Below are 922,746 nucleotides of genomic sequence, written 5' to 3'. Positions count from 1 at the left end.
TTAAGTCGAGCCAGAACACCCGCCAGGAGTTCCTGCGCGCCGTTCGCCACACTAACTGATTGCAGGAGCCGCCGATATGGGAAGGAGCGTCACGCTCGATTTTATCCGTGGCCTCGCCATTCTCGGCATCCTGCTGCTCAATATCACCGCCTTTGGTCTGCCGAAGGCGGCCTATCTCAATCCCGCCTGGTATGGCGACATCACCCTGCATGATGCCTGGACCTGGGCGCTGCTCGACCTTTTCGCGCAGGTTAAATTTCTCTCGCTGTTCGCTATTCTCTTTGGTGCCGGGTTGCAGATGTTGCTGCCGCGCGGCAAGCGCTGGATCCAGTCGCGCCTGACGCTGCTGGTGCTGCTCGGTTTCATTCACGCACTCTTCTTCTGGGAAGGCGATATTCTGCTGGCTTATGGCCTGGTGGGGCTTATCGGCTGGCGAATGATTCGCGATGCGCAGAGCGTGAAAGCAATGTTACATACCGGTGTGGTGCTCTATCTCATCGGGATTGTTGTGTTGCTGCTGCTGGGGGCAATCTCCGGTACCACGCCGAACAACGCCTGGCTACCTGATGCCGCAAACGTGCAGTATGAAGCCTGGTGGCGCACCAGCGGCACGCTGCGGGAAGCGTTGAGCAACCGCAGCGATCTTTTCTCAAACGCCCTGCTGGCGCTCGGCGTGCAGTATGGCTGGCAGCTGGCCGGGCTGATGTTAATCGGTGCCGCGCTGATGCGCAGCGGCTGGATGAGAGGGCAGTTCCCGCTGCGCCACTACCGGCGCGTTGGCGCGCTGCTGGTGGTCACAGGAATGGTTATCAATATTCCGGCCATCATCGCTCAGTGGCAGCTGGGCTGGTCTTACCGCTGGTGCGCCTTCTTTTTACAGGCACCGCGGGAGCTGAGCGCGCCGGTGCAGGCCATCGGCTATGCGGCGCTGGCGTGGGGTTTCTGGCCGCAGATCTGCGCCAGCAAACTGGCGAGCGCCATTGCCTGCGTCGGGCGCATGGCGCTCACTAACTACCTGTTGCAGACGCTGATCTGTACCACGTTGTTTAACCACTTCGGTCTGTTTATGCGCTTTGACCGCCTGCAGTTGCTGGCAATCGTCCCCGCCGTCTGGGCGGTTAATATCCTCTTCTCCGTGCTGTGGCTCAGGCGTTTTCGCCAGGGGCCGGTTGAGTGGCTATGGCGGCAACTCACCGCTCGTGCGGCGGGCAGCGCATTACCGCCTACAAGCAGATAACGATCTGGATCACAATCGTTAACAAATGCGATGTAACCGTTTCCATTGATGTGATGCCTCTCACGTAGCAAAGCCACCGCGACTGCCAGAATAGCCTCCTTACTTTACCCAGGGGGTGCCTGTGACGTGCCGCCATTCAGACAAGGTGGGAAAAAATGATCACCATTCGTGACGTTGCCCGTCATGCGAACGTCTCCGTCGCAACGGTTTCCCGCGTACTCAACAACAGCGCCCTGGTGAGCCAGGAGACGCGTGAAACCGTGATGCAGGCGGTCGCCCAGCTCGGTTATCGCCCGAACGCTAACGCCCAGGCGCTGGCAACGCAGGTGAGCGACACCATTGGCGTGATCGTGATGGATGTCTCCGATGCCTTCTTCGGCGCACTGGTCAAAGCGGTCGATACCGTCGCGCAGGAGCATCAAAAATATGTGCTGATTGGCAACAGCTACCACGAGGCGGAAAAAGAGCGCCACGCCATTGAGGTGCTGATACGTCAGCGCTGTAACGCCCTGATTGTGCATTCAAAAGCGCTCAGCGACGAAGAGCTGACGGGCTTTATGGAGCAGATCCCCGGCATGGTGCTGATCAATCGCGTGGTGCCCGGTTATGCCCATCGCTGCGTCTGCCTTGATAACGTCAGCGGGGCGGTGATGGCGACGCGCATGCTGCTTAATAACGGCCATCAACGCATCGGTTATTTGGCCTCCAGCCACCAGATTGAAGATAACGATTTACGCCGCGAAGGGTGGTTCCGCGCGCTGGAAGAGCAGGGCATTGCCGCGCCGGACAGCTGGGTTGGCACCGGTTCGCCGGATATGCAGGGCGGGGAGGCGGCGATGGTGGAACTGCTGGGGCGCAACCTGCAACTCACCGCCGTTTTCGCCTACAACGACAGCATGGCGGCGGGCGCGCTGACGGCGCTGAAAGATAATGGCATTGCGGTGCCACAGCATCTCTCACTGATTGGTTTCGATGATATCCCGATTGCCCGTTACACCGACCCGCAATTAACCACCGTGCGCTACCCGGTAGCGTCAATGGCACGGCTGGCGACGGAGCTGGCACTGCAGGGGGCTGCGGGCAAGCTCGATCCGCAGGCGGCACACTGCTTTATGCCGACGATTGTGCGCCGTCATTCCGTGGCGTTGCGACAAAGTGTGGTGCCGATCACTAACTCGTAATGCGTCGCGATGTAACCGTTTTCAATCTGTGAGTAAATTCACAGTATCTTAACAAGGCGCTGACTATGATGTCAGCGTTTTGGAAGCTGAAACACGATGTAACGGTGAGTATTCATTTTTAATGAAACGTTCACGTAAAAGCATCGGATAAAGCGATCTTCTGGAGCGTTACCGAACACGGACGATTGATTTTTTTAGCGTGGACGTCGGGTGTCAGTAACCTCTTCTTAACATACTGACCCGCCGAGCATTATTCACAAGCACTACCCTGCATATAATAAAACCGGAGATACCATGAATAAGAAGGTGTTGACTCTGTCTGCTGTCATGGCAAGCATGCTGTTTGGCGCAGCCGCACACGCAGCGGATACCCGTATTGGTGTGACCATCTATAAATATGACGACAACTTTATGTCCGTTGTGCGTAAGGCGATTGAGAAAGATGGTAAAGCGGCGCCGGATGTTCAGCTGCTGATGAACGACTCCCAGAACGACCAATCCAAACAGAACGATCAGATCGATGTCCTGCTGGCAAAAGGGGTTAAAGCCCTTGCCATCAACCTGGTTGACCCGGCTGCAGCGGGCACGGTAATTGAAAAAGCGCGCGGTCAGAACGTGCCTATCGTTTTCTTCAACAAAGAGCCTTCCCGCAAAGCGCTGGACAGCTATGACAAAGCTTATTATGTCGGCACCGACTCCAAAGAGTCCGGCGTGATTCAGGGCGACCTGATTGCCAAACACTGGGCGGCCAACCCGGGCTGGGATCTGAACAAAGATGGTCAGATTCAGTTTGTGCTGCTGAAAGGCGAGCCGGGCCACCCGGATGCTGAAGCGCGTACCACCTACGTTGTCAAAGAGCTGAACGACAAGGGCATCAAAACCCAGCAGCTGGCATTAGATACTGCCATGTGGGACACCGCTCAGGCGAAAGACAAAATGGATGCGTGGCTCTCTGGCCCGAATGCCAATAAAATCGAAGTGGTGATCGCCAACAACGATGCGATGGCGATGGGTGCGGTGGAAGCGCTGAAAGCGCACAACAAATCCTCGATTCCGGTATTTGGCGTGGATGCACTGCCAGAAGCGCTGGCGCTGGTGAAATCGGGCGCGATGGCCGGTACCGTGCTGAACGATGCCAACAACCAGGCGAAAGCGACCTTCGATCTGGCGAAAAACCTTGCTGATGGCAAAGGTGCGGCAGATGGCACCAGCTGGAAAATTGAGAACAAGATTGTCCGTATTCCTTACGTCGGCGTTGATAAAGACAACCTGGCGGAAATTACCGGTAAATAAGAGTTAGTTCGACCGTTCTCACTGGGCGTATTATTTAATACGCCCTTTTATAAAAATGATATGCCAGGCCAACAAGGTAGAATTATGGTCAGCAATAATACTCAGTCGTCAGGTGAATTCTTGTTGGAAATGAGCAATATCAACAAGTCCTTTCCCGGCGTAAAGGCGCTCGATAATGTCAATTTAAAAGTCCGTCCTCACTCTATTCATGCATTGATGGGTGAAAACGGTGCGGGTAAATCGACATTATTAAAATGCCTTTTTGGGATCTACCAAAAAGATTCCGGCAGCATTCTATTTCAGGGTAAAGAGATCGATTTCCACTCCGCTAAAGAGGCGCTGGAAAACGGTATTTCGATGGTACACCAGGAGTTGAACCTGGTATTACAGCGCTCGGTGATGGATAACATGTGGCTCGGGCGTTACCCGACCAAAGGCATGTTTGTCGATCAGGATAAGATGTACCAGGACACGAAAGCCATCTTTGATGAGCTGGATATTGATATCGATCCCCGTGCACGTGTCGGGACATTATCCGTTTCCCAGATGCAGATGATCGAAATTGCGAAAGCCTTCTCCTATGACGCCAAAATCGTCATTATGGATGAGCCGACATCATCGCTGACCGAAAAAGAGGTCAACCATCTGTTTAAAATTATCCGTAAGCTGAAAGAGCGTGGCTGCGGTATTGTTTATATCTCGCACAAAATGGAAGAGATATTCCAGCTGTGCGATGAGATTACCGTGCTGCGCGACGGTCAGTGGATCGCCACCCAGCCGCTGGAAGGGCTGGACATGGATAAGATCATCGCCATGATGGTCGGCCGCTCCCTGAACCAGCGCTTCCCGGATAAGCACAACACGCCGGGCGAGACCATTCTGGAGGTGCGTAATCTCACCTCTCTGCGTCAGCCGTCGATTCGTGATGTGAGCTTTGATCTGCGCAAGGGCGAGATTCTCGGCATTGCCGGGCTTGTGGGTGCGAAACGTACCGATATCGTGGAAACGCTGTTTGGTATCCGCGAGAAATCGGGCGGCACCATTAAGCTGCACGGTAAGGCGATTAATAACCATACCGCCAATGAAGCCATTAATAACGGCTTTGCCCTGGTGACTGAAGAGCGCCGCTCGACCGGTATTTATGCTTATCTGGATATTGGATTTAACTCATTAATCTCCAATATTCAGAACTACCGTAACAAGGTGGGCCTTCTGGATAACAGCCGCATGAAGAGCGATACCCAATGGGTAATTGACTCAATGCGGGTGAAAACCCCTGGCCACCGTACGCAAATCGGTTCACTTTCCGGTGGTAATCAGCAGAAAGTCATTATTGGACGCTGGTTATTAACCCAGCCGGAAATTTTGATGCTTGATGAACCGACGCGCGGTATTGACGTGGGTGCGAAGTTTGAAATTTATCAGCTGATTGCTGAGCTGGCGAAAAGAGAGAAGGGGATCATTATTATCTCCTCTGAAATGCCTGAGTTGTTAGGCATCACTGACCGTATTCTGGTAATGAGCAATGGCCTCGTCGCCGGAATTGTTGATACTAAAACGACAACGCAAAACGAAATCCTCCGTCTTGCGTCTTTGCACCTTTAAGATCAGGGGCTCCTCATGAGTGCGTTAAATAAAAAGACTTTTCTCACTTATCTGAAAGATGGCGGTATTTACGTCGTTCTTTTAGTGTTGCTGGCGATTATTATTTTCCAGGATCCTACGTTTTTAAGCCTGCTGAACTTAAGTAATATTTTAACCCAGTCGTCGGTGCGTATTATTATCGCACTCGGCGTCGCGGGGCTGATTGTGACCCAGGGCACCGACCTCTCCGCCGGACGTCAGGTCGGGCTGGCGGCAGTGGTGGCAGCAACGCTGCTGCAATCGATGGAGAACGCCAACAAGGTGTTCCCGGAGATGGCAACGATGCCGATTATCGTGGTGGTGCTGATCGTCTGCGCTATCGGCGCGATTATCGGTCTTATCAACGGCATTATCATCGCTTACCTCAATGTGACGCCGTTTATCACCACGCTGGGTACGATGATTATTGTTTACGGTATCAACTCCCTTTATTACGACTTTGTTGGCGCGTCGCCGATCTCCGGCTTCGACAGCGGCTTCTCCACCTTTACGCAGGGCTTTATTGCCCTCGGCAGCTTCCGCCTCTCCTACATCACCTTCTACGCGCTGATCGCCGTGGCGTTTGTCTGGGTGCTGTGGAACAAAACCCGCTTCGGTAAGAACATTTTCGCTATCGGTGGTAACCCGGAAGCGGCAAAAGTTTCCGGTGTGAACGTCGCGCTGAACCTGCTGATGATCTATGCCCTCTCCGGCGTCTTCTACGCCTTCGGTGGGCTGCTGGAAGCGGGCCGTATTGGCTCGGCGACCAACAACCTCGGCTTTATGTATGAGCTCGACGCGATTGCCGCGTGCGTGGTAGGTGGCGTCTCCTTCAGCGGCGGTGTGGGTACGGTGCTGGGCGTAGTGACCGGTGTGATTATCTTTACCGTTATCAACTACGGTCTGACCTACATCGGCATCAACCCTTACTGGCAGTACATCATCAAGGGCGGGATCATCATCTTCGCCGTGGCGCTGGACTCCCTGAAATACGCGCGCAAGAAGTAACCCTTCTGCGCTGCTCTCAAGCCCGCCCTGTGCGGGCTTTTTTATTGCTCTGCTATTAGAAAACTTCATCTATCTGACATGGTGAAATCCCGCGCCACTGCTACGCTTTATGTAGTCCCAACATTTATAAGGAGATTAGAATGAAGAATGAATTCGCTTTTCCGGCATTCCCCGTCACTGGATGGCAAGTGGGCGCGGTAGACAAGCAGCAGAGCATCGTTGTGAAATTTGGTTACAGCACTTCGCCATACGGCCCGGGTGCATCGACTTTTGACTCGCAGTTTTTCAGCTTAACCCCCGATATGGTGCGCAGCCTGATTTACGATCTGCAACGCAGCCTCACGGAGCATGAAATCGAGCACGAAAAAGTCGCCTGAGATTTTCCCCTTTTTACCTCCGCAAAGGCACGTGTCATGCAGCTTGCGCTGTGTTGTCGTGTGCCTTGTTGGTGCCTTTAAACCCCCGTCCTGCGCGCATCTTATTGAAGAACCGATCAAATTTAAGGGGATTCTGAAGGCCTTCATCGCAGCGGCTACATACGCTTAAGGGACAATCTTTGAGAGTTGTGATAGCAGCTCAAGGGGCGCTTATGAATTTTGTTTTTTTTAGAGTTGACCACGCACCGCATGAAAAAACCAGTGTGGTGAATTTCGTTTTAAAAGATGTTGAACTGCTTCGTGATGGCGAAGTGATTGCCGTACCCGGCGATCTTACCGTCACCTCGCTGCCGTTTTTCTACTTCTGTTCGGTGCAAACCGGATTTCGCAAGATCGAGTACAAAATGGCCAACAATCCGCCGGCACGGATAACCTGCAGTGCAGGCTATCTGAAAACGGGTGACTACCTGGTAGAGACGCCGGAAGGGGAGAAGGTGATGCAGTTTAACGCGCTTAACGGCACATGGACGGAGAAGAACGCCTCCGCTGTGATCGACCACCAGGGCTTTATCGCCCGTCAGTTTGCCCTCCTGCGCCCGGTCAAAAGCAGCGGCCGTACGGTACCTTTCAATTAATCCGCTCTGTTACCTCTTTTTCTGCATATCGATTAACTGCTCGGCCGTGACTGCCGGGTAGCCCTGAGCATTTTCCGGGACTTCATGCATCGCAGGGATTGGCACCAGCGGCCCAAGAAAACGGGGTTCACGTTTAAACAGATAGAGATCCGCAATCGTCCCTAGCCGGGCGCCAAACTCGCGCGCCCGCACACTCCACATATCTTTTGGTGACGGTACGGCGTAACACTGCGCCTGAATGCCCAGATGGCGGGCGATAAAGAGTGCGCGCTCGCAGTGGAAGCGCTGGGTAATGATAATAAAGTCGTTGGTGTCGAACACCTTGCGAGTGCGGACAATCGAGTCCAGCGTGCGAAAACCAGCATAATCGAGCACGATATCCGCAGGGTCAACGCCACCGGCGATAAGATCTTTACGCATGGTCACCGGCTCGTTATAGCTCTGCTGCGCGTTATCGCCGCTCAGTAGTAGATAGTTCACCTTGCCGCTGTTATAGGCGTTAAGGGCGCCCTGAATGCGGTAGCGGTAATATTGGTTGATAACACCGGTGCGGTAATATTTTGCCGTGCCAAGCACCACGCCGACCTGACGCCAGGGGAGATCCTGCAGGTCGTCGTAGATGTAGGGGGCGGTTTTCCAGCTCATCCAGCGATCGAGACCCAGCGCGGTTAACACCAGCAGACCAATCAGGGCTATCAGGCTGTAAAAAACACGCTTTAACATGGAGCTGGCTCGTAAGGGATTGAAATTGCACTCAGGCTACTTTACCCACACCGCAAGCGCAAGAAACGGCAGCTCAATCGCGCTGTTTTTCATCACTGCGGCCTTAACCGCAGTGATGCGCATCATAGCGTTACGCGCTCAACCGCTTCGCAGCCTAACGCGCGCAGAGTTGCAACCGTGGCATCCCACTGCGTTAACGGCGCGTCAGCGCGTTCCGCCAGCACGGCTCTCGTGATATCCGGGTAGTCGAAACCGCTCAGGCTGAGCAGATTAAGCGCGCCTTGCAGCGGCGGCAGCGTCGGGTTAAACGCCGCGTTCTCCGCATAACGGCCACTGAAGATCTGCCCATCGCGACAGAGTAGAGCAACGCCAGAAGGGGAGTTTGTATACGGGGAGTGGCTCTGGCTTGCTGCGGCAATAGCGGCCTGAGTCAGCGCATCGCCGCGCGGAGCGAATCCGTGATCCTGGGTGTCCATTAGTAGGGTTTTGATCTCAAGATCCTTCGGCCCAAATGCATCCGGCAGGTAATCAGCGAGGGTATGTGGCGCGCGGCCGGGAAGGTTAATGCGCAGAGAAAGCCCACTGTTGAGTTCATTCATAAATTGTCGGCAGTGGCCGCACGGCGTGTAGTTAACGGTAACCGATTCGAGTGCAGTTTCACCGCGCAGCCAGGCGTGGCTGATGGCGCTCTGCTCGGCGTGCACCGTCTGCTGCATGGTGGCACCAATGAACTCCATATTGGCACCAAAATACCAGTTGCCGCTGACACCGCGGGCAATCGCGCCGACATTGAAATGGGAGAGGTCGGTGCGGGCGCAGGCGGCTGCGAGGGGCAGCAGGGCGAAGGCCAGCGCATCGGCATCACGCTGTGTTGCGCTTTGCAACGTTGCCACCTGCTCCGCACTCAGCATAGCGGGGAAGTGTTCATCCGCCAGCAGAGGCGCCAGCGCGGTCTGAAGTTCGCCCGGCAGGCCGGAAAAAGCAGTGTGAAAACGAGAATGCATAGCAGTGCCTCATAGCAGTGTAATGGAAACACAGTGTACGGGCCTGCTACGCTTTTATTTGTGACAGAAATCACATTGTTTATGCAACGAATGAAACGCATTAAAAAATTGCGCGACCCATCGCAAATTTTACCCCCACAAGGCGATCAGTAGCGGAAAGAGGAAGGGTGCCACCAGCGAGGTGATAATCCCGCAGATCACCAGCGCCAACGAGCTAAAAGCGCCCTCCTGATAATCAAGCTCCGCGCAGCGTGCCGTCCCCAGCGCGTGAGACGCGGTGCCCATCGCCAGCCCGCGCGCCGATTTGGTTCTGATGCGCATCAGGTTGAGCAAGGTGTGCCCGAATACCGCGCCAAGCACGCCGACAAAAATTACGCACACCGCGCTGATTGCCGGGATGCCGCCAATGCTGCCGCCCACCGCCATCGCAATCGGCGTGGTAACGGATTTCGGTAAGATTGAGGCGGCAATCTCCGGCGTTGCCCCCATCAGCAGCGCAATAAGTGTGCCGCTGATCATCGCCACCAGGCTGCCGATAAAACAGATGGTAATAATCGATTTCCAGCGCGCGCGGATCTGATGCAACTGTTCATAAAGAGGAAACGCCAGCGCCACCACCGCAGGTTGCAGCAGATCGTTGAGCACTTTGCTGCCCTGAAAGTAGTGATCGTAGGGCGTGCCGGTCAGCAGCAGCAGCGGGATAATCACCACCATCGCCACCAGCAAAGGGTTCAGCAGCGCCAGCTTAAAGCGCGCGGCCAGTTTGCGGGCGGCGAAAAAGACCGCCAGCGTTAAGGGCAGGGACCACCAGATATAGGCCATCACTCTTTTGTTTCCTCACGACCGGCCACTTTACGCTCGCCGTGTACCAGATGGGTACTCCAGCTGACCACCAAAAAGACCACCAGCGTACTCACCGCGCAGGAGACGACAATCGGGCCGAACTGCGCGCGCAGCACATCGTAATACTGCATAACACCGACGCCGATAGGCACAAACAGTAGCGCCATGTAGCGAATAAGCAGAAAACAGCCGGGATTGACCCACTTCGCCGGCAGGATCTGCAGCGCCAGCAGGACAAACATAATCAGCATGCCAATAATGCTGCCGGGAATGGCGATCGGCAGTAGTGAGGCGACAAAAATACCGGCATATAAGCAGGCATAGATGAGCGCGAAGGCTCGCAGGTACTGCCAGATGATTATTAGTGATTTATTCATGGTGGAAATCCTTGCTGAAACGCATTCATCATACAATTAAAGCTAAAAACGTGCTACCGATCACATCATGAATTTTGAGCATACCAGACATTCCATTTGGTTAGATTATGGGTTCAAACTGGGCAGGCGGTGAAAAAAGGGGCCGCAAAGCCTTCAGAGCCCGATAATAATGGCTCTTTCCTCGCTTCCGGAGAGCGGCTACTATGTCGCCTCATTTTTTCGGGGTGATTTATGCGTGTATTACTGGCTCCAATGGAGGGCGTGCTCGATTCTCTGGTGCGTGAGCTGCTGACTGACGTCAATGATTATGATCTCTGTATCACCGAGTTTCTACGCGTGGTTGATCAGCTGCTACCAGTTAAATCCTTTCATAAGATCTGCCCGGAATTGCAGCGCCAGAGCCGCACCTCCTCCGGCACGTTAGTGCGCATTCAATTGCTGGGTCAATATCCCGAGTGGCTGGCGGAAAATGCCGCCCGCGCAGTTGAACTCGGCTCGTGGGGTGTTGATCTCAACTGCGGCTGTCCGTCGAAACTGGTCAACGGCAGCGGCGGTGGAGCAACGTTACTCAAAGATCCGGAGCTGATCTATCGCGGTGCGAAAGCGATGCGTGAAGCTGTGCCGTCCCATCTGCCGGTTACGGTAAAAATCCGTCTCGGCTGGGAGAACTCCGCCCGCCAGTTTGAAATTGCCGATGCGGTACAGCAGGCGGGGGCCAGCGAATTGACAGTGCATGGCCGCACGAAAGAGGATGGCTATAAAGCGGAGCGCATCAACTGGCAGGCAATAGGCGAGATCCGCCAGCGCCTGTCAATTCCGGTTATCGCCAACGGCGAAATCTGGGACTGGCAGAGCGCACAGGCCTGCATGGCAGCGACCGGCTGCGATGCTGTGATGATTGGCCGCGGTGCGCTCAATGTGCCAAACCTCAGTAGGGTGGTGAAATATAACGAGCCTCGTATGCCGTGGCCCGAGGTGGTTGCGCTGCTGGCGAAATATAGCCGGCTTGAGAAGCAGGGCGATACCGGTCTATATCACGTCGCACGTATTAAACAGTGGCTGGGCTATCTGCGCAAAGAGTACGCCGAAGCTGGCGAACTCTTTGCTGAAATCCGCACTTACAAAACCTCTCAGGATATTGCAGCCGCAATTGCCCGTACTGAAATATAGGTTCATGCAACGCTACGATGTAATTGACTACAATACGTAGCGTTATCTAAGTCACACTTTTAATCTCTTACCTAAATTGCTCGTGGATTATTTCGAGGTGAGATGGTATTTATTTACCTACACCATCACAGGGTTGTTACTGTTAAACAGGCAAAACCTAAACCATTAAAATTCACCGCTTGTGAATTTGAGGTTTGGGTTTTTTTGTTTTGATGGTGTGCATAAATAAAAGCTGTAAAGCAAATAACTATAAGGAGTTGCCTGAGCCTTACGCGTTAGCACTAATTTTAACGCGGCAGTTGCGGCCAGCAATATAAAAACGGAATAGAAATGGCACATATTAAATTTGTCTTACCTTTGGCGTTCCTGTCAGGTATTAGCGGCACTTGCGCTTTTGCCAAAAGCGAACTGCCCAACACTCAGGGTTTTATTGAAAATAGTAAGTTCGACGTCACGTTAAAAAATGTCTGGATGATTAATACTAATAACCAGCTCTCAGAAGCCGGTATTGGTGACCAGAATGCGTGGGCGCAGGGCGCATTACTTGATTATCAGAGCGGTTGGTACCGGGATGCTGTCGGTATTGATGCCTCCTGGTATAGCGTGGTCAAGCTCTACGCCAATAAGGATTTTGCCGGGCGCGATCTGCTACGCGATAGCAACGGTCACGCGGAAGGATTCAACAAAGTTGGCCAGCTTTACGCAAAACTCAAATGGGAGGATGAGTATGCCTATGCCACGCTCTACGCGGGCTGGAGGCAGCTTTATAAGTTCGGTACGCTTAGCGTCACGCGCAGCCGTGCCGCGCCAAGCTCCTGGCAGGGGGTTAGTCTTGAAAGTGGCTGGGGCGATCTTTCTGCCCGAGCCGCCTGGGTAACCCGTTTTTCAGAACGTGATGAACCGGAAAAGCGCCGCTTTTATACCTTAAAGAGTAATAAGCCCATCGATCATATTGTTACTGGTGATATAAGCTGGAGTCCTGATAAAAACAGACGTATAACCTGGTTGGCAGGTGAAAGCGATAATTACCTTTTACGCTATGGGATAGAAGCACAATTTACTTTTCCGCTGGATGGAAACGAGTCACTATTATTACGCAGTGCCTGGTATTACAATCGTGGGCTAGCTGAGTGGGAAGGTGCCAGAGGATTTACGCACAGCGCGCAGCATATTTTTGCGCTGGTGGGTTATCAATATTCTGCGGTGGAATCAGGCATTGCCTGGTCAAAAACAAAAGCTCCATTAGATAATGGGCTTGGGCAATTTTATTGGCATATGGGTAAAAATACCCGCGGCGCATTTAATAGCCCGGCAGATGGCGAAGGTAATGATTACGTCAATGATAATGAGCAGATGCTCTATTGGTACGGTAAATATTTTCTCTCGCCGGAATTGACTACAGGTATTTTCGCTAATTATGGTTTTGGCGCGAAATATCAGGGCGTCAAATTAAATCAATGGGAGTATGGCGGTTTTATTGCATGGACACCGAAAGCCGTCTCTGGCTTATCGCTCTTTGCCGGATTTGGGCCGAGCTATAGCTGGAAGCTGGTGAAGGGCAAACCGTGGCTGACGGACAATAAGCACGATTTTCACCGTTCGCATGGCATCGGCGGCGGCATCACCATGGAATACAAATTTGGTCTGCATAATTAATAAGGAGCTTCACCGTGAATAAAACGTTACTGGCACTCTTGCTCACCGCACTCACCTCTACCGGCGCACAGGCGGCTGAACGCGCAACGCGTATCTTACTGGTCAACGACGACGGCTGTGACTCCATCGGCACGATCTCCTTACAGGAAAAACTGACCGCCAAAGGCTTTGATGTCTGGATGGTGGCACCCGCTACCAATCAAAGCGGTATTGGCTCGGCGATTACCTTTAAACCCAACAAAATCTTCGATGTGAAGCTGGTGGCGGAAAAACGCTACTGCTTCCCCGGTACGCCTGCCGATGCCATTGATTTCGGTCTGCTCGGTATTCTGAAAGATAACCCGCCGGATCTGGTCATTTCCGGCGTCAACGATGGCCCGAATACCGGCGTTGCGCAGCTTAACTCCGGCACCGTGGGCGCAGCGGCGCGCGCCGTGCGCTACGGCTATCCCGCGATTGCCGCCAGCATCGGCTATATCCTGACGCAAGAAGAGCAAAAGGCGGGCTGGCCCAGTACGCACAAATACTGGCCGGACTCGGTCGATTACGTGGTCTCGCTGGTCGATAAGCTGCAGGCGAAGCGTCAGCCAGGTGAACCATTGCTGCCGGTGGGATCGGGCCTGAGTATTAACTATCCTCCGCTGGAGAAAAGCGCGGTAAAGGGTGAAAAGTTTATTGGCAACGAATCCTTCCCTGAACCGCAGCACAGCTACGTTTTGCTCAAGGAGGGTGGAGCACAGCAAATTATGAACGAAAAAGTGCTGACCCCGAGCGACGCGGATACTGACACCGGCTGGCTTAACAAAGGCTATATCACGCTGACGGTATTCGATGGTCAGTGGAATGCACCGCAATATGAAGCTCAGTATCAGGCCCTGTTCCGCTGATGGTTTCACACATCGGCGAGGCAGGTTTCTCTTCCGGTCTGGTTCCGGCGGGCGGAATGCGTATCGCCAAAATATTAAATAATAATGTCGCAGTGGTGCTGGATGAGCAGCAGCGTGAACAGGTGGTGATGGGGCGCGGCATCGCGTTTCAGAAGCGTCCCGGCGATCGTCTTGATGAGGCCTCTATCGAAAAGGTCTTTGCGCTGCAAAGCGACGATCTGGTCCGCCGGTTGGGGGAGTTGCTCAATCAGATACCACTCGAGGTGATGACCGCCTGCGATCGCATTATCGCTCTGGCTAGCGAACGGCTGGGTAAGCTGCAGGAGAGCCTCTACATCACGCTCACCGATCACTGCTACTTCGCCATCGAGCGGCAGAAAAAAGGTCTGCTTATTCGCAACGGGTTGCTGTGGGAGATCAAACGCCTCTACCCGAAGGAGTTCGCGCTTGGGCATGAAGCGCGCGCGATCATCGACAGGCGACTCGGCGTGGTACTGCCGGAAGATGAAGCGGGATTTATCGCGCTGCATCTGGTGACCGCACAGCTAAACAGCGCGATGCCGGAGGTGATGCACATCACCCGCGCGATGCAGGAGATCCTGCATATCGTGCAGTATCAGTTAAAGCTGGAGTATGACGAAGAGGGGCTGAGCTATCAGCGTTTTGTTACCCATCTTAAGTTCTTCTCCCAGCGCATGCTGAACAGCACGGTGGTTGACGACGACGATCTCAGCCTCCATCAGGCGGTAAAAGATAACTACCCGCTGGCGTGGAAGTGTGCCGAGAAAGTGGCGCTTCACCTGGCCAGCACCTATCAGCGGCGACTGACCAACGAAGAGACAATGTTTCTCGCGCTCCATATTGAGCGCGTGAGAAAAGAGCAGCGCTAACTGCACCTATGGGTTGTTACTGCACTAACGTGTGCAGGCAAAACCTGAGTCCGTCGCCGCAAGGTGACGTGTCTCAGGTTTTTTTTTTACTCAGACATAAGAGGTAAGGACACAAGCATGGATTATCAAACGCTGGCGAACGTCATTCTCAGCCACGTTGGCGGCAAGGAGAACATTAGCAGCGTGGTGCATTGCGCGACGCGGTTACGCTTTAAACTCAAAGAGATGGAGAAGGCCGATGCCGACGGGCTTAAAAAACAGCCTGGGATCATCATGGTGGTAGAGAGTGGTGGACAGTTCCAGGTAGTGATCGGCAACCACGTTCACGACGTCTGGCTGGCGGTATGCGAAGCGGCCGGGATAAAAGAGGATACGCCGATTGTTGCTAGCGATGATAAAGGCTCGCTCTTTAGCCGTCTGATTGACATTATTTCGGGTATCTTCACTCCCTTTATCGGTATTCTGGCCGCATCCGGTATCCTGAAAGGCATTCTTGCGCTGGCGGTAGTCTGCAACTGGCTGCAGCCCGAGAGCGGCACTTATAAAATCTGGTTCGCCGCCAGCGACGCGCTCTTCTTTTTCTTCCCGCTGGTGCTGGGTTATACCGCCGGGAAAAAATTTGGCGGCAATCCCTTCATCACCATGGCGATTGGTGGGGCGTTGACCCATCCGCTAATGATCGCTGCCTTCGACGCCGGGCAGACGAGCGAGGCAGTGAGCGAAACCTTCCTCGGTATCCCGATCACCTTTCTCAACTACAGCGGCTCGGTGATCCCGATCATCCTCGCTTCCTGGGTCAGTTGCTGGCTGGAAAAACAGGGCAACCGCTTTCTGCACTCTGCCGTGAAAAACTTCTTCTCGCCGGTACTCTGCATTGCCGTCACCGTACCGCTCACCTTTTTAATCATCGGCCCGATCGCAACCTGGTTGAGTCAGGGGCTGGCGAACGGTTATCAGGCCATTTACACCCTCTCTCCCTGGCTGGCGGGCGGCGCAATGGGCGCAATGTGGCAAGTGTGCGTGATATTTGGTCTGCACTGGGGATTAGTGCCGCTGATGATCAACAACATGGCCGTCTTCGGTCAGGATTCGATGCTGCCGATCCTGTTGCCCGCGGTACTTGGACAGGTGGGCGCGACGCTGGGTATTTTCCTGCGTAGCCGCGACAAACAGCAAAAAACGCTGGCGGGTTCCGCCGTGGCGGCGGGGATTTTCGGCATCACTGAACCGGCGGTTTATGGTTTAACACTGCCGCTGCGTCGTCCCTTTATTTTTGGTTGCCTGGGCGGCTCGCTTGGCGGCGCGATTGTCGGTTTTAGCGGCACGCATACTTACTCTTTTGGGATGGCGAATGTCTTCTCTTTCGCACAGATGATCCCGCCCGGAGGCATCGATGCCACCCTGTGGGGCGGTATTGTGGGTAGTGCAGCATCATTTATGCTGGCGTTACTGCTGACTTGCATTGCCGGCCTGCCGAAAGCTCCGGCAGTCGCACCGTCTACTGTGCAAAATCCGGAAACTGATGGGATGACGCTACTGGCACCGATGAGTGGCAGCGTGCTGGCGCTGGATCAGGTGACGGATGCCACCTTCGCCAGTGGTGTGCTGGGGGACGGCGTGGCGATTATTCCTGTGGATTGCCGGGTTGTCGCTCCCTTTGCCGGTGAAATCGCCTCGCTGTTTGAAACCAAACATGCGATTGGGTTGCTCAGCGATAGCGGGGTAGAGATGTTAATCCACGTCGGAATCGATACCGTCAAACTGGAAGGTAAACCGTTTACGGCGCATGTCAGCGTCGGCGACAGAGTGCAGCCGGGCGATCTGCTACTCGAATTCGATCGCGCCGCGATCCTCGACGCCGGGTTCGATCTCGCCACGCCAATCATCATCAGTAACAGCGAAAATTTTGCCGGCGTAAACAACGTGGCGTCCACCTCCGTTCAGGCCGGGAAACCGCTGCTGGCGGTGGTCATTTAATCAAAGGAGAAGAGAATGAAAGCATTTCCAGCGGGATTTTTATGGGGTGGAGCCATTGCCGCCAATCAGGTTGAAGGGGCGTGGCAAGAGGATGGTAAGGGGCTGTCGACATCCGATATGCAGCCGAACGGCGTATTTGGTGAACAGGTTGAGCGCAAAGAGGGTGACAGCGCGCTTAAAGATGTGGCGATCGACTTCTACCACCGCTATCCGGAAGATGTCGCCCTGTTTGCCGAGATGGGCTTCAACTGTCTGCGCGTCTCCATCGCCTGGGCGCGTATTTTCCCCAATGGGGATGAGAGTACGCCCAATGAGGCGGGGCTGGCTTTTTATGACGACTTATTCGATGAGCTGGTAGAGCACGGCATCACGCCGCTGGTGACCTTATCCCACTATGAAATGCCGTGGGGGCTGGTCAAAGATTACGGTGGCTGGGGAAGCCGCGATACTATCCGCTGCTTCGAACACTATGCCCGCACAGTGTTTAGCCGATATCAGACAAAAGTGAAGCTGTGGCTCACTTTCAATGAGATCAATATGTCGCTTCATGCGCCGATGACCGGCGTCGGTCTGCCAAACAGCAGCAGCAAAGCGGAAGTCTACCAGGCGATCCACCATCAGCTGGTGGCAAGTGCGCTGGTGGTCAAAGCGTGCCATGAGATTATCCCGGACGCCAAGATAGGTAATATGCTGCTCGGCGGGCTGATGTATCCACTTAGCTGTAAACCGGAAGATGTATTCGAGACGATGCAGCAAAACCGAAGCTGGGCCTTCTTTGGCGATGTGCAGTGCCGCGGTGCTTACCCGGGCTATATGCTGCGCTACTTCCGTGATAACGGTATTGAGATTGAGATCACCGACGCCGATCGTGAGGCGCTGCGCACCACCGTTGATTTCATCTCCTTCAGTTACTATATGAGCGGCTGCGTTACCGCAGATGAAGCGCTTAACCAGCAGCTGCGCGGCAATATTCTCAGCATGGTGCCCAACCCGCATCTGCCCAGTTCAGAGTGGGGCTGGCAGATCGATCCGCTTGGCCTGCGCACGCTGCTGAATGTGATGTGGGATCGCTGGCAAAAACCGCTCTTTATTGTTGAGAATGGGTTAGGGGCGAAGGATAAGGTCGAGGCAGACGGCAGCATTCATGATGATTACCGCATCGCCTACATGAACGATCATCTGGTTCAGGTGCGTGAAGCGATTGAAGATGGTGTCGAGATGCTGGGCTACACCAGCTGGGGGCCTATCGATCTGGTGAGCGCCTCGAAAGCGGAAATCTCCAAGCGCTACGGTTTTATCTACGTTGACCGCGAAGATGATGGCAGCGGCACGCTGGCGCGCAGCCGCAAGAAGAGTTTCTTCTGGTATCGCGATGTCATCGCCAGTAACGGAGCGAGCCTGAAGTAAATGCTTCTGCTGGCCGAGCGTCAGGTGATAAGCGTAGCGATGAAGGATTTAAGCCACATCACTGCCGGATCGCTGCTGTGGCGCTGATGCCAGAGCATGGCAATTTCAATCGGCTCCGCGTCGAGCGGTAACGGGCTGCGCACCAATCCACGGGTGCGCTGCCACTCATCCGCCAGCCCGGCGGGTACCGTGGCCAGTGCGGGCATCGTCTCCAGCAAACCCGGCAGCGCGGCGAAGTGGGGCGTGGTGTAGGCGATCTGCCGTTGATAACCACTTTTTGCCAGCAGGGTATCAAAATGGCTGCTGCTCGCTTCACGGTAGCTGACCATCAAATGTCGTTGCTCGGCAAAAGTCTTTACATCCAGTGGGGAATTAAGTCTTAACTGCTGCGGATGCCAGAGCGTGGCAAACGGCATGGTGGTCAACACTTCACGCTCCAGCCAGCGCGGCCCGGCGACGGCAACGCTGACCGCCATATCCATTTCACCGCCCTCAAGTCTTGCGGCATCGCTGAAGGGATCGCTTGCCACCACGTTCAGGCGTATACCAGGCGCATGTTGCATCAGCGCCGGAATAATCTTCGGCATAAGCCATATCTCTACCCAATCCGCCATCCCCAGCGTCAGCGTCGCCTTCGCCGTTTGTGCATCGAACGCCGCCTGTTGAAACAGCGCGCTCTGCAGCTGCTCAAGCAGCGGCAGAAGTTCACCGTGCAGTTCGCTGGCGCGAGTGGTCGGCTGCATCTTATGTCCACTGCGGATAAACAGCGGATCGTCGAACAGCGTACGCAGCCGCGACAGCACGCCGCTTACCGCCGGCTGCCCGAGGTGCAGTTTATCCGCCGCCGCAGAGACGCTCTGCTCACGGTAAAGCACTGCAAAGGCGATCAGCAGATTCAGATCGATCTTGCGGAAATCATTCTCTTTGATAGTCATTATCGCTCCAATCAATTGGAGTGATAGTAGCGGGCGCAGCATACTGGCGCAATGTAAAACAGGAGAGAAAGAATGAAATATTATCCGCTACTGCTGGCGCTCTCTGCCGCCGGGCTGACGATGCAACATGCTATTGCCACATCGCTTTCCACCCAGCAGGCTCAGGCACCGGGCTACTACCGGATGGCGCTGGGCGACTGGCAAATCACCGCCGTCTCAGATGGCACCGTCAAGGTGCCTTTGGACAAGCTGCTGATCAATATCACACCACAGCGCTTAGAGGCGCAGATGGCGCAGGCCAATATGGCGGTGCAGGCTGAAACTTCCATTAACGCCTTTGTGATCAACACCGGCAAACAGCTGATCCTTGTGGATGCAGGTGCCGGAGCATTAATGGGCGATGCGGGCGGCCATCTACCGGAGAGTCTGCGCGCCGCAGGTATCGATCCGGCGTCCATCGACCTGGTGTTGTTGACCCATATTCATGGCGACCACTCCGGCGGCGTGCAGCGTGATGGCAAACCGGCGTTCCCGAATGCCACCGTGCGCGTCGACCAGCGCGATGTCGATCTCTGGCTTAATCCGACGCGGGCGTCGGAGGTAGAGGAGGGGCAGCGCCACACTTTCGCCGAATCGGAACGCTCGCTACGCCCGGTGATCGACGCAGGGAAGCTGAATAGTTTCCATGCGCCGACAACGATTCTTCCCGGCATTGAAGCGATCCCGGCAGCGGGACATACCCCGGGCAGTGTGATTTACCGCGTTACGCACGGCGGAAAAACCGTGATGCTATGGGGCGATATTATTCACGCTCAGCCGGTTCAGCTGCCCGATCCTAAAGTGGCCATCCATTTTGATGTCGATAGTAAGCAGGCGGTAGCAACGCGCGAGAAGGTGCTGGCGCAGGTGGCGCGTGAAGGGGATTGGGTAGCGGCGGCGCATATCGCCTTCCCGGGGATTGGCAAAGTGATAAAAGCCGGGAACGGTTATCGCTGGGTGCCTATCAATTACAGCGCGAAGGGCGAGTAACATTTGCAAAAGGCCCGGTGGCATCAACGCGCACCGGGCCTCAATTTATGGCTGTGTCTTGTAGGCCGGATAAGGCTTCGCCGCCATCCGGCAATGGAGTAATGCCTGATGGCGCTTCGCTTATCAGGCCTACAACAAAAAGCCCGGAGGCGAAAATGCGCTCCGGGCCTCAATGTGTGGCTATATTTCGTAGGCCGGATAAGGCTTCGCCGCCATCCGGCAATGTCGCAACGCCTGATGGCGCTGCGCTTATCAGGCCTACAACAAAAAGCCCGGAGGCGAAAATGCGCTCCGGGCCTCAATGTGTGGCTATATTTCGTAGGCCGGATAAGGCTTCGCCGCCATCCGACAATGTCGCAACGCCTGATGGCGCTGCGCTTATCAGGCCTACAACAAAAAGCCCGGAGGCGAAAATGCGCTCCGGGCCTTAATGTATCGCTCTGTTTTGGTAGGCCGGATAAGGCTTCGCCGCCATCCGGCAGGGCTCTTAGAAAATCATCTTAAAGACGCCGGTCACCACCAGCAGGCCAATCAGGAAAATAATCAGGATCGCCCAAAGTAAAAATTTCATCATTTTCGTCTTCCTTCTCATGTGTTAGTTACAGCAAGCCTAGTCAATCTCTCAACATTGCGCCTTTTTTCTATACTTAACTGCTTATTAAATAATCGGAGAGAAGCGCATGTCGGCAAACAAAGTAGCAATCGTCACCGCCGCAGACTCCGGCATCGGCAAGCAGAGCGCGCTGATGTTGGCAGAGCGGGGATTTGATATTGGCATTACCTGGCACTCGGATGAGCGCGGCGCGCAGGAGACGGCGCAAAAAGTAGAGGCCTTTGGCCGCCGGGCGGAGACCATCCAGCTCGATCTCAGCCACCTGCCGCAAGGCGCGCAGGCGATTGAAACCCTGATTGCCCGTTTCGGGCGTATCGATGCGCTGGTTAACAACGCGGGTGCGATGAGCAAAGCGCCGTTTCTCGATCTCACCTTTGAGGACTGGCGCAGCATCTTCACCGTTGATGTCGACGGCGCGTTTCTCTGCTCGCAGATCGCCGCGCGTCATATGGTGAAGCAGGGGCAGGGCGGGCGCATCGTCAATATCACTTCCGTTCACGAGCATACGCCATTGCCGGAAGCGTCGGCCTATACCGCAGCAAAACATGCGCTCGGTGGCCTGACGAAATCGATGGCGCTGGAGCTGGTGCCGCACAACATTCTGGTCAACGCCGTTGCGCCCGGTGCCATCGCCACGCCGATGAACAACATGAGCGATGACGATGCCAAACCCGGCTCGATGCCGAACATTCCGCTGGCACGGCCGGGCACAACGCGGGAGATCGCCAGTATGGTCGCCTGGCTCTGCGCCGATGATGCCAGCTACACCACCGGCCAGTCGTTTATCATTGATGGCGGCTTTATGCTGGCAAACCCGCAGTTCAAACCGCAAAAAGCTTAGTTATCGCCCGCATTCTCTTCACGCTTCTTCCTGCGGTGGCGAAACCACCACCGCAGGCAGAAGACCAGCGCAATGGCGATAATTACCCAGATCCAGCGCTTCGCGTGCTGATCAAAGGACTCCAGCCACGGCGTGATGACTTCGCCGCCAACATACCCCAGCGTGGTGAAGATCAGCGCCCAGATAAACGCGCCTAAGATATTCAACGGCAGAAAGATTTTCGGTTTTAAATGGCTGGTACCAATCAGTATCGGCCCGATAATACGAAAGCCATACATAAAGCGTGTACCAATCACAAACAGATAGGGGTGACGGCGAATAAGCGCCTGCGCCTGATGGATCTTGCCGCGGTAGCGGGTGAAGCGGCGCAAAATTTTAACGCCATAGCGGCGGCCAACAAAGTAGAGCAGCTGATCGCCAATGATGCCGCCGATGGCAACCGCGAGCACCACCAGCGGAAAGCGCAGCAACCCCTGGTGCACCGCTACACCGCCAAGCAGGGTGATGGTTTCGCCTTCGGCGAGGCTGCCGACCAGCAGCGCGGCGTAGCCATACTGGCTAATAAGCTGATTGATATCCAGTGTCATTACATCCTCCAGTAAAACGTCTTTAAGCATATACCTGCATCCGGCTTTGCGCTGCGTTCAATCATTTCGGCTTTTTTCTGCTGTACAAAAAATAATCATAAAAGTGACGTATACTTACAGCTCGATGTTCGGGCTTTCAGTGAGGGGGCGTTATGAACCATGTCTGGGGACTCCTGTCCCATCCCGATCGTGAAATGCAGGTGATCAAACGCGAAAACGAGACCGTTTCGCACCACTACACCCACCATGTGCTCATCATGGCGGCCATTCCCGTAATCTGTGCTTTTATTGGTACCACACAGTTTGGCTGGAGCTTCGGCGAGAACATCGTCGTACCTCTGTCGTTATCCACCGGTTTCTACCTGGCGATTCTGTTTTACGGCTTGATGCTGGCGGGCGTCGCGGTGATGGGGCGCGTTATCTGGTGGATGGCGCGTAGCTACCCGCAGCGTCCGTCGCTGGCGCGTTGCATGGTGTTTGCAGGCTATATCGCAACCCCGCTGTTTCTCAGCGGCATTGTCGCGCTCTATCCGTTAGTGTGGCTCTGCGCGCTGGTCGGCACCGTTGCGCTCTTCTACACCGGCTATCTGCTCTATGTCGGCATTCCGACCTTCCTGAACATCAACAAGGAAGAGGGGCTTAACTTCTCCAGTTCGACGCTTGCCATCGGTGTGCTGCTGCTGGAGATCCTGCTGGCGCTAACGGTGATCCTCTGGGGTTACGGCTACCGCCTGTTTTAACTCTCCTGCGTTGCTGGCACACCATGCCGGCAACGCAATTTCTCGCAACGATTCTTCTCTGGCGGCAACCCTGCACGGCGGCTATTATGCCAGAGCCAGCCCTGTTATAACTCTCATGAACAGAAGCGGTGTGCGTTATAGCGCGCGTGAATAATTTTCAGAAGCCTCACCATGCAGAAATTTCGAGTCTCTCTTTTAAGCCTGGCCCTTGCACTGAGTGCGCCCTTCGCGCCACTGGCGCAGGCAAAAACAGCCGTTGCGGTTGCCGCAGCACAGCCGGAAATCGCCTCCGGCAGCGCGATGATTGTCGATCTGCAAACCAATAAGGTGATCTACTCAAGCCACCCCGATTTGGTGCGCCCGATTGCCTCTATTACCAAGTTGATGACTGCGATGGTGGTGCTGGATGCGCGCCTGCCGCTGGATGAAAAATTAAAAGTTGATATTAGCCAGACGCCAGAGATGAAAGGGATCTACTCCCGCGTGCGCCTGAATAGTGAAATTAGCCGCAAAGATATGTTGCTGCTGGCGCTGATGTCATCGGAAAACCGCGCCGCCGCAAGCCTCGCGCACCACTACCCAGGCGGCTATAAAGCCTTTATCGCCGCGATGAACGCCAAAGCGCGTGCGCTGGGCATGACCCACACCCGCTACGTTGAGCCGACCGGCTTGTCGATCCAGAACGTCTCCACCGCCCGGGATTTAAGCAAGCTGCTGATCGCCACCAAACAGTACCCGCTGATTGGCCAGCTGAGCACCACGCGCGAAGAGATGGCGACCTTTGCCAATCCGGCCTATACGCTGCCGTTTCGCAACACCAACCATCTGGTCTACCGCGATAACTGGAATATTCAGCTGACGAAAACCGGCTTTACCAACGCTGCGGGCCACTGCCTGGTGATGCGCACGCTGATTGGCAACAAACCGGTGGCGCTGGTGGTGATGGATGCCTTTGGCAAATATACCCACTTTGCCGATGCCAGCCGCTTACGCACCTGGATTGAGACCGGAAAAGCCCAGCCGGTGCCCGCTGCTGCGCTAAGCTACAAGCGCCAGAAAGCGGCGCAGATGGCGCAAATGCCCTCAGGCTCGGCGGGCGAATTGACCGCGCAGAACGATTAATTACTCCGGCAGCGTCCAGTCACCGTCGTTGAGTGGACGCTGCATAATCAATGTATCCCGCCAGTCCCCCTGCTTATAGCCGACGCTGCGCAGCTGTCCGGCCACTTCAAATCCATGTTTCTTATGCACCCTTAGCGAACCGGCATTGTTATGCCCATCGCCAATCACCGCAACCATCTGCCGCCACGGCCCCTCTTCACAGCGGGTGATCAGCGCTCCGAGCAGCGCCGAGCCGATGCCACGCCCGGTCATGCTGGCATCAACATAAATTGACTCTTCAAGGGTGTAGCGATAGGCCGGGCGCGGGCGATAGAGACCGGCATAGCAGTAGCCGACAATCACGCCATGAAAGAGCGCCACCAGCCATGGCAAACGGTCGGCGGCGAGCTTGCTCATCCGGCTGCGCATCTCATCAATCGTGGGGGGCACTTCTTCAAACGAGGCGCGGCCATTGAGCACATGCCAGGCGTAGAGGGAGGCAATAGCGTGTACATCGTCGGGGCGGGCATCGCGCACCTCGACCGCAGGACCAGAGAGAATATCAACAGCTGACATCGGGCGCGCTCCTTTCAACGCAACGCGCCAGAGAGAAGGTTCTCTGGCGCTGTCGCTACTCTATTACGAAAGGCGCGCGCAGCACAAAACGGCGAGGGGCTACTTTATCGCCGGATCCGCGGGATGCTCTGCCTGAGCGCTCTCTTGCCAGAATTTGCGCTTACTCGTCTTACCAATACCGGGGTTCATGCTGTTAGTCGGATCATTTTCCCGATAAAAACGTTTCAGCGCCTGCGGGGCTTCATAGAGATGACCGACGTTATGCTCGGCGGGGTATTGCGCGCCACGTTGCGCCAGCAAGGCCAGCATCTGCTCCTTCAGGGCATGCACATCAACGCCTTTTTTAACGATGTAATCCTGATGGAAAACGTGGCACATAAAGTGGCCGTAATAGAGCTTATGCACCAGCTGGCTATCAATCTCGGGCGGCAAGTGCTCAAACCATTCGGTGTCGTTGCGGCGCAGTGCGATGTCGAGCGCCAGAATATCCTCCACCTCGTCGGCATGCACCGCCTGGTAGCGGATCGCGGCCCCGGCGGCGGCAAAACGGTGCAGAAACGCTTTGCTCCCTTCTTCCGGCGTACAGACAAAAAAGTCCCCTTCGGCGTCAGTGAAAAAGGCCTTCAGCCAGTTCTGCGCCTCATCAATACCGCCGCCGGACATTTTTAGCAGTAGATGGTGCTCATACTTATCGCGCCACGCCTTCATGCGCGAGGGGAGGTGCGAGGGGAAGAGACCACTGATTTTTTGCAATGAGCGGTCGATAAAGTGCGGCTTAAACACCGTCGCTTTATCGAGCAGCGCGTCGGTGCGCCCTTTGATATTGAAAAAGAGCGGCATCTTGTCGGTGCCGAGCTTGTCGATCATCAGGAAGGTGTCTTTGCCGTAGCGCTCGGCGATATCGTAAATATCGCGGTGCATATACTCCCCGGCAACCGGCAGATGGTCGAAATTAGCCAGAATATGGCGGCGGATCTCCGTTAACACCGCAGTCTGGTTGGTGCCGATATAGAACACCTGCTGGCGCGCTTCGGCCGGGAAGGTGTCGAGACGCACGGCAAATACCGCCAGCTTGCCCGCACAGCCGGAGGATTCGAACAGGCGATCGGGGTCGGCGTTGTAGCGCGCCGGGGTTTCAGCTTCAACATCACGCACGCGGTTGATGTAATCATGATCGTGCCCGTGGCGCTGGTCGTGAAGCACATCGCTCGGGTTGATACGATCATCATCCAGCTTGCCGAGGATCTGCTCCGGCGTTTCGCCAAGCTTGATGCCGAGGTGATTGACCAGTTGCAGGCGTCCCTGATCGTCAATGCGCGCAAACAGCGACATCTCGGTGTAAGCCGGGCCGCGCTGCACCAGCGATCCGCCGGAGTTATTACAGATACCGCCAATCACCGACGCGCCGATGCAGGAGGAGCCAATCACCGAGTGCGGCTCGCGTCCCAGTGGTTTGAGGGCTTTTTCCAGCGAGTAGAGCGTGGTGCCCGGGTAAGCCAGCACTTGCTCTCCGTTATCCAGCAGGTGCAGTTTGTCGAGGCGCAGAGTGCTGATAATCACGATATCGCGGTCGTAATCATTGCCGTTCGGCGTCGAGCCTTCCGTCAGGCCGGTATTTGCCGCCTGCATGAGAATAATTTTGTCGGCAATCACGCAGGCGTTGAGAACGCGCCATAATTCAACCAGCGTGCCGGGAAAGACCACCGCCAGCGCATCGCCCTGGCCAGAGCGGAAACCTTTACGGTAGCGGGCGGTTTTGGCCGGCTCGGTAAGCAGGTGAGAAGCACCTACTAATCGTTTGAGTTCGTTAATGAAAGTGTTATTTGACTGGGTCACGATCCACTCCTTGTGGCGAAGCATGAATAAAAAGGATGCTCTGCTTCACGCCGGTTGCAGGCTGCGTGAATGATATTGTGAATATTTCGTTACTAATGTTAGCTCCAGAGGATGCCCGAAGGGGAGCGAATTAACATAAAAATCAGAGCCTGGCGCTGCAAGACGTGCCAGGATTATGGCACACTGCGTTTTTCCGCGGCCCGTTACCGCGGTTTTTGCTGAAAATACAAGAGAGTAAACGACATGAAATGGCTATGTTCTGTAGGTGTCGCTGTGAGCCTTGCGCTGCAACCCGCGCTGGCCGAAGAGATGATTGCTAACCATCCTTTGACGCCGCAAGCCAGGGACGCCTTTGTCACTGACCTGCTTAAAAAGATGACCGTGGATGAGAAAATAGGCCAGCTGCGCCTGATAAGCGTCGGGCCGGATAACCCGAAAGAGGCGATCCGCGAGATGATTAAGGCAAGCCAGGTCGGGGCTATTTTCAACACCGTCACCCGCCAGGACATTCGTGCCATGCAGGATCAGGCGATGCAGCTTAGCCGCCTGAAAATTCCTCTCTTCTTTGCCTACGATGTGGTGCACGGGCAGCGCACCGTTTTCCCTATCAGCCTTGGACTTGCCTCCAGCTTTAACCTCGACGCGGTGAAAACCGTCGGGCGCGTCTCTGCCTATGAAGCTGCCGATGATGGCCTGAATATGACCTGGGCACCGATGGTCGACGTCTCGCGCGATCCGCGCTGGGGCCGTGGCTCGGAAGGCTTCGGGGAAGATACCTTTTTGACCGCTGAAATGGGCCGCACCATGGTCGAAGCGATGCAGGGCAAAAGCCCGGCGGATCGCTACTCGGTGATGACCAGCGTCAAACACTTCGCCGCTTATGGCGCAGTGGAGGGGGGTAAAGAGTACAACACCGTCGACATGAGCCCGCAGCGCCTGTTCAACGACTATATGCCGCCCTACAAAGCCGCACTCGACGCCGGCAGTGGCGGGGTGATGGTGGCGCTTAACTCGTTGAACGGCACGCCCGCTTCATCAGATTCCTGGCTGCTTAAAGATCTGCTGCGCGATGAGTGGGGCTTTAAGGGCATCACCATTTCCGATCACGGCGCCATTAAGGAGCTGATCAAACACGGCACCGCCGCCGATCCGGAAGATGCCGTGCGCGTGGCGCTGAAGTCCGGCATCAACATGAGCATGAGCGACGAGTACTACAGCAAATACCTGCCGGGGCTGATCAAGTCCGGCAAAGTGACGATGGCGGAGCTGGATGATGCCACGCGCCATGTGCTGAACGTCAAATATGATATGGGGCTGTTTAACGATCCCTACAGCCACTTAGGGCCGAAAGAGAGCGACCCGCAGGACACCAACGCTGAAAGCCGCCTGCACCGTAAAGAGGCGCGGGAAGTGGCGCGCGAAAGTATGGTGCTGCTGAAAAACCGTCTCGAAACATTGCCGCTGAAAAAATCGGGCACCGTGGCGGTAATTGGGCCGCTGGCGGACAGCAAGCGCGACTCCATGGGTAGCTGGTCTGCCGCCGGGGTGGCCGATCAGTCGGTCACCGTGCTGACCGGTATTCGCGACGCGCTGAAGGACAAAGGCCAGGTGATCTACGCCAAAGGGGCGAATATCACCAACGATAAAGGCATCGTTGATTTCCTTAATCTCTACGAACCGGCAGTGGTAGTCGATCCCCGCTCTCCGCAGACGATGATCGATGAAGCAGTGGCCGCAGCGAAAAAATCTGACGTCGTAGTGGCCGTCGTGGGTGAAGCGCAGGGGATGGCGCACGAAGCCTCCAGCCGCACCGATATCACCATTCCGCAGAGCCAGCGCGATCTGATTACCGCCCTGAAAGCGACCGGCAAGCCGCTGGTGCTGGTGCTGATGAACGGACGTCCGCTGGCGCTGGTGAAAGAGGATCAGCAGGCTGACGCCATCCTTGAGACCTGGTTTGCCGGTACCGAAGGCGGCAATGCCATCGCCGATGTACTGTTTGGCGACTACAACCCCTCAGGCAAGCTGCCGATGTCCTTCCCGCGCTCCGTGGGGCAGATCCCGGTCTACTACAGCCACCTGAACACCGGCCGCCCTTATAACGCCGATAACCCGAACAAATACACCTCTCGCTACTTTGATGAAGCCAACGGCCCGCTCTATCCCTTTGGCTATGGTCTGAGTTACACCACCTTTAACGTGTCGGATGTGAAGATGTCTGCGCCGACCCTGTCCCGCGGTGGCAGCGTGGATGCAAGCGTTGAGGTGACCAACACCGGCAAGCGCGAAGGGGCAACGGTGATCCAGATGTATGTGCAGGATGTTACCGCTTCGATGAGCCGCCCGGTGAAACAGCTGCGCGGCTTTAAGAAGGTCAACCTGAAACCGGGCGAGACGCAGACCGTCAGCTTCCCGATCGATGTCGACGCGCTTAAGTTCTGGAACCAGCGCATGAAGTACGACGCCGAGCCGGGCAAGTTCAACGTCTTCATCGGTGTCGACTCCGCCCGCGTCAACCAGGGCGAATTTGAATTAAAGTAACCACTCATCAGGCCGGGCAACCGGCCTTTTTTATTATCCGCACTACCGTTTCGCACCACTTCACCTTCGCGTCGCTATTTTTCAGCTACGCTTTTTTCTCAAGCTGCTGATAAAGGCAGTAAAAAAATGAGGGATAAACCATGACACTCAGCCGAAAACTTGCCTGCTCAGTGGCGCTAATGGCCGCCGTAAGCTTACCGTTGCAGGCCGCAGAACCAATCAAAGTGGGATCGAAAATCGATACTGAAGGGGCGCTGCTTGGCAATATTATTTTGCAGGTGCTGGAGAGCCACGGCGTAAAAACCGTCAATAAAGTGCAACTCGGCACCACGCCGGTGGTGCGTGGCGCGATTACTTCTGGCGAGCTGGATATCTACCCGGAGTACACCGGCAACGGCGCCTTCTTCTTTAAAGAGGAGAACGATCCGGCATGGAAAAACGCGCAGCAGGGCTACGAGAAGGTGAAAAAGCTCGACGCTGAGAAGAACAAGCTTATCTGGCTGACACCAGCACCGGCCAATAACACCTGGACTATCGCTGTGCGTCAGGATTTGGCGCAGAAGAACAAACTCACCTCTCTCGACGATCTCAGCCGCTACCTGAAAGCGGGCGGCGAGTTCAAACTGGCCGCTTCGGCGGAGTTTATTGAGCGTGCTGATGCGCTGCCTGCCTTTGAAAAAGCCTACGGCTTCGATCTGAAGCAGGATCAGCTGCTGTCGCTGGCCGGTGGTGATACGGCGGTGACGATCAAAGCGGCGGCACAGCAAACCTCCGGCGTTAATGCCGCGATGGCCTACGGTACCGATGGCCCGGTGGCGGCGCTCGGCTTGCAGACATTAAGCGATCCGAAAGGCGTACAGCCAATCTACGCCCCGACGCCAGTAGTGCGTGAAGCGGTGCTCAAAGCCTACCCCGAGCTGGATAGCTGGCTGAAGCCGGTCTTTGCCAGCCTTGATGAGAAGACCCTGCAGAAGCTGAATGCCAGCATTGCGGTAGAGGGGCTGGATGCGAAGAAAGTCGCGGCAGACTACCTGAAAGAAAAAGGCCTGGTGAAATAAGGCGTGATGGAGGGATCGAAACGCTGCCACAACCGCGTGCTATTGCTGCTGGTTGTGCTGGGAGGGCTGGCGGCGTGGCTGCCGTTTATCAACTATGCGCCAAACCGACTGGTTTCCGGCGAGGGGCGCGCGCTGTGGCAGCTCTTCAGCGGCCTGTGGCTGCTTGCGCCCGCGCTTCTGCTGATCCTCTGCTTTGTGCCGGGGCGCAGTGCGCAGGCGGCAACGCTGCTGCTAGCGGAGCTTCTCTTCTGCCTGCTGGTGTGGAGCGCAGGCCGCGCAGCAACGGATCTGGCGCAGAGCGGCAGTGCGCTGGCGCGCACCTCGCCCGGCAGCGGCTTATGGCTATGGTTGGCGCTCAGCCTGCTCGCCTGTAGCGATGCCATTCGCCGCCTTGTTGCTCACCCGGTGTGGCGCTGGCTGCTGCATGTGCAGATTTGGCTGTTGCCGCTCTGGCTGCTGCTTAGCGGCGAGCTGGATAACCTCTCGCTGCTGCATGAGTACCGCAACCGCCAGGAGGTGTTTGATGACGCGCTGGCGCAGCACTTAACCTTGCTGTTCGGCACGCTGCTCCCGGCATTAGCCATCGGTTTCGCGCTCGGGCTGTGGTGTTATCGCCATCCGGCGCGGCAGGGGCCGGTCTTCACCGCCCTCAACATTATTCAGACCATCCCCTCGGTGGCGCTGTTTGGCCTGCTGATCGCGCCGCTTGCCGGGCTGGCGCAGCACTTTCCGTTCCTCGCCTCATTAGGTATTGCCGGTACCGGCATCACGCCAGCACTGATTGCGCTTATTCTCTATGCCCTGTTACCGCTGGTACGCGGCGTGGTTGCCGGGCTGAACGAGGTCTCCGCCGATGTGCTGGAGAGCGCGCAGGCGATGGGGATGAGTGCGGCGCAGCGCTTCTGGCAGGTGCGGATCCCGCTGGCGCTACCGCTGTTACTGCGCAGCCTGCGGGTGGTGGCGGTTCAGACGGTCGGCATGGCGGTGATCGCCGCACTGATTGGCGCAGGCGGCTTTGGCGCGCTGGTCTTCCAGGGGCTACTCAGCAGCGCGCTGGATTTAGTGCTGCTCGGAGTGATCCCGGTTATTGGCCTGGCGGTGGCGATTGACGCACTTTTTGGCCTTGCCCTCGCGCTGTTGAAGGTAAAACACCATGATTGAATTTCACAACGTTTCCAAAAATTTTGCCGGGCAGCGAGCGGTAAATCAGCTCAATTTGCAGATGAAAAGCGGTGCCTTTTCGGTACTCATTGGTACCTCCGGCTCGGGAAAATCGACCACCCTGAAGATGATTAACCGCCTTGTCGAACATGATGAGGGGGCCATCACCTTTGCCGGAGAGGAGATCCGCAGCCTACCGGTGCTTGAACTGCGCCGCCGCATGGGCTACGCCATTCAGTCGATTGGGCTCTTTCCCCACTGGACGGTGGCGCAAAACATCGCCACCGTGCTGCAACTGCAAAAATGGTCACGCGGCAAGCGCGACGCGCGGGTGGATGAGCTGATGGCGCTGCTCGGGCTGGAGCCGGGGCTGCGCGATCGCTTTCCACACCAACTCTCCGGCGGGCAGCAGCAGCGTGTCGGCGTTGCTCGCGCGCTGGCCGCCGACCCGGAAGTGCTGTTGATGGATGAACCTTTTGGCGCGCTCGACCCGGTTACCCGCAGCGCCCTGCAGCAGGAGATGGTACGCATTCACCGCCTGCTCGGGCGCACCATTGTGCTGGTGACCCACGATATTGATGAGGCGTTGCAGTTAGCCGATCATCTGGTTCTGATGGATGGCGGCAACGTGGTGCAGCAGGGGACGCCGCTGGAGATGCTGACCGCGCCGCAGAGTGATTTTGTGCGTGAGTTTTTTGGCCGCAGCGAGCTGGGCGTGCGCCTGCTCTCCCTGCGCCAGGTGAGCGACTATCTGCGCGACGAACCGGTCAGCCACGGACAGCCGTTGCAGGCGCAGATGAGCCTGCGCGAGGCGCTCTCTGCCTTTGTCGCCCAGCGCAGCGAGGTGCTGCCGGTGCAGGATGCTAACGGGCAGCCCTGCGGCAGCCTCCATTTTCGCGATCTGTTACGCGGGGAGGCGGCTGGTGAAAATATTGCGTGATCCGCTGCTCTGGCTGCTGGCACTGTTTATCGCGCTGCTGTTTGGCATGCCCCACACTGCGCCACTCTTTAGTGCGCTCTTTCCGCAACTCCCGCGTCCGGTCTATCTGCAGGAGAGTTTTGTCGCGCTGACGCTGGCCCATTTCTCGCTGGTGGCGCTCTCAAGCATTATTGCGGTAGCCATTGGGCTGGGCGTCGGCATTGCCGTGACACGGCCCGGCGGGCGTGAATTTCGTCCGCTGGCAGAAACCATTGCCGCCGTCGGGCAGACCTTTCCACCCGTTGCGGTGCTGGCAATTGCAGTGCCGGTGATGGGGTTTGGCAAAGCGCCAGCCATCATCGCGCTGGTGCTCTATGGCGTGCTGCCGATTTTACAGGGGACGCTGGCGGGCATTGCTGCGGTTCCGGCAAGCGTGCAGAGCGTGGCGCAGGGGATGGGGATGAGCGGCTGGCAGCGCTTGATCAAAGTGGAGCTGCCGTTGGCCGCGCCGCTAATTGTCGCCGGGGTTCGTACCTCGGTGATTATCAATATCGGTACGGCAACCATTGCTTCTACTGTCGGGGCAAGCACGCTGGGAACGCCGATCATCATCGGCCTGAGCGGATTTAATACGGCCTATATTGTGCAGGGGGCAGTGCTGGTGGCGCTGGCGGCAATCATTGTCGATCGGGGGTTTGAACGGCTGGCGCTGCGGCTTAACCGGCACCGCCGCGCACGATAAACGAATAACCAGCCAGCATTACGCCGCCGATCCCGCCGATGGCCATCAGCAGAAAGATTGCGATGACAAGAATTTTACCAGGCTTCATCTCAGGCTCCTTTAAAGTGAGGCCGGCATTATAAAGGCATTGTGAGTTGTTAATGCAACATTAAATGCCGAGAAGCCACACCTGGTGCCCTGACTCTTGCCATGCCTGCAACTGCTGCTGCTGCGCGGGGGAGGGGGTGTCGCCACACCACACCAGCAGCATCTGGCCTTTAAACATCTCCGGATGGAACTGCGTAAAAGGGTGCGCAAGAATGCCGACCTGCCACTCCTGCTGGCTGGCGATCCAGCCCTCAATCCATATCCGGGTGCTATCCTGCACGTCCCAGCCGACCACCAGCGCCGGGCGTCCATGCGCCTGCTGCCGCGACGTCGACAAGCTCCCGGCAATCAGGCTAATCAGAATGCCATCCAGCAGGCTAAGCTTCGCCTGGTAAGCGGGGCGTGAGCTCTGTAAGCGCGTGCGTAACGGGTTAATCAACTGCTGCGCCAGCGACTTCGCCGGATGGTCGCGCATCAGTTCGCTTAGCCACTGCTGGAGGGTGTTGCCATCTCGCTGTTGCAGCAGGTGCATCGCCCGCTCCTGGTGGCTTTGCCAGACGTCGTGGCGCTTGTCGCTGCTGTTCGCCAGCAGCGCCTGGACTTTGCTGACCTGTACGCCCGATTCAACCCAGTGCTGGATTTCACGGATGCGATCGATATCCGCCTCGGTGAAGAGTCGGTGGCCGCCATCCGTACGTTGCGGCGTTAACAGACCGTAGCGGCGCTGCCACGCACGCAGTGTGACGGGGTTGATATCGCATAACAGAGCAACTTCACCAATAGTGTAAAGTGCCATGATCTCTCCTTTGCTTCCCGAATGCCGGTGTAACTGTAGACCTTTCTTGGGTGTGAAGACAACAATGGTAACGATTTGTTTACTCTTTGTTCATAACTACACATACCCTGGCACAATATGTGACTCAGAGCACGAATTTCTCTTTTTTTAACGCCTGTCGAAGAAACCTTGGCTGACTCGCTGTATGTTACGCGCTTTATGTGATGCGGTGTGGCGGGTATGTACGAGTTCAATCTGGTGTTGCTGCTGCTTCAGCAGATGTGTGTGTTTCTGGTGATCGCCTGGCTGATGAGCAAGACGCGCCTCTTTATACCGCTGATCCAGGTCACCGTGCGCCTGCCGCACAAGCTGCTCTGCTACGTCACCTTCTCCATTTTTTGCATTCTCGGCACCTATTTCGGCCTGCACATTGAAGACTCTATTGCCAACACCCGTGCGATTGGCGCGGTGATGGGCGGCCTGCTCGGCGGCCCGCTGGTCGGCGGGCTAGTGGGGCTTACCGGCGGGCTGCACCGCTACTCAATGGGCGGCATGACTGCGCTGAGCTGCATGTTCTCGACCTTTATCGAGGGGCTGCTTGGCGGGCTGGTGCACAGTTTTCTTATCAAGCGCGGGCGCACTGACCGCGTGTTCAACCCCTTTACCGCCGGAGCCGTCACCTGCGTGGCGGAGCTATTACAGATGGTGATCATCCTGCTGATTGCTCGCCCCTTCGAAAGCGCGCTGCATTTAGTGCAGAGTATCGCCGCGCCGATGATGGTGACCAATACTGTCGGCGCGGCGCTCTTTATGCGCATTCTGCTTGATAAGCGTGCCATGTTTGAGAAATATACCTCGGCCTTTTCCGCCACGGCGCTGAAAGTGGCCGCTTCCACCGAAGGCATTCTGCGCCAGGGCTTTAATGAAGAGAACAGCATGAAGGTAGCGCAGGTGCTCTATCAGGAGCTGGATATCGGCGCGGTGGCGATCACCGATCGCGAACGGCTATTAGCCTTTACCGGCGCGGGGGACGATCACCACCTGCCGGGGCGGCCTATCTCATCTGTCTGGACGCAACGGGCGATTGAGACCGGCGAGGTAGTTTATGCTGACGGGAATGAGGTACCGTACCGCTGCTCGCTGCACCCGCAGTGCAAGCTCGGCTCGACGCTGGTGATCCCGCTGCGCGGCGAAAACCAGCGCGTGGTCGGCACCATCAAACTTTATGAGGCGAAAAACCGCCTCTTTAGCTCCATCAACCGCACGCTGGGGGAGGGGATCGCGCAGCTGCTCTCGGCGCAGATCCTAGCCGGGCAGTATGAGCGGCAAAAGGCGCTGCTCACCCAGTCGGAGATCAAACTGCTGCATGCGCAGGTCAACCCGCACTTCCTGTTTAACGCGCTCAATACCATTAAAGCGGTGATCCGCCGCGACAGCGATGAGGCCGGGCTGTTGGTGCAGTATCTCTCGACCTTTTTTCGTAAAAACTTGAAACGCCCTGCAGAAATCGTCACCCTTGCGGATGAGATTGAGCATGTGAATGCCTATTTGCAGATCGAAAAAGCGCGCTTTCAGGCGCGGTTGCAGGTACGGCTTGAGGTGCCGGAAGCGCTGGCGCACTTGCGTTTGCCCGCCTTCACGCTGCAACCGATTGTTGAAAATGCGATCAAACACGGCACCTCTCAGCTGCTGGGCGTGGGCGAGATCACCCTGCGTGCCAGCCAGCAGGCGCAGCATCTGATCCTGGATATTGAGGATAACGCCGGGCTTTATCAGCCGAAAAAGGATGCCGGTGGCTTAGGAATGAGTCTGGTGGATAAGCGGCTGCGCGCCCGTTTTGGTGACGAGTGCGGCATCAGCATCGCCTGCGAGCCGGATCTTTTTACCCGCATTACCTTACGACTCCCTCTGGAGGAAGAGGCATGTTAAGAGTGCTGATTGTTGATGACGAACCGCTGGCGCGGGAGATGTTACGCAGCCTGCTACAGGAAGAGCGCGATATCGAGGTGGTGGGCGAGTGCGGTAACGCCATTGAAGGGATTAGTGCTGTGCATAAGCTGCGCCCCGACGTGCTCTTTCTTGATATCCAGATGCCGCGCATTAGCGGGCTGGAGATGGTCGGTATGCTCGATCCCGGTAACCGCCCCTACGTCGTCTTTCTTACCGCTTTTGATGAGTATGCGGTGCAGGCGTTTGAAGAACATGCCTTCGACTACCTGCTTAAGCCGATTGAAACGCAACGGCTGACCAAAACACTTAACCGCTTGCGTCAGGATCGCGGCATACAGGATGTGTCGCTGCTGGCGGAAAATCAACAGCCGCTGAAGTTTATCCCCTGCACCGGGCATAGCCGCATCTGGTTGCTGCAGATGGAGGAGGTGGCGTTTGTCAGCAGCCGGATGAGCGGCGTCTATGTGACCAGCCACGAAGGTAAAGAGGGCTTTACCGAGCTGACGCTGCGCACGCTAGAGAGCCGCACGCCGCTGGTGCGCTGCCACCGGCAATATCTTGTTAATATGGCTTTTCTTAAGGAGATCCGCCTTGAGGATAATGGCCAGGCCGAGCTGCTGCTGCGCGACGGGCTGACGGTGCCGGTAAGTCGACGCTATCTGAAAAATTTAAAAGAGGCGTTGGGGTTGTAAATTCCTGCGCGATGCCTACACTGCGCGCTGGTTCATCATTTCGGAAAGAGACATGCTAAATAACGATATCCTGCGCAGCCTGCGTTACACCCTGCAGGTCGACAACACCGCGCTGGTGCGCATTCTGGCGCTGGCGGACACTGAAGTCACGGCTGAACAGCTGGTTCCGTGGCTGCGTAAAGAGGATGAGGAGGGGTATAAACCCTGCCCGGATATTGTGCTGTCGGCGTTTCTTAATGGGCTGATTTATGAGAAGCGTGGCAAAGATGAGAGCGCGCCGCCCCTCGCCATGGAGCGCAAAATCAACAACAATATCGTGCTGAAAAAGCTGCGCATCGCCTTCTCGTTAAAGACCGACGATATTCTGGCGATCCTCACCGAGCAGCAGTTCCGCGTCTCAATGCCGGAAATCACTGCGATGATGCGCTCCCCGGAGCATAAAAATTTCCGCGAGTGCGGCGACCAGTTTTTGCGCTACTTCCTGCGCGGGCTGGCGGTACGTGGACAGAAGCCGAAGAGCTAACCGGTTTAGCCCATAAAAAAACCGCATCCACGCAAGGTGATGCGGTTTGATTAGCCCGGCAGGCAATGTGCTACCGGGCAGTAAACGCCTTATTTCACTTCTTTAAAGCCGCGCGCTTTCAGCAACTCTTCTGACTGCTTCATGCTGATTTTACCGTTAACCGTGCCGGTAAATTCAGAACCCTGCAGGCTGTTGAGCTGAGCGAAGTCTACTTCGTTGTAGTCAACTTCCAGCGTCTCCTGAGCATAGGTCTCTTCATACGCTACGCTCTCTTTTACACCTTTCACACTCTGGTATTTTTTGCTGATCGGATCCAAAACCTTCATCGCTTCTTCTTTGGTTTTCGCACCAATAGAGGAGTATTCGATTTTGTTCTTCGCGGTCTGACGCTCTACTTCATCGCCCTTGTAGTAGTAAGTCAGCGTCACTTCCGTGCCGCCCGTCGCCCAGGTAAAGGTTTTGCTCTCTTCTTTATCACCACAGCCGGTCAGGCCAACAACTAAAGCGACAGAAAAGAGTGCTGCAATGATTTTGCTGAATTTCACGATAATCCCCTATTTTCCATGTGAGGTAATGTTTTGTAAGACTGCGTATAACAGTATAGAAAAAGGCGCTGAATTCAGCGCCTTATTTTTTTATTTAACTTGCTGACCCGCTTTTGCACCGCTGTCCGGGCTGAGCAGGAAGATATCGCTGCCGCCAGGACCCGCTGCCATCACCATCCCTTCGGAGATGCCAAAGCGCATTTTGCGCGGCGCGAGGTTGGCCACCATCACCGTCAGACGGCCAATCAGCGCGCTCGGATCCGGGTAGGCGGAACGAATGCCGGAGAAGACATTACGCTTCTCACCGTCGAGATCGAGCGTCAGGCGCAGCAGCTTATCTGAGCCTTCGACAAACTCGGCGTTCTCAATCAGCGCCACGCGCATATCGACTTTGGCGAAATCGTCAAAGCTGATGGTCTCCTGAATCGGGTTGTCTGCCAGCTCGCCCGTTACCGGCGCGGCTGCGGCTTTCACCTCCTCTTTCGAGGCTTCAACCAGCGCTTCTACCTGTTTCATCTCAATGCGGCTATAGAGTGCTTTAAATGGATTCACTTTATGGCCGAGCAGCGGTTCGTTAATCGCGTCCCATGTCAGCGTAGTGTTGAGGAACGCTTCGGTGCGTGCGGCCAGCGACGGCAGAACCGGCTTCAGCCAGGTCATCAGTACGCGGAAGAGGTTGATGCCCATCGAGCAGATCGCCTGCAGGTCGGCGTCACGCCCTTCCTGTTTCGCGACAACCCATGGGGCCTGCTCATCAACATAGCGGTTTGCTACATCAGCGAGCGCCATGATTTCGCGCACCGCTTTACCAAACTCGCGGCTCTCCCACGCGCTGCCAATGGCGGCGGCGGCGTCGGTGAAGGTTTTATACAGCGCCGGATCGGCCAGCTCTGACGCCAGCACGCCGTCGAAGCGTTTCGCGATAAAGCCCGCGTTACGCGAAGCCAGGTTCACCACTTTGTTAACGATATCGGCGTTCACGCGCTGGACGAAATCCTCCAGGTTGAGGTCGATATCATCAATGCGCGACGAGAGCTTGGCGGTGTAGTAGTAGCGCAGGCTGTCGGCATCGAAATGGTTCAGCCAGGTGCTGGCTTTAATAAAGGTGCCGCGCGATTTGGACATCTTCGCGCCGTTAACCGTTACGTAGCCGTGTACAAACAGGTTGGTCGGCTTGCGGAAACCGCTGCCTTCCAGCATCGCCGGCCAGAAAAGACTGTGGAAATAGACGATATCTTTACCGATAAAGTGATAGAGCTCGGCGTCGGAATCTTTTTTCCACCAGTCGTCAAAGTTGAGATCGTCGCGCTTGTCGCAGAGGTTTTTGAACGAACCCATATAGCCAATCGGCGCATCCAGCCAGACGTAGAAATATTTGCCCGGCGCGCCCGGAATTTCAAAGCCGAAGTAGGGCGCATCGCGGGAGATATCCCACTGTTGCAGACCGGATTCGAACCACTCCTGCATTTTATTCGCCACCTGCTCCTGCAGCGCGCCGCTGCGGGTCCACGCCTGCAGCATTTCGCTGAACGACGGCAGGTCGAAGAAGAAGTGCTCGGAATCGCGCATTTCCGGCGTCGCACCGGAGACCACCGACTTCGGCTCAATCAGCTCGGTCGGGCTGTAGGTCGCGCCGCACACTTCGCAGTTATCGCCATACTGATCCGCCGCTTTACATTTCGGGCAGGTGCCTTTTACAAAGCGGTCCGGCAGGAACATGCCTTTTTCCGGATCGTAGAGCTGGGAGATGGTGCGGTTTTTGATAAACCCGTTCTCTTTCAGACGGGTGTAGATAAGCTCGGCCAACTCGCGGTTCTCATCGCTGTGCGTTGAGTGGTAGTTGTCGTAGCTGATGTCGAAGCCAGCAAAATCGGTCTGATGCTCCTGACTCATTTCGCCAATCATCTGCTCCGGGGTTATCCCCAGTTGCTGTGCTTTCAGCATAATCGGCGTGCCGTGAGCGTCGTCCGCGCAGATGAAGTTGACCTGGTGGCCGCGCATTCGCTGGTAACGGACCCAGACATCAGCCTGGATGTGCTCCAGCATATGGCCGAGGTGGATGGAGCCGTTGGCGTACGGCAGCGCGCACGTTACCAGAATTTTCTTCGCGACTTGAGTCATAGTTGGCATTACATCTTCTTGAGAAAAAGGGTTTTCGATATTACCAAAAGGGTAACAATCGCGCCAAGCGATAAGGGCATTAATCCATAAATGGATAATTATTCCCTTTGGGGTAAACTTGAGCGCTACAAATGTCGTTTTCAGAACAACTACAAAGGAGTCGGGATGAGTTCGCAATCCCAGGCCAAATCCCCGGAAGCCTTACGGGCAATTGTCACCGGGACGCTGGCCGATTTTCAGCACCCCACCCTCAAACATAACCTGACAGCACTGAAAGCCGTCCACCATGTTGCATGGCTGGATGAGACCCTGCACGTCGAGCTGCTGATGCCGTTCGTCTGGAGTAGCGCTTTCGAAGAGCTGAAAGCTCAGTGCAGCGCCGAGCTGCTGCGTCTGACCGGCGCGCGCGCCATCGACTGGAAGCTGTCGCACAATATCGCCACCCTGAAGCGGGTGAAAAACCAGCCGGGCGTTAACGGCGTGAAAAATATTATCGCCGTCAGCTCCGGCAAGGGCGGGGTAGGGAAATCCTCTACCGCCGTTAACCTTGCGCTGGCGCTGGCTGCGGAAGGGGCGAAAGTCGGTATTCTCGATGCCGATATCTACGGCCCGTCGATCCCGATGATGCTGGGCGCGGAAAATGAGCGTCCGACATCACCAGATGGCACGCATATGGCGCCGATTATCGCCCATGGCCTGGCAACCAACTCAATTGGTTATCTGGTGACGGATGATAATGCGATGGTGTGGCGCGGGCCGATGGCCAGCAAAGCGCTGCTGCAGATGTTGCAGGAGTCCATGTGGCCAGATCTCGACTACCTGGTGCTCGATATGCCGCCAGGCACGGGTGATATCCAGCTGACGCTGGCGCAAAATATTCCAGTCACCGGCGCGCTGGTGGTGACCACGCCGCAGGATATCGCGCTGATTGATGCTAAAAAAGGCATTGTGATGTTCGAGAAAGTGGAGGTGCCGGTGCTCGGCATCGTTGAGAACATGAGCATGCATGTGTGCAGTAACTGTGGTCACCATGAGCCGATTTTCGGCACTGGCGGCGCAGAGAAGCTGGCGGAGCAGTATCACACGCAACTGTTGGGCCAGATGCCGCTGCATATCTCGCTGCGTGAAGATCTCGATAAGGGGACGCCGACGGTGATAAGCCGCCCGGACAGCGAGTTCACCGCCATTTACCGCAACCTCGCCGGCCGCGTAGCCGCCCAGCTTTACTGGCAGGGTGAAATCATCCCAGGAGAGATCGCGTTCCGCGCAGTGTGATTGACGATGCCGCTGAAACGGTGTAGGCCGGATAAGCGTGTAACGCGCTATCCGGCATTCTCACCGCGGCACAATTGCCGGATGGCGGCTCCGCCTTATCCGGCCTACGGTAACTAATCCGCTGAATCGGCGTAGGCCGGATAAGCGTTTACGCGCCATCCGGCAATGGGGTTGGATTGGTGGAATGGTTCCGTTCACCGGGCGTGCGGCGTAATGTTTTACTCATCGGTGCGGTGAACGGGACAAGGGGAGCGGCCGCGCTCCCCTTGTCAATCCCCGCGGCCCCGCGAGGAAATCGGTGCTTCGCACTACGCTCACCTCCCGCGTGTCTGACTGCGGCCGGCTCGACTCGACTTACTCGCCCGTTCCGGGACTCGCTCCCTGTCTCGGTTCGCCTCTGTCCGCCATCCATGGCGTCCAGACCTTGTCATTCACGCTCCGGTTCGCCGATTTCAGCGGGGGTCAACACCGCCGCTGTAAGATGGGCATCGAATGGAAAACAGTTGCGGCTGGAACGGCGTAGGCCGGATAAGCGTTTACGCGCCATCCGGCATTGTATCGCGGCATCGATTGCCTGATGGCGGCTTCGCCTTATCAGGCCTACGAAATGACAAAACCTACTTCAACACATAGTGCATCAGCACATAATCCCCCTGCGGAGAGACGCCTTTGGCTTCAATACGCCAGCCGTGGCGCTGGTAAAAGTTGAGCGCCAGGTTATTACGCAGCAAACACTTCAGCGCGCCGGTGCTGGTAAAGGTGCTCTGCACATGCTCAAGCAGTGCGCTGCCGACACCTTTTCCCTGAAACACCGGGTCGATAAACAAGTTATGCAGGAAGTTGTCATTCTCCAGGACCGATGCGAACCCCATCCGATGTCCATCTTCCTCTGCTACCCAAACCACCTCTCCCAGCGTCGCGGAGTCAAAATCTTCCAGCGACCAGTCGCTGCTATCCAGCCAGGTCCAGGCTTCTTTACGGGCATGCAGATACAGGGTACGCAGAAACGGCCTGTCACTCTCCTGCCAGCGGCGGATAATCACAGGCGCTCCCGGTTAACGATGATAGAAAATGTCGCCATTGTAGGCTTTGAGGATTTTGCCGTCGGCATCGGTGATCAACACGTAGTTGCCGCCCATGTAGGTCCAGTGGCTGCCGGCATCCGGCGCGGGAAGGTTACGCAACTTCCACTGCTTGATGTTGTAATCGTCGCTGCGGTACATCTCCGGCACCGTGTCGCCAATGGTGAATTTGGTAAAGTCGGCAACAAACTCTTTCACTTCAAATGACTGTGTGCCGCTTGCAGGCGGCGACGCGGGCGGAGTTTCAGCATAGGTAGCCGAAGCCGTCGCCAGCAGCGCACCCAGAAGCATCATTTTTGTTTTACGCATACTCTCTCCAGGTTGTTCTTATACATTTCACGTAGTTGCATAAATAGCACGACATCATTGCCGTTTACAGACAGCGGAGCAACCAGCAAAAAATAACGCTTTGGTAAAAAGTGTAAGCAAACCCAGGAAAAAGCAGTGCGGGCGGAGAACGAATTTCGCTCTCCGCCCGGCAGGTTTGGGAGTAATCCTGGCAGGATCAGCCCGCAAATCCCTCCAGCACGATTTTGCCCACCGCGCGCTGGCTCTCAAGCAGCGCATGGGCCTTACGCAGGTTAGCGGCAGTGATCGCACCGCCGTGCTCGCCCAGCGTGGTTTTCAGCACGCCGCTGTCGATCAACTCCGCCACCCGCGTCAGCAGCTGATGCTGGGCGATCATATCGTCAGTGGTAAACATCGAGCGGGTAAACATAAATTCCCAGTGCAGCGAAATGCTCTTCGCTTTCAACGGCATCGCATCCAGGCTGTCAGGATCGTCAATCAGCGCCAGTTTGCCCTGCGGTTTGAGGGCGTTAATCAGCTGTTGATAGTGATCCTGCGTATTGGTGAGGCTGGCAACGTGGGTCACCTCTTTAATGCCGATCCGCGCCAGCTCTTCGGTCAGCGGCTTGCTGTGGTCAATCACGTGGTGCGCGCCGCGATCTTTCACCCACTGCTGGCTGGCAGGGCGCGAGGCGGTGCCGATCACCGTCATACGGGTCAGCTGGCGTGCCAGCTGCGTGAGAATCGAACCGACCCCACCCGCAGCACCGACAATCAGCAGCACATCGCCGTCGTTGCCATTTTCTTTGACAGCGAGGCGGTCAAACAGCAGCTCCCAGGCGGTAATCGCCGTCAGGGGCAGGGCGGCGGCAGAAGCGTTATCGAGCGAAGTGGGCTTGCGCGCCACAATGCGCTCATCAACCAGCTGATATTCACTGTTACTTCCCGGTCGGGTTAAGGCGCCGGCGTACCACACTTCATCGCCCGGTTGAAACAGCGTGACCGCCTCGCCGACCTCTTTTACTACGCCTACCGCGTCCCAGCCGAGCACGCGTGGCGCATCGGCATTAAAACCGGCGCGCACTTTGGTATCCACCGGGTTCACGGAGATGGCTTTTACTTCCACCAGCAGATCGTGACCGCTGGCTTGCGGTTGCGGCAGGTCAATATCGGTGAGGGCATCAAGGTTGCTGCCGCCTGCGGCGGCGCGGGTAATGGCGATGGCTTTCATAACAGGCTCCGTTTTGTTGGTTTTCATCACTGCCACTAAGGGTAGACAACGCAGCTTTGATGAAAAACCCGCAAAATGGAGCAGCACTTATCGCGCTCGAGTGAAAATGCAGTGCCGGATGGCTCCGGCCTGGGCGTTACAAATCGTGGTTGGGCACCGGGATATCGGCGCTGACACGCTGATCCTGCTCGTCAAAGATCATACAGTGGCTGCTGTCGAAGGCGAGGGGGATCTTCTGCCATGGGCGGAAATGCACATCGCCCGGCAGCAGGATTTTTATATTGTCGTGGCCATAACATTGACCAAACAGATAGGTGTTGTTGCCCAGCCGCTCCACCACTTCGCACTGAAACTCAAGCGGCACGCCGCCCGTCATATTGGTCGAGAGGTGCTCCGGGCGAATGCCGAGCGTAATCGCTGCGCCCACCTCCAGCGGTGAGGTGGTGATGCCAAGAGTCAGCTGGTGGCCCTGAGCAAGGGCAATAGTCACTTCGCCGGGCTGCCACTGGCTTACCGTGGCGGGCAGGAAGTTCATCTTCGGCGAGCCGATAAAGCCGGCGACAAACTTGTTTTTCGGGTTGTAGTAGAGCGACATGGGCGAGCCCATCTGCTCAACGTTGCCGTAGTTCATCACGACAATTTTGTCCGCCAGCGTCATCGCTTCCACCTGGTCATGAGTGACATAGACCATGGTGGTTTTCAGCTCCTGGTGCAGGCGCGCAATGTGCAGTCGCATCTCAACGCGCAGCTCGGCATCGAGGTTAGAGAGGGGTTCATCAAACATAAAGACGCGCGGGTTGCGCACAATCGCGCGGCCAATGGCGACACGCTGGCGCTGACCGCCGGAGAGCTGCTTCGGTTTGCGATCGAGCAGGTGGCTCAGTTGTAGGGTCTTCGCCACCATCTCCACCTGGCGGCGGATCTCCTCTTTCGGCACTTTGTTCACTTTCAGCCCGTAGCCCATGTTCTCCGCGACGGTCATATGAGGGTAGAGCGCATAGGACTGGAACACCATCGAGACACCGCGATGGGCGGGCGCGACATCATTCATCACTTCATCGCCAATCAACACTTCGCCTTCGCTCACCTCCTCAAGACCGGCAATCATGCGCAGCATGGTGGATTTCCCGCAGCCGGAGGGGCCGACAAACACCGCAAACTCGCCATCATCAATCGATAGATTGACATTGTTCAGCGTCACCGTGTCGCCAAACCGCTTGGTGACATTTCTCAGTCGTATATTGGACATCAACGTTCCCCGAATGTAATAGCCGTTACTGGCCGTTTGTCAGCTGTTTTGTTTTACGTATAACAATCAGGAGACAGTGCTGCTCAACGGCGAAAAATCATGGCCTGACTATAACTTCCACGGATTTAGCGCCCTATACTCAATTTTCATTTCTGTAACATTGGTCACATAACGCAACGTTTATTCTCGTTTTATCGCTGGTTAAAGCGTAGCGTATAACAAATCTGATAAGGCGAATAAATACGTCTTAAGCCCTGCAATATCAGGTGGTTTACCAGAGTGATGACCTGATGATGCGCCATAAAAACCATGAAATTGTTATACCTTGACATGAGGTTGATAATGAAAAAGAAGACCCTTACCGCACTGATTTTAACAACGCTTGCCGCCGGGCAGCTTGTCGGCCTGCAGGCGCACGCCGCCGCACAGCAACTCAATGTCTGGGAAGACATCAAAAAATCGTCCGGCATCCAGGATGCGGTGCGCGATTTTGAGCAGAAATATAACGTTAAAGTAAACGTGCAGGAGATGCCCTACGCCCAGCAACTGGAGAAACTGCGCCTCGATGGTCCGGCAGGCATCGGCCCGGATGTGCTGGTGATCCCCAATGATCAGTTGGGCGGCGCAGTTGTGCAAGGGCTGCTGACCCCCCTGAATCTGGACAAAGAAAAGGTTGACGCCTTTACGCCTGCCTCCATCAACGCCTTCCGCCTCGACAACACCCTCTATGGCGTGCCGAAAGCGGTAGAGACGCTGGTGCTGATCTACAACAAAGATCTTATCGACAAGCCTTTGCAAAGCCTGCCGGAGTGGCTCGACTACTCGAAAAAAGAGCGCGCACAGAACAAATATGGCCTGCTGGCGAAGTTCGATCAGATTTACTACAGCTGGGGCGCGATCGGCCCAATGGGCGGCTATCTGTTCGGTAAAAACGACAAAGGGGGCTATAACCCGCAGGATATCGGCCTCAATAAACCCGGCGCGGTAGAAGCCGTTACCTTCCTGAAAAAATTCTATGCCGAAGGGGTATTCCCATCGGGGATCCTCGGCGATAACGGGCTGAACGCCATCGATTCGCTGTTTACTGAGAAAAAAGCGGCGGCGGTGATCAATGGCCCGTGGGCGTTCCAGCCCTACGAAGCCGCCGGCATCAACTACGGCGTGGTACCGCTGCCAAACCTGCCGGATGGCAAACCGATGAGTTCCTTCCTCGGCGTGAAAGGTTATGTCGTCTCTACCTGGTGTAAAGACAAAGCGCTGGCGCAGCAATTTATCGAGTTTATCAACCAGCCGCAGTACGTGAAAACGCGCTATATCGCCACGCGCGAAATCCCGGCGCAGAAAGCGATGATTGACGATCCGGTGATCAAAAACGATGAGAAGGCGAGCGCCGTTGCGGTGCAGGCCGCCCGTGCAACCGCGATGCCGGGCATTCCGGAGATGGGTGAAGTGTGGGGCCCGGCGAATGCTGCGCTGGAGCTGAGCCTGACCGGCAAGCAGGCTCCGCAGGCGGCGCTGGATGCCGCAGCTAAGCAGATCCAGATGCAGGTCGAAGCAATGCAGGCCAGTAACCAGTAACCGCGTGTTGGTACAGAAACGGGAGGGTGACCTCCCGTTGTCGAAAAGGAGTCGTACGTGATTATCAGTCCCAGCGAACATTTTGCCAAAGCGCCCGGCGCAGGGCGTCACGCGTGGTGCGGGCTGCTGTTGGCCATCGTGCCGGGCTTTGGCCAGTTCTACCATCGCCAGTGGCTGAAAGGCCTTATCTTTCTTGTGCTGCTGGCGAGTTTTACCGGCATCTTCTCTGATTTTCTGCGCGAAGGGCTGTGGGGGTTATACACCCTTGGCGAAGAGGTGCCGCGCGATAACTCCATCTTCCTGCTTGCAGAGGGGATCATCAGCGTGCTGATCATCGCCTTTGGCCTGATGGTGTGGGGGCTCTCAATGCGCGATGCGTGGCTGAATGGCAAAAAACGCGATGCCGGAAAGCCGCTCAACAGCGTGCGCAAGCAGTACCAGATGCTGCTCAGCGACGGCTTTCCCTACCTGATGATTAGCCCGGGCTTTATCCTGCTGGTGTTCGTGGTGATTTTCCCGATCCTCTTCGGCTTTGCCATCGCCTTTACCAACTACAACCTCTACCACACACCGCCCGCTAAACTGGTCGACTGGGTGGGATTAAAGAACTTCATCAATATTTTTACCCTGTCGATCTGGCGCTCAACCTTCTTTGACGTGCTGCAGTGGACGGTGGTGTGGACGCTGCTGGCGACCACCTTGCAGTGCAGTGTCGGCGTGCTGCTGGCGATCCTGGTGAACCAGAAAGATCTGCGCTTTAAGCCGCTGGTGCGCACCATTTTTATCCTGCCGTGGGCGGTGCCGGGTTTTGTCACTATTCTGGTTTTCGCCGGGATGTTCAACGACTCCTTTGGCGTGATCAACAACGCGATCCTCGCCTTCTTCGGCATCGACCCGAAACCGTGGCTGACGGATCCCTTCTGGACCAAAACCGCGCTGATCATGATGCAGACCTGGCTCGGTTTCCCGTTTGTCTTTGCCATGACTACCGGCGTATTGCAGGCGATTCCCGACGATTTGTATGAAGCGGCGAAGATGGATGGCGCGGGCACCTTTACCCGGCTGCGCACCATTACGCTGCCGCTGGTGCTCTACTCGATTGCGCCGATCATCATCACGCAATACACCTTCAACTTTAACAACTTCAACATCATCTACCTGTTTAACAACGGCGGACCGGCGGTGGCCGGCGCGAACGCGGGCGGCACCGACATTCTGGTGTCGTGGATCTATAAGCTGACGATGTCCTCATCGCAGTACGCTATCGCGGCCACCATTACCATTCTGCTGTCGATTTTTGTTGTCGGCCTGGCGTTGTGGCAGTTCCGCGCCACCAAATCGTTCAAAAACGACGACATGGCATAAGGGAAGAAAATGGCTCAATCACAAAGTATTCGCCGCGAGAAGGTTATTCGCCTGACGCTCTCCTGGCTGGTGATAGCAGCGGTGTCGCTGACGATTATCTACCCGCTGGTGTGGACGATTGGTGCGTCGCTGAACGCCGGCAATAGCCTGCTCAGTACCTCGATCATCCCGGAAAACCTTTCGTTCCAGCACTATGCCGATCTCTTTAACGGTCAGGTCAACTACCTCACCTGGTACTGGAACTCGATGAAGATCAGTCTGTTGACGATGATCCTGACCTTAATCAGCGTCAGCTTTACCGCCTACGCCTTTTCGCGCTTTCGCTTTAAAGGCCGCCAGAACGGGCTGATGCTCTTTTTACTGTTGCAAATGATCCCGCAGTTCTCGGCGCTGATTGCGATTTTCGTTCTCTCGCAGCTGCTCGGGCTTATCAACAGCCATATGGCGCTGGTGCTGATCTACGTCGCCGGGATGATCCCGATGAACACCTATCTGATGAAGGGCTACCTGGATGCCATTCCGCGCGATCTGGATGAGTCCGCGCGCATGGATGGTGCCAGCAACTTCCGCATCTTTATCGAGATCATCCTGCCGCTGTCGAAACCGATTATCGCGGTGGTGGCACTCTTCTCCTTCACCGGCCCGCTGGGGGATTTCATCCTCTCAAGTACCATTTTGCGCACGCCGGATAAATACACGCTGCCGATCGGGCTTTATAACCTCGTGGCGCAAAAAATGGGTGCCAGTTATACCACTTACGCCGCGGGCGCGGTGCTGATTGCAGTACCGGTGGCGATCCTCTACCTGGCGTTACAAAAATATTTCGTCTCCGGCCTCACCTCCGGCAGTACAAAAGGATAAGCATATGAAAAGACTGACTCCCGCTCTGCTGGCGGTATGCCTCGCTGCCAGTTTTTCTGCCAGCGCAGTGACTACGCGCCCGTTTACCCGGATGCCGGCCGACTTTATTAAAGGGGCGGATATCTCCACGCTGCTCGATGCGGAAAAGCACGGGGCGAAATTCTATAACGACAAAAACCAGCCGCAAGATGCGCTGGCCATCCTGAAAGCCAACGGCGTCAACTATGTGCGTCTGCGGCTGTGGGTTGACCCAAAAGATGCGCAGGGCAATGCCTATGGCGGCGGCGATAACGATCTCGCTACCACTCTTGCGCTGGCGAAGCGGGCAAAAGCGCAGGGCATGAAGCTGCTGCTCGATCTGCACTACAGTGATTTCTGGACCGATCCGGGCAAGCAGTTCAAGCCGAAAGCCTGGGAGAAGCTCGACTATCCGCAGTTGAAAAGCCGGGTGCATGACTACACCCGCGACACGATTGCGCAGTTTAAACAGGCGGGCGTGTTGCCGGACATGGTGCAGATCGGTAATGAGATCAATGGCGGCATGCTGTGGCCGGAAGGTAAAAGCTGGGGGCAGGGCGGCGGCGAGTTTGACCGGCTGGCCGGGCTGCTCACTGCCGGAATCGATGGGGTCAAAGAGAACCTGAATAACGGCGAGCAGGTGAAGATCATGCTGCACCTGGCCGAAGGCACCAAAAATGACACCTTCCGCTGGTGGTTTGATGAGATAACCAAACGCAACGTACCTTTTGATGTGATCGGCCTGTCGATGTACACCTACTGGAACGGGCCAATCAGCGCCCTGCAGGCCAACATGGATGACATCAGCAAGCGCTACAACAAAGATGTCATTGTCGTCGAGGCGGCCTACGCCTATACGCTGGCGAACTGCGATAACGCCGAGAACAGCTTCCAGGCGAAAGAGGAGAAAGCGGGCGGCTACCCGGCGACGGTGCAGGGGCAATATGACTATGTGCACGATTTAATGCAGTCGGTCATTAATGTGCAGGGCCAGCGCGGCAAGGGCATTTTCTACTGGGAACCGACCTGGATTGCCGTCCCGGGCAACGGCTGGGCCACGCCCGCTGGCATGAAATATATCAATGACCACTGGAAAGAGGGCAATGCGCGAGAAAACCAGGCGCTGTTTGATTGCCAGGGAAAAGTGCTGCCGTCGGTGAAAGTCTTTAATTAATTATCGTGTTGTAAATTTCAGGAATGAATAATGAATAAATTTGCGCCTTTAAGCCCGAAGGTCGTCTCGCTATTGCATGGCGCGGACTATAACCCGGAGCAGTGGGAAAACTATCCCGGTATTATTGATAGCGATATTGCCATGATGCAGCAGGCAAAATGTAATGTGATGTCAGTCGGGATATTTAGCTGGTCGAAACTCGAGCCGCAGGAGGGGATATTTAATTTCGCCTGGCTCGATGAGGTCATTGAGAAATTATATGCCGCCGGTATCCATATATTTCTCGCCACGCCGAGCGGCGCGCGTCCGGCATGGATGTCGCAAAAATATCCGCAGGTGCTGCGCGTTGGGCGCGATCGCGTGCCCGCCCTGCACGGTGGCCGCCACAACCACTGTATGAGCTCGCCGGTCTACCGTGAAAAGACGCTGAAGATCAATACGCTGCTGGCGGAGCGTTACGGGCAGCATCCGGCGGTGCTCGGCTGGCACATCTCCAACGAGTATGGCGGCGAGTGCCACTGTGATTTGTGCCAGCAGAAGTTCCGCGACTGGCTGAAGGCGCGCTATCAGACGCTGGAGGCGCTGAACCACGCCTGGTGGAGCGACTTCTGGAGCCACACCTACAGCGACTGGTCGCAAATTGAGTCGCCTGCGCCGCAGGGCGAAGTCTCCATTCATGGCCTGAACCTTGACTGGCGACGCTTTAACACCGCTCAGGTGACGGACTTTTGCCGCCATGAAGTCGCTCCGCTGAAGGCGGCCAACGCGGCGCTGCCGGTAACCACCAACTTTATGGAGTACTTCTACGATTACGACTACTGGCAGCTTGCCGAGGCGATCGACTTTATCTCCTGGGATAGCTACCCGATGTGGCACCGCGATAAAGACGAAACCCAGCTCGCCTGCTACACCGCCATGTATCACGACATGATGCGCACGCTGAAAGGCGGCAAGCCCTTCGTGCTGATGGAGTCGACGCCCAGCGTCACCAACTGGCAGCCAACCAGCAAACTGAAAAAGCCGGGGATGCATATTCTCTCCTCTTTGCAGGCGGTGGCGCATGGTGCCGATTCGGTGCAGTACTTCCAGTGGCGCAAAAGCCGTGGCTCGGTGGAGAAGTTCCACGGCGCGGTAATTGACCATGTCGGCCATCTTGATACCCGCGTTGGCCGTGAAGTCTCCGCCCTTGGCGAGATGCTCAGCAAGCTGACTCCGGTGATGGGTTGTCGCACCGAGGCGCGGGTGGCGATTATCTTCGACCAGCAGAACCGCTGGGCGCTGGATGATGCGCAGGGGCCGCGTAACAAAGGCATGGAGTATGAAAAGACGGTTAACGAGCACTATCGCCCCTTCTGGGAGAAGGGCGTGGCGGTGGATGTGATTAATGCCGATGCCGATCTCAGCCGCTACCATCTGGTGATCGCCCCGATGCTCTATATGGTGCGCGACGGTTTCGCCGAACGCGCCGAGACCTTTGTCGCCAGCGGCGGGCATCTGGTCACATCCTACTGGAGCGGCGTGGTCAACGAGAGCGATCTCTGCCACCTGGGCGGTTTCCCCGGCCCATTGCGCAACCTGCTTGGCATCTGGGCGGAAGAGATTGACTGCCTCGACGATAACGAGCGGAACCTGGTGCAGGGGCTGGCGGGCAACGAGGCGGGCTTACAGGGACCCTATCAGGTGCGCCATCTCTGCGAGCTGATCCAGCTTGAGGGAGCGCAGGCGCTGGCGACCTACCGGGATGATTTCTATGCTGGTCGCCCGGCGGTAACGGTTAACGCCTTCGGCAAGGGTAAAGCCTGGCATATCGCTTCGCGTAATGATCTGGCGTTCCAGCGGGACTTCTTCGCCAACCTTATTGACACGCTGTCGCTGCCGCGAGCGCTTAACGTTGAGCTACCGCCGGGCGTGGTGGCGACCGCGCGGGAAGATGGCGAACAGGCGTTTGTCTTTATTCAGAACTTCACCGCCCAGCAGCAGAACATTACGCTGCCGCCAGGTTATCACGACTGCCTGAGCGAGGCCTCCGTCAGCGGTGCGCTGGCGCTCAAACCCTGGGATTGCCGCGTCGTTCGCCGCGAGGCATAGCCCACTCTGCGCGCCTGCCCATCCGGGCAGGCGTTTTTTTATCTGCTGATTACGGAGACCTGCGATGGTAAGCCTTAAGTCCTTCCTGCATTACTTCTCTGAAGCCAAACCGGCTACCCCGCTCAGCGATGCTGAGCGAGAGAAAATTGAGCGGCTGGCTGCGGCATTTGGTGGCGAGACGAATATTGAACAGGTTGATGCCTGTCTGACACGCCTGCGCGTCACGGTAAAAGAGTTAACCCGGGTCGATTCGCAGGCACTACAGGATGAAGGCGCGCTGGGCGTCATTATTCTCGGCCAACAGGTACATGCTATTTTTGGCAAGCAGTCTGACGCGCTGCGTAAATTACTCGAGGAACGTTTTTCTGCCCGTTAATAATAAAAAAGGGATACCCGCAACGGGTATCCCAAATAAAAAATAACGAACGCAGTGGCAATATAAACCTGCAAGGGTCGGAGATAAATAACGAAGTTAATTAGATACTCTTTTTAAACGATAAATATAATGGCTATTTACCACCAGGCTTCCACCTGCACACCAAAGTTCCAGGTGTTATTTTTGGTGCCATCTTCGAATGCCTTGCCATCTTCAGAGTCGTTTAAATAGGAGGCGAAGAGGCGCAATTCCGGACGCGACATAAAATCGGAGCCATCGGCAAGACCCAGCGCGATGGTGTACTTCTCGCCGCTCTGCTTATAGTTGGTGCCGTTTTTGTAGTTATCCTTCTGGTAGAAGCCGCCCACTTCACCAATCAGACGCACATATTCGGTGAACTGATACTGCGCGCGACCAACCAGCGACACCAGACGGGATTTGTCGGTAAAGGCAGTGGTATCTTCGGCCGCGCCGTAGGTCAACACATGGTTGAAGGAGAAGCGGTCGGTAATCGGGATCAGCCCGGTGTTGATCACGCGATAGCCGGTAGCGTCATTGACATAGTTCCACATGTCATACCAGCCGCCGCCCTGAGACACCATATTCTGCGCCAGCCCTTTGTTGGCGTACTGCAACACCAGCTTGTTGTAACCGCCGAACATATCCTGGCTAATTTCACCGGTCAGCATCACGCCATCATCCGCGTCATACAGCCCGCCATAGGCTTTCTGCTTTTTGGTCGGGTTCGGCATGGCGTAGTCGATACCGAACTCCGTCCACGCACCCGCCCACGGTTTCCAGCCCGCATAGCGCAGGTCGAGGTAGTTAATGTTGACGTCATTGTCGTTATCGACGCGGTAATCGACATCATTGGCATCGCCGCGGATCCACGCAAAAGAGACCGCGCCCGGCCCGAAGGTGTAGTTTTCGATCCCCGCGCCGGAGCCGGAGATATTCCAGTATTTGGTATCGATAATGTGCAGATCGTGGCGCTGATAGTAGCGCTTACCGCCCCAGATCACTGCGTTGGGATCGTTAGGGATCAGCCCTTTGATCTGCAGGTTCAGCTGGCGTAAGCCGAACTGCGCATCGTCGCCGATAGTGGTCTCGTTATCGTTCGAGCCATCGGAGACCATGCTGACCATGCTGTCGAGGTAAAAGCTAACGTCATCTTTTTTGTAGACTTCCGATCCCAACTCGAGCTCGCCGTAGGTATCGGATTCATTACCCAGACGACCGATCTTATTTTTCTGCCACTCCACCTGGCCGCCATCGCCCGACACGCCCACGCCGCCGCGCAGGTAGCCGTGAAAATCGATGGGTACCGAGGTGGCTGCCATCAGCGAGGTTGAGGTCAGCGCAGCGGCTAACGCAAGAGAGAGTGTGCGTAGTGGAGTCTTCATCGTGTTCCTCTTATTTTTTTGTATTACGTTCACATAATCGCAGTCATAAAATGCTTAAACGTAAAAACAGGCAAACTGAGGATCTAAAATGTGTGATTAACTGCAAATAAATCAGCGATTTTTGTTACAGGTAGAGAATTTGTTCACATTTATGCGTATTGTGAGCGTGATACTTAATGACGGCTGATGCGGCGAGGAAATGAGCATTGAGCGTTTTTTTTGATCTGCCCTGTTACAATTGGCGCATAACAACATAAGGAACCGGACCATGAAGTCTAAAAGCGCGACGTTGGAAGACGTTGCCCGCCATGCGGGTGTCTCCTATCAGACCGTGTCCAGGGTACTCAATAAATCTGCCAATGTATCCGAAGCCACGCGTCTCAAGGTTGAGAAAGCGATAGAGTTGCTGCGTTATGTGCCGAACCGGCTGGCGCAGCAGCTGGTCGGTAAGCAGAGCCAGACCCTTGGGCTGGTGACCACCTCGCTGGCGCTGCATGCTCCTTCACAGGTGGCGGCGGCGGTGAAACGCTATGCCAATCTTGACGGCTACCAGGTGCTGATCTCAATGATTGATGAGAACGTCAATCATGATATCCAGTCCGCCATCAATGAACTGAAGTCGCAGCTGGTTGATAAGGTGATCATTAACGTGCCGCTGGAGACCGATGAAGCCCAGCGTATTGCGACTGATAATGACGATATTGTCTGCCTGTTTCTTGATGTCGACCCCTACAGCTCGGTGTTTAATGTTTCGTTTAATCCGGCGGACGGTACCCGTGCGAGCGTCAAACATCTCTATGATTTAGGGCACCGTGATATCGCGCTGTTGGCGGGGCCGGAAAGCTCCGTCTCGGCAAAACTGCGGCTGAAAAGCTGGGTGGATACGCTTGATAGCTACGGCCTGAAACCGGTGAAAGTGTTCCACGGCAACTGGGATGCCCAGAGCGGTTACGCCGGGGCACTGCAGATGCTGCGCGAAACGCCCAACTTTAGCGCGGTGCTGGTGGGGAATGACCAGATGGCGCTTGGCGTGCTGAGCGCATTTCATCAACATCAGATTGCCATTCCCGGCGAGAAATCGGTAATCGGCTATGACGACACCTATGAAAGCTCCTTCTTCCACCCATCGTTAACTACTGTCTCGCTGGATCTCGATTTGCAGGGCAAAGAGGCGGTGCGTCGTCTGCTCGACAGCGGCCACGGCGACGCCGCCCGCAGTTCATCCGTGCTGCCCGCACGGCTGATTGTGCGTCACTCAACCGGCGCATTGCAGGAGCAGAGCGCAAACCTGCAGGAGATCGCCCAGCAGTTAAAAGTCATTGCACATAAGCTGATGAAGTAAAAGGAAAAGTTAATTAATTTTTTTCGGAAAAAGCACATCTGGGCGTGGTCAGGTTTTAATGTTATTTAGAGGGAAAGAACGCAAGCCAGGGAGGCAAATCCTTCATGACCGATACGATCACGCAACGCAAAAAAAAGATCACCCCCACGCCGCACGATGCGGCATTCAAACAGTTTCTGACCAACCCGACGACGGCCAGGGATTTTATCGAAATTCACTTGCCCGCGCATTTACTGGCACTCTGCGATTTACGCACCCTAAAGTTGGAGTCAGGCAGTTTCGTTGAAGAGAACCTGCGGGCTTATTACAGTGATGTGCTCTACAGCCTGAAAACACGCGCAGGGTAGGGGTATATTCATGTATTGATTGAGCATCAATCTACCCCCGATCGCCATATGGCCTTTAGGTTACTACGTTACGCGATTGCCGCGATGCAGAGGCACCTCGATGCCGGACATAAATCGCTACCGTTAGTTATTCCCCTGCTTTTTTATACCGGCAAGCGCACCCCTTATCCCTGGTCAACGAACTGGTTAGAGCTGTTTGTCAGCCCGACAACTGCACAAGAGCTCTATAGCAGCAGCTTTCCGCTCGTTGATGTCTCGATCATCCCGGATAACGAAATAATGAATCACCGCAGTATGGCGGCGCTGACGCTGTTACAAAAACATATCCATCAGCGCGATTTAAGCGAAATTCTGGACCGCCTCGCGACGCTGTTAGTGAACGAACACATCACACGACAGCAATTAGCTTCGCTGATAAACTACCTGGTGTACGTTGGCGAGGCAGCAGATGCGCACGCCTTTGTACGTGAACTGGCGCTCAAGGCGCCACAGCATGAGGACCAATTAATGACAATTGCACAGCAGCTTGAACAAATAGGTATCGCAATAGGCCTTGAGATCGGCGAGCAGCGCGGTATCGAGAAGGGGCGCAAAGAAGAGGCGCTCCGCATCGCCCGGGCGATGCTGCAAAACGGCCTCGATCGCAGCACGGTGATGAGCATGACCGGGCTTACCGAAGCGGAGCTGGCGCAGATTCGCCACTGAGCGCGTTGGCAACTGCGCATTTACACTGTCATCTATCAGCATTAAGCTACTGAACGGTTTCACCACAATTTATTGATGTTATGACTCGGGGTGCCCTTCTTTGTGAAGGCTGAGAAATACCCGTACCACCTGATCTGGATAATGCCAGCGTAGGGAAGTCAGATGCCTGCCCGGCATCCCTTCTTCACGCCGGGCAGGAGCAAAAAAGATGCAACCTGACCTGCTTGATCCTGTGCACGCTGCACACGCGTTACAGCAACTCCGCACACTCTCCCCACTTGTTCACTGTATGACCAATGACGTCGTACAAACCTTTACCGCCAACGTGCTGCTCTCGCTCGGCGCATCGCCAGCGATGGTTATCGATAGCGAAGAGGCGCAGCAGTTCAGCGCCATTGCCGATGCCTTGCTTATCAATGTCGGCACGCTGACGCGCGAGCGCGCAGAAGCCATGCGCGCCGCAATCGAGCGCGCCAACCAGGCACAAACGCCCTGGACGCTCGATCCCGTTGCGGTTGACGCACTCGCGTTTCGCACCACTTTCTGCCAGCAACTCCTCTCTCTGCGACCGGCCGCCATTCGCGGCAACGCCTCTGAGATCCTCGCCCTGGCCGGTATGCCAGGCGGCGGGCGCGGCGTCGATACCACCGACAGTGCGCTGGCGGCGGTGCCCGCAGCGCAGCAGCTGGCACAACAGACCGGCGCAGTCGTCGCTGTGAGCGGAGAGATTGATTACATCACCGATGGTAGAGAAACCCTGAGCGTCAGCGGCGGGGATCCGTTGATGACGCGCGTGGTTGGCACCGGCTGCGCGCTCTCAGCGGTAGTGGCCGCCTGCTGCGCCTTACCGGGTGGGCGGCTCCTCAACGTTGCGTCAGCCTGCCGGATAATGAAGCAGGCGGGTAGCCGCGCGGTGAAGCAGAGCGCTGGCCCTGGCAGTTTCGTCCCCGCCTTTCTTGATGCACTGGCTGCAAATGGGGAGGGGGTATGATGAAACGGATTAATGCCTTAACCATTGCCGGCACCGACCCGAGCGGCGGGGCGGGGATCCAGGCGGATTTGAAAACCTTTTCGGCGCTGGGCGCTTATGGCTGTTCAGTGATCACGGCGCTGGTGGCGCAAAATACGCGCGGTGTGCAGTCGGTGTACCGCATTGAGCCTGCTTTTGTTGCCGCCCAGCTGGACTCGGTGTTGAGCGATGTACGCATCGACACCACCAAAATTGGCATGCTGGCCGAAACGGATATTGTGGAAGCGGTGGCGGAGCGCTTGCGCCATTACCAGGTGCGCAATGTAGTGCTCGATACGGTGATGCTGGCGAAAAGTGGCGATCCGCTGTTATCCCCATCGGCGGTTGCCTCCCTGCGCCAGCATTTACTGCCGCAGGTTTCACTTATCACGCCCAATCTGCCGGAGGCGGCTGTGCTGTTAGATGCGCCCCACGCGCGCAGCGAGCGCGAGATGCGTCAGCAGGGCGAAGCCCTGTTAGCGCTCGGTTGTGAGGCGGTATTGATGAAGGGCGGTCATCTGGACGACGCCGAAAGCCCGGACTGGCTCTTTACTCGCGATGGCGCACAGCGCTTTACCACCGTACGTATTGCAACTAAAAACAGCCATGGTACAGGCTGCACACTCTCGGCGGCGCTGGCGGCGCTGCGTCCACGCCATAACGGCTGGGCTGAAACGGTTGCAGAGGCGAAAACGTGGCTTACCGCTGCGCTGGCACAGGCCGATACGCTTGAAGTGGGCGAGGGTATCGGCCCGGTTCACCACTTTCATCACTGGTGGTAAATCAGAAACCGAAACGTGCCAGCAGAATAAGCTGAAAAAATGCCCGACGGTGGACATTCTGACGCCAGAGTACCAGGCTTAGTTTGCCCATCGCCAGGCAAGGTGGGTAAGGACAATCCAATTCGCGAAGCGCAAGCTTACGGGAGCATTGTAATGACTGATATTGTGCAGTTACTTGGCAAAGACGCCGACAGCCTTCTGCAACACCGTTGCATGACCATTCCTGCCGACCAGCTCTATCTGCCCGGACACGACTATGTCGACCGCGTAATGATCGACAACAACCGCCCGCCTGCGGTGTTGCGAAACATGCAGACCCTTTACAACCACGGGCGGCTGGCAGGGACGGGGTATCTCTATTTTGCCGGTTGATCAGGGCATTGAGCACTCGGCAGGCGCGTCGTTTGCCGCCAATCCGCTCTACTTTGACCCGAAAAATATCGTTGAGCTGGCGATTGAGGCGGGCTGTAACTGTGTGGCATCAACTTACGGCGTGCTGGCCTCGGTCTCCCGCCGTTATGCCCACCGCATTCCTTTCCTTGTGAAACTCAACCATAACGAAACCCTCAGTTACCCGACCACCTATGATCAGACCTACTACGCCAGCGTTGAGCAGGCGTTCAATATGGGGGCGGTAGCGGTTGGTGCAACCATCTACTTTGGCTCGCCGGAATCCCGCCGCCAGATTGAAGAGATCTCTACCGCCTTTGAGCGCGCCCATGAGCTGGGCATGGTGACAGTGCTGTGGGCCTATCTGCGTAACTCCGCGTTTAAGAAAGATGGCGTCGATTACCATGTTTCAGCGGATCTCACCGGCCAGGCAAACCATATTGCCGCCACCATCGGCGCGGATATCGTTAAGCAGAAGATGGCGGAGAATAACGGCGGCTATAACGCGGTGAAATTCGGCTATACCGATGAGCGCGTCTACAGCAAGCTCACCAGCGATAATCCGATCGATCTGGTGCGCTACCAGTTAGCCAACTGCTATATGGGGCGTGCGGGGCTTATCAACTCTGGTGGTGCTTCCGGCGGCGAGGCGGATCTCACCGAGGCGGTGCGTACGGCGGTGATCAACAAACGTGCCGGCGGCATGGGGTTGATCCTCGGGCGTAAAGCGTTCAAGAAAACGATGGCCGACGGCGTGAAGTTGATTAACGCCGTACAAGATGTCTACCTCGACGAGAAGATCACTATCGCGTAACCTCTGCTGTTGCCCCTTTCCGCCAGGAAGGGGGCTTTCTCTCTATGCTTCGCGTCTCTCCGCCACGGACTCCGATCACATTTCCGTAACCTTTTGTGAAAAGTGTCACGCATCCTTGTGCGCATGCCCAAAAAATGGTCGCTGCTTAGCGCTATTTGTCCGAGGATGTGACCAGGTTTTGTGCATATATTTTGTTCTGAAACAGCTTTTCAAAACTCAAGGATACGGAATGAAAATTGAATCTGTAAACGTCACCGTCTTTCAGCACCCCACGCGGCGGGCCTCTGATAGCGCCGGACACTCCCATCCGGGGCCGGAGACACAGGCGAAGATGGCGATGTTAACCATCACCGCAGACGATGGCAGCACCGGTTACTCATTCGCTCCGCCGGAAGTGGTCCGTCCCTTTGTGCTCACCACCTTCTTCCGCAAAGTGATGGTCGGTCAGGACCCCTTTAATCGCGAGCGTATCTGGCAGGACCTGGCGCACTGGCAGCGCGGCAGCGCCCATCAGTTGACCGAGCGCGCGCTCTCGTTTGTGGAGCAGGCGTTATGGGATTTGATTGGCCGCAAGCTCAATATGCCGGTCTACAAACTGCTCGGCGGCTATCGCGATAAGGTTCCGGCATACGGCAGCACCATGTGCGGGGACGATCTTGAGGGCGGTCTCTCGACGCCGGAAGAGTACGCCGCTTTTGCCGAAACGCTGGTGGCGCGCGGGTATAAAGCGATCAAGCTGCACACCTGGATGCCGCCGGTGAAGTTCGCGCCGAACCCGAAAATGGATATCAAAGCCTGCGCCGCGGTGCGTGAAGCGGTCGGACCCGATATCGATCTGATGATTGATGGCTACCACTGGTACAGCCGCACCGAAGCGCTGTGGATTGGCAAAGAGTTAGAGAAGCTCAACTTCGCCTGGTTTGAAGAGCCGATGGAGGAGGAGAGCATGTCCTCTTACGCCTGGCTGGCGGAGAATTTATCGATCCCGATTATTGGCCCGGAGAGCCTCGGCGGAAAACATCACAGCCGCGCGGACTGGGTAAAAGCGGGTGCCTGCGACATTCTGCGCGCTGGCGCAAACGGTGTGGGCGGCATTTCTCCGACGCTGAAAGTGGCGAACCTCGCCGAATCCTTCGGTATGGATTGCGAAGTACACGGCAACGGTGCGGCAAGCCTTGCGGTCATCGGTGCGATCCGCAACTGCCGCTGGTACGAGCGCGGCTTGTTGCACCCGTTCCTTGATTACGATCAGCCCGCCGCCTATCTCAACAGCATCGTCGACCCGATGGATGAGGAGGGCTTTGTGCATCTGCCGCAGCGCCCGGGACTCGGGGAAGATATCAACTTTGCCTTTATCGAAGCCAACACCGTCAGCCACGACTGAACAATAAAAAATGCCCGGGAGCACTGACTTTCGGGACGCGTAGGCCGGTTTGGGTACTTACCCCGCCGGTAAAACGTACCCTACAGGCGACAGATAGATGAAAAAAACCTCCCTCGCGGGCGCGTGCGTACTCGCGCTCTCGTTGATGGTGGGCAGCGGCGCGGCATTCGCAAAAACGCCGCCCGATCAGCTCATCATTGGCATGAATATGAACAACCTGCTGACCCTCGATCCGGCAGCGATGACCGGTAACGAAGTGGTCGGGATTGTCGTCAATCTCTACGACTCGCTGGTGGAACTGGACGCTAACGAGCTGACCAATGTGAAACCGGCGCTGGCAAAAAGCTGGACTATCGACCCGGACGGCAAAAGCCTGACCTTTCATCTGCGCGACGACGTGAAATTCCACTCCGGCAACCCCTTAACCGCAGAGGATGTGGTCTGGTCGATGCGCAGGCTTTTGCACCTCAACCTCGCACAGGCATCGGTCTGGAAATCCTACGGTTTCAGCAAAAAGAATATCGATCAGCAGATCAGCGCCCCGGATGCCTACACGGTAAAAATCACCCTGCCGAAGGCCAATGACCCGCAGCTGGTGCTCTACTCGCTCGGCGCGCTGGGGAACCTGGGTGTGCTCGACAGCAAAACCGTGCAGCAGCATGCGGTAAATAACGACTGGGGTAACCGCTGGCTGACCACCAACGAAGCGGGCTCCGGGCCGTTTATGCTTGAGACCTGGCAGGCGAAAGATGTGCTGCGCATGAAGCGTAACCCGCACTACTGGCGCGAAGAGCCGAAGCTGAGCCGCGTAGTGCTGCGCCATTTTCAGGAGTCGCAAACCCTGCGCCTGATGCTGGCGAAAGGCGATCTGGATATTGCCAACAACATGGCGGTATCGGATATCAACGCGCTGCGAAAAGACCCGAATGTCACCGTCGAGGCGGTGCAGAAGGGCACGGTCTACTACGTAGCAATGAGCATGAAAGAGCCGCACTTCGCCAATGCAAAAGTGCGCGAAGCGGTGCGCTACCTGATTGATTACCAGGGCATCAACAACGCGCTGATGCCGGGTTATGGCGTGCTGCATCAGCGGCCGATTAAAGCGGGAATGCCCTCAACGCTGCCGGACCCCGGCTACCGGCTTGATATTCCGCGCGCCAAAAAGTTGCTGGCGGAAGCGGGCTACCCGCAGGGCTTTGATACCACGCTGCGCGTGCTGGCCGATCAACCGTTTCTCAACATCGCCATTGCCGTGCAGTCGACGCTGATGCAGGCAGGCATCAACGCCAAAATCATCACCGGCACCGGGAATCAGATCTACGGTGCGATGCGCGAGCGCAAGTTCGACATGCTGGTCGGGCGCGGCGGCAGCGGCGTCGAGCCGCACCCGCACTCCAGCCTGCGCGCGCTGGTCTATAACCCCGATAATAGTGACGAAGCGCGGCTGACCAACTTCCAGGGCTGGCGCACCAGTTTCTACGACAAACAGCTCAATCAGATGATCGACCAGGCGCTGCTGGAGCGCGATCCGAACAAACAGAAGGCGGATTATCAGCAAATTCAGGTGCGTTATGACCAGCTGATCCCGGCGCTAATCCCGCTGTCGCAAATGGTCGATTCGGTCGTGGTGCGCAATGAAGTGAAAAACTTTCAGTCGCACCCATCGGCAACCACCTTTCTGCGTGAAGTCTACAAACGCGACGGCGCTGAAGGAGAGAAACCATGAGTATGCTACTGCTTGCCCCCGGCTCGCGGGCCCGGCGGGTGTCGACGCGCCTGACCCAGGTGGCGATCACCCTGTTCGGATTGCTGCTGCTGACCTTCTTTATTGGCCGCGTAATGCCGGTCGATCCGGTGCTGGCGATTGTCGGCCCCGATGCCGATCACAGCACTTATCAGCAGGTTTACCATCAGCTCGGCTTTGACCAGTCTCTGATGACGCAGTTTGGCATCTACCTTAACAACCTGCTGCACGGCAATTTGGGTAATGCGCTGCTGACCGGCAAACCGGTGCTGGACGATATTCTGCGCGTCTTCCCGGCAACGCTGGAGCTGGCGACCTTCGCCATTATCGTTGGTGCCGGGCTGGGCATCCCCCTTGGCGTGCTGGCAGCAGCGCGGCGCAACAGCGTGGCGGACTATGTGGTGCGCATTATCAGCCTTGCCGGTTACTCCACGCCCATTTTCTGGGTCGGCATGATGGGGCTGCTGCTCTTTTACGCCTGGCTCGGCTGGGTCGGCGGCGCCGGGCGGCTCGATCTGGGGCTTGATGGCCTGGTGCCGCGTCGCACCGGCTTGATTACCGTCGATGCGCTGCTGGCGGGCAACGGCAAGGTGTTCTGGAACGCGCTCAATCACCTGGTGCTGCCCGCGTCGCTGCTCGGCTTTCACTCGCTGGCCTATATCAGCCGCATGACGCGCAGCTTTATGCTGGCGCAGCTCTCACAGGAGTTCATCATCACCGCGCGGGTGAAAGGACTGACCGAGCGGCAGGTGATCTGGAATCACGCCTTTCGCAACATTCTCGTTCAGCTGTTAACGGTGGTGGCGCTGGCCTACGGCTCGCTGCTGGAAGGGGCGGTGTTGATCGAAACGGTCTTCTCCTGGCCCGGTTTTGGCTCCTATCTCACCGGCAGCCTGCTGCTCGGCGATATGAATGCGGTGATGGGCTGCGTGCTGCTGGTGGGGGTGATCTTCGTGCTGCTGAATCTGCTCTCCGACATGCTCTATCAACTCTTTGATCCGAGGACGAAATCATGACGGTCTCCTTTGATTCGCCTGTTTCAGCCGCCCGCCGCGAGCGCAGCCAGCGCATCAAGCGTGGCTTTGGCCGCACGGCGGGGTTTATTGGCAAAATGGCGCGCAACCCGCTCACCGCCATCGGTGGCAGTATCATCCTGCTGTTGCTGATTGTGGCGATCTTTGCGCCGCTGATTGCCCCTTACCACCCGCTGGTAATGGATCTCGACAACGCCCTGAGCGCACCGAGTGCCGCACACTGGTTCGGCACCGATGAGTTCGGCCGCGATATCTTCAGCCGGCTGGTCTATGGCTCGCGCATTACGCTCTATATCGTGCTGCTGGTCTCCGTCACCGTTGGCCCGCTTGGCCTGCTGCTTGGCGTCACCGCCGGTTACTTTGGCGGCAAAGTCGATATGGTGCTGATGCGCGTCACCGATATCTTTATCTCCTTTCCAAGCCTGGTGCTGGCGCTGGCGTTTGTCGCCGCCCTCGGTCCCGGCCTTGAGCATGTGGTGATCGCCATTACGCTCACCGCCTGGCCGCCCATTGCGCGGCTGGCGCGAGCGGAAACCCTGTCGCTGCGCCAGGCCGATTTTATCTCGGCGGTGCGGTTGCAGGGCGCGTCGCCACTGCGCGTGCTGTGGCGACACATTGTGCCGCTCTGCCTGCCGTCGGTGATTATCCGTATCACCATGAATATGGCGGGCATCATCCTGACCGCCGCCGGGCTGGGGTTTCTCGGCCTCGGCGCGCAGCCGCCCGACCCGGAGTGGGGCGCGATGATCTCCAGCGGGCGCACCTACATGATGGAGTGCTGGTGGGTAGTGACCATTCCGGGGCTGGCGATTTTGATCAACAGCCTGGCGTTCAACTTCTTAGGAGACGGCTTACGTGACATCCTCGATCCCCGCAGCGAATAACTCGCCGCTTCTCGATGTGCGCAACCTGCATGTCGATTTCGTCAACGCAGGCGCGGTCACCCACGCGGTGCGCGGCGTCTCTTTTACGCTTGGTCAGGAGAAGCTGGCTATCGTCGGCGAGTCCGGCTCCGGTAAATCCACCGTCGGGCGCGCGCTGCTGCGTCTGCATCCGGCGAAAGCTAAGATCACCGCCGAGCGCATGCAGTTTGGCGATATCGATCTACAACAGGTTACCGAGGCGCAGATGCGCCAGGTGCGTGGCAAACGTATCTCAATGATTATGCAGGATCCAAAATACTCCCTGAACCCGGTGGTTTGCGTCGGCGATCAAATCGCGGAAGCCTGGCTCACGCACCATCCGGGGCAGAAAAAGGCGGCGAAAGCGAAAGTGCTGGAGATGCTTGATGTGGTGCGCATTCGTCAGCCGGAGCGAGTCTATCACCTCTATCCCCATGAGATTTCCGGCGGCCAGGGGCAGCGCATCATGATCGCCATGATGCTGATCACCGACCCTGAACTGGTGATTGCCGATGAGCCGACCTCCGCGCTGGATGTCTCGGTGCGTTTGCAGGTGCTGGGGCTACTGGACGATCTGGTCAAATCGCGCGGGCTGGGGCTGATTTTTATCAGCCACGATATCAACCTGGTGCGCAGCTTCTGCGATCGCGTGCTGGTGATGTACGCCGGGCGCGTGGTGGAATCTATCGCCGCCAAAGATCTTGATCACGCGCAGCACCCCTATACGCAGGGGTTAATCCACGCCCTGCCGGAGATTCACAACCGCCGCCCGGTACTGCCGGTGTTGCAGCGCCAGGCCAGCTGGCTGGGCGAGTGAGGAGAGCCATATGATTACTGTAAACCACCTGAATCTGGCGTTTGGCGAAGGGGAGAAGCGCAACCAGGTGTTGAGCGATGTCACCTTTGCCGTGCAGCCGGGCGAGATTTATGGCCTGGTGGGCGAATCGGGTTCGGGCAAAACCACGGTGCTGAAGTGCCTGGCGGGGCTGTTTACCCACTGGGAGGGCGATCTGGCGATTAATAATCAGCGGCTGGAGAAGCGCCTCAGCCGGCCGCGCTGTCGGCTGGTGCAAATGGTGTTTCAGGACCCTTACGGCTCGCTACATCCGCGCCATACCATCGGCGATATTCTCGAAGAGCCGCTGCAAATCCATGGCATTAACGATCGCGATCGGCGCATCAACACGCTGCTGGACAAAGTGGGTTTAAGCCGCGCCTTTCGTGAACGTTACCCCCATCAGCTCTCCGGCGGACAGCGTCAGCGTGTGGCGATCGCCCGGGCGCTGATCCTCGAGCCGCGGGTGCTGCTACTTGATGAGCCGACCTCGGCGCTGGATGTCTCGGTGCAGGCGGAGATCCTCAACCTGCTGGCGGCGCTGCATCAGGAGTCGCAGTTAACCTATTTGATGGTGACGCACGATCTGGGAGTGATTGCCCATCTCTGCCAGAAAGTGGCGGTGATGCAGCATGGAAAAATCCTTGAAACCTTAACGGTGGATGCGCTGGTCAGCGGCGCGGAGCAAACGGATTATACCCGGATGCTGGTGAACGCCAGCCAGCAATATAGCCGCGAGATGGCGCGCGAGGTCGCGGCGTATTAAGCACTGATTGCTGGTATATAACGCTGCTTATCTGGCCGACGGTTACAGGGGTGCTGAAACGGCGTAGGCCTGATAAGCGTAGCGCCATCAGGCATTGGCGGCGGCATGTTGCCTTGGTGGAAGGGTTCCGTTCACCAGGCGTGTGGCGGAATATTTTTATCACCGGTGCGGTGAACGGGACAAGGGGAGCGGCCGCGCTCCCCTTGTCAATCCCCGCGGCCCCGCGAGGAAATCGGAGCTGCGCACTGCGCTCACCTCCCGCGTGCCTGACTGCGGCCGGCTCGACTCGACATCCTGTCTCGGTTCGCCTCTGTCCGCCATCCATGGCGTCCAGACCTTGTCATTCCCGCTTCGGTTCGCCGATTTCAGCGGGGACACAACCCCATCGCTGTCATATTGCAGAGAAAAGCCGCACCGGTGTTGCTGAAGGCGCGTTTTGGTAGGCCGGATAAGGCGTAGCCGCCATCCGGCAATGGTACGGCGGGGATAATGCCGGATGGCGCGTAAACGCTTATCCGGCCTACGGTTTAGGTTCACCGATAAAACTTATTTTAATAACGGACAATCCGGCGGCAAACGGCATTGCAATGCATTGGGGATCACCTCCATGCGGAAGTGCTCGCCACGCAGCGGTTCGCCATCGAGGTTAAAGGTGATCTCGTGGGGAGCGCTGATCTCAAACCATGCTGAATGGCCGTCGATAATATGGGGATTATCCTCCTCCTGCTGAGTCAGCGTGGTGAAGAGGGCAGGGATAATCTCATCCCCGGTAAAAATGCGCAGCTGCAATTGACCATCATTAATCAGCGCCTCCGGGCAGAGCTGCTGACCGCCGCCGGCCTGGCGACCATTTCCAATACCGATCACCAGCGCGTCACCCTCCCAGTGGAAATCCTCACCGCGAATCACGCAATGGTCGGATTTCAGCATATCCATGCGCATCAGGCCGTGGATCAGATAGGAGACGCCGCCGAGCGCAGCTTTCAGTTTTTCCGGCGTTTCACTGGTGATGCGCGTACCAAAACCGCCCGTCGCCATATTGATAAAGCAGGTCTCATTATTCACTTTCGCAATATCAATCGGCACCGCTTTACCGACAATCGCCAGCTGTAGCGCTTTATCCAGCGCCTCCGGGATGGCAGTACTGGTGGCGAAATCATTGGCGGTGCCCAGCGGCAGAATGCCCAGCACCGGTTTACTCTCTCCTGCGCAATTAACCAGCGCGGTCGCCACTTCATTGATGGTGCCGTCGCCGCCGCCAGCAATCACCGTAGCGACGCCAAGCTGCTGCGCTTCTGCAACATAGCGTGCGGCATCGCCTTTTTCCCAGGTGACGCGCACCTGAATATCCATACCCTCGTCGCGCAGCAGATTTATCGCTTCGCGCAACTGCTCGTCACCGGCGCTTTTGCCGTTAAGGATCAATAAGCTTGTGGGAAATGTATTCATTCTCTTCGTCCTGACAAAAATCGATGACGAAAGTGTATCTCAGGAAAAGCGAAGGCGTGGAAAAAGCAGACAAAGGGAGAAAAAAATAAGCCTGCGTAAGGGAGATTACGCAGGCTAAGGAGGTGGTTCCTGGTACAGCCAGCATTTATGGGTTATGTTTTTTCAGCGGAGTGCATCATAACCGCATTAACCGTGACGGTGTGTGATCCGATTCTAAGAATCTTCGCAGCGTAAAAATAACCCTGCTAAATTATTTTTCATGCGGGTTTCAGGTTGTCTGACCAGTGAAATTACGCATCAACAGCGCGTACTCCAGAGGCATATCCTGGGGAACCGGCAGCCAGACGGTATAACCATCTCCCGGCGCCACGGACATCCCTTCGCCTTTGCCGCTCTCCATCTGCTCCAGCGTAAAGTTGACGTTGCCCTGCGGTGTCATCAGCTCGAGGCAGTCGCCCACGGAGAACTTGTTTTTCACCCGCACAGCCGCGAGCTCGCCTTTGCGCTCGCCGGTGAACTCGCCGACAAACTGCTGGCGCTCAGAGAGCGAGTAGCCGTACTCGTAATTCTGGTAATCATCATGAGTATGACGACGCAGGAACCCTTCGGTATAACCGCGGTGCGCCAGCCCTTCCAGCGTCTCCAGCAGCGAGGTGTCGAACGGTTTGCCCGCGGCGGCATCATCAATCGCTTTGCGGTAGACCTGCGCGGTGCGCGCGCAGTAGTAGAAGGATTTGGTGCGGCCTTCGATTTTAAGGGAGTGCACGCCCATCTGCGTCAGGCGCTCAACGTGGGCAATCGCGCGCAGATCTTTGGAGTTCATAATGTAGGTGCCATGCTCATCTTCAAAGGCGGTCATATACTCGCCCGGGCGCTGCGCTTCCTCAATCATAAACACTTTATCGGTCGGCGCACCGACGCCGAGTGTCGGCTCAACGTTCTGTACCGGGATCGGTTCGTGAACATGCACGATATTGCCGACAGCGTCCTCTTTCCCTTCCTGGACGTTATACTCCCAGCGGCAAGCGTTAGTGCAGGTGCCCTGGTTCGGGTCGCGTTTATTGATATAGCCTGAAAGCAGGCAGCGGCCGGAGTAGGCCATGCAGAGCGCGCCGTGAACGAAAATCTCCAGCTCCATCTCCGGCACCTGGGCGCGGATTTCAGCAATTTCTTCCAGCGACAGCTCGCGGGAGAGGATCACGCGCGTCAGCCCCATCTGTTGCCAGAACTTCACCGTCGCCCAGTTGACGGCATTCGCCTGCACCGAGAGGTGGATCGGCATTTGTGGGAAGTGTTCACGAACCATCATGATAAGCCCCGGATCGGACATGATCAGCGCGTCCGGCCCCATCTCCACCACCGGTTGCAGATCGCGGATAAAAGTTTTCAGCTTGGCGTTGTGCGGCGCGATATTCACCACCACGTAGAACTGCTTACCGAGCGCGTGCGCTTCGTTAATACCGATCTGCAGATTTTCATGGTTGAATTCGTTATTACGCACGCGCAGCGAGTAGCGAGGCTGGCCTGCGTAAACGGCATCCGCGCCGTAAGCGAAAGCGTAACGCATATTTTTCAGCGTTCCCGCCGGGGAGAGAAGTTCCGGTTTAAACATGATGATCTCATTCTGATGACAGGTCAGATCGCCCCATTCTCATGGGGCGGCAGGGAGTTCCCCTGAATTTAGGGCGGGAATTGTAGCGCTGCGCGCCGGGGGAGTAAACCGGCGTCTCAGTTGACGCGCAGATAGCTGCCGTCGGCGCTGACGTTGTGACCAAACGCGCAGTTATCGGGGTTATCGGTTTTGATGGCGAGTTTTTTTCCATCGGGTGAGAGCGCCAGCGAAATCGTACAGGTTGTGCCTAAATCCGAAATGACGATATCGCCGTTACCCTCTTTGAGCGTCACTTTTTCACTGAACTCGCCAATGTTCGGCCCGGAGTAGAGCCCCATCAGACCGTAATACGCACCCTCCCAGTCGGCTTTGTAGGTGTCATGGCCCAGCGATGTCAGCTTCAGGATCTGGAAGTCACTGCGCCCGGAGTATTGCCAGTACTCGCCGGCAGGAGAAGTCGGCTTCGGCAGCGCGTCCAGTTTGTCCTGAATGCGCGACAGATTATATTTCGACTTCTCATCATCCGGCATGATGGTCAGCCACGCCTGCGCTTTGCGGTACTCACCCTGGCGAATCCAGGTCAGCGCCACGTTGTTGTAGGCGGTAGCCTGTAGCACATCCTGAAAGTTTTGATCGCTGGCATCGCACTGCTCCTGCCAGGCGGCCTGCTGCTCAAAGGCCTCCCGCGCTTTCGGGTAGTTTTTCGCTTTGTAAAATTTCTCGCCCTGTTTGGCGTAGCTGCTGATTTTGGCGCAGTCAGCCTTAATTTGCGCTTCGGTAATCTCTGCCTGGCAACCGAAGGCCGCGAACATCAGCGCCAGCGCGCCGTAGGTATATTTCCTCACCATCCCATCCTTATAGAAAAGTTACGCCAGTTTGCAGGCGTCCGCCTCCCAGCGATAGCCCACGCCGTACACCGCGCGGATAAAGGATTGCTCCTCATCCAGCGCTTCCAGTTTTCGACGCATGTTTTTGATATGACTATCGATAGTACGGTCGGTCACCACGCGGTAATCATCATACAGATGATTGAGTAATTGTTCGCGCGAGAACACTTTACCCGGTTCGCTGGAGAGGGTTTTCAGCAGGCGGAACTCGGCCGGGGTCAAATCAAGCACCTTGCTGTGCCAGCTCGCCTGGAAGCGCCCTTCGTCGACAATCAGCGGGCTTTCAGCGTCAAGTTGCTGCAATTCGCGCTGCGGTTTGCAGCGGCGCAGAATGGTCTTCACCCGTGCGACCACTTCACGTGGGCTATAGGGTTTGCAGATGTAATCATCGGCACCGATCTCCAGCCCCAGCAGGCGGTCGATCTCCTCGATTTTCGCCGTCACCATAATAATCGGCACATTGGAGAAGCGGCGAATTTCGCGGCACAGCGTTAAGCCATCCACGCCCGGCAGCATCAGATCGAGCAGGATCAGATCCGGCGGCGTCTGGCGCACGTAAGCAAGCACCTGATCGCCATGGTTAATCAACGAAGGCGCGTAACTTGCCGCGCGCAGGTAGTCGATCAGCAGCTGTCCGAGCTTAGGTTCATCTTCGACGATCAGGATGCGCGGCGTGTTTTCATCAATGGGTAACTCGGTCATACATCTCTCGATTTTTCGCGTTCAAGCGGAAGTTCAACTGTAATGCTAACCCCGCCAAATGGCGAGTGCGCCGCATGGATAGCGCCACCGTGCGCCTCCACAATATTCAGACAGATAGCCAGCCCCAGCCCGGAGCCACCGCTGGCGCGGTTGCGCGATCCTTCCGTGCGGTAGAAACGCTCAAACAGGCGCTGTAACTGCTCATCGCTCACCCCAGGCCCGCTGTCGGCAAAGCGCAGCAGCAGCGTATTATCACGCGGGATTAGCTGGATAAGCGTTCGTCCGCCGCTGTCGGTGTAGCGCAGGCTGTTCTCCAGCAGGTTATTAAACAGCTGCATCAGGCGGTCGGGATCGCCAAACACCGTCGCGCTCTCGGGCAACTCCAGCGACAGCGTCAGATTGCGGCTGGCGAAGCGCTCGCGAAACGCGCCAGCGGCAATCTCCACCAGTGAGACGGCATCCACCGATTTTTTCTGATAAGCCAGCGCGCCCTCATCGGACATCGACAGCTGATGCAGATCGTCCACCAGCTTGGTCAGCGTTGCGACTTCGGCCTGCAACGACGTGACCGAATCGGGTGTGAATTGCCGCACACCATCCTGAATCGCCTCCAGCTCGCCGCGCAGCACCGCCAGCGGGGTGCGCAGCTCATGGGAGATATCAGCCATAAAGTCGCGGCGCATCTGCTGGTTCTTCTCCAGCGTGCTGGCGAGCTGGTTGAAGTCCTGCGCCAGCCTGCCAATCTCATCCTGACTGCCCGGTTTCACGCGGGTAGAAAAATCGCCCGAGGCGAGCTTATGCGTGCCGTCCACCAGCCGTTTAACCGGAGCCAGCAGCCCGCGCGCCAGCGGGAAGGTGGCGATGGCGGCCAGCAGCGTGGCGAGACCGACAATCACCCAGCTGGTGCGCCGCTGCTGGCGGTCAAAGTTGATATCGGTGTTGCGCGTCAGCTTTTTCACCGGCGAGGCGATCACCCAGCCGACGGTGGCGTTATTCACTTTGATCTCGCGCTGCGAACCATCCACCGGCACCGGCGAGTGCGGGCCGACCAGCACCCGCTTTTGCTGATCCAGCACCCAGAAGCGGGTGCGCCAGCCGTGGGGGGGCATGTCCGGGCGATCCGGCGGACCAGCGTCCTCATCAGGGGCAGGGCCGCGCCCGCGATCCGGGCCGCCAGGGCCAGGACGTCCGTCATCATGCTCACTCTCCCGGTCAAAGGAGCGCAGGATCTGGAAAATCATCCGGTCATTGTGGCGCAGAAACTGCCAGTCGCCGTGCTGGGTATACTGCTCGGCGAGGGTATCCGTCAGCATCTGCAAGCGCAGATCGTTTCCGCGCTTGATGTAATTCATAAAGTCATGCTCGAAGCTGATGCGCACCGCCCAGTGGGTGGCGAACAGCAGCAGAATGCAGGTGGTAAGGATGGCGAGAAAGAGTTTGGCCGTGATCCCCGGCCGCCAGAACCTCATGATGTTCTCCTGTTGCGACGGGCAATCACCGCATTTTGGCTGGCGTCATTCGGGACGCGGGCGAAAAGGGCCGCCGGCAGTGCAATAATCACCGCCATCGTCAGATAGGTATAAAGAAAGACTTCGTGCGCTACGCCGCTGTCCGCCGAGAGATGTTGCTGGCCGAAGAGGCCGAGCAGCAGACCGGCGACGCTGACGCCAATACTCATCGAGAGCTGCATAACCATCGACAGCATGCTGTTGCCGCCGCTTGCCAGCTCATCGGGCAGATCTTTAAGCGTTAGGGTATTCATCGACGAAAAGCGCATTGAGTTGATCATCCCCTGGCAGAAGAGCACCACCGGCAGCAGGTAATACCAGCCGAGCAGCGCCGTCGCCATAAACAGCAGGCTCACCAGCGCAAGGCCAATGGTCGAGGCGACCAGCACGCGGCGATAGCCAAAGCGGTTAACCACCTGCACAACAATACGCTTCATCCCCATGCTCCCGAGCACCATCGGGATCATCATCAGCCCGGCATGAAATGGCGAGAAGCCGAGGCCAATCTGCAAAAAGACCGGCGTCATAAAGGGCAGCATGCCGCTGCCGACACGCCCGGCGAAGCTCCCGGCAAGACCGAGTGAGAAGCTGCGGGTGCGGAACAGGCGCAAATTAAAAAGCGCCCGATCATTGCTCCTCGCATGCAGCAGGTAGAAAAGGATCGCCGCTGCCCCAACCGCCACCAGCCCGCCCAGTTGCCAGAGCGAAAGCCCAAGCCCGCGGCTGCCGTCGAGGGCCAGCGTCAGGGTTGCCATGCCACCCGCCAGCAGGACAAAACCGGAGAAATCGAAGCGGCGGGTCTGCAGGGTGTAGTTCGGCATCAGACTTAAGGTGGCAATCGCGCCAATAATGCCCACCGGCAGGTTAATCAGGAAGATCCAGTGCCAGGAGGCGTACTCAACCAGCATGCCGCCGAGCGCCGGGCCGAGCAGCGGGCCGACCTGGCCTGGCAGCGTCACAAAGGTCATCGCCGCCATATAGTGGGTGCGCGGCACAATTTTCATCACCGTCAGGCGCCCGACCGGCACCATCATCGCGCCGCCAAAGCCTTGCAGCACGCGCGCGAGGATCAGTTGATCGAGCGTGGCAGCCAGCGCGCAGAAGAGCGAGCCGGCGGTAAAGAGCACAATCGCCACGCAGAAGATATTGCGCACGCCAACCCGATCCGCCAGCCAGCCGCTGGCGGGCAGCATCACCGCTACCGTCAACACATAGGAGACCACCACCATATGCATATGCAGCGGGCTTTCGCCAAGGCTTGCCGCCATTGAGGGGAGGGCGGTGTTAACAATGGTGGTGTCCAGCGACTGCATAAAGAAGCCGAAGGCGACTATCCATAACTGCCAGCGGATCTCTTTCGGTAACTCATTCATTCACTTACGGGCTCTCTCACTTTGCGGCTAAAGCGTGCGCGCAGACGATCAAAGAAGAGGTAGACCACCGGCGTGGTATAGAGCGTCAGCAGCTGGCTCATCACCAGCCCGCCAACGATGGTAATACCGAGCGGCTGACGCAGCTCCGAACCATCACCGCTGGAGATCACCAGCGGCAGGGCACCAAACAGCGCCGCCAGGGTGGTCATCATAATTGGGCGAAAACGCAGCAGGCAGGCCTGGAAAATCGCCTCTTCGGCGCTCAGTTGCCCCTGGCGCTGCGCCTCGAGAGCGAAGTCGACCATCATAATGGCGTTTTTCTTCACTATCCCGATAAGCAGCATAATACCAATCAGCGCAATCAGGCTAAACGGCGCGCCAAACAGCTCCAGCGCCAGCAGTGCGCCAACGCCCGCCGACGGCAGGGTCGAGAGAATGGTCAGCGGGTGGACATAGCTCTCATAGAGAATGCCGAGCACAATATAGACCGTGGCGATGGCGGCGAGGATCAGGATCACCTGCGAGTTCATCGTCTCCTGGAAGACCTGCGCGGTGCCGGCAAAGCTGCCGCGCACGCTACTCGGTACGCCAAGCTGGGTCATGGTGCGGTCAATCGCCTCGCTGGCCTGCGAGAGCGAGACGCCCGCTGGCAGGTTAAAGGCAATGGTTGAAGCCGCAGATAACCCCTGGTGGTTTACCGACAGCGGCGCATTCGCCGGCTGCCAGTGGGCAAAATAGGCGAGGGGAATCGACGCGCCTGCATCGTTGATGATGTACATCTTATCCAGCGCGCTGACATCCTGGGTGTAGCGCGGGTCAACCTCCATCACCACTTTGTACTGGTTAAGCGGCTGGTAGATAGTGGAGATCTGCCGCTGGCCAAAAGCGTTATTCAGCAAGCTATTTGCCGCCTGCACGCTGATACCAAGGCGGGTCATGGTTTCGCGGTCGTAAATCAGGTTCATCTCTGCGCCGTTATCTTGCTGATCCGAGTTGACATCCGCCAGCTCCGGCAGCGCCGCCAGCGCTTTACGGATCTTTGGCTCCCACTCGCGCAGGTCGCTTAAGGAATCGGACAGCAGCGCAAACTGGTAGCTGGCATTGGCCTGACGGCCGCCGACGCGAATATCCTGCACTGCCATCAAAAAGAGGCTTGCGCCTGGCTCTTTTGCCAGCTTGCCGCGCAGGCGATCAATCACCTGCTGCGCTGTGGCCTGGCGCTCCTCGCGCGATTTGAGGGTGATAAACATCATCCCGCTGTTGACCCGCGAGCCGCCGGTAAAACCGGTAACGTTATCCACCGCCGGATCCTCACGGATAATCTGCATAAAGTCCTGTAACTTGCCGCGCATCGCCTGGAAGGAAATGCTTTGATCCGCCTGAATACCGCCCATCAGCACGCCGGTATCCTGCTCCGGGAAGAAGGTTTTTGGGATCGAGATATAGAGCCAGATATTGAGCGCGATGGTGCCGAGTAGTACCACACCAACCAGCCGGGCGTGGTTAAGCACCCACTTCAGCGAGCGGGCATACTGCTGCTGGATGCGAGTCAGCAGGCGACCAACGCCTCTCTCCCGTGTGCGGCTACGCGGTTTATGGGTTTTGAGCAACCAGCCGCACATCATCGGCGTCAGCGTCAGCGAGATTAGCAGCGAAATGCCAATTGCCACCGAGAGGGTAACGGCAAACTCGCGCAGCAATCGCCCCGGCAGCCCTGCCATCAGCAGTAGCGGCAGGAATACCGCCACCAGCGATAGACTCATGGAGAGCACCGTAAAGCCCACTTCCCGCGTCCCTTGCAGCGCCGCCTGAAGCGGTTTCATCCCCGCTTCGAGATGGCGGGAGATATTCTCCAGCACCACAATCGCGTCATCGACCACAAAGCCGGTGGCGATGGTCAGCGCCATTAGCGACAGGTTGTTAAGGCTAAAGCCGCACAGATACATGGCAGCAAAGGTGCCAATTAACGATACCGGTACGGCCACCGCCGGAATAAAGGTCGCCCGACCTGAACGCAGGAAGAGGAACACCACCAGGATCACCAGCGCGACAGAGATCACCAGCGTCTGCTCCACCTCCGCCAGCGAGGCGCGGATAGTCGGCGAGCGATCCTGAGCGATTTGCAGATCGATAGCGGCAGGAATGGTCTGTTGTAGCTCCGGCAGGCGGGCGCGAATGCTGTCCACCGTCTGGATAATATTAGCTTCCGGCAGCTTGCGAACCATCAGCAAAATCGCCGGTTTGGCGTTGGTCATCCCGGCGTTGCGCACATTCTGCACCGAGTCGGTGATCGTGGCGACATCGCTTAAGCGCACCGCGGCACCGTTCTTATGATGAATAATCAGCGGGGCATACTCCGCCGCGGTTTTTAACTCATCATTAGTTTGCACCTGCCAGCGATGAGCGCCATCCTCCAGCGCGCCCTGCGGTTTGCGCACGTTGGCGCTACTGATGGCCGTGCGCACTGCATCAAGCGACACACCCTGATTAAACAGCGCCTGCGGGTTAAGAGCGACACGCACAGCGGGCAGGGAGCTACCGCCGACATCAACATCACCGACGCCGTCGATTTGCGATAGGGTTTGCGCCAGCTGCGTCGAGGCGAAGTCATACAGCTCACCCTGGGAGTAAGTATCCGAGGTGAGGGTGAGGATCATGATCGGCGCATCAGAAGGGTTCGCTTTGCGATAGGTCGGGCGGCTCGGCATGCCGCTCGGCAGCAGGCTCTGCGCGGCGTTGATTGCCGCCTGCACATCGCGCGCTGCGCCGTTAATATCACGGTCGAAATTGAACTCAAGAATAATGCGCGTGCTGCCAAGCGAGCTGGAGGAGGTCATCTCGCTCACCCCGGCAATGCGCCCCAGCGAACGTTCAAGCGGCGTGGCGACAGAGGAGGCCATGGTTTCCGGTGAGGCACCGGGTAGCGAGGCGCTGACCATGATCACCGGGAAATCGACCTGCGGGAGTGGGGCGACCGGCAGCAGCCGGAAGCCAAGAATGCCGCACAGCGTAATGGCGAGTGAAATCAGGATCGTCGCCACCGGGCGGTAAATGAAGAGGGCGAAAAACTTCACTTACGCCTCCTCTTCACGCTGCGGAAAACGCTTTTTCACCGCCAGCGCCAGGCGGTCGAAGAGCAGATAGATCACCGGCGTGGTAAACAGCGTCAGCACCTGGCTCACCAGCAGGCCACCAACCATGCCAATCCCCAGCGGGCGGCGCAGCTCTGCGCCAACGCCGGTGCTGAGCATCAGCGGCAGCGCGCCCAGCAGTGCTGCCAGCGTGGTCATCAGGATCGGACGAAAACGCAGCAGGCAGGCCTGGAAGATAGCATCGCGCGGCGACATGCCTGCTTCGCGCTCGGCGGCGAGAGCGAAGTCGATCATCATGATGGCGTTCTTCTTCACAATGCCAATCAGCAGGATGATGCCGATAATGGCGATCACATCCAGCTCGCTGCCGGAGATCATCAGCGCCAGCAACGCGCCGACACCCGCCGTTGGCAGCGTCGAGAGGATGGTTATCGGGTGGATAAAGCTCTCATACAGCACGCCGAGCACGATATACATCGCGGCAATCGCCGCAACAATCAGCCAGATGGTGCTGCCGAGCGCCGCCTGGAACGCCAGCGTGCTGCCCTGGAATTCGGTGCGGATATCGGTCGGGAAGTGCAGATTTTTTTCGCTCTCCTGCACCGCGTCAACCGCATCGCCCAGCGAGTAACCGTCGGCGACGTTAAAGGAGATGGTGGTCGACGGGAACTGATCGAGATGGTTAATGCTTAACGGCGCATAGCGCTGCTCGATTTTGGCAATCGATGACAGCGGCACCACGCCGCCTTCGCTGCTGGTCAGGCGAATATTATCCAGTCCCTCGAGGCCCGGCGTCTGCGTGGTATCATGCTCCAGCACCACCCGATACTGATTCGCCTGGGTATAGATGGTGGAGATCAGGCGCTGACCAAAAGCGTTGTAGAGCGCGTTATCAACATCCGCCATGCTGATACCGAGGCGGCTGGCGCTGTCGCGATCCACGTTGACGTAAGCCACCAGCCCTTTGTCCTGCCAGTCGCTGCTGACATCCGCCAGCTGCGGCATCGCCTGCAGTTTACTCACCAGCTGCGGCACCCAGGTGCTGAGCGCCTCAAGGGAGTTTGCCTGCAGGGTGAACTGGTACTGGGTGCGGCTGACGGTGGTATCAATGGTCAGATCCTGCGTCGGTTGCAGATAGAGCGACATACCGGGCACATTGCCCGCCGCCTGCTGCAACCGCTCAATCACCGGCTGAACGCGATCGTCGCGCTCATCAAGAGGTTTGAGGTTGATCTGTAACCGCGCGCTGTTAAGGGACGGGTTAGTGCCGTCGACGCCGACAAAAGCGGTGAGGCTCTCAACGGCCGGATCGCGCAGGATAATATCTGCGACCTGGCGCTGGCGCTCTGCCATGCTGGCAAAGGAGGCGGATTGCGGTGCCTGCAGCGTACCCTGAATAATGCCGTTATCCTGGATCGGGAAGAAGCCTTTCGGAATAAAGATCCACAGCATTACCGACAGCACCAGCGTGCCGAGGGCAACGCCAAGGGTCAGCCACGGGTGGTTAAGCACCCGGCTTAGCAGGCGACCATACCCGGCAATCACCCGCTCAAAGAAGCGCTCCGAGGCGCGGGAGAAGCGGTTCTGCTTACGCAGGGATTCCGCGCTCAGCATGCGCGCGCACATCATCGGCGTTAAGGTCAACGACACCACCGCGGAGATCAGAATGGCAATCGCCAGCGTAACGGCAAATTCTCTAAACAGTCGCCCGACGATGTCGCCCATAAACAGCAGCGGGATCAGCACCGCAATCAGCGAGAAGGTGAGCGAGATAATGGTAAAGCCGATCTCGCCTGCGCCTTTCAGCGCCGCATTCAGCGGCTTTTCGCCCTTTTCGATATAGCGCGAGATGTTTTCGATGACCACTATCGCATCATCGACCACAAAGCCGGTGGCGATGGTCAATGCCATCAGCGTCAGGTTATTGATAGAGAAATCGAGAAACACCATCGCCGCAAAGGTGCCAATCAGCGACAGCGGCACGGCGACGGCAGGAATGATTGTCGCCGGAATATTGCGTAAAAATAGGTAGATAATCATCACTACCAGCGCAATCGCCAGCATCAGCTCAAACTGCGTGTCACTTACCGAGGCGCGAATATTGTTGGTGCGATCGGAGAGCACTTTCACACTGACAGATTTTGGCAGGCTCTCAGTCAGCTGTGGCAGCAGGGCACGGATATTATCGGCAGTATCAATAATGTTAGCGCCAGGCTGGCGCTGCACATTCATCACAATCGCCTGCTGCTTGTTGGCCCACGCGCCAAGCCAGCTGTTCTCCGCTCCCTGTTCCACGGTGGCAATATCGCCGAGGCGGATCGGTGCGCCGTTCTGGTAAGCGATAATCAGCTTACGGTACTCCTCGGCGGACTGCATCTGGTCATTCGCCGAGAGCGTAACCGCGCGGGTTGGGCCATCGAGGCTACCCTTTGCCGAGTTGACGTTAGCATTGCTGATGGCGGTGCGCACGGTTTCACTGGTTAACCCCAGCCCGGCAATCGCCTGCGCGTTGAGTTTGACGCGCACCGCCGGACGCTGGCCACCGGAGAGCGTCACCAGCCCGACGCCGGAGACCTGGGAGATCTTCTGCGCCACGCGTGTTTCCACCATATCCTCTACCCGCGTCATCGGCATGGCGGAAGAGGTGACCGCCAGCGTCATGATCGGCGGATCGGCCGGGTTCACTTTGTTGTAGACCGGCGGATTCGGTAAGTCCGAAGGCAGCAGGCTATTGGCGGCGTTCATCGCCGCCTGCACCTCTTGTTCGGCGACATCCAGCGGCAGGCTCAGCTGGAACTGTAAGGTAACCACCGACGCGCCGCCGGAACTCTGCGAGGACATCTGTTTTAAGCCCGACATCTGGCCGAACTGGCGCTCAAGCGGGGCGGTAATCGCCGAGGTCACCACATCCGGGCTGGCGCCAGGGTAGAGCGTCACCACCTGAATCGTTGGGTAGTCGACTTCCGGCAAGGCGGAAACCGGCAGGAAGCGGTAGCCGATGATCCCGGCCAGCAGGATCGCCACCATTAGCAGCGTGGTAGCGACCGGACGCAAAATAAACAGACGCGAAGGGCCACCCGTCCGGCCCGGCGGTAACAGCTGCATCAGCCTTGTGCTCCTTTCGCCGGACGTTGACGCTTCGCGGGGAGGATTTCTGCGTTGCTGGCGTCAACCACTTCCACCTGCGCCCCCTCTGTCAGGCGGTCGATACCGTCGGTAACGACGCGATCGCCTGCCGATAACCCGGCGCTAATCACCACTTTCTGGCTGTCCTGAATGCCCGGCGTCACCGTGTGTTTGCTGACCTTATTCTTATCGTTCAGCACCCAAACGAAGTTACCTTCGTTACCCATCTGCAGCGCGGCGGCGGGGATCACCACCGCATCCTGCTGGGTAGCGACCAGCATACGGGCGTTAACAAATTGATTCGGGAAGAGGGCGTCATCCTGGTTGTCGAAACGGGCTTTGAGCTTGATGGTGCCGGTAGTGGCGTCGATCTGGTTATCCAGGCTCAACAAGGTGCCGCTGCTAAGCTTCTGCTTATTGGTGCGATCCCAGGCTTCCACCACCAGTTTCTGCCCCTTTTTCTGCGCCTGCACCACGGTGGCGATGTCGCTCTCTGGCAGGGTAAAGATGAGATCGATAGGGTGAGTTTGCGTCAGCACCACAATACCGGTGGTATCGCTACTGCTGATCTGGTTGCCGACATCGACCTGTTTCAGGCCGACGCGCCCGCTAACCGGCGCGGTGATGCGGCTCCACTCCAGCTGCAGCTGAGCGCTGGCGACGGAGGCTTCATCCGCTTTTAACGTGCCTTCTGATTCGCTGACCAGCGCCTGCTGGGCATCGAGATCCTGGCGGGAGACGAGGCTGGTTTTCGCCAGCTGCTGGTAGCGGGCAAGATCGCGGCGGGCATTGGCGAGCGTCGCTTTATCCTTCGCCAGCTGCCCCTGCGCCTGCGCCAGCGCGACGTTGAACTCGCTGGGGTCAATCTCCGCCAGCAGATCGCCGGCGTTAACCTGCTGCCCCTCCTGGAAATGGATCGCTTTCAACTGACCTGAGACGCGGCTGCGCACGGTAACGGTGTTCGCCGCGGTGATAGTACCGAGGCCGGAGAGATAGCGGGGAACGGATTCGCTGGTGGCGGTAGCCGCCTGCACCGGCGGCAGCGCACCGCGCATGCCGTGACGTCCGCCGCCCGCAGGCGCTTTCTGCCCGCTTTCTGAGGTGGTTGAGGGGGTGTGCGCAAAGTAGTACCAGGCCGCACCTGCCAGCGCGATGACCAGTGCCGCGACAACGGTGCGGCGAAAAGTGACTCGTCCTTTCATCGTTATAGGTATCTCTTTAAATCGAATGGCGAAGTAATAGTAGTGTAGTCACCCTGAAGCGCAGAAAAATGGAGGAAAAATGAAACACTGTCTGGAAACGTAGCCACGACAGATAATTTGCGATAGGGAGATTTTGTAGCAGAAAGCGTGCCGGGTGAAGCCACCCGGCAGATAATCAACGGAAGACGACCTGCGCCCAGCGGGCCAGCCCGGCGGTCACCGAGCCAAAGTCATCGCCACCGGCAATAGTGATGCCGGGCAGCGTTTCCGCCAGCGCTTTTTTGATAATCGGTGAGCGGGCGCTGCCGCCGGTTAAGTAGATCACATCCGGCGTCTCATTACTGGTTGCCAGCGCCAGCTGAACCTGCTCAATAATGCGCTGCAGCGGCTGGTTAAGGGCATTTTCCAGCCCCTGCTGATCGATGGCAGTGGCGAGGCTGTCGCTGATAAACGGCAGTGAAGCGGTCACCTGCTGCGTATCGGAGAGGGCGATTTTGCTCTCTTCCGCGCTGCGCACCAGCCGGTAGCCAAGGCGCTGCTTCCATACTTTCACCAGCAGGGCGACCTTCTCGGCGTCGCGCGCATCGCGCAGCAGATCGTTTAACAGGCGGCCGTTTGCCGTGCTGTAGAACTCTGTCTGTGCCGGAACATCGTTGATTGCCACCGCGTTCCACCACGGCAGGATCGGCAGCGCAATGCCTTTTTCCGTCTGTCCGCCCATGCCGAGCAGCGGCATCAGGTTTTTGAACGCCAGCGCGATGTCGAGATCGTTCCCGCCAACGCGGCAGCCGCTATGGCCGAGCAGGCTGGCGCTGCGATCCGCTTTCTCGCGCCACTGCGGCCCCATCAGGATCAGCGAGCAGTCGGTGGTACCGCCGCCAATGTCGACCACCAGCACACGCTTCTCTTCAGTGAGTGTCGCTTCAAAATCAAGCCCTGCGGCGACCGGTTCGAACTGGAACACCACCTCTTCGAAGCCTGCGCGCGTTGCAGCGCGTTCAAGAATACCCTGCGCCTGAGCGTTAGCCTCATCGCCGCCGAGCCCCTGGAAGTTAATGGGGCGACCAATTACGGCCTGGCGAATCGTCTCCGGCAACTGGCTCTCTGCCTGCTTGCGAATATGCAGCATCATGGCGCAGACCAGATCTTCAAACAGCGCGATCTGCTGCGGCTTCAGGCCGCTGGCACCGAGAAATGACTTCGGTGATTTAACGAAGTAGACCTCTTCCGGATCGCTCACATACTGGCGCAGCGAAGCAAGGCCGAACTGAACGCTGGCGGGATTAATTTCAATATCCTCTTCGCGGTTGAAGCTCACCGCCCGGCGCAGCAGCGCCTGGGTTTCACTCCCCGTGGCCGGGACTTGATGGTGGCGATAAAGCCACTCGCTCACCGCTTCGCGCGTCGGCGCGCAGAGCATTGATGGCAGTAAGGTACTGTTATTTTCCATGGTCAGCAGCTGTGGCACATTATCGCGCATCACCGCTACCGAGCAGTTTGCCGTACCGTAATCAAAACCAATAAACACTGTGCAATCCCCATGCCTGTGAAGAAGGGGGGCGACTTTAGCCGAATGCATGCGGGGCGACAACCGGAATATGAAAGCAAGGCGAAAATTCCCTGAGTTGTTATGCTTTTAGCAATATCAGCGGAGAGATTTTATGTACACACTGCACTGGCAGCCGCCTTATGACTGGGCGTGGATGTTAAGATTTTTAGGCGCGCGCGCCGTCGCGGGCATAGAAGAGGTGAGCGAGACACGTTATGTGCGCTCCTACGCTTTTGGTGACCATCGCGGAATTATCACCGCTGAACCGGATGAGAAAAGCGCGACGCTGAAGGTCACCTTAAGTGAGGGGCTTGAGCCGATTGCCGAACACTGTTTGCAGCGTCTGGAGAGGTTATTTGATCTCGCCTGCGAGCCGAAGCGTATCAATACGCTGTTGGGCGAGCTTGCAGCCGCGCGCCCCGGTCTGCGGCTGCCCGGCTCAGTCGATCCCTTTGAGCAGGCGGTGCGCGCGGTGCTCGGGCAACTGGTGAGCGTGGCGATGGCGGCAAAGCTGACGGCGAAAGTCGCACACCGTTATGGTGAGGTGATGGATGAAGCACCGGGTTTTATTACGTTTCCCACCGCGCAACAGATTGCCGCCGCTGATGCACAGGTGCTGAAGAGCCTCGGGATGCCGCTAAAACGCGCCGAGGCATTGATTACCCTTGCCAGGGCTGCCTGTGACGGCACCTTTCCGCTACAGACGCCGGATGATGTGGAGCAGGGGGTAAAAACGCTGCTGAACTATCCGGGGATTGGGCGCTGGACGGCGAACTACTTTGCGCTGCGCGGCTGGCAGGCGAAAGATATCTTCTTGCCGGACGATTACGCCATTAAGCAGCGTTTTGCCGGCATGACGCCTGCGCAGACGCGCCGATATGCCGAGCGCTGGCAGCCGTTTCGCTCGTATGCGCTGCTGCATATCTGGTTTACGCAGGACTGGTCGCCCGAGCCGTAATGTAATGCCCGATGGCGCTGCGCTTATCGGGCCTACGGGAAGTGTGACGCTATCCGGCAGTTAGTTGATGGCGAAATAGCTGGTATTGAGCATCAAATCCAGCGGATGTGCCTGGGAGATAGTATCGCCATAGATCAGATCAATACCGATACCGGAGAGGGTGTCCATGATCATTGGCTGATGCGTTGGTCCGGCGATGCTCTTCAGCCCAAGGCGCTGAGCATGTCCCTGAATGATGGTCACCATCATCTCATCCATCAAATTGCCATGGACATTGGAGACCATCTCCGGCTCCAGCAGCAGATAATCAGCCATATGCGGCGTAATACGCTCGAACACCTCCAGATCGTGTCCGACACGGCTGAGGATAATGCGACAACCCGCCTGCCGCAGGCGTCTGAGGTTCTCAATCCGGTTATGGCCCTCCCGGACCAGCGCATCTGCCGGGATCACCAGATGCAGCAGACGTCCCGGCATCGGACCGCTCTCCAGCATCAATAACAGCTCATCCACCAGGTTGCTGCTTGCCAACCCATGTACTGAGAGGGGCAGAGCGACGCCCAACCCTTTGGCGGTGATAGCCGCAGCATGCTTATGGAAAAACTCATGGAAGACGCGTTGGTCGAGGGCGCGAATCAGCTCCGGCTCGTGGAGGCTGGCGCGAAACGCATGCTCCTCCATCACTTCTCCTTCACTGGTCCATAAACGCAGGGAGAGTAGCCAGAAGTTGCACGCCTCTGGCACACGCGGCGAGGCGACGCCGCGCGCAATCATCAGCAGATGGTTCTCTTTAATGATGCGCCACTGCTCCTCCAGCGACATCATTGAGCGCTCCTGCTGCATCAGGTCCTGCTTCGGTTCATAGACCGTCACACGGCCACGTCCACTGTGTTTCGAGGCGTAGCAGGCGATATCGGCCTGCGACATCACCTCGGAAGCCTGATGGTTGTACTCATCAATAATCGTGATCCCGGCACTGGCACCGATACGGTGCTCGCGGCCTTCCCAGCTAAAGTGATAGTCATTGATAGCTTCAATCATACGACCGGCGATATAACGCGCGCTTTCAACATTACACTCCGGCAGCAGCAACCCAAATTCGTCGCCGCCGAGGCGGGCAAGAATGTCCGTTGAGCGCAGCAGGCTGAGCATCAGTGTTGAGATTTCCCGTAGTAGCGTATCGCCGGCAGCATGCCCGGCAGTATCGTTGACCGCTTTGAAGCGGTCGAGATCGATAAACACCAGCGCATGACGTTGATGGAACTCCTGCACCGTTGAAAGCAGGCGTTTAAGATGCGCCTCGAAGCTGACGCGGTTCGCCAGGTGTGTGAGGGCATCGTGCGAGGCGCTGTAGCTCAGCTGGCGCAGCATTTTGCGCGACTCGGTCACATCCTGAATCACCAGCACCGAGCCGATATTCTGCCCGTCGAGGGTGCTGAGCGGGGTAATGGTGTAGTGAATGTCGAAGCTACCGCCCGCGCGGCAGTGCAGCACTACGTCCTGTTCAATATCTGTGCGCGACATATCCCCACTGTGAATATTTTCCAGTACCGGGCCGCTATCGCCAAAAGTGATGTGTAGCACCTTCAGCAGAGGCTGACCGATGGCGCTCTCCTGCGACCAGCCGCTCATCTTCTCGGCAACCGGATTCATAAAGGTCACTTTCATTGCGACATCGGTGCAGAGCACCGCTTCGCCGATGGAGTCGAGGGTGATGTGCAGCCGCTCCTTCTCCTGGTACAGCGCCTCGTTAAGCTGCTTTACCTCCGTCATATCCATACTGACGCCGAGCAGCCGTTCGACCTCGCCCTGCTTATTAAGCACGCGGTTCGCCAGCGAGCGAATATGGCGGATGCCATCTTTTACGGCAATACGAAACTCGAGCTTGAACGCGATTCGCGACGCCAGCGCATCACGGATCACCCGCTCGGTTTCTGGCCTGTCTTCCGGCACAATGCGTTCGTACCACAACTGCCAGGTCGGTTTGAGATGGGCTGGCACTTCATACATCTCAAACATCCGTTTATCCCAGCTGATGATGTCCGGCTCCAGCTCCCACTCCCAGATGCCGATACCGCCCGCTTCGTTGGCAAGGGTAATGCGCTCCATCAGCCGTTTGTTAACCCATTCGGTCTGTTTCAGATCGTTGATATCTTCAACCTGGGCAATAAAGTAGAGCGGCGAGCCATTGGCGTGACGCACCACCGAGACTGCCAGCAGCCCCCATACCAGGTCGCCGTTACGCGTGTAGTAACGTTTCTCCATCGAGTAGCTGGGAATATCACCGCGCACCAGCTGCGCCAGCTGCGCCATATCGCGGGCGAGATCTTCCGGCCAGGTGAGCTGCTGGAAGGTCATCAGACGCAGCTCCTCCTGGCTGTAGCCGAGAAACTGGCACAGCGCTTTGTTAGCCTGCAGCCACTGCCCCTCGGTACCGACCAGCGCCATGCCGATGGCCGAATACTCCATGGCGTTACGAAAACGCGCCTCGCTCTCGATGATGTGCTTGCGCTCGGTGCGAAAGGCGTACATCACCATCGTCATGACATGCACTGGCAGAAGGATCATCAAAAATGGCAGCCAGGGTGCGTTCATCATCACACTGCTTTTCGATGAGGTGACGACGCCGGGATCGATGGCAAGCACCAGCGAGGCGACCATCACTGTTGCGAGATAAACTAAGAAAGCTTCCATGCGCGGCAGGCGCACTGCGCTCCACATTAGCAGCACAATCACGGCGGTAAAGGGCCACGGCAGATAGTGCAGCGCCAGCCAGCTCAGCAGCAGCGTCAGAGTTAGGGTGACCAGCGTTTCCAGCAGAAGTTTCGGGTTGCGATGGCGCAGCAGGTAGTGTGGTTTGAAGAGCAGGCCGAGCGGCACCAGCGCCAGCGCGCCGATCGCCTCAGAAACTACCCAGATAATAAAGGTGCGTAGCAGGTTTTCCGTCGGCACCAGCAGGCAGATAAGTACCCCGCCAATCAGCGGCGGTATAAGTACGCTGCCAATGGCGAGGCGTATCCAGTCAGCGAGATTTTTTAGCGGATTGTAAGAGGGCAGCAGCTTGCGCAGCAGGATCGCGCCTGCGACGGCTTCAATAATATTGACCAGGGTATAGCGCAAATCGACAAACGACGGCGAAAAGAGTGCGACGGTGGCAGCAACGTTGCCCAGTGCGCAGGCGAGGGCAATACCTGGCCACATTTTGCCGGCATGGCGATAAAACGCCACGGTCATAATTGCTGTGGGAAACCAGAGCGGCGCAATGATGGTGCCAAATCGAATCAGCTCAAGGGAGAAGAGCGTGAAGAGAAACGACAGCAGCCCAAGACTTAACAGCCTCAGCACAGGATGTGGTGTGGTAACCAAAACGTGTTGGTAGTGTTTTTTCATTACCGCTTTATCCGCAACCCTGTGCCGTCCGACACGGCGGCCGACGAATGAAATGAGAATTTCGGATTATGCTAGTACAAACAATTTACAATTCCTATGGCGCGCGCTCATAAATTGACATCATAGAGTTATTAATTACTTAGTGAGTGCCTAAAATGCGTCCGGTGCGTCATTTTTACCCACCTTGCTGAGAAAAATAGCGCGCAGTTTGGCGAAAAATGCCGCCATTTTTGCTTATCGTCCTGACCAGCGCTTTCGACTGGTATCGCGGCGGTGAAATCCCTATAATTGCCGCGTTTGACGCCCAGGCGTCTTCCTTCCTTTACATCCAGGTTAATCAGGTCCCTAAATTTATGACTGATCAGTCACATCAGTGCGTCATCATCGGCATCGCCGGCGCATCTGCTTCAGGTAAAAGTCTTATTGCCAGTACGCTTTACCGCGAGTTACGCGAGCAGGTGGGTGATGAACACATTGGCGTTATTCCCGAAGACAGCTACTACAAAGATCAAAGCCATCTGTCGATGGAAGAGCGTGTTAAAACCAACTATGACCATCCTAGCGCGATGGATCACAGTCTGTTATTCCAGCATCTTCAGTCGCTTAAGCGCGGCGAATCCATTGAGTTACCGGTGTACAGCTATGTTGAACATACCCGCACCGCAGAAACCATTCGTATCGAAGCCAAAAAAGTCATCATCCTGGAAGGGATCCTGCTGCTGACCGACTCACGCCTGCGCGATGAGATGAACTTCTCGATTTTTGTCGATACGCCGCTCGATATCTGCCTTATGCGCCGTATAAAACGCGACGTCAATGAACGTGGTCGTTCGATGGATTCGGTGATGGCACAGTATCAGAAAACCGTGCGTCCGATGTTCCTGCAATTTATTGAACCCTCTAAGCAGTATGCCGATATCATCGTGCCGCGCGGCGGCAAGAACCGTATCGCTATCGACATTCTGAAAGCCAAAATCAGCCAATTTTTTGAATAATACATGTTAGGCTGTCAAACTCAGTGTTAACTACCCGTCCCCTGAGGCTTTTTCAGGGGCGTGTCGCACCAAAGGAGAATGTGCCATGCGTCTTTGTGACCGCGATATCGAAGCCTGGATGAATGAGGGCCGACTCGCAATAAACCCGCGTCCGCCGGTAGAACGAATTAATGGCGCGACGGTGGATGTCCGTCTGGGCAACAAATTCCGCACATTCAGTGGTCACACCGCCGCATTTATCGATTTGAGCGGGCCGAAGCAGGAAGTGACTGCTGCCCTCGATCGGGTGATGAGTGATGAGATTGTCCTCGCCGACGGCGAAGCCTTTTTCCTCCATCCGGGTGAGCTGGCCTTGGCGGTGACCTATGAGTCCGTCACTCTGCCGGCAGACCTCGTCGGTTGGCTTGATGGCCGCTCGTCGCTTGCGCGATTAGGGCTGATGGTGCACGTGACCGCGCACCGTATCGATCCCGGCTGGTCTGGTTGTATCGTGCTGGAGTTCTATAATTCAGGCAAACTGCCGCTGGCTCTGCGCCCCGGCATGCTGATCGGCGCGCTGAGCTTCGAACCGCTCTCCGGCCCGGCCGAGCGCCCCTACAACCGCCGCGAAGATGCGAAGTATCGCGATCAGCAGGGTGCGGTTGCCAGCCGTATCGATAAAGACTGAGCAAGTTATCTCTGCAGAGGACGCCATGAGAAGAGTGTTAACCACGCTGATGATTCTGTTGGTCGTGCTGATTGCCGGCCTGTCAGCGTTGGTGTTGCTGGTCAACCCCAACGATTTCCGTGCTTATATGGTGCGTCAGGTTGAGGCCCGCAGTGGTTATCAGTTACAGCTTGATGGCCCATTGCGCTGGCACGTCTGGCCGCAGCTCAGCATTCTCTCAGGGCGTATGAGCTTAACCGCGCCGGGCGCGCAGACGCCGGTGGTGAAAGCGGACAATATGCGCCTCGACGTCAATCTCCTGCCTCTGCTTTCCCACCAGCTGCATGTTAAGCAGGTAATGTTAAAAGGCGCGGTGATCCAGCTCACGCCCGAAACTCAGGCCAAAGTGGATAAAGATGCGCCGGTCGCGCCGCGTGAAAATACGCTGCCGCAGGCGGAAGAGGATCGCGGCTGGTCGTGGGATATCAGCAGTTTACAGATAGCGGACAGCGTGCTGGTGTTACAGCATGAGGATGATGAGCAGGTAACGGTACGCGATATCCGGCTGCAGATGGAGCAGGATGACAGGCACCAGGCGGCGCTGGAGTTTTCCGGGCGCATCAACCGCAATCAACGTGATTTAACCCTGGCGCTACGCGCTAATGTCGATGCCCACGACTATCCGCATAACCTCTCTGCGGTGGTGAATAACGTCAAGTGGCAGCTGCGCGGCGGCGATATACCGTCTCAGGGGATTGAAGGCGAAGGTGAGCTGCAGGCGCAGTGGCAGGGCGAACAGCAACGGCTGGCGCTGAACGCGTTGAAGCTGCGCGCCAATGACAGCGTCCTGACCGGCAATGGCAGCGTGACCTTCGGTACTTTACCTGTCTGGGCGCTGGATCTGCAGTTTGATAATCTCAATCTCGATAACCTGTTGCCCTCGCAGAATAGCGCGGCGGGTAACAGTGCGCCGAATCAACAGGGCGTCGCGCAAAGCCGCCCGCCGCGTCCGGTAATTGCTAACAGCGCCGATGTGCCGCATTTCAATGGCCTGCGCGATTTCACCGCCCAGGTGGGGATCACTGCAAAAGCGGTGCGCTGGCGTGGGATGCAGTTTGCTGATGTCAGCGGGCAGTTCAATAACAATGCAGGCCTGCTAGCCATTCCAACTCTGCAGGGCAAGATGGGCGCCGGGCAGATCTCTCTACCGGGGCAGTTGGATGTGCGCCGCGATGCATCGCGTGCGGTGTTCCAGCCGCGTCTCGAAAATGTCGAGATAGGGGACATTCTTAAAGCCTTTAATTACCCCATCGCGCTTACCGGCCGCCTCTCGATGGCAGGTGATTTTTCCGGCCCGAGCATTGATGCCGACGAGTTTCGTCGCCTTTGGCAAGGCGAGGCGCACGTTGAGCTGAAAAATAGCCGCATGGAAGGGCTCAACTTCCAGCAGCTGGTGCAGCAGGCGGTGGCGCGCAGTACCGATGTGCAGACGCAGGAAAAATATGACACGGCGACGCGGCTCGACAGCTTTAGCAGCGATCTGGCGCTGAAAGCGGGACAGATGACGCTGAGCAATATGCAGGGCAGCTCGCCGCTGATTACCCTTACCGGTGAAGGCAAAATGGATCTGGTCAAGGAGCAGGCTGATACCCGCTTTAACATCCAGGTTTTGAGTGGGTGGCAAGGAGAGAGCGAGCTGATCGACTTCCTGAAAACGACGCCGATCCCGCTGCGTGTTTATGGGTCATGGCAGGCGCTGAATTACACTTTGCAGGTTGATCAGCTGCTGCGTAAGCATCTGCAGGATGAGGCCAAACGTCGCCTGAGCGACTGGGCCGATCGCAATAAGGATAAGCAGAGCAGCAAAGATGTGAAGAAGCTGCTTGAGAAGATGTAAGTAGGGTGCCATCGGGCAGAATGCCTGATGGCGGCTGCGCTTTATCAGGCCTGGGGGGGATGCGCGGTGTGATGCCTGATGGCAGCGTTGCCTTATCAGGCCTGCAGGTGTAACGAGGTTATTAAAGAATCCCTTCTAAGGCCAGGTGCTGGAGCAGCATAATGGTTTTGCCATCGGCAATCTCTCCGCTGTGGATCGCGGCCAGCGCGTCAGCAAAGGTCATCTCCACCACTTCAATATCCTCCCCCTCCTCAATGAGACCGCCGCCGTTGCCGGTGCGCCGGCTTTCATCATATTCAGCAATAAAAAAGTGCAGCTTCTCACTGACCGAGCCGGGGCTCATCCAGGCTTCGAACACCTTTTCAACCCGATCCAGACGGTAGCCAGTCTCCTCTTCAGCCTCCTGTTTTATGCGCGTCTCCGCGTCCAGTTCATCCAGCAGCCCGGCGGCGGCTTCCAGTAAAATACCGGCATGATCGTTAACAAACAGCGGTAAGCGAAACTGCCTGGTGAGGATTACGCTGCGTTTAGCACGGTTATAGAGCAGGATCGTTGCGCCATTACCGCGGTCGTACACCTCCCGGCTCTGCCGCTGCCACTCCCCGTCGCGGCGGCGAAGATCGAAGGTGTATTTGGTCAGCTTTCCCCAATCCTGCGACAGCGGGATCGCCGAAATGATACGTGCTTGTGCCTGTTCAGAGTGCATAGATACTCCTGTTTGCGTTTTAAATCATCATATCGTGCAGATTCGTGTAAAAACAAGATTTTTCATGCATTGGATAGGCGCACAACATTGTCAGAGGGTGTGGGCGCGATTGACAAATCCGGAGGGGAGGGAGAAGCCGGGGCGCACCCCGGCTGGTTTACACTTCGTCTGACGGAACGTCGCTTGCCACGGGAATCAGCTGCACTTTCTGCACCCGATGGCTCTCAACTTCCAGCGTTTTCAGGTGGAAATCGCCGATGGTGACCTCTTCGCCCGCGGCGGGAATACGCTGCAAATGCTCCATTAACAGCCCGGCGATGGTGTGGTAATCGCGTTTATCATCGAGCGGAAGGGGCACATACTGAATGAGATCCTCCAGCGGCATATGGCCGTTGGCGGTCCAGCTACCATCGCTGTTTTTCTGAATATCATGACGGGCGTCAATCTCTTCCACCTCGTTGGGCAGATTGCCGGCGATGGTCTCCATCACATCGCTTAATGTCACCACCCCTTCCACCGAGCCGAACTCATCAACGACAAAAGCGAAGTGGGTTCGGGCATTGCGGAACTGCTCCAGCGCCTGCAGCAGCGGCAGCCCTTCCGGGAAGACCAGCGGCTGGCGTACCAGCACGCGCAGATCCAGCGGTTCACCATGCAGGGACTGCTGCAACAGATCGAGAATATGCACCACGCCGAGCAGCGACTCCTCCTGCTCGCCGCCGGTGACCACAATGCGTGTGTGCTGGTTTTTATCCAGCAGGGCACGCACCTCCGCTTCCGGCGCGTTGAGATCGATATGTTCGATATCGTGACGTGAAGTCATGATGCTGCTTACCGTGCGCTGATTGAGGTTCAGCACGCGCTCAATCATCCGCCGCTCCTGCGGATTGAAAATCTGCGCATCGTCGCTGTCCCGCAGCATAGAGGCAGTTTGCGCATCCAGCTCTGCATCCTCTTTACGCCCACTGAGCAGACGCATTACCGCTTTGGTGGTGCGCTGGCGCAGCGTGTGGTTGGCAAACAGGAAACGGCGACGGTTAAAGATAGCCAGCTGATTGAGGGACTCAATCATCACCGAGAAGCCAATCGCTGCATAGAGATAGCCTTTCGGGATATGGAAACCAAAGCCCTCCGCGACCAGGCTAAAGCCAATCATCAGCAGGAAGCTGAGACAGAGGATCACAATCGTCGGGTGGTTATTGACGAAGCGGGTGAGGGCCTTACTCGCCATCAGCATCAGCGAGATGGCGATAATGACCGCGGCCATCATCACCGCAAGATGGTCTACCATGCCGACGGCGGTGATCACCGAGTCGAGCGAGAAGACTGCGTCAAGCACTACGATTTGCGCGACGACCGCCCAAAATTTTGCCCCGCGCCGCTGGCTGGGGTTATCACTGTCTTTCCCCTCAAGCCGTTCATTCAGCTCTACCGTCGCTTTGAACAGCAGGAACAGGCCGCCGAAGAGCATGATGAGATCGCGGGCGCTAAAGCTTAAATCGCGAACAGTAAAAAGCGGTTGCGTCAGCGTGACCAGCCACGAAATGGAGGCCAGCAGCAGCAGGCGCATCAGCATGGCAAGGATCAAACCGGTCACGCGCGCACGATCGCGCTCTGCGGGCGGTAATTTTTCCGCCAGGATGGCGATAAAAACCAGGTTATCAATACCGAGTACCAGCTCAATGACCACCAATGTGATCAGCCCGGCCCAGATTGATGGATCAGCAATCCACTCCATTGTTAGCGTAAGACCTTATAAAAGATGACACTTGTCACAGGCAGATCATGGGTAACTTTAACGTCGAATGCAATGCTGCCTGCGATTATTCTTATTTAATAAGATAATTAAGACTTATTTAATTCTATTCCCGCGGCGTGATTAAGTTATTTTTAGCTATTTAACATTGGAATTTAGGAACTATCGCATGAGCCTCGGCGTAATGTCATGTTGTCAATATAAGTTAATTCCTAAAATGATAAAAACCAGAGGTTAATATTATTCTTAAAAAAGCTTCAGTCAGGAGATGCCGCCTTGCCTGCCTTAGCCTTAGCTGCAACAATTCCATCGGCATCTTTCAAATATACCTGCGATGTTAATTTCCGCGTTGTTATTCGATGCGGAAAAGGATACCCGCCGTATTTAGCGCGCCGTAGCTGGCGCCCTGACGAGGATGTAAAGGATGACTATCAACGACATATCGATGATCAGTGCATTGGTAACTGGAAGCCAGGGGCGGTAGCATGCCTGTCGGCATGACTGCAGCCGGATTATTCTGTAATGTCATGGGGTTGGATAAATGCTTTTTAGGACTGATGCTAGTTATATTCCTGGTGAATTAACTGCATTCTGATTCTGTGTACTGCTTGAGCGCTTATTTAAATCGCACAGGATAATTACTCTGCCATAGTGATAATTAATCAATGATGAAATCTAAAATGAAATTGATGCCATTATTGGTGTCCATAAGCTTAATGAGTGGCTGCACCGTATTCCCGGGTAGCAATATGTCGACATCGGGAAAGGACGTGATTAAACAGCAGGATGCTGACTTTGATTTAGACAGTATGGTGAACGTTTATCCATTGACCCCGCGTCTGATTGAGCAACTGCGCCCGCGCGTTAACGTTGCCCAGCCAAACATGTCGCTGGATCAAGAGATCTCCTCTTATGAATACCGCGTCGGCCCGGGTGATGTCCTGAGCGTCACCGTATGGGATCACCCGGAGTTGACCACCCCTGCCGGTCAGTATCGCAGCTCCAGCGATACCGGTAACTGGGTGCAGCCGGATGGCACCATGTTCTACCCCTATATCGGCAAGGTTCGCGTAGTGGGTAAAACTCTGGCCGAAATCCGTAGTGATATTACCAGCCGCTTAGCGACCTATATTGCCGACCCGCAGGTGGACGTTAATATCGCCGCGTTCCGCTCGCAAAAAGCCTATGTCTCCGGTCAGGTCAATAAATCAGGCCAGCAGGCGATCACCAACGTGCCGCTGACCGTGCTTGACGCGATCAACGCCGCCGGTGGTCTGACCGACCTTGCCGACTGGCGCAACGTCGTGCTGACCCACAAAGGCAAAGAGGAGCGCATTTCTCTGCAGGCGCTGATGCAAAATGGCGACCTCAGTCAGAACCGTCTGCTCTATCCTGGCGACATTCTGTTTGTTCCGCGCAATGACGATCTGAAAGTGTTCGTGATGGGCGAAGTGAAAAAACAGAGCACCCTCAAAATGGACTTCAGCGGCATGACGCTGACCGAAGCGCTCGGCCAGGCAGAGGGTCTCGACCTGACCTCCTCCAATGCCAGCGGTATCTTCGTCATCCGTCCGATCAAGAACGGCGAAGGTGGTCGCGGCAACAAGATTGCCAACATCTACCAGCTTGATATGTCGGATGCCACGTCGTTGGTGATGGCTACCAACTTCCGCCTCCAGCCTTATGACGTTGTTTATGTCACCACCGCACCGGTATCGCGTTGGAACCGTCTTATCAACCAGTTGCTGCCAACCATCAGTGGCGTTCGCTACATGACGGATACGGCCAAAGATATTCATACGTGGTAATGCGCATGTTCAACAAAATTCTGGTGGTATGTGTGGGGAACATTTGTCGTTCCCCGACAGCGGAACGGCTACTGAAAAAATACCAGCCGGGGCTCACGGTTGAGTCCGCCGGGTTGGGCGCGCTGGTCGGACATAGCGCAGACGCCAACGCCACGTCCGTGGCGGCAGATAACCAACTCTCTCTGGATGGGCATATCGCGCGCCAAATCTCAGGAAAGATGTGTCGTGAATTCGATCTGATTTTGGTCATGGAGAAGCGACACATCTCCCGCTTGTGCGAAATTGCCCCAGAGATGCGTGGAAAGGTCATGTTGTTTGGCCACTGGGATAACGAACGGGAGATCCCCGATCCGTATCGCAAAAGTCGCGAAGCTTTTGAAGCCGTTTACACCTTACTTGACCAGTCTGCCCGCCTTTGGGCGCAGGCATTGCAAGCTCAGCAGGGATAATAATGACAGAGAAAACACACCATTCGCATTCTGCTACGTCGGCAGTGGGCAATGACGAAATCGATATTGGCCGTCTGCTCGGCACAATCATTGAGGCTCGCTGGTGGGTGTTGGGCATTACCGCGCTATTTGCCCTCGCCGCGCTCATTTACTGCATGTTTGCCACGCCTATCTACAGCGCCGATGCGCTGGTGCAGATCGAGCAGAATACCGGCAGTTCGCTGGTGCAGGATATTAATAGCGCGCTGAGTAATAAACCGCCCGCCTCAGAAGCGGAAATTCAGCTTATTCAGTCCCGCCTGGTGCTGGGAAAAACCGTTGACGATCTCGACCTCGACATCTCGGTGGTGAAAAACACCTTCCCACTGTTTGGTGCTGGCTGGGATCGCCTGATGGGCCGGCAGAATGAGACCGTTAAAGTCACGTCATTCGAACTGCCGAAAGGGTGGGCAGATCAAACCTTTACCCTCAAAGTGCTGAGTCCAAAAACCTATCTGCTGAGCAGTGACGGCGGGTTTGAAGCGCGCGGTGAAGTGGGCAAACCGCTGAGCAAAGAGGGCGTCACCATGATGGTGAGCGCGATTCAGGCCTCTGATGACAGCGAGTTTACCGTCACCAAGTTTTCAACTCTTGGCATGATCAACAATCTGCAAAACAACCTGACGGTTGTGGAGAACGGCAAAGATACCGGCGTGCTGAGCCTCAGCTACACCGGCGAAGATCGCGATCAAATCCGCGCCATTCTCAACAGCATTACCCGTAACTACCTTGAGCAGAATATTGAGCGCAAATCAGAAGAGGCGGCAAAAAGCCTGATCTTCCTTGATAAGCAGCTGCCGGAAGTGCGTCACAACCTCGACGTCGCGGAAGATAAGCTTAACGCCTACCGCCAGACGAAAGACTCCGTCGATCTGCCACTTGAAGCCAAATCAGTGCTCGACTCGGTGGTCAACATCGATGCTCAGTTGAACGAACTGACCTTCAAAGAGGCGGAGATCTCCAAGCTCTACACCAAAGCGCACCCGGCGTATCGCACGCTGCTGGAGAAACGCCAGGCGCTGGAAGATGAGAAAGCCAAGCTCAATAAACGCATCACGGCCATGCCGCAGACGCAGCAGGAAATTGTGCGCCTGACCCGCGATGTTGAATCTGGCCAGCAGGTCTATATGCAGCTACTGAACAAACAGCAGGAGCTGCGTATCACCCAGGCGAGCACCGTGGGCGATGTGCGCATCGTTGACCCGGCGATCACCCAGCCTGGCGTGCTGAAGCCGAAAAAAGCGCTGATTATTCTCGGCAGTATTATTTTCGGTCTGATTATCTCCGTTGTTGGCGTACTGCTGCGTTCACTCTTCAACCGCGGTATTGAAAGCCCGCAGGTGCTGGAAGAGAACGGCATCAGCGTTTATGCCAGCATCCCGCTCTCCGAGTGGCAGAAGGAGCGCGACAACGCGCAAACGGCGAAAGGCGCACGCCGCTTCAAACAGAGCCAACTGCTGGCGGTGGGCAACCCGACCGATCTGGCGATTGAAGCGGTTCGCAGCCTGCGCACCAGCCTCCACTTCGCCATGATGCAGGCTAACAACAATGTGTTGATGATGACCGGCGTCAGCCCCTCCATCGGTAAAACTTTTGTCTGTGCCAACCTCGCGGCGGTGATCAGCCAGACCAACAAGCGCGTGCTGCTGATCGACTGTGATATGCGTAAAGGCTATACCCATGAACTGCTGGGTACTGACAATATCAATGGTTTGTCAGATGTGCTGGCAGGGAAGGGCACCATCGAGAGCTGCGCGAAGCCAACTTCGATCAGCAACTTCGATCTGGTTCCGCGTGGTCAGGTGCCGCCTAACCCCTCTGAGCTGCTGATGAGTGAACGCTTTACCCAACTGATTGAGTGGGCGAGTAAAAACTACGATCTGGTACTGATTGACACCCCGCCAATCCTCGCGGTGACCGATGCGGCCGTGGTAGGTCGCCACGCGGGCACCACGCTGATGGTAGCGCGCTACGCGGTTAACACCCTGAAAGAGATCCAGACCAGCCTGAGCCGCTTCGAGCAGAACGGCATCCAGGTGAAAGGCGTCATCCTGAACTCCATCTTCCGCCGTGCAACCGGCTATCAGGATTACGGCTACTACGAGTACGAATACAAGTCCGACTCGAAATAACAAGACTTATACCTCTACCCTCAACGTGCTTTGTCCTCCCCCTTAATGGGGGGAGGGCGTAAGCGAGGGCGAAAAGCGGCATGTGGAACGCATTAGGGATCGCATCATGAGTACAACAGCAAACCCATTAATTTCAATTTATATGCCTACCTGGAACCGCCAGCAGCTGGCCATCCGCGCCATTAAATCGGTGCTGCGCCAGGATTACCCGCACTGGGAAATGATCATCGTTGATGACTGCTCTTCGTCATTCGATCAGCTACAGCAGTTTGTTGACGAGCTGGGTGACCCGCGCGTTAGCTACACGCGCAATGATTTCAACTCCGGTGCCTGCGCTGTGCGCAACCAGGCTATCCTGCAGGCGCGCGGGCAATACATTACCGGGATTGATGATGACGATGAGTGGACGCCAAACCGCTTATCGGTCTTCCTTGCGCACAAACATCTGCTCAATACCCGCGCGTTCCTCTACGCTAACGATTATGTTTGCCAGGGCGAAGTCTATGCGCAGCCGGCGAGCCTGCCGCTCTATCCGAAATCGCCATTCTCCCGCAAGCTCTTCTACAAACGTAATATCGTCGGCAACCAGGTCTTTACCTGGGCGTGGCGTTTTAAAGAGTCGCTGTTCGATACCCAACTGAAAGCCGCCCAGGATTATGACATCTTCCTGCGCATGGTCACCGAATATGGCGAGCCGTTCAAAATTGAAGAGGCGACGCAGATCCTGCATATCAACCACGGCGAGATGCAGATCACCTCTTCACCGAAGAAGTTCTCCGGCTACTTCCACTTCTACCGCAAGCATAAAGATAAGTTCGACCGTGCCAGCAAGAAGTACCAGCTCTTTACTCTCTACCAGATCCGCAATAAGCGCATGAACTGGCGCACGCTGCTGACGCTCTTTTCAGTGCGCAACGGTAAACGTCTTGCTGATGGGCTGCGGGGGAAATAATGCGACTGGAAGATTTTCACGCAAACCACTGGAATTTGCGCCCGTGCTGCATGGTTGCCGCCTACCGTATCGCGCACTTCTGCTCGGTATGGCGCAAAAAGCATGTGATTAACAATATCTGGGCCGCGCCGGTCATTCTGCTCTACCGCTTCATAACCGAATGCCTGTTTGGCTATGAGATTCAGGCAGCGGCAACCATTGGCCGGCGTTTCACCATTCACCACGGTTATGCGGTGGTGATCAACAAAAATGTCGTTGCGGGTGATGATTTTACCATTCGTCATGGCGTGACCATTGGCAACCGCGGCGCTGACAGTCTTGCCTGCCCGGTAATTGGCAATGGCGTTGAGCTGGGCGCGAACGTGGTAATGATTGGCGAAATCACCATTGGCAATAATGTCACCATCGGTGCCGGTAGCGTGGTGCTCGACAGTGTGCCGGACAACGCGCTGGTGGTGGGTGAGAAAGCGCGCGTGAAGGTGATTAAATGAATATTTTGCAGTTCAACGTACGCCTCGCAGAGGGCGGTGCCGCGGGTGTTGCGCTGGATCTCCACCAGCGCGCGCTGCAGCAGGGTTATCAGTCGCGCTTTATTTATGGCTACGGTAAAGGCGGCAAAAAGAGCGTCAGCCATGACAACTATCAGAACGTCTTTAAACAGACGCCGCGTCTGACCTCGATTGCCAACCTGGCGCTGTTCCGCCTCTTTAACCGTGATGTTTTTGGCAATCTCAATAATCTCTATCGTGACGTTACCCGTAGCGAAGGGCCGCTGGTGCTCCATTTCCATGTGATGCACAGCTACTGGCTCAACCTTGAGGACCTGGTGGCATTCTGCCAGCGCGTGAAAGCGCACAAACCGGACGTTACCTTTGTCTGGACGCTGCACGACCACTGGAGCGTCACCGGCCGCTGCGCCTTTACCGACGGCTGCGAAGGGTGGAAAACCAACTGCCAAAAGTGCCCAACGCTGAACAACTATCCGCCGGTCAAAATCGACCGCGCGCATCAATTAGTGGGCCGCAAGCGCCAGCTGTTTAATACCATGCTGGGGCTGGGCTGCCAGTTTATCTCCCCGAGTCAGCATGTGGCTGATGCCTTCAACACGCTCTATGGCGCAGGCCGTTGCCAGATTATTAACAACGGTATTGATGTGGCGACAGAGGAGATCCTCGCCCAGCTCGCGCCGGTAAAAGTGACGCAGGGTAAACCGAAGATCGCCATCGTCGCCCACGATCTACGCTACGACGGGAAAACAAACCAGCAGCTGGTGCGCGACATCATGGCCCTTGAGGATCGCGTCGAGCTGCACACCTTCGGTAAATTCTCCCCGTTTGAGGGGCCGCAGGTGGTGAACCACGGCTTTCTGACCGATAAGCGTAAATTGATGAGCGAGCTCAACGAGATGGATGCGCTGGTCTTTAGTTCGCGCGTCGACAACTACCCACTGATCCTTTGTGAAGCGCTCTCCATCGGTGTACCGGTGATCGCTACCCACAGCGATGCGGCGCGGGAAGTGCTGCAAAAGTCGGGCGGGAGAACCTTCAGTGAAGAGGAGGTGCTGCCGCTGGTGCAGTGCCATAAAGCAGAAATCGCCCAGGCGGTGTTTGACGAGAGCCTCGACGCGTTTCGCGCGCGCAGCCGCCAGGCCTATAGCGGTCATCAGATGCTGGAGGAGTATGTCTCGTTCTATCAGAGTCTGTAGCTATCTGCTGCTGCCGTTGATCTACCTGTTGGTCAACGTGAAATTATTCCAGCTCGGTGAGAGCTTCCCGATCACGATTGTGACTTTTCTGCCGGTGTTGCTGCTGCTCTATGTTGAGCGCATCAACCTGAAAAAATTGATGTTAGCGCTGATGCTCGGTGCGGGACTAACGCTCTTCAACTTTATTTTCGGTAAGTCGCTGGATGCCAGCAAATATGTCACATCAACAATGCTGTTTGTTTACATCGTGATCATTATCGGCATGGTGTGGAGTATTCGCTTTAAAACGATCTCGCCGCATAACTACCGAAAGATTTTAAGATTTTTCTATATGGTGGTGGCGTTAATAGTCACGCTGGCAGCAATGGAGATGGCTCAGATCATTCTTACTGGCGGCAGTAGTTTGATGGAAATAATTTCGAAATATCTGATTTACAGCAACAGTTACGTGCTGAATTTTATCAAGTTCGGGGGTAAAAGAACCACCGCACTCTATTTCGAACCGGCATTCTTCGCTCTGGCGTTAATCTCAATTTGGCTTAGCATCAAACAGTTTGGTATCAAAACGCCGAAGACCGATGCTATGATTCTGGCAGGGATAGTTCTCTCAGGATCGTTCTCCGGGGTAATGACATTTATCATGTTTTACCTTCTGGAATGGGCGTTTCAGTATCTCAATAAAGAGGCAATTCAGAAGAAATTACCGCTGGCAATTATTTCACTTGCGGTGTTTGTCGTGGGCCTCGTATTTGCTTTTCCTTATATCGCGACGCGTATTGGTGATTTAGGAACGGAAGGATCCTCATCTTATTACCGAATTATCGGTCCGCTTGTGATGGTTGGATATTCGCTGACCAATATTGATGGTGTAGTAAGATTCGGCTCACTTTATGAATATGTCGCATCATTCGGAATCTTTAACGGTGCAGACGTCGGGAAAACAATAGACAATGGGTTGTATCTGCTGATCATTTATTTTTCATGGTTAGCGGTAATACTGACCGGATGGTACATGTTTAAAGTCGCTAAAATGACGATGAATGCTTTTGGCAACAATCAGAATTTTCGCGTTCAACTTTTCTTGTTTACCCCGATCTCGTTGTTTTTTACGGGGTCAATTTTTAGTCCGGAATATGCATTTTTAATTGTTTGTCCATTTATTCTGCGTAAAGCGTTGAATATTGTAAGTTCATGAGAAGGTGGGTCACATGCTGCTTAGTGTTATTACTGTCGCGTTTCGCAATTATGAAGGTGTGATGAAGACCTGGCAGTCGCTGGCTCACCTGGCGAAAGCGCAAGATATTGAGTTCGAGTGGATCGTGGTCGACGGCGGTTCGCAGGACGGTACTGAGGATTTTCTGAAAAGCCTCAACGGGCAATATAATTTACGTTTTATTAGTGAGCGCGATAAAGGTATTTACGATGCCATGAATAAAGGCATCGATATGGCCTCCGGTCGCTTTGCGATATTTCTTAATTCCGGCGATATTTTCCATGAAGAGATCGTCGATGTAGTGCGCCAGTTAAGCGAAGCGAAAGAGACCGCGATGTATATCGGCGATGCGCTGCTTGATTTCGGCGATGGCAACAAGCTGCGCCGCAATGCGAAAAGCGGCTGGTATATTTATCACAGCCTACCGGCGAGCCATCAGGCGATCTTTTTCCCGGTGCACGGATTAAAAACGTACCCCTACGATCTGCAGTTTAAAGTCTCATCCGATTACGCGTTAGCGGCCAGAATGTTTAAAGCGGGTTTTCCGTTTAAGCGACTGAAAGGGCTGGTATCTGAATTTTCGATGGGCGGTGTATCCACTTCTAATAATCTCGAATTATGTCAGGACGCCCGTAAAGTTCAGCGCATGATATTACACGTCCCCGGCTTCTGGGCAGAATTATCCTATATGTTGCGTTTACGGACGACGGGTAAAGCAAAGGCTTTATATAACAAAGCGTAACGCCCGGACATAAGGAAAGAATATGCAAGATTTAAAAGGATTCTCCGTGCCGAAAGGCTTTCGGGGCGGGAATGCTATTAAGGTTCAACTGTGGTGGGCGGTGCAGGCGACACTATTTGCCTGGTCTCCGCAGGTACTTTATCGCTGGCGCGCCTTCTTATTACGTCTATTCGGCGCAAAGGTCGGTAAAGGTGTCGTCATTCGACCTTCGGTCAAAATTACCTACCCATGGAAATTAACCCTGGGTGATTACAGCTGGGTGGGGGATGACGCGGTGTTATATACGCTTGGAGACATTACCATCGGCGCAAATTCTGTGGTGTCACAGAAGTGTTATTTGTGTACCGGCAGTCACGACTATATGAGCGCGCATTTCGATATTAACGCGACGCCTATCGTGATTGGCGAGAAGTGCTGGCTGGCGACAGATGTGTTTGTTGCTCCCGGCGTTTCTATCGGCGACGGCACGGTCGTCGGTGCGCGCAGCAGTGTTTTTAAATCGCTACCGGCAAATGCGATTTGTCGGGGCAATCCCGCAGTGGTAACGCGCGAACGCGTTGAAAAGGTAACTCCCTAACAGGGAACATTGAGGAAAATAAATTATGTCTAAAGTCGCTCTCATCACCGGCGTTACCGGGCAAGATGGCTCTTATCTGGCAGAACTGCTTCTGGAAAAGGGTTACGAAGTTCACGGCATCAAACGCCGCGCTTCCTCTTTCAATACTGAGCGTGTTGATCACATTTATCAGGATCCACACACAAGCAACCCGAAATTCCACCTGCACTACGGCGATCTGACCGATACGTCCAACCTGACCCGTATCCTGCAGGAAGTGCAGCCGGATGAAGTCTACAACCTGGGCGCGATGAGCCACGTTGCGGTCTCCTTCGAATCCCCGGAATACACCGCGGATGTTGACGCCATGGGTACGCTGCGTCTGCTGGAAGCAATCCGCTTCCTGGGCCTGGAGAAGAAGACCCGTTTCTATCAGGCATCCACCTCTGAGCTGTATGGCCTGGTGCAGGAAATCCCGCAGAAAGAGACTACGCCGTTCTACCCGCGCTCTCCGTATGCTGTCGCCAAACTGTACGCTTACTGGATCACCGTGAACTACCGTGAATCCTACGGCATGTACGCCTGTAACGGCATCCTGTTCAACCACGAATCCCCGCGTCGCGGCGAAACCTTCGTAACCCGTAAAATCACCCGCGCTATTGCTAACATCGCTCAGGGCCTGGAATCCTGCCTCTACCTCGGCAATATGGACTCCCTGCGTGACTGGGGCCATGCCAAAGATTACGTGAAAATGCAGTGGATGATGCTGCAGCAGGAACAACCGGAAGACTTCGTCATCGCCACCGGCGTGCAGTACTCCGTACGTCAGTTCGTGGAAATGGCTGCCGCGCAGCTGGGTATCAAACTGCGTTTCGAAGGCACAGGCGTAGAAGAGAAGGGTATCGTTGTTTCCGTAACTGGCCACGATGCGCCGGGCGTGAAGCCGGGTGATGTGATTATTGCCGTTGACCCGCGTTACTTCCGTCCTGCTGAAGTGGAAACTCTGCTGGGCGACCCGACCAAAGCGCACGAAAAACTGGGCTGGAAACCGGAAACTACCCTGCAGGAGATGGTCTCCGAAATGGTGGCAAAAGATCTGGAAGCAGCGAAAAAACACTCACTGCTTAAGGCCCACGGTTACGAGGTTGCCATCGCGCTGGAGTCCTGAGCATGACCAAACAACGTGTTTTTGTGGCTGGCCATCGCGGGATGGTGGGGTCAGCCATCGTACGGCAGCTTGAGCAGCGAGCGGATATCGAACTGGTGCTGCGCTCGCGCGAAGAGCTGAACCTGTTGGATGCCGCAGCGGTAGACGCGTTTTTCGCCAGCGAGCGTATTGACCAGGTTTACCTGGCGGCAGCGAAAGTGGGCGGTATTGTGGCGAACAATACCTACCCGGCGGACTTCATCTACGAAAATATGATGATTGAGAGCAACATCATTCACTCGGCGCATAAGCACGACGTGAACAAGCTGTTGTTCCTCGGTTCGTCCTGCATCTACCCGAAACTGGCGAAGCAGCCGATTGCGGAAAGCGAGCTGCTGCAAGGGACGCTGGAGCCGACGAATGAGCCGTACGCGATTGCCAAAATCGCGGGTATCAAGCTGTGCGAATCGTACAACCGCCAGTATGACCGCGATTACCGCTCGGTGATGCCGACTAACTTGTATGGTCCGCATGACAACTTCCACCCGAGCAATTCGCACGTTATTCCTGCACTGCTGCGCCGTTTCCACGAAGCGACCCAGGAGAGTGCGGCAGACGTGGTGGTGTGGGGCAGCGGCACGCCGATGCGTGAATTCCTCCATGTGGATGATATGGCCGCAGCCAGCATTCATGTGCAGGAGCTGGCGCGCGAAGTGTGGCAGGAGAATACCGAACCAATGCTGTCGCACATCAACGTCGGTACCGGTGTTGACTGCACCATTCGCGAACTGGCGCAGACGATTGCAAGCGTTGTCGGCTACAAAGGCCGCGTGGTGTTTGACGCCACCAAACCGGACGGCACACCGCGTAAGCTGCTTGATGTGACACGTCTGCATCAGCTGGGCTGGTATCACGAGATCTCACTGGAAGCGGGGCTGGCAAGCACCTACCAGTGGTTCCTTGAAAACCAGCACCGGTTCCGGGGGTAAGCATGTTTTTAAGTCAGGAAGATTTTGCCACGGTGGTGCGTTCCACCCCGCTGATCTCCATCGATCTGATCGTGGAGAATTCACGCGGCGAGTTTTTGCTCGGCAAACGCACTAACCGTCCGGCCCAGGGATACTGGTTCGTGCCGGGCGGACGCGTGCAAAAGGACGAGCCGCTGGCAGCCGCTTTCGAGCGGCTGACGCAGGCGGAACTGGGACTGCGCCTGCCGATGTCGGCAGGTGAGTTTTACGGCGTCTGGCAGCACTTCTATGACGATAACTTCTCCGGCCCCGATTTTACGACCCACTACATCGTGCTCGGCTTTCGTCTGCGCGTGGACGAGGAGACCCTCGCTCTGCCAACGGAGCAGCACGATGACTATCGCTGGGTTTCGCCGGAGGCGTTGATTGCCGACCCGCTGGTGCATGACAACAGCCGCGCCTATTTCCTCGACGCGCAGGGAGTACCGGGCTTATGAAAATCCTGGTTTATGGCATCAACTACTCGCCGGAGCTGACCGGGATCGGTAAGTACACCGGCGAAATGGTGGAGTGGATGGCCCGTCAGGGCCATGACGTTCGCATCATCACTGCGCCGCCGTATTACCCGGAGTGGAAAGTCGGGCACCCTTACAGTGCCTGGCGCTGGCGTAAAGAGCAGGGAGCCGCCACGGTGTGGCGCTGCCCGCTCTATGTGCCAAAGCAGCCGTCGACCATCAAGCGTCTGCTGCACTTAGGCAGCTTTGCCGTCAGCAGCTTTTTCCCGCTGATGGCCCAGCGCAGCTGGAAGCCGGATCGCATCATCGGCGTGGTGCCGACGCTGTTTTGCACGCCGGGCATGCGCCTGCTGGCAAAAATGAGCGGCGCCCGCACGCTGTTGCACATTCAGGATTATGAAGTGGACGCCATGCTTGGGTTAGGCATGGCGGGCAAAGGTAAAGGCGGCCTGGTGGCAAAACTGGCGGCCGCATTTGAACGCAGCAATCTGCACAACGTTGACAACGTCTCCACCATTTCGCGCTCGATGATGAACAAAGCGCGTGAGAAGGGCGTGTCAGCCGACAAGATTATCTTCTTCCCGAACTGGTCCGAAGTGGCGCGTTTTCGTGATGTCGACGCGGCAAGCGTTGCGCAGTTACGCCGCGACCTCGGTCTGCCGGATGACAAAAAAATCATTCTTTACTCCGGCAACATCGGTGAGAAGCAGGGGTTAGAAAATGTGATCGAAGCCGCTGCACGACTGAAGGGCCATCCGTGGCTGTTCGCTATCGTTGGGCAGGGTGGGGGCAAAGCGCGGCTGGAGAAGATGGTCAGCGAGCGCGGCCTCGACAACGTGAAATTCTTCCCGTTGCAGCCTTATGAAGCGCTGCCGGCGCTGCTCACGCTCGGCGATTGCCACTTGGTTATCCAGAAGCGCGGCGCGGCGGATGCGGTATTGCCCTCCAAGCTGACCAACATTCTGGCAGTGGGCGGCAATGCGGTGATCACCGCCGAAGAGAGTACCGAACTTGGCCAGCTCTGCCTGAATGAGCCTGGTATTGCGGTCTGCGTCGAGCCGGAATCGGTTGATGCGCTGACCTCGGGCATTGAACGCGCGTTAGCGCTGCCCACAAACAACACGGTGGCACGTGAATATGCCGAACGCACGCTCGAAAAAGAGAACGTGTTAAGCCAGTTTATTGCAGATATCAGCCCGGAGAAATCCGCGACGCCCGCAGCCGCCCATGATGGCGCGGCGCATGAGGCGCGCCTCAATTTCGACGGCAATGGGGATAAATCATGAGTCAAACGCAACTCTATCCGGTCGTGATGGCCGGGGGCTCCGGTAGCCGTCTGTGGCCACTTTCCCGCGTGCTTTACCCTAAACAGTTTCTCTGCCTGAAGGGCGATCTCACCATGCTGCAGACCACCGTCTGCCGCCTGAACGGCGTCGAGTGCGAAAGCCCGGTGGTGATTTGTAACGAGCAGCACCGTTTTATCGTTGCAGAACAGCTGCGTCAGCTTAATAAGCTGACCGAGAACATCATTCTTGAGCCGGCAGGCCGCAACACCGCACCGGCAATTGCGCTAGCGGCGCTGGCGGTCAAACGCCACAACCCGGATAGCGATCCGCTGATGCTGGTGCTGGCCGCCGACCACGTTATCCAGGATGAAGAGGCGTTCCGCACTTCAGTACGCAATGCGATGCCTTATGCCGAGGCGGGGAAACTGGTCACCTTCGGCATCGTGCCGGATATGCCCGAAACCGGTTACGGCTACATCCGCCGCGGCGAAGTGAGCCCAGGCCAGGTCGATGCGGTAGCGTTTGAAGTGGCGCAGTTTGTTGAAAAACCGAATCTGGAAACCGCGCAGGGGTATGTCGCCAGCGGCGAATACTACTGGAACAGCGGCATGTTCCTCTTCAGCGCCGGTCGCTACCTGGAAGAGCTGAAAAAATATCGCCCGGACATCCTCGAAGCCTGTGAGAAAGCGATGGATGCTACCGATCCGGATATGGACTTTATCCGCGTCGATGAAGAGGCGTTCCTCGCCTGCCCGGAAGAGTCTATCGACTACGCGGTGATGGAGCGTACAGCCGATGCGGTGGTGGTGCCGATGGACGCAGGCTGGAGCGATGTTGGCTCCTGGTCCTCCTTGTGGGAGATCAGCCAGCACACACCGGAAGGCAACGTACACCACGGTGATGTGATCAGCCACAAAACCGAAAACAGCTACGTCTATGCCGAATCCGGTCTTGTGACCACTGTTGGTGTGAAAGATCTGGTGGTGGTGCAGACCAAAGATGCCGTGCTGATCGCTGACCGTAACGCGGTGCAGGATGTGAAAAAGGTGGTCGAGAAGATCAAAGCCGAAGGGCGTCATGAGCACCATATTCACCGCGAAGTTTACCGCCCTTGGGGCAAATATGACTCCATCGATGCAGGGGATCGCTATCAGGTAAAACGCATCACCGTGAAACCGGGCGAGGGGCTGTCGGTGCAGATGCATCACCATCGCGCGGAGCACTGGGTGGTGGTTGCCGGTACGGCGAAAGTCACCATTGATGATGAAGTCAAACTGCTGGGCGAAAACGAATCTATCTACATTCCGCTCGGCGCACGCCACTGCCTGGAAAACCCGGGCAAAATTCCTCTCGATCTGATTGAGGTACGCTCCGGCTCGTACCTGGAAGAGGATGACATTGTGCGCTTCGCCGATCGTTACGGGCGTATTTAACGCCCATTGCCGGCGCGCCGAGCGCGGGTTCGGCCAGAACAACTATTGATAACATTTATGTGGCCAGTTGCGGTCAAGGCTGACTGTTGCCTGAAGAAGAGGTAATGATGGAAAAATTAACCTGTTTTAAAGCTTACGATATTCGCGGAAAGCTGGGCGAAGAGCTGAATGAAGATATTGCCTGGCGTATTGGCCGCGCCTACGGGGAGTACCTGAAGCCGCAGACCATCGTGCTCGGCGGCGATGTGCGCCAGACCAGCGAAGCGCTGAAGCTGGCATTAGCTAAAGGCTTGCAGGACGCCGGTGTGGACGTACTGGATATCGGGCTGTCAGGTACCGAAGAGATCTATTTCGCCACCTTCCATCTCGGCGTTGACGGCGGTATCGAAGTGACCGCCAGCCACAACCCGATGGACTACAACGGCATGAAACTGGTGCGCAAAGGCGCGCGCCCGATCAGCGGCGACACCGGCCTGCGCGACGTGCAGCGTCTGGCCGAAGCCAATGACTTCCCACCGGTTAACCCGGAAAAACGCGGCAGCTACAAGCAAATCTCCCTGCGCGATGACTATATCGACCATCTGCTCGGCTACATCGACACCGCTAACCTCAAGCCGCTGAAACTGGTGATCAACTCCGGTAATGGTGCGGCAGGCCCGGTGATCGACGCCATTGAAGCGCGCTTCGACGCGCTGAACGTGCCGGTGAGCTTTATCAAAGTGCACAACGAGCCGGATGGCACCTTCCCACACGGTATTCCTAACCCGCTGCTGCCCGAGTGCCGCGACGACACCCGCAATGCGGTGATTGAGCATCAGGCAGATATGGGCATCGCCTTTGACGGCGACTTCGACCGCTGCTTCCTGTTCGACGACAAGGGCCAGTTTATCGAGGGTTACTACATCGTTGGCCTGCTGGCAGAAGCGTTCCTCGAAAAGCACCCTGGCGCGAAAATCATTCACGACCCGCGCCTCTCCTGGAACACCGTTGACGTAGTTGGCCGCGCAGGCGGCACGCCGGTGATGTCGAAAACCGGCCACGCCTTTATTAAAGAGCGCATGCGCGAAGAGGACGCCATTTACGGCGGCGAGATGAGCGCGCACCACTACTTCCGCGATTTCGCCTACTGCGACAGCGGCATGATCCCGTGGCTGCTGGTTACGGAACTGCTGTGCCTGAAGGGCAAAACCCTGGCCGAGTTGGTGGGCGATCGCATGGTGGCTTTCCCGGCGAGCGGCGAGATCAACAGCAAGCTGGCGGATCCAGTCAGCGCAATCAAACGCGTTGAAGATCGCTACGCACCGGAGGCACTGGAGGTGGATTACACCGATGGCATCAGCATCGCTTTTGCCGACTGGCGCTTTAACCTGCGCTCCTCTAACACCGAGCCAGTCGTGCGTCTGAATGTCGAATCCCGACATGATGTGGCGTTGATGGAGGCGCGAACGCAGGAAATTCTGGCGCTGTTGAATCAGTAACTCTTAGTCGTTCTCCTCCCCATGTGGGGAGGAGGGCAAACAGGCAGGTACAACGATGACAAATCTAAAAAAGCGCGACCGGGCCAAAACGAATGCATCGTTAATCTCTATCGTGCAGCGATTCTCAGACATCACCATCATGTTTGCTGGGTTATGGTTGGTGTGTAAAGTCAATGCGTTGCCGTTTTTCTACATGCATCTGCTGATGGCGCTGGCCACGCTGGTTGTATTCCAGATGATCGGCGGCATGACCGATTTTTACCGCTCCTGGCGCGGCGTCAGAATGATGACCGAACTGACGCTACTGTTGCAGAACTGGACGCTAAGTATCGTCTTTAGCGCCGGTTTGATGTCGTTTAACTCGGACTTTGATGTCACCTTCTCGCTCTATCTTACCTGGTATCTGTTAACCAGCCTTGGACTGATGTTTAGCCGGGCGGTGATCCGCTTCGGTGCGGGATGGATGCGTAATCTCGGCTATAACACCCGCCGCGTCGCGGTGGCTGGCGATATGCCGATGGGGCAGGCGCTGCTCGACGGTTTCCGTAATGAGCCTTGGTTGGGCTTCGATGTTGTTGGCGTCTATTACGATCCGAAACCGGGCGGCATTGATACTGGCTGGGCAGGCAACCTTGAGCAGCTGGTTGAAGATGCCCGCAGCGGCAAGATCCATAACGTCTACATTGCGATGTCGATGGATGATGCTGCCTGCATCAAAAAACTGGTACGCGATCTGGCAGATACCACCTGTTCGGTGATCCTGATTCCGGATGTCTTCACCTTCAACATTCTGCATTCACGCATTGAAGAGGTGAACGGCGTTCCGATTGTACCGCTGTACGATACGCCGCTCTCGGGGGTGAACCGCATCCTGAAACGCCTGGAAGATATTGTGCTCTCGTCGCTGATTCTGCTGCTGATTTCACCGGTGCTGCTGGCCATCTCCGTGGCGGTGAAGATGAGCTCACCGGGGCCGATCATTTTCCGCCAGACGCGCTACGGCATGGATGGTAAGCCGATCAAAGTGTGGAAGTTCCGCTCGATGAAGGTGATGGAGAACGACAAAGTGGTGACCCAGGCGACGCAGAACGATCCGCGCGTCACCAAAGTGGGCAGCTTCCTGCGCCGTACCTCCCTTGATGAACTGCCGCAGTTTATCAATGTGCTCACCGGTGGGATGTCGATTGTCGGCCCGCGTCCTCACGCCGTTGCGCATAACGAGCAGTATCGTGCGCTGATCGAGGGCTACATGCTGCGTCATAAAGTAAAACCAGGTATTACCGGCTGGGCGCAGATTAACGGCTGGCGCGGCGAGACCGACACGCTGGAAAAAATGGAAAAACGCATTGAGTTCGATCTCGAGTACATCCGCGAATGGAGCCTGTGGTTCGATATCAAGATCGTTTTTCTGACCATCTTTAAAGGCTTTGTCAACAAAGCGGCGTATTAAGGAAAGGTCATGAGCCTGAGAGAAAAAACCATCAGCGGAGCAAAGTGGTCAGCAATGGCCACGCTGACCATTATCGGTCTGGGGCTGGTGCAGATGACGGTGCTGGCGCGCATTATCGATAACCACCAGTTCGGTCTGCTGACCGTCTCGCTGGTGATTATCGCGCTGGCCGATACGCTGTCAGATTTTGGTATCGCTAACTCGATTATTCAGCGCAAAGAGATCAGCCACCTCGAGCTGACCACCCTCTACTGGCTCAATGTCGGGCTGGGGATTGTGGTCTGCATCGCGGTCTTCTCATTGAGTAATCTGATTGCCGATGTGCTGAATAACCCGGATCTGGCTCCGCTTATCAAAACCCTGTCGGTCGCCTTTGTGGTGATCCCGCACGGGCAGCAGTTCCGCGCGCTGATGCAAAAAGAGCTGGAGTTCAACAAGATTGGCGCGATTGAAACTCTGTCAGTGATGGCGGGGTTCAGCTTTACGGTGATCAGCGCCTTCTTCTGGCCGCTGGCAATGACCGCGATCCTCGGTTATCTGGTTAATAGCGCCGTGCGTACGCTGCTGTTCGGCTACTTTGGCCGCAAGATCTACCGCCCTGGTCTGCACTTCTCCCTTGCCTCCGTCAGCTCCAATCTGCGCTTTGGCGCATGGCTGACCGCAGACAGCATCATCAACTACGTCAATACTAACCTCTCCACGCTGGTGCTGGCGCGTATCCTCGGCGCAAGCGTCGCCGGGGGCTACAACCTGGCCTACAACGTGGCGGTCGTGCCGCCGATGAAGCTCAACCCGATCATTACCCGCGTGCTCTTCCCGGCGTTCGCCAAGATCCAGGATGACACCGAAAAGCTGCGCCTGAACTTCTACAAGCTGCTGTCAGTGGTGGGGATCATCAACTTCCCAATCCTGCTCGGGCTAATGGTGGTATCGAATAACTTTGTGCCGCTGGTGTTTGGCGAGAAGTGGAACAGCATCATTCCGATCCTGCAACTGCTGTGCATCGTTGGCCTGCTGCGTGCGGTCGGTAACCCGATCGGCTCGCTGTTGATGGCGAAAGCGCGTGTCGATATCAGCTTCAAATTCAACGTCTTTAAAACGTTTCTCTTTATTCCGGCGATTATCATTGGCGGCCATCTGGCCGGTGCGCTGGGGGTGACGCTTGGCTTCCTTCTGGTGCAGATTATCAACACCATCCTGAGCTACTTCGTAATGATTAAACCGGTGCTCGGCTCAAGTTATCGGCAGTACATCCTCAGCCTGTGGCTGCCGTTCTACCTGTCGCTGCCGACGCTGGTGGTCAGCTATGGCCTCGGTCTTGCGCTGAATGGCCATCTGCCGCTCGCCGCCATGCTGGCGATGCAGGTTGCTGCGGGTGCCATCGCCTTTGCCGTGATGCTGGTTTTGTCGCGTAACGCGCTGGTGGTAGAGATGAAGCGTCAGTTTTGCCGCAACGAGAAATTGAAAACACTGCTTCGCGCAGGATAAGAAACCTTATTGAACCCCTTTATGAGGTCGTTATGAAATTATTGATCCTTGGCAATCACACATGCGGCAACCGTGGTGACAGCGCAATTTTACGTGGATTGTTGGACGCTATTGCCCGCCTGAACCCTGATGCGGAAGTGGATGTAATGAGCCGCTTCCCGGTGAGCTCCTCCTGGTTACTCAATCGCCCGGTGATGGGCGACCCGCTCTATAGCCAGATGAAAGCGCACAACAACGCCGCTGGCCTGATGGGGCGCGTGAAGAAGGTGCTGCGCCGTCGCTACCAGCACCAGGTGCTGCTCTCCCGCGTGACCGATACCGGCAAGCTGCGCAATATCGCCATCGCTCAAGGGTTTACCGATTTTGTCCGCCGTCTGGCTGATTACGATGCGATTATCCAGGTCGGCGGCTCCTTCTTTGTCGATCTCTATGGCGTGCCGCAGTTTGAGCATGCGCTCTGCACTTTTATGGCGAAAAAACCGCTCTTTATGATCGGACATAGTGTCGGGCCGTTCCAGAATGACGACTTCAATAAGCTGGCGAACTACGTCTTCGGCCATTGCGATGCGCTGATCCTGCGCGAGCATGTCAGCCTCAATCTGATGAAGCAGAGCGGCATTACCACCGATAAAGTGGAGCAGGGCGTTGATACCGCCTGGCTGGTGGATCACCATCAGGAAGATTTCACCGCCAGCTATGCGGTGCAGCACTGGCTGGACCTGGCGGCAAAAGAGAAGACCGTTGCCATTACCCTGCGTGAACTGGCGCCGTTTGATAAGCGCCTTGGCACCACCCAGCAGGCGTATGAAAAGGCCTTTGCCGATGTCGTCAACCGCGTCATTGATGCCGGGTACCAGGTGGTTGCGCTCTCTACCTGTACCGGGATCGACAGCTACAACAAAGATGACCGCATGGTAGCGCTCAACCTGCGCCAGCACATTCAGGATCCGTCCCGTTACCATGTGGTGATGGATGAGCTCAACGATCTGGAGATGGGCAAAATTCTTGCGGCATGCGATTTAACCATTGGCACGCGGCTGCACTCGGCGATCATCTCCATGAACTTTGGCACGCCGGCGATTGCCATTAACTACGAACACAAGTCGGCCGGCATCATGCAGCAGCTCGGCATGCCCGAGATGGCGGTGGATATTCGCCATCTGCTTGACGGTTCGCTGGCGTCAATGGCGGCAGATACGCTGGGTCAACTGCCGGCGATCAACGCACGTCTGGCAACGGCGGTGGCGGCCGAGCGCGAGCAGGGCATTAAGATGGTGCAGTCGGTGCTCGAGCGCGTGCAGGGGGTGAAATGAAAGTCGGCTTCTTTTTGCTGAAATTTCCCCTCTCGTCCGAAACGTTTGTCCTCAACCAGATAGTTGCCTTTATCAATATGGGATTTGAGGTTGAGATCGTCGCCCTGCACAAGGGCGATATGAACAATACTCACGCCGCTTACACTGAATATAAGCTGGCAGAGAAGACGCACTGGCTGCTGGCAGAGCCGGAAGGGAAGCTGGCGAAGCTGGGTTATCGCGGGCAGGCCATCGCCCGCGGCATGTTTAAGCCCTCTACCTGGAAAGCGCTCAACCTCTCCCGTTACGGAGATGAGGCGCGCAACCTGATCCTGCCCGCGATTTGCGGCCTCGCGCCGCAAACCTTTACGGCAGATGTCTTTATTGCCCACTTTGGCCCGGCGGGTGTCACCGCCGCAAAACTGCGCGAGCTTGGCGTGCTGAAGGGCAAGATCGCCACCGTTTTCCACGGGATCGATATCTCACACCGCGACGTGCTCACCCACTACACCCCGGAGTATCAGCAGCTCTTTCAGCGCGGCGATTTGATGCTGCCGATAAGCGATCTTTGGGCCGGGCGGCTGCTCACGATGGGCTGCCCGCAGAATAAGATTGCCGTCTCGCGCATGGGCGTCGATATGGCGCGCTTCAGCCTGCGTGACGTGAAATCGCCAGGCCATCCGCTGCAAATCATCTCTGTTGCACGTTTAACAGAGAAAAAGGGGCTGCATGTCGCCATTGAAGCCTGCCGCTTGCTGAAAGCGCGCGGCGTGGACTTCAAATACCGCATTCTGGGCATCGGCCCCTGGGAGCGCCGTTTGCGCACTCTCATTGAGCAGTTCCAGCTTGAGGATGTGATTGAGATGCCTGGCTTTAAGCCGAGCCATGAAGTAAAAGCGCTGCTTGATGAAGCGGATCTCTTTTTACTCCCTTCTATTACCGGCACCGATGGCGATATGGAAGGTATTCCGGTTGCGCTGATGGAGGCGATGGCAGTGGGCATTCCCGTCGTCTCGACCGTCCACAGCGGTATTCCTGAACTGATCGATGCCGGACGCTCCGGCTGGTTAGTGCCAGAAAATGACGCCGAAGCGCTGGCTGAACGGCTGGCGGCCTTTGCCCAGATGGCAAGCGACGAGGTTATGCCAGTGGTAACCCGCGCCCGGGAGAAAGTGGAAACGGACTTTAATCAAACGATTATCAACCAGCAACTGGCCAGTCTGCTGCAAACGCTTTGATAAGAGGCTTTATGACTGCGAAACGACGCTCAACCGCGCTGACGCGCCGCTCATTTCTGACCGCCAGCTCCGCGCTGGTGGCACTTCCCCTGCTGCATCTTCCCGCCGCGCGCGCGCTGGGTCGCAGCGACACGGTAAAATTAAGCGATTACAACCACAATGACTGGCCGGCTGCGCTCAAACAGGCTTTTGCTGACGCGCAGACGGTGGAGGTTCCCGCCGGGCTGGTGTGTGAAAACATCAATACCGGCATTTTTATTCCCGCCGGTAAAACGCTGCTGGTGCGCGGGGCATTAAAAGGCAGCGGACGCGGGCGACTTGTCCTGCAGGACGGTAGCAAGGTCATTGGCGAGCAGGGCGGCAGCCTCTATAACGTGATGCTGGATGTCCGCGGCTCAGACTGCACCATTAAAGGTGTCAGCATGAGCGGGTATGGCCCGGTAATGCAGATCTACATTGGCGGTAAAGAGAAGCGCGTAATGCGCAATCTGCTGATTGATAACATCGCCATCAGCAAAGCCAACTACGGCATTTTGCGCCAGGGGTTCCATAACCAGCTGGATGGCGCGCGCATTACCCATAGCCGTTTTAGCGATCTGCAGGGCGATGCCATTGAGTGGAACGTGGCAATCAACGACCGCAATATTCTTATCTCCGATCACGTGATCGACAATATCAACTGCACCAACGGCAAAATTAACTGGGGGATTGGCATCGGGTTAGCAGGCAGCACCTATGACAATAACTACCCGGAAGATCAGTCGGTGAAAAACTTTGTCGTGGCAAATATCACCGGCAGTAATTGTCGCCAGCTGGTGCATGTGGAAAACGGTAAACATTTCGTTATTCGTAATATCAAAGCGAAAAATATTACGCCAGACTTCAGTAAAAAAGCGGGGATTGATAACGCAACGGTGGCAATTTACGGCTGCGATAATTTCGTTATTGATAATGTCACGATGGAAAATAGTGCCGGGATGTTGATTGGCTACGGAGTAATTAAAGGCGACTATTTATCCATTCCGCAGAATTTCAAACTCAATGACATTCAGCAGGATAACAGCCGCAGCAAATATAAGCTGCGCGGTATTCAGGTCTCTTCTGGTAACGCGACCTCATTTGTCGCTATCACCAACATCAAGATGCAGCAGGCCACGCTTGAGTTGCACAATAAGCCGCAGCACCTCTTCCTGCGCAACATCCACATTACACAGGATGCCTCGGTAGGCCCGGCGCTGAAGCTCAATTTTGACCTGCGCAAAGATGTGCGTGGCCGCTTTATGGCGAAAAACGAGACGCTGCTGTCGATGGCGAATATTCATGCAGTCAATGAGAATGGTCAGAGCTCCGTCGATATCGACCGTGTGGATCAACATACCGTAAATGTCGAAAATTTAAACTTCCGCTTACCCGCTAAACGGCTTTAAGTCTCTTATACGGGGCTTTTGCGAGGAATCCTGGAGATTAAACCTGGGCGTTAGGATTACATCACTTGTCATGAGGGAGTATCACTCGTCGCCATTTTCAGACCTGTTTGCCATGAACGTACTGGCGAAAACAGATCAAGGGTTTATAATTCATCAATAAATTATAGGTGGAAGAAATAATGGTTAATTTAAAGGCAGTTATTCCGGTAGCCGGACTTGGGATGCATATGCTTCCCGCCACAAAAGCGATTCCAAAAGAGATGCTGCCGATTGTCGACAAGCCGATGATTCAATACATTGTCGATGAGATTGTCGCGGCGGGGATCAAAGAGATTGTTCTGGTCACCCACTCGTCAAAAAACGCGGTAGAAAACCACTTTGACACCTCTTACGAGCTTGAAGCATTGCTTGAGCAACGCGTTAAGCGCCAGCTTCTGGCTGAAGTGCAATCTATCTGCCCGCCGGGCGTAACCATCATGAACGTGCGTCAGGCACAGCCGCTGGGCCTGGGCCACTCCATTCTCTGCGCGCGCCCGATTGTGGGTGACAACCCGTTTATCGTTGTCCTGCCAGATATCGTGCTGGACACGGCAACCGCCGATCCGCTGCGTTACAACCTCGCCGCAATGGTTGCACGCTTTGGCGAAACCGGTCGCAGTCAGGTGCTGGCGAAACGCATGAAGGGCGACCTCTCTGAGTACTCGGTTATCCAGACCAAGGAGCCGCTGGACAGTGAAGGCAAAGTAAGCCGTATTGTGCAGTTCATTGAGAAGCCGGACCAGCCGCAAACCCTCGACTCCGATCTGATGGCAGTAGGGCGCTATGTCCTCTCGGCTGATATCTGGGCTGAGCTGGAAAATACCGAGCCGGGTGCATGGGGACGTATTCAGCTGACGGATGCTATTGCGCGTCTGGCAGAAAAACAGTCCGTTGATGCCATGCTGATGACCGGCGACAGCTATGATTGCGGTAAGAAAATGGGATATATGCAGGCATTTGTGAACTATGGCCTGCGTAACCTGAAGGAAGGGCAGAAGTTCCGCGATAGCATCCAGAAATTGCTGGCGCAATAATCAATTAAATTAATCTGGCGCTTCACGCCAGGTTGACAGGGCAGTAAAGAGTGACGCTGAGAGATATTGCTCTCAGGTTATTCTTACTGCCTTTTTTGTTTTTGGGTTGAAAATCAATAATAAAAAAAGGTAGTTATGCGTATTTTCTGCACTTTCATGTAAAAGATTTTCCCTTGTTTCCGGGGCAGTTTCAGCGGAGAATAGCCGCTTAGCATTTTATGTCCTGGCAGGCTGAGCGTCCTTGAGCTGGGCGTTAACAACATATCTGTCTAATGTCTTACACAGCGCGCGGGTAGCTGAAAAGCCTGGGGCGGTAGCGTGCCCAATGCATGAATGATCATTTTCTCTACACGCCGATCGCGTTTTAAACATTGCAAAGCAAGTACGGATAATTCTCGTGAAAATACTGGTCACCGGTGGTGCAGGCTTTATTGGCTCTGCAGTTGTACGTCATATTATAAATAACACCCAGGATTATGTGGTTAACGTTGATAAATTAACCTATGCCGGCAATCTTGAGTCTCTTAGCGACGTTAGCGAAAGCCAGCGTTATTTTTTCGAGCAGGCCGATATCTGTGATGCGGCTGAGATGGCGCGCATTTTTGCAGAACATAAGCCCGACGCAGTGATGCATTTGGCTGCAGAGAGCCACGTAGACCGTTCAATCACCGGGCCTGCTGCTTTTATTGAAACCAATATTGTCGGTACGTATGTGTTGCTTGAGGCGGCGCGCGCCTACTGGTCGGCACTAGATGAAGATGCTAAACAGGCATTTCGCTTCCACCATATCTCAACGGATGAAGTTTATGGCGATCTGCCGCATCCGGATGAAGCGCAAGTCGATGAACCGCTGCCTCTCTTCACCGAAAAGACCGCTTATGCGCCTAGCAGCCCCTATTCGGCGTCAAAAGCGTCGAGCGACCATCTGGTTCGCGCCTGGCTGCGCACCTACGGCTTGCCGACTCTTGTGACCAACTGTTCCAACAATTACGGTCCTTATCATTTCCCGGAAAAACTGATCCCGCTGGTGATTCTCAATGCACTTGAAGGTAAACCCTTGCCTATCTATGGCAAAGGCGATCAAATCCGTGACTGGTTATATGTGGAAGATCACGCGCGTGCGCTCTACGTCGTGGTAACGCAAGGCGTCGCTGGTGAAACCTATAACATTGGCGGCCATAACGAGAAACAGAACCTTGATGTAGTGCACACCATTTGCGATCTGCTTGATGAAATCGTGCCGAAAGAGGGCTCCTACCGCGATCAAATCACCTACGTGACTGACCGCCCAGGCCATGATCGCCGCTATGCCATTGATGCTGATAAAATCAGCCGCGAGCTCGGCTGGAAACCGCAAGAGACCTTTGAGTCCGGCATTCGTAAAACCGTGCAGTGGTATCTGGATAATCAGCGTTGGGTTGAGAACGTCAAAAGCGGTGCTTACAAAACCTGGATTGAGCAAAATTACGAGAAACGTTAATGATGAATATTCTGTTATTCGGTAAAACCGGGCAGGTAGGTTGGGAGCTGCAGCGTGCTCTGGCACCGTTAGGTCATCTCATCGCAGTTGATGTCCACTCTACTGACTACTGTGGTGATTTCAGCAATCCCGAGGGCGTGGCAGAAACGGTTCGCCGCGTTCGTCCCGACGTTATTGTCAACGCGGCGGCCCACACTGCGGTTGATAAGGCGGAATCGGAACGCGGTTTCGCCCAGTTACTCAATGCGACCAGCGTTGAAGCAATCGCGCGCGAAGCAGCAGCGATTGATGCCTGGCTGGTGCACTACTCAACAGATTATGTTTTCCCGGGCAGCGGCGAAACGCCGTGGCGCGAAACCGACGAGCCTTCGCCGCTTAATGTTTATGGTGAAACCAAGCTGGCGGGTGAGAAGGCGATTCAGCAATATTGCCCGAAGCATCTGATTTTCCGCACCAGTTGGGTCTTTGCTGCTAAAGGCAATAACTTCGCTAAGACGATGCTTAAGCTGGCGAAAGAGCGTGAAACGCTCTCCATTATCGGCGACCAGTTTGGCGCGCCGACCGGGGCTGAGTTGCTGGCAGACTGTACAGCCCATGCGATTCGTACTGCTCTGCGCAAACCGGACGTCGCCGGGCTTTATCACCTCGTTGCGTCCGGCACGACCAGTTGGCATGCGTTTGCAGAATTGGTATTTGCCGAGGCGCGTGCTGCCGGCATCTCGCTGGCGGTAAAAAATGTGAATGCTATTGCGACAGAAGCGTATCCGACCCCGGCAAAACGTCCCCACAATTCACGACTCAATACAGAAAAATTTTCCCGTGAATTTAACCTTATACTTCCACATTGGGAGAATGGGGTGAAACGTATGCTGGCGGAGTTATTTGCGGCAGGTTCGGTTTAACTAATTTGAAATGCCTCTGGGGAGGTGTTTTTAGCGTGAGAAGATGAAATGAAAACACGTAAAGGGATTATTCTTGCTGGTGGCTCTGGTACGCGCCTCTATCCTGTGACGATGGCCGTCAGTAAACAGCTGCTGCCTATTTTCGACAAACCGATGATTTACTACCCGTTATCTACGCAAATGCTGGCGGGTATTCGCGATATTTTGATCATCAGTACGCCACAGGACACGCCACGTTTTGAGCAACTGCTCGGCGATGGTAGCCAGTGGGGGCTTAACCTGCACTATAAAGTGCAGCCGAGCCCGGATGGCTTGGCACAGGCGTTCATTATTGGTGAGGAGTTCATTGGTACCGATGATTGCGCACTTGTCCTCGGCGATAATATTTTTTATGGGCATGATTTGCCAAAATTGCTGGATGAAGCGGTTAATCAGGAGGGCGGAGCAACAGTGTTTGCTTACCACGTTAACGATCCTGAGCGTTATGGCGTCGTCGAGTTTGACAAGCAGGGCACTGCAATCAGCCTTGAAGAAAAACCGATTGAGCCAAAAAGCAATTACGCCGTCACCGGCCTCTACTTCTACGACAACCGTGTGGTTGAGATGGCGAAGAGCCTGAAACCTTCTGCCCGTGGTGAACTGGAAATTACGGATATTAACCGCCTATACCTGGAGCAAGGTAATCTTTCTGTTGCGATGATGGGGCGTGGTTATGCCTGGCTGGATACCGGTACGCATCAGAGTCTGATCGAGGCGAGTAACTTTATTGCCACCATTGAAGAGCGCCAGGGGTTAAAGGTCTCTTGCCCGGAAGAGATTGCGTTTCGCAAAGGCTTTATTGATGCCGAGCAGGTTAAAAAACTTGCTGAGCCGCTGAAAAAGAATGCCTATGGCCAGTATCTGCTAAAAATGATTAAAGGTTATTAAGCATGAATGTGATCAAGACTGATATTCCCGACGTATTGATTTTTGAGCCGAAGGTGTTCGGCGATGAGCGGGGCTTTTTCTTTGAAAGCTTTAGCCAAAAAGTATTCGAAGAGGCTGTAGGGCGAAAGGTTGAGTTTGTACAAGACAACCACTCCAAATCGGCACATGGGGTATTGCGCGGATTGCATTATCAACTTGAACCATATGCACAAGGTAAACTTGTGCGTTGCGTTGTGGGTGAAGTTTTCGATGTTGCTGTTGATATTCGTAAAGATTCGCCGACATTTGCTAAATGGGTAGGTGTCAACTTATCTGCAGAAAATAAGCGTCAATTGTGGATTCCTGAGGGATTTGCTCATGGATTTTTAGTTTTGAGCGAAACGGCTGAGTTTGTCTATAAAACAACAAATTACTACCATCCTGAAAGTGATAGAGGGATTATATGGAATGATAAGAATATAAATATTGAGTGGCCTCTGCAATACCCGCCCATTTTATCGAAAAAAGACTTACAACATAATATGCTCAATTAGATGTGATCTACAGGTGTTAATATGCCACCGCGCGATGAATATAAACTTGCTATATTGGTTGTACTTTATAATAAACAAATAGATGACTGCGTGACTATCTCTGGCTTAATTGACTCATTAGAGAAAGTTGAATTTGAGGCTAGGGATATGGTTATATGCATATGGAATAATGGACCTTCCTCTATTAATTGCAATTTAACCTCGGAAAAGTGTCAAATTAACCTGATTGAAACAATAGATAATAATTCATTGAGCTTTATTTATAATACTTTTATTGATAAAGTTCTCGCGCATAATTATTTGCTTTTAGATCATGACTCAGTTATTAATTCTGAATATTTGCGAGAGTGTTTTTTCAATAAGGAAAAATATCTCATCCCTTCAGTTATGACTTCTCATGGAATGCAAAGTCCTAAGTTCTATAGGATGCCATCTCATTCCTTTAGCAAAACTATGCTAGCAATAGGGAGTGGGATATGTTTATCGAAAGCAGCATGCGAAGAAATGAGTAAATATTATGGGAATGTTTTTGATGAACGTTTCTTTTTTTATGGAGTTGATTCAACATTTTTCTTAAGAATTAATAAAATTGGGAATGCAAAAAAAATAAAAATTAGTAGTCAAAATATTTTTCACTCCTTGTCAAGACTTGAAGTCGAGGATGAGTCCACTACAAAGTTTAGAGTGAAAGAGCGAAGCTATGATCAGGCGTTAACTCTAAGGTATTACTTTAGTATATTTACTTGTTTTACAGTGTTAAAAAAAATAATCGCATCATTTTTGTTTTCTAAAAAAGAAATAAGTTTGAAGTATTTCATGGTCGCATTTTTTAACGGCAAGCATTATAAGAGTAGAAAAAGATGAGGTTTATCATTATCGGATACCGAGATTCCTACTTCTGGAATGAGTATGGAACTTCTGTACGGGATTTACAAATAGCTGAAATTTTATCAAGGGAACATGAGGTAATATTTGTCAATCGGCCTGTCTCTATTTACGAACGTGTTATAAATAAAAGCAAAAAAAAATCTATTTATGAAAAATATTCTTCGAGAATAACTTTCCTGGACAGTACCAGTTATGATCTTATCGGACCTGTTCGGGGACGCTTATGGACTGAAAAGTGTTATATTAAGTTCATTGATAAAGTAATAGATTTATATGCGACAAACTTCAATGGAAAAGTTATTATTATTGATTTTACGCCGCTTGCAAAAATCAACTACAAGCCGTTAAAGAATGTTATATATTGGTATGATCTTATTGACAACTTTGCAATTCATAACAGATTTAGTTCCAGGGAAAAGTTTGCTGTAGCGCAAAAGTATTTATATGTGGATAAACACGCCAATTTCATTACAGCCGTATCCGAAAAAGCGCTTAAGTCATTCTCAAATAAATACAAATATGTTATGCCTAATGGCATTTATATAGAAGAAAGTGTAAACGACAATAGACATTTACCGAAACGTCATAACAATTACCAATTAGGTTTTGTCGGTTTTATTACTGATAAGTTTGATGTCGATTTCGTTAACAAGCTTGCAGAAAAATACACTATAATTATTTGGGGTAAATGCTTTGATGATAAAATAATTCAACGTTTAGATGACAGGATCAAAGTTGCTGGTCCATTCAGATATAATGATTTGCCCGATATCATGACTACCTTTCAAGTTGGGTTGATGCCCTATTTAGCTGAAAAATCCCATGATGAATCTCCTTTAAAAATGTATGAATATTTTAAATATGGTATTCCATGTTTATCATCCATGAACTTTGAAATTGATAGTAAATGGTTTGAAAATTATTCTAATCTCAGTATTGAGAAATTAGATGATATTATACGCTATTTTCTGGAATGCTCACATTCTGATGATGTTAAAAAAACAATCCGTGAGGAGTGGATGTTTGATACAAAAATAAAAACGATTCTCTCCCGATTAAAATGAGGCAATAAGTGATAGGAAAAATAATTAATCAGTTTATTTTCCAGTTTGGTAATTATGTTTTACCGTTTATAATTATTCCTTTCTTAATCAATAAACTGTCTTTACATGTCTATAAAGATTTTGTTGTAATTCAAACATTGGTTATTTTTTTTGCAGTTTTAGTAAATTATGGCTTGGATCTTTTTGGGGTAAGATATATAAGCTCCCAAAAACAAAATAAATCTAATTGCAAAGAATTTGTGCTTACCTCATTAATATGCAGGTTCTCGATATTTATAATAGTATCCTTTTTCTTATATGCCTCTTTGTATTATTTGACGGCAAAGAATATATTTTACTGGGGGCTATGTTTCTTTTGGCTCTCGAGCTTTATATTTCAGCTAAACTGGTACTTTCAAGGTATCGGCGATTTCAAAAGTATTACATATTATGGGCTTTTGCCTAAAGCAGGACTATATCCTTTAGTATTTGTATTAGTTGAAAATGATCAAGATGCTTGGGTTTACCTTTTGTTGTGCGCTTTAGCGAACTATTTTACAAATATATCTATGCTTTGCCACATTTTATTTAAGTTAGCAGGTATAAAAGTTAAGGTTGATGAACTATTTAAAAAGATTGTTACCTTTCTTGCAAGTGGGTGGTATATATTTTTCTCTCAAGCCAGTGTGACCTTAATATCATATGCAAATGTTTTTTTTCTCCCTTTATTACTCGATACTAAAAACTATGTGGTGTTCTCAACTGCCGACAGAATTGTAAAGGTTTTATCTATTGCAACGACTCCTGTATTGAATGTTCTTTTCCCTCATATATCATCACTTATATTGATTGATAAAAATAAAGCTTTTTCGCTCATTAATAAGACACTTTTTCTGAGCCTGATGATATTTTTTTGGGGTTATATATTTTATTCTTTCTTTGGATTTACTTTAACTGAAATGTTGTTTCCTAAGATAGCCAAAGAGCTGCATGATACATTATTTTTTCTACTACTTAATGTGATTTTTGTATTCGCTAACAATCTATATGGTACACAAATAGGCTTGAATTGTGGCAAGGATAAAGCTTTTTCAATAATAATCGCTTTGAATGGAGCTGCCAGCCTTATCCTGATGGCTTTATCCTCTTATTATTTTGGTTTGAAGGGCGTTATATTTTCATCTTTATGTGTCCAGATTTCTATACTTCTTTGTATGTTCTTTCTTGCGAAACGATGCGGATATAAATTAGGAATCAAATGAGAGAAATAGCAATATTACTACCGGGACCACGTCGCGAGCCAGTTGGTGGCTATAAGGTACTATACCAATATGGTGATTATCTATCTTCTAAAGGCTGGTCTATAACCTTTATCTATTTAACCCATGATCTTGTCTGTAATTCTAGATTTGATGGACTAAAAGGTATTGCTAAAGCATTCATTATTGCTCATACGGGTTTTTATAAATGGTACGATTTCCGGTCGACGCAAGTTACTCATAAAGTGATTTCAGATTTAAAGAAAATCAAAGCAGAACAATATGATGTTATTATATGCTCTTCTGTGGAAACTTTTATTTATGTGAAAGAATTTACAAACATCGAAAACAAAAAAATAGTCTATTTTGTGCAAGGTTATGAAGTATGGAACGTTGGTGAAGTCAAATTAAAACAGACCCTTTCTTATAGCGATATTGATTATATTACTATCAGCGATGATTTGGCTAAAAGAATAGCGCAGGCAGGTGGGAAGCAGACCATCATGCTTTACAACGGTATCGATAAAAATGATTTTTTTATAAATAAAAAATGGCTGGATAGAGAGAAAAGTTCTTTTTTATTCCTTTATCATCCAAGTGAACATAAAGGATGTGACATACTTCTTGAATCGATCTGCAAAGTTAAAAGTGAAAATAATAATTTTAAGTTCTCATGTTTTAGCGCTTACCCAAAGCCTCAAAATTTCCCTGAGTTTATCGAATATACTTATAGGCCGACTATTCTTCAGTTGAATGAACTTTACAATCAGCACCGTTTTTTTATTTGCAGTAGTGTACATGAGGGCTTTGGTTTGACTCCTGCTGAAGCCGCTTTTGCCGGTGTAATCATCATTACGACAAGAAACGGTGGTGTAGAACAATATGTTACTGACAATGAAACAGGATTTGTTCTTGAGCGAAGAACATGTGATGCGTTTGCGAGGAAAATTAAAGATGTTGCTGCAAAAGGTGATTCATTGTATGAGTTATCTATTATAAGCAACGAAAAAATCCGGAAACAGTTAGATTTGCAAAAAAACTTTATTAAATTAGATGAGTATTTAACAGAAAAATGTAAACTATTATGAGTATCATCTTATGTTGATTATCGCATCACGAATCTTGATGGTTGTATTGTTGTTATCGGGATTAATAAAAATCGCTACTCTTGTTCTCGGGATTAACTTAAATTATATATTAATTCCCTCGCTTCTATTCATTTGTGTTGTTACGATTTTTGTAAGAAAAAAAATAATATTCAATGATGCTAGAACTATTTTTCTAATCTATTACTTCTTAACTGGGGTGTTATTATTAGCAAATAATTCTTATTCGGATCATGGTTATAGTGTACTGCAAATTTTTTTGGCAATTCTCATGCAGTCAATTTTACCTATTATATTGATTATGATAGTAAGTTCGGTTGCATTCGAAGATAGCCATGATTTTTTTAATAAGATTGTTCGGTTTTTAACTATTGCTAATATAGTTTCTTTTGCCATTTACGTGGTGGCGGTTAATGTTGATTATAATGCAGTTTTAAATTTCTATTTGCTATTGGCTGAAAAGAATCTAATAGTTAATCCGCTCCAAACAAGTGTTGCTGGTATCTCACTACGTTTTAATGGCATTTTTAATTCTGGTTTTTTGTTAGCAAGTTTTTGCTGCATTGCCATCTCTTATTACTTCTTTGAAAGTAAAGTATCCAAAAGCAAGTTTTTAATAATCTATATCATTTTATTAATAATGACGCTCTCAACATATAATCGAAATGGCATACTTGCTTATTGTCTATGCTCATTTTTTATGTTTGTTTACACTTACTTCAGAAGGGCATACACAAAAGCTTTAACTATTTATTTTTATTTTCTATTTGCACTATTATTAATTATACCATGCGTATTAATTTATATGGGTTCTTCAATTTTTAGTAGTGTTTCATTTGGAACGGATCAAACAGCCCTGACTAAAGTGAGTACTTTAGTTTCGAGAATTGATGCATGGCTGACTGTATTGGATATTAATGATGCTAAAGAATTATTATTTGGTACAGGGTTAGTTCAGGGGCTCGGTGATAGTATGGAGAATTTCTATGTTGATAATGGATATTTATACTTGCTGAATCAGGGTGGTCTGCTGTTACTGATTTTTTATTTATTTTGCTGGAGCACCGTATTCATTAAGATGATTAAATTTCTTAATAATAGTTCTGGCAAAGCAGATATGGTTATTAAAAGAGATGTTTCATTACACTTGCTGTTAATTGTAGTAAGTATGACAATTGCGTTCCTTAATAACTATTTCTTCGAGCCGATTTTTCAGATATTGGTATTTATGAAATGTTTAACCTTCAATATAAAGATTAATAATCGTCATGAATCATAAAATAAAAAAGACAACTAAAACTGCTGTAATTGGCACGGTGGGTGTGCCTGCTTCTTATGGTGGATTTGAGACGCTAGTTGAGAACTTAATTGAAAGCAACAAGCATCAATATGTCGTATATTGCTCAGCGAAAAGTTATCCCACCAAATTGCGGAATTATAAGTCAGCGCAATTAACATATATCCCGTTAAATGCTAATGGAATATCGAGTATCTTTTACGACATTCTAAGTATTCTACATTCTATTTTTATAAAAAAAGTTGATAATATTCTAATACTTGGCGTTTCGGGTTGCTTGATCTTGCCTTTTGTAAGAAAAATTTCGTCTGTAAGAGTTTGCACGAATATTGACGGATTAGAATGGCGAAGAGATAAGTGGGGGAAATACGCAAGAAGATTTTTGAAATGGTCTGAGAAAATTGCCGTTTATCATTCGGATTGTGTTATTTCTGATAATCAAGAAATAGCAAATTATGTCTCCCGGGAATATAATATTGAAAGCCAAGTCATAGCATACGGTGGAGATCATGCAATTATAAATGAAGATTATAACCTCAATGAGTCTCTTGGTGATTATGCTCTTGCATTATGTCGAATTGAACCTGAGAACAATGTTCACCTCATACTTAAAGCTTTTAAAGATATAAACTATGATTTGAAATTTATTGGTAACTGGAATAATAGCGAATACGGAAGGAATTTAAAGCAAGAATATTCTAAATATCAGAATATGCATTTGTTAGATCCAATTTATGATATCCAAATTCTAGAGTCTATTAGACATGGTTGTTCCATTTATATACATGGACATTCAGCTGGGGGTACAAATCCATCGCTAGTTGAAATGATGTTTTTCGGCAAAAAAATAATTTGTTTCGATTGTCAATATAATCGCTATACGACTCATGATAAGGCGGAATATTTCAAACATAGCTCGGATCTTCATGAAAAAACCACCAAAACAACTGACTGTTTACCTTTTGATAATAATCAAGGTGAAGAATTGAAAAAAATAGCACAAGAAAACTATACTTGGGATAAAATTCGCGCTCAATATGAAGAAATTCTCAAATAGATTAGACAATTATCTTTGATATTGGTGGCTTTATTATTTGTTGCTATCAATAAAATTTGAGTTAACATCTCTGGCACATTTCAAGCCGCGCATACGTGGCGCGGTGACCACACCTGACAGGAGTATGTAATGTCCAAGCAACAAATCGGCGTTGTTGGTATGGCCGTGATGGGGCGCAACCTGGCGCTGAACATCGAAAGCCGTGGCTATACCGTATCTATCTTCAACCGCTCGCGCGAAAAAACCGAAGAAGTTGTTGCCGAGAACCCAGGCAAGAAGCTGGTTCCTTACTACACCGTACAAGAATTTGTCGAATCACTGGAAACTCCCCGCCGTATTCTGCTGATGGTGAAAGCCGGTGCCGGTACCGATGCCGCGATTGACTCCCTGAAACCTTACCTGGATAAAGGTGACATCATTATTGATGGCGGTAACACCTTCTTCCACGACACCATTCGTCGCAACCGTGAACTCTCTGAAGAAGGCTTCAACTTTATTGGCACCGGCGTTTCCGGTGGTGAAGAGGGCGCGCTGAAAGGGCCTTCGATCATGCCTGGCGGCCAGAAAGAAGCTTATGAGCTGGTTGCCCCAATCCTGACCAAAATCGCTGCGGTGGCTGAAGATGGTGAACCGTGCGTCACCTATATCGGACCTGACGGTGCCGGTCACTATGTCAAAATGGTGCATAACGGTATTGAATATGGCGATATGCAACTTATTGCAGAAGCCTATGCCCTGCTGAAAGGTGGCCTGAACCTCTCTAATGACGAGTTGGCGAAAACTTTCAGCGAGTGGAATGCGGGCGAGCTGAGCAGCTACCTGATCGACATCACCAAAGATATCTTCACTAAGAAAGATGAAGAGGGCACTTACCTGGTTGATGTGATCCTTGATGAAGCGGCGAACAAAGGTACCGGTAAATGGACCAGCCAGAGCTCGCTGGATCTTGGCGAACCGCTGTCACTGATTACTGAATCAGTCTTCGCACGCTATATCTCCTCGTTGAAAGAGCAGCGTGTTGCGGCTTCTAAAGTGCTCTCCGGCCCGCAGGCTCAACCGGCTGGCGATAAAGCAGAATTCATTGAGAAAGTGCGTCGCGCGCTCTATCTGGGCAAAATCGTCTCCTATGCGCAGGGCTTCTCGCAACTGCGTGCCGCCTCTGACGAGCACAACTGGGACCTGAACTACGGCGAAATCGCGAAGATCTTCCGCGCGGGCTGTATCATTCGTGCCCAGTTCCTGCAGAAAATCACCGATGCTTATGCAGAAAATCCGGCTATCGCTAACCTGCTGCTGGCACCTTACTTCAAGCAGATCGCTGACGATTACCAGCAGGCGCTGCGTGATGTTGTCGCCTATGCGGTACAGAACGGTATTCCGGTACCGACCTTCTCCGCAGCAGTTGCTTACTATGACAGCTACCGATCTGCGGTACTGCCAGCGAACCTGATTCAGGCTCAGCGCGACTACTTCGGCGCGCATACCTACAAGCGCACGGATAAAGATGGCGTATTCCATACGGAATGGCTGGATTAATCTGATAATCATTCGTTCGTTTTATACAAGCCCGGTTGTTGCAACCGGGCTTTTTTTCATCGAAACCGCAAGAATTACAGGGATCGGGCATTTATTTTTAGGAATAAAGCCAGGCGAAGCCAGGCAGGGCGCGCTTCGCAGCCGCTGTTTGTCTTATTGACACTCTCTCAACGGAAGAGGTAAAAATCCCAACAGTTATTGATATAAACGGTGGCGATGGGATCGCCATCACCGCTTTCATACACTTACAAAAGTTGCTTATCGAATGAAAATAACAATCTCCGGAACAGGTTACGTTGGGTTATCAAACGGGATCCTTATCGCGCAGAACCATGAAGTCGTTGCGCTCGATATCGTGCAGTCCAAAGTGGATATGCTTAATGAGAAAATCTCTCCGATCGTGGATAAAGAGATTGAAGAGTATTTACAGAATAAGCCGCTCAATTTCCGCGCAACGACGGATAAGCATGACGCCTACCGCAACGCTGATTACGTCATTATCGCGACACCGACGGATTACGATCCGAAAACCAACTACTTTAATACCAGCAGCGTAGAGTCGGTGATCCGCGATGTTCACGCCATCAATCCCGAGGCGGTGATGATTATCAAATCGACCATCCCGGTAGGATTCACCCAGTCAATCAAAGAGACGCTGGGCATTGATAACGTCATTTTCTCACCAGAATTCCTGCGTGAAGGCAGAGCGCTGTACGACAACCTGCACCCATCGCGTATTGTGATTGGCGAGCGCTCCGAGCGCGCCGAGCACTTTGCGGCGCTGCTGCAGGAAGGGGCTATCAAAGAAGATATTCCGGTGCTGTTTACCGACGCCACCGAAGCCGAAGCGATCAAACTGTTTGCCAATACCTATCTGGCGATGCGTGTAGCCTACTTTAACGAACTGGATAGCTATGCCGAAAGCCTTGGGCTTAACACGCGTCAAATCATTGAGGGTGTCTGCCTCGATCCGCGCATCGGCAATCACTACAACAACCCTTCATTTGGCTACGGCGGTTACTGCCTGCCGAAAGATACCAAGCAACTGCTGGCGAACTATCAGTCGGTACCGAACAACATTATTTCGGCCATCGTTGATGCTAACCGTACGCGCAAAGACTTTATTGCTGACTCTATCCTGGCGCGTAAACCGAAAGTTGTCGGTATCTATCGACTGGTGATGAAGAGCGGTTCGGACAACTTCCGCGCTTCGTCAATTCAGGGCATCATGAAGCGCATCAAAGCGAAAGGCGTGCAGGTTATTGTCTATGAACCTGTGATGCAGGAAGATGAGTTCTTCCACTCGCGGGTAGTGCGAAATCTTGAGGCGTTCAAGCAAGAGGCAGATGTGATTGTATCTAACCGCATGGCAAGCGAACTGGCAGACGTAGCAGATAAAGTTTATACCCGGGACTTATTCAATAACGATTAAGCGCCAGCTTAATCAAACTAAACGGCCCTTCTGGGCCGTTTATCGCCATTTCGGTTTGCCTTAGTTACACGTAATTACCAGGAATGAAGGTGCCAGAACCGCACATGTGCCTAAATAGTGTCCGCTAACATTTATTTACATGTAATCCTATAGCAAAAAAAGAGCGAGCCGCTAAACTCGCGCTTTATCACTCTATTTTTTAGCGCTTCTTATTTAGGGTAGCTATGACAGACGAAAAGAATAATCGGTCTTCAAGAGAGAACAATGAGGCTGAGCAGATTGATTTGATTGATATGCTGATGCAAATCTGGCGTGGAAAATGGATTGTTGCTGCCACTATAGTATTCAGCTTGATTATTGCTGGTGCCTATCTGGCCTTTGCGAAAGAGAAATGGACCTCTGTTGCGGTTATCAGTTCGCCAGATGCTGGTCAGATTGTTGATTACACCAGCGCTATGACTATTCTCACTAATGACGACCATTTCGATATAAGTGGCATACAGCAACGCGTAATTGGTCGCTTTAGCTCAGCCTTTTCCGCCCTTTCTGAAACCCTGGATAATCAAGACATTCCCGAGAAATTAACCATCAGTACGGCTGTGCAAGGTCAAGCGCTGCCGCTGAAAGTGACTTATCAAGGGGCCACTGCGAGAGAAGCCCAGCAGAAACTGGCTGAATATATTCAACAAGTCGATGAGCTCATTGCTAAAGAGCTGGTTGATGACCTTGAGATCAACATCAAATCGCGTACTGACGATCTGGTTGAGTCTTTAACTACCCAGGAAAAAGTGGCGCAGGAGCAAAAAGATCTGCGGATCAAACAGATTATGCAGGCGCTCTCAGTGGCAAAAGAGTCGGAAGTTCACGCGCCGCAGGTACAGCAAGCGGACAATGTATCGCAGGATAATATGTTCTTGCTCGGTAGCGCCGCGCTGGAGTCGATGATTAAAAATGAATCTTCTCGGCCGCTGATTTTTACTGACAATTACTATAAAACCCGACAAAATTTGCTCGACTTAAAGACCATTGATATCAAACCGGATACTATTCACAGTTACCGCTACGTGATGAAACCCACGTTGCCGATTAAGCGTGACAGTCCCCGTCGCGCGCTGACAATGATTTTGGCTATTCTTCTTGGTGGTATCATTGGCTCAGCCTTCGTCCTTACGCGCAACGCGCTGCGAAACTACCAGCCGAAAGCGTAAAAAAGAAAAACCGGGCACAGCCCGGTTTTTTTATGCCCTTAGCCTGGCTTATTGATGCCGTGTGCGCAGATTCTCGATCACGGTGGTCAAATCGAGTTGTTGATCCTGCAGCAGCACCAGCAGGTGATACATCAGATCCGACGCCTCGTTAGTCAGCTCTTCGCGATCATTAACCGTTGCCGCCAGCGCCGTCTCTACGCCCTCTTCACCCACCTTTTGCGCAATACGCTTCGTGCCGCTGGCATAGAGTTTGGCAGTGTAGGAGCTGGCCGGATCGGCACTCTTACGCTCAGCCAGCAACGTCTCAAGCTGATAGAGAAACAGCCACTGGTGGCTGGTGTCGCCAAAGCAGCTGGAGGTGCCTTTGTGGCAGGTGGGGCCAATCGGATCCACCAGCACCAGCAGCGTATCGTTGTCGCAATCAGGGGCAATCTTCACCACATTAAGAAAATGACCAGAGGTTTCGCCTTTGGTCCACAGGCGCTCTTTAGTGCGGGAGAAGAAAGTTACCTTGCCGCTTTCCAGCGTTTTTGCCAGCGCCTCTCTGTTCATATAGCCCAGCATCAGCACTTCGCCGGAGACCGCGTGTTGCACCACGGCGGGCAGTAGTCCGTCGGTTTTTTCCCAGTCCAGTTGGGAGAGTTGTTGCTCTGTTAACATATCCTGATCTCCACGCCCTGGCCTGCCAGGTACGCCTTTAACTCACCAATATTGATAATCTGTTTGTGGAACACCGAGGCAGCCAGCGCGCCATCGACATCCGCATCGCGGAAGGCTTCAAGGAAATGCTCCATTGTGCCGGCACCGCCGGAGGCGATCAGCGGCACATTACACACCTCGCGCACCTTTTTCAGCTGCTCAAGGTCGTAGCCATTACGCACGCCATCCTGGTTCATCATATTCAGTACAATTTCACCGGCTCCGCGCTTCTGCACCTCTTGCACCCAGTCGAGGGTTTCCCACTGCGTCACACGGGTGCGGCTCTCATCGCCGGTATATTGATTTACGTGATATTTGCCGGTCACGGCATCAAACCAGGTATCAATCCCGACCACAATACACTGCACGCCAAAGCGATCCGCCAGCCGGGTAATCAGCGCAGGATCGGCCAGTGCCGGTGAGTTAATGGAGATTTTGTCCGCGCCAAAGGAGAGGATCTGCGCCGCATCCTCAATTGACTTGATGCCGCCCGCCACGCAGAAGGGGATATCAATCACCTCTGCCACGCGCGTCACCCAGCTCTTATCCACCACGCGGCCATCGCTGGAAGCGGTGATATCGTAAAACACCAGCTCATCTGCACCCTCTTCGGCGTAACGTTTTGCCAGCGGCACAATGTCGCCGATGATTTCATGGTTGCGAAACTGTACGCCTTTTACCACCTGGCCATCACGCACATCGAGACAAGGGATTATCCGTTTTGCCAGCATTGAATGGCCTCCTTCACCGTGAATTTACCTTCCAGCAGCGCGCGGCCTACAATCACGCCGCCCACACCTGTCCCGCGCAGCGCAGCGATATCGTTAATGTCGCCAATGCCACCGGAGGATTGAAACGCCACCTGCGGCCAGCGGGCGCAGATCTCTTCATACAGCGACACATTTGAGCCTGCCAGCGTGCCGTCACGCGAGATATCGGTGCACAGCACATGGCGCAGGCCGACGGCGAGATAGATCTCGACCAGCGCTTCCAGCGTCACGCCGGAGTTCTCCTGCCAGCCGCTGATCGCCACCTGCTTAGTGCCTTGCTCATCAATACGCACATCCAGCGCCAGCACCAGCTTGTCGGCGCCGAAACGAGTAAACCAATCTTTGACCATCTCAGGCGATTTCACCGCCGTCGAGCCAATCACTACCCGCGCCACGCCTGCAGCGAGCAGGGCGGCAACATCCTCTTCGCTGCGCACGCCGCCGCCGACCTGCACCGGCACAGTGACGCCCGCCACCAGCGTTTTCAGTAACGGGATCTGGCGGCGCGCCGGATCTTTCGCACCGGTTAAATCAACCAGGTGTAACAGCTGCGCGCCCTCGGCGGCATAGGTCTGCAAACGCGGCAGCGGATCGCTGCCATAGTCGCGCTGCTGGGCGTAATCGCCCTGATGCAGGCGCACCACGCTGCCATCAATCAAATCTAAAGCGGGAATGATCATCACATCTCCAGGAAGTTTTTCAGCAGCTGCGCGCCTGCGCGCCCGGAGCGCTCCGGGTGAAACTGTACGCCGTAGAAGTTGTCGCTCTGTACGGCGGCGGTAAACGGCTCGCCATAGTCACAGCGGGCGATGGTGCTGGCATTCACCGGCATTGCGTAGCTGTGAACAAAGTAGAAGTAGGCACCATCTTCAATGCCCTGAAAGAGGCGATGGCCTGCTTTCGGGTAGACCTGATTCCAGCCCATATGCGGCAGCGGCAGCCCGACATCGTTCATTTTCGGTACCGCTTCATCAATAATGCCCAGTAGGTCAACGCCCCCATTCTCTTCGCTGAAACGCCCAAGCAGCTGCATACCGAGACAGATGCCCAGCACCGGCTGCGTACAGGCTTTCACCAGCTCAATCAGCTCGCGCTCGCGCAGCTGATCCATCGCCGCCTGCGCGGTACCGACGCCCGGCAGAAACAGCTTATCTGCGCGCAGCACCACATCGGGATCGCGGCTCACCTGCGGCTGATAGCCGTGGCGGATAATGGCGGACTGCACCGAGTGAAGGTTGGCGCAGCCAGTATCAAGGATCACCACATTCATCACAGCACTCCTTTTGAAGAGGGAAGGGTATCGCCCTCAACGCGGATCGCCTGGCGCAGCGTGCGGCCAAAGGCTTTAAACAGGCTCTCGACGCGGTGGTGATCGTTTTTGCCCTTGGTCTTCAGGTGAAGCGTCAGCGCCATGGTGTAGGAGAGCGAGCGGAAGAAGTGCTCCACCATTTCTGTGCTCAGATCGCCGACGCGCTGATAGGTGAACTCCGCTTTATACTCCAGATGCGGGCGGCCGGAGATATCCATCGCGCAGCGCGCCAGGCACTCATCCATCGGCAGCACAAAGCCGAAACGGTTAATGCCGCGTTTGTCGCCGAGCGCCAGCTTCAGCGCTTCGCCCAGCGCCAGGCCGGTATCTTCAACGGTGTGGTGATCGTCGATATAGAGATCGCCTTTCACCGAAATTTCCATGCGAAAACCGCCATGGGTGGCGATCTGATCGAGCATATGGTCGAAGAAGCCGACGCCGGTGTTGATCTTGCTGCCGCCTTCACGGTCGAGCCACACCTTAACCTCAATCTGCGTCTCTTTAGTATTACGCACAACGTGCGCATAGCGGTCGCGGCGGGTCAGTTGCTCGCCGATCATCGCCCAATTGAGCGTTTCACGGTTATAGCGCAGGCCGCCAATCGCCATGTTGTCCGCCAGCTCGATGTCGGTGGCGCGATCGCCAATCACGTAACTGTTGGCGCGATCCAGTACGCCCTCTTCAAGCCAGCGCTCGACCAGTTTCACTTTCGGTTTGCGGCAGTCGCAGTTATCGGTCGGCAGGTGCGGGCAGATCAGCACCTCTTCAAACTCCACGCCCTGGGACTGGAAAACCTGCATCATCAGGTTGTGCGGGCCGTCAAAATCCGCCTGCGGCAAGCTGCTGGTGCCCAGACCATCCTGATTGGTGATCATCACCAGCTTATAGCCCGCCGCCTGCAGCTTGAGCAGAACCGGGATCGCCTGCGGCTCAAAGGCGAGCTTGTCGAATCTATCCACCTGAAAGTCGGTGGGCGGCTCGGAAATCAATGTTCCGTCACGATCAATAAACAGATACTTCTGGCTCATACTTGCTCCGCACGTAAAGCGTCAATGACGCGCTGGCTCTCTTCACGGGTACCGATTGTGATACGCAGACAGCCGCTTAAAGAGGGTTGCTTGTTCTGGTCTCTCAGGATAATGCCCTGATCCCACAGCGATTTAAACACCGCGTTCGAGGCGGTCATGCGTACCAGAATATAGTTGGTTTCGGAGTCGAACACCTGCTCAACGCAGGCAATATCGCGTAATGCGTTCACTAAGTAGGCCCGTTCGGCGACGATCTGCGCCACGCGCTCACGCATTGCCGCTACACCCTGCGGGCTGAGTGCCTGCGCGGCAATATCGGCCACCGGCGTGGAGAGCGGGTAGGGGGCAATGACTTTCATCAGCAGGGCGATCACCTCTTCATTGGCGAGGGTAAAGCCGCAGCGCAGCCCCGCCAGCGCAAAGGCTTTGGATAAGGTGCGCAGAATAACCAGGTGCGGGTATTCACTCAGCCAGCCGGCGAGCGTCGCCTGCGGGCAGAACTCAATATAAGCTTCATCGGCGATAACCAGCGCTTTACCGCGGGTCATTTCCAGCAGGGTGCGCAGATCCTGCGGGTTGATAATCTGCCCGGTCGGGTTGTTGGGGCTGCACACATAGAGCAGCTTCACGCCATCCAGTTTATCGGCGATACCTTGCAGATCGAGCTGCCAGTTTTCACGAGCCAGCACGGTGCGGTACTCGACGCCGAAGGTTTCGGCGCTGACGCTATACATGCCGTAGGTTGGCGGGCAGAAGAGCACCGCATCCTGGCCCGGCTCGCAGAAGGCGCGGATCAGCAGTTCAATTCCCTCATCCGCGCCGCGGCTCACCAGCACCTGCTCCGGCTTCACGCCCGCATATTGGGCGTAATTATCAATCACCGCTTTCGGCTGGCACTCCGGGTAGCGGTTGAGTGCGTTTTGCGTCAAATCAAACGGGACTGCGGTCGGGAACTCGTTGGCGTTAAGCCAGACATCACCTTTGCCGCCAAGGCGGCGCGCCGACTGGTAGGGGGTCAGTTCGCGGACATTTTTACGCGCCAGCTCTTCAATGCTCATGCTTGCTCCTTCAGCGCCTTGACGCGCAGGGTTACGGCGTTTTTGTGCGCGGTCAGGCGTTCGGCCGCCGCCAGCATCTCAATGGTGCTGGCAAGCTGCGCAAACCCTTCGCGCGAAAGCTCCTGCACCGTCATACGTTTCTGGAAATCTGCCAGCCCGAGGCTGGAGCAGGTCGCGGTGTAGCCATAGGTCGGCAGCACGTGGTTGGTACCAGAGGCGTAATCGCCCGCCGACTCCGGCGACCAGTCACCAAGGAACACCGAACCGGCGCTGGTAATGCTCTCCACCAGTGCGCGCGCGTCGCGCGTCTGAATAATCAGGTGCTCCGGACCATACTGGTTGGAAATATCCACGCACTGCGCCAGATCGCGTGCCACGATCAGGCGGCTGGCAGCAAGCGCCTGGCGTGCCGTCTCCGCACGTGGCAGGTCGGCAAGCTGACGCTCAACGGCCTGCGCCACCCGTGTTGCCATCTCGCTGTCCGGGGTCAGCAGGATCACCTGTGAATCGGGGCCGTGCTCCGCCTGGGACAGCAGATCGGAGGCGACGAAATCCGGTGTTGCGCCGCTGTCGGCAATCACCAGCACTTCGGAAGGACCCGCCGGCATATCGATTGCCGCGCCATCCAGGCGCTGGCTCACCTGGCGTTTAGCTTCGGTGACGAAGGCGTTGCCTGGGCCAAAAATTTTATCCACTTTCGGCACCGACTCGGTGCCGAGGGCGAGGGCGGCAATCGCCTGCGCGCCGCCGACCTGATAGACCGCCTGCACACCACACAGCTGCGCGGCGTAGAGAATCTCATCGGCGATAGGTGGCGGTGAGCAGAGCACCACTTTGCGGCAACCGGCGATGCGCGCCGGGGTCGCCAGCATTAATACCGTCGAGAAGAGGGGCGCAGAGCCGCCTGGAATATAGAGCCCAACTGAATCAATCGGGCGGGTCACCTGCTGGCAGCGTACGCCAGGCAGCGTTTCCACATCCACGGTTGGCAGAATCTGTGCGGTGTGGAAGGTGTCAATGTTCTTCACCGCCACCGCCATTGCCTGTTTGATCTCGTCACCCAGGCGGGCGCTGGCGTCTTCAATCTGTTGCGCGGTCACTTTTAGCGCGTCGACCTGGGCTTTGTCGAACTTCGCGCTAAAGGCGCGCAGGGCATCGTCCCCACCTGTGCGTACATCTTCGATGATTTCCGTGACCGTCCGGGTAATGCTTTCGGAGGCGGAGATCGCCGGTCGCTGAAGCAGGGCGCGCTGCTCCTCTTCACTACAGCTGTTCCAGTCGATGATGGTGTTAAAGCTCATACTCTTTTTCCTTATTTAGCGAACGGGACCGCAGGCCGCACAAGGCGAGACCTTACTCCATCATCTTCTCAATCGGCAGCACCAGGATGGAGCTGGCGCCCAGCGCTTTCAGCTTCTCCATGGTCTCCCAGAAGAGCGTTTCGCTGCTGACCATGTGCATCGCCACCCGCTGTTGATCGCCCGCCAGCGGCAGGATTGTTGGGCGCTCAGCGCCCGGCAGTAGGGCGATCACCTCCTCAAGGCGCTCGCTCGGCGCGTGCATCATGATGTATTTCGACTCGCGCGCCTGAATTACGCCCTGAATACGGGTCAGCAGTTTGTCGATCAGTTGTTGTTTAGCCTCCGGCATTTCGCCGTCGCGCTGGATCAGGCAGGCTTTCGAGCGGTAGATCACCTCGACTTCGCGCAGGCCGTTTGCTTCCAGCGTTGCGCCGGTAGAGACGAGATCGCAAATCGCATCTGCCAGGCCGGCGCGCGGAGCCACTTCGACGGAGCCATTCAGCAGGCAGGATTTGAAGGAGACGCCTTTCTGATCGAGGTAGCGTTTCAGCAGGTGAGGGTAGGAGGTGGCGATGCGTTTACCGTTGAGCGACAGCGGGCCGTCCCAGGCTTCATCCACCGCCGTGGCCAGCGAGAGGCGGCAGCCGCCGAAATCGAGGCGGCGCAGGGTGAAATAGCGCGGATCTTCGCCCTGCGCACGGCGTGTCAGCAACTCTTCTTCTAAAACGTTCTCGCCGATAATGCCGAGGTCGACCACGCCATCCATCACCAGGCCCGGAATATCGTCATCGCGTACACGCAGAATATCGATTGGCATATTTTCCGCGAGGGCAATTAAGCGCTGGGTGTGCAGGTTGATCTTGATACCGCAGCGGGCCAGCAGTTCGCGTGAATCGTCACTAAGACGGCCGGATTTCTGAATAGCTATGCGTAAACGCGAGTTATCTAACATTCTGTTGTCCTCTCTAATCCTGCAAAAAATTGTCCAAAAAAAAGCCCCCGGAAGACGATCTTCCGGGGGCTCTCTTGCGTTCATGCACCACTGGAAGATCTGACTCTCTTCCAGCACACATCGCCTGAAAGACTAGTCAGGGTGATGGTGATGATGGTGGTGTTTAAATGGAACGCGGTTCATAAAATTCTCGATGAATGCTTATTCATATGTTGGCATTTACCGTAAACCAGTTTGGTCATTGAAGGCAAGGGCTTTTTTTTATGATTAAATCATTTCATATACGTTCTGTGAATTGTCACTGACAGAGCGCTGGCGTAGCCTAATGGTATTCGCAGGTTGTAAGCAGGGGAGAGGCATGAAAAAAGTCGCAATTGTCGGGTTAGGTTGGTTGGGGATGCCGCTGGCGCTCTCATTAATGGCGCGAGGCTGGCACGTGACCGGCAGTAAAACCACGGAAGATGGCGTCGAGGCAGCGCGGATGTGCGGTATCGAAAGCTACCTGCTCAAGCTCGACCCTGAACTGGTCTGCGATGCAGACGATCTTGATGCGCTGATGAATGTCGACGCGCTGGTGATCACGCTCCCTGCCCGGCGCAGCGGCCCCGGCAGCGACTTCTATCTGCAGGCGATGCAGGAGGTTGTCGACAGCGCGCTGGCGCACCGTATCCCGCGTATCCTCTTTACCAGCTCTACCTCGGTCTATGGTGATGCGCCAGGCACGGTGAAAGAGACCACGCCGCTCCAGCCGGTGACTGCCAGCGGGCAGGTACTGAAGGAGCTGGAGGAGTGGCTGCACAACTTGCCGGGAACCGAGGTCGACATTCTGCGTCTGGCTGGATTAGTAGGCCCCGCGCGCCATCCTGGGCGCTTCTTCGCCGGTAAAACCGCGCCGGACGCTCAGCTTGGTGTTAACCTGGTGCATCTTGAAGATGTTATTGCTGCCATCACGCTGCTACTGCAGTCGCCGAAAGGGGGGCACATCTATAATATCTGCGCGCCCGCGCATCCGACGCGCGAAACATTTTATCCGGCGATGGCGCGTAAGCTGGGTCTGCCAGAGCCAACTTTTACCGATTCGCCAGCGGAAAAGCGTGGCAAAGTCGTTGATGGCAACCGCATCTGTCATGAACTAGGCTTTGAATATCTCTACCCCGATCCTATGCAGATGCCTCTGGAGTAGGGTTTTTTAGCAAAAAATGCGATTAGAAGGATTAATGATCGCGCTGCCGTTTAAAAATCAAACGGTTAGACATCATTAATTTATCAGGCGGCCTGCATTGTATTGTCATTGTGCTTCAACCTGGTGCAGAATATGCCGCTGCAAAAAAAGAGATGATTAACCGACGTTCAACGCGTCGGTTATTTTTTTGCAAGCAAAACGTCATTCAATAAAAGAGGCCGGGCTTCGTACCGGATAGATACACATTTAAAAACCGACAGTCGTTGTCGCTGAGGAAAGAACACAAATGGGGCAATATTTTGCATTTGCGACGGCCGCCGCCGTTATGGGGGTTAGCCATGCCGCATAACGTTACTCCAAAAACCTCTCGCGTGGAATTGCGTAAGACCCTTACGCTGATTCCGGTTGTAATGATGGGCCTTGCCTATATGCAGCCGATGACGCTGTTCGATACGTTCGGTATCGTCTCCGGCCTGACCGATGGTCATGTGGCAACCGCCTACGCGTTTGCCCTGGTCGCTATTCTCTTTACTGCCCTGAGCTACGGTAAACTGGTGCGCCGCTTCCCGTCTGCGGGTTCCGCCTATACCTATGCGCAGAAATCCATCTCCCCGGCCGTGGGCTTTATGGTGGGCTGGTCATCGCTGCTGGACTACCTGTTCATGCCGATGATCAACATTCTGCTGGCGAAAATTTACTTTGAAGCGCTGGTACCTTCTGTTCCGTCGTGGCTGTTCGTGGTGGCGCTGGTGGCCTTTATGACCATCTCCAACCTGCGCAGCATTAAGACCGTTGCGAACTTCAACACCTTGATCGTGATCCTGCAGATGGGCATCGTTGCCGTCATCGTCGGGCTTATCATCTATGGTGTCTCGCACGGCGAAGGCGCTGGTACGCTGACCAGCACCCGTCCGTTCTGGTCCGAAGGGGCGCACGTGGTGCCGATGATCACCGGTGCGACGATCCTCTGCTTCTCGTTCCTCGGCTTCGACGGCATCTCTTCCCTTTCTGAAGAGACCAAAGACGCCGAGCGCGTAATTCCGCGCGCGATTTTCCTCACCGCACTGCTGGGCGGCGTGGTCTTTATCGTGGCCTCTTACTTCCTGCAGCTCTACTTTCCGGATATCTCGCGCTTTAAAGATCCGGACGCGTCGCAGCCGGAAATCATGCTCTACGTTGCGGGCAAAACCTTCCAGTGGGGCGTGCTGATCTTCTCAAGCGTCACCGTACTGGCATCGGGTATGGCGGCACACGCAGGCGTTTCCCGCCTCATGTACGTGATGGGCCGCGACGGCGTCTTCCCGACCCGTTTCTTCGGCTACGTACACCCGAAATGGCGTACTCCGGCGTGGAACGTGCTGCTGGTTGGCGCGATTGCGCTGCTGGCGATTAATTTTGACCTTGTCACCGCCACGGCGCTGATTAACTTCGGTGCGCTGGTGGCGTTCACCTTCGTTAACCTGTCGGTGATCTCCCAGTTCTGGATCCGCGAGAAGCGTAACAAAACGCTGAAAGACCACTTCAACTACCTGGTGCTGCCGGTCTGCGGCGCGCTGACGGTGGGCGCGCTGTGGGTCAACCTCGAAGAGAGCTCGATGGTGCTGGGCCTCATCTGGGGCGGTATTGGTCTGGTTTACCTGGCCTGCGTAACCCGCAGCTTCCGTAACCCGGTGCCACAGTACGAAGATATCACCCAGTAAGATCGGCTCAGACAGTTAAGAGAACCGGAGGCCACGCCTCCGGTTTTTTTTTGCCATCGCTCTCCCGCCCAGTGCTAATAACAAAACACCCTATGCTAGACCATTTTGTTATTGGTTCCTGCCCCCCTGCTTGTGAATAATTTGCGATCTTGTTTTTCCGGACGCTATTACCGTTATGTTCTTAATGATTGTAAGTGGACTTATTTGTGGCGCGCTGCTCGGCTTTGTGATGCAGCGTGGCCGTTTCTGCCTCACTGGCGGTTTTCGTGACATGTACATCGCGAAAAATAGCCGCATGTTCTATGCCCTGCTGATCGCCATTGCTATTCAGAGCGTGGGCGTTTTCGCCCTGATCCAGGCGGGCGTGGTGCAGTATGACGCTGGCGCTTTCCCGTGGCTTGGCACCGTGGTGGGGGGCTATATTTTTGGGCTTGGCATCGTCTACGCAGGCGGCTGCGCGACGGGGACCTGGTATCGCGCCGGGGAAGGGCTGATTGGCAGCTGGATAGCGCTCTTTACCTATATGGTGATGAGCGCGGTGATGCGCTCGCCGAACGCTGCGGGTCTCAACCAGCTGTTGAAAACCTACAGCACCGAACACAACTCGATCGCCGAGACCTTTGGCTTCTCCGTCTGGCCGCTGATTGTGCTGCTAGTGGCGGTGACGCTGTGGGTGGTTGCCAAAGAGCTGCGCAAGCCGAAGCTGAAAGTCGCCTCGCTGCCGCCGCGCAGAACTGGCCTGGCGCATATTTTGTTTGAGAAGCGCTGGCATCCGTTTGTCACTGCGGTGCTGATCGGCCTGATTGCGTTGTTGGCATGGCCGCTGAGCGAAGCTACCGGGCGCATGTTTGGTCTTGGCATCACCTCGCCGACTGCCAACATTCTGCAATTTTTGGTGACAGGCCAGAGCAAGGTGCTGAACTGGGGTGTCTTCCTGGTGCTGGGTATCTTTCTGGGATCGCTGATTGCCGCGAAAGCCAGCCGCGAGTTCCGCGTGCGCGCCGCCGATGCGCAAACCACGCTGCGCAGCGGCTTTGGCGGAGTGTTGATGGGCGTCGGTGCCAGCATGGCCGGCGGGTGCTCCATCGGTAACGGTCTGGTGATGACGGCGATGATGACCTGGCAGGGCTGGATCGGTCTGGTATTTATGATCCTTGGCGTATGGACCGCGTCATGGTTTTTATATGTTCGTCCACAGCGCAAAGCGAAGCTTGCCGCCGCTGTGGCCTAAATAAACAGGAGCTGTTATGGCGATTAAAAAACTCGATGTGGTAACGCAGGTATGCCCGTTCCCACTGATTGAAGCAAAAGCGGCGCTGGCAGAGATGCACAGCGGTGATGAACTGGTGATTGAGTTCGACTGCACCCAGGCGACGGAAGCGATTCCTCAGTGGGCGGCAGAAGAGGGGCACACCATCACGGATTACCAGCAGGTGGGTGATGCCGCCTGGAGCATCACCGTCCAGAAGGCGTAAGCCGCAGGCCCTCCCGCGCACGGGAGGGCACTTTCAGACAATCTCTTCGGCGTACTGCCACAGCGCTTTCAACAGCGCCTGTTTCTCACTGTCCCCCTCATACTGCTGGAACAGCGCCTGCAACTCGTCAGCGTAGCGTTGTAAAAACTCCGGGGTAAAGATCTCGCGGCGATGCGCCAGCCAGCGCTGCTGCTCCTCTTCATCGAGCGTGCCGGGGAAGTTGCGTGCCCGGTAGTTAAACAGCAGTTTCTCAATCCGCGCATCGGCAAAGGTGATATCGAGCGCCGGTAAGTTGCGCGGCTCGGTCTCGAGCAGGATTTTCATTGCAGCGCGGTCAGCATCGCTGAAAAAGCCGTTATAGATCTGCGCGTCGACATTCTCCGAGGGCACAAACGGCTCCGCTTCGGCGAAGATGGCCAGCACTTTTTCGCGTACCTGCGGATGGTCACGCAGGATCTGTAAATTATCGAGACAGCGCTGGCGATCGATACCGAGCCGCTCGGCATCCTCCGGCCGCAACGTGTTGGCCTGCGCCAGCACCGGGCACTTGTTGAGATGCACCAGTTTGATCGGCACCGCAGTAGCATCGCCCAGCTCGCTCTTCGGCGTATAGAGGCGCTCACGCAATGCATCGGCATCCAGCTCCAGCAGCGGTGACATATCGCCCGCCAGATCGACCATAATCACCGCGTTGCGGTTTTCCGGGTGCCAGGCCAGCGGCGCAACCCAGCTGGTGTTGCCGCGCGCCGCGCCAAACATACCAGAGACATGCACCAGCGGTTTCATCTGCGGCACATCAATCAAGGTCGCCAGCTTCTGCTTACTGCGATGGCTATAGAGATAGGCAAACAGCTTCGGCTGCTTCGCTTTTACCAGCTGCGCCATGGCGATGGTGGCATAGACATCCGCCATCGCGTCGTGGGCATTACTGTGCTCGATACCGTTCGCTTTGGTCAGGTGCTCAAGGCGGAAACTCGGCAGACCCTCTTCATTCTCCGGCCAGTTGATCCCCTCCGGGCGCAGGGCGTAGCAAGCGCGCATCACGTCCAGCAGATCCCAGCGGGAGTTGTGGTTTTGCCAGCTCCAGGCGTAGGGATCGTAGAAGTTGCGGTAAAAAATATTGCGCGTCACTTCATCATCAAAACGGACATTGTTGTAACCCACCACGCAGGTATTCGGCACGGTAAAGAGGTCGTGTATGCGTTTCGCAAACGCCGCTTCGTTGTCACCTCTGGCGCGCGCCACCTGCGGGGTAATGCCGGTGATCAGCACCGCTTCAGGCTGTGGAAGGTAGTCATCGGCGGGTTTGCAGTAGAAGACTTCCGGCTCGCCGATAGTCGTGAAATCGGCATCGGTGCGCAGCGCGGCGAACTGCGCCGGGCGATCCAGCGCGGGGCTGGTTCCGAAGGTCTCGTAATCGTGAAAAAGAAATGTCGGGGTTGCCGGGGAATCAGACACCAGAAGCTCATCCTGTCAGAAAGTATGCCGACTATGGTAAACCATCGTGGACCATGTGCCGAAGAAAAACCGTGCCAGCTTACGGCGTCACACGCAAAAACAGGGGCTTAAAAATGATTTGTGTCACATTTCTTTGCAATTTTGCCAGGTAACGACACACGAAGTTCCGTACAAAGGACGCCCCTTTCCGAAGTATTGAGGATATTTCATTGAAACGCCGTTTGTTTGCTGCTTCATTGTTGGCGGTGAGCGTCCATTGCGCTCAGGCCGACGACCTCCCATTTGCCCCTCAGCCCCCGGCAGTGCAGGCCGGATCATGGGTCTTGATGGACTACACGACCGGGCAAATCTTAACTGCGGGGCATGAGCATCAGCAGCGTAATCCGGCGAGTCTCACCAAATTGATGACCGGCTATGTCGTCGACCGCGCCATTGATAGCCATCGCATCAGTGCCGACGACGTTGTGACAGTTGGTAAAGATGCCTGGGCGCAGGGCAACCCGGTGTTTGCCGGCTCGTCGCTGATGTTCCTTAAGCCGGGCGATCGCCTGACGGTGCGCGATCTAAGCCGCGGTCTGATTGTCGACTCCGGGAACGACGCCTGCGTGGCGCTGGCAGATCACGTTGCCGGCGGCCAGCCGCAGTTTGTGGCGATGATGAATGACTATGTACAGAAGCTGAACCTGCATGACACCCACTTTGAGACGGTACATGGCCTGGATGCGCCGGGGCAGCACAGCTCGGCCTACGATCTGGCGGTGTTATCGCGCGCCATTATTCACGGCGAGCCGGATTTCTATCATATGTACAGCGAAAAGAGCCTGACGTGGAACGGCATCACACAGCAAAACCGCAACGGGCTGCTGTGGGATAAAAGCCTGAATGTCGATGGACTGAAGACGGGCCACACCTCCGGTGCGGGCTTTAATCTGATCGCCTCAAGCGTGGATGGTCAACGCCGTTTGATCGCGGTGATCATGGGCGCGGACAGTCCAAAAGGGCGCGAAGAGCAGGCGCGCAAGCTGCTGCACTGGGGCCAGCAGAACTTCGACACGGTTGAGATCCTGCGCAACGGTAAAAAAGTGGGCAGCGAGCGTGTCTGGTACGGCGATAAAGAGCAGATTGCTGTCGGCACCAATGAGGATCGCTGGCTGGTGCTGCCAAAAGCGGAGCTGCAAAACATCAAAGCCAAATATGTGCTGGACAGCAAAGAGCTGGAAGCGCCGCTTGCCGCCCACCAGCGCGTTGGCGAGATCCAGCTTTATGACCGCGATAAAGTGATTGCCAGAATGCCGCTGGTGACGCTGGAGAGCGTCGGCAAAGGCGGGCTCTTCTCCCGGCTGAGTGACTACCTGCACCACAAAGGGTGATCGTCGTGCGGGCAGAGTGGCAGGCTTGCGAGTCTGCTCGCATAATTGACGCGTGCGGCAAGCCTGATGGTCGCCGGGAAGATATACTGTACAGACAAACAGTAACGCGCAGGAGGTCACGATGGGCTACAACGTTAAGCAGGTAGAGCAGCGCCGTATCGCCGGGTTTCATCTGGTGGGTCCGTGGGAAGAGAAGGTGAAGCAGGGCTTTCAGCAGCTTCTACTGTGGGTCGAGAATAACCAGATCCAGCCGCTGGAGTGGGTCAGCGTCTATTACGATAACCCGGACGAAGTGCCGCCGGAGAAGCTGCGCTGCGATGTTGCCATCACCGTCGATCGCGATTTCCAGGTGCCCGTTAACAGCGCCGGCGTTATCACCACCGACATTCCCGGCGGCCACTACGCGGTGATGAGCGCGCGGGTACACAACGAAGATTTTGAAGGCAGCTGGAATCTCTTTTTCGACGAGCTGTTGGGTGACAGCTCGGTGCAGATTGCCGCCGGGCCCTGTTTTGAGATCTATCACAACGACGGTAAGCGCGACGGTTTCTGGGACATTGAGATGTATATCCCCGTCGAGCCGAACGCCCACTAAAGGCGGGCGGGGCAAAAAGGCCGCGAGAGTGATGCTGGCGGCCTCTTTTTTTGTCCTGACAGGGCATCGGTGCGAAAAAATACCGCTACAATTGCGCCTCTCTTTTTAACCCGGAGCCTGGCTGTGCGTCGCGACAAATCCCTCAGCCCCTTTGAAATTCGACTTTATCGCCACTACCGCGTCGTACATGGCGTGCGCATCGCGCTGGCGTTTATCCTCACCTTTTTACTTATCCGCCTGCTTAATGTCCCGGAGGGAACCTGGCCGTTGATTACGCTGGTGGTGCTGATGGGGCCAATCTCCTTCTGGGGCAATGTGGTGCCGCGCGCCTTTGAGCGCATCGGCGGCACCATTTTCGGTGCGCTGTTGGGGCTGGTGGCGTTAAAGCTGGAGCTCTACTCACTACCGCTGATGCTTTTATGGTGCGCCGCCGCTATGTTTCTCTGCGGTTGGCTGGCGCTCGGCAAAAAGCCTTACCAGGCGCTGCTGATTGGGATCACCCTTGCGGTCGTTGTGGGGGGGCCAAGCGGCGATATGCAGACGGCACTGTGGCGCGGTGGCGATGTGATTATCGGATCGCTCCTTGCCATGCTCTTTACTGGCATCTGGCCGCAGCGCGCCTTTTTGCACTGGCGCATCCAGATGGCGAATTACGTCACGGCCTTTAACCGCGTCTACCAGGGCGGTTTCTCGCGCAACCTGGTGGAGCGGCCACGGCTGGAAAAGCATCTGCAAAAAATCCTCAACGATGTGGTGAAGATGCGCGGGCTGATTACGCCCGCCTGCAAAGAGACCCATATTCAGAAAGCGATATTCGAGGCGATCCAGACCGTCAGCCGCAATATGGTTTGTATGCTGGAGTTGCAAATCAACGCCCACTGGAGTTCGCGTGCCAGCCATTTTGTGATGATTAACGCCAGCACGCTGCAAGAGACGCAGCAGATGACGCAGCAGACGCTGCTCACCATCGCCCACGCGCTCTATGAGGGTAACCCGCAGCCGATCCTGGCGAACACAGAAAAGCTTAACGATATCGTCGCTGAACTGCGGCAGTTGATTGGCGAACATAAGGGCGACGCGGTGACAGAAACCTCGATTCACGGTTATGTCTGGCTCAGCATGGAGCTGGCGCGCCAGCTGGAGTTGTTATCGCATTTGATCTGCCGGGCGCTGCGCAAATAAACGGCTAATAATCGCCTCGGGCTGCCAGGTTGTTTCGATTCAGCTATATTTGCGGTTATGATAGCCAGCAGGAAAACTTATTGTCATATGCCACTGCTTTGGGTAGGTTTGCCTCTCAGGTGATGGCCTTAACGAATCCGAATCTCAATTAATCAGGGGTGTCAAAATGGAAACAACCAAGCCTTCATTCCAGGACGTTCTGGAATTTGTGCGTCTGTTCCGTCGCAAAAACAAACTGCAGCGCGAAATTCAGGACGTTGAGAAAAAGATCCGTGATAACCAGAAACGTGTGCTGCTGCTGGACAACCTCAGCGACTACATCAAGCCGGGCATGAGCGTTGAAGCCATTCAGGGTATTATTGCCAGCATGCGTACCGACTACGAAGATCGCGTGGATGACTACATCATCAAAAACGCCGAGCTGTCGAAAGAGCGCCGCGAAATCTCCAAAAAACTGAAAACCATGGGCGAGCTGAAATCGGTCGAACATAAAGCCGAGTAAGCGCCTGCGCGGTGAGAGCCTCGTCTCTCACCGTCTTCTCTTTTCACTCTCCTCCACTTTTCTCCCCCTATTTTTCTTTATCACCTATAAAAACCAGGCCTTTCTCTCTTTGCAGAGTGATAAAATGCGCCGCGCTGGATAAACATCGCGTCGTAAAACCGTCTGGCGCGGCACTTTCGTGATATTACCGGGCACATCAATCGGTGGCTGGCGCAGGCCGCCGGTGCGGTCTGGCTAGTGATTTCGGGAACTGGAGTGAAAATAAAATGATCAAGTTGTTCTTCGCCACATTGTCGTTTATCAGCCGCATTCCGGTGCCTGGCCGTTGGGTACAGGGGCTGGATGGGGCGGATTATGTGCGTGGGATCACCACTTTCCCGCTGGTCGGCCTGCTGCTCGGTGGCCTGAGTGGCCTTCTTTTCACGCTGTTGCACACCTGGTGCGGCGCGCCGCTGGCGGCGCTGTTGAGCGTGCTGGGGCTGGCGCTGCTGACCGGCGGTTTTCATCTCGATGGTCTGGCAGACACCTGCGATGGCGTTTTCTCGGCTCGCCGACGCGAGCGCATGCTGGAGATCATGCGCGACAGCCGGCTTGGCACCCATGGCGGCCTGGCGCTGGTATTTGTTGTGGTGGCAAAAATCCTCCTGCTCAGCGAGTTACAGCTGCGTGATACGCCGATGATAGCGGCGCTGGCCGCAGCCTGCGCTGTCGGACGTGGCTGCTCGGTGTTACTGATGTTCGGCCACCGCGACGCCCGCGACGAAGGGCTGGGCAATCTCTTTATTGGCAAGGTTTCCGCTAAAGATACTCTTATCACCTTGATCATCACCGTACTGTTAGCTGTGGTGCTGCTCGGCTACCAGGGCGTGCTGGCGCTGCTGATCACAATGGTGGCGATTTATCTGCTCGGCTGGTTGCTCAAGCGTACCCTCGGCGGGCAGACCGGCGACACACTCGGCGCGGCGATCGAGCTTGGCGAGGTTATCTTCCTGTTAGCGCTGCTCTGATTCTTTAAAGAGAGACGTAATGCAGAGATGTGCGACGATTATCTGCCACTCCTCTATCCGACGCAGGGGCGATGGTACGCAGCTGCATCTCAATGAATTACTTAAACCGGTTGGCAGCCTCGGGCGGTTCGCGTTGCTGGCGGACAGCAATATTGTGTTGCTCCTGGCGCAGTAGGGGGGCCAGATGGCGCTGCGCTTATCCGGCCTACAAAACATCATGCATTCGTTTTGCGTAGGCCTGATAAGGCATGTGTGCCGCCATCCGGCAACAGCGCAGATGCAACAAACCGGCCTCTATTCCGTAGGCCGCATAAGGCGCTAGCCGCCATCCGGCAAAACGCCGCTTACTTCGCCTGCTGCATCACCTGCAACAGCGTATCCAGCAAGCCGGGAAAACAGACATCCAGATCTTCGCGGCGCAGTGAAATCATATTCTCCCGCCCCTGCGGGCGCTGCCACACCACGCCGCTGTCGCGCAGCACACGCCAGTGATGGGTCATGGTCGATTTCGCTACCTCCTGCGGGCGCAGTGTGTTGCAGCTCATTTCACTGCCGTCGGCAAGGCGCTGGATGATGGCCAGGCGCAGCGGGTTGCCGAGCGCAAAAAGCACATTTTCCAGGCGAAACTGCTCACGTTCAGGGTGGTTAGCGATCATACTTTTCCTGTATTAACGATGGGGCTGCGGCTGACTCAGCGGCGCTACTATACGCAAACTGCCTGCTTAACACCACGACCGCTACCCCGAGTTCACCAATCGAAAGAATAGCAAAAATAGTTCGAATATACTCGTATAGTTGTACTATGCTAAACGTCGTTAACCCTCTGCGGCTCATTCTGGCCGCTAACTTACAGTCAACAGACTAAGGACGCATCATGCCCCGACCCATTCCTCTCGAACGTTATCGCAACATCGGTATCTCCGCGCATATCGATGCCGGTAAAACCACCACCACCGAGCGCATTCTGTTTTACACCGGGATGAGCCATAAGCTGGGGGAAGTACACGATGGCGCGGCAACCACCGACTGGATGGCGCAGGAGCAGGAGCGCGGCATTACCATCACTTCTGCGGCGGTAAGCTGCTTCTGGCCCGGTATGGATCGCAATGTTGAACCGCACCGCATCAATATTATCGATACCCCCGGGCACGTCGATTTTACTATTGAAGTGGAGCGCTCAATGCGCGTGCTGGACGGTGCGGTCATGGTCTACGACTCGGTGGGCGGCGTGCAGCCGCAGTCAGAAACCGTCTGGCGGCAGGCCAATAAGTATCATGTCCCGCGCCTGGCGTTCGTCAATAAAATGGACCGCCCCGGCGCAGATTTCTTCCGCGTAGTGCAGATGATGATCGACCGTCTGAAAGCCAACCCGGTGCCGATTGTCATCCCGATTGGTGCAGAAGAGCACTTTACGGGCGTGGTCGATCTGATCAAAATGCGCGAAATCATTTGGGATGATGCCACACAGGGCATGTCCTTCAGCTATGCACCGGTGCCTGTAGAGTTACTGGAAACTGCGCAAGCGTGGCGCGAAAAGATGGTCTCTGCGGCAGCGGAAGCGAACGAGATATTGATGGATAAATACCTTGAAACCGGCGAGCTGGACGAAGCTGAAATTATTGCCGGTCTGCGTCAGCGCACCATCGCCGGTGAAATCCAGCCGATGTTGTGCGGCAGCGCCTTTAAAAACAAAGGCGTGCAGCGCATGCTCGACGCGGTGGTTGAGCTAATGCCCTCACCGCTGGATATACCGGCGATTCAGGGCGTGGATGAACGAGGCCAGCCGGCAGAACGTCATGCGAATGATAACGAGCCCTTCTCAGCGCTCGCCTTCAAACTGATGACCGACCCTTATGTCGGCCAGCTGACTTTTATCCGCGTCTACTCCGGCGTGCTGAAAAAAGGCGATGCGGTCTACAACCCGGTGAAAGGCAAAAAAGAGCGCATCGGGCGTATTGTGCAGATGCACGCCAATGACCGACATGAAGTGGATGAGCTGCGCGCGGGCGATATCGCCGCCTGTGTCGGGTTGAAAGATGTCACCACGGGCGACACGCTCAGCGATCCCGACAAGGTGATTACGCTTGAGCGCATGGAGTTCCCGGAGCCGGTGATCTCGCTCGCTATTGAGCCGAAGACCAAAGCAGATCAGGAGAAGATGGGCATTGCGCTGCAGCGGTTGGCGGCAGAAGATCCGTCATTCCGCCTGCATACGGATGAAGAGTCCGGGCAAACTATCATCTCCGGGATGGGGGAGTTACATCTGGAGATTATCGTTGACCGCATGAAGCGCGAATTTGGCGTGGAGGCGAATATTGGCCGTCCGCAGGTCACGTACCGCGAAACGCTGCGCAAGACCGTTAAAGAGATTGAGGGCAAGTTTGTGCGCCAGTCCGGTGGGAAAGGGCAGTATGGTCATGTGGTGCTGACGCTGGAGGCACTGGCGGCGGGAAGCGGCTTTGTATTCGAAGATGCGACCAAAGGCGGCGTAGTACCGCGCGAGTATATCCCTTCCGTTGAAAAGGGGCTGCGTGAAGCGATGAATAGCGGCGTGCTGGCGGGCTACCCGGTGGTGGATGTGAAAGCGACGCTGACCTTCGGCTCCTATCACGATGTCGACTCTTCGGAGATGGCCTTCCGCATGGCGGCGATCTTTGGCTTTAAAGAGGGGGCACGCAAAGCGGATCCGGCGATCCTCGAACCGGTGATGCATGTCGAAGTAGAGACGCCGGAGGAGTACGCCGGGAATATTATGGGCGATCTCTCTTCGCGTCGCGGCATGGTGCAGGGGATGGAAGAGCGCTTCGGTAGCCAGATTATCCGCGCCGACGTCCCGCTGGCGGAGATGTTTGGCTATGCCACCACGCTGCGATCGATGTCGCAAGGGCGTGCAACCTACAGCATGGAGTTCCATCACTACGCGGAAGCGCCGCGCAATGTGGCAGAGGAGATTATCGCCAGCCGCAGTAAAGGATAAGTTTTAACTCGTCACTTCAAACCCCGCTTCGGCGGGGTTTGTCGTCATGAACATGCATTATTGCGAGGCGATAATCTCTGTCCCGGTTACTGATTGAATTTTCCAGGTACCCGCCTCCTTCACCATACAATCCACCACTATGTGTTTTTTATCTTTGCCAAAGGCGACGAAGACATTGGTGCATACAGGATCAACAAGTGTTTGCATAACGGCTACGTTATCAACCCAGTCATCATTAATATCTTGCGTGCCGATAAAGAAATCGCCACCGTAATTGGCTTCATCAGTTTTCGCCGCATGGCGCAGTTTTTTAAGGGTGTTGCCAGTGACGTATTTATCGATTTTCTGCCCGTCCAACGGCGATGAGTTATCTGCTGCAAACTGAGCGATATACCATTTGTTGAAGTTGAGAGCCTGCTGCTGCGCAATTTCAATTGGGGAGGATGAGGCCCAGGTGGCTGTTGAGATGAACAGTAATAACAGCGAGATTATTTTCATTTAATTATGCCTGTAGATTTTAAAGGAGGGGCGATGCTTGCGGTAGGCTGGGCCTGGGTACATGCCTGAATGCTGCACAAAATCGCTGATCCAAACCTTACCATCAAAAATGCAGGTGTGACCGGGGATACTTTCCGGGATACTCTGGATAACCGCAACATCGCCTTTTTGTGGCTGATCGGTAATTTCGTAAAAGCCCGCATGAACCAGGCTCGGACCGAAATCTTTCGCGTAATTTGCGCGAACCCCGATAATACCTCCCGCTTCAATTGCTTTGCGCACAGCAAAAGCGCATTTATGAAGACTACCCGCGTGCGCATGTTTGCGCGCGTACTCTACTGCGGCATTTTTATCCCACATAATTCCCTTCGACTAATGAAAATTTTTGTAAAGGAGGGTGCAATTTTCGATTATTTAAATATTGCCTTATGTCAGAAAATTCTTAAACGAAGCGGGTAAGAGTATCTGTTTCGCTCAGATAGCGAGGTGGAAGGCGATAAGCAGATCCCAGGAAGCCGACTATCATTAGCAGACATCCGCTGCGCCTGAGGAAAGGTTATGTTGCGTCCTGTCACACTGCTTTGCGCTTCTCTGCTGTTACTCTCGGCCCGGCCTGCGCTGGCGGTTACTTACCCGCTGCCGCCGGAAGGGAGCCGGTTGGTGGGTAGCCCGCAAACTATCACTGTGCCGCAGGGCAACACTTTTCCGCTGGAAGCCTTTGCCGCGAAATATGGTCAGGGGCTGAGCAATATGCTGGAAGCCAATCCCGATGCCGACCCCTATCTGCCGAAAGCCGGTTCACAGCTGGTGATCCCGCAGCAGATCATTCTGCCTGCCACCGTGCGGGAGGGCATTGTCGTTAACGTCGCGGAAATGCGGCTCTATTACTACCCAAAAGAGAGCAATACCGTCGAGATCCTGCCGATTGGGATCGGCCAGGCAGGACGCGAAACGCCGCGTAACTGGGTGACCGCCGTTGAACGTAAACAGGCGGGGCCCACCTGGACACCGACGGCCAACACCCGCAAAGCGTACGCCGATGAGGGCAAAACCCTGCCCGCCTTTGTGCCTGCCGGGCCGGATAATCCGATGGGACTCTATGCTATCTATATCGGTAAGCTGTATGCCATTCATGGTACCAATGCAGATTTCGGCATTGGCCTGCGCGTCAGCCAGGGGTGTATCCGCCTGCGCAATCAGGATATTAAGTACTTGTTTGATAACGTGCCGGTCGGCACGCGTGTGCAGATTATCGATGAGCCGGTGAAAGTAAGCCGCGAGCCGGATGGCAGCAGTTGGGTTGAAGTGCACGAGCCGCTGTCGCGCAACCGCGCAGAGTTTGAATCGACGAAAAAAGTCCCGCTGCCTGCCACGCCGGTACTCAACAGAATGGTAAAAGAGGGGAGCGCGGATGGAGACCAGGTGACAATGGCGCTAGAGCGGCGTTCAGGCATGCCGGTAAAAATCGGCTCCCCAGCAGGGAATAATAGCGAAACACACCGCATCGAGCGGATGTAAGAGCTGGAAGAGCACTTGCTCAATTAATTTGAATGTTATTGTTAAATCAATGTTATTTCTTCTTATGGCGTAAAGCGTAGAGTAGGGAGCACTCACGATTTACTGAACGAAGGACGACGCCATGAAGAAGATCGGTTTTTTATCATTTGGTCACTGGACCCCCTCGCCGCAGTCCGGCACCCGCTCTGCGGCTGACGCGCTGCTGCAATCAATCGATCTGGCAGTCGCCGCAGAAGAGCTGGGTGCAGATGGTGCTTACTTCCGGGTGCACCATTTCGCCCGTCAGCTCGCCTCGCCATTCCCACTGCTTGCCGCGGTTGGTGCCAAAACGAGCCGCATTGAAATTGGTACCGGCGTAATCGATATGCGCTATGAAAACCCGCTCTATATGGCCGAGAGCGCCAGCGCGGCAGATCTAATTGCCGGTGGACGGTTGCAGCTTGGCATCAGCCGTGGTTCGCCGGAGCAGGTGATTGATGGCTGGCGCTATTTCGGCTATCAGCCCGCCGAAGGTGAAAACGAGTCAGATATGGCGCGCCGTCACACCGAAGTGCTGCTCGATGCACTGCGCGGCGAAGGGTTTGCTAAACCCAACCCACAACCGATGTTCCCCAATCCGCCGGGGTTGCTGCGCCTTGAGCCTTACGCAGAAGGTCTGCGGGAGCGCATCTGGTGGGGCGCAGGCTCCAATGCCACCGCGGTGTGGGCGGCGAAACTGGGGATGAATCTGCAAAGTTCAACGCTGAAGGATGACGAAACGGGTGAGCCGTTCCACATTCAGCAGGCGCAGCAGATCCGTGCCTACCGTGAAGCGTGGAGGGCCGCCGGTCATACACGCACACCGCGCGTCTCCGTCAGCCGCAGTATCTTTGCTCTGATGAACGATCGCGATCGCGCCTACTTTGGTGGCAGCCGTGACGACGATGACAAAATCGGTTTTCTTGATGAGAAGACACGTGCGATTTTCGGTCGCAGCTATGCGGCAGAGCCGGACAAATTGATTGAACAACTTAAGCGAGATGAAGCGATTGCCGAAGCGGATACACTGCTACTGACCGTGCCGAACCAGCTTGGCGTTGACTATAACGCCCACGTTATTGAGTCAATTTTGAAACACGTTGCGCCCGCGATGGGCTGGCGAGATTAGACCTGAAATAAACAACGCCCTGCATATTTTCGCTATGCCGGGCGCTAAATTTTTTCTCCTGCCTTGAGAATCACTCCTCTCTTATTGTCTACGCCTTTGCCAGTGTTACGCGGCACACCCGCAACTGATTTTTTACAGGCGTCCTTTAGCCGTTATGGCATTCCTGCTGCAACATTGCGCATGCTGACAATAGTTTTACTCTAAGATTTATCTATAAGCCCTCATGTAAAAACCAGAGCAGCTCAACGCATTCTCCATTATCTGCATAGAAGCGGTTTTACCTGGTTTTCAGGTATACGAATAACGTTCATTAGTATTGTAAAATACGTTTTTGACACTGAGCGTGACAGCGATTATAGCGTTCTTTGTTAATAATAACCTACTGAAACATTTGGCACGGTAGTAAATTGAAATGATGTTGGGTAATATTCATCCAGGCTCAAACGGGTATAAGGAGATCATATGGCTACTAAGCAGTTTTCATTCTCGCAACTTGCTAATTTGCTTGTTGAAGGGGTCGGCATAATGCACGGGGGGTTCTCTGTGGTTGTGACTGTCACGGAGACGGATACCAAAGAGGGTAAGGATATTCGCATAGCTGCAATTGGCCGTACCACTGCAGCCAAGGCAGCAGGATCAGGAAAAGTTCTTTTCTGGTGTAACGTTGTGAATAGCATTGATAACAAAAAATATGTTCTGAGTAGAAAACCAAATGAGACGTGGGCATTAGGCATGGATGATATTTTTATAGGTGATACCAGCTTCTTCATTCCTAAAGATACTTACTCAGTACCATCACTCAAAATACAGTGTGGCTACGTTTACGCTGATTATACGGGTCAGGCTGTGCCTATTCCTCCCAGCATGAACCGAGAAATAAACTTAACGCAATTTCAACGGTGAGATATTCAATGAAAATTAAATTCTCTTTGGTTTTTCTTTCGATGATTTTACTCCCGATTGTGGTGATTGCAGCCAATAGCATTAAATACCAGGATAAAGCGACAGAGGATGCCGCTAATCTTGTTACTCAATATACACTTGCTGATGGTGCGCAAAAACAAGGCTATTTAAAAAAACTTGAAGAGCTGACGGTTAAGCATCCTGACAATAACAACGTCAGAAAAATGTATGCCAACATATTAATTGCCGATAAGAAATATCCTTCCGGGCTGGAGCAAATGGAAATGCTCAATAAAAATAATCCTCAGCCGGGTTCGAAGCTTACAGAGTGCATGTTGGTCGAAAGGAGTGGTAAAGACGCGGAAAGTTGTTACAAGGATGCAGTCGCGCTATTCGAAACTCATCATGTTACTGATGATAATTATGTCATGGCGCTTTACTTAGCAGACGATCCGCGATTTGAAGTCGAGAAGAAGAAGCTCATCTCATCTGGAAAATTAACAGAGACAGAGAAAGGCTTATTTTCTATGAGTAAGAGTGAACTGATTAGCGCAATGTTCCCTTGAGGAAGTGAGGCTGAACGAAATGTACAACCTTCGCTTTGCGGCTGGAAGCGACGGAACCGGGAAAGCGGCTTCGTCGCATACTGCTAAACACTCTGATTGTGCTATGGCCGCGCAGTAAAGGGTGGTCATAATTACCAGGTGAAGCTGTGCGAGGTGTTAACCCGTCAGCAGCAATGCAAAAAGCCCGCTCGGGTTTCCCTGAGCGGGCTTCTTCAATGTGGCTCCTCTGACTGGACTCGAACCAGTGACATACGGATTAACAGTCCGCCGTTCTACCGACTGAACTACAGAGGAATCGTGTGGAGGCTTATCTTAGCGGCGAAAAATCTTTTGTCAAACCCCATTTCAGGGGAGGGGAGTCAACTGCTGATTCCATCAGCGATTTGCATGTATTGACATCAATTTATGCTGAATTGCTTTGCAGGATCACCATTTCTCCCCCATCATTTGAAATGTAATTTCATCTTTTACGGCAAGGACTATTTTGAACGTCGTCACCCCCCTTCGCCAGGCCGTCATGCGCACCCCCTGGTATAGAAAGCGTAAAAGCTACCGCGTGCTCTTCTGGCGGGAAATCACCCCGCTTGCTGTGCCAATCTTCCTCGAAAACACCTGTGTACTAATGATGGGCGTGCTCAGCACTTTTCTCGTGAGCTGGCTTGGCAAAGAGGCGATGGCGGGCGTAGGTCTTGCCGATAGCTTTAATATGGTAGTGATGGCCTTTTTTGCCGCTATCGATCTCGGCACAACGGTGGTAGTGGCCTTTAGCCTCGGCAAACTCGACGCTGAACGGGCAAGGTCGGCAACGCGGCAGTCGCTAATGATTATGACGCTGTTCGCCATCGTGCTGGCGGCGGTGATCCACTACTTCGGCCGTGAAATTATCGACGTTATTGCCGGCGCGGCGACCCAGCCGGTGAAAGATTTGGCGCTCACCTATCTTGAGTTAACGGTTCTGAGCTATCCGGCGGCGGCAATTGCGCTAATCGGCAGCGGTGCGCTACGTGGCGCAGGAAATACTAAAATCCCGCTGCTGATTAACGGCGGCATGAACATTCTCAATATCATCATCAGTAGCGCGCTGATCTACGGCTTTTTCGGCTGGCAGGGAATGGGCTTTGCTGGTGCCGGTCTTGGGTTGACCATCTCACGTTATATTGGTGCAGCGGCGATTATCTGGGTGTTGATGATTGGCTTTAACCCTTCGCTGCGGATCCCGCTCAAAAGCTATTTCGAGAAACTTAACTTCAATATCATCTGGGAAGTGATGGGCATCGGCATTCCTGCCAGCATCGAATCGGTGCTGTTCAACGGTGGCAAACTGTTGACGCAGATGTTCGTCGCCGGAATGGGCACCAATGTTATCGCCGGTAACTTTATCGCCTTCTCAGTGGCGGCATTGATTAACCTGCCCGGTAACGCATTGGGATCTGCCTCGACTATCATTACCGGCAAACGCCTCGGTAAAGGGCAGATTGCCCAGGCAGAGCGCCAGCTACGCCATGTCTTCTGGCTCTCCACACTATTGCTCACCGCCATTGCCTGGGGAACCGCGCCGTTTGCCGGCTGGTTTGCCGCATTTTATACCCATGAAGAGGATGTAAAAGAGGTCGTTAAGATCCTTTTATGGCTTAACGCTGCGTTTATGCCGATTTGGGCCGCCTCCTGGGTACTGCCCGCCGGGCTGAAAGGCGCGCGCGACGCGCGTTTCGCGATGTGGGTATCGATGCTGGGAATGTGGGGCTGTCGCGTCGTGGCAGGTTATACACTCGGTATTGTATTGGGTATGGGTGTGGTCGGCGTCTGGCTTGGGATGTTCCTTGACTGGGCGGTGCGCGGCGCGCTTTTCTACTGGCGGATGGTCAGCGGACGCTGGCTATGGAAGTATCCGAAGCCGCAGAAAACGCCGACGGAACGGCCCATTTCTGTGCAAAATGGAGAATAATTCGGCAAACGCGTCAAAATGTGAAATCAGGCTTTGACATGGCGTGGGAGCACCGCTAATATTCGCCCCGTTCACACGATTCCTCTGTAGTTCAGTCGGTAGAACGGCGGACTGTTAATCCGTATGTCACTGGTTCGAGTCCAGTCAGAGGAGCCAAATTTTGAAAAGCCTGCTTACGAGCAGGCTTTTTGCTTTCTGCCTTTTGGCAATCTTTCTTGCGATCACTTACTCGTTTGCCCGGCGTCCCATGCGCCGAGTTGCAGTACAGCGATATTGTTCTTCTTCCCTTTTTTCACCACGATCGGTAGAGCTTTCCTGAGCAGGTGCAGCTGTGCAGGTGCGATCAGTGCTTTTGCCGAGTGTAATTGCTGCGGATTATCGAGATGAAAAGAGATGTCGATAAAGAGATCATTGCCATAGAACATATTCGTTTGCTGCCAGGAGACGATACGCGTGTTGTAGATTTTACCGGGCCACTTTTCGCGCGTGAGAAACACTTTTGCAGCACGCATGCCTAAAGAGCTTCCCCGGAAGGTAAAAAAAATAGCGACCATAAAGACGATGGGCGTAGCAATGCCAATTATCAGGAAGGTCATCTCAAACGCCGACATATGTGTAATCCAGTTTTTAAACACCGCTATTCCTTTTTTAAGCTGCTTTCTTACCCAATGTTAACCAGCATTCTCACCATCACCGATGTGCATTACCGCCATCAGTTTCCATTTGCCTTTTTTTACTACGATCGGTAATCCGCGTCGCAAAAAATGCAGCTGCAGCGGAGAGACCAGTGCTTTAGCGCAAAAGCGGTTGGGTAATGAGTCAAGATAGAAAAAGAGATCGACGAACCGGGCATTTTCATAAAAGGTATCGGTCTCTTCCCAGGATTCAATCTGCGTAGCGTAAAGCTCACCGGCCCAACGATGACGCGTAAGGTAGATAGTACCAGCGAGGATGCTGGTCGACCTGCCTTTAGTACCAAAACAGATCCACCAGCAAAAGAGCAGTGTGACGGTAAAACTCAGCAGGATACTTATCCACTCAACAGGTTTGAGGGAGGCGAAAAAATGCTGCATACCCATTAGTCTTGTTCCCTCAGTTTGTGCAATTACCCATCACGACAAATTTCGTCGGCTCCTCTTCTAAATAGCGTATTGTCACCACCTTTCCAGGCTTGAACTCCTCAAGATGAAGCATACGAACGAAAAGCTCGCGCTGTGTGATCCTCTGCTGGTTGCCAGCGGTAAACTGAAAAGTGAGGTTTAAATGCAATACTCCTTCGATGCTCTGGTTTTTGTTCTGTTCAGCATGGGTGATTAGCGCAGTGGTCTCCTTACCTCTATTTTTGATCATTTCTTCTTCGCGCCCGCTGACCACAGAGTTGCGTACGCCAATAAAGATGATCACGACGGAAAATATCACAAAGCAAATCAGTATCCAGAATGCTATCGTTGCCATGACTCCCCACTCAAATTGAGATCTTATATTCCGCAAAGGTCGGAAGAAGCTGCTGGAATATTAAGTTATGCTACCCATCACAAACCGCAGCTTTATCAAAAGATGCCGTTAATTTCTTACATCGCCCATCACTACAATGTTGGTAGGATCATCCCTCATGTAGCGAATAGTGATTTCATGGCCTCTCTTATAACTGTCAGCATTAAAAGTGTTTACGATGATATCTTTCCCTGTAGCTATCCGCTTACCCTCAGCATCAAACTCTACTTTCACATGCAGTACCAAAACACCTTCAACTTTTTGGTTATCGTGCTGCTGCGCATGAGTAATCCGGGCAGTAGTCTCCTTTCCTGACTTTTTAATGCGATCATGCGCCCGCCCGGCAAGGATAGAGTTACGTACGCCAATAAACACAATGGTGATGACGCAGCAGCAGATAATGACATTTAACCCCAATGCAGTATTCGCAAGCATCTCCTGTACCCTTTGTTGTATCCCTTTATCTCGCCATATTGCGGGTTAGCTACGTGTGATGAGCCGAAGCATCATTGTGCGCAGTACCAATCTGCATAACAGCGATGGCGTTTCAGAAAAGCCTGCGCGGTGTGAAAACTGTTTGAGGAATTCCTAAAACCCAGGAAAATTCATACCACAAAAAGGATTGGTCCATCGATACCGAAAATCATGCACGCGAATTCAAGAGCGGACATACTGGCAAAGAAATCCCGCAAGTTCTTATCGTCCTCATCACGCGACCTGTCAGTTTCCAGAAGCGATATCCCAGCCTGTAAAAGGGTTACCTGTGTTCGGCCTCTGCATGATTTAAGCGTCTTAATTCGCTCTACCTTAACACTCTGACAAAGGCTGTTTCGCTCAATGGCTACGCTTTTGAGAATCTTCTGGCTGCCAAATCTGGTAGTTCACCGCCAGCCGAAACTGGCGGTGAGGGAGGCAGGTTTAACGGAAGGGAGGTTCGTTAAAGGTGCGCAGCTTACGGGAATGAAGACGATCGCCCTCGGCGCGCAGCAGGTCGATGGCGCGAATACCGATTTGCAGATGCTCGGAAATCGCTCCTTCATAGAAGCGGTTCGCCTGGCCTGGCAACTTAATCTCGCCGTGCAACGGCTTATCCGAGACGCAGAGCAGCGTACCGTAGGGTACACGGAAGCGATAACCCTGCGCGGCGATGGTGGCGCTCTCCATATCAATCGCCACCGCACGGCTGAGGTTAAAGCGTAGCGCGGAAGCAGAGTAGCGCAGCTCCCAGTTGCGATCGTCGGTAGTAACCACCGTACCGGTGCGCAGGCGCTGTTTCACCTCTTCGCCAGGCATCTCGCTCACCGCTTTGGTGGCGTCATACAGCGCGCGCTGCACTTCGGCGATGCTTGGAATCGGGATATCCGGCGGCAGCACTGCATCAAGGACATGATCATCACGCAGGTAGGCGTGCGCCAGCACATAATCGCCAATCTGCTGGCTCTCGCGCAGGCCGCCGCAGTGACCAATCATCAGCCAGACATCCGGGCGCAGCACCGCCAGGTGATCGCAAATGGTTTTTGCATTCGACGGGCCAACGCCAATATTGATAAGCGTAATGCCCTGACCGTCCGCCGTGACTAAGTGCCAGGCAGGCATTTGGTGTTTTTTCCACGCCAGATCGGAGATCGCCTGCTCTGGCGCTTCGGTGTTCGCGGTGATCCAGTGGCCGCCCGCGCAGGAGAGGGCGATATAGGGGCTATCGGGATCGAGGATCTGGCTGCAACCCCAGCGCACAAACTCATCCACATAGCGGGTGTAGTTGGTAAACAGCACAAACGGCTGGAAGTGCTCGACCGGCGTACCGGTGTAGTGGCGCAGGCGCGCCAGCGAAAAGTCAACGCGGCGGGCGTCGAAGTGCGACAGGGGGTAGAGCTCGGTCGGGTGGAACAGGCCATCTGCCGTCTCATCGCCAATTTGCGCCAGTTCAGTGGTCGGGAAAAAGCGCGTCAGGCCGGCGCTCATTGAGCGATCCAGCGTCAGCTCTGAACCGTCTATCACATAAGGATAAGGGATCTCGTGGGCCGACAGGCCAACCTCGATCTGTGCGCCATAATCCTGGCACAGCAGCGTGAGCTGCTCGATAAGATAGGCGCGAAACAGCGACGGGCGGGTAATGGTGGTGGAGTAGCGGCCTGCGTGGGTAAAGCGTGCATAGGCGCGGGTTTTCGACGGCTTGCTCGCACTGCCGTTCCAGCTCACTGACAGCTGGGGGTAGACGAACAACCCCTTTTCACGCGCCTCTGCGTTTGGAAGCTCACCTTTCTCAATATAGACACCAATCGCCTCGCGAAGGGCATTGACGGAGCGGTCATACAGCGCTTCCAGCTGATCCAGCGCCTGTTCCGGGGTCAGATTTGCACCCTCGTTGGTCATTTTTATCTCCTTATCTGCGTTACGGCTCTACCGATAATATGTCACGACTTTGTGAAACGAAAGTTGCCGACCAGTGATTCGGAAGAAACGGGGGGAGAAAAGATCCGGCGCGCCAGCGCACGCCGGAAGCGGCTTACGCGTGGATGTTGACCAGCGTACGGCCCTGAATATTGTTGTTGAGGAACTCGGCGGCAGTGGCAGGCACCTGTTCGAGCGCGATCTCTGTTGCGGCCTGCTGGTAATAGCTCTCCGGCAGCGTGCTCGCCAGCTTCTCCCAGACGGCGCTGCGCTTTTCAGCAGGCACCATCACCGAGTCAACGCCCTGCAAACGCACATTGCGCAGAATAAAGGGCATTACGCTGGTGGGGAGATCGAAACCGCCCGCCAGGCCGCAGGCCGCCACGCAGCCGCCATAGTTGGTCTGCGCCAGCACTTTCGCCAGCACCTTGCTGCCAACCGTATCGATTGCGCCTGCCCAGAGCTGCTTCTCCAGCGGGCGCGTCTTGTCAAACTCACTTCTTGGCAGGATCTGATCCGCACCCAACTGGCGCAGAAACGCATGGGTTGATTCGCGACCCGTCACCGCCGCCACGCCGTAGCCGAGCGCTTTCAGCAGAACCACCGCCGTGCTGCCGACGCCACCGCTGGCACCGGTAACCAGCACCGTGCCATCCTGCGGTTTCACGCCCGCCTCTTGCAGCGCGTTAACACAGAGCATAGCGGTAAAACCGGCGGTGCCGATGATCATTGCATTGCGCGCGCTCAGGCTCTGCGGCAGCGGCACCAGCCAGTCGCCCTTCACGCAGGCCTGGGTTGCCAGGCCGCCCCAGTGATTCTCTCCCACACCCCAGCCGGTGAGGATCACCGCCTGGCCCGGTGTGTAACGCGCATCGCGGCTCTCACTGACGCGACCGGTGAAATCGATGCCCGGCACCATCGGGAACTGGCGTACGATTTTGCCTGTGCCGGTGATCGCCAGCGCATCTTTGTAGTTGAGGCAGGACCAGTCGATATCGACTTTCACCTCGCCCTCTGCAAGGTCGGGCAGGGCGATCTCTTGCACCGCGGCGAGGGTCTGTTTCTCATGTTGTTCCAGAACTAATGCTTTCATAACTGCGTTTTCCTCGTCATGAGGGGTGGGTTTCGGCGTAATGCCGGCTCTGCAGGTGTTATTTGAATTTGTTTTCGGAAGAAGGCCCAGAAGTGATCGAGCGGCTCTGCGCTGCGAAAGAGTTTGGCGCGCATCACCGCACCCTCCCAGCCGGACCAGAAGAGGCTGGCCAGCGCCTCGGATGACGCCTGTTGCGGCAGCTCGCCGCAGTCTTGCGCTTCGGCCAGGCAGGCTGCGACACGGCACTCCCAGTCGTTCAGAATAGATTTCAGTTGCGCTGGAAATGCATCGGGCAACAGCGGCGTCTCCTGCAACAGGTTGCCGACCAGGCATCCGCGGCGGAAATCATACTTCGCCATCCCTTCACCTGCGTGATGCACAAAGGCGTCCAGTCGCTGTAAGGGCGTAAGTGACATATTGAGCAGAAACGTATCAAGCTTATGGGCGAAGAAGGCCCCGTAGGCATCAAGCACCGCCATACCGAACGCCTCTTTGCTCTTAAAACAGTGGTAAAACGAACCCTTAGGTACAGCGATATTTTTGATCACCGCCTCGATTCCTGCGGAGAGATAGCCGCTCTCCGTCAGCACCTCAAGGCCCGAGCGGATCAGCGCCTGGCGGGTGTCGGTAAAGTCGCGTGATTTTTGCGGCGGGCGGCCACGACGCGGCTTTTGCGTCAATATGCTATCGCCATCCATAATTTAGACCGATTGGTTTTAATGGGTTTAAGGCTACGCTGGACGGGGAGAGGAGGCAAGCGAGGCGGAAAGAAAAATGCCCGCGCAGGGCGGGCAAACCAGTCAGGCAGTCGTATTAATGTTACGACCGATAGCCGGATTAGAAGGCAACTGCGGGATCTGTTTGATCAGATCCGTTGCAATAGTTTGTTGCGAATCCAGCGCCTTTTTCAGCACCAGGGTGTTCACCTGGTTATCGAGCTGATAAGAATCAAGGCTGCTGGCTAATGATGCGATCTGAATTGGATCCATGTCGATCATCCTTTTGTTGTCGAGCAACATCGCTCAGCACGGCGAAATTAACGCCGCACTCTGTTATCGGCAAACGGGCGCAAACCTTTACGCGAAGCCTGCTTGCTACACCGCCTTCGCGACGGCTGCCCACTGCACAGGGAAATCCACCGAGCGCAGCCCCGGCTCAACCGCGACCCGTGCTATCGAGACGAGAGCGTTGATAATAAAAGGATCGCGCTGGAGATAAGCCTCAATCTGCTTCTCATCCTGCGCCTGCATAAGGATAAAACCACCGGAATGGTCGCTGAGCGGACCCGCGACAATCACCATCCCTTGCTGAAGCCCTTCCACCAGCCACGTTTTATGCCCCTCGCGCCACGGCTCCAGCCGCTCAGGGGAGGTAATCCAGCTTAATGTCACTGCGTATAACATTTGCGGCTCCTTACAGGTTAATGACATCGGCCACCGAGGCGATGGCATGCTGAATTTCACGCTCTTTCACCGCCTCACCTTTCGAGATCCCCTCCGCGCGCACAAACGCGACATTTGTGATGCCGAGGAAACCAAAAAAGGCATTGAGATAACGCTCCTGGAAATCCATCCCCCCTAGCGGCGTATCGTGGTAAAAGCCGCCGCGCGAAGAGGCGATAATCACCCGCTTATCCCCGGCAAGTCCAACGGGCCCCTGCGCGGTGTAGCTGAAGGTTTTGCCCGGCTGGGCAAGGCGATCCAGCCACGCTTTCAGCTGGCTCGGAATTGAAAAGTTGTACATCGGCGCACCGATAACAATCAGATCGCTTGCCAGAAACTCTGCGACCAGCGCCTCGGAAAGACGGTGCTCAACGGCCACATTGGCCGCGAGATCGCGCTCTGCTACCGGCCGGAACCCAGCGGCGATAGGCGCAGTCAGATGGCGTATCTCGTCATCAACAACATCACGATAAACCACCTCGTCATAGCGCCCGCTTTGCATCAGCCGGTCGACAATCTCCCGGGAGAGCAGGCGCGAGACGGAGTGCGTGTGATTAAAGCTCGAATCAATGTGCAGGATATTCATAACCAATAGCCTCTGGTTCAGGGAAGAGTGCGGGCAGCCCGATCGATAAACTCAGCCACGCGATCGGCATGGGAGATCATCGACAGATGACTGGAGTAGAGTGAAACGTGCGTCGCGCCGATCGCTTTTGCCATTGCACTCTGTACGGTTGGGTTGAGGGCGGCGTCATTTTCGGTCACCAGATACCATGACGGTTTATCGTGCCAGGCAGCATGGGTGAGGGTGTCGGTAAAGGCTTGTGCGGCAATCGGCTGCTGTGCGGCGGCAAGCAGCTGCGCCCGCTGGCGGGAGAGGTCGTTCGCCATCACCTTATGAAACAGCACAGAGTCATCAAGCCAGATCAACCCGTGCTCATCGGCGGACAGGCCCGTCATCGGCGCGTGTAAACGCGTCAGCAGGTCGGCGACAGACTCGTGGCTGTCCGGCACCAGCGCCGAGAGATAGACCAGCCCTTTGACGCGCGGATCGTTACCCGCCTCGCTGATCACCGCGCCCGCCCACGAGTGACCGACCAGCAAAACAGGGCCATGCTGGCGGGCAATAACTGCGCGGGTGGCGTTAACATCATCCTGCAGGGAGGTAAGAGGATTTTGTACGGCCGTCACGTGATAGCCCATCGCCTGCAGCCTTACTATCACTGCCGACCAGCTTGAACCATCCGTAAACGCGCCGTGGACCAGAACGATATCAGGCATAGTCTGTTCCTTTGCCTGGGTGGCAAAAACGGTCAGCAGCAGCAGGGTGAAAACCCGCACGGTTAACAGCATGAAGTTGCGCCACATTGCCAGGCTTTAATCAATGGAGGAGAAGTTGGGAGAAGTGTGAAAGAATCCGCGGCGGGCGAGTAGTGTCTTATTTGACATCTATAATGCAAAATCGGACAGAGTGATAAGGTGACGTATGCGCGTAGTACTTTTGGCATTACCCGGTAGTATGCGTTCAGCACTGGCGGGGTTAACGGATATGTTCTGGTTAGCCAACCAGGTTATCGAACAAAATCATCACGCCACGGCGCGTTTTGAAACGCAGATCGTGACGGCCGGGGGGAAATCCGTGCCGGATGCGCAGGGGCGAATGATCGAGAGCGACGGCGCGTTTGAGGGATGCCCGGATCTGATTATCGCCAGCGGCATGAAGCTTAATGAGGATAAGCACCCCATTGACGCAGAGGCGGTTGCGCAGGCCGCGCAGTGGGTAAAAGGCTGCCATGCGAAGGGAAGCGTGGTGGCGGGTGCCTGTGCGGGCGGCTTTGTGCTTGGCGAGGCGGGGTTGCTGACCGACAGGATCTGCACCACGACATGGTGGCTGTTCCATACGTTTCGCGAACGCTACCCACGGGCAAAACCGGTGTGGGGAAAAGCACTGGCCGAGGATCGCAATGTCATCACCACTGGCGGGCCGCTATCGTGGGTGGATCTCACGCTGCATATTGTCGCTAACCACGCCGGTAAAGAGATTGCCCGTCTGATGGCGGATATGGCCGTTGCCGACAGCCAGCCGCTCTCCCAGCAGCTCTATGCGCCAAAAGGCTTTCTTAATTCTGTCGACCCGCTATTAACCAAAGCCGAGCATCTGGTGCGCTACCAGAACCCGGCAATCACCGTTGAGCAACTTGCCGCCGCGCTCAATATGACGCCGCGCACACTGCACCGGAAAATGCGCGATCTGCTGCAGGAGAGCCCAAAAAGTTTTATCACCCGGGTGCGGATTGAGAGCGCGATTACGCTGCTTGAGATGCCTGGCAATAGTGTTAGCCAGGTGGCTTTTGCCTGCGGATATCAGGATGAGACGGTATTCCGACGGGCGTTTAGCGCGGTGACCGGTATGTCCCCGGCGCGCTATAAAGCGTGGAGCCGAAGCAGACAGCGCGCGCCGACGGAGCAGGGCGGATGACGCTGAAAAGCAAAAAGCCCGCTTAAAAGCGGGCTTTTCTAAATTTGGCTCCTCTGACTGGGATCGCCTTTGCCAATAACTGGCTAATAAGTAAGCTAAACCTGAATTCCTTTTCTGTCAAGACCACCAGAATGACCCCCTCTAAGAAATGTATGCACTTGTAAGAAGAAGCAATGCCCATTGGGGGATAAGGTACAATCGGTACTCTGCCGGTGCATTATGTTTTAATGATCTGTTACCGTCCTGCATTGCCACAGACAGCTAGCTGATGAAGATATCCACTGCTTGTCTAGAGAAAACTCCAATGCAGTCCATCAGATATACGCAAATTTTTAATCAGGCTGTGAAAAGTGAAATTGATATCCTGAAGGATTTCGGAGAAATCCGAATCAGGGTATAGTAATCTCTGAGCATTAATTAGTAATTGTGTTATGTGGCTTTAACTCATTGATAATAGTGAATAATGTTTTTCAGTATGTTGATAAAAATGCAACTTGATTGAAATTTTTCATAAGGATTCGCTTATGGTTAGGGGATTGTTACTAGTTGGAATTATTTTAATGGCAATTATTTTAATGGGGTGCTTCTCTTTTTTACCGGCCTCACAATGGTGGTTTATCAAAAATATCATATCAAATTTTGATTTTGTAAAAGCGCTCCTTTCAATTCTAATATTATCATTGATTACTATATTTTTGTTTTTCGGTATTTTAGAGAGAAAATATTCATTAAAGTTAGAAAAATTAACTTTCGGTGGGTTAAATATTTTATTTGATAGTTCTGACTTGCTATATAAAAGATCTGTTCGCAATTTCCTTGATACTAAAAGAAGTGTGTTCAAAATTGATCCACATTCTGACTCACTTGAGGAGGTTTTTAACTCTTTATATGATATCTATAATTTCATTCGTGTTGAAATAAGAGTGCTGGATGTTAAGCGGAAAAGAGATATGGAGTTGTATCGTATATCTAATAAAATGCTAAAAAAACTGAATCAATTGCTTACCAAACATCAGAATAATTACAGGCGTTGGCATAAGTACATCTCAACAAACGATATTGTATTGACGAGGGATAAGGATTCTAACGGTGAAAATGTTTCTTTAATTTATCATTTAACACCAATTGGAATAATCCAGACTCATTACTATCATTTCAGCCAATTGATGGCTGATTTTGAATGCATTAATAAATTTTTCTGTGAGGAAGTTAGTGCTATTTTTAACATCGATATTGCTAAGTGGGAGGAGTAATGCATAAAACTTTTCTGAGTTATCATCATGCAAACGAACAAGATTTGAAGGACGGAATCATTGAAGCATTTGGTGGTGCGTCATTTATTGATAAGTCCGTAAGTGACGGGGATATGAGCAGTAATGTCAGTGAAGATTACATTATGCGGAAAATTCGGGAGGACTATCTTGGTGACTCTACCGTAACAGTAGTACTCATAGGTACAGAAACTGCCAACAGACCTTTCATTAACTCAGAAATTCAAGCATCTTTATGGGGGGCGAATCCTGCTGGATTAATCGGTGTAATTAGAGATGAAATATATTCGAGCGTATTTAGCTCTGGTGTATGTAGTGATGTTTTTTGCAATTGCGGCATTGGAATTAGAACCATTGATTGGGGTTATGAACATTATCTCCCTTGGTTAATTAAAAAAAATCATAGCTTTTCAAAAGTCGTTCCGCACTATGAGGATATGGATGTTTATTGCTCACTAGTTAAGTATTCAGATTTTATAGGGAATAATGAATTTTATATTAACCAGGCATTTGATAAAAGAAATGTTATGGAACCAGCAGCAAAGAAAAATCCCGCGGATGTTCCTGCTATAAGAACTAATTTACTATGGTGATTAGATTGTTTTTACGCTAAGATAAATTTAAGGGATCAGATATGTATAATAGCGAAATAATTAAAAGAAAGGTTTTTTAAGTTACCACCATGATGGTGACCAATATTACTATAATGAATTCTCAAAAAAATTTCATGACGAATATGAGGCTGTAACGGATAATTCCCTTGATCGTCGAGTTGATAGTGAGGATATTGACTATGTCATGCGACGTATTCGTGAGTATTATATCACAGGGACTTCATGTTCTATTGTCTTGGTCGGTAATGAATCATGGGGGAGGAAATATATTGACTGGGAAATTAAAGCGACGCTTGATAAACAACATGGACTTATTGGTGTCCAGTTACCAACATTGTTATCAAATTCTTCTGGACGAGTGAATGTGCCCGCCCGACTCAGTGATAATATTGATTCTGGATATGCACTGTGGGTAAGTTGGGCTAATTTTACAGCTAACATTTCGTCGTGTAGGGGATATATCGAACAAGCCAATTGCCGTAGTAATACTCTGATAAGAAACACTCGTGAACGCCGCTTAAGGAATGCATAATATGCTTGAGACGAATTTAGCAAAACCATTTCTTGTTGTTTATATCATTTGGCACCCGGATTTCGCCGGTGGTGCTGGACTGGCTGAAATATTGCGGGGACACTTTCGTCGGGAACTCTATCAGAACGTTGCTGGAGGAACCGGTTTAAGTGTTATTTTTCGTTCTGAGCCTCTACCTGAAACGGGGAAGCCGTTGCCGATCAATTTTTCAGAATCAGAGACCACCGCAGTACTTATACTTGCAGAATCATGTATGGCAAATGATCCTGAATGGGGGACTTACCTTCGGGAGCTATCCACGCAGTCGGAAATAGCTGGACTGGGTACACATCTTTTCCCCATTGCTATTGAAGGAGAAGGATTAAATCTTGGACTGGAAGAGCAGGCATTGCGCTGGGACCAATGGATACAGGATGGGAGTAACAATACTGCAAATCTTCATATACGATTGATTAGTGAGCTTACATACGAATTTTGCAGGATGCTGCGTCATTACCTGGAACATCTGAAACAACCAGAAAAAGATGAAGATGATTTGCTTAATTATCTCAAGAAAGTTCAGATATTCCTTAGCCATTCTAAACATGATGAAGATGGAGAGCGGATTGCTCGTTTGATACGTGAGCAATTACATAGTGGACATGGGTTAAGTTCATTCTTTGATGTCCATGATATCCCTGCTGGGCTTCGGTTTCATCAGGTGCTATTGAAACAGCTGGCGCAAAGCGCAGTTGTTGCCATACATACCGACTCTTATTCCTCGCGTGAATGGTGTCGCAGAGAGATTATAGAAGCTAAACGTAATAGTGTACCTTTAGTTGTTGCCAACTGTATTAGCGAATTGGATGAAAGGGGATTTCCTTATATGGGAAATGTCCCCATAGTGAGAATGGATCCCCAGCAGGCTGAACGAATTAATATCATTATTGCACGCCTGCTTGATGAGGTTCTGAAAGATTTTCTGTGGCGTTGTCGTATACAATTGGTTAATACTAAACAAAGTGCAGTGCAGTTTGTTCCACGTGCGCCAGAGTTAATTTCACTTGCTGGTTTAAAGTTCCCCGGTATTGGGCAACCTACAATTGTATATCCTGACCCACCCTTAAGTTCGGAAGAAGAGCGATTATTTGAAGAAGTTAAACCCGGTATCAGGCTTAGAAGTTTTACCGAATGGCTGGCAGAGGGAACATCATGACTTATCGTGAAATGCTTAGTCAGCATATTATTGCAATATCTACATCAGATAGCCCAGATATGCCTGTATTGGGGTTAAGTAAACAGCATTTATATGACGCGATGACAGAAATTGCGCGTCATTTATTAGCCTTGGGAGCCCGGATTGTTTATGGCGGAGATCTACGTGCTAATGGTTTTACTGAACTGTTATTTGAGTTAGTAGCACGCCATAGAAGAGATGCCGATGAGGGGGATGAACGTTCCAGTATATTGAACTATCTTGCATGGCCGGTGCATATGCAAAAAGATGCCAGTGGCTTGGAAAGGCTAAGTGCGGACCTGAAAGGAATGGCAAGACTTGTTTTGTTCAATCGGGATGGCGAGCCGTTGCCAATGGCAGAACGAGCCCATTACATAGCAACTATTCCTTCTGATGAAGATTGGGCAATAGGTTTGACAGCAATGCGACATGCTATGTTACAAGACACACATGCCCGTATTATTCTTGGCGGGCAGGTTGATAAGTATAAAGGGGCAATGCCCGGTATAGCAGAAGAGGCTGTATTATCACTTCGTGCTAAACAACCCCTTTTTATTATGGGAGGCTTTGGTGGATGTGCAAAAGATATCACGGAGGCTCTGAATATTGTGGAATCTGACGGAATGCAGCAACGCAACTGGAGAGGGCGGGAAGAATTTGCCGGTTTTTCTTACAAGGATCTGAACAATGGACTTACTGAGTTGGAAAATGTTGTGCTAGCACAGACTCCTCATGTAGATCAGGCTATCGCTATGATTTTGAGAGGGCTTTTTAGATTAGTAAAACGTGGCTGAAAAAAATCTATCGTCCATTTTATGTATCAGCTTAGACTTAATTTGGAACTCTAATGGCGCAGAACTAAATCTAATCTTACAGACAGTTCTGTGCCGAGAGCGGACGTGTCTATCAGAACGGCTTGCACTATTGTTCGGATATATCAAACCCTCAATTAATCTTCCGACTTTTTCTGTAGTCTTCTGCCATTTTTTTTTGTGCAATCAAGATTTTTCTTTCCTTTTCAGGAAAGAAACTATAATCTAAAAAGTTATCAATTCTTTCTTTAGTGCAAATTCTAATGATGTCAGGTGTGTAATATTCATATATAGGATCGAAATCTCCGTTGACCTTCATCATTATTTCAGCATCTAGTATTCTACGATCTAACTCATTCAAACTTAAATTCAACCAATGCATTAACTCATGAAAACTGTTAATTGGATCTATTTGTTTCCCTGTGTAGTGAGAAACATCAAATGGATAGGTAATCTCTTCATCGATAATTAAGTCGGTAACAATAATGAGAATTACAGCGCATGAAAGGATTTCTCTATCATCAAACATTTCATATCTAAGTTCATATTTTATCCTTGTTTTCTTTGTATGCCCCCAGTATCTAGTGCTAGTTAAAATAGCACGATTCAAAAAAGATTTTAATATATTAGATTGCACAAGATGGTTTGTTTTTTTCTTAAATTCGTCAAGTGTATACAAACTTATATTTGTATGCTTCGTGGCTTCTATTGCACCTGATTGAAAACTTTTTTTGAAATGATGAAACCTCTATCGGCACCGGTATTTTGAAGCACTGTAAAAAAAGCATGAACAATTTCTTTTGTGACATTACTATTCCAATACTTAGCCTCTACGAACCATTTGAAATCAGTCCCAAGATATTTGGATTCCACTACCACATCTATATTCGAAATTCCTCTTACACCTTCTACTGTAACATTCGTCTTAGCGTTGGCACCTAAATTTTTAAAATGTTCACAAATCTCTTCTTGGAAATTATACCAATCTGTATCGATATTTTTCTTATGGTTGCTCATTTAAACTTCCTCTTAATGTCTGGTGCATAGTGGGCATGATAGAAGAATGATATCTGTCGAATATTCTGGCGATGTCATACAAGGAATCATCATGCTTATATCTGTCCCAGATAATCGCTTTCTGTTCTGGCTTGTAGTTAATAGACGTTCTTCGTTTCATGGTAACACCCCCCTTGATTAAGGATGGCATTGCATCGATACGTTGAACTCACAGCTCAAAACTGACGATCAGATTTGATTGTACGCTGCCAGAGAAAACAGTCAGTTCAATTTTGAGCTAATAAATTTTATATCTAACAATTTGTTAAATCAGGCAGGTATTACTTACATAAATAAACCGTTTCTCTTACTGATTTATACACCACACTCAATCGAATGTCTTTTTACTGGACATAACGGTGGAAGCTTTGGGTTTTATTTTTTTTAGAATATTTAATGATGTCTGAGGTACTATTTAACGCCTATCTAAAGAATATAACAGCAAGCTATTTCATGAGTTTTTGACTAGACTCCCTCCGGGAGAGTAACAGCGATGGTTGAAAAAATGATAGACTAAAAATATATGGAACACAAAATATGTGCACCTATCAATAAAGCTCTCCAGTTCGCTGATCTACACGTTTATAGAAATCAGAAAAATTGCATGGGTCAGATATAACTGAATTTTTATCACTTCTAAAATCAAATTCAATTCTTTTTATAAGGTTAATGGCTGGTATTGTAGAATTTAAAGGAATCTTTTTATAGTTTCTAATTCTATGATATTCAAGGGAGTCTAAGTCTACTTCAATCGCTTTATTACCGAAATAATAAAAATGATCAGAAATCAACACGTTATTAGAACTAGTATCTCGTTCAAGATTTGTCATGTTAAATGAACCATCAGGATTGCTATGATGAGAATCTTCTTGTATCCATTCATTTTTTTCATTTTGATGGTAGATGTTATCGCCCAGAATTTGTACATGACTACCATTTCTAGCAGGCTTTTTGATAGAAAATCTGGTATCCTCCCAATAAGCATTGAAACTAATTTTTTCTGAAACTTTCATTAATAGGATACATTTTTTTTTAGCTGATTTTAAATTAGCTCCACCAACTCCGAGTATCCAATCACCCACTTTAGCAGACTTTCTAATTCCAGGTTTGCATGTTGCCAAGGTACAACTTCCATGAAATGGATTGGGTGCAAAACCAAAGTCTCTCGTTATTGCATAGACATAAAGGTGAGAGTTAGGCTCAATTAGCATACGACATTCCCACCTTGAACTTTATCACGATCCGTACCATCAGGTTTTTCAAATGAAGTTTTACCTTCTAGTGCGTTGATAATGGCGTCACTTCTCCAGGCCACTATAGAGGTTGCATACTTTTCGAGATTCTCTGGTAGTTTTACATCGCCTTTTAAACCATTTTCATATACACCTATGATTGGTTTTCCAAGTTGATGAGCTACTTGAATTTCCCAGTTTACCCAAGGTCTGGTATGCGTTTCTTTCCCGATAACAACTATAACTTGACTAGCCCACCTCATTTTCATTCTAAGTAAACGTGCAATCGTTCTATCACTAAGTTTTTTTTCCTCAACTCGTTGCTGGTTTTCAGGTTTCATTCTGATAGAACTATTACGTAAATGATAACCTTTTGCTGCAGCTAAACGAGAAATCCCATCAACACTAGCGTCATCTTTATGATGATGGCTAACAAAAACATTTTTCTTAATTTCTTTAACCATTTTAAAATCCTTTGTAATTTGCTAATTATAAAATAATTCTATATTATTACTTTGATAATGATACTTTTGTTTCGGTCTTTTATTGTTAAATTTAGTTCGGCATCTTTTATCTATCTCGCATGCACCACTATTTTCCATATCCATTAAGGTGTAAACTCTTTCTTCTTTAGGCAGGAAATGGAATATTTCATCCATGTTCCAGTGTTCATTATATTTTTCCGCGATGTTGTTTTGGTTAATAGTGAACCAGAACAAACACTCTTCGCTATTCATTCCATCTCTATTAGAAAAAATCCAATTAATTCCTCTTTCACAACCAGGGCCTGAAATAACAAAATTCAACTCTGTAAACGGAAAATTGGCTAAGTATGTCAGATCTATGAAAATTTGATATGCTAGGAAATCCCCAATCCCTGAAAATGATTTTAAATGTTCAAAAACTTCAAGCTGATTTCTTGATGATTTTACACCATTAACGATTTTATCTTGGTTATAATAAACAAATTTAATCATTCTAATTACCATGTCATTTTCCGTTGTGCCCTCTATATTTTCTAAGTATTTCCCGAAATTAAACTTCGGACCTCCTAAAATATAGGCTGCACTAAAAAATACATAGCCTGGTTTTTTTGTGGATATATTGAGAGTCTTCTCCCTGATTTTTTCATTAATATCACGAATCGTCATATTTGTGAAATCAAAGGGCGCATCAATTTCCTTGAATGTATCGCTTTTATTTACCACTCTAAATAGAAATGAATTGAGTATTTTATTATCATAACTCAATTTATCATTGTTTGTTATATTTGTTAATAACCACTTGGTTTCTTTGTCCCATGTTCTTTTAGTATTTACAAATTTATAGTTTCTCAATATCTTGTCTTCTGTCCAATATGGCGGAAGGTTAAGTATCTCTTTCTTGTAATATATAGAGGTTCTCTCTCGTTGATGATAAAACCATTCCCTGATAACAGCTTCATTTAAGATGGGTTTAGCGGTTTTAATTTTCATTTCTCTGACATTACAAAAAAGTTGATCGTTTTTACTGTTCACTAAATAATACCCTTTCGAGAAAGTTTTTAAAACTATCAATTCCGTTCACACTATTGTTAAAATGATAGTCTGATTTTGTTTTGTTCTCATTTACATACTTGTCAATTTCGTATCTTTTATAATTATTATTTTCCCAGGTTCTATATGAACTATTGTGAATTGATTGTTCTTACACCATGCGAATTCTTCATTTGATCTTATGTCAGTAATTATTATGTTTTTATTCGCTCCTTCATTTTCCTCTAAAGCTTTCAACTCTTCTGATAGCATTCTAATAAATATTTTTTCTTCAATTTCCCTTAGTTTGTCTAAGCTCAGCCATATATCTCTTGGTGAATGGTTGATAAAGTCGCCTGTAGGTAAGGTTATATTGAGTGATAACGTTTTCTTTTCAGGGCTATAATCCTTTTCCATCCAAGGGTAAATATGATTGGCCAATTTTTTGAGTTGATCGCTAAATGATAATCTAACAAATTCATAGTTGGATATTAGATAATTAGCAAGAAAATCTTTTCCACTACCCGATATTCCCATGAATGCAATTTTCATAGGCGCTCCTTATTAGAATTATTGAAGTGATTGGAAGTTACGCTTAGATTGAAATCATCGCTTAACTTAGCTGTTAACACTATTGGTTGTTTAAACCTTTCCTGAAAAATATATGATAAAGCTGCTTCTGCATATCCCCAGAGTAAATTTCTTTCAGTTTCTACAAAATGTTCAATAAATATTTTTTTTTTTAGTTTTTCAGTTTCCTTCTCTATTGTGTCTATTTTATATGTATTTTCCGTTATTATTCTTTCAAGGAATAAGACTATATCACAGAATAATGATTTTATATTTGGTAGTGATGGAGGAAATGATATTTCATCATCGTTTATCAAATCTGTTATTTGTTCTTCTTTTCTTTTGTGTATTTCATTGGCTTGTTCTATTCTATCATCATATATATGAAGATTAGTTACTGAATGATGTAAGTATCCTAGTTTAATCTCGCTATCAACTTCCCTCTGTAACATTGAAAGTACTATCTCTTGAAGTAAACTAAACTCGAAAATGTTTATATTGCTTACTCCAAATATTAGATCGCCACTTCTTTGGACTATTTTAATATTTAAATTTTTGTCAGGAGTGATAAAGAAATGAATTAAGTTATTACAAGGTATATCGACACTATGTTCTATGTTGTATAACTTTATGAGGCTTTCACTTGTATCTCTGTCAGGCATGTATAGGCTAATGACCGCTCTTCTTGTAAATATTCCTTCGTTTTTGAATTGTTGCACGACATTTTCAAGTTGCCCGTGAGCGTATAGTCTTTCTCCATAAGCTGCTCGCCAAGTGACACCATCATCTGAGTATTTAGGCGCTCTTGGTAAAAAAAAAGTTAGATATGGTTTAATTCGGTTATCGCCTGCAAATACCCATATAGCTTCAGCAAATGTGGAGAATATGTTGTTTTTTCGACCCGCTAAACTTAAATGTCTTGATCTAGGGTTTCGCAAGATCATACTAACATCATAAATAGTTATAGCATCCCCATTCCTTGTCGAAACACGAACTCCTTCATTAAGCACTTTTTCCAAGAGTTTCATTATTACATCGTTAATAGTTTCTCCGTAAATGACGTGCATAAACAAAACCTCATGCTATTAAAAATATTTTTCTAGTTGATATAGTTTATTGGACCTAATCCAGAATTTGGTCCAGCCATAGTCTGGACTAACCGGATAGCACGTATCAATCTCTTGCTGCTAAGAACAGGCTCGAACGTGATAGCCAATTGGCTTCCAATGTAGAAAGTGAGACCTCGACCCACGCTACCGCCCTCAGTTGCCTAGGCACTGCACTTGTATGAATATTTACAAATGTTACTCATGTTATGGATTTGGTCAATCTGGCAATCAGATAATTACGAAACTTTAGACTTATTACTTAAGTGGGGGGGCGAGTCGCTAGCTAGTAAGACCGCCTCTTATATGTACTAGAAGCACAACTGTCGATGTTGGTTACTACCAAAACCATAGTCACACCTGCGTAGCAAGCTGGGGCCGCTCGCTACGCCCGGGTGCCCCGGTTACGGCGCTGTGGCCTGTTTCAAGAAATCTCTAACCCCGGATCCGGGTGGTGTTAGATAGACTCTATGCTGCGTTCAATACGTAGACAGCCCAGAACAGGTAGTGATTGATGCCGGAACGAGACAATTTAACAACAAACCGCCCCCAGTTAGCAGGACCGCCTCGTCCGGCAAGAAAGCATGCTAACACCTACATGAAGTTCCTGTCAGTGCCAGTCTCCGGCTCAACATCACCAAATCTGCTTTTCACCACTGCGGAGTAAGGGGTGCTATGCCCGGCTATGCAGGGGCAATTTTTTTCTCCTGTGTGCTTTCCGTTCCCCGTATTCGCTTCCGGTTAATCGTTTCCCAACACAACCCGTCCCGCAAGGGTAAATGGCACGCATTCTGCGCCCTTGCAGGACAGAACGATGCCGGGAAAGCGAACCGTCAGGCGATACGAAGACGAAAATCACACACTGACGGAGAAAAAACCATGACGAATACCCTGCATATCTCCCTGACAAGAGCCCCTAACGCCGCAGCGGCGACCAGCGTATCCCCGCTGGACCCGTCAGGCTCCTCAAAAACGAAATTTTCTAAAACCAGAACCGACATTTATCAGACCGTCACCGACAACATCATTGCAGCGCTGGAAGCCGGTGTTAAACCCTGGTCCTGCCCGTGGCAGCGTGTATCCGGCATGTCTGGATTGCCATCTAATTACGCCACCGGCGTAGCCTACAGTGGCATGAATATCATGTTGCTGTGGAGCAGTGCATCAAAACAGGGGTTCAGCGATTCACGCTGGTTGACCTATAAACAGGCGCAGATGGCAGGTGGACAGGTTCACACGCGTGAACGTGGCACCACAGCCATTTTCTACACCACGCTGGAGAAGGAAAACGACGCCGGAGAAATTGACCATATCCCGATGCTGAAAACTTTCACCGTATTTAACGTTCAGCAAATCGACGGCCTGCCCCTGACGACTGAAACTGTCAGTCCGGAAGCAACCTTTGACCCGTTGCCGCAGGCTGAGAATCTGTTACGGAAGAGTGGCGCAAACATCATTGAGAAAGGACAAAACGCCTTTTTCAACCCCTCAACTGATGAAGTCTGGCTACCTGAGCGCCATCTGTTTTCGGATGCGGTTAACTTTTACGCTACCAGCCTGCATGAGCTGGTTCACTGGAGTGGGGGTAAAAAACGCCTGAACCGTGAAATGAAAGGGAAGTTTGGCAGTGCGGGTTATGCAGAGGAAGAACTGGTGGCGGAGCTGGGAAGTGCTTTTCTGATGGCGGATCTGGGGATTGATGGAGAGGTACAGCATGAAAGCTATATTGCTTCCTGGCTGAAAGCGCTGAAAAACGACAAGCGCTTTATTTTCAAAGCGGCCAGCGCCTCCTCTAAAGCGCATCGTTATCTGATGGATAAACTCTGAGGCCGAAGCCGGACAACCGCAAGGGAATGCGGTTACATGGTTTTTAACCAGTAACGCTGCAAAGCGCAGACTGAGGCGGAACGCAGCACAGCTTGTACCGGACAGTCTGCGCCTCGCAGTGCAATAAAAAACTTCCGGCCTGGCGGTATCGCCGCCAGGCCGGTGAGGCCATCGTGATGGCCTGAGTAAAAACTTACGTATAATTGCCTAATGACAGGTGTTTCAGATCATCAAAGGTATAAACGCGAAACACCCGACGGTGGCGTTCTTCCAGCGGGACGTGCTGATGGTTGATGATGACGTGTCTGATGCTGTGAAATAGCAGCTCAAGTGCCCGTTTTTTCTGTGGGTCAGGCATGACATAAAAAACATAAATCCACTGTTTGCGGGTACGGGCCAGCAGGTGGCTGGCAATAATCGACTGGTAGCGGGTTCGGGTTTTGAGGCGGCGCTCGGTTTCAATGGCAATAACGTTTCCGTCAGGCAGGGTTAATAACCCGTCCGGGCGATGTTTCACCTGATACTGGCTGATAAAGGTGGCCCGGTCGCCGTTAATCCATCCCGAAGCGCCTTTCTTCTCCAGAATAAGCCTGGCGGCCTGATTATCAAGATGATGCTCCAGCGTCCAGCCGGTGATTTTTGATGGTTCAAACCTCGCGGGAAAGATTTTATCATCCGGAGTTAACACCACCGCCAGCCCGTCGCTGGTGATCCCCCATAATGAAATTTTCATTGTCCGTGATTCAAGCACATGCTTCTGGATTAACCCCATTTGCTCAGTTTTTGCCAACAACGAATAAAGCGATTTATGATCCCGGAAACCAAATAGCAGCATCAGCGTTTTGAAATCGCTGTAGGTTTCTTCTTTCAGGAAATTAAGCAGTTGTTCTATTTTCTTGCTGTTGCGCGTCTGGCGCTCGTGAAAGGATGAAATCAACATAAGCGCTCCTTAAAAATCCAGCGGGGACAGGTGTTCTTCATCATCAGGTTTCGGCTTTACCGGTTTTACTTCTATTTCGTCGAAGAAAAGAGCCGGGTGCGTTGTCATCACATCCGGCATAGCTGGTTTATCATTCTCGCCAAAATCCAGTGCGATCTTCACCGGTGCCGCTGTTGCGGTAATATCAGGGGAAACCGAAAAGATTTTTAGCCGGCGTTTTCTGACCTTGATTGGTGAAATCAGGGAGGCAGAAGGCAGTGCTTTTGTCGTAAAGATAAAACTGACAAAATCGGGCAGGTTCAGGATCATATTGCTGTCAATAAAGAAACGTTCGGCCTGGCGGATTGTGCGCTCACTGTCGATGGTTTCCGTCAGCATATTATCCGTTTTAGCCTTACGGAGTTCGTCATCCACCAGAATAGTGCCTGACATTCTTGCCACCCATTCCGCTGTATCCGGGTCCATAACCCGGTAAACCAGTTTGAATTTGGCATTTTCAACGACCGCACCGACAACGGCGTCACCTTTCAAATCTGCCGGGCAGTCTTTTAAATCGGCGATGGACTGGTGGTCCATAATAATGTGTACGCCTTTATCCCGCGCCGCGCCTAAACCTTCCAGCGCTGGCCTGGATAGATGGTATTTCAGTTCGGAAAGATAAACAGCAATAGGGCGGGGGACGTCTGTTACTCGATCGCGCTTTTCTGCCAACTGGTAAAGGCGAACCAGCAGCATGCGCTGGGCGGTAATAATTTTGCTGTTTCGCATGGAGCCGACAACATAACAGCAACCGCCTTCATCAAATATGTGCTTAAGCGAAAAGCCTTCTGGTGAGTTAATGGCATTGAGTAATGCCAGTTCCTCAATCTTCCCAAAGAACGCTTTGATTTTTTCGGCAATACCCTGAACGTAATCACCGTTATAAACATCACGGAGAGTTGCCGATGGGTTATCACTGACAAATTGCGCGGCCATACGCGCGGCTTTTCGGTCATCAATACGATAGAAGTCCGATTCCTGCCCTTTTTCCGCCAGGCTGAAACCGGCAACAAACAATTCGTCCAGTTCATCGGCAGTAATATTTTCAATCAGGTTTAGCTGGTATTGCTGTTTTCGCAGGTCAATTAAGGCAAAAGGCTTGCCTGCATCCTCACAGGCTTTGCGGTAAAGGTGTGGAGCCCATTCATCATCCTTGGGGTCCATAACAAAGACACCTTCATCGGCCAGAATGCTCTGGTAGAGCAATATCCCGGCAGCCACCCCTTTACCGGCTCCGGTAGTGCCGATAATATCCGCATGTTGTTTCTGCCAGTCTTTTAACGGGAGATACATCGGTTCGTTCTCCCTGTCCATGCCAGTAAAAATACCTTTATTCAGATCGATATAATCCAGCGGATCATAATGCAGTGTTTCCGGCAACAAGGACTTTACGGTGCGGACATCGGTGCGCAATTCCCGTTCAAGGGTGGTCTTTTTAACAAGGCGTTTCTTTATTCTGTCCAGTTCCGGCGTGAATACCCGGCGAAGCATAATATGAAAAATAATCCCGGTTACAGTGAAAGCAATCCGTACTGACCAGGCCAGTCCTGAATTATCACTGGTGAGTCTGATTTTATACAGCCACTGAAAGGCTCCGATAACTATCGGAGCCAGTGTGCCGGAGAGAAAACACAGCAGGAAAAAAGCCATAATCAGCTTTTTCCAGAGCGGGGCTTTCTGCCGTTCATCGCTTTTCATTGATGCAAAAAACGGCATCGTTAGCCCCGCTAATAATGCCAGCATCAGTTGTTGCTGTTGCACAAAAGCGAGCAGCGCCAGCATCCCGTTCACTATCGGCGACAGTGAAGCGGTAAGCTTATTTAAAATCATCGTGCCTCCTTCGTCAGTGATTCGCCCCATGACATCGCCCCATCAGTTCGCCCCACGGGGTCGGGCGAAAAGGCGGGGCGAACGTCCGGGACAAAGAAGGTGGCCGCTGTGCGGCCATGTGCAGGAAAGCATGCTTCCCCGCACGAAACGGCGTGCGCCAGTACATGCGGGCTGGACGCCCTTATGATATGTCGCATGGGGGTAATGTCGTGGCTGGAAGCCGCGCCAAAACCCCCAGGGTCAAAAGCGGCACACCGTCGCCCGCTACGCGCGACCATCCCCTTTAAGACGGTCGCTTTCGCCTTTTTCTTCCCTTTGCTTGTTCCTCGCAGCGGGAATAAAAGGGAAGCTGACCTTTAAAGGGGATGGTCGCGCCACGCTACCGGCATTGGGCCGGAGACTTAGCCGCGACGGTGTGCGGGGCAAGCCCCCCAAATAAACCGCTATCGTGGGCGATAGCTTTTCGCTCGCTAGGGCGGCGAAATTTATTCGGCTCCCCCCGGCCTGCAAAATCCGCGTGGGCGCGGCTGTTTGCAGGTGAGGCGCGGTGCCTGAATTATTTTCGCTCCTTAACCCGCGAAAATATTTCTGTCCGCTGCCTCATTTTTACGGCCTCTGTTTCTTCGCTCCTTAATCCGCGAAAAACAGAAGCCGTAAAAACCTGAAAACCGTCATGCTCTGTGCCCGTCTCTCCAGTGTTAACCACGAATGCGGCCATATTTACTGATGATCTGACCGATAGCCGCCGGGTCTGCCGAATCACATTCAAGTAAAAACGATTTTCTGGTATCAGCCGTATGATCAGGCAGAAAACCATGTTTATTCTTTTTTACGATATTAAAGAATGCACGTTCAGCGGAATGACATTCACTGCCGCCGCTACTTGCGGTTGCTTTACCGTACATACATAACACCACTTCGCAGGCGTTCGCAGCCATTGCGGATGTTGAACATGACGCCATAACGCCAAGAAATAATACGGAGAGTATGACTTTCTTCATTTGAGTCACCGTTATGATTAATGAAAGGTTGCGTATTTGGGATAATGTTATTTGCCAGAGTTATTTTCTGAATGCCTCTTTTATGCTATTTAAATGAACTGGCTTAAAGTAAATATCACGCATCCGTCGCACATCACCGTGTATATCAATGCTGACGATGACATCGATGCTTTTAAGTACCTTGCGTAACAGCACATCAAAAGGAATGTTCCGGCAGTCCGGGTTTTCATAGCAGCGGTCAATGATGCCTTCAATACATTCTTCCGGGGTGCCCGCATGCAGGGAGGTGATTAACCCTTCATGCCCGGAGCCGGCAATTTTCAGCGCATCCCACGCCTCCCGTCCACGAATTTCCGCCAGTAATATCCGGTCAGGGTTCATACGATAATTAGCACGGATCAGCCTGCCGGGTGTGACAATGGCGTTATTCCCGGCATCCGCCGGGTAAAAAAGATGAACATAATTGGCATGGTGATATAAACGGATTTCGGGATTATCCTCAATCGTTACCAGCCGGAGATGCAGCGGAATATAATGCAGCAGCGTTTTCATATAGGTGGTTTTGCCGGAGCCGGTTTCACCCACAATAAAAATAGTTTTGCCGTATTCCACCGCCTTTTCCATAAAACGGGGAATATCCCCGCTGTGATATAACCGGATCAGTGCATCATCCTGGCTTTCCGTTTTTTCCTGACCAGCCACACGCTGATAAAATCCCGCATCAATCCATGACTGATGTGTTTTCTGCTCAAACGAGGGTTTGCGTAACGTAATGGACACCGTGTTACGTTCACAGGCAGGAGGAATAATCGCCTGAATACGCTCGCCGGATTCGAGAGTGGCCGACAGTATCGGTGACGTATCGTCAATATTATCGTCCTGCCAGGAAGCCAGTGCTCTGGCAAAGGCGTAACACTGACGCAGCGTGACCAGGGATTCACGCCGCTGCCATGCCCCCTTTATTTTTGTATGCAGTTCCCCTGGTCGGTTAATCGCGATTTCGGTCAGCCCTTCGACTGGCAGATAATCACCGAACAACTGATTTTTCATAAAATCCAGTGACAGGTTTTCAGCGCTCATACCATTTCTTTTTCAGCCGTAGTTGATAAACAGAGGAAAAATCAATATCCGTGCCGGTCATGATGCCGATCACATCGCCCTGGTTCAGATACATGGTGGGTGGGATACTGATACTGTTTTCCAGCGTCGTTTTCGCCATTTCCGCCGTGGCGGCGCGGGTGTTTTCGGTATAGTCGGTATTGCGATCTTTACCCGGCGCGGCATCTGATGCCGCTGCCGCCACGTCCTGCACGGTACTGAGCATCAGGGCGTTGCCGAAACGCTCCCAGAAATGGCTGTCGATCCAGCCTGCGATCCCCGCCTCACCGAGCGGGCCGGTGGCCTGAGTATCGGTGAGCGGAATTTGCAGGCTGCCGGGCTCCGGCGTGCGCAGCTCCGTCCACAGCACAAACATCCGGCTGCGACCGTGTTGCAGTGCGCCGGTGCGGTAGATACCACGGGCGACTGTTCCTGCCGGGATCAGCTTCACATGGTTACTGGCGCTCCAGACATCCTCACCAATCAGGCAGGAGATATGACCGCCAACATCGGATACGAAGCGCCACATCATCGAACACGGAATATAGCGATCCACCGGGATATAGAGATCGGGATTAAGGCCCAGCCGCCTGACACCGGTGATACGGGCAACGCCCGGATTGTCGTTGTTATTGCTGTCTGCCGGTGCTGTCGTATCCGGGCAGCGCAGACGTCCATCTTTGCCACTGACCAGTACCGATTGACAGGATGTGTACGCCGTGGCGGCTGACGGGCTGCCCGACGTTTCCGCGTTGCTGCGCGATCCGCTTCGGGACGTTCGTGTATCGTCGCCTGACCCTGTGCTGCCGCTGTTCAGCCCGTCTGCCAGCGCTGCCGCCTTGTTCAGGGCGGGCGGCCCTGGCGGTAGAGCTGGAGTGGCAGGGGCGCTCTGACTGGCAGGGCCTGCGCTTTCCTGCCTCCCTGGCCCGAACAGGCCAAACGGGTTACTGTCCATGCCCAGATTCTTACGCTCCTGCTGCACCGCCCCGGAGGCGGGCGGCGGCGCGGTGTCAGATTCTTTCTCATCACCCCTTTTCAGGGCGCTGAGAAGACGATCGCCACCGGATGCCAGCGCGATGACCAGGACCAGACTCAGCAGGCTGACGATCAGCGTACGGTGACCGGAAGTCTTACGGAAACGGGTCACTTCCGGCTGGCCGGGCGGCGTTTTCTGCTCCGGCTCCTGATATGCCATTGCCGCGCGGGCGCGTTCACGGGCTTCCGATTCCCGTTCTGCGGTGGTTTTTTCCGGTTCGTCCGGGAAAGATTTGTCGGTCATTTTGCCTCCAGCGTAACGGACGGCGAAACGGTGTCACGGTTGGCCAGCGGGATACGCCCGAATCCGTCGTTTTCGATCCCCACCACCGAGGTGCCGTAGCGCAGTACCAGTTGCGGCGATGCCGGAACCGCCATCACGGTGTAATTGCCCTGTTGAAACGTCCGGGGCGTGACCGCCTGCTCCTGGCCGTTCACCACCCGGAAGACGGAAGGCAGGGTTTTCGTGGGGGAAAAACCGATATACGCAAAACGGCCGTCATCCCAGGTAAAGTCCGGGGCGATGGCGGCGGAACCGGCGGCCATCCGTTTTGTATAGCGCCAGTTGCGGGGCGTGGTGGTCTGCCCGAATGCCACCGCTATCCGCTGCCGGTCCAGTGTTTCCTGCTGATGTTGCTGACGGGTGGCGCTGGCGGCAGCTGACTTTTTCCTCTGCTCATCGGGATAGTGGTAGCGGATAACGTATGCCTGAGCGGGCGAGTCGCGGTCCAGCACGTTCAGCTCCAGGCTGTAATCACGCTTCGAGGTCACCACGAACAGGTTGGTTTTCCAGTCTTTTGCCGTCGGCAGAAACACCTGACTGACGTTGTTGCCGCTGGCGTCCGTTACCGGCTGGGTGATCGGGTTCGGGCTGACGCCCACCCGGTTGTCGCTTTTCGTCACGGTCCAGCCTTTTGGAAAACCCGCCTGCGCATCGATAACGGTTTCATCATCTTCAAACACCAGCATGGTGACGTAGCCGGGGCGGGTACTGACAACCGTGGCGTTCTGGCTGTTGTACGTGACGTTCTGCATCCGGCTGTCATACGTGCTGCCGCGTGGTGTCGCCGTGCTCCATGCCACGCATGACGCCAGTAAACCCGTGAGGAGCAGAATGTATTTCAGCATCATTCCCCCCTCAGCTCTTTGTCGCGCTGGTAGCTGGTGACGATAAAGCCCAGCGGGTTCACTTCGCGCTGGCTGTCGGTCAGTTGCCGGTTCGGGACGTAGCGGTATGTGAGGCGGATATTCCACACATCCGTTTTCACGGAATTATCAGCAATACGGCGGATAGTGCGCTTGATACGCAGGGTTGCCAGATTATCCGGCCCGGTGGCAGGCGCATGCACATTGGAAATAATGTCGATATCAACAACATATTCCGCCTTATTAAAAATCATGTCCGGTGCCTGGTCACCGTTAAACCCGTCCAGATAGTCCCGGTTCACGCTGTCGCTGTTAAATAACTGTACGTCGTCATAATCACGCTGGAGGGAGAAATAATTATACCCCTCGCGAAGTCTGACATAGTGTGCTGCCAGCGAGTGCGCCAGTGCTTTTTCAGACGAAATATCCCGCTCCTTCACGCGGGTCATATATTCATAGCGCCCGGTCTGTTTATCCACTGACCATAATTCAGTGTCGGTGGTTTTCAGCGGCAGCAGAATAATAATGGCCGCAATCGCCATTGCAGCCAGAATCAGCCCGGCAGCGGCCACCCGCCATGCGGTTTTTCGGGAACGCTCTTCCTTTTCCAGCAGGATGGATTCAAAAGAGCGGGAAACATTAACAATGTTCTGAATATCAGACATGGTGAGTCAGCTCCTGAATGATGGCGGGGGAATTCACCGGCTCGGGTTCGCCGGATACCGGCGGAAGGTCGCCCTGATGCCGTGCGCAGCCCGTGAGCGCGCACAGCATCAGAAGAATGATGCTGAATTTCATGGAAGCCCCTTATCGTATGGATGCAGGAATGCCGCACCGGTGGCGCTGGCCACGGCGTGACGGGGAAAGGAAATTAACGGCAGGAAGGATTAACGGTGACGCTGCCGGTTCAGGCGTTTCATGCTTTCGATGGCGGCGGCGCGTTTCTGCCAGGCGTTCACGGTTTTACCCGTGCCTGCGCCTGTGAGTCTCCCGGTCGCCGCGGCGGCGGCTAGGCCGCCTTTCGCAGCTAGGCGGGCACCGCCCCTGAGGCCAGGCCCGGCAAGGCTGGCGGATTTATTCGCCAGCCCGCTCAGACCACTCATTGCTGCCCCCTGCAGCACCGCCTGTACGGCGGCCCCGCTGAGTGCGCTGGCGAGCTTCGCGGAGAACCAGACCACCACACCCGCCGCAATCCCGGCCAGCAGGCACTGTGCCGCCAGCGTGACCATATTGGTTTCAGCAGATGTTTTTGCTGCGGCATCCAGTATTTTATTCAGGTAATTAATGGCGATACGGATGGATAAGGCGGAAAACATGATCGTTAATATTGCCGCGAAAATCGTTTTCAGCCAGTTATCAAACATCGGCTTAAGAAAACCGTACAGCAGGCAGAAAATAAAGAGCGGCGCGGTGGTCGTCATTAACAGGATGGTGATTTCGGCGAGCAGGTTCACAAAGGTGGCAGCCATCAGCAGGACAATAGAGCCGCCCCATACCAGGACTTCGGCAAGGCCACCATTCAGTTTGACGTAAGTTGAGGTGTCCATATTAAATAACTTTTGCCCCAGCGCCTGTGCCTTTTCCCAGACTGTATCCAGTAGCGCCCAGACGTTATCATCGCCTCTGATACCGTCTTTGAGTCCCTGGATAGCCGCTACCGCCATATCCAGCCAGCCATCAAGGTTTAACGCAAAGGTGGTGATCAGCAACATTCGCCCCACATCCCAGGCGACATCTTCAACCGGGGTCCGGAGTTTGCCAGCCAGCGTCTGATAACCGCGAAACAGTATAAACAGGGTAAAAGAGCTGACGATGATGACGCTGGTCATCGTGCCGTAAGTGGAAGACTGACCTTCCAGTACGGTATTCAGTCCATCCATGATGTTTTTGTCCATACCAACAAAAATACCACCGGACATGGTGCCTCACCTGATATATAAAGAAAGGAAATAAAAAACAGGGAGAATTCCCTGTTTTGCTGGAGGAAAAATTACTGTGTCACAGCATTTCTTTTTTCAGCTTCCTGCTGAAATATCGCCTCAAATTTCTCCTTAACCCCGGGCTGGCCTTCCTGTGCAAACATAAGTGCTGCCCGGTGGGCAAATTCGCAGTTATCGCTTGCCTCACCATCCTTAAGGCATTGCGTATAAACCGCATATGTTTCGTCAGGATGCTGCTTATACCAGGCTTCGGATTTGGTTTCCTTGCAGCCGGACAGTAATATCGCGCCTGAGAATGTGCATAAGGTGAATAAAGATCTGAGCACGGATAACCTCCTTATAAATTATTAAGGTCAGCAACAGGTGCCGTTAGCTGTTGCTGTTCAAAGGCTTTCTGTCTTTGCTGTTCCAGCAATGTCGTTCGCTGTTCAGCTTGTCTGACAGACATCTCCCACTGATTCGTCAGCGCATTTAACTGTACGCTTTTCGCCGCGATGGCGTTAGCCAGATCCTGAGACTCTTTCGAGTCCTGCGCATTCGATATACGATCAGATAAGTCTGATATGTCGCTGAGTGTGCTGTTGATCCTGTTTTCAACGCCAGTGGTATTCTCAATCGCCATTGCCTGATTGAGGATCATCTGTTTACAACTGTCGGCCAGGGCCTGAGATTTTATTCCTTCCTGTTCCTCGCTGCATACGCTGAACGATTTGTATTTATTGTAAAGGTTTTGCAGTTCAGAAGAATATGAACTGTTCTGCGTGGTCAGCAGATCATGCAGTGAAATACCGTTCTTACGGAGATTATCAATATCGGTTTTCAGACTTCGGGCATCACTGAGAAAACCCTTAATATCCCGCACGCCGGTTGCAGTGGCTAACTGTTTTTTATACGCATCAAGTTCACTTTTATAATGGGTAGCCGTATCCTCCCATTGCTGTAGTTTCTGCATCCACTGGTTAATGGATTCGGTATTCTGCACGGCGTCGAAAACCGGTATTCCGGCGCTGAACGCCTGCGTCGAGAAAAATAACGATAATGCCAGAAGGTGATCCCGGTTACGCATTAATATTACCTCCAGTCCGCTATTAGATGGCCCGCTCAAGGAAAGCGTCTTTCCATTCATCAGGTCGCATACCGTCCTGATAAATGGCATCAAATATTTTCAGATTGTCCTCACTGCCGCTGAGAAGCCGGGTGAGTTTACCCAGTCCGGACAGATCCATTTTCGCCATTGCCACAAACGGGCGGGTTTCTCCGGCCCGCAGCGGTGTTTTCAGGATGACCATATAATGCTCGCCCGGATCCAGGTTTCTGACCGTGTCATAAACATTGTCCGGCACTTTCATTTTCTCCACGTAATCCGCATAGCTGGCTTTCGGATTGGCGAGGAAAATCTGGGTACCGCACTGCTCAATAATCGCCGGGGCGATGGGGTGTCTGACGATTTCATCCGGTGACTGTGTTGCCGGGATGAAGATACCGTTCAGCTTGCGGATGACTTTCAGCATATTGAGCGAGAAGCGGGAAAATTCGACATCGGCCAGCCAGCGCCAGAACTCATCCATAAACATCACCAGGCGGCGACCATCCAGCAGACTGGTCACACGGTACAGCAGGTAAAAGGTCACGGGGCCGCGAATATCGTCATCATCCAGAAATTCGGTGCCGTCGATACCAAAGTTATCGACATCGCTGATGGTGAAAGTATCAGCCTCGTTATCAAACACCCAGCCGAACTCGCCCCCCTGCGCCCACTGCTTCAGGCGAATACGCAGCCCGTTGGTGCGGGCGTCTGTGGTCGGCGGCTCCGGCAGCACTTCCAGCAGCCGGGTGATCCCGAACCGGCGGAACTCCGGCGGATAGTCCTGCATGATGGTGTCCACGGCGGCACTGATCCGCTCCTCATCGCGCGGATCGAGCGGCTTACCGTTGCGGCGGCACAGCATGCGCACCAGCCGTTTGATGAAACTGATGTTACGGCGGGTTGGCTCCAGCGCAAACGGGTTGAAGCCGGTGGGCTCGCCGGTACGGATGCGGAAGTATCGTCCACCCATCTGACGGATCGCCATCTCCGCCGCCCGGTCCTTATCGAAATACACCGTGGTCAGCCGTTTGATGGTGGCAGAAGGCGCAAACGACGCCGGGTTACGGTATTTCTGCATCAGTTGTTGCATGATGGTCATCAGCAGGATTTTTCCGGAGCCGGTTTTCCCGATAATCGCCGTATTACCCGGCGTTTTCTCACCGGTGTCATCCCGTTCGGCCTGGCTGTCGTGCAGGTTCAGGTAATACCCGCCACCGCCGGGAGATGTGAGGATGGCGATGGCTTCCCCCCACGGATTACCGCTGCGTTTGTGGGCATGGAAGTTATGCAGGCAGGCCATATCAGCGAAATTCTGGCTGCTGACGGCCACCAGTCGGGGACGCAGCGTATAGACGCCCGGCAGTTGCGCCAGATATGCGGCGGGCAGTGACAGGGTGGAGAGCGTCGTCATAATACCAAGATCGGCGAAGGGCTGGGCCAGAACGTTAGTGTCCTTCACCACCTGTCCGGCATTGTCTGAGGAGATCAGCAGGGAAAAGTGGAATTTACCGCACGACACATGCCCGGACTGAAGCAGGTCGCGCAGGACAATCAACTCTTCGCGCTGGGAAATCGCGTCGTCGTCCGTGGAGTTAAGCCGTTTTTCCGCCAGCCGGATATGATGCTGCGCTTCATCCCGCGCCATGCAGGTAAAGGACTGCGTCAGAACATACTCGCTTTCGGCGTACAGCAGCGCATCCAGCATACCGGTATGGGTTTCCGGGGAATAATCCTTAATCTCCAGGCTGCGGAAGAAGCGGGAACCGCTGACCGTCTGGCATTCACCGGTGTCGGTGGTGAAAAACACGTCCGGCGTGCTTAATGTTTCATAAAACGGCGAGCGCGTTACGGCCACCTTCTGCCACTGTCCGGTGATCAGGCGGTGGAAGAACGCCAGTTGCGAGGAATACACCCGCCCGTTTTCTTCATATATCCCCAGCGGTGTTGCCATGTAGCGGGATAATGAGGATCCCAGTGCTTCACGGTATTCCAGCATGATTTTGAGCGCGTCATCCAGAACTGGCTGGCGTTTACCGTGCGACTGCGCTTTCATTGTTTTCTTCTCGATCTGAGAGAACGGTGCGTAGCAGACGGTGAAAAACAGCCGGTGCCGCCAGAACGGTTTTTCTTTTACCGGCTGGTAATACCGCCGGGTCACGTCATCGGAAAAGGGAATACCCGAACAGGCTTCAAAAGCATCATGGTATTTTTCACGGAGCCGGTGAATATAAAATGTTACCGGCAGACCTTCATACGAGCGGATAATATTGTTCAGATGTGTGGCCATCAGGGTCAGGTGATGTTCGTCTTCACATTCAAAGACTGTGCCGCCCAGCTCCCAGGTGGCAATAAAATCACGGTGACGGTTTCTGATGATGTGAGGGTGAATATGGGAGGAATACGGAATATATTTATCCAGCGTAATACGCTCGTTTAATTTCATTTTCTGAATAAACTCCGAGACATCAACATTATCGTACTGATTCGCCAGAAGGGCATTCGCGCCAAAATGGGTATTGGTGAAAAGTCGTCCACGGGTTTTAAACGCAAGCCAGAGCAGACTGAAATAATGAATGTCCTTTCGGGCTTTATTTTTCATTTCCGCCCAGGCCGGGATCAGCAACAGTGCCAGGTAATAGCTGACATAGACCGCCAGCAGGACGATAGCCCCGCTGACGAGAACGAACGGCACGAGAGGAATGCCCATAATGGTGGCAGGCCGCGTAAGCGCTTTATTCAGCGTAGCCATCGTTGCCTCCCTTATGATGCCCAGTAGGCACCGAAGCCGGACGCGCCAACAATCAGGATCGCGCCGATGATGACGTTACGCATGTCGTGCAGGCTCTTGCCATCGAACAGCACCTTGTAGCCCACCCACATTGTCGCCAGCGTGATGGTGACGGCGGCCAGACCCAGCAGGCCGGTCGAAGTATTGCTCAGTGTCTCATTGGCCTTGTTAAATCCGCTGTCTGCCGCCAGCGCCGGGGCAGACAGCAGCATGGAAGCAACAGCAGAGTAACGGCGTTTACGCATGATCATTTCTCCTCATCAGGGACAACAGGGATAGCGCCGCGAATGACGGAACCGGGATAATGCAGGCAAGTCAGGACCGGCGCAGTGGCACCGGCAGGCTCGCCGCGCAGCACAACGGCGGGATAACGGACAGACGGTTGTGTGCTCGGGTCAGGGGCACGCTGCCGGTCTTCCCGGGTGGACGGGACGACATAGCCAATGCGCTGTACGTAGCTGGTCTGGTTAAAGGCGGATTGCGGTCGCTGGCCGGTTTCAAAGTTGCCGGAGTAGTAACAACTGAGCGCCCGTTTCAGTGTTCTGCCGCGCCGGTAACAGTCGGCGAGAATGCGCTCAAATACCGACAGATTGATGCAAGGGTTAAGCAGGTCGCTGGCCGTGACGCCGTAATGGCGGAAATTGGTGCTGGTGATTTGCATCAGGCCGACCGAATAGCGTCGGCCCTGTGCAGTCAGCTGTCCGGTGAGGCGGACCGCCTCCGGTAGGCTCGTGGGAAAATGAGAAATCACGCCCCGACTGTCTGGCAGGATTTCAGCAATGGCGTAAGGGTGGAAACCGGATTCGACCCGCGCGACGTCAAGTGCCGTGGATGGGTGAATACTGGCGGCGCACTGCACCGCCAGTGCCAGAAAGGCAGTGGTGGAAAGCATGCTGGCCTCGTAACAGAGAGACCGGCGGCTTATAGAAAAATACGCCGCCGGGGGAGAAGAAGAGAAAATGGATTAAGCGGCCGCATTCTGTGAAATGTCACAATCTTCCCTGGGTTCAAGTAGCACCAGTCTGCCGGAGACGGCAATACCGGGTATCAAAACGATATTCAGACCGGGCTTGCCGTTATGTGCGAAGGCCACGCCAACTTTTGTCCAGTACGTGTTTGTTTCGCCCTGCACATCGGGCTGGCTTTCCTGGGTAACAAATACGTGATAAGCGGGTTTTCTCATGGAATTTCCTTTGATCAAAAACAGTAAATGAAATAAACCAGTCACATCCCGGTTCTGCATTCCGGTTTTAACGGGTCAGCGAGAACATTCAGCGGCACCCTGAATTGTGGTTACGTGACAGCCCGATCCATTTTGTTAAAGAGCAATACCCTGTCAGGACGAATTAATGTCCATAGGGGCGACTATGCTGTAATGGCGTTCTCAGATTCGAATATCTGGTGAGGGATATAAATAAGAAACTCAAAACAAAAAGAAGAGAGAAAAATAGTGGAGTATTTAAGATGCAGTGAGAATAATGAGGATTTAAAAAACACGAGAGAGTGGTATTAACATTCACCGTGAATAATAAAGACGTGCAGAGATATAACATCTCTACACGTCCTTTTTTTCCTGTCAGCGGCTACTACGTTCAAGTTTTTCCTGACATTCCGTACAGGTGGTTACACCCGGCAGTGCTTGCCGTCGCTTTTCTGGAATGGGTTTACCACATACACGACAGTGAAATAATGATGGTGTCGACCCCGGCTTAAAACGACTCTGTTCAATCATCTCCTCCAGGCGCTGCTCATTAAATTCCTGATCGCGATCGATCTCATCCGGCATCTGGTGCCCTCCTGTTAGCGGCAACTTCCTTTTCACAAAGCGTGATACGTCTCCATACCATGGTGAGTGACAGTCCCTGGAACCTTGGTAGCAAGAGTTCAGTAACCTTCATAATGGCCATCAGCGCGTCGGGGGATTCAAGGTTTTCCATCCGGCACTTCTGCCATTGCCGCCAGATCTCGGCATCTGTCTCTTCATCCGGCTCAGGTGTACGTCCATATGGCACGCTGACACCCAGCAACCGTCGGCGAAGGCAGACATCATTAGACGTCAGGCCAAAGTAGTGGTTGAGCAACGCGATAGAACCGCCCAGCCGGATAGCCCGGTTAATCTGCTGCTGTTGTCGGTATTCCTGTCGGGCCTGCGCCAGTAAATGATGCAGAACATCATGGCGGACACTGACCGAAACAAAGGGAGCCGCCGCCCGGCTGACAGCAAACAGTTCATCGAGTGATAACTCATTAAGAGCATTCATTTCGTCGAAAGTGAATCCGAGGGACTCGCAGTGACGAATATCCCCAACTTTCAGAGCGTGCAACGCATCAGTTAAGATGGTGTAATTAATTAATGGAATCATTCTGTTATCTCCTCAATCTATATGGAAAAGTTGAGCAAATAAACGGACATGTTTAACTGATTGAACGTCCGGCCAATTTAAGGCTGATCCATTCATCAATTTCCGATTCGAGCCAGGCCACACTGGCCGGGCCAATTTTTATTGAACGTGGAAAGGTTCCATTTTTCATATACAGGTAAATCTGAGAGCGTTTCAGGCCAGTTTTTTCTTCAACTTGCTTCAGGCGTAATAGCTGATGTGCTGTCATTGTTTTCTCCTGTGGTTAAATAACCGGTGGACGCCCGGCGTTCTCAAAAGAAGCACAGGAAAGATTAGGATGGAAGTTAATAAATCCATATCAAGGAGGCTATTATCCTTAATACGGATTTAAACTTTAGCATGATAAATATCATGCTATCTTAGATGATGGTGAAACTGGGGAGCCTCGTTCTAGCGCGGTTTTTAGTGTGTCTCCGCTGAGTCGATCTGTGATGCCATCGTCTGAGGCCCATTGCTCGAAGATGGATAAGAGTTTATAAGGTTGTCGAAGTAAAGGCCTTATATCCTCATTATGATAACAGGCAAGCCAGAAAAGACGTGATAGAGGCGTTGAAATACGGGGTTTAACGGCCAACGACTTGGTTGGGATGTTTATAAGCTTTCCAAGTTCTGAATGGCGTATAACAAAACATGCATCAGTAGGTAAATTATAGAGTGGAAAGTACGCTTTTCTCAGCGTGTTGTTTACTTCAATATGGGATATTTTTTCGGAAATATCCAGAATGATATCTTCGGGGAGCAACGCTGTTTGTTGTCGTATTCTGTCATTCCATGTGGAATTTATAAATATTTGATATATTTCCCCTGAAATAGTAACCGTCAGCCCATAATTGAATTCATTAGCTCCAGTTATTGGCGCTGGGATTTTAAGTGATTGTGATAGTAGACGTTGTACAAGAACATATTCATATCCAGCCAGGCTGGTATCTATAATTCTTTGCGCAGTGCGTAAATATCTTCCTTCTGTGCTGAGTATCAGATTGTTTTCTTCGATAAAGCTTTTTTTTCGAGGGCGCAAAGGCGGGAGATTAATGAGTTTTCTATAGGTCTAAATTTTAATTTATTTTTTACTTTTTGAATTTTTCTTAATGTAATAGGTGACTGAAAATAAATGGAAAGGATGATGTTTCCTCTCAGCGCATTCTTGTATATATCACTTTTTGTTAATCTAAACTTCAATTCGTGTTGAGCCAGTTGTATGGCTTCAGGTATAGTTAACCACTCAGTCATCGAGTATTTAATGTCAGTGCGATTATTTTCTTTTTTCATAATGAAGCTCCACTTGTATTGCAAGGTAATGGTACTTGGTTTAAATGCTGTTAACATTACTCAGTGCTCTTACTTCAGGCATGCTAGTTCAAGTTCAATTAATAAGAGTTTCCACGTAATAAACTTCGTTTGGATGATATTTAAGAGGGACTGGTCGCGCCTTAGAAACACGGAAAAAAGCTGACAACATTCATACTGTATGTTGGTTATTAATTTGAATGATATATGCCCAGTCTTTGATTTTTACTTTTGCCAGAATCAAAGAAATACTCCATGCGAATATAGCGATAATGTAAACTGACTCAGAGTATTCTAAGATGAAATTGGGTTGGAGATTATTATATATGCCACACGTATCAGATCTCATTTATACCAAATCGTCACGCAGGTATTGAATTTCAGCATCGGCAGTAAGCCTATACTGACGTCGCTGATGATGCGGAAAAAAGAGTTTATAGACTGGCGTGAAAGCAATTTATTATTAATTACTCAACATACCTGGCGCAGAGGTGGCGATCCTTGCGAAGAAAAATATATCGTATGGTGTTGTACATGCTATAAACAAAGTTGTCTTTCATGTCCTTTTCTTCAATCGCCTTGGCAATGGCATTTCTCATCATCATTAGAATAATACCTCTGAATATGGACGTTAAACCGATGGTAAAGAAAGCAGTAACAGCAAGGTCAACTAACCAAAATCCTGAATTAAGGAGAACAGGCCTGTAGATTGCCATACCCACTAAAACCACCCAGTGACTGAAACAATAAAAGCAACTGAGGAGACAACCTGTCATGGCATTTATCTTGACCATTCGTTCTCGCAAAAGACGGAACATTTCCTGTTGCGTGACGGTGATTGAAGTACAACTGGACATCAGCGCTATTACCATGCAAACCCAGAACTGCTCTAAAACGTTATCGAATGACATAGTATGTACCCCTCATAAGAACTTCATGTAATGATATAAGATACATGAAAACAAGATTCTTATGCAACAACAAAAGTGTCATAAGTGAAAGTGCAGCAATCGAGTATCAACAACGGGAATGTCAACCGGCTACTCTGGGATTACTTGTAATGATTCATATGTATACAATTCAAGGTGCCGTTACCTCTGAAGATATATCCTTGATGATCAATACGAATCCGGTTTAAGTCAGATGTCTGTTCCAACGGATAAAATTGCATGTACTGTCCATTCTGAGAATGTCCAGGGAGGGGGGCACTTCAAAAATCCCTCACTTCTAACACCGTTCTGCTGGTTTTGTAATGGCAGATTGAATTTAACCACCTGAACAGAGGAGATAGCCTTACTTCAAGACAAGTCAGGTGTCTTAAATAAAAAAGAAATTTCATCTCAGCTTTCAGGTGAATGTTCGTTCCTAATGGCAAAATAAATAGCCCAATGAGATAGGCTATTGCGCATCTGCAGTGAAATTGACTGACAGCAGTGATGCCTAAGTGAGATTGCTGTTATTAAAAGGCTTGGCGGAATAATTAGCTAAGATGTTCATACAATTCGTCAATAAAAACTTTATACCGGTTTTCGTTAGCCCGAGAAGGGTCATACAATAAATGCATTTCCCGAGGGGGAATATTAAAATCTTCCAGAACAGGAACGAGTTTTCCCATTTTAATAAATCGTTCAAGTCCCTTTTCATAACCAAATAGCAAGCCAGTACCTCTTAATGCCGCCTCAAGGATTGCTCCCCAGTCGTTAATAGCCAAGCGAGAGTTTACCATCACTTCCGCATATCCCTCACTGCTGGAAAAAGGCCAGTAATGGCTTAATCCCGCAGACCAAGGTGCAAAAACCAGACACTCATGATGTTTCAGATCAGAAGGTTGTTCTGGATGACCGTACTTTGCCAGGTATTGAGGAGCAGCGCATGCAATAAATCGGTACGCAGGCAACGGTTTTGCCGCAAGTCTGAGTTTCTTATCAAGCTCGCCGATGCGTATCACCAGGTCAAAATCTTCTGAAGCAGGATTAATAACGTCATCAGAAAGAATAAGTTCAATACGCATTTGCGGATAACGCTCAAGAAATATGCTCAAAAAATCCACTAAGACATAACGGCCGAATGTTACCGGCGCATTCAGCCGTAGCGTACCTGCAAGAATCGCACTCGAACTGCTTGCTTCCCGTTCTGCACTGTTGATGGCTTGTAAAATTGTTTCACAACGCCTGTAGTACAGCGAGCCTGCCGGCGTCAGGCTTTGCCTACGCGTCGTTCGGTTAAGCAGGCGCGTTTCAAGCTGCTTCTCAAGTGTGGCGATATGGCGAGCCACCATCTGAGGCGACATATCGAGCCGGTCTGCGGCCGCAACAAAAGAGCCTGTCTGAACCACAACAACGAAGGCCCGCATTCCGGTAAGTTTATCCAGCATTCGCTACTCCTGGTTGTTTCAGAACTCAATATTGGCGAATTTTAAAAACTGCTAATACTTATTATGCTTATTTTTTGTCTCATGAACAGGACAGCGAAAACGATGCACATTTATATTGTCAGAATGGACCATCCGGACGGCACCGGGTGGAATACCTTTGTGCGCGAGCATGTGATTTATCTGAAGGGGCTGATAGAACAGGGCAAACTGTTAGCGTCCGGTCCACTCAAAAACACGCCGCTGCGGGCGGGATTTCTTATTTTCAGGGCTGAGACGCGCGATGAAGTCCAGTCCATGATCGGTGCGGACCCTTTTGCACGTGAAGGCCTTATTGCCCACCTTGATATCCAGCAATGGGACCCTCTGTTCGGGCAGTTCAGCAGTTACTCAAGCCATAATGCAACCGGGGATTTGAAGGATTTAATTGATTAACCAATTGAGTTAAGAGAGATTTCTCTTAGTCTGCCGGATGAACCACATACAGGGTATGGGGAAAAGGAACACCTGTATTCATGGCGATACATTTCCGGTATGTTCGGTAATGTATCGCCATTAACCAATTCTGGTTAGCATGGCATAACATTCAATCCATCAGGTCGCGCCATTTTACCATCCTGTCACTGAGGTCAAGCGTCTCTCCGTCGATACTGAAACGGCCATCGCCCTGATGGTGGAGCAGACGCAGTTCCTGCCATGCGCTGTCAAGCCAAATCCGCTGAACTTCCAGCACCCACAGGTTATAGCGCCGCACCTGTCGGTCATCCACCACTCTGCACTCCAGGTTAGCCAGGCATTCATCTACCAGAGGCGCACTGACCGATTGCGCGGCAATGGGCGTCAGGCCGAAACGCGCAAATTTGTCGTCTGTTTCTCCCGAGCAATTACCGATGTCCACAACGGCCTTTGCCATCCCGGCTGGCGGTACAGCCAGAACACATTCCCCGCTATCTGACAGCGCCTGATAGCTGTAATCCCAGGGGCCGATAATCACACCGACCAGCGGTGGGGCATGCTGCATCATCATGTGGAAACCTGCGGTCATCAGATTCGTCCGGCCATCTGTCCCCCTGGTGGACACCAGAATAACGGGACCAGCTTCAAGAATACGGTACGCTTTTTCCGCAGGCAGGCTGTCATGCATGAGATATCCTCCAGAAAGAAAATCAGGGACAGTATGGTTCACATGTCCCCGGGGGGTATTACTCTTCAAAATCCGTGGCGTCTGACGCGCTTCGCCAGACATCAAGGTCCTGACTCACTGCATGCATTTTTTGTTCAGCGAGGGTGTTGGCAATCTTACCAGCAAAAAGATGCACGGGAGGGGCGTCAGCAAAGGCCGCCTGCAGTATCAGAGAAGCGACTTTATCAGGATTGCCAGCCTGTTTGCCGTCCAGACCGTTCAGATGGAGGTCCAGCGAGGCCTGAGCTTCGGTATAGTCAGCGATTGTGCGCTGGGCCACGACCAGCGTCTCTTTCGACAGAAACCCGGTGCGCACCGGTCCAGGATAAACCACTGTGGCTCTGATGTTCAGCTCGGCCAGTTCGGCCGCCAGGGTTTCGGTCAGACCGGCCAGTGCGAATTTGCTGGCGACATAGCTGCCCCAGCCCGCGTAACCGCCCTGAAAGCCCACGATCGACGCCACGTTGAAGATATGGCCGCTGCGCCGCGTACGCATATGCGGCAGGGCATGGCGCAGAACATGCAGGGGTGCAAACACGTTAACATCAAAATTGCGACGCAATTCGCTGTCGGTTAATGCTTCAATGGTGCCCTGCTGGCCGTAGCCTGCGTTGTTGACCACACAGTCAATGCGCCCGAAGGCGGCAATGGTGCTGTCGATGGCTTTTTGAACGCTGGCTTCGTTCACCAGGTCCACCTCCAGCGCCAGCAGTCGCGCGTTATCGTCGCCGAATGCCTGACGCAGACTGGTCAGGGTGCGGGAGGTTGCGGCTACGGCATCGCCTCGCGCCAGTAGCTGGCGTGCCAGCGAAAGGCCAATACCACGAGCAGCGCCGGTGATAAACCAGACTTTTGCAGGGGAGGTTTGTTGTTGCATTGATGAAGACTCCTGTTGTTGAAAAATGAATTGCATCACTGAATGGCGACACTCATGCCACCGTCGGCCATAACCACTGCGCCGACAATGTAACTGGCCCGGTCTGACGCCAGAAAGGCGGCGACTTCTGCGATTTCATCGGGGTGGGCTGCACGGCCAACCGGCGCTTTACGACCATGCTCTGCCAGATATTCCTGCCCGTCGGGCTGGATTGTATTCGTGATGTTTGTCACCGCATCTCCGGAGCCGACTGCATTAACACGAATACCGTGAGCGATAGCCTCCAGCGCGAGTGTACGGGTTAACTGTGCCAGCGCCCCCTTGGAAGCTGCATAGGCGGCGATACCGGGAAAAGACTGATAACAGGCGTAAGAACCAATATTAACGATTGCACCCGATTTTGCCGCCATCATTGGGCGCATGGCTTCCCTTGAGAAAAGGAATGCGCCCGTGGCATTAACAGCCATGACCTGGTTCCATTCCCTGAGCGTCATTTCTGCCACCGGCTGGTTGATGATGATGCCTGCGTTGTTGATTAAGACGTCGAGGCGACCGAACTGTTCTGTTGCAGTCCGCACGGCCAGTTCCGCACTGGCTTCCTGAGTCACGTCGGCGACAACGGGGACAACGCCTTCGCGTGCAAGCGCATTGACATTATCCCCCCGGCCAACTGCGACGATACGTGCGCCCTGGCGGTGCAACAGTCCGACGGTCGCCAGGCCGATACCGCTGGCGGCACCGGTGACGATCGCAACACGGCCTGCAAAGGGCATAGCCCTGGAAAAAGAGCCTGACTCTGACATGAACCCCCCTGAATAAATGAAAACATGTTTACGGTTAATGAGGACTGGCCACAGGACGGACGATGAGTTCGCTGATATCAACGCCAGCGGGTTGTTCGATGGCATAGGCGATTGCCTGCGCCACGGGCTCCGGAGGTAAGGCGATGCGCCGGAATTCGTGCATGGCAGCCCGGGCTGTTTCGTCCGTAATATGATCGGCAAGTTCTGACTCGACCACTCCCGGGCTGACCAGCGTCACCCGGATCGCATCGGTCTCCTGCCGAAGCCCGTCAGAAATAGCGCGCACGGCAAACTTGCTGGCGCAATAGACAGCGGCTGTGGGCGAGACCGTATACGCGCCTGTGGAGGCAATGTTAATAATGTGACCATAACCCTGCTCCTGCATGATCGGCAGGACGGCGGCTATCCCGTGCAGAACGCCCCGGACATTGACATCCAGCATGCGGTTCCACTCTTCGACCTTCAACGCTGCCAGCGGTGAGAGTGGCATAACGCCAGCGTTATTTATGAGCGCGTCAATGCGTCCGTGCTTCTCCAGCGCCCTGGCTGCGATGCGTTGCAAATCTTCTGGTCGCGTGACGTCAATTGCCATGGCATCAACATTACCCCCCGTTGCCCGCAACTCTGTCGCCAGTGCGGTCAGTTTTTCAATACGTCTGGCACCGATAAACAAATGATGTCCCTTCCGGGAAAGATGACGGGCTGTGGCCTCACCTATACCACTACTGGCACCGGTAAGAATGACCACCTTAGACGTTTCTGATACCACTGTTTTCATCACTCCTCCTTGCCTGTCACCGGGCGGGACAGGGAATGTCATTGGAATATCAAACAGGCAGGTATCATAAAGAGAGGGCACATACGACGACAGGCCTGACACTCTTGCATCATTGCCTAATCCTATTTTCTTTATTGATTTTTAAGCATGCAGGGAGTGAAAATATAATCATTAAATTCAATTAGCAGGTCTGCTGTATGCCAGAAAGATTGCCCTCCATATCTCAACAGTCCGAAATGGCGGCTATGATTTGCCAGCTCGCCCCTCATGAAGGTCACACCCGTACGTTGCTGGATGGCGTGCGTCTGATGCGTGCTGACGGCGCACTGGGGCGTACCCCCGTGTTGTACGAACCAGGCATTGTTATTGTCTGTCAGGGGCACAAAAGAGGTTACCTGGCTGACAGGGTTTACCACTACGACCCGTTGCACTACCTGGTGCTGTCAGTACCTCTGCCATTTTCAAGCGAGACAGATGCCAGTCCGGCAGAGCCTTTGCTTGCTGTGTCTATTCGTCTGGATATGACAGCGGTGGCAGACCTGGTTATGGCTGTCGATCACCATGCCACTGCATCAGGTTCACCCGTTGGCATTGTCTCCACACCACTTGACGACACGCTGGCAGATACGACAGTTCGTCTTCTGAAGGTATTATTTTCACCACTTGAAGCGCGGGTTCTGGGGCCGGGGATTGTGCGAGAGCTGATTTTTCGTGTTCTGCTGGGTGAACAGGGCGGAGCCATTCGTGCTGCGCTGGCCTGTCATGGCAACTTTGGACGTATTGCGCGTACGTTACGGCGTATCCACCTCGATTACGCCCGGCCACTGGATGTGGCTTCACTTGCGCACGAAGCTGGCCTGAGCGTACCGGCTTTTCATGCGCATTTCAAAGCCGTTGCGGCGACTTCTCCCATCCAGTACATCAAGTCAGTGCGTCTTCATCAGGCGCGACTGATGATGATACGGGACAACGTTACTGCAGCAGGGGCAGCAGCGCGGGTCGGCTACGAAAGTGCGTCGCAGTTCAATCGGGAGTTCAAAAGACTGTTTGGTCGCAGCCCCGGAGAGGAGACGCGCAAAATGCGCACAGCATTCGCACTGATGGAACCTGCGCAACTCGAAGCAGCGACGTCGACACACTAATCTGCAACTGTCGATATTCATGCGCAAACGTTCACTGCAAACCGGACTGAGACGCCAGGACGCTAACAGTTCATGCTGATATGAAGGTTATCTGAAGAACCTGTGGGATTTTCGTTCGTAACAAAAATGTCAGCAACACCTGCCGGCACATCAACACCGGCAGCCAGAACCAGTATGTACCTGTACCTCTGTGAACTGCGTGGAAGACGAACGTAAAAACAGCGCAAAACCTGGTGCGAAAGCGTAAAGCAGTCGTGCCATTTATATGCGCAGATTGCCGGGCTAACCGTCCTGCTTTCATCACCAGGTTTTCAGGCCCGTTCGAGTTACAAACCCAGCTTGTCTTTCATTTCTTTTTCTTCAATCGCCTTGGCAATAGCGTTTCTCATCACTTTCAGAATGATCCCGCTGAACATGGCCGTTAAACCGATGGTAAAGAATGCCGTAACCGCAAGGTCAATTAACAAGAATCCTGAATGAACAAGAACGGGCCTGTAAATTGCAACACCGGCAAAAACCACCCAGTGACTAAAACAATAAAAACAACTGAACAGGTAGCCTGCCATGGCATTTTTTTTGACCATCCATTCACGCAACGGGCGAAACATTTCCTGCTGCGTGACGGTGATTGAAATGCAACTGGACATCAGTGCAATGACGAGGCAGACCCATAACTGTTCTGACACATTATCGAATGACATAAAAAATACTCTCTGTATGGATTTCATGTAATAGTATAAGATACATGAAATCGCGCCACTTATGCAACAACGAAAGTTTCATAAGAAACTTCGCAGCAAACAGGATAAAAAATGAGAAAAGACCACCGGCTGTCCCGTGCATTACACGTGCTGATACATATGGATAAAATCCGCGATCCCGTTACCTCGGAAGATATAGCATTGATGATCAATACGAATCCGGTCGTGGTCAGACGCCTTTTCCAGGGGCTCAAACAGGCGGGTATCATTCATTCTGAAAAAGGGCATGGAGGTGGCTGGACACTCCAGAAACCTCTCGGAGACATCACTCTCCTTCAGGTTTTCCACGCTATTGGCAGCACTGAACTTTTTTCAATAGGCTGGGCGACTGAGCATGACAAATGCCAGATAGAGGATGCAGTTAACAATGAAATAAGTGATACGCTTGAAGAGGCGAGACGTCTGATTACAAACCGCTTTGCTGAACTTACCCTTGATAAGCTTGTGCCGGAAGTCCTTAAACATAAATAAATTCAACAGCCGGGCATCATATAATGTCCGGTTGTTGAAAGGTCATCATAAATTTTAGTCTGAAGCCTGTTCTGTTACCGGCCGTTCCTCAGGCGCGTCCGGTAAAGTGGCCGAGTGCAGTGGTTTCCCTGATATTTGTCGGGCTAACAGGTAGAACACGGGGGTCATAAACAAGCCAAAAAGGGTGACGCCAAGCATTCCAGAGAATACCGATATCCCGATAGCCTGACGCATCTCAGCGCCTGCTCCATGCGATACCATCAGGGGGATTACACCCATGATGAAAGCCAGTGAGGTCATCAGAATAGGACGCAGCCTGAGACGGCATGCTTCCTTCACTGCGTTACAGGCAGACTTACCTGAAAGCTCAAGTTCACGGGCAAATTCAACGATAAGAATGGCATTTTTAGATGCGAGCCCGACCAGGACGATAAATCCAATTTGCGTAAAGATATTATTGTCCCCATGAGTCAGCCACACCCCGGTAAGTGCAGAAAGGATACTCATTGGGACAATCATAATGACAGCCAAAGGGAGCGTAAGGCTTTCATACTGGGCAGCCAGTACCAGGAATACCAGGAATACACAGAGTGGAAAAATCCAGACGGCACTGTTGCCTGCAAGAATTTGCTGGTAGGTCAGGTCTGTCCACTCATACTCTACGCCGGGTGGAAGTGTTTTCATCGCTATACGTTCAATCTCTTCCATCGCCTGACTTGAAGAATAGCCTGGAGCAGGAGCGCCACTAAGATCGACCGCTGTAAAACCGTTATAACGGGTAACCAGCTCAGGACCGTGTGTCGGCTCAATACGGGCTATGGCAGACAGCGGTACCATATTGCCATCGGCATTTCGGGTCTGAAGTTTCAGTATATCCTCCGGGGTCGCCCTGAACTCTGCGTCGGCCTGCATTCTTACCTGATATACACGACCTATTATATTGAAATCATTTATATAATATGAGCCAAGATAGGATTGTAATGTCTCGGTGATATCACTGATGTTCACCCCAAGTTGTTTGGCGCGATTACGGTCAATATCGACATTAATTTGTGGAAAATTATTCTGGTATGTTGAAAAAAGTGGCGTCAGCACAGGTGATTTAGCTGCTTCTGCCTGAAAGCGTCGAAGTACTTCGGCCATTCCGTCATAACCGATATTTCCTCTGTCTTCAAGCTGCAATTTGAATCCCCCCAGAGAGCCCAGCCCCATAACGGGTGGTGCCGGGAAAACAGCCGCAAAATCTGCGCCAGGAAGTGACTGATATCTGGCATTCAGAGAGGCGGCAACATCATCTGCGCTGATGCCAGGCCGTTGCTCAAAAGGCTTGAGGAGGACAAATGTCAGACCGGAACCAGGGCTTGTGGTGGTGCCGTTTACAGACAATCCAGCATAAGAAGATGTGGAAGATACCCCTGGCTCACTTCGTGCTATTTCATTCATTTTTTCCAATACCCGGTCTGTTCTGGACAATGATGCGCCAGCGGGAAGCTGCACAAAACTGATAAGGTATTCTTTATCCTGAGCAGGGATAAACCCCCCAGGTACAGACCTGCCCAGTAACAGCGTAATTGCCAGCAGAATGCCATAAATCACCATAATCAGAATCTTGCGCTGGCCAAGCGCGCCAACACCTTTTTCATATCGCTTGGCACTACTGTTGAACAGGCGGTTGAAAACAGTAAAGAACCGTCCACAACTACTATGCATAATGCGCGTAAGCCAGTCGCTGTCTGAATCACGTGACTTCAGTAGCATGGCAGAGAGAGCCGGTGAGAGCGTAAGGGAGTTAATAGCGGAGATAATCGTTGAAACTGCTATTGTCACTGCAAACTGCTGATAAAACCTCCCGGTCAGGCCACTCATAAAAGCCAGCGGAACAAATACGGCACTCAGCGTCAGCGCGATCGCAATAATGGGACTACTGACTTCCTGCATAGCCTTGCAGGCGGCATGATATGGCGTCATGCCTCTTTCTATGTTTCTTTCTACATTTTCAACAACAACAATGGCATCATCAACGACAATGCCAATAGCCAGGACGAGGCCAAAAAGGCTCAGGGCATTGATTGAAAACCCAAAAAGGTACAGAAATGCCATTGTGCCGGTTATCGAAACGGGAACAGCCAGCAGAGGAATGATTGATGCTCGCCAGGTCTGGAGGAAAAGAAAAACAACCAGTACCACGAGGAGTATGGCCTCAAAAAGAGTATGAAGCACAGCTTCTATACCCGCCCTGACTGATTTGGTTGGATTATAAACTATCTGGTAATCCAGTCCTTCAGGGAACTGTTTTTTCAGATCTTTCATTGTGCGACTTACTTGTGAGGCAATTTCCAGAGCATTTGCGCCCGGAGACTCCTGTATGGCCAGCGCTACCGCAGGCTTTTTATCCAGGTAAGTACGCATGGCATAATTTTCAGCGGCCAGTTCAATACGGGCGACATCCTTCAATAATGTCGTTCTGGTATCCTGTCGGGCATGGAGCACAATGTTGCCAAATTCTTCAGCCGTTTTAAGCCGACCGCTGGCATTAACTGACAACTGTAACGGTGTTTCTTCTGCCATAGGGGCTGCGCCAACGCTTCCCACTGGTGACTGGGCGTTTTGTTCACGGATAGCAGAGGCGACATCTGATGTCGTCAGTCCGCGAGCAGCCATAGCATCAGGATTAAGCCAGATTCGCATCGCGTAACCACCGGGGCCCCATACTGATACCTGGCCAACTCCCTCAATACGCGAGAGCTGGTCTTTGATGTTACGTATGGCGTAATTACTGATGTAATTATCGTTATATCTGCCATCAGGCGATATCATATGAACGGCAAGTGTGATATTCGGCGAGCTTTTATTGGTTGTGACACCCAGTCGCTGGACATCTTCAGGTAACCGGGGCAGAGCCTGCGACACCCGGTTCTGCACCCATTGCTGAGCCTGATCGGGATCTGTGCCCAGTTTGAAGGTCACTGTCAGATAGAGATTGCCATCCTCATTTGAAAGTGACTGCATATACAGCATATTCTCTACGCCGTTAACAGTTTCCTCTATTGGAGCTGCAACCGACTGTGCAATCGTGGTGGCATTGGCTCCAGGATACTGGGCATGAACGATAACGGATGGGGGGACAACCGGTGGGTATTCCGATACCGGTAGACGAAATATGGCGATAATCCCTGCCAGAATGAACAACGCAGACAGTACTCCAGCAAAAACCGGCCTGTCGATAAAGAATTTTGATACTTTCATGATGACTTATTTCCTTCCCGGGATTTTGAAGAAGGGGATTCGTCTTTGCTGACAACGACTGTTTCACCGGGACTGACCAACTGCGCCCCACCGGAAATAACTCTGTCACCCTTATTGAGGCCTTTTTTCACAACAATCAGTTCCCCCTGTCTGTTTCCCAGTTCTAGGGGGCGATATTCAACTTTGTCATTGTTTCCGACTACCAGAATATAGCGTCTGTCCTGGTCGGTGCGGATCAGTGTCTGGTCAATCAATACTGCTGTATAAGATTTGCTTGCCTGGAGTCTGACCCGGGCCTGTAAACCGGGAAGCAACCTTGATGATGGATTATCAAGAAGTGCGCGCATCCTGATAGTGCCGGTTTCAGTACTGAGATGATTATCCACAGAATGAAGAATGGCTTTATGTGGATAATCTTTTTCATCGGCCAGTCCTACCAGCACTTCAGGTTTGTCTTTATTTGAAAGCTTGTCGATATAATTAAGATAGGTTCGTTCATCCGCATTAAAAGCGACATACAAGGGATCAAGAGCAACAATGGATGCAAGAACTGGACTGTCAATACCGGCTGCGACCAGATTACCGACTGTCAGTTCTGCTCTGGAAATACGGCCAGTTACCGGTGCGGTGATCCGGGTATAGCTTTCGCTGAGCCTGGCGCTCTCGACCTCAGCTTCGGCAATCTCCCTGGCTGCTTTCGATTCCCGGGCGGCATTGTTCAGAACGTCATAATCGCGCTGTGAGATAGCATGGGTCCCGATAAGTTTTTTACCCCGGGACAGATCCAGCAATGCCAAGTCCTGCTTCGCTTTTGCCTGCGCGTATGCTGCACGAGCCCGGGCCAGTTCAGTCTTATACGGGGCTGGATCGATAATAAATAAAATATCGCCTTTCCTGACCAACTGACCATCCCTGAAATTAACATCCACAATCGAGCCTGTAACTTTTGAACGTACAGTGACCTCATCGGTGGCTTCCAGTTTTCCCGAGAATTCGACCCAGTCGTTTACTGTATGAACAACTGCGGACGTAGTTCGCACCGTTTTAAAGTTTGATGTCTCAAGTGCATACGCGCCGGGTATGACGCTCTGTTTTGAAAGGAACAGCCCGATGACAGCCAGTGTACCGGTTAAGCACAACATGCGAAGTTTGAACGATACAGTCATAAATCATTCCAAAAATCATGTGGTTATAAAGGTAAAGTTAAGTTGTTTGTTGGCCCCTACATGTCACAGCGTTTACCTGCGTTACTTTGTGATGTGTGCGCACCATAAGACGTTGCAAACTCGCATCGGAAAGATAAACTCATGTAACTTTACAAGGGACATGAATCAGCTTATCACATGAAACCATGAAAGTTACATGATATTTTGCGTGTGATGTTTTCAATTCCGTTAAAGTGAATGCAATCTTTCACGAGAAAGTTGTTTTTATTTGCTATTTAATCAGTCTTGATAACATTCCGGTTTTACCGGGAGAATGAGTGGGGGCTGGGAAGCAAACACAGGAATGTTCACGTCAAGTTAATAGCCGAGTACCTTCTCGCCCTAAACCAGCAGCGTGTTCGATACGTCAGGAGCCTGATCTGCATTTCTTAGAGTTTTCCTTTGTCGGCCGTTTTAAGACTATGGAATGTTCTGTAGAGAACATCCGCAATAGCCTTTTTCAAAAGCAAATACCTTACAGGAGTCATTACTCCTTCGCAGTCATGGGATTTAAACTAAAAAAAACCATATCAATTGACGCCGATATGGTGTTGATTTGTTACGCCAGATAGTTCATGAACTATCTGGCGTAATGCTTTATTTTCTGATAAGGAAATATGGTGGAACGTAGGCTTCACGGCATATATCCAGATAATCGGACCACCACTGCATCATCGCCTTGCGGGCTTCCAGATGTTCTGCCTTGTGAATATAAGCCATGCGCACGGTATTGCGCTCCTGATGACTCATCTGGCGTTCTACTGCGTCCTTTGACCATAAACCCGATTCCATCAGCGCACTGCATGCCATCGCCCGAAAGCCGTGGCCACAGATATCCTTTTTTGTGTCGTAGCCCATCACCCGCAATGCCTTGTTGACCGTGTTTTCACACATTGGCTTATACGGGTTATGGTCGCCGGGGAAGACCAGTTCATTATTACCGGTGATATCTTTAATCTGTTTCAGAATGGCGATGACATGTTCTGAGAGGGGGACGATATGCGGCATTCGCATTTTGGCCCCGCGCTCGGAATAACGCACGCCAATAATGGGTTCTCGCGTCGCGGGTATCGTCCAGACCCGGTTTGTGAAATCAATCTCTGACCAGCGGGCGAAACGCAGTTCACTGGAGCGAATGAACACATGCAGCATCAGCAGGACGGCAAGCCGGGTAAGTTCGCGGCCCTGATGATACGCCTCAATACGTTCAAGCAGTTCAGGCAGCCGCTCCAGTGGCAGGGCAGGATAGTGCCGTCTGACAGGAGGTGTGGTCACGCCGCCAAGGTTTGCTGCCGGGTTAGTATCGATTAACCCCTGATGGACCGCATGGCGCATTATGTTACTCAAGTGCTGCCGCGTGCGGGACGCAACTTCCAGCAGACCTTTTTCCTCGATCCCTTTCAGCAGGTCAATGAAATGACGGGGTTTAAGTTCTGATACAGGCAGGTTCCCGATAACCGGAAAGATGTGATTGTTCAGGCTGGCAAGCAGACGGTCAGCGGTGTTCTGCGACCATTTCCGGTTACTTTTATGCCACGCCAGCGCCACGTTTTTAAAAGCTTTATCCGGTGTTCGTGAGCCACGTTCAGCAGCCCGCTGCTGTACCGGGTTGATATTCAGCGCCAGCATTTTACGGACACCTTCACGCTGCTGTCGCGCATCAGAGAGGGAGACGGCAGGATAGGCACCCAGCGCAATGCGGGATTCTTTACCGTTAATACGGTACTTGAGATACCAGTGACGTGAGCCACCTGGCTTGACCAGCAGATACAGACCGTGGGAATCGGAGACTTTAAAGGGTTTATCAGAAGGCTTGAGAGTGCGGATTTTCGCGTCGGTAAGGGACATATGGGGGTCACTCCATTATCGAACTAACCTGACCCCAGATTTGACCACCAATTTTTCCCGATGCGGAGGGTAAAATCAAAATGCACCGGGAAGAATTTTCACGCTAACCTGTTGAACCAACATCATATAATGATTCGCAAGGATGCATGAAAACAGGAAATTGGCTCCTCTGACTGGACTCGAACCAGTGACATACGGATTAACAGTCCGCCGTTCTACCGACTGAACTACAGAGGAATCGTGTGAACGGGGCGCATATTATCGATGACCATCGGGCTTGTCAAAGGGTGGATTGCAATGAGATGACCGTTTGCTGACAAATTGGGCAATCTGTTCACCCCGCGCCCATTTGCGCTGCTTTCTACGTCATTTTGCACCGCAGTGGTGCAAATTACCCCTTATGGGGCATAAGCAAACCGCTGTTTCATGTTCTATTTATGCCTGAGCGATTAGAAAGGCTTATTATCCAGTCCCTTAACCCGCCTTTTATTCATCTCACGAAATGTGGCAAGCATATTGCAACCCTTCCAGCATCATCACTCTTAGCGTTGGCATGGGTAATCCTTACAGGAGGCAAAATGAACTTAAGACGCCTGAAGTACTTCGTAAAAATCGTCGATATTGGCAGCCTGACGCAGGCCGCTGAAGTGTTACATATTGCGCAGCCTGCGCTGAGCCAGCAGGTCGCGACGCTGGAAGGCGAGATGGATCAACAGTTGCTCATCCGCACCAAGCGCGGCGTCACGCCGACGGAAGCGGGCAAGATCCTCTATACCCATGCGCGCACCATTCTGCGCCAGTGTGAACAAGCCCAGTTGGCGGTGCACAACGTCGGCCAGACGCTGCGCGGCCAGGTATCGATCGGCCTCGCGCCCGGCACAGCCGCCTCTTCCGTGACCATGCCGCTGCTGCAAGCCGTGCGTGCCGAGTTGCCGGAAGTGACCGTCTATCTGCACGAAAACAGCGGCACGGTGCTTAACGACAAATTATTAAACGGCCAGCTCGATATGGCAGTGCTCTACGAGCGTGCGCCGGGCGCCGGGATTAATAGCCTGCCGCTGCTGAAAGAGGATCTCTACCTGGTTGGCACGCGGGATTGTCCGGGGCAGAGCGTCGATCTGGCGGCGGTGGCGGAACTTAATCTCTTCCTGCCGCGCGATTACAGCGCCGTGCGTTTACGGGTGGATGAAGCCTTCTCGCTGCGCCGCCTGACGGCGAAAATCATCGGTGAGATCGAGTCAATTGCCACGCTGACGGCGGCTATCGCCAGCGGAATGGGGGTGACGGTTCTGCCGGAATCCGCCGCACGCTCGCTCTGTAGCGCTACGAACGGCTGGATGGCGCGCATCACCACGCCATCAATGAGCCTGCCGTTATCGCTGAACGTCTCTGCACGTGGCAGCATGTCGCCACAGGCGCAGGCGGTGAAAGATATTCTGCTGTCGCTGGTCAGTCGCCCGACGATGGAGAATCGCGAGCTGCAGCTGGCAAGCTAATCTTTATTCCTTAAAGGTATAAGTTGCTGGTTTTTATTATTTGTTCTGCCTGGCCGCAGACTTTAACAATAACGTCATGATTGATGGGCCAGGAGCGAAGGGTGAACTTCCAGCAACTTAAAATTATCCGTGAAGCGGCGCGGCGGGACTACAACCTGACGGAAGTCGCCAATATGCTGTATACGTCGCAGTCCGGCGTGAGTCGACATATCCGCGAGCTTGAAGAGGAGCTGGGGATTGAGATCTTCATTCGCCGCGGCAAGCGATTGCTGGGCATGACCGAGCCGGGCAAAGCACTGCTGGTGATTGCTGAGCGCATTCTCAACGAGGCGAGCAACGTCCGCCGGCTCGCCGATCTCTTCACCAATGACACCTCCGGCGTCCTGACCATCGCCACCACCCATACGCAGGCGCGCTACAGCCTGCCGTCAGTAATCAAATCTTTCCGCGCGCTCTTTCCTGAGGTTCGCCTTGAGCTTATCCAGGGGACGCCGCAGGAGATTGAAACCCTGCTGCATAATGGCGGCGCAGATATCGGTATCGCCAGTGAGCGCTTAAGCAATGACAGCGCGCTGGTCGCTTTCCCGTGGTTCCGCTGGCATCACAGCCTGCTGGTGCCGCAGGATCATCCGCTGGCGCACGCTTCACCGCTAACGCTGGAGGAGATCTGCCGCTGGCCGCTTATCACCTATCGCCAGGGTATTACCGGGCGCTCGCGCATTGATGAAGCTTTTTCCCGCAAAGGGTTAATTCCCGACGTGGTGCTGAGCGCGCAGGACTCGGATGTGATCAAAACCTATGTCGAGCTGGGTCTCGGCGTTGGGCTGGTGGCGGAGCAGTCCAGCGGTGAGCATGAAGTGGAGAAACTGGTGCGTCTCGATACCCGGCACCTTTTCGATGCCAATACCGTCTGGCTGGGGTTAAAGCGGGGCCAGTTGCAGCGCAACTATGTCTGGCGCTTTATCGAACTCTGTAATGCCGGGCTGTCGGTGGATGAGATCAAGCGTCAGGTGATGGAGCCGGATGAAGCGGCGATCGATTATCAGATTTAACGCCAAAAAAAAGCCTGCGCAGATGCAGGCTTTTTTATCAGCTTAGCGCGGCTGCGGCCTGATAAATATCGCCGTTAGCGCCGAGAGTAAACAACCCGCCATCAGATAGATCGCCACGCTGTGCCACTCGCCGCCGGAGAAGGTTAACAGTGCCGCGGCGATAAAGGGCGTAAAGCCGCCACCAACGACGCTTGCAACCTGATACCCAACGCCCGCGCCGCTGTAGCGGTAACCTGCGCCAAACATCTCGGTAAACATCGGTTGCTGAACGCAGACCACCATATCGTGGGCGATATTCGCCAGCAAAATAGAGAAGATAACTACGCCAAGAATCGAGCGTGCTTCAAGCGCCATAAAGAAGGGAAAGGCGCTGATGGCTCCGAGCAGCGCCCCGGTAATATAGATGCGCCGCCGCCCGAAGCGATCCGCCATCCAGGCGAAGAGCGGGATAGTAAAGCAGCTGACGCCGCCCACCAGCAGCCCGATATTGAGGAACAGCTCGCGCGGCATGCCCAGGTTTTGCGTCGAGTAGTTAAGCGCAAAGGCGGTGACAATATACATGGTCAGCAGTTCGCACAGCCGCAGGGCGATAATCTTGAGAAATGCGCCAGGGTGGCGAACCAGTGCTTCAAACACCGGCGGGCGTTTTTTCGCTGCAGCGGGCTTTTGTGCCTGCGCGCGTTCGAACTCGACTGACTCTTCCATGCCGTTGCGCACCCACAGCGCGCCGAGCACCAGCACAATGCTGAACAGGAACGGCAGACGCCAGCCCCAGCTCAGGAACTGCTCATTGGTCGTCAGCGTGCTGATAAGTGACACCAGCCCGGTAGAGAGCAGCAGGCCGACGCCGTAGCCCACCTGAATGCCGCTGCTGTAAAAGGCTTTCTTACCGGCCGGGGCGCTCTCCACCGCCAGCAGCGCTGCGCCGCCCCATTCGCCGCCAACGGCAAAACCCTGAATAGCGCGCAGAGTTACCAGCAATACCGGTGCCCACCAGCCAATGGTGGCGAAAGAGGGGAGAATGCCAATACAGGCGGTGGCGATGCCCATCATCCAGACAGTCATCATCAACATTCGCTTACGTCCTAAGCGGTCACCGAAATGGCCGAAGACAATGCCGCCGAGCGGGCGGAACAGAAAGCCGACGCCAAAGGTAGCAAAGGCGGCAAGCGTGCCCATTGCCGGGTCGATCTGCGGGAAAAATTCGCTGTTAAACACCAGCGCGGCAGTGATGCCGTAGAGTAAAAAATCGAACCAGTCGACCACGGCGCCCGCAAAGCTGCCCCATGCAGCCCGGCGTGCGCGCTGGGAGGATGGGGTCTGTTCATCGGGACGGGGGGGGATGAGTGTGGAGTCCATAGCTGTCCTGTCTGTTCCTTACATCTTGCAATTTTTTATTATTAAAACCAGGGAAAGGATTACTCACATCGTACGCGGCAAAATTAAGGCCGCCCTTGAGACTACAGCGACAGCCCGCGTGAGAAAACCCTTTTACAGCGATCTCCTGCCTGACCAGGTTAAGCAGCCTGACTCTGCGCCTGGTATATCCTTAACAATTCCCGCTATAATCCGGGAAATTTGTTAACGGATTCAGAAGCGAAAATGGCAAAACTTACTTTACAAGAGCAGCTCCTTCAGGCGGGGCTGGTCAACAGCAAAAAGATGGCCAAAGTGCAGCGCACGGCGAAGAAGTCCCGCGTACAGGCGCGTGAGGCCCGGGAAGCGGTGGAAGAGAACAAAAAGGCGCAGCTTGAGCGCGATAAGCAGCTCAACGAGCAGCAGAAGCAGGCGACGCTCGCCAAAGAGTATAAAGCGCAGGTGAAGCAGTTGATTGAGATGAACCGCATCACCATCAATAGAGGTGATATCAACTTCAACTTCACTGATAACAACCTGATCAAAAAAATCGTTGTCGATAAGGTGACTCAGGGGCAGCTGATCAGCGGTCGTCTGGCGATTGCCCGTCTGATGACGGAAAACCGCAGCGAGCCGGAGTACGCGATTATTCCTGCAAGCGTGGCCGATAAAATCGCTCAGCGCGATGCCGACAGCATTGTACTCAACAGCGCACTGAGCCAGGAAGCGCAGGATGAAGACGATCCCTATGCCGACTTCAAAGTGCCTGACGATCTGATGTGGTAAGACGCGCAAGAGAAGATCGGGCCAAAAGCGTGGTCTGCGCGGGCAATGTGCTTTACACTGCGCGCGGCAAAAATAGCACAGAACAACGAGTCAACAGGCGGTAAGGCGATGAACGGAAAAATCACAACCTGGTTTAAAGAGAAAGGTTTTGGATTTATCAAAGATGAGAACGGTGAGAACCGCTATTTCCATGTGATCAAGGTCGCCAACCCAGAGCTGATTAAAAAAGATGCGGCGGTGACGTTTGAACCCACCACCAACAATAAAGGCCTCTCGGCCTATGCGGTAAAAGTGGTTCCCGACAGCAAGTATATTTTTATCGCCGGCGAGCGCCTGAAGCTCACCTCGATTAAATCCTATGTTGTCTTCAATGAAGAAGTGCCTGCTGATACCCGTATCGATAAAGAGAACCCGGTGCTCTCTGTCGGGGTGCTGATGAGCAGCATTCGACCAAAATCTGATATCAAGCCAGGCGAGATGCGCACGCTGAAAAAGCTGGCGATCACCACTTTCCAGGGCTCAACGCTTATCTTTACGGAAGATGAGATCGATATCGACGCGACGGTGAAACTGCTTAAAGTTTGACGTTATCTGCTGCTTTTAAGGATCCCTTATGAACCACGATATTCCGCTGAAGTTTTATGACATCGCCGATGAGTATTCGACGGAGTCCGCGACGCCGGTGAGCGAGTCCGAGCGTGACGCGGTGGCGCACTACTTCCAGTTGCTGCTGAACCGCTTATCTAACAACGAAGAGATCAGCGAAGAGGCGCAGCAGGAGATGGCCCGCGAAGCTGGCCTCAAAGAGAGCCGCATTGATGAGATCGCTAACTTCCTCAATGAGTGGGGCAATGAATAACGCGGCATAAACCGCAGTTATTCCTGCACAGAAATGCAAAAAAGCCCGCGCGTAGCGGGCTTTTTCTTATGTCATATCAGGTGCCGATGATGCCGCCATCGGCTTTAGTGATCACCACCGTCGAGGAGCGCGGTCGGCCATCGGCTTTAAAGTCCGGCCAGTTAGAGATGGCGTGCGGATTATTGGGATCGGTGATGTCATCACCGCCTTCACCGGGATGCTGGATATTGATAAACAGCGTGCGGTTATCCGGCGTAAAGGCAATACCGGTAATTTCACACCCGCGCGGCCCGGTCAGGAAGCGGCGATAATCATTGCTGCCAGGAATGGTCGCCACCATCTGGTTGTTGCCCATCCCTTCATAGGCTTTTTTATTGATAGTGCTGGAGGAGACATCGGTCTGGATCCAGAGCACGCCGCGATGATCGAAAGAGAGGCCGTCCGGGCTGCCGAACTCCGCGCCTTTCATTGAGCCTTTCACTTTCGCATCGTCACTGTCCGTGCGCCCGGCGAGCACCAGGATATCCCATTTGAAAGTCGCTGATGCCGGATCGGCGTTCTCTTCGCGCCAGTGCATGATATGACCGAACTGGTTATTGGCGCGCGGGTTGGCCGCATCCACCGGTGCTTTACCCTCTTTACCGCGATCGGAGTTGTTGGTGAGCGTGCAGTAGACGCTGCCTTTCGCGTGGGTATCGACCGCAATCCACTCAGGGCGATCCATTTTGGTTGCGCCGACCTTATCGGCAGCAAGACGGGTTTTGATCAGCAGATCGCCCTGGTTGTCGAAGCCGTTGCTTTGATCAAGTCCGTTTTCGCCAAAGATCAGCGGCAGCCAGTCGCCAGAACCATCTTCATTGAATTTGGCGACGTAGAGCGTGCCTGACTCCAGCAGTTTCATATTCGCCTGACGATCGCTCGGGTCATATTTGTTATCAGAGATGAATTTATAGATGTATTCGAATTTCTGGTCGTCGCCCATATAGACCACCACGCGGTTATCCGCCGCCAGCGTCACGGCGGCACCTTCATGCTTGAAGCGGCCTAAGGCAGTATGTTTGCGCGGTGTGGAGGTCGGATCGTAAGGGTCAATCTCTACCACCCAGCCAAAGCGGTTTGGCTCGTTGGGGGTTTTGTCGACGCTGAAGCGCTCATCCACTTCGTTCCAGCGATAGGACTCATCGCTGTCGCTGATGCCGTAGCGCTTCTCCAGCGCATTGAGCGGCGCTTTTTTAACAAAAATATCCGACCAGTTCTCTTCGCAGGTGAGATAGGTGCCCCAGGGCGTACGTCCATTGGCGCAGTTTTGCATGGTGCCCAGCACCTTTTCACCCTGCGGATCGGCAGCGGTTTGCATCAGCGGCTGGTGACGCGCCGGGCCGCTCAGTTGCATCGGCGTATTGACGGTAATGCGACGCGCAAAGCTTGAGGGGCGAACCACCTGCCAGCCCGCATCCGCTTTTTTCACTTCGATGACCGACACGCCCATCGCGTTCTGGCCTTTGCGCGCCTTGTCGAGATCCCAGTTGGCGGTACCGTCTTTAAACAGCATGCCGTTATCAATGTACTCATGGTTGAGCGCCAGCAGACCGTGCGCCGGGTTCTCTTCACCCTGCGGCAGGCTAAACCACGCCATGCCGTCGTGGTGCATACCGGCCTGCGCCGCCTGCTCATCGGTGGTGTTACTGGCGTCGAATTTAAATTCCGGCAGATTGCCCTTTAAGCCCACGGCATCGCCCCAGCGATAGAAGGGACGGGCGATATAGCCTTCCGGCACCGTGACGTTATCGGCGATCGACACGGGAATGCTGGTGAAGCCGAGCGACATCGCTTTCGCTAAGGCCGACGGTTTGCTCATCGTCGCGAAGGCGTTTTCAGGCATCAGTAAAGAGGGGAATGAGACGGCAGCGCCAGCGACCATGCCCATTTGCAGAAAGCGGCGGCGGGAGACAAACGCGCTGACGACGTCAGAAAACGCGGTGTTGTGGCTGGTGTTGCTGATCTCATCGCTGTGCTCTTGCTTGAACACCGATTTAAGGGGTCTGCTCATATCGTTTTCCTGTCATTTCCATAGGCTTGCGTAGCAATGGAGAGCAGTCTAAAAAACATTTGTTACAAATTTATAACGCAACAGGCACAGCGGCTTAATAAGGTGATTTTTCTTGCAAGAGAGGCACTGAAGGGGAGAGGCGAAAAGCAAAAAGCCCGCTAAAAAGCGGGCTTCTTAAATTTGGCTCCTCTGACTGGACTCGAACCAGTGACATACGGATTAACAGTCCGCCGTTCTACCGACTGAACTACAGAGGAATCGTGTGAACGGGGCGAATACTACTGACCCCGTACTTTAGTGTCAACACTAAATTTAAGATGCTGATTCAATTGGCTAATTAACATCCAGAGCTGCCATTAATGCACCGGATTCGCCCGTTCGCCGTGGCTGCCGGGCTGACCGCGCAGGCGGCTTAGGGGATCCTGCTGATAGAAGTGGCAGAAGCGTTGCCAGAGGGCGGGGAAACGCGGGGCAAACAGCTCTGGCGCGCTGAAGAAATACTCCGAGAGCACCGCGAAGCATTCGGCGGGATCGGTGGCGGCATAGGCATCAATGCTGGCGGCGCTTTCGCCGACCAGATCGATCTCATCCTGAATGTTCTCCATGGCGGCGCGCAGATCGTGCTCCCAGGCCGCCACATCGCGCAGCGGGATCAGCGGAATACCGCTGGCGCGATCGCCGTTGCGCATATCAAGCTTGTGCGCCACTTCATGAATAATCAGGTTGTAACCGGAGGCGTCAAAGGAGTCCTGAATGTCGAGCCAGTTGAGCACGATGGGGCCCTGCTGCCAGCTCTGCCCGGAATGCACCATGCGCTGGTTATGCACGAGGCCAAAATCATCTTCCCACTCATCATCAACGATAAAAGGGGCAGGGTAGATCAGCACTTCATGAAAGCCATCCAGCCATTCGAGGCCCAGCTCCAGCACCGGCAGGCAAAACAGCAGGCTGATGCGCGCGCTTTTCAACGCGTCTAAATCGAATCCCTGCAGCGGTGCCAGGCGCTTTTGCTGAAAAAAACGGTTGGCCAGTTGAACCAGTTTGCTTTGCTCATCGGGGGATAAATTCGCTAAAACCGGAATATTTAACGCATCTTGCCAGGGAAGATCTGCTTCATCGGCAGATTCCCGGTTTTTCCAGGGCCACTTAATCATCGTTTTGCTCGCAAACTCGCCACTTGAACCAAATTAACGGGACAGGGTCTGTTAAAATGCCAAATTACCTGGCATGATGGCAACCATCTGAACGGAGAGATGCCGGAGCGGCTGAACGGACCGGTCTCGAAAACCGGAGTAGGGGCAACTCTACCGGGGGTTCAAATCCCCCTCTCTCCGCCATTATTCAAGCACTTACCTGCATTGCTTGCAACGATCCAGATCCCACTGAGAAAATTCTTTGAGAAAAATGCGAGCGCGAGAGTTCACATTTTCTGATTCAAAGTCTGGCTGACTTTTATCTCTCTGTTGTAAAGCAACATCCGTGATTGTGCCTTGCAGGCGCTCCGCGCTTACCGGAGCGCCTGGCGTGTTCACACCTGAGCCATGCCGCCATCCACGAAAACTTCGCTGCCCGTCATAAAGCTGCTCTCATCGCTTGCCAGAAACAAGGCGACTGCGGCAGTCTCTTCCGGGCGGCCGATGCGGCCAAGCGGGGTTTGTGAGGCCAGGCCCGCGAGCAACGCTTCCGATTCTCCACTGGCCCCGAACAGGTCGTGCAACCCCGGGGTTTCCGTGCCGCCAGGTGAAAGCACATTGATGCGAATACCCGTTCCCTTCATATCCAGAGCCCAGCTTCTGGCGAAGTTCCTGATTGCCGCCTTTGTCGCACTGTAGACGCTGAAAGCGGGCGTTCCCTTTGTGCCGGTGGTTGAGCCGGTCAGAATGATCGAGCCGCCAGAGCGCATCAGCGGAATCGCCTTTTGAACCGTAAATAGCGTGCCTTTTACGTTGACGCCGAACATGTGGTCGAAATCCGCTTCACTGATCTCGCCCAGCGGGGCGAACGTTCCCAGCCCAGCATTAGCGAAGAGGATATCGAGTTGACCTGATTCGGCCTTGATCTGCGCGTAGAGACGATCGAGATCCGCCAGGCTGGAGACATCACACTGGATGCCCGTCGCGCCATGACCGATGGTGGCAATCGCCTTATCGATCTCGGACTGGCGGCGCCCGGCAATATAGACGCGGGCACCCTCTGCTGCGAAGTGTACGGCGCTTGCCAGACCGATCCCCGTGCTTCCCCCTGTAATCAGTGCTGTCTTGCCTGTGAGTCTTGCCATAAGTGTCTCCTTAGGTGAGTTGCTGACAGCTGCACTTTAGACGGGATATTACTTTTGGTATAGTATGCACCTTTTGGTAAGTATCCCAGGAGACCCGATGACACCCTCATTTACCTGTGGTCTGGACGCAGCGCTGGCGGTAATCGGCGGTAAGTGGAAGCCTTTGATCCTGTTCCACCTGGCACATGACACCCGTCGTTATGGTGAGCTGAAACGCGCGGTCACTGGCGTCAGTGACAAAATGCTCATTCAACAGCTGAAGGAGTTGCAGGCCGATGGCGTTGTACAGCGCGTCGACTACCAGACCATCCCGCCCAGGGTTGAATATTCGCTTACCGATTTCGGCATCAGCCTTGCCGATAGCCTTGCCCCACTGTGCGCATGGGGAGGTGCGCACATTCGCGAAATTGAGAAGATTATGCTTGCCCGTCAGGGCACAGTGGCAACGAAAGAGTAATCGCCGCCGTCGCGACGGTAATAAACTCGGGGAAGTAAGGTGGGAGTCCGCTTTTTGTTGGGAGTTCAATGGGTCGATGCAACGCTATCCTTAATCAAGGGGGACGTTGCCATGAAACGAAGAACTCGGATTAACTACACGCCAGAGCAGAAAGCAATTATCTGGGACAGATATAAGCAAGGTGATTCTCTGCATGATATCGCCAGAGTGTTCGACAGATATCATTCTTCCATTATGCCCACTATCCACCAGACAGGCGGCTACCGTCCTCCCGTGCGAAAATGGCACCGATTAGCGCTTTCGCTTGATGAAAGAGAGGAGGTATCCAGAGGGCTGGTAGGAAAACTCAGTATCAGGGACATTGCCGCCAAATTATCAAAAGCGCCCTCAACGATTAGCCGCGAGGTCAGGAGGCACGGTGTTGCAAAACAATACCGTGCAGCAAAGCCGATGCTACTGCGTGGGAAAATGCACTGAGACCAAAACCTTGCATGCTAATTGAAAGCCCCGCATTGTGTAAAATCATTGCAGAGAAGATGCATCAGGACTGGTCTCCGGAACAGATCGCCGGTTGGCTGAAACGCTGTTATCCGGATAATCAGGAAAGGCATGTGTCACACGAAACTTTTTCAGGTCATCCCCTCGCGCTGAAAACAATGGAGTAAATTATTATGTCGTGGAGTAAAGCAGCGTTGCTAAGTGCTGCGATTATGTTGTTCTCTGGCGTAGCAAGCGCAAAAGGAATCACCTGTCCGGACTCACTCCAGGTTAATAACAAGCCGCACAGGCTTAACGATGTAAGCCTTTTTCAGGGGTTGCCAAAAAATCTTGGCGAGTTAATGCCGGATACGCAGGATAAAACAGAGTGGACGCTAAAAGATTACCAGGACTATGCCCGGGAAAATAATATGCCTCTGTATCTTGTATGCCACTACACCGGAAGTGAAAAGACCATCGTTCAAAAGGTGCCGGACACAGCAAAAAAATGTTCCGCGTGGTATGGATACAGCAAAGAAGAGTTTTACGCCTCCTGCGAATAAATCCATCTTATTGCCAGATATCGCCCTGCCGGTGTTTCTGGCAATTTTTTTCCCACAGAAACATAAATGATAGCACTGACCTGCTCCCATTTGATTAATACAATTAGGTTTAACTAGCTCTTCATGGTACTGAGAACAACCGCTAAGTCCGCTTCTCGCTCATAGCGGACCCCATGACCTTGCTTTCTGTCCGTACTCTGCCAGAAGCGGACGTTGAAAGATTTCGGTCTGACCCGCCCCGAACTCAGACTACGCTTGCTAAAAAATGGTCGTCTGAATTTCGGTTGTGAGGTTCCTACTGAATGCTTAGATTCATTTTCAATCTATTGAGAGGAAATGAATATGAATTTTGCAGAACTACACAACCAGCACCAACCCCTTCTGATCGCTAACGTTTGGGACGCCGCTAGTGCTGTCGCAGCGCAAAAAGCAGGTTATCAGGTATTGGGAACGTCCAGTGCAGCAATAGCGTATACTCTGGGATATGAAGACGGTCAGGGAATGCCGTTTGATGAGTTATTTTATATAGTTACCCGTATCCGAGCTGTCAGCAACCTGCCATTGAGCGTTGACATGGAAGCAGGATATGGTGATTCAGCCGAAGAAATAGCAACCAATTTCAGGCGCCTTGCTCAGACCGGCGTATCAGGCGTTAACCTTGAAGACAGTAGAGTGATGAATGGGGGGCGTCAGCTTGACGATGTCTCTGATTTTTCCCGTAATCTGAGAAAAATATGCACTAAGCTGAAAAGCAAAAATTGTAACCTGTTTCTGAACATCCGGACTGATACTTACCTGCTCGGGCATGAAGATGCATTGCAGGAGACGATATTTCGGGGGCAGAGCTATAAAGCTGCAGGTGCTGACGGACTTTTTGTTCCCTGTCTGACGTCGGAGAAAGACATCAGCCTCATAGCAGAGGCAACAGAGCTGCCTCTGAATGTCATGTGCATGCCTAATCTTCCGTCGTTTGACAGGCTGAAAATGGTCGGGGTAAGCCGCGTTTCAATGGGCAATTTTGTTCATTCAGCCATGCAGTCAAAGCTGGCTGATGTAATGCATGCGATTCGAACTCGTCAGACGTTTGAAGGACTTTTTGGCGATGAAAATAATCGATAAGAATTTGTGTGATATCTGGTATCAGGCATTACTCGAACGAGCTTCAGAATATACCGGCGTTTTTTTTGTTGGCGTCAAAACCACCGGCGTATTCTGCATTTCTGTCTGCCGGGCACGAAAACCCAAACGCGAAAACGTCGAATTTTATAAGAATGCCAAATCTGCTCTTGCGGCCGGCTTCCGTCCATGTAAGGTCTGTAGGCCCGCTGAAAATGCGCACAGCGCGCCATTATTTGTTGAACAGGCGCTTGCGCTTGTCAGGCGTGATATTAAATCCCGTGTAGCTGACGAGCAGCTTCGCCAGCACGGAATCAGTCCGGAGCGGGTGAGACGCTGGTTCCTTCAACATCACGGCATCACTTTTCAGGCTTTCCAGCGAATGCAACGGGTGAATGTTGCCCTGCAGGAGCTGAAAAGCGGACGAGCAGCTACTGACGTTGCGCTGGACAATGGCTACGAATCCCTGAGCGGGTTTGGTTACACCTATAAGCGGCTTACTGGAGCAGCTCCGACTCAGGTAACCAAGGTGATTGTCATTCACAGGTTTACCACTACGCTTGGGCCTATGTTTGTCTGTGCTACAGAGCGGGGAGTCTGCCTGCTGGAATTTACCGATCGCCGGATGTTAGAAACGGAATTTCGCGATATCCAGCGTTTATTTAACGCCAGAATTGTCACCGGAGAAAACAGCCATACGCGGCAGACAGTAAAAGAAATGAGCGAGTATTTTGCCGGAACTCGCCGACAGTTTGAACTCTCTATAGATGCTCCGGGCAGTGATTTTCAACAATCTGTATGGCATGAGTTGCGTGCTGTTCCTTATGGGCAGACCTCACACTATCAGGCGATTTCACTACGGATTCATAAGCCAAATGCCGTACGTGCAGTCGCTGCTGCTAATGGTGCAAACCGGATTGCGATTGTGATCCCTTGTCATAGAATAATTGGAAAAGATGGAAAGATGACCGGTTATGGTGGTGGCATTTCTCGTAAAGAATGGCTCATTGATCATGAGAGAAGCAACATTTGATGATCTGGTGATCCCATTTAGCCAGAAACGTATTCTCTGTTTGAGGGCTTGGTTCTTGTGCCTTTCGAGGGTTTGCAACTAAAGGTCCGCTTCTCGCTCATAGCGGACATTGTCCTGAGCGTATGTCTGATTAGTGCCAGAAGCGGACTTTGAAAGGTTATGGTTTGCTCTGTCCTGAAGTCAGGCTCGAGCTATTTAGCACCATAAGCAATGCTAACATTGTGTATTGTAAATTATGGGAAAAAATCAGTGGCCTCTATCTATTTGAGATAGCAGCATCAGGACGAGCAATGACCCGGATGCAACAATAATCAGCGAAACAGTGTTATGACGACCCTTCGCGAATCCACAAAACATCGCCAGAGCGCCCCCCAGCAACACTATTGCTGCCAGTACGTATAGTGCATTACCGGTATGGCTCCAGCCTCGCAAACACAGCAAACCAGGTATCATCATCGACCATCCCGTTCTGCGCCAGGACAGATGCGTACGCTCCGGTTGCAGGCCCGGATCTCTTTTCATCAGGGTCTTCCCTGCCACAATAACACGCCCAGTAATATTGCGAGTAAAACCATAAGCGCCGCCAGAATGACCAGCGCACGGGTGTAGGGTAAATTGCTTTCCAGGCGCATGGCGTATTCATTCCGGCGCCAGCGTCGCCAGGCCATAAATCCCATGGTTGATGCTGCTACCAGGAGCAACGTTGAGATGCCAATACGCAGTTCGGCAGAAGATAACTGGGGAGAGAACTGCTCGATGCCGACAGCACCAGCCATTAACGCCAGCGCGGTACGGATCCAGGCAAGAAATGTACGCTCATTGGCGAGCGTAAAACGATAATCGGGGGGGCCTGCAAGCCACCACTTTCCCTTTGGGCGTGTTGACTGCGTGTTATCCTGTAGACTCACGTTTAATCCTTTCTTTTATCAACAATTCTTTAATCGACAGTCCGGTCGATGCGCTGTCGCGCAGGTTGTGGCGGGTGATTTCCGTGCACAAAAACTCAATCATGAACAGCTGTGACATGCGCGTGGCGATCGAATCACCCTGGTATCGTCCAGGAAGATATGCAGGAAAGAAACGTATCAGTAACAGCATCCAGACTAACGGAGTGCTGATTGATGAAGCATGGGCAGTATTTCTGGCAAAAAACCAGTTTCTGGTGGGGCTGTCAATTGATGGACCCGCCTGGTTGCATGACCGTTACCGCAAAACCCGAAGCGAGCAGTCTGTTTTCGACAAAGTGCTGCGGGCTGTGGCTTTGCTGAAGGAACATCATATCGATGTGAATGTTCTGACCGTCGTCAACAACGTCACCGCCGAACATCCACAGGAAATCTACGAGTATCTGACCCGTGAGCTGAAGGCTGAATTTATTCAGTTTATCCCGGCCGTAGAACAACGTCCGGCGAACGAGAAATACGGTGAATTGCTCTACCCGCAGACACTTACTGGCTCCGTCACTGAGTGGTCAGTATCCGGCGAGCAATGGGGGCAATTCATGAAAGGCGTCTTTGATTTTTGGGTACGCAGGGACGTTGGTCGCGTGTATGTGCAGATGTTTGATAGTGCGCTCGCGGCCTGGCTGGGGGAAAAGCCCTCTCTGTGTGTGATGCAGTCGTCCTGTGGTTTTGGCTTGGTCGTGGAACAAAACGGTGATGTCTACAGCTGCGATCATTATGTCTACCCGGAACACCGGTTGGGAAATCTGCGTCGTGACAGCCTGAGGAAGATGGCCGCCAGCAAACAGCAGCGTAAGTTTGGGCTGGCCAAAACAGAGGTGAGTGCTGAGTGTATGCGTTGTGAATGGCGATTTGCTTGCCATGGCGGCTGCCCTAAACATCGTATCCATAAAATGGGTGAGCGCTGGCATAACCACCTGTGTGCAGGCTATAAAGCGATTTTCAGCCACATCAATCCATATATGCGTTATATGGCAGACCAAATAAAAATGCAGCGACCGCCAGCCGACGTAATGCAGGTGGCTAGTGCTATTGCCTCCCGGGACAATTCTGTCCCAGGTCCGTAACAGCTAACTTCTGCTTTTCGCTCCAATCGGACCTTCAGCTCAGTTAGCACGTCCGCTTCGTGCAGGAGCGGACGTCAGATCCGATTAATACAATCAGCGCAATGCCTTTGAGAAACAGATAGCTTCTGTCCTACCTATATATGGGCTGACCTGCCCCGGGTATCCCGCGTATTTTCAGGTGCGACCGATAAATAGGAGCCGGTGTGCCTCGCGGAACAATACGGCATTGTAGTCTGGAAGACCAAAGGCGCAAATGATACTGACATATCACAACGGAATAAAACTACAGCGCGTATATCGAAGGTACCCGGTACACCAGGACCGGGTATCATCCGGTGCACAACCTTGTGTCTAAAAGCATTACGGTCTACGGGTCTGGCTTTACCTGAGCAGATACTGGCCGCGAACGAACAGATCACTGGTGCCACTGATCCGCCGGCGTGACGTTATGACTAAAGCAAAGGGCGACTGTCTGACTGACTTTGTGAGCCTGGTGTGGCCTGTAGACGATGCTTCAGTCTTCTGCACTTAACGGAGGCTGCCATAAGCACACGCCATCTCGTCCGGAGCGTTTTACTTTATACAATGCTGTATCGGCATGACGTAGCCAGTCATAAATGGAACCAGCTTCAGCTGCTGATGCGATGCCAATACTCATTGTGCAGCGGAATTCCGATGATGCCGGTAAGCGAATCTCCCCGATTTTTTTCTGTAACCGTCTCGCCAGTATCATTACCGATAGATCGCTGGCATTGTGTACGATCACGCCCAGTTCATCGCCACCAAAACGCGCGGGGGTATCTTTGTACCCTATGTGATTACGCAGCACGCGGGAGATCTGGGTAAGGAGAAAGTCGCCTGCTTCATGGCCCCATGTATCGTTAACTGATTTGAAATAATCCAGATCCATCAGTAACAGATAACCAGAACTATCACCACGTAGCGTACTCAGATACTCACTTTCCAGACGACGGTCAAACATGCGACGGTTGGGGATCTCCAGCTCGGGATCCATCAGCGCGATTCGCTCCAGTTCATGATTACGTTTTCGCAGCTTCAATGTCAGGTTATAAGATGCAATGCTCAATGCCAGTATATAAAAAGTTGCCAGTGGCAGTGTGAGCCAGACGGTACGCGGGGTTAACTCGAGGTTAACTCCCCCCCCCTTTATTAGCCATAGCGGTAAAAATGCGCACAGAAATGCCTTAACAGCGGATTTTAATTGCGTTAGACCTCCTGCTGCGTAGCGGTCTGAAGCAAGAACAGCCATGATAATGCACGACGGAAACGGACTCATTTGCATCAGAGCCACCCAGATACCGCCAAGGAACGCGTCAGCCGTTAAATTTTTCTTTTCTGCAGACGCTGGATCTGCAGATCGCGTAGCCCGAAGGCAGGCTATCCATGGCCAGACAAAAGCATTTGCAGACAACAGAAGAATAGAAGGTATGCCGTATCCGGCCTCTTTCAATACTGAGAGGATCGGCACATAGCACAGCACTGTACCCAACTGCCGCATCATAAACATTCGGCGTACAAAACGCTGGGAACGCAGCTTCAGGTGCTTTTCGTCAGGCGAGTAGTAGGTCATGGACAGCCACTATCGTGGATAAGGAAGCACATCTTAAGATAAGCAAATGAGATTTATCCACTTTGAATTTATTTTGAATGAAAATTAATTGTAATATTTCCCCGAAACCCGATTTCGTCACGTTTTTAAATTTTAAACACTGATTGACTAGTCTCCGGTGAGCTGAGTAACGGAACTTGTTGCCATGCCCTCTGTCCCGGAAACATGTCCTCATCACGCTTCCGGCTCAACCAAAGCAAATGCTCGCTTCAACGATAGTATTCAGCGTGATGCACATAGCTCCACCCGGCACGTAAAAATCAGGAAGCGTTGCCATCTATCGTAATGAGTTATCTGACCATCCTGTGCAGTAAGACGGTCTGTTTGTATGGCAGACCCCGCCAGAGCAGGAAGCCCGGATCGGGAAAATAGCCGCTGACTATCTGCTGGCGCGCCCGGACGTTCTGGTGCAGGTCAGCCAGAAGCTGCAGCAACAACAGCGTGAGCAGCTGGGCATGAGGCTGAAAGTTATGAATAACCAGGCGGCACTGCTCAGGGATGCAGACAAGCCGGTGACCGGCCCGGCCGGCGCGAAGGTCGCCGTGATTGAGTTCTTTGACTATCAGTGTGTGTTCTGCCGCAGACTGGCACCGGGCATGGTTGACCTTTCAACTTTAGCTGGCCTCAGCCGACGAAACTTACCGGAAGCCGGTATCCGGTTGCTTTTACATATATAATCACCTGTCAGATTGATGTGTGTCCGACCCTGTCGTTTAACCGGATACCTGACCGCCTTTCTCCCTTGCGGGAAGTGTGGCGCTTTCTCATAGCTCACACTGTAGGTATCTCGGCTCGATGTAGGTCGTTCGCTCCAGGCTGGGCTCTATGCAAGCCCCGCCGGTTCAGCCCGACCGCTGCGCTGTCACTTGAGTCCAACCCGGAAAGGCACGACTTAACGCCACTGGTAACTGATTTAGAGGAGGAGACTCTCGAAATTTCGGGTGCGATGCGACTACACTGAAAGAACAGTTTTGGTTACTGTGCTCCTCCAAGCCAGTTACCACAGGTTCAAAATGTTTGCTGACACTGAGATCCTTCGAAAAATCCGCCTTACTGGCGGATTTTTCGTTTCTGGGTCAAGAGACTATGACGATCACTGGAGGATCTCAAGAAGAGCCTTTTCAACAATGCCTAATAATTTATATCGTGCTTAGAAACCAGATAGCTGTTTACGCTTCCCATTGAGCACTCCTCATTAGAAGCATCGCTGGTCGTAATTACCTCATAGGAGTGACCGCTTTTGTCATAGAAAGTGAAATGATATACCTGAGTGTAAAGATCTTTTCCCTTTTTCTCTGATGCCAATAATGAATACTTCGTTTTTGCCTCATCCAAGTTTGTGATATCAACAATTCCCGAGTTTTTCATCCAGCCTTCTGTCATGTTCATAGGCCAGGAATGGCAATCAGGTCCATTTGATTTTGCAAATACGAAACCTGGAAGCAGCACTATTGCAAAAAGGGCTATAACTTTCTTCATCTCACCACCTCGACCTGTTTATCTCCGCTGTTCCATATCTGCTGCCTAATTGGCAGTGGCAGAATGATGCAACCATTTGAAGCCTGCCCTGGATGCTTCACGCTGTCCCCATGAATTAGAAAACCAGAACGACCAAACATATTATTTCCGGGATCAGGCTGTAACCTTATAGAGTATCCGCCTGTATGAGGATGATGGAATGGGTGCCCTGTAATTACGTATTTACCTCTCGATAATGGGCCAACATCAGGTCTCCCTTCCATGTTTGGGTTGAACTTTCCGGGGCCTTTTCCCGCATAACCTTTAAGCAGAAAGCGTCCATTTCTGCTTAAATTCCCTGTACTCTGCTGAAAAACCCAAGTCATAACTCAGCCTCCATGAATTTTGAAATTAACATTCTATACAATTTCGAGAATAAAAAAGCCCGCCATCTTTAACGGGCTTAACAACGGGGTTCATAATTTTGGAGATCCGTGCCGGAACCGCAGGAATGGCATACTTCAAGTCTGGCCGAGAAATCCGCGAGGGGCAAAAAGCCCCATAAAGCGGTGCAGAGCAAAGCGATGCCTCTCTCAGGGGCCCCTGTGTGGAGATGACTGGATTACTCATGATTGTCGGGAGTATCGCCGTTACTGTATCTGGGATGGGAAACGGGTGAACCGGAAGGTGTGGCTGGTTATAATATGTGGAACAATGCCCATACGGCAACGCTGGAAGATTTTAAACGCAAAGACGGTAATTTATTCCACCCGGATGTCCTGAAATGACGATAACCAATACTGAATTTATTGTCCTGAAAGTCATGGCAGAAAAAGACATCGACTGGACCTGGATAATACTTGATCGCACACTTGCTACTCGGGGTATCCCCGGATTTGGCAATGTGGCTAACATCGTAACCCGCCTGGTAAATAAGGGGGTGGTTGATGTTGTTTATAACGAAAACCCATCGAGACCACGTTATCGTGTATCGGAACCAGGCCATTTATTGCTGAACAGTATTAGCGAGCAACACCGTGTCGACTTACCATAACATCTCTTGGCCGCACCCCCGCAGAGGCCCTCAGCGCCATTCTGCGGCCTGAGGGCCGTTTCCGGTACCTTTGCCCAAAGATTAGATACAACCTTCAGTTAGTAATGTCGGTTGGTTTTTCTTCGTATTTCCTGTTTCGCCAGTTCGTTGCGAATTCAGCTGGTGTCTGGTAATCCTGCGATGAATGGGGACGGCACTCGTTATAATCCTGCCGCCAGTCATTAATCGTTTTCCGGGCATGAAGAATATCGCTGAACCAGTGTTCATTCAGGCATTCATCCCGAAAGCGACCGTTGACACTCTCAATAAATCCGTTTTGCGTTGGCTTACCTGGCTGGATAAGCCGTAGTTCCACACCATGCACAAAGGCCCATTGATCAAGCGCGCGGCAGGTAAATTCCGGGCCCTGAACATTGCTTTTTGTTGTCGGATAGCCACGAGCTTGTGATTGACGTGAAGGCCTTCCCTACGCAGCAACTGCCAGATACGCCGGTAACCAAAACGTCTGCGTTCAAGCGCCAGCTCAGTAATACGCCCTGATAAAGATGCATCAGCAGCCGGACGCTGAGCCTCATAACGGCAGGGGCAAACCTGCAACCCTGCAGGCACGACGTTGCGACAGACCGATCACATCACACATCAGCACCACGGCTTCCCGCTTCTGGGCTGCCGTCAGTACTTTCGCCCCAGAACCACCTGAAGCGCCTCCTTACCCAGCATGGCTTCAGCAGGCAGCTTCCTGAGTCTGGCGTTCTCTTCCTCAGACGACCTCAAGCGCTTAACCCCGGGCACCTCCATACCGCCGTACTTCTCACGCCTAGTGTAAAAGGTGGCGTCGGAAATAGCGTGCTTACGGGCAGAAACCCCGGCTTCGGCCTCGCGGAGAATACTGATGATCTGTTCGTCGGAAAAACGCTTCTTCATGGGGATGTCCTCATGTGGCTTATGAAGACACTACTAACATCGCGGTGTGTTAATCAACGGGGAGCAGGTCAATCTGCTGGCGCACCCGGACGTCTGGTGCAGGTCAGCCAGAAGCTGCAGCAATAACAGCATGCGCGTGAGCAACTGACCATGGACCTGAAAGTCATGGATAACCAGGCGGCCTGGCCGGCGCGAAGGTTGCCGTGATGGAGTTCTTCGACTACCTCATGAGACAGGTGATCACCATGAGCCGGACTGCACTGGTCATTAAAGGTGCCTCGGCGACGTTGAAAGGGGCACAAATTGGCCATACGCTTTACCAACTGGGCATGACGAAAAGCTGCAGTAATGCCTAGCGGCTTTTCATCATCCGGTATGCTTTCCATGAGAGACCGAGGGGGATTAGATACCAGACCGCAATAATGCCGAAAATTGCGACAGGTAAGTAATACAGCAGCAGCGAAAGCGGATAAAAAACAGGAAGAAAAATAAGCGGAGCCAGAACAAGGAACAGAGAGATGACTCCGCCATAAAAACGTCTGCTTAATTCATCAACCAGTCCCGAAAGCGTTTCGCCGGTATTTTCATTCCTGCTCAGCACTTCCCTGAGCCGGGATATGTTCCTGACGGTAAAACCATTATCCAGCAGGTCTTTCTCTGTCAATTCACTTGCCACAAGATCTCCTTCTTTCATGGTGAAAGCATAACTTCTGGGGGAGACTTTTTAAAACTGTATCCTGACTGCCTATACTGACCTGCTCAGCAAAACATCTTCACCTCTGATTCCTGTCATCCTACCCGCGAGCTTCCATATCCTTCAGGATGATACCGACAGCCAACGCCTCACGCCGCCAGCATGGAGGCGCTGCACGCCGTGGACCATGCCCCTGTTCTGGAAAAAAGCGATGCGCTCGCGCAGGCGCTCACGGGTACGCCAGGCCTGATTATAATGCCGGCAGAGAATGCCTCGCCTGAAACCATCACTGTCTTTGCCGGGCTGGTGTCACCGGAGCAGATTCTGTCGGCGATAGATAAAGCACAGCACTGACGCGCCCGGTTCCCGCCGGGCTTGCCGAACCCGGCAAAAGCAGGATATCGCCCTGCCTCTGCCGGGTTACCTGTGAAAGCGAAGATTTTTCTATGTAATCCACGATTACCAGAATAATCGCGATCATCAGATACATCAGTTTCAACAACCATCACCGGTTGATATTTGCTCGCAACCAACCATTTGGATATAATTAAACCTCCAAATGGAGGGTGCTTATGAAAACATTCAACTTATCCACGACTCAGGCCAAGCCACCGCGTTTATGGCAGGTGGCGGGGTTAAATACATCTGACGGTGTTGCGTTGGTGGGCCAGATTAATGAAGGCCTGGATGGCAAAGTCGCTACCCTGATCGTTGACTGGGCAAAAATGTCGCAAAATGACCTGCGCAAAATGTCAGGCATACCACCCACGACGTTTGGCCGCAGTTTAAAAGCGCGATTCACTCCCGACCAGAGCGAACGACTGGTTCGCATAATCCGTGTCATTGATCGGGCGGTGGAGCTGTTTGAAGGGGACAAGGAGGAAGCCCAGAAGTGGCTGAAGGAACCAAACCGTGCCCTGGGCTGGAAAGTGCCTGCCGAACTCATGGCATCCGAAACCGGGGCTTATGAAGTCATGAAGCTGATCACCCGTCTGGAACATGGGGTGTACTCTTGATTCTCTATCGGCTGACAAAAACAAAGTATCTTTCTACAGCCTGGACGGGATACGGAGCTAAAGAGGCGGGAGGCCGTTGGAACAATGTAGGTACTGCAATGGTTTATGTGTCAGAGGCAGCATCGCTGACTATGCTTGAAACGCTGGTACATCTGCGCGCAACACATATCATGGATTACTTCACGTTACTGCGTATTGATGTGCCAGACGTCCAGATTCAGAAAGCCAATATGGATGAACTGCCGGCTAACTGGGCAGATGAAGAAGCGCCGCCAGAACTTGCAGCATATGGAGATGCCTGGTGCTTTACTGGTTCCTCAATAGCACTGCGCGTTCCCAGTGCATTATCACCCGTTGAATTTAACTATCTATTGAATCCTGAACACCCGGATTATTACAGGGTTATAAAAGATTCAGAAGAAATTCCCTTCCGATTTGACAGTCGGTTGAAACGCGAACGTTTTTAACAGAAAAAATAAACGCTTCTGTAAAGATGAACTTCAGCTCTCTTAAAAGCTTTATAGCGCCAGGAGTAGTATGCATATGCTGCAAAGTAGGATAGATTTTCCAGCCAACAGCATTAATATCCTTTAACAAGATGGTAATATCTAACTGTACGGTTTGACTAAATGTACACTGCGCAAACGACTGAAAGGCCTCAAAATGCTCTTTCCTTGCCCAGCAGGATAAGTCGGCTTTATTTTTTGCATTTTGAATTGTTACTCTCAAACATTTTTAGTGGAAGCCTAATATTATGGGGTAATCAAGTGCATAGATCACGACTTAGAGAAATAGCCGAAACATTATCTGCGGTAACCGTACCGTTAATAAATAATAGTGCAATTAGAAAAATAACGACTTAAAAGAATCAATGGTAAGTTTTATAGCTTTTTTGTGAAGAGAAATGTTTAAAAACATCCTTATATGCATTCCTGCCGATAAAAGCTAGTTTAATCCCCAATATCAGGGTGCAAATCAAGAATGTATATCACGTTACAGAACAGTAGCCAGTACAACTGTCTGATGGTGCTATAGCTTGTAATAGGTAAATTTATCCAGTGGTATGGAGCCGCATGTACCTTCGGCAACTTACGGATGGTAGACAGAAAAGGATGCCTCCTTCAGCATGCGGCGACAGTGTTAGCGTGAAGGGACGATATGATTATTCTAAAATTACGATGATCACTACGACAATTTATATGTTAATTTGCAGGTATACGCTATAGCAGCATACCCTTTTTTCAGCGGATTGAATCCATATACTAACGATCTCTATTGTGCCTACAAAGAGAATATGGCGGTTCCAGTTGGCAGGTACTGGATAGTTGATTGACCACAAGGAACATGGAGGAATCAAAAGCGTGCTGACATTATAAACTGCTTTACCGGCGGCAATCATAATCACTGGTTTGGTCTATTCAGTGCACAAACCATGACTGACACAACATATGTAAACGGTATTTCACGTGGTGGATTCAGACTACACCCAACCCGACCAGATGGAAGCAGGATATCAGAAAGTTGCATAACCTTTGTTAGGCAGGTAGATTTTTATACTGTACATGATGCGTTGTTATTATGTACAAGGAAGGTAAAAGTACAGGGATCGCGATCTCAGTTGCTTGCATATGGTTATGTAGATGTAAAAGGAAAATATAACTATGAAAATTGCTGAATACGTTAAGAATGAAATTATATATATAGTGTATTGGCTATTATCAAGTACTGGTAATGTACTCAATAATAAGGTTCAGTAACAATGCGTATTATTGTCAATATAGGAGTATATAGTTTGCTTTGTTAGTATGTTTTTTATGACAACGTATATTAAACCACTTTATAATATAACATATTGGGTTATGGAAAAATCGTATCAAAAACTCTATATGTACTTAGATTGTTGCTATGAACCGTATGCAGACCCGATAAGGTTTACGGCATTAATAGCAGGCGTAATGCTTTATTCTCTTATTCCGTATTGGGTATATTATGAAATAGTAAAAGCGTATAGGAAAAGATAATGAAAATAATAGCAGTGCTATTAGCACTGTTAACATTTTCAGTACAAGCATATGTACCCGATTTCAAATACTGGGATATAAGAGGAAATGAAACGAGTACAGATTTAAGTATCTTTGAGGGGCGTTACTACGATAATAAAACACCTGTACCATATGGATCTTATGTTTACAAAACATTAAGTACTGATACGTACTACAAAGACATAGTAATAGTAAACGCAAAGCACAATGTGATCTTACCCAGCAATAGTGGACACGCGACTAAGTGAGTAAACTCTCAATCAGAGGTGATGTAGTGGTCAACAAAAACTGGTTACAGGCCCTTCGAGTACATGAACATTTTCCTCCTTAAGATGGGACAGAACTTCCTGGATTGGTTTGTTGACTATAAAACACAGGTTATGAGATCCGGGTACTGGCAGGTGAGTCTTAGGTTCAATTTCCTTACCATACTCATGAAGATTTATTTTCTGGTCACCAAAAAGAAGAGCCCAACGACCATTGTTGAACATTACGGCCTCCATATCCAAATACGAGTATAGAAATCCTTACATTGCTCAATTGAGCGGCAAGTGAGCACTAAGTGATCGAGTTTATTTATCAAAACCATACTCCGAATCAGACAATGTTACACGAAATCAAGACGATGCCTCGCCTCGTTACCCAACAAGTAAAACTGTAGCAGTGATGTTAAATTTTGTTCGATGATTGTCCGCCTCTCGCTCAAAGCGGACATTATGGCCGCGCTCTCTGCCCTCTCCGTCCCGGATGTCCCTTAAAAAGCGCCAAAGCAGGAAGCCCGCATCGGGGAAATAGCCGCTGATTATCTGCTGGCGTCACCGGAGCAGATTCTGGCCGCGATCGATAAAGCACAGCACTGACGCGCCCGGTCCCGCCGGGCTTGTCCGGCCCGACTATTCTTAAGGCAGCGTGCATTCATGGCAGGCGGCATATCAGCATTACTTGTAGCGTTTACAATCCCAATCCGAAATATTTTTCGGGGGCTGTTACATGCCTGTTGCTTCAGAATTATTTCATCAAAGTTGAACAAAAAAACGCAGGCACGTTGTGCACGTGCCTGTATATTTGGTTGTCAGGCCTTGTGAATGCGCAGAGCTTTTTTGAGAGTTGACCAATGAACACAGTGACAGCTATATCAGAACATGCTCATCACGGTAATCTGCATGCGCTTGATGCAGAGCAGGTTATTAGTGAGATAACCTTTACCCTGCAGGAGGCAAAAACGGTTGTCACTAACAAGGACCTCATCCTGGCACTGATTGCGCGGCTGGGATCGGAAACAGATGTCAACCGGAATGATATTCTGCGCAACGCCCTTGAGATGATTGTCCTCCGTACACCTGATGATATCTGACGTTTTCGGTCCCGTTCCCTGAACTGTTTGCCATTACCTCCTAATAGATTTACGTGGGCAGTCCGACCCCTCATTTTGGGGGGGGCGGGTTACAGTTTCTTTGCTAATTGTCATGAAAAAGTAATAATTGAGCACAGGACGTTAACGCAAAAGGAACATTATGCTTCATCATTGCCAGGTAATATCACTCGATGACATCTATCTAGAGGATATTTCCCACATTATCCATCCAGGTACAGCAGCCCGCAACCTCGCAGATACCGCGCAGCCAAACCGATTAATTCAGAAGTGGGATTTGCCACAGAACTACAGCCAGTTTGTGAGTAGGCGTCAAATTTTCCACTGGCAACGTCCTTGGGCGGCATATCGCGATACGCTGAATGATATCAAGTTCGGCAAACTCGTTCTGCTGAGAAAGAATATGAGCGGTTATGATATGTCAGGCGTGCTGACGGCATCCGGTGACCTTCGCAATGACTTGCCTTCGCTTCTCCAGGCCCGCCTCAAATATGTTATATCTCGGCAACTGAGACGTCCTGCATATTACGCCCCGACAGCTGCTGAGTGGAAGACCAAACAAGAGGAACAACCAGAACAGCGTGCTCAGGCAACTAAAAAGAAAGAAAAAATAGGAATTACAATAATACTTGGTGTTTTTTTTGATGGCACCGGAAATAATGCTGTTAATACCGCGAATATGTTAGATGCTTGCACGGCGAAACACTACAACCTTGCCAATTCGGAGGCGGAAGGGATTATCGGTAAGTGCGCTAAGGACGACTTTGGTTTTTCGGGAGTCGGAGCAACCAGCTATACGGGTTATTATACGAACGTCTATTGGTTAAACAAATTGTATGTAAATCAACTCATACTTGGTAATCGTGAAGCACAGTACAGTATTTACATTGACGGTATAGGGACTGAAGCGGGGAAATCAGATAGTTTCATTGGTCAGGGATTAGGGATCTCCGACGCTGGAGTTGTAGCTAAAACAGATAAAGCCATATCTTTAATACCGCATAAGTTACGCCATGCCTTAACAGTTGTAAAAGATGAATTATCAGCTTATGACGTTGTTATAAAAAAAATTCAGTTTGATATTTTCGGCTTTAGCCGTGGGGCTGCTGCAACACGACATTTTGCAAACCGCGTTCAATCAGAGGATGCTGCTATTATTAGCGCAATACAGACAGGTACGGGAGGCACAACTTTTGAAGGTTCTCCGGCAGGTAAAAATCGTTTTATTGGTATTTTTGACACCGTCGCGGCCATCGGAACTCCAACAAATGGTTTGAACCCACATAATGCTGATACTGGTGATGTGAATATTATTCTACGTCCAGGCGTTGCGGAGAAAGTATTCCATATTACAGCAGCTAATGAATGCCGATTCAATTTTGCTTTAAATAGTGTTAAACCAGCATGGCCAGAATTGGCGCTTCCCGGGGTGCACTCCGACATAGGTGGTGGCTATTACCCTGTAGTTAAAGAGAATTTGTTTCTGACACGACCAGAAACTAGTACTGTCCCATTGAATTATCCAGATGAGCAGACTCGTAGTTATCACAAGGCGAAAGATCAATTGCCAATAATGAACTCATATCCAAGCATTGCCCCCGTTCTACGTAATAGCGAAATATCAGTTGAGACATGGTACGACGATAGAATGCCATCTAATCATTATGGTGAACTTCAGAAGCGGAGTTTTGCTGCGCTGACGCTACGCAATCGAGTAGTGAAAAATGACTGGTCAAAGATAACTCTGCGGGTAATGGTCGATGCAGCAAAAGAGGCTGGAGTAGCGTTCGAAAAACAAACAGATAGCGATATTCCAGATGACCTTATTCCTCTCTGCAATAAGGCTATTGCGATGGGTAAAACTGTCCGTTCAGGTGGTCATCCTGAAGATTTTAACGATAAAGAAGTTGATATAATCGCAAAGAATTACATCCATACTTCAGATAACTGGAATTCTGTTATGATTGACAATAACGGTTCTATTCAGGGTGGAGCATCACCATCAGAAACAATCGGGTTTGTAAACCGCCCTGATGAAAAGTGGCGAAGAACGGTTTACAACATGGACGGTAAAAAAAGATAGGTGTAACATGCGAAAAAAATACTATTTTTTAATAGGTTGTATAATCTCTTTGGCTGGTTGTAATGGTGCTGGTGTATTACTAAACCCACCGACAGAAACTGGATACTATCCACCAAAAGAAGCCCAAACCGTTGATAAAGCATCAACCGACACTTCACAAAAGGGAACCCGGACTGTTATACAAAAAGCTCCTGATTGACCATATTGCTGGTCATCAGTCATGCGATCGGTTCGGTGAGTTTCGTAATGTGATGTCTCACATTACCAACTGATCGGTTAGCCCCAGCGTTGCAGGTACAATATCTTCAAATATTGCGATCAACCGGGGATCCACAAAGAGATAATCATCGGGGATATTGAGGACATGCAGAGATTATCCGACCATATTCAGCCACAAAACGGTTTTTATGCTTTTGTTCCATAACACAAATAATATCGGCCCATTGAAGCATTTCCTATGAGACTCTCTTTTTAGCATTTCGGCTTGTGCCCGCAGAGCGAACATAAAGAGATGGATGACGGCGGAACACCTGTTCCGTCCTAGGGCTTCGCCGTTGATTACGGCTGCATATAAAAAGTACTTTCATCAATGAGCTGATACTCTTCCTGGCCTTGCATAGCAAGCTGCTGGTTAGTAAAACTCAAATCCCAGTTGTACCGCACGCAGTAATTTATCTGACAGCGTGTAGAGCATCTTCCAGTTTTTTCGTCACGAAAAGTTAAGGAGGCCGTATGGGCATCGCGAGATCTATTACGTTGTTTCTGCGCTTTGCGCCAGCCTCGGTTACATGTTTTTTCCATTGTTTCTCTCTCAGATTGATCGGGGTCAGCAGCCGGGATAATAAGGGGAGAACAGTTCGCGGGATTCTAGCAACTTGCGGGTAAATATTGCATACCGGTTATCGCCACTAAGCCATTCCGGGCACCACGGGTTTTTAAAACCATCACTCTGCTCCCGTATTAAACTCCCTAAAGCGTCATCAGCTGGCTGGTAAGCCCGCACCTCGCGTGTACGGGTTAGATCGAATCTCTTAAACCGGGATATTAATCAAGCGGCATCAGATCGGTGAGGAGCTTTACGAAGCGCTTTCTTACTTCCTTATATTCATTATTTTCATAAAAATTGTGCGCTTTAACCCTTTTTTCACTGCTTAATGGCTCAATCTGAGAACATTTCTTGATAGCCGCGATGCGTTCAGAGGCGATAAGGAACAGTCGGTTGAAGCGTGATCGTTTTTAACAGAAAGAAGTAAACGCTTCTGTAAAGATGAACTTCAACTCTCTTAAAAGCTATATAGCGCCTGGAGTGGGATGCACTCGCTGCGAGGCCGGTATCTGCCAGTATGACCTCTGCTTAGGCTTATGGCATACATTGCATAATACAAATGTCCGCTTTGTGCCAGAAGCGGACGTTGATAAGATCCCAGATTGCTGGCCTATACGGAGCAGCATAATCTTAATAAGCCTTGCTGGCCGCTTTCATCTGAATGTGAAAAAATGGCGATCTGAATTTCAGGACAACAGAGGGATGTGTATGTCGACTTTTCATGACTGGCTACTTGAGATCGCGGGCGGGAATTACTTCTTTTATATAAAACGACTTTCTGCCAATGACACCGGCGCAACAGGGGGCCATCAGGTCGGGCTTTATATCCCTTCCGGTATCGTTGAAAAGCTGTTTCCGTCTATAAACAACACCCGTGACATCAACCCTTCGGTCTTCCTCACTGCTCACGTATCATCTCATGACTGTCCGGACAGTGAGGCTCGGGCAATTTATTACAACAACCGTTATTTTGGAAAAACCCGGAATGAGAAAAGGATTACACGCTGGGGAAGGGGCAGCCCACTTCAGGACCCTGAAAATACAGGGGCCTTGACGCTTCTAGCCTTCAGGCTTGATGAACAAGGTGGGAACAGTACGGCTGTAGACATCTGGGTTTGCGTCAGTCCAGACGAAGAGGACGTTATTGAGACCGCTGTCGGTGAGGTGATCCCCGGCACGCTAATTTCCGGGCCTGCCGATCAAATTCTGGGTGGCCTGTCACTGCCGCAAGCGCCAGTTAATTATAAATACATTATCCCGGAAGGCTGGCAGCAGCGCTTTCCCTCTGGTAATGAAATTATTAAGTATGCAGCCAGTCACTATGTTAAGCATTCTCTGGATCCGGATGAGCAGCTTATTGACCGCCGGCGCGTCGAATACGACATATTTCTGCTTGTTGAAGAACTCCACGTTCTGGACATCATCCGTAAAGGGTTTGGCTCTGTGAATGATTTCATTGCGTTGGCCAACTCAGTCAGTAATCGTCGTAAATCCCGAGCCGGAAAATCACTGGAACTTCATCTGGAGCATCTTTTCATTGAGCACGGACTAAGACATTTCGCTACGCAGGCAGTCACGGAGGGCAATAAAAAGCCCGACTTTTTGTTCCCCTCCGCCGAGGCTTACCATGACGCGGAGTTTCCTGCAGACAATCTACGCATGCTGGCCGTCAAAACCACCTGTAAAGACCGCTGGCGCCAGATACTGAATGAAGCTAACAGAATTTCTCCGGTTCACCTGTTTACGCTGCAGGAGGGTGTATCACAGGCACAGTACAGAGAAATGCAGGCGGAAGGAGTCAGGCTGGTCGTGCCGTCGTCCTTACATAAAAAATACCCGGAAGCGGTAAGGGCTGAATTAATGACGCTGGGCGCCTTTATTGCCGAGCTCACAGGGCTTTACGCCGATCTTCCTTGAATAATCTCCCGGCATACCCTGCCGGGAGATGCACTCAAATGTTCTCTGCCTTCTCAGCATCGGCAGAAACGGCTTTCAGGATGTAAGGCTCCAGCAGTCTCGCAACCGCTTCAAACACAGGGACCACTACGGAGTTACCGAATTGGCGGTAAGACTGTGTGTCCGACACCGGAATACGAAAAGGCCTGCCGTCGGGCTTCTCGAAGCCCATAAGGCGCGCGCACTCACGCGGTGTCAGCCTACGTGGCCGATGCGCCTGATTTTCTTCGTTCGCGAAATCTGTTTCACCCATAGCCATATCCCAGCCACGATCAATCAGAATTTCAGATCCGTCTTTGTGATAGCGGGCAGAAAGCGTACGGGCAACGCTTTCCCTGTTTTCAGGGTTTACAAGGCCAAAACCGAAGCCGTTCCCCTTAGCCGCGTGCTTTTTGGCGTAGTTGTAAAGGTACTCCCAGAGCTTCGGTGTCAGGATGTATTTGCTGTCTACCACAGGCTCCAGCAGCTCGCCAAATGACGGCCGCTGTTCCGGATAAAAACGACTGACATCTCGCAGGGTAAAACCCTGGTGAATATTCAGATCGCGGCGGAAACCAACCAACACAATACGTTCACGGTGCTGTGGCAGAAAATGTTTTCCGTCGATAACTTTAGGATCACTTTTGCCCATGTCAGCCGCATCCGCCACTTCATAACCCAGCTCGTCCAGGGTTTCCATGATGACTTTAAAGGTTTTACCCTTGTCATGGCTCTTCAGGTTTTTGACGTTTTCCAGCACAAAGACAGCCGGCTTCTTGGCGCGGATAATGCGCGCGACATCAAAGAAAAGCGTTCCCTGCGCTTCACATTCGAAACCGTGCGCCCGACCGAGTGAATTTTTCTTGCTTACTCCAGCTAGGCTGAACGGCTGACATGGGAAACCGGCCAAAAGTACATCATGATCCGGCACGTGCTCGTCAATGTAGGCATAAGCATCGGTTTCGGGTACTTCAGGTTTGTCACTGAGCGTCACCTCCCGAATGTCGAGATTAAATGTGTGCGCATGCTCATCATTAAACCAGTTAGCTTTATACGTGCGCACAGCCTCTTTATTCCATTCGCTGGTAAACACGCACTGACCGCCGATGCCTTCAAAGCCTTTTCGTATACCGCCAATGCCAGCAAACAGGTCGATAAACCGGAAGGCATAGTTCGGGTGATGCGCAGGCGTTTCCGGCAGCATCTTTCGCAGAAGCGCTTCTTCCGCTGACGTCAGCGACTTTGGCGGGCACTTACCATTAACCCAGCGATTAAGCGTCTCGCGACTCCATTCATTTTTACCGACTTTTCTGAGCAGCTCTGCCACGTATTTCTGATCATAGATTTCCAGTACCTGCTCGATGAGTTTTTTATCATTTTCCTGTCGCAACTTTTCTTCCGCTTCGGCCTTTTCAAGCAGATTCTGCGCTAATAATTCAAATTCAGACATAGTACCTCCAGTGGGTCTTATGGGTGAAACTTTATCACTCATTTGACCCAGATGGAATTTCTTTGTATGTATATTTAGACAGTGTTAGAAACTGGACTAGCTAGACGCTCGAACTTTTAGCAATATCATTTCAAGGATGGCTTAGTTCAATTAGGTAGTTGGATATTGTGAAGAGTGATAAGAATGCGTGATTGGTATGTCTTGTATGGGCAAAAAGTCTGCTTTTCGCTCACAGCGGACCACAAGGCGCTTCAGGCGGTCCGCTCTGTGCCAGAAGCGGACTTTCAGCTCTGTTAGCTCGTCCGCTCAGTGCCAGAAGCGGAAGAAATCAGCTTATTCAATTGAGGTACGTGCTTTGATCTCGTATGTTTAAGTCTATAGAGATGCTGCCTAAAATTTTGTGGAAGAGTATGAAAATAAAAATATGTGATTCGTCAGATATTCCTGCACTGGCGAAAATTTTTGTAGAAATGGACACTTATTACTTTGGAAGTGAGGGTGCCAGCTATGACGAAATGTTATCTTATCTGACCCGCCGGGTTTTCTCAGTCTACTCGGGCGTGACCGTCCTGGGGGCATGGAAAAACGGATCGCTTGTTGGATTCGCCACGTTCACCATGATGTTCCCTGCGCCAAAATGCTCCGGTCAGGCATATATGAAAGATCTCTTCACATCAGCTGCAGTAAGAGGTCAGGGGGTAGGTAAATCACTTATGCGATTTATAGCGGCTTTTGCGGTTGAGCATGGCTGCACAAGATTTGACTGGACTGCTGAAACTACCAACCCGAAAGCAGCTGAGTTTTACTTATCCCTTGGGGCATCCCTGATAGAAGAAAAACAATACTTTCGATTAGATCACCAGGATTTAGCAACGTTTGCAAAGCTGGATCCATAACTCTGATACCCTTTTGGTTCGCATGACTTGGCACTGTGTTTAAGCTTTTTTGTTTGGGATCACAAAAATAGCGTTTCGCCACGAATCGAATGTCCGCCTCTCGCTCTTAGCGGACATTGTCCTGAGCGCATGTCTGATTAGTGCCAGAAGCGGAAGTCCCTAAAAACAGCCTGTGTTGATTCACAGGGGACAGGTCAAAGGGACCGGAAACGGCCCGTTAGCCGCAGAATGGCGCTGAGGGGCTTTACGGGGGTGCGGCCAAAGAGATGTTATGTTAAAAGAGAGTGTCCGACAGAATCACATGAGGATAAGCAGAATGCTTCTGGAAAAGCTCAGGTTGCTTGAATGCAGCCTTCAGGGCGACAGGCGCAACGATCGCGAGTGGCTTGAGCGGCTTCTTCACCCGGAATTTCGCGAAATTACCCGGTCAGGCGTGATGGTTGACCGTTCAGAGACGATCACGTCGCTGTTAAGCGAGAAAACGGCATCGGCTATTATCAGCAGCGATTTCCGGCTTACCGAAATGGCGGGAGGTTGCGTCATGCTTCATTACAGGACGTCTTATGCTGACGGCAGCCGTCCTGCATTACGTTCCTCATGCTGGTTGTGTTCAGAGGAAGGACAGTGGACTCTGTTTTTTCACCAAGGAACGCCAGCAGCATGTGGTGCCTAGTTTCGTGACTGGGATGTCATGGTTAATTAGATCATGCGTTCATTCGTTATGCTGCCCCCGTCCCAATAACAGGGGCGATGCTGGTAAATGATGTTATGGGTCAACCAACGTTTTCAGAAGTAGAAGAAGACACCAGTTTTATATTTTATAGCGTTATTCACTTGAGACAAGAAGATATTAACCGCTGTACTTTCACTTGAAATGAAAATATTTTCGATAATCAATTTTGCTTGGGTAAGGGCATCAATACCTACAATTTTCTCATCTTCATAATCATCGATATTTATGTCCAATAATTCATTAAGTGAAGTAACCAATCCCAGCTTCACAATTGAGATGTAATCTTCATCGGTGATGCTTGCATCGACCAGGTCACCATCAATATATGCCTCATAATCAAGCCGGGACATAGCCTCAATGCTAGTAGGTACGGATATACATTTCATATGCCATTCACCATTAACGAATATTAAAATGAGTAACTTCGTTATACTCACTTTGAGTTCTGCCTACCTGTTTACCTGACTCCAATATTTTATTATTGGGGGATGTTTCTATCAAGGTCTAGGTATTTCCTTTTCTGAATCGCCACGGGTTTAACACACACCTCAGAGTCATTTAAGATGACTTAAAAGAGAGGTGCACATGAGCGGTAAGCGTTATCCCGAAGAGTTTAAAATTGAAGCAGTCAAACAAGTTGTTGATCGTGGTCATTCTGTTTCCAGCGTGGCAACACGTCGCGATATCCCCCCACAGCCTTTACGCCTGGATAAAGAAGTACGGTCGGGATTCTTACACTCATAAAGAACAGTCAGATGCTCAGGCCGAGATCCGCCGTCTCCAGAAAGAGCTGAAGCGGGCTACCGACGAACGGGACATATTAAAAAAAGCCGCGGCGTACTTCGCAAAGCTGTCCGACGGAGGTACGCCTTTATCCGTGACAACACACGTTGCTGGCCTGTTCGCCTGCTCTGACGGGTGCCGGATGTTCATCCCAGTGGCTTTTACGCCTGACTTCAGGAACCGCATTCACAACGCCATCAGACAGACCTGAGACTGACAGGAAAGATTAAACAGTTCTGGCTGGAGTCGGGATGCGTCTATGGTTATCGCAAGAGCCATCTGGATCTGCGGGATACCGGGCAACTGTGCGGAGTCAACAGAGTCTGGCGACTGATGAAACGTGCCGGAATAAAGGCTCAGGTCGGCTACCGGAGCCCGCGGATACATAAAGGCGAGGCCAGTATCGTGTCGCCCAACAGGCTCCGGCGACAGCTCAATCCGGATGCTCCGGATGAGCGTTGGGTAACGGACATAACTGACATCAGGACCCACGAAGGCTGGCTGTATCTTGCCGTGGTAGTTGATCTTTTCTCACGCAAAATTATTGGCTGGTCAATGCAATCCCGGATGACAAAGGACATTGTCCTGAACGCACTGCTGATGGCTGTATGGCGGCGTAATCCCCAAAAACAGCTGCTGGTTTATTCTGACCAGGGCAGTCAGTGCACAAGCAATGAGTGGCTGTCGTTCCTGAAATCACACGGCCTGGAGGGCAGTATGAGCCGTCGCGGTAACTGCCACGATAATGCGGTTGCAGAAAGCTTTTTCCAGTTGCTGAAGCGTGAGCGGATAAAGAAAAAGATCTACGGAACGCGGGAAGAAGCCCGCAGCGATATTTTTGATTACATCGAAATGTTTTATAACAGTAGGCGTCGGCATGGTTCTAGCGATCAGATGTCACCGGCAGAATATGAAAACCACTATTATAAACGGCCCGGAAGTGTCTAGATTACCTGTGGCGATTCAACCTCCGGGCAGGACATGTAAAGTGGGCTCACTTTACGCCTGCCTTATTCGCATGACTGCTCAAAGGAAAACCCATGATTGATGATCGGACACTGCAACTTCGCTTAACTGGGTTCCGTAAAGCTGAGGCCTCTCTCAGACTTGACGGTATGGACCCGTCCGGAACCCAGCTTTATGAGTCCGTAAAGGTACGCATTCTTTCCGGAGAGATCACCTACGACGAAGGCCGTGCTGAGATACTGGCTCATTACCAGAAGCGGGCGAACAGTAACTGACGCGGGCAAAACAAGCGGGACAAGATGTGTTTTTGGAGTACCGCCCCAACCAGTCGATACCCAAAACACTTCGTCATGGCTGCGCCCCGACACCCCGCCAACGTTTCACGAACACGAAAAAATTTCGCGCCCGTTCACCGTTTCAGTAGCTGTGCTTTCAGCTCAATGGTTCATGTAAAAGGCTTAAATTTTTTTCACTAAATATTGTCGTGATAGTCAACTGGCCATCACGCATCGTCCTTTTTTAGTGGAGGGTTACATGGACTTTGAATTTTTAAGCCACGTTAACGTGGTGCGAAGTATCATCGGCTCGCTGCTTAACATCGCCCCAGCGTTGATCTTTATCTGGCAAAGCAGTTTTGCGTGATTAGAACGCCCGTTTCGGGGCATTCACCGCACCTTTACGCTGTAACCGTCTGCCGTTCACCTTCGTGCATAGTCATGCAGATGCGTAAAAGTTATCAGGGCAGATTTTTGCGGTTTCGTGCGGGGAAAAGGCCGGGTTTTGGCCCGGACTCGTCAGAGTGGCGCTGAGGCGTTTTTAGCGGTGCGCCCAAGGGATGTTATAGTAAATCGCCCAAGTGTTGCTAACTGACTCTGTTCAGTAACTGGTGGCTTGTGCCGATACGCAGTAGTAGTCCATTCCGGATGATGTTCCGCTTGGGACTATATCGACCAGACCTGCTTTAGACAAATTTTCGACAAGCCTTGCGACGTTATCAATGCCATCCATTTTTTTGATGCTCATAGCCCGATCAAGATTGTACCAGGTCCAGTTAACGTCATCTCTGGAGGCCAGAAGTTTCAGGATATTCAATTCCGTATGATTTACTATAATGGCGCATCCGGGTGATAGAGGTCTTCCACCGTACCTTTTCTGGAGGGGGGCTTTGGCGAGTGTTTCGACTTCAGTCATCCAAAACTGCTTAAAGAGGGGATTCTGGCTGATATGAGTGCTGAGTGTACCACCATATCATTGCCCTTTACTGAACAGCAGTTAAGGGAGTGTTTGCGCCAATGTATATATCGTTTCAGATATCATAAAGCGCTTTGTAAAAACAATGTACGCTATGGGTTAGACGGAAATCCATGTGGTCAGGTCACAATAGAACAGAAAGCATTAGATAAGGCTATGGTTCATCGGCTAAGGCATAATAAGAATTAGTTTATTTAAAGGGAGGTTTATATGGATGTGCGAGATTTTTCTCAGTGCAAAGGGATGAGTCAGTCGCCATCATGGACGTTTATGGATGTTTTTAAATGGAAGGTAATTCCAGAACGTTTTGGTGGTGGGCGGAAGTTTGCCAGAGGTTTTAAGGATTCATGGGTTATTAACCATCGGCGCTTAATAAAAAGTGCTGCCATGATGAATAAATTACCGCCTGAATTGTTAGCCGGAGTCTGTTGGATTGAAGTTGGTGGAGATCCAAATGTAGTTGACCGATATGCTTTTGAACTTAGGGTTATTGATCATAGTGGTCCGGATTTTATCGATAAGCATTTTTCTATTATGCCAAAACCGGAAAGGACATCATTCGGTTTTGTCAGTATGCAGCTTAGGACTGCTGCGAGGACCATGGGACTGGATACCGATAAGATGAGTGTTCCTGAGATCAGAGCGCTTTCTGTTTGCCTTGAGAAAGATACATATAATATTAATCTTGCTGCGATGCATCTAAGGCAGTTGGCTAATTTTGATAAATTACCTGATCCATTAACTCCTGATGATATTCGGATTATAGGTGCAAGATATAACAGAGGAATAACCTCCACACTGGAGAGCATAAAGAAAGATAGTCGCTATGGTGATTTCATAGTTAGAAATTGGGTGTATTTTAATAAGTTGCTTTGGAGGTAGGATGAGGTTGTTTATTAAGGTGTTTTCAGTTTTTGTTTTTGTGTTGCTTGTTATTGCAATGTTTATTGCAACAGAGGATAAATATTCTCTTATTTATGATATGGATCCGTCAATCCCAGAAGGAAGCTTTGTTGATAATGGTAATGGTAGTGGTAATGAGGTTGGCGCGGCCGCGTTATTTTTAATATTGCTTCTTCAGTCTATATCATTCTATTTCTTTCACGGAAAAAGATGGAGAGTAACTTCTATTGTTCTTGCCGTTTTTGCCGTTTTTTTATTCGTAATGCGAGTCATGTAATCACACAGAGGATTAATGATCCTCTTGAGATCCTTTTCAGTGGGCGTAATCTCCTGCTCTGAAAACAAAAAAAACCACCTGGGGAGGCGGTTTGATCGAAGGTTAAGCCAGTTGGGGAACTGCTTAACCGGGTAACTGGCTTTCACGGAGCGCAGATACCTAAACTGTCCTTCCAGTGTAGCCGCAGTCAGGCCACCACTTCAAGAGCTCTGTAGAAGCACTCTGCTTCTCTGCTCCGTGAATCCAGTTATCAGTGGCCGCTGCCAGTGGCGCTTTGTCGTGGTACCGGGTTGTACTCAAGTAACAGTTACCGGAACAGGCGCAGCGGTCGGGCTGAACGGGGGGGGCATACAGCCCAGCCTGGAGCGAACGACCTACATCGAGCCGAGATACCTAAGGTGTGAGCTATGAGAAAGCGCCACACTTCCCGCAAAGGAGAAAGGCGGTCAGGTATCCGGTTAAACAACAGGGTCGGAACACACATCAATCTGACAGGTGATTATATATGGAAAAGCAACCGGATACCGGCTTCCGGTAAGTTTCGTCGGCTGAGGCCAGCTAAAGTTGAAAGGTCAAAAAACACCCTTGACGTGCTATAATTTTCGATATTCAAACTGCACCCTGAACGAACGAATCCTGAGAGCTGATGTTATCGGCGGGAGAAGTGAGGTGTTGTCTGAACTTGATAACATGAGAGACATACTTTCTTCTGCTTGCAGTAATGCAGACTGGAAAACAGTTTTGGGAAGTTTATGAGCAAAATATTCCGGTTAAAATCCAATTTTGTGGATTTTTCTGTTTTTATTGAAGCAGATAATGACGATAGTGACAGCATCATGGGCCTGTCTATGGCTCAGAAATGGAAAGCGTTCAAGGGGCTGGGTCCAGTGCAGTTAGAGCTTAAAAAAAGCGACACTGGAAAGAAAAACTATCAATCTGATATATCAAGTTTTTTGTCTCCATTCTATGTGCTGAGTGATATTGCTTTAGATAAGCTGGGAGATATTTTCCTTCCTGGAGGGCAGGTTCTCCCTGTCATCACTGATAGCAAAAAGAAGGCATTTTCTGGCTATTACCCAACCAGAGCGCTGTCAGGTTGCTTCGATCGGGAGAATTCTTTATTTCGTGAAACAGAGCGTGGCCTCATTATTGAAAAACCAGTACTTAAAGCAGATAACATCACTGATGAGTACCTTTTTTCTATTGAAGAGGATATCAGCCGTGTCTTTGTGACAGAGGCATTCAAACGCAGAGTGGAAGAAGCTGGGTTACTTGGCTTCGATTTCTCCGTTGAGATCCCCACAACCTGAGATTGGGGGGCAGCATAAATTTTCATAATCCTAAAGACTTCTTTAACGGCATCGGTGGAAAATACCGCTTCACATACGACGAAACCGGCCACCCGCTCAGTGAAACCCGCCCGGACGACACCTCGCCCCTGATGATGTGAGATGATCGGGGCGTTCTAGGCTTCAGGAAAACGGCAGGCCTGCCGCAGTTGGCGGTATCGCCCGCCATTGACAGCAGTTCATGTATGACGACAGCGGTCTGCTGACCGGGCGCACCTCCTGCCATGCGGAGTACCGCTATATGCATGACCAGAACGGCCTGGGCACCTGTATCCGGCGCACCCCGACGGCTGAAGGTGTTGCCCCGGGCATTGAGGGGGATGAAATCGTCTTTACCCACGATGCGGCAGGTCATCTGGTAAGCGAATCTGATGTTAACCGCGAACTCAGCTATGCATGGGATGCGCGGGGCAATCTGACAAATATGGCCCTCTCCGGCGGGCAGCAGCTCTCCTGGCTGCACTACGACCCGCAGGCCGGACGGTTACGGTTCAGGACCCGATTGGGCTTGAGGGTGGAAACTTGAATTTATACAACTACGCGCTTAATCCTATAGTATGGATAGATCCTCTGGGTCTGGCATTAAGTGGTGTAGATTTCAGCGGAAGTCCATCTCTCTATCCATTAACGGGTTCACAACGCAATATTGTTGAAGTCACACTTCAGGGGGCAAAGGCAAGAGATTTCGCAGAAGCTTACAAATTAGCAGGTATAAGTGAAGCTGATGCGAAAGACTATACATGGCATCACGTTGACGATTTTGATCCAGAAACAGGCAAATCAACAATGCAATTAGTTACTACTGAAGCATGTAAAGCCTCTTTCCCGCATAAAGGTTCAGTATTCCAATTTGAAAAACATTTTAGTGTGAAGTATGGCTCACCTGAAGCAATAAAAGTAGCACATAGTAAAGGTTGGCTGAGAGGCCGTATCCCTAAACATTGCCAATAGGTAACAAGATCATGGCTAAATTGACAGAAACATCGCCTGCGGTCTCTGCTGAAGAGCTAAAAAAAATTGAAGAGTCATTAGGAGTTTCTTTCCCCGAAACCTTAAAGTCTCTATGGCTCGTTACCAATGGTGGAATACTGGCAGATAAACGACGCGTTTATCAAAGCACGCATTACGAAAATGATATTAAATACTTCCTGCCTGTTTTACATGTAAAAGACGCTGGGTTATTAACAGTGGATGACTATTATCAAACGTTAGTCTTCGACAAAAAAATCCTGCCCGCGAATTTTATTCCATTCGCAATTGACGGAGGTGGGTTCCCATATTGTGTTGGCGCTGATGACGGAGCGGTGTATTTTTGGTGACCTGGAGAATGGGGAGGAGAGCTTTCTTGAACCAGATCTGGAAACTTTTGTGGGGAAAAATATTCCAGAAGATGAGGCGTGGTGATATTCCTGTGATGTTGTATAGACTTTGAAAGCGGACTTAGCAGGGCAGTCGGGTATACCGGTCCAGTGCTTCAGTAAATGCAGGGCCACTGATGGTGACCGACCCCTTTTTCAATTGATCAAGTAGCAAATGTACCGCCCCTCAGTAATTTCCAGCAGCTCAGTGAGGCATGCAGTCTGCCAACTGTCTCTTGAGTCCGGCGTTCTTTTAACACCCCGGGCTCATACCTGAAAGTAATGGCGGCATTACAGATATGCGAGAAAAAAAGATGTCCTTAACATTGCAAGCAAAATTAAAAGAAGCAAAAAAGAGTGGGCAATTGAAAAAACTGACAGAAAATATAGTGTCTGAAACTAGAGTGAGCGGAGGTATCGTTGCTGCGAATAACATTTCTTACCAGCCTGTAATAGATTATGTTTATACTATGTTAGTACTTGAGCGTAAAGATTTCGATATTAACTCTCAAAAGTAGAGTTTCGAGGCGTTCCTGAAATCTGTTCCAGGTGCTGATTTATTTATAACATATAAGGGCTGAAAGTATTTTTCTCTTTCTAAAAATACCCTGTCAGGTAATTAAAAATAAAAAATCCCTTCTGGAGTGGTGAAGACATAACGAAGCACAGTAATGACAAGATATTTATCAAAGAAGATTTGAGCAGAGGCTTAGTGGTTCCTGGTAATGAGTATGGAATTGAAACAGCGGAATGGTGACTTTTACCAAAAAATATCATATTGTCATTGATTTATCTTCTGAAGATAAGACTATTGCACCTGGATTAAAAGCTCGGACGACACATTACTCAGTAAGCTCCAGAGAACTATTAATTGTAGGACGAGTTGAGAAAGCGAAATTGTATATTACTTGTGGAGGTCAAAAATGAATACTGTGGAAGCTGAAAAAATAATCTATAATCTGTTATTATCGGATAAATCTTTACCTGTCAGGGTGAGAAGCAAATTATCATGGGATGAAGCTGAATTTAATGAGTTGCTAGATGCAATTGATTTTCTTATAGATGCGTGGGCAGAAAGCAAAACAGTACCAAAGATCATTGCGTTGGCTTTTGTTGATATTTATGGCGTATTTAATCTAAAAGACGGCTTCTATCCTTCAGAAAAGCTGAATTTTTTAGAGGGTATGGGAATAGCTCTCCAGGAAAAAGCAAGTGAGTTATTTTCGTGAGTAAAAGACAAGTAAGACATAGTTAAAATATTAATAATTTATCCGGCTGACTTCAACGTAATAACAAGTCGGTGGTCAGGATGTGCTGCGGGATAGGATAATAGCTGTAACTTTGTGCCAGAAGGCTTTCTAAATCGGCACCATGGTGTGTGTTATCACTGCCAATATATGCACGTTACCGGTTTCTGGTGTCAAATTGGTAACATGCTCTATTCGGAAAATAAAAACGGGTGACCTGCTCCCCGTTGATTAACACACCCCGATGTTAGTAATGTCTTCTTAAGCCACATGAGGACGTCCCCATAAAGAATCTCGCAGGAATGCTTTTGATTACATCGAAATTTTTTTTATAACTGTAGGTGGTCGGCATGGTTCAAGCAATCAGATGCCACCGGCTCAATATGAAAACCAGTATTATCAACGGCTAGAAAGCTTCTAGATTATCCGTGGCGATTCGAGGTGTGTAAATGATTAATTTTGATGAAATGGTTAAGAATAAAGACATGGCTTATGTTATTTTATTTCTTGTCAGTCGTAGCGAAAATGGGATGTCATATCCATCCATCGCCCGGTTTTTTGGTGGGCATAAGGCCGATGAAAAGAATGAGTCTTATAACATCAAGCTAATTCATGAAACAAAACGGAGAGCGAGGAAGTGGAATATCTGCAAGCTTCCATCCGGAACAGGACGCGCAGGTGCTGCATTTTTTAATACGATGCAGGATAGGGCGAACGTCGCAAAATGGCGCCATCTGACGCTCTTCGATGACAAAAGTTAAAGCTGCGAACAGGAAATGTTCTGTAGTCACCCCCAGCTATGTCGGTGCCACAAAACAGCGGAAAAAAATGTGGTTTTGGAGTACGGCCAGCACACCAAACCCTCTTGTTGACCTCCTAATTTTCCATTTCTCCAGCTTGCTGCAAATTCAGCCAAGGTCTGGTAATTCAGCGATAAATAAGGTCTGGACTCGTTATAGTCCTGCCGCCAGTCATTAATGATTTTCCGGGCATGAAGAATATCGCAATAGTCCGGAGCCAGCAGCTAATTACAATGCTATATTTCAGAGTACTGGTTTGAATAATGTATTATTTAAGGTAACACCATGATAAAAGGTGATGAGAGAGAAATTCCCGGTTCAACTCCCGTCGGATGGAGAGAGTATCGCTACATCTCAGATGATGGGCATGACAATTTCTTGGGGAATGGACTATTTAATAAACTGACTAGTCAAATAGAGCCTCCAGTTCCAACGTGCGGAGGTGCCATAACTGAGAATTGTAAGTTATGGCTTCCCTCTGGAGAGCTTTTACATGCGTTGTCATATAAGGGGGATATTGATGGTTGGCGAAAACAGATTGAACTGGGTGCAAAACAACTAGGATTATTTGCTGGTAAAATTATAGGAGACAGTGTTTTTTTATCGGATGGGCGGAATTATCAACTGTCTGACTGCCGAATTGAGTTCTATTGAATAAAAAATAGTGAGTAAAATTTTTCATATATTTCGCCGGAAAGACTATCAAATCTTCCCGGCTTTTTTATTATTTAACTCTCTTTCAGCACACTAAATATCCTGCCCTTAATTTAATCACCTGTTTAACCTGATAAAGCTGCTCGCGCAGTTCCTGCATATCGTTGTTGTCCGCGATGATGGCCAGGCATCCGTCCGTAATCTTCACCGTCACGCCCCGCCAGGTCTCCAATCTCGACCCTGTCAGCCAGTTACCTTTAAGGTTCAGGCTGGGTGCGCGTGAGTATCGGTTTTACGGTTGGTGTGGGAAATGCCGACATAGCCGACTTTGGGCTCTGAAGGCCAACCGTACAAAAAACGTACGATAAGTGCGTTTTTTGTACAGGTGCACATTCCAGCTCCTCGTCTATATGATTGTCACAGAGGCCATTCATCCGTTTCTTCCGCTTGCTTCAGCGGCCATAGCTGGCCTTTTTTTCGTTGTACCGCCTGCAGCACTGGCAGGACCTGTTTATGAAGTACTAAGCATGGAGCAACCTGAGCCGAAGACGCCGCGGGCTGTATGAACAGCACAATACGTATGATGCGGAAAACCGCCTTGTATCTGCTGCCCGCCGAACGGGGCCTGGAGCCAGCTGGCGCGGGTCGTCCATCTGCGGGAAGACTGGGCCAGAGAGATATTCTGGTTCAGTAGCGACCTGAACGGCGCGCCGCTGGAAGTGACAGATGAAGAAGATAGCCTTCGCTGGAGCGGACAGTATGGCAGCTTCGGCGAGGTTCGCCATGAGACCGACGGCTTCACAAGGCTGGCTAAGAGTACGGCGCTGACACACCAGCCCCTGCGCTATGCCGGGCAGTATGCAGACAGCGAAACCGGGCTGCACTACAACCTGTTCCGCTATTACGACCACAGACCGGACGGTTCGTTGTCCAGTACCCAATTGGGTTAGACGGCGGGTGGAATCTGTACCGGTATGCATCGAACCCGCTTACATGGATTGATCGACTGGGACTCGCCGCTGATCCTATCGCACAATTAGAAGGGTTTGGCTAAAGTGGCGTGAAAAAACGCAAGGGGGCGGCCTTGATTTTGCAGACAGTAATGCATTATATAATAAGAAAATTGATGGGAATCAAATGGTTAAAATACAGTATACCGGTGATTATGATTTAGCTTTCCAGACACCCAATAAAGCGGCAGGGCTAAATCAGAAAAAAGCACCAAGTGGTGATATTTGGCATCACTTGGATAATTATGATCCAGGGACAAATACCGGAACAATGCAGTTTGTTGAACAAGAAGCGCATCGGGGTATCCCCCATAAAGACGGTTTAAGCCAGTACAAACTGGTAATCGGTAAAGCATACACTCATCCAGCAAGATTCAGGAGTAATAAAACATGTCCATAGCTTTAGAAGAATCCCAAAAAAAGCTTTCACCAGAGGATTTGGTGATCTTTGAACAACAATATCATCTTCATCTGCCAGAAGATTTTGTAAAGTTTTACCTGAATTATAATGGAGGTTATTTGCCAGAATCTGATGAAAACAACCCTTACCTTTTAGGTGGTTTCCTGCCTATAAAATATGGACGAGTTCCGATTGAGGAACATTATAAAGATCTGACGGAAGAGTTTTCTGAATTAAAAGGTTTATTGCCGTTTGCATATGACGATGGAGGAAATTTATTCTTACTGTCCACAAGGCAGTCAGATTTTGCTAATGTCTATATATGGTTAATGGATGAAACAGAGTTAGATTTTGTATCTGAATCTTTTTCATCTTTTTTGAATGAGTTGGGCAATATATAGTTATAAAATGTTCAATGTCCAAATATTGTCGAAAAAGTACAGGCATTCTAACGTAAACAATTTGTTGTAAAATAGCCCCCTTACTTTTGTTGGTCTCGCGATGTTAAATCGGGCAGTGCGCAAACCATGTCTTCGATATTGAGTATATCAACGTATCAAGATGGCTCTACCTTAATTGTGAAGGATCAATATATGAAGCATGGTATGACAACAGATACACCAGCATTCCATAAGCCCAGCGTTATTGTTCTTTTAAGTCTCCTGAGTTTATTAATACTCAAGGGGCCAGCCCATGGCGATGAAACCTCAGAGTGTCCCAGATGATGACATGCTCCAGCTCTTCTGGAGCAGGCTCATGATCACATTCAAGCAGTATGTCTTCTGTTTGCGTTCCCCCGTTTTACGCCCTATAAATGGTCATGCAGGGATAGTACAGCGGCTACCAAAAATGAAATCAAGCGTGCAAGCGGCATTAAGATCCATAAAATGCTGCATTCTGCGCTGGATATAAGGGTCAATTCTGACAGTCTCTTTGAGAAAGAAAGAGAAGATGGTAATGATGATTCTGATAAGGTCTGCCCCTTGATCGTATTAATCGTGAACACCCCATTAAATGGCCTGATAAAATTAGACCTCTGTGCATATATTTGAAAATATCGGTTGGCTGGCGGTAATGATATATATCATTACCGCCTCGGGTGAAGCACATATTGCCGTAATCCACGTTGCTGTTCCACTTTGCGTGGTCAGCTCATACGGCTCCTAAAGATCGCCATAAATGCAGCGTAATTCTTCGACAATGTCAGCAAGCTGTCCGGGCAGCGTGGCGATTATGCCCAGCCGTCTCACCAGACTGTCGAAAGTGTCCGTGGTCATAAACACCCGCAACGCCTCTAGACTGATGAGGCAGGCCGCCTGGTAAGCGAGTCGGGTGATAACGGTGAACTCAGCTATGCATGGGATGCGCTGGGCGATCTGACGAATCTGACCCTGCCCGGCGGGCAGCAGCTCTCCTGGCTGCACTACGGCTCCGGTCACGTCAGCGCCATCCGCTTCGGGTCGCAGCTGGTCATTGAATTCACCCGTGACCGCCTGCACCGGGAAATCCGCCGCACCCAGGGCGCACGCGAACAGACCCGCAGCTATGACAGCCTCGGCAGGCGAACCGCGCAGCGCAGCGAACTCATCAAAGAAGTGGCCCTGCCGGAGCAGGCGATACTGGAGCGCCTGCTCCGCTATACCGGGCGCGGCGAGCTGGCGGGCGTCAGCGACACCCTGCGTGGCGAGGTGAATTACGGCTATGACGCCGAAGGCCGCCTGCTGAAGCATTATGCGTCCCGCCAGGGCAGCAGTGCGTTCTTTACCTATGATGCCGCCGATAACCTTGCCGCGAACGACGCCCCGGTTACTGATAACCGTCTGCAGCACTGGCAGAATCTGTTTATGCAGTACGATGCATGGAGCAGCCTGACCCGAAGACGCCGCGGGCTTTATGAACAGCACTATACGTATGATGCGGAAAACCGCCTTGTATCCGCGCGCTGAACGGGGCCGCAGGGACGCTTTGACGCGCACTATCATTATGACGCGCTCGGCAGACGGACCCGCAAGACGGTTACCACCGGTCACGGCACCCGTGAAAGCCGCTTCCTCTGGCAGGGTTACCGCCTTTTGCAGGAGCAGCATCAAGGCGGGCAGTGCAGCATGTATATTTACGACCCGAACGAGGCCTGGAGCCCGCTGGCACGGATTGACCATCTGCGGGAAGACTGGGCCGGGGAAATCTACTGGTTCAGTAGCGACCTTAACGGCGCGCCGCTGGAAGTGACAGACGAAGAAGGCAGCCTCCGCTGGAGTGGGCACTATGGCAGCTTCGGCGAGGTCCGGCACCAGACAGACGGCTTCACGCGGCTGGCGCAGCACACCGTGCTTGCGCACCAGCCCCTGCGCTATGCAGACAGCGAAACCGGCCTGCACGACAACCTGTTCCGCTATTACGACCCGCAGAGCGGACGGTTTACCGTTTAGGATCCGATAGGGTTAAGTGGTGGGCTGAACTTATATACTTATGCGCCAAACCCTCTCAAATATATTGACCTGCCAGGATTATGCAAAACAGGTGCTGAAGATAAAAATCCTTATGGTACTTATCGACCCGCTCGACCATTACCGCGCGATAAAAATGGGAATCCAGTCCCTGATGTTGATACGCCACATACTCAATTAGGTACTAAATCAGCAAGAAAAGAAGATTATACTCAAGCAAGGGAATGGGGGTATGATGAAAATGGTAATTTAGTTCCGAAAAGGGATATTGATTTTACAAATCATGGCAGACCTAATGAACACCCCAATTCTCATCAGCATGATTATATTCCTGACCCTACAGGAGGAACACCGCAACATGGTCCTGCAAAAGATCTGGAGATGCCATAATGTATGTAAGTAAAGGGTCGATGTGGAACAATGGAGAAAAAGCCCATTTATCTCACTTATTAGACAAAGTACCGGCTAACAAATGGGATTGGTATCTATATGAAATAGAGGGAGTTGGAATAGCTCCACAAGGTATGTCAATGCCTGATTTTGAGCAACGAGTTTTATCCAACGATATAGGATTTAAATTATCATGGGATGAAATCAACCATTTTTCCAACTCATTGAGTGATATAAAAAACTGTTTTTTAGCTGCGTTAGTGAAACCTGTTAAATATAGTGCATTAGAAAATGGTGACTTATCAAACTGTTTGGCACTGATAACTATATCAGATAGTACTTCATGGGAGGTGAAATTAATAGAGGATAACTATTAATTTATAAAATGAAATTTAAATAAAAACACGGGAAATTTCCACATGATATTCCCCGACTTTATTTTTTTGGGCTGCACACAGTACGCCAGATATTCCGTTTTTCATTCCCTTCACCACCTGTTTAGCCTGATAAAATGCTTTAAGTAGTTCCTTAAAGCAGTTTTTACGCGCAAGCAAGATCAGGCAACATTGCGAGATCTTCACGGTAACGCCCGTGCCGAGCTAAAATCCAGTCTCAATCATCTGGCGCTGATTTTGATCGCCGGCACGCCGCTGCGGTTGGGCAGATAAGCGGGTACAGCAGTCGGACGAGAACGCGCCGGAAGAGGCTACCGTATCGGCAGAGAGACTGTTTTCGTTTTTCTTATGGATGAAAAGGAGCTTGTCACTGTTGCTGATTCATTCGACGAATTTATTGAAGAATTATTTAGCTGAAAATACCCGCCTGCTAGTACCGTTGTGGCGGGCGACAGTTTCATTACAGGGTACGCGGATATCTGTTCCTTGTTGGTTTAGAACAGTGTTATGTAGGTATGACCTAATAACGTCCTGAATTTATGGCTCCCTGGACAATGTTAATATGACTTACTGCATTAACTTATACCGCTACTGACCGGATTTCTGAGCCCTGTAGGTGCCCCATATGCGCTTTACCTGGTTCACACAACATCCCGCAAGAGTCGCTGCGCGCGCAATTTACATACCGGCCTCGCCAAAAGCAATGATGCGTTCATACGTTTCGGCTTCCGGCCTGCGCCCTTTGTACTTACCTGAGGCCTTTGCCAGCTCCACGCCTTGCCGTTGCCTTTCACGAAAGGTTTCGTAGTCGTCCCACGCTATCTGCAGGGCTACTTAAAGCAGTATATTCTGAACGGACTCAAACACGATTCTGGGCATGCCGCCCCAACTGACGGCCAGCTCAGACAGATCCACGATGCCGGAGATGGCCAGCTTTGCCCCTTTAGCCTTTATTGGTTCAATCAGCTGCTCTGACTCCATAAGGGGAAGATGGCTGATGCGGTCATTTTTCTCAGCGACAACCGGCTACTCTGATTCGGGCATCAGCAACTGATCTGCTCTCCGTAAATCAATACAAACTGATGCCAGCAACGTCCGCTTCTGGCTGTGAGTTCAATGGGTCGATGCAACGCTATCCTTAATCAAGGGGACGTTAAGCAATACTGATTCGTTTGCCAGTTACTTACAGGTTTTTCCAGTCAGGCAGATTATTGGCCTTCTTGCGCCATCTATGAAACGCTGCCAGCATTACGCCAAATAGAAATCCACTGAAGAGACTTCTTAATATCGCCGAGGAAGGTTGAACGCCCATCCCTTTCCATGTGAATAACCACATAATGAGTCCCCATACAAGGCTAAATCCGAATCCCATAACGAATGTTATTTGCCAAAATGAAGCGAAAGGTAATGGCGGTATTTTTAGTCCTAACTTCCATAACCCACGCAACAGAGGAGGGGCATAATTGCTGCGCCACATCTTTTTGCTTTCCATGATGGCAAGCGCACGCTCCTTTTTTCGCTCAAAACACATTTTTTTCTCCCTGAATGATCATTTAACTGTTTACGGGATCTGTATTGCGATTCCCTGCATTCATATCTGAACTGTGCTGACTTCACTTTCTATCATAACTCAAAACAGAGTGTTTAAGCCCGCTCCTTGCTCATAGCAGATCATGCGGCTCACAAAAAGCGCCACGTTGTGCAAAGGCTTGTTTCATCGCGCGAGGCTACTTTTTTCCTGTTGCAATTGTTCATGTTGCTTAAGCTCGTAGTCGTGAAATGCCTCAATCATGCTTCGGTATACCTTCTCAATAATGACTTCAGGAACCCCTGCTTCGGCGGGCTTTCCACGCGCTTTAGTGATGGCCAGCGCTATATGCTCCGCTGCCCGCACGGCTGGAGGCGTGGTTTTGAACGCGGCAGCGGCTTAAACATAGCTCACGCGCTGGACAATAATTTTGACCTGCTCACTCTCTATCTCATCAATATAAGCTTTGACTTGCTGGATTGTGGGAAGGTAGATAACGCGATCTTTTGAACTAGTTCATGAGTCTTTCAGTGTTGATGATCTGGCCTGTTTTTACCTCTACGGCGCGATATGGCATCAACAATTGATCGCGTTATTCCTTTTTGAACTTTATTTATATGATATTTTTATAACGAGATAAAATTATATAATCTCTTATTATCATGGACTTAGACTGTTATGAAGAGCGTTATCGATTCAAAAACATCCGAGAATTGCCAGCGTTATGCATTTAAATTATCAACATGGTTGATATATCTTTAATTCAGATTTTATGGCGATATGATGTGGGAGAACTCTGAATAGTGAGAACGTTTCTTATTCACCACTCCCGACCTAAGAAGGAAAACGAGATTATGGACGATTTCGCAGTTCGTAGCGCAGGCGGAAAACTCGCGCTATGGGTCTTCTGGATATTCTGCCTCTATTTTTGCTGGTCTCTGGCAAGTAATCTCTGGCTTGCCGGCCCGGTTGATATCGCATCAGGCTTCGCCAGCGGCGCAGCGCGATCCGTTGAGAGCGGGTTGAACACGGTGTCAGGCATCGTTGCATTAAGTGCAGTAGGTGCGATACTGGGCGCCATTGCCTGGTATACGCGTCCGCGTGATATGCAAGCGTGACGCTGGGGCACCACCGTTTTCACAGGATGATGTATGTCTCTTATCGACTGGCAGCTGCGCTTTGACAAATGGATGACGCAGCACTTTACCCACGCCGATGCTGCCCACGATCTCGCACACTTTCGCCGCGTATGGCAAACGGCGCAAACGCTGATGGAGGAGGAGCAGGCTGATGCGCTGGTGGTGCTCACTGCCTGCTACTTCCACGACATTGTCAGCTTTGCCAAAAATCATCCGCTGCGTCACACCTCTTCGCAGCGGGCGGCGGAAAAAGCCGCCGCCATCCTCGCCGCTGATTTTCCTGATTTTCCCGAAGCCGCAATCCCCGCGGTACGCCATGCTATCGAAGCGCACAGTTTTAGCGCGGGCATCGCCCCGCAAACTCTTGAAGCGAAAATCGTGCAGGATGCCGACCGGATGGAGTCCCTTGGAGCCATTGGCCTTGCACGGGTATTTGCAGTCTCCGGCAGCATGGGCGGGGCGTTGTTTGATGGCGACGATCCCTTTGCCGCCGGGCGTGAACTGGATGACAAACGCTTTGCCCTCGATCACTTTCGCTGCAAGTTGTTGAAACTGCCTGCGACCATGCAAACCGCTAAAGGTCGCGCGCTGGCCATGCATAACGCCGATTTCCTGGTACACTTTATGGAAAAACTGAGCGCTGAGCTGCAGGGCGATTTTCAGCGGCTTGATGACGAGGTGCTGCGCCGCTACCGCGCGCATCCATCCTGAGGAGAGGAAACAGTGGCAGATGTGCATGATAAAGCGACGCGCAGTAAAAATATGCGCGCTATCGCCACGCGCGACACTGCCATTGAGAAACGCCTGGCGGGTTGCCTTGAGGCGATGGGGGTCGACTTTCGCGTGCAGGATGCCACGCTCCCCGGACGCCCTGATTTTATCGTTGATGCTTACCGCTGCGTTATCTTCACCCACGGGTGTTTCTGGCACCATCATAACTGCTATCTGTTTAAAGTCCCTTCCACACGCACTGATTTCTGGTTAGAGAAGATTGGCAAAAACGTACAGCGCGACGCGCGCGACTGCGCCCTACTGCTGGAGCAGGGCTGGCGGGTCATGGTTGTCTGGGAGTGCGCGCTGCGCGGAAAACTGAAACTCAGTGACGAAGCGCTCAGCGTTCGGCTGGAGGAGTGGCTCTGTGAGGGACAACCGACCGCGCAGATCGACACACAGGGCATTCACGGTGCATTCTAACTTGCCATGACTAAAGCACATCACTCATAAATGAGGATATGTAAAGCTCTACACTTTAGTAAGTGAAATAAAATACCTTATATATTTATATCAACCCCGCATTAAAAATAACCTGCCGCCTTATTTCTGCAAAGAGATAGGCAGAATTTTCTTTTGTAGGCGGGTATATCATAATAGGCATTTTTATTACCTCCATTTCTCCTGCATCTGTTGAGCATAAAAAGCCTTTTTGATGCCTGATATTCAACTTTATAAATCCATTAAACCAGGCAAGTTTTAATGTTGTGCGCCGCACAGCACACCCTGCACAAGTTTTATTAATGCCAACGCTTGTTGTATTTACTGGTGATGAGATTAAGCCTTCTTCTTTTTGAGAAGCGGGCGGGTTGGATTTAAATAATCACTGTTTTTAGTGCGGAGGAGATATGCCATTTTGCGATTTTTTATCAAAAATAATTTATATGGTATTTGCTAATGATAAAAACGAGTCATTATTGCCTGAAGTCGACAAGGCGCTGGCAGTGGAGGCGTTATCGGGTGATGGGATAGTTGACGTTGCGATAGATATTCCACCGCAGGCTCTCACTGCAGTAAGCGGTGAGGATGCAGCGATATCCGGCGGAGACTTATCGCAGCAAAGTGAAGAAGCACAACATCTTAAAGCGACCCTTTATGGCGCGCTCAGCCGCAAGATGCCACATCTTTTCGAATACCGACATCAGGCATATCACATCTTCAAACCTGATGCGGCCGTCATTCGGGGTGTACAGGAAAAGCTCATGACCGTGCGTAGTACAACCGCGCCGGATACGCTTTTTGCTCCTGCACAACATTTTCTGCAACTCCTCTTATCCCTGCAGCAACGCGACGATCCAGCCGCGAATGAGATACACCTTCACGCCTTCGATTTGATGCACGTGCTCTCCGATGCGCTGGAGGCTATCGCGGCTGCTAATAGCGTAGGGCATCTGGACTGGGAGGGGGAAATTGCCGCAATGGTTGATGAGTATCGACATAAATTGATCGCTGCTCTCCCACCGAACATTACCCTGCGTCAACAGGCGGAAACTTTACTCATGGGCGAAAGCAGGGCGATAAGCGCAGAGTATCAGCGTTTCGCTCAGTTGGAGCAGTCACTCATGGCTGAAAGTTTGCTGACTCGCCAGCGGCTGGCAGACTGCCTGCAACAGCAGGCCGAAGTCATACTGGCTAAAGCCCGCGACGCGCGGCTCTATGCGATGAACACCTTACTTAAGCGGACAGCTTGCGCCGCCGTAGAGAGTGCCGGGCATGCGCCCGATCATATCCAGCTGCTTCATCATATTCTGCACACCGCCAATATGCTTGGAAGCCTTGCGGTGAGGTTGATAGAGGTTAAGGAACGCATCTCGCCTGATGAAGATAAAAAAGAGAAAAAAAAGGCGCAGAAGGTATGGCGTCGTGCCGAGGGCAGGTTGATAAATCCCACGCAGGGTGCAAAGAGTGCCGCTCCGGGCCAGCACAACACTCCTGCCAGAATAAGCACAAAAATGAATTACTCCCCCCAACCAGCCTGCACCGACGCCCTCGACCGCGCGGTAAGAGATAGCGCACTGCTGCTGATTGACGAAATTCACCAGGCGGAACGGCGGGTAAAACAGATGCCGATGGTCGCAGGGGAGGTAGCAAAAGCGGTTGAGCACTACCTGCACGTGAGCGAATCCCGGCCCGGTGATGTGGCGTCTTTGGCGCTCAATCATGTGCTCACACAAGAGTTAGAGTCAGAGGCAAAGCGCTGGCAATCTGTCGTACAGCAGGGTCAGCAGCAGCTGGAAGCACTTATTTATCCTCTGACAGAGCGCACAGAAGATAAGTGGGCAGAGATATTTCACGGGGTTCTGTTCAAGACGCTGCGTGATCTACCCCAGAGTCAGGAGCCGGGCAAAACAGCGCAGCTCAAACAGATTGAGAAAACCATCCGTCACACTGCTAAAGGGTTGAGCCAGCTGACTCAGCAAATTCAGGCCGCTATTGTTCGCCTGGCGAGACACGGCAACAGCGACAGGCTTGAATTTAATACCCACATCGCGCAGTGGTTAGCGGCATTAAAACGGATGAAAGAAGACGTCAGAAATAGCGTCTTTGAGATAACGGGACGCTCGCTGGGCAGCCTGTCTTGTCGCGACAGGCTGGTGCGCGGCATAAGCGAATGGGCGAAAGGGTTGCGCCGGGAGTACTTACGGGACTTTCCTTTGCAGGAAAAAGTCGCGGCAGCCATATTATTTGATCGAACATTGCTGGAAATCGTTCAGGATAGCCGCCGTCACTTTGCAAATAAAACCGATCCGCAGGCCGAAGGCTTTATCAGCAGACTAAAACTCGCGCTGCAGCACGCTGCAGAGGAGACCACACTTTGTTCACCCACTCTGCAGGAGATAGTAGCCGGAGCGCGGATCGTGCCAAACGATATCCGGCTCCGGGTTAAGAGAGAGATAATCAGCAGCGCAATGTTAGCGGTGTTCAGAGAGGGTTTCCGTCTGGTAAGCGGACCCTTTTCTCTACCCGTGCGAGTAATGTTAAGCGGAGCACGAACCGGGCTGAACCTCTTTCGCAGACGGCGCAATGGCGATCGCCTAAGGCTGGATGAGCAGAGGGCGCGCCCTGAAAAAGCGCTCCCTATCGATAAAGTGTTATCGACAGTGGCGTTTCGTTTAACGCTGTCACTGTCACCATCAATAGCTACGGGAGGAGCAGGAACCTATTCCGATATACCGCAAGGCGAGAGAACGAAACAGATCCATACAGAGATTATCAAGCTGCCGGAGGCGCTGGCCTGGGGGGCTGGGTTTATCGGAACACGTACCATGATTATTAATACGCTAAGGCACTCTATCGAGCAGGCACTAAAGCGGGAAGTCGCGAATTTTATTGCAGAAGTGGATAAGACATCATTGCCACGTCGGGTAAAGCGCGCTTCAGACGATCATCATGCGGTTCACGGAAAAGGTTACTATCCTGCACCTGAACGAGAAACGGCAATAGATTCACTGCTTGAGAATAAAGTAAAAGAGACCTTATCTTTTACCGCTGAAGGGGCATTTCCGGCACCCGATGCTATGCAGCAGTCGCCAGTATCCCGCTTATATAAATATAAAAGAGCGTCATACCTTTTCATCGCTGGGCGATATTGGCAGTTTCAGCAGACAGATATTAATGCAAATGTTCTGAAAGGGCATATTTATGCTCATACGGAGGGGAAGAGTGAGCATAATCCCTCGCTGCCTGTTTATTTTAGCGAGGAGGATAACAAATGGTATTTTTCAGGCAGCGGTGATCCTCAAAGTAGTGACAATATTTCCTCTGCCAAAAACAGTTATATTACAACCAAAGCGTCAGCCCGCCTTATCGAACAAGCTAGCGAGTGGCCTACGGAAAGTGCTTATAACTATCTCTGTATGGCTCATGGACAACAAGGGCAGATTTATTTTGACGGAGTAAAACACTTTATCTATCTGCGGGACAAATATTGGCCTGTGATGTTAAGAGGAGTTGACGAGGCTGCGATAGTGATCGGCAAAGCAACGCCGGTAACGATTTATCGTGATGCTGAATCGATAACCTGGGACGTGAAAAATAAGCCAGGTTGCAAAGGTGCAACCGCTGCGTTGTTATCGGATGTCAGGGGCTGGAATGCAAAAGGCGCTTATGAACTCACGCTCTCTGAAACCCCATGCGAGGGGCGTATTTATAAACAAAGCCATGGTCATCTATATATTTATCTTGCTCGTAGGTTCTGGCCCTGTAAGAAGTTAAGTGCGGACCTCTGCGGTGTATTTATTACCGCGTGGGGTATGAAAAGTGTCGTTATTATTAGTGATGTTAACGGCTACTGGGATTACGCGGACAGGACAGATACAGAAAAGTTTTACGCGTTTTTAGATATTCAAAAAAAGATTCTGGAATCTAAAATTGAGCCTGCGGTGAAAAATAGGATTAAAGCCTGTCTTGATGCGGTAAATTTTATATCATGGAGCAATTTAACTAATCAGGTGATTACTGTAATCGATACGGAGTTCCACAAGTTCTATCTGCATCCGGAAAATGAGAGTCTTATTGCGATAATGATGCTCAGAAAAATGATCCTCGATAGCCAGAAAGTGGCGAAAGGAATATTGAGTGGCACGGCCTACGGCCGCGAAAATTTAAGCTGGGATCGTCGGCTCCTCTCCTGTTATTGGGAAGCGTTCAATGTCGATATCACTGATGTCGGCGCGTTAGCCACTGCGCGTTATGCGCGTATGTTAGCTGACGATGCACAGGTTAAATATAATAAGCTTGATACAAGGATCCCAGCGGAAGAAAAGAAGAGATTGGCGAGGATTAATTCTAATATAGCCATATTGAAAGAAAAAATATGGCAAGCGGAAAATAACCCCAAAGAGTACACTCTAGCCTCTCATGCGGCGGCCTTCCATATAATATATAACGAGGATTTTAGCGCCGAGCTGAAGAAAAAGGAGAATGAAAAAGCCGTCGTACAATCCATCGTTAACAGAATGCAGAAGAAAAAAGATACATACTCTCAACTAATCCTCTCTTATAAGAAAAAATATCAGCAATATGAAGAGGGGATGGCGATTGGCGATAAAACCTTTACCCAACGGCTTGGGTTGCAGAGTGATAAATCAGATATCATTGCCGCAGCAAAAGAAGCCGTAGTTGAGTTGGCATTAAAAGAGGTAAAACTGCGGCAAAACTTTCTCCTTGAAGAGAGCGAAAGCGAGCGCAAGCAGATAGATACGCTTCGCATCGCCAGAGCGGCTGTCAAAGCAATATTGGTGCAACAACAAATCTATAACAAATTAGTAGAGGCGCTTGAAAAGATAAATATAGCGATGCCCGACGCCAGTGAGACTTATGCTGACATTGTGTGGGCGAACAGAATGGCGGAAGCGCTATATCCGAAACTGGGTGCTGAGGAAGAAAATGCTGCAGCACGTGATCTTCTCCCGACGATGCTGCATTGGTTGCAGAAGAACAAAAAGAGTGTTTCACATCTGAAAAATCTCCGCGCCCAAGCAATCATTGATGAATATGCAAAGAGCCGGCACCAGTTAAATCCATTGACAACCGAAAAAGAGATACCAGAAGGGTATACCTCCTTGTCAGAAATGCTCGGTGGCGAATATTTTTCGCGTAAATGGGATTACAACCAGCAGTTTATTGAATATAAAAAAAAGTTTAGTGGGTATGAAGCAAGCGAGCGGGTGAGGGAGTTGCTGATTATTTCAGCCCTCTCATTGGATCAAATTGCAGCGCCTGTCAAAAAAAGCGTCCGACTTGATGTCAGAAAGAAAAATAACGTCAAAGATGTCCATCCCGGAGAGCTGGTATTTATTCAGCTTCAAAACAATGATTGGGTCTTTTTCTCTCTTTTCCCGGATGCAACTTTTAGTCGGCAATTTACCGATACGCAAATGCAAAGCAACCCATGGCTAAAAGCCATAGCCAGGCTTGAACCCCATAAAGTTCATAGCCATGGGCTGGAGAGCACCTTTACCGAGGCCTTTTTTAAAAAAGAGTTCGGTCACGCCAAAGACAAAATTTACTGGGATGGCAAGCGACGTGCGGCAAAAGAAAAAGAGGAGCTTATCAATAACATCCTTTACAAAGAATAGGATGGAATGAAATATCCAAATCCTTTCGAAGGCGCGAACTTTGGCGGTACCGAGTACAATGTTTATGAACATCAGGAACAACCACAAAATAGCCTTGTCGTCACGCTGAATATCAGTATGAAAAATGCGCTCAATCGTTCTGCTAATAAACTTAAGGCGGATCTCTATAAGCCCTCTGCGCTGCATCGTATTGCCTCTCTTTTTATCCCCTTTTATTCCGATATATATGGTTCTCTGACCGATGGTGAGTATAAACCCGATGGTTATGCCCTTATGGCCGACATTTTTGGCGTAGTGTGTGTTGCGGCGCAGGCAGGTGCTAAAATTGGCTCGCTGATAAAAAATGCAAAAGGGATCGCTACTATTGCAAGAGAAGGGGGAGCGAGAGGTCTATCAGGCAGAGGCCTGTATAAATATATGATTCGGGAGCTGGCCAGACAGGGGGTTATTAATGCTGTGGAATTAGGGAAAATCAGTGCTAACTCGATATTTGATTTAGTTGATGCACTTATGCTACGCGATCTCTCTGGTTATCTAGTGTCTAAAATTCGCTCTGCTCTGATCTTCCATAATATTGTTCCGGGTACATCTGCCGCTCAATCGGTTGGTCCAGAGTTTATTCGTATGGATGTTGTGTTGAAAGATATGCATAAGCAGACGTTACGAGGCGGTGAGGTTTATATCAGCCTCGATCCGAAAACCAGAATGCGTGTTTATTATATCGAAACTGCAAACGGCATCTCTGAAGTGCGTTGGAGCCAGACAACTAAAGCATGGCGTACCGTTGATCCCAGCGATCCAGAAAACCCTGGCCAGATTATGCATCCTGAAGAGAGTAAATGGGTCGTTAGCCCTGATGGCACAAGCCCCGCCGTCCAGCCTGAGATGGGTGTACAAAACCTGCGTGATGATTTACCAGACAGAAAAATTTCCTTTAATATTCAGGACGCCAAAGAAACCGAAGGGGTAGATGCGCAGGCCCTGCTTAAAGAGCTTTACAAACGCGACTCCATCAAAATAGCTATGAATAATCCTATAGAGCGGAGCACCTATTCAATGGCTCCGGTGGGCAATTTCATGCTTGAAAAAGGCTTCGGCAACATTCGCTATCGCGGTATTGCCGTTTTTATAAACTCTGTGGATAAAATGCCAGCGAACCATTTTGTTGTTATCGGTAATAAAAATAATCGCGACTATGTTTTTGACCTTACGGCACGAAAATTTGCAAGTAGATATGATGAGTTTAGTGGTCCTGTTATTCTTCCGGAAGAGTTATGGGCGCAAAAATACGCTAATATCAACGGCGGCAGTTTAATTAAATACGCAGATTATAAATCCCGGGTAAAAGCGCATGAGATATTTGGTGACTATAGCGAATATACGTCTCGTGGTCCTCAAGCTATTATTCCGAATGCGAAAGTACTCAAGCGGCCTGAATGGTATTACCCTGATTCATTAGCGGGAGATTCGGTCATTGGGAGAAGTGCTGATGTCGCGAAAACTACAGTGCCTGGAGCCATGCCGGGAAATAAAGTCATGTCATCGGTTCGCCGTAGCCAGTGCACCCCCCCCCACTACTGACGATGCAGCGGATTACGCCGTCGAGGTCCTTGAAAATAGTGAATTGTTGAATCAAGAAACGGCGAATTTACTTCGCCAGGGCATGAAGAGGATGGCAGAAGAGGGCAAAGCGATCGCTCTGGCCACGGACTTACTCGAAACGCCTCGGCTGATTACCTCACAAGACGAGTTACTCTGCGTTGAGAAAGGCGCACTGCTGCTTCTCTTTAAGGCCGGGACCCCTCCAGTGCAACCCCATCACGTTATGGTCAGCGTCGGTAACGGGCGTTTTGCCGGCATAAATAACAGCACGCTTGATGAGATGCTCACCAACGAACCCCGCATTCTACTTGCTGAGCAGCTCGGTGACTTTACCGGCTCTCAGGTCAAACTTAATACGGGCGGAGAATATGTGCAGATCTACGCTGCCAGGCCGACAGGGCTCATTCTCGCCGACAAACCTGCATTGCGTGACTTAGCCAATACCATTGCTGCTGGCGTGGACAGCGTCAGCGGTTTAACCGATTTACTGGCACAGGCGGGTAAACTTTCGCCAGAGCAGGCCCAGGCTTTAACGACAGCCCTTCAACCTGTGGTGACAAACCCCGCACCTCTCTATGGCCAACTGGGGGCCATAGAGGATGTGCTCACTTCACCCTTGAGCATTAAAACCCAGGCGGAGCTGATGGCTGTGCCGGAAGGGCAGCTTGTTACCCTTATGCAAAAGGGGAAATCAAATAGCGGTCATGTCATGTTTAGCCTTGGCGACGGTGAATTTGTTATCGTCAACCCTGCGCGGCTTGATGCTTCCTTAGCCGGGAAACGTTCAATTATCCATGCCAGGGATATTCCCGCCGAGGTGCTGCGCCGTAACGTTATTTCTGCCGGTGAAATTTCCCTGCAAAAAATGCGCGTGTCGGCGCTACTGGGATCAGGGGGCGCTTTTTCTGTAGAGGGCAGCACGCTCTCAATTAAGATCACCGGCGGGCCTGCTGCGGTAAATGGTATGCATGCGCAGGAGCTGGCGGATACCATCCGCGGCTTAGCAAAATGCGAAAATTATGCCGTTGATTTAGGCAGCATAAGTGAAATTGAGTTTTATAGCCATTTTGGTGCGCTTGGCCGCGTCCCCATCGGCAAGGCGCTGGCCTGGTGCCTCAATAAAAAGGTGACGGCTTATCCGGCATTTTATAGCCCTAGGTTACAGGGCCAGGAGGCTTTACTCTCCCAGGCCAAAACATTTTTACCCGAGGATTTGTCTGCAGATGAAGTTGCGCTAATGATCAGGCGGCAGAGTCGGCATTATGAATTCTGGAATCATATGCGCTCATTGTTCGGCGATAAGAGTGCAACAGAAAGTGTGGAGATGAGCAGCGAGCTTAGAGAGCTTTTGCTGCAGGTGGCTGATTACATTCGCGGCAAGATTTCAATAGATGATTTTTTGGATGCTATGCCTCATTTTACCAATGGATTGATGATTATGAAGGTTGGACTCAACCTTCTGTACAACCATGAAGAGGCCGGTTTTGACGGCTACGTTTCGCTAAGTTGTGACGTATTAGGCGCAAGCCGGTTTGGCGCGGAGTTAATCATCCATTTTCTTGAAAAGTAAGACGTAGGCTGGGTTACTGCAACGTCGTCAAGAATCACAGGAAGTATTACCCTCTTCAGCAGGGTGATACTTCCTTTTTTATGACGACATAGAGAGGGTTATTTCTTCGCCTCACAGGTCGTGATCACCGGGGGCGCCGGCAGAAGATATTTGCCGAGTGTCACCAGCACCACAGCAAAAATAATCACCCCAAGCGCCAGCCACTCAATTGACGAGAGGTGTTCATCCGCAAAGGTGGTGCCGAGCAGCACCGCTACCACCGGGTTGACATAGGCGTAGCTGGTGGCGACAGCGGGCGTGACATTACGAATCAGGTACATATAGGCATTAATGGCAATAATCGAGCCGAATAGCGCCAGGTAGCCGACGGCGAAGAAACCTTCGATGGGGGGTACGGCGGTCAGACGTTCACCGCTAAGCGCGGAAGCCGCGAGCAATACAATTCCGGCGGCCAGCATTTCAATTGCGCCCGCCATCATGCCGACCGGCAGTTCAATGCGCGAACCGTAGACAGAGCCAAACGCCCAGCTGAGCGAGCCAATTAAAATCAATCCGGCGCCCCACGGGTTGCCGCTTAAGTTGCCGCCGCTATTCAGCAGCACAATCCCTGCCAGGCCAATAGCGATACCCAGCCACTCCAGCTTGCGCGTGGCGATACCAAAAAAGCGGCTGAAGCAGAGGGTGAAGAGTGGAACCGTCGCCACCACCACCGCCGCGATACCGGACGGAACATTCTGGTGCTCCGCGACGGTAACAAAACCATTGCCTACCGCCAGCAGCAGCACGCCAATCAACGCTGCGTTGAGCAGGGGACGCAGCGGTGGCAGCTTGTGCCCGCTGAGCAGCAATACCACCGTTAACAACGTACCGGCGCAGAAAAAACGCGTACCGGCCAGCATAAACGGCGGCCAGCTCTCAACGCCGATGCGGATAACAAAATATGTGGAACCCCAGATAACGTACAGCGCAAAAAGCGCGCCGATCAGCGGTAAAACCTGCCTGAAACGCATAACTCACCACGGGAAAGGATAAGAGGCTTATAGTTAACGATAAAAGTATTTCTATGGCGAGGGGTTAATCACACCTTGAGTGTTAAATATTTGTTGACATTATGTTCACTCGCCCAACAAGGTTATTTTCGCCTGCTATCTTTTACCGCATACTATTACGCGTTGAATACCCGCTGGGCGGTTTGCGCAGCTTAATCAAAAGGAAGACATTTTGGCAGGAAGTAGTCTATTAACCCTCCTTGATGATATCGCCACACTGCTGGACGATATTTCGGTAATGGGAAAACTGGCGGCGAAAAAGACCGCGGGCGTGCTGGGGGACGATCTCTCCCTTAACGCACAACAGGTTACCGGCGTACGCGCTAATCGTGAGTTGCCGGTTGTCTGGGGGGTAGCGCGTGGCTCACTGCTCAATAAAGTGATTCTGGTGCCGCTAGCGCTGCTAATCAGCGCCTTTATTCCGTGGGCAATTACACCGTTACTGATGCTGGGCGGAGCCTACCTATGCTTTGAAGGGGTAGAAAAAGTGCTGCATACCTTCGAAGCGCGAAAGCATAAAGAGAGCCCGGAGGCGCGGCAAAAGCGGCTGGAAGCGCTGGCAGCGCAAAACCCGCAGCAGTTCGAAAAAGATAAAATCAAAGGTGCCGTACGCACCGACTTTATTCTCTCGGCGGAGATCGTCGCCATTACCTTAGGCATCGTGGCAGAAGCACCGCTACTCAACCAGGTACTGATCCTCTCCGGTATTGCGGTGCTGGTCACCATCGGCGTATATGGCCTGGTGGGGATCATCGTCAAACTGGATGACATGGGCTACTGGCTGGTAGAGAAAAAGAGCGCGCTGGCCCGGGGGGTGGGTAAAGGGTTGCTGTTTGTCGCACCATGGTTGATGAAGATCCTGTCGGTAGTCGGCACGCTGGCCATGTTCCTTGTCGGCGGCGGGATTGTGGTGCATGGACTTCCCCCGGTACACCACGCCATTGAGCACTTCGCCAGCACGCAAAATGCACTGGTGCAGGCGCTGGTGCCAATGGTGGCGAATCTGCTTATCGGCTTTGCTATCGGTGCAGTGGTCATCGCCGTGATAAAAGGAATTACCCGTCTGCGCGGCGCGAAATAAGCGGCGCCTATTACGCAAAACGCAAAAACTTCGTCTATGGTGAAAACGTTTCACTCTGATTCAGGAGGCAGGTATGGTCTTTGTGGTCAGTGATGAGGTTCAGGCTAAAAAGGGTGGTCCGCGCATGATTGTCACCGGTTACGCCAGCGGTATGGTGGAGTGCCGGTGGTATGACGGCTATGGGGTCAAACGGGAAGCCTTTCGTGAAGATGAGTTAATGCCTGGCAAAGGGCAGCGTATTCACGAAGAAGCATAACCAAGAAAACGCCCGGCTCTGCTGGGCGTTTTTCTTGGTAACCGGCGCGCGACAAAAGCAGTTAACCAGACTTTTCAGGGAGCCTCTGTGCGCCACTCCACGCTTAATCCTCTGCCCGGGCAGGGCAAAGACGCCGGACGCTATGACGATCCCGCATGGGTGGTTAACTTCTGCTTTGTGATTGTTATGGTCTGCTCGACCGTGCTGACCTGGCGCGAAGTGATTGTGCTTGAGAATGCTTATAAAACGAGCCAGCGTAGCGCACTGGAGAATGTAAGCAATGCGCTGGATATGCAGATGCAGGTCGGCATCGAACGGCTGCTATTTTTCCGCCATACCATGCAGGCGGCGCTACAAACGCCGCTCGAGCTCAATATCCTGCGAAAACGACAGGGTGAATTTGAAAGTAAGCGCATGCTGGCCGAGTGGCAAATCGGTCGCGATAACCAACGCACGCTGCCGGTATATGGCGTTTCGGACTATTTTGTTGCACAAACCGCGCTGCTGAACCGCGACAACCCCAACCTGCACAATGAACTCACCGCAGCGATGGAGTTGGGCTACCTGTTTCGTCTCTCAACCCATGCGCAGATGCTGCCGCGTCGCGCCTGGTATATCTCCCGTGCCGGGTTCTTCATCACCACCGAGACCCAGACCAGCGAAGAGACGATTGTTCCTACCTATTACCGGTTGCTGATGCGCCCGTGGTTTAACGGGCAACAGAAGCAGGAAAACCGCGGGCGCGGCGTACGCTGGTTCAGCGACCTCACCCCGGGTAGTGAACATCATGGCGATGTCACAGCCAGCGTACCGCTCGATTATCAGGGGGACTGGCTGGGTGTACTGGGTGTCAGTTTCTCTGTTGAGGCCATCCACGCTCTATTGATGAACGCCAGTCACGGCCGGGAGAGTGATGAGAAGGGCGAGTATCTGCTCTATGACAACCATCTGAAGCTGATTGCCACTACTTCTCCGTTCAACACTCTTCAGCGCGTCTTTAGCACTGAAGAGCGCGCGCGCCTTAGCGCGGAGATGGAGAACAAGAGCCACGGCGGCCTGCGTCTCGCTGCGCGTTATATTAGCTGGCAAAAGATGAAACATTTCGACGGCGCGCTGGTGCGTGTCCATACGCTGCGCGAAGGGATCGCTGGCGATTTTGGGCGTATCAGCATTGCAATGGCGATTTTATGGCTGCTGTTTATGGTCATGCTACTAACGGCGTGGGGAGTCATTCGCCGGATGGTAAAAAATATGTATGCCATGCAGAGTACGTTGCAATGGCAGGCCTGGTACGATCCGCTAACCAGGCTCTGCAATCGCGGCGTTCTGTTTGAACAGGCAAAAACCCTCTCACAGCAGGCGCGCGCGCAGAAGCGTCCTTTCGCGGTGATCCAGCTCGATCTCGACAACTTTAAAGAGATTAACGACCGTTTCGGTCATCAGGCTGGGGATTTGGTGCTGTCGCACACTGCCGGGTTAATCAGCAGTAGCCTTGATGAGCAGCAGGTTGCCGGGCGCGTCGGCGGCGAGGAGTTCTGTATTCTTCTGCCTGATTGCACGTTGGGGGAGGCCGTCACAATAGCAGAACGCATCCGCCAGCGTATCGCCAGTAAAGAGATCCTTATTCATAAGCACACCACTATTCGCATCAGCGCCTCGCTGGGAGTGAGCGAGGCGCTGAAAGAGGCAAGTCATGATTTTGAGCATCTTCAATCCGTTGCCGACCGGCGACTCTACCGGGCCAAGCATAATGGGCGTAATCAGGTTTGCGCCAGAGATGAAGCGCCGAAGAGTTGATTGAGGCCCTCGCGCCAGCCGGCTGCCCCCTCAAGCTCGGTGTGGTAAACCCGCTCAGGAGTATCATGGCGCAGCGTCACGCCTTCACGGTTCAGGCCCCGGACGACAACCGCATAATCAACGCTGTCGAGTAGCGGCGCATCGTTCGGACCATCTCCCAATCCGATGGTAGTAAAGTTAACACCTGAATAGTGCTTATATCGCTGCGTCAGCCAATTCACTGCCTGATCTTTGCCGCCGCGCTCATCCAGCACGTGCCAGAAACGCGCCCCCTGCACAAAACGTAATCCAAGCCCGGATAATGCATCGTCAAATGCTGCCATCTGAGCATCACTATCGCGCCAGATTAATGTTTCAGATGCTTCCTGTAACTTAGCCAGCGCCGCCTGCGCGGGCGGCAGACCGGTGACTTCTGCCAGAACACTCTCATCGAGGTCAGAAAAGGAGGTAAATTTCCATCCGTGCGTTTCACGCAACGTATTCAGCACGCGGGCAACCTCATCATGAGGCGCACCGTTCATCAACCGCGGGTAATTCTCATCTTCGTGCCAGGCTTCATCCAGCTGAACTACCGCGCCGTTTTCTGCAATGAATGGTAGGCCTTGCAGGTTAAACATTTTTTGCAGGGCGACCATTTCGGCTGCGGTCTTACTGCTGCATAAAATGACCGGAATGTCATGCTCGCGCAAATGGCTTAGCCAGCCGGCAGCAGCCTGCCATTCACCGGTATGGCTATCCATCAGGGTGCCATCCACGTCGGTAAAGATCAGTAATGGATCGTCCAGCTTCGGCATTATTGGCTCCTTGAAGTCAATCGGGCACTGTATTTATTTCATAATGAAGGGGAGTGCTCTTCGGCTAAATACCTGTTTTATCGATATATCTTGTCAGAGCAAATAATAGCCTATAGAGTGGGCTCTACATCAGATTCCCCTGATGTGCGAATTTTGTAAGTGCTTCTTGCGTAAGCAAGTTTCCCCGGTCGTTAGCCGACCGGGGTATTTCTTTAGCGGTTCGCTTCAGTAATGCTGAAGTCATGAACATCCAGCTCAAAGGCCTCTGCCAGTTCCCGCCAGGTATGATATTCACGCCCATCGACGCTAACGCGCTGACCCTCATCGTCATCAATGCGCTGCACTTCGCTTTCGCTGATCTCATTGATGGCCGCCAGCAGTGCATCAATATCTACCTGCACGTCACGCTTGGCTGTCTCGTCGTACTCTCTTTCCGTTTTCATGCTATCACCTCATGGTTGCGTGCTGAGCTTAAGTATAGACGTTAGAAAAAAAGGGCAGCCACATAGCACAACGCTGTCAGCCTGCGCGTTTTGATCTACACTGGCGTAAATGTGACTGGAGGAGTGATTATGAAGGTTAACGATCGGGTTACGGTCAAAACGGACGGAGGGCCACGCCGTCCGGGTGTTGTCCTGGCTGTTGAAGCATTCAACGAAGGTACGATGTACCTGGTTTCTCTTGAAGATTACCCGCTCGGTATCTGGTTCTTTAATGAAAAAGATCACCCGGATGGGGTATTTGTCGAGCTGGCTGAATAATTTATCGCCCTCCATTGCGGAGGGTAGATATAAGAATTTTTGCGTTAACGCATATTCACAAATATACCGTTAGTAACATTATCTGTTAGCCGCACTACATGATAGATGACTTGTTTATTGTGCGTTTTGATTTTCCTTTTAATATTTCCTTTGTGTGACGATACTGTTTTAGCTTTAATATTCATCTGATCGGATATTTGAATAGTATCTTGTCCTGACATCCACATTTTTAGCATGCTTGATTCAGTCCGACTTAATGAAAGTGTTGGTAGATTGATCGTGCCGATGCTTTTTTTCTCTTTGCTCAAATAATCGCCTAAAATATTGTCCAGAGACTCAGGTTTTATCGATTTTGAGCTAATTAACAGGTTCTTACGGACTAACAGGTACTCATCAAAATGGATGTTGGCGATGGCCATAAAGACGATAAACAGTGTACGGGGATGCTGATTAATGACCTGCTTAATATGCTGACTGCTGCTTGGATCATGAATAAAGCAGTCTTCATTAATAAACACCACGGAAGGTTGAAATGTGGCGCAAGCTAATTCGAGTTCATCAACAGATTGCACATCGTTGATATCTCGTTTTTTTACTCCCCGGCTTGTCAGATACCCTGTTAATCCCAACCGGGTATAACTGCATAAATCCATAATAATCGTTGACATGGCATACCCTCACTCAATGCGTAACGATAATTCACCACCCGCCAGAAGCTTCAGAAGCCATACAGGAATATATATTACTGAAGTGCATGGGAAGACCTCAGGCGAATCCACTATCCCGTAAAGTTACGTATAATTTGCCAGGAATCATCTTAAAGTAAAGTAAATGTTGCGTTCTGTGAGAATGCTAAAAACAAATAAACCGCGTCAGGGTTATCCTGGTGGCTGTTTTTAAAATTTCACTTTAGGATTATCCTCAGCATGACACTGTAAAGCAGAGGGGATTATCTTTGCGGCAATTCACTGACGATATCCGCCAGCAGATCGAAAATCTCACTGAAGAGGCGCTCGCAGAAGGGCGCGATCAGCGGCATCATCGCCGAGATGAGCAGAATACCGACGCTCAATGTGACAGGGAAACCGATGACAAACACCGACAACTGCGGTGCCATGCGGTTGAGCAAACCCAGGGAGAGGTTGATGGTCAGCAACAGGGTAATTATCGGCAGTGCCAGCATTAAACCATTGAGGAAAATCATCCCCGCCGCGCGCGTCAGCGCGAGGTATGCATTGCTGTTCACCGGGTCTCCGCCGATCGGCAGGGTGTGAAAAGTGTCAACCAGCATCGAAATCAGCCACAAATGGCCGTTAAAGGTCATAAACAACAGTAGCGCCAGCATATCAAGAATGCGCGCCAGCACCGGCATGTTTAAGTGGCTGGTCGGGTCGACGAACGTGGCGAACGACAGCCCCATTTGCAGGCCAATCAGTTCACCGGCGAGGCGAATGGTGGCAAAGGCGAACTGCATGGTGAAGCCGAGCGCAATACCAATCAGGATTTGTTGCATCCCCACCCACAGCGCCGCAGGCGAGAAAATACCGATATCGGGCGTGTCCGGCAGCGTCGGGGCGATAACAATGGTAATGACAATTCCCAGACCGACTTTAATGCGGCGGGGAATACGCGATTCGCTCAGGATCGGCGCGGTCATGATCAGCGCCATCACGCGCAGCAGCGGCCAGAAGTACATACTGATCCAGTGCAGCCACTGGTCGCTGGTGACGTTCAACATAGGCCGGATTACCCGATGATGTAAGGAATGTTGTTGAACAGGGTACGCATGTAATCAAGCAGCAGATTCAGCATCCACGGCCCGGCGACTACGATGGTGACAAACACGGCGATGATCTTCGGAATAAACGACAGCGTCATTTCGTTGATCTGCGTTGCCGCCTGCAAAATACTGATCACAAGACCTGTTATCAGGGCAATCAGCAGCAGCGGTGCGGCGAGGGCAAGGGCGACTTTCATCGCCTCGGTGCCCATCATCATGACCGATTCGGGTGTCATTGCCGCTCCTAACTGTAAAAGCTTTGCGCCAGCGAACCGACCAGCAACTGCCAGCCATCCACCAGTACAAACAGCATTAATTTAAACGGCAGCGCAATGGTCGCAGGCGGCACCATCATCATCCCAAGAGCCATCAACACGCTTGCGATGACGAGGTCGATAATCAAAAACGGAATAAAGATGGTAAAGCCAATCTGGAACGCAGTTTTCAGCTCGCTGGTGACATATGCCGGGAGCAGAATGCGCATGGGTACGGCTTCCGGTCCTTCAATCGGCGCGCTGTTAGCGAGGCGGGCGAAGAGCGCCAGGTCAGCCTGACGGGTCTGGCGCAGCATAAACTCGCGCAGCGGCTGCGCGCCACGCTCCAGCGCAACATCTACGGAAATTTTGTTTTCGCTGAAGGGCTGATAGGCGTCGGTGTAAATCTTATCAATTACCGGCGACATAATAAAAAAGGTCAGAAACAGCGCCAGCCCGAGCAGCACCTGGTTCGGCGGCGCGGAGGGCGTACCGAGGGCGTTACGCAGCAGGCCAAAGACGATGATGATACGGGTAAAACTGGTCATCATCAGCAGAATGGCGGGCAAGAAAGTGAGCGAGGTGATAAACACCAGCGTCTGTACCGGTAGCGACCAGGATTGACCGCCACCCGCCAGCGGCTGGCTGACCAGACCCGGTAACTGGGCAAATGCGGCAGGCGCCGCCAGCCACAACCCGGCGGCAGCGATAGTTAACAAACGGCGCATCACGATCTCCCGGAACGCTTAAGCAGATTCTTCATCACGGCCTGAAAATCGACGTTTTTCTCATTCACAGCGCTATTGTCGACGGGGGCGGGAGGAAGTTTGTGCAACAAATTGATGTGGGTAGGCGTCACGCCCAGTACCAGACGTGCATCTTCAACATCGACGATCACCACGCGTTCACGCGTGCCGACCGCGGTGCTGGCGGTGACTTTTAATCCCCGGCTGCTGGCGGTCTTGCCGCCAAAGCCGAAGCGTTTGGCCAGCCATGCCGCGAGTAGAATCACGGCGATGATGCCAAACAGCGCGCCACTCACCTGGATAAGTGGCGAACCGGAAACGGCGGACGGCTGCGAAACCGTGGCCTGTGTCTTCATACGTGCCTCAGCGGCTCAAACGACGCATACGCTCGGACGGGGTGATGATATCGGTAATGCGCACGCCATATTTATCGGCGACCACCACCACTTCACCCTGTGCAATCAGGTAACCGTTGATCAGAATATCCAGCGGCTCGCCCGCCAGACCGTCAAGGGCAACCACAGAACCCTGCGTCAGGCGCAGCAGCTCTTTGATGGTCATCCGGGTACGGCCCAGTTCGACGGTCAGCTTTACCGGGATATCCATAATCAGATCGATATCCTGCAGATTGCCGCCCACTTCGCCACCGCCCAGCTGCTGGAACACGGCATCGGCCGCGCTCTTGGTTGCCGGCGGGTTTTTTTGTTCGTTCAACGCGTCAGCCCACAGATCGTCCAGTGCTCCGTTGTTGTCATCGGACGGATTGTTCATATCACTCATTTGGGCTGTTCCTCATTCAGCGAATTCAAAATCGGGTTTATCAAGTGCTCTACACGTAACGCATACTGTCCGTTGACCGTGCCGTACTGGCTGGTAAGCACCGGTACGCCGTCCACATGAGCGATAATGCGATCGGGTTTATCAATCGGCAGCACATCGCCGGGTTTAAGCTTCAGTATCTGCGACAGGCGCAGGGGAATGTCGGCGAAATTGGCAATCAAATTCAGCTCAGAGTGCTGAACCTGACGCACCAGGTTGTCACGCCAGTTCTGGTCCTCATTACGTGAGTTCTCCAGCGGCGGGTTCACCAGCGTTTCGCGCAGCGGTTCAATCATGCTGAACGGCAGACAGATATTAAACTCACCTGTCAGGTTACCGATCTCAACATGGAACGGCGTATTCACCACGATATCGTTGGGCGACGTAGTGATGTTGGTAAACTTCACCTGCATCTCAGAACGCACGTACTCGACATCCAGCGGGTGAATCGCTTTCCACGCGTCGCTGTAGCCTTCAAGCGCCAGTTTCAGCATGCGGTTAATCACACGCTGTTCGGTGTGCGTAAATTCGCGGCCTTCTACCTTAGTCGGAAAACGCCCGTCGCCACCAAACAAGTTATCCACTGCGATAAACACCAGGCTCGGCGAGAAGACAAACAGGCCGGTACCGCGCAGGGGTTTTAAGTGGATCAAGTTAAGGTTAGTCGGTACGGGTAAGTTACGCGCAAACTCATGATAGGGCTGGATGCGGATCGCGCCGACGGTGATGTCCGGGCTACGACGCAGCAGGTTGAACAGCCCCATACGGAACTGACGCGCGAAACGTTCGTTGATGATCTCCAGCGCCTGCAGACGTTCACGAACGACGCGGCGCTGGGTATTCGGGTCATAGGGGCGAATATCGCTATCGCCCGTTTTACCCGGTTTCGGATCATCGCTGTTATCGCTGTCGCCGTTGAGCAGCGCATCGATTTCTGCCTGAGAAAGAATACTATCGCCCATGTCTTTACCGCAAAATGAAAGCTGTATAAAGAACGTCAGTGACTTCCTGCTTCGGTTGTCCTGGCACTAGTGGCGTTGCGATTGTCTCTTTAATCGCGTTAGCAAGGTTCTGCTTGCCTTCGTTAGTCGCAAGTTGCGCGGCATCCTGACGCGAGAAGAGCATCAGTAAGCGGCTACGCACTTCTGGCAGATATTCGCTTAGTCTTGCACGCGTGGCGTCATCTTTCAGACGCAGCGTGATGCCGACATAAAGCACGCGATCGGCATCGCCCAGGTTCACCGTAAAGGTGTCGAGTGCGAAAAAGACCGGTGCCGGCGGCGGTGGCGCTTCTACCTTGGCGTCAGCCGCAGGTTTTTGCTGCATACGCCAGTAACTATAGCCAGCTGCGGCGCATGCTGCGAGTGTGATTAAAACCAGCAGCGGGATCCAGATAGAGCGCTTGCGTTTTTTGGTGATAGCGGAGTCAGTCATCTGATACGGGCTTCCTGTTAACAGCTTATGCGATGATTATCCCGTGTCCTGCTCCGGTCAAAGGGTGGAAAAGACGGGGATAATCATGCTACCTCTGCCGTTTAGGCGAAGATATCGACTGCGCCAGTGCCGCGAGCGGCAGATTGCAGGCTGGCCGGCGCGACGATAGCGTCATCTTCCTCGCTGCCAAACGTGCCATTATTGCCAGTGCGGGAAGGCTGCTGTTGCTGCTGAGAGGCCTGCTGCTGCTGGCCTGCGAAGCTTTCGCTGCTGATATAGCTCTGGCCAAGCTGGATGCCACTCTCCGCAAGCGAAGTCCGCAGCATCGGCAGCGCCGCTTCCAGCGCCTGACGCACGTGGCTGTGCGCGGACACCATCTGCAACTGCGCCTGGTTATCTTCAAGCTTGATCGAGATTTGCACCTGGCCCAGATCTTCCGGATGCAGATGCAGCTCGGCGCTCTGCTGGCCCTGACGGGTGTAAAGCGTTACGTGCTGGCTAATGTTCTGCTGCCACTCGTGGCTACCAAGCGGGGCACTGATAACCGATGCGGCCACCGGTGCGCTGGCCTGCGCGGCGCTAACAGCGCTCGACACCGGCGCCATGCTGGCGGCGGTGTTGGTAGTTTGTAGCGCTGCTGTTTCATGTTCGCGCTTAACGGTGAAAGTCGAGGCGACTGGCGCATTTTGCTGGCCATCGTCCGCCGCTTTGAACGGCACGGCGTTTGCGGCGGTATCGGTTTTCCCATTGCCGCGCGGCTGATCGCTCTCTACGGCGTCGCTCAGGGTGCGGCCGGCAAGCGCGGTTTTCGCACTTGCGCCAGCATCAATAGCGGTGGGGGTAGCCGCCGGTTTTGCCGCCGGAGTCAGTTGCGCTGCCTGCTGATGCGGCAGCATCGCCATCAGGGCGCTCAGCCCGGCTAAATCTTCATTCGGCGTGTCGGTGTCGGCTTTAGCATCGCTGGCTTTCACCGTTTTGCTTAACGCGGCGAGGACGTCGGTTTTCGCAGCCGGCGTCAGGCCGGAGAAAATCTTCGCAATCTCTTCGTCGCTTTCCGCGTTGGCAATCACGCCCGCTTTCGCATCCTGGCGCGCCAGCAGATCTGCCAGCTTCTGTGCCGGGGTTTGCGCACGTGCGTCAGCGCCAGCCGCCGCGACACCTGCACCATTAAGAGCACCTTTGGGCAGCTTACCGCTCAGGGCGGCTGCCTGCAGATCGGTCAGCGTCACCGGGGCATCGCTGCCCGGGCTTTGCACGCCCGCAAGCGCGCCGGTCAGCAGACCGAGAAAATCCTGTGCGCCATCAGCGCCTGCTTTACCCGCTGATGCGCCGGTTGCGACATCGTCGGTTTGCGTAACTACCAGTTTTGGCAGAGTGATCATTCTATTTTCCTCGATGACGCTCGTTGTGCAAACTCATCCATTTTTTTCTGATCAAGACGGTTTTCCGCAAGTAACGCCGCGGCGCTCTGGCGATCCTGCAGAGTTTGCCAGGCTTGTAAACGCTGTTTCTTTTCGCGCCAGCAGCCGAGCGCGAAATCGACTTTCTCGTTCCAGTGCTTCAGTTGCAGACGATGTTGTTCAATGGCTTTCTCCAGCGTCTGGATAAACTGCTGGTAGTTCTGCCAGCGCTGGTTATCGATCCCCTGGCTCATGGTGTTGTTCAGGCTGTTGCGGTACTCATGCTGATAATCGATCAGCATTTTTAACTGCTCTTCAGCCTGCTGGCAGGCGCGTCGCATCTCACCCAGTTTCAGTGCGGCGTCGTCAACCTCTTTTTCCGCCAGATCCTTTAGCGTCGTTAATGCGCTGTTTTGCGTCATAAAGTCAGCTCTCCACTACCTCAGACACCCGGGAAGATAAGCTCTAGAGCCTGCATTGAATCTTCCCACCCGGCACGTTCAAAAATGCCCTGTTGCAGAAACGCTTCCAGCTGTGGCCACAGCGCTATGGCTTTATCCAGCATCGGATCGCTGCCGCGCGCGTAGGCGCCGACGCTCACCAGATCGCGGTTACGCTGGAAGCTTGACAGCAACTGTTTAAAGTTGCGCACGCGCGCGTAATGTTGCTCAGAGATCAAGGCGGTCATCGCACGGCTGATGGACGCTTCGATATCAATCGCCGGATAGTGTCCGGCTTCCGCCAGGCGGCGGGATAAGACGATGTGACCATCGAGGATGGCGCGCGCCGAGTCGGCGATCGGATCCTGCTGGTCATCCCCTTCGGTAAGCACGGTGTAAAACGCGGTGATAGAACCGCCGCCGTGAATACCGTTGCCCGCGCGCTCTACCAGCGCCGGCAGTTTGGCAAATACTGAAGGCGGGTAGCCTTTGGTGGCTGGTGGCTCACCAATCGCCAGCGCGATCTCACGCTGCGCCATCGCATAACGGGTCAGGGAGTCCATGATCAGCAGCACATGCTGACCGCGATCGCGAAAGTCTTCCGCAATACGTGTGGCGTACGCCGCACCCTGCATACGTAATAAAGGAGAGACATCCGCAGGCGCGGCGATCACCACGGAACGCGCACGGCCTTCAGCGCCAAGGATGTTCTCAATAAAGTCTTTTACTTCACGGCCACGCTCCCCGATAAGGCCGACGACAATCACATCCGCCTGGGTGTAACGGGCCATCATGCCTAACAGCACGCTCTTACCGACGCCGGAACCGGCGAAAAGACCCATACGCTGCCCGCGACCAACCGTTAACAGCGCATTGATGGCGCGTACGCCGGTATCCAGCACATGCTCGATCGGGGTACGTTGCAGGGGGTTGAAAGGCTGCGTAATCAGCGCACCGGTTTCGCCGGTATCGGGCGCAGGCAGGCCATCAAGTGGCTTGCCGCCGCCGTCGAGCACGCGGCCGAGCAGGGCAGGGCCGAGCGGGAGTTGCTTCCCGCTTTGTAAACCATCGCCGAAGGCGCTGCGGGCATAGACACGCGCGCCGGGCAGAATACCTTCCACTTCTTCTAACGGCATCAGGAATAGACGCTGGCCGTTAAAGCCGACCACTTCACTCTCGACTTCACGGGTCTCCAGACCATCCTGACGCTCAATAATGCACGTCGCGCCGAGCGGCAGCTGTAACCCGGTCGCTTCCAGCACCAGACCGGTGGCGCGCGTCAGCCGACCATAACGACGCACCGACGGGAGCTGCGTCATTTTGTGTTCGAAATTATCCAGCGTGGTCAGCCAGCGGGTTAAACGTGCGGTCATTACACGACTCCGGGTGCCGCCAGGCGGCACAGTTCCTGCCAGCGCGTAGCGACGCTGGCATCTAAATCACCCTCATCGGCGGAGACTTTGCAGCCACCCTGATGCAGGGTCGGGTCGCCGCGCAGACGCCAGCCGTGCAGGCTGAGCGTTGCGCCAAGCATCTCTTCAACGCGCTGCAGATCGTCCGGGTGAACGCGCAGCTGCGGCTTGCCGCTAAACAGCGGCTCCTGCTGCAATAGTAGCTGGATCTGTTTGATCAGCGCGCTGTTGTCCACCACCGGCGCATGGCCAAGCACCTGGCGCGCGGCTTCCAGCGCCATCTGCATCAGGCGGGAGGCGATCACGCTATCAAGGGCATCCAGCGTGTACTGGAATTCACTCACCAATTGCTGCATGCGGGCGTGGATCGGCGCCTGCTGCTGACGCGCCTGGTTAAGACCCTGCTCCATACCCTGCGCAAGGCCTTCCTGAAACGCGGCGTCATAACCCGCTTTGCGTCCTTCGGCGAGACCCGCGTTGTAGCCGCTTTCGTGCGCCTGCATCTGGATCTGCGCCAGCTGCTGCTGTTGCAGCTGCTCGGCGCTCAGTTCTTCCTGCTCTGTCTCCTCGCTCTCATCATAGGGCGAGGCGGTTTTTTCCTGCTTCAGCAGGGGGGCGAATTCAGCTGCCTGCGGGAACGCCAGGTCATCTGGCGTCCAGCGTTTCCACGGCAATTCATTAGACATAGGTATCCTCGCCGCTGCCAATTACCATCTCGCCGGTTTCCGCCAGACGGCGAACGATGAGCAGGATAGCTTTCTGTTCGTTTTCCACCTGCGAGAGGCGAACCGGACCGCGGTTGGCCAGGTCGTCGCGCAGGATATCTGCCGCACGCTGCGACATGTTGCGCAGGAACTTCTCGCGCAACGGCGGCTCGGCGCCTTTGAGGGCGATAAGCAGCGATTCGGAATCCACTTCCTGCAGCAGGCGCTGGATAGAGCGGTCGTCGACATCCACCAGGTTTTCGAACAGGAACATCTCGTCGATGATCTTCTGTGCCAGTTCGCCGTCGAATTCGCGCACTGCGGTAATAACCGCCTCTTCCTGCTGGGTCTTCATCAGGTTGATGATTTCCGCTGCAGTTCTTACGCCGCCCATTTTGCTGCGCTTGAGGTTCTGGCCGTCGAGCAGGTTGTTGAGCACTTCGGTCAGCTCCGCCAGCGCGGCAGGCTGTACGCCGCCAAAGGTAGCGATACGCAGCATGACGTCGTGACGCATACGCTCATCAAACAGGGCAAGAATATCCGCCGCCTGCGACCGTTTGAGGTGCACAAGGATGGTGGCGATAATCTGCGGGTGCTCGTCGCGGATAAGGTCGGCGGCGCTCTGCGGCTCCATAAAGTTGAGCGTTTCGATACCGCTGGTGGTATCGCGCGTTTCGAGAATATCTTCCAGCAGGCTGGAGGCGCGCTCTTCGCCGAGCGCTTTTACCAGCACGGAGCGCAGGTAGTCGTTGGCGTTGACGTTCAGCGCCGCGAACTGTTCCGCTTCGTTCTCAAACTCCTGCAACACGTCCATCAACTGTTTGTTGGAGATCTGACGCACGCTGGCCATCGCAGTACTTAAGTGCTGGACTTCGCGGGCGGAGAGGTGCTTGAACACCTCAGCCGCGCGATCTTCGCCAATGGTCATCAGCAGGATGACGCTCTTGTCCGTACCGGTAAGATTATTGCTCATGTTCGTTACTCATCCACTGGCGAATGACCAGCGCCACGACGCGCGGATCGTTATCTGACATTTCGCGAATACGCTGGCTCATGACCTCGGCACTCAGGCGCTGATTACTGCGGCGCTGCTGCTGTTGCTCATCTTTGCTGAGGCGTACTTCCACGGACTCTTCAATTTCGTTACGCGCTTGTGCTGCTTCCTGCACCGCTTTCGCTTCTTCCTGGCGGCGAACCAGCTGCGGACGGACCGCTTTACGCCACAGGATGAAGGCGACAATCAGTACCAGTAACCAGCGACCTGCGGTCATCAGCTGGTCGATAAACGACTGCTGTTGCCAGAACGGAAGCTCACCACCGACATCATCGGTCATGTTAAACGGCGAGTTCACCACGTTCAGCGTGTCACCGCGTTTCTCGGTGTAACCCATCGCTTCGCGGGTCAAATCTTCAATCTGTTTCAGCTGATCGGCGGTCAGCGCGGCAGTTTTGCCATCGGCCAGCGTGCGGTAGTTCACTACTACGGCGACGGAGAGGCGCTGCACATCGCCAACATTCATCTTGGTATGACGAATGGTGCGATCAACTTCGTAGTTGTTCGTTTCGTTATGCGTCGTGTTACGCGGGCCGCTTGAGGCGGTATTGGTCGACGTTGTCTGCTGACCTTGTTGCTGGCCCTGGGCATTCTGCTGACCGTTCTGGCCATTCTGCGGCGTAGTAATCGGCGCAGAGTTAGCCGGAGCTGGCTGGTTGGAGAGCGCGCCAGGCACGCCGCCCGGATATTGACCACCAATCTGCTCGCTGCTGTTAACCTGGCGTGAACGCAGCACCGCTTGTGCCGGGTCGCCGCCGTTTGGCGCGTACTGCTCTTCAGTCTGCTCTTTGCTGGCGAAATCCAGCTGGGCAGTAACCTGAGCGTGAACATTACCGTTACCAACGATAGGGCCGAGGATCGCTTCGATGCGACGCTGAATACGGCTTTCGACATCGGCGGTGTATTTCAGCTGCGCGTCATTCAGATCGCGACCGGCCACGCCAGACTGCGTCAGCAGGCGACCGCTCTGATCGACCACGGTCACGTTGCCCGGCGGCAGGCCGGCAACGGCGCTGGAGACCAGGTGAACGATAGCGCTGATCTGACCATCATCCAGCGCGCGGCCCGGCTGTAAATTGACGGTGACCGACGCGGAAGGGGATTTCTGCTCACGCACAAACAGCGACGGTTTTGGCATTGCAAGGTGAATACGCGCGCCTTTTACCGGGCCTAACGTTTCAATGGTGCGAGCCAGTTCGCCTTCCAGCGCACGCTGGTAGTTAACCTGCTCGCTGAACTGGCTAATGCCGAATTTCTCTTGATCCAGCAGTTCAAAACCCGCCGCGCCGCCTTTCGGCAAACCCTGCTGGGCGAGACGCAGGCGCAGCTCGTGCACCTTGTCAGCGGGCACTTCAATCGCACCGCTGCCGTCAGCAAAGCGGTAGGGGATATTCATCTGCGTTAACTGCGTAACGATGGCACCGCCGTCCTGATCGGACAGGTTGCTATAAAGGGTGCGGTAATCCGGCGATTTCGCCCACAGCACCATAGCGACAATAATGGCGCAGGCAGCGGCAGCGGCCACCATCAACGGAATTTTTGGGTTCGCGCGTAAGCGGTTGAGCCACTCAAGAGATTTATTCTGCGGTGCAGTTGTTGCAGTCGCACTCATTGTGCACCTCGTAACTCTGGGTGGATGTTGTTATGTGAGTTGAGAAACAAAACGGACTCCCGGGTCGGCAAACTCGACAAATGACCATTAAGATGGCGATGCCATTATTTGATGAAATGGATTTTTCTATGCCTCAAATAACCTGGTTTTTTGACGCTATTTACCGCCATCATCTCATTGACAAACTGTTAGCCTTGTCGGGTATCAATCCATCCGGGGAATAACAATGGCTATACAGGGCATTGAGAGCGTTGTCAGTCAACTGCAGGCAACTGCAGGTATTGCGCGTGCTCAGAGCGTGGAGAGCGAACCGTCTATCAGCTTCGCCGGGCAACTGCACGCCGCGCTGGATCGCATCAGCGACACGCAGAACGCTGCACGTGTACAGGCGGAGAAATTTACGCTTGGTGAGCCAGGCGTGGCGCTCAATGACGTAATGACCGATTTGCAGAAATCATCGATCTCGCTGCAGATGGGTATCCAGGTGCGTAACAAGCTGGTTGCAGCATACCAGGACGTGATGAACATGCAGGTGTAGTTCACAGCCGCAGAGATAAAAAAACCAGGCCGGAGCGATCCCGCCTGGTTTTTTTTATCTCTTGCGCCGCGTGCTGCAGCGCAAGAAGGTCTACTTCTGAATCAAATAGCGGATGGTTGGCCCATCCTGCTGGATATCCAGCACCGTATAGCCGTGGTTGCGCGCATCCAGTGGGATGTTGTTAATCGACTGCGGGCAGTCGCTGACCACTTCAAGGATTTCGCCTTTTTTCAGCTGGGGCATCGCTTCAAGGGTGGCTACCGCCGGGTAGGGGCAGGGTTCGCCGCTCATATCGAGACGGTAATCGGGCACAATGCTCATGCAGGTTCCTTCGCAGGGGTAGGGGGGACGGCGGATTTCTGGCGGCGGAAGAACTGCTTCTCCCAGCCGACAACAAAGAGAAACGCGGCCAGTAACAGAAGATAGGTGACCAGCAGACCGCCGAGCGGCCCGAAGGTATTAAGCAGGTTAATTTTGTCCCAGCTGGTGGCAAGCGTCGGCGCGAGATCGTCCCAGAAGTACGCAAGGATAGTGGAGCCAATCACGTTCCCTAGCCCGACCCACCAGTAGTGCACCTGGCCTTCGACGGCGCGGTACATCCAGCCCGTTTCGCACCCGCCCGCCAGCACAATGCCAAAGCCGAACAGCAGGCCGCCGAGCACCGCATTGGGACCCGCCCACATGATCTTCGCTTCCAGCCCCAGCTGAACGTAGCTGAAAATACCGATGGCGCTTGCCGCCATGCCAAAGATGATCGCCTTCGCCATCATCGTGCGGCCGGTGATCCACATATCGCGGAACGCGGAGGTAAAGCAGATTTGCGCCCGCTCAATCAATAGACCAAAGCCCACGCCGAAGAGCATCGCCAGACCCAGCTTCGGCTGGTTCATTGCCGTTAACAGCGCCCAGCCGAGCATGCCAACAAACACCAGCATACCGAGACGAAAACGGCGCTTCGCCTGATCGGGCTTTTGGGTAAGCGGCGAAGCGGCAGAGACTTTCTGCATCTTCAGCGGAATGCGGAACAGTGGCAGCAGGGTAAAGCGCGCGCCAAACCAGGAGCCAATCGCCGTGGCGATGGCGAAAAACCAGGCGTGAAGCGAGAACTGCGGAATACCGGTAAAGAAGGCTGCGAGGTTACACCCCATTGCCAGACGTGCGCCAAATCCGGCAATAATGCCGCCGACAATCGCCTGCGCGATGCGGATGCGGTTCTGCGGCATACGGAGCTTCACATTATTTGCCCACAGCGCAGCGGCGAAACAGCCGCCGAACATGCCGATAATCATCATGCCGTCGATGCGCGTCAGCGGCGTACCCTCAAGGTGAATGATTTTGAAATAGCCCCACTCTTCGGTATGCACACCGACCAGCTGCAGGAGCTGGCCACCCCAGCGGGTGAACTCGCCGGTTACCGCCCAGAAGGTGCCGGTAATGCCGAAATAGTAGGTAGAGAGAATACCGGCCGCGATCACCGCCGGAACAGGAGACCAGAACTTAATAAGGAAGCGGTCTTTGAAGTGTTGCCATGACATAGTAAAGAGCCTCTGAACTCAGAAGGTATGGGGACGTACAGAAAAGTCGTACAAAAGAAGCGGGATGATACACGTCTTTGCGGCGGAACCGCTGCACAATAGGGCAAAAACCTGGCGCAGATCAAAGTTGTTCTCACACGGTTAAAGAGTGGCGAGGCGCAGCCTTTAATGCCACAATCGCTTTTTTTCACGAGCAGGATGAAGAATGAAAAAACGTATGATTCTCGGCGCGATGCTGCTGCTGAGCGGCTGCGTGCAGGTGGACAACTATCAGGCAGTTGTGAAACACCCGGCGCCCGCAGGATTAGCGGGCTACTGGCAATCTACGGGGCCGCAGAGCAGCCTGGTGAGCCCGGAGGCGATCGCCAGCCTGATCGTAACGCCGCAGGGAGATACGCTCGATTGCCGCCAGTGGCAGCGCGTGATCGCAGTTCCTGGCAAATTGATGCTGGATGGCGATATCTTCTATAACGTTACGCAAAAGCTGGACGTTTACCGTTTAAATCAGGAAGGCAATACACTGGAGTTTGATGGTCTGACGTTGTCACGTACCGATAAACCGACCGTCGAATGCCAGCAGGCGCTGGAGAAAGCGGGGCTGGATATTAACCGCCAGAATTGAGCGAAAAGAGGAAAACGTGGCGGGTGAGGGAGTAACCGCAGCACCCGCCGCTAATGAGACTCACATCTCATTGGGGAACAAGATATTTCCAGAAAGACGTCCATATGTCGAATTCAGGTTATGTTGTCGGGAAGTTTGACCAACCAATGTCCTCAGCTCGTCCATTCGCTGGTTTAACAATGTCTTCAATAACACTTCATTGTCCAGAATTTGCTTGAGCATCGGGCGAATTTGCGCCTGCACATGAGGCGCTGCTTCGCTTGAATCCTGGTACTGTGTCAACTTCTCAACTGAGGTTACATACCCCAGTTCAAAGCTGATGAGTTCGTCCCAACGTCCTTCCTTAGCAAGGTTGAGCATGGTAAGGCTGGTGGCCAACAGTTGCTGATAGTGGTGGAGCAACCCGAGATTTGCTTCCATTAGTAAGTGTCCCGCGCGTTTTGATGAGTGGGGCCAATCTCTTTCCAGGCATCAGCAATATTGCTCAGCAACAGGGTGACTTCATCAATAGCGGCGAGGTCATTATGGAGATTTGCCTGTAAAAGACGTCGTGTCATGTAGTCATAAAGACTGTCCAGGTTCGCCGTAAGATCGCCACCGACTTCATGGTCAAGACCTGCACGTAAACCGTTGTTAATGATATTAATTGCCTTTGTAAGCGCCTGTCCTTTACCGGGGATATCTCCCTGCTCAATCAGGATCGCGGCTTTTTTCATGGCGCTTAACGCGCCATCAAAAAGCAATACCACGAGTTGATGCGGGCTCGCGCTCAGCACGGCGCTTTCGACGCCGACCTGAGCATAAGCCTGAATTCCCGATTTCGTATACATGTCCAACCTCAACTAATGGTTTATTAACTCATTGCATTAAACTGCTGTGTCAGATAGTTCCCCGTAGACGTCATGGAAGAGACTAACTGGCTCAAACTGGTGAACTGCGCTTTGTAGCGTGCCATGGTGGCTGTGATCTGGTCGTTGACAGCTTTATATTGCGTATCCAGGCGCTTCAGGGTCTTGTTAATGCCGTCGGTGGCATTCTGAATGCTACCTTTATCACCCAAAATATCTTTCAGCAGGTTACTGGCCTGTGTCGCAAAGCCTGTTTTTTTACCGTCGCCAGAGAGAAAGGTCACCACATCAGCGGATTTCTCATTCAGCGCTTTTTCAAGCTTCGTGCTGTCCACGGTCAGTTTACCGCTCACGTTCTGCGTAATACCCAGTTCTGATAACGCAGAGAAGCTGCCGCCAGACTGTGATGAAGAGAGCTGCGAGCGCAGACGAGTCTGAATATTGCGCAGCGTACCGTCACCCAACAGATCGCCATTCGAGGAGCTTTGCTTATCGCTGCCCTGATCGACCGCTGTAAACTTAGTCTGGTTCGAGATAGTCGTTTGCAGCGAGTTATAAGCATCAACATAGGCCTGTACCGCTGCAATCATCGGCGCGTTATCTTTCGTCACTGACAGTGTTTCGGGCGTACCGCTCGTCAGCTTATTTAACGTCAGGGTCACGCCTTCCGGCGCATCCGTAATGGTGTTGCTGCTACGGGTAATGTCGATGCCATTGATTGTTAACTGGGCGTCGCTCGCTGCAACTTGCTGCGTCATCACATTGCTGGCACTGCTGGTGTTTGATGAGTCGTAGCTAAGGTATTTCGCCAACTCCGTGTCATCAGTCGTGATGGTCATCTTGTTGGTAGTACCGCTATCACGCGAGGTCAGCGCCAGGTAGTAGCTGCTGTCATCTGCCTTGATAATACTGGCGGTCACGCTGCCCTGTTTGGCGTTGATTGCATCACGCATATCCGCCAGGCTGGTTTTATCTTTATCCAGCGTCACGGTAAGCGGCGTTTTCTGGCCCGGCTGCGTGATAGTAATGGTGCGCGAGCTCATGCTCTGGTCACCAATATCTTTATCTTTGCTGTCCACTTTCGGGCTGAGCAGAGACTGCGAAGCCGCCAGCGATTTTACTTCAATAGAGTACGTTCCCGCCGACGCTGTGTTAGCAAGCGTGGCAGTAAAGGCGGTATTGGTGCTCGACACTTTCGTCCCTGCGATTGCCGAGGTGTTTTTTAGCGCGTCCGCCGCCGTTTGCAGCTTATTAAGGGAGGTTTGCACCACGCCCCATGCCGTAAGCTTTGCTTTATAAGAGGACTGCTGCGCTGTAATAGGCGTCAGCTTTGTCTGTTCAGCCGTCTGCAAATTGTCATACAACGTATTGAGGTCCAGGCTGGTGCCCGCGCCAAGTGAACTTACAGTTGCCATTTCTTCATCCTTCAGTTTTAGACAATCACTGTGGAGAGTATCGGCAGCGATGGTGAAAAGATTAGAGGCTTTTTTTTAAAGCAATGGCTAAATAAAGAGGGTTAATGAGGGGCAGTTTGTCGCTTTAAAAAAAATGATCTTTTTTCTAAAGGTTGTTCTGCGGCTGTCGATAATCAGGTTAACGGTGAGAAAGCCGTAGGCAGATGCCTGAATCTGATAACTTTATTATTGAAGGATAACTATCATGGCTGTTATTAATACTAACACCCTCTCGCTGATGACCCAGAACAACCTGACTAAATCACAGTCTTCTCTGGGCACCTCTATTGAGCGTCTGTCTTCCGGTCTGCGTATCAACAGCGCAAAAGATGACGCAGCTGGTCAGGCGATTGCTAACCGCTTCACCTCTAACATCAACGGTCTGAGCGTTGCAGCTCGTAACGCCAACGACGGTATCTCTCTGGCGCAGACTGCTGAAGGCGCACTGAGCGAAGTGAACAACAACCTGCAGCGTATCCGTGACTTGACCGTTCAGGCGCAGAACAGCTCCAACTCCGCTTCTGACATCGACTCCATCCAGTCTGAAGTCAACGAGCGTATGAAAGAGATCGACCGCGTAACTTCGCAGACCGATTTCAACGGCCAGAAAATCCTGAACAACCAGACCGCTACTGCCAAATCTTACGATTTCCAGGTTGGCGCGAAGGATGATGAAACCATCAGCATCTCTATGAACAGCGCTGCTGGCTGGAACCTGGCTTCTGCCAAAACTGACAGCACCACGGCTAACCCGAGCGCTACTGGTACTTATGCAAACACCGTAGCTGCTGGCACCCTGGCAACCGTTGCTGGTGACAAGCGTAAAGTGGACGCAATTGGCTTTGACGTTATTTCCGGTAAAGTTAATGGCGCAACTGCTGGTTCCGGTTCTCCGCTGAAAGATATCGACGCCGCTATCAAAGCTGTTGATACTCAGCGTAGCTCCCTGGGTGCTTCCCAGAACCGTTTCGAATCTACCATCACTAACCTGAACAACACGGTAAGCAACCTGTCCGCAGCGCGCAGCCGTATTCAGGATTCTGATTACGCGACCGAAGTATCCAACATGTCCCGCGCGCAGATCCTGCAGCAGGCTGGTTCTTCTGTACTGGCTCAGGCCAACCAGGTTCCGCAGACCATGCTGTCCCTGCTGCGTTAATCGCAAACCCTTTTGTTGCAAAAAGCGCCGCTTGTCGGCGCTTTTTTTATTGTCTGACGTTCCTGTTCCCGCTTGCGAGTTTTTACGAACAATAAATTTGTGCTTTAAATATTATTGAGATTTTTCTTATAAAATAAAATATATCGCAGCTAAAGGAAAGTTGCCGTATTTGCTATTCATTTAAAAAGCGTTCAATTAACCACATATGATGTGTGATGAATATCTTTTCGCTCAAAAAAAAGCTTTTTTTTAAAATCATTTATTGGATTTGTGTCGTTATAAATCAATATCTTAATGTTTACCCCGGCCTTTATTGAATATCTTGAGAAAAAACCACTAAAGAGATCGTCGATCACGTCGATAACTATTATGACGGTGATGAAGCCGCTGGCGCATACCGGAACTTACATCTTATTACTGAAGGATAAATATCATGGCTGTTATTAATACTAACACCCTGTCGCTGATGACCCAGAACAACCTGACTAAATCACAGTCTTCTCTGGGCACTTCGATCGAGCGTCTCTCTTCCGGTCTGCGTATCAACAGTGCTAAAGATGATGCTGCTGGCCAGGCGATTGCCAACCGCTTCACCTCTAACATCAACGGTCTGAGCGTTGCAGCTCGTAACGCCAACGACGGTATCTCTCTGGCGCAGACTGCTGAAGGCGCACTGAGCGAAGTGAACAACAACCTGCAGCGTATCCGTGACCTGACCGTTCAGGCGCAGAACAGCTCCAACTCCGCTTCTGACATCGACTCCATCCAGTCTGAAGTCAACGAGCGTATGAAAGAGATCGACCGCGTAACTTCGCAGACCGATTTCAACGGCCAGAAAATCCTGAACAACCAGACCGCTACTGCCAAATCTTACGATTTCCAGGTTGGCGCGAAAGATGATGAAACTATCAGCATCTCTATGAACAGCGCTTCTGGCTGGAACCTGGCTTCTGCAAGCGGTTCAACTACCGTTTCTCCGACGGGTGGTGTTTACCATAACACCCGTGCTGCAGCTTCTCTGGCACAAGTTGCCAGCGAAAACCGTAGCGTGGCTGCAGTTGGTTTCGACGTTATTTCCGGTAAGATCTCTGGCGCCTCTGCTGGTTCCGGTTCTCCGCTGAAAGATATCGACGCCGCTATCAAAGCTGTTGATACTCAGCGTAGCTCCCTGGGTGCTTCCCAGAACCGTTTCGAATCTACCATCACTAACCTGAACAACACGGTAAGCAACCTGTCCGCAGCGCGCAGCCGTATTCAGGATTCTGATTACGCGACCGAAGTATCCAACATGTCCCGCGCGCAGATCCTGCAGCAGGCTGGTTCTTCTGTACTGGCTCAGGCCAACCAGGTTCCGCAGACCATGCTGTCCCTGCTGCGTTAATAACGCAAAAACAATCTGTAAAATTAGCATCAAAAATAACGGGTATTTTGCCCGTTATTTTTTTTTATTTTTTTTACCATTGGTGCAATCCTGCGCATACGGTGTTTCCTCTGTATGCCCGTCATAATTATGGAGCACCGATATGAAGCAAAGACTTGCCTGGCCTGCAGCACCAAAAAAAACCACTCCCGCTTATAAGGGTAAAACCGAGCAAGCATTAGCTTATCTGTCCGATCAGCCCGAGAAGACATTGCAGATTGCGCAAAAGTTGGTTAATCAAAACAGCAACGACCCCTTTTTGCACTTACTGATCGGTAGGGCGCACCAGAAGATGGGCAACTTTCCGCAGGCAGAAAAAAGTTACAACCACGCGCTAGAGCTTAATCAATATTATGAAGACGCTATTCATGCTCGTGTGGATTTGCTCTATCAGAGTGAGCGTTATGATGAAGCTGTGACCGTGCTGAATAATGCGATAACTGCTTTAGGTAAGTCGCAATCACTCGGCTTCCGCGCATTTCTGGCTTCTACGCTATTAAAACAGAAAAAATATGAGCAGGCCGTTGAGATCTATAAAGAGTTGTTAGAAGAAGATCCCGCCAACTGGTTGCACTGGAATAATCTTGGGATGATTTACCAGGATCAAAGCCTGTTTGCTGAAATGGATGATGCTTTCATCAATGCTACCAAACATACCACTGACGATCCCATTCCCTATTACAACCGTATTGTTGGTGCGCATTATAATCCGCAGCAGACTGCCGAAGATATTTTGGCAATCTGTCAGGAGTGGCAAGAAAAATTCGCTGTACGCCAGAAGCCTCGTATTAAAGCCAAAGAGTTGGATAAAAATAAGCGCTTACGTGTCGGCATGATCTCAGATGGTTTCCGACTGCATCCGGTTGGGAATATGATTACTTTAGCGCTGTCTGCTATACCCGCTTCGCAGATCGAGTTTTACGCTTATAGCACCAATTTCAGAAACGATCATATGACTCAGCGCATTAAGCGCTTCTGCTCAAAATGGATGGTTGTCGAAAACTATTCTGTAGACAAACTCGATAGCATTATTCGTGAGGATGAGATCGATATCCTGTTGGACCTTAGTGGCTACAACTCGAATAGCTGCATGCGCAACTTCCAGCTTGCACCTGCCCCTCTCCAGGTCAAATGGGTTGGTGGCTTGATCAGCAGCACCGGATTGCAGACCATGGATTATCTCATCAGCGATAATATCGAGACGCCAGAGGGTAGTGATACGCTTTATACAGAAAAGCTTATCAGAATGCCGAATGATTATATCTGTTACGATCCGCCGGCCTATTTGCCTCCTCTGGCCGACAATCCGGTTAAGCGTAATGGCTTTATCACCTTTGGTTGCTTCAATAACGCCACAAAAATTAATGAAGTATTATTGCAGCAATGGTCTGTCATTATGCACGCTGTTGCGGATTCACGTCTCTTCCTGAAAAGCTTCAACTTCGAAAATGAAGGCCTCAAGGAACGCGTTCTTTCTCAACTTGAAATGAATGGTATTTCACGTGAACGCGTGCGTATTGAAGGAAGCTCTGCGCATAAAGATCTGCTGGCGTGCTATAACGATGTCGATATTGCGCTCGATCCGTGGCCCTATTCGGGTGGATTAACCACCTGTGAAGCGATGATGATGGGCGTTCCAGTGGTGACGTTACCTGGGCCTACGTTTGCGGGCCGGCATTCGGCCACGCATCTGACGAATGCGGGTATGCAGGAGCTGGTGGCGCAAAGCTGGGAACACTACATCGATATCGTTCTGGGTCTCACGCAAGATTTAACCAGTCTGACAGTTATTCGCCAGCATTTACGTGAAATTCTTATCAAATCACCGGTGTGTGATGGTGAGAAGTTTGCTGTCCATTTCTCCAATGCCATGCGCGCTATCTGGCAAAGATACTGTGATGGGAAAGCTCCGGCGGCCCTCACTCTTAGTGAAGAGAGTGGACCGCAATTTGTCGATGAAGCAGAGCCTGTCATACTCCAGCAGCCAGAACCGGGTTCAGTAAAGCTGCAGAAAGAGGAAGATGAAGAGTTTAGCTTCCTTTTGAGTGGTAAAATCGTCACGCTTGATTACGGCGCACTCTTTGCCCGCAGTGACAAATTTGTTTTGCTTCATGCTACTGACGCGCTTCAGTCCATCATTATGGATATTGCTGGTAACGTGCGTGATGACGAACTCCCATTGCGCAAAAATAATATTTTGCATACCCGGCTCTATATTTTTGGCAACGGCGAGCCAGCTAATGTCCATATTTGTCTCGATCCGACATACAGCAGCGATTTGAAGCCAGTGTCAGATCTTGAGGGCCATAGAGTGGTGACGGAGGCCGTAGCCCACACTGAGAAGCTTGATGAGATCGAAAGCTTACAGCGTGTCGAGTGGCTTATTCTTAACAACCGTTTTAATTTGCGCGATTTATTTACCTATGGCGCAAATAAAATCAGCAAAAGCCTGGTGTTAGATATCCGCATAACCTTTGAGCCTACGCATCAAGGTCAAATGTCTTATGATGAGATTCATAACGTGCTTCGGGAAATGGGCTTTGTTTTCCACTCGTTTAATGAGATTCAATATGCCGAGGCTAACGGAAAAATAACGCCTGACGTGCTATCTCCTACCCAGATGGTGGCCGCGAATATGCTGTTCATTCCTGGTGCGGAGAAACTGGCCGCGCTCCCCGATGGGCAGAGGGAAAAGCTAGGATTTATCATGCACATGGCCTACAACATCTCTGATGTGGCTCATGCGGCGCTGATGTTAAATGGCGAAGAGCGTGCGGCAAAATATTTATTAGCGCTCAATCCACAGAGCGAAACGCCGGTTGATGAGAGTGTTGATGATGAACCTGCATTCATTATTCCTGAGATGCCGCGAATGTCGCCTGAAGAGCGGGTGATGTTCGAGAAATATCTCACTAAAGCCAAAGCATATTATGAGTTCGGCAGCGGTGGCTCAACGAAATTAGCGACCAGACATGGCGTTGAAGTCTATGGCGTTGAAAGTGATAAATTCTGGGTGGAAACGTTACGCAAAGAGGCGGGTCCTCTATGCAAAGTAGAGTATGTCGATATCGGGCCTACAAAAGAGTGGGGCTACCCGGTTGATGAAACCGAGAAAGCTAAGTTTCCAAAGTACAGTGAAGCCATTATGCGTTACAAAAATGGGTTCGACGTGATTCTGATTGATGGGCGTTTTCGTGTTGCATGTACACTAAATGCGATAAAGCACACGCTGCAACATAAGTCTGCCGCGCAAAAAACGTTGATTATCATTCATGACTTTTGGGATCGTCCAAATTATCACGTAGTGTTGAATTTCCTTGATGTAGTTGATAGCGCGGAGAGTCTGGGGGTATTTAAGCTCAAGAAAAATATTGACCTTAAGCACCTTGCTGAAAAACTTCGCGAGTATAAGTACGTTACGGCGTAGTTCTTCGCGTCAATAAAACTCTTATAAAATGTCCCGTTTTTAACCGAGCGGGACATTTATTGCGGAGGATAAGCGAGAAAAGCTATCTAATCAGGCTACGCAACACGCTGATTTCACTTAAGAAGTGAAAGTTGTCTTAGGGACGGTTTTTTCAGGCGCGTTAACTGGCCTGTCTAACTAGCAAAATAACCCCTCATTTCACTCACTATTCAACCAATCAAAACCACTACAGGATCGGATAATCATGCCGATAACTCAATTAACGCAGGGCTGTTTATCGTGAATTCACTCTATACCGCTGATGGTGTAATGGATAAACACTCGCTGTGGCAACGTTATGTTCCTCTAGTGCGTCATGAAGCATTGCGCCTGCAGGTGCGTTTGCCAGCGAGTGTGGAACTGGACGACCTGCTACAGGCGGGCGGCATCGGTCTATTAAATGCAGTAGATCGTTATGACGCTCTGCAAGGAACGGCATTTACCACTTACGCAGTACAGCGTATTCGTGGGGCTATGTTGGACGAGTTGCGCAGCCGCGATTGGGTGCCACGCAGTGTCCGACGTAATGCCCGCGAAGTGGCGCAGGCAATGGGGCAACTAGAGCAAGAGCTGGGACGTAACGCGTCGGAAACAGAAGTGGCGCAGCGTCTTGGTATTCCTGTCGAGGAGTACCGTCAGATGTTGCTCGATACGAACAATAGCCAGCTTTTCTCCTATGACGAATGGCGGGAAGAGCACGGCGACAGTATCGAGCTGGTGACGGAAGATCATCAACAGGAAAACCCGTTATTCCAGTTAATGGAGAGTAATTTACGCCACCGGGTGATGGAAGCGATTGAGTCGCTGCCCGAGCGTGAACAACTTGTCCTGACGCTGTACTACCAGGAGGAGCTGAATCTCAAAGAGATCGGCGCGGTACTGGAAGTCGGGGAATCACGCGTCAGCCAGCTCCATAGCCAGGCCATTAAGCGCTTACGTACCAAGCTGGGTAAGTTATAGGTTGGTGATACTGCATCGCCCCTGGTAAATGACGTACAACGCATTGACAACCAGGAGTTATCATGACGGTGCAGCAATCCAAAAGACGGCCATTAAGCCGCTACCTTAAAGACTTTAAACACAGCCAAACGCATTGTGCTCACTGCCACAAACTGCTCGACCGCATTACACTGGTACGCCGCGGCGAGATCGTCAACAAAATTGCGATTTCGCGGCTGGACATGCTGCTGGATGAAGCCGCGTGGCTACAAGAGCAAAAAGAGTGGGTTGCGCTCTGTCGCTTTTGTGGCGATCTGCACTGCAAAGAGCAGAGCGACTTCTTCGATATCATCGGCTTCAAACAATACCTTTTCGAACAGACTGAGATGAGCCACGGTACGGTGCGCGAATATGTCGTGCGCCTTCGCCGTCTCGGCAACCACCTCACTGAACTCAATATCTCCCGCCAACTGCTGGAAGAGGGGTTCCTTGATGAGAACCTCGAACCCTGGCTACCTGCAACCAGCACCAATAACTATCGCATCGCTTTGCGCAAGTACGCGCAGTTTAAAACTCAACAACGCTTTACTGGCGCGCAAAAAGTCGCTGTCGGCGCGACATCTGATATATATTAAAAATGCGTGTTTTATCAGGCCACGGCTGGGCTTAGAGCCCAGGCGCGGCGCGCTATCGTAAAACTTTTGTGGGGGATAAATGAAACTAGCACTTCTGGGCCGTCAGGCATTGATGGGCGTTATGGCTGTCGCGCTGGTGGCTGGCATGAGCGTCAAAACGTTTGCCGCAGAGAATCTGTTGAATAAGGTAAAAGAGCGCGGCACGTTATTAGTTGGGCTGGAGGGCACCTATCCACCGTTCAGCTTTCAGGGTGATGATGGCAAGCTGACCGGGTTTGAAGTGGAGTTTGCCGAAGCGCTGGCGAAACATCTGGGTGTCAAAGCGTCGCTGAAGCCCACGAAATGGGACGGCATGTTAGCCTCGCTGGACTCAAAACGCATCGATGTGGTAATCAACCAGGTGACCATCTCCGATGAGCGCAAGAAAAAATATGACTTCTCAACGCCGTACACCGTTTCTGGTATTCAGGCGCTGGTGAAAAAAGGCAATGAAGGCAGCATAAAAACGCCTGCCGATCTGAAAGGCAAGAAAGTTGGCGTCGGTCTTGGCACCAACTACGAAGAGTGGCTGCGCAAAAACGTGCAGGGCGTCGATATTCGTACCTACGATGATGACCCGACCAAATACCAGGATCTGCGCGTTGGGCGTATTGACGCCATTCTGGTCGACCGTCTGGCGGCGCTGGATCTGGTGAAGAAAACCAAAGATACGCTGGCTGTTGCCGGTGATGCCTTCTCCCGTCAGGAGTCTGGCGTCGCGGTGCGCAAGGGCAACGATGACCTGCTGAAAGCGATTGATGCTGCCATTGCCGAGATGCAGAAAGATGGCACCATGAAGGCGCTGTCGGAAAAATGGTTTGGCGCAGATGTAACGAAGTAATCGTGCTCTGTTAAAAAAGGCGCTTAATCAAGCGCCTTTTTTATTGCGGCGGATATTTCCGTGCATAATAAAAGCATTACGTATCTTTGCGGCTTCAGGAGGTTGTATGCCCTTACACAATGTAACCCGTTTTCCCCGCCTTGAGTTTATCGGCGCGCCGACGCCGCTCGACTATTTACCGCGTTTATCGGATTACCTTGGTCGCGACATTTATATCAAACGTGATGATGTGACGCCGCTGGCTATGGGCGGCAACAAGCTGCGCAAGCTGGAGTTTCTTGCCGCCGATGCGCTGCGCGAAGGTGCCGATACGCTGGTTACCGCTGGCGCAATCCAGTCCAACCACGTACGCCAGACGGCGGCGGTGGCGGCAAAGCTCGGCCTGCACTGTGTCGCGCTGCTGGAGAACCCGACCGGTACCCGTGCGGAAAACTACCTTACCAACGGCAACCGCCTGCTGCTCGAACTCTTTAATGCGTAGATTGAGATGTGCGACGCGCTTACCGATCCGACGGCTCAGCTCAGCGAGCTGGCAACACGTATTGAAGCGCAGGGGTTTCGCCCCTATGTTGTGCCGGTGGGCGGCTCTAACGCGCTGGGGGCGATGGGGTATGTCGAGAGCGCGCTGGAGATCGCCCAGCAGTGTGAAGGCGTGCTCGGTCTCTCATCGGTGGTAGTCGCTTCCGGCAGCGCCGGTACCCATGCCGGGCTGGCGGTGGGTCTTGAACAGCTGATGCCGGATGTGGAGCTGATTGGCGTCACCGTCTCGCGCAGTGTCGCGGAGCAGAAACCGAAGGTCGTCACGCTCCAGCAGGAGATTGCCCGTCAACTTGAGCTGCAGGCGCAGGCGGATATCCAGCTATGGGATGAGTACTACGCGCCAGGCTACGGGCTGCCAAATGATGAAGGGATGGAAGCGGTAAAGCTGCTGGCACGCCTTGAAGGGATCCTGCTCGACCCGGTTTATACCGGCAAAGCGATGGCCGGTCTGCTTGATGGTATCGAGCAGAAGCGCTTTAAAGATGACGGCCCCATTTTATTTGTGCATACGGGCGGCGCACCGGCGCTTTTTGCCTACCATCCTCACCTTTAACGCAGGCAGAAAAACCAGAATGCAAGAGAGCCTACAACTCGTTATTGACTCCGCCCCGTATCTGCTGAAGGGCGCGGTTTTCACGCTGCAGCTCAGTATCGGCGGCATGTTTTTTGGTCTGCTGCTCGGCTTTTTACTGGCGCTGATGCGCATGTCGAAGCTGTTGCCGCTGCGCTGGCTGGCGCGTTTCTATATCTCTATATTTCGCGGCACGCCGCTCATCGCTCAGCTTTTTATGATCTACTACGGCCTGCCGCAGTTTGGCATTGAACTCGACCCGATCCCGTCGGCGATGATTGGCCTTTCGCTTAATACGGCAGCCTACGCGGCAGAGACCCTGCGCGCGGCGATCTCGTCGATTGACAAAGGGCAGTGGGAAGCTGCAGCGAGCATCGGCATGACGCCGTGGCAGACTCTGCGCCGCGCGATTCTGCCGCAGGCGGCGCGCGTGGCGTTGCCACCGCTCAGTAACAGCTTTATCAGCCTGGTAAAAGATACTTCGCTGGCGGCCACTATCCAGGTGCCGGAGCTGTTTCGCCAGGCGCAGCTTATCACCTCGCGTACGCTGGAGGTTTTCACTATGTATCTGGCGGCGTCGCTGATTTACTGGGTGATGGCAACGGTGCTCTCTACGCTGCAGAACTACTTTGAAAACCAGCTTAACCGGCAGGAGCAGGATCCGAAATGAGTGCAATCGATGTAAAAAACCTGGTGAAGAAATTCCACGGCCAGACGGTGCTGCACGGTATCGATCTGCAGGTAGAAGAGGGCGAAGTGGTGGCGATCATCGGCCCGAGCGGCTCGGGGAAAACCACGCTATTGCGCAGCATTAACCTGCTTGAGCAACCGGAGAGCGGCTCGATTCGCGTGGGGAATATCACCATTGACGCCAACCGCTCTGTCGGCCAGCAAAAAGGTGCCATCCGCGAATTGCGTCAGCATGTCGGGTTCGTGTTTCAGAACTTCAACCTCTTTCCACACCGTACGGTGCTGGAAAACATCATTGAAGGGCCGGTGATTGTTAAAGGCGAGCCGAAAGAGGAGGCGCTAGCCAGAGCGCGTGAACTGCTGGCGAAAGTGGGGCTGAGTGGGAAAGAGAACAGCTATCCGCGCCGTTTATCTGGCGGCCAGCAGCAACGTGTGGCGATTGCCCGCGCGCTGGCGATGCGCCCGGATGTGATCCTCTTTGATGAGCCTACTTCGGCGCTCGATCCAGAACTGGTAGGCGAGGTGTTAAACACTATCCGCCAGCTGGCGCAAGAGCGACGCACGATGGTAATCGTCACCCATGAGATGAGTTTTGCTCGCGATGTCGCAGACCGGGCGATCTTTATGGATCAAGGGCGGATTGTTGAACAGGGTGAGGCGAAAACACTTTTTGCTGAACCAAAACAGGCACGCACGCAGCAGTTCCTTGAAAAATTCCTTACCCAGTAAACGAGATGTCGCGATTCAGTAATACCGGGAGCTGAATCGCGACAATTTTACTTAAAGCCTTTATTAAAGTAACCAATTAGCCCACCTCCATCAGGGGAAATAATGTCATCATTTGCACCTTATTTACGCCTGCTCGCCATGCTTTAATCCGGTAATAAAGCGAACTCCTTACCAAATATTCCGATATTTTATATTTATAATTAAGTTTTATGTGTTAGCTTATTGTATACAAAAATATGATTAATAAGTGCAGGGGTATTACCGGTCGGTATGCAGCAAAAAGATTTTTTAACCTGGCGTCGTGAAATGATTTCGCGTTTTCAGGAAATGACTGTGGCACAGGACGTTTATACGGAGATCCAGCAGCAGACACAACTGCTGGAATTTGATTATTACTCGCTTTGCGTGCGCCATCCGGTGCCTTTCACCCGGCCAAAGCTTAGCGTGGAAACCTCATATCCTCCTGGATGGATGGAGCACTATCAGGCAGAGAATTACTTCGCTATCGATCCGGTGCTGAAGCCTGAAAACTTCATCCAGGGACACCTGCCGTGGAATGACAAACTTTTTCATGATGCGATGACATTGTGGGATGCCGCACGCGACCACGGCCTGCGCAAAGGCGTTTCGCAGTGTTTAATGCTGCCTAATCACGCGCTGGGCTTTCTCTCCGTCTCGCGTAGCAGCCTGTTTGGCAAGACGATGGCCGACGATGAAATTGAGCTGCGTTTGCAGACGCTAGTGCAGCTGAGCCTGCTGGCACTGACGCGCCTTGCGGATCATACGGTGATGACGCCAGAGATGAAGTTCAGTAAACGCGAGCGGGAAATTTTGAAGTGGACTGCAGAGGGGAAAACTTCGGCGGAAATAGCGATGATTCTCTCTATCTCCGAGAACACGGTCAATTTCCACCAGAAGAATATGCAGAAGAAATTTAACGCGCCGAATAAAACGCAAATTGCCTGCTATGCGGCGGCTACGGGAATAATTTAATAGCCTGCGCGGCAGATGGCGCAAAGTGATTCCGGCTGTCAGAGCGCTGACAGCCGGAGAGGAATTACTGACGGTAAGCTTGTTTAATTTGCTTAACGGTGCTGGAAAATACGTCGGCCTGAGCTTCATCTTCCATTTGTGCAATTAACCTTTCCATTTTAATAATGACGCGTCCTGCATCCGCCTGGCCCATCGCTTGCAGCATCAGGGTAATCATCGACTTCAGGCAAGCGACTTCCTGCGCCAGTTCTTTTGCATTTTCGGCGGTGGTGAAATCAGGTGTGCTCAATTTATTTTCCTCATTACATTGTCACGGACTATCGCGACGATCGCTGTCAAGGCCGCGGAGTATACCACAAGGCTTATAAAAAAAAGCAGTGGTTGTTTTTTAATCGCTATAGAAAGTAATTGATTGAGGTGCTGTTGAAATTAAAGTGACCCCATAGTTGCAGTTGAAATATATGTTTAGCGCGCGTTAAGCGTGGCTAATTGCTGTAACAAGCATATTTGCGTAAATTCTTCTGCATTCTCGCACCGTATTTGCTAACTTTCTGAAATGAAAGGGTTTGTAGTTTTGCCGCTTCGTTTTTCATATTGAAAAAAGTTTCCAGCTTATGTACAACTTCATTTCCAAAAACGAGAACAAAATTGGTGATGATTGTTTTTTTGCCTTTCATTATGGGCTAAAAAAAAGCTAATATACGGCGAATTAGTTTTCGCAGCGTTATCCCTTTTCCGGAGATACTCCTTTGATCAACGTACTACTTGTTGATGACCATGAACTGGTGCGCGCAGGGATACGACGCATTCTCGAAGATATTAAGGGCATTAAAGTGACGGGTGAGGTCAACTGCGGTGAAGACGCCATCAAATGGTGTCGAAGCAACGCGGTTGATGTTGTCCTCATGGATATGAATATGCCCGGTATCGGCGGCCTTGAAGCGACGCGAAAAATCGCGCGCGGCAGTGCCGACACAAAAGTCATCATGCTTACCGTTCACACCGAAAACCCCTTGCCCGCTAAAGTGATGCAGGCTGGCGCAGCGGGCTATCTCAGTAAAGGCGCTGCGCCGCAGGACGTGGTTAATGCTATCCGCTGCGTTCACTCAGGCCAACGCTATATCGCGTCAGACATTGCACAACAGATGGCGCTTAGCCAAATCGAGCCAGAAAAGACAGATTCACCGTTTGACAGTTTGTCGGAACGTGAATTGCAGATTATGCTGATGATCACAAAGGGCCAGAAGGTCAATGAGATCTCAGAGCAGCTGCATCTGAGCCCGAAAACGGTGAACAGCTATCGCTATCGGATGTTCAGTAAACTGAACATCCACGGTGACGTCGAACTGACGCACCTCGCCATTCGCCATGGTTTGTGCAATGCGGAGACGTTAATAAGTCAGTGACTGAAGTTTTTGATTCCAAAGCCTTTCTGAAAACGGTAACCAGTAAGCCCGGTGTCTATCGCATGTATGACACCGGCGGTACCGTTATCTATGTCGGTAAAGCAAAAGACCTGAAAAAACGTCTTTCCAGCTACTTCCGCAGCAATCTTGCCTCGCGTAAAACCGAAGCGCTGGTCGCGCAGATCCAACAGATCGACGTGACCGTGACGCATACGGAGACCGAGGCGTTGCTGCTGGAGCACAACTATATCAAGCTTTACCAGCCTCGTTATAACGTGCTGCTCAGGGATGATAAATCCTACCCATTTATTTTTCTTAGCAATGATACGCACCCCCGTCTGGCGACTCATCGCGGCGCGAAGCATGCGAAAGGGGAGTATTTTGGCCCCTTCCCGAACGGCTATGCGGTGCGGGAAACGCTGGCGTTGTTGCAAAAAATTTTCCCCATTCGCCAGTGCGAAAATAGCGTCTATCGCAACCGCTCCCGCCCATGCCTGCAGTACCAGATTGGCCGCTGCCTGGGTCCGTGCGTTGAGGGGCTGGTAAGCGAAGAGGAGTATGCGCAGCAGGTTGACTATGTGCGTCTGTTCCTCGCGGGCAAAGACGACCAGGTGCTAACCCAGTTGATCGCGCGAATGGAAAAAGCCAGCCAGGCGCTCGATTTTGAGGAAGCCGCGCGCGTACGCGACCAAATTCAGGCTGTGCGTCGCGTGACGGAAAAGCAGTTCGTTTCCAATAATGGTGATGATCTGGATGTTATCGGCGTGGCATTTGATGCCGGTCTGGCCTGTGTACATGTGCTATTTATCCGTCAGGGTAAGGTTCTCGGCAGCCGCAGCTATTACCCGAAAGTGCCGGGCGGTACCGAACTGGGCGAAGTGGTCGAAACCTTTGTTGGCCAGTTTTATCTGCAGGGTAGCCAGATGCGAACGCTGCCGGGAGAAATCCTGCTCGACTTCGACCTTACGGATAAGACCCTACTTGGGGACTCCCTCTCTGAGCTGGCCGGGCGCAAAGTCAATGTGCAGACCAAACCGCGCGGCGATCGCGCCCGCTATCTGAAGCTGGCGCGCACCAATGCCGCGACGGCGCTGAGCACTAAGCTTTCGCAGCAATCGACCGTCCATCAACGCCTTGCTGCACTGGCGAGCGTACTTAATCTGCCTGCGGTTAAACGCATGGAGTGCTTCGATATCAGCCATACGATGGGCGAGCAGACTGTCGCCTCCTGCGTCGTGTTTGATCCCAACGGTCCGGTACGCGCCGAGTATCGTCGCTATAACATCACCGGCATTACGCCGGGCGATGACTACGCGGCCATGAACCAGGTGCTGCGCCGCCGCTATGGCAAAGCCATTGAAGAGAACAAGATCCCCGATGTGATCCTCATAGATGGTGGTAAAGGACAATTGGGCCAGGCAAAAACCGTATTTGCCGAGCTGGATGTGCCATGGGATAAACATAAGCCGCTGCTGCTGGGCGTGGCGAAGGGCGCGGACCGTAAAGCCGGTTTAGAGACGCTCTTTTTCGAGCCGGAAGGGGAGGGGTTCAGCCTGCCACCCGATTCGCCTGCGCTGCATGTGATTCAGCATATTCGCGATGAGTCGCACGATCATGCCATCAGCGGGCACCGCAAAAAACGGGCGAAGGTGAAGAACACCAGTTCGCTCGAAACCATCGAAGGGGTGGGGCCGAAACGCCGCCAGATGTTGCTGAAGTATATGGGCGGTCTGCAAGGGTTACAGAACGCGAGCATCGAGGAAATTGCGAAAGTGCCGGGGATCTCGCAAGGTCTGGCAGAAAAGATCTTCTACTCGTTGAAACATTAAGGGCTCTGTAGCAACATAGAGCGAAATTTTACGGACAACAGACAGTTAACGCCACCATGCGATTCAATATTCCTACGTTGCTCACCCTTTTTCGCGTCATCCTGATCCCGTTTTTCGTTCTGGCGTTCTATCTGCCGTTTCACTGGGCGCCGTTTGTTTGCGCCCTTATTTTTTGCTGCGCGGCGGTAACCGACTGGTTTGACGGTTATCTGGCGCGTCGCTGGAACCAGAGCACGCGCTTCGGTGCCTTTCTCGATCCGGTAGCCGATAAGGTGCTGGTCGGGATCGCGATGGTGTTGGTGGCGGAGCATTATCACAGCTGGTGGGTGACGCTGCCTGCGGCAACGATGATTGCCCGTGAAATTATCATTTCTGCCCTGCGCGAGTGGATGGCAGAGATGGGTAAACGTAGCCGTGTGGCGGTCTCCTGGATTGGTAAAGTCAAAACCACGGCGCAGATGGTGGCGCTGGTGTGGCTGCTGTGGCGCCCGAATCAGTGGGTGGAGTACGCCGGTATTGCGCTCTTCTTTGTCGCCGCTGTGTTGACGCTCTGGTCGATGCTGCAATATCTCAACGCTGCGCGCGGCGATCTGCTCGAACCGTGATCGTTTCGTCGCAAATTTCAGCAAACGATCGTGCTTTTGAAAAATATCGTTGACTCATTGCGTCAGGTAAGTAGAATGCAACGCATCGGAAGGCGGCACAGCTTGCCAGAAGATAATAAAATCAAGCGATTACAACACGCCTGATTACGCAGGAATAGCTCAGTTGGTAGAGCACGACCTTGCCAAGGTCGGGGTCGCGAGTTCGAGTCTCGTTTCCCGCTCCAGTTTTACGCATCGGCTGTTACAGCGGGTGCTGGCTGAAAAGCCTGAAGAATTTTGGCGCGTTAGCAAAGCGGTTATGTAGCGGATTGCAAATCCGTCTAGTCCGGTTCGACTCCGGAACGCGCCTCCAATTTCTTCCCGAGCCCGGATGGTGGAATCGGTAGACACAAGGGATTTAAAATCCCTCGGCGTTCGCGCTATGCGGGTTCAAGTCCCGCTCCGGGTACCATGGGGAAAAAGCAGAATAATCAAAGCAATAAGCAGTGTCGTGAAACCACCGAAAGGTGGTTTTTTTGTGCCTGAAATTTTCCAGAAGGCTATGGGGTTGCGGCAATCCTTTATAAAGGAAGGTAACGATTAACTGATTGAGCCAGACTATTATCAACTCCCTGGTTTGGCTCCCCGCTTTGAAACACGACCGTTTCCTTCTCTCTGCAGTGACTATAGGATGAAGCGTTTTGCCCTGAGGACATTTGCCTGTCAGGAGAAGTGGCAGGAGCAATGCCATCCTGAAAAGGCTGACGTGCAACGATTCCTGCAGAACCTTCCCCCTCGTTTACCCCCACAACTCTACTGTGTGCGGAATGTCCCACTGTTATTCGCCAGGTCGTGCCTGAGTTGGCATCAAAGCGGATAAACAAGACCAAACTTCAAAATGCGCACTCATGCTGCGATTGTCTCTTAAAAAACGTTCCTGATTTAAAGACAAAACTGCTATAGCGTGTGAGGCGGATTGCTTCTGGCAAATTCATCGCCATTTGCCGCATCGAAGGATAGCCAAACTGCAGCTGCCCGGCGTAGGCTAATTTCCGGTATTCAGGGGGATGGACACCTGTGTCACGGCCCTGAATGCTCCATGTTCAATAACGCTGCAATTCCCCCGGGGCGTTATTGGATTGTGGATCGCCCCAAGGGAGGGAGATTCAGTGAGTTAAACCAGTGGGCTAAAGAAGTGGCTACTGGCAACAGCTATGATGACTGGTTTGGTTTGTTTCGTCAGGATGGCTTGATTGATGACAAAACGCAGTTTGAAGTTGGTCCAGGTTATTATTACCGGAGCAATTTGCGGTTACATCCGTTAAGGCCCGATAGTACTGGTCTTAGCGAGGGATGTGTAACATTCTACCGTCGGGCTGATTTTTACGCCGTTCGCAAAGCATTACTTCATACTCATACAATGCCTGTCTGTGGCGGAAATGGGCTGATGGCCTATGGTGAGGTAATTGTAACCGGGAATACAACAAGGAGTTGTAATGTCAGTCATCGCTAAATGGGTAATACGTCTTATTGCTTTCCCAGCGTTAAGTTATCTGATAGCCATTAGCGGAGCCTTAAGGCCGATGGTTAATAGCATCTATATTCCGTTCACAGACTTTATAACAGGGCTGGAACTTGGCGAGATGCGCGATTATTCTGACCGGCTGGATAATAATTTAATTATGTTCTATTTCTTGTTTTCGGCTATTGCAGCAGTTCTGCTAATGGCAATTGTTGAGTGGTCGATAAGGTAGTTGCGTAACCAGTAATGTTATTAAAAACGGGTGCCGTGAACTTAGCATCCGTTCCCTACAATTTAGCCTGTATCTTAACCCAGGCATTTTCTCCAAAAAATGAACGTTAAAGTTAAATTGTCAGCTTTAAGCTATCCATGTTGATGTAGCTTCACCCAAGGTGAGTCCAGGTATCTGCTTGATGTATATGCTGAATATGGCGACAATTAGGTATTTTGTTTGTAACTGGCTCTTAACCGATGCGCGTTAGTAAGAAGTGTTCAGATAAATGCAGGAGAGGAGAATGAGACAAAAAAGGCTGCTGACAGTGATAACGATCTTTTTAATATGTAGTGCAATTTTTTTGTATCTGAATCACCGTCCCGTCAAAATCATTGCCGTTCACCAGGATAAAGCTTATTCAAGCATCATTGTCGATCATATGCCTCTGACAGCCAAAGGAAAAATAGAGTGGTGGATGGATCATAAGGACAGGCTTTTTAAGGAGTACAATGTTCCCAAAGTCGATAGCGATGGGTTATTTCGTGTTTACTTTTGGGCTTTTGGTGAAGGTTACAAAGAATTAGGGAAATATGATCGACTCTGCTTTGATGATGTGCCTGAGCCTAAGAATTGTATTGATAAAGACAACCTGATGATTGTTGCTAAGACGCGTGAGGGAAACATGCGATACACATTCGATGACGCCGTCTATATCCAAACTCCTGATGGTGCCCTCAAAAAAAGAAAATAATCTTTCTGATCACCAAAATAAGGCGCTCCAGTCCGAGCGCCCTCGTATTAACCCACTTCCGGCAACCATCCTGCCACAATCAAAAACTGAATAGTAATAATGGCGATACCGCAGGCGAAGATCAGGCACAGCGCCGGTTTACCGCCGAGCACGCGATACCCGCTTTGCGGGTGGTGTTTGCGGCTCTGCCACGCCAGCATTGACGGCAACAGTAGGGCTAATACCGCAAGCGCAACGCCTGCGTAACCGAGGGCCATCACAAAACCGCGCGGGTAGAAAAGGGCAAACGCCAGCGGCGGCAGAAAGGTGATGATGCCGGTTTGCAAACGGCCGGTAACACTATTGCGGCGACGGAACAGATCGGCGAGGTAATCAAACAGGCCCAGCGAGACGCCGAGGAATGAGGTAGCCAGCGCCAGATCGGCAAAAAGGTGGATCGCCAGTTCAACATGCGCAGAGGCGACGACATCGCGCAGCGCCAGCAACAAGCCGTTCAGCCCTGACTGGCTGGCAAGCAAACCCATAAAGGTATGAGAGTCGATGCTGCCAAGCGTCGCCAGCTGCCAGAAGATATAGGCCACCAGCGGAATGGCGCTACCGGTAATAAACACTTTGCGCAGCTGGCGAATGTTGCCGCCCATATAGCTGACAATGCTCGGTACGCTGCCGTGAAAACCGAACGAGGTAAAAATCACCGGCAGCGCTGAAAGTGCCAGCCCTTTTTCCAGCGGCATAGTTAATAAGTTAGCCTGGTGTACGTGCGGCATTAACAGCGCCAGCATCACCACCAGAAAGAGGATTTTGGCGCTGAAGAGAAAACGGTTAAAGAGATCGACCAGCGAGGTGCCAATGCAGACAACGCCGCCAGCCACCAGCGTAAAGATCAGCACGCCCGCGCTCGACGAGAGCGAAACGTTAAACCACTCGCTGATACTTGAAGCAAGCAACTCACCAGCACCGCTGATATAGGCAGCCGTCAACGCGTACATCAAAAACATCATACTGAAGCCGGTGATCCACTGACCGTAACGACCCAGATAGCGCTGCGCCAGCGAGCCCAGCCCGGTTTCAGCCGGAACATGCTGATAGACCTCAAGCAGCAGCAGGGCGGTATAACACATCACTGCCCACAAGATGAAAAGCAGCCCCAGCGTCGTTGCAAATCCTACGCCCGCCGCCGCCAGCGGCATCGCCAGCATGCCCGCACCGATAGTGGTACCCGCGACAATAAATACACTTCCAAGTGCCCGATTTTTCACACTTTCCTCTACTTTCTGAACTCACAGCACACGCAATACGCGGCGCAGAGTAAGATAATTCCACCGTTTCGTCAAATGACCGTTACATGTATTGTAATATTTTGTTTACACCTTGTCGGGCAGATGAAAAGGAACAACCATCGTTGGTGTCGAACGCGGAATCAGGCATTTTGTGGCAGAGAATAATCAGAGAGGAGTGTTCGGGAGCAGAAAGAAAAAGGCGGTACAGAATTAACTGAACCGCCTTTATTATTAATTTTGTGCGTCGAGGGTCGCCAGCTCTTTATCAATAAAGTAGAGGCCTTCACCACTTTTACCCGCCAGCGTTAATTTATCAATTACCGATTTAAAGAGTTTCTCTTCTTCATGCTGCTCGGCAACATACCACTGCAGGAAATTAAAGGTCGGATAATCCTGTGACATCATTGCAACGTGCGCCAGCTCATTAATTTTTTGCGTAATATGCTGCTCATGTTCGTAAGTTGCGCGGAAAAGTTCATCAAGGGAGGCATACTCTGCGACTGGTGAAGCAATATTCGCAATGCGCGGCAGGCTGCCGGTGTCCGTCAGGTAGTCGAACAGGCGCTGCATATGGGTCATCTCTTCCTGTGCGTGGCGGCGCAGAAACGCGGCGGCACCTTCAAAACTGTGGTAGCTGCACCATGCGCTCATCTGTTGATAGAGCAGGGAGGAGAAGAGTTCCAGATTCATCTGTTCGTTAAGTTTTTCGATCATCTCTGCTTTTAACATCGCACGGCTCCGGAATTAAAAATATAACAGGGGAAAGTGCCGCCACTATAATTTGTTATTTAATTATTTGCAAAAGGTAAAATAATAAAGCGTTTGATTAATAAAGAGAATGCGAATAACACGCATTGCCGGGGTGATATTTAAATAAATGAGAATTGTTTTGATTATTAATAAAAGAAAAAGCCAGCGCTAATGGCTGGCTTAAGAATTTACCAGGCCGCGCGGTTGGGATCGATAGCGATACCGCGACACTGATACTGAATGGTGATTTTGGTGTTCATGCAGCCTGAACCGCTGATCAAGCTACAGGTCTGCACCGGCTGACCAAATGCCACGGCGGTAGCATAACCCAACTGCTGGCACTGTTTGTTAGCGGTGCCCTGGGCGACATACTCATCGTAGCGCGCGGTCTGCATCATCGGCTGGTTAAAGCTCAGACGCACCACGCCGCTGGTGGTGTCCACGCTGCTCACTTCTGCTTCTTTGGTGATGGTACACCCGGCAAGGAGTAACAGCGTGGCGGCAATAACGACTCTCTTCATGACGTTGCTCTGCTTCATTTTTTCCATCTTCTCATCTTAATGCTGCCCTCCGCGCGGCAATCGTCGGAATAACCCCCCGAACACCCTCTACTAATCAGGACGGCAGGAGCGGGCCGCTCAAAACTGTGAGGCGGCTTTTGATTTTTAAAACCATTTTTCACTAAATTTGAAAGTATGTTTGTGAGGTAGTAAGGTTTAGGTAACCTTTGCTATCCGAAGCACGTCTACAGGAGATGAAAATGAAAATTGCACTGATGATGGAAAACAGCCAGGCGGCGAAAAACGCCATCATTCTCAAAGAGCTGAAAACCGTTGCCGATGAGAAAGATTTCCCGGTGTATAACGTCGGCATGAGCGACGAAAATGACCATCATCTCACCTATATCCACCTCGGCATTATGGCCAGCATTCTGCTCAACTCTAAAGCGGTGGATTTCGTGGTGACTGGCTGCGGCACCGGGCAGGGCGCGCTGATGTCGCTGAACATTCATCCGGGCGTGGTCTGCGGTTACTGTATCGATCCGGCCGATGCGTTCCTGTTCGCGCAGATCAATAACGGTAACGCGCTGGCGCTGCCGTTCGCCAAAGGCTTTGGCTGGGGCGCCGAGCTGAATGTGCGCTTTATTTTTGAGAAAGCCTTTACCGGCCGCAATGGGGAAGGTTACCCGCCGGAGCGTAAAGAGCCGCAGGTGCGTAACGCCGGGATCCTGAACCAGGTAAAAGCCGCGGTAGTTAAAGAGAACTATCTCGATACGCTGCGCGCCATCGATCGCGAGCTGGTGAAAACCGCCGTTTCCGGCGAGCGTTTCCAGCAGTGCTTCTTTGAAAATTGTCAGAACAAAGAGATCGAAGCCTTCGTACGTGAAGTGCTGGCCTGATAGTCACCTTGCCTGATGGCGCTGCGCTTATCAGGCCTACGGGCAGGCAGCTTGCCACCGGTGTCTGCTTTGCCTGATGGCGCTATGTTTATCAGGCCTACGGGAGCAAATTTCGCTATGCGCACCCGTAGGCCGGATAAGGCGTAAGCCGCCATCCGGCATTGCTGTTTAACGACTTTTCTGCGATACCGCACTGCCAGCATCCTTCGTCAAGCGCAGCGTATCAAACATGCCCACCAGACAGATCAACGCAATAAAGACAAACGCCAGCCGGAAACTGATCCCCTCTATCCCGCCGATCCCTAACCAGCCGCTGATATGCTCCCCCAGGCGAATGCCAATCGCGCCAAGCGTAATACCCAGCCCCACCGCCAGCTGTGTTGCCGTGCTAAACAGCGTATTGGCATAGCTCATCTGCGCAGATGGCACATCGGCAAACGCCAGCGTACTGACGCCGGTAAACTGCACCGAGCGAAAGACGCCGCCAAGATAGAGGATGACAAAGATCAGCCACACCGGCGTATCGGCGGTGAGAAACGCACAGGCCAGCAGCGCAATCACATTGAGCGCGCCGTTAATCAACAGCAGTTTGCGAAAGCCAAGCCAGCGGATAAGCGGCGTGGTCGCCGGTTTAATGGACAAATTCCCGGCAAACACCGCCAGCACCAGCAGCCCGGCATGAAAGGGATCCATCCCAAACCCGACCTGAAACAGCAGCGGCAGCAGAAACGGCACGGCGCTGATTGAAGCGCGAAACAGCGAGCCGCCGTACATGGTGACGCGAAATGTCGGCACCTGCATCGCGTCGAGGCGGATCATCGGCCACGTGTGGCGACGAAAATGGCGCAGCGTAAAGGCAAACATCACCGCGGCGAGCGCCAGCAGTACCAGCGTTAATCCGCCGGGCGGGTGTTGCGAACCGAGTGCTTCCAATGCATAAACGAAACTTACCATCGCCACGCTGGTGGAGAGAAAGCCGGTTAAGTCGAAAGGGCGGCGCTCCTCTTCGCGAATGTTGGGAATGATGCGCAGCGCCAGCGCCATCCCCAGCAAACCGAGCGGCACATTAATAAAGAAGATCCAGCGCCAGTCGGCGTAGTGGGTAATAAACCCGCCGAGCGGCGGGCCAATAATCGGTGCCACAAGCGCAGGCCAGGTGAGCGTAGCAATCGCGGTAATCAGCTGATGTTTCGGCGTGGTGCGCAGCACCGCCAGCCGCCCGACCGGCACCATCAGCGCGCCTCCCATCCCCTGCAGAATGCGCATCGCCACAAACATCTCAACACTGGTTGAGAGCCCGCACAGCACCGAGGCGAAGGTGAAGATCGCCAGCGCCAGTGTAAAAACGGTGCGTGCGCCGAAGCGATCGGCGATCCAACCGCTTGCGGGGATCAAGACGGCAAGGGTGATGAGATAGGCGCTGATGCTGATATTGAGCGTGACCGCTTCGACGCCAAAGCTCTTTGCCATATCAGGCAGCGCGGTAGCGATCACTGTGCCATCGATAAACTCCATAAAGAACGCGCCGGCCACCAGTAATGCAGCGGGAGAAACCGCGCCTCGCGTTTGCCTTGGGAAACTGTCGGTCATCAAGCGTCTGCCATTCACAAAAATAATTGAAGAAGCTAAAAAAAGTTTTAGCGCGCTAACTGTCGGATTTGTAATCGGATTGCTAATAAAACTACGCCATTTTTGATTTTTGAAACGTGATTTCGCTCTCAGATAGATTGATTTTTGTGACGAGCGTCATATTATGTCGCCCATTAAGGCTTGAGGCCTCCCTGACTATTTGCCGGAGTGAATGATGAAACTGCGTAAAATCCTGAAGCATATGTTTGAAACTTATTGCAAGACATTCAAGGACGTACCGCCTGGCGCGATGTTCTGAGAATAAAAAAACCTGCTGCGGCAGGTTTTTTTGCCTCTGCGCAACGCGGCCACGCGCAAAACTACTCTTGCCCGCCGTTTCCCGCTACTATGGCGCCCTTTTCAATAAGGAGCTTCCCATGTCGCAAAACACCCCCGCGGACCAGGAGCTGGTCTCTGACGTTGTCGCCTGCCAGCTGGTCATCAAACAGATCCTTGATGTCATTGACGTTATCGCGCCGGTTGAAGTGCGTGAAAAAATGGCTAACCAGCTTAAAACCATCGACTTCTCGACCCATCCTGCCGCCGCCGATCCGGTGACGCGCCGGGCGATTCAAAAAGCCATTGCGCTGATTGAACTGAAGTTTACTCCGCAGGGTGAAGCGCACTAACGCGCACTTTATCGATACCCGGCAGCGGGTCTGTGACGCAGCGAGGATTTTGAAACGCTGTTTTGATCAACAATAACGCCACCTGTTTCACCTGACCTTAATTGGCAAGGAGTCGGTCATGAAAAAAGTGGCGGTATTGTTAGCGCCGGGTTTTGAGGAAGCGGAAGCGATTATCACCATTGATATTTTGCGCCGTTTAGAGATTGAAGTAGAGACACTGGCCTGCGCGGATTCCCGCGCGGTGGTCAGCTATCACACCATTCCCATGGTGGCAGACAGCACCTTGTCAGAGCGGCAAGGGATGCTGTTTGATGCCATCGTACTGCCCGGCGGGCCGCAGGGCAGCGTTAATCTCGCCGCCAGCAGCGACGTCGTGCAATTTATAAAAGCCCACGATGCGGCGGGTAAACTGATCTGTCCAATCTGCTCCGCGGCTGCGCGCGTGCTGGGTGGCAACACTCTGCTGAACGGGCGTCGGTATGTCTGCTCCGGCGATCTCTATCAGCAGGTGCGCGACGGTGAGTATGTTGATGCGCCCGTTGTTGAAGATGGCAACCTGATCAGCGGCAAAGGGCTGGGACACGCTTTCGATTTTGCCTTCACCCTTGCCGCGCGTCTGCTGGGTGACGAAAAACCCGTTCGCGATCACGCCGATCATATCTACTACCGCTGGTAATCGTTTCGCCCGGCCGCGCCCTGCGGCCGGGTACAAGGATAAGCTGGCTGACGTTATGGATTATCCTGCTTTAACTCATGCGATTTGTCTGACAAAAGCCGCTGACTTTATGGTTAAATTCGCTGAATTTATGTACGGAATTACTGTAATTCAGCCGTGTGATGTCGCTCTCCTATGGAGAATCAATTTCCCGCTAAAACTATTTCCAGCACAGATGTCCATCTGGTGCCTGGGCGCTAATGCCTTGTTTTTTTAACTTTTAACAATACCAATTATTTCTGTTCCCTACATAAAAGCGTGTTTAAGCCGGAGTTTACCATGCACAAATTCACTAAAGCGTTGGCGGCCATCGGCCTGGCTGCCGTTATGTCACAATCCGCTATCGCTGAAACCATGAAGCTCGGGTTTCTGGTTAAACAGCCGGAAGAGCCCTGGTTCCAGACCGAGTGGAAATTCGCTGACAAAGCGGGCAAAGAGTTAGGTTTCGAGGTGATTAAAATCGCCGTCCCGGATGGCGAAAAAACGCTGAACGCCATTGATAGCCTGGCGGCCAGCGGCGCGAAAGGGTTTGTCATCTGTACACCGGATCCGAAACTCGGCTCCGCCATTGTGGCAAAAGCACGCGGTTACGACATGAAAGTGATTGCTGTCGATGACCAGTTCGTCAACGCCAAAGGCAAGCCGATGGAGTCCGTTCCGCTGGTGATGATGGCGGCCAGCGAAATTGGCGCGCGCCAGGGTGAAGAGCTCTATAAAGAGATGCAAAAACGCGGCTGGGATGTGAAAGAGACCGGCGTGATGGCCATTACCGCTAACGAACTCGACACCGCACGTCGTCGCACCACCGGCTCGATGGACGCGCTGAAAAAAGCGGGTTTCCCGGAAAAACAGATCTACCAGGTGCCGACCAAATCTAACGATATCCCCGGCGCATTCGATGCCGGTAACTCCCTGCTGGTACAGCACCCGGAAGTGAAGCACTGGCTGGTGCTGGGTATGAACGATAACACCGTGCTCGGCGGCGTACGCGCCACCGAAGGCCAGGGCTTTAAAGCGGCGGATGTGATCGGGATCGGTATTAACGGTGTCGATGCGGTAAGCGAGCTGTCGAAAGGGCAGGCCACCGGCTTCTATGGCTCCCTGCTGCCAAGCCCGGACGTACACGGCTACAAAACCAGCGAACTGCTCTACAACTGGGTGACGAAAGGCGTTGAGCCGCCGAAATTCACCGCAGTGACCGATGTGGTGCTGATCACCCGCGATAATTTCAAAGAAGAGCTGGCGAAGAAAGGACTGTAATGCTCTGTCGGTTGTGCTCCCCGTGTGAATGGGGAGCCTGTCGTACCCTCAACTGCTTCACGGAGACGTTATGCAACACTCCACTCACTATCTCTCGTTTCGCGGCATCAGCAAAACCTTTCCCGGCGTGAAAGCGCTGAGCGATATCACCTTCGACTGCTACGCCGGTCAGGTACACGCACTGATGGGCGAAAATGGCGCGGGGAAATCCACCCTGCTGAAGATCCTCAGCGGTAACTATGCGCCCACAGGCGGCACGCTGGCGATCAAAGGCGAAGAGGTGGTGTTTAGCGACACCACCGCGGCGCTCAACGCCGGCGTGGCGATCATCTACCAGGAGCTGCACCTGGTGCCGGAGATGACCGTCGCGGAAAATATCTACCTTGGTCAACTGCCGCAAAAAGGCGGCATTGTGAACCGCTCGCTGCTCAACTACGAAGCGGGCCTGCAATTACAGCATCTTGGGCTGGATATCGATCCGCAAACGCCGCTTAAGTATCTCTCTATTGGTCAATGGCAGATGGTGGAGATCGCCAAAGCGCTGGCGCGCAATGCCAAAGTGATCGCCTTTGATGAACCGACCAGCTCCCTGTCGGCGCGTGAAATCGACAACCTGTTCCGCATCATCCGCGAGCTGCGCAAAGAGGGCAGGGTGATCCTCTATGTTTCCCACCGCATGGAGGAGATCTTTGCCCTTAGCGACGCCATTACCGTGTTTAAAGATGGTCGCTACGTGCGCACCTTCAGCGATATGCAGCAGGTCAACCACGATCAACTGGTGCAAGCAATGGTCGGACGCGAGCTGGGCGATATCTATGGCTGGCAGCCCCGTTCGTATGGCGAAGAGCGTCTACGGCTGGAGCAGGTGAAAGCACCTGGCGTGCGCATGCCCATTAGCTTAAACGTGCGCAGCGGCGAAATCGTTGGCCTCTTTGGCCTGGTCGGTGCCGGGCGCAGCGAGCTGATGAAAGGGCTGTTCGGCGGGACGAAGATCACCGAAGGCCAGGTCTTTATCGATGGCGAAGCGATCAACATCCAGAAACCGGCCCATGCCATTCGCGCAGGAATGATGCTCTGCCCGGAAGACCGTAAAGCCGAGGGGATTATCCCGGTGCACTCGGTGCAGGAGAACATCAATATCAGCGCCCGGCGCAAATATATCCGCGCAGGCTGCCTGATTAACGATGGCTGGGAGAGCGAAAACGCCGCGCACCATATTCGCGCGCTCAATATCAAAACCCCCGGCGCCGAACAACTGATTATGAATCTCTCTGGCGGCAACCAGCAGAAGGCGATCCTTGGGCGCTGGCTGTCGGAGGAGATGAAAGTGATCCTGCTCGATGAGCCGACGCGCGGTATTGATGTCGGTGCCAAGCATGAGATCTACAACGTGATCTACGCGCTGGCCGCGCGTGGCGTCGCGGTGCTCTTTGCTTCAAGCGACCTGCCCGAAGTGCTCGGCGTTGCCGACCGCATCGTGGTGATGCGCGAAGGGGAGATTGCCGGTGAGGTGTTACACGGTCAGGGTGATGAACAGCAGGTGTTGAGCCTGGCTATGCCAAAAGTGAGCCAGGCGGTCGCCTGAGTAAGGAGAATACGATGTCATCTTTAACAACGGCCCGCGCGCCGAAAAAGTCGCCCTTTAGCGTCGGGCGCATCTGGGATCAGTTTGGCATGCTGGTGGTCTTCGCCGTGCTGTTTATTGGCTGCGCGGTGTTTGTGCCGAACTTCGCCTCCTTCGTCAATATGAAGGGGTTAGGGCTGGCGATCTCCATGTCCGGCATGGTCGCCTGCGGCATGCTCTTCTGCCTCGCGTCCGGCGATTTCGACCTCTCGGTCGCCTCGGTGATTGCCTGTGCCGGTGTGACTACGGCGGTGGTGATTAACCTCAGCGAAAGCTTGTGGATCGGCGTCGCCGCCGGCCTGCTGCTCGGCGTGGTCAGCGGCTTTATTAATGGCTTTGTCATCGCCCGCTTAAAGATCAACGCCCTGATCACAACACTTGCGACCATGCAGATTGTACGCGGTCTGGCCTATATCATCTCCGACGGTAAAGCGGTCGGTATCGAAGATGAGCGCTTCTTCGAACTTGGCTATGCTAACTGGCTCGGTTTACCTGCGCCAATCTGGCTGACGGTCGGCTGCCTGATTATCTTCGGCTTTCTGCTGAACCGCACCACCTTTGGCCGCAACACGCTGGCGATTGGCGGTAATGAAGAGGCCGCGCGGCTGGCAGGTGTGCCGGTGGTGCGCACTAAAATCATTATCTTTGTGCTTTCCGGGCTGGTGTCGGCGGCGGCGGGGATTATTCTCGCTTCGCGCATGACCAGCGGACAGCCGATGACGTCGATTGGTTATGAGCTGATTGTCATCTCAGCCTGCGTATTGGGTGGTGTTTCACTTAAGGGTGGCATAGGAAAAATCTCGTATGTGGTGGCCGGTATTTTGATTCTTGGCACCGTTGAGAACGCCATGAACCTGCTCAATATCTCCCCCTTCTCACAGTATGTCGTCCGCGGTCTGATCCTACTGGCAGCAGTGATCTTCGACCGTTACAAGCAGAAAGCGAAGCGCACGGTATAACGCTAACTGCTTAAATTATCGACACAACCTCTCAGTGTAATTCCCCCTTTAACCAGCCGCGAATGCGGCTGGTCTTTCATTGTTAAAATGGCGAGCGGCGTCACACTGTCTATACTTACATAGCTAATGATAATGGGCCGCAGCGAAATATCGGCTCACATGATGAATGTAAGGAGGAAACAAGGGTGGACGACGCGTTATCAAAACCGCCTCTCTTTTCCGGTGATTTTGCCTTTTTTTTCGATTTGGATGGCACCCTCGCTGATATTAAACCGCGCCCGGATGACGTTTTCATTCCGGAACAGGTGCTGATCAGACTTTCATTGCTTGCAGAGATGAATAACGGCGCGCTGGCGTTAATTTCAGGGCGCTCAATTAGCGAGCTTGATGAGCTTGTTAAACCATATCGTTTCCCGCTTGCCGGTGTTCACGGGGCAGAGCGTCGCGATATCTCAGGTCAAACTGAACGGGTGACATTACCGAAAGAGGTGCTTATTCCGCTGGAGCAGGCGCTTCGGCAAGGGCTGGCGTCGCTTGACGGCGTCGTGCTGGAAACCAAAGGGATGGCATTCGCACTGCACTATCGCCAGGCACCGCAGTATGAAGAAGCGGTTTTTGCCCTGGCCCAACAGATGGTTGATACCTTTCCGCAACTGGCTATGCAGCCAGGCAAATGCGTGGTTGAACTAAAACCATCAGATATTCATAAGGGCGCGGCCATTGAAGCCTTTCTGCGCACGCCGCCCTTCACCGGCAGGAAACCGGTGTTTCTTGGTGACGATCTTACTGATGAACATGGTTTTGAAACCGTCAATAAACGGGGCGGTATCTCGATTAAAGTCGGTTCAGGCGAAACCCACGCACAGTGGCGGCTGAACGACGTCCGGGATGTTCATCACTGGTTGGAACGTATGTCCGAGTATCAAAAAAAAGAAGAAAAGGCGCTAACAAACAGGAGAGATGGCTATGAGTCGCTTAGTCGTAGTATCTAATCGAATTGCACCGCCTGATGATAAAAAAGCCAGTGCTGGCGGACTGGCAGTCGGTATTTTGGGCGCACTGAAAGCCGCAGGCGGCGTCTGGTTTGGCTGGAGCGGCGAAATCGGCGATGAAGATCAACCGCTGAAAGAGGTGAGCAAAGGGAACATTACCTGGGTCTCATTCAACCTTAGCGAAGAGCATCACGAGCAGTATTACAATCAGTTCTCCAACGCCGTATTGTGGCCCGCTTTCCACTACCGTCTCGATCTGGTGAAGTTCCAGCGCGAAGCCTGGGATGGCTACCAGGAAGTGAATGCCTTACTGGCTGATAAGCTGGTACCGCTGCTTAAAGAGGATGACATTCTCTGGATCCACGATTATCACCTGCTGCCATTTGCCAGCGAGTTGCGTAAACGCGGCGTCAAAAACCAGATTGGCTTCTTCCTGCATATTCCTTTCCCGACGCCGGAGATCTTCAACGCGTTACCGCCGCACGCAGAGCTGCTGGAGCAGCTGTGTGATTACGATCTGCTCGGCTTCCAGACTGAGAGCGACCGCACCGCGTTCCTCGATAGCCTCTCAATGCAGACGCGGCTCAGCACGCGTAACAGTAAAGAGCATATGGCGTGGGGTAAAAACTTCCGCACCGAAGTCTACCCGATCGGTATTGAGCCGAACGAGATCGCTCAGCAAGCTTCCGGCCCGCTGCCGCCCAAGCTGGCGCAGCTGAAAGCCGAGCTGAAGAATGTGAAAAACATCTTCTCCGTTGAGCGTCTGGACTACTCGAAAGGTTTGCCGGAGCGTTTCCTCGCCTATGAAACGCTGCTGGAGAAATTCCCCGAGCACCATGGCAAGATCCGCTATACGCAGATCGCGCCGACCTCGCGCGGTGAAGTGCAGGCTTATCAGGATATTCGTCACCAGCTGGAGACGGAAGCAGGGCGCATTAATGGTAAATATGGTCAGCTTGGCTGGACGCCGCTCTACTACCTCAACCAGCATTTCGATCGCAAAGTGTTGATGAAGGTCTTCCGCTATGCAGAAGTGGGGCTGGTAACGCCGCTGCGTGATGGCATGAACCTGGTGGCGAAAGAGTACGTGGCGGCGCAGGATCCGGAAAATCCGGGTGTGCTGGTGCTGTCGCAGTTTGCCGGTGCGGCAAACGAACTCACCTCCGCATTACTGGTTAATCCCTACGATCGTGACGATGTCGCTGTGGCCCTTGACCGTGCGCTGCGCATGCCGCTGGCTGAACGTATTTCGCGCCACGCCGAGATGCTGAAAATCATTCAGGAGAATGATATTGACCACTGGCAGCAGAGGTTCATTAACGACCTAAAGCACATCACGCCACGTAGCGCGCAGAGCGAGCTACAAACCAAAGTGGCGACCTTTCCGAAACTCGCGTAAGCCGTAAAACAGAGCGCTCCCGTCACCGCGGGGGCGCTTTTTTATTCATTCTCCCAGCGACACCAACAGCACATCTACTTCACTATGCTTCACAACACGCTTCGCCGCGCAGGCCACACGGGAGAAAAAGGTCTGGTTGTGGTTACCGCATATCACCAGATCGACGCCTCTTGTCCGGCAAACATGCAAAATATGTTCACTCAATTCACCAGAGGCAATTAGCGTTTGCTCAATCGGATAATGTGTACTGGTTACTAATTCGTTAAGAAAGTGTTGCATTTCTTCATAAACAAGAGTTCGCACACTCTCCATCATTGGTGCAGCAAGCTGATTATAGAGTTCGGGGTCTGAAGCAAGCGTTATTAATGTGATTCGGGCGCGAGAAGGGCGAGCAATATCAATCGCTTTGGCGAGAAGCTGATGACTCTCGGGGGTCATCGCCACCGCAACCAGAAGATGCGCGTAGGCCATTGCGTTCTCCACGAGGTATTCCAGTTTTTCTCACCATTACTCTGTTTCACGCTCCAGTGCAAGCTATCAACATTACTACCCTGTGAAGGTAATCATAAATATTCATTAATTATTCTTACGTAATAGAGCGTACATATAATAAGCATGTTAACGAATATTAAATACCTAACTGAAATTTAAAGAATATATCGCTAAATTCCTTCGTCGATCATCCGACTCATTAACGAAATTCAAATGGTAACTTAAGTCAACTAATTAGCCACGCTAAAATCTTAAATTATTGTTTTATAAGCATATTTATTTATGTGTCTGCAATAGATACATTTAGCTGAATCGAGGCATTGGAGCATGTCATACCTCTGACCAGTAGCGCTTTATTACGGTTTGTACTGCACAAGTATTCGTACTAGTGGAATAAAAAAGTGTTCAATCGAGCAATTAAACACCAAATCACAAGCGAGACTGATAGATTTCTTCTCAATAATCACGTAAATTATGTGACGTGGATCACAAAAATTTCAAATTCCCGCTCTGTTCAGATTGTATGTCGAAGCACCTACGAGTACAGTTGCGTCGAATTAGGAAAAATCTTAGTTCTTTGTAAGAAATGATTAAGAGAGCAGCAAGGCATTAACATCTCAACGAAGCGCCTTGCTTGCGAGATCCTGAGTCAGTTATGCATTTAGCCTTTCTTTTTTATACCGGGTTTTTTCCCGGCGACATCACGGGGTGCGGCTTAGCCGCATAAGATTCAAGTTGGTTATTCTGGATGGGAAAAATGCATACATCCGAGTTGCTGAAACACGTTTACGATATCAATCTGTCATATTTACTCCTTGCTCAGCGTCTCATTAGCCAGGACAAAGCCTCCGCCATGTTCCGTTTAGGGATTAATGAAGAGATGGCAAACACGCTGGGTGAGTTGACCCTGCCGCAGATGGTAAAATTAGCTGAAACCAATCAGCTTATTTGTCAGTTCCGTTTTGACAATCATCAGACTATCACTCGTCTGACCCAGGAATCGCGTGTGGATGACTTGCAGCAAGTCCATACCGGTATTTTGCTTTCAACCCGCCTGCTCAACGAATCATCTAAAAACGGCGACGCGGCCAGGAAGAAAAGGGCTTAATCATGAGTGAGAAAAGCATTGTTCAGGAAGCACGCGACATTCAGTTAGCCATGGAGCTGATTACACTTGGCGCGCGTTTACAGATGCTGGAGAGTGAGACGCAGCTTAGCCGTGGTCGTCTTATCAAGCTCTACAAAGAGCTGCGTGGTAGCCCGCCGCCTAAAGGCATGCTGCCATTCTCCACCGACTGGTTTATGACCTGGGAACAAAACATCCACGCGTCGATGTTCTGCAACGCCTGGCAGTTTTTGTTAAAAACCGGTCTGTGCAGCGGCGTTGACGCAGTCATTAAAGCTTATCGACTTTACCTAGAACAGTGCCCTCATTCTGATGAAGGCCCGCTGCTGGCGCTGACTCGCGCCTGGACGCTGGTCCGTTTCGTGGAAAGCGGAATGCTGGAGTTGTCGCGCTGTAACTGCTGCAGCGGTAACTTTATTACCCATGCTCATCAGCCTGTTGGTAGCTTTGCCTGCAGTTTATGCCAGCCGCCGTCCCGTGCGGTAAAAAGACGTAAACTTTCCCCGGAAGCTGCCGATATTATTCCACAACTGCTGGAAGAACAGATGGATCAGGCTGTTTAACCGAATCAGGTGGAATGAAAACTCCAGCAGCGGTGCTTTAATGCCGCTGCTTTTTTTTGCCCGCCGTTCGTGAAAACCCTCCGAAATGTTTCTCCTGAGCCTTAGTCATTAGCAGAAGGATGATGTCGTGCTTATCGTATTAGGTTACCTGATAGTAGTTGGTGCAGTCTTAGGCGGTTATATGATGACCGGCGGTCACCTTGGGGCACTCTATCAACCCTCTGAACTGATTATTATCGGCGGGGCGGGTGTAGGTGCATTCATTGTGGGCAACAACGGCAAAGCCATTAAAGGCACTATCAAAGCGTTGCCGCTGCTGTTTCGCCGCTCTAAGTACACCAAAAGTATGTATATGGACTTGCTGGCGCTGCTCTATCGCCTGATGGCGAAATCACGTCAGCAGGGGATGTTCTCACTTGAAAGAGACATTGAGAACCCGAAAGAGAGCGAGATTTTCGCCAGCTACCCGCGCATTCTGGCCGACGCCACAATGCTGGAGTTTATTGTCGATTATCTGCGTCTGATCATCAGCGGCAACATGAACACCTTCGAAATCGAAGCGCTGATGGATGAAGAGATTGAGACCCACGAAAGTGAAGCGGAAGTGCCTGCCAACGCCCTCGCGGCGGTCGGCGATTCGCTGCCAGCGTTCGGTATCGTTGCGGCGGTAATGGGTGTGGTTCACGCACTCGCCTCGGCGGATCGTCCGGCGGCAGAGCTGGGGGCACTGATTGCCCACGCAATGGTGGGCACCTTCCTCGGCATTCTGCTGGCGTACGGTTTTATCTCGCCGCTGGCAAGCGTTCTGCGCCAAAAGAGCGCAGAGACCGCCAAGATGATGCAGTGCGTCAAGATCACACTGCTGTCGAATCTGAACGGTTATGCCCCGCCGATCGCGGTCGAGTTTGGTCGTAAAACGCTCTACTCAAGCGAGCGTCCATCGTTTGTCGAGCTGGACGAGCACGTGCGTGCTGTCCGCAATCCTAACCAACAGACGACAACCGAGGACGCATGAAAAATCAGGCCCATCCTATCGTCGTAGTTAAACGGAAAAAACATAAAGGCCATGGTGGCGGCGGTCATGGCTCGTGGAAAATCGCCTATGCCGACTTTATGACGGCGATGATGGCGTTCTTCCTGGTGATGTGGCTGATCTCCATCTCCAGCCCGAAAGAGTTGATCCAGATTGCGGAGTATTTCCGCACACCGCTGGCAACAGCGGTCACCGGTGGGCCGCGTATTTCCAATAGCGACAGCCCCATTCCGGGCGGTGGCGATGACTACACACAGCAACAGGGCGAAGTGCAAAAACAGCCCAACATTGATGATTTGAAACGACGCATGGAGCAGTCGCGCCTGAGCAAGCTGCGCGGCGATCTGGACCAGTTGATCGAGGCGGATCCGAAGCTGCGCGCCCTGCGCCCGCATCTGAAGATCGATCTCGTGCAGGAAGGGCTGCGCATCCAGATTATCGATAGCCAAAACCGGCCGATGTTTAAAACCGGAAGCGCGGAAGTCGAGCCCTACATGCGCGATATTTTACGGGCAATTGCCCCGGTGCTGAACGGCATCCCGAATAAAGTGAGTCTTTCCGGCCATACCGATGATGCCCCCTACGCCAACGGTGACAAAGGGTACAGCAACTGGGAGCTCTCAGCCGATCGTGCAAACGCATCGCGCCGCGAGCTGGTTGCCGGTGGGCTGGATGATGGCAAGGTACTGCGCGTTGTCGGCATGGCCGCCACCATGCGCCTTGTCAACCGCGGTCCTGATGAAGCCATCAACCGCCGAATCAGTCTTTTGGTGCTCAATAAACAGGCAGAAGCGGCCATTCTGCATGAGAACGCCGAGAGTCAAAGTGCGCCGATAAGCGCCATTACACAGCCTGAGCCCGCAGCGCCGGCAGCCCCCGCGCCAGCCGCTGCGTCTCCGGTAGCAGTTCCCACATCGCCACAAGCCAATCCGAGGTGATAGCGTGAGCATGGATATTAGTGATTTTTACCAGACATTCTTTGATGAGGCCGACGAACTGTTGGCCGATATGGAACAACATTTATTGGACCTGGTGCCGGAAGCACCTGATTCAGAACAGCTCAACGCCATCTTCCGCGCCGCTCACTCTATTAAAGGTGGTGCGGGAACGTTTGGCTTTACCATTCTGCAGGAAACCACGCACCTGATGGAGAACCTGCTGGATGAGGCACGGCGTGGCGAAATGCAGCTTAACACCGACATCATCAACCTGTTTTTGGAAACCAAAGATATTATGCAAGAACAGCTCGACGCCTATAAAAGCTCGCAAGAGCCGGATGCTGCCAGCTTCGAATATATCTGCAACGCTTTGCGCCAGCTGGCGCTGGAAGCGAAAGGCGAAGCCGTTCCGGCTGCCGGCAGCGCGAAGCTCTCTGTGGTTGAAAGCACCGTACCGGCTGCTGATGCCGCACCGGCTGCAGCGAACGACGGCAAGCTGCGCGTCGTGCTTTCGCGCCTGAAAGAGAGCGAAGTCGCCCTGCTGGAAGAGGAGCTGGGCAACCTCGGTACGCTAAGCGATGTGGTTAAAGGCACTAATAGCCTGAGCGCCACCATTGATGGCGGTCTTGGTGAAGATGACATTATTGCGGTGCTCTGCTTTGTCATCGAAGCCGATCAAATCGCCTTTGAGAAAGCCGCGCCAGCCGCGGTTGAAACGGTTACCGACGCTGCTGCGCCAGCAGAAGAGGCCGAAGCCGCAGTTCCTGCCGTTCAGGCAACTGCCGCCCCGGCACTGAAAGCCGTTGCCAAAGAGCCACAGCCTGCAGGCCGCGAAAAACCGGCGCGCGCCGCCAGCGAGTCAACCAGTATCCGCGTAGCGGTTGAAAAAGTTGACCAACTGATTAACCTCGTCGGCGAACTGGTGATTACCCAGTCGATGCTGGCCCAGCGCTCCAATGAGCTGGATCCGGTGACCCATGGCGATCTGATCACCAGCATGAGCCAGCTGCAGCGTAACGCCCGCGATCTGCAGGAATCGGTGATGTCGATTCGTATGATGCCGATGGAGTATGTCTTCAGCCGCTTCCCGCGTCTGGTACGCGACCTGGCGAGCAAGCTGGATAAACAGGTGGAACTGACCCTGCAGGGCAGCTCGACCGAGCTTGATAAGAGCCTGATCGAACGCATTATCGATCCGTTAACGCACCTGGTGCGTAACAGTCTCGACCACGGTATCGAAACCCCGGAGCGACGTGTTGAAGCGGGCAAATCGCCGATTGGTAACCTGATCCTCTCCGCAGAGCATCAGGGCGGCAACATCTGCATCGAAGTGACCGATGATGGCGCCGGCCTTAACCGCGACCGCATCCTCGCCAAAGCGATCTCGCAGGGCATGGCGGTAAGCGAAACCATGACCGACGAAGAGGTTGGCATGTTGATTTTCGCCCCGGGCTTCTCCACGGCAGAGCAGGTGACGGACGTCTCCGGCCGCGGCGTGGGCATGGACGTGGTGAAACGTAACATCCAGGAGATGGGCGGCCATGTTGAGATCAAATCGAAGCAGGGTACCGGTACGACTATCCGTATCCTGCTGCCGCTGACGCTGGCGATCCTCGACGGCATGTCCGTTAAAGTGAATAACGAAGTCTTTATCCTGCCGCTCAACGCCGTCATGGAGTCGTTGCAGCCGCGCGAAGAAGATCTGCATCCGCTGGCGGGCGGCGAGCGCGTACTGGAAGTGCGTGGCGAATATCTGCCGCTGGTCGAGTTGTGGAAAGTGTTTGATGTGGCGGGGGCAAAAACCGAAGCCACGCAGGGAATTGTTGTCATTCTGCAGAGCGCAGGTCGTCGCTATGCGCTGCTGGTCGATCAGCTGATTGGTCAGCACCAGGTGGTGGTGAAAAACCTGGAGAGCAACTATCGCAAAGTGCCGGGGATTTCTGCCGCCACCATCCTCGGTGATGGTAGCGTCGCGCTGATTGTGGACGTCTCAGCGCTGCAGGGATTGAATCGTGAACATCGTATGGCGCACACAGCCGCCTGATTTAGTTAAGAAGGTATAAAACATGACCGGTATGAGTAATGTAGCAAAACTGGCGGGCGAGCCATCAGGTCAGGAGTTCCTGGTCTTCACTTTGGGCGATGAAGAGTACGGCATCGATATTCTCAAAGTGCAGGAAATTCGTGGCTATGATCAGGTTACCCGCATCGCCAACACCCCTGATTTCATCAAAGGCGTAACTAACCTGCGCGGCGTGATCGTGCCCATCGTCGACCTGCGCGTAAAGTTCAGCCAGGGTGAAGTGGAATATAACGAAAACACCGTGGTGATCGTGCTGAATCTTGGTCAGCGTGTGGTCGGGATCGTGGTTGACGGCGTTTCTGACGTGCTGTCCCTCGCTTCTGATCAGATCCGCCCGGCCCCGGAATTTGCCGTGACCCTGTCGACTGAGTACCTGACCGGTCTCGGCGCGCTGGGCGACCGTATGCTGATTCTGGTAAACATTGAAAAACTGCTCAACAGCGACGAAATGGCGCTGCTGGACATCGCGGCAAGCCACGTCGCGTAACGCATTTGGCGGGTGAAGCTTTTCACCCGCCCGTTTCTCCCTCGGCTTACGTCACTTCAGTTACCCTTAAGTAACCATTCACCCTGTCTAACTGCATGATTTTGCGGTGATATCATATATGGTGATATTTATCACAAATTCAGACATATATTTGTTACATTTTCATGTTTCCCCCTCGGTTTTGCCATTAACATCCTGATGTTATTGATTAAAATTGCTTATCTGACCGTTACAATTCACCCCCCGGATAAAGTGGTTGGTTTTCTGCTCCTCATCTAAATTTCAGTTAAACCTCATTTGACGACTGATTTTATTGACTCTTTTCCGGTGGCCTCATTGATTGGGCAGTAAGGGGCGCGCGGGAGCTCTGGAGATGACGACATATGAACAGAAAACTTCTTTATGTACTGGCTGGCGGTGCGTTAATGGTGGCCGGACAAAGTGCCTGGGCGGTCACCAGTAGCGGGACGATCGGCGCAACATTGACCCTGACGAATGGGTGCCTGATTAACGGCTCGCCGAGCCAGAACGGCATCAACTTCGGTACCCTCGATTTCGGTACCCACCCGGCAACCTTCTCCCAGCTCACCACGCAGCTGACCGGTGCCAATGGCGGTAACAGCTTTACGGTGCAGTGCACCACTACCGACTACACCGTGCAGGTCACCGGCAACACTAACTCCACCGCGCCGGGCAACGTTGTCGGTACACCAGGCACACCGGCTCGCTATCTGGTGAATACCGCCGATACCACCCGTGGCGTGGCGTACAGCCTCTACAGCGATAGCGGCTTCAGTAACGTTATTGCCAACAACACCAACATTCCTCGCGCCTCCACCACCGGTGGCGTGGATAACTACACCCTCTACGGGCGTATCACAGGCGGCGGCAACAGCGTCACCGTGGTGCCGGGTACCTACACCGACGTGATTAACGTGAGCGTCACGTACTAAAGCTCCGACCATGAAAAGGGAGAGTGTGCGCGCCGCCCGCCAGGGTGGCCGGACAGTGCTGCGCGCATTATCAGGAGGAGTGGTGCTGGGCATGCTCGCGCAACCGGCTGCGCTGGCAATTACGACGCAGACCTTTACCGTCGGCGCAACCATCACACCCGGTTGTGCGGTGGTTACCGGTAGCGGCGCGGCGCTTGGCACGCTCAATTTTGGCACCCGTTTGGGCGTGGAAAGAGGACAGGTGACCAGCGCTTTTGTGCCTAATGCGTCCCTCTCATTGGGGTGTACGCCGGGCGTAGCGCTCAGTATGAGTATCAGCGGCGGCAACTACTATTCGACGGTGCGCAATATGCAGCGCAGCGGCGGCGCAGAGCGGGTGCCGTACCGCCTCTATACCAGCAGCACGCTAGCGCCGAATACGGAAATCGGCGTTAACCAGCCGGTGCCGGTCACCATTACCGACAGCAACAATATTTCGCTCGCCATTTTTGGCGCAGCGCAGCTCACCGGCTTCAGCCCGGCGGGTACCTACAGCGATCAACTCACCGTGACGTTGTCATGGTGATAAGGGAGAGGGAATGAATGTCAACCCGGGCCGCCGCGCGGCAGGATGTCTGCTGGCGGGGGCGTTGACCCTTGCAGCGGGAAATGCGCAGGCAGCGGCAACAATTCTGCTTTGGCCGATCGATCCCTGGCTGGATGAAGCTACAAAAGCTACCGAGTTGTGGATCCAGAATCAGGGAGAAACGCCCACGACCATGCAGGTGCGCATTGTCCGCTGGACGCAAGAGGGCGGTCTTGAGCGCTACCAGCAGCAGGGCGACGTCGTTGCCAGCCCGCCGATTGTGCAGATCGCACCCGACAGCAAGCAGCTGATTCGCCTGATTAAGCAGGCGGCGATCCCGGCCGGCAAAGAGCAGGCTTACCGCATTATCGTCGATGAGATCCCGCAGCCGGACGATCCAAACAAACCGAAGATTGGCCTCAAGCTCCAGATGCGCTACTCGATCCCGCTATTTGTCTATGGACAGGGCGTTAAGACCGAGCGCGAAGGGGCGCACCACGTTTTTGTACAACCGGCAAAATTACACTGGCGCGTGGTACGCGAGGGCGGCCAGGCGCAGCTCGAAGTGCGTAATGATGACAGCATTCACGTCCGTCTGAGCAAAGTGCGCGTACGCCAGGGGGGGCAGATGCGGCAGGTCGCGGAGGGGCTATTAGGTTATGTGCTGCCGCACAGTGCCCGGCGCTGGCCACTGCCCGCCGGGGCGAGCAATCCATCGGCGCTGGAAGCATCGATAAACGCACGGGATGAGCAATGGCAGTCGTCAGCAGGAAACTGATTATTGTAGCCGCAATAATGTTACCAGGTGCAGCGGCATGGGGGCAGCCGGGAGATGACGGTCTACCCCCGCCGCCGGATGCGCAGAGCATCAACCAGCAGGCGGAGTTTCACCTTGCGCTGGTGATCAACTATTACGACACCCAGCAGGTGGTGCCGGTAACGCGGCGGCTAAACGATTTTTTTCTTAAGCGTGCCGATCTGCTCCATGCCGGGCTGCCGCCGGAGCATCTGCCGGAGGGCGAGGTGAATGTCTCTGCGCTGCCCGGTGTGCGCGTGGAGTATGACAGCGCCGGGCAGCGGCTGCTGCTGTTTGTCCCCTCTGACTGGGTTCCGGCACGCTATACCTCGTTTAATGAGGGGGGGCGACGCAGCGAGCCAAAATTTGGCCGCGGCGCGGTGCTCAATTACGATCTCTACACCAGCACTACCGAACATATTGGCAGCCAGGCGGCGTTGTGGAATGAGTTCCGCTTCTTTTCTGGCAACGCGGTCTTCTCCTCAACCGGCGCATTGCGCCAGACGCTTAGCGGCTCCCTGCGTCAGCAGGAGGGCTATATGCGGTATGACACCTCGCTGATGTTTAATAATGAGGAGGATGCCACACAGTGGGAGCTGGGGGATGTGATCTCTGAAGCCCTCACCTGGAGCAGCAGCGTGCGCGTTGGCGGGATTCGTTACGGGCGCGACTTCACCCTGCGTCCGGATCTCGTCACCTGGCCGTTACCCTCCTTCTCCGGTGAAGCGGCGGTGCCCACCTCGGTTGATCTCTTTATTAACGGCTACCGCGCCGGCAACCGGCAGCTACAGCCGGGGCCATTTACCCTGACCAATATGCCCTATATCAACGGTGCGGGGGATGCCGTACTGGTCACCACCGATGCTCTCGGGCGGCGCGTCAGCACCACACTGCCTTTTTATGTTGCCAGCGAGCTGTTAACGCCGGGGCTGAGCGACGGGGCGATCACTGTCGGCTCGCTACGGCGCAACTACGGCATTGAAAATTTTGATTATGGCCCGCTGGTGGGCAGCGGCTCGTACCGCTATGGCGTTACCGACTGGTTAACGCTGGAGGGGCACGCCGAAGGGGCTGAATCGCTGGCGCTCGGCGGCGCAGGCGCGGTTGTCCGCCTGGGGCGCCTCGGCGTGGTGAACGGCGCCTGGAGCGAGAGCCAGATGTTCGGCGATGCCGGTAACCAGCTCAACTGGGGTTATCAATACAACACCAGCCTGTTCAGCATCAACACCCAACATAGCCGCCGCAACCGCGAGTTCGGCAACCTTGCTCTTTACGATCAGCGCGCCAGCTATAACGACATGCGTCAGAACGGACGCTGGCCTATCGCCAGCTACAGCCGCAATACCGACCAATACTCGCTCTCCTTCAATATGGGCGATTTTGGCAACATCGGCGCGGCGTGGATTGGCGTGCGCAGTTTCGATAACCAAAAAACCGAGCTGCTGAACCTCTCATGGAGCCGCAACCTGTGGGGTTCGAGCAGCATGAACCTTGCCGCCAGCCGCGATAATCAGCGGGGCGACTGGACCTTTGGCCTCTCGGTGCAGATCCCGATTGGCGAGCGCGACAGCGCTGCCTTCAGTATGGAGAGAACACCGGATGCAGGTTCGACACAGCGGGTAAACTACAGCCATGCGATGCCGACCGACGGCGGCCTGAGCTGGAATATGTCGCTGGCGCACCAGTCGCAGGCGAGAAGTTACCAGCAGGGTACGCTCGGCTGGCGCAACAACAACGTCGAGTTGCAGGGGGGTGGCTACGGCGAGCGCGGCAAGATGACCTGGTGGGGGGAAACCATTGGCGCGGTGGTGCTGATGGACGGTCAGCTGTTTGCCGCTAACCGTATCAACGACGCCTTCGCGGTGATCAGCACCGGCGGTCATGCGGGTGTACCGGTCAACTATGAAAACCAGCCGGTGGGCGAAACGGATAAGAATGGCTACCTGCTGGTGAGCGGTGTGTCGGCTTACTATCCGGCCAGTTACAGCATCAACACCCTTAATCTTCCCGCCGATACCCAGCTTAAGAATACGGAGCGCAAAATCGCCCTGCGCCGCCAGAGTGGATATCTGATTGAGTTCCCGATGGTGCAGGAGCGCGTCGCCAGCGTGATCCTCCATGACGAGCAGGGACTGGCGATCCCCGTCGGCAGCCAGGTGGAGCGCACCGGGAAAGCGCCTGCGGTGGTCGGGTATGACGGTATTGCCTGGCTGGAGAATCTTGAGAACGTAAATACGCTGTTTGTCCGTCTGCCGGAGGGGGGCGAGTGCAGGGCCGAGTTTACCCTTGCCGCCAACCCCGAACACAAATTGCAGACTTACGGGCCGCTTACCTGCCAGAGGAGTCCATAATGCGTCGGTTACTTTTCGTTTTCCTGCTGCTCTGTGCGGCCCCGGCCTGGTCGGCCTGTACGGTCAGCACCGTTAATGCCGCTTTCGGTACTGTCACCTCCTTTGTCCTTAACGCCGGGGCGCAAACCACCACCGGCAGATTGCTGGTGCGCTGCGATGCGATCCTCAACCTGCTGACCAATGACTCCATCACCTTAACGCTGACGGGGGCGACGGTAACGGCAACCAACCGGGCAGCGATGAAGCGCACTGATAACACCGCGATTACCGATACCATTCCGGTGCGGCTCTGTGGCCAGGCCAATTGTGCGAATAACAGTGAGATGAACATCGGCGGTAACAGCTACACCTGGAGCGGTGCCGCGCTGCTGGAGCTGCTCGGCTCGCGCACTTATAGCTTACCGCTCTACTTTCTTACGGTGCCGGGGCAACATGTCAGCGCCGGGCCTTACCAGGTTACGCTTAACTTCAGCGTCGCGTATAACGTCTGTTCTGCGGGCGCGGTTGGTATCTGCTTATCCTCCCAGCGGGGCACCGCGGTGACCAGTTTGCAATTGACCGGCACCATTACCAATGATTGCACCACTATTAGCGCGCCAAACGTCAACTTTGGCAGCGCGCCGCTGGTGAGAAATTTCCAAACCGTTTCGCAATCTGTCTCCATTACTTGTACTAAAGGGAGCAGTTACACTGTCGGAATTAATAACGGTCTCTATGCCAACGGAAATGTGCGGAATATGGCGAGCGGCACCAATCGTCTCAGTTATGAGATCTACAAAGCCGGCACCTCCAGCCGTTGGGGCAGTATCGGCGCGGAGCGCTGGGCCAGCGATGCCTCATCACAGATGAGCGCCGATGGGCTGCTGCGCACCTATAACTACACCGCACGGGTGCTGACGACGCAGACAACACCGCCTGGCGGAACCTACAGCGACACCTTAACGGTGGATATTGTGTTTTAAGCGCAAATTTATTTCCTTTTCGCAAATGTAAAGTTCCCAGGCCGGATGCCGATAACACCGTTAATAACTCATCAATAAGGTGTTTGTTGCATGTTGAACCGTATCCGCGTCGTTACTCTGCTTATGAGTGTGCTGGTGGTCTTTGCCCTGTTACAGCTCATCTCTGGTGGACTCTTTTTTTCGTCGCTTAAACAGAACCAGCAAAGTTTTGCGGTCTCCAACGATCTGCGTATGCAACAAACAGAGCTGGGCAAAGCCTGGGAGCTGATGCTGCAAACGCGTATCAACCTGAGCCGCTCCTCCGCGCGGATGCTGCTCGACCCGAACAACCAGCAGAGCAGTGCGAAAACCGATCTGCTTAACAGCGCAAAAGCGTCGCTGGCTGATGCCGCCAAACACTACGATGCGTTCCGCCAGCTGCCGACCATGCCGGAGATGGAGAGCGCGCGCCAGAGCCTTGATGAGAAGTACCAGACTTACCACGCCGCCCTGAGCGAGCTGGTGCAATTCCTCGAAAGCGGCAACATGAACAGCTTCCTCGCACAGCCGACCCAGGGGATGCAAAATGCCCTCGGTGCGGCGATGAGCAACTATGCCTCCCTGAGCGATAGCCTCTACCGTAATGCCTGGGAGCAGAGCGTCAGCGACTACACCTTCGCCAAATGGCAGATGGCGATCCTCGCCCTGGCGCTGGTGATTGTGTTGGCCGGCGTCTGGTATGGCATCCGCCGTATTCTGCTCTCGCCGCTCTCCTCGGTGATTGCCCATATCCGTGAAATCGCTGGTGGTAATCTCACCCACACGTTGCGTATCGAGGGGCGTAGCGAGATGACCGAGCTTGCGCAGAGCGTCGATCATATGCAAACCGCGCTGATCGACACCGTCACCAACGTGCGCCAGGGGTCGGATGCGATCTACTCCGGCACCAGCGAAATTGCCGCCGGTAACAATGATCTCTCCTCACGTACCGAAGAGCAGGCCTCTGCGCTGGAGCAAACTGCTGCCAGCATGGAAGAGCTGACCGCAACGGTGAAACAGAACGCCGAGAACGCCCGTCAGGCTTCGCTGCTGGCGCAGAGCGCCTCTGAAACCGCCGAGCGCGGCGGCAAAGTAGTCGATGGCGTGGTGAAAACCATGCATGAGATCGCCACCAGCTCGCAGAAAATCGCCGACATCATTAGCGTTATTGATGGGATTGCTTTCCAGACCAACATCCTCGCCCTTAACGCGGCGGTGGAGGCGGCGCGCGCCGGTGAGCAGGGCCGCGGCTTTGCGGTAGTTGCAGGCGAAGTGCGCAATCTGGCCAGCCGAAGTGCGAACGCTGCCAAGGAGATCAAATCTTTAATTGAAGATTCTGTCTCCCGTGTCGATACCGGTTCTGTACTGGTTGGAAGTGCAGGGGAGACGATGCTCGATATCGTCAACGCCGTAACGCGCGTCAATGACATCATGGGCGAGATTGCCTCCGCCTCCGATGAGCAGAGCCGCGGTATCGATCAGGTGGCGCTGGCGGTCTCCGAGATGGACCGCGTCACACAGCAGAACGCCTCGCTGGTGCAGCAATCCGCGGCCGCTGCCGCGGCGCTGGAGGAGCAGGCGAGCCGACTGACGCAGGCCGTATCCGCCTTCCGCCTGACCGCCACCGCGGGCAAAGCGCAGGCCGTACTGCAACCGGCGATGAGCGCGACGCTTGCGCCGACGCGCAGCCGGGCGGTTGCCGCTGGCAAAGAAGAGAACTGGGAAACGTTTTAAGCAGGGTTGCAGCGCCGGGTGGTAACGCCCGGTATCAGAATAAAGATGAAAAATATGTCACACCACAAAAGTGGCACCGCCAAAAGCCGTGCTCGTTGCATCCTGAACTGAGTTGAGAAGGCGCTATGACAACATCTATCCCTAACGGGCAAACGTCATCAATATTGCAGCAGATGACCCAGCGCCTGGCGCTCTCCGATGCGCATTTCCGTCGGATATGCCAATTGATTTACCAGCGCGCCGGGATCGTTCTTGCCGACCATAAACGCGATATGGTTTACAACCGCCTCGTTCGCCGCTTGCGCACGCTGGGGTTAGATGATTTTGGTCGCTATCTGAGCATGCTGGAAGCGAACCAGAACAGCGCCGAGTGGCAGGCGTTTATCAACTCGCTGACCACCAACCTCACCGCGTTTTTCCGCGAAGCGCACCACTTCCCGGTGCTGGCTGAGCATGCGCGTAAGCGCACAGGGGAGTATCGGGTCTGGAGCGCCGCGGCCTCGACCGGGGAAGAGCCCTATTCGCTGGCGATCACCCTCGCCGATGCGCTGGGGATGGCACCTGGCCGCTTCAAAGTTTTCGCCAGCGATATTGATACCGAAGTGCTGGAGAAAGCACGCAGTGGGATCTACCGGCTCGATGAGCTGAAGACCCTCTCACCGCAGCAGATGCAGCGCTACTTTATGCGCGGCACCGGGCCGCACGCCGGTCTGGTCCGCGTACGTCAGGAGTTGGCGAACTATGTTGAGTTCACCACTCTCAACCTGCTGGACAAGCAGTACAACGTGCCGGGGCCGTTTGACGCGATCTTCTGCCGTAACGTAATGATTTATTTTGATAAAACGACGCAACAGGACATTCTGCATCGTTTCGCTCCGCTGCTTAAACCGGACGGATTACTGTTTGCCGGGCATTCGGAGAATTTCAGCAACCTCGTGCGCGAGTTTAGCCTGCGTGGGCAAACAGTTTATGCGCTGAGTAAGGATAAAGCATGAGTAAAATCAGGGTGTTGTCCGTCGATGATTCCGCATTGATGCGGCAAATCATGACCGAAATTATCAATAGCCACAGCGATATGGAGATGGTAGCAACCGCGCCAGATCCGCTGGTGGCAAGGGATTTGATTAAAAAATTCAATCCGGATGTCTTAACCCTGGACGTGGAAATGCCGCGCATGGATGGGCTGGATTTTCTTGAAAAACTGATGCGTCTGCGTCCGATGCCGGTAGTGATGGTCTCCTCGCTGACCGGTAAAGGCTCAGAAGTGACGCTGCGCGCGCTGGAGCTGGGGGCGATTGATTTCGTCACCAAACCGCAAATCGGTATTCGCGAAGGCATGCTGGCCTATAGCGAAATGATCGCTGAAAAGGTGCGCACCGCATCGCGCGCCCGTATCGCGGCGCATAAACCGATGCCGGCACCGGCAACGTTGAAAGCCGGTCCGCTGCTCAGTTCGGAAAAATTGTTGGTCATTGGCGCGTCAACGGGCGGAACAGAGGCAATTCGCCATGTACTCCAGCCATTGCCGCTCTCAAGTCCGGGTATTCTGATTACTCAACACATGCCGCCGGGCTTTACCCGCTCGTTCGCTGAACGTCTAAATAAACTGTGTCAGATCAGCGTAAAAGAGGCGGAAGATGGTGAGCGTGTATTACCGGGGCATGCTTATATAGCACCCGGTGACAAGCATATGGAGCTGGCCCGCAGCGGTGCCAACTACCAGATTAAAATTCACGATGGTCCGCCGGTAAACCGGCACCGGCCATCGGTAGATGTGTTGTTTCATTCGGTGGCGAAACATGCGGGGCGCAACGCCGTGGGCGTTATTCTCACGGGGATGGGCAACGATGGCGCCGCCGGAATGTTAGCGATGCACCAGGCGGGCGCCTGGACCATCGCACAGAACGAAGCAAGTTGTGTGGTGTTCGGCATGCCGCGTGAGGCCATCAATATGGGTGGCGTCAGCGAAGTGGTCGATCTTAGCCAGGTAAGCCAGCAGATGCTGGCGAAAATCAGTGCCGGACAGGCAATACGTATTTAACGAGGAGTGAAGTTATATGGCGGATAAAGAGCTCAGATTTCTGGTTGTGGACGACTTTTCCACGATGCGTCGAATTGTGCGCAACCTGTTAAAAGAGCTGGGATTCAACAACGTCGAAGAAGCTGAAGACGGCGTTGATGCGCTCAATAAACTCCAGGCCGGTGGTTTTGGTTTCGTCATCTCTGACTGGAACATGCCAAACATGGACGGTCTGGAACTGCTTAAAACCATTCGTGCAGACAGCAACATGGCCTCGATGCCGGTGCTGATGGTCACGGCCGAAGCGAAAAAAGAGAACATCATCGCGGCAGCGCAGGCGGGTGCGAGCGGCTATGTGGTGAAACCGTTTACGGCGGCAACCCTCGAAGAGAAGCTTGGCAAGATCTTCGAGAAACTTGGCATGTGAGGACTGGATAAATGATGCAACCTTCAATTAAACCCACGGAAGAGCATTCACCCAGCGAGATCATTGCCCGCATTGGTAGCCTGACGCGTATGCTGCGCGACAGCCTGCGCGAACTGGGTCTTGACCAGGCGATTGCTGAAGCAGCGGAAGCGATTCCGGATGCCCGTGACCGTCTCGACTATGTGGTGCAGATGACCGCCCAGGCGGCAGAGCGCGCGCTGAACAGCGTTGAAGCCTCACAGCCCCACCAGGATGAGATGGAAAAAGGCTCGAAAGCGCTGACCAAACGTTGGGATGAGTGGTTTGAAAACCCGATCGAGCTGACGGATGCCCGTGAACTGGTGACCGATACGCGCCAGTTCCTCGCAGAAGTACCAGGGCACACCAGCTTCACTAACGCCCAGCTGCTCGACATCATGATGGCGCAGGATTTCCAGGATCTGACCGGTCAGGTAATTAAGCGCATGATGGATGTTATCCAGGAGATTGAGCGCCAGCTGTTGATGGTGCTGCTGGAGAACATGCCGGAGCAGTCCGCGCGTCCGAAACGTGAAAACGACAGCCTGCTCAATGGCCCACAGCTCGACGTAACCAAAGCGGGCGTTGTGGCAAGCCAGGATCAGGTGGACGATCTGCTGGACAGCCTCGGCTTCTGATTTCGCATCAGCCCTGGCGTTAAAAGCGGGAAGGAGAGCCTTCCCGCTTTTTCATCACAGTTCTATTTCCCTTCTTTACGTGGCTTGCGCGTGAATAATTCCTGCCCAAAAGGCGAAAACCCCCTCTTTTTATGCCTTACTCCGCCCATTAGACCTGCTTGACTCTGGCAATATGACGTCACACCTGTAACCCCGGACGTTGAACGTGGCCTCGGAAGATAACGACGACAAAACAGAATCGCCCACCGCGCAACGACTGCAAAAGGCGCGAGAAGAGGGGCAGATCCCGCGATCCAAAGAGCTGACCTCAGTAATGATCATGCTGGGCGGCGTCTGCATTCTCTGGTTTGGCGGCGCGTCATTTGGTCACCGTCTCTCAATGGTGCTCTCCTCCGGGTTACGCTTCGATCACAAGATTATTAACGACCAGAATCTGATCCTCGGTCAAATCATCATGATGCTGAAGACGGCGCTAATTGGCATGCTGCCACTGCTGGTGGGCGTGGTGATTATCGCGCTGGTGGCACCGGTGCTGCTCGGCGGGCTGGTGTTCAGCACCAAATCGCTGGCGTTTAAGTTCTCTAAGCTCAACCCGATTAGCGGCATTGGACGTCTCTTCTCCGCCCAGGTCGGCGCGGAGCTGGTAAAAGCCTTGATGAAAGCGCTGCTGATGGGCAGCGTTGCCGGCCTGTTTCTCTGGCATCACTGGCCGGACATGATGCGTCTGATGAGTGAATCGCCGCTGACGGCGATGGCCAGCGCCATGAACCTTGCCGGGCTTTGCGCACTGCTGGTTTCGCTGAGCATCATCCCGATGGTCGGCTTTGATGTCTTCTGGCAGATCTACAGCCACATCAAAAAATTGCGTATGTCACGCCAGGATATTCGTGACGAATTTAAACAGAGCGAAGGCGACCCGCATGTGAAGGGGCGTATTCGCCAGATGCAGCGCTCCGCCGCCCGCCGTCGCATGATGGCGGACGTGCCGAAAGCGGATGTGATTGTCACTAACCCGACCCACTACTCTGTGGCGCTGCAGTATGACGAGAACAAGATGAGCGCGCCGAAAGTGGTCGCTAAAGGCGCGGGAGCCGTGGCGCTGCGAATACGCGAGCTGGGCAGCGAAAACCGCGTGCCGATTCTGGAAGCGCCGCCGCTGGCGCGCGCGCTCTATCGTCATGCTGAAATTGGTCAGCAAATCCCGGGCCAGCTCTATGCGGCAGTTGCCGAAGTGCTGGCATGGGTATGGCAGTTGAAACGCTGGCGTCTGTCCGGCGGACAACGACCTGTTAAACCTGAGAATCTCCCGGTGCCAGAGGCGCTGGACTTTTTGAAAGAGAAGGACACTGATGGCTAATCTGGTGGCAATGCTGCGTCTGCCGAACAATCTGAAATCGACCCAGTGGCAAGTGCTCGCCGGGCCGGTGCTCATTTTGCTTATCCTGTCGATGATGGTGCTGCCGCTGCCGGCGTTTGTCCTCGACCTGCTGTTTACCTTTAACATTGCGCTGTCGATCATGGTGCTGCTGGTGGCGATGTTCACCCAGCGCACGCTTGAATTCGCTGCCTTCCCGACCATTCTGCTCTTTACCACGCTGCTGCGTCTGGCGCTGAACGTCGCGTCAACCCGTATCATCCTGATGGAAGGGCATACCGGTGGTGCGGCGGCAGGCCGCGTGGTGGAAGCCTTCGGCCACTTCCTTGTTGGCGGTAACTTCGCCATCGGTATCGTGGTCTTTATCATCCTCGTGATCATCAACTTCATGGTTATCACCAAGGGTGCCGGGCGTATCGCCGAAGTGGGCGCGCGTTTCGTGCTCGACGGGATGCCGGGTAAACAGATGGCGATCGACGCCGACCTCAACGCCGGGATTATCGGCGAAGATGAAGCCAAGCGCCGTCGTAGCGAAGTGACCCAGGAGGCGGATTTCTACGGCTCCATGGACGGTGCGAGTAAGTTCGTGCGCGGCGATGCCGTCGCCGGGATTTTGATCATGGTGATCAACGTCATCGGCGGCCTGATGGTCGGTGTCATTCAGCACGGCATGTCGATGGGCGATGCGGGGTCTACCTATACCCTGTTGACCATCGGTGATGGCCTGGTCGCACAGATCCCGGCGCTGGTGATCTCTACCGCTGCGGGCGTTATCGTCACCCGCGTCAGCACCGATCAGGACGTTGGTCAGCAGATGGTGGGGCAGCTCTTCAGCAACCCGCGCGTTATGATGCTGAGCGCCGGCGTACTCGGTCTGCTCGGGATGGTGCCGGGCATGCCAAACTTCGTCTTCCTGCTCTTTACTGCCGCGCTGCTGGGGCTTGCCTGGTGGCTGCGTGGCAAAGAGCAGAAAGCGCCGCTGGAAGCCGCGCCGGTTAAGATGCCGGAGAACACCCAGGCGGTGGAAGCCACCTGGAATGACGTGCAGCTGGAAGATAATCTTGGGATGGAAGTGGGCTACCGCCTGATCCCGATGGTCGATTTCCAGCAGGATGGCGAACTGCTTGGCCGTATCCGCAGTATCCGTAAGAAATTTGCACAGGATATGGGCTTCCTGCCGCCGGTGGTGCATATCCGCGACAATATGGATCTGCCGCCCGCGCGCTACCGTATTCTGATGAAAGGGGTGGAAATCGGCAGTGGCGAAGCCTATCCGGGCCGCTGGCTGGCGATTAACCCTGGTACGGCAGCGGGATCGCTGCCGGGCGAAGCGACCGTTGATCCCGCTTTTGGCCTTGCGGCAATCTGGATTGAGAGTGCCCTGAAAGAGCAGGCCCAGATCCAGGGCTTTACAGTGGTAGAAGCAAGCACTGTGGTGGCGACCCACCTTAACCATTTAATTGGGCAGTACGCACCTGAGCTGTTTGGCCGGCAGGAAGCGCAACAGCTGCTTGACCGCGTCAGCCAGGAGATGCCGAAGCTGACCGAAGATCTGGTTCCGGGCGTCGTGACGCTGACGACGCTGCATAAAGTGTTGCAAAACCTGCTGGCAGAGCGCGTGCCGATCCGCGATATGCGCACTATTCTGGAAACCCTGGCCGAACATGCGCCGCTGCAGAACGATCCGCACGAACTTACAGCCGTGGTGCGTGTGGCCTTAGGCCGCGCCATTACCCAGCAGTGGTTCCCGGGCACCGGTGAAGTGCAGGTGATTGGTCTTGATACGCCGCTTGAGCGCCTGTTGTTACAAGCCCTGCAGGGCGGTGGCGGCCTCGAGCCGGGTCTGGCAGATCGCCTGCTGGAGCAGACGCAGGAAGCGCTCTCCCGCCAGGAGATGCTCGGCGCGCCGCCGGTGCTGCTGGTCAACCATGCCCTGCGTCCGCTGCTGGCCCGCTTCCTGCGCCGCAGCCTACCGCAGCTGGTGGTGCTGTCGAATATGGAGATGTCCGACAACCGCAGCATCCGTATGACTGCAACCATTGGAGGCAAATAATGCGCAAGCTCGCTCTACTGCTGTTGACGCTGCCGGTGCTCGCGCATGCCATGGGTGAGGGCACCTGGCAGGCGAGCAGTATCGGTATCACGCTCGCCAACCGCGGCGTGGTTGCCTCCTCATCGCAGCTCGGCCCGACCGGGCCGGTTAGCGGGCTGATGACCGATGTCTCCTGGCGTTACGAGCTGAATGGCCCGACGCCTGCCGGTCTGATTGTGCGCCTCTGTTCACAGGCGCGCTGCGTTGCGCTGGATGGCCAGAGCGGCACTACCCGTGCGTTTAACGGTGTTCCGGCGCTTGAGCCGCTGCGCTATGTCTGGGAAGTGCCGGGCGGCGGGCGCTTATGGCCCGCGCTGACGGTGCGCAGCAACCAGGTGATCGTCAATTACCGTCGTCCTCCGGCGCAGCCCTGACCAGCAAACTCAATCAGTTAGCCTGTTATTTCACCGACAATCCCGCCATTCGCGCGGGATTTTGCTATCCGCTCCGCAATTTTGACCTCTCCTTTTGAAGCAAAAGAAACGCTGTTTTATAAATCAGTGAAGCGAGTATTGGCACTCTTTGCATTTTTGCCAGATGACGCATGTTGATGGCAGAAACAGAAAGGTTTCCCACTGCGCATCCCCTTACTTTAGCCGTGTAAGAAATTCCTTTGACTCAGCCGGATCGTCAAAGGTCCCCCAAAATGAACAGGGTTGACGGCAATGAAAACACGAAAAATTGGATTGGCTAATTACCTGGCCTACGGGTCAGGCGATTTTCTGGGTGCGGGCACGACAGCACTTACCGCCGCATGGTTACTCTACTTCTACACCACCTTTTGCGGCCTGACGCCGATTGAAGCGACCTTTATCTTCGCCGCCGCGAGGGTGCTGGATGCGGTGGTCAGCCCGCTGATGGGCTTTCTTACCGATAACTTCGGTTCGACTCGTTTAGGCAAGCGCTTCGGACGGCGTAAGTTCTTTATTCTGCTCGGAATTCCCTGCGTCTTCAGCTACTCGATAATGTGGGTCGGGGATATGAGCTTCTGGTACTACCTGCTTACCTATCTGCTGTTTGATGTGGTCTACACCATGATCCTGGTGCCGTATGAGACGCTGGTGCCGGAGATGACTGATGATTTCAAACAGAAAACCAAGTTTTCCGGCGCGCGCATCTCTATGGCGCAGATGTCGGCGATCCTCGCCTCGTTCCTGCCCGGCGTACTGCTGACGCACTTCGGCAAAGATAACGCCGTCTCCTTCTTCTATGCCAGCCTGGTCTTCTCGGTGCTGTGCGCCATTATGCTGACCCTGGTCTGGATCTTTACCTGGGAGCGTCCGCGTGAGGAGTGGACAGAAGCGGCCCTGCGTGCCGAAGAGGAGAAAAAAAGTCTATCCCTCGGGCAGAGCCTGCGCCGCCTGGTGGTGGAACTCAGCTCGACGCTGCGCATAAAGATTTTCCGCCAGCATCTTGGCATGTACCTTGGCGGCTATATTGCCCAGGATGTGTTTAACGCCGTCTTCACCTACTACGTGGTGTTTGTGCTGATGCAGGAGGCGTCACTGGCCTCGAACCTGCTGGGCACGATGGCGATTTTCCAGTTCATCGCCGTTATCGCCATGATCCCCCTCTGTATCCGCTTCGGACCGGCTCCCTCCTACCGCATGGTAGTGGTGCTGTTTGGCCTCAGTGCGATCTCTTACGCGGTGCTCTACTACGCGGGCTTGAGCGATGTCTATTCGCTGCTGTTACTGATCTCTGCGGTGGCGGGTCTGGGGCGCGGCGGCATCAACTATGTACCGTGGAATACCTACACCTATATTGCCGATATTGATGAAGTGGTCACCGGCCAGCGCCGCGAAGGGATCTTCGCCGGGATCATGACCCTGACCCGCAAAGCATCCCAGGCGGGTGCAGTGATGTTGGTTGGGATCGTGATGCAAGCCTCCGGTTTTGTCTCAGGACAGAAAACGCAGCTGCCGGAAGTGAGCCACACCATTTTGATGGTCATGTGTTTCGGCACCGTCGCCGTGCTCTGCTGCGGCTTCCTCGTCTCCCTGCGCTTTAAACTCAATCTGAAAACTCACAGCGTACTGCGTGCAGAGACGGCAAAAATGCGCCAGAACGGCCGCGCCATGCCGGAGAATATCACGCCAGAAGCGCGCGAAACGGTCGAGATGCTGGCGGGGATGCCCTATGAGTCCCTGTGGGGCAATAACAACATTGGTTTCCTGAATCGCAATAAACCGGCTGCGCCCACGCTGAAAGAGGCGCATCTGAAATCGACTTATAATTGAGGTTAATATTATGAAGGTTTGGCCTGTCAAACAGAGCCCGTTACTGCGTCAGCCAGAGCGTTTTATCGCCCGTGATGAACTGAAAGCGCTGATCCGCAAAGTGACGCACAATCTCGTCAACATTCAGGATGATAGCGGCGAATTTTTACTCCGTCTCGACGATGGTCGTGTGATTGACACTAAAGGCTGGGCCGGATGGGAGTGGACGCACGGCGTCGGTCTGTATGGGATGTATCAGTATTATCGCCAGACCGGCGATGAAGACATTCTTGGCGTGATTGATAGCTGGTTTGCCGATCGCTTTGCTGAAGGGGCGACCACCAAGAACGTCAATACCATGGCGCCGTTCCTGACGCTGGCGTACCGCTATGAAGAGACGCGTAATCCGGCGTTTCTCCCCTGGCTGGAGAGCTGGGCGGAGTGGGCAATGAGTGAGATGCCGCGCACCGATCACGGCGGCATGCAGCACATCACGCTGGCGGAGGAGAACCACCAGCAGATGTGGGACGACACGCTGATGATGACGGTGCTGCCGCTGGCGAAGATTGGCAAACTGCTCAACAAGCCGGAGTATGTGGAAGAGGCGGTCTATCAGTTCCTGCTGCATGTGCAAAATCTGATGGATCGTGAAACAGGGCTGTGGTTCCACGGCTGGAGTTATGAAGGGATGCACAACTTTGCGAAAGCCCGCTGGGCGCGCGGTAACAGTTGGCTGACGATTGTGATCCCCGATTTTCTGGAGCTGGTAGATCTGCCGGAGAATAACGCCGTGCGCCGTTATCTGGTGCAGGTGCTGAACGCGCAGATTGCGGCGCTGGCAAAATGCCAGCATCAGAGCGGGCTGTGGCATACGCTGCTGGACGATCCCAACTCTTATCTGGAAGCCTCCGCCACCGCCGGGTTTGCTTATGGCATGCTCAAGGCGTTACGCAAGCGGTATATCAGCGCCGATTACGCCCCGGTCGCCGAGCGGGCAGTGAAAGCGATTGTTGAAAATATCTCGCCGGAAGGGGAGCTGTTGCAGGTTTCGTTCGGCACAGGGATGGGCAGCAACCTTGAGTTTTACCGCCAGATCCCGTTAACTTCCATGCCCTATGGCCAGGCAATGGCGATGCTCTGTTTGACTGAGTATCTGCGCAAATATTTTTGAGTGCGATGAAAAAGAAAACCCCGGGAAACCGGGGTTTTTTGTATGGATAGTGTTGGAGATGTTATCCATCACCAGCCACTCTGCGCAACCTGACGCCGGATGGCGGCTAACGCCTTATCCGGCCTACACGTTAATAATGGCAGGGTAAAACGTAGGCCTGATAAGCGAAGCGCCATCAGGCAACGGGATAGCAGTTACATACGCTCGACGGTTTCGATGCCCAGCGTCTCCAGACCCAGCTTCAGGGTTTTCGAGGTAAGCAGCGCCAGCTTCAGGCGGCTCAGGCGGATCTCTTCGCTTTCGGCGGTGAGGATCGGGCAGTGCTCGTAAAAGCCGGAGAAGAGGCCCGCGACATCATAGAGGTAGGCGCACATCACGTGCGGCGTGCCTTCGCGGGCAACCACGCTCAGGGTCTCTTCGAACTGCAGCAGACGCGCGGCCAGCTGCGCTTCGCGATCTTCGCGGATCGCCACCTGCGCGTTTTCAAGCACCTTCTCTTCAATGCCCGCTTTGCGGAACACCGACAGCACGCGGGTGTAAGCGTACTGCATATAGGGTGCGGTGTTACCTTCAAACGCCAGCATGTTGTCCCAGTCGAAGACATAATCGGTGGTGCGGTTTTTCGAGAGATCGGCATATTTTACCGCGCCAATACCCACCGCATTCGCCAGCTTCTCCAGCTCGTCTGCCGGCATTTCCGGGTTCTTCTCCGCTACCAGGCGGCGGGCGCGCTCCAGCGCTTCGTCCAGCAGGTCAGAGAGTTTTACCGTACCGCCCGCGCGGGTTTTGAACGGTTTGCCATCTTTGCCCAGCATCATGCCGAACATATGGTGCTCCAGCGGCACCGACGCCGGCACGTACCCTGCTTTCCGCACGATGGTCCACGCCTGCATCAGATGCTGATGCTGACGGGAGTCGATGTAGTAGAGCACGCGATCGGCATGCAGGGTTTCATAACGGTACTTCGCGCAGGCGATATCCGTGGTGGTGTAGAGGTAGCCGCCATCCTTCTTCTGGATGATGACGCCCATCGGTTCGCCCTCTTTGTTTTTGTATTCGTCAAGGAAGACCACGGTGGCGCCTTCGCTCTCGACCGCCAGCCCTTTGGCTTTCAGATCGGCGACGATGCCCGGCAGCATTGGGTTATAGAGGCTTTCACCCATTACGTCTTTGCGCGTCAGGGTAACGTTCAGGCGCTCATAGGCTTGCTGGTTCTGGCTCATGGTGATATCAACCAGCTTGCGCCACATCTCGCGGCAGTACTCATCGCCACCCTGCAGCTTAACCACATAGCTGCGTGCGCGCTCGGCAAAGGCCGCATCTCCGTCGTAGTGCTTCTTCGCTTCGCGGTAGAACCCTTCCAGATCCGCCAGCGCCATCTCGCCCGCGTTCTCCTGCTGCTTAAGCTCGAGGAAGGCGATCAACATGCCGAACTGGGTGCCCCAGTCGCCGACATGGTTCGCGCGGATCACATTGTGACCGAGGAACTCCAGGGTACGCACGGCGGCGTCGCCAATGATGGTGGAACGCAGGTGGCCGACGTGCATCTCTTTCGCCACGTTCGGCGCGGAGTAGTCGACGACGATGGTTTGCGGCTCTGGAACCGAGACGCCAAGACGGTCAGATTTCAGCGCCTGGTCGACGTGCTCTGCGAGAAACTCCGGCGCGAGGAAAATATTAATAAAGCCAGGGCCTGCGATCTCCACTTTCTGGGCGATACCGTCGAGGGAGAGGTGAGTCAGAACTTGCTCAGCGAGTTGTCGCGGGGCCATGCCCAGTTTTTTTGCAACTGCCATCACGCCGTTAGCCTGATAGTCGCCAAACTGAACTTTTGCTGACTGCCGCACCTGCGCTTCGCACTCTGCGGGGGCGCCTGCCGCAATCATGGCCTGACTGACTTTTTCTGAGAGAAGTGCCTGAATATTCACCGGGATACCTTACATTTGCGACGCCGCGAAAGAGGGCGGCGTCCGGGTGTTTATGAAAGGCGGGAGTATACTGCAAATGCCCGGTGGCGTCAGCACCGCATAACACGGTAGATTATGCGCTTTGTTATGAGTTGCGAGCACTGTTATGCGCCATTGGCAAACTATTGAAGAGTTGCAGGATATCGTGGAAGATCTGCCGCGTTTTACGGCGGATCTGCAAAATTTCACTTCCCGTCTCGGGCTGGCTATCGCACCCTTAGATGCCGACCACATCTCCCTGCGTTGTCACCAGAACGCCACGGCGGAGCGCTGGCGGCGCGGGTTTGAGCAGTGCGGCGAACTGCTGTCGGAAAATATCATTAATGGCCGCCCCATCTGCCTGTTTAAGCTGCATGAACCGGTCTGCGTTGCCCACTGGCGGTTCAGCGTGGTGGAGCTGCCCTGGCCGGGGGAGAAGCGCTATCCCCATGAAGGGTGGGAGCACATTGAAATCGTCCTGCCGGGCGAGGTGGAGACCCTGAATGCGCGGGCGCTGGCGCTGCTGGCCGACGAAGGCCTGAGCCAGCCGGGGATCTCCGTGAAAACCAGCGCGCCAAAAGGCGAGCGCGAGCGGTTGCCCAACCCGACGCTGGCAGTGACGGATGGCAAGGTAACGGTGAAATTCCACCCGTGGAGCATCGAGGCAATTGTCGCCAGCGAGCAGTAAAAACACGGTTTGAGCCTGTTTGCGCGGGCGAGAAGAGGTAAAGGAGAAGTGATGACACTACTGGAGATCTGCTGTTACGGCGTTGAGGATGCGCTTATCGCCGAGCAGCATGGTGCTGACCGCATTGAGTTTTGTGCTGCGCCGAAAGAGGGCGGTCTGACGCCATCCTTCGGCGCGTTGCAGGCAGTGCGTGAGGCGGTGACCATCCCCGTCCATCCGATTGTGCGACCGCGCGGCGGCGATTTTTGCTATCGCGAGGATGAGTTTCGCGTGCTGCTGGCGGATATCGCGCAGGTGCGCGAACTTGGCTTTCCGGGCGTGGTGACCGGCGTGCTGAATGAGGATGGCGAAGTCGATGTGGCGAGAATGGCGCAGATAATGCGCGCCGCAGAGGGGATGGCGGTGACTTTTCATCGCGCCTTCGATATGTGCGCCGATCCGCACCAGGCCGTTGAAATATTGTCACAATCAGGCGTGGCGCGCATCCTGACATCCGGGCAGCAGGCGACGGCGGAAAAAGGAGTTTCACTTATTACGGAACTAAATGCGCTCCCCGGTGTTCCAATCATTATGGCTGGCGCAGGCGTGCGTCCTGACAACCTTGAACTCTTTCTTCGCGCTGGTTTGCAAGAGGTGCATAGCTCGGCAGGAAACTGGACAGCGTCGCCGATGCGCTATCGCAACAGTGGGTTATCGATGTCGTCCGATGCAAGCGCCGACGAGTATGCCCGCTACGGTGTCGATAAAGAGGCCGTCGCAGAGATGAAAGCGCTGATTGTTAACTACCGCCAGTAAACGTTTTTACCGCCGCATCATGTCGCCCAATGTGATGCTTGCTTGTACCAGGCCCCTGCCATTAACAGGGGCCTTTTTTTGTCTACGGTTTACGGGCAATCAGCACCGCGCGCAGCGGGGCAGGGTAGCCTTCCACCGTTTTAGTGCGATCGTTCGGGTCGAGAAAATCAGCCAGCGATTCGGTTACCATCCACGATGTGCGGCGCTGCTCATCGCAGCTTGTCACATTGGCATCAACAATGCGCACATCGACAAAACCACACTTCTCCAGCCAGTTTTTTAGCGCCAGCGCGGAGGGGATAAAGTAAACGTTACGCATCTGCGCGTAGCGGTCACCCGGCACCAGCACGGTGTTTTCGTCACCTTCCACCACCAGCGTCTCCAGCACCAGTTCACCCTCTTTAACCAGTTGATCTTTCAACTGCCAGAGATGCTCCAGCGGCGAGCGGCGATGGTAGAGCACGCCCATGGAAAAGACAGTGTCAAAGGCGTTCAGTGCAGGCAACTGCTCAATGCCGAGCGGCAGCAGATGCGCGCGGCGATCGTCGCCTAATAACTTGCGCACCGCTTCAAACTGGCAGAGAAAAAGCTGCGTCGGGTCGATACCGACCGCCAGCTGCGCGCCCGCGCCAATCATGCGCCACAAGTGGTACCCGCTGCCGCAGCCAACATCCAGAATGGTGCGACCGCGTAGGTCAGAAAGGTGCGGCAAAACGCGTTCCCACTTCCAGTCCGAGCGCCATTCGGTGTCGATATCAAGACCGTAGAGTGAAAACGGCCCTTTACGCCAAGGCATCAGATTACGCAGCAGCGTCTCCATCCCCTTTAACTGCCCGGCGCTTAACGGTTCGGCGCTGCGTGCGATGACGCCGTTGACGAAATCGAGCGAATCCGGCGTCAGGCTGGGCAGGAACTCAACGGCGTTGTTCCACTGCTTGAACTGCCCGTGCAGGGTTTCGCGCTGCCAGGCGGCGATTTGCGCCGGAAGCGTCTCGAGCCAGTGGGCGAGGGGACCGGTGGCGATCTGCTGATAAAAACGGCCAAACTCGATCATGACTGCACCGCCTTCAGTGCCACCAGCGAACCGAAGTTAAAGCACTGGAACCACAATTCGCTGTGCTCAAAACCCGCGGTGCGCAGGCGTGCTTTGTGGGCTTCAACGGAGTCCGTCAGCATCACATTCTCCAGCATGCTGCGCTTCTGGCTGATCTCCAGCTCGCTGTAGCCGTTGGCGCGTTTAAAGTCGTGGTGCATATTGAACAGCAGCTCGCCGACAGTGTGATCTTCAAAACTAAACTTTTCAGAGAGTACCAGCGCGCCGCCCGGGTTCAGCCCCTGATAAACTTTTTGCAGCAGCTTCAGCCGGTCATCGGGTTCGAGAAATTGCAGGGTGAAGTTGAGCACCACCAGCGAGGCGTTGTTAATCTCGATATCGCGAATATCGCCCTCAATCACCTCAACCGGCGTCGGCGCTTTATAGGCGTCGATATGACGGCGACAGCGTTCTACCATTGCAGGTGAGTTGTCAACGGCAATGATTTTGCAATCGTCATGATGAATATTGCGGCGCACCGACAGTGTGGCAGCGCCCAGTGAGCAGCCAAGATCGTAAACCTGCGTGCCGGGTTGCACAAAGCGCTCCGCCAGCATGCCGATCATCGAAATAATATTGGAGTAACCCGGAACGGAACGCTGGATCATATCCGGGAAGACTTCAGCTACCCGTTCATCGAAGGTCCAGTCGCCGAGGCGGGCGATAGGCGCAGAAAAAAGCGTGTCGCGGTGAGACATAGTGTAAATATCCGGGAAAACAAAGGGGCGTATTGTGCGCTAACGCAGGGAGAAAACCAACTCCCAGGGCATATACCACACATTTGCCAGCACCATCAGCAGCAGGGAGCAGAGCGTTGCGCCCATCCCGTAACGCCGCCAGTAGATAAGCCGATGATGCAAACCGTAATAGTGCATCAGACGGCCAACAATCAGTAGAGTACCGCAGAGATGCACCATCCAGTTTTGCGCGCCGTTCATCTCCATAAACAGCAGCAGGATCAGCGCAACAGGAATGTACTCCACGGCATTGCCGTGAATACGCATCGCGTTCTGCAACTCACTAAACCCGCCGTCGCCAAAGCTCACACGGTACTGCATACGCAGACGAATCACATCAGAAGCAAATTTAACCAGTAATAACGCACCCAGCACGGCATACAACGCGCTTACCATACTAACTCCCTTTAAGGTTACGGCGATAGCCCATCAATGATAGGTGCTGGGCTTAAAAAAGAGAAGATTGTAACGGCAGGGAGGGGGCTTCGCCGACGATCGGCATCGCGGTGCGAAGATCCTGCCACAGAGTTTCGACCAGCTCGGGAGCCTGGGCGATATCGGGCGTATGCAGGAACAGATAGGGCGTGGTGGTCTGCTCCCAGGCTGGCAGTTTGTTTAACCAGACGGCGAAAAGCTCGCGGTTCTGCGCCATATCGTCACTGCCGATAAAGCGCACCATTGGATGCCCGGCGGTAACCAGCGCATGCACCGGTACTTTCGGCTTCTTACGCTGCGCCTCGCGCACCGCTTCGCTATGCGGTTTCGCGCTGTGCACCGGGCGGCTGTCAAGCATCACGCGGTTGACCTTGCGCGCGTGCAGCCCCTGGTTGAGGGCTTTCTCCTCGTCGCCTTTCTCAAAGAAGGCGGGATGGCGCACTTCGACGCCGTAGGTAAAGCCTGCGGGCAGCGTATCAAGAAAAGCCCACAACGCAGGGAGATCGCGCGGGCCAAATGTCGCTGGCAGCTGGAGCCAGTATTGGCCAATCCTGCCGGCGAGCGGCGACATGCGGCTAAAGAATTCGTGGGTTAAATCATCACAGTTTCGCAGCGCCGCCTGGTGGGAGATGGTGGCGGGAAACTTAAAGCAGAAGCGGAAATCATCGCTGGTCTGATCGTGCCAGCGCGAGACAATCTCCGCTTTCGGGAGCGCATAGAGCGTGGTGTTGCCCTCAACACAATTGAAGTGACGGGCATACTCCTCAAGGGAGGTGATCCCAAGGCGCACCCATTTCGGGTGCGACCACTGCGGCAGGCCGATATAGATCATAACGCCGCGATAATCTCCTCGCTGCTGCGCACGCGACCGATACGCGGGAAGATGTTTTTCATGCTGCCCTGATGCTGTTCGGCATCGGCGGCGCTGCAGGCATCTTCAGCGATAATCAGCGAAAAGCCCATCTCCCAGGCGTTGCGGGCGGTGGATTCGACGCCGATATTGGTCGAAATGCCGCACAGCACGATGGTGTCGATACCGCGACGGCGCAGCTGCATTTCCAGATCGGTGCCATAGAAAGCGCCCCACTGGCGTTTAGTTACCTCGATATCGCTCGCCTGTTTGCCAAGCGCTGCCGGGTAATCCCACCAGTTCTCCGGCAGGCCGTGACCGCCCATCGCGGCGTCCACCGGCTGCTTCAGCGCTTCGGCAAAATCCGCCGACCAGCCGACACGCACCAGCACCACCGGCGCGCCGTTGGCACGAAACTTCTCGGCCAATCGCGCCGAGCGCGTTACAACCTCTTGCGCAGTGTGCGGGCCGCCGGCGAAGGGCAGAATGCCTTCCTGAAGATCGATAACTACCAGTGCCGTTTTCGCCGTGTTGAGTTCCAGCATGTTCACTCCTGAAAATAATCGCGTTGGGGCATTACCTTACGCGCTCTTTCCGCGCGCCGGGTTTACAATTTTTGTTAAATTTTGTGAGAATGCGCAATAAGCGCGCAGCAAACGTGCGTACAGTCGGTAGCGGGCTTATCGTCGGTCATTATTTCCAGTATAATAGCCCCCTTTTTTCATCCAGATGTGACATACGAAAATAGCTGCCCCCAGCGCGCCTGCGCCGCAGGTGATGGGTCATGCGCAGCTAATTAAGGGATATCTCATGCGTACAGTATATTGCGGGCAGCTCAATCAGTCCCATGTCGGACAGCAAGTAACGCTTTGTGGGTGGGTCAACCGCCGTCGTGACCTCGGTAGCCTTATCTTTATCGATATGCGCGATCGCGAAGGCATCGTGCAGGTGTTTTTCGACCCGGACCGTCAGGATGCGTTCCAGCTCGCCTCTGAACTGCGTAATGAGTTCTGCATTCAAATTACCGGTACTGTTCGCGCCCGCGAAGGCAAAAATGCCAACAAAGAGATGGCTACCGGTGAAGTGGAAGTGTTCGCCACTGAACTGACCATCATCAACCGCGCCGACGCGCTGCCGCTGGATTCTAACCACGTCAACACCGAAGAAGCGCGTCTGAAGTACCGCTATCTCGACCTGCGTCGCCCTGAGATGGCGCAGCGCCTGAAGACGCGTGCGAAAATCACCAGCTTCGTGCGCCGTTTTATGGATGATCACGGTTTCCTCGACATCGAAACGCCGATGCTGACCAAAGCGACGCCGGAAGGCGCGCGCGACTACCTGGTCCCGAGCCGCGTGCATAAAGGCAAATTCTACGCGCTGCCGCAGTCTCCGCAGCTCTTTAAGCAGCTGCTGATGATGTCCGGCTTCGACCGCTACTACCAGATCGTTAAATGCTTCCGCGATGAAGATCTGCGCGCTGACCGCCAGCCGGAATTTACCCAGATCGATGTGGAAACCTCCTTCATGACCGCGCCGCAGGTGCGTGAAGTGATGGAAGCGCTGGTTCGCCAGCTGTGGCAGGAAGTGAAGGGCGTCGATCTCGGTGAGTTCCCGATCATGACCTTTGCCGAAGCCGAGCGTCGTTACGGTTCCGATAAGCCGGATCTGCGCAACCCGATGGAGCTGGTGGACGTTGCCGACCTGCTGAAAGCGGTCGAGTTTAAAGTCTTCTCCGGCCCGGCTAACGATGCCAAAGGCCGCGTTGCCGCACTGCGTGTGCCGGGCGGCGCGCAGCTTAGCCGTAAACAGATTGATGACTACGGCAAGTTCGTTGAAATTTACGGCGCGAAAGGTCTGGCCTACATCAAAGTTAACGAAGCGGCGAAAGGCCTTGAGGGCATCACCAGTCCGGTAGCGAAATTCCTCAACGCTGAGATCGTGGGCGAAATTCTGTCGCGCACCGGCGCGCAGGATGGCGACATGATCTTCTTCGGCGCTGACAACAAGAAAGTGGTTGCCGATGCGCTGGGCGCGCTGCGTCTGAAGCTGGGTAAAGATCTGAATCTAACCGACGAAAACAAATGGGCGCCGCTGTGGGTTATCGACTTCCCGATGTTTGAAGATGACGGCGAAGGCGGCCTGACCGCGATGCACCACCCGTTCACCGCCCCGCGCGACATGAGCCCGGCCGAGCTGAAAGCGGCACCGGAAACGGCGATCGCTAACGCCTACGATATGGTTATCAACGGCTACGAAGTGGGCGGCGGTTCCGTACGTATTCATAACGGCGAAATGCAGCAGACGGTGTTTGGCATTCTCGGTATCAATGAGCAGGAGCAGCGCGAGAAGTTCGGCTTCCTGCTCGACGCCCTGAAATATGGTACGCCGCCGCACGCGGGCCTGGCGTTTGGTCTCGACCGTTTGACTATGCTGCTGACCGGCACCGACAACATCCGTGACGTTATCGCGTTCCCGAAAACCACGGCGGCGGCATGCCTGATGACCGAAGCGCCGAGCTTCGGCAACCCAACCGCGCTGGCGGAGCTGGGTATCTCGGTTATCAAAAAAGAGACGCCGGAGAGCAAATAAGATGTCCTTTAAGCATCCCGTTTCTGTGCTGGTGGTGATTTATGCCGAAGCGACAAAACGGGTGCTGATGTTGCAGCGACGCGACGATCCCGAGTTCTGGCAGTCGGTTACCGGCAGCCTCGAGCCGGGTGAAAGCGCGTTGCAGGCCGCCGCGCGCGAAGTCATGGAAGAGGTCAATATCGATGTCGGCGCAGCGCCGCATCGCCTGATTGACTGCCAGCGCACGGTGGAATTTGAAATTTTCAGTCATTTACGTCATCGCTATGCGCCGGGCGTGACTCACAACACCGAATCCTGGTTTTGTTTAGCGCTGCCCCATGAGTGCCCAATTGTGTTTACCGAACATCTGGCGTACCGCTGGCTTGATGCGCCCGCTGCGGCGGCATTGACCAAGTCGTGGAGCAACCGGCAGGCGATTGAAGAATTTGTTATTAACGCCGCCTGAACGGCGGTTTTTTCTGGAGAATTTTTTATGGCAGGTCACAGTAAATGGGCCAACACCAAACACCGTAAAGCGGCACAGGATGCCAAACGCGGTAAGATCTTCACCAAAATTATTCGTGAGCTGGTGACAGCGGCACGTCTGGGCGGCGGCGATATCGCCTCGAACCCGCGTCTGCGCGCGGCGGTCGATAAAGCGCTCTCCAACAACATGACGCGTGACACCCTGAACCGCGCCATCGCGCGTGGCGTCGGCGGTGACGACGACGCGAACATGGAAACCATCATTTATGAAGGTTACGGTCCTGGCGGCACCGCGGTGATGGTCGAGTGCCTGAGTGACAACCGTAACCGTACCGTTGCCGAAGTGCGCCATGCCTTCAGCAAATGCGGTGGCAACCTCGGTACCGACGGTTCTGTTGCCTACCTGTTTAGCAAGAAAGGGGTGATCTCTTTCGAAGCGGGCGATGAAGACACCATCATGGAAGCGGCGCTGGAAGCCGGTGCTGAAGATGTGGTGACTTACGACGACGGCGCGATTGACGTTTACACCGCCTGGGAAGAGATGGGTGCCGTGCGCGATGCGCTGGAAGCTGCCGGTCTGAAAGCGGACAACGCTGAAGTGTCGATGATCCCGTCGACCAAAGCGGATATGGATGCGGAAACCGCACCGAAGCTGCTGCGCCTGATCGATATGCTGGAAGATTGCGACGATGTGCAGGAGGTTTATCACAACGGTGAGATCTCCGACGAAGTTGCGGCAACCCTGTAATACCCGCTATTTTCTGCCCACAGGGGCGGTGGCTCTCTTCGCGTACCCGCTCCTTTGTGACGGGCGCAGCCGCCTTCCTGTGCGCGGAAATACGCTGGGTAGTAAAGGTTGCAGAATGAGTGAGTTAAGCGGAGAGGCACAATGGCGATTATTCTCGGGATCGACCCGGGTTCACGTATCACCGGTTATGGTGTGATCCGCCAGACAGGCCGCCAGCTGACCTACCTCGGCAGCGGCTGTATCCGCACAAAAGTTGACGATCTGCCCTCGCGTCTGAAGCTGATTTATGCAGGCGTGTCGGAGATCATCACTCAATTTCAGCCGGACTTTTTCGCCATCGAACAGGTGTTTATGGCGAAAAACGCCGACTCGGCGCTGAAACTGGGGCAGGCGCGCGGCGTGGCGATTGTCGCCGCCGTCAATCAGGACTTACCGGTCTTTGAGTATGCCGCCCGCCAGGTTAAACAGACGGTGGTGGGTATTGGTAGCGCGGAGAAGAGCCAGGTGCAGCACATGGTGCGCACGCTGTTAAAACTCCCCGCCAATCCGCAGGCAGACGCCGCCGATGCGCTGGCGATCGCCATTACCCACTGCCATGTCAGCCAGAACGCGTTACAAGTGAGCAGCACAAGGCTCAATCTGGCACGCGGTCGGTTACGTTAAAAAGCGCCGGACTGCGGCGCTTTTTTTATCTCTTCTGCTGTAACAGCAAGCGGATTTTATCCGCATCCTCCTCGCCTGAGGGGCTATAGACCACCAGCGTCAGATCGGGCTGCCCCTCCACGGAAAAACTTGAGTACTCCAGCGAGAGCCGACCTGCACTGGCGTGGAAAATCACTTTCGTGCCTTCGCCCATCACCTCGACATCATTGGTTTGCCAAAGCCTGGCAAACTCCGGCGACGCCGCGCTCAACTCATCGACCAGCGGCTGAACTTCGAGTGACGCACCGGCCCGGGTTGTCTCTGCGCGAAACGCCGCCACCAGAAAGCGTGTCAGCCCCTGCCAGTCGGCCTGGGAAGCTCGCGCCTGTGGGTTAAGGAAGATGCGGCGCAGGATATTGCGCTCCTGCGCGGGAAGTGTGGCGTAGTCGGCCAGCACCGCCGTGGCGGCCGCGTTCCAGGCAAGCACATCCCAACTGGCGTTGCGGATCATCGCCGGGCTATAGGGCATACTCTCCAGCACTTTTTGTAGCCTGGCGGATACCGTCGCGGCTGGCGCATACTCCACGCCAGGTGCTCGCCCCAGTGCCAGATGGAACACGTACTCGCGCTCACGCCCGCTCAGGCAAAGCGCCTGGCAGATCCGCTCCAGCACCTCTTCTGAGGGCATCCCGCCGCGCCCCTGTTCAAGCCAGGTGTACCAGGTCGCGCTAATACAGGCCAGATGTGCAACCTCTTCACGCCTCAGCCCCGGTGTGCGGCGCCGCGCGGTGTGAAAACCCAGCGCTTGCGGGTCGAGCTGCGCCCGGCGGGATTTCAGATAACTGCCCAGATCTTTTGCGCTCTGCATCCTGTTAGTCCTTATACCACGATAACGTCACTACTTTTCCCCATCGCGGATATTCAGCAGGATAGCGGCGCGAGTCAACATAAGGAGAGACAGATGCATATTTTTCTGACGGGCGCGACCGGATGGGTCGGTGCAAAAGTAGCAGAGGGGTTATTAGCCGCAGGCCATCAAGTGAGCGGCCTGGCGCGTAATAAGGACAAATCCAGGGCGTTTATCGCTGCAGGGGGAGAGGTGGTTTACGGCACGCTTGATGACAGCCAGCTGCTATTTGATGCGGCGGCAAAAGCAGATGCGGTGATTCATACCGCCTTTAATCATGATTTCTCCCGCTTTGCAGAAAATTGCGTTCAGGATGAGCGCGCCATTACCGTGCTGGGTGATGCGTTGCGTGGAAGTTCACGTCCCTTGTTGATCACGTCCGGCCTTGCGCGCCTGGTAGCGGGAGGCCCGGCGACAGAAGAGGACGCGCCCGCCAGCGGGCCGGATTACCTGCGCCGCTCAGAACAGGCCGCGCTGGCGCTTGCGCAACAGGGTGTACGGACAGCCTGCGTGCGGCTGGCACCAACGGTACATGGCGTGGGGGATCGTGGCTTTATTCCGTTCCTGATTTCGCTTGCGAAACAGAGCGGGGTATCTGCGTGGCAGGGTGAAGGGAATAACCGCTGGGCGGCAGTACACCGCAATGATGCAGCAAATGTCTACCGGCTGGCGCTGGAAAGCGGTGCCACGCAAACGGTGTATCATGCGATAGCAGAGGAGGGTATCGCAATGCGTGAAATTGCCATTGCTATCGGCAAAATGCTTGGCGTGCCCGCAGAGCCGCGCGATGCGTCGCATTTTGGCTGGTTTGCTGGCTTCGCCGGCATGGAGATGTCGGCCTCAAGTGAACAGACGCGCAGGACGCTGGGATGGAAACCTTCAGGACGCGATTTATTAACCGATCTGCACGATATGGACTATTACGTGAATTCCTGAAGCGCGTTCGCGCTTTTTCCTTCATTATCGGCTGGATATCTATCCAGCCTTTTTTTATGATACAGCATTACTTTTTTAGCACTTAGCGCAGGAGCGTCACGTGATAGGCAGACTCAGAGGCATTATTGTCGAAAAACAACCCCCGCTGGTCCTGCTCGAAGTTGGAGGGGTAGGGTATGAAGTGCATATGCCGATGACCTGCTTCTACGAATTGCCGGATGCCGGCAAAGAGGCGACCGTCTTTACACAGTTTGTGGTGCGCGAAGATGCGCAGCTGCTCTACGGTTTTAATAATAAGCAGGAGCGCACCCTGTTTCGTGAGCTGATCAAAACCAACGGCGTCGGGCCGAAGCTGGCGCTGGCGATCCTCTCCGGCATGTCGGCGCAGCAGTTTGTGAATGCCGTTGAGCGTGAAGATCCCGCCGCGCTGGTCAAACTGCCGGGCATTGGCAAGAAAACCGCTGAACGCCTGATTGTGGAGATGAAAGACCGCTTTAAAGGGCTGCATGGCGACCTCTTTACCCCTGCGGCCGATCTGGTACTGGCCTCGCCAGCAAGCCCCTCTACAGATGATGCCGAGCAAGAAGCCGTTGCTGCGCTGGTGTCGCTGGGCTATAAACCGCAGGAAGCGAGCCGGATGATCAGCAAAATCGCGCGTCCGGACGCCAACAGTGAAACCCTGATCCGTGAAGCGCTGCGTGCGGCGTTGTGAGGTAGAGGATGATTGAAGCAGACCGCCTGGTTGCCGCCGCCAGCACGATTGTAGAAGAAGTTGCGGATCGGGCGATTCGACCAAAACTGCTGGATGAGTATATCGGTCAGCCGCAGGTGCGCTCGCAGATGGAGATCTTTATCCAGGCGGCGAAATTGCGCGGCGATGCGCTCGATCACCTGCTGATTTTCGGCCCGCCGGGTCTGGGTAAAACGACGCTGGCAAATATCGTCGCGAACGAGATGGGCGTTAATCTGCGCACTACCTCCGGCCCGGTGCTGGAAAAGGCGGGCGATCTGGCCGCGATGTTGACCAACCTTGAACCTCATGACGTGCTGTTTATCGATGAAATTCATCGCCTTTCGCCGGTGGTGGAAGAGGTGCTCTACCCGGCAATGGAAGATTACCAGCTCGATATCATGATTGGTGAAGGCCCGGCCGCGCGCTCTATCAAAATCGACCTGCCGCCCTTTACGCTGATTGGCGCAACGACCCGCGCCGGTTCGCTGACCTCGCCGCTGCGCGATCGCTTTGGTATCGTTCAGCGCCTGGAGTTCTACCAGGTGGCCGACCTGCAACATATCGTCGGGCGCAGTGCGCGTTTTATGGGGCTGGAGCTGAGTGAAGAGGGCGCACTGGAAGTGGCGCGCCGCTCACGCGGTACGCCACGTATCGCCAACCGTCTGCTGCGCCGCGTGCGCGATTATGCTGAAGTGAAGCACGATGGTGATATCAACGCAGAAGTTGCCGCCCAGGCGCTGGATATGCTCAATGTCGATGCCCAGGGCTTCGACTATATGGATCGTAAGCTGCTGCTGGCGGTGATCGATAAATTCTTTGGTGGTCCGGTGGGGCTGGATAACCTTGCTGCGGCGATTGGCGAAGAGCGTGAGACCATCGAAGATGTGCTGGAGCCTTACCTGATTCAGCAGGGCTTTTTACAGCGTACGCCGCGCGGTCGCATGGCGACGCCGCGCGCCTGGGATCACTTTGGCATTACGCCGCCGGAAATGCCCTGATAAGCAGTGCCAGCGCCGGGCGGCGCTGGCTGTGGATGAGAATTTAGCTGGCGCTCTTTTTCAACATGCTGAAGATAAACAGCACCGCGGCGCAGAGCACCACAGAGGGGCCTGCTGGCGTGTCGTAGAAGGCGGAGAAGGTAAGCCCGCCGGTGACGGCAATCATCCCGACGCCGACAGCTACCCCGGCCATCTGCTCCGGGGTGCGGGCAAAGCGCCGCGCCGTGGCGGCAGGAATGATCAGCAGGGAGGTGATGATCAGCGCGCCAACAAACTTCATCGCCACGCCAATGGTCAGAGCGGTTACCAGCATCAGCAGCAGCTTCACGCGCTGTAATTTCACGCCATCGACAAAAGCCAGCTCCGGGCTGATGGTCATCGACAGCAGGTTCCGCCACTGCCAGAGCAAAATCCCTACCACTACTACCACGCCGAGGGCGATAACGACGAGATCCTGCGGCGTCACGGCCAGCAGGTCACCGAAGAGGTATGCCATTAAATCCACGCGGATGTTGGACATCAGGCTGACCACGACCAGGCCAAGCGAGAGCGCGCTGTGCGCCATAATCCCCAGCAGTGTGTCGATCGCCAGGTGGGGGCGTTTTTCCAGCCACACCAGGCCTGCGGCCAGCAGCAACGTGACGGCAATTACCGCATAGAACGGATTCACATCCAGAAGTAAACCAAAGGCGACGCCGAGCAGAGAGGCATGCGCCAGCGTATCGCCGAAATAGGACATCCGTCGCCAGACAACAAAGGATCCAAGCGGCCCGGCGGCGCAGGCGAGCAGAACCCCGGCAAGCCAGCCGGGCAGTAGAAGTTCAATCATGAGTGTCCGTTACCCTGACGTAAAATAATGCGACCCTGAAGATCGTGACGGTGATTGTGGTTATGACGATAGATGCCCAGCTGCTCTGCGCCGCGATGACCAAACATAGAGATAAATTCGGGATGCATAGAGACCACCTCTGGCGTGCCGGAGCAGCAGATATGGTGGTTGAGGCAAAGCACTTCATCGGTCTTTGCCATCACCAGGTGCAGATCGTGTGAGACCATCAGTACCGCGCAATCCAGCTCTTTGCGCAATTCGTCGATTAAGTTGTAGAGCGAAACCTGACCATTGACGTCGACGCCCTGGGTTGGCTCGTCCAGCACCAACACCTGGGGCTGATTGAGCAGAGCGCGGGCAAGCAGCACGCGCTGCGTTTCACCGCCGGAGAGTTTTTGCATCGGGGCATCGATCAGATGGGCAGCCTGCACGCGTTTCAGCGCCGGGATGAGATCCTCTTTACGCGTGCCTGGGCGCAGACGCATAAAGCGGCCTACAGTAAGAGGTAGCGTGGCGTCGAGTTGCAATTTTTGCGGCACATAGCCGATGCGCAAGGCTTTGTCGCGCTTGATAACCCCCGCGTCGGGTGCTACGAGCCCAAGTACGACGCGCACCAGCGTCGATTTTCCGGCACCGTTCGGTCCGAGCAGTGTCAGAATTTTACCTGGACGCAAATTCAGAGAGATGTCAGAAAGCACGCGGCGTTGACCGAAAGCGACGCTGACATTTTCAAGCGTTATAAGATTCGTCATAGCATTTAAGGGGTTGCAGAAGTTGTAGGATGTTATAATATCACATTCCACACACTTAATACGATGAATAGACGCATTATGTTACATAAAAATACGCTTCTTTGCGCAGCGCTTTCCGCTGCGTTTCTTACGGTAACAGCACAATCCGCTAATGCCGCCGTCGTCACCTCACTTAAACCGCTGGGTTTTATCGCCTCCGCTATTGCAGATGGGGTGACCACCACCGAAGTTATTCTGCCTGACGGCGCGTCTGAGCATGATTACTCCCTGCGTCCGTCTGATGTAAAACGCTTGCAAAACGCGGACTTACTTTTCTGGGTCGGCCCGGAAATGGAAGCTTTCATGGTGCGATCGGCCGGACAGGTGCCTGCGCAAAAACAGGTAGTGATGGCGCAACTCGACGGCGTGAAATCCCAGCTGATGAAAGGTGCGGACGAAGATGAGCATGAGGGTCATGAAGGTCACGAACATGGCGAAAATAGTGAGCATCATCACCATCACGGCGAATACAACATGCATTTGTGGTTAAGCCCAGAGATTGCACGCCTTTCGGCGGTTGCAATCCACGATAAATTAGTGGAAGTTATGCCGCAAAGTCGAGCCAAGCTGGACGCCAACCTGAAGGCATTTGAGGCATCATTAGCCCAGGCCGATAAGCAGGTCGGTAACGAGCTGGCACCGCTGAAAGGGAAGGGGTATTTCGTTTTTCATGACGCCTACGGCTACTTTGAAAAACACTACGGTCTGACGCCATTGGGTCACTTTACCGTTAACCCTGAGATTCAGCCTGGTGCGCAGCGTTTACATGAAATCAGAACACAGTTGGTTGAGCAAAAAGCAGTCTGCGTTTTTGCTGAGCCACAGTTCAGGCCAGCGGTCGTTGAAGCTGTTGCACGAGGAACCTCCGTTCGCATGGGAACGCTGGATCCACTCGGCATCGGTATCAAGTTGGGTAAAGAGAGCTATCCCCAGTTCCTTACACAACTCTCTCACCAATATGCGAGCTGCCTGAAAGGAGAATAACGAGGAAGTGAACACGTGCAACAGATAGCCCGCTCTGTCGCCCTGGCATTTAACAATCTGCCGCGACCCCATCGCGTAATGCTGGGGTCGCTCACCGTACTGACCCTCACGGTCGCCGTCTGGCGGCCTTACGTTTATCACCCCGAAAATAGCGCGCCAATTGTAAAAACCATCGAGCTGCCGAAAAGTGAGATCCGCTCGCTGCTACCTGAAGCCAGTGAGCCTATTGACCAGTCCGCAGCGGATGATGTTGACGATATTCCGCAAGATGAACTGGACGAGAAAACCGCCAACGAAGCCGGTGTACATGAATATGTTGTGTCGACCGGCGATACGCTCAGCAGCATCCTGAATCAGTATGGCATTGATATGGGCAACATCAGCCAGCTTGCCGCAGCGGATAAAGAGTTGCGCAATCTGAAGATCGGCCAGCAACTCTCCTGGACGCTGACCGCCGATGGCGATCTGCAGCGCCTGACGTGGGAGATGTCACGCCGCGAAACCCGCACCTATGACCGCACCGAAAATGGCTTCAAAATGTCCAGCGAGATGCAGCAGGGCGACTGGGTCAATAAGGAGATGAAAGGCACCGTCGGCGGCAGTTTTGTTGCCAGCGCGAAGGAGGCCGGTATGACAAGCGGTGAAGTTAGCGCGGTCATCAAAGCGATGCAGTGGCAAATGGACTTCCGTAAGCTGAAAAAAGGCGACAAATTCTCCGTATTGATGTCCCGTGAGATGCTCGATGGCAAGCAGGAGCAGAGCCAGTTGCTGGGCGTGCGTTTGCGCTCTGACGGTAAAGATTATTACGCGTTCCGTGCCGAAGATGGCAAGTTCTACGATCGTAACGGCACCGGCCTTGCGAAAGGGTTTATGCGTTTCCCGACCGCGAAGCAGTTCCGTGTCTCCTCCAACTTCAATCCGCGTCGTCTTAATCCGGTAACCGGACGCGTTGCGCCGCACAGAGGCGTTGATTTTGCCCTGCCGCAGGGGACGCCGGTGCTGGCCGTCGGTGATGGTGAAGTGGTGATCGCTAAGCGCAGCGGCGCAGCAGGTAACTATGTTGCTATCCGTCACGGGCGCACCTACACCACGCGGTACATGCACCTGCGTAAGCTGCTGGTAAAACCGGGGCAGAAAGTGAAGCGTGGCGATCGTATCGCCCTCTCGGGCAACACCGGGCGCTCCACCGGGCCGCACCTGCACTATGAAGTATGGATCAACCAGCAGGCTGTGAACCCGCTGACCGCTAAACTGCCAAGAACAGAAGGGCTGAGCGGTTCGGATCGTAAGGATTATCTGGCGCAGGTCAAAGAGGTGTTACCTCAGCTGCGGCTGGAGTAATACGCGTAATAATCAGGCGTTCAAAGCCGGTGCTTGCTTGGCATCGGCTTTTCCTTTTGTGCGAAAGATAACGCATCGCTACACTATCCCTTTATCTTGTTGAGATTTTTGACCAGCGGACGATGCATGGAAACGAAAAAAAATAACAGTGAATATATTCCTCAGTTTGAGGGCGAGTTTCGCCATCCGCGCCACTGGGGTGCCTGGCTTGGGGTACTGGCGTTTGCCGGCGTTGCCCTGATCCCGCCCTCTGTGCGCGATCCGCTGCTGGCGAAACTGGGGCGTTTTGCCGGACGGCGCGGAAAAAGCGCTCGTCGTCGTGCGCAGATCAACCTCTATTACTGCTTCCCTGAAAAGAGCGAAGCCGAACGCGAAGCGATCATCGATCATATGTTTGCCACTGCGCCGCAGGCGATGGTGCTGATGGCAGAAATGGCACTGCGCGGTACAGAAAAGGTTGCCTCCCGGATTGAGTGGCAGGGCAAAGAGATAATCGATGAGATGCACCGTAACGATGAGCGCGTTATTTTCCTCGTCCCCCATGCCTGGGGTGTCGATATTCCGGCAATGCTGATGTCCTCGCAGGGCAAGCGCATCGCGGCAATGTTTCATAATCAGGGCAATAAAGTCTTCGACTATATGTGGAACAAGGTGCGCCTGCGTTTCGGCGGCCGCTTACACGCGCGTAATGACGGTATCAAGCCCTTTATCCACTCGATACGTAACGGCTTCTGGGGATACTACCTGCCGGATCAGGATCATGGTCCTGAGCAGAGCGAGTTTGTCGATTTCTTCGCCACCTACAAAGCGACGCTGCCTGCCATTGGTCGCCTGATGAAAGTGTGCCGGGCTCGCGTGGTGCCGCTGTTCCCGGTTTATGACGCTGAAACGCACCGGTTGAAGATTCTGGTTCGTCCACCGATGGACGATCTGCTGACGGCGGATGACACTACCATTGCGCGACGGATGAATGAAGAGGTAGAGAACTTTGTCGGCCCGCATCCCGAGCAGTACACCTGGATCCTGAAGCTGCTGAAAACGCGCAAGCCGGGTGAGATCGAGCCCTATAAGCGCAAAGAGCTCTACAGAAAAAAATAGCCAAAAAAAGGCCTCTCAAAGTGAGAGGCCTTTTGCTTTCTGAGCAATCCGTTATTCGACGGTCAGAATGCGCGTGGTATTGGTGGTGCCGATGGTGCTCATCACATCACCCTGCGTCACAATCACCAGATCGCCAGAGAGCAGGTAGCCTTTATCACGCAGCAGGTTCACCGCGTCGTTGGCTGCGGCAACGCCGTCATTATGGCTGTCGAAATAGACCGGCGTCACGCCGCGGTAGAGCGCGGTAAGGTTAAGGGTGCGCTCGTGGCGGGAGAGGGCAAAAATCGGCAGGCCGGAGCTGATACGCGAGGTCATCAGCGCGGTACGGCCGGATTCAGTCATCGAAATGATCGCCGTAACGCCCTTCAGGTGGTTGGCGGCATACATCGCCGACATGGCAATCGCCTCTTCGACATTGTCAAACTGAATATCGAGGCGGTGCTTGGAGACGTTGATGCTGGGGATCTTCTCTGCGCCCAGGCAGACGCGCGCCATCGCGGCAACGGTTTCAGACGGATATTGCCCGGCAGCTGTTTCCGCGGAGAGCATCACCGCATCGGTACCGTCGAGTACAGCATTCGCTACGTCCATCACTTCCGCACGGGTCGGCATTGGGTTCGTGATCATCGACTCCATCATCTGCGTCGCAGTGATTACCGCGCGGTTCAGCTGACGCGCACGGCGGATCAGCGCTTTTTGAATGCCAACCAGCTCCGGGTCGCCAATTTCAACGCCCAGGTCACCACGAGCCACCATCACCACGTCGGAGGCGAGGATCACATCGTCCATCGCATCCTGGTTGCATACCGCTTCTGCGCGCTCGACTTTAGCGACAATCTTCGCATCACAGCCTGCATCTCGCGCCAGACGACGTGCATAGTTGAGATCTTCCCCGCAGCGCGGGAAGGAGACAGCGAGATAATCGACGCCTATCAGCGCGGCGGTAACAATATCCGCCTTATCTTTATCGGTCAGTGCCTCTGCAGAAAGCCCACCGCCCAGCTTATTGATGCCTTTGTTGTTGGAGAGCGGGCCGCCGACGGTCACTTCGGTGAACACCTTCATGCCCTGAACTTCCAGCACCTTGAGCTGCACGCGGCCATCATCCAGCAGCAGGATATCGCCCGGCACTACGTCAGCAGGCAGACCTTTGTAGTCGATGCCCACTTTCTCTTTGTCGCCTTCCCCTTTGCCCAGGTTGGCGTCGAGCAGGAATTTGTCGCCGATGTTAAGGAAAATCTTACCTTCCTTGAAGGTGGAGACACGAATCTTCGGTCCTTGCAGATCGCCAAGGATAGCAACATGACGTCCCAGTTTTGCCGCAATCTCACGCACTTTGTCCGCGCGTAATTTATGATCTTCCGGTGTTCCGTGTGAGAAGTTCATCCGCACCACGTTAGCGCCCGCAGCGATAACTTTTTCAAGGTTGTTATCACGGTCGGTGGCCGGGCCTAAAGTGGTGACGATTTTGGTTCTGCGAAGCCTTCTGGACATGTAATACTCCGTTGACTGAAATAACGAGGTGTTGCGTGAACATGAATTCGGGTTACGCGCGCCCTGACAGGTAAGGCCGCTAACCGAATAGCGTAAGAACTACCGTTTTAGTTATGGTCTCTTAATGATTATCGTCTTTGATAAGCAGTTCCTTATCAAAGCGCGATTCTTTGAGTGCTTCTTTGACTCTCTTCAAGTTATCCCGGAATTTTGCGCCGCGGCGCAGCGTGAATCCGGTCGCCAGCACATCAATAACCGTCAATTGTGCAAGCCGGGACACCATCGGCATATAGATATCTGTATCTTCAGGGACATCCAGCGTGATAGCAAGGGTTGCTTCACGCGCCAGCGGCGTTCCCGCAGACGTCAGCGCAATCACCATGGCATCGTTTTCACGGGCCAGATGTGCCAGCTCCACCAGACTTTTTGTGCGGCCGGTGTGGGAAATCAACATAACGACATCATCATCGCTACAATTCATACAGCTCATGCGTTGCAGCACAATGTCATCGGAGTAGACCACCGGCACGTTGAAGCGGAAAAACTTGTTCATCGCATCGTGGGCAACGGCCGCAGAGGAGCCAAGCCCGAAGAACGCGATTTTTTTTGCTTGCGTCAGCAGATCGACGGCGCGATTAACCGCTGTCATATCAAGGGACTGCCGCACATGATCGAGGCTTGCCATCGCCGATTCAAAGATTTTGCCCGTATAGGCTTCTACACTGTCATCTTCATCGACATTTCGATTAACATAGGGCGTGCCGTTGGCGAGGCTCTGCGCCAGATGCAGCTTAAAGTCAGGGAAGCCGCGCGTATCCAGACTGCGGCAAAAGCGGTTAACCGTCGGTTCGCTGACCTCCGCTTGTTGCGCAAGCGCGGCAATGCTGGAATGGATAGCCAGCTGTGGCGCGGTGAGGATCACCTCCGCGACTTTTCGTTCTGATTTGCTAAGGTGTTCCAGTCGGGACTGGATTTTTTCCAGCATATTCATAGGCGTTAATGCGCTCCTGGTGAAACGATTACACTGATTACGCGAATCGTTACGCAGTTTGCGTCGATATTACGCCTGCGCAGGGTAGAAAGGTAAGTGATACGCTGAAATGTTGTTGTTGTTTTTTTTCATAACATGATCAAAGTCGGATTTTCGCTAGCAGCTGACAGGTAAATATGCCGCGCGATCGGCGCAAATACACGTATTTTTCATGGCAACCCAATAACGCACTTCCTGATAAGGCCTGCTAGTTTCGGGAATTACGTAAAAGCAGTACAGTGCAGTGTAATAAAATTACAACTGAAGCGGATGACAGCTTCAGGATAGCTAACTGAGGAGAGTGACATGGCGGTAGTCCAAACAGCCCAGGCGTGTGACCTGGTCATTTTCGGCGCGAAAGGCGATCTCGCACGCCGGAAATTGCTGCCTTCCCTGTACCAGCTGGAAAAAGCCGGTCAAATTCATGATGAGACGCGGATTCTCGGTGTTGGCCGTGCCGACTGGGATAAAGCAGCCTATACCAAAGTGGTTCGTGAAGCGCTCGAAACCTTTATGAAAGAGAAGATTGACGAAAGCTTGTGGGACAAGCTGAGCGGTCGTCTCGATTTCTGTAATCTCGATGTAAACGATACGCCCGCCTTCAAACGCCTCGGCGCGATGCTGGATCAAAAAAATCGCACTACCATCAACTACTTCGCAATGCCGCCGGATACGTTTGGTGCCATCTGTAAAGGGCTGGGCGCGGCGAAGCTGAACGCCAAACCGGCTCGAGTGGTAATGGAAAAACCGCTCGGCAACTCTCTTGAGACCTCCCGTCAGATCAACGATCAGGTGGGCGAGTATTTTGAAGAGTGCCAGGTTTACCGTATCGACCACTACCTCGGTAAAGAGACAGTGCTTAACCTGCTGGCGCTGCGCTTTGCCAACTCACTATTCGTTAATAACTGGGATAACCGCACTATCGATCATGTCGAGATCACCGTCGCGGAAGAGGTGGGCATTGAAGGGCGCTGGGGCTATTTCGACCAGGCTGGTCAGATGCGCGATATGATCCAGAACCACCTGCTGCAGGTGCTCTGTATGATCGCGATGTCGCCGCCGTCCGATCTCACCGCGGATAGCATTCGCGACGCAAAAGTGAAGGTGCTCAAATCCCTGCGCCGTATCGATCGCACAAATGTGCGGGAAAAAACCGTGCGCGGCCAGTACACCGCCGGTTTCGCCCAGGGCAAAAAAGTGCCGGGCTACCTGGAAGAAGAGGGCGCGAACAAGTCGAGCCATACTGAAACCTTCGTTGCCATCCGCGTCGATATCGACGACTGGCGCTGGGCGGGTGTGCCGTTCTATCTACGCACCGGTAAGCGTCTGCCGACCAAGTGTTCAGAAGTGGTGGTCTACTTCAAAAACCCGGAACTCAATCTGTTTAAAGAGTCCTGGCAGGAGCTGCCGCAGAACAAACTGACCATTCGCCTGCAGCCGGATGAGGGGGTGGATATCCAGATCCTCAATAAAGTGCCGGGGCTGGATCACAAACACAATCTGCAGACCACTAAGCTCGATCTGAGCTACTCCGAAACCTTTAACGAGACTCATTTGGCGGATGCTTACGAGCGCCTGCTGCTGGAGTCGATGCGCGGCATTCAGGCGCTGTTTGTGCGCCGCGATGAAGTGGAAGAGGCGTGGAAGTGGGTGGACTCCATCACTGAAGCCTGGGCTGCGGATAATGACTCACCGAAACCGTATCAGGCCGGTACCTGGGGCCCTGTCGCGTCGGTTGCGATGATCACCCGCGATGGCCGTTCCTGGAACGAGTTCGAGTAACCCGAGTCTGGCATGTTGCGCAATTTTACCGGTAACATGATCTAACACAGCTCCGCGAACAATTTTTCTGTTTCAAAGCCCCGGCTGGATTCACCAGCGGGGCTTTTTTTATTACACTGGCGAAAGTGATTTTGCCTTTGGGGCGCGGCAATCCGGTGTTTTCAGCTTGTTATGCAGAGTGAAATAGACGGTTAGCACGCTCTCCCCGAACAGATAAATTTCAGGAGCCTCTATGAATCCAGTAATGTTACGCGTAACAAATCGCATTATTGAACGTTCACGCGAAACCCGCGCAGCCTACCTTGCACGCATTGAGCAAGCGAAAAGCAATACCGTTCGTCGTTCGACGCTGGCCTGTGGCAATCTGGCACACGGTTTTGCCGCCTGCCAGCCAGAAGATAAAGCCTCGCTCAAAAGCATGTTGCGCAACAACATCGCCATCATCACCTCCTACAACGACATGCTCTCCGCACATCAGCCTTATGAAGTCTATCCCGACATTATTCGTAAAGCGCTGCACTCGGTGAATGCGGTCGGCCAGGTAGCGGGTGGCGTACCGGCAATGTGCGATGGCGTAACGCAGGGTCAGGATGGCATGGAGCTGTCGCTGCTGAGCCGCGAAGTGATCGCCATGTCCGCGGCAGTGGGGCTCTCGCACAATATGTTCGACGGCGCGCTCTATCTTGGCGTCTGCGACAAAATCGTCCCGGGGCTGGCGATGGCGGCGCTGTCGTTTGGTCACCTGCCCGCGCTTTTCGTGCCGTCAGGCCCGATGGCGAGCGGCCTGGCTAATAAAGAGAAGGTGCGTATTCGACAGCTTTATGCGGAAGGTAAAGTCGATCGCATGGCGCTGCTGGAGTCGGAAGCCGCCTCCTACCACGCTCCGGGCACCTGTACTTTCTACGGCACCGCCAATACCAACCAGATGGTGATTGAGTTTATGGGTATGCAGTTGCCTGGCTCCTCGTTTGTTCACCCGGATGCACCGCTGCGTAAAGCGCTGACCGAAGCCGCTGCTCGCCAGGTGACGCGCCTGACCGGCAACGGTAACGAATGGATGCCGCTCGGCAAAATGATCGATGAAAAAGTGGTGGTCAACGGCATCGTCTCCCTGCTGGCAACCGGCGGATCGACTAACCACACCATGCACCTGGTGGCGATGGCGCGCGCGGCGGGCATCATTATTAACTGGGATGACTTCTCCGAACTCTCTGAAGTGGTGCCGCTGCTTGCGCGTCTCTATCCGAACGGCCCGGCGGACATCAACCACTTCCAGGCGGCGGGCGGTGTGCCGGTATTGATGCGCGAACTGCTGAAGGGCGGTCTACTGCATGAAGAGGTGAACACCGTGGCCGGTTTCGGCCTGACGCGCTACACCCAGGAGCCGTGGCTCAACAATGGCGAGCTCGACTGGCGTGAAGGCGCTACCGCGTCGCTGGATGATTCGATTATCGCCACCATCGATAACCCTTTTTCACAGCATGGCGGCACCAAAGTGCTGAGTGGCAACCTCGGGCGCGCGGTGATGAAAACCTCCGCCGTGCCGGTAGAGAACCAGGTCATTGAAGCGCCTGCGGTGGTGTTTGAGAGCCAGCATGACGTATTACCGGCCTTTGAAGCAGGTCTGCTGGATCGCGATTGTGTAGTGGTGGTGCGTCATCAGGGGCCGAAAGCCAATGGTATGCCAGAATTACATAAACTGATGCCGCCACTTGGTGTATTATTGGACCGCCGTTTCAAAATTGCCTTAGTTACCGATGGACGGCTGTCAGGGGCATCAGGTAAAGTGCCGTCGGCAATCCATGTGACACCCGAAGCTTATGATGGTGGGTTGCTGGCAAAAGTGCGTGATGGCGACATTATCCGGGTTAACGGGCAGACAGGTGAGTTGACCCTGCTGGTTGCTGACAACGAACTTGCCGCACGTCAGCCGCATATTCCTGACCTTAGCGCGATGCGCGTGGGCACAGGCCGTGAAATGTTCGGCGCGCTGCGAGAGAAGCTCTCCGGCGCAGAGCAGGGCGCAACCTGTATCACTTTTTAAGACGACAAGATTTTATTCTGGCGAGAGAAAAGATTGATGAAAAACTGGAAAACAAGTGCAGAAGCCATCCTGAAGACCGGCCCGGTTGTACCGGTGATCGTGGTAAACAAACTGGAGCACGCTGTCCCGATGGCGAAAGCGCTGGTTGCTGGTGGCGTTCGCGTCCTGGAAGTGACGCTGCGCACCGCATGCGCGATTGACGCTATCCGCGCCATTGCCAAAGAGGTCCCGGAAGCCATTATCGGCGCTGGCACCGTGTTGAATCCGCAGCAGCTGGCGGAAGTTACCGAAGCGGGCGCGCAGTTCGCTATCAGCCCCGGGCTGACCGAGCCGCTGTTGAAAGCGGCAACCGAAGGCACCATTCCGCTGATCCCAGGTATCAGCACCGTTTCCGAGCTGATGCTGGGCATGGATTACGGCCTGAAAGAGTTTAAATTCTTCCCGGCGGAAGCGAATGGCGGCACCAAAGCGCTGCAGGCCATTGCCGGTCCCTTCTCGCAGGTGCGTTTCTGCCCGACCGGCGGCATCTCTCCGGCGAACTACCGTGACTACCTGGCGCTGAAAAGCGTGCTCTGCATCGGCGGCTCGTGGCTGGTTCCGGCCGACGCGCTGGAAGCAGGCGATTACGAACGCATCACCAAACTGGCACGCGAAGCCGTTGAGGGTGCGAAGCTGTAATCAGCAGGCGGGTATCACACCCGCCTGATAACAAGCCCGGACGCACTATGCGCACCGGGCTTTTTTTATCCGTTAACCTGCACCGCGTTGGCTGAGGCCACGGCGCGGGCGACCGCACTCTCAACATTCTCTGCGACGGCCAGCGCCACGCCCAGACGGCGCGATCCTTCAATCTCCGGCTTGCCGAACAAACGCAGCTGCACGCCTGCATCAACGGCGTGGTGCAGATTATCAAAGGTGACATTCTGGCTGTGCAGACGCGGCAAAATCACCGCAGAGGCGGCCGGGCCGTACTGGCGGATCGCGCCAATCGGCAGGCCTAAAAAGGCGCGTACATGCAGGGCAAACTCAGAGAGATCCTGCGATATCAGCGTCACCATTCCCGTATCGTGCGGGCGCGGCGAGACTTCGCTGAAGATCACCTCATCGCCACAGACAAAGAGTTCAACGCCGAAAAGACCATGTCCTCCCAGCGCCAGCACCACCTCACGGGCAATCTGCCGGGCGCGCTCAAGCGCCGTGGCGGACATCTGCTGCGGCTGCCACGATTCACGATAATCGCCATCCTCCTGACGGTGTCCCACGGGTGCGCAGAAGTGGACGCCGTCTACCGCGCTGATAGTCAGCAGGGTGATTTCAAAATCAAACTTCACCACGCCTTCGACAATGACGCGGCCAGCACCGGCGCGACCACCCTCTTGTGCATAGGCCCACGCCGTTGCCAGCTGGTCGATAGATTTAATGAAACTCTGCCCTTTGCCTGAAGAGCTCATCACCGGTTTCACGATGCAGGGCAGGCCAATTTCGCTTACCGCCTGGCGGAAGCTCTCTTCGCTATCGGCAAAACGGTAGGCCGAGGTGGGTAACCGCAGCTCCTCTGCTGCAAGGCGACGGATCCCCTCGCGGTTCATCGTCAATTTTGTGGCGCGCGCGCAGGGAACCACATGTTGACCGGTGGCCTCCAGCTCAATTAGCGCATCGGTGGCGATGGCTTCGATCTCCGGCACAATAAAGTGCGGTTTCTCCACAGCGACCAGCGCTTTTAACGCCTCGCCATCAAGCATGTTAATCACATGGGATCGGTGCGCGACCTGCATCGCTGGCGCGTCAGCATAGCGGTCAACCGCAATGACTTCGATACCGAGCCGCTGACATTCAATAGCCACTTCTTTGCCCAGCTCGCCTGAGCCTAACAACATCACACGCGTGGCTGCCGGACGCAGCGCAGTTCCTAAAAGAGTCATAGCGAAGTACCATTAGAAAAAAAGTGGGCGCAGTATAACGAAAACGTTTGCGTCTGTCTTTTTCACTTGCGGTGGTTTTTTCATCGCGCTATTATACTGTACAAATACACAGTAAGACGAGGCTGCATCATGGCGGTAGAAGTTAAATACGTAGTCATTCGCGAAGGTGAGGAAAAGATGTCTTTTGCCAGCAAAAAGGAAGCCGATGCTTACGATAAAATGCTCGACCTGGCGGAAGTGCTGGGTGACTGGTTAGGCACCGGTCCGGTAGCTCTGGAAGAGGAGACCCGTGAACGCATGGCGATGTGGCTCGCCGAGCAAAAAGATGCGCTCAACGGTATTCTGAAATCCGGCAAACTGCCTGGAACAGAGAGCGAAGAGGGCGCTTCCCCGGCAAAAGCCGCTGCAGATCAATCCTCTGACGCGGTTGATATTAAAAGCGCCAGCAAGCGGGCTAAAGTCGCCTGATCTTGCACCGCCAGTAATTTGTACCATGCTTTGAATGGATATTAACCAGGAGATAAGCATGAAAATAGCAGGGGTAGTAACCGGTCTGTTTTTGCTGGCGGGCAGCATGGCGGCAAACGCTGCCGCAGAGAAGGTCGTGAAATTTCCTTCCTGTGAAGGGCTTAACGCTGAGGGCATCGCCGCCAGCGTTAAGCGCGACTATCTGCAAAACCGCATTGTGCGTTGGGCGGATGATCAGAAAAAAATTGGTCAGGCGGATCCGGTGGTATGGGTTAATCCGCAAGAGGTGACCGGCAAGGGTGACAAGTGGACGGTGCCGCTCACCGTACGCGGTAAAAGCGCCGATATACATTATCGCGTCAGGGTCGACTGCCCGGCGGGCAGCGCGGCGTACACACCTCAGCCGTAGCACCCTACTTTTCCTATTCTTTCCAGATACAGACACTTCCTGACATCCCCCTCGCTTACTCTTGTCTGACAAAGATGTTAAGCGAGGGAAAAAAATGAACTGGTTAAATCAACTACAGTCGCTGCTGGGGCAGAAAAGCGCTGCATCGCCATCCTCTTCCTCCGCAGAGGGCCAGGGCTTAAATAAGCTTCTGGTGCCGGGTGCGCTGGGCGGCCTTGCCGGTCTGCTGGTTGCCAACAAATCATCGCGCAAACTGCTCACCAAATATGGTACCGGCGCGCTGTTGGTTGGTGGCGGGGCGGTGGCCGGCACGGTGCTGTGGAACAAATACAAAGATCGCATCCGTGAAACCCATCAGGACGAGCCGCAGTTTGGCCAGCAGCAATCGCCGCTGGACGTGCGCACTGAGCGCCTGATTGTGGCACTGGTCTTTGCGGCGAAGAGCGATGGCCATATTGATGAGCAGGAACAGGCGGCAATCGAAGCGCAGCTGCGCGAAGCGGGCATCGAAACCCAGGGGCGTGAGCTGGTGGCGAAAGCGCTGGAGCAGCCTCTCGATCCAGCGTGGCTGGCGCAGGGTGTCAAAAATGAGGAGGAGGCACTGGAGCTCTACTTCCTCAGCTGTGCGGTTATCGACATCGATCACTTTATGGAGCGCAGCTATCTCAATGCGCTGGGCGATGCGCTGAAGGTGCCGCAGGATGTCCGCGAAGGCATCGAACAGGATCTTCAGCAGCAAAAACGCGCCCTTACAGCCTGAGCGCTATAACGTTTCGCTTGCAACGCGCGTTTGTTTTGCCACCCTTATAGGATGGAAAACAGAAAAAAGATAAGTGCTATGTTGCCGAAAGCAAAACAGATCCCCCACGCCATGACTGTTCATGGCGATACACGCGTCGATAATTACTACTGGCTGCGGGACGACACGCGCTCTCAGCCAGTGGTGCTTGATTATCTGCATCAGGAGAACGATTACGGGCGCGAGGTGATGGCCTCTCAGCAGGCCCTGCAGGATGACCTGCTGCAGGAGATCATCTCCCGCATTCCGCAGCGCGAAGTCTCCGCGCCCTATATTCGTAACGGCTATCGTTACCGACACATTTATGAGCCGGGCAATGAGTACGCCATCTATCAGCGTCAGTCGGTGCTCAGCGCTGAATGGGACGACTGGATCACCCTGCTGGATGCCAACCAGCGCGCCTCGCACAGCGAGTTTTACACCATGGGCGGTCTCGATATCTCGCCCGACAACACCATCATGGCGCTGGCGGAAGATTTCCTCTCCAGGCGGCAGTATGGTTTGCGCTTTCGCAATCTGGAGACCGGCAACTGGTATCCGGAGGTGCTCGATAACGTCTCGCCAGACTTTGTCTGGGTGAATGATTCCGAGACCGTCTACTACGTGCGTAAACATGCCACCACGCTGCTGCCCTATCAGGTCTGGCGGCACACCGTCGGTTCGCCGACGCAGCAGGATGAGCTGGTCTACGAAGAGAAAGATGACACCTTTTACGTTGGGCTGAGCAAAACCACCTCCCAGCACTACATCACCATTCACCTTGCCAGCGCCACCACCAGCGAAGTACTGCTGCTCGATGCCGAACTGCCGGATGCGCAGCCGCTCTGCTTTTTACCACGGCGCAAAGAGCATGAGTACAGCCTCGATCACTACCAGCACACCTTCTACCTGCGTTCCAACCGCGACGGGAAAAACTTTGGCCTCTATCGCACCAAAGTACGTGATGAACGGCGCTGGGAAGCGCTGATCCCCGCCCGCGATCACATTATGCTGGAAGGATTTACTCTCTTTACCGACTGGCTGGTGGTCGAAGAGCGGCAGCGCGGCCTGACAAGCCTGCGGCAGATCAACCGTAAAACCCGTGAGGTGATCGGTATCGCCTTCGACGATCCGGCCTATGTCACCTGGCTTGCTTACAATCCCGAGCCGGAAACCTCGCGGCTACGTTACGGTTACTCCTCAATGACCACGCCGGATACCCTGTTTGAGCTTGATATGGATACCGGCGAGCGGCGTGTGCTGAAGCAAACAGAAGTGGCGGGCTTTGACGCCAGCGACTATCGCAGTGAGCATCTGTGGGTGGTCGCTCGGGACGGCGTTGAAGTGCCCGTCTCGCTGGTCTACAACCATAACCATTTCCGCAAAGGCGAAAACCCGCTGCTGATCTACGGCTACGGCTCCTACGGAGCAAGTATCGATGCAGACTTTAGCAGCAGCCGCCTGAGCCTGCTGGATCGCGGTTTTGTCTGCGCGATAGCGCATATTCGCGGCGGCGGCGAGCTGGGTCATGCCTGGTACGAAGAGGGGAAATTCCTCAATAAGCAGAACACCTTCAATGACTTTATTGATGTTACCGACAGTTTGCTGGAGCAGGGCTACGGCTCACCGCAATACTGTTATGCGATGGGCGGCAGCGCGGGCGGCATGCTGATGGGCGCGGTGATCAATATGCGCCCCTCTCTCTACCACGGCGTGATTGCCCAGGTGCCCTTTGTCGATGTGGTCACCACCATGCTTGATGAGTCGATCCCTTTAACGACCGGCGAGTTTGAGGAGTGGGGCAATCCGCAGGATGAGACTTACTATCACTATATGAAGGGCTACAGCCCCTACGACAACATTGGCGCGCACCCCTATCCGCATATGCTGGTGACCACCGGGCTACATGATTCGCAGGTACAGTACTGGGAGCCGGCGAAATGGGTGGCGAAACTGCGGGAATATAAAACCGACGACAATCTGCTGCTGCTCTGTACCGATATGGATTCAGGGCACGGCGGTAAATCGGGGCGGTTCAAATCCTACGAAGGGGTCGCGCTGGAGTATGCGTTTCTGATCGCGCTGGCGCAGGGGACACTGCCCGGTAAAGGGTAATCACCCCTCGCCAAGGTAGTGTTTAAGCGTTAAACGCAGCTCCGGGCTCATGCTGTTAAGGTTGTTAAACAGCCAGCGCAGGTAGCCCGGATCGCGGTCGGCGATCTCAGCAACCGGTTTGCCGCGGTATTTACCAAAGGTAAAGGTAGTCATTAGCGCCGGGCGTCCGGTGATGGTAGCCATCTGCTCCGCGCTCCAGCCCGAGACCTGCATAATGTCAATCAGCAGGGCCGCGGTGATGTAGCAATCATACAGCGCGCGGTGGTGATGCAGACCGGCTGGCGTCTCTACGCTGAGTTTGCGTGAGTTGTAGAGCGCCATATTGCTGTATTTGATCCCCGGCCATAAACGACGCGCCAGCTTCAGGGTACAGATCCACTCGCCGGGCATCTCTGGCAGCACACGGCGGTCAAAACTGGCGTTATGCGCCACATACCACTCACTGCCGTGGTAGTAAGGCACGACCTCTTCGATCCACGGCTGATCGGCCACCATCGCTTCGGTGATGCGATGGATGGCCATCGCCTGCGGGCTGATGGGGCGATCGGGACGTACCAGATGGCTCTGCGGATTGACGATTTTCCCGTCGACCACATCCACCGAGGCGATCTCGACGATACCGCCCTGCAAATCGCAGGTTTCTGTATCGATAACTCGTAACATAGTCGGCTCCATTATTTCACTTTCGGCTCATAGGGGAGGCGAGAGAGCGAGACGGAGGCCAGGCGGTGGGCAATCAGACGCTCGCGAAACCAGCCGCGCAGATGTTCGGGTTGCTCACGCTCCACCGCTTCGGCAATAACCGGCATATTGTAACGCTCTTTAAAGGCAACGCCGGCGGCGGCCAGATCGACATTCACCTTATCCATCTCTTCTTGTTCGAGCTGCGCAAGATTGGTCATTATGAAGTTCTCCTCAGTTCAGGCGGCAAAAGTTACTAAGGCTGTCGCAGAAAGACAAGCGTGGCGGCGATGAGTCTCGACTCAACTATTGTACAGGTTTATCCTCTATATCGTATGCATAACAAAAAGGAATGATTCTATGCTTATCTCCCCGACGCAGCGCTTACGCGCTTTTGCCCTCATCACCACACTTTTTGCCGCGCCCGCCGTTCTGGCGCATGCCCACCTCAAAGGGCAGTATCCCGCTGCGGACGCTGATGTCACGGCAGCGCCGCAGGCATTAACGCTCAACTTTTCAGAAGGGATTGAGCCTGCCTTCAGCGGCATTAAGGTGACCGACGCGCAGCAAAAGGCGATCAAAACCGGGGCGGTAAAGCGCAATGAAAAGGATAAGACCCAGATGATCGTGCCGCTCGAACAACCGCTGACCGCGGGTAAATACACCGTTAGCTGGCATGTGGTCTCTGTCGATGGCCACAAAACCCACGGGCAATACAGCTTTTCTGTGAAGTAACATGCTCTCATCGCTTTTTGTCGGGCTGCGCTTTCTCCATTTTGCTGCCCTGATGCTGCTATTTGGCAGTGCGTTGTTCAGCGCCTGGCTGGCTCCACGCGACCTGCGCCGGAGACTCACCCAACACTTCCTGCCGTTACAGAGCGTCTGCCTGATTCTGACGGCGTTGAGCGCTCTGCTTCTCTATGCGGTGCAGGGCGGGATGATGGCGGGTGGCTGGCCGGAGGTGTGGCAGCCCGCGATATGGCGAGCGGTTGCCGGCACGCAAGCGGGTTCACTGCTGGCCTGGCAAATTATTCTCGCACTGCTAACCCTTATTGCCGGGCTTTTGCAGCCGGCACAGCAAAGAAATCTACTGCTGTTAACGACGCTGCAGTTTCTACTTGCTGCGGGCCTGGGGCACGCGGCAATGCGCGAAGGGCTTCCCGGTGTGCTGCAGCACATCAACCATGCTTTGCATCTGCTGTGCGGGGCGATGTGGCTGGGCGGCCTGCTACCGGTGCTGTTTTGCATGCAGCTAACCCGTGACCGGGGTCATCCTGCGGCTATTGGCGCGATGATGCGCTTCTCCCGCTATGGTCACCTGGCTGTGGCGGGCGTTATCGTTACCGGCATCATTAATGCAGTGTTGATTCAGGGTATAGCGTGGCCGTGGCAGAGTGCGTGGGGGCGCATGCTGTTGCTCAAATGTGCGCTTGTGACGCTGATGGTGGCAATCGCGCTTGTGAACCGGTATGTTCTGGTGCCACGCTTGAGCCTGAGCGATAACGGAGCGCGGCAGCGCTTTATCACGTTAACCCGGGCAGAATTGATAATCGGTGCGCTGGTGCTGGCGGCGGTAAGCCTGTTTGCCACCTGGGAGCCTTTTTGAATAAATCTGGTGAAAAGAATGAAAAAGAGTGTGATTGCAATATTGATGCTGACCAGCTCAGCCGCCGCGCTGGCAGCGCCGCAGGTTATTACCGTCAGCCGTTTTGAGGTTGGTAAAGATAAATGGGCCTTCAATCGCGAAGAGATAATGCTGACCTGCAGGCCGGGCAATGCGCTGTTCGCCATCAACCCGAGCACGCTGGTGCAGTATCCGCTCAACGATATCGCGCAGAAGCAGGTCGACAGCGGGAAAAGCACCGGTCAGCCTATTAGCATTATTCAGGTTGACGACCCAGACCATCCGGGCCAGAAAATGAGCCTCGCCCCCTTTATTGAGCGCGCGAAGTCCCTCTGCACAGGTTGATGAAAATCGCCTGATTCAGCATAAAAAAACGCAGGTCCGGTTAACACCGCCTGCGTTTTTTTATGATAAACGTGACAATTACCGGATTTTTCTGACCACATTTGTCGCGGACTGGAAAAGCTGGTGTCGTCATCTATTCTTAAGATGCAAGGCGACTTAGCCTGCATTAATGCCAACTTTTAGCGCACGGCTCTCTCCCAAGAGCCATTTCCCTGGACCGAATACAGGAATCGTATTCGGTCTTTTTTTATATTCCTGAATAATAAGGGTTTTTTTGGTGTTCACACTAAAATCCACCAAAATTCCACCAATTCCCTATATTCAGTCTAAACCCTAACATACTCAGCCCCACGGGAGTCCAAGTATTTTTTGGTCATTGATAAATTTTTATGGCCCAAAAGCCGCTGCGCAAATTCCTCGCCTTTTTCCTTCTCATAAAGCCTACTGGCCAGACTTCTAATTTCGTGAAATGACGGCGGGTAAGGGCCAAATTTAAGCACAGTGACATCACGGGTATCTGAGAATGCCTGGGTTAACCCATCCGGCGTCAGTGGCCCGGGCTTTCTTCCACCCCGACGCACCGGGGAGTAAAGCAGGAACTCACATGGATTGTTCACTCTGCAACGTTCTATCACTTCTTTTAAATGAAGATCGGCCGCTTCCAGTTTCAGGTCTAAAGGGATGGCTAATTTATTCCCTGTTTTCTCCTGTATAACAAACAATCTGTCTTCACGGATATCAGTGAATTTCATCATAGCTATATCCTCGCGTCGCTGAGCCGTGACCAGCGCAAGATCAAATGCATTTGCCGCCCATACTGAATTAGCAGCTGCTGTTTCTCGTATCGAAAAATACGCGTCGAGCAGTAGACGTTCACGCTTAACTTTTGGTGCCGGGGTGCGAGTAGGTTCTGCCGGGTTCCTTTCTATATGCCCCTCCACGAGCGCCTCTCTGAATACATCGAGTAGTACAGATCTCAGACCTGCAGCCATGCTTTTTTTATCGCAGGCAATGTATGTTTCCAAAAATTCCGCAATGTCTTTTGTTGTAACTGCGCTAAGGGCGATAGTGCCGAACTCTTTTCTGATCGTCTCCATCTGGTTCCTGCGAACTTTCATTGTGTTTGGTTTTAATTCCCTTCGCTCGAGAATAACGTCATACCTCTCCAGCCATTTAGCCATAGTCAGGGTGGGCGTTTCTTTAATGCGCTGAAGTAGACTGGAGGGGATATAGTTCTGATCAAGATAACTATTGGCTTCAATGGCCTGGGCTATCGCTTCCCTGCGATCAATGCGGCCCAAATAGATTACCTGGCCGGTTATTGGGTTGCGCCAGGAATAAAGCTTATCTCTCTTGCGAAAGGTCAGGTTACGGGGCAGGTTAGCGTCGTAACGGGCTGGCCTCTGCATTCTGTAATCTCTCCAGTAAAGTCCCTTTGGACGGAATTTTTAGATGCTGCGGTTTTAGGCGCAAATTCTTCTTGCTCGGATCAACATAGATAGCATCCGGGCGGAGCTTATACTCTTTACCGTGTAGCTCGGGGGCAGGATAGATCTTGCCTTCACGTACCCATCTGCGAAGAGTAGAAAGCGATGGCGGTGATGAATACACTTCAGCGGCCCATTCCTGCAAATTAAGAAGCTTTGCCATTCTGTTCTCCTGCGCCCACCACCCGATTATAGGGACGGAAGGCGCTGTTTGATGATAATTCGATATCAAGACATCCGGCCGGCGAGGGCACGCAGACGCCGAGCGCCCATGATCGCTGTGGCCACGTAGCTGGTGCTGCGGTTTTCCACCTCTACCGTTACCTTCATTCCGTCCACCAGCACTGTGTATACGCTGGTCATGGCCCGGCTGGCATAATCACCGAACCTTTCAACATGCCTGGCCAACGCTGCATCGCACGCCCTGCGGGCCATCGGGGAATCTTTCCTGCTTCGGTTAATAAGTCTCATTCGGCACGCTCCGGGTCAAACACGTCCCAGCAGTTTCGCTCGATATTCGCCAGCAGGCGGCCATCTTCTATCTCGGTCAGCGGGCGGCCGGTCAGCTCTGCCACTTGCTGGTTGTTATGCGTCAGCAACATGTTCAGCTCTTCCACACTCCAGCGGGCTTGTTTCTCGCTCATATCATTACCGGGAGGGTTGTCCCTCCTGCCTCCCTCATGCCACGTATTCGGGCTTCATATCGAGCAGGGTAACGACAAACTGCTCATACAGCTCGTCGCCCAGATGGCGCTTCGCAGCAGCCAGTGCCTGCTCTGCTTTGGTGAACTGCTCTGCAGCATCCGGTTCGTCAGGCTGGGGCAGGGAGTTGATCGCCGCTTCTACCTTGTTGCGGGCGTCTACCAGGTAGTAGCGCCGTACGGCTTTGTTTTTCAGTTCAGTGAACAGCGCCGAACCGAGAGTAGTTTTGGCCGCTTCGATATCCACCCGCACTGCTTTGGCGTTGTCGACGTCCTGAGCCGCTTCAATGCGATCCCGAAATTCATCGGCCAGGACATCGATGTTGGAAGCAGATTCCTGCGCGCTGTGAGTTGTTGTTACGCTGTCACCTTTGATATCAGCCAGGCTGACGCGCTGGGCGGGGGCTAAGTTGATCTCTTTCTCGGTACGCTGCTCAACTTCATCCGGGGTATAAACCCCCAGGACGACAGCAGGACAGTAAAGGCGCGCCCAGTATTTGAGGGCCAGATAAGCAATCTGTTGTTTAGGGTTCGAAATCCAAAGGGGAGAGTTACGCGTAATAACGCTGGACAGGAACACCGGTTCGCCCCAGGTAATATCACTTTCGCCGCGAATGACGGCTCCCACACGAACCGACAGGCCTTGCTCATCAGCACTGGTCCAGCCGCGTACCATTTCTTTTTTATCGTACGTCCCGCCGCCTTTTGCAGGCTTCTTCACGATCTCTTCACGGCTGCTGGCACATTTCGACCAGTCACCTTCGTACTCATAGTGAAAGCGCCCCACAATGGCGTTTGAACTGGAGATCACCGCGTTAACCAGCTGGGCTTCGTAGCCAAGCACACCGTTTACCAGGTGCGTTTTCTGCGCTACCGCGTACGGGTTCATTCCCCATTGCATTGCCTGCATGATGATGGCCATGCAATCAGCCGGATTACCTCTAAGGTGCTCAGGAACGGTAACGGCGGCCTGAGACATCAGGCCAGCTACAGCCTGGAGCTGGGTCAATGCCTGCACGTTGAAAATGGCGTTATTGGCTGAAATGGTATTCGGTGCCTGCTGTTCTGATGTGATGATGTTCGTATTTTCCATGGTCATTCCCCTTATGCCTGGGCACGCAGCGCTTCAAGGCGGCGCAGATCGAAGTCGTCAAGTTCATCGGTGTAATCGTCAGTGATCGGAGCTGGCCACTCTCCTGTGTCGAACCCGGTAGCGATAGCGCGCATGGTTTTGCGGTATTCCAGCATGCCCAGTTCCAACAGCTCTGCAGATGCCTCGATAATGGCTATCCAGTGGTAGTTCTCGTCTTTGTTGACGAAAATCCAGAAGAACTGATCCAGCGCTGCGGTTTCGCAGTACATGGCCGCGCTCAGGTGGTAATCACGCATCCGAATCTCACGACGCAGCCGCGCTTTGAGCGCATCTGCTTTTACATCCCACATGCTGATAGTTTTGAGATCGGCACCGATGCGGACGCCGTCAAGCTCGATCTCGAGATCCGGGCGCACGCGGATTTCGAGGCCAGTCTCTTCGTCAATGCCGAAATAGCTGGTCTCTACGACGCGGCTCGGGTGCGTCAGCAGCATGCCGGAGGTCGGATGCGCCAGTAATGCAGACTGAATGGCCCGTGCGGTCGCCAGCTGCTGGTGGGTCACCAACACCTTGCCTTCCGGATTCTCGCGCCAGGCATCCAGCAGCTCGTCGGCAAACACAGCATCTGGTTTTACTGCCTTGACGGACTGAATCAGGTCGGCCTTCGTACCCGAAACTTTCAGTGGCTGTGGCTTCTGCGCTTCCTGCGCTACCAAGTCGGGATTGATAATTGCCAACTGCTCGAGGAGTGCTTCACGGCTGCCGCTGGTTTTCACCTGAGCGGGCAGGGTGGCGTTGTACTCTTTTATGCAGGCTTTCATAGCTGCAGCGGTCTGCTTCTTATCAGACTCGATGCGCTGGAACTCTTCCGGCAGTTCCATATAGCTTTCTGCGGTTTCGTCTACTGCTGCGCCAAGCGGCAGCGGCGCGGGCAGGGTGGTGTTATGGGCCTCCAGCAGCGCTTTGATATCGTCAGCACTCAGCTGCGGCGGCAGGCTGGCGTTGTACTCGTCAATGCACTCGCGGATCGTCGCCGTGGTGGTGAGTGCACCTTCCGGGATCTCCGGCTCAATGCTGAACTCGGCGGCCAGCGTCTCCGGCTGCAGCGCAAGCGCATGCACCAGATTGCCCATGTCGAGAACCTTCGACCGCTCCTTCTGGATGGTCTTAGAGACATGGCGTGCTTCGAAATACATCAGGGAGACACGGGCATCCTTCACCTGGGTGCTGCTGATGCCGTTCGCGGCATGGTAAACGTCGTTCGGCAGACCTTCATAACGGCCTGGCTCGAAGTAAGCTGGCCATTCCTTAGCAGCAGCCTCTGGCTCGGAAATATCCGCTACCGGTTCTATTTCTGTCATTTCTGGTTCGGTTGGAGGTAATTCCGGCTCATCTTGGTTAAGAGCATCAATATTCTGGTCCAGATCGGGGGCAACGTTGCGCGTCAGTTCTGGTGTGGCAGCGGCGACTATATCCGCCGGGCTTACGCTAATTGTTTGCGCAGCAGCGTCATCAACGACTTCGACTGCTGGTAACGCATTACCAGCTTCGACTTTGCTCGGGTCAGTCTCTTCCATCTGCACACTGCCAACGATCTCCACTTCCTGTTTTGCGACTTCGTTTGAGGGGGTATTGATGACCGGGTTTGCTTTTTCATCCAGCAGACCATCGATGGAGAACATGCCGCCGCCGAGGTTGGATACTTCTGGCTGAGGGGTGGCGACGAGCTGGTGTGACTGCTCTGTGCACTGAATGACTCCGACATCCACGGCCGCGCTATCAATCTGACGCGCAGCGGCGAGGATTCTGGCCTCAGGTGTATCATGCTTGTATTCATTGAGAGTCGCGCTGATATAACCAGCCATGCGATCCGGGAACGTTGTTATGTCTGAGGACGCTTCGCGGATGAGCGCAAAAATTGCAGCGCGCGAGTAATCCAGGATACCTGCAGTTTTACGCAGTGCTGTGGACCACTCCTTCCAGGGACTTTCTTTTGCAGCAACAATATCTTTAGCCCGGCGGTGAATGGAGCCGGGAATATTGTAGATATCAAAATCCATCGGCAGAGTTGCGCACGCGATCTCAATATCCAGTGTGTCCAACGTATGCTCATAGTCTGCATTACGGTCTGTTTTGATGCCGCCGCCCGCGTTAGTGCCGGTGTCGGTGCGCTGAATGGTTGAAACCTGGTTACCGTTAATCCATTCCTTAGCGAGCAGACCGCGATCGATATAGTCCGTTGTTTTCCAGGCCTTCATGAACTGGAGCATCAGGGATAAATCAGGCGTCGCTTTGTCAGAAGGAAATACGCGCTTAACAGCATCGGTAAGCCTCCATAAATCGAAGTCACGAAGCTTTTTCATCCCTTCGACATTCTCGGCGGCCAGCAGCAGGTTTTGCACGTAGGAGTTATCGGTGTCCATTTCAAGCTGGCGCACAGTATTCAGTTGTTCATTGTCGATGTGGTAAGCGTATTCCTTCTCGGTAATAAACTGCGCGAGGAGGCGGTGACGGAACGACAGCGTAGGAACAGCGTGCAGTTCGGTAATGTCCCTGTCGCGAAATGCCTGTACGTGGGCCTGGGCAACCTCTTCGGGCGTAGCATCCTGCTGATCTTCTGCATTGGAAACAGGCGCATCATCACCAGGTTCGCTGGCGTCTGCGAGTTCAGGGGCGGGCAGTTTGCCGCTGAGCCAGTCTTCGACCAGTTGGGCACGTTCGCCAACATCTGCTTTCACCCAGCTCGACATGAATGCAGCCAGCAGCGCGGGTTCGTGTTCTTTATGCTGCGGGAAAACGTCTTTGACAGCCTGCACCAGTTTCCACTCAGCGTGAAGGCTGAGTTCGCTCATATCAGGAACATGATTTTTGGCCTGCAGCAGGTTCTGGAAATAAACATTTGCCTCATCCATAGCCAATTCGTTGGCGACGATCTGCTGTTCTTGGCTGATCTCCGAATGATATTTGTCGCCCAGCAGATGGACGGCGAAGCGGACAGACGGGGTGCGGTATTCAAGTTGGGAGGTGTTGCCCGCATCAACGGTATCCGTAGCCGATACCGGCGCGGCAGGGAGATCTGCATCGTTGATGGTGCTGGCCGGGGCAAGGTCGGTTTCATCCTGTGGCGCGGCACCGGGGATCACGTTCCAGGTACGCTGGTCGTCAGCAAGCTGATAGCGATCGCACCAGGTGAAGTCGACGACGCCTTCTTCAGGCAGGTCGTTAACAATCGGAAAATCGGTGCGGATCGGTTTGGCGTAGTCTTTACCGCGGCCAGTTTCGATACCAGCCTCTTCCAGCTCAACATCGAGCGTCAGGGCGGCGCGTGCTTCGCTTTTCGCAGTGAACCAAATCACTGCATCTTGCTTACCGGATTTCTGAGTGGCCTTAACCACGTAGAAAAATTCCATGTCAGATCCTCATTTTTGGATGTAAGATCCCCGGGCCAGAGATAGCGCCCATTGGGTGAACTTTGGTTTTTTAAGTAGTTTTCCGGTGTAACTTTGGTCGGGAGCACCGGACGTACGGGCCGCCTTGCGCGGCTTTTACGTTATGCCTCGTGTGCCATTTGGTCGTACGAAGCACAACGTTCTGAGCAGTATTCTTTTTCTTTGCGCGCCAGTTGTGCGCCATTGCGATAGAGAAGGGTACTTTTGACTATTTCCTCCGGTTTAACCGGCTTGCCGCAGTACGCGCATTTCGTTGAGTTACACATCTGGATTCCCCTTTTGCGCCAGCAGGTAGCATAAGCGGCGAAGGAGCACCTCTAGGAAGTTCAGTTTTACGGCCTGCTGCCGTCCTGGTTTGCGTGCGAAATCAATCATTCTCACCCTCGTTTGCCTTATCGCCGGCCAGCGGAACGTTTACACCTGATGCGCGTTATTAACTCCACCTCATCCGACTATTCGTATGCCGTCGGCGGCTACTTCGTGGGCTCCATGCCTGGGTGGTTCGTGGTGCGTCTTGGTGAGAGAGATTAAACACAATGTTTAAACCCGTGTCAACTAAATGAGTAATTATAGATAAACAAAAAGTTTAATAACAGGTGGCTTAAAAGAGAAATTGTGAGTTGCAGGCAAAAAAAATCCCGACGCTAAGGTCGGGATCGGGAAGTTCGGAGTGTTGGTCCGTCGGCTGAGCTGGTAGGAGAGGGTATAAAAAACCCGGCGCGATGGCCGGGTTATTTTATTTTAATGAAAAATTATGGCTCGCATAGGTTGGAAGAAACTCATAAAGTGTCAGCGTCTTTACTCCATGTATTGCAGCGGCATCTGGGATCATTATTCGTTTTTTAGGAGTGCCGCCAGATGGCCTCTCATGGGTAATTATAGTAAAGCCATGGGTCATGGCGTGTGCAATCAGAAATGCATCAGCTTTATCTTGATTTGCAAAATCACTTTTAGCCTTCGGTGTAACATCCAATGTCATTGACCAATTAATAAGTTTCGCATAATTAGTAATTGAAGTAAGTTCATTTTCAAAAAATGATGGTGGAATTTCATCTTTAATCCAGTGATACAAAGGATCCTCTTTGATGCATAGTTCTTTTTTACAGCATTAATACTATAGACCAATCCCTTACCATGCAAAGCAAGGAGAAAATCCCAGAAAATTTTGCAATAATGAAAATTATAAGCAAAGTTTTTCGCCTCTATGAAGACGTTACTGTCAATTAAAAATTTCCCACTTGGATTCATAGAGATTCTCTATTTTTATGAAAATCAACTACTGTATCTGCTTTTACATTTAGCAGAACACCCGCTTCTCGGAGTGGCAATTGTTGAGACATTGCGCGAGAAACTATTATATTTGTTAATTTATGGCTGTTTCGGACTGGAAGTGTGTTGAAAAAGGAACCGCCAGAGGATTCTCTTTTAGGCTTGTTGTTAGCTTCGAATTTTATATATTCAAGTGTACTGCTATCTATGAGCCCTAATTGTAATGCTCTAATTGCACAGGCAAAGTTACTAACTTTGAATTGGCGAGATACATTTTTAATTTTATATACATCATCTTCATCGAAATCAGCGTTCCAGGCAGACATGAATAAAGAACGGGGCATGAGTATTTCTGCCGCTACCTTATTGCAAAAAGCCTCAACGCTTTTCTCAGTATCCCAACCAGAAACACCATCAACTCCTAACCATAAATGAGCAACTTCATGGAATAGTGTAAAGACTTGAGCAGACATTGCATCTGAAGCATTTACGAAAACAATAGGTGCAATGCTATCTGCTATGCAAAAGCCTCTGAATTCTTTGGTATCTAACTTTCTATTGTTATTGTTACCGACAACGCCATTTTTAAATACTAAAATACCAGCGTTTTCTATCAATTTGGAGGCTTTAGAGAAATAGCTATCAATAGTTACTGCTTTGATTTCTTTTTCAAGACTAAACTTAATTGTATTAACAATATCCTGAGCAACGATTTCAGGGGATAAGTTTTTATGATATTTAAATTTACCTATGAATTCAATTTCCTGGTCACTGCCATTTTCCTTTAAATATTCTTTATACCATTCGAGTTTATACTCAATGTCATGATAAACATCAAAGAAGTTTTTACCCAAGGCTTGAGAATCGAATGTTTGGCGTAAGTCAGGAATTTTAGGGGGTTCTGCTATCGGAGGCGTATCGAGGAAAAGAAAACCAAAAGGAACCCCACCAATTTTCGCAAGTTTTTCCGCCCCAGATTTATTAACGATACCATTGAGAAATTTATGAGTTTTTTTAGGCATGACCTGCTCCGCAAGGGCCTCGAGAGAAAGTCCTTGGGTGTCTGCTATCCAATCAATCATCGTTCTGGACAATTGAAGTTCAACAACGGCCATGCCACCACCTGCTTTAAAGAATACATATAAACACAACTGCATTGTTGAGTAGGGTAGAGCTGCCGTCAATCGAATTAGGCATCCAATGCTCGACTACTTCACAATAATACTAAAAATCAGTTCATAACAACGTTTTGCTAAGTTACAGAGTTTGATTAAGACAGCATTAACCTTCCTGCGACCGAATCCGCCCTTTCATATATCTCTCATACAACTCATCCAGTTCTTTCAAGCGAATCGCGAAGATGCGAAGCATGTTCTGTTGCTCTTCTTCCGGCAACTGGCGGTAGAGTTCGAGCAGGCGCTGTTCGTCCGGCTTAAGCCCGTCTTTCTCACCAACCTCCTGGCCAAGAATCCACTCAAGGCTAACCCCAAGCGCATCCGCCAGCTTTATGGCTGAACTTTTCCCAATCGTCCCACGTACGAACCAGTTATTGACCGACTGAGCACTGACGCCACAAATGCGGGCCATGTCTGACTTGGTCAAATTCTTAAGCTCAAGGATCTCATTAAGTCTTTGAACTTGTGGGTGGTTGATCTGATGAGTTTTTTCTTTCATGGACGAATTCTAAACCAAAAGTTTATTAGCTCAATATTCAAAATGTTGACTTATCAATAAACATTTTGTTTAATTGAGTTGTTGCCACTGGAGCTAATTATGAAAGCTATTGATAAAGCCATTACCAAAGCAGGAACCGCCACCCGCTTAGCCGAATTACTAACCGTTAGTGCCATGACTGTCAGCCATTGGCGGAATCGCTATCGAGGTGTCGTTCCTGCAGATCGCGTCCTGCAAATTTATGCAGTCACCGGCGTCACTCCCCATGAACTGCGCCCCGATATCTACCCGAACCCCACTGATGGTTTACCTAAGTAGGAGCAATGACCATGCAAACATTAGGTTTTCATGATGATAGCAGTGGGCTGTCCGCTCCGCTGAGATCGAATTATCAAGGCGTTCCGCGCAATAACTGTAAGCTCAACCATATTCGGGAAGCAGTGAAGGCATGGAACCGGGCCACTCCAGGTTCTGCTCAGCTACACATCTCGCAGCTGGTGGCCAAGGAGTGGATAGCTCGGGGCGGCCGCGGCCTATTACTGGCCGGTTCGGAGCACAACACCAAGCAGAATTTTTTTCGGATGATTAACGATCCCGGCCCGAAGAACGACAAAAATCTGCTGCAGCTTATCCCGGTCATCATCGATGTGATGGCCCGTGATAACGAGCAGGTAGCGCGCCGGTTTGGGCTAATCAGTGGAAAGACAAAGGCCGAGCTTATTGCTGAAGCGATGAAAGAGTGCGCCGAAGCAAAACAGGCCGTTCTGCTCAACGTACCAGAACATCAGAAGCTGAAAGAGGTGAGCGAGGGTATCGCGTCGCTGTTCCGGCTAATACCAGAGCAGACAGGGACACTAATGACGATCGTTACTTCAATGCTGGGGGCAGTATGACAGGGCTAAAAATGGTGAAAGCCGCGCTGGTGAGACAGCAACGGCTTTCGGGTGCAATTACGGACAGCAACTGCGAGGTCATTATGACAAACGCTTATTTAAAACACCAGGCGAAAGGGGCATAGCTATGTCAAATGTCGCTTACGCGGATTTTGCGGCACGTACTGCCGCCAGGAGCAACAGGATGGAGAACCAGAAGACCGGTTTCATCCCGTTGTACCGGAGTGTACTGAAGCAGTCCTGGGCGAAGGACGTATATCTTCGCACCCTGTGGGAAAACCTGCTTCTTACTGCTGCGAGACAGCCCTATACGGCTAACTTCAAGGGCTGTCAGTGGCCATTGCAGACCGGACAACTGGTGACCACCACAGCCGATCTGGGGCTGGATTTATGCGACCGGAACGGGCAACCCACCAGCCGTCACGCAGTGGACCGTATGCTCGCCTTTTTTGAGCGCGAAGGGATGATTACCACCGCCGGAGAACGCCGGAAGGGAACGGTGATTACCATCACTAATTACGTGTTTTATGCTCAAAAAATGGACGATTTACCCGCGCATAACACCGCGCATAACAGCGAGCATAACTGCGCGCATAACGAACCCAGTAACGGCGCGGCTTCAGAGGTTGATGCCGCGCATAACAGCGAGCATAAGGGCGCGCTTAAGCCCGCGCATCATGAACAAGAAGTAATATTAAATACTAACGTATTTAATGATCGTCAGAAAAAATCCAAATCTCTTCCTGATGCTGCAGTTCAGACCCCGGCTGGTGACAAGTGGGGCACGACTGAAGATCTGCAGTGTGCTGAGTGGATGCTCGCGCTACGCAACCTAACTAAACCTTCACTGAAGAAACCGAACCTGACCACCTGGGCAAATGACATCCGCATGCTGCGCCAGCTCGACGGCCGCACGCATCGCGAGATCTGTCAGCTGTTCAAGTGGGCTGCGCAGGATTCGTTCTGGCACAAAAACATTCTCTCGCCCGCGAAGCTGCGTAAGCAGTGGGACACCTTGGTGCTGCACCGTGAGGATCGAAACCGTAAGCCTGTCAACGAAACCCCGGCCAGTGACGCGCACTGGAACAGCCCTGAAGCCTGGAAGGATTTCATATGAACCAAGAACTGTTTCACGCAGTGCAGAACCGCGACGGCGAAATGCTGGCGCGCATGGCTGGCAGCTGCCGCGAACAGGCCAAGGTGATCAACAGCGACGCCGAGCGCATGGTAGATCTCCTGTTCAGCCAACTCAAGCAAGTTTTTCCGGCGGCCACGCAGACCAACCTGCGCAGCGAAGCGGATGAGCGTACGGCCAAACAGCAGTGGATCGCTACGTTCGCCGAAAACGGCATCCGCAGCCGCGAACAACTGGTGGCGGGGATGCAGAAGGCGCGAGCCAGTGTTTCACCGTTCTGGCCGTCGCCGGGGCAGTTTGTGGCCTGGTGCCGTGAGGGCAAGGGTCTGTTAGGTGTCAGCCCGGCGGATGTCATGACCGAGTTTTGGAAGTGGAGGAAGCTCGTCTTCAAATACCCCACCAGCGAGCAATATCCGTGGCCACAGCCGCTGCTGTATCACGTTTGCTTGGAGCTGCGCCGCCGGGGCGTTGATCGCCAGATGAATGAGAAAGAGCTGCTCAGCGAAGCCGGTCATCTACTGGCGCACTGGGAAAAGCGTGTTGCCGAAGGTAAGCCAATCCCGCCGGTCCGCCGTGCACTGGCAGCACCGAACCAGGACCGGGGACCAACACCCGCAGAGATGCTGATGGCCGAGTACAAGCGCCGCCAGGCGCAGGGGAGGGTTTGACCGTGTGCAACCGCTTAAAACCAAAGCAAAAGGCCATCGTGGAATTCATCGAGACAAACGGACCGGCAACGCCCCGCCAGATCCGTAAGCTGCTCTGCTGCGACATCCGTGAGGCCTACGACCGTCTCAAGCGGCTGGGTATGGCCGGGATCGTCAAAAATATCGGCAAACCGAAGCATCCGGAATACCAGCTGGTGCAGCGCTGGCAGGAAAAAATCAAGCAGCCGAAGCCGCGGAGACCAGCAGCGCCATCAGCGGCCGATGTATGCCGTCAGAACTGGCAGGGCTACGAAATTCATAAAATTTTTGGGAGTGCGCGGGCATGAGTGAATCACTTAACAACAAAGAGCTGATTGCGGTTGGCCATGAGTTTGCGAAGGCAATGACCAGCAACACGCCGATCATCGAAATCGCAAAAATGATGTCTCGCCTGGCCGAGCGGCTAGATTGCACTACGGCTGCGCTGCGCGAAACGGCTAAACAGCGTGATGCGCTGGCGGCCCTGCAGCAGCAAGATATCACCAAGGTGCTGGATGAATGCTCTGAATATCTCGACAGGGACTGCATCATGGAGACGAACGGCATTAGCTACGAAGTTGCTGCTCAACGAGAAGTAGGTGCAAGGGCTCTTCATGATGCGTTGATGGGGCTTAGCCGAAAGGAGCTTGCTGCATGAGCATTACCGATCCGCTCCTGCAATACGCCACCAGCCGCATCATCGAGCTGGAGAACCTGCTGCTGGCGGACGTGCCGCAAACGGTCTGGCCTGCTGAGGTAGGACTCGTTTACGCACAGGTTGAAAGCGCCGAGGATCTCCCGGCGCACCACCAGCGACACCTGAAGTTCCACATCAACCGGATGTGGCTGGAGAAAATGCCGGTACCGGTGATCGTAACCGCTGCCCGTTCGCTGGCCACTGCTATGGAGAAGTACGCGTGAGAGAGATAACGCGGAGTTATTTAGCAAATAATAAAAAAGTGAAAGAGAAAACCCGGCTTGAGGCCGGGTTCAAAAGATACGTTTAGAGGGCAAAGAGCTCACGTCTCAGGTTGTTGTCCATCAGGTTGTTGAACTGGTATGGTTCCAACTGACGCTTGATTTCGTTTAGATTTTGCTCTGCTTGTCTTGCCAGATCTTGGCTTTCCTGGATCTGGCTTTCCAACATTTTGTTGAGTATTTCCATTTCCGGTTGCAGATTCTTTGGCATCGGTATCTTCCTCTTTATCATCTGTATCATGAGTGAAATCAACAACTTTGGGTTTCCCATAAGTAGCTATGTCACCATCATGAATTTTATCGCAGAATAATTCGTAGAGCATTTCGGTTAATCCGGTCGGACTCTCTACGCATTTAAAAAGCTCTTTTGCTTCTTTACGATCAATCACAAACCCATGTGAAGGATAAGAAGCTATCAGCTTAACCAGTGCCCCTTCTTTGAGGCTGCTGGACTTAGCTGTTAGACGTTGGCCATAAGTAATGGCAATGCTCATAGCTCTTTGATGCTCACCCAACTTGATAGGATCAATTTGAGCAGCCATCGGAGATACTAAGGCTTCAGTAAGTCTAGTCGCTATATCAGCAGACATCTTAGTACTTATCTGATTCTCGTATCTTATCTTAACTAGATGAGAGTTAAACGCTGAAATAGAGCGATCTTTTAACGCATCTAAAGCTGTCATGATGGCTAAGCCAGAGCTCATCTCACCAATTTCGTCATTTTTTTTCAGCTGGATGTCCAATGGGCCTAACTCACCCATGTCTCCGATGACTAGTTTGTCGGCAGCAATTGCTATTAACGTACCAGCACTTTTGCAGGGACCAACCACTAACAACGTGACTTTGTCATAGTTATGCTGCAAAGCACGACCAATACGATAGCCAGCGTTGGGATCCCCGCCATAAGTAGCGACGCAGAAGATAACATCTTTTCTCAAGCCATGTTTAGTTTTTCGTTTCTTTATTTCATTGGTGAGGTCTTGGTAACCATCCCGATGAATATCACCTGTATAAATATAAACGTCATGATTTTCCATTGATTTTTGCTTACCTTTTTATGCTGAAATCTATCCGGTAAAACCCTTCAATTCGGGGTGCTGTGGTTAAGATATCGGATTTTTCCCTAAAAAATTTAATTTTTTAAAGTTCTTTTTTTCCAAATCAATCATGGATCACCACTAATCAAAATTTATGCTTAAGGAAAGAGCATAAAGCAACTAAATGGTTTGGTTTCGTTGAGCATTAGCAGCTCGATTACCTTGAAGTCATTTATTCAGACATCGATAAAAACTTCACTGTGGAAGTGGATTTTTTTATTAGCCAATTGGTTTTTTTTAACTAATTTGGTTGATTTTATTTGAGGCTATGGTATCTTTATTTCATAGATTTGAAGCAACCCACAGGCCAAAAGCCTGTCATCCACCAAGACTGAGGAATTAACTATGGCACTCACTGAATTCGGTAAGGCCGTCAGAAAAGCGAGGATAGATACTGGCAGCACACTGTTAACAATGTCTCAAGAGTTGGAAACCACCCCCGCATTTTTAAGTGGTTTAGAGACAGGCAGCAAAAAAATCCCACAGAAGTGGGTTAAAAAAATCGACTCCTATTTTAATTCTAAGGGGGTTGAAGTTAAGGGTTTAGAAGAGCTTGCAGCGGTTGCAAATGAAATCGTCCCAATAGATGGACTTTCGCAGCAGCAGCAGATGCTTGTGGCCGGATTTGCAAAATCGCAATTCACGCCTGAGCAACTCAAAAGCTTCGCTGAGCTGTTACAAAAGATAAACAACAATGAGGTTTAAAAGTGTATCAGATGAGAGGCAACCGGGTTTCACCAATGCAAGAAGAAGAGATAGCTTATAAAGCCATCAACTTTTGTAACGCATTTGGTATTGCTGCGACAAAAAGGAAACGAAAGCGATATGATCTTCTTTTCGAACAATTATCCACTTATGGAATAACTTTGAGTGTCATGGATGACAAGCAGTGGGAATCTTTAACCTACGATCTAACTATCGGTCATTGTGATCCTGCATCTCTCACCATTACAGTACCCAACAAAATTTATGAAAATGCCTGCTTAGGCGAAGAACACGCTCTTGCAGTTATTTTCCATGAATTAGGACATCTGCTGCTAGGACATAAACCAGTTTTGCATTTTTCGAGTAAGGTTCCCACGCGCTCAGAGGATGCTGAATGGCAGGCTGATACCTTTGCTGAGATCGTATTAGAAACAATCGGCGTTCGGACGAGTCAAATGTCACTAGATTTTTATATGTAAAAAGCCCTGCGCTAACAGGGCTTTCGGGGCGGGAAGTGCGCTAACACGTTCCGCAGTGTATGGAGACAATCCAACATCTACATTCACGTTTGACGAGCGAAGTGTAGTTGTTCTCCTGGCTATTTGCAATCTGTATGGGTTTACAGGTATGCAGGGAAATCATCGCTATGGCAATGGGAACCTGTCGCAAATGTGGAAGCTCTTGCGAGATCATTTTCCGCTACACCGTATGTGTAGATGGAGTAGTGCGTCACGCTAAGAAGGGGAGACCTTTCCCTATTCCACTTTGCAACTGCTCTTCTAAGAAAGCAGCATAATTTAAATCATTATTCAAAACCCGCCCCGGCGGGTTTTTTTATGAGTTCAAAAGGCCTGTCCATTATAACTACTAGACCTGAATAAACTAACCCTACTATCGGAAATTAACAGTTACAGCGTGGCAATAAATTACCAACCTGACAAATTGCGTCACCGCCAGAATAAACCCTCGACAGCAGGGCAGCAGCGGTGTATGCAGCGGTTGAGGGTATCATAATCAGATATTTTCCCCAGCATTTTCAGCTGCCTTTATTGTTAAAAAAATACATCATTTTTACGCATAAGTAGCCATAATAATCATTCAGATCAATAAGATAATTAGTTTTTCGGAAACATGCCTTTCATGTGCAAACTTAAGCTAAACGGATAAATGCTGTTTATCCATACAGTGTTTTGTTGTATGGTTTAGATGCTGCGGAAAAAAATGATTTTTTCTTGCGGCGAACCGATTAAGAAATTTGCGCCATTTGTTATTTTGGCTTTATGGAATGGATTTCTCCTCGCCGGGAGGATGTATCTGTTGATAGCAAAGAAGGGGGTTTTTGTGAAAAAAAGTCAGGACCAAGGCGACTGGTACGATATTGTTAGGCGTTCAGATGGCAAACTTATCGGGTCAATGCCGCTCGAAAGCCGCAACCTCGTCTACATCAAAAATGGCATGGTTTCATGTCGCCCTTTGATGGAGGATGAAGGCATTTTCAATCTGTCGTCCGGAACACGTTTTCTTCGCCGCCTCGGCTACCGCCTCGAACAACCCTCTGATATGATGATATCAACGGACTGAACACCCGTTGACCTGATGCGCCACGGAGAATCCCATGGCGCAGTTACAACTCATCAAGCATTCTTCCAATATCCTGATCCCGGCTACGCCGGAGACCAGCGATTTCCTGCAATCAAAATGTAAGCTCGGCGCCGTGCTGGTGGCCGATTTCAAACAGGTCCGCAACCCGGCCTTTCACCGTCGTTTCTTCGCTCTGTTGAATCTCGGCTTTGAATACTGGGAGCCTACTGGCGGGGCGATCTCCTCAAATGAACGCAGGCTGGTTACCGGCTATGCCAAATACCTGGCATCGTTCGGTGGGAGCGAAACCGCGCTGCTGGATGCTGCTGAGCAGTACCTCGATCGTATCGCCGATAAGCGCACGGGCAGCATCAGTGCCTGCAAATCCTTCGACGCGTATCGTGCCTGGGTGACTATCGAGTCCGGGCACTATGACGCCATCAAACTGCCTGACGGAACCCTCCGGAAACATCCCCGCAGCATCGCCTTCGCCAATATGGACGAAACCGAGTTTCAGCAGCTCTACAAAGCTGCGCTCGATGTTCTGTGGCGCTGGATCCTTTCCAGGGCATTCAGAGACCAGCGCGAGGCTGAGAACGCTGCCGCGCAGCTGCTGAGCTTCGGGGGCTGAGACGATGAAAGAGACCTGGTTCTATCACATGGAATGCACCACGGAGCAGGCAGAAGAGCTGTTGGCACAATACCGCCGCCGCGGCGTTAAGGTCGAGCGCAGCCTCAACCCTGATCTCATCACCTGGACCGTCAGCGCCCTGCTGCCGGAGGGCAATCATCCGCCGCGCCCGAGCAGGGTATGGCAAAGCAAGGCGTGGGGTTGAGCATGGCTAAGAAACCACGTCGTAAATGCGTAAATCTGAGCTGTCGCCAGTGGTTCAACCCGGTCCGTGAAGGGCAGGTGGTTTGCAGCTTCGAGTGCGCCAGCGCCATCGGCAAAGAACAGACAGCAAAAGCCCGTGAAGCCGCTAAGCAGAAGGAACTACAGCGGCAGCGCGCTGAAGAGAAGGCTGGCCGTCAGCGGCGCGCGGCACGTCGTAAGGAGCTGAAGCCGATTCGTCACTGGGTGCAGATGACTCAGCGTGCATTCAATGACTGGCGGCGCGAAATGCTGCTGTCCGCCGGGCACGGATGCATCTCTTGCGGTACCAAAACCGCTTTTGCCTGGCATGCCGGGCATTACCGCACCACGGCCGCCGCACCGCAACTCCGCTTTAATCCGGACAACATATGGCTCCAGTGCTCCGCCTGCAACGTCCACAAATCAGGCAACATCGAGGCCTACCGCGCCGCTCTTGTCGAGCTGATCGGCGAAGAGCGGGTGCTGGCGCTCGAGTCCAACAACGAAACCCACCGATACACCCGGGAAGAACTGGACGGCATCCGCGCCAAGGCCAGGGCAGATCTTCGAGTACTGAAACAGCAGGAGGCTGCATGAAACTTGAATCTTCACTAAAACACTTCAGCCCTCAGGGGATGAATATCAGCGACAGCGTTAAAGGCACCTCTCCTGACAGGCTGACCGGTACAGATGTAATGGCAGCGATTGGCACCACCAGCAGCCGCGCGCGCTTCGGTCTTGCTGCGTTCTTTGGAAAGGCCGGGATCAGCAAAACGGATGAGCAAATCGCAGTGCAGGCGCTGGTGCGGCACGCGATGGAAGTTGCCCCGAAGAATGTGCGTAAAGCAGCTGGTGGCGAGTTTGGCTGGTGCATGCAGATGCTGGCGCAGTTTGCCTTTGCTGAGTATGCCCGTTCGGCAGCCAGCAGCAGCACCTGCACCACCTGCAGCGGTACGGGTTTTTTCTCCCGGATTGAGGATGTGATCAAACATCCGGGCATTTTCGATGCAGACGGTGCAGAGGTGGTTGCTCCGAAGATTAAGCATGAGCTGGTAAAACATATATGCACGGCCTGTGGAGGTAAGGGCATAATTCCTGCGCGTTGCCGCTGTGGCGGGAAAGGGGAAGTCCTTGATCGCGTGGCAACAAAAGAGCGGGGTGCGCCGGTATTCAAAATTTGCGAGCGATGCTCTGGAAATGGCTTCTCTTCAATACCATCAACGGCTGTACACAAGGCTATTACCCGGCGCTTGCCAGATTTGCATATCAGGACATGGACTCGCAACTGGAAGCCATTTCTTGAGTCGCTGGTGGGGACTTGTCAGCAGGAAGAGGCCAAAGCTGAAAAAGAATTTCAGTGTGCAACCTGCTTTCACGACGAAGAGAACAAAATTTAGCATTTTAACTACATAAAGCTTGATTTTGTCCGAACTTGTCTAGTATTCTTCAAATCGTGGCATATAGCGCCTGTACGAAAACAAACTTAAACCTCGCTTCGGCGGGGTTTTTGCATTTCTGTAAGAAAAAATAAGCATGCTAATTAATTGTGTGCTTGATTATGTTGATGATTAATACGCCAGAGTTGAAACAAATTTTGTAGAACATATATCTGTTAAGAGTTTTCCTACTATAAAGTTTTCAGTTTATCTATCCTCATTAGAAACATAACGAATTATTTTGCCCTGAAAGCCCCTTCTCCTTGAACGGTATTCTCTAAGATTTGTCCTAATATCTGTTGTCGATTTAGCAAGGAATCAACAGGTTGAAAATTTCACCTTACACAGCTTGGGTATTGGTATTTGCAATCAGCGCCTTGTTCTGGGTCTTGGTTATCCTTGGGGTAATGTATGTCTTCTGACAAAAGGACGTCTGAACAAGACAAGGAAGTAAAGGAACTCAGCGAAAAAATGACGTCCCTTGAACTCACTGAAGAACAGCGTAAATGGATTGAATCCATGATCGAGAAAGACGAAGAGGATGAGTCCGGCGAAAGATCATAAGTGATAACGGGATGATTTTGAAAACTCGCTGCTGAACAGTACCACGGGCAATGCCGCTTTGTGTCTGTTCAGTTGGTTTTCAAAAGCACTCCATTAAAATCCGACTAACCGGGGTGGTTTGTTGGATGGAGTGCTCCCAACTTTTACATAAAGGCCGCGAACTTTTGTGGCCTTTATTATTTCGGGCCGGAAGCTCATTTGGTATGAGCGGTCCCCTCATAAGGGAAGGGTAGACAGGTTCGAATCTTTGACGGCCCGCCAAATACAGCCACGACGTTGGGCGAGCGCCGGTCTCCAAAACCGAGCGAAGAAGGTACGACTTCTTCCTAGGGCTGCCAGATTAGGTTGAGACAACAGATAGAATCCAAAATGCTGCGGATAACGGAGAGTTACTTTGAGCGACACCGTTGAGCATGGTATGGACACACGGACACACACCATATTTATTCATACTGCCTGCTTTGAAAGTGTGAAGTTCTATTGCTCTTCCTTAACGAGCTGATCGTTTCTTACATGAATTCGTTGTGTTGCTTTAACTTTTCTGGCACCAGGTTTTTTTTCGAAATCTGGTTTTCCGATTTCAGTCGGGGAATTTGATGAGGAGTGATGGCCGGCATGCAGGTACATGGAGAGGCGAAGTAATTCAAGGTACTTTTCTTCGAACGCCACAGGCAATTCCTTTTCTTCTGTGTTGTATCCGAAACATTACCATTAAATTTCGGGTGATAAAAACTCGGAAATAGTGCTGTTAATAACATTTTGAAATATTAAATAACTACTTATAAGGCTGCTATTGGGCGGCCTTTTCTGTTTTCAGGCTCCGGGAGTCAACTTCAGATGGCTTCGTTGTTAAATGCAGCCCGAGAGCCTGACTCCTTAAATCACGCACAGCACCGACCCCTAAAAAGGTGGAGGTGGAGATGAAACGTATGCCGGACAAAGACGCTGGTTTCTGGGCAGGTCTTATCGCCTGGCTATACAGCCACAAAACAGAATGGGGATATGCGGGCGTGGCGGGTATGTTTTCTCTGCTGCGTAGCGCCTATGCACAGTCTTCATGGAGTAAGCGTGTTCTCGACGCCGTATCGTGCAGTGCGCTGGCATTCTTCGCAGCGCCGACGCTTCAGGTGGTCGGGGGCATTCTTAACTGGAACGTACCCGATACAGCCGCTCAGGTGTTTGCGGTTTACATCGGGTATGTCGGCAATGACTACATAAGCGAGAAGCTGCGCGGGTGGATTAGCCGCAAAACGGGAGATAACAGTGAAAATCAGTCCTGACGGTATTGCCCTGATTAAGCGCGAAGAAGGCGAGCACCTGAAAGCGTATCGCGACACCAAAGGCGTTCTGACGATCGGCGTCGGTCACACCGGGCCGGTGGATGGCCGTGCAATCATTCCAGAGCTGACAATCAGCAAAGAAAAATCAACCGCGTTGCTGCTGGCGGATATAGCCTGGGTTGAGAAAGCTATTAACGCCAGCGTTAAGGTGCCACTTACACAGAATCAGTATGACGCGCTATGCAGCCTGGTCTTCAATATCGGCAAAAAGGCTTTTGAAGATTCCACCGTCCTTAAGCGGCTTAATGCCCATGAATATCACGGCGCGGCCGATGCTTTCCAGATGTGGAAACGCTCCGGTAACGATCTGGATATTCTCCTGCCGCGCCGCCAGCGTGAAAGAGAGGTGTTTCTGACATGAACCCGATCAGCTTCATAAAGAACTATTCGCACATCATCGTTATCGGCCTGATTTGCGTTGCGCTGTGGGGACTAAATGCCCGTAACGCCCAGTTAACCGCCACTAATGAACGGCTGGAAAAGCTGGCGAACAGCAAAGACGACCAGATTAACGATCTGCGATCGAAAAATGATGGACTGGCCGCCAGCGTGAGTGAGCTGGTTACCGCCGTCAGGCAGCAGAATCAGGTGATGTCTCAGGTAACTGAACAGCGGGCTGTAACCGCACAGCAGAACCGGAAGCTACAGAATGAAATCAAGCAATACCTTGAAGCTGATAAGTGTGCTCAGTCCCGCGTGCCTGACAATGCTACTGACCGGCTGCGCGCCGCAGCAAAAGCCGCTGGTGGAGTACCGGACAATAAGCCAGCCGCAAATCAGCCTGCCGGCAGAGCTGACCTCCCGCATTGATGCACCTGAGCCGCCGGACGGAATGACGTTCGGTGAAAGCGTTCAGCTCAGCGCGCAGTTATACGGGCTAGTGGGGCAGTGCAATATCGATCGTGCTGCCATCCGGCAGATTGAAGAGAGCAGGCAGTATGTTGCTGGCGGGCTGGAAAAAATGTCCCCTCCGAAATGAAATCCGGCACTTCGGAAGGGAGACCAAAACGGTCGCTCGTTACAAAGAACAAGCGAAGCATAGAGCAATCTGGATAAATAGATATACAACCTAAGTCAAATCAGTAGGTTTCTTATTTACTTTTGTGATTTAAATTGTTTTGGCTGTTTTTTTGAGCAAAAAAATGCCCTCCAGGAGAGGGCTGCAATAAATACATGCTTGATTTGAACGGTCACGTTTTAACTAATTCGACGAGCTCATCCATGAGCTGTCCCTGAGGATGGGTAGGAGCCACTTCAGGGTGGTTTAACTCTTACACATATCCTCAGGACGGCAAGCGTAAGCGGCAGGTATTCAGATAAATCCTGGTGTTTTAGGACAGCTGAATGCGTGCTATCAGTCGCGTCAAATATCGCCGTGTTTCTGTAACACACCTTTTTCATCGAATATGAAAAGTATGCTTTGCCCAAGACCATTTTGGCAAACCAGACCGTCGGCACCTGTTTTGTCTGTTATTCCCTGACAATCCATGTTGCTGACGTAGGGCTTAAGCTGACATTTAAGCGTTTTTCCGTCCTGTATCAGTAGATGCCCTTTTTCTATGTCAGATTTTGCCGGAGCCGGGCAGGGGCCATTACCCCAGTGTACATTCTGATTTTTTTCGAGCAGGGAGCATCCCTGCAGCAGAACGACGCATGTAAGACTAATGAGCAGAGGTATTGCTTTCATTATATATCCTTGTTTATCGAGAGCTTATGGTCCGGCCTAAGGTCATACTCCATTTTATTTCAGTTGTATAGCGGCCTAAGTATTTTTTGAGAGAGTGGAGTAGAGAAACTAACCGAAAGCACTTTCACAGTTAGCCGCTGTGTATGAATTTTGTCCCGACAGGCATGGAGCAAATGGAGTTATTTCGAAAGCAGAGTAAGCGGCTTACTTTGCGCTTCAAAAATAAAAACATATAAAAAACAGGCAAAGAAAAATACTTTATGCCGTTGCGCTCGCGATATTTTGGGCTGGAAACTATATTTAAAGTGCAGAAAAATTCTGCATACCCTATGGAGTTAATCATGAAAAGCACTACAGCTAATACCTCCAATGACAGGCAAAAAGAGTCCGACAAAAATAATGAGACGGACAAAAACAAACCGAAACAGGACAAGAAATAGTATTGGTTGGGTTTAATCAGATCTCCAATCCGGAGGATATATGTCTCAGCATCCCGATTACGATAAGCCTGTTCCGCCTGACACACCGGTACCGGGTGATCCCGATCGCCTCCCACCTGATGGCGAGCCCTTGAATCCCGATATCCCGGACAGTGACAATCCTGACAGACCCGTAAAGCAGCTGTAATGTAACTGCCCGGGTTAAGGATCAAGCCACCAGCAACAACTGGTGGCTTTTTTATTGCGACACAGTCATCCACATTCAGAAGAGACCTGTCAGAGCGAGGTGAAACCACAAGATGACAACACTGTTAAAGGCTACCGCACTTTATCTGATGGCGACATTTAGCACATGAATCGCCTCAAAGTGGTCAGCAGCCATTCCTTTAATCTTCTCGATACCGAGCGGGAAAACGTAAGCGCTGAGCTTTCTGAGACGGCGAATCTTCATTGCGGTTTGCGTGTGTGTTCAATCCGCACCAGTGGAGCATTTCGGTTTCAGGCATGAATCAAAATGCCTTTCTCAAAGAGGGAGAGGTTGCTTATGTGATAAATGCCGCCGGAAAAACCATTTCGCGTTATGAATACCGGGCTAGCTGAATGGGATCAAAAAAACGCCCTCTAAATGAGGGCAACAGGATTAATGCGGGTCCTAACAACTACTTTTATTCACGACGAGCTCATCCATGAGCTTTTCCTTGATGTGGGTAAGGGCCACCGCAAGGTACTCTAACTTTTACACATATCCCCGAAACGGCAAGCATGGTTATCAGGTATTAAGATAAATCTTAAGCAGTCTCTGCAAAAAATAGCGGTATGGGATTTGTCTTAAAATCTCGGTTGGGCTATAAAACTGTTGAATTGTGAAAAATTTACAGCGGCAACTAAAATGAAGAAGTTCATCTGCGCCTTGTCTTTATATTTTCTAGCGATCGGTTATTGCTGCGCAGCTTTTCAGGAGCGCGAATACAACATCTGGTATGAAAAGGATGGGGTTTTATACGACGTTACGCAGACATCAGATGGAACTCCAGTGATGATCAGCATCTCTCAGAGTGGTTTCAAAACCGCTAATATGGTCATCTCTTACGAATCAGTTGGTGTGTGCGCGAAATCTACGCCACCGCTTGATATTAATGGCGACGTAATTTCTGCTGAGTATGCATGCTCACAGTACGGAAACGATAAAATTGAACATTACATTGTAAGGGATGCTGCCAGGGTAAATGCGTTAGTTGAACATCTGAAGTCAGACTTTACAGTGGTGATTCAGGGAAGCATTAAGATATGGGCAGCCAATATCAAGACGCCAAACTATGGTATGTCTCCGAAGTTTTGAGTCTTGATGGGAGAGCCGGGCGATACAGTAGGCACTCACTGTATGGTGAGCATCGACAGCCTATAGCCCCTACTTGATTAAGGTATTTGGTTCTCAGCTCGTCAAGGTGACCTGCAGATTGATTGCTTAGAGATGCCTCACCTCTCAGTGTCTCAGGTTGGTCAAAAAATGGTATATTCAGAATTTCACTTCGTTAACGAGGGGCCTCGGTGTCCATTAGCACGCTGATTAAAACCATAACAATCTCAAATACTGTTACAGGCGATTTTAAATTCGAGATTTACCAGAATGAAAAGGCTCTTTTCCATGCGGATATATCCCTTAAAAATCCACTCGGCAAATGGGAGCAGTTCCGCAATAAGTTTCGATTTAGCCGAGCCTTAGACGTCGAAGAAGTTGTTGAGCGTTGTAAGAAACTTGTAGAAAATCAAGAGATTGATATAAAAGCGGCCGAGGCGCTTCGTAACTATTAACCTCAATCAAATTTAAGGCGTCTCGGGACAGTAAATTAGCATCGATCAAGCCACTGGCATCCGCTGGTGGCTTTTTTTATTGGAGTAACTAATGGCAAAACCGGACTGGGGCGAGCTTCAGCAGCGGTTCCTGTCCGATCATGCCGCAACTGGCGTATCACCGAAGGATTGGTGTGAAGCGCAGGGACTGAACTACGCTACTGCACGTCGACACATCAAAAAACCAACTGCGCAAATTGCGCAAAAAACTGCGCAGAAAAAAGTGCGCAATGCGCAGAAGGAAATAGACGTTAATGCACTGGTGGAAAATGACGGATTGACAGCGCAGCAGCGAATCTTTGTGGCAGAATACCTGAAAGACCGCAACGCCACCCAGGCCGCCATACGTGCCGGGTACAGTGCAAAGACTGCTGAGCAAATTGGTTATCAACTCCTTCAGAAAACTTCAGTTGCCGTTGCTATTGATAAACAGCAAAAGGCCTCCTTGATGCGAACGCTTGCCAGTGCTGATGAGGTGCTGGCGCAAATGTGGCAGCTCGCTACTTTTGACGCTAACGATCTCTCGCAATATCGCCGTGGTGCGTGCCGCTACTGTCATGGCTTTGGCCATAACTATCAGTGGCGTGACATGGTGGAGTTTGAAGAGCATCGGCTTAAAGCGATCGAGAAAAAGGGTAAAGATCCGGTAGATGTCGGCGGTTACGGCTATGACCACAACCGGGAACCTAACCCGGCGTGCCCGCGCTGCAATGGTGACGGCATCGGTCAGCCGTATTTCGCTGATACCCGCAAGCTACCGCCTGTTTCCCGCCTGGCTTATTCCGGCATCAAGCTCGGTAAAAACGGCGTTGAGATTACAGCTATCAGCCGTGAGCGCATGTATGAAGCAGTGATGAAGCGGCTTGGCCTGGCGGACAGCGAGTTTGCGCAGCAGCTGCAGCAGATCGAAATCGAGCGCCGCCAGCTGGAGGTGGAAAAACTCCGTAAAGAGCTTGCTGCCGATCCGGAAGACGAAGTACCACTGCCCGTGGCAATCAACATTAACGTCGCGGATGCTCGCGTAAGGAAAGACGATGACGGGGATATCGCCTACCCTTAACGTACCGCAGGCGCAGTTTCTGGCTATGCCGCATAAGTTCAAGGCCTACGTGGCAGGCTTCGGTTCCGGTAAAACATGGGTGGGCTGCGGGGGCATCTGCAAGGGGATGTGGGAACACCCTAAGATCAACCAGGGCTACTTCGCTCCGACCTATCCGCAAATCCGGGACATCTTCTATCCGACAGTGGAGGAGGTGGCGTTCGACTGGGGCCTTAAGGTCCAGATCAGCGAGAGCAACAAAGAGGTCCATTTCTACGCCGGGAGGCAGTACCGCGGCACCACCATCTGCCGCTCAATGGAGAAACCGGCCACGATTGTCGGCTTTAAAATCGGCAACGCGCTGGTGGATGAGCTCGACGTGATGCCCGCCCTCAAAGCGCAGCAGGCCTGGCGGAAAATCATCGCCCGTATGCGCTATAAGGTCGCTGGACTGCGTAACGGTATTGACGTTACCACCACACCAGAAGGGTATAAGTTCGTTTATCAGCAGTTCGTTAAGGCAGTGCGCGATAAGCCTGAGCTGGCAACCCTGTACGGACTTGTGCAGGCTTCCACGTTTGATAATGAAGCGAACCTGCCTGATGACTATATTCCCTCGCTGCTGGCGAGCTATCCACCAGAGCTGATAAAAGCCTACCTGCGCGGGCATTTCACTAACCTGACAAGCGGCACCATTTACCACCAGTTCGATCGCAGGCTGAACAACTGCACAGATGAAGAGCAGCTGGGCGAGCCGCTGTTTATCGGCATGGACTTCAACGTCGGTAAGATGGCAGCCATCGTTCATGTGAAGCGTGAAGGGTTGCCGCGCGCGGTGCGGGAGTTGGTGAAGGTCTATGACACTCCGGCGATGATCAAACGCATTCAGGAAGAGTTCTGGCGCTATGAGGGCGGCCGCTACGTTGCCAGCCGCCAGATCTACATATATCCGGATGCCTCCGGCGACAGCCGCAAATCCAACTGCGCCAGCCTGACCGATATTGCCCAGCTTAGAGAAGCGGGGTTCAGCGTCATGGTTAACGCTTCCAATCCGCCGGTGAAAGATCGTATTAACTCGATGAACGCCATGTTCTGTAATGCGCTGGGCGAACGGCGTTACCTGGTTAATGTCCAGCGCTGCCCGGTCTATACGGAAAGTCTTGAGCAGCAGGTATGGGATAAAAACGGCGAGCCGGACAAAAAGACAGATAACGATCACCCCAACGATGGTGGCGGGTATTTCATTGTGAAGGATTACCCCATCGTCAAACCTGCATACTCAATCACTATGGATACCACCTTCTGATATGGCTAATAACGACATCACCTGGGTTCGTCCTGAACACCGGGCGGCCAGTGCTGCCTGGAAGAAAATCAGGGACTTTTGCAAAGGGGCAGAGGCGGTAAAAGAACCGGGCAACAACTATCTGCCTTTGCTTGACTCCACGGACAAGAGCATGCGCAACCGCAAGCGCAACGAAGACTACCTGCAGCGGGCGGTCTTCTATGCGATTACTGGTAATACCAAGATTGGCCTCCTCGGGCTGGCCTTTCGAAAGGATCCGACCTTTTCCGCGCCGGAGAAACTGAGCTATCTGCTGAAGAACGCCGACGGCGCTGGCACCAGCATTTACCAGCAGTCGCAGCTGGTGACCGAGAACGTGCTGGAGGTGGCCCGTGACGGGCTTTATGTCGATTACGCTGAGGGGAGTGGCCAGGCCATTATCCTGCGTTATCTGGCCGAGAACATCATCAACTGGCGCACGAAGCGCATCAACGGGCGCGATCAGTTGGTGCTGGTGGTGTTGAGGGAATGTGTGGAGCAGGAGGATGGCTACGCGTTTAAGGATGAGGTCCAGTATCGCGAGCTTGCGCTTGAAGAGGGCCGGTTCATCTGCCGGGTGTGGCGCCGCAGCGCGGATGCCGGTTCCGCTGCATACGTTGTTACCAGTGAATACCAGCCGAAGCCCAAAGGCAAAGACAGCTGGGACGAAATCCCGTTTACCTTCGTCGGCGCGCAGAACAACGATCCGACTATCGACGACTCACCACTCGCCGCGCTGGTGGAGATAAACCATGGTCACTTCCGGAACAGTGCTGATTACGAAGACAGCGTGTGGTTCTGCGGCCAGGTCCAGCCCTACATGACGGGACTTGATGAAGGATGGCGCGATCATCTGGAAAAGAAGGGGGTTAAAATCGGCTCCCGCTCGCCGCTGCTGCTGCCCAGAGAGGGCAACTTTGGTTATGCCCAGGCACAACCCAACATGCTGGCGAAAGAGGCTATGGACAGTAAGCGCGACTACATGGTGCAACTGGGTGCCCGGCTCATCGAGCAGAACGCGGCGGTGAAAACCGCAACACAGTCCAGCAGTGAGCAGACATCGTCCACTTCTGTACTGGGGATCTGCGTCTCGAACGTATCGGAGGCCTATTCACTGGCCATCGGCTGGTGCGCGAAATATCTGGGCGTCGGCGAGCAGCAGGCGGCCTACGCGATCAACCAGGAGTTCATAGCTAAGGTCGCCGAGTCCGGCATGGTTACCGCCATTGTGAACGCCTGGCAGTCCGGTGCAATCCGTGACACTGATATGATTCGTGCGCTGCAGAAGCTTGACCTCATCAACCCAGCAGACAGCCCCGACGATATCATTGACGAACTGCACAATCCCACCCCCACCCTGATTGGCGGTAACGATGGCAACGGTAAATGAAATGTTACGTGACGAAGCCATAGCCCACACCGTCTGGATCAGCCGTTATAGCACTGGTGTGGCAAACCGCATGGTTAAGCTGCTGAACGACAGCGACGCTGAGCTTACCGCACGGCTACTGTTGGCGATGGACAGCCTGCCCACCAGTCAGTTTACGGTCAGCCGACTGGAAAGCATGCTGGGGAGCGTACGCGAGCTTAACCAGCAGGCAATAGCGGGCATGCAGACCAGCCTGGCCGATGAGCTCCTGCAGCTGGCCGGGCATGAAGCAGGCTATCAACTGAGCCTGTTTGATTCACTGCTGCCGCAGCGGGTGAAAGAGCGGTACCCACTGCAGAGCATCACGCCTGAGCAGCTTTACGCGGCCGCCATGGCACAGCCCTTTCAGGGACGTTTGTTGAGCGAATGGGCCGATAACCTTGAAGCCGACCGCATGGCACGCGTTGTTAATGCAGTGCGTCGCGGCTACCTGCAGGGTGATACCACGGAGACCATTGCCCGGCAGGTTCGCGGGATCGCCAGCAAAGGCTATAAGGACGGGGCGCTGCAGCTCAGCCGGACCAATGCCGCCAGCATTACCAAAACGGCTGTGAATCACCTGGCAGCCACGGCGCGGACTAATTTTGCAGAAGCCAACGGCGATGTCCTGAAAGGTAAACAGTGGCTCTCCACCCTGGACAACAAAACCACGCCGACGTGCATCATCCGTGATCGCCTCCGTTACACTCTGGACAACAAGCCTGTGGGTCACAAGGTTCCGTATCTGCAGGGGCCGGGGAAAATCCATTTCTGCTGCCGTTCCACGGAGACGCTGATTACCAAATCATGGCGTGAGCTTGGGATCGACAGTAACGAGCTGGATGAAGATACACGCGCCAGCATGGACGGGCAGGTGCCAGCGGATACCACATATCTTGACTGGCTGGCCCGGCAGTCGCTGTCGCGACAGGATGAGATCCTCGGGCCGGAGCGGGCCGCGCTTTACCGCGCTGGCGAGCTGAAGCTCGGGGAAATGTTCACAGACAAAGGGGAATGGATAAGCCTGGCCCGCCTTAAAGCGCTCAGTTAATCCCAAAACATTTTTCAATTACGGCTGCCTCCGGGCAGCCTTTTTTATTGGGCGAGGCCCATAACATCCCAAGGGGAAATCATGTTAATCCGAAATATGCTCCTGAAATACTACGCACCAGAAGATGATGGCCAGGGCGGCGGGGGCGGCGGTACCGAAATTACGCCAGAAATTCAGAAGCTGATTGATGATCAGGTCGCTGCCCAGGTCTCCGGCCTGAAAACCAAAAACTCCGAGCTGCTGGGCACCATCAAGCAGCAGAAAGACAATCTGTCTCGCTTTGACGGTATCGACCCAGATGCGGTGCGCGGCATCCTGCAGCGATTTTCTGACGACGAAGAGGCAAAGCTGATTGCCGCCGGGAAAATTGATGAGGTGCTGGATAAACGCACCGAGCGCCTGCGCGCTGATGTTGATAAGCAGATCAAAGCGGCCAATGAACGCGCGGATAAAGCCGAAGCGTTCTCCGGCAAATTCCGGGATCGCGTTCTCGGTGATGCCATCCGGGCGGCAGCGTCAAAAGCTGGCGCACTGGCGGAAGCATCCGATGACCTGATCCTGCGTGCCAAAGGCACATTCCAGCTCAACGACGAAGGCGAGGCCGTAGCAGTTGATGCAAATGGCGACGTTCTGTTCGGTAAGGACGGCAAAACCCCACTAAGCCCGCTTGAATGGGCGGAGTCGCTCAAGGAGACGGCCCCGCACCTGTTCCCGCGCGCTGAAGGTACCGGCGCGGGTGGACACAAGCCAGGCGGTGGTGGCAGTCAGAAACGTTCAGAGATGAGCGCCAGCGATAAGGCGGACTATATCCGCAAGCATGGCCAGCAGGCCTTCCTCAAACTTCCGAAATAAGAGACTTACTCAATGGCTACAACTGTTAATAACGATCTGGTCATCTATGACGATCTGGCGCAGACCGCTTTCCTCGAGCGCCGGCAGGACAATCTGGAAGTGTTCAACACTTCCTCCAACGGCGCGATCCTGCTGGACAATGAACTCATTGAAGGCGACTTCCGCAAGCGCGCCTTCTACAAAGTAGGTGGCTCCATCGAATCGCGTGATGTGAACTCCACCGGCAAGGTGAATGGTAAAAAAATCGGTGCCGGTGAGGCGGTTTCTGTTAAGGCACCGTGGAAATACGGTCCGTACGAAACCACTGAGGAAGCCTTTAAACGCCGTGGCCGCACGGTTGACGAGTTCTCCGAAGTGATTGGCGTTGATGTTGCTGACGCTACCCTGGAAGGCTACGTGAAATATGGCCTTAAGGCGCTGACGGCGGCAATCGGAGCAAACACCGATATGGTGGTGACCGCCGATATCGAAACCGACGGGAAGAAAACCCTGACGCGCGGCCTGCGCAAATACGGTGACAAATTCAACCGCGTGGTGCTGTTCGTTATGCACTCCGCCACCTACTTCGACATTGTGGAAGAGGCGATCGCCAGCAAGATATACGAAGAAGCGGGCGTGGTGGTGTACGGCGGCCAGCCGGGCACCCTGGGTAAGCCCGTGCTGGTGACCGATACCATGGATGCCGCCGCTATTCTGGGGCTGGTGGCCGGTGCGGTGACCGTGACTGAATCCCAGGCGCCGGGCTTCCGCTCCTACGACATCAACGATCAGGAAAACCTTGCGGTCGGCTATCGCGCGGAGGGTACAGTCAACGTTGAGCTGCTGGGCTACAGCTGGGACACGGCCAAAGGCGAGAACCCGGATCTGACCGCCATCGGCACGGCCGGTAACTGGAAAAAGCATTTCACGAGCAACAAATCCACTGCGGGTGTGCTGATCAAGCTGGGGGCCGCATCGGGGGAGTAACACTGTCAGTTGATAAAACCTCCGCAACTGCTGACAGTATCGATGCGGTTACCTTTTCTCTGAAATATACCCGTAACAGCGCGGGCGTGCCCGGAGCAGCTGTCGTCTGGTCGTCTACTGGCGGCACGCTGAGCACTGAGGGATCACAGACCGGCTCTGCCGGTGGCGCTACGGTGAAACTCACCTCCGATACCGCCGGAACGTTTACCGTGACGGGGACAGTTGATGGAGTGGCGCAAACCAGTGAAGAAATCACTTTCACTGCCGCTGTCGAAGACTAACTGACGGGGCGCAAGCCCCGTTTCTTTGGGTGCAACGATGATCATTACCGATATCACTTCACCGGCCATGAACAGCTATGCAGGCGAGGGGGATTTGAAAGCCTTTGCCGATCTGCGCGATATCACGCTGCCGGAAAAGCTCGCGCCATTGCTCATCCGGGCGATGGATTACCTTGAGGGGCTGGACTGGGCCGGCTGGCGAAGCGAACCAAAGCAGCCGCTGGCGTGGCCGCGCGCGGGCATCGAACTGGACGGATACGAACTGCCCGCCGGAGAGGTACCGCGTCAGGTTGTTACTGCGCAATGCATGCTGGCGGTCGAGGCGATGGATGGCGATCTGCTGGGCAGTGTGCGAGAAGCAGCTGTGAAGTCCGAGCGCGTGGAGGGAGCGGTAACCACGACGTATGCCGTCGCTGACGGCGAAGTGTTCAGACCGTCTTACCCGGCGGTGATGGCTTTGCTCGGCGAGCTGGCTGGGGGGCGTGGCTATGCAGTAAACGCTTTTGCGGAGCGTGCGTAATATGCCTGTTAACTACACCCGCATGAAAGCCACCAGCACGCGCCTGCTCACTGAGAACGGCGCGGCGTACCCGGTAAAGCGCAAGGGCACAGTAACGGTCATCGGAGGCGTTGAACATCGTGAGCCGGATAAGACCTTCACTGCGATCGGCGTGCGGACTGAGTATAGACCCGGCGAAATTGACGGTACGGTCATCATAAACGGCGACACGCGTATTGTGTTTACTGCTAATACCGAGCTGCGCACCGGTGACATGGTGGACGTGGACGGCAGATGGTACCGCATTGAGAAGCCCAACCCGGTCAATCCTGGCAAACTGCTGTTGTGCTACCGCGCTCAGCTGAGGGCATAACATGGCAGATAACCAGGCGTTTATGGTGTCCATTAATGCGTTCGTCAGCCAGGCAAAGGAGCGACAGGAGGAAGTGGTGCGGGTGGTCGGCATCAAAATCCTGGCGCGGCTGGTGCAGATGTCGCCTGTCGGCAATCCAGAGCTTTGGGCGGTGAACCAGACGGCGGCGGCCTATAACGCGGCGGTCTCCGAGCATAACAGTCTGCAGCGGCAAAACCCGGACAACCTAACTAAAGCAGGGCGGCTGCGGCCAGGCCGCAAAGTTAAGGGCGGCATGGATATCAAGGCACCGCCTGGCTACACCGGGGGGCGCTTTCGCGGTAACTGGCAGGTGTCGTTTGACCAGCGCACCGTTGGCGAGACCGGGCGCATCGACAAGGCTGGCCACGAGACGCTCACCGCAGGCAACCTGGTACTGGAGCAGTTCAAAGTCGGTACCACGGCTATCTATTTCTGTAATAACGTCCCGTACGCCTACCGTCTGGAGATGGGACATTCCAGCCAAGCGCCCGGCGGCATGGTGCGCATCACCGCCGCCGAGTTCCAACGGTACTTCAGCGAGGCAGTCAGCGAGGTTAAAAATGATACCGGACATCACAACGGCGCTTGAGGCCATGCTGGGTCTGTGGGCAGACGGCGAGGGCGTGCGGGTGGCGTGGGATAACATTCAGTTCGATCCGCCTGGCGACGGGTTGTATCTGATCTCCCATGATATGCCCGCGCAGCCGTACAGCATTGATATGGCCGGGGGCTGCCGGGTCTACCCCGGCGTGTATCAGGTCACCGTCGTCGCGCCAGCGGGTGGCGGCAAATCACAGGCCAGAATGCTGGCCCGCCGCGTCGCCGGGTTGTTCCCAGAGAACCAAGAGATCCCCGGCGACGGCTTTACCGCCTGGGTGACATCACCGCCCGCCATTTACCCCGGCATAGCGGACGGCGTGTCCTACTCCATCCCCGTCAGCATCAACTACCGGGCTGATATCTCAGCTTGATCATCCCTGCCGGTTCTGCCGGCTTATTTACTTTCATATTACGGAGAATCCCTATGGGCTTCGCATTACCTAATGGCGCCACGGTATTTGTCGGCTCGAAACTTGCCACGCCTGTGGCGGTGACGGGCGTCAGCAATGCCGCAGGCGCTGTCTTTACCGTTGCAAACGGCCACGGCCTCGCTGTAGGCGATGTGGTGCTGGTTTCCAGTGGCTGGGCACTGATTGACAGCCTGGTTGCGCGCGTCACAGCGCAGACGACTACCAGCGTGACGATCGGGGTGATTAACAGCACCGATACCAACTTCTTCCCGGCTGGCTCCGGGACAGGTTCCTTAAGCAAAGTAGCCGAGTGGACTGAGATCCCGCAGATCACCGAAGTTTCACAGTCCGGCGGTGACCAGCAGTACACGCAGATCCAGTTCCTTGCCGATGACCGCCAGCGCAACCTGGCGACCTACAAGGCGGCCAAGTCGCAGACCTTTACGGTTGCGCATGACTCCACGCTGCCTATCTATGCCGTGCTGTCAGCTGCTGACCGTTCTGGTGACACGCTGCCGCTGCGCATGTACGTGCCAAAGGCGAAGGAAACGCGTTACTGGTCGGGTAAGCCGTCTTTCGATCCGCAGCCAACCACTGCGCCGAATGCCGTCGAGACGGTACAGCCAGCGTTTGCCATCCAGTCCCGCGATATCACCTTTTACAAAGATACTGCCCCGCAGGCAGCCGCTTAATCCATTCCCTTAACAGGCCCGGTAGCGGGCCTTTCTTTCTGCCGAGGAACACATGGCCACTAAATTTCAACTCCAGCCCAAACCGACTTTCAAAGCAGACGTCACCATTCCGCGCGCTGGCGAAGATGATGGCGTACTTACGTTTACCTTCCGTCATAAACCGGTCAAAGAACTTGCTGCACTGGAAGAAATCGAGGGAAAAACGGCTATCGACTTCCTGACTGAAATCACCGAGTCCTGGGCACTACCGGATGAGTTCAGTCGTGAAAATCTGGAGATGCTCCTGGATAACTACCCCGGCGCGATGAAAGCTATCGTCGGCACCTACTATCGAGAGCTGACAGGTAACCGAGAAAAAAACTGATAGCGGTTGCCTCGGCGTTTTATACGCCTGAACCCTCTACCGAAGACCTTGCCGCGTTTGGTCTGAGCGCTGACGACTACACCGAAGAAGAGCAAACCGTTGAGGTATGGCCCGATGTCTGGCCCGCGTTCGCTGTCTTCCAGTCGATGGGCACGCAGTGGCGCACGGGAATGGGCGGCATCACAGGGCTGGATTACAACGTGCTGCCGTGGCTGATGAAGCTGAACGGGGTGGAGGATGAGGCAACCGCGTTAACGGATATCCGCGTAATGGAAAGCGCGGCGCTGAAGATTATGCATCAGGGGGCGTAATGTCTGATATTGCAACAATTTCGCTCCGGGTGAATACCGCCGAGCTGGAGCGCGGGAACAAGGCGCTGGACGATTTCCAGCAGACGGCCGGCGGCGCGGCAAACAAGGCCGATGATCTGAACTCGGTATTTCGCGCGGGTGCATCCGATCAGAAAAAGAATACCCAGAGCCTGAAAGAGCAGCAACAGGAGCTGCAAAACCTGCTGAATAAAATCAGTCCTGTTAACCGGGCAATGGACGAACTGGAAACGCTGCAAAGCAAACTGGCTGGCTTTCGTGGCAAGGGACTGCTCGGTAATGAGGATTACAGCCGGTTTAGCGCAGTGCTGGATACCACCCGAGATAAATTATTTCAGGTCATGGAAGCGGAGACCGCAGAAGGGCAGGAGCGACTGAAGCTGGCTCAGGACACGCAGCGAGCCGCCGCAGCGCAGGACTCGTTCCTGAACTCTCTGAGCGAGCAGGCTGCTACCTTCCGGGCCTCAAAGTCAGATGTGCTTGAGTATCGCGCCTCAATACTGGGTTTAACGCAAGAAGCCGCCCCGCTGATTCAGCAAATCAGGGAAAGAGAACTGGCTATCGCCAGTGAGGCTGTGCAGACCCGGATTGCCGCACAAGAGCTTCGTGAGAAACAGGCCGCAGAGCGCCAGGCGTTAGCTGAAGCATCCCGCCTGCAGGCGCAGAATGATAACTTCGTTGAGTCGCTCCGTAATCAGGCACTGGCCATCGGTAAATCACGTGCTGAAGTGCTTGAACTGAAAGCCGCTCAGATGGGGCTGCTGCAGGAGGCTGGGCCTTACATCGCAGCCCTCAAGGCGCAGGAGGCCGCAACCGCACAGGAAGCTGCAAATAAAAAAGTTTCCGCCATGCAATCCCGGATGCTCCGGGATGCGATTGCTGAGCTGGAAGCTGCAGAACGCGCCGAGGCATCCGAGATGCAACGTGCGCAGAATATCCGCGACTCATTTGTTCGGACCCTCGAACAGCAGGCAGCATCGATCGGGAAAACGCGGGTCGAATTGCTGGAAATGAAGGCTGCCCAACTCGGTGTTTCCCAGCAGGCAGCTCCTTTTATCGAAAAGCTTCGTGAGCAGGATGAAGCATGGAGGAAGGGAAGCATTAGTGCCGGGCAGTACCGGCAGGCATTGAGAATGTTGCCAGCGCAGTTCACGGATATTGCTACATCCATTGCTGGTGGCATGCCATTGTGGATGGTGCTGATCCAGCAGGGCGGGCAAATCAGTGATTCTTTTGGCGGTCTGGGCGGGCTTTTTCAGTTTATCAAGGAAGAGGTTCTTGGGTTTAAAGAGGCAACAGACGACTCTTCAGAATCACTCTCAGAAAATGCGAACTCACTCGCTGAGAATGCCGAACATGGCAGGGGGATGCTTGCTTTCCTGACTCCTGCCAGGCTTGCTGTTGGTGGGCTTGTGGGGGTGGCTTCACTTCTCGCAATTGCATGGTACAAAGGCGCCCAGGAAGCTAGTGAGTTCAACAAGCAGCTTATCTTAACCGGAAGCTATGCTGGTAAAACGGCGGGGCAACTCAGTCAACTTTCCAGGCAAATAGCTGATGATGCTGGTGTGACAATAGGAGAATCATCGGCAACACTGGCGAAAATTGTTGGGTCGGGAAGATTTGATGGAAATAAATTTGAGGTTGTTGCCAGGGCAGCTGCGGCCATGGAAGACGCGGTTGGGCAGTCAGTAGATACTACGATTGCTAATTTCCAGAAACTCTATGATTCACCAGTAAAAGCATCTGTTGAGCTAAACAGCCAGCTGCATTACTTAACTGCTGCAGAGTTTCAGTACATTGCTGCTCTTGAGCGCCGCGGTGAAAAGGAAGAGGCAGGGCAAAAAGCTGCTGATAGTTACAGCCGGGCAGAGCAGCAACGCAGCCAGCAGGTTATTGACAACCTTGGCCTTATCGATCAGGTGATTCGCGACGTATCTGATACATGGAAAGCATATTGGGATGCAGCCTTAGGTATTGGCAGAAAAGAATCGACAGCTGAACAGCTTGAGGTTGTGAGGCAAAGAATTAAAGAAATCACCAACCAATCCCGTCCTGGGGTTTTTGGTATGGGTAATGTCGGTGATGGTGGTGCTGCAAAAAGAGAGTTGGCGGCATTGCTTCAGCAAGAGAGAGAACTTGGGTTTGTTATTAAATCTCAGGAAGGTTTCAACCAGAAAAGGGCTGAGTTTAATAAGATAAATCAAGATGGTATTGATGCGCAGATATCGTTTAATAAATATCTGGATGCTGGAACCACTCAAGCAGAAAAAAGAGCTCTGGCAGAAAAGGATTTGAACAAAGCTATTGCCGATAACGCGAAAGCAGTTAAAGCGACGCAGGGCTTGCCTTATGAGCAGAGAGTCAAACCATTGACTCCTGAACAAATATCTAAGGCCCGAGCTGGCATCGAGAAGCTGTATAAAGATCCAAAAACCCCTAAAGCCAAAGGCATAACGGTGGCAGCAGGGGATCGTGCCGAAGATTCTGCGCAGGCTGAACTTCTGGCCCTCCAGGCTCAGCTGAAAACCCTTCAGGATCACCGCTCTGTCAACGACACCATCAGTCAGCAGCGTAAAGACCTGTATGCCACTGAATCTAAATTTGCTGTCCTTGAAACGGCCGCGAGCACCCGGCAATTATCGAAGCAGGAGAAGTCTCTGCTCGCGAGCAAAAACCAGGTGCTGCAACTTGCGCAGCAGAAAGCTCTTCTCGGTGACCAGATTACCGCTCAGGAGCAACTAAATAAGCGGATTGATACGGCGCAGAAGTACGTTACTCAGATGGTGGAGAAGCAAGCCGGGCTTGCATCTGGAGCCACAATGAGTGACAGACTTGCCGGGCGGCAGGCGTCTCTGTCTCAGCTGCGTAGTGGCTGGCTCAATGCGGGCGGTGGTCTCAATGATGACGGTTATAAGCGTGAGTTAAAGGCCGCTAACGATTACTACGCAGCAGAAGACAAATTACGTGGCGACTGGATGGCAGGAGCCAGAAAAGGCTGGGCCGAGTACCTTGATGCGGCAACCAACGTTTATGGCTCAATGCAAAGCGTAGCGCAGTCAGCCCTGGGCGGTATATCAGATATGCTGACAAGCCTGGTCACTACCGGAACGGCCAGTTTCAAAAGTTTCGCCGCCTCCATGATGAAGATGATCGCTGATGTCATTAACCGACTACTGGTGGCGTACACCGTGCAGGCCGCAATGGGATGGATTTCTTCGGGTACCTCATCAGCAGGTAGTGGTGCAGGCCAGTCTTTTGCTGTCCCGTCTTTCCGGCCAGCGTGGAACGGGGGATATATCCCTGAATTCGACACCGGCGGTTACACAGGCGATGGCGGAAAATATCAGCCCAAAGGGGTGGTACACGGCGGTGAGTTCGTCTTTACCAAAGAGGCCACAGCTGCAATCGGTGTCAATAATCTTTATGCGATGATGCGTGGTGCTCAGGGATATGCTGAAGGTGGGGTTGTCGGCAGGCCGCCCATGCTGGGGCTCATGTCCGGTTCTGGTAATGCTGCACCGGTAATTAATACCACTGTAAACGTCGATGCCAGTGGTAACGCTTCGGCTCAATCCAGCAGCTCTGGAGACGCTATGGGGCGCGCCATGGCGACTGAAATACAAAACGCTGCAACCCTGGTAATTCAGAAGCACCTGAAGCCAGGGGGCATGATCTACAACTTTACGAAGGGTCGTTAGTTTTCAAAGATAACTGAAAAGTATTTTGCCGAATCCCTGATGCCAGCCTCGCTTATGCGGGGCTTTTTTTATGGAGCAAACATGGCTGTTGAAACCTATAAATGGCCCGCGCAACTCGGAGCGGGCGCAATTGAATATAACCAGACAATCCGGGCCTCACAGTTCGGTGACGGTTATGAGCAGGTGGCTGAAAATGGCATCAACTCTACTGCCATTCAGGTTCCGATGATTTATGTTGGTAAAGAGGTGTTGATAAACGAAATTCGCTCATTCCTGCTGGCTCATACCGTTAAGGCTTTCATCATCACGCCACCCGGCGAGGAGAAGGGGTTGTATCGGGTCGTCAAAGATTCTGTGCGTAAGAACCAGATCAGCAGCAACGCAGCAGAGCTTACTTTCACCATAAAGCGCGCCTACGGCGTCTATGCCTGAGGTCAACCATGACAGCCCTTATTGATACGGCAGCCATGCTTGCACCAGGCGGAAAAGTCCGGCTGGTGCAAGTGGACGCCTCAGAATTCAGTGGTGGTATTCACCGCTTTCATTACAGTCCTTTTCCGCATACTCCCCGGGAGATTGACGAGGCGCAGGGTGATGAAAGCAAGCTCGGGCCCAAGCCTGTAGTCTTCGATGGTAAGGTCTATGATTTCTGGCCTTTCCAGTTAACAGGACTGGCTCTCTCAACTGACCAGGCGGCAGAGCCGTCACTCAGCGTCTCAAACCTTGACGGCCATATCACCGCGCTATGCCTTCAGTTTAAGGACATGGTGAACGCGAAGGTGAGCATTATCGACACCTATGCGGTGTATCTGGATGCGGTGAATTTTCCCGAGCGAGTTAATCCCACTGCCGATCCGACTATGTTCACGCTTCAGACCTTCTGGCTGGATACCAAAACGTCCGAAGATGACGAGGTGGTGACCTGGGCACTAAGCAGCCCGGCAGATCTTCAAAGCCTGGTGATACCCACACGGCAAATTACGTCGTTATGTGAGTGGGCGCTACGTGGTCATTACCGAAGTGGCGATGGTTGTACCTACAATGGCACGGCATACTTTGATGCAAACGGTAATCCGGTGTCAGATCCGGCACTGGATTTCTGCGGTGGGTGTTTTAGCGACTGTCGTAAAAGGTTCGGTGCCGGGCTGGCAGAGCCAAACGCAGCGATCCTCGATTTTGGCGGCTTCCCGGCGACGGTTCTTTTCACCCGATAAACGGACATACCAATGAACAAAACCATAATGTCGGCTATCCGGGCGCATGCGCTGGAGGAATCCCCGCGCGAGTGCTGCGGATTCGTTATCCAGTCTGGCCGTCGCCAGCGCTATATCCCCGTATCGAACACCCACGAAAACCCGACCGAGCATTTCCGTATCGATGGCGAGTTCTGGGCGAATGCTGAGGACATCGGTACAATTATACGCGTTATACATTCCCACCCCGGCGACGGTGCACGGCCTATACCGTCAGACCTGGATCGCCAGCAGTGCAACAACTCCGGCGTGGTCTGGGGCATTTACGCGCCGGACAGCGATGAATACGCCGAGATAATGCCCGAGGCGGTGCCGCTTATCGGCCGCACGTTTATCCTGGGTTCACACGACTGTTGGGGGCTTATCATGGACTGGCACATCACCCAGGGCGTCACGTTAGACGATTTCCGCGTCGATTATCCATGGTGGGAAAGTCAGTACCCGGACAACTTCTATTTTGATAACTGGGAGCAAGAAGGCTTCATCGAATGTGACCCGGCACCCGGGTGCATGGTCATCATGCAGGTTGAATCCGATAAGTGGAACCATGCGGGCATTATCACTGAAGAGGGTGAGCTGCTCCATCACCTGTACGGCCAGCCTTCCTGCATTACTCCGTATGCCCGAGGCTATTTTAAAGACCGCACGATGATCTGCGTTCGTCATAAAGACCTGCCACAGGAGATAAAACCATGGCGCGTTTAACGACTATTCGCCTGTATGGCTCGCTGGGCGCCCGGTTCGGGCGAGTGCATAAGCTGGCGGTGCAGACATCCGCCGAAGCGGTAAAGGCCCTGTGCATCAACTTCGACGGGCTGGAAGACTACCTGATGAACGCTAAAAAGAATGGCATGACATTTGCCGTATTTCGCGGCAAGCGAAATATTGGCGTGCAGGACTTTCAGGGGCTGGCAGGTGACAGTGATATCCGTATCGCTCCAGTAATGGAAGGTGCGAAAAAGGCAGGAATGTTTCAGACCATTTTGGGGGCGGTAATGGTGGTTGCCGGGGTGATCGTCGGTGTAGCGACTGGATGGGCCGGCGTCGGTCTCACATTTGGGGCCGGGCTCATCTTGTCAGGGGCATCAATGATGGCGGGCGGCCTGTATCAGATGCTGTCACCACAGCCCAAAGGATTGCAGGGGCGTGATGATCCGGACAATAAGCCAAGCTATGCATTCGGTGGTTCAGTGAATACCCTTGCGATGGGGAACCCCGTCGCGTTGCTTTACGGCGAGCGTGAGATTGGCGGAGCCATTATCTCCGCAGGTGTTGTCGCTGAAGACATCTGACAAATCCTTTCTGAATATAAAGCACCCAGCCGGGTGCTTTTTTTATGGATGCAATATGGAAACGATCACTGGTTCTAAGGGTGGCAGCCAGAAGCAACACACTCCGGTTGAGCAGCCAGACTCAGCGCAGTCAATGGCGCGCTGTCGCTTGCTGCTGGCGCTTGGGGAGGGTGAGTTTGCTGGCGGGCTGGATGCGTCAAGGATTTTTCTGGACGGAACCCCGCTGGGTAATGCCGACGGGACAATGAATTTTGAAGAAGTATCATGGGATTTTCGCCCGGGCACCCAGACCCAGATGCCTATTCCTGGCTTTCCCGCCGTAGAAAATGAAAGCAAGGTCGGCGTGTCGCTGACTAAAGCAACGCCCTGGAACCGCGCGCTGAGCAACACCCAGATCGATGCCGTGCTCGTTCGGATTGGCATTCCCGGCCTGCAGCAACAGCAGAATAACGGCGATATCGTTGGTACCACCGTCAAATACCACATCGACCTGGCAGTGGATGGTGGCGCTTTTTCCACTGTTATGACCAGAACGGTTACAGAGAAGCTGAGCTCGCTGTATGAACTGACCCACCGTATTAACCTGCCAAAGGCCAGCACCGGGTGGCAGATTCGTGTGGTCAGGGATACTGATGACAGCACCAGCCAGCTGCTGCAGAACAAAACGCAGGTGCAGGCCATCACAGAGGTTATCGACGCGCGTCTTCGTTATCCGCACACAGCACTGTTGTATGTCTCGTTCAATGCAAAATCATTCAGCGATATTCCGAAAATCTCATGTAAACCGAAGGGGCGCATCATCCGAATCCCCTCAAACTACGATCCGGTAGCCCGTACTTACAGCGGCACCTGGGATGGCACGTTCAAGTGGGGATGGTCGAACAACCCGGCATGGATCTGGTTCGATGTTCTGACCGAGCCACGTTTCGGCCTTGGCCGCCGCATCACGGCGGATATGCTGGATAAGTGGGAGCTATATCGTATAGCCCAGCGTTGCGATCAGAAGGTGCCCGACGGAAAGGGCGGCAGCGGTACCGAGCCGCGCTTTGTATTTGACGTTTATATACAGTCTCAGGCCGATGCATGGCAGGTGATCAAGGATATCGCCGCCGGGTTCAACGGGATGACGTTCTGGGGCAACAACATGTTCAACGTTGTCTCTGACATGCCGGCGGACACGTCGAAACTGCAGATCCTCACCCGCGCCGCAGTGATCGGCAAGCCGGTCTACTCAAGTGGCAGTGAAAAGACCCGTTTTTCCAGCGCGCTGATTAATTTCAGCGACCCGGACAATCATTATCAGGATCGAACTACGGCGGTGATGTTCCCGGACCTTGTGAAACAGTTCAAGTTTAAACAGACGCAAATCACAGCGATCGGCTGTACGCGAGAGAGTGAGGCTCAGCGGCGTGGTGGTTGGGCGGTGTATTCCAACTCTCTTGATCGCATTATCACCCTACAAACTGGGCTTGATGGCTATGTTTATGTGCCGGGCACGGTGTTTGCCTTTGCCGATGAACGCCTTTCTGGTCGCGTGTACGGAGGTCGTATATCAGGGTACAACGGCGGGCTGAAGGCTGTGACAACTGATCGGGGCACCAGCGCGGTTGCTGGCGACACGCTGATGATTCGCACACAGGGTGGAACCGTCGAAAGTCGGGTTATTCAGGCTGTAAATGGTACGCAGCTTGTGGTGTCCACGCCCTTCAAAGCGGACCCTTTACCGAATGCAGTATTTGTTATAGACGCCGGGCAGTTGAGATTACAGTACTTCAGAGTAACTAACCTGACGTTCAATGATGAGGAAAATACCTATTCCATCACCGCGGCAGAATATAACTCCTCTAAATATGACGCGGTTGATAATAATGCCCGACTGGATACGCCGCCAATCAGCCTGATTCCGACCGGACTTGTCAATCAGCCGACTAACATCCAGGTATCAAGCTTTGAATCGGTACGACAGGGCCAGCGCATTACTACACTAATCGCCTCCTGGGATGCGCCACTGGATAAAAATGGCAAGCCTCAGGCTGATGTTATCTCATACCAGGCGCAGTGGAAGCGTGGAGATAATGAATGGATTAATGTGCCAGAAACCGGACTGCGTAATATAGAAGTGCCCGGCATTTTTGAAGGCGACTACCTGGTACGCGTGCGTGCCATCAACTCAGGAGGGGCATCAAGTCTGTGGGCCTCTTCACAGCTGACACACCTTAAGGGGCGCGTGGGCGATGTTCCAAAGCCGGTAGGGCTGTCAGCGTCAGAGGATGTCGTATTCGGTATCAATGTCACCTGGGCTTTTCCGGAAGATACTGGCGATACGCTGAGCACGGAACTGCAGTACAGCCTCGCTGGGGACGGCTCAAACCCGATGCTGCTGGCTGCAGTACCTTATCCGCAGAAACTCTATCAGCAGATGGGGCTCAGGGCGGGGCAGGAGTTTTGGTACCGGGCCAGGCTTGTTGACCGAACCGGCAATCAGTCAGCCTATACCGACTGGATCCGCGGCCAGTCCAGCACCGATGTGACCGATATTACAGAGGCCGTGCTCGCGCAGATCAAGGATACGGAGCTTTTCAAAGACCTCATCGAGAACGCCGTGGACAGCAGTGCGAAGGTTGCGGAACTGGCCGAGGCAGTGAAACAGAACGCCGACGGCCTGGCTGCGGCGGCCGGGGCAAACCGGCAGACAGCAGAAGCCATTATCGGCAATGCCCTGGCCATCGCCGATGTTGTCGTGCGCCAGTCAGCCCAGCAGGGCGCTAACTCGGCGCTGTTCGAACAACTGCGCGAGGTTATTGCCACCGAAACCGAAGCGCGCGTTACCGATGTGATCCGCCTGGAGGCAAAGACGGATCAGAACGCCGCCGGCATCACCGAAGTGCGTCAGGCGCTGGCAAACGAAACAGAGGCACGCGCTACAGCTGTCGATCAGCTTACTGCACAGACGGAAGAGAACAGGGCCAGTGTCACGGAGCTGACGCAGACCGTGACGGATCTGGACTCGTCCACTGCGTCACGCTTTGAGGAGATATCGGCTGAAATAGCGGGCATAGATGGAAGCGATATCAGAGGGGGAATACAGAGCAACTCAATCGCGCTTATCACCAACACGCTGGCGCAGGTCAACACCCGGACTCTGCTCAGTGTGCAGTACGGCGACAACAAGGCCGGGATTGAGCGTGTCGACAACGTGATGGCGGATGCCAGCCAGGCCGTTGCCGAGTCGCTCAGTATGCTGGATGCCAGCGCGGGCGGCGGCACGGCAAATGCCACTGATTTTGCCAGAACCATGGCGGATTTTTCACAGGTCTCCGCGACAAAAATCAACTCGCTGTCAGTGACGGTAAACGGTCAGCAGGCGGCAATCGTCCAGAATTCGCAGGCGGTTGCAGATATCAGCGGTAACCTTTCTGCCATGTATAGCATCAAGGTGGGGGTGGATGCTAACGGGCGTCAGTATGCCGCCGGGATGGGCATTGGGGTGGAGAACACGCCTGCGGGTATGCAGTCTCAGGTGCTGTTTGTGGCAGATCGGTTCGCCGTAATGGCCCAGGCCGGAGGCACGGTCTCGCTGCCGTTCGTAATCCAGAACGGGCAAACCTTCATCCGGGATACGTTCATTCAGGACGGTTCAATTGAGAACGCCAAAATCGGGAATTATATCCAGTCCAATAACTATGTTGCGGGCTCTGCTGGCTGGAAGCTTGATAAAGGGGGAACGTTCGAAATTAACGGTGTAGCCGGAGGCGGGAGGATGCTGATATCCAGCACACTTATTCGCATATACGACAGTAATAACGTGTTACGTGTCAGAATGGGGTTATGGTGATGCCACAAGGCTTACAGTGCTGGGATGATAACGGTCGCGTTGCCGTAGATTTGAGTGATTATGCGATTCGGTATATGGGAAACCTGTCTGTTTCGCTGGCTTCAGGTGAAACGCAAAAAAATTTTGCCTTTGCAGGAGCGACTCAGGATGGTTCATTTGCCACTATCGTTTCAACGGGGCCTACAGTTAACGAATATTTCTGCCGCGCTTACAACGGCGGCATCACTTTGTATTATCTGCCCAGCAAAGGCAGCGCAGCAATCACACTCAACGTGGAGGTATATAACTTTCAATGAGCGGATTCGAGGTATACAACGATTCCGGTAAGCTGCTGGTGGACTCACAGAATCGATCAACCCTTTTTTACGATAAACGTACATTGGGGGCTGTCACGGACAAAGGGTTCTATGAGATTACCAGCCCATTTGGCAATGGCAGCACGCTCGGGTTTACGCCGCAGTCATTCTGGAATGATGGTCGGTTAAGGTGGTTGCAACTTGGAACGAACAAATACGGCTTACCTGGTGCTGATATTCTGGAAGAAAATGCGGGTAGCATGATCCGAACGGCACGGAATATAGGCATGCAGAGCGGCTATCTTGACGTGTTTGATAGTGCAGGAAATCTTATCTGGAGTGCCGCCTCAGCTTCGAAGATGCCGAGAGTGGTTGGTTTTTTTGAAGTACCAGCAAACTATGATCTGCAGAACAATACTTTTTCAGTAAGTCTCAACTTTGTTCCCTGGATACTCGTAAATAATTGTCCGGGAAATGTCAGCGATGATGGAACCGTTACAGGTTATTCAGGCATCGCGCTAAAATGGACAGGCTCACAGCTTCAGGGAAGGTATATCTCAAAAAATCAGCGCAACTGGAGCCAGACGTTTCAGGGAAGGGGATTAAGAATCCCCATCGCACAGTTTGTTGGGGTTTGATACAGGTGGAACGCGGGGATATTGTGTAGCAAGCATATTTTGCCTAGCACCTCTCGCGGGCTCGAAGTGATAAACGATATCGAGTACATCTAGTTTCTTGTAGCAAATATTACTGATCCGCTTATTAACATGGCGGCTGAAAATCCCATTGCTGGTGTCTGAAATAATCTTTATCTCTCTGGTAGAACAGTCGATATTTACGTGAATATCGCCACCCAGGGATAAACGAGTAGCATCAAACGGATAATCCATCACAAAAGCGTGATCTGTGTGTTTATTATTACATCCAGCGAGCAGCAAAAAAGCTACGGCATATAAAGTTTTCATCTCAATATTCCTCTGTATGAGGGAATTTCCATTTTATTTGATTTTAAAAAATAGTCAGATTGATATGAGCGATCAATTTTACATGTTTGATCGTTTTAAGCGATCTTTATTATCGTGAGGTAGTTCATGATTTATAATAACGGCACTATCGCAATTAACGGCAACACGCTGACCGGCACAGGCACAAATTTCACCCAGGCTGGCTCACTCATACGTAATGGCTGCACCGTACTGGTCATGACCAGCCCCGTGCAGGTATTCCAGATCACAGCCATTGGTAACGCGACCACCCTCACGGTATCACCGGCAGCCAGCCCGGCTATTCCCGCTGGCACTAAATTCGCGATTCTGCTGAGTGACAGCCTTAGCGTGGATGGCCTGGCACAGGATATTGCCGAAACGTTCAGTATGTACCAGCGGTACATGGGCGGTTTTGCTGACGTGATGAACGGCAGCGGAGATGTGACCATCACCATTAACGGTCAGCCTGTCACTGTTCCCGGCCAGAAGTCGCTGGCAAAGAAGGGGGCTAATACCGACATCACCAGCCTGGGCGGGCTGACCACTGCACTGAGTATCCAGCAGGGCGGAACCGGTTCAAAATCGGCAGATGATGCGCGCAAAAACCTGGGCATAGTGGACAGTACGGGGACAGTTCCCGTTTCACTTGGTGGTACAGGTGCAAAAAGCAGTACGGATGCGCGCGTAAATTTAGGTGCGGCCTCTGCCGGTGATAATAATGATGTTACAAGTTTTTCCGGAGTAATCGCTCCCCGCGGCTCCATCAATTCACGCTTGTCTGGAGGGGCATCAGTTAAACTTGATTTGGGTGGCGCTCTGGGCACGGCAGTGAAACCTTTTAACCTGAACCTTACCCGGCTCGGAAATGCCACAAATAACTGGAATATTCAGTCCACATACGGCTACCTGGTAGGTGATGACGGATCTTTCAACGCTTCAGGACCGATAATGATTTCTACCGATGGATCTTCCACAGATCGGGTATGGATATTCCGTAACAGTGATGGTGCAATCAAAACCACTTACGGCACTATTTCCCCGGGGGCGTCCGACGAGCGAGTAAAAAATATCGTCCGGGAAATTACGGAAGAAGAGGCGATTAGATTTATCAGCGAAGTGAGACCGATACGATATGCGTTCAAGTGGCGACCGGAGCAGATAAAAGTTGGTTTCAGAGCCCAGAACATTGAAGCGCTGGATCCGGAACTGGTTGAAATTACGTCTCTGACGATTCCAGGGCTGGATGGCAGCGACATTGTAATTCAGGACGGGAAGATGATAGATCCCGGTGAAATCGGCGCGGCTTACCTGGTGCCTGTCGTGCAACAACTTCTGCGGCGCGTCAGCGAGCTTGAAGCAGAAATTAAAACTTTGAACCCGCAGGGATCGTAAAAAAAAGCCCCGGCGACGGGGCAGTTACATTCCGTGCCTGTCTGGTGCAGGCTACGGGGCTGTATTAATTTTAGTAGAAAGATGATTTAACTTAAGAAAAATTCTCGGCAGTTCAACCCGTTGACAAATCTTCTTGCCGCTTCGCCTTGAGAAGCTCCGGAATTCAAAATACTGTATATAAAAACAGTATTTGGGAGGTGCACATTATGCCAAGAAGAGACGATATCGAGACAGCATTCAGGCAGTCTATAGTGATGGAACCGAGCGGGCGGCGCACCGTTACCACGGAGAATTTCGTGCAAACGCTGCTGACATTCAACTGGGATTGGTCACCAAAGCAGGCTAACGAGTGGATTGAGGGTCACGTCAGCACTTTCAAAGATATCTCTCAGCAAGAGGGAGAACTTCGTACGTTCATGATGTACAACCCGAACGGAGGTCTGTGATGGGGTTCCCTTCGCCAGCTGCTGATTACATGGATGAAAAGATATCGCTCGACCATGAGCTTATCCGCGTACCTTCCGCGACGTACTTCCTGCGCGCCGGCAACGAGTCACGGCGTGAGACTATAAAGAAGGGGGCTTTGCTTATTCTGGATACGTCGGCCACGCCGGTAGACGGGTCGATAGTGATGTGCCATCTGGATGAGCAGATGCGTATGCTGCGATTGCGGCTTCACCCGCGACCGAGGCTGGAGGAACTGGATCGACCAGAAATCACTTACCCGATGACCACTGATGATTACGATGGGCGCCTGGTTTTCAAAGGAGTGATCACCTACATCATCAATGACGCCAGGACGGGGGAGTTTGACGACTGTCCGGTGATGTGATTGATGGGGCATGAATGAATTCATGCGCGATACATACCTCGCTGGAAACGCCGGAGGCGGGAAGCTGACGAGCAGGTGAGAAGAAATTGAAAAAAGTCCCGCCCTTCGGGTCTTCAGGTAGCTTCAGGGCGGGGCAAGCACTGGTACAAACAGCAGTTCTTATTATTCGCTCAGGAAACTCTGCAGGTCATAATCTTATGTCCGTTCAGCATATGATGATAAAAAAGACCCGCCACGCCTGTGTCAGCCAGGGCTGAGCGCGCCAATTTTCGAATACGCGTTTTCTTATTTTGATTAAAATATATACTATCTCCTGACGTCGACAAGCGGGTAGGCACAAAATGCAAAATCCCGCTCAGAAGCAGGCTTTGGCAAGTCCAAGGTCAGATATCGGGTAGGTAAGTTATGGAACGAGATGCAGAGATGGAAGCGATCTACGCTGAGGTAAGCAGGGTAATTGGCAGGGCAGTGATTGTGCTGAAGAGCTCAAAAAGGATTGTAAGCCCGCAAATGATAGATTATATCCTGCAGGAATATGAAGATCAGGAAAAGGATAAGCGCATGCTGAAGGTGTACGCGATTGCAAGAAAGATAATGCGCGAGCCATAAAAACCCGGCACGGTGGCCGGGGCTTGTTTTAGCTGGCTTTCTCGCAGCCTGGCTGACCTCGGTCAATCACTTCAGTGCCTTCGATAATAAATCCGAATTTACCGAACAGGAATGAGTGGTTGAACTGAGTCACAACTACATCAGAAAGTGCAACTGAGCAACGATTCTTCTCAATGGCACGGTCGATGGCCGTTTTCACATTTGGAATCCCGAGTGGAAAAATCACGACCGGAGCTGAATCTTCAGCGGTTACGCGTGCTCCTTTGACGAAATTGTTCGAGTTGAGGTTGTAGTTTTTTGTGCTTGCCACAGTCAGATCGGCAACCCGAGAACTACATCCACCTAACATCATTACCCCAAGAGCTAAAACCAAAACCTTTTTCATTTTTTGTTTCCTTTGATTGCAATCGGAAACATCCTAACACATTATCCCAAATAGTAAAAACCCGGCGCGGGGGCCGGGTATTAATATCAAAACCTGCGCATAAGCCACTTGTAGCTTAGTCGCTACAGAGATGTAGTGAATACCCTTGCATGCTATTCAAACATTAATCGCTAACAATACGCTGCTTTTTCTCGCGCTGATAATTATGATAATCCTCCCCGCATTCTGCAGAGCAGAACGCAGTCTCAGCCACTACCGGCTCATCTTCACACCAGATACAGTTACCGGTGTTACTGAGAAGCCGCGGTTTTCTTGCAGACATTGATGCCGCAAGGTGAGCCTCTTCGCGTTCCTGTGCAAGATCCACGTCATCCAAATTTTTTTCCTCAGTATTAGTGAAAACTGTTGTCTTCAACATACAAGCAACTATGTCTGACCACAACTCTGTTGTTCTGACTGGAGGGGGCAGTGCAACGGCCGTGGGCTAATCGCGGGCGTTTTATCACTGCACTGTAGGTTTCCACGTTCATGCCGATAACACGACTGAAGTAAGGCACCTTCTTTTCCCACAACGAGAAAACATATGAAAATATCTGTTCGGCTTGCATCCGGCTTCGGTCTGATTGTTCTGCTTTTTATACTCTGCACCGGCATTTCACTCCATGCCCTGTGGCAGGCGCGTGACGGAATGGACGATACCGTAAACAACAAGATGAAGCGCTATACGCTGGTACTGGATATGCGCGGAGGTCTGCGCGACATGGCTATTGCCGTGCGCAATCTTGCACTGCTGAACGACCCTGCACAGATGCAGCCGGAATGGGAGCGGCTTGTCTCACAGCGCGAAGCCTATATCCGGAAGCGCGAGCAGCTTCAGAAAAGCATGTCCGACAACGTTTCTGAGCAGGGAAGAGCTGCGCTGGCAAGGGTTCTGTCTTCTGAGAACACCGCTCTCTCCGCGCTGATGGAGGCCGGAAGGCTGGGTATGGATAACCAGCAGCAGGCGGCCACTACATTTTTGATGAACACCGCGCGCCCCGCCCAGAAGTCTTTGCTGGATGCGCTGAATACGCTGACTGACATTGAGATGCAGCTCAGCCGGGATACCGTCGCAGAAAACAGTGCCAGCACGTCACAAACTGCATGGATACTGACAGTGATGGCTGCGCTGTCAATCCTGATGGCGACAGGTACATGTTTACTGACCATCCGCGTGCTGATGCGTCAGCTGGGCGGGGAACCAGAGCAGGCCAGAGCGCTGGCAGCGACCATTGCGGCAGGTGACCTGACTACGACGATAACATTGCGTCGGAATGACACGAGCAGCCTGATGGCGTCGCTTGACGGCATGCAGGCAAACCTGCGCGGGCTGGTATCACAGATTAAAGATTCTGCCGCCTCAGTGGCGATGGCGGCGGACGAAATTGCGCAGGGTAATACAGAGCTGTCCTCACGCACGGAACAGCAGGCAGCGGCCCTGCAGGAAACGGCCGCCAGCATGGAGCAGCTCACTGCCACGGTGAAAAGCAATACGGCCGGTGCGCAGCAGACTGCAGACTCAGCCCGTGAGACCGCTTCCCTTGCCCGCGTCGGTGAAACGGAAATGCAGCGTATGTCTGAAACTATGGACGCCATTTCGCAGAGTGCGACAAAGGTGAGAGATATCACCACAGTTATCGAGAGTATCGCTTTCCAGACAAATATTCTCGCCCTGAACGCTGCTGTTGAAGCTGCCAGAGCCGGTGAAGAGGGTCGGGGCTTTGCAGTGGTGGCCGGGGAGGTCAGAACGCTTGCCCAGCGTAGCGCAACAGCTGCCCGGGACATCAAACAACTGATTGAGCAAGCTGTTGATCAGGTGGAAAGCGGCGTGGAAGTTGCAGCAGGTACGGGCCAGAGTATCCTGAAAATCGTGGGTATGGTAAGTGAACTGGCTGCGGCCATGGATAACATTTCGTCGGCTTCATCAGAGCAAATGCAGGGTATTTCTCAGGTCAGCATTGCTGTGAACCAGATGGACGGGGTAACACAGAATAACGCTGCGCTGGTTGAGGAATCTTCGACTGCCTCGCAGTCACTGTCGGAGCAGGCGCACGCGCTGCGCGGCATGGTTGAAACCTTCAGATTATAATTATGTGCGAAAGCGGCGGGTGTGCTCAATTACGGTTCACAGCCGCCGCTCTTCAGTAAGCAGGCAGGATTGAACACTGTCCTAACCGCTTTTCGGCAGACTAATTTATGCTGAGTATGTCAAACAGCCAGTTACAATAAGGATAAAATCCGCTATGCATGACAAGTACCGGCGCGTCAGCGAAATCAAGGCGCAGACGGATGAGTTGCTTACCCAACTGAGCGAGTGCGAATACCGGACGTTAGATACCTGGGCTAACAATCTGGCGCACCTGCGGGTGACTTTTGATTTATTTAGCCCTTTTATGACTGACGACCCTGACTTTCTGGCCTGGCTGAATCAACACGATCCCGTAATGGTCTCGGAAATCGCCATGACAGGCAGAGCGCTGATGGCCCTGCAGAACTTTTTCAGGGTGGCATTAAAGCAGACTCAGTAATATTAATTTCAGGCGTTGGTTTGGATTTTCCCAGTGTAATTGTCAGGGAGCATCCCTGTATTACAGCTTCCTTTTTGACTGCTGGTGTCGGCTTGTCTGAGGTAAGCCAGTGGCCACAGGTTGTTCATGCCCGGACGACCACCGGCGCATTCTACACAGCCGTTATTTTGAAAACCAGTCATCGACTGATTCCCATTTCTCCTGCAGTACACCCTCTACCAAAGCTTTATCCCCAGGACATAAAGTTAGTAATGAAAAAAGCCCCGGCGACGGGGCAGTTACATTCCGCGCCTGTCTGTTGCAGGCTACGGGCTGTATTAATTTTAGCAAAATTTTATGTGCGCAATAAATTTGATGGCCGAGTAAACCGTTGACAAAAATTAAACCAGCCGCAGCATCTACAGTGACATTCCAATCACTGCATTTACCACTGTTGACGTAGCGAATACTCCACCGACGATCAGAAAGGCTTTATTCTTCCTTGTCACGCCCAGTGCCAGCAGAACAACAGCAGTTACGAAGAAGGGTATGGCAATGATACTGAACGTGTTCATGGAGCACCTGCCTTGATCATGGGCTATTAAATGTTAAACAGAGCTATATAGAGGGGCTTACCTGCATTACAGCTTCCGTTATGCGAGCTGGTGTGGGCTTATCTGAGGTAAGCCAGACACTCTTTCAGATTACCTTGTGATAGTAACTTGCGATAGGTGGGATTTTATCAGGGGTGGCTCACCCTCTGTACGTATGCAAGATCCAGTGGGTGAGCCAGTGACCACAGGTGTTCATGCCCGGGCGACCACCGGCGCATTCTACACAGACGTTTTTTTGAAAACCAGTCATCAGCCAATTCCCACGTCTCCTGAAGCACACCATCCATGAACGCTTTATACCCTTCCTCATCAATGATGCCAGGACGGGGGAGTTTGACGACTGTCCGGTGATGTAATTTGTCAGCCGTTTTACCTTTGACAAATTTCGGGCATAAAAAAACCAGCCGTAAGAGGCTGGTTTAATAAGGAAATTTTGGTCGGCACGAGAGGATCTAAACCTCCGACCCCTGACACCCTATAATAGAGGCTAATATCTTAAGGGCCGCTTAGTGCCAGAAGCGGACATTATACTAGTGGGGAGAAACCTGCTCCCCACTTTTGTTGATGATGCTACGCACAACCCCGTGTTAGTTTGTTCTGGGCGTCCTGTTTAACCAGAGCAAAACTCCGACGCCTCCCAGACTGAACAGAGAAATGCTGTACAGAGCAGTAAAAGCACCAAAATTCTGCGCTATCACACTGGTTATACTGGTAGAAATAGCCGCGGTCAGAACCTGTCCGCGCCATGTAAGTGCACTGGCTTTGGCGACCTGGGTTTCTGCGAAGTTCTTAAGTACGCCGAACGTACCCAAAGCAAAAACAATATTTGAACCCATGTGTGCACTGAAAATCATAATAAGCCCGGCGTACGGAAAGCCGGCAGACAATGGTAATAAAAAATAACTACCGATGTACCCGCCCAGGCATAGCAACAACAGCCTGTTATTAGCGGAATAGCGCTGCAATTTACCAGCATCAAGTATTAGCGGGCCGCAGAGTTGTCCGAGGCTGCGCGCAAAAAGCAGCGGCAGTGCCAGCCCGGCTGACTCTTCAGGCCTTATTTCCTGTGCAAGAGCAGGTAAAAGCGCCATTGCGGGAGAACCCACAGCTGCCAGGGCAGGTAAAAGCATAACGCTTCGTTTTTGCAGGGGAGATAAACATCGCCAGAATAACTTATGCGTGTCAGGCACCGCTTTTTCATGTTGCAGCTCCATCGCCTGAAAAACAGAGGCTGACGTCAGAAGCAAAGCAGCCGAAGCGACAAAACTCACGGCATCAATGGCAAGGAGATTCAAAGGAGAAATCAGGTCGAACAGTAAAATGCCCAATCCGGTACCCAGCAAAACCTGTGAGGCAAAAATTATCGTTTCCATGGCGGTTGCTGCAGGTAGTTCGTCATGCGGTAATCCGCGTTTAAACAGCAGCGTTAGTGCCGGGTAACTCATGCCGCTGAATAGCGCTTCCGAACACTGCACCGCAAGCAGAGCCGGAACGTTATGATGTAGCAAACCATATAACGGAAAAACAAGTGCAAGCAGGCCGAGCAGCTCTGTAAATATCAGGATTCGGAGTGGTGAAACCTTTTTACACAGAGCTTCGCCCAGGATGCTCCCTATAAAACTGGGCAGCATTGACAGCATATAAACCATCGTCAGAGTCGCAGGAGAAGCCTGCCAGTGTAAAAGCTGTCCAAAAACAATGACCTGAGTAAGCCCATTACCAAGGGACGACAGGATATAGGCAAAACCAAGGAAGCGCAGCCAGTCATGACTACGCAGTGCGCGAAAAAGCGCAAGCAGCAAAGTGTTCATGAGGAAAGATTCTCACCTTAAATAACAGAAGCCCACACAGCCCACAGGCAATGCGGAAAGCAAAAACTGTTAAAAGACAGAATCTTTACATTGGAAAATTTACTTTCGTGGAAGCAGATACAACATTGTATCACACAAAAAGCAGGCGGTATTCCCGAAGCCTGAGCGTCCGCTCTTCGCTCTTAGCGGACATTAGCTTGGCGTTAGTCCGCTTTGTGCCAAAAGTGGACGTTGCTGACATCAGTTTGTTTTGGTTTACGGGGAGCAGGTCAGCTTGGCTGATGAAACGCAAAATGCTTTCGCCGCGCTACATCGTGCGGTGGTCAGAGCTACCGATCGTCAAAGCTAATTGATAGTGATTATGCCCGTCGGGATGGCGGGTATTTTATTGATGGAGTTTCACCACTAAAATTCCACGTCGAGCCCACGAATAAAGTAACAAGTGTTTGATCCCAAAAGTATCTAATGGTAAGTGTTGGTAAGATAAAAATGGGCTAAAAATGATGGTAAACGTTTGATATTTAAACAAAAATAATCCGTAGACCATAAACAGGAATCGTATTCGGTCTTTTTTTATCTCTTTATGAGATAAAGTACTACTCAGGGGTTCCTGGATTATCCTGAAACTTCCTGTTCGTTTCAAACCATAACATATCCCGCTGTGCAGGCGTCCAGTATTTTTATGACAAATATCTTTTGGTATTTTGGTGAAACCCTCGCACCCTGTCTTGATAGTAAACGTAACCAATATAGGTACTATCAACCAGGCCGCAGCGATGATGTCGCCTTGTTTAATGGATAAGTCTCAACGGTCAACGGAAGGGAAGAATGAAAAATTTGATGGCAGGATTCATGCTGGCAGTGAGTTGTTTTGCCGTGCGAGCGGCAGAGGTTCAGCATGACGTCCGCGCTTTTCAGGCCAATGCAGAAGAGTGCCAACATTTTGCTGGTGAATGGGACAACACGTTACCGAAGAGCCGACAAAAGGAGATCGAGGCCGCGGTTGATAAATACTGTACTCTGGCGCGCAAGCAGCAAGATCAGCTTAAAAAGAGATACAGGGGCAACAGGCAGGTAGAGGAACTCCTCTCGCAATACGATTTTTAATTACAATCTTTTGACAGCAAAGACGGCGTTATAGATAACTTATATCTGACTCATCACTTTTTGCCTGAAGCACTACGCTATTCTCCAGTGGTGTAACTTTACGCGTACTCTCCGTCACCTGTTTTCTATACTGAAAAGAGGGGGGAAGCTTATGTATCAACGTATCGATGGCGGGCAGTGGCGGCATATCTGGCTGGTGGGCGATCTGCACGGCTGCTATCAACGCTTAATGCAGGCGCTACGGGAGCGTCACTTCGACCCTTATGAGGACCTGTTGATCTGCGTCGGCGATCTGATCGATCGCGGTCCGCAGAGTTTGCAGTGTCTGGCACTGCTTAATCAACGCTGGTTTATTACCGTGCGCGGCAACCATGAACAGATGGCCATTGATGCCCTGCGAGAAAACAACCGCGCGCTATGGCAGATGAACGGCGGCGGCTGGTTTGCAGATCTCAATGCAGAGCAGCAAGAGAGGGCGCTCGACGCCCTGCGCAAGTGCGCAGAGTTGCCCTACATTCTTGAACTGCAGACCTCCCATAGGCTGAATATTATTGCGCACGCCGATTACCCGGCGAGTGAATATAGCTGGCAAAAAGAGGTGGATAGTGAATCTGTGCTGTGGCGGCGGGAGCGCCTCAATCAGCTGCTGTGCGGGAAAGGGGAGCCGATTACCGGCGCGGATGACTTCTGGTTCGGGCACACGCCGCTAAAAGCACGCTTCGATGCCCATAACCAGCACTACATCGACACCGGTGCGGTGTTTGGCGGTGAGTTAACGCTGGTGCAACTGCAGTAGTTAAAAATCGCTATAGTCGCGCGCCGGATGCCAGAAGCCATCGATAAAATCTTCTACGGGAAAACAACCGCCGTGACGCATACGCTGTTCGTCCATCGCAGCCAGGCACTGTTGCTCACTATTAAAGACATCAACCACGATGTCGTCACATCCACCGTCCAGGTAGCAAACAAATAAGACCAGCGCGAACATTCCATCCTCGGTTCTGTACAACGTAACGATAAGTGTAGGGGATGAATGAGGGCAGGGGAAATCAGGCAGGTAAATAACCCGTCTCATGGACGGGTTCCAATAGGATCAGGCAAGACGCATAATCCAGGTGTCAGACTGCTCGTCGTAATGTTCGCGATAAAGGACTGAATGCTCGCCGTTAAGGATCGCAGGAATGCTGGTTTCCGCGTCCCAGGCATCAAGCTGCATACATAAATCGGGGTCTGAACTGCATGGAATATGCAGTTTGCGTTCACCCTGACTCTCTCCCTGCAACTCGGCATCATCGATTTCGAATGCGCCAATGCGCACGCTGGTTTTCGTCATAATGCTCTCCGTCGATCGTTAAAATGTGGTACGACCAGTAAAGCCGCCCACATTTCAGCCTGGTACAACAGCCGAAAAGTCGCCAGTCAAAAAATGCGATTTTTATGCGCTGTGTCACGCCTTGCCGGCGAAAAGCTGACCGTCGCGCACCAGCTCGCGCGGGTAGCTGTTTTTCAGCCGCGACCCCACTTTTTTCGCAAGCCCCAGCGCCTGCTCCTGGAAGGTCACGATCGCTTCATCCCCGGCTGGCAAGGCCTGCGGATAGATATCGCGTCCCCGATACCACGCCTCGGCTTCCTCAAGGGTCAGTTCGAAAGCGAGCGGATTGCTATCGCCTGCCAGGGCGATCACAGCTTCATGCTGCCAGCGGTAGCCCTTATTGTGCGTTTCGGCGAGGCGCATACCGATACGGGAAAAGCGGACTTTTCCGATCAAATCTTCGATGGCAGCCGGGAATAACCAGATCTCTTTATCACGCTGCCACAAACGCAGCGAATCGCCCCAGCGTAAGCCGACCTCTGCCGCTGCGGCGGTGATGGCAGCGCTCTCGCGCGATTTCAGTGGCGCAAACGGAAACTGCCCGACTTTGTAGGTCGGGGCCGGTAAGCGCTCGACCGCTGCGGTTTTACGTAGCCGTGCGACGAAGAACCCTTCGCAGTCAAAAATTTGCGGAAAGACATGCAGGAAACCCTCTGCCGTAAGCGCCTGCTCTGCGCCATCGAATAACTCGCCCAGTGCTTCAAACTCAACGGCATCAGGGTACTGCTGCGCTAACCAGAGACAGACGGCTTCGTTTTCGTCGCGATTGAGGGTGCAGGTGGAGTAGACCAGCACGCCGCCGGGGCGCAGGGCATGAAAGGCGCTGTCGATAAGCTCGCGCTGCGTAGCGGCAATCTCCAGGTTGCTGGCGTGGGACCAGTTTTTCAGCGCATCGGCATCTTTGCGTACCACACCTTCGCCGGAGCAGGGCGCATCCAGCAGAATGGCGTCGAACATCTCGGGTAACGCGGCTCCAAACACGCGGCCGTCGAAGTGGGTTAATGCCACATTCTGGATGCCACAGCGACTGATATTCGCATGCAGCACTTTTACCCGGCTGGCAGAGAACTCATTGGCGAGGATCGCGCCCTGATTCCTCATGCGGGCGGCAATTTGCGTGGTTTTTGACCCCGGCGCGGCGGCGACATCCATCACGCGAAGCGGCATCGTTTCCCCGGCAAACAGCGCGGCAACCGGCAGCATTGAGCTCGCTTCCTGAATGTAAAACAGGCCGCCCAGATGCTCTGCCGTGCTGCCTAAAGGCAGGTTCTCCTCCTCGTCGCGCTCGATCCAGAAGCCCTCTGCGCACCACGGCACCGGCGTTAACTGCCAGCCATAGGGTGCGACCAGCGAGAGAAAGGCATCGACGGAAATTTTCAGCGTATTAACGCGAATGCTGCGGCGCAGCGGGCGCTGACAGGCGGCAATAAACTCAGCAAAATCGAGATGCTCAGGCATCGCCAGGCGCATCTGGGCGAGAAATTCTTCAGGAAGGTAAACAGCGTTTTGAGCCACGGGGCGCCCCAGAAGGAAAAAAAGAGGCGCGCAGTGTAGCACAAAGGCTCCGGCGCGGGCACGCCGGAGCACTCAGCTTAACGGGGTAGCGCTGTACCCCACTGGCGCCACTCTTTTGGTTCGCTCTCCAGCAGCAGGAAGTGTTTACCCGGCTGCGCTTTCGGGGCCAGCGGTGTTTCCGGTGGCGTCGCGAAGGCGATACCGCCGCGAATAAACTGGTTAAAGGTACCGGTTTTCACCACACCTCCGGTCAGGCCAAAGTCCAGCGTATAACCGGAGGCTAACCAGAAGACCGAGTTGTTGCGCACCAGGTGCTGGTAACGCTTGCTGACGCGCATGGCGATCATCACGCGGTCGGAGAGGGTGCCCAGCGCAAGGCCGGTCACCGTTCCCACTTCAATACCGCGGAACAGCACCGGTGTGCCGATATTCATGGAACCCACTTCCGGCGCTTCAACCACAATGTTCAACCCATCAAGGTAACGGGAATCGGTGATCGTCGCTTCGGCGAGTTCAAAATCGCGGCGCGCATCGCCATGCCCCGGTTCAACGTTAATATAGGGCTGCAGAATAGTGTCGAGGTGTTCAACCCCCCCGGCGGAGATCTGCGGCGTGATCACCGAGAAGCGCGATCCGGCGCGGGCGAAGGTGCGGACATACTCCGGATAGAGCACGGCGCTGGCCTGCACTTCGTTCTTATCCGTCAGCAGATGCAGCTCCTGCACCTGGCCGATGTCGATACCGAGGTAGCGAATCGGCATCCCTTCCGCCAGCTTGCCAGCGTCGAAAGCATGCAGGGTGATCTTGCCGCCGACGGCGCGCGCTTCGGTCTCTGAGGCGTAAAGAATACGTTTATCGCCTTTACGCAACCGAGCACCGGCACCGCTGCGGTTATCGAAGCTGATAGCACCCTTAATTGCGCGCGACAGGGGCGACGCCTGCACCGTTAATCCGCTGCCGTTAAGCTGCACCTTCGCGCCGCCTTCCGCCCAGAAGACGCTGTCGGCGGTGAGCAGGTTGCGATACTCCGGCTTGATATGAAGATCGATATCAAAGGCATTGGCACGTGGGCGCACGGTGATCACTTCACCCACTTCAAATTTACGATAGAGCACCACCGAACCGGCCTGCACGTCTGGCAGAGAGTCTGCCGTCAGCGTCAGGGTAGTGGTGGGCAGATCGCTAAGGCTGTTCTCCAGCGCTTTATCAAGGTTGGCAAAGAGCGGGTAGGTGGGCTTCATTTCGCCCTTATCACCCGGAAGAATGCGGATGCCGCCGCTGATCCACTCACTGGCGCTGGCGGCAAGGAACTCAACGCCATCCAGCCCCAATTTCACATCGACGCGGCTGTTGACCACAAACTTGCTGTCGCCATGCACCAGATCGCGATATTGCGGATCGATAGCCACGGCGAAAGAGACGCCCTTGTTAGTCAGCTTACGCTCCAGCACCTGGCCGACCTGCACACCGTGCAGCACAAGCGGTTGCCCGGCATCGATGCCATAACTCTCCGGCGCGGTGAGCGTCAGGGTGATGACGCCCGGCTCCTGTAGCAGGTTTTTATCCGCGGGCAGCACGACAAACTGGTCGCGTGGCTGCCCCTCGCCCGGGATCAGCTCCAGCGTGCTGCCTGTCAGCAGCGAGCTGAGATTGGTATTGCTCAATGAGACTTTCGGGTTGCGCATCTCAATGCGCGTATTATCCCGCAGCAAATTGACCACGCCGGGATCGACGGTCAACTCACCGGTCACTTTACCGCCGGGATTGAGGGTGATATCCGTCAGTTCACCCACTTCCAGCCCCTGATACATCAGCGGTGTTGAGCCCGCTTTCAGCCCCTGGCCGCTCGGCAGATCGAGTTTGATGATCACACCGCGCTGGCTGTGGGCCAGATCTTTGTATAAGCCAAACTCATCTTCGGCTGCTGCGGGAGCCGAGTTATCCGGCGAGTCGAAGGCGATAGCGCCGTTGACCAGCGCGGCCAGGCTCTCCAGTTCCACCTTTGCACCGCTCAGACCGACATCCGCTTTTACACCTGAGACATTCCAGAAGCGGCTGCCTTTTTTCACCAGATTGGTAAAGCGGCGCTCTATCAGCACATCTACCGTGACGCCCTGTTTGTTTTTGTTAATGGCGTAGTCATAAACGCGGCCGACCGGGATTTTGCGGAAATAGACCAGCGAACCGCTGTTAAGCGAACCGAGATCCGGCGCGTGCAGATGAATCATCAAGTCGCCATTATTGAGGCGATATTTCGGCTGGGTGTCCAGAGCGGTAAAGTGATCCTGGGGTTCACCTTTGCCTGGCATCATGCCGATGTAATTACCGCCGACCAGCGCATCCAGCCCCGAGACGCCGGCCAACGACGCTTTTGGCGTCACCAGCCAGAATTGCGTTTCGTTGCGCAGCGCATCTTTCATATCGGCTTTGATGCTGGCGCGTACCTGAATCTTCTTCAGATCGTCGCTCAGACTGATATCCTGCACCGTCCCGACTTCCACCCCCTGATAACGTATGGGCGTGCGTCCGGCGACGATGCCGTCAGCGGACATAAAGTCGATGGTGATAGTATTGGCGCGATCTTCATAACTACTCCAGACAAGCCAACCGGCGATCAGCAAAGCGATCACTGGCAGCAGCCAGAACGGTGAAATGCGTCGTTTTGTTTTAATGCGCGCTTCAGTCGGCGAAGCTTGGTTTTCCTGACTCATGTGCATCCCAAAGTAAGCGGCTGTCCAGCCATTCCACAGCAAGAATAGTCAAAATAACCGCCGCGCCGAAATAAAACGCAGCGGGTCCCATCGTAAAGGCGAGAAGTTGGTCGCGATTAATCAGTGACATTGTCAGTGAGATGACAAACAGATCGAGCATTGACCAGCGCCCAATCCAGGTCACAAAGCGCAGAAGTAGGATGCGAGTGCGTAGCCCCTGTTCAAATTTGAAATGAATACTGATCAGCAAGGTAAAAAGAACAATCACCTTGGTAAACGGCACCAGAATACTGGCGATAAAGACGATGCCCGCCACGGCGATATTGCTGTTACCGAGCGAAATAATGCCAGACATAATGGTGTCTGCCTGCCGCGAGCCGTTTACATAGACCACCGAAATTGGCAGCAAGTTGGCGGGCAGTAGAAAAATCATCGAAGAAATCAGCGCAGCCCAGCACTTCTGCAGGCTGTGTCGTCGGCGATGGCGCAGCGGTATGTGGCAGCGCGGGCATCTGCCGCGGGCATCCGGCAAGCCGGTAAAATGGCAGCCGAGACAGGCGCGCAGCTGCGGGTCAGGACGCTTCGCCGGGCGCTGCGGGTAAAAACGCTCCCATAACTGTTCAACGTTTAGATGAATGAGCGTCATTACGCTAAGAATGGTTAACGCGACAAAGGCGACGAGGCCGACGCCCGGTTGCAAGTAAGCGTAATCCTGCACTTTGATCGAGGCGACACCGATACCAACCAGATAAATATCGAGCATCACCCACTCTTTTAGGCGCTCAAGCATTAAGAGCACCGGGCGCAGGTTCATTCCAAGCCGGTTACCGAACCATAAATAGGCGATAGCGCTGACCAACACCAGCGGCGCACCGACGGTACAGAAGAGCACCATCGCGGCGGTAAGCGCATCGCCCTGAGAGGTCATTTGCCAGATCCCCTGCAGCAGATTGGCGTCAATGCGCGCGCCAAGCAGGTAGAAGTGGAGCAGCGGCTCTCCCCAGGCAAAAGGCATCAGCATCAGCATCGTCACCGCCATGGCGGCGAGACGGGTTAATGACCAGTCGCGCCCATCGCGGATTTTGGCATCACAGCAGGGACAAAATGCACTTTGGTGCGATTTCATAACCGGTAACGCAAAAAGCGTATCGCATTGCGGGCAGCGCTGATAATGTGCGCGTGGCAAAGCTTCGCCGACATGATGGATCGCAATTTTTTTGTTGAGCGAAATGTGTTGTATCTTTAGTGCCATCGGCCGGATCAGAAAAGGGTTAGATGCATCTATATTAACTCATGATGAGAACATCTTGAGCATCAACGCATTTAATGCTTATTTTATTAGGCTTAGCCGTTTACTCAGTAAGACACCAAAGTGGTTGGATAATGAACAAAACAGAGTTTTACGCGGACTTAAACCGCGATTTTCAGGCATTAATGGCAGGTGAAACCAGTTTTTTAGCGACGCTGTCAAACAGCAGCGCGCTGCTGTTTGAACGTCTGGACGGGGTCAACTGGGCTGGTTTTTATTTACTGGAAGGCGACACGCTGGTATTGGGGCCGTTCCAGGGCAAAATCGCCTGCGTTCGTATCCCTGTTGGACGCGGTGTCTGTGGTAGCGCGGTCGCACAAAACCGTGTGCAGCGAGTTGAGGACGTTCATCAATTTGATGGTCATATCGCTTGCGATGCCGCCAGCAACTCTGAAATTGTGCTGCCGATCACAGTAAGTGGTCAGATCATTGGCGTGCTGGACATCGACAGCGTCGAATTTTCTCGCTTCGGCGAAGAGGATGAAAAGGGCCTGCGTGAGCTGGTTTCTCATCTGGAACAGTGCCTTGCGGCAACCGATTATCAAAAATTCTTTGCGACTGTCGCAGGATAATCAACGGATAACGTAGCATTTACTGTTAGCGTCATTATAATGACGCCTGTTCATGCCTGCGCTTGTTGGCAACGTCCGTTGTAATCAGGAAATTTCATGGAAAATCAACCTAAGTTGAATAGCAGTAAAGAAGTTATCGCTTTTTTAGCCGAACGTTTCCCTCACTGTTTCAGTGCTGAAGGCGAGGCACGCCCCCTGAAAATCGGTATCTTTCAGGATTTAGTCGCGCGTGTTGAGGGTGAGATGAATCTCAGTAAAACCCAGCTTCGTTCCGCTCTACGTCTTTATACTTCGAGCTGGCGTTACCTGTACGGTATCAAAGCTGGCGCGACGCGTGTTGATCTCGACGGCAACGCCTGTGGCGTGCTGGATGAGCAACACGTTGAGCATGCCCGTAAGCAGCTCGAAGAAGCGAAAGCGCGTGTTCAGGCGCAACGCGCTGAGCAACAAGCCAAAAAACGTGAAGCTGCCGCTGCTGCTGGTCAGGAAGACGCACCGCGTCGTGAACGCAAACCTCGTCCGGCTCCGCGCCGCAAAGAGGGCGCGGAACAACGTAAGCCTCGCGCCGATAAGCCGGCGGCTAGACCGCAGCGTGAACGTGCACCGCAGCAGGAAGAGCGCCATACGCCAGTCTCTGATATCTCCGTCTTGAGCGTGGGTCAGGATCTGAAAGTGAAAGCGGGTAATAACGCGATGAGCGCAACCGTGCTTGAAATCACCAAAGACGGCGTTCGCGTACAGCTTAGCTCGGGTATGTCAATGATTGTACGCGCAGAACATCTCTTGTTCTGAAACGGAGGCCTGGCCTGGCATGAACACTTTGTTTAAGCGCACAGCGTTGGCAGGCCTGTTATTCGTAACAGGCCACGCCCTAGCTGTGGAAAATATCACCCGGGCCGATCAGATCCCGGTATTGAAAGAAGAGACGCAGCACGCGACGGTCAGCGAGCGCGTCACTTCGCGTTTCACGCGTTCGCACTACCGCCAGTTCGATCTGGATAACGCCTTCTCCGCGAAAATATTCACACGCTATCTTAATCTGCTCGATTACAGCCACAACGTCCTGCTGGCCAGCGATGTTGAGCAGTTCTCGCAGAAAAAAAATGAGATAGGGGACGAGCTGCGCAGTGGTAAGTTGGATCTCTTTTACGATCTCTACAACAAAGCCCAGCAGCGTCGTTTTGAACGCTACCAGTACGCCCTAAAAGTACTGGAGCGGCCAATGGACTTCACCGGTAATGACTCGTTTAACCTCGATCGCAGCAAAGCGCCCTGGCCTAAAGATGAGGCCGAGCTGGATGCGCTGTGGGAAAGTAAAGTTAAATATGACGAACTGAGCCTCAAGCTCACCGGTAAGGATGAGAAAGAGATCCGCGAGACGCTCTCTCGTCGCTATAAATTTGCCATCCGCCGTCTGGCGCAAACCAACAGCGAAGATGTCTTTTCGCTAGCGATGACCGCTTTTGCACGTGAAATCGATCCGCATACCAACTATCTGTCACCACGCAATACCGAGCAGTTCAACACCGAAATGAGCCTCTCACTTGAGGGGATTGGCGCGGTACTGCAGGGCGATGATGACTACACGGTGATCAACTCTATGGTTGCTGGTGGTCCGGCGGCGAAGAGTAAAGCGATCAGCGTCGGCGATCGCATCGTTGGTGTCGGTCAAACCGGGCAGAATATGGTCGATGTGATCGGCTGGCGTCTTGACGACGTCGTTGCGCTGATCAAAGGGCCTAAAGGGAGCAAAGTGCGTCTTGAGATCCTGCCTGCGGGCAAGGGGACGAAAACGCGCATTGTTACGTTGACGCGCGAGCGTATACGCCTTGAAGATCGCGCAGTGAAGATGTCGGTTAAAACCGTCGGCAAAGAGAAAGTCGGCGTGCTGGATATTCCTGGCTTTTACGTCGGGCTGACCGATGATGTCAAAGTACAGCTGCAAAAGCTGGAAAAACAGAACGTCAAGAGCGTTATCATCGATCTGCGTGCTAATGGCGGTGGGGCGCTGACGGAAGCGGTATCGCTCTCTGGCCTCTTTATCCCATCCGGCCCGGTGGTGCAGGTGCGCGATAATAACGGCAAAGTGCGTGAAGATAGCGATACTGACGGTGTGGTCTATTACAAAGGTCCATTGGTGGTACTGGTTGACCGTTTCAGCGCCTCGGCATCCGAGATCTTTGCTGCGGCGATGCAGGATTATGGTCGCGCGCTGATTGTTGGTGAACCGACCTTCGGTAAAGGCACCGTGCAGCAGTACCGCTCACTTAACCGTATTTACGATCAGATGTTGCGTCCGGAGTGGCCAGCGCTGGGTTCGGTGCAGTACACCATCCAGAAATTCTATCGTGTGAATGGAGGCAGTACGCAGCGTAAAGGCGTAACGCCAGATATCATCATGCCGACCGGCACACAGGTAACGGAAACAGGGGAAAAATTCGAGGATAACGCACTGCCGTGGGACAGTATTAATGCTGCCACCTTTGTGCGCGCCGGCGATTTGAAACCTTTCGGACCCGAGCTGCTGAAAAAACATGATGAGCGTATCGCCAAAGATCCTGAATTCCAGTACATCAATAAGGATATCGCGCGTTTTGAAGCCCTGAAAGCGAAACGCGATATGGTGTCGCTGAACCTGGCGCAGCGTGAAAAAGAGAACGCCGAGGATGACGCTATTCGTCTCTCGCGCCTCAACGATCGCTTCAAGCGTGAAGGCAAGCCGTTGCTTAAGAAACTGGACGATCTGCCGAAGGATTATCAGGAGCCGGATCCCTATCTTGATGAGACGGTGCATATCGCGCTTGACCTGGCACATCTTGAAAAAGATCAGACCGCAGCGCAAACCACTTCTGCGAAGTAATTCCCCAACAGGCACAAGAGATTGTGCCTGTTTTTTTAACAAAATCCCGCCGCGTAAGCATCCTGCTACAAAATGTAAAGTTGTGTTTTTCTCGTGACTTACGCGGCATTGATGCTTGAAAATAGCCCGCACGCCCATACGATTTGGGTAATCGCATAGTGCGTTTTGTTAAATCGAGGTTAAAAGAAAATTATGATGCGAATCGCGCTCTTCCTGTTGACTAACCTGGCTGTCATGTTGGTGTTCGGCCTTGTGCTTAGCCTGACGGGCATTCAGTCGAGCAGCGTTCAGGGGTTAATGATTATGGCGCTGCTGTTTGGTTTTGGCGGCTCGTTCATCTCACTACTGATGTCGAAATGGATGGCGCTGAAATCCGTGGGTGGTGAAGTGATTGAGCAGCCCGCCAACGATATGCAGCGCTGGCTGATGGATACCGTCGCGCAGCAGTCCCGCCAGGCAGGGATTGCGATGCCGCAGGTGGCGATTTATCACGCGCCAGACATCAACGCCTTCGCCACTGGCGCGCGCCGTGATGCTTCTTTGGTTGCTGTCAGCACTGGTCTGCTGCAAAACATGAGCCGTGATGAAGCCGAAGCGGTTATTGCCCACGAAATCAGCCATATTGCTAACGGTGACATGGTTACCATGACGCTGATTCAGGGGATTGTGAACACCTTCGTTATCTTTATCTCGCGCATTATTGCTCAGGTTGCCGCTGGCTTCCTGAGCGGAGACCGTGAGGAGGGTGAGGAGAGTAACGGCAATCCGCTGGTTTACTTTGCTGTTGCGACGGTACTTGAACTGGTGTTTGGTATTTTAGCGAGCATTATTACTATGTGGTTCTCCCGTTACCGTGAATTCCATGCCGATGCGGGTTCCGCCCGTCTGGTGGGACGCGAGAAGATGATCGCTGCGTTGCAACGGCTGAAAACCAGCTATGAACCGCAGGAAGCGAGCAGCATGATGGCGTTCTGCATCAACGGCAAGTCGAAATCGCTGAGCGAACTCTTTATGACGCACCCGCCGCTGGATAAACGTATTGAAGCCCTGCGTTCCGGTGCATATCTTAAATAATTATTTTCACAAATAGAAAAAGCGCGTCCATTGACGCGCTTTTTTATTGTTCTCAGCCAGCGCTGACAGACAAAAGTGACAAGAGTTGTGCCAGGTTAATCCAGCAGATTATGGCGTAAAAATTTCAGCGATCGCTGCTTTAGCGCCATTTAGGCGTAATGTCGCAGATTTGTAACGATCTGGTCATTCGCGCATTGCGGCAGATGGGCGACGAATTTATAATAAAAACCTATTCTGATTTTTATAAAACACAGGCGATGAGGTGATTAATGGCAATCGCGGATTTGGACAAGCAGCCAGATTCTGTCTCTTCTGTATTGAAGGTTTTTGGCATTCTGCAGGCTTTGGGCGAAGAGCGTGAAATCGGCATTACTGAGCTTTCACAGCGTGTCATGATGTCAAAAAGCACCGTTTATCGCTTTTTGCAGACCATGAAATCGTTAGGCTACGTTGCGCAGGAAGGGGAGTCAGAGAAATATTCCCTGACGCTGAAGTTATTCGAACTTGGCGCACGTGCATTGCAAAATGTTGATTTGATCCGCAGTGCAGATATCCAGATGCGTGAACTCTCTCGTCTGACGAAAGAGACCATCCATCTGGGTGCTCTCGATGAGGACAGCATCGTCTATATTCACAAGATCGATTCGATGTATAACCTGCGCATGTATTCGCGTATTGGTCGTCGTAACCCGCTCTATAGCACCGCGATTGGTAAAGTGCTGCTGGCATGGCGCGATCGTGATGAAGTGAAACAGATTCTGGAAGGCGTTGAATATAAGCGCAGCACCGATCGCACTATTACCAGCACTGAAGATCTACTGCCGATGCTCGATATCGTTCGCCAGCAGGGCTACGGCGAGGATAATGAAGAGCAGGAAGAGGGATTACGCTGCATCGGAGTACCGGTGTTTGACCGTTTTGGTGTGGTTATCGCTGGTCTGAGTATCTCATTCCCGACCCTGCGTTTCTCCGAAGAGCGTCTGCACGAGTACGTGGAGATGCTGCACCAGGCCGCGCGCAAAATTTCTGAACAGATGGGCTACAACGACTATCCGTTCTGATAATTGCTAAAAAAGCCGCCCCTGAGGGGCGGCTTTTTTATGGGAAAAATCAGCCGTTATCAATGACGTTATCGCTTTTACGCATTAGCGGGCAGTTAGCCAGGCCGAATAGACCGTTGCTGGAATGAACATACTGCGCCGTGCTGGTACCACGTGCGGTCGCGTATTTGCACTGTAGGCCAAGGCCTGCCGCATTTTCGTTACTATTAATCAGCACGCCATAGCCGCTCAACAAAAGTCCAGTCCACAGTAGTGCGACAACGATGACGCCTCGAATAAGTGTACGCATGTTTGCTCCTTGCACATCGATTAAGTCTGTCATTAAGGCTACGTCTTTTATTGATTGAAACAAGTCACGCATTCCTAAAAATACCGAAAGGGGAGTGCAGTTACCCGCTGTTTAAGGAAGCCGTGCTAGTGTGGTTACACCTCGAAATGTTTCGGAGAATGGAGTGAGAAAATTTAGATGGCTGTTGCTGATTGCCGTGGTGGTGGTCTGCCTGCTGCTCTGGACTCAAATGCTTAATGTGATGTGCGATCAGGATGTGCAATTTTTCAGCGGTATCTGTGTCATCAATAAATTCATCCCCTGGTAGGCGCATTTCTGCAGTGAAAGATTTCCTTCCTGAGCGCCAGTGGTAAAATGCCGCGTCTACTTTGAGGGTGTGAAATGAACGAAATCTTAAATTCTGGCGCCTTAAATTTTGCGTCTATGCTGGTTTCTGTGGTGGTTTTGATTGTAGGTCTGGTGCTGTGGTTCTTTATTAATCGTGCAAGTTCGCGTACTAATGAGCAGATTGAACTGCTCGAAGCGCTGCTCGATCAGCAAAAACGGCAAAATGCGCTGCTGCGTCGTCTTTGTGAAGCAAACGAGCCGGAAAAAACGTCGCTCCCGGAGAGGGAGAAAAGCAAGCCGAAGGGTGAGGACGAGGAGTTGATCCGACTGGTGGCTGAACGTTAATCAGAAAGGAGGGGAGAGATGGTCTGGAAAAACCCCTGGTATAATCCCGCGCTCTCCCATCATACGCCCGACGGTTTTTGTAATCCGTCCGACGTAGCGCATCAACCCGGCGATGTAAAACGCTGGCGTCAGGAACGCAAAGCTGCCGGGCTTCCCCGTCCACCTGCTGCAGGGTATGACGCTTTCATTGAAAAGTGGTGGCAGCAAGCCACGATTTCGCCCGGTGTCGATGGCCTTTGGTGGCTTGGGCACGCCTCTGTTCTTCTCAGTGTGCAGGGCAAGTACCTGCTCACCGATCCTGTTTTTTCCCGGCGCGCCTCCCCACTGCCATTCGCCGGCCCCCAGCGGCGCACACCACCTGCATTATCTATGGACGATCTTCCGGCGCTTGATGCCATTCTTATCTCTCACAACCATTACGATCATCTGGACCGCTGGACAATCCGCGCACTGCTTCGCCGGTTTCCTGAGGTAAAGCTTTTTGTCCCTCTCGGCTTAGGTGATACCCTTCGTCGTTTTGGCGCGCGGTGTGTCACCGAGCTGGACTGGTGGCAGCAAGCTGCCTTGAAGGAGCTGCATTTGACAGCCGTCCCCGCGCAGCACTGGAGTATGCGCACACCGTGGGATCGTAACCGCACGCTATGGTGCGGCTGGGTGGTTGAATCGGGCGCGTTACGTTTCTGGTTTCCCGGCGACACGGGATACAGCACCGAGCTTCTGCAGATCCCGCAGCGTCTGGGGAGAATTGATGCGCTCGCGCTGCCCATTGGTGCTTATGCACCGCGCTGGTTCATGTCGATAAACCATATGGATCCACAAAGTGCGGTCTCGCTGTGGCGACAGTTAGGTTCGCCGCTGGCTTTTCCGATTCACTGGGGCGTATTTGAACTGGCTGATGAATCACTGGACGAACCGATTTCGGAGTTACAGAGCGCTTTACGCGAAGCAGGAAAGGAAAATGACAACTTCACGATCCTGAAAATTGGTCAATATTTATCCCTGTCGTAATTTAAGCCGAGCGCTATAAAAAGTAAGCTCTATTAAAGTCATGCGGTTTCGTTTAGCACGAAACGTTTTTATTGCCTTGAAATGATGCAGTGTCATCATAATTTCATTATTTTGGTGCACACCTTTGCTTATTCGGTCAGTAATTATTCATAGTTAACCTGAGCAATAGTTTCGTTCAAGTTCATTAATCATTTAAGAATCTTCCTAACCGCCAAAACAGCATAACTATTCGCAGAATGTTCTTAGCATATAAGCGAAATGCATGAAGATAAACCTTACCCTGTAAATGCATGGAACTGCTTGATGAATCGAGAGATTTGGTCTAGCTTTATCGGGTAAACCTGCTCATGCAGCGGCTGCTATAACGGTCATTGAAGTGAATAAATGAACAGTGATAGTTTCGATACCCTTAAAATTTGTGCGGCGGATCGAGACATATCTAAAAATGGCTTGCCATAGTTTACGTATTATGTGATAACACGTTGTGGGTCAATCGAGGTACAGTTCTGTTTATGTGTGGCATTTTCAGTAAAGAAGTCCTGAGTAAAACGTTTCGTTGAATACAGCTTCTCTGCCGAACCTTATATTAGTGCCTCAAGCAGTAATGTCTCAGTTTTCTCAGTCAATGCCTGCGGGCGAAGTATATACATTAAGGAATTTTGCAAATGGCAAAGATTAAAGGTCAAGTTAAGTGGTTCAACGAGTCTAAAGGTTTTGGTTTCATTACTCCGGCTGACGGCAGCAAAGATGTATTCGTACATTTCTCTGCTATCCAGGGTAACGGCTTCAAAACTCTGGCTGAAGGCCAGAACGTTGAGTTTGAAATTCAGGACGGTCAGAAAGGCCCGGCTGCAGTTAACGTAACTGCTATCTGATTTCGACACCTCTGAGCTTGAGGCGCGTTTCGCGTATCAATGTCAGTTATCAAGCCTCGCCATTGTGCGGGGCTTTTTATTTTCCCTGTCGCAACATTTGACGGTACACTTCGCCCTTTGAAAAAAGTCTCCCCGGAGTGTTTATGCCATTCAGTTGCCCCCTTTGCCACGCACCGTTAAGCCGCCACGAACGTGCATTTATCTGCCCGCAGCGGCATCAGTTCGATATCGCCAAAGAGGGTTACGTCAATTTATTGCCCGTCCAGCATAAACGTTCGCGCGATCCGGGTGATAACGCTGAAATGATGCAGGCGCGCCGCGCATTTCTCGACGCCGGACACTATCTGCCACTGCGCGATAAAATATGCACCCTCTTTGAAGAGACGCTTGCGAAAGAAGCGACCGCACTGCTCGATATTGGCTGCGGGGAAGGGTACTACACGCAGGCTTTTGCCGAAGTAGGTCGCGCGCGTGGTGCCCAAACCGTAGGGCTGGATGTCTCGAAAGCGGCGATTCGCGCAGCGGCAAAACGCTATCCGCAGGTGATGTTTTGCGTAGCCTCAAGCCATCGCTTACCCTTTGATGATAATAGCATTGATGGTCTGGTGCGCATTTACGCGCCCTGTAAAGCGCAAGAGCTGGCCCGCGTGGTAAAACCGCAGGGCGTAGTGATCACCGCCGCTCCCGGGCCGCGCCACTTAATCGAGCTAAAGGGGCTTATTTATGATGAGGTGCAGTTGCATGCGCCAAACAGCGGTGGGATCGAAGGATTTACGCTTATTTCCGAACAATCACTCGCGTACGAAATGGAGTTGACCGGCGAAGAAGCGGTTGCGCTACTGCAAATGACGCCGTTTGCCTGGCGGGCGAAGCCGGAAGTATGGCAGCAGTTGGCAGCGACAAAAACGTTTCGCTGCCAGACGGATTTCACCATCCACTGCTTACGGCGGGAAAGTTAGCCAGCAAAGTGGCTGTAGAGGATCTGCACGCCGATACCAATCAGCACCACGCCGCCGAGGATCTCGGCGCGCTTGCCGAGCAGCGGGCCAATAAAGCGGCCAACCATCATGCCAAGCGTCGACATAATAAGGGTGGCACAGCCAATCGCCAGCGCGGTAGTAAGAATATTGACCTGCAAAAATGCCAGCCCGACACCGACTGCCATTGCATCCAGGCTGGTAGCAATGGCGGTGGTGACCAGCAACCAGAAACCGTGGCGGTGCGGCATCTCAGCGTCACATTCGTCGGTACCGCGCACGCCCTCCAGCACCATTCTGCCGCCAAGAAATGCCAGCAGCACGAACGCTATCCAGTGATTCCACTCAAGCACAAATTGCGAGGCGAGCATCCCGAGACCCCAGCCCAGCAGCGGGGTTAAGGTTTCAATTGCACCGAAGATAAGACCAGTGCGCAGGGCGTCGGAAAATTTCGGGTTGCGGAGCGTAGCACCTTTACCAATAGAGGCCGCGAAGGCGTCCATCGACATGCCAAAGGCGAGAAGCAGGGTGGCGGATAAATTCATCTGTGCGTCCTGACCGGGAGTTCCATATAACACACCACTGCCCCCAGTAAACAGCAGTTGGTGTGTCAATGGTCTCGCCTGACTGAAAATGTTCAGTCCGTACGTGCCACGTTTTGCAACGAGTATGTTGACACGTACATCTCCGCGCAGCGGAAATCGGCTACTCCCCAACGACGGACGCACCTTACCATATTTTTAGAATATAAAACAACAGCAGACATATATTCATGGCGCTGCCTGCCGATAATGATTGTCATTCGGCTTATGAGGTGAAAATAACGTTAATAAACATAGGTAATTTCTTATGGGAAATATAGCAGAGGCTATATTAAAGCCCCTTTTTTGTGCAGTATAAAAGGAGAGAGCTATAGTTTAACTTATTGAGTTTTAACCAATACTCTGTAGATTTTTTCAAGATCGTCTATATTTCGTACACGGATGAGTAACCTCCGCTGTTCTAATTGCATCACCAGTACGCCATCTTGCGATAAATTCATCTCTTTGATGCGGTTATATTCAATCCATGCATTAGCAAAGAAGAAACCGTGTGATTTAAAGATGGCTTTCGGCGCGCGGATCCAAAAAAGGTAAATACCCAGCAGCGCCAGTGCAAATAATAACCACATGGTTAATGATGAACCGCCGTTAACACTGTTGTTATAAATCAAAATAACCAGCAGGCCGACAAAAATGGCTCCATCGGTACGGCTTCTGCGTAGCAGCGGAACGGTGAGCAGCGTGTCGCCTTTGCGACGCGGCATCACCACTTCGTCGTAGATCGCGAACGCCAGCAGGGCGGCGACAAACAGCAGCAGCACGCTATCCGTAATCGTCATCTTATCTCCTTAAATAAAAAACCGGGGGCAGTAACGCCCCCGGTCATAACCACGTCGTTTAAAGGCCCAACAGGCCGATGGCGTAGCCGGCAATCCCAATCACAAAGAAGCCGACAATGATCCACAGCGGGTTCACTTTTTTACGCAGCAGCCACATACAGGCGAAGGTCAGCAGCAGCGGCACCAGGCCCGGCATCAGCTGATCAAGGATGGTCTGGACCGTCGTTACCGTGGTTTTACCGGTCGGGTCGGTAATTTGCGATACCACCAGCGGAATATTGACGTGCGTCCACTTGTTAACCAGCGCCCCCATCACGAACAGGCCGAGGATTGACGCCCCTTCGGTCAGTTTCTGCAGAAAACCGCCGCCCATATCTTTAACAATATCAATCCCTTTACGATAGCCGTACGCCACGCCGTAGTAGCGGGTGGCAAGCCGCACGATATTGAAGAGAAAGAAGAAAAGCAGTGGCCCAAGCAGACTGCCGCTCATGGCGATCCCGGCACCGAGTGCTGCAAAAACCGGACGCACGGTACCCCAGAAAATCGGGTCGCCGACGCCTGCCAGCGGCCCCATCAGGCCGACTTTGATACCGTTAATGGCACCATCATCAATCTCTGCGCCGTTCGCACGCTGCTCCTCCATCGCCAGCGTCACGCCAAGCACCGGCGCGGCAACGTAAGGGTGAGTGTTGAAGAACTCCAGGTGACGTTTAATCGCCTGACGGCGGGCTTCGTTATTTTCCGGATAGAGGCGTTTAATCGCCGGTACCATCGAGAAGCAGAAGCCGAGCGCCTGCATACGTTCGAAGTTCCACGAGCCCTGGAAGAGGTTAGAACGCAGGAACACGCTGCGAATGTCACTCTGGGTGAGTTTTTTCTCAGTCGGAGTTTTCGTCATATCAACCATGTCGTTCACCTGTTAATCCAGTTCGTTATCAAGATCGTTGGTACCAGGCGCTGGGGCAGCGCCGCCTGCGGAGCGGTTGTATTTCGGGCTAACCTGAATATAGAGGATGGCCATCACTGCGCCGATCACACCCAGTGAAACGAGGTTGAAATTGGTAAAGGCCGCCGTCACGAAACCAAGGTAGAAGAACGGCATCAGATAGCCTGCGCGCATCATATTGATGACCATCGCATAACCGACCACCACGATCATGCCACCGGCGATATTCAGACCGCTGGTCACCACTTCCGGAATGGCGTTGAGCATGTTCTGCACTTCGCTGGTACCGACAGAGATAGCCACAATCACCGCCGGGATGGCGATACGCATCGCTTGTAAAAACAGAGAGGAGACGTGGATCCAGGAGAGGGCAGTAAGGTTACCATTATCTGCGGCTTTATCTGCCGCGTGCTGGAAACCAACGGTAATGGTACGCACGATGATGGTCAGCACCTGGCCTGCCGCCGCCAGCGGGATCGCTAGCGCAATACCGGCACCGATGCTCTGGTGGCCGCCAATGACCAGAATGGTGGAAATAATCGAGGCCAGCGCGGCATCCGGCGCGACCGCCGCACCGATGTTCATCCAGCCGAGCGCGATCATCTCAAGCGTACCGCCGATAATGATACCGGTTTTCATATCACCAAGGACGATACCGACTAACGTACACGCCACCAATGGACGGTGGAACTGGAACTCGTCGAGTATCGACTCCATACCGGCAATACATGCGACGACGAACACCAGCACAATCTGAAGAGTGGTAATCTCCATTGTACTTCTCCTATAGCTAAATCAGACGTAAGTGTGAAAACTGAGTCAATCAGGTCGTCGCGGTTACTTCGCCACTTTGCTGATCAAATCCATCATTTTCAGTTTCGGATCGTTTGAAACTTTACGGACTTCCAGCTCAATGCCGCGATCGTTGAGTTTGCGAAACGCAGCGATATCTTTCTCATCGACAGAAACAGCGTTGTTAACCTGAGTTTTGCCCTGGCGGTAGGCCATCCCCCCAATGTTGACCGAGGTAAGTTTTACGCCGCCCTCAACGATACGTTCGACATCGGTAGGATTAGTGAAGAGCAGCATGACGCGTTCACCGGCATATTTAGGGTTGTTATAGACGCGGATCATTTTTGCGACGTCAACGACATGAGCCGTCACGCCCGGCGGTGCGACCTGCGTCAGCAACGTTTTGCGAACATTATCGGCAGCGACCTCATCGCTAACGACAATAATGCGGGTGACATTGGTCTCTTTCGTCCAGCGGGTGGCAACCTGACCGTGGATTAAGCGGTCATCAATACGAGCCAGACCGATAACCATATAGTCGTTTGGCCCCATCGGTTTAGCGGAGGTAGCGGCTTTCGGCGCTGCCGCCTGCTGAACCGCAGCAGGAGCGGGTTTTTCCACCGGCTGCGCTTTCAGTGCTTTCACGCCTTCGCGTCCGGTCTCGACGGCCAGCGCCACCAGCTCATCGAAGGTTGGGTTGTCATCACGCGCCATCAGAGTTTCAACCAGCATCGGGATATTAACGCCGGCAATCACTTCATAATGCTCTTTATCGACGACAATGCGGCTGGCGGCGTTAAATGGGCTGCCACCCCATGTATCAACGAGAAACAGCACGCCCTGATTGGTATCCAGCTTTGCCAGCTGCGCCTGATACTTTTCGATTAATGTTTCGGCGTTCTCACCGGGAACAAAATCGATCCATCCGACATTCTCCTGCTCGCCAAGCAGCATCTCGGCGGTTTTAAGCAGTTGTTCTGCCGCCCAACCATGTGTGCCTATAACAATAGCAATAGTCACTTGCTACCTCCTTATTCTTGTCGTTAACATCCACGCGATGGATGTATTGTGAATCGGCCCCATAAAAGCGAATCGATTCAGAGATAAACTCAAAGAGAAGTTTAGGAACTTTCGCGAATTATTTTAGAGAGTGAAAAAATAATTTATGTGATGAAGATCCGTAATTTAGCTTTCATAAAAATGAAATTTTGCGGCGCAAAATATCCATACAATTTGCAAAGTCTGGTAAATCTTTGCCAGCTACCCAGGCTCTTTGCTATGTTTAACCTCCGTTTAAGTTACCAGGAGTAAAGGGCTGTAGCCCATCGTATGGATCGTCACCGACGTCAGTTCACTTTATGGCTGTCTCACGCCACGCATTTCCCCCTTTCAAATAGAGTTAATGTCATCACGCCTGCGCATTTTCGCGCGCCGTATACTGTTTTCCTGAACAGGAGCCTGTCATGGAATTCTTAATGGATCCGCAGATTTGGATCGGTTTGTTGACGCTGGTTGTGCTGGAAATCGTGCTGGGTATCGATAACCTGGTTTTTATTGCCATTCTTGCCGATAAACTGCCGCCGAAGCAGCGCGATAAAGCACGATTGATCGGTCTGTCGCTGGCGCTGGTGATGCGACTTGGTCTGCTGTCGCTGATCTCATGGATGGTGACGCTCACCCAGCCGCTCTTCTCTGTGTGGAACCTTACCTTCTCCGGCCGTGATTTAATCATGCTGTTGGGCGGTATTTTCTTACTGTTTAAGGCCACCACAGAGCTGCACGAACGGCTTGAAAACCGCGACCATGATGGCGGACACGGTAAAGGCTACGCCAGCTTCTGGGTGGTTGTGACGCAGATTGTCATTCTTGATGCGGTCTTCTCCCTCGATGCGGTGATTACTGCAGTCGGTATGGTTAATCACCTGCCGGTGATGATGGCGGCGGTGGTGATCGCTATGGCGGTAATGCTGCTGGCCTCGAAGCCGCTGACCCGGTTTGTCAACCAGCATCCGACGGTCGTGGTGCTCTGTCTGAGCTTCCTGCTGATGATTGGTCTGAGTCTGGTCGCAGAGGGCTTTGGTTTTCATATTCCGAAAGGCTACCTCTACGCCGCGATTGGCTTCTCAATCATCATTGAGTTCTTCAACCAGGTGGCGCGCCGTAACTTCTTGCGCAACCAGTCGCGTCTGCCGCTGCGTGCCCGCACCGCGGATGCGATTGTGCGTCTGATGGGCGGTCGTCGTCAGAATGCGACGCAAACCGAGACGGACAGCGATGCCTCGGTAACGGTGCCGGAAGGCGCGTTTGCGGAAGAAGAACGCTATATGATCAACGGCGTACTGACGCTGGCCTCCCGCTCGCTGCGCAGCATTATGACGCCGCGCGGGGATATTAGCTGGGTGGATGCCAACCTGAGCGTTGATGAGATCCGCCAGCAGCTGCTCTCTTCCCCACACAGCCTCTTCCCGGTCTGCCGTGGCGAACTGGATGAAGTGATCGGTATCGTGCGCGCCAAAGAGCTGCTGGTGTCGCTGGAAGAGGGCGTCGATGTGGCGGCCATCGCCTCTGGCTCGCCAGCGATTGTGGTGCCGGAAACCCTCGACCCGATCAAGCTGCTGGCGGTATTGCGCCGCGCGCGCGGCAGCTTCGTGATTGTCACCAATGAGTTTGGTGTGGTGCAGGGGCTGGTGACGCCGCTGGACGTGCTGGAGGCAATTGCCGGTGAATTCCCCGATGCGGACGAAACGCCGGAGATCGTTGCCGACGGCGACGGCTGGCTGGTGAAAGGCACTACCGACCTGCATGCGCTACAGCACACGCTGGATCTCGATAACTTCGTCAATGAAGAGGAAGATATCGCTACCGTTGCCGGTCTGGTGATTGCCGCACGCGGGCAGATCCCGCCGGTAGGCGAAACCTTTGCCATTGCGCCGCTGCATATCACCGTGATGGAAGCGAATGACTACCGGGTCGATCTGGTGCGTATTGTTAAAGAGCAGCCAGCTCACGACGAAGAGGAGTGATCCTCGATCGTCATCAGCGGTGCCAGCCGATCGCCATGCGCGGCTGGCGTCGCATTAGCGGCTAACCACGCCGGGAAATTCTCAATCGGCATCGGCTGTGCAAACAGATATCCCTGCAGTGACTGCACCCCCTGCTGACGCAAATATTGCGCCTGCTGCGGGGTCTCTACCCCCTCTGCCACCAGTTCAATATCCAGCCGCTGTGCGAGCGCGATAATAATGTCGGTCACCTTAGAGTTCACCGCATCGGTGCCGATCGCCGCAGTATAAGATTTGTCGATTTTCAGGATGTCCGGTTGCAGCTTCTCCAGCCAGCTCAGGGAGCTGTTACCGGTGCCGAAATCATCAATCGCAATCTTCACGCCATTGTGGTGCAGCTCGCGCATCATGCGCGAATCGACATCCTGTAACGCATCGCGCTCGGTCAGTTCAATAATCAACTGCTGAACCGGATGGTGAACAAACCACAACCGGTGCAAATCTTTTAGTAACTCGCCATCGCGCAGATGGCTGGGAGCGGCATTAATGCCGATATGAAAGTGGGCGTCGACCGGAAAGAGATGAAGGCGGGCCTGAACCTCAGCCAGAACATAACGGGTCAGCGGGGCAATCAGATGCTGCGCCTCGGCGATTGGAATAAACACTTCCGGCGAAATTGCGCCCTGACGCGGGTTGTGCCAGCGCAACAGGATCTCCACGCCGACGCATTTCAGGCTCTGCGCATTCAGTACCGGCTGGCAGAAGAGCGCAAATTCCCGGCCAGTTAAGCCAAGATTGATCTCGCGCGCAAAGCTCATGCGGTTGGCGGTAGTAAACCAGGTAATCACGCTGGTTAAAAGCCCGAGCATCAGCGCCAGCGGCAGCTGTGAGGGCAGATGCTGTAGCGCCAGTCGCGTAGCACCAGGGCCGCTGACGCTTACCGTCACGGGGAAAAATTGTGACGTACGCTGATAGCGCTTCTCATCATCGGCCAGCGGTAAGTTTTCCAGTAGGCCTCTTCCCTGTATCAGATGCCGCCCGGCGACCGACAGCGCAACACGAGTGATCAGGGGCGGCTGCGGCTCCAGCATCAAGCGGCTGAGTAGTTCAATATTGACAACTTCCATCACGCCGCTTTGCCCGTCCGCAGCGGTAGGGAACCAGACGATTAGCACCGGGCGATCTTTCAGCAGGGATTGGTCCGTAGAGAGTACCAGGAGGAAGGTCTTCGCCGGCAGGCGCGGCTGGAGCTGGTGGACGGGAACGCTGCGATCGCCAAAGATGCTTGAGCAGTAGAGTAGGCCATCGTGCACCAACGTAATGGAGCGTACCGTCTGCAGGCTGGCGACGATTTTGCGCAGTTGCAGATGAACCTCATCGCACGGTTTGCCGACCAGCGGCGAAACAGTCTCGCGCGTCGATTCCAGCGGCAGCAGCAGGCGATCAAAATTCACCACCGCATGGTGGGTAAAAGAGGCGACGCGCTGCTGGTTAAGGTTGCGCTCGGAGATAAAGCGAAAGGCGAGGGTTAATATGAGCGCGACAATGCCTGCCAGTACGCAAACCGTGGCGCGCCGCTGTCGATAGCTTTTGATGATCCGCTGAGCCGTTTGCATGCGCCGATCGCCCGTAATATCCCTGGCCTGATTGCCATGCCAGCACAGTTAAAGTGTAGCGGGAAATTGCTCAGCTTATGCACAAACGGCGGGGAATATTCTTGATATGTGGCATCGCGGGTAAAAAAGCGCCGTTCGGCTGAACGGCGCTGCGGGAGGTGGGTTTAGTCACACTGCACTTTGATCGCCAGACCACCGCGCGAGGTTTCGCGGTACTTGGCATTCATATCTTTCCCGGTCTCGTACATGGTTTCGATAACCTTATCGAGGGAAACACGCGGCGCGCTGGTGCGACGCATGGCCATTCTCGCGGCGTTAATCGCCTTCACCGAGGCAATGGCGTTACGCTCAATGCAGGGAACCTGCACCTGGCCGGCGACCGGATCGCAGGTGAGACCGAGGTTGTGCTCCATACCAATCTCTGCGGCAACGCAAACCTGCTCCGGGCTTGCGCCCAGCAGCTCTGCCAGGCCCGCAGCCGCCATCGAACAGGCGACACCCACTTCGCCCTGGCAGCCCACTTCCGCGCCGGAAATAGAGGCGTTCATTTTATAGAGCGCGCCAATCGCCCCGGCAGCGAGGAAGTAGCGGATATAGATATCCGGGCTGACGGATTCAATAAAGTGGTCGTAATAGGCCAATACCGCCGGCACGATACCACAGGCACCGTTGGTCGGCGCCGTCACCACGCGACCACCGGCCGCGTTCTCTTCGTTAACTGCGAGGGCAAACATGTTCACCCAATCCACAACGATCATCGGATCGTTGGAGAGCTTATCACTGGAAACCAGCATACGGCGCAGCGCAGAGGCGCGACGCGGCACGCGCAGCGGACCCGGCAGCACGCCTTCGGTGTTCATGCCGCGATCGATACAGGCGCGCATCGTAGTCCAGACGTTGGCAAAGTACTCTTCAATCTCTTTTTTCGAGTGCAGTGCCAGCTCGTTTTGCATCACCATCCCGGAGAGTGAAAGACCGGTCTGCTTGCAATACTCCAGCATCTGCGTCGCAGAGTTGAACGGGTAGGGCACAGAGACGGAGTCGAGGGTCTCTTTACCAAAGTGCTCTTCATCAACGATAAAGCCGCCGCCGATGGAGTAGTAGGTTTTGCTGTATACAACGTTGTCGCCGTTCAGGGCGGTAATACGCATACCGTTTTCATGCAGCGACAGATTATCGCTGTGAAAACGCATGCCGTCATTCTGCGGAAAGTCGACTTCATGACGACCCTGCGCCAGCAGCAGGCGCCCACGGTTTTCCACATCGCGGATAAACCCGGGGATCGCATCAATATCGACAGTGGCCGGCTCGTTGCCCGCCAGACCCATAATAATGGCAATATCGGTATGGTGTCCTTTCCCGGTAAGGGAGAGGGAACCGTAAACATCCACCACAACGCGGGTGGTGTTTTCCAGCACGCCTTTTTCGACCAGATCATCGACGAACTGCTTCCCGGCCTTCATCGGGCCAACAGTGTGGGAAGAAGAAGGACCAATCCCCACTTTGAACATGTCGAATAGACTAATCACATTTACACTCCTGACAGGGTTACTGGGTTTCCAGTAACGATGTAATAACTGCGCATAGTGTAAGAGGGAAGGGTGCCAGCAGGTTAACTATTCACATGAATTAAACTAATCGCTGGCCTCTATTAAACTAATAGCGAGTTCGCCGTCACAAAGTGCGCAAATCAGAGTATAGCCCTTATGGGCGCACGCCGATTTGCAGTGCCAGCGAGCGGATGATCCCCGCCGTCATGCCCCAGACAAAATAATGCTCATACCAGGATAACCACACCCGGTGAGCATTACCGTGGCGATGCACATCCAGTGGGTGATAACGCCCAAGCCGCAACGCTTCGGCGAGCGGCATTTCAAACACCGCCGCCACTTCATCTTCGCTGGCGCGCCAGGGAAGATCGGGCGGAATAATGCCAACTACTGGCGTGACCTGAAAGCCTGTGACGCTATCAACGGGCGGCAGGACGCCAATCACTTCAACCGATTCCGGCGGGATCGCCACCTCTTCCTGCGCTTCACGCAGCGCGGCGGCGATAAGCGAGGCGTCGGTACTGTCGACCGCGCCGCCGGGAAAAGCGACCTGGCCTGCATGCTTGCGCAGCATCGCTGAGCGCTGGGTCAGCAGCAGGCCCGGCTCTTTACGCCGCACGATTGGCACCAGCACCGCCGCCTGGCGCGCATTGAGGGTGGCGGCATTAAGCTGCGGGCGCATCAGCTGAAAGCGCGATAAAAAGTTATCCAGAGTTAACACCGGTTGCTCCACGAATTACCTCTCTAGTTGCCGCAGGATACGGTTAACTTTATCAAAGGTTTCCTGATATTCCGCATCCTCGTCGCTGTCGGCGACAATCCCGCCGCCCGCGGAGCAGTAAAGCTGACCGTCGCAGGCGGTGACGGTACGGATGGTGATGCTGGTGTCCATATTGCCGCAGACGCTGAGGTAGCCGATGCTACCGCACCAGGCATTGCGCCGGTGCGGCTCCAGCTCATCGATGATCGCCATCGCCCGCACTTTCGGCGCACCGGTAATCGATCCCCCGGGAAACGCCGCGCGAAGCAGATCGCTTGCGTGTCGCCCGGGGGGCAGCTTCGCCGTCACGGTACTTACCAGGTGATGCACTGCCGGGAAAGGTTCAACCACAAATAGCTCCGGTACCCGTACCGAACCCGCTACTGCCACGCGACCGATGTCGTTGCGCATCAGATCGACAATCATCACATTCTCGGCGCGATCTTTCGGCGAGGCGGCAAGACGAACGGCCTGCTCAGCATCCGCTTGTGCGTCCGCAAGACGCGGCAGCGTGCCTTTAATTGGGCGGGTTTCAATCTCATCACCTGTCAGGCGAATAAAACGCTCTGGAGAGAGGCTGAGGATCGCCCCCTGCGGCAGGCGCAGAAAGGCGCTGAACGGCGCGCGATTCTCACCATTCAGGCGCACAAATGCCTGCCACTCATCGCCGCTGTAACGTGCCTGAAAACGTTGCGCGAGGTTGACCTGATAGCAGTCACCGCTGCGCAGCCACGCCTGCACCTGGCGGAACTTTTCGCCATACTCCGCGCGGCTCATATTGGCCTGCCAGGCGGAGGTTAAGCGAAACTCGGCCTGCGGCGGTGCGATCTGCGACTCAAGCCAGGCCAGGCGCGCAGTGATATCCCCGTGGCTCAACAGCGTTACACGCTGCAGTTTGTGGTCAACAATCAGCGCCCAGTCATAGATGCCAACCGCCATATCGGGGATGGCAATATCCTTTGCGGCCAGTGAGGGCAGTTTTTCAAAGCGCCGGCCTAAATCATACCCGAACAGGCCAAGCGCACCGCCCTGGAAAGGAAACTCATTTGCGGGTTCAGCATGCAGACCGCAGGCATCCAGCGCCTGTTGCAGGAGCCCAAGCGGATCGCCTTGCGACGCGCGTCCGTCCTGATAAGTGCTCTCGCCCTGCGTTGTCAGCGTCGTCAGCGGGTCGGCGACTAAAATATCAAACCGGTTATGGGGATGATCGGCATGCCCCGAATGAAGCAGCATCGCCCACGGCTGGGCACTGAGCGGGGCGAAATAGAACTCTGCGGCCTCGGGGTGCCACGGGAGTGAGAGTTGGGCAGGGGGTAACTGTGTCATGATTCCTGGCTCTTGAGCGTCTTCGCTGGCGTAGTGCACAGACGCGTGGAATAATTAGCGCCGATAATTTATCAGGAGTTGACCATGTTTGCAGGATTACCCTCCCTCAGTCACGAACAGCAGCAGAAAGCAGTCGAACGTATTCAGGAACTTATGGCCGGTGGCATGAGCAGCGGTGAGGCTATAAGCCTGGTGGCACAAGAGCTGCGCGCCAGCCATAATGGAGAGCGGATCGTGGCGCGCTTTGAAGATGAGGAGGACGAGGAGGAGTAATTATGCCGCCGCGATAATCTTGATCTCCACTTTATAACGCGGATTCATCAGCTTCGCCTGCACGGTGCAGCGCACCGGTGCATGGCCCGCCACCACCCACGCATCCCAGGCCTTATTCATCGCCGCAAAATCATCGCTGTCGGCGAGAAAAATAGTGGCGTCGAGGATCCGTGACTTATCGCTACCCTGTTTTTCGAGCACTGCGTCAATCTGCGCCAGCGTGTTTGCCGTCTGCTCAAAAGCATCGGCGTCGAGGTTTTCCGGCACGCCGGTGTAGTACAGCGTCTGGTTATGGATCACCACATCAGACCAGCGGGCTTCCGCGTCAATACGCACAATTGTCATCACCTTTTCCTTCCTGGTTGCAAAGATTCGCCGGGAAGAGTGCCACAAAAACCTGGCTGGCGTAAATCCGCCCACCCTGACATAATCACTGGCGATTTAACCAGGGGGTAGTGTGACGGACGATTTTGCAACAGACGGCCAGCTTGCCAAAGCGATACCGGGATTTAAACCGCGCGAACCGCAGCGCCAGATGGCTTACGCCGTGACCGAAGCGATTGAAAAAACGCAGCCGCTGGTAGTGGAAGCGGGAACCGGAACCGGTAAAACTTATGCTTATCTTGCGCCCGCATTGCGCGCCGGTAAGAAAGTGATCATCTCCACCGGTTCAAAAGCCCTGCAGGATCAGCTCTACAGCCGCGATCTGCCTACCGTCTCAAAAGCGCTGGAGTACACCGGCCGCACGGCGCTGCTTAAAGGCCGTTCAAACTACCTCTGTATCGAGCGTCTCGAACAGCAAGCGATTGCCGGTGGCGATCTGCCGGTACAGACGCTAAGCGATGTCATTCTCCTGCGCTCCTGGTCTAACCAGACCAAGGATGGGGACATCAGCACCTGCGTCAGCGTGGCGGGAGATTCCGCCGCCTGGCCGCTGGTCACCAGCACCAATGACAACTGTCTGGGCAGCGACTGCCCAATGTACAAAGAGTGCTTTGTGGTGAAGGCGCGAAAAAAAGCGATGGAAGCCGACGTCGTGGTGGTCAACCACCACCTTTTTCTCGCCGACATGGTGGTGAAAGAGAGCGGTTTCGGTGAGCTGATCCCGGAGGCCGAAGTGATGATCTTCGATGAAGCGCACCAGCTGCCCGATATCGCCAGCCAATATTTTGGCCAGTCGCTCTCCAGCCGTCAGCTGCTCGATCTGGCCAAAGATTTCACCATCGCCTATCGCACCGATCTACGCGATACCGCGCAGTTGCAGAAGTGCGCCGACCGGCTGGCGCAAAGCGCGCAGGATTTTCGCCTGCAACTCGGCGAGCCGGGCTATCGCGGGAACTTGCGCGAACTGCTGGCCGATGCGCGGATCCTGCGTGCGCTGCTGCTGCTCGATGACGCCCTTGAGCTCTGTTACGACGTAGCGAAACTCTCGCTTGGGCGCTCGGCGGTGCTGGACGCCGCTTTTGAGCGCGCCACGGTTTATCGTGCCCGCCTCAAGCGGCTGAAAGAGATTAATCAGCCGGGATTCAGCTACTGGTATGAGTGCACCTCGCGCAATTTTACCCTGGCGCTGACGCCGCTGACCGTCGCCGATAAATTTCAGGAAGTGATGAAAGAGAAGAAGGGGAGCTGGATCTTTACCTCCGCGACCCTGTCGGTCAACGATGATCTGCATCACTTCACTGCACGGTTAGGCATTGAGGAAGCGCAATCACTTCTGCTGCCGAGCCCCTTCGATTATCCGCGCCAGGCGCTGCTCTGCGTGCCGCGCAATCTGCCGCAAAGCAACCAGCCCGGCTCCGCGCGCCAGCTGGCAGCGATGTTAAGGCCGATGATTGAAGCCAACAACGGGCGCTGCTTTATGCTCTGTACCTCGCACGCCATGATGCGCGATCTTGCGGAACAGTTCCGCGCCACCCTCAGCCTGCCGGTGCTGTTGCAGGGTGAAACCAGTAAAGGGCAACTGCTGCAACAGTTTGTTGATGCCGGTAACGCGCTGCTGGTGGCCACCAGCAGCTTCTGGGAGGGGGTCGACGTGCGCGGCGACACGCTTTCGCTGGTGATCATTGATAAGCTGCCGTTTACCTCACCGGACGATCCGCTACTAAAAGCACGGATGGAAGATTGCCGTCTGCGCGGCGGCGATCCCTTTGATGAAGTGCAGCTCCCGGATGCGGTCATCACGCTCAAGCAGGGGGTTGGTCGCCTGATTCGCGATATTGATGATCGCGGTGTGCTGGTGATTTGCGATAACCGGCTGGTGATGCGCCCCTACGGCGCGGTGTTTCTCGCCAGCCTGCCGCCGGCACCGCGCACGCGTGATATCCGCCGCGCGGTGGAGTTTCTTGCCAGGCCCGCAGCGGAGTAATTTTTTGCGAAGTGTGGTAAGATGCGCGCCATTTTGTTGAATCTGGACTGCTATACCCATGCGAATTCTGGCTATTGATACCGCCACAGAAGCCTGTTCTGTTGCCCTGTGGAATGACGGTACGACCTTCGCTCACTTCGAACTCTGCCCTCGTGAACATACTCAACGCATTCTGCCGCTGGTCAGAGCTGCCCTTGCCGACGCCGAGGTCAGGCTTACGGATCTCGACGCGCTGGCTTTCGGCCGCGGGCCCGGCAGCTTTACCGGCGTGCGTATCGGTATTGGTATCGCGCAGGGGCTGGCGCTCGGCGCGGAGCTGCCAATGATTGGCGTCTCGACGCTGGCGACGATGGCGCAGGGTGCCTGGCGTAAAACCGGTGCGACCCGTGTGCTGGCCGCCATTGATGCCCGCATGGGCGAAGTCTACTGGGCGGAGTATCAGCGCGATGCTGACGGTGTCTGGCACGGTGAAGAGACGGAAGCGGTGCTAAAACCTGAGGCGGTAAGCGGACGTTTGCAGCAGCTGGAAGGCAGCTGGGCGATGGTGGGCACCGGCTGGGGCGCATGGCCAGATCTGGCCGCCAATAGCCCCCTTACGCTGACCGACGGCGAGATGTTACTGCCCGCTGCGGAAGATATGTTGCCCATCGCCCGTCAACTCTTTGAAGCGCAGAAGTCTGTCGCCGTTGAACAGGCGGAGCCAGTTTATTTGCGTAACGAAGTGGCGTGGAAGAAACTTCCTGGCCGGGAATGAATCTCAGTAGTACTAACTGAGTTAAGGGGTCGCATGATGGCGGGTCAAAAAGGGTTTATGCAGCTGTTACTGGCAGGGCTGGTAACGGTAGCGTTAAGTGGGTGCGTAACGGTGCCGGATGCGATCAAGGGCACCAGCCCGACACCGCAGCAAGATCTAGTGCGGGTGATGAATGCGCCAACGCTCTATGTTGGACAGGAGGGGCGCTTCGGCGGGAAAGTGATCAATGTGATCAATCAGCAGGGCAAAACCCGGCTGGAGATCGCCTCTGTCCCGCTGGATGAAGGCGCGCGCCCGGTGCTGGGTGAGCCCTCTGTCGGGCGCATCTACGCGGACATCAATGGATTTGTTGACCCGGTCGATTTCCGTAATCAACTGGTCACCGTAGTGGGGCCGATTACCGGCACCGAAGCGGGCAAAGTTGGCAGCGCTTCTTACACCTATATGGTGATGCAGGTGAACGGCTATAAACGCTGGCGTCTGCAGCAGCAAATCATGATGCCGCCACAGCCGCTCGACCCGTGGTTCTCCGGTCCGGGGCCCTATCCCTGGCGTACAGGCTACGGTCCCTGGGGCTGGTATCCGCCCGAACCCGCTCGTGTACAAACGGTCGTAACAGAGTAATTTCTTGTTTTGACAGGAAAAATAAACAGCGGCCCGGCCGCTGTTTTTGTTTCCTGTATTCGATGACAAAAATAATTAGTGACGCGCTTCGCAACCTTCCGTCCGGTTAATTTTCAAACTGGTACGCTGAGTTAATATTATGTTAATTTCTTGTTTATTAACTGGGGCTGCGATGACAACAAACACTCATTTTAGAGGTGATGCATTGAAAAAGGTTTGGTTAAATCGTTATCCCGCCGATGTGCCTGCGGAGATCAACCCTGACCGTTATCAATCCCTGGTTGAATTATTTGAACACTCAGCAGCCCGTTATGCCGACCAGCCGGCGTTTATCAACATGGGCGAGGTGATGACCTTCCGTAAACTGGAGGAGCGCAGCCGGGCATTTGCCGCCTACCTTCAGGAGGGGCTTGGCCTGCAAAAAGGCGATCGTGTGGCGCTGATGATGCCAAACCTGCTGCAATATCCCGTCGCGCTGTTCGGGATTTTGCGTGCCGGAATGATTGTGGTTAACGTTAACCCGCTCTACACGCCCCGTGAGCTTGAGCATCAGCTTAATGACAGCGGCGCGGCGGCAATTGTCATTGTCTCCAACTTTGCCCACACGCTGGAGAAGATTGTCGACAAAACCCAGGTGCGCCATGTCATCCTGACCCGCATGGGCGATCAGCTCTCAACGGCAAAGGGTACGGTGGTTAACTTTGTCGTTAAATATATCAAACGACTGGTGCCGAAATATCACCTGCCGGATGCCATCTCGTTTCGCCGCGCGCTGCAAAACGGCTACCGCATGCAGTATGTTAAACCGGAACTGGTGTGCGAGGATCTTGCGTTTCTGCAATATACCGGCGGCACCACCGGTGTGGCGAAAGGGGCGATGCTCACCCACCGTAATATGCTGGCTAACCTCGAACAGGTGAACGCCACTTACGGGCCGCTACTGCATCGTGGTAAAGAGCTGGTAGTCACCGCGCTGCCGCTCTATCACATCTTCGCCTTGACCATGAACTGCCTGCTGTTTATCGAGCTGGGCGGACAGAACCTGCTGATCACCAACCCACGCGATATTCCGGGGCTGGTGAAAGAGCTGGGCAAATACCCCTTCACCGCCATGACTGGCGTGAACACGCTGTTTAACGCGCTGCTTAATAATGAGGAGTTCAGAAAGCTCGACTTCTCTTCACTGCACCTCTCTGCGGGCGGCGGCATGCCGGTGCAACAGGCGGTAGCAGACCGTTGGGTCAAACTGACCGGGCAGTATCTGCTGGAAGGATATGGTCTGACCGAATGCTCGCCGCTGGTGAGCGTCAACCCGCACGATATTGACTACCACAGCGGCAGCATTGGCCTGCCGGTGCCGTCGACCGAAGCGAAGCTGGTGGATGACGACAATAATGAAGTCGCACCGGGGGAACCGGGCGAGCTTTGTATTAAAGGGCCGCAGGTGATGCTTGGCTACTGGCAGCGTCCTGATTCAACCGATGAGATCCTGCGTGATGGCTGGCTGCACACCGGCGATATTGCGGTAATGGATGACGAAGGGTTCCTGCGCATTGTCGATCGCAAGAAAGATATGATTCTGGTCTCCGGTTTCAACGTCTATCCGAACGAGATCGAAGATGTGGTGATGCAGCACCCCGGCGTGCTGGAAGTGGCTGCCGTTGGTGTGCCATCCGCCAACAGCGGTGAAGCGGTGAAACTCTTTGTGGTGAAAAAAGAGGCTTCCGTGACTGAAGAGGCGCTGATCGCCTTCTGCCGCCGACAGCTTACCGGCTACAAAGTGCCGAAGCAGGTGGAGTTCCGCCCGGAGCTGCCGAAATCGAACGTCGGAAAGATTTTGCGACGAGAATTACGTGACGAAGCGCGCGCCAAAGTGGACAATAACGCCTGAGCTATCCGTTAGCCTCCCGAACGCCGGTTAAAGCCGGCGTTTTTTATGGGCGCAAACTGAAGAGAAAATGATTTGAATTACCAGATGATAACGACGAACGACGCGCTGGCAGCCATATGTGAATCTGCCAGTGCATTTCCAGCCATTGCCCTCGATACGGAATTTGTCCGCACCCGCACTTACTACCCGCAATTGGGTCTGCTGCAGATGTATGACGGCGAGCGTGTCACGCTTATCGATCCGCTGACTATTACCGACTGGAAGCCGTTTCGCGACCTGCTCACCAATAGTGCGATCACCAAGTATCTGCACGCGGGAAGCGAAGATCTGGAAGTGTTCCTCAATACGTTTGGTGTACAGCCACAGCCGATGATTGATACGCAGATCCTCGCGGCATTCTGCGGTCGTCCGATGTCATGGGGCTTTGCCTCAATGGTAGAGGAGTTTACCGGGACGGTGATTGATAAAAGCGAATCCCGCACCGACTGGCTGGCGCGTCCGCTTACCGAGCGTCAATGTGACTATGCGGCGGCGGATGTCTGGTACCTGTTGCCTATCGCAGGGAAACTGCTGGCAGAGACCGAGCAGGCGGGCAGACTGGCTGCCGCGCTCGACGAGTGTCGTTTAATGATGCAGCGCCGCCAGGAGGTGCTGGCACCGGATGAAGCATGGCGTGAAATCACCAATGCCTGGCAGCTGCGCCCGCGCCAGCTGGCCTGTTTGCAACTGCTGGCCTCATGGCGTCTGCGCAAGGCGCGCGAGCGCGACATGGCCGTCAACTTTGTGGTGCGCGAAGAGAATCTCTGGGCAGTTGCGCGCTACATGCCAGGCAGCCTCGGCGAGCTGGATAGCCTCGGTCTTTCAGGTAGTGAAATCCGTTTCCACGGTAAAACCTTGCTGGCGCTGGTCGCGCAGGCGCAGGAGTTGCCGGAAGCGTCACTGCCAGAGCCGCTGCGTAATCTGATGGACATGCCCGGCTATCGCAAAGCGTTTAAAGCGATTAAAGCGCTGGTCCAGACAATCAGTGAAAGTGAAAATATTAGCGTAGAGTTGCTGGCATCGCGTCGGCAGATTAATCAGTTATTAAACTGGCACTGGAAACTGAAAACGCAAACCAGCCTGCCGGAATTAATTAGCGGCTGGCGCGGTGAATTGATGGCCGATCGACTCAATGCGTTATTAGCAGAGTATCCGCAATAAGACTGTGAATAATTACAGTGTCTTTCGGTGAGGAAATAAAAAAGGCAGAATTTATTCTGCCTTTTTTAATTGCGCTTATTGCGGAGATTATTTCGTCTCTTCCGCTTCTGGCAACGTGACGTTCAACTCCAGAATAGAAATATCGTCCCCTTTCTGCTCCAGCTGCACCGTGACCATTTCCGGATCGATCTGCACATATTTACAGATGACTTCCAGAATATCGCGCTTCAGCTGCGGCAAATAGTGGGGTTCAGCGTCGCTGCGGCGGCGCTCTGCAACAATAATCTGCAGGCGTTCTTTAGCGATGCTGGCGGTATTCTTTTTTCTGGAGAGAAAAAAGTCGAGTAATGCCATAACTTATCCTCCGAACAGGCGTTTGAGGAAACCTTTCTTCTCTTCTTCTATGAAGCGGAAAGGACGTTCTTCTCCCAGCAGACGTTCCACGGCATCGGCATACGCTTTACCGGCGTCAGCATTAGCATCCAGAATAACCGGCTCGCCCTGGTTAGAGGCCCGCAGTACAGACTGATCTTCCGGGATCACGCCAACCAGTTTGATGCGCAGAATTTCCAGCACATCTTCCATGCTCAACATGTCACCACGGTTAACGCGGCCCGGGTTGTAGCGGGTGAGCAGCAGATGCTCTTTAATCGGCTCTTCACCTCTCTCCGCACGACGTGATTTGGAAGCCAGAATCCCCAGAATACGGTCAGAGTCACGCACGGACGAGACTTCGGGGTTAGTGGTGATAATGGCTTCATCGGCGAAGTAGAGCGCCATCAGCGCGCCGGTTTCGATGCCAGCCGGTGAGTCACAGACGATAAAGTCGAAGTCCATTTTTTTCAGATCTTCTAATACCTTATCAACGCCTTCATAGGTGAGGGCGTCTTTGTCGCGCGTCTGCGATGCCGGGAGAATATAGAGGTTTTCAGTGCGCTTATCTTTAATCAACGCCTGATTCAGCGTTGCGTCGCCCTGGATAACGTTAACGAAATCGTATACAACGCGGCGCTCGCAGCCCATGATCAGGTCAAGGTTACGTAGGCCAATATCGAAGTCGATAACAACCGTTTTCTTGCCCTTCTGGGCTAAACCAGTAGCGATGGCCGCGCTGGAGGTGGTCTTGCCAACGCCCCCTTTACCCGAAGTAACAACAATAATGCGTGCCATAGGAGTTCCTTGTTAAAAGGGCTTAATCTAAGGGTTGAATTGTCAAAGCGTTACCTGCGAGCTGCAGACGCGCCGCTTTGCCATAAAATTCGGCCGGGATTTGATCGCTCAGCCAGTACTCGCCTGCGATAGAGACCAGCTCCGGCGTCAGGTGGGTACAAAATATTTGTGCTTCATTATCACCGCTTGCGCCTGCCAGCGCGCGCCCGCGCATCATGCCGTAGACATGGATATTGCCATCGGCAATCAACTCCGCACCTGCACTCACGTGGCTGGTAACAATCAGATCGCAGTTCTGCGCATAAATACGCTGACCTGAGCGAACCGGGGTATCAATCAGCCGTGTTTTAATGGCCGGCGTAGCGACGGATACCGGTTCAGCAACGGGCTCCGGACGCGGCTGCGCTTTCTCTTTGCCTTCCGACAGAATGGGGAAGCCGGCGCGTTCAATTTCCGCTTTAAGTTCAGCGTCTTTGCAGCCGCTGATACCAACCACATGCAGGCCTGTGGCTGCAATACTTTTTTGCAGCTGCGGCCAGTCAATGGGGCCTTCCAGTGCTGAGACATTCACCACCACGGGAGCATGCTGCAAAAAAGCAGGAGCCTGAGCGATTTTGTCTTCTAACGCCTGACGAATAACCTCGGGTTTTGCATCATGCAAATGAACCACGGATAAGGTAAAACTACTGCCTTTAAGCTCGATGGGCGTGTTTGACATCCTGACCTTACTCATTTTGCTCTAAACACCCGAAAACGGGGTGATATTCCGAAGACTACCGGGCATGTTATAGTCCCTGTTATATTCAGGCAAGTAACCACCTCCTAATTCCGAGTAAAAGTATGTTTTGTGTGATCTATCGAAGTGCCAGGCGTGAACAGACCTATCTCTATGTTGAGAAAAGAGACGATTTTTCTCGCGTACCGGAAACATTAATGCAAAGTTTTGGCCAACCGCAGTTAGCGATGATTTTACCCCTTGATGGCAGTAAAAAATTAGCTGGCGCGGATTTAGAAAAAGTAAAAACCGCGCTCGCTGAGCAGGGATATTATTTACAGATGCCACCGCCGCCGGAAAATTTACTTAAAGCCCATCTCGCGGCAAACGGTAAGCAATAACCCTCTCTAAAGGCGGCGGATTATTCCGCCGTCTCTTTTTTATTCTCTCACCCCCTCTCATTTTGCGATTTGACAAACCGCCGGGTGGCGCGGATAGTCATTTTTCGCTCATGTTCAACGTGTTACCGGAGAGGCTAAACATGTATCAACATCATAACTGGCAGGGCGCTCTGCTGGATTACCCGGTGAGTAAAGTGGTGTGCGTCGGCAGTAACTATGCGAAGCATATAAAGGAGATGGGCAGCGCGACGCCGGATGAGCCGGTGCTGTTTATTAAACCTGAATCCGCACTGTGCGATCTTCGCCAGCCGCTGGTGCTGCCAACTGAGCTTGGCTCGGTGCATCATGAAATTGAACTGGCGGTGTTAATTGGTGCAACGCTGCGCCATGCCACCGAAGAGCATGTTCAAAAAGCGATAGCGGGGTACGGTGTGGCGCTGGATCTGACCGCACGCGACCTGCAGAGCAAACTTAAGAAAGCGGGACAGCCGTGGGAGAAAGCGAAAGGGTTTGATAATGCCTGCCCTATCTCGGGGTTTGTTCCGGCCGCTGAGTTTGAAAGCGATCCGCAAAATACCTCGCTGGAACTGAAAATTAACGGCGAGATCCGCCAGCAGGGCAGCACTTCAGATATGATCCACAAGATCGTGCCGCTGATTGCTTATATGAGCAAATTTTTCACGCTGAAAGCGGGGGATGTGATCCTTACCGGCACCCCGGAAGGGGTCGGCCCGCTCAGCAGCGGCGATGAGCTCGCGCTACGCTTTAACGGTCTTTCCCTTTCGACCCGCGTGCTGTAATGCTTTTGCCGCGCATTTGGGCGGCAAAACTTGCATCCCTCTGCCAGAGTGGTTATAAGGTGCACCCTGGTTACCAACGGCGGATTTTATTATGAGCGACACCCCTTTCTGGCAAAACAAAACTCTCGACCAAATGACGGACGCAGAGTGGGAGTCGCTCTGTGACGGCTGCGGTCAGTGCTGCCTGCATAAACTGATGGATGAAGACACTGACGAGATCTACTTTACCAACGTCGCCTGCCGCCAGTTAAATATCAAAACCTGCCAGTGCCGTAACTACGAGCGCCGTTTCGAGTATGAACCGGACTGTATTAAGCTGACCCGTGAGAATTTGCCGACCTTCGAATGGCTGCCGCCAAGCTGCGCTTACCGCTTACTGGCGGAGGGGAAAAATTTGCCGGTCTGGCATCCGCTGCGTACCGGGTCAAAAGCGGCGATGCACGCTGAGCGTATTTCGGTTCGCCACATTGCGGTGAAAGAGTCTGAAGTGCGCGACTGGCAAGCCCATATTTTGAACAAACCAGATTGGGCGGATTGAGACTCTGTTTTCCCCCTTCATCCACAATAAAACGCTCCCGAAGGAGCGTTTTTTTATCGACCAAACAGATCGCGTTTTTTCGGTTTAAAGAACTGTGCAATCAGCACCAGTAGCGCCACCACCAGATAGGCGACAAAGATGCCCAGCAGCCACTGCGGCATCTCCAGCGACAAAAACTCCCATTGACGTTGCGCACAGTCGCCGGAGGCGACAAACACCTGCGGCAGCCACTTATCCAGCGGTAGCCAGCTCGGGAAGCGTGCGGCAAAATCGCAGGTCATAAAAGGTGAGGGATGAAGCTGGATCTGCGTGTGTTCCCACGCCAGCTGGATGCCGCGTATAGCGCTGTAGATCCAGATAGCAAGAGCGGCGAAGCGAAGCGGCGTTTTTGGCGCAATCGCACCGACAATACCAGCACCCATTACGCCGAAGAGTGCGCAGCGTTCGTAAATGCATAACACACACGGTTTTAACAGCATGACATGCTGGAACCACAGCGCCGTCATCTCAAGCGCAAAGGCAGTTAACGCCATCAGCAGCCAGGCGCCGCGCCCGTGTGAGCACTTATTTAAATATCGCAACATAATCATTTCCCTGGAGATGCGTAGAGACCGCAGTGTAAACGAAATCAATCTCAAGGCCACTAGCGGGGGCAAAATAATGCGTAATGGAATGTTTAGTCAGCGAAAAGTGAAACATCCCCTACGCCGTGTTGACCGATCTTCGGTTAATTATTTGGATTTAAGCCATATTTGCGCGAAATATTCATGTAGCAAATTCGTCAAAATAATACGTTGATCGCCTTTTTTCTTCCTACCCTACGCTACCTGCCCACTGCATGCTTTGGTATGATGAGTGCTCATTGCTTAGCTGTGTTATGGAAATCTTATATGGTCATTAAGGCGCAGAGCCCGGCGGGTTTCGCGGAAGAGTACATTATTGAAAGTATCTGGAACAGTCGCTTTCCCCCTGGATCGATTCTTCCTGCTGAACGCGAGCTCTCTGAACTGATTGGCGTCACTCGTACCACACTGCGTGAAGTTCTGCAGCGACTTGCCCGGGATGGCTGGCTCACTATCCAGCATGGCAAACCGACAAAAGTGAACAATTTCTGGGAAACCTCAGGCCTGAATATTTTGGAAACGCTGGCACGTCTGGACCACGAAAGCGTACCGCAGTTGATCGATAATTTACTGTCCGTGCGTACCAACATTTCCACGATTTTCATTCGCACTGCGTTTCGCCAGCATCCTGAAGATGCGTTAAAGGTGCTCGCCACCGCGCGTGAAGTAGAGGATCACGCCGATGCGTTTGCTGAGCTGGATTACAACATTTTTCGCGGGCTGGCGTTTGCTTCTGGCAACCCGATCTATGGTTTGATCCTCAACGGCATGAAGGGACTCTATACCCGCATTGGTCGCCACTACTTCTCCAGCCCGGAAGCGCGCAGCCTGGCGCTTGGTTTCTATCATCGGCTGGCTGAGGTCTGCGAACATGCCCAGCATGACCAGGTGTACGAACTGGTTCGTCGCTACGGTCATGACAGCGGGGAGATCTGGCATAAGATGCAGAAAACGATGCCTGGCGATCTCGCGCTACAGGGGCGATAGTAATAAAAAACCCCTCGTCGTGAGGGGTTTTTTATATCACAGCACGTTGCTTCGCGGCGGGCAGCGCTCCAGCAACTCTACGCTGCCATCTTCGTTTTGCTGTTCGAGCAGAACATCAAATCCCCACAAGCGATGTACATGTTTCAGCACTTCGCGACGCCCTTTATCGAGCGGGGCGCGATTGTGCGGAATATACCGCAGCGTCAGCGAACGATCGCCGCGCAGATCGACGTTCCAGACCTGTATATTCGGTTCAAGATTGCTCAAGTTGTACTGGGAGGAAAGCTTCGAGCGGATCTCGCGATAGCCCTCTTCGTTATGGATCGCGGCAATCTCCAGGTAGTTATTGCGATCGTCATCCAGCACGCTAAAGAAGCGGAAATCGCGCATTATCTTCGGCGACATAAACTGACTGATAAAGCTCTCATCTTTGAAATCACGCATGGCGAAATGGAGCGTTTCCAGCCAGTCAGAACCGGCAATATCCGGGAACCAGTAGCGATCCTCTTCCGTCGGGGAGTGGCAGATGCGCTTAATATCCTGGAACATGGCAAAACCGAGCGCGTAAGGGTTAATGCCGCTGTACCACGGGCTATTGTAGGGCGGCTGAAACACCACATTGGTGTGGCTGTGCAGAAACTCCAACATAAAGCGGTCGGTCACTTTCCCTTCGTCATACAGGTGGTTGAGGATGGTGTAGTGCCAGAACGTGGCCCACCCCTCGTTCATCACCTGGGTCTGTTTCTGTGGATAAAAATATTGGCTCACTTTGCGCACGATGCGCAGGATCTCGCGCTGCCACGGCTCCAGCAGTGGCGCATTCTTCTCCATAAAGTAGAGCAGGTTCTCCTGCGGCTCGGCCGGGTAGCGGCGCGCCTGAGCGACAGCAACCTCTTCATCGCGTTTCGGCAGGGTGCGCCACAACATGTTCACCTGGCTTTGTAGATACTCTTCCCGGCTTTTTTGCCGCGCTTTCTCCTCCTGCAGCGAGATTTTCTGCGGACGCTTATAGCGGTCGACGCCGTAATTCATCAGCGCGTGGCAGGAGTCGAGCAGTTTTTCCACTTCCACCACCCCATAGCGCTCTTCGCAATCAGTGATGTATTTGCGCGCGAAGATCAGGTAATCCACAATCGAGCTGGCATCGGTCCAGCTGCGGAACAGATAGTTATTTTTAAAGAACGAGTTGTGTCCGTAACAGGCATGCGCCATCACCAGCGCTTGCATGGTGATGGTGTTCTCCTCCATCAGATAAGCGATGCAGGGATTGGAGTTAATCACAATTTCGTAGGCCAGGCCTTGCTGGCCATGCTTATAGAGCCGTTCAGTTTCAATAAACTTTTTGCCGAACGACCAGTGGGGATAATTGATAGGCATGCCGACGCTTGAGTAGGCATCCATCATCTGTTCTGAGGTGATCACTTCGATTTGATGCGGATAGGTATCCAGCCGGTAGAGTTTCGCCACCCGGTCAATCTCTGCCAGGTAATCATCCAGCAGTTCGAATGTCCAGTCGGGTCCATCGCTCAGACGAATAGAATCCTTATTCATTGAGTCAATCGTAGCCATTAGCGCGCCCTCATTGTTCTCGACACTCTCTCTATGGAGCGTCTCATTTCAAGCATAGAACACTGATTTAAAACTGTACGCCAGTCCTCACCAAATCTTCACGATATTCCCGCTCGCTTACCGCGTAAAAGGGCATGGTGACAAAATATTGTGCTGCGGCGATAGAGTGCGCAGCAGGAGATGCTGAATATTCGCAGCCCTTACCAGACGGCGATGTTGTGAGGGGTGTCACCATAAAAAAGCCATATGTTGAATAATATTTTCATCTGAGTTATCAATTTGTAATCAGATGATTGTGCTTTACTCACGGGAGAAGGGATATGCGAGTTGTTGTATTGGGCAGCGGCGTTGTCGGCGTCACCAGCGCCTGGTATTTACGCCAGGCCGGACATGATGTCACCGTAATCGATCGTCAGCCGGGGCCTGCTCTGGAAACCAGTGCCGCCAACGCCGGGCAGATTTCACCCGGCTATGCCGCACCGTGGGCCGCGCCCGGCGTGCCGCTGAAAGCGATCAAATGGATGTTTGAGCGCCATGCGCCGCTCGCCATTAAGCTTGATGGCTCTTCATCGCAGCTGAAATGGATGTGGCAAATGCTGCGCAACTGCGACACCCGGCACTATATGGAAAACAAAGGGCGCATGGTGCGTCTGGCTGAATATAGCCGCGATTGTCTGAAACTGCTGCGTGAAACCACCGGCATCCAGTATGAAGGGCGGCAGGGCGGGACGCTGCAACTCTTCCGCACCGCCGAACAGTATGAGAACGCCACCCGTGATATCGCTGTATTACAGGAAGCTGGCGTACCTTACCAGCTGCTGGAGTCGGCGCGTCTGGCCGAGGTGGAACCGGCACTGGGCGAAGTGGCGCACAAACTGACCGGCGGCCTGCGACTGCCAAACGATGAAACCGGCGATTGCCAGCTCTTTACGCAGCGGCTGGCGCAGATGGCCGAAGCGGCCGGAGTCGTGTTCCGCTTCAATACGCCGGTTGATCGCCTGCTGTATGAGGGCGAAAAGATCTATGGCGTGAAGTGCGGCGAAGAGGTGGTAAAAGCCGATGCGTACGTGATGGCTTTTGGATCCTGGTCCACCGGCCTGCTGAAGGGGATCGTCGATATTCCGGTTTACCCGCTTAAGGGCTACTCGCTGACCATTCCGGTGGCGCAAGAGGATGGCGCACCGGTTTCAACCATTCTTGATGAGACCTACAAAATCGCCATTACGCGCTTCGATCAGCGCATTCGCGTCGGCGGCATGGCAGAGATTGTCGGGTTTAATACCGAGCTGTTACAACCGCGACGTGAAACGCTGGAGATGGTGGTGCGCGATCTCTTCCCGCGCGGCGGGCATGTTGAAGAGGCGACCTTCTGGACCGGTTTACGCCCAATGACGCCGGATGGTACACCGGTAGTTGGCCGCACGCCGTTTAAAAACCTGTGGCTCAATACCGGCCACGGAACGTTAGGCTGGACAATGGCCTGCGGCTCCGGCCAGCTACTTAGCGATCTGATGACCGGCAACACACCTGCGATTGCCGCAGATGATCTGAGCGTGGCGCGTTATCTTCCGGGGTTCACGCCTGCGCGAGCCCAACATCTCCATGGTGTACATAGCTGACAGCCGTAAGGAATAGACATGTCACGTCCGGTTCTTGCAACCCTTGATTTACAGGCGTTAGCCAATAACTTGCAAATAGTGCGTCGCGCGGCACCCAATGCCAAAGTCTGGTCGGTGGTGAAGGCAAATGCCTACGGCCACGGTCTGGAGCGTATCTGGTCAGCGCTCAATAAAACCGATGGCTTTGCCATGCTCAATCTTGAAGAGGCGATCCTGCTACGCGAGCGCGGCTGGAAAGGGCCACTTTTAATGCTGGAGGGTTTTTTCGACGCAGAGGAGCTGGCGCTTTATGACCAGTATCGGCTTACCAGCGGAGTTCACAGTAACTGGCAGCTTAATCTGCTGAAAAATGCGAAGCTCCAGGCACCGCTTGACGTCTACCTCAAAATCAACAGCGGTATGAATCGCCTCGGTTTTCTGCCGGAGCGCGTACACAGCGTCTGGCAGCAGCTAAGCAGTTTTGCCAGCGTCGGTAATATCACGCTAATGTCGCACTTTGCCGAAGCGGAGCGCCCGGACGGCATTTCCCAGCCGATGCGACGCATAGAGCAGGCGGCGGAAGGGCTGTCATTACCGCGATCTCTTGCTAACTCAGCCGCGACGTTGTGGCATCCGGAAGCGCATTTTGACTGGGTTCGGCCCGGCATTATTCTCTACGGTGCCTCTCCATCAGGCAGATGGCAGGATGTGGCAAACAGCGGCATTCGCCCGGTGATGACACTCAGTAGTGAAATCATTGCCGTACAGACGCTGAAGAGCGGCGATGCGGTTGGCTACGGATGTCGCTACCGCGCGCAAACGGAGCAACGCATCGGCGTAGTGGCATGTGGTTATGCGGATGGTTACCCGCGCCAGGCACCCACTGGCACGCCGGTGCTGGTGGATGGCATTCGCACCACGGTGGTTGGCGCAGTCTCGATGGATATGTTAACGGTCGATCTTACTCCGTGCCCGCATGCCAGCATCGGCGCGCCGGTCGAACTGTGGGGGAGTGAGATCAAGATTGATGATGTGGCAGCGGCGGCGAATACGGTTGGGTATGAACTGATGTGCGCCCTGGCGCCGCGCGTGCCTGTTGTGACAATGTAACTTTCGGCGAGGCGCTTACTCCGCCTCGCTTTCCACCACTTTCACACCCACTTTTGATACCGCGTTTTCACTCTTCTCCGCCACCGTCCAGATCATGCCGGCAAACTCAACCTGATCGCCGACCACCGGAGCGGCGCCGAGTAGCTGCTGGACAATCTCTCCAAGAGTTTGCTGGTTATCGCGATGTTCAAGCCCCTCATCGAGACCGTAAATCATCGCAATGTCGGCAAATTTGGCATTCGCTTCGAGGATAAAGTCGCCAAAGAAGCGTTGATCGAGTGACACCGGCGGCGACTCGCTAAAGAGTTTCCCGAGAGCAGGAAGATCTTTTTCGCGACCAATGACGCACAGCACGTCGCCTTCACGTAACCGGGTACTGCCGGTTGGGTGCAGCAAGCTATTATCGCGGAACAGCGCCGCAATGCGCGTCTCTTCCGGCATGTGTAAATCGCGCAGCGCCGCGCCAACGCACCACTTGTCGGCGCTCAGTTGGTAGACGAACTGCTCGAAGGGGTTATCGGGGTGGATATCCAGCCCGACGCGCGATACCGGCCAGCCCACCGGCGGAACCACCACTTTCGCTTTTTTCGCCGCCCAGCCCAGCGAGGTTCCCTGGAACAGGAGCGAAATGAGCACCACGAAGAAAGCAACATTAAAGAAGAGACGGGCGTTATCCAGCCCAGCCATCATCGGAAAGGTGGCAAGAATAATCGGCACCGCGCCACGTAGCCCCACCCAGCTGATAAAGACGCGTTCGCGCAGGTTAAAGCCACGGAAAGGGAGCAGGCTGGCAAACACAGAGAGCGGACGGGCGATAAAGATCATCCACGCAGAGAGGATCAGCGCAGAGAGGGCAATCGGCATCAAATCGGATGGCGTCACCAGCAGACCGAGCACGAGGAACATGGCAATTTGTGCCAGCCACGCGAGTCCATCGAAGTTTTGCAGAATGCCGAAACGGTTGCGAATAGGGCGATTGCCGAGCACAAAACCGCATAGATAAACTGCCAGAATGCCGCTGCCGTGCAGCGCCGTGGTGACAGAGAAAACCAGAATCCCGCCGCTCAGCGCTAATAAAGGATAGAGGCCGGGCGGCAGGGCAATACGGTTAATCATCTGTTGCAGTAAGTAACCGCCCGCGCCACCCAGCAGAACGCCGAGGCCGAACTCGCGCAGAATATGCAGGAAGAAAGTGACATCTATCTCGGCGTGTCGGGTCTGAATCATTTCGATTAGCGTGATGGTCAGAAACACCGCCATCGGATCGTTGCTGCCGGACTCAATCTCCAGCGTCGAGCCGACACGCTCGTTCAGCCCTTTACCGCCGAGTAGCGAGAAGACCGCCGCCGCATCGGTTGAGCCGACTATCGCGCCAATCAGGAAGCCTTCCATAATGTTGAGCTTGAAGAGCCAGGCCGCCATCATACCGGTCAGTCCGGAAGTAATAAGCACGCCGATGGTCGCCAGCGAGAGCGCGGGGCCAAGGGCAACGCGAAAAGAGCTGGCGCGCGTACGCATACCGCCGTCGAGCAGGATGATCGCCAGTGCCAGGTTACTGACCATATAGGCCAGGGGGTAGTTGTCAAAGGGAATGCCACCGATGCCGTCAACGCCTGCCAGCATACCAATCGCCAGAAAAATGACCAGAATCGGAATACCAAGGCGGGATGAGAACGAACTCAATAAAATACTGCAGGTTACCAGTACAGAACCCAGAATAAACAGACTAATTATCGCCCCAGCGTCCAATGGTTTGCATCTCCTTCTCTTCTCGGTGAGATCCCGGCATGGACCGGGATTTATTACGGCACATTATAATAACGGCAGAAAAAGCAATTTTATAAGGGCATTAAAGGCTTTTTTTATGTCGAGATTGTGGGATGGCCCGTGAGGGTCAGCGTCGATTTTTCAGTGTGTTGCAATATGGCGTGCGCGCCTAGCGGCAAGGTAACGGTTTTCGCCTCGTGACCAAAGTCAAGCCCGGCGATAACCGGAATTGCCACCCGTGAGCGGAGCCAGGCTACCATCTTCTCTAAAGTGTAGCCCGCATCGTAATCGTTGGGTTGCGCATGGGAAAAACTACCGAGGATCAGCGCGCGCTGCTGCGCCAGAATTCCACTATAGAGCAGTTGCAACAGCATGCGCTCGACGCGGTAAGGGTGCTCGTTGATATCCTCAACCACCAAAATGCCGCCGGGCACCGCTGGCAACCACGGTGTGCCGATTAACGAGGTCAGCATCGCCAGATTCCCGCCCCATAATGTGCCTTCTGCATGGCAACGCGGCCCGTCGCCGTCCCACTCAACGGTGTAGGTTTTATTGCGTATAGCTCGCCAGAAGTGCTCTTGAGTAAATGCGTTAAGCGGTTCGGCACCAAAGTTGCCCGCCAGCATTGGGCCGCTAAAGGTGATGGTGCCGCCCGCCGCCAGCAGGCCACACTGGATAGCGGTAAAGTCGCTGTGGCCGCAAATTACCAGCGGCTGCTGCTGCTGGCGTTCGACCAGCGCCTGCCAGTCAATGTCCGCCAACAGGCGGCTTGCGCCGTAGCCACCGCGCACCGGCATAACAATCAGATTCTCCCCAACCAGACGGGGGAGGTCATTGATGTCCGCCAGCCTTTCAGCTTCGCTACCGGCAAAACGTTCTTCACGCCGCGTAATCACTTGTTGGTTATTGACCTGATGGCCCTCGCAGGTTAGCCGTTCAACGGCCAGCGCCGCAGCACGCTGGTTAATGCAGTACCCGGAGGGGGCAACTAAATGGAAAGTGGACATGGCATTTCCTTGCTGACATCTTTAAACAAACAGTTATCATGCCGCTAACCCTGGTCATTGTCATCCGCCGTGATGTACAGCTTATATAAGGATTTTCTGGCGTGAAATTAAGATGGTTTGCCTTTTTAGTGGTGCTACTGGCGGGCTGTAGCTCGACAAAACAGGATTATCGTAATCCCGACTGGAACCCTGAAGTGCCGGTCAAAAGAGCGATGCAGTGGATGCCGATTACTGAAAAAGCTGGTGCCTCGTGGGGGGTTAGCCCGGAACTGATTACGGCGATGATCGCTGTGGAGTCCGGGGGCAACCCGGAGCTGGTGAGTAAATCAAATGCGGTGGGTTTAATGCAGCTCAAAGCGTCAACGGCGGGACGCGAAGTCTATCGTCGTATGGGCTGGAGCGGACAACCTTCAACGCGTGAGCTGAAAAACCCGGAGCGTAATATCTCGATGGGAGCGGCCTATCTAAGCATTCTTGAACATGGACCGCTTGCCGGCATCAAGGATCCGCTGGTGATGCAATACGCGCTGGTGGTCTCATATGTCAATGGCGCGGGTGCGCTGCTGCGCACCTTCTCTTCAGACCGCCAGGAGGCGATTGACGAAATCAACTCGTTAAGTCCGAAGGGATTTTTGCAGCACGTAGCGGAAAAACACCCCGCACCGCAAGCCCCGCGTTACATCTGGAAAGTACAAAAAGCGATGGATGCGATGTAATCAGCGTACCCGGCTGGCGCGTTCGCGCGCCTCACGCTCCAGCGCAAAAATAATGCGCTGGAGTTCGCGCTCCACGCCCGGGCTGACATTTAAAAAACGGAAGCTCAGTCTTGGCGTGGCGATGGTGTCATTTTTCCCATCCACAACTTTGCGCTCGCCCACCGCGATCAGCTGTGCGTCAAAGTAGAACTGACCCCACGATGCCATATCCAGTTCAACCTGTGAAAAGCGCATACCTGGCTGCACATTCTCTGGCAGCTCACCATCAAGCAGCGCACCCATGCCGCCCAGTGAAAGGTCAAACAGACGAAAGCGCAGCTGGCTCTTATCGGGCAATTTCGCTTTGCAGAAGTAAGCTGGGTGAAGTGGGGCGCTAATACGGAAATATTCACGACGTTGAATAAACCACAGCGTTTCTGGAAGCGTTGTGATAAACGCAGGCAGATCCTGATAATTGCCGGTGGTGAGCGCATTAAGCGTGAACTCAACCTTTGCACCATGGGTTTCAGCGGTAATGGTCACTTTACCGGCACGCTGCACAGCGCTGTTTTCATACTCCTGACTGCCAAAATCCATCACCAGCGCCTCGGGATTCACCTCGAGGATTTTGCTAATAAATTGACCGCTACCCCAACTGATACAAACCGGCACCTGCGTTTTTTGCAGGTCGCGTAACACACCCAGCACGGCCAGAGGATTTTGTTTCAGGAACTGCTCACTGTAATTGCTCACGCCGAATGGCTCCTCGATACTGACACAACGTCGATGGTTTATCGGCAATCTATGCCAGAACTTAATACAAATGGTAGGAATTATTTCATTAAATTTTGAATTAAGTCTGTGAGATGACAGCGCTTTTGCGCAAGACATCTATACTTTACGCAACGCACTGCAAGGTGGTGTGTTCATTTACACGTCATAAACGAAAAGGAGAAGTGAATATGGGTATTCTCGCGTGGATTCTATTTGGCCTGATTGCAGGTGTTATCGCGAAATTCATTATGCCAGGGCGCGATGGCGGCGGCTTCATTCTGACCTGTGTTCTGGGGATCGTCGGGGCAGTAGTCGGTGGATGGCTGGCGACAATGTTCGGTTATGGCGGTGACATTACAGGTTTCAACATGCACAGCTTTATCGTCGCGGTGATCGGCGCGATTGTGGTGCTGGCGGTCTTCCGCCTGTTACGCCGGTAATCACTCCTCACTGAAAAAAGGCCGCATTGTGATGCGGCCTTTTTTTATACGTTACTGCGCCACTTTCTGGGCTGCCGGCTCAGCGACAGGCGCGGTACTTTCCCGAGGCTCTTGCTGCGGCACGCTGTCGCACGGTTTCTCTTTCGGACAGATAAGATCGAGCATTTTTAGCGTAACACCGTTACTCCAGCCAAACCCATCCTGCAGCGGGTATTCACCGCCGCCGCCGCCCGTACCGGTGGAGCTGACATCATATTTTTCTACCAGCTTCTGCTCGCGATCGTAGGTGTGCTGAACGTTGGTCAGGAAGCGCCAGCTGACACTCATCGCCAGTTTTTGATGGTTATAGTTCTGCAACCCGGCGGCTGCAACCCACTGCAACGGCGCCCAACCGTTCGGCGCGTCCCACTGTTGACCACTTTTTACGGTAGTAGTGGTGATACCGCCCGCTTTTAACAGACGTGCTTCGGTCACCGCCGCCACTTTGTCGGCGCGATCTTTTGCTGCGGCATTAACAAATAGCGGATAGAGGGCTGCAGCCGTCAGCTGATTGCGCACCTTTTTGGTTTTCAGATCGTAATCGGCGTACCAACCCTCTTTCGCATTCCACAGATTGGCCTCGATGGCTTTTTGCCGCGCGGCTGCCAGCGCATCGTAGTGGCTCGCTTTGGCGCTATCGCCAGAGACCTGATACGCCCGCGAGAGCATCTTCTCCATCTTAAACATCAGCGCATTGAGATCGACCGGCACAATGGTGGTGGTGCGAATCGTACCAAGCTGTTCAGGATCGTCCATCCAGCGGGAGCTAAAGTCCCAGCCGGAAGCCGCCGCGGCGCGTAAATCACGGTAGATCTCCGTTGCCGGGCGGTTCGGGTTGTTTTTCGCCGTCGTGACGTCTGCCAGCCATGACTCCGGACGTGGCGTTGAGGAGTCATCCCAGTAACGGTTGAGCAGGCTACCATCGCTCAATTTCACCACGCGCTTGTTCGCCTCGCCCGGTTGCAGCGTATCTCCACCCTCCATCCAGTACTGATACTCTTTCTCCATTTGCGGCAACCACGTTTTCAGAGCCTCATCGCCATCATGGGTTGCCAGTAACTCCACCATCAATGAGAAGAAGGGGGGTTGAGAACGGCTGAGGTAGTAGCTGCGGTTGCCATTCGGGATATGTCCCCAGGTATCAATTTCATACCCGAAGTTAGCAACCATATCTTCGATTTTGTCCCAGTGGCCGCTTTCCGCAAGGCCGAGCATAGTAAAGTAGCTATCCCAATAATAGACTTCGCGAAAACGCCCCCCGGGCACAACATAGGGTTTCGGTAAGGGTAACAATGAGTCCCATTTACCCGCGCTATCAGTTGTACGCGTCAGTTCTGACCATAAGCCATCGATATGCTCGCGCAAATTCTGTCCGGCAGGCGGTACATACGGCTTGCCTTTTTCCGGCAGCGTGAAGTTCACCTCAACGAAATGGCGCAGATCAAAGCTGCTCTGGTTACGTTGCATGCGGTAATCCGCGAGAATCATCAGTGGGTCGCTCTTGGGAACCGCGTCGGCAAAAGTTTTTTGATCGGGGAAAAGTTTTGCGCTTTGCACATCGCTGAATAGTGGACCGAGAAGAATGTCAGGCGTTTGCGGCGGGTTTTGCGCCTCAGCCGCGAACGTTGGGGCATTTGCAGCAAACAATGTTCCACCCAATGCTAGTTGCATTACTAAAATGAGGGTGCGCGGCTGGTGCAAAACAGGTTTGATCATTGACGTCTCCTTAGCGAGCAAGCAGCAGGGCGCTGCATTCAATCTTGACCAAACCATAGACGAATCTACGGCAATTCGCGTGCGCCACCCGGCATTTTGTGTCAATACGGAGAAATTACCTATCGTAACTGCCTAAGGGATTGTTCGAATAATACTGCGTAGGAGCAGGGGAGTAAGTATAGGAAGGCGAATGGACATATCAGAGAGAGTACACCAGACAGCGACATTTTTAACCATCACTTGCAAGCTGAATGGATTCGGTTAATCAGACTTTATTAGAGTTAAGTCACGCTAAATGAAATAAAGAAGACCGACGCCTTGCAAAAGAGATTTACCATGGTAATAGTTTTGTTTGTAACTATCCTGTCTCAGTAATAATTGCAGCAAATGGCGATATATTTCGCAAAAAAACGGACGGTGGCGAAGAAAAGTCCCAAATAAACATTCTCAAGGCAAAGGTTATCCTGCCAAAGTGGAATATAAGCTACCAGATATTGTAGTATTGCTTTGCCATAATTGATTTTTAGGAATTGTCCTATCTCATATTTCAGGCTGTATACTAAGGCATTATGCATATAAAATTTTTATTTTTATTCATTACTTTAGGATTATGATTGGCGCCAAAGGATTCCTTTCAGAACAAAATTTTGCCGTTCAGGTGCTTAAGTGAAATTATTTCTTGAGATTTATCCTAATTTGCAAAAGAATTAAGTAATAGTTTTTCAACGGCTCGGCAATGATATTGAATTGAATTATCCGATCTGTAAAATCATGTCACGATAGTCAATGGAAAGTAATATTGTTGCGGCGGTCCTTGCGGACAGGCTCGTGCGGTAGCTATGCCCTTAATTCATTATCAGGTCGTATATTGGACAAGGAACTGAGTCATTCATAACGGCTTCATTTCCCCTCTCCATAACGATGCACGTCAACACAGTAATATATTTGCAATGGAACCAACCTTATGAACATGCGAATCGTATTGGCTCTTCTTTTTGTTTTTGGCGTCTCAGGCTGTGTAAAACATCCGGAACCCGCTCCTTCCGACGACACCATTGTTACCAGTGAAGTAAATGGCGTAACCCTTACCCACCGTTATGCTGTTCAGCCGCCTAAGGAGTTCGAACCGGTTAAACAGGATTACCGCGCACTCTATCCAGCCTCTGTCATGAGCAAACCCGATTTTGGTGGCAAAGTGATTCGCCAGCTGGATGCGGGCAAAACCTATGTTGTACTTGGTCAGGTTGAACACTTCTGGATGGCGCTGGCTGATGAAGGTCAGGAAGAGCTGATTGGCTATGTGCCGATGCGTGCAGTCGTTAAAAGCGAACTGTATGAAAAAACCGTACGTAATGACAGTCACCGAGTTAAGCGCAAAAAAACGAACTGCGTGACGGTCGATGGCAGCGGTAAAGCTTGTAAAAACGCAAAATCCGGGACCTGGATCATCGATTAATCCAGCCGTGATGAGTACCTGCTATGAATAATAATTCGGTTGTACGCCAGATTAGCCTGGTGTTTTTCTTTGTGCTGGCCACCCTGGCCAGCGGTTGTGGATCGTCTTCACACAGCGTACCTACCAGCTATAACCTTCAGTTCAGGGCTCATCCGCAAATCAATGAGTCCGCTCCCCTCAAAGTCAGGGTGTTGCTGTTGAAATCGGACGCGACATTTATGTCCGCCGATTTCTGGTCGCTGCAAAACAATGCTGATAGCGCACTGGGCGGCAATCTGCTGAACAGTGATGAGTTCTTCCTGATGCCCGGTCAGCTGTCAAAGACGCTCTCTGGCAACAGTTCGCCTGAAGCGCGCTACATTGGCGTGATGGCGGAGTATCAGGCGCTGGACGGCAAAAAATGGCGAATCTCCCTGCCGCTTCCGGTACAGGGGGAGTCTCACTTCTATGAGTTCTGGAAATCGTCAGAAGATGCGCTGGAAGCGAATATCTTTCTTGACGTTAACGGAATACGCGTGATTTCCAAATAGCGCCATCCTGACAGGAATACAGTATGAATAAAGCAGAAAAGGTCGTCTGGACCGAAGGTATGTTTCTGCGGCCTCACCATTTTCAACGCGCGGAAAGCTATCTTCAACACCATATTCGCGAGTGGGGAACCTTGCAGCGCCCCTATCTTTGGGGATACCTGGATATCGAACTGGACGACGCGATGCTTCGCCAGGGATGCATTGCCGTCAGTTACGCAAGCGGCTTACTGCCAGACGGCACTTTCTTCTCCTTCAACGATGCGCGGCAGGCACCCACCCCACTGGTGATCCCGGATAATCTCACCAACGAACGCGTCGTGTTGGCGCTGCCGGCTCGTCGAGGCGGCCGTGATGAAGTGATTTTCAGCGAAGAGAAAGATTCGCTGGCGCGCTACATCACCTGGGAGAGCGAAGTCGATGATGACAACGCTATGTCCGTTGGTCCGGCGGCGGTGCAATTTGGACGCCTGCGTCTGAAGCTGATGCTTGAGAAGGACCTCAGCGCGGAATGGACAGCAATTGGCGTGACGCATGTGCTGGAAAAGCGTAACGATAACCAGGTACGCATCGACAATCGCTACATTCCCCCCATGTTGAACGCCGTTAACAACCCTTCGCTCTACGCTGTGATGAACGACCTGCAGAGCCTGCTGATGCAACGCAGCCAGCAGATTGGCCAGCGTCTGCGCCAGCCGGGGCGTTTTAACACTTCTGAAATGGTGGAGTTCTCGCTACTGGCGCTTATTAACCATCATGTTGGTCAGATGTCGCACCTGAAATCGCTGCCGATGATCCACCCGGAAGAGTTATGGCGCAGCTGGCTGGCGTTTGCCACCGAGCTCACCACCTGGACCGCGGCGCGTTCGCCGGAAGAGACGCTACCGATTTATAACCATGACGATCTTGCCGGTTGCTTCAGCAAACTGCAGCTTATGCTGCGCCAGGGGCTGTCACTGGTTATGGAAGAGCATGCCATCCAGCTGCCGCTTACCGAGCGCACCCATGGGCTGAACATCGCCACGCTGCCAACCACCACCATGGCGCGCGAGTTTGGTTTCGTGCTGGCGGTGAAGGCCAGCGTGCCGGGCGAAATCCTGCAAACCCACTTCCCGGCGCAGATGAAAGTCGCGCCGGTGACCAAAATTCGCGACCTGGTGCAGCTCCAGCTACCCGGCATGAAGCTGCGCAGCATGCCTGTTGCACCGCCGCAAATTCCATGGCACGCCGGTTATAACTATTTTGAACTGGAAAAGGGCGGCGAGCTCTGGAACGAAATGGAAAAATCGGGCGCATTCGCACTGCACCTGGCAGGCGAATTCCCCGGTCTTGATATGGAATTTTGGGCCATCCGTAGCCCGACGGAATAACACAGCGAGCGCACACTATGCAGCAACAACACGCCTCCGGCAGCGATGCCGTCCTGGCAGGAGCAAGTGGTAATAATCCGTTGGTTGCGGCCGCAAACCCGCTGCTCAACGCAATACCGCAGATCCGCTATTCGGTCTCTCATAACGATCAAAGTGGGCTTCGTCAGCACCTGATAGATGAAATTCGCCGTTTCGAAGTACGTTGTCAGCAATCCGGTCTGGCGTACGAAGTCATCGTGGGCGCACGCTACTGCCTTTGCACCGCGCTGGACGAAGCTGCCGCGCTCACGCCTTGGGGAAGCCGCGGCGTGTGGTCCGGTAGCGGCCTGCTGGTTACGTTTCATAACGAAACATGGGGCGGGGAGAAATTCTTCCAGCTGCTGGCACGTCTGTCGCAAAATCCGCGCGAACATATCGCGCTGCTGGAGTTAATCAACTTCTGCCTGCTGCTAGGTTTTGAAGGGCGTTACCGCGTAATGGACAATGGTCGTACGCAGCTTGAAACCATCAAGCAGCGTTTATGGCAAATGATCCGTGGCGTGCGGGGCAACTACCCGCCGCCGCTCTCGCCGCATCCGGAAGATCAGCCAGTGATGCGCAAGCTCTGGCGTCCGGTAATCCCATTATGGGCGTGCGCTGGCCTTGCCGGTTTCCTCGCCTGCCTCTTCTACATCGTGCTCAACTGGCGACTGGGCGACAACACCAATCCGGTGCTGGCGAAGATCTACCAGACGCAGCTGCCGGAAGTCTCTGTTCAACAGCCAGCGCAGCATGTGCAGCCGGTGCTCAACCTGCGCGAGTTCCTGCGTCCTGAAATTCAGGCTGGCCTGGTGGCGGTGCGTGATGAGGCCGATCGAAGCGTCGTGGTGCTGAAAGGCGATGGGCTGTTTGCCTCAGCCTCGACTGTCGCTCGCGATAGCTACGAGCCGGTTATCGACCGTGTCGCGCAGGCAATGAACAATGTCAGCGGTAAGATCCTGGTGGTCGGCTTTAGCGATAACGTACCGATTCGCAGCGCACGTTTCGCCTCTAACTATGAACTCTCTCTGGAGCGTGCGCGCTCGGTGCAGTCGCTGTTGCAAAAACACCTTTCGCAGCCGGAGCGCGTGAAAGCCGAAGGGCGAGGGGAGATGGATCCTGTTGCGCCGAATAATTCGGCCGAGAACCGCGCGCGTAACCGCCGTGTCGAAATCACCTTGCTTGTGTCGCCTGAAAATACGGCCGCCGAGCTGAACGGACTGCCGCAAGGAAACTAATGGATGAATATGTTGCTTTCATTGCTGACTAACCGCATTTTGTGGGGTTTCCTTGGCGTCACCGGTCTCGCTGCGGTTATCTGGATGATCGGGCCGCTACTGTCGGTTGTCGACTCTCGTCCGCTGGAGTCTGAGCAAAACCGCATGATCGCCATTGCGGTGATGTACCTGATTTGGGTTCATAGCCATATTGTGCCTCGCCTCTATAATGCGTGGCTCAATCGCAAGCTGATGGACAACCTCAAAAGTGAAGAGGCGAAAGATCCCGCAGAGCGTCAACGTCTGACCAGCGACGATCAGGTCCTGAACGACCGCTTCGAAGAGGCGGCACAGGTACTGAAAAAAGCGCACTTCAACCAGCCAGGCCAGCGAGGCCTCTGGACGCAGCGTTTCAGCACTCAGTACCTCTATCAGCTGCCATGGTATGTAATTATCGGCGCGCCAGGCTCCGGTAAAACCACTGCGCTTGTGAACTCCGGCCTGCAATTTCCGCTCGCTGACCGTTTCGGTAAAACTGCGCTGCGTGGCATTGGCGGAACACGCAACTGCGACTGGTGGTTTACCAACGAGGCCGTCCTGTTGGATACCGCCGGTCGTTATACCACCCAGGAAAGTGAACAGGTTCAGGACGCCAGCGAGTGGAATAAATTCCTTGGATTGCTGCAGAAATATCGTCGTCGTCAGCCCATTAACGGTGTAATTATTACCATCAGCATTGCCGATCTGCTGACTCAATCCGCCGAGGCTTCGCGCGAGCAGGCGCTTAATCTGCGTAAACGACTGACTGAGTTACATGAACAGCTGGGCATTCGTTTCCCGGTATACGTGCTGGTAACTAAAGCCGACTTGCTTAAAGGCTTCCGCGCCTATTTTTCCGGTTTTGATAAAGCGCAGCGCGATCAGATCTGGGGCTTCACCTTCCCGTGGGAAAAAGCGAAGCTTGCCGATTTCGATCTGCAGGGTAGCTTTATTCAGGAGTTCGCCCTGCTGCAACAGCGTCTGGACGCGGGACTGCCGGATACGATGCTGCGGGAAAGCGATCCGCAGGCGCGCGCCGAGTGCTTCCTCTTCCCGCAAGAGTTTGCCGCGCTGCGTCCGCTACTGTCGGACTATCTGGATACAATTTTTGCCCGCTCCAACTTTGAAACCGAATTCTCGCCACGTGGTATCTATTTTGCCAGCGGTACCCAGGAAGGTTTGCCATTCGATCGTGTGATGGGTGAGCTCAATCGCGCGCTCTCACTGCCGCAGGGCAAGTCGGGTGAAAACTGGGATTCCGTCAGCAAAGATGAGCCGGTGCCTGGCGGTAAAGGGCAGAGCTTCTTTATTAAGCATCTGCTACAGAACGTTATCTTCCAGGAAGCGGGTATCGCCGGGCAAAACCGCTGGTGGGAGCTGCGTAGCAGGGCGGTGATCTGGTCTGGTTATGCCGCGCTGTTAGCGCTGCTGGTAATTCTCAGCGCGCTCTGGTTCACCAGCTACGGTAACAATAAAGATTATCTTGATGAAGTGCAGGCAAAAGTGCCGGCGCTGGATCAGGAGATTAAAGCGCTGCGTAACCGTCAGCAGGGCGATCTCTTCGCCTTACTGCCGCTGCTGAATGGCCTTGCAGAGCTGCCACAGAGCGAAGATTTCGACATCAACCATCCGCCGATTACTCGTCGTATGGGGCTTTATCGCGGTAACGATGTTTCTGATGCCTCGCAGGCGCTGTACCGAAAAGCGCTGGAGCAGATGCTGCTGCCGGAAGTAGCAATGCGCATTACTACCTGGCTGCGTAACGATAACGGCAGCGATGTGGAGTACAGCTATGAAGCGCTGAAAGCGTATCAGATGCTCTACCAGCCGAAACATTACGACGGGAAGTTCCTGCACTCATGGGTGATGCTCAACCTGGAACGTAACCTGCCGCAAAACGTGACCAAAGCACAGATGAGCCAGCTGGAGTGGCACCTGACGCAGCTGCTGGAGCCGCAGATTCAGGCCTCTCCATATGCAAAAGATGACGCGCTCATCAGCCGTGAGCAGGCGTTGATTAACCAGCAGCCGCTTTCAACGCGTGTATATGGACGCCTTAAGCGCCTGCTGGAGCGTGATGAAAACCTTAAGCCGGTGTCGCTGGCAACGCTGGGTGGTCCGCAGAGTGAGCTGGTCTTCTCACGTAAAAGCGGCAAGCCGGTGAACGATGGCATTCCGGGGCTCTATACGCCGAACGGTTACTGGAACAGTTTCAATGCGCAGATCGCGCCGGTGACCGCCTCGCTCCATGAGGATGATGCCTGGGTCCTGGGTTCAACCACGCAGCCGGAAGATAAAGAGCAGACGGATAACGCGGTACGCCAGCTCTATGCGCGTGACTTCATTACTATCTGGGATAGCTTCTTAAGCGACATTCAGCTAAACAATAGTGCCGATCTCAACCAGCGCATCAACACCGCGCGCGTGCTCTCCAGCAATAACTCACCGCTGCGTCGACTGGTTGTGAATCTCAGTCAGCAGCTGACGTTGGTACGTGACGAGCCGGCTGCGGCAGGGAAAGAGAAAAGCCCTGAAAGCAGCAATCGCGGTACACAGATGCTGGAGTCGCTCTTCAGCAATCATGAAAACAGCGCCGCAGGCAACGCGGCCGCTAATCAGACGCCTGAACAGCGCGTAACCGAGCACTTTGCGCCGATCAATGAACTGGCACAGCCGCTGGAGAAGGGCGGTAAAACCATCGTCTTTGATGATTTTCTTAAGCAGATTGATGAACTCTACCGCTACCTGACAGCGGTACAGGATGCAGCCAATAGCGGTATGCCAGCCCCAGGAGGCGAAGCGATCAGCCGCCTGCAGGCCAGCGCAGGGCGCTTGCCGGGCGGTTTGCAAACCATGTTCAGTAACATGGCGGTGGGTGCCAGCAGCGATACGCAACGCCGCGATATGGAAAATGTTCGTAAGCGTATCAGCGTCGAAGTGGGAAGCTTTTGTCGTCAGGCGATTGCTGGTCGTTACCCACTGGTGCGATCCGCCAGCGCGGAAGTGACACCAGACGACCTGGCGCGCATGTTTGCCCCTGGCACGGGTCTGATGGATGTCTTCTTTCGCGATAACCTGACCAATAAAGTCGATACCACGCAGGCCACCTGGCGTTTTATGCCGGGTATCGACGGCAAAACGCTGCCGGGTAGTGAAGGTGTGCTGGTGCCCTTCCAGCAGGCGCAGTCGATTCGCGACGCCTTCTTTGCTAATGGCAGTGCAACACCCTCTTTTCGTACCACGGTGCGCACAGTGCGGATGGATAACACTATCCTCAATATGACGCTGGATGTGGATGGACAGATCCTGCGCTACAGCCACGGTCCACAGGCGGTTCAAATTGTGAGCTGGCCGGGAACAGGTGGCACTAACCAGGTGCGCATGCAGTTGGGTCTGGCCAATGGTACAACGGCAACACTGGTGACAAACGGTGCCTGGGCTCTGAACCGCTTTTTCGATAAAGCGCGCGTAAGCGCTGGCAGCAGCAGCCTGAGCCGCCAGGCGACATTCACAGTTGACGGGCATCAGGTCACGCTTGAGTTTGCGCCAAACAGTATCCGCAATCCGTTCCAGCTTCCCCGATTCGCATGTCCTTGATCTGCAAAGGAACGCCTAATGACTACGACTTCTGCAATTAGCTGGTATGGTAAATTACCCAGTGCGGGTGATTTTCTTCAGCGCCGCTTTCCAGACGCTCTGCAGCGTCAATGGTCCCACTGGTTTCAGGTGGGATTGATGAACTGGCAAAATGAGGAACAGCGCGCCAGCGATCGGCAGTTCAGCAATGCGCCGATCTGGAATTTCGTTGTACCGCCAATGTTAGGTGGACAGCAGGTTCAGATGGGATGCTTGCTTCCCGGACGCGACAGCGTTGGCCGCCAGTATCCGCTCTGTGCGCTAATGGCGATTAACCCGCTGGAGTGGTCACCGCGTCACCTGGCACAGGCTGGCGACTGGTATCAGCAGCTAGGCCGCACGATGCTTCATGCTGTGCGCAACGGCTATTCACCTGAGCAGTTAGACCAGGCGCTACTTGCTATCCCGCCGGTACAGCTGGCGGAGCCGGAAGCGCGCTCGGAAATTCTTGATGTAATTGGTTATGAAGGTGATGGTGAGTCATCGATCGGCTGGCAGCAGGCCGCCGAATGTTTTGATCCTCAACGTCAGATTAGTTTCTGGTGGACCAACCGTAGCGATGGCTATCCGCTCTACACGCATGTGCACAGCGGCAACTTCACCGGCCAGCTCTTTACGCTACTTTTTGAACCGGCAGGCGGGGCAAGGCCTGGGCGTCACGGTCTTTATCCACCCATGTTTGATGAATAAGCAGGTTGCGGATGACTATTGAAACGTTACTGGCTCCGGTTTCTGCGGAGCAGCCGTGCGGTGAAAACCTTGAATATGACGCTGATTTTTTGGCGATGGAGCAGGCAACCCTTGGCAAAGCCGAGCAGCAGTTTGGCAGCACTATCATTCCGGCTGAACCTGCCGACTGGACTCGCGTCGAAAAACTGGCCACTGGCTTACTGTCTCGCACCAAAGATATTCGCGTAATGATGGCGTTGACTCACGCCTGGACCCGCCGCCGTGGCCTTGAAGGTTATGCAGATGGGTTGCTGTTGCTGGGTCAGGCTCTTTCATTATATTGGGATCAGCTCTGGCCATCCCTCACCGATGGCGGCGAGTTCGATCCCTTCTATCGTATCAATGCGCTGGCCGGGTTAAGCGATAAATCATCGCTAACAACGACGCTGCGTCAGTCCGTATTACTGCGCAGCAACGGCGATGAGATTATCGTGCGTGATGCGCAGGCGCTGCTCGACGGCAGCAAAACCGAGTGTGCTGGCTATCCCGGTGGTCGGGTGCGCCTGATTGATGAGTTGACGCGCGGCGGTCAGCCTGGTATTGAGGCTATCGGCCAAATCGAAGGGCGTCTGCAAACCATCCGTACATGGCTGCTTGAACAGCTGGGCGAAAGCGGGGTGCCAGAAATGGAACAGTTACTCAAGACCGTGGGTATGATCGCAGGTGTCAGCCGCGCTTCCCGCTCCGATGAGCTGGCGGAGACGGCATCAGAGCCACAACCCACGCAGAGCGCAGCACAACCTACGGCTGCCGTTCCGCTACCGGCAATGACCGACTGGCGTAGCGCTCAGGTCGCTACGCGTGCGGATGCGCAGTTGATGCTGGAGAAGGTAAAACAGTACTTTGCCCAGCATGAGCCGAGCCACCCCGCACCGCTAATGATCGACCGCGTGCAGCGATTAATTGAGCTGGATTTTATGGAGATCATTCGCGATCTGGCGCCGGACGGCGTCAATCAGCTACAAAATATTTTTGGGCGTCAGGAGTGACGCAAACCGCGTTATGACGGCAGGCGTGTTGCCTGTCATCAAACCTTCACCGCGTATATTCGATGGAGAACATCATGGCAATGAGTAACAGTGGTCAGAAATTTATCGCCCGCAACCGTGCGCCGCGCGTACAGATCGAGTACGACGTGGAAGTTTACGGCGCGGAGCGCAAAATCCAGCTTCCGTTTGTGATGGGCGTAATGGCGGATCTGGTAGGGAAACCGGTGGAGAACTTACCTTCTATTGAAGAGCGTAAATTCCTCGAAATCGACGTCGACAACTTCGATGAACGTATGAAAGCGCTGAAACCGCGCGTTGCGTTTAACGTAGACAACACCCTGACCGGTGATGGCCGTCTGAACGTGGATTTAACTTTCGAAAGCATGGATGACTTCCTGCCGGACGCCGTTGCCCGTAAAGTCGAGCCGTTGAATAAACTGCTGGAAGCGCGTACCCAGCTCTCTAACCTGCTGACCTACATGGACGGTAAAAACGGTGCGGAAGAGCTGATTGCAAAAGTGTTGCAGGATCCAACTCTGCTGAAATCACTTAGTCAGCTGCCGAACAGTGACGAGAGCGCGCAAGGTAAAGAGGAATAATTGATGAGCAATCCTTCTCAACAACAAGAACTGCAGCAGGGTGCCCAGTCCTTCAGCCAGGACGAGTTCAGCTCTCTGCTCAATAAAGAGTTTCGTCCAAAAACCGATCAGGCGCGCTCAGCGGTCGAAAGCGCGGTGAAAACCCTGGCGCAGCAGGCGCTGGAGAATACCGTCACTTTCTCATCCGACACCTATCGCACCATTCAGAACCTGATTGCCGGTATCGACGAGAAGCTGTCTCAGCAGATCAATCAGATTATTCACCACGAAGATTTCCAGAAGCTGGAGAGCGCCTGGCGCGGTCTTAGCCACCTGGTGAATAACACTGAAACTGATGAGATGCTGAAAATCCGCTTTATGAGCATCTCCAAGCAGGAACTGGGTCGCAACCTGAAGCGCTACAAAGGCGTGGGCTGGGATCAGAGCCCGATGTTCAAAAAAATCTACGAAGAAGAGTATGGCCAGTTCGGTGGCGAACCGTTCGGCTGCCTGGTTGGCGACTACTACTTCGACCACAGCCCGCAGGATGTGGAACTGCTGGGTGAAATGGCTCGCATCGGTGCGGCCTCGCACTGCCCGTTCATCACCGGCACCGCGCCAAGCGTGATGCAGATGGAGTCGTGGCAGGAGTTGGCGAACCCGCGCGATTTGACAAAGATCTTCCAGAACACCGAGTATGCCGCGTGGCGTTCACTGCGTGAGTCTGAAGATGCGCGTTATCTTGGTCTGGTTATGCCGCGCTTCCTCGCGCGTCTGCCGTACGGTATTCGTACCAACCCGGTTGACAGCTTCGATTTTGAAGAAGAGACCGACGGCGCTAACCACAACAACTACACCTGGTCGAATGCTGCTTATGCCATGGCGACCAACATCAACCGCTCCTTTAAAGAGTATGGCTGGTGTACCTCCATCCGCGGCGTTGAGTCTGGCGGTGCGGTAGAAAATCTGCCTTGCCACACCTTCCCGAGCGATGATGGCGGCGTGGATATGAAGTGCCCGACCGAGATTGCAATCAGCGATCGCCGTGAAGCGGAACTGGCGAAAAACGGCTTTATGCCGCTGATCCATCGTAAAAACTCCGACTTTGCTGCTTTCATCGGTGCTCAGTCGCTGCAGAAACCGATGGAGTACCACGACGCTGATGCCACCGCCAACGCACGTCTGGCTTCCCGTCTGCCGTATCTCTTCGCCTGCTGCCGCTTTGCGCACTATCTGAAGTGCATCGTACGTGACAAAATTGGCTCCTTCCGCGAGCGTGATGAGATGGAACGCTGGCTTAACGACTGGGTGATGAACTACGTCGACGGTGACCCGGCAAACTCCTCTCAGGAGACCAAAGCGCGTAAACCGCTTGCTGCTGCAGAAGTACAGGTGCAGGAGATCGAAGACAACCCAGGCTACTACGCAGCGAAATTCTTCCTGCGTCCGCACTACCAGCTGGAAGGTCTGACCGTTTCTCTGCGTCTGGTTTCAAAACTGCCATCGCTGAAAACCAAAGAGGCGTAAGGCTGTAAGACCGTAAGCGCGCCGCGCTTACGGTCAACAAATAATTTTCGTAGCAGAGGGATTTGTGAAGAAAATAAATCTGATGATTGCATCCGGCCTGCTTATGTTCTCAATGCTATCCGCTGCTGAAACCAGAACATATCAATATCCTCAGGCGAATGCATTACCGGAGGATTCGACAACAAATCTGCTGCGCGATCCTGCATTATTGAATGGCTATAACGTCAATATGAGCGCAAAACGTTTTGCTGACGCATGGTTTTCTAAAACTAATGAGCGCGAACGTATTAAAGCGGATATGTATCTTCTGGGAGTAGCTGATGCGACCGAGGGAAGCGTCTGGTGCGGTTATAATCGCCTGCTGCCTTCGTCCATGCATGAAAATCTCTACGCCTATTTTGAAAACCTTAGCGCAGTAAAAGAAAATCAGCGCGCTTCAAAAATAATCATTGATGCCCTGGCTGAACTGGCACCATGCAAGGGGACGGTAAAAAAATGAGACCTTTATACAAACAGCATAAAGGCCATCATCTTTCTTCCTCAAAGAATCCCTTTTTTTCTCTTGTGCCTGAAATCAGTTTTCTGAGCAAGACTATAAGTAAACTGTTTCTGTTTTTACTGCTTGCTCACTCCAGTGCTTTTGCCAAATCAGAACCGGATCCAATGGCATTTATCAAGGAGAGGCCCTATACAGAAGTTGTTAAGGATATGGTTTTAGCTCGTTGCATTGCTCAGGCTGCTGAACCTGACTCTGCATATTCACTCGACGCGGCAAGAAGCTCAAATGCGCTGCGTGAGTGGGTACCATTCGACATTGAAAACGGCAATGAAAAAGTCAACGCCTTGATTCAGCAGTTTAGTAAGACTCTCAATAAGTTCCATAATGAGAGTACGCAAAGCGTTAAAGGCGCTACATTAAATTGCCTGCGTTTGTATCATAGCCCTGAGCTGGATAAGCTGGCAAAAGAGGTGTTGGTTAAAAATCCGCAACATAGCTGGAATCAGGATGATACAGACAATTAATTTTGAATATTTCATACAGCGATGAAAAGCCTCTTTCACTCATGAAAAAAATGAAGAAATATCAGGGTGTTTTGAGTGCCAACTAAACTTTTTGAAACAAAAGGATTTGTGATGAAACTGAAAGCAGCCGCTGTCATTTTTTTACTGGCAGCGCCAGTAATGGTTCTCGCTGAAACTAAAATATATGAATATCCTCGGGCTGAGTCTTTACCGGAAGATGATACTTCCGTGTTTCCTCGCAATCCTGAGCTTTTAACCGGGCATGATGTTAAGCTTACCGCAGAGCGTTTTTTCAACGCATGGAATAACAAAAACAACGAACGTGAGCGCATTAAAGCTGATATGTACTTTTTGGGCGTGCTGGATGCATCTGAAGGGACTGTGTGGTGTAATTATAAAAAAATACTTCCCAGCTCCGCACATGAATATATCTACTCGAGCCTATCAAGAATGAAACCCGAGGAAAACGGGCAACCTGCAGCGCAACTGATTATGAAATTGATGGCAGGTATTCTTCCTTGTGTTAAAAAAATAGAACATAAGGCCTTTATATAAGAGGTGGAAGGTTAAGATTCCCTCCTTAGACGGAATGCTGGTCAGAATTCTGCTTGCTAACCTTAAAACATCAGATTTTTGGTGATGCAAAAAACAATATATAAAGGGCAGGCGTGGTGGGGCGACGTGATACATAGCTAAAGAGTTGAGTGTGAGAGTGGTGGGCATGTTAATATGCTCAAGCTCCGGATAAACGCTTTTACGTGTAATCCACTATATTTCGGACAGTAAAGATATCTGGTTATGCGAATGTTACCGATTTATGGCAATCAGATAATCTGGATAAAAGATCAGATTTCTCTGTAACAGAGAAAAGAATTTCTGAAGAAACACCCGTTTTTTCGGAATGTAAAGAGGCAGAGGTAAAATATGGACGGTTTTATTCAGCCCCATGCTTACCCATTTGCCATATAAGCGCTTTTTCGAAAGCAATATTTATCATTAACGAAGAGTAAATATTATGGCTATTGATATGTTTCTGAAGGTCGATGGAGTTACGGGCGAGTCTAAAGACTCAAACCACACCGGCTGGACTGATATCACATCTTTCTCCTGGGGTGCTTCACAGCCAGGGAATATGAGTGTTGGCGGTGGCGGCGGTGCCGGTAAAGTCAATTTCAACGACCTGCATGTAAATGCACTCATTGACAAATCTACTACCGCTATCCTGAAGCACTGCTCCAGCGGCAAGCATCTGACCAAAGTTGAGCTCTCTGTCTGCAAAGCAGGTGGCCAGCAGGTTGAATATGCTCGCATCACTCTGGAAGACGTGCTGGTGACCTCCGTTCAGTACACCGGTGCTGACAACGGCGACACCGTAGGTGTGACCTATGCGTTCCAGGCTGCGAAAGTGAAACAGCAGTACTGGGAGCAGTCCTCTTCCGGTGGTAAAGGCGCTGAAACCAGCGCTGGCTGGAACATCAAGGAAAACAAAGAAGCTTAATATGCCTCTGGCGATCCCGAAAGGGATCGCTTATTTAAAGGGGCATCTAAATATTCCCTTTCATCTGGTTCAAACTGCTGACTTAAGAAAGGGGCTCATCGACAATCGCTAAGTTTGAAATTTCTGGCAGTAAATCAATGGGTATTTTTCTTCCTCCTGAGCCAGACAGCAGATTTTAATACCAAAAACTATATAATCCTGTTATATCGATCAGTTACATATATACGTTGCGGCAAGTAGCTGGGAAAGATATGTTCAGAGCACTCCTTTTATTAATTACCTTCATGTTCTGCTCGCTAAGTGGTTACGCCGCAGATAGGGTACAACATGGGTTTTGCAAGCATACTGGTTACATGATTTTTATAACGACGACACAAAAAAAGCAGCACAATTAAAGTATCGCTATTTCGTTATTGGACATGCAGGCCGGGTTGAGAAAATAATTAATCTTAATATCGCTGCTAATAAAGCACTCCCTGAATAATACTTCTCGCGTTTGCCTTCTGAATTTAAAAATATTCTGAGGTGCATGTTGAACAGACGGGTGATATCGCTATTGATGGTTTGCAAAAGCACATTGAATGTGACCAGCCAATATATAGTGCCAACATGATATCTTTTTTACCGCTGACCACCTCTTTACCAACCATTGCTGCACTTGAACGAAGTGCTGGTTGTGAATTATGGCCTTGGGCTGAAACTTATATATTAAAAGATGCCGTTGATAGCACCTATTTGAAGCGCTGGCCAGAACACGATGCACCGAATATCCTGGCGGTTAATCCCACTCAGCCGCTTATTAAAATTCAAACTATCAACAATGAGTGGATACGCGCTGCAATTCTGGATGTGAAAAATGGCGGTCCGATGCGTAAGACCGAGGGTTTTATCAAGCTTGATGCACTTCAATCCGTAAACTAGTAATTGCAGTAAAGCTTGTTACCGCCTGATGGATGCATGAGCTTGATGCTGAGACTTGTTTTTGCTACAACCTCATCCCATTTCTTGTTGGGGCAGCAATCTCCTGACGATCATCAATTAAATTGTCATCAATAGTGGTAAGCGGATGAAGCGCTTGCCCGAACCATGTCGTACTAAAGTTAATCTCTGTTTAAAGGGAAGCAATTTATGAGAGTGTCACTGCTTTCTGCGATCGTAATGATAACAGCAGGTATGGGGTTGACCACAGTAGCTCAGGCGGTGGTGCCGGACGCCCTCAAGGGGGAATGGCGCGTAGTTTCAGGTGAGCCTGATAACCTTGCTACGGCTGTTGTGAATACGAAAGTTGACGATCCCCGCTATGTTGGGCGAGTCATTAATTTCAGCAATGAAGCAGTGCGTGGCGAGCTTGATGGTGCGGTGAGCTGTCAGCAGCCTGCCTATACTTCTGCATCTCAGATGACACTTAATGATGCGATAGAGAAAACATCAGGTATGCGTAACTTTTCGCCCAAAACACCGGTCGCAAAAGACTTCGGGCTTAAAGCGTCAGGCGATCAGAGAATTACGCCAATCTTGCTCAAATGCCAAAAGGGACATCTGGGGCCTGATGGCTTATCCATCGACAACTGGGTAGCATTACTCTCTAAAGATACGTTAGTAATGAACTGGAATGATGACAGCTACTTTGTACTCCAGCGGGTGAAGCCAGGCGAAATGGTGAGGCCAGGTTTTTCATGCAGTGCGAACCTGAATGACGCAGAAAAAACAATCTGTGGCAGCAGCGAACTTGCAGCATGGGATCGCAGCGTGTCAGACGCGTTCAATGTGCGGTTACTCCAGCAGAAGGAAGTCGATCCTAGCGATACTAAAACGGTAGCGGATATAAAATCAGCCCAACGCGCATGGCTGAAAAAACGTAATCAATGCAATTCGGACGCTGCCTGTCTTAAAAACAGCATGCGAGAACGCGTCGAAACGCTGGTTGACGAGTCGCAATAAGTTGAGCTTCGTTACTCGATCCGCTAACTAGAAGTGCTAACCCTCCGGTAGTTAGGGTTAGCAAATCTGTTTGAATATTAGTATTTGTATTTAAACGCAGCCGCTTTACCCAAAACGGCGCCGTTTGAGTGCACATAACTCCAGCAGGAATACGCGATGCGATTCACTATTATCACCAACAAACCCGGTCATCAGCCGCCGCAAAGCCGCTGCGACTTTTATCCTCCGGGCGGCACTATTGGCCGCGGCACTGACAACAATCTTGTGCTGCCGGATAACGACCGCTCTATTTCCCGTCTGCAGGCCATTGTCCATATCTCTGGTACGGGTGAATGCCGTGTCACAAACCGCGGCAACGTTACGCGCGTTGTGCTCAACGACATCCCACTTGAGCGCGGCCGTCAGGTAGAGCTTCAGGATGGGGATATCCTCGGTATCGATGAATACCGCATCGAAGTGAGCGATCTTATTCAGGATACGCAGCCGGTAAGCCGCATGGCCGAGGAGATGTATCCGAAGCCGACGCCAGCCCCGGCGGCGAAGCCTGCACCTGCACCAGCCGCTGCGCCGAAAAACGCTGCAGAAAGCGCGCCAGCTTCCGTGCCGACGGAGATTTGGGACAGCCTGATGCAGGAGTTCTCTATCTCCGACAGCATCTCCAGCAGCCGCGCCAAAGCCGCCGAGCCGCAGAACCTCAATCCCTTTGCTGAACCGAAAGAGCCGGAGCGCAACCCGGAAGACCCGCTCTCACTGCTGAACAACCATGAGCCGCTGGTCGCACCGAAATCCCTCGATTCGGACAATCTGTTCAACGACGAGCAACTGTTCAAAAACGACAGCATCTTTAATGACGCCACGCCATCGACCCTGGTCCCGCCGGTCGAGCCGGTACAGTCGCCAAAAGAGAGTGCGCCTGAAAGTGATGAGCTCGATCCGCTGGCCCTGTTTGGCGGCAGCGGCAGTGCCCCACAGGCACGCAGCGACGATCCGCTTGGGCTGCTGAGCGGCGCTGTACCGCTGACCCATGCCGATGAGATGACGCCTGCGAAACCGCAGGAGCCGGTTCCGCCGATCATTACCGATCCGCAGGCCAGCGAGCCACCGGCAGAACCACAGCCGATTATTACCGATCTCCACGCAGAGGATTTGAGCGCTACGCCGCTCTTCGCCGAAGAGGAGCCGCTGCCACTGCAGGAAGGCCTCCAGGAGCCGCAGGAGCAGCAGGATTATGCCGGCATCACGCTGCCGACGCCGCAGGCGGTTCAGCGCAGTGCGGCGCAGACGCCGAAAGGGCGCTTGCGTATCGATCCGGTGCAGAGCCCCGGCGCGAAATCAGCACCTGCCAGCACCTCCGGCGACAGCGGCGATGTGCTGCAAGGCGAGTTGCTTGAAGCGCTGCTGGAAGGGATGGGTCTTGGCGATATGCAGCCCGTTCCGCAGTTTGATAAGGAGAACATGCGTCAGTTTGGCCAGATGTTAAGTATGTTCTCGCAGGGGACCGTCGCGCTGCTCTCTTCGCGTTCAATCTTAAAGCGTGGCGTGAAAGCAGATATGACGATGGTACTGGACGATGCGAACAACCCGTTCAAACTGTTGCCGTCGGGTAAAACTGTACTGATGCAGATGTTCGGTAACCGTATGCCGGGCTTTATGCCGCCAAAAAAATCGGTGCGCGATGCGCTGATCGATCTGCAGGCGCACCAGCTGGGAATGATCTCCGGTATCCGCGCGATTATCGCGGCGATGCTGCAATCCTTTAATCCTGAGCAGCTGGAAGAAGATGCGAAACGTGATGGTGCGACCTCACGTCTTGGCGTGCTCTCCAACCGCAAGGCCGCGATGTGGGACTACTTTGTGCGCACTTATGCGCAAACCGCCGGTGAGATTGACGATGACTTCCATACCCTGTTCGGTGAAGCGTTCCTGCACGCTTACGACATGGAGGTTAACCAGTACAAAGACTCACAAAGCGGATCGGAAGAATGAATATCAGCACCGCCTCAATATCACGACAAGGCGAGCGTGCCAGTAATCAGGATCAGACCGGAGAAACTATCGGCGAGCGCGCCGCCTGTTTTGTCGTCTGCGATGGCATCGCCGGTTTGCCCGGCGGTGACAAGGCGGCTGAGCTGGCGCGCAATGCCATCATCACCGAGTTTGACGGCGATGAGCACCTCAATGCCCAGTATATTCGCAACTATATCAACGGCGCGAACCGTGCAATCCGTAAAGAGCAGCAAGCGGTACGGGATTACAATCGCATGGGCACCACCATGGTCAGCCTGTTTATCGATCGCGACTATGAGCTGGCTTACTGGGCGCACGCCGGAGACAGCCGTCTCTATCTCTTTCGCCGCGGCTGGCTCTATCATGTGACCACCGATCACAGCCTGGTCCAGCAGATGAAAGACGCTGGACATCAGGTTGAAGGTATCAACGGCAACCTGCTCTATTTCGCGCTTGGCCTCGGCGAAGATGAGCGCGAGCCAAGCTACAGCGATGTGGTGCCAATTGAAGATGGTGATGCCTTCTTATTGTGTACGGATGGTTTCTGGCACGGTGTTACTGAAGAGCAGATGCAACAGTCGTTGCACATGGTCAACACACCCGACGAGTGGCTGACATTAATGAATCAAATCCTGCTGAAGAACGGTGCCGGCTCGCAAACCCAGCAGGATAACTACAGCGCCGTGGCGGTGTGGATGGGTACGCCTCAGGAGACCACGCTTTTGCATACGATCTCTGAAGCCGCTCAGTTTTTCCCTCTTCGTGATTGATACAGCTTACAAGGACTTTTATGAAACTTTGGCTACCGGGTTTGGCCCTGCTTGCGGCATGTGGCAGCGCGCAGGCAGAAAACTACCGCATCGTGCAATCGCCTTCGCAAAAACTGGATGTCTGGATCGACAATGTTGAGGATAACACTCCTAAAAGCTGGTGCGGCAAGATGTTGCCACTGCGCATTGTCACCGGCGGCGAGAAAAAACCCTCCGTTCTGAACAACTTCTTACCCCGTCTTGGCGCGCTGCTGGAAAATCAGTGCGGCACGCTGACGCAGGTTCACTGGAAACTGACTGACGCGCAGGGCGCGACGTTGGCCGAAGGAACTGCAGATAAGGCAAAAGAGTGGCAGCCGGTCGTAACGTCAAACGGCGCAGCGCCAGCGCAAACCACAACTCTGCAACAGCCGGTTGGCCGTCCTGAAGATCTCTCCCCACCTGCTAATCGCGCACCGTGGCAGGAGTTTACCTTACAGGATGGTTGCCATCTGCGCACTTTCTGGCAGGGTGACGCCAGCGCGGCGGCACTCTTCATCCCGGCTAAAGAGGATGGCAAATGCGAGAAGGGCGGCTGGCTGAACGGTCGCAGCGATGTTATGCAGATCAGCAATGGTGCTGAAAAGAAAATCACCATGACCTTTGTCCATGGCTTCCCGGTGAGCGGCCTGAGCGACAAAGTTGACGCCGACCGCCTGCTTATTACCACCGTGAATAATGAACGCATGGTGGTCAGCGAAGGCAGCCTGGCGCAAAGCTGGATGATCCTGCCTTACGTTAGCAGCCTCAATGGCTGGCAGGCCAACGGCACCGTCGCCGTAGAGATTTCGCGCGAAGTTGCCAGCGATGCCACGCGCTTAAAAGCGCGGCTTGACGAAGTGCGCAAAGTCTGGACACCGTGGTTCGAGCCGGGTACCCGCCTCAATATTCTGCTGATTGATTCCCTGCATCCGCAGTTGCGCGATCCCGCAGTTGGGACGTACAAAACCGTCAACTAAGGAGCAGCCATGAATACCTTATTTCAACAACTGGCGGGTGAATCCCTGCAGGATAGCCTCGCGCAGCTCGAGAGCCGTATTCGCAGTCAGCCGAGCGATGCCGACTTACGCGCCGCGTTCGCGCAGCTGCTCTGCCTTGACGGCAACTGGACACGCGCCCAGGCGCAGTTGAAAAGCTGGCAGGCGCTCAAGCCGCAGGCGCAGCCGACCGTCACCCTGCTGGAGCAGGCGATCGAAGGCGAGCGTCAGCGTGCCGACGTTATGGCCGGGCGCGCACGCCCAGTTGCACCGGTTGAGCAGTATCCGTGGCTGGCAGAGATGATTAGCGCGCTGGATCCGCAGGGTAGTGATGTTGACGCGCTGCGTGACGCGGCACTGGAGAAGGCCGACGCTAACCCCGGCCAACTCGCGATGCAGGATGGGCAGACGGTGGCTTTCGATTGGCTGATGGATGGCGATAGTCGCTTCGGGCCGGTATGCGAAGCCATTGTTAATGGCCGATACTTTTGGTTGCCGTTCAGCGCCATTTCGGCGATGCAATTTCAGGCACCTGCCAGTGTTACTGACCTGGTGTGGCGTCATACGCTGGTGCGACTGCGCGATGGCAGTGAGCAAGTGTGCCAGATCCCGGCGCGCTATCCGCTTGATGCCAGTGCCGAAGATCGTTTTAAGCTCTGTCGCGTTACCGAATGGCAACCGCTGGCAGCCGGGTCTCCGCACTACCATGGGCTTGGACAAAAAGTGTGGCTAAATGACAGCGCCGAATATTCGCTGCTCGATCTCGCCACAGTGACTTTCGCTGCGGACGCAACGGATGAGTAATTCTGCGCAACATGATGAGGGCGATCTGCTGCGTAGCGGCTGGCGTTCGCGTCGCGGCAAAGAGAACGTCGGCGCGCGCGATAAAATGCAGCCCTCGCTGCTCGATCGTCTGACGGACGACGCGCCGGACAAAAAGCAGGAGCCGGCGAATAACAATTTGATTACCCACTCGGCGCTGCGCCGCAACGTGCTGCGCGATCTGCAGTGGCTGTTTAATACCATTAATAACGAAGCGCAGCAGGATCTCTCCGGCTTCGATGAGGTGCGCCGCTCGGTGGTAAACTTCGGTGTCTCGCCGCTGGCTGGCAAGCGCATGTCTGATATCGAATGGCATGACATTCAACGCAAGCTCACTGATGCGATCATCCATTTTGAGCCGCGCATCCTGCCGCAGGGTCTGCAGGTGCGCTGCATCTCTGATACGAAATCGCTGGATCTGCACAATATTCTGTCGATTGAGATCAAAGGTCGTTTGTGGTGCGTGCCCTATCCGCTGGAGTTCCTTTTTCGCACCGATGTGGATCTTGAAAATGGGCATTTCGAGTTGAAAGACGCGGGGTAATTCATGGAAAGCAAATTACTGGAGTACTACAACCGCGAACTCGCCTGGCTGCGCGAAATGGGCCAGGAGTTTGCCGGGCGCTACCCAAAAGTGGCCGGGCGTCTGGGCATGCGTGGAATGGACGTTTCCGACCCCTATGTCGAGCGCCTGATGGAGGGCTTCGCCTTCCTCACCTCCCGCGTACAGTTAAAAATGGACGCCGAGTTTCCACGCTTCTCCCAGCGTCTGCTGGAGATGGTCGCGCCAAACTACCTGGCACCTACCCCCTCGATGGCGATTGCTGAACTGCAACCGGATAGCGCTAAAGGCGATCTGAGCAATGGCTTTGTGGTGCCACGCGGCACCATGATGGACAGCCAGGTGATGAAAAAGAATGGTGTCACCTGCAGCTACACCACCGCTCACGACGTGACGCTACTGCCGCTAAAAATCAGCCAGGTTGAGCTTGGCGGCGTGCCTGCCGATCTCCCTCTCGCGCAGGTCGGTTTAAGCCAGCGCGGGGCGCAGAGCGCGTTGCGTATTCGCCTGAGCTGCGATGGCCCGGTCAACCTTAGCCATCTCGACTTTGACCGCCTGGAACTCTTCCTGAGCGGGCCTGACATGCAGGCGCTGCAACTGCTTGAGCTGCTGATGGAGCATCAGGTAGGTATGGTTTGCCAGGCAAACGCCCCGCAGGCGGCACTCCATGTGCTGGCAGATGACGCGCTGCGCCAGGAGGGCTTTGAGGCTAACCAGTCTCTGCTGCCTGACGATCTGCGTAATTTTGACGGTTACCGACTGCTCCAGGAGTATTTTGCTTTCCCGTCGCGCTTCCTCTTTATCAGCCTGCAGGGGCTGAGTGCCATGCTGGCAAGCAGCGGCGAAGCTAAATCCTTTGATATCATTATCCTGCTCGATAAAGCGGACGGTCAGCTGGAGCGGGTGGTGGATAAGAGTCATCTGGCGCTGCACTGTACCCCGGTCATCAATCTGTTTCCTAAAGTCGCCGAGCGGCAAAAGCTGAGCGAAAGCCTGCACGAATACCATCTGGTGGTCGATAACATTCGTCCGCTGGATTATGAGATTTACTCTGTCGGTAAAATTCACGCCAGTGTCGATGGTCAGCGCGATGAGCAGACGTTCCGTCCGTTCTGGAGCAGCTGGAGCCAGGATGAGGGCAATTACGGAGCTTACTTCTCTGTGCGCCGCGAGCAGCGCGCGCTCTCTGAGCACGCCCAGCGCTACGGCACCCGCACCGGCTATATCGGCTCTGAGGTGTTCGCCTCACTGGTGGATGAGCAGCATGCGCCGTGGCGAGAAGATCTACGCTATATCACCGCAGAGGTACTGTGCACGAGCCGCGATCTGCCGCTAATGCTGCAGCAGGATATGGGGCAGTTTGTACTGCCCGATTCGCTGCCTGTGAAATCCCTCACGCTGCGTAAAGGGCCGACGCCGCCGCGGCCCGCACTGGCGGAAGGACTCAGTACCTGGCGCTTAATCAGCCAGTTACAGATGAACTACCTCAGCCTGATGGATGGCGAAAACGGCGAAGGCGCAGCGGCGCTGCGCCAGCTGCTTGGGCTCTATACCCGGCTGGCCGAAGCGCCGGTTGCGCGCCAGATCGAAGGCGTGCGCCACTGCGTGCTGGAGCCTGTGCATCGCCGGGTGCCGGAGCCGGGGCCGATTGTTTTCGCCCGCGGCGTGGGCATTACCCTTACCGTTGATGAGCAGGCCTTCTCCGGTTTCAGCCCGTGGCTCTTTGGCAGCGTGCTGGAGCGCGTCTTTGCCCGGCTGGTTGGCATGAACAGCTTCACGGAGTTTACTCTTAAAAGCCAACAGCGCGGCGAAGTGGGGTACTGGCCGCCGCGTATGGGCAAGAGGGCGCTGATATGACCGACAAGCCAGCGCTAAAGCCTGCAATTGTTCGCGTCAATAGCTTACCGGATGCCTTCTGGCAGAACGTGATGGCAACGCCGTGGCGTTACGATCTTTTTACTTTGCTGCGTCGCGTGGATGCGCGCGGTGGTGAGCGCTACCCGCTGGGGCGTGCGCCGCTGCCACGCTTTGAGTCGCTGCGCGTCGGGCAAACGCCATCGCTCGGCTTCGCGCCGGCGACGCTCGCTGGAGTCAAAAAACGTGAAGCTTCGCCTCTTTATGATGTGTCGATTTACAGCTTTGGGCTCTTTGGCCCTAACGGCCCGCTGCCCATCCATTTGACGGAGTATGCGCGCGAGCGTATCGATCACCATCAGGATGAGAGCATGAGCGCCTTTGCCGATCTCTTCCATCATCGTCTGACGCTGCTCTTTTATCGTGCCTGGGCAGACGCCCAGCCGACGGTCTCCCTCGATCGCAAAGACAATAATCGCTTCGAACACTATATTGCTTCGTTAATCGGCATGGGGCAGCCGGGACAGCTGGAGAAGGGAACCCTTAGCCCTCACTCCCGTTTCGCGCTGGCAGGGCACTTGACCCGCAACGGCCGCGACCCTGAAGGGCTGGCGAAGATCCTGCGTGGCTATTTCAACGTGCCAATTAACATTGTGGAGAACGTTCCGCAGTGGATGCCGCTTAGCCCGCGTGAGCGCGCGCGACTGCAGGGCGGAAGGCATGCGCCGCGCCTGGGGCAATCCACCTTTCTTGGCGAGGCGGTGCGCGATGTGTGCCATAAATTTCGCATTGAAATCGGTCCGCTCCCGGCTGAAACTTACCGGCGTTTTCTGCCGGGGGAGAAGTATGTCGCCGCCCTGCGTGACTGGGTGCGCCAGTACCTGGGCATTGAGTATCAGTGGGCGGTGAAAGTTATCCTGCGCAGCGAAGATGTCACCGGCGCAGCGCTGGGCGGTGACAGCCGTCTGGGGTATAGCGCCTGGCTCGGTACGCAACCGACGCCAGAAGCGCGTGGAGATTTGGTATTTAGCCCGGAGGGGTAATCCTTCGATTTTGCATCCCTGTCTGACGTCTGCACAAAATCATTCGCGTTGCGTTGCACGGCAAGCCGGCGTATCCCGGACGCTTATACCCGTAAGCGAGAAAGGAGATGGGGCCGCCATCGACGAGACAGCACGAAGGATGAAGTGCTAATTAATTATGAATAATGGAAGAACCCATGTCAGAAATCAGCCGCGCCGTCTTATTCGGCAAACTCGACACACTCTTGTTCACCTCGCTGGAGAGCGCCACCGCATTTTGTAAGCTGCGGGGTAACCCTTATGTGGAGCTGGTTCACTGGTTGCATCAATTGATGCAACAGTCTGATGGCGATTTACAGCACGTTATCCGCCACTTTTCCCTTGATGAACAGGCGCTGACGCGCGATATCGTGGCGGCACTGGATAAACTGCCGCGCGGCGCAAGTTCCGTATCCGACCTGTCAGAGCACATTGATACGGCGGTTGAACGTGCATGGGTATATGGTTCGCTGAAATTTGGCGTCACCCGTATTCGCGGCGGACACCTGCTCGCGGGGATCCTGAAAACCTGGAGCCTCGCCAACGTACTAAAAGGCATCTCTCCACAATTTGATCGCGTTAGCGCCGATGCGCTGCTGGATAATTTCGACACCATTTGCGCCAGCAGCAAAGAGACGCAGCAGGCAACGGTCGCGCTGAATGATGAAAGTGGCGTTGCTGCACCCGCTCAACAAGGAACGCTTACCCAGTATGGTCAGGATCTCACCGCGCGCGCGCGTGATGGCAAGATCGATCCGGTTGTCGGGCGCGACGAAGAGATCCGCCAGATGGTTGATATCCTGATGCGTCGTCGCCAGAACAACCCGCTGCTGACCGGTGAAGCCGGGGTAGGTAAAACCGCCGTGGTGGAAGGGCTGGCCCTGCGTATCGCCAGCGGCGACGTTCCCGAGCCGCTGGTTGACGTTCAGCTGTGGCTGCTTGATATCGGCATGCTGCAAGCGGGCGCGGGGATGAAAGGGGAATTTGAAGCGCGTCTGCAGGCGCTAATTAACGAAGTGCAGTCCAGTCCGACGCCGATTATTCTTTTTATCGATGAGATTCATACCCTAATTGGCGCAGGTGGCCAGCAGGGCACCGGCGATGCCGCCAACCTGCTTAAACCCGCCCTGGCGCGTGGGCAGCTGCGCACTATTGGTGCCACCACCTGGGCCGAGTATAAAAAATACATTGAGAAAGATCCGGCACTGACCCGTCGTTTCCAGACCGTCCAGGTCGCCGAGCCAGATGAAGAGAAAGCGGTACTGATGCTGCGCAGCACCGTGTCGGCGCTTGAAAAACATCACCGCGTACTGCTGCTTGATGAAGCCGTCGTGGCGGCCGTTAAATTGTCGCACCGCTACATTCCGGCACGTCAGTTGCCTGACAAAGCGGTTGCGCTGCTTGATACCGCCTGTGCCCGCGTTGCCGTCAGCCAGAGTTCACCGCCGCCGCAGCTGGAAGATTGCCAGCACCGCATTGATGCGCTGGACGTGGAGATTGAGATCGCCAACCGTGAAGCCAAAGTCGCCGTGGGTGACAGCGAGCGCGTGGTGAAACTGCAGGCCGATCTCGAGAAACTGGCCGCGCAGCGCGATGAGCTAACGCAGCGCTGGGAGCAGGAGCAGGCGCTGGTGGACAGCATTATCGCCCAGCGCGCACAGCTGCATACCGCACCGGAAGAGTCGTTGAGCGAGCTACGCGCCACCCTTACCGAGCAGCAAAATGCGCTGCGCGTGTTGCAGGGCGACGAGCCGTTACTCTTTACCTCCGTTGATGCCAACGTGGTTGCCGCCGTGGTCTCTGACTGGACCGGTATTCCGCTGGGTCGAATGGTAAAAGATGAGATCGACGCAGTGCTGAAGCTGGCCGACACCTTAAACGAGCGCGTTATTGGTCAGCGTCACGGTCTGGAGCTGATTGCCAAACGTGTTCGTACCTCGCGCGCGCGCCTTGACGATCCGAATAAGCCGGTCGGCGTGTTTATGCTTTGCGGCCCGTCGGGGGTGGGTAAAACGGAAACCGCGCTGGCGCTGGCAGAGTCGCTTTACGGTGGCGAGCAGAACATCATCACCATCAATATGAGCGAGTTCCAGGAAGCGCACACGGTCTCCACCCTGAAAGGGGCACCTCCGGGCTACGTTGGCTATGGCGAAGGTGGCGTGTTAACCGAAGCCGTGCGCCGTCGCCCCTACAGCGTGGTGCTGCTGGATGAGATTGAAAAAGCGCACCCGGATGTGCATGAGATCTTCTTCCAGGTGTTTGATAAAGGGTGGATGGAGGATGGCGAAGGCCGTCATATCGATTTCCGTAACACCATTATTATCCTCACCTCCAACGTCGGTACCGATCTGATTACCGGCATGTGCGCCGACCCGGATCTGATGCCGGAGCCGGATGCCCTGCGTGATGCGCTGCGCGCGCCGCTGCTGCAGGTTTTCCCGCCTGCGCTGTTGGGCCGTCTGCTGGTAGTACCGTACTATCCGCTGAGCGATGAGATGCTGGCGATGATTGTGCGTCTGCAGCTTAAGCGCATCCAGCGTCGTCTGGAAGAGAACCATGGCATCATCTCCGAAGTGGATGAGAGCGTGGTTGAGCAGATCGTTGCCCGCTGTACGGAAGTGGAATCGGGCGGCCGTATGGTAGACGCCATCCTTACCAACACTCTGCTGCCGCTTATGAGCCAGCTATTACTCGACGCCAGCGCGCGAGACGAGCATTATAAGCGTTTACGTGTCACGTTTGAGCAGGGTGAGTTTCACTGTCAGTTTGCGGCGTAACGCCATTATCAAGAGAGTTTTCCAATATGACGGATCACGATAACAACCGGAGTGTACCGAACGCGCTGCCACCGGGATATCGCTTCAATGAGTTTGAAATTAAAGAAGTGATCGGTGGTGGAGGGTTCGGCATCGTCTATCGCGCCTGGGATCACCAGCTTGAGCGGACCATCGCGATTAAAGAGTTTATGCCCTCTTCACTGGCAGTGCGTAACGACGATATGACGCTGGTGCTGCGCAGCGAGCGCTTCAGCAAAGCGTTTACCGCCGGTTTGAACAGTTTTATCCAGGAAGCCCGTTTACTGGCCCGTTTTAACCACCCGAACCTGCTGCACGTGCTGCGTTTCTGGGTGCAAAACGACACCGCCTACATGGGGACGGTGTTCTACAGCGGCACGACGCTGTCGCGCCTGCGCGAAAAGAATCCGGCGCTGATCAATGAAGCCTGGATCCGCCGCATGCTGCCGATGCTGCTGGGGGCAATCAAAACCATTCACGACGAGGATTATCTCCATCGTGATATCTCGCTGGATAATATCCAGATTCAGGAAAACGGCTTACCGGTACTGCTTGATTTTGGCTCCGCGCGCCGCAGTATTGGCTCAGTCTCTGATGAAACTGAAACCATGCTCCGCCCGGGCTATGCGCCGATAGAGCAGTATACTGATGATAACGACAGCGAGCAGGGGCCGTGGACCGATATCTACGCTCTGGGTGCCGTGCTGCACACCATGATCATTGGCTCACCGCCGCCGGTTAGCGTGGTGCGCAGTATTCAGGACACCTATGTCCCGCTAACCCAGCGCGGACTGCCAGGCTACTCTCATGCGTTATTACAGGCAGTGGATCGCGCGCTGGCGTTGAAGATGGAAGATCGTCCGCAATCAGTGGATGAGTTTGCTGCGCTGATTGAAATGCCGGTAGCTGGCATTGATGATGTGCTGAGCGTGAAGCAGCCAGGTACGATGCTGGTACCTGTTGAAGAGACACCGGAAAAAGTCGAGGCAGTTGGCTGGCAACGCTACAAACTTCCTGCGCTAGTCGCCGCTGGTGTGGTAGTCGGCGTTGTAGCTGGCGCGCTGCTGTTTAGCGGCAGCTCAGAGCCGGAAAAGGCCACCACGGAGACAGCGAGCGAAACAGCGTCGCAGCAGAATAGCGCGCCTGTTGAGCCGCCGCGCCAGACGGAGCCTGTTACACAACCGTCTACGCCGCCAGCACAAAGCCAAAGCGAAACGCCGAGCGCCGCGCCAGCAGCCTCGCAGGAGCCGATAGCGCAACTCTTTGTTCGAATGAATGAGGGTGAGAAGCTGACGCTCAACGGCGAAAGCCAGTCTGTTTCACCGGCCACCAACGGTTTTGCCTCACTGAAAGTGAAACCAGGTCATTATGAGCTTGTGCTGGAAGTCAATGGTCAGACTCGCAGTCAGACTATCGATATTGCTAATCCGGGTACCTGGCTTATCAATCCTCAGCCGCGGTAGTTGTTATTCTCCCGGGCACCCTGACCCGGTCGCGCGCGGGAACACCATCCCGCGCGTATCATTTCACCTTGCCGCAGGGAGCAAAGGCTTTTTCTTTTCATCACGACCTTAGTCTCGTCCGACATATCAAAAAGACAGAACTATGAATGTATTAACACACAGTAATAACGGTGGCAGCGAATTCACATTTGTCGTCTCTCGTGCCAGCGCCAAAGCCGATGATAAAGTTCATACCGTCGCCGCAAGAAAGATCCGCGAGCTGGAGATGTCGCTCACCGATTTTCACCTCGAATCCTCCCAAATGTTAGACGTTGACGGTAATCCTGCCGTTGAGCTCTTTTATCAGTTCAGCAATGACAATCGGATCATTTATCAGCGACAGACCATCATTTTGCTGGCCGATCCGGCTGCGGGACAGAAAATGGTCAGCTATGTCGGCACCTGCCCGGGCGAATTCAGTGAGTCTTACCAGCAGCAGTATCAGGAAATTATTCAAAGCCTGAAATTCCATCGCGCCCGCTAACGCTGCACTGCCAGCCTCACCATTTATCAAAATTAAGTGTCACAGAGGACTTCACCATGCAAGAGAGGATCACGGTCAAGCTGCCGGTAGACGGCCTGCTTTTCTGGAAACTTTCCGGGCGCGAGGCGCTGTCTGAGGCATTTGCCTTCTCCCTGACCGTGCTGGGCACCGACGCGCGCATCGACCGCAGCCAGCTGCTCGGCCAGCCGGTAACGGTGAATGTGCCGACGCAGAGGATTGCCGGCGGCACGCGCCGTTCTTCAACGATACCGGCGAGTACCTGACCACCGAGGCGAACTACTTCCTGGAAGAAAACCGCTATGCCAGCGGGTCAGGCGGCGAGACGGTGCACCGCGCTGACTTCACCGTTATTCCCTCGTCGGTAGTTTTCCGCCCGGCGCCAGTGACGGCGTGGCCGAAAACCCGGCCCGCAGATGGCTAAAGTGGTGGGTCCGCAGGGGGAGAGCATCTGGACGGATAAATATGGCCGGATAAAGGTGAAGTCCCACTGGGACCGGCAGGCGAAAGGGGGCGACACCAGCTCCTGCTGGGTGTACAGGGCTTCGGCGGGGTGCAAATTCCGCGCGTGGGGGATGAAGTGGTGATTGACTTCATCAACGGCGACCCGGACCGTCCGATCGTGACAGGGCGCGTCTACAACGAAGCGCGCATGCCGCCATGGTCACTGCCCAACGATTCAACGCGCATGGGCTTTATGACGCGTAGTAAGGATGGAAGTAAAGACAACGCCAGCTATTTGTTCTTTGAAGACAGGCTGGGTAGCGAATCTGTCGATCTGCATTCTGAACGCGACATGAATGTTTCACTTGAAGGTGTACATAATGAAGTTGTTCATCAAGCGACAATTTATGAACATAAAACAACCCGTTCAGTGACTGTCGATGAACACGATACACAAATATACAATAGTGGCCAGACAATCGCCGTTACGGCTAAAGGCCGAAAAGAGACGATAGTCGATAATGAGACTAAGTCGGTAAAGGGATATTCGGATAATACACATACTCAGAACCTGGTGATTAAAACAGATGCAAGCGTAAGTACATTAGCTGCAAATAAAATCATGTATGAAGTCCCTGAAGTTGTTTTTTTTTGCAGGTAGTTGATGCTAACGGTAAATCAAGTGCTGTAAAAACAGTTTATTATGAAATAAAGCAGACAAAAGTTCAGGTAATATCTGCAATGGGGGCAACTCCTACAGCCTCTGATTATTTGGCTTCCGCATCAAGTTCGTCTATAAGTGCAGCTACAAAAATAACATATAAAAAAGGGGTGGTAACAGAAGTTGATGGGGTTGACATGCTCACTGTACATCAAAATAAAATCACAGATGTAAAAGGCAATGCAGCCGTGAGTATTAAAGGAAATTTCGATGCGACAATATTAGGGGCTGTAAATGTTTATTCTCCAGGGACTATATCAATAAAAAGTGATACTAATGTAGATATTGATGCTCCGTTCTGGGTGAGTAATGCTAAGGGGATGTCAACTTCTTTTACGGGGTTATCAATTTCTTTCACTGGTGCTTCTGGTGGTTTGACTGGATTATGAGTCGCTCATAACATTGTCGATAGCTCAACTAAAAATATAGATTTAAGCGATGCTGATACAAGAGTTAGACTCAGAAACAAGATTGAGATAACTAAGTCAAATCTTAAAAGTTTTTTTAATAACTTATTCATAGTGGGGTAATAACCTTGTTCAATTCTCCTTTAATTACAATTGCAGGTCTAATAATTGTATGTGCCGGTGTGATCGCTGTATGCTACCGCACGGGTGCGACTTACGATAAATTTAAAAAGGAAGGGATTAGAACGGAGGCTAAAATAATTAGTAAAGAAAAAATTGGCGCTTCAGGAACAGGAAACACACGTTTCCATATGGTTGTTGAGTTTGCTACTAAAGAGGGAGTGGTGAAGGCGACGACCAAAAGATACTTTACTCCTGAGGATCTAATTAAGGTGATGAGAAATAATACAGTTATTCTTTATTACATGCCTAACGACCCTCAGCAGATTCTACTAATGCCATCTGAAATGGAATAAAGTTCGCCCCGAAAACGCCAATTATTGCTCTTAGTAGGGTAGGTAAAGTGGTGCTTCGGGCATCCAAGTTTTTTTATAAGGCGAGCCAGTATAAAGCAGTGTTTAAAGTATTTACACATCGTTTTTCCTGTGATTATTATTACCATTGTTTTGTCAACAATTATTCGTAATTATAAAAACGGCCGAAGCGAAAAATAAATACTTATTAATCCAGTTTATGTTGAGGCGATCATTACAAAAATAGTCCCTGATACACCTTCGAAACTTGGCGTGTTTAACATTGAGCTGGACTATGTGTTTAATGCCGAAAATGGTACGGCCTACCGAAAAAAAACATTCACGAACTGTGATCAAAACGATGAACATATGTAATTATAAAGTCGCGCAAAGGTTTCAGCTGTTTATTTGCACACGGATCCTTTCCATAATATGCTCTATTTTGAAAGTGAAATATTATAATAATATATTCAAACTTAACAATATGTTGTTTCTCAAGAATTAATTGTGGTTGATACCGGTTTTATCGTTTCGAACTTCATGGCTATTATAGGTATCATTGTTGCATGCGCATGTGTTATTACTTATCGCCGACTATTCAACGTGCGTAGGCTTTATGACGCGCAGTAAGGATGGCAACAAAGACAACGCCAGCTATCTTTTCTTCGAGGATTGCCCCGGCAGCGAAGCCGTTGAACTGCACTCCGGGAAAGACATAAAAGTCTCGGTCGAAAATAACAAGACGGTTAACGTTGATGGCAACCGCACCACCACCATCCTGAAAGAGCAGAAGGACGATTGATGATGACAATGCTGAAATTAATGGTGATCGTTATCTGAAGTTAGTAGGGAATAATCATGCTGAAATGGAGGGGGTTTCCATTAAAAGAATTAGCAAAGGTGAAAAATTGGATATCTCAGCTAATGGGCAACAACAAAATATAGTTGGTGATGTGAAAGTTAAAGTGAAAGGGGCAAGGGAACAAAGCGTTACCTCAGGTATTCTCATCTCATCAGAAAAAGATATAAAAATAAAAAGTGCTACTAAAGTCTTTATCGATTCTCCAGTGCTTGAGCGTTCTGACGTTGATATAAATAGTTTTGCAACAAATTCATCAAGCATCTACTATATCCAGTTTTCAGCAACAAGTCTTGCGATGGCTGGTAAAATTATCAGTTACGCATATACTAGTGTTGATGTAGCACATAAGTCCATGGCATTTGGCAGAAGCTTGGTTAATGCGCAACGAGTTGAAGGGGCGAGAGTTGAAAGTGGTAGTTTAAAACGGCAGGTTTTGCATTTTTTTGCGTTTTTTAAATTAAGGATTAATCAATGACGACCAATAATTACATTTTCGTGGCCGTTATGATTGTGATAATGTTTGTATTTCATAATTTTGTGAAATACAGAATTAAAAAATACCAACAGAGAGAGCAGTATTTTATCTCAGAAGGCCACGATGTTAACGCCATAATTCTGTCTATGAGGCAAACAGGGATATTTTTTAACAACAACCCAGTTGTTGAGATGAAATTACGCATTGAAGATGTCATTACAAATAAAACTTGGCTAGTCGAGGCGCATAAAGAAACAATTATGCTTATAACAATTGATGCGTGGCAAGTTGGTAATAAATACCAGGCTAAGACAGATGAAGAAGAAAAGAAAATTGTTTTCGTCCGGGATGGTAATGATAGACCATTATTGAGTCAGTGATTGCTATTGGCGAGGCTTATTGGTATGAGGCTGTTCTTGATTTTTTTCTGATTACTTTGGCATTAGTTTTTGAGGGTGATGCGCTTTTGCCTTTTCTTGGTCGAAAAGTATATTTTAGTTTATCTCAGTTGGTAAAAGGGTGAGGGGGGCTGAAGAAAGACCAATTATGTCCATAATCGATAAGATAAAGCCTGCTTCCACAGGTGATTTAGGGAACATAACGGCAGTTTATACTTTGGATGTTGAGGGACGTAAAATCTATGGACGAGGAAATATGGGTGCTTTTTATGCCCCTCAAATGCAGAAAAGAATAAAAATCAAACATGTCACTCAACTATAAACGCTTTTTTATTTTTGATAAGTGGTTCTCCTTAAAAATAGCTCAGCATACTTTTGAGTTCGGTATAGCTAATATTATAAACAATTCTTTCTGCGGTAAATTAGGCATTGAGGTAGAATATTGACTCTGGAAGATTATTCTAAATATTTTATTTGATGCACAAAAGTAAAAATGACCATCATATCTATAAACTTTGGTAATTATAATCACTAACGCAAAGGCTTGATGCCAAAGTTATTATCAGTATTGTTTGGCATCCTGTTCATTTTTCTCATTTTTAATGTGTTAAATGTTTATTATTACAAAAATTCTGTGGCGCTTTGGCTGTTTTGAAAAGTAAACAGTAATTTGGCAAGGCTGATTGTTGTTGGTCTATGATTTTCAGGGTGATTCTGGATATGTATATAATTCAACGTTCTCAGTCTGACAGCCAAGATTTTTTACTGAAGACCAATTTCAAATGTATTTCACCATCATTCCCTCGTCGGTGGTGTTCCGCCCGGCACCGGTGACGGCGTGGCCGAAAACCCACGGCCCGCAGACGGCAAAGGTGGTCGGCCCGCAGGGCGAGAGTATCTTGACGGACAAATATGGCCGGATAAAGGTGAAATTCCACTGGGACCGGCAGGCTAAAGGGGATGACACCAGCTCCCGCTGGGTGTGCGTGCCGAGCGCCTGGGCAGGCCAGGGCTTCGGCGGGGTACAAATTCCGCGCGTGGGGGACGAGGTGGTGATTGACTTCATCAACGGCGACCCGAACCGGCCAATCGTGACCGGGCGCGTCTACAACGAAGCGAGCATGCCGCCGTCGTCACTGCCCGACGATTCAACGCGCATGGGCTTTATGACGCGCAGTAAGGATGGCAACAAAGACAACGCCAGCTATCTTTTCTTCGAGGATTGCCCCGGCAGCGAAGCCGTTGAACTGCACTCCGGGAAAGACATAAAAGTCTCGGTCGAAAATAACAAGACGGTTAACGCTGATGGAAATCGCACCACCACCATCCTGAAAGAGCAGAAGGACGATGTTACCGGTGATGCATCGTTTTATTACCGGGCAAAGGGCACGACCACGGTCGAGCAGGACGAAATCACGACCTTTAATAACAGCCAGACGGAAACCATTAAGAATGGGCGTACGCTGAATATCATCAGCGGTGGTGATAACGTGACAATTAAAGATGGAAGAGAGAGTAAGATAGACGGCGTCGAGCTACATCATGTTACTAAGAAGTTGACAGAAACTACGATGAGGGACAACAGACTAACATCACTGCCGGTGGCCTTGAAATAAATGTTAATGGGGGCGACTGGAAATAGATTGTCGTTAATAGTGAAATAAAAATATATAGCCCTAACCACATAAAAATAACGAGTGACACACATGTTTTAATAGAATCTCCTATATTTGAAACAACCGACACCACTAAACGCAGTTTTGCCCAAGAGTTTATTAGTCATGTTTCTAAAAAAACAACCTAAGATATTTTTAGTGCGACGAGGGAATTATTATAAAACTACGCTCAAACTAATATCACTTCTAACCCGATATCCATTTATCATGAAGCTTTTGTGTATAAAAATAACCCAATAAACATTATTCTTCTCAAAATTTTTATAACTGCTGGCGGTGTGGATATTAGTCAGGAAATATTAAATTTATTTCTTTAGGAGGGCCTATGTGGGATGTGGTTAATACGGGGTTTAAAGTGTTTATTGGAGTGGTTGCTTTCCTGTCTATTGCCAGATTTCTATATAAAGATGTCATACCATATATTAAGGAAGGTTCCATTCAGAGCGAAGTTGCTAGAAAGGGTATTGCCGTAGATGCATATATACTGTCTGCTAATCAGGCTACTTCCTGGGATGGCAATATGCCCGTCTTTATCCTCACATTTAAATTCACTACTCAAGATGGTCGTGAAACCCAGGCAAGCCTGAGAAATGGCCTGACATTTAAGGAAATCGAAAAATATTCTGAAGGGAATTGGACAACTATCAAATATGACACGCAAGACCCTGCTCGTATATCTTTGTATGACAAGCCTATAATCCTGGGCGGGCATTAAACCTATTTTTTGAAGCGTAAAGTATTTGAGATTGCGATTGTTATACTGGCAGTATGCTACCGGTAAAACATACAAGGAAATATGTTGAGGAAGCTTATACAAAGCAAGTATCCAATAAGATTGTTATAAAAGCACCTGGTGTTTTATTTGACTCTCCTTTAGTTGTATATATTCATAAAAAGGAGAAAGGTTTTTGGAATGAAGCTTTTAGTCTGAAATCTCTATCGTTCGCAACAAAAATTGTTGATGTGTCAAATTCCTTGACTTCGGCTGCATTTAAAAGCGTGGCTTATAACAAAACAAAATTTGAGGTATCTAAGCCTGACGGCAAAGCTGAATTTATTACCACTATGAAGCATACCTCAGCAAGCTTGCGTAGCATGGTTTTTGCAATGATAATAATTTCATGCGGAGCGGTAAGGAAATGATTACGGAAGTTATAGTGACTATTTTAGGGTTAAGCGCATTTGTCCTGGTGGCTTATGTTGGATATGTTAAGCAAGAGAAGTTAATGCGAGATGGTAGACCTATATTAGCCAAAATTATTGAAGTTCGCCCTGTAAGTTCGGATGATGCTGGAAATACTACAATTGCTTATACCCTTAATATTGAAGGGCGAAACATAAAAGGACGCGAAAAAATAGATACCTTTTATGCCCCACAGCTACAACCAGGGATGGATATAAAAATAATGTACATTGATGATAAGAACTATATGTTTGTTTTTAAAAAGTGAAGGTAATATTGTGGCTATTTAAAGCGTGTCATGCGATATAATATTTTTCCGGAGTTATGGGTGAAGAGTTTTTTTCTGCTATAACAAGGGTTGGGGTAATCGAAGTGATAGAGATGCTTGTGGTATGCGAGTTTAGGTAGATTACAACATCCCTTATAAAAACCAATTGTGCTTGCTTAATAAGACCCATTTCAAATCCTAAAATGCCTGATTTGTAACGGCGCACATAATGGATGCTTTGATATACCTGACTTACATTTGTCCTGCACTTTGAGTAATCCTTTTTTATTTCTTGATCTGCGGGATTTCAAAAACGCGAGAATGAAAAAAAGCATTGCCCGCGATCCTGTTTATACCGACGCATTAATCATTAAAGCGGTGCCTGGCACACCGGCCCGCAATTGCATTGTCAACGTCACTTTCGATTATGAGTTTGAAGACGAATCAGGAAATCGATACATAAAGAAAAATGCTGTAACTCTCGTTAAAACTATGAACATGACGCAATACAATGCTGGCGCAACGGTTCCGATCGTTTATTTGCGCAGCGATCCCACACAAAATAACCATACTCTTCCGAGCGTACTGAAATAACCCTTTTTTCTCAGACGCCAACACCACTCTTAATCTTCCAAAGGAAGTTATATGAAGATTATCAAACCGCTGCGGCTAAGCGTGTTAAACCGTCCGTTCCGTTTGCAGGGCCAGAACCATCTGGGCGTTGCCGTGATGGCGCTGGCTGATATGAGTGCTGCGCCAAAGCTTCTTCCTGAAGTTGAACTCTGGCAACTGGCGGCCAGCGAGTTGCAAACCAGCGGCGGCGTGCTGGATATGGCGATGCCGAAGGCGCGCGCTGAGTTTCTTGCTACCGGTTACGCGTATACGCAGCACCATCAAGATAAAACAGCCTGCGCGGTTCGCATCGAAGTCGACACGCTGACCAAAACCCTCGCTGTGACCGGCGATCGTTACTGGGCAGGATCAAGGGCGACCGCACCAAAACCGTTTGAACAAATGCGTCTCGACTGGAGTCGCGCATTTGGTGGTGAAGGGTATGAAGAGAACCCGCACGGTATCGGCGCGGTGGTGGAAAACCATAACGGCACGCAGTTCCGTAGCCTGCCAAATATTGAAGCCCTGCAACAGCGCGTAGTGTCGCCGCGCATGAAACCGGAGCCGGCAAGCTTTGGGCCGCTGGATCTGACCTGGCCGCGCCGTTTCCGTCGCATGGGCAAAAACTATGATGCGCGCTGGCTACAGAATGATTTCCCCGGTTTCGCCCCGGATATCGACTGGCGCGTCTTCAATGCCGCCAGCCCCGATCAGTGGTGGGAGGAGCGTGACTCGCTGCCGCCGCAGGCCGCCTGGTGCATCTGGAACATGCACCCGCAAAAGCCGGTGCAGGAAGGCACGTTACCTCCGTGGCAGGCGCGCTGTTTTATTCAGCGCCAGCGCGGGGATGAGATCCTGTTTGAGGAGATCGCGCTGCGTGCTACCACCGTCTGGTTCTTTCCTCATCTTGAGCAGATGGTGCTGATTTGGCACGGCAACCAGCGGATCAACGAAGATGATGCCGCCGATGTGCTGCACCTGATGCCAGCGCTGGAAAAAACGGGTGCGACACGCTCCGTTAATCACTACCGTAAAGTGCTCACTCAGCGTCTTGATAAAGAGAAGGGCGCGCTGTTTGCCTTCCGCGAAAAAGATTTGGTGCCGGAAGAGGCTATCGGCCCGTGGATCGACAATGAGGTGCAGCAAAATCATAGCCCAATGCGCGAGAACCAGAATGCGCGTGCCACACAGCTGCGTGAGCAGCACCGGGCGCGGCTGGAAGCGCAGGGTGGCGATGTCAGCGACCAGATGAAAGCGTTTGATGAGCCTGAATTGCCCAAACTTGATGAGCTGCCTGAATTTATCGAAGAGATGGAGCGTAAAGCGGCGGAAATGCAGCAGCAGGCCGAGGCACGTAAAGCGGAGATGGAAGCAAAATATCCTGACGCCGCAAGCGATGAAAACCGCCCGCGTGGCCCGGAATCCATGCACCGCATGAATGATATGCTTGAGCGCAACGCCTCACAGATGAGCGAGAAGAAGCTGGCGCAAAGCCGTGAAGCGCTGCATCAGATGTACCTGATGTCCGCTGCGCAACAGCCGCCAGCAGTCAAGCTCACTGGCGATATCGCGCTGATCATTCGCCAGCGCGCCGAACGCACCATGGCGCAGGGCGGCGACTTTAGCGGGCTCGATTTGACCGGGGCCGACTTCTCCGGCATGGATCTGCGCGGGGCGAACTTCACTCACACGCTGCTGGAGTGCGCGAACCTGAGCAACTGTCAGCTTGATGGCGCGAACTTCACGCAGGCGATGCTGGCGCGCGCCGATTTACAAAATGCCTCACTGCGTGACTGCTGCCTGGACAAGGCCAGCCTGGCGCTGGCGCAGTGCAATGGAACCGGTTTTCAGGGCGCGCAGTTGAATGAAACCGAGATGACCGGCGCGTTGTTTGACGCCTGTGACTTTAGTTATGCCCGCCTGAACAATCTCTTATTGCGGGAAACAGGTTTTAGCGAGTGTCATTTTAATCACGCCACGATTGATGGCGGCGTCTTTATGGAGCTGACGCTACCGAAGCCGGATTTCAGTCATGCGGTGATGAATAAAACCAGCTTTATTAAATGCGAGCTTCAGCATGCCAGCTTCGCCGCGGCTCAACTGGAGAGCTGCTCTTGGGTGGAAAGCCTGCTCGAAGAGGCGAATTTCGCTGGCGCCACGCTGGTAACCTGCGCGGTGGCCTCTGGCGGTACGCTTGCCAAAGCAGATTTCAGCGGCGCGCATCTCAAGCAGAGTAACCTGCGCCAGGCGGTGTTAACCGGCGCGCGCTTCATCCGGGCCAGGCTCAATAATAGCGATCTCAGCGAAGCGCAGTGCGAAGCGGCGGATTTTAGCGGCGCAACCCTCACCGGCAGCATGTTTATTCGCACCGATTTTCGCCGTGCACGCCTTAACGAGGCAAATCTGATGGGGGCGATATTGCAGAAAAGCCGTCTTGAAGGGGCCGATCTTAGTTTTGCCAACCTCTTCCGCGCCGATCTGTCGCAATCTTTTACCAGTGAGACGACGCAATTCCAGGGCGCTTACACCAAACGGGCTAAAACATTGCCGAAGCGTGACGGGGAGGTGATATGAAGAGATTAACGGCCGCAGAGCTGCAGCAGAAAATAAAGGGCGGCGAAGCGATCATGGAGCTCAGCCTGGATGGACTCGATCTACAAGGCTGCGATCTCTCGGGGGCGATTTTCCAGGAGATGTCATTGCAGGGAGCCAACCTGCAGGGCGTTAATCTCAAAGAGAGCGTTTTTACCGAATGTCAGTTGAATGGCGCAAATCTGGCTGCTACGACTCTGGAAGAGACGGTATTTAACCAGTGCGAGATGGCGGGCATCACCGCCAGCGGCGCGACGCTGACCCGTTGTGTCTTTAATGACTGCAATCTGGCAAACAGTGATTTCACGCGCATCAGCAGCGATACCAGCCAGTTTATGCGCTGTGCGCTGGAGCAGAGTCTGTTTAGCGGCTCGAGTTTCGATCGCTCCACCTTCTATGAAACACCGCTTGGCGGGGCGAAGCTCGATCATTGCCATAACCTGATGACTACGCTGTTTAGTATTGACCTGCGTGATGTCGATCTGCAGGAGAGCCAATTCGAGCGCACAGTATTTTTCAACTGCGACCAGCGCGGCAAGCACTATGCGCAGCATAAATTTACCGGTTGCCAGTTTACCGATAATCAGCTTGATGGCGCTGATTTCAACGGTGCGCAGCTTACGCAGTGTAACTTTAAAGGCGCATCATTAAAGCAGGCACAGCTTCGCGGCGTGAATGCCACGCAGGCGCTCTTTATGGAAGCGGATTTAAGCGGTGCGCAGGCGCAGAGCAGCCTGTTCGACCAGGCAATATTTGTCGGCGCGACGCTCAACAAAACCTGTTTTAAGCAGAGCCGCTTCTTCCAGAGCATCCTGCAGCAGACAATAGCGCAGGAAGCTGAATTCACCCTGTGTGATTTGACCTATGCGGACTTCTCTGCCGCCGATCTCCGGCTGGCGGATTTTCGCGGAGCGACCTTTTCGCGCACCCGTTTTCATCGTGCCCGGCAGGACAATGCGCGCTTTGCCGATCGCAAAGGCATCCTTGAATATGACGAAGAGTTACTGGCGGCGGAAGCCTGGAGCGCCGAACGCCATAGCAGAATTTACGGAGACTCATAATGACGAACATTAATCACCAGCTGCTGATGACGGCGATCCCTGGCGGACAATTTTCCGCGCAGGTCACTCACTGCTTTGAGGATGGCAGCCTGATGGTAGAAAGCGAAGGCCGCGGCTGGCACTGTCATCGCGCCGTAAGCTGCGTTATCGCTCCGCAGGCGGGCGATACGGTGCTGATTAGCGCCGTCGATAACCAGATGTGGCTGCTCGCGGTGCTGGAGCGCCAGAACACGACCTCTGCAGTAGAGCTGAGCGTGCAGGGCGATCTGCATATAGCCAGCCAGGGCGCACTGAGCCTGAGCAGCGAAGCACTCAATATCAATGCGACAAAAGGGGATTGTCATATCAGTGAGATGAATTATAGCGGCGAAAAGATCTCCGCATGGGTGTCCCTTTCCCGTGTTGTCGGCAAGCGGGCCGAGTCAGTCTGGCAGACCGTGACGCAAATCAGCCAGCAGCTGTTTCGCACCACGCGCCAGACGGAGCATGTTCGCGCCGGTCAGCTGGATATGAAAGCGGAAGATTATCTGCGCATGCACGCGCAGAACACGGTGATCACCTCGAAAGCGATCACCAAAGTCGATTCTGAACAGATCCACATGGGCTAAGGAGAGAGTATGTTTGCTAACTGCCAAATGATGGGGGTTGACCTGGCATTTCCGGATGTATGTATGACGCCAATGCCTGCCCCCACACCCATTCCCTATCCGGATATTGCGCTGGGGCCAACGGCGATTCCGAATGCGCTGAATATCCTCTTTATGGGTATGCCCGCACATAATTTGGCGACGGTGACGCCGCTTACCAACGGCGATAACCCCGGCGTCGCAACCGGCGTTGCATCAGGTACGGTGATGGGGCCTTCGCGCCACCTGACGGGGGCTTTTACCGTTCTGTTAAAAGGAACGCCGGCGACGCGTTTAACCAGCGTAAGCCTGCAAAACTCCACTAACGCTGTCGGCATGCGTACTGTACCGAGCCAATTCAAAGTCTTGATGCTGGCAGCTTAATCCATCCATCAAAAACAGAGTAAATATGCAAAACAACAAGCGCACCGATAACCTCAGGTGCGCTTTGACATCGTCGCTTCTAAGAAATTATTTACTCTGTTGAACAGAGTTTGATAAAACCGCCGATAGACGGCCTGCTTTTCCGGAAAATGAGCCTCCTGATGGCGCTTGAGGGCATTGCCTACCACTCAAGTCATAAAGCCCATGAGCGGTAGCACCAGCGAAGCAGGCATCAGCAATTGGGTTCTGCGAAAGAGCTTGACGCCAGGTAGCCTTGACGACTACAACCTCCGCAAACCGTCGCGTAGCTGTTTCAGCCCGGCAGGAGACCTCCTCGCAGCAGCAGGGGAGCATCAACGTTTATGATTGATCGTGTAACACCTTCGTACTCTGCAGCTATCACGACTAAGATGATCGACGTTCGCCCTTTAAGTTCGGACGACGCAGATAGTGCAACAGTCTCGTACATACTCAATCTTGAAGGGCGAAATTAAACGCGCGTGAAAAAATTAATACCTTTTACACTCCCCAACTACCACAAGGCAGGGAAATAAAAAATAATGTTTGCCGATGATAAAAATAACATCTTTGTTCTAAAAAATAATATCAAAAAAACACATAGATAAATTAAGCACAGGTCTGAAATAATTAACTCTTTAATTAGACCTGATCCCTAAAGATCCTGCTTCTCGGCGATGATTTGTTTTAATAAAAGGAAAGAGCCAGGTAATGGGTATTTTAATGGTTATCTTAGCCCTCGCCATATTGATGATTTATGTTTACATTGATAAGAAAAACCATGATAAAATAATGCGCGAAGGACGACCAGTAATGGCAATGATAGAGCATGCATCTCCAGTGAGTGCGGATGATTCAGGCAATACAACTATTGCCTACACACTGAAGGTGGAAGGTAGGCGTATTTACGGTAAGACAAAAATAAATACCTTCTATGCTCCGCAATTCCAGCCTGGAATGGAAATTGAAATAATGTACATTGATGATGGAAGCTATTCGTTTCTTTTTAAGAGATGATTTTGGCGACGCCTGAGTTAATACAGATTTAAAAATATCATTAAGAGTGTTGAAGTATAGTGCTTCTCAGTTTTTTCACTGAGGTTTTCATTTTGATTATATTTTTACGCAACGAACGTTATAGGACTGAATTAGTTAAATCGAACAGTTTTATATAGCATTGTGAAAAATACATCTCAAAAACGCGTCTCTGAGAAAGTATAAATGCAATATTTGAAATGTCTAAATGTTATTGCTCCTGTCATAGTTGTGTTTATAATGTTATCAATATTTATTCGCAATTATATGAAAAAAAGATTACAAAAGAGAATTACTGAGGACCCGGTGTATGTCGATGCGCTTTTAACAAAGGTTGTGCAAGGTACGCCCTCTACCTTTGGCGTAGTAAACGTTACTGTGGATTATAAGTTTTATACAGATAATGGCACTTTGATCGAAGAAAAAAACGTCATGACAGCAATTAAAATAATGGATTTAATCGATTATAAAATAGGATTGAGCGTGCCTGTCATATACCTGAGAACGGACCCTCATAAAAACGTTCTAAACGTAAGAAATGCTTTGGAGGATTTGTAAGTTACAACATGGCTTTTAAAGAGGTAAAAAAATCTCTGAAGGAAAATGGAAAAGTAACAAACAGGAGTTTCAAGATAGCGTTAATATATCTTTGTATAAAAAAGCAATAATCTTAAGGAGTAAGCTTGTTATCATAAATCAGCTCAGCGAGTAGTGGTGATTTTCATCAATACAATTTATTTAACATTGCCTCCATGTACGAATTATCTTCTGTTTTAAGAGAAACTAATGGGACTGATATTATTAACTGTAATGGCAATGGTTTTTTTATAATTATCTACAAAGGCACGGCGCGACATGACAAACTGATGCGCGAGGGAAGGCCTGTTATGGCTAAAGTAGAGAGTGTTACACCAGTCAGTTCTGATGATTCCGGTAATACAACTATTCTATATACGCTTAACATAGGCGGTCGGCTTCTTAAAGGTAAGGAAAAAATTGATACTTTCTATGCTCCTCAGTTGCAGCCGGGTATGCGAATAAAAATCATGTACATAGATGATAACAACTTTATGTTTGTTTTTAAAAAATGCGAGTAAATGGTATGTGGAGCTTAATAATAACGAGGGCTGCAATTAATGTGCAAAGGATAGGGCGTGTCAACAGGACTTTTTGACGGTTTTTTTTGATATTATACCTGTCGCTGTTATAGCAATGCTTATTATGCGCTATCATATTATCGCTAATGTATCCAAAATAATTCTCTCTTATTTCTTACGGCATAAAGTAGACTCTTCATGTACAGCGCCATTTTTACCTTCAAGCCGGAAAAGAGACGTCGTAAATCGAAATATTTATATTTCCAATATCCAGCTTTTAACAAGATGAGTCAGTATCATGCAGTATTTAAAATATTTACACTTCATTTTTCCTGTTATCATTGCTTTCATTGTATTATCGATAATTATTCGGAATAGTAAAATCAATCGGTTTGAAAGGAAAATCCGTAGTAACCCTGTATATGTTCAAGGGACCATTACAAAAATAGTGCCCGATGCGCCATCAAAAATGGGTGTTGTCAACATAGAGGTGGATTATGAGTTCATTTCTGAAGAGGGCAATATTTACCGAAATAAACATGTACGCACGGCTATCAACACAATCGATTTATACAATTATAAAGTCGGAACTATACTGCCTGTTGTCTATCTGAAAACCGATCCTTCTTGTAATATTCCTAATGTAAAAATGGAAATGACACAGTAATGCCTGGGTATTCTATTGCGCATCACCATTGATAATGAACGCCGTCGCTAAGTTGTAGTGTAGATAGCTAATAAAATAGAATTAATACATGCTCTGTAAATTCGATTCATTCTGTTTTTTTAATTAAATTTCCGTGGTTCATAAATGATGGTTGCATTAATTCAAAACATGTCAAATTCAACGGTCTGGTCCATCATTATCTCAGTGTTATTTGTCGGTTGGCTTGTTTATTCTGTCTTTAAGGCTGGGGTTGATGATGATAAGTTCAGGACAAAAGGTATAAAGGTCGAGGCCAAAATACTTGGCAAGAGAGATATTAGTTCTTCTGGTACAGGCAATACGAAATATAAGATTGATCTGGAGTTTCAAACTAAAAATGGCGTAATAAGAACGCATACCCGCTACTTTTTCACACCAGAAGAGTTGATTAAAATAATGAGAAAAAATACCGTTCTCTTGTATTACTTGCCACAGGATCCTCGGCAAGTTTACCTTGTTCCTGAGGATATGGAGTAGCCTCGCTTTCAGTTATTCCTGCGCACTCAATGATATTTAAGGCTTTAATTTGATAGGAATTGAAACCGAACTTATGCAAGTGATTTTATTTTTTTTATGTACCTCTCATTAAAGCAGGACATATTATGAGATAAATGCCATATTCAACTTTATCGAGTATTGCACTCACGCTCCTGTTGTTGCTCGCCGGAATGGCGCATGATGTTTTTAACACCGCTCATGATAAAGAAAGGTTTAGGTATTAAGGTATTAGGTTGAGGCCAAAATTATTATTAAAATAATAGCGGGGGGCAGGGACAGGGAGCATGAGGCTTAGGCTCGAGCTAGAGTTTCAAACAGAGCATGGCAAGGAAAAGACTTATGCTAAACGTTCTTTACGTCAGAAAGTTTGATAAAATAATGCGAAAAAACGCTGTTCTTTTGTATTGTTTGCCGTAAGATCCCAGCGATTTTTTCTGGTGCCTTGAGATATGGCGTAGAATCAACTTTGATTATGCTTCGCACACAAATGGTGACCATGGCCCTGCCCGAAGCACGAAGCTCTCGTAGGAAAATTTAATCATTAAATTTTATAAGATAAGGGTTAAAATATGATGGGGCTATTATTAGCATGCGGGATGCTTGTTGCTCTAACTATATTTTGTTTTATATCAGTGTCTAAAAGGGAGAAAATCCTCCGAGAAGGAAGGCCGATCATCGCCGTCATTGAAGGAGCAAGGCCTGTTTCTACCGATGACTCAGGGAATACTACGGTAGCTTATACTTTGAATGTAGAAGGACGTAAAATCCATGGGCGAGAAAAGATTGATATTTTTTATGCTCCTCAAATGCAGAAAGGTATGAAAATAAAGATTAGTTACATTGATGATAAGCACTTTATATTAATTTTTGATAAGTGATTCCTGCATCCTGTTCTGGCATAGTATTCGTTTTTAGTTTATTTGTATTATACATGACACTTGTTCTATCTAACTGGGTTTTAAGGGGGAACAATGGCTCTTGAGGAGTACTCTGCGTATTTCATGTATGGAGGCATTTTTCTAACGATAGTCGTTACTGCTTTTTTTTACTTTTTAGAAAAGCAAGATGGAAGTGATGTGTCCGGGATCAAGTCTTATCTGTCCAGCGCTCGTTGGCAGGGTGAAATAATAAAAACAAATATTCAATCATGGAGAAAACAAAACGCCAGATACGGAAATGATTATTTTTATGAATTTGATTTTTTGCTACCAAATGATAAAAAATTATATACTGGCACAGGTTTAATTACGCCAGAACAAATGCATTTACTAAAAAAGGGGCTGGGCATGACAGTAAAAAAAGGTGCGGGCAGGAAAGTAGCCGTCATATCAATAGACTTCTATAATGGCTGCTAATAAGATAAGAAAAATGATAATAACATTATTACCACTGTTATCCATACTCTATTCGTTTAGCATACAAGCCTTTTACTTGTTAATAAAACGGAGAGGTTAATAGGTTAAGGGACCCTGTCATACCCAGCGTGAACATATCAAACCGCTTAGTAAAAAATGCAGGGAACACTAAAGTTGTATATATATTTAATGCTGAAGGCAGACAGTTTAGAGTTAAAAGCAATTCTTTCGATGCCTTGCAAATGCAGCCAGGAAAAATAAATATAGTATTAAAAGATGCTAACGCAATCATCTTATCTCCCGGAAAGAGTATGTGGCTGCATTCAGTAAAAGTTGAGTTTGTGATTTCTACTTGAAAGTATAACCATCGGTGTCAAGAATTAGTTGTTTTCTCCGAACAACATTTGAACTGTAATTATAATATGCATCATAATCAATTGCGGTTTTGGTTATTTTAAAAGAGGCGTGGCGTGTCCTTCGGAAATAATATCGGTCTGTTATTAAGTATTGCTGCGCCGTGCGCATTAATAGCTTGGGTTTTCTATACGGGGACTATTTATGATAATTTTAAAAAACATGGCGGCAGGTGTAATGCCGAAATCACAAATATAAAACAAATCTCGACTTCAGGTACGGGTTCACCACAGTGCATTTTTAGCTTGTCGTTTACAACATTAGATGGGAGAGAAATTAATACAAATCACACTCAAATCGTCACAATGCTTGATCTCATGGTTCTGGAGCGCAAAAGAAACCTGGATATTTACTACAATAAAAAAGATCCTGAAAAGGTGTGGCTGATTTTGCGAGAGCATAAATAATTTAGTATGTTTCTTCACGGAGGGTCTGGTTATTTTATTACGTCACATTGGTAACGTTACTGTGTTGGGGACTACTATTTCATGCAACAGTGAGATGAGTTAATGACTGAGTTCATAATTGAATTAATAATTGGTCTGCTCATAGTTTCCTTTATTATCGCTTACGGTTTTTATCTGACAAATAAAAGAGATAAATTGATGGTAGAGGGAAGGCCTGTGATTGCAGAAATCATTAATGTCAGACCTGTAAGCAGTGATGGGGCGGGCAATACAAGCATTACGTATATTCTTAATATAGAAGGACGGTTGTTAAGCGGAACTGAAAAGATTGATACATTTTATGCCCCCCAGTTTCAGAAAGGTAAAAAAATAAAGTTGATATATAAAAATGACAATGAATATATGTTTGTGTTTGATAGATAAGATTAACCTCTCTTTTTTAATTGCAACATATGATCATGGCAATAATTTATATTAAGAGGTGATGGTGTATATTTCTTACTTTGTAACTTATCCTTTGCTCGCCTTCTTTTTGGGTATGTTTATTTTCTTTTGTTATACCTTCATTATGGCTGGTAGAGACGCTGTAAACATAGAACCTGAAGATTCCGTAGATGGCTATGGCGAGATAGTTCAAATTCGTAGTTCCAGTGGCGGAAATGCTTCCTTTATAAATGTTATTATCCAGGTGAAGTTAATAACTGCTAATAATAAAGTCATCAACGCGGAAGGAAAAGCGGTAATCGATGTTACTAACATTCCAGAGTACCAACCCGGTGCGAAAGTGCCCTTGGTTTATTCACGCAAAGACCCCAAAAAAGTAAAGTTTAAAATACCTTCTCCGCTAGACAGGTGAATCAACTCTGGTGCAAGAAAGACCGAAGCAAGGAACAAGCATGGAAACTTTTTATATAATTTTGATAATCATTATAGGCCTCTTGTTTGGCGTCTTTCCAATGGCAAGATTCCTCCACACTTCGCTATATCCCTACCTGAAAAGTGTTTTTATGCAAGAAGACGTATTAAGTACAGGCATTAGTGTTAACGCACTAATCACTCACGCTTCACAAACGACCAGCTATGATGGAAATCTACCAATTTATAGATTGACGCTAAGTTTTAAGACAGTGGAACAGCAACAAACAGAGGCGACGATAATGAAACCGCTCAGTTTTAGCGAAATTGAGCGGTTTGCTGCCGGAAATTATACAATAATTAAGTACGATCCTACTAATCCTCACCATATTGCTATTACAGATAAGCCATTAATTTTGGGTGATTAAGATTAGACCAATTCACCTTGCTGCGTGCTAATCAGTATGTTCTGATGCGCTATGCTAATTAACTTAACCCAATTTTTATCAAAAAAGTAGAGCTTTAGTTAGTAAGTGCCATTAATGAAGCCAGATGAATTAGGGCGAGCAGAGGGAGCCGAGAGTATGTTTTCAGTATGTATGCTGCATGATAACGCTCGAAATGTAACGATTTCAAAGTCAATAAATGACGCACTTACGATATGCAAAGAAGTTTCTGAGATAGTAAAAGTTTTAATTGTCACCCCTTAGTCAGATATGGAAACACAATATTGCCATATTGACCGGGATTTACTTGTGATGCATGGTTTGACTGATTTTAATAATGCTATTTTATATGACAGAGATAAAATCAGCGGAAAATTAAATGACAGGATTATTATCCTCAAGCTTTCCCATTATTTATGCAGTGCCTGTCCGCAATGTCTGGCTGAAATTGGCATGGAATTTTAAATTAACCTACTGAGCTAACCATGTTTGATATCATTTCGAGTTCTGCCACTGCGCTACTGATTTGTATAGGTACGTTTGCTTTTTTTAGGCTGCTAATAAAAGATATTATCCCAACGCTTAGAAGCGGCTTTGTCGAGAGCCGCGTGGTAAAAACAGGTATCGCAGTAGAAGGCGATATTGTTGCTTCACACCAGACCTCATACTGGGGTGGCAACAGACCCATTTATCAAATCACGATTCGTTTTAAAACCCGTGAGGGTTTAGCAGTAGAGTCTGCAGTGAGGCAAGCACTGTCGTTTGAGGAGATAGAACGTTATAAAATTGGTAATGGCATTACAATAAAGTATGATCCGAAGAACCCTAAAAATATAGCAATCCATGACAGGCCGATCATTTTAGGTCCATAATGCGTATTAGGTTACTTTGCGTAAAATGGTTAATGCCATTATTGTCCAGCACTATTAAGGAGAAGAAATGGAAGCGATGTTCGGCCTGCTCATTACAGGCGGGTTTATTTTTTGGATCGGATGGTTGTTTTATAAAGATGCGCTAATAAAAAATCATGGTGTCGAACTCAATGCTAAAATAATCAATATCCGAGAAAGAAGCTCTAATGAAGGTGGCAGTTCAAACATTCATTACTCACTTTGGGTGGATTTCCCTGATGGGCAGAGACTGGTAGAGGGTAAAAATACTGTTTCTACATTCTATGCAAGCCAGCTCGAACCAGGTAAGGAAATTCAAATAAAATACCTGAATGATGATAATATTCGTTTTATATTTATTGAATGAGTCTGTAGTAATGCGCTTGAAATAAATCACGCATTAGATTCAGAATAAAATAAAGCATTTTTTAATGCAGCAGTCTACATATATTTATATGTACTGAAACAGTCAGTGCTCACAATGCGAAATGGGATAACAACTGCTAATGACCTATTGGAAATATATAAATTATGTTCTGGCTGTACCATTCCTCTCTGTCTTTTTGTTTATGATATTAAGATCTATCAAAAATAACCAGATCGCAAGGCAAATCAGAAATGATGGGGTGTATGTTAATGGCACAATTACTGCTGTGGTACCGGGTGCGCCTACTACTAATGGGTTGGTAAACATCACCGTGGATTATTTTTTTGTAGATAATAGCGGCGCGATTGTATCAAAAGAGAAAGTTTTGACGGTTGTGAAAACTATGGATTTAGATAAGTACCAGGTCGGTGCAACAATTCCTGTCATCTATCTTAGGGTAGACTCTGCAAAGCATATATTGAAGGAGACTAAAGGGATTTTGGAGAAATGATTCAGCTATGCATTGTTTTACCTACCTCGGATCGTTTTGCTAACTTCTTTACTCTAGAGAGCATCAAAAGGACGCGACTAACGTATCAGACCGCACGTTATGTTAGAAAGTGCATTCTGGCTCTTCCCGACATAAGCGTTGTGCCACTCTCTCAACTTCTGTTAAGCCTGGATAGAGCATCGCTATAAAAAGTGGTCATATATTGCAGTACACTCACCCAGCCAGAATTTACAAGAGTCAAATAGTTGGGTTATTTCTTTTGTTATAACAGACAGGTGAAAACAGAGTTTATGAGAGATGAGCGATAAAAAAGTGTTTGTCAGGATGAGGGAGGGCAGTCCTTTATTGAATGAAAGTGCTTATTTTTTGATCGGCCAATATTGACATGTACCCTTCTACAGATTCACGCACTGACACTCTGTTATTCTCAATAAATAGTTCTAATTTGAACTTAGCACCTGTGTTAAGTGCGTAATATCATAAGTTTTTACTTATAGAGTCTAATTTTTACGCGCATACGTAATGTTCAACTTTCAACGTCGAATAGTTTTTTAAAGATTCATTTATCAGCTGTGTTGTACTTTGTTATAAAGCATCTACACACCATAAGAATCCATGCAGGTTTTCAGGGGAAAAGTATGTCAATTCATCGTCGCGCTTTAGGCAAGGGGCCATATTATGTTGCTTTGTTAGCCTGGCTGACCTTTACACCTGCTCACGTGGCGTTAGCCGCGCTCCAGCTTAGTCACTATGATAAGCTCGAAACGGTTGAAAGTATTACTGCCGACAAAGCGGTGACAGCGCAGCTTAAAAAGCTTCTTGGCAATCAATATGACAATTTCATTGCCAATTTTGATGTTTATGGTGAACCGCATCTCACTTCGGCGGGGGGCCTCTTTGTGTCGGGCTGGATGCAGCATCTGGCTCAGGAAAACGCTTCAGCGTTTGTCATCTATCCTGATGGGCGGCTCTCAGCTGCCTGGATTTTGCCAGATAGTAGTGCTGTGAATTACCGTACTAACCATCCTGACGATGGTATGGATAAGGACATTAAGCAGTGGGCAAGCCAGCTTGATGGGAAAACGCTCCCGGATATGGCGCCACAGGCCAGTAATAAACCCGGCGCTTAACAATCCTGTAGTCGCACTTTTATATTCGTTTACGCTTGACAGCCGGGTCGTTTATCATCATCAAACTAGTTAGTTTGTCGGTGGATCCTGCTGCAGGCCAGAAAGCGGGTAGCGATATCGGCACCGCGAGGGCGAATCGAGTTAGCCTCATCAACAGTAGTATCAGGAAATTGTTTTGAGCCTGAAATTCCACTGCGCGAGGTAATGCGCACTAAAGGCACACATTTCCCCGATCAAGACATTTCATCAAGGATCGCATCATGCAAGACAGGATTACAGTCAGTCTACCGGTAGACGGCCTGCTTTTCTGGAAACTTTCCGGGCGCGAGGCGCTGTCTGAGGCATTTGCCTTCTCCCTGACCGTGCTGGGCACCGACGCGCGCATCGACCGCAGCCAGCTGCTCGGCCAGCCGGTGACGGTGAATGTGCCGACGCAGGGGATTGCCGGCGGCACGCGCCACTTCAACGGTAAAATCACCCGCGTGGCGGTGAGCGCCACGGAGATGTCCGGGACGCGGTATGCGGTCTACCGGCTGACGGTGGAGCCGGACGTGTGGCCGATGAAGCGCGACCGCAACCTGCGTATCTTCCAGGAGCAGACGGTGCCGCAAATCGTGAAAACCCTGCTTGGCGAATACCAGGTGAACCTTGAGGACCGCCTGACCGGCAGCTACCGCACCTGGGGCTACTGCGTGCAGTACCAGGAGAGCAGTTTCGACTTCATCAGCCGCCTGATGGAGCTTGAGGGCATTGCCTACCACTTTAGTCACGAAGCCGAGCGGCACGTGATGGTGCTGACGGACGCTGCCACCGAACACCAGCCCTTCAGCGGGTACGAAACCATTCCCTACCACGCGACGCCCTCCGGCGGCAGCACCAGCGAAGAGGGCATCAGCCAGTGGGCGCTGGAGGACAGCGTGACGCCGGGCATCTACAGCCTCGACGACTACGACTTCCGCAAACCGAACGCGTGGCTGTTCCAGGCCCGGCAGAACCCGGCCTCACCGCAGCCGGGGAGCATTGACGTTTATGACTGGCCGGGACGTTTTGTCGAACACGGTCACGGGGAGTATTACGCCCGCATCCGCCAGGAGCGCTGGCAGGTGGAGCACCAGCAGATTCAGGCCACCGCCACGGCAGTGGGTATCGCGCCGGGTCACACCTTCGCACTCTACAACGCGCCCTTCTTCAGCGATAACGGGGAGTACCTGACCACCGAGGCGAACTACTTCCTGGAAGAAAACCGCTACGCCAGTGGGTCAGACGGCGAGACGGTGCACCGCACCGACTTCACCGTGATTCCTTCTTCGGTGGTGTTCCGCCCGGCACCAGTGACGGCGTGGCCGAAAACCCACGGTCCGCAGACGGCGAAAGTGGTGGGCCCGCAGGGGGAGAGTATCTGGACGGACAAGTATGGCCGGATAAAGGTGAAGTTCCACTGGGACCGGCAGGCGAAAGGGGATGACACCAGCTCCTGCTGGGTGCGTGTGTCGAGCGCGTGGGCAGGCCAGGGCTTCGGCGGGGTGCAAATTCCGCGCGTGGGGGATGAAGTGGTGATTGACTTCATCAACGGCGACCCGGACCGTCCGATTGTTACCGGGCGCGTCTACAACGAAGCGAGCATGCCGCCCTGGGCATTACCGGCAGCGGCCACACAGATGGGCTTCCTGAGCCGATCGAAAGATGGCTCGGTGGATAACGCTAATGCCCTGCGCTTTGAAGATAAAGCGGGCGAAGAGCAGGTGTGGTTGCATGCAGAGCGAAATCTTGATGTTGATGTTGAGAATGATGAAACTCACACCATCGAAAAAAATCATACGCAGTTTGTCGGCGAGAACGAAACGCTGCGCGTGGTGAAAGATCAGAAGAGCGGCGTAAAAGTAAATACCCTGAATTTAACCGGCAGTGACAGAAATGATAAAGTTGTCAATTCATTCACCTTATCCGCAGGCACTTCTTTGCGTCTGGAATGCGGTGAGAGCGCCATTGAGTTAACCAACGATGGCAATATCAATATTGTTGGCAATAATTTTAATTTTACCGTCAAACAAACAGGGCAGATAAATACATTAGGCGGTGAGCTTCACCTGAACCCGGATGGAGGGCATGCAGATATTGTTGCACCTGGCTCGGGTCATCAAGGTGCCATCCAACAAGAAGTTGATAGCTTTTTTATTATTAACAGCAATAAGTAAAGGGATACAGAAATGGCTGACTATACTCTTCAGGAAGCGACGCTCGCGCTACCGGATATGTTTAAAGATCGCACCATGAATTTATTTACGCTAAATGATAATGGCGCAAGTGAATTCACCTTTGTTGTATCCCGAGCCAGCGCTAAAAAAAATGAAAATATTCAGGCTGTAGCGGCGCGAATTTTACGCGAAATGGAAATTACCGTTCCAGAATTTCGTCTTCATTTATCGCAGCCCGTGTCAGTTGATGGTGAACCTGCGGTTGAACTTTTTTACCAGTTTAAAAATGATGGCACGGTTATTTTTCAACGTCAGACGGTAGTCTTGCTGGATGAGCAGCCCACTGGCAAAAAAATTGTTTGTTATATTGGCACATGCCCCGATGAGTTTAGTCAATATTATCAGCGGCAGTATCAGGATATTATCCAGAGCATCAAATTCCATCGTCAGCGGGAAACAGAGCCTGAGCAAATGTTACTTGCTGACGACCCGCGAATATTCTTTGCTCTCGATACGGAAACGAAGCACCTATCCTCTTTTGACGGTATCCAGTCCCTCTACCAGCACCTACCTCTGCAGCGTGCGCGCGAAGGCGTATTTTTGCTCTACGCACAGGACGGGCAGGCGTTAAGGATCGCTTCCGTACCAGGAAGTCAGCCCGTGCGCTATGCGCTATGGACACTGCCGCAGGGGGGCGGGCACCATCTTGCGCAGCAGTTGTCTGCCTGTCGAACATTTGAAGGCGTTGCCGGCCTGGACTCCTTAGAAGGAGTCCGGCGTTTCCTTGCCCGCAACGGAAGTGATGTTAATCATGGCTGAATACCAAGCTGCGCGAGTTGATGATCCGATCGCACATACGGCGTCGAAAGGCTGGATGATTGCGGGTCTTATCGGCGGCGCTCTGCTTGGCGTCGCTGCCGTAGCGGTAACTGGTGGTGCTGCGCTGGTCGTCGTTTCTACTGTTGCGGCCAGCGCTTGCGCAGGCGGAGGCCTTGGAGAAGTCCTTGGCAGTATGTCATGGGCTCCCAGGCACGTTACCGGGACGCTGAAGGAGGGATCTCCTGATGTTTTTATCAACAGCCGTAAGGCGATTCGCGCACATCTGTCGCTCGGTGAATGTGATGAACACAGCGGAACACCTCAGCGCGTCGCAGAGGGATCGATAAAGGTTTACATCAATAATTATCCTGCTGCGCGCATTAGCGATCGTTTAACCTGCAGCGCAGAGATCTTCAAGGGTTCCGCCAATGTATTTATTGGCGGTGCAAAGGTGCAAACCGATGAGATCAGCCCGGAGATCCCCGGATGGGTCAACTGGGTAATGCTGGGGGTTGGTGCAGGCGCGCTCGCCGTGATTGCCGGGCCAGCCATTGCACTGCTTAGCACCGCAGGTGGCATGACCGGAGGAACGCTCGGCAATTACGTTGGCGGTGAGTTTTTTGGTGAGGGCAGCGATGGTCAAAAATGGAGCATGCTATTTGGCGGACTCATTGGCGGTGGCCTGGGTGCTAAAGGCGGGGCGAAGTTTAATGCCTGGCGGGCTGGCAAACCTGTGGCGCAACCTGCTCCCGCTCCAGCCGTCTCAGCTCGCCGCGCTGAGCTGAATGCGAAGTTCGAACGCACCGGTAATTTAAATAAAGATATCAACATTCGCGGTAACAGAAAAACGGTTGAAGATTTCATGCGCAAACAGGGCGTTGAAGAGGGGAAAATTGACGCATATATGTCAGGTATTAACCTTGAAGAAAGGGTTTCGGTTGAAACAATTAACCGCGGGAAAATAGCCTATCAGAACCAATCGCCGGGTAACTGGCAGGGCAACTGGTATTCGATGAATGAAAATACCCCACCGACTAAACTCGGAATAAACCCTGTTGGCCAGGTTCGCGGCACAACAGATATAGTGCCGAAAGAGGTCATTGCTTACCAGGCGCAGGAGAAAACGCTGATGCTAAGAAGTACAGCTACTCCAGCTCTTGATACCTGGTCTGTTCCCGGCAAACCTTTCCAAACAGAGGGCGGTGGAATACAATGGTTTTCAACACAAAGAGATACCTGGACACCCGTTAAATGACTGAATTAACTGCATTAGATTATGTTGAGAAAGCATTGAGGCTGGCAATCAAAAGGCACAATGCAATAAAAAGTAACCCGGATGCTGGTGCACTCGAACCTATGTACAGATCAATTGTTGCGCAGCTGGAATATTTGCGAGATGTTGTAAAAGGTACCCAGCAGGATAAAAGTAAGCTACGCGAACTCACTTTTGGTATGTATGCTGTAAAAGAGTTTGAAACTTCCGATGAGATTTTCTTTGAGCGACTGACCGACGCTTTTTATATTGCGTCACAGATTCGAAAAGGATTGAAAGTACAGCTGCCTCATCAGGTCAATAAAAATTTTGCTGAGACGCAAAAAAGACTGGCTTTGTTATATCCGGATGATTTTAATGTCTGATTGTTATTCTGGTTTGGTGCATGTTTTATTACCTGAAATAACATTTTCATCAGATAAGTAAATTTTCAAAATTAGTCTCATTAGCAAAATCTATCTCAGGCAATGATGGTGAATGCCATCATTGCGGGCAACCGATTAATGTTTTGCCACTTCGCCACTATATACTGTTTCTCTTTTCAGGGTCGCCAAAGATCGATTTGCATGCAGATGACTTAACAATCAGCATCTATAGCGATCGATACAGTCATTACCGCCCCCTTAACGTCCGCAAAATATTGTCTGAAGCTCCGGATCCTGCCGCCGTAAAATATGATGCCTGGGATAAAGCGCTTCCGCTTCAGACGTCCATTCCTGATGCCCGCGATAAGGCCATTGGCGCATTAGTTGGGCTGGCGGTAGGTAACGCTGTAGGGGCGACGCTTGCATTTCAAGCACGCGATCGTTACAGAGTGAGCGATTTGGTAGGTGGTGGAATCTTCGGGCTTAAGGCTGGCGAGTGGACGGGTGATACCTCAATGATGCTGTGCCTTGCAGAAACCTATCTGCAAAATAATACATTGGATTTTAAGGATTTTCGAAATCGCCTGGTGCGTTGGTATAAGCGGGGTGAGAATAGCAGCAATGGCATCTGCTTTGATATCGGTAAAACGACTCGTTTTGCGCTTGAGCAATACCTCCAGCATGGTGAAACGTGGATGGGTAATACAGAGAAAAATACTGCAGGTAATGCAGCATTAGTTCGTGAAGCTCCGGTAGCTATATTTCGCCGCAAAACCGTACGCGGAATATGGTTTGATTCCCAGGCGCAAAGCCAGGCAACGCACGGTACGACCGAATCCCTTTCAGCCTGTTTTTTTCTTGGTTTGCTGTTGAATCATTTAATCTACGGTTATGACAAAGAAAAAACGTTTTTACCACACATCGTCCCGCTCGCTTCACGTGTGCTTATTATTAATGCCGGTGAGTACAAACAAAAAACGCGCGATCAGATTCGTTCCAGTGCGTATGTTATCGACACGCTCGAAGCGGCGATGTGGGCGGTCTGGAATACGGATAATTTCCGTGATGCGATTTTATTAGCGGCTAATCTGGGCGACGATGCCGACAGCGTTGCGGCTACAGCCGGGCAAATTGCCGGGGCACTATACGGCTACGCGGGTATTCCTCAAGAGTGGAAAGACAAACTGGTTCAGCATAAACGGATTGCGAATATTGCGGGTGAGCTATTTGACCACGCCCCGGATAAAGATTTTCTTTAAGCAGAGAAATCAGAGTGAAAAGATACTCTCTTAAATTGCATAGGCGTTTGCAGTGTCGCTGCGCCTTTCACTTTCAACGAGAAAATGGTTATGGATCACTTAACCCGTAACGAGGGCGAAGCGCTGCACAATTTCCTCTGCAAAGCACTTAAAAACCCTTGGATATCGAAGCATTAATGACCTTGGCACGGGAACATCCGTCGACCATTCTTATGAAAGGAATTAGCTGTCATTAGAACCGCAGGGAAAAATGCTTTATTGAAAGCCGACCTTGACGACTTGTCGACACTGATGTTCTTTTACGGGCCTTAAGAATCTGGAATAGTGATAAGGATCTAACGCACGCTATGGGTAGACATTCAATTGACTACAGGCTCTACTTTTTCGCCGCAGGCTTTTTGTTCTCCTGCTGCACCAGCACTGCGTCGGCAACGGATTTCACCGGGCAGTGGCACGGTAGTGAAAGCAGCGAGTCCACATTAACGCTGAAGTTATCCCAGCAGAGTAACCAAATTACCGGGTCGTATTGTTTTATTACCCAGCGTGGTAACCGCATCGATTGCCCGGACGAACAGCACAACAATCTGCGCGGCGAAGTTGATAACGACACTGCCATTGTTACGTTTGACTCGAGCTTTGGCGGTAAAAACGGCAAAGCCACGCTGGTTATTGATGGTGACAAAATGGCGTGGCATCTTACGCAACCGCCTGAACGCGGTGACTATTATGCTCCGGTAAATTACGCCCTGGTTAAAGAGGCTGTTCACACTGGCGCGACCACGAAAATTATTCGTACAGATAATTTTATGATTGCGATCCGTAACAATTGCGGTGAGTTCACTACGCCTTGCGATGATCTGCTATATATCGGCGCACGGAACCGTGACAGCCAGCAGATTAGCCTGCATGGTAAAACGCGGCTGGATGGTGCAAACCGCGTCACTGGCGCAGAATTCCATAATGGTGATGTTCTTTACCGGGTGGATTACAACCCGCCGAAACTGGTGGTGACGCAGGCGGGTAAAACGCTTGTCAACGAGGCGGGTAGCTGGCTTAAATAGCGGATCTTTCGACTGGCTATGGAAATGTTAATGCGACGAATCATCCCTGTTTTTGTGCTGCTGTTGGGTTTATCTGCCCAGGCGGCGCAAACGCCGCTGGCGGAAAATGACTTCACCGTTGAAATTAATAAACAGACAGTCACCCTTGGGCAGAATTGGGATCGTAATCTGCTTGCTGCGTTAGGGAAACAGAACAGCGAGGATTTTGTCGGTGAGGTGCCGTTTGGTGATGAAAATTATAAATTTTATCGCCACATTTTTGCAGGCTTTGATATCTACAGTGCGAATATCGACTGGCAGCAGCGTGGCAAAAGCATTGACAGTTACGTCATCGGACAGATAACGCTGCACTCCCCAACACTGCACACCGCGCGCGGCGTTACGCCTGGCGACGCGAAACAGAGTGTAATTGAGCATTACGGTGCTGGCGAAACCGCTAACAGCGACGGCGAAGAGTGGATTATGTATTCACTCAAGCGCAAAAATATCGCTTTCGATGTCACTGGCGGCAAAGTGAATGTGATTAATATCAGCACAGATAATGACTAAATAGTCGGTCTGAATTATTAACACGCCGGGCAGGGTGATGAAGATGAAAATCGACAAACTCATCAAGAAACGCGTCATGCTGCATGATGGTGTGGAAACAGGCATTTTTAATCAATGTGTCGAATTGCTTTGCCCGCGTTGCCAGCAGCAGATTGAGCCAGATCTCTACAAAAGCCAGGATTTTGCCCGGCTGCCCGAGCACATCCAGGCTGCTGTGGCAGGCCGAATCAAAGCCATCACCTTCGATCCTGAGGCTTTTACCCGCTACACCGCACCAGAAGGAGCGCTTCTGTACTCTACACACTGTTGTGAGGGCGGGCAGGGAAAAACGCTGCTTCTTTTCAGCTATAAAGAGCAGCAGCCCGCCCGCTACATTGCCACCCTCTATGCGCTGCTGGTGGTGAGCAATGATGAATAAAGCACCACCGGAGGCATCGCGGATAGTGACGCCAGTAAATTTCAGCTAAACACCCATAGCTATTCACGCAATAAAAACCCCCGGTCGGGTAAATCCGCCGGGGGTTTTTCAATTATTACTCACCGCTGGTTGCAGCCTGCGCACTGCCTGTTCTGGATCTGCTGGAAGAAGTCATTGCCTTTATCATCCACCAGAATAAACGCCGGGAAATTCTCTACTTCTATCTTCCAGATAGCCTCCATGCCCAGTTCCGGGTACGCAACACACTCCAGGCTTTTAATACTCTGCTGCGCCAGTACGGCAGCTGGGCCGCCAATACTTCCCAGATAGAAACCGCCGTGTCTGGCACAAGCATCGGTGACCTGCTGGCTGCGGTTGCCTTTTGCCAGCATGATCATGCTCGCGCCATGAGATTGCAGCAGCTCCACGTAGGAGTCCATACGCCCTGCGGTAGTTGGGCCAAGCGAACCGGAAGCATAACCTTCTGGCGTTTTTGCCGGGCCAGCGTAGTAGATCGGGTGATCTTTCACGTACTGCGGCAGCTCTTCGCCATTATCAATCAGCTCTTTCAGCTTCGCGTGAGCGATATCGCGGGCCACAATAATCGTGCCGTTAAGCGAAACGCGGGTCGATACTGGGAAGGCAGAGAGCTGGGCGAGGATCGCTTTCATCGGCTGGTTAAGGTCGATTTTCGCCACATCGCCTTCACCCTGCTGACGCAGCTCTTGCGGAATATAGTGCGCCGGATTCGCCTCCATTTTCTCAATCCAGATCCCGTCGCGGTTAATTTTCGCTTTGATGTTACGGTCGGCGGAGCAGGATACGCCCATGCCGATAGGGCAGGAGGCTCCGTGGCGCGGCAGGCGGATCACGCGGATATCATGCGCAAAGTACTTCCCGCCAAACTGCGCGCCAAGTCCGAGATTTTGCGCCTCTTCCATCAATGCCTGTTCCAGTTCAACGTCACGAAATGCCTGGCCGTGCTCATTCCCTTCGGTTGGCAGGCCATCGTAGTAGCGGGTCGACGCCAGCTTCACGGTTTTTAGCGTGGACTCAGCTGAAGTTCCGCCAATCACGAAAGCGATATGGTAGGGCGGGCAGGCCGCGGTACCCAGCGTGCGCATTTTCTCCACCAGATAGTTTTTCAGCTTCGCCGGGGTAATCAGCGCTTTGGTCTCCTGATAGAGATAGGTTTTATTCGCCGAACCACCGCCTTTGGCGATGCACAAGAATTTATACTCTTCGCCATCCACGCTATAGAGATCAATCTGCGCGGGCAAATTGGTGCCGGTATTCACTTCTTTATACATATCCAGCGGCGCATTCTGCGAATAGCGCAGGTTATCTTCGGTGTAGGTGTTATACACACCACGCGCCAGCGCGGCTTCGTCACCGCCGCCGGTCCAGACGCGCTGGCCCTTTTTGCCCATGATGATGGCGGTACCCGTATCCTGACAGGTCGGCAGCACGCCCTTGGCGGCGATTTCGGAGTTACGCAGGAATTGCAGGGCAACGTATTTGTCGTTCTCGCTAGCCTGCGGGTCGGTCAGAATGGCAGCAACCTGCTTCTGATGAGAAGGTCGCAGCATGAACGCGGCATCGTGGAAAGCCTGTTGTGCCAGCAGCGTTAACGCCTGTGGCTCGACTTTCAGTACCTGCTCACCTTCAAACTCTGCTACGGAGACATGCTCGCGGCTGAGCAGATAGTATTCCGTTTCATCTTTCGCCAGTGGAAACGGATCCTGATAAATGAAAGGTTTGTTCGACATAGCTCATTACTCCACAAAAATAAAACCGCCGGGAGAGCCCGACGGTTATGAATCAGAACATCATGGTGATCCACGGATAGCCAATTAACAGCAGTGCAGCGAGGAAGATGGCACCGAAAATAGTGCCCAGCCGCCAGTAATCTTTGGTCGGCAGGTAGCCACTACCGTAGTAAATCGGGCTTGGACCAGTGCCGTAAGGGGTGATGATACCCATGACACCAAGTGAGGTGCACAGCACCAGCACAACGACTTCCATATTGATGCCAGGAATGGTCGCTGCGATGGTCAGCATCGCCGGCAGCAGCGCGGTGGTGTGTGCCGTGGTGCTGGCGAAGAGATAGTGCAGCAGATAGAACGCCAGCAGCAGAGCGATAGTGGCCATGCCCGGAGAGATGCCGCTCATCAACAGACCCCCCTCTTTGCCCAGCCAGGCGATAAAGCCGGTGGATGAGAGGCCATCAGCCAGCGCGACAAGCGTAGCGAACCAGACAAAGGTGTTCCAGGCAGGTTTGTTACTAGTGATATCGTTCCAGCTAAGCACACCGGTCCACAGCATCATCACCACAACCAGCAGTGCCGCCAGTGCCGGTTCAATAACGTCGGCGGCGAAAATCCACATCAGCAGCGCGCAGCAGACAAAGACCAGCAGCAGAATTTCATTACGGGACATTCTGCCTAGCTTCTCGAGCTCACGACTCGCCCACAGTGGAACTTCATCATTCACTTTCACTTCAGGCGGGTAGAACCAGTATGCCAGCAGCGGCATAGTCAAAATCAGCAGCAGGCCGAGCGGCAGGAAGGCGATAAACCATGTGCCCCATGAGATATTGATGCCAACAATGCTTTTCACCAACGCCAGCGCCAGCAGGTTAGGTGCAAGCGCGGAAAGGAACATAGAACTGGTGATACAGGCGGCTGTGATCGCTACCCACATCAGATAAGAACCAATGCGGCGCGCGCTCGGGTCGTTTGGTTTTGAACCATACAGAGGCGGCAGGTTGGCAATAATTGGATAGATGGTTCCGCCGCTGCGCGCGGTGTTTGATGGGGTAAACGGCGCTAACAGCAGATCGGCGAAGGTAATGGCATAACCCAGCGTCAGGCTGCGGCGACCCAGGTATTTGACGAGGATCAGCGCAAGGCGACGTCCAAACTGAGTCTTATCGTACCCGGCAGCAAACATAAATGCGCCGAAGATAAGCCAGACGGTGGAGTTGCCGAAACCGCTGACCGCCCATTTAAAGGACTGGCCCGCCAGTTTAAATTTCGGGTCCGCCAGTTGCTCAGGGCTAAAAAGCACCCATTGACTGCAGAGCGCAATCACCACCACACCGGTCATACCAATTACAGCACCCGGTAGCGGCTCGAAGATCAAGCCGACAATGACGCCAACGAAGATTGCAAAATAGTGCCATGCGTAGGGCGGTAAGCCTTCCGGCACCGGAACGAACAGTAACAATATGGCCACGATAATGGGTAGCGCCATCATGACCAGGCGGTTTTTATTACCGGCCTTTGCGCTCTCTGCTTTAGCAGAAGCTGGGGTTGGAGTTTTCTCTTTCATAGTGAGCATCTACAAGTAGTTAAGAATTCTGATAGGGCAGGGAATGAAGTGTGGTTTATTTAGTTTCGAAAGATACTTTAGTTGTTAAAACCATCTTCTCTTATTCCGCTGGCCTTTATTTATCGCAAAAATTAGCAGCAATAAATAAAAAATAAGTCTATTTCTATATTGCCCCTGCCGATGGGATTTCTCTTGATTAAGATCAATAAAACGAAAATATATCTCTTTTTTTAATATCAGGGGTACCCACTATGAATAATGGAGTTAATTTCCAAAAAAAGCGTAAAAATGTTAATGGATTGTATTGGGTATTAATGTCTGCAAGGCTCTTGTTTTGCTTAGTTATTTGATTTTTAAGTGTTTTATCTTGAAGTTCTTCAGGTGGTACTGCTTCGCAAGGTAATAATTATGTTACCGATAATTATAGATTTGTGAACGCAATATTTAAAAATGATAATACAGTGGAGGTAGGTCTGTTATTGCAGGGGTTAAATAGTTTTATAACTAACGTAATTAATTTAGTAAATAAAATTCGCGTTATATTAAGTCCACGACATTAGGATTAATAACAAGAACGAAAAATAGATCTGTCACCGAATTCAAGATTTATCAATTTTAGATGTGGAGTTTATTATGACCAGCAACGAACGTATTCTCAGCCCGTTTACATTGCCGAACGGTGTGGAACTGAAAAACCGTTTGTTAATGGCACCAATGACCACCTGCTCGGGTTATTTCGACGGTAGTGTTACCAGGGAACTGGTGGAGTATTACCGCGCACGTTCAGGAGCCATTGGCACCATTATTGTTGAGTGTTGCTTTGTCGACGATCTCGGCCTCGCATTTCCGGGAGCTATCGGGATTGATAGCGATGAAAAAATCGCAGGGCTGGCAAAAATTGCGGCTGCCATCCAGGAGAAAGGTTCAAAAGCCATTCTGCAGATTTATCATGGTGGTCGCATGGTGGAGCCGAAATTGATCGGTGGGCGCACACCGATCGCGCCGAGCGCCATTGCCGCTCCACGCGACGGTGCCGCGACCCCGGTGGCGATGAGTGCCGCAGAAGTTGAAAGCATGATCGCCAAATTTGGCGAAGCCGTGCGCCGCGCCATCCAGGCCGGCTTCGACGGCGTTGAGATTCATGGTGCCAATACTTATCTCATTCAACAATTCTTCTCTCCTCACTCCAACCAGCGTGACGATGAGTGGGGCGGCAGCCGCGAAAACCGCGCCAGGTTCCCGCTGGCTGTACTGGAAATCGCTCATAAGATGGCGCGCCAGTACGCAGATGACGCCTTTATCATCGGTTACCGTTTTTCACCGGAAGAGCTGGAAGTCCCCGGCATCCGTTTTGATGACACCATGTTCCTGCTGGAGAAGCTGGCCGCTCGCGGTCTCGATTATCTCCACTTCTCCGTAGGGGCAGCGCTGCGCTCCTCAATTAATGACTCGACCGATACGACGCCGCTGATTGATAAATATTGTGCGCTGCGTTCAGAAATGCTGGCGCAGGTCCCGGTAATGGGCGTCGGCGGGATCGTCAATGCGGCGGATGCCGAAGAGGGGTTGGATCATGGTTACGATCTGATGGCGATAGGCCGCGCCTGTATCGCCTACCCGGACTGGGCTTCGCGTATCGCTAACGGTGAAACCCTTGAACTCTTCATGGACAGCACCCAGCGTGAGGCACTGAAGATCCCTGAGCCGCTGTGGCGTTTCTCGCTAGTTGAAGCGATGATCCGCGATATGAGCATGGGCGCAGCGAAGTTCAAGCCAGGCGTTTTTGCTGAAACCGTACAGGATGACAGCAATACGCTGGTGTTCAACGTCAGTCTTGAAACCGACAGCATTGCGGATATTACGCTGGCTGAAGGCCCGCTGGATGACGTCGAGTTTACCCGTAGTTTTGAAGAGATTCGCAGCCGTATTATCAACGCCAATTCTCCGCATGTAGACGCCATTTCCGGCGCCACCAGCCAGAGCGAGGCGGTGAAAAAAGCGGTCTCGAAAGCGATGGTCAAATCGAGCAAAGCGCGGATCGCAGAAGAGGGTGGCGATAACAGCGTGACGAAAAGTTACGATGTGGTTGTTATTGGCAGCGGCGGTGCTGGTCTGGCTGCGGCGATTCAGGCGCACGACGAAGGGGCCAGCGTATTGATCGTCGAAAAAATGCCGACTATCGGTGGTAACACTATCAAAGCATCGGCAGGGATGAATGCGGCGGAAACCCGCTTCCAGCGCGTAAAAGGTATTCAGGACAGCAAAGAGCTCTTTTACGCTGAAACCCTGAAAGGGGGCGGTGAGAAGAACGATCCTGAGTTGCTGCGCCGCTTTGTTGAACATGCACCGGAAGCGATTGAGTGGCTGGCGCGTCGCGGCATCATGCTTAACGACATCACCACCACCGGCGGCATGAGCATCGACCGTACGCACCGTCCGCGCGACGGATCGGCGGTGGGTGGCTACCTGATCAGCGGCCTGCTGCGCAACGTTACCAAACGTAATATCGACGTCATGCTGGACACCTCCGTCGAAGAGATCCTCTTTGACGCGGGCGAAGTGCGCGGCGTACGCCTGCTGACCGAAGAGCAGGAGACCTTGAGCGTCGAGGCGAAGAGCGTGATTGTCGCCACCGGTGGCTTCAGCGCCAACAGCGCGATGGTCGTGAAATATCGCCCCGATCTGGACGGCTTCGTCACCACCAACCATAAAGGCGCGACCGGTAGCGGGATTTCGCTGCTGGAACGCCTTGGCGCTGCCACCGTGGATATGGGCGAAATCCAGATCCACCCGACGGTTGAGCAAAATACCTCTTATCTGATTTCAGAATCGATTCGCGGCGGCGGGGCAATTCTGGTCAATCAGCAGGGCAACCGCTTCTTCAACGAGATGTCGACCCGCGATAAAGTCTCTGCGGCTATCATCGCGCTGCCGGAGCACTATGCTTACATCGTCTTTGATGAGCACGTTCGTGCAAAAAACAAAGCGGCGGATGAGTATATTGCCCGCGGTTTTGTCACCAGCGCCAGCTCACCACGCGAACTCGCGGATAAGCTGGGTATGGATTATCATGCCTTCCTCGCCACGCTGGAGCGCTACAATGGCTTTGTGGAAAAACAGCATGACGATGATTTCGGGCGCACCACCGCACTGCGCGCACCGATCAACGAAGGCCCGTTCCACGCTATTCAGATCGCGCCAGGCGTGCATCACACTATGGGCGGCGTGACCATCAACACCGATACCCAGGTGCTCAACCGCGAGCAGCAGGTTATCCCTGGTGCTTTCGCGGCGGGTGAAGTTGTTGGCGGCCTGCACGGTGGCAACCGCATCGGCGGCAACGCCGTGGCAGATATTATCGTCTTCGGTTCGCTGGCGGGGCATCAGGCCGCACTGCGCGCGAAAAGGTAACGCATTAACGCAAAATTGCTGCGCCTTATCAGGCCTCTCACTCTCCCTGGCCTGATAAGCGTAGCGCCACCAGTACGCAACAGAAGGAGTATGCAATGTCTGCAAATCCGAGCTGGCGCTACTCAGCCGTGCTGATGGGCTCGCCCATCCTGCTCACGCTCTTTGTCCATGATGACGCGCTCGCCTCCCGCGTATTCTCCCTGATTAAGCGCTACGAAGATCTTTTCACCGTCAACCGCGCCAACTCTGAAGTGATGGCAATCAATCACGCCGCAGGGCGGTATCCGGTTGCCGTTAGCCGTCCGGTTTTTGAGCTTATCAAATGCGCGAAAGCCGCCAGCATGATGCCTGGCAGCGCCTTTAATCTGGCAATTGGCCCGCTGGTGAAACTGTGGCGAATCGGGTTTAAAGGTGACCGGGTGCCAGAGGCGGACGCGATCGCCGCGCGGCTGCGCATCACGCGCGTTCAGGACGTTGTCCTTGATGATGGCGCGGGCAGCGTTTTTCTTACCCAGGCCGGGATGGAGATCGATCTCGGCGCGATTGCTAAAGGGTTTATTGCCGATCGGGTGCGCGACTATCTGCACCAGCAGGGGGTGACCGAGGGGTTAATTAACCTTGGCGGCAACGTGCAGACGCTGGGAACGCCGCAGGGGCGGTGGTCAATCGGCGTGAAAAAGCCGTTCGCACAGGCGGATGCGCTGATTGGCACGCTGGAGGTTGCCAACCAGTCGGTAGTCACTTCCGGCACCTATGAGCGCTATTTCGAGCAGGATGGCCAGCGCTGGCATCATATCCTCGATCCGCGCAGCGGCTACCCGCTGGAAAATGAGCTCGACAGCGTGACCATCATCTCCAGCGACTCACTCGATGGCGATATCTGGACCACGCTGCTCTTCGGCCTCGGCGTCGAGAAGGGGTGCCAGCTGCTAAAACAGCGCGAGGACATTGAAGCCCTCTTCGTCACCAAAAAGCGCGACGTGATCCTCTCCTCCCGCCGCCACTTCAGCTACACCCACGTTGACGACAGCTACCGGTTTATTGACTGTACTGCTTGAGCAGGCTGTACTGCTCCGCAATCAGCTGATAGCGATAAACCGGCCGGCCGGTCGCACCATAATGGATGGTGGTATAGAGAATATTGATCTGCGCCAGCCAGATCAGGTATTTACGGCAGGAGACGCGGGAGATATTGACCGCGTTAGCCAGCTCATCCGTTGAGAACTCAATCCCCGGATGGGCATCGATCCACTGGCAAATAGTGCGCAGGGTCTGGGCCGTAAGCCCCTTCGGCAGCCGGCGGGTATCTGCCACCTCTGGCGCGCCGCCGTGCAGCAAGCGATCGACGTCTGACTGCTCATAGTAGGGGTGCGCATCCATCAGCTTACGCTTTTCGCGCCAGGTGGTGAGCGCCTCTTCAAAACGTGGGAACTGGAACGGCTTAATCAGATAGTCGACCACCCCGTAATGCAGCGAGGTCTGAATGGTTGCGGCATCGGCGGAAGAGGTGATCATAATCACGTCAATCGCCCGCCCGCTGGCGCGAATAATCGGCAGCAGATCGAGACCGCTATCCTGCTGCATATAGACATCCAGCAGCACCAGGTCGATCTCAAGCAGCGGATTGTTCACCATCTCCTCGGCCTGACGCAGCGTTGACGCCGTGCCGCAGCACTGAAAACCGGCTATCTGCGCCACGTACATGCGGTTCAGCTCGGCCACCATGGCATCATCGTCAACAATTAATACATTTATCACGCGTTCTTCCTTTCACTATCCCACGGGAGATGGACAAAAAATTGGGTAAACACACCGGGTTCAGATTCCACGCTCAGGGTGCCACCAAGGTCAGCCAGCTGCTGGCTGGCGAGAAAAAGCCCGACGCCGCGGTTTTCACCCTTGGTGGAGAAGCCTTTGCGAAAGATGGCGTCGATATTGCCCGGCGCAATACCTGGTCCGTCATCGCTCACTTCACCTGCCAGCCAGCCATCCTGATAATGCAGAAATAGCCCGACTTCACCCTCCTGCTGGCCGCTCATCGCATCCAGCGCATTCTCAATCAAATTACCCAGTACGGTAACCAGCACCGTCACCTGCTTCTCATTCGGGTTATCCGGTACCTGGCTCTCATCTGCCAGCGTCAGGGTAAAACCGCACTCTTTGGCCCGGTTGATTTTACCGAGCAAAAAACCGGCTACCACCGGCGACTTAATCTGATGCTGGATCGCGCCGATATCGCTCTGGTAGTTCTGGGCCGTTTGCAGCACATACTCCTGCAGCTTGTCATAGCGCTTCATATTTAACAGACCGAGGATGACATGCAACTTGTTCATGAATTCATGCGAGGTGGTTCGCAAGGCATCGACATAATTGACCATCCCATCGAGCCGCTGCATCAACTGGCTCACCTCGGTCTTATCGCGGAAAGTACAAATCGCGCCGATAATACTCTCCTGGCTGCGTACCGGTACGGTGTTACTCAGCAGTAGACGGCCGTTGCACCCCAGCTCACGATCGAAAATAGGGGTGCCGGTCTGTAACACACTCAGCAGATCGGCCAGCAGAGGTTGATGCGTGCCGGCACCCTGCGCCGTACTGCTAAGCAACATTCGCCGCCCGGCATGGTTTAGCAGCGTCACGCGGCCATCCGCATCAACAGCCATGACGCCCTCTTTAAGGGACTGCAACATCGCCTGGCGTTGCTTAAATTGTGCCGAAATTTCATACGGCTCAAGCCCGAGCAGGATGCGTTTTAACACCCGCACTACTTGCCATACGCCAACAAAACCTACCAGTGCGCTGAATATTAAGATCCACATCGCTGCATGGCGGCTGCGGCTTACCTGCTCGTCGACCTCACTTAACGAAATGCCGACCACCACCACCCCTATCTGCTGGTGACGCTCATCATAAACCGGAGTAAACACGCGCAGCGCCGGGGCGAGCACGCCGCGGTTAACCGCAGCATTCTCATGACCCTTCAACGCAGGCTGCAGATCCTCACCAATAAAGTTCTGCCCGATCATGCTGGCATTCGGGTGCGCATAGCGAATGCCCTGCATATTGGTGACCACCGCATAGAGCAAATCGTTTCGCGCTGCAACCGCCTGCGCGAGAGGCTGAATGATATTGCTATTGGGGGGCAGTAGTAGCCCACGCCTGATTTCCGGCGCATCGGCAAGGGTACGCGCCACCGCGAAGCCGGTTGCTTTCACGCCGTCGCGCGTGGCGTTGCTTATCTGCCAGAACCAGAGGGCGCAAGCCAACAGCAGCACGGACCCCGTCACGCTGCACACCATCAGCGTCACCATGGTGCCAAACTTCATTGGTCGCTTGCGCGGGGAGGCCGCCGTGGGCGCTATCTGAGTCATGCTGAACCCGAATTATTCAACTGTGAAAGGCTATTATCGCCGATGGGCGGCAATTCATAAAGCTACGTGATAAATCAGCAAAAAGAGGCGCGCCGGGAAGCGTGACACCACTCGCAAGCGAAAAGCGGAAATACCCTTATAGTGTGTGTGGAACCTTTAACAAGGAGTAGGGTATGAGCAGTAAGCCAAACGGTTCAATGGAGGCGCGTCGTAATCCCCGCACGGGTGAAATCGACCGCCTCGCCACGCTGGATATGCTGACGCTTATCCATCAGGAGAGTGAAGAGGTTACGCAGGCGGTCACCGCCTGCCTGCCAGCGATCGCCCGTCTGGTCGATAACGCCAGCGCGACGCTTAGTCGGGGCGGGCGCGTGGTGCTCGCCGGCGCGGGTTCTTCGGGGCGGGCGGCCATGCAAACCGTCGAAGCGTTCGCGCCCGACAACCAGCACGGTCTGCTGGCTTTAATGGCCGGCGGGGCACAATCGGCAAGAGCGCAGCAGGATCGCGCAGCGGGTGACTACGATTGCGGAGGGGCCGATCTGCAGGCGCTGGGGCTAACGGCGCGCGATATGCTGGTGGCACTATCGTTAAGCGGCACCACGCCGTGGACGAGTGGGGTATTGCAACGGGCGCAGGCAGTTGGCGCGCGCGTGGTTTTGGTTACCCGGGCGCAGGCGTGCGAAGAAGCGGCGCAGTTCGCCGATATGGTGATCGCGCCCGATTCGGGGGCCGAAGCGGTAAGCGGTTTTAGCGAGCCAAAAGCGCAGCTGGCGCAGCAGCAGATCCTCGCTATGTTGTCCACCGGGCTGGCTGTTCGTTGCGGGCGGGTTTATAGCAATTTGCGCGTCGACATCGCGCCAGTGAATCTGCATTGGGCCGAACGGCAAATCGCCGTGGTGATGGCGGCGAGCAGCTGCACGCGCGAAGAGGCCAAACGCGCCCTGGCACAGGCAAATAATGAGTGTCGCGCTGCCATTTTAATGCTGCTTACCGGCGTAAGTGCCTCGCGCGCGCAGGTTCTGCTGGCAGAAAATCACCGTCATTTGCGCCTCGCCATTACGGGAGCAAAAAGTGCAGGGGCTGATGCCTGATAATGACCATTTGGCCGCCAGGAGCGGCCATTATTTATTTTCCCATTTAATTGAAAAACGCTAAATTTTATTTCGCTTCTTAAAGTAAATTCCCTTCAAAAATAATTCCACACAGAGTGCGTTACTACTTTTTTTAATTAAAAAAAGCAGGCGGAAAATAAAAACAAAATTATTCTATTTTGTGAATGATATTTTAAATTAACGTAAAAATAAGTTAATATGCGTCACCACGAATCACTTGTTGTTATCTAACCGAATAATTATGCCTGCAATGAAAAAAACTATTATTGCCTTCAGCGCCGTTGCGATGCTCGTCAGCTCTGCGACCAGTGCGTGGGCGGAAGAGAACCAAAAAACCGACTTCCTGCTGATTGGCGGCGGTATCATGAGCGCCTCCCTGGGCACCTGGCTGCAGACCCTGCAACCAGAGTGGAAACAGGTGATGGTGGAGAAACTCGACGGCGTTGCGCTTGAGTCCTCCAACGGCTGGAATAATGCCGGTACCGGTCACTCGGCAAATATGGAACTGAACTACACGCCACAGCGTGCAGACGGCTCCATTGATGTCACCAAGGCGCTGGAAATTAATGAACAATTTATGATTTCCCGCCAGTTCTGGTCCACCCAGGTGAAGCGCGGTATTTTAACCAACCCGCACTCCTTTATTAATTCCACGCCGCACATGAGTTTTGTCTGGGGCGATAATGTGGATTATCTGGCAAAACGTTATGCCGCACTGCAGCAAACGACCTTATTCCAGGGCATGAAATTCTCCACCGATCACCAGCAAATTAAGCAGTGGGCACCGCTGGTAATGGAAGGGCGGGATCCGCAGCAAAAAGTTGCCGCGACCTGGACCCCGGTCGGCACCGATGTGAACTATGGCGAGATTACCCGCCAGCTGATCGGTAGCCTGAAAAAGAGCAAAAACTTCTCTCTGCAAACCTCATCGGAAGTGACCGATTTCAAACGTAATGCCGATAACTCCTGGCATGTGACGATCAAAGATGTGAAAAGCGGCGATGAGCACACCATCGATGCGAAATATGTCTTTATCGGTGCAGGTGGCGGCGCGCTGAAGCTGCTGCAAAAAACCGGCATTCCGGAAGCGGACAACTATGCGGGCTTCCCGGTGGGCGGCTCCTTCCTGATGACCGAAAATCCGGCCATCACCAACATTCACCGCCAGAAAGTGTATGGCCAGGCCTCCGTCGGTGCTCCGCCGATGTCAGTTCCGCATATCGATGCACGCGTCATTGACGGGAAACGCGTGGTGCTGTTTGGGCCATTTGCGACTTTCTCGACCAAATTCCTGAAAAACGGCTCTTTCTTTGATCTGCTGAGCACCACTACCACCAGCAACTTTATGCCGATGACCCACGTAGGTCTGGATAACTTCGACCTTGTGAAATACCTGATGGGTCAGGTGATGCTGAGTGATGATGACCGCTTTGAAGCACTGAAAGAGTACTATCCGCAGGCGCGTAAAGAGGACTGGAAACTGATCCAGGCTGGCCAGCGCGTTCAGATCATTAAGAAAGATGAAGATAAAGGCGGCGTGCTGAAGCTGGGTACCGAAGTGGTGGTCGATCAGCCGAAAACCCTCTCTGCGCTGTTAGGTGCATCGCCGGGTGCCTCTACCGCAGCGCCAATTGCCCTGAACGTCATCAAGAAGATGTTCCCGGAGCAGTTCAACTCGCCGGCGTGGCAGAGCAAGATCAAAGAGGTCGTTCCGAGCTTTGGTCAGCATCTGAACGGCAACGTCTCCCTGACGCAGCAGGTGTGGGATGACACCGCCGCCGCGCTGGAGCTGACCAAGCCGCCGGTTATCGACATGAAAGATGCGCAGGCGGCGACGCCAGCCGCGCCGAAGAGCGAAAACGCGCCACAGCATGATATGGCGCTGTAAATAAGAGAGGCGCACCGCGGTGCGCCTTTTTTTATGCCTTAAAGATGGCGGGCAAACCACGCGGTCTGTACTGCGCTGACGCACTCAAACGCCTTCCCACTGTAAATATCGTAATGGCGCGCACCGGCCTCTTCGTGCAGCGCTTTCTCAGCTGCTCCCACCGCCGCAAACAGCGCCCGGCCTTGTGCTGACGGGTTGACGCTATCTTCCGCCGCAATCACCACCAGCGTTGGACAGGTCACCTTTGCCGCCCACTCAGCGGGCCGATAATTCACCGTTTCGCGAACCGTTAAAAATGGGATTTTAATATCCATCTGCGGGAAGCGGGTGCGGTTCTCCTCAAAAAACGCCTTCGATTCGGCATCGGAAAGCACGCGGGTGATCGCCACCATCATCTCTTTGCCGGTCGCCTGCTGCTTCTGTGCCATCTTCTCCAGCGTGTCGATAAAGGCGCGCTTTTCGCCTTCATTCATATGGCCGGTGACGATCGCTTCACCATCGGCAAATGCCAGCTGGCTGACCACGCATTTTATACGCGCATCCAGCGCGGGCTGTTCGCTGACCCACGCCACAACTGACAGAATATCCTCAATCTGCATAGCCGGGACCAGCCGACCGCGCTCCCCGGCGCTCTCTCCAAAGCCGCGGTAATCGAAGGTGACCGTAGCAAAACCGGCGCTGGTGAAGGCCTCGGCAAAAGCAGGCAGCAGGATCGGCTGGATGCCGCAAAAGCCGTGACACAATACAATGGTGGGGAGGGGGCCTGCTGCTGCAGGCATACGCAGGGTCAAAGAGATGCCATTGGCGAGCATGTAAGTTGAAGTATCCATATAACCTATGATTTCCTTTTTATCATTTGTCTGAATAATCAAACAGTTAACGGTGAGTTGCTATCTTACTCGCCTGCATCTTTTATCGCCAGATATCAATTCAGGGATAACCGGTTTGTCTGGTCGACATATTTTCAAGCTGAGGTTTTAATGACTAAGCCGTCATGCTCAGGCGCTGAATCATTTCGCGCGCCTGGCCTGAAGTGTGCGTTGAGAATAATCGCAACAACAGGAAAAGAGTCTCTGTTTACTTCTCGCGCTTCGCTTTATATATTTCTCGCGGTTTCAAATCATCCCTATGACTCGGTTAACAGAATCACGCTATTTCAAAAAGGCGGCGATTAATGCTGCCCTGCGTGAGCGTCAGCCTTATTCCGGAGAAAGAAGAGTGACCCTAAAAAATAGAGCAGCGCTTTGTGTTGCCGCCGCGCTTTTGTCTTTCAGCAGCATAAATATGGCCTCAGCCAGCGACCCTACGACCAGGATCGTCAACGGCACACCCGCGCAGCCCGGCGAATTTCCTGAGTTTATCACCATCAACGACAACAATACGCTGGCCGGGCACCGTTGCGGAGGCGTGTTGATCAACTCCCGCTGGGTATTAACCGCCGCCCATTGCGCCACCCTGTTTGATTTAACTAAAACCAATATTTTAATTGGTGCAGAAAGTTACCAGCCACTAAAAATAAAAGAGAGTGTGCCGGTTGAAAAAGTTATTGTGCACCCCTCATATGATACGTCGACAATGGAGGGGACGGCTAAATATGATATTGCCTTAATTAAACTGTCCCGCGAAGCCACCAGCACTAATTTCGCACTGCTTGCTGGAAATAATAACAGCGATGAACCACCCGCTGCGCTAACGGATATTCCACTCACCGGTGTCGGTTTTGGTGTTAATGAAAATGGTCTGAAACCGAACGTGCTCTATAAAGGAGGTCTGAGCGTTCTGGCGGATAGCCAGTGTATCGATGTCCCGCAGTTCTATCCGCCGACTTATTTTGAGCCACAGATGCACATTTGTGCCGGTTACGCCACCGCCGGGGGCGATTCGGGCGGTCCGCTGTTTGCTGACTACAACGGCAGCCGTTACGTTGTCGGCATTGTCTCACGGGATCTCATTCTGCCCGCACAGCAGTTCACGCGCGTCAGCTACTACGCGGAGTGGATTAACGCCACCGTTGCCGGATAGCTCAGAAACAGCCAGACCTGCTGCTTAGCGGCCTGGCTGCTCTTTCTCCAGCCGACGGTAGAGTGTGCTACGTGAAATCCCCAGCCTCTTTGCCGCCAGGCTCATGTTGCCCTGCGCTTCGGCAATCGCCTGCCGGGCATCGGCCTGCGGCGCGACATCCGTTTTTACGGCGCTGACCGGTTCGCCCGGCAGATCGTTAAGCGTAATGCAATCGCCATCTTCCGCTAGCGCCATCAGCACGCGCAGCTGGCTCAGTAACTGACGCACGTTGCCGGGCCATGGCCGTCGGGACAGCGCGTCGAGTACTTCATTGCTCAGCGTCAGCCCGCGGCGGGCAGCGCCCAGCTCATGCCACAGTTTTTCAATAAAACCCGGCAGATGCGGCCACGCGCGTAAAGGCGGGATGGGCAGATGAAACTCCTGAATACGATAGAGTAGATCCTCGCGGAAGCTACCGGCCTGCACCTGCGCGGCAAGATCCTGGTGCGTGGCGCAAATGAGCGTAAAGTTGACCTCCACGCTGCTATTGGCCCCGAGCGGCGTCACGCGTTTTTCCTGTAGCACCCTCAGTAAACGTGTTTGCAGCGCCAGCGGCATGTCGCCAATCTCATCAAGGAACAGCACGCCGCCATCAGCTTCGCGGCATTTTCCGATATACCCTTTCGGGTTCGCGCCGGTAAAGGCACCGGGAACATAGCCGAACAGTTCTGATTCGATCAAGGGCTCCGGCAGCGCCGCGCAGTTGATGGCGACAAATTTTCCCTCATGCCACTGGCTGCGCTCAAAGAGTTCCCGCGCCATATGCTCCTTGCCGCAGCCCGTTTCACCAGTAATGCACAGAGCGATACCGGCATTAACAATACGCAGCGCCTTCTCCTTCTCTTGCGCCAGGTGATCGGGCTGATAAACGGTACGCGGTGCACTGTAACGCCGGGTGGGCAGGGTCTGGCGGGCGTAATAGCGGCGCGCCTGGCACGATTCGAGAGTGCACGCGTCGGCCGTTGCGGTGAAACCGGGGAAGAGGGTGCCGATCTCCATCGCGCCAAAGTGGTTGGCGGTGAGGGAAAACTCCTCCATCGCCAGCCGGTTCGCGCCGAGCAGGGTGTTGTCTTCAAAAATCAGCAGCAACTCCTGGGCGCTGCCAAGCACTGACCGGTCGTGATGCAGGCTCAATAACCAGCGATCTGCGCCGAGGGCGCTGCTGGCCCAGCTGTGTTCAATCTGGCACACCGCGCGGCGAATGAGCGCCGAAGCGTCGCGGCGCGGAGTCTGAGCTGGGGTGGAGAGATCCAGCACGCCGGCAATCTGCCCATCGGGACGGAACACCGGCGCGGCGGAGCAGAACAGGCCCGCGTTGCGGCTAAGGAAGTGTTCGCCGCCGGAGACTTCACAGGGCCGTTGTAACGCCAGCGCGGTGCCGATGGCATTGGTGCCGCGCGCGTGTTCGCCCCACAGATGTCCCGGCGAGAGGGCAAAGCGCTGCGCTTTATGCAAAAAGTCGCTATTTCCGTAGGTCTCCAGCACCAGGCCAGTGGCATCGGACAACACCAGAATCGACGGGTGGCTGGAGAGTTGCGGGCGCAGGCGCGCCAGCAGCGGGGCGACCAGGTGATTGACCCAGCCATTCTCCGCGCGGGCATCATTGAGCAGAGAGGAAGCCACCCAGGGCTGAACGTCATCATCCCGGGTTAATCCATACCGTGAGCTGCGCTGCCAGGAGTCTTCCAGTTGATATGGCAGGCTGACCTCGTGCGAGGCGGGGGACAACGATCGGGCGCGAGATGGCATGTTACTCTCCGATAATTGAAATGTTGCAATTATGTATCACATGAGTGTCGCGTATGTAGCGACGTGCAACACATTTCCCGTAATCGCCATCACGCTTTTTTGTTACCCCCTCTCACGCCTTCACGCGCTTACCGTTGTTATGTGCTGATTTTATTGGGGTTTACCCTTCGCTTAAGAAGTTGGCATAACAACTGCTTATATAGAGCTGTCCACCACGATGTGAGACGCCTCTTCTGTACCGATAATAACGAGGAACACCTTATGAAATATCTGCACCCTGGCCTTGATGGCGCGAAAGTCTCTTACAAGCCGCGTTATGGCAACTATATTGGCGGCGAGTTTGTCGATCCGATTGAGGGCCGCTGGTTTACCAATACCTCGCCGGTAACCGGAGAGGTGATTGCCGAATTCCCGCGCTCCGGGGCGGAAGATATTGAGAAAGCGCTCGACGCCGCCCATGCCGCCGCGGAGAGCTGGGGCAAAACCAGCGTGCAGGATCGTGCCAATGTGCTGCTGAAGATTGCCGATCGCATAGAAGCCAACCTTGAACTGCTGGCATTAACGGAAACCTGGGACAACGGCAAGCCGATTCGCGAAACGCTGGGTGCTGATATTCCTCTCGCTGTTGATCACTTCCGCTACTTTGCTGGCTGCGTCCGCGCCCAGGAGGGGACAGCGGCAGAGATCGACAGTAACACCGTCGCATACCATATCTATGAGCCGCTCGGCGTGGTCGGACAGATTATTCCGTGGAACTTCCCGATCCTGATGGCCGCCTGGAAGCTGGCACCCGCGCTGGCCGCCGGGAACTGCGTGGTGCTAAAACCCGCCGAGCAGACGCCGCTGGGTATCTGTGTGCTAATGGAAGTGATTGGCGATCTGCTGCCGAAAGGGGTGCTGAACGTGGTGCACGGTTTCGGCATGGAAGCGGGCGAGCCGCTGGCGCGCAGCAAGCGCATCGAGAAGATTGCCTTCACCGGCTCCACGCCGATTGGTCGCCATATTCTTACCTGCGCGGCTGAAAACATCATCCCCAGCACCGTCGAGCTGGGCGGTAAATCGCCCAATATCTACTTTGAAGATGTGCTGAATGGCGACGCCGAGTATATCGATAAAGCGATCGAGGGCGTGGTGCTCGGCTTCTTCAACCAGGGCGAAGTCTGCACCTGCCCGTCGCGCGTGCTGGTGCAGGAGTCCATCTACCCGCAGTTTATTGAAAAAGTGATTGCCCGTATGGAGAACATTCGCAAAGGCGATCCCTTCGACACCGACACCATGATTGGCGCGCAGGCCTCTCAGGAGCAGTACGACAAAATTCTCTCTTACATCAATATCGCCCGTGAAGAGGGAGGCGAAATCATCGCCGGCGGCGCGCACCTTGAGCACGGCGATAAGCTGGAAAAGGGTTACTACATTCAGCCAACGCTGATCAAAGGCCACAACAAAATGCGCTGTTTCCAGGAGGAGATCTTTGGGCCGGTGATCGGCATCACCACCTTTAAAGACGAGGCGGAAGCGCTGCAAATCGCCAACGATACGGAGTATGGCCTGGGGGCTGGGCTGTGGACGCTGGATATCAACCGCGCGTGGCGCATGGGGCGCGCCATCAAAGCGGGTCGCGTGTGGACCAACTGCTACCATCTCTATCCGGCGCATGCGGCGTTCGGTGGCTACAAAAACTCGGGCGTGGGGCGTGAAACCCACAAACTGGCGCTCAGTCACTATCAGCAGATCAAAAACCTGCTGGTGAGCTATAGCGGTTCCCCGCTGGGTCTCTATTGATTATCCATCAGGATGAGGGTGAAAGAATGCAACTGAAAAGCATGAAGGCCGCCGTCGTGAAGGCGTTTGGTCAACCGTTGGTGATTGAAGAGGTGATGGTGCCCGCCGTTGCACCGGGCAAGATCCTGGTCAAAATTGCCGCCACCGGCGTGTGCCACACGGATTTACACGCTGCTGAAGGTGACTGGCCGGTAAAACCCAACCCGCCGTTTATTCCCGGCCATGAAGGCGTAGGCCATGTGGTTGCCGTCGGCGCGGGCGTTACGCATATCAAAGAGGGCGATCGCGTCGGCGTGCCGTGGCTCTACTCGGCCTGTGGGCATTGCGAGCACTGCCTCGGCGGCTGGGAGACGCTGTGCCATGGTCAGCAGAACTCCGGCTACTCGGTCAACGGCAGCTTCGCCGAATATTGCCTGGCTGACGCCAATTATGTCGGCATCTTGCCGGATAACGTCGGTTTTAATGAAATCGCACCGATTCTCTGCGCCGGGGTGACGGTCTATAAAGGGCTAAAGATGACCGAAGCCCGCGCCGGGCAGTGGGTGGTGATCTCCGGAATTGGCGGGCTGGGGCATTTAGCCATTCAGTACGCGGTGGCGATGGGGATGAATGTCGCGGCGGTCGATATTGACGATGAGAAACTTGAGTTTGCCCGTCGCCTTGGCGCGTCGGTGGCAGTCAATGCTCTTAACGAGGATCCCGGCACCCGCTTTCACGAGGAGTTTGGTGGCGCGCACGGCGTGCTGGTCACGGCGGTGTCGCCGAAGGCCTTCGCGCAGGCTACTACCATGATGCGCCGCGGCGGCACCATGGTGCTGAACGGTCTGCCGCCAGGGACGTTCGATCTGTCGATCTTCAATATGGTGCTGGATGGCATTACGGTGCGCGGGTCGATTGTCGGTACGCGCAAAGATCTGCAGGAGGCGCTCGATTTTGCCGGGCGCAACAAGGTGCATGCCGAGATCGCCGTGGAGCCGTTAGCGAATATCAACGACATCTTCGATCGCATGCGCGCCGGGAAGATCACCGGCCGTATCGTGGTGGATATGGCGATGTAAACATTGCCGGATGGCGCGTACCGCTTATCCGGCCTACGCGGTTTCAGTGGCTGCTTTTACGTAGGCCGGATAAGGCGCAGCCGCCATCCGGCAATGTGTTGGATTGGTGGAAGGGTTCCGTTCACCGGGCGTTCGGGAGTTTCATTAACATCTTATGCGGTGAACGGGATAAGGGAAGCGGCCGCGCTCCCCTCCCGCGTGCCTGACGGCGGCCGGCTCGACTCGACTTACTCGTCCCATCCATGGGACTCGCCCCTTCGGGGCCAGCGCAAGCGCTGTTCAACATTGCTCCCGGCAATTTTGTCCTGTCTCGGTTCGCCTCTGTCCGCCATCCATGGCGTCCAGACCTTGTCATTCCCGCTTCGGTTCGCCGATTTCAGCGGGGGTCAACACCGTCGCTGCGAGACCGCAGGTAAATGCAATGAAGGCGTTGCTGTAGACGCGGTTTTGTAGGCCGGATAAGGCAAAGCTGCCATCAGGCAACCGGTGCTGCGGAATATGCCGGATGGCGCGTTACACGCTTATCCGGCCTACGCCGTTTCAGTGGCTCCGTTTTTGTAGGCCGGATAAGGCGAAGCCGCCATCCGGCAATTGTGCCGCGATAATAATGTCGGATTGCGCGTAACCGCTTATCCGGCCTACGCCGTTTCAGTAACGCCGTTTACGTAACCGCCATCCGGCAACCCGCTTACAGCCCGCGCTTCGCCATCAGCGCCGCCAGCTCCACCAGGCGGTTAGAGAACCCCCACTCGTTATCGTACCAGGCGAGGATTTTCACCATATTGCCGCCAATCACCAGTGTTGAGAGCCCGTCGATAATCGATGAGCGCGCATCGCCCTGATAGTCGCTGGAGACCAGCGGCTCATCGCTGTAACCGAGGATCCCTTTAAGCGGCCCGGCGGCTGCCGCTTCGCGGAAGGCGCTATTCACTTCATCTACTGTGACATCGCGCTTCAGCGTTACGGTCAGGTCGACAATCGACACCACCGGCACCGGCACGCGCAGAGAATACCCGGTCAGGCGGCCTTCGAGTTCCGGGATCACTTTCCCCAGCGCTTTCGCCGCGCCGCTGGAGTAGGGGACAATTGAGAGTGCCGCCGCGCGCGCGCCGCGCAGATCTTTCTCTGGCTGGTCGTGCAGCGCCTGGCTGTTGGTGTAGGCGTGGGTGGTGTTCATCAGGCCATGCTCAATGCCAAAGTGCTGATGCAGCACCTGGGCTGCGGGCGCCAGGCCGTTGGTGGTACAGCTGCCATTGCTCACCACATGGTGTGTTTGCGGATCGTACTGCCCGTCGTTTACCCCCAGCACAATGGTTAAATCTTCATTTTTACCCGGCGCAGAGATAATTACCCGCTTTGCGCCACCGCTACTGATATGCACCGCCGCTTTCTCACGGTCGGTAAAAAAGCCGGTCGCTTCAATCACAATCTCTGCGCCCACGTCGCGCCATGGGATCGATGCCGGATCGCGCTCGCTGAAGACACGGATCGTTTTGCCATCAACAATCAGTTCGCCTTCGCCTGCCTCAACAGACACTGGCAGGGTGCCGGAGAGCGAGTCGTACTTGAGCAGGTGCGCGAGGGTTTTACTGTCGGTGAGATCGTTAATCGCCACAATCTCAACGTCTGCATTGCCGAGCGCTGCGCGCAACACGTTGCGCCCGATACGGCCAAAACCGTTTATACCAACCTTAACCATGATGATCTCCTTCCATTCGGGGTCTGCATTCACTGTAGGCGTGGCCAGTTTTGGCGTAAATGACAAAAAAGGATCACTTTACGCCAAAGTGCGGCGATGGAAGCGCTGGCGATATTCGCCGGGAGTAAGGTGTAACTGGCGCTCAAAGGTGCGGCGCAGGTTGATGCTACTGCCAAAGCCGGTCTGCAGGGCGATGCGCTCCAGCGTGTCGCGGCTCTGCTCGAGCCTGTCGCGCGCGGCGGCAAGGCGCGCTTCGGCGACATAACGCGCCGGGGAGATGCCGGTTTCGCGGGTAAAGACGCGGGTGAAATTGCGCGGGCTCATCGCCACCTGCTCGGCCAGCGCCTCGACGCTGAGATCCGCTGCCAGGTTTTGCACAATCCAGCTTTGCAGGGTGCTGATTGGCCCGCTATTTTCGGCCTGTTGCAGATGGTAGCGGCTAAACTGCAGCTGCCCGCCAGGGCGGCGCAGATACATCACCAGATCCTGCGCCACATCGCGGGCGAGGGTAAAGCCATAATCCTCCTCCACCAGCGCAAGGGTGAGATCGAACCCGGAGCTGACGCCGCCGGAGGTCCAGACCGGGCCATCCTGAATATAGAGCGGGCCACTCTCGACCGTAATGGCGGGATAACAACGCTGCATCGTCTCCAGCAGCCGCCAGTGGGTTGTCGCACGGCGACCATCCAGCAGCCCCGCCTGCGCCAGTAGCATCGCGCCGCCGCAGATGGAGACCACGCGGCGCGCATGCGGAGCGGCAAGACGCAGCCAGTCCACCACCGCCGTCCCTTCCTCTTCGTCGTTACCGCGACCGGTAATCATAATGGTGTCCCACGGCTTACGCGGATCGATCTCCGGCAGCCGGTGGTCGGCTAACAGATTTAAGCCGGACTGACCGTGGATCACCGGGTGAGGTTGGGTAGTAGCAATACGCAGGGAATAACGGGGTTCGGCGATGCCGTCCGGGTGCAGTCGATTGGCCTGCATCAAGATGTCGGCAATGCCGGCGGATTCAAACAGCATGCCGCCATCGGGCACAATAATCAGGAAGGTTTTCATGTCCTGAAAAGTACGCTGATAACAAAAGAAGTCAACCCGCGGAGAGAAAAATGCCCGGCGCATAAAGGCCGGGCAAGTCAGGCAAGGCACATAGCGAGGGGGTCTTTACCCTCTGTTACTCATGTTGTTCAGCCAGCTCCTGCACCTGCTTGCGGTTCGCCATCCGTGCGACGAGGTATTGCTGCAGGGGATCGAGTTTCGGCTCACGGTGTGCGCGTGGCACTGCCTCTTCATTCCTGGCCACCTGTACCGGTACAAAGGGTTTTTCCAGGCGAGTACGTTCAAACTCATCCTGCACCTGCCAGCCGAGATCGGCGCTGGTGCGCGAATTAACACGGACATTCCTTACACGTTTCAGGTTCTGTTGCATATCTCGTTCCTTATCGGTGGCGGCAGCCCATCTGGTCGCAAATCGGCGTGCCGACAATGCCGCAATATGTTCCAGGAGTTGTGATCATTCAGACCACGCCAGTAAAAGAGGTATGCCGTTTTAGCACACCGTGATACTAAATTAGTTCAGTACGGCTAATCAAAGTGCTAAATCAAGCAATTAGGTTATTCTCATAATAACCTTACAGGTTATGGCGGCTGAATTACCGCGCCTTACGGATAACCATGTCTGATTTTTGCCGTACCGTTTACCTTGGTGTGCGCATACTCTTTGGCTGAAAGTTTTTAAATTTAGCGGGAATTAACCCGCTGTCATTAAAATAAATTATCAGCCACAACGAAGCGGGGAATTATTCCACTTCCGCTTTCTGGTTAATTTTGCTGGTAGCGATTTTAGTCAGGAGATTATCGGTGTTTTTCTCCTCTTCCAGCGTTTGCGCCAGCAATTCAGCGGCTTTCTTATAGCCCAACTGTTTTGCCAGCGTGCAGAGCGTGCCGTAAGAGGCAATTTCGTAGTGCTCCACTTTTTGCGCTGCGGCAATCAGGCCGGCATCACGCAGGGTGCCTTTTTCGCTCGCTTCGATCACTTCGTTTGCTTCTTCAACCAGACCTTCCATCGCATGGCACTTCATGCGTTTAATTTTCACGTTGGCTTCTGCTTCCAGCAGCATATCAATACGTTCAATCTGGCCGTGGGTCTCTTCAAGGTGTTGTTTGAAAGCTTGCACCAGTTCTGCGTTGGAGGCTTCACGCGCCATTTTTGTTAGTGCGCGCGCCAGCTGCTTTTCAGCGCTGTAAATGTCAGATAAACCGTGAATAAAAAGGTCGTTAAGCGTATTAATCTGCATAATATCCACCCAATAATAGCGTTAAAAATAGCGAGCCATCGCTGGCTCGCCAGTTATTAATCTTTAATTTCAAAGCAGTGATTATTCCGTCACGGCAATATTAGTTATTGCCGGATTTACGGCCGCCGCTGTGGCTATTCTGGCCGCCTTTTTTACCTGCTTCGGAAGCGCGCTGCGGGTCGTTTTTGAAATTACCGCCGCTCTGTTGACCGCCTTTGCGGCCTGCTTCTGATGCCTTTTCACGATTCTCGGCGAAATTACCTGAGCCACCACGATGTTCAGCCATAATATTTCTCCTGTTTCGTTGTTTCAGTATAACGACACTTTATTTATCAGCAGTGTCGCCGGCGTTCGTCATTAAATTTAGACCCGCTTCTGAAATAGTCAAACGGCAGGGGAAAGGTGGAGATTAACAAAAATATAATATCGCCTATGAGGATATATTTTAATTAGACCAAACGGTCATCTGAAAGGCATCTTTAAAATAAACGACTTAGCGATAAATAAAAGAGAAATGGAATAGTAACCTGCGAAATTATCAGCGTTGATTGTCACAAAACATTCTTGCGCTGCGCTTTTGTTGACAAAAACTTACATTTGAAAAGGGGTGATATATCATTTTTCCTTATGGTTTTGAGAGAAATCTTAGGTTTGCGAAGAAATATATCGTGACCGTTTGGCTCAGCGGGGCGGCAGGGTCTACGTTTAAACCTTAATAACCGATACGCCACCCGAACAGGGGCGACGAGGCGCAATGTAGCGCGCCCGATCGCACCGGGAGTGGACGTACACCCCTTTATTGGTGAGGAAGTAACATGAGCCTGCAAAAATGTACCGTCATTTATGATGGTAAGCCCCTTATTGGCCCGGCGGACATGCCGCTGATCCCCTTCCTTGAACACTGTAATGTGAAACTGCCCCACGTCTGTTACCATCCGGCACTCGATCCGTTGCAAACCTGCGATGTCTGCTGGGTGGAGTCGGAAGGGGAACTGGTTCGCGGCTGTACTTTGCGCAGCCGCGAAGGCATGGTGATTAATTCAACGAATGCGCCCGCCCGCGCGGCGCGTGAAGAGGGGATGGATCGCCTGCTGGCAAAACATGAACTCTACTGCACCGTCTGCGAACACAACACCGGCGACTGCACGCTGCATAACACCGTGGTGGATATGCATACCCCTATTCAGCGCTACGCCTTTGAGCGCAAACCCTATGTCAAAGATCACTCCAACCCCTTTTACACCTACGATCCCGATCAGTGCATTCTCTGCGGCCGCTGTGTGGATGCCTGCCAGAATGTTGAAGTCAATGAGACCCTGAGCATCGACTACACCATGGAGCACCCGCGCGTATTGTGGGACGGCGGCACGCAGATTGCCGGTTCCAGCTGCGTCAGCTGCGGGCACTGCGTGACGGTCTGCCCCTGTAACGCGCTGATGGAGAAGAGCATGCAGCCCGACGCCGGGCCGTTCACCTCGATGCGCCAGTCGCTGAAACGCCCGTTGATCGACATCATCAAAACCCTCGAGAACTCCACCGGGGCGGAGATTATCTCCGGTGTCTCGGTGATCGACACTCACCTGCGCCAGCAGGAGATCACGCGTACTAAAACTGTCTGCACCTACTGCGGCGTCGGCTGCTCCTTTGAGATGTGGACCCGCGATCGTCATCTGTTAAAAGTGCAGCCAAGCGTTGAAGCCCCGGTCAACAGCATCTCCACCTGTGTGAAAGGTAAATTCGCCTGGGATTTTATCAACAGCCCGGAGCGCATCACCACGCCGCTGATCCGCGAAAATGGTCGCTTCCGCCCGGCAAGCTGGGATGAGGCGCTGGACCTGGTGGCGAAACGCCTGCTCGCTATCCGCGATAGCCATGGCCCGGAGAGCATTGGTTTTATCGGCTCCAGTAAAGGCAGCAATGAAGAGGCCTACCTGACGCAGAAAATCGCCCGCGCCATTATTGGCACCAACAGCGTTGATAACTCCTCACGCTACTGCCAGAACCCTGCCACCGAAGGGCTGTTTCGCACCGTTGGCTACGGCGGCGATGCGGGCACTATTGAAGATCTTATTAAGGCCGATCTGGTGGTGATTGTCGGCAGCAACACCGCTGAAAACCACCCGGTGATCGCCTCGCGTCTGAAAGCGGCGAAAAAACATCACGGGCAGCAGTGGCTGGTGGTTGACCCGCGCCGTCACGAAATGGCCGAGCGCGCTGATCTGCACCTGCGCATTCAGCCCGGAAGCGATCTCTCCTGGGCCAGCGCCATGTCGCGCTACATGTTTGAGAACGGTTATGCCGATGAGGCGTTCCTCGCCAGTAGAGTCAATAAGGTGGAGGAGTACCGGCAGTCCCTTGCCCCGTTCACACTTGATTTTGCCGCTGAACAGACCGGTTTATCGCCCGAACTCCTCACCCGTGCTGCCGAGATGATCGGCAAGGCCGGCAGTGTCTGCATTATGTGGGCGATGGGCATCACGCAGCACAGCCACGGTGCGGATGCCAGCACCGCGCTCTCCAATCTGTTACTGGTGACCGGCAATTACGGGCGGCCGGGCACGGGCGGCTATCCGATGCGCGGACATAATAATGTGCAGGGGGCGAGTGATTTCGGCTGCCTGAAAAACTTCTACCCTGGGTATGAGTCCGTCAGCGATCCCGCCGTGCGCGCGAAATGGGCAAACGCCTGGGGCGTGCCGGCGGAGCGGCTCTCGCTGGAGGTGGGGGAGGACAACTTTATGATGGTGAAGATGGCGCGCGAAAAGCGGATCCGCGCCATGTATGTGATCGGCGAAGACACCGCCTTTGCGGATGCGGATGCCCATAGTGTGCATGAAGGCTTCACTGACCTTGATTTTCTGGTGGTGCAGGATCTCTTTCTCAGCCGCACGGCGCAGTTTGCCGACGTGGTGCTGCCCGGTTGCCCGAGCGTGGAAAAAGAGGGCAGCTTTGTGAACACCGAGCGGCGCATCCAGCGCTTCTATCCGGTGATGCCGCCCCTTGGCGACAGCCGTCCGGACTGGCAGATCCTCACCCACTTGGCCGCGCGCATGGGCTATGACTGGGGGTATCAACATCCGCAGGAGATCATGCATGAAGCGGCGAGCATTGCGCAGAGCTTCGCGGGCGTCAGCTATCAGCGCCTTGAAGGGTGGAAATCGCAGATCTGGCCGGTGAAGGCGGATGGCAGCAGCACGCCGCTGCTCTATACCGAGCGCTTCAACACGCCGGACGGTCGCGCAAATCTCTACCCGCTAAACTGGCGCGCGCCGGAAGAGAGCGCCGATGAGGAGTACGATCTGCATCTTAACAATGGCCGTATGCTGGAGCATTTCCAGTCCACCAACCAGAGCGGGCAGGGCGGGCGCACCACCAGCCTGTCGCCAAACTGGTTTGTTGAGGTCAGCCCGACCCTTGCCGCCGCGCGCGGTTTGCAGGAGGGAAGCTGGGTGACGCTCACCTCCCGACGCGGTGAGATCGACGTGCCGGTGGTGATCACCGATCGTGTGGCGGGCAACGAACTCTTTATCCCTATTCATCACGGCAAAGAGGGCGTCAACGCCCTTACCGGCGAGCACCACGATCCGCAGGTTAACACGCCGGCCTATAAAGAGCTGGCGGTGCGCATGACGCTGCTGGATCGCCCGCCGCTGCCAGACCCGTTACCAAAACATAACTTCCGCCACGGTAGCCGCACGCCGATTGATAAGGTGCCTGTCGAACAGAAGTGGCAGCGCGACGACTACCGTCAGCCCCCCGCAAGCGAACCCCATCCGGAGAAATTTTAATGGCTAAAGCAATTGATTATCAGCCGGAGCCGGCCAAAATCGGCCCCGACGCCCATGAAGAGCTGGAACGTTTACTCCAGACACTGCATGAACATGGCGTGCTGCGCCTCGCCAACGATGTGGTTGGCGCCAATAACGAAATCGCCGAGGTGTTGGTAAAGGGCTTACAGCGCGAAGGGACGCTCAACGCCCTGCAAAATATCTCGGTGCTGCTGATGGCGCTCTCCAGTGTCTCGCCGGAGAAGATGTACAAGCTGGCCTTTGGCCTGCGCGATATGGCAGAAGCTTTCAGCCAGCCGCCGTCGCAGGAGCAGCATAAAGCGCCTGGTGTGCACGGCGTATGGAAGATGTTGCAGGATGATGAGCTGTGGGGGGCCGTGCAGCCGCTGTTACAGGGGCTAAAAGCCTTTTCGCGGCGTATGGAGGAGCCGGTGGATAAACCGATCTCCGCCTTTACCGGCAAACCCAGCGACGCATAATGAGCCAGGAGTTTGCCCTGCTGCTGGCGCGTAGCCAGTTTGCTTTCACCATCGGCTTTCATATTGTGCTGGCGGCCTTCACCATTGGTCTTGCGCTCTTTCTGATGTTTCTGGAGGGGATGTGGCTGTGGCGCAGGCAGCCAGTGTGGCTCTCGCTCTGGCGCTACTGGAGCAAGATCTTCGCCCTCAACGTGGCGGTCGGGGTGGTCACCGGCGTGGTGATGGAGTTTGTTTTCGGTACCAACTGGAGCGCACTCTCCAGCCGCGCCGGGGCGATACTTGGACCGATGATGTATATGGAGATCCTCGTTGCCTTTTTCCTTGAAGCGGGATTTATGGGGGTGATGCTCTTCGGTATGGGAAGAGTGCGGCCGTGGGTACACTTTATGTCCACCAGCGTGGTCGCCATTGGATCGCTGTTCAGCGCCTTCTGGATCCTTGCGGCCAACTCATGGATGCAGACACCGGATGGCTATGCGCTGGCAGCCGACGGTCGCTTTCTGCCTGTCGACTGGTGGGCGGCTATTTTCAATCCCTCTTTCCCGTGGCGGCTGGCGCATATGACGGTGGCGGCGCTGCTCGGCACCGCCTGCCTGGTGGCTGCCTGCGGTGCATGGCATCTGCTACGCGACGCACGTGCTCTGCCTGCCCGCAATATGTTCTCACTTGCCATGTGGATGCTGGTGCTGCTGGCACCGTTGCAGGTGGTGCTGGGTGATCTGCACGGCGAGAACACCCGCGATCATCAACCCATCAAACTGGCGGCGATGGAGGGCGCCTGGGATCCGCCCCCGGCGGGTGAGGGTGAACCGCTGCGCCTCTTTGCCCTACCGGATATGCAGGCGCGGCGTAACCATTACGAAGTCGCCATCCCCAACATTGGCTCGCTCTATCTGCGGCACAATTTGCAGGGGCGCATCCATACGCTAAATCAGTATCCGGCGGCGGATCTGCCGTGGGTACCGGGGGTATTCTGGGCCTTTCGCCTGATGGTCGGTCTTGGCCTTATGATGCTGGCTACCGGAATTGCGGGGCTGGTGGTGCGTCTGCGCGGCAGGTTGTGGCAGGCGCGCTGGCTACAGCACGTGATGGTGCTGATAGCGCCCGCGGGCTTTGTGGCGATGCTCGCGGGCTGGTGGGTAACAGAAACCGGACGCCAGCCGTGGACGGTGTACGGCGTGTTGCGCACCGCAGAGAGCGTTTCGCCGCTCGGTGGGCACGTGGTGCTTGGGTCGCTTATCGCCACTGTGCTGATCTATTTGCTGGTCTTTGGCCTCGGCTTGTGGTTTTTACTCAAACTGATGTCGCGCTTGCCCACGGAGAATGAGCCGGGCGCAGCACCGGAAGTGGCGCAGCGTAGCGGAAAGGGGGAGCAGTAGTATGTTAACAATCCTCGGTTTTCCCTGGCTTGAGACCCTCTCCGCCATGGCGTTGGCGGGCAGTCTGCTGATCTACGTCCTGCTGGATGGCACCGATCTGGGGGCCGGGATCCTCACCGCCTTTCAGCGCAGCCCGCAGGCGCGCCAGGATATCAACCTCTCGCTGTTGCCGGTGTGGGACGGGAATGAGACCTGGCTGGTGCTGGCGGCAGGCGGCCTGCTCGGTCTCTTTCCGCTGGCCTACGGCATTGTGCTGAGCGCGCTCTACATTCCGCTGTTTGTGATGATGCTGGCGCTGGTGGTGCGCGGCATGGCGATTGAGTTTCGCTCCCACGCGCCGAAACTTTTCGACACGATGCTCATTAGCGGCTCGCTCCTCACTGCGCTGGCGCAGGGCGTGGTAGTCGGCGCGCTGATGCAGGGGATTACTACCGACGGGCAGCAGTTTACCGGCAGCACGTTTGCCTGGCTGCGGCCTTTCCCCCTTTACTGCGGTGTGGCGCTGGTGCTGGGCTATGCGTGGCTCGGCGCGGGCTGGCTGGTGTGGCGTATGACCGGCGAGCTGCGCGCATGGGCGCGGCGACTTTTGCCGTGGCTGGCGCTGGTCAGCCTGTTAATGGTCGCGGGGCTACTGGTGTGGTGCGCGCAGTTGCAGGAGAGCTGGCGGCAGCATCTGCTAAACCCATTTTTATGGGGGCCATCCCTTGCGGTGGCTTTTGCGGGCATGGCGCTGTTTGTTGTTGGCCTGCGCAAAGGGCGCGATTTTTTGCCGCTGCTCGGCGTGCTGGTGATGGTCAGCGTAGCGTTCTGCGTGCTGGCCTTCACGCTCTTTCCGTGGATCGTGCCGCCGCATCTTACTCTCAGCCAGGCGGCGGCACCGCCTGCCACGCAAAAATTTCTGCTCATCAGTTATGGCGTGCTGGTGCCGGTGACGCTGCTCTACAATACCTGGGGATTTCGGCTATTTAGTGGAAAAATTGGCGGCTAGTTTGGCAAAAGCGGTCTATAAGATTAGGGGCGAAGATTTATACAATGGCACTGCGTGGAGATGGCTTCATGTCCAGAGCAAAAGCGTACAATCTGAAACAGGCGTATCAGATGGCGACATCGGGCAAATATCAGCAGGTCGAGCTGGCGTTTGATGTCGATGCCGATACCTTTTTTATGTTAACCACCAACTATGGTTTGAGCGGGGCGAAAATCGAACGCCACGATCGCCATTTTGTGCTGACGCTGGAGCAGGAGCGTTCCCACACCTCGGGCTAAAATGCCACGCAACTGTCACACCGGCGTGACAAACATCTCTTTTAATGACCGCGAGCCTGCCGGAAAGCCTGCGGCTTAATCTGTTGTTACCCCAATCTTTGGCGGCTGCTTTGCCGCCGCACTTAACTCGTTATCACACACTTTTCCCGGCAACCTGCCGGGATTTTTTTGCCAAAAAAAAGCTGCGCCCCTTTTCAGGTGGCGCAGGCTTTTGCGGTGATGTGCGATTACAGCAGGTCGAAGCGATCCAGATTCATCACTTTCGTCCAGGCGGCGACGAAGTCGGTGACAAACTTCTCTTTACCGTCGGCGCTGGCATAGACTTCCGCCAGGGCGCGCAGCACCGAGTTGGAGCCAAACACCAGGTCAGCGCGGGTAGCGGTAAATTTCACTTCTCCGCTGCGGCGATCGCGGCCGTCAAACAGTTCCCCTTTGTCGTCGCTCGCCTGCCAGACGGTGCGCATATCGAGCAGATTGACAAAGAAATCAGTGTTGAGTACGCCAGTGTTGTCCGTAAAGACGCCGTGTTTGCTGCCATCATAGTTGGCACCCAGCACACGCAGGCCGCCCACCAGCGCGGTCATCTCCGGCGCGGTTAAGGTCAGTTGCTGGGCTTTATCCACCAGCAGCGTTTCGGTGCTGACGCCATCCCAGACGCGGCGATAGTTACGGAAACCATCGGCCAGCGGCTCCATCAAGGCAAAGGAGTCAATGTCGGTCTGATCCTGACGCGCATCCACGCGGCCTGGCGTGAAGGGAACGGTGATCTGCACCCCGGCAGCGGCTGCCGCTTTTTCCACCCCAACCACACCTGCCAGCACCATCACATCCGCCAGCGACGCTTTGCCGGAGGTTTGCTGGATGCTTTGCAGAGCAGGCAGCGCTTTCGCGGCAATGGCATTCACTTCCCAGCCGTTCTGCGGGGCCAGCGCCAGACGGGCGCCGTTTGCACCGCCACGTTTATCACCACCACGGAAGGTGGAAGCCGACGCCCAGGCGACAGAGACCAGCTCGCTCACCGAGAGGCCAGATTCGGCAATCGCCGCTTTCAGGCTGGCAATATCCGCACCGTTCGGCTGATGTACTGCCGCCGGCAGCGGATCCTGCCAAATCAGATCTTCTTTCGGTACTTCCGGGCCAATGTAGCGTGATTTCGGCCCCATATCGCGGTGGGTCAGTTTGAACCACGCGCGGGCAAACGCTTCGTTAAACGCCTGCGGATCGTTAAGGAAGCGGCGGGAGATTTTTTCAAACTCCGGGTCGAAGCGCAGGGTCAGGTCAGTGACCAGCATCGTCGGTTTGCGCTTCTTCTCCGGGTCGAACGGATCCGGGATCACGGCCTCGGCATCGGCCGCTTCAAACTGGATCGCGCCGCCCGGGCTGCGGGTCTGCACCCACTCATATTTGAACAGGTTCTCGAAGAAGTAGTGGCTCCACTGCGTCGGGGTTTGCGTCCAGGCTACTTCCAGCCCGGAGGTGATGGCATCTGCGCCAACGCCGCTGCCATAACTGCTGCTCCAGCCCAGCCCCTGTGCTTCCAGCGGCGCGGTTTCCGGGTCGGCACCGACATAATCCGGCGCATGGGCCGCACCGTGGGTTTTGCCCAGTGTATGACCCCCGGCAATCAGCGCCACGGTCTCTTCGTCATTCATTCCCATATTGCCAAAGGTCGCGCGGATCGCGGCGGCGGCGGAGATCGGTTCCCCGCTGGCGTTTGGCCCTTCCGGGTTGACGTAAATCAGCCCCATTTCGGTCGCCCCAATGGCGGCCTGCGCCAGGCTTTCCGGGTGGCGATGGGTCAGCCACTCCTTCTCGCTGCCCCAGTCCACGTCCATATCCGGTTCCCAGACATCTTCGCGGCCTGCGCCAAAACCAAAGGTACGGAAGCCAGAGTTCTCCAGCGCAACGTTACCGGCGAGGATCATCAGATCGGCCCACGAGATTTTCTGCCCATACTTCTGTTTAACCGGCCACAGCAGGCGGCGGGCTTTATCGAGGCTAACGTTGTCAGGCCAGGAGTTGAGCGGGGCGAAACGCTGCTGGCCACGGCCAGAGCCGCCGCGTCCGTCAACGGTGCGGTAGGTGCCGGCGCTGTGCCAGGCCATACGAATAAAGAGACCAATGTAGCTGCCCCAGTCTGCGGGCCACCACGCCTGGGAGTCGGTGAGAACGCCGCGAATATCGGCTTTCAGGGCGCTGTAATCGAGTTGTTTAAAGGCTTCGCGGTAGTTGAACTGCTCGCCCAGCGGGTTCGAGCGGCTGGAGTGCTGGTTTAACAGATCGACACGCAGCTGGTTCGGCCACCAGTCACGGTTAGTAGTAGGTCCACTGCTTTTTGTTTCCGGCTTGCTGGCTTCATGATGGAACGGGCATTTGCCCATCGCGGCATCGCGGTTAGTCTGGTCTGACGTGCTCATAACTGGCTCCCTTGGCTTACGTATGCCGTCACGATATCTCGCCGCTACATTTAAAGGTACTTGGATGAATCTACGGATTTGATAGTTAATACCTTTCTTAAAAAACAGACTGTTCAGCGCGATATTCCCCGGTTATGGATGAGGATATATCGCGCAAGCCGCGCCACCGTTGCGTTTGCGCCTATTCGATTTACGCTTTTCACTGGCTGAATAGCCGCAATGGGCTACCCTCATAACTCCAGATCATGATCAAAGGAGAGACAATGAAAAGGCTGGCTCTGTACCTTGTACTTCCCCTCGCTCTTGCCGGATGCAACGCCAATAACACCCCACCGCAGACGCCGATCCCCGGTGAAAAAACCTCGGGTAAATTACAGACGCTGGAGAGCGGCGCAGCGGTGATGCAGTCCCGCCCGCCGATTGACGCCATCAGCACCTATCTTGACGGTTTCCACTTCTACAGCGGTAACCAGAAGGGGCAGATGGAGGCGCACCACTATGTCACGGTGTTAAATGAGGATGTGATGCAGGCGGTGATCTACGACGGCAACACCCGCGATGCGCGCCTGATGGGCGTGGAGTACATCATCAGCGAACGGCTGTTCAAAACCCTGCCTGCGGAAGAGAAGAAGCTCTGGCACAGCCATCGCTATGAGGTGAAATCTGGCAGCCTGGTTGCGCCGGGCCTGCCTGCGGTGGCGGATAAGGCGCTGATGAGCAAAATCGTCAACACCTATGGCAAAACCTTCCACACCTGGCACACGGATCGCGATAAGACCCTGCCGCTCGGCACCCCGGCGCTGATGATGGGCTTTACCGCTGACGGGCAGCTCAACCCGGCGCTGCTGGTCGACCGCGATCGCCGTTTCGATATCAACACCGAGGCGATCAAAGCCGAGCGCGCCGACCTGCCAGCTAATCCTGTCGCCAAAGGCGCAGATGCCTGGGAGCAGGGGCAGGCGGTACAGCTTCGCGTTGTCCCGGTCGCTAAAGGCGCAGCCCACTCTCACTGACTGTTCGGGAGGTTACGATGATCGTCCATCACCTTAATTGTGGGTGCATGTGCCCGCTGGGCGGCGCGCTGTACGACGGCTTTAGCAAAGGGTTACATGCGCACCTGGTCTGTCACTGTCTGCTGATTGAGACCGACCGCGACGGGCTGGTGCTGGTCGATACCGGTTTTGGCCGCGAGGATATGCAAGCCCCACAGCGCCGTCTGTCGGGCTTCTTTCGCCTGATGAATAACATCCAGCGCCGGGATGAGCTGACCGCGCTGTCGCGCATTCAGGCGCTCGGGTTTAAGGCAGAGGATGTCCGCCATATCGTGCTGACCCATCTCGACTTTGACCATGCCGGTGGCCTGACCGATTTTCCCCATGCGCAGGTACACCTGATGCAGCAGGAGATTGATACCGCCGGGCAGCGCCACAGCTGGCTTCAGCGCGAGCGCTACCGGCCAGGGCAATGGAGCGCGCGCTCCGGCTGGCACGGTTATGCCCCGCAGGGCGAAAGGTGGTTTGGTTTCGAGGCGGTGAATGCGCTGCGCGGGCTGCCGCCGGAGATCCTGCTGGTTCCCCTTGCGGGTCACACGCCGGGACATGCGGGTGTTGCGATCCAGCGCCCGGAAGGGTGGTTGCTGCACGGCGGAGATGCGTGGTTCTACCGGGAAGAGATGGGGCGGCCTGAGCGCCACTGCACGCCGGGGCTGCGTTTTTACCAGTGGATGATGGGGATGGACAACCGGTCGCGCCGCGTTAATCAGCAGCGCCTGCGGGAACTCTCCTGCGCCCATAAAGCGGATCTGACGCTCTTTTGCAGCCACGATGCGCTCGAGCTGCGCGCATTGCAGCAGGGCAGGGCATAAAAAAACACACCCCGCAGGGGGTGTGTTTGTTAACCGCAAGCTGAATTACTTTTTCGGCTTCGGTTCGCCGGTTCCCAGTTCAAAACCGGTAACCGGTTCAACGGACGGGTCAGACATGGTGCGGTCGCTCATCGCTTTCACCATCGCCAGCTGTTCTGGCGTCAGCTGTACCGTGATCAGACCATCACCACCATCAACCGCCGGTTGCGGATTAGCAACGTATTCAAAGTTCTCGTCGCTGTTCCAGCTACCGCGCGGATCGTCACCTTCCGACATGTTGTAGTAGACGTTGCTGTACTGCTCAATCGGCGGCAGTTTACCCGGCGGGAAGTTGTTGCGGATCGAGTAGAGCGCTTTTTCAAACGACATCATATGCGCCACTTCGCGGGTCATCAGGAAGCCGAGCGCATCTTTCACGCCCGGATCGTCAGTGACGTTGATTAAGCGCTCATAGATGATCTTCGCGCGCGCTTCGGCGGCAATATTGGAGCGCAGATCCGCTGTCACTTCGCCGATGGTATCGATGTAGGACGCGGACCACGGTTTACCCGCAGAGTTGGTCAGCGCCGGGCCACCGCCATAAAGCAGGGAAGTGATATGGCTATCGTTGCCGTTCTGCGTCAGGGAGCGGTAAAGCTCTGCTTCACTTTCGGTGCCTTCCGCCAGCGCGCCTTTTGCGCCTTTGTTGAGCATGCCAACCAGTGAACCAATGATTTCGAGGTGGCTGAGCTCTTCGGTCGCGATATCCATCAGCATCTCTTTACGCCCGGCGTCATCATCACCCAGACCCTGAGTGAAGTAGCGGCACGCCGCGGCCAGTTCCCCCTGCGGCCCGCCAAACTGCTCAAGCAGCAGATTGGCGAGACCCGGGTTTGGCTCGCTGACGCGAACCGTAAATTGCAGTTGTTTTACGTGACGAAACATTGCTTGCCTCCTGAATTCTAATAATTATTTTTTCGCTTCTACGCCATCCGCATCGCTGCGTAGCAAGAATTGCGCAGTAACGTCCGGAATATGATTCAGCGCCCATTCAGCCATCGCCACTTCTTCGGCGAGAATGCGTTTGAAAATATCTACGCTGGCAATATCGCCGGCTTTTTCTGCTGCGGTGATAAGGGAGGTATAACAAGCAATTTCAAATTGCTCAAAGACGTAGCTGCTAATCGAACCTTTTACCACTTCATCCGGTGCGAACATACCGCCAAAGGCCTGGCCCATCGCTGCCATTTTGCTGGTGGCATCTTTCATTACCGAACGATTAATATTATTGCGATCCATCACTTCTTCAAGTAATTGAATCTGGCCCTGCGTTTCGGTTAAATGCTGGGCAATACGGGAACGCAGATCCGGGTAGTTATCGATACGCTCGCTCATGGACTTCAGCATCGACTCAGCCTGTTTTTCCATCGCGTGGGCATCACGTAACCAGTCATGATAGTTTTCTTGAGGTGTCATAATGTAATCCTTCTCTTCGTCGTTTTCGCGTAAGGGGAGTTGTGTGCCAGCGTTTCGCTGTAGCACAGAAATATATTTTTGCAGTGATGATTGTTTCGATAACGAACCGGGATTGATTCGCTTAGTCGTTAATTTAAATATGTGCAAGTCATCAGCTAATAATAATTTCCCTATGATCTAAAAACCGATCTCATTATTAAGCGAAGTTTTTTCGCACCCACAAATAAAACTAGCTGGAACTACTCTTTAGTCAAATTAGGTAGCGAAAAAACCCTTATTACGTCGAGTTTGAGAACAATCTCAAAGCGGGTTATGCTTGAGCAGCGCAAATAAGCGAAGCGGCAGAGAATATATGAATGACGAAATTAAACAGTACAGTATTTGACGCGTTTCGCTGTCTGAATCTACTGGCGACCGGCAATCGCGCGTTTGGTATTCGTGAGATTGGCCGCGAGCTGGCGCTGGACTCGGCGAAAGTGACGCGCCTGATGCAAACCTTACTGGCATTAGAGATGGTACAGCAGGATGCGAAGCGCAAATATCGCCTCGGCATGGGTATCCACCGCTTGTCCGCCAGCGCCATTCATCACTCCGCCTTTTATACCGCCGCGCTGGAGATGCTGGAGGAGACCGGCAGCCATAACGTATCGATTGTGATTGGTGTGCTCAGTGGCAACCAGGTGGTCTACCTGCTGCATACGCGCGGCGGCAAAAGTATCGCCCGCGCGATTGGCAATTATGAATCGTGGCCGGTGCGCGATTCGGTGATTGGCATCAAGCTGCTCGCCACCCTCAGCGATGAGGAGATCATCAACCGTATCGGCATCCACGATTACCATCTTTTACAGCAGGATATTGAGCAGGCGCGCCAGCACCAGGTGTTTGGCAAGGCGTGGGCGCCAGGGGATTACCGGCTGGCCTGCATCATTCCGGGCATGCAGGCAGCGATTGCGCTCTCCAACATCGGGGGTGACAAAGTCAATATCGACACCCTGCGCCAGTTTCTCATCTCCGCCGCGCGCAAGATCAGCGGTGAATCACTCCCTCCTGTTTAGTAACTGCTGGCAGCGCTGCGCGGTCACCGCCGCCGTCTGCCCCGGTTTATAGAGCGATGAGCCAATTCCCACGCTGTCGTAGTGGGCGAGATAAGCCGCCGCGTTACTGATATCGACACCGCCAACGGCAGAGAAGGGCACTGTCTTCGAGAGCGGACCTTTGATCATCTGCGGAAAGTTCAGCGGCAGCGCCGAGGCGGGGAAGATCTTCAGTACATCCACCTCAAGCTCGCAGGCGCGAAAAATTTCACTGCTGCTAAACACCCCGGCGCAGACACGCAGTCCCTGCTGCTGTGCCGCCTCAACCACGCGCGCGTCAAGGTTTGGCGTCAGGATAAACTGTGCCCCGGCCGCGCGGCACGCGGCCACCTGCGGCACGGTCAACACGGTGCCTGCGCCAAGCGTGACGGCGTCGCCAAACACCGAGGCTACCCGCGTAATGCTGCTCTGCCACTGCGGCGAGTTGGTGGTGATCTCAATGGTGGTGATGCCGTGATCGCGCAGGCAGGCGACCTGTTCGATGCACTCTGTGGGCGCGATCCCGCGCAGGATGGCGACAATCTGCTCAGGCTGCATCCCGGAATACCTCATTCAGCCCGGCGATCAGCGCCTGCTCCGCCTCAAGAGTGGTGAAGGGGAGATCGAGCGCCTCGCAGGCGAGGGCATAGCGCGGCAGCAACGCGCGGCTGCCAATAAAGCAGACTGCCTCATGGCGCGGGTGACCCTGGAGGATCTCATGGGCGATAAGTAAACCCGACAGCCATGCGCCCGCTGCGGCCGGGTCAAGATCGCCGAGAATATAGTGCCCGCGACAGCGAAACAGCTCGCTCACCAGCGTCGTCTCGCCGGACTCAATCTGCCGGGTGGTGTGCACGCCGCGCAGAAACGCCTCGTCTGAAGCCGACTGCGCTGGCAGCCCTTTGCCGACAATCGAGTGGTTGAGCACCAGGTTCCACAGCTCGCCGGTCATCAGGGTGCGCAGGCTCTCCACCTGCTGCTGCGCGCGGTTAACCGTCAGCCATTTGCTGTGGGTGCCGACGGCGGCGAAGGTCTGGCTGCTGGTCAGGGTCAGCGCTCCGGCAAGCTGCATCTCCTCTCCGCGGCAGATCTCCATCACTCGCCGGTCACAAATACCGGGACGCAGGGTGACGGGGTTGGGCAGAATGCCCGGCAGCGGGCGTCCTTTTGCCGTCAGCTGGGCAAAACTGAGCGGCAGCGCCAGATAGCCCGCATCGGCAAGGCCGATATTGCTGCCGACCATGCCGCATAACAGCACGGGCAATCTCTCATCCCACCCCTCTTCGAGGCGCAGCAGCTGTTCGCGCAGAATATCCGGCAGTGCCTCTCGCGCGCATTTACCCACGCCGCAGGCGGCCTCAACGCTGCGAAATACTTCGCCGTTACGCACGCTGAGGGCGCGAAAATTGCTGCTGCCCCAGTCCACCGCGATGTAGTTCATCGGCTCGCCTCCAGCACCGCCAGCGGCAGGGCACGGATGAGATCGCGCAGTTCGTCGCGCGTTGCTTCATCGAGCCCTTTCGCCGGTTCACGCACCACATCGGTGGCGAAAATGCCCGCCTGGTGCAGCACGGTTTTGTGGATGGCGACACCCAGCCCCGGCTGCACGCCGTAGCGCAGGAAGGGGAGGTAGCGATAGAAAATGGCCTGCGCCTCCTGCTTGTCGTGCTGCCAGGCGTGCAGGATGGCGTTAATCACCTCCGGGAATTCACAGGCGGGCATGGTGCCGACAATGCCCCGGCGCAGCTCCTCATAGAGAAAACCGCCATTCAGCCCGCCGAACAGCCCGACGCGATCGCCGAGCGCCTGCTTAAGCGCCGTGATTTTCAGCGTGGTCGGCGGTTGCTCCACCTTGATGTATTTGATGGAGGGAAAATCCTCACACAGCTTCACCAGCGTCGGCACTGGGATGTTCACCCCGGTCATCAGCGGCGCATCCTGCACCATGATGTCGATATCGCAGGCAGAGCAGATATCGCGCCAGAAGGTGTAGATCTCCTGCGGGCCCGGTTTCACCACCGATGGCGGGTTGACCATCGCCACCTGCGCCCCCCAGCGCTGCACGCGCTGAATATCTTCAATCGCCACCACCGCCGAGGCACCGCCCGCGGCAGCAATAAGGGGCAACGCGCCGGTCAGACGTTTCACACAGGCAAACAGCGCCTCTTTTTCCCCGGTCGTTAGCGCATAACCTTCCGACGCATTGCCAAACAGCGCCAGCCCGTCGATCCCCTGGGCCAGCAGAAATTTCACTAACTTCTCGATGGAGCCAAAGTCCACCGCACCCTGCTCATCAAACGCCGTCGCCAGAATTGGCACATTACCCTTTAACATGTGACCCCCATTACCGATTCGCGCACCCGCGCTTCATTGACTGCAATTCCCAGACCTGCACCTTGCGGCAGCGTGTAGTGACCCGCTTCACACACCAGCGGCGTATCGAGCAACTGGTTGGCAAGCTCGAATACCGGTGGCTGATACTCCAGCATGAAAAGATTGGGCAGCGCGGCGGCAACGTGGATCGACGCGGCAATACACGGCCCGAGGCCGACGCTCAGATGCGGCGCAACCTGCAAATTCCACGTCTGCGCAAGGGAGGCGATATGCATCAGCTCGGTAATGCCGGTGCGTCCGACATCCGGCTGCACAATGTCCATCGCCCGCTGTTCAATAAAGGGCTTGAACTGGTAGCGGGTGCGCTCCGTTTCGCCCAGCGCAATCGGCAGCGGGCTTTTCGCCCGCAGCTCGCGGTGCCCGGCAATATCCTCCGGCAACAGCGGCGCTTCAAGAAAACCGACGCCAAGGGGATGCAGCGCGTTGGCCAGCTCAGCCGCCTGCGCCACGCTGTAGTTCCAGTGGGCATCAAGAAAGAGGCTAGCTTGCGGGCCGAGGGCGTCACGAATGGCGCGCACATTCTCAATGTCCTGCTGCACGCCGTAGCCCAGCGCCAGCTTGATGGCGTTGAAGCCTTTCTGCTGCCAGCGCAACGCCAGCGCACAGCGCGCCGGGAGATCCGGCTCCGGCAGGCCGGAGACATAGCAGGGGATCTGATCGCGGAATGCGCCGCCGAGCAGCTGGTAAACCGGCTGGTTGAGGATCTGGCCTTTTAGATCCCACAGGGCAATATCCACCGCTGCCAGCGCGTCGATGTGATACCCGGTGATATGGCCGCGATCGCGCATCGCGTCATACATCCGCGCATTCAGTACCTGGCTGGCAAAGGGCGACTGGCCGGTTAACAGCGGCGCAAAGAGGTGCGTAATTAACTCGGCGATCACTTGCGGCACGACGGGAGCGAGGGCTTCGCCCCAACCGACATGACCGCTGTCGGTGGTGATTTTGACCAGACAAGTCTCCATCTTGCGCGAATAGACGCAGCGGTACTCCGGGCGGTAGTAATAATCGCTGTCGCTCGCCTTGACCTCGCCGCCGAGATAGGCCTGCGGCGTGGTGATTTTGAGCGGAAAACAGTCGATACGGCTGATCTTCATGACAACTCCAGGTCAGGTTAATCGAGAACTTTGCCGGCGGTCTCTTTGGCGATCCACACGACAATAAAGGAGATAAGCGCAGTGCCCATCACGTACCACGCCGGGGAGAGCGGGTCGCCGGTAAGGGTAATAAGCCCCGCCGAGGCGAACGGCGTCACGCCGCCAAACACCGCAACGGTGAGGTTGTAAGCAATCGCGATGCTGCCGTAGCGGATGGCGGTTGGGAAGAGCTCAACCATCGCCGCGCCGCAGCCGCCGTTAAACATGGCGACAAAGAAGCCGAGCAGGCTCATGGCGGCAATCGAGGCGCCCACCGACCCCTGGCTCATCAGCAGCATTGCCGGCCAGGTGAAAAGAATGAAACCACCGCAGCCCATTAACATTAGCGGGCGACGGCCCCAGCGGTCCGAGAGATAGCCGGTCAGTGGCATACAGACCGCCACACTCAACAGCCCCAGGGTCGTGATGAGGTAGGCGTCCGTGCGGCTGTAGTGCAGGTGGGTGGAGAGATAACCCGGCATAAACGATTGCAGCACCCAACTGCTTACCGCTTTCACCACCACAAAGCCGGTGCAAAACAGCAGGGCGGTCATTGAGGTGGAGAGGGTTTTGCGCAGCGGCGAGGCTTCGATTTTGCCGCTGGCTTTTAGCTTATGGAACTCGGCGGAGTCTTCCATATTGCGGCGCATATAGAGCCCGCCGAGGCCAAGCGGGGCGGCAAGCAGGAAGGGGATGCGCCAGCCCCAGTCGTTCATCGTTGCTTCGCCGAGGGTATGGGTGAGCAGCAGCACCAGCCCGGAGCCGCAGACAAAGGCCATAAAGCTGAAGTTTTCGCTCCAGCAGGTGAGCGTCGCGCGGCGGTGCGGCGGCGCGCTTTCGGCGAGGTAGGTAATCACCCCGGAGCTTTCGCCCCCGGCGGCGAAGCCCTGCACCAGGCGGGTGAGCACCAACAGGATCGGCGCAATGATCCCCGCCTGCTGGAAGGTGGGCAAGATGCCCATCACAAAGGTGGAGATGGAGGTGATGACAATCACCGTCACCAGCACTTTGCGCCGCCCCTGGCGGTCGCCCATCGAGCCGAAGAAGAGGCCGCCGAGCGGGCGCATTAAGAAGCCGGAGCCGAAGACGGCGAAGGATTTCAGCAGGCCGATCGCCGGGTCGTCGCTGACAAAAAAGTTGCTGGCGATGATCGCTGCCAGCGTGCCGTAAAGGCCGAAGTCGAACCATTCGATAAAGTGCCCGACGCCCGCCGAGAGCATGATTTTGGCGGTGCGGCGGGCGGGCACTTTCTGCTCTGCGCCGTGGTAGGGCTGTGAGGTGGTGTGCTCCATTGAGCCTCCCGTAGTGAGTAGGGTATCTGCGTTGTTGTTATCGTGCAGGGAGTGTTGGGGATCGCAGGCGGGCAGGCGAGTGGTGTGTTGCGTTGCGTGAGGCTTATCAAAAATTGCGCGGGAAAAGTGCTTCATATAGTGAAGCAATGGGATTAAGCGCATCAGCTTTTCCAGGTCGCATAAGGCATAAGCCGCCATCCGGCAATGGGCCTGGTATGTGGCATTGGTGGAAGGGTTCCGTTCACCACGGGAACGGGCTCTTCATAAATCATCTGTGCGGTGAACGGGACAAAGGGAGCGACCGCGCTCCCCTTGTCAATCCCCGCGGCCCCGCGAGGAAATCGGTGCTCCGCACTGCGCTCACCTCCCGCGAGCCTGACTGCGGCCGGCTCGACTTACTCGCCCCATCCATGGGACTCGCCCCTTCGGGGCCAGCGCAAGCGCTGTTCAAAATTGCTCCCGGCAATTTTGTCATGTCTCGGTTCGCCTCTGCCCGCCATCCGTGGCGTCCAGACCTTGTCATTCCCGCTTCGGTTCGCCGATTTCAGCGGGGACACAACCCCCATCACTGTCATATCACAGATAAAAAAACCGGTGTCGCTGGAAACATTGCCGGATGGCGCGTACCGCTTATCCGGCCTACGAGGTCGGAGCGGTTTTGTAGGCCGGATAAGGCGTAAGCCGCCATCCGGCAGAAGGGGGGCTATTGGAAACTGACAAAACGTGCGCTTACCTTGACAATTCATTGACACTTATCTGCCTGGTCAGTAATTTCATTTGTAATTATTGATCAGGCAAATATCATGACAAACTCTGCGGATAACACTAACCCAAACCTGCACCTCGGCTTGCTGATCCATCTGACAAACCAGTTTAAAGACCAGCTTATTAGCCACTACTTCTCACCGGCGGATATTACCGCCGCACAGTTTAAAGTGCTGATTAGCATCTATAAGGGCTTTACCAGCCCGGTTGAGGTAAGCAAAAATCTGCTGATGGATGCAGGTGCCATGAGCCGCATGCTTGAGCGCATGGTAAAGCGCGATCTGGTGTTGCGCACCACCAATCCTGACGATAAACGGCAGGTGATCCTGGTACTTACAGAGAAGGGGCGGGGAATCTGCGATCGCTTCCAGAATGAGGCGCTGGCGTCCATCCTCGCCTCACTCACCGAGCGCCTCAGCGAGGCGGAAACGCAACAGCTGGTGACGCTGCTGATCAAAATGCTGCCTGACGGCGCAACCCAACCCTATCGCTAAGTTCTCCTGAAAGGTGATTAAGATGACCGATTCATCTATCCAGCCTGCACGCGCGCCGAGCAAACGTAAGCGCAACTTCGCCATTCTGTTTGTGCTGCTGGTGATTATCGCCGCTGGCTGCCTGGCGTGGTATCTGCTCTATGCCCGCTACTACGAAACCACTGATGACGCCTATGTCAGCGCCAACCAGGTGACGCTGACGCCGCAAATTGGCGGCACCGTTACCCAGGTCGCCGTCGATGAGGGCGACTTTGTACAAAAAGGGCAGCCGCTGGTGCTGCTCGACCCGGCCGATACCGAGATTGCGCTGCAACAGGCGCAGGCTAACCTTGCCAGCACCGTGCGCCAGGTGCGTGGGCTTTACAGCACTGCGGATAACTACCGTGCGCAGGTGGCGGCGAAAAAAGTGGCGCTACAAACGGCGCAGAGTGACTACGCGCGTCGGCAGAAGATTTTCGCCACCGGTGCGGTCACCGCTGAGGATTTGGCTCATTATCGTGACAACGTCACTAGTGCGAAAAGTGACCTGATTGCCGCGCAGCAGGCGCTCAACACCAATCTGGCGATGGTTGATGACACCGTAATCGACTCTCACCCGGAGATCAAAAGTGCTATCGCCACCCTGCGTCAGCGCTTTCTCGATAACGCCCGCAGCACGATTGTGGCGCCGGTCAGCGGCTATGTGGCGAAGCGCGCGGTGCAGCTTGGTATGCGCGTCGATTCCGGCACCACGCTGCTGTCGATTGTGCCGCTCGATCAGGTCTGGGTGGATGCCAACTTCAAAGAGAGCCAGATGAGCACCATGCGCCTTGGTCAGAAAGTGACGTTGACTGCCGATCTCTATGGCGATGACGTGGAGTATCACGGCACGATTGCGAGCCTCGGTATTGGTACTGGCAGCGCTTTCTCCCTGCTGCCCGCGCAGAACGCCAGCGGTAACTGGATCAAGATTGTCCAGCGTCTGCCGGTGCGCATTACCCTCGACCCCCATGATATGCAGAAGCATCCGCTGCGTGTCGGTTTGTCGATGGCCGCCCGCGTCGATATTCGCGATACCGAAGGGCACCTGCTGCCGCAGCAGAGCGTCGCGCAGCCGCGTTTCGCAACAGATGTCTACCAGAACGCGCTGGATAAGGCCGACGCGCTGGTGGCGAAGATCCTTCATGATAACGCTCAGCCGGTAGCCGCCCGCTAAGAGAGACGCGATGCAAGATAAATCGGCATTTACGCCGCCCAGTCTGCTGCTGGCGACGATTGCGCTGTCGCTGGCGACCTTTATGCAGGTGCTGGATACCACCATCGCCAACGTGGCGCTGCCGACCATTGCGGGCAATCTCGGCGTCAGCGCCGATCAGGGCACCTGGGTCATCACCTCGTTTGCGGTGTGTAACGCCATTGCGCTGCCGCTCACCGGCTGGTTTACGCGCCGCTTCGGGCAGCTGCGGCTGTTTGTCGGCTCGGTGGCGCTCTTTACGCTCTCCTCCTTTCTGTGCGGTTTTGCTCACAGCATGACGGAGCTGATCGTCTTTCGCGCGCTGCAGGGCTTCTTCGCCGGCCCGATGTTTCCGATGTGCCAGACGCTGCTGCTGGTGATTTTCCCCACCAGCAAACGCAGCATGGCGCTGGCGCTGCTCTCGATGGTGACGGTGGTGGCACCGATTGTCGGGCCGATCACCGGCGGCTGGATCACTGATAACTACGCCTGGCCGTGGATCTTCTACATCAACGTGCCGATAGGGATCTTCGCAGCGATCGTCGTCTGGATGCAGCTGCGCGAGCGGGAAGAGACCACCACCACCTCGCCGATCGATTACATCGGTATTGCGCTGCTGGTGCTCGGGGTCGGCCTGCTACAGGTGGTGCTGGATAAGGGCAACGATCTTGACTGGTTCGCATCGAATGAAATTATCGTCATGTCGGTGCTCTCGGCGATTGCGCTGGTGTCGTTTGTGATCTGGGAGCTGGGCGAACAGCATCCGATTGTTAACCTGCGGCTGTTTAAGGATCGCAACTTCGCCATCGGCACCGCGACGCTGACCCTCGGCTATGCGGCCTTTTTTGCTATCAACATTATTTTGCCGCAGTGGCTACAAACCCAGATGGGCTACACCGCCATCTGGGCCGGGCTGGCAGCCGCGCCGATGGGTTTTCTGCCGCTGCTGCTGACGCCGTTTATTGGGCGTTACGCCCACAAAGTTGACCTGCGTATCCTGGCAACGCTGTCGTTTCTCACCATGGGTGCTTCCTGCCTGCTGCGCGCGCAGTTCAATACCGAGGTCGATTTCCGCACCATTGCCGAAGTGCAGATGTTTATGGGCATTGGCGTTGCCTTCTTCTTTATGCCCATCACCACCATTGTGCTCTCCAACCTGCACGGCCAGGCGGTGGCGGAAGGCTCTGGCCTGGCAACCTTTTTCCGCGTGCTGGGTGGCTCGTTTGCCTCCTCGCTCACGACCTGGATCTGGTCGCGGCGGGAGATTTACCACCACGCTACCCTCAGCGAAAGCGTCTCGCAGTGGAACCCGGCAGCGACGGATTATCTGCACAAAATGGGCGGCGCGACGCAGCAGCAGCTGGCGGCGGTGGATAAAACCCTCGAGCAGCAGGCCTATATGCTCTCGACCATTGACTACTTCTGGCTGCTGGGCTGGCTCTTTTTAGCATTGATGATTGTTATCTGGTTTGCCCGCCCGCCGTTTGTGCGCAGCGGCGCGCCCGGTGCGCCCTCGGCTGGACATTAATTACTACCCATAGAGAGATGTTATGGCACCCCTGTTATCCGCCAGCGATGGCCGTTTATTGCAGCACCGATCTTTTGTCGCCTTCTGGCTGGCCCGCACCAGCTCCAGTTTTGGCTTTCAGATGTTGTCGATTATTGTCGGCTGGCAGATCTACTCCCAGACGCAGAGCGCCTTCTGGCTGGGGATGATTGGCCTGGTGCAGTTTATTCCCTCGCTGACGCTGGCGCTGCCCGCCGGGCATATCGCCGACCAGTTTGACCGCCGCCGCGTGGTGCTGCTGTCGCAGGTGTGCGAGTGGGTGGCGATTGTCGCGCTCGCCTGGCTTACCTGGCAGGGGGATGCCAGCGTCGGCGTCATCCTCGCGCTGATTTTTGTTATCTCCTGCGCGAAAACCGTCGAGTCGCCGTCGATGATCTCGATGCTACCGGCATTGGTTCCGGCCTCGATTCTGCCGCGCGCGACGGCGGCGAATGCGGTCTCCGGCCAGGCGGCGCAGATTGTTGGCCCGGCGCTGGGTGGCTTCCTCTACGCTGCGGGCGCAGACGTGGTCTACAGCGTCACGGCGGCGCTCTATCTGCTCTCGCTGCTACTGGTGATCACCCTGAGCTACGCGCAGGCGCAGCCAAAACGCACACCCGCCACGCTCTCATCACTCTTTGCCGGGGTGCGCTTTATCCGTAACCGGCCGGATGTGCTGGGGGTGATCTCCCTCGATCTCTTTGCCGTGCTGCTCGGCGGCGCGACGGCGCTGCTGCCGATTTTCGCCCACGATGTTCTGCATACCGGCCCGCTTGGGCTGGGGCTTCTGCGCAGCGCACCGGCAGTGGGCGCGTTGCTGGTGGGCTTCTGGTTGAGCCACCGTGCGCTGACGCGCCGTGTCGGCATCATTGTGTTTATGTCGGTGGCAGGCTTTGGCGTGGCAACGCTGGTCTTTGCCTTCTCAAGCTGGATGTGGCTCTCGCTGCTGGCGCTCTTTGCGCTGGGCGGGTTTGACATGATCAGTATGGTGATCCGTGGCTCGCTGGTGCAGCTCGATACGCCGGATGAGATGCGCGGCCGGGTGAATGCGGTGAACTCGATATTTATCAACACCTCCAATCAGCTTGGGGAGTTTGAGTCCGGGATGCTCGCCGCATGGCTGGGCGCGGTGCCCGCCGCGGCGATTGGCGGGGTTGGGACGCTGATTGTGGTTGCGCTGTGGATGCGCTGGTTTCCAGGATTGCGGCACCGGCAGCGGCTGGAGAGTGATGCTGGCTAAAGTGCCTTACTGGCGGGGGCGTAGGCCGGATAAGCGTTTACGCCCATCCGGCATTATCACTACCACACCACTGCCGGATGGCGGCTACGCCTTATCCGGCCTACAAAAAAGCGCTTTCAGCGAAACCGGTACTGCTTTATATCCGCAATATGACAGCGAGGGGTTGTGTCCCCGCTGAAATCGGCGAACCGAAGCGTGAATGACAAGGTCTGGACGCCATGGATGGCGGACAGAGGCGAACCGAGACATGACAAAATTGCCGGGAGCAATTTTGAACAGCGCTTGCGCTGGCCCCGAAGGGGCGAGTCCCATGGATGGGACGAGTAAACCGAGTCCCGTAGGGGCGAGTAAGTCGAGTCGAGCCGGCCGCAGTCAGGCATGCGGGAGGTGAGCGCAGTGCGCAGCACCGATTTCCTCGCGGGGCCGCGGGGATCGATAAGGGGAGCGCGGCCGCTTCCCTTGTCCCGTTCACCGCATAAGGGGTTAATGAAACTCCTGAACGCCTGGTGAACGGAACAATGCCACCAAAGCCATATGCAACACCATCGCCGGATGGCGCGTAAACGCTTATCCGGCCTACGAGGTTTCAGCTGCTACCTTACTCGGGTGCGCCGCCGTCGCCCTGTGCGGAGGGCCATTTCCAGCCGCGCACTTCGGGGAGATCTTCGCCGTGTTCACGCACGTAGCGGTGATGCTCGGCAATCTTCTCCGCCAGCTCATCCAGCACCGCATCGGCTTTGCCTTGCAGGGAGGGCGTGCGGACAATCGCCTCCTGCGCCAGATGGAAGCGGTCCAGCTCATTCATCACCGTCATATCGAAGGGAGTGGTGGTGGTGCCTTCCTCCATAAACCCGCGCACATGGAAGTTGCGGTGGTTATTGCGCGGGTAGGTGAGGCGATGGATCAGGCTCGGGTAGCCGTGGAAGGCGAAAATCACCGGTTTATCCGCCGTGAAGATGGCGTCAAACGCCTCGTCGCTCAGGCCGTGCGGATGCTGCTCTTCCGTTTGCAGTGCCATCAAATCGACAACGTTCACCACCTGGATGCGCAGTTCCGGGAAGTAGTCGCGCAGCAGATCGACCGCCGCCAGCGTCTCCATCGTTGGCACATCACCGGCACAGGCCATCACCACATCCGGTTCTTCACCCTCGGTCACCGTGCCTGCCCAGTGCCAGATCCCCATGCCCGCCGCACAATGTTGCTGCGCCGCTTCAAGGTTGAGCCACTGCGGCGCAGGCTGCTTGCCAGCAACAATCACGTTAATGCGGTCCCAGGTTTTCAGGCAGTGATCCGCCACACAGAGCAGGGTGTTAGCATCGGGCGGCAGATAGACGCGCACAATATCGGCCTTCTTATTCACCACGTGGTCAATAAAGCCGGGATCCTGATGGCTGTAACCGTTGTGATCCTGGCGCCAGACGTGAGATGAGAGCAGGTAGTTAAGGGATGAGATCGGTTCACGCCACGGCAATTTGCGCGTCACCTTCAGCCACTTGGCGTGCTGGTTAAACATCGAATCGACAATATGGATAAAGGCTTCATAACAGTTAAACAGGCCGTGACGCCCGGTGAGGAGATAGCCCTCAAGCCAGCCCTGGCACTGATGTTCGCTAAGGATCTCCATTACCCGCCCATCGGCAGCCAGTTGCTCATCGTAGGGTTTAACCGGCTCCTGCCAGGTGCGGCTGGTGACATCGAACACTTTGCTCAGGCGATTTGAGGCGGTCTCATCCGGGCCAAACAGGCGGAAATTATCCCGGTTGCGCTGGAAGATCCCCGCCAGGTAGGCACCGAGCGCGGCGGTCGATTCCGCCTGCGTTTCGCCAGGCGACGTGACCTCAACCGCGTAATCGCTAATTGAGGGCGTATTCAGCTCGCGACGCAGACGGCCGCCGTTGGCCCACGGGGTGGCGCCCATGCGTTTATCGCCCTCGGGTGCCAGCGCGGCCAGCTCCGGGCGAAGCCGTCCCTGCTCGTCAAACAGATCATCAGGCTGATAGCTGCGCATCCACTCCTCAAGGATCTGCCGGTGACCCTCATCTTCCCGGCAGGAGGAGACCGGCACCTGGTGTGCGCGCCAGAAGTCCTCCACTTTTTTGCCATCCACCGTCTGCGGCCCGGTCCACCCTTTCGGGCTACGCAGAATAATCATCGGCCAGCGCGGTAACGTTTCGGCGGCTTCACCGCTGCGCGCCTGCTGCTGATAGTGGCGAATACGCTCCAGCGCCTGCTCCAGCGTCTGCGCCATCTGGCGATGCATCTTTTCCGGCTCATGACCGCTGACAATCAGCGGCTCGTAGCCGTAGCCGCGAAACAGATGCAGCAGATCCTCATCGCTGCTGCGCCCGAGAATGGTCGGGTTAGCGATTTTATAGCCGTTGAGATGGAGGATCGGCAGCACCGCGCCATCGCGCGCGGCGTTGAGGAATTTAATACCGAACCAGCTCGACGCCAGCGGGCCGGTCTCCGCTTCGCCGTCGCCAATCACGCAGGCGGCAATCAACGACGGGTTATCAAACACCGCGCCAAAGGCGTGGGAGAGGGAGTAACCCAGCTCACCCCCTTCGTTAATTGACCCCGGCGTTTCCGGGGCGGCGTGGCTTGGAATGCCGCCCGGAAACGAGAACTGGCGGAAGAGAGCTTTCATCCCCTGGGCATCCTGGCTCACCTGCGGGTAGATCTCGCTGTAACTTCCCTCAAGCCAGGTGTTCGCCACCATGCCTGGCCCGCCGTGCCCGGGGCCGCAGATGTAGATCATATTGAGGTCGTGCTGGCGGATCGCCCGGTTGAGATGGGCATAGATAAAGTTCAGCCCGGGCGTGGTGCCCCAGTGTCCAAGCAGGCGCGGTTTAATGTGTTCAGGCTTGAGCGGCTCGCGCAGCAGCGGGTTATCCATCAGGTAGATCTGCCCGACAGAGAGGTAGTTGGCCGCGCGCCAGTAGCGGTCGATCAGTTGCATTTGATCATCGGGAAGTGAGGCGTATTGCGTCATGCGTTTCTCCGCGTCAGTGAAATGAGTTCCTGTTAAGCCTGGCACAGATGCGGGAACCCTATGTGTCACCTACGCTTAAAGCGTAACCGCACGCATAAGGATCCGAATGAAAACCGACACTCAGACCACCGCCGTGATTGATAAGCACGGCATTATCGGCAACCTGCGGACCTGCGCGCTGGTGACCGTTGAAGGGGCGATTGATTTTCTCTGCTGGCCCAATCTCGACAGCCCCGCCATTTTTAGCTCGCTGCTCGACGCCAAACGGGGCGGCTACTTCGCCGTTGCGCCGCTGGGGGAGGGCTGGCGCGCCATTCAGCACTATCTGCCGGATACCAATGTGCTGCAAACCCGCTGGCTCTCGGATGAGACGATGGTGGAGCTGACGGACTTTATCGCCATTAACGAGGATGATGAAGCCAGCCCGCTGATTGTGCGGCAAATCACGCTGATTTACGGCGAGGCGACAATCAAGCTGCACTGCTCGCCGCGCTTTAACTACGCCACTGACGTGCCGGAGGTGAAAGAGGATAAACGGGCCTATCACTTTAAGGGAAAGAAGGGGGCGGCGCTGACGCTGGCTTCATCGGAAACGTTGCAGGTGAAAAAAGGGCTGGTCGAAGGGGCGTTCAGCCTTAAAGCGGGCGAAACGGCGACCTTTGTGCTCGGTGACAGCAAAGTGAAGCATGCGACGCTAAAACAGGTGGCGGCTATGCGCCAGCGCACGCTCGCCTACTGGCAAAACTGGGTCGGGCAGAGCAAGTACAGCGGCCGCTGGCGAGAGGCGGTAACGCGCTCTTCGCTGGTGCTGAAGCTGCTCACCTCCCAGCGCTACGGCTCCATTGCCGCGGCGGCAACCTTTGGCCTGCCGGAGCTGCCCGGCGGCGAGCGCAACTGGGATTACCGCGCCACCTGGCTGCGCGACGCCTCTTTCAGCTGCTATGCGTTAATTCGCTTAGGCTACGTCGAAGAGGCAAAAGCCTTCGGCGCGTGGATCGGCAGCTGTATGGAGAACAGTAAGTTCGACCCGAAAAAACTGCAGGTGATGTACCGCCTCGACAGCGGAACGGATCTCACCGAGGAGGAGCTGCCGCACCTCGCCGGCTATCTCAACTCCAGGCCGGTGCGCAAAGGTAATGAAGCCTATAAGCAGCTACAACTCGATATCTATGGCGAATTGATGGACGCCGTCTATCTGACGACGAAATATGGCGACAACATCTCTCACCGCGCGTGGGGGCATGTGATGCGGCTGGTGGATTATGTCTGCGAAATCTGGGATTCCCCGGATGCCGGGATCTGGGAGATGCGTGGCGAGCCGGAGAACTTTCTCTACTCGCGCCTGATGTGCTGGGTAGCGCTTGACCGTGCTCTGCGCCTCGGTGCCAAGCGTTCGCTCTCAATGCCGTTTGCCCGCTGGGAGGCGACGCGGCAGAAGATCCGCGACGATATCTGGCACAACTTCTGGAATGAGAAGCTGGGCCACTTCACCTCAACACGCAACGGCAGCGATGTCGATGGCTCGATGCTGCTGATGCCGCTGTTTCGCTTTATCGGCGCAAAAGATCCTGACTGGCTGGCAACGCTCGAGGCGATCCGTACGAAGCTCATGCGCGACGGCATGGTGCGGCGTTATTTGCAGGAGGAGACACCGGCGGATTCGTTGCAGGGGGAGGAGGGCTATTTTGCGCCATGCTCCTTCTGGTACGTCGAGTGCCTGGCGCGGGCGGATTTCGTCGAAGAGGCACGCATTGAATTTGAGAAGCTACTGCACTACGCCAACCACCTTGGGCTGTATGCCGAGGAGTTTGATGAGCGCGGCTTCCCGCTCGGCAACTTCCCGCAGGCGTTGACGCATCTGGCGCTGATCAGCGCCGCGTTTTACTTAGATAAAAAGATGTCCGGGAATCAACAAACCTGGCAGCCGTAAGGCTGCGGTTTATTGGGGGCCATGAAAGGTGAGGGCGAAGCCCTGCTCCTGCCAGTGGATGAACTGCTGCGACTGACGCTGGGTCAGGGCTTTCCCCGTCCAGACTACCAGCTGCTTTCCAGGAAAGAACTCCGGGTGCGGGGAGTCGAGCGGATCGGCCAGTACATCCAGGCACCAGCCCTGCTGTGACAACCGCCAGGCTTCCAGCCACAGGCGGGTGCGATCGTCATTGTTCCAGGCGATAAATAGCCCCTCTTTGCTCCCCTGTTGGCGATTAAGCGCCAGATGGGTGACGGCAAAGTCAATCAGCACGCCGTCAAGCAGGCTTAAGATCACCCGCGCGGTGTTTTGATCGCGCGCCAGCAGCAGGCGTACGGGCATTATGACGTCATCGATAATTTGATCGACGCTGAATTTACTTCCCAGCTCAAGCACCAGGGCGCGCAGCCTTGCCGGGTTGATCTGGCGCAGCGTGGCCAGCAGATCTTCCTGCACTTTCGCCCAGCCCTGCTCATCGGCGGCGGGTGCCTCATCCAGCAGCGCTTTTACTTTGCTGACCGAAACACCGCTTTCGATAAAGCGTTTAATGGCCTCGATACGCAGGATATCCGACTCATCAAACTGACGATGTCCGCCCTCGCTGCGCTGGGGCTTTAGCAAACCGTAACGACGTTGCCATGCGCGAAGTGTGACGGGGTTAATTCCGCATCGTTCAGCAACTTCGCCAATACTGTAAAACGCCATGACTTCCTCGTAACCCCGATATACACCCGCAAAGCCTAGTTAAGCCTTGCAGGCTGTACAAGCACTTTGTACAGCTTTACTTAAGGAGCGATTAAGCATCGTCCTGTTTTTCTGGCCAGCAGACAGCTGGAACACCGTTCATGTCCGGTCGTGCGAAGAGGTAGCCCTGGAACTGGGAGATACCTGCCGATTCGAGCCACATCCACTCTTCCGCCTTCTCTACGCCCACGGCGGAGATCTGAATTTCAAGAGATGTACAACATTTGATGATCGCCTGCACAATCGCCTGACGTGAGCCACTCTTATGCACATCTTTAATCAGATCGCGGTTGATTTTGATGCGATCCGGCTGGAACTGCGCCAGCAGCAGCAGGCCAGCGAAGCCGGCACCAAAGTGGTCGATCGCTACGCGAATACCGGCTCCTTTCAGTAATTTCACCGCTTCAGTGAACTCTTCAAGGCGCGAAATGATTTCACTCTCGGTAAATTCTACAATGATCTGCTCCGGCACCAGTCCATTCGCCGCAATCTCACGCAGGATAAACTCGACCGCACCGGGCACTTCAACCAGCGTCATCGGCAGAAGGTTGACCGAAAGGGTCTGCGCACCGATATCAAGTGCGGTGGCCATCGCGAACGCCACTTTTTTACTCTCAAGATCGGCCTTATAAAGAGCATCGCCGCTCAGACCTGCAAAATAGGCCTGTGGCGCATCGCCCGTTGGGGTACGTAGCAGCGCTTCGACCGCCACCACTTTTCGGGCGAAAGGATCGATCAGCGGCTGGAAGGCAAAGCGGCAGTCGGCGCTGTTGGCAGCAACGGATGCTGGCAAAGTGATGGCGCTGTCGTCAGGAATAAATTCCCACGCATCATCGGCCGGGATCTCAAAGTAGTTCTCTTTCTCTCCCTCTTCGACAAAGGTTTGAAAGAACTGCAATGCGCGGTCGTCATAAATAAGCTGATATTTCGAGGTGCCTTTATCCAGCACGGTTTGCAGCACCTCTTCACGGTCATAAGCGCGCAGATCAAACAGTTCCATCCCGGCTTTACCAAAGCGTCGCGACGGCGCGTAGTCTCGCAGCAGCTCCACAACGTTAAAGTGACGCTCATCATTACATATCGCATCGTAAATCGGATCCAGCGTCTCTTCCGGCCCTTCAAGCAGCTGGAAGAAGTGAGTGCCATTAAATAGCAGGATGCCTGTTACATTGGCCTTGCTGTTTTTTTGATTGGCCGCTTCCACCATACCTTCAAGCATCGAAAACGATACATTGTCGCGGAAATGGCTGCGGTAAATGAGGGTGGTGAGCATAAACGTTCCGAAAGGGATGAATGAGCGCTCACACTACCAGATGCAAAGTGCCTCGTCTTCCTTGATTTAGCAGAGAATTATGCTGTTTTTCGCTGTCTTTCAAAGCGACTTCAAGCTTGTACAACCTTAGTCAACCACGTAAAAATTATGCTGTTTATAATCACTTGATAAATATGAATATTATTAAATATTCATTAGGTGACTAACAAACTTGTACAATTTCTATGTACAAGCGGGCCTTTTTTGTATAACTTTAACCTTACTTTAACAAGTTAATGGATTATTTGAGGAGTGACATATGCAGCAGAACGGTTATTTTCCGAACACAGCTAATGCCATTACCCGCTATTTCAACAAGGCATCCCTTCCGACTCAGCAGCAGACGCTGGGACAGATCGCCGTTGAGATCCTGAGCGAAGGACGTAACCTGAACCGCAAGGCAATTTGTACTAAATTGCTGAGCCGGCTGGAGCAGGCTTCTGGTCCGGAAGAGGAGAGCCACTATCACACGTTGATTGGCCTGCTTTTCGATCGCTAATTGAGTTTGACCAACGGCAATACTTTTGGCTTTTAAGTCAATTCTCGCGGGGTGATGAGGCGCTTCATGCGCGTGCAGAAAAGTTAATCGTCCCCAAGGGAGAATTGGCTTCATGCCGCAATTGCAGTTCGGCAAGTAGCGGCAACCCGAGATGCAGTTATGAATAGTAGTGAAATAGAGCAACTGACAGATGAACTTATCGGAGTGGCCGTGTTGTCACTTCTAAAAGATAACTCACCCATTAGCACCCGTGCGCTGATCAACAGGCTGCGGTCGATGGAGGCCAGCGAGCAGGATAGTCAGCGGCGGCAGATGCTGGGGCGGATTATTGCTGAAATTAGCAATAATAATTTCGCCTCCCTGAAGCGCGGTACAGGAAGTGAGCGCGATGAGTGGGATGAACAGAGCAGTGATAACGTTTTTCAACTGTTTGGCGATAACACGTCAGGCAGCTCAAAAAAACATTAATAGACACGGTTACTATCAATAATAGATGGAGTAAGCGATGAGCCAGGTTTTGCTGGATGCACACGAATATGAAAATTTGCCTGATATCTCTCTCGCTGAGTATTTTCGCAGCGGTGGTGATACGCTTGCAGAGGAGTCTGCAGTACTGGGCGCAGCAATTCGTGGCGTATTGGCAACTGGTGAACGTATTACCCACAAGGCCTTGATCCTGGAGTTGATCAAGATGATCGAGACCACAGAGGATGTGATCAAAAGCGATATTGTACGCCACACCCTGGAAATCGTTGTACACCATACAACAGACGATATTTAACCGTACTGCTTCACCTGCTCTGATACCAAATCCACGCTTAGGCGTGGATTTTTTTGCTATTTCGCCTTCGATGAAATAGGGTCAACAGGCACATTAACATGCCATCACGGAGGATAGTATGACCAATAAACTGCTGCAGATTCACTTCGATTTTAACGGTCCATTTGGCGACAAAATGTCGGATCAACTGGTGGCGCTGGCAGAGTCGATTAATCAGGAGCCGGGTTTTCTGTGGAAAGTGTGGACCGAGAATGCGCAGGCCCTGGAAGCGGGAGGGGTTTATCTCTTTGACTGCGAAGCGAACGCACAGCGTTATATGAATAAGCATATGGAGCGGTTAAAACAGTTTGGTGCTACCAATATCACCGTCAAACTGTTTGATGTGAATGCGCCGCTGACACGGCTCAATCACGGTCAGGTGGGGTAACGTTTGTCGCGCGCTGGCAGGCTTGCTGCCCGCGCGCTGTTTTAGCCTCTGCCGGCATTCAGAGGTCATCGAGGCAGATTTCGCCCTGTGTGCAGGCATGCTGGAGGATCATCTGATAAAAGATGGTGAAATCAGGTGCCACTTTGTAGAGATTGCCGCACTCTTGCTGTTCAGCAATATCAAATTGCTGGATATCATCTTCACAATGCAGATGCGTTCTGTCCCAGTAGTAAACACCTTCGCGATTGCCCCCATTTATCAACACGAAGAAGTTACCGCCCGGATCATCGCCAATCAACAACGCGCCCGACAGAAAGTCGAGCTCCTCCAGAAACTCATCATTGTTATACTTCAGGTCGTAGTACTTATTGCGCGTATCTATGCCAAACAGCGCTGAAAATGCCACTTCTCCTCGCTCAACGCCGTGATAAGGCAGATTGCAGTAGTCGGGACTCTTCACCGCCAGGCCGTTTTTAAGTTGCAGAAAATCCAGATATGCTTCGGGTGCGCTAAAGCTAAAGGTTGTCAGCAGCGGCAAGATGGCGTTTTTTGCTGCCGGTTTTCCATATGAGAGAGGCATTGTTGCTCCTGGTATAGGTTTGCAATGTTTTAAACGAGAGTAGATCCAGACTGCCGGTTAGCGACTGCCATCCATACGCGCTGGTGGTGGATCGGCTGAGACAAGAATGTAGTGTTTACGCGCAACCGGTCGCCAGATACCACGCGGATCGCCTACAAAGGGGAGCCTGAAAAAGGGGCGATCCGGGATCTCCACCCGCCATGTCGTATCGCCAATAAAGCTAAATTCAACCGCCTGTGAAAACAGTGCTAAATCGGCAAAGCTGCCGGTGGTATACGCCCCCCCGAGTGTCAGCATCTCTTTCACCCCCTGCTGACGATCGATTAACACTATCTCCAGCGCCTCTTCAAAGGGGACATCATCGGTGAGAAAAAGCAACAGCCGGGATTCATCTACCTCAATTGCGGCTTCAATCACCTGTGCAGGTACCGTAAATCCGGTTGCGTGACCGTCAATCACCACCTCATGAGCGGCAAGCCTTGAGGGCGTAGCCGCGTGAAGGAGATGGGGCGTTACGTTGTTAAGCTGTCTGAACATGGCTGCGCCTAACTTAACTTTGCGAGCGAATCACGCAGCAGGAACGGGCTGGCAACGCGCGTGGTCTGCGTGTGTTCGGTAGCGTTAATGATGTGTAAGGCGCTCAGACGCCCGATCTCATAATGCGGTAGCTGCACCGTTGCAAGAGAGGGCAGGAACAGTTCACCGATGCCGACCATGTTGTCGTAGCCGACGACTGCGACATCCTGCGGAATGCGCAGCCCCTGCGCAAGTAACGTTTGATAGACCATAAAGGCGATACGATCGTTACCGCATATCACCGAATCGAACTGCGGCTTTTGCGCGTGGATATGTGCCCGCACCCGCGCAGGAATGTCGCGGTAATGCTCGTCACCCAGCGCCATATAGTGATGAGTAAGGGTGTCCGGGTTAACCCCGGCTTCCCGGCAGGCGCGCTCAAGCCCCTTGCGCCGACGCGCGGTGGCGAGCAGCGGCTCGGGCAGATGCAGGCAGAGCGGCTGGCGATAACCCGCCGCAAGCAGGGCTTTTACCGCGTTGTACTGGCCCTGTTCATCGTCCGGAATATAGCTGGCGACCGGATCGTGCAGGCTTTCACAGTTGGCGAGCACGCAGGGCAGGGTGAGCAGCTTGGCGGGCAGCGGCACCTGGCGCAGCCCCATGGTGGTGTAGATAATGCCGTCTGGCCGGTGGGAGAGGAGCAGATCAACAATCGCATCCGGATTGTCATCGGTGAACATATTCATCACGAAGCTGTTCCAGCCGTGTGCGCGTGCGGTCTCTTCAATCGATAAGGTGATCTCCACCGAGAAGGGCGTTGTCACGGTGTCGAGCGCCAGCACACCGATGGTTTTCGGCGAGGCGTGTGCGCCGCGGATCTTTTTCGCTGAGAGATCCGGGACATAATTGGTCTGCTCAATTGCCGCCTGCACCCGTGCCAGCGTCTCTGGCTTTAGCCGTTGTGGGCTGTTCAGCGCGCGCGAGACCGTCATTAGCGAGACGTTCGCCAGTTGTGCTACATCCTTCAGAGACGCCATATCTGTTACTCCATGCGGGCTTACTGACTTCATCACTGCGGCCTGAGAGAGCGCTATCGTACCGTATTTAGGGTTTTGTCACAGGCGCGGAGTTTGATCTCCCTCTCACTCCTGTTATGTTAACGTTAACTCTTGTGATTAACATCATGAATCTCAGCAGAACCGCAGGAGTAATAGTAGATGTTAACGTTATCATCGCTGCACAACTCCAACATGAGACTGTCATGATGAAAGCCCCTCACGCTCACAGCTACTCACTGCTCAGTGCCTTACTGTTCTTCTTTTTCGTCACATGGTCCGCTTCCGGCTCGCTGCTCTCCATCTGGCTCCATCAGGAAGTGGGCCTGAAAGCGGGGGATACCGGGATCATCTACGCCGTGCTCTCCGTTTCTGCACTGTTTGCGCAGATCTGTTATGGCTTTATTCAGGACAAGCTCGGCCTGCGTAAAAACCTGCTCTGGTATCTGACCGCCATGCTGGCGCTCTCCGGCCCGGCATTTTTGCTGTTTGGCTATTTGCTGCAGATCAACATCCTGCTCGGCAGCATCTTTGGTGGCATCTATATCGGCTTAACCTTCAACGGCGGCATCGGGGTGCTGGAGTCCTACACCGAGCGCGTTGCGCGCCAGAGCCAGTTTGAGTTTGGTAAAGCGCGGATGTGGGGATCCCTAGGCTGGGCGGTGGCGACCTTTTTTGCCGGTCTGCTGTTTAACATCAACCCGAAACTCAACTTCGCGGTGGCGAGCGCCTCCGGGCTGATCTTCTTTGTGCTGCTGGCGCGCTTAAAAGTCTCCTCTGCGCCACATGCGATGCAGGAAGCGGTCAGCGGCGGGAAGGTGACGCTTGCCGATGCGCTGGGTTTACTGACGCTGCCGCGCTTCTGGGCGCTGGTGCTGTTCGTGATTGGCACCTGCATTTACGGTGTCTACGACCAGCAGTTCCCGGTCTACTTCTCCTCGCAGTTCCCGACCTTGCAGGAGGGCAACGCCATGTATGGCTATCTCAATTCGTTCCAGGTGTTTCTCGAAGCAGCGGGCATGTTCTGCGCCCCGTGGCTGGTGAACAGAATCGGCGCGAAAAATGGCCTGATTTTCGCCGGCATGGTGATGGCAATGCGCATGATCGCCTCCGGGCTGGTGGAGGGGCCGCTGCTTATCTCCATCACCAAACTGCTGCACGCGGTCGAGCTGCCGATCCTGCTGGTGGCGATCTTTAAGTACAACAGCCTGCACTTCGACAAACGTCTCTCTTCAACGCTCTACCTGGTGGGCTTCGCCTGCACCAGCTCAGTGATCGCCTCGGTGCTGTCACCGCTGGCGGGCTACAGCTATGAGAAATATGGCTTTGCCCAGTCCTATCTGATCATGGGGCTGCTGGTCTTCGCCACCACCTTTATCTCCATCTTCCTGTTGCGTTCCGGTAAGTCATCTTCTGACCCGCTGATGCCGCAACCCTCCGCCATTTAACTGAAAAGAGTAGCGACTATGACATATTCACTTGCCGGCGCTGAACAGGCGCTTGTGGCCAAACGAGACACGTTAAACCTGCGCTGGTATCCGCGCTACCACCTTGCGGCGCGCGCAGGCTGGATGAACGACCCGAATGGGCTGGTGTGGTTTGATGGCTGGTACCATGCCTTTTATCAGCATCATCCCTATTCAACACAGTGGGGACCGATGCACTGGGGACATGCGCGCAGCAAAGATCTTCTGCGCTGGGAGCATCTGCCGGTGGCATTGGCACCGGAAGGCCCGGCAGATAAAGATGGCTGCTTTTCCGGCTCGGCGGTGGTTGATGGCGACACGCTGGCGTTGATCTACACCGGGCATAAGTTTCACGGCGATCCGACGGATGAGGCCAATCTCTATCAGGTGCAGTGCCTGGCCACCAGCCGCGACGGCATCCATTTCCAGCGTCAGGGAATGGTGCTGGATACGCCGCCCGGGCTGCACCACTTTCGCGATCCGAAAGTATGGCGGGAAGGGGATGAGTGGTTCATGGTTGTCGGCGCCCGCGACGGCGAAACGGGCCATGTTCGTCTCTATCGCTCCGCGGATCTGCGCGAGTGGCAGGACGCCGGTGTGCTGGATGAGGCGGAAAAAGCGCTGGGCTTTATGTGGGAGTGCCCGGACTTTTTCACCCTCGGCGGCAAACGGGTGCTGATGTTCTCGCCGCAAGGGATCGCGGCGCAGGGCTACAGCAACCGTAATCTCTTCCAGAGCGGCTATATTCTCGGTCAGTGGCAGCCTGGCCAGCCTTTTGTGCGCGAGAGCGAGTTTATCGAGCTGGATCACGGCCATGACTTTTATGCCCCGCAAAGTCTGCTGACGCCTGATGGTCGGCGGATTGTGATTGGCTGGCTGGATATGTGGGAATCACCGCTGCCGGAGCAGCAGGATGGCTGGGCCGGAATGCTGTCGCTACCGCGTGAAGTGACCCTGAGTGCCGATAACCGTCTGCAGATGCGCCCGGCAAGAGAGGTGGAAACCCTGCGTGGCACGTGGATGCCGTGGTCAGTTACGTTGCTTGAGAATCAGCAAAGCACGCAGCTGGTGAGCGGCGAAGCGCTTGAAGTGCTCCTGCGCTGGGAGTGCGCCAACTGTAGCGCGGAGCAGTATGGTGTGAGCCTCGGCGAGGGGCTGCGCGTTTACGTTGATGTGCAGATGGCGCGCCTGGTGCTGGCGCGCCACTATCCGCAGTATGGGCTATGCGGTATGCGCAGCGTGCCGGTTGATATTAATGCTTCGCTGGAGCTGCGCCTCTTCTTCGACAGCTCATCGGTGGAGGTGTTTGTTAACGACGGCGAGGCGTGCCTCAGCAGCCGCATCTATCCCGACGCAGAGAAGCGCGCGCTCTCTCTCTTCGCCTGGAGCGGCTCTGCGAAGGTGAGCGAAGCCGGAGCCTGGCCGCTGGCGTAAGAGACGTCAAAGAGTCCACGTCCGTGCGTGGGCTTTTTGAGAGAGAGGCATTGCATCGTTGTCACTTTTCACTCTGCGTAAAACTTATACTTACCGCCACTATTTGTCGTTTTAGCAACAGCCCCGCTGTGAAATATCCTCATCTCAGCCCCGTTATTACGCGGGCACACACTTTCAATTAAACGCGCCGGATATAGCGTGATGACGCGGTAAGCTGAATCGTGCTTTACAGATTATTCCGGCAGGTAGGCATCATTTTGGGCGATATGAGGTAGAGGAATAACTTAATCACCTAAAAAACAGCCAAGGTATTTTAATCCTTTGAAGTCGCTGTCGGCTGCGGGGGAAAGGGGACGATCGCCGCTTGAATACCACAAAATAGCGTTAGCTTTTTCAATACCTGAAGCCGAGCAGATAGCCTTTACTTTACTGATTTCATCCTTATCAATAGCCGCCTCCTGAAGAATCTCGTCAAGTGCAACATCCTCAGCTTCTCTTGGGATAATGCCAATGAAATCCTCGTCGTACCATTTGATACCGAGATAGCGACAAAACGGACACACCTGATAGGCGGGGTCATCAAAATCGCCTTCAGTGGAGTAATCCAGGGCAAAATAGCGGTGATATTGCTCCTCTGAATCGTGATTGCTGCCAATCCAGAGATGGACTTTATCCGCTTCATGACTATTCATTCCAGACCTCCTCTTTTTATGTGTAAGTAGTAGGGCACTTATCTTCGCCTCGGCACGGCTTTTAATGGTGACGCTTTCTGCTTGTGAAGAGTAAGCACACCCGCTATCACACCCGGCGGGTCGTCAACGTGGCGCTTCGTACAGAGAGCGTATTCTCATCCGTCAGAGGATTAGCCACTGTCTCAGCGTCATCGATAGCCGTCACATCGCCATCAATGGCCACAGCTTCCCTGACTGCCGGAGATAATGGGATCATAATGGACGCGCCACGCTGTACATAATGGCCGGATGGCTCGCGTATAACTGCAAGGCCTGTGAGCTTACGGTTACAGATGCCAAACCGATGCTCGCCGGATGGCGCATTTAGCACGATGATAGTTTCAGCAGAGGGCAGCGTTGCAAGCTCGACCGACATGCTGCGCACCAGATGTTTCCAGGACTTCAACCCGTTGGCATCGAGGTGATCGTAAGAGCGCTCCAGCACCAGGCCGTTGATGCCGTCCCTCAGCGCAACTACCGGCTCGATCATATCCAGCATGGTCCAAATCCACGTATGCCCATCTTTCTCTTCGAATGTTCTGCTCACGGCGATGGCGACGCGCGTGTTAAGCGGCAGATCGGTATGCAGTTCGATACGAAGCAGAGGGTGCCGGTAGGTGACCTGCAGATCGAATCTGTCGCATACGGCCTCTTTTCCCTTTTCCTTTGGTCGAGTAAGTTGTCTGGCGAGTTTGTTGCCCATTACACATCCATCCTTTTGCATCACGAAAGCAGAGAGCAATATACGTGGGCACCGCACCTGAAGCTATGCGGCAGAGTAAAAAGTAAAACCCACGCATTTGCATGGGTTTTTTATCGAAGAAAAAGAGGGTTTCCTTATAAATGGCGAAGCTAATCCGCATTACTTTGAACCAGCCAACATTGAGAGCCTGATCAAAAGATTGTAGCTTCGTTAAAACCCCGCCCTTGCGGGGTATTTGCATCATGCGGCAATAACAGCTATTTCATCCACGCAATATTCTATTAGATACTGCCGTTTTTGGCACGAAGTGGACAAGCTAACTGAGCTGAATACCTGCTTTTAGCGAAAAGTGGAAGTAACCATTATGATGACAGGATTGCTCTGCCACATTGCGCATAGCAAACCTTTTATGTACTGGTTACTTTTTCATGACATATCGTGACACACCCCATCAACGCATAGCGTGGCGGTATCCGTCGTCTGCGGGTAGTGGCTCTACTGCCAGCAACGCAAAACTCGCCAGCCAGTGCCCACCGCTATAGTGGCTTCCTACCACATGATTAATGCTTGCATCCAGATGCCGCGCAATGGCATCACGCAGCGCCTGCTTCACCGGATGTTTTTCCGGCAGTGCCCTGGCGATATGCTTCATGCACCAGGCACGACTGAGGTTTAACCCATCGAGATGAGCAATTTTAGGATCGGTCCGGTCGCTCACTTCTGCCGGGTTCATCAGCGCCGGGACCGAACACACACCCGGTAAAAACGTATCGAACCAGGCCGGGAAATTGTCGACCACCTTGCTCATCAGCAGGGCCTCGGTGAGCGCGCCAGAAATGTATTCATCTCCGCCTGGCTCGAAATGCGCCGGATAATGCGTATCTGCCAGATAAAACCGATTAGCCGCAGACAGAATGCATTGCTCCAGCGAGCTATCCTGCACCATGCGGGCATAATCCAGCCCCAGAGTCAGCGCAAAGGCGGTGTTGTAGTGCGTACCCACGCGGATTGGATAGGTTAGCTTGCTGAGATAATCCATCAGCCTGTCGCGAATATTTTGGGTTAATGGCTGCAGGGTCAGGTACCAGCGTTCGGCGTGGGGCAGCGAAGAGTGTTGAAGTTCCTGGGCCAGCGCCAGCAGCCAGCCGTAGCCATAAGGACGCTCGAACGACGCGCGCATCGGCGCGGTAAAATAGGCCAGCTCTTTCGCCACCTTCTCGTCAGTAAGGTGTTCTTCGAACAGGGCGATAATCTCTTCACGACACGACAGCTCGGGGAAAAGACGCAGGCAGCGCAGCAATAACCAGTAACCGTGTACCGCAGAGTGCCAGTCAAAGCAGCCGTAGAAAATGGGATGCAGTTCGCGAGGAGGCAAAACATCACCATCATCATTAAGCAGATGCATAATGTGATTCGGATATTCCTGGCGCAGATAGGTCAAAGGCATCCGGGCAAAAGCGTCAGCCTGTTGTTGCGTTAGTTCCATAACAGCTCCTTAGCGAAACACGAGGAAATACATTAAGAACACGTTCACCACCAGCACGGCTAACGCGGTTGGGATCTGGATCTTTATGACCTGATATTTATCTTTAAGCTCCAGCAGTGCCGCCGGAACGATATTGAAGTTCGCGGCCATTGGCGTCATCAGGGTACCGCAGTAGCCGGCATACATACCGATTGCCAGCAGCGGTGCAGGGTCGCCGTGATGGACGTTAATCAGGAAGGGCAACGCAATACCCGCGCTAAGTACCGGGAAAGCCGCAAAGGCGTTGCCCATGATGATGGTAAACAGCGCCATCCCCACGCAGTAGATCACCACCAGCATGAAGCGGTTATCGGGATGAACAAACAGGCTTACCACCTTTTGTACTGAATGGCCGGTATCGGCAACGACAAAAACGCCGCCCAGCATAGCCAGCATCTGCGGCAGGATCACCGCCCAGCCAATCGTATCCACAAGGCGACGGGATTGACGCACGGCATGAAGTGGCGTGCCCTTCGTCAGCCACCAGCCGGTCAGGATAGCGGCAACACAGGCGACACAAAGCGCGGCCAGCGTTAGCTGCTTCTGGTCAAGAAGATAAACGCTGCCAATTGAAACGCCTTTCAGGAACAACGTGGCGATGACAGTCACTACGGGTATCATCAGCGCCGGCAGGAATAGCCAGTTTTTCAGTCGTTCTGACGAAGCGACGCGTGCCTCCTCGTCAGACATTTTATAGTGACCTTTCCCGACCAGCCCGAAGCCCGCCAGCAGGGCAATAGCGATAACGGCGCCCCCAATAATGCGGTACGCCAGTGATTTCCCCAGCTCCTGTACCATAAGGTCGCCAAACAGGAAGATCCCGCCGAAAAGAAACCAGAATAGCGCTGTGGTAAAACGTTTAGGGTTAGCGCGATCGCGCAGGGTCATCATCACCAGCAACATAACAACGAAGCCGATCAAGTAATAAACCCGGTTGATAGTGATTAAAGTCATCATTTTCTGGCCTCCGGCATTCCCTGCTCGGCTTTCCACGCCATCACGTCGCGGCGAATGCTGGCATCCAGACGCAGCAAGCGCGTCATATGAATAATCAATGCCGCAATGGCGGTCGGAATAGCCCACAGGCCAATGTGCAGCGGTTCGATCCCCTCGATGCCGTTCTCTTTCAGGAAAGCATCGATCAGAAGAACCGCGCCGAAAGCTATAAAGATATCTTCTCCGAAGAAGACAGCGATATTGTCGCATGCGGCAGCATGGGCTTTGATTTTGTCACGAACTTGCTGCGGCAGCTCACCATATTCATTCATTGCCGCGCCTTCAGCCATCGGTGCCAGCAGCGGACGCACCGTCTGGGCGTGGCCCCCCAGGGACATCAGCCCCAGTGCGGCAGTTCCCTCACGGGCCACAAAATAGAGCATCAGAATACGTGCAGAGGTAGCACTGGCGAACTTCGCCACCCAGGACTGGGCGCGCTCTTTAAGGCCGTAGTATTCCAGCAGGCCAATAACCGGCAAAATCAGAATGAAAGTGGCCAGTGAGCGACTGTTAAAGAACTTCTCACCAAAGGTTTCCAGCAATAAGCCGAAATCCATGCCCACCAGCAGACCCGTCGCAAGCCCCGCCACCACGACCACCAGTAGCGGGTTGAAGCGCAAAGCAAAACCAATAACCACTACCGGTATCCCGATAAGCGGCAACAGTGTAGAACTGTCCATAACCATTTCCCCTATCTAAAGTGAGCGTTGCGCACCGACGGCTATTTTTTTAATACTTCGCATCAGGGCGAAGCGGTGCAATGCGGCGAGCGATGTTGTGTTTGCGTCAGGCCCTACAGAACCTGCAATCAAAAGCTATATCTGAAGCGAAAAAACATGTAAACAATTTATCAATAAAATGTTCTTATTTTGTCGATAACTTTATAGTTATGTGCACATGTCACACTCCCGCAAGGAACGTTATGACCTTAAAAAAACAGGTAATTTCCCAGGCAGACGCTATAACCGATGGCAAAATTGTTTCTTCACGCCATCTGGTCTCTGAGAGCTGCGCGGAACTATCAGAGCTGGAGTACGCGCTGATAATGACCAGTAACGCATTCAATAAATGGATGGTGCGCTGTATGACAGCTGCCGGGGAGCCGGATATGGGCGCGTTCGATATCTCGCTGCTGCATCACGTGAATCACCGCGACCGTAAAAAAAAGCTGGCCGATATCTGCTTCGTGCTGAACGTGGAAGAGACACACCTGGTGACTTATGCGATGAAAAAACTGGTAAAAGCAGGCTATGTGACGAGTGAAAAAGCCGGAAAAGAGCTCTTTTTTTCTACGACGGAGGAGGGCAAAGCTCTGTGTATGAAATATCGCAGTGTGCGTGAAACTTGCCTGATTAAAATCCACGCCGAGAGCGGTATTCCTGGGACGTCCATTGGTGAAACAGCGCAGCTGCTGCGCACCATCTCATCACTGTATGACACCGCTGCACGCGCTGCTGCATCGCTATAACATGAAGTCAGCGCCAGTTAATTAACTTCTGAAACGAGATGTACTACAAACTGAAGGCTGGCATAACTGCAGCAGCAGAAAGTGATGAAGAGGCATCACAGTTACAGGACGTGGTCGAATGCGCGGTGCCAAACGCGTCGAACGGTGATTCTGATCGCACGTGAAAACCTGATATCCCAACGCACTGTCGTAATGTTCGCTTCCGCGCTTTGCGGCCCGTCAGGATCTTGTGTGGGTAGGCCTAATGGTCAACATCCCAGACAACCCTGTCGTCAGGCGTGTCGAATACGTAATGCAAAATGATAGTCAGTTCAACCACGCCAGGCTCCAGGAGAGATGCCCTCCCGTGCGGGAAACGCTATCGCGCAGGAAGGCAAGCAACTTCTATGTCTGTTGCGGTAATTTGCGACAATGCGGGTGCCTGAGATCTGAGGGAGAATAGATAGTTCTCAATAAACGGTATGTCTTCATCGCCCAGGCTCCTCAATCGCTGTTGGGTCAATTTTTTCCGGATCAATATTGTAACGAAGGATCACGTCCTGGATTTTCTGGCGAGGCAGGCGGCCTTCATCGGCCAGCACTTTGATCGCAGCGAGAACAATGAAATGGCGATCGACTTCGAAGAATGTACGCAACGACTGGCGCGTATCTGAACGTCCGAAGCCATCCGTACCGAGGCTAATGAATCGTCGGTCGTTAATGAAAGGACGAATCTGGTCGCCAAAAATCTTCATGTAGTCAGTCGCCACGACGACAGGACCAGCACGGTCTTGCAAGCATTGCTGAACATACGGGATGCGCGGTTCCTGTTCTGAATGCAGCATATTCCAGCGCTCCGCCGCAAGCCCCTCCCGGCGCAGTTCAGTGAGACTCGTCGCACTCCATACATCACTTGAAACACCGAAATCTTGTGCCAGAAGCTCACTGGCGGCAATCACTTCACGCAGGATCGCGCCGCTGCCCAGCAGCTGCAGATGTGCCGTGGTGCTCTGCCCCGCCATGGATTCCTGTTTCTGGCCGTCATGCAACAAGTAGAGTCCCTTGAGAATGCCATTCTCACTGCCTTGCGGCATGGCAGGGTTCGGATAGTTCTCGTTGAGCAGCGTAATGTAGTAATAGATGTCTTCCTGGTCCGCGTACATACGCCGCAGGCCATCCTGAATGATAACCGCCAGCTCATAGGCAAAAGTGGGGTCATACGAGATACAATTGGGGATCACTGACGACAGCACATGGCTGTGGCCATCATCGTGCTGCAAACCCTCCCCCATAAGTGTGGTGCGGCCTGACGTGGCCCCCAGCAGAAAGCCTCTTGTGCGCGCATCGCCAGCGGCCCAGGCCAAATCACCGACGCGCTGCAAGCCGAACATGGAATAGAAGATATAGAAAGGGATCGTCGGCAGGCCATGGTTGCTATAAGCCGTCCCTGCCGCAATCCATGAGGCCATTGCGCCGGATTCATTGATTCCTTCCTGCAAGATTTGACCATCCTTCGCCTCTTTGTAGTAGCTCAGTTGTCCGGCATCCTGCGGGGTATAAAGTTGCCCCAGGAATGAGTGAATGCCTATCTGGCGAAACAGACTTTCCATGCCAAAAGTACGCGATTCGTCCGGCACGATGGGGATGACGAGTTTGCCCAGTTCAGGGTCTTTGAGCAGCGTGGTCAGAATGCGCACGAAGGAGATCGTGGTTGAGATTTCGCGCTCACCGCTGCCTTTTAACTGCGAATCGAACGTACTGAGCGGCGGCACCGCAAGTGGCTCGGCCTGTCGGGAACGCGATGGAATATAACCACCGAGCATCGCTCTGCGTTGCGCGAAGTAATGGGCTTCTTCGCTGTCAGGAGCGGGCTTGATGTAAGGCAGCTCTTCAAGCTGGTCATCCCGTACCGGGAGTGAAAAACGATCGCGAAAGGCACGCACCGCATCCGCACTCATTTTCTTCAACTGATGGTTGATATTCTGGCCTTCGCCAGCTTCACCCATTCCGAACCCCTTGACCGTCTTGGCCAACACGACTGTAGGGCGGCCTTCTGTGCTGACCGCTTCTGCGTAGGCGGCATAGACCTTTTCTGGATCATGGCCGCCACGTGTCAGCGCCCAAATCTCGTCGTCTGACAAGTGCGCCACCAGCGCCAGCAACTCAGGATATTTACCGAAGAAGTGCTCGCGCACATAAGCGCCGTTTTGCGACTTGAAGGTCTGGTATTCCCCATCGATACACTCCATCATGCGCTGGTGCAGCAGCCCGCTGGTGTCACGCTTGAGCAGGTCATCCCAGCCGCTGCCCCATAGCACCTTGATGACATTCCAGCCTGCGGCCCGGAACGTCCCTTCGAGCTCCTGAACGATCTTGCTGTTGCCCCGAACCGGGCCGTCGAGACGCTGGAGATTGCAGTTTACGACAAAGATGACGTTGTCGAGTCGTTCTCGCCCTGCCACCGAGATGGCCGCCAGCGATTCAGGCTGATCCATTTCTCCATCGCCCAGGAAGGCCCACACTTTGCGCCCCTGATGTTCCAGCATTCCACGGTACTCGAGATAGCGCATAAATCGTGCCTGATAGACCGCAGTCAACGGGCCAAGCCCCATAGAGACCGTCGGGAATTGCCAGAATTCGGGCATCAAACGGGGGTGTGGGTAGGAGGAGAGGCCATCACGCCCGGCTTCACGGCGGAAGTTGTCCAGTTGTGATTCACTGATGCGCCCTTCCAGGTAGGCGCGCCCGTAAATACCGGGTGCGGAATGGCCCTGGATATAAATCATATCGCCGGCGAATGTCCCGGTGCGACCGCGGAAAAAGTGATTGAATCCTACGTCATAAAGCACAGCCGCGGACTGGTAAGTGGCAATGTGCCCGCCGACATTGGAATGCTTGCCGGCGCGCAGCACCATGACCATCGCATTCCAGCGTATATACGCATTTAAACGCTGCTCAATGTCGAGGCTGCCGGGATAAGCGGGTTGCCGATTTTTATCAATCGTATTGATATAGGGAGTGGTGACGCGCCCATAAAAATCACCGTGCCGGGTCGCATCGAAATCGGTAAGTCGGTCAATCAAGTAGTGCGCACGTGAACGGCCTTCAACCGACATAATTGCCTCCAGCGCTTCCAGCCACTCTCGCGTTTCCAGCGGGTCAATATCGACCAGTTCAGAGTGTGAATTCATGGTAGATCTCCTTAAAAAATAACGATTTGAAGCACGATAACAGGCGAACATAACAAGCGAATGTGGTACAACCATTAAGTCCGGATTATGAATTGCAAATGCAATTCTGGCGTTCGCAATGCTAAGTCATGTATAATTGCAATTGCAACTAAAAAAATGAAAGGAGCCCGCAATGGAGAAGAATCAAACGGATCTCTGGTTTGCGTTTGTACGCGCTCATCGCTTGATGATTCGTGAAGTGGAGAGCCGTCTGGCAGCCGCGAAACTGCCCGCCTATGCCTGGTACGACGTACTTTGGGGGCTGGAAAGTGGGCAAGGCGGCACCCGTCGGATGCATGAACTGGCCGATGCGCTGGCGATAGAGCGCTACAATCTCACGCGTCTGGTAGATCGACTGGAAAAGGAAGGGCTGGTCGAGCGCACCCGTTCGCCTGAGGACGGTCGTGCGGCGTATGCCACCATCACGAAGGAAGGGCGTGCGCTACGCAAGAAGATGTGGAAAGTCTATGAGAGTGCGGTGGCAGAACTTTTTCTGAGCCAGTTCAGTACCGACGAGCAGAGCACCTTTTCTGACACGTTGAACCAGGTCGCTGCTGCGGCCCGTGCACAAAAAGCGCTGCGTTAACAGTACCACATAACCACAGAACAACGCCCCGACTCAAAAATAGCCCTTTGGCCTGGTTCCCTTGCGAGGTGAACATATCCGATTACCTGCTCTCGCGGTGGACCATTACCCCATTATTAAGCGGCAATCAGAGGGACATCTCAGGTCGCAGGGCTGGTGCTAACGCCTTTCCTCAATGGTTAATGTCCTGGTGTTTTTGTTAATTCCCGGCCCTGTGGCATGAAATATTTCAGCCTCAACGCCGGGGAAAATGATGGCATCTGAAATCCGTGTAGGGGATGAACAGACGCGTTATAGCGTCTGCCCAGTGATACAGTAACGCCAGCCTTATCCTGAAAAAAGCATTTAGCCTGCCCCTGCACGATAAGGTCTGGATTGCAATGTTGAAGAGGGAATTTATGCCCTGCGCTATTTCCGTAGCGTCGATGATATTTTGAAAATCGGTGCTACCGGCAGCAGAGCCATTAATGCGCTTACCCCGTTGTTTCGCAGAAGCGCAACCCGATAATGCCGATAAAAGCCAGCCCCATAAAGCCCATCCTGGGCCAGCTCAGCTCATCCTGAAAAATCAGCATACCCGCCAGGACCAGTCCAATCGTTCCCAGGCCGGTCCACATAGCATAAGCCATTCCAACAGGCAGGGAACGCAATGCCAATGCAAGCAAATAAATGCTGCCCATTCCAGCTATAACGGCGATGATACTTGCCCCCAGCCGGGTCCACCCCGCGTTTAATTTGAGGGAAATACCCATCACGATCTCAAGAGCAGCAGCAAGAAACAAGTAGGTCCACGCCATGGCCTTACTCCTCACTGGACGTTGATTGCTGCCTCGTCGCTCTGGAAGTCATCTTACTCGCATTAAGTCCCGCTTGTACCGCCGGTCGCGCGGCGATCACATGAAGCCACCGCTTAACGTGAGGGTAGGGTGTGATGTTCAGTCTCAGCTCGTCCCATGTTCTGAGCCAGGTGAATGCGGCAATATCAGCAATGCTATAGTTTTCACCGGCAAGAAAAGCAGACTCACTGAGCCGCCTTTCCACAACCTGGTAAAGACGTAGTGACTGCGCCTGGTATCGCGCTATAGCCTCATCATTGACCGTTTTGGCACCATGTAAAAACCACCACAATTGCCCCAACATTGGACCGATACTGCCGACCTGGAAAAAAAGCCATTGTTGCACGGCAACGTTTTCCGCTTCTGTCGCGGGCATCAAACACCCCGTTTTCGATGAGAGCCAGGAAAGGATGGCACCCGACTCAAAAATGCGCAGGCCGGTTTGCCGATCAACAATCGCAGGGATCTTGCCATTCGGGTTGATCTTAAGGAAATCGGGTCGATGTTGCTCCCCCTTGCCAAGATCAAGATTGAACTGCTCATACTTCAGGCCGGCTTCTTTCAGAAAAATGCTGACTTTTTGCCCGTTTGGCGTATCCGCCGTATAAAATGCGAGGTCGCAGATTACCTGTGTCATGTTTATCCTTATTGAATAAATGGATTGCAAATGCAATCGTTGCAATTGCAATCATAGGCTACTCAACATATCCGCGCAACAAGCATCTCAAACTGAGCGCCTCCCCGTTGATTAACACACCGCAATGTCAGTAATGTCTCCATAAGTCACATGAGGACATCCCCATGAGGAAGCGTTTTTCCGACGAACAGATCATCAGTATTCTCCGCAAGGCCGAAGCCGGAGTTTAGGCCCGTGCGCTCGCCCTAAGCACGCCATTTCAGATGGCACTTTTTACACATGGAGTAAGAAGTCTGGCGGTATGGAAGTGCCTGAGGTTAAACGCCTTAAGTCGCTTGAGGAAGAGGATGCCAGACTCTACAGGATACAGAGCGAAAGCAATCTTTCGATGTTGCCGTTGCAACATATCTGGCCATGGCGAAAACGTACCGTATGTATGACTATCAGTTGATTGAATTGGCATGCACTACTGCTGTAGAGGAGCGTGAAGACTGTGCTTGTTTTCAGCCTGGTTAACGGCACAGATTTTTTTGCAGAAATTAATAAAAAATCCGTCGTGAAGACAATTGCGCTTGAAGTTTACAGAAGACAAGGCACCTTGATTTTAGTATTAAAGGGCTATGAAAATCGATCAAATCGAAATGCCCTTTGAAGCAGTCCGAGCACTTTCAGTTATTGAGATTTGCTTTGAGACGTCACTCCTCGGTGTATATTTACATGGTTCAGCGGTGACTGGTGGTCTTCGCCCAAATAGCGACGTAGATGTAATTGTGGTTGTCAGTCAGGCCATGACATATGCGGAGCGCAGATTCCTTGTGAGCGAGTTAATGAAGATTTCCGGCCGTTACCCCGTCGACAACAACGGCCGGCGTCCTCTTGAGGTGACTGTCTTTCATTGGGCCGATCTCAGGACACCCTATTATCCAGCTCGCAGCGAGTTCGTTTATGGCGAATGGTTGCGGGAAGGCTTCGAGGCAGGTGAAGTACCGGAGCCAGTATCTGATCCCGAGCTTACTTTACTTCTTGCACAGGCACGCCAGGAAGCGAGAACGATGTTCGGACCGATCCCGTCAAGCTTGCTGCCGGTTATCCCGGATGCGGACACGCGTCGAGCTATTGAGGACGCGCTTCCCGCGCTTCTTTGCTCGCTGGAAGGCGATGAGCGAAATGTTCTCTTAACCCTCACGCGGATGTGGCGAACGTTGGCCACTGGAGAGTTCGTGCCAAAAGATGTTGCTGCCGAATGGGCAATTTCGCGTTTGGATACTGATGCAATAGCGCTGATTTCTCATGCAAGAGACGCTTATCTTGGCACGGTAAAGGATGAATGGCGCTCAAGGGGAACCCAGGTCCGGAAGATCGCCGAGGGCATAGCAGAACATATTATGGCTCTTTTGCCTGACAACTCCTGAACACTGAAATATTTTCTGACCGTCGGATTTTCTGGGCTTCAGCGTTACAAATTTTTATCACACTTGTGGAAAGAGACTGCTGAAAAGCCCTCATCTACAATTACTCTGTGTTTGACAGGACGCTGAAGCAATGCCTTTATGTAAAGCCGCTGCGTCAAACGGAGCCAAACCTGAAATGCAAAGCGCATTACCGTGCTATTCCAGATTTGACGGCCAAGGATAAATGAGAACTGCCTGGTTAATCCTTGTGCTTGCTTAACCTCCGCGATGAGCGGACCATTCAGCTTCCGCTCATGAGCAGAAGAAGGGCTTTAAAAAATGAGGAATCTAAACTCTATATAAAATGCTTAAATTCCTCAGCATTTATGTTCGCCAGCATTGAGGCTTTCAAATGTGGGGATACTGCAAGATATCTGGATATCAGGTTGAACCCGGCGGTATATCCCAGCCACCTTGGCAAATCTCCGGTTCCGAAAAACCAGGCATTGTGGTCATAGTCAGTGCGTTGCCAGCTGTCGTGCAGTTGTGAAGTGTAAGGCTTGACTATATCTGAGCGGAGCCTTTCCCAGAGTTCAGGTTCACCTCCAAAAAGCTCAAGAGCAAAATGCCCGGCCAGCCCCTCAGAGACTAAAGCCTCCCCTAACGTTAAGCCATACCCAGGTCCTTCCCACCTCGCAGCATGGTGCAGTTCATGAGCAAACATACGTTCAATAGAGTGCGCATAGTTTTTGCAGAATGCATTATTTTCAGGATCGACAGTTATGTAGACAACGCCAGCTTCAGGACAAAAACCGGCATGCCCTTTTTCAGGGATAACAGACGTCCCGGCTTTCACCACCACATCCAGTGGAGGAAGCGGCATCAGCCTTTTGGCTTTTGCGTAGGTGCTGGCGAGGGTGGTCTGAAGCCATTCAGCGTGAGCGGTAAGTTTTTTCTGAGCATTAAGAATATGAATGGTTATTTTAGTCATCTCAGCATCACTTAGAAGCCACAGTACACGTCCGCATATTAGCAGACATATCATGAATGTCATGGTGCTGCTCGCTTTTGGCACTAAGCAGACATTCGTTGGATTTGCATGCTGTACACAGAAGGTTTTTGGAAGGGAGGGCATTAAGTGGGAAGGGGTCCAGCAGGGCTTTTAATATATGGCTACGCGTGATGAACAAAAAACCTGAAAACTCTAGAAAGTTCCGCTCCAGCCGAGGCTTTTAAGGTGCTGACGCAGCGAGTGTGATGTCATCGGGCCACACGGGTTATCACGGCCCGGAAAGAGATGGTGTCGATGCCCGGTTAATCCCTGTAGCGTTCTGAGCATGTTGACGGCTTGAGAGGGGAGGGGAATAACATGTTCCCTACGAGCTTTCATGCGCGTCGCCGGAATGGTCCATAGTGCCTTTTCGAGATCGAATTCTGCCCATTCAGCTTCGGTGACTTCGGCTGGCCGCGCCAGCGTCCACCTCATTAGCCACATGCAATAGTTAACCTGATATGAGCCGCGACTGTTATCAAAACAGATTAATAGCTTCCCGATTTGCTATGGATTCAATGCCTGTTTGTGCTGTGTGTTATTCGCCGGATGCGGCTTGCGTACAGGCCAGACAGGATCGCTGTCAGCTTTAAGCGTTGCCACTGCCAACTCGAAAACCGATGAAATGGTACGTCAGGCTTCAGCAGCAACAGTCGGAGCGCCGCGTGTAGCGGTTTCCTGAAGAATTTTAACTATGTGATGTGGAGTTATCTCTCTGACAGGGAGCTTACCGATTGCCGGGAAAACCACACGTTCAAGCATATCCAGTCGGCGTGTTTTGGTGATTTCGGCCCTGTCTTTCATCTGCAACCACTCTTTGGCAATCAGCTCAAAGGTGTTAGATGCGTCATTGACCTTGCGGATCTTATCTAACTGACGAGCCTGTGTCGTTGAGTTTAAACCGATAGCGCCATGCCTTTTTACCATTGGTTTCACTTCGGGGCAGAGACCATTGAAGTCATTGAGTCGATAGAGTTTTTCTTTCGGCTTAGCAGTGCGGCATTGCGTATCAGTGAGCCTGGCGAGTTCTTGTCTATTTCTTGCACTCGCCTGAAATGATAATGGACACGGATTGTAGTCATCTATGTACTCATTTTAGACTGCGCTTTCATGAGATCATATGAGACGATGTGCAATAAAAAATCCACGCAATAGCGTGGATTTTTTGGGGTTTTTTGAGTTTCATGCGATGTTCGGACATCTCATGAGACAATAAAGCGTATTTAGACGTTGAACAGGAAGTTCATCACGTCGCCATCTTTAACGATGTACTCTTTGCCTTCGGAACGCATTTTGCCGGCTTCTTTCGCGCCTTGCTCACCTTTATAGGTGATGAAATCTTCGTAGGCGATGGTCTGCGCGCGGATAAAGCCTTTCTCGAAATCGGTGTGGATTTTACCGGCTGCCTGCGGAGCGGTTGCGCCGACAGGAATCGTCCATGCGCGTACCTCTTTCACGCCAGCGGTGAAGTAGGTTTGCAGGTTCAGCAGCTCATAACCGGCGCGGATCACGCGGTTCAGGCCCGGCTCTTCCAGACCCAGCTCGGCCATAAACTCTTCACGGTCGGCATCGTCCAGTTCGGCAATGTCAGACTCAACGGAAGCGCAAACGGCAACCACCACGGAACCCTCTTTGGCGGCGATTTCGCGCACGGTGTCGAGATACGGGTTGTTCTCGAAGCCATCTTCATTGACGTTAGCAATGTACATGGTCGGTTTTAGCGTCAGGAAACTCAGGTAGCGGATAGCCGCTTTCTCTTCAGCAGAGAGATCCAGTGAGCGCAGCATACCGGCGTTTTCCAGCTGCGGCAGGCATTTTTCCAGCGCGGAGAGTTCAGCTTTCGCATCTTTATCGCCGCCTTTGGCTCTCTTCTGCACGCGGTGGATTGCACGTTCGCAGGTATCCAGATCCGCCAGCGCCAGCTCGGTGTTGATAACGTCAATATCGTCAGCCGGATCGACCTTGTTGTTAACGTGAATGATGTTGTCATTCTCGAAGCAGCGCACCACGTGACCGATCGCTTCGGTTTCACGGATGTTAGTCAGGAACTGGTTGCCGAGGCCTTCGCCTTTGGACGCGCCTTTTACCAGACCGGCGATATCAACGAACTCCATGGTGGTCGGCAGGACGCGCTGCGGTTTAACAATTTCCGCCAGCTTATCGAGACGCGGATCGGGCATCGGTACGACACCGGTGTTCGGCTCAATGGTACAGAAGGGGAAGTTCGCCGCTTCGATACCCGCTTTAGTGAGCGCGTTGAACAGGGTGGATTTACCTACGTTAGGCAGACCAACGATACCGCATTTGAATCCCATGATGTAATTACCTTAATCTCTTGATAATCAACCCGTTATAGAAAACAGATTGTTGAAAAGTGAAAAACTTCGCCTAGTATACACATAACCAATGTAACGCGCGGCAAAAAAGGCGCTGCGCGCGCTTACTGCGCCTTAAAAGCGTGCAGGCGATTAGTCGCTTTGGTCAGCCCCTCTTTCAGCCACACTTCGGTACAACGCGCCGCTTCGTCTACCGCATCATCGATCAGCGTCTGTTCTGAGACCGGCGGTTTACCCAACACAAAACCGACAACTTTATTTTTATCGCCCGGATGGCCGATTCCGATGCGTAAGCGGTGAAAATTGGGGTTATTACCCAGTTTGCTGATGATATCTTTCAGGCCGTTATGGCCGCCGTGGCCGCCGCCGAGCTTAAACTTTGCCACCCCTGGTGGCAGGTCGAGTTCATCGTGCGCCACGAGGATCTCATCGGGGTTGATACGGTAAAAAGTCGCCATCGCCGCCACGGCTTTACCGCTCAGGTTCATAAATGTCGTGGGCACCAGCAGGCGCACATCTTCGCCCGCCAGCTGAATGCGCGAGGTAAAACCAAAGAACTTTGGCTCTTCGCGCAATGGCGCACGGGCGCGCTCCGCCAGTAAATCTACATACCATGCGCCAGCGTTGTGGCGTGTCGCGGCATACTCCGCGCCGGGGTTTGCCAGCCCGACAATCAGTTTAATCGTCACTTTCTTTTCCTGACCAGGTCAATGTCCGGCGCGTAGTTTACGTCGAGCGACGCGCGATGACAAAATTTTCCCATCTTCTGGCATGTTTCTGGAAAGTAGTTACTCAGATCAATCATTCGAATTTCAATTAGTTCATGAGGTTATATGTAAATTTATGTTAGGCGGATATGTGTAATTGTGATCCTGCCCGCACCCGGTAAAAAGGGCGCTGTCTATACTTTGCACACAAGGATTGGGGATATCCCATCCAACCCACTTGTTCGGAGGTGACACATGAAACGTAGAAACGCGTCGTTACTCGGCAATGCGCTCATGGGGTTGGGGTTAATTGTGATGGTTGTCGGCGTCGGTTATTCGGTTCTCAACCAGCTTCCGCAGATTAACCTGCCACAGTTTTTCGCCCATGGCGCGGTGCTCAGCATCTTCCTTGGCGCGGTGCTCTGGCTGGCAGGCGCGCGCGTCAGCGGCCATGAAGAGGTGTGCGACAAATACTGGTGGGTGCGCCACTATGACAAACGCTGCCGTCGCGACCGGCAAAACCACGGCTAATCAGCACTGATTTCGATAACGGCTCCTGCGGGAGCCGTTTTTTTTTGGTCTTTTGCTTGACCCTCACGTAACGTGAGGCACGAAAGTGACGTCTGTAGAGCACGAAAGGAGCAGTGATGTTAATTCAGGTAGGTGAGCTGGCGCGGCGCGCGGGCATTAGCGTTCGTACCCTTCATCATTATGAGCACATTGGCTTGCTGCTGCCTTCTGCCCGAAGCGCCGCCGGTTACCGGCTCTATAACCTTGCTGATGTGAAGCGCCTGCAGATGATTCAGGCGCTGGCAAAATCGGGGATGGAACTGGCGGCAATTGGTGACTACCTGGCGCGGGAAACGCGTCCGCTGGCTGAATTATTAAATGACCAGATTACCCGGCTCGACAGGCAGGTGCGCGATATCGTAACCCTGCGCGATCGCCTTGTCGATTTACGGGATGGTCTTGCCCGCGGCGCGGAGCCCGACCTGGAGTCCTGGCTACAGACACTGGAGTTAATGAAAATGTACGATCGTTGGTTTACGCCGCAAGAGTTAGATGAGTTACCGTTTGCCGCGCGGGATGAGGCGCGTGACCGCGTCTGGGCGGCGCTGGTTGGCGAAGCACAAACCCTGATGGCCAATCACGTGACCGCGGATGATGCCCGGGCGATGGATCTGGCAACCCGCTGGATGACGCGCCTCGAGCAGGATACGGCCAACAAGCCGGAGTTTTTAACGCGCCTTAATGAGATGCACAGCGCCGAACCGCAGATGCGTGAGCAGACCGGCATTACGCCTGCGATGACCGAGTACATCACCCGCAGTTTCGCCGAGAGCAAGTTGGCTATCTGGCAGCGCTACTTAACGCCCGAGGAGATGGCCTTCACCCGCGCGCACTACTTTGACCGCATGATGGAGTGGCCCGCGCTGGTGGCAAAGCTGCACGATGCCAGTCGCCGCGCGCTTGATCCGCAAAGTGATGAGGCGCAATCGCTGGCGGCAAACTGGCTGGAGCTGTTTCAGTCTTATGCCGGGCGCGATCCGCAGACGCAGCAGAAGTTTCGCACGGCGATGGCGCAGGAGCCGCATCTGATGAAGGGAACATGGATGACGCCCGCGGTGCTGCAGTGGCTCCAGCGGGCAATCGAAGTGATGATGCGCGCCCGCTTCGGCGCGCCGGGATCACAGATCGGCTAACGCCGCATCGCGGTTGGGGAAGAAGGCCAGCTTGCCAGGGATCGGTTGAATACCGGCGCGGGCAAAGGTGCGCAGCGGCTGAAACTCCAGGTTGCTGACGCGCAGCTCCGTGCCCTCCGGCAGGCGGCTGACGAAACGGCGGAAGGCATCAAGCCCACCGGCGTCCAGCACCGGCACTGCGTCCCACTTCAGAACCACAATGCGTTTTCCGGCGATGCGCGTCTCCAGATCGCTGAACAGCCCCTCTGCTGCCGCGAAAAAGAGCGGGCCGATCACCCTCAGCACCAGCACGTCATCCGGCACGCTGACATTCACCGCCGCAAGACGCGTCATGCGCGCGATGCGGCGCATAAACAGCAGCGAGGCGAGGACAATGCCGACGCTGATAGCAATCACCATATCAAACAGCACCGTCAGCGACATGCAGATCAGCATCACTACAATGTCATCGGCTGGCGCGCGGCGCAGTAGATCGACCACCTTATGCGCCTCACTCATGTTCCACGCGACCATCAGCAGCAGTGCGGCCATCGCCGAGAGCGGCAGCCAGGAGAGCAGGGGAGCCAGCACCAGCAGCGCCATGATCACCAGCAGGGAGTGGATCACCGCAGAAATGGGTGACGTGGCACCGGCGCGCACGTTTGCCGCCGAGCGGGCAATCGCCGCGGTAGCCGTAATGCCGCCAAAGAAGGGCGTGACAATATTGCCCATCCCCTGACCAATCAGCTCACTGTTGGCTTTATGCTTGGTGCCGGTCATGCCGTCGAGCACCACCGCGCAGAGCAGGGATTCAATCGCGCCAAGCATTGCCATCGAAAATGCCGCGGGTAGTAGCGCGCGCAGGGAGTCCCAGCTCAGCGTGAAAGTTGAGCCGGGAAGATCCCACGGCAGTACCAGCTGCGGCAGTAGTTGCGGAATGCCGTTGCCCTCGCTGCCGTCAGCCAGCAGGTAATGAAACTGTGACCCGATAGTGGCGACATGGCCGCCGAGCAGGTTGACCACGCCCATTACCGCACAACCGGCCAGCAGCGCTGGCAGATGCCCCGGTACGCGCAAACGCAGACGCGGCCAGAGGATCAGCGTACCGAGCGTGACCACGCCGATGGCGGCATCGCCCGGATTGATGGTCGGCAGCGCCATCACCAGCGCGCCCACTTTTTGCAGGTAATGCTCCGGCACATGGGCTATTTGCAGGCCGAGGAAATCTTTGATCTGCATGGTACCGATGGTAATGCCGATCCCGGAGGTAAACCCGAGCGTCACGGAGAGCGGGATGTACTCAATCAGGCGACCAAAACGCGCCAGACCGAAAAGGATCAGGAATACCCCGGACATCAGCGTCGCCACCAGCAGGCCGCCGAGGCCAAACTGCTGCGAAACCGGGTAGAGGATCACGACAAAGGCGGCTGTCGGGCCGGAGACGCTGTAGCGCGACCCGCCGCACAGCGCAATCACAATGCCTGCAACGGCGGCAGTGTATAAACCGTACTGCGGCGCGACGCCGCTGCCAATTGCCAGTGCCATCGCCAGTGGAATGGCGATGATGCCCACGGTCACGCCAGCGATCAAATCGCGGGTAAAGCGGGCTGCGGTATATTTCTCTTTCCAGCAGGCATCAATCAGCGCGCGGAACGGCATGATGTGGGGCGAAAGTAACGTTTTCACAGGAGTCACTCTTTTGCGAAGCGTAGTCTAACTAATTAATAAATCATACAAATAAAATAGAGGGTTAAAAAAACCCGCCGGAGCGGGTTTGGTATGCAGCATCGATTAATGTTCGAACATCGCAGAGATTGACTCTTCATTGCTGATACGGCGAATAGCTTCGGCCAGCATGCCAGAAAGCGTCAGCGTACGTACGTTAGGCAGCGCTCTGATCTCTTCGCTCAGCGGAATGGTGTCGCAGACGACCACTTCGTCAATCACGGAGTTACGCAGGTTATTCACCGCATTACCGGAGAAAATCGGGTGGGTGGCGTAAGCGAAGACGCGTTTTGCGCCGCGCTCTTTCAGGGCTTCTGCTGCTTTGCACAGCGTACCGCCGGTGTCGATCATATCGTCAACCAGCACGCAGTCGCGGTTCGCCACGTCGCCGATGATGTGCATCACCTGAGAAACGTTGGCGCGCGGGCGGCGCTTATCAATGATCGCCATGTCGGTATCGTTCAGCAGTTTGGCAATGGCACGTGCGCGAACCACGCCGCCAATATCCGGGGAAACCACAATCGGGTTATCGAGGTTCAGCTGCAGCATATCTTCAAGCAGGATCGGGCTGCCGAACACGTTATCAACCGGTACATCAAAGAAGCCCTGAATCTGTTCAGCATGCAGGTCTACGGTGAGGACGCGGTCAACGCCAACGCTTGAGAGGAAATCGGCAACGACTTTTGCGGTAATCGGTACGCGAGCGGAGCGGACGCGGCGATCCTGACGGGCGTAACCAAAGTAGGGAATAACGGCGGTGATACGGCCTGCGGAAGCACGGCGCAGGGCATCGACCATCACAACCAATTCCATCAGGTTGTCGTTTGTAGGAGCACAAGTGGACTGGATGATGAAAATATCACCACCGCGTACGTTTTCATTGATTTGTACGCTGACTTCGCCGTCGCTAAAGCGACCTACGGCGGCGTCGCCGAGAGAAGTGTACAGGCGGTTGGCAATACGTTGTGCTAGTTCCGGGGTGGCGTTACCAGCAAAAAGCTTCATATCAGGCACGAGAAGAACCTCAGGCATGCGTCCAGTGGTGGATAGGATACGCCAAAATGTGCGGTCAGGGCGAAAAACTATCCATGCGGTGTATTAAAGAGCGCAGTGCAACGTCTGGAACAAGTGACGTTGTCACTGTGACTCAGCTTGCCCGGCGATGGTTTGTGCTAGCGGCGAGAGGTTGACGCCTCGCGCGACAAAACCGTTCAGCCATTCCGGGGCTTGCTCAAGCACCTGACGAGCGGAGGATTCGGTGTCAAATTCGGCAAAGACACAGGCTCCTGTGCCAGTCAGGCGCGACGGCGCGTATTCTAACAGCCAGGAAAGCGCCGCATCAACCTCACGAAAACGTTTTCTTGCGATAACCTCGCAATCGTTGCCGAATTCACAATTCAGTAACGTATTGATTGACCTGACAGGCGTATTGCGCGGGAGCGCCGGATCGCCAAAGATGAGCGGCGTCGGAATGCTGACGCCGGGGTGAGCAACCAGGTACCATTTTTCGGGTGGATCGACCGGTGTGAGTAGCTCGCCGACTCCTTCAGCAAACGCCGCATGGCCGCGCACAAACACCGGCACATCGGCACCAAGTGTCAAACCCAACTGCGCCAGCTCATCCACGCTCAGGCCGCACTGCCAGAGATGGTTAAGCGCCACCAGCACCGTCGCCGCATTTGACGAGCCGCCGCCCAGCCCGCCGCCCATCGGCAGACGTTTATCGATGGCGATATCCGCACCGCTACCGGCGGGCAGGCGCTCGGTCGCGGCGGCGCGTGTCATCAGCAAACGGGCCGCGCGTACGATCAGGTTCTCCTCATCCGGTACACCTTCAATCGGCGTAAGCAGGCAGATTTTGCCGTCATGACGCGGTTCGATGGTCAATGTGTCGCCATAATCGAGAAACTGGAACAACGTCTGCAGCGTGTGGTAACCATCCTCACGCTGGCCGGTGATGTATAAAAAGAGGTTAAGTTTTGCCGGAGCAGGCCAGGTCATCATTTAACGATCCAATTATCCATCTTTAACTTGATGCGCTGCTTGCCGTCGCTCAGCTCCATATTAGAAGGCAGGGCCGGCTGCGTTTTGCTGTCATAGCCGCCATATACCACTTTCCAGCTCTTGCCATCCTGGCTGTAGTTGACCTGGCTGAGGCGATACTGGTCGTCGAGTTTGTAATCGGTGGCGTCGCCCGGCAGGCCAAGGATCCACTGACGCAGGCTGTTAAGCGGGATCGGCATGCCGGTCAGTTTGCCAATCATCTCCTCCGCGTCGTCGGCGGTGTAGTGCTTACCTTTATTATCCACCAGCTCAACGTTGCCCGGCTGCGCCTTCAGCTCAAGCTCGGTGCTGCCAAGCGGATTGGTGAGCAGTAAACGATAGCGGTCCTGGCCGGTCTGCTGCCAGAAGAAGCGGGCATAAACTTTTTGCTCATCAGAGAGATAGGCAAACGCGCCGCGCGTCTGATACTGGTGTAAGTCGCGCACCTGCTGCTGATGCTGACGCCACTGCGGGGCATCGGGGCTTTTGCCCGGTCCTTTCGGCGCGGTCAGGGTACAAGCAGTGAGCACGAGGCTTGCCAGCGGTAGCAGGCGAATGAGGCGGAAATCCGACAGAATCATAACGATGACAAATCCTTGTAACAGTTTACAGACAGAAGCTTAATGCTAGCGCCGCACAGAAAGAGCGTCTACGTTCACGTTGTCTTAAATCATAAAAAGACCAATTACTCCGAAAGGATAGTCTCCCTTTTATTGACTCCGCTCATCCTGTATGATGCGTGCAGTCTAACCTTATCAACGTTGGTACTATTCCCGCGCCCATGACCCTTTTAGCACTCGGCATCAACCACAAAACAGCACCTGTTGCGTTGCGAGAACGTATTGCGTTTTCGCCGGAAACGCTTGACCAGGCGCTGGAAAGCCTGTTGGCACAGCCGATGGTGCAGGGGGGCGTGGTGCTCTCAACCTGTAACCGCACCGAGCTTTATCTGAGCGTCGAAGAGCGGGAGAACTTACAGGAAGCGCTGGTGCGCTGGCTATGCGATTATCATCACCTGCGTGAAGATGAAGTACGCCAGAGCCTCTACTGGCACGAAGATAACGACGCCGTCAGCCATTTAATGCGCGTGGCGAGCGGGCTCGATTCGCTGGTGCTCGGCGAGCCGCAGATCCTCGGCCAGGTAAAAAAAGCCTATGCCGACTCCCATCGTGGTCACGGGAATGCCAGCGAGCTGGAACGCATGTTCCAGAAATCCTTCTCTGTCGCCAAGCGCGTGCGCACGGAAACCGATATCGGCGCCAGCGCCGTGTCGGTCGCTTTCGCTGCCTGTACCCTCGCGCGGCAGATCTTTGAATCCCTTTCGACGGTTACCGTGCTGCTGGTCGGCGCGGGCGAGACCATTGAGCTGGTGGCGCGCCATCTGCGTGAGCACAAAGTACAAAATATGATCATCGCCAACCGCACCCGCGAGCGTGCGGAGCTGCTGGCGAATGAGGTCGGGGCGGAAGTGATCGGCCTGAGCGAAATCGACGAGCGCCTGAAAGATGCCGATATCGTTATCAGTTCGACCGCCAGCCCGCTGCCGATTATTGGCAAAGGGATGGTCGAGCGGGCGATGAAGGCACGCCGCAATAAGCCGATGCTGCTGGTGGATATTGCCGTTCCGCGCGACGTTGAGCCGGAAGTGGGCGAAATTGCCAACGCCTATCTCTACAGCGTCGACGATCTGCAAAGCATCATTCAGCACAACCTGGCGCAGCGCAAAGCCGCGGCGGTGCAGGCGGAAACTATCGTCGCCCAGGAGACCAGCGAATTTATGGCCTGGCTGCGCGCGCAAAGCGCCAGCGAGACGATTCGGGACTATCGCAGCCAGTCAGAACAGGTTCGCGATGAGCTGACGGCAAAAGCGCTCGCTGCGCTGGAGCAGGGCGGCGATCCGCAGACCATTATGCAGGACCTGGCGTGGAAGCTGACCAACCGTTTAATCCATGCCCCAACCAAATCTCTTCAGCAGGCCGCCCGTGACGGGGATGACGATCGCCTGCATATTCTGCGCAACAGCCTCGGGCTGGATTAGCACACCACACTCCTGATAATTACTAAAAGGTGCCTTTACGCCTATGAAGCCTTCTATCGTTGCCAAACTGGAAGCCCTGCATGAACGCCATGAAGAAGTACAGGCGCTGCTGGGTGACGCGCAAACCATCGCCGATCAGGATCGCTTCCGCGCCCTGTCGCGCGAATATGCGCAGCTGAGCGACGTTTCCCGCTGTTTTACCGACTGGCGACAGACGCAGGACGATATCGAAACTGCGCAGATGATGCTCGACGACCCCGAAATGCGCGAAATGGCGCAGGAGGAGTTACGCGACGCAAAAGAGAGAAGCGAGCAGCTTGAACAGCATTTACAGGTGCTGCTGCTGCCGAAAGATCCTGATGATGAGCGCAACGCGTTTGTCGAAGTGCGCGCCGGTACCGGCGGGGATGAAGCCGCCCTGTTTGCCGGCGATCTGTTCCGCATGTACAGCCGTTATGCCGAGGCCCGCCGCTGGCGCGTCGAGATCATGAGCGCCAATGAAGGCGAACATGGTGGTTATAAAGAGGTGATTGCCAAAATCAGCGGCGACGGCGTCTATGGCCGTCTGAAGTTTGAGTCGGGCGGTCACCGTGTGCAGCGCGTGCCGGCCACCGAATCGCAGGGGCGCATTCACACCTCCGCCTGTACCGTTGCGGTGATGCCGGAGTTGCCGGAGGCGGAGCTGCCGGATATCAACCCGGCGGATCTGCGTATCGACACCTTCCGCTCCTCCGGCGCGGGCGGCCAGCACGTTAACACCACTGATTCAGCGATCCGTATTACCCACTTGCCAACCGGGATTGTGGTGGAGTGCCAGGATGAGCGCTCGCAGCATAAAAACAAAGCCAAAGCGCTCTCCGTGCTCGGGGCGCGTATCCACGCTGCCGAAGTGGCGAAACGCCAGCAGACGGAGGCCTCCACGCGTCGTAACCTGCTCGGCAGCGGCGATCGCAGCGACCGTAACCGCACCTATAACTTCCCGCAGGGTCGCGTAACCGACCACCGCATCAACCTGACGCTCTACCGCCTGGATGAAGTGATGGAAGGCAAGCTCGATGCGCTGATCGAACCGATCGTGCAGGAGTACCAGGCCGACCAGCTGGCGGCGCTCTCCGAGCAGGATTGATGGAGTTTCAACAGTGGTTGCGTGAGGCCGCAAGCCAGCTGCGCGAAAGCGAGAGTCCGCGGCGGGATGCCGAGATTTTGCTCGGCTTTGTCACCGGCAAAGCGCGCACCTATATTCTCGCCTTCGGGGAAACGCGTCTTGCGGACGAGCAGCAGGCGCAGCTTGCTGCGTTACTGGCCCGACGTGTGCGCGGCGAGCCGGTCGCGCACCTGATTGGCGAGCGTGAATTCTGGTCGCTGCCGCTCTTTGTCTCGCCCGCCACGCTGATTCCACGCCCCGATACGGAATGCCTGGTTGAGCAGGCGCTCGCCCGGCTTCCCGCCGCGCCGTGTCGCATCCTGGATTTAGGTACCGGCACCGGCGCCATTGCGCTGGCGCTGGCCAGCGAGCGGCCAGATTGCCAGGTCACCGCTGTCGATCTCGTCCCTGAGGCGGTCGCGCTGGCGCAGCGTAACGCCGACCATCTCGGCATTCGCAATATCGAGATTGTGCAGAGCCGCTGGTTTAGCGCCCTGGAGGGGCAAGCCTTTTCGCTTATCGTCAGCAACCCGCCCTATATTGATGCGCAGGATCCCCATCTGGCGCAGGGCGATGTGCGCTTTGAACCGCTCAGCGCACTGGTGGCAGCGGATAACGGCCTTGCGGATCTGCATATGCTGATTAAAGACGCGCCGCGCTACTTACTGCCGCAGGGCTGGTTGTTGCTGGAGCATGGCTGGCAGCAGGGTGCCGCGGTGCGCGAGATTTTTGCCCGCTACGGCTGGCAGCAGGTGGAAACCTGCCGGGATTATGGTGATAACGAACGCCTGACACTGGGACGGCGGCCGTAACGGGAGCAACAGGGAATGTGCCTCTTTAACATCCTGATTACGTTACATTTGACGTCGGTGGCGCTGACCATTAGCCTGTTCACCCTGCGTTACTGGTGGCGCTGGAGCAACAATCCCCGCTTTCAGGCGCGTTGGGTGCGGGTAGTACCGCATATCGTCGATAGCATTTTGCTATTAAGCGGCGTGGGGTTGATAGGCCTGACCGGCTATTTGCCTTTTACTGTTAAAGGCGCATGGCTGACTGAAAAGCTGTTTGGCGTTATCATCTATATCGTTTTGGGTTTTATTGCGCTCGGGCGACATCGTCCGCGCGGCCAGCAGGCAGGTTTTATTGCCTTTATGCTGGGGCTGGTGGTGCTGTACATCATCATTAAACTCGCCGCCACAAAAGTACCGATACTGGGGTAAGACATGAGGTCGTTAGCTGATTTCGAATTTAACAAAGCGCCATTATGCGACGGGATGATCCTTGTTTCCGCGCTGATACGCGATGATTTTCCTTCACAATACGTACAAGACGAACTGGAGCATCTGCTCGCGCTTGCCCGTGAAGAGATCAGTCAGGCAAAGCCTCAGGAGCATCAACTGGAGGAACTCCTTGCGCTGTTTTACGGCGAGTGGGGATTCAAAGATACTCGCGGCGTCTACCGTCTCTCTGATGCGCTGTGGCTGGATAAAGTGTTGCAGAACCGCCAGGGCAGTGCCGTATCGCTGGGGGCGATTCTGCTGTGGGTTGCCGGGCGGCTCAATATTCCGCTGACCCCGGTCATCTTCCCCACGCAGCTGATTCTGCGCGGCGAATGGCTGGATGGCGAAATGTGGCTGATTAACCCGTTCAATGGCGACACGCTGGACGAACATACGCTTGAAGTTTGGCTGAAGGGCAATATCAGCCCGGTGGCCGAGCTGTTTAACGAAGACCTTGATGAGGCAGACAACGCTGAAGTGATCCGCAAACTGCTGGATACTCTGAAGTCGGCGTTGATGGAAGAGCAGCAGATGGAGCTGGCCCTGCGCGCCAGCGAAGCGTTACTGCAGTTCAATCCGGAAGATCCGTATGAGATCCGCGATCGCGGGCTGATTTATGCGCAGCTGGATTGCGACCACGTGGCGCTGCATGACTTAAGCTACTTCGTCGAGCAGTGCCCGGAAGATCCGATCAGCGAAATGATCCGCGCGCAGATCAACACGATTTCCCATAAACAGATTACCCTGCATTAAGCATTCACACTCGATAAGGCGATTTTATGAAACAAAAAGTGGTCAGCATTGGCGACATCAACGTGGCGAACGATCTGCCGTTCGTGCTGTTCGGCGGCATGAACGTGCTGGAATCCCGCGATTTAGCCATGCGCATTTGTGAACACTACGTGACCGTGACCCAGAAGCTGGGCATCCCGTACGTGTTCAAAGCCTCTTTCGATAAAGCCAACCGCTCCTCCATCAAGTCCTATCGCGGGCCGGGTCTGGAAGAGGGGATGAAGATTTTCCAGGAGCTGAAGCAGACCTTCGGCGTCAAACTGATTACCGACGTACACGAAGCGAGCCAGGCGCAGCCGGTCTCTGAAGTGGTGGATGTGATCCAGCTTCCGGCCTTCCTCGCTCGCCAGACCGATCTGGTGGAAGCGATGGCGAAAACCGGCGCAGTGATTAACGTCAAAAAACCGCAGTTCGTAAGCCCGGGCCAGATGGGCAATATCGTCGACAAATTTATCGAGGGCGGTAATGACAAAGTTATCCTCTGCGATCGCGGCGCGAACTTCGGTTATGACAACCTGGTGGTCGACATGCTCGGCTTCAGCGTGATGAAAAAAGTTTCCAACAACTCGCCGGTGATCTTTGACGTCACCCACGCGCTGCAGTGTCGCGACCCGTTTGGTGCCGCTTCCGGTGGCCGTCGTGGCCAGGTCGCCGAGCTGGCGCGCGCGGGCATGGCAACCGGTCTTGCCGGTCTGTTTATTGAAGCGCACCCGGACCCGGATAACGCCAAGTGCGATGGCCCATCTGCACTGCCGCTGGCGAAGCTTGAGCCTTTCCTGCAGCAGATCAAAGCGATTGACGACCTGGTCAAAAGCTTCGACGAACTCAACACTGAAGCATAAAAAGAAAAACCCCGCGAAAGCGGGGTTTTTTGTCTCTGCATCACTCAGGCAAAGATGGTCATCAGATAGGCGGCAAACAGCGCCAGATGCGCCGCGCCGTTAAGTACATTGGTGCGCCCGGTTGAGAAGGAGATCTGGCAGAGCATCAGTGACGCTACCATCACAATCATCTCCGGCGCATCAAGGCCGAACACCAGCTTATTATCGGTGAGCCAGGCAATCAGCGTGACCACCGGTACGGTCAGCGAGATGGTCGCCAGCACCGAACCGAAGAAGAGATTCATCGCGCGCTGCACCTGATTGTTCAGCACCGCTTTTAGCGCCCCAAGCCCTTCCGGTGAGAGGATCAGCAGCGCAACGAGGAAGCCGGTAAACGCCACCGGTGCATTCACTTCCGTCAGCAGCACTTCCAGCGGCTGCGCGTTCATTTTGGTCACCGCAATCACCGCAATCAGATGCACAATCAGCCACGCGGTATGCCAGAGATTGCCGTGCGCCGACGGCTTACCGTGGTGCGGATCGTCATCGTCGCCGTCATCTTCATGCTCATAGACAAACAGGCTCTGATGAGTTTTGGTCTGGATGAGCAGAAACACGCCATACATCGCCGCCGAAATGAGCGCCACCAGCAGCGCCTGGCCGATAGTGAAGTTCGCTTCCGGCAGCGCCATCGGAAAGACCAGCACAATAATCGCCAGCGGAAAGAGGGCGATCAGATACTGCTTGATGCCAAACAGATTGACATACTGCGTGGCGAATTTACGCCCACCCAGCAGCAGCGAGAAACCGACCAGCCCGCCGGTCACAATCATGATGATGGAGTAGAGCGTATCGCGCATCAGCGTCGGCGCGGCATCACCGGTCGCCATCAGTGCAGAGATGAGACTTACTTCAAGAATAACCACGGAGAGGCTCAGAATTAACGAGCCGAAAGGTTCGCCCAGACGATGGGCAAGAACGTCAGCGTGGCGCACCACGCTAAAGGCGCTGGCTAAAATCCCCACCAGCGCCAGCACGTTGATACCGACTATCGCCGGCAGTGACTGCGAGCTTCCCCAGAAGAGCAGCACGGCCAGCGCCAGCACCGGGAAAATGAGCGTGGTCTCCTTGTGGCGGGTTTTAACCGCCTCGTGGGTTGTTGTCATTATGATTCTCCTCAGAGTGCAGTGTTGTTGAAGTATAGATAAAGAACGAAAGGTGATTAAAATAGCAAAAAAGTGGTCTTTACGTGGTCATTTTTACCTATTTTTACGGCGGTAAAATATTTTTTGTTAGTAAGGCTTAAAAAATAATATTTTCTGATAATAGTGCAATATAAACATAAAGATAATCATCTAAAAAAGACATTTATCCTCTTTGCCTGGCGCAGAAGGAGGTTGTCGACCAGACTTAAGCTTTTAGCCCAAGAAGGAGCAGAAAAGTGCCATATAAAGCAAAATCTGAGCTACCCGACAGCGTACAGCACGTTCTCCCTGCCCATGCGCAGGAGATCTATAAAGAGGCGTTTAACAGCGCCTGGGATCAATATAAAGATAAAGATGACCGCCGTGGCGATGCCAGCCGGGAAGAGACGGCGCACCGCGTCGCCTGGGCGGCGGTTAAAAATGAGTATGAAAAGGGGGATGACGATAAGTGGCATAAGAAGAAGTAGCGCATAGCAGCGCCACCTTCGCCATATATAGCTTTATTCGATGGATTGATGCTGTTGCATGCGGCGCGTGAATTGCATATCGTCGTATAGCGCTGCGTTGATACGGCAGCGTATGTCGGGAAGGCAGCAGTAAAGCAGTCGCAAGGACGCAGGCAGTGGCGGAGGTAGAAGATGTTAACGCGTGATTTCTTGCGAGCGGCCGATTGCAAAACGGCGTTTGGCGATATAGAAGAGTCGTTGTTGTGGTCGGCTGAGCAGCGGGCGTCCTCGCTGGCGGCGACGCTGGCCTGTCGGCCGGATGATGGCCCGGTGTGGATTTTTGGTTACGGTTCGCTGATGTGGAACCCGGCGCTGGAGTTCGACGAATCCTGCCCTGGGACGCTGGTCGGCTGGCATCGCGCCTTCTGTTTGCGCCTGACGGCCGGACGCGGTACTGCGTGCCAGCCAGGACGCATGCTTGCACTAAAAGAGGGCGGACGCACCACCGGCGTGGCTTACCGGCTGTCGGAAGAGAGCCTGCACGACGATCTCACGCTGCTGTGGAAACGGGAGATGATCACCGGCTGCTATCTGCCGAGCTGGTGCAAACTCTCACTCGACGATGGCCGCGTGGTTAATGCGCTGGTATTTATTATGGATCCGCGCCACCCGCTCTATGAGTCTGATACCCGCGCGCAAACCATCGCGCCACTGATTGCTGCCGCCAGCGGCCCGCTTGGTACCAATGCCCAGTACCTCTTCTCCCTTGAGCAGGAGCTGATTAAGCTCGGCATGCACGATGACTGCCTGAATGAGCTGGTGGGAAGAGTGCGTCTGCTACTGGAGGGGGATAAACCAGGCCCGGAAATGGTACCTGGTTTTGCCTGCTAAGGGTGACTTTACGCCGCAACGTAGCTGATCGAGTGCTCCAGCGACTGGCTGTGGCTGTCGATCAGTACGCTCCAGATGCCGCTATAAGGCACCGAAAGATAGGCGCTGGCGCGGTTCTGGACACTCAGAATATCCGCCTGCGCATCCGGCTTGCGGCTCTTTTCACACATCAGATGGATATGACACTTTTCAGAACAGCGAACCACCACCGTATCCCCGCCAAACAGTTTTAAACTTGCTTTTACTACCGCCATTTTTTAACCCCGTCATTTGAATAACGCCATCCCTGCGTGATGTTGTTCACAAAACACTCCCTGCATCACACCAAACGACCGTTAGCCAGATGCTGATTTTGATCAACAAATGACGTAAGGATTAAACAAAAATAACAATCTGCGGCAAGGGGGGAGATCCGGCGCGCAAAACCGCAGTTCAAACGCGCCGGTAAAAGATTAAATGCGGAAATGTCCGGCGGTATCGGCAAGTTCCCCCGCCTGCGCGCGCAGTGCCCCGGCTGCGGCGGTTGATTCGACGACCAGCTCGGCGTTCTGCTGCACCATGCGGTCCAGATTGATCACCGCGTGATTGATCTCCTGAATACCTTTCATCTGCTCGCTGGTGGCGACAGTGATCTCACGCATAATCACCGATACGCTGTCGATGCTGGTGGCAATATCGGTCATGCTGTCGCCGGCCAGCCGCACATAGCGCGAGCCGGTGGCGACGCTGTCGGTGGTGGAGTCAATCAGCGTTTTAATCTCCTTCGCCGCCTGCGCGCTGCGGCTGGCGAGATTGCGCACTTCGCCCGCGACTACCGCAAAGCCGCGCCCCTGTTCACCGGCGCGCGCCGCTTCTACCGAGGCGTTAAGCGCGAGGATATTGGTCTGGAAGGCGATGGCGTCAATAACGCTGGTGATATCGCCAATCTTCGCCGAGGCGACTTCAATTGAGTGCATGGTGTTAATAGCCTGCGTCACTACCTGGCCGCCGCGGGAGGCGGCTTCGGAGGCGACATGCGCCTGGGTATTGGCCTGCGCTGCCGCATCGGTCGATTGCGCCACCGAGGCGGTGATCTGCTCCACGGCACTGGCGGTTTCACGCAGGCTTGATGCTGCCTGCTCCGTGCGCCCGGAGAGATCCTGGTTCCCGGCGGCAATCTCCTGCGCGGCCAGCTGCACCGAGTGGGTGGAGTCGCGCAGTTTCACCATCACCACCGCCAGCTTGTCGCTGAAGGCGTTAAAGGCGTGGGCGATCTGCGCTACTTCATCGTTACCGCTCTCCGGCAAGCGCTGGGAGAGATCGTTAGTGCCACTGCTGATGGCGTTCATCGCATCGCGGATCACCACCAGGCGTTTAAGCAGCGCTGCGACCATCCACTGCATCAATGCCCCGGCAATAATCACCAGCACAATCAGCGACACGGCGGAGGCTTTTAACTGCGCGCGCAGACCGGCGGTAGCGTCATCCCCATCGAGGGCGACCACCAGCAGCCAGTCGGTTCCTTTCACCCGGCTGGCTAACAGCGACTTCTCATCACCAGCATACTCGCCAGAGACGGTTTTTCCGCTGCTCAGTTCAGCAAAGGAGACGCCGTGGATGGCATCAGAGAAGGGTTTCATCGTCAGCTTTTCATCGGCAGCGGCAATCACCGAGCCATCGCTGGCAAGCAGCATACCGCCGCTATGCGGCGTCGGGCTGATACCGCGCACGTTGGCGACTACGCTCGCCATTGAGACGTCGCCAGCGACGACGCCTCTCAGCGTGCCGTTCTCTTTTACCGGTACGGCAAAGGTCACCACCAGCTGCCCGGTGCTGGCATCAACATAGGGGGCAGTAACCACTGGCGCATCGGCTTTCACTGCCTGCTGATACCAGGGGCGAATGGTCGGATCGTAATCCGCCGGGACGCCGCCGGGATCGGAGAACTTCGCAGTTTTGCTGGCATAGCCAACGTAGACGTTGATAAACCCGCCGGCGCGGGCGATTTGGGCAAATACCGGTACCGGATCGTCCGTTAAGGCCACGCTTTGCAGAGAGGCGATCATCGCGGTTTTGCTGGCGACCCAGTCGGCAATGGCAATGCCATGGCTGTCGCGGGTGCTGGAGAGAATATCCTGCTGGGTTTGCTGGTTGTGCTGGCGCGTAACCTGGTAGTTGATGATGGTGTTGAGCAGCAAGGCGACAGTGAGACAACCTGCCGTCGCCGCCATAATCCGGGCTTTTATGGATGTGAACATTTTTATTGTACCTGCTGTGTTTGTCTTAAGTGGCTATCGGCAACACAGCAGGCAAACTTGATGACGCAGAGCCATCCATAAGTAAATTGTATTAAACTCGCCGTTCTATTAGAAAGTTAACACTTTGTCTGCCGCCAGCGTCCACTGCGCCAGCTCGACAAGAGTACCGATCTCCACGCCCTCAACCAGCGGCAGGGCGCTGACGCCGCGGCCATCGGCGCAAGTCTTGCACAGCTTCACCGGCACGCCCTGGGCGGTGAGGATCTCCAGCATCTGCTGAATGTTATACCCCTCGGCGGGCTTCTGGCCGCGCAGCCCGGCGGTTACCGCATCGGACATTAAAAACAGCTTCAGCGCGATCGGCTCCTCCTGCTCGCGCAGGGCAATCGCCAGCCGTAGGCTGTTAAACAGCGATTCACTTCCGTACGCCGCACCATTGGCGATGATCACAACGTTTTGCATTGTCACTCCTTCGATTAATCGTAGCGAAAAGGGCTATGCTACTGCGCCGCGCGGGCGGCGCAAAGGTAAAATCACTGCCCGAAGCGGCCAATCAGCCCGGCGGCAGCAAGCGTATTGCCCTTAAGCTTGCTGAAGAGCTCTTCGCGGGTCAGCCCCTCCTCTAAAGTTGGCGGCAGCGAGGTGGCGATGAGAGTGAAGGTGTAGTGATGTGCGCCGCTGCCCGGCGGTGGACAGGGGCCATGCCAGCGAAAATTGCCGGGTGTGTTTTTGCCGCCGGTAAAGCCTTTGCCATCGCGCAGCGCGTTCTGCGCAAAGCCCGCGCTCGACGGCGCGATGTTATAGGCCACCAGGTGTGTCACGCCTAGCCCGCGTGCACCTTCCGGGTCGTGGACGATCAGCGCAAAACTCTGCGTGTTGGTCGGGGCGTTACTCCACACCAGCGCCGGAGAGAGGTTTTCGCCGGTGCAGTTGGGGTTATTGCTGGCGTTACCGGCGAATTTCTTCTCCATCATCGCGTTGTCGGCAAAGGCCGGGGATTGCAAAGCAAAAAGGGGAGCGGCGCTGGCCTGCGCGCCGCAGAGCAGCATCCAGCCGCACAGCAGAGTTATTTTTGTTTTCATGACGCGTCTCTCGTGACAAGGATGCATTAACTGTAGCCGCAGCGAGGCGGGTCGATTAGGGATTTTCCTGATATATCGCCCGCGGCTGTAATCGCCCGCTAAAACCGCTAGACTAAGTGACTTACTTCACAAAATCGGCCCAGGATCCTCATTAACGTCGTGATGCGCAGCTTCCTTACCTCTCCACTTCTCTCCCTTCTTGCCCTGTTAGTGGCGGGAGGCGATGCCCATGCGCTGCAGAACAAATATGTGCAGCAGGCGGAAAACCCGTTCGACAACAATGGCGATGGTCTCCCGGATCTCAGTATGGCACCGGAGACGGATGCGCAGGAGAAACACTTTGCCGAGATGGCGAAAGCGTTTGGGGAGGCGAGCATGACCGACAGCGACCTCAGCGCGGGTCAGCAGGCGCGCCAGTTCGCCTTCGGGCAACTGCGTGAGGTGGTGAGTGGAGAGGTCAATCAGCAGGTTGAGTCCTGGCTTTCGCCGTGGGGTAACGCCACCGTCGATCTGAAAGTGGATAATGAAGGGCAGTTTAACGGCAGCCATGGCGACTGGTTTGTACCGTTACAGGATAACAACCGCTACCTGAGCTGGAGCCAGCTGGGCCTGACGCAGCAAGATAGCGGCCTTATCGGCAATGTGGGGCTGGGGCAGCGCTGGGTTGCTGGCGACTGGCTCCTCGGCTACAACACTTTTTACGACGCTCAACTGGAAGAGAATACCGGGCGCGCCGGATTTGGCGCGGAGGCGTGGGGCGAATTCCTGCGTCTGTCGGCCAACTACTACCAGCCGGTGAGCCACTGGCGCTATGACACGGCGACGCAGCAGCAGCGCATGGCGCGCGGTTACGATGTGACGGCGCAGGCGCGACTACCGTTCTACCAGTACGTCAACACCAGCGTCAGCGTGGAGCAGTACTTTGGCGACAATGTCGATCTGTTTGATAGCGGCACGGGTTATCACAACCCGGTCGCCGTCAAACTGGGGGTCAACTACACCCCGGTGCCGCTGGTGACCATTACCGCCGAGCATCGCCAGGGGGAGAGTGGGGTAAGCCAGAACGATTTAGGGTTAAAACTCAACTACCGCTTTGGCGTGCCGCTGCATAAACAGCTCTCACCCTCTGAAGTTGCCGTTAGCCGCTCCCTGCGCGGCAGCCGCTACGATAGCCCGACGCGCAACAATCTGCCGGTGTTTGAGTATCGCCAGCGCAAAACCCTCTCCGTTTTCCTGGCAACGCCGCCCTGGGATCTCCAGCCGGGGGAAACGGTGGCGCTTAAACTGCAAATTCACAGCACGCACGGTATCCGCAGCCTGACCTGGCAGGGCGACACTCAGGCGCTGAGTTTAACGCCGCCGGTGAACGCACGCAGCGGCGATGGCTGGACATTGATTATGCCGCGCTGGGACAGCCGCGAAGGGGCGAGCAACAGCTGGACGCTTTCGGTACTGGTGGAGGATGAGAAGGGGCAGAAAGTGGAATCAAACACTATCGTGCTGAAGCTGACCGAGCCGGTGATCCCACCGGCAACGGATGGCGGTACGGACTGGTCGCTGCCAGCCGTGCAGTGATCAGAAAACCCGCTCCTGATGCACCCAGACAGCCGCTTCGACGCGGGATTTAAGCTTCATCTTTTTCAGCATATGTTTGACGTGCACTTTCACCGTGCTCTCGGTGATATCCAGACGGCGGGCAATCATCTTGTTCGGCAGCCCCTGGGCGATCAGTTTCAGGATATCGCGCTCGCGCGGCGTTAACTGGGAGATATCGCGGTCGGTCGTCGCGCGGTTAGCGCGCAGACTGGCTGCCAGCACCGGCGTCAGCGCCTCGCTCAGCACCATCTCTCCCGCCGCCGCCTGTTGCAATGCCTTCAGCAAATCTTCCGGCTCCATATCTTTCAGCAGGTAGCCATCGGCGCCGCGCTTCAGGGCGGTGACCACATCCTCTTCATGATTAGAGACGCTAAAGACCACAATGCGCCCGGAGAGGGTTTTCTCGCGTAGCTTGTCGAGGGTCTCCAGTCCGTTCATGCCCGGCATATTAAGGTCGAGCAGGATCAGGTCCGGGTCCAGCGATTCTGCCAGCTCAATGCCTTGCTCGCCGTTGCTGGCCTCGCCGACGACGGTGATGTCGTGGGCCATGCTAATTAACTGCTTTACACCGGTACGCAGCATCGGATGGTCGTCGATTAGCAGGATAGTTGCCGGATCCTGATTACTCATGGTTATCTCCTTGCATAGATGAGAGAAACGTTTCGGGTATGAAGGTGACGACAACGTCAGTCCCCCCGGAAGCTCCGGGACGCACCTGGCAGTCGCCGCGCAGGCTTTGCGCGCGATCGCGCATAATAATGAGTCCGTAATGGTTGGTGCGCTCAGCATTATCCGGGATCCCACACCCGTTATCGCTGATGCGCAGTACGACACGGTTTTCCTGTTGCTGTACGGCGACACTGACCGCGGTGGCGCCGGAGTGTTTTAGGGCATTGCTCAGCGCCTCGCGGGCGATCTGCAATAGATGAATGGCCTGATGCGCCGGAACGATGCGGGCCGGAAGCTGGTAATCAAGCCGCACGTCGAAACCGAAACGCAGACTGTACTCCTGACAGCTGGACTCCAGCGCCGGGCGCAGCCCCGGCTCGGTCAGCTGTAAGCGGAAGGTGGTCAGCAGTTCGCGCAGCTGCGCCCAGGAGGTATTGAGTTCATTACGGATCTGGCTCAACAACTGTCGGCTGCTCTCGGGGATTTCGTCCCCCTGCATCTGCAAACAGCTCACCTGCATCTTCATGCAGGAGAGCGACTGGGCAATCGAGTCGTGCAGCTCGCGGGCAATGGTCGCACGCTCCTCCATTACCATCAGCTGCTGCTGGCGATCCTGATGCCTGTCCAGCGCCAGCGTGGCGGTTAGCTGTTCAACCAGGGTATCAACCAATTGCTGCTGATCATGGCTTAAATGGCGGCCCGGCGGCAGCTTCGCCAGCAGCAAACCGTACTGCATATGCGCATCCGCCAGCCGCCATTTGAGCGTCGAGCCAACGCCGGTCGATTCAATCAATTTGCCGTCGCGCGGGCAGAGGTGGCAGCCTTTCACATCGCAGCTGGCCGTAGACTGGCAGGTAAACTCCTGGTGATTTTCTTCATCTTCCAGGTCGTAAACCCGTAGTTCAATATCGTGCAGCAGGGTCAGATTCTGTAAGCCGTTAAGCACCGGCGACAGGCGCTCGCACATCGGAATGCGTGAATGCAGGCGGTGGTTGGCCTGCCATAAGAAGGAGAGGATCTCATTTTTCTGCTCAAGCCCGGCGGTCTTCTCCTGCACGCGCCTTTCTAGCACCGCGTAACTCTCGCCCAGCTCGGCGGACATATTGTTAAGCGCCTCGCCAAGGGTAGCCATCTCGTTGCCGCCGCTGATATGGGCGCGCTGGGTAAAATCGCGCTGGCTGACGGCGCGCGCCATATGCAGCAACTGCTGCCACGGTCGGAGCAGACGCGCCCGCAGCCACACCAGCGCAATCAGGATCAGCAGCCCCATCAGCACAGCCATCACCCGATGCAGCACCACCACTTCGGCGATGCGGTGCTCGGTATTGCTGTCGAAGGCGGAGACCAGTTTATCGATGCGCCCAACGAAAACGGCGATGATGTCAGTGACCTGTGCTGGCTGCCGGGCATCTTTAATCGCCGGGATCACCACGTTGTGCCAGTAGGTTTGCAAATCAGCAAGCTGCGCCTGCTGGCCATCACGTTTTGCTGCCAGCGCCAGCTCGGGGCTGAAAGCGGTGTGCTCCATCTCATCTATCAGATATTGCTCATCTTCCTGTAGCGGGATGGCCGACATCAGACGGTAGCTCTGCATGCGCAGCGAACCCGCTTTGTTAATAGCGTGTGCGCTGCCCTGAACGCCCTGCACCAGCCAGCCGGAGACCGCCATACCGGTCACGCCAATCAGCGTGGATAACAGCATCAATACGGCCAGTTGGCTGACCAGCGACAGCGGTGAAAAGAGGCGTTTAAGCATGGGAAAATGAGACTCCTTGACCGCAAAAGGTGCGGGTGGCGTTATTGTCAGCTATCGCCTGGAGTATACCCATACCTACAAAGAGTTACTCCTTTATTGCCGGCTGGATAACATTCGGAGGGGCAAACGACCCGGTAGCGGTCAGCGCCGTGAAAAACCACACCTTTTTTGCCGGTAAACGCTACTCATAAATGAGCATGATGTTTTTTTACCCATTATTAGGCCAGCTTTTCCTTTGATTTATATCAACTTAACGCGCGCTGCAGAAATTAAGGTGGCAGGCATCAAACTGCACATCAGAGGTGTCTATGCATCAAACATCCGTTCCGGACTCGCGTTCGTCATCCCGGGTTATTACCGACTGGCGTCCCGAAGATCCGGCTTTCTGGCAGCAGCAGGGGCAGCAGATTGCCAGCCGCAATCTGTGGATCTCCGTGCCCTGCCTGCTTTTAGCCTTCTGCGTCTGGATGCTGTTTAGCGCAGTGGCGGTGAATCTGCCCAAGGTGGGCTTTCAGTTCACCACCGACCAACTGTTTATGCTAACGGCGCTGCCGTCGGTCTCCGGCGCGCTGTTGCGTGTACCATACTCCTTTATGGTACCGGTGTTTGGCGGGCGTCGCTGGACGGCATTCAGTACTGGCATCCTGATTATTCCCTGCGTCTGGCTCGGTTTTGCTGTGCAGGATACCTCCACGCCATTCAGCACATTTATCATTATCTCTCTGCTGTGCGGTTTTGCCGGAGCAAACTTTGCCTCCAGTATGGCGAACATCAGCTTCTTCTTCCCGAAAGAGAAGCAGGGCGGTGCGCTTGGCATCAACGGCGGCTTTGGCAACCTGGGGGTGAGCGTGATGCAGCTGATTGCGCCGCTGGCAGTCTCCTTCTCCATCTTTGCTGCCTTTGGCGGCGGCGGTGTGACTCAGCCTGACGGCACGATGCTTTATCTGCAAAACGCGGCCTGGGTCTGGGTGCCATTCCTGGCGGTATTCACCCTCGCGGCATGGTTCGGCATGAACGAGCTGGCGACCTCGAAAGCGTCGCTCAGCGCGCAACTGCCGGTGTTAAAGCGCTCGCATTTGTGGATCATGAGCTTCCTCTACCTGGCGACTTTCGGCTCATTTATCGGCTTCTCCGCCGGCTTTGCGATGTTGTCAAAAACCCAGTTTCCGGAGGTGCAGATCCTTCACTTTGCCTTCTTCGGGCCGCTGGTGGGCGCGCTGGCACGATCAGCGGGTGGAGCGATTTCCGACCGACTTGGCGGAACGCGTGTCACGCTTGTTAACTTTGTCGTGATGGCCATCTTCAGCGCCTTGCTGTTCCTGACGCTGCCGTCAAACGGCGAGGGTGGCAACTTCACCGCCTTCTTCTGCGTCTTCCTGGTGCTGTTCCTCACCGCCGGGCTGGGCAGCGGCTCAACCTTCCAGATGATCTCTGTGATCTTCCGTAAGATGACCATGGAGCGGGTGAAGAAAGCGGGCGGTAGCGAGAGCGAGGCGATGCGTGAAGCTGCGACGGAAACGGCGGCCGCGCTGGGCTTTATCTCGGCGATTGGCGCCATTGGCGGCTTCTTTATTCCGAAAGCGTTTGGCACCTCGTTGGCGCTGACCGGCTCACCGGCGGGCGCAATGAAAGTGTTTCTCGTGTTCTATATCGCCTGTGTGGTGATCACCTGGGCGATATACGGGCGTAAAAAACAATAATAACGGTAATGTGTTGATTATGCTTGCGCGGCTCCGGCCGCGCATTTTTTTGGTTGCTATATAGTTACAACATACTTATAACCTGTACCGCACCTGCTTCGGTCAGCACTGTGAGCGGTATCGCATCGCAGCGGCATCTACCCCTTAATACCTGGAGACCGGGATAAATCTGAATAATTCAGTAACTAAATATAATATATACATGTTAATCAGTTAGTTACGTGAAAACTATTGATAACTCTTTGGGAGTACTCCGTTGCTGGCCCATCAACGGCGCGCTATGGCGGCTTGATCATCATCAATTCTCGTTGTCTTTGCGGGGGTTACCTTCGCGGCAAATGCAGCAATGTCGATTTAGCAAGAGAGCCGCACAGGCTCCAACAGGAGAACCCCGATGAGTAAATTCCTGGACCGGTTTCGCTACTTTAAACAGAAAGGCGAAACCTTTGCCGACGGGCACGGCCAGCTCGTAAACACCAACCGGGACTGGGAGGATGGATACCGCAGCCGCTGGCAGCACGACAAAATCGTGCGCTCTACCCATGGCGTAAACTGCACCGGCTCATGCAGCTGGCAGATTTTCGTCAAGAACGGCCTGGTCACCTGGGAAACCCAGCAAACGGACTACCCGCGTACCCGTCCTGATATGCCAAACCATGAACCACGCGGCTGTCCGCGCGGGGCAAGCTACTCCTGGTATCTTTACAGCGCAAACCGCCTGAAATACCCGCTGATGCGTAAACGCCTGATCAAACTCTGGCGTGAAGCGAAAGCGCAGCATAGCGATCCGGTGCATGCCTGGGCCTCTATCATTGAAGATGTGGATAAAGCGAAGAGCTTTAAGCAGGCGCGCGGACGCGGTGGCTTTGTGCGCTCCTCCTGGCAGGAAGTGAATGAACTGATTGCCGCCTCTAACGTCTACACCGTGAAAACCTACGGTCCGGACCGCGTAGCTGGCTTCTCGCCGATCCCGGCGATGTCGATGGTCTCTTACGCCTCCGGCGCTCGCTATCTGTCGCTGATTGGCGGCACCTGCCTGAGCTTTTACGACTGGTACTGCGACCTACCGCCTGCTTCACCGCAGACCTGGGGCGAGCAGACCGACGTGCCGGAATCGGCTGACTGGTACAACTCCAGCTATATCCTCGCCTGGGGCTCTAACGTGCCGCAGACCCGTACCCCGGATGCGCACTTCTTTACCGAAGTGCGTTACAAAGGGACCAAAACCGTCGCCATCACCCCGGACTACGCAGAAATCGCCAAGCTGTGCGACTTGTGGCTGGCACCGAAGCAGGGCACCGATGCGGCAATGGCGCTGGCGATGGGCCACGTGATGTTGCGTGAATTCCACCTCGATAAGCCGAGCCAGTACTTCACCGATTATGTTCGTCGCTACACCGACATGCCGATGCTGGTGATGCTCGAAGAGCGTGAGGGCTACTACGCCGCAGGCCGTATGCTGCGCGCCGCCGATCTGGTGGATGCGCTGGGCCAGCAAAACAACCCTGAGTGGAAAACCGTCGCGCTCGATAGCGAAGGCAACATGATCGCGCCGAACGGTTCGATCGGCTTCCGCTGGGGCGAAAAGGGCAAGTGGAACCTCGAGCAGCGCGATGGCGGTAACGGCGCAGACGTTGAATTGACCCTCAGCCTGTTGGGCAAACACGACGATGTCGCGCAGGTAGGCTTCCCGTACTTTGGCGGCGACAATACCGAGCACTTCCAGGGCGTTACGCTGGACAACATCTTGCTGCACAAACTGCCGGTTAAACGCCTGCAGCTGGCGGATGGCAGCAGCGCGCTGGTAACCACCGTTTATGACCTGAACATGGCCAACTATGGTCTGGATCGCGGCCTGGGTGATGAAAACTGCGCCAGCCGTTATGACGAAATCAAAGCCTATACACCGGCCTGGGCAGAGAAAGTGACCGGTGTACCGCAGGCGCAGATTATCCGTGTTGCGCGTGAGTTCGCCGAGAACGCTGATAAAACCCATGGGCGTTCGATGATTATCGTCGGTGCCGGGATGAACCACTGGTATCACCTCGATATGAACTATCGCGGGCTGATCAATATGCTGGTCTTCTGCGGCTGCGTTGGTCAGAGCGGCGGCGGCTGGGCGCACTATGTTGGTCAGGAAAAACTGCGTCCGCAGACCGGCTGGCAGCCGCTGGCCTTTGCCCTCGACTGGCAGCGTCCGGCGCGCCATATGAACAGCACCTCCTACTTCTATAACCACTCCAGCCAGTGGCGCTATGAAACGGTAACGGCGCAAGAGTTCCTCTCGCCGATGGCGGATCAATCCCGCTACAGCGGCCATCTGATTGACTTTAACGTCCGTGCCGAGCGCATGGGCTGGCTGCCTTCGGCTCCTCAGCTGGGTACCAACCCGCTGCGTATTGCCGCCGAAGCGGAAAAAGCCGGGATGTCCGCGGTGGATTACACCGTGAAATCCCTGAAAGAGGGCTCGCTGCGCTTCGCCGCCGAGCAGCCGGAAAACGGTAAAAACCATCCGCGTAACCTCTTTATCTGGCGTTCCAACCTGCTCGGCTCCTCCGGGAAAGGGCATGAGTACATGCTGAAATATCTGCTCGGCACCGAGCACGGCATTCAGGGCCAGGATCTGGGCAAACAGGGCGGGGTGAAACCGGAAGAGGTGGAGTGGCAGGATAACGGCCTCGACGGCAAACTCGACCTCGTCGTGACGCTCGACTTCCGCCTCTCCAGCACCTGCCTCTACTCAGACATCGTGCTGCCGACCGCGACCTGGTATGAGAAAGACGATATGAATACCTCGGATATGCATCCGTTTATTCATCCGCTCTCAGCCGCCGTCGATCCGGCCTGGGAATCGAAAAGCGACTGGGAAATCTATAAAGGCATCGCCAAATCCTTCTCTGCGCTCTGCGTGGGGCATTTAGGCAAAGAGACCGACGTGGTGACGCTGCCGATCCAGCATGACTCTGCCGCCGAACTGGCGCAGCCGCTGGACGTGAAGGACTGGAAGAAAGGCGAATGCGATCTGATTCCGGGCAAAACTGCACCGCACATTATTCCGGTGGAACGAGATTATCCGGCCACCTATGAGCGCTTTACCTCTATCGGCCCGCTGATGGAGAAGATCGGTAACGGCGGCAAAGGCATCGCATGGAATACCCAGAGCGAAATGGATCTACTGCGCAAGCTTAACTACGTGAAAGCGGATGGCCCGGCGAAAGGCCAGCCGATGCTCAACAGCGCCATCGATGCAGCAGAGATGATCCTTACCCTCGCCCCGGAAACCAACGGCAACGTGGCGGTGAAAGCCTGGGCGGCGCTGAGTGAATTTACCGGTCGCGACCATACCCATCTGGCGCTGAATAAAGAAGATGAGAAGATCCGCTTCCGCGATATTCAGGCGCAGCCGCGCAAAATCATCTCCAGCCCGACCTGGTCTGGCCTGGAAGATGAGCATGTCTCTTACAATGCCGGTTATACCAACGTCCATGAGCTGATTCCGTGGCGTACGCTCTCTGGCCGTCAGCAGCTCTATCAGGATCACCAGTGGATGCGCGACTTTGGCGAAAGCCTGCTGGTCTACCGCCCACCGATCAACACCCGTTCGGTGAAAGAGATGCTGGGCGTGAAAGCCAACGGCTACCCGGAAAAAGCGCTCAACTTCCTGACGCCGCACCAGAAGTGGGGGATCCACTCCACTTACAGCGACAACTTACTGATGCTGACGCTCGGTCGCGGCGGCCCGATTGTCTGGCTGAGTGAGACCGACGCTAAAGAGATGGGCATCGCCGATAACGACTGGATTGAGGTCTTTAACAGCAACGGCGCGCTGACCGCCCGTGCGGTAGTTAGCCAGCGCGTACCGTCCGGCATGACAATGATGTACCACGCGCAGGAACGCATTGTGAACCTGCCAGGCTCGGAGATCACCGGCCAGCGCGGCGGCATTCACAACTCGGTCACGCGTATTACGCCGAAACCGACGCACATGATTGGCGGCTACGCGCAGCTGGCCTACGGCTTTAACTATTACGGCACGGTCGGGTCCAACCGCGATGAGTTTGTGGTGGTACGTAAGATGAAAAACATTAACTGGTTGGATGGCGAAGGCAATGACCAGGTACAGGAGAGCGCAAAATGAAAATTCGTTCACAAGTCGGCATGGTGCTGAATCTCGATAAGTGCATCGGCTGTCATACCTGTTCAGTCACCTGTAAAAACGTCTGGACCAGCCGCGAAGGGATGGAGTACGCGTGGTTTAACAATGTCGAAACCAAACCGGGCACCGGCTTCCCGACCGACTGGGAAAACCAGGAGAAGTGGAAGGGCGGCTGGATCCGCAAAATCAACGGCAAGCTGCAGCCGCGGATGGGTAGCCGCGCGATGCTGCTGGGTAAAATCTTCGCCAACCCGCATCTGCCGGGCATCGATGACTACTATGAGCCGTTTGATTTTGACTACCAGAACCTGCATAACGCGCCGGAAAGCAAGCATCAGCCAATTGCGCGTCCGCGCTCGCTGATCACCGGCCAGCGGATGAACAAAATCAACGCCGGCCCGAACTGGGAAGACGATCTCGGCGGCGAGTTCGAGAAGCTGAGCCGCGATCAGAACTTCGAAAACATGCAGAAAGCGATGTACGGCCAGTTTGAAAACACCTTCATGATGTATCTGCCGCGCCTGTGCGAACACTGCCTGAACCCGGCCTGTGTCGCCACCTGTCCGAGCGGCGCCATCTATAAACGTGAAGAAGATGGCATTGTGCTGATCGATCAGGATAAATGCCGCGGCTGGCGCATGTGCGTTACCGGCTGCCCGTACAAAAAAATCTACTTCAACTGGAAGAGTGGCAAGTCTGAGAAGTGCATCTTCTGCTATCCGCGTATCGAAGCGGGCATGCCGACGGTCTGCTCCGAAACCTGCGTAGGGCGTATTCGTTACCTCGGCGTGCTGCTGTATGACGCGGATGCGATTGAGAACGCGGCCAGCACCGAACATGAGAAAGACCTCTATCAGCGTCAGCTGGATGTCTTCCTCGATCCGCACGATCCGGCGGTGATCGCTCAGGCGCTGGAAGATGGCGTACCGCAGAGCGTGATTGACGCGGCGCAGAAATCTCCGGTCTACAAAATGGCGATGGACTGGAAGCTGGCGCTGCCGCTGCACCCGGAATACCGCACGCTGCCGATGGTCTGGTATGTGCCGCCTCTGTCACCGATTCAGTCCGCTGCCGATGCGGGTGAACTGGGCAGCAACGGCATTCTGCCGGACGTCGAAAGCCTGCGTATTCCGGTGCAGTATCTGGCGAACCTGCTGACCGCTGGCGATACCCAGCCGGTGCTGCTGGCGCTGAAAAGGATGCTGGCAATGCGTCACTTCAAACGGGCTGAAACCGTTGACGGCGTGATTGACACTCGTGCGCTGGAAGAGGTGGGGCTGACGGAAGCGCAGGCGCAGGAGATGTACCGCTATCTCGCCATCGCCAACTACGAAGACCGTTTTGTGGTGCCGTCCAGCCATCGTGAACTGGCGCGTGAAGCCTTCCCGGAGAAGAGCGGGTGTGGCTTTAGCTTCGGCGACGGCTGTCATGGTTCGGATAACAAATTCAACCTGTTCAACAGCCGCCGTATCGACGCGGTGAATGTGACAGTGAAAACGGAGCCGCACGCATGATTGAACTGGTGGTTATCTCTCGCCTGCTTGAGTACCCGGATGCTGCCCTGTGGCAGCATCAGCAGGAGCTGTTTGACGCGCTGGCCTCCGGCGACAATCTGTCGAAAGCGGACGCCCAGCAGGTAGGCATCTTTTTACGCGACCTCACCTCGCAGGATCTGCTCGATGCGCAGGCCACCTACAGCGAGCTGTTCGATCGCGGTCGCGCCACCTCGCTGCTGCTGTTTGAACATGTACACGGTGAATCGCGCGATCGGGGTCAGGCGATGGTGGATCTGCTGGCGCAGTATGAGCGCCACGGGCTGCAGCTCGACAGCCGCGAACTGCCGGACCATCTGCCGCTCTATCTGGAGTATCTGGCGCAGCTACCGACCGCTGAGGCGATTGGCGGTCTGCAGGATATTGCGCCAATCCTGGCGCTGCTGCAGGCGCGCTTACAGCAGCGTGAAAGTCACTACGCCTCGCTGTTTGACGCGCTGTTAACGCTGACGAAAACCGAGGTGGATAACGCGCAGGTGGCGGAAAAAATTGCCGGCGAAGCGCGTGACGATACGCCGCAGGCGCTGGACGCGGTGTGGGAAGAGGAGCAGGTGAAGTTCTTTGCTGAACAGGGCTGCAATGATTCCGACATCACTGCGCACCAGCGTCGTTTTGCCGGTGCCGTCGCGCCGCAATATCTGAATATCTCAACAGGAGGAGAGCGCTAATGCACTTCCTTAATATGTTCTTCTTTGACATCTATCCCTACATGGCGGGCGCGATCTTCCTGATTGGCAGCTGGCTGCGGTATGACTATGGGCAGTACAGCTGGCGCGCGGGTTCGAGCCAGATGCTCGATCGTAAAGGGATGAACATTGCGTCGAACCTGTTTCACTTAGGCATTCTCGGGATTTTTGCCGGTCACTTCCTCGGCATGCTGACGCCGCACTGGATGTATGAATCCTTCCTGCCGATTGAAGTGAAGCAGAAGATGGCGATGATCGGTGGCGGTGCCAGCGGCGTACTGTGCCTGGTGGGCGGTCTGATGCTGCTCAAACGCCGTCTCTTTAACCCGCGTATTCGCGCCACCTCGACGACGGCGGATATTCTGATCATGACCCTGCTGATGGTGCAGTGTACGCTCGGTCTGCTGACTATTCCGTTCTCTGCGCAGCATATGGACGGCAGCGAAATGATGAAGCTGGTGGCCTGGGCGCAGTCAGTGGTGACGTTCCATACCGGTGCATCCGCGCATCTCGATGGCGTTGCTTTTATTTACCGCGTGCATCTGGTGCTCGGCATGACGCTGTTTGTGCTCTTCCCGTTCTCCCGTCTGGTACATATCTGGAGTGCGCCGGTGGAGTATTTGACGCGTAAATACCAGATTGTCCGCGCTCGTCGCTGATAACGCTGGATTGACGATGAAACCCTGCCTCGGCAGGGTTTTTTGTTTGTGTGCGGTGCGGTTTGCGTGCCGGATGGCGGCTACGCCTTATCCGGCCTACGGGGTGGCACGATGCAGAACCGGAGATTGGTTTTGTAGGCCCGATAAGCGAAGCACCATCGGGCAATGCAGCGGGGTCTGGGGCGAAAGAATATAAAAAAATAGTGGAATACGCAGGGGAAGGATTACTCGTCGCTGCGCGCCTCGCCCTTCGGGTCGTTGCCTGCGGCAACGCTCTCTCGCGATGCTCGAGTCGAACCTTGGTCGAAGCTTCTCATCCTTCCCCGAATGGAGAATATGAGTGAACAGAACGCGTATAAGAATGGGGATTTTATTTGAGAGATGGTGGTGGGGGAAGGATTCGAACCTTCGAAGTCGATGACGGCAGATTTACAGTCTGCTCCCTTTGGCCGCTCGGGAACCCCACCACGGGGTTACTACATTGTTGCGGTGTTGCAGAGGAAGGATTATTCGGAGCTGCGCTCCTCACCCTTCGGGCCGTTGCCGTTGGCAACGTTCTCTCGCTGGTGCTCGAGTCGAACCTTCTAAGTCGGTGACGGCAGATTTGCAGTCAGCTCCCTTATGATCGCTCGGGAACCCCACCAGGGGTAATTCAAATTGTGATGCAGGACGTAGATGGTGGTGGGGGAAGGATTCGAACCTTCGAAGTCGATGACGGCAGATTTACAGTCTGCTCCCTTTGGCCGCTCGGGAACCCCACCACGGGGTCACTGCATTATTGTGATGTTGCGAAGGAAGGATTATTCGGAGCTGCGCTCCTCACCCTTTGGGCCGTTGCCTCTGGCAACGTTCTCTCGCTGGTGCTCGAGTCGAACCTTCTAAGTCGGTGACGGCAGATTTGCAGTCAGCTCCCTTATGATCGCTCGGGAACCCCACCACGGGGTAACGCTTCTTACTGGCCGCTTCCTTCTCGGGAAGCGCGGCGCATCATACCAAATGACGCGCCTCTGTAAAGCATTCAATCGTGAAAAATGAATCGGTTGCCTGCTTTTTGCCCGTAACGCTGTAAAGCCAGGCAACCTGAATAAAAGACGATCAAAGAATGATTGTGCGGTTGCCGTAAACAAAGACGCGCTGGGCCAGCACCTGGTAGAGCGCGCGGCTCAGCACGTTTTTCTCGACGTCGCGACCGGCACGCATCATATCTTCAGCAGTATAGGTGTGATCAACATGAATCACGTCCTGCATGATGATCGGGCCTTCATCCAGGTTGTCATTCACGTAGTGCGCAGTCGCGCCGATGATCTTCACGCCGCGCTCGTAAGCCTGGTGATAAGGACGTGCACCGATAAACGCCGGCAGGAAGGAGTGGTGGATATTGATGATCTTATTTGGGAAGCGCGAGACAAAATCCGGTGTCAGGACGCGCATGTACTTCGCCAGCACAACGTAATCAGGCTGATGGGCTTCAATCGCTTTTACCATCAAATTGTCGTGCGCTTCGCGCGTTAACCCTTCGTGGCTGACCAGCTCAAAAGGAATGTCGAAGCGTTCCACCAATGGGCGCAGCGTTTCGTGGTTGCCAATGACTGCTGCAATCTCCACATCTAGGCCGCCATAGTTGGCTTTCATCAACAGATCGCCCAGGCAGTGCGCCTCTTTGGTCACCAGAATCACTACACGGCGACGACCCGCCGCGTTCAGCTCGCGAACTGAGCCTTCCGGCAGCGCGCTGTCGAGATCGGCCAGCAGCGTGGCGTCGTTGAAGATGCCCTCAAGCTCGGTACGCATAAAGAAGCGACCGGTGCGATGGTCGACAAATTCATTATTCTGAACAATGTTGAGCTCGTGCTTATAACAAATGTTAGTAATACGAGCGATAAGGCCCTTTTGATCGGGGCAGATGGTGCGCAGAATTTTACGTTGTAAAGAGTGCATTGCCGGGTAAATCCTGTTGAGTGTGTTTGTTAAGGGTGATGCCGGGCTTATTGCCCGCAGCACTTTTTGAATTTTTTACCTGACCCGCAGGGGCAGGGATCGTTACGACCAAACTGTGGGCGTGTACCATCGATGTAATACCATTCGCCGTTTTCCTTTAAAAAACGAGAACGTTCAATAATTGCGCCATTTTTGTCATTCTCACGAAAGCGTGCAACAAAACTGACATAACCTTCATTGTCATCGTGACCGTAAGCGTGCTCAAATAGCGTCAGGCCGAGCCAGGTCGTGGTCGCGAAACCGGCCTCAATCTGTTGGCGAAAGGTGTGTGCCGCGCAGGAGGGATGCCAGGTTTTAACCAGGTAATCCGTCTGATGTAAGACAAAAGCGGTATAGCGAGAACGCATCAGGCGAGAAGGATCCGGCGCCGCGTGTTGACCAGACAGATAAGGTTGGCAACATACGCTATACTCCTGTGCGCTACCGCAAGGACATGTTTGAGACAAAACAGCATTCCTGAAACAATAATAACGGCGCAGCACGCGCCAGGGTGGCAATATGTTAACTGAGCCGCCGCGTTGTGGCTACAGTAAGCCGGGGGAAGTAAAGCACGCGGAATGAGAACGGTAAAAATCGGTCTGGCGCTGGGTTCTGGCGCAGCCAGAGGTTGGTCGCATATCGGCGTCATTAATGCGTTAGAGCGCGCCGGCATTAACATTGACGTTGTAGCAGGATGCTCTATCGGGTCATTAGTTGGCGCGGCATACGCCTGTGGGCGTTTATCGCTGCTGGAGAATTGGGTGCGCTCTTTCCGTTACTGGGACGTGCTGCGGCTGATGGATCTCTCCTGGCGCCGCGGCGGTTTGTTGCGCGGTGAGCGCGTATTCAATCAATACCGTCAGCTCCTTCCTTTCGATGACTTTAGCCATTGTGAAAAGCGTTTTGGCACCGTCGCGACCAATCTCAGCACTGGACGCGAGTTATGGTTTACTGAAGGTGATCTGCACCGTGCTGTACGTGCTTCATGCAGTATTCCAGGTTTGATGTCGCCCGTTGCACATAATGGCTACTGGTTGGTCGATGGCGCGGTGGTCAACCCGGTCCCGGTCTCATTAACCCGCGCGTTGGGCGCTGATATTGTAATAGCAGTAGACCTGCAGCACGATGCGCATTTAATGCAGCAGGATTTGCTCTCCGTAACGCCCTCTGATAGCGAAATGGAAAAGGGCAGTAGTGAAGCGCTGCGCTGGCATCAGCGTCTGCGCGAGCGGCTTAGCCGCACCACGCCGAAACGTCCGGTGACGCCGACTGCGATGGAAATCATGACCACCTCGATCCAGGTGCTGGAAAACCGCCTTAAGCGCAACCGTATGGCGGGCGATCCGCCGGATATTTTGTTGCAACCCATTTGTCCGCAGATATCCACTCTCGATTTTCATCGTGCTGATGCGGCTATTGCCGCTGGGCAATTAGCGGTAGAAAAGAGAATGGACGAGTTACTTCCGCTGGTGCGGACTTTAGCGTGAACATAATTTTTATAAGACTTCAGCAAATTCTGACAGGCGAGTGTCGGCGAAGCATGCCACTATTGATCTACTGTCAGGCAGGGGAGAAGAGATGACGCAGCCGTTGGTCGGAAAACAGATATTGCTAGTGGAAGACGAACTCGTTTTCCGATCGCTGCTGGATTCATGGTTGCAATCTCTCGGCGCAACGACGTTGCTCGCCGGAGATGGAGTTGATGCGCTGGAGCAGATGGCTGGCAATCAACCTGATTTAATTATTTGCGACCTGGCCATGCCGCGTATGAACGGTCTCGTGCTGGTTGAAACGCTGCGCAATCAGGGCATGCAGACGCCAGTGTTAGTCATTTCGGCGACCGAAAATATGGCTGACATTGCAAAAGCGCTACGACTTGGCGTTCAGGATGTGGTTCTGAAGCCGGTTAAAGATTTTAATCGTCTGCGGGAAACCATTTTCGCCTGCATCTACCCGAATATGTTTAATTCCCGGGTCGAAGAGGAGGAGCGATTATTCCAGGACTGGGATGCGCTGGTGGATAACCCGCAGGCCGCGGCGAATTTATTAAAAGAGCTTCAGCCGCCGGTACAGCAGGTCATTTCCGGCTGCCGGGTAAATTATCGCCAACTTGTTTCTGCTGAAAGCCCCGGGCTGGTGCTGGATATTGCACCGCTTTCCGGTCATGACCTCGCTTTCTATTGTCTTGATGTTACTCGCGCCGGCAATAATGGTGTGCTGGCGGCACTGCTGCTGCGCGCATTATTTAATGGCTTACTTCAGGAACAATTATCACATCAACGCCAGCGCTTACCTGAAATGGGTGCTTTACTTAAGCAGGTAAACCAATTGCTACACCAGGCAAATTTGCCGGGGCAGTTCCCGCTATTGGTGGGGTATTACCATAGCGAGCTTAAGAATTTGTTATTAGTCTCGGCCGGTCTAAACGCTACGTTAAATACCGGTGAACACCAAATTCAAATCAGCAGCGGCGTTCCTCTCGGCACGCTTGGGAATACCTACCTGAACCAGGTAAGCCATCGTAGCGAAGCGTGGCAGTGCCAGGTTTGGGGTGCAGGCGGGCGGTTACGCTTAATGTTGAACGCGGAATGAGCGATCGCGCAGCGACGCTCCGATAGATTTACCCGTCCTGTAAAAACGGATGCTAATATCGCCGCAGTTTCTTCGTATTAATCCTAATTAGTTGTTAGCGCGTCCTTTTCAGACCTGGTCATTGAGTTGGTACTGATATACTCAGACGCGAGTTAATTCATGAACCTGTTCAAATCATGGACAGTCCAGGAGATTTCAATGGCTGCAATAAATTCGAAAGTGACTAAAGCAGTAATCCCGGTCGCGGGGTTGGGAACGAGGATGCTACCAGCTACGAAGGCAATTCCGAAAGAAATGTTGCCGCTGGTTGATAAGCCATTAATTCAGTACGTGGTCAATGAGTGTATTGCCGCGGGTATTACTGAAATCGTTCTGGTGACACATTCATCTAAAAACTCTATTGAAAACCACTTCGATACCAGCTTTGAGCTTGAAGCAATGCTGGAGAAGCGCGTTAAACGTCAGCTTCTGGAAGAGGTGCAATCCATTTGCCCGCCGCATGTCACTATCATGCAGGTACGCCAGGGCCTGGCGAAGGGCCTTGGTCATGCCGTTATGTGCGCGCATCCGGTTGTCGGTAACGAACCGGTCGCGGTTATCCTGCCGGACGTTATCCTTGATGAATTCGAGTCTGATCTGTCGCAGGACAACCTTGCAGAGATGATTAAACGCTTCGATGAAACGGGTGCCAGCCAGATCATGGTTGAGCCGGTAGAGGACGTCACCGCTTATGGCGTAGTGGACTGCAAAGGTGCCACGTTGAATCCGGGCGATAGCGTGCCGATGGTTGGCGTGGTTGAGAAGCCGAAAGCGAACGTTGCGCCATCGAACCTGGCAGTCGTTGGTCGTTATGTCCTGAGCGCTGAAATTTGGCCGCTGCTGGCGAAAACGCCTCCGGGAGCCGGTGATGAGATCCAGCTTACCGATGCCATCGATATGCTGATCGAAAAAGAGACGGTTGAAGCCTATCACATGAAAGGCAAAAGCCATGACTGTGGTAATAAACTGGGCTATATGCGCGCCTTTGTAGAATACGGCATTCGCCATAAATCGCTGGGCGAAGAGTTCACAGCCTGGCTGAACGAAACGGTAGGCGCTGCCAAAGCATAAGCTTAGCGCTGAGAGTGTCCAGGTCCGGTATTAATCGTGTTTAGCACAGATTAATACCGGCCTTTTTTATTGCGTCAGAAAGCTACTGTAAAAGAGCTATAAGAAAAAGCGTAGCACGCTAGTAATTAAAGTGGCGGGAATATGAGCACCGGAATCGATGAGTCAAAGATCGACCTTACCGGGTTATTTGTGAAGAAATTGTGTAGGACGTACAAAAAAAATCCCGCCAGCGGCGGGATATTAAAAGCGGGTAAGAGATTACTCACTTACGCGAGCAGGAAGTCTTCCAGCTTTTTACCTTGCTCATCCATCGCTTTTTTGATTACTGCTGGTGTACGACCCTGGCCGGTCCAGGTTTTCGTTTCGCCATTTTCATCTACGTAGCTATATTTAGCCGGACGAGCAGCGCGTTTTGCTTTCGTGCCCGTTTTAGCTGCAGCCATGCTGTTCAGCAATTCATTCGGGTCAATACCGTCAGCAATCAGCATTTCACGATACTGCTGCAGTTTACGAGTACGCTCTTCAACTTCAGCTGCGGCAGCGTTCTCTTCTTCACGACGCTCATTAACCACAACTTCTAATTTTTCCAGCATCTCTTCCAGTGTTTCCAGCGTGCATTCTCTTGCCTGTGCGCGCAGAGTACGGATGTTGTTCAGAATTTTAAGTGCTTCGCTCATTGTAGTAATCTCAAACTTATATTGGGGTGGTTTGTTGGCTCTAATAATAGAGCGTTAAATTCATCAGCGCAATAGCCGCGAATGTAAGGAATTCAAAATAGCTCTTTATTTAAGTTTTTTCTAAATACCGTTATCTTAAATTTTTAATCAACAACCACACAGCCAAACAGGTATAAGCGTGCAGCTTAGGTTCCCTGCTATGCGAAGCTAAAGCGCTATTTTTTGATTATTCCTTCTGGAGAAATAGCTCCAATGGATAAATAACCACCGGCTTTATTACCGCATTAAATGCGCTTACTTTAGTAAAAAATTAATAATTTCTGAAAGATATGATGAGAATCATCGCATAAGAGCAGCGCTCTAACCTCCTGTATTTGTTATTGCTGTTTCTTATGCAGCTACAAAGCTTATGAACGGAAAATGCGCATTTATGCGTAAATCTAAGTACAGGATTAACCTAAGCTACAATCGTTGGTCAGGCCATCGCCCTAAAACATGATACAATTCGTCGCAGGATCTTCATACTTTGATTAAGGTTTTGCGCGCAATGGCACAGCTTTATTTCTACTATTCAGCAATGAATGCAGGGAAATCGACGGCGTTACTACAATCCTCGTACAACTATCAAGAGCGAGGCATGAGAACGGTAGTTTATACCGCAGAAATTGATAACCGCTTTGGGGCAGGCAAAGTCAGTTCACGAATTGGCTTATCCTCGCCCGCACGTCTTTTTAATCAGCACACCTCACTGTTCGATGACATTAAAGCTCAGCATGAAGAAGAGGCCGTGCATTGTGTACTGGTGGATGAGTGTCAATTTTTGACGCGGGAGCAGGTATACGCTCTTTCAGAAGTGGTGGATGAACTTGATATTCCCGTGCTCTGTTATGGCTTAAGAACCGATTTCCGCGGTGAACTTTTTGGCGGCAGCCAGTATTTGCTGGCATGGTCGGACAAATTAGTTGAGCTTAAGACCATCTGTTTCTGTGGACGTAAGGCGAGTATGGTACTGCGTTTGGATCACGCCGGGCGCCCTTATAATGAAGGTGAGCAGGTGGTTATTGGCGGCAATGAACGCTACGTTTCTGTTTGCCGTAAACATTATAAAGAAGCGCTGGCAGAGGGCTCTCTCGCGACGATACAAGCGCGGGTGCGTGGGTAGGTAGGGTGTGCTGATACCTGAGTAACAGGATTTAGTCGTGCAGAAAATAAAAAACCCGCCGAAGCGGGTTTTTTTATGACGTTAAAACATTAAGCAGTTTTTTTCGCTTTCTTGTCAGCTTTAACAACCGGTGCGGCTTCCACTTTTGGTGTGTCAGCGGCTTCACCCTCTTTGTATTCGCGTCCGTAGAAGGTATCCAGCAGGATCTGCTTCAGTTCTGCGATGAGCGGGTAGCGCGGGTTTGCGCCGGTGCACTGGTCGTCAAACGCATCTTCAGAGAGTTTGTCGACGTTTGCCAGGAAGTCCGCTTCCTGTACGCCAGCTTCGCGAATCGATTTCGGAATACCCAACTCCGCTTTTAAACTCTCCAGCCAGGCCAGCAGCTTCTCAATTTTTGCCGCGGTACGGTCGCCCGGTGCAGAGAGGCCCAGGTGATCGGCGATCTCTGCGTAACGGCGGCGTGCCTGCGGACGGTCATACTGACTGAACGCGGTCTGTTTGGTCGGGTTGTCATTTGCGTTATAGCGAATAACGTTACTGATCAACAGGGCGTTGGCGAGGCCGTGCGGAATGTGGAACTGTGAACCCAGTTTGTGCGCCATGGAGTGACACACGCCGAGGAAGGCGTTAGCAAAGGCGATACCGGCAATGGTTGCGGCACTGTGAACACGTTCACGTGCGACAGGGTTTTTTGCCCCTTCATTATAGGAGGCCGGCAGGTTCTCTTTCAGCAGCTTCAGGGCCTGCAGCGCCTGACCGTCGGAGAACTCAGATGCCAGCACGGAGACGTAAGCTTCCAGGGCATGGGTTACCGCATCCAGGCCACCAAATGCGCAGAGTGATTTCGGCATATCCATCACCAGGTTAGCGTCAACTACCGCCATATCCGGAGTCAGGGCGTAATCCGCCAGCGGGTATTTCTGGCCAGTGGCATCATCGGTCACAACTGCAAACGGCGTTACTTCAGAACCGGTACCAGAAGTGGTGGTCACAGCGATCATTTTCGCTTTGACGCCCATTTTCGGGAATTTGTAGATACGTTTACGGATATCCATAAAGCGCAGCGCCAGCTCTTCGAAGTGGGTTTCCGGATGTTCGTACATCACCCACATGATTTTCGCGGCATCCATCGGGGAACCGCCGCCGAGGGCGATAATCACGTCCGGCTTAAAGGAGTTGGACAGTTCAGCGCCTTTACGCACTACGGTCAGGGTAGGGTCGGCTTCCACTTCAAAGAACACTTCGGTTTCCACGCCTGCTGCCTTCAGCACAGAGGTGATCTGATCGGCATAGCCGTTGTTGAAGAGGAAACGGTCGGTCACGATCATGGCGCGTTTGTGACCATCAGTAATCACTTCATCCAGCGCGATAGGCAGAGAGCCGCGGCGGAAGTAGATTGATTTCGGAAGTTTATGCCACAACATGTTCTCAGCTCGCTTAGCAACGGTTTTCTTGTTGATCAGGTGCTTCGGACCAACGTTTTCTGAGATGGAGTTACCACCCCATGAACCACAACCCAGAGTCAGGGAAGGCGCGAGTTTGAAGTTGTAGAGGTCACCGATACCCCCCTGGGAGGCCGGGGTGTTGATAAGGATACGCGCGGTTTTCATCATCTGGCCAAAGTGGGCCACACGTTCAGGCTGGTTATCCTGGTCGGTATAGAGACAGGAGGTGTGCCCGATGCCGCCCATGGCGACCAGTTTCTCTGCTTTAATGACCGCATCGTCGAAATCTTTCGCGCGATACATTGCCAGTGTTGGAGAGAGTTTCTCATGGGCAAACGGTTCGCTCTCATCCACCACGGTCACTTCACCAATCAGGATCTTGGTGTTTGCCGGTACGCTAAAGCCTGCGAGTTCAGCAATTTTGTATGCCGGTTGGCCTACAATCGCTGCGTTCAGCGCACCGTTTTTCAGGATGATATCCTGAACCGCTTTTAACTCCTGACCCTGCAGCATGTACCCGCCGTGGCTGGCGAAGCGCTCGCGTACCGCGTCGTACACGGAGTCAACCACAACAACAGACTGTTCGGAGGCGCAGATAACGCCGTTATCAAAGGTTTTTGACATCAGCACGGAGGCGACCGCGCGTTTGATATCTGCGGTTTCGTCGATCACAACCGGGGTGTTACCCGCGCCGACACCGATGGCCGGTTTACCGGAGCTGTAAGCCGCTTTCACCATGCCCGGACCGCCGGTTGCGAGGATCAGGTTGATATCCGGGTGATGCATTAAAGCATTGGAGAGTTCGACGGAAGGTTGGTCAATCCAGCCGATCAGATCTTTCGGCGCACCTGCCGCGATGGCCGCCTGCAGCACAATATCCGCCGCTTTGTTAGTCGCATCTTTCGCACGCGGATGTGGAGAGAAGATAATTGCGTTACGGGTTTTCAGGCTAATCAGTGATTTAAAAATTGCAGTAGAGGTGGGGTTAGTGGTCGGTACAATACCGCAGATAATGCCGATAGGCTCAGCGATAGTAATCGTGCCAAACGTATCATCTTCCGATAATACGCCGCAGGTTTTCTCATCTTTATACGCGTTGTAGATATACTCAGAAGCAAAGTGGTTTTTAATCACTTTATCTTCAATGATACCCATGCCGGATTCGGCTACGGCCATTTTCGCGAGGGGGATTCGAGCATCTGCGGCAGCCAGAGCGGCGGCGCGGAAGATTTTATCTACTTGCTCTTGAGTAAAGTTGGCATATTCACGCTGGGCTTTCTTCACACGTTCAACGAGTGCGTTCAGTTCAGCGACATTAGTAACAGCCATAATGCTCTCCTGATAATGTTTAAACTCTTTTAGTAAACCATCTGCCCAAACTGTCAGTATAGACAGCACCGCCGTAGGTTGTGTAAAGCTATGTAAGACAACAAGTTACATAGCAGCCTGCCGCTGATTTACTAAAAGAGCCTTAACGAAAGGGGAGCAATTATTAACATTTCTGCTCTCTATTCGTGGCATCAAGATTACCCACTTCTGAGTAATTAATGCGTGATCCATATCAATTTTTCACTAAGCTGACACCTTTCAGCTCGGCCGTTTTCGGTCATTTGTATCAATTGTTAACTTTTAGCAGCTAATGATGGTTCAGATTTTTCACATTTGTCTAAACTCAATAACACCCTGTTTTATCAGGGTTATTAGCGAACGAAGTGATGGACGCTACAAAAAAACCGCGTATCTTCTGCATGGATTTTCCTGTCACGCTATTGTTTCTAAGGTACTGGCGATAACGCGGAGCTTGCTGTGGATCACTTTGGGTTTGATATTCCTCTCTATTTTAAATTTTTCGTCGGTCTTTTTGCGCTGGTCAACCCGGTTGGCATCATCCCGGTTTTTATTAGTATGACCAGCTATCAAATGGCCGACGCCCGCAATAAAACCAACCTTACCGCGAATGTCTCAGTCGCGATCATTCTCTGGACGTCACTCTTCCTTGGCGACACTATTCTGCAACTGTTTGGGATCTCAATTGACTCTTTCCGCATTGCCGGGGGGATTCTGGTCGTCACCATCGCAATGTCGATGATCAGCGGCAAGCTTGGGGAGGATAAACAGAACAAGCAGGAGAAATCAGAAACCGCTATTCGTGAAAGCGTAGGCGTAGTGCCATTAGCGTTGCCATTGATGGCGGGGCCTGGAGCGATCAGCTCAACTATTGTCTGGGGTACGCGCTACCACACGCTGGCACACCTGATTGGTTTCTCACTAGCGATTGCGCTGTTCGCGCTCTGTTCATGGGGGCTGTTTCGTATTGCGCCATGGCTGGTGCGCCTGCTCAGGCAAACCGGCATTAATGTGATCACACGTATCATGGGATTGCTGCTGATGGCATTAGGCATTGAGTTCATTATCGCTGGCGCAAAATCTCTTTTTCCCGGCCTGCTGAATTGATTCATTCTTTCATTTATATAGGTTTTATTCTTATCCAGGCGCGAGAACATCGCGCTTTCAAATGTAAGTCTGTTCGCATAATTAGTAAAAGCTATGGAGAATCAGCAAATCTGCGTCAGGCATAACAAAATACAATAATCAGAAAAGCTTTTTCCTATCAGAGAATTATAAGTTTCCTGAATCATTGATGTCTGCATTTTGAGCAAGTGAGACTGTTATTTCTCTCACATCATACTATTGGGCTTGCCGAGTCATTATCGAAATGATATTAGTACTTTCAATCTCCTCGCAGAGTAATGTGCTAAAAAGCAGTTAATTGTTGATTTTTTGTGCAAAGCTCTGCGAAGGCAGCCAACAAGTATCACAAGGCGGTGATGCTTCTTTATCTGATTGATAATCAATAAGAAAAAAACAACAGGGAGACGCAGTCGTCATCTCACTGCGGCCGTCGCTACGCCGTAAAAGAGAAATGGTTAACAAATTTGCAAAATGTATTGGCGGCGGTCTCAGGCATTTGTTATTTTCCGGCGAATGTCTTTATCAGCCTCATAATTTACGCCGTAAAGCGATTTGTTGAGAATCGTTTTCAATTAGAAAAATAAATATCATCAATGCAACGCGTCTCGACAGGGGAGGCGCGTTAATGAATCGACGCGAGATTGCCGTTCGAGCGATCCGTAATAAAAAAGTCGGTGATAGCAGAAGTAAAAAAAGATGTCTGAAAGCGCCAAAAGCTCCTGCGCTATTCAGGCCCCCGAACAGGGGATGATACAGCTGGCATAAATGTCGGTAATTATAATGATTGGAGTCACAACACAATGTCCATCATCACAAAGAAAAGCGTAGTTGCAGCGGGTATTTTAGCGGCGCTTATTTCCGGTAACGCAGCCTTCGCGGCCGATGTTCCGGCTGGCGTTCAACTGGCGGAAAAACAGACGCTGGTGCGTAATAACGGTGCTGAAGTGCAATCTCTCGATCCGCATAAAATCGAGGGCGTTCCGGAATCAAACGTAAACCGCGACCTGTTTGAAGGTCTGCTTATTTCCGATGTTGAAGGCCACCCGACTGCAGGTGTTGCTGAAAAATGGGAAAACAAAGATTTCAAAGTCTGGACATTCCATCTGCGTAAAAACGCCAAATGGTCAGACGGCACGCCGGTTACGGCCCATGACTTCGTTTACAGCTGGCAGCGCCTGGCCGATCCGAAAACCGCCTCGCCTTACGCCAGCTATCTGCAATATGGCCACATTGCCAATATCGATGATGTTATCGCCGGTAAAAAAACGACCAGCGAACTGGGCGTAAAAGCGATCGATGATAATACCTTCGAAGTAACGCTGAGCGAGCCGGTTCCCTATTTCTATAAACTGCTGGTTCACCCCTCCGTTTCCGCTGTGCCAAAAGCCGCGATTGAAAAATTTGGCGATAAGTGGACCCAGCCTGCCAATATCGTCACCAACGGCGCTTATAAGCTGAAAGATTGGGTGGTCAACGAACGTATCGTTCTTGAGCGCAACACGAATTACTGGGACAACGACAAAACCGTTATTAACCAGGTGACCTACCTGCCAATCTCTGCAGAAGTGACGGACGTTAACCGCTACCGCAGCGGCGAAATTGACATGACCTATAACAACATGCCGATTGAACTGTTCCAGAAACTGAAAAAAGAGATCCCGAAAGAAGTTCACGTCGATCCGTACCTCTGTACTTATTACTACGAGATCAACAACCAGAAAGCGCCATTCACTGACGTTCGCGTGCGTACCGCCCTTAAACTGGCGCTGGACCGCGACATCATCGTTAATAAAGTGAAAAACCAGGGCGACCTGCCTGCTTACAGCTACACCCCGCCGTATACCGACGGTGCAAAACTGACCGAACCGGCCTGGTTCAAAATGACCCAGGAGCAGCGTAACGCCGAAGCGAAAAAACTGCTTGCCGAAGCGGGTTACACAGCCGACAAACCGCTGAGCTTCAGCCTGCTGTATAACACCTCCGATCTGCACAAAAAACTGGCGATTGCCGTTGCCTCGATCTGGAAGAAAAACCTCGGTGCCAACGTCAAACTGGAGAACCAGGAGTGGAAAACCTTCCTCGACACGCGTCATCAGGGCACCTTTGATGTTGCACGTGCCGGCTGGTGCGCGGATTACAACGAGCCGACCTCTTTCCTGAACACCATGCTTTCAGACAGCTCGAACAACACCTCGCACTATAAGAGCGCGGCGTTTGACAAGCTGATCGGCGACACGCTGAAAGTGACCGACGAAGCGCAGCGCGCTGAGCTTTACTCCAAAGCTGAACAGCAGCTTGATAAAGACTCCGCGATCGTTCCGGTCTACTACTACGTGAACGCCCGTCTGGTGAAACCGTGGGTGGGTGGCTACACCGGTAAAGACCCGTTAGATAATATCTACGTGAAAAACTTGTATATTATCAAGCATTAATGGCAATGAGTGGGGCAGGGTGACCTGCCTCACAGTGTCTTATTTTTATCGCACCAGAACACACATCGGTCGCAGGCGACACTCAGGTCGCCTGAAAGAGAATGTGTAAAAGGCACAGGCCAGAAGGTACGGGCAATGTTGAAATTTATCCTGCGTCGCTTTCTTGAAGCGATTCCAACACTCTTTATTCTGATTACCATTTCGTTCTTTATGATGCGTCTCGCACCGGGAAGTCCATTTACCGGTGAACGTGCGCTTGCGCCAGAAGTGATGGCCAATATCGAAGCGAAATATCATTTAAACGATCCCATTACCACCCAGTACTTCAGCTACCTGAAGCAGCTGGCGCATCTGGATTTTGGTCCATCGTTTAAATACAAAGATTACACCGTTAACGATCTGGTAGCGGCCAGCTTCCCGGTTTCTGCCAAATTGGGCGCCGCGGCGTTTATCCTCGCGATTGTGTTCGGCGTGACGGCAGGCGTTATTGCCGCCTTGAACCAGAACACCAAATGGGACTACACGGTAATGGGGTTAGCCATGACCGGGGTAGTGATACCCAGCTTTGTTGTCGCACCGCTGTTGGTGATGATATTCGCCATTATGTTGCAGTGGCTGCCAGCCGGCGGGTGGAATGGCGGAGCGCCTAAATTTATGATCCTGCCGATGGTTGCGCTCTCGCTCGCCTACATCGCCAGCATCGCGCGTATCACCCGTGGTTCGATGATTGAAGTGTTGCACTCCAACTTCATCCGCACCGCGCGCGCCAAAGGGCTGCCGATGCGCCGGATCATCTTCCATCACGCGCTGAAACCGGCGCTGCTGCCCGTGCTCTCCTATATGGGCCCGGCCTTTGTTGGCATCATCACCGGCTCCATGGTTATCGAAACGATTTACGGCTTGCCGGGCATCGGTCAGCTGTTCGTGAACGGCGCGCTCAACCGCGACTACTCGCTGGTGCTGAGCCTGACGATTCTGGTCGGCGCGCTGACCATCACTTTTAACGCGATTGTTGATGTGCTCTACGCCATTATCGATCCGAAAATTCGTTATTGAGACTGGAGTTCGCCATGATGTTAAGTAAGAAAAACAGCGAGGCGCTGGAAAACTTCAGTGAGAAGCTAGAAGTCGAAGGGCGTAGCCTTTGGCAGGATGCGCGTCGCCGCTTTATGCATAACCGCGCGGCGGTCGCCAGCTTGTTTGTGCTGGTGCTGATTGCGCTGTTCGTGACGCTGGCACCGATGCTGTCGCAGTTCAGCTATTTTGATACCGACTGGGCAATGATGTCTAATGCGCCGGATATGGAGTCAGGCCACTACTTCGGTACTGACTCCTCCGGGCGCGATCTGCTGGTGCGTGTTGCTATCGGCGGGCGTATCTCGCTCATGGTTGGCATTGCTGCCGCGCTGGTGGCAGTGGTCCTCGGCACGCTTTACGGTTCGCTCTCCGGTTACCTCGGCGGCAAAACCGACTCGGTGATGATGCGTCTGCTGGAAATCCTCAACTCCTTCCCGTTTATGTTCTTCGTAATCCTGCTGGTCACCTTTTTCGGGCAGAACATCCTGCTGATCTTTGTGGCTATCGGCATGGTCTCCTGGCTGGATATGGCGCGTATTGTGCGCGGCCAGACTCTCAGTCTAAAGCGTAAAGAGTTTATCGAAGCGGCGCAGGTGGGTGGGGTCTCTACCGCCAATATCGTAATGCGCCATATCGTACCGAACGTACTTGGCGTGGTGGTGGTGTATGCCTCGCTGCTGGTGCCGAGCATGATCCTCTTTGAATCCTTCCTGAGCTTCCTTGGCCTCGGTACGCAGGAGCCGCTCAGCAGCTGGGGGGCGCTGTTAAGCGATGGCGCAAACTCAATGGAGGTTTCTCCCTGGTTGCTGCTCTTCCCGGCGGGTTTCCTTGTGATCACCCTGTTCTGTTTCAACTTTATCGGCGATGGCCTGCGTGATGCCCTCGACCCGAAAGATCGTTAAGGAGTGCCGTTATGAGCATGACTGAAACTGTAGTAGCGTCAACGACGCGGCAGCAAACGGACCTCCTGCTGGATGTGAAAGATCTCCGCGTCACCTTTGGCACGCCGGATGGCGATGTCACCGCGGTCAACGACCTGAACTTCTCCCTGCGCGCTGGCGAAACGCTGGGCATCGTGGGCGAATCGGGCTCCGGTAAATCCCAGACCGCCTTTGCGTTGATGGGGCTGCTGGCTTCTAACGGGCGCATTGGCGGCTCGGCGACCTTTAATGGCAAAGAGATCCTGAACCTGCCGGAGCAGGCGCTGAACAAGCTGCGCGCCGAGCAGATCTCAATGATTTTCCAGGATCCGATGACCTCGCTGAACCCCTATATGCGCGTCGGCGAGCAGCTGATGGAAGTGTTAATGCTGCACAAAGGCATGAATAAAGCCGAAGCATTTGAAGAGTCGGTGAGAATGCTCGACGCGGTCAAAATGCCGGAAGCGCGCAAGCGCATGCGCATGTATCCGCACGAGTTCTCCGGCGGCATGCGCCAGCGTGTGATGATCGCCATGGCGCTGCTCTGCAGGCCGAAGCTGCTGATTGCCGACGAACCGACAACCGCGCTCGACGTGACCGTGCAGGCGCAGATCATGACGCTGCTCAATGAGTTGAAACGCGAATTCAACACCGCAATCATCATGATCACTCATGATCTCGGCGTGGTGGCGGGCATCTGCGATAAAGTGCTGGTGATGTATGCCGGGCGCACCATGGAGTATGGCAAAGCGCGTGACGTCTTCTATCAGCCGTCGCACCCATACTCTATCGGCCTGCTGCATGCGGTACCGCGCCTGGACGCCGATGGCGAAGCGATGCTGACCATTCCGGGCAACCCGCCAAACCTCCTGCGTCTGCCGAAAGGCTGCCCGTTCCAGCCGCGCTGTCCGCACGCGATGGAGATCTGTAATAACGAGCCGCCGCTGGAAGAGTTCGCGCCGGGCCGTCTGCGCGCCTGCTTTAAGCCGGTGGAGGAGCTAGTATGAACGCCGTAACCGAAGAGAGAAAAGTGCTGCTTGAAATCGCCGATCTGAAGGTGCATTTCGATATTAAAGATGGCAGACAGTGGTTTTGGCAGCCGCCGAAAACACTGAAAGCGGTTGATGGCGTAACGCTGCGCCTCTATGAAGGCGAAACCCTTGGCGTGGTCGGTGAATCCGGCTGCGGCAAATCAACCTTCGCGCGCGCGATTATTGGCCTGGTGAAAGCGACCGATGGCAAAGTGGCGTGGCTGGGGCGCGATCTGCTGGGCATGAACCCGGATGAGTGGCGCGCCGTACGCAGCGATATCCAGATGATTTTCCAGGATCCGCTCGCGTCGCTGAACCCGCGTATGACCATCGGCGAAATCATTGCCGAGCCGCTACGCACCTACCATCCGAAGATGCCGCGCCAGGAAGTGAAAGACCGGGTTAAGGCGATGATGATGAAGGTGGGCCTGCTGCCTAACCTCATCAACCGCTATCCCCATGAGTTCTCCGGCGGTCAATGCCAGCGTATCGGCATTGCACGCGCGCTGATCCTCGAACCGAAGCTGATTATCTGTGATGAACCGGTCTCCGCGCTCGACGTCTCGATTCAGGCGCAGGTGGTCAACCTTCTGCAACAGTTACAGCGAGAAATGGGGCTGTCGCTGATCTTTATTGCCCACGATCTGGCGGTGGTGAAGCACATCTCCGACCGTGTACTGGTGATGTACCTGGGCCATGCGGTAGAGCTGGGCACCTATGATGAGGTGTATCAGAATCCGCTGCACCCTTACACCAAAGCGCTGATGTCAGCGGTGCCGGTGCCCGACCCGGATGTCGAGAAGAACAAAACCATCCAGCTGCTGGAGGGGGATCTGCCATCGCCGATCAACCCGCCATCCGGCTGCGTCTTCCGCACCCGTTGCCCGATTGCCGGGCCGGAGTGTGCGAAAACCCGCCCGGTGCTGGAGGGCAGCTTCCGCCACGCGGTCTCCTGCCTGAAGGTCGACCCGCTTTAAGCGAGGCATAAAAAAGGGCTGACAATATTGTCAGCCCTTTTTCTTTTCGGTGCTTATTCGCGCCAGAGAATATGGCACAGCTTATGGTCTTTCTCGCGGCACAACAGCACGCGCGCAAAGACATCATTCAGCTCACCGCCATCCGTTTCCGCCAGGCCAATAACCACCTCTGCAAAGAAGTCCGGGTTTAAATCGTAATCAACATGCTCCTGCCAGTCCTCGCCGGGATCGAACAGTTCGGCACCGCCACGCTCTTCAAACTGCAGGTTGAAAAGAATGATGTCTGCCGGATCCAGGTTGTCCGCCGCCAGCTCCAGGAAGATGTCATAGGCTTGCTCAAGCGTTTCATCTTCCGTCAGGCGGTTATTCAGGTCCATTTCCATAAATTACCTCATCACGTCTGTTGGGCACGTTTTACAGCAACGGACTAAAGAAGTAAAACAGTCGTTCAGCAATGCGGTGCCAGAAGGGGCGTTTTACCCATAAGCGCGCATCCAGTAAACGCGAGCGGGAGATGTAATCATCCTGCACCGCCGCCAGATCGCCGCCAAAGCCCGCATCATCAATCACCAGCGTGATCTCAAAATTTAGCCACAGGCTGCGCATATCAAGATTCACCGTGCCGACCAGGCTCAACTCGCCGTCAACCAGCACACTTTTGGTATGCAGCAATCCGCCTTCAAACTGGTAGATCTTTACCCCGGCGGCCAGCAGCTCGGTAAAGAAGGCGCGGCTGGCCCAACCGACCAGCACGGAATCATTTTTGCGCGGCAGAATAATACTCACATCCACACCACGCTGCGCGGCGGTACAAATCGCATGCAGCAAATCGTCGCTGGGGACGAAGTAGGGTGTGGTCATGATCAAATATTCACGCGAGGCATACACCGCCGTCAGCAGCGCCTGGTGGATCAAATCCTCCGGGAAGCCAGGCCCCGAGGCAATGGTGTGAATGGTATGCCCGCTGGCCTCTTCAAATGGCATGATATTGGCATCGGGCGGTGGCGGCAGAATGCGCTTGCCGGTCTCAATCTCCCAGTCGCAGGAGTAGACGATGCCCATTGCCGTGGCGATGGGACCCTCCATGCGCGCCATCAGGTCGACCCACTGGCCGACGCCGGAATCCTGTTTAAAGTAGCGCGGATCGACCATGTTCATGCTGCCGGTATAGGCAATATAGTTATCGATCAGCACGATTTTGCGGTGCTGACGCAGATCCATACGGCGCAGAAAAACACGCATCAAGTTGACCTTCAGCGCCTCGACGACATCAATGCCGGCATTGCGCATCATTCCTGCCCATGGGCTGCGGAAGAAGGCGACGCTGCCCGCTGAGTCGAGAAGCAGACGACAGTGTACGCCGCGGCGCGCTGCCGCCATCAGCGACTCCGCCACCTGGTCAGCCATACCGCCCGGCTGCCAGATATAGAAGACCATTTCGATATTGTGGCGGGCGAGCTGGATATCGCGGATTAGCGCCTGCATCACATCATCTGACGTGGTCAGCAGTTGCAACTGGTTGCCTTTTACCCCGGCGATCCCCTGGCGGCGCTCGCACAGCTTAAACAGCGAGGAGGCAACGCTGCTGTTCTCGGTGGCGAAGATATGGTTGAAGTGTTTAAGATCGCTCAGCCATTTAGCGGTCGAGGGCCACATTGCCCGCGCGCGCTCCGCACGCCGTTTACCGAGATGCAGTTCGCCAAGAGAGAGGTAAGCAATAATTCCCACCAGCGGCAGGATATAGATGATAAGCAGCCACGCCATGGCCGAGGTGACCGCCCGGCGCTTCATCAGAATACGCAGCGTAACACCAGCAATAAGCAACCAGTAACCAACAACAATGAGCCAACTCATTACGGTGTAAAACGCGGACATCGACAAAAATCCTTTTACAATCTGTATCAGACGAGTTTACGCATACGAATTCATCTGGCAAATAAAAACGCCGAAAAGCGCTGGCCTGAAAGAGGGGACAGACTATAATGGCTGCTTCTATTTTGTATAGAGTTGTAACAATGAAGCGTAGTCGAACGGAAGTGGGGCGCTGGCGTATGCTGCGTCAGGTTGGCCGCCGGAAAGCGCGCTGGCTGGAAGCGCAGTCCCGCCGTAATATGCGAATCCACAGCATCAGGAAATGCGGTATTAATCGCCATCGTAATGTGCTGCTATTTGCCATCTACGATATCTGAAGCCCGGGCACCGAAAAGGTGCCCGTGGTCGTTTTTAGCCCTTTAATTTCAGGAGAGAGACAATGTCAGTGATCGACACCCTTCTGGCGTTTACCTTCGCTGCTACGCTCTTAACCCTCACGCCAGGTCTTGATACCGCGCTGATCTTGCGTACCGCGACGGTAGAAGGGCGTAAGCAGGCTTTTCAGGCACAGTTGGGGATCAATGCCGGGTGCCTGATCTGGGGCGCGATGGTGGCATTCGGCCTTGGGGCGCTGATTGCCGTCTCGGAACTCGCCTATAACGTGCTCAAATATTGCGGTGCCGCGTACTTATGTTGGTTAGGATTAAATATGCTACTGCGTCCGCGCGGGACATTGAGCGGGATCAATAGCGTTGAGAACGCTTCGCAGAACTGGTTTATCAAAGGGATGCTTGGAAATGTACTTAACCCGAAGATGGGGATTTTTTATGTGTCGTTTCTGCCGCAATTTATTCCTCACGGGCAACCACTTATTGCCTGGACATTTGGGCTGGTAATGATTCATGTGCTGATTGGCACATGCTGGTCAACGGCGTTAATTTCGGCGACCCGCCCCCTGTCGGCCTTCCTGCGCAAGCCGCGGGTGATTCGCTGGATGGATCGCTGTACAGGCATCATTTTCCTGCTTTTTGCTACCCGCTTAGCGTTAAGCAAGCGCTGAAACTATGTGGGGCAATGACAGCATTGCCCCGTAGTGACTCAGAAAACTTTTTTATAAGGTTTGACCGTCACACTTTTATAGACACCCGCCGCCACGTAGGGATCGGCTTCCGCCCAGGATTTCGCCGCCTCCAGTGATTCAAATTCAGCAATAACCGTTGAACCACTAAAACCTGCTGCGCCGGGATCGTTACTGTCGACGGCGGGAAGAGGACCTGCGGTTAACAGACGGCCTTCATCGCGCAGCAGTTGCAGGCGTGCGAGGTGGGCCGGGCGTACGGAGAGGCGTTTTTCCAGAGAATCGGCAATATCTTCAGCAAAAATAACGTATAGCACAGAGCAAGCTCCTGATTTTTTAGAAAGCCATAACGTAAGTGAAAGGTGCAGTGACTGCAATGCAAAGATTGCAACGGGCGGGCAACCCTGCCAATTAACGGGGCTTTTTTACCCCGATCGACGACAAATTTGATCTGTACCAGACTGGCTTGTTGAATATGATTGCTATTTGCATTTAAAATCGAGCCCTGGTTTTTTAACTGACATGATTATGACTTCAATGACCCTGGATTTACCTCGCCGCTTTCCCTGGCCGACGCTGCTCTCCGTCGCCATTCACGGTGCTGTTGTGGCGGGTCTGCTTTATACCTCGGTACATCAGGTTGTTGAACTGCCCGCACCCGCGCAGCCTATCTCTGTCACCATGGTGTCGCCCGCGGAGCTGGAGCCTGCTCCCGCCCCGGCACCGCCACAGCCGGTTGTTGAGCCAGAACCAGAACCGGTCGTCGAGCCAGAGCCGATCCCCGAGCCGCCCAAAGAGGCGCCGGTGGTGATTGAGAAGCCGAAGCCCAAACCCAAACCTAAACCGAAGCCTAAACCGAAGCCGGTGAAAAAAGTGGAGCAGCCGAAGCGCGAAAGTAAACCGGTTGAGACGCAGCAGGCGAATCCGTTTGAGAACAGTGCTCCGTCGCGTCCGGCGGCAAGCGCCACGACCTCAACAGCGACAAAACCGGCACCATCAGTACCGGCAGGCCCGCGCGCGTTAAGCCGCAATCAGCCGCAATATCCGCCGCGTGCGCAAGCGCTGCGTATTGAGGGGCGTGTAAAAGTGAAATTTGACGTCACGGCAGACGGTCGCGTAGAGAATGTGCAGATCCTCTCGGCGCAGCCGGCGAATATGTTCGAGCGTGAAGTGAAAGCCGCAATGCGCAAATGGCGCTACGAGGCCGGTAAGCCCGGCTCAGGGCTGATCGTTAACGTGGTCTTCCGCCTCGACGGCAGCACGTCGATGGAATAAAGAGAAAAGCCTCCCTGCGGAGGCTTTTTTTATGGCTGTGCGGGCAGCGGGCGAGGTTTGCCCTCACTGTCCACCGCGACATAGATAAACAGCGCTTCGGTGGCTTTATAGCGCTGACCAATCGGTTCCGACATCACTTTTTTCACCCACACTTCAACATTGATTGTGATGGAGGTATTACCGCGTTTGACGCAGCGGGCATAGCAGCAGACCACATCGCCGACGGCGACTGGCCGCAGGAAGGTCATGCCATCTACGCGCACGGTTACGACACGCCCGTGGGCAATCTCTTTCGCCTGAATCGCACCGCCCATATCCATTTGCGACATTAACCAGCCGCCAAAAATATCGCCATTAGCATTGGTGTCGGCGGGCATTGCCAGTGTGCGTAATACAAGTTCGCCCTGAGGCGCAGTTGAAGACGTTGTCATTATTATCTCTTCTGTGACGAGGGATTTCCGGCGGGATGCTACTACGAATGTGGCAGATTCGGAAAGAAAAAAGCCAGGCATTGCGCCTGGCTTTTAGCATCAGGATTTCTCGTCCTGCGCCGGCATGTGCCGGTAGATATAGACACCGCTCAGCACGGTAAACAGCAGGGTGAGAATAGTCAGGCCAAAGACCTTAAAATTGACCCACACGTCGAACGGCAGCCAGAAAGCGATATAGATATTCGCCAGCCCGCAGACGATAAAGAAGAGCGCCCAGGCGATGTTAAGCTTCGACCAGACGGCGTCAGGTAGCGTCAACTCTTTGCCCAGCATGCGCTGGATCAGTGTCTTCTTCATCACCCACTGGCTGAAGAGCAGCGCGGTGGCAAAGAGACCGTAGATCACCGTCACTTTCCACTTAATAAATTCCACATCATGGAATTTAATTGTCAGACCGCCAAACACCGCAACCAGCACGAAGGTGATGAGCGCGACTTTTTCGACCTTGCGATAGCGGATCCAGCCGTAGATCAGCACGATGGCCGAAGCGACAATTAACACCTTAGTGGCGGTAAAAATGTCGTACATCTTATAGACCACAAAAAAGAGGGCCAGCGGCAGAAAATCAAGAAACTGCTTCATTCTACGATTCCATCAAAAGGGTCACCCGAATGGGTGAGCGGGATAATTATTTGCGCATCAACATATAGAGGCGGAAAAGATAAATCAGGAGCACTGCCGAAAAGAGATTGCTCAGACCATTTGCAATCGCCGCACCACCTTCCTGGGTAAACACCATGAGGAAGTGGCCGTACCTTAAAAGCATGAATTTCGCCAGTAGCCAGGCCACAACTGGCGGAGCAACGAGACGCATATTTGCCCGGCTCAGCCGCATACTGCTGCGCATAGCGGCAAAGACGCCCATCTTCTCCTGCACCAGCATAATTGGTGCAAAGGCGAGGAAGATCGCCAGGAATATGCCCGGAACGTAAAGAAACAGCATGCCCAACTGCACAATAAAAATGGTCAGCAGAAGCAGTAAAAAGAGCTTCGGTACCATCGGCACGCTGGCACCCAATGCGCGTAACGCGCTGACATGTTGCCCTGCAGAAACCATCTGCATCAGCAGCACAAGTGCGCCTGCCAGAAGCGAAACACCCGTCAAACCTGCAATGGTTGCGGCAGCTGAGGCATGCAACAGCATCTTCTGCTGTTCCGGCGTCATATTCTGCACCAGCTCGAACGGGTTGTTCATGCCCGCCAGGTTGTCAGCATCCATCACGCTGGAGAACTGCTCTTCACCAGGTGAAAGGACGTGTCCAATGACCGCAGTGATAAAAGTACACAACAGTACAATCAGTAAAATCGTAATGAAATGATTACGAAAAAAATTCCCCGTGTCACGGTAAACGGATTTCGCCGTGATAGACATGCACTCTCCTTGAGTAGGGCGATATTAATTGACGGGCGATTGTACCCCGAATAGGTCCTCAGTGGCAGCATCACCCCTTGTATGGAAAAGCATATCTTTGTAAAGAGGCGCTAAACCGTAGCGTGCCCGCGCCCGATCGCAGGCTTCATTTACCTGGCCCTCTTCGCCTGACATCTGAAATTCACGGCACGGAGAGGGGCGCTGTGCATAAATGCTGCAGGTAGCGTTTTCGCCCGGGGTACCGATCAGTCCCGCACAGCGGCTCTGTTTTTGGTTGGTTCCGCTCATACAGCGCAAAAAAGGGGTGAGAGGCTCAGTTAATTGAACCGGAACGGGCCCGCCAGCATCATCCGCTTCAGCCCAGTAGAAAGAGACACGAAAATACGCACAACAGGCTCCGCACGACATGCACGGGTTGAGATCACTCATAGCGCACCTGCACTTAACGACGCATCAACAGGAAAAGTCAGGCAGATAAATTATCGCTGCCGAATCGGGCGCACAAGAGGGGGCAAGAGGAATATTTTTTGCCTTGATAAAGCAAAAATTGATGCAACAACAAAAGTTAAGGAGTGTAACGAAACGCAAAAATTAACCCAGATCAATGAATGTTAAATTACAGGGTCAAGTGTGATCTGTATGGGATCACATCCTACCTAATACCAGGTATAGTGCGCGGCGATAAAACCTCAAACATGGAGTGGATATGAAGAAGTTAGCCGTGGCAGCACTGATCCTCAGCACCCTTTCCGGGGGCGCATACGCGCACGACGCAGGCGAGTTTTTCATCCGGGCCGGTTCGGCCACCGTCCGTCCAACGGAAGGTTCAGATAACGTTTTAGGCGCGCTGGGCAGTTTTAATGTCGATAACAACACGCAGCTTGGCCTGACCATGACATGGATGGCAACGGATAATGTCGGTATTGAACTGCTGGCGGCAACGCCGTTCCGTCACCATGTCGGTACCGCGCCGACCGGCGATCTGGCTACCGTAAGCCATCTGCCGCCTTCGCTAATGGCACAGTGGTATTTCTTTGATGCCCAGAGCAAAGTGCGTCCGTACCTTGGCGCAGGCATTAACTACACCACCTTTTTTGATGAAAAATTCAACTCTACCGGCAAAAACGCAGGGCTTACTGATTTGAGTTTAAAAGATTCATGGGGCGTAGCGGGACAGGCGGGCGTCGATTATCTGATTAACCGAGACTGGCTGATCAACATGTCGGTGTGGTGGATGGATATCGATACCGATGTGCGCTTTAAGCAGAACGGCGTTCAGCAGAATGTGCACACCCGTCTCGATCCGTGGGTCTTCATGTTCTCTGCCGGTTACCGTTTCTGATGGTGACAACGGAAACAGGCCTTTGCAGACCCGTTTCCGTTTATTTACCGCTTAGCTCGCCAGCGTGGCGGCTTTCAGCTGCTGCACAAACTCTTTCAGCTCGGCCAGCATCGTGGTCGGGTTATCCAGATTGCTCTCGATAATCTTCACTATCGCCGAACCGGAAATTGCGCCCGCCGCACCGGCTTCAATTGCTGCGGCCACCTGATCCGGCGCAGAGATGCCAAAGCCCTGCAGCGCAGGTGCCGCATGATACTCCGTCAGTTTCTCTACCAGATGATGCAGCGGCAGCGCCGCGCGGTTCTCCGCCCCGGTCACGCCTGCACGCGAAAGCAGATAGGTGTATCCGCGACCGTAAGAGGCAATCTGGCGAAGCAGATCGTCATCGGCATTCGGTGGGCAGATAAAGATAGGCGCGATATTATGGCGCATCGCCGCCTGGCGGAACGGTGTGGACTCCTCGATTGGTACGTCGGCGACCAGCACTGAATCGACGCCAACGCTGGCGCACTGGGCATAAAACTCATCTACGCCGCGGCTGAAGACCAGGTTGGCATACATCAGCAGGCCAATCGGGATTGTCGGATGTTTCTGGCGGATCGTCGCCAGCATTTCAAAACATTGAGCGACCGTTACGCCCGCGGCAAAGGCGCGCAGCGTCGCACTCTGAATGGTCGGGCCATCCGCCAGCGGATCGGAGAAAGGGATGCCCAGCTCCAGCGCATCCGCGCCGCCTTCGATCAGTGCATCAATAATCTTTAACGACAGGCCAGGTTCCGGATCGCCAAGGGTGACAAACGGGACAAAGGCACCTTCCCGGCGCGCGTTGAGCTGGTTGAAGAGGTTGTCATAGCGTTCCATCAGATTTCGCCTCGCGCTTTCAGAATGTCATGGACGGTGAAGATATCTTTGTCGCCGCGCCCGGAGAGGTTAACTACCAGCAACTGCTCTTTCTCAGGGTTATCGCGCATCATCTTCAGCGCATGCGCCAGTGCGTGGGAGGACTCCAGTGCCGGAATAATACCTTCATGGCGGCAGAGGGTTTTGAATGCCTCCAGCGCCTCATCATCGGTAATCGAGACATATTCTGCGCGACCGATACTGTTGAGATGGGCATGCTGTGGCCCCACAGACGGGAAATCAAGCCCGGCGGAGATGGAGTAGGACTCCTCAATCTGCCCATCTTCAGTCTGCATCATCGGCGATTTCATGCCAAAGTAGATGCCGACACGACCATGTTTCAGCGGCGCGCCGTGTTCACCAGACTCAATGCCGTGGCCGGCAGGCTCCACGCCAATCAGGCCGACAGCGCTCTCTTCGATAAAATCAGCAAACATGCCGATGGCGTTGGAGCCGCCGCCAACACAAGCGATCACCGCATCCGGCAGGCGTCCCTCTTTTTCGAGGATCTGTGCTTTAGTCTCTTCGCCAATCATGCGCTGGAACTCGCGCACAATGGTCGGGAAGGGGTGCGGGCCTGCCGCGGTGCCAAGCATATAGTGCGCGGTTTCGTAGCTGCCGGACCAGTCGCGCAGCGCTTCGTTACAGGCATCTTTCAGGGTGGCTGAACCGCTATGCACCGGGATCACTTCCGCGCCCATCAGTCGCATACGAAAGACGTTCGGCGACTGGCGTTCGACATCTTTTGCGCCCATATAGATACGGCATTTAAGGCCGAGCAGGGCGCTGGCAAGCGCAGAGGCCACGCCATGCTGTCCCGCGCCGGTTTCGGCGATAATCTCGGTTTTGCCCATCCGTTTTGCCAGCAGCGCCTGGCCCAGTACCTGGTTGGTTTTGTGCGCGCCGCCGTGGAGCAGATCTTCACGTTTGAGGTAGAGGGTAGTGCGGGTGCCAGCGGTCAGATTCTGACATTTAGTCAGCGCCGTCGGGCGCCCAGCATAGTTTTTTAGCAGATCGTTAAACTGCTGCTGGAACGCCGCATCGCTCTGGGCGCTGACAAACGCTTCTTCCAGCTGGCGCAGCGCGGGCATCAAAATTTGCGGAACGTACATGCCGCCAAATTCGCCAAAGTAGGGGTTCAGTAGTGTCGTCATCTTGCTTCCTTAATATGCACGCAGCGTGCGGAACACCGAGGCCAGTTTACTGGCGTCTTTAATACCCGGCTCCGACTCTACGCCAGAATTGAAATCTAATCCGGCACAGCCAGCTTTCGCCGCCTGTACGCAGTTATCCGCGCCAAGACCACCGGCCAGCAGAACATTGTCGAGCGTCTCGCCGGTCAGCAGCGACCAGTCAAAACTTTTCCCCGTACCGCCCTGGCCATTATCCAGCACATATTTGTCTACGTGCTCCAGGTTACGCGGCGGCAGCGCAGTGGTGACACTAAGGGCTTTCCAGATTTGCGTCTGCTCGCCAAGCTGCGCGCGCAGGGCGGAGATATAGGCCTGATCTTCGTCGCCGTGCAACTGAACGGCACTCAGCTTAAGTTTAGCTGCCGTCGCTGCGACCTCATCGACAGGGGCATTACGGAACACGCCAACATAACTTAGCGGTGCGCCCTGCATCACTTTTTCTGCCCGATCAACGCTCACTGCGCGCGGCGAGGCAGCAACAAAAATCAGCCCACCGTAAATGGCTCCGGCGTCATACGCGGCCTGGGCATCTTCGGCACGGGTTAAACCACACACTTTATTTTCACCCAGCAGGACGCGTTTTACCGCCGCATCCAGATCATCGTGTGACATCAGCGCGGAGCCAATCAAAAAGCCGTTAGCGAAGTGGCTCAATTCACGCACCTGCGCATAGGTGTTGATGCCAGACTCGCTGATCACCGTTACGCCTGCGCCAAGACGCGGCGCCAGTTCTCGGGTGCGATTAAGATCGATTGAGAGGTCGCGCAAGTCACGGTTATTGATGCCGACAACTTTAGCGCCCAGCGCGATTGCGCGCTCCAGCTCCTCTTCATTACTCACTTCGGTCAGCACGCCCATATTGAGGCTGTGCGCCACGGCGGAAAGCGTGCGGTACTGCTCATCATCCAGCACCGAGAGCATCAAGAGGCAGGCGTCGGCATGGTAGTAGCGCGCCAGGTAAATCTGATAGGCATCGATAATAAAATCTTTGCACAGCACCGGCTGCGGCGCGATTTCGCTGACGGTACGCAGGAAGTCGAAGCTGCCCTGGAAATATTTTTCATCGGTCAGCACCGAAATCGCGGAGGCGTGATGCTGATAGATATCAGCAATGCGCGCCGGGTCGAAATCGGCACGGATCACCCCTTTCGAGGGTGATGCTTTTTTGCACTCGAGGATAAACACGGTATGTGTTCCGCGTAGTGCGTCATAGAAGTGGCGTGTGCTTGGCTGCACCTCATTCTGAAAAGAGGCCAGCGGTTGTTGCTCCTTGCGCGCCGCAACCCATACAGCTTTGTCGGCGACGATTTTCGCTAAAACGGTCTGCATTGTTTACCCTCTTGCCGCAAGTGCGGTGACTTTGTCGTAAGCGGCTCCGCTGTGCAGGACGTCCAGTACCTGTTGCGCGTTAGCCTTCAGATCCTCTTTGCCATGCAGCCGCATCAACATGGCGACGTTGGCGGCGACGGCAGCCTCGTGAGCAGGCTCGCCTTTACCTTGTAATAAGCGGGTCAGAATGTCACGGTTTTCTTCCGGCGTGCCGCCCGCCAGCGCCTGCTGGTGGTACGCGGTCAAGCCAAAGTCAGCCGCGGTTAACTGATAACTTCTGATTTCGCCGTCGTGCAATTCCGCAACCACCGTCGGCGCATGCAGCGACACCTCATCCATTCCACCGCTGTGCACCACCGCCGCACGTTGATAACCGAGCACGCGCAGGGTTTCTGCAATCGGCAGCACCAGCTCGGCGCTGTAAACGCCAATCAGCGCCAGCGGCGGGTGCGCCGGGTTGATAAGCGGCCCCAGCACGTTAAACAGCGTGCGGGTTTTTAACTGCTGGCGAACCGGCATCGCGTGGCGAAACCCGGTGTGGTACTTCGGCGCGAAGAGGAAGCAGACACCAAGCTCGTCAAGCGCCGAGCGGGATTTATCCGCATTCATATCCAGATTGATGCCGAACGCCGCCAGCAGATCGGACGAGCCTGAGCGACTTGAGACGCTGCGGTTACCGTGCTTCGCTACCTTCAGGCCGCAGGCGGCGGCAACAAAGGCGCTGGCGGTAGAGATATTGATACTGTTGCTGCCATCACCGCCGGTGCCGACGATATCAGCAAAGGCGTACTCAGGGCGCGGGAAGGGCGCGGCGTTTTCCAGCAGGGCGGTTGCTGCCCCGGCAATCTCCTGCGGCTGCTCGCCGCGGATCTTCATGCTGACCAGCGCCGCGGCCAACTGCTCCGGCTTCAGCTCACCGCGCACTACCGCAGAGAAGAGCTGGTGGCTCTCCTGCTGGCTCAGGGTCTCGGCCTGGTAGAGCTTCTCCAGAATTGGCTGCAGCGTGTTTGCCTGCTCCAGCTTCTGCAGCGCCCACGCCAGCGTTTGCTCCAGCAGACGCGCGCCCTGGGTGGTGAGAATCGATTCCGGGTGGAACTGGAAGCCGCAAACGCGATCGGCGTCATGACGTACCGCCATCACCATGCCATCGAAATGGGCATTGATAGTGAGCCCGGCCGGAATATTACTCCCGACCAGCGAGTGGTAGCGGGCGACCGGTAAGGGGTTGCTGAGGCCGGCAAACATGGCCTGGCCATCATGCTCAATGCTGGAGGCTTTACCATGCAAGATCTCCCCGGCCTGGCCGACGTAGCCGCCATAGGCTTCGACAATCGCCTGGTGGCCGAGGCAGATGCCGATAATCGGCAGTTTACCGCGCATACGGGTCAGCAGTTCCGGCATGCAACCCGCTTCAGAGGGTGCGCCAGGGCCGGGTGAGAGCATTAGCACCGGGTTTTGCATGGTTGCCAGGCGATCAATTAAGGTCTGAGCCGGAACATGGTTGCGGTAAATCACCACGTTATGGCCGCTTGCGCGCAGCTGATCCGCCAGGTTGTAAGTAAAGGAGTCGATATTATCGAGCAGCAGAATGTCAGCCATCAGAAAATCTCCTGTGCGTGGTGGGCGGTGGCGATAGCGCGCAGTACCGCGCGAGCTTTATTACGGGTTTCATCGGCTTCAGACTGCGGAACAGAATCGAGCACTACGCCTGCACCGGCCTGAACAGTAGCGATACCATCCTCCACCCACGCAGAGCGAATGACGATGCAGGTATCAAGATCGCCATGGGCGGTGAAGTAACCCACCGCGCCGCCGTAGCTACCGCGACGCGTGCCTTCCGCTTCGGCAATCAGCTGCATGGCGCGCACTTTCGGCGCACCGCTGAGGGTGCCCATATTCATGCAGGCGCGATAGGCGTGCAGCACATCGAGATCGTGACGCAGCTCGCCCACCACGCGGGAGACCAGGTGCATCACATAGGAGTAGCGGTCGACTTTCGTCAGATCCGCCACGTAACGGCTGCCCGGCGTGCAAATACGCGCTAGGTCGTTACGCGCCAGGTCGACCAGCATCAAGTGCTCTGAAAGCTCTTTGTGGTCGGTACGCATTTCAAGCTCTATGCGGCTGTCGAGATCGCGATCCAGCGAACCATCGGCGCGACGCCCGCGCGGGCGTGTTCCGGCAATCGGGTAGATCTCAATCTGGCGGTTGCTGGCGTCATACTTCAGCGAGCTCTCCGGCGAGGCGCCGAACAGCGTGAAATCCACATCCTGCATAAAGAACATATAGGGGCTTGGATTGCTCTTTTTCAGCACTTCATACGCGGCGAGCGGCGACGGGCAGGGCAAGGTGAAACGGCGCGACGGCACAACCTGGAAAATTTCACCGGCGCGAATTGCTTTTTGCATTTTGCGTACCACATCACCATACGCCTCATCGCTCTGGTTGCAGCCACACTGCATATGTTCAACCGTCTCCACCGGCAGCGGCGTGACCGGCGCATCAAGCTGCTGGCGCAGCGTCTCAATGCGTTGCAGCAGGCGATCTTTTTCGCTCGCAGACGGGGTAAAAAGGCTTGCCTGAATGCGCGTCTCTTTTTTCTGGTGGTCGATCACCAGTAAGGTTTCGGCGAGATAGAAGCAGTAGTCCGGGCAGTTGCGGTCATGTTTCAGCGCCGGCAGATCTTCAAAACCGGCCACCAGGTCATAAGCAAACAGGCCACCGAAAAACATCGCTTCCCGCTCATCCGCTGGCAGTTCAACCAGCCCTTGCAGCAGACGAAACGCATCAAACACCGAGAGCGAGCAGAGGCGGGCATCTTCATCAAGAAGCTGGCTGACCGCCGGAAAACGCAGCTCACGGCCATTTTCCAGCACGTGATTTTCAACGCCCGAAGGCAGCACTGTATCGAGCAGTGTCAGCAACGCTGCGCCGTTAGCGGTCAGCGCGGTCAGAGTGACAGTGTCACCTAATGCGGTAATGCGCAGCGCACTGTCGACCAGCAGCAGGCTTTTCAGATCGTCTTTGCTGTCGATATCGGCGGACTCAAGCAGCAGGGTTGCGGGACGGGCGTCGCACAGCTGGTGGAACAGCGCCGTTGGGTTGTTATGGTAACGCGCCTGGGTGGTCAGAAGGTCGAGTGCTGGTTTTTGCATCTGCATCGCTCTCATTAATTTGTTCAAAAAAAAGCCCGCTGAAAAAAAGCGGGCTGGTATCGGTATGCTGAATGCGCACGTGATCACAAAGCCCTTAACAGGGGGTGCGCCACCAGCGATTGTTAAAGAGATGTGCATTCATTTTTGCGATACCGTTGTCGAGTGAACTTGCGTACTAGTTAACTGGTTCATGAAAAGAAAGTCAACCATGAATTCAGAAAATGTGTGCTACCCGTTATGATAGGTCACAAATTGCAGTTTGATGAATTAGCGGAGCCGCTTTGAGCGACACGAATTACGCCATTATTTACGATCTTCACAGTCACACGCTCGCCTCTGATGGCCTGCTCTCCCCCGAGGCGCTGGTGCACCGCGCGGTTGAGATGCGCATCGGTACGCTGGCGATCACCGATCACGACACCACCGACGCCATTCCTGCCGCACGCGCTGAAATCGCTCGTGCCGGGCTGGATCTCAATTTAATCAGCGGGGTGGAGATCTCAACGCTATGGGAAAATCATGAGATTCACATTGTTGGGCTCAATATTGATATTGACCACCCGGCGATGCGTGATTTTCTTGAGCAGCAATCACAGCGCCGCACCGAGCGCGCAAAGCTTATTGCCGGGCGGCTGGAAAAAGCGCATATTCCCGGCGCGCTGGAAGGCGCGATGCGTCTGGCGCAGGGGGCAAATGTTACGCGCGGCCATTTCGCCCGTTTTCTGGTTGAGCAGGGCAAAGCAAGCAATATGGCTGATGTCTTCAAAAAGTATCTTGCCCGCGGCAAAACGGGTTACGTTCCGCCTCAGTGGTGTACAATAGAACAAGCCATTGATGTAATTCATCATTCTGGCGGAACGGCGGTAATGGCCCATCCCGGGCGTTATAATCTTTCTGCCAAATGGCTTAAGAGACTGCTGGCGCATTTTGCTCAATGCGGCGGTGAGGCGATGGAAGTCGCCCAATGCCAGCAGGCTCCCAATGAGCGAACCCAGCTGGCGGAGTATGCCCGTCAGTTCGGTCTGTTAGGGTCGCAGGGGTCTGATTTTCATCAGCCCTGTCCCTGGATTGAACTGGGACGCAAACTTTGGCTTCCGGCGGGCGTCGATGGCGTCTGGTCGGCATGGGAGCAGCCGCAGAACGACACAGAGAGGGTTGTATGAGTCAGTTTTTTTATATTCATCCAGATAATCCGCAGCCGCGTCTAATCAATCAGGCCGTCGATATCGTGCGCAAAGGCGGCGTTATCGTCTATCCCACCGATTCCGGCTATGCGCTGGGCTGCAAACTTGAAGATAAAGGGGCGATGGAGCGTATTTGCCGCATTCGTCACCTGCCGGACGGGCATAACTTTACGCTGATGTGCCGCGATCTCTCCGAGCTCTCTACCTATGCTTTTGTGGATAACGTGGCGTTTCGCCTGATTAAAAACAACACGCCGGGCAACTACACTTTTATCCTGAAAGGGACAAAAGAGGTGCCGCGTCGCCTGTTGCAGGAGAAGCGTAAAACCATCGGCCTGCGCGTGCCGTCAAACCCAATTGCACTGGCACTGCTGGAGACGCTCAATGAGCCTATGCTCTCAACGTCGCTGATGCTGCCGGGCAGCGAGTTTACCGAGTCGGATCCTGATGAGATCAAAGATCGCATGGAGAAGCTGGTAGATTTAATTATTCACGGTGGCTATCTCGGGCAGCAGCCGACGACGGTGGTCGATCTGACCGACGACGCGCCGGTGGTGATCCGTGAAGGCGTCGGTGACGTTAGGCCTTTCTTATAGCGGCACAAATCGCTATACTACGCGGCCATTTCAGACGCGGCTTAAGCCGGGCTGATGACCCTATTCGACGCCTGTGAAGGCGACATTAAGGATGCTCGATGAGCGAGAAACTACAGAAAGTGCTGGCGCGGGCCGGCCACGGCTCCCGCCGTGAAATCGAAACTATTATCCAGGCAGGCCGCGTCAGCGTTGATGGCAAAATCGCCACGCTGGGCGACCGCGTCGAGGTCACGCCGGGGCTGAAAATCCGTATCGATGGTCATCTCATTTCGGTGAAAGAGTCCGTCGAACAGATCTGCCGCGTACTGGCTTATTACAAACCGGAAGGCGAGCTCTGCACCCGTAACGATCCGGAAGGGCGCCCGACGGTGTTTGACCGTCTGCCGAAACTGCGCGGTGCGCGCTGGATTGCCGTTGGCCGTCTGGATGTTAACACCTGCGGTCTGCTGCTTTTCACCACCGACGGTGAGCTGGCGAACCGCCTGATGCACCCGAGCCGCGAAGTCGAGCGCGAATACGCCGTGCGCGTATTTGGCGAAGTGGATGACGCGAAGCTGCGCGATCTGTCGCGCGGTGTGCAGCTGGAAGATGGTCCGGCAGCGTTTAAGACCATCAAATTCAGCGGCGGTGAAGGCATTAACCAGTGGTACAACGTTACGCTGACCGAAGGACGCAACCGCGAAGTGCGTCGCCTGTGGGAAGCGGTCGGTGTGCAGGTAAGCCGTCTTATCCGCGTACGCTACGGCGATATTCCGCTGCCGAAAGGGCTGCCGCGCGGCGGCTGGACCGAGCTGGATCTGGCGCAGACCAACTACCTGCGCGAGCTGGTCGGTCTGGAGGCGGAAACGCAATCAAAAGTCGCGGTGGAGAAAGATCGCCGCCGTATGAAAGCGAACCAGATCCGTCGCGCCGTGAAGCGTCACAGCCAGCCTACAGGCGGTAAGCCTGCCGGTGGTAATCGCCGCTCTGGTGGCGGACGCACTAAAAACGATTAATGACAAAGGGGCGTAAGCCCCTTTTTTTATCGCTAATAATCGATGCCGATCTGCGCTTTTACTCCCGCCTCAAACGCATGCTTCACCGGTCTTAACTCACTCACCGTATCCGCCACCTCAAGAATATCGCGATGGCAGCCGCGTCCGGTAATGATAACCGTCTGCATCGGCGGACGGTTTTGCAGGGCGGTTAACACCTTTTCCAGCGGCAAATAGTCGTACGCCACCATGTAGGTCAACTCATCCAGCAGCACCATATCCAGCGTCGGATCGGCCAGCATCCGCTCGGCATGCTGCCACACTTCGAGGCAGGCGGCGGTATCGCTCTCGCGGTTTTGCGTGTCCCAGGTAAAGCCGGTTGCCATTACCTGAAACTCAACGCCCAACGGCTCGAGCAAGTTACGCTCTCCGTTCGGCCAGGTGCCCTTAATAAACTGAATCACGCCCACCTTTTTGCCATGCCCGACGGCGCGCGTGGCGGTGCCGAAAGCCGCGGTGGTTTTGCCTTTGCCGTTGCCGGTGAAGACAATCATAATCCCGCGCTCATCCTGGGCGGCGGCAACCCGTGCGTCGACGTGCTCTTTTATCTTTTGCTGGCGCTGCTGATGACGTTCATCACTCATTGGGCTATCCCCGGTTTGCGTCCCGGTTGCGCATCGAATGTCATGCCGGTTTTGCGGCGGCTGTCGTCACCCATCAGCCACAAGTAGAGCGGCATAATGTCGGCAGGGGTTTTAAGCTTCTGCGGATCTTCCGTCGGGAAGGCGCTGGCGCGCATGCTGGTGCGCGTGCCGCCGGGGTTAATACAGTTGACGCGCAGCCGGTTCTGGTACTCTTCCGCCAGCACCTGCATCATCCCTTCGGTGGCAAACTTTGAGGTGGCATACGCACCCCAGTTGGCGCGCCCCTGGCGACCAACGCTGGATGAGGTAAAGACCAGTGAGCCGCCGTCCGATTTGAGTAATAAAGGAAGCAGCGCCTGGGTGAGGTAGAACGTGGCGTTAACGTTGACCTGTATCACTTCGTTCCAGACAGCCGGATCCTGCTCGCTCATTGGACAGATATCGCCGAGCAGCCCGGCGTTATGCAGCACGCCATCCAGATGGGGAGTGGCGGAGGCGATTTCGCTGGCGAGCTGCTGGCACGCTTCGGGGGTGCAGGTGGCCATATCGAGAATAAACCACTGAGCAGCCTGGCCTTCGTCGTTCACCTGCTGCGCGACGCGGCGCAGTTTCTCTTCATTTCGACCCAGCAGAATCAGGCTGGCGCCGTGGCGGGCGTAGGTTAATGCTGCCTCTTTTCCAATACCGTCGCTGGCACCGGTGACAAGAATGATGCGACCGTTAAGCAGGTCGCGTGTGGGCTGATAGTGCACTCTGTCTCCTCAGGCCGCAGCCTGTAATCACCTTCACGTGTTGGCTTTATGCCTTAAACGTCCGGCTATTTCAATCGGTGAAGGGGAGAGTTACACACCCTTTACCTTAAGGAGTGCTAAAAAATTCAGCTACATGGCGAAGCGCTGCGACGTCTGGCGCGAGACGCGCCCGCAGCGCTCATGTACACTGAGCCGATTATTGAGTGAAGTCACCGAGGTGGTATGCATGGAATTACTCTCTGAATATGGTCTGTTTTTAGCCAAAGTCGCCACCGTGGTGGTGGCAGTAGCAATTATCGCGACACTGATCGTGAATATGCGCCAGCGCAAACGTCAGCGCGGCGAGCTGAAGATCACCCGCTTAAACGAGCACTATAAAGAGATGCAGGAGGAGATGTCCGTCGGCCTGATGGATGCTCACCAGCAGAAGCAGTGGCATAAAGCGCAGAAGAAAAAGCTGAAGGCTGATGCAAAAGCGGCGAAAGCGCAGGCGAAGGCGGGCGTGTCAAAAGATGCGGCGAAACCGCGCGTCTACGTACTCGACTTTAAGGGCAGCATGGATGCCGGTGAAGTACACGGTCTGCGCGAAGAGATCACCGCCGTGCTGAGCGTGGCCACGCCGAACGATCAGGTACTGCTGCGTCTTGAAAGCCCGGGCGGCGTGGTGCACGGATACGGTCTGGCGGCCTCGCAGTTGCAGCGCCTGCGCGATAAGCAGATCCCGCTCACCGTTGCCGTGGATAAAGTTGCCGCCAGCGGCGGGTATATGATGGCCTGCGTGGCGGATAAAATTGTCGCCGCGCCGTTTTCCATCATTGGCTCCATTGGCGTGGTGGCGCAGGTTCCCAACTTCAACCGTTTCCTGAAAAGCAAAGATATTGATATTGAGCTGCATACCGCCGGGCAGTACAAGCGCACGCTGACGCTGCTGGGTGAAAACACGGAAGAGGGTCGACAAAAGTTTCGTGAGAACCTTAATGAAACTCACGATCTCTTCAAAGATTTTGTCAGCCAGATGCGACCACAGCTTGATATTGAGCAGGTAGCGACCGGCGAGCACTGGTACGGTAGCCAGGCGCTGGAGAAGCGGCTGGTGGATGAAGTCGGCACCAGCGATGAGTTATTACTGGGGCTGATTCAGGAACATGAAGCGATTGGTGTGCGTTACCAACAGCGTAAAAAGTTGCTGGAGCGCTTTACCGGTAGCGCGACGGAAAGCGTCGATCATCTGCTGATGCGCTGGTGGCAGCGTGGACAAAAACCAATGATGTAAGCAAAACGCGAGGCTCAGGCCTCGCGTTTTTGTTTAATCGATGAGATGGTACTTTTCAGAAAGTTCATGGGCTAAATATTTGAACATATTAAACACCGCCGTGCTTTTCCCCGTCGGCAGCCCTTGTTCATCCAGATAGTACTCTCCGCTAAATACCAGGACGCCATTACGCTGTGTCACACCGGTGGCCTCAATACCTGCCAGGGTGTCATCATGATTGCGAATTAGCTGATTTGCCAACTCAAGCAGGGACTGACGATCGATAGGTTGAGATGTCTCGCTCATTTTCATTCTCCTCAATTTTTGTCGGAGTTTACTGCTAGCCGCGATGAGGGGCAAATTTTCCCTTGTCTTGTGAGGGGCTTACGGTCTCGTTAACCTGGCGCGAAGCGTTTTTGCATGCTAATAAAGTTGCTTAACAAATTTTATCAGGTACAGTGTGACCCTTTCGTCAATCTGGCAACAGAATTGCTTGACATTCGACCGGATTATCGTCTTGCTATACCACGCTGATATGAAAATGCCTGAAATCTCAGTCACCTGAATACCTCTATTCGCGTGACCGGCGACGTGAAAGGGTTGATATCCATTGACGCTGCCGCAATAGTGACTGTTTATCAGTGGATGTGACGCAATACGCGACGCATTTCCGGAAGAATACAATAGGTAAAGGTGAATATGGGTAAAGCTCTCGTTATCGTTGAGTCCCCGGCAAAAGCCAAAACGATCAATAAATATCTCGGCAATGACTACGTGGTGAAATCCAGCGTAGGCCATATCCGTGATTTGCCGACCAGTGGCTCAGCACCTAAAAAGAGCGCCGACTCCACCGCCACCAAGCCGGCTAAGAAGCCTAAAAAGGATGAGCGGGGCGCGCTTGTAAACCGCATGGGCATCGACCCGTGGCACAACTGGGACGCGCATTATGAAGTGCTGCCCGGAAAAGAGAAGGTGGTTTCCGAGCTGAAATCCCTGGCTGAAAAAGCTGACCACATCTATCTCGCAACCGACCTTGACCGCGAAGGGGAAGCCATTGCATGGCACCTGCGGGAAGTGATTGGCGGCGATGAGACACGCTACAGCCGTGTCGTGTTTAACGAAATTACCAAGAATGCGATTCGTCAGGCCTTTGAAACGCCTGGCGAGCTGAATATCGATCGTGTGAATGCCCAACAGGCGCGCCGCTTTATGGACCGCGTGGTGGGCTATATGGTCTCGCCGCTGCTGTGGAAAAAGATCGCCCGTGGTTTGTCCGCAGGCCGCGTGCAGTCCGTTGCCGTTCGCCTGGTGGTAGAGCGCGAGCGCGAAATCAAAGCCTTTGTCCCGGAAGAGTTCTGGGAGATTGACGCCGCAACGGCAACGCCAGGTGGTGATTCGCTGCCGCTGCAGGTGACCCACGAAGGGGATAAAGCCTTCCGTCCGGTAAACCGTGAGCAGACGATGGCGGCGGTCAGCCTGCTGGAAAAAGCGCGCTATACCGTTATTGACCGTGAAGATAAGCCGACCAGCAGCAAACCTGGCGCGCCCTTTATCACCTCCACGCTGCAGCAGGCCGCCAGTACACGTCTTGGCTACGGCGTGAAGAAAACCATGATGATGGCCCAGCGCTTGTATGAAGCGGGTTACATCACCTATATGCGTACCGACTCCACCAACCTGAGCCAGGATGCGGTCAGCATGGTGCGTAGCTACATCAGCGATAATTTTGGTAAGAAGTATCTGCCAGAAAACGCCAACCAGTACGCCAGCAAAGAGAACTCGCAGGAGGCGCATGAAGCGATCCGTCCTTCCGATGTGAGTGTGCTGGCCGAGTCGTTAAAAGATATGGAAGCGGACGCGCAGAAGCTCTATCAGCTGATCTGGCGCCAGTTCGTTGCCTGTCAGATGACGCCGGCGAAATATGACTCCACCACGCTCACCGTTGGCGCGGGCGATTTCCGCCTGAAAGCGCGCGGACGTATTCTGCGTTTCGATGGCTGGACGAAAGTGATGCCTGCGCTGCGCAAGGGCGATGAAGATCGCACTCTACCGGCGGTTAATAAAGGTGATGAGCTGACGCTGGTTGAGCTGACACCCGCCCAGCACTTTACCAAACCGCCTGCGCGCTTCAGCGAAGCATCGCTGGTGAAAGAGCTGGAAAAACGCGGTATCGGCCGTCCGTCTACCTATGCGTCGATCATTTCGACCATTCAGGATCGCGGCTATGTACGCGTGGAAAACCGCCGCTTCTACGCGGAAAAAATGGGTGAAATCGTTACCGATCGCCTGGAAGAGAACTTCCGCGAACTGATGAACTACGACTTCACCGCGCAGATGGAAGATAGCCTCGACCGCGTCGCTAACCATGAAGCGGAATGGCGTAACGTGCTCGACAGCTTCTTTGGCGATTTCTCGCGTCAGCTGGAGCAGGCTGAACAGGATCCGGAAGAGGGCGGCATGCGCCCGAACCAGATGGTGCTGACCAGCATCGACTGCCCAACCTGCGGCCGCAAGATGGGTATTCGTACTGCCAGCACCGGCGTTTTCCTTGGCTGTTCGGGTTATGCGCTGCCGCCGAAAGAGCGCTGCAAAACCACCATCAACCTGATCCCGGAAAATGAAGTGCTCAACGTGCTGGAAGGCGACGACGCCGAAACCAACGCGCTGCGTGCCAAACGCCGCTGCCAGAAGTGTGGCACGGCGATGGACAGCTACCTGATCGATCCGAAACGCAAGCTGCATGTCTGCGGTAATAACCCGACTTGCGACGGCTACGAGATTGAAGAGGGCGAGTTCCGCATCAAGGGTTATGACGGTCCGATCGTGGAGTGTGAAAAGTGTGGGTCTGAAATGCACCTGAAGATGGGGCGTTTCGGCAAATACATGGCCTGTACCAACGACGATTGCAAAAATACGCGTAAGATCCTGCGCAATGGTGAAGTCGCGCCGCCGAAAGAAGATCCGGTGCCGCTGCCGGAGTTGCCGTGCGAGAAATCAGACGCCTATTTCGTGCTGCGTGACGGTGCGGCAGGTGTTTTCCTTGCAGCTAACACCTTCCCGAAATCGCGTGAGACCCGTGCGCCGCTGGTGGAGGAACTTTATCGCTTCCGCGATCGCCTGCCGGAAAAGCTGCGCTATCTCGCCGATGCGCCGCAGGAAGATCCGAACGGCAACAAAACCATTGTGCGTTTTAGCCGCAAAACTAAGCAGCAATATGTCGCCTCTGAGAAAGAGGGGAAAGCCACCGGCTGGTCCGCTTTCTATATCGACAACAAGTGGACTGAAGCGAAAAAGTAATCGCTATCAAGCACCTACCGAACAGGGCCGGATGATCCGGCCCTTTTTTATTCATCAGTTATTATTCTTAGTTCCTCGCTATACACAGAAGCTATAAATGATATAGTGGTTATAGTTTTTCTCTTTTTTATTATCAAATCGTCTTAAGCGCTCGCCGCTTGCCTCATTCGGATGGTCTGTCATGAAACTACAGCAGCTTCGCTATATTGTTGAGGTGGTCAACCATAACCTCAATGTCTCCTCTACGGCTGAAGGCCTCTATACCTCCCAGCCCGGCATCAGCAAGCAGGTGCGAATGCTGGAGGATGAGCTCGGTATTCAAATTTTCGCCCGTAGCGGAAAGCATCTTACGCAGGTGACGCCAGCCGGGCAGGAGATTATTCGCATCGCACGGGAAGTGTTGTCGAAAGTCGAGGCCATCAAATCGGTTGCAGGTGAGCACACCTGGCCGGATAAAGGCTCGCTCTATGTCGCGACCACGCACACCCAGGCGCGTTATGCGCTGCCTAACGTAATTAAAGGCTTTATCGAGCGCTATCCACGTGTCTCCTTGCATATGCATCAGGGATCGCCGACGCAAATTGCTGAGGCGGTCTCCAAAGGCAATGCCGATTTCGCGATTGCCACTGAAGCGCTGCATCTCTATGACGACCTGGTGATGCTGCCTTGCTACCACTGGAACCGTTCGATCGTGGTGACGCCGGATCATCCGCTGGCGGCAAAGCAGTCCGTATCGATTGAGGAGCTGGCGCAGTATCCGCTCGTTACCTATACCTTTGGTTTTACCGGCCGCTCTGAGCTCGATACGGCCTTCAATCGCGCCGGATTAACGCCGCGTATTGTCTTTACCGCGACAGATGCCGATGTGATTAAAACCTATGTCCGTCTCGGGTTAGGCGTTGGGGTGATTGCCAGCATGGCAGTCGATCCCGTGTCGGACCCGGACCTGGTAAAACTCGATGCCGATGGCGTCTTTAGCCACAGTACGACAAAAATAGGCTTCCGCCGCAGCACCTTCTTACGTAGCTATATGTATGATTTTATTCAGCGCTTTGCGCCGCATTTAACACGCGATGTGGTCGATGCCGCCGTGGCGTTGCGATCGAATGACGATATCGAAGCGATGTTTAAAGATATTAAGCTGCCGCAAAAATAAAACCGCCGGGTATCTTATCGCCCGAAAAGATACCCATAATGCCGTCTAAAGCTAAATTAGAATTATCATTCACTCTGATAAAATCGCTCTGCAGAGTGATTGACGTCACATTTCAAATCCGCACCGTCTCTATTTTGCGACAAACATAGAAACTAAATAGCAACTCTGCAAATTCATTACTTCAATTATTTATTTGTTGTCAAAAGATTAAATCTTTCTTTGGAAATGGTGAGTAAATTCACTGGATTTTCCGCTAAAGTTCTTTTAGGATTTGTCTCATCCCATGATTACTAATACCGATTGTTGGTGCACAGAATGATAAGCGATGTCGATTGTACGAGGTTAGCAATGCCAACAGGAAGTGAAGAGCCGCAAAGGGACCCCGAGCTGAAACGCAAAGCCTGGCTGGCGGTATTTCTCGGCTCTGCCTTGTTCTGGGCAGTGGTTGCGTTACTGGTCTGGAAATTTTGGGGGTAAAATGGCGATAGCAGGCCGATGTGAACCCGTTAAGCGAGTGTGTCAGCTTCGTGACACGCCACCAAAAGCAAAAAACAAAACTGTGACCGCTCTCCCGGCCTCCTGGAAGCTGACGCCGCAGCAGAAAGCTTTTATTGACGAGTTTGCTGAAGACGACATCAAAAAACAATAAATATACCTGCAAGATCAATGTGGGGAATTATCCCGCTATTCATTGACGCGCTCTTTTGTACTCTTTAATTAATACACAGCATAAATGAATTGAGTAAAAACTCAGTTTCGATGAATAGATTCACAGGGTAAATTTTTATGATTAATAATTGCGGTGTGAAATATTGGTCATGGCTTACAGCTTTCTCAGTATCTGCCCTCATCTGGGGTGAACTGGTCTGGCTGGCTCTGCAGTAACGAATTGAAAAACCTCGCTTCCGCGGGGTTTTTTATTATCTACGCCTTCTTCCCGCCCGTAAGATTTTCCCTTTTGTAGCAATTTAGGGTGTTATCAAAACGTTACGATATGTTTGTGTTATCTTTAATACAGACCCTGATAAGCATCAGGGTAAAGCTATCCCTGTTATAAAGGAGGAGCACATGTCGTCGACCCTACGCGAAGCCAGTAAGGACACGTTGCAGGCAGAGAACAAAACGTACCACTACTACAGCTTGCCGCTGGCTGCGAAACAACTTGGGGATATTTCGCGCTTACCGAAGTCCCTGAAAGTATTACTTGAGAACCTGCTGCGCTGGCAGGATGGTGAATCCGTCACCGAAGAGGATATTCAGGCGCTGGCCGGCTGGCTGAAAAATGCCCATGCCGACCGGGAGATCGCCTACCGTCCGGCCAGGGTATTAATGCAGGATTTCACCGGCGTTCCGGCCGTGGTTGATCTTGCTGCCATGCGCGAAGCCGTTAAGCGCCTCGGCGGTGATACCGCCAAAGTGAACCCGCTCTCTCCGGTCGATCTGGTGATTGACCACTCGGTTACCGTGGACCACTTCGGTGATGATGACGCATTTGAAGAGAACGTGCGTCTGGAGATGGAGCGTAACCACGAGCGCTACGCTTTCTTACGCTGGGGTCAGCAGGCTTTTAGCCGCTTCAGCGTTGTGCCGCCGGGAACCGGTATTTGCCACCAGGTCAACCTGGAGTATCTGGGCAAAGCGGTCTGGAGCGAGCTGCAGGATAAAGAGTGGATCGCCTATCCAGACACGCTGGTCGGTACCGACTCGCATACCACAATGATTAATGGTCTCGGTGTGCTGGGATGGGGCGTCGGCGGGATTGAGGCCGAAGCCGCAATGCTTGGTCAACCCGTGTCAATGCTTATTCCCGATGTGGTAGGTTTCAAACTGACCGGCAAATTGGGTGAAGGCATTACCGCGACGGATCTTGTTCTTACCGTAACGCAAATGCTGCGTAAACATGGTGTGGTCGGCAAGTTTGTCGAATTTTATGGCGACGGGCTGGACTCGCTGCCACTGGCTGACCGCGCAACCATCGCCAACATGGCGCCAGAGTATGGCGCAACCTGCGGCTTTTTCCCGATTGACAGCGTCACACTTGGTTATATGCAACTGAGCGGGCGTAGCGAAGAGCAGGTCGCGCTTGTCGAAGCCTATGCAAAAGCGCAGGGGATGTGGCGTAATCCGGGCGATGAGCCGGTCTTCACCAGCACGCTGGAACTTAATATGGGCGATGTTGAGGCGAGCATCGCCGGGCCGAAGCGTCCGCAGGATCGCGTAACGCTCAACGAAGTACCTAAAGCCTTTGCTGCCAGCAGCGAGCTGGAACTTAACACCGCGCAGAAAGATCGCAAACCGGTGGGCTATGTTCACAAAGGCCATCAGTATGAGCTGCCGGACGGGGCGGTTGTGATCGCCGCAATCACCTCCTGTACCAACACCTCTAACCCCAGCGTATTGATGGCGGCCGGCCTGCTGGCGAAAAAAGCCGTTACTCTCGGGCTAAAACGCCAGCCGTGGGTAAAAGCTTCGCTGGCACCAGGATCAAAAGTGGTCTCCGACTACCTGGCGCAGGCACGTTTAACCCCCTACCTTGATGAGTTGGGCTTTAACCTTGTCGGCTATGGCTGCACAACCTGTATCGGTAACTCCGGCCCGCTGCCGGAACCTATTGAGCAGGCGATTCGCGAAGGCGACCTGACGGTGGGCGCGGTGTTGTCCGGTAACCGTAACTTCGAAGGACGTATCCATCCGCTGGTGAAAACCAACTGGCTCGCTTCGCCGCCGCTGGTAGTCGCCTATGCGCTGGCCGGAAACATGAATATCAATCTTGCCAGCGACCCGCTTGGCGTCGATCGCAAAGGCGATCCGGTTTACCTGAAAGATATCTGGCCATCGAGTGCCGAGATTGCGCGCGCGGTAGAACAAGTCTCCACAGATATGTTCCGTAAAGAGTATGCGGAGGTGTTCGAAGGCACCGATGAGTGGAAATCAATTCAGGTTGAGCGCTCCGATACCTACAGCTGGCAGGATGATTCCACCTATATCCGCCTGTCACCCTTCTTTGATGAGATGCTGGCAGAGCCGAAGCCGGTTGAAGATATTCACGGCGCACGCATCCTCGCCATGCTGGGAGATTCGGTGACGACTGACCATATCTCTCCGGCAGGGAGCATCAAAGCGGACAGCCCGGCGGGGCGCTATCTGCAAAGCCACGGCGTAGAGCGGGGCGATTTTAACTCCTACGGTTCGCGTCGTGGTAACCATGAGGTGATGATGCGCGGCACCTTTGCCAATATCCGCATTCGCAACGAGATGGTTCCGGGTGTAGAGGGCGGTATGACGCGCCATCTGCCGGGCAGTGAAGTGATCTCCATCTATGACGCGGCGATGCGTTATCAGCAGGAGGGCACGCCGCTGGCGGTGATCGCCGGGAAAGAGTATGGCTCCGGCTCAAGCCGTGACTGGGCAGCGAAAGGGCCTCGTCTGCTGGGGATCCGCGTGGTGATTGCCGAATCCTTTGAACGTATTCACCGTTCAAACCTGATTGGTATGGGCATCCTGCCGCTGGAGTTCCCGCAGGGCGTGACGCGTAAGACGTTGGGGCTGACCGGGGAAGAGCGGCTGGATATTGCCGATCTGCAGAACATCAAACCGGGCGGCGAACTGCCGGTGACCTTAACGCGCGCCGATGGCACGCAAGAGGTGATTCCGTGCCGCTGCCGTATTGATACCTCGACAGAGCTGACTTACTACCGCAACGACGGCATATTGCACTATGTGATCCGCAATATGCTCAATTAAGCCAAAAGGCCTGCTTCTGCAGGCCTTTTTTTATCACTTCAACAGATGTCCCATCTTTTCTGCTTTCGTATCGAGGTAGTGCTCATTTTTCGGATTGCGTCCCACAATCAGCGGCACACGCTCGACGATATTGATCCCGGCTTCGGTCAAAATCTCTACTTTTTTCGGGTTATTAGTTAACAGACGCACTTCATCCACCGCCAGCAACTTAAACATATCAGCACAAAGGGTGAAGTCACGTTCGTCGGCGGCAAAGCCAAGCTGATGGTTAGCTTCGACAGTGTCATAGCCCTGATCCTGCAGCGCGTAGGCGCGGATCTTATTGAGCAAGCCGATGTTACGGCCCTCCTGGCGATGATAGAGCAGGACACCGCGACCCTCTTCGGCAATGTGATTCAGCGCTGCTTCAAGCTGGAAGCCGCAGTCGCAACGCAGGCTGAATAACGCATCGCCGGTTAAACACTCGGAGTGCACACGTGCGAGAACGGGCAACTGCCCGGAAATATCACCATAAACCAGGGCCACATGATCCTGTCCGGTTGCCAGTTCTTCAAAACCCACCATCAGGAAGTCGCCCCATGGGGTTGGCAGTTTGGCTTCTGCCACACGTTTAAGTTGCATGTGAATCTCCGGATTATTTGGGCGCAGCGCGCACCGTTAACCTGTAAGTTTTCTGAATCGCGCCATTCTGCCACAAGGCCCCCGGCGTCGCCTACATCTGTGCGGTGAATACCGCATAAACGCGCAAATGTGCCGTTTCAGCGAAACTGTCATTTTTCGGTTATGATTGTGTCACTTACGCACAAGGAGATGAGATGCTGTCTATAGCTAAGCGAACAACCGCAGGCGCGGCAATTTTATTGATTATGCCGCTGGCTGTCTGGTTCTCCGGCTGGAGCTGGGAGCCTGGGCAAAACCACTGGTGGCTGCGCGTACTCTTCTGGATGACCGAAACGGTGACACAACCCTGGGGCATTATCACACACGTGGTGCTCTGCGCATGGTTCCTGTGGTGTTTACGTTTTCGCCTGAAAGCCGCATTGATGCTCTTTGTCATTTTAGGCTGCGCTATTGTTGCCGGACAGGGGGTGAAATCCTTCGTCAAAAGTCAGGTGCAGGAGCCACGTCCCTTCGTTCTGTGGCTGGAGAAAGAGCACTCCATCCCAACCGATAGCTTCTACAGCTTAAAACGCAAAGAGCGGGGCGCGCTGGTAAAAGAGCAACTCGCCAGCCAGCATGATATTCCCGCATTTTTACGCCACCACTGGCAAAAAGAGACCGGCTTTGCCTTTCCGTCCGGACACACCATGTTCGCCGCCAGTTGGGCGTTGCTTGGCGTTGGGCTGCTGTGGCCGCGCAGAAGGACGTGGACTATTGTGATTCTGCTCGCCTGGGCGACGAGCGTGATGGGCAGCCGTTTGTTGCTTGGCATGCACTGGCCGCGCGATTTAGCAGTCGCGACGCTTATCTCCTGGATTCTGGTTACGCTGGCGACATGGCTGGCGCAGCGCATCTGCGGGCCGCTTACGCCGCCGACGGAAGAGGTGCCAGAGATAGTCGAGCGCGACAGCGAGACTTGATTTCCATCATTTCGCCCGCAAATCAGAAATTAACATTATGCATTTCCATTTCGCGACGGGCGCTAAAATGGTAGTTTATAAGGCTTGTGGCAATCAGTTGCACATAAATTCATCGCACGAACCACATAACGGGATGTAATGTGAAATATTTACTCATTTTTCTACTGGTGTTAGCGATTTTTGTCGTGTCGATTACGCTTGGTGCGCAAAACGATCAACAAGTCACGTTTAATTATCTCCTCGCACAGGGTGAATATCGCATCTCAACACTTCTGGCCGTACTGTTTGCGACCGGCTTTGCCATCGGCTGGCTGATTTGCGGTCTCTTCTGGTTACGTGTGCGCGTTTCACTCGCACGTGCAGAACGTAAAATTAAACGCCTTGAGCAACAGCTTGCTCCCGCCGCGGACGTTCCGGTTACACCCGGCACGCCGGCGGTGAAGGAATAATATTCTATGCTGGAGTTGCTGTTTCTGTTGTTGCCTGTCGCAGCGGCCTATGGCTGGTACATGGGGCGCAGAAATGCTCAACAAACTAAACAGGATGAGGCTAACCGGCTGTCACGGGAATACGTGGCCGGGGTTAACCTTTTACTGAGCAATCAGCAGGACAAAGCGGTAGACCTCTTTCTCGATATGTTGAAAGAGGATACCGGCACGGTTGAGGCACACCTTACACTCGGAAATCTGTTCCGTTCACGCGGCGAAGTTGACCGCGCTATCCGCATCCATCAAACCCTGATGGAGAGCGCCTCCCTCTCTTACGATCAGCGCCTGTTAGCGGTGCAGCAGCTTGGCCGCGATTATATGGCGGCCGGCATGTACGATCGCGCCGAAGATATGTTTAACCAACTGGTGGATGAGACCGATTTTCGCGTCAGCGCCCTGCAACAGTTACTGCAAATTTATCAGGCGACCAGCGAGTGGCAGAAAGCGATCGATGTTGCCGAGCGGCTGGTGAAGCTGGGTAAAGAGAAGCAGCGCGGTGAAATTGCCCACTTCTACTGCGAGCTTGCACTGCAGCAAATGGGTAACGAAGATATGGATCGTGCCATGGCGCTGCTGAAGAAGGGCGCTGCTGCCGACCGTGACAGCGCGCGCGTCTCTATCATGATGGGGCGCGTCTTTATGGCAAGTGGTGATTATGCCAAAGCGGTGGAGTGTCTGCTTAAGGTGATCGATCAGGATAAAGACCTGGTTAGCGAAACGCTGGAGATGCTGCAAACCTGCTATCTGCAACTGGGTAAAACCGATGAGTGGGCGGCTTTCCTGCAACGTTGCGTTGAGGAAAACACAGGTGCCGCCGCCGAGCTGATGCTGGCGGAGATCGTTGAGTGTCGGGAGGGGGCAGATGCCGCGCAGGGTTACGTTACGCGCCAACTGCAGCGCCACCCGACCATGCGTGTGTTCCATAAACTGATGGACTACCACCTCAATGAAGCGGAAGAGGGGCGTGCGAAAGAGAGCCTGATGGTGCTGCGCGAGATGGTGGGCGAGCAGGTACGCAGCAAGCCGCGCTATCGCTGCCATAAATGCGGTTTTACGGCGTATACCATGTACTGGCACTGCCCATCCTGCCGCGCCTGGTCGACAGTTAAACCAATTCGCGGTCTCGACGGACAGTAATTTTTTAAAAACAGCTATTTTAGTTACAACATACTTTTGAATTGTTTACAGACGGTTTCATCAACACCTGTGCGGTCAGCGCTTTGCAGGCAAGGGAAACTGTCATTTCACTCGCGGCGCAGGTAGAATGCTGCCCGTTTATCCATTTTGCGCCTGAGCGGGTGCCCTCATTTCAGAAGGTCTGATCATGACGTCCACTGCTTTATCGACTCCCCGCGCGGCTACCGACTCTCCGGTAGTTGTCGCTCTCGATTACGCCAACCGCGATAACGCCCTGGCTTTTGTAGACCGCATCGATCCGCGCGATTGCCGCCTGAAAGTGGGCAAAGAGATGTTCACGCTCTTCGGGCCGCAGTTTGTGCGCGAGCTGCAGCAGCGCGGTTTTGATATCTTTCTCGATCTCAAATTCCACGACATTCCCAATACCACAGCGCACGCGGTGAAAGCGGCAGCGGATCTCGGCGTCTGGATGGTTAACGTCCACGCTTCGGGCGGCGCGCGCATGATGACCGCAGCCAAAGAGGCGCTGCTGCCGTTTGGCGCGGACGCACCGCTGCTGATTGCGGTTACGGTGTTAACCAGTATGGAAGCGAGCGACTTGCTGGATCTTGGGATTACCGCCACACCTGCGCAGCACGCCGAGCGCCTGGCGCGTCTCACACAGCAGTGCGGGCTGGATGGTGTTGTCTGCTCGGCGCAGGAAGCGGTGCGTTTCAAAAGCGAGCTTGGGCACGCATTTAAACTGGTCACGCCGGGTATCCGCCCGCAGGGCAGCGACGCAGGCGATCAGCGCCGGATTATGACGCCGGAGCAGGCACTGCAGGCCGGTGTCGATTATATGGTGATTGGCCGTCCGGTTACGCAATCTGCCGATCCGGCGCAAACCCTGAAAGCAATCAACGCCTCGTTAGGCAAGGGGAGAGCATGAGCGATAATAACAGCCGTCTGGTCTACTCCACCGAAACCGGGCGCATCGACGAAGAGAAAAGGCCCGTAAAGCGCCCAAAGGGCGACGGCATTGTGCGCATCCAGCGCCAGACCAGCGGCCGTAAAGGCAAAGGCGTCTGTTTAATCACCGGCATCGATCTTGATGACGACGCGCTAATTAAATTGGCGGCGGAGCTAAAGAAGAAATGCGGTTGCGGCGGGGCGGTGAAAGAGGGCGTTATTGAGATTCAGGGTGATAAACGCGATCTGCTTAAAACACTGCTGGAAGCAAAAGGCATGAAAGTAAAACTTGCCGGTGGCTAAAAAGAAAGGCCGCGTTATTCACGCGGCCTTTTATTTACCTATTTTTTAAATCAGACCTGAAAGAAAGTAGATTTCTTGATATTTATTTGCCGTAGTACCGACTAATTATTTGCCGACCTGATGGCCAATAATACCGCCGACTGCCGCGCCACCCAGCGTGCCGAGCGTGCTACCGTCTGTTAATACAGCACCACCAAGCGCACCCGCACCCGCACCAATCGCGGTGTTACGAGAACGTTTATCCCAGTGACCACAAGCACTCAGAGACATTGCAAGGGTAACTGCCAGTACTGCCGCGGCCATTTTTTTACTTGTTAACATCATCATACTTTCTCCTGAATAATCGATTCACGGAACCAGAGGCTCTCTAAGTATAGTCTTAGAAATAAACTCAAAGATCTTCCGTGAAACCTTGCTGCGCAGGGGAAATGCAATCACCTGAGTGATAATTACTCCCTGTTATATCGCTGATAATAATTTTACGCAGCGGCACGCAACAAACCAGGTAAAAACTCTTAATAAAATGCTCAGAATCGTCTCAGAAAAGAGAGAGATAGCCCGCCTTAGCGGGCGAAGGGATTAGACGTTGGCTGGGCTTTGAACAATATCGACAATCAGACCCGCTTCTGTGAGCTGATGCAGCGCCTCGCTGGATATCGCGTCGTCGGTAATGACGCGCTGAAAGCAGTCAACTGGACCGAGCGTATAAGGGTGTACCACGCCAAATTTCGAGCTGTCTGTCAGCACTATCGCCTCGCTGCCTTTTTCCAGCACCGCATTTACTACATCGGTGCGCATCATGTCGCGCCCGGTAAAGCCCGTTTCCGGCTGCCAGCCATCAATGCCGATAAAGGCTTTACTGAAATGTACCTGCGAAATGTACTGGCGCGTCAGTGGCCCCACCATGCTTTCACTCTTTTTCTGGTAAATACCGCCGAGCAGAATCACTTCACACTGCGCTGATTTAAGCAGATGGGCGATGTAACTGCTGACGGTAATGATGGCGATATCCCGCTGCTCGCCAAGCTTGCGGGCGAGGAGGGCGTTACTGCTGCCGTTCTCAATAAACACCGTTTCGCCAGCGCTCACCAGCGAGGCGGCAAAGTCAGCCAGTTCGCGCTTGACGGCATAGTTAGTCAGCATCCGCGTTTCGACATCTTCGCTGTCGAGCGGCACGGCAAACCCATGGGTGCGACGTAAATAGCTCTGCTTCTCCAGCGTGTTGAGATCCTGGCGAATGGTTACTTCAGAAACGCCGGTCATGCGGGCAAGATCGGCAACGCTCATCTGGCCTTTATCAATAACCGTTTGTAAAATAAGTTGTTGTCGGGAATTCATAGCCACACTTTGTTATCGTTCACGCAAATAGAAATCGCCACGACTGCGGTGGCATTCCCGGCTGCCGCGTCATGGCGAAAAGAGATTACTTAAATTTCCCAGGGCGTTTTTGTCGAGCCTGAGTGGGGAGGCTGGTCACTGTTATCGAGATCCCGTAGCTCCGTCTTCAGAATTTCAAGATTGCGGATAGCGGACTGATAATCCCCGGCCACCAGAATATCAAGCACGGTATCGATCCGGCCAGCCAGCTGCTTCACATCGATCTCTGCCATACTCTCACCTCTGTGTCGAAAAACGAATAAATTCAATGATGCAGAAAAGCATCGAAAAAGAGAAGGGAAAAAACCACATCTCAAGCGCTTCTCTAGATGAAGTATATATTCATCATCCCACCCGTGGTCGGTTAATACCGTGACGTAGTCTTTGCAGGCGCGCAATGCGCACTATCTGGAGGAATACGCAATGACGATAAGTAATCAACCGACCTGCAAACTCTTTACTGATGAACAACGTTTCACGCAACTCTCAGGTTTTTATGAAGAGGAGCGGCGCACCGTGTGGATGATGCTGCGCGCCAGACCGCGCCCCTGCTTCAACCACCAACTGATTGAGGAGATCATGAATCTCTCCTGGCAGGTTAAACAGAGCGGATTTGCCGTCGATTTCTGGGTCACCGGCTCGCTGGTGCCCGGTATGTTCAACACCGGCGGCGATCTGCACTTTTTTGTCGAGTGCATCAAAAACGGGCGGCGCGAAGCGTTGCGTGCTTATGCCCGCGCCTGCGTCGATTGTGTGCATGCTGCTTCACGCGGTTTTGATACCGGCGCAATTTCGTTGGCAATGATTGAAGGGAGCGCGCTCGGTGGTGGGTTTGAAGCGGCGCTGGCACACCATTTTGTGTTGGCGCAACGCGATGCGCGCCTCGGTTTCCCGGAGATTGCCTTTAACCTCTTTCCCGGCATGGGGGCCTACTCACTCGTCACGCGCCGCGCAGGGATGAAACTGGCGGAAGAGCTTATCTATAAAGGGGAGTCCCATTCGGCAGAGTGGTATGCGCCAAAAGGGCTGGTCGATATCGCGTTTGAAGAGGGGCAAGGCTTTATCGCCGTACGTACCTTTATCGATACGCTGCAACCGCGCCTTAATGGTGTGCGTGCCATGCTCAGGGCGCGCCAGCGCGTGCTGCAACTGCCGCGCAGTGAGCTAATGGATATCACGGAAGATTGGGTCGATGCTGCCTTCTACCTGCAAGCGAAAGATATCGCCTATATGGAGCGCCTGGTGCTGTTGCAAAACCGCCACACGGCGGTTGCCCTCAGTAAAGCAGGCTAACGCGCCTTGCGTAGCTGGTAGCGTGTAAACCAGCGTTCAAACGCGGCAGCGGGCATCGGTTTGGCAAACAGAAACCCCTGCCGCTCATGGACGCCATTGCCAGTCAAAAACGCATCCTCCTCTTCACTCTCCACCCCTTCGGCAATGACCTGCAAATTAAGCGCCGCCGCCACCGCGACGATTGCGCGCACCAGCGATTGTGAAATCGGTTGTCGGTGAATATTACGCACGAAGCTCTGATCAAGTTTGATGGCGTTGAGGGGAAAGCGCGCCAGTTGTGAGAGAGATGAGTAACCAGTACCAAAGTCATCCAGATGCACCTGCGCCCCCAGCGCACTGAACTGCTGGATCACCGAGAGCGCCAGCGCTTCGTTTTCAATAATGCAGCTTTCAGTCAGTTCGACATCAATCGGGCAGTCAGCAAAATGCAACTCGCTGAGGGCGCGTTTCAGATCGCTGAAAATGGTTTGATCGGCGAGCTGGCGCGCAGAGACATTTACCGCCACGCGCAGGTGAATCCCCCGAGCGCGCCATTCTGCCACCTGACGTACCACATCCAGCATCACCCAGCGGCCAAGCGGCACAATCAGGCCGGACTCTTCGGCGTAGGAGATAAAATCGAGCGGCGGAATCAATCCACGCTCAGGCGACCGCCAGCGTACCAGCGCTTCCAGGCTTCGCACTTCGCCGTCCCGGTTTACTTTAGGCTGGTAGTGAATCACCAACTGCTCTTTATCCAGGGCCTTGCGCAGGTTGGTATCGAGCCAAAGGTACTCAAACACCCGCTGGTTCATCTCGGCGCAAAACACGCAAAACTTGCCGCGACCGCTCTCTTTAGCGGTGTACATCGCAGTATCGGCATTGCGGATCAGGTTTTCGCGATCGTTTCCATGTTCTGGGGCGAGGGCAATACCAATCGAGCAGCCGGAGTAAATTTCAATTAACCCAATGCGAAACGGCGCACGCAGCCGGCACAAAATGCGCGACGCCATCGCTTCCAGCGCCATTTGCGAAGTGTTGGCCGCCAGCACGATAAACTCATCCCCGCCAAGACGCGCCAGCACCTGGCCCTCATCAAGACAGCCTAATATGGCCAGCGCAACGGCCTGCAGCAGCTGGTCGCCAAACATGTGCCCATAGGCATCGTTCACTTTTTTGAAGTTATCGAGATCGAGATAGACCACGCCGACCTGCGTGTCACCGCGCGTGGCAATGGCATCGCTGATGCGGTCCTGGATCGCGTTGCGATTGGGCAAACCGGTCACGGTATCGGTATTTGCCAGCACCCGGAGCCGCTCCTGGGCGTGGCGCTCCTCGGTAATGTCGGTGCCGGAGCAGATGAGGTAAACCTCGTTTTTACCGCTGCCGCTGTGGACAAATTTATTGCGGAAGATAAAGAGCCGCTGGCCTTTGCGCGTCTTTACCCAGCGCTCCACTTCATAAGAAGAGCCATCGCGGAAAAACTGGGTGATGTTGCGCTTCGAGGCCGCCGCTTCACTGCGGCTCATAAACAGCTTGAAGACGTTTTGCCCAATCACCTCATGCTCTTTCAGGCCGGTGTACTCCTCGCTGAGTCGGTTGAATCGCTGGATATTACCCAGCCGATCGAGGATCACAATCACCGAATTCGCTTCCGACACCACTTGCTCGGCAAAAGAGAGCCCCTGCACCAGATCGCGGGCGACAGCCTGGGTATCGTCCCACGCCGATGCGCTGCCTGCCCAGGCGCTACGCGAAATTTTGCGCCCGACCAGGTGAACCGTCACCTCTTCGCCAAACAGGGTGATGTGCATGGCCAGGCTGGAGGTGATTACCGTCATCGCACGGATTTGCGCCGCCTGTTCATCTGTCAGCGCGACCACCTGTGTCGTATCGGCATGCTCTTCAGGGGCGAAATGCAGGGCGTTGCTGTCAGCCGTAAGCCGCCAGTAAGGAGTGTGTGAACCCAGATAGCGAAACAGCACGCTCTGTTCCTGCGTCTCTCTCATGCATTCTCCCAACCTACCCGTAACAGCACGGGCACCTGTTGATGACCGACAACCGCCATTAATGAGAGGGGCGGTTCTCCGTTAACGTATTGTTTTTATAGGAGTGGTGAGCAAAGCGTTACCTGGCGTGAAAAGCGAAGACGGCTGCCGCACACAAATGTGGGCGGTAAACAAACCGCTGCCTGATGAGAAGTGTGGTCGGTTTTCGCTATTTGTGGGAGGGAAAGTGCTTAAAAATGCGCAATATATCGGCAGAAAAGCGCTCCCTCCTGGGCGGGAAGGAGCGTAGAAGCGTTACATCACCGGACGGGCGATCACGCTGCGGGTTTCCATCCGCACTTCGGCGATGGTGACATCAATAACATCCGTCACTTTAAACACGACTTCGCCTTTGATCTGCACGGTGCCGCTCTCCTGGCTGCACACCAGCTCATCACGCACGGCATGAATAAACGGGGCTGGGATAAAGGCGACCGCACCGTTATCCACCAGACGAACGCGCATGCCGCCGCGGCTGACATCAATGATCTCTGCTGCAAAACGGGTTTCGGTGCCGGCTTTATCCTGCAGGAAACGGGCATACAGCCAGTCGCCGACATCGCGCTCGGCCATGCGGTTCAGGCGACGGCGTTCCGCCATCTGCACGGTGGTCTCATCCTGCGGACGTACCGGGGTGTCACCTTTGATGATCGCTTTTAGCAGGCGGTGGTTGACCATATCGCCATACTTACGGATCGGCGAGGTCCAGGTCGCGTAAGCATCCAGGCCCAGACCGAAGTGGGGGCCTGGATTAATGCTGATTTCGGCGAAAGACTGGAAGCGGCGAATGCGGCTATCGAGGAAGCCGGAAGGCTGCGCGTCGAGTTCACGGCGCAGCTTACAGAAGCCTTTCAGCGTCAGCACCTCTTCAGCGTTTACTTCAATGCCGTGGGTTTTCAGCATTGCCACCAGCTGCTCGCTGTTCGCCGGGTCGAAACCTAAATGGACGTTATAGATACCAAAGCCCAGCTTGTCACGCAGCACGCGCGCGGCGCAAATGTTGGCGGCAATCATCGACTCTTCAACAATGCGATTGGCGATGCGGCGCGGTTCGGCAACGATATCGAGCACTTCGCCTTTTTCACCCAGTACAAAGCGGTAATCCGGGCGATCTTTAAACACCAATGCATGGGTCTGGCGCCACTGGCTACGTAAATCACAGGCACGTTTCAGTAGATGAATCTGCGAGGCGATGGCGTCATTAACAGGCTGCCACTCACCGCTATTTTCCAGCCAGTCAGAGACATCGTCATAGGCCAGTTTGGCTTTTGATTCGATGGTGGCGGCGAAAAACTCAATGTTCTCTTCAATGGTGCCATCGCTGTCCAGCGTCATGCGGCAGACCAGCGCCGGACGCACTTCGTTAGCGCGCAGAGAGCAAAGATCGTCAGAGAGTTCGCGCGGCAGCATCGGAATGTTGAAGCCCGGCAGGTAGTTGGTGAAGGCGCGAATTTTCGCGGCATCGTCAAGCTTGCTGCCTTCAGCAATCCATGCGGTAGGATCGGCAATCGCCACGGTCAGCTGCAGCTTGCCATCGGCCAGCTCTTCGGCGTAGAGCGCATCATCCATATCTTCGGTGCTGGCGCTGTCGATGGTGACGAAATCAAGCGCGGTCAAATCCACGCGCTGCAGGCCATCATCAAGCATCTCAGTCGCCACGCCGTTCGGTGCCTCTTTCTCGAGGTTGTGACGGGCAAGCGTCACCCACCACGGCACAAAGTGGTCGTCGGAGAAGGTGATAAATTGCGTGAGTTCCGCGTAGAAGCCGCGATCGCCTTTCAGCGGGTGACGGCGCATCTCGGCAACCGCCCAGTCACCCTCTTTAAAATCATGCTCCACGCCGCGCGCTGCGCGACAGGGGATGGAGTCTTTGAGTAAAGGATGATCCGGCACAATCGACAGGCGGTCATCTTTCTTGTGCACTTTGCCCACGAAACGGGTGAGGAAAGGTTCAACCAGCGTTTCCGGCTCCGCGCTTTCGCGCTCTTTTTCCGTGTGAATAACGGCAACAATGCGATCGCCGTGCATCACTTTTTTCATCTGCGGCGGCGGGATGAAATAGCTTTTTTGAGCATCGACTTCCAGAAATCCGAAGCCTTTTTCGGTGCCTTTAACAACACCTTCTGCACGCGGTGTCTGAGAGTGGAGCTGCTGTTTAAGCTGCGCGAGCAGCGGGTTATCCTGGAGCATAATCATCTATTTTCGTGGCTAAAAGAGCGGCTGACAGTTTTACGCGATTCCGCCTGTTGCAGCAAGCGCTGTTTCAGCAAAATCTCTCTGCGCGCCGCCCCGTATCTGCCTTCACGACACTGGCTAGCCGAGGGCGATCTTCAGCCGATTGATCCAGCCGCACAGGGCGCAGCGCAGCAGCAGGCTGAACGCTGCCTGGGGGCTAAACCCCGCGTCAGACAACGCGGCAAGCTGGGCCGGGCTGAATCTGTCCGGCGCACAGGTCAGCACCTGCACCGCCTGCACCAGCGTGCGCTCTCTATCGTTATCTGCCAGAAAGGCGCTGAGAGCAGGCTCCCCCTGGCGCAGCGCTTCCCGCAGCCCGGCAGCGTGAACGCCGCGCTGCAGGCGTTCAGCAAAACAGCTGGTGCTGCCATTGATGCGCGCCGTGCAGGCACCGACCAGCCAGCCCAGAGTTTTATTCGGCGTAATCGCATTCACCTGCTGGCAAATCGCGCCCAGCTCGTTAAGCAGCAGATGTTCATGTGCCAGCACCGCTGCAAGCTGGCGCAGCTCGGGCAGCGGCTGCCAGTGGGCAAGAGAGCCCATCTGGGCGGCATTTGAGACACGGGGATCGACCGAATCAATCGCCGGTTGCCAGCCCGCCTTTTCGTCAGTAAACAGGCTGGTATCAGCGTAAGGCTGCGTCTCCATGCCGGGAATGTAGCGCACCGGTTGCCCGAGCAGCGCCTGCAAAATGGCGACTACCCGCGCCTGGAAGGCGATGAAGCCGACGATCTGATTGAAGAGCACGATATCAAACAGCGTCAGGCCCACCTCTTCAAGCTGCTGACGGGCCCGGGCATCGATAACCGACGGCGAGGCGGCAAGCTGGCGCGCATATTGTGTGATTTGTGCCAGCCGACAGTTGCTCTCACGCGATGAGTCGGGCGCGGCAAGTGGGGCGAGCCGTGCGGCGTAGTGGTTGCACAGACGCTGGACGCCAAACACCTGCGCCACGGTCAGCGCGGTGCTCAGGCGATCGTAGGCGCTGAAGGTACGCAGCCGCGTCGTCTGCAACCGCTGCGGAAAGAGCAGGGCATAGAGTTTCCGTGCGGGCGCAGCAATGGCATCAATATCACCATACAGATCGTCCGGCAGGGAGAGGTCGAGCAGAAAGGGGTCATTAACGGTCGCGGCTTCGGGAACCAACGGTAGCGCGTGTACCCGGCTGGCGCTTGACTGGGTCTCATGATACCAGTGGCTTTTGCCTGCAATCCGGCGTTGTTCCATGGTCGTTCCTTGGTCTCAAAGTGGCGATCCGGGGGCGACGTCAGGTCTTTAGTGCCGGATCGGTGGTGCTGCTTAATCCTGGCGTAAGGGGGAGGTGGGATAAAAGATTGTTAGGTGATAACAAATATCAGAAAGGCATAAAAAAATGCCCCTTCGTCAGAAGGGGCATCGGGGAATTATTTGATTTCCAGCTCGTTCATCGCTGCGATGTTAAAACCGCCGTCGACGTGAACCACTTCACCGGAGATACCGGCAGAGAGGTCAGAGCAGAGGAACGCCGCAGAGTTGCCGACATCTTCGATGGTCACGGTGCGACGGATCGGGGTGACCGCTTCGCAATGTGCCAGCATTTTACGGAAGTCTTTGATACCGGAAGCTGCCAGGGTGCGGATCGGACCAGCGGAGATGCCGTTGACGCGCACGCCTTCCGGACCCATCGCGTTCGCCATATAGCGCACGTTAGCTTCAAGAGACGCTTTCGCCAGACCCATCACGTTGTAGTTCGGGATAGCGCGCTCTGCGCCCAGGTAGGAGAGCGTCAGCAGCGCGGAGCCCGGGTTCAGCATTTCACGGCAGGCTTTTGCCATTGCTACGAAGCTGTAGGAGCTGATGTCGTGAGCAATTTTAAAGCCTTCACGGGTTACGGCGTTAACATAGTCGCCGTCCAGCTGATCGCCCGGTGCGAAACCGATAGAGTGTACGAAGCCATCAAATTTTGGCCAGACTTTCGCCAGATCAGTAAACAGGGCGTCGATGCTCTCATCTTGCGCCACATCACACTCCAGCACGATGCTGGAACCCAGCTGGGCGGCAAACTCTTCAACACGGCCTTTCAGCTTGTCGTTCTGGTAGGTGAACGCCAGCTCCGCGCCTTCGCGATGCATAGCCTGTGCGATGCCGTATGCGATGGAGAGTTTGCTGGCTACGCCAGTTACCAGAATGCGCTTACCGGAAAGAAAACCCATAGCTTTAATCCTTATATTCATTGTTGTGGCGCTCGCGGCTCTGTTGGGGCGAGCGTCGTTAAAACGCGGCGATTCTAACATGAGTCGCCGTCTCCGTTAATCCGACCACTGAAAGGTTTGTTTCAGCGGTCCTTTCGCCAGGCGTCGGCGGTTAAGGCTTCGCCAAAATGGCCGGCAATTAAGCGTTTTGTGAGATCGTGCAGCGGCGAGGCGAGCACATCGGCGGTGCTGCCGCGCTCCACCACTTCGCCCTGGTGCATCACCAGCACCTGATCGCTGATATGTTTCATCATGCCGATATGCTGGGTGACATAGATATAAGAGATACCCTGTTTCTCCTGTAATTCCAGCATCAGGTTGATTAACTGCGAACGCATCGACATATCGAGCGAAGCCAGCGCTTCATCAGCAATTATCACTTTTGGGCGCAGGATCAGTGCGCGCGCCAGCCCGAGGCGCTGTTTCTGCCCCGGTGCCAGCATGTGCGGATAATAACTGACATGATCCGGCAGCAGGCCGACCATGCGCAGGGTTTCCAGAATACGTTTACGCCGCGCTTCAGGCTCGAGTTCGGTATTAAGACGCAGCGGGAAATCGAGGATCTGCGACAGACGTTGGCGCGGGTTCAGCGAAGTAGTGGGATCCTGAAAAATCATGCGGATATGCTGGCTACGGAAGGTGTAATCGCCGTAATGCAGGGGCTTATCATCAATCACCAGTTCACCGGCGGTGGGGGCAATCATGCCCGCCAGCATTTTCGCCAGCGTCGATTTTCCGGAGCCATTCTCGCCGATAATCGCCAGCGTCTGCCGTTCGCGCAGGGTAAAACTGAGCGGCTTCACCGCTTCAACGGTCTGGCGGCGGAACCAGCCGGTGCGGTAGCGGAAGGTTTTGCTCAGGTTGCGCACTTCAAGCAAGGTTTCAACCATCTCACTCACTCTCCATATTCAGCGGGAAATGGCAGGCAAACAGGTGATTACGCGGTCCTGCAAGCCGCGGTGTTTCGATACATTTACGCTGGGCATAGGGGCAACGCGGCCCCAGGCGGCAGCCAATCGGCAAATGTTCCAGCAGCGGAATAGCGCCCGGTAGGGTATTAAGCCGGCTTTTGTGCGGCATCGCGCTGCCAAAATAGGGGATAGCACGGATCAGCGCCTGCGTATAAGGGTGGTGCGGCGTGGCGATAAGATCTTCACTCGGTGCGGTCTCCACCGTCTGCCCGCAGTACATCACATTGATACGATCGGCCCACTTACTTAGCATCTGCAAATCATGGCTGATCAAAATGATAGTTGTATTGTTGTTCTGATTGAGCCGGTCGAGCAGGCGGAATATCTGCGCCTGGGTGGTCGGCTCCATGGCGTTGGTCGGCTCATCGGCAATCAGCAGGCGCGGCTGGTTCGCCAGCGCAATGGCGATCATCACTTTCTGACACTCGCCCTCCGTCAGCTCATAAGGGAAACTGCGCATTGCATCTTTATGATCTTTAATACCGACGCGGTGCAGCAACTCAATCGCCCGGCGTTTGCGCCAGCCCATGCGCTGCCACCACTTGCCTTTAAAGGTCCAGCGCGGGATATTTTGCATCAGCTGCTTGCCGACTCGCTCGGAGGGATCGAGACAGGATTGCGGCTCCTGGAAAATCATCGACACGTTGTGACCCAGTAGCTTGCGCCGTTCTCGGGCCGAGAGACGCATCAGGTCAATATCATCAAAGCGCATACGATCCGCCGTGACGCGCCAGTTATCCTTGGTGACACCACAAATCGCTTTCGCAATCAGGCTTTTACCGGATCCTGATTCTCCCACCAGCCCGCGAATTTCCCCTTCTGCGAGGGTCAGGCTGACGCGATCGACCGCTTTCACCCATTCAGCACCCGTTTTTACTTCAATGGTCAGGTTACGGATATCAAGAAGCGGCATTACTCCACCCCCGCAGTGATGGCACGACGAATACCGTCGCCCAGCACGTTAACCAGCAGCACGCTCACCATAATCGCCGCGCCCGGCAGCATCACCGTCCACGGTGCAACGTAAATCAGCTCCAGCGCATCGCCCAGCATCGCGCCCCACTCCGGGGAGGGAAGCTGCGCGCCGAGATCGAGAAAGCCCAGCGCGGCAATATCAAGGATCGCCATCGACAGCGCGCGGGTGATCTCGGTGACCATGCCGGCAGTGATATTTGGCAGAATGGCGTACCACAAAATATTCATCGTCGACGCGCCATCGAGACGGGCGGCGACAACATACTCTTTCTCCAGCTCGTCATGCACCAGGCTGTAGACCGAGCGCACCATGCGCGGCAGCAGCGCCAGCCAGACGGCAAACATTGCATGCGAAAGGTGCGGGCCGACAAAGGCGACGACAATAATCGCCAGCAGCAGCGTTGGCAGCGAGAGCAGGGTATCGAGAATATGGTTCAGCACCGCCGAGCGCAGGCCGTGGGTCGCACCGGCGAAAACGCCGAGCAGCAGCCCACACACCGTGGCGGCGAGCGTAACCAGAAATGCGCCGCCAACGGTAGGGGCTGCGCCGCTCAACAGGCGGCTTAACACATCGCGTCCAAGATCGTCGGTACCGAGGAAAAAGGAGACATCGCCATAGCGCGACCACGACGGCGGCAGAAGCTGATAGCCGAGAAATTGCTGGTCGATGCCATATGGAGCGAACCAGTGACCGAACAGGCAGAGCAGCGCCAGCGCGCCGCAGCCATAGAGGCCAATCATCGCGGTGGGATCGCCATAAAAGTGGCGCCACGCGGTACGCAGCGCGCCGGGCGCACGTTTTTCGCTGTAGACGCTATCGTAAGGCATACCACTCCTTATGTTTTAACGGGTTCGCCAGCGCGCCAAGAATATCGGAGAGCACGTTGACGATAATCACTAATGAACCAATAACCATCACGCCGGCGGAGATCGCGGCATAATCCTGCTGGCGGATAGCGTTGATCAACCAGCGGCCCAGCCCCGGCCAACTAAAGACCACCTCGGTGATCATCGCCAGCGTCAGCATGGTGGAGAATTGCAGACCCAGACGCGGGATAACCGGCGGCAGGGCGTTGTGCAGCACATGGCGGCGCAGAATGGTAAAGCGGGACAAACCGCGCGTCGCCGCGGCTTTAATGTAGTTTTTCTCAAAGACCTCAATGGTGCTGATACGCATCAGGCGGATCACTTCGGTGGTCGGTGCCACCGCCAGCGTCACCACCGGCAGGATGACATGGCGTAGGGCGCTCATCAGCATCTCATCGCGCCACGGCGAGTCGGAAATCCAGGCATCAATCAGTGAAAAACCGGTGACGGTTTTTACTTCGTACAAAAGGTCAAAACGCCCGGAGACCGGCAGCCAGCCGAGGTTGAGAGAGAAGAAGAGGGTGAGCAATAGCGCCAGCCAGAAGACCGGAATCGAGAAGCCGAGCAGCGCCACGGCGCTGATGGCTTTATCCTGCCAGCGACCGCGCATCACGCCTGCCAGCATCCCCACCGGAATACCGACCAGCAACGCCGAGCCAAAGGCGAGGATACAGAGCTCCATGGTCGCCGGGAACACCTCCTGCAACTGTTCGGAGATCAGCTGTCCATTAATGCTCGAGACGCCAAAATCCCAGTGCAGCAGGCCGGTAAACCAGAAGATCCACGCATTCCACAGCGTCGCGCCCTGCAAGGGCGCATGGGGGGTAAAGTAGCTCAGGCTAAAGCCGACAAAGGTCAGTAAAAAGAGGGTGACCAGCAGCAGCAGCAAACGACGCAAAGTAAAAATAATCACGGCGACACCTCTTTTTTATCCCGCGACACGCCAGCGAAAGAGGCGCTGCCAAACGGGCTCAGCACCAGGCCTTTAATATCGTACCGGTAAGCCTGCAGGCGCAGAGAGGAGGCGAGCGGCAGCACCGGCAGCTCGCGGGCGAGGATCTGCTGGGCTTCATCATACTCATCAATGCGCGACGCCAGCTGCTGCGAGGCGAGCGCTTTTTGCAGCACCTCATCAAACTCGCGCTGGCACCAGTGGGCAAAGTTGGTTTGCGAATCAATCGCCGCGCAGCTCAACAGCGGGCGGAAGAAGCTATCCGGATCATTACTGTCTGTCGCCCAGCCGGTGAGCGTCAAATCGTGGTTCATATCCATCAGGCGCGCCTCCTGGAAGCGCCCCTCAACCGGCACGATCACCACTTTCACACCCACCTGCGCCATATCCGCCTGAATCAGCTCGGCGGTTTTCAGCGGGCTGGGGTTCCAGGGCTGCGAACTGGTTGGCACCCACAGTTGCAGGGTGAGATTCTCCAGCCCCAGCGCTTTCAGGCGCTCGCGCGCCTGTTTCGGATCGTATTCGGTAATTTTCGCGTCATTATCGTACGCCCAGGAGGCGCGGGGCAGGATCGACGCTGCGGTCTCTGCCGTGCCGTAGTAAATCGACTGCATCAGACGCTGGTTATTGATCGACAGTGCCAGCGCGTGGCGCACCGCCGGGTTATTAAGCGGTGGTTTGTTGGTATTGAACGCCAGATAGGCAATGTTCATCCCCGGGCGCAGGGTTAAACGCAGCCGCGGATCGTCCCGCAAAATCGTCAGCTGGCTGGCGGCAGGCCATGCCAGCACATCGCACTCGCCGGTGAGCAGTTTCGATAAACGACCGGTACCACCAGAGCCGAGATCGACAACCACCTGCTGCATCAATGGTTTGCCGAGCCAGAATTTTTCGTGACGTTGTAACCGAACATATTGCCCGGCGCGATACTCATCCAGCTGGAACGGCCCGGTGCCGACCGGCTGGCGGTCAAGCAGCTCCTGACGATCGATTTTTTGCAGCTGCGCGGCGTACTCTGCCGACATCACCGAGGCGTAGTGGGTGGCGAGGTGCCATAAGAAGGAGGCATCCGGCTTTTTCAGGCGAAACTCGACGGTGCGGTTATCCAGCTTGCGCACACTCTCTACCGAGTCGGCAAACTGCAGGCTGTCAAAATAGGGGAAGCTGTCGCCATTGACGTTATGCCAGGGATGGTGGCGATCGAAAATGCGCTGGAAGGTAAAAACCACATCGTCGGCGTTGAACGTCCGGGTGGGGGTAAACCACGCGGTATGCTGGAAATTGACGCCGCTGCGCAGGCGAAAACGGTAGGTCGCGCCGTTATCCAGCACCTCCCAGCTCTCCGCCAGCTCCGGCACCAGACGATACGTATACGGGTCCACATCCAGCAGGCGGCTGTAGAGCTGCGCGGCGAGAGTGTCGACAATCAGCCCGCTGCTCGCTTTTTGCGGGTTAAAGGTATTAACCTGGCCATTCACACAATAGACAAAGCCGCTGTCGCGGATATCCGGCGCGGTGGCGGGCGGCGGTGCAGCCTGAGCGGTACCGGTCGCCAGCAGTGCGGTGAACAGCAGGGAAGAGAAAACCAGACGCATGATTTTTTCAACGGTTTTAAAGTAATGGGCAAAGTGTATCGCACTTACCTGGGCTACGTACAAATGTCTGCGGACAACTGCTGTTATTGTCGACGATTTCAGCGAATTTGATGCTTTTTCAGCAGGGCGCGCAGCTGGTGATAAGTCAAACCGAGCCGCTCTGCCGCCCTTTTCTGGTTAAATTCGGCCTGTTGCAGGCCCTGCTCGAGCAGCTTTTTCTCCTGATCGAGCTGAAACTGACGCAGATCCAGCGGCAGTTCGGGCAGCGAAGTTTCGCTGCTTCCTTGCCTCAGCGCTGGCGCTTTCTCCATCAGATCGCGGCGAAAAGGGTCGAGGATAATGGTGTCCAGCGGCGTGTCGCTGCTGCCGTGGCGGTAGACGGAACGCTCCACCACGTTTTTCAGCTCGCGGATGTTTCCCGGCCATGCATAGTTCATCAGCACGTCGCGGGCGTGTTCGGTAAAACCGGGAAAAAGCGGCAGATGCAATTCGCGGCACATCTGGATGGCAAAATGATCAGCCATCAGCATGATGTCACTCTGCCGCTGGCGCAGCGGCGGTAACAGCACCACATCAAAGGCTAGCCGGTCGAGCAGGTCGGCGCGAAAGGTTCCTTCCTGCACCATCTGCGGCAGATCGGCGTTGGTGGCGCACACCAGCCGCACATTGACCTGTAACGGCTGGCTGCCGCCGACGCGCTCCAGCTCGCCATACTCAATCACCCGCAGCAACTTCTCCTGCACCAGCATCGGCGCGGTTGCCAGTTCATCCAGAAACAGCGTGCCGCCGTCGGCGCGCTCAAAGCGGCCAGGATGGCGCTTCTGCGCCCCGGTAAACGCCCCCGCTTCATGACCAAACAGCTCGCTGTCGAGCAGGTTTTCATTCAGCGCCGCGCAGTTTAAGGAGATAAACGGCCCCTGCCAGCGCGAGGAGAGGTAGTGCAGGCGGTTGGCAATCAGCTCTTTACCGGTGCCGCGCTCACCGATAATCAGCACCGGTTTATCGATCGGCGCCAGGCGCGAAACCTGCTCCAGCACCTCAATAAAGCTGTTAGCTTCGCCAAGAAGGTTATCTTTCTGCTCTGCCATGATGAAATTCGCCACAAGTTGGTGTGATTAACCACTCTAGTATAAGTTATGGTTGAGGTAAAATCATTCATTTCCTTTATAATCAAACAGATAAAAAGTTGGCACGCAGATTGTATTAATCAGGCAGCAGGGCACCGCCCGATAACAGAAATCAAGAGGATTAGATTATGGGTATTTTTTCTCGTTTTGCCGACATCGTGAATGCCAACATCAACTCGCTGCTGGAGAAAGCGGAAGATCCGCAAAAACTGGTTCGTCTGATGATCCAGGAGATGGAAGATACGCTGGTTGAAGTGCGCTCCACCTCTGCACGTGCGCTGGCGGAAAAGAAACAGTTAACCCGCCGTATTGAGCAGGCGAGCGCGCAGCAGGCTGAATGGCAGGAGAAAGCCGAACTGGCGCTGCGTAAAGAGAAAGAGGATCTGGCGCGTGCGGCGCTGATCGAAAAACAGAAAGTCACCACGCTTATCGAAACGCTGGAGCAGGAAGTGACGCTGGTTGATGAAAGCCTGGCGCGCATGAAGAAAGAGATTGGCGAGCTGGAGAACAAACTGAGTGAAACCCGCGCCCGCCAGCAGGCGCTGACGCTGCGTCACCAGGCGGCAAGCTCCTCGCGCGATGTGCGCCGTCAGCTCGACAGCGGCAAAATGGATGAAGCGATGGCACGCTTTGAGTCCTTCGAGCGTCGTATCGACCAGATGGAAGCCGAAGCGGAAAGCCACGGTTTTGGTAAGCAAAAATCGCTGGACCAGCAGTTTGCCGATCTGCAGGCAGATGATGAAATCAGCGAGCAACTGGCGCAACTGAAAGCCAGAATGAAACAGGACAACCAATAATAACGAGCGGCGGCATCAGAAGATGCCGCTGGCATCCCTGTAAGGAGTACACATGAGCACGCTTTTTCTGGCTATACCCCTGACGTTATTCATTCTGTTTGTTTTACCGGTCTGGTTATGGCTGCACTACAACAACCGCGCTTCACGCGGCGCCCTTAACCAGAATGAGCAGCAACGTTTGCTGCAACTAACGGATGAAGCAACGCGGATGCGTGAACGCATCCAGGCGCTGGAAGATATTCTGGATGCAGAACATCCAAACTGGAGAGATCGCTGATGGCTACCCTCAATCTGAATAAAAAATTATGGCGTATTCCGCAGCGCGGCAAGCTCGGCGGCGTCTGCGCCGGTATTGCGGAATATCTCGATATCCAGGTCAGACTGGTGCGTATCATCACCGTGCTGGCGATGCTGTTTGGCCTCTTTTTCTTTGTCGTCGTCGCCTATATCGCGCTCTATTTTGCGCTCGACCCGCTGCCGGATAACTACACTGAAGGTGAAGTTCCGGCCAGCAACAGCGAGTTGCTGGATGCGGTAGATGCGCAGCTGGCCGCCGGCGAGAGCCGTTTGCGCCAGATGGAGCGCTACGTCACATCCGATACATTCTCGCTGCGTAGCCGTTTTCGTCAGCTTTAAGAGGTGAATATGAATCGACACTGGCAACAGGTAAACCGCAATGTTAAACCCGGCCTGAAGCTGGTCGGCAAACTGGTGTTGCTGACCGCACTGCGCGTTGGACCTGCGGGCGTGGCGGGCTGGGCGGTAAAATCCGTTGCCCGTCGACCACTGAAAATGGTGCTGGCCTTCGCACTGGAGCCGCTTCTCAAGCGCGCGGCGGACAAGCTCTCCCGCCGCTTTGATAACAAGCCTGTTACGCGCAAGCGTTGACAACTGCGTCGCCGCCCATATCTCATAGTGAGCAGGACTCTTCTGGATCTAAGGGCGCATACGCATGGCGATGGAACGATTACGAAACGAACTCAACTCGCTGGTCAACCGCGGCATGGACAGACATTTACGTCTCGCGGTGACCGGCCTCAGCCGCAGCGGTAAAACGGCATTTATCACTGCGCTGGTTAACCAACTTCTCTCAATTCACACCGGCGCGCGCCTGCCGCTGTTCAGCGCGGTGCGCGAAGAGCGCTTGCTCGGCGTTAAACGCGTTCCCCAGCGTGATTTCGGCATTCCCCGTTTTACCTATGATGAAGGGCTGGCACAGCTTTACGGCTCGCCGCCGGTGTGGCCAACTCCGACGCGCGGCGTGAGTGAGATCCGCCTTGCGCTGCGCTTTCGCTCCCGCGATTCGCTGTTACGTCACTTTAAAGAGACCTCCACGCTCTATCTGGAAATTGTCGACTACCCCGGCGAATGGCTGCTCGATCTGCCGATGCTGGCGCAGGATTACCTGAACTGGTCGCGGCAGATGACCGGCCTGCTCAGCGGGCAGCGTCAGGTGTGGTCTGAGAAGTGGCGCGCGCTTTGTGCCGGGCTCGATCCGCTCGCGCCCGCCGATGAGAACCGGCTGGCGGAGATCGCCGCCGCCTGGACTGAGTATCTGCACCAGTGCAAGCGCGAAGGGCTGCACTTTATCCAGCCGGGGCGCTTCGTGCTGCCGGGCGATATGGCGGGCGCACCGGCATTGCAATTTTTCCCGTGGCCGGATGTCGACGGCACCGGCGAGGCGAAGCTGGCGCAGGCCGGCAGGCATACCAACGCCGGGATGCTGCGCGAACGCTATCAGTACTACTGCGACAACGTGGTAAAGGGCTTTTATAAAAACCACTTTCTCAAATTCGATCGCCAGATCGTGCTGGTTGACTGCCTTCAACCGCTCAATAATGGCCCGCAGGCCTTTAACGATATGCGCCTCGCGCTAACTCAGCTGATGCAGAGTTTCCACTACGGCCAGCGGACGCTGTTTCGCCGCCTCTTTTCGCCGGTGATCGATAAGCTACTCTTTGCCGCCACCAAGGCGGATCACATCACCGTTGATCAACACGCCAATATGGTGTCGCTTCTGCAACAGCTGATTCAGGACGCGTGGCAAAATGCCGCCTTTGAAGGCATCAGCATGGATTGCATGGGGCTGGCCTCGATTCAGGCGACGCAGAGTGGCCTGATTGAGGTTAACGGCGAGACGATTCCGGCGTTACGCGGTCACCGATTAAGCGATGGTTCACCGCTCACCTTCTATCCCGGCGAAGTGCCGGCGCGCTTGCCGGGGCAGGCATTCTGGGAGAAGCAGGGCTTTAATTTCGAGGCGTTTCGTCCGCAGGTGATGGATGTCGACTCGCCGCTGCCGCACATCCGGTTGGATGCCGCCCTGGAGTTTTTACTGGGAGATAAATTGCGATGACCGAGCCGCTAAAACCGCGTATCGATTTTTCCGGACCGCTGGAGACGCCAGCGCAGGAGCAGTTTAAACAGGCGCAGCGCTTTGACGCGCTGGCCGCTGAGAAATTTGCCCCGGTCGCCGTTGAGGAACTGCCCGAAGAGGGCCAGGCGGAAGCGGTGGTTGAAGCCGCGCTGCGCCCGAAGCGCACATTATGGCGCAAAATGGTCACCGCCGGGCTGGCGCTGGCAGGCGTCACCGTGATAGGTCAGGGTGTGCAGTGGGCGATGCATGCCTGGCAGACCCAGGACTGGGTGGCGCTTGGCGGCTGCGCGGCAGGCACGCTGATCGTCGGCGCAGGCATCGGATCCATTGCCAGCGAGTGGCGGCGGCTATGGCGTTTACGTCAGCGGGCGCACGAGCGCGATGAAGCGCGCGAACTGTTGCAGAGCCACGGCACCGGCAAAGGGCGCGCCTTTTGCGAAAAACTGGCGCAGCAGGCAGGGCTGGATAAATCGCATCCCGCCCTGCAACGCTGGTACGCGGCAATCCATGAAACCCAGAGCGACCGCGAAATCGTGACGCTCTACGCCCATCTGGTGCAGCCGGTGCTCGATGCGCAGGCACGGCGTGAAATCAGCCGCTCGGCGGCAGAATCGACGCTGATGATCGCCGTCAGCCCGCTGGCGATGGTCGATATGGCCTTTATCGCCTGGCGTAATCTGCGCTTAATTAACCGCATTGCCGCGCTCAACGGTATTGAGCTGGGTTATTACAGCCGCCTGCGTCTTTTTCGCCTGGTGCTGCTGAATATGGCCTTTGCCGGAGCCAGTGAACTGGTGCGCGAAGTGGGGATGGACTGGATGTCGCAGGATCTGGCTGCGCGTCTTTCTGCCCGCGCGGCGCAGGGGATCGGTGCCGGGCTGCTTACCGCCCGCCTCGGTATTAAAGCGATGGAGTTGTGCCGTCCGCTGCCGTGGATCGAGGGCGATAAACCCCGGCTTGGCGATTTCCGCCGCCAGCTGATTACTCAGGTCAAAGAGACGCTACAGAAAGGCAAAACCTCCGGCACCGCGGGTTAAAAAGCAGGCGCTGCGCGCTTATCTTTACGCCGCTGCGCCGCTTTTTTCCGCTGGCTGTCAATATTTGTTGACAGACATCTTCCTGCCGACCGTTAAGTGGCATATCATCCTTTCATTACGTGAATGAATAAGGGTGAAGGTTCCCATGCGTCTTGAAGTTTTTTGTGAAGACCGTCTTGGTCTGACACGCGAATTACTTGATCTACTGGTGCTGCGCGGTATTGATTTGCGCGGCATTGAGATCGATCCCATTGGGCGTATCTACCTCAATTTCGCCGCGCTCGACTTTACCAGCTTCAGCAGCCTGATGGCGGAGATCCGCCGTATTCAGGGCGTCACCGATGTCCGCACCGTGCTGTGGATGCCCTCCGAGCGTGAACATCGCGCGATGAGCGCGCTGCTCGAAGCGCTGCCGGAACCGGTGCTGTCCCTCGATATGAAGTGCAAAATCGAACTGGCAAACGCCGCCAGCGCGCAGCTCTTTGGGCAACAGCCGGATAAGCTTCTCAACCATAACGCGGCGCAATTAATCACCGGTTTCAACTTCCAGCGCTGGCTTGAGGGCAATCCCCAGCATTCGCACAACGAACATGTGGTGATCGGCGGGCAAAACTTCCTGATGGAGATCACCCCGGTGCATCTGGAAGGGGAGACCGGCGAGGCGGTGCTGACCGGCGCGGTGGTGATGCTGCGCTCGACGGCGCGGATGGGCCGTCAGCTGCAAAATATTACCCAGCAGGATGTCAGCGCTTTTAGCCAGATTGTCGCCGTCAGCCCGAAAATGCGCCAGGTTGTAGAGCAGGCGCGCAAACTGGCAACTCTCAGCGCGCCGCTGCTGATTACCGGCGATACCGGCACCGGGAAAGATTTGCTGGCGCACGCCTGCCATCTCTCCAGCCCGCGCGCTGCAAAACCCTACCTCGCGCTGAACTGCGCCTCGATTCCTGAAGAGTCTGTCGAGAGCGAGCTGTTTGGTCATGCGCCGGAAGGCAAAAAGGGCTTTTTCGAGCAGGCGAACGGCGGTTCGGTGCTACTGGATGAGATTGGCGAGATGTCGCCGCGTATGCAGGTGAAGCTGCTGCGTTTCCTCAATGATGGTACTTTCCGCCGCGTCGGCGAAGATCACGAAGTCCATGTGGATGTGCGGGTCATCTGTGCCACACAGCGTAACCTGGTGGAGCTGGTGCAGAAGGGGCTGTTCCGTGAAGATCTCTACTACCGCCTGAACGTGCTGACTCTCAATCTGCCGCCGCTGCGCGATCGCCCGCAGGATATCGTGCCGCTCACCGAATTGTTTGCGGCGCGCTTTGCCGATGAACAGGGCGTACCGCGCCCGAAACTCGCCCACGATCTGACACAGCTGCTTAGCCGCTATAACTGGCCGGGGAACGTGCGCCAGTTGAAAAACGCCATCTATCGCGCCTTAACCCAGCTCGAAGGGTATGAACTGCGCGCGCAGGATATTCAGCTGCCGGATTACGATGCGGCCACCGTGCCGGTCGGGGATGATGCGATGGAGGGATCGCTGGATGATATCACCAGCCGCTTTGAGCGCTCGGTGTTAACCCAGCTCTATAGAAATTACCCAAGCACACGCAAGCTGGCGAAGCGGCTTGGCGTTTCGCATACGGCGATTGCTAACAAGCTGCGTGAGTATGGTTTGAGCCAGAAGAAGAGCGACGAGTAACATCGTAGCGATAAAAAAAGGCCGGATAGCGACAAATGCTTATCCGGCCTCTCTCATTACAGACTCTATTAGTCTTTCAGCACGTCCAGTGCGGCGGTGTAATCCGGCTCGTTGGTGATCTCATTCACCAGCTCGCTGAAAATAACCGTATCGTTCTCATCAAGCACCACAACCGCACGTGCAGCCAGGCCTTTCAGCGCGCCATCGGAGATACCAACGCCATAGTTATCCAGGAAATCTGCACCGCGTAGGGTGGAGAGGGTGATAACGTTGCTCAGGCCTTCCGCGCCGCAGAAGCGGGACTGGGCAAACGGCAGGTCAGCAGAGATGCACAGCACAACAGTGTTGTTCATCTCTGTTGCCAGCTGATTGAATTTGCGCACGGAAGCGGCGCAGACACCGGTGTCGATGCTCGGGAAAATGTTCAGCACTTTGCGCTTACCGGCGAACTGGCTCAGCGCAACATCGGAGAGATCTTTAGCGACGAGCGTGAACGGCTGCGCTTTTGCGCCGACCTGCGGAATAGCGCCAGCAACGGGAACCGGGTTGCCCTGAAAATGAACGAGTTGCGACATAATAGCTTCCTGTTTACATATAGTTAACGTCGGCGCTAGTTTATGCCATCGGCTGAGACCACGGCAAACCAATTTTCGTATCTATACTGGTTTACATTCCGTCAAAGGAGCATGTATGAGAAATGTGAACGTTTATGAGGAAACCTGGCCGCTGCATTCGCCGTTTGTCATTTCGCGCGGCGCGCGCAGCGAAGCGAAAGTTGTGGTGGTTGAAGTGGAAGAGGACGGGATCAAAGCGGTTGGCGAATGTACCCCCTACGCGCGCTATGGCGAGAGCGAGGCGTCGGTGATGGCGCAGATTATGACCATTGTGCCGCAGCTGCAAAACCGCCTCAGCCGCGAAGCATTGCAAACCCTGTTGCCGCCCGGAGCTGCACGCAATGCCGTCGATTGTGCCCTGTGGGATTTGGCGGCGCGCAAAGCGGGGCGTTCGCTGGCGCACTACACGGGTGTCACCCTGCCGGAAAGTGTTATCACCGCGCAAACGGTGGTGATTGGCACACCAGAACAGATGGCGGCCAGCGCGGCGGCCCTGAGCGAAACCGGTGCCCGGCTGCTGAAGATTAAACTGGATGATCATCTCATTAGCGAGCGTCTCGTTGCGATCCGCGCCGCCGCGCCAGAGGCAACGCTGATTGTCGATGCTAACGAATCGTGGCACAGCGAAGGCCTCGCCGCGCGATGCCAACTGCTGGCCGATTTAGGCGTGGCGATGCTCGAACAGCCACTGCCCGCTGGCGAAGATGCGGCGCTAATTAACTTTATCCACCCGTTACCGATCTGCGCCGACGAAAGTTGCCATACGCGTGAAAGCCTCGATGCACTGCAGGGACGTTATGAGATGGTCAACATCAAGCTGGATAAAACAGGAGGCCTGACCGAAGCGCTGGCGCTGGCCCATGAAGCTGCCGGGCGCGGCTTCGGATTGATGCTGGGCTGCATGATCTGCACCTCACGCGCCATTGCGGCGGCGCTGCCGCTGGTCAACGTTGTGCGCTTCGCCGATCTTGATGGCCCTACCTGGCTGGCAGTAGATGTCGAGCCGTCGCTGCGCTTCTCTACCGGCGAGCTTCACCTTCCGGCATCCCAGCACAGCAGCGACATCATTGCTGCCAGATAATCTTCACTGGCGGCGTCGGCAGAGACCGGCGGGAGTTCCATGGTGATACAGGGCAGGTTGATCTCCGCACACCAGCTGCCGAAAGATCCGGGCGTCTCATACCCGACGCTTTTGACTAACGGTAGCGAAAACGCCTGCGCCAGCCACTCGCCAAGCGCGCTTTCGCGCGCATCTTCTACGCAGGCTAGCGGATCGTGAAAAGTAACCACCCATGCCGGATGCAGGCGATGAATTAACTGACAGAGCGCGCGGGTTTCCGGCTCGGAACCCGGTGTGGCTCCCGTGTTCAGCACCACATCCCGCTCGGGCGCGGCGCTGTTCCAGCGATAAACGGTGTCGCCAGCCTTCCAGTTCGCTGCCGGGAAATTACGGTTGAGATCGACACCGTTAGCATTGGCGCGTAAACCGAGCTGACAGCCATCCGGGTTTACTGCCAAGACGACATGATGATGGCGTAGATCGCTCCTGAGCGCGCGCATGGCGCAGGAGAGGGCGACCATCGCGGCATTTTCGTCGCCGTGCGTCCCGGCAATAATTAGCCCACTTTCGCCCGTCGCCAGAGGGGCTGGAAACCAGAGAAGCGGGGCGCCGAGCAGTGACTCGCCATACTGCTGACGACTGTTGGCAAAGTTTCCTCGCAGAGAGCGCGGGCGTGTCGCTGGCATAGAGTTACCTGTTTTTGCGTTTCATCAATCAAGTGTTGGATATAAAGCGGTGCGACGCAAATCATTTTCCTGATGTATGAGTTTGCATTCCTTAGAGCTAAAACAAATAATTACCGCATCTTTTTTGCGGGATGTGGCACATCACAAGGGGCTTTCATGAGATACCAATTTTCAAAACTCTGCTGCGCGCTGGCGCTGTGCGGCTTATCTGTCAGCGTGTTTGCAGCGGATGTGCCGCCAGGAACCCCGCTTGCGGAAAAACAAGATGTGGTGCGCCACCTCAAAGATGAGCCGGCAACCCTCGATCCGGCAAAAGCGGTGGGCCTGCCGGAGATTCAGGTGATCCGCGACCTGTTTGAAGGCCTGGTCAATCAGAACGAGAAGGGTGAAATCATTCCCGGTGTGGCGCAAAGCTGGCAGAGCAGTGATAACCGCATTTGGACCTTTACGCTGCGTGATGATGCCCGCTGGTCTGACGGCACGCCGGTCACGGCGCAGGATTTCGTCTATAGCTGGCAGCGGCTGGTTAACCCACAAACCACGTCCCCGTTTGCTGGCTTCGCTGCCTTAGCGGGCATCAGCAATGCGAAAGCCATTACCGATGGCAAAATGGCGGTCGACAAACTGGGCGTCAGCGCGGTGGATGCCAAAACCCTGCGCGTACAGCTTGATAAGCCGCTGCCGTGGTTCCCGAATCTCGCAGCCAGTTTTGCGCTCTATCCGGTGCAGCAAAAGAATGTCGAGAGCGGCGCGGAGTGGACGCGTCCCGGCAATCTGGTGGGTAACGGCGCTTTTGTGCTGACCAACCGCGTAGTAAATGAAAAGCTGGAGCTGGTGCGCAATAAAAAATACTGGGACGATGGCAAAACGGTGATCAATAACGTGACCTTTGTGCCGATCAATCAGGAGTCTGCGGCTACCAAACGCTATCTGGCGAATGGTGTGGATATCACCGAATCTTTCCCGAAAAACCTCTACCAGAAGCTGCAAAAAGAGATCCCAGGCCAGGTCTATACGCCGCCGCAGTTGGGCACCTATTACTACGCTTTTAATACCCAGAAGGGGCCGACGGCAGATGCGCGCGTGCGCCTGGCATTGAGCTTAACCATCGATCGCCGGGTAATTGCCGATAAGGTGTTGGGCAGCGGCGAGAAACCGGCGTGGCGCTTTACTCCGGATGTCACCGCCGGGTTTACGCCGAAGCCATCGCCGTTTGAGCAGATGAGCCAGCCCGAGCTGAACGCACAGGCGAAAACCCTGCTGCAGGCGGCGGGTTACGGCCCGCAGCGACCACTGAAGCTGACGCTGCTCTACAACTCCTCTGAGAACCATCAAAAGATTGCCATCGCAGTGGCGTCGATGTGGAAAAAAAATCTCGGCGTGGAGGTGAAGCTGCAAAATCAGGAGTGGAAAACCTATATCGACAGCCGTAACAGCGGCAATTTCGATGTTATCCGCGCCTCCTGGGTGGGGGATTATAACGAGCCATCGACCTTTCTCTCTGTGTTGACCTCCAACAGCAGCAGCAACATTCCGCGTTTTAGCGACGCAGCCTATGACAAAGCGTTTAATCAGGCGACACAGGAAAACTCAGCGGAAGCCCGCAATGCGGATTACAACGAGGCAGAGCAGATCATCTCCAGCAAAGCGCCGATTGCGCCTATCTATCAGTACACCAATGCGCGCTTGATCAAACCGTGGCTGAAGGGCTATCCCATCACCAATCCGGAAGATGTGGCCTACAGCCGTACGTTATACATCATCAAACACTGATAAAAAAATCCCCCTTACCTCACGGGAGGTAAGGGGGGAAGTCATTGATTATTGAACGTTTCCTGTCTGAGCAGGGATGGCGAAAATTTTAGTTAAGGATTGTGGAGGCACAATGGAGGAAAAAAGGAGACGCAGCTGCAGATGAGCAAAGGGCAAAAAAAAGCCCGCTACAGAGAGCGGGCAAAAAATACTGGAAGCAATGTGAGCAATGTCGTACTGAATAGTTGAGTGGGTTACTCAACTATTCAGTAATGAGAAAGATAATCTTTATCATTTGAACATGCAACTCCTTTTTACATTTTTCCTGCAGACCGCGTATCGCGGACGTTTACGGCAGAATTATCCGGTTTTGGTCAAAAAAGAGGCAACCATTTGTGCTATAGTGCTGATGTTTTAACCAACCAAGAGGATGTTATGTCGAACCCACTCAACCCTACCGAACTGGCCATCGAATATCTGCGTCGCGACAAAAGCGCGCTCACCCCGGCTGAATACCTGAAGAGACTGAACCTGTTGAAACTGGAGTTTGAAGATCTGCTTACGCTCTCTCATAGCGAGCTGAAAGAGGAGATCGACTTTGCCTGGCGGCTTGGCATCCACTGATTGTCGCACCACGTTTAAAAACGAAAGAGGCGTTATGCTTGCCTGGAAACAAGCAGCAGCGCCTGTTTAATTTCGACAAATAATAAAATTCCATGCGGATTGAACATATTATTATCGGCATAAAAAGAGAAATCTTTAATTATTTAAATAAGCTTTATTCGGGCTAAATAAAAAATTTAGCGCAGGCGAAATGTCTGTGTAATTAACCTTCTTTTATATGATATATTGCCACTGCGAGGATCTGCTTTTACGTAATTTGTGGTTCTTTATGCTGGGTGAATGCCTCGATAAAGTTTAATTTATATTACTTAAGTGAAATCTAAGGTATTTTAAGGCAAACCTGTCATCGCGCCAAATTAGCCGTGTCAAAGCTGATAGCGAGTGTTATAACGAGGCTACCGCTCTCCGGTGTTCTGCGAGTCTCATTATGTTAAGAAATCTTAGTGTTCGTACCTTTATATTTTTTTACCTGCTGGTCTCTTTTGTTATCGTTGATGCGATAGTGATCGTGCTCTCGAAAAATATTCCTCTGTTTGCTGCGGTAAGTATTGTGTCGATTATTTCGCTGATATTTATATGGATATATTTAACGCAGTATCTGGTGACGCCAATTAATACTGTGAAAAGAAGTATTGAGGCGGTAACGGCAGGCAATCTGTCGATTGTTATTCCAGAGTTTGGGAATAACTGCGCCGGTCGATTAATTCCTGGTATCAATAGCTTATCCGCCAGTATTGCCGTGCTGGTGAAAGAGATACGCCTCTCTTCCGATAACGCGCTCGGTCTTTCCGCCCAATTAGCCTCGCGCAGTGCCGATCTTTCAGTGAAAACGGAAGAGCAATCCGCCGCGCTGGTGCAGACTGCTTCCAGCATGGAAGAGATGGCCTCCAGCACTAAAAACAATGCTGATAACACCCGGCTTGCCAGTACCCGCGCTAATGACGCCTCTTCCTGCGCTGAACGTGGCGGGCAGTTGATGAGCCAGGTGGCGAAAAATATGCAATCGATAACCGATTGCGCGGAGCAGATGCGGGAAATTATCTCCATTATTGATGGCATCGCCTTCCAGACCAATATTCTGGCACTTAATGCCGCGGTGGAAGCGGCGCGCGCCGGCGATCACGGCAAAGGCTTCTCGGTGGTTGCTGGTGAAGTGCGCAGCCTCGCGCACCGCAGCGCCGAGGCGGCGAAAAACATCAAATCACTGATAGCGGTGACGACCGATAACGTTACTCAGGGCGCGACGGTGGTGAACGAGGCCGGGCAGAACATGCAGGAGATTGTCTCCGGTGCCAGTATTGTCAGTAAGCTAATGGATGAGATCGCCGTCTCCACGTTGCAACAGGAGAAGGGAATTGCGCAAATCACCCTTGCACTGGCCGAGCTGGAGCAGGTTACGCAAAGCAACGTGTCGGTGGTCGATGAACTGGCCGGCTCGTCGGATCTGCTCAAACATCGTGTTGAAGAGTTGCAGCAGCGCACCAGTAAATTCAGTCTGGTTGATGAGAAGCCAGCGCCTGTGCGTCAGCGTGATGTGCAGCCAGAGAAACAGCGTGTGCCGCTTTCGACGGCGGTCAGCGCTGGACAGGAGAATTACTGGCACTCGTTTTAATAGCCTCAGGTGAATAAAAAGCCCGCAATGCGGGCTTTTTTTATGGCAATCCGTCGTAATTTGTTAGCAAATTCAGCGTCATGATTGCTTAACCCTGGCGCATGACTAGACTGTCATCACTAACTGATGATTGTGGAGGCGCAGTGGAAGCTATCAAAGGAGCGGATCTGCAGGTGCCGGACGCGGTTTACGCGTGGCAGCTTGACGGCAAAGGCGGCGTCAAACCGCTGGCAGCGGATGATGAGATCACCGCCCGAACACCGTGCTGGGTGCACCTGAATTACACCAACCAGGAGAGCGCGCAGTGGCTGGAAACGACGCCCGTCTTACCGAACAGCGTGCGTAACGCGCTGGCGGGCGAGAGTTTGCGCCCCAGAGTAAGCCGCATGGGTGAAGGGACGCTGATCACGCTGCGCTGCATTAATGGCAGCACCGATGAACGTCCCGATCAGCTGGTCGCTGTGCGCGTTTATATGGACGAGCGGATGATCGTCTCAACACGCCAGCGAAAGGTGCTGGCACTGGATGATGTCGTCAGCGAGCTGGAGGAGGGCAGCGGGCCAACGGACTGCGGCGGCTGGCTGGTGGATGTCTGCGATTCCCTCACCGATCACGCCAGCGAGTTTATCGAATCACTCCATGACCGAATTATCGATCTCGAGGATGACCTGCTCGACCAGCAGGTTCCACCGCGCGGCATTCTGGCGCTGCTGCGCAAGCAGTTAATTGTGATGCGTCGCTATATGGCACCGCAGCGCGATGTCTTTGCGCGGCTGGCCAGCGAACGTTTGCCGTGGATGAGCGACGATCAACGCCGCCGCATGCAGGATATCGCCGATCGCCTCGGGCGCGGGCTGGATGAGATTGATGCCTGCATTGCACGTACCGCCGTGATGACCGACGAGATCACTCAGGTGATGCAGGAGTCACTGGCCCGACGCTCCTATACCATGTCGCTGATGGCGATGGTTTTTCTCCCCAGCACCTTTTTAACCGGCCTGTTTGGCGTCAACCTCGGCGGCATTCCCGGCGGCGGCTGGCACTTAGGTTTTGCCATCTTCTGCGCCGCGTTAGCGCTACTGATAGGCGGTGTTACCTGGTGGCTGCATCGCAGTAAATGGCTGTAAAATTTAACTTTTTTAACATTAATTGAACATTAAAACGCCACTTAAGTTGAGCGAGGTCAATAAACGCCGCGGCTATTCAGGGCAATATTCACCTCGCAGGTGAATGCAACGTCAAGCGATGGGCGTTGCGCTCCATATTGTCTTACTTCCTTTTTTTGAATTACTGCATAGCACAATTGATTCGTACGACGCCGACTTAATCAGTCGGCTTTTTTTTGCCTCTGCGCCATGAGCTTCTACCCTTAAAGTAACGACAATGTTGAAGTGGAGAACACCATGGCTACTCTGACGTTACGCAATGCACTCTATTCGCTGCCGCCCGATCCCGTGCCGAACGACCCGGTGCCGATCCCCGATCCGATTCCAAAACCGCAGCCGTTGCCGGACCCGCCGCCCGATGAAGAGCCGATTAAAATGTCGCGTTAAAGGGGCAGATCTGAGAGGATACGCGCCTGCTGAACCGAAGCCTTTTACCGCGAGACTCTATTTTGACCGCTTTTTCAACACTGAACATGCTGCCCGCCGCCCAGATTGATAATCTTAACGAACTGGGCTATCTCACCATGACGCCGGTGCAGGCTGCTGCGCTCCCCCTGATACTGGCCGGAAAAGATGTCCGCGTGCAGGCAAAAACCGGCAGCGGTAAAACAGCGGCATTTGGTCTTGGCGTATTGCAGCACATCGATAGCAGCCGTTTTCAGACCCAGTCGCTGATTTTATGCCCGACGCGCGAGCTGGCGGATCAGGTTGCCAGCGAATTGCGCCGCCTGGCGCGCTCCATGCCGAATACCAAAATTTTGACGCTCTGCGGCGGTCAGCCTTTTGGCGCGCAGCGCGATTCCTTGCAGCATGCGCCACATATCATCGTCGCCACGCCGGGCCGCCTGCTCGATCATCTGCAAAAAAGCACGGTCTCGCTGGAGAGCCTGCAAACGCTGGTGATGGACGAAGCCGATCGCATGCTCGATATGGGCTTTAGCGACGCTATTGATGAGGTGATCCGCTTCGCTCCGGCCCAGCGTCAGACCTTACTCTTTTCCGCCACCTGGCCGGAGGCCATCGCTGCTATCAGCGGTCGCGTACAGCGCAACCCGGAAACGGTGGAGATCGATACCGTTGACGATCTGCCGGCTATTGAGCAGCAATTTTTTGAAGTCTCCCGTCACGGCAAAATCCCGCTGTTGCAAAAACTGTTGAGCGTTCACCGCCCGGCCTCCTGCGTGGTCTTCTGTAACACAAAAAAAGATTGCCAGGAAGTGTGTGATGCGCTGAACGCCGCAGGCCAGGACGCGCTGGCGCTGCATGGCGATCTGGAGCAGCGCGACCGCGACCAGACGCTGGTGCGTTTTGCTAACGGCAGCGCCCGTGTACTGGTGGCGACCGATGTCGCCGCGCGCGGTCTGGATATCAAATCCCTCGAGCTGGTCGTTAATTACGAGCTGGCCTGGGACCCGGAGGTGCACGTTCACCGTATCGGGCGCACCGCGCGCGCCGGGAATCAGGGGCTGGCAATCAGCCTTTGCGCACCGGAAGAGGCGCAGCGGGCGAATATTCTCTCTGAAATGCTGCACCTGAAGCTGAACTGGCTCTCTGCGCCAGCCAATGTCACCATTGCGCCGTTAGCGGCAGAGATGACCACGCTTTGCATCGACGGTGGTAAGAAAGCAAAAATGCGTCCGGGCGATGTGCTGGGGGCGTTAACGGGCGAGATGGGGCTGGACGGAGCCGATATCGGCAAGATCACCGTCCATCCGGCGCATGTCTATGTCGCGGTGCGACAGAGCGTGGCGCGCCAGGCGTGGAAGCAGCTGCAAAACGGCAAAATCAAAGGCAAAGCCTGCCGCGTGCGCTTGTTGAAATAACGCCAGCACCATTAAAAAAGCCTCTCAGTAAGTGACCTGAGAGGCTTTTTTTTACTTCACTTCAATCACATTTAGCCGTAGCTCATCGAGCTGGGCATCATCCTCTTCCGGCTGCCAGCCAACCGGCTGCATCGGGATCGCTTCGCGATCGAATGCCAGGTCGCCGCCGTTGACCACTTCCGCACCGTGTTTGATGCCTTTGAAATCGAACAGGTTGATATCGCTCAGGTGTGATGGCACCACATTCTGCATCGCGCTGAACATAGTTTCGATACGGCCCGGGTAGCGTTTATCCCAGTCGCGCAGCATATCGGCAATCACCTGGCGCTGCAGGTTCGGCTGCGAACCGCAGAGGTTGCACGGAATAATCGGGAAACCTTTGGCTTCGGAGAAGCGCTCAATATCTTTCTCGCGGCAGTAGGCCAGCGGGCGAATAACAATATGCTTGCCATCGTCACTCATCAACTTCGGCGGCATGCCTTTCATCTTGCCGCCGTAGAACATATTGAGGAACAGCGTTTGCAGAATGTCGTCGCGGTGGTGGCCGAGGGCAATTTTCGTTGCGCCCAATTCAGTCGCGGTGCGATAAAGAATGCCACGGCGCAGACGTGAGCAGAGCGAGCAGGTGGTTTTGCCTTCCGGGATCTTCTCTTTGACGATGCCGTAAGTGTTCTCTTCGACGATTTTGTACTCGACTCCCTGCGCTTCAAGGTAAGCAGGCAGAATATGCTCCGGGAAACCAGGCTGTTTCTGATCGAGGTTAACCGCAATAAGCGAGAAGTTGACCGGCGCGCTCTGCTGCAAGTTGCGCAAGATCTCCAGCATGGTGTAGCTATCTTTGCCGCCGGAGAGGCAAACCATAATCCGATCACCTTCTTCAATCATGTTGAAGTCGGCAATCGCTTCGCCAACGTTGCGGCGCAGACGCTTCTGCAACTTGTTGAGGTTGTACTGTTCTTTTTTGCTAATTTCTTGATTTTGCGACATGAAAAAGGCTCAATTCGGTTTTTTTGCGCCAGCGGTACGCAGACCACGGGCAGAGATACGCGATTAGGGCGGGATTGTACCAATGATTTACGCCTGTGGCAGGTATTTATCACCTGGCAAGGGCGGCTCAGGCGATGCGTTTTTCCCTATATTTGCCTTTCACCACGCCATCATAAAAGCGGCCCTTCGACACGACGGTTAGAAAAACGGTAAAAATGCGCTCCGGCACATCCTGATATTGATAGGTGCGCTTATCGTGAAAGCGGATCTCCAGCGTGCGGCTTTGCGGGTCATACCCCACAGAGGCAATTCGTGATGATGTAACTGGGTGATGACGCATGAAGGTGTCCTTGCCGCCGGGTTGAGTGGTGATTATTAGCCAGCTTGCCGCCCGTTGTCATGCAAAACAGTGACATAAAAAAGCCGCCGGGCGTTAACCGGCGGCCATTATTGCCTTAAGCGTTATTCAGCCGCGCTTTTTTCCGCTTTCCCGGCCAGTTGTGCGAGGAAGTTGTAGCGTTTTTGCAGATCCGCCGCTGCATCTTTCCACAACTGCTCAGCTACCTCCGGCTGCTGCGCATTCAGGCGTTTAAAGCGCTGCTCATTAAGCAACGTTTCTGCCAGCGCATCCGACGGTGGGCGGGAGTCGAGCGCCAGCGGGATTTTGCCTTCCGCTTCGCGACGCGGATCGTAGCGATAGAGCGGCCAGAAGCCGGTCGCGGTCAGCTGGCGCATCTGATCGTGGCTCAGCGCCAGATCGTAGCCATGCTCTTCGCAGGGGCTGTAGGCGATAATCAGCGACGGGCCGGGATAGGCTTCCGCTTCCTGAATCGCTTTCACCGTCTGGTTAAGCTGCGCGCCGAGGGAGATCTGCGCAACGTAGACATGTCCATACATCATCATGCTGACGCCGAGATCTTTGCGCGCTTTGCGCTTCCCGTGCTCGCCAAACTTGGTGACCGCCCCAAGAGGCGTCGCCTTCGAGGCCTGCCCGCCGGTGTTGGAGTAACACTGGGTATCGAGCACCAGAATATTGACGTTCTCGGTCAGGCTCATCACATGATCCAGGCCGCCAAAGCCGATATCGTAGGCCCAGCCATCGCCGCCAATCAGCCATATCGACTTCTCGATCAGCGCATCGGCATCGGTGAGCAACTGTTGCGCGCCTTCCACATCAGCCAGCTCGTTGCGCAGGGCTGCCACCTGCTCGCGGCGCACCTCCGGCGCCGCATCGGCACGCAGGGCTGTAAGCAGGTCAGCTGGTAGGGCGTCAGCAAACTCTTCCACCAGGCGCATAACGCGCTGGCGATGCTGGTCGACGCTCAGGCGGAAGCCAAGCCCGAACTCGGCGTTATCTTCAAACAGCGAGTTGGCCCACGCCGGCCCGCGCCCGTTGGCATCGGTGGTGTAGGGGGTTGAGGGCAGGTTGCCGCCATAGATTGAGGAGCAACCGGTGGCATTCGCGATCATCATGCGGTCGCCATAGAGCTGGGTCAGCAGCTTGATATAGGGCGTTTCGCCACAGCCGGAGCAGGCGCCCGAATACTCAAATAGCGGCGATATAAGCTGCGAGGTACGAATATCAATGCGCTCCAGCTGGCTGCGGTCAATCTCCGGCAGGTCGAGGAAGAAGTCATAATTCGCTTTCTCCTCTTCGACATGCTCAAGGCGCGACATCATATTGATCGCCTTGATCTCCGGGTTCTGGCGATCTTTCGCCGGGCAGACCTCAACGCAGAGGTTACAGCCGGTGCAATCTTCCGGCGCGACCTGCAAAACATATTTCTGACCGCGCATATCGCGCGCTTTCACATCCAGCGAATGCAGGCTTGATGGCGCGTCCTCCATCGACTGCGGCGGCACCACTTTGGCGCGTATCGCCGAGTGTGGGCAGGCAGCAACGCAGTGATTGCACTGCGTGCAAAGCTCCTCTTTCCAGATCGGGATCGCCTCGGCAATATTGCGCTTCTCCCAGCGCGTGGTGCCCACCGGCCAGGTGCCGTCCGGCGGCAGGGCCGAGACAGGCAGGGCATCGCCAAGCCCTGCCAGCATCGCTGCCGTCACGGTTTTCACAAAGTCCGGCGCGCTGTCTGAGACCACCGGCGGGCGATGGGCGCTTTGGCGGTCGACTTCTTTCAGCGGCACTTCGGCCAGAGAATCCCGCGCCATCGCCAGCGCCTGCCAGTTGCGCTCAACCAGCTCCTGGCCTTTACTGCTGTAGCTTTTGGCAATCGCCCCCTGCAGCGCTGTCAGCGCGCTGTCGCCCGGCAGAATGGCGGTGAGGTGGAAAAAGGCCATCTGCATCACGGTGTTGATGCGTGCGCCCAGCCCGCATTCGCGGGCAATTTTTGCCGCGTTAACCACATAAAAACGCGCGTTTTTCTGCCTGAGCACCGCCTGCACTTCCTGCGGCAGGCGCGACCACACTTCAGCAGGGCTGTAAGGCGTATTGAGCAGGAAAATACCGCCCGGCTTCAGGCGCTCAGCCATCTGGTATTTGTCGATAAATTGCAGCTGGTGACAGCCGACGAAATCGGCCTGCGAGACCAGGTAAGCCGAGTTGATCGGCCTTTCGCTGACGCGCAGATGCGAAACTGTCAGACCGCCCGCTTTTTTGGAGTCATAGACAAAGTAACCCTGCGCGTACCATGGCGTTGCGTTACCTATGATCTTGATATTGTTCTTGGTCGCCGAGACGCTGCCATCGCTGCCAAGGCCATAAAAGAGCGCCTCCAGTTTGGCGTGCGTCGGCAGAGTGTTTTCCGGCAGCGGCAGGGAGAGGTGAGTAACATCATCATAAATGCCGACCGTGAAGCGCGGCTTCGGTTTATCGGCGCGCAGCTCATTAAAGACGGCCAGGACACACTCCGGCCCGAACTCTTTCGACGACAACCCATAGCGGCCGCCAATCACGCGCGGCAAGGTTTCGCGCTCACCGCAATTAAAGGCTTCCGCCAGCGCGGTCATCACATCGAGATAGAGCGGTTCCGCCTGCGCGCCCGGCTCTTTGGTGCGATCCAGCACCGCCACGCTGCGCACACTTTGCGGCAACACCGCCAGCAGATGCGCGGCACTGAAGGGGCGATAGAGCCGCACTTTCAGCACGCCGACTCTCTCGCCGCGCGTCAGCAGCTCATCTATCACCTCTTCGCAGGTGCCAATCGCCGAGCCCATCAGCACGATCACCCGTTCCGCCTGCGGGTGGCCATAGTACTCAAAGGGTTTGTAGAGGCGACCGGTAGCGGCGGCAAAATCATCCATCGCCTGCTCAACATGGTCATATACGGCGTTGTACCACGGGTTTGTCGCTTCGCGGGACTGGAAATAGGTGTCCGGATTAGCCGATGTACCGCGGATCACCGGGTGTTCCGGATTAAGGGCGCGCGCGCGATGCTGGTCAATCTCCTGCTCAGGCATCAGGGTGCGCAGGGTGTCGTCCGACAGCGGCACGATCTTGTTAATCTCGTGCGAGGTGCGAAAACCATCAAAGAAGTGAATAAATGGCACGCGGCTCTTCAGCGTGGCGATCTGCGAGATAAGCGCAAAGTCCTGCGCTTCCTGCACGCTGCTGGCGCAGAGCAGTGCGCAGCCTGTCTGGCGCACAGCCATCACATCGGAGTGGTCGCCAAAAATCGACAATGCATGGGTAGCGACGGTTCGCGCCGCAACATGCAGCACAAAGGGCGTTAACTGCCCGGCCAGTTTATAGAGGGTCGGGATCATCAGCAGCAGACCCTGCGATGAGGTGAACGACGTTGAGAGCGCCCCGGTCTGCAAGGCGCCGTGAACAGCGGCAATGGCACCCGCTTCTGACTGCATCTCTACTACACGCGGCGTATCGCCCCAGATATTTTTCAGGCCGTTTCCTGCCCACGCATCCGCCTGTTCAGCCATTGTCGAACTGGGGGTTATGGGATAGATGGCAATAACCTCACTGGTGCGGTACGCAACGGACGCAACTGCGCCATTACCGTCAATTGTGATCATAAGGCACCCTTACATTACATTGCTCAAAAGAAGGGACGCGTTCTACGGCGACGAGTCCTGTAGTTGTGCTTTGATCTTAGCAAACGCCCCGCTGAACAATTTTCGCTTTTGTGTCCTGGCTCATAACGTGAATCAATGAATTGCGCGCTTGCTTTGCGCTTAAAGCAGGAAAAATCGCAAAAAAGTGTTTCACCGCGCCACAAACATGAGTTTCAGCCCTCGACGTATTGCGCCTGGCTGCCTATGATGCTTGGGTTTCGCTTTTTTGATGGGGGAGAGGAAGAGATGCGTTCAGCATTATGGATCGGGTGTGCCGCACTGTTATTGTCCGCATGCAGCAGTGAACCTGTGCAGCAAGCGACCGCCGCGCACGTTGCGCCAGGGTTAAAAGCGGCGATGTCTAACAGTGGGCAGGCCAACTGCGCAATGATCGGCGGCTCCATGTCCGTCGCGCGCCAGCTTGATGGGTCGATGACAGGGATGTGTGCACTGCCAAATGGCAAACGCTGCAGCGAGCAGTCGCTTGCCACTGGCAGTTGCGGAAGTTACTGAGCGTTTGCGGCGTGGGTATAGATCAGGGTCTGCGTCGCGGTAGTCAACGTTAGCTGATTACCGGTCAGATCAACCTGCGCGCCCTCGGCGAGCATTGCATTAATGGTGTGATCCAGTTCGTTACGCTGCGGATCCGGGCACATCATCATTGTCATCGCCAGATGTTTCACGGTTAACGCGCCATCAGAGAGTTTGCCCTGACCGGTGAAACCGTTACACATTTTGCCTGATACGCGCAGATCTTTATCAAAGCGAATCTCCGGTTTCGGCTCGTCCGGTGCAACACTTTTGCCATTAAATGTAGTCAATACAAAGCGCTGATTTTCCAGTTGTTCTGGTTTCAGCTGTACGGCGCGGGAACTGACGCAGCCAGCAAGGACTGCGCTCAACGCGACCAAAGCGATCAATTTTTTCATCTCTTCCTCTGGGTTCGTTCCATCAAAACGGTGGGAATTGTACCCGGTAGAACAGCCGTGTCACCGGGGTTACTCTTAAAACACTCCCCAACAACGGGGAGCGGGTCTTAGATCAGGGCATTCGGGCAACTTTCGCCCTCGTGCAACTGACGTAAATTTTCGAGCGTCGTTTCAGAAATACTGGTCAACGCTTCAGCGGTCAGGAAGGCCTGATGGCCGGTAAACAGGACGTTGTGGCAGGCGGAAAGCCGGCGGAATACGTCATCCTGAATCACATCATTGGATTTGTCTTCAAAGAAGAGATCGCGCTCGTTCTCATAAACATCCATCCCTAGCGCACCAATCTTCTGCGTCTTTAACGCCTCAATCGCCGCCTGAGAATCAACCAGCCCGCCGCGGCTAGTGTTAATGATCATCACGCCATTTTTCATCTGCTCAAATGCACTCTGGTTGAGCAGATGGAAATTCTCCGGCGTTAGCGGGCAGTGCAGCGAGATAATGTCCGACTGCGAAAAGAGCGTTTGCAGGTCGACATACTCGACGCCCATATCCAGCGCCGCAGCACTCGGGTAAGGGTCAAACGCCAGCAGGCGCATACCGAAACCTTTCAGAATACGCAGGGCGGCAACACCAATCTTGCCGGTGCCGATTACGCCCGCCGTTTTGCCGTACATGGTGAAACCGGTCAGCCCCTCAAGAGAGAAGTTGGCATCACGGGTGCGCTGATAAGCGCGGTGAATGCGGCGGTTCAGCGTCATCATCATGCCAATGGCATGTTCGGCCACGGCTTCCGGTGAGTAGGCCGGTACGCGCACCACGCTCAGCCCCAGCTCCTTCGCCGCATCAAGGTCGACGTTGTTAAAGCCAGCGCAACGCAGGGCAATAATCTTCACGCCGAGCTTTTTCAGCTCTTCCAGCACCGGGCGGCTGCCGTCGTCATTGACGAATATACAGATAGCTTCGCAGCCGTTAGCAGTTTTGGCGGTCTTTTCCGTTAACAAAAAGTCGAAAAATTCAAGATCGTAGCCATAGTGCTCGTTTACCTGCTGCAAATACTTTTTATCGTATTGCTTTGTGCTGTATATCGCGAGTTTCATAAGACTTTCTCCAATGATTTTCTGCCTCTATTATCACGTTTTAAAATTATTAAGTAAATGCTCAAATATTGTTGAGAAAAAGAGGCGCGGTGAATGCTTCCAGATTGAGTATATCTCTATCCCGCCTGGAGAGAGCAGCGGCGCAATGAGTTAGCGCTCGTGAGGGAGAAACGCAGCGGCCAGTCTATGATTAACGAGGCGTATGCGTTCATTAATGCGCCACGACGTGGCACAATAGCCGCCAGTTTCGCCTCAATTAGATGCAAAATCAGGATATTAGCCACCCATGAAGGGTAAATACAAGGCCGCCATCGCACTGGTACTACTGTTTATACTGCTACCGCTCACGCTGTTGCTGACACTGGCGCAGTGGGTGCCAACGCTGGTCGGCATCTGGTTGCCCGCCGGTACGCGCATCGCTATGAGCGACAGCCCGCGCCTCACGTTTCGCTCGCTGCACATTCCCGATTTACGTTACATCGCCGGTGAGTGCACCCTCGCCGAGTTGAAAAATGCCCGACTGACCCACCCCAGCCGCTGGCAGCTCCATATTGATGCCCTAGAGATCAATACCGCCTGCCTGAATAAACTCAGTAAAAATGAAGAGGAGAGTAGCGCGCCGCGCTCGTTGGCGCAGTGGCAGTCGCTGCTGCCTTACAGCTGGGTGACCATCGACCGCCTGACAGTCACACCGTGGAAAACGTGGCAGGGTAAACTCTCGCTGGCGCTAACGCCACAGCTTCAGACGCTCAATTATCAGGGCGACCGGGTCGAACTCAACGCCCGCATGCAAGGGCAGAAGTTGAACATCAATCGCCTGGCGCTGCGACTGTTTAACGATCAGCCGCCATTCACCCTTGGCGGCGACTTTACGCTGCCCAACGATCCGGCGGGCATCCCGGTAAACGGGCATATGGAGAGCACCTTAACCCTGCCGCAGCAGCCGCACATTCTCGATGTCGATCTCGACTGGCGTGACAATCAGGGGCAACTGATTGTGCTGGCGCGTGGCGAAGGGGATCCGCTGCTGGATCTGCCGTGGCAGATGAGTGAAGAGCGCTTCACCATCAGTGACGGGCGCTGGAGCTGGCCTTACCAGGGCTTTCCGTTAAGCGGACGCCTTGGCGTGAATATCGACAACTGGCAGGCTGGCCTTGAAAACGCGCGCATCAGCGGCCGAATAAATGTGTTAACCCAGGGCGATGCTGGCAAAGGGAACGCCGTGCTCAACTTTGGCCCCGGGCGTCTCAGCCCCGGCAACAGCGATCTACCGCTACAGCTGACTGGCGAGGCGAAGCAGGGTGATTTGATCTTCTATGCTGTACTGCCCGGTCATCTCAGCGGGAGCCTTGAAGACCCGCAGCTTGCCTTCAACCCTGGCGCGCTGCTGCGCTCGCGAGGGCGCATTATTGATTCTCTAAATATTGATGAGGTGCGCTGGCCGCTGGCGGGCGTCAGGCTGACGCAGCGTGGTATTGATGGGCGGTTGCAGGCCATTCTGCGCGCCCATGAGAATGCACTCGGCGATTTCACCCTGCATCTTGATGGCCGCGCGGAGGATTTCCTGCCGGATAACGGGCTATGGCGCTGGCGCTACTGGGGTGATGGTCATTTCACGCCGATGCACGCCCGCTGGGATGTTGCCGGGCGAGGAGAGTGGCGCGATAAGGCTATTACCTTAACGGAGCTCTCTACCGGTTTTGACCAGTTGCAGTATGGTGCCATGCAGATGAGCGCGCCGAGACTGGTGCTGGATAATCCGGTGCGCTGGTTGCGTGATGCGGCAAAGCCGCGCTTTACCGGTGCGCTGACGCTGGAGGCTGGCAAAACCACGTTTAGTAGCGGCAGCGTTTTACCTCCCTCGACTCTGCACTTCAGCGTTGACGGCACCGAGCCGACGCGCTTTCAGTTTAAAGGCGCACTTAATGCGAAAGCGATTGGTCCGGTGCAGGTAAACGGTCGCTGGGACGGCGAGCGCCTGCGCGGTCAGGCGTGGTGGCCAGAGCAATCTCTCACCGTGTTTCAGCCGCTTGTGCCGCCGGAGTGGAAAATGAATCTGCTCGACGGCTCGCTCTATGCGCAGGTCGCCTTTTCCGCCGCAGCCGACCAAGGTTTTGAAGCGGGCGGTCACGGCGTGCTGAAAAACGGCAGCGTCTGGACGCCGGATAACGAAATTCACGGCGTCGACTTTGTGCTGCCGTTCCGCTACCGCGATACCACCTGGCAATTAGGCACGCGTCATCCGGTTTCGCTGCGCATCGGCGAAGTGGTCAATCAGGTGACGGCAAAAAATATTACTGCGGATTTACAGGGCGCGTGGCCCTACAGCGAGCAGAATCCGCTGACGTTGAGCGATGTCAGCGTTGATGTACTTGGCGGCAAAGTGACGCTTCAACAGCTCCGTCTGCCGCAGCACGACGCGGCGCTGCTGCGCCTGAAGCATATTGAAGCGAGTGAAGTAATTAGCGCGGTAAATCCGAAGCAGTTTGCGCTCTCCGGCCCCGTTGACGGTGCGCTGCCGCTGTGGCTCGATAATCCGCGCTGGATCATCAAAGATGGCTGGCTGCATAACCCAGGGCCGATGACGCTGCGGCTTGATAAAAACACCGCCGATGCCATCGTCAACGATCATATGGCGGCGGGCGCGGCGATTAACTGGCTGCGCTATATGGAAATTTCACGCTCGTGGACGAAAATCGATGTCGATAATCTGGGGCAGTTAACGCTGCGCGCCAAACTCTCCGGCACCAGTTATGCCGAAGGGAAAAGTGGGCGTGTTAATCTCAACTACACCCATCAGGAAAATCTGTTCACGCTATGGCGCAGTCTGCGTTTTGCTGACAATTTACAGTCATGGCTTGAGCAACATGCGGCGCTGCCCGATACGCGCTGTAAACAGGGCACGTCGTGCGAGGAAAAGAGATGAGAACCGTGAAAATCGCGCCATGCCTGCTGGCGGTTGCGCTGCTGGCTGGCTGTACGCCGCGTATTGAAGTGGCGGCACCGAAAGAGCCGATCACCATCAATATGAATGTCAAAATTGAGCATGAGATCCATATCAAAGTTGATAAAGATGTGGAGAGCCTGCTTAAATCCCGTAGCGATCTCTTCTGAGGCGATGATGAAAAAACGATTGATAAGCGCGCTGCTCGCGCTAAGCCTGGTCAGCGGCATCGCTCAGGCGCTCACGCTGGATGAAGCCCGAAGCCAGGGCCGCGTCGGCGAAACGCTGAACGGCTATATTGCGCCGCTGCGTCAGGATAAAGAGACGCTGGCGCTGGTTGAACGCATCAATAAAGCGCGCACCGAGAGCTATCAACAGCTGGCGGATCGCAACAATATCCCGGTGGATGATGTCGCCAATATGGCCGGGCAGAAACTTGTTGCGCGGGCGAAGCCCGGAGAGTATGTACGCGGCATTAACGGTAAGTGGCTGCGTAAACCGCAACAATAGCCGATGAAACCTCTGAAACGCGCGGGCGATAACAGCGCTTTTCACTACCATCAAAGGGTGCTCTCACCTGGAGATGATGCCTATGTACGCTGATAAAAAACCGGCACCGCGGACGCCTCCCGCTCAGCAGACGCCGGAAGAGGCCGCACCTGCCAAAAAAAGCTCGGTTCTACGCCACGAACTGCAGAAAATCACCTCTCGCTTTAAACGCCAGCCAACCCAGGCAGAGGACGAAACTCAACCTGACGCCAGTGAACGCTACCGTAAGGCGGAAAACCTTATCGCCAGCGGATCTATTGGCAGCGTTTATCACTATGACAATGAATATGTGATGAAGGATTACAGCGGTATTATCGAGACCGAGCACAAAGGGCGATTGCACAGCGCGATGAACAATGCGGCAGCCTTTAATCGCCTGTATGGCGCAGGTAGTGCAAACGTCGTAATGAGAAAAACGACTAATCCACTGCAAAAGGCGGTTTCGGTAAAACTGAGGAAAATCAGCGGAGCGTCGCTGGCAGATATTCTGGCGAAGGGGGAGATCGGGCTTGCAGAGAAGGCGGTTGCCAGGTATGCAAAAGGCGATGTCGCTACGCAGCTTGCGAAAAAACTGGAACTCGCCGGCGTCGATCATAACGACATTAATCTCGGCAATATTCTCTACGATCCGCAAACAGACAGCTTCAACCTGATCGATTTCGATAGTTCACACATTAACCCGCCGGGCATGCCGCTCAACGAGTTTATGGTGGAGGAGCTGGTGCGCAAGATTAACTACTACTTCAGAACCTTTGTGCGCGAAGTCAACGCCCTGACACAGGTTTAATGCCTCTCTTTCGCAAAGAGAAGAGAGGCGTAACGCTTATGCGCCGACGATGCTGTCGATCGCCGCTTTCGCGTCATCCTGCGCTTTTGCCGCCACTTCCGGACCGTAGGCGATGCCTTCAGCGAAGACGAAGTTAACGTCAGTGATGCCGATAAAGCCAAGGAAGAGTTTCATAAACGGAGCAACCACGTCTGACGGGGTATCTTTATGAATACCGCCGCGGCTGGAGATAACCACCGCACGTTTGCCGGTGACCAGGCCTTCCGGGCCTTTCTCGGTGTAACGGAACGTCACGCCAGCACGTGCTACCAGGTCAAAGTAGTTTTTCAGCTGCGTCGGGATATTGAAGTTATACATCGGGGCGTTGATAACAATCACATCATGCGCCTGCAGTTCCGCAATCAGCTCGTCAGAGAGCGACAGCGCTTCCTGCTGACGCGGCGTCAGCGGGGCATCGCTCGGGCGCAGCGCGCCAACTAATTCGCCGTCCAGCACCGGAATCGGGTTTGCCGCCAGGTCACGTACGGTGATCTCATCATCAGCGTGCTTTTCGCGCCACTGTTCAACGAAGTAATCAGAGAGCTGCGAAGATTGTGAATACCCTGCCAGAATGCTGGATTTAAGAACTAATACTTTACCCATTGGGTTGTTTCCTTTGTTGTATTTACGCTGGGTTGCCCCCGTGAACTCGTCACACTCTATTCACAATCCGTAATCATGAATAGCGCAATATATCGAAGCCCATGTTCGAATTTCTTGAACAAGAAAAGGGATGTTGCGATGTGCTATTCTACGCACATTGCAAACTGATCCAGTTTCCCGGCAGTGCTCTGCCCGATAAATCTATGACTGAACAACAAAAATTGACTATAAATGACCTCTACGCGCAGCTCGATACGCTGATGTTGCGCGATAAACAGCGCTTCGCTCGCCGTCTGCAGGGCAGCAAGAAAGTTAAAAATCCTGAATCTCACCAGGCCTTGCTACAACAGATCGCCGAAGAAGCAGCACAAGCGGCGGCAAAAGTGGCGCAACGCGAAGCGTCTCGCCCGGTAATCGACTACCCGGAAAATCTGCCTGTCAGCCAGAAGAAGCAGGCGATCCTTGAAGCGGTGCGCGATAACCAGGTGGTGATTGTCGCGGGCGAAACCGGCTCAGGCAAAACCACGCAGCTGCCGAAAATCTGTATGGAGCTGGGGCGTGGCATCAAAGGGCTGATTGGCCATACCCAGCCGCGTCGTCTGGCGGCGCGTACCGTGGCGAACCGTATTGCTGAAGAACTGAAGACCGAGCCGGGCGGCTGCGTGGGTTACAAGGTACGTTTCAACGATCACGTTAGTGATAATACCCTCGTCAAACTGATGACGGACGGTATCCTGCTGGCAGAGATTCAGCAGGATCGGCTGCTGATGCAGTACGACACCATCATTATTGATGAGGCGCATGAGCGCAGCCTCAATATCGATTTTCTGCTCGGCTACCTGCGCGAGCTGCTGCCGCGCCGCCCGGATCTAAAGATCATCATCACCTCGGCGACCATCGATCCTGAGCGCTTCTCGCGCCACTTTAACAATGCGCCAATTATTGAAGTCTCTGGGCGCACCTATCCAGTAGAAGTGCGTTATCGCCCGATTGTTGAAGAGGCGGACGACACCGAGCGCGACCAGTTACAGGCAATTTTCGATGCCGTGGATGAGTTAGGTCGTGAAAGCGCTGGCGACATTCTGATCTTTATGAGCGGCGAGCGCGAAATCCGCGATACGGCGGATGCGTTGAATAAGCGCGACCTGCGCCACACGGAAATTTTGCCGCTCTATGCGCGCCTCTCCAACAGCGAGCAGAACCGCGTCTTCCAGCCGCACAGCGGGCGGCGCATTGTGCTGGCGACTAACGTGGCGGAAACCTCGCTCACCGTGCCGGGCATCAAATATGTGATCGATCCGGGCACCGCGCGCATCAGCCGCTACAGCTACCGCACCAAAGTGCAGCGTCTGCCGATTGAGCCGGTTTCGCAGGCCTCTGCAAACCAGCGTAAAGGGCGCTGTGGGCGTGTCTCAGAAGGGATCTGTATTCGTCTCTATTCGGAAGATGATTTCCTCTCGCGCCCGGAGTTTACCGACCCTGAAATCCTGCGTACCAACCTGGCCTCGGTCATTTTGCAGATGACCGCGCTGGGGCTGGGCGATATCGCCGCTTTCCCGTTTGTCGAAGCGCCGGATAAACGCAATATTCAGGATGGTGTGCGCCTGCTTGAAGAGCTGGGCGCCATTGCCACCGACGAGCAGCAGACCGCCTACAAACTGACGCCGCTCGGCCGCCAGCTGTCGCAGCTGCCTGTCGACCCGCGTCTGGCGCGCATGGTGCTGGAAGCGCAGAAACATGGCTGCGTGCGTGAAGCGATGATTATCACCTCGGCGCTGTCGATTCAGGATCCGCGCGAGCGGCCGCTGGATAAGAAACAGGCCTCGGATGAAAAACATCAGCGCTTTCACGACAAAGAGTCCGATTTCCTCGCCTTTGTGAACCTGTGGAACTACCTCGGCGAGCAGCAGAGAGCGCTCTCATCGAACCAGTTCCGCCGCCAGTGCCGCGTCGATTACCTTAACTACCTGCGGGTGCGCGAATGGCAGGATATCTACACCCAGCTGCGCCAGGTGGTGAAAGAGCTGGGTATTCCAGTGAACAGCGAACCGGCGGAGTACCGCGAAATTCATATCGCGCTGCTTACCGGGCTGCTGTCGCATATCGGTATGAAAGATGCCGATAAGCAGGAGTTTACCGGCGCGCGCAACGCCCGTTTCTCCATCTTCCCTGGTTCCGGTTTGTTTAAGAAGCCGCCGAAGTGGACGATGGTGGCCGAACTGGTAGAGACCAGTCGCCTGTGGGGGCGCATTGCCGCGCGCATCGATCCCGAGTGGGTTGAGCCGCTCGCGCAGCATCTGATTAAGCGCTCCTGGAGCGAGCCGCACTGGGAGCGCTCGCAGGGCGCGGTAATGGCGATGGAGAAGGTGACGCTCTACGGCCTGCCGATTGTCGCCGCGCGTAAAGTTAACTACAGCCAGATCGATCCGGCGCTCTGCCGCGAGCTCTTTATCCGCCATGCGCTGGTAGAGGGGGACTGGCAAACGCGTCACGCCTTCTTCCGTGACAACCTTAAGCTGCGCGCCGAAGTGGAGGAGCTGGAGCATAAATCCCGCCGCCGCGATATTCTGGTGGATGATGAGACGCTGTTTGAGTTTTACGATCAGCGCATCAGCCATGAGGTGATCTCCGCCCGCCACTTCGACAGCTGGTGGAAAAAGGTGAGCCGTGAGACGCCAGATCTGCTCAACTTTGAGAAGAGTATGCTGATCAAAGAGGGGGCGGAAAATGTCAGCAAGCTCGATTACCCGAACTTCTGGCACCAGGGCAACCTCAAGCTGCGCCTGACTTATCAGTTTGAGCCGGGCGCGGATGCCGACGGCGTGACGGTGCATATTCCGCTGCCGCTGCTCAACCAGGTGGAGGAGAGCGGTTTTGAGTGGCAGATCCCTGGCCTGCGCCGCGAGCTGGTGATTGCGCTGATCAAATCGTTGCCGAAACCGACGCGCCGCAACTTTGTTCCGGCACCAAACTATGCCGAAGCGTTTCTCGGCCGTGTGACGCCGCTGGAGATGCCGCTGCTCGACGCGCTGGAGCGCGAGCTGCGTCGCATGACTGGCGTCACTGTTGATCGCGATGACTGGCACTGGGATCAGGTGCCCGATCACCTGAAAATCACCTTTCGCGTGGTGGATGACAAGAATAAGAAGCTGCTTGAAGGCCGCTCCCTGAGCGAATTGAAAGAGAAGCTGAAGGGCAAAGTGCAGGAGACACTGTCGGCGGTGGCCGATGACGGCATTGAGCAGAGCGGGCTGCATATCTGGAGTTTTGGTCAGCTGCCGGAGAGCTACGAGCAGAAGCGCGGCAACTACAAAGTGAAGGCGTGGCCAGCGCTGGTTGATGAGCGCGACAGCGTGGCGATCAAGCTGTTTGATAACCCGCAGGAGCAGCAAAATGCGATGTGGGCCGGTATTCGCCGCCTGCTGCTGTTGAACATCCCGTCGCCGATTAAGTATCTGCACGAGAAGCTGCCGAACAAAGCCAAACTGGGACTCTACTTCAACCCTTACGGCAAAGTACTGGAGCTGATTGACGACTGCATCGCCTGCGGCATTGATAAACTGATTGATGAGGCGGGCGGCCTGGTGTGGACGGAGGAGGGCTTTGCCGCGCTGCATGAGAAAGTGCGCGCTGAGCTCAACGACACGGTGGTGGAGATCGCCAAACAGGTCGAGCAGATCCTGACGGCGGTGTTCAATATCAACAAACGTCTGAAAGGGCGCGTGGATATGACCATGGCGCTGGGGCTATCGGATATCAAAGCGCAGATGAGCGGGCTGGTCTATCGCGGCTTCGTCACCGGCAATGGCTTCCGCCGCCTCGGCGATACGCTGCGATACCTGCAGGCGATTGAAAAACGGCTGGAGAAGCTGGCAGTCGACCCGCACCGCGATCGCGCGCAAATGCTGAAAGTTGAGCAGGTGCAGCAGGCGTGGCAGCAGTGGCTCAACAAGCTGCCACCCGCGCGCCGCGACGATGAAGAGGTGAAGGCGGTTCGCTGGATGATCGAGGAGTTGCGCGTCAGCTTCTTCGCCCAGCAGCTCGGCACGCCGTACCCCATCTCCGACAAACGCATCCTGCAGGCGATGGAGCAGCACAGCGCGTAATGCCTTTGTAGGCCGGATAAGGCGCCAGCCGCCATCCGGCGGTTAACCGCAGGTTACCCGAACGGAATAACTTGCTATCCGCAGCGGATTGCCGGATGGCGCTACGCTTATCCGGCTTACGGTATCGAATTTATCCGCACGAGATGGGGTTGTAGGCCGGATAAGGCGCCAGCCGCCATCCGGCAGTTAACCGCAGGTTACCCGAACGGAATAACTTGCCATCCGCAGCGGATTGCCGGATGGCGCTACGCTTATCCGGCCTACGGTATCGAATTTATCCGCACGAGATGGGGTTGTAGACCGGATAAGGCGCCAGCCGCCATCCGGCGGTTAACCGCAGGTTACCCGAACGGAATAACTTGCCATCCGCAGCGGATTGCCGGATGGCGCTACGCTTATCCGGCCTACGGTATCGAATTTATCCGCACGAGATGGGGTTGTAGCGTTGTAGGCCGGATAAGGCACCAGCCGCCATCCGGCGGTTAACCGCAGGTTACCCGAACGGAATAACTCGCCATCCGCAGCGGATTGTCGGATGGCGCTACGCTTATCCGGCCTACGGTATCGAATTTATCCGCACGAGATGGGTTGTAGGCCGGATAAGGCGCCAGCCGCCATCCGGCGGTTAACCGCAGGTTACCCGAACGGAATAACTTGCCATCCGCAGCGGATTGCCGGATGGCGCTACGCTTATCCGGCTTACGGTATCGAATTTATTCGCACGAAATGGCGTTGTAGGCCGTATAAAGCGCCAGCCGCCATCCGGCAGTTAACCCGTTTTACGAGTTCACCCACGCCAGCGTAAAGCCATCCCAGCCTTTGGTGCCGACGGTCTGCATCGCCGTCGCCGTCAGGCGCGGGTTGTCGCCAATCATCTCAATAAATTTACGCACGCCCTGCACCCGATCGTCTGTGGAGGCAGGGTTGGTTACTTCGCCATCGCGCACTACGTTATCACCAATAATCAGCGTACCGGGACGCGAATAGTGCAGCGCCCACTTCAGGTAGTTCGGGTTATTGGGTTTATCAGCATCAATAAAGATCAGATCGAAAGGCGGGCGCTCACCGAGGGATTCCAGCGTCTCGAGCGCCGGGCCCTCTTTAACTCTCACCTGGCGCGTCAAACCGGCAAGCTCAATGTTCTCCCGGGCAATCGCGGCGTGTAATGCATCGAACTCTAGCGTCAATAATTCGCCATCGGAGGGCAACTCTCGCGCCATCCACACCGTGCTGTAAGCCCCTAGCGTGCCAATCTCAAGAATGCGTTTCGCGTGCGTCATGCGCACCAGCAGCGCCAGGAGCTGGCCCTGCATCGGCGAGACATCAATTTCAGGTAACCCGGCACGTCGGTTATTGGCGAGGATCTGCGTCAGAACCTCATCTTCAGGGAGAAGCTGTTGTGCTAAATACTCATCTACCGCGGACCATTTCTGCTGCATAGCATAACTCCTGGTGTTGTTGAGAATTACTTCATACCGGACCAGCCTCCACCCAGCGCGCGATAGAGATCCACCTGCGCTAACAGCAAATTATTTTTCACCTGCACGGCATTGAGCTGCGCGCTAAAGAGCGTGCGTTGCGCATCAAGCACCGTCAGGTAGGAGGAGTAGCCGTTCTGGTAACGATTTTGTGCAATGCGCAGCGCCTCTTCCGCCACCTGCTGTTGGCCTTCCAGCTCGCTCAGTTGCTCGCCGAGACGGGTGATGGCGTCAAGGCTGTCATTCACCTCTCTGAACGCATTGCGCACGGTACTTTCATAACCATAAAGCGCCTGATTGCGCTGGGACATGGAGACATCCACCTGCGCATTCAGCGCCTGGCGGTTCAGCAGCGGCGCCAGAATGCTGCCGCCGATATTCCACAGCCGTAGCGGGTTATCGAGCAGGCCGGGCAGGGTATCATCCTGCATACTGCCGCTGGCGGTCAGGTTGAGCGATGGCAGGAGTTTCGCCTGCGACACCGCAAGCCCGGCATCGGCGGCAACCAGCTGGCGCTGAGCCTGCACGATATCCGGCCGTCGGTTAAGCAGTGTTGACGGCAGTTGCGATGGCAACGACAGCGGGGTAAGCAACGAAAAATCGCCGCGCTGAATTGCGCCCGGGTTGCTGCCGATCAGCACGCTGAGTGCATTCTCCTGCTGGCTAATCTGATGCTCCAGCTGCGGGATCTGCGCCCGGGTAGCGCGTAGCTCCGAATCGGATTGCATCAACTCCAGCCGCGAGCTGTAGCCGGTCTCATACTGTCGACGGGCAAGTCGCCAGGCATCTTCCCGCGCTTTTAATGTGGCGCGCGTGACACGCAACTGTTCATCCAGCGATAGCAGAGTGAGATAACCGGAGGCGACATTAGTGGCAACGGTTAAGTCCGCCGCCGCAGCGGCCGCTTTTTGCGCCTCCAGCGACGCCTCTGCCGCCCGCGATGCGCTGCGGCTCGCTCCCCAGATATCGACATCGTAACTGGCGGTTAAATTGCCCTTATAGAGGGTGCTGTGTGCCGGCTGACCGGTGGCGGCGGATTGCGAGCGCGCACGCGTGCCGGATAAACCGATATCCACTTCAGGAAAGAGCGCGCCGTTAGCGGCATAGACCCGCGCCTGGTACTCATTGACCCGCTCGCGGGCGACCAGCACATCGCTGTTATAACGCAGGGCCTGGTCGACATAGCGGTTAAGCTGGCTGTCGTGAAAGTTGCGCCACCAGACACTGTCGACTTTGCTCATCGGCCCGCTTTCGCTGCGCCACGCCGCCGGGATCTGTAACGACGGCTGCACGCGCTCCACATCGACTGACTGGCAGCCCGCTAGCAGCAGGCTGAATGCGATCAACGTCGGATAGCGCCTCATTGCTGCGCCTCCCGCGTATCAATATGCACCTGCACGGACATACCGGGGCGCAGGCGAGCGATCTCATCAGCTTTGCCCTCCACCTGAATACGCACCGGAATTCGCTGAGCGATTTTGACAAAGTTACCGGTGGCGTTATCCGGGCTGATGGCGCTGAACTCCACGCCCGTTGCGGGAGAAATGCTCTCGACACGCCCCTTAAAGTTGCGGCCATCAAGGGCATCGACGCTGAAGGTGACGGGCTGACCGACAACTACATTGGCCAGTTGCGTCTCTTTCAGGTTGGCAATCACCCAGCGCTGGGCAGGAACCAGTGAGGTGAGATGCGTCCCGGCAGTGACATACGCGCCGAGGCGCACGCTGATCTGCCCAAGCTGCCCGTCGCGCGGGGCGACGATACGCGTGTTTTGCAGATCGATTTGCGCCAGCTCCAGCGCCGCTTTAGCGTTTTCCACATCCGCCTGTAGCGAAGCGCGGTTAACAATGGTGGTTTGCAGATCCTGGCGCGACATCTCCAGCGTCGCCTGCGCCTGAGCGATATTAGCGCTGTTCTGCGCGGCCGTTGCCAGCGCGGCATCGCGCTCGCGAATGGAGAGGGAACCGTCCGCCGTCAGCGCTTTGACGCGTTTTAAATCTGCCTGCGCCTGCAGGTTCTGCGCTTTGGCGCTGGCGAGCGCCGCTTCATTACGCGCGATCACCGCCTGCGCGCTTTTACGCTGTTGCAGGTTGTTTTCCAGCGCAGCGCGCTTCATCGCCAGCGTTGCCTTCGCCTGATCGACGCGCTGACGATAGATGCGATCGTCAATCTGCATAATCAGGTCGCCTTTTTTCACATTGACGAAATCCTGCACCGGCACTTCGGTGATATAGCCATTCACCTGCGGGCTGATAAACGTCGTCTGTCCGCGCACGTAGGCGTTATCCGTCGACTGCGTATGCCGCGTAAACGGCGGCAGTTGCCAGGCGTAAAGGATCACCAGCACGCCGACGATCACGATCGCCGCGGCGGTAAAAATGGACACCACCCGCACGTTGCTGCGGGTACTTGCCTGCTCTTTAGCGGCGTCCTGCTGGCTCATAGTAAGAACTCCAGTAATGTCATCATTATTATTTGCTACCCGTCGCCCGCTTCAGGGCCAGACGAGCGGTAATACGCAAGCGCAGCAAGCGCCATGCAATCCATAACAGCGTGGCGGCGGCGACGCTCGCCGTCAGCATATAGGTATCGTTGTAAGCCAGTATCGTCGCTTGCAGCGTCGAAGCACTCTGCAATTGGGTGACTGCCTGCACGCTGAGCAGGCTACTGTCGCCAATCATGCTTTGATACATCTGGCTGTAGAGTTGCAGACGCTCATTGACCAGCGGGTTAAGGGTAGTGAGCTGATCCGCCAGCAGGCTGGAGTGGTACTTCTCGCGCCACGTCTGAAAGGTACCGAGGATCGCCGAGCCCATCAGGCCGCCGATATTCTGGCTCATACCAAACAGCACCGAGAAGCTTACGAGGTTGCGCGGTTCGGCAATGACACCGCCAATGCCGGCCAGCATCGCGGGTGCGATAAAAAAGGCGCTGGCAAAGCCGAAGAGGAACTGGCTTACCATCAGCTGATCCGGGCGCGTCAGGCTGGTTGAGTGGCTATCCATCAGCGAGGCGATAATCATCAGCGCCAGCGCGGTGAGGATTGGCCAGCCGAGGCGCTGCGGTTTAATGGTCAGGCAACTGGCGACAATCCCGCAAATGATTCCGGCCAGAATTGACCACGCCAGCCGGGTCATCTGTTCGTTTTGCAGGCCGACATACTGCAACCAGCCAAAAACGCCGGTATTCTGTTCGGCAAGCACAATGCGGATCAGCAGCATAATCAGGCCGAGGCGCACAATACTGCCGCTGGAGAGCCAGCGGGTGTTGAGCAGCGGGTTCTTTCGGTTGTGCTCAAACACAATTGCCGAGACGATCAGCACCAGTGCCCCAGCCAGCGCCCAGCCGAGCCACGGCGTTTCAAACCACCAGTCGAGACGCCCAAGCGAGAGCACTGCGCAGAGCAGCGCCATGCCGGGAGCTAACAGAAAGAAGGTGATGAAGTCCTTCTTCTCAAACACTTTTTTACGATCGCCCGGCGGCAGCTTGAGGGCAATTACGCAGCCGAGCGAGATAAGTGCCAGCCCCAACTCAAACAGATAGAGCCCGCGCCACTCATCGAGTTGCAGCAGTTCGGTTGAGAAGAGGCGGGCGATCGGGATCGCCAGCGTCGAGCCGGTAATACCGATGGTCAGCGCTTTCAGGCGATGCTTCGCCGGCCAGGCCTGGATCTGATAGTAAATTCCCAGCGAACTGAGCGCGGCGGCCACCATACCGTGTGCGCCCCGCACAAAGAGCGCAGAGCTGAGGTCGTTAATAAAGAGATGGAAAAAGGTGACCAACACATAGAGCACCAGAAACCCTTCGGTAAATGCCCGCAAGCCATACTGCTGGCGAAACTTCACCAGCAACAGGTTAATGGAGACGTTGGTCATTACATATACCGCCGGTAGCCAGGCGATCTCCGTTGACCAGGCGGCAAAGGTGCCCTGCAAATTTTGCAGGTTCGCCGTCACCATTGCATTACCTAGCGCGCCCGTCATCGAGACCAGTAAACCGACAATGCCATAGGCGATGCGCCGCGGCGTGCTGTGCCAGGGCGTGGAAGGGGAGCCGAGCAGCATCGGCTTTTCGTGAGCGGCCCATTCACGCGGCGCGTAAGGGTCGCGTTTGGGTTCAGACATTACTTTTTGACCTCATGGGTAACGATAAAGAGCACAGAAAAAGAGCAAGTGTGGTTATGCATGAAGACCTAAAGATTACCTGAATGAATAGTTAGGGGGCTAACGATTCTACGTGCGCCCATAAATGCAATGCAAGTGCATAAGAAAAATATAGATTACGCGCTACGCCGCAGCAGGGAAAGCTAACAAAAATAGTCGCTCCTTTGGTGACGTTGTCACGAAAAAGTGCTCTTTTTGTGCGGTGGACAGGGTACGAAAACGCGATTAGGAGAGATCCTCTGGTTACTCTTCGACGTGCGGTTAGGCTGGAGTCAGCAATGAGAAGGAGGTTTCCATGCTAAAAACAACATTTCCCGCGCTGCCTGAGCCGACGCTCGGCGCCGTAAACAGGCTCGGTGAATGGCTGGCGCAAAATGACTTCACTGGCAAACCGTCGCCGGTGCGCGCAGATGTGGTGATCCTGGCGGGTAATGCCGTCATTCCGACCATTGAAGCGGCCTGCGGGCTGGCTGCGGCGCAAAAAACGCCGCTGCTGATTAGCGGCGGTCTTGGTCACTCGACCACCTTCCTCTACTCCGCGATTGCCCGTCATCCGCGTTATAACGTGATCCGCACCACCGGGCGCGGCGAAGCGGCAATCCTTGCCGATATTGCTCGCCAGTTCTGGCAGATTGATGAGAGCCAGCTACTGATTGAAGACCGCTCAACAAACAGCGGTGAAAACGCCCGTTTTAGTCTTGATATGTTGATAAGCCAACAGAACGCGCCGAAAACGGCGGTGATAGTGCAGGATCCAACCATGCAGCGGCGTACGATGGCCACCTTCGCTCGTGCCAGTCAGCAGTGCGCTAACGCACCGCACTGGTTAAGCTGGCCAGGTTTTACGCCACGGTTGATTAATACACCGGACGGTCTTGCCTTTCAGCCCCGCGTGCGTGGGTTATGGCCCGTTGAGCGCTATCTTTCACTGGTGATGGGGGAAGTACCTCGCTTGCGGGATGATGCTAACGGCTATGGCCCCAACGGACGCGATTACCTCGCACATATCGAGTTCCCACCGGAGATTGAGCAAGCCTGGCAAATCCTGCAGGCTGATACGCAGCTCACTGAGGCCTTGTCCCAACGCGCGCTGTAAGGCGAATGCCCGTTTGCGTCAGCTATGGCGCAAACGGGCAACGCCTTCTTCTCCGCACCGGGTAATTTATCCGCTTTTCCCGCCGCTTTTTTGCGTTTCCTCACAAAAGTTATCCCTCAACTTGGGCATTGCTCGCTGCAACGGTAGATTTTTAACAACACGTTAGCTTTTTAAAAACAATGCCATTACAGGAGCAGATCATGACAGCACCCGTACAACACCCGATGTTTATTGATGGGCAATTTGTCAGCTGGCAGGGCGAAGGCTGGCTTGATGTGGTCAACCCGGCAACGGAAGAGGTTCTCGCGCGCATCCCTGACGGGCGCGCCGAGGATGCACGTAAAGCAATCGAGGCCGCTGAACGCGCACAGCCTGGCTGGGAAGCGCTGCCCGCTATCGAGCGTGCCGGTTGGCTGCGTAAAATTGCTGCCGGCATTCGCGAACAGGCCAGCGAAATCAGCGCGCTGATTGTCGCGGAAGGGGGCAAAATCCAGCAGCTCGCCGATGTTGAGGTCTCCTTTACCGCTGACTACATCGACTATATGGCCGAATGGGCGCGCCGTTACGAAGGAGAGATCCTGCAAAGTGACCGCCCGAACGAAAATATTTTTGTCTTTAAACGCGCGCTGGGCGTCACAACCGGTATCCTGCCGTGGAACTTCCCGTTCTTTCTTATCGCCCGCAAAATGGCGCCCGCGCTTATCACCGGTAACACCATTGTGATCAAACCCAGTGAATTTACTCCAAGTAATGCCATCGCCTTCGCGCAAATTGTTGAGCAGGTTGGCTTACCGAAGGGGGTCTTTAACCTGGTGCTCGGGCGCGGTGAAACCGTCGGTCAGGAGCTGGCAGGCAACCCGAAAGTGGCGATGGTCAGCATGACCGGCAGCGTCGGCGCGGGGGAGAAGATCATGGCGGCAGCGGCGAAGAATATCACCAAAGTGTGCCTCGAGCTGGGCGGTAAAGCACCAGCGATTGTGCTCGACGATGCCGATCTTGAACTGGCAGTGAAAGCGATTGTTGATTCGAGAGTGATTAATACCGGGCAGGTGTGTAACTGTGCCGAGCGCGTCTATGTGCAGAAGGGGATTTACGACCGCTTCGTCAACCGCCTTGGCGAAGCGATGAAAGCGGTGCAGTTTGGCGATCCGGCGCAGCGTAACGATATCGCGATGGGGCCGCTTATCAATGCCGCGGCTTTGCAGCGAGTGGAAGAGAAGGTGGCGCGTGCCGTCGCGGAAGGGGCGCGGGTTGTCCTTGGCGGTGAAAAAGTTGAAGGAAAAGGGTACTTCTATCCGCCGACACTGCTGCTGGATGTGCAGCAGCAGATGGCAATCATGCATGAGGAGACCTTTGGCCCGGTGCTGCCGGTGGTGGCGTTCGACACCCTTGATGAGGCGCTGGCGATGGCCAATGATAGCGATTATGGCCTCACGTCCTCGATCTACACCCGCGATCTCAACCTGGCGATGAGAGCGGTGCGCGGGTTGAAGTTTGGCGAAACCTACATCAACCGCGAGAACTTTGAAGCGATGCAGGGTTTCCACGCCGGCTGGCGCAAATCGGGCATTGGCGGCGCGGATGGCCGCCACGGCCTGAACGAATATCTGCAAACCCAGGTGGTCTATCTGCAATCCTGATAAGCCTGCCCCCGCAGCGGCGGGGGCGTTTTTACACCTTGCTTTCGATCCACGCCATCATCAACTCCGGCCAAACCGCAACCGGCAAGCCCAACGCATCACGAATACCAAAACCGTGTTTTCCCTGCTCAAAGAGATGCATCTCCACCGGCACGCCGAGGCGGCGCAGCGCCGAGAACATCACTACGCTGTTTTCCACTTTTACCGCCGGGTCATCGACCGCATGCAGCAAAAAGGTGGGCGGCGTCTGGCTGTTGACCTGCTCCTCAGCGGAGTAGCGGCGGATCTGCGACTCATCGGGCGTATCGCCAATCAGCTGCTGGCGCGACATCGGGTGATCAATATCAGCATGCATGGTGATTACCGGGTAGACCAGCGCCATAAACGCCGGGCGCGCGCGCTGCTCATCGATGGCGTCAAGTGGTGCGTAGATCGCATCGTTATAACGTGTGCCGAGGCTCGCTGCCGCATGACCGCCGGCGGAAAAGCCCATCACGCCGAGCTTGTCGGCATCAAGCTGCCAGCGATCTGCCTGCGCGCGGATTAGCCGCATGGCCCGCTGCACATCCGCCAGTGGTGCGTCGGCCCCTTCGGCATGACCATCGCCGGGAAAGCGGTAAGTCATCACAAACAGGGTATAACCGCGCGCATTAAAGAAGGGGGCGAGAGCGCTGCCCTCTTTATCCAGCACCACACGGCGGTATGAGCCGCCCGGCGTCACCAGAATACCGACGCCGTTGGGGTGCTGCGGCGCATAAACGGTGATTTCCGGTGCTCGTACGCCGGTCACCGAGCGATCAAATGGCGAGGGGCCGGTGTGCTCTGTTTCCCGTTGAAATTGTACTGCGCTGACCTTCGCGCCGGGCGCTTCGCCCTGTGGCCAGACGGGAAATGTAGTGGCGCGCGCGACGGCGTCCTCCATCAAACTCAGTAGTGTTTGCGGCGTCAGATTCTCCACACAGGCTCCTGTTGTTTCAGTGGTAGGTTGTCAGCTTTTATTGCGCAAACTATATGCACTGCGCAAGCGCTAAGTCGCTGAAAAGTGATAAAGAAAAGTTAATGAATTTTAAAGAAAACCCCGTTATGTTGAAGGCCGGTTCGTTCTTTCAGGGGGTTCTTATGCGTAGCAACTATTCAGGCCCGCAGATCGCCATCCACTGGTTGGTGGTGCTGCTGGTCGTCGGCGCATACTGCGCTATGGAGTTTCGCGGCTTTGCGCCACGTGGCTACCGGCCTTATTTCAATATTGTTCACGTCTCATGCGGTATCTCTGTCCTCGTGTTGATGCTTACGCGGCTGCTGGTCAGGCTAAAACATCCGGCACCGCCCATTACGCCTAAACCCTCCGCGATGATGACCGGGCTGGCGCACCTTGGACATCTGGCAATTTATCTGCTTTTTATCGCGTTACCGCTACTGGGTCTGCTGATGATGTATAACCGCGGCGGCCCGTGGATCGCCTTTGGGCTGCCGATGCCGCACGCCGCCGAGGCTAATTTCGATCTGGTCGACACACTTAAGGAGTACCATGAGCTTCTCGCCACGCTCGGTTACTTTATTGTTGGCCTCCATGCTGCTGCTGCGTTGCTGCACCACTACATTTTCAAAGACAACACGCTGCTGCGTATGATGCCGAAAAAGCGTGAACGATAGCCTTTCCTGCCCGGTGACATCCGTGACCGGGCTGTATATCCTGCGAAATTCCTTACGCGCTTTTGCGTAACTTGCCCCAAAATGCTGTGATCGCGCCTCATTTTTATAAGAAAAAGCTGGGGAGAAATCACATTTTCCACTATCACCTGTGGGCGAAATTCGAACAAGCAGTGTAGATAGTATATCTATTATAGAAACACTATCGAGAGCGGGAGAGTTAAATGACACAGCCAGTACAGGAATCACTCGACCGGATGGCTGCTGATACGCCGGCCGGCGGATCGCGCAAATTACGTAAAGTTTTGCTCGCCACCGGCATCGGTCACTTTGTAGAGTGGTTCGACTTCGGCCTTTACGGCACGCTGGCGGCGATTATCGGCCTGCAATTCTTTCAATCGTCCAGCCCAAGCGTGGCACTGCTCTCATCATTCGCGGTGTTTGGTGCCGGATTTATTATGCGCCCGCTCGGTGGATTATTCTTCGGCTCGCTGGGCGATCGTAAAGGCAGGCAAAAGGTGCTGGCGACGGTGATTTTGCTCACCTCAGGCGCAACCTTTGTCATGGGGCTGCTGCCGACCTATCACCAGATTGGTATTACCGCCACGGTGCTGCTGGTGATCACCCGTCTGGTGCAGGGCTTTGCGGCTGGTGGTGAAAGCTCTGGCGCAACAACCTATCTGGCAGAGTATGCTCCCACCGCCAGGCGCGGTTATTTCACCTGCTGGATCGACAACTTTGGCTTTATGGCGTTCGTTGTCGGCTCCGGGCTGGTGTTCCTGCTCACCGCTGCGCTTGGCGAGAGCGCAATGAACGACTGGGGCTGGCGTATTCCCTTTCTGATCGCCGGTCCGCTCGGCTGGGTGGGGCTCTATCTGCGCAGGCATCTGGAGGATTCGCCGGAATTTCTTGAAGCGATGAAAAGCGGCCAGATCGAAACCGCGCCGCTGCGCAAAGCGGTCACGACCGCCTGGCGCGCGCTACTCTTCTGTGTCGGGTTCGTGGTGATCAAAGCAGTGGGTCACTGGACGTTACAAACATTTATGCCGAGCTACCTCGCAACGGAGCTGCATTTCAGCAAACTCAACGCCTACGCCATTACCACTATTGGCCTCTTCTCTGTTGCGGTGCTGGTACCGTTTATGGGCTATCTCTCTGATAAATATGGTCGTAAACCACTGATGCTGGCCGGCTGCGCAGGGTTTATTCTGCTGAGTTACCCGGCGATGATGATCATGGCGAACGGAGATGTGCTCTCTGCGATATTGGCGATGGTGATGCTCGGCGCGTTTATCGCGGCGTTTGACGGCGCATGCACGGCGGCGATGGCGGAGCTTTTCCCAACCAACGTGCGCTACGGCGGCCTGTCGATCGCTTATAACTTCGCCGTGGCCTTTTTTGGCGGTATCACGCCATGGTTCTCTGCCTGGCTTATCACTACCACAGGCGATAAGTTTTCCCCCGCCTTCTATGTGATGGGCGCTGCGTTGATCACTTTCATCACCGTGATGCGTGCTCGTGAAACCGCAGGCCAACCGTTGCAGCGTTAAAATAATACCCGGCGGACTTTGTTTCGCCGGGTTATAACTAAGTCGATATATTCTTACTGTGAAATATAATATATCCACTGCGAAAGCGCCTAACGAGAAAGTTTTATGCCGTATGGGCAGAGCGGAAATAAGCACTCATTTTGTTTATCACATTCGCGTAAAGAAATATTATCATTCCCTGGACATGAGCAACTATTCTTTAAAGTTTTCCAAATGTTTGGGAAATAGGGCATGGTATGAATAACTTTAAAATCATGCATTCTGCCATCCATGATAATTCCTTTTGAATCAGTGAGTAATATGTTTCCCGGGCGTAAAAAATAGTGACCACGGTACCAAACGATCACCGCTTTATCCTGTTGTGTTCTGGCCAGGGCAAATGCCGTACCCGTAGCGGGGGAAACTAACATGTCCGTAATATTCCAGCGCATACATCTTCCTTACATAATATTATCCACTTATTCGCCAGGAAGAATCTTAGCAAACAACATAGAAAGAACCTAAGCGAAACGTTAATTTAAGTTCAATATGCTAAACGAGAATAATATTTAAAAATTTTTACGCTAAGTTGTGCGCTGAAACATGCAAAAAGGGATAGTGAGCGCAGGAATTAATAACCTGTGTGAATGTGTGGTTTTTGCACTGATATGCTTTAAGCCTGAGTTAACTATTAACTTTTGTGATGGGTAGAAATATTTGTCCATAATTGCAACTGCTGTATCAGCAGATCAGCAACTCCAGTAACAATACATAACGCGCAGGCGCTTTTACGCCCGCATTCTCTTTTCTCTCCTCCTTCCTTCTTGAGCCGCGTTTGCATGATCGCTGATGCTAAGTTACCATACCCCCCTATAGTATCCAGGAGGTTCTATGCCCCATTCACCTGAAGATAAAAAGCGCGTGCTGACGCGGGTGCGGCGCATCCGCGGCCAGGTTGACGCGCTGGAGCGGGCGCTGGAAAACGGCGAACCCTGCATTGCAATTTTGCAACAAATCGCCGCCGTGCGCGGTGCAGCCAACGGCCTGATGGGCGAAATGGTTGAAATTCACCTGAAAGATGAGCTGGTCGCCGGAGAAACTACCGCCGACCAGCGCGCAGTACGGATGGCAGAAGTCGGTCATCTGCTACGCTCTTATCTAAAATAAGCAACACCGTATACATAAAAGGAAAGCGAGATGAAATCACGTGCAGCTGTAGCCTTCGGGCCAGGCCAACCCCTCAAGATTGTCGAGATCGACGTTGCGCCACCCAAAAAAGGGGAAGTGCTGGTTCGCATTACGCACACCGGTGTTTGCCATACCGATGCCTTTACCCTCTCTGGCGAAGATCCGGAAGGCGTTTTCCCGGCGGTGCTGGGCCACGAAGGCGGCGGTATCGTTGTGGAAGTGGGCGAGGGCGTCACCAGCCTGCAGCCGGGCGACCATGTTATTCCGCTGTACACCGCCGAGTGCGGCGAGTGCAAATTCTGTAAATCGGGCAAAACCAACCTCTGCCAGGCCGTGCGCGCCACGCAAGGTAAAGGTCTGATGCCGGACGGCACTACGCGTTTCTCCTATAACGGTGAGCCGATTTATCACTACATGGGTACCAGCACCTTCAGCGAATACACCGTCTGCGCGGAGATCTCGCTGGCGAAAGTCAACGAGGAAGCGCCGCTGGATAAGGTTTGCCTGCTGGGCTGCGGCGTCACCACCGGTATTGGCGCAGTACACAACACGGCGAAAGTGAAAGAGGGCGATACGGTCGCTATTTTTGGTCTCGGCGGTATCGGACTTGCGGCAATACAGGGTGCGGTACAGGCGAAAGCGGGTCGCATTCTGGCAATTGATACCAACCCGGATAAATTCGCACTGGCGAAAGAGATGGGCGCGACTGACTTTATCAACCCGAAAGATTACGATCGCCCAATTCAGGACGTGATTGTTGAAATGACCGATGGCGGCGTTGACTACAGCTTTGAGTGTATTGGTAATGTGAACGTCATGCGCGCTGCGCTTGAGTGCTGTCATAAAGGTTGGGGCGAAAGCGTAATTATCGGCGTTGCGGGCGCAGGTCAGGAGATCAGCACCCGTCCTTTCCAGCTGGTTACCGGTCGCGTATGGCGCGGTTCCGCTTTTGGCGGGGTAAAAGGGCGCAGCCAGCTGCCGGGCATGGTCGAAGATGCGATGGCGGGCAAAATCCGCCTCGACCCATTCATCACCCACCGTCTGCCGCTGGATAGCATTAACGAAGCCTTCGATCTGATGCATGAAGGCAAATCGATCCGCACCGTTATCCATTTCGGCGAGAAGTAATCTCCCTTCGCGCCGGCGGGCTCTCCGCTGGCGCAACCAAACTCCAAATCTGTGACCGCCGTTGCGCTTTTCACCATAAGAAAAATCCAATTATTGCCGATGCCTATATATCATTCCTTTGTACTTAGCAGACTAATACGAGAGTCGACGCCATGGATAACAAAGCAGCAATGCAACAAACACAAGGCATTGGTTTTATGCACAATATTCGATTAGTTCCCCTGTTTTCTTTTATCCTTTCCGGCATTTTGGTGCTATTTGCCTTAAGTTCCGGACTGGCGGGTTATTTCCTGATGCAGGCCGATCGCGACCAACAGGATGTGACCCAGGAGATCCAGGTGCGCATGGGATTATCTAACAGCTCTAACAACCTTCGCGTCGCGCGCATTAAATTGATTCACGCAGGTGCTGCAAGCCGTATCGCCGAAATGGAGGATATGAAGCAGAACATCGCCGAGGCGGAAAAACGCATCAAACAGTCGCAGGAAAACTTTAAACAATATATGGATCGCCCGGTGAAAACCGAGGCTGACCTGACGCTGGATAACGATCTCACTGCCCGTTTTAACGCCTACACCGCCGGGCTGCAGCCGATGCTGAAATATGCCAAAAACGGCATGTTTGAAGCGATTATTAACCATGAAAGCGAACAGGCGCGCCAACTGGACGATGCCTACAACGCCGTGCTGTTGAAAGCGATTGAGATCCGCACCGAGCGTGCACAGCACCTGAAAGAGGAAGCCCACAGCCGCACGCAGCTTGGTCTGATCTTTATGGCTGCCGCATTTGCTTTTGCGCTGGTGCTGACCATCATCACCTTTATCGTGCTGCGTCGTGTGGTGATCAATCCGCTCCAGCGTGCTGCCCAGCGCATTTCACGCATCGCCTCCGGTGATTTAACCCTGGCAGACGAACCGACTGGCCGCAGTGAGATTGGGCGTCTGAGCCACGATCTGCAGGCCATGCAGCACTCTTTGGTCACAACTGTCGCCACCGTGCGCCAGGGTGCTGAGGAGATCTATCGCGGTACCAGTGAAATCTCCGCCGGTAACACCGATCTCTCTTCGCGCACCGAGCAGCAGGCGGCCGCGATTGAAGAGACGGCGGCCAGCATGGAGCAGCTCACCGCGACCGTGAAACAGAACGCCGATAACGCACACCACGCCAGCGGGCTGGCCCGCGACGCGTCGGGTAAAGCGACAAAAGGCGGTCAGATTGTCTCCGGCGTCGTGCAAACGATGGGCAACATCACCACCAGTTCGCGCAAAATCTCTGAAATTACCGCAGTAATTAACAGCATCGCCTTCCAGACCAATATCCTGGCGCTCAACGCTGCGGTAGAAGCCGCGCGCGCCGGTGAACAGGGGCGCGGGTTTGCCGTCGTCGCCAGCGAAGTGCGAACACTCGCGAGCCGCAGTGCTCAGGCCGCGAAAGAGATTGAAGCGTTGATCAGCGAGTCCGTAAGCCTGATCGAGCAGGGCTCCGGTGAAGTGGTCTCTGCCGGGGAAACGATGGATGAGATTGTGACCGCCGTGAAACGCGTCACCGATATCATGCTGGAGATTGCCGCCGCCTCGGATGAGCAGAGCAAGGGCATCACTCAGGTAAGCCAGGCGATCACCGAAATGGATAATGTGACGCAGCAGAACGCCTCGCTGGTTGAAGAGGCTACAGCCGCAGCCACCTCACTGGAAGAGCAGGCTGCGCGTCTGACGCAGGCGGTCGGTGCATTCCGGCTGAACGGCGTAGAGGCACAGCGCCAGAGCAGCGCCACTCCGACGGCAAAACCCTTCACCCCGCAGCGCCCGGCACTGGCGAACGGCGATAACTGGGAAACGTTCTGAGGTTGAGATAAAAAAAGAGGCCGGATAATCCGGCCTCTTTTGTTTTATCGATCGGGCAAGCAGCAACTTAGCAGGTGCCGATATTGATCGCGTTGATGACGTTGTTGTAATTCTGCATCAGGCTGCGAACATCATTTTCCTGTGTGGACTGCATCATCTGGAACTGCTGCGAACGCTTCGCTTCTTGTTCGTAGATACCACTATCAGTGTGTTCAATCACATCACGGCCCGTAGAGAGATAGGAGTTGGCGGTGAAGATCAGGCTTGAACACCCTTTTTTGTTGCTCTCACGCATTTTGGCGTCATAAGCCGTCAGCGCTTCGTTGAACTGATCCAGTGATTTCTTAAAGGCGTCTTTTTTATCGCCTAAACCTTCGCCGTTGATAAAGCCATTAGCGGCATCCATGCTCTCTTTCAGATAGTAGATAGAGCCGATGCGGTAGTAGGCGGCAGTATCTTTCGGCGTTTTCTCGTATTCAGCCTTGATACGCTCACGGTCTTTTTTATCAACAGCATTTAAAAAATCTGCCTGCGCAACAACCAGTTTCTCCATGGCGCTGATAAATTTCGGCTGCAGTTCGCGGCCTTTATCACCGTTATCGCTTTTATAGGTTTTGGCGTTGATATAGTTATAGAGTTCGCGGTTCACCGGTTCAGTTTGCCCAAGCGCTTCGCTGTAGCGAGTAGCCGACGCATCGAGATCTTTCATCTCCGGCTCCATCGCGCGCGCTTTATCTAACAGATCCTTCACCCGTGGGATAGTGGTGTCAGAACCCGGGAAGAAGAGATCGTCCCGCGGCTTTTCACCAGTGAAAGCGGGGGCAATATATTTTTTATATTGATCCAGCTGCTCGCCGAAAGAAGAGGAGGACATATTCGCCGCCTCAATATAAGCGTTATATTTAGTAATCTCAGCTTGTTCTGCCGAACTTTTTGATGCTTGTTGAGGCTCTTCTGCTTTTTTATCGTCACACGCCGAAAGCGCAAACAAGCAGGCGGCAACGGCCAGCGTTCGAGCGATGTTTTTTGCGATCATTCCCTTCTCCATATTCAGCATATGATGGTCTATTTATTGAACCCACCTGGTGTGAGTGCTGCGTAGCGTAGCATCAATATATGATGCACTTTGCGCAGACTACCGAATCTGGTAGGGAGCGAATATATTCGCTCGCGCCATCTAAGATCCAGCTTTCATTGGGAATCGATCCATGACCTTTCGGACTACTGTTATCACAACGTTATAAGCAATAATCGCTGATATTAACGACAAACTGACATCGGCAAAAAACCACAAATCATCGTAATTTTCCTGATTCGCGCTTCCATGAAGCCAGACAGCAAAAGCAATGGCTGTATCGGGAGTGATAAATGCAGAAGAGTTAATTAATCGCCCAATAATGAACAACAACACAATAAACAGGAGCGTTTTAGCGGCCCCTCGAAGCAACCCCGTTATAACCATTCTTTAAACCTCATGTGCAGTAGGGCTTATTCGCTAATGCTGGATTCCTACGCAATATTGAAATATCACCCTGATCTCAGCACGCGTAATCTTAACCTCTTGGTGAATACGAAGGCGACTGCCTTAACAGGTGGTTTTAGCTGGGTATTAAGCGGGGAGCTGGTGATAGCAGAGTATCCGCGAGCGGAGATTTAACGTGTGCGTGCGGATCTCAACAAGCGGTTAAAATGTCGGCCTGCGGCAGATAGCGGCTGAGCTATCTGCCGCAGGCGTGATTTAAGCGCTAAATAAAGCTGTCGTCATCGTTACTGAAATCGTCATTACCGAAATCATCATTCTGATCATCGGCGAGGTTATCCGGCTGGAAAGCGTCACCGCTGTTATCGAGGAAATGGCTTTCGGAAGCGTTACTGAACGCCTCGTTTTGCGCGGCATCGCTTGCGGCTACTGCTGGCTCTTCGATGATATTCACGATCTCCTGCGGCTGTGAGTGGTGAAACATACTGGTCAGCATATCGGCGATCACCACGCCGCCCGCCACACCTGCGGCGGTTTGCAGTGCGCCCGACATAAATCCGCCGCCGCGGGAGGCGCCTGGCGCTGCATACTGCGGAGTTTGCTGCTGCACCGGTGGTGCTCCCCAGTTTTGCGTCGACTGCGGTGCCTGGTTTTTATTACCGCCAAACAGACCGCTGAGGAAGCTACCGCCGGATGAGTGCTGGCTCTGCTGCTGCGCCAGCTGGTTTTCCAACTCCTGCACACGCGCCTGCAGACGTTTTAATGCCGCTTCCTGGATCAGCATCGATTGCGCCATATAGTAGGGCGCAGCCGGCTACTGTCTGACCAGTTCAGCAATCTGCCGCTCGGCTTGCACATCGCGCTGGCCGTTTTGTTGTTCTGCCTGTTTCAGGCGCTGAAAAAGCCCATTGATAAGCTGCTGTTCATCATATTGCATAACAATGATCTTCCTCTTGCTGTAGTAGATACCGTTAAGTCTATCAGCGCCTTTCGCTACCGTCCCAGTACGGAAATGTTTGGTTAAGATTGGTTTCAGGTAAGGGTAAACGAGCCACTCACACAGCAGATAAAAAACAGTGCAGTATCAGTCCGGCAGCGTTTTACGGATATAGCTGATTAAGGTGAGTGCAGCCGCTGAAAGGGGGGCGTCGACGCGGGTAATTATGCCAATCGGGTCACCAATGCCGAGCGGTGGAATGGGAAGCGCCACTAATGAGCCAAGCCGCAAATCATCTTTCACCGCGCCGGAGGGAACAAACCAGACATAGTCATATTCCACGGTCAGTTGCCGCGAAAGTGAGGCCGAGAGCGTTTCAATGCATCCTGTCGGTAGAGTGCAGTTCTGGCTGGCGAGCAGTTCTTCGGCGTTCTGGCGCGGCACCGTGCCCTGCGGCAGCACCACCACCGGCCACTCCAGCACCCGGCTCAACGTAACGGTGCTCTGCAACAGCGGATGACGGGGGCGCACAACCAGTTTGAGCGACTCCAGAAACAGCAGCTCATAATGTAAGCCACACATCAGGTCCGGATCGGACATGCGCCCGATACCGACATCCAGCTCGCCAGTCTTCAGCCCTGCCAGCAACATCGGGTTATTGGCGGTCGCCACCTGAATAGTGATATCCGGCTGCTGCTTGTGAAGTTGGCCTATCACCGCCGGTAAAATTCCCAGCGCCGCTGTCGGCAGCGCGCCAACGCGAATCAACTCACAGTTTTTCTCTTCCTGATCGCTTAACGACTGCCCGGCAATATTCACCGCGTCGAGCACCCGCACCGCATGGCTTAAAAACTGCTCGCCAACGTGGGTAAGCTGAGCGCCCATGCGTCCACGCTCAAACAGCCGCTTGCCGGTAAGCTGTTCAAGTTCATTTAAGGTCTTCGAGAGAGCTGGCTGGCTCAGGTTAAGGGTTTCAGCAGCGCGACCCAATGTTCCTTGTTGCGCGACCGCGACGAAAGTATGCAGGTGGCGCAGTCGGATGCGCTGTGAAAAGAGAGCGTTTTTTTCCATAAGATAATGTTAAAACCGAGTGGCGAAGGAGGCTCGCAGATTTATTTAATTTTGATAACCAGTTTGCAAAATATTATTAACATCCAATCCTTTTGAGTTACAAACACATTCTGCCCGCAATGTGACGAAACCAGCAGGTTTCCAGGGTTTTGTTCGCGCTGCATTCCATAATCTTTTGTTATGTTCGATTGCGAGCGGAATACGCGCGTTTTTTGCCACGATCACACTTTGTAAATTTCCCCATACGGGCGGCGGCAGCCTTCTCTACACTGCAGAGAGAACAGCGTGGAGAGAGAAGACTATGACGTACAGCATCACGGCAGATGAGATCAGGGAACAATTTTCGCAGGCGATGTCCGCCATGTACCAGCAGGAAGTCCCGCAATATGGCACCTTGCTGGAGCTTGTGGCTGATGTAAACCTTGCTGTACTGGAGCACAATCCACGGCTTCATGAACAACTGGTTAATGCCGATGAGCTGGCCAGGCTGAACGTTGAGCGCCACGGCGCCATCCGTGTCGGCAGGGCGGAGGAGCTATCCACCCTGCGGCGCATGTTTGCCATTATGGGGATGTTCCCGGTGAGTTATTACGATCTCTCCCAGGCGGGCGTCCCGGTTCACTCCACCGCCTTTCGCCCAATTGACGATGAGGCGTTATTGCGCAATCCGTTTCGCATCTTCACCTCGCTGCTGCGCCTTGATCTGATTGAAAATGAAGCGCTGCGCGACAGAGCGGCAGCGATTCTGGCGAAGCGCGACATCTTCACGCCTGCCTGTCGGCAGCTGATTGAAGTGCATGAACTGAACGGCGGCTTTACCGCCCAGCAGGCGCAGCTGTTTGTTAAAGAGGCGCTGGAGACATTTCGCTGGCATCGCCACGCGACCGTGGATGAAAAAACCTACCAGGCGCTGCATGATAAACATCGCTTAATCGCCGATGTGGTCTGTTTCCCCGGCTGCCATATCAACCACTTGACGCCGCGCACGCTGGATATCGACCGGGTGCAGGCGCTGATGCCGGAGTACGACATTGAGCCTAAAATTCTGATCGAAGGGCCGCCGCGCCGTGAAGTGCCGATCCTGCTACGCCAGACCAGTTTTAAAGCCCTTGATGAGCCGGTGTTGTTCAGCGGCGAACATCACGGCACCCACACAGCGCGCTTTGGCGAGATTGAACAGCGCGGCGTTGCCCTGACACGGAAAGGGCGTGAACTGTACGACCGGCTGCTGAACAGCGCCGGGACGGGCAAAGATAACCTCACGCATCAGCTCCATTTGCAGGAGGTGTTTAAAGCCTTTCCTGACAGCGAGATGCTGCTGCGCAAACAGGGGCTGGCCTGGTTCCGCTACCGCCTGACACCGACCGGGGAGGCACACCGCCAGGCGATTCGTCCCGGTGACGATCCGCAGCCGTTGATTGAACGCGGTTGGGTTGTGGCGCAGCCCATCATCTATGAAGATTTCCTCCCCGTTAGTGCCGCCGGAATTTTCCAGTCTAATCTGGGGAATGCGACCCAGGCGCGCAGTCACGGTAACGCCAGCCAGCAGCAGTTTGAAGCTGCGCTCGGTTGCCCGGTGCTCGATGAGTTTGCCCTCTATCAGGATGCAGAAGAGCGCAGCAAACGTCGTTGCGGTCTGCTGTAAAACGAGTAATCTGCCAGAATTCAATACGTTCTGGATATGATTATGGAAAACACATCATCCCTGATTGTGAATACCCGGCAGGGTAGCGTTATGGGGTGTCGCGAAGAGGGGATAAACGTCTGGCGCGGCATCCCCTTTGCCGCGCCGCCGGTGGGCGATCTGCGCTGGCGTGCGCCGCAGCCGGTTGAGTGCTGGCAGGGCGTGCGCGAAGCGACGCGTTTTTCCGCCTCAAGCTGGCAAAACAAGGAGTTCTGCCGCCTGCTCGGCGGTGGCGATCCCGGTACTTTCTCAGAGGATTGCCTCTATCTCAATGTCTGGTCGCCCGCAGCGGCTTCGCAAAAAAAACCGGTGATGGTCTGGCTGCATGGCGGCGGGTTTGCCATCGGCGCAGGCGGGTTGCCCCCTTATGATGGTAAAGCGCTGGCGGCGCGCGGTGTGGTGCTGGTCACCGTTAATTATCGTCTTGGTCATCTTGGCTTCTTTGCCCATCCGGCGCTGGAGGCAGAGGCCGGGAAGCGCATCTACAACTTTGCGCTCCTTGATCAAATCGCCGCCTTACAGTGGGTTCAGGAGAATATCGCCGCCTTCGGCGGGGATGCCGGTAATGTGACGCTGTTTGGCGAATCGGCCGGGGCGCGCAGCGTGATGTCACTCATGGCTTCGCCGCTGGCAAAAGGGCTGTTCCATAAAGCGATCGTGCAGAGCAACTACACCTTGCCGGATACGCCGCGTAAAGTTGCGCTGAAAAAAGGCGAAGCACTTGCGGCGCACTTTGGTCTGAAAAATGCCAGCACAGAGGCGCTGCGGGCGATCCCGGCGGAGGCATTCTGGCCGCTCGATACCCCGTTTAAAATCGATCCAGTGCCTGTCGCTGGCGACATTGTGCTACCGGAACCGTCCCTTGATACCTTCTTTGCCGGGCGTCAGCACCCGATGCCGGTGATCGTCGGCTCCAACAGCGATGAAGCGAGCGTAATGGCGGAGTTCGGCGTCGATCTGGCAGGTAAAATTGCCGAACTGCGCCGCAAGCAGCGTTTCGGCCTCGGGCTTATCCGGCTGCTCTATCCGGGCGTGCGCGGCGACACTGAGCTTGGCCGTCAGGTGTGTCGTGACATGGCTTTTACCACCCTCGGGCTGGTGGTGATGCAGGCGCAGCAGCAGATCGGGCAGCCCTGCTGGCGCTACTGGTTTGATTACGTCGCCGAAGCGATGCACGACACCTATATCAACGGTGCATGGCACGGCAATGACGTGCCCTATGTATTTGACAACCTGCGCCTCTCGGAGCCCTCCTGCGATTACGTCAACGAGCGCGATCTCGCCTTCGCCGCACAGGTCGCCGATTACTGGGTGCATTTCGCCACGCACGCCGGTTCTGAAACCACGGACTTACCCGGCCCGGTGACATGGGAAGCCTGCACCGGCGGGCGCGACCGTCTGCTGCGCATGGGCATCAATAAGCAGGCCGGCTTTCGGCTGGAGAAGCGCTTTATGCGCGCGCGGTTAAGCTTCTTTCGCCGCGTGATGCGTCACCATGTCAATCTCGATTGATCGCAGCGCAACATCTTCATACACAACTTTACGCACTTTTCAGGCTGCTCCTAAAGCCCCGGAAAATTTCGCAATTCGCTTAGATAATCAGCGCCCAACAATTGGATTCTCAATCAATTTTGTCTAGAGTGGTGCCTTCATCAGTCATACGCTTTTGCCGCTGTTTCGCGACATCGCGAAATGCCATTTTACGACCAGAAGGACGTGTTACCAGGCATGAACCGCAGACGATTTATTCAAGCATCCATGGCCCTCGCGGCAACTTACGGCACCACTGGCGTTGCTTCGCTCTTTTCGCGAGCGGCATCTGCAGCGCAGACCGATATCGCCGATGGGCAAAGCCGCCGTTTCGACTTCTCCGTGCTGCAATCTATGGCGCACGATCTGGCCGAACAGCCATGGGGAGGCGCGCCGAAAGCGCTGCCGCCGACGCTGGCTAACCTGACGCCGCAAGCCTATAACAGCATTCAGTATGATGCGCAGCACTCGTTATGGAATAACGTTGAGGGCCGCCAGCTGGATGTGCAGTTCTTCCATGTCGGCATGGGTTTCCGCCGCCGCGTGCGCATGTTCTCGCTGGATCAGGCGACCCATCAGGCGCGTGAAATTCACTTCCGCCCGGAGTTATTTAACTACCACGACGCGGGCGTTGATACTCAACAACTTGAAGGGCAGAGCGATCTCGGCTTTGCTGGTTTCCGCGCCTTCAAAGCGCCGGAGTTGGCGCGCCGCGACGTGGTCTCGTTCCTCGGCGCAAGCTATTTCCGCGCGGTAGATGACACCTTCCAGTACGGCCTCTCCGCACGCGGCGTGGCGATTGATACCTTTACCGATACGCCGGAGGAGTTCCCGGATTTCACCGCTTTCTGGTTCGAAACCGCGAAACCGGGCGACACCACCTTTACCGTCTATGCGCTGCTTGACAGCGCCAGCCTCACCGGTGCGTATAAGTTTGTGATCCACTGCGAGAAGAGCCAGGTGATCATGGAGGTGGATAACCGCCTCTATGCCCGTAAGGCGATTAAGCAGCTGGGCATCGCGCCGATGACCAGCATGTTCAGCTGCGGCAATAACGAGCGCCGCGTTTGCGACACCATCCACCCGCAGATCCACGACTCCGATCGCCTGGCGATGTGGCGTGGCAACGGCGAATGGATCTGCCGCCCGCTGAATAACCCGCAGAAGCTGCAATTCAACGCTTTCCAGGATGAGAACCCGAAAGGCTTCGGCCTGCTGCAACTCGACCGCGATTTTAGCCACTATCAAGATGTAATGGGCTGGTATAACAAACGCCCGAGCCTGTGGGTGGAGCCGCGCAATAAGTGGGGCAAAGGGGCAGTCAGCCTGATGGAGATCCCGACCACCGGCGAAACCCTGGATAACGTGGTCTGCTTCTGGCAGCCGGAAAAACCGATCAAAGCCGGAGACGAGCTGGCCTTTGAGTATCGCCTCTACTGGAGCGCACAGCCGCCGGTGCGCTCACCGCTGGCAAACGTCTATGCGACGCGAACCGGTATGGGTGGATTCCCGGAAGGCTGGGCACCGGGGGAACACTACCCCGAGAAGTGGGCGCGCCGTTTCGCTATCGACTTTGTCGGCGGCGATCTGAAAGCCGCTGCGCCGAAAGGGATCGAGCCGGTGATTACGCTCTCAAACGGGGAAGCGAAACAGGTTGAGATCCTCTACGTCGAGCCGTTTGACGGTTATCGCATCCAGTTCGACTGGTATCCAACCAATGCGTCGACCGATCCGGTAGAGATGCGCATGTTCCTGCGCTGCCAGGGCGAGGCGATCAGCGAAACCTGGCTCTATCAATACTTCCCGCCCGCGCCGGAGAAGCGGAACTACGTCGATGACCGTATCATGCGCTAAGCTTTTTAATCGCCCCCGAATGGGGGCGATGTCTTTCAGGAGGAACGATGTTAGAGGAACCGACTTGCCCGGATGCGGTGATTACGGTTGACGAGCAGCTCACGCTCGAAATGATTGATGAGTGCTTTGTTCACGAGCTTCACCAGTTGATTGTCAAAAACCGCGACAGCTTACAGCGCTATCTTGACTGGCCGCAGTATGTCACATCCATTGAAACCACCCGCAAAACCGCCCAGAGTAACCGGCTGTTGCACCAGCGCGGCTACGCGAAGATGTTTCTGATCCTGCGCGATCACGTGCTGGTCGGCGTGCTCTCTCTCAACGCCATCGAGCCGACCAACAAAGCGGCCTACATCGGCTACTGGCTGGATGAAGCGGCGCAGGGGCAGGGGATTTTGTCCCGCGCGATGCAGGCGATGATGCGCTTTTATGCTGAACGCGGCGATATCCGTCGCTTTGTTATCAAATGCCGGGTCGACAACGAGGCGAGTAACCGCGTCGCAGAGCGTAACGGCTTCACCCTCGAAGGCTGCCAGAGAGAGGCGGAGTTCCTCAATGGCCGCTTCGATGACCAGAATATCTGGGGCAAAATCGTCACGCTCAATGATGAGTAAGCCTCAGCTGGTCGCCTGTGAAACTGCTTTTCGCAGCCCGTTTACTGCCGGGGCGTTCAGCGGCGTGAGCAGCGCGTAGTTGTAATGGTCGTCGCTCCAGTACTGCGCCATCACATCCTCGGCTTTACGCTCGCCGTGGGGTAACTTCCCCGGGCTCAAGGGGCGGATATACCAACCAACCCGCGTGCCGCGCGGATCCTGATACATAATCAGCGCCGCCGGCCCCTGCGCCGTGGCGACAAGCCGCGCGCCAACCAGCGTAAAGCCATACTGCTCGAGATTGGGCGGCTGATTACCGTTGATAAAGTAGCGCCCGACCCAGTGGGTCAGCTCCGTTTGCTGCGTCGTCGCCACATCCATCGGGGTGATGGCGGTATTATCAAACAGCTTGTAGGCCTGCACCGCGTCCTCCATCGGCGCATGTGTCAGCACCATCTGTGACTCTTTCAGGTGCCAGCCGGTAACACCGCCAACGCCGAGCGCCATCACCAGCGCGAAGGCCGTCGCCAGCTTCCACTGCCGCAGCTGGCGCTGCTGGCGGCGCAGCGCGCGCGGTTCCGGCATCTCAAGCGTAGTGGTGTGGCGATCCATTGCCTGGCGCAGACGCTGCGCATCCTGCCGCCAGCCGTCAACCTCGCGGGCGGCCTGCGGGTTTTGTGCCAGGTAGTGTTCAATGCGTGCCGAAGTTGCTTCATCGGTCTCGCCATCAAGCCAGGCGTGCAGATCGCCTTCATCCGGTGGCAATGTCATTTCAGTCTCCTTAACGCTAACGGCGTTGGCTGGCTTTCCAGTTTTTCATGCAGCATTTTGCGTGCCCGTGACAGGCGTGACATCACCGTGCCGGGCGGAATGTTGAGGGTTTGCGCTACCTCTTTATAACTCAGCCCCTCAACGCTCACCAGCAGCAGTACGGCGCGATACTCCGTCGGCAGTGTGGCAAAAAGTGTGAGCGTATCATCGGCAATAGCCAGCGACTCGGTGGTTAAACCGACAGGCTCTTCGCCGGTAAAAAAGGTGAGCACCTTCAGGTAGCGTTTGCGCCGACGCTCACCATCGACAAACTGACGATAGAGGATGGTAAAGAGCCAGGCGCGCAGGCTCTGCTCGCTGTCACGCTTGCGCGTCAGGGCTTTCGCCAGGCAGCTTTGCACCAGATCTTCCGCGGTGTGCGGGTTACGCGCCAGCCACAGGGCAAAGCGGTAAAGGTGCGGCATCACCTCGCGGATTTCATCATCATTCATCGTCTGCGGCTTCCCGACATGCTCTCAAAAACCCCATCGCGCAGCACCAGCGCATGCAGCAGTGCGGCGGCGAGGTGCGCCATTACGGTGACAAACAGCGCCAGCGCTACCACAGAGTGCAACGGACGCAGCAGCGCATACCACTCATTATTCACCGGCACTAGCGGGGGCAGCACAAATCCGCCGCCGAGCGTTACCGGATAACCGGCCGCCGAGAGCATCGCCCAGCCAATGAGCGGTTGCGCCAGCATCATCCCATAGAGCGCCCAGTGCGAGAGATGCGCCATTGCGCGTTGCCAGACCGGCAGCGAGGCAGGCAACGGTGGCGTGGCGGTATAGAAGCGTAGCCACAAACGCACTAGCGCCAGCACCAGGATCATCAAACCCAGCGGTTTATGGATCGTCAGTAGCAGGCTGTGCAGGGAGGAGACCGTCGAGACCATCACGATGCCGATAAACAGCATCGCAATAATCGCGATAGCCATCAGCCAGTGAACCGCGCGCAGCAGCGGGTGGAAATAGGCGACCTGTTTCATCAGTGGGCTCCGGCTTGTTCGCGGGTGCGAAGATTGTAGGATTTGGCGTACGCAGATGAACGCGCATTTAACAGCGGGTCGTTAGAGGCGGCAATACCATCCGGCAGGATCAGCGGATCGTAATTGATATCATTGCAATCCCCCTGTGCCTGTTCAACGGCGCGGTGCAGCACCAGCGTACCGGCATTGATCGTTTGGCGGTCGGCAGGCCAGGGTCGCGAGGCATCGCTGCCATCATCCTGCGGGCTGGCGATGGTAATCACCAAATCCCACTTCAGCGGCGCCTGAGCGAGGCGTTGGAGCAGATCGCGCTGTAAAAAGTTTTTATCCTGCTTCTGCTCTGCACTGATGGGGTGATAAGGCGTCTGCGGCACCATACTCCAGCGAACCAGATGCGCGTTGCCAGTTTTATCAATCATGCGAAAGGCGTTGAGGCTGTTAAAACGGTCGCTGGCCCAACTGCTGGAGGGTACGTTCGCTTTTGCCCATGCGAGAAAAGGCGCGGCTTCCGGGTGCTTCTCAAGAAAGGCTTTTACCTTTGCCGGGTCCGGTTTGCCGGTGGCGGGATCGGGCCGCGTCGCCAGCTGCATATCATAAAAACCCTCTACACTACGTACCGGGAAAAAGGGCATCGCGTTCATGCCGGTGCGCCACTGTTCGCCGTCCGGCAGTATAAAGGCCAGCGCCAGACTGCGCACCGGCACGGCGTAATCCGGCGCAGCGGGGTTGCCGCCCGCAATGGCAAAACGGCCAATCACCGGTGTGTTTCCCGGCGCAAACAGCGCGGCGCGCGAAAGCGTGCTGGCGTTGCCGCTGGAGATAAACTCGCCGCTGACGCAGATCCCTTTCGCGTGGTTGCGGCGAAAGCCGGGGTGCTCGCCGCCGGACTGCTGTAACACGTTAACGAGTTTATCCGAGGTGAGACGTTCGGGCGTCAGCCAACCGCCGCCCCAGAGAAACAGCAGCATAACCAGAAGCGGCACCAGGCCAATCAGTGCGAGACGCACCGTTAGCTGTGTGGAAGTAAGAGGGGGGTTGTTCATCATTCGCTCATCCTGCTCATTGTGAGCAGATAAGACGAAGGGCGCGGCGGTTTATTCCCGGCGGATGAAAATAAATTTATGCCTGCCCGTCAGAGTGAGCCGACCAGCGGGGTGCGGGTGATGTGTTGCTCGCCGTTGACCACTTTTGGCCCACGCAGCAGTAGGCTCTCATCCTCTGGGGCGATAATCACCGCATTATCGGCGATCTCCACCTCGTGAGCGATAAGCACATTTCCCTCAATGCGTGCGTTACCCTGAATCACCACTTTTTCATCCAGCTGTAATGGTCCGCCGCGCAGCTGCGCGTTTCCGCCGACCAGCACGTGATGTTTCAGCACGCAGTTGCCCTCGACATGTGCATTTTCCGCCACCTGGGCGCTGTAACGAAGGGTGGGGATCTCATCCTCCTGCCGCCCGGCAATCACCTGGGCGTGACCGTAGACTTTGGCGCAGTCGCACACCCAGACATCGTTAACCTCATTCCCGTCGAGCAGGGCAAAGTCGAACACCTCAGCGCGGTGCTCAATAAAGGCGTAATTGACGATGGCATCGCCATAAATTTGCGCCTGATGAACCACCCGCGAATGGCTGACCGTAGCGCGATCGTAAATCTGCAGCACCTGTTCGCGCTCCTGGGTTAATCCGCGCGCGGCGAAAATATCGCAACCGCTAAGAATGCGCGCCTCACCGCGTAGCTGGCAAACACCGAGCACAGTGGAGGATTGCACCGTGACGTTGTCACGTAAAATTGCGCCGTGGCTCAGTTCGCAGCCATCTACCCAGGCGTTATCACTGATTTCTACATTCAGGCAGATGACGCACGATCCCGTAATGCGCGCATTGCCGCGGACACGGCAACCATCGAACACCATGCTGTTTTGGTCATAGATCCAGCAATCCCCCGCCTGATCGAGCACCTCCTCATCATCAACCCAGCCGCCCGCGCTGCCGGCGGTGACATCATTAAAATCGCGCAGGGCGATAATCTGGCGCAGCGCGACGCTCTTTTTCTCGCCGCCGAGCGGGTAACTGAAGAGGCGCGTCTCATCACTGAGGCGGTATTTGCTCATGCTTATCTTCTCCGGATGGTCTCACTTAACCGTAGCAAAGATTCGCGCGCTGGCTATCGGCGGGTGAAATTCATAAAATGCATTCAAAATACCCATTAAAGGCTGTGAATAATGACTATGCGTGATGAGAACTACTTTACTGAAAAATATGGTATGACCCCAACGCACTCGGAAGTGCTGAACGCAATGAACCACATTACGCCAGGCAAGGTGCTCGATCTCGGGTGTGGTAACGGGCGTAACAGCCTCTACCTGGCGAACAGAGGCTTTGAGGTCACGGCATGGGATAAAAACCCTAACAGCCTGAGCAACCTACAACGCATACGTGAAGCGGAAGGGTTGAATAATCTGCATATCGACAGCGCTGATTTGAACAGCCTGAGCTTCGAGGGCGAATATGATTTTATTCTCTCCACCGTGGTGATGATGTTCCTGGAGGCGACAACCATTCCGGGGCTAATTGCCAATATGCAGCGCTGCACCAAACCGGGCGGCCACAATCTGATTGTCGCGGCGATGGATACCGCCGATTATCCGTGCAACGTCGGCTTTCCTTTTGCTTTCAAAGAGGGTGAGCTGCGTAACTACTACGCGGGCTGGGAGCTGCTGAAATATAACGAAGAGGTGGGGGAACTGCACCGCACCGATGAGCAGGGCAACCGCATCAAACTGCGCTTCGCAACGCTGCTGGCGCATAAACCGGCGTGATAAAAAAAGCAGCCCGTTGCCGGGCTGCATTAGCTTAACGGGCCGCCAGCAGGCAGAGCTGCAACGCCACGTTGTAGGAGGCTTCAAACGCGCGCAGGGGTAAAAACTCAAAGCGCGAGTGGAAGTTGTGCGCGCCGGTAAAGAAGTTTGGCGTCAACAAACCCTTGGCCGAGAGCGCCGCACCGTCCGTACCGCCGCGCATCGGCGTCGGTTTCGGCGTAATGCCGAGCGTCTCCATCGCCTCGAACATCAGGTCGATGGCGCGGCGGTCATCACCAATCGCATTACTGATATTGCTGTAGATATCGCTGACGCGGTACTCCACTTTTGCCGTCGGGTATTGCGCGGCAATCATCTCAGCGACGTCGCCAATCTGCGCTTTGCGGCGGGCGAAACTCTCTTTATCGAAATCACGAATGCTGGCGCTCAGGCTGGCATGTCCCTGAACGGCTTCCATGCCGTTAAACCAGATATAGCCTTCACGGCCTTCTGTATTTTCCGGCGTCTGCTGGCGGTCAAAGTGGCTGATGTAATCCATCGCCATCAGCAGCGGGTTAACCAGCACGCCTTTGGCCGACATCGGGTGCGCGGTCACACCGGTGAAGTCGATCTGCGCGCTGGCGGCATTAAAGTTCTCGTAAACAATCTCACCCAGCTCGCAGCAGTCGATAGTCCATGCGAAATCAACATCAAAGCGTGCCAAATCAAGCGCCTTCGCGCCGCGCAGGCCGACCTCTTCATCGGGAACAAAGGCCACCACAATATCACCGTGGCGCTGCTCGGCCGTCAGGTTCTCCAGCAGTGTCATCACTACCGTGACTGCGGCTTTGTTATCCGCGCCGAGCACGCTGGTGCCGTCACTAAAAATAATCTCTTCGCCGGGATAGGCGAGGATCTCCGGGTGCTCCTGCACGCGTAGCCAGATATCTTCTTTGGCATTCAGGCAGAGATCTTCACCCTCAAAACGCAGGATCTGCGGATGAATATGCGGCGACAAACCAACATCAACGGTATCGATATGGGTGATAAAACCGATGCGCGGCGCGCCATCAACGTTGCCTTTTTTCACCGCCGTAACGGTGGCGCGATCGTCGATAACAATCTCCTCAAGACCGAGGGATTTCAACTCGTTGGCCAGCTCGCGGGCCATATCAAACTGGCCGGGCGTGGTGGGAAGGGTGGTGGCACTTGCGTCGCTTTGACTGGTGATACTCAGGTAGCGAAAGAAGCGCTGCGTTAATTGACTGGCTAGCGGCGAGGGCATAGTGATTCCTTCTTTATTCGTATTATCAGGTGTTTGCAATTTCACTTTAATGTTATTTATGAGCAGGCAAACAACAAGCATTAAAAATAAAACAACAGGAAACACTATGATTAGCAAACCGACAACACTTGCTCTGGCGTTGACCACGTTGATAGTCACTTCTTCTGTGGCGGCGAAAACACTGGTTTATTGCTCTGAAGGTTCACCGGAAAACTTTAACCCCCAGCTTTACACCTCCGGCACCAGCGTGGATGCCAGCGCGGTTCCGGTCTATAACCGGCTGGTCGATTTCAAACCCGGTACCACCGAGTTACAGCCGAGCCTGGCCGAGCGCTGGGATGTTAGTGAAGATGGTAAGGTCTACACCTTTCATCTGCGCAAGAACGTGAAGTTCCAGAGCAATAAATACTTCAAGCCGACGCGAGACTTGAATGCTGATGATGTGATTTTCTCGTTTATGCGGCAAAAAGATGCGAAAAACCCTTACCACAACGTCTCTAATGGCACCTACTCCAACTTCGAAAGTCTGGAATTTGGTTCACTGATTACCGCCATTGATAAAGTGGACGATCACACCGTGCGCTTTACGCTGGCGCATCCGGAAGCACCGTTTGTCGCCGATCTGGCGTGGTATTTCGCCTCGATTCTCTCCGCCGAGTATGCCGATGCGATGTTAAAAGCCGGTACGCCGCAGCGCGTCGATAGCGATCCGGTCGGTACCGGGCCGTTCCGCCTGGCGCAATACCAGAAAGATTCCCGCATTCTCTTTACCGCCTTTGATGACTACTGGCAGGGCCGTTCGAAAATCGACCGGCTGGTGTTCAGCATCACCCCGGATGCTTCGGTGCGTGTGGCGAAGCTGGAGAAGAATGAGTGCCAGGTGATGCCGTTCCCCAACCCCGCCGATCTCCCGCGTCTGAAAGAGAACAAAGAGATTACGCTAATGAGCAAAGCGGGGCTGAACACCGGTTTCCTCGCCTTCAACACGCAGAAAGCGCCGCTCGATAACGTGAAAGTGCGCCAGGCGCTGGCGATGGCGATTAACAAACCGGCGATCATCAAAGCGGTCTTCCAGGGCACCGGCACGGCGGCGAAAAACCTGCTGCCGCCGGGCGTCTGGAGTGCAGACAGCGAGCTGAAAGATTACGACTACGACCCGGAAAAGGCGAAGGCGCTGCTGAAAGAGGCGGGGCTGCCGCCGGGCACCACCATCGATCTCTGGGCGATGCCGGTGCAGCGCCCCTATAACCCGAACGCCAAGCGCATGGCAGAGATGATCCAGGCGGATTGGGCAAAAGTGGGCGTGCAGGCTAAAGTGGTGACCTATGAGTGGGGCGAATATCTGAAGCGGGTGAAGAGCGGCGAACACCAGGCGGCGTTAATGGGCTGGACCACCGCCACTGGCGATCCGGATAACTTCTTTGGCCCGCTCTTTACCTGCACCGCGGCTAACGGCGGCTCTAACTCGGCAAAATGGTGCTACAAACCCTTCGATCAGCTGATTGCCGAGGCGAAGGCGACCACCGATCACGATAAACGCGTCGCGCTCTACAAACAGGCGCAGCAGATGATGCATGACCAGATGCCGGCGGTGATGATTGCTCACTCAACCATTTTCGAGCCGGTGCGCAAAGAGGTGCAGGGCTATGAGGTCGACCCGTTTGGTAAACACCTCTTCTGGCAGGTGGATCTGAAAAAGTAAATGTTTTGCCGCCTGTTCCGCAGGCGGCATTCTCTTAACAGAGCGACGGTTTGCGCCGCACGAACCACCTCTCCGGGCGGGTAAACATCACCAGGTTGCCCATCAGGATCAGCCCCAGCCCCAACACACTCTGCGCATGCCACTGATATCCTTCATAAAAGGTTGAAACGGTCAGCGCCACCAGGGGAAAGAGTAATGTGCTGTAGGCTGCTTTGCCGGGGCCGATACGGCCAACCAGCGTGAAGTAAGCGCCAAAGCCAATCACCGAACCAAACAGGGCAAGATAGAGCAGCGCGCCAAGATAGCTAGCGCTCCACAGCGGCGTAAAATCCTCGCCGCGCAATAAAGCAACCAGGCCCATAATCAGCGTGCCATAGAGCATCGCCCAACTATTTGTGGTGGCGATCTCAAGCCCGTTGCGCTGATGGCGCAGGCTGATCATATTGCCAAACGAGAAGCCGAGCGTGCCGAGCGCCGACAGCGCAATGCCCAGTAACACACTGCTGCTCCAGCCGCTGGCCACCAGATCCTGCCAGAAGAGGGTAACGATGCCGGCCAGCCCCATCAGCGCAGCGGCAAAAAAGCGCGCGGGCGGTCTCTGGCCGAAGAAGAGGAAGCTATTGACGGCGTTAAACAGTACCGCCATTGAAAATATCACCGACTCCAGCCCGGTGTTAATCCACGCCGCGGCGGTATAAAAGCACCAGAAGTTGAAACCAAAGACGCACGCGCCCTGCAGCATGCAGAAGAGGTGATCGCGGCGCGACAGCGCGCGCAGTTTGCCCCGCGCCAGCAGCACCAGCATCATCACTGTGGTCGCCAGCGCAAAGCGCCAGAAGATTGACACCGGTGCCGCCACCGGCCCCTGTTGCAGAAAAATGGCAATCCATGTTGTGCCCCAAATCACCACCACCAGACTATAAAGTAATGCGTTCATATCGCTTCCTGTTCGCTTTCATGAACGCCCATTGTTGTCCGGCTCGGCAAGGCAAGCTTGCACACGCTTGCGGACGACTTGCATATTCTTGCGCTTTTCTTTACACAACGCTGGCTTCTGCGATTCGCTCTTCATAGACTGGGGATCTGATTGAGAAAGGATAAGTGCCGCGAATGTCTGATACCTATGACGCCTTTGAAAACCTGCGCAAACATAACGCCGTGCTGCATAACTCGGTGGCGCTGCATGACGGGATTCAGCTGGCGGCATGGTCCAACAAACGCGACACCATCACCCAATATTGCAACCACCACACCCTCAGTCTTTATATTGCCGACGGTTATGAGAGCTACCACAAAACCGCCTCCGGCTGGAAAAACGGCGGCGGGCCGGATCGCTTCTGTTTGATGCCAAAGGAGAGTGAATCGGTGTGGGATATTCGCGACAATCTCGCCTTTGTTCATCTCTACTGCACCGATGAGCATCTGCGTGAAGTGGGGGAGAAAGTGTGGGATCGCAGCCCGGCGGCCTTCACCCTCGATGAAAAGACCTTCTCCCAGGATGCGCGAATCACGGCGCTCTATCGCCAGTTTCTGCTCGGCTGTGACTGGCAGCAAAACGCCAACCAGCTGACGCTCAGCACCGCGTCGACACTGCTGCTGACGCACCTGGTTTCCCATTACACCAATGTGCAGTGGCAGCTGCCGACCATCACCGGCGGCCTGGCACCTGTCGCGCTGCGCAATGTGCTGGAGTATATCGAAGCGCATCTTAGCGAGCCGCTGCTGCTCTGCGATCTTGCCTCGCAGGTTTCGCTCAGCGAGTACCACTTCGCGCGCATGTTTCGCCACTCAATGGGCGTGGCGCCGCACCAGTTTGTGATGCAGCGCCGTATGGCGCGTGCGAAAGCGCTGCTGTTGAGCAGTAATCAGTCGCTAACCGATATCGCGCTGGCGTGCGGTTTTAACTCCGCCAGCCACTTCAGCAACCGTTTTAAAGCTGCGAAGGGCATGACGCCTTCGCAGTTGCGCGCGACACGCAAAGGTTAATTTGCCTTTTGCGTCTTCGGTGTTAACCCGCGTCCAGGCAGCGTGCGGCACGCCCCGCCTTGCGCAGAGGGTGCCGCATCCGGGTAGATCTCATCCGGTGTGATATAGACCTGGCTTGTCGCCACAAACCCATCGCTAAAGGTCGCTTCCACAAACGTCGCCTGCCACCCTGTTTCCGGCGTCGTCAGCATTACGTTCAGTCCGTTGCCTGACATTGCAGGCGGCAAAAAGGCCTCATATCTCACGCCGCAGGCATAACGAAAATCCCGCGCCAGTGGGTTGTTCGCGCGCCAGATGATCACCTTTTCCGGCAACCCTGAGAAGTGGATCATCAGGTTATGTTTCCCCTGACGACGCTCAACCATAGTGGGCAGAGCTTTACGCGCCTGGAAACGATTGACGAAGGCAATGAGCGATGGCTCGGCGACTGAAAGGATCGCCTCATGGGAGGCGTTTGCCACCACCCGCAGTGCCTTCTCGCCGGGCAAGCGTGGATAGTAGAAGCGGCTATTGTCCGGCGTGTAAAAATCATCTCCGCTGGCATTGATCACGTACTTCTTTATTTTCAGCCGCTCGCCTGCTTTGCTGCGCAAGTAGGCCATCGGATCGAGTACGCGCATCAACCGGGCAAAATTATCTGTGCCAATCTGCTGGTCGATCTGCTGACGATAGTAGGGATAAAACGCGGCAGGCCAGTTGTTGCCATAGGAGCGATAGATATGATCCAGCGCGGCTCGGGTGTTGAGCAGATCGACGGCAAACGGCACCACGGCAACCACATCCGGATCGGATATCGCCGCAAGCCATGCCGCCCAGCCGCGTTTTGACGCGCCGGTGACGATAAACTTTGCGATTTTTTGTTGCGAAAGCTCCCGTTTCACCAGTCTGAACGCCTGGGATACCGATGCAGACATCGGTATCTGTAATGGCGCATCGCCACTCTCCAGGTAGCGTTTCCAGCTGTAGGCAACGCTGTCATCTTCCGTCAGCGGCGATGAATTGCCCCGGTAGTGCAGCGGCTGGTTCGGCACATTACTGACCGATACCACCACGGTATGAGTTGCAAGCGCTATGCGTGCCAGCGATGCTTCGTTGAAACTGGTCGCTCTGCCGGCATCATTATTCACCACCATTAGCGCAGCGGTGGATTTGGCGGCAGCAGGCAGATAGATATCCACCTGATGCTCCCAGCGTATCGGGCGAACAGCGTCTTGCGGCGACCAGTTTTGCGAATGGAGCACATAGCGCTGCACCTTGACGCCGGGCAGTTCGCGGGTGTCGAGCCGCACATAATTGACGGGATGCGCCGCCAGCGACTGCCGGTAATCAGTAAGTGTATCGGCGCGCAACGAGGGGAGAGGTGCCGCAAGCGACACTATAAAAAACAGGTAAGTGGCGATTTTCACCGGAAGACTCCTTTCATTAATTCATTACAGATCCGCTGTAAGGCGAGGTCATTTCATAACTAAATGAAATACCTCTGTACGAATTATGACCAGGAGTGGGTAAAAAGTCACCTGTTTCGTGGTTCAGGTTTACGCGCCATATCGAAGGTGAAATAGCAGATACCGCCAATAATGAGTCCCCAAAAGGCCGATCCCAGCCCGAACAGCGTGACACCGCTGGCAGTGACTAAAAAGGTGACGATTGCCGCATCGCGTTCGCGCGGGGCGTTCAGCGCCTGGTGCAGGCTGCCGCTGATGGTGCCAAGTAACGCAAGCCCCGCCAGCATCTGTAACCAACTGGCGGGCAACGCTGCCAGCAGCCCGGTGATCGAGCCGCCAAAGACTCCGGCCAGCAGATAGAACACCCCGGCAGCCGCGGCGGCTAACCAGCGTTTGCTGGCATCGGGATGCGCATCCGGGCTTTGGCAGATTGCCGCGGTAATGGCGGCAATCGACACCGAAAAGACACCAAATGGCGAGAGCAGTAGCGCCAGCGCGCCGATAAAAACTATCAACGGCGACACCGCTGGCGTATAACCCGCGGCCTGCATCGTCGCGAACCCTGGCGCATTCTGCGACGCCATGGTGACCAGAAAGAAGGGCAGGCCAATGCTAACCAGCGACGCCCAGTGAAACTCGGGTCGGGTAAACTGCGGCGCAACGGGGGCGAGATCAATCGCCTGGGGTGCCACACTTCCGTTCAGCCACGCGACCAGCACGCCAATCAGTAGCGTCGCCACAATCGCGTAGCGCGGGGCAAGGGCTTTAGTCACCAGCCATGCCAGCAGCATCGATCCGCCGAGCACAATATCCTCCTGAAGGTGCAAAAACGCCTGCAAACCAAAGCGCAGCAGGATCCCTGCCAGCATCGCGGCGGCAAGCGTCGGCGGAATAATCTTCATCAGGCGAGCAAACAGGCCGGTCACACCGCAGATCACGATCAGCCCGTTAGCAAAGATAAAAATGCCAACCGCCTCATTAAGTGTAACGCCCTGCAAACTGGTTGCCAGCAGCGCCGCCCCCGGCGTCGACCACGCGGTTAACACCGGCATGCGATACCAGACGCTCAGTGCCAGCGTGCTGACACCCATTGCCACGCCGAGGGAGGTCATCCAGCCCGCGATCTGCGCAGGTGTTGCTCCCGCAGCGGAGGCCGCCTGCCAGATGATCGCAGCAGAGCTGGCATAGCCGACCAGCACGGCGATAAATCCTGCTAATACGCTATTAAGAGAAAAGGGGGAAGTCAGGGAGAGAGTGGTCGGTCGCATAGAGTGCCTTGTGCGCTATAACATCCGCAAAAGGTAGCACTGTGCGCTATAGCGCACAAGGCGAAATGGTCTCTTTTGTCCATCTCTCACCGATAAAAATGTGAGCCAACTCCGCTCCCGGTGGCGATAGCAGATTTCTCAATGTTGCTAGCAGCTAATTTCATCCGGCCCGGAATGTTCTGCGATATGTTGCCGGTAACAATGAGGAGAAGCTGATGGATAAATTACTGTTTGGTGCCGCCTATTACCGCGAATATTTGCCCGTGGAACGCCTGCATGAAGATATTAAATTGATGAAAGAGGCAGGAATTAATTATGTGCGGATCGCCGAGAGCACCTGGAGCACCTTTGAGCCGCAGGAAGGGGAGTTTGATTTCAGTTCCGTGCTTACCGTACTGGATGAGATGCATAAAAACGGTATCGCTGTAATTATCGGCACGCCGACCTATGCCTTACCGGCGTGGCTGGCAAAAAAATATCCGGATGTGATGGCTACCACCAGTAGCGGGAAAAATATCTACGGTCATCGGCAAAAGATGGATATTACCCATCCCGCTTTTTTATGGTACGCCGAGCGTATTATTCGCGCCTTATTAGCGGCAACGGCGAACCATCCGGCAGTCATTGGCTTTCAGATCGACAACGAAACCAAATATTACGACACCTGCTCAGCCGGGGCGCAAATCGAGTTCGTGAAACACCTCAAAAAAGAGTTCAACAACAGTACTGAGGAGATGAATCACGCCTTTGGCCTCGATTACTGGAGTAACCGCATCGACGCCTGGGAAGATTTCCCGCCAATTGAGGGCACCATTAATGCCAGTCTCGGCTGCGCCTTTAAACAATTTCAGCGCTCGCTGGTGACGCGTTTTCTCGGCTGGCAGGCTGAGATTGTGAAAGGCTATAAAAACGATACGCAGTTTATTACCCACAACTTTGATTTTGACTGGCGCAACTGGTCGTATGGTATTCGCGCCGAGGTCGATCATTTTAAAACTGCCAGTGTGCTGGATATTACCGGCGTCGATGTCTATCACCCGAGCCAGTTTCAACTCACGGGTGCGGAAATCTCTTTTACCGGCGATCTCGCGAGGGTGACAAAAGACCAGCCCTATTTTGTGCTGGAAACCCAGGCGCAGGCCTTTAAAGAGTGGACGCCATTTCCAGGCCAGCTGCGCCTGCAGGCCTGGAGCCATGTTGCCAGCGGTGCAAGGCTGCTGGGTTACTGGCACTGGCACTCGATTCACAACTCGTACGAAACCTACTGGAAAGGGTTGCTCAGCCACGATTTGCAACCCAATCCGGTCTATCACGAAGCCTGTACGATTGGCACCGAGTTCAAGCAGCACGCGGCAACCGTAACGCGTTTCTCACGCCGCAGCCGGGTGGCGCTAGTGATCAGTAATGAATGTTTGACCGCCATCGACTGGCACCCTTTCCGCGGCCATCAGTTTAGCCGCGATGCGCTGCACCAATATAACGACCTGTTCCGCGACTATTACGACACGCTCTATAAGATGAATATCGACGTGGATATTATCGCCGTCGACGATCCGCGCCTGTTCCGTTATGAGATGCTGATCTTCCCGCTGCTATACAGCGTCAGCGACGAGCGCTTACAGGAAATTAATCGTTATATTGCGCAGGGCGGTCACGCTATTTTCTCCTTCAAATCCGCCTTTGCCGACGAGCATATGAAAGTGCGCACCTGCGTACAGCCGGGAATTATCAGCGAAGCGATCGGCGCCCACTATCAACTCTTTGTTGATCCGGACCGCACCTTATTGCATTCAGAGAGCCTCGACCTTTCTGCCGACGAGGTGCAAATCAGCGACTGGATGGAGTTAATTACCCCTGACGACAATACCGAAGTGCTGGCACGTTACGAACATCCTTACTGGCAGCAGTATGCGGCAATCACGCACAACCGATACGGGCAGGGAACGGCGACCTATATTGGCTGCCATATAACCCCCGCAGCGCTGGAAAAAGTGTATCGCTATGTTCTGCGCAACACCCTTTATCAGCACAACACCATGCCAGAAGAGCGCTTCCCGGTGATTATCAAGCGCGGCGTTGATAAAGAGGAGAATAGCCTTCTCTATTACTTCAACTACAGTAGCGAGCCGCAAACCGTCACCTTTACTGAACCGGCAGGGCGGCTGCTATTTAGCGGAAAAAGCCTCAGGCAAAATGAGGTGATCACGTTCAAGGGTTGGGATGTGCAAATTATTCTCGTGGAGAGTGCAAAATGAGTGCATTAACGATTGAAGAGCAGCAAAGCGAGACCAGCACGCCCGGTTTTCGTGAGCGTTTTGCCTTTGGCCTGGGTGATTACGGCACCAATTTAACCTATACGCTGATGGTGACATTTCTGGCCTACTTTTATACTGACGTTGTTGGTATTTCAGCGGTGCTGGTTGGGTCGCTGATGTTTTTCGCCCGTGTGGTGGATGGCATTATCTGTGTCTTTGTCGGCATCCGTATCGACAAAACCGATACCCGGCTGGGTAAAGCGCGGCCGTGGGTGTTGTGGACCGCCGTACCCTTTGGACTGTCGGCGTTTTTAATGGCCACGGTGCCGGGCATCAGCGATAGCGGCAAGATTATCTATGTTTGCGTCACCTATTTACTGGCGAACATCTTTTTCACCGCCAACAATATTGCCTATGGCTCGCTGCTGGCGCTGATAACCCGCGATACTTACCAACGCGGTATTTTAAGCGTCTTCCGTAAAGGCTTATCAACCTGCGGTTCGCTGACGGTTGGGGCCTTTACGCTGCCGCTGGTCGCCGCCTTCGGAAATAGCCATACCTCATGGATAATTGTGTTCGCTATTTTTGGATTCTTTACCGCCTTATGCCTGTTACTCACTGCGGCGTGGACGCGAGAGCGCATTAAACCGGTCAATAAGGAGAATCGCAACAATATCCGCGCGGGGGTCGTTGCTGTATCGATGCTGAAAAACCGCTACTGGTTGATGATCTTCTTTTATCTGCTGATCACCTTTACCAGCTTAACGGCGCTCTCAACCACCAGTGTCTACTACTCGCGTTATATTTTGCAGGATGTCTCAATGATGTCGTGGATTAGCGTGGCGCAGTACCTGCCAGGGCTGATCACGCTATTAGTTATTCCTTATCTCATTAAGCGGCTGGGTAAGCGCAATTTAGCGCTGCTCGGCCTGACCATTTGCAGCATTGCCTATTTACTGCCGTTAATTGATAAGACCAGCTCGCTGTTTGTCATTCTCGCCACCGTGGTGCGCAGTATCGGTTTTTGCGGCATCGGTGCCACCATGTTCGCCTTCCTTGCGGACACCATTGATTACGGCGAGTGGAAAACCGGGCTGCGCATTGAGGGGATCTTATTCAGCGCCGGAACGTTAGGTCAGACCCTCGGCATGGGGCTGGGCAGCGCAAGCGTGGGCTGGATCCTCGGCGCGGCCGGTTTTGTCAGCGGCGGCAATGCTCATCAATCAAAGCATGTGCTTGATATGATTGAGTTCTTGTTTATCTTTTTCCCGTTTATCCTCGCCATGCTGAATATGGTGTTGATCTGGTTCTATAACCTGGATGGTTTTTATGACCGCGTGGCGGCGGATCTCTCGCGTGGTGTATTTGCCAAATAAATGACTCGCCGCAGGCGGCTGCGGCTTTTTCTCTCACCCTGTGCTAGCGTAAGGACGCTCAATAATGTGGCCGCAAACACTTCCCATGAATGACGTCGACGATGAATTGCTGATCTACTCGCCCTTAATGCGCAGCTTTACCTTCAATGCTTATCTGGTGGCGGGTTATACGCCTATCGTCAAAGGCAATAAGCTGGATTTTTTTATTAATCGCCAGCAGGGAATGAAGGGCTATATTTTAAATATCACCCTACGCGGCGCAGGGGTTATTCACCGTAATAACGAAACGTTCATCTGCCGGGAAAACGATATTTTGCTCTTTCCGCCGGGCTGCCCGCATCACTATGGCCGTGAAGCACACAACAGTTACTGGGATCACCTGTGGATCTATTTTATGCCGCGTCCCTACTGGATTGACTGGCTGAAATGGGATCGAAACTGGCATCAGATTGGCCTGACGCAAAGCGCCGATGCGGATTTTATCGCGCAGCTAAAAACAGCGGTAAAGGAGGTGATTCGGCTTAACTCCTCGCCAGACAGAGTCGATAAAATCCTCGCCATGAATAGCCTGGAAAAGGCGCTGCTTTACTGTTTCAAACAGCAGCCGGCGAGCAATCGCGCCTCGGTTGACCCGCGCATTAACGCTATTTGCCAATATCTGGATGAGAATCTGGCGGCTAAACTGACAATTAGCGAACTGGCGGCGAAAGCCTATCTTTCGACTTCGAGGCTGGCACACCTTTTTCGCCAGGAAATTGGCATGACGATTTGGGGCTGGCGGGAAAAGCAGCGGATGAGCCGGGCGGCGATGTTATTACAGCATACGCAGCTAACCATTTCGCAAATCGCCCAGGTGGTGGGTTATGACGACGCGCTCTACTTTTCGCGTCTTTTCCATCAGCAATACCACGTCGGGCCGCGAGAGTACCGCAAACGATATGAGCAGTTACATTCGCTTTAGTTTCGCTCTCTAAAATAGAAACGCTGCGCTATACTCGCTGCGTTTAATTTCCCGGAGGCGGTATGAATATCGCGGATTATCTGGCAAAAACCCTGAAAATGCTGCGTCAGGCGCGGGGCTGGAGCCTCTCAAAACTCGCCGAAGAGACCGGTGTGTCTAAAGCGATGCTTGGGCAGATCGAACGTAACGAGTCGAGCCCGACCGTCGCGACGCTGTGGAAAATTGCTACCGGCTTAAATGTGCCGTTCTCAACCTTTATTGCGCCGCCGCAGAGCGACACGCCGCACGCTTACGACCCCGATCGGCAGGCGATGGTGATCACGCCGCTCTTTCCCTGGGATGAACAGCTCCATTTCGATCTCTTCTCCATCACTCTCGCGCCGGGCGCGCTGAGTGAATCCACGCCTCACGAAAAAGGGGTGATCGAACATGTGGTCGTGATCGGCGGTGTTTTAGATATGCAGCTCAACGGCGAGTGGCAGACGCTGGAGGCGGGCAGCGGCGTGCGATTCGCGGCCGACCGGGCGCATGCCTATCGCAACAGCAGTGCGCAAACCGTACATTTCCACTCGTTAATCCACTATCCAAAAGAAAAAGCCGCAGGCGAACCCGCGGCAAAAAACGACGACGATTAATACCCCATAACATCCACAACGTGACGAGTTCTGTTCCTGTCACCACACTAACGCGCCAGCGCCGCCGGGGGAAATAGCGATTCCGGCATAGCTTTGTCGCCTGGCGCAAATTCCCGGCGTGACAGGTGGTGTAACGCCACGGTTGTGACTACAATAGCCGCCATTTTGCACATAATGGATAACGACGATTGTATGCGCCTGCACCCTCATCATCTTGAACTGCTCAGCCCGGCCCGCGACACCGCCATCGCCCGTGAAGCGATCCTTCACGGCGCGGACGCGGTCTATATTGGCGGCCCCGGCTTCGGCGCCCGCCATAACGCCGGCAACAGCCTGCGCGATATTGCCGAACTGGTGCCGTTCGCCCATCGCTATGGCGCGAAGGTGTTTATCACCCTTAACACCATTCTTCATGATGATGAACTGGAACCGGCGCAGAAACTGATTGGCGATCTCTACCAGGCCGGTGTTGATGCGTTGATTGTGCAGGATATGGGCGTACTTGAGATGGATATCCCGCCGATTGAGCTGCATGCCAGCACCCAGTGCGATATCCGCAGCGTAGAGAAAGCCAAATTCCTCTCCGACGTCGGCTTCAGCCAGATTGTGCTGGCGCGCGAGCTGAATCTTGAGCAGATCCGCGCGATTCACCAGGCGACGGACGCTACAATCGAGTTCTTTATTCACGGCGCGCTGTGCGTAGCTTACTCCGGGCAGTGCAACATCTCCCACGCGCAAACCGGGCGCAGCGCCAACCGCGGCGACTGTTCGCAGGCCTGCCGTCTGCCTTACACCCTGAAAGACGATCAGGGCCGCGTCGTGGCCTATGAAAAGCATCTGCTGTCGATGAAAGATAACGATCAGACCGCCAACCTGGCGGCGCTAATCGACGCGGGCGTGCGCTCCTTCAAAATTGAGGGGCGTTACAAAGATATGAGTTATGTGAAAAACATCACTGCTCACTATCGCCAGATGCTCGACGCAATTATTGACGATCGCCCGGAACTGGCGCGCGCCTCCGCGGGGCGTACCGAGCACTTCTTTATTCCCTCTACGGATAAAACCTTTCATCGCGGTAGCACGGACTACTTTGTTAATGCACGCAAAATCGATATTGGCGCCTTTGACTCACCGAAGTTTGTCGGCCTGCCGGTGGGTGAAGTGCTGAAAGTGGGTAAAGATCATCTCGACGTCGAAGTGACTGAACCGCTGGCTAACGGCGACGGGCTGAACGTGCTGGTGAAGCGTGAAGTGGTGGGTTTCCGCGTTAACGTCGCGGAGAAAACCGCTGAGAACCGCTACCGCGTCTTCCCGAACGAGATGCCGGATGCGCTGAAAACCCTGCGTCCGCACCATGCGCTCAACCGCAACCTCGATCACAACTGGCAGCAGGCGCTGCTGAAGACCTCCAGCGAGCGACGCATCGGCGTCGACATTGAGCTGGGCGGCTGGCAGGAGCAGTTGGTGCTGACGCTGACCAGCGAAGATGGCGTCAGCGTTACCCATACGCTGGATGGTCAGTTTGATGAGGCCAATAACGCGGAAAAAGCGCTCAATAACCTGAAAGATGGCCTGACGAAGCTGGGGCAAACCCGTTACTACGCACAGAAAGTGGAAATCAACCTGCCGGGCGCGCTGTTTGTGCCCAATAGCCTGCTCAACCAGCTGCGCCGCGAAACGGTAGAGATGCTGGAAGAGGCGCGTCTGGTGAGCTATCAGCGCGGCAGCCGCAAAGCAGTGGCGACGCCTGCGCCGGTCTACCCGGAAACCCATCTCTCGTTCCTCGCCAACGTATACAACCATAAAGCGCGCGAGTTTTACCACCGCTACGGCGTGCAGCTGATTGACGCGGCGTATGAAGCCCACGAAGAGAAGGGCGAAGTGCCGGTGATGATCACCAAACACTGCCTGCGTTTTGCCTTTAATCTCTGCCCGAAACAGGCGAAGGGCAATATCAAAAGCTGGCGCGCGACGCCGATGCAGCTAGTGCATGGCGATGAGGTGCTGACCCTGCGTTTCGATTGCCGACCATGTGAAATGCACGTGATTGGCAAAATGAAAAATCACATCCTCAAGATGCCGCTGCCAGGTAGCGTGGTGGCCTCGATCAGCCCTGATGATTTGCTGAAAACCTTACCGAAAAACAGATAACAAACAGGGTGGCGCAATGCCACCCTGTTTTGTTTATGGCGTTGCGGTGTAGCGCCAGTAGGGCGGCGAGCCGAAGCTTGCCAGCAGAAAGTCGATCACCGTGCGCGTATTCAGCGACGGGTATTTCCCGCCGGGGTAGAGCATCCATAACGACTGCTCGCCCGGCGAGTAGGAAGCGGTGTACTCCGGCAGCAGGGCAACCAGCTCGCCGCAATTGAGCAATTCGCCCACCTGCCAGTCCGGAAAGAGCAGCATCCCCGCGTCGTTGCGCGCCGCCTGCAACAACAGCTCCGCATTATCCGACAGAATTTTCGCCTGCGGCGAGAAGGCGTAATCCTGATCACCGCGCTGAAAGCGCCAGCGCTGCAACCCGGTTTTTCCGCGGTAGGCCAGCAGGCGGTGCGTCAGCAGATCTTCAGGCGAGGCGGGCGCGCCGTAGCGGCGAACATAATTCGGCGTCGCCACCAGGTGGCAGGTCTGCTTTGCAATCATCCTCCCGTGCAGCTCCGAGTTCCTTAGCGAGGCGATGCGTACCAGCAGATCGGTGCCGTCGGCAAAGGGGTCGATATAGTCATCGTTCAGGTTGAGTTCAATCTGCAGGGCGGCGTAGCGCTCGCTCAGCTCGCTGATGCGCGGCCCGATATGATTCAGGCCGAAGGAGATGGGGGCGTTAATGCGGATACGCCCGCCCGGTTCACCGCGCCGCTCGCCGACCTGCGTCTGCGCATCGCTTAGCTGCTGTAACATCGCGCGGAAGGTCTGGGCATAAATATGACCCGCATCGGTGGCAATCACCGCGCGGGTGTTGCGGTAGAGCAACTGGGTTTCCAGCGCCTGCTCAAGTTGCTGCACCACGCGCGATAATGACGAAGGGGCAAGCCCCTCGTTACGGGCAACTTCCGAAAGATTGCCTTCGCGCACGATAGCAAGAAAGAGGTGCATCGAGCGGGCGCTAATCTGGCTGAGATTTTTCATCTGTGCGTAATCCGCAAAGGTCCATGGCGCATTGTAGTGTTTTTACGCACGAAGTTCATCGTTAAGATACGCCGACACTCAGCACGGAGACTATTTATGAGTACGCCCGTTTTAGCTTTTGATGAAACCGTCCGCCAGCGTACCTCGGTACGCGCCTTTCTACCCACGCCGTTGACGGATGAGCAGATCCATGCCGTCCTGCAGGACGCGCAATACTCGCCCTCCAACTGCAACACCCAGCCCTGGCATGTGCACGTGGTCTCCGGTGAGACCAAAGATCGCCTTGCGCAGCTGATGATCGACCATGACATTGCCGGCAAACAGACGCCGGACTTCACCTTCGCCTATGAGGATTTCCACGGCGACTATTTTGACCGCAGCCAGCAGCAGGCGAAGCTCTATTACGAAGCGCTGGGCATTGCGCGGGATGATAAAGAGAAGCGCCGTGAATACTACCTGCGTAACTACCGCTTTTTTGATGCGCCGCACGCGGCGTTTCTGTTTATGCCGAGCTTTGGCGACAACGTGCGTGTAGCGTCGGATATCGGTATGTATGGGCAGACCTTTTTGCTCTCCTTAGCCGCCCGCGGCTTTGCCGGTATTCCGCAGACGCTGCTCGGTTTTCATGCCGACCTGGTGCGTGAAGCGCTGGGGGTATCAGATGAGTACCGTCTGCTGTTTGGTATCTCGTTTGGTTATGCCGACACGTCCAATATCGCCGCGACGCTGCGCATGCCGCGTATTCCGGTGGAAAGCAGTGTGGTGATGCACAAGTAGGTGTTATTTGCCGGATGGCGCTTGCGCTTATCCGGCCTACAACATCGCTCGATCCGCGTAGGCCGGATAAGGCGGAGCCGCCATCCGGCAAAAAACCATAAAAAAGGCCGGAAACATTAATGCGTTTCCGGCCTTTGATCTTAATGGGATTTAAACCCGGCGGCTGACATCAATAGCCGGAACACCATGCTGACGGCAGCCAGCGCCAGTACGCTTCCGCCCCAGATGACGACCAGCCACATCAGCCGTTTCCATAGCGGCTGTTTCATCAGTGATACCCCTCGCCATGCTGGATTTTGCCGCGGAACACGTAGTAGCTCCAGAAGGTGTAAACCAGAATGATCGGGATAATCAGCAGGGCGCCAACCAGCATAAAGCCCTGGCTCTGCGGCGGTGCCGCCGCCTGCCAGAAGCTGATATCCGGCGGGATAATATTGGGCCAGATACTGATCCCAAGGCCACTGAAGCCGAGGAAAATTAACCCCAGCGTCAGCAGGAAGGGGCGTCTGTGTACCTCTTCATTGCCGAGGCAGCGCCAGAGCCAGATGCTGAGCGCAATCACCAGCAGCGGCACCGGCGAGAAGAAGAGCAGGTTCGGCATGCTGAACCAGCGATCGGCAATCGCGCCGTGGGAGAGCGGCGTCCAGAGGCTGATGACGCCCATCACCACCAGCAACGCCAGCAGCAGTTTTTTCGCCGCCGCGCGCATTTTGCCCTGCAGCGGTTCGCCGCTCTTCATCACCAGCCAGCTTGCACCCAACAGCGCATAGGCGATAACCAGGCCAAGGCCGCAGAAGAGGTTAAACGGTGTCAGCCAGTCCAGCGCGCCGCCGCTGAAAGTACGACCGGTCACCTTAAAACCATTGATAAACGCTCCGACCACCACGCCCTGCGAAAAGGTCGCCAGCAGCGAGCCAGAGAGGAAGGCTTTATCCCAGAAGGGACGGTGCGCCTCGGTGGCTTTAAAGCGGAACTCAAAGGCCACGCCGCGGAAGATCAAACCAATCAGCATCAATGTCAGCGGAATGGTCAGCGCGTCGGTAATCACCGCATAAGCAAGCGGAAAGGCGCCAAACAATCCCGCACCGCCCAGTACCAGCCAGGTTTCGTTGCCATCCCACACCGGCGCGACGCTGTTGACCATCACATCGCGATCGTGGCCGTCGCGCGTTACCGGGAAGAGGATGCCGATGCCCAGGTCAAAACCATCCATCACGATATACATCAGGGTCGCGAAGACGATAATGACAAACCAAATTAACGGAAGATCGATACCCATTATTTATCCTCATCAGCCGGAAGATGTTCACCTGCCGCCGAAAGCGGACGTGCCGGAGTGCCCTGCGTGGTGTTTTCGTCGTGCGGCTGCGGCCCTTTGGTGATCAAACGCACCATATAGAGATAGCCGATGCCAAACACCGAGCAGTAGACGATAAAGAAGGCCAGCAGGCTGAGGCTCATCTGCAAATCGCCGTGACCGGAAACCGCATCAGCGGTGCGCAGCAGACCATAAACCACCCACGGCTGGCGACCCACCTCGGTGGTGACCCAGCCGGCGAGAATGGCGATCAGCCCCGCAGGCCCCATCCAGAGCGCAAAGTGCAGGAAAGGGCGCGATTCATACAGCCGCTTACGATAGCGCAACCACAGCGCCATTACGCCAAGACCAATCATCAGCATGCCCAGCGCCACCATAATGCGGAAGGACCAGAAGACAATCGGCGAGTAGGGGCGCTCATCTTTAGGAAACTCTTTTAGCGCCGGGACCTGTTTATCAAAACTGTGGGTCAGGATCAGACTGCCGAGCGCCGGGATCTCTACCGCGTAGCGGGTGCGCTCCTGTTCCATATCCGGCAGGCCAAACAGCAGCAGCGGGGTCGCTTCACCCGGCGGGTTCTCCCAGTGGCCCTCAATGGCGGCTATCTTCGCTGGCTGATGTTCCAGCGTATTCAGGCCGTGCATATCGCCAACCATCGCCTGAATCGGTGCCACAACCAGTGCCATCCACATCGCCATTGAGAACATTTTGCGGATCGCTGGCGTGTTGTTACCGCGCAGCAGGTGCCAGGCCGCGGAGGCACCGACAAACAGCGCGCTACTGAGGAAGGCGGCAATCGACATATGGAACAAGCGGTATGGGAAGGAGGGGTTAAAGACCACCTTAAACCAGTCCACCGGGATCACCTGGCCATTCTCAATAGCAAAGCCCTGCGGGGTGTGCATCCAGCTGTTGGAGGCGAGGATCCAGAAGGTCGACATCAGCGTGCCGAGCGCCACCATACAGGTGGAGAAAAAGTGCAGCCCTGGCCCGACTTTATTCCAGCCAAACAGCATCACGCCAAGGAAGCCTGCTTCGAGAAAGAAGGCGGTTAACACCTCATAGGTGAGCAGCGGGCCGGTAATACTGCCCGCAAATTGCGAAAATCCGCTCCAGTTGGTGCCGAACTGATAGGCCATCACCAGACCAGAAACGACCCCCATGCCGAAGTTAACGGCAAAGATCTTCGACCAGAAGTGGTAAAGGGTTTTCCAGTCCGGATTCCGGGTTTTCAGCCACAGACCTTCCAGCACCGCGAGATAACTGGCAAGGCCAATGGTGATCGCCGGAAAGATGATGTGGAACGAAACGGTGAAGGCGAACTGTATCCTCGCCAGGTAAAACGCATCTAAACCAAACATGCACATCCTCAGAATCAATGTAGTGGCATCAATGTTAATGACTACGCCCGCCGACTTGCAGAAACAGTTGACAGCAATTTACATATAACAGTCCTTACAAGGGTATGGCAGGTTGCAGGATAGTCCAGGCGAAACACGAAATATTCACCAGAGAGTCATGGTTGTAACTGTCTATAACAGCTCAACGCTTTGCGCGCTTTTTTATAAACTGATATAGCGAGATCGCCATTAGCGTGCCATCATGACGTACTCTTCGGTCACGTGAACAACCATGAAAAAATATCAGCGCCTGGCGCAGCAAATCGTTGAACAAATTGAACTTGGCGTCTGGCGGCCGGGTGAGAAGCTGCCGTCGCTGCGCGAACAGGTGGCGAGCAGCGGGCTAAGTTTTATGACTGTCGGGCATGCCTATCAGCTGCTCGAGAGCCAGGGGCGGGTGATTGCGCGCCCGCAGTCGGGCTATTTTGTCGCGCCGACGCCGGGGTTAACGCGCGCGCCTGCGCCGCAGGTGATGCGCGACGAAGCGGTGGATATCAACACCTATATTTTCGATGTGTTGCAGGCCAGCTGCGACGCTTCGGTGCTGCCCTTTGGCTCGGCCTTCCCCGACCCGAAGCTCTTTCCGATGCAGCAGCTTAACCGCTCGCTGGCGAAAGTGAGCAAGAGCGCGGGGGCAATGAGCGTGATTGAGAACCTGCCGCCGGGCAACAGCCAGTTACGCCACGCCATCGCCCGGCGCTACGCCCGCCAGGGGATGAATATCTCGCCGGATGAGATTGTGATCACCGCCGGTGCCCTCGAAGCGCTGAACCTCAGCCTGCAGGCTGTCACCGAACCGGGCGACTGGGTCATTATTGAGAGCCCCTGTTTTTACGGCGCACTGCAGGCGCTGGAGCGGCTGAAGTTGAAAGCGCTCTCGGTGCCAACGGATATTAAAAGCGGTATCGATCTCGATGCGCTTGAACAGGCGCTAACCGAGTATCCGGTGAAAGCCTGCTGGTTGATGACCAACAGCCAGAACCCGCTCGGCTTCACCCTTAGCCCGGAGAAAAAGGCACGGCTGGTCGAGTTGCTCGCCGCGCATAACGTCACGCTGATTGAAGATGATGTTTATAGCGAGCTCTATTATGGCCGGGAACAGCCGTTACCCGCCAAGGCCTGGGATAAGCAGGAGATGACGTTGCACTGTTCATCTTTTTCAAAATGCCTGGTTGCCGGGTTTCGCGTCGGCTGGGTGGCGGCCGGGTGTCACGCGCGGCGCATTCAGCAACTGCAATTAATGAGCACCTTGTCTACCAGTTCGCCGCTACAGCTGGCGCTGGTTGATTATCTCTCTACCCATCATTACGACGCGCACCTGCGCCGCTTACGCCGCCAGCTGGCGGAGCGCAAACATCTCGCCTGGCAGGCGCTGCTGCGTCATCTGCCGCCGGAGGTGAAAATCTACCGTAACGAGAGCGGCTACTTCTTATGGCTGGAGCTGCCGAACGGTCTGGATGCGGGTGTGCTCAGTCAGCAGGCACTGGCGCACCATATCAGCATCGCGCCAGGCAAGATGTTTTCCACCTCCGATAACTGGATCTCCTTTTTCCGCTTTAACTGTGCCTGGGCATGGGGTGAGAAAGAGGAGCGGGCGGCGATGCGCCTCGGCGAGCTGATCCGCCAGATGATGCAATAGCCTTTTGCCGCTGCGCTGACCGCTATTCATAGGAAATGTGAATAGCAACACAGTTCAGCACTGGCTGCCCACCCGTTCTCTCTGCGCGCCGTCTATTTTTAATGGAGTGGGGCAACCCGTAAACAGACTCATAGACCGGGCAGAGGGAGCGCGATGCAACATCAACTGTTTATTAATGGCGAACTGGTTAATGGCGAAGGTGAAGAGCAGGCGGTTTACAATCCCGCCACCGGCGAAGTGCTGCTGACGATCGCCGAAGCGTCACACGCGCAGGTCGACGCGGCCGTCGAGGCGGCAGACCGGGCCTTTGTCGAGTGGGGGCAGACCACGCCGAAAGCGCGCGCTGACGCGCTTCTGCAACTGGCGCAGGTGATTGAAGATAACGCAGAGATGTTCGCGCGCCTCGAGTCGCTCAACTGCGGCAAGCCGCTGCACTGTGTGTTGAATGATGAACTCCCGGCGGTGGTGGATGTATTCCGCTTCTTCGCTGGTGCCGCGCGCTGCCTGAACGGGCTGGCAGCGGGCGAGTACCTGGAGGGACACACTTCGATGATTCGCCGCGATCCGTTAGGCGTGGTGGCTTCAATTGCGCCGTGGAACTACCCGCTGATGATGGCCGCCTGGAAACTGGCCCCGGCGCTGGCGGCGGGAAACTGCGTGGTGATCAAACCTTCAGAGATCACACCCCTGACCCTGCTGAAGTTGGCGGAGTTAGCGCAGGGTATCTTCCCGGCGGGCGTGCTGAATGTGCTATTTGGCCGTGGGCAGAGTGTCGGCGATCGTTTGACCGGCCATCAAAAGGTGCGCATGGTCTCGCTGACCGGCTCGATTGCTACCGGGGAGCACATCATTTCCCATACCGCCTCGTCGATTAAGCGCACCCATATGGAGCTTGGCGGCAAAGCGCCGGTGATTGTGTTTGATGATGCCGACCTCGACGCGGTGGTCGAAGGGGTACGCACCTTTGGTTTCTACAATGCCGGGCAGGATTGCACTGCCGCGTGCCGCATCTATGCGCAAAAAGGCATTTATGATGCGCTGGTTGAGAAGCTGGGCGCAGCAGTCGCCAGCCTGAAGATGGGCGAGCCGAACGATGAGTCCACCGAGCTTGGGCCGCTCAGTTCGCAGGCGCACCTTGAGCGCGTGGCGCGCGCCGTCGAAGAGGCGAAGGCGCTCGGGCATATCAAAGTGGTGACCGGCGGCAATAAACAGCCGGGGGCAGGGTATTACTATCAGCCAACCTTGCTGGCAGGCGCAAAACAGGAAGATGCGATCGTGCAGCGCGAAGTGTTTGGCCCGGTGGTGAGTATTACGGAGTTTGATGACGAAGCGCAGGTGCTCGGCTGGGCCAATGACTCCAACTACGGCCTCGCCTCATCGGTATGGACCAAAGATGTCGGACGCGCGCACCGCATCAGCGCGCGGTTGCAGTATGGCTGCACCTGGGTCAACACCCACTTTATGCTGGTGAGCGAAATGCCGCACGGCGGGCAGAAACACTCCGGCTACGGCAAAGATATGTCGATTTACGGCCTTGAGGATTACACGGTGGTTCGGCATGTGATGATAAAGCATTGACAGAGAGTTAAGCGGCTGGAATACAAAGTTATTGTGTTCCGGCCGCTTTGTTATAGGGCAGAGGTGGGGCAGTAAAGCCACTATAGCGGTTAAGGATGGCAAACCGGTCGCCTTTTGCTCTGCGGCCTTTAGCAAGTAAAATGCTTACTCTTGAATTTGCATTTGAATCATCTCTATTTCATTTATGCGTCGGTTGTTCATGTTTATGTTACATCCCGTTGCAGCAGCCCCCAGGAAATGTGTGCCTTGAGAACCAGTGGCAGCCGCATTACAGTAATTATTACGGTAAGTTAACCATTCACTCTGGCTTTTCTTGAAAGCTTCGATCATGCCCTTCTTCCGATTCTCATCCCCCATCCACCACTGGGTATAATCAAAGTTTTCAATTTGTTTAAGTTTTTCAGTGTAAGCGGTGATAAGAGTCTTGTTCGATTTATCGTTGAGGTCTTCAAGACATTCGCTGTTATTTTCACCATTTTTTTGGATGCAGGTATCAACATCTCTATTCGATGTGATATCTGTAGTAGGCCCAGCCAGCACAGCACCAGATGCCAGCAGGAGGAAGATTAAAATCAGGATATTTTTCATTGCTGCAGATTCCTCACTCTTATGTTTGTTCTTCTTTTGTCATTACCAAGATTGCTGTCGTTGCGCAGGTAATCGATGATTTGTTGCCTGCTTCCGCCCTGGGCCATTATTTTAACCATCTGTCTTGCCGTAATATTGCCTTGATATAGCGTGTCAATAAACGCATCTCTGATGACTTTATCTAAGCTATTCCACTGCACAGCATTGACTATTTTTAATTTCTCAACATGCCGACTGTAAACCCCTTTACCATATTCAATTTTTTCACGGTATGCGATCTCGAAGAGCCGTATTTGCTGCTGGTGTGTAATTTCACCTACGAACGGGCCATATACTTTTACGAATTGATCTGCCTCCCGATTTTTGAGCCCTGCCGCTTTTGCGCATAACTGAGCTTTATATTCTTCAATTCCTGCCAGCATAAGTGTTGAGAGGATTTCGCCGGCGCTGCGATTGCCCATATCGTAGCCTCTACCCAGAGTAACACCTGAGCCGCCAACAGGTGGCCAATGAAGGATTCTGGAAAAAAAAAGGGTACTTTTGCTGCCGGAAGGGTGCAACGGCGGTGATGTAATCGCCATAATCAGCATCGAAAGTTTTCTGACCGATACTTGAATGAAATTTCCATTGTCGTTTAACGGCTCCAGTGAGGTGTTGTAATTTATTCCAGCGCCTGCGCTTTTCTGCATTAACCAACGATCTCTCTGAGAGTGGAGCGTGAAGGTGTCATACTCCCTCATCTGCGACACTGTGAAACGAAAGCAGGGAAAGCAAGAAATTACTTACAAATAATGTCATTACCCCGTCACAAAAAACGGCAATAATAGCTGGCTTTTTGAATAATCAGGCAGGGGAATTAAATCATAATGAGTAAAATCGTAGTCGTGCTGATTCCCGGTCGCGCAGCCGAGTTTTTAACGGTGGATGACGGCGACACAACTATCTCTTCTACATTTTCAAACGGCGCAATGCCGATTGAAACCTACTGGTGTGAAGGCGAAGAATTTTATTTTGCCCGCGCGCCGCTTGCGCTCACCATGGCGTGTAGCGTGGCGGCACAATAATAAAAAGGGCTCTGATGAGCCCTTTTTTTCCCGCGCAGCCTAACGGCGCAGAAAAACTTCGTTCTCGCGCGGCGCCCAATCTTTCTCTGAAAAATCATACGTCGGTAACGCCTCATCCTTAATGCCCTGCGAGCGCAGCACGGCGCGCACTTCTGCCGGTAAGTTTTCATCACGGAAGAGTTCAGCTAACACAAACAGCGTGTCGATAAAGGAGAGCTGTTTCACTTCAAATGGCTTCCAGCCGGTGCGTTTAAAAATTAGATGGTAGAGCGCCTCCTCACCAGCCAGTGGAACAAAGTTACTGGCATACTTTTCACGATGGCGCGCCAACAGCACTTCGAGGATAAATATCTGCGCAATGCGCTGCCTCGCAGCATGGCCCCGCACGCTATCCGTGGTCCAATCGTTATGCGTGATGTCATTATTTTCACGCACCCGAACTTCAATGGCTTGCCACAGATCGTCATATTTCTGCATAACTTTACCTTGTTTCACCTTTTCTTTGCCTGTTAAAAACAATAACAGAGAAGATTCGGCCCCGCCAAATATAGCAGCCCCAAATTGGCCGTTATCGATATTAAAAAGCAGACTTAAGTTAAATCTGACATATAAATGTACCCAGATAGGTTGAGTTGTTTTTAATCAATATTAACGGAAAGTAATAAGAATATTTTTGTAATTCATACCTTCACGGGATACGAAAATGAAAATAACGACGAGTCTGGCAGGTGCTATTGTGGCTGCCTGGGTGATGATGGCACCGCAAGGGGTGGCAAAAGAGCAGGCGCTAAGTGATGCGCAGGTGAAACAGGCGATTATTGAAGAGTCAATTGCTGAATATCCGGGCACCTGCGCCTGTCCGTTTAACCGGGCGCGTAACGGCAGTTCATGCGGGCGGCGTAGCGCCTGGAGCAAAGCAGGGGGTTATGCGCCCATCTGTTACGCCAGTGAGGTGACGAAGGAGATGATTAAGGCGTGGCGCGATCGCCAACAGTAAGCAGAACATCCACGTCCGCTGGCGCTGCGTTTATCCTCCCCATCAAGGATTACTCCCGGCGGACGTTTATGAATAGATTCAGCCCGTTAGATCAAATTTGCGGCATACGGTCTCTTTTGAGAAACTATTTAAACTTGATAAAGGTCAATTAAAAGAGCATATTGCGCACGTTTTGTTACTTCTGGGTTAATGTTTGTTATGTCGTTATACCAAAAAATGTTGGTGTTCTATTGTGTCATGGCGTTGATCTGCGCCTTTATTACCTGGTTCCTGTCGCACGATCGTAAACGTATCCGTCTGCTGAGCGCTTTTCTGGTCGGTTCCACCTGGCCGATGAGCTTTCCGGTGGCACTGCTCTTCTCCATTTTCTGATCGCTGTCTGACCGCTAAAGCAAAGCGTGACCGCCCCGACAACATGCGGACAATAAAGAGAGCAGCATAGCGAGTGCATGTTGGCCTAAGGAGAGGAGAAGGCGGATGGAACTCTACACAAAACTGCTGATTTTTTACGCCGTGATGGCGACGATCTGCGCGTTTGTCACCTGGTTCCTCACCAAAGAGAAGCGCACCATGCGCTTATTGAGCGCACTATTAGTCGGTGCAACATGGCCAATCAGTTTCCCGGTAGCGCTCCTTATTTCACTCTTTTGAATTCGCTCGCAATCTTGCGCTGAAATGCTGTATAAAATACCAGTATCACGCAAGAGGGAGAGCAGATGGACGAACTCTATTCACACCACGCGCAGTGCCGCGTTCGCTGGCACGCCTTACCGGGCAAAGGCGACCCGGTGGTCTTTATTCACGGGCTGGGCTGCGCATCATCGTTTGAATATCCACGCATTATTACCGACCCGGCACTCGCCGGACGGCGCGCCATACTTATCGACCTGCCCGGCAGTGGCTACAGCGAACGGCCCGCCAGCTACGCTTACCGCACCACCGATCAGGCAAACGTCGTTGTGGAAGTGCTCGATCACCTCAAGCTGGATGCTCTCTGGCTCTACGGCCACAGTATGGGCGGCAGCATCGCTATTGAAGTCGCGTCATGTATGCACTCGCGTCTTAACGGCCTTGCCGTCTCTGAACCTAACTTTTACCCCGGCGGCGGGCAGTTCAGCCGCGAAGTGGCCAGTATGGATGAAGGGGACTTTGTCACCTGCGGTTATGCAGCGATGTTGGCACGGGAGACCTCACCGTGGGCGGGCAGTTTGCAGAGCACCGCGCCCTGGGCGATGTGGCGGGAAGCGAAAAGCCTGGTGGAGGGCATCACGCCCGGCTGGATGAAGCTGTTTGTTGATTTGCCGCGCCCGAAGACGCTGATTTTTGGTGCGCACTCGCTGCCGGATAACGACGCCGAAGAAGTCCGCCAGCAGGGAATCGATTTGCGGATTATCGCCGACGCCGGTCACTCAATGTCGTGGGAGCAGCCATCGGCGCTGGCGCAGGCGATAGGCTCCTTTATCGCGCAACACGAATAAAAAACCCGGCAGAGCGTGCCGGGTTGCGATTTAAGGCTTAAGGCAGTAGCGCTTTGAGCGCCGCGCGCGCGTTAGGGCTGACATCGAGCGGGTGACGGTAGCCGATATTTTCAATCGCCCGGTTGTAAAGCGCGACCAGCCAGTCGTAGACATAGCGGGTTGCCGCGTGCACCGGCTGATCGCCGAGACGCGTTAACCGCGCGCCGCCCAGCTCTATCGCTGCGGTAGCAAAGATGGTGCTGCCCTTCTGCACGCGGCTGGCGGGGCGGCTCTCCTGCGGAAGATCGGCATAGCCGAGCCACGCGACAAAGTTGCCGATGGCGGCATGAAGCTGCGCCGCACAGGCGGTGTCGCGCTGCATAATTTTCTGCAGCGTTTCCGGCAGACGCAGGCGGTAGCTGCTGACAATTACGATTTCTGCCATCTGGCGCAGCGTCGCCGGGCTGACGCCCAGGCGCACGGCATTGTCATCGTTGCGGCTCCACTGGCGCACGTGGTTTACCCACAGCGCGTGCGCCTGCTGACCAACATCTTTCGCCATTGCCTGCGGCTCGGCGCTCTCAGCCGACTCGGCAAACAGATCGATCGACTCGTTAAACAGGCCGCTCACTTTCTCTTCCCGCGGCTGCTGTACCTTCCAGAGCGTATCGAACTGCTGCATATCCGGCATTAATCCTTCGAGCAGCTCACCATGACGTGAAGCCTGAACCTGCAGTTCGCGCACCACGGACTCCGCCCGTTTACGCTGCTCATCCGCATCCTGTTCCGGGCTGACGACCCAGGCCTGCAACAGATCGCGCAGAGCACGCTGCTGGCGTTCGTTCAGCGCTTTCAGCCGCTGCTGACGCAGGGCGGGCGCGGTCGCTTGCGCCAGCCACTCAAGCAGACGCTGCAAACTGCTGGCATCCAGCGCCTGCAGTGTGCCCCAGTGCTGGCCCGGCTTGCCAATCAGCTGCTGGACGGTCTCATCCAGATTTTGCGCCAGCGTAAAGCGCGCATCCTGCGGCGTGATCGCCCAGACCAGCCCCGGTAGCGCCGACTCCTGGCCCGACTGTGTCTCTTTCACCCAGTTCAGCAGTGCGCGCGCAGTGGTGGCGGTTTCCGCGCGATCCAGCGTGGCGTTACAGATCATCAACACATCCGGCTGCAGGCGCTGGCGGTAGTTCTCCAGCAGCCAGCGGCATTTACTGCGCCACAGCGGCTGACCTTCACGCGGGCCGGGGGCGGGAATATCCACAATATCGACGCCGGGAAGCAGACTGTTTTCCACCGGCAGTACCAGCTCGCGGGTGATCAGCGCCAGCGTCGCCAGCGGAATGCTGACCGCATTTTGCAGCTGCTCATTGGCCCACGGATGCACCACCACTTCATCGTGGATCGCCTCCTCCTGCTCAACCGCCGGGGTTAAAAAGCCGTCGGTCGGCAGCGCGAAGGTGTCCACCAGAATGCTCAAGGGTGCGGCAATTTCGGCGGCGTTACCTGTCTGGTGCAGGGTATGTGCAAGGGCAAACCACTGCTGGGTTAACTCCTGCTGTTCGCCCCACAGCAGTGCCCATGCGCTGGCGCGTGTGGTCAGATCAAGAGCGGGTAGCAGGGCGGCGAATTGATACCAGAGCGCATCATCCATCTGCTGCTGCGCGGCGGGCACCACTGAGCGCCAGAAGCGGGCAATCGCGCCAATCTCTTCGGCGGTGATCCCCGGCACGACGTTAGGCTGGCGCAGCGCGCGCCATTTCGCGACCCGATCTTCAATGACCGCTTTGTCAACCGCGCGCACATCCGGCTGCTGATGCGCATGAGCAATAAACAGCTGAACCAGTTCCGCTTCGCTGAGAATACGCAGGCAGAGCGGGAATCCCTCATCCATAAACGGTACGCGCTGACTGAAACGTAGCGCCATGCTGGTCAGGGCGTGCCCAGGGTTAATATGGCTGAAGTAATCCAGCGTCTTTTCGCCAGGGCGTACATGCATGCGGCCATTGCCGCTGCCGCACAGGGCGGCAAGCAAATGCGCTTTTGCCGCCTGCGAGCGACCATACAGCCCGACGGTACAGGGAGCGTCAGCCACCTCCGTCAGCGCCTGTTCATCCGCCGCGGCGGCGGTAACGCGTGCCAGCAGGGCATCGGCGTCATCATTAAGCAGCGGTGAGTGCTGACGGTTGTTCGTGATCCATGCGGTTAAGGCTTGGGTGGTTTTTACGCTCGCACTCATTTCAGGTACACACTCCCGCTGTCGATCCAGTAATGGCTTCCGCTGTGTCGGCGGTCGGCCAGCGTATTCAATTTAAACGTTAACGCATCGGCAGGAACCGGGGTGCCATCCTGCAACCAGGCTTCACTCAGGGTAAACGCCTCCGGGCCGTGGTGTTTATTGCCGCCGCTAAACTGTAGCCGCACATTTAACACCCCGTCACCGGCGATGGTTTTCGCCAGCTCCTGCGAGTTGATACTCAGCGTATAGAGCGGCGTGGCTGGCCAGCGGGCGTTGGCCAGCTGACGGAAACCGAGCGTCACATTGCCGCGCAGCGGGAAGTGCAGCCGCGCATCGAGCTTCGCACCGGGCTTATCGAGATCGATGTCGTGATACCAAATGTTCTCATCACGCAGGGTATTGACCACGTTATCCAGCACACCGAGATAGCGCACCGTGGAGTAGGCACCAATATCCGCCGCTTTAAAATTGAAACGCGGCAGGCGCAGATCGAGCGCCAGGCTGCACAGCATCGCGCCAACAGCGGCGGTCGATTTCGGGTTGCCGATTTTGCCCTGCTGGCTGAAGGGGTACCACTCATGCACCCGGTACTTGTCCAGCCACACCATGCGGTTGACCGGCACCGGTTGCAGGTGGCGAATCAGCGCCTGCACGCCCGGCAAGCAGCCCGGGCGACCGGTAATCAGCAGCACGTCACAGCTATAGTGGCTGATCGCTTCGCACACCGCGTGTAGCGGGGCAGTCAGGGTAAACTGCCCGGCCAGCATCGCCTCTTGCAGATCGCGGAAGGTGATTTGCAGCGGTACCGACAGCACATCAAACTCCGCTGAGCCGGCAGGCAGGGCGTGATCGATCGCCTGCTTCAGGTAGTTCATCACGTTGCGCGTCGGCGTCTGCTTCAGCAGCTCGCCAAAGGTCGCGTAAAGGCCAGCCAGCGGATCGTTAATGTCGCTCTCTTCCCAGGCCGCCAGAATCGCATGGCCGACCGGCATAAAGAGTTGCAGCGTCGTCTGCTGGCGCAGCACTGCCTGGGTGTCGATACGCCCGGAGTCGCCAAACAGCGTCGCCATGATCGCCGCCGCATCGGTAATGCCCGCTTTCTGCATATGCGTTTGTAGCGCAGGCAGCACGCAGCGCTGGATCACATCTAACAGAATGTCATCGCCCGCCACCTTAAACCCTTCACGGAAGAGCAGCTGCGGGGTGATTTTGACGTTGCTGCCGGTGCCGTCGTCCAGCTGATAGTGGGTGATCGCCATATCGGTAGTGCCGCCGCCGATATCGACAGAGGCCACGCGCAGCGAACGGCCCGGTACTGCGCCCGGTGCTTCGGTACGATCCGGGCGGGCGAGGGAGGCAAAAAAGGTTTCGGTCTGCCCGGCAAAGCGGGAGATCGCTTCGTTATAGAGCCATACCAGCTGGCCGCAGCTTGCTTCGTCCCACTCCATCTGGATATAGGGCACCGGAACCACGCTTTTCTCCTGCTGCTTGCGCTGGGCAAAATCCTCATCCTGCGGATGCCAGCCCATCGCTTTCCACACCAGGGCAATCGCTTCAAACATGCGGCGGCGGAAAATCTCACGCTCCTGTTTCGGCATCGCCGACGGCAGGGTCAGGATAATGGTGCGCAACTGGCGCGGCGAGGCCGGGAAGCCAAGGCGCAGACGGGTCGCGACGCTGTTGATCTGCCCGAGTGCCTGTGAGAGCAATTCGCACAGCATATGGGTCATCAGCGTGCTGCGGCTGTATTGCGGCGAGAAGACCGGCAGACGCTCATCCAGCGGCAGGCTATAGAGCGGCTGGCCTTCGTCATTCATCAGGTTCATCAGCGGGAAAGCGGTCGCCAGCGGTTCTCGCTGCGTTTTGCTGTTCATCTGGCTGAAACGCCAGTCCTGCAACACCGGGGTTTCATCCCACAGGTAGCGACGCGGGCTGGAGATACCGCTGTTGCCTTCGGTGCCGATACGCTGCATCGCCAGTTTACGCGCCTCATCGCCGACACGGACGATCGACGGCCAGACAAAGGCGTCTTCACGCCCGCTTTCGACCGAAAAGTGCTGTTTGCCGAAGCGCGCTTCGGAAAACTCAAGCCGGCTGGTAAACAGCGGCTCGTTAAGAAATTGTGGCTCGCTGAGCGAGCGCACCTGTAACTCAGCGGTCTGGCGCAGGCCATCGTTGGCATCACCATGATCTTCAATAATCACGCCGCAGGTGTGCGTATTACCGACATCGAGGATCAGATCGACCGGAATGGCCGGCGTGCTGAGGGTATGGGTGACGATTTTCACTTCCGGCACCTGAAGCTGCATGCCGAGCAGCGACATCAGGTTCAGCCAGTGCGCCTGGTACTCAAAACCACGCAGGGCCTGATGAATTTCACGCTCGCTGCGGCTTTCGTGCTGGGTAATAAAGTGCAAAAACGCTTCGCGCAGCCAGCCATCAACCCACGTTTGATCGAGAAAATCGGCCACCTCATCATCGCGCCAGGCGAGCGAAAAGCGGGTGCCGTTGAGAATATCATTCTCCTGCGGCGCAAGGGCGGCGGGCGAGTTGCCGTTGATCTGGCTGTCGAGAGCCAGCGCCACGCGGTGCGTGTTCCCGGCGCTGTCCGGCTCCGGCAGTTTGCGGATCTGCACGCGCGCCCAGTTATCCGGGCCTTCAACAAAGGTACGCGGCGGGTTGAAGCGCAGAAACGGGATCGGCAACCAGACGCCATCGAGGATCGACAGGGAGTATTGCAGCGTATGGCTGCTTTCAGGCTTGACCACTTCCGGCTGACCGCCTTCGCGGTTGGGCAGGGTGTAACGCTCATTCACCACATCGAAATCGAGGCGCAGCAGCGGCCCGTTCGCCGTTTTACGCACAAAACGGCCGCTGTTCGCCGAATCCTGCGGCGTCAGGCCGAAATCGAGAAACTGCACGCCGCTATTGGCGATCAGCGTGACGCTCTGTTTGTAGTCGCAAAGATTAACCAACATAAATCAATCACCTGTGTTTCTGAACGTCACCGGAACGGTGGTTTTTGCGTCAAAACGCGCGCTGCACTCCGCCACGTCGTTGGTGCCTGCTTTACAGGAAATATCCGGCATCGGGTAGCGCGTCCCGTCGCTGCAACGCGCATTACCGCGGCTCTTGATCAGCAACTCGCCCGTCTGATGCAGGCCGGAGAAGAGATCGGCGCGACAGGTGACGTTCTTGCCCATCACAATGCGGGCGCTGCCCTTATTATTCTGAATCTGATAACGCACGTTCGGCGCTTTGCCGGTGACCGGATCTTTCACATCCATCGCCACACGCCAGCTGCCGTTGAGGAATTTAGTCGAGCCCATTTTGACCTGCTGGGCATCCATCACCATTGCCCCTTTCGGGATCGGCATGATTACGACCGGTTCGTTTTCCGCCGGTTGCTCTGCCGGGGCTTTCTCTTCGGCCGGTAATACCGCGGCCTGGTGCAGCGGCAGATTGGCTGACAGCGCCGGAATTGGCTCCGCTTCAATCGGCTTAGGTGCAATGGCGACCGGTTTTGCCGGCTCGGCAACCGGCGCGGAAGCGCTCTCCGCCTGCTGCTGTTGCTGTTTGAGCACAACCGGCACGGCAACGGCAGCGGCAACAGCGGCCGCTATCGGCAACAGCCACAGCACGGTGCGGCGACGTTTTTTTGTTTTCGGCGCGGGCGAAGCAGTGGGGTCTTTCGCCGGAGCAGGCTCCTGCTCGGCATCCTGCACCGCCTGGTAGATTGGCGCAGCATTCACCGGCTGCGGTTTAACCGGCGGCGGGGTTAAGAGCGGGGCGTCGGCCTGGCTGAAGCTCGCTTCCGGTGCGGCTTCGCTCTGCACCTCTTTTTCCGGCTCTGGTTCAGGTTGCGGCTCTGGCTCCGGTTCCGGCTCGATCACAATCTCCGGTACTTCCGGCTCCGGCTCGTAAAGACACTCAAGCACGTTTTCGCGCGCGCTTTCATTAAGGTTGACGAAGCCCCAAAAGGTGATGACCGGTTTGCCATCAACGAGGAAAACATGGTTTTCGCCAGGGAACTGCAGTGCTTTTTCCAGCAGCGAACCGAAAAGCTGCTGTGCCGTTTTTGGCGACTGCAAACATTTACGGCTCAGCGCGGCCGCGGCGTCGAGGGTGCTTTCGAGGTAACGCAGCGCGCGGGCGCGCGCCTCTGGCTCTGCCGCTTTCCAGGATCGGGATTGACCGTCGATGGGCGAGTACCAGTCGACACGGTCGCCTTCATCATTAACCTGCGGTATTGCCAGACAATCCACTAACGCCTGCTGTTTACGCAGACGCAGCGCTTCACGAATTTGTAGTGCCGAATCGAATACGGCCTGACCGCCGCCGCCAACGGCCTGGAAATCATCCAGATCGCCGCTGCGCAAGAGTGTTTTTGCCACGTTTTCATCCCATAGACTTCTTCACGCGTCTACTATACGCGTTCCCGCCGCCAGTAAAAGGCAGAGGAAAGCGCAAAACCATTGAATTCTCGACGCATTGAGCGCATCTGGCCCTCAAAAAGACCAAAATACGCCCTACGGTAAATTTTCTTATTAAGCATGGTGGATATTTCAGCAAAAACAACCGCTTTAGCATAACTTGATAGAGATTGGTTATTTGCCAGTTCGCCCGGCCTGTGCTGAGATTACAACTCCATATAAAAATAGAAGGCTCCTGCACATGACCACAGGGAAAACACTGCTCGCGCTGGCGTTGAGCACACTCTTACCGGCAAGCGCCGCGTTTGCGGCTTCCAACGACACACTGATCTACTGCTCAGAGGCGTCCCCGGAATCCTTCAACCCGCAAATTGCCAGCTCCGGCCCGTCGTTTGTCGCCAGCTCGCAGGTGCTCTATAACCGGCTAGTGACTTTTGATCCGGTGAAAAACACCCCGGTGCCGTCGCTGGCGACGGAGTGGAAAGTCTCCGACGATGGCAAAACCTGGACCTTTACGCTGCGCCAGGGCGTCAAATTTAACAGCAATAAATATTTCAAACCGACGCGCGACTTTAATGCCGATGACGTGATCTTCTCCGTTATGCGTCAGATGGATGCCAAACATCCCTACCACAACGTCTCGCAGGGCAACTACGAATACTTCACCGATGTCGGGCTCGATAAGCTGATCAAAGAGGTGAAGAAGGTCGATGACTACCACGTTCAGTTCGTGCTCAATGAACCGAACGCCGCTTTCCTCGCCGACTGGGGGATGGATTTCGCCTCGATTCTATCGGCGGAGTATGCCGACGCGATGCTGAAAAAAGGCACGCCGGAGAATGTCGACAACTGGCCAATCGGTACCGGCCCTTACGCATTGCAGCAGTACAAAACCGATGCGCTGATCCGCTATATCGCCAACCCGAACTACTGGGATGGCCCGGTGCCGACCAAACACCTGATCTTCTCTATCACGCCGGATGTGCAGACGCGGCTGGCAAAACTGCAAACCAACGAGTGCCAGATTATTCCCGCCCCGGCACCGGTGCAGTTTGAGCAGATCAAAAAGAACAAAGATTTGACCCTGCATACGGTTGAAGCGCTGAACGTCGGCTATCTGGCGTTTAACACCGAGAAAAAACCGTTCGATAACGTGCTGGTGCGCCAGGCGCTGAACTACGCCACCGATAAAAAAGCCATTGTGAATGCAGTCTTCCTGGGTTCAGCCAGCGTGGCGAAATCACCGCTGCCGCCAAATATGCTCGGCTATAGCAAAGATCTGCCGGAGTACAGCTACGATCCTGAGAAAGCGAAGGCGCTGCTGAAACAGGCGGGGCTGGAGAAGGGTTTTGAAGCGACGCTCTGGTCGATGCCGGTGCAGCGCCCCTACAACCCGAACTCGCGCCGTATCGCCGAGATGATCCAGAGCGACTGGGCGAAAGTAGGCGTCAAAGCGAAAATTGTCTCCTACGAGTGGGGCGAGTACCTTTCCGGCATGCGCAAAGGCGAGCACGATACTGCGCTGTTTGGCTGGATGTCTGATAATGGCGATCCGGATAACTTCGCCGATACGCTGCTCGGCTGCGACAGCGTGAAGACCGGCTCCAACGCCGCGCGCTGGTGCGACAAGCCGTATGACGATCTGGTGAAAAAAGCGAAGCTGGTGAGCGATCCGGCCGAGCGCGCCAAACTCTACGGCCAGGCGCAGGAGATTTTCTATAAGCAGGCACCGTGGATCCCGCTGGCAAACGGCAAAACCTTTTACGCGACGCGCAGTAACGTCACCGGCTACAGCGTCAGCCTGATGGGCAGTGATTTTTCCAAAGCGAAGCTGAATTAAGGAGAGGGTATGTCACATCTTGATGAGGTTACCGCCCGCGTCGACGCCGCCATTGCCGACGGAGCCATTATCGGCATGAACGAGCTGCTGGTTATCCTGAGTGAAGATGGCGAACTGAGCCGCGAAGCGCGTTACGAGCAGCAGCAGCGCCTGCGTAACGCCATCGCCCATCATGGTCGCCAGCATAAAGAGGATGCGGAGGCGCGACGCGAGCATCTCACCAAAGGTGGCGAGATTCTCTGATAATGCACTGACAAAACGGGCCGACTGGCCCGTTTTTTGTGGTCTTAAAACTGCCGTCGCGCGACCAGCCAGGCACCAATCACCAGTAACACCGCACCGCACACCGGGCCAATCAGCGCCCTCAGCGCCACGCCTTCGCTCTTCACCACATCCATCACCAGGCCGCCGATAAGCTGGCTGGCGATCAGCACGGCGATAGTGGTTGCCGCGCCGACATTTTGATAGCCGCTGATGCTGGCGAAAACGAAGAAGGAGCCGAGCAGGCCGGGGATCAGCGTCCACCATTTGACGCTGGTAACCAGCTCCTGAAAACCACCGACGCCCTGTTTGATCAACAGAATAGAGACAAACAGCACAATGCCGACCAGCGAGTTGAGCAGCATGGCGATCAGAATGGTGGAGGAAGCCTGGGTAATACGCACCATCAACGTGTTCTGGATAACCAGCCCAATACCGGCAGCAACCAGAAAAGCGAGGGTCAGGGACTGGTTCATGCTGGTGCGTCCGGGTCGGTGCGGTTGTCCAGTTGCAGCTGCATAAAGGTGAGATCGAGCCAGCGGCCAAACTTGGTGCCGACCTGCGGCATCTGCCCGGTAATGGTAAAGCCAAGCTTCTGGTGGAGATGAATTGACCCTTGGTTTTGCGCTTCGATGCCGGCAACCATCACATGTTTGCCGATGCGCTTCGCTTCCTGAATCAGCCGCTCCATTAGCGCCAGGCCAAGCCCTTTACCCTGATGATCCGGGTGGACATAGACCGAGTGCTCAACCGTGTGACGAAAGCCGTCGAAGGCGCGCCAGTCGCCGAAGGAGGCGTAACCCGTGACAACGCCGTTCTCTTCGCTCACAATCACCGGATAACCGAGCAGAGCGCGCGCCTCAAACCACGCAATGCGGTTATCGGCATCCACGGTTTGATCGTTCCAGATCGCCGCCGTATTGATCACGGCATGGTTATAAATAGCGGCAATCGCCGCGCAATCCTCTTTCACGGCATAACGAATCGGCATAGTTGAACCCCTGATCTGTACACTATAGTATGACGTTATGAATACTATCTCAGACAATATAAATCAACGCATCAGTGCGCGAATTCGTCTTGAGCGCGAGTCGCGCGGCTGGTCGCTGACGGAGCTGGCCGAACGGGCGGGTGTGTCGCGGGCGATGATCCACAAAATCGAGCGGGCGGAGAGCAGCCCGACCGCCACGCTTCTGGCGCGTATCTGCGGCGCGTTTGCCATCAGCATGTCAACGCTGATTGCCCGCGCGGAGATGCAGGAGGGCAAGCTGCTGCGCTTCGCCAGCCAGCCGGTGTGGCGCGATCCGCAAAGCCACTATCTGCGCCGCCACGTTTCGCCGCGCAGCGACCTGCCCATTGATTTAGTACAGATCGAGCTGCCGCCCGGCAGCAATATCCCGATGCCAGCCTCCTCTTATGCGCTGGCGCGCCAGCTTATCTGGCTGCAGGAGGGGAGCCTGGTCTTTCTCGAAGGCGAGACGCGCCACGAGATGCAGCCTGGGGATTGTCTGGAATTGGGCCCGCCAAACGACTGCCGATTTATCAATGAAACCCTTCAGCCGTGCCGCTATCTGGTGGTGCGCCTCAACCATGCCGCCACGTAATGCCAACGCGCGGGCAGCGTTAACCGTCTACTATCATTAGTCAGCCCACACTGCACAGGAGAGCAAAATGAACCAACATTCACACCGCAACCGCCGCTGGGTACTGGCTTCGCGTCCGCATGGCGCGCCGACTGCAGAGAATTTTCGGCTGGAGGAGGATGAGGTCGCCTCGCCGGGCGAAGGCCAGGTGCTGCTGCGCACGGTATACCTCTCCCTCGACCCCTATATGCGCGGACGCATGAGTGATGCGCCATCCTACTCACCGCCGGTTAAAATTGGTGAAGTGATGTGTGGCGGCACCGTGAGCCGTGTTGTGAAATCACAGCATCCGGATTTCGCCGAGGGCGACTGGGTTCTCGCCGGCAGCGGCTGGCAGGATTACGACATTGCCAGTGGTGATGATCTGGTGAAACTGGATAGCAATATCCCGCACCCGTCCTGGGCGCTGGGTATTCTTGGCATGCCGGGCTTTACCGCCTATATGGGGTTGCTGGATATCGGCCAGCCGAAAGAGGGCGAAACGCTGGTAGTTGCTGCGGCTACCGGGCCTGTTGGCGCAACGGTCGGCCAGATTGGCAAAATTAAGGGCTGTCGCGTCGTGGGCGTGGCGGGCGGCAGCGAGAAGTGCCGTCATGCTGTTGAAGTGCTGGGGTTTGATGAGTGCATTGATCACCATGCCGATGATTTTAGCGACCAACTGGCGAAGGCCTGCCCGCAGGGCATCGATATTTACTATGAGAACGTTGGCGGTAAAGTCTTCGATGCCGTGCTGCCGCTATTAAATACCTCTGCACGCATTCCGCTCTGTGGTCTGGTGAGCGGTTATAACGCCACCGATCTTCCGGAAGGCCCGGATCGCGTTCCATTATTAATGGCAACGATTCTGAAGAAACGTATTCGGTTGCAAGGATTTATTATCATGCAGGATTATGGTCACCGACTGCATGAATTCCAGCAGGAGATGGCGAGCTGGCTTAAACAGGATCGTATTCATTACCGCGAACAGGTAACGGAGGGTCTGGAGCAGGCGCCAGAGGCGTTTATCGGCCTACTGGAAGGGAAAAACTTCGGCAAAGTCGTCGTAAAAATCTCCTCAGAAAACTAAATAAAAAAATGGCGGTAAAAACCGCCATTTTAAATTGGGCATTTTTGCGAAAAACAGCTTTAATTATACATGCATAAGGAATTGTTGACCTTGTGGAGGCAGTTCCTGGTGGTCGTGCATAATAAATAACTTTTTGTTCTAACTTTACGCAATAATCCAATACCAGGCATGCACTTATAAAATATATCTTTTAGGCATAACCATATGGACACGCTACCAGGCTGAGAAAATAAAGAATTTATACAGGATGCAAACATGCTTGATTTGGAGAAAGCGCAGAGAACGAGTCTAACCATGCAGGTTGAGGCAAGTTTAAAGAGTGCGCTTATCGTCGGTGCCCTGAGACCCGGAGCCCGACTTATCACGAAAGAAATCGCCGATCAGCTGGGTACGAGTATTACACCGGTTCGTGAAGCGCTACTGCGACTTGTTTCCGCAGGCGCGCTGCATGCAACACCGGCGCAGGCTTTTCTCGTGCCGCAGGTCAGTGCGGAACGTTATAACGAAATCAATCAGATTCGTAAAAATCTTGAAGGCATGGCCGCGCGCGCCGCGAGCCAGAACATGACCAGCGATAAGCTGCGCGAACTGCGCACGCTGGCTATCAATGTCGATGAAGCGATGAAAAGCGGTAACACAGAGCAGGCGTTACAGGCCAATCGCGTGTTTCGTTTCAGCGTCTATGCCCATGCCGGCATGCCGACGCTCACCGCTTTAATTGAACAACTTTGGGTACGGATTGGCCCCTGTTATAACTATCTCTATCCATCATCTGAGCACCTGATGCGCGTGCAGCATTACCACGATCTGCTTTGTGCATTAGAAGAGGGCGATGCTTTTGCCAGTGAGCGCGCCGTCTGGCGAGCAATTGATGAAGGCGCAACCATTGTGCACAGACAGTTTGAACGCTAAGTGATAATTCACTGATTTAATAATTTCATGAAGCATATTGATGCACCCCGGTAATAATTTGCGAATGGGGCGCATCAATATCACACTTTTAACCTATAACCTCCCCGCAACCTGAATCCGCTTATTTTCCTGCCGATAACTTGTCGCGTGCACAGTCGGGCACTCACTATGGACGTTAGACAAGGGGAAAAAATGTCAATTAGCCAACGGGTAAGCAATATAAAAATTAGTCGAAAGCTGTCGGTCGGATTCGGTGTGGTTCTTTTTCTGGTCGCGTTTGCCACCATTCTCAGCGTGCTGCGTTTTAAAGAAATTCGCGACGTCTATGAAAAAACAAATTTGATGTACAACATCAATATTGAAGTATTCCAGGCGAAAATTAATCGCCTGAAATATTTTTATGGCGATGAGAAATCAGGCCAGGTGATGGCGAACTATGTTCGCCATGCTTCAGAGCTTACCGCCAGCGCAGACGCCCTCAGTTGGTCAACCAACGAACGTAAAATTATTAATGATGTCGCCCGCAATTTAGAGAATTTTCAGGCCAGCATTGGTGAGATGCAAAAAGCGACCGGCGATCTGCGCGCCCTGCGTGAAAGCCTCGATAAACTGAGCAGGGAAGATCTCTCAGCCCGCTATACCACGCTAGTGCGTACACCGGTGGCGGATCCGGCGCTGATGACGCAAATCTATGAGCAGCTCTTTGCCATCAGCAGCGTGCGCGACGCAGCGTTGGTCGTGCGTTATAGCCCGAGCCCTGCCACGCGCGATCGGCTTGAGCAGCAGTTCGCGGCCACTGCCAGCAGCGTGCAGGTACTGAACGGTCAGCTGCCGGGAGAACTGCAAGCGCCGTTACAAGCCATCTGGGAAAACACCGTCAGCTATCGTACTCAGGCACTGAACTACTTTACCGCCTGGCAGACGCTCAGGGCTGCGGAAGATAGAGTCAAAGTGGGCGGTGATGCCAGCAGCGCATCGCTGCGCGACATTATCGCACTGGTGAAAGCGCATAACGAAGAGCTGGCTTACACCTCAAGTTCCATTGCCGCCATCACCGGTGCGATAGCTATTCTCCTCGGCATGCTGGTCTCCTGGTGGGTAATTCGCCAGATCACCCGGCCGGTTCACCGTAACCTGGCGCTGGCAGAACGCATTGCCAGCGGCGATCTGAGCGCGCAAATCCGCGCGCAAAGTAGTGACGAGCTGGGGCAGTTAACCGCTGCGATGGGCCGGATGAATGACCGGCTGCGCGATATGATCCATGAAGTGCGCAGCAGCGTAACGCAGCTCTCGCACGCAGCAACGGAGATCGCCGATGGCAATACCGATCTCTCATCCCGCACCGAACAGCAGGCCGCCGCCGTAGTGCAAACCGCTGCCAGTATGGAACAGTTAACCGCCACGGTGAAAAACAACGCTAATAACGCGCGCAACGCCAGCAGCCTGGCGGCGCAGGCGTCGAAAACCGCCAGCGAAGGCGGCACGGTAATGCGCCAGGTGGTAGATACAATGGGCGACATCAATACCAGCTCGAACAAGATTGCCGACATTACCGCCGTGATTAACAGCATTGCGTTTCAGACCAATATTCTGGCGCTAAATGCAGCGGTGGAAGCGGCAAGAGCGGGCGAGCAGGGACGCGGTTTTGCGGTGGTCGCCGGAGAAGTCCGCAGCCTGTCGCAGCGCAGCTCGCAGGCAGCAAAAGATATCGAGCAACTGATCAGCGAATCGGTTTCACGCATTAACATCGGCAGCAAACTGGTGGTTAAAGCGGGCGAGACGATGGATCAGGTGGTGCAGTCCGTCACGCGCGTCAACGATATTATGGGCGAGATCTCCTCCGCATCCGAAGAGCAGAGCCGCGGCATTGAGCAGATTGCCCGCGCAGTCGGTGAGCTTGACAGCACAACTCAACAGAACGCCTCGCTGGTGAGCGAATCCTCATCTGCTGCCGGTTCGCTGGAGGAGCAGGCGCGCCTGCTGGAAGAGCTGGTTGCTGCCTTCCGCCTCGCCAGTAATGAGGCAAAACCGGCAAAGGTGAAGGGCGCGAAAAGTACGCTTATCCCGCCAACGCCGCGTGAAGCGACGCTCGCCGAAGAGGGATGGACCACCTTTTAATGGCCCCTGAAGTGATAAATAAAGCCCGGCGCATGATGGCCGGGCTTTTTGTTGCCTGCGGTGTGGATTAATTGAACTGATAGGCCACCGATAAGCCGACGCCGTAGTTACGTCCCGGCGCTGGTTCGTAGTAACGGTTGTTGGATTCGTTGACGATCACCGATCCAACATAGTTGCGGTCAAAGAGGTTATCAACGCGGCCAAAGAGATCCATCATCCAGTTGCCATAGTTGAACTTATACCCGCTGTTCAGCCCGGCAACGGTGTAGGAGGGGGCTTTGGCGCTGTTCTCATCATTAGCCATGATGTTACTCATATAACGCACATCTGCTCCGGCATACCAGCCCTCCTCCGGCATCCAGCCGAGTGAAGCAAAGCCCATATTGCGCGCGATACCTGGAATGCGGTTGCCTTCGCAGGAGGCATCACCACACACTTCGCTGCGGTAGGTTGCGTCCAGCCAGGTCCATGCCGCTTTTGCGCGCCAGTTACCGGCGAACTGCTGATCGACAGAGAGCTCGACGCCCTGGCGCCGCGTTTTCCCGGCATTTTTATAACTGGTGCGCCCGCCGCTGCTGCTGTCGGCAACAATTTCATTATCCGTATCGGTGCGGAACAGCGCTGCCGTCAATAGACCGTTGCCGATGCGGGTTTTGCTGCCGATCTCAAGCGTGTCGTTGGTGGCCGGTTTCAGCGCGAAGTTCAGCCCGCTCTGGTCGCCGGAGCGGTATGAGAGCTCGTTGATAGTCGGCGTTTCGAAACCGCGCCCGGCGGCGGTGTAGATATTCCACGCTGGGGTGACAGCATATTTCAGTGAGGCCGCCGGAAGCCACTTGTGGTAACTCGCATCGCCGCTGTCATCGCCATTTTTAGCGGTCACATAGTGATCGTTGGAGTCAAACCAGACCGAGCTGTAGCGCACGCCCGCATCCAGCGACAGTTTCTCAGTAAGCTGCCAGGCCGTTTGCAGATAGGGATCGACGTTCCACATCAGGTTGCGCTCGTTACGGCGCAAGTTACCTTTCTGCCCATACTCCGGCGTGGTACCACTCATGATGAAGTTTTCGTAGCCTTTGCGCTCTTCACTCATATTTTCGTAGTTGAGACCAGCGGTGAAGGTCATCGGCACGCCGAGCTCGCCTTTGTGCGTCCAGCGCGTATCGATGCCCTGGTAGTGGCGGCTCAGATTGATCACCCCGCCTGCGTGGGTCGGCTTGAGCTGCGGCGCACGCGGAATGGATTGATACTGTGTGGTTTCGCGCTCACCGGCATACATCATCACGCTGAGATCGTCGCGCTCGCTCAGTTGACGCTCATAGCGCAGCCCCGCCTGAGTCTGCTTGATGGTTTTGCGCGTATGGAACGCATCAGCACGCGGTGACTGGCGCGGATTAGCTCGCCACTCTTCGCGGCTCAGCCCGCCCGCATCGTCCGCTTTAATATCAACGCTGTTAAAAATGAGGTTCAGTTTGCTGGCCTCATCAATGCGTACACCCAGTTTGGCGTTAGCCAGATTTTTACGCGCGCCGCTGCGGTCACGATAGCCGTGGGTGACAAAGCGGGTAGTCGAGGCGGTGTAATCCACATCACCCGCGTGGGTACCGTCGCCCATTGCACCGGTGGCTTTCATGCCATAGCGCCAGCTGCCGAAGCTGCCGTAATAGCTGCTCGCCTCAACCGTTGCCGGTTCACGTCCGGTCTGCGTCGTCACGTTCATTACGCCGCCAGAGGCATTGCCGTAGAGGGCAGAGAAGGGGCCGCGCAGCACATCAATGTGCTCCACGCTATTGAGATCGATATTTGAGGTCTGCCCCTGGCCATCCGGCATGGTGGCAGGAATACCATCTACATAGAGACGAATGCCGCGCACGCCATAGGTTGAACGCGAACCGAATCCGCGAATGGAGAGTTGCAGATCCTGGGCGTAGTTCTGGCGGTTCTGCACCTGTAAGCCGGGCACGCTGCCCATTGATTCGGAGAGATTCACGCGTGGCGCGGCCTGGCGAATATCGTCGCCCTGAACCACACTGACCGCGGCCGGGCTATCCAACTCCGAGACCGTCTGCGGCGCGGCGCTGACGATCATCGTTTGTTCACCAGAGGCCGCCCAGGCGGAGGTAGAGAGTGCAACAGGCAGCAGCAAAACAGGCAGCGTAACCTTTGTAACTGACAAGATTTTCATGACGGAACCGAGTTAAAAGAGGAGCAAAAAAAGAAAAATGCGGCAACATGTTAAAGGATATGTAAATTTTTTGAAAATGTTGAACGCACGTTACGTTAATCACGACTCTACATGGCGGTAGAAATTTTGCCTTGTTGGGCGATTAAGACTCCACTTTATGAATATAAATGATTACTATTCTCACCTACAACAATAAGCGAAACCGCAGTTTCGCGCACTGGATGCATGTGAAAACGTAAGCATAATTTCAACAAAGGGAGTCGTTATGTCTTTAGCTCATTTTTCTCCATCGCGCCTGCATCGCGCGCTATTCCTTGGTTCACTGCTGCTGGCAGGCTCGTTTAGTGCCCACGCAGCCGAGGAGATGCTGCGTAAAGCGGTCGGCAAGGGGGCCTACGAAATGGCCGTCAGCCAGCAGGAGAACGCATTATGGGTCGCCACTTCGCAGAGCCGCAAAATCGACAAAGGCGGCGTCATTTATCGCCTCGATCCGGCCAGTCTTGATATTACCCAGGCCATTCACAGCGATGTGAAACCCTTTGGCGCAGCGATCAATCAGCAGACGCAAACGCTCTGGTTCGGCAATACGGTGAATGGCTCCGTCACCGCCGTCGATGCGAAAACCGGCGATATTAAAGGCCGCGTAGTGCTTGATGCGCGTAAGCGCTCCGACAGCGTTCACCCGCTCAGCCCACGAGAACTGGTGGTAGACGACACCACGAATACGCTTTACGTTACCGGCGTAGGTAAAGAGAGTGCCATCTGGGTGATTGACGGCGCGGCGATGAAGCTGAAAAGCACTATCACGAATACCGGCACGTACAGCACCGGTCTGGTGCTTGATGCGGCAGCAAAGCGTCTTTACAGCACCAACGGCGATGGCGAACTGCTGACCATTGATACCGGGACGAACAAAATTCTTGACCGCAAGAAGCTCCAGGATGACGGGAAAGAGCACTTCTATCTGAACCTGAGCCTTGATACTGCCGGCCACCGGGCCTTTATTACCGATTCGAAAGCAGCAGAAGTACTGGTTGTCGATACCCGATCCGGCAAGGTGCTGCAACGCATCGGCGCACCGGAATCACTGGCGGTGCTGTTTAACCCGGTGCGCAACGAAGTCTATGTTACGCATCGCGAGGCGGGCAAAGTCAGCGTTATCGATGCGAAAACTTACAAGGTCGTTAAAACCTTCGATACGCCGACCCACCCGAACAGCCTGGCGCTGTCACCGGACGGCAAAACGCTCTACGTCAGCGTAAAACAGGCATCGAGCCGCGAAAAAGAGGCCACGCAGCCGGACGACATCATCCGTATCGCGCTGTAATAGCAAGATGCACCAGGCTCCCTGCGGGGAGCTTTTTTATCAGCGGGTAACCATGCGTAAGGCTGTTATCGCCGCTGCGGTGACTCTGCTCACTCTTATAGCCGCCGTTTACCTGCGGCTGACGGCGGTTGATATGCTCGCGAAGCGCAACACGTGCCTGTGCCCCTTAAACAGGACGCGCATCATTTAAGCAACACTCTGCTACTGCCAAAAGAGGTTATCTCCCAAATTGCCCGCACGGTTGGCTGGATAAATGACGGGAAATGTCTCCCTTAACCCATGATACGAGGAACAACTATGGCTATCGACAGAATGGACTGGCACTACGGCGGCGAATATCCGCAGGATCTCCCGACCGAGAACGGCGGCACGCATATTGGTTTTTACCTTGCATGGATCATCAATAACCACCTCGAAGGCGAAGATCATCAGGAGGAGTCTGCCGACGAACTGGCGGCGGTGCGTAACCGCACCCTCAGTGGACGCGAGTTTCTTATCGACATGTGCGATGAAAAATTTTGGGACCAGGATTTAAACGAAGAGGGACGGGCGTTTACCGCGCACTACTACCACACCGAGCCGGGCGGCTATTTTGACGATTATGAGCGCATCCTTGCGCAGGATCTGCCCTCGGTCTACCACGTTGAAGATAGCTGGGAAAATTACGACAAGCTTGCGCCAGCGATCGATGCCGCCTGGCAGCAGTGGAAAGCCCAGCGCTAAACTTACACGCCGATAAAATGGCTGACCCGGCCCTGCGGGCGGATGTCATGGAGCATCAACGCGGCAGGATCGGTGATGGGAGGAGGGGCACTCTCATTCAACAGCAGCGGATTTGCCGGGCAGATTGAGCCACAGCAATAGGCGGCCACACCGGCGAAGGTTGACGCCATCGCGCGGTGCACATGCCCGCAGCAGATCGCCAGCGGCGGGTGCGGCAGGCGCTCAATCAGCGCCGCCAGCGCCGCGCCACCTTCGCACATTGCCGCATCCAGCGGCGCAATACCGCTCGGGAAGAGATGCTGATGCATGAACAGCATCACCAGGTGCCCAGCTTCGCGCAAAGTCAGCTCCAGCCACGGCAGATGGGGCGTGATATCACCGCCGCTTTTCCCGGCAACCGTCACATCCACACCAACCAGCGAAACGCCTTCCAGCGTTTCATTAAAATGGAGCGGTTTATCGGCTGAAGATGCTGCCAGTTGCGGCATGCTGGCGCACATCACCGCTTTATCATCGGCGTTCCCCGCCAGCAGCAGGGAGCGGCAGGGCAAACGACTAAGCTGTGCGGCAATGTCGCGATACCCCTGCGCCCAGCCATCGTCCGCCAGATCGCCGCTCACCACCACGATATCGGGCGGGAAGGCGAGAAGCCATGCAATAGCGGTACGCAGGCGGGCGAGGTTGTCATTGTCTGCTGCGGCGTGAATATCGCTAAGTTGAGCAATGCGCATCGTGTCTCCGGAAGAGATAAGTCGTCACTCAGCAGTATGGCAGCGCTGCGCCATCAGGCATAATCCGGCAGATATAATATTCACACCACGAAAAGGATTATCGTTATGCATCTGTCTGTTAAATTTATTCCCGCGCTGCTGCTCGTCGCATCCGCGGCCAATGCCGCCACCATTGATTCGGCAACCCTCACCGCTATTGCCCGCTTGCAGGAGGAGAAGCTGCACGCGCGCATCGGTATCGCGGTGATCGATACCGCCTCAGGTAAGAGCGTCAGCTACCGTGGCGATGAGCGTTTTCCGTTGAACAGCACCCATAAAGCGCTGCTCTGCGGCGCGCTGTTGAGCAAGGTGGATCAGCAAGAGTTCGCCCTCAGCGACACTACGCAGTTCAGCAAAGAGACACTGGTTGAGTATTCGCCGGTGACCAGCAAATTTGTCGCGCCGAAAAGCATGAGCTGGCAGCAGCTGTGCAGCGCAGCAATTGAGTACAGCGATAACACCGCCGCCAACCTGCTGGCAACGAAGCTGGGCGGCCCGCAAAAAGTGACCGCCTGGTTTGCAGGTTTAGGGGACAACGTCACGCGTCTCGACCGTAGCGAGCCGGAGCTGAACAGCGCTGTGCCTGGGGATTTACAGGATACCACCACGCCACTCGCCGTCAGCCATACGCTGGCGAAACTGACGCTTGGCGATGCGCTCAAACCCGAAAGCCGCGCGCAGCTGGTGCAGTGGATGAAGGATGACAACGTTGCCGATGCGCTACTGCGCGCGTCGCTGCCGTCCGGCTGGACAATCGGTGATAAGACCGGTGCAGGTGCTCACGGCTCGCGCTCAATTATCAGCGTGGTGTGGCCGAAAAAAGGGCAGCCAATCATCGTCTCTGTCTATATAACGCAAACAGAAGCGACGCTGGCGCAGAGTAACGATGCCATTGCGCGTATCGGCAAAAGCATATTCGCGGCGACGCACTAACGACACGGGCGGGTGAAGGTTATACCGATCGTCCGCAGAGACGGGATGGTCAGCGCCGGGCAGGTAGCGACGCCGGATGGTGGCAACGATCTTTGCCAGCGACAGAAACCACATGGGCAATGTGGAAACATCTCCCTGTTTCAAAATCTGCCCAACTACGGCGACCCCATTTGCTGCCAAAAAGGTGATATCCGGGCATCACGAGGCGCGCAGCTGAAATTATCTATATGGCTTTCTAATGAAAAGCTCGCTCAGAGAAGAGATTGAGAGGAGAGTGAGCCGCCGCTGGGCTAACAAACACTCTCCGCGTCGGTACCGGGAGGCTGACGCGCAGGAGGACAAGCAGAAACAATAACCACCATCGCCCGGTATATAACGCTGTATCGGGCGACGTACAGCGATGACCACCGCCCATCGGGTTGCCAATTATCGTCTATGATTGTTCATCGTGGCATCGTGGAGAGGTAATTGCATGGCGACCAAAACGTTTTCAAAAACATGGGGTGCAGAGCGACTGGCCGACGGCGCGGTTCGCTTCCGTTTGTGGGCCACCGGTCAGCAGAGCGTAACGCTGCGTCTTGACGGGCAGGAGAAGCCGATGACGCGCAGCGAAGAGGGGTGGTTTGAAACCACCGTCTCGCGCGTGAACGCAGGCGCGCAGTATCAATTTGTCCTCGCCGACGGTATGGCGATCCCCGATCCCGCCTCGCGCGGCCAGTTGGCCGAGGTTAACGGCCCGTCGCTGGTCGTCGATCCTGACAGCTATCAGTGGCAACACGCTGACTGGCAGGGCCGCCCATGGGAAGAGGCGGTGGTTTACGAGTTACACATCGGCACCTTTACGCCGCAGGGCACCTTCCAGGCGGCAATCGAAAAATTACCTTATCTCGCCGAGCTTGGCGTCACCATGGTTGAGGTGATGCCGGTCTCGCAATTTGGCGGCACTCGCGGCTGGGGCTATGACGGCGTGCTGCTCTACGCGCCGCACTCCGCTTACGGCACGCCGGATGATTTCAAAGCTTTTGTCGATGCCGCCCACGGCTACGGCCTGTCGGTAGTGCTTGACATCGTGCTTAACCACTTCGGGCCAGAGGGCAACTACCTGCCGCTGCTGTCGCCCGATTTCTTCCACAAAGAGCGCCAGACGCCGTGGGGCGCGGGCATCGCCTATGATGTTGATGCCGCGCGCGCCTACATTAGCGAAGCGCCGCTCTACTGGCTGCACGAGTACAACCTCGATGGCCTGCGCTTCGATGCTATTGATCAGATTGAGGACACCAACGAGCCGCATATCCTGGTCGAGATCGCCAAACGCATTCGCCAGGAGATCACCGACCGTCCCATCCATCTCACTACCGAAGACAGCCGCAATATCGTCTCGCTGCATCCGCGCGATGAGTCCGGCACTGCCACGCTCTTCACTGGCGAGTGGAACGATGATTTCCATAACGCGGTGCATGTCTTCGCCACCGGCGAGACCCATGCCTATTACGAAGATTTTGCCGACAGCCCGGAAAAATGGGTGGCGCGCGTGCTGGCTGAAGGCTTTGCCTACCAGGGGGAAGTGTCGCAGCACGCGGGCGAGCCGCGCGGTGTGGACAGCACCCAGCAGCCGCCGGTCGCGTTTGTCGACTTTATTCAAAATCATGACCAGGTAGGCAACCGTGCGCAGGGCGACCGTCTCATCTCGCTGGCGGGAGCCGACCGCACCCGCGTGATGCTCGCGACGCTGCTGCTGTCGCCGCATATTCCGCTGCTGTTTATGGGCGAGGAGTATGGTGAGACCAACCCGTTCCTCTTCTTTACCGATTTCCACGGCGATCTGGCAAAAGCGGTGCGCGAAGGGCGCACGCGCGAGTTTGAAGGCCATGCCGGACATGAAGGGGAAGATGTGCCCGATCCGAACGATCCGGAGACCTTTACCCGCTCCCAGCTCGACTGGACGCGTCCGCACAGCGTGGAAGGGCAGCGCTGGCTGGCCTTCAGCCGTGAGCTGCTCGCATTGCGCCAGCAGCATATTGTGCCGTTGCTAGGCGGTGCGACCCGTCAGCAGGGCGAGATTATCGCCACCGCGCCCGGTTTTATCGCCGTGCGCTGGGCGCTGCCGCTGGGCACGCTCTCTATGGCGTTGAATATCGGTACGGCCAGCCAGCCGCTACCGGAATTGCCGGGCGAAACGCTTTTCGCCTGGCCTGAGGCGGGTGCCGAACTGGCGCAGAATGCCATTATCGTTCGTTTATCGCAGGGAGAAGCCGAGTGAGCACGCCAACCGCAACCTACCGCCTGCAGTTTCGTAACGGCATGACTTTTGAGCGCGCCGTGGCGCTGGTGCCCTATATCAAAAAGCTGGGCATCAGCCATCTTTATGCTTCACCGATTTTTACCGCCACCTCTGGCTCCACGCACGGGTATGACGTCACCGACGCTAACGAGATCGACCCGACGCTCGGCGGTCGGGAAGGGTTCGACAAGCTGGCGCAGGCGCTGAAAGCTGCCGGGCTGGGGCTTATCATTGATATCGTGCCAAACCATATGGCCGCCTCGCTGGAGAACGCCTGGTGGCGCGATGTGATCGCTAAAGGCGAAAAGAGCCCATGGGCGCGCCATTTTGATATCGACTGGTCGCGTCGCCTGACGCTGCCGTTCCTCGGCGAGGATTTTGACGCCGTGGTGGAGAAGGGCGAGCTAAAAGTGGAAGCCGACCCGCAAACCGGTAAACCCGCATTCGTTTACTACGAAAGCGTCTACCCGCTGGTGGAAGAGAGCTGGCAGGGGCGCGAGCAGGAGATCATCGGTTTGACCGATGCGGCGAAAATTGCTGAACTGCACGCGCAGCAGCCCTGGCGGCTGATGAGCTGGCGCGATGCGGCCAGCGATCTCTCCTATCGCCGCTTCTTTGAGATCACCGGTCTGGTCGGCATGCGGGTGGAAGATGATCAAGTCTTTGACGACACCCATAAACTGATCCTCGAACTGGTACACAGCGGCGCAGTCGATGGCCTGCGCGTCGATCACGTCGACGGTCTTGCCGACCCGCGCGGTTACCTGATGCGCCTGCGGCAAAAAGCGGGCGACGCCTGCCATATCACCGTTGAGAAGATCCTCGGTAAAGGCGAGCATCTGCCCGACGACTGGCCGGTCTCTGGCACCACCGGGTATGAGTTTATCGCTGCGCTCTCCGATGTGCTGGTCGATGATGAGAATCTCGACGGCCTGCGTGAGGCTTACGATCGGGTGGTCGGTAAACCGGTCGACATGAGAGCGGAGCTGCGCGCGGCGAAGCTGCTGATGGTCGATCGTAACTTTGCTGGTGAGTTCAGTGTGCTGCTGCGTCTTGCCGGTGAGATCGCCGGGCATGAAGCTTCTACACCTGCTGAAGAGGCGCTGCGCCAGGCGTTGCGCGAGCTGCTGATCGCCTTCCCGGTCTATCGGACCTACGGCACGGCGCAGGGTCTGCCGCCCGCCGACCTGGCGCTGCTGCAAAAAGTGGTCTCGAAGGTGAAAGCCAGCAGCTATGCCCCGGATCCGAACGCTCTCGACGTTATCACCCGCATTCTGACCGGCGATATGCCGGACAGCGCGCGCGATGACGCTGCCCGTTTCCGCACCCGTTTCCAACAACTCACCGGGCCACTGATGGCGAAATCGGTAGAAGACACGCTCTTTTTCCGCCAGAACATGGATCTCGCCCTCAATGAAGTGGGTGCCGAGCCGTTACGCCGTAACTTTTCCCTTGCCCGTTTCCATCAGGAGATGCAGACACGGCTTGAGAAACAGCCCGACGCGCTCTCCGGCACTTCGACCCACGACACCAAGCGTGGGGAAGATGCCCGCGCCAGGCTCTACACCCTGACGGAAGCGCCCGCGCGCTGGGCGGAGTGCGTTACCCGCTGGCGTGAAATGAACAAAGAAAAAGTGAGCATGCTGGAGGATGGCCCCGCACCGCGTCCGGCAGTAGCGTGGATGATCTACCAGGCGCTGGCGGGTGTCTGGCCGGTAACCTTGCAGCCGGATGATGCCGAGGGGCTGAAAGCGCTGGAAGGGCGTTTTGTTGAGTTTGTCGAGAAGGCGCTGCGCGAAGCGAAACAGCGTACCGACTGGGTCGACAGTAACGATGCCTATGAAAGCGCGGTGCTGGACTACGTTCGCCACCTGCTTTCGCCGGATAATCAGCCATTTTTACAGGATTTCACCACATCGTTGCTGCCATTTATTCGCGCCGGGCTGGTAAATAGCCTGACCCAGACGCTGATCAAGCTGGCCGCACCGGGCGTACCGGATATCTATCAAGGCAGCGAAGCGCTCAATTTCAGCCTTGTTGATCCCGATAACCGCCTGGAGCCGGACTACCCGGAACTGGAGCGCCTGCTTGATGCCCAGGAGCACGCCGACCCGCGTTTACAGGAGGGGTGGTCGAGCGGCCAGCTCAAGCAATCCTTTATCGCGCGCCTGCTGCACCTGCGCCTGGAGAAACCGGCGCTGTTCCGCCATGGCGACTATCTGCCGCTGAATGCTGACGGCGAGCAGGCGGATAATGTCATCGCCTTTGCGCGGGTTGACGAGGATGACGCGCTGATTGTGCTGGCACCGCGCCTGCTGTTTGGCGCGCTGGATGGCAGCCTGAACGGCGCGGTGATCCCGTTACCGGAGCGGCTGGCGCATCGTCATTACCGGGATATGCTTAGCGGAGAGGATGTGTTGCTCAACGATCGCGTCAATTTGCGATCGATTGGCGGTTTTACGTTTGCAGTACTGGTCAGCGCATAAAACGACTTTATGCGTCTGGTTGGGTTAAGTCAGGTGACGCTCTAAATGAGAGAAAGAGGGATCATGTCTAACGGTAAGCCATATCACATCACGGCGGGGCACGGCCAGCAACTCGGTGCGAATTACGACGGCGAGGGCGTGAACTTTGCGCTCTTTTCAGCTCACGCTCATCGCGTGGAACTCTGCTTGTACGATCCGAGCGGCAAACAGGAGATTGCCCGCCTCGATCTGCCGGAATATACCCATGAGATCTGGCACGGCTACGTGCCCGGCCTGAAACCCGGTGCCCTTTACGGCTACCGCGTGCATGGCCCCTATGATCCGGAAAACGGCCATCGCTTCAACCCCAACAAACTGTTGGTTGACCCCTATGCGCGGGAGCTGGTTGGCGATATTGAGTGGAACGAAGCGCACTTCGCTTACGATCTGCTGCATGAAGATAAAGATTTAACCTTTGACGAGCGCGACAGTGGGCCGTTCACGCCGAAGTGCCGGGTTATCGATCCCAACGAGTTTGAGTGGCAGGATCAAAACCGGCCGAATATCGCCTGGCCGAGCGCCATCATTTACGAAACACACGTGAAGGGCTTCACCCAGCTCAATCAGGCTATTCCGCAGGATCTGCGCGGCACCTTTGAAGGGATGGGGCATAAAGCGACGGTCGACTATATCAAGAGCCTTGGCATCACCTCCGTGGAGCTGCTGCCGGTGCACTGGTTCCCGGACGATCAGCATCTGCTCGATAAAGGGCTGCACAACTTCTGGGGCTACAACACCCTCGGTTTCTTTGCGCCCGCTTCGCGTTACTACGGCCCGCGCGGCATTCAGGGGTTCCGCGACATGGTGCGCGCCTTCCACGATGCCGGTATCGAGGTGATCCTCGATGTGGTCTATAACCACACCGCCGAAGGGAACGAACTGGGTCCGACGCTCTCCTTTAAGGGCATCGATAACTTCTCCTACTACCGCACGCTGCCGGATCAGCATCGTTACTACATCAACGATACCGGCACTGGCAACACGGTGAACACCTCCCATCCGCGCGTGCTGCAGATGGTGACGGACTCCCTGCGCTACTGGTCGGAGTCGATGCATATCGACGGTTTCCGCTTTGACCTTGGCACCATTCTTGGCCGCGAGCCGGAAGGCTTTGACCAGCGCGGCGGCTTCTTCGACGCCATCACCCAGGATCCAGTGCTGTCGAAGCTGAAGCTGATTGGTGAGCCGTGGGATATCGGCCCTGGCGGCTACCAGGTTGGCGGCTTCCCGCCGGGCTGGGCGGAGTGGAACGACAAATACCGCGATACGCTGCGTGAATACTGGAAGGGCGATAACGTCTCGACCGATTTCGCTGCCCGTCTGCTCGGCTCAGGCGATCTCTATGATCTGCGCGGGCGCCGTCCGTGGGCGAGCGTCAACTTCATCACCGCCCACGACGGTTTTACGCTTAACGACCTGGTGTCGTACAACGAAAAACATAACGAGGCGAATGGCGAAGATAACAACGACGGCCACAACGACAACCGCTCCTATAATTACGGCGCGGAAGGCCCGACCGACGATGAAGGCATCAACGCCGTGCGTGAGCGCCAGAAACGCAATTTTCTTGCCACGCTGCTCTTCTCCCACGGCACACCGATGCTGCTGGCGGGCGATGAGTTTGGCCGCAGCCAGTCCGGGAATAACAACGGTTACTGCCAGGATAGTGAGATCTCCTGGGTACACAGGGACACCTTGAACGGCGCGAACGAAGCGCTGCGCGAATTTACCCGCCAGGTGATTGAGCTGCGCACCGCCCAGCCGCTGCTGCGCCGTGAAAACTGGCGCGACGGGATGGAGATCAAGTGGTACAACGCCGGTGGCGGCGAGCAGTTGCCGGAGCAGTGGGAAGAGGGAACTACCCTCGGCGTCTATATTGGCCGCGCCGATCTGCAAGAGGAAGAGGGCATCTGGCACGACGTACTGATGCTGTTCAACCCGTTTGAAGGTAACGTACCGTTCCGCATTCCGCAGTTTGGCGAAGGCGGCTGGGTGCTGGAGCTGACCACCTCCGATACGGTGAAACGCGGGATCGTTATCACCAAAGAGAAGGATTTCGAGCTGGAAGGCCGCAGCATCGCGCTGTTCCGCCGCCCGTAATCGTTTCCTGTTACTCCGCACTTTTTCAGGCGCACACGTTGCGCCTGTTTTTTTATTTCCCTTTTTTAGCAATATTTCCCGCGCTCATTCGTCTACTTCATCACAGGCATTTATTCGCTAATCTGATGAGGAAGAAAAACAATGAGAGATTTTCATATGAATGAAAGGCAACACGGTTTTGGTCGCCATCGCGGTGCGAAGCCGCTGGTCATTGGCGCCGCGCTGTTTGTGCTGCTCGGTCTGGTGGTGATGTCGCTATGGAACGCGCTGTTACCGACGATCATCGGGGTGAAGAGCATCGGCTTCTGGCAGGCGCTCGGGATTCTGGTGCTGTCGCGCATTCTCTTTGGCGGCCTCGGCTTTCGCCCCGGCATGTTCGGCATGGGCCGCGCCCACCGGCGCATGCATGAGCGCTGGATGACGATGACGCCGGAGCAGCGGGAAGAGTTTGTCGAAAAACGCCGCGAAGCTTTTCGCCGCCACGGTCACTGCGGCTGGCACGAACGTCGCCATGAACCGGAGCAGCAGCGTCCGAACGCGGGTGAGCGCGATGACCCGCGTCATGACGACTGAGTCCGCACTTGTCACGGCGCTGAACGCCTGCCGCTCAAGGCTGAAAGCCTTTATCCGCAGCCGCTCGCCGGTGAAAGAGGAGAGCGAAGATATCCTGCAGGAGATCAGCTGGCAGTTAATGAAGGTTGAGCAGCCGGTGGAGAATGTCGCCGCCTGGCTGTTTCGCGCCGCGCGCAACGAGATGACCGACCGGGCGCGTAAAAAGCGCGAAGTGCCCTTATCGGGGCTATTTACTGAGGGTGACGAGGAGGCAGACTTCGTTGAAGACGAGGTAGCTGAAACGCTGTTCGGCATCGCCCAGACGCCGGAAGAGGAGTATCTGAAGGGGCTTTTGTGGGAGGAGCTGGGTCAGGCGCTGGAGGAATTGCCGGAAGCCCAGCGCGAGGTGTTCGAAAAAACCGAGTTACAGGGTTACACTTGCAAGGCCCTGGCACAGGAGCTGGGCGTCAGCGTGCAGACCCTGTTATCGCGCAAGCATAAAGCAGTGCTCTATTTGCGCGCGCGGATGCAAACGCTCTATGACGCGCTGACCGGGGAGTAACAGACAAACATCACTAAGGAGAAGGGCGTGACGGATGAGGAGTTAACTCGCCTCGTGCAGGACAAAAGTGACTACCGCAAGCGGCTGGATCTGATTACCCGCCTGCAACGGGAGCAGAGCGCGCGCAGCACGCAAGCGCTGGTCACGCTGGCGAAAGAGGATTTTGTCTTCGCGGTGCGCCACGCGGCATGGGAAGTACTCAGCGCGCGCGGCGTGGCAATGAAAGAGCCGGTGCTCCGCTCGCCCTTTGCGGACTGGCTGGAGAGAGTGTTGCACCGGATAGGGCGCTTTTTCAGCGTCATCACCGATAACTGGTGGTTCTGGCACTGGTAATTAGCGCCCCCAGCGCCCCTGGAGATAATCCACCGCCTGGCGGGTCTGCGGCTGCGTCAGGTAACCTTCGCGGAACAGGATCGTCCCGGCAATGCCCGGCAGGGTTTCATTCATCTCAATCTGCTTTCTCAGCTCCGGCACGCCGCCGTCGCGCGTCCACTCCGGCTCCATTCTGGACGGCTCGCCCACTTTATAGAGCGCCACGCCAATATAGAGCCTGGTATGTGTCGGTTTCACTACCTGCGCCCACCACTTCGCCAGCACATCGTAGCGCGCGGCATCGCGGGTAAAAGGCCAGTAGATCTGCGGCGCGATATAGTCGAGCAGCCCCTGCTGCACCCAGCGGCGGGTATCGGCAAAGGATTCATCATAAGCTGCCGCACCGCGCGTCTCTGAACCTGCCGGATCAAACGAACGGTTACGCCAGACGCCCGCCGGGCTGACGCCAAACTGTACGTTAGGATTCAGCTGCTTGATGGTGCGCGACACCTGCTCAATCAACAGCTGGGTGTTGTGCCGCCGCCAGTCCGCTTTGGCGGCAAAACCTTGCCCATACTGGCGGAATGTCTGGCTGTCGTTCAGCGCTGAACTCGCCGTTTCGCTGTAGAAGTAGTCATCAAACTGCACGCCATCCACCGGGTAGCGCGCTACCACCTCGGCGACAATGCTGGTGATCCAGTCGCGCACCTCCGGAATACCGGGGTCGAGCACATAACGGTCGCCCGCCGTGCGGATCCACTCCCGGTGCAGGACAAAAATCGATGCCGGGCGCAGGATAAGGGTGCGGTTAAGCTCCGCGACCGTGGAGGGTTTGGTATTGGTCGAGACGCGGTAAGGGTTAAACCAGGCGTGCACCTTCATGCCGCGCTGGTGCGCCTCATCCAGAATAAATTGCAGCGGATCGTACCCCGGATCCTGACCAATCACCCCAGTGAGGGTATCTGACCACGGCAAAATTTTTGATGGCCACAGCGCGGTAGCGTCCGGCTTCACCTGGAAGAAGACCGTATTGATGCCGAGGCGTTGCAGCTTATCAAGCTTTGCGATCAGCGCCGCTTTCTGCTGCTCGACGCGCAGCGCCGGGCTGAGAGTCACCGAGTTGATCGGCGGCCAGTCGAGGCGGGAAACCGTCGCCAGCCAGATTCCGCGCATGGTTTGCGGCTGGCTCATCCCGCCATCGGGCAGCGGCTGTTTGCTCACCGGCGGGTTCGGCGTCACAAGGGATTTCGGCGGTTTCGACGCGCAACTGGCCAGCAGCAAAGCAGCCATCAGCACGGCCATCTTTTTTAAGCGGCCTGTCCGGGTAACACAACGCGGGTGTGTGGTCATAGGTTTCTGTGTTTTCAGCGAGATACGGGGCAAATACATTCTGGTCGGATTACCGGGTAAGTCAAACAATTCGATGAGTGAATATATCTAGCGTACGCTAAAGGTCTCGTGAAGACGTGTCAGGGTGCCGTCCGGCCTCTCCTCGTAACTTGTTTCACCAAAGCTATAAACGGTTTTCTTGCCGGGATATATGAAAATCAACATCACCATCTCTTTATAGATGCACTTTTCCGGCGCGCTGATGTCGCTAAAGCAGTTGTAGTCCTCAATACTGCCGTCGCGGGTGCCTGTCGGCAGGCGATCGTAGCGATCAAAGTTCATGATCATGACCACGGTGTTACCGGAGCGCACCAGCAGGGGAAACTGCTTTTGCAGCGCCGCGCGGTTCTCGCGCCACCAGTTCACTTTGCCTCTGTCACTTAACGGCAGGTTCTTCACGTAGAGCGCGCGCTCATCGGCCCGGATCGCCTGCGGCGTACGCAGAAAAAGCCAGGCCAGCCAGACCACGCCGATAAGTAAGAGCGGAGCCGCCATTTTCTTCACCATAACCTAAACCTCTCCCTGCGGTGTGAAGTGGCATTCTCACCCGCCCGAGCATGATGTCAATCGCGGCGGCACACTTCTTGCTTCAGTAAGGCTACGGTTTTCTGGAAAAGGGTGTGCGATGACGCTTTCAGCGCTCGATTTTGTGCTCGCCTCGCGGCGCAGCGAAATCACCGGCCTGCAGCAGCTGCTGCAGATGGGCAAGCTGGTCGGCGCGGTGAGCCAGCTTATTCATCTGCTGCAACGCGAGCGCGGCACGGCCAATATTTTTCTCTGCTCGCAGGGGAAGACCTGGGGCGGACGGCTGCGCGAGCGGACAGCGCAGGTGGAGCGCGCCGTGCAGGCGGTGCAGCAGCAGCTGGCTGCGCTCGATCAGGAGGAGCTGGCGCGGGGTAACGCCGCACGACTTTTTAGCCGCATTGCCAGCGTGCTGCACAGCCTGAGCACGCTGCCACCGTTGCGCGAACAGGTGCAGCAGCTCGCCATTGCCCAGCCTGAAGCAATGCAGCGTTACAACGAGGTGATCCGCTGCCATCTGGCGCTGATCGTGGAAACCGCCGACACCTCCGGCGATCCCAGCGTCTCGCGCGCGCTGCTGGCGCTCTTCAGCTTTATGCAGGGTAAAGAGCTGGCCGGGCAGGAGCGGGCGCTGGTGGCGGCAGGCTTTACCGTCGGATCGGTTGATGAGCAGGCAAGCCAGCAACTGGTGGAGTTGATTGATGCCCAGGAGCGCTGCTTCCACACCTTCTGCGAGTTTGCTGATGCCGCAAGCCTTGCGCTATGGCAGCAACAGCAGCAGGAGGAGAGCCGCGAGCTGGAGCGCTTTCGCCGCCTCGCCTGTAGCCGCACGCTGCCGCCGGGCGAGCCAACGGAGGCCGCGCTGCGCTGGTTTGAAATCACCACCACACGTATTGATGCCATGAAACGCATTGAAGATGCGCTGGAAAAAGGGGTGATGCAGTGCTGCCGCCAGCGGATTGCTGCCGCGCAGCGCGACGCCGAGCAGCAGCGCCAGGAGATCGCCCAGTTGCCGCAGGCCGACGATCCCTTTACGGCACTGATCCCACCGCAACTGAGCCGCACGGTGCTGGAGCTGGTTGAGCAGCAGTCCCGCCAGTTGCAGGCGCTGGATGCCGAACTCGCCGGGCTGCGCGCGACGCTTGCCGAGCGCAAGCTGGTGGAGCGGGCGAAAAGCCTGCTGATGCAGCACCATGCGATGAGCGAACCGCAGGCGCACAAAACCCTGCGCGAGATGGCAATGCAGCAGAACAAGAAGCTGGCGGAGATCGCCGACGCAATGCTCTCCGTCGCCGCCGTCATGGGCAAAAAATCCACCTAACTCTAAAGGAGTAGCTGCACCGCTGGTGTGCATTTCACCGCCCGTTGCGGTGCAAATTTTGTGAGCCAAATCGCTAATCCCCTGTTTTTACAGGCATCAGCAATCTGGCACACATTCTGCTTATCTCATATACGAAGGTGCTGGCTAATGGCGGTCAGCATCACTTCCCGGATAAAGGCGTCCGTTAGCGTTCAGGAGACTGAGCGCTAACCGGACGCTTTTTTTTTGCCCCTTTTCAACTGACAGGATGCCGCAATGACGCAAGATGATGACAACACCATGGGTAAATTTTCGCGCCGCCGCTTTCTGGCAGGCAGCGCGGCGCTGGGCGGCAGCCTGCTGATCCCGGGCCTGATGAATAGCGTATGGGCGGCGGGTTCAGACGCGCCGGAGAAGAAAACGCTGCGCGTCGGGTTTATCCCGCTTACCGACTGCGCCCCGGTGGTGATGGCGGCGGTGAAGAAGTTTGATGCGAAGTACGGCATCACCATTATCCCGAGTAAAGAGTCGAGCTGGGCCTCGGTGCGCGACAAGCTGCTCTCCGGCGAGCTTGATGCGGCGCATGTGCTTTACGGCATGGTCTACGGCTTACAGCTTGGCGTCTCGGGTCCGCAGCGCGAGATGGCGGTGCTGATGACGCTTAATAACAACGGCCAGGCGATCACCCTATCAAATCAGTTGAAAGAGGCGGGCGTTACCGATGGCGCGTCGCTGAAAAAGGTGATTGCCGCCAGCCCGCAGGGGACTTACACCTTCGCGCAGACCTTCCCGAGCGGCACCCACGCCATGTGGCTCTACTACTGGCTGGCGAATGCTGGCATCGATCCCTTTGCCGATGTGCGCAATGTGGTAGTGCCGCCGCCGCAGATGGTGGTGAACATGAAGATTGGCAATATGAGCGGCTACTGCGTCGGCGAGCCGTGGAACCAGCGCGCCATTCTCGACGGCATCGGCTTTACCGCCGCCACCAGCCAGCAGATCTGGCCCGATCACCCGGAAAAAGTGCTCGGCACCACCTCGGCGTGGGTTTCGACAAATGGCAATGCGGCGCGCGCCCTGACCGCCGCGGTACTGGAGGCCTCGCGCTGGATCGACGCCTCCGATGATAACCGCCGCGAAACGGCAAAAACCATCGCCGCCCGCGCCTATATCAACACCGCCGTCGAGACTATCGAAGGCAGGATGCTCGGCCACTATGAGGACGGCCTGGGCAAAACGTGGCAGGACGCCCGAGCGATGCGTTTCTTTAACGATGGCGCGGTGAGCTACCCCTGGCTCTCTGACGGCATCTGGTTTCTGACCCAACAAAAACGCTGGGGCCTGCTGAAAAGCGATCCCGACTACCTCGCGGTTGCCCGCCAGATCAACCGCAGCGAACTCTACAAACAGGCCGCGACAGCGGTGGGCGGCATCAGCGTGCCCACCAGCCAAATGCGCAGCAGCACCCTGATTGACGGAAAAGTGTGGGACGGCAGCGATCCTGCGGCCTACGCCAACAGTTTTGCCATCCACCGCTAAGTGAGGCCGAGAATGTCTGCAAACACCCAACCGAAAGTGATCCCGCTGGAGCCAACGCCGCAGCGCGCGGAGATTGTGCCGCTGAAAAGCGCCGCGCCACAGGTTGCACCTTTAGTGGCAAAACGCGCGCCGGTAAATCGCCTGCGCAGTATGCTGCAACGCTTTATGACCGCCGCGATCCCCGGCCTGCTCGGCGCAGTGGTGCTGATCGCCCTCTGGCAGGTGGCGGCGCTTAACAGCAAAGGCTTTCCGACGCCGCTGCAAACCTGGGACGCGGCAAAAACGATCTTCGCCGAGCCGTTTTATATCGACGGGCCAAATGATATGGGCATCGGCTGGAACGTGCTCGCCTCCCTTGAGCGCGTGGCGCTCGGCTTTGGTCTGGCGGCGCTGGTCGGCATTCCCGTCGGCTTTCTGATTGGTCGCTTTCGCTTTATCGCCCGCATGTTTGGCCCGCTTATCGCGCTGCTGCGCCCGGTCAGCCCGCTGGCGTGGCTGCCGATTGGCCTGCTGCTGTTTCAGCGCGCCGAACCGGCCTCGACATGGACGATTTTTATCTGCTCCATCTGGCCAATGATCCTCAACACCGCCGAAGGGGTGATGCGTATTCCGCAGGATTACCTCAACGTCGCGCGCGTTTTGAAGCTCAGTGAGTTCACCGTGATGCGCAAAATCCTCTTTCCCGCCGTGCTGCCGCACATCCTTACTGGCGTGCGCTTGTCGATCGGTATCGCCTGGCTGGTGATTGTCGCCGCCGAGATGCTGACCGGCGGCGTCGGTATCGGCTTCTGGATCTGGAATGAGTGGAACAACCTCAATGTGCAAAACATCATCATCGCCATTCTGCTGATTGGCGTGGTGGGGATGGCGCTGGAGCAGGGGCTGATGGCCATTGCCCGCCGTTTTAGCTACGACACTCGCCGGGAGTCATAAATGAAAAAGACGCACGCCATTATCCGGGTCGAAAACGTGACCCAGACCTTTGCCACCGCCAGCGGGCCGTTTGTCGCCCTTGATGATGTCAGCTTTACCATCGCCCAAGGGGAGACGGTGAGCCTGATTGGTCACTCCGGCTGCGGGAAGTCAACGCTCTTAAACCTGATTGCCGGGCTGAGCCGCCCGACGCAGGGAGTCTTGCTATGCGATAACCAGGAGATCGTCGGCCCCGGCCCCGAGCGCGGAGTGGTGTTTCAAAACCACTCCCTGCTGCCGTGGCTGACGGCGGCGGAGAATGTCGCGCTGGCGGTAAACCAGGTGTTTAAGGGCGAGATGAGTAAAAGCGAGATGCAGGCATGGATCGCCCACAACTTGGAACTGGTGCATATGGGGCATGCGATGCATAAGCGCCCCGGCGAGATCTCCGGCGGCATGAAGCAACGCGTCGGTATTGCCCGTGCGCTGGCGATGAAGCCGAAAGTGCTGCTGATGGATGAGCCCTTCGGCGCACTCGATGCCCTGACGCGCGCCCATTTGCAGGATGCGGTGATGGAGATTCAGAGTCAGCTCAACACCATCATTGTGCTGATCACCCATGACGTCGACGAAGCGGTGCTGCTCTCTGACCGGGTAATGATGATGACCAACGGCCCGGCGGCGAAAGTGGGCGAGGTGCTGGAGGTGACGCTGCCGCGTCCGCGCTCACGCCTGGCGCTGGCTAACGATGCGCAGTTTCATCACTACCGCCAGCAGGTGCTGCACTTCCTGCATGAAAAACATAAAGCCGTGGCCTGAGGAATACGCCGATGGAGAAACCGCGTCTGATAGTGATTGGCAACGGCATGGCGGGTGCGCGGCTGGTGGCACTGCTCTGCGAACGCGCGCCTGACCGCTTTCACATTGTGCTGATCGATGAGGAGGCGAGACCGGCCTATAACCGTATTCTGCTCACGCCGCTGCTGGCAGGCGAGAAAACCTTTGATGAGATTGTGATGCATGACGAGGCCTGGTATGCCCGTCACAGCGTGACGCGGCTTGCGGGTCAGCCGGTGACGGCGATCGATCGTGCATCCCGCACCGTGTGTCTCGGCGGGGAGTCACTCGCTTACGACCAGCTGATTCTCGCCACCGGTTCGCGCCCCTTTATGCCGCTGCTTCCCGGCATCGATCTGCCCGGCGTCTACGCCTTTCGCCAGCAGGCAGACGTTGAGGCGATGCTGAACCACCTCTGCGCCGGAGAAACGGCGGTCGTGCTGGGTGGCGGAGTGCTGGGTATTGAAGCGGCGGCGGCGCTGGCGCAGCGCGGCATTCACAGCGTGATTGTGCATCGCGGCCCGCACCTGATGGATCAACACCTGGATGCGCATGCGGCGGGGCTGCTGCAAGCGAGCCTGCATGCGCGCGGCATCGACACGCTGCTGGCGGCTGAAACCCGCGCCTGCTGCGCCGATGCGCAGGGTCGGGTTTGTGCGGTGGCGTTGCAGGATGGGCAGCAGATCCCGGCGCAGGGCGTGGTGGTCTGTGCCGGTGTACGGCCGAATATCGCCCTCGCGCAGGCTGCCGGGCTGGCGTGCGATCGCGGCATTCTGGTGGATGGTCACTTGCGTACTGCCGATGCGGCGATTTCAGCGATTGGCGAGTGCTGCCAGTTCGGGGAGATCACCTTCGGGCTGGTGGCGCCGTGCTGGCGGCAGGCAGAAACCCTTGCCGCCAGGCTTCTCGGTGAAGCAGCCGCGCCGTTCGCGCTTGAAGAGGTGCCGCTGCGCCTGAAGGTGAGCGGCCTTAATCTCTACTACGCTGGCGCGCGCGAAGGCGATGCGGTTTACACCGCAGCCGATCCGTTTACCGGCGATTACCGCCGCCTGGTGATGAGCGATAACCAGCTGCGCGGTGTGCTGCTATGGGGCGATATCAGCGACGGGCCGGGGTACTTCGCCCGGCTTAATACCCCCGGTCAGCCGGACCTCTTTACCCCTGAAGAGCATCTTCCCCCTTTTCTGAACCAGCCGTTATCCACTGAGGTAGCGAGGAGCGATGTGATGTCAAAACCTGTTTTAATTGTCGTCGGGCACGGCATGGTCGGCCACCACTTTCTGCAACAGCTGGTGGAGCGCGAACTGCATCTGCGCTACCAGGTGATTGTCTTTGCCGAGGAGCCAGTGCCGGCCTATGACCGCGTCCACCTTTCGGCATGGTTCTCCGGGCGCAGCGCCGCGTCGCTATCGATGGTGGAAGAGGGCTTTTTCGAAGCCACCGGCATTGAGCTGCGTCTCAAGCAGGGTATTGCGCAGATTGACCTTCAGCGCCGCTTTGTCGTCGATAAGCAGGGTCGTCAGACAGCCTGGGATCGGCTGGTGCTGGCTACCGGCTCATCGCCTTTTGTGCCGCCGATCCCCGGTAATGATGCGCCGGGATGCCTGGTCTACCGCACCCTTGACGATCTGGTGGCGATCAAGGCCTGTGCCGACGAGGGCAAGAGTGGTGTGGTGGTTGGCGGCGGCCTGCTGGGGCTGGAAGCGGCGAACGCGCTGCAAAACCTCGGTCTGCAAACCCATGTGGTGGAGTTTGCGCCGCGGTTGATGGGCGTGCAGCTGGACGAAGGCGGGGCGGCGATGCTGCGGCGTAAAATTGAAGCCCTCGGCGTGCAGGTGCATACCAGCAAAGAGACGCGCGAAATTATCGCCGGAGAGACCAGCCGCTATCGCATGAACTTTGCCGATGGCACCTTTCTCGAAACCGATCTGGTGCTCTTCTCGGCGGGCATTCGCCCGCGTGACAACCTGGCGCGTGACTGCGGGCTGGCGATTGGGCCGCGCGGCGGCATTGTGATTGATGACCAGTGCCGCACCTCCGATCCGGACGTCTTCGCCATTGGTGAGTGTGCGCTGTGGCACGGGCAGATTTTCGGCCTCGTCGCGCCAGGATACCAGATGGCGCGCACGCTGGCGGAGACGCTGGCGGACGGTGAAGCGGCATTTACCGGCGCGGATATGAGCACCAAGCTAAAGCTGCTTGGCGTTGAAGTGGCGTCGATTGGCGATGCCCACGGCCGCACGCCGGGCAGTGAGAGCTACAGCTGGGTTGATGGCCCGGCGGAGATCTACAAAAAAATCGTCGTCTCAGCGGATGGCAAAAAGTTACTTGGTGCGGTGCTGATTGGCGACAGTGACTCCTACAGTGCGCTGTTACAGATGATGCTCAATGATATGCCGCTGCCCGCCAGGCCCGAGACGCTGATCCTGCCTGCCAGCAGTGGGGAAGCAGCGCCAACGCTCGGCGTTGCGGCACTGCCCGACAGCGCGCAGATCTGCTCCTGTCACAACGTCAGCAAAGCGGATATCTGCGGCGCGGTGAATAGCGGTTGTAGTGATATGGCGGCAATCAAATCCTGCACCAAAGCGGCGACCGGCTGCGGCGGCTGCGCGGCGCTCACCAAACAGGTGATGGAGTTCGCGCTTGAAGAGATGGGCGTCGAGGTGAAAAAGGATCTCTGCGAACACTTCCCGTACTCGCGCCAGCAAATCTATCACCTGGTGCGGGTGGGCAATATCCGCACCTTTGACGAACTTCTGGCAAAACACGGGCGCGGGCAGGGGTGCGAGATCTGCAAACCGCTGATTGGCTCGGTGCTCGCCTCCTGCTGGAATGAGTACCTGCTGAAGCCGCAGCATCTGCCGTTGCAGGACACCAATGACCGCTTTTTTGCCAATATCCAGAAAGATGGCACCTACTCTGTGGTGCCGCGCATTCCCGCAGGTGAAATCACGCCGGATGGGCTGATTGCCATCGGGCAGATTGCGCGGCGCTATAACCTCTATACCAAGATCACCGGCGGCCAGCGCGTCGACCTGTTTGGCGCGCGCCTCGAGCAGCTACCGGAGATTTGGCAGCAGCTGGTTGAAGCCGGTTTTGAGACCGGGCATGCCTATGGCAAATCCCTGCGCACGGTGAAATCCTGCGTCGGCTCCAGCTGGTGTCGCTACGGCGTGCAGGACTCCACCGCGCTGGCGCTGCAACTGGAGCACCGTTACAAAGGGCTGCGCTCGCCGCACAAAATCAAGATGGCCGTCTCTGGCTGCACCCGCGAATGCGCCGAAGCGCAGAGTAAGGATGTCGGCGTGATCGCCACGGAGAAGGGCTGGAACCTCTATGTCTGCGGCAACGGCGGCATGAAGCCGCGTCACGCCGATCTGCTGGCGCAGGATCTGAGCACCGAGGCGTTAATCCGCACCGTCGATCGCTTTTTAATGTTCTACATTCGCACCGCTGACCGCCTGCAACGCACCAGCACCTGGATGGATAATCTCGACGGCGGCATGGCCTACCTGCGCGAGGTGGTGCTGGAGGATAGCCTGAACATCGCCGCCGAGCTGGAGAGTGAGATGAAGACGGTGATCGACGCTTATCAGTGTGAATGGCAAACCACGCTGGCTGACCCGGATCGGCTGGCGCTCTTCCGCCCGTTTGTGAACAGCGACCAGCCCGATGAAGGGGTGGTGATGGTGCCGGAGCGCCAGCAGATCCGCCCGGCGACCGCGCAGGAGCGCGCCGAGCTGCCTTCCTCTACACGCAAACCGCTGCCGCAGGGCTGGGTCGATCTCTGTGCATTGTCTGAAATACCGCACCATGCGGGCATGGCGGCGCGGCTCGGTCATCAGCAAATCGCGCTCTTCCATCTGCCGGGTCACCCGCAACAGGTCTTTGCTCTCAGCAACCATGAACCAGGCAGCGAGGCAAATGTGCTGGCGCGCGGCCTGCTGGGGGATGTTAACGGCGAACCGGTGGTGATTTCGCCGCTCTACAAGCAGCGCTTTCGCCTGCGCGACGGCCGCAGTCTTGATGATGAACAGACCGCGCTCAACGTCTGGCCGGTGAAAGTGGAGGGCGGGCGCGTGTGGGTGCTGGCGCAGCCACAAAGTGTTGCGACAGGGCGCGAACAGCGCATCGCCACGGTGAGCCTGTGACGGGCGCGGCGGTTTCCACCACCTGCGCTTACTGCGGCGTCGGGTGCGGGGTGCGTATGCAGCCCACAGGGGATGGATTTAGCGCCCAGGGCGATGCGTTGCACCCGGCGAACCACGGGCGGCTCTGTGTGAAGGGCAGCGCGCTGGGTGAAACGCTCGATCTCACCGGACGGCTGCTGCAACCGGAGATCGGCCAGCAGCCGGTAAGCTGGGAGCGCGCGCTGGATGCGGTGGCGGAGGGGTTGCAGCGGGTGATTGCGCAGTTCGGCCCGCAGGCGGTGGCCTTTTACGGCTCCGGCCAGCTGTTGACCGAGGATTACTATGTCGCCAACAAGCTGATGAAGGGGTTTATCGGCAGCGGGAATATGGATACCAACTCGCGCCTCTGTATGGCTTCGGCGGTGGTGGGCTATAAACGGGCATTTGGCGCCGATGCGGTGCCGTGCAGCTATGAGGATCTGGAACTTGCCGGGTGCGTGATCCTCACCGGCTCAAACACCGCCTGGGCGCACCCGGTGGTATACCAGCGGCTGGTGCAGGCCAAACAGGCGCGCCCGGAAATGCGCATTATCGTTATCGACCCGCGTATTACCGCCACTTGCGACCTCGCCGATCTCCATCTGCCGCTGCGCCCCGGCAGCGATGCGGCGCTGTTTTGCGGCGCGCTCCATTTTATGGCGCAGCAGGGCAAGCTGGATCGTGAGTTTCTCAACCATTACACGGTTGGCACAGAGGAGGCGCTGGCAGCGGCAGAGGAGTGGACCCGTGATCGCACCGCCGACTATTGCCAGTTGCCGCCGGAGTCACTGCTGGCCTTTTATCAGATGATTGCCGCCAGCGACACGCTGGTGACGCTCTACTCGATGGGCATTAATCAATCCACTTCCGGCGTTGATAAGTGCAATGCCATTATCAACCTCCATCTGGCAACAGGGAAAATCGGCCGGGCAGGCTGTGGGCCGTTTTCGATAACCGGTCAGCCAAATGCGATGGGCGGGCGGGAAGTGGGCGGGCTGGCCAACCAGCTGGCTTCGCATATGGGCTTCTCGCTACATGAGGTTGATCGCGTCGGGCGCTTCTGGAAGAGTGACAACGTCACAAAAAATCCCGGTCTGAATGCCGTCGATCTCTTTCGCGCCGTGGAAAGCGGCGAGATAAAAGCGGTGTGGATCATGGGCACCAACCCGCTGGTCTCGCTACCCGATGCCGACCGCGTGCGCGCCGGGCTGGCGCGCTGCGAACTAGTGATTGTCTCGGACGTAATGCGCGACACCGATACCACGCGCGCGGCGCATATCCGTTTACCGGCGCTGGCGTGGGGCGAGAAAAACGGCACGGTCACAAATTCTGAGCGCTGCATTTCCCGCCAGCGCGCCTTTCTGCCGCCGCCGGGCGAGGCACGCGCCGACTGGTGGATCGTAAGCCAGGTGGCGCAGCGCATGGGGTTTGCAGAGGCTTTTAACTGGCAGCATCCGGCGGAGATCTTTTGTGAACATGCCGCGCTGTCGGGGTTTGAAAATGAGGGCACGCGGGCGTTTGATATCAGCGGCCTTGCGACGCTCACCCGGCAGCAGTGGGACGATCTGAAACCTATTCAGTGGCCGGTAAATGCGCTGCATCCCCACGGCACGGCGCGCTTGTTTACTGATAATCGCTTCTTTTTTGCCGATGAGAAGGCGCGACTCATTGCCGTAACACCGCGTCTGCCCGCCAACCTGCCAACGCGACGCTGGCCGCTGGTGATGAACACCGGACGCATCCGCGATCAGTGGCACACCATGACGCGCAGTGGGAAATCCCCCCGGCTGATGCAGCATATCAGCGAGCCGTTTTGTCAGTTTCACCCCGACGATGCGCCGCAGATTAGCGCCGACGATCTTGTGCGTGTTTCATCAACGCACGGCTGGCTGCTGCTGCGCGCGCAGCCGGATGCCCTGCAACCGCGCGGCAGGGTGTTTGTGCCGATGCACTGGAACAGCGCCTTCAGCCAGCAGGCGCGGGTCGACGCGCTGATTGCCGCCGAGACCGATCCCCTTTCCGGCCAGCCGGAGAGCAAGCAGATGCCGGTCAGCATCCAGCGCTGGCAGGCCGCCTGGCAGGGCGAACTCTTTCTGCGTAAAGAACCTGAACTTATGCCGAAAACGGCCTACTGGAGCCGCATCACTCAGCCCGGTGTCACGCACTTTGCGCTCGCCGACAGTGCGTGGCCGACTTCGTGGATGGCGTGGCTGCGCGCACATTTTCTGGCTGACGCATGGGTATGCCAGCCCGCCACGCTTGGCGACGATGGCTTTAACCTGCTCGCGTGGGCCGACGGCGAACTGCAACTGGCCTTTTACGCGCACCGTCATCGTCCGCAGCCGGACCGGGCAGCGGTGATCGCCGCATTTGCCCAACCGCCGCAAAACGCCGCACAACGGCTGGCATTGCTGGCTGGGCGCAGCGCCAGCGGCAAAGCGCCTGCCGGTGCGACGATCTGCAGCTGTTTTGCTATCGGTGAGCGGGCAATTAGCGAGGCGATCCAGTCAGGGTGCAACAGCGTGTCGCGCCTTGGTGAAAAGCTTAAGTGCGGCACCAACTGCGGCTCCTGTATTCCCGAGCTGAAAAGGTTGATTGCCCGCCCGCAGTGACGCGCGTCTGCTATCTTTTGAAGGCATAAACTGCTTTCAGGAGAAGCACTATGTCAGCCAGTCAACCGCTTCGTTTCGCCATCAATTTAGGTAACGCCGTGCTTGCCCGCCAGACCGCGGCGGGTGAGCCTGCCGGGATCACCGTTGAACTTGCCCGGCGGATTGCCGCCGGGATGGCAAGAGAGGCGCAATTTATGACCTATCCGACCGCCGGAAAAGTGGTGGAGGATGCCGAAAACGGCGTCTGGGATATCGCTTTTCTCGCCGTCGATCCGAAACGCGAAGAGACATTACGCTTTACCCAGCCCTATATCACTATCCAGGGCACAGTGCTGGTAAAGGCGCAAAGCCCGTGGCAGAGCGTGGCGCAGATGGACAGGCCCGGCGTGGTGATAAACGTCGGCAGGGGCGCGGCGTACGATCTCTACTTAACCCGCGAGCTTGAGCACGCCACGCTCCATCGCCTGAGTTCGTCGCAGGCGGCGATTGACGCCTTTGTTAACGGTGAAGGGGATATGGTCGCCGGGATCCGCCAGCCCCTTGAGCAAACGGCGGCAGAACACCCCGGCTACCGCGTGCTGGAGGATGATTTTATGCAGATCGCCCAGGCGATTTGCCTGCCGCGCCAGCAGGAGGCGCTCTATCACACCGTAGTGGAGAAGCTGACGCGCTGGCAGACAGACGGGATTGTTAAAGAGATAATCGACACTGAGTTAATTGCCTCGAATAATTCAGGAACCCAATGAATGACATCACCATTGCACCGGCGCGCACCGGGGATCTCGCCGCACTAAGAGAGATTGAACTCGCCGCTTTCGAAACGCTGCGGGCCGCCGGGGCGGTAAGCGGCGAACCGGTGGCCTCCAGCCTTGAAGATCTCGAACGTTTATCCCGCGAAGGGCTGCTATTAGTCGCTTTTACTGCCGACCAACAGCCGGTCGGCTTTGCCGGGGCGCAGATCGAGGATAACTGGCTGCATATCGCCGAAATGGATGTTCACCCGGCGTGGCAGCGCAAAGGGATTGGTCGCCAGTTGCTGCGGGCGCTGCTGAGCGCAGGAGAGAGGCGCGGTTTAGCGGGCGCGTCGCTGACCACCGATCGCTATGCGCCATTCAACGCCGCGTTTTACGCTTCACTGGGGTTTGAACAGATCAACGCGGATGCGCTTTCTGCGCGGCTGAAAGGCCTGATTGACGCAGAAACCGCAAGCGGGCTGGATGCAAACCGACGGATTGCGATGCAGCGATATTATTAAACATCAGGCAAAAAAATGCCCTCACGGGAGGGCAGCAGAGTCAAAATACTATTTTTGCTTTTAGTACATCATCAGTTTTGCTCAGTCACGAGCGGGTCTTGATTAGGCAGGAGACACCGTCAAGACAAGAGTAACTATCGCATAAAAATAGTATCGTTCAACAATAATTGCCTACCATAATTAATGGTTTTGCAATGATCTGAGATTTATCTGTGCCCGAAAAGCGTGTTAACACATACTTTTTTACATTGATAAACAATCTGTTATGTTCACAGGCTTCACGTCACGATTTCCACCTCGGGCTGCCCGGCGCCGTTATTCCAGCTAAACAGCACCAGATGCCAGAGACCCGGCGCTTTGCGCGACGGGTCGATTAACCCCGCCGCGCCCAGCGTTTCCAGCTGCTGACGCACGCGCCAGGAGGAGGGCGTACCGCCTGCGGCGACAATCTCCTGCCACGGCGCAACAGCATCAGCAAGATCGATACCGGCAGCCGATAACGCCGCAGCGTTGCGTAAATCGAAAATGCGGGCAGCGCGAACGCGCAACTCAATAATTTCCAGCTCCGCGCTGCGGTTCGCTTTATGCGCCTGCATCGCCGCGTCGACGCCCTCAGGCGAAGAGCTGAGGTAAAGGGTGGGTTGTTCGGCCCGCGAATATCTGCCCGCGTTTCGCGATCCTGTAAGCGCAAGGTCGCGATAAGCAGGATCGATCGCCCGGTAAAAAGTGCCACTGATGGTGGTAAGCGTGGGTAGCATGGTGAACTCCGTGAAAAAAGCAGGCAAAAGCTGCCTGCTTTCGGTGCTAATCAGTTGGAAAGAAGCTGAACCACTACAAGCCTGCCGCCTTCCTGCTGGGAGAGAACGAACTGCGCGTTGTCCGTTAGTTCAATTTTGTCGCCAATCGGGATGGGCTTTTTATCCGGGAGCGACATCAGCCCCTCAATTCCTTCGTTCACCAGCCACCACTGATCGTTATGGTAAACAAAATAGCCGACACGCTTTTTCTGCTCCGGGGTGGTGCGCTCGTTCGGCGCAATTAGCCGGTTCACATGCCAGGCGTAAAGGGACTGACCGCTCCACACCATTAACCGGTGATCGTCAGGCCGGAAGCTGCCTGCCTTGCGGGAGGAGTAGAGGTTAAGAATCGGCAATTTCCCACGGTAGGGCGTTCCACAGTAGGGGCAGACCGGTTTGGTTTTCCCGGAAAAGACATACCACTTCTGATCACAGCTGCTGTTCTGGCAGGGCTGGATCAGATCCACGGTTTTCACCAGCGCGCTTTCCCACTCATCAGCGGTCGGGCGACGGGCGGGGTTATGTAACCCCTCGATAAAGGCACGATCGAACAGCGGCGTCAGATAAGGACCCATAATGGTATAGGGGATTTTTTCCGGGTCGGCCCAGGGCAGCGCAAACGGGGAGATCTGATTAAGCTTAACGGCATTGCTTCTGTCCGTCGGGTGTTCGATAAACAGCGCCCGCTCGCCCATCGCCAGCGTTTCGTCCCGTGTCTCATCATCGAGATCGTGGATTTTTCCCCCTCTGAGCGGGTGGCGGAAAAAGAGGTACATATAGATCAGCACCGCCAGTGCGTGGCGATCCGTCGCGATGCTCGGCAGCACACGTTTAGGATCCTCTTTCGCAAGGTGGCTGGTCTCCACCACTTCCGGCGCGATGAAATCGGGCGTGCCGACCACATCAGGCGGGTATTTTCCGGGTACCACCAGCCCATCGACATCAATAATACAGGCGTGCCCCTGCTCGGGATCGACGAGCACATTTTTGTAGCTCAAATCACTGTGGCAGAGGCCCGCGGCATGCATTCTTCTCACCGCACGGGTCAGCAACAGGCACACCTTCAGATAGGTGAGGGTGTTGCCGCGTTCGCGCGGATCGAGGAATTTATTCTGGTTACTGGCGCTGGCGAACCATTTCCCCTCTTTTTCGCGTCCTTTGATGCCGAGGAAATCATCATTCTTCGAGCCATACTTAAAGAAGAAGTGCTGCTGATAGACGGGAACGACAATACCGATTTTGTTGTTGTGCTCCACAACATGCGTCGGCCAGCAGAAGAGATCTTTCCAGTAATCACCGCCCGCCTGTTCAAAAATATTCTGCCGGTAGCGCCCGGTGATCATATCAATCCGCTCTCTCGCCTGGGCGTTTTGCGGCTTGTGGTAGAAGGCGACCACATAGGACTTGTCTGGCGAGAAGTAGACATCTTTCATCGAACCGGATCCGATAACTTCGTCGACGTACTGCACCGTCTGCCCATCTTTTGTTGTACATGTAACGATATTTGCCATATTCAGTCACCCGTAACGCGTGTCAGTCACCATGCCACCACAAGGGTGCGGTCATCATGGTTGCCTGGGGAGAAAAAGTTGAGCCACTCAGCGAGACGTTCCGGCGCCTTCCCGGCATCTGCAAGCAGGGGTGAAAGCTCGTTGACCAGTTGCGTCCACTTCTCGTCGCTGCGCAGGCCGTTATCCGTTTCAAAGTGCGGATCGGAGACGCCATCGGTCATCAGGATCAGATGGGAGACATCCTGCCACTTGCCGACGCTGATACGCCCGGAGAAGGCGGGATCGGCAATAATCGACGCGTCGAGAAAGCGCGTCTGGCCGGCATATTCGCCGCTGTCTGGATTACCCAGTATGCGTACTTTGCCTGAAGGACTGTAGGCCGCAATCGCGCCATCACCCAGCCAGAACGAGGCAGCAAACAGCTGCTCATCGATGCGCAGCGAGACGGTCGCCAGCAGCGTGGTGGAGTAGGTTTTTACCGGCTGCTCCGCGCGAATAGCCTCATTTGAGATGCTATTAACCGCAAGGGTTGCCGCCTGCTTAAAGTGGTGAAGCATTGCGCTGATGGTGTTTTGCTGCTCATCTCTGCCCCAGCGCGCAATCTGCTGCTTTAACTCCGCGCCTCGCGGCCCGCGTAACTGGCTGAAGAGATACTCCCCGGCCACTTCGGCGGCGATTCGTGACCCTTCGCGGGAGTTTGCCGCGCTGCCCGCGCCATCGGCCACCAGCATTACGCTCCAGCCTGTCTCTTCGCTGTGGTTGAGGTAGAAGTCATCATCGCGGAAGCTGCCCGCATGCTCATGGGAGCGCCCGCGGCGGCTCGCCCCGGCGATCTTCACGCCATCGCGGACAATCCCTTCATGTTCGACATGCGCTTTCGGGTAGGGAGCATCGGCGGGTGGCTCAATGATTTTCCACAGGCTGCGCGGATCGGGGTTCACCACAAACAGCAGCGGCGTTTCGCCATTGCCGTGCGAGGCGCAGGACCAGCGCACCAGCATCTCGATGTCGCCGCTCTGTGACGGCACGCCGCTCAGTGCCTGCTGCGCCTTGTCGAAATGAAGCTCGCACGTTTCAGGGATCACGACATCATTAATCGTTGCCGTCTGCCCATCATCCAGCGTGATCACCAGCGGTGCGCAAAAGGCTTCACCTACGCGGGCATTCGGCACGCTGATGCGCGCGCAGGGCGCTGGGCGCGGTCTTGCAGTTTCAGCAGATCGCGCTGGCGGCACCTGGCCTGGTTTCAGTGCTGGCGGCGTTGGGTCAAGGGTCGCTTTTGGCGGCGTCTCAAATTCGTAATAGGGCATTAGCTTCCACAACTCCGGACGCGGCGCGGCCTGTTCAGCGTCAGGTTCTGTTATCGCGTCGTCTGGTGATTCGATCGCTTCAGCGCTCTCCCGAGCCTGCGGTGTTGTGGTTTGATCCTCGACGGCCGCGAGCTGGTTTTCCAGCTCGGTTAATAACGCATCCAGCTTGTCCCGCAGCGCAGGCTCCCCGGACAACGCAGTTAACTCTGCCTCGCCGACTTCATGCCCGCGCGAGTGCAGAATAAAGCCGATAATCTCTTTTTCAACGCTCATTAGCCTCGTCCTCTGCTCACGTCAAAATCGGAATCTCCGCCGTTATCTCTGAAGGAGAGCACTCTTTCACACCATGGGCAGACGACCTCATCAGGCCCATCGATACAGAGCAGTTTGCCGCAGGCGCACATGGCAAACGCGCTGGCGTTACCGCAGTGGGGGCAGCCCGGTACGCCGTGCAGATCGCGGGTATTTACCTGCACGTTGTAGGTCGATGCGTCAGACCAGGTGAAGTACTCTTCATCAATAGGGTAGCAACCGGCAATATTGAAGTTGTTCAGGTTAAGGCGGAAATCGAGACCGGAGACGTTCACCGGTGGGCGCTCATATTTCATCAGATAGGGGCGGCGGGTTTTGCTGCACCGCCCGGTGAGGGTCACACAATTCTCATCATAGGCGCGGACAACGTCCTCTTTCGCCAGCCGGACGATATACTCCGTCTGGTTCAGTTCGGGGGGCTTCTCTTCACCCACGCTGCGGCTATGGGCAGTGACGGAGGCGGTTATCCACTTAATAAAGCGTGTAAAGTCACCTTCACGGGACTCGGTAAACAGCATCACATTTTCCGTGAGCTGCCTGAGTATATTGAGATCTGCCGAGGGGCCAAGACCGACCGCGATCAGGTTAACTTTGCGGGCGTAGTGCTCCTTCCAGCGTTTGATCTCCATGCTGGGATCATCCGTCGGGCGACCATCGGTCAGTAGATAAACAACCGGTTTCCAATCCCCTTTAACTTCATGGGTGGTGACCCTCACCTGGGTGTCGATCTGCACGCTTAGCTCGCGCAGCGCAGCACCAAGATGGGTGCCGCCGCCAATCGGCAGACGCGGCGGGTAAAAAGAGGCGATTTCATGGAGCGGAACAATGGTGCGCGCAATGCCCGCAAAGGCAATGACCGAGACCCAGGCGGTCTCCAGCGCATGGGGATCCTTTCTTAAATCACTGACGATCATTTGCAGACCATCGTTCATTTTTTTCAGGTTTTCACCAATCATGGACTCTGAGCAGTCCAGGACAAAAAATACCGGAAGGCGTCTCATTACTTATCCTCGTGAGGGCCGTGTAACGCGAACAAAGGGGAGTGGCAGAGAGGCCCAGCACGCCAGCGCGTTGCCTCTGCTGCGCCTTACAGCACCAGCTGGATCTCCGGTGGTGGCGGCGGAAGGTTATCCGAATCGTTATTTACCCCCGCGCTGGAGCTGCCCGATGAGACGCTCGCCGAGACCCATTTAAAGAAGCCCGCGAAGGCCGTTGAATCGAGGGTTTCGAGCGATACCACCTTGTCTGTCAGCTGTTTAAGGTGCTCATGGCCCGCTTTTGGGCCGACCGCACAGGCGATGATTGAGCCAAACGCGCGGCTACGAATCGCTTTCACCGCTTCGCCATAGGCGAAGGCATCAGACGGCGTGCCATCAGTCATCAGAAAGACCAGCGGTCGCCAGTCACCTTTCTGATCGCCATCCGCGCGACGGACATCCCGGTCGACGCACTCAATCAGGCACTCCAGCGCCGCACCGGTAAAAGTGGCACCCGCGCTCGGCACCACAATGTCGGCGAACTGGAAATCCTCCAGCGGTGTCAGAGGAATAAACTCACGCGCCGCGTTATCAAAAGTGATAATCGAGATATGGACGCTTTCAAGGGCGTAAGGATCCTGGCGAAGGGCGCTCAGCATCGCCTGAATACCGACGTTGACGGCATGGATCGACTCGCCGCGCATTGAGCCGGAGGTATCAATCACCAGATAAACGGGTAAACGGCGCATCACATATAGTTCCTCAGGTGGGCAACAAAGGAGTCTGAAGGCGACGGCTCGCCGATGGCATTCAGCTTCCAGCCGGTCGGTTCACGCACCAGCTCGGCAAACACCATTGAGCGCTGATGAGCAAAGTTTGGCCCGCCGGAGAGGTCAAAGCGCGCCATCTCAACGTTACGCGCATCGACGGCACGAATAAATGCGTTCTGCACTTTACCGAAGTGCTGCTGCAGTTTTTCGCCGTTATAGATCTGCACGATAAAGACAATTTTTTCATACCGGGCATCCAGCGAATTGAGCTTGACGATGATCTGCTCATCGTCGCCATCACCCGCGCCGGTACGGTTATCGCCCGTCAGCCAGATATCGCCCGACTTATGCCGCAGGCTGTTGAAAAAGATAATGTCACCGTCGACCAGCGTCGGTTTGCCATTCTCCACCTTGCCGAGATCGGTCACTTTGCCTGCGGCGTTACACAGGAAGGCAATCACATCAAGATCGTACTCCTCCTCTTTCTTGCCAAACAGCCCGCCCAGTAAACCTTTCTTCTCTTCGTTGATATCCCAACCCAGGCCAATGGTGACGGAGGAGAGATCGTGCTCATTTTTCTTCAGGCTCACGCCCTGGCCTTTGCTCAGACTGACTGACATAACAACCCCTTAATCAATGATTTATAGAACGACGTTTACTTCCGGCGGCGGTGGCGGCAGGTCATCGAGGCCAATCACCTCTTTTTTACTGGATTCCACTTTCTGGCTGCCTACCGAGATGCTGGCACTGACCCATTTAAAGAACGCTTTGATGGATGAGCTGTCGGCGGTATCAAGCTGCAGTACCACTTCGGTGATCTCTTTCAGCACGCTGGTGTCTGCATCGTGACCCGCGGCACAGGCCACCACGACGCCGGTACGCGCCGATTTAAAATCCTGCAGCCCTTTGCGCCAGTCGTCGGTCGGAGAACCGTCGGTCATCAGAAACACCAGCGGTCGCCAGTCACCTTTGGTATCCGCGGTGGTTTTCTGCACTTCACTGCTGATGGCGCTGGCAGCCAGAGAGAGCGCCTCGCCAAGGGAGGTTGTGCCGCTGGCGGAAAGTGTCGGTAACTGGAAACTCAACAGATCGGTCAGAGGCACCGCCTGGCGTGCCGAGGAGTCAAAGGTGATCACCGAAACATAGGCGGTTTCCAGGGCGTACGGATCTTGCTTGAGGGTGGTAAGGAGTGTCTGCACGCCGTTTTTGACGGCTTCGATCGGTTCGCCATGCATTGAACCGGAGGTATCAAGCAACAGATAAACGGGTAGTCTTCGCATTATCTAATCCTGTTAGAGGTATGAAGGTTTGTATCCAGCAATAGCAGAGAAAGCCGGGAGAGACTGTGAATTGCAGCGAAGCGCAGGAAAAAAAGAGAGCCTTAAATGAAATTGGCGCTTTTTCAACAACTTCATAGCGTTATGCCGCGCGGCCTCTGCGAAGTTTAGTCCGCATTCAGCATGGCGACCAGGCGCACTGCGTGTCAAGACGCCAACTTTTATAGGCATCAACAGGGAAAGAGAGGGAGAGGGGCAATAAGTGGTGCCCGGCATGCTGCCGGGGCACGGGAATTAACGCGCGGACTTTTTGGCGTTGAACTCTTTAATCAGATCGTCGACGGCGCGTTCGGCCAGTTTTTCGACGGCTTCGCTGCGCGTCGTGCCGCTGAGGGTTGCCAGGCGATCGATCTTGCGCAAGATACGCATACGCAGGGAGAGCGAGACAGCGGTTTTTTTATCTTTATCGAGGAAAACTCTGCCGCCCGATTCACTGGTTTTTAGCTCCGCATGTGCGGCCAGAGCTTCATTCATCCGACGCAACGTCTTTTTATCCAGCTGCCCCGGATTAACAAGGTGATAAGAGTGCGCCGCCTTGCTGTACTTTATCTCCGCAGAATAGGATTCACGCAGCTCTTTCAGCGCCCGGGTGAGGGTCGGCTCTGAGCACTCCAGGCTGGTGATAATGTCAGCCGCGGCGACGGGTTTACCGGAACCCAGTAAATTGGCGAGCTTAAAAATCCTTGCCTGTCTGGTGTTTAATTGCATCGTTAGGTTTAGCCTGCCTTAAAGGTAGTGGATCAATTGCGTTCAGAGCGTCAGACATTAACGCTGCGCTATTCTTCTCTCAGTTCGCTTCCCTGAACAAAATGGTCATCAATGCTATCAGGTCGATCCTCAATATGAGCTAAATCATGCACGTCACGGCTTATTGCTGCTGAGTGGCAGGAAGCAGCCTGATGCCATCTGCGCTCTGCTCATTGACCAGACCATACACCTGTGCCCGCTCGAGAATACCGGCAGCCCAGCGACGATGCGTCGCCGGTTCGCACATCGCCCCCTGGGATTTGAATACCGCCTGGGTCGAGTTAAGGATGCGCAGGGCGTCGGAGTGCTCTCCCTGAGTGACCATCAGCGCTCGCTCAATCACCGCTATCTGCCGCGGGTGGATCGCCGTTTTACCGACCAGACCATGCGCCATATCCAGCGCCAGCTCGCGCGCCATCACTTGATGATCGTCAATGTGTTCGCAAACGGGCGCGGTCAGTGCGAAATCACGCGGTGCAAATACCGATACCAGCATTTTGATCACGTATCCCATCGGACTGTCATAGAGTGTCAGCTCGCGTGGTCGACGCAGGGAAACCACGTTCATCAGATCGTTGCCGCCGATGCGCAGCGCAATAATCCGGCTGTGACAGGGGTGGGCAAGCAGAGCGATAGCCAGCTCGCGCATCTGAACAACGTCAAACACCTCTTCAGTTTCAAGAGTAGGCATCATACAAAGATGCGTGTTACCCATGATCGCCCACCACTGCGGCAGTGCGCTGAGGGTGAATTTTGGCAGCACAAAGCCATCAATGGCGGAAAGGTCAAACTGTTCCGTCAGCCATCTTCCCATCTCAGGGTGGCGAGGGCGAATGAACACCAGCGGCCAGTCACTATTGCCGCCGGCCTGTTTAGCATTGTTGAGCGTTTGTAACAGCTGCGCAAGGTTGGCGAGGGCATGCGGCATATCCGCTTCGCTGACCGCGTCTTCCAGACAGATCACCAGTGAGCGCAGGCCGGGGATTTTTCCCTCAAGGATCGCCCCGGCAATATCGTTACGTGTCGCGGGCATGTAGAGCGTCGCGCCCAGATGCCAGGGTGAAAGGCGTGTAGTCATCAGAGTACCTTCTTGATTATCGTAACGGCCCGGTACTGTCCGAGAAGCTCGCCCATCTCAGTAACGGCAATGCCTTTTTCGCTCGCAAGCCCGACCAGCAGAGCAACGTCAGGATCGTTGATTGAACGCACAAAAACATGATCGGGCACACGGCGCAGAACCGCGCGCGTCGCCTCCGCAATCCCCGGTTTGATGCGGTTAACGGTGTCGACGCTGAACTGCTCAGCGAGGTAGGCGATCACCTCCCGGCTTTTTTGCCATAACGCCTGCGCGGCGCTGAGATCCCAGTGCAGGGCAGGGAGATTCTCGGGTTGCAGGGTGTTACGAAAATGCGCAACGGTATCGACCAGCATCCGGCTACACTCATATTCACGCAGATGATCGCAGACCACACAGCCGTGGAGCCCTTCCTCTCTCCAGACCGAGCGGGAGATCAGGCCCGATACCGGCGCACCCATAATACCGAAGGGGATCAACCAGTCGTCATCGCTGGCCGCCAGCCATGAGCAGCCGCAGGGATCGGCCAGCACAACGAGATGCGGTTGCTGCGGGTAGCCTGTGCGTCCTTTCAGAGTACGTATCAGCTCACCGGTGATCGCCCCTTTACCCGTCCAGCCGTCAACAAACACAATGCCGCGCGTGCCGTGCTGGCGCTCAATAATATTCAGCGCTTCACCGTCAATGCCGCGGTCACGGATGATACTGATACCATAGTGGAAAGAGGTTTTACCCATATCGCGCAGTGCCTGATGCAGCATAACGCCGAGGGGAACACCCGCGCGGACGAGGCTGACCAGAACCACGGGTTCGTCGCCAAAACGCGCCGCCAGCTCCCGGGCAAGCTGCGTGACCTCTCTGGCGAGCCGCTCTGCGCCCCTGTCCAGCGCGCGTTTAAACAGATCGAGATGCCACTGCGTCGGTGCCGGCTCCTGGCTGAGCATATCGGAATAGTGCTTTTTGCCTGACTGGATGAGCGCCTCTTTTTGATCGACAGGGGTCATCTCCATCTCAACAGGCTGAAGCAGGAACTCCACGTCGCCCGGTAGATAGGAGCCGGAAAATCTCTCTTGTGGCTGCATGTTAACCCTCATTAAAAATGCGCTGCGCAATGGCGTCGGCAAACTGGCTCTGACGCGGCATCCCAAACCAGCTACAGAGCTGCATAAATCGGTGATCGCTCAGGCTGTCGCCGAGGCCCAGCACCGGGAAAACGCCGCGCTCGGCGCGCAGTTTTTCCAGCAGCCAGCTTACGGCCAGCCCTTTCTCGACGGGCTGCGGAAGCCAGGCGACATTGTTACTGTTGCGGTGAATGTAGAAGCCGTCGGTTGGAAATTGCTGTTCGATCTCATCGGCGATGGCATTAAGTTCATCAAGGCGCGTGCTGTCCCGGTGTTTCATCACCATATAGATTGGCGTGCCATCATATTCATAATTTAGTCTTGCCCAGGCGTTAATGCCTCTCGCCTCCATCATTTCGGTGATAAGGCGCTGCATGGTTACCAGCCTCTCCCCGTAAGTAGACAATTTGTCGAGCATGTGTGCTTTCCACTCCTCATCGGGCTTACCCTCTGGCGTCAGGATCACCGCACCATGGGTGGTAATGGCCCAGGAGCGGAAGGGGATCTGCACGCGGCTAATCTCTTCGGTTCCCCTGGCGGTGACCGGAATAAGCTCGGCCTGCTCCAGCAGCCAGTCCACTAACATCGACTGCTCTTCGGTCATAAAACTGCGTGGCGACAAGGAGCGGTCCACGGCACCGGTGCGGAAAGGCTCAAGCGCCAACTCATCGACCATTTTCCGACGGGTCTGGAACAGGGTGTCATCAAGATCGCTCAATACGACCGGCTTATTCATAGGTAACAACCTCAACAACAGGGGCAACATCCGCCAGCACCTTCAGCAACTGGGGATCGATACTTTCAGCCGCCGTCTCGGTGCAGAGCAGCACGCGATCAAACCGCTGGTGGCCGACGTTATAGACAAAATTAGCAATGCCGAGACCATAGTTGTCGGTAAAGGAGATAGCCGATTCGATGGCAAAACCCAGGGCAATGGGCGAGCGGGTCGTGGAGCTGTACAATGCCTGCGCACCGGCTTTTTCAAGACGCTCGGCCAGCAAAAATGGCTCCCAGACAAACTCACCGCTGCCGAGAACCAGCACGCGTTCACCCGGTGCAACGCGAATATCGCGACCCAGGTCGGCGGCCGGCGCGATCATCCCGAGACGGCCCCAGCTCTGTTTACCGATGATCTCCCACGCGCCACGGGATGTGACGTTAACGGCAGGCATGACCGGTACAGGCGCATCGGGAAAGGGGGTCCAGCTCCATTCACCGCTCACCAGAGAGACTGACGTTACCGGCAGCGGGCAGCGCGCCGGTAGGGCACTGTTGCTCCAGTCGGTCAGCGTAACGGCAACCACCTGTTCCAGTTGTGGCAGGTGGCCGGTTTCACGCAGCGCCGCCAGCAGGTTGATAAAGGTATTGCCGGTTGTCGCTTCGTCATCAATCATTACCAGCGTACGCGCGTCCCTTACCCGGCGGCGCATCTCTTCATCACCCGGCCAGTAGATCAGATGGTCTGTTGCATGGCTGTGCTCTTCTTTAAACTCGCACAGCAGTTCACCCTCAACAGGGTGGCGGGTCGAGGTGAGATAAACCGACTCTCTATAGGTATGGCGCAATTCGTCAAACACGCCAGCGCCCAGACCCACGGCAGTCTCGGCCATACCGATAAACAGCACAGGGCCTGGCAAATCGGTCGGGAACTGGCTGGCGAGCTGTTTGTAAGCCTGGCGCATAATGGCAGGCGATACGGGAATATGGCGGCCAAGCACTTTACTGACAAAGAGAAACGCCCGTTTAGGGTTACGTCGCTCGGCAATTTCAAACAGGTTTTGCAGCGCGATCTCTCCCTCGCTTCGCGTCACCTGGATAATGCCGCAGGAGAGCGTACGGCGATACAGTGCATCTTCAGGCACGAAAGACATAATTCAGCCTTAGTTTAGTCGGTTAGAGAGGGTCTGCGGATAGAGCAGAACGTCCGTTACGGCTCTGACCGCAACGGCTGCGAAAGAGGAGGCTGCGCGCGTCGTGATCTCATCTTTTGTCAGCAGACCAAGCTTATAAGCCGCAAACAAGCCCGGTAAGTTGACGCCGCTATGTTGGGTATAGCCTATACCGCCGGAAGGGCGCATGTTGATCTCCAGCAAAAGCGGCGTTCCCTGATGATTGTTGCGTGTCTGCACGTTAACCAGCCCGTCTGCGTTCATCGCGCGGGCACAATTACAGGCAAGCTCGAAAGCGGCACCTTCGTTAACCAGATATTGAATCGCGCCCTCTTTTCTGCGGCCCACCGCGGCAAGAACTTCGCCGTTGTCGGCTAAAATATCAACAGAGTATTCCGGGCCGGGCAGGTAGGGCATCAATACCAGGGGTTTAAATGACTCCGCTGTGGCAAGCGCAGCAAGATATTGCTGCGGGTTAACGAGGCGATTTTCGGGATGATTAAAGAGATCCATCGCCGACGCAGTGTCATCAAACCGCCAAAAACCCATGCCATAAATGCCGGTTACAGGCTTAACGCAAACAGGGCTGTCAGAGAAGGGGGGCGAAGCGAGATAGCTTTGCAGTTCGCTTACGGAATTAACGCGCCAGGAGGGGACGACCGGCAGCGCGTGTTGCTGCATCAGCCCGGCAAAAGCGACTTTATCTTCCGCTAAGGAAAGCCAGTTTGCGCTGGTGGCTCCGGTAGTCAGCGACACGCCGGTGGCCTCAATAGCAGCGCGGTTCTCTTCAAACCACAGGGTATTTCGGCCAGCGTGAATATGGTGAATGCCGTGCGTTGCCACGATGTCAGTGATGAACTGAAGCCGTTCATCCGCCTCCTGTGGTTCGAGCAGCGCATAATCCGCAACGGATAAGATTTCATTGCGCTCATGACGGTGTGAGGCGTACACGGTCAACGAAAGATGATGCGTATCGGCGAAGCTTTTAATCCCCTGGATGAGATCTTTTTGGGATGACAAACCTTCCATGAGCCAAATTTTGTTATTCATATTTTTTATTACCCGAAAAAGCATACGGCAAGCAGTGTTGGGTGAGTCTAAGAATGTCACCGGAGCATGTCAATCATAATATGATGAGTAAAACTGACGGCACGTTGGTTTTTTCAAAAAAAATCAAATTAGAATATAAATATATTTTTCAATATTTTAAGTAGTGAAAGCGCGATATTTTCAGGGCGGGAAATTTGCCTTTTTGCCAAAACCTACCAATATTTACCTTGTCAGAGAACTTCATCATGATATGATTTTTTTCGTTCGCGGTTAGCCTACTTTTGATTGTCATGACCATTACCAGCTTAAGGAAAAAGAGATGGTTTCATTAACAAAGAACCAGACGGTATCACTCAGCAAACAATCCTCGGCATTAAGTCAGCTTCAGTTTGGTCTCGGTTGGGATCCAATTAAGAAAAAGGGCCTGTTCGGCGGGCTGTTTAGCGGCGGCGACTCTATCGACCTTGATGCCGGCTGCGTATTAATGGACAGCTCTGGCAATACTATTGACACCATCTGGTTTCGCAAGCTGACCTCCAGCTGCGGCTCTGTCGTCCACAGCGGTGACAACCTCACTGGTGAAGGCGAGGGCGATGATGAAGTCATTACCGTTAATCTCACCCAATTACCCGCTAACGTTGAATATCTCGCTTTTACGGTCAACAGCTTCCGTGGTCAGACCTTCAATGATGTTGAAAATGCCTTCTGCCGCGTGGTCGACCAGTCTCGTAAAGAGCTGGCGCGCTACAAACTGACCGAGCAGGGCTCCCACACCGGTATTGTTATCTCTTCGCTGCGCCGTAACGGCGGGAACTGGGACTTTACGGCCCATGGTCACCCCTGCCGTGGTCGCACCATTGACGATATGCATGCCGATATCGTCGCAACGGTCGTACGCTAATGAACCTGACGCCAGGGGGCAATGCCCCCGTTCCAGCACAAGAGCTTCGGGTTCGGGTCACCTCTGGCGGCCCGGTTGATGCTTCAGCATTTCGCCTCTATGCCAGCGGCAAAGTGCAGGGCGATGCGGATATGGTCTTCTACGGCCAGACGCGCAACGACGATGGCTCAATCACTCTCGCCAGCGAAGGTCAGTATTCAACCTTTACTGTCGCCCTTAACCGCCTGAAGCCTGATGTGCAGAAGGTCGCTTTTACCGTGACCTGTGACGGCGGGCAGACGGTTGCTGGTCTGCGCACGCTGAGTATCGATGTAGAGCAGGGCGCAACCAGCCTGGTGAGCGGCGTTGTGGATATAACCGGACGTCAGGAAGCCGCGCTGATTCTGGGCGAGTTCTATCGCCGTAACGATGAGTGGAAATTCCGCTTCGTTGCGCAGGGTTTTAACGGCGGCCTGAAACCGCTGGCAGAGCATTTCGGTGTCGACATCGCCGACGATCCTGCGCCTGCACCTGTTTCACCGCCACCCGTGCCTCCGGTCGCTCCGCCGGCTCCGCCAAAAGAGAGCAAAATCAGCCTGAGCAAAGTGTCGCTCACCAAAGAGAAACCGGCGATCAGCCTGACTAAACGGGACAACTTTGGCGAGATCCGCATTAACCTCAACTGGCACCGCGGCAACGGAAAATCGGGCCTCGCCGGGATTTTTGGCGCGAAGGGCATCGATCTGGATCTTGGCGCGTTTGTTGAACTGCAGGATGGCTATAAATCGGTTATCCAGGCGCTCGGTAACGCGTTCGGGAATTATCACGGCGAGCCCTATGTTCAGCTGCAGGGCGACGATCGTACCGGTGAAGTGTCGGATGGCGAGTGGTTACACATTAATGGTCGTGAATGGAAGCAGATCCGCGAAGTCCTGATCTACGCTTTCATCTACCAGGGCGTGCCGAGCTGGGATAAGACGGACGGTGTTGTCACGATTCATATGCCCGATCAACCGCCTATTGAGACGCGTCTTACCGAAGGTGAAAACCGTCGCACACTGTGCGCCATCGCCAGGCTGGTAAACGAAAATGGTGCCATCAAAGTCGAGCGAATTAACCAGTACTTCAAAGGCCAGGACGAGATGGACCGGGCATTTGGCTGGGGGTTTCGCTGGAGTGCCGGCTCTAAATAACACAGCAACAAAGGAAACCACTATGAGTTTTTTTGACAAAGTAAAAGGTGCCATCAGCTCCAGTCGTGATGAACTGACCCGACAAGTTGGCCGTTTCAAAAACAAAAAATTTATGCAGGGTACCGTGGCGGTCTGCGCGCGAATTGCCGTCTCCAGCGATGGCGTGAGCGCTGAAGAGAAGCAGAAGATGATGGGCTTTCTGCGCTCTTCCGAAGAACTTAAGGTCTTCGATACCAATGAGGTGATCGAGTTCTTTAACAAACTGGTCTCGAGCTTTGATTTCGATATCGAAATCGGTAAAGGCGAAACCATGAAATACATCCTGGCGTTAAAAGATCAACCGGAAGCAGCACAGCTGGCTCTGCGTGTTGGTATTGCCGTTGCGAAGAGTGACGGCAACTTTGACCAGGATGAGAAAACTGCCGTGCGCGAAATTGCTCTCGCGCTGGGCTTCGACCCGGCTGAATTTGGCCTCTGATCTGCATCCCAAAGGGTAAATTATGGTTTCAACACACATCGGTTTTCCGACTGAAACAGTTATTGTTTTTATCGCGCTCTCAGTCGGTGCCATCTTTATTGACTTGTTTATGCACCGTGACGACAAGCCAATATCCCTGAAGAGTGCCGCGCTCTGGTCGCTCTTTTGGGTTGCGGTTGCGATGGCATTTGCCGGTTTCCTCTATATTCATCACGGCGCGGAAGTCGCCAGCCTGTTTGTAACCGGTTACGCGCTGGAGAAAGTACTCTCTGTCGATAACCTGTTCGTTATGATGGCCATCTTCTCCTGGTTCGCCGTGCCGGATCGTTATCGTCACCGCGTGCTCTACTGGGGTGTGATTGGTGCCATCGTGTTCAGGGGTATTTTCGTTGCGATTGGTACCAGCCTGCTGAGCCTTGGTCCATACGTTGAAGTGGTTTTCGCCATTATTGTGGCCTGGACTGCGGTGATGATGCTGAAAAGCGGCGACGACGATGATGAAATTGAGGACTACTCCCAGCATCTGGCGTACCGCATGGTGAAACGCTTCTTCCCGATCTGGCCAAAGCTGAAGGGTCATGCCTTCCTGCTTAATCAGAAGGAGGTGGATGCGGAACTGGCAAAACCAGAAAACAGTGATGTCACCATCGGCCGCGGTAAGAAAGCCGCCCTGTATGCAACGCCGCTGTTCCTGTGTGTGGCCGTCGTTGAACTTTCGGATGTTATGTTTGCATTCGACTCTGTCCCGGCCATTATTGCTGTTAGCCGTGAACCGCTGATTGTTTATAGCGCCATGATGTTTGCTATCCTCGGCCTGCGTACGCTCTACTTCGTTCTCGAAGCGCTGAAGCAGTACCTGGTTCATCTGGAGAAGGCGGTTATCGTTCTGCTGTTCTTTATCGCTGTGAAGCTTGGCCTCAATGCCACCGACCACATCTGGCACCACGGCTATAGCATTTCGGCGACGACCAGCCTGTATGTTGTACTGGGTGTGTTGGCGCTGGGGATTATCGCCAGCGTGATGTTCCCGGCGAAACCCGATTCAGAGGAAAAGGGGAGCTAATCCCCTCACGTATTACGCTAAATCCACAACAATTTGAGAGGTTATTTTATGAGTGTTTCTCTTTCCAAAGGTGGGAACGTCTCCCTGAGTAAAGCCGCACCGTCAATGAAAAATGTCCTGGTGGGCCTTGGCTGGGATGCGCGCTCGACCGATGGTCAGGACTTTGACCTGGATGCGTCAGCCTTTCTGCTGGCCGCTAATGGAAAAGTGCGCGGTGACGCCGATTTCATTTTTTATAACAACTTAACCTCTTCTGACGGCTCCGTAACCCATACCGGTGATAACCGTACCGGTGAAGGTGATGGTGATGATGAATCCCTGAAAATCAAACTGGACGCCGTGCCGTCTGACGTCGACAAAATCATCTTCGTGGTGACCATCCATGACGCGCAAGCGCGTCGCCAGAGCTTCGGGCAGGTTTCCGGCGCGTTCATTCGTCTGGTTAATGATGATAACCAGACCGAAGTGGCCCGCTACGACCTGACCGAAGATGCCTCAACTGAAACCGCAATGCTGTTTGGCGAACTCTACCGCCACAATGGCGAGTGGAAATTCCGCGCGGTCGGTCAGGGTTATGCTGGTGGTCTGGCATCCGTTTGTGCGCAGTACGGCATCAACGCATCTTGATCTCAAACATGGGCTGACGAGTCAGCCCAAACACAACTGTTAGCAGGAGCTAAAAATGGCAGTTTCTCTCGTTAAAGGCGGTAACGTATCTCTGACTAAAGAAGCACCTACCATGAATATCGCCATGGTTGGTCTGGGTTGGGATGCACGTGTAACTGACGGTCAGGGTTTTGACCTGGATGCCTCCGTATTCGCAGTAGGCGATGACGGTAAAGTGCTGTCAGACGCCCATTTCATCTTCTTTAATAACAAAACCAGCCCTGACGGCGCAGTCGAGCACCAGGGTGACAACCGTACCGGCGAAGGCGACGGCGACGATGAGCAGGTCAAAATCGATCTGACTAAAGTCTCTGCCGACATCAAAAAACTGGTGTTCGCAGTCACCATCTATGAAGCCGAAGCGCGTAAACAGAACTTCGGTATGGTGAGCAACAGCTTCATGCGCGTTTATAACAACGACAACGGCACTGAAATTGCTCGCTTTGATCTCTCTGAAGATGCGTCTACTGAAACAGCGATGATCTTCGGCGAACTCTATCGCCACGGCGCAGAGTGGAAATTCAAAGCCGTTGGGCAGGGCTTCGCGGGCGGTCTGGCTGCGCTTGCCTCTCAACACGGCGTTAATATCTAAACGATATAAAAATAAAAAACCCCGGAGCATAAGCCGGGGTTTTTATTTGTTTCTTATATTTAAATCGTCGCCGCGTTTATATTGTTTTGTGGCGGTGTGACTGCCGCACTATCACTATCATGTTGATGAAAAAGAGATGAATCCGCTCAGCGCTTCAGGCACGCCGCATGTCTGAGGGCAGGGCGCAGGGTTATTGATAAGGACAACACCTATGAGATTACAACCGGGACAAAACACGCCTTTGGCTGAGAATGTCATTACCTTGAACCTCAATTACACGGGGAAGGCAGGGTTTAAGAGCGAAGTCGATACCTGTCTGTTTATGCTCAATGCCGAGGGAAAAGTGAGTGGCGATGCTGACTTTATCTTCTTCAATAATCTCGCCTCTGCGGAGGGCGCGGTCAAACTGGCGCTTGGGCAGCAGCAATCCAGCGTAACCATTGCGCTCGATCGGGTTCCCGCCAGCGTCAGCAAGATTGCCATCACGGTAGTCATCGACGGTAGCGAAAGCATTGATGCACTGAGCCAGCTAAGTATCGCAGCGCAGGGGATTGCCGATTTTCAGATTGAGACCGCAGGGCGCAGCGAAAAAGCGATGATCCTGGCTGAAGTCTATCGCCACAATGGTGCCTGGAAATTACGTGCAATGGGGCAGGGGTTCAACGGCGGGCTTGAACCGTTAGCCATCAGCTATGGCGTGGATGTTGCCCAACCGGCCACAGAGTCTTCAACGGCGGCACCTGTGCGCATCAGCCTGGAGAAAAAGCTGGAAAATAAATCGCCGCGTCTGGTTAGCCTGGCAAAGAAAGCCACGGTCAGCCTGACAAAGAATAAGCTGGATACGCTGCAGGCAAGCGTTGCGTTTGTTCTGGATGCTTCCGGCTCGATGAGCGGGCAATTTCATAAAGGTAATGTTCAGGCGGTACTCGATCGTATCGCAGTGCTTGCCGCCCAGTTCGATGATGATGGCGAGATGGATCTATGGGCCTTCGGCAAAAAACATAAAAAATATCCGAATGTTACGCTGGATAATCTTGACGATTACATCGAGACAATACGTAAGAACGGTAAGCGCTCAATGTTTGAGATCCTGCCAGGGCTGGGCGGTGTGAATAATGAGCCACCGGTGATGGAAGAGATCATCGACTACTTCAAAGAGACCAAACTGCCGGTTTACGTGGTATTCATTACCGATGGCGGCATCAGCAAAACGCGCGAGATTAAAGAGGCGATTCGTCGCTCCGCAAACTACCCGATCTTCTGGAAGTTTGTCGGCCTCGGCGGTTCGAACTATGGCATTCTCGAAAATCTTGATGACTTTACCGATCGCCGGGTAGATAACACCGATTTCTTTGCGATGGATGATTTCGGCACCATGAGTGACGAAAAACTCTATGACAACTTGCTGGAAGAGTTCAGACCCTGGATCGATGAGGCCAAAAAGTTGAGGATCCTCTAACGATACGCAAAAAAGAGCCGGGGATCCTCCCGGCTTTTTAATAGTGGAAGCTTTTCACAATAACGGTGAAGAGGTTTTTGCCAAGAGAAGCAGATTTGATGCCCATGAAATAGGGAACGCGCAACTCGTTGGCTGAGATGAGGTTTGATGTATTGCCGACCGGATACGGGCAGAGCAGGGAACAATACGGCCGCAGCGAGAGGTTTGAGATAACAGAGAGTCTGGATGGATCCAAATATCTAATTTAACTATTCTGGGTTTACGGGTGCTACATAACTAAATCTATAATCAAAAAATTTTGCAATATCCTTTATTAAAATAACTTTATTCATGAAACAATCAAAATCACACAGTTATGAACTCAGTTTGAGTTCATAACTGTGTGGAAATCGGGCCATAATTTATACAAAATTGCGATTGTTTGTTCATGAGCCTGCCTTTCTGATTTCGTGATTAATATCACATTTTTATTTAGGCCCGCTTATCGCTCAAAGCGGCCATATCAAATGGATGCATGACAGGATTGGTTAGTAGCAGGAAGAGGACGTTTGGGCATCTGGCCCACATGAACAGCGCGTCTTTGTCCGGAGCATTTGCTGATGTTGGTGACGCCTTTGAAATGCAGCGTGAACCACAGCATGGCCTGCCATTGAACACCTGCTGATTTCTAAACAACTTTATGAGGTTCGATCTGGCGGAAGAGGGCAGAAGGACGTTAAGAAAAGTGACGACTCCACTTCCCAATAAAACGGCAACCAATAATGCTGCATATGTAATCGAAGGAATCTCCCTCGTTTCTTCGTGATAGTGCCAGCATCCACGCTAGCAATGTGTTGGCCATCATCATGGCTATCTTGCCAGGAAAAGCGATAAGTAATTCTCGTTTCTGGTGACATGAAATGTGTAAAAATCACTTTTGCCGAATGAGAGTTACCGCGAGTCTGCGCTGTGGTCCGTGACGCTCTGATTCATCCGCTCTGTAAGACAGTGACTATCCCTCCGATTCATTATAAACAAGGAAAGACCATGTTCGGATTCTTTAAAAAGAAAAAACCTGACGCTGCGCCCGGGCAGGGTTCCCGACTGACGGCGCAACAGTTTATCGCGCTGACGCTGAGTGATGAAAAGCTGTCAATGCCTGTGTATCTGCCGGGGATCCGCAGTGAGGCCGAATGCGACGAACTGGGTTTATGGCCACTCATCTACATCTGGAATGTGGATCGTGCCGCTGGCACGTTCAGCCTTTCTGTTAACGGTAAAGCCATCGCCCACCTCCTTGAGCCTTTCGTGCCCCGTGAAGACCCAGCGTATGTCGAAATTCGTGATGAAGCGATGAAGGTTATAGCTGAGGCTTCAACGCAGTCCGTGCTGGCAACCATAGAGAAAACGGGCCTCATGCCCGATGTTTTGTTCGCGTACCACGCTGAGGATGTACAGCAGGAGCAGGGCTAACCGTCAGGGAGTGCGTGAGATTACGCCAGGGATTTTATTAGTCAGTCCTGTCATCCTAATGCTAAATATTCGTCAAGAAATGCTTCAGGTTGCCGAAATATACGATAAGCATTATTCAAGAACATAACTAAAAGGATGGATCCATATGAAGAAACTGCTGCTTCTTGTTCCGCTCGTGTTTGCTGCTCCGGTACTGGCTTCTGAAGTGACGGTGGGTCAGGTTTGCAAGGCTGTTTCTGCGGCAATGTTCGGTCGTGACCTCAAAATCATGCGGCTGGATAAAGTCGAGTCAGGTATTGCTTACGTACATTATATCCGACAGAACGATGGAACCCGCTGGGCCATCAAGTGCAAACTTATCGGCAATCAAGTGATGTGGGCATCTGACAATCCTGACAGCACCGGTCGCTGGCGGGATGATCCTGCAGACAGCACGGTCAGATATGCTGTTGAGGGTAAAAAAAACATTATTACTGAGGCCTACAGCGACGGTTCCAGCAGCTCCAATTCTTATCCGTTGAAGCAACTACAGTGACTACACACAAGCTTCTAATTATAGCCTGTGAGCGACTGGTCCCTTCAGGGCGCATTTGACTATGCGGATGAGACCTTTGACGTGTGCCAGGAGCGGACTTTACTAACGCCGCTGATGTATTAATCCATGAAGAGCAGGTCATATTTTTAATATAAATTGACTGGTGCGCTAATTATTACAGGAACATCCCCGATACATATTACCGCTTCCATTGCTTTTTTAAGCGCGTGTACATTTGTACGACTGGTGGCTGTGCCGGTGACCTTTTCCGAAACTGTCGTGGATGCTGCTGGGACAAAAGGTTCTTTGAAAGGGACGTTACTCACTCCAACTTCAAAACCAACCGCCGTTGTTCTTATCGTACCAGGCTACGGGCCGACCGATAAGGATGGATAATTAAGACCTGCTGAGGATATGAAATGCCAATGGAATCACCTGAAATTCAGCTCAAGGCTCTGAATAATGCTTTGCGTCGTTTACGTGGGGCCTGCTCCGCACTTGACGGTGAGGAGCTTGATGAAAAATTACTTGAGGTCATGCGACGACTGCTGCTTGCTGAGGTGCTCGCCGATACCTGGATCGTGGCGATAGGCGGCTCGCAAGGGGCTGGTAAAACGACGCTGATGGCGAGCCTGTATAACCTGCATCATGACAATAGCGGCTGGTTACGCAGTAATGAAGGACGCGGCGAGAAAATGCCGGTACTGATCCTCGAGAGTCGTGAGACTAAAGTAGCGCAGGGTTATGTCCGCCGCCTGGTCGAAACTGGAAATGGTTTGACGCTGGATGATATCGGCGTCGACGTCAACGAGTTTCAGCGCGCGGTCTGCGATCCTGATGCCGGGGATTTACTGCCGATACTGAAGGTACCGCAGCGTTATTTTACCCGCAATAACCAGGCCTGGTTACTGCTTCCTGGTTATGAAAAACAAGAGCGTGAAAATCGTGAGTGGCAGGAACTGATGCGTCAGGCGATGATAGCGGCAGGCGGTTGTATTATCGTGACCGATGAGACGCGACTGGCAAACCAGCAGCAGCTCGAAATCGTCAAAGATATGCTGGAAAAAGAGCTTAAGAATTGTAAACCTTATATTGTTATCTCCAAGACAGAAGCGTTTCGCCACAATCCGCAACGTCAAGCTGAATTAAGAAAAAGCGCGGCCGAAACCTTCAATGTCGCTGCCGAATATGCCGATAACAACATTATTTTAACCGGCACCGACGATCCGGAATACGTAACAGAATGGATGCCGCACCTTCGTCGGGCCATTGACGACCTTAACTTTTCCGGACAAACCAACCGTTATCTCCAGTTAACCCACCTTACTGGGATTGTTAGTAAGGATCTGCCGCGCGTCATGAATATGATCCGCACCCAGTCACGTCTGTATTACCACAGTGATAAAGGCGGCCAGGACGATGGCAGCCAAGTGCTGGCCGAAGCTCTGGAAGTGTTTGACACTACCGTGCAGGAACTGCGGGAGGAGCATACCAAAAAGGTAAAAATGTGCATCGCTAAAAATTTTGAGGCGGCGAAGGCTAATATGGACCGTAGGCTGGTCAAGGAGCATGAGGGATTTGCCAACTGGATATCGAATGCATTTGATACCACCAGTGAGACAAAAGGCAAATTGCAGAAACTGGTTCAGGATTCATGGCAGGACGCATCAGCTGATTTCTTCGACGACTATGTGAACAGTCTGCAACAATTGACGGCGGCGAAACTCAAGCCCATTCCAAACGGCAACGATCGCCCAAACTTGCCTGCATCACCGAAGCTGGAGAAGCTGGTAGCACTTGGCTATATGAATAGCGCCGGGCAGCCCGTGCAACACGAACAGCTGGATGAGGAAAAAATAAGTAATATCAAAATGTTGCTAAATCATGGTGCCACGTCGAATGCGGAAAACATCCCAGTGGTGAATAAACAGCTGAGGAAGAGCGTGGAATTGATCCCGGTGCTCTCGCTAGAGTACACCCGCCTTGTGTACGCCATGCCTGAGATTTGCAAAGAGCTGCGGCCCTACGTCACGCTTGAGCAGGACGATGGCGAGACATCCGCGGGTAACGTCGCGGCAGAAGGGGTTCAAACTCTCAACACAGGGGTTGATCTTGGCAAGACCGCAATAAAATCACTGGCCGCGGTGCTGGCGATTGACGTTGTCAGCGATGGCGATTCCGATATCCTCGGCGCGCTCTTTGGCCAGGATAAGCCTTCTGCTGACCCGGCGGGTTCACCTCTTCCCCCCGCACCGGTGATGATGCATCCTGCTGCCGTTGCGGTAACAGCCGTTGTGGCGGCGGCCTACGTGACCGCGGCTGCAGTAACGCGAATGCGTACTTTTGAGAAAAAAGCGAGCAGCCAGGCACACGTCATGCTTGCCAGTGTTCATGACCACCATATTGAGCATTTACGCAATCAATTCGATGACACGATGAGCGCGGCGCGTAAGCGGATTAGCGAAACGTTACGTGCGCGTTATCACATGGACGAAATGCTGATGCGCAAGGATCGGCTCGCGAAAGCCATCGCCGATGTGAATGCCCTTATCGACGACCTGCGCAATGAGCTGGGTTCATCGGCTACGGGCCTGCAAGTATTAATCACCAGCCGTGGTGAGTGAGATGACGTCCGGGAAAGTTATTGATTATTGGCAGCGGTTAGAGTCACGGCAGTCGGAGTGGGCTTTTCGCGCCTACGATCGGCTGATTAAGACATTAAGTCATGACGTTCAGGAAAGGATACAACTTAAGGAAAGCGATGCCGAACCGTACGTGGTCATATTTGGTAAGACGCAGGTCGGCAAAACCACCTTACTGCTCGACCTGATGGATATCGATCTGCAGCAGATGGCAACGCTATCGCACGTGCTACGCGGCGGGCGGGAAGCCGGAAAATCATCCACCGCCACCGCCATGGAATATCGTCGTTCAACGGACCAGCGCTGGGGATTGTTTGTGCAATCGAAAACGCACTGGTTTGCCTCTGACGACGATATGACAGAGACCTTAGCGCAGCTCAGAAAGCAGATGGAACGGGATGAACTGGTCGTTGATTCTCCCTGTATTGTGCATATTCCGAGGCGTTTTTTCAGGATAAAAACTTCGGGAGCGCCCGGCGTGCGTATTCTGGATCTGCCTGGTGATAATCCCGCCAATATGGAAGAGCAAAAGCATGTAAATCACATGGCGAAGACCTATCTTCCCTTCGCTGATTTGGTCCTGCTGATTGGTCGTGGCGACGATTTGAGCTTCCTGCAGCCACAGGTTATCACCCTGCCGGGTATTGAGGACTGGCAGGCGATGCCGCATCGGTTTCGTATCGTGACGACCTATTCTTACTCAGCGCAGTCGGTGAAGACGCTGATTCGCAACGATCCGGCTATCGATATCGCGCAGTTACGTCAGCGCCTTATTGAACAGATTGAACGCTTTAGCAACCTGAGCGACGCGGCGAAAGATCGGAACCTCTACTTTCCGCTCGAGTTTGGCAGCAGTTGGCTGAGTATGGCCGAAAACGATACCGCCCTTTACGCCCGGGTTGCCCCCATGGTCAGCCACTTGCGTAGCGAACTGTTGGAACAAATTGCAACATCGACAAGCCCACTCGGACGGCTGCGAAGTACCCTGGATACCCACCTCAGCGTTAAATATATCCAGGAGGAAAAAACGGCGGCAATCAAAAGAGAACTGCTGGGGCTAAAAAAACAGCAACAAGAGACAAAAGATAAACTGACGGTTTGGAAAAACGCTATTACTCAGACGCAGCAGAAATTAAAAAAAACGGAGAGGTTATTAAAAGATAACGCTTTACCTATCAGCCGACGGCTTATCGATAAAGCTGCGGAAGAGGCCGCAAACTTTAAATTAAAGGGAAGTTATAGCAGTGAAAAATGTACCACTTTACATAGCATGATCGCCGACTATTGCTCTAAAATTAAGAATATCCAGCTGGATGTGAAAAATAAGACGGTCTACTGGCAAAAAGTGGCCCGCAACAAAGTTGAACCTACGAGACAGGCGGTTCAGGATATTCTTGATGAAAACTTCAGTGCTATTCGCTATAGGCTCAATGACTACTGGATCGACACCTATCTTAGTTCTGCGAATTATTTATCGGATAAAAACAGTGTCATCCATGCCGCTGATAATGCCAAAGTGGAAGTCATTCGGTTGTGGACCTCACAATGGATGGCTGCCGCAGAGAACGTCCATAATCAATACAAAAGCGAACTCACCAAAGATGGGGTAATTCTCGAGGAGTTGCGGGTAGAGCAGAATAAATCCCTTCAGAAACAGACATCACTTAAGCAACAGGCCGTATCGTGCGAAGACGAGTTAAAGAGAATTGCTGTTGAATCACAAGAGGATCTTGTCCGCTGCGAGCAGTTTGTTCACTTTCTTGATGAAGAGTATCTCAAAACATTAAGTACGCGTCTGGATTCAGTCTTTCAGGAACGTGATGATTGTGATGCGTTATTACAAGTTTTCTCCTGCGTTGCGTTGAAAAATCAGCGGGAAGATTTAATGAATTTAACTGAAAAGTATTCTGGATAAGGCATGAACGTGACCAGTGAAATAAAAAATAAAGAAAAATCGCTCGCCGAGTTAATGGTAAAAATACTCAAGGAGCCGCTCAATCCCCTTGAGAGTTCGTTAAAAAAACTCAACACAGAGGTTCTGGACACCAAAGATAAGGTTGAAGAAATCAATGATGCCATTAACGCGGTAGGTGCAAACACCGAAGAAATCATTAATCCACTGAAAAAATCGTTACGTGATCTGCAAGACGACGATGTCCCTGGGGCGATAAGTAAGCTGAGAGATTTTATTTCGACGCAGGTTGAAGAAAAAAAACAGAATATTAGTGCTGCGCTTAGCCAACAATCGGCACACTATGATAGCCAGCTGAAAGCCGCGACCGGTGAAGTCTTTGAAAAACTGTCGGATGTTCTTGGCCAGCAAAATGAGAGTGTCCAGGCAGCAATACAGCAGTATCAGCAAACGAGTATCGACAGTGCTGAGGCCTTATTGCAGCAACTGCTGAATGCTAACCGCTTCCTGGAGGAAACCTGCGCTGCGAATGCCAGCGAGCAACAGTCGACGCGAGAGCGTGACCAGCGATTGGCTGAACGGCTGGAAAATATCATGCAGGCCCAGCAGCAAATAAAGCAGTCGATAAGCGAACTTGACCAGCAGCTCAAGGGCGTGACCCAAGGAGTACAAACGACGCGAACCATGCTCGCGGAACGGCAGGAAAGCGATCGGAGGCAAGTGTTAAGCAGCCTTGAAACGTTGTCTTCCGACGTCCCGGCAGCACTGGTGCAGCATTTGACCCCACTAACCCAGGCAATTGAGTCTATGCAAACCAGCCAGCAGGCGTTGACCGAGGCAGTGAGCCAGCAAAAGAGCTATCTGGAGGCGCAAATTGCCGCAAGTCAGGGTAGATTCCGCTACGTTGTCATCATTTTTGCCCTGTTTGCTACCTCAACGCTAGCTTATATCGGCTATGACATCTGGAAAAATTTAACTCCCTGACAGGGCGAAATTGCGTGGCGTCTAACGCGACAGAGCCATTATTTTTTGAGTTGTGTATAAGGTTAGACAGCCTTGTGACTTGCTCCCCGTTGAATGCTGTTAGCTATGTCCGCAGATCGCTCTGAACAGACCTTACGGTGTTTTAGGCTGTACGCTTTGTGTCTGAAGCCGACGTTGCTAGCCTCTGCCTGTATGAATAAATAGGGAACAGATCAGTTAGGCCTTGCATTACCCGGTGTGGCGGGTATTTACAACCGAAGTAAATTTATGGTGAAGGAACTGGAAGCGTTAGAGCTCTGGACGACATACCTCAATAACATCTCATGCGTTGAGTCAAAAGTGACAATCCTCAAACAAAAGGCTGGCTAATATGAAAAAATGGCAGTTGTTGATAAAAAGGGTCTTGAGAACATTTCTAACAATGACCGTATGATTCGTGAGAAAGATTGTCGGGCTGACTACTCTTGCGAGCAGCTCACGCTGTAAGCTTGGGAAGGAAGGTATATTAAAATTGGTGCTACTGCTTATCGTCTATCTGAAGTGCAAGCTTGGATTAGAGGTGAGTAGTTAATTTAATAAGGTGTGAAATGAAAATTAATGAAATGTATGATGCTTTACGTGATGATATTGACTTGGTGAATTCATCTTTGGGTATTATAAAGAAATATAGGTTGTTTTATACTACATCTGTCGATCCCGATTATTCATACTCCAATGGTTATGATGGCTATGCAGAAAAGAACTATTACTTCAAAGGAAATTGGGGATTTGATTACGATTTCCTTAAGGTTTTTGAAGTGGAGATTGTGAACAAGATTTTTGTTTTGGATGAAATAAAACAAAAGATAAATTCTGTTTGCCCTGCAACCAAAGCGGCTTTTTCTAATATAAACTCATTGAATTCTGATGACTTTATTAATTCATATTTCGCGAGCAACCCTCACAAAGAAAATCTATCTGAATTTGATGATTGCATATTTCACATGAATGGTAATAATCCGCCATATATATCGACGATGGAAATTGATGCTATAGATAATAATTTAAGCAAGATTATTTATAGCGGTTCATATTACTCTACGGGTATGGATCATGGAAACTCAGATGAAGTTGTTTGCGAGTTAAATATTGTAGGGGCTAAAAACCACCAGCCTTTTTACTTTGAGCTACTCATAGAAGCATACGCATTACTCAATGAGAATAATTTCAAAATGTCCTGTTTTATGTCATATGCGGCATTAGAGAGTTATATAAATCAAAAAATATACGGTCAAGATACCGATGAGCGGTTTTCAGATAAGTTTAAAAAAGCATATGATACAGTGCCTGGATTAACAACCCATGAAACTTTCTCTAAGTTAAATTCACAGTTAAGCGATTATACACTTGTTAGAAACACCATTGCGCATGGTAGAGATGATGATGAGATAATTGATAATATAGACGTTGACTCAGCAAAAGAAATGTATATTTACGTTTCGGCTGTGATTTTAGCGATTGAAAATGGATTTCAGAAGCTAAATGATATTAAACTTCACATTAAGCCTAAAAAGAAGAAATAAGAGGTGTTTTAGAAAACACTACTTAGCTTCTTTTATTACAGGGAGAGAACATTCTTTACTTTTTACTCCCTGTCAGAAACGCAGCGAACACAGAATGTTTTCTTGAGTCCCGAGATGTTTCTTGCTCAGTTCATTCATTCCATAAATTGTGGCGAATATGACCGGTAGGGTAGTCACATCATCAAGTATGAGATGAGTTCTCTGGTTGTTCCTCGATAAATGTAAGATAGAATATGCCATGAACTTAGCGGATGCCCCGTAATTTTTGCGTTATGAAGTCATCGTAAGTCCACAACTAAACTTTGGCAACTGACTGATTCATCGGTAAGTTCCTGAAAAGAGAGGAACTCATGAACTTAAGAACAAACCCACCATATTTAACATAATATACATTATACGCACTAAAGCGGAGGGAATCAGTTTCTGGCATTTTGCCGCCACGATGGGTTGCTTTGAGTCACCATGATAGTTATGCCATTCTGCATCCAGAAGCCGTTTTTTACCGCCGAGCCCTGCCTAAATTGGGCGATCTGCAGGCAGAATGTATATGCGTTATATGTGCGTTGTTCTGCAATAATCCTCTAAATCATTGACTTAGTGTTAGCCTCGCAGAGTTCGTTAGCAATATTACTGGGCATTGGCTTATCGAAGCTATACCCTAAAAAACCTACCAAAACACATGTCTGGAAAAGACGTTTTGAGCTTAATACAATCAATCATTACCAGAGGATTTACCTTCGCGTTCAATGATGAACTACATAAAAAAAAGCTTTGCCCTAAGCACCGTGGTTGCCAAAAAAATGGCCACCCACGATCCTCAGCAGCTTGAAAAGCTAAGATAACGGGTAAATTTATCGCCAGTGGTACATCTCACGACCACGCCGTGTAAATCCCCGTCCTTCAGGAAAAAGCCACGGTACTGATTAATACCCACCGCTAAATAACGCGCTTTTTCGCCAAGTTCATCAATCGTCTGATAGCGATCGCCGCACCGAAATGTGCTGCGCGTATCGAATTGATAAAATGTATTTACCAGCGCACCGCCAAGAGTACGAACATTCGCCATCATTAATCCCGGCATGACGCAGGCGAACGCAACCACCAGAAATATCTGGCTGCTCATCGGCAGTGCAACGCGTTTTTTACGTCGCCGCACGCTGGTTTCCATCACCCCTGTAATCACCATAATTAAAAAATAGGCGATATTGAAAGCGATAAAGGCCGCCATAAATAGCGTCAGGCACCACGTGGTATAAGGCATTTGCGCGGCGGAAATATCCCAGGACTCCAGTAAAATAGCGCTGGCAGACATTTTGGCGAAAAAAAGCACCAACGCGAGCACCAACGGCCAGAGTTTACCAAGCAGCGAGGCGGCCTGCTTTGACAATACCGATGTGCAGAGCAAATAGAAACGCACCAGACAAGCGAAGCCCAGTGCACAGCAAAGTGCGACCAGAAACCAGACAAACATGACCGTCTCTTCTGTCAGAAAAAACTAACCATAAAGCGGAATATTTCTGGTGGCAACCTGACCAGAGGGGTGTAATTACGCCGCGTCACTATCAGCAGTAAAAGATAAACACGGCTCCCCCCTAATTATAGGAGGCCAGGTATTACCTTAAGGCGTTACTGGCTATACTTCTTCGCTTATCTGAAACAGGTGTTATAGAGAGATAAGAGGAAGAGATGCATACTTTAGGAATGATTTGCGGAGCAGCGTTAGTGGTTGTCATCGTTATGGCAATAAGCAAGCGTAAGCGTTAATCGCACATTTCAGCGCCGCGCCCATGCGGCGCTTGGGAACGTGGCGATGACCGGCTTCTGCGCGCTCTGCTTTGTTATGGTCTCGACGGTGATTGAGCCACTGTCGAAAAACATAAAGATCATCAGATAAGCGATATCAGGGGCGGAAACGCCCCTTTTCTTAACTTACCTCTTACGCTGCGCCAGCCAGACGGAATGCCCGGTGCAGTGCGGATCGTTTAGCACCACCTCTACCACCTCAAAGCCAATCTCCGCCGGCAGCATGCGATATGTCTGCGGTGCGAGGCTGGCATGATAGAGCGTTTCTCCCTCCATCTGACCGAGTGCTTCGCCCTCTTCCGGCCCGCTGGTAAACATCAGGACGCTGCCTGCATGGCTGTGCTGTTCAAAGCGGCTGAACATCAGCTTTTGATCGCCTTGCGTCAGATGAAAAAAGCTGTCCCAGGCGATAAGGCCGTCAAAAGTCTCCCCCAGCTCCAGCTGGCGCATATCCCGCAACAGCCAGCGTTGATGCGGGAAATCCTCACGGGCGCGATCGATCATTGCGGGCGCGCCATCAACACCTGTTAGCTGAAAACCCTGCGCAATCAGCCAGCCCGCAATGGGCTGACCATTCCCGCAACCGATATCCACGACTCGCCCCTGTGGGGGTAACAGTGCCGCGAATTTCTCCAGCCACGTTTTTTCAAACAGCGCCCGTGAACGCTGATCTGCAAAGGCCGCGGCATGGCGCTGATAGAGCGCAAGAATCTCCTCTGCGGCTTGGGTACTCATCATCACTCTCCATTCAGGTGACAAACCATCTCAATACAGCGTAGATCCGCCCCCGCCAGTTTCGAGTGGTAGATACTCTCGCGCACTACTGTAAACCCGCGCTTTTGATAGAAGTTGCAGGCGTTAGGCGTTGCCGCAAGCCGAAGAGAGCAAAACCCTCGCTTGAGTGCCTCCTGTTTCAGAGCCGCCATGATACGCGTTGCCAACCCGTGCCCTTCCCACTCCGGCAAGGTAAAGATCGCCTCGATACTGCCGGTGGCAACATCAAAAAAGCCAGTTGCCAGCGGCTGCCCCTCTGCAGATAGCGCGACATAAAAGGGGTTCTCATTAATCATTGCCACCTGCCCCTGTGGCATCGCCTCCGGCGTCCAGGCGGCAATAACCTCATCTCCATAGACCCCTTTGCAGCCGTGGCGGATCGCCGCATTACGAACACGCCAGATAGCCGGCGCTTCTTCGGGTTGTGCCAACCTGATCTCCATCCTCTCTCCTTACGGATCCTCCGATTCCATCCGCGCGTTCTGCACGCGCGCAATGGGCTGCTACAGTTTTACGTGAGTGATTCGAAACGCGAGGCGAATCTGCCGCGATACGAACATTAATGAATAACTAGCAAGAATGTGTCACCACTCAACGATGAGGTAAGGCAATGAGTACTATCAAAACGCAAGATGGAACGCAGATCTACTACAAAGATTGGGGTTCAGGTAAACCGGTGCTGTTCAGCCACGGTTGGCCGCTGGATGGTGATATGTGGGAGAGCCAGCTTAATTTCCTCGCCGAACGCGGTTACCGGGTTATTGCTTATGATCGCCGCGGCTTTGGCCGTTCTGAGCAGCCGTGGAATGGCTATGATTACGATACCTTTGCCTCCGACATTAACGATCTGATCACCGCACTGGATCTGCATGATGTCACGCTGGTCGGCTTCTCCATGGGCGGCGGCGATGTGGCGCGTTACATTGGTCGCTATGGCACATCCCGCGTGGCAGGCCTGGCACTGCTGGGCGCCGTCACCCCCATTTTTGGCAAAACGGATGACCACCCTGAGGGGGTTGATAAGAGCGTATTTGATGAGATTAAAGCGGGCCTGCGCAAAGATCGCGCGCAGTATATTAGTGATTTCGCCACGTCCTTCTATGGGCTTAACGCCGGACAGAAGGTCTCTGATGGTGTGCTGACACAAACGCTAAATATCGCCCTGCTTGCATCCCTGAAAGGGACGATTGATTGCGTTACCGCGTTCTCGGAGACCGACTTCCGCGAAGACATTAAAAAAGTCGATGTACCGACGCTGGTGATTCATGGCAGCAATGACCAGGTGGTACCGTTTGAGGCGACCGGTAAGCTCTCAGCCGAGATGATCCCCGGTGCAGAGTTGAAGGTGTATGACAATGGTCCGCACGGCTTTGCCGTGACCCATCAGGATCAGCTTAACAACGATCTGCTGGCCTTTTTGCAGAAGATTTGAGTACCCACTCTGTAGGCCTGATAAGGCGAAGCCGCCATCAGGCACTCAGACAAAAGCCCGGCGACAATCATGTCACCGGGCTTTTTCATTACTTCTTATGGAAAAGCTGGCTGGCGGTGTCGCTGATCACCTGCACGGCGCCGCGATCGCCCTTCGCCATTGAGGCCATAAAGGCTTTCGCCTGCTTGAAAGTGATATGCGGCGGCAACGGTGCCACTTCCGGATCCGTCTTCACCTCCAGCACCACCGGGCGGTCGGATTGCAAGGCCTGCTGCCAGACGGTTGAGAGCGCATCCGGGTTATCAACAAAAATCCCGCCCAGACCCAGTGATTGCGCAAACTCGGCATAACGCACATCCGGCAACTGCTGGGTCGCCTCAAAGCGCGGATTGCCCTCCATCACCCGCTGCTCCCAGGTTACCTGGTTGAGATCCTGGTTATTGAAGACGCAGATCACCAGCCGCGGATCCGCCCACTGCTGCCAGTACTTCTGAATGGTGATCAGCTCTGCCATATTGTTCATCTGCATTGCCCCATCGCCCACCAGCGCGACCACCACCTTCTCCGGCGCGGCAAATTTCGCCGCAATCGCATAGGGCACCGCCGCGCCCATACAGGCCAGGCCGCCAGAGAGCGACGCGCGCTGCCCCTGCTTAACGCGGTAATCGCGGGCAAACCAGTTAGCGCACGAGCCTGAGTCCGAAGTGACAATCGCGTCATCCGGCAGCAGCGGCGACATCTCCCACACTACGCGCTGCGGGTTGACCGGGTTCGCCGGTGCCATCGCGCGCTGTTCCATCAGCTCCCACCAGCTCTGCACATTTTTGGCAATCGACTCCTGCCAGCTGCGGTCGGTTTTCTGCTCCAGCAGCGGCAACAAGGCGCGTAATGTCTCAGCCGAATCGCCGTGAAGATTGACTTCGCAGGGGTAACGCAGCCCCAGCATTGCCGGATCGATATCAATCTGCACGGCGCGGGCGCTGCCCTCCGGCGGCAAAAATTCGGTCCACGGGAAACCGCTGCCGATCATCAGCAGCGTGTCGCACTCCTGCATCAGCTTCCAGGAGGGTTCCGTGCCAAGCAGGCCAATCGAGCCGGTAACAAACGGCGCGTCGTCGGGCAGCACATCCTTACCGAGCAGCGCTTTCGCCACGCCAGCACCCAGCACATTCGCCGCCTGCACCACTTCCACGGCCGCACCGCGCGCACCCGCGCCAATCAGAATCGCCACTTTTTTACCGGCATTCAGCACCTCAGCGGCGCGCTGCAGATCGACCTGATGAGGAATAACGCGCGGACGTTGATAGCCCGAACCGGAGTGGGTAAATCCGTGGGCATGCTGCGGAGCCTGCCAGGGTTCATCCTGAACATCTTTCGGGATAATGACCACCCCGACGCCATTCTGCGCCATCGCCACGCGCACACCGCGATCCACCAGATGACGCACCTGCGCAGGCGTTGCCGCTTCCTGAACGAAATTGGCAACGTCGGAGAAGACGCGATCGAGGTTCATCTCCTGCTGATAGCTCGCCCCGCGCGCGGTGGTCTCCGCCTGACCAGCAATCGCCAGCACCGGGGCGTGATCCATCTTAGCGTCGTAAAGGCCCGTCAACATATGGGTCGCCCCCGGGCCGCCGGTGGAGAGACAGACACCCAGCTCGCCGGTAAATTTGGCATGGCCAACCGCCATAAAGGCCGCCATCTCTTCATGACGAACCTGGATAAATTCAATGCCGTCGCCGGATTTATTCGCGCGCTGAATTGCCCCGAGCACGCCGTTGATACCGTCTCCCGGGTAACCATAAATACGTGTCACGCCCCACTCTTTCAGGCGCTGAACGAAGAAATCGCTGGTCTTCATGCTCATCGTGCTTTCTCCTTGCAGCTTCATTAGAAACATTAAGGGTAGTCGATGATGAATTTGCAGGTTGGGTAAGCATGCAGATCACCTGATGGCGACTTCGTCTTATCAGGCATACAGGGAATTGCAGTCCCAGGCCGGGTAAGCGTAGCGCCACCCGGCAAGATCTTATATCAGGAGGCAGAGAGCGCCCGATCGCGCCCATCAATTTTCGCCTGATAGAGCGCTTTATCCGCCCCCTCTTTCAGGCGAATGGCGTCATCGTAATTTTTATCGGCAACCAGGCTATAACACCCGGCACTGATGGTGACAATGCTCTGCTGGGCACTGGTCTTCACATGGGGGATTTGCGCATTACGCACCGCGGTCACCGCCTGACGGGCAACAAACAGTGCCGCCTCAGGCCCGGTATCCGGCAGAATAATCGCGAACTCCTCGCCGCCGTAGCGTGCAATCAAATCATTCGGGCGCAGTTTAAGCTTTTGCAGGATCTCCCCCACCATCCGCAGACAGTTATCCCCGGCGACATGGCCGTAAAAATCGTTATAGCGCTTGAAATAGTCAATATCGATCATGATCAGCGCCACCGGCTTTTCCGTCAGCGCAGAGGCCTTCAGGCTTTTACTTAAAAAGAGATCGAACTGACGACGGTTCGCAAGCCCGGTCAGCCCATCGGCCAGCGCCATCAGTTGCAGGGTATGGTTAATACTGGTCAGCTCATCACGCAGCACCGCAAGCTCGGTCTGGTTACGCACATTGAGCCGCACCTGGCGAAAAATAATCGAACCCATCAACAGCGTGCCGAGCAGCAGCATGCCGTTAAGCACCAAATCCGGCAGGCTCTCCTGCAACCATCTGTTCCACAGCGCCGGTCTGTCGTAACCGGCAGCGACCACCAGCGGGTAACGCTCAAGCCGGGCAAAACCGTAGGTGCGCTCAACGTGATCGAGGGCGGAGACCCAGGTACCGTTACCCCGATCTTTTCGTGCCAGCTCTCGCGTAAAGAGCGGGCTGGCGGAGAGATTACGGTTAATGATCTCCTCGCCATAGGGGCGCACATAGAGGGCGGTGCCATCAATGTTCAGCAGCGCCAGCATGTCGCGGTTACCCAGCTCAAAGTAGGCATAAAAATGGCGGAAGTAGTCGATCCTCACCGTTGCCAGCAAGATGCCTTCAAAGCCGCCCGCTTTGTCGCTGATGCGCAACGACACCGGGATCACTAAATCTCCGGTTGTGCGGCTACGGATCACATGACCAATATGGACGCTACCGTGGCCATTACGGCGGTGATAGATAAAATATTCACGGTCGCTGTTGTTCGACATCACCGGGATTTTGCCAAACGATGTCGATTTCATATTGCCCTGAGCGTCATAAACCATCAGGCCATGCAGCTGCGGCAGGCGGGATTTCAGATCGGCGAGATAGATATCAAACTGTGGCGCATTGATCTGATCAACGTTCTCTACCGGCAGATTACGGCGAATATCCCGTAGCACCAGCTCCGTCTGTAAAAAGGTATCTTCCGCTTGCCGCGCTTGCGAAATTGACAGGTTGACCGCATCACGCTCGATATCTTCGACCGCGCGCTCCCAGGAGCGGGTCAGCGTCCAGGTGGTCGTCGCCACCCCGGCCAGCAGCAGTGTCACAATAAAAAAGGTGATACTGCGCCCCAGCGAAGATTCGAGAGCCAGTTTCCGTGCGAGCTGCTTTCTAAATTTCATCCACGCTCCTTTGTCACATCCGCTGTCAATACGTAAAGCATAGAAGCTCGATGATCCATAAGCCAAACCGGTTAAACGTTTCGGGCTATCAGGTTTGCTTGTTTACAGGAATGCGCTCAGGCCAGTTAATCGCCGGGACGCCATTGAGCATCGGGCGGGCAAACAGGAAGCCCTGAAAACGCTCGACGCCGACAGCTTCAAGCCAGCACCACTCCTCCACCTTCTCGACTCCCTCCGCGACAACGCTAATTTGCAGCTCGGCGCAGCACTCGAGAATGGCTTTCACGATCGCCTGTTTCGGGCCATGGAGATGAATATCGGTGACGATGGTGCGGTCGATTTTCAGCTTATCGGGCTGAAACTTTGCCAGCAGCGACAGACCGGCAAACCCGGAGCCGAAGTCATCAATCGCCAGCCCAATCCCCGCTGCGCGCAGCTGGCGAATCGCCCAGGTGAACTCGTCATAGCTGGAGATCACCTCATCTTCCGTCACTTCGACAATAATCTGCCCGGGGCTGAGCTTATTATGTGCAATGTGCCCCAGGAGCATATCCACCGCGCCCGGGATCTTGACCAGCGACATCGGCAGCAGGTTAAGGGCGATTTTGTGGTTGCCGATGCCGATGCGTCGCGCCATCGCCAGCGCCCAGGCTTTGGAGGCGAGATCCGCTTCGTGCAGTTTCTCAGGCGCAATGGTCGCGAAATAGTCCTGCGGACTGCCGCCATCCGGCCCACGGATCAACGCCTCCAGCGAGGAGATTTTGCCGCGCAGCGGTTCGATAATCGGCTGAAAAGCAAACTGACAGGGCTGCCCATTGAGCATGGGCAGTGTCTCCTGGCTAAACGGCGAGGCTTTGTGCGTAAAGCGCCACTCGTTGGGCGAAGTATTGCGTACACCGCCGTTGTTATTGGCTGAAGAGATAAAATTGCGGATAAATTTGTAGGCGCGATCGCTGCTCGCCTGGTTATAGCGCACCATGCCAAAGCGCAGGACGGCGCGTAACACCGCCGCAGGCTGCACCGTTCGCAGATCAAACAGCACCATACCGCGATCGACAAAGCGGCGGCGCGGCGCAAAGTCACGCAGCAGCTCAACGATATTACTGTGGCGAATATCGGTGTTGATGCGCTCAAATACGCTGTTGACCGAATCGAGTGGTCCTTCAAGAACCTGCAAAAAATATTCGCCGTCGAACAGTAAGATACCCGTCACCTGCAACGTTGCGTTGCTGTGGTTCGCTCGCTCGACGATAGCAGTCAGTTGAGAGGGAATTAATGCCCGATTCAGTCGGCTACGGTATATCAAAGTCGCTAACACGCGATACTACCCTCAAAATGCCCACAAAGAACCAGAATGGATGGTGCCATCGCGGGAGTCTAGCAATAATCTGACCATCCCGTTCGTTGAACAGAGGGCAATCTGTTAGCGTGATCGCAGAATGAAGTAGATTAATTCTCCAAAGTGCGTAACGTTTGTCCGCAGCCCAATGTTAAACACTTTTTTTATCCGTTGCGTTTTATTGCATCTTTCCCACATCGCCCACCAATAATTTAGCTTAAGATTTTACTTAGCTCTACTCTCTATTTTTTACTGCATTTTATTTTTCAAGATAATAACAAACACAATTTCATGCTTTAAGCACCGCTTAAAAAATAATTCATCCAATGGCTTTTCGTACTGCACAAGTTGATGGAAAATGTGTGGGTAATAAAAATAACGGCATCACCTCAAGAAAATAAATATACTCTTTGCGCCTGCGGCAATAGATGGCGCGTTCCACCGTGGGATTAGTATGAAACTCAACACACCAGTTACACAAAAAGAATATTTTCTTAACGAGGGCTCGACATTATTATCAACGACCGATAGGCAGAGCCATATTACTTATGCCAATACGGCATTTATTGAGGCCAGCGGTTTTACGGAAGATGAGCTAAAAGGTCAGCCGCACAATATTATTCGCCATCCGGATATGCCGCCTGCCGCCTTTGGCGATATGTGGTTTACCCTTCAGCAAGGCGACAGCTGGACAGGGATCGTCAAGAACCGTCGTCAAAATGGCGATCACTACTGGGTTCGCGCCAACGTGACGCCGGTTTACCAGCAAGGAGAGCTAACGGGTTATATCTCGGTGCGTAATGTTCCGACGTGTGAGGAGATTGACGCCAGCACGTCGCTTTATCAGCGTGTTAATGAAAATGCAGTTAAAGGTTATAAATTTTATAAAGGATTACTGGTTCGCCGGGGAGCGCTTGCCTTTTTATCTTTATTTCAACGCATCAGCACGAATGGGCGCATTTATTTTGGCGTTTTCACCTCTGCTGCTCTTTTAGTGGTATTGCAATTCCTTCCTTTTAATTGTTCAGAAAAATCCGTGGCAGTGTTGCTTATTTGCACCCTGCTTGCGCTTTTTATGCAGCAGCAATTTTCCCGCCCGCTGAAAATTGTTCTCGCACAGATGCAGCGTGTCGTTTCCGGGCGCAAAGCGGATTACCATCACTTTAATCGCGTCGATGAAATTGGTCTTCTGATGCGGCTGGTCAACCAGTCCGGGCTTAACCTCAATTCGCTGGTAGGGGATGTTTCTGCGCAAATTAATGGCATCCGCGCGGTAAGCGAGCAAATCGCCCGTGAAGGAGACGCACTGCACAGCCGCACGGCAGAAACCTCCGCCGACCTGCATCAAACGGCAGCTGCGGTTGAGGAGATTGCCTGTGCGGTGAAACAGACGGCGGCAACAGCGGCGGAGGCAATGAGCCGGGCGGACGAAACCAGCGCCGGCGCGCTAAGAAGCGGAGAAGCAATGAAACAGGCTATCGCGATGATGCAGGCGGTCTCGGCAGATAACAGCAAAATTGTCGACATTATCGGTGTGATCGACAGCATCGCTTTTCAGACCAATATTCTCGCCCTCAACGCGGCGGTGGAAGCGGCACGTGCCGGTGAGGCAGGCCGCGGGTTTGCCGTGGTAGCCGCCGAGGTGCGCAACCTGGCCCAGCACTCCGCGTCGGCGGCACGGCAGATCAAGACGCTTATTGAGCATAACGTCGCCAATGTCAAAAACGGCGTCGGCATGGTCGCCGGTACCGAGAGCCATCTGACAGCAATGATCGATAATGTGGTCACCATGTCGACGATGATCAAAGAGATTGGTATCGCCACCCATGAACAGACGCAGGCGCTTGCCTTGATTAACGGCTCGATCTCCCGCGTTGGCAGTATGACGCAAAACAATAGCGGCATGGTTGACCATGTCACACAGGCGGCGGAGAACCTCTCGGCCCGCGCCGCGCGTCTGCATCGTGCGGTGCATGTTTTTGGCGGCAGCTGAGACACAATCGACCATGCTATAGTCCACCTTCCAGTGGCGGAAGGAGAAAGTAGCATGGTTTTTCTGCGCGCAGGATTGATCATCATCCTCTTTACAGCGGCAGCTCTCGCCGCGCCCCTTGTTCCACCCGAAGGTTTTACTCAGCCGCCAGCAACACCTGCGCAGGCTACCTCCCTCTCATGCCCGGACGCCCCGCAGCCCTTTACCGGCGCGCTCGATTTTCGCAGTAAATATGAAGGTTCAGACAGCGCCCGCGCCACGCTCAATCCACAGGCGGAAGCAGCTTTCCACCAGCAAACCCGCGCCATCGCCGATATGGAAAAATTCGTCAGCACGCAAGTTACCGCCTGGCATCGCAGCGGCGATCCGCGCAATGTCAGCTGTCTGGTCAGCGCGCTGAATCGCTGGGCAACCGCCGGGGCGCTGCTCGGCGATGCGCGTAACCACACCGGCAAATCGATGCGCAAATGGGCGCTGGCGACCTTCTCCTCCAGCTGGCTACAGCTGCAATTTTCAGCGAGCCACCCGCTGAACGCGTGGCCTGAGCAGGCGCAAAACATCACCCGCTGGCTGGGAAACGTGGGAAACTTGACCGCCAGCGAGTGGCGCGATTTACCGCAAAGCAGGGTTAACAATCACAGCTACTGGGCAGCCTGGGCGTTAATGGCAACTTCAGTGGTAACCGGGCGGCAGGATCTCTTTGACCAGTCACTGGCGATCTACCGCATCGCCATGCAGCAGATTGATGCCGAGGGTTTCCTGCCAAATGAACTGCGCCGCCGCCAGCGGGCGCTGGCTTACCATAACTATGCGCTGCAACCGCTGGTGATGATCGCCCTATTCGCCCGCGCCAATGGGGTCGATCTCTTTGAGGAGAACAGAGCTGCGTTACCGCGCCTCGCCGCACGTGTGATTGCCGGGCTGGATAATCCGCAGCCCTTCACCCTTCGAAGCGGCGTCGTGCAGGATAGGGCTTTTTTGCAACATCCGGTCAATCTCGCCTGGCTTGAGGCCTGGTGCCAGCTCTCAACCTGCGATAACAAGCAGCGGGCACGGCTAACCAGCCTGCGCCCGCTGCAAAACAGTCGCCTCGGTGGGCCAGTGACGCTGTTATTTGGGGTAAAAGCGTGACGCGGCGCACAGGTCAGCGAGACTGTTCTTAAAAGTGCCCGTCAGGGTTGAGATTTGCACGACGATAGCCGAGGATAATCGTTCGGTATGGAAACATACCTTGCAATGATGTGATTGTATTTCGCCCGGCCATTTACCGGGCTTGTCCTTGAAACACGCAACTGGATTAAGGAGTAAGCATGAAATCGAACCGTCAGGCACGTCATCTTATGGGACTGGATTACAAAGTGTCGAACACCCGTAAGGTTGTCACCAAAGACAACAACGAGGAGACCGTTGTCTCCCACCGCTCCGGCCGTCATCGCCGCGCGGGTTAAGACCCACTCCCACACCACCCTGCGGGGTGGTGTTTATCTCACTATTTCTTCGAACTACTCCCTCTGTGCTTTCTTCATGAGCTTGCCGTCTGCTCCCTGAACGTAAACCGCGTTATCAAAAATGAATTGTTGTGCGCCATCGCGCGTGCGCAGCACCATCATCAGGATCTCTTTATCAATACAGTTTTTCGGTCCAGGCATATCATCAAAGCAGAGCCGGTCTTTATCCTCTTCGGGAAGATAGCCCTTACCAAAGGCATAGACATAAATGCTTTTCGCACCGCGCCCCTCTATTGATGTAATGCCGTATTGCGTTTTGATAGCCTCATTGTGTTTTAACCACCAGGCAACCCGCTTGCCATCAGAGAACGGCAAGCGATCCACCAATAGCGAGGCAACGTATTCATTCTGATGCACGGCAATGATGTGAGTCGGTCGGTTGTTGAGATAAAAATAGGCCGCAATACCTGCCACAACCAGTCCCACCGCCAGGCCAAATCCTTTTTTCACTGCGTATAGTCCTCAATATCAACATTGGCTTCCACCCAACCATAATGACCACTCTCCTGATGCGGGCATAAGCGCTTTTTATTTTTGCAGCGAGTATCACAATTCAGGCCGATGCATGCCGCTTAATAAGAAAGTTGATAAAAATTCAATCAACCAATAGGTCAATCGAGAAGTATTTGCCCATTCAATGCTTTATAATTGCGCCCGCCGCTGTACCCGCGTGCGACCTCACCCCCCGCGCGCGTTCGTTTCTCAAGGAGCTGTTAGATGAATGCCAAACATAATAAGAATCGGTCACTGTATATCCCCTACGCAGGACCCGTATTGCTCGAGTTTCCCCTGCTGAACAAAGGTAGCGCCTTCAGCGTTGAAGAGCGCAGCAGTTTTAACCTGCTGGGCCTGCTGCCGGAAGTAGTGGAAACCATTGAAGAGCAAGCCGAGCGCGCCTGGTTGCAGTATCAGGGCTTCAAGACCGATATCGATAAACACATTTACCTGCGTAACATTCAGGACACCAACGAAACCCTCTTCTACCGCCTCGTCGAGAATCATCTCGAAGAGATGATGCCGGTGATCTACACCCCGACGGTTGGCTGGGCGTGCGAGCGCTTCTCAGATATCTACCGCCGCGCGCGCGGTGTGTTCATCTCCTGGCAAAACCGCGGCAGCATGGATGACATTCTGCAAAACGTGCCAAACCACAATATTAAAGTGATCGTGGTAACCGACGGCGAGCGTATCCTCGGTCTCGGCGACCAGGGCATTGGCGGGATGGGCATTCCTATTGGTAAGCTGTCGCTCTACACCTCCTGTGGCGGCATCAGCCCGGCTTACACCCTGCCGGTGGTGCTGGACGTCGGCACCAACAACCAGCAGTTGCTCAACGATCCGCTCTATATGGGCTCCCGCCACCCGCGTATTACCGGCGATGAGTACTACGCCTTTGTGGATGAGTTCATCCAGGCCGTAAAACAGCGCTGGCCGGATGTGCTGCTGCAGTTCGAAGATTTTGCGCAGAAAAATGCCATGCCGCTGCTGAACCGCTACCGGGATGAGATCTGCTCCTTTAACGACGACATTCAGGGCACGGCGGCAGTGACCGTTGGTACGCTGATTGCCGCCAGCCGCGCGGCGGGCAGCCAGCTTTGCGATCAGAAAATTGTCTTCCTCGGTGCCGGCTCCGCAGGCTGCGGTATCGCCGAGCAGATCATCGCCCAGACCCAGCGCGAAGGCCTCAGCGAAGAGGCCGCCCGCCAGAAAGTCTTCATGGTTGACCGTTTCGGTCTGCTGACCGACGGCATGCCGAACCTGCTGCCGTTCCAGACCGGGCTGGTGCAGAAGCGTGAGAATCTGCAGAACTGGGATATCAACGTCCAGAACGAAGCAATCTCCCTGCTTGATGTGGTGCGCAACGTGAAGCCGGATATCCTGATCGGCGTCTCCGGCCAGACCGGGCTCTTCACGGAGGAGATTATCCGTGAGATGCACAAGCACTGCCCGCGCCCGATCGTGATGCCGCTCTCTAACCCGACTTCGCGGGTGGAAGCGACACCGCAGGACATCATCAGCTGGACTGACGGCATGGCGCTGGTTGCCACCGGCAGCCCGTTTGCCCCGGTGCAGTGGCAGGATAAAGTCTTCCCGATTGCCCAGTGCAACAACGCCTACATCTTCCCGGGCATTGGCCTTGGCGTCATCTCCTCCGGCGCATCGCGTATCACTGACGATATGCTGATGGCCGCGAGTGAAACCCTAGCTGAATACTCGCCGCTGCTGCTTAACGGCGAAGGGCTGGTGCTGCCGGAGTTGAAAGATATTCAGGTGGTGTCGCGCGCGATTGCCTTTGCCGTCGGCAAAATGGCGCAGCAGCAAGGCGTGGCGGTGAAAACCTCCCCTGAAGCGCTAAAGCAGGCCATTGATGATAACTTCTGGGAGCCGCAGTACCGCAACTATCGCCGTACCTCGATCTAACTTCCCCGCAACCCGGAGCATGCCGCTCCGGGTTTTTTGTTGCTGGTAAATCATTCACTTCCTCGCTAAACTCCTTTTCACCCATCAACTTACTGAATATAAAAAAGGAGGCTACCTATGCTGTATTGTGAATTGTTTGACTATTCACATGCATTTGGCGATCGCGCCAGCTCAAGCGTTACCGGTATCGTGCTGCGATAACCTCTGCTTGAGCGAAGCATAACTCTCCCTTCCCTCGGGCTTACCGGGTTGTCGTCAGCGATGTTTGACGAGGCGTTTTTACGCCTGTAACTCTTGAGTAAGCAATGAGCACACTACTATCTGCACAATCAATCCGTGTTGAGACCGCGTTCGGTCCGCTGTTTTCTGATCTCTCCTTTACCCTGAAAAAAGGCGATCGCCTCGGGCTTATTGGCGACAATGGCTGCGGCAAAAGCACCCTGCTGAAGGTGCTTGATGGCACGATCTCCCCCCTTTCCGGTAAGGTGACACAGGCGCATCACTGCCTGCTGGCGCGCGTGGAACAACATCTCCCCGATGAATTGTTGTCAATGACGCTGCTTGATACGGTGTTGGCACAGCTCCCCTCTGCTGAACGGGAAACCCAGCGCTGGCGCGCAGAAACGCTGCTTGCCACGATGGGGCTGAACGAGCAGGAGATTGCCCTGACGGCGGCGACGCTAAGCGGCGGGCAACATACCCGCCTGCTGCTGGCGCGGGCGCTGATCCGCGAACCCGACCTGCTGTTACTGGATGAGCCGGGCAACCACCTCGATCTGCCAACCCTGCTGTGGCTGGAGCAGTTTCTGCAAAGCTGGTCCGGCAGCTTTGTGATGGTCTCTCACGACGCCGCGCTGCTGGATGCCGTCACCAACGGCACGTGGATCCTGCGTGACCATACGCTGCACGGCTTCGCCTTACCCTGCACGCTGGCGCGCCAAGCGCTGGAGGAACGGGACGAGAGCGATGCCCTGCGCCATAAAGCGGAGCAGAAAGAGATTGACCGCGTAACCGCCAGTGCTAAACGGCTGGCGACGTGGGGGCGCGTCTACGACAACGAGGATCTGGCGCGCAAAGCGAAACAGATGGCCCGCCAGGTGGATCGCCTGAAAGCGAGCCAGACGTCGCTGACCGACGGCAGCCAGTGGCGGCTGGCGTTGCATGGCGAACCTTTAGCGGCTGACCGCTTACTGGAGATGGAGAACCTGGCGGTCTCTCCCGCGCCGGGGCTGCCTGCGCTGTTCCGCATCCCCCTTGCCCGCCTGAAAAGCGGCGATCGGGTGGCGGTGCTTGGGCGCAACGGCTGCGGGAAGTCGTCTTTGCTGAGGCTGATCTGGCAGGTTTATCACCAGCAGACCCATGACGCCCTGCGCCTGCATCCGCGGCTGCATGCCGGGTATTACGATCAGAGCCTGCACCAGTTGCCGGACGAGGCGACCCTGTTCGATGCGCTGGAGCCTTTCGCCCCCGCGCCGGGTGACCGGAAAATGGCGTTGATCAGCGCCGGTTTTGCCTTTCCTCGTCACGGCCAGCGTGTTGCAACCCTCAGCGGCGGCGAGCGTTCGAGGCTGCTCTTTGTCGGGCTGTCGCTGGCGCGCTTTAACCTGCTGATGCTTGATGAGCCGACCAACCATCTTGATATGGCGGGCAAAGAGGCGCTGGCTCAGGCAATAACGCAGTTCAGCGGTGGCGTGCTGCTGGTGAGCCATGACCGGCAGCTCATCAGCCAGAGTTGTAACCGTTTTTGGCTGGTGGAAGATGGCGAACTGAGCGAGTGGCATGATGCCGACGCGGTGTTTGGGCGTCTGCGTGAACGCACTGGCTCGCCGGTTGCGGCGGTTGACGCGCAATCCTGCGAGGCTGCGCCACCGGACGATGATGACGCTCTGCTGGAGCGGCTGATCGATCTGGAAACGCGACTGGAGGAGGATCTGGCACGCAAGGAGAAGCACCAAAAACTGCAGTTGCAGGCGCAATGGCGGGACGAGATTGCGCGTCTTCGCTTGCTGCTGTAGCTGTTTTTCTTCCCTCAAAGGCACCGCAAGGTGCCTTTTTTGTATATTCCCCACACATTAATGACTTCTGTGTAGCACGTTTTATAACCATATTAACTGTTTGATTACTCACCATTTACCCTACCTGATATAAGGGTAATGGAGGCAAAGTATGTCATTCTGTTGCCAGGCTATTGAAAACCTTTATCTAAACCATTAACTCTTAAGGGGTATAGGGGATGAAGCGATAGCGCTTCACCGTACTTTTGCCAGCAAGGAGATTAAAGATGAAAGCTGCCGTTGTTACTCAGGATCACCAGGTTGCTATTGCAGAGAAGACGCTGCGCCCGCTTAAGCATGGCGAAGCGCTGCTGAAGATGGAGTGTTGCGGCGTGTGCCACACCGATCTGCATGTGAAAAACGGTGATTTTGGCGACAAAACCGGGGTGATCCTCGGTCATGAAGGGATTGGCATCGTCACGGAGATCGCCGAAGGCGTCACCTCGCTCAAACCGGGCGACCGCGCCTCTGTCGCATGGTTTTTCCAGGGGTGTGGCCACTGCGAATATTGCAACAGCGGTAATGAGACGCTCTGCCGCGATGTGGTAAACGCCGGTTACACCGCTGATGGCGGCATGGCGCAGGAGTGCATTGTGGTGGCGGATTACGCGGTAAAAGTGCCGGACGGCCTCGGCTCGGCGGAAGCCAGCAGCATCACCTGTGCGGGTGTCACCACCTATAAAGCGGTGAAAGTGTCGCAGATTAAACCAGGCCAGTGGATCGCCATTTATGGTCTGGGCGGCCTCGGCAACCTGGCGTTGCAGTACGCGAAAAATGTCTTTAATGCCAAAGTGATCGCCATTGACGTTAATGACGAGCAGCTTAAGCTTGCCGCCAGCATGGGGGCCGATCTGACCATCAACTCACGCAGTGAAGATGCGGCAAAAGTGGTGCAGGAAAAGACCGGCGGCGCGCATGCTGCCGTAGTGACCGCCGTGGCAAAAGCGGCCTTCAATTCAGCGGTCGACGCCGTGCGTGCTGGTGGACGCGTGGTTGCAGTCGGCTTGCCGCCGGAAGCGATGAGCCTCGATATTCCGCGTCTGGTTCTGGACGGCATTCAGGTCGTGGGTTCGCTGGTCGGCACCCGTCAGGATCTGAGCGAAGCGTTTCAGTTTGCCGCCGAAGGAAAAGTGGTGCCGAAAGTGGCGCTGCGCCCGCTGGAAGATATCAATGCCATCTTCAAAGAGATGGAGCAAGGCCAGATCCGTGGCCGGATGGTGATCGATTTACGCCATTAATTTGCGCCGCGCGTGCTAAAAATGTCGGATGGCACTGCGCTTATCCGGCCTACGTAACCCTCACCAGGTCACATTCTAAGGCCTGGTGAGGCACCACCCACCATTTCATATCGCAGCCCCGACGGCGTAAACCGGCAACCCGTCGGCCGGATAAGGCGAAGCCGCCAACCGGCAAAACGTTACACCGTCACAACTTCGGCATGATGGCTGGTGATGCGGCGGTTATAGATCAGCAGCGAGGCAAGCGCGGCGAAAGTCAGTATCGCTGCAGGCAGCGCCAGATAGTTATAGGTAAAGCCGAAAGCGATAATCAGCCCGCCAAACCATGCCCCCACCGCATTACCGAAATTAAACGCCATCTGCCCACCCGCTGCACCCAGCATTTCGCCGCCCTTCGCATTTTGCAGCAGCATGATCTGCAGCGGCGCGGAGAGCGCAAACAACCCGGCGCAGCAGAGAAAGCCTAATGAGAGCGCACCCGCTTTGCTGTCGCCGAGGAAAAACAGCGCCACCATCGCCAGCATGATCACCAGTTCAGTTACCATCGCAATGCGTATCGGGCTGAATCTCGCTGACACTTTGCCGCTAAACATATTCCCCAGCACCATCCCGAGCCCCATCAGCATCATAATTAACGTCATGGCCTCTTGCGAAAAGCCGGAGACGCTCACCATAAAGGGCTTCACGTAGCTGAACCAGGCAAACACCCCTGCATTCCCGAACATGGTGGCGGCAAAGATCAGCCACGGCTCTGGTTTCTTCAGAAAGTGAAACTGCTCGCTCAGGCGTGTTGGCGCGGTGTCATAAAGGCTCGGCACCCAGAAAATGACCGACACCATTACCAGCACAAAGAAGAGCGAGATCAGCACAAAGGTGTAACGCCAGCTAAAAAGATGCCCGATCCACGTACCAAGGGGAATACCGATCAGGTTAGCAACGGTCATCCCGGCGATCATCCCGGCCACCGCCATAGTCACTTTACCCGGCGGCGCAATTTTCGAGAGGATTATAGCGCCGACGCCAAAGATTGCGCCGTGCGGAAAACCGGAGATCAGCCGGCCAATCACCAGCATCGGATATGCGCTGGAGAAGGTGAAAATCGTATTGCCGACAAAACAGAGCGCCACCAGAAAGAGCAGCACGTTTTTGAGGGAGAAGCGGCTGGAGAACATCGCCATGATCGGTGCGCCAATCACCACGCCCGCCGCATAGGCGGAGATCATATGCCCCGCCGACGGAATGGAGATCCCGACGTTATTCGCAAGCTCGGTCAACACGCCCATAATACCGAACTCGGCCATCCCAAGACCAAAGGTCGCAAGTGCCAACGAAAAAACCGTTTTTTTCATACCACTAACCACTTGTTAAAAGTTTGCGACAGGCATTATTGACCATTCGCGTATGGCAGACCAGTTGAAACCTGTCCGCTGACGTTTTAATCCATGGATACAGTTTTTCTCCCCCTGATTAAACAACCGGGTTTTGCAGCCCCTGCTGCAGAAAATCAATCAACGTCCGCGTTTTAACCGGCAGATAGCGGCGGCTGGAGTAGATCGCGACCAGACGCAGCGGTGCTGCCGCCTGCGGTAAGGCGATCTCCACCAGATGCCCCTCGTTGATGGGCTGCTGGCAGGCCTGCTTTGACAGGATGGCAAATCCCACTCCCGCCAGTGCGGCTTTAAAGGCCATCTCACCACTGTTAACGCGATAATGCCCTTTCACGTTGACCACCTCATGCTTGCCCGTTGCATCGACAAATTGCCAGGCCGCGCCGTTCAGCGCGCTGACGGTGGTGATGCAGGGTAAGGTTTCAAACTGGCGTATGGCGCTCGGCAGGCCGTAGCGTGCAATTAATGCAGGCGCGGCCACGATGGTGCAGGGAAATGTGGCCAGGGGGCGAGCGATGTAATCGCTGTCGTCCAGATCACCGCGAGTGAGGATAACGGCGACATCCACCTCTTCGCGCAGGGACTCGAAGCCGGATAAATTGGTTATGCAGCTTATCTCCACTTCCGGGTAACGACAGGCAAAATCCGCCAGCAGATTGCCGAGCAGCGCCGGCCCCATCTCGCTCGGAATGCAAATGCGCAGCGGCCCTTTGAGCTGTACCTGACGCGACATCAACTCCGCCTCCGTCTGCTCCAGCGACTCAAGCAACGGCTTTGAACGCGTGTAGAGCAACTGCCCGGAAGGCGTCAGCTTCCGGTGTCGGGTTGTGCGCTCGATAAGCTGCACATTGAGCCTCTCCTCAAGTTGGGCAACCGTCCGGCTGACATTCGATGTCGGCATAGTCAACGTTTTTGCCGCCGCAACAAAACTCCCTTTCTCCACCACCGCACAGAAGATCTTCAGCGCGGTGAAATCCAGCCCTGAGCGCATTTTTATCCCACTTTTGATAACAATGATGGTCATTTTTACCGGCTTATTCTCAAAACCGCCAGGTATTAGAGTGCCCACTCCTATTTTTTACGGGTTCAACTCATTGCTTATGTCACAAACAAACACGTCACCTACCCTTGCCAGCATGGCTATCGTTGTCTCCTTTATCCAGTTCGCCAACGCCCTGGAATATATGGCGTTCAATCCCATCTTCGCCTTTATGGCCCCGACGTTTGCGGTGCCGCTCGCCTTCTCTGGCTATGTCTCGGCCGCCTATACCTTTGCTGCGATGTTCTCGGGAGTGATCGCGTTCTACTTTATCGGCGCTATCAACCAGAAGCGTTTCTTGCTCAGCAACATGGCGCTGCTGTGCATCCTGACGGCTATAACGACCCTCACCACCCACTTTGGCGTGCTGCTGGCGCTGCGCTTTTTTGCCGGTCTGGTCGGCGGCACGACCATGGGCGTGGCGACCAGCCTGTTGATCAACGCAGCGCCAGCGCAACTACGCGGCAAAATGGTATCAATGGTGATCGCCGCGTTTTCAATGATTAGCATTGTCGGCATGCCAGCCGTGCTGTTTATCTGCTCCCGCTGGGGGTGGAAAACGGCGCTACTCTCACTTAGCGCCTGCTGCTTTGTGGCCCTGGGGCTGATTGTGCATTTTATTCCTGCCCAACAGGCGTACACAGGCCCACGTCAGAAGATCACCCTTGATGCGCAGACGCTGCTCTTTGCCTCCGGCAATGCGCTGGTGCAGTTCAGCCCGATGCTGCTCATTCCTCTACTGGTACCGCTGATGCAGCTGCTTGGCGCAACGGTCACGGAGCTTGCCTGGCTCTTTTTTGCCGGGGGCATCGCCGGGTATCTCGCAACCCGGCTTACGGGTCTGTTCACACAACGCTATACCATCCTGACACTGGCGCTGGCCTCCAGCGCCCTGTTTGTTGCCAGCCTGCTGATCCCTACGCTGCACTACGCTAATGCGTGGCTTTTTATCGTGCTGTTTCTCGCCGGGGCTTATAGCCGCCTGGTCTCTTCATCGGTGCTCACCCTGCAATTCCCCGATAATGCGCAACGCGCGGGGTATGGCTCCTTGCAAACTGCGCTAATGCATCTTGCCACCACCGCCGCCTTTTCACTCTCTTCATGGCTGCTTTCCGCCAGGGCGCTGACCCTCGACGCCCTTAAACCAGTATTGATAGTTTGCGACCTCAGCGCCCTTCTCTTTCCTCTGCTGGTGCCGCTGTTGCAGAGGAAGCTGGCCTTACGCAGCGCAGCGTCACACCCATAACAAAAAGCGCCCGGCACGCTCTTCGCCGGGTGCAATCATCGTCATAACGCCGCGCGCCGTCACCAGGAAAACCAAACGGAATGCAGGATTTTGGAAGATGCCTCGCAAAGATTTTCACCTTTTGCATGGCGTTGCTTTATTCAGGAAGCGGCCTCGCAAGTTCTGCACAAGCCAGCAGAAAGAGTGTTGTTTGCGCATTCGCGGATTGCTAATTTCCGCAGCGCAAACCAGGGAGAGGATGCGTATGGATGGAAGAAAAACAGGCACTATTTGCGTTAATAGACGCGGCAAAGCGGGAATAAAGCGGAATGCGGTGCAGATAAAGAACCGCTCCGGACGTGATGCCGGAGCGGTAAGCGCGTTACTTAATGCCTTCGGTACTCTCTTTTTTCGCTTCGAGACGTTCAACGTCGCGATACCAGCGCGGATGGTGCTTCATTGCCCAGCGGCGGCTCACTTTGCCTTCGATCATACCTTTGATCGAGCCTTTCACCCAGAAAGCCATATACATATGGATCAGGATGGCGTGAATCAAAATAATCGCCGAGGTCGCATGCAGCAGCAGGCTGTAGCGAATGACCTGTATCGGAAAGTACTGGGCAAAGTAAGGGCGCCAGATCACCACGCCGGTGACCAGCAGCACGGTCATCATGCTCATAATGGTCCAGAACATCATCTTCTGCCCGGCGTTGTATTTGCCGACCTTCGCCACTTTGTGTTCGTTGCCCTTCAGCACCTCAACGATATTTTTCACCCACGGCCAGTCTTTCTTATCCGGGATGTTGTGATGCACGAAGCGCACGAACATAAACATCAGCGCCAGGAAGATCACCACACCGAAGAAGGGATGCAGAATGCGCCCCATCTGCGGTGTGCCGAAGGTTTCCGTCAACCACTGCAGCGTCGGGAAGAAGAAGGAGATGCCGGAGAGCGCCACCAGAAAGAAGCAGATCACCACCGTCCAGTGACAGGCGCGATCGATAAACTTAGTGCGCACAATCATTTTCGACTTACTCATGATGCTCCTCCTCTTCGTCATCCACCTCTTTATTGGGGCCGATGCCAATGTAGTGGTAAATCAGCCCGGCAAACGTGGCGAGGAAGCCCGCCGCCGATAACGGTTTCAGCACCCCTTTCCACAGCCCAACCGCCGTGTCGATATGCGGATCGTTGGGCAGATCGTGATAGAGCACTGGCTTATCCGCATGATGCAGTACATACATCACATGAGTGCCGCCCACGCCCTGCGGGTTGTAGATACCCGCATTGCTGTAACCGCGCGCTTTCAGCTTCTCAACGCGCTGCTCGCCCAGCTCCAGCATCTCCTTTTTGGTGCCGAAATGAATAGCGCCAGTCGGGCAGGTCTTCACGCAGGCGGGCTCCTGGCCCACGCTGACACGATCGACGCAGAGCGTACATTTATAGACCCGGTTATCCTCTTTACTGAGGCGCGGGACATTGAATGGACACCCGGCGATACAGTAGCCGCAGCCGATGCAGTTCTCCTGCTGAAAGTCGACAATACCGTTCGCGTACTGAATGATTGCGCCGGCAGAGGGGCACGCCTTCAGGCAGCCCGGCTCCGCGCAGTGCATGCAGCCATCCTTGCGGATCAGCCACTCCAGCTTGCCGTTCTGATCGGTTTCGCTAAAGCGCATCACCGTCCAGGATTTGGCGCTGAGATCGGCGGGGTTGTCATACACCCCGACACAGTGTCCCACTTCATCGCGGATATCGTTCCACTCCGAGCAGGCCACCTGGCAGGCTTTGCAGCCGACACAGGTGGAGACATCGATAAGCTTGGCAACCTCCGCTTTATAGTCACGCGCCTTTGGCGGCGGCGTGACGGGGTTGGTCGCAGAGCGTTTAATAATGTCCTGAGTTTCCATAGCCATAATGTCGCGCCCTTACGCCTTCTCGATATTGACCAAAAACGCTTTATATTCCGGCGTTTGCGAGTTCGCATCGCCGACGTTAGGCGTCAGGGTGTTGGCGATATACCCCTTCTGCGCCATGCCTTCAAAGCCCCAGTGCAGCGGAATGCCCACGGTTTCAACCTGCTGACCGTGTACCTGCAGGGTTTGCAGACGTCGCGTAACCACCGCTACAGCGCGAATGAAGCCGCGCTGGCTGCTGACCTTAACGCGATCGCCATTGCGGATGCCTTTTGCTGCGGCCAGCGTTTCGCTGATTTCAACAAACTGCTCCGGCTGGGCGATAGCATTAAGCCGCGCGTGCTTGGTCCAGGTGTGGAAGTGCTCCGTCAGACGATAGGTGGTGCCAACATAAGGGAAGTGCTCTTTTTTCCCCATGCGCTTCACATCCTCTGCGTAAATGCGCACCACCGGGCTGGAGACCACATTCGGGTGCAGCGGGTTGGTGCCGAGCGGCGTTTCCACCGGTTCGTAGTGCTCCGGAAATGGCCCTTCGGCGAGCTTATTGAGCGCAAAAAGACGCCCCATCCCTTCCTGCTGCATGATAAACGGCCCGGTGTTGCTTCCCGGCGGCGCGGTGTTGTAGTCCGGAATGTCATTCCCGACCCACTTCGCACCATTCCACTGGATCAGCATCCGTTTCGCATCCCAGGGTTTACCCATGAAATCCGCCGACGCGCGGTTATAGAGCACCCGGCGGTTCATCGGCCACGCCCAGGCCCAGCCGAGCGTATTGCCCAGCCCAGACGGATCGGCGTTGTCCCGGTTGGCCATCTGGTTACCCTGCTCGGTCCAACTCCCCGCATAGATCCAGCACGACGAGGCGGTGGAGCCATCATCACGCAGCAGCGCAAAGCTGTTCAGCAGCTGGCCTTTCTTCGCCAGAAGTTGGCCGTTGGTGTCATAGAGATCTTCCAGCGCGTAGCCGTTATTCTCTTTAGCCACCTCTTCCGAGTGCGGGTTATGCGGCTGGCTGTAGTGCCAGGACATCTTCAGAACCGGCTCCGCGCCTTTGCCCCCTTCAGTGCGGTACATATCGCGCAAGCGGTGATAAATGCCCGCCAGGATCTCGCCATCGTTGAGCGCTTCCCCCGGCGCATCCTGCCCTTTCCAGTGCCACTGCAGCCAGCGCCCGGAGTTGGCAATCGAGCCATCCTCTTCCGCAAAACAGGTGGAGGGCAGACGGAACACTTCCGTTGCAATGGCAGACGGGTCAACATCGTTCATCTCGCCGTGGTTCTGCCAGAAGCTGGAGGTCTCGGTGACCAGCGGATCGATCACCACCATATACTTCAGCTTACTCAGGGTGTTGACGACCTTGTTCTTATCCGGGAACGATGCCACCGGGTTGAATCCCTGGCAGATGTAGCCGGTGACGTCGCCCTTCGCCATCATGTTGAAGTACTTAATGACGTCGTAGGATTGATCCCACTTCGGCAGCCAGTCGAAGCCCCAGTCGTTCTCTTGTTGCGCCGCATCGCCATAGAACGATTTCATCAGGCTAACGAAGAACTTCGGATAGTTGCTCCAGTAGTTCACCTGATCGGGCAGCATCGCTTTCGGCGTATTTGCCGCCAGGTACTGTTGCAGATCGGTCTGTGTTTCCGATGGCAGCGTCAGGTAGCCCGGCAGGCTGGTCGAGAGCAGTCCCAGATCGGTCAGCCCCTGAATATTGGAGTGGCCGCGCAGGGCGTTCACACCGCCACCGGCCATGCCCATATTGCCGAGCAGCAGCTGGATCATCGCCATAGTGCGGATGTTCTGCGCACCGACCGTATGCTGCGTCCAGCCCAGCGCATAGAGGAACGTCGTGGTTCTGTCTACGGCGCTGGTCGAGGCGAGCACTTCACACACCTTCAGGAAGTCCGCTTTTGGCGTACCGCAGATATTCTCCACCGTCTCCGGGGTGTAGCGATCGACATGCTGTTTGAGCAGGTTCCAGACACAGCGCGGATGGGTCAGCGTCTTATCGCGTTTCGCATAGCCGTTGTCATCGAACTGGTAGTTCCACGTCGTTTTGTCGTACTGCCTTTTTTCAGCATCGTAGCCGCTGAACAACCCGTCATCGAAGGCAAAGTCTTCCCGCACCAGCAGGCTGGCGTTAGTGTAGTGTTTGACGTATTCCGCGTTGACCTTGTTGTTTTCAATCAGGTAACGCAGCACGCCGGAGAGGAAAGTAATATCCGTCCCGGAGCGGATCGGCGCATAGATATCCGCCACCGACGCCGTACGCGTGAAGCGCGGGTCGACAACGATAAGCGTCGCGTCATTGTTGTTTTTGGCTTCCATTGCCCAGCGGAAACCGACCGGGTGGGCTTCAGCGGCGTTACCGCCCATTACCATCACCACGTTGGCGTTTTTGATATCAACCCAGTGGTTGGTCATCGCACCGCGACCAAATGTTGGAGCAAGACTTGCTACCGTTGGTCCGTGTCAGACGCGCGCCTGGTTATCTACCGCCAGCATGCCGAGAGAGCGCACAAATTTTTGCGTCAGCATGCCCGTTTCATTACTTGCTGCCGAGGCGCACAGCATGCCGGTGGAGAGCCAGCGGTTAACCTTCACCCCGGCGTCGTTAGTTTCGACAAAGTGCGCATCGCGATCCGCTTTCATCAGGCGGGCGATACGGTTAAAGGCTTCATCCCAGCTGATACGCTGCCATTTACTGGAGCCCGGCGCGCGGTATTCGGGGTAGCGCAGGCGGTTTTCACTGTGCACATAATCGAGCAGCCCGGCCCCTTTCGGGCAGAGCGCACCCCGGCTAACCGGATGATCCGGATCCCCTTCGATATGGTAAATCGCTTCTCTGGCGTTCTTTGCGCCATCGCCGAGGCTATACATTAATAGCCCGCATCCCACGGAACAGTACGTACAGGAGTTTCGAGTCTCTTTTGCGCGCAGTAATTTATAATTTCGCGTCTGAGCCAGCGCCATCTTCGGGGCGAACCCTAAAGCGGCGACCGTGGTTCCTGCCATCCCGCCCGCGCAGATACGAAAAAACTGTCTGCGGTTGACGTTCATTGCTTTCCTCAATAATCAATCTTCGCTTGCGGCGGGGAAACTAAACATTTCGCGGGGTTTAATAATTGCGGTAAATCAATAACGCCGGAGGCTTGACACCTAATAGTCGCTGCCGCTGCGTTTTACTGCCTAATAAGAGGTAGAGGCGGTTCGACGGTGCTGAGCAAGGCAGTGATTTTACAGCCGGCGGCAGTTGAGGCTTGCCGGTTGCTGAGTGGCAGGGACGGAGAAGCGAATCTATTACGGGGAGAGAGCATGATGGGCGCCCCGCTCTTTTACTGCTGGCGAAGCGCCCTGTTGCGCTGAATAGATCAGTTTTTCTCAACTCGCGCGAGGCTAAACCACATCCCGATTGCCAGCACCACCAGCAGCATGCTGGCGGTACTGAGCGCGACGCTGTGCGAGTGGGTAAATGCCGTTTTCGCTGCGGTAATAATCCCCTCGGCCAACGCCGGATCGGACTCCCGTGCCAGGCGGAAGGCTTCACCGATGGACGATGAGGCCTGTGCCGCCGCTTCGGCGCTCAACTGCTGTGGCAGGTTGATGGTCGCGGAAAACGTGCGGCTTAAAATCAGGCCAAAGACCGCAATACCGAGACCCGCGCCCAACTCATAGGACATGGTTTCAATCGCCCCTGCCGCCGCCGCTTTCTCCTTCGGCGCGGCGGCCATAATGGCCGCCGTCGAGGCCAGCAGCGCGCTGGCGGCACTAAAGCCGAGCAGCGCCATCAGCACCGCCGCCTGCACTGGCTGGGTCGAGAAGTTGGTCAGCGACAGCCCAAAGAAGCTAATTGCGCTGAGCGCCATTCCGCCTGCTGCCACGCAACGCAGACCCAGTTTTGAGACCAGCACCCCGGCAATCGGGCCACTAAAGCCGCTGGCGATCATCACTGGCAGCATAAAGACCCCGGCGGCGAAAGGCGTAAAGCCGTGCACAAATTGCAGCTCCTGCGCCATCAGTAGCTCGAAGCCCACCAGCGTTACCATGGCCATGATCGCCATCAGTGCGCCGCTGAGGATCACACGGTGCGTAAAGAGCCGCATGTCAATCATCGGCCGGCTCGCCGCCAGCTGGATGCGTACAAAACCGGTCAGTAACAGGCCACCAAGCAGCAGCGTGCTGGTGACCAGCCACAGCGGCAGCGTGCCTTTCATGGCGGTTTTCGCACTCCATACCAGTAACAGGATGGCGGCAATCAACGCCAGCGCCTGGTTGAGGTGCAGCGGCTGATCGGCTCGCCCTTGCTGGCGCGGTACATACCGGGCGGTAAGCGCCATCACCACCAGCACAATCGGCACGTTGATGAGAAATACCGAGCCCCAGTAAAAGTGCTCAAGCAGCATACCGCCAATCAGCGGGCCAAATGCCGCGCCGCCGGAGCCAATCGCCGCCCAGACGCCGAGCGCGGTGTTGCGATGGTGCGCCTGAGAAAAGGTAGTGCGGATCCCGGCAAGCGTCGCGGGAACAATCATTGCCGCACCGACGGCGAGCAGCGCACGGGTGGCAATCAGCCAGCCTGCGGTGGGGGCGAATGCCGCCAGCAGCGATGCGCCGCCAAACAGACCGCTGCCAATCAGCAGCAGGCGCTTAAAGCCGATTTTGTCGCCCAATGCGCCCATCGGCAGCACCATCCCTGCCATCACCAGCGAATAGATATCGATGATCCAGAGCAGCTCATTCCCGCTGGCATCCAGCGCAGTGCTGAGCGTCGGCGCGGCAACATGCAGCACCGTCGCATCAATCGCCACCGGAATATAAACCAGCACAATGATGACCAACGTTAACCACTGACGAAACATAACTTCTTCCTCTTTTATCCATTCTGGACGCCTGTCCAGAAATGCGATCCTACGCATTGTTGAACACATGTCCAGCTTTTTGTTACACTCCGCGGCACGTTTTAAGGGGAAAGTATTTCATGAGCTATTTAAATCGGGACGATCGCCGGGAAGTGATCCTGCAGGCCGCCATGCGAGTGGCGCTGGCGGAGGGCTTTTCCGCTATGACGGTTCGCCGCATCGCCAGTGAGGCCGGGGTGGCAACGGGCCAGGTGCACCACCATTTCATCTCATCAAATGAACTCAAATCGCAGGCCTTTATTCGTCTGATCGATGAACTGCTGGAGGTTGAACTGGTTCCGCAAACCGCGCCGTGGCGCGAGCAGCTGTTTGCCATGCTCGGCAGCGATGAAGGGGGACTTGAGCCCTACATTCATCTGTGGCGCGAAGCTCTGCTGCTGGCGAGTAAAGATCCGGAAATCAAAGGCGCTTATCTGCTGACGATGGAGATGTGGCACGTCAAAGTTGTCAGGCTTATCGAACAGGGCGTGGCGGCGGGCGAATTTACCCTGCATGATCCGGCGGCAGATATTGCCTGGCGGCTGATTGCCATGGTCTGCGGCATGGACGGGATTTGCATCCTCGGCATGCCAGATGTCGATGAATCGGCCTTCAAACGCCATCTGACACGGATGATTGAGAAAGAGCTCTGTTAGCGCTTGCCGCTCTGCAGATCAAAGCCGTCCATTACAGTTTGCAGCTGTTGCAGGGTAAAGCCTGACTGCGCATCGCTCACCCCCAGTCCGAAGCGGTGCTGTAGCGTCTCATAGAGCGCGGCAACGTCGGGCAGGTGCGTCTCCTCCACTACTTTGCCCTGATGCCAGTGGGTGAAGTGGAAATTAGTGAGGGTCATTTTGCCGCCGTCCGGCAGATGGCGACACATCAACAGATGGTGGCGAAAATGGGAGGTCGGCCAGTGTGCGGAGTGGAAGTTGCCCAGCACGTAATCCGCCTGGTACTGCTCCCCCATCTCAAACTGATACATCGTCTGCCAGTGCTCATGATGACGGAACTGCAACTGCCAGTTTTCACCCGCGCGCAACAGGCGATAAAGACCGTGCGGCGTCGCCTGCTCAATCTCCTCCTGCAGGCGGATGGGCGCGGTCAGGCTCTGGCCGCCGAAACCGACGTCGGCGATCCACGGCTCACCGTCGAGCTGCACCAGTAGCAGACGGTGGGTGCGCGGCGGCATCTGCTCCGGGTTAGCAAGCAGTACGCGAGCCAGCAGGCTGCGCACGTCAAACCCTATCTCGCGCAGCGCGCGTTCAAAAAGGCCGTTTTGCTCAAAGCAGTAACCGCCGCGGCGGCCCACCACCAGCTTGGCGAAGATCGCCTCATCGCTGAGCTCGATTTCACGCGGCAATACCACGTCAATATTTTCGAACGGGATCGCGGCGTTATGGTGCAGATGCACGGCGCGTAAGGTCTCAAGGGAAACATCCGGGGTGTGATGCCAGTCGATGCGGTCCAGATAAGCGCTTAAAAACGGGGTCATACAGGCTCCTTGCGTGTGGTGTCCATTGGTTATAACCCATATTTTCCCCGCCACTGGCGTTTTCGTGCCCTCACTTTATCCCTTTGTGCTGCGCTGCATGATGGCCAGCGCCGTCAGCATCAAACCCAGCCCGGTAATCAGCGTCAGCGTCGCCATCGCCATCCCCTGGCCAACCGATCCCTGCTCAAACTGCCGCCAGATAAAGACCGCCACGGTTTGCGTGCCCGCAGGCGACAGCAGCAGTGAGGTGACCAGTTCGCGCGAGGCGATGGCGAAGACCATCAACATCGACGCGAGCATCGCCGGAAAAATCAGCGGCAGCACAATAAAGCGCAGCGCCTGAAACGCGCTGGCACCATGCACCCGCGCCGCCGCTTCAAGGTTACCGCCCAGCTGACGCATGGCACTGCCGATGTAGCGCACCGGCCACGGAAGTAACAGGCAGCAGTAAGAGAGCAGCAAAATCGCCCATGTGTTATAGGGCGAAACCGGCCAGAATGGGCGGTTCCAGAGCAGGATCAGCCCGACGCCGACCACCACGCCCGGCAACGCGGCGGGCATAAGCGACAGGGCATCGATAAGCGCACGCCCTTTTATCTTCTGCATCACCACCAGCCAGGCGGCGCACAACCCGAGCAGGCCGGTAATCAGCGCCGCCGCAAACGCGAGGGACACACTGGTACCCAGCGCGGGAAGCGCATCGCCGCGCTGGGCAAAAAGTGCCGCAAAGTGAGCGCTGGTAAGATTGTCCCACGCCAGCCCGCCAGAGAGCGTGGCGCTAAACCCGGTCACCGCCATCGACAGCCCCGGCAACACCACCGCGATCAAACCGACCATCGCCATCATCGCCACCACCGGCGCGGTACACAGCCCCAGTTTCGCGCCAACATGCGCGGCGGGTTTGCCGGAGACGCTGGTGACATCGGTGCCGCCAGTCAGTTTGCGTTGCAGCGCCCAGCCGCCAAGCGCAACCGCAATCAGCACCAGCGATAGCAGCGAAGCGCCGGGGAGATCGATCGGCCAGTCGGCGAGCTTCTCCTCAATGCCAACCGTCAGCATCACCACCCCTGAGCGCGTGCCCAGCGCCGCCGGCACGCCATACTCCTCGATCGCCAGCGTGAAGGCCAGCAGCATCCCCGCAGCTAATGCGGGTGAAAGCAGCGGCAACGTGATGTGGTAGAAAGCCCGCCACGGTGTGGCGCCATGCACCCGCGCGACCAGCGCCAGCCGCTGCCCGCTGGCAAGCAGGCTGCGCGAGACGGCAAAATAGACTACCGGGAAGATATTGAGCGTCATCACCAACACAATGCCGCTTTTGCTGAACAGCAGAGTATTGAGATCCAGCCCGGTGAGCTGCATCAGGTAGCCCTGGGTTTGCAGCATCAGCATCCACGACAGCGCCGCAATGTAAGGCGGCGTCAGAAACGGGATCAGAAACAGCAGATCCCACAGCTTCGGGCACGGCAGATCGAACAGCCCGCGCGCGATGCCCAGCGGCAGGCCAATCACCGCGCTAAGCAGCGCAACGCCGAGGGCGATTTGCAGTGTGCCGCTGAACATCGCTGGCAGCTGCGGCTCGGCGAGCAGGTGCGGGATCGACGAAAAGGGAGCTCTCAGCGAGCCTGCGCTGAAGTGGGGAAAGAGTGCCTGTAACACAATAAAGAGTAACGGCAGCGCCACCAGTATCACCAGCAGCGCCGTGGTAATCCGGGCGATAACGGTCTGATTCACGGCAAAGGATCCTGAAAGCGGGGTTGCCCCCGCAGTATGTTTTACTGGGCAAACAGCGTGTTGAAGCGCTTGAGGATCTCGCCGCGCTCGCTGCCAGTGTCACTCTGGGTCGGCAGCAGTTTCAGCTCGCTTAACAGCGGGCGTTTGGCGGCAACGTCGGTACGGGCAGGCATCAGCCAGGCGTCGGCGACCATTTTCTGCCCTTCCGGCGACAGCACATAGTCGATGAAGGCTTTCGCCTCCTGCTCATGCTGGGTGGATTTGAGGATCATCATCGGACGCGGCGCAATCACCGTGCCGCTGGCCGGGAAGATCACCTTCAGGGATTCCCCCTGCGCAATATTGCCATAGGTGACGTAATCCACCGCGCCGAAAACTGCCGCTTTTGCCCCCTGCATCACTGGCGTCACCGCCTGCGCGTTCGGGCCGCTCACCACCATGCCATTTTTCTTCAGATCGTCAAAAAGTTGCCAGGCCTTATCGCCCATGCCATTTTGCAGCCCGATCAGCAGATCGAGGGATGCGCCGGAGAGCGCCGGATCGGGCGTTGTGACCTTATCCTTAAAGGCAGGCGCGGTGAGATCGCGCCACTCTTTTGGCTCCGGGGTGCCGCTTTTGCTGTTCCAGACAATACCGAGCGCTGAAATGCCCTGCGCCACATAGTCCGCGCTTTTCAGCGTCTCCGGCACTTTTTCCGCATTGGCGCTGGTAAAGGGCAACAGCCAGCCGCGCTTATGCAGATCTTCTGCCGTCTCCCACGACGCGGAGATCAAAATATCCGCCTGCGGATTGGCCTGTTCCGCCTCCAGGCGCGCCATCACTTTGCCGGTGGTGGCCTGGAAGATATTCACTTTTACCCCGCTCTGCTGCTCGAAGCCACTGGCGACGCTTTTCGCCAGCGAGCCCGGTCCGGCGGTATAAACCGTCAGCGCATGCGCGCTGGAGATGATCATCGATGACAGCGCCATAGCGAGGGCGACTCCTTTTTTCACGGACAGTAAACCTTTCATGCAGATTCCCCTGAGGTTGACGTAACGGTGCGAACGGACTCCACCTCGCCGGAGGCGAGATGAACAATGCGGTCGGCGAGCAGCTCTGCTTCACGGCGATCGTGCGTGACATAGACGGCGGTGGTGCCAAGCTGGCGCAACAGGCGCGCCATCTCATGGCACAACGCTTCGCGCAGCGCGGTATCGAGATTGGAGAGCGGCTCATCAAACAGCAGCACGTCCGGCTCGGCGACAATGGCTCGCGCTAGCGCGACACGCTGCTGCTGGCCGCCAGAGAGCCCGGCGGGTTTACGCTCGGCGAGATCCGCCAGCCCGACGCGCGTCAGCGCCTGCATAACGCGTGTATCACGCTCGGCACACGGGACATGGCGCATCTTTAGCGGAAAGGCGACGTTTTGCGCCACGCTCATGTGCGGCCACAGCGCGTAATCCTGGAAAACCATGCCGATGTCGCGCGCTTCGGGCGGCAGCGCCCAGCCCGCTTTCGCCACGCAGCGATCGCCAAACCAGATGTCGCCAGCGGCCGGCTGCGTAAGACCTGCCAGCAGTCGCAGCAACGTGCTTTTGCCGCAGCCGGAGGGGCCGAGCAGCGCGACGATGGTGCCCGCCGGGATGGTTAAATCGATGCGATTAAGAACGGTGTGTACGCCGAATGCGTATGAAACGCCTTGCAGCCGGATGTCAGTGAATGCGCTCATCGACGCCCTCCTGTTTCAGGAAGCCGATCGAAACCCGCGGTCTGCATCCGCAGGGCGCATCCACCTGAGCAGAAGTCAGGGGGAGCAAACATCTTGTTATCCTCTTTGGGATTTGATTGCGGCTGACTATAGGCAGGGAGTGTGACAGTGAAATGACATGGATATGGCGCCTTGATTTTTAAGCAATGTCTACACTTAAAAGAACGCTGTTCTTAATCAAAAAGGGATGCCCGTGCGGATCGCCACGATAACCAATTTTGCCTATATCGCCACGGTGGTGTTAACGCTCAGCTCCGGCGTCGCGCTCTTTCTCGCCTCCAGCGCCGAGCGCAACGAACGCGAAGCAGTGACGCAAAGCCGTCTCTTCGACACCCTCACCGATACGCTGGAGAAAGAGGCCTGGGCATTAAGCGAACTGGCGCGTGAAGCGGTGATCAAAAAGCAGCCCGAAGCGATTCAGAGCTGGAAGACCAGAGCTGAGCAGGATATTGAGCTGGAGAATCATCTCGCGGCGCTGCGCGATAACGGTGCCTCCGAGGAGGAGTTGATTATCCTGCGCGACGGCCTTTCAACCCTCGATCAGCTGGAAGATGAGCAGCGGATCGCCATCAGCGACATTGAGGCGGGGAAAATCGATGAGGCAATGAATCTGCTCTTCAGCACCAGCTATGAGGAGCGCCTTGCAGAAACCGAATACCGCTTTTCACACTTTCGCAGTCTGATCGATCAGCGCACGCAAAGCGCTATTGCCAACGCCACCGACCTCTCCCTGCGCCTGCGCACCCTCTCTGAGATCATGGTCGGTCTGACCGCCCTGCTGTTTCTCTTCGTGCTCGGTTTTATTATCAAACACCGCATCCTGCGCCCGGTAGTGACGCTGAGCGACGTGGTAAACCGGCTGGCGACGCAGGATTACAACGTCGAAGCGCCGGTGCTGGCGCAGGTCGATGAGATTGGCGATATGGCACAGGCGATCCGCATCTTTCGCGAGAACGGATTAGCCCGCCAGCGCCTGGAGCTGGAGCGCGATGCGGAATGGGCGACGCGCACCCTGCTGGCACGCATGACCCAGCGCTTGCAGGGGTGCGACTCTTTGCAGGCGATTGTGCGGGTGGTGAGCCGTTTTGCGCCGCAGATCATTCCCGATATGGGCGCACGGCTCTATCTGCTGGACAACAATACTAACCGGATGAAGTGTGTTGCCCGCTGGGCGCTACCGCCCGGTGAAGATACCCCTTTCGCGCCGGACAGCTGCTGGGCGCTGAAGCGCGGCCAGCTGCACAGCCCCGGCAACGGTGACGTCGATATGCCCTGCGATCACATTGTGCCCGAGATCGCCGCGCGGGCGATCTGCGTGCCGCTCAACGCACAGAACAAAAGTATCGGCCTGCTGACTTTCGATAACTACACGCCGGACAAAGAGCCGCCCTATATCTATCTCGAACTGCTGGCCGAAACCCTCGCGCTGGCGTTAGCCAATCAGATGCTGCGCGACACGCTGACCGAAAAAGCGAACTACGACTCCCTTACCGGCCTGCGTAACCGCCACAGCCTTGAGGAGACGCTGCGCAATATGATCGATCAGGCAATGGTCGACAATACGCTGCTGAGCTGCCTGATGCTGGATGTGGACTACTTTAAAAAACTCAACGACCTGCACGGGCATGACGCGGGCGATAAAGTGCTGCGCGAGCTGTCGCGCCTTATTACCGACACGCTCGGCGAGTGCGGCGTCGCCTTCCGCTACGGCGGCGAGGAGTTTTTGCTGATCCTGCCGGGTAAGAGCGAAACCGAAGCGAAAATGCTCGCCGAGCGACTGTTAAACACCATACTTAAACACCCGATGCGCTATGAGTCGCAGGATATCGGCCCGGTGTCGGTCTCTATCGGTCTCGCCACCTGGCCGCGTCACGCCAGGGCAGATAACCTGGTGCGCGCCGCGGATCTCGCGCTCTATATGGCGAAAGAGCAAGGGCGCGGGCAGATTGTCGTTGCCCGCCACGCCGGGTAGTGGCGGAAATTTTGCTAAAGGAGAGGTTATGAGCCATTTTCGTCCGGTGGCGTTAGAGCACGCCAGCCGCCTGTTAAACCACGGCCCGACCGTGATGATCACCAGCCGCGATGAGCAGATCGATCGCCGCAATGTGATGAGCGCCGCCTGGTCAATGCCGGTGGAGTTTTCGCCGCCGCGCATCGCCATCGTGGTAGATAAAAGCACCTGGTCGCGCGAGCTGATTGAGCGCAGCGGCATGTTCGGCATTGTGGTTCCCGGCGTCGCCGCTGCCAACTGGACCTACGCCGTCGGCAGCATTACCGGGCGCGATGAGGATAAATTCAACTGTTACGGCATCCCGGCATTTGCCGGGCCGGTGCTCGGTTTGCCGGTGGTGGAAGAGAAGTGTCTGGCGTGGATGGAGTGCCGCTTGCTGCCGCCGACCGCCGCGCAGGAGAAGTATGACACGCTGTTTGGTGAGGTGGTCTCTGCCGCCGCCGATGAGCGCGCCTTTGTACAGGGGCGCTGGCAGTTTGATGATGATCGGTTGAGCACGATTCACCACCTCGGCGGCGGAACCTTTGTCGCCAGCGGCAAAACGATGGTGGCCGGGCAGTAAGGCCTGCCCGGCCAGCCGTTACATGCTGTAACCGGGCTTTTTAATCAGCTTCTCCATCTGCGGCGCAATCTCTTTATCCCAGGCGCTCACCTGCCACTCTTCCGGGGCGATCTCGGTGAGCGCCACGCTGATGGAACTCTCTTTGCTGTTGAGATGGCGAATAATCACCTCGGTGATATCCGCCGCCAGCGCGCTCTTCTGCTCGTCGTTCAGATCGCGGGGAAAACATTTGATATCGATATGCGGCATGGTCTGCTCCTTGTTTTAAAAAAATGACGATAACACAGCGGGTAACTGGCGCTAACCAATGATCTCGTTACGCTGCAGCACCGCCTCCAGCTTTGGCAGCGCGCAGACGGCATCGGCGATAGCGTTGATCTTCGGCGTGTTGCTGGCAAACCACGCCCGCCCCGGCCCCCAACTGCGCATCACGCAAAGGTAAATATCCAGCAGCGTAAGCTGTTCACCGAAGGCGTAAAGCGCAGCCTGCAACTGGCTCTCCAGCCACAGATAGAGGGTTTTGCGATAAGCGATGCAGCTCTCTTTCAACTGCTCCGGCGCGTCCGGTGCCCAGCGCTCGGGGTAATCGGCATAGGTAAAGGTCGGGTAGACATTCGCCACCAGCCACACCAGCAGGCGCCAGAACTGCTGGCGTTCTGCCGTCCCTTCTGGCGGAGCCAAATCGGGACGAGAGTCGAGGATCATCAACGCCACGGCGGCGGACTCGGTCATCACGCTGCCATCATCCAGTTGCAGCGTGGGTACCTGGCAGAGCGGGTTGAGCTTACGCAGCAGCGCCTGCTGCGGGCCGGGCTGGTCAAAGCCTTTAACATCGTGAAACTGATAAGGGATATCCGCCAGCGTCAGCATCGCTTCGCTGATGGCCGATCCAAAGCCGGGTACGCCATAAACGGTGATCATAGGGTTACCTCGCAGGACACAGGAGGCTTAAGCTTAGGTCAGAGTGGCGAGAAATTCGTCGGCCTGCTGTGGCGAAGTCAGACGCACAAAGCGCAGGTGCTGGTAGCGCGGATCGGCCATATCACGCGCGTAACGCTCGCGGTTGCTGCGCCAGGTCTTGATCGTCCAGAGAATGATCGATTCGCGGCTTAAAAAGGAGCGGCGAAAGCTTTCGCAGTTTCCGGTGCCGGGCCACAGCTCCTGTTTGTGCCGCGAGCGCTTTATCGCCCGCAATACCGCCTGGCGCAGGGTGCGCCAGAAGCCGTAATCGATCCAGATAATCAGATCGACGTTACGCCATTTGATGTCACGGCTGCGGTTATAGTTGCCGTCCAGCACCCAGCCCGGCTGTTGCAAGATCTGCTCAAGTTTCGCATAGAGCTCTTCGTCCGGCGTCCCCTGCCAGTTGGGCCGCCAGTAGAGGGTATCCATATCGATATAAGGCACGTTAAGCTGGCGCGCCAGCCGCTTACCCAGCGTCGATTTGCCGCTGCCGCTGGTGCCAATAATGTTGATTCTCATCTTTTATGCCGATTCCCGCTCAGTCAGGTGAAAGCCAATATCGATAATCTGCTCGCCGTCGCTGCGTCCCTCGATGCGATTAGCCAGCAGTGTCGCCGCTCGCGCGCCGATAGCGTAACGATCAAGAGCAACTGTGGTGATGGCGGGCACATTTGCTGCGGCAAAGTCGAGATCGCCAAAGCCGCTTACAGCCACATCCTGCGGCACGCGCAGCCCGCGCGCCTGAAGTTCGCTAATTGCCCCCTGCGCGAGCGTGTCGGAGCCACAGATAATCACATCCAGCTCGGCGGTTTCCAGCAGTTGCGCCGCCCCGGCCCGGCCATCAGCAACGCGGGCAGGCTGTTGCGACTCAACACAAGGCGCCTCGGTGATACCGTGACGTACCAGCCCTTCGTACACCCCATTTTTACGCTGCGCGGCCGTTCTCTCTGTCGTCCATACCAGCCCCGGACGCCGGTAGCCTTTACTGAGTAGATACTCTGCCATTGCCTGGCCCGCTTTCTCATGGGAGAAGCCGACCAGCATATCGATAGGGGTCGGCGTGATATCCCACGTTTCCACCACCGGCAAGTTGGCGTTGAAGATCATTTTTTTCAGGTCATTAGCGTGGTGAATGCCGGAGAACACAATGCCGTCCGGTCGGCGCGACATCAGGGTCGACACCAACTCGGTTTCCCTTTGCGGCGTGTAACCGGCGCTGCAGAGCAGCATTTGATAACCGCGCTGTGCGAAACTCTCTTCCATTGCCTGAAGCGTATCGGCAAACAGCGGATCGTTGATGTGCGGTACCAGCACCGCAACCAGCTTGCTGCGCCGTGAGGCCAGCCCGCCGGCCAGCGCGTTGGGAATGTAGCCCGTCGCTTTCACCGCCGCGAGCACCTTTTTCACGGTTTCCGGTCGTACCTGGTCCGGCGTGTTAAGTGCCCGACTGACGGTCATCGAGGAGAGTCCCGCCGCGCGGGCAACATCATCCAGCGTCGGCGCGCGGGAGATAACAGCACGAGAGGGTCTTGCCATCTTCACTCACAGAGCCCGCAGAGGCGTTAGCAGTACTACGTTATATCTTGTAGTATAACCATAACTCCAATCAATACCTCTGTTCACTTTTAAATCAGTGTATTACCTCACCATTTTGCTTAAAAAATGTTAGCGCTAACATTAACAAACGCTCTGTTTATCGCTGTGCTGTTACCCTCCTGAAGGATTTTTTTCCGCTGACCAAATTTTACAAAGTTGTATAAGTTTACTGCACTAAACAGCCAGCATATCGCTGGCGAAAGCATGTTAGCGCTATCATTTTTTACCAGTTCACGCCCGGCGGATTGACCTGCGAAGTGTCAACGCCTTCGCCCTGCTCACCCCAGCGGGCCAGCACCTGTTGATACTCGCCGCGCGCAATTGCGCCGTTGATTGCCGCCTGCAACGCCAGCACCAGACCAGTGCCTTTTTTGCTGGTGGTCGCCACCCAGGTTTTCTTCGGCCCCAGCCCGACCACTTTTGTTTTGCCATTCAGCGCCGCTTTATAGGCCGCAACCGACTGCGGGCCAAACACCACGTCCGCGCGCCCGGACTGAATATACAAATTCCCGGAGGCGTCATCCGTCAGGTAAACCGGTTTTGCCGCCTCGCGCCCGGCGGCGCGGTTCTCCTCATTCCAGCGGAGCAAAATCCGCTCCTGATTGGTGCCGGAGCCAACAATCACCCTGCGCCCGGCCAGGTCGGCTGGGCCGCTAATCGCCTTTATCGGGCTGGTCGCTTTCACTGAAAAGGCGAGTGAATCGGCGCGATAGGTGGCGAAGTCAAACTTCTGCTTGCGCGCCTCGGTAACGGCGATATTGACCAGCGCCACATCGTAGCGCCCGGAGGTGATGCCAAGCGGCCACTCTTCCCAGGCGGTCGGTACCAGTTTCAGCTTGAGACCGAGACTGCTCGCCAGCAGCCTGGCGATATCCGGGTCGCTGCCAATACGCGTGCGGTTATCGCTCGCCAGCAAAGCCAGCGGCGGCGAGTTAAGCGCGGAGATGGCAACCGTCAGCGTGCCCGGCTCGACAAAACGGTAATTGGCCGGGATTTTGGCGATCGCCGCCTCATCCCGTTTAACCATAATCGGCTGTTCGTTGGCGCGCAGATCGATCTGCCCGGCGACAACCGGGCCTGCGCTGAACAACAACAGCGCCAGTGATACCTGTTTCATACGCACTCCTTACAGCACTTTCGAGAGAAACTGGCGCGTGCGGGGATGCTGCGGCTGGTTCAGCACCACCTCACTACTCCCCTGCTCCACAATTTTGCCGTCGACCATAAACACCACCTGGTCGGCGACTTCGCGGGCGAAACCGATCTCATGGGTCACCACCACCAGCGTCGATCCGCCCCGCGCCAGCTTTTTGATCACATCCAGCACCTCGCCCACCAGTTCGGGATCGAGCGCGGAGGTCGGCTCATCGAACAGCATCACGCGCGGGCGCAGCGAGAGCGCACGGGCAATAGCGATGCGCTGCTGCTGGCCGCCGGAGAGATGACGCGACCAGGCATCGGCTTTGTTACGCAGCCCGACCACATCCAGCAGTTCGAAAGCCTGCTCGATCGCCGCTTTACGGCTCAGTTTTTTATGGGCAATCGGTGCTTCAATCAGATTCTCCAGCACCGTCAGGTGCGGAAAGAGATTGAAGTTCTGAAACACGTAGCCGACGTTGACGCGCTGGCGCAGGATCTCCTTCTCTTTCAGCTCGTAGAGTTTGTCCCCCTGCTGGCGGTAGCCGATGTACTCGCCGTCGATACGGATAAAGCCCTCGTCGACGCGCTCAAGGTGATTAATGGTGCGCAGCAGCGTCGATTTTCCCGAGCCGGAGGGGCCGAGGATCACCGTCACCGTGCCGGGCGGGATCTCCAGCGACACGTTATCCAGCGCTTTATGGCGGCCAAAATATTTGCTGACGCCGCTAATCGAGATATGGCCTTCAGGAGAGATGGGCATGAGCAGGCTCCGTGGCGTGGTTGGTGTGCGTTGTCGCCGCTACACGGTAAACGGACGGATTGATAGCCGAACGGCGTTCACTGCGCGCCAGCCAGCGTTCAACCAGATACTGGATCGCCGACAGCACACTGGTGATCACCAGATACCAGGCGGCACCGACCATCAGCAGCGGGATCACCTCCTGGGTGCGGTTGTAGATCATCTGGATGGTGTAGAAAAGCTCCGGCATCGCCAGCACGTAAACCATTGCCGTGCCTTTGGCGAGGCTGATAATTTCGTTGAACCCTGAGGGCAAAATGGTACGCAGCGCCTGCGGCAAAATAATACGCACCGTGCGCCGCCAGGCGGGAAGCCCGAGCGCAGCAGCGGCTTCATACTGTCCGTGATCGACGCCCAGAAAACCGCCGCGAATAATCTCGGCGGTATAAGCGCTCTGCACCAGCGTCAGCCCAACCACCGCCGTGGCGAACTGGCCAAGCACATTAATGGTTTCATAACGCGCCCACTCAATACCGGTAAAGGGGATGCCGATGGCGAGCGAGTCATAGAGGTAGGAGAAGTTATACAAAATGATCAGCACCACAATCAGCGGCAGCGAGCGAAACAGCCAGATATAGCCCCAGGCGAGGCTGCTCAGCAGCCACGACGAGGAGAGCCTCGCCAGCGCCAGCAGCCCGCCGAGCATGACGCTCAATACCGTGCCGACCAACGTCAGCAGCAGCGTTTGCCCTAACCCTTCGAGGATCACCGGGTCGAAAAACCAGCGGGCAAAGACGCTCCACTCCCAGCGCGGATTGAACGCAACGGACTGGATCACCGCCGCCAGCACAAACAGCGCGACGATGGCACCCACGGTGCGCAGCGGGTAGCGGGCCGGCACCACTTTGATCGTTTCGGTACTTTTCAT

General features: G+C 54.1%; 872 protein-coding genes, 10 tRNA genes, 3 other RNA genes, 28 pseudogenes, 2 riboswitches and 2 other annotated features (1 of these 917 running past the window's edge). Of the genes and pseudogenes, 544 read left to right on the top strand and 369 right to left on the bottom strand.

Annotated elements, in window-relative coordinates; all coding sequences use genetic code 11:
- The 8 genes from folE to HF650_RS15710 all read left to right on the top strand — a co-directional run.
- Positions 1-59, top strand: partial view of a GTP cyclohydrolase I FolE gene (gene folE, locus HF650_RS15745; protein ID WP_023479844.1) — the final stretch only. 607 nt of this gene lie to the left of the window's left edge; the window shows 59 of its 666 coding nt (coding positions 608-666); its start codon lies beyond the left edge, outside the window; the stop codon is at positions 57-59.
- Between the two features lie 17 nt (positions 60-76).
- Positions 77-1,237 (top strand): DUF418 domain-containing protein YeiB, encoded by a 1,161-nt coding sequence (gene yeiB / locus HF650_RS15740; protein ID WP_187799433.1) that lies wholly within the window; start codon positions 77-79, stop codon positions 1,235-1,237.
- Between the two features lie 155 nt (positions 1,238-1,392).
- The gene (galS, locus tag HF650_RS15735; protein WP_187799432.1) at positions 1,393-2,418 is read left to right on the top strand and encodes an HTH-type transcriptional regulator GalS; all 1,026 of its coding nucleotides are present in this window, start codon (positions 1,393-1,395) and stop codon (positions 2,416-2,418) included.
- Between the two features lie 294 nt (positions 2,419-2,712).
- Entirely contained in the window at positions 2,713-3,711 is a 999-nt protein-coding gene (gene mglB / locus HF650_RS15730) for a galactose/glucose ABC transporter substrate-binding protein MglB (RefSeq protein ID WP_187799431.1), read from the top strand.
- Between the two features lie 84 nt (positions 3,712-3,795).
- Entirely contained in the window at positions 3,796-5,316 is a 1,521-nt protein-coding gene (mglA, locus tag HF650_RS15725) for a galactose/methyl galactoside ABC transporter ATP-binding protein MglA (protein WP_187799430.1), read from the top strand.
- 15 nt (positions 5,317-5,331) lie between these two features.
- The gene (mglC, locus tag HF650_RS15720) at positions 5,332-6,342 is read left to right on the top strand and encodes a galactose/methyl galactoside ABC transporter permease MglC (RefSeq protein ID WP_187799429.1); all 1,011 of its coding nucleotides are present in this window, start codon (positions 5,332-5,334) and stop codon (positions 6,340-6,342) included.
- Positions 6,343-6,482: 140 nt separating this feature from the next.
- A complete protein-coding gene (locus tag HF650_RS15715) occupies positions 6,483-6,719 on the top strand; it encodes a bssS family protein (protein WP_023479777.1) in 237 nt (78 codons plus the stop codon).
- A 263-nt stretch (positions 6,720-6,982) separates the two neighbouring features.
- A complete protein-coding gene (locus HF650_RS15710; RefSeq protein WP_223284181.1) occupies positions 6,983-7,354 on the top strand; it encodes a hypothetical protein in 372 nt (123 codons plus the stop codon).
- Positions 7,355-7,363: 9 nt separating this feature from the next.
- Here HF650_RS15710 and sanA read toward each other — a convergent pair whose 3' ends face one another.
- From sanA to HF650_RS15690, 4 genes are all read right to left on the bottom strand, one after another.
- Complete coding sequence (gene sanA, locus HF650_RS15705) at positions 7,364-8,077, bottom strand: outer membrane permeability protein SanA (RefSeq protein WP_187799427.1); 714 nt, start codon at positions 8,075-8,077, stop codon at positions 7,364-7,366.
- A 122-nt stretch (positions 8,078-8,199) separates the two neighbouring features.
- A complete protein-coding gene (gene cdd, locus HF650_RS15700) occupies positions 8,200-9,081 on the bottom strand; it encodes a cytidine deaminase (protein WP_187799426.1) in 882 nt (293 codons plus the stop codon).
- A 129-nt stretch (positions 9,082-9,210) separates the two neighbouring features.
- Entirely contained in the window at positions 9,211-9,906 is a 696-nt protein-coding gene (locus HF650_RS15695; RefSeq protein ID WP_187799425.1) for a CidB/LrgB family autolysis modulator, read from the bottom strand.
- Positions 9,903-10,301, bottom strand: a complete 399-nt coding sequence (locus tag HF650_RS15690) for a CidA/LrgA family protein (RefSeq protein WP_054804179.1) — start codon at positions 10,299-10,301, stop codon at positions 9,903-9,905. The genes HF650_RS15695 and HF650_RS15690 overlap by 4 nt, the downstream gene beginning before the upstream one ends.
- Positions 10,302-10,532: 231 nt before the next feature.
- Between HF650_RS15690 and dusC the strand changes: the two genes are divergently transcribed.
- The 6 genes from dusC to ascB all read left to right on the top strand — a co-directional run bounded on the left by dusC (position 10,533) and on the right by ascB (position 18,288).
- Entirely contained in the window at positions 10,533-11,471 is a 939-nt protein-coding gene (dusC, locus tag HF650_RS15685) for a tRNA dihydrouridine(16) synthase DusC (RefSeq protein ID WP_187799424.1), read from the top strand.
- Positions 11,472-11,801: 330 nt separating this feature from the next.
- Positions 11,802-13,127, top strand: coding sequence for an OprD family outer membrane porin (locus tag HF650_RS15680; protein ID WP_187799423.1), 1,326 nt, complete (start codon positions 11,802-11,804; stop codon positions 13,125-13,127).
- A 14-nt stretch (positions 13,128-13,141) separates the two neighbouring features.
- Complete coding sequence (locus HF650_RS15675) at positions 13,142-14,014, top strand: 5'/3'-nucleotidase SurE (protein ID WP_187799422.1); 873 nt, start codon at positions 13,142-13,144, stop codon at positions 14,012-14,014.
- Between the two features lie 56 nt (positions 14,015-14,070).
- A complete protein-coding gene (gene bglG, locus HF650_RS15670; protein WP_187802712.1) occupies positions 14,071-14,904 on the top strand; it encodes a transcriptional antiterminator BglG in 834 nt (277 codons plus the stop codon).
- Between the two features lie 117 nt (positions 14,905-15,021).
- A complete protein-coding gene (gene bglF / locus HF650_RS15665) occupies positions 15,022-16,881 on the top strand; it encodes a PTS beta-glucoside transporter subunit IIABC (protein WP_187799421.1) in 1,860 nt (619 codons plus the stop codon).
- 15 nt (positions 16,882-16,896) lie between these two features.
- Positions 16,897-18,288, top strand: coding sequence for a 6-phospho-beta-glucosidase (gene ascB / locus HF650_RS15660; protein ID WP_187799420.1), 1,392 nt, complete (start codon positions 16,897-16,899; stop codon positions 18,286-18,288).
- Positions 18,289-18,308: 20 nt separating this feature from the next.
- On the opposite strand, the gene HF650_RS15655 is transcribed toward ascB, so the two are convergent.
- Positions 18,309-19,223, bottom strand: a complete 915-nt coding sequence (locus tag HF650_RS15655; RefSeq protein WP_187799419.1) for a LysR family transcriptional regulator — start codon at positions 19,221-19,223, stop codon at positions 18,309-18,311.
- A 120-nt stretch (positions 19,224-19,343) separates the two neighbouring features.
- Here HF650_RS15655 and HF650_RS15650 point away from each other — a divergent pair, with 120 nt between their 5' ends.
- On the top strand, positions 19,344-20,252 hold the full coding sequence (locus tag HF650_RS15650) for an MBL fold metallo-hydrolase (protein WP_223284332.1): 909 nt from the start codon (positions 19,344-19,346) through the stop codon (positions 20,250-20,252).
- A 487-nt stretch (positions 20,253-20,739) separates the two neighbouring features.
- Here the strand turns inward: HF650_RS15650 and yohP are convergent, their stop codons facing one another.
- On the bottom strand, positions 20,740-20,844 hold the full coding sequence (gene yohP, locus HF650_RS15645; protein ID WP_223284180.1) for a small membrane protein YohP: 105 nt from the start codon (positions 20,842-20,844) through the stop codon (positions 20,740-20,742).
- A gap of 88 nt (positions 20,845-20,932) precedes the next feature.
- Here yohP and HF650_RS15640 point away from each other — a divergent pair, with 88 nt between their 5' ends.
- Positions 20,933-21,706: an SDR family oxidoreductase gene (locus HF650_RS15640; protein WP_187799417.1), complete on the top strand. Its 774-nt coding sequence runs from the start codon at positions 20,933-20,935 to the stop codon at positions 21,704-21,706.
- Here the strand turns inward: HF650_RS15640 and HF650_RS15635 are convergent.
- Positions 21,703-22,287 (bottom strand): DedA family protein, encoded by a 585-nt coding sequence (locus HF650_RS15635; protein ID WP_187802711.1) that lies wholly within the window; start codon positions 22,285-22,287, stop codon positions 21,703-21,705. The genes HF650_RS15640 and HF650_RS15635 overlap by 4 nt on opposite strands.
- Before the next feature lie 158 nt (positions 22,288-22,445).
- Here HF650_RS15635 and HF650_RS15630 point away from each other — a divergent pair, with 158 nt between their 5' ends.
- On the top strand, positions 22,446-23,033 hold the full coding sequence (locus HF650_RS15630) for a Yip1 family protein (RefSeq protein WP_187799416.1): 588 nt from the start codon (positions 22,446-22,448) through the stop codon (positions 23,031-23,033).
- 171 nt (positions 23,034-23,204) lie between these two features.
- The gene (pbpG, locus tag HF650_RS15625) at positions 23,205-24,155 is read left to right on the top strand and encodes a D-alanyl-D-alanine endopeptidase (protein ID WP_187799415.1); all 951 of its coding nucleotides are present in this window, start codon (positions 23,205-23,207) and stop codon (positions 24,153-24,155) included.
- Here pbpG and HF650_RS15620 read toward each other — a convergent pair whose 3' ends face one another.
- The gene (locus HF650_RS15620) at positions 24,156-24,710 is read right to left on the bottom strand and encodes a GNAT family N-acetyltransferase (protein WP_187799414.1); all 555 of its coding nucleotides are present in this window, start codon (positions 24,708-24,710) and stop codon (positions 24,156-24,158) included.
- A gap of 99 nt (positions 24,711-24,809) precedes the next feature.
- Positions 24,810-26,546, bottom strand: a complete 1,737-nt coding sequence (dld, locus tag HF650_RS15615) for a D-lactate dehydrogenase (RefSeq protein WP_223284179.1) — start codon at positions 26,544-26,546, stop codon at positions 24,810-24,812.
- A gap of 243 nt (positions 26,547-26,789) precedes the next feature.
- On the opposite strand from dld, the gene bglX reads away from it, so the two are divergent.
- The 5 genes from bglX (at position 26,790) to HF650_RS15590 (ending at position 32,967) form a co-directional block, all read left to right on the top strand.
- On the top strand, positions 26,790-29,087 hold the full coding sequence (gene bglX / locus HF650_RS15610) for a beta-glucosidase BglX (RefSeq protein ID WP_187799412.1): 2,298 nt from the start codon (positions 26,790-26,792) through the stop codon (positions 29,085-29,087).
- A 140-nt stretch (positions 29,088-29,227) separates the two neighbouring features.
- The gene (locus HF650_RS15605; RefSeq protein ID WP_094421025.1) at positions 29,228-30,145 is read left to right on the top strand and encodes an ABC transporter substrate-binding protein; all 918 of its coding nucleotides are present in this window, start codon (positions 29,228-29,230) and stop codon (positions 30,143-30,145) included.
- A 6-nt stretch (positions 30,146-30,151) separates the two neighbouring features.
- Complete coding sequence (locus tag HF650_RS15600) at positions 30,152-31,306, top strand: ABC transporter permease (protein ID WP_187799411.1); 1,155 nt, start codon at positions 30,152-30,154, stop codon at positions 31,304-31,306.
- The gene (locus HF650_RS15595) at positions 31,299-32,246 is read left to right on the top strand and encodes an ABC transporter ATP-binding protein (protein ID WP_187799410.1); all 948 of its coding nucleotides are present in this window, start codon (positions 31,299-31,301) and stop codon (positions 32,244-32,246) included. Before HF650_RS15600 ends, HF650_RS15595 begins: the two co-directional genes overlap by 8 nt.
- Positions 32,230-32,967 (top strand): ABC transporter permease, encoded by a 738-nt coding sequence (locus tag HF650_RS15590; protein ID WP_187799409.1) that lies wholly within the window; start codon positions 32,230-32,232, stop codon positions 32,965-32,967. Before HF650_RS15595 ends, HF650_RS15590 begins: the two co-directional genes overlap by 17 nt.
- Here the strand turns inward: HF650_RS15590 and HF650_RS15585 are convergent.
- Positions 32,942-33,055, bottom strand: coding sequence for a protein YohO (locus HF650_RS15585; protein WP_023479821.1), 114 nt, complete (start codon positions 33,053-33,055; stop codon positions 32,942-32,944). The genes HF650_RS15590 and HF650_RS15585 overlap by 26 nt on opposite strands.
- Before the next feature lie 60 nt (positions 33,056-33,115).
- Positions 33,116-33,850: a MerR family transcriptional regulator gene (locus tag HF650_RS15580; protein WP_187799408.1), complete on the bottom strand. Its 735-nt coding sequence runs from the start codon at positions 33,848-33,850 to the stop codon at positions 33,116-33,118.
- A gap of 219 nt (positions 33,851-34,069) precedes the next feature.
- Between HF650_RS15580 and HF650_RS15575 the strand changes: the two genes are divergently transcribed.
- The 3 genes from HF650_RS15575 to HF650_RS15565 are packed head-to-tail and all read left to right on the top strand — an operon-like array spanning position 34,070 to position 36,994.
- The gene (locus tag HF650_RS15575; RefSeq protein ID WP_187799407.1) at positions 34,070-35,758 is read left to right on the top strand and encodes a sensor histidine kinase; all 1,689 of its coding nucleotides are present in this window, start codon (positions 34,070-34,072) and stop codon (positions 35,756-35,758) included.
- Positions 35,752-36,471 carry a two-component system response regulator BtsR gene (btsR, locus tag HF650_RS15570; RefSeq protein ID WP_187799406.1) on the top strand — a complete coding sequence of 240 codons (720 nt, stop codon included), beginning with the start codon at positions 35,752-35,754 and terminating at the stop codon, positions 36,469-36,471. Before HF650_RS15575 ends, btsR begins: the two co-directional genes overlap by 7 nt.
- Before the next feature lie 52 nt (positions 36,472-36,523).
- On the top strand, positions 36,524-36,994 hold the full coding sequence (locus tag HF650_RS15565; protein WP_187799405.1) for a DUF1456 family protein: 471 nt from the start codon (positions 36,524-36,526) through the stop codon (positions 36,992-36,994).
- An 89-nt stretch (positions 36,995-37,083) separates the two neighbouring features.
- On the opposite strand, the gene HF650_RS15560 is transcribed toward HF650_RS15565, so the two are convergent.
- Both HF650_RS15560 and metG read right to left on the bottom strand, forming a co-directional pair.
- Positions 37,084-37,539, bottom strand: a complete 456-nt coding sequence (locus HF650_RS15560) for a YehR family lipoprotein (RefSeq protein WP_023479721.1) — start codon at positions 37,537-37,539, stop codon at positions 37,084-37,086.
- Positions 37,540-37,629: 90 nt separating this feature from the next.
- On the bottom strand, positions 37,630-39,660 hold the full coding sequence (metG, locus tag HF650_RS15555; protein WP_187802710.1) for a methionine--tRNA ligase: 2,031 nt from the start codon (positions 39,658-39,660) through the stop codon (positions 37,630-37,632).
- Positions 39,661-39,825: 165 nt separating this feature from the next.
- Here metG and apbC point away from each other — a divergent pair, with 165 nt between their 5' ends.
- Positions 39,826-40,935 (top strand): iron-sulfur cluster carrier protein ApbC, encoded by a 1,110-nt coding sequence (gene apbC / locus HF650_RS15550; RefSeq protein WP_187799404.1) that lies wholly within the window; start codon positions 39,826-39,828, stop codon positions 40,933-40,935.
- A gap of 617 nt (positions 40,936-41,552) precedes the next feature.
- On the opposite strand, the gene HF650_RS15545 is transcribed toward apbC, so the two are convergent.
- The 4 genes from HF650_RS15545 to HF650_RS15530 form a co-directional block, all read right to left on the bottom strand.
- Entirely contained in the window at positions 41,553-41,978 is a 426-nt protein-coding gene (locus tag HF650_RS15545) for a GNAT family N-acetyltransferase (RefSeq protein ID WP_187799403.1), read from the bottom strand.
- A 12-nt stretch (positions 41,979-41,990) separates the two neighbouring features.
- Positions 41,991-42,326 carry an RcnB family protein gene (locus tag HF650_RS15540; RefSeq protein ID WP_187799402.1) on the bottom strand — a complete coding sequence of 112 codons (336 nt, stop codon included), beginning with the start codon at positions 42,324-42,326 and terminating at the stop codon, positions 41,991-41,993.
- Between the two features lie 196 nt (positions 42,327-42,522).
- Positions 42,523-43,536 (bottom strand): zinc-binding alcohol dehydrogenase family protein, encoded by a 1,014-nt coding sequence (locus tag HF650_RS15535; RefSeq protein WP_187799401.1) that lies wholly within the window; start codon positions 43,534-43,536, stop codon positions 42,523-42,525.
- Between the two features lie 136 nt (positions 43,537-43,672).
- A complete protein-coding gene (locus tag HF650_RS15530) occupies positions 43,673-44,785 on the bottom strand; it encodes an ABC transporter ATP-binding protein (RefSeq protein ID WP_187799400.1) in 1,113 nt (370 codons plus the stop codon).
- 342 nt (positions 44,786-45,127) lie between these two features.
- Here HF650_RS15530 and HF650_RS15525 point away from each other — a divergent pair, with 342 nt between their 5' ends.
- The 6 genes from HF650_RS15525 to HF650_RS15500 all read left to right on the top strand — a co-directional run bounded on the left by HF650_RS15525 (position 45,128) and on the right by HF650_RS15500 (position 52,245).
- Complete coding sequence (locus HF650_RS15525) at positions 45,128-46,363, top strand: extracellular solute-binding protein (RefSeq protein ID WP_187799399.1); 1,236 nt, start codon at positions 45,128-45,130, stop codon at positions 46,361-46,363.
- A gap of 57 nt (positions 46,364-46,420) precedes the next feature.
- Positions 46,421-47,728 carry a sugar ABC transporter permease gene (locus HF650_RS15520; RefSeq protein WP_124967835.1) on the top strand — a complete coding sequence of 436 codons (1,308 nt, stop codon included), beginning with the start codon at positions 46,421-46,423 and terminating at the stop codon, positions 47,726-47,728.
- 9 nt (positions 47,729-47,737) lie between these two features.
- Positions 47,738-48,589 carry a sugar ABC transporter permease gene (locus HF650_RS15515; protein WP_042716650.1) on the top strand — a complete coding sequence of 284 codons (852 nt, stop codon included), beginning with the start codon at positions 47,738-47,740 and terminating at the stop codon, positions 48,587-48,589.
- Between the two features lie 4 nt (positions 48,590-48,593).
- Positions 48,594-49,781: an arabinogalactan endo-beta-1,4-galactanase gene (locus HF650_RS15510; RefSeq protein ID WP_187799398.1), complete on the top strand. Its 1,188-nt coding sequence runs from the start codon at positions 48,594-48,596 to the stop codon at positions 49,779-49,781.
- 30 nt (positions 49,782-49,811) lie between these two features.
- On the top strand, positions 49,812-51,869 hold the full coding sequence (locus HF650_RS15505; protein ID WP_187799397.1) for a beta-galactosidase: 2,058 nt from the start codon (positions 49,812-49,814) through the stop codon (positions 51,867-51,869).
- Between the two features lie 64 nt (positions 51,870-51,933).
- A complete protein-coding gene (locus tag HF650_RS15500) occupies positions 51,934-52,245 on the top strand; it encodes a glucose PTS transporter subunit EIIB (protein ID WP_187799396.1) in 312 nt (103 codons plus the stop codon).
- A gap of 137 nt (positions 52,246-52,382) precedes the next feature.
- Here the strand turns inward: HF650_RS15500 and HF650_RS15495 are convergent, their stop codons facing one another.
- Complete coding sequence (locus HF650_RS15495) at positions 52,383-53,648, bottom strand: maltoporin (protein ID WP_187799395.1); 1,266 nt, start codon at positions 53,646-53,648, stop codon at positions 52,383-52,385.
- 268 nt (positions 53,649-53,916) lie between these two features.
- Between HF650_RS15495 and HF650_RS15490 the strand changes: the two genes are divergently transcribed.
- From HF650_RS15490 to HF650_RS15440, 11 genes and pseudogenes are all read left to right on the top strand, one after another.
- On the top strand, positions 53,917-54,990 hold the full coding sequence (locus tag HF650_RS15490; RefSeq protein ID WP_187799394.1) for a LacI family DNA-binding transcriptional regulator: 1,074 nt from the start codon (positions 53,917-53,919) through the stop codon (positions 54,988-54,990).
- Between the two features lie 104 nt (positions 54,991-55,094).
- Positions 55,095-56,042, top strand: a pseudogene (locus HF650_RS15485) (Rpn family recombination-promoting nuclease/putative transposase).
- Between the two features lie 76 nt (positions 56,043-56,118).
- A riboswitch (TPP riboswitch) is annotated at positions 56,119-56,215 on the top strand.
- A gap of 35 nt (positions 56,216-56,250) precedes the next feature.
- A complete protein-coding gene (gene thiM / locus HF650_RS15480; protein WP_187799393.1) occupies positions 56,251-57,033 on the top strand; it encodes a hydroxyethylthiazole kinase in 783 nt (260 codons plus the stop codon).
- Positions 57,033-57,833 carry a bifunctional hydroxymethylpyrimidine kinase/phosphomethylpyrimidine kinase gene (gene thiD / locus HF650_RS15475; protein WP_187802709.1) on the top strand — a complete coding sequence of 267 codons (801 nt, stop codon included), beginning with the start codon at positions 57,033-57,035 and terminating at the stop codon, positions 57,831-57,833. Before thiM ends, thiD begins: the two co-directional genes overlap by 1 nt.
- A 153-nt stretch (positions 57,834-57,986) precedes the next feature.
- Positions 57,987-59,037 (top strand): annotated as a pseudogene (gene fbaB, locus HF650_RS15470) (class I fructose-bisphosphate aldolase).
- 229 nt (positions 59,038-59,266) lie between these two features.
- A complete protein-coding gene (locus HF650_RS15465) occupies positions 59,267-60,421 on the top strand; it encodes a mandelate racemase family protein (RefSeq protein ID WP_187799392.1) in 1,155 nt (384 codons plus the stop codon).
- A 97-nt stretch (positions 60,422-60,518) separates the two neighbouring features.
- Positions 60,519-62,147, top strand: coding sequence for an ABC transporter substrate-binding protein (locus tag HF650_RS15460; protein ID WP_187799391.1), 1,629 nt, complete (start codon positions 60,519-60,521; stop codon positions 62,145-62,147).
- Positions 62,144-63,181, top strand: a complete 1,038-nt coding sequence (locus tag HF650_RS15455; RefSeq protein WP_187799390.1) for an ABC transporter permease — start codon at positions 62,144-62,146, stop codon at positions 63,179-63,181. The genes HF650_RS15460 and HF650_RS15455 overlap by 4 nt, the downstream gene beginning before the upstream one ends.
- Positions 63,178-64,083, top strand: a complete 906-nt coding sequence (locus tag HF650_RS15450) for an ABC transporter permease (protein WP_187799389.1) — start codon at positions 63,178-63,180, stop codon at positions 64,081-64,083. Before HF650_RS15455 ends, HF650_RS15450 begins: the two co-directional genes overlap by 4 nt.
- Positions 64,055-64,918 (top strand): ABC transporter ATP-binding protein, encoded by an 864-nt coding sequence (locus HF650_RS15445; protein WP_187799388.1) that lies wholly within the window; start codon positions 64,055-64,057, stop codon positions 64,916-64,918. The genes HF650_RS15450 and HF650_RS15445 overlap by 29 nt, the downstream gene beginning before the upstream one ends.
- 10 nt (positions 64,919-64,928) lie before the next feature.
- Entirely contained in the window at positions 64,929-65,702 is a 774-nt protein-coding gene (locus HF650_RS15440) for an ABC transporter ATP-binding protein (RefSeq protein ID WP_187799387.1), read from the top strand.
- A 546-nt stretch (positions 65,703-66,248) separates the two neighbouring features.
- Here the strand turns inward: HF650_RS15440 and yegS are convergent.
- The 10 genes from yegS to yegD all read right to left on the bottom strand — a co-directional run bounded on the left by yegS (position 66,249) and on the right by yegD (position 82,181).
- The gene (gene yegS, locus HF650_RS15435) at positions 66,249-67,151 is read right to left on the bottom strand and encodes a lipid kinase YegS (protein WP_187799386.1); all 903 of its coding nucleotides are present in this window, start codon (positions 67,149-67,151) and stop codon (positions 66,249-66,251) included.
- A gap of 268 nt (positions 67,152-67,419) precedes the next feature.
- Positions 67,420-68,763 (bottom strand): tRNA 5-hydroxyuridine modification protein YegQ, encoded by a 1,344-nt coding sequence (gene yegQ, locus HF650_RS15430; RefSeq protein ID WP_187799385.1) that lies wholly within the window; start codon positions 68,761-68,763, stop codon positions 67,420-67,422.
- Between the two features lie 116 nt (positions 68,764-68,879).
- Complete coding sequence (locus tag HF650_RS15425; RefSeq protein WP_187799384.1) at positions 68,880-69,611, bottom strand: tetratricopeptide repeat protein; 732 nt, start codon at positions 69,609-69,611, stop codon at positions 68,880-68,882.
- 18 nt (positions 69,612-69,629) lie between these two features.
- The gene (gene baeR, locus HF650_RS15420) at positions 69,630-70,352 is read right to left on the bottom strand and encodes a two-component system response regulator BaeR (protein ID WP_187799383.1); all 723 of its coding nucleotides are present in this window, start codon (positions 70,350-70,352) and stop codon (positions 69,630-69,632) included.
- Positions 70,349-71,821 carry a two-component system sensor histidine kinase BaeS gene (gene baeS / locus HF650_RS15415; protein WP_187799382.1) on the bottom strand — a complete coding sequence of 491 codons (1,473 nt, stop codon included), beginning with the start codon at positions 71,819-71,821 and terminating at the stop codon, positions 70,349-70,351. Before baeS ends, baeR begins: the two co-directional genes overlap by 4 nt.
- Positions 71,818-73,233, bottom strand: a complete 1,416-nt coding sequence (locus tag HF650_RS15410) for an MFS transporter (protein WP_187799381.1) — start codon at positions 73,231-73,233, stop codon at positions 71,818-71,820. Before HF650_RS15410 ends, baeS begins: the two co-directional genes overlap by 4 nt.
- Positions 73,230-76,307, bottom strand: coding sequence for a multidrug efflux RND transporter permease subunit MdtC (mdtC, locus tag HF650_RS15405; protein WP_187799380.1), 3,078 nt, complete (start codon positions 76,305-76,307; stop codon positions 73,230-73,232). The genes HF650_RS15410 and mdtC overlap by 4 nt, the downstream gene beginning before the upstream one ends.
- Complete coding sequence (locus HF650_RS15400) at positions 76,308-79,430, bottom strand: MdtB/MuxB family multidrug efflux RND transporter permease subunit (protein ID WP_187799379.1); 3,123 nt, start codon at positions 79,428-79,430, stop codon at positions 76,308-76,310. It abuts the gene before it with no gap.
- Complete coding sequence (locus HF650_RS15395) at positions 79,430-80,653, bottom strand: MdtA/MuxA family multidrug efflux RND transporter periplasmic adaptor subunit (RefSeq protein WP_187799378.1); 1,224 nt, start codon at positions 80,651-80,653, stop codon at positions 79,430-79,432. The genes HF650_RS15400 and HF650_RS15395 overlap by 1 nt, the downstream gene beginning before the upstream one ends.
- Before the next feature lie 175 nt (positions 80,654-80,828).
- A complete protein-coding gene (gene yegD / locus HF650_RS15390) occupies positions 80,829-82,181 on the bottom strand; it encodes a molecular chaperone (protein WP_187799377.1) in 1,353 nt (450 codons plus the stop codon).
- A 133-nt stretch (positions 82,182-82,314) separates the two neighbouring features.
- On the opposite strand from yegD, the gene alkA reads away from it, so the two are divergent.
- Entirely contained in the window at positions 82,315-83,160 is an 846-nt protein-coding gene (alkA, locus tag HF650_RS15385; protein WP_187799376.1) for a DNA-3-methyladenine glycosylase 2, read from the top strand.
- A gap of 60 nt (positions 83,161-83,220) precedes the next feature.
- On the opposite strand, the gene HF650_RS15380 is transcribed toward alkA, so the two are convergent.
- Positions 83,221-86,550: a diguanylate cyclase gene (locus tag HF650_RS15380; protein ID WP_187799375.1), complete on the bottom strand. Its 3,330-nt coding sequence runs from the start codon at positions 86,548-86,550 to the stop codon at positions 83,221-83,223.
- A 353-nt stretch (positions 86,551-86,903) separates the two neighbouring features.
- Between HF650_RS15380 and udk the strand changes: the two genes are divergently transcribed.
- The 3 genes from udk (at position 86,904) to asmA (ending at position 90,088) form a co-directional block, all read left to right on the top strand.
- Entirely contained in the window at positions 86,904-87,545 is a 642-nt protein-coding gene (gene udk, locus HF650_RS15375; RefSeq protein WP_023479149.1) for a uridine kinase, read from the top strand.
- 85 nt (positions 87,546-87,630) lie between these two features.
- Positions 87,631-88,212, top strand: a complete 582-nt coding sequence (dcd, locus tag HF650_RS15370) for a dCTP deaminase (RefSeq protein ID WP_023479188.1) — start codon at positions 87,631-87,633, stop codon at positions 88,210-88,212.
- Between the two features lie 25 nt (positions 88,213-88,237).
- Positions 88,238-90,088, top strand: coding sequence for an outer membrane assembly protein AsmA (gene asmA, locus HF650_RS15365; RefSeq protein WP_187799374.1), 1,851 nt, complete (start codon positions 88,238-88,240; stop codon positions 90,086-90,088).
- A 121-nt stretch (positions 90,089-90,209) separates the two neighbouring features.
- On the opposite strand, the gene HF650_RS15360 is transcribed toward asmA, so the two are convergent.
- Positions 90,210-90,794 (bottom strand): NUDIX domain-containing protein, encoded by a 585-nt coding sequence (locus HF650_RS15360; protein WP_187799373.1) that lies wholly within the window; start codon positions 90,792-90,794, stop codon positions 90,210-90,212.
- Positions 90,795-90,951: 157 nt separating this feature from the next.
- On the bottom strand, positions 90,952-92,532 hold the full coding sequence (locus tag HF650_RS15355; protein WP_187799372.1) for a TerC family protein: 1,581 nt from the start codon (positions 92,530-92,532) through the stop codon (positions 90,952-90,954).
- A gap of 683 nt (positions 92,533-93,215) precedes the next feature.
- Between HF650_RS15355 and HF650_RS15350 the strand changes: the two genes are divergently transcribed.
- From HF650_RS15350 to wzzB, 34 genes are all read left to right on the top strand, one after another.
- Positions 93,216-94,358, top strand: coding sequence for a polysaccharide export protein (locus HF650_RS15350; RefSeq protein WP_023479113.1), 1,143 nt, complete (start codon positions 93,216-93,218; stop codon positions 94,356-94,358).
- A 5-nt stretch (positions 94,359-94,363) separates the two neighbouring features.
- Positions 94,364-94,807: a low molecular weight protein-tyrosine-phosphatase Wzb gene (wzb, locus tag HF650_RS15345; RefSeq protein ID WP_187799371.1), complete on the top strand. Its 444-nt coding sequence runs from the start codon at positions 94,364-94,366 to the stop codon at positions 94,805-94,807.
- Between the two features lie 2 nt (positions 94,808-94,809).
- The gene (gene wzc, locus HF650_RS15340; RefSeq protein WP_187799370.1) at positions 94,810-96,978 is read left to right on the top strand and encodes a tyrosine-protein kinase Wzc; all 2,169 of its coding nucleotides are present in this window, start codon (positions 94,810-94,812) and stop codon (positions 96,976-96,978) included.
- Between the two features lie 106 nt (positions 96,979-97,084).
- Complete coding sequence (wcaA, locus tag HF650_RS15335; protein ID WP_187799369.1) at positions 97,085-97,930, top strand: colanic acid biosynthesis glycosyltransferase WcaA; 846 nt, start codon at positions 97,085-97,087, stop codon at positions 97,928-97,930.
- Positions 97,930-98,421: a colanic acid biosynthesis acetyltransferase WcaB gene (gene wcaB / locus HF650_RS15330; protein ID WP_187799368.1), complete on the top strand. Its 492-nt coding sequence runs from the start codon at positions 97,930-97,932 to the stop codon at positions 98,419-98,421. Before wcaA ends, wcaB begins: the two co-directional genes overlap by 1 nt.
- On the top strand, positions 98,418-99,635 hold the full coding sequence (gene wcaC / locus HF650_RS15325) for a colanic acid biosynthesis glycosyltransferase WcaC (protein WP_187799367.1): 1,218 nt from the start codon (positions 98,418-98,420) through the stop codon (positions 99,633-99,635). The genes wcaB and wcaC overlap by 4 nt, the downstream gene beginning before the upstream one ends.
- The gene (gene wcaD, locus HF650_RS15320; RefSeq protein WP_187799366.1) at positions 99,610-100,830 is read left to right on the top strand and encodes a colanic acid polymerase WcaD; all 1,221 of its coding nucleotides are present in this window, start codon (positions 99,610-99,612) and stop codon (positions 100,828-100,830) included. The genes wcaC and wcaD overlap by 26 nt, the downstream gene beginning before the upstream one ends.
- A 13-nt stretch (positions 100,831-100,843) precedes the next feature.
- Positions 100,844-101,590: a colanic acid biosynthesis glycosyltransferase WcaE gene (wcaE, locus tag HF650_RS15315; RefSeq protein ID WP_139568103.1), complete on the top strand. Its 747-nt coding sequence runs from the start codon at positions 100,844-100,846 to the stop codon at positions 101,588-101,590.
- A 22-nt stretch (positions 101,591-101,612) separates the two neighbouring features.
- Positions 101,613-102,167, top strand: coding sequence for a colanic acid biosynthesis acetyltransferase WcaF (wcaF, locus tag HF650_RS15310; RefSeq protein WP_023479143.1), 555 nt, complete (start codon positions 101,613-101,615; stop codon positions 102,165-102,167).
- A gap of 25 nt (positions 102,168-102,192) precedes the next feature.
- Positions 102,193-103,314 carry a GDP-mannose 4,6-dehydratase gene (gene gmd, locus HF650_RS15305; RefSeq protein WP_187799365.1) on the top strand — a complete coding sequence of 374 codons (1,122 nt, stop codon included), beginning with the start codon at positions 102,193-102,195 and terminating at the stop codon, positions 103,312-103,314.
- A gap of 2 nt (positions 103,315-103,316) precedes the next feature.
- The gene (locus tag HF650_RS15300) at positions 103,317-104,282 is read left to right on the top strand and encodes a GDP-L-fucose synthase (protein WP_187799364.1); all 966 of its coding nucleotides are present in this window, start codon (positions 103,317-103,319) and stop codon (positions 104,280-104,282) included.
- 2 nt (positions 104,283-104,284) lie between these two features.
- Entirely contained in the window at positions 104,285-104,758 is a 474-nt protein-coding gene (locus tag HF650_RS15295) for a GDP-mannose mannosyl hydrolase (protein WP_187799363.1), read from the top strand.
- Positions 104,755-106,062 carry a colanic acid biosynthesis fucosyltransferase WcaI gene (gene wcaI / locus HF650_RS15290; protein WP_187799362.1) on the top strand — a complete coding sequence of 436 codons (1,308 nt, stop codon included), beginning with the start codon at positions 104,755-104,757 and terminating at the stop codon, positions 106,060-106,062. The genes HF650_RS15295 and wcaI overlap by 4 nt, the downstream gene beginning before the upstream one ends.
- Complete coding sequence (gene cpsB, locus HF650_RS15285) at positions 106,059-107,495, top strand: mannose-1-phosphate guanyltransferase (RefSeq protein ID WP_187799361.1); 1,437 nt, start codon at positions 106,059-106,061, stop codon at positions 107,493-107,495. Before wcaI ends, cpsB begins: the two co-directional genes overlap by 4 nt.
- A gap of 107 nt (positions 107,496-107,602) precedes the next feature.
- Positions 107,603-108,973, top strand: coding sequence for a colanic acid biosynthesis phosphomannomutase CpsG (gene cpsG / locus HF650_RS15280; RefSeq protein ID WP_187802708.1), 1,371 nt, complete (start codon positions 107,603-107,605; stop codon positions 108,971-108,973).
- A gap of 55 nt (positions 108,974-109,028) precedes the next feature.
- On the top strand, positions 109,029-110,423 hold the full coding sequence (gene wcaJ, locus HF650_RS15275) for an undecaprenyl-phosphate glucose phosphotransferase (RefSeq protein ID WP_187799360.1): 1,395 nt from the start codon (positions 109,029-109,031) through the stop codon (positions 110,421-110,423).
- A 9-nt stretch (positions 110,424-110,432) separates the two neighbouring features.
- Positions 110,433-111,911 carry a colanic acid undecaprenyl disphosphate flippase WzxC gene (gene wzxC / locus HF650_RS15270; protein WP_187799359.1) on the top strand — a complete coding sequence of 493 codons (1,479 nt, stop codon included), beginning with the start codon at positions 110,433-110,435 and terminating at the stop codon, positions 111,909-111,911.
- 32 nt (positions 111,912-111,943) lie between these two features.
- On the top strand, positions 111,944-113,224 hold the full coding sequence (gene wcaK, locus HF650_RS15265) for a colanic acid biosynthesis pyruvyl transferase WcaK (RefSeq protein ID WP_187799358.1): 1,281 nt from the start codon (positions 111,944-111,946) through the stop codon (positions 113,222-113,224).
- Positions 113,221-114,441, top strand: a complete 1,221-nt coding sequence (gene wcaL, locus HF650_RS15260) for a colanic acid biosynthesis glycosyltransferase WcaL (protein ID WP_187799357.1) — start codon at positions 113,221-113,223, stop codon at positions 114,439-114,441. The genes wcaK and wcaL overlap by 4 nt, the downstream gene beginning before the upstream one ends.
- 11 nt (positions 114,442-114,452) lie before the next feature.
- Positions 114,453-115,868, top strand: coding sequence for a colanic acid biosynthesis protein WcaM (gene wcaM, locus HF650_RS15255; protein ID WP_187799356.1), 1,416 nt, complete (start codon positions 114,453-114,455; stop codon positions 115,866-115,868).
- A 179-nt stretch (positions 115,869-116,047) separates the two neighbouring features.
- The gene (galF, locus tag HF650_RS15250) at positions 116,048-116,941 is read left to right on the top strand and encodes a GalU regulator GalF (RefSeq protein ID WP_094420942.1); all 894 of its coding nucleotides are present in this window, start codon (positions 116,048-116,050) and stop codon (positions 116,939-116,941) included.
- 397 nt (positions 116,942-117,338) lie between these two features.
- Positions 117,339-118,421, top strand: a complete 1,083-nt coding sequence (rfbB, locus tag HF650_RS15245; protein WP_187799355.1) for a dTDP-glucose 4,6-dehydratase — start codon at positions 117,339-117,341, stop codon at positions 118,419-118,421.
- Positions 118,422-118,423: 2 nt separating this feature from the next.
- Positions 118,424-119,323 carry a dTDP-4-dehydrorhamnose reductase gene (gene rfbD, locus HF650_RS15240; protein ID WP_187802707.1) on the top strand — a complete coding sequence of 300 codons (900 nt, stop codon included), beginning with the start codon at positions 118,424-118,426 and terminating at the stop codon, positions 119,321-119,323.
- A 48-nt stretch (positions 119,324-119,371) separates the two neighbouring features.
- Positions 119,372-120,250, top strand: coding sequence for a glucose-1-phosphate thymidylyltransferase RfbA (gene rfbA / locus HF650_RS15235; protein ID WP_187799354.1), 879 nt, complete (start codon positions 119,372-119,374; stop codon positions 120,248-120,250).
- A 2-nt stretch (positions 120,251-120,252) separates the two neighbouring features.
- Positions 120,253-120,783 (top strand): dTDP-4-dehydrorhamnose 3,5-epimerase, encoded by a 531-nt coding sequence (rfbC, locus tag HF650_RS15230; protein WP_187799353.1) that lies wholly within the window; start codon positions 120,253-120,255, stop codon positions 120,781-120,783.
- Positions 120,784-120,804: 21 nt separating this feature from the next.
- On the top strand, positions 120,805-121,647 hold the full coding sequence (locus HF650_RS15225; RefSeq protein ID WP_187799352.1) for a hypothetical protein: 843 nt from the start codon (positions 120,805-120,807) through the stop codon (positions 121,645-121,647).
- Positions 121,644-122,735 (top strand): glycosyl transferase, encoded by a 1,092-nt coding sequence (locus tag HF650_RS15220; RefSeq protein ID WP_187799351.1) that lies wholly within the window; start codon positions 121,644-121,646, stop codon positions 122,733-122,735. The genes HF650_RS15225 and HF650_RS15220 overlap by 4 nt, the downstream gene beginning before the upstream one ends.
- Positions 122,736-122,743: 8 nt before the next feature.
- Positions 122,744-123,976 carry an oligosaccharide flippase family protein gene (locus HF650_RS15215; protein WP_187799350.1) on the top strand — a complete coding sequence of 411 codons (1,233 nt, stop codon included), beginning with the start codon at positions 122,744-122,746 and terminating at the stop codon, positions 123,974-123,976.
- Positions 123,973-125,061, top strand: coding sequence for a glycosyltransferase family 4 protein (locus HF650_RS15210; protein ID WP_187799349.1), 1,089 nt, complete (start codon positions 123,973-123,975; stop codon positions 125,059-125,061). Before HF650_RS15215 ends, HF650_RS15210 begins: the two co-directional genes overlap by 4 nt.
- Positions 125,062-125,071: 10 nt before the next feature.
- Positions 125,072-126,358: an O-antigen ligase family protein gene (locus tag HF650_RS15205; protein ID WP_187799348.1), complete on the top strand. Its 1,287-nt coding sequence runs from the start codon at positions 125,072-125,074 to the stop codon at positions 126,356-126,358.
- Complete coding sequence (locus HF650_RS15200; protein WP_187799347.1) at positions 126,348-127,433, top strand: DUF1972 domain-containing protein; 1,086 nt, start codon at positions 126,348-126,350, stop codon at positions 127,431-127,433. Before HF650_RS15205 ends, HF650_RS15200 begins: the two co-directional genes overlap by 11 nt.
- Before the next feature lie 129 nt (positions 127,434-127,562).
- The gene (gene gndA / locus HF650_RS15195; RefSeq protein WP_187799346.1) at positions 127,563-128,969 is read left to right on the top strand and encodes an NADP-dependent phosphogluconate dehydrogenase; all 1,407 of its coding nucleotides are present in this window, start codon (positions 127,563-127,565) and stop codon (positions 128,967-128,969) included.
- Between the two features lie 265 nt (positions 128,970-129,234).
- On the top strand, positions 129,235-130,401 hold the full coding sequence (ugd, locus tag HF650_RS15190) for a UDP-glucose 6-dehydrogenase (protein WP_187799345.1): 1,167 nt from the start codon (positions 129,235-129,237) through the stop codon (positions 130,399-130,401).
- Positions 130,402-130,625: 224 nt separating this feature from the next.
- Entirely contained in the window at positions 130,626-131,609 is a 984-nt protein-coding gene (gene wzzB, locus HF650_RS15185; protein WP_187799344.1) for an LPS O-antigen chain length determinant protein WzzB, read from the top strand.
- A 48-nt stretch (positions 131,610-131,657) separates the two neighbouring features.
- Here the strand turns inward: wzzB and hisIE are convergent, their stop codons facing one another.
- From hisIE to hisL, 9 genes are all read right to left on the bottom strand, one after another.
- Positions 131,658-132,269, bottom strand: a complete 612-nt coding sequence (gene hisIE, locus HF650_RS15180) for a bifunctional phosphoribosyl-AMP cyclohydrolase/phosphoribosyl-ATP diphosphatase HisIE (RefSeq protein ID WP_187799343.1) — start codon at positions 132,267-132,269, stop codon at positions 131,658-131,660.
- Positions 132,263-133,039, bottom strand: a complete 777-nt coding sequence (gene hisF / locus HF650_RS15175; protein ID WP_187799342.1) for an imidazole glycerol phosphate synthase subunit HisF — start codon at positions 133,037-133,039, stop codon at positions 132,263-132,265. The genes hisIE and hisF overlap by 7 nt, the downstream gene beginning before the upstream one ends.
- On the bottom strand, positions 133,021-133,758 hold the full coding sequence (gene hisA, locus HF650_RS15170) for a 1-(5-phosphoribosyl)-5-[(5-phosphoribosylamino)methylideneamino]imidazole-4-carboxamide isomerase (protein WP_187799341.1): 738 nt from the start codon (positions 133,756-133,758) through the stop codon (positions 133,021-133,023). The genes hisF and hisA overlap by 19 nt, the downstream gene beginning before the upstream one ends.
- The gene (gene hisH, locus HF650_RS15165) at positions 133,758-134,348 is read right to left on the bottom strand and encodes an imidazole glycerol phosphate synthase subunit HisH (protein ID WP_187799340.1); all 591 of its coding nucleotides are present in this window, start codon (positions 134,346-134,348) and stop codon (positions 133,758-133,760) included. The genes hisA and hisH overlap by 1 nt, the downstream gene beginning before the upstream one ends.
- Complete coding sequence (hisB, locus tag HF650_RS15160) at positions 134,348-135,415, bottom strand: bifunctional histidinol-phosphatase/imidazoleglycerol-phosphate dehydratase HisB (RefSeq protein WP_187799339.1); 1,068 nt, start codon at positions 135,413-135,415, stop codon at positions 134,348-134,350. The genes hisH and hisB overlap by 1 nt, the downstream gene beginning before the upstream one ends.
- Positions 135,412-136,473, bottom strand: coding sequence for a histidinol-phosphate transaminase (hisC, locus tag HF650_RS15155; protein ID WP_187799338.1), 1,062 nt, complete (start codon positions 136,471-136,473; stop codon positions 135,412-135,414). Before hisC ends, hisB begins: the two co-directional genes overlap by 4 nt.
- Positions 136,470-137,774: a histidinol dehydrogenase gene (hisD, locus tag HF650_RS15150; RefSeq protein WP_187799337.1), complete on the bottom strand. Its 1,305-nt coding sequence runs from the start codon at positions 137,772-137,774 to the stop codon at positions 136,470-136,472. The genes hisC and hisD overlap by 4 nt, the downstream gene beginning before the upstream one ends.
- A gap of 52 nt (positions 137,775-137,826) precedes the next feature.
- Positions 137,827-138,726, bottom strand: coding sequence for an ATP phosphoribosyltransferase (hisG, locus tag HF650_RS15145; protein ID WP_187799336.1), 900 nt, complete (start codon positions 138,724-138,726; stop codon positions 137,827-137,829).
- A 35-nt stretch (positions 138,727-138,761) separates the two neighbouring features.
- Positions 138,762-138,883: a sequence feature (His leader region), on the bottom strand.
- Positions 138,859-138,909, bottom strand: coding sequence for a his operon leader peptide (hisL, locus tag HF650_RS15140; protein WP_128484015.1), 51 nt, complete (start codon positions 138,907-138,909; stop codon positions 138,859-138,861). Its footprint overlaps the feature before it by 25 nt.
- Positions 138,910-139,084: 175 nt before the next feature.
- Here hisL and HF650_RS15135 point away from each other — a divergent pair, with 175 nt between their 5' ends.
- The 4 genes from HF650_RS15135 to tsuB all read left to right on the top strand — a co-directional run bounded on the left by HF650_RS15135 (position 139,085) and on the right by tsuB (position 143,084).
- Positions 139,085-139,909, top strand: coding sequence for an SDR family oxidoreductase (locus HF650_RS15135; RefSeq protein WP_187799335.1), 825 nt, complete (start codon positions 139,085-139,087; stop codon positions 139,907-139,909).
- A gap of 338 nt (positions 139,910-140,247) precedes the next feature.
- The gene (locus HF650_RS15130; protein ID WP_187799334.1) at positions 140,248-141,609 is read left to right on the top strand and encodes an APC family permease; all 1,362 of its coding nucleotides are present in this window, start codon (positions 140,248-140,250) and stop codon (positions 141,607-141,609) included.
- 175 nt (positions 141,610-141,784) lie between these two features.
- A complete protein-coding gene (tsuA, locus tag HF650_RS15125) occupies positions 141,785-142,840 on the top strand; it encodes a thiosulfate utilization transporter TsuA/YeeE (protein ID WP_187799333.1) in 1,056 nt (351 codons plus the stop codon).
- A gap of 16 nt (positions 142,841-142,856) precedes the next feature.
- Complete coding sequence (gene tsuB / locus HF650_RS15120; RefSeq protein ID WP_187799332.1) at positions 142,857-143,084, top strand: thiosulfate utilization sulfurtransferase TsuB/YeeD; 228 nt, start codon at positions 142,857-142,859, stop codon at positions 143,082-143,084.
- 33 nt (positions 143,085-143,117) lie between these two features.
- Here the strand turns inward: tsuB and sbcB are convergent, their stop codons facing one another.
- Positions 143,118-144,542 carry an exodeoxyribonuclease I gene (sbcB, locus tag HF650_RS15115; RefSeq protein WP_187799331.1) on the bottom strand — a complete coding sequence of 475 codons (1,425 nt, stop codon included), beginning with the start codon at positions 144,540-144,542 and terminating at the stop codon, positions 143,118-143,120.
- Between the two features lie 209 nt (positions 144,543-144,751).
- Between sbcB and dacD the strand changes: the two genes are divergently transcribed.
- The 7 genes and pseudogenes from dacD to HF650_RS15080 all read left to right on the top strand — a co-directional run bounded on the left by dacD (position 144,752) and on the right by HF650_RS15080 (position 149,373).
- Positions 144,752-145,912: a serine-type D-Ala-D-Ala carboxypeptidase DacD gene (gene dacD / locus HF650_RS15110; RefSeq protein WP_187799330.1), complete on the top strand. Its 1,161-nt coding sequence runs from the start codon at positions 144,752-144,754 to the stop codon at positions 145,910-145,912.
- A gap of 121 nt (positions 145,913-146,033) precedes the next feature.
- Positions 146,034-146,507 carry a DNA gyrase inhibitor SbmC gene (gene sbmC / locus HF650_RS15105; protein WP_187799329.1) on the top strand — a complete coding sequence of 158 codons (474 nt, stop codon included), beginning with the start codon at positions 146,034-146,036 and terminating at the stop codon, positions 146,505-146,507.
- 123 nt (positions 146,508-146,630) lie between these two features.
- Entirely contained in the window at positions 146,631-147,689 is a 1,059-nt protein-coding gene (locus HF650_RS15100) for an FUSC family protein (protein WP_187799328.1), read from the top strand.
- A gap of 166 nt (positions 147,690-147,855) precedes the next feature.
- A complete protein-coding gene (locus HF650_RS15095; RefSeq protein WP_023479096.1) occupies positions 147,856-148,191 on the top strand; it encodes a DUF496 family protein in 336 nt (111 codons plus the stop codon).
- A gap of 156 nt (positions 148,192-148,347) precedes the next feature.
- Positions 148,348-148,461 (top strand): annotated as a pseudogene (locus HF650_RS15090) (bifunctional adenosylcobinamide kinase/adenosylcobinamide-phosphate guanylyltransferase); the annotation flags it as partial.
- A complete protein-coding gene (cobS, locus tag HF650_RS15085; protein ID WP_187799327.1) occupies positions 148,458-149,198 on the top strand; it encodes an adenosylcobinamide-GDP ribazoletransferase in 741 nt (246 codons plus the stop codon). The pseudogene HF650_RS15090 and the gene cobS, both read left to right, overlap by 4 nt.
- Before the next feature lie 19 nt (positions 149,199-149,217).
- Positions 149,218-149,373 (top strand): hypothetical protein, encoded by a 156-nt coding sequence (locus HF650_RS15080; RefSeq protein WP_187799326.1) that lies wholly within the window; start codon positions 149,218-149,220, stop codon positions 149,371-149,373.
- A 169-nt stretch (positions 149,374-149,542) separates the two neighbouring features.
- Here the strand turns inward: HF650_RS15080 and HF650_RS15075 are convergent, their stop codons facing one another.
- The gene (locus HF650_RS15075; RefSeq protein ID WP_187799325.1) at positions 149,543-149,854 is read right to left on the bottom strand and encodes a helix-turn-helix domain-containing protein; all 312 of its coding nucleotides are present in this window, start codon (positions 149,852-149,854) and stop codon (positions 149,543-149,545) included.
- A 218-nt stretch (positions 149,855-150,072) separates the two neighbouring features.
- Between HF650_RS15075 and fusA the strand changes: the two genes are divergently transcribed.
- Positions 150,073-152,175 carry an elongation factor G gene (fusA, locus tag HF650_RS15070; protein ID WP_187799324.1) on the top strand — a complete coding sequence of 701 codons (2,103 nt, stop codon included), beginning with the start codon at positions 150,073-150,075 and terminating at the stop codon, positions 152,173-152,175.
- Positions 152,176-152,232: 57 nt separating this feature from the next.
- Here the strand turns inward: fusA and HF650_RS15065 are convergent, their stop codons facing one another.
- Together HF650_RS15065 and HF650_RS15060 are read right to left on the bottom strand one after the other, a co-directional pair.
- The gene (locus tag HF650_RS15065; RefSeq protein WP_187799323.1) at positions 152,233-152,673 is read right to left on the bottom strand and encodes a DUF3828 domain-containing protein; all 441 of its coding nucleotides are present in this window, start codon (positions 152,671-152,673) and stop codon (positions 152,233-152,235) included.
- Complete coding sequence (locus tag HF650_RS15060; RefSeq protein ID WP_187799322.1) at positions 152,674-153,033, bottom strand: CHAP domain-containing protein; 360 nt, start codon at positions 153,031-153,033, stop codon at positions 152,674-152,676. It lies immediately after the preceding gene.
- Positions 153,034-153,234: 201 nt separating this feature from the next.
- On the opposite strand from HF650_RS15060, the gene ldtA reads away from it, so the two are divergent.
- The 4 genes from ldtA (at position 153,235) to HF650_RS15040 (ending at position 156,807) form a co-directional block, all read left to right on the top strand.
- Positions 153,235-154,191 carry a L,D-transpeptidase gene (gene ldtA, locus HF650_RS15055; protein WP_187802705.1) on the top strand — a complete coding sequence of 319 codons (957 nt, stop codon included), beginning with the start codon at positions 153,235-153,237 and terminating at the stop codon, positions 154,189-154,191.
- A 121-nt stretch (positions 154,192-154,312) separates the two neighbouring features.
- Positions 154,313-155,338 (top strand): LLM class flavin-dependent oxidoreductase, encoded by a 1,026-nt coding sequence (locus HF650_RS15050; protein WP_187799321.1) that lies wholly within the window; start codon positions 154,313-154,315, stop codon positions 155,336-155,338.
- Between the two features lie 462 nt (positions 155,339-155,800).
- Entirely contained in the window at positions 155,801-156,241 is a 441-nt protein-coding gene (locus HF650_RS15045; RefSeq protein WP_187799320.1) for a hypothetical protein, read from the top strand.
- A gap of 8 nt (positions 156,242-156,249) precedes the next feature.
- Positions 156,250-156,807 (top strand): hypothetical protein, encoded by a 558-nt coding sequence (locus HF650_RS15040; RefSeq protein WP_187799319.1) that lies wholly within the window; start codon positions 156,250-156,252, stop codon positions 156,805-156,807.
- 218 nt (positions 156,808-157,025) lie between these two features.
- Here HF650_RS15040 and HF650_RS15035 read toward each other — a convergent pair.
- Positions 157,026-157,101: transfer RNA gene (locus HF650_RS15035), tRNA-Asn, on the bottom strand.
- Positions 157,102-157,264: 163 nt separating this feature from the next.
- Here HF650_RS15035 and HF650_RS15030 point away from each other — a divergent pair.
- Complete coding sequence (locus HF650_RS15030; RefSeq protein WP_187802704.1) at positions 157,265-158,752, top strand: EmmdR/YeeO family multidrug/toxin efflux MATE transporter; 1,488 nt, start codon at positions 157,265-157,267, stop codon at positions 158,750-158,752.
- An 80-nt stretch (positions 158,753-158,832) separates the two neighbouring features.
- A tRNA-Asn gene (locus tag HF650_RS15025) sits at positions 158,833-158,908 on the top strand.
- Positions 158,909-158,973: 65 nt separating this feature from the next.
- On the opposite strand, the gene HF650_RS15020 is transcribed toward HF650_RS15025, so the two are convergent.
- The 11 genes from HF650_RS15020 to HF650_RS14970 form a co-directional block, all read right to left on the bottom strand.
- Entirely contained in the window at positions 158,974-159,387 is a 414-nt protein-coding gene (locus HF650_RS15020; protein WP_223284177.1) for a hypothetical protein, read from the bottom strand.
- A gap of 36 nt (positions 159,388-159,423) precedes the next feature.
- A complete protein-coding gene (locus tag HF650_RS15015) occupies positions 159,424-159,831 on the bottom strand; it encodes a hypothetical protein (RefSeq protein WP_187799318.1) in 408 nt (135 codons plus the stop codon).
- Between the two features lie 13 nt (positions 159,832-159,844).
- Positions 159,845-160,207: a DUF3592 domain-containing protein gene (locus HF650_RS15010; protein ID WP_187799317.1), complete on the bottom strand. Its 363-nt coding sequence runs from the start codon at positions 160,205-160,207 to the stop codon at positions 159,845-159,847.
- 108 nt (positions 160,208-160,315) lie between these two features.
- Complete coding sequence (locus HF650_RS15005) at positions 160,316-160,681, bottom strand: DUF3592 domain-containing protein (protein WP_187799316.1); 366 nt, start codon at positions 160,679-160,681, stop codon at positions 160,316-160,318.
- Positions 160,682-161,164: 483 nt separating this feature from the next.
- Positions 161,165-162,619, bottom strand: a complete 1,455-nt coding sequence (locus HF650_RS15000) for an AMP nucleosidase (RefSeq protein WP_187799315.1) — start codon at positions 162,617-162,619, stop codon at positions 161,165-161,167.
- Positions 162,620-162,752: 133 nt separating this feature from the next.
- Positions 162,753-163,730, bottom strand: coding sequence for an MDR family oxidoreductase (locus HF650_RS14995; protein ID WP_187799314.1), 978 nt, complete (start codon positions 163,728-163,730; stop codon positions 162,753-162,755).
- Positions 163,727-164,428: a TetR/AcrR family transcriptional regulator gene (locus tag HF650_RS14990; RefSeq protein WP_187799313.1), complete on the bottom strand. Its 702-nt coding sequence runs from the start codon at positions 164,426-164,428 to the stop codon at positions 163,727-163,729. Before HF650_RS14990 ends, HF650_RS14995 begins: the two co-directional genes overlap by 4 nt.
- A 102-nt stretch (positions 164,429-164,530) precedes the next feature.
- The gene (locus HF650_RS14985; protein WP_187799312.1) at positions 164,531-164,719 is read right to left on the bottom strand and encodes a YjfB family protein; all 189 of its coding nucleotides are present in this window, start codon (positions 164,717-164,719) and stop codon (positions 164,531-164,533) included.
- A 105-nt stretch (positions 164,720-164,824) separates the two neighbouring features.
- Positions 164,825-165,133 carry a YciI family protein gene (locus HF650_RS14980; RefSeq protein WP_187799311.1) on the bottom strand — a complete coding sequence of 103 codons (309 nt, stop codon included), beginning with the start codon at positions 165,131-165,133 and terminating at the stop codon, positions 164,825-164,827.
- A 10-nt stretch (positions 165,134-165,143) separates the two neighbouring features.
- A complete protein-coding gene (locus tag HF650_RS14975; RefSeq protein WP_187799310.1) occupies positions 165,144-165,758 on the bottom strand; it encodes an NAD(P)H-dependent oxidoreductase in 615 nt (204 codons plus the stop codon).
- A gap of 17 nt (positions 165,759-165,775) precedes the next feature.
- Entirely contained in the window at positions 165,776-166,540 is a 765-nt protein-coding gene (locus tag HF650_RS14970; RefSeq protein ID WP_187799309.1) for an alpha/beta hydrolase, read from the bottom strand.
- Positions 166,541-166,658: 118 nt separating this feature from the next.
- Here HF650_RS14970 and HF650_RS14965 point away from each other — a divergent pair, with 118 nt between their 5' ends.
- The 5 genes from HF650_RS14965 (at position 166,659) to HF650_RS14940 (ending at position 172,078) form a co-directional block, all read left to right on the top strand.
- Positions 166,659-167,651, top strand: a complete 993-nt coding sequence (locus tag HF650_RS14965) for a helix-turn-helix domain-containing protein (protein WP_187799308.1) — start codon at positions 166,659-166,661, stop codon at positions 167,649-167,651.
- Positions 167,652-168,175: 524 nt separating this feature from the next.
- The gene (locus tag HF650_RS14960; RefSeq protein WP_187799307.1) at positions 168,176-168,904 is read left to right on the top strand and encodes a hypothetical protein; all 729 of its coding nucleotides are present in this window, start codon (positions 168,176-168,178) and stop codon (positions 168,902-168,904) included.
- A complete protein-coding gene (locus tag HF650_RS14955) occupies positions 168,904-169,515 on the top strand; it encodes a TIR domain-containing protein (protein WP_065953648.1) in 612 nt (203 codons plus the stop codon). The genes HF650_RS14960 and HF650_RS14955 overlap by 1 nt, the downstream gene beginning before the upstream one ends.
- A 554-nt stretch (positions 169,516-170,069) precedes the next feature.
- Positions 170,070-171,263, top strand: a complete 1,194-nt coding sequence (locus tag HF650_RS14945) for a toll/interleukin-1 receptor domain-containing protein (RefSeq protein ID WP_022065027.1) — start codon at positions 170,070-170,072, stop codon at positions 171,261-171,263.
- A complete protein-coding gene (locus tag HF650_RS14940; protein WP_187799306.1) occupies positions 171,260-172,078 on the top strand; it encodes a hypothetical protein in 819 nt (272 codons plus the stop codon). Before HF650_RS14945 ends, HF650_RS14940 begins: the two co-directional genes overlap by 4 nt.
- Positions 172,079-172,229: 151 nt before the next feature.
- Here the strand turns inward: HF650_RS14940 and HF650_RS14935 are convergent, their stop codons facing one another.
- The 8 genes and pseudogenes from HF650_RS14935 to HF650_RS14900 all read right to left on the bottom strand — a co-directional run bounded on the left by HF650_RS14935 (position 172,230) and on the right by HF650_RS14900 (position 177,496).
- The gene (locus HF650_RS14935; RefSeq protein ID WP_187799305.1) at positions 172,230-172,775 is read right to left on the bottom strand and encodes a hypothetical protein; all 546 of its coding nucleotides are present in this window, start codon (positions 172,773-172,775) and stop codon (positions 172,230-172,232) included.
- A 26-nt stretch (positions 172,776-172,801) separates the two neighbouring features.
- Positions 172,802-173,113 (bottom strand): restriction endonuclease, encoded by a 312-nt coding sequence (locus HF650_RS14930; protein WP_187799304.1) that lies wholly within the window; start codon positions 173,111-173,113, stop codon positions 172,802-172,804.
- A 16-nt stretch (positions 173,114-173,129) separates the two neighbouring features.
- Positions 173,130-173,273: pseudogene (locus tag HF650_RS14925) on the bottom strand (IS30 family transposase); the annotation flags it as partial.
- A 427-nt stretch (positions 173,274-173,700) separates the two neighbouring features.
- Positions 173,701-174,363 carry a hypothetical protein gene (locus tag HF650_RS14920; protein WP_022065024.1) on the bottom strand — a complete coding sequence of 221 codons (663 nt, stop codon included), beginning with the start codon at positions 174,361-174,363 and terminating at the stop codon, positions 173,701-173,703.
- A complete protein-coding gene (locus HF650_RS14915; protein WP_022065023.1) occupies positions 174,357-174,848 on the bottom strand; it encodes a TIR domain-containing protein in 492 nt (163 codons plus the stop codon). Before HF650_RS14915 ends, HF650_RS14920 begins: the two co-directional genes overlap by 7 nt.
- Before the next feature lie 21 nt (positions 174,849-174,869).
- The gene (locus HF650_RS14910) at positions 174,870-175,901 is read right to left on the bottom strand and encodes a nucleotide kinase domain-containing protein (protein ID WP_022065022.1); all 1,032 of its coding nucleotides are present in this window, start codon (positions 175,899-175,901) and stop codon (positions 174,870-174,872) included.
- Between the two features lie 90 nt (positions 175,902-175,991).
- A complete protein-coding gene (locus HF650_RS14905) occupies positions 175,992-176,450 on the bottom strand; it encodes an adenylate kinase (protein WP_223284176.1) in 459 nt (152 codons plus the stop codon).
- Positions 176,447-177,496, bottom strand: coding sequence for a thymidylate synthase (locus HF650_RS14900; protein WP_223284175.1), 1,050 nt, complete (start codon positions 177,494-177,496; stop codon positions 176,447-176,449). The genes HF650_RS14905 and HF650_RS14900 overlap by 4 nt, the downstream gene beginning before the upstream one ends.
- A gap of 957 nt (positions 177,497-178,453) precedes the next feature.
- On the opposite strand from HF650_RS14900, the gene HF650_RS14895 reads away from it, so the two are divergent.
- Positions 178,454-179,401, top strand: a complete 948-nt coding sequence (locus HF650_RS14895) for a zincin-like metallopeptidase domain-containing protein (RefSeq protein ID WP_045903283.1) — start codon at positions 178,454-178,456, stop codon at positions 179,399-179,401.
- Positions 179,402-179,594: 193 nt separating this feature from the next.
- On the opposite strand, the gene mobC is transcribed toward HF650_RS14895, so the two are convergent.
- The 21 genes and pseudogenes from mobC to HF650_RS14790 form a co-directional block, all read right to left on the bottom strand.
- Positions 179,595-180,341 (bottom strand): MobC family replication-relaxation protein, encoded by a 747-nt coding sequence (gene mobC, locus HF650_RS14890; RefSeq protein WP_022065100.1) that lies wholly within the window; start codon positions 180,339-180,341, stop codon positions 179,595-179,597.
- A 9-nt stretch (positions 180,342-180,350) separates the two neighbouring features.
- On the bottom strand, positions 180,351-182,210 hold the full coding sequence (locus HF650_RS14885; protein ID WP_187799302.1) for a type IV secretion system DNA-binding domain-containing protein: 1,860 nt from the start codon (positions 182,208-182,210) through the stop codon (positions 180,351-180,353).
- A gap of 698 nt (positions 182,211-182,908) precedes the next feature.
- Complete coding sequence (locus HF650_RS14880) at positions 182,909-183,211, bottom strand: TrbM/KikA/MpfK family conjugal transfer protein (protein ID WP_045903278.1); 303 nt, start codon at positions 183,209-183,211, stop codon at positions 182,909-182,911.
- Positions 183,212-183,271: 60 nt separating this feature from the next.
- Positions 183,272-184,291 (bottom strand): P-type DNA transfer ATPase VirB11, encoded by a 1,020-nt coding sequence (virB11, locus tag HF650_RS14875; RefSeq protein WP_022065102.1) that lies wholly within the window; start codon positions 184,289-184,291, stop codon positions 183,272-183,274.
- On the bottom strand, positions 184,281-185,588 hold the full coding sequence (gene virB10 / locus HF650_RS14870; protein WP_022065103.1) for a VirB10/TraB/TrbI family type IV secretion system protein: 1,308 nt from the start codon (positions 185,586-185,588) through the stop codon (positions 184,281-184,283). Before virB10 ends, virB11 begins: the two co-directional genes overlap by 11 nt.
- Positions 185,585-186,472 carry a P-type conjugative transfer protein VirB9 gene (gene virB9, locus HF650_RS14865; RefSeq protein ID WP_045903277.1) on the bottom strand — a complete coding sequence of 296 codons (888 nt, stop codon included), beginning with the start codon at positions 186,470-186,472 and terminating at the stop codon, positions 185,585-185,587. The genes virB10 and virB9 overlap by 4 nt, the downstream gene beginning before the upstream one ends.
- Positions 186,472-187,155 (bottom strand): type IV secretion system protein, encoded by a 684-nt coding sequence (locus HF650_RS14860; RefSeq protein WP_045903276.1) that lies wholly within the window; start codon positions 187,153-187,155, stop codon positions 186,472-186,474. Before HF650_RS14860 ends, virB9 begins: the two co-directional genes overlap by 1 nt.
- Entirely contained in the window at positions 187,148-187,288 is a 141-nt protein-coding gene (locus tag HF650_RS14855; RefSeq protein ID WP_020078407.1) for a hypothetical protein, read from the bottom strand. The genes HF650_RS14860 and HF650_RS14855 overlap by 8 nt, the downstream gene beginning before the upstream one ends.
- 89 nt (positions 187,289-187,377) lie before the next feature.
- A complete protein-coding gene (locus tag HF650_RS14850; protein ID WP_045903275.1) occupies positions 187,378-188,409 on the bottom strand; it encodes a type IV secretion system protein in 1,032 nt (343 codons plus the stop codon).
- A gap of 71 nt (positions 188,410-188,480) precedes the next feature.
- A complete protein-coding gene (locus tag HF650_RS14845) occupies positions 188,481-188,756 on the bottom strand; it encodes an EexN family lipoprotein (protein ID WP_022065320.1) in 276 nt (91 codons plus the stop codon).
- Between the two features lie 11 nt (positions 188,757-188,767).
- On the bottom strand, positions 188,768-189,496 hold the full coding sequence (locus HF650_RS14840) for a type IV secretion system protein (protein WP_022065319.1): 729 nt from the start codon (positions 189,494-189,496) through the stop codon (positions 188,768-188,770).
- 22 nt (positions 189,497-189,518) lie between these two features.
- The gene (locus HF650_RS14835; RefSeq protein ID WP_187799301.1) at positions 189,519-192,266 is read right to left on the bottom strand and encodes a VirB3 family type IV secretion system protein; all 2,748 of its coding nucleotides are present in this window, start codon (positions 192,264-192,266) and stop codon (positions 189,519-189,521) included.
- 11 nt (positions 192,267-192,277) lie between these two features.
- A complete protein-coding gene (locus HF650_RS14830) occupies positions 192,278-192,556 on the bottom strand; it encodes a TrbC/VirB2 family protein (protein WP_045903274.1) in 279 nt (92 codons plus the stop codon).
- Positions 192,553-193,197 carry a lytic transglycosylase domain-containing protein gene (locus HF650_RS14825; protein WP_187799300.1) on the bottom strand — a complete coding sequence of 215 codons (645 nt, stop codon included), beginning with the start codon at positions 193,195-193,197 and terminating at the stop codon, positions 192,553-192,555. The genes HF650_RS14830 and HF650_RS14825 overlap by 4 nt, the downstream gene beginning before the upstream one ends.
- Positions 193,198-193,269: 72 nt before the next feature.
- Positions 193,270-193,488, bottom strand: a complete 219-nt coding sequence (locus tag HF650_RS14820; RefSeq protein ID WP_022065315.1) for a hypothetical protein — start codon at positions 193,486-193,488, stop codon at positions 193,270-193,272.
- 393 nt (positions 193,489-193,881) lie between these two features.
- Positions 193,882-194,091 carry a TraR/DksA family transcriptional regulator gene (locus HF650_RS14815; protein WP_022065314.1) on the bottom strand — a complete coding sequence of 70 codons (210 nt, stop codon included), beginning with the start codon at positions 194,089-194,091 and terminating at the stop codon, positions 193,882-193,884.
- Positions 194,081-194,668 (bottom strand): DUF2857 domain-containing protein, encoded by a 588-nt coding sequence (locus tag HF650_RS14810; RefSeq protein ID WP_022065313.1) that lies wholly within the window; start codon positions 194,666-194,668, stop codon positions 194,081-194,083. Before HF650_RS14810 ends, HF650_RS14815 begins: the two co-directional genes overlap by 11 nt.
- 52 nt (positions 194,669-194,720) lie before the next feature.
- Positions 194,721-194,915 carry an AlpA family transcriptional regulator gene (locus tag HF650_RS14805; protein WP_020078417.1) on the bottom strand — a complete coding sequence of 65 codons (195 nt, stop codon included), beginning with the start codon at positions 194,913-194,915 and terminating at the stop codon, positions 194,721-194,723.
- 141 nt (positions 194,916-195,056) lie between these two features.
- A pseudogene (locus HF650_RS14800) lies at positions 195,057-195,976 on the bottom strand (hypothetical protein).
- Positions 195,977-196,461: 485 nt separating this feature from the next.
- Positions 196,462-196,905 carry a hypothetical protein gene (locus tag HF650_RS14795; protein WP_064757898.1) on the bottom strand — a complete coding sequence of 148 codons (444 nt, stop codon included), beginning with the start codon at positions 196,903-196,905 and terminating at the stop codon, positions 196,462-196,464.
- 569 nt (positions 196,906-197,474) lie between these two features.
- Positions 197,475-198,368: a LysR family transcriptional regulator gene (locus tag HF650_RS14790; protein ID WP_022065310.1), complete on the bottom strand. Its 894-nt coding sequence runs from the start codon at positions 198,366-198,368 to the stop codon at positions 197,475-197,477.
- Between the two features lie 102 nt (positions 198,369-198,470).
- Between HF650_RS14790 and HF650_RS14785 the strand changes: the two genes are divergently transcribed.
- Positions 198,471-198,800: a YciI family protein gene (locus HF650_RS14785; protein ID WP_022065309.1), complete on the top strand. Its 330-nt coding sequence runs from the start codon at positions 198,471-198,473 to the stop codon at positions 198,798-198,800.
- A gap of 151 nt (positions 198,801-198,951) precedes the next feature.
- Here HF650_RS14785 and HF650_RS14780 read toward each other — a convergent pair whose 3' ends face one another.
- The 4 genes from HF650_RS14780 to HF650_RS14765 are packed head-to-tail and all read right to left on the bottom strand — an operon-like array spanning position 198,952 to position 202,006.
- The gene (locus HF650_RS14780) at positions 198,952-199,509 is read right to left on the bottom strand and encodes a flavin reductase family protein (protein ID WP_045903273.1); all 558 of its coding nucleotides are present in this window, start codon (positions 199,507-199,509) and stop codon (positions 198,952-198,954) included.
- A 58-nt stretch (positions 199,510-199,567) separates the two neighbouring features.
- Positions 199,568-200,425 (bottom strand): SDR family oxidoreductase, encoded by an 858-nt coding sequence (locus tag HF650_RS14775; protein ID WP_045903272.1) that lies wholly within the window; start codon positions 200,423-200,425, stop codon positions 199,568-199,570.
- 35 nt (positions 200,426-200,460) lie between these two features.
- The gene (locus tag HF650_RS14770; RefSeq protein ID WP_049139195.1) at positions 200,461-201,228 is read right to left on the bottom strand and encodes an SDR family oxidoreductase; all 768 of its coding nucleotides are present in this window, start codon (positions 201,226-201,228) and stop codon (positions 200,461-200,463) included.
- 34 nt (positions 201,229-201,262) lie between these two features.
- Positions 201,263-202,006 (bottom strand): SDR family oxidoreductase, encoded by a 744-nt coding sequence (locus tag HF650_RS14765; RefSeq protein WP_049139194.1) that lies wholly within the window; start codon positions 202,004-202,006, stop codon positions 201,263-201,265.
- Positions 202,007-202,203: 197 nt separating this feature from the next.
- Here HF650_RS14765 and HF650_RS14760 point away from each other — a divergent pair, with 197 nt between their 5' ends.
- On the top strand, positions 202,204-203,148 hold the full coding sequence (locus HF650_RS14760) for an AraC family transcriptional regulator (protein ID WP_022065304.1): 945 nt from the start codon (positions 202,204-202,206) through the stop codon (positions 203,146-203,148).
- 326 nt (positions 203,149-203,474) lie between these two features.
- On the opposite strand, the gene HF650_RS14755 is transcribed toward HF650_RS14760, so the two are convergent.
- Positions 203,475-203,849: a hypothetical protein gene (locus HF650_RS14755; RefSeq protein ID WP_022065303.1), complete on the bottom strand. Its 375-nt coding sequence runs from the start codon at positions 203,847-203,849 to the stop codon at positions 203,475-203,477.
- Between the two features lie 111 nt (positions 203,850-203,960).
- Here HF650_RS14755 and HF650_RS14750 point away from each other — a divergent pair, with 111 nt between their 5' ends.
- Positions 203,961-204,380 (top strand): Rrf2 family transcriptional regulator, encoded by a 420-nt coding sequence (locus HF650_RS14750; RefSeq protein WP_022065302.1) that lies wholly within the window; start codon positions 203,961-203,963, stop codon positions 204,378-204,380.
- A 54-nt stretch (positions 204,381-204,434) separates the two neighbouring features.
- On the opposite strand, the gene HF650_RS14745 is transcribed toward HF650_RS14750, so the two are convergent.
- From HF650_RS14745 to HF650_RS14730, 4 genes are all read right to left on the bottom strand, one after another.
- Positions 204,435-207,626, bottom strand: a complete 3,192-nt coding sequence (locus tag HF650_RS14745) for a multidrug efflux RND transporter permease subunit (protein WP_065953641.1) — start codon at positions 207,624-207,626, stop codon at positions 204,435-204,437.
- Positions 207,623-208,792: an efflux RND transporter periplasmic adaptor subunit gene (locus HF650_RS14740; RefSeq protein WP_049139112.1), complete on the bottom strand. Its 1,170-nt coding sequence runs from the start codon at positions 208,790-208,792 to the stop codon at positions 207,623-207,625. The genes HF650_RS14745 and HF650_RS14740 overlap by 4 nt, the downstream gene beginning before the upstream one ends.
- A gap of 636 nt (positions 208,793-209,428) precedes the next feature.
- The gene (locus HF650_RS14735) at positions 209,429-210,679 is read right to left on the bottom strand and encodes an integrase arm-type DNA-binding domain-containing protein (protein WP_022065172.1); all 1,251 of its coding nucleotides are present in this window, start codon (positions 210,677-210,679) and stop codon (positions 209,429-209,431) included.
- Between the two features lie 161 nt (positions 210,680-210,840).
- Positions 210,841-210,916: transfer RNA gene (locus HF650_RS14730), tRNA-Asn, on the bottom strand.
- Positions 210,917-211,257: 341 nt separating this feature from the next.
- Here HF650_RS14730 and nac point away from each other — a divergent pair.
- Complete coding sequence (gene nac, locus HF650_RS14725) at positions 211,258-212,175, top strand: nitrogen assimilation transcriptional regulator NAC (RefSeq protein ID WP_054803190.1); 918 nt, start codon at positions 211,258-211,260, stop codon at positions 212,173-212,175.
- Between the two features lie 101 nt (positions 212,176-212,276).
- Positions 212,277-213,227, top strand: a complete 951-nt coding sequence (gene cbl / locus HF650_RS14720) for an HTH-type transcriptional regulator Cbl (RefSeq protein ID WP_187799299.1) — start codon at positions 212,277-212,279, stop codon at positions 213,225-213,227.
- Positions 213,228-213,269: 42 nt separating this feature from the next.
- Here cbl and shiA read toward each other — a convergent pair whose 3' ends face one another.
- Entirely contained in the window at positions 213,270-214,586 is a 1,317-nt protein-coding gene (shiA, locus tag HF650_RS14715; protein ID WP_187799298.1) for a shikimate transporter, read from the bottom strand.
- A 243-nt stretch (positions 214,587-214,829) separates the two neighbouring features.
- Here shiA and HF650_RS14710 point away from each other — a divergent pair, with 243 nt between their 5' ends.
- From HF650_RS14710 to HF650_RS14700, 3 genes are all read left to right on the top strand, one after another.
- Positions 214,830-215,369: a DUF2058 domain-containing protein gene (locus HF650_RS14710; RefSeq protein ID WP_187799297.1), complete on the top strand. Its 540-nt coding sequence runs from the start codon at positions 214,830-214,832 to the stop codon at positions 215,367-215,369.
- Between the two features lie 108 nt (positions 215,370-215,477).
- Positions 215,478-215,954 carry a cold shock domain-containing protein gene (locus tag HF650_RS14705; RefSeq protein WP_187799296.1) on the top strand — a complete coding sequence of 159 codons (477 nt, stop codon included), beginning with the start codon at positions 215,478-215,480 and terminating at the stop codon, positions 215,952-215,954.
- 28 nt (positions 215,955-215,982) lie between these two features.
- Positions 215,983-216,228: a DUF2543 family protein gene (locus HF650_RS14700; protein ID WP_187799295.1), complete on the top strand. Its 246-nt coding sequence runs from the start codon at positions 215,983-215,985 to the stop codon at positions 216,226-216,228.
- Positions 216,229-216,304: 76 nt separating this feature from the next.
- Here HF650_RS14700 and HF650_RS14695 read toward each other — a convergent pair whose 3' ends face one another.
- From HF650_RS14695 to mtfA, 3 genes are all read right to left on the bottom strand, one after another.
- On the bottom strand, positions 216,305-218,278 hold the full coding sequence (locus HF650_RS14695; RefSeq protein ID WP_187799294.1) for a PhoX family phosphatase: 1,974 nt from the start codon (positions 218,276-218,278) through the stop codon (positions 216,305-216,307).
- Positions 218,279-218,459: 181 nt separating this feature from the next.
- A tRNA-Asn gene (locus tag HF650_RS14690) sits at positions 218,460-218,535 on the bottom strand.
- A 99-nt stretch (positions 218,536-218,634) separates the two neighbouring features.
- Positions 218,635-219,432: a DgsA anti-repressor MtfA gene (gene mtfA / locus HF650_RS14685; protein WP_187799293.1), complete on the bottom strand. Its 798-nt coding sequence runs from the start codon at positions 219,430-219,432 to the stop codon at positions 218,635-218,637.
- Positions 219,433-219,525: 93 nt separating this feature from the next.
- Here mtfA and HF650_RS14680 point away from each other — a divergent pair.
- A tRNA-Ser gene (locus tag HF650_RS14680) sits at positions 219,526-219,615 on the top strand.
- Between the two features lie 191 nt (positions 219,616-219,806).
- Here the strand turns inward: HF650_RS14680 and HF650_RS14675 are convergent.
- A complete protein-coding gene (locus tag HF650_RS14675) occupies positions 219,807-220,556 on the bottom strand; it encodes an SDR family oxidoreductase (RefSeq protein WP_187799292.1) in 750 nt (249 codons plus the stop codon).
- A 97-nt stretch (positions 220,557-220,653) separates the two neighbouring features.
- Between HF650_RS14675 and HF650_RS14670 the strand changes: the two genes are divergently transcribed.
- From HF650_RS14670 to HF650_RS14650, 5 genes and pseudogenes are all read left to right on the top strand, one after another.
- Positions 220,654-221,013, top strand: a complete 360-nt coding sequence (locus HF650_RS14670; protein WP_187799291.1) for a helix-turn-helix domain-containing protein — start codon at positions 220,654-220,656, stop codon at positions 221,011-221,013.
- A 111-nt stretch (positions 221,014-221,124) separates the two neighbouring features.
- Positions 221,125-221,639 (top strand): annotated as a pseudogene (locus HF650_RS14665) (helix-turn-helix domain-containing protein); the annotation flags it as partial.
- Between the two features lie 45 nt (positions 221,640-221,684).
- Positions 221,685-222,053 (top strand): STY0301 family protein, encoded by a 369-nt coding sequence (locus tag HF650_RS14660; RefSeq protein ID WP_187799290.1) that lies wholly within the window; start codon positions 221,685-221,687, stop codon positions 222,051-222,053.
- A 342-nt stretch (positions 222,054-222,395) separates the two neighbouring features.
- Complete coding sequence (locus HF650_RS14655; RefSeq protein ID WP_187799289.1) at positions 222,396-223,172, top strand: isocitrate lyase/phosphoenolpyruvate mutase family protein; 777 nt, start codon at positions 222,396-222,398, stop codon at positions 223,170-223,172.
- Entirely contained in the window at positions 223,156-224,202 is a 1,047-nt protein-coding gene (locus HF650_RS14650) for a methylated-DNA--[protein]-cysteine S-methyltransferase (protein WP_187799288.1), read from the top strand. The genes HF650_RS14655 and HF650_RS14650 overlap by 17 nt, the downstream gene beginning before the upstream one ends.
- Before the next feature lie 521 nt (positions 224,203-224,723).
- Here the strand turns inward: HF650_RS14650 and HF650_RS14640 are convergent.
- Positions 224,724-225,110 carry a DUF202 domain-containing protein gene (locus HF650_RS14640; RefSeq protein ID WP_187799286.1) on the bottom strand — a complete coding sequence of 129 codons (387 nt, stop codon included), beginning with the start codon at positions 225,108-225,110 and terminating at the stop codon, positions 224,724-224,726.
- 101 nt (positions 225,111-225,211) lie between these two features.
- On the opposite strand from HF650_RS14640, the gene HF650_RS14635 reads away from it, so the two are divergent.
- Complete coding sequence (locus HF650_RS14635) at positions 225,212-226,231, top strand: anaerobic sulfatase maturase (RefSeq protein WP_223284331.1); 1,020 nt, start codon at positions 225,212-225,214, stop codon at positions 226,229-226,231.
- A 514-nt stretch (positions 226,232-226,745) separates the two neighbouring features.
- Here HF650_RS14635 and HF650_RS14630 read toward each other — a convergent pair.
- Entirely contained in the window at positions 226,746-227,822 is a 1,077-nt protein-coding gene (locus HF650_RS14630) for a diguanylate cyclase (RefSeq protein WP_187799285.1), read from the bottom strand.
- A 380-nt stretch (positions 227,823-228,202) separates the two neighbouring features.
- Between HF650_RS14630 and HF650_RS14625 the strand changes: the two are divergent.
- Positions 228,203-228,460: pseudogene (locus HF650_RS14625) on the top strand (DsbA family protein); the annotation flags it as partial.
- 532 nt (positions 228,461-228,992) lie between these two features.
- Here the strand turns inward: HF650_RS14625 and HF650_RS14620 are convergent.
- Both HF650_RS14620 and HF650_RS14615 read right to left on the bottom strand, forming a co-directional pair.
- Positions 228,993-229,340 (bottom strand): hypothetical protein, encoded by a 348-nt coding sequence (locus HF650_RS14620; RefSeq protein ID WP_187799284.1) that lies wholly within the window; start codon positions 229,338-229,340, stop codon positions 228,993-228,995.
- Positions 229,337-229,603: a DUF2778 domain-containing protein gene (locus tag HF650_RS14615; protein ID WP_249118871.1), complete on the bottom strand. Its 267-nt coding sequence runs from the start codon at positions 229,601-229,603 to the stop codon at positions 229,337-229,339. Before HF650_RS14615 ends, HF650_RS14620 begins: the two co-directional genes overlap by 4 nt.
- Before the next feature lie 500 nt (positions 229,604-230,103).
- Between HF650_RS14615 and HF650_RS14610 the strand changes: the two genes are divergently transcribed.
- Positions 230,104-230,373, top strand: coding sequence for a MarR family transcriptional regulator (locus HF650_RS14610; protein ID WP_187799282.1), 270 nt, complete (start codon positions 230,104-230,106; stop codon positions 230,371-230,373).
- A gap of 94 nt (positions 230,374-230,467) precedes the next feature.
- Here the strand turns inward: HF650_RS14610 and HF650_RS14605 are convergent.
- Together HF650_RS14605 and HF650_RS14600 are read right to left on the bottom strand one after the other, a co-directional pair.
- Positions 230,468-231,297: pseudogene (locus tag HF650_RS14605) on the bottom strand (integrase core domain-containing protein).
- A 352-nt stretch (positions 231,298-231,649) separates the two neighbouring features.
- A complete protein-coding gene (locus HF650_RS14600) occupies positions 231,650-231,973 on the bottom strand; it encodes a hypothetical protein (RefSeq protein WP_187799281.1) in 324 nt (107 codons plus the stop codon).
- Positions 231,974-232,171: 198 nt separating this feature from the next.
- Between HF650_RS14600 and HF650_RS14595 the strand changes: the two genes are divergently transcribed.
- The 3 genes from HF650_RS14595 (at position 232,172) to HF650_RS14585 (ending at position 233,474) form a co-directional block, all read left to right on the top strand.
- Complete coding sequence (locus HF650_RS14595; protein ID WP_187799280.1) at positions 232,172-232,345, top strand: hypothetical protein; 174 nt, start codon at positions 232,172-232,174, stop codon at positions 232,343-232,345.
- Positions 232,346-232,563: 218 nt separating this feature from the next.
- The gene (locus HF650_RS14590) at positions 232,564-233,007 is read left to right on the top strand and encodes an antitoxin Xre/MbcA/ParS toxin-binding domain-containing protein (protein ID WP_187799279.1); all 444 of its coding nucleotides are present in this window, start codon (positions 232,564-232,566) and stop codon (positions 233,005-233,007) included.
- Positions 233,004-233,474, top strand: a complete 471-nt coding sequence (locus HF650_RS14585; protein ID WP_187799278.1) for an RES family NAD+ phosphorylase — start codon at positions 233,004-233,006, stop codon at positions 233,472-233,474. The genes HF650_RS14590 and HF650_RS14585 overlap by 4 nt, the downstream gene beginning before the upstream one ends.
- Positions 233,475-233,556: 82 nt before the next feature.
- Here HF650_RS14585 and HF650_RS14580 read toward each other — a convergent pair.
- Positions 233,557-233,724: pseudogene (locus tag HF650_RS14580) on the bottom strand (CatA-like O-acetyltransferase); the annotation flags it as partial.
- 715 nt (positions 233,725-234,439) lie between these two features.
- Between HF650_RS14580 and HF650_RS14575 the strand changes: the two are divergent.
- The 4 genes from HF650_RS14575 to HF650_RS14560 all read left to right on the top strand — a co-directional run bounded on the left by HF650_RS14575 (position 234,440) and on the right by HF650_RS14560 (position 238,504).
- Complete coding sequence (locus HF650_RS14575) at positions 234,440-234,682, top strand: tlde1 domain-containing protein (RefSeq protein WP_249118851.1); 243 nt, start codon at positions 234,440-234,442, stop codon at positions 234,680-234,682.
- A 345-nt stretch (positions 234,683-235,027) separates the two neighbouring features.
- Positions 235,028-235,297, top strand: coding sequence for a hypothetical protein (locus HF650_RS14570; protein WP_187799277.1), 270 nt, complete (start codon positions 235,028-235,030; stop codon positions 235,295-235,297).
- 866 nt (positions 235,298-236,163) lie between these two features.
- Positions 236,164-236,403: a biofilm development regulator YmgB/AriR family protein gene (locus HF650_RS14565; protein ID WP_187799276.1), complete on the top strand. Its 240-nt coding sequence runs from the start codon at positions 236,164-236,166 to the stop codon at positions 236,401-236,403.
- 160 nt (positions 236,404-236,563) lie between these two features.
- Entirely contained in the window at positions 236,564-238,504 is a 1,941-nt protein-coding gene (locus HF650_RS14560) for a DUF2235 domain-containing protein (RefSeq protein WP_187799275.1), read from the top strand.
- A gap of 256 nt (positions 238,505-238,760) precedes the next feature.
- Here the strand turns inward: HF650_RS14560 and HF650_RS25325 are convergent.
- Both HF650_RS25325 and HF650_RS25320 read right to left on the bottom strand, forming a co-directional pair.
- A pseudogene (locus HF650_RS25325) lies at positions 238,761-239,091 on the bottom strand (phosphotyrosine protein phosphatase).
- Between the two features lie 457 nt (positions 239,092-239,548).
- A pseudogene (locus HF650_RS25320) lies at positions 239,549-239,713 on the bottom strand (GNAT family N-acetyltransferase); the annotation flags it as partial.
- A gap of 319 nt (positions 239,714-240,032) precedes the next feature.
- Between HF650_RS25320 and HF650_RS14555 the strand changes: the two are divergent.
- Positions 240,033-241,247: a type II restriction endonuclease gene (locus tag HF650_RS14555; RefSeq protein WP_187799274.1), complete on the top strand. Its 1,215-nt coding sequence runs from the start codon at positions 240,033-240,035 to the stop codon at positions 241,245-241,247.
- A 34-nt stretch (positions 241,248-241,281) separates the two neighbouring features.
- On the opposite strand, the gene HF650_RS14550 is transcribed toward HF650_RS14555, so the two are convergent.
- Positions 241,282-242,715: a DNA cytosine methyltransferase gene (locus HF650_RS14550; protein ID WP_187799273.1), complete on the bottom strand. Its 1,434-nt coding sequence runs from the start codon at positions 242,713-242,715 to the stop codon at positions 241,282-241,284.
- Between the two features lie 410 nt (positions 242,716-243,125).
- Between HF650_RS14550 and HF650_RS14545 the strand changes: the two genes are divergently transcribed.
- The gene (locus tag HF650_RS14545; RefSeq protein WP_187799272.1) at positions 243,126-243,611 is read left to right on the top strand and encodes a GNAT family N-acetyltransferase; all 486 of its coding nucleotides are present in this window, start codon (positions 243,126-243,128) and stop codon (positions 243,609-243,611) included.
- A 316-nt stretch (positions 243,612-243,927) separates the two neighbouring features.
- Positions 243,928-244,284: a DUF4440 domain-containing protein gene (locus HF650_RS14540; protein ID WP_187799271.1), complete on the top strand. Its 357-nt coding sequence runs from the start codon at positions 243,928-243,930 to the stop codon at positions 244,282-244,284.
- 113 nt (positions 244,285-244,397) lie between these two features.
- Here the strand turns inward: HF650_RS14540 and HF650_RS14535 are convergent, their stop codons facing one another.
- A complete protein-coding gene (locus HF650_RS14535; protein WP_187802701.1) occupies positions 244,398-244,730 on the bottom strand; it encodes a hypothetical protein in 333 nt (110 codons plus the stop codon).
- A 199-nt stretch (positions 244,731-244,929) separates the two neighbouring features.
- On the opposite strand from HF650_RS14535, the pseudogene HF650_RS14530 reads away from it, so the two are divergent.
- Positions 244,930-246,075: pseudogene (locus tag HF650_RS14530) on the top strand (IS3 family transposase).
- Between the two features lie 92 nt (positions 246,076-246,167).
- A complete protein-coding gene (locus HF650_RS14525; protein ID WP_187799270.1) occupies positions 246,168-246,368 on the top strand; it encodes an antitoxin VbhA family protein in 201 nt (66 codons plus the stop codon).
- 601 nt (positions 246,369-246,969) lie between these two features.
- Here the strand turns inward: HF650_RS14525 and HF650_RS14520 are convergent.
- The gene (locus HF650_RS14520; protein WP_223284173.1) at positions 246,970-247,284 is read right to left on the bottom strand and encodes a hypothetical protein; all 315 of its coding nucleotides are present in this window, start codon (positions 247,282-247,284) and stop codon (positions 246,970-246,972) included.
- Between the two features lie 270 nt (positions 247,285-247,554).
- Between HF650_RS14520 and HF650_RS14510 the strand changes: the two genes are divergently transcribed.
- The 9 genes from HF650_RS14510 to HF650_RS14475 all read left to right on the top strand — a co-directional run bounded on the left by HF650_RS14510 (position 247,555) and on the right by HF650_RS14475 (position 253,239).
- Entirely contained in the window at positions 247,555-248,226 is a 672-nt protein-coding gene (locus tag HF650_RS14510) for a hypothetical protein (RefSeq protein WP_187799269.1), read from the top strand.
- Position 248,227: 1 nt separating this feature from the next.
- Positions 248,228-248,524, top strand: coding sequence for a hypothetical protein (locus tag HF650_RS14505; protein ID WP_187799268.1), 297 nt, complete (start codon positions 248,228-248,230; stop codon positions 248,522-248,524).
- 752 nt (positions 248,525-249,276) lie between these two features.
- Positions 249,277-249,834 (top strand): hypothetical protein, encoded by a 558-nt coding sequence (locus HF650_RS14500; RefSeq protein WP_187799267.1) that lies wholly within the window; start codon positions 249,277-249,279, stop codon positions 249,832-249,834.
- A 220-nt stretch (positions 249,835-250,054) separates the two neighbouring features.
- The gene (locus tag HF650_RS25310; RefSeq protein ID WP_223284172.1) at positions 250,055-250,399 is read left to right on the top strand and encodes a hypothetical protein; all 345 of its coding nucleotides are present in this window, start codon (positions 250,055-250,057) and stop codon (positions 250,397-250,399) included.
- Positions 250,396-250,824: an HNH endonuclease gene (locus HF650_RS25305; protein WP_223284171.1), complete on the top strand. Its 429-nt coding sequence runs from the start codon at positions 250,396-250,398 to the stop codon at positions 250,822-250,824. The genes HF650_RS25310 and HF650_RS25305 overlap by 4 nt, the downstream gene beginning before the upstream one ends.
- Positions 250,825-250,835: 11 nt before the next feature.
- Positions 250,836-251,192 (top strand): SMI1/KNR4 family protein, encoded by a 357-nt coding sequence (locus HF650_RS14490; RefSeq protein WP_187799266.1) that lies wholly within the window; start codon positions 250,836-250,838, stop codon positions 251,190-251,192.
- 353 nt (positions 251,193-251,545) lie between these two features.
- A complete protein-coding gene (locus HF650_RS25300) occupies positions 251,546-251,749 on the top strand; it encodes a hypothetical protein (RefSeq protein WP_223284170.1) in 204 nt (67 codons plus the stop codon).
- A 405-nt stretch (positions 251,750-252,154) separates the two neighbouring features.
- On the top strand, positions 252,155-252,460 hold the full coding sequence (locus HF650_RS14480; protein ID WP_187799265.1) for a hypothetical protein: 306 nt from the start codon (positions 252,155-252,157) through the stop codon (positions 252,458-252,460).
- Positions 252,461-252,927: 467 nt separating this feature from the next.
- Positions 252,928-253,239 (top strand): hypothetical protein, encoded by a 312-nt coding sequence (locus HF650_RS14475; protein WP_187799264.1) that lies wholly within the window; start codon positions 252,928-252,930, stop codon positions 253,237-253,239.
- A 119-nt stretch (positions 253,240-253,358) separates the two neighbouring features.
- Here HF650_RS14475 and HF650_RS14470 read toward each other — a convergent pair.
- Positions 253,359-253,487, bottom strand: a pseudogene (locus HF650_RS14470) (integrase core domain-containing protein); the annotation flags it as partial.
- Between the two features lie 76 nt (positions 253,488-253,563).
- Between HF650_RS14470 and HF650_RS14465 the strand changes: the two are divergent.
- Positions 253,564-253,932 carry a hypothetical protein gene (locus tag HF650_RS14465; RefSeq protein WP_223284169.1) on the top strand — a complete coding sequence of 123 codons (369 nt, stop codon included), beginning with the start codon at positions 253,564-253,566 and terminating at the stop codon, positions 253,930-253,932.
- Between the two features lie 74 nt (positions 253,933-254,006).
- On the opposite strand, the pseudogene HF650_RS25295 reads toward HF650_RS14465, so the two are convergent.
- Positions 254,007-254,244 (bottom strand): annotated as a pseudogene (locus HF650_RS25295) (SymE family type I addiction module toxin).
- 174 nt (positions 254,245-254,418) lie between these two features.
- Between HF650_RS25295 and HF650_RS14460 the strand changes: the two are divergent.
- The 5 genes and pseudogenes from HF650_RS14460 to HF650_RS14435 all read left to right on the top strand — a co-directional run.
- A pseudogene (locus tag HF650_RS14460) lies at positions 254,419-254,950 on the top strand (RHS repeat-associated core domain-containing protein); the annotation flags it as partial.
- 119 nt (positions 254,951-255,069) lie between these two features.
- Positions 255,070-255,342, top strand: coding sequence for an HNH endonuclease (locus HF650_RS14455; RefSeq protein WP_187799263.1), 273 nt, complete (start codon positions 255,070-255,072; stop codon positions 255,340-255,342).
- Positions 255,333-255,743 (top strand): SMI1/KNR4 family protein, encoded by a 411-nt coding sequence (locus tag HF650_RS14450; RefSeq protein WP_187799262.1) that lies wholly within the window; start codon positions 255,333-255,335, stop codon positions 255,741-255,743. The genes HF650_RS14455 and HF650_RS14450 overlap by 10 nt, the downstream gene beginning before the upstream one ends.
- Before the next feature lie 906 nt (positions 255,744-256,649).
- A pseudogene (locus HF650_RS14440) lies at positions 256,650-257,852 on the top strand (RHS repeat-associated core domain-containing protein); the annotation flags it as partial.
- Positions 257,853-258,178: 326 nt separating this feature from the next.
- Entirely contained in the window at positions 258,179-258,556 is a 378-nt protein-coding gene (locus tag HF650_RS14435; RefSeq protein WP_187799261.1) for a hypothetical protein, read from the top strand.
- A 15-nt stretch (positions 258,557-258,571) separates the two neighbouring features.
- Here the strand turns inward: HF650_RS14435 and HF650_RS14430 are convergent, their stop codons facing one another.
- The gene (locus HF650_RS14430) at positions 258,572-258,760 is read right to left on the bottom strand and encodes a hypothetical protein (protein WP_223284168.1); all 189 of its coding nucleotides are present in this window, start codon (positions 258,758-258,760) and stop codon (positions 258,572-258,574) included.
- 997 nt (positions 258,761-259,757) lie between these two features.
- Positions 259,758-260,105, bottom strand: coding sequence for a DUF6404 family protein (locus HF650_RS14425; RefSeq protein ID WP_187799260.1), 348 nt, complete (start codon positions 260,103-260,105; stop codon positions 259,758-259,760).
- Positions 260,106-260,273: 168 nt separating this feature from the next.
- Here HF650_RS14425 and HF650_RS25570 point away from each other — a divergent pair, with 168 nt between their 5' ends.
- The 4 genes from HF650_RS25570 (at position 260,274) to HF650_RS14405 (ending at position 262,435) form a co-directional block, all read left to right on the top strand.
- A complete protein-coding gene (locus tag HF650_RS25570) occupies positions 260,274-260,612 on the top strand; it encodes a hypothetical protein (RefSeq protein ID WP_187799259.1) in 339 nt (112 codons plus the stop codon).
- Positions 260,613-260,956: 344 nt separating this feature from the next.
- Positions 260,957-261,220, top strand: a complete 264-nt coding sequence (drpB, locus tag HF650_RS14415) for a cell division protein DrpB (RefSeq protein WP_023479203.1) — start codon at positions 260,957-260,959, stop codon at positions 261,218-261,220.
- A gap of 33 nt (positions 261,221-261,253) precedes the next feature.
- Positions 261,254-261,952 (top strand): phosphohydrolase, encoded by a 699-nt coding sequence (locus tag HF650_RS14410; RefSeq protein ID WP_187799258.1) that lies wholly within the window; start codon positions 261,254-261,256, stop codon positions 261,950-261,952.
- 12 nt (positions 261,953-261,964) lie between these two features.
- Positions 261,965-262,435 carry a very short patch repair endonuclease gene (locus HF650_RS14405; RefSeq protein WP_187799257.1) on the top strand — a complete coding sequence of 157 codons (471 nt, stop codon included), beginning with the start codon at positions 261,965-261,967 and terminating at the stop codon, positions 262,433-262,435.
- A gap of 85 nt (positions 262,436-262,520) precedes the next feature.
- Here HF650_RS14405 and HF650_RS14400 read toward each other — a convergent pair whose 3' ends face one another.
- Complete coding sequence (locus HF650_RS14400) at positions 262,521-262,730, bottom strand: hypothetical protein (RefSeq protein WP_187799256.1); 210 nt, start codon at positions 262,728-262,730, stop codon at positions 262,521-262,523.
- 130 nt (positions 262,731-262,860) lie between these two features.
- On the opposite strand from HF650_RS14400, the gene HF650_RS14395 reads away from it, so the two are divergent.
- The 3 genes from HF650_RS14395 to HF650_RS14385 are packed head-to-tail and all read left to right on the top strand — an operon-like array spanning position 262,861 to position 271,264.
- Entirely contained in the window at positions 262,861-268,092 is a 5,232-nt protein-coding gene (locus tag HF650_RS14395) for a hypothetical protein (protein WP_187799255.1), read from the top strand.
- Between the two features lie 6 nt (positions 268,093-268,098).
- Positions 268,099-269,673 carry a hypothetical protein gene (locus HF650_RS14390; protein WP_187799254.1) on the top strand — a complete coding sequence of 525 codons (1,575 nt, stop codon included), beginning with the start codon at positions 268,099-268,101 and terminating at the stop codon, positions 269,671-269,673.
- Between the two features lie 43 nt (positions 269,674-269,716).
- A complete protein-coding gene (locus HF650_RS14385) occupies positions 269,717-271,264 on the top strand; it encodes a hypothetical protein (protein WP_187799253.1) in 1,548 nt (515 codons plus the stop codon).
- A 98-nt stretch (positions 271,265-271,362) separates the two neighbouring features.
- Here HF650_RS14385 and yedA read toward each other — a convergent pair whose 3' ends face one another.
- On the bottom strand, positions 271,363-272,274 hold the full coding sequence (gene yedA, locus HF650_RS14380) for a drug/metabolite exporter YedA (RefSeq protein WP_187799252.1): 912 nt from the start codon (positions 272,272-272,274) through the stop codon (positions 271,363-271,365).
- 211 nt (positions 272,275-272,485) lie between these two features.
- Between yedA and HF650_RS14375 the strand changes: the two genes are divergently transcribed.
- The 3 genes from HF650_RS14375 (at position 272,486) to dgcQ (ending at position 275,447) form a co-directional block, all read left to right on the top strand.
- Positions 272,486-273,394, top strand: coding sequence for a DUF808 domain-containing protein (locus HF650_RS14375; RefSeq protein WP_187799251.1), 909 nt, complete (start codon positions 272,486-272,488; stop codon positions 273,392-273,394).
- A gap of 73 nt (positions 273,395-273,467) precedes the next feature.
- Positions 273,468-273,650 (top strand): DUF2158 domain-containing protein, encoded by a 183-nt coding sequence (locus HF650_RS14370; RefSeq protein WP_187799250.1) that lies wholly within the window; start codon positions 273,468-273,470, stop codon positions 273,648-273,650.
- 87 nt (positions 273,651-273,737) lie between these two features.
- Positions 273,738-275,447: a cellulose biosynthesis regulator diguanylate cyclase DgcQ gene (dgcQ, locus tag HF650_RS14365; RefSeq protein ID WP_187799249.1), complete on the top strand. Its 1,710-nt coding sequence runs from the start codon at positions 273,738-273,740 to the stop codon at positions 275,445-275,447.
- Here the strand turns inward: dgcQ and HF650_RS14360 are convergent.
- Positions 275,411-276,241 (bottom strand): mannosyl-3-phosphoglycerate phosphatase-related protein, encoded by an 831-nt coding sequence (locus tag HF650_RS14360; protein WP_187799248.1) that lies wholly within the window; start codon positions 276,239-276,241, stop codon positions 275,411-275,413. The two genes, dgcQ and HF650_RS14360, sit on opposite strands and share 37 nt — an antisense overlap.
- 212 nt (positions 276,242-276,453) lie before the next feature.
- Positions 276,454-276,684 (bottom strand): YodD family peroxide/acid resistance protein, encoded by a 231-nt coding sequence (gene yodD / locus HF650_RS14355; RefSeq protein WP_187799247.1) that lies wholly within the window; start codon positions 276,682-276,684, stop codon positions 276,454-276,456.
- A 129-nt stretch (positions 276,685-276,813) separates the two neighbouring features.
- On the opposite strand from yodD, the gene dsrB reads away from it, so the two are divergent.
- Complete coding sequence (dsrB, locus tag HF650_RS14350) at positions 276,814-277,002, top strand: protein DsrB (protein ID WP_023479212.1); 189 nt, start codon at positions 276,814-276,816, stop codon at positions 277,000-277,002.
- 44 nt (positions 277,003-277,046) lie between these two features.
- Here the strand turns inward: dsrB and rcsA are convergent, their stop codons facing one another.
- From rcsA to fliF, 14 genes are all read right to left on the bottom strand, one after another.
- Positions 277,047-277,670: a transcriptional regulator RcsA gene (gene rcsA / locus HF650_RS14345; protein WP_076770094.1), complete on the bottom strand. Its 624-nt coding sequence runs from the start codon at positions 277,668-277,670 to the stop codon at positions 277,047-277,049.
- A gap of 281 nt (positions 277,671-277,951) precedes the next feature.
- Positions 277,952-278,740: a flagellar biosynthetic protein FliR gene (gene fliR, locus HF650_RS14340; RefSeq protein ID WP_187799246.1), complete on the bottom strand. Its 789-nt coding sequence runs from the start codon at positions 278,738-278,740 to the stop codon at positions 277,952-277,954.
- An 8-nt stretch (positions 278,741-278,748) separates the two neighbouring features.
- The gene (gene fliQ / locus HF650_RS14335; RefSeq protein ID WP_187799245.1) at positions 278,749-279,018 is read right to left on the bottom strand and encodes a flagellar biosynthesis protein FliQ; all 270 of its coding nucleotides are present in this window, start codon (positions 279,016-279,018) and stop codon (positions 278,749-278,751) included.
- Between the two features lie 8 nt (positions 279,019-279,026).
- Positions 279,027-279,764: a flagellar type III secretion system pore protein FliP gene (gene fliP, locus HF650_RS14330; protein ID WP_187799244.1), complete on the bottom strand. Its 738-nt coding sequence runs from the start codon at positions 279,762-279,764 to the stop codon at positions 279,027-279,029.
- Positions 279,764-280,138 carry a flagellar biosynthetic protein FliO gene (gene fliO, locus HF650_RS14325; RefSeq protein ID WP_187799243.1) on the bottom strand — a complete coding sequence of 125 codons (375 nt, stop codon included), beginning with the start codon at positions 280,136-280,138 and terminating at the stop codon, positions 279,764-279,766. Before fliO ends, fliP begins: the two co-directional genes overlap by 1 nt.
- A gap of 7 nt (positions 280,139-280,145) precedes the next feature.
- Positions 280,146-280,562, bottom strand: a complete 417-nt coding sequence (gene fliN / locus HF650_RS14320; RefSeq protein ID WP_023479148.1) for a flagellar motor switch protein FliN — start codon at positions 280,560-280,562, stop codon at positions 280,146-280,148.
- The gene (gene fliM / locus HF650_RS14315; protein ID WP_054803160.1) at positions 280,559-281,563 is read right to left on the bottom strand and encodes a flagellar motor switch protein FliM; all 1,005 of its coding nucleotides are present in this window, start codon (positions 281,561-281,563) and stop codon (positions 280,559-280,561) included. Before fliM ends, fliN begins: the two co-directional genes overlap by 4 nt.
- A gap of 4 nt (positions 281,564-281,567) precedes the next feature.
- A complete protein-coding gene (gene fliL / locus HF650_RS14310) occupies positions 281,568-282,035 on the bottom strand; it encodes a flagellar basal body-associated protein FliL (RefSeq protein WP_042712913.1) in 468 nt (155 codons plus the stop codon).
- Positions 282,036-282,136: 101 nt separating this feature from the next.
- Positions 282,137-283,417 carry a flagellar hook length control protein FliK gene (gene fliK / locus HF650_RS14305; RefSeq protein ID WP_187799242.1) on the bottom strand — a complete coding sequence of 427 codons (1,281 nt, stop codon included), beginning with the start codon at positions 283,415-283,417 and terminating at the stop codon, positions 282,137-282,139.
- Positions 283,414-283,857 carry a flagellar export protein FliJ gene (gene fliJ / locus HF650_RS14300; protein WP_023479175.1) on the bottom strand — a complete coding sequence of 148 codons (444 nt, stop codon included), beginning with the start codon at positions 283,855-283,857 and terminating at the stop codon, positions 283,414-283,416. The genes fliK and fliJ overlap by 4 nt, the downstream gene beginning before the upstream one ends.
- 20 nt (positions 283,858-283,877) lie before the next feature.
- Positions 283,878-285,248, bottom strand: coding sequence for a flagellar protein export ATPase FliI (fliI, locus tag HF650_RS14295; protein WP_187799241.1), 1,371 nt, complete (start codon positions 285,246-285,248; stop codon positions 283,878-283,880).
- On the bottom strand, positions 285,248-285,973 hold the full coding sequence (gene fliH / locus HF650_RS14290; RefSeq protein ID WP_187799240.1) for a flagellar assembly protein FliH: 726 nt from the start codon (positions 285,971-285,973) through the stop codon (positions 285,248-285,250). Before fliH ends, fliI begins: the two co-directional genes overlap by 1 nt.
- Positions 285,966-286,964: a flagellar motor switch protein FliG gene (gene fliG, locus HF650_RS14285; protein WP_023479131.1), complete on the bottom strand. Its 999-nt coding sequence runs from the start codon at positions 286,962-286,964 to the stop codon at positions 285,966-285,968. The genes fliH and fliG overlap by 8 nt, the downstream gene beginning before the upstream one ends.
- Complete coding sequence (gene fliF, locus HF650_RS14280) at positions 286,954-288,657, bottom strand: flagellar basal-body MS-ring/collar protein FliF (protein WP_187799239.1); 1,704 nt, start codon at positions 288,655-288,657, stop codon at positions 286,954-286,956. The genes fliG and fliF overlap by 11 nt, the downstream gene beginning before the upstream one ends.
- 226 nt (positions 288,658-288,883) lie before the next feature.
- Between fliF and fliE the strand changes: the two genes are divergently transcribed.
- Positions 288,884-289,195 (top strand): flagellar hook-basal body complex protein FliE, encoded by a 312-nt coding sequence (fliE, locus tag HF650_RS14275; protein ID WP_187799238.1) that lies wholly within the window; start codon positions 288,884-288,886, stop codon positions 289,193-289,195.
- 90 nt (positions 289,196-289,285) lie between these two features.
- On the opposite strand, the gene yedF is transcribed toward fliE, so the two are convergent.
- Together yedF and yedE are read right to left on the bottom strand one after the other, a co-directional pair.
- Positions 289,286-289,516 (bottom strand): sulfurtransferase-like selenium metabolism protein YedF, encoded by a 231-nt coding sequence (gene yedF / locus HF650_RS14270; RefSeq protein ID WP_034812490.1) that lies wholly within the window; start codon positions 289,514-289,516, stop codon positions 289,286-289,288.
- A complete protein-coding gene (gene yedE / locus HF650_RS14265) occupies positions 289,513-290,730 on the bottom strand; it encodes a selenium metabolism membrane protein YedE/FdhT (protein WP_187799237.1) in 1,218 nt (405 codons plus the stop codon). Before yedE ends, yedF begins: the two co-directional genes overlap by 4 nt.
- A gap of 205 nt (positions 290,731-290,935) precedes the next feature.
- Here yedE and yedD point away from each other — a divergent pair, with 205 nt between their 5' ends.
- A complete protein-coding gene (gene yedD / locus HF650_RS14260; protein ID WP_187799236.1) occupies positions 290,936-291,352 on the top strand; it encodes a lipoprotein YedD in 417 nt (138 codons plus the stop codon).
- 60 nt (positions 291,353-291,412) lie between these two features.
- Here yedD and fliT read toward each other — a convergent pair whose 3' ends face one another.
- Genes fliT through fliD form a run of 3 tightly spaced genes read right to left on the bottom strand, consistent with a single transcriptional unit; the run spans position 291,413 to position 293,615 of the window.
- Complete coding sequence (gene fliT, locus HF650_RS14255) at positions 291,413-291,772, bottom strand: flagella biosynthesis regulatory protein FliT (RefSeq protein WP_187799235.1); 360 nt, start codon at positions 291,770-291,772, stop codon at positions 291,413-291,415.
- Positions 291,772-292,182, bottom strand: coding sequence for a flagellar export chaperone FliS (gene fliS, locus HF650_RS14250; protein WP_187799234.1), 411 nt, complete (start codon positions 292,180-292,182; stop codon positions 291,772-291,774). The genes fliT and fliS overlap by 1 nt, the downstream gene beginning before the upstream one ends.
- Before the next feature lie 23 nt (positions 292,183-292,205).
- Positions 292,206-293,615, bottom strand: a complete 1,410-nt coding sequence (gene fliD / locus HF650_RS14245) for a flagellar filament capping protein FliD (protein WP_187799233.1) — start codon at positions 293,613-293,615, stop codon at positions 292,206-292,208.
- A 244-nt stretch (positions 293,616-293,859) separates the two neighbouring features.
- On the opposite strand from fliD, the gene HF650_RS14240 reads away from it, so the two are divergent.
- The 10 genes and pseudogenes from HF650_RS14240 to sdiA all read left to right on the top strand — a co-directional run bounded on the left by HF650_RS14240 (position 293,860) and on the right by sdiA (position 305,676).
- On the top strand, positions 293,860-294,813 hold the full coding sequence (locus HF650_RS14240) for a flagellin (protein WP_223284167.1): 954 nt from the start codon (positions 293,860-293,862) through the stop codon (positions 294,811-294,813).
- 433 nt (positions 294,814-295,246) lie between these two features.
- Complete coding sequence (locus HF650_RS14235) at positions 295,247-296,194, top strand: flagellin (RefSeq protein WP_223284166.1); 948 nt, start codon at positions 295,247-295,249, stop codon at positions 296,192-296,194.
- A 142-nt stretch (positions 296,195-296,336) separates the two neighbouring features.
- The gene (locus HF650_RS14230) at positions 296,337-299,660 is read left to right on the top strand and encodes a tetratricopeptide repeat protein (protein ID WP_187799232.1); all 3,324 of its coding nucleotides are present in this window, start codon (positions 296,337-296,339) and stop codon (positions 299,658-299,660) included.
- A 279-nt stretch (positions 299,661-299,939) separates the two neighbouring features.
- Positions 299,940-300,659, top strand: coding sequence for an RNA polymerase sigma factor FliA (locus HF650_RS14225; protein ID WP_023480141.1), 720 nt, complete (start codon positions 299,940-299,942; stop codon positions 300,657-300,659).
- A 62-nt stretch (positions 300,660-300,721) separates the two neighbouring features.
- Positions 300,722-301,273: a flagella biosynthesis regulatory protein FliZ gene (fliZ, locus tag HF650_RS14220; protein ID WP_187799231.1), complete on the top strand. Its 552-nt coding sequence runs from the start codon at positions 300,722-300,724 to the stop codon at positions 301,271-301,273.
- Between the two features lie 79 nt (positions 301,274-301,352).
- Positions 301,353-302,153, top strand: coding sequence for a cystine ABC transporter substrate-binding protein (gene tcyJ / locus HF650_RS14215; RefSeq protein ID WP_187799230.1), 801 nt, complete (start codon positions 301,353-301,355; stop codon positions 302,151-302,153).
- Between the two features lie 106 nt (positions 302,154-302,259).
- A pseudogene (gene dcyD / locus HF650_RS14210) lies at positions 302,260-303,246 on the top strand (D-cysteine desulfhydrase).
- A gap of 19 nt (positions 303,247-303,265) precedes the next feature.
- Positions 303,266-303,934 (top strand): cystine ABC transporter permease, encoded by a 669-nt coding sequence (gene tcyL / locus HF650_RS14205; RefSeq protein WP_023480131.1) that lies wholly within the window; start codon positions 303,266-303,268, stop codon positions 303,932-303,934.
- On the top strand, positions 303,931-304,683 hold the full coding sequence (gene tcyN, locus HF650_RS14200; RefSeq protein ID WP_187799229.1) for an L-cystine ABC transporter ATP-binding protein TcyN: 753 nt from the start codon (positions 303,931-303,933) through the stop codon (positions 304,681-304,683). Before tcyL ends, tcyN begins: the two co-directional genes overlap by 4 nt.
- A gap of 270 nt (positions 304,684-304,953) precedes the next feature.
- Positions 304,954-305,676, top strand: a complete 723-nt coding sequence (gene sdiA / locus HF650_RS14195; protein WP_187799228.1) for a transcriptional regulator SdiA — start codon at positions 304,954-304,956, stop codon at positions 305,674-305,676.
- Positions 305,677-305,740: 64 nt separating this feature from the next.
- Here sdiA and HF650_RS14190 read toward each other — a convergent pair whose 3' ends face one another.
- Positions 305,741-305,965, bottom strand: coding sequence for a DUF2594 family protein (locus HF650_RS14190; RefSeq protein ID WP_042712094.1), 225 nt, complete (start codon positions 305,963-305,965; stop codon positions 305,741-305,743).
- Between the two features lie 460 nt (positions 305,966-306,425).
- Between HF650_RS14190 and uvrY the strand changes: the two genes are divergently transcribed.
- The 9 genes from uvrY (at position 306,426) to HF650_RS14145 (ending at position 311,982) form a co-directional block, all read left to right on the top strand.
- Entirely contained in the window at positions 306,426-307,082 is a 657-nt protein-coding gene (uvrY, locus tag HF650_RS14185) for a UvrY/SirA/GacA family response regulator transcription factor (protein ID WP_187799227.1), read from the top strand.
- On the top strand, positions 307,079-308,911 hold the full coding sequence (gene uvrC / locus HF650_RS14180; protein ID WP_187799226.1) for an excinuclease ABC subunit UvrC: 1,833 nt from the start codon (positions 307,079-307,081) through the stop codon (positions 308,909-308,911). Before uvrY ends, uvrC begins: the two co-directional genes overlap by 4 nt.
- 56 nt (positions 308,912-308,967) lie before the next feature.
- A complete protein-coding gene (gene pgsA, locus HF650_RS14175; RefSeq protein ID WP_187799225.1) occupies positions 308,968-309,516 on the top strand; it encodes a CDP-diacylglycerol--glycerol-3-phosphate 3-phosphatidyltransferase in 549 nt (182 codons plus the stop codon).
- Between the two features lie 148 nt (positions 309,517-309,664).
- Positions 309,665-309,740, top strand: a tRNA-Gly gene (locus tag HF650_RS14170).
- 54 nt (positions 309,741-309,794) lie between these two features.
- Positions 309,795-309,868: transfer RNA gene (locus HF650_RS14165), tRNA-Cys, on the top strand.
- 12 nt (positions 309,869-309,880) lie between these two features.
- Positions 309,881-309,967 (top strand) — tRNA-Leu (locus tag HF650_RS14160).
- A 627-nt stretch (positions 309,968-310,594) separates the two neighbouring features.
- On the top strand, positions 310,595-311,008 hold the full coding sequence (locus HF650_RS14155) for a DUF2778 domain-containing protein (protein WP_249118850.1): 414 nt from the start codon (positions 310,595-310,597) through the stop codon (positions 311,006-311,008).
- Complete coding sequence (locus HF650_RS14150) at positions 310,992-311,249, top strand: hypothetical protein (protein WP_187799224.1); 258 nt, start codon at positions 310,992-310,994, stop codon at positions 311,247-311,249. The genes HF650_RS14155 and HF650_RS14150 overlap by 17 nt, the downstream gene beginning before the upstream one ends.
- Before the next feature lie 283 nt (positions 311,250-311,532).
- Positions 311,533-311,982 carry a DUF943 family protein gene (locus HF650_RS14145; RefSeq protein ID WP_187799223.1) on the top strand — a complete coding sequence of 150 codons (450 nt, stop codon included), beginning with the start codon at positions 311,533-311,535 and terminating at the stop codon, positions 311,980-311,982.
- Between the two features lie 47 nt (positions 311,983-312,029).
- On the opposite strand, the gene tyrP is transcribed toward HF650_RS14145, so the two are convergent.
- From tyrP to yecR, 3 genes are all read right to left on the bottom strand, one after another.
- On the bottom strand, positions 312,030-313,241 hold the full coding sequence (gene tyrP / locus HF650_RS14140) for a tyrosine transporter TyrP (protein WP_187799222.1): 1,212 nt from the start codon (positions 313,239-313,241) through the stop codon (positions 312,030-312,032).
- Positions 313,242-313,493: 252 nt separating this feature from the next.
- A complete protein-coding gene (gene ftnA / locus HF650_RS14135; protein ID WP_023480186.1) occupies positions 313,494-313,991 on the bottom strand; it encodes a non-heme ferritin in 498 nt (165 codons plus the stop codon).
- Between the two features lie 209 nt (positions 313,992-314,200).
- Complete coding sequence (gene yecR / locus HF650_RS14130) at positions 314,201-314,533, bottom strand: YecR family lipoprotein (protein WP_187802695.1); 333 nt, start codon at positions 314,531-314,533, stop codon at positions 314,201-314,203.
- 239 nt (positions 314,534-314,772) lie between these two features.
- Here yecR and HF650_RS14125 point away from each other — a divergent pair, with 239 nt between their 5' ends.
- Complete coding sequence (locus HF650_RS14125) at positions 314,773-315,411, top strand: RpiB/LacA/LacB family sugar-phosphate isomerase (protein ID WP_023480165.1); 639 nt, start codon at positions 314,773-314,775, stop codon at positions 315,409-315,411.
- A gap of 168 nt (positions 315,412-315,579) precedes the next feature.
- On the opposite strand, the gene HF650_RS14120 is transcribed toward HF650_RS14125, so the two are convergent.
- Positions 315,580-317,001: an MFS transporter gene (locus tag HF650_RS14120; RefSeq protein ID WP_187799221.1), complete on the bottom strand. Its 1,422-nt coding sequence runs from the start codon at positions 316,999-317,001 to the stop codon at positions 315,580-315,582.
- 214 nt (positions 317,002-317,215) lie between these two features.
- On the opposite strand from HF650_RS14120, the gene azuC reads away from it, so the two are divergent.
- From azuC to otsA, 8 genes are all read left to right on the top strand, one after another.
- On the top strand, positions 317,216-317,299 hold the full coding sequence (gene azuC / locus HF650_RS14115; protein ID WP_017458329.1) for a stress response protein AzuC: 84 nt from the start codon (positions 317,216-317,218) through the stop codon (positions 317,297-317,299).
- 118 nt (positions 317,300-317,417) lie between these two features.
- Positions 317,418-317,669, top strand: coding sequence for a DUF2766 family protein (locus HF650_RS14110; protein ID WP_023480161.1), 252 nt, complete (start codon positions 317,418-317,420; stop codon positions 317,667-317,669).
- Positions 317,670-317,787: 118 nt separating this feature from the next.
- Complete coding sequence (locus HF650_RS14105; protein ID WP_187799220.1) at positions 317,788-318,345, top strand: DJ-1 family glyoxalase III; 558 nt, start codon at positions 317,788-317,790, stop codon at positions 318,343-318,345.
- A gap of 318 nt (positions 318,346-318,663) precedes the next feature.
- The gene (locus tag HF650_RS14100) at positions 318,664-319,644 is read left to right on the top strand and encodes an arabinose ABC transporter substrate-binding protein (RefSeq protein WP_187799219.1); all 981 of its coding nucleotides are present in this window, start codon (positions 318,664-318,666) and stop codon (positions 319,642-319,644) included.
- Positions 319,645-319,714: 70 nt separating this feature from the next.
- Positions 319,715-321,229, top strand: a complete 1,515-nt coding sequence (araG, locus tag HF650_RS14095) for an L-arabinose ABC transporter ATP-binding protein AraG (RefSeq protein WP_187799218.1) — start codon at positions 319,715-319,717, stop codon at positions 321,227-321,229.
- Between the two features lie 14 nt (positions 321,230-321,243).
- Positions 321,244-322,227: an L-arabinose ABC transporter permease AraH gene (gene araH / locus HF650_RS14090; RefSeq protein ID WP_023480059.1), complete on the top strand. Its 984-nt coding sequence runs from the start codon at positions 321,244-321,246 to the stop codon at positions 322,225-322,227.
- A gap of 185 nt (positions 322,228-322,412) precedes the next feature.
- Positions 322,413-323,219 (top strand): trehalose-phosphatase, encoded by an 807-nt coding sequence (gene otsB / locus HF650_RS14085; protein WP_187799217.1) that lies wholly within the window; start codon positions 322,413-322,415, stop codon positions 323,217-323,219.
- The gene (otsA, locus tag HF650_RS14080) at positions 323,194-324,618 is read left to right on the top strand and encodes an alpha,alpha-trehalose-phosphate synthase (protein WP_187799216.1); all 1,425 of its coding nucleotides are present in this window, start codon (positions 323,194-323,196) and stop codon (positions 324,616-324,618) included. The genes otsB and otsA overlap by 26 nt, the downstream gene beginning before the upstream one ends.
- 45 nt (positions 324,619-324,663) lie before the next feature.
- Here otsA and uspC read toward each other — a convergent pair whose 3' ends face one another.
- Complete coding sequence (gene uspC, locus HF650_RS14075; protein WP_187799215.1) at positions 324,664-325,089, bottom strand: universal stress protein UspC; 426 nt, start codon at positions 325,087-325,089, stop codon at positions 324,664-324,666.
- 778 nt (positions 325,090-325,867) lie between these two features.
- On the opposite strand from uspC, the gene flhD reads away from it, so the two are divergent.
- The 21 genes from flhD (at position 325,868) to HF650_RS13970 (ending at position 348,679) form a co-directional block, all read left to right on the top strand.
- On the top strand, positions 325,868-326,218 hold the full coding sequence (gene flhD / locus HF650_RS14070; RefSeq protein ID WP_023480187.1) for a flagellar transcriptional regulator FlhD: 351 nt from the start codon (positions 325,868-325,870) through the stop codon (positions 326,216-326,218).
- Between the two features lie 2 nt (positions 326,219-326,220).
- On the top strand, positions 326,221-326,799 hold the full coding sequence (flhC, locus tag HF650_RS14065) for a flagellar transcriptional regulator FlhC (RefSeq protein ID WP_187799214.1): 579 nt from the start codon (positions 326,221-326,223) through the stop codon (positions 326,797-326,799).
- Between the two features lie 127 nt (positions 326,800-326,926).
- Positions 326,927-327,814: a flagellar motor stator protein MotA gene (gene motA, locus HF650_RS14060; protein ID WP_187799213.1), complete on the top strand. Its 888-nt coding sequence runs from the start codon at positions 326,927-326,929 to the stop codon at positions 327,812-327,814.
- Positions 327,811-328,770: a flagellar motor protein MotB gene (gene motB, locus HF650_RS14055; protein ID WP_187799212.1), complete on the top strand. Its 960-nt coding sequence runs from the start codon at positions 327,811-327,813 to the stop codon at positions 328,768-328,770. The genes motA and motB overlap by 4 nt, the downstream gene beginning before the upstream one ends.
- A 10-nt stretch (positions 328,771-328,780) precedes the next feature.
- Positions 328,781-330,814, top strand: coding sequence for a chemotaxis protein CheA (gene cheA, locus HF650_RS14050; RefSeq protein WP_223284329.1), 2,034 nt, complete (start codon positions 328,781-328,783; stop codon positions 330,812-330,814).
- Between the two features lie 22 nt (positions 330,815-330,836).
- Positions 330,837-331,340 (top strand): chemotaxis protein CheW, encoded by a 504-nt coding sequence (cheW, locus tag HF650_RS14045; protein WP_187799210.1) that lies wholly within the window; start codon positions 330,837-330,839, stop codon positions 331,338-331,340.
- A 383-nt stretch (positions 331,341-331,723) separates the two neighbouring features.
- Positions 331,724-332,293 (top strand): spore coat protein U domain-containing protein, encoded by a 570-nt coding sequence (locus tag HF650_RS14040; RefSeq protein ID WP_187799209.1) that lies wholly within the window; start codon positions 331,724-331,726, stop codon positions 332,291-332,293.
- A gap of 91 nt (positions 332,294-332,384) precedes the next feature.
- Positions 332,385-332,858, top strand: coding sequence for a spore coat U domain-containing protein (locus tag HF650_RS14035; protein WP_223284328.1), 474 nt, complete (start codon positions 332,385-332,387; stop codon positions 332,856-332,858).
- A 13-nt stretch (positions 332,859-332,871) separates the two neighbouring features.
- Positions 332,872-333,636, top strand: coding sequence for a molecular chaperone (locus HF650_RS14030; protein ID WP_187799207.1), 765 nt, complete (start codon positions 332,872-332,874; stop codon positions 333,634-333,636).
- A complete protein-coding gene (locus HF650_RS14025; RefSeq protein WP_187799206.1) occupies positions 333,612-336,005 on the top strand; it encodes a fimbria/pilus outer membrane usher protein in 2,394 nt (797 codons plus the stop codon). The genes HF650_RS14030 and HF650_RS14025 overlap by 25 nt, the downstream gene beginning before the upstream one ends.
- The gene (locus HF650_RS14020; protein ID WP_187799205.1) at positions 336,005-336,967 is read left to right on the top strand and encodes a spore coat U domain-containing protein; all 963 of its coding nucleotides are present in this window, start codon (positions 336,005-336,007) and stop codon (positions 336,965-336,967) included. Before HF650_RS14025 ends, HF650_RS14020 begins: the two co-directional genes overlap by 1 nt.
- Before the next feature lie 90 nt (positions 336,968-337,057).
- Entirely contained in the window at positions 337,058-338,719 is a 1,662-nt protein-coding gene (gene tar / locus HF650_RS14015) for a methyl-accepting chemotaxis protein II (protein ID WP_187799204.1), read from the top strand.
- A 125-nt stretch (positions 338,720-338,844) separates the two neighbouring features.
- Entirely contained in the window at positions 338,845-339,714 is an 870-nt protein-coding gene (gene cheR, locus HF650_RS14010; RefSeq protein ID WP_187799203.1) for a protein-glutamate O-methyltransferase CheR, read from the top strand.
- Positions 339,711-340,760 (top strand): chemotaxis response regulator protein-glutamate methylesterase, encoded by a 1,050-nt coding sequence (locus HF650_RS14005; protein ID WP_023480154.1) that lies wholly within the window; start codon positions 339,711-339,713, stop codon positions 340,758-340,760. Before cheR ends, HF650_RS14005 begins: the two co-directional genes overlap by 4 nt.
- A 16-nt stretch (positions 340,761-340,776) precedes the next feature.
- Complete coding sequence (cheY, locus tag HF650_RS14000) at positions 340,777-341,166, top strand: chemotaxis response regulator CheY (RefSeq protein ID WP_023480048.1); 390 nt, start codon at positions 340,777-340,779, stop codon at positions 341,164-341,166.
- An 11-nt stretch (positions 341,167-341,177) separates the two neighbouring features.
- Entirely contained in the window at positions 341,178-341,822 is a 645-nt protein-coding gene (cheZ, locus tag HF650_RS13995; RefSeq protein ID WP_054803260.1) for a protein phosphatase CheZ, read from the top strand.
- Between the two features lie 205 nt (positions 341,823-342,027).
- The gene (gene flhB, locus HF650_RS13990) at positions 342,028-343,179 is read left to right on the top strand and encodes a flagellar biosynthesis protein FlhB (protein ID WP_187799202.1); all 1,152 of its coding nucleotides are present in this window, start codon (positions 342,028-342,030) and stop codon (positions 343,177-343,179) included.
- On the top strand, positions 343,172-345,250 hold the full coding sequence (flhA, locus tag HF650_RS13985) for a flagellar biosynthesis protein FlhA (RefSeq protein WP_187799201.1): 2,079 nt from the start codon (positions 343,172-343,174) through the stop codon (positions 345,248-345,250). Before flhB ends, flhA begins: the two co-directional genes overlap by 8 nt.
- Complete coding sequence (locus tag HF650_RS13980) at positions 345,250-345,663, top strand: flagellar protein FlhE (protein WP_187799200.1); 414 nt, start codon at positions 345,250-345,252, stop codon at positions 345,661-345,663. The genes flhA and HF650_RS13980 overlap by 1 nt, the downstream gene beginning before the upstream one ends.
- A gap of 291 nt (positions 345,664-345,954) precedes the next feature.
- Complete coding sequence (locus HF650_RS13975) at positions 345,955-347,529, top strand: MFS transporter (RefSeq protein ID WP_187799199.1); 1,575 nt, start codon at positions 345,955-345,957, stop codon at positions 347,527-347,529.
- Positions 347,530-347,539: 10 nt separating this feature from the next.
- The gene (locus HF650_RS13970; RefSeq protein ID WP_187799198.1) at positions 347,540-348,679 is read left to right on the top strand and encodes a glycoside hydrolase family 88 protein; all 1,140 of its coding nucleotides are present in this window, start codon (positions 347,540-347,542) and stop codon (positions 348,677-348,679) included.
- A 194-nt stretch (positions 348,680-348,873) separates the two neighbouring features.
- Here HF650_RS13970 and argS read toward each other — a convergent pair whose 3' ends face one another.
- Positions 348,874-350,607, bottom strand: a complete 1,734-nt coding sequence (gene argS, locus HF650_RS13965; protein ID WP_187799197.1) for an arginine--tRNA ligase — start codon at positions 350,605-350,607, stop codon at positions 348,874-348,876.
- Positions 350,608-350,752: 145 nt separating this feature from the next.
- Here argS and HF650_RS13960 point away from each other — a divergent pair, with 145 nt between their 5' ends.
- Positions 350,753-351,313: a VOC family protein gene (locus HF650_RS13960; RefSeq protein ID WP_187799196.1), complete on the top strand. Its 561-nt coding sequence runs from the start codon at positions 350,753-350,755 to the stop codon at positions 351,311-351,313.
- A gap of 51 nt (positions 351,314-351,364) precedes the next feature.
- A complete protein-coding gene (gene cutC / locus HF650_RS13955; protein WP_187799195.1) occupies positions 351,365-352,108 on the top strand; it encodes a copper homeostasis protein CutC in 744 nt (247 codons plus the stop codon).
- Between the two features lie 82 nt (positions 352,109-352,190).
- Here cutC and cmoB read toward each other — a convergent pair whose 3' ends face one another.
- The 5 genes from cmoB to HF650_RS13930 are packed head-to-tail and all read right to left on the bottom strand — an operon-like array spanning position 352,191 to position 355,768.
- Complete coding sequence (cmoB, locus tag HF650_RS13950; RefSeq protein WP_187799194.1) at positions 352,191-353,162, bottom strand: tRNA 5-methoxyuridine(34)/uridine 5-oxyacetic acid(34) synthase CmoB; 972 nt, start codon at positions 353,160-353,162, stop codon at positions 352,191-352,193.
- Positions 353,159-353,899, bottom strand: a complete 741-nt coding sequence (gene cmoA / locus HF650_RS13945; RefSeq protein WP_187799193.1) for a carboxy-S-adenosyl-L-methionine synthase CmoA — start codon at positions 353,897-353,899, stop codon at positions 353,159-353,161. Before cmoA ends, cmoB begins: the two co-directional genes overlap by 4 nt.
- Before the next feature lie 39 nt (positions 353,900-353,938).
- A complete protein-coding gene (locus HF650_RS13940) occupies positions 353,939-354,334 on the bottom strand; it encodes an MAPEG family protein (RefSeq protein WP_187799192.1) in 396 nt (131 codons plus the stop codon).
- Between the two features lie 52 nt (positions 354,335-354,386).
- Complete coding sequence (locus tag HF650_RS13935; RefSeq protein WP_187799191.1) at positions 354,387-355,205, bottom strand: DUF72 domain-containing protein; 819 nt, start codon at positions 355,203-355,205, stop codon at positions 354,387-354,389.
- Positions 355,202-355,768: a hydrolase gene (locus HF650_RS13930; RefSeq protein WP_187799190.1), complete on the bottom strand. Its 567-nt coding sequence runs from the start codon at positions 355,766-355,768 to the stop codon at positions 355,202-355,204. Before HF650_RS13930 ends, HF650_RS13935 begins: the two co-directional genes overlap by 4 nt.
- Before the next feature lie 265 nt (positions 355,769-356,033).
- On the opposite strand from HF650_RS13930, the gene aspS reads away from it, so the two are divergent.
- From aspS to ruvC, 4 genes are all read left to right on the top strand, one after another.
- Positions 356,034-357,812 (top strand): aspartate--tRNA ligase, encoded by a 1,779-nt coding sequence (aspS, locus tag HF650_RS13925; RefSeq protein WP_187799189.1) that lies wholly within the window; start codon positions 356,034-356,036, stop codon positions 357,810-357,812.
- A gap of 1 nt (position 357,813) precedes the next feature.
- The gene (gene nudB / locus HF650_RS13920) at positions 357,814-358,257 is read left to right on the top strand and encodes a dihydroneopterin triphosphate diphosphatase (protein WP_187799188.1); all 444 of its coding nucleotides are present in this window, start codon (positions 357,814-357,816) and stop codon (positions 358,255-358,257) included.
- Positions 358,258-358,284: 27 nt separating this feature from the next.
- Positions 358,285-359,025 carry a YebC/PmpR family DNA-binding transcriptional regulator gene (locus tag HF650_RS13915; RefSeq protein ID WP_023480072.1) on the top strand — a complete coding sequence of 247 codons (741 nt, stop codon included), beginning with the start codon at positions 358,285-358,287 and terminating at the stop codon, positions 359,023-359,025.
- 141 nt (positions 359,026-359,166) lie between these two features.
- Complete coding sequence (ruvC, locus tag HF650_RS13910) at positions 359,167-359,688, top strand: crossover junction endodeoxyribonuclease RuvC (RefSeq protein ID WP_023480016.1); 522 nt, start codon at positions 359,167-359,169, stop codon at positions 359,686-359,688.
- 25 nt (positions 359,689-359,713) lie between these two features.
- Here ruvC and HF650_RS13905 read toward each other — a convergent pair whose 3' ends face one another.
- Positions 359,714-360,535, bottom strand: coding sequence for a helix-turn-helix transcriptional regulator (locus tag HF650_RS13905; RefSeq protein WP_187799187.1), 822 nt, complete (start codon positions 360,533-360,535; stop codon positions 359,714-359,716).
- A gap of 93 nt (positions 360,536-360,628) precedes the next feature.
- Here HF650_RS13905 and HF650_RS13900 point away from each other — a divergent pair, with 93 nt between their 5' ends.
- From HF650_RS13900 to ruvB, 3 genes are all read left to right on the top strand, one after another.
- Positions 360,629-361,510 carry an SDR family oxidoreductase gene (locus HF650_RS13900; RefSeq protein WP_187799186.1) on the top strand — a complete coding sequence of 294 codons (882 nt, stop codon included), beginning with the start codon at positions 360,629-360,631 and terminating at the stop codon, positions 361,508-361,510.
- A 100-nt stretch (positions 361,511-361,610) separates the two neighbouring features.
- Entirely contained in the window at positions 361,611-362,222 is a 612-nt protein-coding gene (gene ruvA / locus HF650_RS13895) for a Holliday junction branch migration protein RuvA (RefSeq protein ID WP_023480105.1), read from the top strand.
- Between the two features lie 8 nt (positions 362,223-362,230).
- Positions 362,231-363,241 (top strand): Holliday junction branch migration DNA helicase RuvB, encoded by a 1,011-nt coding sequence (gene ruvB / locus HF650_RS13890; protein WP_187799185.1) that lies wholly within the window; start codon positions 362,231-362,233, stop codon positions 363,239-363,241.
- A 43-nt stretch (positions 363,242-363,284) separates the two neighbouring features.
- On the opposite strand, the gene znuB is transcribed toward ruvB, so the two are convergent.
- Positions 363,285-364,070: a zinc ABC transporter permease subunit ZnuB gene (znuB, locus tag HF650_RS13885; RefSeq protein WP_187799184.1), complete on the bottom strand. Its 786-nt coding sequence runs from the start codon at positions 364,068-364,070 to the stop codon at positions 363,285-363,287.
- Positions 364,067-364,822, bottom strand: coding sequence for a zinc ABC transporter ATP-binding protein ZnuC (gene znuC, locus HF650_RS13880; protein WP_187799183.1), 756 nt, complete (start codon positions 364,820-364,822; stop codon positions 364,067-364,069). Before znuC ends, znuB begins: the two co-directional genes overlap by 4 nt.
- A 78-nt stretch (positions 364,823-364,900) precedes the next feature.
- On the opposite strand from znuC, the gene znuA reads away from it, so the two are divergent.
- The 3 genes from znuA (at position 364,901) to lpxM (ending at position 368,284) form a co-directional block, all read left to right on the top strand.
- Positions 364,901-365,845, top strand: coding sequence for a zinc ABC transporter substrate-binding protein ZnuA (znuA, locus tag HF650_RS13875; RefSeq protein WP_187799182.1), 945 nt, complete (start codon positions 364,901-364,903; stop codon positions 365,843-365,845).
- Between the two features lie 15 nt (positions 365,846-365,860).
- Positions 365,861-367,186 (top strand): murein DD-endopeptidase MepM, encoded by a 1,326-nt coding sequence (gene mepM / locus HF650_RS13870; protein ID WP_187799181.1) that lies wholly within the window; start codon positions 365,861-365,863, stop codon positions 367,184-367,186.
- A 126-nt stretch (positions 367,187-367,312) separates the two neighbouring features.
- A complete protein-coding gene (lpxM, locus tag HF650_RS13865; protein WP_187799180.1) occupies positions 367,313-368,284 on the top strand; it encodes a lauroyl-Kdo(2)-lipid IV(A) myristoyltransferase in 972 nt (323 codons plus the stop codon).
- A gap of 51 nt (positions 368,285-368,335) precedes the next feature.
- On the opposite strand, the gene pyk is transcribed toward lpxM, so the two are convergent.
- Positions 368,336-369,778 carry a pyruvate kinase gene (pyk, locus tag HF650_RS13860; protein WP_187799179.1) on the bottom strand — a complete coding sequence of 481 codons (1,443 nt, stop codon included), beginning with the start codon at positions 369,776-369,778 and terminating at the stop codon, positions 368,336-368,338.
- A gap of 121 nt (positions 369,779-369,899) precedes the next feature.
- Positions 369,900-370,769 carry a MurR/RpiR family transcriptional regulator gene (locus HF650_RS13855; RefSeq protein WP_187799178.1) on the bottom strand — a complete coding sequence of 290 codons (870 nt, stop codon included), beginning with the start codon at positions 370,767-370,769 and terminating at the stop codon, positions 369,900-369,902.
- 345 nt (positions 370,770-371,114) lie between these two features.
- On the opposite strand from HF650_RS13855, the gene zwf reads away from it, so the two are divergent.
- The 3 genes from zwf to kdgA all read left to right on the top strand — a co-directional run bounded on the left by zwf (position 371,115) and on the right by kdgA (position 375,312).
- The gene (gene zwf, locus HF650_RS13850) at positions 371,115-372,590 is read left to right on the top strand and encodes a glucose-6-phosphate dehydrogenase (RefSeq protein ID WP_023480117.1); all 1,476 of its coding nucleotides are present in this window, start codon (positions 371,115-371,117) and stop codon (positions 372,588-372,590) included.
- 232 nt (positions 372,591-372,822) lie between these two features.
- Positions 372,823-374,634 carry a phosphogluconate dehydratase gene (edd, locus tag HF650_RS13845; RefSeq protein WP_187799177.1) on the top strand — a complete coding sequence of 604 codons (1,812 nt, stop codon included), beginning with the start codon at positions 372,823-372,825 and terminating at the stop codon, positions 374,632-374,634.
- Positions 374,635-374,670: 36 nt separating this feature from the next.
- Positions 374,671-375,312 carry a bifunctional 4-hydroxy-2-oxoglutarate aldolase/2-dehydro-3-deoxy-phosphogluconate aldolase gene (gene kdgA, locus HF650_RS13840; protein WP_187799176.1) on the top strand — a complete coding sequence of 214 codons (642 nt, stop codon included), beginning with the start codon at positions 374,671-374,673 and terminating at the stop codon, positions 375,310-375,312.
- A 65-nt stretch (positions 375,313-375,377) separates the two neighbouring features.
- Here the strand turns inward: kdgA and purT are convergent, their stop codons facing one another.
- Positions 375,378-376,556 (bottom strand): formate-dependent phosphoribosylglycinamide formyltransferase, encoded by a 1,179-nt coding sequence (gene purT / locus HF650_RS13835; RefSeq protein ID WP_187799175.1) that lies wholly within the window; start codon positions 376,554-376,556, stop codon positions 375,378-375,380.
- 129 nt (positions 376,557-376,685) lie between these two features.
- Here purT and HF650_RS13830 point away from each other — a divergent pair, with 129 nt between their 5' ends.
- The 4 genes from HF650_RS13830 to ptrB all read left to right on the top strand — a co-directional run bounded on the left by HF650_RS13830 (position 376,686) and on the right by ptrB (position 380,326).
- Positions 376,686-377,024 (top strand): YebG family protein, encoded by a 339-nt coding sequence (locus tag HF650_RS13830; RefSeq protein ID WP_187799174.1) that lies wholly within the window; start codon positions 376,686-376,688, stop codon positions 377,022-377,024.
- A gap of 106 nt (positions 377,025-377,130) precedes the next feature.
- A complete protein-coding gene (gene yebF, locus HF650_RS13825; protein ID WP_249118870.1) occupies positions 377,131-377,433 on the top strand; it encodes a protein YebF in 303 nt (100 codons plus the stop codon).
- A 94-nt stretch (positions 377,434-377,527) separates the two neighbouring features.
- Entirely contained in the window at positions 377,528-378,193 is a 666-nt protein-coding gene (locus tag HF650_RS13820; RefSeq protein WP_187799172.1) for a tellurite resistance TerB family protein, read from the top strand.
- Positions 378,194-378,271: 78 nt separating this feature from the next.
- Positions 378,272-380,326 (top strand): oligopeptidase B, encoded by a 2,055-nt coding sequence (gene ptrB / locus HF650_RS13815; RefSeq protein ID WP_187799171.1) that lies wholly within the window; start codon positions 378,272-378,274, stop codon positions 380,324-380,326.
- Here the strand turns inward: ptrB and exoX are convergent, their stop codons facing one another.
- Positions 380,327-380,989 carry an exodeoxyribonuclease X gene (gene exoX / locus HF650_RS13810; protein ID WP_187799170.1) on the bottom strand — a complete coding sequence of 221 codons (663 nt, stop codon included), beginning with the start codon at positions 380,987-380,989 and terminating at the stop codon, positions 380,327-380,329.
- Positions 380,990-381,000: 11 nt separating this feature from the next.
- Complete coding sequence (locus HF650_RS13805) at positions 381,001-381,231, bottom strand: DNA polymerase III subunit theta (protein WP_034813210.1); 231 nt, start codon at positions 381,229-381,231, stop codon at positions 381,001-381,003.
- Between the two features lie 136 nt (positions 381,232-381,367).
- On the opposite strand from HF650_RS13805, the gene yobA reads away from it, so the two are divergent.
- Genes yobA through HF650_RS13790 form a run of 3 tightly spaced genes read left to right on the top strand, consistent with a single transcriptional unit; the run spans position 381,368 to position 382,976 of the window.
- On the top strand, positions 381,368-381,742 hold the full coding sequence (yobA, locus tag HF650_RS13800; protein ID WP_187799169.1) for a CopC domain-containing protein YobA: 375 nt from the start codon (positions 381,368-381,370) through the stop codon (positions 381,740-381,742).
- 1 nt (position 381,743) lies between these two features.
- Positions 381,744-382,613 carry a copper homeostasis membrane protein CopD gene (gene copD / locus HF650_RS13795; RefSeq protein ID WP_187799168.1) on the top strand — a complete coding sequence of 290 codons (870 nt, stop codon included), beginning with the start codon at positions 381,744-381,746 and terminating at the stop codon, positions 382,611-382,613.
- A gap of 18 nt (positions 382,614-382,631) precedes the next feature.
- Positions 382,632-382,976, top strand: coding sequence for a YebY family protein (locus HF650_RS13790; protein ID WP_187799167.1), 345 nt, complete (start codon positions 382,632-382,634; stop codon positions 382,974-382,976).
- A 156-nt stretch (positions 382,977-383,132) separates the two neighbouring features.
- On the opposite strand, the gene HF650_RS25505 is transcribed toward HF650_RS13790, so the two are convergent.
- From HF650_RS25505 to HF650_RS13745, 12 genes and pseudogenes are all read right to left on the bottom strand, one after another.
- Positions 383,133-383,261, bottom strand: coding sequence for a hypothetical protein (locus tag HF650_RS25505; protein WP_256433009.1), 129 nt, complete (start codon positions 383,259-383,261; stop codon positions 383,133-383,135).
- A 41-nt stretch (positions 383,262-383,302) separates the two neighbouring features.
- Complete coding sequence (locus tag HF650_RS13785) at positions 383,303-384,385, bottom strand: tyrosine-type recombinase/integrase (protein ID WP_187799166.1); 1,083 nt, start codon at positions 384,383-384,385, stop codon at positions 383,303-383,305.
- Positions 384,357-384,626, bottom strand: a complete 270-nt coding sequence (locus HF650_RS13780) for an excisionase (RefSeq protein ID WP_054803282.1) — start codon at positions 384,624-384,626, stop codon at positions 384,357-384,359. Before HF650_RS13780 ends, HF650_RS13785 begins: the two co-directional genes overlap by 29 nt.
- 65 nt (positions 384,627-384,691) lie before the next feature.
- Positions 384,692-384,934 carry a DUF4060 family protein gene (locus HF650_RS13775; protein WP_187799165.1) on the bottom strand — a complete coding sequence of 81 codons (243 nt, stop codon included), beginning with the start codon at positions 384,932-384,934 and terminating at the stop codon, positions 384,692-384,694.
- Positions 384,931-385,107: a hypothetical protein gene (locus HF650_RS13770; RefSeq protein WP_187799164.1), complete on the bottom strand. Its 177-nt coding sequence runs from the start codon at positions 385,105-385,107 to the stop codon at positions 384,931-384,933. The genes HF650_RS13775 and HF650_RS13770 overlap by 4 nt, the downstream gene beginning before the upstream one ends.
- Before the next feature lie 34 nt (positions 385,108-385,141).
- On the bottom strand, positions 385,142-386,257 hold the full coding sequence (locus HF650_RS13765) for a RecT family recombinase (protein ID WP_187799163.1): 1,116 nt from the start codon (positions 386,255-386,257) through the stop codon (positions 385,142-385,144).
- Positions 386,258-386,268: 11 nt separating this feature from the next.
- Positions 386,269-389,667, bottom strand: a complete 3,399-nt coding sequence (locus HF650_RS13760) for a RecE family exodeoxyribonuclease (RefSeq protein WP_187799162.1) — start codon at positions 389,665-389,667, stop codon at positions 386,269-386,271.
- 140 nt (positions 389,668-389,807) lie between these two features.
- Positions 389,808-389,972, bottom strand: a complete 165-nt coding sequence (locus HF650_RS25285; RefSeq protein WP_223284164.1) for a YdaE family protein — start codon at positions 389,970-389,972, stop codon at positions 389,808-389,810.
- Positions 389,965-390,120: pseudogene (locus HF650_RS25280) on the bottom strand (hypothetical protein); the annotation flags it as partial. The gene HF650_RS25285 and the pseudogene HF650_RS25280, both read right to left, overlap by 8 nt.
- Positions 390,121-390,442: 322 nt before the next feature.
- Positions 390,443-390,954 (bottom strand): annotated as a pseudogene (locus HF650_RS13755) (DUF4411 family protein).
- A complete protein-coding gene (locus tag HF650_RS13750; protein WP_187799161.1) occupies positions 390,951-392,090 on the bottom strand; it encodes an ImmA/IrrE family metallo-endopeptidase in 1,140 nt (379 codons plus the stop codon). Before HF650_RS13750 ends, HF650_RS13755 begins: the two are co-directional and overlap by 4 nt.
- A gap of 166 nt (positions 392,091-392,256) precedes the next feature.
- Positions 392,257-392,649, bottom strand: a complete 393-nt coding sequence (locus HF650_RS13745; protein ID WP_187799160.1) for a helix-turn-helix domain-containing protein — start codon at positions 392,647-392,649, stop codon at positions 392,257-392,259.
- A 99-nt stretch (positions 392,650-392,748) separates the two neighbouring features.
- Between HF650_RS13745 and HF650_RS13740 the strand changes: the two genes are divergently transcribed.
- From HF650_RS13740 to HF650_RS13710, 7 genes are all read left to right on the top strand, one after another.
- Positions 392,749-392,967, top strand: coding sequence for a YdaS family helix-turn-helix protein (locus HF650_RS13740; RefSeq protein WP_187799159.1), 219 nt, complete (start codon positions 392,749-392,751; stop codon positions 392,965-392,967).
- 11 nt (positions 392,968-392,978) lie between these two features.
- Positions 392,979-393,542 carry a toxin YdaT family protein gene (locus HF650_RS13735; protein ID WP_187799158.1) on the top strand — a complete coding sequence of 188 codons (564 nt, stop codon included), beginning with the start codon at positions 392,979-392,981 and terminating at the stop codon, positions 393,540-393,542.
- A gap of 184 nt (positions 393,543-393,726) precedes the next feature.
- Complete coding sequence (locus HF650_RS13730; RefSeq protein ID WP_187799157.1) at positions 393,727-394,659, top strand: replication protein; 933 nt, start codon at positions 393,727-393,729, stop codon at positions 394,657-394,659.
- Positions 394,656-395,345 (top strand): replication protein P, encoded by a 690-nt coding sequence (locus tag HF650_RS13725; RefSeq protein ID WP_187799156.1) that lies wholly within the window; start codon positions 394,656-394,658, stop codon positions 395,343-395,345. The genes HF650_RS13730 and HF650_RS13725 overlap by 4 nt, the downstream gene beginning before the upstream one ends.
- Positions 395,342-395,671, top strand: coding sequence for a hypothetical protein (locus HF650_RS13720; protein ID WP_187799155.1), 330 nt, complete (start codon positions 395,342-395,344; stop codon positions 395,669-395,671). Before HF650_RS13725 ends, HF650_RS13720 begins: the two co-directional genes overlap by 4 nt.
- Positions 395,668-396,021 (top strand): hypothetical protein, encoded by a 354-nt coding sequence (locus tag HF650_RS13715; protein ID WP_187799154.1) that lies wholly within the window; start codon positions 395,668-395,670, stop codon positions 396,019-396,021. Before HF650_RS13720 ends, HF650_RS13715 begins: the two co-directional genes overlap by 4 nt.
- On the top strand, positions 396,018-396,284 hold the full coding sequence (locus tag HF650_RS13710) for a hypothetical protein (protein WP_187799153.1): 267 nt from the start codon (positions 396,018-396,020) through the stop codon (positions 396,282-396,284). Before HF650_RS13715 ends, HF650_RS13710 begins: the two co-directional genes overlap by 4 nt.
- Positions 396,285-396,382: 98 nt before the next feature.
- Here HF650_RS13710 and HF650_RS13705 read toward each other — a convergent pair whose 3' ends face one another.
- Positions 396,383-397,378 carry a SppA protein gene (locus HF650_RS13705; RefSeq protein WP_187799152.1) on the bottom strand — a complete coding sequence of 332 codons (996 nt, stop codon included), beginning with the start codon at positions 397,376-397,378 and terminating at the stop codon, positions 396,383-396,385.
- Between the two features lie 405 nt (positions 397,379-397,783).
- On the opposite strand from HF650_RS13705, the gene HF650_RS13700 reads away from it, so the two are divergent.
- The 7 genes from HF650_RS13700 to HF650_RS13670 all read left to right on the top strand — a co-directional run bounded on the left by HF650_RS13700 (position 397,784) and on the right by HF650_RS13670 (position 401,974).
- Positions 397,784-398,143, top strand: coding sequence for a helix-turn-helix transcriptional regulator (locus tag HF650_RS13700; protein ID WP_187799151.1), 360 nt, complete (start codon positions 397,784-397,786; stop codon positions 398,141-398,143).
- A gap of 35 nt (positions 398,144-398,178) precedes the next feature.
- Complete coding sequence (locus HF650_RS13695) at positions 398,179-398,622, top strand: ImmA/IrrE family metallo-endopeptidase (protein WP_223284163.1); 444 nt, start codon at positions 398,179-398,181, stop codon at positions 398,620-398,622.
- Between the two features lie 742 nt (positions 398,623-399,364).
- Complete coding sequence (locus tag HF650_RS13690) at positions 399,365-399,724, top strand: hypothetical protein (protein ID WP_346014242.1); 360 nt, start codon at positions 399,365-399,367, stop codon at positions 399,722-399,724.
- A 34-nt stretch (positions 399,725-399,758) separates the two neighbouring features.
- The gene (locus tag HF650_RS13685; protein ID WP_187799149.1) at positions 399,759-400,355 is read left to right on the top strand and encodes a DUF1367 family protein; all 597 of its coding nucleotides are present in this window, start codon (positions 399,759-399,761) and stop codon (positions 400,353-400,355) included.
- Between the two features lie 4 nt (positions 400,356-400,359).
- Positions 400,360-400,560 carry a hypothetical protein gene (locus tag HF650_RS13680; RefSeq protein ID WP_187799148.1) on the top strand — a complete coding sequence of 67 codons (201 nt, stop codon included), beginning with the start codon at positions 400,360-400,362 and terminating at the stop codon, positions 400,558-400,560.
- Between the two features lie 2 nt (positions 400,561-400,562).
- Positions 400,563-401,174 (top strand): recombination protein NinG, encoded by a 612-nt coding sequence (locus tag HF650_RS13675; protein WP_187799147.1) that lies wholly within the window; start codon positions 400,563-400,565, stop codon positions 401,172-401,174.
- Positions 401,171-401,974 (top strand): antitermination protein, encoded by an 804-nt coding sequence (locus tag HF650_RS13670; RefSeq protein ID WP_187799146.1) that lies wholly within the window; start codon positions 401,171-401,173, stop codon positions 401,972-401,974. The genes HF650_RS13675 and HF650_RS13670 overlap by 4 nt, the downstream gene beginning before the upstream one ends.
- 1,080 nt (positions 401,975-403,054) lie before the next feature.
- On the opposite strand, the gene HF650_RS13665 is transcribed toward HF650_RS13670, so the two are convergent.
- The gene (locus tag HF650_RS13665) at positions 403,055-403,246 is read right to left on the bottom strand and encodes a hypothetical protein (protein WP_187799145.1); all 192 of its coding nucleotides are present in this window, start codon (positions 403,244-403,246) and stop codon (positions 403,055-403,057) included.
- Between the two features lie 251 nt (positions 403,247-403,497).
- Between HF650_RS13665 and HF650_RS13660 the strand changes: the two genes are divergently transcribed.
- Genes HF650_RS13660 through HF650_RS13645 form a run of 4 tightly spaced genes read left to right on the top strand, consistent with a single transcriptional unit; the run spans position 403,498 to position 404,896 of the window.
- Complete coding sequence (locus HF650_RS13660; protein ID WP_223284162.1) at positions 403,498-403,857, top strand: phage holin, lambda family; 360 nt, start codon at positions 403,498-403,500, stop codon at positions 403,855-403,857.
- Positions 403,841-404,278: a lysozyme gene (locus tag HF650_RS13655; RefSeq protein WP_187799144.1), complete on the top strand. Its 438-nt coding sequence runs from the start codon at positions 403,841-403,843 to the stop codon at positions 404,276-404,278. The genes HF650_RS13660 and HF650_RS13655 overlap by 17 nt, the downstream gene beginning before the upstream one ends.
- Positions 404,275-404,727, top strand: a complete 453-nt coding sequence (locus HF650_RS13650; RefSeq protein WP_187799143.1) for an Rz lytic protein — start codon at positions 404,275-404,277, stop codon at positions 404,725-404,727. The genes HF650_RS13655 and HF650_RS13650 overlap by 4 nt, the downstream gene beginning before the upstream one ends.
- A 22-nt stretch (positions 404,728-404,749) precedes the next feature.
- Complete coding sequence (locus HF650_RS13645; protein ID WP_187799142.1) at positions 404,750-404,896, top strand: hypothetical protein; 147 nt, start codon at positions 404,750-404,752, stop codon at positions 404,894-404,896.
- Between the two features lie 384 nt (positions 404,897-405,280).
- Here HF650_RS13645 and HF650_RS13640 read toward each other — a convergent pair whose 3' ends face one another.
- Entirely contained in the window at positions 405,281-405,604 is a 324-nt protein-coding gene (locus tag HF650_RS13640; RefSeq protein ID WP_187799141.1) for a hypothetical protein, read from the bottom strand.
- A gap of 1,329 nt (positions 405,605-406,933) precedes the next feature.
- Between HF650_RS13640 and HF650_RS13635 the strand changes: the two genes are divergently transcribed.
- The 23 genes from HF650_RS13635 (at position 406,934) to HF650_RS13520 (ending at position 429,116) form a co-directional block, all read left to right on the top strand.
- Positions 406,934-407,383, top strand: coding sequence for a hypothetical protein (locus HF650_RS13635; protein ID WP_187799140.1), 450 nt, complete (start codon positions 406,934-406,936; stop codon positions 407,381-407,383).
- A 209-nt stretch (positions 407,384-407,592) separates the two neighbouring features.
- A complete protein-coding gene (locus tag HF650_RS13630; protein WP_187799139.1) occupies positions 407,593-407,856 on the top strand; it encodes a hypothetical protein in 264 nt (87 codons plus the stop codon).
- A gap of 91 nt (positions 407,857-407,947) precedes the next feature.
- Positions 407,948-408,955, top strand: a complete 1,008-nt coding sequence (locus HF650_RS13625) for a terminase small subunit (protein ID WP_187799138.1) — start codon at positions 407,948-407,950, stop codon at positions 408,953-408,955.
- Positions 408,930-410,240, top strand: coding sequence for a terminase family protein (locus HF650_RS13620; protein WP_187799137.1), 1,311 nt, complete (start codon positions 408,930-408,932; stop codon positions 410,238-410,240). The genes HF650_RS13625 and HF650_RS13620 overlap by 26 nt, the downstream gene beginning before the upstream one ends.
- Before the next feature lies 1 nt (position 410,241).
- Entirely contained in the window at positions 410,242-411,648 is a 1,407-nt protein-coding gene (locus HF650_RS13615) for a DUF4055 domain-containing protein (protein WP_187799136.1), read from the top strand.
- Positions 411,632-412,717 (top strand): phage minor head protein, encoded by a 1,086-nt coding sequence (locus HF650_RS13610; protein WP_187799135.1) that lies wholly within the window; start codon positions 411,632-411,634, stop codon positions 412,715-412,717. The genes HF650_RS13615 and HF650_RS13610 overlap by 17 nt, the downstream gene beginning before the upstream one ends.
- 81 nt (positions 412,718-412,798) lie before the next feature.
- Positions 412,799-413,569, top strand: coding sequence for a hypothetical protein (locus tag HF650_RS13605; protein ID WP_187799134.1), 771 nt, complete (start codon positions 412,799-412,801; stop codon positions 413,567-413,569).
- 12 nt (positions 413,570-413,581) lie between these two features.
- Positions 413,582-414,535, top strand: coding sequence for a major capsid protein (locus tag HF650_RS13600; RefSeq protein ID WP_187799133.1), 954 nt, complete (start codon positions 413,582-413,584; stop codon positions 414,533-414,535).
- A 318-nt stretch (positions 414,536-414,853) separates the two neighbouring features.
- The gene (locus HF650_RS13590; protein WP_187799132.1) at positions 414,854-415,336 is read left to right on the top strand and encodes a DnaT-like ssDNA-binding protein; all 483 of its coding nucleotides are present in this window, start codon (positions 414,854-414,856) and stop codon (positions 415,334-415,336) included.
- Between the two features lies 1 nt (position 415,337).
- A complete protein-coding gene (locus HF650_RS13585) occupies positions 415,338-415,688 on the top strand; it encodes a hypothetical protein (protein WP_187799131.1) in 351 nt (116 codons plus the stop codon).
- 1 nt (position 415,689) lies between these two features.
- Positions 415,690-416,298, top strand: a complete 609-nt coding sequence (locus tag HF650_RS13580) for a hypothetical protein (RefSeq protein ID WP_187799130.1) — start codon at positions 415,690-415,692, stop codon at positions 416,296-416,298.
- Positions 416,270-416,680, top strand: a complete 411-nt coding sequence (locus HF650_RS13575) for a phage tail terminator-like protein (RefSeq protein WP_187799129.1) — start codon at positions 416,270-416,272, stop codon at positions 416,678-416,680. The genes HF650_RS13580 and HF650_RS13575 overlap by 29 nt, the downstream gene beginning before the upstream one ends.
- A 53-nt stretch (positions 416,681-416,733) precedes the next feature.
- A complete protein-coding gene (locus tag HF650_RS13570; RefSeq protein WP_187799128.1) occupies positions 416,734-417,411 on the top strand; it encodes a phage tail protein in 678 nt (225 codons plus the stop codon).
- Positions 417,412-417,463: 52 nt separating this feature from the next.
- Positions 417,464-417,775 (top strand): phage tail assembly chaperone, encoded by a 312-nt coding sequence (locus HF650_RS13565; protein ID WP_187799127.1) that lies wholly within the window; start codon positions 417,464-417,466, stop codon positions 417,773-417,775.
- A complete protein-coding gene (locus HF650_RS13560) occupies positions 417,772-418,086 on the top strand; it encodes a DUF1799 domain-containing protein (RefSeq protein ID WP_187802691.1) in 315 nt (104 codons plus the stop codon). The genes HF650_RS13565 and HF650_RS13560 overlap by 4 nt, the downstream gene beginning before the upstream one ends.
- On the top strand, positions 418,086-421,802 hold the full coding sequence (locus HF650_RS13555; protein ID WP_187799126.1) for a phage tail tape measure protein: 3,717 nt from the start codon (positions 418,086-418,088) through the stop codon (positions 421,800-421,802). Before HF650_RS13560 ends, HF650_RS13555 begins: the two co-directional genes overlap by 1 nt.
- Before the next feature lie 81 nt (positions 421,803-421,883).
- Positions 421,884-422,234: a phage tail protein gene (locus HF650_RS13550; RefSeq protein ID WP_187799125.1), complete on the top strand. Its 351-nt coding sequence runs from the start codon at positions 421,884-421,886 to the stop codon at positions 422,232-422,234.
- A gap of 8 nt (positions 422,235-422,242) precedes the next feature.
- On the top strand, positions 422,243-423,016 hold the full coding sequence (locus HF650_RS13545) for a phage minor tail protein L (RefSeq protein ID WP_187799124.1): 774 nt from the start codon (positions 422,243-422,245) through the stop codon (positions 423,014-423,016).
- A gap of 12 nt (positions 423,017-423,028) precedes the next feature.
- Positions 423,029-423,760, top strand: a complete 732-nt coding sequence (locus HF650_RS13540; RefSeq protein WP_187799123.1) for a C40 family peptidase — start codon at positions 423,029-423,031, stop codon at positions 423,758-423,760.
- Positions 423,748-424,347, top strand: coding sequence for a tail assembly protein (locus HF650_RS13535; RefSeq protein WP_187799122.1), 600 nt, complete (start codon positions 423,748-423,750; stop codon positions 424,345-424,347). The genes HF650_RS13540 and HF650_RS13535 overlap by 13 nt, the downstream gene beginning before the upstream one ends.
- A gap of 55 nt (positions 424,348-424,402) precedes the next feature.
- Positions 424,403-428,182 carry a phage tail protein gene (locus tag HF650_RS13530; RefSeq protein WP_187799121.1) on the top strand — a complete coding sequence of 1,260 codons (3,780 nt, stop codon included), beginning with the start codon at positions 424,403-424,405 and terminating at the stop codon, positions 428,180-428,182.
- The gene (locus HF650_RS13525; protein ID WP_187799120.1) at positions 428,176-428,478 is read left to right on the top strand and encodes a hypothetical protein; all 303 of its coding nucleotides are present in this window, start codon (positions 428,176-428,178) and stop codon (positions 428,476-428,478) included. Before HF650_RS13530 ends, HF650_RS13525 begins: the two co-directional genes overlap by 7 nt.
- On the top strand, positions 428,475-429,116 hold the full coding sequence (locus HF650_RS13520) for a hypothetical protein (protein ID WP_187799119.1): 642 nt from the start codon (positions 428,475-428,477) through the stop codon (positions 429,114-429,116). Before HF650_RS13525 ends, HF650_RS13520 begins: the two co-directional genes overlap by 4 nt.
- On the opposite strand, the gene HF650_RS13515 is transcribed toward HF650_RS13520, so the two are convergent.
- Complete coding sequence (locus HF650_RS13515; protein ID WP_187799118.1) at positions 429,081-429,443, bottom strand: hypothetical protein; 363 nt, start codon at positions 429,441-429,443, stop codon at positions 429,081-429,083. The genes HF650_RS13520 and HF650_RS13515 overlap by 36 nt on opposite strands.
- Positions 429,444-429,569: 126 nt before the next feature.
- On the opposite strand from HF650_RS13515, the gene HF650_RS13510 reads away from it, so the two are divergent.
- From HF650_RS13510 to HF650_RS13495, 4 genes are all read left to right on the top strand, one after another.
- On the top strand, positions 429,570-430,856 hold the full coding sequence (locus HF650_RS13510) for a tail fiber domain-containing protein (protein ID WP_187799117.1): 1,287 nt from the start codon (positions 429,570-429,572) through the stop codon (positions 430,854-430,856).
- 206 nt (positions 430,857-431,062) lie between these two features.
- The gene (locus tag HF650_RS13505) at positions 431,063-431,302 is read left to right on the top strand and encodes a DNA polymerase V (protein WP_187799116.1); all 240 of its coding nucleotides are present in this window, start codon (positions 431,063-431,065) and stop codon (positions 431,300-431,302) included.
- Entirely contained in the window at positions 431,302-431,688 is a 387-nt protein-coding gene (locus HF650_RS13500) for a S24 family peptidase (protein WP_187799115.1), read from the top strand. The genes HF650_RS13505 and HF650_RS13500 overlap by 1 nt, the downstream gene beginning before the upstream one ends.
- Positions 431,689-432,111: 423 nt before the next feature.
- A complete protein-coding gene (locus HF650_RS13495) occupies positions 432,112-432,297 on the top strand; it encodes a hypothetical protein (protein ID WP_187799114.1) in 186 nt (61 codons plus the stop codon).
- A 28-nt stretch (positions 432,298-432,325) separates the two neighbouring features.
- Here the strand turns inward: HF650_RS13495 and HF650_RS13490 are convergent, their stop codons facing one another.
- Together HF650_RS13490 and HF650_RS13485 are read right to left on the bottom strand one after the other, a co-directional pair.
- Positions 432,326-432,682, bottom strand: coding sequence for a hypothetical protein (locus HF650_RS13490; RefSeq protein WP_187799113.1), 357 nt, complete (start codon positions 432,680-432,682; stop codon positions 432,326-432,328).
- Positions 432,683-432,845: 163 nt separating this feature from the next.
- Positions 432,846-433,058, bottom strand: coding sequence for a hypothetical protein (locus HF650_RS13485; RefSeq protein WP_187802690.1), 213 nt, complete (start codon positions 433,056-433,058; stop codon positions 432,846-432,848).
- Positions 433,059-433,265: 207 nt separating this feature from the next.
- On the opposite strand from HF650_RS13485, the gene HF650_RS13480 reads away from it, so the two are divergent.
- Complete coding sequence (locus tag HF650_RS13480; RefSeq protein ID WP_187799112.1) at positions 433,266-434,810, top strand: methyl-accepting chemotaxis protein; 1,545 nt, start codon at positions 433,266-433,268, stop codon at positions 434,808-434,810.
- Between the two features lie 154 nt (positions 434,811-434,964).
- Entirely contained in the window at positions 434,965-435,249 is a 285-nt protein-coding gene (locus tag HF650_RS13475) for a hypothetical protein (protein ID WP_187802809.1), read from the top strand.
- A gap of 1,180 nt (positions 435,250-436,429) precedes the next feature.
- Here the strand turns inward: HF650_RS13475 and HF650_RS13470 are convergent.
- Positions 436,430-437,653 (bottom strand): MFS transporter, encoded by a 1,224-nt coding sequence (locus tag HF650_RS13470; RefSeq protein ID WP_187799111.1) that lies wholly within the window; start codon positions 437,651-437,653, stop codon positions 436,430-436,432.
- Between the two features lie 828 nt (positions 437,654-438,481).
- Between HF650_RS13470 and HF650_RS13460 the strand changes: the two genes are divergently transcribed.
- Both HF650_RS13460 and pphA read left to right on the top strand, forming a co-directional pair.
- The gene (locus HF650_RS13460; protein ID WP_187799109.1) at positions 438,482-438,760 is read left to right on the top strand and encodes a hypothetical protein; all 279 of its coding nucleotides are present in this window, start codon (positions 438,482-438,484) and stop codon (positions 438,758-438,760) included.
- A gap of 151 nt (positions 438,761-438,911) precedes the next feature.
- Positions 438,912-439,556, top strand: coding sequence for a protein-serine/threonine phosphatase (gene pphA, locus HF650_RS13455; RefSeq protein ID WP_187799108.1), 645 nt, complete (start codon positions 438,912-438,914; stop codon positions 439,554-439,556).
- On the opposite strand, the gene HF650_RS13450 is transcribed toward pphA, so the two are convergent.
- The 5 genes from HF650_RS13450 to yebS all read right to left on the bottom strand — a co-directional run bounded on the left by HF650_RS13450 (position 439,557) and on the right by yebS (position 445,610).
- Positions 439,557-439,748 (bottom strand): YebW family protein, encoded by a 192-nt coding sequence (locus HF650_RS13450; protein ID WP_187799107.1) that lies wholly within the window; start codon positions 439,746-439,748, stop codon positions 439,557-439,559. It lies immediately after the preceding gene.
- A 105-nt stretch (positions 439,749-439,853) separates the two neighbouring features.
- Positions 439,854-440,093 carry a YebV family protein gene (locus tag HF650_RS13445; RefSeq protein WP_023480127.1) on the bottom strand — a complete coding sequence of 80 codons (240 nt, stop codon included), beginning with the start codon at positions 440,091-440,093 and terminating at the stop codon, positions 439,854-439,856.
- Positions 440,094-440,207: 114 nt separating this feature from the next.
- A complete protein-coding gene (rsmF, locus tag HF650_RS13440; protein WP_223284160.1) occupies positions 440,208-441,647 on the bottom strand; it encodes a 16S rRNA (cytosine(1407)-C(5))-methyltransferase RsmF in 1,440 nt (479 codons plus the stop codon).
- Positions 441,648-441,724: 77 nt separating this feature from the next.
- Positions 441,725-444,358, bottom strand: a complete 2,634-nt coding sequence (locus HF650_RS13435) for a PqiB family protein (protein WP_187799105.1) — start codon at positions 444,356-444,358, stop codon at positions 441,725-441,727.
- Positions 444,327-445,610 carry a membrane integrity lipid transport subunit YebS gene (gene yebS / locus HF650_RS13430; RefSeq protein ID WP_187799104.1) on the bottom strand — a complete coding sequence of 428 codons (1,284 nt, stop codon included), beginning with the start codon at positions 445,608-445,610 and terminating at the stop codon, positions 444,327-444,329. The genes HF650_RS13435 and yebS overlap by 32 nt, the downstream gene beginning before the upstream one ends.
- A 131-nt stretch (positions 445,611-445,741) precedes the next feature.
- Here yebS and HF650_RS13425 point away from each other — a divergent pair, with 131 nt between their 5' ends.
- The 5 genes from HF650_RS13425 (at position 445,742) to kdgR (ending at position 451,234) form a co-directional block, all read left to right on the top strand.
- Positions 445,742-446,239, top strand: coding sequence for a GAF domain-containing protein (locus tag HF650_RS13425; protein WP_187799103.1), 498 nt, complete (start codon positions 445,742-445,744; stop codon positions 446,237-446,239).
- 96 nt (positions 446,240-446,335) lie between these two features.
- Positions 446,336-447,031, top strand: coding sequence for an RNA chaperone ProQ (proQ, locus tag HF650_RS13420; protein WP_187799102.1), 696 nt, complete (start codon positions 446,336-446,338; stop codon positions 447,029-447,031).
- A 19-nt stretch (positions 447,032-447,050) separates the two neighbouring features.
- Entirely contained in the window at positions 447,051-449,099 is a 2,049-nt protein-coding gene (prc, locus tag HF650_RS13415; protein ID WP_187799101.1) for a carboxy terminal-processing peptidase, read from the top strand.
- A 192-nt stretch (positions 449,100-449,291) separates the two neighbouring features.
- On the top strand, positions 449,292-450,173 hold the full coding sequence (gene htpX / locus HF650_RS13410; RefSeq protein ID WP_187799100.1) for a protease HtpX: 882 nt from the start codon (positions 449,292-449,294) through the stop codon (positions 450,171-450,173).
- Positions 450,174-450,442: 269 nt separating this feature from the next.
- Entirely contained in the window at positions 450,443-451,234 is a 792-nt protein-coding gene (kdgR, locus tag HF650_RS13405; RefSeq protein ID WP_042715774.1) for a DNA-binding transcriptional regulator KdgR, read from the top strand.
- A 49-nt stretch (positions 451,235-451,283) separates the two neighbouring features.
- Here kdgR and HF650_RS13400 read toward each other — a convergent pair whose 3' ends face one another.
- Positions 451,284-451,523 carry a YobH family protein gene (locus HF650_RS13400; protein ID WP_187799099.1) on the bottom strand — a complete coding sequence of 80 codons (240 nt, stop codon included), beginning with the start codon at positions 451,521-451,523 and terminating at the stop codon, positions 451,284-451,286.
- Positions 451,524-451,686: 163 nt separating this feature from the next.
- Between HF650_RS13400 and mgrB the strand changes: the two genes are divergently transcribed.
- From mgrB to rlmA, 6 genes and pseudogenes are all read left to right on the top strand, one after another.
- Positions 451,687-451,830, top strand: coding sequence for a PhoP/PhoQ regulator MgrB (mgrB, locus tag HF650_RS13395; RefSeq protein ID WP_187799098.1), 144 nt, complete (start codon positions 451,687-451,689; stop codon positions 451,828-451,830).
- A gap of 74 nt (positions 451,831-451,904) precedes the next feature.
- Positions 451,905-452,195, top strand: coding sequence for a YebO family protein (locus HF650_RS13390; RefSeq protein ID WP_187799097.1), 291 nt, complete (start codon positions 451,905-451,907; stop codon positions 452,193-452,195).
- An 18-nt stretch (positions 452,196-452,213) separates the two neighbouring features.
- Complete coding sequence (locus tag HF650_RS13385) at positions 452,214-453,203, top strand: MBL fold metallo-hydrolase (protein ID WP_187799096.1); 990 nt, start codon at positions 452,214-452,216, stop codon at positions 453,201-453,203.
- A gap of 512 nt (positions 453,204-453,715) precedes the next feature.
- Positions 453,716-453,827, top strand: a pseudogene (locus HF650_RS13380) (DUF2627 domain-containing protein); the annotation flags it as partial.
- 41 nt (positions 453,828-453,868) lie between these two features.
- Positions 453,869-454,078: a transcription antiterminator/RNA stability regulator CspE gene (gene cspE / locus HF650_RS13375; RefSeq protein ID WP_001062678.1), complete on the top strand. Its 210-nt coding sequence runs from the start codon at positions 453,869-453,871 to the stop codon at positions 454,076-454,078.
- A 143-nt stretch (positions 454,079-454,221) separates the two neighbouring features.
- Positions 454,222-455,037 carry a 23S rRNA (guanine(745)-N(1))-methyltransferase gene (rlmA, locus tag HF650_RS13370; protein ID WP_187799095.1) on the top strand — a complete coding sequence of 272 codons (816 nt, stop codon included), beginning with the start codon at positions 454,222-454,224 and terminating at the stop codon, positions 455,035-455,037.
- On the opposite strand, the gene mntP is transcribed toward rlmA, so the two are convergent.
- The 5 genes from mntP to manX form a co-directional block, all read right to left on the bottom strand.
- Entirely contained in the window at positions 455,034-455,600 is a 567-nt protein-coding gene (gene mntP / locus HF650_RS13365; RefSeq protein ID WP_187799094.1) for a manganese efflux pump MntP, read from the bottom strand. The two genes, rlmA and mntP, sit on opposite strands and share 4 nt — an antisense overlap.
- A 6-nt stretch (positions 455,601-455,606) precedes the next feature.
- Positions 455,607-455,781: riboswitch (yybP-ykoY riboswitch) on the bottom strand.
- 196 nt (positions 455,782-455,977) lie between these two features.
- Positions 455,978-456,436, bottom strand: coding sequence for a DUF986 family protein (locus HF650_RS13360; protein WP_187799093.1), 459 nt, complete (start codon positions 456,434-456,436; stop codon positions 455,978-455,980).
- Between the two features lie 58 nt (positions 456,437-456,494).
- Complete coding sequence (locus HF650_RS13355) at positions 456,495-457,346, bottom strand: PTS mannose transporter subunit IID (protein ID WP_187799092.1); 852 nt, start codon at positions 457,344-457,346, stop codon at positions 456,495-456,497.
- Between the two features lie 12 nt (positions 457,347-457,358).
- Complete coding sequence (locus tag HF650_RS13350; protein ID WP_187799091.1) at positions 457,359-458,159, bottom strand: PTS mannose/fructose/sorbose transporter subunit IIC; 801 nt, start codon at positions 458,157-458,159, stop codon at positions 457,359-457,361.
- Between the two features lie 63 nt (positions 458,160-458,222).
- On the bottom strand, positions 458,223-459,197 hold the full coding sequence (gene manX / locus HF650_RS13345; RefSeq protein ID WP_187799090.1) for a PTS mannose transporter subunit IIAB: 975 nt from the start codon (positions 459,195-459,197) through the stop codon (positions 458,223-458,225).
- Between the two features lie 443 nt (positions 459,198-459,640).
- Between manX and yoaE the strand changes: the two genes are divergently transcribed.
- On the top strand, positions 459,641-461,200 hold the full coding sequence (yoaE, locus tag HF650_RS13340) for a CNNM family cation transport protein YoaE (RefSeq protein ID WP_187799089.1): 1,560 nt from the start codon (positions 459,641-459,643) through the stop codon (positions 461,198-461,200).
- Here yoaE and HF650_RS13335 read toward each other — a convergent pair.
- The 4 genes from HF650_RS13335 to pabB form a co-directional block, all read right to left on the bottom strand.
- Entirely contained in the window at positions 461,182-462,795 is a 1,614-nt protein-coding gene (locus HF650_RS13335; RefSeq protein WP_187799088.1) for an EAL domain-containing protein, read from the bottom strand. The two genes, yoaE and HF650_RS13335, sit on opposite strands and share 19 nt — an antisense overlap.
- A 164-nt stretch (positions 462,796-462,959) precedes the next feature.
- Positions 462,960-464,324, bottom strand: a complete 1,365-nt coding sequence (gene sdaA / locus HF650_RS13330) for an L-serine ammonia-lyase (RefSeq protein ID WP_187799087.1) — start codon at positions 464,322-464,324, stop codon at positions 462,960-462,962.
- 175 nt (positions 464,325-464,499) lie between these two features.
- Complete coding sequence (locus HF650_RS13325) at positions 464,500-465,078, bottom strand: CoA pyrophosphatase (protein WP_187799086.1); 579 nt, start codon at positions 465,076-465,078, stop codon at positions 464,500-464,502.
- Between the two features lie 3 nt (positions 465,079-465,081).
- Positions 465,082-466,431, bottom strand: coding sequence for an aminodeoxychorismate synthase component 1 (gene pabB, locus HF650_RS13320; protein ID WP_187799085.1), 1,350 nt, complete (start codon positions 466,429-466,431; stop codon positions 465,082-465,084).
- An 84-nt stretch (positions 466,432-466,515) separates the two neighbouring features.
- Between pabB and HF650_RS13315 the strand changes: the two genes are divergently transcribed.
- Positions 466,516-466,704, top strand: coding sequence for a YoaH family protein (locus HF650_RS13315; RefSeq protein ID WP_187799084.1), 189 nt, complete (start codon positions 466,516-466,518; stop codon positions 466,702-466,704).
- Here HF650_RS13315 and HF650_RS13310 read toward each other — a convergent pair whose 3' ends face one another.
- A complete protein-coding gene (locus HF650_RS13310) occupies positions 466,705-467,049 on the bottom strand; it encodes a RidA family protein (RefSeq protein ID WP_187799083.1) in 345 nt (114 codons plus the stop codon). It lies immediately after the preceding gene.
- Between the two features lie 112 nt (positions 467,050-467,161).
- Here HF650_RS13310 and HF650_RS13305 point away from each other — a divergent pair, with 112 nt between their 5' ends.
- The 5 genes from HF650_RS13305 to rnd all read left to right on the top strand — a co-directional run bounded on the left by HF650_RS13305 (position 467,162) and on the right by rnd (position 473,541).
- Positions 467,162-469,072 (top strand): ATP-dependent DNA helicase, encoded by a 1,911-nt coding sequence (locus HF650_RS13305; RefSeq protein ID WP_187799082.1) that lies wholly within the window; start codon positions 467,162-467,164, stop codon positions 469,070-469,072.
- A 58-nt stretch (positions 469,073-469,130) separates the two neighbouring features.
- A complete protein-coding gene (gene tsaB / locus HF650_RS13300) occupies positions 469,131-469,826 on the top strand; it encodes a tRNA (adenosine(37)-N6)-threonylcarbamoyltransferase complex dimerization subunit type 1 TsaB (RefSeq protein ID WP_187799081.1) in 696 nt (231 codons plus the stop codon).
- A 36-nt stretch (positions 469,827-469,862) separates the two neighbouring features.
- Positions 469,863-470,450 (top strand): Slp family lipoprotein, encoded by a 588-nt coding sequence (locus HF650_RS13295; protein WP_187802689.1) that lies wholly within the window; start codon positions 469,863-469,865, stop codon positions 470,448-470,450.
- 205 nt (positions 470,451-470,655) lie between these two features.
- Positions 470,656-472,341 carry a long-chain-fatty-acid--CoA ligase FadD gene (gene fadD / locus HF650_RS13290; protein WP_187799080.1) on the top strand — a complete coding sequence of 562 codons (1,686 nt, stop codon included), beginning with the start codon at positions 470,656-470,658 and terminating at the stop codon, positions 472,339-472,341.
- Positions 472,342-472,413: 72 nt separating this feature from the next.
- Complete coding sequence (gene rnd / locus HF650_RS13285) at positions 472,414-473,541, top strand: ribonuclease D (protein ID WP_346014241.1); 1,128 nt, start codon at positions 472,414-472,416, stop codon at positions 473,539-473,541.
- 87 nt (positions 473,542-473,628) lie between these two features.
- Here the strand turns inward: rnd and minE are convergent, their stop codons facing one another.
- From minE to minC, 3 genes are read right to left on the bottom strand one after another with little or no spacing between them, the layout of a single operon-like run.
- On the bottom strand, positions 473,629-473,895 hold the full coding sequence (gene minE / locus HF650_RS13280; protein WP_004384978.1) for a cell division topological specificity factor MinE: 267 nt from the start codon (positions 473,893-473,895) through the stop codon (positions 473,629-473,631).
- 3 nt (positions 473,896-473,898) lie between these two features.
- Positions 473,899-474,711: a septum site-determining protein MinD gene (gene minD / locus HF650_RS13275; RefSeq protein ID WP_187799078.1), complete on the bottom strand. Its 813-nt coding sequence runs from the start codon at positions 474,709-474,711 to the stop codon at positions 473,899-473,901.
- 22 nt (positions 474,712-474,733) lie between these two features.
- Positions 474,734-475,429 carry a septum site-determining protein MinC gene (minC, locus tag HF650_RS13270; protein WP_187799077.1) on the bottom strand — a complete coding sequence of 232 codons (696 nt, stop codon included), beginning with the start codon at positions 475,427-475,429 and terminating at the stop codon, positions 474,734-474,736.
- A 122-nt stretch (positions 475,430-475,551) separates the two neighbouring features.
- Between minC and HF650_RS13265 the strand changes: the two genes are divergently transcribed.
- The 3 genes from HF650_RS13265 (at position 475,552) to HF650_RS13255 (ending at position 477,165) form a co-directional block, all read left to right on the top strand.
- Positions 475,552-475,827: a YcgL domain-containing protein gene (locus HF650_RS13265; protein WP_187799076.1), complete on the top strand. Its 276-nt coding sequence runs from the start codon at positions 475,552-475,554 to the stop codon at positions 475,825-475,827.
- 140 nt (positions 475,828-475,967) lie between these two features.
- Complete coding sequence (locus HF650_RS13260) at positions 475,968-476,627, top strand: fumarylacetoacetate hydrolase family protein (protein WP_187799075.1); 660 nt, start codon at positions 475,968-475,970, stop codon at positions 476,625-476,627.
- 91 nt (positions 476,628-476,718) lie between these two features.
- Positions 476,719-477,165 (top strand): YcgN family cysteine cluster protein, encoded by a 447-nt coding sequence (locus HF650_RS13255; RefSeq protein ID WP_187799074.1) that lies wholly within the window; start codon positions 476,719-476,721, stop codon positions 477,163-477,165.
- A gap of 53 nt (positions 477,166-477,218) precedes the next feature.
- Here HF650_RS13255 and dsbB read toward each other — a convergent pair whose 3' ends face one another.
- Entirely contained in the window at positions 477,219-477,749 is a 531-nt protein-coding gene (gene dsbB / locus HF650_RS13250) for a disulfide bond formation protein DsbB (protein WP_187799073.1), read from the bottom strand.
- A gap of 306 nt (positions 477,750-478,055) precedes the next feature.
- On the opposite strand from dsbB, the gene fadR reads away from it, so the two are divergent.
- Positions 478,056-478,775: a fatty acid metabolism transcriptional regulator FadR gene (gene fadR / locus HF650_RS13245; protein WP_187799072.1), complete on the top strand. Its 720-nt coding sequence runs from the start codon at positions 478,056-478,058 to the stop codon at positions 478,773-478,775.
- A 36-nt stretch (positions 478,776-478,811) separates the two neighbouring features.
- Here fadR and HF650_RS13240 read toward each other — a convergent pair whose 3' ends face one another.
- A complete protein-coding gene (locus HF650_RS13240) occupies positions 478,812-480,344 on the bottom strand; it encodes a SpoVR family protein (RefSeq protein WP_187799071.1) in 1,533 nt (510 codons plus the stop codon).
- Positions 480,345-480,664: 320 nt separating this feature from the next.
- Between HF650_RS13240 and HF650_RS13235 the strand changes: the two genes are divergently transcribed.
- Both HF650_RS13235 and dadX read left to right on the top strand, forming a co-directional pair.
- Positions 480,665-481,963 (top strand): D-amino acid dehydrogenase, encoded by a 1,299-nt coding sequence (locus HF650_RS13235; RefSeq protein WP_076770002.1) that lies wholly within the window; start codon positions 480,665-480,667, stop codon positions 481,961-481,963.
- Positions 481,964-481,981: 18 nt separating this feature from the next.
- A complete protein-coding gene (gene dadX, locus HF650_RS13230) occupies positions 481,982-483,052 on the top strand; it encodes a catabolic alanine racemase DadX (RefSeq protein WP_187799070.1) in 1,071 nt (356 codons plus the stop codon).
- A 15-nt stretch (positions 483,053-483,067) separates the two neighbouring features.
- Here dadX and HF650_RS13225 read toward each other — a convergent pair whose 3' ends face one another.
- Together HF650_RS13225 and ldcA are read right to left on the bottom strand one after the other, a co-directional pair.
- Positions 483,068-484,801 carry a potassium/proton antiporter gene (locus HF650_RS13225; protein WP_187799069.1) on the bottom strand — a complete coding sequence of 578 codons (1,734 nt, stop codon included), beginning with the start codon at positions 484,799-484,801 and terminating at the stop codon, positions 483,068-483,070.
- A 113-nt stretch (positions 484,802-484,914) separates the two neighbouring features.
- Positions 484,915-485,826 carry a muramoyltetrapeptide carboxypeptidase gene (ldcA, locus tag HF650_RS13220; protein ID WP_187799068.1) on the bottom strand — a complete coding sequence of 304 codons (912 nt, stop codon included), beginning with the start codon at positions 485,824-485,826 and terminating at the stop codon, positions 484,915-484,917.
- 101 nt (positions 485,827-485,927) lie between these two features.
- Between ldcA and emtA the strand changes: the two genes are divergently transcribed.
- Positions 485,928-486,542 carry a membrane-bound lytic murein transglycosylase EmtA gene (gene emtA, locus HF650_RS13215; protein WP_128482762.1) on the top strand — a complete coding sequence of 205 codons (615 nt, stop codon included), beginning with the start codon at positions 485,928-485,930 and terminating at the stop codon, positions 486,540-486,542.
- On the opposite strand, the gene HF650_RS13210 is transcribed toward emtA, so the two are convergent.
- A complete protein-coding gene (locus HF650_RS13210; protein ID WP_187799067.1) occupies positions 486,543-487,274 on the bottom strand; it encodes a flagellar brake protein in 732 nt (243 codons plus the stop codon).
- Between the two features lie 209 nt (positions 487,275-487,483).
- On the opposite strand from HF650_RS13210, the gene HF650_RS13205 reads away from it, so the two are divergent.
- Positions 487,484-487,735, top strand: a complete 252-nt coding sequence (locus HF650_RS13205; RefSeq protein ID WP_187799066.1) for a GlsB/YeaQ/YmgE family stress response membrane protein — start codon at positions 487,484-487,486, stop codon at positions 487,733-487,735.
- A 51-nt stretch (positions 487,736-487,786) separates the two neighbouring features.
- On the opposite strand, the gene HF650_RS13200 is transcribed toward HF650_RS13205, so the two are convergent.
- Positions 487,787-489,490, bottom strand: a complete 1,704-nt coding sequence (locus tag HF650_RS13200; protein WP_187799065.1) for an alpha,alpha-trehalase — start codon at positions 489,488-489,490, stop codon at positions 487,787-487,789.
- 964 nt (positions 489,491-490,454) lie between these two features.
- Here HF650_RS13200 and HF650_RS13195 point away from each other — a divergent pair.
- The 65 genes and pseudogenes from HF650_RS13195 (at position 490,455) to HF650_RS12875 (ending at position 548,779) form a co-directional block, all read left to right on the top strand.
- Entirely contained in the window at positions 490,455-490,946 is a 492-nt protein-coding gene (locus HF650_RS13195) for an SH3 domain-containing protein (protein ID WP_187799064.1), read from the top strand.
- Between the two features lie 23 nt (positions 490,947-490,969).
- Positions 490,970-491,476, top strand: a complete 507-nt coding sequence (tssJ, locus tag HF650_RS13190; protein WP_042711793.1) for a type VI secretion system lipoprotein TssJ — start codon at positions 490,970-490,972, stop codon at positions 491,474-491,476.
- Positions 491,477-491,499: 23 nt separating this feature from the next.
- On the top strand, positions 491,500-492,843 hold the full coding sequence (tssK, locus tag HF650_RS13185; RefSeq protein ID WP_187799063.1) for a type VI secretion system baseplate subunit TssK: 1,344 nt from the start codon (positions 491,500-491,502) through the stop codon (positions 492,841-492,843).
- A 17-nt stretch (positions 492,844-492,860) separates the two neighbouring features.
- Complete coding sequence (locus tag HF650_RS13180) at positions 492,861-494,099, top strand: DotU family type VI secretion system protein (RefSeq protein ID WP_187799062.1); 1,239 nt, start codon at positions 492,861-492,863, stop codon at positions 494,097-494,099.
- Between the two features lie 3 nt (positions 494,100-494,102).
- Positions 494,103-497,714, top strand: coding sequence for a type VI secretion system membrane subunit TssM (tssM, locus tag HF650_RS13175; RefSeq protein WP_187799061.1), 3,612 nt, complete (start codon positions 494,103-494,105; stop codon positions 497,712-497,714).
- Positions 497,715-497,732: 18 nt separating this feature from the next.
- The gene (tagF, locus tag HF650_RS13170; RefSeq protein WP_187799060.1) at positions 497,733-498,443 is read left to right on the top strand and encodes a type VI secretion system-associated protein TagF; all 711 of its coding nucleotides are present in this window, start codon (positions 497,733-497,735) and stop codon (positions 498,441-498,443) included.
- 11 nt (positions 498,444-498,454) lie between these two features.
- Positions 498,455-499,471: a type VI secretion system protein TssA gene (gene tssA, locus HF650_RS13165; RefSeq protein ID WP_187799059.1), complete on the top strand. Its 1,017-nt coding sequence runs from the start codon at positions 498,455-498,457 to the stop codon at positions 499,469-499,471.
- Positions 499,472-499,545: 74 nt separating this feature from the next.
- On the top strand, positions 499,546-500,070 hold the full coding sequence (gene tssB / locus HF650_RS13160; protein WP_187799058.1) for a type VI secretion system contractile sheath small subunit: 525 nt from the start codon (positions 499,546-499,548) through the stop codon (positions 500,068-500,070).
- A 3-nt stretch (positions 500,071-500,073) separates the two neighbouring features.
- Positions 500,074-501,576, top strand: coding sequence for a type VI secretion system contractile sheath large subunit (gene tssC, locus HF650_RS13155; RefSeq protein WP_187799057.1), 1,503 nt, complete (start codon positions 500,074-500,076; stop codon positions 501,574-501,576).
- A 64-nt stretch (positions 501,577-501,640) separates the two neighbouring features.
- Positions 501,641-502,075, top strand: a complete 435-nt coding sequence (locus HF650_RS13150) for a Rap1a/Tai family immunity protein (RefSeq protein ID WP_223284159.1) — start codon at positions 501,641-501,643, stop codon at positions 502,073-502,075.
- A complete protein-coding gene (locus tag HF650_RS13145; RefSeq protein ID WP_187799056.1) occupies positions 502,072-502,599 on the top strand; it encodes a T6SS amidase immunity protein Tai4 family protein in 528 nt (175 codons plus the stop codon). Before HF650_RS13150 ends, HF650_RS13145 begins: the two co-directional genes overlap by 4 nt.
- A gap of 75 nt (positions 502,600-502,674) precedes the next feature.
- The gene (locus HF650_RS13140; protein ID WP_223284158.1) at positions 502,675-503,154 is read left to right on the top strand and encodes a Rap1a/Tai family immunity protein; all 480 of its coding nucleotides are present in this window, start codon (positions 502,675-502,677) and stop codon (positions 503,152-503,154) included.
- A gap of 460 nt (positions 503,155-503,614) precedes the next feature.
- Positions 503,615-504,097, top strand: coding sequence for a type VI secretion system tube protein Hcp (locus HF650_RS13135; protein WP_023480099.1), 483 nt, complete (start codon positions 503,615-503,617; stop codon positions 504,095-504,097).
- Between the two features lie 525 nt (positions 504,098-504,622).
- Entirely contained in the window at positions 504,623-505,018 is a 396-nt protein-coding gene (locus tag HF650_RS13130) for a hypothetical protein (protein ID WP_187799055.1), read from the top strand.
- 207 nt (positions 505,019-505,225) lie between these two features.
- Positions 505,226-506,038, top strand: a complete 813-nt coding sequence (locus HF650_RS13125) for a lysozyme inhibitor LprI family protein (protein WP_187799054.1) — start codon at positions 505,226-505,228, stop codon at positions 506,036-506,038.
- A 156-nt stretch (positions 506,039-506,194) separates the two neighbouring features.
- Positions 506,195-508,024, top strand: a complete 1,830-nt coding sequence (tagH, locus tag HF650_RS13120; RefSeq protein WP_187799053.1) for a type VI secretion system-associated FHA domain protein TagH — start codon at positions 506,195-506,197, stop codon at positions 508,022-508,024.
- A complete protein-coding gene (locus HF650_RS13115) occupies positions 508,021-508,815 on the top strand; it encodes a protein phosphatase 2C domain-containing protein (protein WP_023480106.1) in 795 nt (264 codons plus the stop codon). The genes tagH and HF650_RS13115 overlap by 4 nt, the downstream gene beginning before the upstream one ends.
- Before the next feature lie 20 nt (positions 508,816-508,835).
- Positions 508,836-509,813 carry a hypothetical protein gene (locus HF650_RS13110; RefSeq protein ID WP_187799052.1) on the top strand — a complete coding sequence of 326 codons (978 nt, stop codon included), beginning with the start codon at positions 508,836-508,838 and terminating at the stop codon, positions 509,811-509,813.
- 9 nt (positions 509,814-509,822) lie between these two features.
- Entirely contained in the window at positions 509,823-510,635 is an 813-nt protein-coding gene (locus tag HF650_RS13105; RefSeq protein WP_187799051.1) for a type VI secretion system accessory protein TagJ, read from the top strand.
- A complete protein-coding gene (gene tssE, locus HF650_RS13100) occupies positions 510,628-511,197 on the top strand; it encodes a type VI secretion system baseplate subunit TssE (RefSeq protein WP_187799050.1) in 570 nt (189 codons plus the stop codon). Before HF650_RS13105 ends, tssE begins: the two co-directional genes overlap by 8 nt.
- A 3-nt stretch (positions 511,198-511,200) precedes the next feature.
- Positions 511,201-513,072, top strand: a complete 1,872-nt coding sequence (gene tssF, locus HF650_RS13095) for a type VI secretion system baseplate subunit TssF (protein WP_187799049.1) — start codon at positions 511,201-511,203, stop codon at positions 513,070-513,072.
- Entirely contained in the window at positions 513,069-514,112 is a 1,044-nt protein-coding gene (gene tssG, locus HF650_RS13090; RefSeq protein WP_187799048.1) for a type VI secretion system baseplate subunit TssG, read from the top strand. Before tssF ends, tssG begins: the two co-directional genes overlap by 4 nt.
- Before the next feature lie 176 nt (positions 514,113-514,288).
- The gene (tssH, locus tag HF650_RS13085; protein WP_187799047.1) at positions 514,289-516,907 is read left to right on the top strand and encodes a type VI secretion system ATPase TssH; all 2,619 of its coding nucleotides are present in this window, start codon (positions 514,289-514,291) and stop codon (positions 516,905-516,907) included.
- A gap of 26 nt (positions 516,908-516,933) precedes the next feature.
- Positions 516,934-518,388 (top strand): serine/threonine-protein kinase, encoded by a 1,455-nt coding sequence (locus HF650_RS13080; protein WP_187799046.1) that lies wholly within the window; start codon positions 516,934-516,936, stop codon positions 518,386-518,388.
- 142 nt (positions 518,389-518,530) lie between these two features.
- Positions 518,531-518,911 (top strand): DcrB-related protein, encoded by a 381-nt coding sequence (locus HF650_RS13075; protein ID WP_187799045.1) that lies wholly within the window; start codon positions 518,531-518,533, stop codon positions 518,909-518,911.
- Between the two features lie 56 nt (positions 518,912-518,967).
- Positions 518,968-519,737, top strand: a pseudogene (gene tssI, locus HF650_RS13070) (type VI secretion system tip protein TssI/VgrG); the annotation flags it as partial.
- A 287-nt stretch (positions 519,738-520,024) separates the two neighbouring features.
- The gene (locus tag HF650_RS13065; RefSeq protein WP_187799044.1) at positions 520,025-520,483 is read left to right on the top strand and encodes a hypothetical protein; all 459 of its coding nucleotides are present in this window, start codon (positions 520,025-520,027) and stop codon (positions 520,481-520,483) included.
- A 146-nt stretch (positions 520,484-520,629) separates the two neighbouring features.
- Positions 520,630-520,977 carry a DUF3592 domain-containing protein gene (locus HF650_RS13060; protein ID WP_187799043.1) on the top strand — a complete coding sequence of 116 codons (348 nt, stop codon included), beginning with the start codon at positions 520,630-520,632 and terminating at the stop codon, positions 520,975-520,977.
- Positions 520,978-521,590: 613 nt separating this feature from the next.
- Positions 521,591-521,776, top strand: a complete 186-nt coding sequence (locus HF650_RS13055; RefSeq protein ID WP_187799042.1) for a hypothetical protein — start codon at positions 521,591-521,593, stop codon at positions 521,774-521,776.
- Positions 521,777-521,882: 106 nt separating this feature from the next.
- Positions 521,883-522,311: a hypothetical protein gene (locus HF650_RS13050; protein WP_187799041.1), complete on the top strand. Its 429-nt coding sequence runs from the start codon at positions 521,883-521,885 to the stop codon at positions 522,309-522,311.
- Positions 522,308-522,691: a hypothetical protein gene (locus HF650_RS13045; protein WP_187799040.1), complete on the top strand. Its 384-nt coding sequence runs from the start codon at positions 522,308-522,310 to the stop codon at positions 522,689-522,691. The genes HF650_RS13050 and HF650_RS13045 overlap by 4 nt, the downstream gene beginning before the upstream one ends.
- A 166-nt stretch (positions 522,692-522,857) precedes the next feature.
- Complete coding sequence (locus tag HF650_RS13040) at positions 522,858-523,031, top strand: hypothetical protein (protein WP_223284157.1); 174 nt, start codon at positions 522,858-522,860, stop codon at positions 523,029-523,031.
- A gap of 460 nt (positions 523,032-523,491) precedes the next feature.
- Positions 523,492-524,513: pseudogene (gene tssI, locus HF650_RS13035) on the top strand (type VI secretion system tip protein TssI/VgrG); the annotation flags it as partial.
- A gap of 197 nt (positions 524,514-524,710) precedes the next feature.
- Positions 524,711-525,100, top strand: a complete 390-nt coding sequence (locus HF650_RS13030; RefSeq protein WP_187799039.1) for a DUF3592 domain-containing protein — start codon at positions 524,711-524,713, stop codon at positions 525,098-525,100.
- Positions 525,101-525,153: 53 nt separating this feature from the next.
- Positions 525,154-525,528, top strand: coding sequence for a hypothetical protein (locus tag HF650_RS13025; RefSeq protein WP_187799038.1), 375 nt, complete (start codon positions 525,154-525,156; stop codon positions 525,526-525,528).
- Positions 525,525-525,836 (top strand): hypothetical protein, encoded by a 312-nt coding sequence (locus HF650_RS13020; protein WP_223284156.1) that lies wholly within the window; start codon positions 525,525-525,527, stop codon positions 525,834-525,836. Before HF650_RS13025 ends, HF650_RS13020 begins: the two co-directional genes overlap by 4 nt.
- A gap of 321 nt (positions 525,837-526,157) precedes the next feature.
- Positions 526,158-526,430, top strand: coding sequence for a hypothetical protein (locus tag HF650_RS13015; protein ID WP_223284155.1), 273 nt, complete (start codon positions 526,158-526,160; stop codon positions 526,428-526,430).
- A gap of 51 nt (positions 526,431-526,481) precedes the next feature.
- Positions 526,482-529,022: a DUF2169 domain-containing protein gene (locus HF650_RS13010; RefSeq protein WP_187799037.1), complete on the top strand. Its 2,541-nt coding sequence runs from the start codon at positions 526,482-526,484 to the stop codon at positions 529,020-529,022.
- Positions 529,019-530,101 carry a pentapeptide repeat-containing protein gene (locus tag HF650_RS13005; protein ID WP_187799036.1) on the top strand — a complete coding sequence of 361 codons (1,083 nt, stop codon included), beginning with the start codon at positions 529,019-529,021 and terminating at the stop codon, positions 530,099-530,101. Before HF650_RS13010 ends, HF650_RS13005 begins: the two co-directional genes overlap by 4 nt.
- On the top strand, positions 530,101-530,709 hold the full coding sequence (locus HF650_RS13000; protein WP_187799035.1) for a DUF3540 domain-containing protein: 609 nt from the start codon (positions 530,101-530,103) through the stop codon (positions 530,707-530,709). The genes HF650_RS13005 and HF650_RS13000 overlap by 1 nt, the downstream gene beginning before the upstream one ends.
- Positions 530,710-530,718: 9 nt before the next feature.
- The gene (locus HF650_RS12995; protein ID WP_187799034.1) at positions 530,719-531,111 is read left to right on the top strand and encodes a DUF4150 domain-containing protein; all 393 of its coding nucleotides are present in this window, start codon (positions 530,719-530,721) and stop codon (positions 531,109-531,111) included.
- A gap of 729 nt (positions 531,112-531,840) precedes the next feature.
- Positions 531,841-532,146, top strand: a complete 306-nt coding sequence (locus HF650_RS12990; protein WP_187799033.1) for a hypothetical protein — start codon at positions 531,841-531,843, stop codon at positions 532,144-532,146.
- Positions 532,147-532,350: 204 nt separating this feature from the next.
- Positions 532,351-532,722 carry a hypothetical protein gene (locus HF650_RS12985; RefSeq protein ID WP_187799032.1) on the top strand — a complete coding sequence of 124 codons (372 nt, stop codon included), beginning with the start codon at positions 532,351-532,353 and terminating at the stop codon, positions 532,720-532,722.
- Positions 532,723-533,051: 329 nt separating this feature from the next.
- Positions 533,052-533,261, top strand: a complete 210-nt coding sequence (locus HF650_RS12980; protein WP_187799031.1) for a hypothetical protein — start codon at positions 533,052-533,054, stop codon at positions 533,259-533,261.
- Between the two features lie 298 nt (positions 533,262-533,559).
- Positions 533,560-533,928: a hypothetical protein gene (locus HF650_RS12975; RefSeq protein WP_187799030.1), complete on the top strand. Its 369-nt coding sequence runs from the start codon at positions 533,560-533,562 to the stop codon at positions 533,926-533,928.
- A gap of 144 nt (positions 533,929-534,072) precedes the next feature.
- Positions 534,073-534,444: a DUF3592 domain-containing protein gene (locus HF650_RS12970; protein WP_223284154.1), complete on the top strand. Its 372-nt coding sequence runs from the start codon at positions 534,073-534,075 to the stop codon at positions 534,442-534,444.
- Between the two features lie 590 nt (positions 534,445-535,034).
- Complete coding sequence (locus HF650_RS12965) at positions 535,035-535,343, top strand: hypothetical protein (protein ID WP_187799029.1); 309 nt, start codon at positions 535,035-535,037, stop codon at positions 535,341-535,343.
- Positions 535,344-535,436: 93 nt separating this feature from the next.
- Complete coding sequence (locus HF650_RS12960; protein ID WP_187799028.1) at positions 535,437-535,820, top strand: hypothetical protein; 384 nt, start codon at positions 535,437-535,439, stop codon at positions 535,818-535,820.
- 470 nt (positions 535,821-536,290) lie between these two features.
- Positions 536,291-536,641, top strand: a complete 351-nt coding sequence (locus HF650_RS12955) for a DUF3592 domain-containing protein (RefSeq protein ID WP_187799027.1) — start codon at positions 536,291-536,293, stop codon at positions 536,639-536,641.
- A 102-nt stretch (positions 536,642-536,743) separates the two neighbouring features.
- Positions 536,744-537,064, top strand: a complete 321-nt coding sequence (locus HF650_RS12950) for a hypothetical protein (protein ID WP_223284153.1) — start codon at positions 536,744-536,746, stop codon at positions 537,062-537,064.
- Positions 537,065-537,125: 61 nt separating this feature from the next.
- Positions 537,126-537,497, top strand: coding sequence for a hypothetical protein (locus tag HF650_RS12945; RefSeq protein WP_187799026.1), 372 nt, complete (start codon positions 537,126-537,128; stop codon positions 537,495-537,497).
- A 40-nt stretch (positions 537,498-537,537) separates the two neighbouring features.
- Positions 537,538-537,924, top strand: a complete 387-nt coding sequence (locus HF650_RS12940; protein WP_187799025.1) for a DUF3592 domain-containing protein — start codon at positions 537,538-537,540, stop codon at positions 537,922-537,924.
- A 288-nt stretch (positions 537,925-538,212) separates the two neighbouring features.
- Entirely contained in the window at positions 538,213-538,407 is a 195-nt protein-coding gene (locus HF650_RS12935; RefSeq protein ID WP_187799024.1) for a hypothetical protein, read from the top strand.
- 20 nt (positions 538,408-538,427) lie between these two features.
- The gene (locus tag HF650_RS12930) at positions 538,428-538,814 is read left to right on the top strand and encodes a DUF3592 domain-containing protein (protein ID WP_187799023.1); all 387 of its coding nucleotides are present in this window, start codon (positions 538,428-538,430) and stop codon (positions 538,812-538,814) included.
- A gap of 67 nt (positions 538,815-538,881) precedes the next feature.
- On the top strand, positions 538,882-539,199 hold the full coding sequence (locus tag HF650_RS12925; RefSeq protein ID WP_187799022.1) for a hypothetical protein: 318 nt from the start codon (positions 538,882-538,884) through the stop codon (positions 539,197-539,199).
- 139 nt (positions 539,200-539,338) lie between these two features.
- Positions 539,339-539,710 (top strand): hypothetical protein, encoded by a 372-nt coding sequence (locus HF650_RS12920; RefSeq protein ID WP_187799021.1) that lies wholly within the window; start codon positions 539,339-539,341, stop codon positions 539,708-539,710.
- 638 nt (positions 539,711-540,348) lie between these two features.
- Positions 540,349-540,840: a hypothetical protein gene (locus HF650_RS12915; RefSeq protein ID WP_187799020.1), complete on the top strand. Its 492-nt coding sequence runs from the start codon at positions 540,349-540,351 to the stop codon at positions 540,838-540,840.
- A 260-nt stretch (positions 540,841-541,100) separates the two neighbouring features.
- Positions 541,101-543,035: a type VI secretion system tip protein TssI/VgrG gene (gene tssI / locus HF650_RS12910; protein ID WP_187799019.1), complete on the top strand. Its 1,935-nt coding sequence runs from the start codon at positions 541,101-541,103 to the stop codon at positions 543,033-543,035.
- 12 nt (positions 543,036-543,047) lie between these two features.
- Positions 543,048-543,854 (top strand): DcrB-related protein, encoded by an 807-nt coding sequence (locus tag HF650_RS12905; RefSeq protein WP_187799018.1) that lies wholly within the window; start codon positions 543,048-543,050, stop codon positions 543,852-543,854.
- The gene (locus HF650_RS12900) at positions 543,847-545,109 is read left to right on the top strand and encodes a polymorphic toxin type 46 domain-containing protein (protein ID WP_187802682.1); all 1,263 of its coding nucleotides are present in this window, start codon (positions 543,847-543,849) and stop codon (positions 545,107-545,109) included. Before HF650_RS12905 ends, HF650_RS12900 begins: the two co-directional genes overlap by 8 nt.
- Complete coding sequence (locus HF650_RS12895; protein ID WP_187799017.1) at positions 545,106-545,492, top strand: immunity protein Tsi6 family protein; 387 nt, start codon at positions 545,106-545,108, stop codon at positions 545,490-545,492. The genes HF650_RS12900 and HF650_RS12895 overlap by 4 nt, the downstream gene beginning before the upstream one ends.
- 143 nt (positions 545,493-545,635) lie before the next feature.
- Positions 545,636-546,751, top strand: coding sequence for an ADP-ribosylarginine hydrolase Tri1 (tri1, locus tag HF650_RS12890; RefSeq protein WP_223284152.1), 1,116 nt, complete (start codon positions 545,636-545,638; stop codon positions 546,749-546,751).
- 347 nt (positions 546,752-547,098) lie between these two features.
- On the top strand, positions 547,099-547,812 hold the full coding sequence (locus HF650_RS12885) for a hypothetical protein (RefSeq protein ID WP_187799016.1): 714 nt from the start codon (positions 547,099-547,101) through the stop codon (positions 547,810-547,812).
- A 30-nt stretch (positions 547,813-547,842) separates the two neighbouring features.
- Positions 547,843-548,361 (top strand): hypothetical protein, encoded by a 519-nt coding sequence (locus tag HF650_RS12880; protein WP_187799015.1) that lies wholly within the window; start codon positions 547,843-547,845, stop codon positions 548,359-548,361.
- Positions 548,362-548,404: 43 nt separating this feature from the next.
- On the top strand, positions 548,405-548,779 hold the full coding sequence (locus HF650_RS12875; protein WP_187799014.1) for a hypothetical protein: 375 nt from the start codon (positions 548,405-548,407) through the stop codon (positions 548,777-548,779).
- Positions 548,780-548,898: 119 nt separating this feature from the next.
- On the opposite strand, the gene fumA is transcribed toward HF650_RS12875, so the two are convergent.
- Both fumA and HF650_RS12865 read right to left on the bottom strand, forming a co-directional pair.
- Positions 548,899-550,548, bottom strand: a complete 1,650-nt coding sequence (fumA, locus tag HF650_RS12870) for a class I fumarate hydratase FumA (protein WP_187799013.1) — start codon at positions 550,546-550,548, stop codon at positions 548,899-548,901.
- A gap of 52 nt (positions 550,549-550,600) precedes the next feature.
- Positions 550,601-552,112, bottom strand: a complete 1,512-nt coding sequence (locus HF650_RS12865; RefSeq protein ID WP_275944585.1) for an anion permease — start codon at positions 552,110-552,112, stop codon at positions 550,601-550,603.
- Positions 552,113-552,745: 633 nt separating this feature from the next.
- On the opposite strand from HF650_RS12865, the gene HF650_RS12860 reads away from it, so the two are divergent.
- Together HF650_RS12860 and HF650_RS12855 are read left to right on the top strand one after the other, a co-directional pair.
- Positions 552,746-555,523, top strand: coding sequence for a flavocytochrome c (locus tag HF650_RS12860; protein WP_187799012.1), 2,778 nt, complete (start codon positions 552,746-552,748; stop codon positions 555,521-555,523).
- A 95-nt stretch (positions 555,524-555,618) separates the two neighbouring features.
- Positions 555,619-556,581, top strand: a complete 963-nt coding sequence (locus HF650_RS12855) for an FAD:protein FMN transferase (RefSeq protein ID WP_187799011.1) — start codon at positions 555,619-555,621, stop codon at positions 556,579-556,581.
- On the opposite strand, the gene dcuR is transcribed toward HF650_RS12855, so the two are convergent.
- Both dcuR and HF650_RS12845 read right to left on the bottom strand, forming a co-directional pair.
- Positions 556,562-557,281: a two-component system response regulator DcuR gene (dcuR, locus tag HF650_RS12850; protein ID WP_054804197.1), complete on the bottom strand. Its 720-nt coding sequence runs from the start codon at positions 557,279-557,281 to the stop codon at positions 556,562-556,564. The two genes, HF650_RS12855 and dcuR, sit on opposite strands and share 20 nt — an antisense overlap.
- Entirely contained in the window at positions 557,278-558,894 is a 1,617-nt protein-coding gene (locus HF650_RS12845; protein ID WP_187799010.1) for a sensor histidine kinase, read from the bottom strand. The genes dcuR and HF650_RS12845 overlap by 4 nt, the downstream gene beginning before the upstream one ends.
- Before the next feature lie 173 nt (positions 558,895-559,067).
- On the opposite strand from HF650_RS12845, the gene HF650_RS12840 reads away from it, so the two are divergent.
- Positions 559,068-559,985 carry an N-acetylmuramic acid 6-phosphate etherase gene (locus HF650_RS12840; protein ID WP_187799009.1) on the top strand — a complete coding sequence of 306 codons (918 nt, stop codon included), beginning with the start codon at positions 559,068-559,070 and terminating at the stop codon, positions 559,983-559,985.
- Positions 559,986-560,247: 262 nt separating this feature from the next.
- Positions 560,248-561,894 (top strand): malate dehydrogenase (quinone), encoded by a 1,647-nt coding sequence (gene mqo, locus HF650_RS12835; protein ID WP_187799008.1) that lies wholly within the window; start codon positions 560,248-560,250, stop codon positions 561,892-561,894.
- A gap of 38 nt (positions 561,895-561,932) precedes the next feature.
- On the opposite strand, the gene HF650_RS12830 is transcribed toward mqo, so the two are convergent.
- Positions 561,933-562,724 carry an alpha/beta fold hydrolase gene (locus HF650_RS12830; protein WP_187799007.1) on the bottom strand — a complete coding sequence of 264 codons (792 nt, stop codon included), beginning with the start codon at positions 562,722-562,724 and terminating at the stop codon, positions 561,933-561,935.
- 454 nt (positions 562,725-563,178) lie between these two features.
- Between HF650_RS12830 and HF650_RS12825 the strand changes: the two genes are divergently transcribed.
- Positions 563,179-563,916 carry a serine protease gene (locus HF650_RS12825; protein ID WP_187799006.1) on the top strand — a complete coding sequence of 246 codons (738 nt, stop codon included), beginning with the start codon at positions 563,179-563,181 and terminating at the stop codon, positions 563,914-563,916.
- A gap of 24 nt (positions 563,917-563,940) precedes the next feature.
- Here HF650_RS12825 and HF650_RS12820 read toward each other — a convergent pair whose 3' ends face one another.
- Positions 563,941-565,704: a sigma-54-dependent Fis family transcriptional regulator gene (locus HF650_RS12820; protein ID WP_187799005.1), complete on the bottom strand. Its 1,764-nt coding sequence runs from the start codon at positions 565,702-565,704 to the stop codon at positions 563,941-563,943.
- 261 nt (positions 565,705-565,965) lie between these two features.
- Here HF650_RS12820 and HF650_RS12815 point away from each other — a divergent pair, with 261 nt between their 5' ends.
- Together HF650_RS12815 and adhP (HF650_RS12810) are read left to right on the top strand one after the other, a co-directional pair.
- Positions 565,966-567,486 (top strand): aldehyde dehydrogenase family protein, encoded by a 1,521-nt coding sequence (locus HF650_RS12815; protein WP_187799004.1) that lies wholly within the window; start codon positions 565,966-565,968, stop codon positions 567,484-567,486.
- A gap of 26 nt (positions 567,487-567,512) precedes the next feature.
- Positions 567,513-568,544, top strand: coding sequence for an alcohol dehydrogenase AdhP (gene adhP, locus HF650_RS12810; protein ID WP_187799003.1), 1,032 nt, complete (start codon positions 567,513-567,515; stop codon positions 568,542-568,544).
- Positions 568,545-569,232: 688 nt separating this feature from the next.
- Here adhP (HF650_RS12810) and gap read toward each other — a convergent pair.
- The 5 genes from gap to HF650_RS12785 all read right to left on the bottom strand — a co-directional run bounded on the left by gap (position 569,233) and on the right by HF650_RS12785 (position 572,826).
- Complete coding sequence (gene gap / locus HF650_RS12805) at positions 569,233-570,243, bottom strand: type I glyceraldehyde-3-phosphate dehydrogenase (protein WP_187799002.1); 1,011 nt, start codon at positions 570,241-570,243, stop codon at positions 569,233-569,235.
- 78 nt (positions 570,244-570,321) lie between these two features.
- Positions 570,322-571,302 carry a helix-turn-helix domain-containing protein gene (locus tag HF650_RS12800; RefSeq protein WP_187799001.1) on the bottom strand — a complete coding sequence of 327 codons (981 nt, stop codon included), beginning with the start codon at positions 571,300-571,302 and terminating at the stop codon, positions 570,322-570,324.
- Positions 571,303-571,417: 115 nt separating this feature from the next.
- Complete coding sequence (locus HF650_RS12795) at positions 571,418-571,672, bottom strand: hypothetical protein (RefSeq protein WP_187799000.1); 255 nt, start codon at positions 571,670-571,672, stop codon at positions 571,418-571,420.
- A gap of 370 nt (positions 571,673-572,042) precedes the next feature.
- A complete protein-coding gene (locus tag HF650_RS12790; RefSeq protein ID WP_187798999.1) occupies positions 572,043-572,540 on the bottom strand; it encodes a ferritin-like domain-containing protein in 498 nt (165 codons plus the stop codon).
- Between the two features lie 100 nt (positions 572,541-572,640).
- The gene (locus HF650_RS12785) at positions 572,641-572,826 is read right to left on the bottom strand and encodes a general stress protein (RefSeq protein ID WP_034812569.1); all 186 of its coding nucleotides are present in this window, start codon (positions 572,824-572,826) and stop codon (positions 572,641-572,643) included.
- Positions 572,827-573,355: 529 nt separating this feature from the next.
- On the opposite strand from HF650_RS12785, the gene fdhF reads away from it, so the two are divergent.
- From fdhF to HF650_RS12760, 5 genes are all read left to right on the top strand, one after another.
- Positions 573,356-576,328, top strand: coding sequence for a formate dehydrogenase subunit alpha (gene fdhF, locus HF650_RS12780; protein WP_187798998.1), 2,973 nt, complete (start codon positions 573,356-573,358; stop codon positions 576,326-576,328).
- A complete protein-coding gene (locus HF650_RS12775) occupies positions 576,328-576,807 on the top strand; it encodes a DUF1641 domain-containing protein (RefSeq protein ID WP_187798997.1) in 480 nt (159 codons plus the stop codon). The genes fdhF and HF650_RS12775 overlap by 1 nt, the downstream gene beginning before the upstream one ends.
- Positions 576,804-578,186 carry a cytochrome ubiquinol oxidase subunit I gene (locus HF650_RS12770; RefSeq protein WP_187802679.1) on the top strand — a complete coding sequence of 461 codons (1,383 nt, stop codon included), beginning with the start codon at positions 576,804-576,806 and terminating at the stop codon, positions 578,184-578,186. Before HF650_RS12775 ends, HF650_RS12770 begins: the two co-directional genes overlap by 4 nt.
- A 1-nt stretch (position 578,187) precedes the next feature.
- A complete protein-coding gene (locus HF650_RS12765) occupies positions 578,188-579,174 on the top strand; it encodes a cytochrome d ubiquinol oxidase subunit II (RefSeq protein ID WP_187798996.1) in 987 nt (328 codons plus the stop codon).
- A gap of 68 nt (positions 579,175-579,242) precedes the next feature.
- The gene (locus HF650_RS12760) at positions 579,243-579,452 is read left to right on the top strand and encodes a hypothetical protein (protein WP_187802808.1); all 210 of its coding nucleotides are present in this window, start codon (positions 579,243-579,245) and stop codon (positions 579,450-579,452) included.
- Between the two features lie 227 nt (positions 579,453-579,679).
- On the opposite strand, the gene katG is transcribed toward HF650_RS12760, so the two are convergent.
- Positions 579,680-581,869, bottom strand: coding sequence for a catalase/peroxidase HPI (gene katG, locus HF650_RS12755; RefSeq protein WP_187798995.1), 2,190 nt, complete (start codon positions 581,867-581,869; stop codon positions 579,680-579,682).
- A gap of 263 nt (positions 581,870-582,132) precedes the next feature.
- Here katG and HF650_RS12750 point away from each other — a divergent pair, with 263 nt between their 5' ends.
- Entirely contained in the window at positions 582,133-582,882 is a 750-nt protein-coding gene (locus HF650_RS12750; protein WP_187798994.1) for an OBAP family protein, read from the top strand.
- A gap of 17 nt (positions 582,883-582,899) precedes the next feature.
- Complete coding sequence (locus tag HF650_RS12745) at positions 582,900-583,733, top strand: MBL fold metallo-hydrolase (protein ID WP_187798993.1); 834 nt, start codon at positions 582,900-582,902, stop codon at positions 583,731-583,733.
- Positions 583,734-583,778: 45 nt separating this feature from the next.
- On the opposite strand, the gene HF650_RS12740 is transcribed toward HF650_RS12745, so the two are convergent.
- Entirely contained in the window at positions 583,779-584,657 is an 879-nt protein-coding gene (locus HF650_RS12740; protein ID WP_187798992.1) for a manganese catalase family protein, read from the bottom strand.
- 24 nt (positions 584,658-584,681) lie between these two features.
- Positions 584,682-585,188 (bottom strand): DUF892 family protein, encoded by a 507-nt coding sequence (locus HF650_RS12735; RefSeq protein WP_042712274.1) that lies wholly within the window; start codon positions 585,186-585,188, stop codon positions 584,682-584,684.
- A gap of 356 nt (positions 585,189-585,544) precedes the next feature.
- On the opposite strand from HF650_RS12735, the gene HF650_RS12730 reads away from it, so the two are divergent.
- On the top strand, positions 585,545-586,243 hold the full coding sequence (locus tag HF650_RS12730) for a helix-turn-helix domain-containing protein (protein ID WP_094419701.1): 699 nt from the start codon (positions 585,545-585,547) through the stop codon (positions 586,241-586,243).
- On the opposite strand, the gene HF650_RS12725 is transcribed toward HF650_RS12730, so the two are convergent.
- Genes HF650_RS12725 through HF650_RS12705 form a run of 5 tightly spaced genes read right to left on the bottom strand, consistent with a single transcriptional unit; the run spans position 586,226 to position 591,083 of the window.
- Positions 586,226-586,819 carry a 2-dehydro-3-deoxyphosphogluconate aldolase gene (locus tag HF650_RS12725; protein WP_223284151.1) on the bottom strand — a complete coding sequence of 198 codons (594 nt, stop codon included), beginning with the start codon at positions 586,817-586,819 and terminating at the stop codon, positions 586,226-586,228. The two genes, HF650_RS12730 and HF650_RS12725, sit on opposite strands and share 18 nt — an antisense overlap.
- Positions 586,809-587,702, bottom strand: coding sequence for a 2-dehydro-3-deoxygalactonokinase (locus HF650_RS12720; RefSeq protein WP_187798990.1), 894 nt, complete (start codon positions 587,700-587,702; stop codon positions 586,809-586,811). The genes HF650_RS12725 and HF650_RS12720 overlap by 11 nt, the downstream gene beginning before the upstream one ends.
- Entirely contained in the window at positions 587,699-588,595 is an 897-nt protein-coding gene (locus tag HF650_RS12715; RefSeq protein WP_187798989.1) for a dihydrodipicolinate synthase family protein, read from the bottom strand. The genes HF650_RS12720 and HF650_RS12715 overlap by 4 nt, the downstream gene beginning before the upstream one ends.
- Complete coding sequence (locus HF650_RS12710) at positions 588,589-589,752, bottom strand: mandelate racemase/muconate lactonizing enzyme family protein (RefSeq protein WP_187798988.1); 1,164 nt, start codon at positions 589,750-589,752, stop codon at positions 588,589-588,591. The genes HF650_RS12715 and HF650_RS12710 overlap by 7 nt, the downstream gene beginning before the upstream one ends.
- A gap of 17 nt (positions 589,753-589,769) precedes the next feature.
- Positions 589,770-591,083 (bottom strand): MFS transporter, encoded by a 1,314-nt coding sequence (locus HF650_RS12705; RefSeq protein ID WP_187802678.1) that lies wholly within the window; start codon positions 591,081-591,083, stop codon positions 589,770-589,772.
- Positions 591,084-591,886: 803 nt separating this feature from the next.
- On the opposite strand from HF650_RS12705, the gene HF650_RS12700 reads away from it, so the two are divergent.
- The 4 genes from HF650_RS12700 to HF650_RS12685 are packed head-to-tail and all read left to right on the top strand — an operon-like array spanning position 591,887 to position 596,341.
- Entirely contained in the window at positions 591,887-592,342 is a 456-nt protein-coding gene (locus HF650_RS12700) for a MarR family transcriptional regulator (protein ID WP_187798987.1), read from the top strand.
- A 22-nt stretch (positions 592,343-592,364) separates the two neighbouring features.
- Positions 592,365-593,537, top strand: coding sequence for an efflux RND transporter periplasmic adaptor subunit (locus HF650_RS12695; protein ID WP_187798986.1), 1,173 nt, complete (start codon positions 592,365-592,367; stop codon positions 593,535-593,537).
- A 10-nt stretch (positions 593,538-593,547) separates the two neighbouring features.
- A complete protein-coding gene (locus HF650_RS12690) occupies positions 593,548-595,083 on the top strand; it encodes a DHA2 family efflux MFS transporter permease subunit (protein WP_187798985.1) in 1,536 nt (511 codons plus the stop codon).
- A gap of 22 nt (positions 595,084-595,105) precedes the next feature.
- Positions 595,106-596,341: an MFS transporter gene (locus HF650_RS12685; RefSeq protein ID WP_187798984.1), complete on the top strand. Its 1,236-nt coding sequence runs from the start codon at positions 595,106-595,108 to the stop codon at positions 596,339-596,341.
- 598 nt (positions 596,342-596,939) lie between these two features.
- Here the strand turns inward: HF650_RS12685 and HF650_RS12680 are convergent.
- Positions 596,940-599,333 carry a phosphoketolase family protein gene (locus HF650_RS12680; protein ID WP_187798983.1) on the bottom strand — a complete coding sequence of 798 codons (2,394 nt, stop codon included), beginning with the start codon at positions 599,331-599,333 and terminating at the stop codon, positions 596,940-596,942.
- A gap of 106 nt (positions 599,334-599,439) precedes the next feature.
- Between HF650_RS12680 and HF650_RS12675 the strand changes: the two genes are divergently transcribed.
- On the top strand, positions 599,440-601,263 hold the full coding sequence (locus tag HF650_RS12675; RefSeq protein WP_187798982.1) for a glycoside hydrolase family 15 protein: 1,824 nt from the start codon (positions 599,440-599,442) through the stop codon (positions 601,261-601,263).
- A gap of 9 nt (positions 601,264-601,272) precedes the next feature.
- On the opposite strand, the gene HF650_RS12670 is transcribed toward HF650_RS12675, so the two are convergent.
- Positions 601,273-602,007: a MerR family transcriptional regulator gene (locus HF650_RS12670; RefSeq protein WP_187798981.1), complete on the bottom strand. Its 735-nt coding sequence runs from the start codon at positions 602,005-602,007 to the stop codon at positions 601,273-601,275.
- Between the two features lie 91 nt (positions 602,008-602,098).
- A complete protein-coding gene (locus tag HF650_RS12665) occupies positions 602,099-603,319 on the bottom strand; it encodes a diguanylate phosphodiesterase (RefSeq protein WP_187798980.1) in 1,221 nt (406 codons plus the stop codon).
- A gap of 298 nt (positions 603,320-603,617) precedes the next feature.
- On the opposite strand from HF650_RS12665, the gene ycgZ reads away from it, so the two are divergent.
- From ycgZ to HF650_RS12645, 4 genes are all read left to right on the top strand, one after another.
- Positions 603,618-603,857 (top strand): regulatory protein YcgZ, encoded by a 240-nt coding sequence (gene ycgZ / locus HF650_RS12660; RefSeq protein ID WP_023478790.1) that lies wholly within the window; start codon positions 603,618-603,620, stop codon positions 603,855-603,857.
- A gap of 159 nt (positions 603,858-604,016) precedes the next feature.
- Positions 604,017-604,325, top strand: coding sequence for a hypothetical protein (locus tag HF650_RS12655; protein WP_187798979.1), 309 nt, complete (start codon positions 604,017-604,019; stop codon positions 604,323-604,325).
- 37 nt (positions 604,326-604,362) lie between these two features.
- Positions 604,363-604,638, top strand: coding sequence for a biofilm development regulator YmgB/AriR family protein (locus HF650_RS12650; protein ID WP_187798978.1), 276 nt, complete (start codon positions 604,363-604,365; stop codon positions 604,636-604,638).
- Positions 604,639-604,756: 118 nt separating this feature from the next.
- Positions 604,757-605,065, top strand: coding sequence for a monooxygenase (locus HF650_RS12645; RefSeq protein ID WP_187798977.1), 309 nt, complete (start codon positions 604,757-604,759; stop codon positions 605,063-605,065).
- A gap of 58 nt (positions 605,066-605,123) precedes the next feature.
- Here the strand turns inward: HF650_RS12645 and HF650_RS12640 are convergent, their stop codons facing one another.
- The 3 genes from HF650_RS12640 to HF650_RS12630 are packed head-to-tail and all read right to left on the bottom strand — an operon-like array spanning position 605,124 to position 607,198.
- A complete protein-coding gene (locus HF650_RS12640) occupies positions 605,124-605,645 on the bottom strand; it encodes an SMI1/KNR4 family protein (RefSeq protein WP_187798976.1) in 522 nt (173 codons plus the stop codon).
- Between the two features lie 57 nt (positions 605,646-605,702).
- The gene (locus HF650_RS12635) at positions 605,703-606,182 is read right to left on the bottom strand and encodes a hypothetical protein (protein WP_187798975.1); all 480 of its coding nucleotides are present in this window, start codon (positions 606,180-606,182) and stop codon (positions 605,703-605,705) included.
- A gap of 8 nt (positions 606,183-606,190) precedes the next feature.
- Positions 606,191-607,198 carry a LacI family DNA-binding transcriptional regulator gene (locus HF650_RS12630; protein WP_187798974.1) on the bottom strand — a complete coding sequence of 336 codons (1,008 nt, stop codon included), beginning with the start codon at positions 607,196-607,198 and terminating at the stop codon, positions 606,191-606,193.
- Positions 607,199-607,422: 224 nt separating this feature from the next.
- Between HF650_RS12630 and HF650_RS12625 the strand changes: the two genes are divergently transcribed.
- A complete protein-coding gene (locus HF650_RS12625; protein WP_187798973.1) occupies positions 607,423-608,664 on the top strand; it encodes an MFS transporter in 1,242 nt (413 codons plus the stop codon).
- Between the two features lie 18 nt (positions 608,665-608,682).
- On the top strand, positions 608,683-610,116 hold the full coding sequence (locus HF650_RS12620; RefSeq protein ID WP_187798972.1) for a glycoside hydrolase family 32 protein: 1,434 nt from the start codon (positions 608,683-608,685) through the stop codon (positions 610,114-610,116).
- A 284-nt stretch (positions 610,117-610,400) separates the two neighbouring features.
- Here HF650_RS12620 and HF650_RS12615 read toward each other — a convergent pair whose 3' ends face one another.
- From HF650_RS12615 to HF650_RS12595, 5 genes are all read right to left on the bottom strand, one after another.
- Positions 610,401-610,808, bottom strand: a complete 408-nt coding sequence (locus HF650_RS12615; protein WP_187798971.1) for an immunity 22 family protein — start codon at positions 610,806-610,808, stop codon at positions 610,401-610,403.
- Positions 610,809-610,914: 106 nt separating this feature from the next.
- Complete coding sequence (locus HF650_RS12610) at positions 610,915-611,550, bottom strand: hypothetical protein (RefSeq protein ID WP_187798970.1); 636 nt, start codon at positions 611,548-611,550, stop codon at positions 610,915-610,917.
- A gap of 451 nt (positions 611,551-612,001) precedes the next feature.
- On the bottom strand, positions 612,002-613,036 hold the full coding sequence (locus HF650_RS12605; RefSeq protein WP_187798969.1) for a DUF2891 domain-containing protein: 1,035 nt from the start codon (positions 613,034-613,036) through the stop codon (positions 612,002-612,004).
- Between the two features lie 9 nt (positions 613,037-613,045).
- The gene (locus HF650_RS12600) at positions 613,046-614,032 is read right to left on the bottom strand and encodes a DUF979 domain-containing protein (RefSeq protein WP_187798968.1); all 987 of its coding nucleotides are present in this window, start codon (positions 614,030-614,032) and stop codon (positions 613,046-613,048) included.
- Positions 614,029-614,751 carry a DUF969 domain-containing protein gene (locus HF650_RS12595; protein ID WP_187798967.1) on the bottom strand — a complete coding sequence of 241 codons (723 nt, stop codon included), beginning with the start codon at positions 614,749-614,751 and terminating at the stop codon, positions 614,029-614,031. Before HF650_RS12595 ends, HF650_RS12600 begins: the two co-directional genes overlap by 4 nt.
- Before the next feature lie 242 nt (positions 614,752-614,993).
- Here HF650_RS12595 and HF650_RS12590 point away from each other — a divergent pair, with 242 nt between their 5' ends.
- Positions 614,994-615,539, top strand: a complete 546-nt coding sequence (locus HF650_RS12590) for a winged helix DNA-binding protein (RefSeq protein ID WP_187798966.1) — start codon at positions 614,994-614,996, stop codon at positions 615,537-615,539.
- Positions 615,540-615,582: 43 nt separating this feature from the next.
- On the opposite strand, the pseudogene HF650_RS12585 reads toward HF650_RS12590, so the two are convergent.
- Together HF650_RS12585 and aceE are read right to left on the bottom strand one after the other, a co-directional pair.
- Positions 615,583-615,858 (bottom strand): annotated as a pseudogene (locus tag HF650_RS12585) (1-deoxy-D-xylulose-5-phosphate synthase N-terminal domain-containing protein).
- Positions 615,859-616,006: 148 nt separating this feature from the next.
- The gene (aceE, locus tag HF650_RS12580) at positions 616,007-618,709 is read right to left on the bottom strand and encodes a pyruvate dehydrogenase (acetyl-transferring), homodimeric type (RefSeq protein ID WP_187798965.1); all 2,703 of its coding nucleotides are present in this window, start codon (positions 618,707-618,709) and stop codon (positions 616,007-616,009) included.
- A 172-nt stretch (positions 618,710-618,881) separates the two neighbouring features.
- Here aceE and HF650_RS12575 point away from each other — a divergent pair, with 172 nt between their 5' ends.
- Positions 618,882-619,334, top strand: coding sequence for a MarR family transcriptional regulator (locus tag HF650_RS12575; protein ID WP_187798964.1), 453 nt, complete (start codon positions 618,882-618,884; stop codon positions 619,332-619,334).
- A gap of 473 nt (positions 619,335-619,807) precedes the next feature.
- On the opposite strand, the gene HF650_RS12570 is transcribed toward HF650_RS12575, so the two are convergent.
- Positions 619,808-620,131, bottom strand: a complete 324-nt coding sequence (locus tag HF650_RS12570) for a multidrug efflux SMR transporter (RefSeq protein ID WP_187798963.1) — start codon at positions 620,129-620,131, stop codon at positions 619,808-619,810.
- Between the two features lie 4 nt (positions 620,132-620,135).
- Entirely contained in the window at positions 620,136-620,795 is a 660-nt protein-coding gene (locus HF650_RS12565) for a glutathione binding-like protein (RefSeq protein WP_223284325.1), read from the bottom strand.
- 176 nt (positions 620,796-620,971) lie between these two features.
- On the opposite strand from HF650_RS12565, the pseudogene HF650_RS12560 reads away from it, so the two are divergent.
- A pseudogene (locus tag HF650_RS12560) lies at positions 620,972-621,192 on the top strand (transposase); the annotation flags it as partial.
- Between the two features lie 235 nt (positions 621,193-621,427).
- The gene (locus HF650_RS12555) at positions 621,428-622,219 is read left to right on the top strand and encodes an aminoglycoside adenylyltransferase family protein (protein ID WP_187798961.1); all 792 of its coding nucleotides are present in this window, start codon (positions 621,428-621,430) and stop codon (positions 622,217-622,219) included.
- Positions 622,220-622,553: 334 nt separating this feature from the next.
- Here the strand turns inward: HF650_RS12555 and HF650_RS12550 are convergent, their stop codons facing one another.
- The 4 genes and pseudogenes from HF650_RS12550 to pth all read right to left on the bottom strand — a co-directional run bounded on the left by HF650_RS12550 (position 622,554) and on the right by pth (position 626,274).
- Positions 622,554-623,189 (bottom strand): DUF2268 domain-containing putative Zn-dependent protease, encoded by a 636-nt coding sequence (locus HF650_RS12550; protein WP_187798960.1) that lies wholly within the window; start codon positions 623,187-623,189, stop codon positions 622,554-622,556.
- A gap of 216 nt (positions 623,190-623,405) precedes the next feature.
- Positions 623,406-624,266 (bottom strand): annotated as a pseudogene (locus HF650_RS12545) (tyrosine-type recombinase/integrase); the annotation flags it as partial.
- Between the two features lie 206 nt (positions 624,267-624,472).
- Positions 624,473-625,564 carry a redox-regulated ATPase YchF gene (gene ychF / locus HF650_RS12540; RefSeq protein WP_187798959.1) on the bottom strand — a complete coding sequence of 364 codons (1,092 nt, stop codon included), beginning with the start codon at positions 625,562-625,564 and terminating at the stop codon, positions 624,473-624,475.
- Positions 625,565-625,689: 125 nt separating this feature from the next.
- Positions 625,690-626,274, bottom strand: a complete 585-nt coding sequence (gene pth, locus HF650_RS12535; protein ID WP_187798958.1) for an aminoacyl-tRNA hydrolase — start codon at positions 626,272-626,274, stop codon at positions 625,690-625,692.
- A gap of 273 nt (positions 626,275-626,547) precedes the next feature.
- On the opposite strand from pth, the gene ychH reads away from it, so the two are divergent.
- Both ychH and HF650_RS12525 read left to right on the top strand, forming a co-directional pair.
- Positions 626,548-626,823: a stress-induced protein YchH gene (ychH, locus tag HF650_RS12530; protein WP_042711688.1), complete on the top strand. Its 276-nt coding sequence runs from the start codon at positions 626,548-626,550 to the stop codon at positions 626,821-626,823.
- A 116-nt stretch (positions 626,824-626,939) separates the two neighbouring features.
- A complete protein-coding gene (locus HF650_RS12525) occupies positions 626,940-627,995 on the top strand; it encodes a MerR family transcriptional regulator (protein WP_187798957.1) in 1,056 nt (351 codons plus the stop codon).
- On the opposite strand, the gene dauA is transcribed toward HF650_RS12525, so the two are convergent.
- The 4 genes from dauA to lolB all read right to left on the bottom strand — a co-directional run bounded on the left by dauA (position 627,981) and on the right by lolB (position 632,323).
- Complete coding sequence (gene dauA / locus HF650_RS12520; protein WP_187802677.1) at positions 627,981-629,633, bottom strand: C4-dicarboxylic acid transporter DauA; 1,653 nt, start codon at positions 629,631-629,633, stop codon at positions 627,981-627,983. The genes HF650_RS12525 and dauA overlap by 15 nt on opposite strands.
- A 132-nt stretch (positions 629,634-629,765) precedes the next feature.
- On the bottom strand, positions 629,766-630,713 hold the full coding sequence (gene prs / locus HF650_RS12515) for a ribose-phosphate diphosphokinase (RefSeq protein WP_187798956.1): 948 nt from the start codon (positions 630,711-630,713) through the stop codon (positions 629,766-629,768).
- A 123-nt stretch (positions 630,714-630,836) separates the two neighbouring features.
- On the bottom strand, positions 630,837-631,703 hold the full coding sequence (gene ispE, locus HF650_RS12510) for a 4-(cytidine 5'-diphospho)-2-C-methyl-D-erythritol kinase (protein WP_187798955.1): 867 nt from the start codon (positions 631,701-631,703) through the stop codon (positions 630,837-630,839).
- Positions 631,700-632,323, bottom strand: coding sequence for a lipoprotein insertase outer membrane protein LolB (gene lolB / locus HF650_RS12505; RefSeq protein WP_023478783.1), 624 nt, complete (start codon positions 632,321-632,323; stop codon positions 631,700-631,702). Before lolB ends, ispE begins: the two co-directional genes overlap by 4 nt.
- A gap of 200 nt (positions 632,324-632,523) precedes the next feature.
- Between lolB and hemA the strand changes: the two genes are divergently transcribed.
- From hemA to kdsA, 6 genes are read left to right on the top strand one after another with little or no spacing between them, the layout of a single operon-like run.
- On the top strand, positions 632,524-633,780 hold the full coding sequence (gene hemA, locus HF650_RS12500; protein ID WP_023478633.1) for a glutamyl-tRNA reductase: 1,257 nt from the start codon (positions 632,524-632,526) through the stop codon (positions 633,778-633,780).
- Between the two features lie 43 nt (positions 633,781-633,823).
- The gene (gene prfA, locus HF650_RS12495) at positions 633,824-634,906 is read left to right on the top strand and encodes a peptide chain release factor 1 (protein WP_187798954.1); all 1,083 of its coding nucleotides are present in this window, start codon (positions 633,824-633,826) and stop codon (positions 634,904-634,906) included.
- A complete protein-coding gene (prmC, locus tag HF650_RS12490; protein WP_187798953.1) occupies positions 634,906-635,736 on the top strand; it encodes a peptide chain release factor N(5)-glutamine methyltransferase in 831 nt (276 codons plus the stop codon). Before prfA ends, prmC begins: the two co-directional genes overlap by 1 nt.
- Positions 635,737-635,751: 15 nt before the next feature.
- Positions 635,752-636,144 carry an invasion regulator SirB2 gene (sirB2, locus tag HF650_RS12485; RefSeq protein ID WP_187798952.1) on the top strand — a complete coding sequence of 131 codons (393 nt, stop codon included), beginning with the start codon at positions 635,752-635,754 and terminating at the stop codon, positions 636,142-636,144.
- Positions 636,145-636,147: 3 nt separating this feature from the next.
- Complete coding sequence (gene sirB1 / locus HF650_RS12480; protein WP_187798951.1) at positions 636,148-636,957, top strand: invasion regulator SirB1; 810 nt, start codon at positions 636,148-636,150, stop codon at positions 636,955-636,957.
- A gap of 26 nt (positions 636,958-636,983) precedes the next feature.
- Positions 636,984-637,838, top strand: coding sequence for a 3-deoxy-8-phosphooctulonate synthase (gene kdsA / locus HF650_RS12475; RefSeq protein ID WP_187798950.1), 855 nt, complete (start codon positions 636,984-636,986; stop codon positions 637,836-637,838).
- A 44-nt stretch (positions 637,839-637,882) separates the two neighbouring features.
- On the opposite strand, the gene chaA is transcribed toward kdsA, so the two are convergent.
- Entirely contained in the window at positions 637,883-638,983 is a 1,101-nt protein-coding gene (gene chaA, locus HF650_RS12470; RefSeq protein ID WP_187798949.1) for a sodium-potassium/proton antiporter ChaA, read from the bottom strand.
- 275 nt (positions 638,984-639,258) lie between these two features.
- Here chaA and chaB point away from each other — a divergent pair, with 275 nt between their 5' ends.
- Together chaB and HF650_RS12460 are read left to right on the top strand one after the other, a co-directional pair.
- Positions 639,259-639,489, top strand: a complete 231-nt coding sequence (gene chaB / locus HF650_RS12465) for a putative cation transport regulator ChaB (RefSeq protein WP_023478915.1) — start codon at positions 639,259-639,261, stop codon at positions 639,487-639,489.
- A 171-nt stretch (positions 639,490-639,660) separates the two neighbouring features.
- On the top strand, positions 639,661-640,359 hold the full coding sequence (locus HF650_RS12460) for a gamma-glutamylcyclotransferase (RefSeq protein ID WP_187798948.1): 699 nt from the start codon (positions 639,661-639,663) through the stop codon (positions 640,357-640,359).
- A gap of 8 nt (positions 640,360-640,367) precedes the next feature.
- Here the strand turns inward: HF650_RS12460 and HF650_RS12455 are convergent, their stop codons facing one another.
- The 4 genes from HF650_RS12455 to HF650_RS12440 form a co-directional block, all read right to left on the bottom strand.
- The gene (locus tag HF650_RS12455) at positions 640,368-640,613 is read right to left on the bottom strand and encodes a DUF1883 domain-containing protein (protein WP_187798947.1); all 246 of its coding nucleotides are present in this window, start codon (positions 640,611-640,613) and stop codon (positions 640,368-640,370) included.
- A 198-nt stretch (positions 640,614-640,811) separates the two neighbouring features.
- Entirely contained in the window at positions 640,812-642,596 is a 1,785-nt protein-coding gene (locus HF650_RS12450; RefSeq protein WP_187798946.1) for a methyl-accepting chemotaxis protein, read from the bottom strand.
- A gap of 108 nt (positions 642,597-642,704) precedes the next feature.
- Positions 642,705-643,058, bottom strand: coding sequence for a DsrE/DsrF/TusD sulfur relay family protein (locus HF650_RS12445; RefSeq protein WP_187798945.1), 354 nt, complete (start codon positions 643,056-643,058; stop codon positions 642,705-642,707).
- A gap of 71 nt (positions 643,059-643,129) precedes the next feature.
- Positions 643,130-643,645: a YbhB/YbcL family Raf kinase inhibitor-like protein gene (locus HF650_RS12440; RefSeq protein WP_223284324.1), complete on the bottom strand. Its 516-nt coding sequence runs from the start codon at positions 643,643-643,645 to the stop codon at positions 643,130-643,132.
- Positions 643,646-643,840: 195 nt separating this feature from the next.
- Between HF650_RS12440 and HF650_RS12435 the strand changes: the two genes are divergently transcribed.
- The gene (locus HF650_RS12435; protein ID WP_187802676.1) at positions 643,841-645,253 is read left to right on the top strand and encodes a YchO/YchP family invasin; all 1,413 of its coding nucleotides are present in this window, start codon (positions 643,841-643,843) and stop codon (positions 645,251-645,253) included.
- On the opposite strand, the gene narL is transcribed toward HF650_RS12435, so the two are convergent.
- A complete protein-coding gene (gene narL, locus HF650_RS12430; protein ID WP_023478729.1) occupies positions 645,254-645,904 on the bottom strand; it encodes a two-component system response regulator NarL in 651 nt (216 codons plus the stop codon). It lies immediately after the preceding gene.
- Complete coding sequence (gene narX / locus HF650_RS12425; protein WP_187798943.1) at positions 645,897-647,699, bottom strand: nitrate/nitrite two-component system sensor histidine kinase NarX; 1,803 nt, start codon at positions 647,697-647,699, stop codon at positions 645,897-645,899. Before narX ends, narL begins: the two co-directional genes overlap by 8 nt.
- Positions 647,700-648,007: 308 nt before the next feature.
- Between narX and HF650_RS12420 the strand changes: the two genes are divergently transcribed.
- The 5 genes from HF650_RS12420 to narI all read left to right on the top strand — a co-directional run bounded on the left by HF650_RS12420 (position 648,008) and on the right by narI (position 656,453).
- Positions 648,008-649,399, top strand: a complete 1,392-nt coding sequence (locus tag HF650_RS12420; RefSeq protein WP_187798942.1) for a NarK family nitrate/nitrite MFS transporter — start codon at positions 648,008-648,010, stop codon at positions 649,397-649,399.
- Between the two features lie 394 nt (positions 649,400-649,793).
- Entirely contained in the window at positions 649,794-653,537 is a 3,744-nt protein-coding gene (locus HF650_RS12415; protein ID WP_187798941.1) for a nitrate reductase subunit alpha, read from the top strand.
- Positions 653,534-655,069 carry a nitrate reductase subunit beta gene (gene narH, locus HF650_RS12410; protein WP_187798940.1) on the top strand — a complete coding sequence of 512 codons (1,536 nt, stop codon included), beginning with the start codon at positions 653,534-653,536 and terminating at the stop codon, positions 655,067-655,069. The genes HF650_RS12415 and narH overlap by 4 nt, the downstream gene beginning before the upstream one ends.
- Positions 655,066-655,776, top strand: a complete 711-nt coding sequence (gene narJ / locus HF650_RS12405) for a nitrate reductase molybdenum cofactor assembly chaperone (RefSeq protein ID WP_023478820.1) — start codon at positions 655,066-655,068, stop codon at positions 655,774-655,776. Before narH ends, narJ begins: the two co-directional genes overlap by 4 nt.
- Positions 655,776-656,453, top strand: coding sequence for a respiratory nitrate reductase subunit gamma (narI, locus tag HF650_RS12400; RefSeq protein ID WP_187798939.1), 678 nt, complete (start codon positions 655,776-655,778; stop codon positions 656,451-656,453). Before narJ ends, narI begins: the two co-directional genes overlap by 1 nt.
- 207 nt (positions 656,454-656,660) lie before the next feature.
- On the opposite strand, the gene HF650_RS12395 is transcribed toward narI, so the two are convergent.
- The 7 genes from HF650_RS12395 to HF650_RS12365 form a co-directional block, all read right to left on the bottom strand.
- Positions 656,661-656,791, bottom strand: a non-coding RNA gene (locus tag HF650_RS12395) — RtT sRNA.
- Positions 656,792-656,835: 44 nt separating this feature from the next.
- A tRNA-Tyr gene (locus HF650_RS12390) sits at positions 656,836-656,920 on the bottom strand.
- 22 nt (positions 656,921-656,942) lie between these two features.
- Positions 656,943-657,087: non-coding RNA, RtT sRNA (locus HF650_RS12385), on the bottom strand.
- Positions 657,088-657,129: 42 nt separating this feature from the next.
- Positions 657,130-657,214, bottom strand: a tRNA-Tyr gene (locus HF650_RS12380).
- A 22-nt stretch (positions 657,215-657,236) separates the two neighbouring features.
- Positions 657,237-657,381: non-coding RNA, RtT sRNA (locus HF650_RS12375), on the bottom strand.
- A 167-nt stretch (positions 657,382-657,548) separates the two neighbouring features.
- On the bottom strand, positions 657,549-658,391 hold the full coding sequence (gene purU / locus HF650_RS12370) for a formyltetrahydrofolate deformylase (protein ID WP_023478636.1): 843 nt from the start codon (positions 658,389-658,391) through the stop codon (positions 657,549-657,551).
- A gap of 47 nt (positions 658,392-658,438) precedes the next feature.
- On the bottom strand, positions 658,439-658,897 hold the full coding sequence (locus tag HF650_RS12365; protein ID WP_187802675.1) for a YchJ family protein: 459 nt from the start codon (positions 658,895-658,897) through the stop codon (positions 658,439-658,441).
- 111 nt (positions 658,898-659,008) lie between these two features.
- Between HF650_RS12365 and rssA the strand changes: the two genes are divergently transcribed.
- The 3 genes from rssA to galU all read left to right on the top strand — a co-directional run bounded on the left by rssA (position 659,009) and on the right by galU (position 662,132).
- Positions 659,009-659,917, top strand: a complete 909-nt coding sequence (gene rssA / locus HF650_RS12360) for a patatin-like phospholipase RssA (RefSeq protein WP_187798938.1) — start codon at positions 659,009-659,011, stop codon at positions 659,915-659,917.
- A 91-nt stretch (positions 659,918-660,008) separates the two neighbouring features.
- Complete coding sequence (gene rssB, locus HF650_RS12355) at positions 660,009-661,022, top strand: two-component system response regulator RssB (RefSeq protein WP_187798937.1); 1,014 nt, start codon at positions 660,009-660,011, stop codon at positions 661,020-661,022.
- Between the two features lie 198 nt (positions 661,023-661,220).
- Positions 661,221-662,132, top strand: a complete 912-nt coding sequence (gene galU / locus HF650_RS12350) for a UTP--glucose-1-phosphate uridylyltransferase GalU (RefSeq protein ID WP_187798936.1) — start codon at positions 661,221-661,223, stop codon at positions 662,130-662,132.
- A 266-nt stretch (positions 662,133-662,398) separates the two neighbouring features.
- Here galU and hns read toward each other — a convergent pair whose 3' ends face one another.
- Complete coding sequence (hns, locus tag HF650_RS12345; protein WP_187798935.1) at positions 662,399-662,809, bottom strand: histone-like nucleoid-structuring protein H-NS; 411 nt, start codon at positions 662,807-662,809, stop codon at positions 662,399-662,401.
- 547 nt (positions 662,810-663,356) lie between these two features.
- On the opposite strand from hns, the gene tdk reads away from it, so the two are divergent.
- The gene (gene tdk / locus HF650_RS12340; protein ID WP_124968191.1) at positions 663,357-663,971 is read left to right on the top strand and encodes a thymidine kinase; all 615 of its coding nucleotides are present in this window, start codon (positions 663,357-663,359) and stop codon (positions 663,969-663,971) included.
- 89 nt (positions 663,972-664,060) lie between these two features.
- On the opposite strand, the gene adhE is transcribed toward tdk, so the two are convergent.
- On the bottom strand, positions 664,061-666,745 hold the full coding sequence (gene adhE / locus HF650_RS12335; RefSeq protein ID WP_187798934.1) for a bifunctional acetaldehyde-CoA/alcohol dehydrogenase: 2,685 nt from the start codon (positions 666,743-666,745) through the stop codon (positions 664,061-664,063).
- Between the two features lie 477 nt (positions 666,746-667,222).
- Between adhE and HF650_RS12330 the strand changes: the two genes are divergently transcribed.
- The 6 genes from HF650_RS12330 (at position 667,223) to oppF (ending at position 674,325) form a co-directional block, all read left to right on the top strand.
- Positions 667,223-667,870, top strand: a complete 648-nt coding sequence (locus tag HF650_RS12330; RefSeq protein WP_187798933.1) for a YchE family NAAT transporter — start codon at positions 667,223-667,225, stop codon at positions 667,868-667,870.
- Positions 667,871-668,688: 818 nt separating this feature from the next.
- Complete coding sequence (gene oppA / locus HF650_RS12325; protein ID WP_187798932.1) at positions 668,689-670,320, top strand: oligopeptide ABC transporter substrate-binding protein OppA; 1,632 nt, start codon at positions 668,689-668,691, stop codon at positions 670,318-670,320.
- Positions 670,321-670,455: 135 nt separating this feature from the next.
- Positions 670,456-671,376 carry an oligopeptide ABC transporter permease OppB gene (gene oppB, locus HF650_RS12320; protein ID WP_187798931.1) on the top strand — a complete coding sequence of 307 codons (921 nt, stop codon included), beginning with the start codon at positions 670,456-670,458 and terminating at the stop codon, positions 671,374-671,376.
- Between the two features lie 14 nt (positions 671,377-671,390).
- Positions 671,391-672,299, top strand: coding sequence for an oligopeptide ABC transporter permease OppC (gene oppC / locus HF650_RS12315; RefSeq protein WP_023478831.1), 909 nt, complete (start codon positions 671,391-671,393; stop codon positions 672,297-672,299).
- An 11-nt stretch (positions 672,300-672,310) separates the two neighbouring features.
- Positions 672,311-673,324, top strand: a complete 1,014-nt coding sequence (locus HF650_RS12310; protein WP_187798930.1) for an ABC transporter ATP-binding protein — start codon at positions 672,311-672,313, stop codon at positions 673,322-673,324.
- Entirely contained in the window at positions 673,321-674,325 is a 1,005-nt protein-coding gene (oppF, locus tag HF650_RS12305) for a murein tripeptide/oligopeptide ABC transporter ATP-binding protein OppF (protein WP_187798929.1), read from the top strand. Before HF650_RS12310 ends, oppF begins: the two co-directional genes overlap by 4 nt.
- 53 nt (positions 674,326-674,378) lie before the next feature.
- Here the strand turns inward: oppF and HF650_RS12300 are convergent, their stop codons facing one another.
- Both HF650_RS12300 and cls read right to left on the bottom strand, forming a co-directional pair.
- Complete coding sequence (locus tag HF650_RS12300; RefSeq protein ID WP_042713297.1) at positions 674,379-674,708, bottom strand: HI1450 family dsDNA-mimic protein; 330 nt, start codon at positions 674,706-674,708, stop codon at positions 674,379-674,381.
- A 31-nt stretch (positions 674,709-674,739) separates the two neighbouring features.
- On the bottom strand, positions 674,740-676,200 hold the full coding sequence (cls, locus tag HF650_RS12295) for a cardiolipin synthase (RefSeq protein WP_187798928.1): 1,461 nt from the start codon (positions 676,198-676,200) through the stop codon (positions 674,740-674,742).
- A 140-nt stretch (positions 676,201-676,340) separates the two neighbouring features.
- On the opposite strand from cls, the gene HF650_RS12290 reads away from it, so the two are divergent.
- Together HF650_RS12290 and HF650_RS12285 are read left to right on the top strand one after the other, a co-directional pair.
- On the top strand, positions 676,341-676,514 hold the full coding sequence (locus tag HF650_RS12290) for a YciY family protein (protein WP_187798927.1): 174 nt from the start codon (positions 676,341-676,343) through the stop codon (positions 676,512-676,514).
- Positions 676,515-676,576: 62 nt separating this feature from the next.
- Positions 676,577-677,197: a LysE family translocator gene (locus HF650_RS12285; protein ID WP_187798926.1), complete on the top strand. Its 621-nt coding sequence runs from the start codon at positions 676,577-676,579 to the stop codon at positions 677,195-677,197.
- Positions 677,198-677,235: 38 nt separating this feature from the next.
- On the opposite strand, the gene HF650_RS12280 is transcribed toward HF650_RS12285, so the two are convergent.
- A complete protein-coding gene (locus HF650_RS12280) occupies positions 677,236-677,532 on the bottom strand; it encodes a YciI family protein (protein ID WP_187798925.1) in 297 nt (98 codons plus the stop codon).
- Between the two features lie 220 nt (positions 677,533-677,752).
- Between HF650_RS12280 and tonB the strand changes: the two genes are divergently transcribed.
- Positions 677,753-678,490 carry a TonB system transport protein TonB gene (tonB, locus tag HF650_RS12275; protein ID WP_187802674.1) on the top strand — a complete coding sequence of 246 codons (738 nt, stop codon included), beginning with the start codon at positions 677,753-677,755 and terminating at the stop codon, positions 678,488-678,490.
- 29 nt (positions 678,491-678,519) lie between these two features.
- Here the strand turns inward: tonB and yciA are convergent, their stop codons facing one another.
- The 4 genes from yciA to HF650_RS12255 all read right to left on the bottom strand — a co-directional run bounded on the left by yciA (position 678,520) and on the right by HF650_RS12255 (position 680,782).
- Entirely contained in the window at positions 678,520-678,921 is a 402-nt protein-coding gene (gene yciA, locus HF650_RS12270; protein ID WP_187798924.1) for an acyl-CoA thioester hydrolase YciA, read from the bottom strand.
- Positions 678,922-679,020: 99 nt separating this feature from the next.
- Positions 679,021-679,563: a septation protein A gene (locus tag HF650_RS12265; protein WP_187798923.1), complete on the bottom strand. Its 543-nt coding sequence runs from the start codon at positions 679,561-679,563 to the stop codon at positions 679,021-679,023.
- A 46-nt stretch (positions 679,564-679,609) separates the two neighbouring features.
- A complete protein-coding gene (locus tag HF650_RS12260) occupies positions 679,610-680,353 on the bottom strand; it encodes a YciC family protein (RefSeq protein WP_187798922.1) in 744 nt (247 codons plus the stop codon).
- Between the two features lie 24 nt (positions 680,354-680,377).
- The gene (locus HF650_RS12255; protein ID WP_187798921.1) at positions 680,378-680,782 is read right to left on the bottom strand and encodes a YkgJ family cysteine cluster protein; all 405 of its coding nucleotides are present in this window, start codon (positions 680,780-680,782) and stop codon (positions 680,378-680,380) included.
- Positions 680,783-681,059: 277 nt separating this feature from the next.
- Between HF650_RS12255 and ompW the strand changes: the two genes are divergently transcribed.
- Positions 681,060-681,695 carry an outer membrane protein OmpW gene (ompW, locus tag HF650_RS12250; protein ID WP_187798920.1) on the top strand — a complete coding sequence of 212 codons (636 nt, stop codon included), beginning with the start codon at positions 681,060-681,062 and terminating at the stop codon, positions 681,693-681,695.
- A gap of 51 nt (positions 681,696-681,746) precedes the next feature.
- Here the strand turns inward: ompW and trpA are convergent, their stop codons facing one another.
- The 5 genes from trpA to HF650_RS12225 are packed head-to-tail and all read right to left on the bottom strand — an operon-like array spanning position 681,747 to position 688,278.
- Positions 681,747-682,556: a tryptophan synthase subunit alpha gene (gene trpA, locus HF650_RS12245; protein ID WP_187798919.1), complete on the bottom strand. Its 810-nt coding sequence runs from the start codon at positions 682,554-682,556 to the stop codon at positions 681,747-681,749.
- Positions 682,556-683,749: a tryptophan synthase subunit beta gene (gene trpB / locus HF650_RS12240; protein WP_187798918.1), complete on the bottom strand. Its 1,194-nt coding sequence runs from the start codon at positions 683,747-683,749 to the stop codon at positions 682,556-682,558. Before trpB ends, trpA begins: the two co-directional genes overlap by 1 nt.
- Before the next feature lie 9 nt (positions 683,750-683,758).
- A complete protein-coding gene (gene trpCF / locus HF650_RS12235; RefSeq protein ID WP_187798917.1) occupies positions 683,759-685,117 on the bottom strand; it encodes a bifunctional indole-3-glycerol-phosphate synthase TrpC/phosphoribosylanthranilate isomerase TrpF in 1,359 nt (452 codons plus the stop codon).
- A 3-nt stretch (positions 685,118-685,120) separates the two neighbouring features.
- On the bottom strand, positions 685,121-686,716 hold the full coding sequence (trpD, locus tag HF650_RS12230) for a bifunctional anthranilate synthase glutamate amidotransferase component TrpG/anthranilate phosphoribosyltransferase TrpD (protein WP_187798916.1): 1,596 nt from the start codon (positions 686,714-686,716) through the stop codon (positions 685,121-685,123).
- The gene (locus HF650_RS12225; RefSeq protein ID WP_187798915.1) at positions 686,716-688,278 is read right to left on the bottom strand and encodes an anthranilate synthase component 1; all 1,563 of its coding nucleotides are present in this window, start codon (positions 688,276-688,278) and stop codon (positions 686,716-686,718) included. The genes trpD and HF650_RS12225 overlap by 1 nt, the downstream gene beginning before the upstream one ends.
- 19 nt (positions 688,279-688,297) lie before the next feature.
- Positions 688,298-688,393 (bottom strand) — a sequence feature (Trp leader region).
- A 160-nt stretch (positions 688,394-688,553) separates the two neighbouring features.
- On the opposite strand from HF650_RS12225, the gene rnm reads away from it, so the two are divergent.
- The 3 genes from rnm (at position 688,554) to rluB (ending at position 691,047) form a co-directional block, all read left to right on the top strand.
- Positions 688,554-689,435 (top strand): RNase AM, encoded by an 882-nt coding sequence (gene rnm, locus HF650_RS12220; RefSeq protein ID WP_187798914.1) that lies wholly within the window; start codon positions 688,554-688,556, stop codon positions 689,433-689,435.
- On the top strand, positions 689,432-690,052 hold the full coding sequence (locus tag HF650_RS12215; protein WP_187798913.1) for an L-threonylcarbamoyladenylate synthase: 621 nt from the start codon (positions 689,432-689,434) through the stop codon (positions 690,050-690,052). Before rnm ends, HF650_RS12215 begins: the two co-directional genes overlap by 4 nt.
- Before the next feature lie 98 nt (positions 690,053-690,150).
- The gene (rluB, locus tag HF650_RS12210; RefSeq protein ID WP_187798912.1) at positions 690,151-691,047 is read left to right on the top strand and encodes a 23S rRNA pseudouridine(2605) synthase RluB; all 897 of its coding nucleotides are present in this window, start codon (positions 690,151-690,153) and stop codon (positions 691,045-691,047) included.
- 32 nt (positions 691,048-691,079) lie between these two features.
- Here the strand turns inward: rluB and cobO are convergent, their stop codons facing one another.
- Both cobO and HF650_RS12200 read right to left on the bottom strand, forming a co-directional pair.
- Positions 691,080-691,670 carry a cob(I)yrinic acid a,c-diamide adenosyltransferase gene (gene cobO / locus HF650_RS12205; protein WP_187798911.1) on the bottom strand — a complete coding sequence of 197 codons (591 nt, stop codon included), beginning with the start codon at positions 691,668-691,670 and terminating at the stop codon, positions 691,080-691,082.
- The gene (locus tag HF650_RS12200; RefSeq protein WP_187798910.1) at positions 691,667-692,422 is read right to left on the bottom strand and encodes a YciK family oxidoreductase; all 756 of its coding nucleotides are present in this window, start codon (positions 692,420-692,422) and stop codon (positions 691,667-691,669) included. Before HF650_RS12200 ends, cobO begins: the two co-directional genes overlap by 4 nt.
- A 226-nt stretch (positions 692,423-692,648) precedes the next feature.
- Here HF650_RS12200 and sohB point away from each other — a divergent pair, with 226 nt between their 5' ends.
- Positions 692,649-693,695 carry a protease SohB gene (gene sohB, locus HF650_RS12195; RefSeq protein WP_187798909.1) on the top strand — a complete coding sequence of 349 codons (1,047 nt, stop codon included), beginning with the start codon at positions 692,649-692,651 and terminating at the stop codon, positions 693,693-693,695.
- A 33-nt stretch (positions 693,696-693,728) separates the two neighbouring features.
- Here sohB and HF650_RS12190 read toward each other — a convergent pair whose 3' ends face one another.
- Complete coding sequence (locus HF650_RS12190) at positions 693,729-693,980, bottom strand: YciN family protein (protein ID WP_187798908.1); 252 nt, start codon at positions 693,978-693,980, stop codon at positions 693,729-693,731.
- Positions 693,981-694,373: 393 nt separating this feature from the next.
- On the opposite strand from HF650_RS12190, the gene topA reads away from it, so the two are divergent.
- From topA to acnA, 5 genes are all read left to right on the top strand, one after another.
- Positions 694,374-696,971, top strand: coding sequence for a type I DNA topoisomerase (gene topA, locus HF650_RS12185; protein ID WP_187798907.1), 2,598 nt, complete (start codon positions 694,374-694,376; stop codon positions 696,969-696,971).
- 181 nt (positions 696,972-697,152) lie between these two features.
- The gene (cysB, locus tag HF650_RS12180; protein WP_023478728.1) at positions 697,153-698,127 is read left to right on the top strand and encodes an HTH-type transcriptional regulator CysB; all 975 of its coding nucleotides are present in this window, start codon (positions 697,153-697,155) and stop codon (positions 698,125-698,127) included.
- 315 nt (positions 698,128-698,442) lie between these two features.
- Entirely contained in the window at positions 698,443-698,604 is a 162-nt protein-coding gene (locus tag HF650_RS12175; protein WP_076769923.1) for a YmiA family putative membrane protein, read from the top strand.
- A gap of 309 nt (positions 698,605-698,913) precedes the next feature.
- Positions 698,914-699,012: a small membrane protein YmiC gene (gene ymiC, locus HF650_RS25270; protein ID WP_223284150.1), complete on the top strand. Its 99-nt coding sequence runs from the start codon at positions 698,914-698,916 to the stop codon at positions 699,010-699,012.
- 183 nt (positions 699,013-699,195) lie between these two features.
- A complete protein-coding gene (gene acnA, locus HF650_RS12170) occupies positions 699,196-701,871 on the top strand; it encodes an aconitate hydratase AcnA (protein WP_187798906.1) in 2,676 nt (891 codons plus the stop codon).
- Between the two features lie 33 nt (positions 701,872-701,904).
- Here acnA and ribA read toward each other — a convergent pair whose 3' ends face one another.
- Positions 701,905-702,492, bottom strand: a complete 588-nt coding sequence (gene ribA / locus HF650_RS12165) for a GTP cyclohydrolase II (protein WP_054803444.1) — start codon at positions 702,490-702,492, stop codon at positions 701,905-701,907.
- Between the two features lie 194 nt (positions 702,493-702,686).
- On the opposite strand from ribA, the gene pgpB reads away from it, so the two are divergent.
- The 5 genes from pgpB (at position 702,687) to yciH (ending at position 706,327) form a co-directional block, all read left to right on the top strand.
- Positions 702,687-703,451, top strand: a complete 765-nt coding sequence (pgpB, locus tag HF650_RS12160; RefSeq protein ID WP_187798905.1) for a phosphatidylglycerophosphatase B — start codon at positions 702,687-702,689, stop codon at positions 703,449-703,451.
- A gap of 140 nt (positions 703,452-703,591) precedes the next feature.
- Positions 703,592-703,900: a LapA family protein gene (locus tag HF650_RS12155; protein ID WP_187798904.1), complete on the top strand. Its 309-nt coding sequence runs from the start codon at positions 703,592-703,594 to the stop codon at positions 703,898-703,900.
- Positions 703,901-703,906: 6 nt separating this feature from the next.
- Positions 703,907-705,076, top strand: a complete 1,170-nt coding sequence (gene lapB / locus HF650_RS12150; RefSeq protein WP_187798903.1) for a lipopolysaccharide assembly protein LapB — start codon at positions 703,907-703,909, stop codon at positions 705,074-705,076.
- 187 nt (positions 705,077-705,263) lie between these two features.
- Complete coding sequence (pyrF, locus tag HF650_RS12145) at positions 705,264-706,004, top strand: orotidine-5'-phosphate decarboxylase (RefSeq protein WP_187798902.1); 741 nt, start codon at positions 705,264-705,266, stop codon at positions 706,002-706,004.
- The gene (gene yciH, locus HF650_RS12140; RefSeq protein ID WP_187798901.1) at positions 706,001-706,327 is read left to right on the top strand and encodes a stress response translation initiation inhibitor YciH; all 327 of its coding nucleotides are present in this window, start codon (positions 706,001-706,003) and stop codon (positions 706,325-706,327) included. Before pyrF ends, yciH begins: the two co-directional genes overlap by 4 nt.
- Positions 706,328-706,432: 105 nt before the next feature.
- Here the strand turns inward: yciH and osmB are convergent, their stop codons facing one another.
- The 3 genes from osmB to HF650_RS12125 form a co-directional block, all read right to left on the bottom strand.
- Positions 706,433-706,651 (bottom strand): osmotically-inducible lipoprotein OsmB, encoded by a 219-nt coding sequence (osmB, locus tag HF650_RS12135; protein WP_034812242.1) that lies wholly within the window; start codon positions 706,649-706,651, stop codon positions 706,433-706,435.
- A 255-nt stretch (positions 706,652-706,906) separates the two neighbouring features.
- Positions 706,907-707,665: a DNA-binding transcriptional regulator YciT gene (locus tag HF650_RS12130; RefSeq protein WP_187798900.1), complete on the bottom strand. Its 759-nt coding sequence runs from the start codon at positions 707,663-707,665 to the stop codon at positions 706,907-706,909.
- Between the two features lie 89 nt (positions 707,666-707,754).
- Positions 707,755-707,937, bottom strand: coding sequence for a hypothetical protein (locus HF650_RS12125; protein WP_187798899.1), 183 nt, complete (start codon positions 707,935-707,937; stop codon positions 707,755-707,757).
- A gap of 190 nt (positions 707,938-708,127) precedes the next feature.
- Between HF650_RS12125 and HF650_RS12120 the strand changes: the two genes are divergently transcribed.
- Positions 708,128-708,997: a crotonase/enoyl-CoA hydratase family protein gene (locus HF650_RS12120; protein WP_187798898.1), complete on the top strand. Its 870-nt coding sequence runs from the start codon at positions 708,128-708,130 to the stop codon at positions 708,995-708,997.
- Here the strand turns inward: HF650_RS12120 and pdeR are convergent.
- The 10 genes from pdeR to pspF all read right to left on the bottom strand — a co-directional run bounded on the left by pdeR (position 708,994) and on the right by pspF (position 721,938).
- Positions 708,994-710,985, bottom strand: a complete 1,992-nt coding sequence (gene pdeR, locus HF650_RS12115; RefSeq protein WP_187798897.1) for a cyclic di-GMP phosphodiesterase — start codon at positions 710,983-710,985, stop codon at positions 708,994-708,996. The genes HF650_RS12120 and pdeR overlap by 4 nt on opposite strands.
- Positions 710,986-711,279: 294 nt before the next feature.
- Positions 711,280-713,214 (bottom strand): exoribonuclease II, encoded by a 1,935-nt coding sequence (locus tag HF650_RS12110; protein ID WP_187802673.1) that lies wholly within the window; start codon positions 713,212-713,214, stop codon positions 711,280-711,282.
- A 123-nt stretch (positions 713,215-713,337) separates the two neighbouring features.
- Positions 713,338-714,486, bottom strand: coding sequence for a CMD domain-containing protein (locus HF650_RS12105; protein WP_187798896.1), 1,149 nt, complete (start codon positions 714,484-714,486; stop codon positions 713,338-713,340).
- Positions 714,487-714,662: 176 nt separating this feature from the next.
- Entirely contained in the window at positions 714,663-715,451 is a 789-nt protein-coding gene (gene fabI / locus HF650_RS12100; RefSeq protein WP_023478625.1) for an enoyl-ACP reductase FabI, read from the bottom strand.
- 122 nt (positions 715,452-715,573) lie between these two features.
- On the bottom strand, positions 715,574-716,380 hold the full coding sequence (gene sapF, locus HF650_RS12095) for a peptide ABC transporter ATP-binding protein SapF (protein WP_187798895.1): 807 nt from the start codon (positions 716,378-716,380) through the stop codon (positions 715,574-715,576).
- Position 716,381: 1 nt separating this feature from the next.
- On the bottom strand, positions 716,382-717,374 hold the full coding sequence (gene sapD, locus HF650_RS12090) for a putrescine export ABC transporter ATP-binding protein SapD (RefSeq protein ID WP_187798894.1): 993 nt from the start codon (positions 717,372-717,374) through the stop codon (positions 716,382-716,384).
- Positions 717,374-718,264 (bottom strand): putrescine export ABC transporter permease SapC, encoded by an 891-nt coding sequence (gene sapC, locus HF650_RS12085; protein WP_023478710.1) that lies wholly within the window; start codon positions 718,262-718,264, stop codon positions 717,374-717,376. The genes sapD and sapC overlap by 1 nt, the downstream gene beginning before the upstream one ends.
- The gene (gene sapB / locus HF650_RS12080; RefSeq protein ID WP_187798893.1) at positions 718,251-719,216 is read right to left on the bottom strand and encodes a putrescine export ABC transporter permease SapB; all 966 of its coding nucleotides are present in this window, start codon (positions 719,214-719,216) and stop codon (positions 718,251-718,253) included. The genes sapC and sapB overlap by 14 nt, the downstream gene beginning before the upstream one ends.
- Positions 719,213-720,850, bottom strand: coding sequence for an ABC transporter substrate-binding protein SapA (sapA, locus tag HF650_RS12075; RefSeq protein WP_187798892.1), 1,638 nt, complete (start codon positions 720,848-720,850; stop codon positions 719,213-719,215). Before sapA ends, sapB begins: the two co-directional genes overlap by 4 nt.
- A 98-nt stretch (positions 720,851-720,948) precedes the next feature.
- The gene (gene pspF, locus HF650_RS12070) at positions 720,949-721,938 is read right to left on the bottom strand and encodes a phage shock protein operon transcriptional activator (protein ID WP_187798891.1); all 990 of its coding nucleotides are present in this window, start codon (positions 721,936-721,938) and stop codon (positions 720,949-720,951) included.
- Positions 721,939-722,105: 167 nt separating this feature from the next.
- On the opposite strand from pspF, the gene pspA reads away from it, so the two are divergent.
- The 7 genes from pspA (at position 722,106) to tyrR (ending at position 727,875) form a co-directional block, all read left to right on the top strand.
- Complete coding sequence (gene pspA / locus HF650_RS12065; RefSeq protein WP_124968220.1) at positions 722,106-722,774, top strand: phage shock protein PspA; 669 nt, start codon at positions 722,106-722,108, stop codon at positions 722,772-722,774.
- Positions 722,775-722,826: 52 nt separating this feature from the next.
- Positions 722,827-723,051 (top strand): envelope stress response membrane protein PspB, encoded by a 225-nt coding sequence (gene pspB, locus HF650_RS12060; protein WP_023478697.1) that lies wholly within the window; start codon positions 722,827-722,829, stop codon positions 723,049-723,051.
- Positions 723,051-723,410: an envelope stress response membrane protein PspC gene (gene pspC / locus HF650_RS12055; RefSeq protein ID WP_023478705.1), complete on the top strand. Its 360-nt coding sequence runs from the start codon at positions 723,051-723,053 to the stop codon at positions 723,408-723,410. The genes pspB and pspC overlap by 1 nt, the downstream gene beginning before the upstream one ends.
- A 9-nt stretch (positions 723,411-723,419) precedes the next feature.
- Positions 723,420-723,662 carry a phage shock protein PspD gene (pspD, locus tag HF650_RS12050; protein WP_187798890.1) on the top strand — a complete coding sequence of 81 codons (243 nt, stop codon included), beginning with the start codon at positions 723,420-723,422 and terminating at the stop codon, positions 723,660-723,662.
- A gap of 70 nt (positions 723,663-723,732) precedes the next feature.
- Positions 723,733-725,130, top strand: a complete 1,398-nt coding sequence (locus HF650_RS12045; protein WP_187802672.1) for a YcjX family protein — start codon at positions 723,733-723,735, stop codon at positions 725,128-725,130.
- Positions 725,127-726,188, top strand: a complete 1,062-nt coding sequence (locus HF650_RS12040) for a TIGR01620 family protein (RefSeq protein WP_187798889.1) — start codon at positions 725,127-725,129, stop codon at positions 726,186-726,188. The genes HF650_RS12045 and HF650_RS12040 overlap by 4 nt, the downstream gene beginning before the upstream one ends.
- Before the next feature lie 145 nt (positions 726,189-726,333).
- Entirely contained in the window at positions 726,334-727,875 is a 1,542-nt protein-coding gene (gene tyrR / locus HF650_RS12035; RefSeq protein WP_187798888.1) for a transcriptional regulator TyrR, read from the top strand.
- Between the two features lie 68 nt (positions 727,876-727,943).
- Here the strand turns inward: tyrR and tpx are convergent, their stop codons facing one another.
- Positions 727,944-728,450, bottom strand: a complete 507-nt coding sequence (gene tpx / locus HF650_RS12030) for a thiol peroxidase (protein WP_187798887.1) — start codon at positions 728,448-728,450, stop codon at positions 727,944-727,946.
- A 115-nt stretch (positions 728,451-728,565) separates the two neighbouring features.
- On the opposite strand from tpx, the gene ycjG reads away from it, so the two are divergent.
- Entirely contained in the window at positions 728,566-729,570 is a 1,005-nt protein-coding gene (gene ycjG / locus HF650_RS12025; protein WP_187798886.1) for an L-Ala-D/L-Glu epimerase, read from the top strand.
- Here the strand turns inward: ycjG and mpaA are convergent.
- Positions 729,522-730,235: a murein tripeptide amidase MpaA gene (mpaA, locus tag HF650_RS12020; RefSeq protein WP_187798885.1), complete on the bottom strand. Its 714-nt coding sequence runs from the start codon at positions 730,233-730,235 to the stop codon at positions 729,522-729,524. The genes ycjG and mpaA overlap by 49 nt on opposite strands.
- A 156-nt stretch (positions 730,236-730,391) precedes the next feature.
- Between mpaA and HF650_RS12015 the strand changes: the two genes are divergently transcribed.
- The 6 genes from HF650_RS12015 (at position 730,392) to dbpA (ending at position 737,212) form a co-directional block, all read left to right on the top strand.
- A complete protein-coding gene (locus HF650_RS12015; protein WP_187798884.1) occupies positions 730,392-732,008 on the top strand; it encodes a peptide ABC transporter substrate-binding protein in 1,617 nt (538 codons plus the stop codon).
- Positions 732,009-732,422: 414 nt separating this feature from the next.
- Entirely contained in the window at positions 732,423-732,611 is a 189-nt protein-coding gene (locus HF650_RS12010; RefSeq protein ID WP_023478583.1) for a YdiH family protein, read from the top strand.
- 427 nt (positions 732,612-733,038) lie between these two features.
- A complete protein-coding gene (locus HF650_RS12005) occupies positions 733,039-734,223 on the top strand; it encodes a methyl-accepting chemotaxis protein (RefSeq protein ID WP_187798883.1) in 1,185 nt (394 codons plus the stop codon).
- A gap of 143 nt (positions 734,224-734,366) precedes the next feature.
- Positions 734,367-735,350, top strand: a complete 984-nt coding sequence (gene zntB, locus HF650_RS12000) for a zinc transporter ZntB (RefSeq protein WP_187798882.1) — start codon at positions 734,367-734,369, stop codon at positions 735,348-735,350.
- A 276-nt stretch (positions 735,351-735,626) separates the two neighbouring features.
- Positions 735,627-735,776, top strand: a complete 150-nt coding sequence (locus HF650_RS11995; RefSeq protein WP_023478653.1) for a hypothetical protein — start codon at positions 735,627-735,629, stop codon at positions 735,774-735,776.
- Between the two features lie 62 nt (positions 735,777-735,838).
- Positions 735,839-737,212 (top strand): ATP-dependent RNA helicase DbpA, encoded by a 1,374-nt coding sequence (gene dbpA, locus HF650_RS11990; RefSeq protein WP_187798881.1) that lies wholly within the window; start codon positions 735,839-735,841, stop codon positions 737,210-737,212.
- 51 nt (positions 737,213-737,263) lie between these two features.
- On the opposite strand, the gene ttcA is transcribed toward dbpA, so the two are convergent.
- The 3 genes from ttcA to nifJ all read right to left on the bottom strand — a co-directional run bounded on the left by ttcA (position 737,264) and on the right by nifJ (position 742,186).
- Positions 737,264-738,199 (bottom strand): tRNA 2-thiocytidine(32) synthetase TtcA, encoded by a 936-nt coding sequence (gene ttcA / locus HF650_RS11985; RefSeq protein ID WP_187798880.1) that lies wholly within the window; start codon positions 738,197-738,199, stop codon positions 737,264-737,266.
- Between the two features lie 127 nt (positions 738,200-738,326).
- On the bottom strand, positions 738,327-738,539 hold the full coding sequence (locus HF650_RS11980; protein ID WP_187798879.1) for a KTSC domain-containing protein: 213 nt from the start codon (positions 738,537-738,539) through the stop codon (positions 738,327-738,329).
- Positions 738,540-738,661: 122 nt separating this feature from the next.
- Positions 738,662-742,186: a pyruvate:ferredoxin (flavodoxin) oxidoreductase gene (gene nifJ / locus HF650_RS11975; protein WP_187798878.1), complete on the bottom strand. Its 3,525-nt coding sequence runs from the start codon at positions 742,184-742,186 to the stop codon at positions 738,662-738,664.
- A 285-nt stretch (positions 742,187-742,471) separates the two neighbouring features.
- Between nifJ and HF650_RS11970 the strand changes: the two genes are divergently transcribed.
- Positions 742,472-742,738, top strand: a complete 267-nt coding sequence (locus tag HF650_RS11970; RefSeq protein ID WP_023478601.1) for a DUF333 domain-containing protein — start codon at positions 742,472-742,474, stop codon at positions 742,736-742,738.
- On the opposite strand, the gene hslJ is transcribed toward HF650_RS11970, so the two are convergent.
- Positions 742,732-743,154 carry a heat shock protein HslJ gene (hslJ, locus tag HF650_RS11965; protein WP_187798877.1) on the bottom strand — a complete coding sequence of 141 codons (423 nt, stop codon included), beginning with the start codon at positions 743,152-743,154 and terminating at the stop codon, positions 742,732-742,734. The two genes, HF650_RS11970 and hslJ, sit on opposite strands and share 7 nt — an antisense overlap.
- Positions 743,155-743,261: 107 nt before the next feature.
- Positions 743,262-744,251: a 2-hydroxyacid dehydrogenase gene (locus tag HF650_RS11960; RefSeq protein WP_187798876.1), complete on the bottom strand. Its 990-nt coding sequence runs from the start codon at positions 744,249-744,251 to the stop codon at positions 743,262-743,264.
- Between the two features lie 286 nt (positions 744,252-744,537).
- Between HF650_RS11960 and HF650_RS11955 the strand changes: the two genes are divergently transcribed.
- The 4 genes from HF650_RS11955 (at position 744,538) to HF650_RS11940 (ending at position 748,531) form a co-directional block, all read left to right on the top strand.
- On the top strand, positions 744,538-747,177 hold the full coding sequence (locus tag HF650_RS11955; RefSeq protein ID WP_187798875.1) for a YdbH family protein: 2,640 nt from the start codon (positions 744,538-744,540) through the stop codon (positions 747,175-747,177).
- Positions 747,174-747,365, top strand: coding sequence for a YnbE family lipoprotein (locus tag HF650_RS11950; protein ID WP_187798874.1), 192 nt, complete (start codon positions 747,174-747,176; stop codon positions 747,363-747,365). Before HF650_RS11955 ends, HF650_RS11950 begins: the two co-directional genes overlap by 4 nt.
- A gap of 7 nt (positions 747,366-747,372) precedes the next feature.
- Complete coding sequence (locus tag HF650_RS11945; RefSeq protein ID WP_187802671.1) at positions 747,373-747,705, top strand: YdbL family protein; 333 nt, start codon at positions 747,373-747,375, stop codon at positions 747,703-747,705.
- An 82-nt stretch (positions 747,706-747,787) separates the two neighbouring features.
- Positions 747,788-748,531 (top strand): lipopolysaccharide kinase InaA family protein, encoded by a 744-nt coding sequence (locus tag HF650_RS11940; RefSeq protein WP_187798873.1) that lies wholly within the window; start codon positions 747,788-747,790, stop codon positions 748,529-748,531.
- A gap of 36 nt (positions 748,532-748,567) precedes the next feature.
- Here the strand turns inward: HF650_RS11940 and azoR are convergent, their stop codons facing one another.
- On the bottom strand, positions 748,568-749,173 hold the full coding sequence (azoR, locus tag HF650_RS11935) for an FMN-dependent NADH-azoreductase (protein ID WP_187798872.1): 606 nt from the start codon (positions 749,171-749,173) through the stop codon (positions 748,568-748,570).
- A gap of 203 nt (positions 749,174-749,376) precedes the next feature.
- Here azoR and hrpA point away from each other — a divergent pair, with 203 nt between their 5' ends.
- Positions 749,377-753,279, top strand: coding sequence for an ATP-dependent RNA helicase HrpA (gene hrpA / locus HF650_RS11930; protein WP_187798871.1), 3,903 nt, complete (start codon positions 749,377-749,379; stop codon positions 753,277-753,279).
- Positions 753,280-754,058: 779 nt separating this feature from the next.
- Here hrpA and HF650_RS11925 read toward each other — a convergent pair.
- From HF650_RS11925 to HF650_RS11910, 4 genes are read right to left on the bottom strand one after another with little or no spacing between them, the layout of a single operon-like run.
- Positions 754,059-754,718 (bottom strand): O-methyltransferase, encoded by a 660-nt coding sequence (locus HF650_RS11925; protein ID WP_187798870.1) that lies wholly within the window; start codon positions 754,716-754,718, stop codon positions 754,059-754,061.
- A 26-nt stretch (positions 754,719-754,744) separates the two neighbouring features.
- Positions 754,745-756,121, bottom strand: a complete 1,377-nt coding sequence (locus tag HF650_RS11920; RefSeq protein ID WP_187802555.1) for an efflux transporter outer membrane subunit — start codon at positions 756,119-756,121, stop codon at positions 754,745-754,747.
- Positions 756,118-757,200, bottom strand: a complete 1,083-nt coding sequence (locus HF650_RS11915; RefSeq protein WP_187802554.1) for an HlyD family secretion protein — start codon at positions 757,198-757,200, stop codon at positions 756,118-756,120. Before HF650_RS11915 ends, HF650_RS11920 begins: the two co-directional genes overlap by 4 nt.
- A gap of 28 nt (positions 757,201-757,228) precedes the next feature.
- The gene (locus HF650_RS11910; protein WP_187802553.1) at positions 757,229-758,881 is read right to left on the bottom strand and encodes an MFS transporter; all 1,653 of its coding nucleotides are present in this window, start codon (positions 758,879-758,881) and stop codon (positions 757,229-757,231) included.
- Between the two features lie 334 nt (positions 758,882-759,215).
- On the opposite strand from HF650_RS11910, the gene HF650_RS11905 reads away from it, so the two are divergent.
- Positions 759,216-760,016 carry a YdcF family protein gene (locus HF650_RS11905; protein WP_187802552.1) on the top strand — a complete coding sequence of 267 codons (801 nt, stop codon included), beginning with the start codon at positions 759,216-759,218 and terminating at the stop codon, positions 760,014-760,016.
- Positions 760,017-760,216: 200 nt separating this feature from the next.
- Positions 760,217-761,656 carry an aldehyde dehydrogenase gene (gene aldA, locus HF650_RS11900; protein WP_187802551.1) on the top strand — a complete coding sequence of 480 codons (1,440 nt, stop codon included), beginning with the start codon at positions 760,217-760,219 and terminating at the stop codon, positions 761,654-761,656.
- Between the two features lie 31 nt (positions 761,657-761,687).
- Here aldA and HF650_RS11895 read toward each other — a convergent pair whose 3' ends face one another.
- Positions 761,688-762,614 carry an alpha/beta hydrolase gene (locus HF650_RS11895; protein ID WP_187802550.1) on the bottom strand — a complete coding sequence of 309 codons (927 nt, stop codon included), beginning with the start codon at positions 762,612-762,614 and terminating at the stop codon, positions 761,688-761,690.
- A 161-nt stretch (positions 762,615-762,775) separates the two neighbouring features.
- Between HF650_RS11895 and cybB the strand changes: the two genes are divergently transcribed.
- Both cybB and HF650_RS11885 read left to right on the top strand, forming a co-directional pair.
- A complete protein-coding gene (gene cybB / locus HF650_RS11890) occupies positions 762,776-763,309 on the top strand; it encodes a cytochrome b561 (RefSeq protein ID WP_187802549.1) in 534 nt (177 codons plus the stop codon).
- A 221-nt stretch (positions 763,310-763,530) separates the two neighbouring features.
- On the top strand, positions 763,531-764,856 hold the full coding sequence (locus tag HF650_RS11885) for an MFS transporter (protein ID WP_187802548.1): 1,326 nt from the start codon (positions 763,531-763,533) through the stop codon (positions 764,854-764,856).
- Between the two features lie 89 nt (positions 764,857-764,945).
- Here HF650_RS11885 and HF650_RS11880 read toward each other — a convergent pair whose 3' ends face one another.
- Positions 764,946-765,287: an anti-adapter protein iraM gene (locus HF650_RS11880; RefSeq protein ID WP_187802547.1), complete on the bottom strand. Its 342-nt coding sequence runs from the start codon at positions 765,285-765,287 to the stop codon at positions 764,946-764,948.
- A 439-nt stretch (positions 765,288-765,726) separates the two neighbouring features.
- Between HF650_RS11880 and HF650_RS11875 the strand changes: the two genes are divergently transcribed.
- From HF650_RS11875 to HF650_RS11865, 3 genes are all read left to right on the top strand, one after another.
- Positions 765,727-766,002: a metal/formaldehyde-sensitive transcriptional repressor gene (locus HF650_RS11875; protein ID WP_023478742.1), complete on the top strand. Its 276-nt coding sequence runs from the start codon at positions 765,727-765,729 to the stop codon at positions 766,000-766,002.
- Between the two features lie 30 nt (positions 766,003-766,032).
- Positions 766,033-767,151, top strand: coding sequence for an S-(hydroxymethyl)glutathione dehydrogenase/class III alcohol dehydrogenase (locus HF650_RS11870; RefSeq protein ID WP_187802546.1), 1,119 nt, complete (start codon positions 766,033-766,035; stop codon positions 767,149-767,151).
- Positions 767,152-767,303: 152 nt separating this feature from the next.
- Positions 767,304-768,995, top strand: coding sequence for a methyl-accepting chemotaxis protein (locus HF650_RS11865; RefSeq protein ID WP_187802545.1), 1,692 nt, complete (start codon positions 767,304-767,306; stop codon positions 768,993-768,995).
- A gap of 67 nt (positions 768,996-769,062) precedes the next feature.
- On the opposite strand, the gene HF650_RS11860 is transcribed toward HF650_RS11865, so the two are convergent.
- The 4 genes and pseudogenes from HF650_RS11860 to HF650_RS11845 form a co-directional block, all read right to left on the bottom strand.
- The gene (locus HF650_RS11860) at positions 769,063-770,031 is read right to left on the bottom strand and encodes a DUF3829 domain-containing protein (protein ID WP_187802544.1); all 969 of its coding nucleotides are present in this window, start codon (positions 770,029-770,031) and stop codon (positions 769,063-769,065) included.
- Positions 770,032-770,172: 141 nt separating this feature from the next.
- Positions 770,173-770,457, bottom strand: a complete 285-nt coding sequence (locus HF650_RS11855; RefSeq protein ID WP_187802543.1) for a hypothetical protein — start codon at positions 770,455-770,457, stop codon at positions 770,173-770,175.
- A gap of 283 nt (positions 770,458-770,740) precedes the next feature.
- Positions 770,741-771,412 (bottom strand): annotated as a pseudogene (locus tag HF650_RS11850) (DUF2076 domain-containing protein).
- Positions 771,413-771,559: 147 nt separating this feature from the next.
- Positions 771,560-772,483 (bottom strand): LysR substrate-binding domain-containing protein, encoded by a 924-nt coding sequence (locus HF650_RS11845; protein ID WP_187802542.1) that lies wholly within the window; start codon positions 772,481-772,483, stop codon positions 771,560-771,562.
- Positions 772,484-772,784: 301 nt separating this feature from the next.
- Between HF650_RS11845 and HF650_RS11840 the strand changes: the two genes are divergently transcribed.
- From HF650_RS11840 to rimL, 4 genes are all read left to right on the top strand, one after another.
- The gene (locus tag HF650_RS11840; protein WP_187802541.1) at positions 772,785-774,128 is read left to right on the top strand and encodes a VOC family protein; all 1,344 of its coding nucleotides are present in this window, start codon (positions 772,785-772,787) and stop codon (positions 774,126-774,128) included.
- A 42-nt stretch (positions 774,129-774,170) separates the two neighbouring features.
- Positions 774,171-775,679, top strand: coding sequence for a carboxylesterase/lipase family protein (locus tag HF650_RS11835; protein WP_187802540.1), 1,509 nt, complete (start codon positions 774,171-774,173; stop codon positions 775,677-775,679).
- A 216-nt stretch (positions 775,680-775,895) separates the two neighbouring features.
- Positions 775,896-777,551 carry a glucan biosynthesis protein gene (locus HF650_RS11830; protein WP_187802539.1) on the top strand — a complete coding sequence of 552 codons (1,656 nt, stop codon included), beginning with the start codon at positions 775,896-775,898 and terminating at the stop codon, positions 777,549-777,551.
- 47 nt (positions 777,552-777,598) lie between these two features.
- Positions 777,599-778,165, top strand: coding sequence for a 50S ribosomal protein L7/L12-serine acetyltransferase (gene rimL / locus HF650_RS11825; RefSeq protein WP_187802538.1), 567 nt, complete (start codon positions 777,599-777,601; stop codon positions 778,163-778,165).
- A gap of 3 nt (positions 778,166-778,168) precedes the next feature.
- On the opposite strand, the gene HF650_RS11820 is transcribed toward rimL, so the two are convergent.
- The 5 genes from HF650_RS11820 to ydcK form a co-directional block, all read right to left on the bottom strand.
- Positions 778,169-778,915, bottom strand: a complete 747-nt coding sequence (locus tag HF650_RS11820; protein WP_187802537.1) for an anti-sigma factor — start codon at positions 778,913-778,915, stop codon at positions 778,169-778,171.
- Positions 778,912-779,406, bottom strand: coding sequence for an RNA polymerase sigma factor (locus tag HF650_RS11815; protein WP_187802536.1), 495 nt, complete (start codon positions 779,404-779,406; stop codon positions 778,912-778,914). The genes HF650_RS11820 and HF650_RS11815 overlap by 4 nt, the downstream gene beginning before the upstream one ends.
- Positions 779,403-779,942, bottom strand: coding sequence for a cytochrome b/b6 domain-containing protein (locus tag HF650_RS11810; RefSeq protein WP_187802535.1), 540 nt, complete (start codon positions 779,940-779,942; stop codon positions 779,403-779,405). Before HF650_RS11810 ends, HF650_RS11815 begins: the two co-directional genes overlap by 4 nt.
- The gene (locus tag HF650_RS11805; protein WP_187802670.1) at positions 779,942-780,985 is read right to left on the bottom strand and encodes a catalase family peroxidase; all 1,044 of its coding nucleotides are present in this window, start codon (positions 780,983-780,985) and stop codon (positions 779,942-779,944) included. Before HF650_RS11805 ends, HF650_RS11810 begins: the two co-directional genes overlap by 1 nt.
- A gap of 89 nt (positions 780,986-781,074) precedes the next feature.
- Positions 781,075-782,055, bottom strand: coding sequence for a YdcK family protein (ydcK, locus tag HF650_RS11800; RefSeq protein ID WP_187802534.1), 981 nt, complete (start codon positions 782,053-782,055; stop codon positions 781,075-781,077).
- 111 nt (positions 782,056-782,166) lie between these two features.
- Between ydcK and tehB the strand changes: the two genes are divergently transcribed.
- Entirely contained in the window at positions 782,167-782,763 is a 597-nt protein-coding gene (gene tehB, locus HF650_RS11795) for a tellurite resistance methyltransferase TehB (protein ID WP_187802533.1), read from the top strand.
- Positions 782,764-782,797: 34 nt separating this feature from the next.
- On the opposite strand, the gene pepT is transcribed toward tehB, so the two are convergent.
- Positions 782,798-784,027: a peptidase T gene (pepT, locus tag HF650_RS11790; protein ID WP_187802532.1), complete on the bottom strand. Its 1,230-nt coding sequence runs from the start codon at positions 784,025-784,027 to the stop codon at positions 782,798-782,800.
- Positions 784,028-784,133: 106 nt separating this feature from the next.
- Between pepT and HF650_RS11785 the strand changes: the two genes are divergently transcribed.
- Positions 784,134-785,729, top strand: a complete 1,596-nt coding sequence (locus tag HF650_RS11785; protein WP_187802531.1) for an ABC transporter substrate-binding protein — start codon at positions 784,134-784,136, stop codon at positions 785,727-785,729.
- Positions 785,730-785,763: 34 nt separating this feature from the next.
- On the opposite strand, the gene HF650_RS11780 is transcribed toward HF650_RS11785, so the two are convergent.
- Positions 785,764-786,666, bottom strand: coding sequence for a DMT family transporter (locus HF650_RS11780; protein ID WP_187802530.1), 903 nt, complete (start codon positions 786,664-786,666; stop codon positions 785,764-785,766).
- A 173-nt stretch (positions 786,667-786,839) separates the two neighbouring features.
- Here HF650_RS11780 and HF650_RS11775 point away from each other — a divergent pair, with 173 nt between their 5' ends.
- On the top strand, positions 786,840-787,715 hold the full coding sequence (locus HF650_RS11775; RefSeq protein WP_187802529.1) for a helix-turn-helix domain-containing protein: 876 nt from the start codon (positions 786,840-786,842) through the stop codon (positions 787,713-787,715).
- On the opposite strand, the gene HF650_RS11770 is transcribed toward HF650_RS11775, so the two are convergent.
- Positions 787,712-789,121: a PhoPQ-activated protein PqaA family protein gene (locus HF650_RS11770; protein ID WP_223284306.1), complete on the bottom strand. Its 1,410-nt coding sequence runs from the start codon at positions 789,119-789,121 to the stop codon at positions 787,712-787,714. The genes HF650_RS11775 and HF650_RS11770 overlap by 4 nt on opposite strands.
- Before the next feature lie 107 nt (positions 789,122-789,228).
- Positions 789,229-790,428 carry a benzoate/H(+) symporter BenE family transporter gene (locus tag HF650_RS11765; protein ID WP_187802528.1) on the bottom strand — a complete coding sequence of 400 codons (1,200 nt, stop codon included), beginning with the start codon at positions 790,426-790,428 and terminating at the stop codon, positions 789,229-789,231.
- A gap of 215 nt (positions 790,429-790,643) precedes the next feature.
- Between HF650_RS11765 and HF650_RS11760 the strand changes: the two genes are divergently transcribed.
- From HF650_RS11760 to HF650_RS11740, 5 genes are all read left to right on the top strand, one after another.
- Entirely contained in the window at positions 790,644-792,683 is a 2,040-nt protein-coding gene (locus HF650_RS11760; RefSeq protein WP_187802527.1) for a beta-galactosidase, read from the top strand.
- The gene (locus tag HF650_RS11755) at positions 792,680-794,059 is read left to right on the top strand and encodes an MFS transporter (protein WP_187802526.1); all 1,380 of its coding nucleotides are present in this window, start codon (positions 792,680-792,682) and stop codon (positions 794,057-794,059) included. Before HF650_RS11760 ends, HF650_RS11755 begins: the two co-directional genes overlap by 4 nt.
- 64 nt (positions 794,060-794,123) lie before the next feature.
- Positions 794,124-795,020, top strand: coding sequence for an arabinose operon transcriptional regulator AraC (araC, locus tag HF650_RS11750; protein ID WP_223284305.1), 897 nt, complete (start codon positions 794,124-794,126; stop codon positions 795,018-795,020).
- Positions 795,021-795,082: 62 nt separating this feature from the next.
- Entirely contained in the window at positions 795,083-795,655 is a 573-nt protein-coding gene (locus tag HF650_RS11745; RefSeq protein WP_187802525.1) for an XRE family transcriptional regulator, read from the top strand.
- A 192-nt stretch (positions 795,656-795,847) separates the two neighbouring features.
- Positions 795,848-797,806 carry a U32 family peptidase gene (locus HF650_RS11740; RefSeq protein WP_187802524.1) on the top strand — a complete coding sequence of 653 codons (1,959 nt, stop codon included), beginning with the start codon at positions 795,848-795,850 and terminating at the stop codon, positions 797,804-797,806.
- A 33-nt stretch (positions 797,807-797,839) separates the two neighbouring features.
- Here the strand turns inward: HF650_RS11740 and HF650_RS11735 are convergent, their stop codons facing one another.
- Positions 797,840-798,781, bottom strand: coding sequence for a LysR family transcriptional regulator (locus HF650_RS11735; protein ID WP_187802523.1), 942 nt, complete (start codon positions 798,779-798,781; stop codon positions 797,840-797,842).
- 96 nt (positions 798,782-798,877) lie between these two features.
- Between HF650_RS11735 and HF650_RS11730 the strand changes: the two genes are divergently transcribed.
- Complete coding sequence (locus HF650_RS11730) at positions 798,878-799,558, top strand: nitroreductase (protein WP_187802522.1); 681 nt, start codon at positions 798,878-798,880, stop codon at positions 799,556-799,558.
- A 140-nt stretch (positions 799,559-799,698) separates the two neighbouring features.
- Here the strand turns inward: HF650_RS11730 and HF650_RS11725 are convergent, their stop codons facing one another.
- Genes HF650_RS11725 through HF650_RS11715 form a run of 3 tightly spaced genes read right to left on the bottom strand, consistent with a single transcriptional unit; the run spans position 799,699 to position 802,237 of the window.
- Positions 799,699-799,827, bottom strand: a complete 129-nt coding sequence (locus HF650_RS11725; RefSeq protein ID WP_023478887.1) for a DUF2474 domain-containing protein — start codon at positions 799,825-799,827, stop codon at positions 799,699-799,701.
- Positions 799,827-800,837 (bottom strand): cytochrome d ubiquinol oxidase subunit II, encoded by a 1,011-nt coding sequence (gene cydB, locus HF650_RS11720; protein WP_042718231.1) that lies wholly within the window; start codon positions 800,835-800,837, stop codon positions 799,827-799,829. Before cydB ends, HF650_RS11725 begins: the two co-directional genes overlap by 1 nt.
- Complete coding sequence (locus tag HF650_RS11715) at positions 800,837-802,237, bottom strand: cytochrome ubiquinol oxidase subunit I (RefSeq protein WP_187802521.1); 1,401 nt, start codon at positions 802,235-802,237, stop codon at positions 800,837-800,839. Before HF650_RS11715 ends, cydB begins: the two co-directional genes overlap by 1 nt.
- 271 nt (positions 802,238-802,508) lie before the next feature.
- Between HF650_RS11715 and HF650_RS11710 the strand changes: the two genes are divergently transcribed.
- Together HF650_RS11710 and patD are read left to right on the top strand one after the other, a co-directional pair.
- Positions 802,509-803,915 carry a PLP-dependent aminotransferase family protein gene (locus HF650_RS11710; protein WP_187802520.1) on the top strand — a complete coding sequence of 469 codons (1,407 nt, stop codon included), beginning with the start codon at positions 802,509-802,511 and terminating at the stop codon, positions 803,913-803,915.
- Between the two features lie 153 nt (positions 803,916-804,068).
- The gene (gene patD, locus HF650_RS11705; protein ID WP_187802519.1) at positions 804,069-805,493 is read left to right on the top strand and encodes an aminobutyraldehyde dehydrogenase; all 1,425 of its coding nucleotides are present in this window, start codon (positions 804,069-804,071) and stop codon (positions 805,491-805,493) included.
- Positions 805,494-805,637: 144 nt separating this feature from the next.
- On the opposite strand, the gene HF650_RS11700 is transcribed toward patD, so the two are convergent.
- Together HF650_RS11700 and HF650_RS11695 are read right to left on the bottom strand one after the other, a co-directional pair.
- On the bottom strand, positions 805,638-806,081 hold the full coding sequence (locus HF650_RS11700; protein WP_187802518.1) for a lysozyme inhibitor LprI family protein: 444 nt from the start codon (positions 806,079-806,081) through the stop codon (positions 805,638-805,640).
- Complete coding sequence (locus HF650_RS11695; protein ID WP_187802517.1) at positions 806,078-806,770, bottom strand: hypothetical protein; 693 nt, start codon at positions 806,768-806,770, stop codon at positions 806,078-806,080. Before HF650_RS11695 ends, HF650_RS11700 begins: the two co-directional genes overlap by 4 nt.
- 177 nt (positions 806,771-806,947) lie before the next feature.
- On the opposite strand from HF650_RS11695, the gene HF650_RS11690 reads away from it, so the two are divergent.
- Positions 806,948-807,145 (top strand): hypothetical protein, encoded by a 198-nt coding sequence (locus HF650_RS11690; RefSeq protein ID WP_187802516.1) that lies wholly within the window; start codon positions 806,948-806,950, stop codon positions 807,143-807,145.
- 39 nt (positions 807,146-807,184) lie between these two features.
- On the opposite strand, the gene HF650_RS11685 is transcribed toward HF650_RS11690, so the two are convergent.
- Positions 807,185-807,640 (bottom strand): hypothetical protein, encoded by a 456-nt coding sequence (locus HF650_RS11685; protein WP_223284304.1) that lies wholly within the window; start codon positions 807,638-807,640, stop codon positions 807,185-807,187.
- A gap of 256 nt (positions 807,641-807,896) precedes the next feature.
- On the opposite strand from HF650_RS11685, the gene HF650_RS11680 reads away from it, so the two are divergent.
- The 4 genes from HF650_RS11680 to HF650_RS11665 all read left to right on the top strand — a co-directional run bounded on the left by HF650_RS11680 (position 807,897) and on the right by HF650_RS11665 (position 809,620).
- Positions 807,897-808,142: a hypothetical protein gene (locus tag HF650_RS11680; RefSeq protein WP_223284323.1), complete on the top strand. Its 246-nt coding sequence runs from the start codon at positions 807,897-807,899 to the stop codon at positions 808,140-808,142.
- A 198-nt stretch (positions 808,143-808,340) separates the two neighbouring features.
- Entirely contained in the window at positions 808,341-808,514 is a 174-nt protein-coding gene (locus tag HF650_RS11675; protein ID WP_071789450.1) for a GhoT/OrtT family toxin, read from the top strand.
- 105 nt (positions 808,515-808,619) lie between these two features.
- The gene (locus HF650_RS11670) at positions 808,620-808,793 is read left to right on the top strand and encodes a GhoT/OrtT family toxin (protein ID WP_187802514.1); all 174 of its coding nucleotides are present in this window, start codon (positions 808,620-808,622) and stop codon (positions 808,791-808,793) included.
- A gap of 65 nt (positions 808,794-808,858) precedes the next feature.
- On the top strand, positions 808,859-809,620 hold the full coding sequence (locus HF650_RS11665; protein ID WP_187802513.1) for an alpha/beta hydrolase: 762 nt from the start codon (positions 808,859-808,861) through the stop codon (positions 809,618-809,620).
- A 37-nt stretch (positions 809,621-809,657) separates the two neighbouring features.
- Here the strand turns inward: HF650_RS11665 and HF650_RS11660 are convergent, their stop codons facing one another.
- The 3 genes from HF650_RS11660 to HF650_RS11650 are packed head-to-tail and all read right to left on the bottom strand — an operon-like array spanning position 809,658 to position 816,226.
- Positions 809,658-811,832, bottom strand: a complete 2,175-nt coding sequence (locus HF650_RS11660; RefSeq protein ID WP_187802512.1) for a virulence factor SrfC family protein — start codon at positions 811,830-811,832, stop codon at positions 809,658-809,660.
- Positions 811,829-814,810: a virulence factor SrfB gene (locus HF650_RS11655; protein WP_187802511.1), complete on the bottom strand. Its 2,982-nt coding sequence runs from the start codon at positions 814,808-814,810 to the stop codon at positions 811,829-811,831. The genes HF650_RS11660 and HF650_RS11655 overlap by 4 nt, the downstream gene beginning before the upstream one ends.
- Before the next feature lie 3 nt (positions 814,811-814,813).
- Positions 814,814-816,226, bottom strand: coding sequence for an SrfA family protein (locus HF650_RS11650; RefSeq protein WP_187802510.1), 1,413 nt, complete (start codon positions 816,224-816,226; stop codon positions 814,814-814,816).
- A gap of 280 nt (positions 816,227-816,506) precedes the next feature.
- Between HF650_RS11650 and HF650_RS11645 the strand changes: the two genes are divergently transcribed.
- A complete protein-coding gene (locus HF650_RS11645; RefSeq protein ID WP_187802509.1) occupies positions 816,507-818,105 on the top strand; it encodes an ABC transporter substrate-binding protein in 1,599 nt (532 codons plus the stop codon).
- 9 nt (positions 818,106-818,114) lie between these two features.
- Positions 818,115-818,348: a DUF2526 family protein gene (locus HF650_RS11640; RefSeq protein ID WP_187802508.1), complete on the top strand. Its 234-nt coding sequence runs from the start codon at positions 818,115-818,117 to the stop codon at positions 818,346-818,348.
- A 44-nt stretch (positions 818,349-818,392) separates the two neighbouring features.
- Here the strand turns inward: HF650_RS11640 and HF650_RS11635 are convergent, their stop codons facing one another.
- The gene (locus HF650_RS11635; RefSeq protein ID WP_187802507.1) at positions 818,393-818,842 is read right to left on the bottom strand and encodes a DMT family transporter; all 450 of its coding nucleotides are present in this window, start codon (positions 818,840-818,842) and stop codon (positions 818,393-818,395) included.
- Positions 818,839-819,357: a GNAT family N-acetyltransferase gene (locus HF650_RS11630; protein ID WP_187802506.1), complete on the bottom strand. Its 519-nt coding sequence runs from the start codon at positions 819,355-819,357 to the stop codon at positions 818,839-818,841. The genes HF650_RS11635 and HF650_RS11630 overlap by 4 nt, the downstream gene beginning before the upstream one ends.
- A gap of 37 nt (positions 819,358-819,394) precedes the next feature.
- Between HF650_RS11630 and HF650_RS11625 the strand changes: the two genes are divergently transcribed.
- From HF650_RS11625 to HF650_RS11610, 4 genes are all read left to right on the top strand, one after another.
- The gene (locus HF650_RS11625) at positions 819,395-819,970 is read left to right on the top strand and encodes an XRE family transcriptional regulator (RefSeq protein ID WP_187802505.1); all 576 of its coding nucleotides are present in this window, start codon (positions 819,395-819,397) and stop codon (positions 819,968-819,970) included.
- A gap of 67 nt (positions 819,971-820,037) precedes the next feature.
- Positions 820,038-821,075, top strand: a complete 1,038-nt coding sequence (locus HF650_RS11620; protein WP_187802504.1) for an NADP-dependent oxidoreductase — start codon at positions 820,038-820,040, stop codon at positions 821,073-821,075.
- A 255-nt stretch (positions 821,076-821,330) separates the two neighbouring features.
- Positions 821,331-821,987 carry a GntR family transcriptional regulator gene (locus tag HF650_RS11615; protein ID WP_187802503.1) on the top strand — a complete coding sequence of 219 codons (657 nt, stop codon included), beginning with the start codon at positions 821,331-821,333 and terminating at the stop codon, positions 821,985-821,987.
- A 192-nt stretch (positions 821,988-822,179) separates the two neighbouring features.
- Entirely contained in the window at positions 822,180-824,105 is a 1,926-nt protein-coding gene (locus HF650_RS11610; RefSeq protein ID WP_187802502.1) for a methyl-accepting chemotaxis protein, read from the top strand.
- 67 nt (positions 824,106-824,172) lie between these two features.
- Here HF650_RS11610 and pqqU read toward each other — a convergent pair whose 3' ends face one another.
- Positions 824,173-826,287 (bottom strand): TonB-dependent receptor PqqU, encoded by a 2,115-nt coding sequence (pqqU, locus tag HF650_RS11605; protein ID WP_187802501.1) that lies wholly within the window; start codon positions 826,285-826,287, stop codon positions 824,173-824,175.
- 265 nt (positions 826,288-826,552) lie between these two features.
- Between pqqU and HF650_RS11600 the strand changes: the two genes are divergently transcribed.
- Both HF650_RS11600 and HF650_RS11595 read left to right on the top strand, forming a co-directional pair.
- The gene (locus HF650_RS11600; protein ID WP_187802500.1) at positions 826,553-827,614 is read left to right on the top strand and encodes a YncE family protein; all 1,062 of its coding nucleotides are present in this window, start codon (positions 826,553-826,555) and stop codon (positions 827,612-827,614) included.
- A 297-nt stretch (positions 827,615-827,911) separates the two neighbouring features.
- Positions 827,912-828,337 carry a hypothetical protein gene (locus tag HF650_RS11595; protein ID WP_187802499.1) on the top strand — a complete coding sequence of 142 codons (426 nt, stop codon included), beginning with the start codon at positions 827,912-827,914 and terminating at the stop codon, positions 828,335-828,337.
- Positions 828,338-828,339: 2 nt separating this feature from the next.
- Here HF650_RS11595 and HF650_RS11590 read toward each other — a convergent pair whose 3' ends face one another.
- Positions 828,340-829,068, bottom strand: a complete 729-nt coding sequence (locus HF650_RS11590) for a metallophosphoesterase (protein WP_187802498.1) — start codon at positions 829,066-829,068, stop codon at positions 828,340-828,342.
- A gap of 105 nt (positions 829,069-829,173) precedes the next feature.
- On the opposite strand from HF650_RS11590, the gene bla reads away from it, so the two are divergent.
- The 7 genes from bla (at position 829,174) to HF650_RS11555 (ending at position 838,393) form a co-directional block, all read left to right on the top strand.
- Positions 829,174-830,040 (top strand): class A beta-lactamase, encoded by an 867-nt coding sequence (bla, locus tag HF650_RS11585; RefSeq protein ID WP_187802497.1) that lies wholly within the window; start codon positions 829,174-829,176, stop codon positions 830,038-830,040.
- Positions 830,041-830,512: 472 nt separating this feature from the next.
- The gene (gene treZ / locus HF650_RS11580; protein ID WP_187802496.1) at positions 830,513-832,300 is read left to right on the top strand and encodes a malto-oligosyltrehalose trehalohydrolase; all 1,788 of its coding nucleotides are present in this window, start codon (positions 830,513-830,515) and stop codon (positions 832,298-832,300) included.
- Positions 832,301-832,341: 41 nt separating this feature from the next.
- A complete protein-coding gene (gene treY / locus HF650_RS11575; RefSeq protein ID WP_249118868.1) occupies positions 832,342-834,807 on the top strand; it encodes a malto-oligosyltrehalose synthase in 2,466 nt (821 codons plus the stop codon).
- Between the two features lie 63 nt (positions 834,808-834,870).
- Entirely contained in the window at positions 834,871-836,946 is a 2,076-nt protein-coding gene (gene glgX, locus HF650_RS11570; RefSeq protein ID WP_187802494.1) for a glycogen debranching protein GlgX, read from the top strand.
- 141 nt (positions 836,947-837,087) lie between these two features.
- Positions 837,088-837,519 (top strand): hypothetical protein, encoded by a 432-nt coding sequence (locus HF650_RS11565; RefSeq protein ID WP_187802493.1) that lies wholly within the window; start codon positions 837,088-837,090, stop codon positions 837,517-837,519.
- A complete protein-coding gene (locus tag HF650_RS11560) occupies positions 837,509-838,060 on the top strand; it encodes an RNA polymerase sigma factor (protein WP_223284303.1) in 552 nt (183 codons plus the stop codon). Before HF650_RS11565 ends, HF650_RS11560 begins: the two co-directional genes overlap by 11 nt.
- Before the next feature lie 27 nt (positions 838,061-838,087).
- Positions 838,088-838,393: a hypothetical protein gene (locus tag HF650_RS11555; protein ID WP_187802491.1), complete on the top strand. Its 306-nt coding sequence runs from the start codon at positions 838,088-838,090 to the stop codon at positions 838,391-838,393.
- On the opposite strand, the gene HF650_RS11550 is transcribed toward HF650_RS11555, so the two are convergent.
- Entirely contained in the window at positions 838,394-839,722 is a 1,329-nt protein-coding gene (locus HF650_RS11550; protein WP_187802490.1) for a glycoside hydrolase family 10 protein, read from the bottom strand. It lies immediately after the preceding gene.
- 87 nt (positions 839,723-839,809) lie between these two features.
- The gene (locus HF650_RS11545; protein WP_187802489.1) at positions 839,810-840,268 is read right to left on the bottom strand and encodes a DUF943 family protein; all 459 of its coding nucleotides are present in this window, start codon (positions 840,266-840,268) and stop codon (positions 839,810-839,812) included.
- Positions 840,269-840,386: 118 nt separating this feature from the next.
- On the opposite strand from HF650_RS11545, the gene HF650_RS11540 reads away from it, so the two are divergent.
- From HF650_RS11540 to HF650_RS11505, 8 genes are all read left to right on the top strand, one after another.
- Complete coding sequence (locus HF650_RS11540) at positions 840,387-841,604, top strand: nitrate regulatory protein (RefSeq protein WP_187802488.1); 1,218 nt, start codon at positions 840,387-840,389, stop codon at positions 841,602-841,604.
- Between the two features lie 255 nt (positions 841,605-841,859).
- Positions 841,860-843,122 carry a CmpA/NrtA family ABC transporter substrate-binding protein gene (locus tag HF650_RS11535; RefSeq protein ID WP_187802487.1) on the top strand — a complete coding sequence of 421 codons (1,263 nt, stop codon included), beginning with the start codon at positions 841,860-841,862 and terminating at the stop codon, positions 843,120-843,122.
- Positions 843,123-843,134: 12 nt separating this feature from the next.
- Positions 843,135-844,055, top strand: a complete 921-nt coding sequence (gene ntrB, locus HF650_RS11530; RefSeq protein WP_187802486.1) for a nitrate ABC transporter permease — start codon at positions 843,135-843,137, stop codon at positions 844,053-844,055.
- A complete protein-coding gene (locus tag HF650_RS11525; protein WP_187802485.1) occupies positions 844,056-844,853 on the top strand; it encodes an ABC transporter ATP-binding protein in 798 nt (265 codons plus the stop codon).
- Between the two features lie 11 nt (positions 844,854-844,864).
- Positions 844,865-849,022 carry a nitrite reductase large subunit NirB gene (gene nirB / locus HF650_RS11520; RefSeq protein ID WP_187802484.1) on the top strand — a complete coding sequence of 1,386 codons (4,158 nt, stop codon included), beginning with the start codon at positions 844,865-844,867 and terminating at the stop codon, positions 849,020-849,022.
- A gap of 56 nt (positions 849,023-849,078) precedes the next feature.
- A complete protein-coding gene (locus HF650_RS11515; RefSeq protein WP_187802666.1) occupies positions 849,079-851,652 on the top strand; it encodes a nitrate reductase in 2,574 nt (857 codons plus the stop codon).
- Positions 851,653-851,702: 50 nt separating this feature from the next.
- Positions 851,703-852,398: a transporter substrate-binding domain-containing protein gene (locus tag HF650_RS11510; RefSeq protein ID WP_187802483.1), complete on the top strand. Its 696-nt coding sequence runs from the start codon at positions 851,703-851,705 to the stop codon at positions 852,396-852,398.
- On the top strand, positions 852,395-852,907 hold the full coding sequence (locus tag HF650_RS11505; RefSeq protein ID WP_187802482.1) for a GNAT family N-acetyltransferase: 513 nt from the start codon (positions 852,395-852,397) through the stop codon (positions 852,905-852,907). Before HF650_RS11510 ends, HF650_RS11505 begins: the two co-directional genes overlap by 4 nt.
- Positions 852,908-853,185: 278 nt before the next feature.
- Here the strand turns inward: HF650_RS11505 and HF650_RS11500 are convergent, their stop codons facing one another.
- The 13 genes from HF650_RS11500 to HF650_RS11440 all read right to left on the bottom strand — a co-directional run bounded on the left by HF650_RS11500 (position 853,186) and on the right by HF650_RS11440 (position 865,803).
- On the bottom strand, positions 853,186-853,665 hold the full coding sequence (locus tag HF650_RS11500) for an RES family NAD+ phosphorylase (protein ID WP_187802481.1): 480 nt from the start codon (positions 853,663-853,665) through the stop codon (positions 853,186-853,188).
- A 50-nt stretch (positions 853,666-853,715) separates the two neighbouring features.
- Entirely contained in the window at positions 853,716-855,215 is a 1,500-nt protein-coding gene (locus tag HF650_RS11495) for a lipopolysaccharide kinase InaA family protein (protein ID WP_187802480.1), read from the bottom strand.
- Positions 855,216-855,241: 26 nt separating this feature from the next.
- On the bottom strand, positions 855,242-856,798 hold the full coding sequence (locus HF650_RS11490; RefSeq protein ID WP_187802479.1) for a PP2C family serine/threonine-protein phosphatase: 1,557 nt from the start codon (positions 856,796-856,798) through the stop codon (positions 855,242-855,244).
- A complete protein-coding gene (locus HF650_RS11485) occupies positions 856,798-857,838 on the bottom strand; it encodes a TerY-C metal binding domain-containing protein (protein WP_187802478.1) in 1,041 nt (346 codons plus the stop codon). Before HF650_RS11485 ends, HF650_RS11490 begins: the two co-directional genes overlap by 1 nt.
- Positions 857,839-857,924: 86 nt before the next feature.
- A complete protein-coding gene (locus tag HF650_RS11480) occupies positions 857,925-858,563 on the bottom strand; it encodes a VWA domain-containing protein (RefSeq protein ID WP_042716801.1) in 639 nt (212 codons plus the stop codon).
- Positions 858,563-859,204 (bottom strand): TerD family protein, encoded by a 642-nt coding sequence (locus HF650_RS11475; protein WP_187802477.1) that lies wholly within the window; start codon positions 859,202-859,204, stop codon positions 858,563-858,565. Before HF650_RS11475 ends, HF650_RS11480 begins: the two co-directional genes overlap by 1 nt.
- 21 nt (positions 859,205-859,225) lie before the next feature.
- A complete protein-coding gene (locus tag HF650_RS11470) occupies positions 859,226-859,864 on the bottom strand; it encodes a VWA domain-containing protein (protein ID WP_187802476.1) in 639 nt (212 codons plus the stop codon).
- 291 nt (positions 859,865-860,155) lie between these two features.
- Entirely contained in the window at positions 860,156-860,629 is a 474-nt protein-coding gene (locus HF650_RS11465; RefSeq protein ID WP_187802475.1) for a tellurium resistance protein TerW, read from the bottom strand.
- A 160-nt stretch (positions 860,630-860,789) separates the two neighbouring features.
- Complete coding sequence (locus HF650_RS11460; protein WP_187802474.1) at positions 860,790-861,746, bottom strand: HpcH/HpaI aldolase/citrate lyase family protein; 957 nt, start codon at positions 861,744-861,746, stop codon at positions 860,790-860,792.
- Entirely contained in the window at positions 861,746-862,825 is a 1,080-nt protein-coding gene (locus HF650_RS11455) for a cysteine protease StiP family protein (protein ID WP_187802473.1), read from the bottom strand. Before HF650_RS11455 ends, HF650_RS11460 begins: the two co-directional genes overlap by 1 nt.
- A 1-nt stretch (position 862,826) precedes the next feature.
- Entirely contained in the window at positions 862,827-863,600 is a 774-nt protein-coding gene (locus HF650_RS11450; protein WP_187802472.1) for a hypothetical protein, read from the bottom strand.
- Positions 863,593-864,735: a phosphoribosyltransferase domain-containing protein gene (locus tag HF650_RS11445; RefSeq protein ID WP_187802471.1), complete on the bottom strand. Its 1,143-nt coding sequence runs from the start codon at positions 864,733-864,735 to the stop codon at positions 863,593-863,595. The genes HF650_RS11450 and HF650_RS11445 overlap by 8 nt, the downstream gene beginning before the upstream one ends.
- Before the next feature lie 9 nt (positions 864,736-864,744).
- The gene (locus tag HF650_RS11440) at positions 864,745-865,803 is read right to left on the bottom strand and encodes an ATP-grasp domain-containing protein (protein ID WP_187802470.1); all 1,059 of its coding nucleotides are present in this window, start codon (positions 865,801-865,803) and stop codon (positions 864,745-864,747) included.
- Positions 865,804-866,122: 319 nt separating this feature from the next.
- Here HF650_RS11440 and HF650_RS11435 point away from each other — a divergent pair, with 319 nt between their 5' ends.
- The 14 genes and pseudogenes from HF650_RS11435 (at position 866,123) to HF650_RS11375 (ending at position 881,221) form a co-directional block, all read left to right on the top strand.
- Positions 866,123-866,704 (top strand): TerD family protein, encoded by a 582-nt coding sequence (locus tag HF650_RS11435; protein WP_187802469.1) that lies wholly within the window; start codon positions 866,123-866,125, stop codon positions 866,702-866,704.
- Entirely contained in the window at positions 866,704-867,876 is a 1,173-nt protein-coding gene (locus HF650_RS11430; protein ID WP_187802468.1) for a TerD family protein, read from the top strand. Before HF650_RS11435 ends, HF650_RS11430 begins: the two co-directional genes overlap by 1 nt.
- Positions 867,877-867,898: 22 nt before the next feature.
- Positions 867,899-868,354, top strand: a complete 456-nt coding sequence (locus HF650_RS11425) for a tellurite resistance TerB family protein (RefSeq protein ID WP_187802467.1) — start codon at positions 867,899-867,901, stop codon at positions 868,352-868,354.
- Between the two features lie 22 nt (positions 868,355-868,376).
- Positions 868,377-869,417, top strand: a complete 1,041-nt coding sequence (gene terC, locus HF650_RS11420) for a tellurium resistance membrane protein TerC (protein WP_124968343.1) — start codon at positions 868,377-868,379, stop codon at positions 869,415-869,417.
- A gap of 48 nt (positions 869,418-869,465) precedes the next feature.
- A complete protein-coding gene (gene terD, locus HF650_RS11415) occupies positions 869,466-870,044 on the top strand; it encodes a tellurium resistance membrane protein TerD (RefSeq protein ID WP_000116676.1) in 579 nt (192 codons plus the stop codon).
- A gap of 55 nt (positions 870,045-870,099) precedes the next feature.
- Positions 870,100-870,675 carry a TerD family protein gene (locus HF650_RS11410; RefSeq protein WP_187802466.1) on the top strand — a complete coding sequence of 192 codons (576 nt, stop codon included), beginning with the start codon at positions 870,100-870,102 and terminating at the stop codon, positions 870,673-870,675.
- Positions 870,676-870,886: 211 nt separating this feature from the next.
- Positions 870,887-872,134, top strand: coding sequence for a VWA domain-containing protein (locus tag HF650_RS11405; protein WP_187802465.1), 1,248 nt, complete (start codon positions 870,887-870,889; stop codon positions 872,132-872,134).
- Positions 872,135-873,160: 1,026 nt separating this feature from the next.
- Positions 873,161-873,586 (top strand): hypothetical protein, encoded by a 426-nt coding sequence (locus tag HF650_RS11400; protein WP_145526030.1) that lies wholly within the window; start codon positions 873,161-873,163, stop codon positions 873,584-873,586.
- 145 nt (positions 873,587-873,731) lie between these two features.
- Positions 873,732-874,121 carry a hypothetical protein gene (locus tag HF650_RS11395; RefSeq protein ID WP_187802464.1) on the top strand — a complete coding sequence of 130 codons (390 nt, stop codon included), beginning with the start codon at positions 873,732-873,734 and terminating at the stop codon, positions 874,119-874,121.
- A 419-nt stretch (positions 874,122-874,540) separates the two neighbouring features.
- Positions 874,541-876,745, top strand: coding sequence for a sugar kinase (locus HF650_RS11390; RefSeq protein ID WP_187802463.1), 2,205 nt, complete (start codon positions 874,541-874,543; stop codon positions 876,743-876,745).
- 1 nt (position 876,746) lies between these two features.
- Positions 876,747-878,678: a hypothetical protein gene (locus HF650_RS11385; RefSeq protein ID WP_187802462.1), complete on the top strand. Its 1,932-nt coding sequence runs from the start codon at positions 876,747-876,749 to the stop codon at positions 878,676-878,678.
- Positions 878,679-878,681: 3 nt separating this feature from the next.
- Entirely contained in the window at positions 878,682-879,659 is a 978-nt protein-coding gene (locus HF650_RS11380) for a hypothetical protein (RefSeq protein WP_187802461.1), read from the top strand.
- Positions 879,660-880,037: 378 nt separating this feature from the next.
- A pseudogene (locus HF650_RS25265) lies at positions 880,038-880,226 on the top strand (hypothetical protein).
- Between the two features lie 20 nt (positions 880,227-880,246).
- On the top strand, positions 880,247-881,221 hold the full coding sequence (locus tag HF650_RS11375; RefSeq protein ID WP_187802460.1) for a hypothetical protein: 975 nt from the start codon (positions 880,247-880,249) through the stop codon (positions 881,219-881,221).
- Between the two features lie 817 nt (positions 881,222-882,038).
- Here HF650_RS11375 and HF650_RS11370 read toward each other — a convergent pair.
- The 3 genes and pseudogenes from HF650_RS11370 to HF650_RS11360 form a co-directional block, all read right to left on the bottom strand.
- A pseudogene (locus HF650_RS11370) lies at positions 882,039-882,641 on the bottom strand (hypothetical protein); the annotation flags it as partial.
- Positions 882,642-883,150: 509 nt separating this feature from the next.
- The gene (locus HF650_RS11365) at positions 883,151-883,759 is read right to left on the bottom strand and encodes a class I SAM-dependent methyltransferase (protein WP_187802665.1); all 609 of its coding nucleotides are present in this window, start codon (positions 883,757-883,759) and stop codon (positions 883,151-883,153) included.
- A 2-nt stretch (positions 883,760-883,761) separates the two neighbouring features.
- Positions 883,762-884,241, bottom strand: coding sequence for a GNAT family N-acetyltransferase (locus tag HF650_RS11360; RefSeq protein WP_187802459.1), 480 nt, complete (start codon positions 884,239-884,241; stop codon positions 883,762-883,764).
- 167 nt (positions 884,242-884,408) lie between these two features.
- Here HF650_RS11360 and HF650_RS11355 point away from each other — a divergent pair, with 167 nt between their 5' ends.
- On the top strand, positions 884,409-885,230 hold the full coding sequence (locus tag HF650_RS11355) for an alpha/beta hydrolase (RefSeq protein WP_187802458.1): 822 nt from the start codon (positions 884,409-884,411) through the stop codon (positions 885,228-885,230).
- Between the two features lie 88 nt (positions 885,231-885,318).
- Here HF650_RS11355 and HF650_RS11350 read toward each other — a convergent pair whose 3' ends face one another.
- From HF650_RS11350 to HF650_RS11340, 3 genes are all read right to left on the bottom strand, one after another.
- On the bottom strand, positions 885,319-887,097 hold the full coding sequence (locus tag HF650_RS11350) for a thiamine pyrophosphate-requiring protein (protein WP_187802457.1): 1,779 nt from the start codon (positions 887,095-887,097) through the stop codon (positions 885,319-885,321).
- Positions 887,098-887,264: 167 nt separating this feature from the next.
- On the bottom strand, positions 887,265-888,815 hold the full coding sequence (locus HF650_RS11345; RefSeq protein WP_187802456.1) for a sensor domain-containing diguanylate cyclase: 1,551 nt from the start codon (positions 888,813-888,815) through the stop codon (positions 887,265-887,267).
- An 88-nt stretch (positions 888,816-888,903) separates the two neighbouring features.
- Entirely contained in the window at positions 888,904-890,133 is a 1,230-nt protein-coding gene (locus HF650_RS11340; RefSeq protein ID WP_187802455.1) for a diguanylate phosphodiesterase, read from the bottom strand.
- 475 nt (positions 890,134-890,608) lie between these two features.
- Between HF650_RS11340 and HF650_RS11335 the strand changes: the two genes are divergently transcribed.
- The 3 genes from HF650_RS11335 (at position 890,609) to sra (ending at position 893,595) form a co-directional block, all read left to right on the top strand.
- Entirely contained in the window at positions 890,609-892,147 is a 1,539-nt protein-coding gene (locus HF650_RS11335) for a methyl-accepting chemotaxis protein (RefSeq protein WP_187802454.1), read from the top strand.
- A gap of 54 nt (positions 892,148-892,201) precedes the next feature.
- Positions 892,202-893,278, top strand: a complete 1,077-nt coding sequence (locus HF650_RS11330) for a mannuronate-specific alginate lyase (RefSeq protein ID WP_187802453.1) — start codon at positions 892,202-892,204, stop codon at positions 893,276-893,278.
- 179 nt (positions 893,279-893,457) lie between these two features.
- Entirely contained in the window at positions 893,458-893,595 is a 138-nt protein-coding gene (gene sra / locus HF650_RS11325; protein ID WP_023478646.1) for a stationary-phase-induced ribosome-associated protein, read from the top strand.
- 54 nt (positions 893,596-893,649) lie between these two features.
- Here the strand turns inward: sra and HF650_RS11320 are convergent, their stop codons facing one another.
- Positions 893,650-894,105, bottom strand: a complete 456-nt coding sequence (locus tag HF650_RS11320) for a DUF943 family protein (RefSeq protein WP_187802452.1) — start codon at positions 894,103-894,105, stop codon at positions 893,650-893,652.
- Positions 894,106-894,372: 267 nt separating this feature from the next.
- Between HF650_RS11320 and HF650_RS11315 the strand changes: the two genes are divergently transcribed.
- From HF650_RS11315 to adhP (HF650_RS11305), 3 genes are all read left to right on the top strand, one after another.
- Entirely contained in the window at positions 894,373-896,076 is a 1,704-nt protein-coding gene (locus HF650_RS11315) for an NAD-dependent malic enzyme (protein WP_187802451.1), read from the top strand.
- A 305-nt stretch (positions 896,077-896,381) separates the two neighbouring features.
- Positions 896,382-898,091: an ABC-F family ATP-binding cassette domain-containing protein gene (locus tag HF650_RS11310; protein ID WP_187802450.1), complete on the top strand. Its 1,710-nt coding sequence runs from the start codon at positions 896,382-896,384 to the stop codon at positions 898,089-898,091.
- 266 nt (positions 898,092-898,357) lie between these two features.
- On the top strand, positions 898,358-899,368 hold the full coding sequence (gene adhP / locus HF650_RS11305; RefSeq protein ID WP_187802449.1) for an alcohol dehydrogenase AdhP: 1,011 nt from the start codon (positions 898,358-898,360) through the stop codon (positions 899,366-899,368).
- Between the two features lie 179 nt (positions 899,369-899,547).
- Here adhP (HF650_RS11305) and araJ read toward each other — a convergent pair whose 3' ends face one another.
- Positions 899,548-900,717: an MFS transporter AraJ gene (gene araJ, locus HF650_RS11300; protein WP_187802448.1), complete on the bottom strand. Its 1,170-nt coding sequence runs from the start codon at positions 900,715-900,717 to the stop codon at positions 899,548-899,550.
- A gap of 118 nt (positions 900,718-900,835) precedes the next feature.
- Complete coding sequence (locus HF650_RS11295) at positions 900,836-901,747, bottom strand: LysR family transcriptional regulator (protein ID WP_187802664.1); 912 nt, start codon at positions 901,745-901,747, stop codon at positions 900,836-900,838.
- A 109-nt stretch (positions 901,748-901,856) separates the two neighbouring features.
- Between HF650_RS11295 and HF650_RS11290 the strand changes: the two genes are divergently transcribed.
- Entirely contained in the window at positions 901,857-903,041 is a 1,185-nt protein-coding gene (locus tag HF650_RS11290) for an MFS transporter (RefSeq protein ID WP_187802447.1), read from the top strand.
- Between the two features lie 361 nt (positions 903,042-903,402).
- Here HF650_RS11290 and fdnI read toward each other — a convergent pair whose 3' ends face one another.
- From fdnI to HF650_RS11270, 4 genes are all read right to left on the bottom strand, one after another.
- Entirely contained in the window at positions 903,403-904,059 is a 657-nt protein-coding gene (gene fdnI / locus HF650_RS11285) for a formate dehydrogenase-N subunit gamma (RefSeq protein ID WP_187802446.1), read from the bottom strand.
- Positions 904,052-904,936 carry a formate dehydrogenase subunit beta gene (gene fdxH / locus HF650_RS11280; protein ID WP_187802445.1) on the bottom strand — a complete coding sequence of 295 codons (885 nt, stop codon included), beginning with the start codon at positions 904,934-904,936 and terminating at the stop codon, positions 904,052-904,054. The genes fdnI and fdxH overlap by 8 nt, the downstream gene beginning before the upstream one ends.
- Positions 904,937-904,948: 12 nt before the next feature.
- On the bottom strand, positions 904,949-907,996 hold the full coding sequence (fdnG, locus tag HF650_RS11275) for a formate dehydrogenase-N subunit alpha (RefSeq protein ID WP_187802444.1): 3,048 nt from the start codon (positions 907,994-907,996) through the stop codon (positions 904,949-904,951).
- A gap of 311 nt (positions 907,997-908,307) precedes the next feature.
- The gene (locus HF650_RS11270) at positions 908,308-909,795 is read right to left on the bottom strand and encodes a SmvA family efflux MFS transporter (protein WP_187802443.1); all 1,488 of its coding nucleotides are present in this window, start codon (positions 909,793-909,795) and stop codon (positions 908,308-908,310) included.
- Positions 909,796-909,914: 119 nt separating this feature from the next.
- On the opposite strand from HF650_RS11270, the gene HF650_RS11265 reads away from it, so the two are divergent.
- Positions 909,915-910,490 carry a TetR family transcriptional regulator gene (locus HF650_RS11265; RefSeq protein WP_187802442.1) on the top strand — a complete coding sequence of 192 codons (576 nt, stop codon included), beginning with the start codon at positions 909,915-909,917 and terminating at the stop codon, positions 910,488-910,490.
- On the opposite strand, the gene HF650_RS11260 is transcribed toward HF650_RS11265, so the two are convergent.
- The 4 genes from HF650_RS11260 to HF650_RS11245 all read right to left on the bottom strand — a co-directional run bounded on the left by HF650_RS11260 (position 910,487) and on the right by HF650_RS11245 (position 914,768).
- The gene (locus tag HF650_RS11260; protein WP_187802441.1) at positions 910,487-911,329 is read right to left on the bottom strand and encodes an arylamine N-acetyltransferase; all 843 of its coding nucleotides are present in this window, start codon (positions 911,327-911,329) and stop codon (positions 910,487-910,489) included. The two genes, HF650_RS11265 and HF650_RS11260, sit on opposite strands and share 4 nt — an antisense overlap.
- A gap of 75 nt (positions 911,330-911,404) precedes the next feature.
- On the bottom strand, positions 911,405-913,060 hold the full coding sequence (locus HF650_RS11255; RefSeq protein ID WP_187802440.1) for an iron ABC transporter permease: 1,656 nt from the start codon (positions 913,058-913,060) through the stop codon (positions 911,405-911,407).
- Between the two features lie 41 nt (positions 913,061-913,101).
- Positions 913,102-914,070 carry an ABC transporter substrate-binding protein gene (locus HF650_RS11250; protein ID WP_187802439.1) on the bottom strand — a complete coding sequence of 323 codons (969 nt, stop codon included), beginning with the start codon at positions 914,068-914,070 and terminating at the stop codon, positions 913,102-913,104.
- Complete coding sequence (locus HF650_RS11245) at positions 914,067-914,768, bottom strand: ABC transporter ATP-binding protein (protein ID WP_187802438.1); 702 nt, start codon at positions 914,766-914,768, stop codon at positions 914,067-914,069. Before HF650_RS11245 ends, HF650_RS11250 begins: the two co-directional genes overlap by 4 nt.
- Positions 914,769-915,000: 232 nt before the next feature.
- On the opposite strand from HF650_RS11245, the gene HF650_RS11240 reads away from it, so the two are divergent.
- Together HF650_RS11240 and HF650_RS11235 are read left to right on the top strand one after the other, a co-directional pair.
- Entirely contained in the window at positions 915,001-916,779 is a 1,779-nt protein-coding gene (locus HF650_RS11240; protein WP_187802437.1) for a sensor domain-containing diguanylate cyclase, read from the top strand.
- Positions 916,780-916,807: 28 nt separating this feature from the next.
- Positions 916,808-917,380, top strand: a complete 573-nt coding sequence (locus HF650_RS11235) for a flavin reductase family protein (protein ID WP_187802436.1) — start codon at positions 916,808-916,810, stop codon at positions 917,378-917,380.
- A gap of 18 nt (positions 917,381-917,398) precedes the next feature.
- Here the strand turns inward: HF650_RS11235 and pptA are convergent, their stop codons facing one another.
- From pptA to HF650_RS11200, 7 genes are all read right to left on the bottom strand, one after another.
- A complete protein-coding gene (gene pptA, locus HF650_RS11230) occupies positions 917,399-917,629 on the bottom strand; it encodes a tautomerase PptA (RefSeq protein ID WP_187802435.1) in 231 nt (76 codons plus the stop codon).
- 51 nt (positions 917,630-917,680) lie between these two features.
- The gene (locus HF650_RS11225) at positions 917,681-918,301 is read right to left on the bottom strand and encodes a glutathione S-transferase family protein (protein ID WP_187802434.1); all 621 of its coding nucleotides are present in this window, start codon (positions 918,299-918,301) and stop codon (positions 917,681-917,683) included.
- 33 nt (positions 918,302-918,334) lie between these two features.
- Positions 918,335-918,862, bottom strand: a complete 528-nt coding sequence (locus HF650_RS11220; protein ID WP_187802433.1) for a shikimate kinase — start codon at positions 918,860-918,862, stop codon at positions 918,335-918,337.
- A 3-nt stretch (positions 918,863-918,865) separates the two neighbouring features.
- Entirely contained in the window at positions 918,866-919,879 is a 1,014-nt protein-coding gene (locus HF650_RS11215; protein ID WP_187802432.1) for a LacI family DNA-binding transcriptional regulator, read from the bottom strand.
- Positions 919,880-920,162: 283 nt separating this feature from the next.
- A complete protein-coding gene (locus HF650_RS11210) occupies positions 920,163-921,056 on the bottom strand; it encodes an ABC transporter substrate-binding protein (protein WP_187802431.1) in 894 nt (297 codons plus the stop codon).
- Between the two features lie 9 nt (positions 921,057-921,065).
- The gene (locus HF650_RS11205; RefSeq protein ID WP_187802430.1) at positions 921,066-921,839 is read right to left on the bottom strand and encodes an amino acid ABC transporter ATP-binding protein; all 774 of its coding nucleotides are present in this window, start codon (positions 921,837-921,839) and stop codon (positions 921,066-921,068) included.
- Positions 921,823-922,746, bottom strand: coding sequence for an amino acid ABC transporter permease (locus HF650_RS11200; RefSeq protein ID WP_187802429.1), 924 nt, complete (start codon positions 922,744-922,746; stop codon positions 921,823-921,825). Before HF650_RS11200 ends, HF650_RS11205 begins: the two co-directional genes overlap by 17 nt.

Source organism: Kosakonia sp. SMBL-WEM22 (assembly GCF_014490785.1).
Lineage (GTDB): Bacteria > Pseudomonadota > Gammaproteobacteria > Enterobacterales > Enterobacteriaceae > Kosakonia.
The sequence above is the reverse complement of the archived record's forward strand: the minus strand, read 5'-3'. Positions and strand labels throughout refer to the sequence as shown.

Bases quoted from the DNA above. Each gene is read 5' to 3' on its own strand.
- yeiB (WP_187799433.1), top strand. From the start codon at position 77: ATGGGAAGGAGCGTCACGCTCGATTTTATCCGTGGCCTCGCCATTCTC.
- galS (WP_187799432.1), top strand. From the start codon at position 1,393: ATGATCACCATTCGTGACGTTGCCCGTCATGCGAACGTCTCCGTCGCA.
- mglB (WP_187799431.1), top strand. From the start codon at position 2,713: ATGAATAAGAAGGTGTTGACTCTGTCTGCTGTCATGGCAAGCATGCTG.
- mglA (WP_187799430.1), top strand. From the start codon at position 3,796: ATGGTCAGCAATAATACTCAGTCGTCAGGTGAATTCTTGTTGGAAATG.
- mglC (WP_187799429.1), top strand. From the start codon at position 5,332: ATGAGTGCGTTAAATAAAAAGACTTTTCTCACTTATCTGAAAGATGGC.
- HF650_RS15715 (WP_023479777.1), top strand. From the start codon at position 6,483: ATGAAGAATGAATTCGCTTTTCCGGCATTCCCCGTCACTGGATGGCAA.
- sanA (WP_187799427.1), bottom strand. From the start codon at position 8,077: ATGTTAAAGCGTGTTTTTTACAGCCTGATAGCCCTGATTGGTCTGCTG.
- cdd (WP_187799426.1), bottom strand. From the start codon at position 9,081: ATGCATTCTCGTTTTCACACTGCTTTTTCCGGCCTGCCGGGCGAACTT.
- HF650_RS15690 (WP_054804179.1), bottom strand. From the start codon at position 10,301: ATGAATAAATCACTAATAATCATCTGGCAGTACCTGCGAGCCTTCGCG.
- dusC (WP_187799424.1), top strand. From the start codon at position 10,533: ATGCGTGTATTACTGGCTCCAATGGAGGGCGTGCTCGATTCTCTGGTG.
- HF650_RS15680 (WP_187799423.1), top strand. From the start codon at position 11,802: ATGGCACATATTAAATTTGTCTTACCTTTGGCGTTCCTGTCAGGTATT.
- bglG (WP_187802712.1), top strand. From the start codon at position 14,071: ATGCGTATCGCCAAAATATTAAATAATAATGTCGCAGTGGTGCTGGAT.
- bglF (WP_187799421.1), top strand. From the start codon at position 15,022: ATGGATTATCAAACGCTGGCGAACGTCATTCTCAGCCACGTTGGCGGC.
- ascB (WP_187799420.1), top strand. From the start codon at position 16,897: ATGAAAGCATTTCCAGCGGGATTTTTATGGGGTGGAGCCATTGCCGCC.
- HF650_RS15655 (WP_187799419.1), bottom strand. From the start codon at position 19,223: ATGACTATCAAAGAGAATGATTTCCGCAAGATCGATCTGAATCTGCTG.
- HF650_RS15650 (WP_223284332.1), top strand. From the start codon at position 19,344: ATGCAACATGCTATTGCCACATCGCTTTCCACCCAGCAGGCTCAGGCA.
- yohP (WP_223284180.1), bottom strand. From the start codon at position 20,844: ATGAGAAGGAAGACGAAAATGATGAAATTTTTACTTTGGGCGATCCTG.
- HF650_RS15640 (WP_187799417.1), top strand. From the start codon at position 20,933: ATGTCGGCAAACAAAGTAGCAATCGTCACCGCCGCAGACTCCGGCATC.
- HF650_RS15630 (WP_187799416.1), top strand. From the start codon at position 22,446: ATGAACCATGTCTGGGGACTCCTGTCCCATCCCGATCGTGAAATGCAG.
- pbpG (WP_187799415.1), top strand. From the start codon at position 23,205: ATGCAGAAATTTCGAGTCTCTCTTTTAAGCCTGGCCCTTGCACTGAGT.
- HF650_RS15620 (WP_187799414.1), bottom strand. From the start codon at position 24,710: ATGTCAGCTGTTGATATTCTCTCTGGTCCTGCGGTCGAGGTGCGCGAT.
- bglX (WP_187799412.1), top strand. From the start codon at position 26,790: ATGAAATGGCTATGTTCTGTAGGTGTCGCTGTGAGCCTTGCGCTGCAA.
- HF650_RS15605 (WP_094421025.1), top strand. From the start codon at position 29,228: ATGACACTCAGCCGAAAACTTGCCTGCTCAGTGGCGCTAATGGCCGCC.
- HF650_RS15600 (WP_187799411.1), top strand. From the start codon at position 30,152: ATGGAGGGATCGAAACGCTGCCACAACCGCGTGCTATTGCTGCTGGTT.
- HF650_RS15595 (WP_187799410.1), top strand. From the start codon at position 31,299: ATGATTGAATTTCACAACGTTTCCAAAAATTTTGCCGGGCAGCGAGCG.
- HF650_RS15585 (WP_023479821.1), bottom strand. From the start codon at position 33,055: ATGAAGCCTGGTAAAATTCTTGTCATCGCAATCTTTCTGCTGATGGCC.
- HF650_RS15580 (WP_187799408.1), bottom strand. From the start codon at position 33,850: ATGGCACTTTACACTATTGGTGAAGTTGCTCTGTTATGCGATATCAAC.
- HF650_RS15575 (WP_187799407.1), top strand. From the start codon at position 34,070: ATGTACGAGTTCAATCTGGTGTTGCTGCTGCTTCAGCAGATGTGTGTG.
- btsR (WP_187799406.1), top strand. From the start codon at position 35,752: ATGTTAAGAGTGCTGATTGTTGATGACGAACCGCTGGCGCGGGAGATG.
- HF650_RS15565 (WP_187799405.1), top strand. From the start codon at position 36,524: ATGCTAAATAACGATATCCTGCGCAGCCTGCGTTACACCCTGCAGGTC.
- metG (WP_187802710.1), bottom strand. From the start codon at position 39,660: ATGACTCAAGTCGCGAAGAAAATTCTGGTAACGTGCGCGCTGCCGTAC.
- apbC (WP_187799404.1), top strand. From the start codon at position 39,826: ATGAGTTCGCAATCCCAGGCCAAATCCCCGGAAGCCTTACGGGCAATT.
- HF650_RS15540 (WP_187799402.1), bottom strand. From the start codon at position 42,326: ATGCGTAAAACAAAAATGATGCTTCTGGGTGCGCTGCTGGCGACGGCT.
- HF650_RS15535 (WP_187799401.1), bottom strand. From the start codon at position 43,536: ATGAAAGCCATCGCCATTACCCGCGCCGCCGCAGGCGGCAGCAACCTT.
- HF650_RS15530 (WP_187799400.1), bottom strand. From the start codon at position 44,785: ATGTCCAATATACGACTGAGAAATGTCACCAAGCGGTTTGGCGACACG.
- HF650_RS15525 (WP_187799399.1), top strand. From the start codon at position 45,128: ATGAAAAAGAAGACCCTTACCGCACTGATTTTAACAACGCTTGCCGCC.
- HF650_RS15515 (WP_042716650.1), top strand. From the start codon at position 47,738: ATGGCTCAATCACAAAGTATTCGCCGCGAGAAGGTTATTCGCCTGACG.
- HF650_RS15510 (WP_187799398.1), top strand. From the start codon at position 48,594: ATGAAAAGACTGACTCCCGCTCTGCTGGCGGTATGCCTCGCTGCCAGT.
- HF650_RS15505 (WP_187799397.1), top strand. From the start codon at position 49,812: ATGAATAAATTTGCGCCTTTAAGCCCGAAGGTCGTCTCGCTATTGCAT.
- HF650_RS15500 (WP_187799396.1), top strand. From the start codon at position 51,934: ATGGTAAGCCTTAAGTCCTTCCTGCATTACTTCTCTGAAGCCAAACCG.
- HF650_RS15495 (WP_187799395.1), bottom strand. From the start codon at position 53,648: ATGAAGACTCCACTACGCACACTCTCTCTTGCGTTAGCCGCTGCGCTG.
- HF650_RS15490 (WP_187799394.1), top strand. From the start codon at position 53,917: ATGAAGTCTAAAAGCGCGACGTTGGAAGACGTTGCCCGCCATGCGGGT.
- thiM (WP_187799393.1), top strand. From the start codon at position 56,251: ATGCAACCTGACCTGCTTGATCCTGTGCACGCTGCACACGCGTTACAG.
- thiD (WP_187802709.1), top strand. From the start codon at position 57,033: ATGAAACGGATTAATGCCTTAACCATTGCCGGCACCGACCCGAGCGGC.
- HF650_RS15465 (WP_187799392.1), top strand. From the start codon at position 59,267: ATGAAAATTGAATCTGTAAACGTCACCGTCTTTCAGCACCCCACGCGG.
- HF650_RS15460 (WP_187799391.1), top strand. From the start codon at position 60,519: ATGAAAAAAACCTCCCTCGCGGGCGCGTGCGTACTCGCGCTCTCGTTG.
- HF650_RS15455 (WP_187799390.1), top strand. From the start codon at position 62,144: ATGAGTATGCTACTGCTTGCCCCCGGCTCGCGGGCCCGGCGGGTGTCG.
- HF650_RS15450 (WP_187799389.1), top strand. From the start codon at position 63,178: ATGACGGTCTCCTTTGATTCGCCTGTTTCAGCCGCCCGCCGCGAGCGC.
- HF650_RS15440 (WP_187799387.1), top strand. From the start codon at position 64,929: ATGATTACTGTAAACCACCTGAATCTGGCGTTTGGCGAAGGGGAGAAG.
- yegS (WP_187799386.1), bottom strand. From the start codon at position 67,151: ATGAATACATTTCCCACAAGCTTATTGATCCTTAACGGCAAAAGCGCC.
- yegQ (WP_187799385.1), bottom strand. From the start codon at position 68,763: ATGTTTAAACCGGAACTTCTCTCCCCGGCGGGAACGCTGAAAAATATG.
- HF650_RS15425 (WP_187799384.1), bottom strand. From the start codon at position 69,611: ATGGTGAGGAAATATACCTACGGCGCGCTGGCGCTGATGTTCGCGGCC.
- baeR (WP_187799383.1), bottom strand. From the start codon at position 70,352: ATGACCGAGTTACCCATTGATGAAAACACGCCGCGCATCCTGATCGTC.
- baeS (WP_187799382.1), bottom strand. From the start codon at position 71,821: ATGAGGTTCTGGCGGCCGGGGATCACGGCCAAACTCTTTCTCGCCATC.
- HF650_RS15410 (WP_187799381.1), bottom strand. From the start codon at position 73,233: ATGAATGAGTTACCGAAAGAGATCCGCTGGCAGTTATGGATAGTCGCC.
- HF650_RS15400 (WP_187799379.1), bottom strand. From the start codon at position 79,430: ATGCAGCTGTTACCGCCGGGCCGGACGGGTGGCCCTTCGCGTCTGTTT.
- HF650_RS15395 (WP_187799378.1), bottom strand. From the start codon at position 80,653: ATGAAAGGACGAGTCACTTTTCGCCGCACCGTTGTCGCGGCACTGGTC.
- alkA (WP_187799376.1), top strand. From the start codon at position 82,315: ATGTACACACTGCACTGGCAGCCGCCTTATGACTGGGCGTGGATGTTA.
- HF650_RS15380 (WP_187799375.1), bottom strand. From the start codon at position 86,550: ATGAAAAAACACTACCAACACGTTTTGGTTACCACACCACATCCTGTG.
- udk (WP_023479149.1), top strand. From the start codon at position 86,904: ATGACTGATCAGTCACATCAGTGCGTCATCATCGGCATCGCCGGCGCA.
- dcd (WP_023479188.1), top strand. From the start codon at position 87,631: ATGCGTCTTTGTGACCGCGATATCGAAGCCTGGATGAATGAGGGCCGA.
- asmA (WP_187799374.1), top strand. From the start codon at position 88,238: ATGAGAAGAGTGTTAACCACGCTGATGATTCTGTTGGTCGTGCTGATT.
- HF650_RS15360 (WP_187799373.1), bottom strand. From the start codon at position 90,794: ATGCACTCTGAACAGGCACAAGCACGTATCATTTCGGCGATCCCGCTG.
- HF650_RS15355 (WP_187799372.1), bottom strand. From the start codon at position 92,532: ATGGAGTGGATTGCTGATCCATCAATCTGGGCCGGGCTGATCACATTG.
- HF650_RS15350 (WP_023479113.1), top strand. From the start codon at position 93,216: ATGATGAAATCTAAAATGAAATTGATGCCATTATTGGTGTCCATAAGC.
- wzb (WP_187799371.1), top strand. From the start codon at position 94,364: ATGTTCAACAAAATTCTGGTGGTATGTGTGGGGAACATTTGTCGTTCC.
- wzc (WP_187799370.1), top strand. From the start codon at position 94,810: ATGACAGAGAAAACACACCATTCGCATTCTGCTACGTCGGCAGTGGGC.
- wcaA (WP_187799369.1), top strand. From the start codon at position 97,085: ATGAGTACAACAGCAAACCCATTAATTTCAATTTATATGCCTACCTGG.
- wcaB (WP_187799368.1), top strand. From the start codon at position 97,930: ATGCGACTGGAAGATTTTCACGCAAACCACTGGAATTTGCGCCCGTGC.
- wcaC (WP_187799367.1), top strand. From the start codon at position 98,418: ATGAATATTTTGCAGTTCAACGTACGCCTCGCAGAGGGCGGTGCCGCG.
- wcaD (WP_187799366.1), top strand. From the start codon at position 99,610: ATGTCTCGTTCTATCAGAGTCTGTAGCTATCTGCTGCTGCCGTTGATC.
- wcaE (WP_139568103.1), top strand. From the start codon at position 100,844: ATGCTGCTTAGTGTTATTACTGTCGCGTTTCGCAATTATGAAGGTGTG.
- wcaF (WP_023479143.1), top strand. From the start codon at position 101,613: ATGCAAGATTTAAAAGGATTCTCCGTGCCGAAAGGCTTTCGGGGCGGG.
- gmd (WP_187799365.1), top strand. From the start codon at position 102,193: ATGTCTAAAGTCGCTCTCATCACCGGCGTTACCGGGCAAGATGGCTCT.
- HF650_RS15300 (WP_187799364.1), top strand. From the start codon at position 103,317: ATGACCAAACAACGTGTTTTTGTGGCTGGCCATCGCGGGATGGTGGGG.
- HF650_RS15295 (WP_187799363.1), top strand. From the start codon at position 104,285: ATGTTTTTAAGTCAGGAAGATTTTGCCACGGTGGTGCGTTCCACCCCG.
- wcaI (WP_187799362.1), top strand. From the start codon at position 104,755: ATGAAAATCCTGGTTTATGGCATCAACTACTCGCCGGAGCTGACCGGG.
- cpsB (WP_187799361.1), top strand. From the start codon at position 106,059: ATGAGTCAAACGCAACTCTATCCGGTCGTGATGGCCGGGGGCTCCGGT.
- cpsG (WP_187802708.1), top strand. From the start codon at position 107,603: ATGGAAAAATTAACCTGTTTTAAAGCTTACGATATTCGCGGAAAGCTG.
- wcaJ (WP_187799360.1), top strand. From the start codon at position 109,029: ATGACAAATCTAAAAAAGCGCGACCGGGCCAAAACGAATGCATCGTTA.
- wzxC (WP_187799359.1), top strand. From the start codon at position 110,433: ATGAGCCTGAGAGAAAAAACCATCAGCGGAGCAAAGTGGTCAGCAATG.
- wcaK (WP_187799358.1), top strand. From the start codon at position 111,944: ATGAAATTATTGATCCTTGGCAATCACACATGCGGCAACCGTGGTGAC.
- wcaL (WP_187799357.1), top strand. From the start codon at position 113,221: ATGAAAGTCGGCTTCTTTTTGCTGAAATTTCCCCTCTCGTCCGAAACG.
- wcaM (WP_187799356.1), top strand. From the start codon at position 114,453: ATGACTGCGAAACGACGCTCAACCGCGCTGACGCGCCGCTCATTTCTG.
- galF (WP_094420942.1), top strand. From the start codon at position 116,048: ATGGTTAATTTAAAGGCAGTTATTCCGGTAGCCGGACTTGGGATGCAT.
- rfbD (WP_187802707.1), top strand. From the start codon at position 118,424: ATGAATATTCTGTTATTCGGTAAAACCGGGCAGGTAGGTTGGGAGCTG.
- rfbA (WP_187799354.1), top strand. From the start codon at position 119,372: ATGAAAACACGTAAAGGGATTATTCTTGCTGGTGGCTCTGGTACGCGC.
- rfbC (WP_187799353.1), top strand. From the start codon at position 120,253: ATGAATGTGATCAAGACTGATATTCCCGACGTATTGATTTTTGAGCCG.
- HF650_RS15225 (WP_187799352.1), top strand. From the start codon at position 120,805: ATGCCACCGCGCGATGAATATAAACTTGCTATATTGGTTGTACTTTAT.
- HF650_RS15220 (WP_187799351.1), top strand. From the start codon at position 121,644: ATGAGGTTTATCATTATCGGATACCGAGATTCCTACTTCTGGAATGAG.
- HF650_RS15210 (WP_187799349.1), top strand. From the start codon at position 123,973: ATGAGAGAAATAGCAATATTACTACCGGGACCACGTCGCGAGCCAGTT.
- HF650_RS15205 (WP_187799348.1), top strand. From the start codon at position 125,072: ATGTTGATTATCGCATCACGAATCTTGATGGTTGTATTGTTGTTATCG.
- HF650_RS15200 (WP_187799347.1), top strand. From the start codon at position 126,348: ATGAATCATAAAATAAAAAAGACAACTAAAACTGCTGTAATTGGCACG.
- gndA (WP_187799346.1), top strand. From the start codon at position 127,563: ATGTCCAAGCAACAAATCGGCGTTGTTGGTATGGCCGTGATGGGGCGC.
- ugd (WP_187799345.1), top strand. From the start codon at position 129,235: ATGAAAATAACAATCTCCGGAACAGGTTACGTTGGGTTATCAAACGGG.
- wzzB (WP_187799344.1), top strand. From the start codon at position 130,626: ATGACAGACGAAAAGAATAATCGGTCTTCAAGAGAGAACAATGAGGCT.
- hisIE (WP_187799343.1), bottom strand. From the start codon at position 132,269: ATGTTAACAGAGCAACAACTCTCCCAACTGGACTGGGAAAAAACCGAC.
- hisF (WP_187799342.1), bottom strand. From the start codon at position 133,039: ATGCTGGCAAAACGGATAATCCCTTGTCTCGATGTGCGTGATGGCCAG.
- hisA (WP_187799341.1), bottom strand. From the start codon at position 133,758: ATGATCATTCCCGCTTTAGATTTGATTGATGGCAGCGTGGTGCGCCTG.
- hisH (WP_187799340.1), bottom strand. From the start codon at position 134,348: ATGAATGTGGTGATCCTTGATACTGGCTGCGCCAACCTTCACTCGGTG.
- hisB (WP_187799339.1), bottom strand. From the start codon at position 135,415: ATGAGCCAGAAGTATCTGTTTATTGATCGTGACGGAACATTGATTTCC.
- hisC (WP_187799338.1), bottom strand. From the start codon at position 136,473: ATGAGCATTGAAGAGCTGGCGCGTAAAAATGTCCGCGAACTGACCCCC.
- hisD (WP_187799337.1), bottom strand. From the start codon at position 137,774: ATGAGCTTTAACACCATCATCGACTGGAACAGCTGTAGTGAAGAGGAG.
- hisG (WP_187799336.1), bottom strand. From the start codon at position 138,726: ATGTTAGATAACTCGCGTTTACGCATAGCTATTCAGAAATCCGGCCGT.
- HF650_RS15135 (WP_187799335.1), top strand. From the start codon at position 139,085: ATGAAAAAAGTCGCAATTGTCGGGTTAGGTTGGTTGGGGATGCCGCTG.
- HF650_RS15130 (WP_187799334.1), top strand. From the start codon at position 140,248: ATGCCGCATAACGTTACTCCAAAAACCTCTCGCGTGGAATTGCGTAAG.
- tsuA (WP_187799333.1), top strand. From the start codon at position 141,785: ATGTTCTTAATGATTGTAAGTGGACTTATTTGTGGCGCGCTGCTCGGC.
- tsuB (WP_187799332.1), top strand. From the start codon at position 142,857: ATGGCGATTAAAAAACTCGATGTGGTAACGCAGGTATGCCCGTTCCCA.
- sbmC (WP_187799329.1), top strand. From the start codon at position 146,034: ATGGGCTACAACGTTAAGCAGGTAGAGCAGCGCCGTATCGCCGGGTTT.
- HF650_RS15095 (WP_023479096.1), top strand. From the start codon at position 147,856: ATGGAAACAACCAAGCCTTCATTCCAGGACGTTCTGGAATTTGTGCGT.
- cobS (WP_187799327.1), top strand. From the start codon at position 148,458: ATGATCAAGTTGTTCTTCGCCACATTGTCGTTTATCAGCCGCATTCCG.
- HF650_RS15080 (WP_187799326.1), top strand. From the start codon at position 149,218: ATGCAGAGATGTGCGACGATTATCTGCCACTCCTCTATCCGACGCAGG.
- HF650_RS15075 (WP_187799325.1), bottom strand. From the start codon at position 149,854: ATGATCGCTAACCACCCTGAACGTGAGCAGTTTCGCCTGGAAAATGTG.
- fusA (WP_187799324.1), top strand. From the start codon at position 150,073: ATGCCCCGACCCATTCCTCTCGAACGTTATCGCAACATCGGTATCTCC.
- HF650_RS15065 (WP_187799323.1), bottom strand. From the start codon at position 152,673: ATGAAAATAATCTCGCTGTTATTACTGTTCATCTCAACAGCCACCTGG.
- HF650_RS15060 (WP_187799322.1), bottom strand. From the start codon at position 153,033: ATGTGGGATAAAAATGCCGCAGTAGAGTACGCGCGCAAACATGCGCAC.
- HF650_RS15050 (WP_187799321.1), top strand. From the start codon at position 154,313: ATGAAGAAGATCGGTTTTTTATCATTTGGTCACTGGACCCCCTCGCCG.
- HF650_RS15045 (WP_187799320.1), top strand. From the start codon at position 155,801: ATGGCTACTAAGCAGTTTTCATTCTCGCAACTTGCTAATTTGCTTGTT.
- HF650_RS15040 (WP_187799319.1), top strand. From the start codon at position 156,250: ATGAAAATTAAATTCTCTTTGGTTTTTCTTTCGATGATTTTACTCCCG.
- HF650_RS15015 (WP_187799318.1), bottom strand. From the start codon at position 159,831: ATGGGTATGCAGCATTTTTTCGCCTCCCTCAAACCTGTTGAGTGGATA.
- HF650_RS15010 (WP_187799317.1), bottom strand. From the start codon at position 160,207: ATGGCAACGATAGCATTCTGGATACTGATTTGCTTTGTGATATTTTCC.
- HF650_RS15005 (WP_187799316.1), bottom strand. From the start codon at position 160,681: ATGCTTGCGAATACTGCATTGGGGTTAAATGTCATTATCTGCTGCTGC.
- HF650_RS15000 (WP_187799315.1), bottom strand. From the start codon at position 162,619: ATGACCAACGAGGGTGCAAATCTGACCCCGGAACAGGCGCTGGATCAG.
- HF650_RS14995 (WP_187799314.1), bottom strand. From the start codon at position 163,730: ATGAAAGCATTAGTTCTGGAACAACATGAGAAACAGACCCTCGCCGCG.
- HF650_RS14990 (WP_187799313.1), bottom strand. From the start codon at position 164,428: ATGGATGGCGATAGCATATTGACGCAAAAGCCGCGTCGTGGCCGCCCG.
- HF650_RS14985 (WP_187799312.1), bottom strand. From the start codon at position 164,719: ATGGATCCAATTCAGATCGCATCATTAGCCAGCAGCCTTGATTCTTAT.
- HF650_RS14980 (WP_187799311.1), bottom strand. From the start codon at position 165,133: ATGTTATACGCAGTGACATTAAGCTGGATTACCTCCCCTGAGCGGCTG.
- HF650_RS14975 (WP_187799310.1), bottom strand. From the start codon at position 165,758: ATGAATATCCTGCACATTGATTCGAGCTTTAATCACACGCACTCCGTC.
- HF650_RS14970 (WP_187799309.1), bottom strand. From the start codon at position 166,540: ATGTGGCGCAACTTCATGCTGTTAACCGTGCGGGTTTTCACCCTGCTG.
- HF650_RS14965 (WP_187799308.1), top strand. From the start codon at position 166,659: ATGCGCGTAGTACTTTTGGCATTACCCGGTAGTATGCGTTCAGCACTG.
- HF650_RS14960 (WP_187799307.1), top strand. From the start codon at position 168,176: ATGGTTAGGGGATTGTTACTAGTTGGAATTATTTTAATGGCAATTATT.
- HF650_RS14955 (WP_065953648.1), top strand. From the start codon at position 168,904: ATGCATAAAACTTTTCTGAGTTATCATCATGCAAACGAACAAGATTTG.
- HF650_RS14945 (WP_022065027.1), top strand. From the start codon at position 170,070: ATGCTTGAGACGAATTTAGCAAAACCATTTCTTGTTGTTTATATCATT.
- HF650_RS14940 (WP_187799306.1), top strand. From the start codon at position 171,260: ATGACTTATCGTGAAATGCTTAGTCAGCATATTATTGCAATATCTACA.
- HF650_RS14930 (WP_187799304.1), bottom strand. From the start codon at position 173,113: ATGAGCAACCATAAGAAAAATATCGATACAGATTGGTATAATTTCCAA.
- HF650_RS14920 (WP_022065024.1), bottom strand. From the start codon at position 174,363: ATGCTAATTGAGCCTAACTCTCACCTTTATGTCTATGCAATAACGAGA.
- HF650_RS14915 (WP_022065023.1), bottom strand. From the start codon at position 174,848: ATGGTTAAAGAAATTAAGAAAAATGTTTTTGTTAGCCATCATCATAAA.
- HF650_RS14905 (WP_223284176.1), bottom strand. From the start codon at position 176,450: ATGAAAATTGCATTCATGGGAATATCGGGTAGTGGAAAAGATTTTCTT.
- HF650_RS14900 (WP_223284175.1), bottom strand. From the start codon at position 177,496: ATGAAACTCTTGGAAAAAGTGCTTAATGAAGGAGTTCGTGTTTCGACA.
- HF650_RS14895 (WP_045903283.1), top strand. From the start codon at position 178,454: ATGACGAATACCCTGCATATCTCCCTGACAAGAGCCCCTAACGCCGCA.
- mobC (WP_022065100.1), bottom strand. From the start codon at position 180,341: ATGTTGATTTCATCCTTTCACGAGCGCCAGACGCGCAACAGCAAGAAA.
- HF650_RS14885 (WP_187799302.1), bottom strand. From the start codon at position 182,210: ATGATTTTAAATAAGCTTACCGCTTCACTGTCGCCGATAGTGAACGGG.
- HF650_RS14880 (WP_045903278.1), bottom strand. From the start codon at position 183,211: ATGAAGAAAGTCATACTCTCCGTATTATTTCTTGGCGTTATGGCGTCA.
- virB11 (WP_022065102.1), bottom strand. From the start codon at position 184,291: ATGAGCGCTGAAAACCTGTCACTGGATTTTATGAAAAATCAGTTGTTC.
- virB10 (WP_022065103.1), bottom strand. From the start codon at position 185,588: ATGACCGACAAATCTTTCCCGGACGAACCGGAAAAAACCACCGCAGAA.
- virB9 (WP_045903277.1), bottom strand. From the start codon at position 186,472: ATGCTGAAATACATTCTGCTCCTCACGGGTTTACTGGCGTCATGCGTG.
- HF650_RS14860 (WP_045903276.1), bottom strand. From the start codon at position 187,155: ATGTCTGATATTCAGAACATTGTTAATGTTTCCCGCTCTTTTGAATCC.
- HF650_RS14855 (WP_020078407.1), bottom strand. From the start codon at position 187,288: ATGAAATTCAGCATCATTCTTCTGATGCTGTGCGCGCTCACGGGCTGC.
- HF650_RS14850 (WP_045903275.1), bottom strand. From the start codon at position 188,409: ATGTCCGGTGGTATTTTTGTTGGTATGGACAAAAACATCATGGATGGA.
- HF650_RS14840 (WP_022065319.1), bottom strand. From the start codon at position 189,496: ATGCGTAACCGGGATCACCTTCTGGCATTATCGTTATTTTTCTCGACG.
- HF650_RS14835 (WP_187799301.1), bottom strand. From the start codon at position 192,266: ATGGCTACGCTGAATAAAGCGCTTACGCGGCCTGCCACCATTATGGGC.
- HF650_RS14830 (WP_045903274.1), bottom strand. From the start codon at position 192,556: ATGATCATGCGTAAACGCCGTTACTCTGCTGTTGCTTCCATGCTGCTG.
- HF650_RS14825 (WP_187799300.1), bottom strand. From the start codon at position 193,197: ATGCTTTCCACCACTGCCTTTCTGGCACTGGCGGTGCAGTGCGCCGCC.
- HF650_RS14820 (WP_022065315.1), bottom strand. From the start codon at position 193,488: ATGAGAAAACCCGCTTATCACGTATTTGTTACCCAGGAAAGCCAGCCC.
- HF650_RS14815 (WP_022065314.1), bottom strand. From the start codon at position 194,091: ATGCCGGATGAGATCGATCGCGATCAGGAATTTAATGAGCAGCGCCTG.
- HF650_RS14810 (WP_022065313.1), bottom strand. From the start codon at position 194,668: ATGATTCCATTAATTAATTACACCATCTTAACTGATGCGTTGCACGCT.
- HF650_RS14805 (WP_020078417.1), bottom strand. From the start codon at position 194,915: ATGACAGCACATCAGCTATTACGCCTGAAGCAAGTTGAAGAAAAAACT.
- HF650_RS14795 (WP_064757898.1), bottom strand. From the start codon at position 196,905: ATGTCATTCGATAACGTTTTAGAGCAGTTCTGGGTTTGCATGGTAATA.
- HF650_RS14790 (WP_022065310.1), bottom strand. From the start codon at position 198,368: ATGCTGGATAAACTTACCGGAATGCGGGCCTTCGTTGTTGTGGTTCAG.
- HF650_RS14785 (WP_022065309.1), top strand. From the start codon at position 198,471: ATGCACATTTATATTGTCAGAATGGACCATCCGGACGGCACCGGGTGG.
- HF650_RS14780 (WP_045903273.1), bottom strand. From the start codon at position 199,509: ATGCATGACAGCCTGCCTGCGGAAAAAGCGTACCGTATTCTTGAAGCT.
- HF650_RS14775 (WP_045903272.1), bottom strand. From the start codon at position 200,425: ATGCAACAACAAACCTCCCCTGCAAAAGTCTGGTTTATCACCGGCGCT.
- HF650_RS14770 (WP_049139195.1), bottom strand. From the start codon at position 201,228: ATGTCAGAGTCAGGCTCTTTTTCCAGGGCTATGCCCTTTGCAGGCCGT.
- HF650_RS14765 (WP_049139194.1), bottom strand. From the start codon at position 202,006: ATGAAAACAGTGGTATCAGAAACGTCTAAGGTGGTCATTCTTACCGGT.
- HF650_RS14760 (WP_022065304.1), top strand. From the start codon at position 202,204: ATGCCAGAAAGATTGCCCTCCATATCTCAACAGTCCGAAATGGCGGCT.
- HF650_RS14755 (WP_022065303.1), bottom strand. From the start codon at position 203,849: ATGTCATTCGATAATGTGTCAGAACAGTTATGGGTCTGCCTCGTCATT.
- HF650_RS14750 (WP_022065302.1), top strand. From the start codon at position 203,961: ATGAGAAAAGACCACCGGCTGTCCCGTGCATTACACGTGCTGATACAT.
- HF650_RS14745 (WP_065953641.1), bottom strand. From the start codon at position 207,626: ATGAAAGTATCAAAATTCTTTATCGACAGGCCGGTTTTTGCTGGAGTA.
- HF650_RS14740 (WP_049139112.1), bottom strand. From the start codon at position 208,792: ATGACTGTATCGTTCAAACTTCGCATGTTGTGCTTAACCGGTACACTG.
- HF650_RS14735 (WP_022065172.1), bottom strand. From the start codon at position 210,679: ATGTCCCTTACCGACGCGAAAATCCGCACTCTCAAGCCTTCTGATAAA.
- nac (WP_054803190.1), top strand. From the start codon at position 211,258: ATGAACTTAAGACGCCTGAAGTACTTCGTAAAAATCGTCGATATTGGC.
- shiA (WP_187799298.1), bottom strand. From the start codon at position 214,586: ATGGACTCCACACTCATCCCCCCCCGTCCCGATGAACAGACCCCATCC.
- HF650_RS14710 (WP_187799297.1), top strand. From the start codon at position 214,830: ATGGCAAAACTTACTTTACAAGAGCAGCTCCTTCAGGCGGGGCTGGTC.
- HF650_RS14705 (WP_187799296.1), top strand. From the start codon at position 215,478: ATGAACGGAAAAATCACAACCTGGTTTAAAGAGAAAGGTTTTGGATTT.
- HF650_RS14700 (WP_187799295.1), top strand. From the start codon at position 215,983: ATGAACCACGATATTCCGCTGAAGTTTTATGACATCGCCGATGAGTAT.
- HF650_RS14695 (WP_187799294.1), bottom strand. From the start codon at position 218,278: ATGAGCAGACCCCTTAAATCGGTGTTCAAGCAAGAGCACAGCGATGAG.
- mtfA (WP_187799293.1), bottom strand. From the start codon at position 219,432: ATGATTAAGTGGCCCTGGAAAAACCGGGAATCTGCCGATGAAGCAGAT.
- HF650_RS14675 (WP_187799292.1), bottom strand. From the start codon at position 220,556: ATGGCAAGACTCACAGGCAAGACAGCACTGATTACAGGGGGAAGCACG.
- HF650_RS14670 (WP_187799291.1), top strand. From the start codon at position 220,654: ATGACACCCTCATTTACCTGTGGTCTGGACGCAGCGCTGGCGGTAATC.
- HF650_RS14660 (WP_187799290.1), top strand. From the start codon at position 221,685: ATGTCGTGGAGTAAAGCAGCGTTGCTAAGTGCTGCGATTATGTTGTTC.
- HF650_RS14655 (WP_187799289.1), top strand. From the start codon at position 222,396: ATGAATTTTGCAGAACTACACAACCAGCACCAACCCCTTCTGATCGCT.
- HF650_RS14650 (WP_187799288.1), top strand. From the start codon at position 223,156: ATGAAAATAATCGATAAGAATTTGTGTGATATCTGGTATCAGGCATTA.
- HF650_RS14635 (WP_223284331.1), top strand. From the start codon at position 225,212: ATGAACAGCTGTGACATGCGCGTGGCGATCGAATCACCCTGGTATCGT.
- HF650_RS14630 (WP_187799285.1), bottom strand. From the start codon at position 227,822: ATGACCTACTACTCGCCTGACGAAAAGCACCTGAAGCTGCGTTCCCAG.
- HF650_RS14620 (WP_187799284.1), bottom strand. From the start codon at position 229,340: ATGAAGAAAGTTATAGCCCTTTTTGCAATAGTGCTGCTTCCAGGTTTC.
- HF650_RS14615 (WP_249118871.1), bottom strand. From the start codon at position 229,603: ATGGAAGGGAGACCTGATGTTGGCCCATTATCGAGAGGTAAATACGTA.
- HF650_RS14610 (WP_187799282.1), top strand. From the start codon at position 230,104: ATGACGATAACCAATACTGAATTTATTGTCCTGAAAGTCATGGCAGAA.
- HF650_RS14590 (WP_187799279.1), top strand. From the start codon at position 232,564: ATGAAAACATTCAACTTATCCACGACTCAGGCCAAGCCACCGCGTTTA.
- HF650_RS14575 (WP_249118851.1), top strand. From the start codon at position 234,440: ATGACTGACACAACATATGTAAACGGTATTTCACGTGGTGGATTCAGA.
- HF650_RS14570 (WP_187799277.1), top strand. From the start codon at position 235,028: ATGAAAATAATAGCAGTGCTATTAGCACTGTTAACATTTTCAGTACAA.
- HF650_RS14565 (WP_187799276.1), top strand. From the start codon at position 236,164: ATGAACACAGTGACAGCTATATCAGAACATGCTCATCACGGTAATCTG.
- HF650_RS14560 (WP_187799275.1), top strand. From the start codon at position 236,564: ATGCTTCATCATTGCCAGGTAATATCACTCGATGACATCTATCTAGAG.
- HF650_RS14555 (WP_187799274.1), top strand. From the start codon at position 240,033: ATGTGTATGTCGACTTTTCATGACTGGCTACTTGAGATCGCGGGCGGG.
- HF650_RS14550 (WP_187799273.1), bottom strand. From the start codon at position 242,715: ATGTCTGAATTTGAATTATTAGCGCAGAATCTGCTTGAAAAGGCCGAA.
- HF650_RS14545 (WP_187799272.1), top strand. From the start codon at position 243,126: ATGAAAATAAAAATATGTGATTCGTCAGATATTCCTGCACTGGCGAAA.
- HF650_RS14540 (WP_187799271.1), top strand. From the start codon at position 243,928: ATGCTTCTGGAAAAGCTCAGGTTGCTTGAATGCAGCCTTCAGGGCGAC.
- HF650_RS14535 (WP_187802701.1), bottom strand. From the start codon at position 244,730: ATGAAATGTATATCCGTACCTACTAGCATTGAGGCTATGTCCCGGCTT.
- HF650_RS14525 (WP_187799270.1), top strand. From the start codon at position 246,168: ATGATTGATGATCGGACACTGCAACTTCGCTTAACTGGGTTCCGTAAA.
- HF650_RS14520 (WP_223284173.1), bottom strand. From the start codon at position 247,284: ATGACTGAAGTCGAAACACTCGCCAAAGCCCCCCTCCAGAAAAGGTAC.
- HF650_RS14510 (WP_187799269.1), top strand. From the start codon at position 247,555: ATGGATGTGCGAGATTTTTCTCAGTGCAAAGGGATGAGTCAGTCGCCA.
- HF650_RS14505 (WP_187799268.1), top strand. From the start codon at position 248,228: ATGAGGTTGTTTATTAAGGTGTTTTCAGTTTTTGTTTTTGTGTTGCTT.
- HF650_RS14500 (WP_187799267.1), top strand. From the start codon at position 249,277: ATGAGCAAAATATTCCGGTTAAAATCCAATTTTGTGGATTTTTCTGTT.
- HF650_RS25310 (WP_223284172.1), top strand. From the start codon at position 250,055: ATGTATGACGACAGCGGTCTGCTGACCGGGCGCACCTCCTGCCATGCG.
- HF650_RS14490 (WP_187799266.1), top strand. From the start codon at position 250,836: ATGGCTAAATTGACAGAAACATCGCCTGCGGTCTCTGCTGAAGAGCTA.
- HF650_RS25300 (WP_223284170.1), top strand. From the start codon at position 251,546: ATGTCCTTAACATTGCAAGCAAAATTAAAAGAAGCAAAAAAGAGTGGG.
- HF650_RS14480 (WP_187799265.1), top strand. From the start codon at position 252,155: ATGAATACTGTGGAAGCTGAAAAAATAATCTATAATCTGTTATTATCG.
- HF650_RS14475 (WP_187799264.1), top strand. From the start codon at position 252,928: ATGATTAATTTTGATGAAATGGTTAAGAATAAAGACATGGCTTATGTT.
- HF650_RS14465 (WP_223284169.1), top strand. From the start codon at position 253,564: ATGATAAAAGGTGATGAGAGAGAAATTCCCGGTTCAACTCCCGTCGGA.
- HF650_RS14455 (WP_187799263.1), top strand. From the start codon at position 255,070: ATGGTTAAAATACAGTATACCGGTGATTATGATTTAGCTTTCCAGACA.
- HF650_RS14450 (WP_187799262.1), top strand. From the start codon at position 255,333: ATGTCCATAGCTTTAGAAGAATCCCAAAAAAAGCTTTCACCAGAGGAT.
- HF650_RS14435 (WP_187799261.1), top strand. From the start codon at position 258,179: ATGTATGTAAGTAAAGGGTCGATGTGGAACAATGGAGAAAAAGCCCAT.
- HF650_RS14425 (WP_187799260.1), bottom strand. From the start codon at position 260,105: ATGTGTTTTGAGCGAAAAAAGGAGCGTGCGCTTGCCATCATGGAAAGC.
- drpB (WP_023479203.1), top strand. From the start codon at position 260,957: ATGGACGATTTCGCAGTTCGTAGCGCAGGCGGAAAACTCGCGCTATGG.
- HF650_RS14410 (WP_187799258.1), top strand. From the start codon at position 261,254: ATGTCTCTTATCGACTGGCAGCTGCGCTTTGACAAATGGATGACGCAG.
- HF650_RS14395 (WP_187799255.1), top strand. From the start codon at position 262,861: ATGCCATTTTGCGATTTTTTATCAAAAATAATTTATATGGTATTTGCT.
- HF650_RS14390 (WP_187799254.1), top strand. From the start codon at position 268,099: ATGAAATATCCAAATCCTTTCGAAGGCGCGAACTTTGGCGGTACCGAG.
- yedA (WP_187799252.1), bottom strand. From the start codon at position 272,274: ATGCGTTTCAGGCAGGTTTTACCGCTGATCGGCGCGCTTTTTGCGCTG.
- HF650_RS14370 (WP_187799250.1), top strand. From the start codon at position 273,468: ATGGTCTTTGTGGTCAGTGATGAGGTTCAGGCTAAAAAGGGTGGTCCG.
- HF650_RS14360 (WP_187799248.1), bottom strand. From the start codon at position 276,241: ATGCCGAAGCTGGACGATCCATTACTGATCTTTACCGACGTGGATGGC.
- yodD (WP_187799247.1), bottom strand. From the start codon at position 276,684: ATGAAAACGGAAAGAGAGTACGACGAGACAGCCAAGCGTGACGTGCAG.
- dsrB (WP_023479212.1), top strand. From the start codon at position 276,814: ATGAAGGTTAACGATCGGGTTACGGTCAAAACGGACGGAGGGCCACGC.
- rcsA (WP_076770094.1), bottom strand. From the start codon at position 277,670: ATGTCAACGATTATTATGGATTTATGCAGTTATACCCGGTTGGGATTA.
- fliR (WP_187799246.1), bottom strand. From the start codon at position 278,740: ATGTTGAACGTCACCAGCGACCAGTGGCTGCACTGGATCAGTATGTAC.
- fliQ (WP_187799245.1), bottom strand. From the start codon at position 279,018: ATGACACCCGAATCGGTCATGATGATGGGCACCGAGGCGATGAAAGTC.
- fliP (WP_187799244.1), bottom strand. From the start codon at position 279,764: ATGCGCCGTTTGTTAACTATCGCTGCCGCCGGGTTGTGGCTGGCGGCG.
- fliO (WP_187799243.1), bottom strand. From the start codon at position 280,138: ATGAAGACACAGGCCACGGTTTCGCAGCCGTCCGCCGTTTCCGGTTCG.
- fliN (WP_023479148.1), bottom strand. From the start codon at position 280,562: ATGAGTGATATGAACAATCCGTCCGATGACAACAACGGAGCACTGGAC.
- fliM (WP_054803160.1), bottom strand. From the start codon at position 281,563: ATGGGCGATAGTATTCTTTCTCAGGCAGAAATCGATGCGCTGCTCAAC.
- fliL (WP_042712913.1), bottom strand. From the start codon at position 282,035: ATGACTGACTCCGCTATCACCAAAAAACGCAAGCGCTCTATCTGGATC.
- fliK (WP_187799242.1), bottom strand. From the start codon at position 283,417: ATGATCACTCTGCCAAAACTGGTAGTTACGCAAACCGACGATGTCGCA.
- fliJ (WP_023479175.1), bottom strand. From the start codon at position 283,857: ATGACGCAAAACAGCGCATTAACGACGCTAAAGGATCTGGCGGAAAAA.
- fliI (WP_187799241.1), bottom strand. From the start codon at position 285,248: ATGACCGCACGTTTAACCCGCTGGCTGACCACGCTGGATAATTTCGAA.
- fliH (WP_187799240.1), bottom strand. From the start codon at position 285,973: ATGTCTAATGAATTGCCGTGGAAACGCTGGACGCCAGATGACCTGGCG.
- fliG (WP_023479131.1), bottom strand. From the start codon at position 286,964: ATGAGCAATAATCTTACCGGTACGGACAAGAGCGTCATCCTGCTGATG.
- fliF (WP_187799239.1), bottom strand. From the start codon at position 288,657: ATGAGTGCGACTGCAACAACTGCACCGCAGAATAAATCTCTTGAGTGG.
- fliE (WP_187799238.1), top strand. From the start codon at position 288,884: ATGGCTATACAGGGCATTGAGAGCGTTGTCAGTCAACTGCAGGCAACT.
- yedF (WP_034812490.1), bottom strand. From the start codon at position 289,516: ATGAGCATTGTGCCCGATTACCGTCTCGATATGAGCGGCGAACCCTGC.
- yedE (WP_187799237.1), bottom strand. From the start codon at position 290,730: ATGTCATGGCAACACTTCAAAGACCGCTTCCTTATTAAGTTCTGGTCT.
- yedD (WP_187799236.1), top strand. From the start codon at position 290,936: ATGAAAAAACGTATGATTCTCGGCGCGATGCTGCTGCTGAGCGGCTGC.
- fliT (WP_187799235.1), bottom strand. From the start codon at position 291,772: ATGGAAGCAAATCTCGGGTTGCTCCACCACTATCAGCAACTGTTGGCC.
- fliS (WP_187799234.1), bottom strand. From the start codon at position 292,182: ATGTATACGAAATCGGGAATTCAGGCTTATGCTCAGGTCGGCGTCGAA.
- fliD (WP_187799233.1), bottom strand. From the start codon at position 293,615: ATGGCAACTGTAAGTTCACTTGGCGCGGGCACCAGCCTGGACCTCAAT.
- HF650_RS14240 (WP_223284167.1), top strand. From the start codon at position 293,860: ATGGCTGTTATTAATACTAACACCCTCTCGCTGATGACCCAGAACAAC.
- HF650_RS14235 (WP_223284166.1), top strand. From the start codon at position 295,247: ATGGCTGTTATTAATACTAACACCCTGTCGCTGATGACCCAGAACAAC.
- HF650_RS14230 (WP_187799232.1), top strand. From the start codon at position 296,337: ATGAAGCAAAGACTTGCCTGGCCTGCAGCACCAAAAAAAACCACTCCC.
- fliZ (WP_187799231.1), top strand. From the start codon at position 300,722: ATGACGGTGCAGCAATCCAAAAGACGGCCATTAAGCCGCTACCTTAAA.
- tcyJ (WP_187799230.1), top strand. From the start codon at position 301,353: ATGAAACTAGCACTTCTGGGCCGTCAGGCATTGATGGGCGTTATGGCT.
- tcyL (WP_023480131.1), top strand. From the start codon at position 303,266: ATGCAAGAGAGCCTACAACTCGTTATTGACTCCGCCCCGTATCTGCTG.
- tcyN (WP_187799229.1), top strand. From the start codon at position 303,931: ATGAGTGCAATCGATGTAAAAAACCTGGTGAAGAAATTCCACGGCCAG.
- sdiA (WP_187799228.1), top strand. From the start codon at position 304,954: ATGCAGCAAAAAGATTTTTTAACCTGGCGTCGTGAAATGATTTCGCGT.
- pgsA (WP_187799225.1), top strand. From the start codon at position 308,968: ATGCGATTCAATATTCCTACGTTGCTCACCCTTTTTCGCGTCATCCTG.
- HF650_RS14155 (WP_249118850.1), top strand. From the start codon at position 310,595: ATGTTCAATAACGCTGCAATTCCCCCGGGGCGTTATTGGATTGTGGAT.
- HF650_RS14150 (WP_187799224.1), top strand. From the start codon at position 310,992: ATGTCAGTCATCGCTAAATGGGTAATACGTCTTATTGCTTTCCCAGCG.
- HF650_RS14145 (WP_187799223.1), top strand. From the start codon at position 311,533: ATGAGACAAAAAAGGCTGCTGACAGTGATAACGATCTTTTTAATATGT.
- ftnA (WP_023480186.1), bottom strand. From the start codon at position 313,991: ATGTTAAAAGCAGAGATGATCGAAAAACTTAACGAACAGATGAATCTG.
- yecR (WP_187802695.1), bottom strand. From the start codon at position 314,533: ATGAAGAGAGTCGTTATTGCCGCCACGCTGTTACTCCTTGCCGGGTGT.
- HF650_RS14125 (WP_023480165.1), top strand. From the start codon at position 314,773: ATGAAAATTGCACTGATGATGGAAAACAGCCAGGCGGCGAAAAACGCC.
- HF650_RS14120 (WP_187799221.1), bottom strand. From the start codon at position 317,001: ATGACCGACAGTTTCCCAAGGCAAACGCGAGGCGCGGTTTCTCCCGCT.
- azuC (WP_017458329.1), top strand. From the start codon at position 317,216: ATGAAACTGCGTAAAATCCTGAAGCATATGTTTGAAACTTATTGCAAG.
- HF650_RS14110 (WP_023480161.1), top strand. From the start codon at position 317,418: ATGTCGCAAAACACCCCCGCGGACCAGGAGCTGGTCTCTGACGTTGTC.
- HF650_RS14105 (WP_187799220.1), top strand. From the start codon at position 317,788: ATGAAAAAAGTGGCGGTATTGTTAGCGCCGGGTTTTGAGGAAGCGGAA.
- HF650_RS14100 (WP_187799219.1), top strand. From the start codon at position 318,664: ATGCACAAATTCACTAAAGCGTTGGCGGCCATCGGCCTGGCTGCCGTT.
- araG (WP_187799218.1), top strand. From the start codon at position 319,715: ATGCAACACTCCACTCACTATCTCTCGTTTCGCGGCATCAGCAAAACC.
- araH (WP_023480059.1), top strand. From the start codon at position 321,244: ATGTCATCTTTAACAACGGCCCGCGCGCCGAAAAAGTCGCCCTTTAGC.
- otsA (WP_187799216.1), top strand. From the start codon at position 323,194: ATGAGTCGCTTAGTCGTAGTATCTAATCGAATTGCACCGCCTGATGAT.
- uspC (WP_187799215.1), bottom strand. From the start codon at position 325,089: ATGGCCTACGCGCATCTTCTGGTTGCGGTGGCGATGACCCCCGAGAGT.
- flhD (WP_023480187.1), top strand. From the start codon at position 325,868: ATGCATACATCCGAGTTGCTGAAACACGTTTACGATATCAATCTGTCA.
- flhC (WP_187799214.1), top strand. From the start codon at position 326,221: ATGAGTGAGAAAAGCATTGTTCAGGAAGCACGCGACATTCAGTTAGCC.
- motB (WP_187799212.1), top strand. From the start codon at position 327,811: ATGAAAAATCAGGCCCATCCTATCGTCGTAGTTAAACGGAAAAAACAT.
- cheA (WP_223284329.1), top strand. From the start codon at position 328,781: ATGGATATTAGTGATTTTTACCAGACATTCTTTGATGAGGCCGACGAA.
- cheW (WP_187799210.1), top strand. From the start codon at position 330,837: ATGACCGGTATGAGTAATGTAGCAAAACTGGCGGGCGAGCCATCAGGT.
- HF650_RS14040 (WP_187799209.1), top strand. From the start codon at position 331,724: ATGAACAGAAAACTTCTTTATGTACTGGCTGGCGGTGCGTTAATGGTG.
- HF650_RS14035 (WP_223284328.1), top strand. From the start codon at position 332,385: ATGCTCGCGCAACCGGCTGCGCTGGCAATTACGACGCAGACCTTTACC.
- HF650_RS14030 (WP_187799207.1), top strand. From the start codon at position 332,872: ATGAATGTCAACCCGGGCCGCCGCGCGGCAGGATGTCTGCTGGCGGGG.
- HF650_RS14025 (WP_187799206.1), top strand. From the start codon at position 333,612: ATGGCAGTCGTCAGCAGGAAACTGATTATTGTAGCCGCAATAATGTTA.
- HF650_RS14020 (WP_187799205.1), top strand. From the start codon at position 336,005: ATGCGTCGGTTACTTTTCGTTTTCCTGCTGCTCTGTGCGGCCCCGGCC.
- tar (WP_187799204.1), top strand. From the start codon at position 337,058: ATGTTGAACCGTATCCGCGTCGTTACTCTGCTTATGAGTGTGCTGGTG.
- cheR (WP_187799203.1), top strand. From the start codon at position 338,845: ATGACAACATCTATCCCTAACGGGCAAACGTCATCAATATTGCAGCAG.
- HF650_RS14005 (WP_023480154.1), top strand. From the start codon at position 339,711: ATGAGTAAAATCAGGGTGTTGTCCGTCGATGATTCCGCATTGATGCGG.
- cheY (WP_023480048.1), top strand. From the start codon at position 340,777: ATGGCGGATAAAGAGCTCAGATTTCTGGTTGTGGACGACTTTTCCACG.
- cheZ (WP_054803260.1), top strand. From the start codon at position 341,178: ATGATGCAACCTTCAATTAAACCCACGGAAGAGCATTCACCCAGCGAG.
- flhA (WP_187799201.1), top strand. From the start codon at position 343,172: ATGGCTAATCTGGTGGCAATGCTGCGTCTGCCGAACAATCTGAAATCG.
- HF650_RS13980 (WP_187799200.1), top strand. From the start codon at position 345,250: ATGCGCAAGCTCGCTCTACTGCTGTTGACGCTGCCGGTGCTCGCGCAT.
- HF650_RS13975 (WP_187799199.1), top strand. From the start codon at position 345,955: ATGAAAACACGAAAAATTGGATTGGCTAATTACCTGGCCTACGGGTCA.
- HF650_RS13970 (WP_187799198.1), top strand. From the start codon at position 347,540: ATGAAGGTTTGGCCTGTCAAACAGAGCCCGTTACTGCGTCAGCCAGAG.
- HF650_RS13960 (WP_187799196.1), top strand. From the start codon at position 350,753: ATGCGCCATTGGCAAACTATTGAAGAGTTGCAGGATATCGTGGAAGAT.
- cutC (WP_187799195.1), top strand. From the start codon at position 351,365: ATGACACTACTGGAGATCTGCTGTTACGGCGTTGAGGATGCGCTTATC.
- cmoB (WP_187799194.1), bottom strand. From the start codon at position 353,162: ATGATCGAGTTTGGCCGTTTTTATCAGCAGATCGCCACCGGTCCCCTC.
- cmoA (WP_187799193.1), bottom strand. From the start codon at position 353,899: ATGTCTCACCGCGACACGCTTTTTTCTGCGCCTATCGCCCGCCTCGGC.
- HF650_RS13940 (WP_187799192.1), bottom strand. From the start codon at position 354,334: ATGGTAAGCGCGTTGTATGCCGTGCTGGGTGCGTTATTACTGGTTAAA.
- HF650_RS13935 (WP_187799191.1), bottom strand. From the start codon at position 355,205: ATGATCTATATCGGCCTGCCGCAGTGGTCGCACCCGAAATGGGTGCGC.
- HF650_RS13930 (WP_187799190.1), bottom strand. From the start codon at position 355,768: ATGCTGGAACTCAACACGGCGAAAACGGCACTGGTAGTTATCGATCTT.
- aspS (WP_187799189.1), top strand. From the start codon at position 356,034: ATGCGTACAGTATATTGCGGGCAGCTCAATCAGTCCCATGTCGGACAG.
- nudB (WP_187799188.1), top strand. From the start codon at position 357,814: ATGTCCTTTAAGCATCCCGTTTCTGTGCTGGTGGTGATTTATGCCGAA.
- HF650_RS13915 (WP_023480072.1), top strand. From the start codon at position 358,285: ATGGCAGGTCACAGTAAATGGGCCAACACCAAACACCGTAAAGCGGCA.
- ruvC (WP_023480016.1), top strand. From the start codon at position 359,167: ATGGCGATTATTCTCGGGATCGACCCGGGTTCACGTATCACCGGTTAT.
- HF650_RS13905 (WP_187799187.1), bottom strand. From the start codon at position 360,535: ATGCAGAGCGCAAAAGATCTGGGCAGTTATCTGAAATCCCGCCGGGCG.
- HF650_RS13900 (WP_187799186.1), top strand. From the start codon at position 360,629: ATGCATATTTTTCTGACGGGCGCGACCGGATGGGTCGGTGCAAAAGTA.
- ruvB (WP_187799185.1), top strand. From the start codon at position 362,231: ATGATTGAAGCAGACCGCCTGGTTGCCGCCGCCAGCACGATTGTAGAA.
- znuB (WP_187799184.1), bottom strand. From the start codon at position 364,070: ATGATTGAACTTCTACTGCCCGGCTGGCTTGCCGGGGTTCTGCTCGCC.
- znuC (WP_187799183.1), bottom strand. From the start codon at position 364,822: ATGACGAATCTTATAACGCTTGAAAATGTCAGCGTCGCTTTCGGTCAA.
- znuA (WP_187799182.1), top strand. From the start codon at position 364,901: ATGTTACATAAAAATACGCTTCTTTGCGCAGCGCTTTCCGCTGCGTTT.
- lpxM (WP_187799180.1), top strand. From the start codon at position 367,313: ATGGAAACGAAAAAAAATAACAGTGAATATATTCCTCAGTTTGAGGGC.
- pyk (WP_187799179.1), bottom strand. From the start codon at position 369,778: ATGTCCAGAAGGCTTCGCAGAACCAAAATCGTCACCACTTTAGGCCCG.
- HF650_RS13855 (WP_187799178.1), bottom strand. From the start codon at position 370,769: ATGAATATGCTGGAAAAAATCCAGTCCCGACTGGAACACCTTAGCAAA.
- zwf (WP_023480117.1), top strand. From the start codon at position 371,115: ATGGCGGTAGTCCAAACAGCCCAGGCGTGTGACCTGGTCATTTTCGGC.
- edd (WP_187799177.1), top strand. From the start codon at position 372,823: ATGAATCCAGTAATGTTACGCGTAACAAATCGCATTATTGAACGTTCA.
- kdgA (WP_187799176.1), top strand. From the start codon at position 374,671: ATGAAAAACTGGAAAACAAGTGCAGAAGCCATCCTGAAGACCGGCCCG.
- purT (WP_187799175.1), bottom strand. From the start codon at position 376,556: ATGACTCTTTTAGGAACTGCGCTGCGTCCGGCAGCCACGCGTGTGATG.
- HF650_RS13830 (WP_187799174.1), top strand. From the start codon at position 376,686: ATGGCGGTAGAAGTTAAATACGTAGTCATTCGCGAAGGTGAGGAAAAG.
- yebF (WP_249118870.1), top strand. From the start codon at position 377,131: ATGGCGGCAAACGCTGCCGCAGAGAAGGTCGTGAAATTTCCTTCCTGT.
- HF650_RS13820 (WP_187799172.1), top strand. From the start codon at position 377,528: ATGAACTGGTTAAATCAACTACAGTCGCTGCTGGGGCAGAAAAGCGCT.
- ptrB (WP_187799171.1), top strand. From the start codon at position 378,272: ATGTTGCCGAAAGCAAAACAGATCCCCCACGCCATGACTGTTCATGGC.
- exoX (WP_187799170.1), bottom strand. From the start codon at position 380,989: ATGTTACGAGTTATCGATACAGAAACCTGCGATTTGCAGGGCGGTATC.
- yobA (WP_187799169.1), top strand. From the start codon at position 381,368: ATGCTTATCTCCCCGACGCAGCGCTTACGCGCTTTTGCCCTCATCACC.
- copD (WP_187799168.1), top strand. From the start codon at position 381,744: ATGCTCTCATCGCTTTTTGTCGGGCTGCGCTTTCTCCATTTTGCTGCC.
- HF650_RS13790 (WP_187799167.1), top strand. From the start codon at position 382,632: ATGAAAAAGAGTGTGATTGCAATATTGATGCTGACCAGCTCAGCCGCC.
- HF650_RS13785 (WP_187799166.1), bottom strand. From the start codon at position 384,385: ATGCAGAGGCCAGCCCGTTACGACGCTAACCTGCCCCGTAACCTGACC.
- HF650_RS13780 (WP_054803282.1), bottom strand. From the start codon at position 384,626: ATGGCAAAGCTTCTTAATTTGCAGGAATGGGCCGCTGAAGTGTATTCA.
- HF650_RS13775 (WP_187799165.1), bottom strand. From the start codon at position 384,934: ATGAGACTTATTAACCGAAGCAGGAAAGATTCCCCGATGGCCCGCAGG.
- HF650_RS13770 (WP_187799164.1), bottom strand. From the start codon at position 385,107: ATGAGCGAGAAACAAGCCCGCTGGAGTGTGGAAGAGCTGAACATGTTG.
- HF650_RS13765 (WP_187799163.1), bottom strand. From the start codon at position 386,257: ATGGAAAATACGAACATCATCACATCAGAACAGCAGGCACCGAATACC.
- HF650_RS13760 (WP_187799162.1), bottom strand. From the start codon at position 389,667: ATGGAATTTTTCTACGTGGTTAAGGCCACTCAGAAATCCGGTAAGCAA.
- HF650_RS25285 (WP_223284164.1), bottom strand. From the start codon at position 389,972: ATGTGTAACTCAACGAAATGCGCGTACTGCGGCAAGCCGGTTAAACCG.
- HF650_RS13750 (WP_187799161.1), bottom strand. From the start codon at position 392,090: ATGGCCGTTGTTGAACTTCAATTGTCCAGAACGATGATTGATTGGATA.
- HF650_RS13745 (WP_187799160.1), bottom strand. From the start codon at position 392,649: ATGAAAGAAAAAACTCATCAGATCAACCACCCACAAGTTCAAAGACTT.
- HF650_RS13740 (WP_187799159.1), top strand. From the start codon at position 392,749: ATGAAAGCTATTGATAAAGCCATTACCAAAGCAGGAACCGCCACCCGC.
- HF650_RS13735 (WP_187799158.1), top strand. From the start codon at position 392,979: ATGCAAACATTAGGTTTTCATGATGATAGCAGTGGGCTGTCCGCTCCG.
- HF650_RS13730 (WP_187799157.1), top strand. From the start codon at position 393,727: ATGGAGAACCAGAAGACCGGTTTCATCCCGTTGTACCGGAGTGTACTG.
- HF650_RS13725 (WP_187799156.1), top strand. From the start codon at position 394,656: ATGAACCAAGAACTGTTTCACGCAGTGCAGAACCGCGACGGCGAAATG.
- HF650_RS13715 (WP_187799154.1), top strand. From the start codon at position 395,668: ATGAGTGAATCACTTAACAACAAAGAGCTGATTGCGGTTGGCCATGAG.
- HF650_RS13710 (WP_187799153.1), top strand. From the start codon at position 396,018: ATGAGCATTACCGATCCGCTCCTGCAATACGCCACCAGCCGCATCATC.
- HF650_RS13705 (WP_187799152.1), bottom strand. From the start codon at position 397,378: ATGGAAAATCATGACGTTTATATTTATACAGGTGATATTCATCGGGAT.
- HF650_RS13700 (WP_187799151.1), top strand. From the start codon at position 397,784: ATGGCACTCACTGAATTCGGTAAGGCCGTCAGAAAAGCGAGGATAGAT.
- HF650_RS13695 (WP_223284163.1), top strand. From the start codon at position 398,179: ATGCAAGAAGAAGAGATAGCTTATAAAGCCATCAACTTTTGTAACGCA.
- HF650_RS13690 (WP_346014242.1), top strand. From the start codon at position 399,365: ATGATTTTTTCTTGCGGCGAACCGATTAAGAAATTTGCGCCATTTGTT.
- HF650_RS13685 (WP_187799149.1), top strand. From the start codon at position 399,759: ATGGCGCAGTTACAACTCATCAAGCATTCTTCCAATATCCTGATCCCG.
- HF650_RS13680 (WP_187799148.1), top strand. From the start codon at position 400,360: ATGAAAGAGACCTGGTTCTATCACATGGAATGCACCACGGAGCAGGCA.
- HF650_RS13675 (WP_187799147.1), top strand. From the start codon at position 400,563: ATGGCTAAGAAACCACGTCGTAAATGCGTAAATCTGAGCTGTCGCCAG.
- HF650_RS13670 (WP_187799146.1), top strand. From the start codon at position 401,171: ATGAAACTTGAATCTTCACTAAAACACTTCAGCCCTCAGGGGATGAAT.
- HF650_RS13660 (WP_223284162.1), top strand. From the start codon at position 403,498: ATGAAACGTATGCCGGACAAAGACGCTGGTTTCTGGGCAGGTCTTATC.
- HF650_RS13650 (WP_187799143.1), top strand. From the start codon at position 404,275: ATGAACCCGATCAGCTTCATAAAGAACTATTCGCACATCATCGTTATC.
- HF650_RS13645 (WP_187799142.1), top strand. From the start codon at position 404,750: ATGACGTTCGGTGAAAGCGTTCAGCTCAGCGCGCAGTTATACGGGCTA.
- HF650_RS13640 (WP_187799141.1), bottom strand. From the start codon at position 405,604: ATGAAAGCAATACCTCTGCTCATTAGTCTTACATGCGTCGTTCTGCTG.
- HF650_RS13635 (WP_187799140.1), top strand. From the start codon at position 406,934: ATGAAGAAGTTCATCTGCGCCTTGTCTTTATATTTTCTAGCGATCGGT.
- HF650_RS13625 (WP_187799138.1), top strand. From the start codon at position 407,948: ATGGCAAAACCGGACTGGGGCGAGCTTCAGCAGCGGTTCCTGTCCGAT.
- HF650_RS13620 (WP_187799137.1), top strand. From the start codon at position 408,930: ATGACGGGGATATCGCCTACCCTTAACGTACCGCAGGCGCAGTTTCTG.
- HF650_RS13615 (WP_187799136.1), top strand. From the start codon at position 410,242: ATGGCTAATAACGACATCACCTGGGTTCGTCCTGAACACCGGGCGGCC.
- HF650_RS13610 (WP_187799135.1), top strand. From the start codon at position 411,632: ATGGCAACGGTAAATGAAATGTTACGTGACGAAGCCATAGCCCACACC.
- HF650_RS13605 (WP_187799134.1), top strand. From the start codon at position 412,799: ATGTTAATCCGAAATATGCTCCTGAAATACTACGCACCAGAAGATGAT.
- HF650_RS13600 (WP_187799133.1), top strand. From the start codon at position 413,582: ATGGCTACAACTGTTAATAACGATCTGGTCATCTATGACGATCTGGCG.
- HF650_RS13590 (WP_187799132.1), top strand. From the start codon at position 414,854: ATGATCATTACCGATATCACTTCACCGGCCATGAACAGCTATGCAGGC.
- HF650_RS13585 (WP_187799131.1), top strand. From the start codon at position 415,338: ATGCCTGTTAACTACACCCGCATGAAAGCCACCAGCACGCGCCTGCTC.
- HF650_RS13580 (WP_187799130.1), top strand. From the start codon at position 415,690: ATGGCAGATAACCAGGCGTTTATGGTGTCCATTAATGCGTTCGTCAGC.
- HF650_RS13575 (WP_187799129.1), top strand. From the start codon at position 416,270: ATGATACCGGACATCACAACGGCGCTTGAGGCCATGCTGGGTCTGTGG.
- HF650_RS13570 (WP_187799128.1), top strand. From the start codon at position 416,734: ATGGGCTTCGCATTACCTAATGGCGCCACGGTATTTGTCGGCTCGAAA.
- HF650_RS13565 (WP_187799127.1), top strand. From the start codon at position 417,464: ATGGCCACTAAATTTCAACTCCAGCCCAAACCGACTTTCAAAGCAGAC.
- HF650_RS13555 (WP_187799126.1), top strand. From the start codon at position 418,086: ATGTCTGATATTGCAACAATTTCGCTCCGGGTGAATACCGCCGAGCTG.
- HF650_RS13550 (WP_187799125.1), top strand. From the start codon at position 421,884: ATGGCTGTTGAAACCTATAAATGGCCCGCGCAACTCGGAGCGGGCGCA.
- HF650_RS13545 (WP_187799124.1), top strand. From the start codon at position 422,243: ATGACAGCCCTTATTGATACGGCAGCCATGCTTGCACCAGGCGGAAAA.
- HF650_RS13540 (WP_187799123.1), top strand. From the start codon at position 423,029: ATGAACAAAACCATAATGTCGGCTATCCGGGCGCATGCGCTGGAGGAA.
- HF650_RS13535 (WP_187799122.1), top strand. From the start codon at position 423,748: ATGGCGCGTTTAACGACTATTCGCCTGTATGGCTCGCTGGGCGCCCGG.
- HF650_RS13530 (WP_187799121.1), top strand. From the start codon at position 424,403: ATGGAAACGATCACTGGTTCTAAGGGTGGCAGCCAGAAGCAACACACT.
- HF650_RS13525 (WP_187799120.1), top strand. From the start codon at position 428,176: ATGGTGATGCCACAAGGCTTACAGTGCTGGGATGATAACGGTCGCGTT.
- HF650_RS13520 (WP_187799119.1), top strand. From the start codon at position 428,475: ATGAGCGGATTCGAGGTATACAACGATTCCGGTAAGCTGCTGGTGGAC.
- HF650_RS13515 (WP_187799118.1), bottom strand. From the start codon at position 429,443: ATGAAAACTTTATATGCCGTAGCTTTTTTGCTGCTCGCTGGATGTAAT.
- HF650_RS13510 (WP_187799117.1), top strand. From the start codon at position 429,570: ATGATTTATAATAACGGCACTATCGCAATTAACGGCAACACGCTGACC.
- HF650_RS13505 (WP_187799116.1), top strand. From the start codon at position 431,063: ATGCCAAGAAGAGACGATATCGAGACAGCATTCAGGCAGTCTATAGTG.
- HF650_RS13500 (WP_187799115.1), top strand. From the start codon at position 431,302: ATGGGGTTCCCTTCGCCAGCTGCTGATTACATGGATGAAAAGATATCG.
- HF650_RS13495 (WP_187799114.1), top strand. From the start codon at position 432,112: ATGGAAGCGATCTACGCTGAGGTAAGCAGGGTAATTGGCAGGGCAGTG.
- HF650_RS13490 (WP_187799113.1), bottom strand. From the start codon at position 432,682: ATGAAAAAGGTTTTGGTTTTAGCTCTTGGGGTAATGATGTTAGGTGGA.
- HF650_RS13480 (WP_187799112.1), top strand. From the start codon at position 433,266: ATGAAAATATCTGTTCGGCTTGCATCCGGCTTCGGTCTGATTGTTCTG.
- HF650_RS13475 (WP_187802809.1), top strand. From the start codon at position 434,965: ATGCATGACAAGTACCGGCGCGTCAGCGAAATCAAGGCGCAGACGGAT.
- HF650_RS13470 (WP_187799111.1), bottom strand. From the start codon at position 437,653: ATGAACACTTTGCTGCTTGCGCTTTTTCGCGCACTGCGTAGTCATGAC.
- HF650_RS13460 (WP_187799109.1), top strand. From the start codon at position 438,482: ATGAAAAATTTGATGGCAGGATTCATGCTGGCAGTGAGTTGTTTTGCC.
- pphA (WP_187799108.1), top strand. From the start codon at position 438,912: ATGTATCAACGTATCGATGGCGGGCAGTGGCGGCATATCTGGCTGGTG.
- HF650_RS13450 (WP_187799107.1), bottom strand. From the start codon at position 439,748: ATGTTCGCGCTGGTCTTATTTGTTTGCTACCTGGACGGTGGATGTGAC.
- HF650_RS13445 (WP_023480127.1), bottom strand. From the start codon at position 440,093: ATGACGAAAACCAGCGTGCGCATTGGCGCATTCGAAATCGATGATGCC.
- HF650_RS13435 (WP_187799105.1), bottom strand. From the start codon at position 444,358: ATGAGTCAGGAAAACCAAGCTTCGCCGACTGAAGCGCGCATTAAAACA.
- yebS (WP_187799104.1), bottom strand. From the start codon at position 445,610: ATGGCACTAAAGATACAACACATTTCGCTCAACAAAAAAATTGCGATC.
- HF650_RS13425 (WP_187799103.1), top strand. From the start codon at position 445,742: ATGAACAAAACAGAGTTTTACGCGGACTTAAACCGCGATTTTCAGGCA.
- proQ (WP_187799102.1), top strand. From the start codon at position 446,336: ATGGAAAATCAACCTAAGTTGAATAGCAGTAAAGAAGTTATCGCTTTT.
- prc (WP_187799101.1), top strand. From the start codon at position 447,051: ATGAACACTTTGTTTAAGCGCACAGCGTTGGCAGGCCTGTTATTCGTA.
- htpX (WP_187799100.1), top strand. From the start codon at position 449,292: ATGATGCGAATCGCGCTCTTCCTGTTGACTAACCTGGCTGTCATGTTG.
- kdgR (WP_042715774.1), top strand. From the start codon at position 450,443: ATGGCAATCGCGGATTTGGACAAGCAGCCAGATTCTGTCTCTTCTGTA.
- HF650_RS13400 (WP_187799099.1), bottom strand. From the start codon at position 451,523: ATGCGTACACTTATTCGAGGCGTCATCGTTGTCGCACTACTGTGGACT.
- HF650_RS13390 (WP_187799097.1), top strand. From the start codon at position 451,905: ATGAACGAAATCTTAAATTCTGGCGCCTTAAATTTTGCGTCTATGCTG.
- HF650_RS13385 (WP_187799096.1), top strand. From the start codon at position 452,214: ATGGTCTGGAAAAACCCCTGGTATAATCCCGCGCTCTCCCATCATACG.
- cspE (WP_001062678.1), top strand. From the start codon at position 453,869: ATGGCAAAGATTAAAGGTCAAGTTAAGTGGTTCAACGAGTCTAAAGGT.
- rlmA (WP_187799095.1), top strand. From the start codon at position 454,222: ATGCCATTCAGTTGCCCCCTTTGCCACGCACCGTTAAGCCGCCACGAA.
- mntP (WP_187799094.1), bottom strand. From the start codon at position 455,600: ATGAATTTATCCGCCACCCTGCTTCTCGCCTTTGGCATGTCGATGGAC.
- HF650_RS13360 (WP_187799093.1), bottom strand. From the start codon at position 456,436: ATGACGATTACGGATAGCGTGCTGCTGCTGTTTGTCGCCGCCCTGCTG.
- HF650_RS13355 (WP_187799092.1), bottom strand. From the start codon at position 457,346: ATGGTTGATATGACGAAAACTCCGACTGAGAAAAAACTCACCCAGAGT.
- HF650_RS13350 (WP_187799091.1), bottom strand. From the start codon at position 458,159: ATGGAGATTACCACTCTTCAGATTGTGCTGGTGTTCGTCGTCGCATGT.
- yoaE (WP_187799089.1), top strand. From the start codon at position 459,641: ATGGAATTCTTAATGGATCCGCAGATTTGGATCGGTTTGTTGACGCTG.
- HF650_RS13335 (WP_187799088.1), bottom strand. From the start codon at position 462,795: ATGCAAACGGCTCAGCGGATCATCAAAAGCTATCGACAGCGGCGCGCC.
- pabB (WP_187799085.1), bottom strand. From the start codon at position 466,431: ATGACACAGTTACCCCCTGCCCAACTCTCACTCCCGTGGCACCCCGAG.
- HF650_RS13315 (WP_187799084.1), top strand. From the start codon at position 466,516: ATGTTTGCAGGATTACCCTCCCTCAGTCACGAACAGCAGCAGAAAGCA.
- HF650_RS13310 (WP_187799083.1), bottom strand. From the start codon at position 467,049: ATGACAATTGTGCGTATTGACGCGGAAGCCCGCTGGTCTGATGTGGTG.
- tsaB (WP_187799081.1), top strand. From the start codon at position 469,131: ATGCGAATTCTGGCTATTGATACCGCCACAGAAGCCTGTTCTGTTGCC.
- HF650_RS13295 (WP_187802689.1), top strand. From the start codon at position 469,863: ATGGCGGGTCAAAAAGGGTTTATGCAGCTGTTACTGGCAGGGCTGGTA.
- minE (WP_004384978.1), bottom strand. From the start codon at position 473,895: ATGGCATTACTCGACTTTTTTCTCTCCAGAAAAAAGAATACCGCCAGC.
- minD (WP_187799078.1), bottom strand. From the start codon at position 474,711: ATGGCACGCATTATTGTTGTTACTTCGGGTAAAGGGGGCGTTGGCAAG.
- minC (WP_187799077.1), bottom strand. From the start codon at position 475,429: ATGTCAAACACGCCCATCGAGCTTAAAGGCAGTAGTTTTACCTTATCC.
- HF650_RS13265 (WP_187799076.1), top strand. From the start codon at position 475,552: ATGTTTTGTGTGATCTATCGAAGTGCCAGGCGTGAACAGACCTATCTC.
- HF650_RS13260 (WP_187799075.1), top strand. From the start codon at position 475,968: ATGTATCAACATCATAACTGGCAGGGCGCTCTGCTGGATTACCCGGTG.
- HF650_RS13255 (WP_187799074.1), top strand. From the start codon at position 476,719: ATGAGCGACACCCCTTTCTGGCAAAACAAAACTCTCGACCAAATGACG.
- dsbB (WP_187799073.1), bottom strand. From the start codon at position 477,749: ATGTTGCGATATTTAAATAAGTGCTCACACGGGCGCGGCGCCTGGCTG.
- fadR (WP_187799072.1), top strand. From the start codon at position 478,056: ATGGTCATTAAGGCGCAGAGCCCGGCGGGTTTCGCGGAAGAGTACATT.
- HF650_RS13240 (WP_187799071.1), bottom strand. From the start codon at position 480,344: ATGGCTACGATTGACTCAATGAATAAGGATTCTATTCGTCTGAGCGAT.
- HF650_RS13235 (WP_076770002.1), top strand. From the start codon at position 480,665: ATGCGAGTTGTTGTATTGGGCAGCGGCGTTGTCGGCGTCACCAGCGCC.
- dadX (WP_187799070.1), top strand. From the start codon at position 481,982: ATGTCACGTCCGGTTCTTGCAACCCTTGATTTACAGGCGTTAGCCAAT.
- ldcA (WP_187799068.1), bottom strand. From the start codon at position 485,826: ATGTCCACTTTCCATTTAGTTGCCCCCTCCGGGTACTGCATTAACCAG.
- HF650_RS13205 (WP_187799066.1), top strand. From the start codon at position 487,484: ATGGGTATTCTCGCGTGGATTCTATTTGGCCTGATTGCAGGTGTTATC.
- HF650_RS13200 (WP_187799065.1), bottom strand. From the start codon at position 489,490: ATGATCAAACCTGTTTTGCACCAGCCGCGCACCCTCATTTTAGTAATG.
- HF650_RS13195 (WP_187799064.1), top strand. From the start codon at position 490,455: ATGAACATGCGAATCGTATTGGCTCTTCTTTTTGTTTTTGGCGTCTCA.
- tssJ (WP_042711793.1), top strand. From the start codon at position 490,970: ATGAATAATAATTCGGTTGTACGCCAGATTAGCCTGGTGTTTTTCTTT.
- tssK (WP_187799063.1), top strand. From the start codon at position 491,500: ATGAATAAAGCAGAAAAGGTCGTCTGGACCGAAGGTATGTTTCTGCGG.
- HF650_RS13180 (WP_187799062.1), top strand. From the start codon at position 492,861: ATGCAGCAACAACACGCCTCCGGCAGCGATGCCGTCCTGGCAGGAGCA.
- tssM (WP_187799061.1), top strand. From the start codon at position 494,103: ATGAATATGTTGCTTTCATTGCTGACTAACCGCATTTTGTGGGGTTTC.
- tagF (WP_187799060.1), top strand. From the start codon at position 497,733: ATGACTACGACTTCTGCAATTAGCTGGTATGGTAAATTACCCAGTGCG.
- tssA (WP_187799059.1), top strand. From the start codon at position 498,455: ATGACTATTGAAACGTTACTGGCTCCGGTTTCTGCGGAGCAGCCGTGC.
- tssB (WP_187799058.1), top strand. From the start codon at position 499,546: ATGGCAATGAGTAACAGTGGTCAGAAATTTATCGCCCGCAACCGTGCG.
- tssC (WP_187799057.1), top strand. From the start codon at position 500,074: ATGAGCAATCCTTCTCAACAACAAGAACTGCAGCAGGGTGCCCAGTCC.
- HF650_RS13145 (WP_187799056.1), top strand. From the start codon at position 502,072: ATGAGACCTTTATACAAACAGCATAAAGGCCATCATCTTTCTTCCTCA.
- HF650_RS13135 (WP_023480099.1), top strand. From the start codon at position 503,615: ATGGCTATTGATATGTTTCTGAAGGTCGATGGAGTTACGGGCGAGTCT.
- HF650_RS13125 (WP_187799054.1), top strand. From the start codon at position 505,226: ATGAGAGTGTCACTGCTTTCTGCGATCGTAATGATAACAGCAGGTATG.
- tagH (WP_187799053.1), top strand. From the start codon at position 506,195: ATGCGATTCACTATTATCACCAACAAACCCGGTCATCAGCCGCCGCAA.
- HF650_RS13115 (WP_023480106.1), top strand. From the start codon at position 508,021: ATGAATATCAGCACCGCCTCAATATCACGACAAGGCGAGCGTGCCAGT.
- HF650_RS13110 (WP_187799052.1), top strand. From the start codon at position 508,836: ATGAAACTTTGGCTACCGGGTTTGGCCCTGCTTGCGGCATGTGGCAGC.
- HF650_RS13105 (WP_187799051.1), top strand. From the start codon at position 509,823: ATGAATACCTTATTTCAACAACTGGCGGGTGAATCCCTGCAGGATAGC.
- tssE (WP_187799050.1), top strand. From the start codon at position 510,628: ATGAGTAATTCTGCGCAACATGATGAGGGCGATCTGCTGCGTAGCGGC.
- tssF (WP_187799049.1), top strand. From the start codon at position 511,201: ATGGAAAGCAAATTACTGGAGTACTACAACCGCGAACTCGCCTGGCTG.
- tssG (WP_187799048.1), top strand. From the start codon at position 513,069: ATGACCGACAAGCCAGCGCTAAAGCCTGCAATTGTTCGCGTCAATAGC.
- tssH (WP_187799047.1), top strand. From the start codon at position 514,289: ATGTCAGAAATCAGCCGCGCCGTCTTATTCGGCAAACTCGACACACTC.
- HF650_RS13080 (WP_187799046.1), top strand. From the start codon at position 516,934: ATGACGGATCACGATAACAACCGGAGTGTACCGAACGCGCTGCCACCG.
- HF650_RS13075 (WP_187799045.1), top strand. From the start codon at position 518,531: ATGAATGTATTAACACACAGTAATAACGGTGGCAGCGAATTCACATTT.
- HF650_RS13055 (WP_187799042.1), top strand. From the start codon at position 521,591: ATGACGCGCAGTAAGGATGGCAACAAAGACAACGCCAGCTATCTTTTC.
- HF650_RS13045 (WP_187799040.1), top strand. From the start codon at position 522,308: ATGACGACCAATAATTACATTTTCGTGGCCGTTATGATTGTGATAATG.
- HF650_RS13040 (WP_223284157.1), top strand. From the start codon at position 522,858: ATGTCCATAATCGATAAGATAAAGCCTGCTTCCACAGGTGATTTAGGG.
- HF650_RS13030 (WP_187799039.1), top strand. From the start codon at position 524,711: ATGTGGGATGTGGTTAATACGGGGTTTAAAGTGTTTATTGGAGTGGTT.
- HF650_RS13025 (WP_187799038.1), top strand. From the start codon at position 525,154: ATGCTACCGGTAAAACATACAAGGAAATATGTTGAGGAAGCTTATACA.
- HF650_RS13020 (WP_223284156.1), top strand. From the start codon at position 525,525: ATGATTACGGAAGTTATAGTGACTATTTTAGGGTTAAGCGCATTTGTC.
- HF650_RS13015 (WP_223284155.1), top strand. From the start codon at position 526,158: ATGAAAAAAAGCATTGCCCGCGATCCTGTTTATACCGACGCATTAATC.
- HF650_RS13010 (WP_187799037.1), top strand. From the start codon at position 526,482: ATGAAGATTATCAAACCGCTGCGGCTAAGCGTGTTAAACCGTCCGTTC.
- HF650_RS13005 (WP_187799036.1), top strand. From the start codon at position 529,019: ATGAAGAGATTAACGGCCGCAGAGCTGCAGCAGAAAATAAAGGGCGGC.
- HF650_RS13000 (WP_187799035.1), top strand. From the start codon at position 530,101: ATGACGAACATTAATCACCAGCTGCTGATGACGGCGATCCCTGGCGGA.
- HF650_RS12995 (WP_187799034.1), top strand. From the start codon at position 530,719: ATGTTTGCTAACTGCCAAATGATGGGGGTTGACCTGGCATTTCCGGAT.
- HF650_RS12990 (WP_187799033.1), top strand. From the start codon at position 531,841: ATGGGTATTTTAATGGTTATCTTAGCCCTCGCCATATTGATGATTTAT.
- HF650_RS12985 (WP_187799032.1), top strand. From the start codon at position 532,351: ATGCAATATTTGAAATGTCTAAATGTTATTGCTCCTGTCATAGTTGTG.
- HF650_RS12980 (WP_187799031.1), top strand. From the start codon at position 533,052: ATGGCTAAAGTAGAGAGTGTTACACCAGTCAGTTCTGATGATTCCGGT.
- HF650_RS12975 (WP_187799030.1), top strand. From the start codon at position 533,560: ATGCAGTATTTAAAATATTTACACTTCATTTTTCCTGTTATCATTGCT.
- HF650_RS12970 (WP_223284154.1), top strand. From the start codon at position 534,073: ATGATGGTTGCATTAATTCAAAACATGTCAAATTCAACGGTCTGGTCC.
- HF650_RS12965 (WP_187799029.1), top strand. From the start codon at position 535,035: ATGATGGGGCTATTATTAGCATGCGGGATGCTTGTTGCTCTAACTATA.
- HF650_RS12960 (WP_187799028.1), top strand. From the start codon at position 535,437: ATGGCTCTTGAGGAGTACTCTGCGTATTTCATGTATGGAGGCATTTTT.
- HF650_RS12950 (WP_223284153.1), top strand. From the start codon at position 536,744: ATGACTGAGTTCATAATTGAATTAATAATTGGTCTGCTCATAGTTTCC.
- HF650_RS12945 (WP_187799026.1), top strand. From the start codon at position 537,126: ATGGTGTATATTTCTTACTTTGTAACTTATCCTTTGCTCGCCTTCTTT.
- HF650_RS12940 (WP_187799025.1), top strand. From the start codon at position 537,538: ATGGAAACTTTTTATATAATTTTGATAATCATTATAGGCCTCTTGTTT.
- HF650_RS12935 (WP_187799024.1), top strand. From the start codon at position 538,213: ATGGAAACACAATATTGCCATATTGACCGGGATTTACTTGTGATGCAT.
- HF650_RS12930 (WP_187799023.1), top strand. From the start codon at position 538,428: ATGTTTGATATCATTTCGAGTTCTGCCACTGCGCTACTGATTTGTATA.
- HF650_RS12925 (WP_187799022.1), top strand. From the start codon at position 538,882: ATGGAAGCGATGTTCGGCCTGCTCATTACAGGCGGGTTTATTTTTTGG.
- HF650_RS12920 (WP_187799021.1), top strand. From the start codon at position 539,339: ATGACCTATTGGAAATATATAAATTATGTTCTGGCTGTACCATTCCTC.
- HF650_RS12915 (WP_187799020.1), top strand. From the start codon at position 540,349: ATGTCAATTCATCGTCGCGCTTTAGGCAAGGGGCCATATTATGTTGCT.
- tssI (WP_187799019.1), top strand. From the start codon at position 541,101: ATGCAAGACAGGATTACAGTCAGTCTACCGGTAGACGGCCTGCTTTTC.
- HF650_RS12905 (WP_187799018.1), top strand. From the start codon at position 543,048: ATGGCTGACTATACTCTTCAGGAAGCGACGCTCGCGCTACCGGATATG.
- HF650_RS12900 (WP_187802682.1), top strand. From the start codon at position 543,847: ATGGCTGAATACCAAGCTGCGCGAGTTGATGATCCGATCGCACATACG.
- HF650_RS12895 (WP_187799017.1), top strand. From the start codon at position 545,106: ATGACTGAATTAACTGCATTAGATTATGTTGAGAAAGCATTGAGGCTG.
- HF650_RS12885 (WP_187799016.1), top strand. From the start codon at position 547,099: ATGGGTAGACATTCAATTGACTACAGGCTCTACTTTTTCGCCGCAGGC.
- HF650_RS12880 (WP_187799015.1), top strand. From the start codon at position 547,843: ATGCGACGAATCATCCCTGTTTTTGTGCTGCTGTTGGGTTTATCTGCC.
- HF650_RS12875 (WP_187799014.1), top strand. From the start codon at position 548,405: ATGAAAATCGACAAACTCATCAAGAAACGCGTCATGCTGCATGATGGT.
- fumA (WP_187799013.1), bottom strand. From the start codon at position 550,548: ATGTCGAACAAACCTTTCATTTATCAGGATCCGTTTCCACTGGCGAAA.
- HF650_RS12865 (WP_275944585.1), bottom strand. From the start codon at position 552,112: ATGAAAGAGAAAACTCCAACCCCAGCTTCTGCTAAAGCAGAGAGCGCA.
- HF650_RS12860 (WP_187799012.1), top strand. From the start codon at position 552,746: ATGACCAGCAACGAACGTATTCTCAGCCCGTTTACATTGCCGAACGGT.
- HF650_RS12855 (WP_187799011.1), top strand. From the start codon at position 555,619: ATGTCTGCAAATCCGAGCTGGCGCTACTCAGCCGTGCTGATGGGCTCG.
- HF650_RS12845 (WP_187799010.1), bottom strand. From the start codon at position 558,894: ATGACTCAGATAGCGCCCACGGCGGCCTCCCCGCGCAAGCGACCAATG.
- HF650_RS12840 (WP_187799009.1), top strand. From the start codon at position 559,068: ATGAGCAGTAAGCCAAACGGTTCAATGGAGGCGCGTCGTAATCCCCGC.
- mqo (WP_187799008.1), top strand. From the start codon at position 560,248: ATGCCTGCAATGAAAAAAACTATTATTGCCTTCAGCGCCGTTGCGATG.
- HF650_RS12830 (WP_187799007.1), bottom strand. From the start codon at position 562,724: ATGGATACTTCAACTTACATGCTCGCCAATGGCATCTCTTTGACCCTG.
- HF650_RS12825 (WP_187799006.1), top strand. From the start codon at position 563,179: ATGGCCTCAGCCAGCGACCCTACGACCAGGATCGTCAACGGCACACCC.
- HF650_RS12820 (WP_187799005.1), bottom strand. From the start codon at position 565,704: ATGCCATCTCGCGCCCGATCGTTGTCCCCCGCCTCGCACGAGGTCAGC.
- HF650_RS12815 (WP_187799004.1), top strand. From the start codon at position 565,966: ATGAAATATCTGCACCCTGGCCTTGATGGCGCGAAAGTCTCTTACAAG.
- adhP (WP_187799003.1), top strand. From the start codon at position 567,513: ATGCAACTGAAAAGCATGAAGGCCGCCGTCGTGAAGGCGTTTGGTCAA.
- gap (WP_187799002.1), bottom strand. From the start codon at position 570,243: ATGGTTAAGGTTGGTATAAACGGTTTTGGCCGTATCGGGCGCAACGTG.
- HF650_RS12800 (WP_187799001.1), bottom strand. From the start codon at position 571,302: ATGAAAACCTTCCTGATTATTGTGCCCGATGGCGGCATGCTGTTTGAA.
- HF650_RS12795 (WP_187799000.1), bottom strand. From the start codon at position 571,672: ATGCAACAGAACCTGAAACGTGTAAGGAATGTCCGTGTTAATTCGCGC.
- HF650_RS12790 (WP_187798999.1), bottom strand. From the start codon at position 572,540: ATGCAGATTAATACGCTTAACGACCTTTTTATTCACGGTTTATCTGAC.
- HF650_RS12785 (WP_034812569.1), bottom strand. From the start codon at position 572,826: ATGGCTGAACATCGTGGTGGCTCAGGTAATTTCGCCGAGAATCGTGAA.
- fdhF (WP_187798998.1), top strand. From the start codon at position 573,356: ATGAGCCTGCAAAAATGTACCGTCATTTATGATGGTAAGCCCCTTATT.
- HF650_RS12775 (WP_187798997.1), top strand. From the start codon at position 576,328: ATGGCTAAAGCAATTGATTATCAGCCGGAGCCGGCCAAAATCGGCCCC.
- HF650_RS12765 (WP_187798996.1), top strand. From the start codon at position 578,188: ATGTTAACAATCCTCGGTTTTCCCTGGCTTGAGACCCTCTCCGCCATG.
- HF650_RS12760 (WP_187802808.1), top strand. From the start codon at position 579,243: ATGTCCAGAGCAAAAGCGTACAATCTGAAACAGGCGTATCAGATGGCG.
- katG (WP_187798995.1), bottom strand. From the start codon at position 581,869: ATGAGCACGTCAGACCAGACTAACCGCGATGCCGCGATGGGCAAATGC.
- HF650_RS12750 (WP_187798994.1), top strand. From the start codon at position 582,133: ATGAAAAGGCTGGCTCTGTACCTTGTACTTCCCCTCGCTCTTGCCGGA.
- HF650_RS12745 (WP_187798993.1), top strand. From the start codon at position 582,900: ATGATCGTCCATCACCTTAATTGTGGGTGCATGTGCCCGCTGGGCGGC.
- HF650_RS12740 (WP_187798992.1), bottom strand. From the start codon at position 584,657: ATGTTTCGTCACGTAAAACAACTGCAATTTACGGTTCGCGTCAGCGAG.
- HF650_RS12735 (WP_042712274.1), bottom strand. From the start codon at position 585,188: ATGACACCTCAAGAAAACTATCATGACTGGTTACGTGATGCCCACGCG.
- HF650_RS12730 (WP_094419701.1), top strand. From the start codon at position 585,545: ATGACGAAATTAAACAGTACAGTATTTGACGCGTTTCGCTGTCTGAAT.
- HF650_RS12725 (WP_223284151.1), bottom strand. From the start codon at position 586,819: ATGCAGCCTGAGCAGATTGTCGCCATCCTGCGCGGGATCGCGCCCACA.
- HF650_RS12720 (WP_187798990.1), bottom strand. From the start codon at position 587,702: ATGAACTACATCGCGGTGGACTGGGGCAGCAGCAATTTTCGCGCCCTC.
- HF650_RS12715 (WP_187798989.1), bottom strand. From the start codon at position 588,595: ATGTTAAAGGGTAATGTGCCAATTCTGGCGACGGCGTTTGATGAGCAG.
- HF650_RS12710 (WP_187798988.1), bottom strand. From the start codon at position 589,752: ATGAAGATCAGCCGTATCGACTGTTTTCCGCTCAAAATCACCACGCCG.
- HF650_RS12705 (WP_187802678.1), bottom strand. From the start codon at position 591,083: ATGGAGCACACCACCTCACAGCCCTACCACGGCGCAGAGCAGAAAGTG.
- HF650_RS12700 (WP_187798987.1), top strand. From the start codon at position 591,887: ATGACAAACTCTGCGGATAACACTAACCCAAACCTGCACCTCGGCTTG.
- HF650_RS12695 (WP_187798986.1), top strand. From the start codon at position 592,365: ATGACCGATTCATCTATCCAGCCTGCACGCGCGCCGAGCAAACGTAAG.
- HF650_RS12690 (WP_187798985.1), top strand. From the start codon at position 593,548: ATGCAAGATAAATCGGCATTTACGCCGCCCAGTCTGCTGCTGGCGACG.
- HF650_RS12685 (WP_187798984.1), top strand. From the start codon at position 595,106: ATGGCACCCCTGTTATCCGCCAGCGATGGCCGTTTATTGCAGCACCGA.
- HF650_RS12680 (WP_187798983.1), bottom strand. From the start codon at position 599,333: ATGACGCAATACGCCTCACTTCCCGATGATCAAATGCAACTGATCGAC.
- HF650_RS12675 (WP_187798982.1), top strand. From the start codon at position 599,440: ATGAAAACCGACACTCAGACCACCGCCGTGATTGATAAGCACGGCATT.
- HF650_RS12670 (WP_187798981.1), bottom strand. From the start codon at position 602,007: ATGGCGTTTTACAGTATTGGCGAAGTTGCTGAACGATGCGGAATTAAC.
- HF650_RS12665 (WP_187798980.1), bottom strand. From the start codon at position 603,319: ATGCTCACCACCCTCATTTACCGCAGCCATTTCCGCGACAATGTATCG.
- ycgZ (WP_023478790.1), top strand. From the start codon at position 603,618: ATGCAGCAGAACGGTTATTTTCCGAACACAGCTAATGCCATTACCCGC.
- HF650_RS12655 (WP_187798979.1), top strand. From the start codon at position 604,017: ATGAATAGTAGTGAAATAGAGCAACTGACAGATGAACTTATCGGAGTG.
- HF650_RS12650 (WP_187798978.1), top strand. From the start codon at position 604,363: ATGAGCCAGGTTTTGCTGGATGCACACGAATATGAAAATTTGCCTGAT.
- HF650_RS12645 (WP_187798977.1), top strand. From the start codon at position 604,757: ATGACCAATAAACTGCTGCAGATTCACTTCGATTTTAACGGTCCATTT.
- HF650_RS12640 (WP_187798976.1), bottom strand. From the start codon at position 605,645: ATGCCTCTCTCATATGGAAAACCGGCAGCAAAAAACGCCATCTTGCCG.
- HF650_RS12635 (WP_187798975.1), bottom strand. From the start codon at position 606,182: ATGTTCAGACAGCTTAACAACGTAACGCCCCATCTCCTTCACGCGGCT.
- HF650_RS12630 (WP_187798974.1), bottom strand. From the start codon at position 607,198: ATGGCGTCTCTGAAGGATGTAGCACAACTGGCGAACGTCTCGCTAATG.
- HF650_RS12625 (WP_187798973.1), top strand. From the start codon at position 607,423: ATGATGAAAGCCCCTCACGCTCACAGCTACTCACTGCTCAGTGCCTTA.
- HF650_RS12620 (WP_187798972.1), top strand. From the start codon at position 608,683: ATGACATATTCACTTGCCGGCGCTGAACAGGCGCTTGTGGCCAAACGA.
- HF650_RS12615 (WP_187798971.1), bottom strand. From the start codon at position 610,808: ATGAATAGTCATGAAGCGGATAAAGTCCATCTCTGGATTGGCAGCAAT.
- HF650_RS12610 (WP_187798970.1), bottom strand. From the start codon at position 611,550: ATGGGCAACAAACTCGCCAGACAACTTACTCGACCAAAGGAAAAGGGA.
- HF650_RS12605 (WP_187798969.1), bottom strand. From the start codon at position 613,036: ATGGAACTAACGCAACAACAGGCTGACGCTTTTGCCCGGATGCCTTTG.
- HF650_RS12600 (WP_187798968.1), bottom strand. From the start codon at position 614,032: ATGATGACTTTAATCACTATCAACCGGGTTTATTACTTGATCGGCTTC.
- HF650_RS12595 (WP_187798967.1), bottom strand. From the start codon at position 614,751: ATGGACAGTTCTACACTGTTGCCGCTTATCGGGATACCGGTAGTGGTT.
- HF650_RS12590 (WP_187798966.1), top strand. From the start codon at position 614,994: ATGACCTTAAAAAAACAGGTAATTTCCCAGGCAGACGCTATAACCGAT.
- aceE (WP_187798965.1), bottom strand. From the start codon at position 618,709: ATGAATTCACACTCTGAACTGGTCGATATTGACCCGCTGGAAACGCGA.
- HF650_RS12575 (WP_187798964.1), top strand. From the start codon at position 618,882: ATGGAGAAGAATCAAACGGATCTCTGGTTTGCGTTTGTACGCGCTCAT.
- HF650_RS12570 (WP_187798963.1), bottom strand. From the start codon at position 620,131: ATGGCGTGGACCTACTTGTTTCTTGCTGCTGCTCTTGAGATCGTGATG.
- HF650_RS12555 (WP_187798961.1), top strand. From the start codon at position 621,428: ATGAAAATCGATCAAATCGAAATGCCCTTTGAAGCAGTCCGAGCACTT.
- HF650_RS12550 (WP_187798960.1), bottom strand. From the start codon at position 623,189: ATGACTAAAATAACCATTCATATTCTTAATGCTCAGAAAAAACTTACC.
- ychF (WP_187798959.1), bottom strand. From the start codon at position 625,564: ATGGGATTCAAATGCGGTATCGTTGGTCTGCCTAACGTAGGTAAATCC.
- ychH (WP_042711688.1), top strand. From the start codon at position 626,548: ATGAAACGTAGAAACGCGTCGTTACTCGGCAATGCGCTCATGGGGTTG.
- HF650_RS12525 (WP_187798957.1), top strand. From the start codon at position 626,940: ATGTTAATTCAGGTAGGTGAGCTGGCGCGGCGCGCGGGCATTAGCGTT.
- dauA (WP_187802677.1), bottom strand. From the start codon at position 629,633: ATGCCGTTCCGCGCGCTGATTGATGCCTGCTGGAAAGAGAAATATACC.
- ispE (WP_187798955.1), bottom strand. From the start codon at position 631,703: ATGATGACCTGGCCTGCTCCGGCAAAACTTAACCTCTTTTTATACATC.
- lolB (WP_023478783.1), bottom strand. From the start codon at position 632,323: ATGATTCTGTCGGATTTCCGCCTCATTCGCCTGCTACCGCTGGCAAGC.
- hemA (WP_023478633.1), top strand. From the start codon at position 632,524: ATGACCCTTTTAGCACTCGGCATCAACCACAAAACAGCACCTGTTGCG.
- prfA (WP_187798954.1), top strand. From the start codon at position 633,824: ATGAAGCCTTCTATCGTTGCCAAACTGGAAGCCCTGCATGAACGCCAT.
- prmC (WP_187798953.1), top strand. From the start codon at position 634,906: ATGGAGTTTCAACAGTGGTTGCGTGAGGCCGCAAGCCAGCTGCGCGAA.
- sirB2 (WP_187798952.1), top strand. From the start codon at position 635,752: ATGTGCCTCTTTAACATCCTGATTACGTTACATTTGACGTCGGTGGCG.
- sirB1 (WP_187798951.1), top strand. From the start codon at position 636,148: ATGAGGTCGTTAGCTGATTTCGAATTTAACAAAGCGCCATTATGCGAC.
- kdsA (WP_187798950.1), top strand. From the start codon at position 636,984: ATGAAACAAAAAGTGGTCAGCATTGGCGACATCAACGTGGCGAACGAT.
- chaA (WP_187798949.1), bottom strand. From the start codon at position 638,983: ATGACAACAACCCACGAGGCGGTTAAAACCCGCCACAAGGAGACCACG.
- HF650_RS12460 (WP_187798948.1), top strand. From the start codon at position 639,661: ATGTTAACGCGTGATTTCTTGCGAGCGGCCGATTGCAAAACGGCGTTT.
- HF650_RS12455 (WP_187798947.1), bottom strand. From the start codon at position 640,613: ATGGCGGTAGTAAAAGCAAGTTTAAAACTGTTTGGCGGGGATACGGTG.
- HF650_RS12450 (WP_187798946.1), bottom strand. From the start codon at position 642,596: ATGTTCACATCCATAAAAGCCCGGATTATGGCGGCGACGGCAGGTTGT.
- HF650_RS12445 (WP_187798945.1), bottom strand. From the start codon at position 643,058: ATGCAAAACGTTGTGATCATCGCCAATGGTGCGGCGTACGGAAGTGAA.
- HF650_RS12440 (WP_223284324.1), bottom strand. From the start codon at position 643,645: ATGCTGCTCTGCGGCGCGCAGGCCAGCGCCGCTCCCCTTTTTGCTTTG.
- HF650_RS12435 (WP_187802676.1), top strand. From the start codon at position 643,841: ATGCGCAGCTTCCTTACCTCTCCACTTCTCTCCCTTCTTGCCCTGTTA.
- narL (WP_023478729.1), bottom strand. From the start codon at position 645,904: ATGAGTAATCAGGATCCGGCAACTATCCTGCTAATCGACGACCATCCG.
- narX (WP_187798943.1), bottom strand. From the start codon at position 647,699: ATGCTTAAACGCCTCTTTTCACCGCTGTCGCTGGTCAGCCAACTGGCC.
- HF650_RS12420 (WP_187798942.1), top strand. From the start codon at position 648,008: ATGCATCAAACATCCGTTCCGGACTCGCGTTCGTCATCCCGGGTTATT.
- HF650_RS12415 (WP_187798941.1), top strand. From the start codon at position 649,794: ATGAGTAAATTCCTGGACCGGTTTCGCTACTTTAAACAGAAAGGCGAA.
- narH (WP_187798940.1), top strand. From the start codon at position 653,534: ATGAAAATTCGTTCACAAGTCGGCATGGTGCTGAATCTCGATAAGTGC.
- narJ (WP_023478820.1), top strand. From the start codon at position 655,066: ATGATTGAACTGGTGGTTATCTCTCGCCTGCTTGAGTACCCGGATGCT.
- narI (WP_187798939.1), top strand. From the start codon at position 655,776: ATGCACTTCCTTAATATGTTCTTCTTTGACATCTATCCCTACATGGCG.
- purU (WP_023478636.1), bottom strand. From the start codon at position 658,391: ATGCACTCTTTACAACGTAAAATTCTGCGCACCATCTGCCCCGATCAA.
- rssA (WP_187798938.1), top strand. From the start codon at position 659,009: ATGAGAACGGTAAAAATCGGTCTGGCGCTGGGTTCTGGCGCAGCCAGA.
- rssB (WP_187798937.1), top strand. From the start codon at position 660,009: ATGACGCAGCCGTTGGTCGGAAAACAGATATTGCTAGTGGAAGACGAA.
- galU (WP_187798936.1), top strand. From the start codon at position 661,221: ATGGCTGCAATAAATTCGAAAGTGACTAAAGCAGTAATCCCGGTCGCG.
- hns (WP_187798935.1), bottom strand. From the start codon at position 662,809: ATGAGCGAAGCACTTAAAATTCTGAACAACATCCGTACTCTGCGCGCA.
- tdk (WP_124968191.1), top strand. From the start codon at position 663,357: ATGGCACAGCTTTATTTCTACTATTCAGCAATGAATGCAGGGAAATCG.
- adhE (WP_187798934.1), bottom strand. From the start codon at position 666,745: ATGGCTGTTACTAATGTCGCTGAACTGAACGCACTCGTTGAACGTGTG.
- oppA (WP_187798932.1), top strand. From the start codon at position 668,689: ATGTCCATCATCACAAAGAAAAGCGTAGTTGCAGCGGGTATTTTAGCG.
- oppB (WP_187798931.1), top strand. From the start codon at position 670,456: ATGTTGAAATTTATCCTGCGTCGCTTTCTTGAAGCGATTCCAACACTC.
- oppC (WP_023478831.1), top strand. From the start codon at position 671,391: ATGATGTTAAGTAAGAAAAACAGCGAGGCGCTGGAAAACTTCAGTGAG.
- HF650_RS12310 (WP_187798930.1), top strand. From the start codon at position 672,311: ATGAGCATGACTGAAACTGTAGTAGCGTCAACGACGCGGCAGCAAACG.
- oppF (WP_187798929.1), top strand. From the start codon at position 673,321: ATGAACGCCGTAACCGAAGAGAGAAAAGTGCTGCTTGAAATCGCCGAT.
- HF650_RS12300 (WP_042713297.1), bottom strand. From the start codon at position 674,708: ATGGAAATGGACCTGAATAACCGCCTGACGGAAGATGAAACGCTTGAG.
- cls (WP_187798928.1), bottom strand. From the start codon at position 676,200: ATGTCCGCGTTTTACACCGTAATGAGTTGGCTCATTGTTGTTGGTTAC.
- HF650_RS12290 (WP_187798927.1), top strand. From the start codon at position 676,341: ATGAAGCGTAGTCGAACGGAAGTGGGGCGCTGGCGTATGCTGCGTCAG.
- HF650_RS12285 (WP_187798926.1), top strand. From the start codon at position 676,577: ATGTCAGTGATCGACACCCTTCTGGCGTTTACCTTCGCTGCTACGCTC.
- tonB (WP_187802674.1), top strand. From the start codon at position 677,753: ATGACCCTGGATTTACCTCGCCGCTTTCCCTGGCCGACGCTGCTCTCC.
- yciA (WP_187798924.1), bottom strand. From the start codon at position 678,921: ATGACAACGTCTTCAACTGCGCCTCAGGGCGAACTTGTATTACGCACA.
- HF650_RS12265 (WP_187798923.1), bottom strand. From the start codon at position 679,563: ATGAAGCAGTTTCTTGATTTTCTGCCGCTGGCCCTCTTTTTTGTGGTC.
- HF650_RS12260 (WP_187798922.1), bottom strand. From the start codon at position 680,353: ATGTCTATCACGGCGAAATCCGTTTACCGTGACACGGGGAATTTTTTT.
- HF650_RS12255 (WP_187798921.1), bottom strand. From the start codon at position 680,782: ATGAGTGATCTCAACCCGTGCATGTCGTGCGGAGCCTGTTGTGCGTAT.
- ompW (WP_187798920.1), top strand. From the start codon at position 681,060: ATGAAGAAGTTAGCCGTGGCAGCACTGATCCTCAGCACCCTTTCCGGG.
- trpA (WP_187798919.1), bottom strand. From the start codon at position 682,556: ATGGAACGCTATGACAACCTCTTCAACCAGCTCAACGCGCGCCGGGAA.
- trpB (WP_187798918.1), bottom strand. From the start codon at position 683,749: ATGACGACACTACTGAACCCCTACTTTGGCGAATTTGGCGGCATGTAC.
- trpCF (WP_187798917.1), bottom strand. From the start codon at position 685,117: ATGCAGACCGTTTTAGCGAAAATCGTCGCCGACAAAGCTGTATGGGTT.
- trpD (WP_187798916.1), bottom strand. From the start codon at position 686,716: ATGGCTGACATTCTGCTGCTCGATAATATCGACTCCTTTACTTACAAC.
- HF650_RS12225 (WP_187798915.1), bottom strand. From the start codon at position 688,278: ATGCAGATGCAAAAACCAGCACTCGACCTTCTGACCACCCAGGCGCGT.
- HF650_RS12215 (WP_187798913.1), top strand. From the start codon at position 689,432: ATGAGTCAGTTTTTTTATATTCATCCAGATAATCCGCAGCCGCGTCTA.
- rluB (WP_187798912.1), top strand. From the start codon at position 690,151: ATGAGCGAGAAACTACAGAAAGTGCTGGCGCGGGCCGGCCACGGCTCC.
- cobO (WP_187798911.1), bottom strand. From the start codon at position 691,670: ATGAGTGATGAACGTCATCAGCAGCGCCAGCAAAAGATAAAAGAGCAC.
- sohB (WP_187798909.1), top strand. From the start codon at position 692,649: ATGGAATTACTCTCTGAATATGGTCTGTTTTTAGCCAAAGTCGCCACC.
- HF650_RS12190 (WP_187798908.1), bottom strand. From the start codon at position 693,980: ATGAGCGAGACATCTCAACCTATCGATCGTCAGTCCCTGCTTGAGTTG.
- topA (WP_187798907.1), top strand. From the start codon at position 694,374: ATGGGTAAAGCTCTCGTTATCGTTGAGTCCCCGGCAAAAGCCAAAACG.
- cysB (WP_023478728.1), top strand. From the start codon at position 697,153: ATGAAACTACAGCAGCTTCGCTATATTGTTGAGGTGGTCAACCATAAC.
- HF650_RS12175 (WP_076769923.1), top strand. From the start codon at position 698,443: ATGATAAGCGATGTCGATTGTACGAGGTTAGCAATGCCAACAGGAAGT.
- ymiC (WP_223284150.1), top strand. From the start codon at position 698,914: ATGATTAATAATTGCGGTGTGAAATATTGGTCATGGCTTACAGCTTTC.
- acnA (WP_187798906.1), top strand. From the start codon at position 699,196: ATGTCGTCGACCCTACGCGAAGCCAGTAAGGACACGTTGCAGGCAGAG.
- ribA (WP_054803444.1), bottom strand. From the start codon at position 702,492: ATGCAACTTAAACGTGTGGCAGAAGCCAAACTGCCAACCCCATGGGGC.
- pgpB (WP_187798905.1), top strand. From the start codon at position 702,687: ATGCTGTCTATAGCTAAGCGAACAACCGCAGGCGCGGCAATTTTATTG.
- lapB (WP_187798903.1), top strand. From the start codon at position 703,907: ATGCTGGAGTTGCTGTTTCTGTTGTTGCCTGTCGCAGCGGCCTATGGC.
- pyrF (WP_187798902.1), top strand. From the start codon at position 705,264: ATGACGTCCACTGCTTTATCGACTCCCCGCGCGGCTACCGACTCTCCG.
- yciH (WP_187798901.1), top strand. From the start codon at position 706,001: ATGAGCGATAATAACAGCCGTCTGGTCTACTCCACCGAAACCGGGCGC.
- osmB (WP_034812242.1), bottom strand. From the start codon at position 706,651: ATGATGTTAACAAGTAAAAAAATGGCCGCGGCAGTACTGGCAGTTACC.
- HF650_RS12130 (WP_187798900.1), bottom strand. From the start codon at position 707,665: ATGAATTCCCGACAACAACTTATTTTACAAACGGTTATTGATAAAGGC.
- HF650_RS12125 (WP_187798899.1), bottom strand. From the start codon at position 707,937: ATGGCAGAGATCGATGTGAAGCAGCTGGCTGGCCGGATCGATACCGTG.
- HF650_RS12120 (WP_187798898.1), top strand. From the start codon at position 708,128: ATGACGATAAGTAATCAACCGACCTGCAAACTCTTTACTGATGAACAA.
- pdeR (WP_187798897.1), bottom strand. From the start codon at position 710,985: ATGAGAGAGACGCAGGAACAGAGCGTGCTGTTTCGCTATCTGGGTTCA.
- HF650_RS12110 (WP_187802673.1), bottom strand. From the start codon at position 713,214: ATGCTCCAGGATAACCCGCTGCTCGCGCAGCTTAAACAGCAGCTCCAC.
- HF650_RS12105 (WP_187798896.1), bottom strand. From the start codon at position 714,486: ATGGAACAACGCCGGATTGCAGGCAAAAGCCACTGGTATCATGAGACC.
- fabI (WP_023478625.1), bottom strand. From the start codon at position 715,451: ATGGGTTTTCTTTCCGGTAAGCGCATTCTGGTAACTGGCGTAGCCAGC.
- sapF (WP_187798895.1), bottom strand. From the start codon at position 716,380: ATGGTTGAAACCTTGCTTGAAGTGCGCAACCTGAGCAAAACCTTCCGC.
- sapD (WP_187798894.1), bottom strand. From the start codon at position 717,374: ATGCCGCTTCTTGATATCCGTAACCTGACCATTGAAGTAAAAACGGGT.
- sapC (WP_023478710.1), bottom strand. From the start codon at position 718,264: ATGCCTTACGATAGCGTCTACAGCGAAAAACGTGCGCCCGGCGCGCTG.
- sapA (WP_187798892.1), bottom strand. From the start codon at position 720,850: ATGCGTCTGGTTTTCTCTTCCCTGCTGTTCACCGCACTGCTGGCGACC.
- pspF (WP_187798891.1), bottom strand. From the start codon at position 721,938: ATGGCAGAGCAGAAAGATAACCTTCTTGGCGAAGCTAACAGCTTTATT.
- pspA (WP_124968220.1), top strand. From the start codon at position 722,106: ATGGGTATTTTTTCTCGTTTTGCCGACATCGTGAATGCCAACATCAAC.
- pspB (WP_023478697.1), top strand. From the start codon at position 722,827: ATGAGCACGCTTTTTCTGGCTATACCCCTGACGTTATTCATTCTGTTT.
- pspC (WP_023478705.1), top strand. From the start codon at position 723,051: ATGGCTACCCTCAATCTGAATAAAAAATTATGGCGTATTCCGCAGCGC.
- pspD (WP_187798890.1), top strand. From the start codon at position 723,420: ATGAATCGACACTGGCAACAGGTAAACCGCAATGTTAAACCCGGCCTG.
- HF650_RS12045 (WP_187802672.1), top strand. From the start codon at position 723,733: ATGGAACGATTACGAAACGAACTCAACTCGCTGGTCAACCGCGGCATG.
- HF650_RS12040 (WP_187798889.1), top strand. From the start codon at position 725,127: ATGACCGAGCCGCTAAAACCGCGTATCGATTTTTCCGGACCGCTGGAG.
- tyrR (WP_187798888.1), top strand. From the start codon at position 726,334: ATGCGTCTTGAAGTTTTTTGTGAAGACCGTCTTGGTCTGACACGCGAA.
- tpx (WP_187798887.1), bottom strand. From the start codon at position 728,450: ATGTCGCAACTCGTTCATTTTCAGGGCAACCCGGTTCCCGTTGCTGGC.
- ycjG (WP_187798886.1), top strand. From the start codon at position 728,566: ATGAGAAATGTGAACGTTTATGAGGAAACCTGGCCGCTGCATTCGCCG.
- mpaA (WP_187798885.1), bottom strand. From the start codon at position 730,235: ATGCCAGCGACACGCCCGCGCTCTCTGCGAGGAAACTTTGCCAACAGT.
- HF650_RS12015 (WP_187798884.1), top strand. From the start codon at position 730,392: ATGAGATACCAATTTTCAAAACTCTGCTGCGCGCTGGCGCTGTGCGGC.
- HF650_RS12010 (WP_023478583.1), top strand. From the start codon at position 732,423: ATGTCGAACCCACTCAACCCTACCGAACTGGCCATCGAATATCTGCGT.
- HF650_RS12005 (WP_187798883.1), top strand. From the start codon at position 733,039: ATGTTAAGAAATCTTAGTGTTCGTACCTTTATATTTTTTTACCTGCTG.
- HF650_RS11995 (WP_023478653.1), top strand. From the start codon at position 735,627: ATGGCTACTCTGACGTTACGCAATGCACTCTATTCGCTGCCGCCCGAT.
- ttcA (WP_187798880.1), bottom strand. From the start codon at position 738,199: ATGTCGCAAAATCAAGAAATTAGCAAAAAAGAACAGTACAACCTCAAC.
- HF650_RS11980 (WP_187798879.1), bottom strand. From the start codon at position 738,539: ATGCGTCATCACCCAGTTACATCATCACGAATTGCCTCTGTGGGGTAT.
- nifJ (WP_187798878.1), bottom strand. From the start codon at position 742,186: ATGATCACAATTGACGGTAATGGCGCAGTTGCGTCCGTTGCGTACCGC.
- HF650_RS11970 (WP_023478601.1), top strand. From the start codon at position 742,472: ATGCGTTCAGCATTATGGATCGGGTGTGCCGCACTGTTATTGTCCGCA.
- hslJ (WP_187798877.1), bottom strand. From the start codon at position 743,154: ATGAAAAAATTGATCGCTTTGGTCGCGTTGAGCGCAGTCCTTGCTGGC.
- HF650_RS11960 (WP_187798876.1), bottom strand. From the start codon at position 744,251: ATGAAACTCGCGATATACAGCACAAAGCAATACGATAAAAAGTATTTG.
- HF650_RS11955 (WP_187798875.1), top strand. From the start codon at position 744,538: ATGAAGGGTAAATACAAGGCCGCCATCGCACTGGTACTACTGTTTATA.
- HF650_RS11950 (WP_187798874.1), top strand. From the start codon at position 747,174: ATGAGAACCGTGAAAATCGCGCCATGCCTGCTGGCGGTTGCGCTGCTG.
- HF650_RS11945 (WP_187802671.1), top strand. From the start codon at position 747,373: ATGAAAAAACGATTGATAAGCGCGCTGCTCGCGCTAAGCCTGGTCAGC.
- HF650_RS11940 (WP_187798873.1), top strand. From the start codon at position 747,788: ATGTACGCTGATAAAAAACCGGCACCGCGGACGCCTCCCGCTCAGCAG.
- azoR (WP_187798872.1), bottom strand. From the start codon at position 749,173: ATGGGTAAAGTATTAGTTCTTAAATCCAGCATTCTGGCAGGGTATTCA.
- hrpA (WP_187798871.1), top strand. From the start codon at position 749,377: ATGACTGAACAACAAAAATTGACTATAAATGACCTCTACGCGCAGCTC.
- HF650_RS11925 (WP_187798870.1), bottom strand. From the start codon at position 754,718: ATGCAGCAGAAATGGTCCGCGGTAGATGAGTATTTAGCACAACAGCTT.
- HF650_RS11920 (WP_187802555.1), bottom strand. From the start codon at position 756,121: ATGAGGCGCTATCCGACGTTGATCGCATTCAGCCTGCTGCTAGCGGGC.
- HF650_RS11915 (WP_187802554.1), bottom strand. From the start codon at position 757,200: ATGAGCCAGCAGGACGCCGCTAAAGAGCAGGCAAGTACCCGCAGCAAC.
- HF650_RS11910 (WP_187802553.1), bottom strand. From the start codon at position 758,881: ATGTCTGAACCCAAACGCGACCCTTACGCGCCGCGTGAATGGGCCGCT.
- HF650_RS11905 (WP_187802552.1), top strand. From the start codon at position 759,216: ATGCTAAAAACAACATTTCCCGCGCTGCCTGAGCCGACGCTCGGCGCC.
- aldA (WP_187802551.1), top strand. From the start codon at position 760,217: ATGACAGCACCCGTACAACACCCGATGTTTATTGATGGGCAATTTGTC.
- cybB (WP_187802549.1), top strand. From the start codon at position 762,776: ATGCGTAGCAACTATTCAGGCCCGCAGATCGCCATCCACTGGTTGGTG.
- HF650_RS11885 (WP_187802548.1), top strand. From the start codon at position 763,531: ATGACACAGCCAGTACAGGAATCACTCGACCGGATGGCTGCTGATACG.
- HF650_RS11880 (WP_187802547.1), bottom strand. From the start codon at position 765,287: ATGCGCTGGAATATTACGGACATGTTAGTTTCCCCCGCTACGGGTACG.
- HF650_RS11875 (WP_023478742.1), top strand. From the start codon at position 765,727: ATGCCCCATTCACCTGAAGATAAAAAGCGCGTGCTGACGCGGGTGCGG.
- HF650_RS11870 (WP_187802546.1), top strand. From the start codon at position 766,033: ATGAAATCACGTGCAGCTGTAGCCTTCGGGCCAGGCCAACCCCTCAAG.
- HF650_RS11865 (WP_187802545.1), top strand. From the start codon at position 767,304: ATGGATAACAAAGCAGCAATGCAACAAACACAAGGCATTGGTTTTATG.
- HF650_RS11860 (WP_187802544.1), bottom strand. From the start codon at position 770,031: ATGATCGCAAAAAACATCGCTCGAACGCTGGCCGTTGCCGCCTGCTTG.
- HF650_RS11855 (WP_187802543.1), bottom strand. From the start codon at position 770,457: ATGGTTATAACGGGGTTGCTTCGAGGGGCCGCTAAAACGCTCCTGTTT.
- HF650_RS11845 (WP_187802542.1), bottom strand. From the start codon at position 772,483: ATGGAAAAAAACGCTCTCTTTTCACAGCGCATCCGACTGCGCCACCTG.
- HF650_RS11840 (WP_187802541.1), top strand. From the start codon at position 772,785: ATGACGTACAGCATCACGGCAGATGAGATCAGGGAACAATTTTCGCAG.
- HF650_RS11835 (WP_187802540.1), top strand. From the start codon at position 774,171: ATGGAAAACACATCATCCCTGATTGTGAATACCCGGCAGGGTAGCGTT.
- HF650_RS11830 (WP_187802539.1), top strand. From the start codon at position 775,896: ATGAACCGCAGACGATTTATTCAAGCATCCATGGCCCTCGCGGCAACT.
- rimL (WP_187802538.1), top strand. From the start codon at position 777,599: ATGTTAGAGGAACCGACTTGCCCGGATGCGGTGATTACGGTTGACGAG.
- HF650_RS11820 (WP_187802537.1), bottom strand. From the start codon at position 778,915: ATGACATTGCCACCGGATGAAGGCGATCTGCACGCCTGGCTTGATGGC.
- HF650_RS11815 (WP_187802536.1), bottom strand. From the start codon at position 779,406: ATGAATGATGATGAAATCCGCGAGGTGATGCCGCACCTTTACCGCTTT.
- HF650_RS11810 (WP_187802535.1), bottom strand. From the start codon at position 779,942: ATGAAACAGGTCGCCTATTTCCACCCGCTGCTGCGCGCGGTTCACTGG.
- HF650_RS11805 (WP_187802670.1), bottom strand. From the start codon at position 780,985: ATGAACAACCCCCCTCTTACTTCCACACAGCTAACGGTGCGTCTCGCA.
- ydcK (WP_187802534.1), bottom strand. From the start codon at position 782,055: ATGAGCAAATACCGCCTCAGTGATGAGACGCGCCTCTTCAGTTACCCG.
- tehB (WP_187802533.1), top strand. From the start codon at position 782,167: ATGACTATGCGTGATGAGAACTACTTTACTGAAAAATATGGTATGACC.
- pepT (WP_187802532.1), bottom strand. From the start codon at position 784,027: ATGCCCTCGCCGCTAGCCAGTCAATTAACGCAGCGCTTCTTTCGCTAC.
- HF650_RS11785 (WP_187802531.1), top strand. From the start codon at position 784,134: ATGATTAGCAAACCGACAACACTTGCTCTGGCGTTGACCACGTTGATA.
- HF650_RS11780 (WP_187802530.1), bottom strand. From the start codon at position 786,666: ATGAACGCATTACTTTATAGTCTGGTGGTGGTGATTTGGGGCACAACA.
- HF650_RS11775 (WP_187802529.1), top strand. From the start codon at position 786,840: ATGTCTGATACCTATGACGCCTTTGAAAACCTGCGCAAACATAACGCC.
- HF650_RS11765 (WP_187802528.1), bottom strand. From the start codon at position 790,428: ATGCGACCGACCACTCTCTCCCTGACTTCCCCCTTTTCTCTTAATAGC.
- HF650_RS11760 (WP_187802527.1), top strand. From the start codon at position 790,644: ATGGATAAATTACTGTTTGGTGCCGCCTATTACCGCGAATATTTGCCC.
- HF650_RS11755 (WP_187802526.1), top strand. From the start codon at position 792,680: ATGAGTGCATTAACGATTGAAGAGCAGCAAAGCGAGACCAGCACGCCC.
- araC (WP_223284305.1), top strand. From the start codon at position 794,124: ATGTGGCCGCAAACACTTCCCATGAATGACGTCGACGATGAATTGCTG.
- HF650_RS11745 (WP_187802525.1), top strand. From the start codon at position 795,083: ATGAATATCGCGGATTATCTGGCAAAAACCCTGAAAATGCTGCGTCAG.
- HF650_RS11740 (WP_187802524.1), top strand. From the start codon at position 795,848: ATGCGCCTGCACCCTCATCATCTTGAACTGCTCAGCCCGGCCCGCGAC.
- HF650_RS11735 (WP_187802523.1), bottom strand. From the start codon at position 798,781: ATGAAAAATCTCAGCCAGATTAGCGCCCGCTCGATGCACCTCTTTCTT.
- HF650_RS11730 (WP_187802522.1), top strand. From the start codon at position 798,878: ATGAGTACGCCCGTTTTAGCTTTTGATGAAACCGTCCGCCAGCGTACC.
- HF650_RS11725 (WP_023478887.1), bottom strand. From the start codon at position 799,827: ATGAAACAGCCGCTATGGAAACGGCTGATGTGGCTGGTCGTCATCTGG.
- cydB (WP_042718231.1), bottom strand. From the start codon at position 800,837: ATGGGTATCGATCTTCCGTTAATTTGGTTTGTCATTATCGTCTTCGCG.
- HF650_RS11715 (WP_187802521.1), bottom strand. From the start codon at position 802,237: ATGTTTGGTTTAGATGCGTTTTACCTGGCGAGGATACAGTTCGCCTTC.
- HF650_RS11710 (WP_187802520.1), top strand. From the start codon at position 802,509: ATGAAAAAATATCAGCGCCTGGCGCAGCAAATCGTTGAACAAATTGAA.
- patD (WP_187802519.1), top strand. From the start codon at position 804,069: ATGCAACATCAACTGTTTATTAATGGCGAACTGGTTAATGGCGAAGGT.
- HF650_RS11700 (WP_187802518.1), bottom strand. From the start codon at position 806,081: ATGAAAAATATCCTGATTTTAATCTTCCTCCTGCTGGCATCTGGTGCT.
- HF650_RS11695 (WP_187802517.1), bottom strand. From the start codon at position 806,770: ATGCAGAAAAGCGCAGGCGCTGGAATAAATTACAACACCTCACTGGAG.
- HF650_RS11690 (WP_187802516.1), top strand. From the start codon at position 806,948: ATGAGTAAAATCGTAGTCGTGCTGATTCCCGGTCGCGCAGCCGAGTTT.
- HF650_RS11680 (WP_223284323.1), top strand. From the start codon at position 807,897: ATGATGGCACCGCAAGGGGTGGCAAAAGAGCAGGCGCTAAGTGATGCG.
- HF650_RS11675 (WP_071789450.1), top strand. From the start codon at position 808,341: ATGTCGTTATACCAAAAAATGTTGGTGTTCTATTGTGTCATGGCGTTG.
- HF650_RS11670 (WP_187802514.1), top strand. From the start codon at position 808,620: ATGGAACTCTACACAAAACTGCTGATTTTTTACGCCGTGATGGCGACG.
- HF650_RS11665 (WP_187802513.1), top strand. From the start codon at position 808,859: ATGGACGAACTCTATTCACACCACGCGCAGTGCCGCGTTCGCTGGCAC.
- HF650_RS11660 (WP_187802512.1), bottom strand. From the start codon at position 811,832: ATGAGTGCGAGCGTAAAAACCACCCAAGCCTTAACCGCATGGATCACG.
- HF650_RS11655 (WP_187802511.1), bottom strand. From the start codon at position 814,810: ATGTTGGTTAATCTTTGCGACTACAAACAGAGCGTCACGCTGATCGCC.
- HF650_RS11645 (WP_187802509.1), top strand. From the start codon at position 816,507: ATGACCACAGGGAAAACACTGCTCGCGCTGGCGTTGAGCACACTCTTA.
- HF650_RS11640 (WP_187802508.1), top strand. From the start codon at position 818,115: ATGTCACATCTTGATGAGGTTACCGCCCGCGTCGACGCCGCCATTGCC.
- HF650_RS11635 (WP_187802507.1), bottom strand. From the start codon at position 818,842: ATGAACCAGTCCCTGACCCTCGCTTTTCTGGTTGCTGCCGGTATTGGG.
- HF650_RS11630 (WP_187802506.1), bottom strand. From the start codon at position 819,357: ATGCCGATTCGTTATGCCGTGAAAGAGGATTGCGCGGCGATTGCCGCT.
- HF650_RS11625 (WP_187802505.1), top strand. From the start codon at position 819,395: ATGAATACTATCTCAGACAATATAAATCAACGCATCAGTGCGCGAATT.
- HF650_RS11620 (WP_187802504.1), top strand. From the start codon at position 820,038: ATGAACCAACATTCACACCGCAACCGCCGCTGGGTACTGGCTTCGCGT.
- HF650_RS11615 (WP_187802503.1), top strand. From the start codon at position 821,331: ATGCTTGATTTGGAGAAAGCGCAGAGAACGAGTCTAACCATGCAGGTT.
- HF650_RS11610 (WP_187802502.1), top strand. From the start codon at position 822,180: ATGTCAATTAGCCAACGGGTAAGCAATATAAAAATTAGTCGAAAGCTG.
- pqqU (WP_187802501.1), bottom strand. From the start codon at position 826,287: ATGAAAATCTTGTCAGTTACAAAGGTTACGCTGCCTGTTTTGCTGCTG.
- HF650_RS11600 (WP_187802500.1), top strand. From the start codon at position 826,553: ATGTCTTTAGCTCATTTTTCTCCATCGCGCCTGCATCGCGCGCTATTC.
- HF650_RS11595 (WP_187802499.1), top strand. From the start codon at position 827,912: ATGGCTATCGACAGAATGGACTGGCACTACGGCGGCGAATATCCGCAG.
- HF650_RS11590 (WP_187802498.1), bottom strand. From the start codon at position 829,068: ATGCGCATTGCTCAACTTAGCGATATTCACGCCGCAGCAGACAATGAC.
- bla (WP_187802497.1), top strand. From the start codon at position 829,174: ATGCATCTGTCTGTTAAATTTATTCCCGCGCTGCTGCTCGTCGCATCC.
- treZ (WP_187802496.1), top strand. From the start codon at position 830,513: ATGGCGACCAAAACGTTTTCAAAAACATGGGGTGCAGAGCGACTGGCC.
- treY (WP_249118868.1), top strand. From the start codon at position 832,342: ATGACTTTTGAGCGCGCCGTGGCGCTGGTGCCCTATATCAAAAAGCTG.
- glgX (WP_187802494.1), top strand. From the start codon at position 834,871: ATGTCTAACGGTAAGCCATATCACATCACGGCGGGGCACGGCCAGCAA.
- HF650_RS11565 (WP_187802493.1), top strand. From the start codon at position 837,088: ATGAGAGATTTTCATATGAATGAAAGGCAACACGGTTTTGGTCGCCAT.
- HF650_RS11560 (WP_223284303.1), top strand. From the start codon at position 837,509: ATGACGACTGAGTCCGCACTTGTCACGGCGCTGAACGCCTGCCGCTCA.
- HF650_RS11550 (WP_187802490.1), bottom strand. From the start codon at position 839,722: ATGACCACACACCCGCGTTGTGTTACCCGGACAGGCCGCTTAAAAAAG.
- HF650_RS11545 (WP_187802489.1), bottom strand. From the start codon at position 840,268: ATGGTGAAGAAAATGGCGGCTCCGCTCTTACTTATCGGCGTGGTCTGG.
- HF650_RS11540 (WP_187802488.1), top strand. From the start codon at position 840,387: ATGACGCTTTCAGCGCTCGATTTTGTGCTCGCCTCGCGGCGCAGCGAA.
- HF650_RS11535 (WP_187802487.1), top strand. From the start codon at position 841,860: ATGACGCAAGATGATGACAACACCATGGGTAAATTTTCGCGCCGCCGC.
- ntrB (WP_187802486.1), top strand. From the start codon at position 843,135: ATGTCTGCAAACACCCAACCGAAAGTGATCCCGCTGGAGCCAACGCCG.
- HF650_RS11525 (WP_187802485.1), top strand. From the start codon at position 844,056: ATGAAAAAGACGCACGCCATTATCCGGGTCGAAAACGTGACCCAGACC.
- nirB (WP_187802484.1), top strand. From the start codon at position 844,865: ATGGAGAAACCGCGTCTGATAGTGATTGGCAACGGCATGGCGGGTGCG.
- HF650_RS11515 (WP_187802666.1), top strand. From the start codon at position 849,079: ATGCAGCCCACAGGGGATGGATTTAGCGCCCAGGGCGATGCGTTGCAC.
- HF650_RS11510 (WP_187802483.1), top strand. From the start codon at position 851,703: ATGTCAGCCAGTCAACCGCTTCGTTTCGCCATCAATTTAGGTAACGCC.
- HF650_RS11505 (WP_187802482.1), top strand. From the start codon at position 852,395: ATGAATGACATCACCATTGCACCGGCGCGCACCGGGGATCTCGCCGCA.
- HF650_RS11500 (WP_187802481.1), bottom strand. From the start codon at position 853,665: ATGCTACCCACGCTTACCACCATCAGTGGCACTTTTTACCGGGCGATC.
- HF650_RS11495 (WP_187802480.1), bottom strand. From the start codon at position 855,215: ATGGCAAATATCGTTACATGTACAACAAAAGATGGGCAGACGGTGCAG.
- HF650_RS11490 (WP_187802479.1), bottom strand. From the start codon at position 856,798: ATGAGCGTTGAAAAAGAGATTATCGGCTTTATTCTGCACTCGCGCGGG.
- HF650_RS11485 (WP_187802478.1), bottom strand. From the start codon at position 857,838: ATGAGACGCCTTCCGGTATTTTTTGTCCTGGACTGCTCAGAGTCCATG.
- HF650_RS11480 (WP_042716801.1), bottom strand. From the start codon at position 858,563: ATGCGCCGTTTACCCGTTTATCTGGTGATTGATACCTCCGGCTCAATG.
- HF650_RS11475 (WP_187802477.1), bottom strand. From the start codon at position 859,204: ATGTCAGTCAGTCTGAGCAAAGGCCAGGGCGTGAGCCTGAAGAAAAAT.
- HF650_RS11470 (WP_187802476.1), bottom strand. From the start codon at position 859,864: ATGCGAAGACTACCCGTTTATCTGTTGCTTGATACCTCCGGTTCAATG.
- HF650_RS11465 (WP_187802475.1), bottom strand. From the start codon at position 860,629: ATGCAATTAAACACCAGACAGGCAAGGATTTTTAAGCTCGCCAATTTA.
- HF650_RS11460 (WP_187802474.1), bottom strand. From the start codon at position 861,746: ATGACTACACGCCTTTCACCCTGGCATCTGGGCGCGACGCTCTACATG.
- HF650_RS11455 (WP_187802473.1), bottom strand. From the start codon at position 862,825: ATGCAGCCACAAGAGAGATTTTCCGGCTCCTATCTACCGGGCGACGTG.
- HF650_RS11450 (WP_187802472.1), bottom strand. From the start codon at position 863,600: ATGAATAAGCCGGTCGTATTGAGCGATCTTGATGACACCCTGTTCCAG.
- HF650_RS11445 (WP_187802471.1), bottom strand. From the start codon at position 864,735: ATGTCTTTCGTGCCTGAAGATGCACTGTATCGCCGTACGCTCTCCTGC.
- HF650_RS11440 (WP_187802470.1), bottom strand. From the start codon at position 865,803: ATGAATAACAAAATTTGGCTCATGGAAGGTTTGTCATCCCAAAAAGAT.
- HF650_RS11435 (WP_187802469.1), top strand. From the start codon at position 866,123: ATGGTTTCATTAACAAAGAACCAGACGGTATCACTCAGCAAACAATCC.
- HF650_RS11430 (WP_187802468.1), top strand. From the start codon at position 866,704: ATGAACCTGACGCCAGGGGGCAATGCCCCCGTTCCAGCACAAGAGCTT.
- HF650_RS11425 (WP_187802467.1), top strand. From the start codon at position 867,899: ATGAGTTTTTTTGACAAAGTAAAAGGTGCCATCAGCTCCAGTCGTGAT.
- terC (WP_124968343.1), top strand. From the start codon at position 868,377: ATGGTTTCAACACACATCGGTTTTCCGACTGAAACAGTTATTGTTTTT.
- terD (WP_000116676.1), top strand. From the start codon at position 869,466: ATGAGTGTTTCTCTTTCCAAAGGTGGGAACGTCTCCCTGAGTAAAGCC.
- HF650_RS11410 (WP_187802466.1), top strand. From the start codon at position 870,100: ATGGCAGTTTCTCTCGTTAAAGGCGGTAACGTATCTCTGACTAAAGAA.
- HF650_RS11405 (WP_187802465.1), top strand. From the start codon at position 870,887: ATGAGATTACAACCGGGACAAAACACGCCTTTGGCTGAGAATGTCATT.
- HF650_RS11400 (WP_145526030.1), top strand. From the start codon at position 873,161: ATGTTCGGATTCTTTAAAAAGAAAAAACCTGACGCTGCGCCCGGGCAG.
- HF650_RS11395 (WP_187802464.1), top strand. From the start codon at position 873,732: ATGAAGAAACTGCTGCTTCTTGTTCCGCTCGTGTTTGCTGCTCCGGTA.
- HF650_RS11390 (WP_187802463.1), top strand. From the start codon at position 874,541: ATGCCAATGGAATCACCTGAAATTCAGCTCAAGGCTCTGAATAATGCT.
- HF650_RS11385 (WP_187802462.1), top strand. From the start codon at position 876,747: ATGACGTCCGGGAAAGTTATTGATTATTGGCAGCGGTTAGAGTCACGG.
- HF650_RS11380 (WP_187802461.1), top strand. From the start codon at position 878,682: ATGAACGTGACCAGTGAAATAAAAAATAAAGAAAAATCGCTCGCCGAG.
- HF650_RS11375 (WP_187802460.1), top strand. From the start codon at position 880,247: ATGAAAATTAATGAAATGTATGATGCTTTACGTGATGATATTGACTTG.
- HF650_RS11365 (WP_187802665.1), bottom strand. From the start codon at position 883,759: ATGAGTACCCAAGCCGCAGAGGAGATTCTTGCGCTCTATCAGCGCCAT.
- HF650_RS11360 (WP_187802459.1), bottom strand. From the start codon at position 884,241: ATGGAGATCAGGTTGGCACAACCCGAAGAAGCGCCGGCTATCTGGCGT.
- HF650_RS11355 (WP_187802458.1), top strand. From the start codon at position 884,409: ATGAGTACTATCAAAACGCAAGATGGAACGCAGATCTACTACAAAGAT.
- HF650_RS11350 (WP_187802457.1), bottom strand. From the start codon at position 887,097: ATGAGCATGAAGACCAGCGATTTCTTCGTTCAGCGCCTGAAAGAGTGG.
- HF650_RS11345 (WP_187802456.1), bottom strand. From the start codon at position 888,815: ATGAAATTTAGAAAGCAGCTCGCACGGAAACTGGCTCTCGAATCTTCG.
- HF650_RS11335 (WP_187802454.1), top strand. From the start codon at position 890,609: ATGAAACTCAACACACCAGTTACACAAAAAGAATATTTTCTTAACGAG.
- HF650_RS11330 (WP_187802453.1), top strand. From the start codon at position 892,202: ATGGTTTTTCTGCGCGCAGGATTGATCATCATCCTCTTTACAGCGGCA.
- sra (WP_023478646.1), top strand. From the start codon at position 893,458: ATGAAATCGAACCGTCAGGCACGTCATCTTATGGGACTGGATTACAAA.
- HF650_RS11315 (WP_187802451.1), top strand. From the start codon at position 894,373: ATGAATGCCAAACATAATAAGAATCGGTCACTGTATATCCCCTACGCA.
- HF650_RS11310 (WP_187802450.1), top strand. From the start codon at position 896,382: ATGAGCACACTACTATCTGCACAATCAATCCGTGTTGAGACCGCGTTC.
- adhP (WP_187802449.1), top strand. From the start codon at position 898,358: ATGAAAGCTGCCGTTGTTACTCAGGATCACCAGGTTGCTATTGCAGAG.
- araJ (WP_187802448.1), bottom strand. From the start codon at position 900,717: ATGAAAAAAACGGTTTTTTCGTTGGCACTTGCGACCTTTGGTCTTGGG.
- HF650_RS11295 (WP_187802664.1), bottom strand. From the start codon at position 901,747: ATGCGCTCAGGGCTGGATTTCACCGCGCTGAAGATCTTCTGTGCGGTG.
- HF650_RS11290 (WP_187802447.1), top strand. From the start codon at position 901,857: ATGTCACAAACAAACACGTCACCTACCCTTGCCAGCATGGCTATCGTT.
- fdnI (WP_187802446.1), bottom strand. From the start codon at position 904,059: ATGAGTAAGTCGAAAATGATTGTGCGCACTAAGTTTATCGATCGCGCC.
- fdxH (WP_187802445.1), bottom strand. From the start codon at position 904,936: ATGGCTATGGAAACTCAGGACATTATTAAACGCTCTGCGACCAACCCC.
- HF650_RS11270 (WP_187802443.1), bottom strand. From the start codon at position 909,795: ATGTTTCGTCAGTGGTTAACGTTGGTCATCATTGTGCTGGTTTATATT.
- HF650_RS11265 (WP_187802442.1), top strand. From the start codon at position 909,915: ATGAGCTATTTAAATCGGGACGATCGCCGGGAAGTGATCCTGCAGGCC.
- HF650_RS11260 (WP_187802441.1), bottom strand. From the start codon at position 911,329: ATGACCCCGTTTTTAAGCGCTTATCTGGACCGCATCGACTGGCATCAC.
- HF650_RS11250 (WP_187802439.1), bottom strand. From the start codon at position 914,070: ATGAAAGGTTTACTGTCCGTGAAAAAAGGAGTCGCCCTCGCTATGGCG.
- HF650_RS11245 (WP_187802438.1), bottom strand. From the start codon at position 914,768: ATGAGCGCATTCACTGACATCCGGCTGCAAGGCGTTTCATACGCATTC.
- HF650_RS11235 (WP_187802436.1), top strand. From the start codon at position 916,808: ATGAGCCATTTTCGTCCGGTGGCGTTAGAGCACGCCAGCCGCCTGTTA.
- pptA (WP_187802435.1), bottom strand. From the start codon at position 917,629: ATGCCGCATATCGATATCAAATGTTTTCCCCGCGATCTGAACGACGAG.
- HF650_RS11225 (WP_187802434.1), bottom strand. From the start codon at position 918,301: ATGATCACCGTTTATGGCGTACCCGGCTTTGGATCGGCCATCAGCGAA.
- HF650_RS11220 (WP_187802433.1), bottom strand. From the start codon at position 918,862: ATGAGAATCAACATTATTGGCACCAGCGGCAGCGGCAAATCGACGCTG.
- HF650_RS11215 (WP_187802432.1), bottom strand. From the start codon at position 919,879: ATGGCAAGACCCTCTCGTGCTGTTATCTCCCGCGCGCCGACGCTGGAT.
- HF650_RS11210 (WP_187802431.1), bottom strand. From the start codon at position 921,056: ATGAAACAGGTATCACTGGCGCTGTTGTTGTTCAGCGCAGGCCCGGTT.
- HF650_RS11205 (WP_187802430.1), bottom strand. From the start codon at position 921,839: ATGCCCATCTCTCCTGAAGGCCATATCTCGATTAGCGGCGTCAGCAAA.
- HF650_RS11200 (WP_187802429.1), bottom strand. From the start codon at position 922,746: ATGAAAAGTACCGAAACGATCAAAGTGGTGCCGGCCCGCTACCCGCTG.